Raw genomic sequence first — 911,865 nt, forward strand, 5'->3', positions numbered from 1 at the left:
TGCTGCAGCTCACGAAGCTAAAGTTGATCCGGGCGTCGTGACCGGACTGCCGTCAACGGCAGTCGCACGCGATGTTCTGAGCAACTACAAAGGGGGCGTCTTAGCCAGCGAACTAGTGACGTTTGATCCCAACTTTGGCCACATCTACAGGTACGATGTCCTAGGTGAACTTGATGATGGCTTGGGCGATCCAGAGGCGTATCGCGGGCGACTGGTCCTTACAGATGCTGCGGACAGTTCAGTGTTGCTTGGTTATCACTCACTTCTTGAGTTGCAGGAAGAGGTGCTTAGGCACCTCCAATAGAGCTTTCGACGACGGCCCGCGCCGCCGAAAGGTTACGACGACACGGGCAAAGCCGGCGTTCCTGGGCTTGACATAAGGAATGTTATGCGAAGTAAGTTATTGATTATATTGGACTTTAGTTCCGTTTGCAAGGTCGTTACTCCTTAAGCTCCCTGTACCGCCGGACGCGGTAAACTAAGTTTTCCTTAGTCTTCTTGGTCCCGTACATGACCATGCCTGAAGAGCGAACCCGGAACGTACTGCAAGCCGGCGCGTTTCTGAAAGAGCTGGCCGCCAGCAAGGCCGTACCTAAGCAGGTGCGAGAGGAAGCGTACCGGCTGCTGCGGCATTACCCGACACTGAGCGACATTGAGGCCATTGCCCAGCACGAAGAAGAGCTCTGGCAGCGCACCGAATCATTCTTTCGCACGCCGTATCTGACCAGCAAGATCGATCCTGACTGGTTTCGTGGCTATCCCCAAGGCCCGCACAGGCTCTGACCGTGACCCGGACACGTCAGCGTGCAGGCAGAGGGAGCCGGGCAGAACGGGAGTTGGAAGCTTGGCTGGAACGGTCACGCACCAATCCAGCCGAGGAACCGGCCTTCTTTCGGCGGTTGCTGGACGCTCTGGTCTACGTGCATGTGCCCGTCTCTGACGACTCAGGCAGGACCCGCCTAGTGCAATTCCGCCATCCCGACGGCTTCGATGCCATCCCGTTCTTTACCGGTTGGGAAAAGGCCCGGTTCGCGTCCTCATCGGCGGTGAAGATTGTGCAGGTGAGAGGGCGCGACCTTTTGGCCGGCACCAAGGGGGCGACCCTGATGATGAACCCCAACGATGGAGGGGCGGTCTTATATCCGGAGGAGATCGCCTCCCTTTTGGACACTGGCTTCGTGGCTCGGATAGAGAAGACGCCTCACGCCCAGGTGCACGTCCGTCCGGCCCAAAGTGCGCCGGCGTGGCTTGGTCAACTCATTAGCGAGTGCCTCCAGGACGCCAGCTTTGTAACGGCGGCCTATCTCCTGGATGCCTTTACATCGCCCACAGAAGATCAGCCAGGACTACTCATCTGGCTGGTGGCCGACCTAGCCTTTGCCGAACGGGCAGCCCGATTGGTGAGTACGGCTATTCAGTCCCGAGGCGCAGAACTGGACGTCGTGGTCGACTTGGCGGTCCACGATGCCCGCCAACCATTGCCCGAACACCTGGCTGATCCCAAGATCCGTCCCATCTTCTCCAGGTACAGTCCGACCTAAGCACCTGTTTCTCAACGTAGATGACACGAGAAGAAGAACTATTGGCTTTGCTGCCGGAGCTGTCCGCGGCAGAGAAGGAGCGTCGGACCCGCGAGGGCTTGGCCGACGTCGACGCTGGGCGGACGATCCCGCACGAGGAACTGTTGCAATGGGTAAGGCGGCTGAAGAAACGTTCTACTGCGTCGAGTTGACCGCTTTTTTCTGCGTTGGTAGCGAGATCATCCGAAATTGTTTGCATTGGTTTCCGACCAAGCAGAATTGTCCGCGTCGAAGGACAGAATCTTTGCGTCGGCGATCCCAGAATGTCTGCGATGAACACCCGCCACCAACGCAAGAGCCTTGTCCACCAGCCCAGCTCCCCCATCAGCCATTTCGCATAATGCCTAGTTGGAACAGGCTTTCCGATCATGGATTAACTCCCAGAGGATGGATTATTAACTCAGATATTTTCTGGAGGCAAATATTGCCTACTGAAAGACAAAAAAAAGCGGTCAGCAGGAGGATTATGTAAAGCGGCTGAGGGGCTACCGGCGCGGGTCCAACCGCTGGAGAAGGAGCGGCGCATCCATGCGCCATAGACGGGCCTGCGGCCCTCCAAGAGCCGTCTCGGCACGTGCGCGCAGTGCCGGCCCGTGCGGGCCGACCCGGCCTAACGACACTGCGCTGATGGCCGGGGCGGTTACTGCTGGACACTGACTGACTCCTGTGCCGCTGGAGCCTTTAGCCGCAGACCCCGGCCACCTCGGCGCGCGGTCAACGACAACCAGGCTCTGGTATGCCTGATCGCGTCATCGACCTGGAGGCAGACGGAAGAGGCCGCAATGCGGTCCGTGAGCGAACAGCCATCACCCTCAATGCGCCTGATCTCCTGCAGCTCATCACGAAGCCGGTAGTAGGCTTCCAGCAGCTCACGGGCAAATTCAGGAGACGCGTGGCGCGTCAAACGAGGCAGCCGGCCGATAGCGTTATCAGCCATCGCCTGCGCAATACGAGCAGCCAGGTTCATGCCGTCACCCCCGCACTGGTGGGCGCAGCAGCCCCCGCCTGCGGCAGGGCCGCAGCGCTGGAAGGAGGCGAGGGGACAGCCGAACCATACGGTTCAGTTTCACTGACTCCCCTATTAGACGTGGGGAGTTTCCGCTGAACGAATGGCGCAGCGACGAGTTGCTCTGCCGACGCTACCAGCGGGCCCGGCTGGCGGTCAACAAGTCCGGGAATTCCGCCGGTCGGAGCGCCTACGGCAGCGCAGGACGAACAAGGCGCAACGCCTGGGGCACGGGGCGGCATCGCTAACGCGATGTCCGCCTCCGCCACAAGCGGTGCGCCCTGAAGGCTCTGGAGCTGGCGACGTGCGGCCCGGTACTGACGGGCTTGCCGGACCAGCAGCGACCACCAGGCCAGATCCGCTGCCGGGAACTCGTGACCCTCCGGGGTCACCAGCACATCCTCACGGATGGTGAAGCTGCGCCACGCCGGATGATCCAGGTAGCGACCGCCACAGAGGATGCGCAGCAGCCGGTACGCCGCATGCGGAATTCGGACGCTGCCGGCCTCCCAGTAGCGCAGCGTGCGTGGCGTGACCTGGAGCAGATCGGCGCACTGGGCCTGCGTCATGCGGAGGCGCAGACGGGCCTCCAGGAAGCGCCGAGCGTGGTGCCGACGCTGCAAAGGGGAGCGCCTCAGGGCAGCCCGTTGGGCCACGCCTGATTTCGCATAATGCCTAGTTGGAACAGGCTTTCCGATCATGGATTAACTCCCAGAGGATGGATTATTAACTCAGATATTTTCTGGAGGCAAATATTGCCTACTGAAAGACAAAAAAAAGCGGTCAGCAGGAGGATTATGTAAAGCGGCTGAGGGGCTACCGGCGCGGGTCCAACCGCTGGAGAAGGAGCGGCGCATCCATGCGCCATAGACGGGCCTGCGGCCCTCCAAGAGCCGTCTCGGCACGTGCGCGCAGTGCCGGCCCGTGCGGGCCGACCCGGCCTAACGACACTGCGCTGATGGCCGGGGCGGTTACTGCTGGACACTGACTGACTCCTGTGCCGCTGGAGCCTTTAGCCGCAGACCCCGGCCACCTCGGCGCGCGGTCAACGACAACCAGGCTCTGGTATGCCTGATCGCGTCATCGACCTGGAGGCAGACGGAAGAGGCCGCAATGCGGTCCGTGAGCGAACAGCCATCACCCTCAATGCGCCTGATCTCCTGCAGCTCATCACGAAGCCGGTAGTAGGCTTCCAGCAGCTCACGGGCAAATTCAGGAGACGCGTGGCGCGTCAAACGAGGCAGCCGGCCGATAGCGTTATCAGCCATCGCCTGCGCAATACGAGCAGCCAGGTTCATGCCGTCACCCCCGCACTGGTGGGCGCAGCAGCCCCCGCCTGCGGCAGGGCCGCAGCGCTGGAAGGAGGCGAGGGGACAGCCGAACCATACGGTTCAGTTTCACTGACTCCCCTATTAGACGTGGGGAGTTTCCGCTGAACGAATGGCGCAGCGACGAGTTGCTCTGCCGACGCTACCAGCGGGCCCGGCTGGCGGTCAACAAGTCCGGGAATTCCGCCGGTCGGAGCGCCTACGGCAGCGCAGGACGAACAAGGCGCAACGCCTGGGGCACGGGGCGGCATCGCTAACGCGATGTCCGCCTCCGCCACAAGCGGTGCGCCCTGAAGGCTCTGGAGCTGGCGACGTGCGGCCCGGTACTGACGGGCTTGCCGGACCAGCAGCGACCACCAGGCCAGATCCGCTGCCGGGAACTCGTGACCCTCCGGGGTCACCAGCACATCCTCACGGATGGTGAAGCTGCGCCACGCCGGATGATCCAGGTAGCGACCGCCACAGAGGATGCGCAGCAGCCGGTACGCCGCATGCGGAATTCGGACGCTGCCGGCCTCCCAGTAGCGCAGCGTGCGTGGCGTGACCTGGAGCAGATCGGCGCACTGGGCCTGCGTCATGCGGAGGCGCAGACGGGCCTCCAGGAAGCGCCGAGCGTGGTGCCGACGCTGCAAAGGGGAGCGCCTCAGGGCAGCCCGTTGGGCCACGCCTGATTTCGCATAATGCCTAGTTGGAACAGGCTTTCCGATCATGGATTAACTCCCAGAGGATGGATTATTAACTCAGATATTTTCTGGAGGCAAATATTGCCTACTGAAAGACAAAAAAAAGCGGTCAGCAGGAGGATTATGTAAAGCGGCTGAGGGGCTACCGGCGCGGGTCCAACCGCTGGAGAAGGAGCGGCGCATCCATGCGCCATAGACGGGCCTGCGGCCCTCCAAGAGCCGTCTCGGCACGTGCGCGCAGTGCCGGCCCGTGCGGGCCGACCCGGCCTAACGACACTGCGCTGATGGCCGGGGCGGTTACTGCTGGACACTGACTGACTCCTGTGCCGCTGGAGCCTTTAGCCGCAGACCCCGGCCACCTCGGCGCGCGGTCAACGACAACCAGGCTCTGGTATGCCTGATCGCGTCATCGACCTGGAGGCAGACGGAAGAGGCCGCAATGCGGTCCGTGAGCGAACAGCCATCACCCTCAATGCGCCTGATCTCCTGCAGCTCATCACGAAGCCGGTAGTAGGCTTCCAGCAGCTCACGGGCAAATTCAGGAGACGCGTGGCGCGTCAAACGAGGCAGCCGGCCGATAGCGTTATCAGCCATCGCCTGCGCAATACGAGCAGCCAGGTTCATGCCGTCACCCCCGCACTGGTGGGCGCAGCAGCCCCCGCCTGCGGCAGGGCCGCAGCGCTGGAAGGAGGCGAGGGGACAGCCGAACCATACGGTTCAGTTTCACTGACTCCCCTATTAGACGTGGGGAGTTTCCGCTGAACGAATGGCGCAGCGACGAGTTGCTCTGCCGACGCTACCAGCGGGCCCGGCTGGCGGTCAACAAGTCCGGGAATTCCGCCGGTCGGAGCGCCTACGGCAGCGCAGGACGAACAAGGCGCAACGCCTGGGGCACGGGGCGGCATCGCTAACGCGATGTCCGCCTCCGCCACAAGCGGTGCGCCCTGAAGGCTCTGGAGCTGGCGACGTGCGGCCCGGTACTGACGGGCTTGCCGGACCAGCAGCGACCACCAGGCCAGATCCGCTGCCGGGAACTCGTGACCCTCCGGGGTCACCAGCACATCCTCACGGATGGTGAAGCTGCGCCACGCCGGATGATCCAGGTAGCGACCGCCACAGAGGATGCGCAGCAGCCGGTACGCCGCATGCGGAATTCGGACGCTGCCGGCCTCCCAGTAGCGCAGCGTGCGTGGCGTGACCTGGAGCAGATCGGCGCACTGGGCCTGCGTCATGCGGAGGCGCAGACGGGCCTCCAGGAAGCGCCGAGCGTGGTGCCGACGCTGCAAAGGGGAGCGCCTCAGGGCAGCCCGTTGGGCCACGCCTGATTTCGCATAATGCCTATTATGTAAGTACTAGCCAGGGATGGTGGGCGAACTGATCCACCAATGCTCGTGTCCGCCCGGTGCAAATCTGTATCCCTTCCCGCACCAATCTGTATCTTTTTCCGCGATAACGATGTATCCCAAAATACGAGAGTCTCTCGATATAGACACGAGGCGTTGGTCGCTTCAGGGTTGACTACCGTCGTCACCGGCCACCAGCTTTCGGTGGCCGTCACAATCTGTATGCTTTTCCGCAGTAATGACATATCCCAGCCGGCGGCGGCTGAATTGGCTCGGCCGGCTCTTGGTTTCCTGGCTGTTGGACGCGGGGGTCGGGACAACATGGCGGAATGGATCGATCAGCTTCTAGTCGAGCAAAAGTTGGCGCCTCGGACGATAGCGCAGTACGCCGCCGGCCTGCTCTACTGGGATATGTGGCACCGACTTCGATACGGCATGCCGCTGTCCTTGTCCGCCGCCCCGCCCACTGCGGTGAGCTTGGACGCGGTGAACGCATTCATCGATGACCATCTCGCCATTGCGGTCGGGGGGCGGCTGCGGATGCGCATGACCAGCACGATCTTCGATGGCCTGCGCGAGGCCGGGTACAACGCGCGCGTCGACTGCGTCGCTCCCGCTACCTCGGATTGGCGCCTGCTGGTGCTGCAACGGGCCCATAGCCTGTCCAACCTGCGCTTTGATCGCGAATTGGTACGTCGCCGGAAACCGGAAATCTATGCCTCTTGGGAAGCCGAACGCGCGGCGCTCGGGATTACGATGGCGTTGCCAATGTCTGCGACCAACACTGTCAGTGCGTTACTCGGTGTGTGCAACGATGATCGCGAAGGTACCATGGACGTTGCACTCATCCTGTTCTTGTGCCGGCTGACCCCGAGCCAGGTCGCCCAGTTACGCTTCAGTGAATTGGCCCCAGGCACTATCGTCCTGGATGGTGAAGAACTGGATGCGGTAGAACTCACGATCCGCGACCCCATCGGCGAGTTGCAGACGTCCCAACCCAAGATGAGGGTCGGCAGGGATTCGCGAGAAAAACAGCCGAATCGGCTCTAACACCATGATTCAACGAGGAAACACCCACCGACGTCAGGCAGTTCGTGGATTACAGACCTACGCCTGATCGAACCAGAAGCCGCGTGACACAGGCATTCCTGGAGTACTGCTCAGGCACGCGTGCCCTTCTTGAAGATTGGATTCAAAAGTTTCCACGCTCCTGACACAGCGGAAACCTTCAAGAAGGCTCCGACCGTCGCCTGATCCATTGCAGTAGTTGCTCGTGCGGGATCGTACGTCCAGCGTCGACGTCGGCCATGCCCTCGCGGGTCCGCCGATCCTTCTCTTCCTCGGTCAATTCCGGAAGGAGTGCAAGTAGCTTGTCTTCAGGGCTCATAGGCCGATGAGCTGCGCTCAAGTTGGCTTGATTCTCGTGAATATGGGCCGGATCTGGGGATCGTCCAGGCCCGCCGGCAAAGGCTGCGATACGTCGTGGACCGCCAAGTCGATGATGACGTCCAAATCTGAGCATAGGGGCTGTATGGCGGTGGTCACTAGACGAGCGGCCCGCTCGGCGAAGGCCAGGTCAACCACCAGCCAGATCTGAGGCCACGGCGGAGCCTGCTCCATCTCCTCCCGCCGAGCACGCCATTAAGCCGATAGCCAATGACAGAACGCCACCTTGAAAAACGACCTTCATTAAGTTCCCCTTGGAATGTAAATACAAAACTTCTGCGCCGCGCTCGTTAGGAGCGCCGAAGCAATACTGGACCGGCCAGCCTTTCGTAGACATCCGGTTGCCATAATTCATGGCAATGACCGAGGTGTTTATGGGCAACAGCAAGCAGTACACGGATGAGTTCCGTGCCGAAGCGGTGAAGCAGGTGATCGAGCGTGGCTTCACGGTCGTGGATGTCGCCTCCCGGATCGGGATTCCCAAGCACACGTTGTATGGCTGGGTGCAGGCGGCCAAGAAGACGGTACCGGCCCCTGGAGCCACGGTTGCGCCGAGCGACTCGGCCGAGATCCGACGGCTCAAGGCTGAGCTGCGGCGGGTGACCGAGGAGCGCGACATCCTAAAAAAAGCCGCCGCGTACTTTGCCAAGGGGTAAGGGCGAAGTACGCGTTCATGCGCGCGCACGCCCGGGAGTTCCGCTTGGTGGCGATGTGCCGGGTGCTTGGCGTGCAGCGCAGCGGCTACTACGCCTGGCTGCGCCATGGCGCCAGCGCTCGTGAGCGCGAAGATCAGCGTCTGCTGGGGCTGATCAAGCACCACTGGCTGGCCAGCGGCACGGTGTATGGCTATCGCAAGATCACCCTGGACCTGCGCGAGGCCGGCGAGCAATGCAGTCGGCACCGCGTCTTGCGGTTGATGAGGGCAGAAGGTCTGCGTGCCCAAGTCGGCTATGGCCGCAAGCCGCGTCATCGCGGCGGCCCGGCGGGCGTGGTGGCCAACGTGCTCAACCGGGACTTCGGGCCACAGGCACCGAACAAGGTCTGGGTCACGGACATCACCTACATCCGGACCTACGAGGGCTGGCTGTTCCTGGCGGCGGTGATGGACCTGTATTCGCGCCAGATCGTGGGTTGGGCAACCGCTTCGACGATGACCAGCGATCTGGTGCTGCAGGCACTGGTGGCGGCGGCTTGGCGGCGCAAGCCCGGTCCTGGCGTGATGGTGCACTCCGACCAGGGCTGTCAGTTCACCAGCAGCGATTGGCAGTCGTTCCTGAAAGCGCACCGGATGGTGCCGAGCATGAGCCGACGCGGGAACTGCCACGACAACGCCGTGGCCGAGAGTTTCTTCAGCGTCTTGAAGAAGGAGCGGATCAAGCGGCGGATCTACCCGACACGCGCCATGGCGGCATCGGACGTGTTTGACTACATCGAGATGTTCTACAACCCGATCCGCCGGCATGGTTCCGCTGGCGGACTGTCACCGGTAGAGTTTGAAAGGCGCTACGCGCAGAGCGGCGACTGAGTGTCTACAGAACTCTGGCCGGTCCATACTCGGCCGCGTATCAAGCGAGCATGATCAACGCAATGGATCACGGTCAGGCCACAGAACGGATCTATTGGCAGATCGCCAAGATCTTCTCTGGCGCCAATCCCTGCTGCTTCATCTTATTGATAAGTTCCACGCTGCAGGTCCCGCCCGCAGCCGCGGGAGCAGACTTGGACTCGGCGGCCGGAGTGCCCGTGTTCGGACAACCTTGCTGGATGTTCGCCAATACGGCATTAAAATCCGTCAGTTCGATCTCACCGGTCTTGATACCGCTAACCATCGTGGCGGCTTGATAACGCAGCCGGCCAGCAGTGGTCAGTTGGCTAAATGAGTTCCCGCTGATAATCATCGAACGGATCTTCTTCTCCATCTCCGTAGCCAATCGCATGCGGGCGGGAGGCTGTTCGTCATAGCGCAGCAGAACGGACTCGATGCCGCCGGAGATGGAGACGAACAATGTATCGGGCGTCAGCTGGATGCTGTAGTCACCATTGTAAATGCCCGTGCAACTGGTCTTGTCTGTCATCGGATCGACGGATCTGAGCACTTTCCAGTTGCCCTTGCTAAAAGCCACGGCGGCGTCCTTTAGACTCTGCGCGCTAGCCGGCGTAATGACCGTCAACAAGGCTAATCCATAAGCAAATCTTTTCATGAGCCCTCCCCCGGGCTGAGTGCCACCGAACTCGGGCCCCCGCCCGCAGATCGATCAGTGCTCAGAGCTTAGTCCTAGGAGACGGCGGGCCACAAGATTGCACACTACGGGGAGCAAGTGATCGGGAGCCTTCCCTATCAAGGGGAGCGATCGGTCGCCCCTACCCCGCTGAATAGAGTCGTCGAACACGACGGAAGTTCGTGTTCTTCACACCCTTGGGTTGAGGGTCCGTGAGGTTGCAAATAGCATGCGCATTGGCTCAAGAGGATGCATCACCTTCCGCTGCAGAAGACGGTAGCTCTTTAGACTACCCCGTACGCGAATCTCACTATTGCCCCCTTAACGCCTGAATTAGGTCGACCCGCGTGGCGGGTTCGGCTTGAATGAATTGTTAGGCCTCAGCTGGCCTGCTGGAAAACTTGTAAGTGCAATTCTTTGCGGGCGTGATGGCGACGAACTCCGCCTGCGCTGGGCCTGTAACGTGTGTGAGGTGTAGTACTGCAGGGAAAACCTTCCAGCCTTCATGCAAAGTTGCGTTTGATCCACTGATTTCGTCGATTTTGCGCGTGCAGATAACCTCATCTAGCTCTAGGCGCTGGAGATAGTAGGTGTATCGCATACCATCGTCCCCCAGACTGGCGAAACCTAGCAGCCGGTATTCCGCCGATGCTGTGACGCGTACTAGCGAACTTGGGATGTTCTGCAACTCTGATGGCGTGCCAGCAGAGGTTGCTGACGAGAAGAGGGCAATTGCAAGAGCGACGAGTATTCTCATGAGGCCTAACGCCTGAATCAAGCCGAGCCGCGAAGCGGCTTCGGCTTGAATGAATTGTTAGCTTGCAATCCGTGCGCGGAACGAGGCGCAAAGTGAAGCCATTTGCTCATACTCAGGTGTATCCCGGAACGTGACATCTCGCAATCCCTCAAATACCACCAGAGCAAGCTGCTCAACAACGGAGCGGAAGATCTTAAGGTTGGCAAGCAATGTCTCAAGAGAATCATAGACCTCTTGATAGGAGCCGGCGCCGAGTTGTGCCCCGTATGTTTCGTTGAAGTGGTGAACCACTTGATTGCGGGTAGCGACCAAATAGGCCATGTGTTTCGCAAAGTCGAGCGAGTCCGAGGTGGTTGAATCTACGAACTTCCCGGCTAGCTCACCCAAAGTTCGTTTTTTCAATTTCTCGTGCCTTTTAAGCGCTGCGGTAAGACTTGGGTCTTCCGAGCCTGTAAATGGCAACGTGATCTTCAGGTAGCGCTCTGCGTCCTGGCTTACCAGCACGATTGCGCCGACAAGCCTTAGAATCCTTTCGTTGTCGGGCTGCGCTGAACTGAGCATTGCAAGCTAACACCTGAGTTAAGCCGACCCGCGAAGCGGGTTCGGCTTGAATGAATTGTTAGGCCGCGACGCGCGCGCCAGCCGTCTGCACAGGCTACACCGATCAATCGCAATCGACATGGCTCAGCAAACCTTGACATTCCCGGCAGCGGAAGACGTATACCCCAACTGAGCCCCCGTCTAGGTCTTGCAAGCTGATAGGCAAGCGGATTCCCAGCTGTGAGACGAGGCCGTCAAGGATGTCCTGAGGCGATGTCCCAATCCGGGGCGCGAACTTCGCGAGCGAGCGGCTGTTGAGCGTGCCTGCAAACACGGCGGGCTTGCCACAACAGAAAAGCCATTGCTCTCCCTGCCACGTATGGTACTTCGGGGTGCGAGTTAGCTCTTCGAGGTCCTGAGGGTCACACTTGATGCTGTACCAGTGCTCATCTGGAAATGCGGGATCAATAGGGTGAGCAACCAGCGGCAGATCAGGGAGCCTCTTCGGGTCTAGCGGGACGCCGTGTGTCACGCCTGCCCGCGCGTCTTCCGGGCGCACCATGCCGTACTCTGTGTTCATTGTGTGTCCGCTGGCTCGGAAACAGTCGTAGCACTTCTTTGCGAGGAGTAACGGGGCCGTGGCCGCACAGCGCGAGCAAACGCCCGGCTCCTCCAAGATTGCGTCCTCCACCAAGCCCTGGAAGAGCGGAAAGTCCAGACCGATGTCCGTGAATGTTGGCATGGGGTACCGAGAAAGTTTGGAGAGCGGCCTAACACTTGAGTTAAGCCGACCCGCGAAGCGGGTTCGGCTTGAATGAATTGTTAGGGCGCGTCACTCAGAATCGTCCGTGTACCTAATGGCTTTTCCGCTGATCTGCAGCTTTTCCCACAGAGGGCCGCCATAGGGACGACTGCCCTTGTCCGTGATGATGATCGCGTGCGCCCCGAGCTGAGCTGCTTTCTCTTTCATGGCTTTCAGGGCTGCGGCCTGGGTTCGCTCTTGAGTGAAATAGTCGTCTGTCGCCGCAGTGCCGTCGACTAGAGCTACGTCCGCGAAAGGCCTAGTAGGCGGCTCCGCAAGAATGACCACAGAGTCAGCGGATGTAGGAGGGTAAGTCTTGGCGCCTAGAGGAATGGCAACCCCGGATGTCGAGCAACCTGTGGCCAGAAGCAGGAGCCAAGCAAAAAATGAAATGCTCTTCATCTGAAACCCCTTGATAAGAAGCTAGCGCCCTAACGCCTGAATTAAGCCGACCCGCGAAGCGGGTTCGGCTTGAATGAATTGTTAGGCCGCAGCGAGACCTGCTGGCCGACCTGAGGCACCATCTAACTTGGTGATGCGCCACTTGGAAAGATCTTGGCGCTCAAACATGACCTCATAGTCTAGTTGTGCGTCTACGATTAAGAGACAGACTAAAAATCGCTTTTCGGGAACGGGCTCAGCGCCCCAAAGTTGCCTGCCAAGATCATTCAGTCGGGAGTAGGTTGAACTCTCGCGAAGAGCGGAGACCAACTCAACTCCCGAGCGCGTTTCGTAGGAAGCGTTTGAGCCGAATCGTGATTCTTCGCTCTCAAAACGCCAGTAGGCCCGAGTCCAGTCTGGGTCGATGCGCCTCACCATTGAGACAACCTCGCGCGCCAAGCTAATGATGATTTCAGATGACTTGTCGAAATCCATGGAACTCCTCATGCGGCCTAACTACCTAATAGCCGGATCCCTGGGTCCGGTTATACGACTTATCCACAGCGCACCGTATGGTGGCCTATCCCCTTGATATAACTCGATCTTAGGCCGACTGGGTCCGGCTAACAAGCCGATGTATAACCGGACCCACGTTTAGCGCACACGCGGTACGCTGCTGTCGTTTCACCACCAATGGAGCGACCCTCATGGGGTGAACCGACCGTCACCGTTCCGCCCCCTCTCAGGCTCATGGACCAAGTGTCCGTGGTGTGCCGCCGCCGACATCTGAGCCGTCGCACAGAGCAGGCCTATCGGTTCTGGATCCGTAGGTACATCCATTTCCATGACCGCCAGCATCCACGTGCCGTTGGGCCGGTTGGCATTGTGGCCTTCATCAATCACCTCGCAGCGGTAAGGGGTGTCGCCGCGTCCACCCAGTCCCAGGCACTCAATGCCTTGCTGTTCCTCTATCGCGACGTGCTGGAAGCAGAGGTCGGCCACCTGAGTGGCCTGCGGCGGGTCCAGCGCAGGGAACGCTTGCCGGTTGTCTTGAGCACAGACGAGGTGGTTTCGACCCTGGCGCAGATGGATGGCGTGGTCGCCCTGATGGCGCACCTCCTCTACGGGTCAGGTCTAAGGGTCACCGAGTGCATCACCCTCAGAGTCAAGGATGTAGACCTGCAGGCAGGGCTGATCCATATCAGAGCCGGAAAAGGAGGCAAGGACCGGACCACCCTGTTGCCTGATCGCTTGCAGGCCCAGCTACGGCGCCAGCTGCTCGGGGTGGCTAGGCCGCATAAGCGGGATCTCGTCCGGGGCGCCGGATTTGTTCCTCTACCCAATGCGCTGGAGCGGAAGTATCCAAGTGCCAGCCAGAGCTTAGCCTGGCAATTCCTGTTCCCTTCTCGTGTGGTCCGGGCCTGCCCTCAGACCGGTCGTCTACTTCGCTGGCATGCGTCTGAAAGCGGGGTGCAGATGGCCTTCAAGGAAGCGGTGCGCCAAGCTGGCATCACCAAGCATGCCTCGGTTCATACCTTACGCCACTCGTTTGCCACTCACTTGCTAGCGTCGGGCACGGATATTCGGACCATTCAGCTGCTCCTAGGGCACCGCAATCTCAAGACCACTATGATCTATACCCACGTGGAGCAAGCCGTCCGTAAGACGGTCAGTCCGCTTGATCGACTGCACCTGCCTTGAGCATGGGAGGCGGACATTCCTAGGATGTCCGCTTTGGGTCGGAAGCTGCCATGCCCCCTACCCCCGATAAACATCCCTAATCCCCTGCCCCACCCTGATACCCGCTTCCTACAAGAGGCATCAGTAGCACAACGGGCGCGATATTGGTTTGACCTTCCTCCCGCGGTTCAAACTGGCCCACGAATAACACTGGATGTATGTTCGGGCGTGGCTTGATGTGCGTGCGTTCCAAGCAAGACCTGCTGGATTCGACTACCCATGCATTGGGCCGATCCCGCTGCTTCACGAGCAGGAAAGAGCAGCGGAAGTCCCGCTCTGCGTCACGGTTGATGGCTCCGACCCTGGCCGCCAAAGCTTACATAAGCTATTGCTAATGTAGAGTGTGGTGATATAGTGTAACCATCCCTTCCGGCTCCTCTAAGGCAAGTGTCTCGTGTGGTCGCTCAAGATGTCCGCATGAACTGCAGAGGCAGGATGACTCTCTCAAAGCATTTCGCCACGTGCTGTTGCGACTGGTCGGGGGCCCCGGTGCGCTCTGGCTCGCCACGACAGGATCCCATGGCAAACAGCCTCTGCGGTTTTCCTCAACCACCGCCGCAACGACAGGACGGGGCAACACCATGACCCGCATCGTTATCCTTGGTAGCGGCTTTGCCGCACTCACCGCCATCCGGCAATTGCGCAAGCTGCGTGTCGTCGCCGAGATCATCGTTGTATCGCCCCGCAACGAACTCGTCTACCTGCCCAGCCTGATATGGCTGCCTTCCGGCGAGAGGAGCGGAGACGATCTGCGCGTCCCGTTGGCGGACTTCTTCCGCCGTGAGCGTGTGGTTTGGCACCCCGGCAGCGTGCTGCAGGTGCTCGAAGGCGGGAGGCGCGTGGTCACCGACAACGGCGAGCTGCGCAACGACTACCTGATCGTCGCGACCGGTGGCCGGTACCTGCGCAAGCTGCCCGGCATCGAGCATGCCCTCATTCCTTGCGAAGGCATTGCCAGCGCCGAGGCGATTCGCGACCGACTGGCGGCGATGGATGGCGGCACGATCGCCATCGGCTTCGCCAGCAACCCGAAGGAACCCGGGGCGGTACGCGGAGGTCCGATGTTCGAGTTCCTGTTCGGCATCGACACCTTGCTTCGCCGACAAGGCAGGCGCGGGAAATTCAAGCTCGTGTTCTTCAACCCCTCCCAGGAACCGGGCCAGCGACTCGGCCCATCCGCTGTGCAGAAGCTGCTCTCGCGCATGCGGGCGCTCGGCATCGAAACCCATCTTGGCCACAAGCCCGTACGATTCGATGTGGACAAGGTGGTGACCGAAGGCGGCGAGTTCGCGGCCGACCTGATCCTGTTCATGCCTGGCCTCACCGGCCCGGCCTGGCTGGACGACAGCATCCTGCCGCGTTCGGAGGGCGGTTTCGTGGCCGCCGATGCGCACTGCCGCGCGAGCGGCCTGGAGCGCGTGTACGTAGCCGGCGACGTCGGCAGCTATCCCGGCCCGGACTGGATGGCCAAACAGGCGCACCAGGCAGACCTGCAGGCGGAAGCCGTCGCCAGGAACATTGCCGCCGAGTTGCGCCACGAACCCGCCAGCCATGGCTTCAAGACAGAACTGGCATGCATCGTCGACACGCTGGACAGCGGCCTGCTGATCTACCGCAGCGGATCCAGAACCATCACGTCGCCGCAATCGCGCGTGTTCCACTGGCTCAAGCGCAAGTTCGAGGAACGCTACCTGAAGCCGTATCGGTAGGTTCCACCCGCATGGGTCGCTGGATGGCGGAAAGGGTATGCACTTCATTTTCCCTGGGTTTCTTGCAAGCGATCTCTCGCAGGGCGGTACTAGATTGAACCAAGTGATACGCTCCATGGGATGGAGCACCGAGCTGCGCGAACCTTTGTCGGCGCTAGCGCCGTTGGCACGGGCGTAACGCGCGTGATTCTTCGCTCGGATACGGGAGACAAAGCCACACCCGTGGCGCCATCCGCCTTGTCGTGCGATACCGTCTTCGTTGCCGACAGCCGGTTCCCTTTCGATGCTGTCCGCCCCCGGCCGGTGCGGTCCGTGCACTGCGTGCCGGCAGGCATGCCTGCTGAAGGGAACCCGCCATGAACGCGCTGGGTCCGTTTCCGATGCGGGCCGTGCTGGTGGCCGGCGCCGCCTTGGCAGCATGGTGGCTGGTGCGCCTGCTGGCAGTGCGCTTTACAGCTTCCGATGACAAGACCGTGCCGAAACTTGCGGGCAGTCTGTTCGCCGACATCTTCCTTGTCGGACTGCTGGCCGCGCGTATCGGCTATGTGCTGCGCTGGTGGCCGGAGTATGCCGCGGCGCCGAAATCGATCATCGCCATCGGCGACGGCGGCTTCCAGTGGTGGACCGGGTTGCCTGTTGCGCTCGCGTTCGCGTGGTGGCGCACCCGGAAGCAGACGCAGTTGCGCAGGCCGCTGCTGATCGGCATTGCTGCGGGCCTGCTGACCTGGCTCGCCGCCAGCGGTGTGCTGACCTTGTTGCGCCCCGCATCGCCGTTGCCCGATGTCGCCGCAATCACTCTCGATGGTGAGCCGGTGGCGCTGGCTGAACGCACGGGCAGGCCGGTCGTGCTCAATCTCTGGGCCACCTGGTGCCCGCCGTGTCGCCGCGAGATGCCCGTGTTCGAAGATGCGGCGAAGCGCCATCCCGGCGTCGAGTTCGTGCTGCTCAACCAGGGCGAGGACGCAGCTACCGTCCGTGATTTCCTGGAACGCCAGGGCTTGGAGCTGCATGGAGACGTTCTGCTCGACCCGCATTCGCAGGCAATGTCCGCCACCGGTACCCGCGGCCTGCCCACTACCCTGTCCTTCGACGCGAACGGCCGCCTCGTCGACGTCCACATGGGCGAGCTGACTCGCGCCAGCCTTACCGATACCCTGCGCGATCGCTTGGGCTCCGGAACGCATGGACCGTCCAGCACACTGCAATGACGCCCGATTGCGCCCCTGGCCTCCCTCGCGACCCGTCCTGATGACGGGATGGGTCCCCCCCTCAGGCAAGCAGGGTCCCTGCACTGCGATAGAGAATGTAGATCGCCACGGCAAACACGAGAACCGCAAAGATCCGCGTCAGTAGTGTGCGTCTCTGTGCCCAGCGCAACGACAAGCGCGTACCGAGTACGCCACCGGCCACGCCGCCCAGAATGAAAAGACCGGCGATTCCCCAGTCGACCAGGCCGGACACGGCATAGTTGAGCGCGGTGGCCAGGCCGAAAGTGCCTACGGCCAGCAGTGACGATCCGACCGCATTGCCCATCGACATGCCAGTCGCCAGCATCAAGGCAGGCACGATCAGGAAGCCGCCGCCGATACCGAAGAAGCCGGAGGCGGCGCCTGCGAACAACGCCAGCGCACCCGCGCGCAGGCAGTTGCGCAACGTGGTCACTTCGTGCCCCGGGGAGCTCTCGCGCCGACGACGCAGCATCGCGACGCCCACGATAACCATCACCAGCCCAAACATGAGCAGGAGCCGCTGCCCGTCAATCGCCTTGCCCAGGCTGGAGCCGGCCAGAGCGCCCAGCGTGCCCACCAGCGCGAACACGATCGCGCAGCGCCAGCACACATTGCGTCGGAGCGCATGGCTGATGAAGTTGGCGTAAGCATTGGCCGACACGGCGAGCGCACCCGTACCGATCGCCACGTGTGGCTGCGCCACGCCCACCACATACAGCAGCAACGGCGTGGCGAGGATGGACCCCCCGCCACCGATCAGGCCCAGCACGAAGCCGACCAGGCCGCCGGACGCCAGAGAGGCCACCGTCTGCCATGCATCCATCGCGATCAGGCCCGTGACTGCGTGGCCATGCGCCACGCCAGCGTGCACCGGTTCCCGGATGCGCAGTAAGAAAGCACCGGACCGCCGGCCTGTTCCAGCACTTCACGCAACTGCAGCGCCTGCTCAGGCGTTACCTGCCCCGAGCGTGCGGGGATGAAGTGGAATGCCAGACCGTACCGGTGTGCCTGCGCCGCCACCCGCTCCCAAGACGGCTGGCCCGGGGACTCTCCGTCAGGACGCATGCAGACCAGCGCAGCGTACCCGCGTGCCGCGATGTCGGCCACATCGTGCGGTTCGATCTGCGGGCAGACGTGATATCGGTCGGAAAGGGGGGTGATGATCGGCATGGCAGCGTCCTGGGCCTTCAGGGTCGTGGACAGGATCGACGGTACCGACGCCAAGGTCGGTACCGTCGTGGTACGGGAACTCAGTTTGCGGGCTTCATCGAGAAGTACCAGTCGGTCGTTTCCAGATCCTGCCCGGCGCGGGCTTCCAGCTCACTGACGGTCTTGGGCGCGCCAAGCAACACCTTGTCGCCCGGTTGCCAGCCTTCCGGCGTTGCCACGCCATTTGCCAGGCTGTACTGCAGGCCCTTGACCAGGCGCAGTATCTCGGCGACCGAGCGCCCGTTGGTCATCGGGTAATAGACCATCGCACGCAGGATGCCCTTGTCGTCGATGATGAAGGTCGCACGTACCGCCGAGGTGTCCGCGGCGCCGGGGTGAATCATGCCGTAGGCACGCGCCACGTTCATCGACAGATCCTCGATGATCGGGAACGGTATCTCCACGCCGAATTTCTCCTTGATGTTCTGCACCCACGCCAGGTGCGAGAACACCGAGTCGATCGACAGGCCGAGCAGTTCGGTGTTGAGTGCGGCGAACTCGCCGGCGGCACGTGCGAAGGCGGTGAATTCGGTGGTGCAGACCGGGGTGAAGTCGGCCGGATGCGAGAACAGTACCAGCCACTTGCCCTTGTAATCCTCGTTCGAACGCGGACCGTGTGTGGTCTGGGCATTGAACGCCGGTGCGGGTTCGTTGATGCGCGGCATTGCGGCCGGCATGAGGCCGGTGAGAGCCGGGGTGGCAGCGGGAGCAGCGGAGACCGGCGTGGAGGCCAGTGCCGCGGCGGCGACGATCTTCGGATCGGAATCGGTACAGCTCATGGGAATACTCCTGTGTCGTGGTTTGCGGGGGGGTGGAACGACGCCGGCGAAGCCAGGGGGTCGGGAAGGACGGCCCCGCCGGCGCGGGAACGGGACTACAGCGCGTCGATCGGCACTTTCAGGAAGATGCGACCATCGTCGTCGGCTGGCGGCAGGTGGCCGGCGCGCATGTTCACCTGCAGCGAAGGCAGGATCAGGCGGGGCATCGACAGCGTCGCGTCGCGTTCGGTACGCATCCGCACGAAAGCGTCCTCGCTGGCGCCGTCGTGGACGTGGATGTTGTTCGTGCGCTGCTCGGCGACCGTGGTCTCCCAGCGGATCTCGCGACCGCCCGGGCCATAGTCGTGGCACATGAACAAGCGCGTGCGTTCGGGCAAAGAGAGGATGCGCCTGGTCGAGCGGTACAGCGTGCGCGCGTCGCCGCCAGGGAAGTCGGCACGGGCGGTGCCGCCATCGGGCATGAAAAGCGTGTCGCCGACGAAGGCGGCATCGCCGACCACGTGGGTCATGCAGGCCGGCGTATGGCCCGGCGTGTGCATCGCGAACGCCTCCATCGAGCCGATGCGATAGCGCTCTCCGTCGCTGAACAGTCGGTCGAACTGGCTGCCGTCGCGCTGGAACTCGGTGCCTTCGTTGAACACCTTTCCGAAGGTCTCCTGCACCTTGACGATGCCTGCGCCGATGCCGATGCGGCCACCCAACTTCTGCTGCAGGTACGGTGCGGCGGACAGATGATCGGCATGGACGTGGGTCTCTATCAGCCACGCCACTTCGAGGCCGCGCATGCGGACATGATCGATGATCCGATCCGCATGTTCGAACGAGATGCGGCCAGCCGCGTAGTCGATGTCCATCACCGAATCGACGATGGCGCAGGCCTGGCTCGCTGGATCACGGACCACGTAACTGATGGTATTGGTCGCCTCGTCGAAGAATGCGGTGACCTCGGGGTGGCTTTCCGAAGGCAGAGGCAGGGTCTTAGGGTTCATTTGTCGACTCCCGTGGCAGGAACTCCCTGCGCGTGGAGCCACCTTATTGCCCCGCGGAGACAGACGGAAACGAATTAAACTGGTTTCTGTAATCGTCTATTCCGATATAGCCCCGCCATGGGGCCCTGGATGCCCGCATGAACCCGCTGCCAAACCTGCGTCACCTTCGATACCTGGTCGCCCTGCACGATCACGGCAATTTCAGCCGCGCCGCCGAGTCCTGCTTCGTCACCCAATCCACGCTCAGTGCAGGTATCCGTGAACTCGAGGAGTCCCTCGGCGTGGACGTGGCGGAACGCACCAAGCGATCGGTGGTCATTACTCCTGCCGGCCGCAGACTCGTCGCGCGGGCACGCCTGCTTCTGCGCGACGCAGAGGCGTTGGCCGCCATGTCGAAGGACGACGCAGGCCCGATGTCGGGCGTGTTGGAGATGGGTGTACTGCCCACGATCGGCCCGTTCCTGCTGCCCCAACTGGTCCGAAGGCTGGGGGCACTGTTTCCCCGATTGCGCCTGGCGCTGAGGGAGGACAAGACCCGCCATCTGCTGGATCAACTGGCAGAGGGGCGCCTGGACCTGGTCCTGATGGCGTTCCCTTACGATACCCCCGGCATGGAGACCTTCATGCTGTTCGACGACGCCTATCGCTACGTCGCCGCGGCGGCACCGGCGAAATCGCCCGGGGCGACGTGCACCACCGCCGTGCAGTCCGATTTCGACAGCCAGAATCTGCTGCTGCTCGAGCACGACCACTGCCTGCACAGCCATGCGCTTCCCGCCTTGCAGCGAGCTGCCGAGGTCGAGCACGCCAATTTCTCCTCCACCAGCCTTCACACGCTGGTGGCCATGGTGGCCGAGGGCATGGGTGCGACCCTCCTGCCCGACCTGGCCATCATGGGCGGCATCCTGCAGAACACCGATCTGGTAGTGAGGCCGCTGGCCGATGAAGCGAATGCCCGGACGATAGGACTTTGCTGGCGCCGGAACTCGGCGCGCGCCGACACGTTCCTGCAACTCGGCCAGTCCATCCAGGCGTGGGCGGCCGAACACATCACACCGTGGCGCCCCGATACAGCCGGCGTAGTAGCCGGGCGCCCGCGCCGGCATCGCGTGCGCTAGTCGCGATCCCGCAGCCGCCTGTAGAGCGTACGCTCGCTGACGCCCAACTTCTCCGCCAACGCCTTGCGGGACCCGGTGTGCGCGCGGGCCGCGGATTTCACCAGGCCCGTCTGCATGGCCTTCAAGGTGCCTTCAGCCGGAGTCGCCCCTTGTGGCGAGGCTCCATGGGTGTCCGTATCGCTTCCCAATGTCAGAGCACGCAGGATGTGGCGCTCCGTGATCCGGGGGCCGTCACAGAAGATCACCGCTCGCTCGAGAAGATTGCGCAACTCGCGGACGTTGCCGGGGAAGTCGTGGCGGCGAAGCCGCTCCAGGGCCGAAGGCGTCAGCGTCAACGAGCGTGCGGCCTCCATGCCCTGAAGCAGGTTCCGGACCAGGCCTTCAAGATCATCCATCCGTTCGCGCAGCGGCGGTACGCGGATGGGGAAAGTACTCACGCGATAGTACAGGTCCTGACGAAAACTGCCGGCTTCCACCATCACGCGCAGGTCGCGATGGGTGGCCGAGACGATACGGACGTCAGCCAACCGCAATTCGGTGCCGCCGACCCGGCGATAGCAGCCGGTTTCGATGAGCCGCAGCAGTTTGACCTGCATCGTCAACGGTACATCGCCCAGTTCGTCCAGGAACAGGGTGCCCCCGTGCGCGACCTCGACCAACCCCTTCTTGGTGCTGAGCGCGCCCGTGAAAGCACCCCGTTCGTGTCCGAAGAGTTCGCTTTCGAACAAGGTCTCGGACAAGCTGGCGCACTCCAGCACGACGAAAGGATGCGTACGCCGCGGGCTGGCATCATGCAGGGCCTGCGCGACGACTTCCTTGCCACTGCCCGACTCGCCCTGGATCAACACGTTCACGTTCGAGTCGCCTGCGCGCGTGATCAATTCCAGCATGGAGCGGAAGGGTGCGGAGCGCCCAATGAGCCGACGCTCGGATCCTCCGCGCGCAAGGACGCGCAACGGCTCCATCTTTTCCAGAAAATAGCTTTCGCGCGCAGCGCCCCCCAACAGGGGCGTCAATTCGATATTGAAATACTCCTCCCCGCCCGGCATGTGATGCAGGTGCACGGCACGCTCGCGCTGGCCACTGGCCAGGGCAGCGGCCAGCGGGCAGCTCTCTCCCATCCTGTCGCAGGGGACCGGAGAGCCATGAGAAACCTGATGGCAGGTCCGTCCCACTACCGGCGCCTCGCTCGCATACAAGGCCACATAGGCGGCATTGGCGGCCAAGATCCGGTACTGCCGATCGAAAAGGACGTGCGGCTCCGGCAGGCTTTCCAGGTAAGAGAGCAGTAAGGGGGGCAGCTTCGTGCTCAAGTCGCTTTCACCTGAAAACGCCATATTTGGCAGAGCCATGCTGCCATAAATGGCGCACGCGGCGCCATGGCTGGTCATCATTACGCCGTAACTGTCTGATTCAACAGTCTTCGTGGTGCTTGGTGCGATTGGCACGCTGCATGCGTACGGGTAGACGCGGGGCGGACTTGCAACGCCACCGCGGGAGGGGATGCGCCGCCCGCCGACCCATCCCCTCCCCCTTTCCATTCCGCACCGGAGGAGTCGCCGTGATATCGGAACACCTGGTCGAACTTTCGCGACTGCAGTTCGCGGTCACGGCCATGTATCACTTTCTTTTCGTACCGCTCACCCTCGGCCTCACCTGGATCCTGGTGATCATGGAAAGCGTGTACGTGATGACCGGCAAGGTCATCTGGAAGGACATGACCCGCTTCTGGGGGAAGCTGTTCGGCATCAACTTCGCCTTGGGCGTCACCACCGGCATCACCATGGAGTTCCAGTTCGGCACCAACTGGGCCTACTACTCGCACTACGTGGGCGACATCTTCGGTGCACCCTTGGCGATCGAAGGACTGATGGCGTTCTTCCTGGAGTCGACGTTCATCGGCCTGTTCTTCTTCGGCTGGGAGCGCTTGAGCAAAGGGCAACACCTCCTTGTCACGCTGTTGATGGCGATCGGCACCAACCTGTCCGCTCTCTGGATCCTCGTCGCCAACGGCTGGATGCAGTATCCGGTCGGCGCCGAGTTCAGTTACCAGACCATGCGCATGGAGATGGTCAGCTTCTGGGATGTGGTCTTCAACCCGGATGCCCAGGCCAAGTTCGTGCACACCGCATCGGCCGGGTATGTGACCGGCGCGATGTTCGTGCTGTCGATATCCGCGTGGTACCTGTTGCGCGGCCGCAACATCGAGTTCGCCAAGCGCAGCTTCCGCGTCGCCGCAGCCTTTGGCTTGGCTGCGACAGCGTCGGTGATCGTGCTGGGCGACGAATCCGGTTACACCGTGGGCGAAGCGCAGCAGACCAAGCTGGCGGCCATGGAGGCGATGTGGGAAACCCGGCCAGCGCCGGCGGGGCTGGCGCTGGTGGCAGGCATCAACGAACGGGAGCAGCGCAACGACTGGGAAATCGAGATCCCCTGGGTCCTCGGCCTCATCGGAACACGGAGCACCGACCAGGCGATTCCCGGCATCAAGCAGATCAAGGCGCGTAACCGCGAGCGCATCATCAGCGGCATGCAGGCCGTCGAAGCACTGGAGCGCCTGCGTGCGGACCGCGGGGACCTGGAAGCGAGGTCCCGGTTCGAATCGCACAAGGCGGACCTGGGGTTCGGTCTGCTGGTTCGGCAGTACGTACGCGACCTGACCGAGGTCACGCCCCCGATCATCGACCGCGTTGTGGATGACACCATCCCACGCGTCGCGCCCATGTTCTGGTCATTCCGCCTGATGGTGGCGCTCGGCTTCCTGATGCTCGTCCTGTTCGCCCTGGCATTCTGGCAGACGGTAAAAGGACGCTTCACCGAGCGCCGCTGGTTGTTGAAGTGGGCCCTGTGGATGCTGCCCGCACCATGGATAGCCTGCGAGCTTGGCTGGTTCGTCGCCGAGTACGGCCGCCAGCCCTGGACCATCTACGGCGTACTGCCGACGCACATGTCGGTGTCGAACCTGAGCGTTACCAGCCTGTACGGCTCGCTCGCAGGGTTTGTCGTGTTCTACACCGTCCTGCTGGCGGTCGAGATGTACCTGATGGTCAAGTTCGCCCGGCAAGGACCAGGCAGCCTGGGCACCGGTCGTTACGACCTCGACGTCGCCGATGCTCTGGCGCATCCCTGAGGAGAATCCGATGATCTTCGACTACCCCACCTTCAAAGTCATCTGGTGGATCCTGGTTGGCGTCCTGCTGGTCGGTTTCGCCATCATGGACGGACACGACATGGGCGTCGGCACCCTCCTGCCCTTCGTCGGAAGGAACGACGAAGAGCGCAGAGTGGTCATCAATACCGTCGGTCCACACTGGGATGGAAACCAGGTCTGGTTCATCACCGGAGGGGGCGCCATCTTCGCTGCATGGCCCCTCGTTTATGCGACGGCCTTCTCGGGCTTTTACTGGGCCATGCTGGCGGTGTTGTGGGCCCTGTTCTTCCGGCCGGTCGGCTTTGACTATCGCAGCAAGATCGCCCACCCCGCCTGGCGCAGGACATGGGACTGGGGTCTTTTCATCGGAGGTGCGGTACCTCCGCTCATCTTCGGTGTGGCGTTCGGCAATCTGTTCCAGGGTGTTCCCTTCCACTTCAACGACATCCTGATGCCTACGTACACGGGTACCTTCTGGGCGCTGCTCAATCCCTTTGCGTTGCTGGTCGGCGTGGTCTCCAGCGCCATGATCACCATGCACGGCGGCATGTACCTGGCTCACAGGACGGTGGGCGACGTGCAACGACGCACCACGACCGCCGCCGTCGGCGCGGCCCTGGTGATGGTGCTGGCCTTCGTGGCTGCCGGGTTGTGGTTGCGCTTTGGGGGCATCGAGGGCTTCAGCATCCAGACCGCGCTCGCACCCGACGCGCTGCCCGACCCTCTGGCCAAGACGGTCGTCCGTGATGCCGGCGCCTGGTGGGCGAACTACGAGAAGCAGCCGTTGATCTGGCTGCTGCCGATCCTGGGCGCGTCGGGAGCGCTTGCGGCTGCAGGGCTGGTTCGCACCGGCCGTACGTTGGCGGCCTTCCTGGCCTCCTCGCTGTCCATCGTCGGCGTGATCGGCACCGCCGGCGCGGCGTTGTTTCCCTTCGTCATGCCCTCCTCGTCCGATCCGCGCTCCAGCCTGACGGTATGGGACAGCACCTCAAGCCATCTGACACTCGCGCTGATGTTCTGGGCCACGCTGGTGTTCATGCCCATCATCATCTTCTATACGGGCTGGGCCTACCGGGTGATGCGCGGCAAGGTGACCGTCGACGACATACGTGCCAACGAGCATTCCGCATACTGAGGCCCGCGTGATGACCACGATCGCACTCACGACACAGAACCGCCGTCACGTCACCCCGCATGCGGGCCGCTGCCGACATTTCATGGTCAAACGTGTCGGCGATGGCTGCGAGGGCGAATGGGAATCGCGCGCCCTTGCGAAGGAACAGACGCTCTTTTCGTGTGCGGAAGGCCTTCCGGACGCACTCCGCGATGTGGACGTGATCATCACCGCCAGTGCCGGCCCTGGCCTGCAGGCTCGACTGGCACGGCATGGCGTCCACTTGATCGTGACCGACATCCTGCTCCCGGAGCAGGCACTGGCGGCATGGCGGGAGGGCCACCTGGAAGTGCGGCCGCCCCTGCCAGCGGCAGCCTCCCGCGCAGACGGCGGCACCTGTCGCTGCGCGGGACACAACGAACGAATCGCTCAATCAGACCCGGCTCCGTCGCGTCGCACCGACGACGACCCAAAGGGTTGAATAGGAGAAACAGCTATGTGGTATTTCGCGTGGATCCTCGGGGTCGGCTTTGCGGTATTGCTGGCCATCCTCAACGCAATGTGGGGGGAACACGAGCAGGGGCGCCGAGACGCTTCGGAAGGCGACTAACGCAGTCCGGGACTTCGTCAGGTCAGGTCAGGAGCCGCGTGACAGTACGGTTTATCCCGTATCCTCCGCCGATCAGGAACACGAACAGCACCGCGGCGAGCAGGAGCGGCCTCACGCCCGCTTGACGGATCGCCCCCACATGGGTGCGCAGGCCTAGCGCGGCCATCGCGACGGACAGCAGCATGGTATCGACTTCGATCAGCGCGTCGACAAGTCTGACCGGTAGCACGTTGAGCGAGTTTGCCGCGCTGGCGGCGATGAACAGTACGGCGAACCATGGGATCGTGATGCGCGCGCCACCGGCGTCGGCCTCGTTCGCGCCCCTCGACGCGATCGACAGGAACAACAGGAAGGGTGCGAGCAGCATCACCCTGATCATCTTCTCGATCACAGCGGTGGCCGCCGCGGCATCACCGACGCTCCGAGCGGCGGCCACGACTTGGGCCACTTCGTGAATGGTCGATCCAGCGAACATGCCGAATTCATGCTCCGACAAGCCCAAGTGCGGGTAGAGCCAGGGATAGGCGAACATTGCCAGCGTGCCGAATACCATCACGGTGGCCACTGCCACCGACACCTTGTGCGCCTGCCCGCGCACTACGGGCTCGACCGCCATGACCGCTGCGGCACCGCAGATGGCGCTTCCTGCACCGATCAACATGGCGGTCTGCCGGTCCAGCTTCAGGATGCGCGTTCCCACCAGAACGGACAGGAGGAACGTCGAGGTGACCATCATCACCGCGGTCGTTACGCCGGCCCAGCCCACGTCAGCAATCTGCTGGAACGTGATGCGGAATCCATACAGCACGATGCCGGCGCGCAACAGCATGTTCTTGGAGAAGTCCACTCCCGTCGATACGTGGGTAGCGACTACAGGAAAGACCGTATTGCCCGCAACAATGCCGCAGACTATCGCCAGCGTCAGCGCACTCAGTCCCAGGTGCTGGGCCCAGGTCGACTTGGCCAAGGCCATGGCGGCGGCGGCCACCGTACCGGCCAGGGCGAGTCCGAGCCACCAGGATGTCTCCCTCAAGGGTCGAAGGAATACCGCAAACGCGACAGGCACGTAGTGACGCATGACCAGAATCTCTCAGGGACCATTCGGGGTCGGGGAATGCACAAACGCTAGGCCCGCCATTAACGTGAGTCCAATACATCCTTCTCACCCTTGGATGAGTTGCGGTTATGCATATCAACTTGCATCTGTTGCGCATCTTTTTCATGGTCGCTGATCACCGCAGCTTCTCGCGCGCCGCTGAAGTCCTGCACGTCAGCCAACCCGCGGTTTCCAAAGCGGTGCGCGAGCTGGAGCGCCAGCTGGACCTGACCTTGATCGAGCGTGGTTCCGGCGGTGCCAGAGGGACGAAGGGGGTACGATTGACCGACAGCGGCAGCGCCTTGTACGAGCACGCCCGCGGCATCTTCGCGTTGGAACGGGCGGCACTGGAGGACATCCGTGCCCGCATCGGCAACCAGCGGGGTCGCCTGGTGGTCGGTGCCAGCACGACGGTTGCCGGATACTGGCTACCACCTTACGTGGCGGCACTGTCGACGGGGCTCCCTTCGATCGACGTCAGGGTTGTGGTTGGAAACACGCAGTCCATCGCGCAGACGCTGATCGATTGCGAGCTGGATGTGGCGCTGGTGGAAGGTGTTGTGGACGACCCGCGCATCGTGGCCACGCACTGGCGGGACGATCAGATGCGACTCGTCGCCCATCCTGCGTCCCCCGTGGCCCGCAGGCGCAAGCTCGGCACCGATGAATTGAACCGCCAGCCGTGGCTGATGCGCGAGCCCGGGTCGGGAACCCGCCTGGTGACCGAAGACATCATGCAGACTGCCGGCATCGAACCGGATCGGCGGGTGGAACTGGGCAGCAACGAAGGCATTGCGCGTGCCGTAGCCGCGGGACTTGGTGTGGCGATCCTCCCCGAGTGCGTCGTCCGCGACCTGGCTCAACTGGGCCGGCTCAAGTACCTGCGCCATCCCGTGTCGGGCCAGATGCGGCCCCTGTATCTGCTCCAACTCAGGGAGCGCCCGCCCTCCCCGCTCGTGCGCGCGTTCACGGCGATCCTGGCAGAGCGCCACGGATGATCCGGCGAAATGACGTGACCTCAGTTCAAGGGCTCCGTTTGCCATGAGTTTAGCGAAGCCAAATCGAGGAGCCTGGTCAGCGCCCCGGAGTTGGCACCGTCGGCGCCCAGAGCCTACGGCGTTTCCGTTTCACTGGGCGGACCGACAAGCACGGCCGCAGTCGGCTTCTCGACGGTTTTGGCCACTAGAGATGTCCGCTTCGCGACCCCGTGGCGGATATCGGATGGGTGCCGCCGACGATTCCCATCGTTGTGGAGCTCTCCGCGGAAATGGCATCGAGAGAGCTCGCCCTGCCCGCCGGAGGCTGGCATTCGCCACCTCACTTGGCTGCTGTAACCGCCACGCTTCAGGACCTGTATCCAGCTTGGCCGGGGCTGCGCCTGACCGCCAAGCGCAAGAAGATGACGGACGTTGACTGGGCTGCGATTGAGTGGAGGAGAAGAAGCGCCTCACTGCCCCTGCGCGGCTTGTCGTGCAGGGGCAGTGCGGCGCCCAACGATTCGCGTCGAGGATATCCGACTCCGTCAGTCGTCCTTGTCGCTTTCCTGCTCCTTCCGCTCCTGGACCTGTTGCTGTGTCGTCTGTTGGCTCTGTGGCGCCGGTTGTTCTTGCCGCGTGCGCTGTTCGATCTGCTGTTGGGTCTGCGCTTGCGTTTGCTGCTGGCCGCCCTGCATGCCGGCACCGGGCCCCATCCTCGTACCGGAACGTGCGCCGGGACCCCTGCCGGAGGCGCGGCCAGGCGGCACGTCTGGCAACGCTATGCCGCGCTCGACCGCACGTTGCCGCATGAGTTGGTGGTGCTCCAGGCGGAAGGCTTCACGCTCCTGCTGGGTTCTGAGATTCCGCATCTTGTTGCGGTATGCGGTGCGCTCCTCCTCGGTCATCAACTGATAGCCGTATACCTGGGTCTGTGTGCTGTCGCGATCGAGATTCCGGCTGGGATCGCGCAAGCGGTCCTGTTGCTGGACGCCCTGGCCCCGCTGCGCCGGGGCGCCTTGCCCGCCGCGCTGCTGTGCGTAAGCGAGGCCCGAGGCGGAAAGGACAAGACAAGCGGCGATGATGAAGAAAGGCTTCCTGGTCATGCGACACCTCTGCGTGTGGATGTGCCTCGCATCATTCGCCCATCCGGAGGGACTTCCTTGATCCGGATCAATCCGGAGGGGAGATTTCCCTACCGTCCATCCGACCTTCATGCCGAGTACACCGCTGCCGAAACGACGGATCAGGCGGGAACGGCTGCCGCATACCACGATCGCCAACCCGTCACTTCTTGAGTCGGAGCATGCATGCGCCGCACTTGTTCTGCTTGGGTACTAGCGCTGCGCGACGTTCTGACGCAGCGCTCCGGATCGATGCGCATTGCTTGCCCGACCGCGAGGACGCGACCGCCATGACGTTCATCCATCCGCCGGTCGGACCAGGAAGATGACGCGTCCGTGGTAATCCGGCCCCACCGCCTGCGTGCGATAGCCCAGTGCCGCGATACGCGCCTGCAGCTCGTCCCAGCGTTCGCGCTTGGCGATCCACACCACGCCCGGTTCGCGCTCGGTCAACTCGCTGCGCAGATCCTGGTCGAAGGATCGCTCTGCGTAGCCTTGGCGCGGCGGCGGATCCAGCGCGACCCTCTCGATCTCGACCCCCAAGTGCAGGTTCAGGCCGTAGCGCGCCATGTCTTCGACGAATACGACTTCATGGATCGGTCCGGGCGCGCGGTCATGTATCGCCTCGGCCCATGCCCCCGCATCCTTGTGGGTCGGCCACCAAGCGGCAGCCAGGCGCAACGCCAGCAGCAGGCCGAACCAGACCAGCAGCCGGGGCCAGCGCGGCATGCCGCGCCCATCGGCCTTCCGCCGCTGCGCTATCAACAATGCCAGCGGCACGAACAGCGGCAGCAGATACAACGGTAACCGCGAGCGCGCCAGGCAGAACACGACCAACGGCAGCAACAGCCACAGCGCGAGCAGCACGTCGGCGCGCTGCGCATCGCGCACGGCCGGCGCACGCCAGGCGCGGAGGGTGGCGGGCAGCGACTTCGCCCAGCGCCACAGATCGGCGGTCCAGGGCACGGTACCGAGCAGCAGCGTCGGCACGTAGATGACAAGCCAGCCGTACCACTGCCCATGACGGCCGAATTTGTCGGTGGTGACGCGATTCACCACCTCATCGCCGATGAAGTATTCGAGCAGGCCTGGATTGTTCACCGTCACCGTCACGAACCACGGCAGCGCCAGCAGCAGGAAGACCGCCAGCCCTGCGCTGTCGAACAGGCGGTGACCCCGTTCGCGCGGCACCAGCCAACCGTAGATCGCCATCACCAGCAGCGGTAGCAACGCCGGTGGGCCCTTGGTGAGGAAGGCGAGCGCGAATCCCACCCACATCAGCACCAGCCACCCGGCCACCCGCCGCCCCGGGCCGAAGCGCGCTTCGACGAAGGCCCAGACCGCCAGGGTTTCGCTGGCGGCGAGCAGGAAGTCGGTGGTGATCAGCCCGGATGCGCCGAACGGCAGCAGCATCGTGGCGTAGGCGAGCGCGGCCATGTCCTCGGCGCCGGGCGTCAGCCGCCGCGCGATGCGCCAGGCCAGCCATGCGCTCAGCAGGTAGGCCAGTGCCGCCGGCAACCGCGCCGCCCACGGATCCCGGCCGAATGCCGCCACGCTCGCGGCGATCGCCCAGTAGGTGAGCGGCGGTTTGGTCCAGTGCCCGGTCTCGTGGTGACGATGCGGTTCGAGCCAGTCGCCGCTATCGAGCATGTTGAGTGCCACGTTGGTGTAGCGCCCCTCGTCGGGATCCCAGATGCCGCGCATGCCGAGGAAGGTGAAGGCCAGCAGGACCGTCAGCACGCTGATCCAGACGCGACGGCGGGCCGGGCCGTCACGCCAGTGAACGGGCGCGCTATTCCTCGTGCCAGATTTCATGGCTATCCACCAGGACGCGGAGTCGGGCCTGCTCGGCCGCGATGCGCGCCTCCGCCTCGTTCAGTGCGATCTGGCGCTGCATCCGCTCGGCCATCAGCCAATCCGATAACGACAGTTCGCCCAACTGCCAACCACGATGCACGCGCCGGTTGGCGGCACTGCTGGCATCCAGGGCGCGCCGTTGGGCCAGCCATTGGCTGTACCGGGCCTGTGCGGTTTCGACGCTTGTCCCGGCCTCGCGCCGGATGTCGCGCTGCATGGCGGCCGCATCCCCGTGCAGTGCGGCGGCCGTCGCACCATCCCCGGCGGCCGTCGCACTGCGGTACCGGCCTCCTATCGGCACCGACACCACCACGCCGAGCGCCCGTTCGGCACCGCCGCGATCGTTCATCAGGCGCAGGCCGATGGTCGGGTCGGCGAAGCGGTCGGCGCGGCTGCGCGCGGCAAGGGCTTCGGCTTGGGCAGCATCCGCCTCGAGGGCGGCGATCTCGTGGCTCCGCTCGACGATGCGCCGAGCCCAGACCTCAGCGGACTCCGTCAGCTCTTGCGGGACGGTCACTTCAGGAACCCGCTCCGGCAGCGACAACGACGGAAAATCCGTCGTCAGCGCCTGCCGCGCCACATCCACCGCGGTGCTGGCCGCCAGGTGCTGGGCCTCGGTCTGGGCCAGATCCACCCCGAGCAAATCGAGATCCTTTTGTGCGGCATCGCCTACCTGCACCCGGCGGGCCAGCGCAGCGTGCTCTCGCCGCAGAGCCTCCAACTGGCCGTCCATCTCTCTGCGCTGTGCGTCGGCGCGCAACCAGGCCATCCAGTCGTCCAGGAGTCGGCGCGCCGCCTGGTGGCGCGCATCGTCCAAACGCAACTCCGCGGCCAGCACGCCCTGCTCACCGATACTCCGGTCCAACGCCACCTTGCCGGGCAGGCGGAACGCGCGCCCCACCTGCAACTCGTATTCACGATAGTCGCGTCCGCCTCCGGCCTCGTCGATGTTGCGCTGCTGGACGATGGCGCTTGCAGTGACCTCATGAGGACCGGCGGCGCGGGCGCGGGCCTGCGCCCGCGCCGCGTCGACCCGAGCGCGGGCAGCCCGCACTTCGGGCTGCGCGCCGATGGCCTGGGCCACGCGTTGGGGGTCCGGCAACCATTGCGCTGCCTGCGCAGGCAGGACGGCAACGGACAGCAGCACCATAAAGACGATCTTCATCCCAGCCTTCCCATCGCCAGCACGGGTTCGGTCCACCAGCGCACGTCGCGGCAATCCACATGCGTGCGCAACAATTGGAGTACGTCGTCCAGCCGATCGGCCTCCATCACCATCCACAACACCCGCCGCTGGATCCGTCCGCGCACCTGCTCTGCGCTGGAGGCACGGCTGAAGTCGCTGCTGTGGCCCTCGGCATGCAGCAAGGTGAACCCGGGCATCGAGGCATCCGCGCTGATGGCTTCGGTGATGGGCTCTTCCAGCCCCGGCGGAAACAGCACACTCAGGCGCAACAGGCTCATACGGTGGCTCCTTCACCTGGTGCGATGCCGCCACGCGTGCGCCGGCCATCGGGTTGGCCGAAGCGCAAGTACAGCAAAGGCATCAGCAGCAACGTGAGCGCCGTGGCCGATACCAGTCCACCGACCACCACGATCGCCAAGGGGCGCTGGATTTCCGAGCCTGGCCCCGAAGCGAGCAACAGCGGCACCAGGCCCAGTGCGGTAATGCTGGCCGTCATCATCACCGGGCGCACGCGCCGCCATGCGCCCTCGCGCACCACCCTCTGCATCGGCAAGCCCTGTGCATGAAGCTGGTTGAACTGGGTCACCAGCACCAGGCCGTTGAGCACGGCCACGCCGAGCAGCGCGATGAAACCCACCGAGGCCGGCACCGACAAATACTGACCGGACATCCACAGCGCGAGCACGCCACCCACCAGCGCGAAGGGGACATTGCAGAGGATGAGCAGCGCCTGCCTGGCAGAGCCGAACGTCATGAACAGCACCACGAAGATCAAGCCCAGCGCCACCGGCACCACCAGTCCCAGGCGCGCGGCCGCACGCTGCTGGTTCTCGAATTGCCCGCCCCACTGCAGCGAGTAGCCCGCGGGAAGTGCAATCCGCGACGCAACGGCCTGTTTGGCCTCATCCACGAATCCGACCAGGTCGCGCCCGTCGACATTGGCCTGCACCAGGGCGAAGCGTGCGCCACCCTCCCGCCCGATCTTGACGGGACCGCTGCCCGGCTGGATCCGGGCCAGCGCCGAGAGCGGCACCTCGCCGCCCGCGGGCAGGCTGATCCGGACCCGCGTGAAGCGTTCGGCGGACATCCGTACCTCGTCGCCACCGCGAACAAGTATCGGCGTACGCCGGTCCGGCTCGATGACATGCCCCGCCGTCACGCCCTCCACCTGGGAACGCAGCTCATCCTGCACGTCGGCCACCGACAGCCCGAAGCGTCCAGCGGCGGCAGCATCGATGTCGAGCTTGAGGTAGTCCACACCCTCGGTCGTCTGGGTCAGGACATCACGTGCACCCCGCACATCTTCCACGGTCGCCGCCACGCGCGTGGCAAGATCGCCCAGCACTCCAAGGTCGGGACCGAACACCTTGATGGCCAGGTCGCCACGGCTGCCGGTGAGCATCTCCGACACCCGCATCTCGATGGGCTGAGTGAAGCCGTAGTCGATGCCAGGGAACCCGACGAGCGTGCGGCGGATCTGCTCGACCAACCAGGCCTTGTCCGGCTCGCGCCACTCGCTCTTCGGCTTGAGCTTCAGGAACATGTCGGTCTCGTTCAGGCCCATCGGATCCAGGCCCAACTCATCGGAACCGACGCGGGATACGACGTGCTCGACCTCGGGCAGGCTGCGAAGCGCACGTCCAACCGCGATGTCCAGCTCCACCGAGCGCTCAAGCGAAATGGAAGGGGATTTCTGCAACTGCACCAGGATGTCGCCCTCGTCCATGGTGGGCATGAAACTCTTGCCAACGCCCAGATAGCCGACGACGCCCAGCGCCAGTGCCAGCCCCGCACCAGCGAAGGCCAAGCCCGGCCTGACCAGCACCTTGTCCAGCAATGGCCGGTAGAAGCCGTCGATTTTCCGCATCAGCCAAGGTTCGCTGTGCGCATGTTCTTTCAGGACGAACGAGGCGACGACAGGCACGAACGTCAACGACAGCAGCAACGAAGCCCCCAGCGCGAACACGATGGTCAGGGCCACCGGACTGAACAGCTTGCCTTCCAGCCCCTCCAGGGTCAGTAGCGGCAGGAAGGTCAGTACGATGATCAGCATGCCTGCGGCCACCGGCGTGGCAACCTCGCGCGCCGCCGCATAGACCCGGTGCAGACGGGGCAGGTGCGCACCGGCGGCTTGGGGGCCGAGCCGGGCCACGGTGTTCTCGACCACCACCACCGCCGCGTCGACGAGCATGCCAATGGCGATCGCCAAGCCACCCAGGCTCATCAGGTTGGCGCTTTGCCCGGTCGCCTGCATCAGCAGGAAGGTGAACAAGGATGCGAACGGCAGCATGGAGGCGACCACCACCGAGGCGCGCCACTCGCCCAGGAACAGTAGCAGCAGGATCACCACCAGGACGGTGGCCTCCATCAGCGCACGGGTCACCGTTCCAACCGCGCGTTCGATCAACGCACTGCGGTTGTAGAACGGCACGATCCGGACGCCGGCGGGCAGGCTTGACTTGAGTTCCGTTAGCCGTGCCTCGACGCGCGCTATCAGCTGCGAAGCGTCGGTACCCCGCAGCGCGACAACGATGCCCTGTACCGCCTCGCCTTCGCCGTCCTTGGCCACCGCACCATAGCGAGTCAATGCGTCCACCTTCACCCGCGCGAGGTCCCGGATCCTGACCGGCGGCATGCCTGCGCGCACCACGACGTTGCCGATGTCTTCGAGCGAACGTAGTGCGCCTTCGGCGCGCACGATCAGGGCCGATTCCCCAGCCTGCAGGCGACCCGCACCGTCGTTCCGGTTGTTCCGCTCAAGCGCGTCAGCGATATCGCGCAGGCGCAGGCCTGTCGCGGCCAGGCGGACGCGGTCCGGCACCACCACGAAACTGCGCGCATGGCCACCCAGCACATTCACGTCCGCGACGCCGGGCAGAGTGCGCAAGGCCGGACGCAGGGTCCAGTCGAGCAGGCTGCGGCGCTCCTGCAGGCTCAGGTTGCCGCCCTCGACGGTGAACATGTAGACATCCGACAGCGGGGTGGAGATCGGTGCAAGACCTCCGCCGACATCCGCAGGCAGCAGCGGGACGACGTTGCCGTAGCGCTCGGCCACCTGCTGCCTCGCCCAGTAGATGTCTGTCCCCTCGGCGAAATCCAGTGTGATGTCGGCGATGGCGTATTTGGACGTGGAGCGCAACATCACGGCGCGCGGGACGCCCAGCAACTCCATTTCCAGGGGGGCGATAACCCGCGCCTCGACTTCCTCGGGCGTCATGCCCGGTGCCTTGAGCACCATCTTCACTTGGGTGGGCGAGATGTCCGGAAACGCATCGATCGGCAAGCGGGCGAAGGCCAGCATGCCCGCCCCGGCGATGCCGAAAGCGACCAGCAGGACCAGCAGGCGCTGGCGCAGCGAAAATTCGATCAGGCGTGCGAGCACAGCGCTTACTCCGTCGGCGCCAGCGACTTGAGCACGCTGGCGCCCGCGACCACCACCTGCATGCCAGGACGCAAGCCTTTGGCGCTGACCACGGCACGGCTACCGTCGCTGCCTAGCGGCACGACCACCTGCCCGCGGTAGCCGGTCTGCTCGAGGAGATACAACACCTGCTTCTCCCCCTGCGGAAGCAGCGCCGACGCCGGCACCTCCACCGCATCCGCCGGCGCAGGCAGCGACAGCGCCACTTCCAACTGCTGGCCCGGGACCAGGGTGCCGGCGCGCTCCGCGCGTGCGCGGACCCGCAGGCCCTGGCTCAGCGCGTCGGTATCCGCGCCCACCGCCACCACCGTGGCCATGCCCCCATCGGGCAGACGCACGCCGAGGCCGGGCCGCAACTCGCCATGCAGGCCGATGGGCGCGGTGAACACGATATCCAGCCCGGTGCCCCCGGCGACCAAGAACGCTGGGGCCATCGCCTCCATCGCCTGTCCCGGCCTGACGCCGCGACGCAGGATGCGCCCGGTTTGAGGGGCGAGGATCTCGTATTCGCCCGGCATGCCTTCCGCTGGGCGACGCAACTGGGCCAACATGGCGCCGGCCTCCCTCACGCTGGCTGACGCCGCTGCCGATCGCGCTTCGCTCTCGATCCTGCGCGCAGTCGGAATGATGCCCTCTTCGGCCAGCAACGCATCCCGGCGAGCCTGCTGCTGCGCCGCGCCCGACTCGGCATGTGCGCGCGCCAGCGCGCCCTGCACTGCGATGAAATCCCGGCTCTGCACTCGCAGCAACGGCTGCCCGCGCCGCACATGCTCGCCTTCGTCCACAAGCACGCGCGTGACCACGCCGGCAAACGGAACGGTGACCTGGCTACTCGTCGCCAGCGGCGGCATCGCTTCCGCGGGCAGACCGGTCACCGGCACGTCCGTCGCGGCGCGGCTCCGCTCGATCCTGATGCCGAGGTTGCGTTCCTGCTCCTGGGTCAGCCGCACCCTTCCCTGCGCATCGGCGGTGGGCGCAACACTGGCCGCCGGCGCCTCCGCACCATGCGGCCATAGCCACCATGCCAGCAGCGTCACGGCAACCGCCGCAGTTGCCATCCAGTACAGTAGGCGCAGACGCATACGTGCGGATCCTCAAGCCAGTTGCGCATATGCTGGCGGACCAAGCTTGGGGAACGCTTAAGACGGAGGCCGAACGCGTTTTCCCGCGGCAATGAAGGTTCCTGCTGCCCGCCCGCGGAACAGGCGGACCCGACCGCTACAAGGCAGCGAACGGCCCCAGCGTGGCGATGACCTCGCCCTGCTTGAGAGAAAAAACCAGCCGCAAGCCCAGGGCATTGGCCAGCGCTTGCGAAAGCGCCAGCCCCAATCCCGCGTGGCGGCGATCGCCTCCGCGGTCGCGTCCGCGCCAATAGCGCTCGCCGAAATGCGCCACGTCTTCGGCATGCAGGCCGCTGGCCGCATTGGATACGCGCAAACGGTAGCCGTCGGCCTCCTGCCGCAGCCTTACCCGCACCGGTCGCGCGGGGTCTCCGTAGTCCAATGCGTTGTGCAGCAAGTTGGCGAGAATCCGTTCGAGCATGCCGGTATCCGAATGCACCCATGCGCTTGGTGGCGCCTGCAGTTGCACCGGCGGCGCGCCCGGATGCGAGCCGGCGGTGGCGTCAATCAGTTGGCGCAACAGCATGGAGAGGTCCAGCGGATCGGGTTCGGGCGACTCCAGTCCGGATTCCCAACGAGAAAGCGCCAGCAATGCATGGATGCTGCGTTCCATGCGGGCATTCGCGCACAAGGCGGCCTCCATTCCCTTCCGCAATGCCGGCGCGTCGCCTTCGCGTAGCGCGTGTTCGACGGCGAGACGGACCTCCGCCACCGGCGTGCGCAACTCATGGGCCACGTGGCGCGAGAACCGGCGCTCCCGCTCGAGCGCCTGGTGAGAACGCTCCAATGCATCCCGCACCGCGCGCGCGTACGACTGCATCTCACGCGGCAGATGGTCGACGTGAAGCTGGGCCGCCTGGTCGGGCGACATCGCCGCCAACCTACTTCCCTCTTCCGTCATCGTGCGGAACGCATGCCTTACCAGCAAGAGGCACATGGCCACGGCCAGCAGGATGGCAAGCACAATGCCGCCCGCCATGATCCCGTGCATCCGTCGTTCGGTACGGTCCCAGCTTTCGCGCTCGGTTGCCAGCACCAGCCATCCGTCTGTCGATAGCGGCCGGGCGAACGCACGCCCGCGGTGTCCGTCGGGCAGCGTCGTATCGTAATGAATGCTGGCTACGGCCGGCTGCGGCAACGACACCGCACCGCCGGCGCTGTTCCCCGACTTCGTCCGCAGCCGGCCGTTTCCGTCGTAGATCGCGAAGAACTCGGTGTGTCCGCCCAGGTCGTAAGCGGCAAGCAGGGTGTCCATGTCCTCGTGGCCGCGCCGTTCCAGCTGCACCGAGAACGCGCTCGCCCGCGCTTCGAGGAACTGATCCAGACGCTGGTACATCGTCAGGTCCAGCAGCGAATCGAGCGCGACGAAGAGCATTCCAAGCAGCAAGCCGATGCCAAGCGTCAGCCGCCAGAGGAGGCGCCGCTGGAGCGAGGGTGGGGAATTGGCCTCAGGGGATGACATAGCCGAATCCTCGACGCGTTTCGATGACATCCGGCGCCCCCGCTTTCGCCAGCTTGCTGCGCAGGGTACTGAGGATGACTTCGACCACCTTGTCCGATGCCTCGCTCTGGCTGTTGTAGAGCCGATCGAAGATCTGCGCGCGCGTCAGCAGGTGGCCGCGCTCGCGCAACAGCAGTTCCAGCAATGCGTACTCCTTAGGGGTGAGATGGACGTCCTGACCGCGCCAGAGTGCCCGGTGCGAGCGCAGTTCGAGTTCCAGCCCGCCGAGCGCCAGCCGCGTTTCCCCGCCTTCGCGCGGGCGCCTCGCCAAAGCGCGCAGGCGGGCCAGCAACTCATCCAGTGCGAAGGGTTTGACTAGGTAGTCGTCGGCACCCGCATCCAGCGCGGTCACCCGGTCGATCACCTGGTCGCGCGCCGATAGCATCAATACGCGCGCCTGTCCGCCCTTCTGCCGCAGCTCTCGCAGCACATCGATTCCTTCGCGGCGCGGTAGCATCCAATCCAGCACCACGATGTCGTAGTCGTACTGGTCGATGTAGGCCGCGGCGCTGGCGCCGTCCCCCGCATGGTCGCAGGCGTACCCCTCACGCGCCAGACTGGCGGCCAGTGCGTCTGCCAGCGTCGGCGAGTCTTCAACAATGAGGATGCGCATGCGGCCGCTCATTCGTCGTCTTCGGGCTTGCGCTCATCATGGCTTGCGCTGGCAGGACCCTCAAGGATCCCACCGGCCGCGCCCGATTGTTCGCCAGCCGCCAATCCGAAAGGAGATGCAGTCGACCGGCACCGTCCTCCTCACCGGACGACCAGACGCCGAAGAAGGCCGCGACCAGAGGCCCATGGAAAACCCGGACCGGGAGATCCCACACGGGTACGGCGGCTTTCGAGTCCGGGGAGGAAACAGAAGCATTAGCATTCACGGCACGGTTCGGCATGGCGAGGGCGAGGGCGAGGGCGACAGCATGCGCCCTCATGCTTGGTTGACGCTTTGGAAACACGGCAATTCGGCATCCGCCCCATGGACGAGTTCACCGGATACCGGCGCGTGCCCGAGGGCGAATCGGGACCGGGCTTGCGGGGGAGGGCCGGACCGGGGAAGCCGATGGCGCGGCACCCCGTCAGGGCCATAGGCACTGCATCACCGATTGGCGGCCGGCATGCCGCCTGCGGCCTGTCTCCCGATCCCCCAACTGGACATCCGGCGCCGCGGCGTGTACCTAGCGATGGTCGATACCCGGGATGCGAGGGGTATCCAGGGACAGGCCACGCCTGCTTCGGCGCCTTCGACGCGATGGAACCCGACCCATGCTGCACGATATCGACCCCGGTCTGCTCGTCGACGGCCAGCGCGACGGCCTCACGACAGCCGAGGCGGCCGACCGCCGGGAGTGGCATGGCGCCAACGACATCCTGCCGCCCATGCCAAGCGGTGTCTGGCGGCTGCTCGCAGCCAGCCTGTCGGATCCGATGCTGTGATTCCTGGTGGTCAGCGCTGGGCTGTTCGCCCTGGTGGGCGAACGCAGAGAGGCTGTCGTGTTGCCGGTGGCGATCGCGCCGCTGTTCGGCATGGACGCATTCCTGCACGGGCGCACGCAGACCAGCACGGCCGCACTGGCCACTAAATGGAAGGGCGATCTTATCTCGGCGACCCTCGATAACGTGCCCTAATCATTCATACCTATTCGCTGAGCGACGACGTGCGCGTCTGTGCTGGACGAAAATTGTCGCGCCAGCAGCAACTGACATCCCTCGTCGGGATTCAGCATGGTGACTACGAGCAGCGAGCGTCAACGAGGCCGCCACCTAAGGACCATCGCCTGCGCGGCGATACATCTACTTTTCGGGCGTACCTTCGATCAGCTTGATCAGCTCACGCTTCTGCTGCTTGGTTAGCGAGCCCCAACGCAGTAGCAACTTCGCCAGCAGATCGTCATCGGTGTAAAGAAAGGCAGGCGGAATGCCCAAGGCATCGGCCAGTTGCTTGGCCGTGGCCGAGCGCGGTTCATGGACGCCTCGCTCGTACTGGTTGATGCGGGGGCTAGCCACGTCGGGCTCCATACCGGCCAAGACACCCAGCTGAGCCTGCGTCAGGCCTCGGCTCAGGCGGGCCTGTTTAAGGCGCCTGGCGAAATTCGATCGCTTGTCAGCTGATTCGGACACACGGGCCTCGGGTCACATCCTGATGAAAAGGATGGCCGAAGTGCCTGCCGCTGGATACTAAGTTATTCTTAGCATCCATGCAATGCGACCGGCTTCAATGACGCCTCACACGCTGGATGACCTGGGGTTGCCCGGTGCCGTGTACCTGTGGGCCCTGCTCCACGCCCAGCAGCATCGCCTCGCCTTAGCGCCGACGGCAGACTTGGCCATGGAAGCCCTAATGGTCCTGGCCTCGCACCAGATTGTGGCGCTGCCTGAGGATGGATCTGGCTCGGCGATCGGCCAGCGCCAGACCCCCATCGAGGGCATTGCATGGCGGTGGATCTGGCGCGCCTATCACGCCGATAGCGCCCTGCGGGCAGTCGAGGACTTTCTCACCTCGGTGCCTCGTGATGACCTAGTCCTGACCTTGGGCGCGGCGTTGTGGCAACGCCTGGTGCGCGATGAGGCCCAAGCGTTCTATGCCGAGCAACTGGCTCGCTGCCAGTTCGATGCCCACTGGCAGCAGGACATGGCCTTTGCCCAACGCCTCTCAAAGCTGTCGCTCAGTGCTTCGCAATGGCGGTACTGCGCGTGGGCGGCGGTACGCCAGGGTGCCACATTGGCACGCCAAGGCAACCTACCCGCTTCACGGGTACGCGAAGGCATGTATAGGGAGATTTTGCGACGGGCCGCGGCGGTGGCGGCCGGTCGCTACGGCCGCTGTGGCTTCACCCCGCCTTCGGCACAGCCTCCGACGGCGATGGCGCAAGGCCTAGCGTGTCAGTGGTTCAATCTCGGGCCCGCCTACTGGACCGCCTTGCCCAGCACCGAGGCCCTGCAACCGAGATTCGTGACGTCGGGCTAGGCACCCGGATACTTGGGGAGTTTCTCGTTGGGATGCGTGGCTTTCCATCCCTTGTAAGCGGCAGTGCCTCAATTGAGCTCGGTCGAGGCCGAGCGATTCCTCAAGCAGCGCCTGGTTAGACATCGCTTTCCCGCTGTCTGGGCTCAAAACACGCTATTTTTGCTTGCCGCGACAGCAGCGTCGTGCTGGCCTTGGCACAATACTGTGCATGGGCCGCTGTGCAGCGCGGAGCGTCCATAGTGCTGCAACAGGGCGCTCATTCTCGCCGCATAGCGTAAACGCTCCGAAGCGTATTGGCCCGGGGTTCCTTGCAATAACTGACAGTCTTGGCGGGCCCCGTCTTGGATTAGTGGCCCAGCATTGAGACATTGCCAAGAAGCGAACCAACTCGCGCTCAGGGATGACAGGACCCAAAATCACGCGGTCGCCAGTAGAGCTTCCTGCTGCTCGAAGATCATGCAGTTCGTCGCAATGATGGCTTCGTCGATGTCATCGGGATGCAAATGGCCGCCTGGCTTCAGATTCGGCAGTAAGTTAATCAATATGTGATTCATCAGAGTCGTAAAACCCTGCATGGTCATGCCCTGCCCTTCGGGCAGACCATTGTCCGTGCGCGCCTGAACAATGCGCTCAAAGATCATGTCGGCATCGGATGTCAGCCGATAGCCGGCTGCCCACGGCATGGGCGCAAAATGCTCGGTGAAGGACGGGCCGCCGACCGGGTGATGCAGGTGAAGGTCGTAGCATTCCACCGCGGCCTCAAAATCTGTAATTCCAGTAAGCGGCTGGAACACGTAGGTATCCGCCATGTAACGGCCAACAATTTGGCGCTTACCTTCAGCAATGAAGGTGGACGCAAGCGTCTCGAGCTCCGGTTGGCCCACCAGGATACACACGCACTTGATTCGATAGATGCGCCAGAGTTCGTTGTGGACTCCGATCATCAGCTTGAACAAAGAATCGTCCAGGAGCTGGGCCTCATCTAGGAAGATGATGACCTTCTTCTTTTCGGACCGAGATGCCGCCTCAACCAAGCGCCCAACAAACAATTCGCGCCGCTCTTCCGGACTGCGCTTCTTAGTCGGCCGCTTCATCGACTTCAATAAATCGCCCCAGAAAGCACCTTCGGAAATTCCGCCCTTGTGAAACAGAACTTCGGCCGACACCACCCCAACGGAGTTGCCTAACCATTTTTGATAGTTCGTTACGAAATAGTCCACCGCCATGCTCTTGCCTATACGCTGGAGGCCTGGCACTAGTGCGCCGACGAGATTCGAATTAATCCAACCGACGCACACATTGACAAAGGCTTCCAGCGCATTGGTTGGCACGACATAGGTGTCGAGATCTACCGGGTGCATCTTCAGTCTCCTTCCTATCGGAGCTTGATCCAAGCGCTCTTCGCTACTCGCGCTTTTGCATCGCGCTCGCGGCTTGGCATCTGAGGCTCGGCTATCCTGCCAGCCTTTACCAACTGGTTCGTGGCCGACTTGCGCTCTTGTGCTTCACGCTGCCGCAACTCCTTGAACGTCTGCATCATGTCGGTCCCTGGCTTGACGACAAGCTTCTTAAGCTTGTTGGCTCGGCGAACCATCTGTCGTTGCTCTAGCGTATGCGGCGTCAAATGCCAAGGCGGGCCTGCCTTCAGAATGCCGAGAGCGAGCTCTTTGTTCCCCTTTCGCAAGTAGGCGCGGATCAAACGAATATCACCGTCGACATCAACCACGATGCGCACCTTCTTGCTAATCGAATCCGTCATCTTCCGCAGCACGTCATTCGTGTAGCGGGCACTCCAAAGCTCGATGTATGGCGGACGATTGGATTCGCCTCCGCCACGAATCGTCTTGATGTACTCCACCCGCAATAACCTTTGCGCAAGCTCCTCCGGATTTTCGATACGTCTCAACGGTGACGCCGTCTGGCTGTCCCACATGCGGATGTATTCATTGGGGCTACGATTGACAAGATCTTCGTGTGGCTCCGCGTTGTAGTTGGCCAACATAACGTCGATCATTTGATCCAGCTCATCAGAGGTGACGGCATGCTCGCTGGCTGCCTTCAGCGCACGCTCCCGTTCTTCCTTTGAACCCTTTGGATTGAAGCCGATTGGCAAACGGCGGAACCCATGGGTTTCCAGTGTCTGATTCAGACGCTCAATAAATGGACGGGCGATAGGAAACCGCACACGTCCATAATTGATTGTGGCTCCCAACACCGTAGTGAGGCCGCGCATCGTCACTTTCGCAGTATTGGCTTTGGCGCCATCAAAGCACACGAGGTCGACCATACGCCCACGAGCGCGAGGCGCTACACCCGAAGGAAACCCGGCGCCCTCCTTATACGCCAAGTGGGGCAATGTCAGGATCTTGGGTTTCCACGGAGTCATGGCATGCACGAACGAACGCATGACTGATATTGCTGGATAGTTCGTACTCCCCAATCGGTACGCATATCCCAGAATGGCTCTGCTGGCGCGATCGATAAGAATCAACAGCCATAGTCGCATCGGTGTTGTATAGATCCACTCCCCACGCCGCCCGTGGGTCTTGATGACGAAATAAAAGTCGCCGTTATGACCATCATGTTCGGCTTCTTCAAAGGGACGCAATTGCTGCGCCCCCGAAGGTTGAGCCGTCAACGGCGACTCAAAGGCGCCGACACCTTCATCTTCGTTACCATTCTTCGTCGCATAATGCTCCTCGCGCATTCGATCGATGAAGCGCACGAGCGCGCGAGCGCCCTGATCATCCGTATTGAACGGGTATTGGTTCGGGGCACGAACCTTGGCGCATTTCTTAAGGAATTCTGCGCGAATCGCCTTAGCAACGGTCGCAGCAGATTTCCCCCCAGAATTGAGGGCGTACTTCTCGACATACCGGTACAAGCTTTCATGCTCAGCCATGAGCTGCATGAAGGCCCCAGCCAAGCCCTTGGTCTGCGCCGCCAATTCGGGATTGACCGGCGACTTGCGCCTGTACGGAGCAATCGAGACACCAGGAATGAGCGCATGAAATCCATAAATCGTTCCGTTTGGCCGTGCTGTGAGGCATCGACCAAGCATTCGATAGATCTGGCTTTTGGCGTAGCCGTGATTTTTCTTTATGGTGGCAAACGACGTGCCATTCAAATACGCGGTCACAGCCATTTTCCGGCGCCGGTATTCCTCAATGTGATCTTTCGGGATGTCCGACTCGCGTGGCCTATCCCATCTGGTCGTGTCCCGAAGTTCCGGGGCGACGGCCAAGCGCTCGGCGACGCTCATGGTAGGCAGAGGACTGTACTGGAGGCCAATAAGTGGTCTCCGAGATTGGCCTTAACTCGGCCGGCGTGGATCAGGCGGGCGATGTCCATATTCACGCTCCCCTCGAATCGGGAAGCAAATAAAGCAATCAGCTCTGACCAAGCGGCCGTCTTGACCCGCTCCAAGTGCGCTACGATGGCTGTCGCCATCTGGTCGTCCGAGTGCTGCTCCATAGCGACGAACGGCTGCAGTTCCTTGAGGTTGCGTACGTAGGTCGCCCGGCTACGCATATCGGCTGCTTGCCATATCTCGCATTTAAGTTTTGATGCCTCGATCGACCGCTTCAGAAGATCTAACGGACATGCCTTGTCGCGGGCCAACGCTACGTCATGTAGCACTACACCGGATTGTCTGCCGGAACTGCGCCTCACCCAGAAATCGAGGGGGCGCCGTTTGCCCTCCAAGGGCAATAGTTCGATGTAAATTGGCGGCCGCTCGCAAAACCAAACGACGTCGGGGTCGAACTCGATCAACAGCCACGAGTCGTACTGATTCGGGCCTATCAGCTGGACCTGGCGCCTAGCCTTTCCCGACCAGGCCACGAAGACATTTGAGCGCCGGAACTCGGCGTCGCTGATCTTCCGCGGCTTAAACTGCGGACCGGCATCGACCACAAGCGTGCCCCCGGTTTGACCCGCAGAAAGGGATACAGACTTCTGTCCGCAATGTCAACCGCAACTCTGTATCTATAAGTTCCTATGTCGCTGTTTTTATTCGATTTAATCAGGGGCGATGTTATGAATGCGGACAGCTCGTCCGGAAACCGCATGGGTCCAAGTCCTTGATCTGCCCAATGTACATGCCTGCCGAAGCCGCCTCGGCTGTGTCCCCGACAGTCGGCCAACGACTTCCACCTCTGCCCAATCGTGTAAGCACAACCTCTGCTTCCGACTGCAGGATCGCTCAGCATCGTCCCGTTCCACATCGAGTGGCCGGATCGGGCGGCAGACCCTTCCTCCCGGACCCAACTCGGGCATGGCCCGGCTTGACGACCGTGAATACCTGTGTATATTGACTATGCACACGTGATTCGAAGGATCGCATGCCTACCGAACTCCTGCTGTCCCCGCACTCGGCCACGCCCATGTATGCCCAGATCGTGGAGCAGGTCGTCGCCAAGGTGATGACGGGGGAGTGGAAGGCTGGCGATGCCCTGCCCTCCATCCGCGAGCTGGCCGGCAACAGCCAGGTCAGCGTGATCACCGTCAAGCGCGCCTACCTGGAACTGGAACGGGCGGGCGTGATCGTCACGCGCCAGGGCAAGGGATCTTTCGTCGCCGACACACTCGACGCCACGCAGGCCCTCGCCACCGAAGAATTCCAGCTGCAGTTGAAGGGATTGCTGGACGCGGCCAGGAAGCTGGCCCTCAGCCCACGCGAGATCCTGGATCGGGTCGAACAGGCGCTGTCCGACCCGCCGCACACCGCACAACCGCCCACCGACCCCACCGAAAGGAAGCCGAAATGAGTTCCGCCATCGCGTTGAAAGGCGTGCACAAGCAGTACGACGGGTTCGCCCTGCGCGACATCCAACTGGAACTGCCGGTCGGCCAGGTCATGGGCCTGGTCGGCGTGAACGGCGCAGGCAAGTCGACCCTGATGCGCCTGCTGATGGGGCTCATCCGCGCCGACGGCGGCGAGGTGGAAGCGCTCGGGCAGCCCCTGCCGCAGGCGCAGGTCGCGGTGAAGCGGGACATCGGCTACGCATCGGATGACATGCGCCTGTACCCGGGCCAGACGCTGCGCTGGCACATGGATTTCATCCGCCGCATCTATCCCGGCTGGGATGAGCGCTACGCCCAGGATCTGCTCACACGGTTCGACCTGCGCGAGCAACAGAAGCTCGGCGGCTTTTCCCACGGACAGCGCGTCAAGGCCTTGCTGCTGCTGGTCTTCGCCCGCCATCCACGCCTGCTGCTGCTGGACGAGCCGACCACGGGGCTAGATCCGGTCGCAAGGGGCGAAGTGCTCGAAGCGTTGGCCGACGTGCTGCGCGACGAACAACGCTCGGTGCTGTTCTCCTCGCACAACACCGCCGACATCGAGCAGATCGCCGATACGATCACCTTCATCCATGGCGGCGGCATCGTTGCCTCGCGTGACAAGGAATCGTTCCTGGACAGTTGGCGCCGCGTGCTGTGTCAGGGCGAGTGGACCGACGGCATTCGGCAGTTGCCGAGCGTGGTCACGGCACGCAACAGCGCGCCTATGATCGAACTGAAAATCGGTGGCTTCGACGACGCGACGCTGCCGGCCTTGCAGGCGCGTGGGCTGACGGTGAAATCGGTCGAGCCGATGTCGCTGGAAGATATTTTCGTTACCACCGTTCGGGGGAGCAGCATTCCATGAGCTGGTTTGCATCCGATGCAGCAATGGTCTGGAAGCTGGTCGTCAAAGACTGGCAGGTGTATCAGAAACAATTGGCCGGTTTCGTCGCCGGCATGTTGCTCGCGCTCGGATTGGTCGGCATGGGGACGCCGCTGATGGCGTCGGCCGGCGCGCTGCTGTTGTTGGTGCAGCTGCTGGTCGTGGGGACGTACGCGATTCAGTCGTCGATCATGGCCGAGCGGAAGCTGCAGACCGTGCCGTTCATCATGAGCCTGCCGGTGACGCCGATGGACGTGTACTGGGGCAAGCTGCTCGCCAATCTGGTGATCTATCTGGTGCCGTTCCTGCTGGTCACCGGTGGCTTGCTGGCGCTGATCCTGAGCACGCCACGGCCTGACGGCGCCGTGCCCTGGCTGGCCGTGGTCGCGCTGTTCATGCTGACGATTTTCTGCGTGTCGCTGTGCGTGGCGATTGCGGTCGAATCGGAAGGCTGGAACATCTTCGCCATCCTCGCGCTGATGACGCTGATCGGCCCGTTCCTATACTGGGTGAGCCGCCTCGACGGCATCGTCCAGTATCTGAAAGCCGACGACATCGTCTGGAGCGCGCCCGTGCTGGGCGTGCTGGCGGCCGAAGTGACGGTGATCGCCGTCGCGATCCTCGTCACCAGCTGGATCCACGCCCGCAAGGCCTCCTTCCTTTAGGGCATCGCCATGCAGGCCGAGGACCGCCTCCACTACATGGACCATCTGCGGGCGCTGGCCATGCTGGCCGGCGTCCTGTTCCATGCAGCGCTGGCCTACAGCCCCCTGATGCATCCGATCTGGCCAACGGCCGATACGGGGCGATCCATTGTCGTCGATGGCGCCGCCTGGTTCCTGCATCTGTTCCGCATGCCGCTGTTCTTTGTCGTCGCGGGCTTCTTCGCGGCCTTGCTGGTGGCGCGCCGCGGCCTGGGAAGCCTGTTCCGCAACCGGTGCGCGCGCGTGCTGCTGCCGCTGCTGCTGTTCCTGCCCCTGGTCACCGCCAGCATGTACGGGCTGACACAGCACGCTGCTGCCACGGTCCTGCATCCATCGCCGGTGCTGGCCTGGCTGCGTGCCTACATCGATCAGCACGACACGATGCCGTTCGTGCCCGGCTGGGCGCATCTGTGGTTCCTGTTCTACCTGATGCTGTTCACGGTGCTTGTCTGGGTTGCGTCCGCGCTGGAACTGCGGCGCATCGGCGACTCGCTCGCGTCGCTGCCGGCGGCCCTGATACCCGCCGTGCTGCCGGTGTGGCTGGCGCTGCCGTTGGTCTGGGCCGGTGTCCCCTGGCCTGCGCCCGACGCCCTGCTCCCGTCACTGTGGGCGCTGGTGTTCTTCGGGACGTACTTCGCGCTGGGCTACGGCATGTACACGCGCGCCGACCTGCTCGATCGCCTCCGTCCGCTGTCGTCATGGCTGCTGTACGGCGCGGTCGCGGCCTATGCGCTGCTGTTCTGGTCGAGCCGTGGCTTCACCGCGGCGGTCCGGCCCTCGTCCTGGGGACACGCCCTGCTTCAGGCGTATGCGGGGTGCTGGTTGACGCTGTGGTGCGTGCTCGTGGCGAGACGATGGCTGGACGTGAGGAACAGGACCCTGCGCTGGCTCGCCGACGCCTCGTACTGGGTGTACCTGGTGCACCTTCCGGTGCTGTTCGCGATCCAGTACGGGCTGCTGGACATGCGACAGCACTGGAGTGTCAAGTTCGCACTCGCCACCGTGTGCACGCTGGCGGTTTCGTTTGCCAGCTATCAGGCGTTGGTGCGGCATACGCTGATCGGCAGGCTGCTCGACGGGAAACTCACGGTCACGGCGCGTCGTCCTGCGACGGCGTCTGATGCGATCTTTCCAGTGCCGGACCCGCAGGTGGACATGAAGGAGCGTGATGCATGAAACGTTGGCTGCGATGGCTGTTCCGCGCGGCCGGCGCGTGCCTGGCACTGTTGGCGCTGGCCGTGTCGGCGGTGTACCTGGTGCCGGTGCATCCGACCGTGGCCCCCATTCAACCGCGTGCGGACACGCAATACTGGCGCATGCAGGGTGGCTACCGCATCGCCTACACGAAACTGGCGCCGCCGGCCGACGTTCCCCGCGCCATGCCGGTCGTGTTCCTGCACGGCGGACCGGGCGGCTACGTGCACTCGTCGGTCATCAGGGCATTGCGGCCGCTGGCCGACGCCGGACATGAGGTCTACCTCTACGACCAGCACGGCTCCGGTCTTTCGGACCGCCTCCTCCACCCCAAGGACAGCGGATTCAACGATCAGATCGACGATCTCCGGGAAATCATCTTCCGGCATCTCGGCACCCGGCGCGTGGCGTTGATCGGGCATTCGCACGGCGCCCGCGTCGCGGCGTACTACGCAGCCCGGTACCCGGGCACGGTCACGCGCCTGGTGTTGAGCGCACCCGGGAACCTGGAGCCTGCGCAGTACGATGATCAGGGACGCGCCGTGGTGGAGTCGCGGTTTCCCGTTCCTGAGGCGCTGGATTTCCGTCCGCCGGATGCGGAGCAGTACCGCCGCGACACGGCATTGTCGGCGATGCCGCCCAAGGTGATCCTGGCGCAGGCGATCGCCATGGCCTTCAACGTGAAGACCGTATCGGACACGGAAGCGGATGCCGCGTTGAATACGCTGGCCGCGCGCTTCACCCGCAACATGGTCTGCGATCCGCGCAACGTGCAGCCCGAAGAAGGAGGCGCGGGACTGTATGTACGCACCGGTGCGAACTGGTTCGGCGATGTCGCCGATCCCCGTCCGCAGATGCGCCGCTTTCCGGGCAACGTGCTGGTACTGCAGGGACAGTGCGACTTCATGCCCTACGCCGAAGCGTACGAGTACGTGGACCTGTTCCCCAACGCGCGTTACCGGTTCGTCGCCGGTGCCGGGCACATCCTGTGGTGGGAACAGCCTGAAGCGTATGCGCAGGCGATCGAGGCCTTCCTCGCGGAAGACGCCCGGACGCCTTAGCGCGGAAGCGTGTGGCGCCGCCGGAGCTTCCCGGGCAGCGCATGAATGCCGCCGCCTCAGCGGAACTCGAACAGTTCGTGCTGCAACCGGTCTTCCGCCACGCCGGTTTCGCGCATCAGCTGGCGCACCTGGTCCAGCAGGCCCTGCGGACCGCAGAAGCTGATCTGCACGCCGGACGCGCCCGCGCGCTCGACCCGTTGCGCGAACTGCTGGCGGAACCCCGCCGACGACGGCCCCGTCGCGATGTCGATCAGGTCCACCCCACGCGCACGCGCCATGCCCGGCAGATCCACGGCCTCGGGAAGCTGGCGGCCCGGGGTGAAGAAATGGAAGAACGTCACGCCGTCCAGCCCGGTCGCATCGGCGTCGTGAAGCCACGCGATAAAGGGCGTCACGCCCACGCCGCCGGCGATCCATATCTCCTTCCGCCCTGCAGGCACTCGCTTGAACCGGCCGAACGGTGCGTAGACCTGCGCCACCATTCCCGGCCGGGCCTCCTTCACCAGCCGTTCCGTGTAATCGCCCAACGAACGCACCGTGAAGGCGATCCCGCCATCGGCGTCCCCCGCGCTGGCGATGGTGAACGGATGCGGCTCGCGCAAGCCCTCGTGCTCGAAGGACACGAACGCGAACTGCCCCGCAAGGAAGGGAATGCGCCGGCCTTCCGGCACCAGCTGCAGATGGACGGCACTGCCGTTGGCCGACACGGCGCGCAGGCGGTATCGGGCATGCCGCGAGAACAGGGGATACAGCACCAGCTTGTAGGCCGCCCCCATCACACCCAGCAACGACAGCACGGCCAGCCATGCGCCCGCCGGGCTGGCCAGCACGATGGGCGACTTGAAACTGGCCCAATGCGCGATGACGATCAGGAACAGCGGACCGGACAGCTTGTGCCACCACCGCCAGGTCCGGTACGGGATCTTGCGGTTCAGTGCCAGCAACACGATGAGCATCAGCGACACGAAGCTGAGTTGCCGGACGAGCCGCGTCACCGCTCCGGGCAGCGGCAGGATGGCCGCGGTCTCCCATGCCGGCGTGCCCGCCTTGAAGACCAGGTGGACCGACGCGAACACCAGCGCCCACACCCCGAGCCACTTGTGCGTCTCGTAGACGCGGTCCAGACCGCCGAACAGCGATTCGACCGCCTTCCAGCGTGCTCCCAGGACGGCCGCAAGCGCCATCAGCGATACGGCCGCGACACCCGAACCCAGGCTGAGCATCGCCGTGGTCGGCCAGGTGCTGCCGGGAACCGCCGATGCCGTCAGGCCGAAACTGGCCAGTACCACGGGAATGATCAGGGAACGCGAACCGAGCCGCATGTCAGGTCCGTCCAATCAAAGGGCCAGACCGATTATGGTGGCCCGTGCAGCCAGCGCGCGTTGATCCGGATCAACCCCGTGAACCGCGCTCAGGACTTCCGGTTCTGCCGATACCAGGCCACGGCCCCCAGCAGCCCCAGCTGCCCATGCTCCACCCGCCACACCGGCACCCGTTCCAACTGCTCGGTCATCACGCCCTTGTTGAGGTAGCGCTGCAGGAAACGGCCGTCGTGCAGGAACTGCGGTATATGCGCGGTCACGCCGCCGGCCAGGTAGACCACGCGCGCGCCGAAGATGATCGCCAAGTCGCCGACCACGCTGCCCAGCCAGCCGCAGAACGTTTCCAGCGTTTCCCGCGCAAGCGCGTCCGACGCCGCAGCGGCCACCAGCGCACCGGCATCCGCATGCACGGGCGAGGCCCCGCGCAGTTCGCACAGGCAGCGGTACAGGTTCATCAGGCCAGGGCCGGACAGCACATGCTCGTTGTGCAGGTAGGGGCGGTCCCGCAACAGCAGGCGCACGATATCCAGTTCCAGCGCATTGCCGGCCGCCAGCGACGCCTGGCCGACTTCCGTCGGCAGTACCCGCGGCGGCTGGCCCTCGATCCAGACCGCAGCGCCCAGCCCGGTGCCCGGACCGATCACCAGTGCCGGCGATGAGGCGTTCGACGCGATCGACGGGGTCAGCGGCGACAGCGTATCGGGCGCCAGCGTGGGCACCGCATTGGCCACGGCTTCGAAATCGTTGATCAGCTGCACCCACGCCAGCCCGGCGCCCGCGCGCGTCTGTTCCACCGACACGGGCCACGGCAGGTTGGAATTGATCAGCCGGTCGCCTTCGAGCACGCCGGCGATGGCCACGACCGCGCCGTGGCACGGCGTGCCGGCCGCATAGTCGTGCAGGATGTAAGCCAGGTCCGGATGGTCGGCGCAGGCGTAGCGGCGGTAGTCGTGGATCTCGTTGCCGCCGTCGGCGTCGATCCAGCCGAGCCGTGCATAGGTACCGCCGACATCCGCCACGATGATGCGGGTGGAAACCGGGGCATCCTGGGAGGAATCCGTGTGATCGCCTGTCGGCACCCTGCCCCTCATTGCCGTGCCTGCCATGCGAATACCACGCTACCCAATGCCTGAAGTACGCGCCAAGGATAGCGTGTCGTCGCCTGATCCGGGCACCACCCGGTGCAGCACACGGCGCAACTCACCCTACGTAAACGTACGCTCGCGGGCCATGGCGTATCATGCCGGCATGTCCCGCTTCGCCCCCCTGCTCCGTGCCCTGCTCTGCCTGGTGCTGCTGCTCAATGGCACGGCGTATGCGCATGCCGCCACGCGCATGGCGATGAGCGGCATGGCGGCGATGGAACAGGCACACGACGATGCGCCCCCGTGCCACGAGGGCATGGACATGGCGATGCCGATGGACGAGGAAGGCGCCAATCCCTCCGGCCACCCCGACGGCGATGCGGGCCTGCCCGATTGCTGCAAGGCAGGCAGCTGCGATGGGTTCTGTACCCAGCACGCGCCCGCGCTCGCATGGCCTTCGTCGTTGCCTGCGCAACGGTACGCCCGGACCGAAGCACCGGCTTACCACGCCGCCGCCCAAACCTCCGCGCGTCTTTCGCACCGCCACCGACCTCCCATCCTGGCGGCCTGACGCCGCAAGCCGGGCGCGCACCTACGCGCCGGTTACCTCACACGACGGACGGCGCCTGCCGCGCGGGCGGCCGTGCGTCCTGACCGACAGGATACGTTTGCATGAAACACGATGAACCCACCGCGGGACGCCTGGGCGCGTTCCGTCCCACCCGCCGCCAGTTCGTCACCGGACTGGCCAGCGGCAGCGCCGCGCTCGGCCTGGGGCTGGCGCGCCTGCCCGCATCCGCCGGCACGCCTGCGCGCCGCGGTGGCGCCGCACAGATGGCCGGCACCGCGTTCGCCCTGAGCATCGGCGCGATGCCGGTCGACATCACCGGCCGCCGCCGGCCCGCGATCACCGTCAACGACAGTCTGCCCGCGCCCACCCTGCGCTGGCGCGAAGGCGATACGGTCACCGTGCGCGTCAGCAACCGCCTGCGCGACATGACCTCCATCCATTGGCACGGCATCCTGCTGCCGTCGAACATGGATGGCGTGCCGGGCCTGAGCTTCAACGGCATCGGACCGGGCGAAACCTTCCAGTACCGCTTCCAGCTGAAGCAGTCGGGTACCTACTGGTACCACAGCCACTCGCTGTTCCAGGAGCAGGCCGGCCTGTACGGCGCCCTGATCGTGGACCCGCGCGATCCGCCGCCGTACCACCACGACCGCGAGCACGTGGTGCTGCTGTCGGACTGGACCGACCTGGATCCGGCCTCACTGTACCGGCGCATGAAGAAGATGCCGGAGCACGACAACTACTACCAGCGCACGCTGGTGGATTTCGTGCGCGACGCGCGCCGCGACGGACTGAAGGAGACCCTCGAGGACCGCGGCATGTGGGGACGCATGCGAATGACACCCACCGACATCTCCGACATCAATGCCCATACCTACACCTATCTGGTGAATGGCGCCTCGCCGGACGGCAACTGGACGGGCCTGTTCAAGCCCGGCGAGAAGGTGTTGCTGCGCTTCATCAACGGCAGTGCGATGACCTACTTCGACGTGCGCATCCCGGGCCTGAAGATGACCGTCGTGGCCGCCGACGGGCAGTACATCCACCCGGTCAGCGTGGACGAGTTCCGCATCGCGGTGGCCGAGACCTTCGACGTGTTGGTCGAGCCCACGGGCCAGGAGGCCTTCACGATCTTCGCGCAGGACATGGGCCGCACCGGCCATGCGCGCGGCACGCTGGCCATCCGCGACGGACTGGAAGCGCCGATCCCGGCGCGCGATCCGCGTCCGCTGCTGACGATGGCCGACATGGGCCACGACATGGGTGGCCACGGCGCACACAAGGGCATGGAGGGAGGCTGCGGTGCGATGATGGGCGAAGGCGGCTGCGGCGCGAACATGGGCGCCATGGACCACAGCGCGCACGGCGCGCCGTCGAACGCACCGAACCATCCCGCCGGCGAAACCGGCAATCCGCTGGTGGACATGCAGTCGTCGGCCAGCGAACCGAAACTCGACGATCCCGGCATCGGCCTGCGCGACAACGGTCGCCAGGTACTGACCTACGGCGCCATGCGCAGCCTGTTCGACGATCCGGACGGACGCGAACCCGGGCGCACCGTGGAACTGCACCTGACCGGTCACATGGAGAAGTTCGCCTGGTCGTTCGACGGCATCCCGTTCGCCAGCGCGGAACCGCTGAAGCTGAAGTACGGCGAGCGCATGCGCATCGTGCTGGTCAACGACACGATGATGCAGCACCCCATCCACCTGCATGGCGTGTGGAGCGACCTGGAGGATGCGGACGGCGGTTTCCAGCTGCGCAAGCACACCATCGACATGCCACCCGGCACGCGACGCAGCTACCGCGTGCGCGCCGACGCGCTGGGGCGCTGGGCCTTCCATTGCCACCTGCTGTACCACATGGAAGCCGGCATGATGCGGGAAGTGAGGATCGAGGCATGAGCACCTTCTCCTCCGCCCCGCTCCGCCTCACTTTGGTCCTCGCCGCCATGCTCGGCGTCGCTGCGCCCGCCATCGCGCAGCACCACGACCATGGGCAGCATGCGACGCAGGCGCAGCCCACCTCCACGCCTGAAGAGCACGCGCATCATGACCACGGCGCCATGTCCAAAGCCACGCCCGTGGCAGCATCCGCTGCGCCGCGCGAACCGATCCCCGCCGTCACCGCGGAGGACCTGGCAGCCGCGTTTCCCGACATCGACCACCACGCCATGCAGCACGCACCCGCGTTCAACCACAAGGTGACCTTCAACCGGCTCGAAGCGTGGGACGCCGACGAAGGCACCGGCCAGGCCTGGGAAGGCGTGGCGTGGTTCGGCACCGATACCGACCGCCTGTGGCTGCGCAGCGAAGGCGAGCGCGTCGGCGGCCATACCGAAAGCGCCGACCTGGAAGCGCTGTACGGACGCAGCGTGTCGCCCTGGTGGGACGTGGTGGCCGGCGTGAGGCACGACTTCAAGCCCGGCGACGCACGCAGCTGGGCCGCGTTCGGCGTTCAGGGCATGGCGCCGTACCGTTTCGAAGTCTCGGCGACCGCCTACGTCGGTGAAGGAGGACAGGTCGCCGCCAACGTCGAGGCCGAGTACACGCTGCGCATCACCAACCGCCTGATCCTGCAGCCGCTGGTCGAAGTGGACCTCGCCGCGAAAGACGACCCGGCGTACGGCACCGCGCGCGGATTCACCGGCATCGAGACGGGCCTGCGCCTGCGCTACGAGGTGACGCGCCGTTTCGCGCCGTACGTTGGTGTGGTGCACGAACGCGCGCTCGGCGACACCGCCGATCTGCGCCGCGCCGAAGGCGAACCCACGCGCGACACCCGCGTCGTCGCGGGCGTCCGCATCTGGTTCTGACGGAGGACACCATGGAACCTGTCATTGCCCTGCCCCGCCTGCTCCTGCCGTTGCTCGTCGTCACCCTCGCCGCCTGCTCGCAGGCGGTGCCTGCACCGGTGGAGAGCGCACGCGCCGCGATGGCGGCGCCTGCGCCTGGCAAGACGGTGGCCCCTGCCGCGCCGGAGATCACCGTCCATCGCGATGCCTACTGCGGCTGCTGCCACCTGTGGGTGGAACACCTGCGCACCGCAGGTTTCGATGTGGAAGACCGCGTGGAGGACGCGATGAGCCCGGTCAAGGACCGGCTGGGCATCCTGCCTGAGCACGCCTCCTGCCACACCGCCGAAGTGGACGGCTACGTGATCGAAGGCCATGTGCCGGCCGCCGACATCCGCCGCCTGCTGCGCGAGAAGCCGCCGATCCGTGGCCTGGTCCTGCCCGGCATGCCGGTCGGTTCTCCCGGGATGGAGGTGGAAGGCGTCGATGCGCCTGCCTACACCGTGCTGGCATTGAACCGCGACGGCAGCACCACGCCCTACGCGGAACATTCGCCGTGATCCGGAAAGGGCGGCACGGACGCCGCCCGACCCCTTGACTCTGGAGCGTACTCCAGGGTGCAGACTGCAGGTACTTCAAGGAGTCCCCGCATGAACATCGGACAATTGTCCCGCCGCACCGGTGTCCCCATCGACACCGTGCGCTACTACGAAAAGCAGCGTCTGCTGCCCCCGCCCACCCGCAGCGCCAGCGGCTACCGGCATTACGAGGCCGACGACGTGCTGCGACTGAACTTCATCCGCCGCGCCAAGGTGCTGGGTTTCACCCTGGACGAGATCCGCGACCTGCTGGCGCTGAGCAGCGCACGCGACGGCGACATGGCCGCCATCCGCGCCGCCGCGGCCGACAAGCTGGCCGACGTGGAGCGGCGCCTGGCGGAACTGACCCGCATGCGCGACGGCCTGAGGACGCTGGTGGAGGCCTGCCCCGGCCACGGCGCGCTGGATCAATGCCCTATCGTCGGTGCACTGGGAGGTGAGGCATGAACCACACGCCCCACTCCCTTGGCGACCGGCCCGCGCCGCCCACCGCGACACACGCGTGCTGCAGCGGCCATCGCGATGCGCCCAAGGCCGACGACGGGCGCGTCCTGGATCCGGTCTGCGGCATGCGGGTCGATCCCGCCACCACCCCGCATCACGCCGGACATGCGGGCCAGACCTATCACTTCTGTTCGGCCGGATGCCGCACGAAGTTCGTCGCCGACCCCGCACGCTATCTGCAGCCTTCCCCGCAGGCGGCCGCTCCGCAGGCGCCGCCCGGCACGCAGTACACCTGCCCGATGCACCCGGAGATCGTGCAGGACGGCCCGGGCACGTGTCCGCTGTGCGGCATGGCGCTGGAACCGATGCTGCCTTCGCTGGAGGAAGAAGAGAATCCGGAGCTGACCGATTTCCGCCGGCGCTTCTGGTGGACGCTGCCGTTCAGCGCGGCCACGCTGCTGCTGGCCATGGGCGGCATGTACCTCGACATCATCCCGCCCACCGTGCGCATCTGGCTGGAATTCGCCTTCAGCACGCCGGTCGTGCTCTGGGCCGCCTGGCCCTTCTTCCAACGCTGGGCGCAGTCCATCCGCCACCGCAGCCCCAACATGTGGACGCTGATCGGCACCGGCGTGGGCGCCGCCTACGGCTACAGCGTGGTGGCCGTGCTGGCGCCGCAGCTGTTCCCGCCCTCGTTCCGCGACCACGGCCATGTCGGGGTGTACTTCGAAGCCGCCGCAGTGATCGTCTCGCTGACCCTGCTGGGCCAGCTGCTGGAACTGAAGGCGCGCTCGCAGACCTCCGCCGCCATCCGCGCCCTGCTGGGCCTGGCGCCGAAAACGGCGCGGCGCCTGCGCGAGGATGGCGAGGAAGAGGATGTCGAACTGTCGCATGTGCACGTCGGCGACCGCCTGCGCGTGCGGCCCGGCGAGAAGGTGCCGGTCGATGGCGTGGTGGTGGAAGGCCGCAGCCATGTGGACGAATCCATGCTGACCGGCGAACCGATGCCCGTGCCGCGCGCGCCCGGCGACCATGTCATCGGCGCCACGCTCAACGGGGCGGGCAGCCTGGTGATCCGCGCGGAGAAGCTGGGCAGCGACAGCGTACTGGCACAGATCGTACAGCTGGTCGCGCAGGCGCAGCGCACGCGCGCGCCGATGCAGCGGCTGGCGGACCGGGTGTCGTTCTGGTTCGTGCTGGCCGTACTGGGCGCGGCCCTGGCGACCCTGCTGGGCTGGGGCCTGTTCGGCCCTGAGCCGTCATGGACGCATGCCGTGCTCAATGCGGTGTCGGTGCTGATCATCGCCTGTCCCTGCGCGCTGGGGCTGGCCACGCCGATGTCGGTGATGGTGGCCAGCGGTCGCGCCGCACAGTCCGGCGTGCTGTTCCGCGACGCGGAGGCGATCGAGACCCTGCGCAAGGTCGACACGCTGATCGTCGACAAGACCGGCACCCTGACCGAAGGCCGACCGGTCTTCAGCGGCGTGCACGCACTGGTGCCGTTCGATGAGGACATGGTGCTGCGTCTGGCCGCCAGCCTGGATGCCGGCAGCGAACATCCGCTCGCACAGGCCGTCGTGCAGGAAGCGCGCCGTCGCGGACTGACGCTCTCGCCGGCGCAGGATTTCGAATCCGGCAGCGGCATCGGCGTGCGCGGCCGTGTCGACGGCCACCGGCTCGCGTTCGGCAATGCCGTGCTGATGCAGGAGGAACGGGTTCCGGTGCAGGCACTGGAGGCGCATGCCGGCCGCGCCCGCGGGGAAGGCGGCAGCGTGATGTTCCTCGCGGTCGACGGCGCGCCCGCCGGCAGCATCACGGTGGCCGATCCGGTGAAGGCCAGTACGCCGGAGGCCCTGCGCGCCCTGCGCGAGGGCGGCCTCCGCATCGTGATGGCCACGGGCGACAGCGAACGGACCGCGCATGCGGTCGCCGCGCGACTGGGCATCGAGGAGGTCCACGGCGACGTGCGCCCCGCCGACAAGGCGGCCCTGGTGGCGCGCCTGAAGCAGGCCGGGCACCGGGTCGCCATGGCCGGCGACGGCATCAACGATGCCCCCGCCCTCGCCGCGGCCGATGTCGGCATCGCCATGGGCACCGGCACCGACGTGGCCATGTCCAGCGCGCAGGTCACGCTGGTGAAGGGCGACCTTCGCGGCATCGCGCGGGCCAAGGCGCTGTCCGAGGCCACCGTGCGCAACATGCGGCAGAACCTGGCGTTCGCCTTCGTCTACAACGCGCTGGGCGTGCCGGTGGCAGCGGGCCTGCTGGGCCTGTTCGGCGGACCGCTGCTGTCGCCCATGCTGGCGGCGCTGGCCATGAGCCTCAGTTCCGCCTCGGTGGTCGGCAACGCCCTGCGCCTGCGGCACGCGGCGATCTCCGGCGGCTGAAACGCATGCGGCCGCCCGAGGGCGGCCGCATGTCGATGCGCGGGCGCTTACTTGACCTTGGCGTAGGTCGCCTTGAGGGCCACGCCGCTCATGATGTTGCCTGCGTAGCATTCGTAGTGGGTGGCGCTGCGGAACTCGTTCTTCTTGAAGTAGCTGACGATGTCGATCACGGCATTCGCACCGCGGTCCTTGGCGCCTTCCTGCAGGGCCTTCAGCGCCGACAGCGCCACCCAGTTGCAGGACTCCACGTCCGACTTGCCCACGCCGTTGGTCTTCTTGTTGGTGACGTCCTCGCCCATCCGGGCGGCCACGGCAGGCGTCTTTTCTCCGGCCAGGTAGAAGCGCACGCTGCCATCGATGCCGGCGGCCTTGGCCTGCGGCGAGTCGATCAGCTCACGCAGCGGAAGTTCCAGGCGCGTATCGGCGGCAAAGGCGGTCGGGGCGGTGAGCAGGGCCAACGCGGCCGTGGCGAGAATTCGTTTCATGGTGGGCTCCTTGGGATAGCGGGTTTCAGTCTTTCCAGCGCTTGAAGATGATCGATGTATTGATGCCGCCGAAGGCGAAGTTGTTGTTCATCACGTAGTCGGTCTGCAGTTCGCGACCCTCGCCGGTGATGTAGTCCAGGTCGGCGCAGCGCGGGTCGCGCTCCTCCAGGTTCAGCGTGGGGGCGAACCAGCCCTCGCGCATCATCTCCAGTGTGATCCAGGACTCGTAGGCGCCGCAGGCGCCCAGCGTGTGGCCGACGTAGCTCTTCAGCGAACTGATCGGCATGCGCTGGCCGAACACCGACGCGGTGGCCGTGGTCTCGGCGATGTCGCCGTGGTCGGTCGCCGTGCCGTGCGCGTTGACGTAGCCGATCGCATCCGGCTGCAGGCCCGCGTCTTCCAGCGCCAGCCGCATCGCCTGCGCCATCGTGTCGGCGCTGGGCTGGGTGACGTGCTGGCCGTCGCTGTTGGTGCCGTAGCCGACGATCTCGCCCAGGATGGTCGCACCGCGCGCGAGCGCATGTTCCAGGTCTTCCAGCACCAGCGTGCAGGCGCCCTCGCCCAGCACCAGGCCGTCGCGGTGGGCGTCGAACGGACGCGGCGTACTGTCCGGTTCGTGGTTGCGCACGCTGGTGGCGAACAGAGTGTCGAACACGGCCGCCGCCGTCGCATCCAGCTGCTCGGCGCCGCCGGCGATCATCGCCACCTGCTTGCCGCTGCGGATCGCCTCGAAGGCCGAGCCGACGCCCTGGCTGCCCGACGTGCAGGCGCTGGACGTGGTGTAGACGCGTCCGGTCAGGCCGAAGAACACGCCGATGTTCACCGGCGCGGTGTGGCTCATCATCTTCAGGTAGGTGGTGGCATTGATGCCTTCGGTGGTGTGCTCGTTGAGCATGCGGCCGAAGTCGCCGATGGCCTCGTGGCTGCCCGCCGACGAGCCGTAGGACACGCCTACCTTCCCGCTTTTCAGTACCGGGTGCCCCAGCAGGCCCGCCTGTTCCAGCGCCAGTTCGGTGGCGCGCACGGCCATGATGGCCACCCGGCCCATGCTGCGCGTGGTCTTGCGGTTGTAGTGCGCAGGCAGTTCGAAGGGCTCGGCCGGTGCCGCCAGGCGGGTGTTCAGGCCTTCGTACCGGTCCCAGTCCTGCATGTGCCGTACCGCATTGCGGCACTCGCGCAGGCGCAGGTGCACGCTGGCCCAGTCGTGCCCCAGCGGGCTGATCGCGCCCGCGCCGGTGACCGCCACACGTCGATCGATGCGGCTCATCCGACCAGCCCTCCGTTGACCGAGATCACCTGGCGGGTGACATAGGACGCCTGCGGCGACATCAGGAACGCCACCACGGCCGCGACCTCCTCCGGTTTGCCCACGCGCTTCATCGGAATCATCTTCAGGGCTTCGTCGACCACCTCCCCGCTGACCATTTCGGTATCGATCAGGCCGGGCGCGACGCAGTTGACGGTAATCGCGCGACTGGCCAGTTCCAGCGCCAGTGCCTTGGTGGCGCCGATGATGCCGGCCTTCGCCGCGCTGTAGTTGACCTGCCCGCGATTACCGACCAGGCCCGACACCGACGACAGCGTGACGATGCGGCCGGGCTTGCGCCGGCGCACCATCGGCATGATCAACGGGTTGAGGACGTTGTAGAACCCGTCCAGGTTGGTGTGCAGCACGGCGTCCCAATCCTCGCCGCTCATGGCCGGAAACGCGGTGTCGCGCGCGATGCCCGCGTTGCAGACCACGCCGTGATAGGCGCCGTGTTCGGCCACGTCGGCCTCCAGCGCCTGCGCGGCGGCGGCACGGTCGGCTACGTCGAAGGCCAGTACGCGGGCTTCGCGCCCGAGCGCACGCGCCTGCGCGGCGACGGCTTCGGCCTCGTCCACGCGGCTGCGGCAATGCACGACCAGATCGAAGCCATCCTGCGCCAGCGCCAGCGCGATGGCGCGCCCAATGCCCCGGCTCCCCCCGGTGACCAGGACCGTTGTCTCTCCCCTCATTGCGGCGTGCTCTCCAGATAAGCCATGGCGTCCGGCGGTTCGAACACCGACACGTTGGCGGTTGCCAGTTCGTCGCCGTCCTCCAGGATGCGGCAACGGAACATTCCCAGCCCATTGTCGCCCAGCAGCTCGCGCGTCGCCTCCACCCGAAGTAATGCGCCCGCCACGAACCACGTCACCCGACTCTCGTAGCGGCGCGTGCCCAGCAGGAAGCCGATCGACGGCTCGCGGCCCGCGCTGCGCGCACGGCATCCCGCCCAGGCGGCGATGGCCTGGGCCATGTATTCCACGCCCACCCAGGCCGGAACGCCTTCGGCATGGCTGAACGGTCCTTCGTGAGGCACGCGCAGCTCGACCGCCACGCTGTCCTCGTCCCAGGCCACCAGCCGGTCGACCAGGCGCAGGGTGCCGCGGTGCGGCACCACCCGTTCGATGTGATACAGATCGTGCATCACCCCTCCCCGAACACCAGCACGGCATTGCTGCCGCCGAACGCGAACGACTGGCTGAGCACGTGGCGCAGCGGCCGTGCGGCGATGGCGCCAGGCGGCACGAAGGCGAGCGCCGGCAACGCCGGGTCCGGCTCGCCATCCCACCAGTGCGGCGGCAGCCGGTGGCCGGGATTGTCGACCATCGCCAGCCAGCACAGGCCCGCCTCGATCGCGCCCGCCGCACCCAGCGTATGGCCCGTCAGCGGCTTGGTGGAACTCACCGGCACATCGGTACCGAGCGCCGTGCTGACCGCGCGGCTTTCCATCGCATCGTTCTGCGGCGTGGCGGTGCCGTGCAGGTTCACGTAGTCGATGTCGGCCGCTTTCAGGCCTGCCCGCGCCAGTGCGTGGCCGATGGCGGCGATGGCGCCATGGCCTTCCGGTTCCGGTGCCGACACGTGGTGGGCGTCGGAGGTTTCGCCCCAGCCCGCCAGCCGCACCGGTCCCGGATCGCGCGTCATCAGGAACAGGGCGGCGCCCTCGCCGATGTTGATGCCGCGGCGATGCGCCGAGAACGGATTGCAGCGCTCGCTGGCCACCGATTCCAGCGCCATGAAGCCGCGCACGGTGAACTGGCACAGCGAATCCGCGCCACCGGTGATGACCGCATCCACCAGCCCGGTGCGCAGCAGCCGCGCCGCCGACGCCATCGCCTTGGCGCTGGACGAGCAGGCGGTGGAGATGGTCCAGGCGGGGCCGCGCGCGCCGGATTCGGCGGCGAGGAACCGGGACGGCGCACCGATCTCCTGCTGCACGTAGTGGAAGCCTTCCGGCCAGCGGCCCTGCCGGCGCCACATCGCCATCGCCTGCTCCGCCTCGCCGATGCCCGAGGTGCTGGTGCCCACCACCACCGCCACCCGCGACGGACCGTAGCGTTCGATGGCCTGTCGGACCTGGCCCTGGATCTGCAGGTAGGCTGCGCGCAGCAGCGCGTTGTTGCGTCCGTGCAACGGCACCGGGTGATGGTCGAGCGATGGCAACGGACCGGATACGACGCCCAGTGCCAGGCGGTGACCCGGCAGCAGCGTCTCGTTCATCGCCACGCCGCCAGGGGCATCGTCGCGGAACAACGCCTCGCGTATCGCCGCGGTGCCATGGCCGAGCGCACACACCAGGCCGAGATCGTTCAGGAAGATGGCGTCGCCTTTCACGGACTGGGCGCTCCACCGGCCACCGATTCGATGGTCAGATCATAGCCATCGGCGCGGTTGCGGACCTGCAACGTTGTCGCACTTGTGCGTTCGCGCACCAGCCACGCACGACCATCCCGCCGCAGCTCGCGCACGTCGCCCGCCTCGTGCAGCTCCCATCCGGCAGGCAACACGGCACGCACCGCGTCCGCGGGCCACAGGCTGAACTGCACATCGTCGAGCACGCGCTCGCTGCGCACGGCGTCCGGTAGCCAGGCGGCACGCTGCTCCATCAGACTCTGGCCGTCCCACTGCAGGCGCACGCCGGTGCGGCCCATGGCCTGCACCGCCAGGCGCACCTCGGATGCGTCGACTTCGAGCAGCGCGTCCAGTTCGCGTACCTGCGTACCAAAGCGGAACACCAGCCGCTGTTGCACGGCCAGTTCATGGCCCAGCGCGGCCGGCGCCAGCCGCAACGCAGGCAGTTGAACCGCGGGCGCGACGGGGCGCGTTGCGCACGCGGCCAGCAGCAGGCTGGACAGCAGCAGCGCGATCAGCCGGTGCACAGCTGCTCCAGCACCTGCAGGCGACGCTGCGTGTCGGCGACGTAGGGATTCTTCCTGTCCCACGCGTAGCCGGCGAGGATGGAACAGATCATGCGGCGGATGTCCGGCTGCGGATCCGGATGGAAGATGATCCGCTGGAAGCCGCCGGCGTACCACGATTCCACGAACCGGCGGAACGTCTGCACGCCGCCGCGCAGGGGCGCCGCGAAGTCGGCTTCCCAGTCCACCGCCTCGCCGGCGTAGCGGCGGCGCAGGCATTCGCTGGCCAGCTGCGCCGACTTGAACGCGATGGTGACGCCGGAGGAGAACACGGGATCGAGGAACTCGCCCGCATTGCCGAGCAGCGCATAGCCCGGCCCCCACAGCGAGGACACGTTCGCCGAATAGCCGGTAATCTGCCGCACCGGCAGCACGGCCCACTCCGCATTCTTCAGCAGGCGGGTGAGGTTGGGGTCTTCGCCGACGATGGCCTGCAGGCGCTCCAGTTCGGTGCCCTGGTAACGGTCGAGGAATGCCGTTTCCGCGACCACGCCCAGCGAGCAGCAGCCGTTGGAGAACGGAATGGTCCAGTACCACACGTCCACGTGCTCCGGATGCGTGGTGATCAGGATCTTGTTGCGGTCGAAGCCCGCATCGTGCGGAATGTGGTCGCGCACGTGGGTGAAGATGGCGCCGCGCACCGGGAAGTTCGAGGGCGACTCCAGCTTCAGCAGGCGCGGCAGCAGGCGCCCGAAGCCACTGGCGTCCAGCATGAAGTCCGCTTCGATGGCGTACTCCTCGCCTTCCGGCGAACGCACGGTGACGCGCGGCGTCTCGCCCGGTTCGGCGGAAAGCACTTCATGGCGATAACGCACGTCCGCGCCCATGCGCTCGGCACCCTTGGCCAGCACGTGGTCGAAATCGGCGCGCTGCACCTGGTAGGTGGTGCCCCAGCCCGGCGAGAACTTGTCGCGGAAATCGAATTCGGTGGTGCGTTCGCCGCGCACGAACGCGGCACCGTTCTTGTATTGGAAGCCGGCTTCCACCACGTCCTGCAGCAGGCCAGCCGCCTGGATGTACTCCATGCTCTGCGGCAGCAGGCTTTCGCCGATGGAGAAGCGCGGAAACTGCTCGCGCTCGACGATCAGGACCTTCCGGCCCTGCTGGCGCAGCATCGCCGCGGCCACGGAACCGGCGGGGCCGGCGCCGATGATCAGGATGTCGGTGCGTTCCGTTTTCATTCGGAGGGGTGTCCTTGCAGGGAAGAAGCGTCCGGCGCCGGCCGGAACAGGGGCGACAGCAGCCAGACCAGGCCGATGCCGAACAGCAGGGTCAGGCCGAAGGCGCGCAGCGCGGGCGTGGCCGACAGGCCCAGCAGGCCGAACGAGAGCCACGTGCTCGCGGCACCCACACACACCGCAAGCCACGCGCTGGCGTCGCCGCGGTGCTCGACCAGGAAGATGCCGTAGTCGATGCCCATGCCCAGCAGCAGCATCAGCGCCAGCACGTTGAACAGCTGCAGCGGCTGGCCCAGCCACCCCAGCAGCGCGACGGTCAGCAGGCCGGCCAGCAGGGTCGGCGTGATCACGCGCCACGCCTGCGTGCGGTAGCGGATCGCCAGCACGACGAATACGACCGCCACGCCGGCCAGCAGCAGCCAGGACATCATGTGGCGGTAGTACGCCAGGAGGCGTGAAATGTCGGCGGTCCGATCGACCCAGCGCACGCCGTCCAGCCCCTTGGCCTGGGCGGCGAAGACAGCCAGCGCATCGGGTCGCGACAGGTCGTTGACCATCACCACCGAGGCCATGCCCTGCCCCACCTTTCCCAGCCACAGGGAGCGCACGGGCAGCGACGCGGGCGACGCCAGGAAGGCCTCGATGTCCAGCGCGGATGCCGCGAATTCGCCACGCGCCAACGTCTCGCCGGTGACGGTCGACAGGCGCGCCAGCACGAGCCGTTCGACGCGCGAGGTCAACGCAGCGTCTTCGTCCTGCCGGCGCTGCGATGGCAGCCAGTCGCTCAGGGCGCGATGGCCGCCGACGGACCCGTCGGCCTCGATGTCGCGCAGCCGGGCGACCAGCCGCTCCTCGCGCTGCAGGACCTGTTCGGCATCGCGGCCCTGCACCAGGAAGAACTGCGCCGGACTGGGCATGCCCAGCAGGCGACCCACCTCGCGTTGCTGGGCGATCAGCTCGGCTGGCGACGATTGCAGGCTGCGCAGGTCGTCGTTCCCCTGCACGCGCATCAGTCCCGGCACGGCGACCAGCAGCACCACGACGGCGAGCGCGATGCCCCCGCGACGCGTCGCCAAGCGCGGCCAGCGCGCCAGCGTGCCGCCCAGCCAGCGCGAGAAGCCCGTGGTGCGCACCTCACCGCCATCGAGCCAGGGGAACAGGAAGATCACCGTCAGGAAGGCCGCCGACAGTCCGACCACCGAGAACAGCGCCATCTGGCGCAGTCCGGGAAAAGGCGCCAGCCCCAACGCCAGGTACGCCAGCGCGCTGGTCAGCAACGCCAGCCACAGGCCCGGCAACAACTGCCGCAACAGCGACCAGCGGCGCGCCGCCGCCACGCCCTGGCGCGAGGCGAACCAGTGGATGCCATAGTCCTCGGCGACACCCACCAGGCTGGCGCCGAAGATCAGCGTCAGCAGGTGGATCTTGCCGAACACCAGCACGGTGACGGTCAGGGCGACCGCGCACCCGACCAGCAGGGACAGCGCGACCAGCAGCAGCGGCCGGAACGAACGGAACGCCAGCCACACCAGCAGCAGCACGGCGGCCAGCGAACCCCAGCCGATGGTGTTGACCTCGCGGCTGGCCTGGACCGCGGCGGACTCGGCATGCAACGGCACGCCGGCCTTCAGGACGCGCAGTCCCGGCGCGGCGGTGGTGGCCGCGCCTGAGGCGGCGTCCAGCAGGTCCTGCAGCCGCCGTTGCCCATCCAGCTTGAACGCGGAGTCGCGCAGGGTGAAACGCAGCACCGCCCAATGGCGCCCGTCGGCCTGCAGCAGGCCGTCGGCATCCAGCGCCATGCCCGAGGCGGCCACCTGGGCCTGCCACCAGTGCGGCCACAGGCCGAGGGGATCGTCGCGCCACTCGGTCAGCCGCGGCGCCCCCATGGGGCCGTACAGGGCGGCGAGCGCCGATTCGGCCAGCGTATCGGCCGGGGTCTGCTCCAACTGGCGGCGCTGCGCTTGCGTCAGCAGGCGATCGCGATACGGCGCCAGCGCAGCGCGCGCCTGGGCGAACCAGTCCTCGGGCGAGCGCTCCGCCATCAGCAGGCCCGCGCCATCGCCGGTCGATGCCCGCACGGCGGCCTCGAACGCGTCACGGGCGCGCAGCGCCGCTTCCGCATCGACAGCGCCGAGCATCACCACCACGTCGCGCGCACTGTTGCCGGCGATCCGCCGGGTGGCGTCGGCAACCGCAGGATCGCCGGCATCCATCGGCAACAGCGCCAGGATGTCGCTGTCGATGCGCGGGGCCTGCCAGAAGCGTACGTGATGCCAGGCCACGGCCACGAGCACCAGCAGCCACGCCAGCGCCAGCCAGCGCCAGCCGCGCAGCCTGCCCTCCGCCCCCGGCGATGCGTGCGGCTCAGTCAAACCGGGCGGCCTCGTCGCGTGTCAGGGTGGCCGGCGTCTCGGTCATGGCCTCGAAATGCAGGCGGGTGACATCGCCGTTGGCTTCGCGCAGCTCCACGTCGCGCACGTAGCGGTCGCCCGCCAGCCGTACCGACGTGAACGCCTGCGCCAACTGGCGCGAACGGGGCGACAGCGTCATCCGCCAGCCCTTGCCGTCGCCGGTCTCTTCCTTCACGTCGAAAGCGGCGGTGAGCGCCTTCGTATCGCCGCTCATCAACGCGAACATCATGGCGTTGATGCTGCGCAGGCCCGGCTGCTGGCGCCCGTCCACCTCCACACGGCGACTGCCGTCGCGTTGGCGGCTCAGGATGCGGTCCTGGGTGATGACGGTCTCCGAGGGGAATGGCGCCAGCGTGGTCCACACCACGCCCTTGTCGCGTGCCAGCAGGAAACGCCCGCTGGAGCGCAGCGGATTCCTGAAGCCCGCGACCTGTTTCTCCTGGCTGAATTCACCGCGCAGCAGCGGCACCTGCGCCACCTGCGCGCGCACCCGGGCCAGCGGCTCCGCCGCCACGCCCGGAGAGAGCGGACCGGCCCAAGCCAAGGCCAGGGCAAGGACGACCAGCAGGTCACGGACGAACGTCATGGCGCAGGAACTCCCAACCGCTCCCAGAGCACGGGCGGACACAGGTACAGCATCTCGCCTGAAGCGGCGTCGACCGCCACCTGGATCGTATGCGCGCGCGTCAGCACCTCGCCGCTGGCGGCATCGCGGATTTCGTAGTCCATCCTCAAGCGGTTCTCCCACTCGCTGATGCGGGCCGCCACGACCAGTGGCTGCGCGTACCGCAGCGGCCGGATGTACTTCACCCGCGTATCGACGATCGGCCACATGTAGCCGGACGCATGCATCTGCGGGTAGTCGTAATCGAAGCGCTGCAGCAGCGCGCACCGGGCGATCTCCAGGTACTTGAAATAGTGCCCGTGCCAGACCACCTGCATGGCGTCGCAGTCGTGGAAGGCGGGGCTCAATGCGACCTCGATGGCGAAGTCGTCACGCTGTTCAGCCCGCATAGACGGCCCAGCGTTCGTCGCGGATGTCGGCCAGCAACCGGCGCAGTTCGCCGTCCAGTGCCCTGTCTTCCTCGACCAGCGCGATGCGCGCCTGCAGGTCGGCGTACATCGCTGCCGGACCTTCGCCCAGCGTGGACGGCAGGCCGACGCGCTGGCGCAGGGCCAGGGCCTGGCGCGCGGCGATCAGCATGCCGGCGACCACCTGCTCGGTCAGTTCGATCACCCGCAGGCAGTCGCGCGCGGCGATGGTGCCCATGCTGACCTTGTCCTGGTTGTGGCATTCGGTGGAACGCGAGAACACCGACGCCGGCATGGTCAGCTTCAGCGCTTCGGCCGTCCACGCCGACACGCTGATCTGCAGGGCCTTCAAGCCATGGTTGATCGCCGCGCGCGACCCGGTGGCGCCGGACAGGTTGGCGGGAAGGCCATGGTTGTAGCGGGCATCGACGATCAGCGCGAGCTGGCGGTCCAGCAGGTCGGCCACGTTGGCCACCGTGTTCTTCAGCGAATCCATCGCGAACGCGATATGCCCGCCGTAGAAATGGCCGCCATGCAGGATCTGTTCGCGTTCCGGGTCGATCAGCGGATTGTCGTTGGCGCTGTTGAGTTCGGTCTCGATCAGCTGGCGCAGGAACGGCAGCGCGTCTTCCAGCACGCCGATCACATGCGGTGCGCAGCGCAGTGAGTACCGGTCCTGCAGCCGCTGCTCGTTGCGCTGCGGACGGTCGCTGTGCAGGTCCTCGCGCAGGCGCTGCGCCACGCGCGACTGGCCGGGATGCGGCTTGGCGGCGAACAGCACCGCATCGAAATGGTGGGCATTGCCGTTGCTGGCCAGCACGTTGAACGCCGTCAGCCGGGTGGCGAGCCGCGACAGGTACTCCGCACGGTGGAACGCCAGGCAGGCCAGCGCCGTCATCACCGCGGTGCCATTCATGATGGCCAGGCCTTCCTTGGGGCGCAGCGTCAGTGGCGTCATGCCGATCTCGGACAGCGCCTCGCCCGCGGGGCGCCGCCGACCCCCGTGCATGACGTCGCGTTCGCCGCACAGCACGGCCGCCACGTACGACAGCGGCGTCAGGTCGCCGCTGGCGCCGACCGAGCCCTCGGCCGGAATCAGGGGCAGCACGTCGTGGCGCAGCAGGGTTTCCAGCCCTTCCAGCAACGGCAGGCTGACGCCGGACATGCCGCGCACCAGCGACGCAAGGCGCGCGGCGAGTACCGCGCGCGTCTCGGCCTCGTCCAGGAAGCGGCCCAGCCCGCAGCCGTGGTACGTGTAAAGGTGGTGCGGCAGTTCCGCCACCAGCGCGGGCGGGATGTTGACCGTGCACGAATCGCCGTAGCCGGTGGTCACGCCATAGATGACGCCCTCCTCCTCCAGCAACCGGCTGAGGAAGTCCGCCCCGCGCGCGATGCGTGCGCGGAAACCGGGATCCCTCGAGAGCACGGCGGGCACCTGCCGGCGCGACAGCGCCACCACGTCCTCGATGCGCAGCGGTGCGTCGCCGAAGACCGGCGCTGCGGATTCACTCATTGCGGGCGTCATGCGTTACCTGATCCCAGAAGGGGTAGAAGTTGAACCAGTCATAAGGCGACAGGCGGACCTGCCGTTCCAGCCACGCCGCGAACTGCGAAGCGTAGCCGGCCAGCGCGGCGTCGCGCGAGCCGCGCGGCAGTTCGATGCGTTCGGCGAAGGCGTCCATGCGCACGCTGTAACCATCGCCCTCGTGCGTGCAGGCCATGGTGAACACCGGGCATTTCAGCGCGGCGCCCAGCACATAGGCCCCGATGGGAAACGGCGCCGGGCGGCCCAGGAACGGCGCGTTCACCGTGCGGCCGCCACGCAGGGGCACGCGGTCGCCGGCAATGGCGACGAACTCGCCACGGGCCACGCGCTCGGCCAGCTTCACCGCGTCGGCCGGCCCCAGGTCGGTGACCTGCAGCAGTTCGACCCGGGTCGTCGCGTCGAGGCGGCGCATCATGCGGTTGAAGCGCTCGGCATGCGCCGTATGCACCAGCGCGGTCAGACGCAGCCCTGGGACCTGTTCGGCCATCACCTGGCACAGTTCAAGACAGCCCAGGTGTCCGGTGACGATCAATCCGCCCTGCCCCGACCTGACCCGCGCCAGCACGCCCTCGCGGTGCATGCGCACGCGGTCGACCGGATAGCGCTGGCCCAGCGCCAGGATCTTGTCCAGCAGCGTCTCGGCGAACATGGCGAAGTGATGCAGGCTGTGCCGCATGCCCGGCGCCTCCGCCGGCACGCCCAGGTGCGCGTGGGCGCGTCGCAGGTACTGCAACGAGGCGCGCCGCGCAGTGCCGTTGAGCAGCCAGTGGACCAGCACCACCGGATACACGCAGACGCGAAAGGGCCAGCGTCCCAGCCAGCGATGCACCGCGCACAGCAGCAGGATGCCGCCGACCGAGGTGGATTCGCCGATCTCGGCCCAATGCTGGCCGCGACCGCTCACGACGCCACCGCCGCACGGCGCACCAGCAGTCGCGGCAGGCGGCGCAGCATGCCGAAGAACAGGCGCGCGTGCATGCGGCTGATGCGGACGTTGTCGCGCCAGACATCGAAGTGGGAAACCCCGTCCAGCGGGTACGTCACGCGCGTGGGCAGGTTGTGGACCACGATGCCGCGCCAGAACAGCCGCACCAGCACCTCCACGTCGAAGTCCATGCGAAGGCCGATGGTCTCCTCGTCCATCAGCCGCAGCACCGGCGGCAGCGGATACACGCGGAAGCCGCACATCGAATCGCGGATCGCGAACGACAGGGTGTTGATCCATACCCAGACATGGGTGAGGTAGCGGCCGTACAGCCTGCCCTTCGGCACGCTGGCGTCGTAGCGCGGTACGCCGCAGACCACATCGTCCGGATGCGCCCGGGCCCGCGCGAGGAAGCGCGGGATGTCGGCCGGGTCGTGCTGTCCGTCCGCATCGATCTGCAGCACATGGGAGTAGCCCTCGCCGCCCGCCTGCCGGAATCCGGCCAGCACCGCGCCGCCCTTGCCCTGGTTCACCGGCAACCGCAGCAGCTCCACACGCGGTGCATGCAGCGCCGCCAGCCGGTCGAGTTCGCGCGCGCAGGCGGCGCCCGAACCGTCGTCCACCAGCAGGCATGTCACGTCGGCGGCCAGCACGCCCTCCACCATCGTGGCGATGGCGTGCTCGTGGTCGAATACGGGGATCACCACCAGCGGATTGAAACCGGGCCGGGCCGGCGCCTGCTCACTCGCCATCGTCGAACACCACCCGGCCGCTGGCGTGCGGACCGTGTACGGATGTATAGCGGAACTGCAGCGTGCAACGCTCGGCCTGCCACTCAAGTTCCAGATGGATCGTGTCGCCCGGACGTGCCACGCGCTGGAATTTCAGCGCCTCCATGCGCAGGAAGCGCGATGGAAGGGGGAACGCCTCGCGCGCAAGCTGGACCGCCCAGTCCAGCTGGGCCACGCCTGGCAGGATCGCGGCCTGCGGGAAATGGCCATCGAACACGGCCAGCGACGCATCCAGCGGCAGTTCGACCCGCGCCTGCGTCGGCGTGCGCAGCGTCCACGTCGCCGTCGGGCGCTCGGGACGGAACAGGGCGGTCAGCGCCGCTTCGGTCACCTTGCCCTGCGCATTCGCCGGCAACGCGGACACGAAGCGCCACCGTCGCGGACGCGTCACCGCATCCTGGCTGGCAGCCAGATGCCGCGACAACGCCTGCGACAGGGCACGGCGCGCCGCCGCGTCCTCGGGTACGGGCAGGCCGCTGGCCATCGCGACCACGGCCGCCAACGTACTGCGGCTTCCGCCCAGCAACAGCACCCGCACGTCCCCGACCGCGGGATGCGCCCGGACCTGCCGTTCCAGCGCATCCAGCGACACGCGTCGCTCTTCCACCTTCACGATGCGGTCCGCACGCCCCAGCAGACGGAACCCACCGCAGCCGTCCGGCTCCGCGCGGTCCTGGCTGCGCCACCACGCGGCATCGGAGAGGTGCGGCGAATGCACTTCGAGCACGCCCTCCTGCACGCGCCACTCCACGCCAGGCAGCGCCCGCCACCCCGGCTGCTCCTCGCGCCAGCGCCGCCATGCGATGCCGCCGGTCTCGCTGCTGCCCAGGATCTCCGTCGGCGACACGCCCAGCAGGCGCGATACCTCATGCGCGGCTTCGGCGGGCAATACCCCGCCCGAGGAGAACACCGCGCGCAGCCGTCCATGCAGCGACGCCCAGTCCAACTGCGCCGGCAGGCGCTTGAGATGGGCCGGACTGGCCACCAGTACCGCGTCCTGCCCGTCCATCGCGGCCAGCAGGTCTTCCGGAAAGAAGGCGCGCGGGACGATCGCGCGGCCGGCGGACAGCGGCCAAAGCACCCGGAACAACAGGCCGTAGATGTGCTGGTGGGAGACGGTCCCGTGTACGGTCGCGCCCTCGAGGCCCGTACCGAGCGCAGCTTCCAGCGCGTGCACCTCGGCATCGAGCTGTCGCAGCTGCTTCTCGATCGCGACCGGCTCGCCCGTGCTGCCCGAGGTGAACACGACCAGCCGCGCCGCCTCCGCATCGAGCGGTTGCAGCGGGGTAGCGGACACATCGTCGGTGGGCGCCGCCAGCGTGGCCTGCGGCCAATCGCCTGCGAAACCATCCACCCGCCCCTTAAGGCGCGCCTGCGTCCCCGCCAGCGCATCGCCGGGCAGCACCACGGTCTTGCCCGCGTGCCAGGCGCCGTACAGGGCCGCAGCAAAGCATGCTGCATCTTCGAAATGGAGCGCCCACGCATGCGCCGGCGAAGCAGCGAATGCGGTACGCCACCGCAGCACGTCGCGATGGAAGTGCGCATGGTCGCGGGAATCCCGACCGGCCGCCGTGAATGCACGACCGGGCTCAGGCTGCACCGCCACCTCGGCCAGACAGCGCCACTCAGCCATGCCGGTGCCCCGCCCTGACCCGCTGCCGCACCACCCACTCCACGCCGAACAGCAGGCCGATCAGCCCGTAGGCGATCAGGCCGTTGTACAGCGCCCACGCGCGGTCGGACATCCACAACGCCGTCGCCAGCGCCAGCGTGCCGTTCAGGACGAAGAAGCCGCACCACACCTGGGTGACCCGGCGCGTGTACGCCACGCCGGACGGCGGCAGGTCGGGTTCGCTCAGCCGGGCGATGCGCTCCACCGCCGTCGGCGGGAACGCCAGGCTGGCCGCGAACACGACCAGCAGCACCGCATTGATCAACGCCGGATACAGCTTCAACGGCAGCGCCTGATTGAACACCGTCGCCAGCGCCGCCAGCACGGCCGCGCCGGCCGCCGCGACCAGCCACACCGCCTGGCGGGTCGCGAGCGCACGCAACAGCGCAAGCGCCAGCAGCAATACCGCCAGCCAGCGGGGCTCGAACCGGCCCATGGCCCAGTACACCACCAGCGGGTACGCCACCGACAACGCCACGAACATGGCCGCGCCTATCCTGGACACGGGAGAGCGACCTGCGCTCAGGCGGCTTGGTCGCGGATCAGGCCGTACAGCACGTCCACGATGTCCTGCACCGTGCGTACCGACTTGAACGCATCCGGCTGCAGGCTGCGCCCCAGCAAGGGCTTGAGTTGCACGATCAGGTCCACCGCATCGATGCTGTCGATGTCCAGGTCGTCGTAGAGCCGGGCCTCGGGCGTGATCCGCGCGGGCTCGATCTCGAAGCTGTCATGCAGGATCGTGACGATCCGGTCGAAAAGTTCGTTCTTGGTCATCTTGCCAGTCCTGCCGTCCCTGCTCAGGCCTTGCCCTGCGAGGCGACGAAATCGGCCAATGCGCGCACGCTGGCGAAATGCCGACGGGTTTCCTGCGAATCCGCGGAAAGCGCCACTCCGTAGCGCTTCTGCAGCGCCAGGCCCAATTCCAGGGCATCGATGGAATCCAGACCGAGCCCCTCCACGAAGAGCGGCGCGCCGGTGTCGATGTCGTCCGGGGAAATGTCCTCCAGCGACAGCGACGAAATGATCAATTCCTTGATCTCGTGCTCAAGTGCCTGCACGCGATGGATCTCCCGCAAAGTAGTTGGCCAGATGTTCCGTGAGCCGCCGGGCTGCCAGCGCCTCTCCCCCCGCCGACGGATCCGCCCCCTCCGTTCCGTTCAGGAACGGGGCGATCGGCAGGTCTTCCTGAACATCGATCACCATATGGAACCGCGTCGGCGGCACACGATACCACTTATCCCCTTTCCCCAGCGTCGGCGGCGAACACGTGATCCGCACCGGCGTGATGTCCAGCGCGCCGCGCACGGCGATGTTGGCGGCGCCGCGCTGCAACCGCAGCGGCTGGCCCGGCGTGGTCCGCGTACCCTCGGGAAAGATCACCAGCGCGCCTCCTGCGCGCACGGCGGCGATGCAGTCCTCCACTAGCCCTGCACCATCGTCGTTGGATACGTAACCTGCGGCCCGGACCGGCCCCCGCATGAACGGATTGCGCGCGACCGCCGACTTGACCACGCAATCCGCATTGGGCAGCAGCGAAACCAGCAGGACCACGTCGATCAGGGTGGGGTGGTTCGCCAGCACCAGCAGGCCGTCGCGCGCCAACCGCTCGCGGCCGCGGATCTCGTAGGTCATCACTCCCAGCCGCCGCATCAGTTCCACGTGCGCGGCGAAGCTGCGCTGCACGATCCGCCGTGCCCAGCGCCGACGGCGCTCCGGGTCGGGCACCAGCCACAGCATGGGCGGCAGCACGCAGAGGCCCAGGAACAGGCCGCCCAGCCCGAAGGCCAGGAAGCTCAGCCCGGTGACCGCGACCCGCCACGCGTGGTGGATGCGCTCACGCATTCCGCCGCCAGTGCCAGGCGGTGCCGTCGCCCCGCCATTGGAGGGAAGGATCGCCCGACAGCAGGAATCGCAGCACATCCAGTGCATGAGGCAATGCCGCAGGGGTGTCGTCCGCCCCGCCTTCGTCATTCCACCCCAGTGCGACCGCATCCCCCTCCGCGCCCACCGGACCCACGCGCCAGCACCATGCGAAGCCTGCGTCCGGTTCGTCGGCAAAGTCCGCGTACACGGCAGGCAAGGGTGCGTCGTAGACCACCAGCAGCACTTCCGGCGCGCCATCGGCCAGCAGAGCGGCGGCCTCGATGCAGGCTGTCTCCACCGTCGCCCTGCCACCGGCCACCGCCACGTAGTTGCCGCGGTCCCGGCGCAGGATCGAATAGAGCGCGGCGATGGCGTTGTGTACAGACAGCCCGAACGTGGTGGGCGATGGGGGTTCGTCCGCGGCAAGCGCTTCCAGCAGCTCCATGGAGCGCGCCACGTCGCCATGCCGCGAGGCGAACACCAGCGGCACCCCGCTCTCTTCGGCCTCCTGGCACCAGCAGGCAGTCTGGATGGCCATGCGCCCCAGCCGCTCGATGCGGCGCCGTTGCATGGCGGGAACCTCCTGCAGCGCAGGCGTTTCGGTCCCCGAGGGTACCCACGGCGCCGAGGCCCATGCGCGCCATGCATCCCGATCCACCAGACCCGGCGCCCATGCGGCCCATTGCTTGACTGAAAAGCCGATCATCCCGCGCGCACCGCTCCGTCGAATTCCGTGCGCGCTATTTCACCCGCATGCCCGGATGTTCGCCAGTCGTAAAAATTTTCGTAACGGATGCTTGCGCATCGGAAAGAGGCTGGCTATTATTTCGCTCCTGCCAGCACGTGGGGCCATAGCTCAGCTGGGAGAGCGCCTGCATGGCATGCAGGAGGTCGGCGGTTCGATCCCGCCTGGCTCCACCAACTTCTGGACAATAGGCCGTCCGGAAAGAAAATCTGGCAACACTTTCGTGTGTCCCCATCGTCTAGAGGCCTAGGACATTACCCTTTCACGGTAGCGACCGGGGTTCGAATCCCCGTGGGGACGCCACTTATCTTGAAGGCCCGGGAAACCGGGCCTCTTTTTTTGCCTCGCACATTCGTAACCCTGCTTTCGCAGGCATTTACAAGAATCTCACCACCTCCCGCGTAGAACCTTGGGCAGCCCATGCCGACCCTCGCGGTCGCGCAGGCCAACAGATGGTGTGGTCGAAGCTGGTTCCCCTTCGTGGAGCTGCCGTCATGACGCACGATGCCCTCGCCGACGAACTCGTCTCGCAACTGCCGCTCCATCGCGATACACGATGGACGGCGGGCTCGCTGGGGCTGGATGAGGCCGCCTTCGATGCGGTCGCACAGCGGCTGCTGGAACTGGAAACACAGGGCGCGATCGACGTGATGAACATGAGCCGCGACGCCCGCAACGGCCTGCGCCGGCTCAACGCCATCCGCTTCGTGCGCGTGGCCTGAGCGGCCGGACTGCGCGCGGAATCAGGCGACGTCGCGCACGAATCCGGCCGGATGCAGGGTCGCCACGCCATGCCCCTGCTCGGCCAGGTACTCCAGCCATTTGCCGAGAAAGGTATTCATCCGCATGCGGTGGCTGATGACCTCGGCCGGCGGCGGATACAGGCCGATGACGTCCTGCCAGCGACGGCCCACATAGCAGTGCGTGGCTTCGGCCTGGTGCGCGTCGCGGTAGAGCCGCACGAAGGCCGAGGGGTCGGGCTCGCCGGTGAGCGGGTCGCATAGGTCGTAGGTCAGCCGCAGTTCCACCGTGTAGCGGTGCGTCTCGATCACGTCCAGGCGCAGGTCCAGTCCGTCGCCGACGCTGGACAGGTAACTGCCCGCCTGCAGGTGCTCGGGCGCGAACAGGCGCGAGAGCCGCGCATGGTTCTCCGCATACAGCGCCATCAGCCAGCCGAAACGGCTCAGCCGGAGAATGCGTGCGGTGCGTGCGAGGGCCTGGGACATGGCCCGATCCTACACGCGGAATTCCCTGCGCGGCAGCATTGACGCGCAGCATCGTGCGGCCTAAGTTAAGGATCTGCCGCCCGTGGATTTCCGGGCCCGCGCCGCACCCTCCCCGCTCAGTACATCTCGCGCTGCAGGCCCAGCGTGGAGAGGACCTTGCTAGAGATCTCCTCGATGGACTTGTTGGTGGTGCTGAGCGTGGGCAGGCGTTCCACCTGGAACATCGCCTCGGCCGCGGCCACTTCGCGCCTGCAGGTTTCCATCTTCGCGTAGCTGGAGTTCGGCCGGCGTTCCTGCCGGATCTGGTGCAGGCGCTCCGGATCGATGGTCAGCGCGAACAGCTTTCGACGGTAGGGACGCAGGCGCACGGGCAGGCGGTCGGTTTCCAGGTCGCCATCGGTCAGCGGATAGTTGGCTGCGCGGATGCCGTAGTGCAAAGCGAGGTAGACGCAGGTAGGCGTCTTGCCGGCGCGCGACACCGCCACCAGGATCACGTCGGCCTCGTCGTAACTCACCGCCATGCCATCGTCGTGGGTCAACGCGAAGTTCATCGCGTTGATGCGGCGGTGGTAGGTCTCGAAATCGACCAGACCATGCGCCTGGCCCACGCGCGACTGGCGCTGCTCGCCCAGTTCGCGCTCCAGCGGCTCGATGAAGGGCGCGAACACGTCCAGCACCAGCGCACCGCTCTCGGCGATCAGGGCGCTCAGGGTCGGATCCACGCAGGAGCTCACCACGATCGGGCGCGCGCCCAGCCGCTCGCCGGTGCGACGGATGCGGTCCGCGGCATCCCGGGCCTTCTCTTCGTCGTCCACGAAGGACAGCCGGTCGGTCTGGAACCGCATTCCCGCGAACTGGGTCAGCAGGCTGTGGCCGATGGTCTCGGCCGTGATACCGGTGCCATCGGACACATAGAACACCGGGCGCAGTTCAGACATGGCCACTTTTCCCCTGCTTCACCATGGAAACCCCTGTCAAATCAAGCTTGTCTGCAATTGGTATGCACTGCATCATATCGCTTCTTCCCCCTAGACACGGCCCCACGCCGGCGGTCCTCGGCGCGGTGCGGTCCATTTCGGAGCAATGCGCTTGAACGAGAACATCCTGTGGCTGCACGAGCTGCGCCTGGCTGACCTGGCCCGCGTGGGCGGCAAGAATTCGTCGCTGGGCGAGATGATCGGCCACCTGGCCAACCTGGGCGTCTCGGTGCCCGGCGGCTACGCGACCACGGCCGAGGCGTTCAAGGCGTTCATCGCCCACAACGACCTCTCCAAGCGCATCTTCGACAAGCTGGCCACGCTGGACGTGGAAGACGTGCCCGCCCTGACCGCCGCCGGCAAGGAAATCCGCGGCTGGGTCATCGACGCGCCCCTGCAGCCGGATCTGGATGCCGACATCCGTAGCGCCTACGCGAAGCTGTGCGCCGAGAACGGCGGTGGCGACGTGGCCGTGGCCGTGCGTTCCTCCGCGACCGCCGAAGACCTGCCGGATGCCAGCTTCGCCGGCCAGCAGGAGACGTTCCTCAACGTCACCGGTGCCGACGATGTCGTGCACAAGGTCAAGGAAGTCTTCGCCAGCCTCTACAACGACCGCGCCATCGCCTACCGCGTGCACCACGGGTTCAAGCACGAGGACGTGTTCCTGTCCGCCGGCGTGCAGCTGATGGTGCGCTCGGGCGTGGGCGCGTCCGGCGTGCTGTTCACGCTGGACACCGAATCCGGCTTCCGCGACGTGGTGTTCGTCACCTCCAGCTTCGGCCTTGGCGAGATGGTCGTGCAGGGTGCGGTGAACCCGGACGAGTTCTACGTCTACAAGCCCACCCTCAAGCAGGGCAAGCCGGCGATCCTGCGCCGTTCGCTGGGCAGCAAGGCGCTGCGCATGGTGTATTCGGACGTGCCGGGCGAGCGCGTGCGCACCGAGGACACGCCCGCGGAACTCCGCAACACGTTCTCCATTACCGATGCCGACGTGCACGAACTGGCGAAACAGGCGCTGGTCATCGAACAGCACTACGGCCGTCCCATGGACATCGAATGGGCGAAGGATGGCGTGACGGGCAGGCTGTTCATCGTGCAGGCACGTCCGGAGACGGTGAAGTCGCGTGCCAAGGCCACCCAGATCGAGCGCTATGCGCTGGAGAAGCGGGGCCAGGTGGTCGCCGAAGGCCGTGCCATCGGCCAGAAGATCGGCAGTGGCGTGGCCCGCGTGGTGCGCTCGCTGGACGACATGAACCGCGTGCAGCCCGGCGACGTGCTGGTGGCCGACATGACCGATCCCGACTGGGAACCGGTGATGAAGCGCGCCAGCGCCATCGTCACCAACCGCGGCGGCCGTACCTGCCACGCCGCCATCATCGCGCGCGAACTGGGCGTGCCCGCCGTCGTCGGCACCGGCAACGCGCTGGACCACATCACCGACGGCACCGAAGTGACCGTGAGCTGCGCCGAAGGCGATACCGGCTTCATATATGCCGGTGCCCTGCCCTTCGAGCGCACCACCACCGATCTGGCCGCCATGCCGGCGGCGCCGCTGAAGATCATGATGAACGTGGCCAACCCGGAGCGCGCGTTCGACTTCGGCCAGCTGCCCAATGCCGGCATCGGCCTGGCGCGCCTGGAAATGATCATCGCCAGCCACATCGGCGTGCATCCGCTCGCCCTGCTGGAGTACGACCGCCAGGAGCCGGACGTCCGCAGGAAGATCGATGCCAAGACCGCTGGCTACGCCGATCCGGTGAGTTTCTATGTGGACCGCCTGGCCGAAGGCATCGCCACCATCACCGCTTCGGTCGCACCGAATCCCGTCATCGTGCGCCTGTCGGACTTCAAGTCCAACGAATACGCCAACCTGATCGGCGGCAGCCGCTATGAGCCGCACGAAGAGAACCCGATGATCGGCTTCCGTGGCGCCAGCCGCTACGTCGACCCGTCGTTCGAACCCGCCTTCGCGCTGGAATGCCAGGCCGTGCGCCGCGTGCGCGACGAGATGGGGCTGGACAATCTGTGGGTGATGATCCCGTTCGTGCGCACACTGGAGGAAGGCCGCAAGGTCATCGACGTGCTGGCCAAGCACGGCCTGCGCCAGGGCGAGAACGGACTCAAGATCATCATGATGTGCGAGGTGCCGTCGAACGCGCTGCTCGCCGAGGAATTCCTCGACATCTTCGACGGCTTCTCGATCGGATCGAACGACCTGACCCAGCTGACCCTGGGACTGGACCGCGACTCGTCCATCGTCGCCAACCTGTTCGACGAACGGAATCCGGCCGTCAAGAAGATGCTGTCGATGGCCATCAAGGCCGCGCGCGCCAAGGGCAAGTACATCGGCATCTGCGGCCAGGGCCCCAGCGACCACCCGGACCTGGCGGAATGGCTGATGGCCGAGGGCATCGAATCGGTGTCGTTGAATCCCGATACGGTGGTCGACACCTGGCTGCGCCTGGCGAAGACCAAGGCCGGCTGACGTCGCACGCAACCGCCTTCACGCGAAGGCGGTTACCATCGCCGCATGCCACTGCACGCCCCTGACGGGGCGTGCTTCATTTCCGGAAGCCCGATGTCCACCCCTGCCAAGACTCCGCCCGTCCTGCCCGACATCCCCACCGAGCCCGCCGCCTTCATGCAGGAACTGCGTGGCATCGACTGGCTGCAGTTGCTGGAGACCTGGGGCCTGAAGCTGCTGGCCGCCGTCGTCATCTTCCTGGTCGGCATGTGGCTGGCCAAGCGCCTGAGCGCCGGCCTGGAACGCGTGCTGGGGCGTACCCACGCGGACGCCACGCTGGGTGGTTTCCTGCGTCGCGCCAGCTACGCCGCGATGATGGTGCTGGTGATCATCACCGCGCTCACCTCGCTGGGCGTGAATCCGACCTCGATGCTGGCCGTACTGGGCGCCGCCGGCCTGGCGGTGGGCCTGGCCCTGAAGGACTCGCTGTCCAACATCGCCTCGGGCGTGATGCTGATCGTGCTGCGTCCGTTCCGCGACGGCGACTACGTGCAGGCGGCCGGACTGGAGGGCATCATCGAGGAGGTCCGCATTTTCCAGACCCGGATGCGCACGCTCGACAACCGCCTGATCGTGCTGCCGAACAGCCTGATCACCACCGCACCGATCATCAATTTCACCGCCAAGCCGCACCGCCGGATCGACATCCCCGTGGGCGTGGGCTACGACGACGACCTCAAGCAGGCCAAGGCCGTCCTGCTGAAACTGGCGAACGACCACCCGTTGGTGCTGGATGAGCCGGCGCCCAGCGTGATCGTCAGCAAGCTGAGCGAAAGCAGCGTCGACCTCATCCTGCTCGCCTGGACGAAGACCAAGGATTTCGGCGAGACCAGGAGTGATCTCACCGAAGCCGTGCGCACCGAGATCATCGGCAACGGCCTGAACATCCCGTACCCGCAGCGCGACCTGCACGTGTACCACCACAATGGCGACGGCACGCCGCTGACCGACATCATCACCAAGGGCGTCGCCGACGACGGCGACGTGGCCAAGCCGGCGTAGCGCGCGCCTTGCGCACGTCGCATGGTCCGGGGTTCGGATCGTCGTGCGCACGGCGCACGCTACGTCACTCGCCGGCCAGCGCCGCCATGTGCCTGCGGTAGTGGCGCAGTTCCTCGATCGAGTCGCGCACGTCGCTCAGGGCGGTATGGCTGGCCTGCTTGCGCACGCCTTCCAGCACCTGCGGTGCCCAGCGACGGGCCAGTTCCTTGAGGGTACTGACATCCAGGTTGCGGTAGTGGAAGTACTTCTCAAGCCGCGGCATCAACCGGTGCAGGAAACGGCGATCCTGGCAGATCGAATTGCCGCACATCGGCGAGGCGCCGGCCGGCACCCATTCGGCAAGGAATGCGACCGTCTGCGCCTCGGCCTGGCCCAGCGTCACCCCGCTCTCCACCACCCGCTTCCACAGGCCCGACTTGCCATGCTGGTTGCGGTTCCAGTCGTCCATGGCCTCCAGCACGGCCACCGGGTGGGCGATGGCGAATTCCGGCCCCTCGGCCAGCACGTTCAACCTGGAATCGGTGACCACCGTGGCGATTTCGAGGATGGAATCGCGGTCGGTATCGAGCCCGGTCATTTCCAGGTCGATCCAGATCAGGCGATCGTTATGCGCGTTGTGCGAGGTCATGCAGCGGTCCGTGACGGAAGAAGAGCCCGGGAATCCACGCCGGGAATGCGGACGAACCGCATCATGTCATCATAACGCAGACCCTCCCCTCGACCGGCCCATGACTCCTTCCACCGACCACACCGTGCTCACCGCGATGCTGGCCCCGGCGTTCTTCCTGACGGCGACCGCCTCGCTGTTGCTTTCCGCCAACAACCGCCTGGCACGCATCATCGACCGCGCACGCACCCTCTTGCGCGAGTTGGCGGACGTGGAAGAAGAGTCGGAACGCTCGCTGCTGGAGAAGCGCATCGCCCTGCAGCGTCAGCGCAGCCTGATCATCCTGCGCGCGGGCCAGCTGTTGTACGGTGCCATCAGCTGCTTCGTCGGCACCAGCCTGGCGGTCGCAGTGGATACATTCACCGGGCACCGGCTGGGCTCGGTGCCCACCTGGCTTGCCGCGGTCGGCGTTGTCGCGATGCTGGCGGCCAGCCTGCTGCTGGCGCGCGAATCCACGCTGGCGGTGACCGCCATCAACGAAGAGATGGACCACCGCAAGGTGAGGCGCAAGGCGCCCCCGTCGACCGGCTAGACCAAGGGGCGGCCGCGCTTGGCGCGAAAGTAGTTGGTCAGGCGGCGCCCGGCTTCGTCGCCCAACACGCCCCCGACGACCTCGACCCGATGGTTGTGCCGGGGATCGGCGATCAGGTCGAAGACGCTGCCGCACGCGCCCGTCTTCGGATCGGAAGCGCCATACACCACGCGCGCGACCCGTGCGTGCACCAGCGCCATCGCGCACATCGCGCAGGGCTCCAGCGTCACGTAGAGGGTGCAGCCCACCAGGCGATGGTTGCCCAGCACCCGCCCCGCCTCGCGCATGGCGACGATCTCGGCGTGGGCCGTGGGGTCATGGTCGGCGATGTTGCGGTTCCAGCCCTCGCCCAGCACCTGTCCGTCGGCACCAACCAGGACGGCGCCTACCGGGATCTCATCGAATTCGCGCTCGGCCCGGTCCGCCAGCGCGAAGGCGTGGCGCATCCACTGCTCGTCGTCCAGACCGGCCATCACTCCCACTCGATGGTGGCCGGCGGCTTGCCCGAGATGTCGTAGACCACGCGCGAGATGCCGCGCAGCTCGTTGATGATGCGGTTGGACACGGTGCCGAGGAAGTCGTACGGCAAGTGCGCCCAGTGCGCCGTCATGAAGTCGATCGTCTCGACCGCACGCAGCGCGATGACCCATTCGTACGCGCGCGCATCGCCGACCACGCCGACCGACTTCACCGGCAGGAACACCGCGAACGCCTGCGAGGTCCTGTCGTACAGGTCGGCCTTGCGCAGTTCGTCGATGAAGATCGCGTCGGCCTTGGCCAGCAGCTCGGCAGACTCGGGCTTCACTTCGCCCAGGATGCGCACGCCCAGGCCCGGGCCCGGGAACGGATGGCGATAGACCATCGTGCGCGGCAGGCCGAGCTCGACGCCGAGGCGGCGCACTTCGTCCTTGAACAGCTCGCGCAGCGGTTCGACCAGACCCAGCTTCATGTGCTCGGGCAGACCGCCCACGTTGTGGTGGCTCTTGATGACGTGCGCCTTGCCGGTCTTGCTGCCGGCCGACTCGATCACGTCCGGGTAGATCGTGCCCTGGGCCAGCCACTTGGCGTTCTTCAGCTTGTTCGACTCTTCCTCGAAGATCTCGACGAACAGGTTGCCGATGATCTTGCGCTTGACTTCCGGGTCGGCGACCCCTTCCAGCGCCTTGAAATAGCGGTCCGCCGCGTTGACGCGTACAACCTTGACGCCCATGTGCTCGGCAAACATCGCCATCACCTGGTCGCCTTCCTGCCAGCGCAGCAGGCCGGTATCGACGAACACGCAGGTCAGCTGGTCGCCGATGGCCTTGTGCAGCAGCGCCGCGACCACCGAGGAATCCACGCCGCCGGACAGGCCCAGGATCACCTCGTCCGACCCCACCTGCTCGCGCACGCGGGCGATCTGATCGTCGATGATGTTGGCGGCGGTCCACAGTGTCTGGCAGCCGCAGATCTCGGCGACGAAGCGGCGCAGCAGCGTCTGGCCCTGCTTGGTGTGCGTCACTTCCGGATGGAACTGCACGCCGTACCAGCGCTTCTCCTCCAACGCCATCGCCGCAACCGGGATGCGGTCGGTGGTGGCGGTGATCGTCCAGCCCGGCGGCGCCTTGGCGACATGGTCGCCATGACTCATCCACACATCGATGCGCGGCTCGCCCTGATGGTCGCTGAGGCCACCCAGCAGAGCGTCATGCGCAACCAGTTGCACCTCGGCGTGGCCGAACTCGCGTGCGTCGGCGGCTTCGGTCGCGCCGCCCAGCTGCGCGGCCAGGGTCTGCATGCCGTAGCAGATGCCCAGGATCGGCAGGCCGCTGTCGAACACCTGCTGGGGCGCTTTGGGAGCGCCATGCTGCGTGGTGGACTCCGGACCGCCCGACAGGATGATGCCCTTGGCGCCGAACTTCGCGATCTCCTCCGGGTCGTGGTCCCACGCCCAGATTTCGCAGTAGACGCCGATCTCGCGGATGCGGCGGGCGATCAGCTGCGTGTACTGCGCGCCGAAATCGAGGATGAGGATCTTGTCGGTGTGGATGTTCGTCATGGGCTCGCGGCGTTAATGGCTTCGTGAACGTTGCCGCTGCCGTCCGTGGCGGGACGTCTCGGCTTCGGGTCGTCCGGCCCGGCCATCCATGGCCGGGCGTTCGGCAGGCCGCGCGGCAGTGCCGCGCAAGCGGCCTGCCTCAGCCCATCCGGTAATTCGGCGGCTCTTTGGTGATCTGCACGTCGTGCACGTGGCTCTCGCGCTGGCCGGCGCCGGTGATGACCACGAACTTCGGCTTGGCGCGCATCTCCTCGATGGTGGCGCAGCCCACGTAGCCCATCGTGGCGCGCAGACCGCCGACCAGCTGGTGGATGATGCCGCCGACCGAACCGCGGTACGGCACGCGGCCTTCGATGCCTTCCGGGACCAGCTTGTCGGCGTCGCTGGCGTCCTGGAAGTAGCGGTCCTTGGACCCCTTCTCCATCGCGCCCAGGCTGCCCATGCCGCGGTAGCTCTTGTAGCTGCGGCCCTGGAACAGTTCGACTTCGCCCGGCGCTTCCTCGGTGCCGGCGAACAGGCCGCCGATCATCACCGTAGACGCACCCGCGGCGATCGCCTTGCCGATATCGCCCGAATAGCGGATGCCGCCGTCGGCGATCAGCGGAATGCGATCCTGCAGCGCTTCGGCGACCATGTCGATCGCGGTGATCTGGGGCACGCCCACGCCGGCCACCATGCGGGTGGTGCAGATCGAGCCCGGGCCCACGCCGACCTTCACCGCGTCGGCGCCGGCATCCATCAGCGCCAGCGCGGCGTCACCGGTCACGATGTTGCCGCCGATCACCTGGATCTGCGGGAAGCGCTTCTTGACCCAGGCCACGCGGTCCAGCACGCCCTGCGAGTGGCCATGCGCGGTGTCGACGATGATGACGTCCACGCCGGCGGCCACCAGGGCTTCGACGCGCTGGTCGGTATCGCCGCCCACGCCGACGGCTGCGCCCACGACCAGGCGGCTGGCGCTGTCCTTGGCGGCGTTGGGGTTGTCGGTCTTCTTCTGGATGTCCTTGACGGTGATCAGGCCGCGCAGGTCGAAGGCGTCGTTCACCACCAGCACCTTCTCGATGCGGTGCCTGTGCAGCAGCTGCAGCACTTCGTCGTCGCTGGCGCCCTCCTTCACCGTGACCAGGCGATCCTTCTTGGTCATGATGTGGCGCACCGGATCGTCGAGCTTCTTCTCGAAGCGCATGTCGCGGCTGGTGACGATGCCGACCAGCTGGCCGCCGTCGACGACCGGTACGCCGGAGATGTTGCGCGCGCGGGTGAGCTTGAGCACCTCGGCGATGGTGGTTTCGGGCCCGACGGTGAAGGGCTCCTTGATCACGCCGGCCTCGAATTTCTTGACCTTGGCCACTTCGGCGGCCTGCTGTTCGACGGTCAGGTTCTTGTGCAGGATGCCGATGCCGCCCAACTGGGCCATGGCGATGGCCAGGCGGGCCTCGGTGACGGTGTCCATGGCGGCCGAGACGATCGGCAGCTTCAGCCGCAGGTCGCGCGTCAGGCGCGTCTCCAGGCTGACATCCTTGGGCAGGACGGTGGAATGGGCGGGGACGAGGGAGACGTCGTCGTACGTCAGTGCTTCAGCCTGGATGCGCAGCATCGGCGGGCCCGGGAGAGTTGGGGAAGCGCGGCATTATACCCTGATCGGCGGGGCTTCCGCAGTCCGCCGCTGGCGGAACGCTGCTTTCCCCGTGCCCGGGACGCGCCTCAAATGCCGGCTTCGGCCGCTTCCAGGGTGTTCTGCATCAGCGTGGCCACCGTCATCGGGCCTACTCCGCCCGGCACAGGGGTGATCCAGCTGGCCCGCTGCGCGGCGGCATCGAATCCCACATCACCGACCAGACGGCCATCGTCCAGCCGGTTGATGCCGACATCGATGACCACCGCGCCCGGTTTGACCCATTCGCCCGGAATCAGGCCCGGCTTGCCCGCCGCAACCACCAGGATGTCGGCATCGCCGACGCGGGCCTGCAGTACGTCGCGCGGGGTGAACTTGTGGCAGCTGGTCACCGTGCAGCCGGCGATCAGCAGTTCCAGCGCCATCGGGCGGCCGACGTGGTTGCTGACACCGACGATGGTGGCGTTGCGGCCGCGCACTGGCTGGTCGGTGTAGCCGAGCAGCGTGGTGATGCCGCGCGGCGTGCAGGGCCGCAGGCCGAACTGGCGCAGGGCCAGGTGGCCGACGTTGGCCGGATGGAAGCCGTCCACGTCCTTGCGCGGATCGATGCGCTCGATCAGGCGGCTGGCGTCGGGAATGCCCGGCAGCGGCAGCTGGATGAGGATGCCGTGGATCTTCGGATCGGCATTCAACTCGTCGATCAGAGCCAGCAGCTGCGCCTCGGACGTGCCCGCCGGCAGGTCGTAGTCGAAAGCCTCGATGCCGACCTTTTCCGCGGCCCTGCGCTTGTTGCGGACGTAGACGGCCGAGGCCGGGTCGCCGCCCACCAGCACCACCGCCAGCCCAGGCCGGGCCATGCCGGACGCCACCCGCGCGTCCACCCGGACCTTCAGTTCGTCCAGCAGGTTCTCGGCAATTCGGCGGCCGTCCAGGATTCGGGCAGTCATGGGGAAGCGCGGTGTAGAGTCGGCCCCTATTGTCCCCGATTCCCCCATCCCAACGCGACCCGCCAGCCCCATGACCGACACCGACGCCCTGGAAGCCGCCGCCTTCCGCCGCCTGCTCAAGCACCTCAACGAGGAGCGCACCGATGTGCAGAACATCGACCTGATGATCCTAGCCGGTTTCTGCCGCAACTGCCTGGCCGACTGGTACCGCGAGGCCGCCCGCGAGGCCGGCGTGGCGATGGACAAGGACCAGGCGCGCGAACGCGTCTACGGCATGCCCTTCGCCGACTGGAAGGCGCGCCACCAGCGCGAGGCCACCCCGGAACAGCTGGCCGCGTTCAAGGCCGCGCAGGAGCGGCATGGCTAGGCCGCGCCGGATGCTGGCGTGGGGTGCCGGCGCCGTCCTCGTTGTCTATGTCGCCCTGTGCGCGCTGCTGTACCTGCAGCAGCGACGGCTGATCTACTACCCCCAGTTCACCCGCGTGAACGCCGCGCAGACGGACTTCGCCGTGGCGCGGCAGGACGTGGTCCTGCGCGGCTGGGTCGTCAATCCCGGCCGCCGGGACGCCCTGCTCTACTTCGGCGGCAATGCCGAATCGGTCGAGGGAAACCGGGAAGCGTTCACGCGCGCCCTGCCCTCGCACACGGTGTATCTGGTCGCATACCGGGGTTATGGGGCCAGCGATGGCGAACCGACGGAAACCCACCTGCTGGCCGATGCGCTGGCCCTGCATGACGACATCGCGAAACGGCATGCCGGCGGCCAGGTCGCGGTAGCCGGTCGCAGTCTGGGCAGTGGCGTGGCGACCTTTGTCGCCGCCGAACGCCGGGTGCCCGCCCTGGTGCTGGTGACCCCGTTCGACAGCCTGGCAGCGGTCGCACAGGCGCACTACCCGGTGTTCCCGGTCGGCCTGCTGCTTCGCGACCGGTACGACTCGGCCGCGCGCCTGCCGCGCCACCAGGGGCGACTGTTGGTCCTGCGCGCGGGCCAGGACCAGGTGGTGCCACCCGCGCGCACCGACCGGCTGCTCAAGGCACTCGGGCGGCCGGCACAGGTGGTGGAGTTCCCCTCGGCCAGCCACGATGACCTGTCGCTCGATCCGGGCTATTGGTCGGCCATCGGCGCTTTCCTGGCTGCCGGCCCCGACTGAGCGCGCCGGCTACTCCTCTTCTTCGCCGATGACCTCGGCGGCTTCCTCGTTGAGCGCCTTCGCTTCACGCTTGGGCTTGGTGAAGGGCGTCGGGGTCGGCTTGGTGTGTTTCGCGTTGCCGTAGAGCGCCGGGATACCGGAACGCAGGTCGCCGCCGGCGATCTCCAGTTCCAGACGTTCGGCGTCGCGCCGGCGGATCTCCAGGGCGATCGTCTCCGCATCCTCGCGCGACGCGCCCACGCTCATCAGCGCCGCCTTGCCGAACTCCACCGCGGACTCGAACGTCTCGCGGATCTGATAGTCGACGCCGGCGCCGATCAGCGCGAGCGAATGTTCGCGGTCGAACGAGCGCGCCAACACCTGGGCCTGCGGAAACTCGTGCCTGACCAGCTCGACGATGCGGTTGGCCGCATCCTTGTCGTCGATGCAGATCGCGATGGACTGGGCCGTCTGCGCACCGCAGGCGCGCAGCACATCCAGCCGGGTGCCGTCGCCGTAGTAGATCTTGAAGCCGAACTCCTCGGCGTTTCGGATCATCTCGATGTCGGTGTCGATGATGGTCACGTCCACGTCGCGGGCGAGCAGCGACTGGCTCATCACCTGGCCGAAGCGGCCGAACCCGATGATCAGCACGCTGCCTGAAAGACCGTTGGCTTCCTCGATGCCCTCCATCGAAGGCGCTTCCGGATGGGTGAAGCGGCGCAGCAGCAGGACGAAAAGCGGCGTCAGCGCCATCGACAGCACCACGATGGCGGTGAGGTTGGCATTGACGGTGGCGTCGATGATGCCGGCCGCGGCGGCAGCGGCGAACAGCACGAAGGCGAACTCGCCACCCTGCGCCATCAACACCGCGCGATCCAGGGCTTCGGCATGCGGACTGCGCGTCACCCGCGCCACCACGTAGATGCACGCCGCCTTGACCACCATCATCGCCAGTACCGCGCCGACGATCAGCGGCCAGTTGCTGGCCACCACGCCCAGGTCCAGCGCCATGCCTACGCCGAGGAAGAACAGGCCCAGCAGGATGCCGCGGAACGGCTCGATGTCGGCTTCGATCTGGTGGCGGAAGGTGGATTCGGACAGCAGTACGCCGGCGAGGAAGGCCCCCATCGCCATCGACAGGCCGCCCAACTGCATCAGCAACGCGGCACCCAGCACCACGAGCAATGCCGCTGCCGTCATCACTTCACGCGCCTTCGCTGTGGCGAGTACGCGGAACAAGGGATTGAGCAGCCAGATGCCCGCCGCGATCAGGCCGGCCAGCGAGGCCACGCCGATGCCGATCGCCAGCCAGCGCGAGCCTTCCTCCGGCTGCGTCACCTGCGGCGACATGAAGGCGACGAGCACCAGCAGCGGCACGATCAGCAGGTCTTCGAACAGCAGGATGGAGACGACCTTCTGTCCGTGCGGCAAGGCGACGTCGCCCCGTTCGGCCAGCAGCTGCATTACCACCGCCGTGGAGGTCAGCACGAAGCCCATGCCGCCGATGAACGAGACGGCCAAGGAATAGCCGAACGCCAGCCCCACGCCGGTCAGCAGCACCGTGCACAACGCGATCTGCAGTGTGCCCAGGCCGAATATCTGCCTGCGCAGGCTCCACAGGTGGCTGGGCCGCATCTCCAGGCCGATGACGAACAGGAACATCACCACGCCCAGTTCGGCGACGTGCAGGATGGATTGCGGGTCGTTGAACCATTTCAGGCCGAACGGACCGATCGCGAGGCCGGCGGCCAGGTAACCCAGCACCGAGCCCAGACCCAGGCGCCGGAAGATCGGCACCGTCACCACCGCCGCACCCAGCAGGGCGACGACACTCACCAGTTGGCTGGCACCCGATTCTGCACTCATGCCGCGAGTCTACCGGATGTCGCCCGGCACGAATGTCTCAGTCGTGCTGCATCGAAGAGGCGCGATCTCCACTGCGGCGGTAGTACGCCCCCCACACCGTGACCAGCACCAGCACGGCGGTGGTCGATGCCCCCGCCGCCAACAGATTGATCCGCGGCAGCAACGGCCACGCAGCGGCCAGCGTGGCCATACCCAACAGGTGCGACAACGGGAAGCGGCCGTAAACAACGCGCTTGAACAGCGCGTTGCCGAACAGATAGACCAGCGGCCCACCGATCAGTACGGCAGCGTACTTCGGCGACACCGGATCGAGCGGATGCGCCACCACCAGGTCGTCCGCCACCGCACTGACGATGACGCCGGCGATCAACAGCACATGGACGTAGTGGAAATATGCCCCCAGGCGGCCCGGGTCGTCGGAGTGTTCGATCACATGCGTGGCATCGCCGCTGGAGGTGTCGAAATACATCCACCACATCGCCACGCAACCGACGAAGGAGATGGCGAACGCGACCCACACGGCGAGCCCGGGATGATGCGCATGCGCGAACGAAGCGCCGGTGGCAAGCACGGATTCGCCCAGCGCGATGATGACGAACAGCTGGCACCGCTCGGCCAGATGGCCGCCATTGATCGTCCAGTCCGAGGTTCTCGACCGCCCCAGGCCCGGCACAGGGAAGCCCGCCATCGGCGATGCGTATTCGCATGCGACCGCGAGCAGCCATAGGACCAGGCGTGGCGCGCCTTCATTCAATCCTCCGGCGATCCAGAAGGCGGACGACACCAGCAACCAGCACAGGATCCGCAGGAAGTTGGGCGTCAACGCGTGCCCACGACCGAGGCTGGCCAACACGAACAGCGTGCGGCCGACCTGGATGGCGACGAAGCTGAGCGCGAACAACAGTCCGCGCTCGCCGAAGGCTTCGGGAATCGCCGCCGATACCAGCAACGCCAGGCCCATCAACACCATCAGCATGGTGCGGATGACAAGATGCTCGGGGTTGAACCAGTTGCTGACCCAGGCGGTGTACTGCCAGCCGAGCCAGACGGCGAACCAGAGTATCGCCGTCTGCAGGACGCCCAGAAGTGTCAGGTGCTCCAGCAGGTGGTGGGACAGCTGAGTGACGGCGAACACATAGACCAGATCGAAGAACAGCTCGACGCTGGCGACTTTCGCCGGCTGGCCCGGCGTGCGCAGCAAGGGATGGATACGAGCGCTCAAGGACGGCTCCCTCGAAGGACAGGAGGCATCAGCGGGTCGGCGCCTTCCACGCCAGCAGCCAGCCGACCGCGACCGGCACCGCGAAGATCAGCAGCTGGATCGGCAACTCCTCCTGCAGCGAATAGCCATGGGACATGCCGGTGCGCAGGTTCCAGATCACGGCCGCCAGCCAGCCTACGGTAAACAGCGCCGCCGCGAGGCGACGCCTGGCAGCGCCCGCCGACCATACGGCGATCCCCACGATCACCAGCCCGACAACGATGAACAGCAGGGTCCGCATGGTGCTTGCTCCATGAAGTGGGCGAGTTCGCCCACGGTAGCGCAGCGATGGCCGGGATGTGGAGAGGGCAATGCGCACCCTTCCCCCTTACTTGGTGGTGTAGCCACCGTTGATGAGGATCGTCTGCCCCGTGATCCACCAGCCGTCGCTCACCAGATGGCGGATGAAGGGCACGACGTCCTGGATATCCGTCAGGCCGGTCCTGCTGAAGGGCGACAAAGCTGCGGCGGTCTTGTGGTACGCCACGGCGTCCTCCCCTTCAGCCGGGTAGAAGAACGGCGTATCCATCGGGCCGGGCCCTACGGCGGTCACCGAGATCCCGCGTGCACCGAATTCCTTGGCCGCGGCCCGGGTGAAATGTTCCACCGGCGCCTTGGTACCTGCGTACGAGGCATAGAACGGCGTGAACGCCCCCAGCAGCGACGTCACCAGCGTGACGATCTTGCCGTTGTCGTTGACGTGGCGACCGGCTTCCTTGAGGAAGAAGAAGGCGGCCTTGGCGTTCACCGCAGCCATCTCGTCGTACTCGGCTTCGCTGATGTCCGTGATCGGTTTCTTCAGCACCTTGCCGACCGTGTTGATGGCGATGTCCGGCCGCCCCACGGCGGCGACGGTATCGGCGAACAGGCGTTCGACGCCGCCTGCCGTGGTCAGGTCACCCTGCAGCGCGACGGCGCGCGCGCCGGCATCGCGGATCGCGGCGACGGTCTTCTCCGCATCGGCCCGGCTCGCGTCGCTGTTGTAGTGGATCGCGACGGCGGCGGCACCCTGTTGCGCGAGGTCGCGGGCGATCAGCCCGCCGAGATTCTTGGCACCACCGGCGATCAAGGCGACTTTGCCCCGAATGGAATGATCAGTCATGAAAGGCTCCTGGCTTGGGACGGGATCTCGCGGCGACACCCAACGACAGAGTGGGCAAGCGCGACGAGGCACGTCTAAGATGAGGTGAACGGATTCCTGCGGCTTTCACGATGTCCCGTCCGCTATCAAATTCTCCGGCCTCAAATCACATTGGTGGAGCGCACGCTGCACCAGCGACAGTTGCCGACCCGGAACCCGGTCAGATCCCGCAATACCGCATGCTGGCGCAGGCGCACTGGCCAGGCGTGGAGCTGCTGCTCTGCAAGGAAGACATACGCCAACGCACGCTCTGGGCCATCGATGAGCCGCGCCACACCGTCATCGTCCACCTGGGCGGCTCGATGCGCGAACTGGACACCGAGATCGACGGCGTCGGCGCGACCCACATGCCACCTTCACCGGGCGACATCTGGCTGGTCCCGGCGGGAAAGCGCTACGCCAGCCAGGCGTCGGGACAGGTCATCACGTACGCCGAATTGCGCATCTCGCCCGCGGCGAACGTGGACACCGGCGTGGACCGGCGCGCGCCCATCGACGCGCTGATGCCGCGCCTGTGCCACCGCGATGAATTCCTCCACTACAGCGTCGCGCGCCTGGGTCGGCTCAGCCAGCAGGACGACGACCTGTCGACCATGATGGCCGAGCGCCTGCAGCTGCTCCTGCTCCAGCACCTGTACGCGGCTTATCGGCTTCCCGCCCTTCCCCCGTCGGTGCCGACCGCGCTCGCACCCGCCGTCGCGCGGCGACTGAGCGACCATATCGAAAGCGCCCTGGCCCAGCGCATCGCGCTGGCGGACCTGGCGACGCTGGCCGGCATGAGCGTGCACCAGTTGCTGATCGCGTTCCGGCGCACCTTCGGCACCACACCGACGCAGTACATCCTGGCGCAGCGCCTGCGGCGTGCGCGCTGGTACCTGCTCAACCGCAACGACGACATCACCGGCATCGCCCTCGCCTGCGGCTTCGCCAGCCACAGCCACCTGAGCGCGGCGTTCAAGCGCGACACCGGCATCACGCCCCGCCAGTTCCGCGAGGGCCTGAGAATGCGCCCGCTGGACTGACTAGCCTGCCCGGCAGAATGCGGCGTAATCGATGTAGCCTGGGAACGGCCGGCCAACCGCGCATACCGCGCAGTCCGGATCATGGCGCAGGCGTGTCTCGCGGAAGCGCATGGACAGCGCATCGAACTGCAGCAGGCGCCCGGCCAACGAATCGCCGATCCCAAGCAACAGCTTCACGACCTCGGTGGCCTGCAGCAGGCCGATCACGCCCGGCAGCACACCCAGCACGCCGGCCTCCGCGCAGTTCGGTGCGAACTCCGGCGGCGGCGGCTCCGGGAACAGGCAGCGGTAGCAGGGCAGTTCGCCACGATGGCGGCCCGCATCGAAGACGCTCACCTGCCCTTCGAACCGCTGCACTGCGCCATACACCAAGGGGATGCCCAGCTTCACGCAGGCATCGTTGAGCAGGTAGCGCACCGGGAAGTTGTCCGCGCCATCCAGCACCACGTCCACGCCGTCCAGCAGACGCTCGATGTTGTCGGAGGTGACGCGCGCCTGCATCGCTTCGACCTGCGTCCGCGGATTGAGCGCACCGAGCGTGGCCTGCGCCGATGCCACCTTCGGTTCGCCGATGCGCGCTTCGGTATGCAGGATCTGCCGCTGCAGATTGCTGCGGTCCACCACGTCGTCATCGGCGATCCGAAGATGGCCCACTCCGGCCGCCGCCAGGTAAAACGCCGCCGGCGATCCCAGGCCGCCCGCACCGATCATCAGCACCCGCGAGCCTTCGAGTCGCCGCTGCCCTTCCACGCCCACTTCCTGCAGCAGCAGGTGTCGCGAGTAACGCTCGTTGAAATCGATCGTTTCAGCGGACATGTCCGGACGAACCATCGGCCGCCCCTCGTCCTGCCAGCGCTGTGTACCGCCTTCCACGGACGCCAGACGCGTGTAGCCTGCAGCTTCGAGCGCACGCGCGGCATCCATCGAGCGTCCGCCCATCTGGCAGATCAGCACGACGGGCGCGTCGCGGCCGGGAAGGTGGCGGTCCGGTTCGGCCAGCAACTGCGCCTTCGCGACGCCGCGCGCGCCGGCCGCCTGCCCTCTGGCACGTTCGTGATCCTCACGCACGTCGATGAGCACCGCACCTTCGGCAAGCCATGAAGCGACGTCGTCAGGGGAAATGGCTCGGATCGTCATACCGGGATTATCACGCACGGGACGCACGACGGCGGCGCTCTGGCTGGAACGCGGTGTCGCCGTCAGTACGGGATGACGTCGACCACATCGCCTTCGGCATAGTCATGCACGCCTTCCGGCAGCACGATCAGGGCATTGCTGTCGGCGGCCGCCCGCAGCTGGTGGGACGCGTCGGCGGCATTCGGCAGCACGCGCAGGCCGCCACGGCCATCGGGCATCAGCTCGCCGCGCAGGAATTCCAGACGGGCGTGCCCCTTGCGCCAGGCAGCGCCCAGATGCGCCTGCCAGGCAGGTCGCGGGTCGTCACGCCCCTGCAGGCCGTCCAACAGCGCACGACCGAGCGTGAGCAGCGTGGCCAGCGTCGATACCGGGTTGCCGGGCAGGCAGAGGAACAGCGCACGGTCCCACTCACCGAAAAGGACCGGCATGCCCGGTTTCATGCGCACCTTCCAGAACGCGATGCGGCCGTGGGCGCCCAGCAAACCGGGAAGATGGTCCTTCTGACCCGCCGACACGCCCCCGCTGGTGATGACCACATCGAACGCCGAAGCGGCGTCGGCAAGCATGACCTGCATGCGCTCGGGTTCGTCCGGCAGCGTGGGCCACGCGGTCGGCTCCAGGCCCTCGGTGCGCAGCAGGCCCATCAGCAGGTCGCGGTTGCTGTTATAGACCTGCCCGGGCCGCAGCGGCAGACCGGGTTCCACCAGTTCGTCGCCGGTGGTGAACACGGCCACCGTGGGGCGCCGTGCCACCGGCAGCGTCGCCAGGCCCAGGGCTGCGGCCAGTCCGATCCGCGCGGGGGTCAGCACCTGGCCCTTGCGCATCACCTCGGTACCTGCGGTCACGTCCTCGCCGATACGCCGCACATCCGCGCCAGGCCGCACGCCTGCCGGCACTTCGATGCCACCGTCTATTTCGATGATGTCTTCACGGATGGCGACCGTGTCGGTGCCCTCGGGCAAGGGCGCGCCCGTCGTGAGGCGGACGCATTCGCCGGGCCCGACGCGCAGCCCCTGGGCCACACCCGCATACTGCTGTCCCACCAGCCGCAGGCGCGTCGGACCTTCGGAAGCGAGGCTCGCATGCGCGAACGCCACGCCGTCCATCCGGCTGTTGTCGAACGACGGCAGGTCGATCGGCGCGCGAACCGCATCGGCCAGCACGCGGCCGCCGGCACGGTTGAGGGCGAGAGACTCGCTACCCAGGGGGCGCGACCGCGCCGCGTCCCGGATCAGCGCGATGGCTTCATCGACGGCGATGCGGGTGGGGTACGCGCTCACTTGCGCTTGACGTGCCGGATCAGGCGGCGCTTCTTGGCGATCTGCTTCTCGGTCAACACGTTCTTCTTGCCTTCGTAGGGGTTGGCACCTTCGCGGAAGATGAACCGAACCGGCGTGCCGACCAGCTTGAAGCGTTTGCGGAAGAAGTTCTCCAGATAGCGCTTGTACGACTCCGGCAGCACCTTCAGGCGGGTGCCATGCACGATGAAGGTCGGCGGATTGGCGCCGCCCGGGTGTACGTAGCGCAACTTGGAGACGTGGCCGCGGATGCTCGGCGGCGGGTTGGTCTCGTACGCGATTTCCAGCGCCTTGTTGACCTCGCTGGTGCCGAACTCCTTCGTCGCCGAGGCATGCGCGCGATGGATCGCCTTGAACAGTTCGCGAAGGCCCGAGCCATGCAGGGCCGAAATCCGCACGGCCTCGGCCCACTCGACGAATCCGAGTTTGCGCGCCAGCAGCGCTTCGGCCTGCTCGCGCTGGTAGGCGGTCAGCCCGTCCCACTTGTTGATCGCCACCACCAGCGCACGGCCGGCGTCCAGCACGGCGCCGAGCACGGTCGCATCCTGGTCGGTAACGCCTTCGGTGGCATCCAGCAGCAGCACGGCGACCTGGCACTGCTCGATCGCCTGCAGTGTCTTGACCACGCTGAACTTCTCGACCGCCTCCTCCACCTTGCCTTTGCGGCGCAAGCCGGCGGTGTCGATCAGGCGATACTGGCGACCGTCGCGCTCCATGTCGACCGCGATGGAATCGCGCGTGGTGCCCGGCACTTCGGAGGCGATCATGCGTTCTTCGCCGAGCAGGCGATTCACCAGCGTGGATTTACCCACGTTGGGACGGCCGACGAAAGCCACGCGCATGCGGGCGGGATCTTCGTCCAGCGCCTCGCTCGCGCCTTCCTCCGGCAGGCGCGCGTGTACCTCGGACAACAGGTCATCGATGCCCTGGCGATGCGAGGCCGAGATGGTCGTGACGTCCGAGAATCCGTAGCGGGCGAAGTCCGCCAGCGCCGTGGATTCGTTGATGCCGTCGATCTTGTTGATCACCAGCAGGGTCGGACGCGCGGTCTTGCGCAACCAGGCGAGGATTTCATCGTCCAGCGCGGAAGGCCCTTCGCGTCCGTCCACGATGAACAGCACAAGGTCCGCTTCTTCCGCGGCGGCGCGTGCCTGGCGCGCGGTGGCGCCTGCCAGGCCCTCTTCCTCGCCGGCGATACCGCCCGTGTCCACGACCAGGAACGGAGCGTCCGCATCCAGGCGGCATACGCCGTAGTTGCGGTCGCGGGTGACACCGGGCTGGTCGTGCACCAGGGCATCACGACTGCGGGTCAGCGCATTGAACAGGGTGGACTTGCCGACATTGGGGCGGCCCACCAGGGCGACGAGGGGCAACATGCAGGGGGCGACCGAAGGATGGGAAGGAAGCCGGATGCGCGCCGCTGCGCACGTGGCACGGCCGCTCCGGTCTGTAAACGGGCCGACATGGTATCGGAATACGCCCCCGTCCGCGAAAAAGGGCCGCATGGCGGCCCTTCGGGGTAACGGCGCGGGAGCGGCACAGCCGCTCCCGTCGCAGGCTCACTTGAAGCCGAATGCGGTCAGCCCGCCCTCCACGTCCTGCACCAGCAGGATGCCGTCGGCCACGACCGGCTTGCCGCGCACGGCCTTGCCGCCGACGCGCGCGCGCGCCACCACCTCGCCGTTATCCGTCTTCATCCAGTGCAGGTAGCCGTCGTAGTCGCCCACCACGGCATAGTCTCCATGGACCGTGGGTGCGGTCAGCGAGCGGCGTGCCAGCGTCGTGTTCGACCACAGCGCACCACCGCTGTACTTGTCCAGCGCCCACACGGTACCCGAGGGGTCGGACACCAGCACCGCGCCGCTGGTCACCGCCAGCCCGCCGGCGCCGCCATTGTCGCGCGTCCACAGGGGGCGCCCGGAGGGACCCTCGATGGCCACGGTCTCCTTCTTGAAGCTGGTGGCGTACACCGTGGTGCCTTCCAGTACCGGCGCACCATCGACGTCGGCCATGCGCTCCAGTTCGCTGCGGCCTTCGGGCGTGCCGACGGCCTGGGTCCACATCTCGCGTCCGTCATTGGCGGACAGCGCGGTCAGGGTACCGTCGTCGCTGCCCACGAACAGGACGCCGGGACCGACCAGCACGGGCGCATTGCCGCGCACGGTCAGGCTGGGCAGTTCGTTGGTCCAGAACCAGCGGCGCTCGCCGGTGGCGTTGCTGAACGCGGTGACGCGCCCATCGTTGCTGCGCACGAAGACGTTCTCGGGGCCCACCGCCGGCGCCGCGACGACCTCGTTGGGCACCTTGGCCTGCCATTTCTCCGCGCCGGTGGTCGCATCCAGGGCCACCACCTGGCCATCGAGCGTACCCACCACCACCAGTCCCTGCCCGGCACCGGGGCCACCGGAGAAGCGGAGATCGGACTTGTACTGCCAGACCTGCTTGCCCGTCTGCAGATCGAAGGCGCGCACCCCGCCCTCGACCGCCGCCGCGTACACGCGCCCGCCATCGACGACGGGCGTCTGTTGCAGGCCTAGGCGCCCCTCGCCCTTGCCTGCGTTGGCGCTCCAGAGCTTGGCCACCGACACCGTCGGCGTGATGTCGATCAGTTCGGCAGGCTCGGTCGGCTTCTCGTCCGCCTTCTTGCCGCCGAACCACCCCTTGATCGTGCTGCAGCCGCCCAGTGCCCCTACCAGCAAGGCGGCCACCAGGACGCGGGACGCCACGGGATGGGCGCGCATCATGCCGCACCCCCGGTCTTGGGCGGCGTGCCGCCGGCGTGGATCAGCTTCAGCTCGACCAGCCGGCGCTGCGGCGACACCGCATCCAGCGTGGTGAGCGCACGCGTGTAGGCCTCCTGGGCCTCCTTCGCCTTGCCAGTGGCAAGCAGCGCATCGCCGCGCACTTCAAGGCTGGACGCATCGTCGGCCGCGTCGAGCAGTTTCAGGGCTTCGTCGTGCTTGCCGGCATCGATAAGCAGGCGCGCCAGGCGCAGGTTGATCAGCGGACGCAACGCGTCGTCAGGCGTCAGAGCGCGCAAGGTGGCGATGGCAGCGTCACGCTCGCCCGCCTCGACCTGCGCCTTGGCCAGCTGGAGGCCTGCGGTATCGGCATACAGGGCATCATTCTTTGACAGCGCATCCACCGCCGCCTTCGCCTGCTTAAGGTCGCCCTTGGCCAGTCCCTCTACGGCCATCTGGTACTCCTGGTAGGCCTGTTCCTTCTTGCCGGCCTGGTCCTTCTGCCACCACTGCCAGCCGAGGATCACCGCCAGACCCAGGGCCACGCCGCCCAGCAGGCCGGCACCGTTGTTCCTCAGCCAGCTGCGGACACGTTCGCTTTGTTCGTGCTCGTCGAGCAGATCGTCAATCGCCATGCGCTCTCTTGCCCCGTCTCGGCAGGGTCTTGGTCTAGGTGGACAGACCCGCGCGCGGGTCAGTCACCGACCGGCGCTAGGGAACCCTCAGAGGATACCGTAAAGCGCGCAACGTTCGCTCGCTGGTACGGCGCCAGGTCCACCGTACTACCCGCTTGCTGAACCTCGACCGCCGTCGCATCGCCCAACTTGATGCGACCGACTTCACCGGCCGCATAACGGCGCTCATCGCCTGCGCGCAGCAGCGCGTGCTCGACCTTGCGACCGTCGGGCGCATCGACCTCGACCCAGCTGTCGCCCTTGAACGACAGCGACAACCAAGGCGTCGTCGCCCGCGGGACGGGCGCCATCGATGCCACGTAGGGCGCCGCAGGCGCACGACCGGAGGGGCGCGCCGAAGTCGAACCCTGCTGTGCCGGCATCGACGCGTCGGGCACGACGTCGAGCGATGCCATCGCGGGCTCGGGGGCCGGGTCCGCGGAAGAGCGCAGCGCCATCCATACCGGCGTGGCGATCACCAGCGTCAGGACGACATAGACCGCGCGACGCTTGAAGCTTTCGAAGACGTACTGCAACCGCGGCGTATGGCTGTGGCTGACCAGCACCGCAGGTGGTGCCACCACCGCTTCCGATTGCGCCAGGAACGGCTCCACGTCGAGCTTGAGGAGCCGCCCATAGCTGCGCAGCTGCCCGCGAACGAATACCGCGCCGCCGGACTGGTCCCACTGCCCGGCCTCGAGCGCCTGCAGCACCCTGACCGGCATCTTCAGCCGCTGGCTGACGTCCTGCAACGACAGGCCGGACTGCTCACGCGCCGACCGCAGCGCCTCACCGCACCCCTGCGGCGGCGACATGCCCCCACCTACCGAATCCATCATGGCCCTGCATTTCCCCCGATTGTGACGTCCCGCGCGTCAGGGAACTCCGCCCGAATGCGCTGAACATATCGACTGGCAGCGGCCTTGTCGCCGAGTCTTTCCTCGATCTGTGATGCGAGTTTCAACACTGCGACGGAGGCGGGTCCCGCCGCCAGCCTCCGTTCGATGAAAGCGCGCGCCGGCAGGTACTGCTGACGGCGGAACTCCAGCTCGGCCATGGCGCCCAATGCGGTCGCGTTGGACGGATCGCGCGACAGCGCCTGTCGCAGGTCGCGTTCGGCACGCTCCAGCTGTCCGGTACCCAGGGCACAGTTGCCGGCATTGGCCTGCGCCACCGCCGGCGTACCGTAGCCAGGCGCCTGCATCGCCCGGTCGAACCAGACCAGGGATTCGGCCTGGAAGCCATTGGCGCACAGCCAGGTGCCGTAATTGTTCTGCATCGCGCCCTGGGCGGGCGCCAGCTCCGCCGCCCGGCGGTAGTGCTGCCCGGCCTGCTCGGACTGTCCACGACGGTCGGCGACGACGGCCAACAGGGTTTCCGCATCCGCCGAATCCGGCGCCAGCTTCAGGGCCGCGCGCGCCTCCTTCTCCGCCGTCTCCAGATCGCCGGCCTGCAGCCGCTGTACCGAGCGGGACACCATCATCTGCACGGACTGGCGCCGCTTCACTTCGGGACTGTCCTTGACGGAATAGTCCTGTGCAATCTGCTCGCCGTCCTTGCGCTCCATCTTGGGGCGGACGAAGGTCAAACGGCTGCAGGCGGTCGCCAGCAGGAGGGGAACCAGCAGCAGGCAGAGCGCCTTATGCCGCATCGTCGATGCCCTGTTCCTGCAGTTGCCGGCGGAACTCGGCCTGACGGCGGGTGCGGTCCATCACCTGCCCCTTCAGCTGACCGCAGGCGGCATCGATGTCGTCGCCCCGGGTGCGGCGGACCATCGTCAGCACATGAGCGTCGAGCAGCAGCTTCTGGAAGGCGCGGATGTCCTCTTCCGGCGCCCGCTCGTAGCGTGTGCCGGGGAACGGGTTGAACGGAATCAGGTTGACCTTGCCGGCGTCCTTCAGTTGCGCGGCATTGCTGAATTTGCGCATCAGCTGGGCGAGCTGCCGCGCGTGTTCGGGCTGGTCGTTGACGCCCTTCATCAGCGTGTATTCGAACGTCACCGAATCGCGCTTCTTGTTCGCGCGCAGGTAGCGCACGCACGAGGCCATCAATTCGGCGATCGGATACTTCCTGTTGAGCGGCACCAGCTGTTCGCGCAGCGCATCGTTGGGCGCATGCAGCGAGACGGCCAGCGACACGTCGGTCTCGGTGGACAGGCGATCGATCATCGGCACCAGGCCGGACGTGGACAACGTGACGCGCTTGCTGGCCAGGCCGTAGCCAAGATCGTCGCGCATGATGTTCATCGCGCGCACGACGTTGTCGAAATTCAACAGCGGCTCGCCCATGCCCATCATCACCACGTTGGTGAGGCGGCGGTTCTGCGCGGGCACGTTGCCCAAATGGCGCGCCGTCACCCAGACCTGGCCGATGATCTCGGCGGTGGTCAGGTTGCGGTTGAAGCCCTGCGTGGCGGTCGAGCAGAACGTGCAGTTGAGGCCACAGCCCACCTGCGACGACACGCACAGCGTCCCGCGGCTCTTGTCGGGGATATAGACGGTTTCGACGGCATTCTTGCCGTCCACGCCCATGCCGAGCAGCCACTTGTGGGTGCCATCGGCGGAGGGCTTGTCGAACACCACCTGCGGCACGACGACTTCGGCATGTTCCTGCAGCTTGGCGCGCAGGTTCTTGCCCAGATCGGTCATCTGGTCGAAATCGGTGACGTAGCGGTGGTGGATCCACTTCATCACCTGGTGGGCGCGGAACTTCTGTTCGCCCAGTTTCTCAATGAAGAAATGTTCCAGACCCTCGCGGTCCAGGTCCATCAGGTTCTGCTTCGCAGACACGGGCGCGCCGACGGCCACGGACGGAGCGTCCGTGGCCAGCTTCAATTCGATCGGCGGCAGTTCGTGGCTGCTCATCACGCGATCATTCAGCGCGAGAACACTTCGGTGGCGGCGAAGAAGTACGCGATCTCGGTGTTCGCGTTCTCGACCGAATCCGAACCGTGCGCAGCGTTGGCGTCGATGGAATCGGCGAAGTCGGCGCGGATCGTGCCCGGCGCGGCATCCTTCGGATTGGTGGCGCCGAGGATCTCGCGATGCTTCAGCACGGCGTTCTCGCCTTCCAGCACCTGGATCGCGACCGGGCCGGAGATCATGAATTCGACCAGCGCGTTGAAGAACGGACGCTCGCGGTGGACGGCGTAGAAGCCTTCCGCTTCACGACGCGACAGATGCTTCATCTTCGAGGCGACGATCTTCAGGCCGTTCTTTTCGAAACGGGCATAGATTTCACCGATGACGTTCTTGGCGACGGCATCGGGCTTGACGATCGACAGGGTGCGCTCCAGCGCCATGGGGATTTTCTCCGTTGGGCGGGCCACTGAAGACCCGAGGTTAACATGAAAAACCCGCGTCGAAACGCGGGCTTAGACCAGAAAGCGTAGCGAGATTCTAAAGCATCCGGCGCCGCAGTGCAGCAGGATTTCACCGAATGCTGCTCTGCAGCATGACAGCGCCCGCGGGCCGGCGGAGAATCAATCAAACAAGCGTTTGATTCAGTCCCGGAGGGGCCATGGGCAACACCACGCATTTCTCCACCAAGGAGCGCATCCTGGGGGCTGCCGAAGAGCTGTTCGCCCAGCACGGGTTCGCAGGCACGTCGCTGCGCCAGGTCACCAGCCGGGCGGATGTGAACATCGCCGCCGTCAACTACCACTTCGGCAGCAAGGAAAACCTGGTCAACGAGGTGTTCCGCCGGCGCATGGACGACATGACCGCTGCCCGCCTGTCCCTGCTCGAGAAGGCGCTGGCTCAGCGCCCGGGGCAGTTGGAGCCGATCCTGGCCGCCTTCGTCGAGCCCGCCCTCGCCCTGGCCCAGGACCGCCACGGTGGCGGTGCCTTCGTCCGGGTCATCGCCCGCGCCTACGCCGAGAAGAACGACGGGCTACGCAAGTTCCTGTCCGACCACTACGGGCACGTGCTGCGCGAGTTCGGCAAGGCCATTGCCGGCTGCGTGCCGGGCCTGAGCAAGGAGGAGCTCTACTGGCGGCTGGACTTCTTCTCCGGCGCCCTGACCTATGCCATGGCCGACTTCGGTCTGATCAAGCGGCCCCCGGGTGTCACGGAGGCGGCGCACCGTGAGCGTGCCGCCCGTGAACTGATCCGCTTCGCCGAGGCCGGCCTGCGTGCCGACCATGTCTGAAACCCCTGTCATCCAAGGAAATTCCATGTCCAATCCATTGCTTGTACGCAAGGCGGCCGTGCTGGGCGCCGGTGTGATGGGCGCGCAGATCGCGGCGCACCTGACCAACGCCGGTGTCGATACGGTGCTGTTCGATCTGCCCGCCAAAGAGGGGCATCCGGATGGCATCGTGCACAAGGCCATCGCCAATCTGGCCAAGCTCAGCCCTGCTCCGCTGGCCAGCAAGTCGCTGGCCGAAGCGATCACGCCGGCCAACTACGAGACGGGGCTTGAGCACCTGAGGGACTGCGATCTGATCATCGAGGCCATCGCGGAAAGGATGGACTGGAAGCAGGACCTGTACCGGAAGATCGCCCCCTACGTCGCTCCGCATGCGGTGCTGGCCAGTAACACTTCTGGATTGGGAATCAATAAGTTGGCTGAGGTTCTTCCTGAAGAACTTCGGCATCGCTTCTCCGGCGTGCACTTCTTCAACCCGCCGCGCTACATGCACCTGGCCGAGCTGATCCCGGCCAAGTCAACCGATGCCTCGGTGCTCGAGGGCCTGGAGACCTTCCTGACCACCACGCTCGGCAAGGGCGTGGTGTACGCGAAGGACACGCCCAACTTCATCGGCAACCGCATCGGCGTGTTCTCGATCCTGGCCACGGCCCACCACACCGGCGAGTTCAAGCTGGGCTTCGACGAGGTGGATGCGATCACCGGCCCGCTCATCGGCCGGCCGAAGTCCGCCACCTACCGCACCTCCGACGTCGTCGGCCTGGACACCATGGCCCACGTCATCAAGACCATGGCCGACACCCTGCCGGACGATCCGTGGCATGCCTACTTCGCGTCCCCGAAGTGGCTGGAAGCCCTGATCGCCAAGGGTGCGCTGGGCCAGAAGACCGGTGCCGGCATCTTCCGCAAGGTCGGCAAGGACATCGTGGTCCTCGACCTGGAGAAGCAGGACTACCGCGCGTCCGACCGCACCGCGGCGCCCGAGGTGGTCGAGATCCTGAAGATCAGGAACCCGGCCGAGAAGTTCGCCAGGCTGCGCGAGAGCCAGCACCCGCAGGCCCAGTTCCTGTGGGCGGTGTTCCGCGACCTGTTCCACTACAGCGCCTACCACCTGGCCGACATCGCCGAGACCGCGCGCGACGTCGACCTGGCCATCCGCTGGGGCTACGGCTGGTCGCTGGGTCCGTTCGAGACCTGGCAGGCGGCCGGCTGGAAGCAGGTGGCACAGTGGATCGCCGACGACATCGTCGCCGGCAAGGCCATGAGCAGCGCGCCGCTGCCCAACTGGGTGTTCGATGGCCGCGAGGGCGTGCACGGCACCGAGGGCAGCTACAGCCCGGCGAAGAACGCCAAGCTGCCGCGCTCCGGTCTGCCGGTGTACCAGCGCCAGCGCTTCCCGGATCCGCTGCTGGGTGAGGCGTTCCCGCAGGGCGAGACCGTGTTCGAGAACGACGGCGTCCGCCTGTGGACCGACGGCGACGGGATCGGCGTGGTCAGCTTCAAGACCAAGATGCACACCGTCTCCGACGCCGTGCTGGACGGCCTGCAGGAAGCCATCGCCATCGCCGAGCGGAAGTTCAAGGGCCTGGTGATCTGGCAACCGAAGGAGCCGTTCTCCGCGGGTGCCGATCTCGCCGGTGCGCTGGGCGCGCTGCAGGCCGGCAGGATCGCCGAGTTCGAGGCGATGGTGGCCAACTTCCAGGCCACTAGCCAGCGCATCAAGTACGCGCTGGTCCCCGTTGTGGCGGCCGTGCGCGGCCTGGCTTTGGGCGGCGGCTGCGAGTTCCAGATGCACAGCGCGCGCACCATCGCACACCTGGAAAGCTACATCGGTCTGGTCGAAGCGGGCGTGGGCCTGCTGCCGGCCGGCGGCGGCCTGAAGGAAATCGCGGTACGCGCCTCGCAGGCGGCTGGTCCCGGCGGCGACGTGTTCGCCGAACTGAAGAAGACCTTCGAAACGGTCGCGATGGCCAAGGTCTCGGCCTCCGCGGTCGAGGCCAAGGAACTCGGCCTGATGCGCGCGGGCGACAAGGTCGCCTTCAATGCCTATGAACTGCTGCACATCGCCAAGCAGGAAGCCCTGGCGCTGGCCGAGACCGGCTACCGCCCGCCCCTGCCCGCGCGCCGCATCCAGGTGGCCGGCGACGTGGGCATCGCCACCTTCAAGATGATGCTGGTGAACATGCTGGAAGGCCGCTTCATCAGCCCCTACGACTACGAGATCGCCGTGCGCATCGCCACCGTGCTGTGCGGTGGCGAAGTGGACCGCGGCGCGGTGGTCGACGAGGGGTGGCTGCTGAAGCTGGAGCGCAAGCACTTCGTCGAACTGGCACAGCAGGAAAAGACCCAGGCCCGCATCGCGCACATGCTGAAGACCGGCAAGCCGCTGCGTAACTAAGCGACGGACAAGGACACATCGAAATGAGCAAGCAGATCCAAGAAGCCTACATCGTCGCCGCCACCCGCACGCCGGTAGGCAAGGCCCCAAAGGGCGTGTTCCGCAACACCCGCCCGGACGACATGCTGGCGCACGTGCTGAAGTCGGTCGTGGCGCAAGCCCCCGGCATCGACGTCAGCCGCATCGACGACGCCATCATCGGCTGCGCGATGCCGGAGGCCGAGCAAGGCATGAACGTGGCGCGCATCGGCCTGTTGTTGGCCGGCCTGCCGAACACGATCGCTGCGCAGACCATCAACCGCTTCTGCTCGTCCGGCCTGCAGGCCGTGGCGATGGCGGCGGACCAGATCCGCCTGGGCCATGCCGACCTGATGCTGGCCGGCGGCACCGAATCGATGTCGATGGTGCCGATGATGGGCAACAAGATCGCCATGGCGCCCAGCGTGTTCGACAACGATCACGTGGCCATCGCCTACGGCATGGGCATCACCGCCGAGAAGGTCGCCGAGGAATGGAAGGTCTCGCGCGAGGACCAGGACGCCTTCGCCGTCGCCTCGCACCAGAAGGCCCTGGCCGCCCAGGCGGCGGGCGAGTTCCGCGACGAGATCAGCCCCTACGAAGTCATCTCGCGCCAGCCCGACCTGGCCGGTAACACGGTGCGCCTGAAGAAGCTGCTGGTCGAACAGGACGAAGGCCCGCGCGCCGATACGTCGCTGGAGGGCCTGGCCAAGCTGCGTACCGTATTCCGCAATCCGCAGTTCGGCGGCACCGTGACTGCGGGCACCTCGTCGCAGATGAGCGACGGCGCGGCCGGCGTGCTGCTGGCCTCGGAGCAGGCCATCAAGGATTACGGCCTGACCCCGCTGGCCCGTTTCGTCAGCTTCTCGGTCGCCGGCGTGCGCCCGGAAGTGATGGGCATCGGCCCAATCGCGGCGATCCCGAAGGCGCTGAAGCAGGCCGGCCTGACCAAGGATCAGCTGGACTGGATCGAACTCAACGAAGCCTTCGCCGCCCAGGCGCTGGCCGTGATCCGCGACAGCGAACTGGATCCCTCGAAGATCAACCCGCTGGGCGGCGCCATCGCGCTCGGTCACCCGCTGGGTGCCACGGGTGCGATCCGTACCGCGACGATCGTGCACGGCATGCGTCGTCACCAGAAGAAGTACGGCATGGTGACCATGTGCATCGGCACCGGCATGGGCGCGGCCGGCATCTTCGAATCGCTGTAAGCCTCAGCGATCACCCGACAGGAATGGCGCCGCAAGGCGCCATTTCTTTTGGTTACTTGGATGGCGTTACGCCATGCGTGCGCCGTCGGGTACGGGACGTTCCACGGCCGTCACCACCACACCGTCATCGGTGTGGAATCCGGTCAGCAGGAATTCCGAAATGAACGGCCCTACCTGCTTCGGAGGGAAATTGAGGACGCCCACGATCTGCCGTCCCACCAGATCCTCCGGCGCATACAGCGCGCGGATCTGGGCACTGGTCTTCTTCACGCCATGAGGGCCGAAGTCGACCCACAGCTTCCACGCGGGTCTGCGTGCTTCCGGAAACGGCTCAACCCGCAGCACCGTCCCGGCGCACAGCTGGACGCGCGTGAAATCCTCCCAACCGATCACCTGCACACTCTCCGTCACGCACCCTCCCTTCTTCCCTTCCGCGCCTTCCACGCATCCTTGGCCTCCGCCCACCAGTAGCTCACCTGCGCGCCCAGGAAGCCGGCAGGCTTCATCGCGGACACCAGGCCGTAGGGGGCGAACTCGCGCCATCGCCGATCGCCTTGCGCGATGGCGGAGGCGATGACTTCGCCCGCGAACGTCGTGGGCGCGACGCCATGCCCACCGAACGCCTGCGCCACCCACAAGCCCGGCTCCACCTGGCCGATCTGCGGCATCTCGTGGCGGGCATAGCTCATCAGCCCGGACCAGGCATGGTCGATGCGCACGCCCTCCAGTTGCGGAAACACCTTCAACATGTCGCCGTACAGCAGGCGCTCGACCGACCGAGGCGAGCGATCCAGGACCGAAATCCGCCCGCCCCACAGCAGACGGGAGTCAGGCAAAGGCCGGTAGTAGTCGAAGGCGAAGCGCGTGTCGTAGATGGCCGCGCGCGTGCGCAGCGCCGTGTCCATCCGCGCCCCCAGCGGCTCGGTGACCATCACGTAGGTGGCGATCGGCAATACCCCCGCGTCGACACGGCGATGCAGGCGCGCCAGGTAGCCGCCGCATGCCAGTACGACCTCGCGCGCGTCGACGCGGCCGGACGGCGTGGTGACCCGCCAGCCTCCCTCCCGCCGCTGCAGCGATACCGCAGGCGAATCGCCGAACAGGGATACGCCCTGCCGCGATGCTGCCTGGACCAGGCCGTGGGCGTACTTGAGCGGATGGAAGTGGAAAGCTCGTGGCTCGAACAGCGCGTCGTGATATCGCGGAGTGATTATCCGTTGACGCAACTCGTCGCGCTCGACCCAGTGCCAGTCCTGCGCGAAGACATCGGCCAGCAACGCCTGGCGTTGCCGCAGCAGGTCGCGGTCGTCGAACCAGTTCGCCCAGAGGATCCCGGCCTGGGTGTCGTCGCAGGCGATGCCATACTGCGCGATGCGCCTGCGGATCAGTTCCACCGCTTCCACGGTGCCGGCGTACAGGGCGCGCGCGCGTTCGCGCCCCAGATCACGCAGCAGAGCCGCTTCGCCGCGGGAGAAGCCACCGAACACGAAACCGCCATTGCGGCCGGAAGCACCGAATGCGGGCTGCTCCGCTTCCAGCAGCACGACATCGCGGTGTCCCCGCTCGGCCAGGCCCAGCGCCGTGTTCAGACCCGCGAAGCCTCCACCCACCACGCAGACATCCGCGTCCAGGGCCGTATGCAACGTGGGGAGCGCGGGCGCGCTACCGGCGGTGTCGGCGTAATAGTGGCGGTTGGACATGGGCACGCGCCGATTCTGCGGGAAGCGGGCCACCCTTCACCAGGGCGTGTCGCGCCGCAGGCTTTTGGAGAGAGTCAGCCCAGTTCCCGGACGCCCAGTTCGTTCAGTGCACTCTGCATCATGCTGCGTGCTGCGTCGCTGAGCGCTTCGTGGTCCAGCGCGTAACGGATGGTGGCTTCGATCAGTCCGATGTGCGTGCCACAGTCGAAGCGGGTGCCCTGGAACCGGTACGCGTGCACCGGCTTCTCGCGCAACAGGGCCGCGATGGCATCCGTCAGCTGGATTTCGCCGCCGGCGCCCGGCGCCGTACTTTCCAGCAGCGCGAAGATGCGCGCGTCCAGCACGTAGCGCCCCACGACCGCCAGCGTGCTGGGGGCGACCTCCGGCTTGGGCTTTTCCACGATGGCACCGATGCGTCCTTCGCGTCCTGAGAAGGCGTCCGTCGCCACGATGCCGTAACTGCCGGTCTGTTCGCGCGGCACGTCCTGCACGGCGATCACGCTGGCGCCGCTGGACTCGGCCGCATCCGCCATCTGCTTGAGGGCGCCCGGCCCGCGGTTCCAGATCAGGTCGTCGGGCAGCAGCACCGCGAAAGGCTCGTCGCCGACGATGGCCTTGGCGCACAGCACCGCATGCCCAAGCCCCAGGGCTTCGGCCTGGGTGACGAAGACGGCACGAACGTGTGAGGGCAGCACGTTGCGGACGAGTTCCAGCTGTTCGACCTTGCCCGAGCGCTCCAGCTTCTGTTCCAGCTCGTACGCCTTGTCGAAGTAGTCCGCCACCGCATGCTTGTAGCGGTTGGTGACGAAGATGAGCGTATCGCAACCTGCCTCGACCGCTTCATCCACCGCGTACTGGATCAGCGGCCGGTCGATGATCGGCAGCATCTCCTTGGGAACGGTCTTCGTTGCGGGCAGGAAGCGGGTGCCGAGTCCCGCCACGGGGAACACGGCCTTGCGGATGCGGGGCGAAGTCATCGGGTCCTGCGGGCGTCTCGACCGGGGAAGACCACGATGTTAGCCGATGCTTCGTTCTGTTCGTTCGACATCGGCGTGAACTCCGGCACGGCGATCCTCAGAACTTCGGCCAGTTCGGCGGTGTCGTATCGGGCATGCGCCGCCCGCAGGCGCTGCAGGGCCAGATCGATGAACTCGCTCGAGACCTCACGCGCGATCGCCTTCATGATCTTGGAGTGCGAGGTGGGTTGGTAGCGCTCGTCGGCGTGGAACAGCGTCTCATGCAGCTTTTCGCCGGGGCGCAGGCCCGTGTAGACGATGGCGATGTCGCGCCCCGGCTGCTTGCCGGCCAGGCGGATCATCTGCTCGGCCAGCAGCCGGATCGGTACCGGATCGCCCATGTCCAGCGTATAGATCGAGGCGTGCGCCGCGCCCGAGGCGGCCTGCAGGATGAGCTGGCAGGCCTCCGGGATGGTCATGAAATAGCGGGTGACGTCGGGATCGGTCACGGTGACCGGCCCGCCCTTGCGGATCTGTTCGCGGAACAGCGGCACCACGCTGCCGGCCGAATCGAGGACATTGCCGAACCGCACGGTGACGTAGCGCGTGCCGGAACGGGCATCGTCGAGCGACTGGCAGGCCATCTCGGCCAGGCGCTTGGTGGCCCCCAGCACGTTGACCGGATCCACCGCCTTGTCCGTCGAGATCAGCACGAAGGTGGCAACGCCCGCTTCGCGGCAGGCGCGCGCCACCGCCTCGGTCGCCAGCACGTTGTTGCCCACGGCTTCGCGCAGATGGCCTTCCAGCAAGGGGACCTGCTTGTAGGCGGCGGCGTGGAACACGGCGTCCGGCTCGGCGACCGCCAGCGCGTGGGCGATGACGGCGGGGTCGCCGCAATTGCCTAGCACCGGCAGGACTTCCAGGTCGGGGAAGGCGCGCCGCAGGTCGCCCTGGATGGTGATCAGGGCCAATTCGTCGATTTCTACCAGCGCGATCCGCTGGGCGCCATGCCGCGCGCACTGCCGGCAGAGTTCCGATCCGATCGACCCGCCCGCGCCGGTCACCATGACGGTACGCCCCCCCAGCCAGCCGCGGATGAGTTTCCAGTCCGGCGTCACCGATTTGCGACCCAGCAGGTCTTCGATCGCGACCTCCTTGAGGTCGCCCGGCATGGACTGCCCTTCCAGCACGTTGATCAGTCGGGGCACCATGCGGAACGGCAAGCCTGTGCTCTCGCAGATCGCCACCACCCGCTGCATGGCGGGCGCTTCCAGCGAGGGCATGGCGATGACGAGCATCCGCGCCGCGGTTTCGCGCGCGACGGCGGCTGCGCTCTCCAATCCACCCAGCACGGGAATGCCCTGCAGCTTGGAGCCATGCAGACGCACTGCATCATCGAGGAAGGCAACCGGATGGTAGACGCCGGTGCGGCGCAACTCGCGAACCAGGGCTTCGCCTGCACGCCCTGCGCCAAGGATCAATACGCGCGAGGCCGTTTCATTGATGCGCTGCGCCTGGCTGTCCTTCCATGCACGATAGACCAGGCGTGGCAAACCAAGGAAACCGACCAGTGCGAACGGATAGAAGCCGAGCACGATGCGCGGCGTGGAGCCGAAGCGGTTATAGAAGAACAGACCCAGCACCACACCCAGGAACCCGAGGGCGCAAGCCTTCACAATGTTCCATAGGTCCGGCAGGCTGGCGAAGCGCCACAAGCCGCGGTAGAGCCCCATCCACCAGAACACCACACCCTGCGCCAGCAGAACGATCGCGATCTCGTTGGACCACAGGGGAAACTCCGGGGCGGGCGCCAGCATGGCGTAGCGCAACCGGTGCAGGACCTGCCAGCAGATCCACACCATGGCCAGATCGTGGGCCGCGACGAGGACGCGTGGCATCAAACCGCTCAATCGATCCCGCCAGGATTCCATCAGCTCCATCTCCAGGTGCCTGTGCTAGCCGCGCCATCCTCGGCGCAATGAAAACCATAGCGCCCCACATACCCCGTAAGCGGCGATCGTCACGGCGAGCGCCACCCCGAGTGTCGCTTGGGACAGGGCGCATGTTAACAGTAATGTAACGCCGCCAAACGCTGCGTAAATCACGGTTACGGGGGTGTGTCCAAAGCGTCGTGCGCCCATCTGGTAGAGGTGGCTGACATGAGGGGTCCACCACGGCTCGCCGCGCAGCATGCGCTCCAGCAGTGTGAAGCCCGCGTCGACGAGGAAGGCCGTGAGCGGCAACAGCAGCAGGGGCAGCCTTCCGGGCGGTGACGCCAGCGCCGCGGCCACGACCAAGCCAGCCAGCGCGAAGCCCAGCGCTCCACTACCGACATCTCCAAGGAATATGCGGGCCTTGGGAAAATTGAAGGGAAGGAAGCCCAGGCAACCCGCCAGCACGGCCAGGGCCAGCCAATGCCAGCCGTCCGTCAGCAGGGTTGAAAAGGCCAGCGCCGCCAGCGCGGCCTGGCTGGCCGCCAGCCCATTGATGCCGTCCATGAAGTTCCAGACATTGACCAGCACCATGGCGATGCCGAATGCCAGCACGGCCGGCCCTACCTGACCGCTCTCGCCCCAGGCGCCCGCCGCCAGGGCCAGGGCTGCAATGGCCTGGACACCCAACCGCAGCCAGGGAGACAGCGGGCGATGGTCGTCCCACCAGCCGATGCCTGCGACAATCAGGAAGCCGGGCAGGAACCCCAGCCACAGCGCGCCTGCGGAGGGACGCAGGGCAAGGAAGGCACCCGCCGCCAGCACCACCCCCACGATGGCGATCCCACCGCCGCGGGGCGTCGCGACGCTGTGACTGCGTCGTTCGCCGGGCTGATCCAGCAGATTGCCGCGCAACGCATAGTGACGCGCCCGCCATGTCGCCACAGCGGCGGCCGCGGTCAGCAGCCCCAGCCAGACGAATGCGTGAGGCATCAGACCACCGCGTAGTTCAGCAGCGGCTTGATGGTGCCCCACTCCTTGCAGCTCGGGCATTGCCAATGGTGCGTGCGTGCTCCGAATCCGCACCGCGTGCACCGGTAGCTGGGATTGCGCACTAGCAGCTGGTCGGTGATGTGCTTCAGATCGTGCAGGGTCGCCGCCGGATCTGCGCCTTCGGCCAGCGTGAGGTCGATCAGTGCGGCCTCGCCTCTCACCGACGGACGGTCCTTCAGCTGTCGGGCCAGATAGCTTCGGGCGGCTGCGACGCCCTCCTGGCGTTCCACCAGTCGGGTCAGCGCCAGCACGGGCGCGATGCCGCGATAGTGCTCGCACATCTCCGACAGGAACGCACGCGCACCCGACAGGTCGCCCACCTGCTCGTACCCGGCCAACAGGCTGGGCAGTACCTCGGGCAGGTAATCGGGATCGTGGCGGGCCGCCCGCTCGAACGCACGGATCGCCGCTTCGGGATTGCCCGCATCGGATTCGATCCGGCCTTCGATGATGCCGGCGCGGACGCTGCCCGCATCGGCCTGGTAGGCGCGCGCTACCGCGGCACGGGCCGCTTCGACGTTGTTGGCGGTACGCTGGCGTTCGGCAAGCTCGCACTCGAACTGGGCGACCAGCTTGCCCATGGGCTCGCCGGTGACTTCCTCATAGCGCAGCGCGTTGTCGATCGCCTTTTCCCAATCGCGCTCGGCCTGGTAGATGCCGATGAGGTGCTTGAGCGCCTGTGGCGCCCGCTGGTCGATGCGCGCCAGATCAGTGAACACAGTCTCCGCCCGGTCCAGCAGGCCCGAGCGCATGTAGTCCTCGCCCAGCGCCAACAAGGCCTGCACGCGCTGGGCGTCACTCAGGTCCGAGCGCTGCACCAGGCCCTGATGCAAGCGGATCGCGCGATCCACCTCACCCCGCCGCCGGAACAGATGGCCCAGCGCGACCTGCGTCTCGAAGGTTTCCTTGTCGAGCTCGGCGATGTGCAGAAAAAGCTCGATCGCCTTGTCCGGCTGCTCGTTGAGCAGGTAATTCAGACCTCGGAAGTAGGTACTCGACAGCCGGCTGACCTGGGTGTCGCCGTGCCGCTGCCCACCACGTCGGCCGATGATCCAGCCACTGAGCGCAGCCAGCGGGAGGAAGAGAAAGAACCAGAACCACTCGGTCAGGAAGGCCATGGATCAGGCGCCGGCGTCTTGGGACGGCGCAACGGCGCGCGTGGCCTTACGCAGTTTGGCGTAAAGGGGCCAGACCAGCGTCGCCAGCACGATCAGCCCACCGACCACCACGCCCAGCAGCAACGACAGCATGATGCCCACGCCGGACGAGGTCTGGAATTCGGTGAACAGCAGCTTGAGGGTGATCGGCTGCGTGTTGAGCACGCCGATGATGAGTCCGTAGGCCAGAAACAGCAGCGCGACGACCAGGCGGAACATGTTCATCAGGCGACTCCTTGCAGGACGGCGCCTAGCTTAGCGGAGTCGGCGCGGAACGACACGCGTCCGACGAGACGCTACTCCCCTGCCTCTTCGATGGGCGTGACGTCGCTGACGCGCTCGCGCAGCTCCTTGCCCGGCTTGAAATGGGGAACGTGCTTGGCCGGCAACGCGACCGATTCGCCCGTCTTGGGATTGCGGCCCATACGCGGCGGACGGTAATGCAGCGAAAAACTGCCGAATCCGCGGATCTCGATGCGATCGCCCTGGGCAAGCGCGCCGCCCATCATTTCCAGCAACGCCTTGACGGCCAGATCCACGTCCTCGGCCTTGAGGTGCGGCTGGCGGCGGCTGAGGATCTCGATGAGTTCGGATTTGGTCATCGCGTCTGGTGTTCGGGCGGATGTACCCGCGCCGGCCCGGAACACTCCGGGCCGGCGGGGACGTTACTGCAGGTGGAACTTCAAGCGTCCTGCCGGTTACTCGGACTTGCCGCCATCCAGCTGCGCACGCAGCAGCGCGCCCAGGCTGGTGGTACCGGCAGCGGCCTCGGCGGCGGACTTGTTGTACTCGGCCAGCGCTTCGGCGGTTTCGGCTTCGTCCTTGGCCTTGATCGACAGCTGCAGCGTGCGGCCCTTGCGGTCCATGCCGATGAACTTGGCTTCCACCTTGTCGCCGACCTTCAGGTGCTGGCTGGCATCGTCCACGCGGTCGTGGCTGATGTCGCGCGCCATCACGTAGCCCTCGATGCCGTCGGCCAGTTCGATCGTGGCGCCCTTGGCGTCCACTTCCTTCACCGTACCTTCGACCTTCGAACCCTTCGGGTGCGCCGCCATGTACTGGCCGAACGGATCCTGCTCCAGCTGCTTCACGCCCAGGCTGATGCGCTCGCGCTCCGGGTCCACGGCCAGCACCACGGCTTCCAGCGTGTCGCCCTTCTTGAAGTTGCGCACGATGTCTTCGCCGGTGGTGTTCCAGCTGATGTCGGACAGGTGGATCAGGCCGTCGATGCCGCCGTCCAGGCCGATGAAGATGCCGAAGTCGGTGATCGACTTGATCTGGCCGGACACCTTGTCGTTCTTCTTGTGGGTGGCCGCGAAGGTCTCCCACGGATTGGCGGCGACCTGCTTCATGCCCAGCGAAATGCGGCGACGCTCTTCGTCCACGTCCAGCACCATCACTTCGACCTCGTCGCCGACCTGCACGACCTTGGACGGATTGACGTTCTTGTTGGTCCAGTCCATCTCGGACACGTGCACCAGGCCTTCGACGCCCGGCTCGATCTCGACGAACGCGCCGTAATCGGTGACGTTGGAGACCTTGCCGAACACGCGGCTGTTGGCCGGGTAACGACGGGCGATGTTGTCCCACGGATCCTCGCCCAGCTGCTTCAGGCCCAGCGAGACGCGGTTGCGCTCACGGTCGTACTTCAGCACGCGGACGTCCAGCTCCTGGCCGACTTCCACGACTTCGGACGGATGACGCACGCGCTTCCACGCCATGTCGGTGATGTGCAGCAGGCCGTCGATGCCGCCCAGGTCGACGAACGCGCCGTAGTCGGTGAGGTTCTTGACCACGCCCTTCAGCACCACGCCTTCCTGCAGCTTGTCCATCAGCTGCTCGCGCTCCTCCGAATGCTCGCTCTCGACCACCGCGCGGCGGGAGACGACCACATTGTTGCGCTTGCGATCCAGCTTGATGAGCTTGAACTCGAGTTCCTTGCCTTCCAGGTAACCCGGGTCGCGCACGGGGCGCACGTCGACCAGCGAGCCCGGCAGGAACGCACGGACGTCCTTGATGTCGACGGTGAACCCACCCTTGACCTTGCCGCTGATGCGGCCGGTGATGGTCTCGTTCTTCTCCAGCGCCTGCTCCAGCTCGTCCCACACCATGGCGCGCTTGGCCTTCTCGCGCGAGAGGACGGTTTCGCCGAAGCCGTTCTCGATCGAGTCGAGGGCCACCTTCACTTCGTCGCCCACGCCCACGTCGATTTCGCCGGCGTCGTTCCGGAACTGTTCGATCGGCACGATGCCTTCGGACTTCAGGCCGGCGTTGATCACCACCACGTCATTGCGGACTTCCACGACGACGCCGGTGACGATGGCGCCCGGCTTCAGCTTGGCCAGTTGGGTCTGGCTCTGTTCAAACAGTTCGGCAAATGATTCGGTCATTGAAAAAATACTCGGTTGATGAAACAGACCGGCGAGCGGGAGCGCGCAACGGTCCACCCGTTGTCGGCCTGCGCGGGATTGCGTGTGGCCGTGAGTGTTGTGGTTGGAAAAACCGCGCGGCGGATTCCGCGCGGGACCCTCTGCGGCGCGGGAGCTAGCCCGCGCGCACCGGCACCAGGGCCAGCACACGTTCGACGACGGCCTCGATGCCGAGGCCGGTGGTGTCGATGATGACGGCGTCGTCGGCCGGCTTCAGGGGCGCCACCGTGCGCTGGGCGTCACGGGCATCGCGGGCGAGGATCTCGCGCAGCAGACCGTCGATTGTGACGGAAACCCCTTTGTCTTTCAACTGCTTATACCGCCTTTCGGCGCGCTCCTCGGCGCTGGCGGTCAGGAACACCTTGTAGGGCGCATCCGGGAAGATCACCGTGCCCATGTCCCGCCCGTCCGCCACCAGCCCCGGCGCCTGGCGGAACGCGCGCTGCCGCTCCTTCAGGGCGGCTCGCACCTCCGGAATGGCCGCGATGGCCGATGCCAGGGCCCCGGTCGTTTCCAGACGAAGCTCGTCGGTCGCGTCAAGATCGTCGACGATCACGCGCAAACCGGCCTCCGTCTCGCGAAAGCCGACCCGCGTGTCGAAGGCGCAACGCACGAGGGCGGCCGGGTCGGAGACGTCCAGATCGGCCCAGCTGGCCGCCACCCCCACCGCCCGGTACAGGGCACCCGAATCCAGGTAATGCCAGCCCAGCCGTGAGGCGACGATCCGACTGACGGTACCCTTGCCCGCTCCGGAGGGGCCATCGATGGTCAGGACGGGGACGGGATCGGACATGCGGTTTTCCAGATGATTGGATGCCCCATTATGACGCCGGACGCGTCAGCACCAGCCCATGCCGGCCGCCGGGTTGCCGTCCCTGGCGTGCAACCGCTTGATCCGGCTATGGAAACCCCGCTAGAATAGCGGGCTTCGCTTCACTCCATACATTCACGCCGAGGTTTCAACTCATGAAGGTCCTGTCCTCCCTGAAGTCGGCGAAGGCCCGTCACCGCGACTGCAAGGTGGTCCGCCGCCGCGGCAAGGTCTTCGTGATCTGCAAGTCCAACCCCCGCTTCAAGGCGCGCCAGCGCTGAGAACGGACCGCCTGCCGGGCCACGCCATCGTGGCTGAGGCAACGCGCAGAAAGCCGCCGCAAGGCGGCTTTTCTGTTTCCGGCCATTCGGTTGTGCAGGCCGGCGGCGCCGCGCCCACCGTCCGGGCCCTCTCCATTCCTTGCGGCCCGGCCGTTTTTTGTTTTCGGCCTTTTGTTATAAAAGGCGGGTCACCTAGGGGAACCCACCATGAGCCGTCGCGTCCTTGTCCTGCCCTTGATCGCCCTGCTCGGCCTGTCCCGCCCGGCCTTGGCCGACACCCTGCTGATCGAGCGTGCGCAGGAAACCCCTGCCGCAGCCCCCGTGCGTGGCCAGACCGCGGCCGACGTGGAAGCCCGTTTCGGCGCCCCGCAGCAGAAGCTGGAACCGCGCGGCGGCCAGAAGCGCCAGTGGCCGGTGATCCAGCGCTGGGTCTACCCAGGTTTCACCGTATACTTCGAAAAGAGCCGCGTCATCGACGTGGTGATCAACAAGGCCAGCGCCGAGGAAATCGGCCCCAAGCCCCCCATCCGCTGACACCGCGCGGCGCGGCCGCGCCCTTGATGCCATGACCGATGCCTTTCGTTTCCCCGCGGAGTGGGAACCCCAATCCGCGGTCCTGATCGCGTGGCCGCACGCCGATACCGACTGGGCCGAACGCCTGGCCGACGTGGAAGAGACCTACGTCGCCCTCGTCGCCGCCATCACCCGCTTCCAGCCGGTCGTGATCTGCGTGGCTGATGATGACCTGCAGACCTATGCCGAGGCCCGACTGCGGTCCGCGCGGGTGGACATGGACAAGGTGCGCTTCGTGCCGGCGGAGTACGACGACACCTGGCTGCGCGACTCCGGCCCCATCACGCTGCGCGATGGGCAGCGCTTCAAGCTACTGGACTTCCGCTTCACCGGCTGGGGCGGCAAGTACGAAGCCAGTCGCGACGACCGCCTGGTCGGCGAGCTGTCCGGCATGCAGTTGTTTCACAACTATTTCGTCCAAAGCATTGATTTTGCTTTGGAGGGTGGCGCCATCGAAACCGACGGCGCGGGCACCCTGCTGACCACCTGGCAATGTCTGCACGAGCGCCATCCCGACGCGAGCCGCGAGGAACTGACCGGGAAACTGGCTGGCTGGCTGAAGCAACAGCGGGTGCTGTGGCTGGACCATGGCTATCTGGAAGGCGACGACACCGACGCCCATATCGACACCCTCGCCCGCTTCGCCCCCGGCGATGCCATCGTCTACCAGGCATGCGACGACGCTTCGGATGCGCACTACGCCGAACTGCAGGCCATGGCCGCCGACATCGCCGCATTGCGCACGGCCGATGGGCGCCCGTACCGCGCATTCCCGCTTCCGTGGGCCAGGCCCGTGATCGACGACGGGCGCCGCCTGGCCGCCTCGTACGCGAACTACCTGATCATCAACGGCGCCGTGCTGATGCCGGCCTATGGCGACCCTGCGGACGATGCCGCCGCCGCCGTGCTGGCGCAGGCCTACCCCGACCGCGAGATCGTGCAGGTGCCCTGCCGCGCCCTGATCTGGCAGAACGGCAGCCTGCACTGCATCACCATGCAGCTGCCGGCCGGCCTGCTGGGCTGAGTACACCCCGGCGCGCGGGACCGTGACATCAGTTGGGCACGGATTGAACGTTTCGTTTACACCCTGCGTGGGCTGATCCCCGATAACGACCGTTTCCCCCAAAGGAGACGGCCGTGTACACACGACGCAGGTTCCTCGCCACCTCCGCCATCGCTGCCGCCGGCATCGGCCTGGCCCAGCCGTCCACCGCCGGCACATCGGGCGCCATCGGCCCGTTGAACACGCGCGCCATTCCCTCGACCGGCGAAAAGATCCCGGTGATCGGCATGGGCACCTCGGGCAGCTTCGAGGTCGGTCAAAGTCCTGCCGAGTTGGATCCGCTGCGTGAAGTGCTGAAGCGCTTTTTCGCCTCGGGCGCCACCGTGATCGATACCGCACCCACCTACAGCGTGGCCGAAGACGTGATGGGCGCCCTGCTCGCCGAGCAGGGACTGACGGGCAAGGCGTGGCTTGCCACCAAGCTCTCCGGCGTAACCGGCCGCGAGGCGGGTCTGGCGCAGTTTTCCGACACCCTGCGCCGGCTCGGGACCGACAAGGTGGCGCTGCTGCAGGTCCACAACCTGGGCGACCTGAAGACGCAGATGGCGGTCGCGCGCGAACTGAAGGCGCGGGGCAAGGTGAAGTATGTCGGCGTGACGCATTACGTCGAGCGTGCGCAGGAGCAGCTCGCCGATGTCGTGCAGGCCGAGAAGCCGGACTTTCTACAGATCAACTACTCGGTCGTCAGCCGCGGCGCCGAAAAGCGCGTGCTGCCGCTGGCGCAGGATATGGGCGTGGCGGTGCTGATCAATCGGGCCTTCGAGGACGGCAGGCTGTTCGCGCAGGTCAAGGACAAGCCCCTGCCGCCGGCCCTCACCGAAACCGGCGTGACCTCATGGCCCCAGGCTTTCCTGAAGTTCGCGCTCAGCCATCCGGCGGTGACCGCGGTGATCCCGGCAACGGGGAAGCCGGACCGGCAGACCGACAATCTGAAGGCCGGCACCGGCCCGGACCTGACGCCCGCCCAGCGCGATGCGCTGATCGCCACCTTCGCCTGAACCTTCCATGCCCGACACCTTACGACCTGCCCCGCGCGGCGCGCTGACGCGCCTGCTGTCCCGCCTGTTCAACGTCGCACCCCACGAGGCCCCTGTAGTGGGCGCCGGCCTGCTGATGTTCTTCCTGCTGTTCGCCGGCTACTTCATGCTCCGGCCGATCCGCGAAACGATGGGCGTCACCGGGGGCGTGGACAACCTGCAATGGCTGTTCACCGGCACCTTCGTGGCCACGCTGATCGTACTGCCGCTGTTCGGCTGGATCGCGTCGAAGGTGTCGCGCCGGCGGATCCTGCCGTGGGTGTTCGGTGCGGTCGTCGCCAGCCTGCTGGCGTTCGGCCTGGCCCTGCTGGCGCGGCCGGACGACGTGTGGCTGGCGCGCGGCTTCTACATCTGGGTGTCGGTGATCAACCTGCTGCTGATCTCCCTGGCCTGGAGCGTACTGGCCGACGTCCTGGCCAGCAGCGAGGCCAAGCGCCTGTTCGCACTGATCGCCAGCGGCGCAAGTCTCGGCGGGCTGGCGGGCCCGCTGCTGACCACGCTGCTGGTCGGCCATCTGGGGCTCGGGGGCCTGATGCTGTTGTCCTCGCTGCTGATGGGTGCCAGCGGCGTCACCGCGGTGTGGCTCCACCAGTGGCGCGACCGGCATCCGTTGCCCCTGGGCGCCAGCACGGCCGAGCAGCGGCGCGCTCCGCTGGGCGGGAACCCGTTCGCGGGTGCCATCGAGGTATTAAGGTCGCCCTATCTGGCCGGCATCGCACTGTTCGTGCTGCTGCTGGCCACGGTGACGACCTTCCTCTATTTCGAGCAGGCGAAGCTGGTGGAACAGCTGTTCCCGGACAAGGCGCAGCAGACCCGCGTGTTCGGCACCATCGACACGGTGGTGCAGGCGCTGGCCATCCTCAGCCAGCTGTTCATCACCGGCCGCATCGCCCAGCGGCTGGGCGTGGGCGTGTTGCTGGTCGCGGTGCCGCTGGTGATGGCGGCAGGCTTCCTGTGGCTGGCGCTGGCGCCGGTCTTCGGCGTGTTCGTGGTGGTGATGGTCGCGCGGCGCGCCGGCGAGTACGCCTTCGTCCGTCCCGGCCGCGAGATGCTCTACACGGTGGTCGCGCCGGGACAGAAGTACAAGGCGAAGAACTTCATCGACACGGTGGTATACCGGGGCGGCGATGCGCTCAGCGGCTGGGTGAAGCGCGCGCTGGACGTGCTGGCCGAACACCCCGCCGTGGCCATGCTGATCGGCACCGGCGTGGCGCTGGCGTGGGCGGCCACCGGCGTGGCGCTGGGGCGCCAGCAGCGCCGTCGCGAGGAGGTCACGACCTCCTGAGTATGGCGCGGCGTGTTCACGCCGCGTGCGCCTGCGTGAAGGGTGGACGCGGTACCATGCGTCCCCTTCCCCGCCGCTGCCCGACCGCGCCCGATGAACCGCACCACCCTGCCTGTCGCCCTGATCCAGGAGAAGAACCACGGCGACGCCGACGCCAACCTGTCGGTGATCGAAGCCCGCGTGGCCGAGGCCGCTAAGCGGGGGGCCCGCCTGGTGCTGTTGCAGGAACTCCACAACGGCGCCTACTTCTGCCAGCACGAATCGGTGCAGGAGTTCGACCTGGCCGAACCCATCCCCGGTCCCAGCACCGAGCGCCTGGGCAGGCTCGCCAAGCAGCATGGCGTGGTGCTGGTGTCGTCGCTGTTCGAGCGCCGCGCTGCGGGGCTGTACCACAACACCGCAGTGGTCTACGAAAAGGACGGCAGCATCGCGGGCAAGTACCGCAAGATGCACATCCCCGACGATCCGGGCTTCTTCGAGAAGTTCTATTTCACGCCCGGCGACATGGGGTTCACCCCCATCGATACCTCCGTCGGCCGTCTCGGCGTGCTGGTGTGCTGGGACCAGTGGTACCCCGAAGCCGCACGCCTGATGGCGCTGGCCGGTGCGGACCTGCTGCTGTATCCCACCGCGATCGGCTGGGATCCGGACGACGAACAGGCCGAAAAGAACCGCCAGCGCGATGCCTGGATACTGAGCCACCGCGGCCACGCCGTCGCCAACGGCCTGCCGGTGCTGAGCTGCAACCGTGTCGGCCACGAGCCTTCGCCGCTCGGCGCATCGGGCATCCAGTTCTGGGGCAACAGCCACGTGCTGGGTCCGCAGGGCGAGTTCCTCGCCGAAGCCGGCGGCGACGAGACCCTCCTGATGGCCGATGTCGACCTGCAGCGCAGCGAGCATGTCCGCCGCATCTGGCCGTTCCTGCGCGACCGCCGCATCGACGCGTACGGCGATCTGCTCAAGCGCTACATCGACTGAGGCGTGCGCGTGCCGCTGATCGTCCGCGATGCCACGCCGGCCGACGTGCCGGCCATCGCCGCCCTCTACGCGGATGAAGTCCGCGACCACGTCAACACCTACGAGTACGACGTGCCGGATGACGCCGAAATGGCGCGCCGCATGCGGGGCGTGCTCGACGCCGGCTATCCGTACCTGGTGGCCGAGCTGGACGGCGAGTTCGTCGGTTACGCCTACGCCAGCAGCTATCGCGCCCGCGCGGGCTACCGCAAGACCGTGGAAAACTCGGTCTACGTGGTTCCCGGTCGACAGGGCCAGGGCATCGGCGCGGCACTGATGCAGGCACTGATCGATGCCTGCGAAGCACGCGGCTATCGGCAGATGATCGCCGTGATCGGCGAACCCTCCAATACCGCCTCCATCCGCCTGCACGAGAAGTTCGGGTTCACCCTGGTCGGCATCTTCCGCGGCATCGCCTGGAAGCACGACCGCTGGCTGGACACCGTGCAGATGCAGCGCACCCTCGGCGCCGGCACCAGCGCGCCTCCGCAAGACGAATGACACGATGACCGAATCGAATCCCCTTCCCGCCGATCCGTTGCGCGGACAACCCCACGAGATCGTCGAGCGGGATGGCGTGCGCTACACCCTGCTCGGCACCGCCCACGTCTCGCGCGCCAGCGTCGATGCCGTGCGATCGGCGGTGGCCAGTGGCGACTACGACAGCGTGGCGGTGGAGCTGGACCCGGGCCGCCTGCAGTCGCTGACCGATCCCGACACCCTCACGCGGCTCGATCTGGTGAAGGTGATCCGCGAAGGCAAGACGCACCTGTTCGCCGCCAATCTGGCGCTGGCCGCCTACCAGCGGCGGCTGGCCGAACAGCTGGGCGTCGAGCCCGGCGAGGAACTGAAGGCCGGTGCGCTGGACGCACAGGCCCGCGGGTTGCCGGTGCACCTGATCGACCGCGAGGTCGGACTGACCTTCAAGCGTGCTCTTCAGTCGCTGGGCTGGTGGCAGCGCACCAAGGTCGGCGCCGGCATCCTGGCCAGCATGTTCGGCGACGAAGAGGTCGGCGACGACGAGATCGAAAAGCTCAAACAGGGCGACATGCTGGAATCCAGCTTCGGCGAGTTCGCCGCCGAAAGCCCGCAGCTGTACCAGGCCATCATCGCCGAGCGCGACCAGTACATGGCCTCGGCGCTGCGCCAGGTCGCGGCCGGCGTGCCGGCCGGCGCCGCGTCCCCCTACCGCGTCCTGGCGGTGGTCGGCGCAGGCCACCTTCCCGGCCTGGTCCGCCACCTCCGTGACGATGCCGGGGATCCGGCAGAACTGCGGCGTTCGCTGGAGATTGTGAAGCCCAAGTCGCGCGTGCCGTGGATGGAGCTGGTGATCGGCGTGTTCCTGGTCGGCGGCTTCGCCTGGGGTTTCTGGCAGGGCGGCGTGGATGTCGGCTCGGACCTGCTGATCCAATGGGTGCTGGCGACCGGCGTACTGGGCGCCATCGGCTGCGCGATCGCGGGCGGACATCCGCTCAGCATCCTCGCGGCCTTCATTTCCTCGCCGCTCACGCCGCTGCATCCCGCACTCGCTTCGGGCACGGTCAGCGCCTTCGTCGAGGCGACGCTGCGCAAGCCCACCTACGCGGACTTCATGGCCTTGCGCGATGACGTGCAGACGGTGAAAGGCTGGTGGAAGAACCGGGTGGCGCGGATCCTGCTCAACTTCTTCCTCACCAGCCTGGGCACCGCCATCGGGGTGTGGACGGGAGGCTTGAGGATGCTGGGCAAGCTGGTCGGCTGAGCCGGGCTCCGGGAGAACAGAAAAAGAGCCGGGCATTGCCCGGCTCTTTTCGTCAGCTCCCTCAGTCGACGTGCAGCGCCGTCACGCTGGCCTTCGACGGGGCATCCCCCCGCCGCATGCGGGCCCGCGCGATCGCCCGGGCCGTGCCGCTGCGCAGATCGTCCAGGATGGCGTAGATGGTCGGCAGGAACAGCAGGCTGACCACCGTGGAGAACGCCAGGCCACCGGCGATGGCCCGCGCCATCGGTGCGTAGGCCGGGCCGTCGCCCGCCATCTGCGTATTGGCCATCGCGATGGGGATCATCGCCAGGATCGCCGTGCCCATCGTCATCAGGATGGGCCGCAGGCGCTCGCGACTGCCCTCCACCAACGCATCGGTACGCGACAGGCCGCGTCGTCGCAGGTTGTTGATGTGCTCCACCATCACGATGCCGTTGTTCACCACCACGCCCATCAGCACCAGGATGCCGATGAAGGACATGATGCCGAACGTCGTGCCCGTCAGCGCGAACAGCCAGAACACGCCGAACACCGAGAACAGCACGCCGCTCATGATCGCCGCCGGGAACAGCAGCGACTCGAATACCGCCGCCATCACGATGTAGATCATCACCAGCGCGATCAGCAGGTTGAACATCATCTGCGCACTGGCTTCGTCCTCTTCCTGGAACGCGCCACCGTCGAACGAGTAGCTGTAGCCGGCCGGGAAAGACATGCCCTTCAGCGTCTCCTCCAACGCCTTGCGCGCCTCCGGCACGGTGGCCTTCTCGGCCAGGTTCGCCTGCACGGACAGCGTGGTCTGCCGGTTGGTGCGCTGGATCTGGGTGGCCGACGGCTGCACGCCCACGTCCACCAGCGCCAGCAACGGCACCGTACGGCCGTCCGGTGCCCGCACCATGAAGCCCGACAGGTCGTCCGTGCCGTAGTCCTCCGCACCCGCGAAACGCACCCAGACCGGCACTTCCGTCTCGCCGCGGCGGAACTCGCGCAGCGGCGCTCCGCGCAGCGCCAGGCTGACGAAGCGCGCCACCTCTTCGGCACTGAAGCCGAAGGCCGCGGCACGCTCACGGTCCACGCGCACGTTGAGCTCGCTGTTCTGATCGCCCACGTCCACACGCACGTCCCGCAGCTCCTTGCGCTTGGCCAGGATCGGGATCAGGTCGTTGGCGATCTCCGACAGCGTCTGGGTGGAATCGCCGACCAGCTGGAAGGACACGCCCTGCCCCGGCTGGCCGCCGCCACCCTGGCCGCCGCCTTCGCCGCGGATGCCGATGTTGGCGCGCGCCGACTTGGGCAGGTCCTTCCGCAACTGCTCGATGATCGGCTTGGTTTCGCTGGCCTTGTCGGTATCGAACTTGACCTGAGTGCCGCCCCAGCCCTGTTCGCTGAAGTAGGAATAGACCTGCGTGACCCGGTATTTCTTGCGGTTGGCCTCCAGGAACTGTTCGACCTTGAGGATCTCGGCCGACATCTGCTCCTTGGTGTAGGCGCCCTTCCACTGGTAGTACAGCTCGGCTTCGCCGCCGCTGTCGCCGCCGAACATGTCGAACTTGGTGAACTTGATGGGCACGAAGCTGACCACCACGATCAGCAGGATGCCCAGCACGCTCCAGCCGCGGTGCTCCAGCGTCCAGCGCAGCAGGCCGGCGTAGCGCTTCTGCATGCGCGGGATGATGCCAGTTTCGGTGCGCACCAGCGGCGGCGTCTTCAGCCGCGCCGAGATCATCGGGATCAGGCTCACCGCGACCAGCCACGAGGCCAGCAGCGACACCGAGATGGTGATCGCGATCTGGCCCAGGTAGATGCTGAGGAAGTTGCGCTCGCCGAACAGGTTGGGCACGAACACGATGCAGTGGCACAGCGTGCCGGCCGACAGCGCGATGGCGACATGGCGGGTGCCGACGATGGATGCCCACACCGGGTTGTCCGGGTACTTCTCGCGCTCCTGGTAGATGCTTTCCACCACCACCACCGCGTTGTCCACCAGCATGCCGATGGCCAGCAGCAGGCCCATCATCGACAGGATGTTCAGCGTCACCCCGGCGAAGTACATGAAACCCAACGTCATCACGAAGCAGATCGGGATGGCCAGCGTCACCATCGACACCGACGGCCAGTGGCGCAGGAAGAACCACAGCACGACGATGGACAGCACCAGGCCGATCAGGCCGGCCTCGGCTAGCTCCAGCAGCGAGGAGGTGACGTTCTCGCCCTGGTTCTCGATCACCTTGACCTGCACGTCGCTGAGCTGCGGCTGCGCGCGGATCGCCTCCACTTCCGCCAGTGCCTTGCTGGATACCTCCACCAGGTTGGCGTTGCGTTCCTTGAAGATGTCCAGGCCCACGGCCGGCTGGCCGTCCAGGCGCCGCCCGTAGTCCATGCGGGCGGGCTTCAGGCGCACGTCGGCGATGTCGCCCAGGCGCACGTTGCCGGTGCCGACCACCAGGTCGCGCAGCTCCTGCAGGTCGGTCAGCTCGCCCACCGGCTGCACGCGCAGGCGCTGCGGCCCGTCGCTGATGACGCCGGCGGAGATGGAGAAGTTCACCGCCTGCAGGCGCTGGGTCAGGTCGTTGAGGCTCAGGTTGTGCGCGGTCAGGCGATCCTGGTTGATTGCGATCTCCACCTCGTTCGGCGGCGCACCCGACACGTCCACGCGCGCCACGCCGGGAATACGCTCGATCCGGCGCTTGAACTCGCGCTCGATCATGTCGTACGCCCCGGTCAGGTCGGTCTTGCTGGCCAGACGCACCCGCAGGACCGGCTGGTCGGTGGTGGAGAACTTGAAGACGAAGTAGCGCTGCAGGTCCTCCGGCAGGTCGTCGCGGATGGCATCCAGCCGCTCGCGCGCCTCCGAGGCCGCGATGGCGACATCGCGGTCCCAGTTGGAGAACTGGATGAAGATCTGCGCGCCCTCCGCCTTGGCGTTGGACTCCATCCGCTTGATGCCGGCCATCGTCGAGAGCGCTTCCTCCGCCGGACGCAGCACCGTGCGCTCGACCTCCTCGGGCGTGGAGCCGGTGTAAGGCAGCGAGACGAAGATGAAAGGCGGCGAGACCTCGGGAAACGCCTCCAGCGGCAGGCGGATCGCCGCGATCAGGCCGATCACGAACAGCGAGATGAAGAACATCACCGCCGTCACCGGCCGCTTGATGCTGAACTCCGCGACGCTCATGCGGGTTCGCCCTCCCCTTCGGCCGGCATCGCCGCCGCCTTGCGGGCACGGCGACCGCGTTCCAGGTAGTAGTCGTCGGCGCGGCGGTCCAGCAGGTCGTACACCACCGGGATCACCAGCAGGGTCAGCAGCGTGGACACCAGCAGGCCGCCGATCACGGTGATGGCCATGGGCGAACGCACCTCGGCACCCGGACTGCCGAACAGCGGTGCGATGGCCAGCGGCAGGAAGCCGAACAGCGTGCACAGCGTGGTCATGATGATCGGCCGCAGGCGCGAACGCGCGCCCTCCACCAGCGCCTCGCGCTTGGCCACGCCGGCCTCGCGCAGCTGGTTGACCTTGTCGATCAGGATGATGGCGTTCTTGGTGACCAGGCCCACCAGCAGGATCAGGCCGATGAACACCACCACCGACACCGGCGAGCGGGTCAGGAACAGCGCGGCCACCGCGCCCACCAGCGCCAGCGGGATGGTGAACAGGATGACGAACGGGTGCAGCAGCGATTCGAACTGCGACGCCATCACCAGGTACACCAGGAACACCGCCAGGCCGAAGGCGAAAAGCAGCGAGTTGACCGATTCGGCCAGTTCTTCGCCCTGCCCGCCGATGTGCATGCCGACGCCGGCGCCGAGCGGATTCTCGGCGACCATCTGCTGCACTTCCTGTACCGCGCTGCCCAGATCGATGTCGCGCAGGTTGGCCGACACGATGGCCACGCGCACCTGGTCGGCGCGGTGGATCTCGCTGGGACCGGTGGTGGCCACCACGTCGGCGACCGCCGACAGCGTGACCGGACGGGCGCTGCCCGGGTTGACGATCAACCGGCGGATGCTCTCCACCGAGGCGCGGTCGCCTTCCTGCGCGCGCACCAGCACGTCGATCTTGCGGTCGCGGAAGCTGTAGCGCGTAGCCACTTCGCCGCGCACCTTCTTCACCACCACGTCCGCGATCTGGCGCGTCGTCAGGCCCAGCGCACCGGCGCGTTCCTGGTCGAAGCGGATCTGAATCTCGGGGAAACCCTGCTCCACGGTCGACTTGACGTCGGCGTAGTGCGGGTTGGTGCGCAGCAGCGCCGCCAGCTTCTGGCCTGCCTTTTCGATGCTGGCCAGGTCCTGGCCGCGCAGTTCGACTTCCAGCGGGGTGGAGAAGCTGAAGAGTTCCGGACGACTGAAATCGACCTGCGCGCCCGGATGCTGCTTCATGCTGGCACGCAGCGCTTCCGTTTCACGAGCCTCCAGGGCCTCGCTGCCGCCGTTGGCCATCACCACCGTCAGCTTGCCGATGTTCTCGCCGCTCTCGGTGGGATTGGCATCCAGGCGCGTGCCGCTGCCGCTTACGCCGTACAGCGCATGGATGCCCTCGTCCTTGGCGTGCAGGTTCTGCAGTTCACGCACCAGGGCGTCGGTCTTGGCCAGCGGCGTACCGGGCGGCAGCTTCACCGTCATCTCGAAGCGGTCCTGCGCCAGCTGCGGGATCAGGTCCGCGCCCAGCAGCGGCACCATCGCCAGCGAAGCGACGAACGCGGCGGCGGCGAAGCCCAGCACCAGCCAGGGGCGCTGCAACGACGCCGGCAACAGGCGCATGTAGCCGGACTCGGCGCGGTGGTAAGGCGCCATCGTCAGATCGGACGCCTTGCGCATCACCGGCCCCACCACCGCGACCACGCCGCGCCAGACGCGCACGACCAGCCAGGCGATGCCGAAGAACGCGTAGCGGAACGTCGCGCCGATGCCACGGCCGCTGGCCGCGATCGGCTTCTGCCAGCGCGAGGCGGGCTTCCATTGCGGATGCGGGGCTTCCTCGGGGAATGCCAGCGGCGGACGGCCCTTCAGCGAGCTCAGCATCGGGATGAGCGTCATCGACACGATCAGCGAGATGCCGATGGCGATGGCGACCGTCAGCGCCTGGTCGCGGAACAGCTGGCCTGCGATGCCCTGCACGAATACCAGCGGCAGGAACACCGCGATGGTCGTTAACGTGGACGCCACTACCGCCATGCTCACTTCGCGCGTGCCGACCATGGCCGCTTCCAGGATGCCCAGGCCGCGCTCACGCGCCTTGGCGATGCTTTCCAGCACCACGATGGAGTCGTCCACCACCAGGCCGGTCGCCAGCGCCAGGCCGCCCAGCGACATGACGTTGAGGCTCAGTCCCAGTTCGCCCATGAAGAAGAACGTGGTGACGATGGAGACCGGCAGCGACAGGCTGATGACGAAGGTGCTCCAGCCATCGCGCAGGAACAGGAAGATGATCAGGATGGCCAGCAGGCCGCCGATCACGGCATCCTTCTTGACGTCGGCGATCGCGTGCTCGATGAACAGCGACTGGTCGTCGATGATGGTGACCTCGACATCCGGCGGCACCTGCTGCTTCAGCTGTTCCAGCCGGGCTTTCAGCGCCTCGGCCGTGGACACGGTGTTGGCATCGCCTTCCTTGTAGATGGCCAGTTCGACGGCTTCTTTTCCGGCCAGGCGGATGATGGCCTCGCGCTCCTTGAAGCCCTGGCGCACTTCTGCCACGTCCTTCAGGCGCACCGGCATGCCGCCGGCCACCACCCCGCTGCCGCCGGAAGACGCGTTCTGCACGGAGGCAGCCGCGGCCATCGCCTCCGCCGAGCCGGTGGTGGCGGCGATCGCCGCCATCTGCGCCGCCGCCGACGCCGCGGCGTTGTCGCCGCCGCCCTGCGTGGTGACCAGCATCTCGCGGATCTCGTTGACGCTGGCGAACTGGTTGACCGTGCGCACCAGGTAACGCTGCGAGCCTTCCTCCAGGCGGCCGCCGGAGATGTTGATGTTCTCCTGCTGCAGGCGCTGGACGATGGTGTCGATGGGCAGGTTCAGCTGCGCCAGCTTCTGCTGGTCGATGTCTACCTGGATCTCGTCCTCCAGGCCGCCGCCGACCTTCACCGCCGCCACACCGCTGACCGGCTCCAGCTTCTTCTTCAGATCATCGTCGGCATAGCGGCGCAGTTCGGTCAGCAGGCGGATCGCGTCGGCGTCGTTCTTCGGCTCCTGCTTGTTGGACAGCACCAGGCGCAGGATCGGCTCGGTGGACGGGTTGAAGCGCAGCAGCACCGGCGCCTTGGCCTCCAGCGGCAGCGACAGCACTTCCATCTTGTCGCGCACTTCCAGGCTGGCCTGGTCCATGTCCGTGCCCCAGGCAAACTCCAGGACCACGTCGCTCTGGCCGGTGCGCGAGACCGACTTCAGCTTGCGCAGGTTCTTCACCACGCCGACGGCTTCTTCCACCGGCTCGCTGATCAGGGTCTCGATTTCCGACGGCGCGGCCCCGGTGTACTCGGTGCGTACGGTCAGCGTGGGGTAGCTCAGGTCCGGCAGCAGATTGACCTTCAGCGTGCCCAGGGCGATCACGCCGAACAGGAACATCGTGATCCAGAACATCGCGACGGTGACGCGACGCCGCGTGGAGAACTCGACCAGGCCGCCGCCCAGCGTTTCGTCGCCGGCTGCGCGGGGCGGGTGCTCGCCGGGTGCGTGGCCGGGCGCGCTCATTGCTTGGTTCCGGCGGTCTTGGCGGCATTGGCCTTGGCGGCCACCTTGGCCGGCTCGGCGCCGATCACCTGCACGGCGCTGCCTTCACGCAGGGCCACCTTGCCGGCGGTGACGACCTGTTCCCCGGCCTTCAGACCCTCACGCACCTCGATCCATTCGCCGTCCACGTAGCCGATCTTCACCGGCACGCGCACCGCCTTGCCGTCGCGCACCACGAACACCGCCGGGTCGCCGTCGTCCAGCAGCGCCACGCGCGGCACCACCAGGGCATCGGCACGCTGGTCGTAGTCGATCCGGAGGCGGCTGAACATGCCCGGCTGCAGCACGCCGTCGCTGGCGAAGGAGCACACCACGCGGAACGTGCCGCTACCGGCGTCCACCACCGGCGCGATGCGGTCCACCGTGCCCTGGAACGTTTTGCCGGGCAGCGCGTCCACGGTCATCAGGACCGGCAGACCGGCCTTCAGCGTGGCCAGTTCGCGTTCGGGCACGTCCAGCGTCGCCTCCAGGCGCGACTGGTCCACGATGCGGATGATCGGCGTATTGATCTGCACGAAGTTGCCGACCTTGATGGAGCGCGACGCGACCACGCCCGAGATCGGCGCCGTCACCGTCGTATAGGACAGCTCCAGCGCGGCGCCACGATAGACAGCACGCGCGTTCTCCAGGTCGTACTTGATCTGGTCCACGTCGTTGGCGCTGATCATCTGCTGTTCGACCAGCTGTTGCGCGCGCCGATAGTTGTTCTCCAGCTTGCGCATCTGCGCCTCGGCCTGCGCCATCTGCAGGCGCAGACGGTCCGGGTCCAGCCGGACCAGGGCTTGGCCGGCGCGCACCACCTGGCCTTCCTCGACCAGCACGGCCAGCGCCACGCCGGAGGTCTTGGCGATCACCTGGGACTCGCCCAGTGCTTCCAGCGGAGCCGTGTTGCTGTAGCTGGCCGCGACGGGGCGACGGGCGACCTTGGCCACTTCGACGGGAACGGCGTCGGGCTCCTTCGCAGCCTCGCCGTTCTTGGCCTGGGCCTCGGGCGTCGGGCCGCCGCCCTTGCAGGCGGACAGCACCAGCAGGCCACACAACACGGGGACCAGTGCCAGCTGCAGGTAGGAACGGCCGGAGGGGGGGCGGGGTCGGGACATGGGACGGTACCGTGGTGGTGTTGTGGTGGTGTTGTATGAAGGTATATCACCCCTGAATGACTTCCATGCGCCGAAGGTCATGGTGACTAGCGTCCGGTGTTGGCCAGGGGGCGGCCACGTCTTCGATGCGCGACAAGGGCCGCGGGTTGCTTCGCTTCGTTGCGACGGGAGGTACATGCCGGCCTTACCAACGCGCTGGCGCCCCCAGGGCAGGCAACCGTCCGACGGTGAGCCGGCGTCGCACCCCCCTGCGTACCGGGGCGGCGCGCCTGTGCGCGACATTCGGTCGCAGGCTATACTTGCGTTCAGCCAAGCGCTGCGGTGGTACGTGGCGCGCGCAACCTGAGAGTTTCCCGAGAATGATGCGACCGCTGCCGCTCGCCGCTTGCCTTGCCTTGGCCGCCCTTCCGCTGGCCGCCCTGACCGCCCAACAGGAAACCCCGGCCGCGCCCGCCCCGGTCGAAGCCGCGGCCCCTGCCGCCGCTCCCGCCGCCGCCCCGGCGCCGCTGGTCGGCAACCCCGACACTGGCCGTACCCTCACCTACACCTGCCTGGGCTGCCATGGCATCGAGGGTTACAAGAACGCCTATCCCAGCTTCAAGGTGCCGAAGATCGGCGGGCAGTCGGCCGACTACCTGGCCAACGCGCTGACCGAGTACCGCAACGGCAACCGCAAGCACCCCACCATGCAGGCCCAGGCGCAGAGCTTCTCCGAGCAGGACATCGCCGACATCGCCGCCTTCCTTTCCACCGTCAAGTAAGCCCACCATGCCCAACGCCAAGCACGCCCAGCGTCTAGCCATCGCCCTGTTCGCTGCCTTCGCCCTGGTGGCCTGCTCGAAGGAAAACACTGAAGCCGCCGCCCAGGATCCGGGCCACGCCAGCGGCGAGCACGGCGCCAGTTCGTCGGCCGGCCTGCCCAAGGGTCATATCGCCAAGGGCGAGGAACTGGCCAAGGCCAAGGGCCAGGCCACCGGCCAGAGCTGCGTGGACTGCCATGGCGCCGAGGGCAATGCTCCCATCGACGACACCTACCCCAAGCTGGGTGGGCAGTACGCGGACTATCTGGCACACGCGCTGCAGGCCTATCGCGGCGGCGACCGCCAGCACGCGCTGATGAGCCCGCAGGCCGCCGGCCTGAGCGACCAGGACATCTCCGACCTGGCCGCCTATTTCGGTTCGCGGCCCTCGCAGCTGCGCGACCTGCACAACGTCAACAAGTAAGACGTCCCTCGTCGGGAACGCGAAAACGGAGCCGAGAGGCTCCTTTTTCGTATGCGGAAACGAGAGGCTGGCGTGGGAGCGACGTCAGTCGCGACGGGACCGCAGTGGTTCACCGCGCCTCACGTCGCTCCGACACCACGCATTTTTTGCCCTCCCGCCCTCAGCTGTCGGTCGGGATCGGCGTGCGCTTGACCGGGATGTCCGGCGGCGGGCGCGCCTTCGGTGGTTCGGGGAACAGGCTGCCCAGGCCGCAGCCGCCCCCCAGCTGCAATACCGAAATCGTGCACTTCAGTTTCATGTTCGTGCCGGGGATGGCGATCTCCATCTCGCGCACGTTGCGCCGCACCCACTCGGCCAGCAGCGATTCGCTGGGCACCCAGTACTTGTCGAAGCTGGTCGGCTCGTAGTCGTAAGGCGGCCGCTGCAGCCAGGTGCCCGCCTCTGCCAGCTGTTCCCGGGTCCACTGGTCGTTCTGCCCGCCCGGCGCGCCGCGTGGGGGCTCGGATTGGCCCGTGACGCCGGGAACCCGCAGGCTGCCGTCGGCGTTGTACAGACCCGGCTTCTCTCGTCCGTCCGCCGCACTGTCGCCCGCCACGTTGCGCCGCGCATTGCCCCATTCGTCGGTGCGTGCGGGGGTGTCCCAGCCGCCTGCGCGCGCCGCGGGCGCGGCAGGGGATGCGGTGGAGGACGTTGCCGACGCCGTACCGCGGGGGGCGGACGACGTCGAGGTTCCTGCCGGTGCACGTGGCCGCGCGGACGCAGCCGCGTCGGCCGCCGTGGGCGCTGCGGGAACGGAACGCGGGGCCGTGGAGGGCCCGGGAACGGGTTCGCGGATCTGCGCCTGCTGGACGCCACGCTCGCGCGCGGTGATATCGCGCGGCGCGACCTCGGCCGCGCGACGCGGAAGGTCGCGGACCTCCGGCGCCTGCAGCGGCGCCGGGATTTCCCGCTCCCGCACGCGGGCGTCCCGCGTGGCCACCGCCGGCACATCGGCACGCGCGGGAAGATCGCGACGGACCACCGCCGGCGCCGTCACCGGCGCGGGGATCTCGCGCGTCGGCACCCCCGGTTCGCGCAGGGACGGCAGCGTGACCTCGGGCAGGCGCGCGGTGGACGGCGGCAGTACGAAGGCCCGCGTCGGTTCGGGCACCTCCGTGACCTGCAACGGCTGTGGGGCCAGTTCGGGCACGGGAACGTCGCGTGGAGGCATGGGGGGCACGTCCATCGCCAGCGCCGCAGGGGCGGCCGCCTCGGCTTCGGGCATCGCCGCTGGCGGCAAAGGCGGCTGCGGCGCGGGCACGGACGCCGCGGATCTGGCGAATGACGACTGCCCCGCCTCGGGCTGGCCGGCCTGCGCCTCGCCTCCCGGCTCCGCGGGACTGCCGTCGCCGATCATCTCCAGTCGCACCCGGCTGCTGTCGCCAGGCTCGGCCGGCGGCGGCGGTATCTGCACCAGCGCCACCCACAACAGGAACAGGAAGAACAGCAGGTGCAGCAGGCTGCTGCTGAAGCCGGCCAGCCAGCGCATCCAGCGCTCTTCGCGCGGGGGCGGTCCCCACCCCTGATAGAACAGCGAACGGAATGCGCGCCAGCGCCCCGGCGCGAACGGTGCTGCCTCCGGCCCGCGCAGTGACGCGCGTGCGGCGAGCGTCGCGACTACGGCATCGGCACGCTCACGGGTGATGCGGCCCAGCCGTTCGGGCAGCGCGCGCAACCACAGGCCCCAACCGAACGGGAGGCCGGTCTGGCGTTCGACGATGGGGGCCGCCTTGCGCGGCAGCAGGTAGGCGATGACGTCGGTGGCGTTCGTCACCGGCGCTGGCGTCCGTCAGGCGGCGTTGCCGCGGGGGATGTACGGCGCGGCGCCGGTCCCGTGGTCGGTGGCGTCGCGCACCGCGGTCACGCCCGGCACGCGCGCCATCAGGGTCTTCTCGATGCCCTGCTTGAGGGTGACGTCAGCCATGCCGCAGCCGTGGCAACCGCCACCGAAGCGCAGCCACACCACGCCATCGCCGCCCACTTCCTCCACCGCCACGCGCCCCTTGTGGGACGCCAGCTGCGGATTGATCTCGTTGTCGATCACCCAGCGCACCCGCTCGACCAGCGAGGCGGTGTCGCCGGGCGCTTCGCCCTTGATGCGGGGCGCCTTGATGGTGAGCTGCGTGCTTGCACCCTTCATCACGTAATCGATCTCGGCGCCGTCCAGCCAATGCACGCTGGCGGCGTCGACATACAGCGTGAAGCCGTCGCAATCGACGGCCCATTCGTCGCCTGCCAGGTCGCGCGGCTCGGAGAACTCCAGGCGTGCGTCGGCCTGTGCCGTGCCGGGATGGACGGCGCTGAGGCGCACACCCAGTCCGGGCAGGGCCTCGCGCTCGATGAGCTTGCGGAAATGCGCCTGCGCGCTGTCTGAAATCTGGATCATGCGGGTATTCTAGCCCCCTGCCCGACAGCCATTCACCTTCACAGGCCCGTCGTCGGTCTTCATTCAGACTGGCCGCCCAGGAGACGCGCGATGTCCGATCTGATCCCCCTCGCCCAGGCGCACTGCGTGCCGCTGCGTGGCAGCGAGCACCGCCTGCCGCCCGCCCGCATCGCCGAGCTGCTGCCGCAGGTGCCCGGCTGGGAACTGGTGGAGGACGGCCACGCGCTGTCGCGGACGTTCCCGTTCGAGAACTACTACGAAACGATGGCGTTCGTGAACGCGCTGGCGTTCATCGCCCATGCCGAGGATCACCATCCGGACCTGGGCGTGCACTACAACCGTGCCGTCGTACGCTACTCCACCCACGACGTGGGCGGCCTGAGCGAGAACGACTTCATCTGCGCTGCCAAGGCCAGCGCCCTGCTGGGAGAAGCCTGATGGACCTTCGTCCGACCCGCCTGCCGCTCATGGCGACACTGATCCTGGCCCTGTCGCTTGCCGCCTGCGCGAAGAAGCAGGAAGAGGCGGCGATGCCCGCGATCCCCCCCACCGAACTGGCCGCGATCGACACGCCGCCGCCCGCCTATCCGCCGGAAGCCGAGTGCGACAGCGAGGGCGGCACCACGGTGCTGCGCGTGACCATCGACAAGGACGGCGTGCCCGCGCAGGTGGCACAGGCGCAGAGCAGCGGCCATGCCGCGCTGGACAGGGCGGCGCTGGAAGCCGTGCGCACCTGGACGTTCCGTGCCGCCACCCGCAACGGCCAACCGGTCACCCACACGATCACCGTGCCGGTGACCTTCCCGCCCGTACTGGAAAAGCCGACCCGTTGCTTCGCCCAGGGCGGCTGACACTCAGCCCAGCCGGTCCAGTGCCTCGGCCAGGTCGTCGGACAGCGGCGCCGTCAATACATAGGGCGTACGCCCCCCATCCAGCGCGAACTGCAGCGAGGCCGCATGCAGGAACAGGCGCTTCAGCCCCACCTGCTCGCGCAGGCGCTTGTTGACGGCCGGGTCGCCGTACTTGTCGTCGCCGGCCACGGGATGGCCGATGTGCTGGGCGTGCACGCGGATCTGGTGAGTGCGGCCGGTCTCGATGCGGACCTCGCAGTAGGAATGCCCGCCCCGTCGCTCCAGCACGCGGAAGTGGCTGAGCGAGGGCTTGCCATCCCGATGCACCTGCACGTGCCGCTCCCCACCCTGGCGCAGGCCGATGTGCAGCGGCGCATCCACACTCATCACGCCATCGGGCATGCGCCCGACCAGCAAGGTGAGGTAACGCTTCTCGATCCCGCGCGTGCCCTCTTCGCTGTCCTCGCGCAACAGCGCCTGCAGTTCCGACAGCGCCGAGCGCTTCTTGGCCATCACCAGCAGGCCGGAGGTGTCGCGGTCCAGCCGGTGGACCAGTTCCAGGGACTGGTGTGGCCGCAGCGCGCGCATGGTCTCGATGGCGCCGTGGCTGATGCCGCTGCCGCCATGGCTGGCCACCCCGGTCGGCTTGTTGATGACCAGCAGCCGCTCGTCCTCGAACACGATGGCCGCTTCCATCCGCTTCAGGAAGCCTGAAGGCGGAGCCACCTTCTCTCCCACCTCGGTGAGACTGACGGGCGGGATGCGGACCTCGTCGCCCCCTTCCAGCTTGCGCTCCGCCTTCGCCCGCCCCCCATTCACCCGCACCTGGCCGCTGCGCACCAGCTTGTAGACCAGGCTGCGCGGCGCCCCTTTCAGCTGGCCCAACAGGAAGTTGTCCAACCGCTGCCCGGCCCGGTCTTCGGGCACCGTGACGGTGCGCACGGCGGTCTTGGGCTGGGCAGCCGGCTTGTCCGAGGGGGGGCTAGGGGTCATGAACGGTAATCTGTTAAACTCGGGGGGCGAGATAAGGGTTTGATTTCGCTGGGAGTTGCAGTTGGGCCAGAAGCCCGTCTCCTCGCGATTCCGGCAAGTGCGCGGCCACCGCCCCAGGGGCGGCCATGTTAGCGGCTGATCGGCAGGCCCGGATACCGCCGGGTGCGTGACGGCACCTGATGCTGAACATGTCCCGCGCGGCGCCCCCTCCCCAGGGAAGCTGCCGCCGGCCCCGCAACACCTATTAGAAAGAAAGCGCTCCCGCGGCCTGCCGTGGTGTCGTAGCGCTGGAAACCCGACCCGCCCCGCTGCGCCTGCGCAAGGGGCGGTGCAACGTTCCAGAGGCGAAACCCCATGGCGTTCCGCGCGGTAGCAGCGCGCGAGGAACGCACAATGAAACGCATGTTGATCAACGCCACGCAGGCCGAAGAGCTGCGCGTGGCCATCGTCGACGGTCAGACCCTGTACGACATCGATATCGAACAGCCGTCGAAGGAACAGAAGAAGTCCAACATCTACAAGGGCCGCATCACCCGGCTCGAGCCCTCCCTGGAAGCCGCCTTCGTCGATTACGGCGCCGACCGCCATGGCTTCCTGCCGCTGAAGGAAATCTCCCGCGACTACTTCCAGGCCGGCGTCGACCACAACAAGGCCGGCATCCGCGAACTGCTGAAGGAAGGCCAGGAAGTCGTCGTCCAGGTGGACAAGGACGAACGCGGCAACAAGGGCGCTGCCCTGACCACGTTCATCTCGCTGGCCGGCCGCTACATGGTGCTGATGCCCAACTCGCCCACCGCCGGCGGCGTGTCGCGCCGGATCGAGGGCGACGACCGGGCCGAGCTGAAGAAGGCGATGGACGCCCTGCAGATCCCGGACGACATGGGCGTGATCATCCGTACCGCCGGTGTCGGCCGCGACGCCGAAGAGCTGCAGTGGGACCTGGACTACCTGCTGAGCGTGTGGAAGGCCATCGCCGAAGCGGCGCTGACCAAGCCGGCCCCGTTCCTGATCTACCAGGAAAGCCGCCTGATCGTGCGCGCCCTGCGCGACTACCTGCGCAGCGACGTGGGCGAGATCCTGGTCGACACCGACGAACTGTACGAAACCGCCCGCGAGTTCATGCAGCAGGTCATGCCGCACAACCTGCGCAAGCTGAAGGCGTACAAGGACGACATCCCGCTGTTCAACCGCTTCCAGATCGAATCGCAGATCGAAGGCGCGTACGAACGCAACGTGCGCCTGCCCTCCGGCGGCTCCATCGTGGTCGACCAGACCGAGGCGCTGACCGCCATCGACGTCAACTCGGCGCGCGCCACCAAGGGCGGCGACATCGAGGAAACCGCGTTCCACACCAACCTGGAAGCGGCCGAGGAAGTGGCCCGCCAGCTGCGCCTGCGCGACCTGGGCGGCCTGGTGGTCATCGACTTCATCGACATGTCCTCGAACAAGCACCAGCGCGAAGTCGAGAACAAGCTGCAGAACGCGCTGAAGTACGACCGCGCCCGCGTGCAGATCGGCCGCATCTCGCGCTTCGGCCTGCTCGAGATGAGCCGCCAGCGCCTGCGCCCGTCGCTGGGCGAGTCCAGCCAGATCGTCTGCCCGCGCTGCGAAGGCCATGGCCGCATGCGCAGCGTCGAATCGCTGTCGCTGTCGATCATCCGGGTGGCCGAAGAGCATGCGATGAAGGACAACACCGGGCAGGTGCTGATCCAGGCGCCGCTTGAGATCGCCAACTTCCTGCTCAACGAAAAGCGCGGCGCCCTGCGCGAGATCGAGCAGCGCCACGATGCCCCCATCATCATCGTCGCCGACGAAGCCCTGCATACGCCGCATTACGAAGTCACCCGCATCCGCCAGAACGAACTGGGCGAAGAGACCAGCAAGCCCAGCTACCAGCGCGGCACGCCGCGCAAGCTGCCGGTGCACGCGCTGACCAAGGCGCAGCTGAACATCCCGGCCGCGCCGGCGGTGACGCACGTCAAGCACACCCAGCCTGCCCCGGTGCGCGAGGAACGCGAAGTGCCGGCACCGGCGCCCGCACCGGCGCCCGTGGCACCGCCCGTCGCCGTTGCGGCGCCCGCCTCCGGCGGCGTGGTCGGCTTCCTCAAGCGCCTGTTCGGCGGCGGTGAAGCCACCGCGCCGGCCCCGCAGGCACGTCCGCAGCAGGACAACCGCCAGCGCAACGATCGCAGTGAGCGCAACGGCCGTCGTGACAACCGCGACAACCGCGGCCAGCAGAACCAGGGTCGTGGCGGCAAGCAGGAAGGCAACCGTCGCGACGAGCGCAACAAAGGCCAGAACGCCCAGGCCGGCAATGCGCCGCAGCAGAAGCCACGCAACGAACAGCCGCAGGGCCAGAAGCAGCCGAAGCCGCAGGGCGGCCAGCAGCCCAAGACACCCAAGCAGCCGCAGGCCCAGCAGGGCGGCAAGCAAGCATCGCAGGACAATCCGGGCCAGCGCCAGCAGGCGCCGCGCGGACCACAGCAGGATGCCGCCGCCAAGCCCGTTGCCGCCGAAGCGGTGACGACGGCCGCCATCGTGGTCGCCACCACGGATGAAGCCGTGCGCACCGTCCCGCCCGCTGCCATCGGTTCGCCCATCTCCGACGCACCTGCCGCCGAGCTCGACGCAACCCCGGCAGCCACGGTCGAGGGCGACGCAACGCCGTCCGCCGACGCGGGCGAGAATGGCGAAGGCAGTCGCCGCCGCCGTGGTCGTCGTGGTGGCCGCCGCCGCCGCCGTGGCAACGGTGAAGCCGGTGCCACGGGCGAGGACGGCCTGATCGCCGACGACCTGGGCAGCGATGACGACACGCCTGTCGCCGACCGTTCGCAACCGGAGTTCGACTTCGAAGACGACGAACCGGCGGCCGGTGCACCGCGTGCGCAGAAGGCGCAACCCTCCGCTCCCGCCGTCTCGGCGGCCGCACCCGTCGCGGCTACCGTGGTCGCTGCGCAGGCACCGGCGATGGCGCCCGCTGCGGACGCGGCACCGGTGCAGACGCCCTCGCCTGTCGCCGTCGAAGCCACCCGCGCCGTCGAGGTCATCGAAGACGTGAAGGCCGAAGCGGCCCGTGCCCGCCCCGAGGTGGTCGCCACCGTGCAGCAGGAAGCGCCTGCCGCGGTCGCCATCGTCCAGACGGTGAAGACCGAGATCGCCGCCGAACCGGCACCCGCGATCGAACAGACCCCCGCACCGGTTGCCACGGTCGCGGAAGACGTGGCCCCGGTGACCGCCGTCGTGCGCACCGAGCCGGTGCAGATCGACCTGGTCGACGCGGTCAACGAAGCGACCGCCGATACCGAGGCGGCGGTCGAAACCGTCACGCCGGCGCCCGCCCCGGCCGCACCGAAGCCGGTCAGCACGCCCGCCACCGGCTCGCTGTTCTTCGTCGCCGATGCGGACACACCGCCGTCCATCACCCGCAGCCTGTTCGAGCCCGCCGTCACGCCGGTCAAGCCCGCCGACGACATCGCCCAGAGCGACAAGCAGGACGACGACACCACCGAAGAACGCAGCGCCTGACGCGCTGCGCCTCTTCCGGAGGATGAAAGAGACACTGGCCGCTTGCGCGGCCGGTGTCGTTTTCAGCCCCCTCTCGCGCGGGCTGGCAAGGGAGGAACGATGCGACTACAGTCGACCCATGTTCCCAGTGCATGGATGCCTGTCATGAAGCGAACCACCCTGCCCGCACGCGCGCGGCATGTCCTGATCGCCGTTACGGCCATTCTGTCTACCGCGCTGCCGTTCCAGGTCGACGCCCAGCAACGCAGCGTCCGGGGATGGGCCGATGGCCCTTATCAGGTGAAGGGCACGGGTGGTGCGCAGTCGCTTCTGCTTGAGTGGAAATTCCTCGACGTGTACTGCATCGAGATGCCGCCGTTTCGACCTGCCAAGGATGTCGTGCACGGCACGTTGGGAGGCGGTGCGATCTCGTTCTACCGCCTGCGTTACGAGAACGACCTGAGCGCCTATGTGGTCACGTCCACCGTGCCGAAGGACCGCAGTCCCGCGGACGAATACCAGGCGCTGCTGCAGCGCGAATACGCTACGGCGCGCGCCGTCACGGCGGTCGCGTCGGCGGACCGCTATCGCGTCGATACGGGCACATCGCCCTTCGGCCCCACGGTGCGGCTGCGCCTGCTCAATATCGGCGAAGACGATCCGGACGAACCCTTCCCCATTGCGCGTCCCCTGCTGAACGTGGCTGACGAACCGCTGTACTCGCTCTCGGTACACCGCCTGTTCGTGCACGGCGGCAGCCGCTACGAAATCGCCGTACTGGGCGTGCCGACCGAGGGCGAAGCGCGCACTGCGCTGGAAGCACGCGCAACGCGACTGGCCGATACGATGGTGGACGCGTTGCAGACATGTACCGGGCAAATGGAAAAGAAGGCACAGGCGCGGCCTGTGCACTAGCGCGCATCCACGTATCCACGCTGGATTCCGGCCTCCCTTGGAATGACGGGATCGAGGGCGCATCCCTCATTACCGTCGTCCCTGCGAAAGCAGGTGCCCCTTCTCGGTCTGGCGGTGATCGTCGCGGCTCGACAGAGATTCTGTCTGATGGGCGGGACTGACGACCCGCGCGCCGCAGGCCGCTACAGCGAACGCGTGGGATCCGTCAGTCCCCACTGCGCGGCCAGCCGTGCCAGGGCGATGTTGTCCTGCACGCCGGTCTTCTCGAACAGGCGCGTCTTGTGCGTGTTCACCGTCTTGGCGCTCAGGTTGAGCCGCCGCGCGATCTCTTCCTGGCGCAGGCCCTGGGTCAGCAGCATGGCCACTTCCAGTTCGCGGGGCGACAGTGCGTCGAACGGCGAGGCATCGCCGCCCACCGTATGCAAGGCCAGGTTCTGCGCCACGTTGCTGCCCAGGTAGCGCTTGCCGCGCGACACCTCGCGCACGGCGCGGATCAGCTCGGCCGCGTCGCCGGCCTTGCCCAGATAGCCGGATGCACCGGCCTCCAGCAGACGCTTGGGCAAGGGTCCGTCCTCCAGCACCGACACGATGATCACCCGCACGCCCAGATCGGCACGCACGATGCGCTCGGTGACCTCCAGGCCGCTGTAGCCGGGCAGGTGCAGGTCGCACAGCACCACGTCCGGTTTCAGCTGGCGCACCAGCGGCAATGCCGCTTCGCCGGTCTCCGCCTCGCCCACCACCTCGATGTCTGCTTCGGTGCCCAGGATCAGGCGCATGCCGGTGCGCACCAGGGCGTGGTCGTCGATCAGGAAAACGCGGATGGTCATGGACACGGATGCCTTCGGGAAACGGGTCGAGCGTAGGCGGGCCATCCGTCGCCGCGCAATTAACATTGTAGCGATGCGCCCTAACTACATGCGTGTAGGCGGGTCGAGGATGCGCGGCGGCTGCGGCATACTCGGGTTTTCCGAGGGGATGCCACCATGACCGATATCCGGCGCCGCCTGAGCGCGGCGTTGTTCCTGTCGATGTTCGCCAGCCTGCCGGCCTGGGCCGACGATGTGTCCGCCCGCTGGCTCACCCAGGTCACCGCCGTGAGCGCCAGCAGCGACACCGCCGCGCGTGGCGCCGCCATCGGCCAGCGCCTGGATGTACTGGGCATCGCGTGGAAACGCGAGGACTTCCAGCAGGACGGCCAGTCCGGAACCAACCTGGTCGCCGACCTGGGCGGGCCGGCGGACGCGCCCCTGCTGCTGATCGGTGCGCACTACGACCGGGTCGACGTGGGCCACGGCGCCACCGACAACGCATCCGGCGTCTCGGCCGTGCTGGAACTGGCGCAGGCACTGAAAGCCAGGCCGCTGGCGAACCACCGGGTGCAGGTCGCATTCTGGGACCTGGAAGAAAAGGGCCTGCTGGGCGCGCGTGCGTGGGTCGCCACCGCGGGACGCGAGCGGCCCGCGCTGTACGTCAACTTCGACGTGTTCGGCTGGGGCGACACGCTGTGGATGATGCGACCTGGTGCCGAAGCCGACAGCTTGCTGGTCGCCGCGCTGCGGGCGGCCAGCCAGCACGAGAAGCTGGGTTTCTCGCCCGGGGACCAGTACCCACCCACCGACCACCTGGCGTTCCTCAGGGCGGGCTGGCCGGCGGTGTCGTTCTCGCTGGTCGGCGGTGACGAGATCGACCCGATCCTCGCGGTGTTCGGCGGCGGCAAGCCGACGCAGGTGCCCAAGGTGATGCAGGTGATCCACAGCGAGCGCGACACCACGGCCGAAGTCGACGGCGCCCGCGTGGACGATGCCCTACGCGTGATCGAACAGGGCCTGCGCGCCTGGGACGCATCCGCCACGCACTGACACCGCCCTGCGGACATGCCAACGGGCCCTTGCGGGCCCGTTCGCGTCGAGGGGCGAGAACACGCCTGGCTCTCCGGGCGGCGACGGTGTCGGACTCGCGGTCCACCGCCAGGCGCAGCAAGGAACAGGGGGTGTCCGGTACGCTGCGTTCGGTTCTCTCGTGGTGCCCTGGGTGTCAGCCTTGCGGCTCGGAAGCAGGGTTTGCGCAGGCGACGGAGGGGGTGGATCCGCCGGCCCGACCACTGGCGCACGTTCTACGCCGGCCGTTGCGAAGACCATGTGTAGGCCGTTCAGTCGCACTGCACATTTCTCACGCCGGTTGCACATGGCTTAACCCCACGAAAAGGGGCGCCAGCGCGCATGCGTCCGCATCACGGGACGATGCGTAGGTTGTGTCACAGGCAGCAACCCGTCTCAGCCCCATGATGACCTTCGATCTGTTCCACGCCCCTGCCCAGGATGGCCTGTACGCGCTGTCCATCAACGAATCGCCGCCCCTGCATTTCGCCAGCCGGGGCGCGGCGCTTAGTTACGCCGTGAAGCTGGCCACCCAACGCCAGCAACAAGGCCTGGACTACGCCATCAACATCGAAGGCGGCGATGGGCGCTGGCGGCTGTTCGAAGGATGGCGGCTCTGCGCGTGAGACGCGGGCCGTCACCGCCCTGAAGTCGTCCGCCCATCGCGTCGCGGACGCCCCCGGCATGGCAGGCTGTGCGCTCACTCCAGGAGACGCCCGCATGCCGCCCTCATCAGAAGCCGCCGCCCGCTTCCGCGACCTGCACCGCCAAGGTCTGTTGCGCCTGGCCAACGCCTGGGACGCCGGCACTGCCCGACTGATCGAACAGCGCGGCGCGGCCGCCGTCGCCACCACCAGCGCCGGTCTGGCGTGGGCACAGGGCTATGCCGATGGTGACCGGCTCGATCCGGACGTCCTGCTGCAGGCGGTTTCGCGCATTGCCCGCGTCATTTGCGTCCCACTGACCGTTGATGTGGAAGGCGGCTACTCAGACGACCCCGACAGCGTCGCTGCGTTGGTGCTGCGCGTCGTGCACGCCGGCGCGGCCGGGATCAACCTGGAAGACGGCGCCGGCCCACCCGACCTGCTCGCCGCCAAGATCCGTGCGATCCGCGAGGCCTGCGTCGCACAGGGGACGGATGTCTTCATCAACGCACGCACCGACGTGTACCTGCGCGGACTCGCCGCGGAAGAACGGCGGGTAGACGAGACCCTCGCCCGCGCGGCGTTGTACCGGCAGGCCGGCGCGGACGGGCTGTTCGTGCCAGGACTGGTCGACGTGGACGCCATCCGGGCCGTCGCCGACGCCTGCGGGTTGCCGCTCAACGTGATGCTGCGTCCGGCGCTGCAGGACCTGGCGGCCCTGCAGGCCCTCGGCGTGCGCCGCGTCAGCACGGGGTCGGCGCTGGCCGAATCGATGTACGGTCGCCTGTCCGCGCAGGTGGACGAGTTCCTGCACGCGGACACCACCTCGCTGCCCGACCCGCAGGCGATGGGCTACGGCGCCGTCAACGCCCTGTTCGGCTGACGCCGCGCGGCACGGAGAGGGTAGGAAATTTCCTACATCCCGCCGGGGTGACGCCCGACTGCGAACCCGGACACGCTGGGCGACCATGCGCCCTGTCCCCGGCAGCACGCCCTGCGCAGGCCACGAACGGCCGCTCTGCAACGGAAACGGGCGCTGCCTTGAGCAAGCAGCACTGCCGGAGCCGGGGACTCCCCCTTTCAGACCCGACCGCCTCTGGTCGGGTTTTCTTTTGCCGGTCGTGGCGCGTCTCAGCGCCCGCCCGGACCCAGCCAAAGCTCCGGCGCCTGCGCCAGGCCGAACAGCACCAGCGCGGTCGCCGCGATCAGCATCCAGGCCATGCTGCGCATCAGCAGGTTGCGCATGGGGGTGGGTCTCCTGTCCCGAATCCGCTCCGACTATCGCCGCCCGCGAAGCGACGCGTCAAACGTAAATGCATTACGCCGCGATCGGCGTCTGCGTTTCCGCATTTACCTCATCGGAAGCCCCCTGCGCCGCCGCCAGGAATTCGCGTCCCCACCGCGACAGATCGTGATGGCGCACGATGTCGTACAGCCGGCGCTGGCGGTCGTCGCGCTCCGGCGGCGTCATCGCCAGCGCCTGGTTGAGGCTGCGCACCAGATCGGCGGGGTCGTGCGGATTGGTCAGCACCGCCCCCTTCAGTTCCGCGGCTGCACCGGCGAACTCCGACAGCACCAGCACGCCATCGCCATCGTTGAGGCCCTGCACCGCGACGAACTCCTTCGCCACCAGGTTCAGGCCATCGCGCAGCGGCGTGATCCACATGACATCGGCGGCCGCGTAGTGCGCCACCACGCTGGCGAACGGCAGCACGCGCGAGAAGAAGCGCACCGGCGTCCAGTCCAGCCGCGACAGGCGGCCGTTGATGCGGCCCACCGCCTCTTCGATCTGCTGCTGCAGCGGACGGTAGACGGTCATCTCCTTGGCCGCCGGCACGCACACCATCACCAGCGTCACCCTGCCCTCCAGCTCCGGCGAGCCATCCAGAAGGCGTTCGAAGGCATGCAGCTTCTGCAGGATGCCCTTGGTGTAGTCCAGCCGCTCGATCGACAGCACCAGCTTGCGCTGTCCGATCTCGTCGCGGATGCGGGCGATGTCGGTGGCCACCTCATCGCTTTCCAGGCAGGCGCGGATACGGCCCACGTCGGTGCCGATGGGATGCGCGCCGATGCGGACGGTGCGGCCATCGATGCGCAGTTCGGTGGCCATGTCCTCCACGCCCAAGGCGCAGCCGAAGGTCATGAAGCGCGGTGCGCACGATGCGCGCTGGGTCACCTCCACCGGGAACGTGCTGCGCACGGCGTCGGTGAAGTTCTCCGCATGCCGCGGGATGTGGAAGCCCACGTAGTCGCAGGCCAGCAGGCTGCCCAGGATCTCGCGGCGCCACGGCAGGATGGCGAAGATGTCCGCCGAGGGGAACTGGGTGTGGTGGAAGAACGCGATCTTCACGTCCGGCCGCAGTTCGCGCAGCACCGACGGCACCATCCACAGGTTGTAGTCGTGCAGCCACACGGTGGCGCCCGGCGCGGCCTCGGCCGCCGCGGCTTCGGCGAAGCGGCGGTTGACGCGCTTGAACAGCGCCCAGTCGTCCTCGCTGAAACGCGCGCGTTCCCAGAAGCTGTTGATCACCGGCCAGAACGCTTCCTTGGAGAAGCGTTTGTAGAACACGTCCACCTCATGCTTGGTCAGCGGCACGTGCGCCGCCGTCAGGCCCGGGTAGCGTTCGGCATCCACGGGCGCGCGCGGCTCCACGGGCGGCGCCTTGGGATCGTCCACCGTCCACGCCACCCACGAGCCCGGCTGACCCTTGCCGAGGAAGCTCAGCAGGCTGGGGATGATGCCGTTGGGCGAACTGTGCGGCCGGCGCACGCGCTGGCCGTCGACGATGTGCTCCTCGTACGGCAGGCGGTGGTAGACCATCACCAGTTCCGCCTTGCCCGGCGCATGGATCGGCGGCGCGTAGGCGTCGGCTTCGATCAGGTCGAAGTGCGCCATCGCCTGCAGGATGCCGCCGCAGCCCGGCGCGTCCGCATGCAGCACGTTGTCCATGTCGGCGGTGGCGGCGACCAGCGCCGGCTCGGACTCGCCCACGCACACGCCGGGGAACCCCTCGCCGTACATCGACAGGTCGTTCAAGGTGTCGCCCGCCACCAGCACGCGCGACGGCTCCAGCGCCAGCACGTCCACCAGTGCGGTCAGCGTGCTGCCCTTCTGGGTGCCGCGCGGCAGGATGTCCAGGTAACGGTCGGCCGAATACAGCACTTCGCAGCCCAGCGAGGCGGCGACGGCCTCCACTTCAGTCTGGATCGTGGAAAGCTGTTCGGGATGGCAGTAGTAAGAGCAGCGGCGCTCCTGCGGCACTTCCTGGCGCACCAGCATCGGGAAGCGGCGCATCGCCTCGGCCACCACGTGCTCGCCCGGCCAGCGCGCCTCGATCCGCGACTGCAGCGGCTGGATCGGCTGCATGTCGGCGGTGCGCAGCACCGTGGCGCCCACGTCGCAGATCACGTAATCCGGTGTGGGCAGGCCGGGGTCGGCCAGCAGCGGCAGGATCGCTTCGCGCCCGCGACCGGTGACCCAGGCGAGCTTGACGTCGGGATGGGCGTCCACCAGGTGGTACAGGCGTTTGCGGGCATCGGCATCGCCGGCCAGGAAGGTGCCGTCCAGGTCGGTGGCGAGAAGAAGAGGTTGTGCGGGTTGTTTCAACAGGCTCATGCAGGTGCACTCCAGGGTGGGGAGATGCCGCGCACAAGGCACGACGCGAAGGCGTCCACGGACGCCGGCGGGGATTCATCGCATCGGAAGGAGGCGCCAGAACGGCTCAGTAAACAGGGTGTCGCGTGCGAGGCACGCTACGCGCAGAAGCGCTGCAGATGTGCGTCCGTCCCCGAAGCATGGACGCGGACATCGACTGATGCGATGCAGCATTGTAGTCCGCATCGTCGTCGCGCAGGTCAACGTGATGTTAAGAACGTTAAATCGCTGCTGTGATCCGCGCGATGCGTCCATCGCGCGCCCGAGCAGCGCACGGGCGCGGCAAGACGCATGCGCCGCCGATATCGGCGGCGCCATGCGCTGTACGCCTGCGCAACGCGGCGTTCGGATCAGCGGGATTCGGTGATGCGAAGAATCCTGCCGCGGGTGTCGATGGTGAAGACAATGGTCTTTCCATCGCGGAAGTAGGTCCAGTTTTCGCCTTCGCGTGCGCCGTATTCGTTTTCCAGTGGCGTGACGAGGTCGGGCTTGCCTGCGGTCTCGACGAGCCTGCCGATGCTGTCGCCGCTGCTGATCACGCGGTTGCCGAAGGCGTAGGTGTCGGCAAGGGCGGTGCCGGCGGCCAGCATCAATGCCAAGAAGATGGCGGTCTTGCGCATGGGATTCCCCTTTCCGTCGGGTGAGCCGAGTGTAGACCAGGCCAACCGGGGTTACAGCGACAGGATTCTCGTCAACGCCACGGCGGCCAAGGCGGAGGCCAGCCACACCGCCACGCGCTTGATGAGCGCGCTGTTCGATCCGCCCTGCCCTGCTTCGCGCGGCGGCTTGAAGCCCACCACCAGTACGTGCATCGGCAGCGCGATGACCAGCAGGAACGCGAACACCCAGTTCAAGGTTTCGTCCCCCAGCTTCGGCCAGATCAGCGGCATCACGATGCCGGCAAAGAGGCCGGCGATGGCGGCGGTGATGGGGGTGGGGGTGAGTTTCATGCGGGGTGGTATCCGATAGAGCCCTGGCCAAGTCTAACGGCTGGGCGCAATGTGCAACTCTGCGAAAAGCTAGCGGATAGTCGTAGGATGGGTTGAGCAAAGCGATACCCATCAATGTCATCTCCGAGGTCAAGGAATGACCGACTACCGACGCACCCTCATCCCCGGCGCCACCTACTTCTTCACCGTCAATCTCGCCAACCGTCGCAAGACGCCTCTGATAGACCACATCGACCTGCTGCGCGACGCGATCCGGTACACACGTCAACGGCATCCCTTTCTCATCGATGCGATGGTCGTACTGCCTGATCACCTGCACGCCATCTGGACCCTACCATGGGACGATGCCGACTTCTCTTTGCGCTGGCGCCTCATCAAGACTTGGTTCTCTCGCAATCTGCCGCTTGGCGAACATCGACGCGCCAGTCGCGTCGACAAGGGCGAACGCGGCATCTGGCAACGACGTTATTGGGAGCATCTGATACGCGACGAGATCGACTTCGCCCGGCATGTGGACTACATCCACTGGAATCCGGTGAAGCATGGGTACGTGGCGCGTGTTGTGGATTGGCCTTACTCCACTTTCCATCGGTTTGTGCGGGATGGGGGGTTGACGAAGGATTCGGATGATGGCGGAGATGACGCGAGCTTCGGAGAGCGGCAGTGATGGGTATCGCTTCGCTCAACCCATCCTACGGGCTACGGACTGACTTTTCCCAATGCCACGCCCCCGCACCTATCCAAACTTCAAGCCTTCAAAAAGAATCGCTGCAGCGATTGCGATGGAGAGAAATTGCGCCATGGTGGCCAGTCCCTGCACCTGAGCCCAGCGCATAATTAAGATGCCGACCTCGTCGAAGTCTGCCGTTAACTTTCGCTGCTGCCATCGCGCCAAGGGACGCAGAAACGGAAATAGCGCTCGCATGGTCAATGCTTGGAAGTTCTCCAACTCTCCAGGCTTCCAGATATGCCCTCTTTTCGGGACTTCGGTCGCCACCTGCAAGCCGGTCACTCGGGCCGTAACGAACAAACTCGCAAACCAAGAAACACCCGATAGCACGATCACCAGCAATAGCCAAAACATGGTGAAGCGAAGACTACCTTCGTCTGCAAATTTTGAGGCACTAGAAAAGTTGGCCATGACGGCGGCGACGATCGCCGCCGAACCCACCGACAGGTATCCATTCACCTTACGAAGTTCGGCACTCATGGCGCTAGACGTTAAAGCCATCGTCAGTACGCTAGTTAACGGCATCGCAATTTCCTTAGCACGTAGGATGGGTTGAGCGCAGCGATACCCATCATCGCGGATGATCAGGCACACCGAAGCGATGCGTATCGCTACGCTCAACCCATCCTACCTTCCTTCCAGTCAAGGGGACGGAAGAAACGCCCCCGCCTCGATAAGCTCGACGCCCGGCGCAGACCGCAAACAGGCCGCCAGCTGAGGTACGTGTCCCTGCCCGTAGAACACCACCGCGCGGTCGCCGGGCTTGAGGGCTTGCAGCAGTCGCGCGCAGATCGCGAAATTGCGCTTCGCCCATGCGGCATTGAGTTCGACCCCTGGCTGTTGCTCGCCGCTTCCGTAGCGCAGGAACTCCGTGTAGAAGCTCGCGGCCTCATCGAGCGCCTGCGACGTGTTCATCTCGCGCAGCACGCCGCCGATGCTGCGGGTTGTCTGCAGTGCGGTAATGCGCGCCGTGATGCCCTGGGCCTGCGCCATCAGCGCTTGCAGATCACCCGACTTGCCATTGGCCTGCGCCCACGCGCTCAACGGTTCGAATGGGAAGTCACCCGGAACATCAAGCCCGTGCACAAGTTCGAGCCCTACCTGCTTCGCCAAGCGGAATCCCAACTGCACGACTTCATTGCGGGAGGCGGGCAGCGTGCCGTCGAGATAGCGCGCGTAGTTGTCGCGCGCCGCTTCAGCCGGCCACTCGACGCCAACGAATGTCGGCTTGAACCCGGCCAGGGCATCGGTCACCGCCTGCAGTTCCGCCTGACGCCGGGGCATCGTGACGTCGACCGACTCCACGTTGGCTTGGTCCTGGCCCGGATTGCTGAAGTGGTAGGTGCCGATGAGGATGACGCGTGCCGGCGGCCCGGCCGCCCATGCGGCACTGTGCAGAAGGAGCAATGCCAGCACAAGGAGACGACGCATGACCGGTTCCTCCAATACGTAGGATGAGTAGAGTGCAGCGGCATTCAACGGCGAAGCGGGTCTACCCATCATCGCGGACGCTTAGGCACACCGAAGCGATGGGTATCGCTGCGCTCAACCCATCCTACATTCATGGTTACCGAAGTGGCGGAGAGAGTGGGATTCGAACCCACGGAAGGTTTGACCCTTCGCCGGTTTTCAAGACCGGTGCCTTAAACCGCTCGGCCATCTCTCCGTTGTCTGGAACTGCCCGCAACCCCGCCGCGGTGCATCGCCGCCCTGCCCCGGCGGCGCGCCCGGCCCCTTGCAGGCCGCGGCGCATTTTCGCACGAACCCCGCCGCCGTGGCTTACGAAGCCTTCTTCACCTTGGCGGCCTTGGTGTTGTCGATGGCCATCGCGATGGCCTTGTCCTTCTCCTCCGAACACTTGCCACCGCAATCCAGCCGCGACGACTCGATCTGCTGCGGCAGGTGCTCGGCCAGGAAATCGATGAACACCCGCACCGCCGGCAGCATGCCCCGGCGCGAAGCGAACACCGCATGGCAGATGCCCTGCGGCAGACTCCATTCCGGCAGCACCACCTCCAGCTCGCCCTTGCGCACCGCCTCCGCACACACCGTCTCCGGCAGCAGCGTGATGCCGTAACCGTCCTTCGCCATCGACTGCAGCAGCGGGAAGTCGAAGCCGGCCAGGCGCGGATTCAGCTCGATCCGGCGCACCTCGCCATCGGGGCCGTGCAGCTCCCAACGCTGGCGCGCCTCGTCCTCGCTGATGCTCAGGGTGACGTGCTCGGCCAGGTCTTCCGGCATCTTCGGGCGGCCGGCGCGGTTGAGGTACTTGGGACTGGCGACCAGCAGTTCCTGGATCTGGCCGAAGCTGCGCATCACCAGGCTGCCGTCGTCGTCGAGCTTGGCGCGCACGCGCAGGGCCACGTCGTAGCCCTCGTTGATGATGTCCACCCGGCGATTGTTGACGTGCAGCTGCAGCCGCACCTTGGGGTACTTGTCCAAGAACGCCGGCAGGATCTTGGGCAACTGCATCTGCGCCACCGCCACCGGCACGCTGACGCGCACCACGCCACGCGGTTCCGCGCTCAGGCGATCGACCACCTCGCGCGCGGCCTGGGCTTCGGCCAGCATCGTCTGCGCATGGCGGTGCACGCTCATGCCCACGTCGGTCACCGCGAAGCGGCGCGTCGAACGCTGCAGCAGGCGCACGCCCAGGTCGGTTTCCAGCTGGCTGATGCGCCGGCTCAGGCGCGACTTGGGAATGCCCAGCGCCCGCTCGGCCGCGGCGAACCCGCCGTGGTCCACCACCATGGCGAAGTAATAGAGGTCATTGAGGTCGTGCTGCATGAATTAAGTCCACCTTTGGAACGATCAGTGACGTTTGAACACGTTTATCCCACAAATGCAACGACCTACAGTGTTCTCCAACGCGGTTGAGGCCGCATCCCGACCGGAGAACCACCATGAAACTATTGCATATCGACAGCAGCGCCCTGGCCGCCAACTCGGTCAGCCGACAACTGACCGCCGCCATCGTAGCCCGTTGGCAGGACACCGTGCCCGGCCTGGAGGTCACCTACCGCGACCTGGACGCCGATCCGCTCCCCCACCTGACCAACGCCGTACTGGGTGGGGGCGATGCCGCCGCCGCACAAGCCGGCGAGGCCGCGATGCAGCAGTTCCTGGCCGCCGACGTCATCGTGGTGGGCGTGCCGCGCTACAACTTCGGCGTGCCGTCCACGTTGAAGGCCTGGATCGACCGCATCGCCGTGGCCGGCCGCACCTTCAAGTACACCGAGAACGGCCCCATCGGCCTGGCCGGCGGCAAGAAGGTCATCGTGGCCGAGGCCAGCGGCGGCGAGTACGCCGGCACCGCCATCGACTTCGTGGCGCCCTACCTGAAGCAGGTGTTCGGCTTCCTGGGCATCACCGATGTGGAATTCGTCCGCGCCGAGCGCGTGGCCTATTCGCCGCAGCACAAGGCAGAGGCCATCGAGGCTGCCCTGGCCAGCATCCCCACGCCGCTGCGACAGGCGGCCTGAGCCCCGGGTCGCGGGACGGGACCGGTATGCTGCCGGCACCCGTCCCCGCACCCCGACGATGGCCGCGAAGAAGTCTCCGCCCGACTCCCTCGACCCGGCACAGGCACTCGCCCTGCTGACGAACGCCGCCCGCCCGGCCCATCGCGCCGGGCTGGCGCGTTATGGCATCCCCGACACCCACGCCCTCGGTGTCCCCATGCGCGAAATCCAGGCGCTGGGCAAACGCATCGGTCGCCAGCCTGCCCTGGCGCAGCCGCTATGGGACAGCGGCATCTACGAAGCACGCCTGCTGGTCGCCTTCGTCGCCGACCCCGCGCAGCTCTCCGTCACGCAGATGGACCGCTGGTGCCGGCAGTTCGACAACTGGGCGGTCTGCGACACGCTGTGCCTGCACCTGTTCGACCGTAGTCCGCATGCGTGGGGGCGGATCGAGGGGTGGTCACGCAGGCGCGGCGAGTTCGAGAAACGCGCGGCGTTCGCGCTGCTGGCCGGACTGGCGGTGCACGACCGCCACACGCCCGACGCCCCCTTCCTCGCCGGCCTGGCCCACGTGGACACAGCCGCCGGCGACGCACGCAATTTCGTCAGCAAGGGGGTGAGCTGGGCGCTGCGGGCCATCGGCCATCGCAACGCCGCGCTGCATGCGGAAGCGATCGCCCATGCCAGCGCATTGGCGGCGTCGGACAACCCGACGCGACGCTGGGTGGGTAAGGATGCGCTGCGCGACCTGGGCCGCGCGACCGTGCGCGCCAAGGTGGCGAAGTCGGACAAAGGACGCGCGCAGAAGAACGTGTAGGAGTGCGCCGATCCTGCGCATCCCCTCGTCCCGCTGGGGGGGCTGGAAGGACACCGATACCGCGACGCTGTGGCTGCCTGCCCCTCTCCCTGCGAAGCGGGGAGAAGGACCACGCAGCCTGCGCCCCACAGGCGCGCACATCCAAACGCGGAAAGTCCTGCGCGAACAGCGGGCCCTCATCCGCCCCCGTATCAAGTACGGGGCAGGCTCTTCGGGCACCTTCTCCCCGCCCGCGGGGAGAAGGACTCAGCATCCTCCCGTTCGCCGGGAGAAGGGATCAAAGCCTCAGGCGATCTGCTCGGCGCCGCCCATGTACGGACGCAGCACCTCAGGCACGGTGATCGAGCCGTCGGCGTTCTGGTAGTTCTCCATCACCGCGATCAGCGCGCGGCCGACGGCGGTGCCGGAGCCGTTGAGCGTATGCACGGGCTCGGGCTTGCCGGTGGCCGGGTTGCGCCAGCGCGCCTGCATGCGGCGGGCCTGGAAATCCTCGCAGTTCGAGCAGGAGGAAATCTCGCGGTAGGTGTCCTGCGACGGCAGCCAGACTTCCAGGTCGAAGGTCCTGGCCGCGCCGAAGCCCATGTCGCCGGTGCACAGCAGCATGCGGCGGTACGGCAGGCCCAGCTTTTCCAGCACGGTCTCGGCGGCGCGGGTCATGCGCTCCTGCTCGTCGTAGCTTTCCGACGGGCGCGTGATCGACACCAGTTCCACCTTCTCGAACTGGTGCTGGCGGATCATGCCGCGCACGTCGCGGCCGCCGCTGCCGGCTTCCGAACGGAAGCACATCGAATGCGCGGTCATGCGCAGCGGCAGGCGGGCGTCGTCGAGGATCTCGTCGCGGACGATGTTCGTCAGCGGGACCTCCGAGGTCGGGATGAGGTAGCGCTTGTGCTCGCCCAGTTGGGTGGCGAACAGGTCTTCCTCGAACTTCGGCAGCTGGCCGGTGCCGCGCATGGAATCGGCGTTGACGATCACCGGCACGCTGGTCTCTTCGTAACCGTGTTCGTTCGTGTGCAGGTCCAGCATGAACTGCGCGAGCGCACGGTGCAGGCGCGCCAGCTGGCCACGCAGCACGGTGAAGCGCGCGCCGGACAGCTTGGCGGCGGTGTCGGCGTCGAGCCAGCCGTGGCGGGCGCCGAGTTCCACGTGGTCCTTGACCGGGAAATCGAACGTGCGCGGCGTACCCCAGCGGTGCTGTTCGACGTTGCCGGCCTCGTCGCTGCCCACCGGCACGCTGGCGTGCGGCAGGTTGGGGATGCCCAGGGCGATGCCTTCGATCTCGGCGCGGATCTCGTCCAGCTTCACTTCCGAGGCCTTCAGCTCGTCGCCGAAGCCGGCCACTTCCGCCATCAGCGCGGACACGTCCTCGCCCTTGGCCTTGGCCTGGCCGATGGCCTTGGAGCGGGTATTGCGCAGGTTTTGCAGCTCCTCGGTGCGCTTCTGGATCTGCTTGCGGGCGGCTTCCAGGTCGGCGATCCGGGACACGTCCAGGTCGAAACCGCGGGTTTCCTTGAGGCGCTGGGCGAGTTCGGCGGGCTGGGTGCGGAGCAGGACGGGATCGAGCATGGAAACAGCGGTCTGGCGAGGGAGGCCGGCATTATCGCCCATCTGCGACCGCCTGCCCGCGCGGTTAACCCCGGCTGTGCAAGAATCGGCGGGACTTCACCGGTGATTCCCATGTCGGCCCCGCAACCGCACGAACCCCACTTCACCTTCCGCCTGCCCCGCACCGCCCTGCGCAACGCCGCCATCGCCTTCGGCGTGGGCCTGCTGCTGTTCCTGATCGTGTGGTGGGCCGGGCGAGACGACGGTTTCTACACCGCGCAGCCCACCCTGCCCGGCAAGGCCGCGCCGCTCGAGGCACTGCCCGAGCCGCTGTCCACCGGCGACGGGGCTAGTGGGATGGAAGAGCCGGCGCCCCGCGCCGCCAGCGACGAGCGCCCGCAGCTGGTGGAAGAAAAGCCGATGCCGACGCCGGTACCGGAAGCCGCGGACCCCACTCCGCCCGAGCCCCCGGCCCCGGTCGCTCCCGGCGTGACCCTGGCGCCCGGCGACGTGCCGGTACCGATCCCCGGCCAGACCCCCGCGCCGGAGTATCCGCCGGCCGCCATGCGCAGTGGCGACCAGGGCACCGTGCTGGTACGCGTGGAAGTAGGCGCGGACGGCGTGCCGACCTCGGTCGAGGTGGCCCAGCGCAGCGGCTCGCGCGACCTCGATCGCGCTGCCGTGAATGCCGTGCGCCAGTGGCGCTTCCAGCCGGCCCAGCGCGATGGCCAGGCCGTAGCGGGTGCGGTGACGGTACCGATCGATTTCAAGATGCGGTGACCGCATGGGCCAGGCGCGATCGCTGAAACGCATCGCCGCCTGGTCGGCACTCTCGTTGATCGTCCTCGTCGCGTGCGTATGGCTATGGTCCATGCGCGGCCCGTCGGTCGACGACCCGTTGGGCGCCGAGCCCGGCCAGACCTGGGTGAAGGGCCGTGGCTACGCCCATGCGGTGCGACTGATGGACTCCGGTCGCTACGCGATGCAGGTGCAGTGCGATATCTGCGCGGAACCGATCCAGTCGGGCACATGGACACGGCAGGACCACGCGTTCGTACTGCGTCATGCATCGGGTTCGATCGCGATGGAGCTGGTGCCCATCCGCGTGATGGGATGCGACGCACCGGCAAGACGCGGCGAACAACATGCTCGCGTCCCCGATGGTGTCTACTTCAAGCAGGACGATGGCTGCGCCGACGCGTTTTGACGACGCGTACGCATTGCTGAACCGTCATTCCGCTAGCTGAACTTCGGCCAGCCCGCTTCATTGCGGTATCACGCATCGCAAACATCGACGCGCAAAGACTCGGCACCGTTCCAACGCGGAACCCACAACGCGAAACGGAGGTTCACATGTCGATGCCCACGAACAACGAGTACCGCACGGCGAATACCGAGCAAGACACCACGGTGGAACCGCGACGTTCCACTTCGCCCGTGTTGCTGATGCTGCTGGCCTTTGCGGTGACGGCCGCGGCGCTGATCTGGTGGACGCAATCGCGCCGCGCCACGGAAGCGCCGGTGGCCGCCCTGCCCGCACCGGTGATGGATGATGCGAACCCGCCCGCGAGCGAGCGCGCGGCGGCCGCCAATGAACGCACGCGCGCGGAGCGCGTCGCCGCGACCCGCCCTGCCCCCATCAGCCGCGATGCCCGGCCGATGGCCGGCAACGCGGAGCCGAAGTATCCGGCCGCGATGCTGCGCGCGGGCGTGGGCGGCACGGTGGTGGTGGTGGCCGAGGTGGACGCCCAGGGCAATCCGGTGGACGTGCGCGTGGTCGAACGCAGCGGCGAACGCGACCTGGACCGCGCCGCGGTGAACGCCGTGCGCCAGTGGCGCTTCGAGCCGGCCATGCGCAACGGCAAGGCCATTGCCACCAGCGTGAAGGTGCCGGTGGACTTCAAGCCCATCTAAGCGCTGCATCGCGCCCGATACGGAGCTGACGAGGAAAGGAAAGGGGGACGCGGGCAAGGCGTCCCCCTTTTTTTACGCATGATCTTCTGTAGGAGCGACGTAAGTCGCGACCGGGATTCGTCGCTACCCGGATCCTTTCAACAAGTCCCTGAAGCCGCAAGTGACGAACGAAAGCACGCTGGAGCCCCCAAAGCTGCGGTCGCGACTTACGTCGCTCCTACAGGAAACGGCAGCGTTATACCTTCCGCAACGCGAATCCCGCCCCCGTTGCCAGTGCGTCGTAGTTCGGGAACGAGGTCGCCACATTCGCCACATCACCGATGCGCACCTCACCCGAGGAACGCTGGCCGGCGATGGAGAACGCCATCGCGATGCGGTGGTCGCCGTGCGAATCGACGGCGCCGCCCTGCAGCGGACCCGGGAAGATCGTGGCGCCATCCGGCGTTTCGTCCACCCGCAGGCCCAGCGCGCGCAGGCCATTGGCCATGCTGGCCAGGCGGTCGGACTCCTTCACCCGCAGCTCCGCCGCGCCGCGCACGACCGTTGGGCCGTCCGCGGCTGCAGCCGCGACGAACAGCGCGGGGAACTCGTCGATCATGTCCGGCACCAGCGCTTCCGGCACCTCGATGCCACGCAGCGGCGCATGGCGCACCACCAGATCGGCCACCGGTTCGCCACCGTGCTCGCTGGCATTCTCTTCGGTGATGTCCGCGCCCATCAGGCGCAGCGCCTGCAGCAGGCCGGTGCGGCGCGGGTTCAGGCCGACCGCGCGCAGGCGCAGTTCGGACCCCGGAATGATGCTGGCAGCGACCAGGAAGAACGCCGCCGAGGAAAAGTCGGCCGGCACCGCGATGTCGGTGGCTTTCAGGCGCTGCCCGCCGCGCAGGCGCGCGAAGCCGGGCGAGAATTCGATGTCGACGCCGAACGCCTTCAACATGCGCTCGGTGTAGTCGCGGGTCGGATGCGGCTCGCGCACCACGGTGTCGCCATCGGCATACAGGCCGGCCAGCAGCACGGCGGACTTCACCTGGGCGCTGGCGACTTCGAGTGTGTAGTCGATGCCCGTCAACTGCTGGCCTCCGTGGATGCGCAGCGGCGGCAGGCCGCCCTCCTCGGTATCGATGCGCGCACCCATCGTGGCCAGCGGCCCGGTGACGCGGCGCATGGGGCGCCTGGACAGGGATTCGTCGCCGACCAGCACGCTGTCGAACGGCTGCGCGGCCAGCAAGCCGGCCAGCAGGCGCATGCCGGTGCCGGCATTACCGCAGTCCAGCGGGCTCTCCGCGGCCTTCAGGCCATCGACGCCCACGCCGTGCACGACGCGGCGCGAGGGCGACGGGGTTTCGATACGCACGCCCAGCCGCGAGAAGATCGCGGCGGTGGCGCGGGTGTCCTCGCCTTCCAGGAAGCCGTCGATCGTCGAGGTGCCATCGGCCAGCGCAGCGAACATCACCGCGCGGTGCGACACCGACTTGTCGCCGGGGATGTCCAGGGTGCCGTGCAGCGGTTGGCCGGCGGAGGCGATCCAATCTTGTTTCATGAGTGCGGGGATTCGGGATTCGGAAGTGGAGATTCGTTACAACGGGCGGGCTGGGCCGTGATCGATGTTGTGGCGAATCACGAATCCCTACTCCCGAATCCCGGCCTTCAGGGCACCGCAACCGGGTACGACCCCAGCACCTTGATCTGCGCCGAATGCTGCTTCAGTTCGGCCAGCGCCTGCTTCATCGCCTCGTCGTCGATGTGGCCGGCCAGGTCGATGAAGAAGCCGTACTCCCACTTGGCGTGGTGCGAGGGCCGCGACTCGATGCGGTTCATGCTGATGCCGTGGCGCGCGAACGGGCTGAGTACGTCGAACAGCGCGCCGGGCTTGTCGTGGATGAAGACCAGCACCGAGGTGCGGTCGTGCCCCGACGGCGGGAAGATGCTGCGGCCGATCACCAGGAAGCGTGTGGTGTTGTCCTTGTCGTCCTGGATCGGGCTCATGACGACCTTCTTCAGGCCATACACATGGGCGGCGCTCTCGCCGCCGATGGCGGCGGCGTCGTCGCTGCCGCGGGCGCGGCGCGCGCCTTCGGCATTGCTCGATACCGGCACCTTCTCGACCTTGGGCAGATTGGCGCGCAGCCAGCCTGCGGTCTGCGCGAAGGACTGCGGGTGCGCATAGATGCGTTCGATGTCGTCGATGCGGCCGGTGCGCGACATGAGGAACTGGTGCACGCGCAGCTCGACTTCGCCGCAGATCTTCAGGTCGGAGGTGAGGAACATGTCCAGGGTGATCTGGATGGTGCCCTGCCCCGAGTTCTCCACCGGCACCACGCCGAAATCGGCGTTGCCGCTGGCCACTTCCTGGAACACTTCCTCGATGCTGGCCAGCGGAAGACCGTGCGCAGAACGACCGAAGTGCTTGAGCACCGCCTGCTGGCTGAAGGTGCCCTCCGGGCCGAGGTAACCGATCTTCAACGGTTCCTGCTGCGCCAGGCAGGCGGACATGATCTCGCGGAAGACGTGCACCAGCACTTCGTCGCTGAGCGGGCCTTCGTTGCGGTCCACCACCATGCGCAGCACCTGCGCCTCGCGTTCGGGACGGTAATAGTCCACCGCGGCAGCCAGCTTGCCCTTGGCCTTGCCGACCTGGTGGGCGAAGCGTGCGCGCTCGGCGATCAGCGACTGGATCTGGCGGTCGATGCCGTCGATCTTGGCGCGTACGTCGGAGAGGGCCGGAGCGGGCGTGGCTTCGGTCTTCTTGCTGGCTGCAGGCTTCTTGCTGGGTTTGCTGGGCTTGGAGGCCATGGGGTTTTCCGTAGTCCCGTCGCTTCCCTGTGGGAGCGACGTAAGTCGCGAAAGGTTATCGGTGAAGCTTCATCGCGACTGACGTCGCTCCCACATCGGGCAATGCAGCGGGTTCATCCGTTGCGTTGCTGGAAATCGCGCATGAAATCGACCAGCGCCTGCGCACCTTCCACCGGCAGCGCGTTGTACAGGGACGCCCGGATGCCGCCGACCGCCTTGTGGCCCTTCAGCGCCAGCAGTCCGGCCGCCTTGGATTCGGCCACGAAGCGCGAGGTCAGGGTCTCGTCGGGCAGGAAGAACGGGATGTTCATCCGCGACCGGACCGCCGGCACCACCTCGTTGCGATAGAAGCCCCCGGAGGCATCGATGGCGTCGTAGACCAGCGACGACTTCAGCGCATTGCGGCGCGCGAACTCCTCCACGCCGCCTTCGGCGAGCATCCACTTGAACACCAGGCCGGCCAGGTACCAGTTCCAGGTCGGCGGCGTGTTGAGCATGGAGTCGCGCGCAGCGTGCGAGCGGTAGTCGAAGATGTCGGCGCGCGGCTGGCCGCTGCGCTCGAACAGGTCCTTGCGGATGATCACCACCGCCACGCCGACCGGGCCCAGGTTCTTCTGCGCGCCGGCGTAGATCACGCCGTACTTCGACACATCCAGCGGCTCGGAGGCGATGGACGAACTGAAATCGGCGAACAGCGGCACCTCGCCGACATCCGGGGTATCGCGGAACTCGACGCCGTGGATGGTCTCGTTGGCGGTGATGTGCACATAGGCCGCACCGGGTGTGAGTTTCCAGGTGTCGCGTGGCGGAATGTCGTGGAAGCCGCCGGCCTCGCCGTCGGCGGCGATGTTGACCGTGCAGTAAGGCTTGGCCTGCTTGATCGCCGTCTTGCCCCAGTGTCCGGTGACCACGTAGTCGACCACCTCGCCGGGCGCGGCGAAGTTCAGCGCGAGCAGGGCCTGGTGGGTGGTGGCGCCGCCGGACAGGAACAGCACGGCATAGTCGTCCGGGATGCCGACCAGCCGACGCAGGTCCGCCTCGGCCTCGGCCGCCACGGCGATGAAGTCCTGGCTGCGGTGGCTGATCTCCACGATGGACGCGCCGACGCCGTTCCAGTCGAGCATCTCGGCCTGCGCCTGCCGCAGGACCGATTCGGGCAGGGTGGCGGGACCGGCACTGAAGTTGAACGCGCGCGTCATGGGACACCTGAACAGGAGGACCCGTAGTATGCCGCAGCGCATCAGTTGCAGGGGCAACGAAGCCGAGCCCGCGGGTGCGGACCGCGCACGCCGCGCATCCTGCGGCCATCCCGGGACGTATAGGTTCAAGACAGGGCGATCGAGCGGGAATTTTCGCGCGCGAGTATCGTCCAACCAAGACCCCCGCTTCCCGGAGATGTCCATGTCCCTGCGCGACGCCCTGCGGATTCCCGCCTCCCAGATCACCGACGAATCGATCTATCGGGACCGCCGCCGCCTGCTCCAGGCGTTCGCTGCTGCGCCGGCCCTGGCGCTGGCCGGATGCGCCGAGGCCGAGCCTCCGCCGCCGCCCAAGGTCAACGTGACACCGGAACAGGCCCGCTCCGGCTTCCGGACGACCGAGACGCTGACGCGCTACCAGGACGTCACCAGTTACAACAACTTCTACGAGTTCGGGACCGGCAAGGCCGACCCGTCGACCGCGCGCAAGACGCTGAAGACTTCGCCGTGGTCGGTGGTGGTGGGCGGCGAATGCGCCAGACCCGGCAGGATCGCGCTGGAGGATCTCGTCAAGGGTCTGGCGCCGCAGGAGCGCATTTACCGGCTGCGCTGCGTGGAGGGCTGGTCGATGGTGATCCCCTGGCTGGGCGTGCCGCTGGGCGAGGTGCTGAAGAAGTTCCAGCCCACCTCGAAGGCCAAGTACGTGGCCTTCACCACCCTGGCCGATCCGGTGCAGATGCCGGGCGTGCGCTACCGGTCCATCAACTGGCCCTACCGCGAGGGCCTGCGCATCGACGAAGCCATGCATCCGCTCACCCTGCTCGCCACCGGGCTGTACGGCAAACCGCTGCCGCAACAGAACGGCGCGCCGCTGCGGCTGGTGGTGCCGTGGAAGTACGGCTTCAAGAGCATCAAGTCGATCGTCGAGATCAAGTTTGTCGAGCGCATGCCCGAGACGGCCTGGCACGACCTGCAGCCCTCGGAATACGGCTTCTTCTCCAACGTCAATCCGGACGTGGACCATCCCCGCTGGAGCCAGAAGACCGAGCGGCGCATCGCCGGCACCCAGAGCAAGCTGTTCGCCGAGCGCATCCCCACGCGCATGTTCAATGGTTATGCGGACCAGGTCGCCTCGCTGTATGCGGGCCTCGATCTGAAGAAGTGGTATTGACCCGGCGATGCGCAAGGCATCCGCCGGCCTGGTCGCCGCCAAGACCCTCGTCCACGCGCTGGCCCTGACCCCACTCGCGATTCTCGCCTGGCAATTCCACGACGTATGGCGGAATGGCAGCGACGCGCTCGGCGCCGATCCGGTGGCCGAGATCGAACACCGTACCGGCCTGTGGGCGCTGCGCCTGCTGATGGTGGCGCTGGCGATCACCCCGCTGCGTCAGCTGACCGGCCAGCCGGTCCTGCTGCGCTTCCGCCGGATGATGGGCCTGTATGCCTTCTTCTACGCCAGCCTGCACCTGACGGCCTACCTGGCACTGGACCTGCGCGGCTACTGGACGCAGATTTTCGAAGAGATCGTCAAGCGCCCCTACATCACCGTGGGCTTCAGCGCCTGGCTGCTGCTGGTGCCCCTGGCGATCACCTCGACGCAGGGGTGGATGCGGCGCCTCGGCCGGCGCTGGGGCCAGTTGCACAAGCTGGTCTACGCCATCGGCGTACTGGCGGTGCTGCACTTCTGGTGGCTGGTGAAATCCGACATCCGCGAGCCGCTGCTGTATGCGGGCATCCTGGCGGCGCTGCTGGGCTGGCGCCTGTGGAAATCGCTCAGCCGGCGCCGAACAGCAGCAGCGCGCTGAGCGCGGCCGCCATCAGGACGGCCGCCAGCAGCAACCACGGCCAACGCCGCACCGACGCCGTCACCACCGGCTGGGTATCGCCCTGTAGGGGCGTCTGGCCGGCATCGTCCGGCAACGCCGACTCCTCCGCCCGTGCACTGGGGGCCCATGGCACCTCGAGCACGAAGCGGTGCTGGGCGTCGAACACCACCTGGTCGCCCGCAGCCAGCAGCGCATCGCGCACCGCCATGCCATTGACGCGGGTGCCCTCGGCCGACCCCAGGTCGCGCAGCAGAACGCGATCGCCACGCAACTCGAGCCGGGCATGGCGCTCAGCGAAAGCGGGATCGTCGACGCGGATGTTGGCCTCGCGCGCACGGCCGACGATGCGCGGGTGCTCCAGCGACACGCTCCTGCCGTGATATTTGCCACCGACGCCACGCAGCACCACCCGGGCGTCGCCCTGGCCTGCGTCGCTGTCGCGCACCTCCGCGGCCGAGCGGAACCCCGACTGCAGCAGCAGCTCCACGCCTTCCACGTAGACCGCGTCGCCAGGCCGCAGCACCGCCATCCGCTTCACCGGACGGCCATTGATGTGCACCCCGCGCATGCCGTTGGCCACCTGCAGCCACAGGCCGCGCCGATCCACGCAGATCTGCGCCAGCAAGGCGCCCTGCAGCGCATCGCCCACGCCGATGGTGCCGGCGGCCTCGCGCACGATGCGGTGGACGCCGGTGGTGAGCGGCCGGTCCGGTGCGGGACGGTTGGTGAAATGAAGTCTGAGGTTCTGCACGCGACGGGAGCCTATCAGGTTGCCGCCCGGACGCGATAGTCGGCTTGGCAGCGCACGCCATGGCCGCGCAGAATAGCCCTACGCCACAGGAGCCCATGCATGGCCCGCATCGACATCCAGCATCCGCATTCCAAGACGCCCGCGCAGGCGAGGAAGGCCATCGAAAGCGTGGCGAAGAAGCTCTCCGAGCGCTTCGACATGGACTATGGCTGGGACGGCGATACGCTGAACTTCAGCCGCTCGGGCGTAGAAGGCAAGATCGCCCTGCTGGCGAACAACCTGCAGGTCACCGCGACCCTGGGCTTCCTGCTCTCGGCGATGAAGGGCCCGATCGAGGCGGAAATCCGCCGGGTGCTGAGCGAGAAGTTCGACTGAGGTCAGTCGCGGAACGGATCGGGGTCGCCCGCGAACAACCGGCGCGACACCGTCCGCTCGGCGCGTTCGATATCGCGCACGAAGGCCTTGCCGTCGCCCAGTGCGGCGAAGGCGGCGAAGCCGCGCTCGAGGAAGCCCTGCAGGTCGCCCAGACCCGTGGCGCGGGCCGGCCCGCGCGACAGTTTCAGCAAGGTGGCCACGCCCGGCGTCTTCACCGCGCGCGCCAGCCCGACGCCGACCTCGGCGATCAGGTCGATCTGGTGCCGGCGCAGGCGGCGCAGGCCCACCTCGCGGTACGCCTGGCCGTACAAATCGGCGTCCAGCCTGCGCCGATGGGGCGCCAGCCGCTGCAGCGCCTCGGCCATGCGCATGTCCAGCACGTGCGTCAGCACCCCCAGCTCGATCCCGTGCGCCACGGTCTCCAGTACGGAGAGCGGCAGCAGGCGCTGCATCATCGGCATGACCTTGGCCACGTTGGCGTCGCGCCCGCTGAAGTCGTGGTCGCCGTAGACGTCGGTCAGGAAGAACATCGCCGCCGCGCGGCGGGTGGGATCGGCCAGGAAATGCGCGAAGCTGGTTTCCAGCCTGGCGGCCTGCCAGCGCCTGAGCTCGGACAGCCAGCGCAGGCGGTTGCGCGGTTCGAGTACGGGATCGTGCGCCGCCTGGTGCCATTCCAGGCGCCTGCCCACGCGTGCGATCAGCGGATGTGCTCGAGCCATGGGCGCCATGATCCTGACGACGGGAGACCACCGCAACCCGGCGGCCGGTCGGCTACACTCGGGCAGCGAGGTCACGACGGGTAGTACATGCTTTCGATTCACAGTGCGCGGCAGCGGGGCCACAACGGCAAGATCGGCCTGGCGATCGCCGGCGGCGGTCCCATCGGCGGCATGTACGAGCTGGGCGCCCTGCGCGCCCTGGACGAAGCACTGGACGGGCTGGACCTGACCCGCATGGACTGTTACGTGGGCGTCAGTTCCGGCGCCTTCCTGGCCGCCGGCCTGGCCAACCGGATGAGCACGGCCGAGATGTGCCGCATCTTCATCACCGGCACCAGCGACGACGCGGAGTTCCGTCCGGAAACCTTCCTGCGCCCGAACGTGGGCGAGTACCTGCGCCGGGCGGCCAGTCTGCCGGGGCTGTACGCCGACTGGGTATCGCGCCTGCTGCGCAGCCCGCACCGCGCCACCCGCTGGTCGGACCTGTTCCTGCGCTTCGGCGGCCTGGTGCCCACCGGGATCTTCGACAACCAGGAAGTGGAACGCTTCCTGCGCGACATCTTCACGCGACGCGGCCGCAGCAACGATTTCCGCACGCTGGACGCGGACCTGTTCGTGGTGGCGGTGGACCTGGACAGCGGCGAGGCTGTGCGCTTCGGCGAGCAGGGCTGGGACGACGTCCCGATTTCGCGCGCGGTGCAGGCCAGTTCCGCCCTGCCCGGCCTGTATCCGCCGGTGGAGATCGGCGGCCGCCACTTCCTGGATGGCGCGCTGCGCCGCACGATGCACGCCAGCACCGTGCTGGACCGCGGCATCGACCTGATGATCGGCATCAACCCGCTGGTGCCGTTCGACGCAAACCAGGCGACACCCCAGGCCGACCAGGCCGAACAGGTCGGCCTGGCCAGCGGCGGACTGCCGGCGGTGCTGTCGCAGACGCTGCGGACCCTGCTGCAGTCGCGCATGCAGATCGGCATGGAGAAGTACCCGCTGCGGTATCCCGACATCGACCAGCTGGTGTTCGAGCCCAACGCGGACGACAGCGAGTTGTTCTTCACCAACCTTTTCAGCTTCTCCTCGCGCCACCGGGTCTGCCAGCTGGCCTACCGCAACACGCTGGCCGACCTGCGCAAGCGCGCGACCACGCTCAAGCCCATGCTGGCCGCACACGGCATCCGCTACAACGAGGACATCGTCCAGGATCGCAACCGGTCGATCCTCGCCGGTCTGGACGTGGCGCCGCGCATGACCGAGACCACCGCCCGCCTGCGTCGCGCCCTGGACGATGTCGACCAGCTGGTGTCCCGTCACCGCGCGGCGCGTCATTCCTGATGCGCCTGCGGTTGCGTCGCCCGCTGGTGTGAAAACTCTAGACGCGACGCCGATTCTGGCGCGCAATCCCCACACCACCTACTGACGGAACGCCATGGCCACGCTGAAGAAATCCGCACGCAAGAAGACCGCTTCCGCTTCCAGCAACGAAACCCTGCAGGCCCAGGCCGAGCAGCTGTCCAAACGCCTGGGCGAGTCGGCCCAGCAGGTCTGGCTGGCCGGAGTCGGCGCTTTCGGACGCGCGCAGGCCGAAGGCACCAAGCTGTTCGAGACGCTGGTCAAGGAAGGCCTGTCGCTGGAGCAGATCACGCGCAAGACCGCCGGTGGCAAGGCCCAGGCCATGCGCGATGCCGTGGAAAGCACCGTGGGCCAGGCACGCGAACGCGCGTCCGACACCTGGGACCGGCTGGAAAAGGTGTTCGAGGAACGCGTGCATCGCGCACTGCGCCGCCTCGAGGTGCCCAGCCGCGAGGACCTGTCCGCCCTGATCGATCGCGTCGATGCCCTGAACGCCGAGCTGCGCAAGCTGGGCGGCGTGCCGGCCGCGAAGCCGGCACGGGCGCGCAAGGCCGCCGCCAAGAAACCGTCGCCGTCAGCGAAGAAGACGCCCGCCAAGCGTGCATCGCGCAAGAAGGCCGCACCATAAGGTTGCATAGGCTTTTTCCTGCGCTTTCCTGAACATTTTTTTGTTGCGCGGCACCATCCAATGGCGTAACAATCATTCCAGCCCGCCAGTCCACCGAAGTTCGTTTGCTCCCCTCCCCTTACGGCTTCGGACTGGCGGGCTGCTTCGTCCCGCCACGCGACGCGCGGTGGACAGCACAGACAGCCGCAGGCACGGCCCGGTAGAATTGCCGGTCAAATAACAACAACGCCCCGCGCCGCATGTCCATCTGGTTCCTTGGCTTGGCCGTCACGCTCGTGAGTGGCGCGGCCGCCACTGCCTATTTCTGGCTGGTCCGCCGCCCCCGCGATGAGATGTCCTACGGTCTGCATGCGTTGTCGGGACTGCGCTGGCGCGAATTCTCGAAACTGGTCCTGGCCGCGATGGCGCGTCGCGGACTGGTAGAAGCCAGCCCCGGCCCCCAGGAAAGCCGCGAGCCGCAGTCCACCTTCCTGCTCGCCCGTGGCGACGAACGCTGGCTGCTCTCGTGCAAGCATGGTTCGGCCTACCGCATCGCCGCCGCACCGGTACAGGAACTCGCTGCCAGCATCCGCCTGGGCGCGGCCCACGGCGGCATCCTGGCGACCGAAGGCAACGTGGAGAAGGAAGGCCGCGACGCCGCCCAGGGCAACACCATCGAACTGCTGGACGGCCCACGCCTGTGGCCGGAAGTGGTGGACCTGATCGAGCCGGGCCTGCGCGACCAGGTGATCGACTACGCCGCCGCGCGTGCCAAGCGTCACATCGCCATCGCCTGGCTCGGGGCGGTGGCCATTGGCGCCCTGGCGATGGCGGCCTGGCCCAACACACCTGCGCCGGCGCGCCCGGCTGCCGGAGCCCCGTCGCCCGCCGCGCCTGGCGCTGCGATCCCCGCACCGGCCCCGCCACAGCCCGCCGCCTTCCACGAGCCCACCGACGAAGAGCTGGAAATCCAGATGCGCGAGGTGCTCAAGGCACTCGCCAGGACCCCCGGCGTCACGCGCGGCGTGTGGCAGACCAAACTGACCCTCAGCGTGGACCTTGCGGCCGGAGAGCGGGACGTCTGGCCGCGGATCTGCAGCGAGCTAGAGCGCTACCCTGCACTGCGTACGAGCCGTGTGCAGCTCAACCCACCTCCCGGCAGCAGCGAACCCGTGCGCTGGCGGCAGTGCAAGACCATGTGACGCCGCTGCGACGTTCCGTCGCTGGGCGTGGCCCACGCGCAACGGGATGATCGCGTCACCGCCCTGCTGCATGCCGATCCCATGAGCGACGTTCCCGAGCCCACGCCTTACGAGCGCATCGGCGGCGAAGCCGGCCTGCGCCGGATGACGCAGCGCATGTATGCGCTGATGGATACCCTGCCGGAGGCCGCTGCCGTGCGCGCGCAGCATCCATCGTCACTGGAAGGCAGCGAGCAGAAACTGTTCGAATTCCTCAGCGGCTGGCTCGGCGGCCCACCGCTGTTCACCCAGAAGCACGGCGCCCCGATGCTGCGCGCACGCCACCTGCCCTTCCGGATCGGCATGGAAGAAGCCAGCGGCTGGCTGGCCTGCTTCCACGGCGCGATGACCGAGACCGTCGAAGACTCGGAGCTGCGCGACTTCATGTGGTCGCGGATCGAGCCATTGGCACTGCACATGCGCAACCTGCAGGCGGTGCCGCTGCGGTGGGCCGACCCGCAGGACGCGTAGAGCGGAGCTTGCTCCGCTGCTATCGAACAAACGCGACCGCGTAGCCGAGCACGCTTGGCACGACGCTGTTCACTACCAGTGCACGCCCCGCATCAGCGCGGCGAACGCGATCTGTTCCTGGCTGGGCGATTCGTCCTTCAGTGCCTTGCGGTCGCCCTTGGCGGCGGCCGAATCCGGGAACAGTTCGAAGGCGGTGTTCATCACCACCTCGTAGGCCTTCGGCGCCACCGCATTGACCAGCGCGGCGAAGATGCCCAGACGGGTGGCGATGCGGCTGGGCTTCTCGATGATCGCCTTGACCAGCAGGTCCGCCGCCTCTTCCGGCGACAGCGTCGGCACGCTGTCGTACATCTTCGTGGGCGCGATCATCGGCGTCTTCACCAGCGGCATGTTGACGGTGGTGAAGCTGATGCCCTTGCCCGACAGCTCGCCCTGCGCGCAGCGACTGAACGCATCCAGGGCCGCCTTCGACGCCACATAGGCCGAGAAGCGCGGCGAGTTGGCCAGCACGCCGATCGAGCTGATGTTGATGATGTGGCCCTTGCGGCGCTCGGTCATCTTCGGCAGGAAGCCCATGATCAGCCGCAGGCTGCCGAAATAGTTCAGCTGCATCGTGCGTTCGAAATCGTGGAAGCGGTCGTAGCTCAGTTCGATGGAGCGGCGGATCGAGCGGCCGGCGTTGTTGATCAGGACGTCGACGTGGCCGTGTTCGTCCAGTACCGTCTTCACCAGTCGGTCGCAGTCGGCCATGTCGGCCAGGTCCGCCGTGTAGGCGAACACCTTGCCGCCGGCCTTCTTCATTTCGTCGCGGGCCTTGAAAAGTTCCTCCTCGCCGCGCGCCACGATGATCGTGGTGGCGCCCGCCTCGGCCACGCGCTGCGCGGTGGACAGGCCGATGCCGGAAGATCCGCCGGTGATGACCACCACCTTGGTGCGCACCTTGCCCTTCAGCGAGCGGTCGATGAACAGGTCCGGATCCAGGTGGCGTTCCCAGTAGTCCCACAGGCGCCACGCATAATCGTCCAGACGCGGCACGGCGATGCCGCTGCCCTTCAGCGCCCGCTCCGTCTCGCGGCTGTCAAAGCGCGTGGGATAGGTGATGAACTTCAGCACTTCCTTCGGGATCTTGAAGTCGCGCAGCAGCATGCCGATGAAGCGCTTCACCGGCGGCAGGTTGCCCACCGCCATGCGGATGCTGCCCGGCACGAAGGCGAACATGCGTGCGTCGATGCGCATGGTCATCTCGGGCGCATGGCCCGCGCGGCAGAAGGTGTTCAGCACCTCGCCGACACGCATCGGTTCCGGATCGGTCAGATGGAAGGTGTGGCCGTCCAGCTTCGGCTTGTGCGCGATGTGGTCCATCGCATCGGCCACGAAATCCACCGGCACGATGTTGATGCGGCCGCCCTCGATGCCGAGCACCGGCACCCACTGCGGCAGCAGTTCGCGCAGCTTCTTGATGAGGGTGAAGAAGTAGTAAGGCCCGTCGATCTTGTCGATCTCGCCGGTCTTCGAGTGACCGACCACCATGCCCGGGCGGTAGATGCGCCACTTGATGCGCTTCTCGTTGCGGACCAGCCCTTCGGACTCGTGCTTGGTACGCAGGTAGGGGTCGTCCAGTCCTTCGGCTTCCTCGAACATGTCCTCGCGGAAGATGCCCGGATACAGGCCGGCGGCGGCGATGGAGCTGGTGTGATGGAAGCAGCCGGCCTTCAGCGCGGCTGCCAGGTCCAGCGCATGCTGGGTGCCATCGATGTTGGCGGCCTGCTGGGCTTCACGGGTGGCGGTGAGGTCGTAGATGGCGGCCAGGTGGAAGAAGTGTTTCACCTTGCCGGTCAGCGTGCGCAGTTGGGCGGGCGTGAGGCCGCACCGGGGCTTGGTCATGTCCCCGTGCACCACCGTCACGCGCTTCATGTCCCAGCCCGCCTTCTTCGCGATGGCGTCGAACTTCTTCTGCGAGTCCTTGCGGACCAGCACGTAGACCGTCCCGCTGCGCTTGAGGAGGTTGCCGACCAGATAGCGACCGATGAATCCCGTGGCGCCCGTGACGAAATAGCTCATGACTGCCCCATTCCTCAAGTTGTGTGGGCCGGCCCCTCCGACCGCCCTGCGCCGTAACTTGCCAGAGCCATCCGGTTTCGACAATCCCGTCACGGATTGACCGCCTGCACCACCCGTGGTGTGATGGCCTCGATCACTGGGAGGGATCATCCATGGCCGATCTGAAGAGCGCATTCGAACAAGCATCCAGGGACATCCAGACGCTGTCCGAGCGTCCGGACAACGACACGTTGTTGCGGCTTTACGGGCTGTACAAGCAGGGCTCGGAAGGTGATGTGAAAGGAGACAAGCCCGGATTCTTCGACTTCGTCGGCACTGCCAAGTACGAAGCCTGGGCCAAGCTCAAGGGCACCGCGCCCGAGGATGCCCAGAAGAAATATGTGGACCTGGTGAAGAAACTGATCGCCTAGTGGCACGCGATACCCGCCAGCGCATCCTTGACGCCGCCCTGGCGATGTTCAACTCACAGGGCGAGCCCCACGTCACGACCAACCATATCGCCGACGAGCTGGAGATCAGCCCGGGCAACCTGTACTACCACTTCCGCAACAAGGACGACATCATCGAGCAGCTCTTCGCGCGGTACGAGGAGCGCATGGATGCGGCGCTGACGCCGCCCACCGACCGCCTGCCGGGGCTGGAGGACATCTGGCTGCAGTTGCACCTGGTGTTCGAGTGCATCTGGGACTACCGCTTCCTGTACCGCGACCTGGTGGAGATCCTCAGCCGCAACCGCCGCCTGCGAATGCGTTTCGCGCGCATCCTGCGCCGCGCCGACGACAGCGCGCATGCGGTGATGCGCGGCATGGGCCATGCCGGTGTGATGCGCGCATCGGCAGCGGAACTGGCCGCCACGGCCACCAACGTCCTGGTGGTGTCCACCTTCTGGTTGAACTACGCCTCCACACGCGGCGAGAAGGACGAACAGGTCGCCATCCGCCAGGGCATCGTGCAGGTGATGATGCTGGTGGCCCCCTTCCTGCGTGATGCGGAACGGGTACACCTGAACACGCTCACGCAGGCGTACGCCACCTAGGCAGGCATCCTGTGCCGTAGGGGCTTCAGCCCCACGCTGTCCCGGGGATCATCGTGAAACCGACCGGCAGGCATCGGGCTTGAAGCCCGTCCTGCGTCCGCCTTTCGATGAAAGCCCCGCTCAAGCGGCCGCCAATGCATCCCCCAGCCTCGACGATGCCGCGCGCAACTCCGGGAGCAGGCCGCGGTCGTCGACGATCTCGAAATCGGGGCCGATCAAGGCCATCAGCGCCAGCAGGGCGTCGACGGATTCGGCACCCAGTTCGAGCAGGCAGTGCCGGTCGTCGCCGGCCTCCAGGATCCCGCACCACGGCGGCACGCGCGCGGCCTGTTCGGCGACAGAGCCGGGCAGGCGCAGTCGCACCTGGTAGCGCGTGAAAGGTTGGGTGATCGACTTGGCCACGTAGTCCGCCACGTCGCCCGGGAACGCGCGGGGCGGGAACTGGGTCCCGGTGTCGTGGAGCGCCTGCACGCGGTCCACCCGGAACGTACGCCAGTCCTCGCGCTTGAGGTCCCACGCCACCAGATACCAGCGGCTGCCGGTATGCACCAGCCGCAGCGGTTCGATCAGGCGCTCGCTGGCGCGCTGGCTGCGGTCGCGATACTGCATCCGCAGCCGGAAACCGTCGCGGCAGGCCGCCGCAATACGCAGCAGCGCATCCACATCGGAGGTGGGAGCCCCGCCCGCCAGGGAGAGCGTGACCGAGTACAGCGCGCTGGCACGCTTGCGCAGGCGCGCCGGCAACCACTGGTCCAGCTTGGACAGCAGCCGCAGCGACGTATCCTCCATGCGGCCGACGCTGGCGGCGGCAGTCCGCAAGGCGACCGCGACGGCCACGGCCTCGTCGTCCTCCAGCAGCACCGGCGGCATGGCGCTGCCCGAGCCCAGCCGGTAGCCACCGCCCAGGCCGGGCGAGGCATCGATGGGATAGCCGAGTTCCCGCAGCCGTTCCACGTCGCGGCGCAGCGTACGGCGGTCGATGTCCAGCCGCTGGCTCAGTTCCGCGCCCGTCCAGTGGCGGCGCGACTGCAGCAGCGACAACAGGCGAAGCAGACGGTTCGAGGTGCTGAGCATCGGCGCAGTATGGCGCCTATCGAGGGCGGATTCTGTCCTCGATAGGACCCGGGCCGTCACCGCAGGGAACACCGGGTCCGCGTCCGTCCAGCCCCACCGCTGCCAGCCGCCACGACGGCAGGCCGATATGCCTCGGTGAGCCTGGGCCGCGTGGACGCTGCGGAACCGCAGCGGTCCAGGGCCTGCTACCTCGATGGGAGAGAACAAGGAGGGGCTCTGCGAGCCCGTCCCCGGCAGCAACCGCCGGCATGCGAGGCGCTGCGTGCGTCACGCAGCGCGCGGGCGTCAGGCGCGCTTGCGGCGTGCCGGCTGCTTGGCCGCGGCTTTCGCGCGCGGTGCGGCGGCACGCGTGCGCTTGGCTGCCGGCTTCTTGCGGCTGCGGGCTGCAGGCTTGCGGGCCTGCTGCTTCAGGCCCAGCTTGGCCAGCACGGGCTGCAGCCGGGTTTCGACATCGGCGCTGAAGCGCTCCACGCTGGCTTCGCCGTGTTCACGGACATCCGCCAGGCGCTCCAGCACATCGCGCTGGGCCTGCCCGGCCATGGCTTCGGCTTGCCGGCGCGCGGACTGCAGCTTGCCCAGGGCATCGTTGGCCGCACCGACCGCCTCGCGACGGGCCACTGCGATCAGGCCAAGGCCGGCGAGCCATACATGGCGCAGGGTGGGTTCAGGGGTCTTGCGGCGAGTCTTCTTGGCAGCCATAGCAGGCATCCACATACCGGCCCGGGTGGCCGGCTTCCATGACGCGATGCTGTCCGGCCTGCGTCGAGCAATCACACTATTGGCCGCTCAACTCTCACATTCCGTAGGGGTTGCCTGTTGACTGCGTTCGCGGCGATGCTCGCCACATCCTGGGAGGGACGACAGATGGCAGCCAGATTCTCGAAGTGGGCCCCGTTTCCGCACGACGCCAAAGCCTACGCCTATGCGGGCGATGCGCTGAAGAAAGCATGGCCGGCCCTGCACGCCGGCGACCAGGAGCCCTACCCCGACGAGAAACGTGCGAAAGCCCTGATCGCCGCGGCAGGCAAGGCCGCCAAGGGCATGACCGCCGACGATCTGGCGCAGCGCCTGCAGGACGCCTGGCGGGCTTTCCATCGTGGCGACTTCCGGACGGCATACGAGGCCGGCGAGGCGCTGGGGCCGCTCGGTGCGTCAGTGGCGGTGAAGGCGATCGGCATCCATGCCACGTATCTGGTGGACGACGAAGCCGAACAGCTCAAGCGTTTCGAACACGCGGCCCAACTCGCCGAGGCGGCGGTCAAGGCGCTGCCGGACGAGGCGAACAGCCACTACCGCCATGCCTTCGCCCTGGGCCGCTACAGCCAGGGCATCAGCATCGCCAAGGCGCTCAAGCAGGGCATCGCCGGCAAGGTGAGGATCTCGCTGGAAGCCGCGCTCGAGCGGGCCCCGAAGCATGCCGAGGCGCATACCGCGCTGGCGCTCTACCACGCCGAGATCATCGGCAAGATCGGCGCGATGATCGGCGGCCTGACCTACGGCGCCAAGGCAGCCGAGGCCGAGTCGCATATCAAGACCGCGCTGAAGCTGACGCCGGATTCGCCCATCGCCCATATCGAGCACGCCAACGTGATGCTGCTCCTGCACGGCGACAAGAAGGAGGAAGCCGCCGCCGCAGCGTTCGAGAAGGCCGGCAAGCTGAAACCGCACGATGCCATGGAAGCGCTGGACGCAGCGCATGCCAATGCGCAGATCGAATAGCAACGCCTCGCTCGCGCTCGCGTCGGTCTTGCTCGCCGCGAGCGCGGCGGTAGCGGCACAGGTCGTCGCGCCCGCACCCCCTGCCCCATCGCCGCCGGTACAGACGACCGATACGCTGCTGGACGCCCTGACCTGCAGGACCTCGGCCGGCGACATCGCCGGCCTGCTGGCCAGGCTGCGGCGCGAACGGCCCAGTGAATTCGTACAGACAGAGCGCCAGTACGGCACGCCGAAAATGGATCTCTACCGGCTCGACGCATCGGTGGACGCCTGGGGCAACGAAGGCGATGCCGTCGTGATCACCGACGACCGCGTGCTGCTTCTCGTGGACGCGCCCATCGATACGGCCAGCATGCGCCTGGAGCAATCGCTGGCGGACAGTCGCGAGGCGCCGCTGTCCGGCGCACTCGATGATCTCCATGCGCTGGTGGTCTACGCCGGCGAGCATCCCGGCATGCAGCAGCGCACGCTGATCGGATGCGAGTACCGCATGCCCGGGCTCTCGCTGCTCGCCAATCCGGACGACGCCTGGCGCACGCCGACGCCGTGACCCGAGACGCGCGCGCAGCGCGCATGGCGTCCCATCCTCCGGCTCACGCCGCACGCATCAACCGCCGCGAACCCCCGCCGGCGTGCACAGGCGTGCCCGCGGGGCGGCCTTAACGGCCCGCTCCTTGCCATCTTTAGGGCGGTTGTCACGTTTCCGACGCGTCCGGCAAACCCCTGCGCCGCAGGGAGTCCGGGGGCCTAACACATTTTTTCGCAGCCGCCCTAAAGGTTTTTTTGGCAGCGCCGTTATTCATTTCGCAACACGAAGACGACTAGCCCAACAAAACAAACCGGCAGCGTCTTTTCCCTTCAACGCCGTGAATCCAAATAAGAGGAGACGAACATGGCACAGGTAATCAACACCAACACGATGTCGCTCAACGCTCAGCGCAACCTGAGCACCAGCGGCGCCTCTCTGGCCACCACCATCCAGCGCCTGTCGTCGGGTCTGCGCATCAACAGCGCGAAGGACGACGCCGCCGGTCTGGCCATCTCCGAACGTTTCAGCACCCAGATCCGCGGCCTGGACGTGGCCGTGCGCAACGCCAACGACGGCATCTCGCTGGCCCAGGTCGCCGAAGGTTCGCTGACCGAGATCGGCAACAACCTGCAGCGCATCCGCGAACTGGCCGTGCAGTCCTCCAACGCCAGCAACTCCGCGTCCGATCGCGCCGCACTGAATGCAGAAGTCAAGCAGCTGACCTCGGAAATCGACCGCGTCGCCAAGCAGGCCGACTTCAACGGCACCAAGCTGCTGGACGGCACGTTCACCAGCCAGCTGTTCCAGGTGGGCGCCAACGCCGGCCAGGCCATCGCCATCGACAAGGTGGTCGACGCCCGTGCCCAGACCCTGGGCGGCGTGACGTTCGCCAATACCTACGCGGGCACGGCACTGGGTACCGACGCGGCCGCCGCCGACACCACCTATTCGCAGCTGCAGATCTCGGTCACCCCGACCGGTGGCAGCGCGACCACCGTCGACATCGGCGCCTTCGACGTGAAGGCCGGCCAGTCGATCACGCAGGCCGCGGCCGCTGCCATCAACAACAAGCTGGGCGAAACCGGCGTGTACGCCGAGGTCAAGGCCGGCGTCATCAACCTGACCTCGGTCAAGGGCGGGCAGGAGTTCGCCCTGGCGTTCGGCGGCCCGGTCGTCGCCGGCGCCACGGTATCCACCGCCGCCAACCTCGGCCTGACCGAGACCAGCACCAACGGCGGCGACCTGGCCACCACGAACAGCTTCGTCCAGGGCCTGGACATCACCACCTTCGCCGGCGCCCAGCGCGCCCTGGAAGTGGTGGACAAGGCGCTGACCTCGGTCAACGGCGCACGCGCCGACCTGGGCGCCATCCAGAACCGCTTCACCTCGGTGGTCGCCAACCTGCAGACCAGCTCGGAAAACCTGGCCGCCTCGCGCAGCCGCATCCGCGATACGGACTTCGCCAAGGAAACCGCCGAACTGACCCGCACCCAGATCCTGCAGCAGGCCGGTACGGCCATGCTGGCCCAGGCCAACCAGGCGCCGCAGGGCGTATTGAGCTTGTTGCAAGGCTGAACCTAGCGTCCCCGGCGGCACGGCGGGGAATCGTTGGACAACATCATCCCCCGTGCAGAAAACGCCTAAGGAATCGAACTCATGGCACAGGTCATCAACACCAACACCATCTCGCTGAATGCCCAGCGCAATCTGGGCACCAGCGGCGCCTCGCTGGCGACCACGATCCAGCGGCTGTCCTCCGGTCTGCGCATCAACAGCGCCAAGGACGACGCCGCCGGTCTGGCCATCTCCGAGCGCTTCTCCACCCAGATCCGCGGCCTGGACGTGGCCGTGCGCAACGCCAACGACGGCATCTCGCTGGCCCAGGTCGCCGAAGGCTCGCTGACCGAAATCGGCAACAACCTGCAGCGCATCCGCGAACTGTCGGTGCAGTCGGCCAACGCGACCAACTCCTCGTCCGACCGCGCCGCGCTGAATGCCGAAGTCAAGCAGCTGACCTCGGAAATCGACCGCGTCGCCAAGCAGGCCGACTTCAACGGCACCAAGCTGCTGGACGGCACGTTCTCCAGCCAGCTGTTCCAGGTGGGCGCCAACGCCGGCCAGGCCATCGCCGTCGACAAGGTGGTCGATGCGCGTTCGCAGTCGCTCGGCAACGTGAAGTTCGCCGCCGACGTCACCGGCACGGCCATCGCCGATGCCGGCGCCGACGGCAGCATCGCCGGCCTGACGATCAACTCGGTAGCTATCGACACCGTCGCCTACACCAACGGCACCAGCGGCGACGATATCGCCAAGACGCTGGCGACGGCGATCAACGCCAAGATGGGCGAGACCGGCGTGTACGCCTCGGTCACGGCCGACCAGGTGACGCTGAACTCGGTCAAGGCCGGGAAGGACCTGGTGGTCGGCGGCACGGTGGCAGGCTCCGGCCTGACGGCTGCAACCACCACGGCGGCCGCCACGGCCACCGCGTCGTTCGCCAAGGACCTGGACATCACCACGTTCGAAGGCGCGCAGAAGGCCCTGGAAATCGTCGACGCCGCGCTGACCTCGGTCAACTCGGCCCGCGCCGACCTGGGTGCGGTGCAGAACCGCTTCACCTCGGTGGTCGCCAACCTGCAGACCAGCTCGGAAAACCTGGCCGCGTCCCGTAGCCGCATCCGCGACACGGACTTCGCCAAGGAAACCGCCGAACTGACCCGCACCCAGATCCTGCAGCAGGCCGGTACGGCCATGCTGGCCCAGGCCAACCAGGTGCCGCAGAACGTGCTGAGCCTGCTCCGCTGACGCGGCGCCAGGCACCGGGGCGGGCGCCTCTCCCGCCCGTCCCGGTCAGGCACTCCTTCCTCGCCCCAATCAGGACTTTCCCATGGCACAGGTCATCAACACCAACACCATCTCGCTGAACGCCCAGCGAAATCTGGGCACCAGCGGCGCCTCGCTGGCGACCACGATCCAGCGGCTGTCCTCCGGTCTGCGCATCAACAGCGCCAAGGACGACGCCGCCGGTCTGGCCATCTCCGAACGCTTCAGCACCCAGATCCGCGGCCTGGACGTGGCCGTGCGCAACGCCAACGACGGCATCTCGCTGGCCCAGGTCGCCGAAGGCTCGCTGACCGAAATCGGCAACAACCTGCAGCGCATCCGCGAGCTGTCGGTGCAGTCGGCCAACGCGACGAATTCTTCGTCCGACCGAGCCGCGCTGAACGCCGAAGTCAAGCAGCTGACGGCCGAAATCGATCGCGTCGCCAAGCAGGCCGACTTCAACGGCACCAAACTGCTGGACGGCTCGTTCTCCAGCCAGCTGTTCCAGGTGGGCGCCAATGCCGGCCAGGCCATCGCCGTCGACAAGGTCGTCGACGCCAAGGCCAATGCGCTGGGTGGTGCGATGTTCGCCACCGCCACCTTCACCACCGCCACGCCCGCCGACGGCGTGACCGCCCTGAAGATCGAAGGCCTGCAGCTGACCAACGCCGACGGCGCCACCGTCACCATCGACACCGTCGATGTCGCGGCGCAGGGCACGGCCGTGGCCACCCGCGACGCCGCCGCCAAGGCGCTGGTCACGGCCATCAATGCCAAGATCGGTGAAAGCGGCGTGTATGCCGAAGTCGGTGCGGCCGGTGCGGTCAACCTGACCTCGGTAAAGGACAGCGTGGGCAGCAACGGCGCCTTCAAGGGCATCGCCATCGAAACCGGTACCTGGACTGGCGGCACCGCCCCGGCCGACGTCACCGCCAGCACGGTCGCCACGGCCAAGCAGTACGCCTCCAACCTGGACATCTCCACCTTCAAGGGCGCGCAGCAGGCGCTGGAGATCGTCGACAAGGCGCTGACCGCGGTCAACTCGGCCCGCGCCGACCTGGGTGCGGTGCAGAACCGCTTCACCTCGGTGGTCGCCAACCTGCAGACCAGCTCGGAAAACCTGGCCGCCTCGCGCAGCCGCATCCGCGACACGGACTTCGCCAAGGAAACCGCCGAACTGACCCGCACCCAGATCCTGCAGCAGGCCGGTACGGCCATGCTGGCCCAGGCCAACCAGGTGCCGCAGAACGTGCTGTCCCTGCTGCGCTGATACGCAGCACGCCTCACCCGCAGTTCCTCCTAGTTACCTGTCGTCACGGACGGATTCGTCTCCCTCCGTTTGGCAGTACCCCAGCCCCCGCCGGCAACGGCGGGGGTCTTTTTTTGCTCCCCGCTCGACTGGCACAAACCCTGCATCACCCTGCAAGCCTGCATTTCTCACCAGCACGCCGGACCCACGGCGGCGGTGGGAGACGGAGAAATGCGGGCTAAAGAACGGATCCCGCGGGCCGTTATTGGTACTGCACGGGCGGGTCCCATTCGTGACCGGATGGCGACCCGCCCGGCCTCCCTTTTTGCGGAAAGGGTCAGACAGGAGACAGGGCAATGGCAGACTATTCATTGGGTTACGGCGGTGTCGGCTCCGGCATGGACATCAGCGGCATGGTCGAGCAGCTGGTCGCCGCCGATCGCAAGCCCGCCGACAACCGGCTCAACCGCATCGAGAGCCAGGCCAAGTTCAAGCTGTCCGCCATCGGCACGGTCAGCTCGGCGTTCAGTACGCTGGACACCGCGCTCAAGGCCCTGAAGTCCGCCACGGCCTTCGACGTACGCACCGTGAAGTCGGCCACCGACACCGTCGCGGCAGCCACCGTCTCCAGCGCCACGCCCAACGGCACCTACAACGTGGAAGTGGTCGAGCTGGCCACCGCCAACAAATGGATCACCAACGCCCCGGTCGCCGCCGGGCAGACCTTCGGCGCCGGCCAATTGACGCTGACCGTCGGCGGCGAGTCGCTGGCCATCGATATCGCCGAGGGCGCCACCCTGCAGGACGTGCGCAGCGCCATCAACGACGCCGCGCGCAGCAAGGGCGTGCAGGCCAGCGTTCTGACCTCCAACGATGGACAGTACCTGTCGGTGTCTTCGGACAAGACCGGTGCGGCCAACGGCATCACCCTCGCCTTCACCTCCGGCGGCAGCGACCTGCAATCGCTTGTCGGCAGTCTGCAGGAGCGCGTTCCGGCGGCGGACGCCGTGGTCAGGATCGACGGCCTGACCGTCACCGCCAGCGGCAACAAGATCACCGAGGCCGTCCCGGGGCTGACCCTGGACCTGAAGGCCAAGGGCACCAGCACCGTCACCGTATCCACCGACACCGCGGCCGCCAGCAAGCTGATCCAGGATGTCGTCAACGCTTACAACACCGCCATCGGCGCCATCAATGCGTCGACGAAATACAACGCCGAGACCGACGAGCCCTCCGCCCTGACCGGCGACGCGCAGATGCGCAGCGCCTCCGGGCAACTGCGCAGCATGATGGGCAACCTGCTCGGCGACCTGGCCGCACAGGGGCTGGACGCTAAGACGCTGGGCCTGCAGACCAAGGGCTACCCGTCCTCCGATGGCACGCTGGTGTTCGAGAGCAGCAAGTTCACCGCGGCCCTGACCGCCGATCCCCAGAAGATCAGCACCGCCTTCACCGGCGAAACCGGATTTGCCGGCACGCTGCAGAAGGCCGTGGGCAGCTACATCGGCACCGATGGCGCCTTCACTCTGCGCACCAACGGACTGAATGCGCAGATCAAGGACGTCACGGCACAGCGCGCCGCACTGGACGCGCGCATGGAAGCCGTCGGGAACCGGTACAAGGCCCAGTTCGTCGCCATGGACGCGCTGGTCGGCCAGATGAGCAGCACCAGCAACTACCTCGCCCAGCAACTGGCCTCTCTGTCCAGCCAGACCGGATAAGCAATGTGGTCGTGCGGCGCACGCCTGCGCCACCGCCCCAGGAGATCACGTAATGTCACTTCAGTCGTATGCCGCGCAGTACCGCAACACCGGCCTCAGCAGCGCGGTGATGGAAGCGGATCCGCACCGTCTGGTGGCCCTGCTGCTGGCCGGGGCCTGCGAACGCCTGCGCCTGGCAGAAGCCTGCGTGGCGCGCGGCGACCTGGCGCGCAAGGGCAAGGCGATCGGCGAGGTCAGTGCGATCATCGGGCACCTCAACGGATCGCTGGATCACGAAGCGGGCGGCGACATCGCCGGCAGTCTGTCGGCCCTGTACGACTACGTGCAGACCCGGCTGATCGAGGCCAACCTGCACAACGATGCGTCCGCCCTGAGCGAATCGCTGGACCTGCTGGGCGAAATCGAATCGGCGTGGAACGCCATCCCGCCCGAGCAACGCCACGTACCGGCGATGGCCGCCGCACGATGAGCGCCGCGCCGGCCCTCGACGACCTGTTCGCCCAGCTGGACGCCATGCGGCATGCCCTGCACGCGGGCGATCTGGAGGACGTCGAGCGCCTGCTCAACCGCCACGATCACGACGTGCGCGCCTTCCTGCACGCGGACGACGGCCGGGCCGCCGGCTGCGACGACCTGGCATCGCTGCTGCGCGCGCAACTGGAATTGCAGAAGACCATGCAGGATGCGCGCGAGCAGGCCCGCATCCGCATGCATGCCAGCCAGCGCGCAGACCGCGCGGCGCGCGCCTACCTGTCCGTCGTGGAGGGATGAGCCATGGCCACACCGATCGTGCTGGTGGAACACCCGGCCGAGCATGTCCTGTTCGATGGTGCGCTCACCTGTGACGTGGTGCTGCCGGCGCGCTTCGACACCGGCGCGCGCGTGGTGATGCAGGCGACCTCCGAAGCGCTGCTCAAGGGCTTGGCCATCGCAGAAGACGTGCGTGGCGACGATCCCGATGAACGCAAGGAAGCCACCCCCACCCAGCAGCGCATCGAGGCCAAGCTCGACCTGGTGCTGTCGTTGCTGGGACGGCTGGCGCGCCGCCACGAAGGCGCACCAGCGCCCACGGCGCTGCGCTGGTCGCACCGCGGAATGAGGCTTGATGTGACATCGCCGGTGGCATGCACCGAGGGCGCGCCGGGCATCGTCGTCGTGCAGCCGGCCGCGTGGCTCAGCGACCAGATCGAATTGCCCGTGGTTGCGCTGGCCCAGGTGCAGGGGTCGCACGGCCTGCATCATCTGTGGCTTCAGTTCGAGACGCTGAACGCAGGCCTGGCCGAAGCGATGGACCGCCACCTGTTCCGCCTGCACCGCCGCCAGATCGCCGAAGCCCGGCAGTCGCAACAGGCCGGCCGCGGATAGACGCATCTCGCCACCCTGCATGTCCGCCAGGATTCGCGCACTCATCGTTCTGCCGCCGCGCCGACGTCGCGGGTTTTCGGGCGCTCTGCCCAGCTCAAGTGTGACTCAAGTCGGGCTTTCACATCTCCATTGCCTTTGTGAATTGGCGCGCCCCGTCCACCCCGTTATCGTGAGACGACTCGTGACAACAGCGACCTCTGGCTTCTCCCGTGCGCGTACTCATCGTCGATGACCACACCCTGGTCCGCGCCGGCATCGGCCGGCTGCTCCAGGCGTTGCCCGACGTCGACGTGGTCGCGGAGGCGTGCAACGCCCAGCAAGCCCTGGACCTGGCGGCGATCCATCGCCCCGACCTGATCCTGCTGGACCTGTCCCTGCCCGACCGCAGTGGCCTGGACCTGCTGCCCCTGCTGCGCGAGTCGCTGCCGCAGACGCGCGTGGTGATCATGTCCATGCACAACGATCCCACCCAGGTGCGCGTGGCACTGGACCGGGGTTGCGCAGGCTTCGTCGTGAAGGAAGCCGCCCCGATGGAACTGGAGCTGGCCCTGCGTGCCGCCGCCGACGGACAGGTGTTCCTCAGCCCGCAGGTGTCTTCCAAGATGCTGGCCCCGATGCTCAACTCGCAGCGTCCCACCGGTGTTGCGGCGCTGTCGCCGCGCCAGCGGGAGATCCTGCGCCAGCTGGGCAGCGGCATGAGCAGCAAGGAAATCGCGGCGCAGCTCGGCATCAGCGTCAAGACGGTCGAAACCCATCGTGCCCGCATGATGGAATCGCTGGGCTGCCGCCGTGCGAACGATCTGCTGCTGCTGGCCGCGCGCCACCAGAACGAACTGGCCTGAGCCTTGCAGTATCGGCGTGGATGACCCCGCCGGCGACGGTTTCCCGTTGCCTCACCGCCCTCACACGGCACCTCCCATCGACGATAACCCGACGCTGTAGGGGAAACCCTGACAGCCCGTGGGGCGTGCCCGCATCACGACCAGAAACGCCCTGATTTTTTTTCCGTCACCCGCCCCGCAAAGTGTCAACACGATGTGAAGCCGACCACGGCATGCCATCGAATCGGGGACAACGGGAATGAAGACGGGACTTTCCACCCAGCTCGGGCAGCAACTCCACCTGACGCCGCAACTGCTGCAGTCGATCAGGCTGCTACAGCTGGATGGCCTGCAGCTGGAAATGGAAGTGCGGCGCGCGCTGGACCTCAATCCACTGCTCGAGGTGGAAGAAGCGCAGGACGCCGAACAGAACGGCGAGATCGAGGTGCTGCCCGCGCAGGATGCCGCCGCCACCGAAGTCGCCGCCTTCGACGAACTGCCCGAGTCCAACCTGTGGGACGTGCCGGGTACCAGCTGGCAGGACGGCGACGACGACCGCATGCAGCGCGTGGCCGCCGGCGAATCCAGCGACCCGCACGTGCGCGTGCTCGACCGCCTGGCGCTGGAACTGGATGAGCGCGCGCTGGACGTGGTCGCGTTCTGGCTGGAGAACACCAACGACGCCGGCTATCTGGAGCAGGCGCCCGAGACCCTGGCGCTGCTGGCGTCGGCCCGCTTCGACCTGAGCACCGACACCGTGCTCGCGTTGCGCGATCGCCTGCTGCGTGGCGAGTTCCCCGGCCTCACCGCCGCCGACGTGCGCGAGTGCCTGCTGGTGCAGCTGGACTGCCTGCACGGCCGCGTGCCGGGGCGTCATGTCGCCCGCCGCATCGTCACCGACGGCCTGGCGTTGCTGGCCGCGCACGAATACGACGCCCTCGCCCGCCTGCTCGACCTGGACAGCGAGCAGGTGATGGAAGGCGTGCGCCTGGTGCTGTCGCTGGATGCGCGCCCCGGCGCGTCGCTGGCCCCGGCGCCGACGGGCTACATCGTGCCCGACGTGGTGGCGTGGCATGCCGACTGCGCCTGGCGCGTGGCGCTGAATCCGGCCACCACGCCGCGGGTGCGCGTGAACGCCCTGCAGGAGCACGCGCTGGAGCAGGCAGGTCCGTCCGAGGGCGCCGGCAAGCTGCGCGAACTGCTGCAGGAAGCACGCTGGCTGACCCGTGGCCTCTCGATCCGTTACGACACCCTGCTGCGCACGGCGCGCGCCATCGTCGAGCGCCAGGCCGGCTTCCTCGCCCAGGGCGATGAAGCGATGGCGCCGCTGACGCTGAAGGAAATCGCCGATGCCATCGGCATGCATGAATCCACCGTCTCGCGCATCACCACCGGCAAGTACATGCAGACCCCGCGCGGCACCTTCGAGCTGAAGCACTTCTTCGCCGTGCGCCTGGAAGGCGCCAACGTGTCCGGCCCCGCCGTGCGCGCGATGGTGCGCCGCCTGATCGATTCCGAGCCGGCCGGCAAGCCGCTGGCCGACGAGGCCATCGCCGGCCTGCTGGCGCGCCAGGGCATCCACATCGCCCGCAGAACTGTGGCGAAGTACCGGGAACAGCTCGATATCGCTCCCGCCCGGGAACGCCGACGCGCTACCGTATCGGTCTTGGCCAAGGCCGGATAACGGAGCACGAACGCAATGAGCAAGATCACCGTACTGCTGGTGGACGACCACGAAGGCTTCATCAACGCCGCCCTGCGCCATCTGCGCAAGGTGGAGTGGCTGGAGATCGTGGGCCGCGCCAGCAATGGCCTGGAAGCCATCGAGCGCTCCGAGACCCTGCGTCCGGACGTGGTGCTGATGGACCTGGCCATGCCGGAGATGGGCGGCCTGCAGGCCACCCGCCTGATCAAGACCCAGGACGCTCCGCCGTTCATCGTGATCGCCAGCCATTTCGACGACGCCGAGCACCGCGAACACGCGATGCGCGCCGGCGCCGACGATTTCGTCAGCAAGCTGTCCTACATCCAGGAAGTCTTGCCCATCCTCGAGAAGTTCAAAGACCGCCGCCATGAGTGAATCCCGCATCCTCGTCATCGACGCCGACGCCCCGCGTGCCGAACGCCTGGCCGGCCTGCTCGAATTCATGGACCTGACACCCCGCTGGGTCGCCAGCGCCGGTGACGTGGATGTCCGTCGCCAGCGTCCGCACGACTGGCTGGCGGTGGTCGTCGGCACGGTGGACGACCAGAAGGCCGCCGACGCCTTCTTCGCCTGGCTGGGCAAGGCCCAGCTGCCCCCTCCGGTGCTGCTGCTGGAAGGCGACACGGCGGCCTTCGCCGCTGCGCACGGCCTGCACGAAGCCGGCGTGTGGACGCTGGAAAGCCCGATCCGCCATGCCCAGCTGGAAGCCTGCCTGCGCCGCGCCAGCCTCAAGCGCCTGGATACCGAACACCAGGCCCAGCAGGTCACGACCAGCGGCCCCACCGGCAACAGCCCCGCGGTCACCCGCCTGCGCCGCATGATCGAGCAGGTCGCAGGCTTCGACACCACCGTGCTGGTGCTGGGCGAATCCGGCACCGGCAAGGAAGTGGTGGCGCGCGCCATCCACGACCAGTCGCCGCGCCGCGACGGACCGTTCGTGGCCATCAACTGCGGCGCCATCCCGCCCGACTTGCTGGAAAGCGAGCTGTTCGGCCATGAGAAGGGTGCGTTCACCGGCGCGCTGAGCGCGCGCAAGGGCCGCTTCGAGATGGCCGAAGGCGGCACCCTGCTGCTGGACGAGATCGGCGACATGAGCCTGCCGATGCAGGTCAAGCTGCTGCGCGTGCTGCAGGAGCGCAGCTTCGAGCGCGTCGGCGGCAACCAGACCATCCGCTGCAATGTGCGCGTGATCGCCGCCACCCACCGCAACCTGGAAGCGCGCATCGCCGATGGCCACTTCCGCGAGGACCTGTTCTACCGCCTGAATGTGTTCCCCATCGAGATGCCCGCGCTGCGCGAGCGCGCCGACGACCTGCCCGACCTGGTGATGACCATCGCCGCGCAGCTGTCCCGCACCGGCCGCGGCGAGGTGCGCTTCGCCAACGAGACGCTGCAGGCCCTGCGCCTGTATGCCTGGCCGGGCAACGTGCGCGAGCTGACCAACCTGGTGGAACGCCTGGCGGTGCTGCATCCGGGCGGACTGGTGCGCGTGGCCGACCTGCCCAAGCGCTACCAGCCCGAGCACCTGGACGCCGTGGCCACGGAAGCCGCCGCCGTGCCCGCGCAGCCCGCCGCTGCCGCACCGTCCATGGCGACCGCCGTCACCCCGACCACGATCGCCGCCGCGGCCATGGTACCGGCCGACCGCCTGCCGGAAGCGGGCATCGACCTGCGCGAACACATCGCCCAGATCGAGCTCAACCTGATCCGCGATGCGCTGGACCGCGCCGGCGGCGTGGTCGCGCACGCGGCCCAGCTGCTGGGCCTGCGCCGCACCACGCTGGTGGAAAAGCTGCGCAAGTACGGCGTGGAGCGCGAAGACGTGGCCCTGGCGACGGAAAACTGACTGGCGGCGGGGCGCGGTTCCGGCACGGGTCTTGCAACTGATCACGCAAGACATTCCGACGACCGAAGCATCCGCCCATGTCCGACGTCACCTCCATCCTCTCGCAGATCCGCAGCTACCAGCACCAGATGGGGACGCGCGCGCTGGAGCCCAATCCGGGCGCCTTCGCCCCCAACCGGGTCGGTCTGGAGCAGCCGGGCGTCAAGGCGCCCAGCTTCGGCGAGACGCTGCAGAACGCGCTGGAAGGCGTCAACGGCGCGCAGAAGAACGCCGGCGCGCTGGCGCAGGCCTTCGAACTGGGCGATCCGCGCGCGGACCTGGCGCGGGTGATGGTGGCGGCGCAGCAGTCGCAGGTCGCCTTCCGCGCCACCGTCGAAGTGCGCAACCGCCTGGTGCAGGCCTACCAGGACGTCATGAACATGCCGCTGTGATGCGGTCCCGCTGATCCGACCCCCTACCGAACCGATCCGTCGCCATGGCCCTCACGCTGTCCAAGGAAGCCCTGAAGGAATCGCTGACCGCCGACAAGGCCGGTGCGGCGCTGACCAAGATCCAGGATGCGCGCGTGTTCAAGCAGATGGGCACGCTGCTGATGATCGCCGGCGCGGTTGCGCTGGGCCTGTTCGTGTTCTTCTGGTCGCAGAAGCCGGCCTACACCCCGCTTTACACCGGCCTGGACGCCAAGGCCACCGCCGAAGCCACCGACATGCTGCGCGCGGCGCAGATCCCGTTCCAGCTGGACCAGGCCACCGGCGCGATCTCCGTGCCGGAAGAGAACCTGCACGACGCTCGCCTGAAGCTGGCGGGCGCCGGCCTGGCCGAGAGCGGCCGCCTGGGCTTCGAGATGATGGAGCGCGATCCCGGCTTCGGCGTCAGCCAGTTCGTCGAGAACGCGCGCTACCAGCACGCACTGGAAACCGAGCTGGTGCGCACGATCACCACCCTGCGCCCGGTGCGCGATGCGCGCGTGCACCTGGCCATTCCCAAGCCCAGCGCCTTCACCCGCCAGCGCGAAGTCGCCAGCGCGTCGGTCGTGCTGGACCTGCGCTCCGGCGCCATGCTGGAACGCAACCAGGTGGACGCCATCGTGCACCTGGTGTCGTCGTCCATCCCCGACCTGGCGCCGGAACGCGTCACCGTGGTCGACCAGAGCGGCCGCATGCTCACCATCAGCGATCCGAACAGCGAGGCCGCGCTCAATGCCGCCCAGTTCGAGCGCGTGCGCAAGCTGGAGACGTCCTTCAACGACCGCATCCGCGAACTGCTGGAACCGCTGACCGGTCCCGGCCGCGTGAATGCCGAAGTCGCCGTGGACATGGATTTCTCGGTTACCGAGGAAGCCCGCGAGACCTTCGCCAACGATCCGGCCAAGATCCGCAGCGAACAGGTCAGCCAGAACACCGTCGCCGGCACCGGCCCCGAAGGCGTCCCCGGCGCCACCAGCAACACCCCGCCCGGCCCGAACGCCGCGGCCGCGCCCAACCCCGCCGCCCCGGTGGAGACCAGCAGCAGCGCCACCCGCAACTTCGAGATGGATCGCACGCTGCAGCACACCCGGCAGCCTGCCGGGCGCGTGCGTCGCGTCACCGCCGCCGTGCTGGTCGACCACGTGCCGCGCACGGGCGAGAACGGCAAGGTCGTGATGACCGCGCTGGATGCCGCCACCCTGGCGCGCATCGAAGCGCTGGTGAAGGAAGCCGTGGGCTTCGACGCCGCGCGCGGCGACTCGGTGTCGGTGATGAACGCCCCGTTCGTGCGCGAGACCGACAAGCCGGAGGACGTCCCCTTCTGGGAAAGTCCGTGGCTGCACAACCCGCTGCTGCGCGACATCGCGCGTTACGGCCTGGGTGCGCTGGTGGTGATCGCGCTGCTGTTCGGCGTGCTGCGCCCGGCGATGCGCCAGATCATCCACCCGACCGGCAAACCGAAGGCGCAGGCCGACGAGGACGACGTGGACATCAGCGTGGTCGACGCCGATGGCGATGAGGGCGGCGCGGTCGCCACGCTGTCGCACGAGCATGCGCCGCCGCTGCGCGCCCTGCCCTCGGACGCGTACGAAGACCGGCTACGCCAGGCGCGCGAGGCAGTGAAGGCCGATTCCAAGCAGGTGGCCCAGGTCGTCAAGGATTGGGTGGCCAGCGATGAGTAACGCGAACGACAACGCACTGACCGGCGTCCAGCGCGCTGCCGTGCTGCTGCTCTCGCTGGGCGAGGAGGACGCCGCCGAAGTCCTCAAGCACATGAACGCCAAGGAGGTGCAGAAGCTCGGCATCGCCATGGCCACCATCTCCGGCGTGAGCCGCGAGCAGGTCATGCAGGTCATCTCCACCTTCGGCGAGGCGCTGGACAAGCAGACCTCGCTGGGCATGGGCGCCGACGACTACGTGCGCAAGGTGTTGGTGCAGGCCCTGGGCGAAGACAAGGCGGGCAGCCTGATCGACCGCATCCTGCTGGGACGCAACACCACCGGCCTGGACACGCTGAAGTGGATGGATCCGCGCGCCATCGCCGATCTGGTCCGCAACGAGCACCCGCAGATCATCGCCATCGTGCTGGCCCACCTGGACAGCGACCAGGCCGCGGAAACGCTGAAGCTGCTGGCCGAGCGCACGCGCACCGACGTGCTGCTGCGCATCGCCACGCTGGACGGCATTCCGCCCAATGCGCTGAACGAACTCAACGAGATCATGGAACGCCAGTTCGCCGGCAACCAGAACCTGAAGGCCTCCAGCATCGGCGGCGTGAAGGTGGCGGCCAACATCCTCAACTTCATGGACTCCGGCCAGGACCAGGTGATCCTGGGCAGCATCACCCAGGTCGACGCCGACCTGGGCGCGCGCATCCAGGACCTGATGTTCGTGTTCGACAACCTCGCCGACCTGGGCGACCGCGAACTGCAGGCGCTGCTGCGCGAAGTGCCGAACGACCGCCTGGGCCTGGCCCTGCGCGGTGCCGACGCGAAGGTGAAGGAAAAGATCACCCGCAACATGTCCCAGCGCGCGGCGCAGATCCTGCTGGAAGACATGGAAGCGCGCGGCCCGGTGCGCCTGTCCGATGTTGAAGGCGCGCAGAAGGAAATCCTGGCCATCGTCCGCCGCCTGGCGGACCAGGGCGTCATCTCGCTGATGGCCAGCGCCGAGGAAATGGTATGACCGTGGCCTCCCCGATGCGCTGGATGCCCGCGCCGCTGGACGTGGTGGTGTCGGCGACGGCGCCGGAGGAACAGGTGCCACCGCCGGTGCCACCGACCCTGGAAGAGATCCAGGCCATCCAGGACGCCGCCTACCGCGAAGGCCTGGAACGCGGATTCGCCGAAGGCCATGCCGAGGGCTTCGCCCAGGGGCAGGCGGAGGTCCGTCGTCTCGCAGCACAGATGGAAGGCATCCTGGACAACTTCTCGCGGCCCCTGGACCGTCTGGAGAACGAAGTCATCGCCGCACTGTCCGAACTCGCCGTGCGTATCGCCGGTGCCCTGGTCGGCCGTGCCTACCAGACCGACCCGGTCCTGCTGCAGGAACTGGCCACCACCGCGCTGGACGCCGTCGGCGGCGCGCAGCGCGAAGTCGAACTGCGCCTGCATCCGGACGACATCGCCGCACTGACCCCCGTGCTGGCCATGACCGCGCACACCCGCCTGACCGCCGACACCAGCCTCACCCGCGGCGACCTGCGCGTGCATGCCGAGAGCGTGCGCATCGACGGCACCCTGGAAGCGCGCCTGCGGGGCGCGCTGGAAACCGTGCTCAACCGGAGCACGCGCGCATGAGCGCCCAACCCCTGGAGTGGCTGACCGCACGCGACCTGCGCCTGGCCACGCGGCTGTCGCAGATCAATCCCGAACTGGGCGGCCGCGGCCTGATCCGCGAAGGCATCCTGCGGCGCGCCGTCGGCCTGACCCTGGAAGCCATCGGCTGCGAAGCGCCCATGGGCGCCACCTGCAAGGTGGAAGTCGTCGATGGCGGTTGGGTCGATGCCGAAGTCGTCGGCTTCTCCGGCGAACGCACCTACCTGATGCCCAGCGCCGAACTGCACGGCCTGCTGCCGAATGCGCGCGTGGTGCCGTCGCGTCGCCGTGGCGGCGTGGAAGTCGGCGAAGGCCTGCTGGGGCGCGTGATCGACAGCGACGGCGTGCCGCTCGACGGCCGCGGCCCGATCCGCGCCGAGGGCAGCGTCAGCCTGGCGGGCATGGCGATCAACCCGCTCTCGCGCGAGCCCATCACCCAGCCGCTGGATGTCGGCGTGCGCGCGATCAACGCCCTGCTTCCCATCGGTCGCGGCCAGCGCGTAGGCCTGTTCGCCGGTTCGGGCGTGGGCAAGTCGACGCTGCTGGGCATGATGACCCGCTACACCGCCGCCGACGTGATCGTCGTCGGCCTGATCGGCGAACGCGGCCGCGAAGTGCGCGATTTCGTCGAGACCACACTGGGCCCGTCCGGCCTGGCGCGCGCGGTCGTCGTGGCCAGCCCGGCCGACCGTCCGCCGCTGGCGCGCCTGCAGGGTGCGTACCGCGCCACCGCCATTGCCGAATGGTTCCGCGACCAGGGCCTGAACGTGCTGCTGCTGATGGATTCGCTGACCCGCTTCGCCCAGGCGCAGCGCGAGATCGGCCTGTCGGTCGGCGAACCGCCGACGACACGCGGTTATCCGCCCTCCGTGTTCGCGCGCCTGCCGGCGCTGGTCGAGCGCGCGGGCAATGGCGCCAAAGGGCGCGGTTCCATCACCGCCTTCTACACCGTACTGACCGAAGGCGACGATCCGCAGGACCCCATCGCCGACGCCGCGCGCGCGATCCTGGACGGCCACATCCTGCTCTCGCGCCGCGTGGCCGACAGCGGCCTGTACCCGGCCATCGACGTGGAATCCTCGGTCAGCCGCGTGGTCACCGAGATCGCCGACGAAACCTGGCGCGACCGCATCCGCAAGCTCAAGCGCCTGCTGTCCGCCTATACCAGCAACCGCGACCTGATCGCCATCGGCGCCTACCAGCGCGGCAACGATCCGACCGTGGATGAGGCGCTGGAACGCTGGCCGGAGATCGTCGAATTCCTCGGCCAGGACGTGGCGCGCGCGGCGGACCTGCCGAGCAGTCGCGCCGCCCTCGAAGCCCTGATCCAACGCAACGCCGCCGCCGGCATCCCCGTGCCGCCCGGCCTGCCGTAACGCAAGGAACCCGCCATGATCCAGTCCCGCCGAATCGACCCCCTGCTGCGCCGCGCGCAGGAGCACGAAGATTCCGTCGCCCGCGACCTGGCCGAGCGCCAGCGCACGCTGGCGCAGCACGAATCCAGGCTGGAAGAGCTGCGCCAGTACGCCGAGGACTATGCCAACAGCCAGATGGCGGCCACCAGCCCGGCACAGCTGGCGAACCGCCGCGCCTTCCTCGAGCGCATCGACCAGGCCCTCAAGCAGCAGTTGCAGAACGTCGACCGCAGCCGCGCCAGCGTCGACATCGAACGCGACCGCCTGCTGCTGGCCAGCCGCGACAAGCAGGTGCTGGAACAACTGGCCGCCAGTTATCGCGTGCAGGAGCGGCAGATCGTTGACCGGCGCGACCAGCGCGAGATGGACGACCTGGGCGCGCGGCGCGCGCGCCTGGCCGCTGCCGCACGGGAAAGCGAGGACGCCTGATGCCGTCGCCGACCTCCGCCCTGTCGTTCGCCACCCCGGCGTCAGCGCCTGCGACGACGTCGGCCAACGCCACGATGTCCAACGACGATGGATCGGCGACGAAGAAGCCTGCGTTCGACGACATGGTCCGTCGTCCCGCCAGGCGCGACGACGCAGCGCGCACGCAGACCTCGCGCGCCGGCGAAGCGAAGGACCGTGCCGCGCCGCGTCCGGACAGGACCGCCGGCAGACCGGACGAGGCTGCACCCGCGTCCGCCGAGAAGGACACCGCCGAGGATGCGCCCGCCGCATCCTCGGTGCCGCCGATCCTGATGGAGCTGCCGCCGCTCCAGGCGCCAACGCCTTTGGCGGCGGCGGCCGTGGTGGTGGCCGAACCAATCGGCAATCCGCTGCTCGCGGGCGCCCAGCTCATGCCCAGCGCACCCGTCCACGCCGAGGGCCTGCCGACGGGTGGCGCTACGACGATGCCCGCTGCGCTGACGGCCGCCTCTCTGCCAGACGTGTCGGTCGGCATCCCGCCCGACACCTCGGCTGACAGCACAACGCCCGTGCCTGCCGGCACGTCGACAACGTCGCAACCGCCCACGTCTGCCGCGACCGACGCCAAGGCACCGCTGCAGAACCTGCTGTCGTTCGCCGCGCATCTGGCCACGGGCCAGGTGGCGGCGGCCGTGCCTGATGCGATCCACCTGGGTCGCGACCTGGTCGATGCCTTCCGCAGCGAGGAAGGCGATGCCTCCACGCCGGTCGGCAATCTGCTGGCCGGCGTCGGTGCCTCCAACGCACCGCTTGGCCTGGCGCGCACCGAGACCGTCAACGCGATGGAGGCCCCCAGTGCGGACCTCCATGGCGGCCACTTCGACGAAGACGTCGGCGATGCCGTGCGCTGGATGGCCGACCAGAAGATCGGCCACGCGCACATCAAGGTGACCCCTAACGACCTCGGCACGGTGGAGATCCGCCTGCGCCTGGACGGCGACCGCGTGCACGCCGACTTCAGCAGCGCCCAGGCCGAGGTCCGCCAGGCGCTGGAAAACAGCCTGCCCCGCCTGCGCGACATGCTGGGCCAGCACGGCTTCCAGCTCGCCCATGCCGATGTCGGCCAGCAGCACACGCCGCCGCCGCAGGGGGCCGCCTCGTCTCATGGTGAAAACCCTGCCGACGCCGAAGCCGCCGCCGAGACGCCCCGCACCGTCCGCATGACCGCACGCGGGCTGGTGGACGCCTACGCATGACCGACCTGTCTCTCCTGTAGGAGCGACGCAAGTCGCGACCGCACGTCATGGCGGTCCTGAAAGATCGTTCACACAGGGATGGCCGCGGGGTCCGGCGCTCATGGCACCGAGTTTCCGCGGTCGCGACTCACGTCGCTCCTACAGAAACGCCCGTCCGTCAAAACCCCGTCGGCCTTCCCCATCAACCCCGGCACGCCGCTTGCATCCCCTGGACCGACCCCTCAGGAGATCCCGCGCCGTGGCAGCCGCCGACAAGACCGCAAGCAAATCCAAGGCCGACAAGGGCGACAAGCCCAAGGGCGGCAAGTCGCTGCTGACGATCGGCCTGGTGGCCGTGATCGCGGCCGGCGCCGCCGGCGGTGGCGCGTGGTACTTCGCCAGCCACGCCGGCAAGGACGTTAAGCCCGATGCACCGAAGGCCAAGAGCCCCGGCGAGGTGCCTGCCCCGGCGCAGTACTTCGCGCTGGAACCGCCCTTCGTCGTCAACCTGGTCGGCGAGACCGGCGGCGCCCGCTACCTGCAGGTGGAAGTGCAGCTGATGACCCGCGACCCGGAATCGCTGAAGGCCATCGAACTGCATGCGCCGGCGATCCGCGCGCGCCTGCTGATGCTGTTCGCCCAGCAGGACGCCGCCAGCCTGATGTCGCGCGAAGGCAAGGAGCGCCTGCAGAACGCCGCCCTGGGCGAAGTGAAGGCCCTGCTGGTGGCCGAGACCGGCAAGCCGTCCGCCGAGTCGCTGCTGTTCACCAGCTTCGTGATGCAGTGACGGACGCCCGCCGCCATGATGACCAGTGACCTGCTGTCGCAAGACGAGATCGACGCCCTGCTCAACGGCGTCGATTCCGGCGCGATCGAGACCGAGGAACCGCCGCACGACCCCACGGTCGCGCGCACCTACGATTTCGCCAGCCAGGACCGCATCGTGCGCGGCCGGCTGCCCACGCTGGAGATGATCAACGAGCGCTTCGTGCGCACCTGGCGGATCGGCCTGTTCAATTTGTTGCGTCGCTCGGCCGAACTGTCGGTGCGCGGCATCGAGACCATCAAGTTCAGCGAATACCTGCACTCGCTGTACGTGCCCACCAACCTCAACCTGATCAAGTTCAAGCCGCTGCGCGGCGTGGGCCTGATCGTGTTCGAGCCCAAGCTGGTGTTCACCATGGTGGACAACTTCTTCGGCGGCGACGGCCGCTATCCGGCCAAGATCGAAGGCCGCGAGTTCACCGCCACCGAAATGCGGGTGATCCAGTTGCTGCTCAAGCAGACCTTCGCCGACCTCGTCGACGCCTGGGCGCCGGTGATGCCGGTGGATTTCGAGTACATCACCAGCGAGGTCAATCCGCACTTCGCCAACATCGTCAGCCCGCGTGAATACGTGGTGGTCAGCCGTTTCCACGTGGAGCTGGACGGCGGCGGCGGCGACCTGCACGTCACCCTGCCCTATTCCATGCTGGAGCCGATCCGCGAACTGCTGGATGCCGGCATCCAGTCCGACCGCGTGCACGACGACGACAGCTTCCGCGTCACCCTGCACGAACAGCTGCGCGGCGCCGAGGTCACCGTCTCCAGCGTGCTGGCGCACAAGCAGATCAGCCTGCGCCAGCTCACCGGCCTGAAGGTCGGCGACATCCTGCCGATCGACCTGCCGAAGGCGGTGCCGGTCTGCGTCGAACAGGTGCCGGTGTTCACCGGCGAGTTCGGCATCTCCAACGGCCTGAACGCCGTGAAGATCACCGCCAAGCATCCTCCCGGCGGCCACCACGTCGCCGCCGCGCCACGCCACGCCCTGACTCCCGTCGCCTTCCAGGACGCCACGCCATGATCCCCGAAACCGAAGACACCCTTGCCACCCTCGATGAGCCGTCGACCGACATGCACGCCGCCGAACCCGACATGAGCCTGGACGTCATCCTCGACGTGCCGGTGACGCTGTCGCTGGAAGTGGGCCGCACCCGCATGCCCATCCGCAACCTGCTGCAGCTCAACCAGGGCTCGGTGGTGGAACTGGAGCGCGGCGCCGGCGAACCGCTGGACGTGTTCGTCAACGGCACGCTGATCGCGCATGGCGAAGTCGTCGTGGTCAACGACCGTTTCGGCGTGCGGCTGACCGACGTGGTCAGCCCCAGCGAACGCATCCGCCGCCTGCGCTGAGCCCGACCATGCACGCCTTCACCATCCTCGCCGCCGCGGCCGCGCCCGCCCAGAAGATCGGCCAGCACGCACCCTCCACGCCCGGCATCGGCGGCGCGCTGTTCGGCCTGCTGCTGGTGCTGGGCCTGATCCTGGGCCTGGCCTGGCTGCTCAAGCGGATGCCCGGCGCCGGCCTGGGCATCCGCCCCAGCGAACAGCTGCGGGTGGTGTCGATGCTGTCGGTCGGCGCGAAAGAGCGTGTGATGGTGATCGAGGTCGGCAAGGAACAGCTGCTCATCGGCGTGACCGCGGGCGGCATCACCGCGCTGCACACACTGCCCGAACCGCTGGTCGTCGCACCCGCGCCGGCCCTGCCCAACTTCGCCGAACTGCTGGCCAAGCGCCTGCGCAAAGAGTCCTGAGATGCGTCGCCTGATCCTTTCCCTGCTCTGCCTGCTGTGGCTGTCGGCGCCGATGCTGGCGCTGGCGCAGACCGCGCCGGCCACCCCCCAGACCGCACCCGCCGCCACGCCCGCTGCGCCAGCAGCTCCGTCCGCCCCCACGCTGCCGACCCTGCCCAAGGTCAACGTGGGCCAGGTGGGCGACAACACCGTCAGCCTGCCGCTGCAAACCTTGCTGCTGATGACGGCGATCACGCTGATCCCGTCCGCGCTGCTGGCGATGACGGCGTTCACCCGCATCATCATTGTGCTCGGCCTGCTGCGGCAGGCGCTGGGCACGGGCCAGACACCGTCCAACCAGGTGCTGGTGGGCCTGGCGCTGTTCCTCACCATGCTGGTGATGATGCCCGTGGGCGAGAAGGCCTGGGCGCAGGGCATGGCGCCTTACCTCAATGGCCAGATCGATTTCGCCACCGCCTGGACGATGACCACCGGCCCGCTGCGCGACTTCATGCTGGCCCAGGTGCGCGAAACCGACCTGATGACCTTCGCCGGCCTGGCCGGCCACGGCAGCTATGCCAGCCCGGCCGAGGTTCCCTTCCCCATCGTGGTCGCCTCCTTCATCACCAGCGAACTGAAGACCGCCTTCGAGATCGGCTTCCTGATCTTCATCCCGTTCGTGATCATCGATCTGGTGGTCGCCAGCGTGCTGATGTCGATGGGCATGATGATGCTGTCGCCGATGCTGGTGTCCGCGCCGTTCAAGATCCTGCTGTTCGTGCTGGTCGATGGTTGGGTGCTGATCGTCGGCTCGCTGGCGGCGAGCTTCAACGCGGTATGACCGCGTTGAAGCCGGGAACGGAGAATCGGGAGTGGTGAGCCGCTTGATCCGTCTCCTCCCCCTCATGGCCTGTCACCTGCGATCTCTCCCATTCCCCGTTCCCTACTCCCTATTCCCGGCCTTGCCATGAGTCCCGAAACCGCCCTCACCGAACTGCGCGACGGCCTGGAGATCGCTCTCTGGGTCGGAGGCCCGTTGCTGCTGGTCGTGCTGGTCGTCGGCGTGGTGGTCGGCGTGATCCAGGCCGCCACCCAGCTCAACGAACCCACCATCGCCTTCGTGGCCAAGGCCATCGCGCTGACCGCCGCCCTGTTCGCCACCGGCAGCTACCTGCTGGGCGTGCTGGTGGAGTACACGACGACGCTGTTCCAACGATTGCCGCATCTGATCGGGTGATGCGAGAAATGAGTGAAGTCAGCCTCGACACGCCTGACATTCACCGCTCCCGCTTTCTCTCACTTCTCACGCCTCTCCTCACCTCTCGCCCATGGATCCCGCCACCCAGATGGTGATCGACGGCCAGCAGGCCTTCGGGATGATCAACGCCATCCTGTGGACCATGCTGCGTACCGGCGCGCTGCTGATGGCCGCCCCGTTGATCGGGACGCGCGCCGTGTCGGTGCGTGTGCGCGTGATCATCGCCGGTGCGCTGGCGATGGCGCTGACGCCGCTGCTGCCGGGCACGCCGGACCGGATCGCCTTCGACGCCAGCACCGTGCTCAACGTCGCGCGCGAACTGGCCGTCGGCGCCAGCATGGGGTTCATGCTGCGGCTGGCCTTCGAGGCCGGTGCGATGGCTGGCGAATTGATCTCGCAGGGCACCGGCCTGGCGTTCGCGCAGATGTCCGATCCCCTGCGTGGCGTGAACTCGGGCGTCGTCGGCCAGTGGTTCTACCTGGCATTCGGCCTGCTGTTCTTCACCGCCAATGGCCATCTGGCGCTGGTATCCCTGCTGGTGGACAGCTACCGGTCGCTGCCCATCGGTACGGCGCTGCCTGACGTGCAGCAGATGCTGGAAGTCGCCCCGATGCTGTTCGGCCACGTCCTGCGCGCGGCGGTCGGGCTGGCCCTTCCGGTGATGGTGGCGATGCTGGCGGTGAACCTGGCCTTCGGCGTGCTGGGCCGCGCCGCGCCGGCCCTCAACCCGATCCAGCTGGGCCTGCCCACGGCCCTGCTGCTGGGCCTGTTCCTGCTGGCGCTGCTGGCCGGCGAACTGGGCCCGCCGGTGCAACGGGTCTTCGATCTGTCGTTTGATGCAGCGCGGCAACTCACTCACTGACGAAAATCTGGTTACTCTTTGGAAACGTGAGTTGTCGCGCCGTTTCACGCATCCACGTGCGCATTTCACATGGACCCTGCGTCACGGGTTCCACTAAATGCATGAATTTGTGCAGAATGTCGTAGAGGGAACCGCCACATACGCAGGCGCACGGAAGGGACGCAGGTCCAGGCCGATGCAGGGGGGATGTCCGTCCCCGCGATCAGGAGAGCGCACGTGAACCACAGTCCGACCCAGAAACGACGCACCAGCCAGGAAACGCGGGAAGCCGTGCTGGCCGCCGCCCGCCGCCTGTTCTTTACCAAGGGCTTCGACCAGACCACGCTGATGGACCTGGGGGAAGAAACCGGTCTCAGCGCGCGGGGCGTCATCCTGCATTTCGAGACCAAGGCCGACATCATCGCCACCCTGTATATCCGGGACTACACCGCGCGGAAGGCCCCGCTGGTGGAACGGCCGCAGGGGTCGACGCATGCCCAGCGCATCCTCGATTTCTATTTCTGGACGGCACGCGAGGATGCGGCCAACTTCATCGCGTTCCCCGCGCTGTGGAGCGTGTCGGCGAAGTGGTCGCCCGCCGTCGAGGCGGAGATGAATGCCGCACTGCGGCGGATGCGCGAACCGGTGCGCCAGGAACTGAGCCGGGGCATGGCCGCGGGCGAATTCCGCGGCGTGGACATCCAGCATGCGGACGAGATGATCTGGCAGAGTTACCAGCACGGCCTGCGTGCCGTATCGGTCAATGGCGGCACGCCGGCAATGGCGGTCCCGCAGGTGTTCAAGACGCTGGAAGCGCTGTCGGCCTGAGGCCGCCGCGCGGCAGAGGCGGAGACTACGCGCGGCGCAAACAGGAACGGCCTCCATCAGGAGGCCGTTCTCCGTTTCAGCAGGGAAAAGGCTCAGTCGCGTCCGTTGCCCTTTCCATTACCCTTGCCGCTGTTGCCCTTGCCGCTGTTGCCGGGACCCCTGCCGCTGTTGCCTTGTCCATGGCCCGCATGGTCCGGCTTGGCGGACCCCGCCTGCGCAGGCTTGCCGCCCCCCTTGCCCTGGCCCGGGCCGTGCTTCGACCAGTCCACGCTGACGCGCTGGTCGATGCGGATGGGGTAACCCCAGCGATCGTAGGTACTCACGGCGCCATTCTTCAGCGCGTGGAATTCGCGCGAACCGGGCTTGATGCCCATCTGCTTGGCCAGGTTGCCCCAGCCTACGCCGGGATTGCGCTCGTAGCGCTGCACCACGTCCAGGCAGGGAATCCCGAGCGTACGCGCGATGGCGCAAGCGAAGTACACATCGGCCGGCGCCCAGCCCCGCCGATCCAGCAGATCCAGCACCAGCGAGCGCGGCGCGCCGTAGTAGCCCGTCATCTCCGACACGAACGGATCGCGGTAGCGGCGGCCGTAATCGTTGATTTCGCCCAGACGCGTATCCACCCAGACATCGCCCGTGCGGATGTTGTAACCCACGGTCTGCGCCTGTACCGGCATCGACGATGCGACCGCCCAGCCCAGCGACGCCACCATGACGGCGGTTTTCAGTGCTTTCATGTCCTTCCTCCTCGAACGTGTGGGCGCAGTCTTCGGAGGTCCGCCTGAACAGCTGGTGACATCGTGGCCCGAATGTGCGTTGCATGCGAGCCGCCGCCCGCGCAGGCCCAGCCAAGCGTGATCATCGTCACTCCCCACTTCGGGCAAGCGCCTACACTGCGCGGCGCAGCCCTGTCCTCTCACTTTTGCCTTGAGCCGCGAGAACCCCGATCCCCATCGCCCGCATCCGGCCCTGTCCATGAAGCCGAAACGCCGAGACTTCCGCCTGGATATCATCGTCCTGCTGGGCTTCACCGCGGCGGCGACCATCGCCTCGTTCGGTGTCTACCGGATGTGGGTCGGCGAATGGACGAAGGCGTGGTTCGACCTGGCCGTCGTGGCGGCGGTGGCGGCACCGGTGATCCATGCCTGGCGCGGGGGCGACAGCCTGCGTGCCGGCAACGTGCTGGCGGCGCTCAACTCCGCCGCCACCTTCGGTGCCTGCCTGCTGCTGGGCCATACGGCGCTCACCTGGACCTACCTGGTGCTGCTGACCAACTTCTTCATCGCGCATCGCTGGATGGCGGTGGTCTGCAACACGCTGCTGATCGTGGGGATGCAACTGATCCCCGGCTTCTTCCACGACGGCGTGCATGCCGCATCGGTGCTTGTCAGTGCCAGCCTGATCACCGTGTTCTCGCTGATCTTCGCGGCCCGCACGCAGGACGACCGCGTGCAGCTGGAACGTCTGGCCGCGATCGACGCGCTGACCGGCGTACCGAACCGGCGCAGCATGGAACGCGCCCTGGCCGACGCGGTGGGGCGGTTCCAGCGCGGCGAACGCCGCTTCGGCCTGGTCGTGCTGGACCTTGACCATTTCAAGGACGTCAACGACCAGTACGGCCATGCGGCCGGCGATGCGGCCATCGCCGACCTGGCCTCCATCCTGCGCTTCGAGATGCGACGCAACGACCAGGTGTTCCGCTTCGGCGGCGAGGAGTTCGTGGCCCTGCTGGAGCTGGACGGCACGGAAGACCTGGAAGCCGCGACCGAACGCCTTCGCAAGGCCGTCCGCAGCTCGCTGCGCGGTCCCGGCGGCCGCATCACCATCTCGCTGGGCGCGGCGATGCTGCGCGAACAGGAAAAGACCTGGCACGACTGGTTCTCGCGCGCGGACGCCGCCCTCTACCGCGCCAAGTCGGCCGGCCGCGACAGCTACGTGATCGCGGACGACCTGTTCTAGGCGACGTCAGCCGCGTACCTCCTCGTGGCGATGCCACCACCGGTACAGCACCGGCAGCACCAGCAGGGTCAGCAGCGTGGATGACACGATGCCGCCGATCACCACCGTGGCCAGCGGGCGCTGCACTTCCGATCCGGCGCCGACATTGAGCGCCATCGGCAGGAAGCCCAGCGAGGCCACCAGCGCGGTCATCAGCACCGGTCGCAGGCGCCCCAGCGCACCGTCGACGACGGCCGTGTCCAGATCCGTGCCCTGCTCGCGCAGCTTGCGGATGAAGGCGATCATCACCAGGCCGTTCAGCACCGCCACGCCGGACAGCGCAATGAAGCCCACGCCGGCGGAGATCGACAGCGGAATGCCGCGCAGGGCCAGCGCCACCACTCCGCCGGTGAGCGCCAGCGGCACGCCGGTGAACACGATGGCCGCATCCTTGGCCGACCCGAACGCCCAGAACAGCAGCGCGAAGATGAAGACCAGGGTGACCGGCACCACCACGCCCAGCCGCTGGCCGGCGGAGATCAACTGCTCGAACGTGCCTCCGTAGTCGACCCAGTAGCCGGCGGGAATCTCGACGTTGGCGCCGATGCGCTGCCGCAGCTCGGCAACGAACCCGCCCAGATCGCGGCCGCGCACGTTGGCGGTCACCACGACGCGGCGTTTTCCGTTCTCGCGGTTCACCTGGTTCGGGCCCAGCGTCGTCGCGATCGTGGCGACCTCGCGCAGCGGCACGGTGCCGGGCGCGCCGGATTGCCAGGCCGGCGTGCGCGTGGATTCGTCCAGGTTGCCGTCGCCGCCGAGCGGAATCGGCAGGTCATGGAGCGCTGCGGGATCCTGACGCAACGCCTCCGGCAACCGCACGACGATGTCGAAGCGGCGGTCGCCTTCGAACAACTGGCCGGCAACTTCGCCACCTACGGCGGTCGCGACGGTGTGCTGCACGTCGCCGGGATTGAGGCCGTAGCGGATCAGCGCCTGGCGGTCCGGCGTGATGGTCAGCAGCGGCAGGCCCGTGGCCTGCTCCAGCCGCACGTCGGCCGCGCCGTCCACCGCCTTCGCCACCGTCTCCACCTGTTCGCCGAGCCTCACCAGCGTATCCAGGTCGTCGCCGTAAACCTTGATCGCCACGTCCGCACGCACGCCGGAAATCAACTCGTTCATGCGCATCTGGATGGGTTGGGTGAACTCGTAGTTGTTGCCCGGTATCTGCTTCACCGCGCTTTCGATCTCGGCCACCAGCGCCGCCTTCGTCTTGCCTGGATCGGGCCATTCGCTGCGCGGCCTGAGCATGATGAAGGTATCGGCGACCGAGGGTGGCATCGGATCGGTCGCCACCTCGGCGGTCCCGAGCTTGCCGAACACGTGGTAGACCTCGGGGAACTGCTTGATCCGCGCCTCCAGCGTGGATTGCATGTGCACGGCCTGGTCCAGGCTGGTGCCGGGAATGCGCATCGCGTGCATGGCGATGTCGCCTTCGTCCAGGCTGGGCACGAACTCCGAGCCCAGGCGCGTGCCCAGCAGACCGCACAGCACCACCGTCGCCAACGCGCCGGCCACCACGGGCCCGCGCCGGCGCAGTGCCCATGCCAGTGCGGGCGCGTAGGCGCGACGCGCCCACTGCATGAGCCGCGTGTCCTTCTCCTGCACCTTGCCGCGCAGGAACAGCGCGATGGCGGCCGGCACGAACGTCAACGACAGCACCATCGCGCCGGTCAGGGCCAGCACCACCGTGATCGCCATCGGGTGGAACATCTTTCCCTCCACGCCGGTGAGCGCGAAGATCGGCAGGTAGACCGCGGTGATGATGCCCAGGCCGAACAGGCTGGGCCGGATGACCTCGGCGGTCGCGGACGCCGTCGCGCCCAGGCGTTCTTCCTCGGTCAGCGCGCGGCCCAGCGCGTGCTGCAGTTCGCCGAAACGGCGCAGGCAGTTCTCGATGATGATGACCGCGCCGTCCACGATCAGGCCGAAATCCAGCGCACCCAGGCTCATCAGATTGCCGGACACGCCGCCACGGACCATGCCGGTCAGCGTGAACAGCATCGCCAGCGGAATCACCGCCGCGGTGATGAGCGCGGCGCGCACGTTGCCCAGCAGCAGGAACAGCACGGCGATGACCAGCAGCGCGCCCTCCACCAGGTTCTTCGCCACCGTGCGGATGGTGCGGTCGACCAGCGTGGTGCGGTCGTACACCGGTACTGCGCGCACACCCGCAGGCAGGCTGCGGTTCGCCTCGATCAGGCGTGCCGCGGTGGCCTGCGCGACCTCGCGACTGTTGGCCCCGATCAGCATGAAGGTGGTACCCAGCACGACTTCCCGGCCGTCCATCGTCGCCGCACCGGTCCGCAACTCCGGGCCTTCGCCCACCTGGGCCACATCGCGCACGCGGATCGGGACACCGTCGCGCCGGTCCAGCACGATGTCGCGGATGCCCTCCAGGTCGGCGACCTGCCCCGGCGCGCGCACGAGGAACTGCTGGCCATTGCGCTCGATGTAACCCGCGCCGACGTTCTGGTTGTTGGCGGAGACCGCCGTGACCACGTCGTGCAGGGTAAAACCGAGCGCGACCAGTCGTGCCGGGTCCGGCGTGATGTGGATCTGGCGCGCGAAGCCGCCGATGGTGTTGACCTCGGTCACGCCCGGCACGTTGCGCAGTTGCGGACGCACGACCCAGTCGTGCAACGTGCGCAGGTCGGTGGCGGTGAACGGTGTGCCGTCCGCCTTGCGCGCCTTCGCGTCGGCTTCCACCGTGTACATGAAGATCTCGCCCATGCCGGTGGCGATGGGGCCCATCGCCGGTTCCAGTCCCGCGGGCAGCTGCGACTTGACCTGCTGCAGGCGCTCGGCCACCTGCTGGCGCGCGAAGTACAGGTCGGTGCCGTCCTGGAACACCACGCTCACCTGCGACAGCCCGTAGCGCGAGATCGAGCGCGTGTAGTCCAGTCCCGGCAGTCCCGCCAGCGCCGTCTCGATCGGGAACGTCACCCGTTGTTCGGACTCCAGTGGCGAGTACCCGTCCACCTGCGTGTTGACCTGCACCTGCACGTTGGTAATGTCGGGCGTGACGTCGATGGGCAGCCGGCTGAAGCTCCAGCTGCCGACGGCGATCAACGCGACCGTCAGCGCCAGCATCAGCCAGCGATGCGCGATGGCGAAGCGCAGGATGCGTTCGAGCAGACCTTGCGGCGTCGGGATCGTGGCATCAGTGGTCATGCGAGGCCCCCGACTTCTCGATATCGGCCTTCACCAGGTAGCTCTGCTCCACCACGACCTGATCGCCTGCCTTGAGGCCGGACAGCACCTCGACGCGTTCGGCATCGCGCTTGCCGAGTTCGATCGGACGGATCTCGTACGTCTCGCCGACGCGCACGAACACCACATTCCAGTCGCGGAATGTCTGCAGCGCTGCCACCGGCAGCACCAGCGCGGCCGGCTGCTGTTCCACCGTGATCCGCGCCTTCACCGCGGAGCCGGGCCGCCACAGACCATCGGCATTCGCCAGCGTGGCGCGCGCCACCGTGCTCTGGCTGGCGGTCGCGGTGCCGGGCAGCACGCGTTCCAAGGTGGTCTGCGCAGTCACGCCATCACTGAGCCGCGTCACCGTCACCGGCACGCCGGGCACGATGTGCTGGGCATCCGCGCCGAAGATGTGCAGGTCCACCCACAGCGACGACAGGTCGGCGACCTCGAACAGCGTCGCGCCTTCGGTCGCCACGCTGCCCACGCTCGCGTTGCGCGCCAGCACGACGCCGCTGATCGGCGTGGTCACCGGGTACGTGGTCAGGCTGAGATTGCTTTCCACCGTCGCCAGCGCCTGGCCGGCCCGCACGCGGTCGCCCACGTGGGCGGTGAGGCGGCGGATCGGCCCGGGGAAGCGCGCGGCGATGTTGGCCACACGGCCTTCCACCGGCGTCAGCAGACCTTGTACCTCGTGCTCGTCGGCGATCACGCCGGCTTGTACCGGCGCGACGCGGATGCCGGAGTCCTCGGCGATCCTCGCGGCGATCGTGGTGCGGCCTTCGTAACTGTCGTAGGTCCAGCGCAGGGCCTTGCCTTCCACGCGGGCGAGCACTTCGACATCGAAGGAATGGGGTTCGCCGACCATGGTCCTGGCGAGCAGGCTGCCATCGGCCTGCGGTACGAGCGTGTGCTGCTCGCGAACGCCGCCCAGGCGGACGAGGCGCACCTCGACCGTGCCCGCCGTCGCCGGCAGCGGCTTGCCGTCGCGGTAGAGCCAGGCTTGGTAGGTCGGCGGCGTGCCGCTTTCGGCGATGGCGAGCTCGACGGTGACGCCGTCCTGTGTCAGCAACCGGCCACCGTGTTCGCCGCGTGCGGCTTCTTCCGCGCCGTGTTCTTCGCCTTCGTGGCCATGGCCAGCTTCGGCATGGTCGTCCTTGCCGCCGCAGGCGACCAGCAACAGGGAAAGCGCGAGCGCGCCGATCAGGGGTCGCAGGGTCATGGGGTCGTTCCTTCCGGTGAAGCGGCAGGGACGGCGACGAACGCCTGTCCGGTGAGCCGCTGTATTTCGATCAGGGCCGCCTGCGCGTCGAGCGCGGCGTCCAGTTGCTGGCGACGGGTCGCCGTGGTCTCGGATTGCAGCTGCGCCCATTCGAGGTAGCTGATGGCGCCCGCGCGGTACGCGCGCTCGGCCGCCTGCTCGGCACGCAACAGGCGCGGCAGCACATCGGTGCGCGTGCGCTGCACGTCGAGCTGCGCCACCCGGTAACGGCCATGCGCGTCGGCCAGGGTCGAGTACAGCGCGATATCGCGCGATTCGCGCTCGATCTCCAGCGCCGCGAGGTCGGCCTCGGCGGACCGGATCTCCGGACCGGCACGGCGCGCGCCGCCCAGCGGCAGCGACACGCCGCCGACCAGCGCCATGTCGCCGCCCTCCTGCAGGCGACGCACGCCCACCTGCCAGTCGATATCGGGGGTTGCCGCGGTACGGGCCAGGCGTACGCGCGCTTCGCGCACGCGGCGTTCGTCTGCGAACTGGGCCAGTTCCGGTGTGCCGTCGAGCAACGCGGCCAATTCAGCCGCATCCGCGATGTCGGGCAATGCCAGCGGATCGGCCGGCGCGATGTCGAAACGCGGTGCGCGTTCGCCCCACAGTGCGGCCAGATGCTGGCGCGCGGCGACCTCCTGCTGCTCCGCACGCGCCCGCGAGAGTTCGGCGCGCGCGAGCGCCGCCTCCGCCGTCAGCACGACCGATTCCGGCGATGCGCCGGCCTGCAGTCGTTGGCGTGCACCGGCGACGGTCCGCCGGCGCTGGGCGATGTCCTGCTCGGCGATGGTCTTCCGGGCGCGCGCCGCTGCGAAGGCAAGATAGCGGCGCGCCACATCCGCCAGCAGGTCCAGCCGCTGCGTCTCGCGCTGCAGGGCGAGCGCGTCGATGCGGGCCTGCGCCAGCGTGCGCCGCGCATCCAGCTTGCCGCCGCGCTCCAGCACGCCGGCCAGGGTCAGGGTGGTCTCGGTCTGGCGGAAGGCGCGCGCATCCCCGCTGCCCAGCGCGTTCTCGATGTCCAGCCCCGCGCGCAGGGCCGGCCGCAGCGACGCGGCGTCGAAATCCGCCTGCAGTCCGCCTCGGCGGGCATCGATCAGGCGCAGGTCGGGATGGGTACGGGCCACGCGCGCGACGGCATCGTCGAGCGTGAGGACATCAGGGGGAACAATGGGCGATGGCGCCTGCGCGTGCACGCACGGCGCGATCGCGAGGGCGGCCAGTGCCGCCAGTCGCAACCACATGGGGAGTCTCCGGAAAGTCGGTGATGGAACGCCGGACGGAGCAAGCTCGGCCCGGCACGGCCGTCACGCGACGATCGGAGGACGCAGCAGCGAAGCCGGCCGCGACGGCGGCAGGGGCACGGTGTCGGCGAGGGGCGCCGCCGACGCCGGCGGCATGCCGGGCAGCGCGATCGGCGCCGGCACGATGGCGGTCAGATGGCCGCAGCAATGGCTGGCATGCATCAGCGCATGCAGCAGGTCGCCCTCGCCGGCCTCGCCATCGGCATGTTCGTGCCCGGATGCCGCATCGCCGTGCTCGGACACGGCATGCAGGTGTTCCCCGCGGCTGCCCAGTTCGTGCAGATCGCCCAGCGAGGCCAGCACCGGATTGGCCAGCACCGCCAGCAACAGCAGCGCCAGCGCAGGCAGGCGCAGTAGCAGGCAGCGGGGTCGGCGGAGGGCGCGGAACAGCATCTGCCAGATGCTAGCTGCGCGGGACAGCGTTAGACAATTCCATGTCGCGCCGCGTCCGCGGAGTGGAACGGGACTTGCAACGACCGCTCCGACCCCGTCGGAAACACGCCATGTCTGAGCAGGACGAAAGCGGCGAACGCACAGAACTCCCCACCGAAAAACGACGCCGCGAAGCCCGTGAACAGGGCAACATCCCGCGCTCGCGCGAGCTGGCGACGGCAGCGGTGTTCGGGGCGGGCGTGCTGGCGATCATCGCGATGGGGCCTTCCCTCGCCCGGAATGCGCTGGGCTGGATGAAGATCGCCCTGACCCCCGATGCGGCACTGATGCGCCAGCCGGACCAGTTGTTCGGCCACGTGGGGCTGCTGCTGCTCAAGCTGCTCGCCGTGATCGCGCCGGTGGCCGGCATCTGCGTGCTCGCCGGCCTGGTGGCGCCGGTGGCGATGAGCGGCCTGCAGTTCTCGCAGAAGGCGCTGATGCCCGATTTCAAGCGTCTCAGCCCGGCTGCCGGCCTCAAGCGCCTGTACGGCGCCGAAAGCGTCGCCGAACTGCTGAAGTCGCTGCTGCGCGTGGCCCTGATCGGCGGCGCGGCGGCGATCTGCGTGAAGCTGGGGCTCAACCCCCTGCGCGAACTGCTGACCATGCCGCTGGAACAGGCCGTGCGCAGCGGGCTGGCGTTCACCAGCACCCTGCTGCTGGCCACCACCGGCGGGCTGATCCTGCTGGCCGCCATCGACGCGCCCTACCAGAAGTGGAACTGGATGCGGAAGCTGAAGATGACGCGCCAGGAACTGCGCGAGGAGATGAAGGAAAGCGAGGGCAGCCCGGAAGTGAAGGGCCGCATCCGGCAGATGCAGCACCAGCTGTCGCAGCGCCGGATGATGGAAGAGGTCCCGACCGCCGACGTGGTGGTGGTGAACCCCACTCACTACGCGGTGGCGCTGAAGTACCAGGCCGGCCAGATGGGCGCGCCTACCGTGGTCGCCAAGGGTGTGGACGAACTGGCCCTGCGCATCCGCGAAGTGGCCGACGCCCACCGCATCGCCATCGTCTCCGCGCCCCCGCTGGCACGCGCCTTGTATCGGGAGGGGCAGCTTGGCCGGGAGATCCCCGTGAGACTGTACGCCGCCGTCGCCCAGATCCTGTCCTACGTGTACCAGCTGCGCGCCTGGCGCGTGGGCGAAGCCCCGCATCCGGACATGCCCGCCGTGGACGTGGATGAGCATGGGGGCAAGGCATGAGCGCGCAACCGGCCGCCGGCGGCGTGCGCTGGATGGAGATGCTGAAGAACGGCCTGGGCGCGCCGCTGGTGGTGCTGGCGCTGCTGGCCATGATCGTGGTGCCGCTGGCCCCGCCGGTCCTGGACGCGCTGTTCAGCTTCAACATCGCCATCTCGCTGGTGGTGCTGCTGGCCGTGATCTACGTGAAGCGCCCGCTGGACTTCACGATCTTCCCCATCATCCTGCTGATGACCACGATGCTGCGTCTGGCGCTGAACGTGGCCTCCACCCGAGTGATCCTGCTCAACGGCCAGAACGGCCATGACGCCGCCGGCAAGGTCATCGCGGCCTTCGGCGAGTTCGTGGTGGGCGGCAACTACGCGGTCGGCATCGTGGTGTTCGCCATCCTGACCATCATCAACTTCGTGGTGATCACCAAGGGCGCGGGCCGTATTTCCGAGGTGTCGGCGCGCTTCATCCTGGACGCGATGCCCGGCAAGCAGATGGCCATCGACGCCGATCTCAACGCCGGCATCCTGACCCGCGAGGAAGCCAAGGCGCGCCGCGAGGAAGTCCGCGAGGAGGCCGATTTCTACGGTGCGATGGACGGCGCCAACAAGTTCATCCGTGGCGATGCCATCGCCGGCATCCTGATCCTGTTCATCAACCTGGTCGGCGGTTTCGCCGTGGGCATGGCCCAGCACGGCATGCCGGCGGCCGAGGCCGCGTCCACCTACACGCTGCTGTCAATCGGCGACGGCCTGGTGGCGCAGCTGCCGGCGCTGCTGGTGTCTTCGGCGGTGGCCATGCTGGTCACCCGCGCCTCCCGTTCGCAGGACATGGGCCAGGCCGTGATGGGTCAGGCCTTCGGCCAGCACAAGGCGCTGGCAGTGGCCGCGGGCGTGCTGGGCCTGGTCGGCCTGGTGCCGGGCATGCCCAACGTCGCCTTTTTGACGCTGGCCGCGATCCTGGGCTACCTGGCCTGGAAGATGTGGAAGCGCACGCAGGAGGGGCCCGAAGCCGCCACCGGCGATGTCGCGGCCCTGCCCGCCCCCGGCGCACCGGACCGCAACGCGGAGCTGACCTGGGACGAACTGCGCCCGGTCGATCCGCTGGGCCTGGAAGTGGGCTACCGGTTGATTCCGCTGGTCGACAAGAACCAGGGCGGCGAACTGATGTCGCGCATCAAGGCGGTGCGCCGCAAGCTGACCCAGGACCTGGGATTCCTGATCCCGCCGGTGCACATCCGCGACAACCTGGAACTGCCCTCCAACGGTTACCGCCTGCTGGTGCACGGCGTCCCCGTCGCCACGGCCGAGATCCATCCGGACCGCGAGCTGGCCCTGGACCCCGGCGGCGCCTTCGGCGCCATCGACGGCATCCCCGGCAAGGACCCGGCCTTCGGCCTGGATGCGGTGTGGATCCAGTCCCACCAGAAGGCCACCGCCGAATCGCTCGGCTATACCGTGGTCGATCCGGCCACCGTCATGGCCACCCACCTCTCCCACCTGGTCCGCGAACACGCACCTGAACTGCTTGGTCACGAAGAAGTACAGCAGCTGCTGTCGCAGCTGGGACGCAGCGCGCCCAAGCTGGTCGAGGACCTCACGCCCAAGACGCTGCCGCTGGCCACCGTGGTGCGCGTGCTGCAGAACCTGCTGGTCGAGCGCGTGCCGATCCGCCAGCTGCGCCGCATCGTGGAGTCGCTGGTGGAATTCGCGCCGCAGAACAGCGACCCGGCCGCACTCACCGCCGCCGTGCGCACCTCGCTGGGGCGTTTCATCGTGCAGGAAATCTCCGGCATGACCCCGGAGCTGCCCGTCTACACCCTGGCGCCGAATCTGGAACGCGTCTTGCAGGACAGCACCCAGGGAACCGGCGCGGCGCTGGAACCGGGACTGGCAGAACGCCTGCACCAGAGCCTCGCCGACGTGGTGACCAAGCAGGAAGCCCGCAGTGAGCCTGCAGTGGTGCTGGTACCGGGTTCGGTCCGCGCCGCCCTCGCCCGCCTGGTCCGCCACAGCGTCCCCTCGCTGTCGGTGCTGGCCTACAGCGAGGTGCCCGAGGACAAGCGATTGAAGCTGGTGGGGACGATCAGTTGATGGTGTGGCAAGCGGGAACGGGGAATGTGGGTTGGTCGCAATCGGCAGGAGCAATGAGATGACACGAATTCAGCAGCAGATGTCTCGACGAACGCGTGGGAAGCGGTTCGCCCGCCCTCTGTCGTTCCCTGTTCCCCGTTCCCTGTTCCCGGCCCTCATCCCATGAAAATCAAACGCTTCGTCGCCCCCGACATGCGCGCCGCCTTCGCCATGGTCCGCCAGGAACACGGCCCGGACGCGGTGATCCTGTCCAACCGCGTCACCGAGGACGGCGTCGAGATCGTCGCCGCCAGCAACTACGACGAGGCGCTGGTGAAGCACACGCTGGAGGCGATGCGCCCGGCCGCCGCGACCGCCCCGCTGCATCCGCTGCTGGACCCGGCCGCGCCGAACCGGGCCGCGAACACGGACGCGAACGCCGCGGTGCCCGCAACGGCCGCAGCGTCCCTGTCACCCGCCGAGGCCGCCGCTAATTACTTCGCGCGTCGCCAGAGCGCGCCGGCACCTGTCGTGCCGGGATCGGCGCGTCCCGAGACCCCCGTCGCCACGCCGCGCATGCCGGTGGCGCCTGTGGTCGCAACGCCGGTTGCCGCCGCCAACGAAGCGCCGCCGCGCTTCGCGCCCGGCCAACCCCTGCGCGACATCGCCCCGCAGCTGATCGAACCCACATCCTTCGCCGCCAAGCTGGCCGCCTGCCTGCCCGCGGCGCCCGCCAACGAACCGGCACCTGCCGTCGCACCGCACGCCGAACCCGCCGCGCCGCCGCGTCCGCGCACCGCCGTGCGCGCGGACATCGACGACACCCTGGACCTGGACGCAATGCTGCCGTCGATCGCGCCGCCGGTCGCCCTGCCGGAACCGGCGCCTGCGCCGAAGGTCGCCACCCTGCCAGGTGCGCGCCTGCCCTCCGCGGACACCGTCCCCGCCCCGGCCGCCGTCACCGTGCCCACGCTGACCGTGGTGGCCGACAACGCCGCCGACGCGCGCGAGAGCGACGCGCAGCTGGTGCAGATGCGCGGCGAACTGGCGGCGATGCGCGAAATGATCGAACGCGAGATGCACCGCCTCACCGACGAACGCCTGCGCGGGTCGCCGGTGCGCATGCAGGCGATGGAGCTGATGGAAGACTACGGCTTCGACGCCGGCATCACCCGCGACATCGCCCTGCAGATTCCCGCCGACACCGAGGCCCATCGCGGTCGCGGCCTGATGCTGGGACTGCTGTCGAAGAAACTGCCCGTCACCGAGGCCGATCCGCTGGAAACCGGCGGCGTGGTCGCCCTGGTCGGCCCCACGGGGGCCGGCAAGACCACCACCATCGCCAAGCTGGCGGCCTGCTTCGCCCAGCGCCACAACGCGCGCGATGTGGCCCTGGTGACCACCGACACCGTGCGCATCGGCGGCCGCGAGCAGCTGCACGGCTACGGCCGCCAACTGGGCATCGCCGTGCACGAGGCCGACAGCGCACAGGGCCTGGCGTTGGTGCTGGAACGCCTGCGCGACTACAAGCTGGTGCTGATAGACACCGCCGGCCTGGGCCAGCGCGACCGCAACCTGGTCGGCCAGCTCAACTGGCTGCGCGCGTCCGGCCAGGTGCAGACCCTGCTCTGCCTGCCGGCCAATTCCCATTTCGCCGACCTGGACGAAGTCGTCCGCCGCTTCAGCACCGTGCAGCCACAGGGCGTGGTGCTGACCAAGCTGGACGAAACCGGTCGCCTGGGCAGTGCGCTGTCGGTGGTCGTGGACCACCAGCTGCCCATGGCCTGGGTGACCGACGGCCAGCGCGTGCCCGACGACCTCCATCGCGCCAACAGCGCCCACCTCGTGCTGCGGCTGGACCAGCTGCGCCGCGAAGCCGACGAACCCTGCTCGACCGAGGCCACCCATGTCGCCTGACCCCCTGCTGCAGACCAACCCCCGCAGCACGCCCCCCCTGCCCGGTGCCTTCCATCCGGTGCGCGTCATCGCCGTGACTGGCGGCAAGGGCGGCGTGGGCAAGACCAACGTGTCCGTGAACCTGGCGGTATCGCTGGCCGAAATGGGCAAGCGCACGCTGCTGATGGACGCCGACCTGGGCTTGGCCAACGTGGACGTGCTGCTCGGCCTGTCGCCGAAGTTCACCCTGGCCGATCTCGTCGCCGGCCGCTGCCAGCTGGAGGACGTGCTGCTGGAAGGCCCTGAAGGCCTGATGGTGGTGCCGGCGTCGTCGGGTTTCCGCCACATGGCCGAACTGACGCCCGCCGAACATGTGGGCCTGGTCCATGTGTTTTCCGAACTGCAACGCGCGCTCGACGTGATGGTGGTCGACACCGCCGCCGGCATCACCGACAGCGTGCTGACCTTCTGCCAGGCCGCGCAGGACACCGTGGTGGTGGTCTGCGACGAGCCGGCCTCGATCACCGACGCCTACGCCCTGATCAAGGTGCTGGCGCGCGAACGCGGGCTGGACCGCGTGCACGTGATCGCCAACATGGTGCGCGACCCCAACGAAGGCCGGAAACTGTACGAGAAGCTCGCGCGTGTCTGCGAACGCTTCCTCGGCGACGTGGCCCTGCATTACCTGGGCGCCGTGCCGCAGGACGACTGGCTGCGCCGCGCCGTGCAACGCCAGCAGGCGGTGGTGAAGGCCTATCCGGGCAGCCCGTCGGCGCGCGCGATCGCCGAGATCGCCCGCACCACGGCGCGCTGGCAACCCCCGGTCGGCGCCCGCGGCAACGTGGAGTTCTTCGTGGAACGCCTGATCCAGCGCGGGGTGGCCGCATGAACACCGCCGCCGCCCAATACCGCGCGGTGCAGCGCACCGCCGCCAACGACGTCATCGCCCAGCATGCCGACCTGGTGCGCCGCATCGCCCACCATCTGGCCGCCCGACTGCCGGCCAGCGTGGAGATCGACGACCTGATCCAGGCCGGCATGATCGGCCTGCTGGAGGCTTCGCGCAGCTACGACGCCGAACAGGGGGCCTCGTTCGAGACCTACGCGTCCATCCGCATCCGCGGCTCGATGATCGACGAGATCCGCCGGGGCGACTGGGTGCCCCGCTCGGTGCACCGCCGCGCCCGCCAGGCCGCCGCCACCGTGCGCGAGATCGAACAGCGCACCGGCCGTGCCGCCATCGCCACCGAAGTGGCCAGCGCCATGGAGATGCCGCTGCCCGAATACCTGCGCCTGATGGAAGACGCGGCGCGCGGACAGGTGCTGAGCCTGGAATCGCACATCGACGACCATGGCGAACCCAACACCACCCGTACCGGCGGTCCCTCGCCGCAACAGCACCTGGAGCGCAGCGAGTTCCGCCAGCAGCTGGTGAAGGCCATCGGCCAGTTGCCCGAGCGCGAACAGCTGGTACTGTCGATGTACTACGAGCAGGAACTCAACCTGAAGGAGATCGGTGCGGTGCTCGGCGTCAGCGAATCGCGCGTCTGCCAGATCCACGGCCAGGCCATGGTGCGCCTGCGCGGCCGCCTGCAGGTGTTCGAGAAGGCGGACGCGGGGCTGGGCGACGACGAGTGACCCTGGACGATGCATACCTGTAGGAGCGCCCTCGGGCGCGATGCTCTTGCTTGAATTTCTGCGACAAGCATCGCGCCCGAGGGCGCTCCTACAAAGGCAACGTCGCAGGCTCCCTAAACCTTTCCCTCCCCCGGCCGATACCGCCACCAGACCCACCGTCCACGCAGCACCGGAGCACCCGTGACCAACAAGAACATGCGCATCCTGATCGTGGACGATTTCTCCACCATGCGCCGCATCATCAAGAACCTGCTCAACGACCTGGGCTATACCAACACCGCCGAGGCCGACGACGGCAGCACCGCGCTGACCGCGCTGGCGCAGGGCAGTTTCGATTTCGTGGTCACCGACTGGAACATGCCGGGCATGACCGGCATCGAGCTGCTGAAGGCCATCCGCGCCGACGACCGCTTCAAGACCCTGCCGGTGCTGATGGTCACGGCCGAAGCCAAGCGCGAGCAGATCATCGAAGCGGCGCAGAACGGCGTGAACGGCTACATCATCAAGCCGTTCACCGCGCAGACGCTGGAAGAGAAGCTGGGCAAGATCTTCGAGCGCCTGGGAGCGGCCGCCTGATGAATGCCATCGCCGATGTGGGTGCCGCCCGTGCGGCCCTGGTGGAGAAGCTGCAGCACGCGCTCGATGCCCTGGAACAGGGCGACGAGGCGGGCTGGCGCCGGGAACTGGACGCCATCGCCGCCTGGCGCACCCAGCCCATGATGCAGGGCCTGGGGCGACTGGCGCGCGAACTGGCGCAGACCCTCGGCGAACTGCCCCCCACCGACGCCGGCGAGCTCGATGATGCCTGCGCGCGCCTGGACCACGTGGTCGAGATGACCGAACAGGCCAGCCACACGACGCTGGATCTGGCCGAACAGTGCCGCGGCTACGCCGCGCAGCTGAAGGGCACCGATCTGTCGCCCGAACAGGCTGCGTTGGTGGACCGCATCGGCAAGGGCCTGTCCGAGATGGCGCTGGCGCAGAGCTACCAGGACCTTACCGGCCAGATCATCCGCCGGGTGGCCGGCATCGTGCGGCGCGTGCATGAAGGCTTCGGCGCGCTGGGCCTGCCGCCACCGGAAAAAAACAGCGGCAAGGGTTCAGAACTCGCCGGCCCGGCCGTTGCTGGTCTTGACCGCAATGCCTTCTCGCAGGACGACGCCGACGACCTGCTGTCCGGCCTGGGCCTGTAGCCCGGCGGAAGCGCGACGCGGCACCGGAGACCCGCCATGACCGATTCCACCGACCGCCGCCCCCGCCATCCCGTCGTCCTGCTGTTCGTGGGCGTGCTGCTGGTCTGCGATGTCATCGCCGGCCGCATCCTGCGCCGCCGCCACGCGCATGCGATGCGCCTGCTCGATTCCTCCCGCTGATCGCCCGTTCCGGTACCCGCCCCGCCCATGTCCGCCGTCACCCCTGAAATCGCCGCCGACTTCCTGATCGAAGCGCAGGAAATCCTCGACCGGCTGGGCGAACAGTTGGTCACGCTGGAACAGGACCCGTCCGACAGCGAGCAGCTCAATGCGGTGTTCCGTGGCTTCCACACACTGAAAGGCGGCGCCGGCTTTCTGGGCATCCAGCCCATGGTCAACCTGTGCCATGCCGCCGAAGAGACCCTGGGCCTGGTGCGCGCCGGCCAGGCGACGCTGGAACCGCAGCATTTCGATGCCGCCCAACAGTCGCTGGACTGGTTGCAGCAGATGCTGGACGCCATCGGTGCCGGCGAAGACCCGCCGCATGCGCCGCAGATCCTGATCGACCAGTTCGACGTGCAGGGCCATGCCGCATCCGCACCGAAACCGGCGACCCCGCCCGCAGCGGGCGCTGCCGCCTCGTCGGGCGGCGACCTGATCTCCGACGACGAGTTCGAAGCGCTGCTGGACCAGTTGCACGGCGACGGCGTGCCGACGACGGTGGCGGCACCCTCGCCCACACCGCCGCCCCGTCCGCAACCCGCGCCCAAGCCCGCGCCTGCAGGCAAGCCGGCCGCCAAGGCGGGCGGCGAAACCGAACAGACCATCCGCGTGGATACCAAGCGGCTGGACGCCATCGTCAACCTGGTCGGCGAGCTGGTGCTGTCGCGCAACCGGCTGAAGACGCTGCGGGCGCGCATCCGCGACGAAGAGCTGGACCGCGCCGTCAGCGGGCTGGACATCGCCACGGCCCGCCTGCAGACCGCCGTCATGCGCACGCGCATGCAGCCGGTCGGCAAGGTGTTCTCGCGTTTTCCCAAGGTGGCGCGCGATGTCGCCCGCCAGCTGCAGAAGGAAGTCGACCTGGAACTGGTCGGCGCCGACACCGAGCTGGACCGCAACCTGGTGGAGGCGCTGGCCGATCCGCTGGTTCACCTGGTACGCAACGCGATCGACCACGGCATCGAAGTGCCGTCACTGCGCGAAGCCTGCAGCAAGCCGCGGCAGGGCCACGTGCGCCTGTCGGCGCAGCAGGAAGGCGACTTCGTCACCATCGAGATCCGCGACGACGGCGCCGGCATCGATCCGGAACGCCTGCGCGTCAAGGCGCTGGAGAAGGGCCTGATCGATCCCGAAGCCGCCGCCCGCCTGTCCCACGACGAGTGCCTGCAACTGGTCTTCCTGCCCGGCTTCTCCACCAAGGCCGAAGTCACCGACATCTCCGGCCGCGGCGTCGGCATGGACGTGGTGCAGTCGCGCATCCGCGAGCTCAGCGGACAGATCACCATCCACTCCGACGTGGGCCGCGGCAGCCGCTTCGTCATCCGCGTGCCGCTGACGCTGGCCATCCTGCCCACGCTGCTGGTGCAGGCGGGCGACCCGGTCTACGCCCTGCCGCTGGCGCGCGTGATGGAAGTGCTGCACGCGCCCTCCGAGAGCCTGCGCTGGTTCGACGGCCAGGCCGTGCTCGACCGCCAGAGCCATACCCTTCCGCTGGTCGACCTGCGCCACTGGCTGCGCGTGGACCCGGTGATGGCGCCCCTGCTGACCATCGTGGTGCTGCAGATGGGCGAACAACGCTTCGGCCTGATCGTGGACCAGGTGCGTGGCCGCGAGGAAGTCGTCATCAAGCCGCTGCCGCGCGCCGTGCGCGGCCTGCCCGGCTATGCCGGCGCCACCCTGATCGGCGACGGCCGCATGGCGCTGATCCTGGACGTCGACGGGCTGCGCGCGACGGCGTGACGAATCTGGCCGCCGTTTCCCTGTAGGAGCGCCCTCGGGCGCGATGCTCTTGTGTCACAGGGAGAAAAGCATCGCGCCCCAGGGCGCTCCTACAGATGAGGTGGGCCGGGTGTGATCCCGGTCGCGACTCACGTCGCTCCTACAAGAAGCTCACCTCAAGTCCCCCTGCATCGGGCCGATAGATCAGCACATGGATATCTTCAGCCTCATCGGACTCCTGCTGGCACTGGTCGCGCTGGTCGGTGGCAGCATCCTCAAGGGCGCGGGCCTGTCGTCGCTGTGGTCGTCGGCGGCCTTCGTCATCGTGATCCTCGGCACTATCGCCGCGATCCTGGTGCATACGCCGCCGCCGGTGTTCAAGCGCGCCCTGTCGATCGCCCGCTGGGTGATCCGCCCGCCGGGCAACGACGGCGAGGCGCTGATCGCGGAGATCGTCGACTGGAGCAACATCGCCCGCAAGCAGGGCCTGCTGGGTCTGGAGCCGCTGGTCAACCAGCAGGACGACCCGTTCCTGAAGAAGGGCCTGCAGATGCTGGTCGACGGCGTGGAGCCGGAAGCGATCCGGCACATGATGGAGATCGACCTCAACGGTCAGGAACACCAGGACCTGGCGGCCGCGAAGGTCTTCGAGGCCATGGGCATCTATGCGCCCACGCTGGGCATCATCGGCGCGGTGTTCGGCCTGATCGCAGTGATGAAGAACCTGGCCGATCCCAGCAAGCTGGGCCACGGCATCGCCGCCGCGTTCACCGCGACCATCTACGGCATCGCCTCGGCCAACCTGTTCTTCCTGCCCATCGCCAGCAAGCTCAAGAGCGTGATCGGCGGGCGCAGCCGCGAGCAGGAAATGATCATCGAAGGCCTGATCGCCATCGCGCAGGGCGAGAATCCGCGCAACATCGAGGCCAAGCTGGCCGGCTTCCTGCACTGAGCCGGGGCGACCATGGCACGGCAGCACAAGCACGAGGAACATGCCAACCATGAGGCCTGGGCGATCCCCTACGCCGACCTCATGACCCTGCTGCTCGCCTTCTTCGTGGTGATGTATGCCATCTCCACCGTCAACGAGGGCAAGTACCGGGTGATGGCCGACGCACTGACGGCGGCCTTCGGCGGCGCGCCGCGCACGATCAATCCGGTGCAGGTGGGCAACCACCAGCTGCAGGGCGCGGACTTCGACCGCCCCTCGCCCATCAAGTCGGGGGCCAAGCAGGGCCCGTCCGCACCCTCGCCCTCGCCCAACGTCACCCTGCTGGCGGCGATGGCCTCGCAGATGAACATGTCGCTGGACGCCAAGGGCCTGCAGAGCGCCCAGGGCGAACTCAAGCGCATCGCCGACGACCTGGAGCGCGCGCTGGCGCCGCTGATCGACGAGAAGCTGGTCACCATCAAGCGTTCCACGCTGTGGCTGGAAGTACAGATCAACAGCGACATCCTGTTCGCCACCGGCTCGGCCACCCTGGACCCGAAGGCCCAGGAAACCGTCGGCAAGCTCGCAACGGTGCTGGCCGGCGTGCCCAACTCGGTGCGGGTGGAGGGCTACACCGACGACCGCCCGATCCGTACCGCGCAGTTCCCCTCCAACTGGGAACTGTCGTCCGCGCGCGCCGCCAGCGTGGTCCACCTGTTCGTCCGCGACGGAATCCCGCCGGAGCGGCTGGCCATGATCGGCTACGGCGAGTTCCGGCCGATCGCCGACAACGCCAGCGATGAAGGCCGCAACGCCAACCGCCGCGTGCTGCTGATCATCCTGGCCAGCCCGGGCGCTCCGGCACCGGAATTGCATGTAGGGGGAGAAGCCGTGGCGCCGCCGTCAGTGATCTCGCTGCCGCCGCTGCCGGCCCATGCCGCGACCTCCATGCCCGGAGCGCCGCCGGCGCCCCAGGTCCATGAAGGAGTCCAGTGATGCGCGTGTGGGCAATCGCCAACCAGAAGGGAGGCGTCGGCAAGACCACCACCACCCTCGCCCTCGGGCGCGGCCTGGCCATGCGCGGCCATCGCGTGCTGCTGGTCGATCTGGACCCGCACGCCTCGCTGACGCGTGCGTTCGGCGTGGCCACCGACCCGCAGCCGGCCGGCGTGCTGGACCTGTTCGACGAGCAGCCGCCCGCCCTGGCCACCCTGGCGCGCGCGACCGAGATCGAGAACCTGTCCTTCATCGCCGCGCAGACTCCGCTGGCCACGCTGGAGCGCCGCAGCGCCACCCAGCCCGGCCTTGGCCTGGCGCTGTCGAACGCACTGGCGCGCGGCGGCCATGCCTGGGACTTCGTGCTGTTCGACTGCCCGCCCACGCTGGGCCTGCTGATGGTCAACGCGCTGGCCGCGGCCGACCACGTCATCATTCCCACGCAGACCGAGCCGCTGGCGCTGCACGGGCTGAAGGGCATGTGCCGCACCGCGGACATGATCCAGCGCTCGCGCCATCGCGTGCTGCCGGTGTCGATCCTGCCCACGCTGTACGACAAGCGCACGCGCACCGGCGCGGACACGCTGAAGGCGATGCAGGACGAATACGGCGAACGCGTCTGGAACGACGCCATTCCCAACGACACCCGCATCTGCAGCGTCGACGCGCTGACGCGCTCCAGCCCCGCCGCGCAGTACCCGGGCCGTGGCCTGTCCGCCTACCGGCGCGCGCTGGACTGGCTGCTGCTGACCGAAGCGCGCGATACGGAGCAGGCCGCATGAACACGCCGGCCGCCCTGGACGACTACCTGCTCGACCTGCTCGGCGATGCGGCCGCGCCGGCGGCCACCCCATCGACGCCCCACGTCGTGGCGGTCGCGACGATCGATGCCGTTGCGCACCAGAACGACGCCACAGCGGCCGAGCCCCCCGTTGTCGACGCCACGCCATCAGCGCCGGTCCTCGCCGTGGCACCGATCCGCGCCGGCAGCGAAGCCGACCTGATCAGCGACGACGAGTTCGAGGCCCTGCTCGACCAGTTGCATGGCGACGGCGTGCCGACCTCTGTCGTGGCCCCGCCCGTTGCGGAACCGGCGGTCCCGCCTCCCGTCGCTGCGGCGCCGGCACTGGCCGTCGCGCCCGTGCGCGCCGGTGCGGAAGCGGATGTGATCGGCGACGAAGAGTTCGAAGCCCTGCTGGACGAACTGCATGGCGGCGCCGCACCGACCTCGCGCGTGGCGACCCCCTCTGTTCCCCCGACCACGCCGCCCGCGCCGACGGTCGCGCCCGCTGCGCCGCGCGCGCTCGCGCCCCTGCCCGCCACGCCGTACCTGCTGGCCACGCCACCGGATACCGGCGAGCGCCGTCGCGCCACCGAGCGCAAGACGCGCTGGCTGCGCCTGCGCTGCGACCAGCAGCACTACGCACTGGAGCTGCTCAAGGTGCAGGAAGTGGTGCGCCCCGCCACCCTGCTGCCGCTGCGCGGTGCCGCACCGCACATGCTGGGGGTGATGAACCTGCGCGGCCAGGTGGTGCCGGTGATCGACCTGGGCCTGTACCTGGGCCGGCGCGCGATCGAATCCGACGCCGCCACCCGCATCGTCGTGCTCGAAGAACACGGCGAAACCCTGGGCCTGCGCGTCACCGCGGTGGAGGACGTGGCCAACCTCGCCGACCAGCAGATCGAGTCGCCCGACAACGCGCGCGTCGGCCGCATGTCCAATCCGCTGTTCCGCGGCGTGGCACGCCTCAACGAATGCGCGGTGATCCTGCTGGATGCGTCGCGGATCCTGCAATGAGGCGAGATGCGAGCGGAGAGAAGCGAGGAGTGAGCGAAAGCACGCTCGGCCTCTGCTCACTCCTCACTTCTCTCCACTCACTCCTGCCTTTCCCGAAATCCATCACACATTCACATTCATCGCTCAAGACCGGCCATGTCGCGCCGATACTCGACTAGAGCCGCATTTCCGGAGACACGATGAGCGCTGTGCCCCTGGGTGACGACCTCGGTATCGAGGCCGCCACCGACCTCAAGCAGCACCTGGCCCCGCATGTCGCGCAGCCGGGACCGCTGGTGCTCGACGCCGGCACCGTACAACGGGTGCATACCGCCAGCCTGCAAGTGCTGTGCAGCTTCGTGCGCCAGCGCGAGCAGGCCGGCCTGGCCACCGATTTCAGTGCGGTCAGCCAGAGCTTCCGCGACGCCGCGCGCCTGCTGGGCCTGGCGCCGCAGCTGGGTCTGGCCCACGACAACGAACACAACACGCAACAAGTGGAGAACGCCGCATGAGCGCACGCATTCTGGTAGTGGACGATTCGGCCTCGATGCGACAGATGGTCGCCTTCGCCCTCAGCTCGGCGGGTTTCTCGGTGGATGAAGCCGAAGATGGCCAGGTGGCGCTGGGGCGCGCGCAGGGGCAGAAGTTCAACGCCGTCGTCACCGACGTCAACATGCCCAACATGGACGGCATCTCGCTGATCCGGGCGCTGCGCGGCCTGCCGGACTACAAGTTCACGCCCATGCTGATGCTGACCACCGAGTCGGCCGCCGACAAGAAGGCCGAGGGCAAGGCCGCCGGCGCCACCGGCTGGCTGGTCAAGCCGTTCAACCCGGAACAACTGGTCGCCACCGTCCAGAAAGTCCTGGGCTGATCCTCCTCCCTCCCCGCTCCGCCTCCCTTACGACCGCACCAGGGCATCGTCGCCATGAACATGGACATGCAGCGCTTCCACGCCACGTTCTTCGAAGAAAGCCGTGAAGGGCTGGAGGCGATGGAAGCCGGGCTGCTGTCGCTGGAACAGGGCAGCCGCGACGGCGACCTGATCAACTCGATCTTCCGCGCGGCCCACTCGATCAAGGGCGGGTCGGCCACGTTCGGCTTCGATGCCATCGCCGGCCTGACCCATGTGCTGGAGACGCTGCTGGACGAACTGCGCGCCGGCCAGCGCGCCGTCAGCCCGCCCGCGGTCGACGCCATGCTGGCCTCGGTCGATGTGCTGCGCGCCCTGCTGGCCGAAGCCGAACACGGCACGCTGGCCGATCCCGCCGCCGTGCAGGCCATCAAGGACCGCCTCAACGCGGTGCTGTCCGGCCAGGAAGCGCCCGCCGCTCCGCCGGCCGCCGCGGCCACGAAGACCGACGACACGCCGGAAGGCTGGAAGATCGGCTTCACGCCCGCACCGTCGCTGTTCATGAGCGGCAACGACCCGCTGCGCATCCTGCGCGAACTGGAACACCTGGGCCCGCTGGAAATCGCCTGCCGCATGGAACGCCTGCCCGGCTTCGAGCAGATCGATCCGCTGGAAGCCTACCTAGCCTGGGACCTGGGCCTGATCGGCAAGGTGCCGCGCAGCGCGGTGGACGATGTGTTCGCCTGGGTGGTCGACGACTGCGAGCTGGACATCCAGCCCATGCAGCGCAACGCCGTGCCGGTCGACGCCGTCGCCGTGGCCGCGCAGCCCGCGACGGCGGTGGTCGCCAGCGGCACGCAGGCGCCTGCCACGGCCGCCGCGCCGGCGGCCAACGATGCCGCCGAAACCTCCATCCGCGTCAGCGTCGACAAGATCGACGGCCTGATCAACCTGGTCGGCGAACTGGTCATCACCCAGGCCATGCTGAAGCAGGTCTCCGGCATGCTCGACCAGGCCCAGTGCGAACGCCTGTTCGCCGGCCTGGACCTGCTGGAGCGCAACACCCGCGACCTGCAGGAAGCCGTCATTGGCGTGCGCATGCTGCCGGTGGATGCCGTGTTCCGCCGCTTCCCGCGCCTGGTCCGCGACCTGTCCGCGCGCCTGGGCAAGCAGGTGCGCCTGCGCACCATCGGCGAAGGCACGGAGCTGGACAAGGGCCTGATCGAACGCATCGCCGATCCGCTGGTGCACCTGGTCCGCAACTCGATCGACCATGGCCTGGAAATGCCCGACGTGCGCGCGCAGGCGGGCAAGGACGAGACCGGCACCATCACCCTGGCGGCTTCGCACCAGGGCGGCCACATCGTCATCGAAGTCAGCGACGACGGCCGCGGCCTGAATCGCGAACGCATCCTCGCCAAGGCCGCCGAGCGTGGCCTGGCCGTACCCGAGAACCCCACCGACGCGCAGGTCTGGGACCTGATCTTCCAGCCCGGCTTCTCCACCGCCGAAGCGGTCACCGACCTGTCCGGTCGCGGCGTGGGCATGGACGTGGTCCGCCGCAACATCCAGGCGCTGGGTGGCGAAGTGCAGCTGGAAAGCGCCGCCGGCCACGGTACCCGCGTGGTGATCCGCCTGCCGCTGACGCTGGCCATCCTCGACGGCATGGCCGTCTCGGTCGGCGACGAAACCCTGATCCTGCCGCTCACCTACGTGCTGGAAGCGCTGCAGCCGCAGGCCGAGGACGTGCGCACCGTCGGCGGCGACGGCCGCGTGCTGCGCGTGCGCGGCGAATACCTGCCGATCGTCGCGCTGAACGAGTATTACCGCTACGGCGACAACCGCAATGCCGAACAGCTGGTCGTGGTAGTGGAAGCCGATGGCCAGAAGCTCGCGCTGGAAGTCGACGAACTGATCGGCCAGCAGCAGGTCGTGGTGAAGAACCTCGAGAACAACTACCGCCGCATCGACGGCATCTCCGGCGCCACCATCCTGGGCGACGGGCGGGTGGCGCTCATCGTCGACGTGGGTGGCCTGGTCCGCGCCCGCCGGATGCAGCAGGCGGCCTGATCGTCCCTCGCATGCCCGCGCCATCGCGCCCTCCGTATGGATGGCGCCCGGCGGTGCACGCCTCTACCCTACTGGTAAACGCATGAAGTACATCCTCTCCAGCCTCGCCCTCTCCCTTCTCGCCGTGCATGCAGGCGCCCGCGCCGACGACGGCGAGGCCAAGCTCGCCGCCTGGCCGCCGAAGATCACGTTCGCCGGCGGCACCGAGCTGAGCCTGGGCGGCAACCTGCAATACGACGCCGCCACGTTCTCGGGCGAAGGCTATGCCGGTGTTGCGCTGGAGGACGACGACGCCTGGCGTCGCCAGGAGATCGGCCTGACCCTGCGTCGCAAGGGCGTGTACGACTTCGGTGCGACCTTCGACTTCCAGGCCAAGACCTGGAGCGACGTCGCCCTGCGCCTGGAGACCAAGGCCCTGTTCGGTCGCGATGCCGGCAAGCTGCGGATCGGGCAGATGAAACTGCCGCTGGGCTTCGAGGGCAACACCGGGACCCGCCACGTATCGATGATGGAACCGTCGCTACCCACGCAGGCGTTCTACCAGGGACGTCGCAGCGGCATCGACTGGGCGTTCGAGCGTGAGCGTTACATCGCCAACGTCGGCTACTTCTTCGAGTCCGACCTGCAGGGCAACAACAAGGGCGACACCGCCGCCTTCCGCCTGGCGTGGACGCCGCGCAAGGCCGCGGGCGACGTGCTGCACCTGGGCATCGCCGCGGCGCAGGAGCGTCCCGACAGCGAGGTCAACGGCCTGGGCGTGACCGTGCATCCCAGCGTGCGCTGGCGTGCCAAGCCGGAAGCCACGCTCACGCCCTACCGCTTCGTGGACAGCGGCACGCTCAGTCGCGTGGACCGCATCGACCGCACCGGCCTGGAAGCGCTCTGGATCCGCGGCCCCTGGTCGCTGCAGGGCGAGTATCTGCGGCAGAAGACCACCCGCGAGCTCGGCCTGCCCTCCTACTCGGCGGACGGCGGCTATGTGCTCGCCAGTTGGCTGGTGACCGGCGAATCGCGCGGCTACAGCGGCGGCAACGTCACCAACCCCAAGCCAAAGGGCCACTACGGCGCCGTGGAACTGCTGGCCCGCTACAGCCGCATCGACCTGGACAGCGACGGCATCGCCGGCGGCCGCGAACACAACTGGACGCTGGGCGCCAACTGGTACATCACGCCGTACTTCAAGTTCCAGGCCAACTACGTGAAGAGCGATGCGACGCGCGGCGCGCTTTCCGCCGACCCGTCCGTGTTCCAGCTACGCGCGCAGATGCATTTCTGACCCTGCACGCCGCCTCGCCCGCGCAGCCGGTCACGGTCTGCGCGGGCATTCGGTCGACCCGCAGGTAAGCGCGCTTACCGTTCCGCCGAGCGGTCATTCAGAACTGTCACATTCCGCCGTTACTCCGGAACAGACATCGCAACACGGGCATGGACCGCCACTGCTTTCCCTGATGCGCTGGTCCCACCCACTGAACGCTATCGAGATCGACTTCATGTTCAAGCACCTCAAGATCGGAAAACGCCTGGCCATCGGCTTCGCCGTCCTCGTCCTGCTCATTGTCGTGACGGGCGCCTTCTCCGCGCAGCGGATGGGCGTGGCGCAGGACGTCGTGGTCGAGATCACCAACAAGGAGGTGCCTGCCATCCGCGATCTGGGACGCATGGCCACGATGCTGGCCGAGTACCGCGTCAGCGAACGCGGCCTCGTCGCCGGCTATCAGGACCCGGAGAAAGTCGCCGAATACACCAGCGAGCTGGTCGCCGGAGCCAAGGCCTTCGACGATCTCTCGAAAGCGTACGGCGCCACCATCACCGACCCGCAACAGAAAGCGCTGTACCAGCAGATGCTGGCCAAGTCCGCGCTCTATTTCGACAACAGCCGCCTGCTGATCGAATCGGTCAAGGTCGGCGACCTGACGCCCGCCAGTGGCGCGGCCGACCTGCGCCAGGCCACCGCTGATGCCGTCGCCGTAATGCTGGACGACAAGATGAAGGTGCTGGACGAAGCCGTTGCGGCCCAGCAGGCCGGCTATGCCAACAACCTCCGCGCCATCGGCCTGCTGGTGGCGGTGGCGCTGATGCTGGCCATCGCAGCCGCGGTCCTCATCACCCGCTCGATCGTGCGTCCGATGGCCGAGGTCGCGAGCGTCGCCGACGCCGTCGCGCGTGGCCAGCTGGACCGCCAGATCGTCATCGATGACCGCAGCGAGCTGGGCGACCTGCTGGGCTCCATGCAGCGCATGCAGACGCAGGTGAAGGCGGTCATCGCCGCACAGGGCGAGATGGCGGCACGCCACGACGAAGGCCGGATCAGCTACCGGATCGACGACAGCGCGTTCCCGGGCGAGTACGGCCGCATGGTGCGCGAGACCAATGCCCTGGTGGCCCAGCACATCGGCGTGAAAATGCGCGCGGTGGAAGTGATGCGCCATTACGCGGTCGGCGACCTGTCGATGGACATGGAGCGCCTGCCCGGCGAGAAGGCCCTCATCACCGAGGCGATGGACATGTGCAAGACCAACCTGTCGGCGATCAATGGCGAGATCAAGCGCCTGGCCGCCGCCGCCGCCGCGGGCGACTTCACCCACCGCGGCGATGTCGACAAGTACCAGCACGATTTCCGCGACATGGTGGAAGGCCTCAACCGCCTGATGGAGACCACCGACAACAACCTGGCCGACGTGTCGGAGCTGCTGCAGGCCATCGCCCGCGGCGACCTGACCGCGCGCATGGAAGGCGACTTCCACGGTGTGTTCGCCACCATGCGCGACGATGCCAATGCGACGGTGGCCCAGCTGACCGACATCGTTGGCCGCATCCAGGATGCCTCCACCTCCATCAACACCGCCGCCGGCGAGATCGCTTCCGGCAACAGCGACCTGTCGCGCCGTACCGAGCAGCAGGCCGCCAACCTGGAAGAAACCGCCGCCTCCATGGAGGAACTGACCTCCACCGTGCGGCAGAACGCCGAATCGGCCCGCCAGGCCAACCAGCTGGCCCAGGGTGCCGCGGGCGTCGCTTCGCAGGGCGGCGAGGTCGTCGGCAAGGTGGTCACCACCATGTCCGACATCGAACAGTCGTCCAAGAAGATCGCCGAGATCATCTCCGTCATCGATGGCATCGCCTTCCAGACCAACATCCTGGCGCTCAACGCCGCGGTGGAAGCCGCGCGCGCCGGGGAGCAGGGTCGCGGCTTCGCCGTGGTGGCGTCTGAGGTGCGTACCCTCGCCCAGCGTTCGGCCAATGCGGCCAAGGAGATCAAGGACCTGATCGAAAACTCGGTGGGCAAGGTCGCCGATGGTTCGGCACTGGTGCACCAGGCCGGCGCAACGATGGGCGAGATCGTGGCCAGCGTGCAGCGCGTGACCGACATCATGGCCGAGATCAGTGCAGCCTCGCAGGAGCAGTCGGCGGGCATCGAGCAGGTCAACCAGACCATCACCCAGATGGACGAAGCCACGCAGCAGAACGCCGCGTTGGTGGAGGAAGCCACTGCCGCCGCACGCAGCATGGAGGAACAGGCGCAGGCACTGAGCGAGTCCGTCGCCGTGTTCAAGCTGCAGGCCGCGTCCAGCCAGCCGGCGCGCACGCCCGCCTCAGCCGCGAAGCCGGCCACGCCGCCGCGCGTCTCGCCCATGCCACAGGCCGTCATTCGCAAGCCGGTGGCACGCAAGCCAGAACCTGCCCTCGCCGACGGCGACTGGCAGGAGTTCTGAGCAGGCCATAACGCAACTCCGCGATGGGCGACACCCGACATCGGGGAAGGCGATTGCCTTCCCCGATCTCACATTAGCGGCAGATGTGACCGCTTTCGCTTAAGCGCGATCCAGAAGAGTCGATACCTAAAGCGCAACCGGACTGCTTCCGGTGAACGCAGGCGCGACGTCACGCCGCGATGTGCCTCCTCACATCCGACCCGTCATGCCCAGACGCGGCCAGCATCATTCCACACCATGATCAAGAGAAACCCCATGAAAACCAGACACCGCCTGATCGCAACCGCGATCGTGCTCGGGTGCACGCAGAATGCGGTCGCACAGGAACGCGAGCAGATGTTCAAGCTGAGTGGCTTCGGCACCCTGGGCGTAGCCCATTCCACCGAAGACCAGGCCGACGTCACGCCGGATTTCCAGTCCGAAGAAGGCGTGGGAGCGAGCAACAGCACGTCGGCGCGCCTGGATTCCCGCGTCGCCCTGCAGGTCGATGCGACCTTCACCGACGATTTCACCGGCGTCCTGCAAGCCGTCAGCGAGTATGCCGTCACCGCCTCGTATCGCCCCGAGATCTCGCTGGCCCACGTGAAGTACCGCTTCTCCCCGTCTTTCAGTGCGCGCCTCGGCCGCATCACCGCACCGCTCTACATGCTGTCGGAGTACCAGCGCGTGGGCTATGCCGTGCCGTGGGTGCGGCCGCCCCATGAGGTCTACAACTACCTGCTGCCCATGGACGGCATCGAGGGCCAATACACGCTGATCGCAGGCGACACCGTCGTGGGCGTGCAGGCGTTCTACGGAAGGATCGATTCGGAAAAGGCTGAAGTCACCGCCATGCGCGGGATCGGCGTCCAGGTGGACCGCGGCGCCTCCACGTTCCGGGCCAGCCACATCCGTGGCCGCGTCTCCTACGTGACGCCCTCCATCAACCAGCTCTTCGATACCTACGGCTCGTTGCCGATCCCGCAGCTGGTCGCCGCTGCCGATCGCCTCGACCCGCGTGGCACCGACGGGAGCTTCAGCGGCATGGGCTACAGCTATGACCCCGGCGCCTGGTTCGTGCGGGCCGAGGCGATCCAGGCGGACTACACCCCGTCCCTGAGCGGCAAGACCACGTCGGGCTATGTCAGTGGCGGCATCCGCAAGGGTGCCTGGACCCCTTGGGTGACGTTCGCGCACGTGGAGACCAGCGGACTCGAGCCGCCGGGCGCCCTCGACCCCATCGGGCTGCTCAACATGGCCGTGCTTTCGAACAACAACAGCCGCCACAGCTACACGGTCGGCGTACGCTGGGACGTGCACGACAACGTGGCGCTCAAGTTGCAGGGCAGTCGTATCGAGAATCACGCCGGTTCCTTCGGTGGGTTGGGCAACGTGCAGCCGGGCTTCGAGCCGGGCCGCGGCTACAACCTGATTTCGGCATCCGTCGATTTCGTGTTCTGACCGGAGCCCGACCATGTACATGTCTCCTATCAAGAACGCGCTCCTCGCCACTGCCCTGATGTCCGTCTGTGCCCTGGCTCATGCGGGGGTGGTGGTGGTCGTGTCGGCCAAGAGCGATGTCGGTGCCCTGACCCAGGCCCAGGTCTCGCAGATCTTCCTTGCCAAGTCGCTGGCCCTGCCGGGAGGCGGCACCGCGGTACCGATCGACCAGGACGAAGGTTCCGCCGTGCGCAACGCCTTCTACCGCCAGGTCACCGGAAAGGATGCCGCACAGATGAAAGCGTACTGGTCCCAGCTGATGTTCACCGGGAAAGCCCAGAAGCCGAAGAAAGTGGCGGGCGACGATGCGGTGAAGAAGGCGGTCGCCGCTACCCCCGGCGCCATCGGCTACATCGACGCTGCTGCGGTCGATGCCAGCGTCAAAGTGGTCCTCAAGCCCTAGCCCGCATGGCGATGCCGCTTGCCGCGGCATCGCCGGCGCCAACCGAGCACTGACATGAAACGCCTTCTTGCCCTGCCCCTCTTCTGGAAGCTGCTGGCCCCTGCAGGCCTTTCGATTCTCTGCCTGCTGGCCTACCTGGCTTTCAGCACCTCCGTCTTCAAGCAAAACAACCAGCGCCTTCAGGCGGTACGCGACGTCCATTTTCCGGTGCTGGACGCGATGACGCGCAACGTCGCCGCGCTGGATGACGTGATCAACGGCCTGAACGGTGCGGCGGCGGCCGGCGACGCCGACATGCTGCAGGCGACCCGTGCCGAGGCCGAACGCATCACCGCCACTTATGCCAGGCTGCAGAAGCTAGATCCCGAGCAGGCAGCCGCCCTGGGCGATCTGCGCAAGGAATTCGATGCGTACTACACGATCGCGTATTCGGTTGCGGAAGACTTCGTCAAGCAGAATCCCGACGTCGATCCCGACAAGGTCACCCGCATGGCGGAAGCTCTGGAGACCTACCGCACGCACCTGACCTCGACCCAGAAGCAGGTCGACCAGCGCTTCAGGCGGACCGTACAGACCGCCATGGACAACTCCGATCGCGCCATGCTCACCGGCATGATCCTTGGCCTGGCGGCGATCCTGGCATGTGTCGGTTTCGGCCTGTTGATGGCACGCGCCATCAGCCGCCCCCTGAAGCACGCCATCGATGTGGCACGCGGAGTGGCTGCGGGCGATCTGGACATGGACATCCACGTCGAGCGGGAGGATGAGGGCGGAAAGCTGCTGCTCGCGATGCGGGACATGCAGCGGCAACTCCAGGCCGTCATCTCCGCCCAACGGGAAATGGCGGGCCAGCATGAAGCGGGCATGATCAGCTACCGGATGGACGAAGCGTCCTTTCCCGGCGATTACGGCGTGATGGTGCGCGAGACGAATGCGCTGGTCGCCGCGCATATCGCCGTCAAGATGCGTCTGGTGGACGTGATGCAGCGCTACGCCGCCGGCGACCTGTCGGTCGACATGGATCGCCTTCCCGGCGAGATGGCGGTGCTCACCCAGGCCATGGACGCGACCAAGGCCAACCTGTCGGCCATCAACGGCGAGATCAAGCGCCTGGCGATGGCGGCCTCGTCGGGCGACTTCAGCCAGCGCGGCGATGTGGACAATTACCAGTACGATTTCCGCGACATGATCGACGGTCTGAACCAGCTGATGGAGACGACCGACGGGAACCTGGCCGAGGTGTCGGAACTGCTGCAGGCCATCGCCCGCGGCGACCTGACCGCCCGCATGGAAGGCGACTTCCACGGCGTGTTCGCCAGCATGCGTGACGATGCCAATGCGACGGTGGCCCAGCTGACCGACATCGTCGGCCGCATCCAGGACGCTTCCACCTCCATCAACACCGCTGCTGGCGAGATTGCTTCCGGCAACAGCGACCTGTCGCGCCGTACCGAGCAGCAGGCCGCCAACCTGGAAGAAACCGCCGCCTCCATGGAGGAACTGACCTCCACCGTGCGGCAGAACGCGGAAAGCGCGCGCCAGGCCAACCAGCTGGCGCAGGGCGCCGCCGGCGTCGCTTCGCAGGGCGGTGAAGTCGTCGGCAAGGTCGTCACGACGATGCGCGACATCGAGCAGTCGTCCAAGAAGATCGCCGACATCATCTCGGTCATCGACGGCATCGCCTTCCAGACCAACATCCTGGCGCTCAACGCCGCGGTGGAAGCCGCGCGCGCCGGCGAACAGGGCCGCGGCTTCGCGGTGGTCGCGAGCGAAGTGCGCACCCTCGCCCAGCGTTCGGCCAACGCGGCCAAGGAGATCAAGGGCCTGATCGAAAACTCGGTGAGCAAGGTGGCCGATGGCTCCGCCCTGGTGCACCAGGCCGGCGCCACCATGGGCGAGATCGTGGCCAGCGTGCAGCGCGTGACCGACATCATGGCCGAGATCTCCGCTGCTTCGCAGGAACAGAGCGCGGGCATCGAACAGGTGAACCAGACCATCGTGCAGATGGACGAGACCACCCAGCAGAACGCCGCACTGGTGGAGGAAGCCACCGCCGCCGCGCGCAGCATGGAGGAACAGGCACATGCGCTGGCCGAGTCCGTCGCCGTGTTCAAGCTCCACGGCACGGCCGGCGCGCCGGTCCGCAAGCCCGCTGGCGTCGCCACCTCCACGCGCACCGTATCCACGCCCAAGGCCGGGGTCCGCAAGCCGGAACCGGCCCTCGCCGAGGGCGACTGGCAGGAGTTCTGAACCCTGCGGTGGGGACATGCAGTCCGCGTACGGCCCGGTCGATCCGGGCCGTGCGCATGCAGGCACCAGGCCAATAGGCGCGCAATGCGCCTCTGCCGGGCCTGCCTGCGCCCCACGCGTCGGATCGTGATCGAAGACCGTCCTCTGTCGATCACGCGTGCCGGACGAAACCCAGGCACTCTGCAACCGCGCCAACGTCGCTAAAGATCATGCGACGCACGCCGATACGGTCTGTGACGCCTTCCGCCGGGCCTGCTGCCCCACGCCGACCGTATGACCGAGCCCACCGACTCCCCCCTGGCCGAGCCGATCCGGTACGAGGATGAGGAGAAGTACCTGGTGCGCAACGGACACGAGATCCGGCGCATCCTCCAGGCCCTCATCGAGCGGCGCGCCCTGGTGAGCGGCTGCGCCATGCCGCGCAACCACACCTTTCCGACCTCCATCGTCGAAGTCCTGGACGATGACGACGCGGTCCTGATCGACGGCAGCGCCAGCGAGACCATCAACCGCAGCATCGAGGACGCGACCCACGTCACCTGCGTGTCCCGGCTGGACCGCATCCACGTGCAGTTCCGCCTGCAAGGGTTGGTACGCCTGCACCACGAAGGACAGGTCGCCTTCCGCGCCGACCTGCCGGAGACCCTGCTACGCCTGCAGCGACGCGAGTACTACCGGTTGCAGGTGCCGGTCACTCAACCGCTGGAATGCGCCATCCCCCAGCACCATCCCGATGGCGAGACCACCTACGAGCGCTACCGCGTGCTCGACATCAGCGGCGGCGGTATCGCCCTGGCGGTACAGGCGGAGAATCCCACGCTGCGGCCTTACCGCGAGTTTCCGGACTGCCTGCTTTACCTGCCCGACGGCGGCCCCCTGAGCCTGCGCCTGATGGTGAAGAGCCTGCACAGCCAGCTCAACCAGAACGGAACGGAAAGCTGGCGCGCCGGCTGCCAGTTCACCGACTTGCCTCGCGGCGCCGACGCGCTGATCCAGCGCTATATCTTCCGACTGGAACGCCAGCGCAGCGCCCGCGAGCGCGGCGCCGCGTGATGCACGTCGGTTTTCGTGTCGCAGCCCTTCATGTCACACGTTTCCGCACTCAACCTCGCCGCACGCCCGCCGATATCCCGCATGACTCCTGCAACACGGGCGTGACCGCCGCCAGCGGCCTCCCTTCCTGCAGGCGCTATCGCCGTATCGCTCAACCTGCACGAGGCCGCCATGTCATCCGCTCTTTCCCACTCCTCTTCCCGCAGCATCGCCACACGGGTGATGTACGGCGTCGCGCTCGTCGCGCTGCTGGCGTTCGGCGTTGCCGCCGCGGCCAGCTACCTGCGCAGCAGCCAGGCCCTGTTGACGGGCGCGCGCGCGACGATGGAAGGGCTGGCCAGCCTGGAGGCGCAGCGCATTTCGGGCGAACTCGGGCGCGCCTTCGACGGTAACGAGGCCCTGGCGCATGCGCTGCTCGCCCAGCGCGCCGGCGACGGCGTCAGCCGCGCGGCCGCCAGCGCCGTCATCAGGCGCCAGCTGGAGGCGCACCCCGAATGGGTCGGCGTGGGCACGCTGTGGGAACCCGACGCCTTCGACGGCCAGGACGCGGCGCATGTGGCGGCCGAGGGCCACGACGACACCGGCCGCTTCATGAGCTACTGGGCCTGGAGCGACGGCGCGCCGCTGCTGGAGGCCCTGCGCGATTACGAGGTGCCCGGTGCGGGCGATTGGTACCTGCGCCCACGCGAGCTGAAGCGCGCGGTCGTCGCCGAGCCCTACGTCTACAAGATCGCCGGCAAGGACGTGCTGATGACGACGCTGTCCACGCCCATCCTGGACGGTGACGAATACGTCGGCGTGATGACCGTGGACTTCGCCCTGCAATCGCTGCAGGAACGCATCGCCAAGCTCACCCCGATGGAGGCCGGCTTCGTCCGCCTGCTGACCCCCGCCGGCGTGGTGATCGGCGACCACGACGCGACCCTGCTCGGCAAGCCGTTCGCCGATCTCGACGCAGCCGGCCTGCTGAAGCAGATCGCCGCGGACAAGCCCGTGTTCCGCGAGGTGGAGGACGCCTCCGGCGAAGCGATGGTCGAAGCCTACGTGCCGCTGCAGATCGGCACGGCGGCGGAGCGTTTCGCGCTGGGCGTGGTGGTGCCGCGCGCGGTCCTGATGCGCGAAGCCCGTGCGGTGCTGTGGACGGTGGTCGCCGTGGGCGCACTGGGCGCGGCCCTGCTGTGCGGTGCGGTGTTCTGGCTGCTGCGTCGCCAGGTCAGTGTTCCGCTGGCAGGCGCTGCACGCGTGGCCGACGACATCGCCGGCGGCAAGCTGGACAGCGAGATCGGCGTGGGCCGCGACGACGAGGTCGGCACGCTGATGAAGGCGCTGCGCAGCATGCAGGGCCACCTGCGCGAGCGCATCGAGCGTGATCAGGCCATCGCGCGCGAAAGCCTGCGCATCCGCACCGCGCTGGAGGAGGTGACCACCAACGTCATGATCGCCGACGCCGACCGCACCATCGTCTACGCCAACCAGCCCCTGATGAGGATGCTGGCCGACGCCGAACAGGACCTGCGGCGCGACCTGCCGGCCTTCGACGTGCGCACCATGGTGGGCAGCAGCATCGACGTCTTCCACAAGAAGCCCGAGCACCAGTCGCGCATCCTGTCGCAGTTGCAGGGCACGCACCGCGCCCAGATCCATGTCGGCGGCCGCGTCATGCAGCTGATCATCAATCCGGTGACGGACAGCGACGGACAGCGCATCGGCTATGTGGTGGAGTGGGCCGACCGAACCGCCGAGGTGATGGTCGAGCAGGAAGTCACCCGCATCGTCCAGGCCGCGGTACAGGGCGACCTGAGCGGACGCATCGCCGAAACCGGCAAGCAGGGCTTCCTGCTGGCGCTGTCGCAGCAGCTGAACGGCCTGCTGGCGACGATCGCGGGGAGCGTGGACGCCGTGTCGGGCGTACTGCAGTCCCTGTCCCGCGGTGACCTGACCACCCGCATGGAAGGCGACTTCCACGGCGTGTTCGCCCGCATGCGCGACGATGCCAATGCGACGGTGGCCCAGCTGACCGACATCGTCGGCCGCATCCAGGATGCCTCCACCTCCATCAACACCGCCGCCGGCGAGATCGCGTCCGGCAACAGCGACCTGTCGCGCCGTACCGAGCAGCAGGCCGCCAACCTGGAAGAAACCGCCGCCTCCATGGAGGAACTGACCTCCACCGTGCGCCAGAACGCGGAAAGTGCCCGTCAGGCCAACCAGCTGGCCATCGGTGCCGCGGGTGTTGCCTCGCAGGGTGGCGAGGTCGTCGGCAAGGTCGTCACCACCATGACCGACATCGAACAGTCGTCCAAGAAGATCGCCGAGATCATCTCCGTCATCGACGGCATCGCCTTCCAGACCAACATCCTGGCGCTCAACGCCGCGGTGGAAGCCGCCCGCGCTGGCGAACAGGGCCGCGGCTTCGCGGTGGTCGCGAGCGAAGTGCGCACCCTCGCCCAGCGTTCGGCCAACGCGGCCAAGGAGATCAAGGACCTGATCGAAAACTCGGTGAGCAAGGTGGCCGACGGTTCGGCGCTGGTGCACCAGGCCGGCGCCACGATGGGCGAGATCGTCGCCAGCGTGCAGCGCGTGACCGACATCATGGCCGAGATCAGTGCCGCCTCGCAGGAGCAGTCGGCCGGCATCGAACAGGTCAACCAGACCATCGTGCAGATGGACGAGACCACCCAGCAGAACGCCGCGCTGGTGGAGGAAGCATCGGCCGCCGCGCGCAGCATGGAGGAGCAGGCCCAGGCCCTGAGCGAGGCCGTCGCCACCTTCAGGCTGGGCGAGCATGGACACGTGGCCCGGCTGGTCCAGGAGCGCGTGACCCGCATCGCGTCGGCGGCCTCGCCCCGCGCCGTGTCCGAACCCCGTCCCTACTGACCCTAAAGAAACCCTGCCCGGGGCCGATCTAGGCCTTGACCGGTTCCGCCCCGGGAACCCCTGCCCCTTTCCGGCTGCCACAGGAGCCCGATCAATGAGCGACAACAAGACCCAGGCCGCAGCGAGTGCGGACGAGTTCCTCAGCTTCACCCTGGGAGAAGAGCATTACGGCGTGGATATCCTCAAAGTCCAGGAAATCCGCGGCTACGACTCGGTCACCCGCCTGCCCGACGCCCCCGACTACATCAAGGGCGTGATCAACCTGCGCGGCACCATCGTGCCGGTCATCGATCTGCGCCTGAAGCTGCGCCTGAAGGAGGCCCGCTACGACGCCTTCACCGTGATGATCGTGCTGAATGTGGAGGACCGCGTGGTCGGCATCGTGGTGGACAGCGTGTCCGACGTGATCGCGCTCAATGCCGAACAGATCCGGCCCACGCCCGAATTCGGCGCCAGCGTCGATACCCGCTTCATCTCGGGCATCGGCACCGTGGACGACCGCATGCTGATCCTGCTGGACATCGAGACGCTGATCGACAGCGCCGACTTCGGCCAGCCGCTGCCGGAGCAGGTCGCGGCCTGACGTACCCCCGCGAACGGCATCCAGAGACCGTCGGCCGCAAGGCCGGCGGTCTTGTCGTTTCGGCCCCGGCGACGCGTGCCTACGCCTTTGGTCGCGTGAATGCGAGACGCACTGAAATTTCGGCTACACAGGCCGATATCGATCGGGAGGGCCATCGGCTGCCGCCTCCCGAACGCCCACGTACCGCGCCTGTCGCCAGAGATCTCCGCATGAACCTCAATGCCCGCCTCGCCCAGTCCCTTTCCCATCTTCCCCTCAAGCGCAAGTTCCTGATCCAGACGGCCCTGGTCGCCCTGGGCACCATCGCGCTGGCCGTCATCGCCGCACGCATGCAGTACCTGGACCTGACCGGCACGCGCCAGGAAGGACTGAAAGCGCAGACCGAGATGGCCCTGGGCGTGATCGAGGGTTACGCCGAGCAGGCGAAGCGCGGCGCGCTGGACGAAGACGAGGCCAAGGCGCGCGCGCTGGCCACGCTTTCCACGATGCAGGCCAACAAGGGCGTGGACTACTTCTTCGTGACCGACGAAGTCCCGACCATGCTGATGCACCCCACCCGCCCCGACCTGATCGGCAAGCCGCTGGACGATGTGCTCAGCCCGGACGGCAAGCGCATCTTCCCTGAATTCGTCCGCGTGGCGCAGGCCGGCGGCGGCCATGTCGATTACAGCTGGGCCAAGGCCGGCGAGGAAGATCCAGTGCCGAAGACCTCATATGCGGTGCTGTACCAGCCGTGGGGCTGGGTGATCGGCACCGGTGTCTACGTCGACGATACCCAGGCCCAGGCACTGCAGTTCACCTTCATCATGACCGTGGCCGGCGGCCTGCTGGTGCTGGTGAGCATGGCGATCGGCTGGGTGATCGGCCAGTCGGTGCTGGAACCGGTCTCGCGCGCGCTGGCTGCCATCAAGGGGGTTTCGCGCGGCGATCTGAGCGTGCGCACCGCCCACCATGGCCGGGACGAGGTCGGCCAGATGCTGAAGGCCACCGACGAGATGGTGCACATGCTGGAGCGCTTCTCGCACGAGACGCGCGACATGATCCGCCTGCATGCCGCCGAGGACATCAGCCACCGCATGCCGGAGGACTTCCCCGGCGTGTACGGCGAACTGGCCGGCGGCATCAATACCATGATGTTCGAACACCTGGATGCCTTCCGCGATGCGGTCGGTATCCTGGAACGCTACGCCAGCGGCGACCTGAGCCAGGACGCACGCCGCCTGCCCGGCACGCGCGCCTTCCTGCATGAAGCGATGGACGCGGCCAAGACGAGCCTGCTGGCGATCAACGGCGAGATCAAGCGCCTAGCCGCCGCCGCTGCTGCCGGCGACTTCACCGCACGCGGCGACGAGGCCGGCTTCCGCCACGATTTCCTGCACATGGTGCAGGGACTCAACGCGATGATGGCCACCAGCGACCGCAACCTGGCCGAACTGTCCGCCCTGCTGCGCGCCATCGCCGATGGCGACCTGACAGCGCGGATGGAAGGCGACTTCCACGGGGTGTTCGCCACCATGCGCGACGACGCCAATGCGACGGTGGCCCAGCTGACCGACATCGTCGGCCGCATCCAGGACGCCTCTACCTCCATCAACACCGCCGCCGGTGAGATCGCTTCCGGCAACAGCGACCTGTCGCGCCGTACCGAGCAGCAGGCCGCCAACCTGGAAGAAACCGCCGCCTCCATGGAGGAACTGACCTCCACCGTGCGCCAGAACGCGGAAAGCGCGCGCCAGGCCAACCAGCTGGCCATCGGTGCGGCGGGCGTCGCTTCGCAGGGCGGTGAGGTCGTCGGCAAGGTCGTCACCACCATGTCCGACATCGAACAGTCGTCCAAGAAGATCGCCGAGATCATCTCCGTCATCGACGGCATCGCCTTCCAGACCAACATCCTGGCGCTCAACGCCGCGGTAGAAGCCGCCCGCGCTGGCGAACAGGGTCGCGGCTTCGCGGTGGTGGCGAGTGAAGTGCGCACCCTCGCCCAGCGTTCGGCCAACGCGGCCAAGGAGATCAAGGACCTGATCGAGACCTCGGTGGGCAAGGTCGCCGATGGTTCCGCCCTGGTGCACCAGGCCGGCGCCACCATGGGCGAGATCGTGGCCAGTGTGCAGCGCGTGACCGACATCATGGCCGAGATTTCCGCTGCTTCGCAGGAACAGAGCGCGGGCATCGAACAGGTCAACCAGACCATCGTGCAGATGGACGAGGCCACCCAGCAGAACGCCGCCCTGGTGGAGGAAGCCTCGGCCGCCGCGCGCAGCATGGAAGAGCAGGCCCAGGCGCTAAGCGAATCGGTCTCGGTGTTCCGTACCCAGGCCACGGGCGCGTTCCGTCCCGTGCGTCATGCGAAGGCGGAACCAGGGGCGAACGATGTCCCGCCGGCCATCGCGTCCTTCGACGACATGATCGCGTCGCATCTGAAATGGAAACTGCGACTCAAGCAGCAACTGGGCGGCAAGGGGGAAGGTCTACATGCGACCGAAGTGGGCCACGATGCCCTGTGCCAGCTAGGTCGATGGCTGCAAAGTGCGCAGTCCAAGATCGGCCACTTGCCGGAATACGTTCGGCTGAAGGATCTGCATGCCCGCTTCCACCGCTGCGCCGCTGACGTCTTGCGCCTTCATAAGCAAGGCAGCCCTCGGGCGGAACGCGTGCTGGAAAGCGACTTTACCGTGCTGACACAGCAGACCGTGGCTGCGATTCGCGCGTTGAGAGGAGCCGCGCAGCCAGACTCGGACTCGGGGTCTGCCAGTCGTGCCCGATCCCGGACGGCCAACCGCCCGCTGCGCACGGTTCCGGAAGCAGTCCTCGCCGACGGCGACTGGCAGGAGTTCTGAGGCGGCGGACGCGCCGATGCGCCCCTCCCGTGACCGTGTTCAAGTAATCCGGATCCTGGTCGATATGTGACCAGAAGCCCCATCACCCCTGGCATCCGATGACCGTCGCACTCCCCACCCACGACGACGCCTTCTGTCGGACGCCCCCGCACCGCAAGGACACTGCATGCTCGGACGCACGCTGACCTCGCTGGCGCCCGGACGCGACGCACGGGCGACGACGGCGTCCTCGCAGGACAGTCTCTGGCAGGTGCTGGAGCAGTCCGTCGATGCCGCCTTCGTCGTCGATGCCCGCCATCGCGTGGTGCTGTTCAATCCGGCCGCGGAAGCGCTGTGGGGATGTCGCCGGGAGGACGTGCACGGCCTGCCGTTCACGCGCCTGCTGGCCGCCCCCCAGACCGCCGCCTCGCCCGAAGCGACCCTGGCGGCGCTGACCGGAAGTCACCGCGACGCGACCTTGCGACGCCCGGAGGGCAGCGAGATCGCCTGCTCGGTATCGATGTCCAGGATGGAAGTGGGCACGCACGCCTTCCACACGGCCTTCGTCCGCGACACCAGCGAACAGCAGCGCCAGCTGGCGCGCCTGCGCCAGCTGTCCATCGTGGTGGACAGCAGCGACAACGCGATCTTCATCAGTTCGGCCGACCGCGAAGTCGTCTACGTCAACAGCGGCTTCACCCGCATGCTGGGCTACCGGCTGGAGGAACTGCGCGGCATCCGACCCGCGCAACTGCTGTCCGGCCCGCACACCGACCCGTCGCTGGACGCAAGGATCAACCGCGCGATCTCCGCCGGTGAAGGCCTGCAGACCGAAGTGCTGCTGTACACCAAGTCCGGCCGGCCGCTCTGGCTGTCCGCCGCGATCAACCCCGTGCACGACGAGGACGGCGCGTTGCTGGGCCTGGTCAGCGTGCTGAGCGACATCACCCGCACCAAGATGCACCAGGTGCTGCACAACAAGGTGCTGGACGCGCTAGTGCACGAGTGGGCCGTGACCGACGTGATGACACTGATCTGCCGCGAGGTGGAGCACATCGCGCCTGAGCTGACCGTCTCCATCATCACCGTGGACAGCGAGGGGTTGATGCGCACGCTCGCCTCGCCCAGCCTGCCCGAAGCCTGGGCGCGCAAGATCGACGGCATGGCCATCGGCCCACGGTCGGGCGTCTGCGGCGCCGCCGCCTGGCGCGGCCGGGCGTTGCTGGTCAAAGACATCGCCAGCGACCCGCTGTGCGCGAACACACGCCACCTCACCTCCCCGCTGGGCCTGCGCGCCTGCTGGACGCATCCCATCAAGTCCAGCAGCGGGCGCGTGCTCGGTACCCTGTCGTTCTACTACCGCGAGAACCGCGGCCCCGACGAACTGCACGAGCGGCTTGCCGACACCTGCCTGCATCTGTGCTCGCTGACGCTGGAGCGCGAACAGACCAACGAACGCGTCCACCAGCTGGCCTTCTACGACACGCTGACCGGGCTGCCCAACCGCATCATGTTCAGCGCCAAGGCCGAGCAGGCACTGGCCAACGTCGCGCAGGCGAACGGCACGGCCGCCGTGCTGTTCATCGACCTGGACCGCTTCAAGCGGGTGAACGATGCACAGGGCCATGCGGCGGGCGATGGCCTGCTGCGCGACGTCGCCGCACGCCTGAGCGAGGAACTGGGCGGCATCAACATCGTCGGCCGCCAGGCCGGCGACGAATTCGTGGCGGTGCTGCCGATGTGCAGCGCCGAGCAGGCGGGCAGCGTGGCCGAGCGCCTGCTGGGCGCGATCGCCACGCCCACCGCCGCCGGCCTGATGACCCTGCACCCCAGCGCCAGCATCGGTGTGGCGATGTTCCCCGACGATGGTCGCGACATCGACCTGCTGGTCCGCCACGCGGACATGGCGATGTACCGTGCCAAGAGCGACGGCGGCGGCGGCTTCCGCTTCTTCAGCGTGGACATGAACCGCCTGGCGCAGGAACGCGTCTCGCTGGAAACCGCCCTGCGCGACGCCCTGCGCCTGGATCAGCTGCAGCTGCAATACCAGCCGCAGGTCGGGGGCGGGGACGAGCGGCAGCTGTACGGGGTGGAAGCGCTGTTGCGCTGGCACCACGCCGACCTGGGGGTGATCCCGCCCTCGCGCTTCGTTCCGGTGGCCGAGGAATGCGGCCTGATCGCCGAACTCAGTCTCTGGGTGCTGCGCCAGGCCTGCAAGCAGATGGCCGATTGGCGCCGCCGCGGCATCGACATCCCGCGCGTGTCGGTGAACATCTCCGCGATCAATTTCCGCGAACCCGCACTGTCGCTGCAGATCGCCGGCCTGCTGGACGAACACGGCCTGTCGCCGGACGACCTGACCCTGGAAATCACCGAAAGCGTGATGCTGGACCCGGACCCGGACGTGCTGGAGAACATCGAAGCCATCTACGTGCTGGGCGTGCGCCTGTCGCTGGACGACTTCGGCACCGGCTACTCCAGCCTCAGCCACCTGCATCGGCTTCCGATCAGCGAGCTTAAGCTGGACCAGAGCTTCGTGCGCGACATCGACACCAGCGCCATCGCGCGCACGCTGACCTCCTCGGTACTGCGCATCGGCGAGAGCCTGGGCATGAAAGTCGTCGCCGAAGGCGTGGAAACCGAGTCGCAGCACCGATTCCTGACCGAACAGCGCTTCCCCGTGCTACAGGGCTACCTGTTCTCGCCGCCGCTGCTGCCTGCCCCGCTCGAGCGCTGGCTGACCGAGCACCGCTATACCGCCGCGGTCGAGGCCGGCCCCGCGCCTGTGCACGCGGCCTGAAACGGCGCGTGGGGGCAAAGTGTGACCGACCGCCCATTCGGATGCATGCACGCGACAGGTGGGCGACATCACCTCAAGTTTTGTTAGGTGAAGCCGATTTCAGGCAGTGAGCCTTTACCCCTCCCTGCAAACCCGGAGCCACTGGAATGAAAATCGCATCCGCCCTGACCCTGTCCATCGCCGTCGTCGGCGCCGCCCTGCTGATGCCCGCCTCGCCGGCCAACAGCCAGTCGCAGGTCGACAACGCCATCCCGGCGGACATGGCCACCCGCTTCACCGGCAAGGCCGGCACCGTGTGCGGCAAGGTCGGCAAAGCGCGCTACGCGGAGAACACCGAAGGCACGCCGACCTTCCTGTACATGGGCGGCAGCTTCCCGCGCCACACCTTCACCGCGCGCATCCCGGGCGACGCCCGCGCCAAGTTCAAGCCGGCGCCGGAAGAACTGGAAGGCAAGGACGTGTGCGTGATCGGCACCATCGAGCGCGACAGCTCGCGCGCCGAGATCGTGGTCAATTCGCCCTCCAACCTGAAGCTGGCCACGATCCGCTGACCCGCTTCGCCGGCAGGGCGCACCGCCCTGCCATGTCCCGGTCGCATCTGAAGGCGGTGCAGCGAGCACCGCGGTAAAGGAAACAAATCCCATGCAGCGGATCAAGAACTCGAAACTGACCACGAAGATGATGCTGGCCTTCGGCGTGGTGCTCGCGCTGATGCTGGTCCAGGGCGTGACCGCCTTCACCGGCCTGAACTCCCTGAACGGCGCCACCACCACGGTCACCGGCGACGTCCTGCCTTCGGTCGAAGCCGCAGGCGAACTGCGCAGCATGATCAGCGAACTGCGCAGCACCTCGTACCGCCAGCACGTGCGCGCCAGCGACAGCGTCAAGGCCGAGGCCAAGGAGGAAGCCGCCAAGTCCGTGCAGCGGATCGAGAAGGCGATCAAGGACTACGCGCCGCTGATCAGCAACGCCGAGGAGAAGAAGGCCTACGACCTGTTCGTCAAGGAATGGGCGGCGGCCAAGAAGTCCTACGCCGACGTGCAGGAAATGGTCGACCTGGGCCTGGCCGACGACGCCGTGGACACCTTCATCGGCGACACCCGCGACCAGCACCGCAAGGCCTCCGCCGCCCTGGGCGCGTTGATCGCGGTGGTGAACGCGGAAGCCAAGGTCGCCAGCGAGGACGCGGACAGCACTTTCGCCGCATCCAACACCCTGATGATCGTCATGCTGCTGATCGGCATCCTCGGCGGCCTGGCGCTGGCGTGGTTCTTCGCCCGCGCCATCGCCCGCGCCGTCGGCGAGGCCGTGCGCGTGGCCAACGACGTGTCGGCCGGCAAGCTGGACGGCAAGATCGACACCACCCGCCAGGACGAAGTGGGCCAGCTGCTGTCCGCCATGCAGCGCATGCAGACGCAGGTGCAGTCAGTCATCGCCGCGCAGAGCGAGATGGCCGCGCGTCACGATGAAGGCCAGATCAGCTACCGCATGGACGACAGCGCGTTCCCCGGCGAGTATGGCCGCATGGTGCGCGATACCAATGCCCTGGTCGCCTCGCACCTGCAGGCCATCGGTGATGCACTGAAGATCATGCAGCGCTACTCGGTTGGCGACCTGAGCCTGGACATGCCCAAGCTGCCGGGCGAGAAGGCCAACCTGACCGAGACGATGGACGCCACCAAGGCCAACCTGTCGGCCATCAACGGCGAGATCAAGCGCCTGGCGATGGCGGCCTCGTCGGGCGACTTCAGCCAGCGCGGCGATGTGGACAAGTACCAGTACGATTTCCGCGACATGATCGACGGTCTGAACCAGTTGATGGAAACGACCGACGGCAATCTGGCAGAAGTCTCGGAACTGCTGCAGGCCATCGCCCGCGGCGACCTGACCGCGCGCATGGAAGGCGACTTCCACGGTGTGTTCGCCCGCATGCGCGACGACGCCAACGCCACCGTGGCCCAGCTGACCGACATCGTCGGCCGCATCCAGGATGCCTCCACCTCCATCAACACCGCCGCCGGCGAGATTGCTTCCGGCAACAGCGACCTGTCGCGCCGTACCGAGCAGCAGGCCGCCAACCTGGAAGAGACCGCCGCGTCCATGGAGGAACTGACCTCCACCGTGCGGCAGAACGCCGAATCGGCCCGCCAGGCCAACCAGCTGGCTCAGGGCGCTGCGGGCGTCGCTTCGCAGGGCGGTGAGGTCGTCGGCAAGGTCGTCACGACGATGCGCGACATCGAGCAGTCGTCGAAGAAGATCGCCGACATCATCTCGGTCATCGACGGCATCGCCTTCCAGACCAACATCCTGGCGCTCAACGCCGCGGTGGAAGCCGCGCGCGCCGGCGAGCAGGGCCGCGGCTTCGCGGTGGTGGCGTCTGAGGTGCGTACCCTCGCCCAGCGCTCGGCCAACGCGGCCAAGGAGATCAAGGGCCTGATCGAAACGTCCGTGGACAAGGTCGCCGATGGCTCCAAGCTCGTGAACCAGGCGGGCGCCACGATGGGCGAAATCGTCGCCAGCGTGCAGCGCGTGACCGACATCATGTCCGAGATCTCCGCTGCTTCGCAGGAACAGAGCGCGGGCATCGAACAGGTCAACCAGACCATCACCCAGATGGATGAGACCACCCAGCAGAACGCCGCGCTGGTGGAAGAAGCCTCGGCCGCCGCACGTTCGATGGAAGAGCAGGCGCAGGCCCTCAGCGAATCGGTCTCGGTGTTCAAGCTGCATGCGCACGCCGCGCCCGTGGCGGCCGCCAGGCAGCCCGCCCGTCCCGCGCCCGCCACCTCTGTTCCGGCGAAGCCGGCGGCACGCCCCGCCGCCCCGGCCGCCCTGGAGCCCGCGCTGGCCGAAGGCGACGACTGGCAGGAGTTCTGAGGCACGCCGTTTGCATTGCCTGACCTGTCACCGGTGTTCCGTCTCGTCGACGGGGCGCCGGTGACGGAAGCCCGCCAGCACCCCGTCCGTTCGAGACATCCATGTCCGTCAGCACCCGCTCTCCGGCCCTCGCCGCCGCCACGATCCGACGGACCCCCGCCCCTCCCGCCGGCCGTGACGACGCTCCCGCATCGGGCGCGCGCGACTTCGAGTTCGACGATCGCGATTTCCGCCGCGTCGCCGACCTGATCCGCCAGCGTGCCGGCATCGCGCTGGCGGACGGCAAGCGCGACATGGTCTACGGTCGCCTGTCCAGGCGCCTGCGCGCGCTCGGGCTGCGCAGCTTCAAGGACTACCTGGACCGGTTGGAGCGCGACGGCGGCGACGAGTGGCAGGCCTTCACCAATGCGTTGACCACCAACCTCACGTCGTTCTTCCGCGAGCCGCACCATTTCGAGCGCCTGCAGGAAGAACTGGCCAAACGCCGCAACGACGGTCCGCTCAAGATCTGGTCGTGTGCCGCCTCCACCGGTGAGGAACCGTATTCGATCGCCATCACCGCCTGCGAGGCTTACGGCACGCTGACGCCCCCGATACGTATCCTGGCCACCGACGTGGACACGCAGGTGCTGGCGACCGGCGAACGTGGCGTCTATCCGATCGAACGCATCGCCGGCCTGGACGATGCGGTGAAGCGCCGCTATTTCCAGCGCGGCAGCGGCCCCAACGAGGGCAAGTGCCGCGTGCATCCGGCATTGCGCCAGCTGATCGAGTTCCGGCCGCTGAATCTGCTCGCGCCGCGCTACGAGGTATCCGGCCCGTTCGTGGCGATGTTCTGCCGCAACGTGATGATCTACTTCGACAAGCCCACGCAGCGGGCCATCCTGACGCGCCTGGTCCCGCACCTGGCCGACGACGGCATGCTGTACACCGGGCATTCGGAGAACTATCTGCACGCAGCGGACATCATCCAGCCCTGCGGGCGCACGCTGTACCGGCGTGCCGGGACGGCCGCATGAGCGCCGTCGCTGCCGCCTTCGCCGATGGCCGCGTGATGCGGTACCACGATGCCCGCTTCAAGACCGAAGCGGCCAAGCTGCTGCCCACCCAGTACCTGGTGGTCGACAACGACACCGCGCTGGTCACCGTGCTGGGTTCCTGCGTGGCCGCGTGCATCCGCGACCCGCTGCTCAAGCTGGGCGGGATGAACCACTTCCTGCTCCCCGACGGCAACGTGGGCGACGGTGCGCCGGCGCGGTACGGCAGCTACGCGATGGAACTGCTGATCAACGACCTGCTCAAGCGCGGTGCGGCACGCAACCGGCTGGAAGCCAAGGTGTTCGGCGGCGCCAACGTACTGAAGGGGTTCACCAGCAATCCGGTAGGCACGCGCAATGCCGAATTCGTGCGCCGCTACCTGGATGCCGAGCGTATCCCGGTGATGGCCGAGGACCTGCGCGGCATCCATCCGCGCAAGGTCTGGTATTTCCCGCAGACGGGGCGCGCCGTCGTCCAGCGCCTGCCGCACGCGCACGATGCCGAAGTGCTGGCCGCCGAGTCCGCCGCCCGCGCCCGCCTGTCCAAGGCCCCGGTCACCGGGGGCGTGGAGCTGTTCTGATGAGTACGACCCCTTGCCGCGTGCTGATCGTCGACGACTCGGCGGTGGTGCGCCAGATCCTGACCGAAATCCTGTCGCGCGACCCCGGCATCGAGGTCGTCGGTTCCGCCGCCGACCCGCTGCTGGCGCGCGACAAGATCAAGCGCCTGAACCCGGACGTGATGACGCTGGACGTGGAAATGCCGCGCATGGACGGGCTGGCCTTCCTGGAAAACGTCATGCGCCTGCGGCCGATGCCGGTGGTGATGATCTCCTCGCTGACCGAGCGCGGCGCCGACACCACGCTGCAGGCGCTGGCGCTGGGCGCGGTGGATTTCGTTTCCAAGCCCAAGCTGGACGTCGCCAGCGGCCTGCAAGCCTACGCCGACGAGATCATCGCCAAGGTAAAGACCGCGGCCAAGGCGCGCGTGCGCCCGCTGGCCCGCACCAGCGCGCCACGCACCGGACTGGACACGACACTGCCCGCACCGCCCGCACTGCGCTTCCGCACCACCGACCGCCTGATCGCCATCGGCGCTTCCGCCGGCGGCACCGAGGCCCTGCGCGTGGTGCTGGAGCAGATGCCGGCCGACGCGCCCGCCATCGTCCTGACCCAGCACATCCCGGCCGGCTTCAGCCGCGCCTTCGCCGAACGCCTGGACCGCCATTCGGCCATGGCCGTGCGCGAGGCCACCGATGGTGAAGCCATCCTGCCAGGCCACGCCTATCTCCCGCCCGGCGGCCAGCACATGCGGGTGATCCGCGACGGCGCCCGCTGGCGTTGCCGCATCGACGACGGCCCGGCGGTGAACCGCCACAAGCCGGCCGTGGACGTGCTGTTCCGGTCCGTCGCCCAGAGCGCGGGCGGCAACGCGGTCGGCGCCATCCTGACCGGCATGGGCGACGACGGCGCCCGCGGCCTGCTGGAGATGAGCCAGGCCGGTGCGCCCACCCTGGTGCAGGACGAAGCCACCAGCGTGGTCTGGGGCATGCCCGGCGCGGCCATGCGGCTGGGTGCGGCCAAGGAAACCGTGCCGCTGGAACGCATCGCCCAGCGGCTGCTGGACCTGGCGGCGGCGATCGCCTGAGCCTCCGGAATCCCCATTGCGGGCCTGCTGTAGGAGCGACGTGAGTCGCGACCGCACGCCTGCCACCGTCGTGGCCCGAGACACAAGCAGGACGCGGTGACGATCAGCCGCACCGCTCGAGAAGGCCAGCTGTTGTTTCCCTGCCGCGGTCGCGACTCACGTCGCTCCTACAGGGGCAGCAACACCGGTCACAGATCGCGCACCACAGCAAAACCACGCGAATTCCCGCCTAAAGAGCCGTTCCGCACGGCCGATACTCCACAGTGAGCTTCATCAGAGAGCACCCATGTACTCGCGCATCCTGGTTCGTCTGGCGGCACCCCTCATCCTGACCCTGCTGTTCCCGCTGTCGGTCGGTCTCGACTGGCCCAATGCCCTGCAGTGGGCCCTGCTGACATCGCTGACCCTGGCCTGGCTGATCTTCGCCTGGCTGTCGGTCGTCAACTCGCACCAGATCTCGCCGGAGCATGCCAGCGTCGTGCGCGAACAGGATGCACTGCTCACCGATCTGCGCCGCTTCGTCAACAACGAGATCGAGGGCTCGCGCCACGAGATCGACCGCGCCCGCGAACTGATCCGCGAGGCCGTCGGCAGCCTGGGGGGCAGCTTCGACGCGATGAATCGCAAGTCGCGCGAACAGAGCGCCGCCATCGCCCGCATCATCGACCGCAACGGCGACGGCGACCGCGCCGGCGTGGATGTGGCGCGCTTCGCCCAGAACGCCAGCCAGCGCATGGAACAGCTGGTGGAAGCGCTGGAGCAGGTGGCCGGCCAGAGCGGCACCACCGTGCACCACATCGACGACATGGCCCAGCACCTGGACGGCATCTTCTCGTTGCTGGAGGACGTGAAGTCGATCGCCGACCAGACCAACCTGCTGGCGCTGAACGCCGCCATCGAAGCGGCCCGCGCCGGCGAGGCAGGCCGCGGCTTCGCGGTGGTCGCCGACGAGGTGCGCAACCTGTCCGAGCGTTCCACCGCCTTCAACGAGCAGATCCGCAAGCTGGCGCACAGCTCGAAGGAGTCCATCGCCAAGGTCCGCGATACCGTGTCCCACATGGCCTCGCGCGACCTGGACCGCTCCCGCGAAGCGCGTGCCGAAGCCGCCGGCATGCTGAGTCAGGTGGCGGCTATCAACGCCTCGCTGGGCGATGGCATGCGCGAGGTCTCGATGTGCGGCCACGCCATCGACGCCAGCGTGGCCGATGCGGTCCGTTCGTTGCAGTTCGAAGACATCGCCACCCAGTCGCTGGGCAGCGCGGTGACGCACCTGGAGCGTCTGGCCACCATCAACAAGGAAGCAGTCGCCCTGCAGGAACTGCTGCACCGCTCGGGCGGCGCGACCGACAATGAACTGCTCAGCGCGCTGCGCCTGATCGGCAACCGCCTGCGCGACCAGCGCACGGAATGGGAGCGGCCGCCGCACAAGCCGGTGGCGCAGCAGAACATGGGCGCCGGCACGGTGGAGCTGTTCTGAGCCTGCCGTCCATTCCCGGCAGAAACCGCCACGGGGCGATCGCGATGCGGTCGCCCCGTGCCGTTTGTGCCGCTCGCCACGTGGTCCGCCGGAAGGCGCGGCTGGCATACTGCGGCGACCGCCCTCCGCACCGGCCGACGCCCATGCCGTCTCCTTCCGCGCTGCTGCTCCAGCTGTTCCGCCTGCAGGAGGAGGAGCGCGCGCGGGTGGGACGCGCCCTGCACAACCAGGTGGGACAGGCCCTGTCGGCCATCCGGATGGGCGCGCACCTGGTGCAGTCGGAGGACGATGCCGACCTGCGCGCGGAGGACCTGCACGAGATCATCCGGGCCAGCGACGAGACGGTGGCGATCCTGCGCGACCTGCACGCCCGCCTGCACCCGCCCCAGCTGGACGCCATCGGCCTGGACGCGGCGCTGCGCGCCGAGGTCGAGCGCCACTTTGCGCCGGGCAAGCTTTCGGTCTCGCTGCCGCCGCTGCCCCGCGCACCGCAGGCGGACCTCGCCCTCGTGGCGTTCCGCATCGGCCAGGCCCTCCTCCGGCAGGCGGCCACGCGCGCGGACGGCGGCGCGCAGGTGACGCTGGCGGACGACGACGATGCCTTCGTGCTGAGCGCCCGCCACATCCCCGGCGACCTGCCCGACGCTGCGTTGTGGCGGGCGCTGGCCAGCGCCGCCGGCGGCCGGCTCGACGACGAGGGGGGCAGCCACTGGCGACTTCGCCTACCCTATGGGCCGGCACCCGCGACGTCCCCCGACCCCGCTTGAACACCGAGCACGCCCACCTGCCCCGCCTGCCCCGCCTGGGTGCCGGCGAACCCGACCTGCAGCGGATGGTCGACGCCGCCAACGCGGGCGGGACGCCGCTGATGCTGCTGTACCTGGACATCGACCACTTCCGCTCGATCAACGAGAACATGGGCGTGGAAGTCGGCGACGAGGCGCTGGCCATCCTCAGCGACCGCCTGCAGCAGGCGCTGGGCCCCGAGTCGCGCGCCTGGCGGCATGGCAGCGACGAATTCATCGTGGCCGTGCCGCGCCTGCCCGGCACCCTGCCGCCCGAACGTTTCGGCGACGCGCTGCGCGAGCAGATCGAACTGCCGATGACGGTGCTGCCCTACACGCTGTTCCTGACCGGCACGCTGGGCATCGCCCTGTGCCCGGAGCACGCGGACACGGCGTCGGGCCTGCTGCAGTGCGCGGAAAGCGCGATGGAACAGGCCAAGCACGAGGGCATGAACCTGGTGCGCCTGTACCGCCGCGGCGCCGCGATCACCGCGCGCAGCGACAGCATCATCGCCCGGCAGATCGTCAACGCCATCCAGCACAACGAACTGCGCCTGTTCTACCAGCCGCAGATCAACGCCCACGACGGCCGCGTGGTCGGCATGGAGACGCTGCTGCGCTGGTACTCGCCCGCCCTGGGCCTGCTGGTGCCCGAGCGCTTCATGCATGTGGCCGAAAAGCTGGGCGTGATCGTGCAGATCGGCGACTGGGTGCTGCGCAACGCCTTCAAGCAGGCGCGCATCTGGCGGGACTGGGGTTTCGACGACTTCGAGATCGCGGTCAATGTCTCGACGCTGCAACTGCTGCGGCCCAGCTTCGTGGCCGAGGTGCTGGAGGCGATGCAGGAAGCCGGCATACCGCCGCAGATGGTGGTGCTGGAAGTGCGCCAGAACGCGCTGGCCAAGGACATGAACCTGGTCCACCGTACTCTTGCCCAGCTGCACCGCGAGGGCGTCCGGCTGACCCTGGACGACTTCGGCATGGGCGATTCCAACCTGGATTCGCTGGTCCGCTTCTCGGTGGACAAGATCAAGATCGACCGCAACTTCGTGAAGGGCGTGCCCTCGGGCAACCGCGAGGTGGCCATCACCTGCGCCATCATCGCCATGGGACACCAACTGGGCATGAAGGTCATCGCGCATGGCGTGGAAACCGACACGCAGCTGGGCTTCCTGCGCCGCAACCAGTGCGACATGTTCCAGGGCCACCTGTTCGGCGAGCCGATGAACGCCGAGGACGCGGGCGCCGTGTTGCGCCGCCGCTACCTGCGTGCGGACGCGTTCGCGGCCACCAAGCCCGACCGCACCCTGCTGCTGCTCGACGACGAAGAGAACATCCTGCGCTCGCTGGTGCGCCTGTTCCGCCGCGACGGCTACCGCATCCTGGCCGCCAGCAACGTCACCGACGCATTCGAACTGCTGGCGACCAACGACGTGCAGGTCATTCTGTCCGACCAGCGCATGTCGGACATGAGCGGCACCGAGTTCCTCGGCCGCGTACGCATGCTGTATCCGGACACCGTGCGCCTGGTGCTGTCGGGCTACACCGACCTGGCCACCGTGACCGAGGCCATCAATCGCGGCGAAATCTACCGCTTCCTCACCAAGCCGTGGAACGACGACGACCTGCGCGAGCACATCCGCCAGGCCTTCACCGCCTATGAGAACCAGCCCCACCACCGCGCTCATGCCTGAGGCGGCGCCGTGGTGCCTGTACCTGCTGGAGTGCCGCAACGGCGCGTACTACGCCGGCATCACCAATCGCCTGGACGCACGCTATGCCGCGCATCTTGCGGGTACCGGCGCGAAGTACACGCGGGCGAATCCGCCGGTACGCGTCGTGGCGAGTCGCGCCTATCCGGACCGCAGCGCCGCGTCACGGGCGGAAGCACAGCTCAAGCGGTTGCCCAGGTCGAAGAAGCTGGCGTTCTTCGACCAGGCGTCTTGTAGGAGCGACGTAAGTCGCGACCGCGGAAATCAAACCATCCCGGGCGGTTGATCGCCCGGCCATGCGCTCAAGCCAACTGCGCCCCAGGGTCGCGACTCACGTCGCTCCTACAGGGGGACGCCCTCGCGGCTCACGCAGCGTCGGCGCTCGGCTGGCGGATCGGCAGCATGATGCGGAAGCAGGCCCCCGCGCCGGGGATGTTGCGCGCCTCGATGCGGCCGTTGTGCTTCTTCACGATGCCGTAGGAGATCGACAGACCGAGCCCGGTGCCGCTGCCCACCGGCTTGGTGGTGAAGAAGGGATCGAAGATGCGCTGCAGGATCTCCTCGGGGATGCCATGGCCGCTGTCCTGGATCTCGACCCAGACCTCGTCGCCTTCCACGCCCGTGCTGACGGTGATGGTGCCGCGCTCGTCGATGGCATGGCTGGCGTTGAGCAGGATGTTCATGAACACCTGGTTCAATTCCGACGGCCGGCACTGCACCAGCGGCAGCTTGCCGTAGTGCCGTTCCAGCGTGACCTTGTACTTGAGCTCGTTCCAGACGATGTTGATGGTGGAATCCAGGCCGGCATGCAGGTCGGCGGATTTCCAGCTGTCGTCGCGGCCGGAGTAGGAGAAGTCCTTGAGGTTGCGCACGATCGCGGTGACCCGCTCGATGCCCTCGCGCGACTCCGCCATCAGCTGCGGCAGGTCGCCGGTGATGAAGTCGATGTCGTAGCGCGCGCGCATCTCCTCGATCTCGGGCAGCATCGCCTTCGGATCCGGCAGGCGCAGCGCGCGCTCGTAGACCTCGATCAGCGAGAACAGGCTGTGCAGGTATTCCTGCAACGAGCCCAGGTTGGAGTGCACGTAGCCGATGGGGTTGTTGATCTCGTGCGCGACGCCGGCCGCGAGCTGGCCGATGGAGGCCATCTTCTCCGACTGCACCAGCTGTTCCTGCGCACCGGCCAGGCGCACCAGGGTCTGCCGCAGCTGCGCGTGGCGGCGCTGCAGCTCCTGCTGGCGCGCATGCGCTTCGCTGACGTCGTGGAAGACCACCAGGCAGTGTCCGCCGCCGGGATTGTCGTGGAAATAGGCGCGCACCTGCAGCACCAGGCCGTCGTCCAGGCTCAGGTCCCCGTTCCAGCGGCCATCGGCGCGCGCGGTGGCGATCGCATCCGCCGGCAGCAGCCGGGCAAGCGCAGCCAGCGCATCGTGTTCGTCGTTCACCAGCGCCAGCGCGGCGGCGTTCGCATGCAGGGGGCGCGCATCGCCACGGCACAGCAGGTACCCGTCATCCATCAGTTCGGCCAGCGCCTTTAGGTCGGCGAAGGTCGGGATATCGTCCGCGGCACAGGCGCGGGAGGACAGGTTCGGGGAGGGAGCAGTGGCCACGGACGCATCGGACGGCGGCGACGGGGCGCCAGTATCCGGCGCCCCCGTGGCAGCGGCAAGGCGCGATGTCGCAGTTTGCGGATCGGGCACCGGGCTCAGGCGACCGCAAGCGGGCGCGGCGCGGACAGCATGGACGTCTGTCCCTGCGCGTCGTAGGCGCCGCTGCTTTCGGTGCGGCCGAGGTGGCGCAGCGCCCAGTTCACTTCCCGCCGGCGACGCGCCAGCAGGATGCCGTTGGCATGGTTCATTTCGGCCAGTTCGGTCAGGCGCCCCTGCAGTTCGTCGGGGAAACCGTAGCCCGCGGCGGCCGCTTCCAGCGCGCGCAACGCGTCCAGCTTTTCCTGGGTGCAGCGCACCAGGCCTTCCACGTCGTGCTCAACGATGGCGCGACGCTCCTCTTCCAGGGCCGCGGACAGTCGCTGGAGGGGGGCGTGCGTCATCGTGGTCAACCGCCGAGCTGGCCTTCCAGGCCGAGCATGCCGTCGGCGATGGCTTCGGCGTTGATTTTGTACGTACCGGCCTGCAGCGCTTCGCGCACGGCCTGCACGCGGGCGTGGTCGATGGCCGGCGCGGTGGACAGCTCGCGCTGCATCGCCTGCAGGCTGGTCGCCTCACCGGTCAGGCGCAGGCTGTCGCCGCCGGCGCTGGCTTCCACCGGCCGCGAACGTTCGGCACCCGCCGGCGCGACACGGCCGCCTACGGGGCCCGTGGTGCGTACGGCGGCAGGGGGAGTGCCTTCGATTTTCTGGCTCATGTTGGTTCACCTGTAACAGGGTTCATCGAGGTTATCGGCCGTGGCTACGCCAACTTTAGTGACGGATTCCACATTTCCGCAGAAGGCCGGATTGTCGCCGGTTCTTCGACCCAGCGTCGGTATCGGCCCCCCGGGGGACAACTTGAGGGGCGATTGCAACTTTTTTTCATCGGCTGACCCAGACATCACCGCCCGGCCCCACCACGCCCTGCACCACGCGGCGGGACGAGAGGTTTTCCACGGTCACCCGTTCGCTCTCGCCGGCATCGCCCAGCGCCTTGCCGACCACGCGCACCTCCACCCCACCGCGACGGGATACCAGCGCGACGTTGTCGCCCCGGCGGATCAGGCGCTGGGCCACCAGGTCGGTCGCCGACAGCACGGCACCGGCCGACAACGTGCGGCGCGCGACGCGGCCGACGGCCTGTGCGGGATCGGCCACGGCCGCGCCGACGATGCGCGAGGCATCGCGGGTTTCCGGAACGAAGGCGTCGGCGGTGATCGTTTCACCCGGTGCGATGCCACGGCTCAGCACCAGCACCGTCTGGCTCCGGCGTACGCGTACCGGCACGAACAGGCGCCAGCCGTCGGGACAGGCGACCTCCACGCTGTTGCTGCCCTGCACGCGCGCGACCAGTGCCGCACCGCAGCGCGGCAGGCGCAGTGCGGGATCGAGCGTGGCCTCGGCTTCACTGCCGGCAGGCAAGGCGCCGAGGGCCGCGGCCTTGATGGTGTCGACCGGCTGGAAGTCCACGGCCATGACGGCGCATGCGGTCAGGCCGCCGATCAGGGCGGTGGTGAGGCGCAGCAGCATGGGCGGGCTCCGTCGGTTCATCGGCGGAGGAACTGCAAGCGGTGTGCCAGAAACGGAGCCTGTCCGTCATGGCTTTCGGCGCTAGCTCGTTGCTGGACACGCTTGGTGCCGCTCGCCGCGGGGGCCCTACTTTTCTTTGCTTGTGCAAAGAAAAGTAGGCAAAAGAAACACCCCCCGGCGGTCCGCCCGCCGCTGCGCGGCGGGTGCGCAGTCCCAGCGGGAATTTTCGGACGGGGCATCCTGCCCCGGCCGAAAACGCCGCACATCCTTGTGCGCCGCCCTGCGGGTTTTACCCGCCGGGACTGCCGGACCTAAGGGGCCCCAGAAGCCCGCACGGACAGATCCGGCGCGCACGCCGTTGCCCTGGCTCTTCGGGGTCCCCATGAGGCACGGCGAGCGGGCCGGGTAAAACCCGCAGGGCGCCGTCATGGATGACGGCGTTTCCGTATGGCACAGGGATGTGCCATACGGAAATTCCCGGCCCGCTCGCGGACCCGGAGCGCGCAGCGCGGAGGGCGTGCCGCCTGGGGTGTGTTTCTTTGATTCTTTCTTTGCACAAGCAAAGAAAGAATGCCCCCTGCGGCGAGCGGCGCCATCTCCAAAGCGAGGAAGACCCGTCCCGCAAGGCCATAAAACCAGAGCCCATAGCGGAAGCGGTTACAACAGAGCGAGGCTTGAAGACACGGACTCCGTTGTCCCTCACCCCAACCCCTCTCCCGCAGGGAGAGGGGCTCAGATGCTGGGAGAAGGGCTTTGAGCTGCCCCCTCCAGCTCAAGGCCGCACGCAGTCGGCCGATATGCTGGACATGACCCAGGACCTGCTCAACCGCATCGACCAGCGCACCCGCCTGGCCGGCCACAACCGCCTCGCCCTGCTGCTGTTCCGCCTGGGCGGGCGTCAGCTTTTTGGCGTCAACGTCTTCAAGGTGCAGGAAGTCCTGCGCCGGCCCGGCCTGTTCCAGCTGCCCGGGCTGCCCAGCGAATTCGTCGGCGTGGCCGACGTGCGCGGACGCTCGGTGCCGGTGCTGGACCTGGGCCTGAGCATCCGCCACCCCGAGCGCGACCCGAACCCCGAGAACGCCCCCAACTACCTGGTGGTCACCGAGTTCAACCGCTCCGTGCAGGGCTTCCTGGTCAGCGGCGTGGAGCGCATCGTCAACATCGCGGTGGAAGACATCCACCCGCCGCCGGAGCTGGGCGCGGAAAACAGCTACCTGACCGCCGTGACGCGCTTCCAGGGCGAACTGATCCAGGTGATCGACGTGGAAAGCGTGCTGGCCGACATCTGCCAGTCGCGCATGGACGCCACCCTAGCGCCGGAAATGGCCCTGCCGGCCGACGCGCCGCCGATGCAGGTGCTGGTGGTGGACGATTCCCGCGTGGCGCGCTCGCAGATCCGCAGCGTACTGGAGCAGTTGGGCGTCACCGCCACCCTGCTCTCCGACGGCCGCCAGGCCCTGGACCACCTCTTGCAGGTGCACGCCGCCGGCGAGAACCCGGCCGAGCGCTACGCCATGGTCATCTCCGACATCGAGATGCCCGCCATGGACGGCTACACCCTGACGACGGAAATCCGGCGCCATCCGGGCCTGGCCGGCCTGTACGTGCTGCTGCACACCTCACTGTCGGGCGTGTTCAACAACGCCATGGTCGAGCGCGTCGGTGCCAACGCCTTCGTCGCCAAGTACAGCCCGCACGAGCTGGCCGAGCATGTGCTGTTCCGACTAAACCAGGTGGCCGCGGCGCAAATGGCAGCCTGATCGTCGTCCCAGCGAAAGCTGGGACCCATGTGCTCTTCCCCGAGAAGACAGAAGGGGTAAAGGGCAGGATCAAGATGGATCCCGGCATTCGCCGAGATGACGACCCGGGGATCCCTATCCCTGCTTGGGCGGATGCTCGCCCGGTTCTGGCACACGCCTTGCAGCATCCCCTGCAACGGTCTGCCGGAGCGGTGCCATGTCCAATCCCATTTCCAACTACCTGGGTGTCCATGCCGCGGCGCTGCCGCTGCGCGAGCAGCGCATGCAGCTGATCGCAAGCAACCTGTCCAACGCCGACACGCCGAACTTCAAGGCCAAGGACCTCGATTTCCAGGCCGCCCTGGAGCAGGCTGCCGCCAGGGCCGCGCCCCTGCAGACCACCCACGAGCAGCACCTCACCCTGCTCGATGCCAGCCCACGCGTGTTCGAGCGCGCCGGCGTGCAGCCCAGCCTGGACGGCAATACGGTCGATGCCGACACCGAACGCGCCGCTTACGGCCGTGCCGCGCTGGAATACCGCGCGTCGCTGAGCTTCATCGAATCCAAGGTGCGCACCATGCTCACCGCCATCACCGGCCAGTAAGGGGACGCGCCATGAGCAACCTGCCCATCTTCGACGTCGCCGGGTCCGCGCTGCAGGCGCAGTCCGTGCGCCTGAACACCATCGCCAGCAACCTGTCCAACGCCGACTCCATCGCCTCCTCGCCCGAGGCGGTCTACAAGCCGATCGAACCGATCTTCCAGGCGCGCCCGCTCAATGCGGATGGTTCGCTGACCTCGGTGCAGGTGAAGGAAATCACCCAGAGCGAAGCACCGCCGATCAAGCGCTACGAACCGGGTCACCCGATGGCCGATGGCGACGGTTACGTCTACGCACCGGATGTCGATCCGGTCGCGCAGATGGTCAACCTGATCTCCGCTTCGCGCGGCTACCAGGCCGGCGTGGAAGTGCTGAACACCGCCAAGGAACTGGCCCTGGCCACCCTGACCATGGGCCGCTGACGGCCTGCCACCGAGCGAACACGCACATGACCACCGTCAACGGCGATCCCTTCGCCGCCCTCAATACCGGCACCACCGGCGCGGCGACCACGGCCAAGAAGGCCGACACGCTGGGACAGGCCGACTTCATGCGGCTGATGACCGAGCAGCTGGCCAACCAGGATCCGCTGAAGCCGCTGTCCAACAGCGAGTTCGTCGCCCAGCTGGCTCAGTTCTCCACCGTGCAGGGCATCAGCGACCTCAACACCACGGTCAACGGGTTCACCGCCTCGCTCACCGGCGACCAGGTGCTGAAGGGCGCCTCGCTGGTCGGACACTCGGTGGTGGTGCCTTCCGAATCCCTCGCCCTGCCCGCCTCCGGCAATGCCACCGGCCTGGTGATGTCGCCCGGGGCCGGCAAGGTCACTTTCGAGATCACCGACGCCAGCGGCGTGGTGGTGGACACGATCGAAGTCGAAGCCGACGCCAAGGGCGAGACCGCGTTCGCCTGGGACGGCGTGAAAGCCAACGGCGAGCGCGCGCCCGAAGGCAGGTACTCGATCAAGGCCACCCATACCGCCAGCGACGGTACCGCCACCGCGCTCAATACCTACGTCGACGCCACGGTCGACAGCGTGACCATCGGCTCCGATGGCCTGTACCTCAACCTGCCCGGCCTGGGCACCGCACCGCTCGACTACGTGCTGCGCATCGGCAAGTCGGCATCCTGACCTCCGCTCCCACCGCATAACGCAAGGAGTCTTCCATGGCATTCAACAGCTCGCTGTCCGGCATGAGGGCGGCCAACGCCGACCTCAACGTCACCTCGCACAACATCGCCAACGTCAACACCACCGGCTTCAAGGAGTCGCGCGCGGAGTTCGCCGAGGTGTTCTCGTCCACCGGTTATGGCCTGTTGCGCAACGGCATCGGCGCCGGCGTGCGCCTGACCAATGTGGCCCAGCAGTTCTCCCAGGGCGACATCAACCAGACCGGGCGCTACCTGGACATGGCGGTGGACAAGGAAGGCTTCTTCACCGTCAGCAACAACGGCACCAACGTCTACACCCGTGCCGGCAACTTCCAGCGCGATCCCAACGGCTACGTCACCACGCCGGAGGGCTACCGCCTGCAGGTGTTCCCGCCGCGCGCCGACGGCATCGGCTTCGACACCGGCAACCTGACCGACCTGCGCCTGCTGACCACCGACAGCCCGCCCTCGCCCACCACACGCGTCGAGCTGGGCGTCACCCTGCCGGGCAACGCCGCCCAGCCGACCATCGCGCCGTTCTCCCCCACCGACAGCGCCAGCTACAACGAAACCACCTCGGTCACCGTGTACGACTCGCTGGGCGTGGCCCACCAGCAGACGGTCTACTACGTTAAGACGCCCAACCCGAACGAATGGCAGATGCACACGTACGTGGACGGGACGTCGATGGGCGCGCCGACCACGGTGCAGTTCGACAACAACGGCACGCTGATCGCGCCCGCCAATGGCCTGGTGACCTTGGGGCCGTTCACTCCCAGCACCGGCGCCGGCGTGCTGAACATGACGATGGACATCAGCGGCACTACGCAGTACGGCGAACAGTTCGCCAAGCGCATCCAGAACCAGGATGGCTACGCCACCGGCAAGCTCAACGAGTTCAGTGTGTCCGAGACCGGCGTGGTCTACGCGCGCTATTCCAACGGTGAAGACCAGGCGCTGGGTCAGGTCGCGCTGGCCAACTTCAGCAATCCGCAGGGACTGGTGTCGCAGGGCAACAACACCTGGACGCACAGCTATGCCTCCGGCGAACCGCGCATCGGCGCGCCGGGCACGTCGGACTTCGGCCAGGTGGCTTCCGGCGCGCTGGAAGCCTCGACGGTCGACCTGACCGAGCAGTTGGTCAACATGATCGTGGCGCAGCGCAACTTCCAGGCGAACTCGCAGGCCCTGTCCACGCAGGACCAGATCACCCAGGCTGTGATCAATATCCGCTGATGACAAGGGAACGGGGAACAGGGAATGAAAGTTTCCGGAAGTCCCTGAGTACACCGACCCCGTAACGGTTCATTCCCCGTTCCCGCCCCATTACCTTCCCCGGACCCTCGCCGCCATGGACAAAGCCCTCTACGTCGCCATGACCGGCGCCCGCGCTTCGCTGCAGGCGCAGGGCACCGTGTCGCACAACCTGGCCAATGTGGACACCAAGGGATTCAAGGCCGCACTGGCCGGCACCGAGGCGTTCAAGATCCAGGGCCAGGGCTTTCCCTCGCGCGTGGACGCGGTGCTGATCGACCCCGGCTTCGACGGCCGTACCGGTTCGCAGATGGTCACCGGACGTTCGCTGGATATCTCGCTGCAGCCGAACCGCTGGCTGGCCGTACAGGCCGCGGACGGCGGCACGGCCTACACACGCAACGGCGAGCTGACCGTCACCCCGAACGGCCAGCTGGTCACCGCCGGTGGCCGTGCGGTGCTGGACGACAACGGCAATCTGATCGCGGTGCCGCCGGCGCAGTCCATCGATGTCGGCGCCGACGGCACGGTGTCGATCATCCCGCAGGGCGAAGGCCCGCAGACCATGGCCGTGGTCGGCCGCATGCGCATCGTGGAAGCGGCGCAGTCCCAGCTGACACGCGGCGGCGACGGCCTGATGCGCCCCTCCGATCCGCAGGCACCGGCTCTGGCGCCGGCAACGGGCAACAGTCTGACGGTCGGTGTTCTGGAAGGCAGCAACGTGGATGCGGCCGGTGCGCTGGTGCAGATGATCCAGTTGCAGCGGCAGTTCGAGATGCAGGTGAAGGTGATCCGCAGCGGCGATGAGATGGCGCAGTCGTCGAACCAGCTGCTGCGCCTCGGCGGCTGATGCTCGTAAGCCCTTCTCTCTGCATTGGGAGCCCCTCTCCCACCGGGAGAGGGGTTGGGGTGAGGGGCAACGAAGCCCGTATGTCCTGGCTACTCCGAAAGCATCAACACCCATCATGGGCGCGATGCGCTCATGATCTTTGAGCGCAAGACGCTTTTCTCGTCGAATCCGTTCACTAAGTTCAAGCATGGTGCCGCTCGCCACGGGGGCCCTACTTTTCTTTGCTTGTGCAAAGAAAAGTAGGCAAAAGAAACACACCCCGGCGGTCCGCCCGCCGCTGCGCGGCGGGTGCGCAGTCACGGCGGGAATTTTCGGACGGGGCCTCCTGCCCCGGCCGAAAACGGCGCACATCCTTGTGCGCCGCCCCTGCGGGGTTTTACCCGCCGGGACTGCCGGACCTAAAGGGGCCCCGAAAGCCAACACGGACAGATCCCGCGTGCCCGCCTTTGACCTGGCTCTTCAGGGCCCCCATGAGGCGCGGCGAGTGGGCCGGGTAAAACCCGAAGGGCGCCGTCATGGATGACGGCGTTTCCGTATGGCACAGGGATGTGCCTTACGGAAATTCCCGGCCCGCTCGCGGACCCGAAGCGCGCAGCGCGAAGGGCGTGCCGCCTGGGGTGTGTTTCTTTGCTCCTTTCTTTGCAGAAGCAAAGAAAGGAGGCCCCCGCGGCGAGCGGCACCACGCCCAAAAACGCCAAAACGCCTGCCGGCCCCGCCACCCGCCAGCTTTCCGCCGCGCACCCGCGCCGGACTTACGACACCCATTCCGGCACAGGACTTGCCTGAGAGGAGGCGAGGAACCGCAGCACGCGATTCCACCCTTCCCACTCCGCGAGGAACCACGCCATGAACCAGGCCCTCTGGGTCGCCAAGACCGGACTGGACGCGCAACAGACGCGCATGTCCGTGGTCTCCAACAACCTGGCCAACACCAACACCACCGGATTCAAGCGCGACCGCGCCAGCTTCGAAGACCTGCTGTACCAACAGGTCCGCCAGCCCGGTGGCTCCACTTCCTCCCAGACCCAGCTGCCGTCCGGCCTGCAGCTCGGCACCGGCGTGCGCGTCGTGTCGACCTCCAAGGATTTCCAGCAGGGCAACCCGCAACAGACCGGACGCTCGCTGGACGTGATGGTCAACGGCCGCGGCTTCTTCGAAGTGCTGCTGCCCGACGGTTCGCCGGCCTACACGCGCGACGGCTCGTTCCAGATCAACGCGCAGGGCGAGCTGGTCACCAACAGCGGTTATCCCGTGCAGCCCGGCATCCAGGTGCCCGAGGGCGCGCAGTCGATGACCATCGGCAACGACGGCACCGTCAGCGTGACCATGGCCGGCCAGGCCCAGGCGCTGGAAATCGGCTCGCTGACGCTGACCGATTTCGTCAATCCGTCCGGCCTGCAGGCCAAGGGCGAGAACCTCTACGTCGAGACCACCGCCTCCGGCCCGGCGCAGAACGGCACGCCCGGTCTCAACGGCCTGGGCAGCCTGGTTCAAGGCTCGCTGGAAGGCTCCAACGTCAACGTGGTGGAAGAGCTGGTCAGCATGATCGAAACCCAGCGCGCCTACGAAATGAACGCCAAGGCCATCTCCACCACCGACTCGATGTTGGGCTACCTCAACAACAACGTCTGATCCACGCATCCCGGGATTCGCCATGAAGCGCACCACGTCCGCCACTTCCCTCGCCTGTGCCCTGCTCCTGCTGCCGGGCTGCGCGCGCTACTACGGCGACGTGCGACCGTACGCGCCGATGCAACCCATCCAGCCGGTGGTCGCCGTGCAGGCACCCGCCACCGCCGGTTCCATCTACCGCGGCGGCCCGGGCCTGAACCTGTACGCCGACCGCCGTGCGCGCGACGTGGGCGACCTGCTGACGATCAACCTGGTGGAGAACACGGCCGCGCAGACCTCGGCCACCACCTCGGTGGACAAGAAGAGCGAAGTCAGCCTGGCCGCGCCGAACATCGCCGGTGCGCCGGTCACCTTGAACGGACGCGACATCCTCAGCGCATCAGTCAACGGCGACCGCGGTTTCAGCGGCGCGGGCAATAGTGCACAAAGCAACCGGCTGCAGGGCAGCGTGACGGTCACCGTGATCCAGCGCCTGCCCAACGGCAACCTGGTCGTGCAGGGGCAGAAGAACATGCGCCTGAACCAGGGCGACGAACTGGTACAGATCCAGGGCATCGTCCGTCCGGCCGACATCAACCCGGACAACACGATCTCCTCCGGCAAGGTCGCCGACGCGCGCATCGCCTACGGCGGCCGTGGCGCGATCGCGCAGTCCAACTCGATGGGCTGGCTGGGCCGCTTCTTCAACTCGCCGATCTTCCCGAACTGAGCGCCGCCATGCACCCGCAGAACCCCGAACGTTCCAGCGATGCGCCGGCGAAGAAGCCGCGCCGCATCGACACCTACACGCTGCTGGGCCTGCTGGCCTGGATCGGCCTGGTACTGATCTGCCTGGCGCCGGCCGCACGCGCCGAGCGCATCAAGGACCTGGCCCAGGTGGGCGGCGTGCGCAGCAACCCGCTGGTCGGCTACGGCCTGGTCGTGGGCCTGGACGGCACCGGCGACCGCACCAGCCAGGCGCCCTTCACGGTGCAGAGCCTGAAGAACATGCTGGGCGAGCTGGGCGTCAACGTTCCGGCCAACGTCAATCCGCAGCTGAAGAACGTCGCCGCCGTGGCCATCCACGCCGACCTGCCCGCCTTCGCCAAGCCGGGCCAGCCGATCGACATCACCGTGTCCTCCATCGGCAACGCCACCTCGCTGCGCGGCGGCAGCCTGCTGATGGCGCCGCTGCGCGGCGCAGACGGTGAGGTCTACGCCATCGCCCAGGGCAACCTGGTGGTGGGCGGTTTCGGCGCGCAGGGCAAGGACGGCTCGCGCGTGTCGGTCAACGTGCCCAGCGTGGGCCGCATTCCCAACGGCGCGACCGTCGAGCGCGCGATCCCGAATGCGCTGGACAGCGGCGAAGGCACCATCACGCTGAACCTGCACCGCGCCGATTTCACGACGGTGTCGCGCATGGTCGCCGCACTGGACCAGAGCTTCGGCAGCGGCAGCGCCTACGCCGTCGACGCCGTGACCGTCGCCGTGCGCGCGCCGGCCGACGTGTCGCGCCGGGTGAACTTCCTGGCCCAGGTGGAGAACCTGGAATTGACGCCCGGCAGCGCGCCGGCCAAGGTCATCGTCAACGCGCGCACCGGCACGGTCGTGATCGGCGCGCAGGTGCAGGTGATGCCGGCCGCGGTCACGCACGGCTCGCTGACGGTGACGATCACCGAATCGGCCAACGTCAGCCAGCCGAACGAATTCTCGCGTGGCGGCCAGACGGTGGTGACGCCGCAGTCCAGCGTGTCGGTCAGCCAGGAAGGCAACCGCATGTTCAAGTTCGAGGGCGGCACCTCGCTGGACGAGATCGTCCGCGCGGTGAACGAAGTCGGCGCTGCGCCCGGCGACCTGATCGCGATCCTGGAAGCCCTGAAGCAGGCCGGCGCCTTGCGCGCGGAGCTCGAGGTGATCTGATGGGAGCCGGGATTCGCCATTCGGGATTGGGGATGCGTGTCTTGCGCTTCGCGCACGGCGCAAGGCCCTGCCCGACATGCGGAGTTGCTTTGGCACAGGGCTTGTCTGACCCCAGACGCGGCAACGTTTTCCCGAATCCCGAATCCCTCCTCCCCAATCCCGGCCCCTGACTGCCATGGCCAGCATGCCCATCGGAACGCTGAATCCCTCGCTGCCGCTGGCCGACGCCGGCGGCAAGCCGGACGACGCGCGCATCCACGAGGTCGCGCGCAAGCTCGAGGGCCAGTTCGCGCAGATGATGATCAAGTGCATGCGCGAAGCGGGTTTCGGCGACTCGCTGTTTCCCGGCGAGAACCAGATCTTCCGCGACATGTACGACCAGCAGATCGCCACGGCGATGTCGCAGGGCCGCGGCCTGGGCCTGGCCCCGATGATCGCGCGCCAGCTGGGTGCCACCGACGCGGCCACGCCCGCGGTGCCGGCCACCACCGCGCTGTCGGCCTACAAGCGGCTGCTGCCGGGCACCGATGCCGATGCGATGCTCGATGCGATCGCCGGTCGCGGCATCGGTAGCAGCGCGCACGCGTCGTCCGGTGTGCCGGACACGATCACGCTGGACACCATCACCGTGCGCCCCGACGCGGCGTGTGACGAGGTCGAACAGGTCGCCTCGGCCGATCCGACCAAGTACGCCCGCAACACGCCCGAGCGCTTCGTCGCCGAGATCTGGGGCCACGCGCAGAAGGCCGCGAAGGAACTCGGCGTCGATCCGCGCGCGCTGGTCGCGCAGGCGGCGCTGGAGACCGGCTGGGGCAAGCGCCAGATCAAGACCGGCGAAGGCGGCAGCGCGCACAATCTGTTCGGCATCAAGGCCACCGGCTGGAAGGGCGAGCGCGCACGCACCGCCACGCACGAATACGTCGACGGCGTGAAGCGCACCGAGACCGCGGATTTCCGTGCCTACGCCTCCCCCGCCGAGAGCTTCGCCGACTACGTGCGGCTGCTGAAGAGCAACCCGCGCTACCAGCAGGCGCTGGCGGCCGGCAAGGATATCGCCGGCTTCGCGCGCGGCCTGCAGCGCGCCGGCTACGCCACCGATCCGACCTACGCCAACAAGATCGCCTCCATCGCCAACGGCCCCACCCTGGGCAAGGTGCTGTCGGCCATCGGCACCACGGTGGCCGGGCCGGTCGGCAATGCCGTGGGCAACGCGATCGGCAACGCGCTGCGGCGCTGACCAGGGGATAACGCATGTCGAACCTTCTCGCTACCGGCAGCAGCGCCCTGATCGCTTTCCAGCGGGCGCTGTCGACCGTCGGCCACAACGTCGCCAACATCAACACGCCGGGCTATTCGCGCCAGCGCGTGGAGTTCGAAGCCCGCGACGCCACCTATTTCGGCTACGGCTACCAGGGCAACGGCGTGCAGATCGTCGACGTGCGCCGGATGGCCGATTCGCTGGCGACCTCGCGCCTGCTCGACAGCGGCGGCGAGCTGGCACGGCTGCAGCAGCTGTCCACGCTGTCTTCGCGACTGGACCAGCTGTTCTCCGAGAAGGCCACCGGCATCAGCGCGCCGTGGTCCAGCTTCTTCGATTCGGTCAACGCGCTGTCGTCCAACGCGGCGGGCTCAGCCGATCGCGAAAGCGTGCTCGCGCAGGCGAACGCGCTGGTCACGCGCTTCCGCCAGATCGACCAGCATCTGGACGGCCTGGATATCGAGGTGAACGCGGGCCTGACGGCGGCGACCGACGAGGTGAACCGGCTGGCCAAGGAGATCGCCCAGCTCAACGGACAGATCGGTGGCAGCAGCAGCCCATCCGGCGACCTGCTGGACCGGCGCGACCAACTGATCAGCGAACTGGTCGCCTTCACCGGTGGCAATGCGGCCACCCAGGACGGCGGCCTGGTCAACGTGTTCAGTGCCGGCGGCCAGCCTCTGGTGGTCGGTGCCACCGCCAGCACGCTGGTGACCGTGCCCGACCCGTACCGTCCGGAACGGCTGCAGGTGGCGCTGGAAACCAACGGCCAACGCGTGACGCTCGACAAACGCGCGCTGGGCGGCCAGATCGGCGGCCTGGTGGAGTTCCGCACCACGGTGCTGGACCCGGCGATGGCCGAACTCGGCCGCATCGCCACGTCGCTGGCGCAGACCTTCAACGAAGGCCACCGCGCAGGCATGGACCAGTACGGCCAGATGGGTGCGGACTTCTTCACCCTGCCCGCGCCCCGCCTTTCCTCCAACGCCAACAACACCGGCAACGCCAGCCTGACGACGTCCGTGGGCAGCGTAGCCGGCCTGAACGCGCAGAACGTGCTGCTGCGCTTCGACGGCGCGGCCTGGGTAGCCACCCACCCCGACACCGGCGCCAGCATCCCGATGACGGGCACCGGCACCGCCGCCGATCCGCTGGTGGTGAACGGCATCGAGGTGGTGCTCGCTTCCGGCACGCCGGCGGCCAACGACCGCTTCCTGCTGCAGCCCACCGCCGGCGCCGCCGGCAACCTGGGCGTGGCGATCACCGATCCCGGCCGCATCGCGGCGGCCACGCCGGTGAAGGCGACGACCGACCTGGCCAATACCGGCAGCGGCAAGCTCAGCGGCCTCAAGGTCACCGACGCTGCCAACGCCGGTCTGCTGGCGCCGGCCGACATCGAATTCATCGACGCCACCCAGTACACGATCAACGGCACCGGTCCGTTCGCCTACACGCCGGGCCAGACCATCGCCTACAACGGCTGGAGCGTGGTGCTGGATGGCGCGCCCGCCGCCGGCGACACCTTCAGCGTGGGCCCGACCGGCGCGAATTCGAGCGACAACGGCAACGCCAAGCTACTGTCCAACCTCGACGACGCGCGCGTGCTCAATGGCGGCACGCTGACGCTCAACGGCGCCATCGGCGGCCTGACCACCCAGGTCGGTTCGGCGGCGCGCCAGGCCGACTACTCCGCGCAGGCCCAGCAGGTGATCCACGACCAGGCGCAGGCCGCGCGCGATGCGGTGTCCGGCGTCAACCTGGACGAGGAAGCCGCCGACCTGATGCGCCTGCAGCAGGCCTACCAGGCGGCATCGCAGATCATCGCCACCGCCGACACGCTCTTCCAATCCCTCCTGGCCGCGACCCGCCGATGAACTACCGCATCTCCACCGGCATGATGTACCAGCAGTCGATCACGACGATGCTGGCCAAGCAGGCGAAGCTGGCGCACACGCAGCAGCAGCTGGCCAGCGGCCAGCGCCTGGTCACCGCGAAGGACGATCCCGTCGCCGCCGGTACTGCCGTCGGACTGGACCGCGCCGTGGCCGAACTGGAACGCTTCGGCATGAACGCCAGCGCGGTGCAGAACCGATTGGGCCTGCAGGAGAACGCGCTGACCCAGGTCGGCGATGCGATGGCACGCGTCAACGAACTGGTCATCCAGGCCAACAACGCCGCGATGGGCGAAGACAGCCGCAAGGCGATCAGCACCGAACTGAAGGCGATCTACGCCGGCCTGCTGGACCTGGCCAACAGCACCGACGGTGCCGGACGCTACCTGTTCGGCGGCACCAGCGACGGCAGCGCGCCGTTCGCGATCGCCGGCGGCAGCGTGATCTACAGCGGCGACCAGACCCAGCGGCAGGTGGAAGTGGCGCCGGACATGTTCGTCGCCGACACGCTGCCGGGCAGCGAGGTGTTCCTGCGCCTGCGCACCGGTGACGGCCGCATCGACGGCCAGCCGGCCGCGGGCAATACCGGTACCGGCCTGCTGATGGGCTTCGGCGTGACCGATTCCACGGCCTGGGACGGAGGCACCTACACCCTGAGCTTCGGCGCGGGCGACACCTACCAGGTGACCGACGCCGGAGGTACCGTCGTCACCACCGGCACCTACGCCAAGGGCGAGAGCATCGCCTTCGCGGGCGTGCAGATGCGGATCGAAGGGCAGCCGGCCAACGGCGACAGCTTCACCCTCGGCCAGGCCGGCTCGCGCGACATCTTCGCCACCGTGCAGGGATTGATCACCACGCTGGACACCAACCCCACCACCGATGCGCAGCGCGCCGCCATGCAGAACGACCTGCAGGCCGCGATGCGCGACGTCGCCACCGCACAGAGCAAGATGATCGACGCGCGCGCCAGCGGCGGCGCGCAGCTGTCGGCCATCGACGATGCGGCGGCGCTGCGCGAAGCCAACAACGTCACCCTGCAGGGCACGCTGTCCACCCTGCGCGACCTGGACTGGGCCGAGGCCATCGGCCGCTACCAGATGGAGAACACCGCGCTGCAGGCCGCGCAGACGGTCTTCATGCAGATGCAGTCGCTGTCGCTGTTCAAGCTGATGGGCTGACCGCCCTCCTCCTTTTCATGCAGTCCTTCCCCTCACGCCGCGATGCCCTCGCGGCGTTTTTTTGGCTTTCTGTAGGAGCGACGTGAGTCACGACCGCGCGCCTGATGAGCCGTGACGCTGAATTTGAGCGTGCTTGAGACACGTTCCTGACCACGATCCTCCGCCGTCGCGACTCACGTCGCTCCTACAGGCCTCCCCTCAGGCCGGCCTCACCCGGAACACCACGCTGATCCGCGGCCCCTGTGCGCGACGCGTCTTCGGGATGCCGTGTTCATGCGTGCTCTGCGAGGCATGGCTCATCGACAGCACGCTGCCCGGCGCCAGATCCACTGCCAGGGTCTCGCGGCGACCTTCGCGGGCACGGATCAGCATCCGTCTTGGCGCACCCAGTGACACCAGGGTGATCGGATGGCCGGCCGCCACGGTATGCAGCTTGTCGCCGTGCATGGCGACGCTGTCGTGGCCGTCGCGGTAGAGGTTCATGCCGATGCGCGTGTAGGGCGCAGGCGCCCTCGCCTGCACGCAGGCCAGCAACTGCGCCAGCGGCAGATCGTCCGGCAATGCGTCCACGGCATAGTTCGCCAGCAGCCTCGGCACGTCGACGATGCGGTCATACATCGGACGCTGCAGGTGCGTCCACGCCGCGCGCGCATGCAGCAGGTCGAACCAGCGCTGGGCCGTTGCAGGATCGATGACATCGGGCCAGTAGCGGATGCCGCCCTGCGCATCATCCACCAACTGGTGCATCGCCGGAGCGAACAGGTCGTCGGTGTAGGCGGTCAGCGCACGCATGGCAGGTCAGTGGAAGTCACGGGAGCCGGGCTGGATCTCGCCCAGCAGGTGACTGAAATCCTCCAGCCGGCGTGCGATCAGGTGGGAGACGCCGTCCACCTGTTCCCAACGGCCGCGTACCGCCATCAGGCGCGCGCCCAGCAGGGCCTTGCGGTCGCGCAGCGCCACGTGCGACCACACCACCACGTTGACCATGCCGTGCTCGTCCTCCAGGGTCACGAAGATGGTGCCCTTCGCCGTCGCCGGCCGTTGCCGCTGGGTGACGATGCCGGCCGCGAATGCGCCCCGCCCATGCGGCAACCCGCGCAGTTGTCGTGAATCGACCACGCGTTGCCGCCGCAGGCGTTCGCGCAGCAACGACAGCGGATGCGCGCCCAGCGTCAGCCCGGTCATGCGGTAATCCGAGGTCACGTCCTCCCCCACCGTCGGCGCAGGCAGGACGATCGCCTCCTCGTCCGGGCTGCCGGGCAGCAGCGGGCGCTGCCGCTCGATGCCGGCGACCGTCCAGCGCGCGGCATGGCGATGTCCGGCCAGCGACTGCAACGCGCCCGCTTCGGCCAGGGCAGTGCGCGCCTTCTCGTCGAGCCTGGCACGCTGGCAGAGATCACGGACATCGGCGAAGGGGCGTTGCGCGCGCGCGGCCATGATCGCCTTGCCGGCGTCTTCCGACAGTCCGCCCACCTGCCGGAAGCCGAGCCGCAGCGAGGGTTGTCCGCCGTCGTCGACCCCGCGGCGCACATGCCCGCCTTCCAGCGTATTGTCCCAGTCGCTGACGGCGACATCGACGGGCAGGACATCGATGGACACACGCCCGCCCTGCCCGCGTCGCGCGTCCTGCACGATCTGGCTGGGCGAGTAGAAGCCCATCGGTTGCGCATTGAGCAGCGCGCAGGCGAAGGCGGCCGGCTCGTGCCGTTTCAGCCAGCAGCTGATGTAGACCAGCTTGGCGAAGGAGGCGGCATGGCTCTGCGGGAAGCCGTAGGAACCGAAGCCCTTGATCTGCTCGAAAATCTGATCGATGAACTCCGGGGAATAGTGTTTCTTCAGCATCAGCTCGCGGATGCGCAGGCGATGCGGCTCCATGTCGCCACCGCGCTTCCAGGCCGCCATCGAGCGACGAAGCCCATCGGCCTGCGAAGGCGTATAGCCGGCATGGATCACCAGTTCCATCACCTGCTCCTGGAACAACGGGATGCCGAGCGTTTTCCCTAGGATCTCCTTCACCCCTTCCGACGGATACGTCACCGGATCCTTGCCCTGCCGGCGGCGCAGGTAGGGATGCACCATGCCACCCTGGATCGGGCCGGGTCGCACGATGGCCACTTCCACCACCAGGTCGTAGTATTCCTTCGGCTTCAATCGCGGCAGCATGCTCATCTGCGCGCGGGATTCGATCTGGAAAACGCCCACGGTGTCGGCGGCCTGGATCATCTGGAAGGTCGCCTCGTCATCGTTCGGCAGGCGCGCAAGATCCAGACGGAATCCCCGGTGCTTGTCTATCAGGTCCACCGCCTTCCTGATGCAGGTCAGCATGCCCAGCGCCAGGCAGTCGACCTTGAGCAACCCCATCGTCTCCAGATCGTCCTTGTCCCACTGGATGATGGTGCGCTCGTCCATCGACGCGTTCTCGACAGGCACTACCGTGGACAGCGGCGCATCGCCGATCACGAAGCCGCCCACGTGCTGCGAAAGATGCCGCGGGTGGTCGCGCAGCTGGTCGGTCACCGCCAGCACGCGCCGGATCAGCGGATTTTCCGGGTCGAAACCCGCCTCGCGCAGGCGCTGCTCCATCGGCGCCTCGCCGTTGCCCCAGCCATAGCAGTCGGCCAGCAGTGCGATCTGGTCCGGCGGCAGGCCGAACGCCTTGGCCACGTCGCGCACCGCGCTCTTGCCGCGGTAACGGATCACCGTGGCGGCCAGCGCGGCACGGCGGCGGCCGTACTTGGTGTAGACGTACTGCAGCACTTCCTCGCGGCGTTCGTGCTCGAAATCGACGTCGATGTCCGGCGGTTCGCCGCGATCCTTCGACAGGAATCGGGCCATCAGCAGGCGGCTTTCGGCGGGATTGACCACGGTGATGCCCAGTGCGAAGCAGACCGCGGAATTCGCCGATGAACCCCGTCCCTGGCAGAGGATGTTCTGTTCCTTGGCAAACCGCACGATGTCCCACACCGTGAGGAAGAACGCCTCGTACTGGAGCTCTTCGATCAGCGCGAGTTCGCCGTCGATCTGATCCACTACTGAATCCGGCACGCCCTCCGGCCAGCGCTCGCGCATGCCGCGTTCCGTGAGTTCGCGCAGCCATGTGGTGGGCGTGTGGCCCGCCGGCACCAGTTCGGCCGGATAGCGGTAGTGGATGTCGCGCTTGAGGTCGAACCTGCAACGCTGCGCCAGCACCACCGTGGCATCGATCAGGGCACGCGGATAGATGTTGCCCAGCGCCCGTCGCGTGCGCAGGTGGCGTTCGCCGTTGCGGAAGAGGTGCTCGCCGCATTCGGCCAGCGGTGTGGCATGGCGGATCGCCGTCATCGTGTCCTGCAGCGCGCGACGGCGCCGCACGTCCATGTGCACGTCGCCGGCCGCCACCGGCACCATGGCAAGGCGCGCGGCGGACTCGAGCAGGCGCGCGAGTCGAGCGGCATCGTCCTGCTCACGGTGCAGTTCGACCGCCATGTGCGCGCGATCGCCGAACACCGACTGCAGCCATCGCCCCTGCGTTTCGTCGATCTCGCGTGCCGGCAGCCAGAGCGCGAACAGGCCGCAGACGGCAGGATCGACGTCGGACAAGAGGCGCTCCACGTCCTGCCGCATGAGCCGGTAGCCCTTCTTGTCGACGGCGCGCCGGGCGGTGGTGATCAGTTCGCACAGCCGCGTGTAGCCGGCCGTGGTTTCCACCAGCAGCACGCACTTCAGTCCACACGCCAGGGTGAACTCGCTGCCGACGACGAGGGGCACCTCCGTCGCGCGCGACGCCTCCCAACCGCGCACGATGCCGGCCAGCGAGCATTCGTCGGTGATCGCGAGCGCTTCATAACCGAGATCGCGTGCGCGCTCGAACAATTCCTCCGCACTGGCCGCGCCGCGCAGGAACGAGAAATCCGACAGGCAATGCAGTTCCGCATAGGCCGGCCAGGCATCTTCCTGTGGGCCGTCGTCGTTGGCCGCGGCATGCCGGCGCAACCGCTGCGCCACCTCCCAAGCGCGGGGCGGGCGACCGCCGGGCGTGTCGCGGTCGACGCCGTCCACCGCATCGTCCCAGCTCACGCGAACCACCCATGCAGCATCCAGCCGCCCTGCTCGCCCGGCGGCGTGAAGGCCCAGGCGCGTTGGCCTTGCGAAGTCTCGAGCACGTAGTAATCGCGGCGCGCGTCCTCGCCGTCCCACCAGCCGCTTTCCAGCCGTTCGGGGCCGGAGACGATGCGCGGGTGCGGATCGCGCAGGGGCACCGGGTGCGGCAGCAACCAGGTCGGGCGTGGTGGACGCAGGGGCGCCTGCTCGATGCGCCCGCCATCGCCCAGCACGCGTCGCCAGGCGCGTTCCGGGCGTGGATCGCCGGCCGGTGCCACGCGGTGCACCGCCTCGTCGCCCAGGCGCGCGCGCAGGCGTTCGCGCAGCTGCGGCCACGGCAGTTGCTGTTGCGGTCGCGTATCGAACAGATCGCGCGCGGCCGGCACGAACGGCGGCAGTTTGCGCGCCAGCAGGCGCACACCCACCACCGGCTGCGCGATCTGCACGCGCTCCAGGCGGTTGCGGGTCAGTTCGAACAGCATGGCCGGCTCGCGCTCGGGCGCCAGCAGCCCCACCTCGACATCGGTGTGGCCCTCTTCATGCTCCAGTCGCAGCACGAAGCGCTGCACACCACCGTCACGGATGGACAGGTAGGTGCACAGGTCGCCGATGAGCCGGCGCAGCGGGAACAGCAGCGCCATGTGGCTCTCGACTTCGTAGCCGAGTTCGATGCGCGCATCGAAGTGATCCGGCGGCGCGTAGTACGCCAGCGCGTCGTCGGCCTGGCCGTACAGGCGATCCAGGTGGTCGAGCACTGGCAGGCCGAAACGGCGGCGCAGGCTGTCGCGTGGCAGCCCGCGCAGCGTGCGCAGGTCGCGGATGCCCATGCGGTGCAGGCGTTCGCCGGCGTCGTCCGGCAGGCGGGCGCGCCGCACCGGCACGCGGTCCAGCATCTCGATCATCGCTGCCGGCTGCATCACCGCCAGGCCATCGCGCAGGCCGGCGAACACATGCGCCGCGCGCGGCGTGGGCGCCAACGCGAGACGATGCTGGAAACCCAGCAGACCGAGCTCCTCGCGCAACCGCGCCTCGATGCGCGGCCAGGGCCCCAGCAGGCGGAAGCTGGCGCGCACCTCCAGCACCAGGCAGCCCGGCCACTGCGCGCTGACCAGCGAACTGTGGCGGTACGCCCAGGCGGCGAGGAAGCGCTGCCAGCGCGCTTCGGCCGAGGGGTCGTATTCGACCATCGCGAACTCCGGCAGCAGCGCGTGCGCAGCGGTGAGCCGCATGCCCGCCCGCAGGCCCGCCTGCGCGGCCGATGCATTCACCGCCTGCAGGGTACGCAACTGCACGGCGCCGCCGACCAGTGCCAGCGGTGCGTCGGGATCAGGCAAACGCCGTAGGACGGCGTCCAGCGCCAGCTGCGGCAGCAGTACACAGGCCCAGAGCATCGGTAGGCCTCAATGCGCGACCAGTGCGAAGGGTTGCGCAGGTGCCGGACCACCCCGGCATTTGCGCACCCGCCATTGCGTACCGCCCTGCGCATCGCGGGTGGCTTCCACGCGCAGCGCGGCCGCCGAGGGATTGGCCGCATGGCGACGGTCGCGCAGTGCGAAGCCCAGGCATTCGCCACTGTCGGCCGCCACCTGCAGCCGGCGCAGCGCCGGCCCGTCGGCGTGGAGCGGCCAGCCGAGCACGGCGGCACAGGCACCACTGCGCAGGCATTGTTCGAAAGCCCACAATGCATCGCGCGGCGCGGCTTCCACGATTTCCAGCAGCGCCAGATCCACGCCGGCGGCCTGCCACGCGGGCGCATACGGAATGTAGGGCGGCGCGATCACCGCCACGGCGCTGCCGGCCTGGGTCAGACGCGCCAGCGTCGGCAACAGCAGCGCCAGTTCGCCCACGCCGTCGGCGGGCAGCAGCAGTTCGGTCAGGGCGCGGCGGGGCCAGCCGCCTTGCGGCAGCAGCGCGTCCAGCGCGGCATGCCCGGTGGGTTCGCCATCGGCGGCGATCGCCGCACTGCGGCCCGCGTGCCACAGCGTGCGCGCGGCCAGCAGCGTATCGAGGGCGACGACGGCACCCATCTCAACCCCGGCGCACCAGGCCGCAGTACACGCCTTCGATGGCGAAGTCCTGCCCCGACTGCACCTCGATGGGCGCGTGCGCGGGATTGCGCGGCAACAGGCGGATGCGGCGGCGTTCGCGCTGCAGGCGCTTGATGGTCAGCTCACCATCAATGCGCGCGACGACGGTCTGGCCGTCGCGCGCCTCCGGCGTGCGGTGCACGCCGACCAGGTCCCCATCGACGATGCCGTCGTCGATCATCGAATCGCCCTGCACCTTCAGCAGGTAATCCGGCTGCGGCGAGAACAGCCGGCGGTCCAGCCACAACTGCTCGTCCAGGCCGATGTCGGCCCCGATCGGCTGGCCCGCGGCCACACGCCCCAATACCGGCAGCGGCAGCAGGTCCGCCATGCCGCCCGGCAGGCGCAGGCTACGCTTCTGGCCCGGGGCCTGCTCCAGCAGTCCGTCGGCGACCAGCGCCTGCACATGCTTCTGCGCGGCATTGCGCGAAGCGAAGCCGAAGGCCCCGGCAATGTCCGCCAGACTGGGCGCGCGTCCGGCCGCCAGCTCCCGGCGCAGGAAGGCCAGGACGGCGGCACGTTGGGGAGGCAGGTCGACGGGGCTCATGGTGTACATTTGTACACCCTCAGGTCTCACATGGCGAGAAAGACGTGCGGCTTGCCTCCCAGCCCCATACGCCTCAATATAACCATGGTTATAACGCCAAGGAGGCGACCATGAAGCTCAAGATCACCACGGTCGGCAACTCTGCCGGCGTCATCCTGCCCAAGGATCTCCTGGCACGCCTCCGCCTGGAAAAAGGCGATGAACTCCACGCGCTCGAGACCCCCGACGGCATCCGCCTGACGGTCTACGACCCCACCCTCGCCGAGCAGATGGAGGTGGCCGAGCAGGTGATGCGCAGCCGCCGCACCTTGCTTCACAAGCTGGCCCAATGAAGCAGCCTGGATGATCGTCTGGATCAGCCGGGCCTTGGCCTTGGCCATCCATGACCGGCAATTGGCCGAGCATGGCGGCGCGACCGGCATCCGCGACGAGGGCTTGCTGGAATCAGCGCTCGCGCGTCCTAGGCAGCTGCACACCTACGGGCAACCCACACCGGATCTGGCCGATCTGGCGGCCGCCACGGCCTTCGGCCTGGCGCGAAACCATCCTTTCGTGGACGGCAACAAGCGCATGGCGGCCGTGGCCTGCGAAGTCTTCCTCGTGCTCAATGGCGCCACGTTGTCGGCGGAAGACCACGAGCTCTATCCGCTATATCTGGGCCTGTCGGAAGGCAGTCTCGGCGAAGCCGACTTCGCCGCATGGCTACGCCCGCGGATCATCGCAAAGGCTCCAGGCAAGGTGCAGGAACCCTCTCCCGCCTACCGTCCCTGACGTCGACGCACTCACCGTCGTCCCAGCGAAAGCGGGGACCCACTTTGCCTTTGCCTTCCAACATACGGAAGGAGAGTCATCCCCTGGGGCAATGGATTCCAGCTTGCGCTGGAATGACGGCTAGGCGGTGACCGCACGGATTCGGATACGCCAGCCCCGTCGTCCCAGCGAAAGCTGGGACCCATCCTGCCGTTGCTTTTCCTTTCGCGGATGAAGCGTCAGGCGGCCTGTTCCTCAGCGCGCTCGACCATGGTCTCGGCCATCTGGCGCCAGCTGGGCAGCTGGTCCAGCACGCCCAGCGACTTCAGGTAGCTCTCGTCCACCGGCTCGTTGCTGGCCAGTGCGCCGGCCACATGCACGGCACCGGGCACCCAGAAGCTGCGCAGGCTGGAGCGCTGCGGCTGGCGATGGAACGCCACCGCCTCGACGATGGGCATCGGCAGGCCCCACAGGCCCAGCAGGTAGGCGCCGGCTTCGGTGTGACCCGGGCGGTCGTCGTCTTCGGCCACCGGCGTGTCGCGCTCGTCGCGCACGCCCGGCAGCAGCAGGCCGATGTCGGCCAGCAGTGCCGCCGTGGCGCCGAGTTCGGAACTGGTGCGCGGCAGGATCTTCGCGGCCAGGCGCGAGGCCAGCAGCGCGCGGTGCTGCAGGGCGGTGCGGTCCACGCTGGAGGCGGTCTTCATCGAGAAGACTTCACTGGCCAGCACCAGGTCGCGCAGCGTGCCCAGGCCCAGCCGCGTGACGGCCGCGCGCAAGTCGGTGATCGCGCGCCCGTTGGAGAAGTAGGCCGAGTTGCACAGCTGCAGCACCTTGGCGGCGATGGCCGGATCGCCCGCCACCAGCTTGGCGATGTCGTTGGCCGTGCCTTCATCCTCTTCCAGCGCGCGGGTCAGCGCGAAGTACAGGTGTGGCGGCGACGGCAGGTGTTCGACCCGGCCGATGGCGCGGCGCAGGCGTGGACTGTCCAGCAGGTCGCGCAGTTCTTCCAGGCTGTGGATCGCCTCCAGCACGGTTTCCGACGACAGCGGCAGCGGCAGGAAGCGGTGCGCCACGCCGATCAGCTTGATCGGGGCGGCCAGGCTGTCATTGCTGCCTTCCAGCAGCGCGATGCGGATGGTCTCGGGACGCAGCGTGCGGATCTGCCCCAGCAGCGTGGCCGGCGGCAGGTCGGCCAGCGCGGGCCCCACCATCACCACGTCGACCGGGCCGTTGGCCACCGCGAACATCGCCGACTTGCCGTCGGCCACCGTTTCCACGGTCCACTCGTCTCCCATGTCGCCGATGTAATCGGACAGATCGTCAGGCAGGCAGGCGGTATCGCCAACGTACAGAATGCGCAAAGCACTTCCCCTTGTTTCGTGCAACCTTCAACACGCGCCCTGCTCGCAGGACACGGACCGGATGAAATCTAGCAAGGGTGTCGGCCGCGACGGCGCATTCTTGAGGCGCGATGCGGGGAATGCGCAGTCCTTCACACTCCGCTGTCGGTGGATCCCCGACATGCGACCCTTCAGAAGCGCAGCTTGCCCAACAACTGCGGCCCCCGGTTGTCGAGATTCAGATTGCCGTCGAAACGGGAGCGTGTGAAATCGAGATCCACGTGGTTGTAGTTGTAGCGCAGCGAAAACCCGAAGCGCTCCCATGGGAAGTACTCCAGTTCCACCTGCGCATCCATCGCATCGCCAGTGACGTTGCCGCCGTTCTTGCGCGTATAGGCCAGAGACGCACCCCAGCGCCATCGCGCGGACAGCACATGGGCGTACTGCGCACGCAGCATCGGCGCCCAGGCGTCTTCGGACAGGTCGTTCGCGTACGCCACCGGTGTGCCGCCGACGGTGGCCGCCGCATCCAGGTCGGCGACGATGTCGTAGCGCATCGCGCCCAGGCCGATGCCGAAGGCACGCTTGCCGTCCTGCAGGAACATCCAGGTGTATGACACACCGGTGACATCCAGGTCCAGTCGGCCGGTGAAGGCGGCATCGACCGGGTACGTGCTGTCGCCGATCTCCAGATCGCGATCCAGGAAGCGCGCGCTGGCGTCCTTGTAGTCGTAACCGAACGCATCCAGCGCGTGATGGCGCGCCTGGCCGAAACTTCCGCCGATGCGCCATGCCAATGCATCCTGCCGGTCGACGAATCCCAGGTCACGCTGGAAATTGACGTTTGTGCCGAGCGAACCATCGCTGGCGTCCCACCGCGTGTCCAGGTCGTGGTCGGCCGGGTAGCGCCCCGCCGCCAGATAGAAGCGATCCACTGCAGGAAGCGTGTCCTGCGCAAGGACAGGGGATGGCAGGCCTGCGCAGACCAGCAGCCCGAGGACAGCGATACGGTGCATGGGACGGCTCCTGTGCGGAGAACAGGGGGTACGTCATCATCGGCAGCCCGACCCGGCCAGCATCCGCCGGAGGCCAGGGACGGTCAAGGTGGATCGCGGGCGAACGGCGGCTGCGTTTCCGTTCCCCCACTCGCCGGCTGCGCAAGATGCAGCAGCAGGTGCGCCAGCGTCACCACGTCCTGGAAGTTGTGCTGCAGCACCCGCCGCAGCAGGCCGGCATCGCCGCCGCGCAGGTACTGCAGCCACGCGCCGGGCGCTTCCGAACCGGGGAGGTCGTCTTCGCGCACGATACCGAGCGCGCGGCGTTCGATGGTCGCCAACCGGCAGTTCTCCCAGATGCCGCGGTAGCGGCGGCGCGTGGGGAACAGCAGGTCGAGGTGCTCGATGCCGGCCAGCGGCGAGCCCTGCCGCGCCAGCCGATAGCGTGCGGCCAGCAGCGGCGCGTCGTAGCAGCGGCCGTTGTAGCTGACCAGGCGCGTGTCCTCCGCCAGCCAGCGCGAGAATTCGCGCAGCATCGCCGGCTCGGCCGACAGGTGGGTGATCAGCAGTTGGCGCACGCGCAGGCCGCCGGGCACGAAATCCGACGCCCCCACCATGAAGGCGCGCGTGCCCGTGCCGCCGGACAGTCCGGTGGTCTCGGTATCGAAAAACAGCATGTTGGCCGTGGGCAGCACGCCTGTCCGGGCGAACGTACCGTCGACCTGCGTCGCAACCCCGTCGAACGCCAGGACCTGCTCCAGTCGCAGCAGACCCGGAGCGATCTCGTCGCCCGGCAGCGCGCGATCGCAGGCGCGCGCGGGAACGGAAGGTTGCGAGCGCTCGCGGATGCCCAGCATGCGACGCAGTGCCGGCAACGGGTCATGCGCCGGCGGCAACGGCGCGGACGGCGACACGCCGCTGCCGTGCCCGGCCTGGCGACGCAGCCGCTGCAGTTTCTCCAGGCTGACGCTCATGCGGCATCCAGCAGCTGCAGCACACGTGCCGCCAACGTACGCGGCGTGGTTTCGGCGTCCTCGTCGTTGGCCAGCACCGGACCGACACAGGCCGGGCACCCTGCCCGGCAGTCGCAGGCCGAGACCAGTTGCGCGGCGCGCTGCACCAGTTCGCGCTGCCGTCGCCACAACGGCTCGCTCAGGCCGATGCCGCCGGGATAGTTGTCGTACAGGTACGCGGTGGGGATGAAACGGTCCCCCGACACCGGCGACAGCACCTGGCTTTCGGTGCCGCGCAACTGGCCACGCCCCTGTGCATCCGGCAGGGCGAACCAGGCACCGTCGCCATCGCCCACCGCCTTCTGCAGGTCGCGCCCTTCGGCCATCACGGCGACGGTGGCGGCGATGTGCAGTGCGTACGCTGCACCGAGGAAGCCGTCCAGCGCGTCCTGTCTCGACTCGAAAGCCGATTCCAGCAGCGCCGGCGGCAGTTGCCACCACACGCTGGTGGTATGCATCTCCTGGTCGGGCAGGTTCACCGGGCCATAGCCGATGTTCTCGTGGGTGTAGTAGCGGATCTTCTTGTATCCGGCCACCCGCCGTACCACGTGCACCTCGCCGTGGTGGCAGGTACCCTGCCCGGCGATGCAGCCATCGAAGCGCTCCAGCACCTTGAGCTTGGTGTAGTCGATGGCATCGGTGTAGTAGTCCACGTGGGTGCGGGTGACATAGGCCTTGCGCCCTTCCCAGTCCAGCCGCTCCACCTGGTAGGGCGTGGACTGGATCATGTGGATGGCCCCCTCGTACAGCGTCAACGGCACGCCGCTGAAATCGACCTCGGCGATGATCACCTGGCGGCCATCGGTGCGGTCCACCACGACGAAGTTGCCGTCGGCCACCGAGCGCAGGCTGACCGCATTGGCCGGATAGCTGTCGGCGATCCACTCGTAACGGTCGCCTTCGCGATGCACCACGCTGTCCTCGTCCAGCAGCTGCAGGTAGGGCGTCGGATCGACCGGCCCGAACGGTTCTCCGGCGAGGAACGGCAGTTCGAACGCGGCGCAGCGCACGTGGTCCAGCAGGATCATCGGCTGGTCCGGCGCGATGCGCGCATGCTCCGGCGGGCTGTCGGCGAAGAACTCGGGATGCCGCACCACGTACTGGTCCAATGGCTGCGAACTGGCCACCAGGATGCCCAGCGATGCCTGCTGTCGTCGCCCGGCGCGTCCGAAACGCTGCCACGTCGCCGCGATGGAGCCCGGATAACCGTTCAGCACCACCGCATCCAGGCTGCCGATGTCCACGCCGAGTTCCAGCGCCGAGGTGGAGACGATCCCGTCCACGCGCCCGTCGCGCATCGCGCGCTCGGCCTCGCGCCGTTCGGTGGGCAGGTAGCCGCCGCGGTAGGCGCGTATGCGTGCCGGCAGTCGCGGATCGCTGTCGAACACGTCCTTCAGGTACTTGGTCAGCACCTCGACCATGGTGCGCGACTGGGCGAACACCAGCGTCTTCAGTCCGGCCTTGATCGCCAGCCTTGCGATGCGGTTGCTCTGCGAGCGGGCCGACGCGCGCAGGCCCAGGTCGGGATTGACCACCGGCGGATTCCACAACAGCACATGCTTCTCGCCCACCGGCGCTCCGGACTCGGTGATCGCGTGCACCGGCAGTTCCAGCAGCGCCTCCGCGTGCGCCTGCGGATTGCCGATGGTGGCCGAGCAGACGATGAACTGCGGGGTGGCGCCGTAGAACGCGCAGACCCGCTTCAACCGCCGCAGCACGTTGGCGACGTGGCTGCCGAACACGCCACGATACGTATGCACTTCGTCGATCACCACGTAGCGCAGGTTCTCGAAGAACTGCGCCCACTTGGTGTGGTGCGGCAGGATGGCCTGGTGCAGCATGTCCGGGTTGCTGACCACGATGTCGCCATGCAGGCGGATGGCCTGGCGGGCATCGCCCGGGGTGTCGCCGTCGAAGGTGAAGGCCTTCAGACCCAGGTCGCCGGCCTTGCTCAGATCCAGCAGCTCGGCCACCTGGTCCTGCGCCAGCGCCTTGGTCGGGAACAGGTACAGCGCCTTGCCCTTGCGCGACAGGGCCGAGGCGACCACCGGCAACGTGTAGCACAGCGACTTGCCGGAGGCCGTGGGCGTGACCACCGCCAGGTGATCGCCGCCCTGTGCATGCCGCCACGCCTCGGCCTGGTGCGAATACAGGCGTTCGATGCCGCGGCTGCGCAGGGCCATGGCCAGTGCTGCCGGCAGATCGTCCGGCAGCGCCTCGTAGCGTCCTTCCCGCGCAGGAAGGACGAACTGCCCGGTGACGCGGTCGCGGTACTTGCCCGCCAGCCGTTCGGCCAGCGCGCGCCCATCGGCATGACGTGCGGGGAGCAGTGCGGCCTCGTCGGCCTGGCGTCGGATAAGCGCGGTCTGGGCGGGCATGTCGGGCTCTCGTGGAGCGGCGTATATGACGCCGCATGCGTCTCAACACCTGAGACTGACCGCCGGCTGATCGGATGTCCCCGCCTCAGCTTTGTGATCGGCCTTTGAAGAGATTTCTCACCCTTGGGTAACGGTTGGCGCGATACCACTGCCGGCATAACCGGAGAATCTGCATGGACCCCCACCTCTACCACGCACATCTGGACACGCTGCGGCAGGTGTCCCGCTCCCCCGTTCTGCAGGATGATGAGTTCGCCGCCTTCATGGCCTACGACTATGGCCGGCGCCGGCGCCTGCACCCGGATGTGGGCTGGGAAGATGCCTGCCGGGCGTACGCGTTCGCCGCCGCGTCCTACGCCGAGCATGCGGGCGCGCTCGACCTCGACACCGAGCTGCGTCTGGAGGACCACTGGGACCGCCTGCGCGGCGAAGCCGGTCCGGATTGGCCTGTCGCACGTACGCTGCTCCGGGAAGCCTGGCGCTGGCTGGACGAACACGATCCGGTCGCGGCCCGAGCGCATTGACCTGGGCCGCGCACGACGGGACGACGAACGGTTGGCCGTTCGTCGTGCGGACGGTCGTGTTCCTTGGCGCAGGGGCGAAAACAACGACAAGAACCGGCAAGGGCGTTGACCACGCGCCTCCTTGGGGAGGAAGGGTGACGCGTTGCCACAGGGGGCCTTGCGACAGCATCCGCTGCCGCGAAGGGCAGACGCAGGCGGCTGTCATGGCATTGCAAGCCGCATTTCATCCCACGGGTGCACCCTCGGCCAGGTCTTGCGCCATGGAGGGAAGCCCATGCCCCGCCTGCCCGATCCGTTCGCTCACGCCTGGACGGACACCACCATGCCTTGCGCTGTGATCGACATCCAGTCCGAACTGCGTTTCTGGGAGGACACCTTCGCGTGCCAGCCCTTCCACCGGCCCGGCACGCCTTTCCGCTGCTACGTGCCTACACTCAAGTTCGCGTACGACACCTACCTGCTCTCGCGCAGACGCTCGCTGCACGAACTCCTGCCCACGCTCCCCGCGCGTTACGACGCCGCCATCGTGCGTGGCACCCGCCTGGACTGGCCCTGGGCCAGGGCGATCATCGAACGCGTGTGGGCACGGCTCAACGCCCCGCTGGAAGAAGACCCTCCCCTGTTCGCTTTGCCTCCGGCGCTGCTGGAAGAGCGCGCGCTGCTCGACCACGCCATGCAACGCCGAAGCGATGTTCACGCCATCATGGCAAACGTGAACCAAAAAGGGCCCACACGGTTAAATCCGCGTTAGAACGCCCTTTATTTCACTTAAGCATCACTGCCCGGAACAAAAACTTTCCCCGTCACCACCACATCGACACGGGGGATTCACCATGGCCAGCCAGTCCCGCAACCGCCACGCCACCGCGCAGATCGTCGACATCGATGCCGAACTCGCCTACTGGAAGACGCGCCTCAATGAGGACACCTTCCAGGTGGTCGGCGCCACCGTCAGCGACCTGGAGAAGTGCCTGAAGATCGGCTACGACGCCTACCTGCTGCACCACCGGCACGACTTCGACGAGATCGCGCCTTCCCTGCGCGACCGGCTGCAGCGCTACTGCCCCGATACGCCGATCGGCTGGTACCGCGCGCAACCCATCATGCGCGCGGTCTGGCAGCGGCTGAAGCCGTCCGTGGGCCACGCCTGACCGGTTCTTGGCGCGCCTGCAGGCCTCGGGGCCTCAGGCGCGCAACCCCAGGGCGTGCTCGATCGCCCCGAACAGCGCCTGCACCTGCACCGGCTTCACCACGCTCGCCGCGCAATCGTGGTCGTCGGCCTGCCTGTCGGGTTCGCGCAGACGCACCACGGGGCCTTCGAAGCCCGCCTCTTTCAACACCGCCAGCACGTCGGCGGCCGACAGCAACAGGATGTCGTCGTCGATGACCGACAGTGCAGGCAGGCCGTTGCGCGCGATCTGCTGCAGCGCGTTGGCGCCATCGGGCGCCATCACCGGGTCGTAGCCCTGGGCGGCCAGTGCATTGCCCAGCAGCGACAGGCGCGTCGCGTCGCCATCGACCAGCAGGATCCGGCGTCCGCCACCATCGAGGAACGCGGCATCTTCGGCCCCGACCCATTCGTCGGCGACCGGCGCCGGCAGATGCAGTTCGAACACGGTGCCACTGCCCAGCGTGCTGCGCACCTCGATGCGTCCGCGCGCCGACTCGACGATGCGCTTGCAGGACATCAGGCCCAGCCCGGTCCCGCTGGCCTTGGTGGTGAAGAACGGCGTGAACAACTGCCCGCGCGTGGCTTCATCCATGCCCGTGCCCTCGTCGGACACGCGCAGCACCACGTACTCCTGGCCGTCGGCGGCCACCGTGGGCGTCGCCGACAGCGTCAGCTGCCCGCCGCGCTCGGCCATGGCCTGGATGCCGTTGAGGCACAGGTTGATCAGGCACTGCTGGAACTCGGTGTAGTTGCCCTCGATCAGCAGATCCTCCGGCGGCGGCTCCACCACCAGGCGGACCTGCCGCGACAGGCTGCCCTGCAGCAGCAGCTGCACGGCGCTGAACAGCGCGGCCACGCTGATCGTCTCGCTGGCCTTGCGCGAACCGCGCACGAACGAGAGCATGGAATCGGCCATTTCGTGGCCGCGCTTGCCGCTTTCGGAGATCACCGCGCCCAGGCGCAGGATCTTGGGATCGTCGCTGTACGTGGACAGCAGGTCCGGCACGATCAGCAGCGGCTGCAGGATGTTGCGCAGGTCATGGCTCAGACCTGCGGCCAGCATGGCCAGGCAGTCCAGCCGCTGCGAGCGCATCAGTTCCTTCTCGGCGTGCTCGCGTTCGCGCTCGGTGCGCGCCTCGCGGATGGCGCGCGCCACCGCCGACGGCAACCGCGCCGGCGTGTGCTTGAGCACGTAATCGCTGGCGCCCTGCTGCAGCGCCCTGACCGCCGCCTCCTCGCCGATGGTGCCGGAGAAGAACACGAACGGCAGGCGCGGGTCGTGCGAACGCAGGATGTCCAGGGCCTGGTAGCCGGAGAAACCCGGCAGCTCCATGTCCGACAGCACCAGGTCGAACGGATCGCCGGCCAGTGCCGCGCGCATGTCCTCCGCACCGTCGACGCGCAGGAACTCCGCGTCCAGGCCGGCCTCCAGCAGTTGCTCGATCAACAGTTCCGCATCGAGCTCGGAGTCTTCCACCAGCAGGATGCGGACGCGGCCCAGCGGGGCACCGGAATGCGGCACGGCTCAGTCCCTGATCGGTGTTTCGTTGATGACGGCCCAGAACGTGCCCAGCGTCTTCACCGCCTGGAAGAACTGGTCGATGTCCACCGGCTTGACCACATACGCGTTCACGCCCAGGTCCCAGCTGCGTGCCAGGTCGCTCTCCTCGCGGGAGGACGACAGGATCACCACCGGCAGGTGTTTCAGCTTCTCGTCGCCACGGATGTGCTTCAGCACCTCCAGCCCGTCCATGCGCGGCATCTTGATGTCCAGCAGCAGCACCGACGGCAGGCCTTCCTCGCGCTGTGCATGGGCGCCACGGCGCAACAGGTAGTCCAGCGCCTCCACCCCATCCTCCACGTGAACGATGGGATTGGCGAGGTTGGCCTCGCGCAGCGCGTCGATCGCCATTTCGGCGTCGGCCAGGCTGTCTTCGGCCAGCAAGATGGTGCGGATGGCGCTCATGCGTCTTTCTCTCGGGAAGGCGGAGCGTCGAGCGCCGCGGGAAGGGTGAAAAAGAAGGTGGCGCCCTGGTCGGGCACCGATTCGGCCCAGATCCGGCCGCCATGGCGGCCCAGCACGCGGCGCACGCTGGCCAGGCCGATGCCGGTACCGGGGAAGTCGCTGGCCTTGTGCAGGCGCTGGAACACGCCGAACAGCTTGCCGGCGTATGCCATGTCGAACCCGGCACCGTTGTCGCGCACGCTGAACAGGTGGCTGCCATCCTCCTGCCGCCGGTGCTCGACGTCGATGACCGCGCGCTCGCGCTGGCTGCTGTACTTCACGGCGTTGCCGAGCAGGTTGCTCCATACCTGGCGCATCATGTTCTCGTCGGCCAGCACGATGGGCAGCGGCGCGATGCGCCACTCCACCCGGTCGGCGCGGCCCTCGCCCAGTTCGGAAGCGTCGAGCATGGCGCGCGCCTCGGCCACCAGCGACTGCATGTCCACCGCCTGCAACCGCAGCGCGCCACGGCCCAGCCGCGAATACACCAGCAGGTCGTCGATCAGCTGCGACATGCGCCGGGCCGAACCGCCGATCACCTCCAGGTAATGGCGGGTCTTGTCATCCATGCCCTCGCCCAGGTGGCGGCCCAGCTTGTCCGAAAAACCGGCCACGTGTCTCAACGGCGCACGCAGGTCGTGCGACACCGAATAACTGAACGCCTCCAGTTCGCGGTTCACTTCCGACACCTGCTCCACCTTGCCTTCCAGCTGGCGGTTCAGCGCGGCGATCTCCTGCTGCGCGGTCTTCTGCAGCGAAATGTCGCTGACGGTCACCAGCACGGCGTGGTCGTCGCCCTCGGGCAGCGGCATGCGGCGGGCATTCAGCAGCACCGTGCGGCGCAGTCCGTCGGCGGTCTCCTGCTGCAGCTCGTAGTCCCAAAGTTCCCGGCCGCGCGCCAGCACGTCGTCCAGGCGCTGGCGCATCACCTTGTCCTGCCAGGCGGTGCCCAGGTCGTCCAGGCTGGACACCCTGTGCCCTTTCTCGATGCCGTAGAGTTCGGCGAAGGCGCTGTTGTGCATCTGGATGTGCTGCTCGCCATCCAGCAGCACGATGGGCTCGCGGACCGTATCCAGCACCACCAGGGCGCGCTGGCTGGCCTGCGCAGTCTGCTTTTCGGCAGCCAGCCGCCGGGCCGCCTGCCGGGCCAACGACATCAGCACCAGCGACAGCAACAGCAGCTGCGCGCCCAGGGCGATCATGCGGATCCACTCCATGCGCTGCCGCTGTTCGGTGGCCTCGCTGTTGCGCTGCTTCAGCAGCGCCCGCTCATCACTGAGGATCTCGTCCAGCAGGCCACGGATCGGGAAGCGGGTCGCCAGGGGCGCCACCACGTTGGCGCGATAGGCGTCCGGCGCCAGCAGCAGCTGGTCGACCACTTCGACGCGCGCATTGACCAGTTCGCGCAGCCGCCCCACCCGGATCAGCTGCTCCGGATTGTCCGCCGTCAGGCGGGCGAGGCTCTGGAACCGCTCCGGCAACGACTCGCGCCCCCTGCGTAGACGTTCGCGCGCCAGCGGATGATCGGCGCCGAGCGCGATCAGCATGGCCGACGCTTCCATTTCGCGCACGTCCAGCGCGAGCCCCAGTACGGTGGCTTCCACCTCATGCGTGTGGATGACCGCGTCGGCCGCTTCCTGCGTGTCTTGCGCCAGGCGCTGCAGCAGGATGACCGGACCCACCACGATCAACAGGATGGCCAATCCCAGCAGCAGCAGGCGTCCCTTGCCCCATGCATGCGGGGTGCGATCCTCGTTCATATTCCCCTGGCGTCCGATGGACGCGCAGCAGACCCGACAGTCGCTGCGCGTGGAAAGTCGGACGATGCTATCGCAGGAATGTCACATTGGGAATGAAGAAAAATCCGTTCAGGAAACGGGCGCCACGCACACGCGGTCACGCCCCTCGCGTTTGGCCGCATACAGGGCGAGATCGGCGCGACGCATCAGCTCGCGCAGGGTCTCGCCGGGCCGATGCTCGGCGACGCCGGCGGACAGCGTGGTGACCGCGCCTTCATGCTCGCCACCGAACTCGCCGCGCACGTACTCGGCGAAGGTCCGCGCCGAGCCCGCATCGTGCCCTTCCAGCAACACGGCGAACTCCTCGCCGCCGATGCGTGCAGCACACCCGCGGACGCCCGCACGCGCCTGCATGATCGCGCCCAGGCGTTGCAGTACGGCATCGCCGCCGTCGTGACCCAGCCGGTCATTGATGCGCTTGAAGAAATCGATGTCCAGCACCACCAGTGCCAGCGGCACGCCGGCGGCGGCGGCACGCGCATGCGCCGCTTCGGCTCGCTCGCTCCAGCCGTTGCGGTTGAGCAGGCCGGTGACCGGATCGGTGCTGGCCTGCTGGACCAAGCGTCGGCGCATGCGCCAGGCCGAGACCGCAAAGTCGCTGCGGTAGCCGGCCAGCACCAGACCGAAGCCGATGGTGGTCAGCGTGTACAGCCAGTACAGCGCACTGCCGGTGCCGGGCGCGCCGTACAGCACGATGCGCAGCTGGGCCATCGCCACGATCAGCAGCGCGAACGCCAGCAGCGATACCGGACGCACCATCAGCGCCATCAGCGCCAGCGGCAGCAACTGGAACAGGCCGGTACGAAGGGCCAGCTGGCCGATCGCGCCGGGCAGCGGCATGCTCATGAAGATGCCCAACAGCAACGTCGCCAGCAGCGTCAGGACCAGCCGGTGCTGCCATTGCGGCAGACGGGCCACCGCGGCCGCGCAACCGGCCACCACACTGGCCATCAGCATCTGCAGCCAGCCGGGGTAGCCGATCGAGGGCGTGGCGCCCGCCACCTCGAACACCGTGATGATCGCCAGCAACACCGCGCCGCACAGCAGCACGCCGCTGACGATCGGCCGGGTGGCGCGCAGCTGGGCCTGGGTCAGATCCTCCCGCTCGACGCTATCCAGCCCCTGGGTGGACTCGCGCGCGAAGAAGCCGCGCAGGCGGTGCAGAATGTCCACCGCCATGGGGGAAACAGGTGGCTGCGCACCGGTACGACGCGGCGCACCGCTCACCGGCTTCCCGCGCTGCTCCCCCCGCATGGAGCTAGCCGCCGAAGGTCGCGCGCATGCGCGCTTCATCGGGCTGCTCGATCACGCCCTTCTCGGTGACGATGGCGTCGATCAGCGACGCCGGGGTGACGTCGAACACCGGATTCCATGCCGGCACGCCTTCGGCCACCGTGCGGGTACCCGCGATGCCGAGCAGTTCGCCGGGGTCGCGCTCCTCGATGTGGATGGCATCGCCGTTCGGCGTGGCCATGTCCACGGTGGACGAAGGCGCCACCACCATGAACTTGGCGCCGTGGTGGCGCGCGGCGATGGCCAGCTGGTAGGTACCGATCTTGTTGGCGGTATCGCCGTTGGCGCAGATGCGGTCGGCCCCGACGATGACCCACTGCACGGCACCGGTCTTCATCAGGTGCGAAGCGGCCGAATCCGCGATCAGCGTGGCGGGAATCCCGTCCTGCAGCAGCTCCCAGGCGGTCAGGCGCGCACCCTGTTGCCATGGGCGGGTCTCGCCCGCGTACACCTTGCCGATGCGGCCCTGCGCCACGCCGGCGCGGATCACGCCCAGCGCGGTGCCGAAGCCGGCCGTGGCCAACGAACCGGTGTTGCAGTGGGTCAGTACGCCGCTGCCCTCACCGATCAGCGCCGCCCCCAACTCGCCCATGTGGCGATTGGCGGCCAGGTCTTCCTCGGCGATCGCCAGCGCTTCCAGCTCCAGCACGCCACGCCAGTCGCCGCCGGCGGTCTTCAGGGCCGCACGCATGCGCGCCAGCGCCCAGGCCAGGTTCACGGCGGTGGGACGCGCGGCGTTGAGGCGCTGCAGGGCGGGTTCAAGCTTGTCCGCCGCCTCGGCCGGCGTGGCGGCCATCACCTCGCGCGCGGCCAGCACCACGCCCCAGGCGGCGGCAATACCGATGGCCGGCGCCCCGCGCACGGCCAGGTCGTGGATGGCTGCGGCCACCTCGTCGCTGGTGGTGCAGCTGAGGTATTCCACCACGAACGGGAGCTTGCGCTGGTCCAGCAGTTCCAGCGCGCTCCCGGTCCAGCGGATGGGACGGATGCGGTCGTAGCGGGCGTAATCGACGGTGTCGTTCATGGGGCCATTGTACCGGCCCCTCCCCGCCTCTCCTCACATCCGCAGGATCACCAGCTGCGGAACTCGGCCCGGCAGCCGTCGGTCACCCAGACACCGCGGGCGTCCCGGCCCCAGGTGCGGCCTTCGATGCAGGCGGCGTTGGACAACTGGCGGACCAGCTGCACGCGGCCACGCCCGTCCACACCGCAGGTGCGGGTGCGTCCCTTCTCGGACTCGCAACGGAAGGTCCGGCCGTAGCCGTCCCCGTATCCGTTGTCGTAGCCGCCGTTGTTCCAGCCGCCGCCATTCCAGCCGTGGCCCCGGCCGTACACCTCGAACTCGGCCCGGCAACCGCGCGACACCCAGATCGCATTGCGATCGCGACCCCAGCTGTAGCCTTCACTGCACGGGGCCTTGGAGAACTGGCGGACCAGACGCACCTCGCCGCGGCCGTTGACCGGACAGCTGCGCGAACGCCCGTCGATCGATTCGCAGCGGATGCGCTGCGCACTGTCCCAACCGCCACCGCGGCCGCTGGCGAACTCGGCGCGGCAACCGCGGTCGACCCAGACGCCATCCCGCAGCCGGCCCCAGTTGCGGCCTTCCTCGCAGCGCGTCTTGGAGACTTGCCGCACCAGCCGCACGCCGCCGCGCGTATCCATGCGGCACTCGCGGTAGCGGTTGTCATTGGAGTCGCAGCGCACGACCTGCCCACCGCCGTAATAGCGATCGTCGTACTGCGGTGCAGCCTTCGCGGCGACGGTGCCGAACAGGGCGACAGTGCCGAGCACCAGTGTTGCGATCAGCGAGCGTTGCATGGCGAGCGTCCTCGTGGGTGTTGGACCGCAATCTACGCAGCGATGATGAACGCGCGCCCACGTAACCGTTTGCAGGCAACACCCACGCGGGGCGTGTTTGGCTGGCTTTCAGGCGCGCGCGAAATCGAAGGCGACCACATCCGCGATGCGCGGTGTGTCGAGCATCGCCATCAGCAGCCGGTCCACGCCGAGCGCGACGCCCGCACAGGCCGGCATGCCATGCGCCAGCGCGGCGAGCAGGCCTTCGTCGATGGCGGGCGCGTCCTCGCCCCGCACGCTGCGTGTCGCCACGTCGCGTTCGAAGCGCACACGCTGCTCCGCCGCATCTGTGAGCTCGTGGTAGCCGTTGGCCAGCTCCAGCGGGCCCAGGTAAAGCTCGAAGCGTTCCGCCACCGGCATGCCGTCGCGCTCCACCACCTTGGCCAGCGCGCACTGGCTGGCCGGGTAGTCGTGCACCACGCGGATCTGGTCGTGGCCGAATGTTGGCTGCAGACGGTGGGTCATCAGCAGGTCCAGCCAATCGTCGCGGGTCAGGCCGTCGCCGTCGATGGCGATGCCGGCCGCGGCGTTGCGGACCGTCTCCAGGTCGGCCGTCATCGGATCGACGCCCAGCTGCTGCCGGTACAGATCGCGGAAGCTCACACGCGCTACCGTGGCCGAGCGCCCGACCATCGACAACGCCGCCTGCACCAGCGCCACCGTCTCGTCCATCAGCGGTTCCAGCGTCCAGCCCACGCGATACCATTCCAGCATCGTGAACTCCGGGTTGTGCCGCCCGCCGGCTTCGCCATCGCGGAATACACGACCCAGTTCGAAGCAATCACCGACGCCTGCGGCCAGCAGGCGCTTCAGCGGAAACTCCGGCGAGGTCCGCAACCAGCGCGTGCGCGACGCGCCGTCGGTACGGCCGGAGAATTCCAGTGCGAAGGAGGCGATGTTGGGGTCGGTGTTGCCGGCGCGCGACATCATCGGCGTCTCGACCTCCAGCACGTCGCGCGCGAAGAAGAACTCGCGCACCAGCCGGTTGACCCAGGCCCGCAGGCGCAACGCGTCGCGCGAGCCGGACGGTGCCCAGTCGAGGTCGGCGACGCCTTCGCTCCAGCCGGGCCCTGGTCGCCAGCGGCTCACGCACCGCTCCCGTGCTGCGCCAGGAACGCCAGCAGCTGCGCTTCGTCCCAGATCTCGATACCCAGCTCCTGCGCCTTGGCCAGCTTGGACCCGGCGGCTTCGCCGGCCACCACCAGGTGCGTCTTCTTCGACACGCTGCCGGCGACCTTGGCGCCCAGTGCCTCCAGCTTCTCCCCGGCTTCGTCGCGGCTCATGGACGCCAGACTCCCGGTCAGCACGACGGTCTTGCCGTCCAGCGGTCCGGCGGACACCGCCACATCCGCCGGCGTGATCGCCCGCAGTTCGTCGAGGGCCGCACCGCAGCGCGACAGCAGCTGCGCGTTGGTCTCGTCCTCCAGCCAGGTGGCGAAGGCGTTGGCCGCATCGCTGGGCAGACCGGCGGTGACGAAGTTGTGCACCGGCGCATCCAGCAGCGCCTGCACCGACGGGAATGCCGAGGCCAGTTGCTCGGCGCGCACGCGGGTGACCTTGGGAATCTCCAGGTCGACCAGCACCGTGGCCAGCTCCAGGCCGGCGCGCAGCTTGCCCGAAGGGGGATGCGTATCGCCGATCACCACCCCGCGCGCCAGCAGGTCGTCGATGGCCTGCTGGTTGCCGGGCTGGTCGAGGAAGTGGCCCAGCGAGCGCGCCACTTCGCCGCCGATGTCCGGCACCTGCTTGAACAGCGGCCACGGCAGGCGACGGATCACCTGCAGGTCGCCGAACCACTGCGCCAGGGCTTTGGCGGTGCTCTCACCGACGTGCTGGATGCCGAGACCGAACAGGAAGCGCTCCAGCGTGGTCCGGCGGCTGCGGTCGATGGCCTCGATCAGGTTTTCGGCCCACTTGGTCGCCACCTTGCCCGATTTCACCGTCTCGGGCGTGGTGCCATCGCGCTCATCGACACGCCGCTTCATCTCCAGCAGGTCGTCCAGCGTCAGCTTGTACAGGTCGGCCACGTGCTGCACGAAGTCCAGGTCGCTGAGATCCTCGACGAAACGTTCGCCCAGGCCCTCGATGTCCATCGCCCGGCGCGAGGCGAAATGGATGATCGTCTCCTTGCGCTGCGCCGGGCAGGTCAGCTCGCCGCTGCAGCGCCACACCGCCTCGCCCTCCTCGCGGACGATCTCCGAGCCGCAGACCGGGCACTGGGTCGGCATCTGCCACGGCACGGTGCCGTCCGGGCGCCGTTCGGCCACCACACCGACGACCTCCGGGATCACGTCGCCGGCGCGGCGCACGATCACCGTGTCGCCGTTGCGCACGTCCAGGCGTGCCACCTGGTCGGCGTTGTGCAGGGTGGCACGGGTGACGGTCACGCCGCCCACGTGCACCGGTTGCATCAGCGCCCACGGCGTCACGGCGCCGGTGCGGCCGACATTGACCTCGATCGACTCCAGTACCGTCATCTGCTCCTGCGCGGGGAACTTGTGCGCGATCGCCCAGCGCGGCGCGCGCGAGACGAAACCCATCTCGCGCTGCCCTTCCCCGTCGTCCAGCTTGTAGACCACGCCGTCGATGTCGAACGGCAGCCCGTCGCGTGCTTCGCCGATGCGACGGTAGTAGTCGAGCAGGCCTTCCACACCTTCCACCACCTCGCTGAGGCTGCTGACCGGGAAGCCCCAGCCGCGCAGCTGCTTCAGCGTGGCCGAGTGCGAATCCGGCAGTTCGCCGCCCTCGACCAGGCCGGTGCCGTAGGCGAAGAACGCCAGCGGCCGCTGCGCGGTGATGCGCGGGTCCAGCTGACGCAGCGAACCGGCGGCGCCATTGCGCGGGTTCGCCAGCACCTTGCCGCCATGCTTGCGGGCGTACTCGTTGTACGTCTCGAAATCGGCGCGCGGCATGTACACCTCGCCGCGCACTTCCAGCACGTCCGGCCAGCCGGTGCCGCGCAGGGTCAAGGGGATGGCCTTGATGGTGCGCAGGTTGAGGGTGACGTCTTCGCCGGTGGCGCCGTCGCCGCGGGTGGCGCCCTGCACGAAGGCGCCGCCTTCGTAGCGCAGGCTGATCGCCAGGCCGTCGAGCTTGGGCTCGGCCGAGAACCGCAGCGCCGGGCGCTTCAGCCGGTCGGCGATGCGGCGGACGAAGTCCTGGACCTCTTCGTCGCTGAAGGCGTTGCCCAGCGAGAGCATGGGAATGGCATGGCGCACTTCGGCGAACTTGCCGGCGGGCGCATTACCCACCCGCTGGGTGGGCGAGTCGGCGGTGACCAGATCCGGATGCGCTGCCTCCAGCGCCTCCAGTTCGCGCAGCAGGCGGTCGTACTCCGCATCCGGGATGCTGGGCTCGTCCAGGACGTAGTAGCGGTAGTTGGCATCCTCCAGCTGGCGGCGGAGGTCGGCGATGCGTGCGGCAGGGGTCGGCGGCGTCATAGGTGAATTCTAAGGCCGCGGGCCGTGACGGGAGGTGCAGGCCGGCAGGGTCGAGGGCCGCCCCTGGTCTCCGTGGCGTGGCGTTGCCGGGTCCGCTGTCGGGCGATGGCGCTGGGAGCCCCATCGATGGAGCTCGGAATGCCAACCGCAAGGCCCACCTGCTCCATCGATGGCCCTCGAAGAGCCATCGATGGCTCTCAAAGCCCGATCGATGGGGCTCAGGGAGCCATCGATGGCATTCGGAGTGTGATCGATGGGGCTCGGAGTGTGATCGATGGAGCTCTGAAAGCCATCGATCGGGCGCCTGTGCTCGATCGGTGGGATTCCGAGCCCGGCCGATGGGGCTCCGAGCACCATCGATGGAGCTCCGCGTGCCATCTCCCGCTAGAAATGTGAGAAGCACGGCGCGTGGCACGCCCGCTATGGGCCAGGTCAGGCGTGGAACAGGTACAGCACGTCCTCGTCCAGGTCGCGCAGGACCTCGGGCAGTGCCGCGGTCACTTTCACGCGGCGGCGTTCGCGTAGGGTCACGTCTTCATCCAGCGGACCGTGGTACTGGTGGAGCACCAGGCCGAGTTCGCGGACGTGCCCCGAGGCCAGCACCGCGCGCACGAAATCCGTCCAACGCACCAGCGCCTCCCCGTCCCGGGCCTGGAACGACGCCTCTGCACTCTCGCGCTTCTGCGCCAGGGCACGTGCGACCTTCGCCGCACTCCAGCCCTTGCGAGCGAGTTTTCGCGCTTCTTCCCCTTCGTCGGACCCACGCGAACGCGATTGCCCCAGCGGCGCATCGCAGTCGCAATGGCCGAGCGTCGTCAGGAAATACGACTCGCCCGCTTCCAATTGGCCCTCAACCGACGGACTGGGCAAGCGCTGGAACTGCCGACCATGCGCACGCGCAATCGCATCCAGCACAGGGATCGGCGCGGTGACGGGCAGCATGGCGGTGACGAATCGGCACATGGACGCAGTCTAGCGGACCCGCCTCACGGCATGCCCGCGCCCACCGTCATCCGCACCGGGATGCCCGCCGGGTCGAAGCCGTCCAGGCAGTACACGTTGATGCCGTAGTAGTCCGGCGTCACACGCTTGCGGTGGAACGGGTAGATGCCGCACACCTTGCAGAAATGATGGTGCGCGGTGTGGCTGTGGAACCGGTATTCGGCCAGCGCATCGGCACCGGCGAGCAGGCGGAAGGCGCTCTCGTGCACCTTCACCATCAGCGCGTTCTTCTTGCGGCAGATGGAGCAGTCGCATTGCGTCAGTTCGGGAAAGTCGGTGTCGATCTCGAAACGGATCGCGCCGCAGTGGCAGCGGCCGGTCCAGGTCTGCAGGGGGCGGGTCATGAGGCCTCCACGTTGGCGGGCAGGAACCGCACGACCTTCTGCTTCAGCAAGCGGATGAGCATGGGGTCCATGAAGTCGTAATCGTCTGGGATGTCCAGGCAGATCACCCGCTTGCCGTTGAGGTGGCGCGCGAACTTCGCCGACAGCCGGTTGCGGTGCGCCTTCTCCATCACGAAGATCATGTCCGCCCACGCCAGCAGTTCGGGCGAGACCGGTACCTCGGCGTCATTGCCCAGGCCGGCTGAGGCGGTCTCGATCCCCGGCCAGTCGGCGAACACCTGCTCCGCCGTCGGGCTGCGCAGGCGGTTCTGGGTGCAGATGAAGAGGACGTTGCGGGGCATGCCTTGGGTCAGCGATGGTAGGAGGCCTGCAGGAAGCGCAGTGCAGCCACGATCTGGTCCACGCGCGCTTCGCTGAGCCGACCGATGTGGTCCTGCAGCCTGTGCTTGTAGAGCGAGGAGATCTGCGACGCGATCACCACGCTCTGTCGGGCCAGCCCACCCTCGCCGGCATCCAGCAGGACCACGCCGGGTTCGGGGGCACGATGGAGGTTTGAACTGAGCGCGCAGACCACCACCGTGCCGATCCGGGAGTGATTGAAGACGTCGTCCTGCACGACGACGTGCGGGTGCGGAACGCCCGGAATCGACCCGCGCGATGCATCGGCGGCGACCCAGAAGATGTCTCCGCGGTGGATGACACGCGCCGGAACAGGGGCATCGAGTTCTCTGTCCATGGGCATATGGTAAAGGCGCCACATCCCCGACACGACGTCACCGCAGGATCTTCTCCATCGCCTTCCCCTTCGCCAGTTCGTCCACCAGCTTGTCGAGGTAGCGGATCTTCTGCATCAGGGGATCGTCGACGTCTTCCACACGCACGCCGCAGACAACGCCCTTGATAAGCGATGCACGGGGATTGAGATGCGGGGCGTCGACGAAGAACGCCTGGAAATCGGTCTTCGCCACGATCTGCCGTTCGAGCCCAGCTTGGTCGTACCCGGTCAGCCAGCGGATGACCTCGTCCACCTCGGCCTTGGTCCGACCCTTGCGCTCGGCTTTCTGCACGTACAACGGATACACGCTGGCGAAGGAGGTGGCGAAGATGCGGTGGCCAGGCATTGCGGATCCTCCAAGCGAACCGATGTCATCAAGCGCCATCGTAGGATGGGTGGAGCCGGAGGCGATACCCATCACGAGCTATTGGGTCATCCACGATGGGTATCGCTGTGCTCAACCCATCCTACGTGCTGTGCTTCTCTCCGCCTGCCCACCGCACAAGCCAGATCGACTCCTGCAATGTGGGGCTTCGCTTCGCTCACGCCTGCGCTACGAAATCCATGTCGCTTCCGTGCCGACCAGATGCCATACACCGTTTCTCAGGCGAAGCCTCGATCGCCACCCGCTTCCGCAGCGTGGACCGCAGTGGATGCCGAAATCGACGGTGGCGGATAGGCCTTGGGAGTCCAGCAGATACCGCGGCATATCCAGCGAAATCCATGCCTCCAGCCCCGGATACCATCGTTGAAGGCATGGCAGGGGCGTGTGCTGCCCGTCACGCATCATTCGACTCAGGCACTGGTCGACGTGCTCGCGAAAAGAGGTGGGTCTTTCCCTGCGAACGGATGGGCACCCCCAATCTTCCGGCAACTCGAGCAGACCCAGTTTTTGCCGTCCATCCATCCGATCCTTCGGCGCTGAGGCCGCGATCAACAGACCGGCATCCATGTGGCAGCGATCACCAAGCGCCACCCGTAATACGGTAGCGTCGTGCTGGAGAGCAAACTCCCTGGTCAACACAAAGTGCGGAATCTCGTCCGGCGGCGGTGGCGGTATGGCGGACCGTTCCTTCAATAAAGGGAGCACCATTGCCGCGGCAGACACGCCGAGCATCAACATCATCCATACAGCGATCCGTCTTCCCGTCATGCATCCCCACATGAGATTCGGTGTAAACAGTGCTGGGTTTCCGATTCGCTTCAATCCAGCCTACGACACCGCGAGTTCGTCATCCTGGGAAACCGAATTCACCACCTCGGCGCCTTCGTCAGCGGCGGCGCTTCGTGCTGGCGGTCGTAGGCGCGCAGTTCTTCGCGGATGTGCTGGATGCGCTGGCGGCCGAGGGTGTTGCGGCTGTCGTCGAGGACCACGCCGCCCAGCAGCTCGGCCATCCTCTCGACGTTGGGCAGCAGCTTCTCCCAGGCTTCCAGCGCGGTCATCGGCGCGGGCAGCGTGAGGAAGAACGCGATGGCCGGGGTTTCCAGCGAACGGATGTTGGCCATGTCGAAGCTGCCGGGCTGCATGATGTTGGCCATGCTGAAGACCGGGCCACGCTCCGGATGCCCTTCCACCAGACGGTGGAACACATTCATGTGGCCGAAGGTCAGGCCCGTCTTCTCGGCGGCCACCACGATGTCCTCGCCGCGCAGCACCTGCCCGGCCTTGGCCGCGACATACAGCGAGACGATCTTGTCGAAATCCTGGCTGGGGCGCTTGCCCAGCTCGCTCTCCACGCCCGCGACCGGCGTACCGCCGGCCAGGCCCAGTTCGGGCTGGCTGACGCGTTCGTCGTTGTAATCCTGCATCTGCTCGCTGGTGTCGTCGCCGGCGAGGCTGGGTTCCACGCGCGCGGTATCGCGCTCGGCGGTTTCGATGCGACGGCCCTGGCTGGGCTTCTTGGGGCGTCCGAACAGGAAGATCGCGACCAGCAGCAGGATGCCGGCGACGAGGATTCCGATACGAAGCATGGCCATGTCGGACACAGGGGATTCTCCGGCAGGTTGGGATCGATCAGGGTCAGGCGGCGCCGGCCAGGCGGGCGGCCTCTTCGAGGTCCACCGACACCAGGCGGCTGACACCGGGTTCCCGCATGGTAACGCCACTGAGCTGGTGTGCGGCTTCCATGGTGGCCTTGTTGTGGGATACGAACAGGAACTGCACCTTCTCGCTCATCTCCTTCACCATGTTGGTGAAGCGGCCGACGTTGGCCTCGTCCAGCGGCGCGTCCACCTCGTCCAGCAGGCAGAACGGCGCTGGGTTGAGCTGGAAGATGGCGAACACCAGCGCCACCGCGGTCATCGCCTTCTCGCCGCCCGACAGCAGCGAGATGTTGGATACGCGCTTGCCGGGCGGGCGGGCCATGATCGCCACGCCGGTGTCCAGCAGGTCTTCGCCGGTGAGTTCCAGATAGGCGTGGCCGCCGCCGAACAGGCGCGGATACAGCTGCTGCACACCGGCATTGACGCGGTCGAAGGTGTCCTTGAAGCGGCCGCGGGTCTCGCGGTCGATCTTGCGGATGGCCTCTTCCAGCGTTTCCAGAGCGGTCGTGAGGTCCACGTGCTGGGCGTCCAGGTACTCCGAACGCTGGCTGGCTTCGCCGTACTCGTGGATGGCAGCCAGGTTGACCGGCTCCAGGCGGCGCATGCGGCCGTCGATCTGGGTGACGGCCTGCTCCCACTCGCGGATGTCGGCGACCTCGGGGAGCGTGTTGATGACGTCCTCCAGCACGAAGCCGCCGGCCACCACCGCTTCCGACAGCTGCTCGGCCTTCAGCGCCAGCGCTTGCTGGTCCAGCTTGCGCTGGGAAATGCGCTCGCGCTGGGCCAGCGCCTGCTCGTCGCGCTGCTGGCGGGTCTGTTCGTACTGGCGCAATTCGTTGTCGATGCCTTCCAGCAGCGACCGCGCTTCGGCCAGCTGGCGGTCGGCGGTGACGCGGTGTTCCAGCGCCGCCTGCCGTTGCGCCTCGAGTTCCTGCACCGGCGAATCGCCTTCGTTGAGCTGCAGGGTGAGTTCTTCCAGGCGCGAGTCCAGCTGGCCGCGCTGGCCGCCCATGCGGTCCAGGGCCTGGCTCAGCGAGACGATCTGCGCCCGCTGCGACTCCAGGGTCAGGGCCAGCGCGTGCACGGTGTCGCGCGAACTGCGGGCGGCTTCGCGTGCCTGGTCGCGCGCCTCGACCCGCTGGCGACGTTCGTTGTCCAGCGCCTGCCGTGCGGATTCCAGATCGCCCATGCGGGTAACCGCATCTTCAAGTTTCGCCCGCGCTTCGCGGGCCTGCTCGCGGCTGGTCTCCAGCGTTTCGACCAGCTGCGCGATCTCGCTATCGATGCGATCCAGACGGGTGCGGGTGGCTTCCAGCTTGCCCTGGTGGCTCTGCAGCTGGCCGGCCAGCTCGGACACGCCGCGATGCGCCATGTACAGCGTGCGCTGGGCTTCCTCGCGCTGCTGCTCGGCAGCGAGCAACTGATCGCGCAGCTGCGCCAGACGTTCTTCCAGCCCCGCCTCGCGCGCCTGCAGGGTTTCGATCTCGCCACGCAGCGCCTGGATCTCGCGCTCGCGCAGCAGCGCGCCCTGTTTGGCAGCGCCCGAGCGCAGCACGCGCACCCAGCCGGCGCCCAGACGCTCGCCGTTGCGGGTGATGACGGAATCGCCCTCGCCGAGCTGCGCTTGCAGGCGACGGGCCTCGGACAGGTCTTCGGCCACGTGCAGGCGGGCCAGCAGGCGACGGATCGCCGCCGGGCCCTGCACCTTGGCCGCCAGCGAGGTCGGCGCGAACGCCACGTCGCCACGATCATCTGAGACCAGCGCGATGCGGCCATCGCCGAGCTCGCCCAGCGCCTCCACCAGCGATTCGGGGGCATCGACCAGCACGCCTTCGATCAGCTGGCCCAGCGCGCCTTCGACGGCATTCTCCCAGCCCGGTTCGACGGTCAGCTTCTCGCCGACGCGCGCCGCGTTGTCCAGGCCGCGGGCCTTCAGCCAGGTCATGGCGGCGCCCTGTTCCTGGCCCAGCGCGGCGTGCTGCAGGGTTTCCAGCGACGACAACCGGCCGCGGGCCTCCTGCGCGCGCTTGCGCGTGTCGGACAGTTCGGCCTGGGTGGCGCGTTGCTGCTCCTGGGTGTCGGCGGCCGCCTGCTTGCGGGCCTCGACCTGTTCGGTCAGCGTCTCCAGTGATTCCTTCTGGGTGTCGTGTTGCAGCTGCAGCTGTTCGAAGTCGGACGCCAGCGCCTCCAGGTCCAGGCCGGCGCGTTCGGCGGCGAGCGCTTCGCGGCGACGTTCGGCTTCCAGCGACTGGCGGTCGAGGTAGTCCACGCGGGTGCGCTCGACATCGCCGGCACGGGACGCCTCGGCGGTTTCGCGGCTGTGCGCTTCCCAGCGCTGCTGCCAGTCCGCCAGTGCGGCCTCGGCTTCGCGCAGCGCGTCCTGGCGCATCACGTCGTCCTCGCGCAGCTGCTCCAGCTGCGGTTCGGCGTCGGCCACGGATTCGCGCAGCACCGCCAGACGGGTCTCGTCGCCGCTGATGTGCTGGCCCAGCTCCTGCAGCGCGTTGTGGGCCTCGTCGCGCGCCTTCTTCAGGCGCTCAGCCAGCTCGCGCTGGTGCTGGATCTGCTGTTCGATGCGGGCCAGCGTGCTGCCGACCTGGTAGACCTCGCCCTGCGCCTTGTTGAGGGCGTCGGCCGCTTCCTCGCGGCGCACGCGGTCGGTTTCCAGCAGGCGCTCGGCCTCGCGCTGTTCCGCGATCAGCTGCTGCAGTTTCGTTTCTTCCTGCGACAGCGCTTCGCGCAGGCCCTGCAGCCTGCCGTCCAGGCCGCGGTATTCCAGCGCCTTCCACTCGGCGTCCTTGACGCGGCGCTCTTCCTGCAGGGCCTTGTACTGCTCGGCCTGCTTAGCCTGGCGCTTGAGGTGTTCGAGCTGCTTGCCGATCTCCTCGCGCAGGTCGTTCAGGCGATTCAGGTTCTCGCGGGTGTGGCGGATGCGCGTTTCGGTTTCCTTGCGGCGCTCCTTGTACTTGGAGATGCCCGCGGCTTCCTCCAGGTAGATGCGCAGGTCTTCCGGGCGGGCCTCGATGATCTGGCTGATCATGCCCTGCTCGATGATCGAGTAGCTGCGCGGGCCCAGGCCGGTGCCGAGGAACAGGTCGGTGATGTCGCGGCGGCGGCACTTGGTGCCGTTGAGGTAGTAGTTGCTCTGGCCGTCGCGGCTGACCAGGCGCTTGACCGAGATTTCGTTGAAGGCCGCGAACTCGCCGCTGATGGTGTGGTCGCTGTTGTCGAAGATCAGTTCCACCGAGGCCTGCGACACGGGCTTGCGCGCCGCCGAGCCGGAGAAGATCACGTCGGTCAGCGAATCGCCGCGCAGGCGGCTGGCCGAGCTTTCGCCCATCACCCAGCGCACGGCGTCGATGATGTTCGACTTGCCGCAGCCGTTCGGACCGACCACGCCGGTCATGTTGGTCGGCAGATGCAGCACGGTGGGATCGACGAACGACTTGAAACCGGACAGCTTGATGGTGGAAAGGCGCATGCGGCGGTGTCTTCCGGGCACCGCGACCGGACCGGGCCAGCGCGCTGCCGCAAGTGTGAAATGGGATCAGCTTCGATTGCCAATCCATTGATTTGGCTGGCAATCCGGCCTGCCTTCAGGCATGCCAACGGATGAGTATAGCCGCCACCGCCGCCGGATGTCCGGGCCTCCCGGCGACGTACGCCGCACCACCCACGGCGTACGGAGGGGGCCGTGCCTGTTAGCATCACAGACCGTTTAACCCCTCCTCCCTCACTCATCAACGGTCCCCACCCGTGTCTCTTTTTGCATCCGTCGAACTGGTGCCCGGCGACCCCATCCTGGGGCTGACCGAGGCTTACAACGCCGATCCCCGCACACAGAAGGTCAACCTGGGCGTCGGCATCTACTACGACGAGCAGGGCCGCATCCCCCTGCTCGACTGCGTGCGCCGCGTCGAAGAAGCCCTGGCCGCCGAGGGCAAGCCGCGCGGCTACCTGCCCATCGACGGCCTGGCGGCCTATGACGCCGCCACCCGCGAGCTGGTGTTCGGCAAGGATTCGGAGCTGGTCGCCGCCGGCCGGGTCGCCACCACCCAGACCATCGGCGGCAGCGGCGCCCTGCGCGTGGGCGCGGACCTGCTGAAGAAGCTGCTGCCGCACGCCACGGTGGCGATCAGCAATCCCAGCTGGGAAAACCATCGCGCCGTATTCGGCGCGGCCGGCTTCGACATCGTCGACTACACCTATTTCGACGCCGCCACGCATGGCCTGGATTTCGCCGGCATGCTGGCCGACCTGGGCCGGCTGGAACCCGGTACCGTGGTCCTGCTGCATGCGTGCTGCCACAACCCCACCGGCGCCGACCTGACCGTCGCGCAGTGGCAGCAGGTCGCGGCGCTGCTGAAGGACCGCGGCCTGTTCCCCTTCATCGACATGGCCTACCAGGGCTTCGACAAGGGCATCTCGGAAGATGGCGCCGCCGTACGCATCGTCGCCGAGGCCGCCATCGACAGCTTCATCGTGGCCAATTCGTACTCCAAGTCCTTCTCGCTGTACGGCGAGCGCGTGGGCGCGCTGTCGGTGGTCGGTCCGGATGCGAACGCGACCAGGGCGGTGCAGTCGCAGGTCAAGCGCATCATCCGCACCATCTATTCCAGCCCGTCCACGCACGGCGCGGCGCTGGTAGCCGGGGTGCTGGCGAGCAGCGAGCTGCGCGCGCTATGGGAAAGCGAGCTGGGTGCGATGCGCACGCGCATCCACGCGCTGCGCGCGGGACTGGTCGAGAAGCTGGCGGCCCTCGGTGCGCCGGAATTCGCCTTCATCCAGCAGCAGGCCGGCATGTTCTCGTATTCCGGCCTGGGCAAGGCGCAGGTGGACCGGCTGCGCGACGAGTTCGGCATCTATGCGGTCGGCACCGGCCGCATCTGCGTGGCGGCGTTGAACCAGCAGAACCTCGGGTACGTGGCGGAAGCGGTGCGTACGGTCAGCCGCGGCTGAGCGCATCGGCGACGGGATGACAGAAAAGGGAGGCCTCGGCCTCCCTTTTCTTATGCCACGCTGTGCACCATCAACCCAGGCGCAAGCCGCTGTCCGGATCGAAGCCGTGCAGCACCGCGTTCTCGATCGTGACGCGCAGGCCCTGCCCCGGCTCCGGCAACACCTGCGGCGGCATGCGCGCCACCAGCGACTGGCCGACGAAACGCAGATTGACGAAGACCTCGTTGCCGACCGGCTCGATGAGGTCGACATGCGCCTCGAACGCGGTCTTGCCGATTCCCGCAGGCTGCAGGTGTTCGGGACGGATGCCCAGTGCGATGCGTCGTCCCACCCACGCTTCGGCGACGGCGGCGTTGCCCAGCGGTATCTGACCGCCGCCGTCCAGCGCGAAGTGCAGGCCTTCGTCCTGCGTCAACGTGCCATGCAGCACGTTCATGGCCGGACTGCCCAGGAACCCGGCGACGAACAGGTTGGCCGGCTTCTCGTACAACGCCATCGGCGTGTCGATCTGCTGGATCTCGCCGTCCTTCAGCACCACGATCCGCTGGCCCAGCGTCATCGCTTCGACCTGATCGTGCGTCACGTAGATCATCGTCGCGCCGAGCTGTCGATGCAGGCGGCCGATCTCGGTGCGCACGGAATGGCGCAGTTTCGCATCCAGGTTCGACAGCGGCTCGTCGAGCAGGAACACCGACGGCTCGCGCACCAGCGCGCGCCCCAGCGCGACACGCTGGCGCTGTCCGCCGGACATCTCCCGCGGCAGCTTGCCCAGCATGTGGGTCATGCCAAGCGTGTCGGCTGCGGCGTTGACCCGCCGGTCGATCTCCGCGCGCGGCACGCCACGCAGCTTCAGGCCGAAGGCGAGATTCTCGGCCACGGTCATGTGCGGGTACAGCGCATAGCTCTGGAACACCATCGCGATGTCGCGGTCCTTGGGCTGCACGTCGTTGACGCGGCGCCCGCCGATCAGCAGGTTGCCATCGGTGATGTCCTCCAGCCCGGCGATCATCCGCAACAGCGTCGACTTGCCGCAGCCGGACGGTCCCACCAGCACCATGAGTTCGCCGTCGGCGATCTCGAAGCTGGCCCCGTGCACGGCCACCTGGCCGTTGTCGTACACCTTGCGCACGCGGTCGAGCTGGACACTGGCCATCATTGCTCCGATCGGGCGTTGCCCGTGGTTGGTCGCAGCGGTCGGCGTCCCGTTCCGCGGCCGGGGAAGTTGCGCTATTCTGCCATGTAACCGTTTTCACAAGGCAAGCGGCCGCGCGCCGACACCCGCACGTCCACCTTATCGTCCAGGCCGCCCATGTCCCGTCCGCCGCGCCGCACGCCCGCCGCCCCGACTTCCATCTGCGCGCTCGTGCATACGTATACGCACGCCGCATCCGCGCGGACACCTGCCTGGCGCCGGCATGGGTGCGCGCTATCATGCGCGGCCCACGCAACGTGGCTCCACCCCCGCACAACAGGATCGACCAGGCGAATGCAGCGGACCCCCTTTGGAAGCCTTCCCGCACCGCACAGGATGTTGGCCGCATGAGCAACGCCGATCGGGTCCTCCTCGCCGACATCGGTGGTACCAACGCGCGCTTCGCGCTGGCCGATCCCGCTTCCGCCGTGCCGCTGCTCGACGACAGCGTGCGCGAATTCGTGGTGGCCGATTTCCCGTCGCTCGCCGACGCCGCGCAGCACTACCTGGATGAAACCGGCGCCACCGCCCAGAACGGGGTGTTCGCCGTCGCCGGCCGCGTCGATGGCGATGAGGCACGCATCACCAACCATCCGTGGGTCATCTCGGTGAACCGCACGCGGCAGGCACTGGGCTTCCAGGGTCTGAAGCTGGTCAACGATTTCGCCGCGCAGGCGATGGCCGTATCGCTGCTGACGCCGCGCGATGTGGTCGCCATCGGCGGCGCGCACTGGATGCCGTCGCCGTTGTCCGTACCTCGCACCTATGCCGTCATCGGGCCCGGCACGGGCCTGGGCGTGGCGGCCCTGGTGATCCGCGACGGCCGCGCCTATCCGCTGGAAACCGAAGGCGGCCATGTCAGTTTCCCGCCGGGCACCCCGGAAGAGATCCGCATCCTGGAAATCCTGTCGGCGCAGTTCGGCCGGGTGTCGAACGAGCGCCTGATCTGCGGTCCAGGCCTGGTCAATCTGTATCGCGCGCTCAGCGAAATCGCAGGCGAGGATCCGGGCGGCCCGCTGGAGCCCAAGGACGTCACCGCACGTGCCGCCGCCGGCGATCCACGCTGCGTGCGCACGCTGGACGTGTTCTGCGCCGTGTTCGGCGCCATCGCGGGCGATCTGGTGCTGACCACCGGTGCGTGGGACGGCGTATTCCTGACCGGTGGCCTGGTGCCCCGCCTGCTGTCGTCGCTGCAGCACTCAGGCTTCCGCCAGCGCTTCGAACACAAGGGCCGCTTCTCGCCCGCGATGGCGCGCGTGCCGACCCTGGCGAACATGCACCCACGTCCCGGCCTGCTCGGCGCGGCGGCCTACGCGGTCGAACTGTTCGGACCGAAGACGCCCCCGCACGCCTGAGGTTTTGCGCAGATGCGCGCTGCAACGCAACACATGCAGCGCGCCGATGCACGGACTGGTCTGCCTTTGGTCGCTTTCGCGCCTGCGCCAAAGGCGGTAGAAAGCATCATGCCGTCGCCGTCGTCACCCGCCCTTCCCCTCCACGCGCTGGAGAAGCCGGAAGGCCGCGCCTCACGGCCTCATTTCGCCACGCCATGCAGAATGTCCGCGTCTGCAGCCTAGCCCTACGCCCATGAGCCTGCACCCCCGTATCCAGGAAGTCACCGAACGCATCCGCCAGCGCAGCGCACTGCTGCGCCGGACCTACCTCGACGGCATCGATGCCGCCCATCGCGAAGGTCCGCAGCGCGCGCGCCTGAGCTGCGGCAACCTGGCGCATGCCTTCGCCGCCTGCGGCCCCACCGACAAGGGACGGCTGCGCGCCGACGTGACGCCCAACCTCGGCATCATCAATGCGTACAACGACATGCTCTCGGCGCACCAGCCGTTCGAGCATTACCCAGAGATAATCCGCACGCTCGCCCGCGAGATGGGCGCCACCGCGCAGGTCGCCGGCGGCGTGCCGGCGATGTGCGACGGCGTCACCCAGGGACGTCCGGGCATGGAGCTGTCGCTGTTCTCGCGCGACGTGATCGCGCAGGCCACCGCGATCTCGCTGAGCCACGACATGTTCGACGCCGCGCTGTACCTGGGCGTGTGCGACAAGATCGTCCCCGGCCTGCTGATCGGCGCGCTGGCCTTCGGCCACCTGCCGGCGGTGTTCGTGCCGGCCGGCCCGATGACGCCGGGCATCCCCAACAAGGAAAAGGCCGCGGTGCGCGAGCGCTACGCCGCCGGCGAAGCGACGCGCGAAGAGCTGCTGGAGGCCGAAGCCGCGAGTTACCACGCTGCCGGCACCTGCACGTTCTATGGCACCGCCAATTCCAACCAGGTGCTGCTGGAAGCGATGGGCCTGCAGTTGCCGGGCACGTCCTTCGTCAACCCCGACCAGCCCCTGCGCGACGTGCTGACCCGCGCCGCGGCCGAACGCGCCCTACGCATCACCGCACTGGGCGACGACTACCGGCCGATCGGCCGCCTGATCGACGAGCGGGCCATCGTCAACGCGATGGTGGCCCTGATGGCGACGGGCGGTTCCACCAACCACACCATCCACTGGATCGCGGTCGCGCGTTCGGCAGGCGTGATCCTGACCTGGGACGACATGGACCTGATCGCACAGACCGTGCCGCTGCTGGCGCGTGTCTATCCGAACGGCGAAGCCGACGTGAACCGGTTCGCCGCGGCCGGCGGTACGCAGCTCGTCTTCCGCGAACTGCTCGACGCCGGCCTGATGCACGACCTGCCCACCATCGTGCCCGGCGGCATGCGTGCGTTCTGCGACGAGCCGCGCCTGCAGGACGGCAAGCTGGCCTACGCACCAGGCGTCGCGCAGAGCGCCGACGAGGACGTGGTGCGGCCGGTGTCGCGTGCGTTCGAAGCCCAGGGCGGCCTGCGCCTGCTGCGCGGCAACCTGGGGCGCTCCCTGATCAAGACCTCGGCGGTGAAGCCGGAGTACCGCTACATCGAGGCGCCCGCCGTGGTCGTCGACGATCCGCGCGCGCTCAACAAACTGCATGCCGCCGGCGCGCTGCCGCAGGATTTCGTCGCCGTGGTCCGCTACCAGGGCCCGCGTGCGAACGGCATGCCGGAACTGCATTCGCTGGCCCCGCTGCTCGGCCTGCTGCAGAACCAGGGCCGCCGCGTGGCGCTGGTGACCGATGGCCGCCTGTCCGGCGCATCGGGCAAGATTCCCGCCGCCATCCACCTGACCCCGGAAGCGGCCCGCGGTGGCCCGCTGGCCAGGCTGCGCGAAGGCGACATCATCCGCCTGGACGCAGAAGCGGGCACGCTGGAAGTCCTGGTGGATGCCGCGGAATGGGCCTCGCGGGACATTGCGCCCAACACGTCGCCGGCCGCGCTGGACCTGGGCCGCAACCTGTTCGCGGTGAGTCGCGACGTGGTGACCCCCGCCGACCGCGGCGCGATGTCGATCTCCTGTGGCCTGCCGCACCACGATGGCACCTGGGAATACGATGCCGAGTACGAACTGGGCGATGCCGCGCATGCTGCCGAGGCGCCGCATGAGGCGAAGGATGCGTAGCATGGATGCAGACCTGCTCGGACATCCTTCCTGTGGGAGCGACGTGAGTCGCGAAGCTTTCACCTGACCTCCATCGCGACTCACGTCGCTCCCACACCACACAATCGCCTTCCCTCAGCCATGACCATTGAAGCCCGCCAGCAGAAAGCCGAATCCCTCCTCCGCGCCGCCGGCATCCTGCCGGTCGTCACCGTCCACACGCTGGATGAAGCGCGCAAGGTGTCCGAAGCGCTGCTGAAAGGCGGCCTGCCGGCGATCGAGCTGACGCTGCGCACGCCGGTGGCGATGGACGCGCTGGCGATGCTGAAGAAGGAACTGCCGGATATCGTGATCGGCGCCGGCACGGTGTTGACCCAGGACCAGATCACGCAGTCCATCGATGCGGGCGCCGATTTCCTGGTGACACCCGGCACGCCGCCGGCGATGGCCGAAGCGCTGGCCGCTGCCGACATCCCGGTGGTACCCGGTGCCGCCACGCCGACCGAACTGCTGTCGCTGATGGCGCGTGGCTTCCGCGTCTGCAAGCTGTTCCCTGCCACCGCCGTCGGCGGGCTGGCGATGCTGAAAGGCCTGGCGGGCCCGCTGTCGGACCTGAAGATCTGCCCCACCGGCGGCATCACCGAGGACACCGCGGCCGATTACCTGTCGCAGCCGAACGTCGTCTGCATCGGCGGTTCGTGGATGGTGCCGAAGGGCTGGCTGGACAACGGCGAGTGGGACAAAGTCACCGCCAGCTCGGCCAAGGCCGCCGCCATCGTCAAGGGCGTGCGCGGCTGACGTTCTCTCTGTAGGAGCGACGTAAGTCGCGACCGCAGAAGTGAAGTGTCGTGATGCGCGTGCGCAGTCACGCCGTCACTGCCGGAAACATGGCACTCGCCCTCATGCTGACAAATGGGATGCCGTGCGGTCGCGACTCACGTCGCTCCTACAGTGGGTCATGACGCTTGAGTTCCATTGCCAGCCCCTGTCGCCGCCACCCCAACGCCAGCACGGCATACCAGCCGACCATCAGCAGGCCGAGCCACCATTCGAAGACGTTCTCCCAGCGATCCTTCGCCACAGGAGCCGGGACGGCCAGCCCCGTCACGACATTCGCCAGACCCAGCCCCAGCATGGCGACGGCGATCCACGACAGGACCGCGACGACGCCGGCCGGCAACGCACTTCTCCGCGCAGCGCGCTGCATCAGCGCCAGCTGCGCGAGATAGCCGAAGCCGAAGTACACCAGCACGCCGTAGCGGCGCAGGAAGCGGTAGGCCTCGCCTTCGGTACCGAGAAATGTGGCGTAGACCGCCAGCGCCATGGCCGACATCGCACCCAAGGCGAGCATCAACCGGCCTCCGCGCAGCCAATGCCGGGCCAGCCACCAGACCAGCGCATGCAGCACCGCACACGGGATCACCAGCAACCGGAAGAGATGGTTTCCCAGTCCGTGGCGGGCCGCGCGACTGATCGAAACGCAGCCCTCCACGTACGGCATGCAGGCCGGCACGTGGCCCGCCTGGATCGACAGCAGGTAAGCCGCATGCGCCGCGACCAGGAACAGCACCGCGATCAGCAGCGGCAGCGGCCAAACGGGTAAGCGGGCGTCATCGGCGTTCATGGCAGCAGGCGCGGACAGGAGCCGCGCCTACTCTATCCCTGTTCGGCTTCGCTCACGGCATACGGATGCTGACCTTCGCCGGCAGCGTGGTGATGCGCAGCTCGCCGTCCTTCCAGGGCGCCGGCTTGCCGTTGATGCGCGTCTCGCCCGGAGGCTCCTTGTACGGCCATGGCAACACCAGGCCACCGGCCGGCAGTGCCAATCCAGCCTTCGCTTCCAGCACGACCTCACCCGCATGCCTGCGCAGCGAATACCCCAGCACACCGCTGGGCGTGCGCAGCCCGTCGATGGCGATGCCTTCACCCTCCAGCCACGTCGCCGGCACGCCCGCCGCCAGCACCAGGCTGTCATCCGCTTCGCGGGTGTAGGCGAACATGTCCAGCGCCGAGCGCACGAAATCCGACGCGACCCAGGCGTGCGGCAGGTCGCCGACGAAGAACGGCTTGCGCGGCGTGCGCGACACCACTTCCGCCCATTGGTTCCACGGCTGCGGTGCGCGATCCTTGAAGAAGAAGTCCAGCACCTCCCATGCGCGTTTGCGCCAGCCCAGGCGTATGAACGCGGCGACATTGCGCCATTCATAGGGCGTGTAATCCTTCCACTCGCGCTGGCCGTCGCGGCGTTGCACGAATTCGGTCCAGTAGCGTTCGAACGTCCCGTGCAACAGGTCGATCGGCAGCTTGCCCTGCTCACCGCCTGGCGCCAGCGCGATGGTCGTCGAGGTCGGATCGAAGTCGCCGATCTCCGCCGCGCCTGGTAGGTAGTGGATGCCATGCAGCTGCGTTGCCGCGCGCAGCGAGGCGTACAGGTCATCGCGGAACTGGTCGCGAGAGGCCGCCATGCGCTTCGCTTCGGTCGCCTTGCCGAGCGCTTCCGCCACCTCGACGGCGTCCTTGTACCCGCGCAGCGCCCAGAAATTGTCCCAGTACGAATGCATCGGCTTGGCCGAATAGCCTTCGTGGCTGATCGAGGCCGGCATCATGCCATAGAACGCGGCGTTGACGGCGCGGTTGGCCTCGGTGCGCTCGCTCAGGCGCAGCTCTTCCATGTAGGCGAACGCCCCCTGCACGTGCGGCCACATCTTCTTCAGGAAGTCCTTGTCGCCGGTATAGCGGTAATACTCGGCGATGTTGAAGATCAGCTCGCCGTGGCTGTCGTTCTCGGGCACGGGATCGCTGCCGCGGTCGTCCACGCAGCACGGCACCTTGCCGTTCTCGAACTGGTAGGGCGCGTAGTATTCGACGTATTCCTTCACCACTTCCGGACGGCCCAGGCGCAGCAGGCCCTCGGAGATCATCGCCCCGTCGCGGATCCAGCTGCGCGAGTACGAGCGCGTGCCCGGCTGCAGGCGCGGTCCGATCCGCGAGATCAGCATGTGGGCCAGCGCGGTGCGCAGCGTATCGGCGACCGGCTGGCCCTCGGCCGGGACCTGCAGCTTCATTTCGTCGAGCTTCCTGCGCCAGACCTCCGCCATCGCCTGCTGGTCCCGCGCTGCATCGATGCGCGCCGGCAACGCGCCTTCCAGCGGCGCGACCCAGTCGATCTCCCGGCTCTCGCCCGGCGCCAGGGTGAAGCGGTAGAGCACCGCACCGGAGGCGAGACCCGTCGCATCGCCATCGACCGAGGCGGTCTTCGCGGTCGGCGTCTCCATGGTCTCCATGCGCTCGCGCACCATGCCGGCGTCGAAACGCGACGCCATGACAGCATCCGGTGATGCGAAGCGCAGGCTGGCGCGTCCGTTCACGGTCGCCACGCCGTCGCCCAGCGCGAGCGCGTTGATCGGGCTGAAACCACCGGTGGTGTTGAGGAACTGGCTGGGTGGATTGACCTGCCACGGCTGCACGGCCAGCGCGAGCGCGTACTCGCGCGATGCGGTGCCTGTGTTGGTCAGGCGATGCCGCGCGACGACACGCGAATCGCCTGGCGTGCCCGCGGCGAAGGCCGTGGTGGCCAGCGAGAACTGCGGGTGCGTCCAGGCCACGGTGGGAATCGGCAGGTAGCCGTCCTGCAGCGACTGCGTCGCCTGCACGTCCGCCCAGCCGAGCCAGCGCCCATCCACCTGTACGAAGGGCTCGACGCTGACGCCGCCCTTGGCGATCTCGATGGCGCCGTCTTCGCCGATCAGACCCTGCTCGCGTCCGCCATCGAGGCCGACGATGGTCCAGTACGGCTGCTCGCCGCTGAAACCGCGCGGGAACCAGCCCTTCGGCGCATCGGCCGCCATCGCCTTGATCAGGTCGTTGGGATGCGCGGCGAACGACAGCGGCTTCACCTCCAGGCCGGCCAGGGCGAACGAGGCGCCCGGACCATCGCCCACTGTCAGGCGGATGTAACGCGCTTCGGATTCGGGCAACGCCAGGTAGTCGCGTCCACCGTTGCCCTCCACCACCGTGCGCACGTCGCGCCAGCGCAGGCCGTCATCGGACAGCTGCACCAGATAGTCCGACGCGTGCTGGCCCGGTTTCCAGTCGAGCACCAGCCCGCCGAACTCGCGCAGCCTGCCCAGGTCCAGCGTCAGCTGCGGATCGGTGTCGCCGTGCAGGTCCGCGGACCACGCGGTGTCGAGCTTGCCGTCCACGGCCAGGGGTGCGGCACCGGCGGGGAACGCGGCGTTGGCACTCGCCTTCCCTGTCAGCGGCGCGCCGTCATCGACCGGCAACGGCTGGAACGTCAGCTGGTCGAAGCAGACCGAGCCCTTGCCGCCGGCATTGTTGTAGACCGTGTACTCGAGCCTGACGCTCCTGCGCAGCACCCGGTCCGGATCCGGCCCCCAGGCCTTGTCGATGTGCCTCATCTTGTAGCGCACCGGCGTCCATGCGGTCGGGAAGTCGTACTTCGGCCGGTTGACCCACCACACGTTGTCGCCGCTGGCGTCGATGAGCTTGAACTGCAGGTCGTTGCGCGGCGAATCGCCGCGCAGCTGGAAGGCGAACTGGTAGTTCGCGGGATATTCGAGCACGAGGTCGCGCTGGATGCCGGCATGGCCCGACACGCCATTGAAGTCGTAGTCCAGGCACAGGCCCTTCCCTTCGACTCCCGCGACCGACCGCAGCGCGCCGCTGACCTGGTTGGAGGTCACCACCCGCCACGTGGAGGGATCATCGAACCCATCCAGCACGCGCACCGGCTCCGCCGCCTGGGCAACGGCGCAGATCGCCGGCAGCAATACCAACCCGGCCGTCAGGCGGGCGAAAGTCGACACCATGTTGTCATCTCCGTCAGACACAGGCGGCATGCGCGGCGGGCTCAGCCCTTCACGCTGCCCAGCAGCAAGCCCTGGATGTAGTAGCGCTGCAGCACGAGGAACAGCAGCAGCACCGGCAGGATGGTGACCACCGAACCGGCCATCATCAGTTCGTAGTCCATCACGTGTTCGCGCGACAACGCCGCCAGCGCCACGGGAAGGGTCTGCAGCGCGTCGTCGCTCAGCACGATCAACGGCCACATGAAATCGTTCCAGGCACCGAGGAAGCTGAAGATCGCCAGCGTCACTAGGATCGGCTTCAGGCCCGGCAGCACGATCTGGAAGAAGATGCGCGCTTCGCTGGCGCCGTCGATGCGCGCGGCTTCCAGCAGTTCGTCCGGGATCGAGCGCGCGTATTGGCGTACCAGGAAGATGCCGAAGATCGCCGCCATGCCGGGCACGATGGCGCCGGCATAGGTGTTCACCAGGCCCATCTGCTTGAGCAGCAGGAACAGCGGCATCATCGCGACCTGCGCGGGAATGACGAGCGCGGCCAGCAGCGCACGGAAGGTGCTGTCGCGGCCCTTGAAGCGCAGCTTGGCGAACGCATAGCCCGCCATCGTGTTGAACAGCAGCGACAGCAGCATCACGCTGGTCGAGACGATGAAGCTGTTGACCAGGTAGCGGCCCATGCCGGCGCGCACGAACAGGTCGCGGTAGTTGTCCAGCGTGGGCGCGCCGGGCAGCAGCGGCGGCGGGAAGTGCCCCGCTTCGCCGGTCTGCATGAAGGACACCGACAGCATCCACAACAGCGGGCCGAGGCTGACGACGGCAAGCGCAACCAGCAGGCCGTTGACGACGATGGCGGCAAGACGGTGGTTCATTCCACACCCCGCCTGCGGGCGAACCACAGCAAGCCGCTGGTGACGGCCGTCATCAGGATGAAGAGCAGGAACGCCACCGCCGATGCGTTGCCCAGGTTCCACCACTTGAAGCCTTCTTCGTACATCAGGTACAGCACGCTCTTGGTGCTCTCCAGCGGGCCGCCCTGGGTCATCACGTACGGCTCGGCGAACAACTGGAAGTAGCCGGCCATGGTCAGGATGCCGACCAGCAACAGCACCGGGCCGAGCTGCGGCAGGGTGACGTGGCGGAACTGCGCCCAGCGCGAGGCGCCATCGATGCGCGCGGCCTCGTAGAGATCCTCGGGAATGCTCTGCAGGCCCGCCAGGAAGATGATCATGTTGTAGCCGAAGTTCTTCCATACGGCGAACAGGATGATGGTCGGCATCGCCCAGGTCGGATCGCCCAGCCAGTCCACCGGATCGATACCCACCCACGACAGTCCCCAGTTCACCAGCCCGTACCTGGTGTGGAAGAGGTAGCGCCAGATCACCGCCACCGCCACGACGGTGGTGACCACCGGCGCAAAGAACGCGGTGCGGAAGAAGCCCTTGAAGCGTCCCAGCCTGGAATGCAGCAGCAGCGCGGCACCTAGCGACACCGCGACCGACAGCGGAACGCCGACGACGACGAAGTAGACCGTATTGCCCAGCGATTTCCAGAACAGCGGGTTCTGCAGCAGGCCAAGGTAATTGGCCAGCCCCACGAAGCGCAGGTTGCCGATATCGGCCAGCGCGTAGATGTCGAAGTCGGTCAGACTCAGCACGAATGCGGCCAGCACCGGCAGGCCGAAGAACACCACGATGACCGTCAGCGCCGGCGCGGCGAACAACCAACCTGCGAGCGCATGGGTCGACCTCATGGCGCGGCCCCTGCCTTGTCGGCCTGGTCCAGCATCCAACGCCGCTTCTCCAGGATGCGGTCGGCGCGCCGGTCCAGCTCCTCGACCGCCTGGTCCACCGTCACACGTCCGTTGGCGACCTGCTCGCCCACCAGCCGCATCTCCGTCGCGATGCGCTCCCACTCCGGCACCTTGGGCGTGGAGACGGCACGCTCCAGTTGCTCGCGGAACGCCTTCGCGTAGGGATCTTCCGCCAACGCCGGCGTCAGCCATGGCGAGCGGCGCGGCGGCAGATCGCCGGTCAGCGCATGGAACTCGGCCTGCACCTTCGGCGAAGACAGCCAGGCGATCAGCTTCCAGGCCGCTTCCTTGTTCGGCGAGTCCTTGAATACGACGAAACTGGTCCCGTTGGCGAGCGACGCGCCCGGGCCCGTCGGTCCCGGCAATGGCATCGTCATCCAGTCGTCCTGCTGCGCGGCTGGCAGCCGCTCCTTGAACTTGGCGATGTTCCAGGGTCCGGAGATGTAGAACGAGTAGAACCCCTTGCCGAACTCGTCCCACACGTTAGAGATCTGGTTGTTGGTCACCACCGGCGCCCAACCCTGGTCGAACATCTCCTTGTAGAACCCGAGCGACTGGCGGAACCCTTCGCTGCGGAAATTGCCGTAGCGGCCGCCATCGCGCAACAACGGCTCGGGCTGCTGGACGGCCAGGCTCAACAGCGGCTCGAATTCGTTGAGCGGCAGCAGGATGGAATAGTTGCCCTCTCCCGCCACCTGCTTGACCTTGCGCAGCGCCACGCGCCATTCGTCCCAGCGGGTGGGCAGCGTCTTCACGCCGGCCTTCGCGAGCATGTCACGGCGATAGAACGGCAGGCGCGTCTCGACATACCACGGCACCGCGTACGCGCGGCCGTCGATCACGCCGGTATCCCAGACACCCGGGAAGAAATCCGCCTGGTCGAAGCCGGGCGTCGCGGCGATCCGGTCATCCAGCGGATCCAGCGCGCCGAGCGCGGCGAACTCCGGAATCCAGGTGTTGCCGATGGGACTGACGTCGGGCAAAGACTCCCCGGCGAAGGCGGTCAGCAGCTTTTCGTGTGCGGACAGCCACGGCACGATCTGCAGGTCGACATGGATGTCGGGGTGCTGGCGTTCGAACTCGGGCAGCAGCTTCGCCACCACTTCGCCTTCGTAACCCATCACCCAGAAGCGCACCGTGGTACGCGTGTCCTCGCTGCGCGCGCAACCCGCCAGCCCCACGACGATGACGGCGACCACCAGCAGGAAACAGCAGCGCACCAGGGCCGACCTTCGAAGGAAGGCCGCCCTGATGCGTGCTGGAGAGAACGACGCGGGCACGCGCTCGACCATGCGTGCAGCTTACTCCGGCTGCTGCGGGCGCGCCGCCTCGGGCTGCGCGGCCTGGTTGGCGCGCGACTCCGCCGTACCCAGTGCGCGCGCCGCCGCGGCGTCGAGATCTGCCGGTGCCGGAGGCGCTGCCGGCGCGGCCTGGGCCGCCTGCTCGGTCTTCGCATCCAGCCACCCGCCCTGGAATCCGGCCTTCTTCAACCCGTCGCGGATGTAGCGGTTCTTCTTCATCACGCTCCAGACGAAATCGTTGCGGTAGTTGGCGATCATCGCCAGGATCGGGCCCTGGTCGATGCCGATGTAGTCGCTGGCCACCCAGCCCTTGCCGGGCACGATGCGGCCGGTCTTCAACGGAATGTCGTAGTCGAAGCTGGGATTGAACGAATCCAGGAAGCCGTAGCTGGAATACAGGTAGTCGCCGTAACGGCGGTGCATCTCCTCCGTCGCGGGAATGACGATTTCCGGCGCGAACGGCAGCGACGCCACCGCCGCCGTCGGCGCGATGGTGCCGTCGTCGAAGTTCTCGCGGAAGCCGGCGCCGCGCGCGGAGTAGTGGCGGAACGGGCGCTGCTCGCCACGATACTCCTGCAGGGTCTGTTGCGGACCGTCCGACGCGGTGAGCCCCCAGACGTTCTCGCCGTAGTCCTTCCACTTCATCGGGTTCTCGATCGCGTACGCCCGCTGGGCGTACGTCGCGCGGCGGCTGTTCTCGAAGTAGTCCATGCCGCGCTCGCGCATGTAGGCGTCCTGGATGCCGCGGAAATCGATCCAGACATGGCTGTACTGATGGCCGAAGTGCGGGGCGAAGGTCAGGTACTCCTGCCCCTGGAACACGCCCCACAGCTCGCTGTAGCTGCGCGTCCACACCTCCCAGGCTTCCGGCCCCACCGGATGCGTCGGCGAGGCCATCGCCAGCACGTACACCATCATGGCCTCGTTGTAGCCCTTCCAGTCGTGCGGGATGACGCCGCTCTCGGGGAACCAGCCCATCGAGATCAGCGGCTTGTTGTTCTGCAGGAAGGTCCAGTCCACGCGCTTGTAGATCGTGTCGGCGATCCAGCGGATCTCCCGTTCGCGCGGATCGTCGCGGTCGTAATACGACTGCGCGAACAGCACGCCCATCAGCAGCAGCGAGGTATCCACGCTGGACAGTTCCACCCAGGTGTTGAAGCGGTGCCCGGTGTTCATGTCCAGGAAGTGGTAATAGAAGCCCTTGTGCCCGGCCTTGCCTTCCTTCTGCGGGCCCTGCGGCAGGTCGCGCAGGAACTTCAGCGTGGTCAGCGTGCGATCCACGGCCTGGGTACGGCTGACCCAGCCGTTCTCGATGCCGATCGGATACGCCGTCAGTGCGTATCCCACCGACGCGATGCTGGCGAACGGCCGCGACGGGTAGCGGTCCGGCGTCATCCCGTTCACTTCGTTGGTTGTGTCCCAGAAGAACTGGAACGTGCGGCGCTCGATGTCGCGAAACAACGGCGGCAGTTCGGGCTTCGCCGGCGGTTCGGGCTTGGCGGCGACGGCGGGTGCGGCGGGTTTGGCGTTCGGCTCGAGCGCAGGCTCCGGCGTTTTCTGGCAGGCGCCAATCGCGAGTGTCAGAAGGAATGCCGTGAGGCTGCGGGCCAATGGAAAGCGGGCTTCGTTCTTGGTCATCATGCTGGGCTGTAAACGTTTACATTCGAGGACGAAACCCTGCGCGCCAGATCGGCAACGGAATTCGCCGGCGATTCAAAAATTTCGGGGGATTCCGTTGCCGGAAAGACAGGAGACAGAGAAGGCACAAGCGTCCGTCGGCGGACGTATCGGTGAAGTGCGTTCCTGCGCCGTTTCATCGGCGGCAGACGCGTGTCGGATGAACCACTCGTGCGTCACTTCCGCCCTCCACGGATGACCGCTCACCATCGAAATGTAACCGTTTTCATTGCCCATGGCAAAAACGGCCAAGTCCAATCCGCGCGTCTCGCAAATCATTGTTTCCTTTCGGAAACAAGAAGCTCCTATGCTGCAGTGCAGCGGCCACGCGTTCACTCGCATTCAGCCCACCGCGGGCGCCCGGCAATGGCGTTCTATGAAGGCCTGGTGCTTGGGCATGGCCTGCACGCAGCGGTCGATGGTCTGCCGCACGTTCGCCACGAATGCCCCAACTTCAGCCTCCGACAGACGATCCACCAAGGGTGAGTACGTTTTCGGCACGATGCGCTGGCCCAGCATCACCTGCACCCAGCTCTGCAACGCAAAGAACTCCTCCCCGTCCCGATAGAAACGCGCGCTGTTGCGGAACAGATCGATGTTGGCCCGCAACGTGTCGGGGATCGTCATCTCCCGGCACTCGCGCCAGAACGGTTCATCACGCTCGACCGCCTTGTAATGCAGGATCAGGAAATCCCGGATGTGGTCGTATTCGAAGTGCGTGCGCTCGTTGTAGCGCGCGACCAGGCCGGGATCAATGCCTTGCCGCGGAAACATGTCCAGCAAGCGGAGAATTGCAGTCTGGATCAGCAGCAGGCTGGTCGATTCCAGTGGTTCCATGAATCCACTGGCCAATCCGACCGCCACCACGTTGCGGTTCCAGAACTGCTTGCGCTTGCCGGTGACGAAACGCAGCGGCCGCGGCTCTGCCTGTGCTTCGCCGTCCAGATTTGCGAGCAGCGTGGTCGTGGCTTCGTCGTCACTGAGAAAGCGACTGCAGTAGACCAGGCCGTTGCCGGTACGGTGCTGCAGCGGAATGCGCCATTGCCAGCCCGCCGTACGCGCTGTCGAGCGTGTGTAGGGCGTGGGGTCACCGACGCGCGCGCAGGGTACCGCCACCGCACGGTCGCACGGCAGCCAGTGACTCCAGTCTTCGTAGCCGGTCTTCAGCGCCTGCTCGATCAGCAGGCCACGGAAACCGGAGCAGTCGACGAACAGATCGCCTTCGACGCGGCGACCATTGGCCATCACCACGGCTGAAACGAAACCATCCTCCGGACGCAGTTCGACATCCACCACCCTGCCCTCGATCCTTTCCACGCCCTGCCCTTCTGCGAAGCCGCGCAGATAACGTGCGTAGAGCGTCGCGTCGAAGTGGTAGGCGTAGGCGACCGACGCGAGAGGCGAGGTAGGTGGTACGTCCGTCGCGCCGGGAAGGAAGCGGTCCTGGCGCGAAGCCGCCGTCTGTAGTTGATATGAGCCGATGTCGCCGACATCCTGGCCCGCAAGAAGGAGGCGCAACCAGTAATGGTGGAACGCGGCCGGACCGGGATCGTGCCCGACCATGCCGAACCCGTGCATGTAACGGTCACCGATGCGCGCCCAGTCGCGGAACTCGATGCCGAGCTTGAAGGTGCCCTGCGTGGCGCGGACGAACTCGGCTTCGTCCAGTCCCAATGCCTGCGCATTGAACGTGCGGATGTGCGGCACCGTCGCTTCGCCGACACCGATGATGCCGATCTCGTCGGACTCCACCAGCCGCACTTTGCACGTCCGGTCCAGATGCCTGACCAGCGCCGACGCGGCCATCCAGCCGGCCGAACCGCCGCCCACCACCACGACCTGACGGATCGAATTCCCGTCCATCTCATTTCCCCGATATGACGGGACCCGCTTGCGCGGGTCCCGAACATTTGCCGTTGACGTCGCGCCCTGTTACCAGGTCAGACGCGCGCTGACGAACAGCGTGCGCGGCGGCGTGTAGCTGGTGACGCCAAGACCGGAACTGACCACGCTGGTCTCGGGGTCGAAAACACCACCCGAACCCCACGTGGTGCGATAGGTGCTGTAGTTCTTGGCGTTCGTCACATTGATCATGTCTGCGCGCACTTCGAATGCCATGTCTTCGGCGATATCGAAACGCTTGGACAGCGACAGATCCAGCTGCTTGGTACCCAGCGTCCCGGGAGTATCGACGGAGACGATCAGCGGCGGAACCGCCGTGGCCGAGCCGTACTCCCACCAGCCGACAACCGAGTTGAGCGGCGGCGGCGTGGCCAGCGTGACCTTCGCGGAAGCCGTGAAGCCCCAAGGCAGGTCGTAGATGCCTGTCATCACCAGGCGGTGGCGCGGCACAGCCTTCAAATCGATGAAAGGATACGCATCGATCGTCGGGGCATCGAAGGAGTAGTGTTCGTCGCCGCCGCGGTTGCCCTTCGCGCGGGAGAACGTGTAAGCCGCGGTGAAGCCCCAGCCCGATTCTTCCGTGTACGGCTTCTCGGCCGACAACAGCAGTTGGGTCGTCTTGGTTTCGATACCGTTGTCGCCAAGAATCAGCGAACCGAAGCCCGGCGGCGAATGCTCCCACGGCTGGGCGATATCGTTGGCGTTCCAGGAGGGCGCATCGTAGAAGTTGCCGTTGGGGTAGCGATTTCCCAAGGTGAAGACGAACCCTTCCTTGCTGTGGATGTATGCCACGGTCGCCGACGTGTTCCACTCGCCGATAGTGCCGCGGATACCGAGCGAGTACTGGTCGGAATAGGGCGTGACCAGATCGTTGTTCATCAGATCGATCTCGCCGTTGCGATTCCGCGCATCGACCAGCGTATAGAGCTCATCCATGCCATTGAGATAGCGAGGATCCCAGTTCACGCACGTGGCGGAAACCGGAGCGCAGCCCGAGCTCTCGACGAAATTGATCCGGTAGGTGGAAAGCGCAGACTTGACCTGCTCCAGCCCCATGTAGTCGTACAGGTTGCGGTCGTAGCTGCGGCCCGCGCCACCAAACAGCACCCAGCGCTCGTCACCGGTCAGGTCGTACGAGAAGCCCAGGCGCGGTGCCCAGTTGTTCTTGTCGGCCTTGCGGTTGTTGCCGGTGCTGATGTAGTCCTCGATGTTGATGCCACCGGCGCGCAGCTGGTCGGCATAGACACCGCCCGCATTGCTGCCCGTACCCGGGCCGTACAATGCATCCACCACTTCCTGCGGAGTCTGGAAGTCCAGGTAGGACGGGATCTCTTCGTAATCCCAGCGCAGGCCGAGGTTCAACTGCAGGCGATCCGTGACATCCCAGTCGTCCTGGATGTAGATGCCGTACTGCTTCGCCTTGGTGGTGACGATCGGCGAGGCTCCTTCGAAGGGCGCGTTGAAATTCACCTGATAGGGGATCGTGTTAGTACCGATCGGCAGGTACGGGCTCGGCGTCTCCGAGCCGTCGTTGACGGCATAACGGAACGTCGGGTTGATGGCGGAGTTCTCGCTCTGCGTCAACTCGACCGACTTGAACTTCACACCCATCTTGACGACGTGGTCGCCCATCCACTCGAACGAGTTGAAGGTCAGGTCGTTCTGGAAGGCGGGACCCTTCTGCCCCTTGCGCTGGATCGACAACGCACTGGTGGAGTCGCTGGTTATCAGGACCTCGTTCTCGCGCAGGCCGCGCGTGAAGATGGACTGGTTGCCGATGATGTAAGCGGCCGGATTGAAGAGTGCATCCTCGTACGTCACGCGTGCTTCATTGAGGAACGACTCGCCATAGTGCATCCAGCGCAAGTCGTAGCGCTTTTCCGTGTTGAAATTGACCTTCGCGGCGCTGTCCGTGGTAGTTCCGCCATTGCCGCTAACGGCCTCCTCATCGCGATACTTCGCGGAAAGCTCCAAGCGATCGTTGTCGCCGATATCCCAGCTGATCTTTCCGAAGTAGAGGTCTTCCGCGAACGGCGACGTCGTCGGTCCGTACTGCGCACGAATGCGATCAGGCAGGAAATCCTGATAACTGGCGCGATTCGCAGGCACCGCCACGGGATCGACGTTCAGCACGAAGTCCTTGGCTTCGTAGCTGAAGAAGAAATGCATCTTGTCCTGGATGATGGGGCCGCCCAGCGCGAAGCCATACTCGTTCTGCTTGGTCTGGTCCTTCTCGACGCCGGCAGCCTCTTCGCCCACCGTCCTCTGACGCATGGACGTGTTGGTATAGCGCGTGAAGAGCTCGCCCTTGAACTCGTTGGTACCCGATTTGGTCTGGGCGATGATCGCCGCCGAACCCACCTGGTCGAACTCGGCCTTGTAGTTAGAGGTCACCACCTTGTATTCGCCGATCGCCAACTGCGGGAATGGGTTGCCCGCGCTTTGATCCTGACCGGATACGCCGCCCGTCAATACATAGTTCTTCTGGCCTACGCCATCGATGTACACATTGATAGCGCTGGTCTTTTGGGCGCCACCACGCAACTTGGACTGCCCGCTGCGCGTATCGGTCTCGAACTGCATGCCCGGCACGGTGTCGGCGAACTCGAGGAAGTTGCGCGTCAGCTGCGGGATGGTGTTGATCTGCTTCAACGACACGTTGGTGCCGACTTCGGAGGTCTTGACCTCCTGCAGCGGCGGCGCCGACACGCGCACGGTGTCCAGCGTGGTCGCATCTCCGGCCGGAGCGGCAGGCGCGCCGCCTACCAGGTCCAGGCTGACCGACGTAGCGACCTGCAGGGTTACGGTGCGTTCGGTTCCACCCGAGGACACCGTGTAGGTGCCCGGCGGCAGACCGGCCAGTGCATAGCTGCCATCCGAACTCGCGGTCACCTGCCGCTTGCTGCCCGTGGCGGTGTTGACCGCGGTGACCTGCGCGCCGGCTTCAGCCTTGCCGCGCAACGTGGCATTCGAAGACTGTGCGATGGCGTGACCACTGGCGATGACCAACACACTGGCCAGCGCACAGGTCAGCAGCTTGCGCTTGGGTTGGGTTGTGGAACGGTTGCGATGTTTCATTGGCTCTCTCCCTCCAAAAAGTCGTTTCATTGCGGGCCGGCTTGATGGCCGCCTGTAATCGGTTACAAGCCCGCCCAAAAAAAAGCGGGTGCCTCTTTCTCTTACTTCTTCGCCCGCGGCACCGCTCCGATGCTCGACTCCCGCACGATCAGTTCGGGAACCAGCATCGCCGACGGCGCCACGCGCTCGCCGTCGGAGTCGATCGTGTCCAACAGCCGGCTCATGGCCTGCCCGCCCAATTCCGCGATACTGACCCGCATCGTGGTCAAGGTCGGGTGAACGAAGCGCGCCAGCGGGATGTCGTCGAAGCCTGCTAGCGCGATGTCCTGCGGGACGCGCACACCGGCCTCGTTGAAGGCGTACAGACAGCCCAGCGCCATCATGTCGTTGGCGGCGAACACCGCCTGCGGTCGGTCCGCCGCCTGCGCGATGCGCTTTCCGGCCTCGTAGCCCGCCGTTTCGCTGAAGTCGCCCGCGAACTCCTGCAGCGGCGCCTCCGGCGCAAGGCGGGCGAGCGCATCGCGGTAGCCGCGCAGGCGCTCGCGCGCGTCGAAATTGCCTTCCGGCCCGCCGATGAAGGCGATGCGCCGGTGCCCGGCCTGCACCAGGTGCTCGACCATCGCCACGGCAGCGCTGTAGTTGTCGATGGTAAGCGCCGGATAGGCCGCTTCCTGCACATCGGTGTTGATCAGCACGACCGGCAGCGACGATGGCAGATTGTCCACCAGGAAGCCGGGCTGGTCGGTGTACGGGGACAGCACCAGCAAACCGTCCACGCGGCCCCGCATGGCGCGCAGGGCTTCACCCTGCTCTTCCGGAAGGCCGTGATAACTCGACACGAGCAGGTGCTGGCGGCGTGCGCGGGCCACCTGGTCGATGCCGCGGATCAGTTCGGAGAAGAATTCGCCATACAGGTCGGGCAGGACTACGCCGATGGTCTGGGTGCGCCGGCTGCTCAGGCTGCGGGCGGCGGCGTGCGGCTGGTAGCGCAGGCGGTCGGCCGTGGCCAGGACCTGCTGGCGCACGGACTCGGCCACGTTCTCGTGCCCGTTCAAGGCGCGCGACACGGTCGCCACGGAAACCCGTGCCTCACGTGCGACATCCTTGATGGTGACCGAGGTTCGCGCCATTCCCCGCCCCTCCGCGGTGATGACTGCTGCAAGTGGCGCGGACTGTAACCGTTTTCACGGAAACGTGTAAAGCCCGCGTTATTCAATACAGAAAACTCTTTATGATCATCTACTTGCGGATAACCCAGGTATCCGCAAGTATTTTGCGCCGCAGCATATTCACCCGTGCTGCAGCGCCCCGGATTCAGCGGTCTGCGACCTCGAATTCGACCTCGCGCGTGCGGTCGGAACTGCCACCGACAAACACGGTGAACGTACCCGGCTCGACCACACGCTGCATGCGGTCATCGAGCATCGCCAGATCATCGAAGCCCAGCGCGAAGGTGACGACCTGCGACTCGCCGGGCTGCAGCGCGACCCGCTGGAATCCGCGCAGCTGCTTCACCGGTCGCGTGACGCTGGCCACATCGTCACGCACGTACAGCTGCACGACTTCCTCGCCGGCCCGCTTGCCGGTGTTGGTGACGCGCACGCTGACCTGCTGCTGCAACGCCGAGGGCACCAGCGTCTTCTTCGACACGACCGGCGCGTCGTAGCGGAACGTCGTGTAGCTCAGACCATGGCCGAAGGCGTACAGCGGCGTCCACGGCACGTCGAGATACTTGCTGGTGTATTTCTCCTGCTCACTCGGCGGACGGCCGGTGTTCTTGTGCGCGTAATAGATCGGCACCTGGCCGACGTTGTGCGGGAAGGTTACTGGCAGCTTGGCCGACGGATTCACGTCGCCGAACAGCACGTCGGCGATCGCCGGCCCGCCTTCCACGCCGGGGAACCAGGCTTCGAGGATCGCCGGCACCTTGCCCTTCAGTCGGCCGATGGACAGCGGACGGCCGTTTAGCAGCACCAGGGCGACCGGCTTGCCGGTCGCGGCCACGGCCAGCGCCAGTTGCTCCTGCACGCCGGGCAGGTCGAGCGAAGTGCGGTTGTTCGCCTCCGCGCTCATGTCCGGGTGTTCGCCGAGGAACATCACCACCGCGTCCGCCTGCTTCGCCGCGGCGACCGCATCGGCGAAACCGGTGGTGTCCTGACTGTCGATGTCGGCGCCCTTGGCCACGATCAGCCGTGTCTTGTCGCCGAGCGCGGCCTTCAGGCCTTCCAGCGGCGTGATCGCGTCTTCCTCGCGCCCCGCCACCGCCCAGTTGCCCAGCATCGCGCGACGGTGGTCGGCCAGCGGACCGATCACCGCCAGCGTGCGCACGGACTTGGACAACGGCAGCACGTCACCCTCGTTCTCCAGCAGCACCATCGACTTCTGCGCCATGCGGCGCGCAGCGGCGCGATGCTCGGGCGTCAGCGTCAGCGCGCGCTCGCGTGCGCCATCCGGCGTGCAGGAGCGGTACGGGTCGTCGAACAGGCCCAGCCGGTACTTCGCATTGAGCACGCGGCGCACCGAGGCATCGACTTCCGCCATCGGCACGCGACCCGCCTTGACCGCGGCCGGCAGGTCCTTCACGTAGATCTGGCTGACCATGTCGACATCGACGCCGGCACGCAGGCCCAGCGCACCGGCCTGCTCGCGGTTCGCCGCCACGCCGTGCGGCATCAGTTCCATCACGCCGGTGTAGTCGCTGACAAGCAGGCCGTCCCAGCCCCACTCCTTGCGCAGCAGGTCCTGGATCAGCGGCCGGTGCGCATGCATCGGCACACCGGCGATCTCGTTGAACGAGGCCATGATCGACTGTGCACCGGCATCGATGGCGGCCTTGAACGGCGGCAGGTAGACCTCGTGCAGCGTGCGCTCGGAAATGTCGGCCACGTTGTAGTCGCGCCCCGCCTCCGCCGCGCCATAGGCGACGAAATGCTTGGCTGTGGCCAGCACCGCATCCGGCTTGCGCAGGTCGTCTCCCTGGAAGCCGCGCACGCGCGCAGCGGCCAGGACGGAGCCCAGGTAAGGATCCTCGCCTGCGCCTTCGACGATGCGGCCCCAGCGCGGGTCTCGCGCGATGTCGACCATCGGCGCATAGGTCCAGTGGATGCCGTGCGCGGCGGCCTCGATCGCGGCGACGCGCGCGGCGTGCTGCACTTCCTCCGGATCGAAGCTGGACGATTCGGCCAGCGGCACCGGGAAGACCGTGCGGTGGCCATGGATCACGTCGTAACCGAACAGCAGCGGGATGCCCAGCCGGGATTCCTCCACCGCGATCTTCTGCAGGCGGCAGGTCAGCGCGGCGCCCTGGGTACCGAGGTAGGAACCGATCTCGCCCCGGCGGATCTGGTCCTCGTTGCCGGCCATCGCAGCCGGGCCGGTGTTGTTGCCCACGCCCGGCGGCTGGTTTAGCTGGCCGAGCTTTTCCTCCACCGTCATCTTCGCCAACAGCGCGTCGACGAAGGCCGTTTCGGCCGGGGTGGCGTAGACCGGCGGCTTGGCCGCGACGGGGGCAGCGAGCAGCGCAGCCAGCAGGCCGACCCGCAGGGGCGTGGGAGCAAGGGGGTGGTGGTTACGTGTCATGGCGCCCTCCCGGCGATGCGAAAGGGGGCGAATGTAAGCGTTTTCATCCGCGCCTGCATGACGCAGTGCCGGAAACCGCGACGGGCGTCAGGCCGCCTCGCCCGGGGCCTTCGCCTCAATGGCCAGCGCGTGGATGTCGGTCTGCATCATCTCGCCCAGGGCTGCGTAGATGGCGCGGTGGCGGGCCAGCGGCGCCTTGCCGGCAAACACCGGGCTGACGATCCGTACCGTGAAATGCCCCCGGCCGTCGCGCGCGCCCTCGTGGCCGGCGTGCTTGTGGCTGTCGTCGATCACGTCCAGGGTCACAGGCTGCAACGCAGCCAGGGCCTCGCGGATGCGCTCGATCCTGGTCATGGCAGCACCTTGCGGAACGGGCGCACGTCCACGCGCGCGTACACGCCCGCCGCGACATACGGATCAGCCTCGGCCCAGGCCCGCGCATCCTCAAGGGAATCGAACTCGGCAATCACGATGCTGCCGCTGAAACCCGCCGGGCCCGGATCCTCGGCATCGATCGCAGGGCACGGTCCCGCCAGCAGCAGGCGCCCCTCGTCGCGCAGCGCGGTCAGCCTCGCCAGATGCGCCTGACGGGCTTCCAGCCGCCTGGGCAGGACATCAGCCGCGTCGTGGCCTTCAATGGCATACCACATGATGTTTCACTCCGGGGACGAAGCCTGAATTGTACGTGCGCACCGGTGGCCGGGTGCTGGACACGGTCCGGGTCAGGGCTTACCCTGTCGTCCATTGCACGGCCGGAAGCAGCGGCCCGTCCATGGGAAGACCCGGCAGCGCCGGCCTCCCTGCCCCGTCGAGGGACCACCGGGACGTTCGATTCGCTGCCCCCACCCGCCCGCGCCCGACGACCTCTCGCTGTCCGCCACCGCCTTCCGCGGTGTGCTTTGCTGGTTGCTGTAAGGGAAGCGTTCGCCCTGCGACGCATGATGATGATGATGGTTGGTGCATTGCCGGTGCCGCGCCGTCCTGCCGTGCGCAGGCCCGCTTGGTGATCCGCACGATGGCTGTTTCTTGATGAGCCCAGAACTCGCGTCCGACGCGAACCCACAACACCCGTCCGTCCATCCGCAGCAGCAGGAAATGCCGCTGGCGGTGGTGCATGGCCAGCCGGTACTGCAGATCCCCCAGGACCTGTACATCCCGCCGGACGCGCTGGAAGTCATCCTGGATGCGTTCGAAGGTCCACTGGACCTGCTGCTGTACCTGATCCGCCGGCAGAACCTGGACATCCTGGACATCCCCGTCGCCGAGATCACCCGGCAGTACGTGGACTACATCAACGTGATGCAGGAACTGCGGTTCGAACTGGCCGCCGAGTACCTGCTGATGGCGGCCATCCTGGCCGAGATCAAGTCGCGCATGCTGCTGCCCCGGCCGGTCACCGAGGAGGGCGAGGAAGGCGACCCGCGCGCCGAGCTGGTACGCCGGCTGCAGGAGTACGAGCGCTTCAAGCAGGCGGCCGAGGACCTGGACGCCCTGCCCCGCGTGGACCGTGACACCACCCCCGTGCATGCCGACGTCCCCGACCGGGCGGCCGTCAGGCTGCCGCCGCCGGTGGAACTGAAGGAAATGCTGCTGGCGCTGCACGACGTGCTCAAGCGCGCCGAGCTGTTCAGCGGCCACGCCATCAAGCGCGAGGCGCTCAGCGTGCGCCAGCGCATGGGCGACGTGCTGACGCGGCTGGAGGACGGCAAGTTCCACCGCTTCGAAAGCATGTTCACCCCCGAGGAAGGCAAGCTGGGCGTGCTGGTGACCTTCCTGGCCATGCTGGAACTGGCCAAGGAACAGCTGCTCGACATCGTGCAGGAAGCCCCGCTCGCCCCGATCTACATCAAGTCGCTTGCGCTGAACAACACCAACGAACCGCTGCAGTTCTCCAGCGAATTCGACGACAGCGACGCCGCCAACGACAGCCCGTGACCGCGGCCGGGCCATCGCCCACCGCACTTCCGAACGACAGGACCGCATGGATCAATCGCTCATCAACCGCATCGTGGAGGCCGCCCTGCTGGCCGCCACCCAGCCGCTGACGCTGGCCCAGCTGCACGGCCTGTTCCCCGAGGACGAGCCCGCGCCGGAAGGCAGTGTCGAGCAGGCCCTGCAGCAGCTGACCGAAGCCTGCGCCGACCGCGGCGTCGAACTGGTCGAAGTCGCCTCCGGCTACCGCTACCAGGTCAAGGCCGACGTGCATGCGTGGGTGGCGCGCCTGTGGACCGAGCGCAAGACCAAGTACACCCGCGCCACCCTGGAAACGCTGGCCCTGATCGCCTATCGCCAGCCGATCACCCGCGGCGAGATCGAACAGGTCCGCGGGGTGGCGGTCAGCAGCAACATCATCCAGGCGCTGGAAGAGCGCGAATGGATCCGCGTGGTCGGCCATCGCGACGTGCCCGGCAAGCCTGCGCTGTTCGGCACCACCAAGGCCTTCCTGGACTATTTCGGCCTGAAGCGCCTGGACGAACTGCCGCCCCTGTCCGAACTCAAGGACATCGGCGAACTGGAACCGCAGCTTCCGCTGGACGGCGCCCCGCTGCCGGTCAGCATCGCCAGCGGCGATGCCGTCGACGGCGAACAGGAAGGAAGCACTACTGTCGCGGACGATGACGGCGATGCCCGTGCCGACACGGACGGCGACGGACACCACGACAGCGCGGCATCGGACGATGCCGGCGAAGACACCCCCTCGGATGACGCAGGCGACGACGCCGGCGACACCGACGAACCTCAACCCCAAGATGACGACGCCGCTGCTTCCGACCAGGAAGACCGGGCACCGTCGGAGCAGAAACAATGAGCAACACCCCCAAGAAGCCCTCGCTGGGCAAGCTGTCCCTGAAGCGCGAAAGCGCCCCGACCGAAGCCCCGCGTCTGGAAGAGCGCCTGCACAAGGTGCTGGCGCAGGCCGGCCTGGGCTCGCGCCGCGCGCTGGAGCAGCGCATCGCCGATGGCCTGGTCAAGGTCAATGGTGAAACCGCGCAGACGGGCATGTCGGTCAAGGCCGGCGACAAGATCGAGCTGGACGGCAAGACGTTCGTGGCCAGCGCGCTGACCGAACCGGCGCGCGTGCTGATCTACAACAAGCCCGAAGGCGAAGTCACCACCCGCGAAGACCCCGAAGGCCGGCCGACGATCTTCGAAGCCTTGCCCGCCCTCAAGGGTGCGCGCTGGATCGCGATCGGCCGCCTGGACATCAACACCACCGGCCTGCTGCTGCTGACCACCGACGGCGAACTCGCCAACGCGATGATGCATCCGTCGTACGAGGTCGAGCGCGAGTACGTGGTGCGCGTGCGCGCCCCGGAAGGCCAGGAAAGCGTGCCGGACAACGTCGTCGACCGCCTGCGCCGTGGCGTGGCGCTGGACGACGGCCCGGCGAAGTTCGACGAGATCGAACGCATCGGCGGCACCGACTCGCACGACTGGTTCCGCGTGGTGGTCAAGGAAGGCCGCAACCGCGAAGTGCGCCGGCTGTGGGAATCGCAGGGCTGCCAGGTCAGTCGCCTGAAGCGCGTGCGCTACGGCAAGGTCAGCCTGCCGCAGCCGCTGCTGCGCGGCCAGTCGCAGGAACTGCCCGATGCGCAGGTCGAAGCGCTGCGCAAGGACCTGGGCCTGGAGGACGGCACGCCCGCCGCGCTGACGCTGCAACCGGTGATCGGCCAGCGCAAGGCCTCCAAGAGCACCGTGCACGTGGGCGGAAGCCGCAGCGGCAGCGCCTACGTCAATGGCCATAACAGCGCCGACGAAGGCCGCGAGCTGCGACGCTTCGACCATGTGCGCGAAGACCGCGGCCGCGGTGGTCGCGGCAAGAAGCCGCATGGCGGCCTGACCGTCAGCGGCGAACAGGCGGCGAAGCAGTCGCAGCGTCCGTTCAAGCAGCGCACGCCCAAGGGTCCGAAGCCGTTGCCGGAAGGCAATCCGGCGGCGTTCCGCAGCTGGTACGTGCCGGAGGGCGTGGACACCGGCCCGGCCGGCCATCGCAACGCCGGCCCCGGCGGCCCGAAGAAGCCCTACGGCGGCAAGCCGGGGGGGCGTCCGGGTGCCGGCGGCAAGCCGGGCGGCGGTGCGGGCAAGCGGGGTCCGGGCGGTGGACAGGGCGGCTTCGGCGGCGACCGCTTCGGCAGCGACCGCGCGGGCTTCGGCGCCGAACGTGGACCGCGTGGCGCGCAGGGCACCGCGGGCAAGCCGCAGCGCGCGGCGCGTCCTTATGGCCACCCGGCCAGCGCCCCCAGCTTTCCGTCCGATCACGCCAACCCCGGTTTCAATCCCTACGGCCAGCAGCCGCGCGGTCCGCGTCCGCAAGGCCGTCCGGGTGGCGGCGGCAATCGCCCGCAACATGCCGGCCCGCGACCGGGCGGGCGACCTGCCGGAGGACGCGGCCCCGGCGGCCGTCCTGGCGGCGGGGGGCAGCGTGGTCCCCGCAGCGGCGGACACGGCTGAGGCAACACGGAGAAGGCGCCCATCGGCGCCTTCTCCGTTTCCGCGGATCGGTCGCCGCGACTTCATGGCGACTTCATCGCCGCTCCCCGCATGGCCCGCACCCTGCATCGCCTTCCGCGATGGAGCCCGTGCCCGGACATGCAGGACAAACACTATGACGCGATCGTCGTGGGTGCCGGATTCGCCGGCCTGGCCTGCGCCCACCAGCTGGCCCGGCACGGCCTGGCGGTCTGCGTGATCGACCGCAAACAGGGTCTGGGCGAACGCGTGCACACCACCGGCATCCTGGTGCAGGAGGCCTGCGATGCGCCCTTGCTGGCCGGCATGCCGCCAGCGCTGCTGCGTGCCGTGCCGCACGTCCGCCTGTACGCGCCGAACCTGCGCAGCGTGCGACTGGGTGCGGACGGATACCGCTTCCACACCACCGACACGCCGGCACTCATGCGCTGGCTCGGCGAACACGCCGAGACCTGCGGCGTCGAGCTGCGCCGGGGATGCCCGTTCCGCAATGCCGTGCGCACGCCTACCGGATGGCAGGTGGAAGGCGTGGGTCGCGCACGCGTGCTGGTGGGCGCGGATGGCGCGCGGTCGCGGGTCGCCCAACGGCTTGGCCTGGGACGGGTGAAGCAGTTCCTCCACGGGGTGGAATACGAGTTCGATGGCGTGGCCCTGCGCGAACCGGACGCGCTGCACTGCTTCATCAGCAAGCGTTTTGCCCCGGGCTATCTTGGCTGGATGGCACAGACACCGACGGGCGTGCAGGCCGGCCTGGCGCGGCGGTATCGGCCAGGGAACACACAGGCACCGGACATGGCCGGCTTCCTGCGCCACGTCGCGCCGATGATGGGACTGTCGGTCACGCGGTCACCGGACAGCATCCGCGCCGGCCTGATCCCCTGTGGTGGTCCGGTCGGGCCGATGCGAGGGGACGACGTGGTGCTGGTCGGCGATGCGGCCGGCATGGTGTCGCCGCTGACCGCCGGCGGCATCCATTCGGGCCTGCGCCACGGCGCGACCATCGGACGCATGCTGGCCGGCCGCCTGTCCGGCACAGCGTCGTCGGGCGCTCCCGTTGCGCCGCCTGTTCCCGGCTTCGCTTTCAAGCGCCTGCTGCGATGGGCGTTCGACCACGGGCAGTTCGACGCCCCGATGGACCTGTTGCTGACCGCGCGCCCCCTGCGTCGTGCCGTCGAGCAGCTCTGCTTCCATCGACGCGGGAGCATGACGCCGGATCCGGCGGGCGCGGATTGAGTACGATCAAGGCCGCCCCGGAACGGTCGGCTACAATATCGCGTTGAACCGACAGCCCAGACTTCCCCCATGTCCTCTGCGTTCGGCACCGAGACGGTGCTCGACGTCCGTCACTGGACGGACGCCTACTTCAGCTTCACCACCACCCGCGACGACGGTTTCCGCTTCGAGAACGGCCAGTTCGTGATGATCGGCCTGGAGGTCGACGGCAAGCCGCTGATGCGCGCCTATTCGATCGCCAGCGCCAACTGGGAAGAACAACTCGAGTTCTTCAGCATCAAGGTGCCCCACGGCCCGCTGACCTCGCGCCTGCAACACATCCAGCCCGGCGATACCCTGCTGATCGGGCGCAAGCCCACCGGCACGCTGTTGATCAGCGACCTGCACCCCGGCCGCAACCTGTACCTGCTGGGCACCGGCACCGGCCTGGCGCCGTGGTTGTCGGTGATCAAGGACCCGGAAACCTACGAACGTTTCGACAAGGTCATCCTGACCCATGGCGTGCGCCACGCCGAGGATCTGGCCTACCGCGACTATTTCGAGAAGGAACTGCCGCAGCACGAGTTCCTCGGCGAGACCATCCGCGAGAAGCTGCTGTACTACCCGGCCGTGAGCCGCGAGGCTTTCCCCAACCACGGTCGCCTCACGGATCTGATGGCCAGCGGCGCCATGATGCAGACGCTGGGCATCGAGCCGCTGGACGCCGGACGCGACCGGGCCATGATCTGCGGCAGCCCCCAGATGCTGGCCGACTTCCGCGCGCTGCTGGACAGCTGCGGGTTCACCGCCGCGCCGAGGATCGGCACACCGGGCCAGTACGTGTTCGAACGCGCCTTCGTCGAGAAGTAGATCGCGCGAAGCGCCGGCTTTGCGCACGGCCAACGAAACCCGGCGCACAGGTGCTACGCTCGCGGCTACATCCTGGGGAGGATCCGCGCATGATGCGTTGCCTATGGCTGGCGGCCCTGTTGGCCGCGAGTATCTGTGTCCAGGCTGCCGAGCAGCCACAGCAGCCCGGAATCGGGGAAGCTCCGCCGACCATCGGCCTGAAGGACCGCGGGGGCAACGTCATCGACCTGGCGGCCCTGCAGGGCAAGGTGGTGGTGGTCACGTTCTGGGCGTCGTGGTGCGGCCCCTGCCGCCGCGAACTGCCCATGCTGGGCAAGGTCCAGGAGGTCGTGGGACGCGAGCATCTGGAAGTCATCGCGGTCAACTTCAAGGAACCGCGCCGGGACTTCAACGCCGTGATCCGCGCCAACAAGGATCTGGACCTGACCTACGTGCACGACGAGCGCGGCATCGTCAGCGATCGCTACGGCGTCACCGCGCTGCCCAACATGTTCATCATCGGCCAGGATGGCCTGATCACGCAGACGCACCGCGGATACTCGGAAAACGTCCTGCAGTCCTTCATGCAGGAACTGCTGGAACTGCTGCCGGAAGAAGCGCTGCAGCGGCAGGTCGACGCCCCATGAGCATCGCGCGCAGGATCCTGCTGTCGCTGGTTCTGCTCGCCACGACGGCGCTGCTGGGCGCCTGCCTGCCGGGTGGGGGAAATGCGCGCGCGCCGATACCGCAAGCGCTGATCCCGGCCGGTACGCCGGCCACCCGACTGGTCGTGGTACTGCCCGGACGCGGCGACGACATCGCGGCCCTGCGCACCAGCGGCATCGTCCCGGCGGTGCAGTCCGCATGGCCGGACGCGGATGTGTTGCTGACAGGCTTGGGCTTCGCCTATTACATGGAAGGACGTGCCCCGCAACGCCTGCATGCGGAAGTGGTGGCGCCTGCCCGCCAGCGCGGATATCGCGAAGTGTGGCTGCTGGGGGCGTCGATGGGCGGCATGGGCAGCCTGATGTACGACCGCGCCTACCCGGGCGAAGCCGATGGCCTGGTCCTGCTGGCGCCGTACCTGGGCAAGCGCCCGCTCATCGACGAGATCCGACGCGACGGCCTGGGCGCATGGGAAGCGGGCCCCGTTCCTGCCGCTGTGGATGCAGGCAACTACCAGCGCGAACTCTGGCGCCATCTGCAGACATGGCAGCGCGACCCGGGCCGCACGCGCACGGTATGGCTGGGCTATGGCGCGCAGGACCGCCTGGCCGGCGCCATGCCGCCGCTGGCCGGGTTGCTGCCGCCCGACCACGTGGCGGTGGTCGACGGCGGCCATGCGTGGAAGGTGTGGTCGCCGCTGACACAGCGGCTGCTGACGGCCGCCGGGCCGGCGCGCCTGGAACCTCAGCGTTCCCCGTAGCGTAGCCACAGCGCCGCGGCCGTCTCATCGGCGAAGATGCGCGCTTCGAATCCATGCTCGTTGGCCAGCAACCCGGCGAACTCGATCTGCGGGATCTGCTCGGCATGCCGCTCCACGTACGCGATGCGCACCGCTTCCATGCCCTGCCCCTGCATGGCCTGCACGAATTCGAGCAGTTGATCCGGCGGCGGCGGTTCGCCTTCCATGTCGTCGACGACCAGCAGGCCACGCGGCGACTGGCGACGCACCTCTTCGGCGATCGTGCGCCAGCACGCCAGCGTGGTTTCCAGCGACCCGTTCACGCCGGTCGCCCACGCGCGCAGGCCGTAGTCCGTGCCCGCGAACTCGATGTGGAACACCGGGCCGTCGGCCGCGCCGCCCATGTCGCTCACCCAAGCGCAGCGCGGATGTCGCCGGCGATGGATTCCGGCGTGTCGGTGGGGGCGTACCGTTTGATCACCCGGCCATCGCGCCCCACCAGGAACTTGCTGAAGTTCCATTTGATGGCGCTGATGCCGAGCAATCCGCTCTTCTCCTGCTTCAGCCATTTCCACAGCGGATGCGCCCCATCGCCGTTGACGTCGATCTTGGCGAACAGGGGAAAGCTCACGTCGTAGTTCAGCGAACAGAAATTGCGGATCTCCGCTTCGTCGCCCGGCTCCTGGTGGCCGAACTGGTCGCAGGGGAAACCCAGCACCACCAGACCCTGCGAACCGAATTCACGCCACAACGCTTCCAGGCCGGTGTACTGGGGCGTGAAGCCGCACCTGGACGCCACATTGACGATCAGCAGCGCCTTGCCCTGGTACTCCGAAAGCGACCGCTCGCGGCCGTCGATGTCCTGGGCGGAAAAGTCGTAGGCAGTGGTCATGCGCGCGCTCCTGGAAAGGCGCTATCAGACACCCGCCGCGCGATGCGGGCAAGTGGCCGCACGCCCCGCAGGATGCCCCTGGCCACCCGTGCAGGCATGCGGGATCAGCGCGCCGGTTGCACCTTCACCGGCGCAGCGAAGGGCGCGATGCCCAGCGCCTCGTGGATCTCAGCCGGGTAGTACGCCTGCCCGCCCTTGATCACCAGGGCCAGCTTGCGCACGTCGGCGATGTCGACGGTGGGGTCGCCATCCACCAACACCAGGTCCGCGCGCTTGCCGGGGCTGATGGAACCGGCCTCGTCCAGCGTCCGGCTGTACTTGGCGCCGTTCCAGGTGGCCACCTGCAGCACCTGCGCCGGCGTCAGGCCGGCCTGCACGTACAGTTCCAGCTCCCGCTGCAAGGTGAAGCCCGGCAGTTCGTCGGTGCCGGCGACCAGCGGCACGCCGGCGCGGTACATGCGGCCGGTGAAGTCGACCAGCTTGTCGAAGCTGCGCTTGTAGCGTGCGCCGGTGGCATCGTCGGGGATATCCAGTTCGGCGGCGCGACGGCTGCGCTGCACGTCCGGCGGGAGGTGGTCGGCCACGTCGGCGACGATCGGCGACAGCTGTCCTTCGCGCTGGTGCAGGAACTCGAACGTCGCCAGCGTGGGGTCGATGACGACCTGCTTCTTCGCCAGCTCGGCGATGAAGTCCTGCACCGGCTTGCTGTCGAAGTCCAGCCCGTCCGTCCTGTCGGCCACCAGGTAGAAGCGCGCCAGCGTGCGCGTATCGGTCTCCGGGGTGACGAAGAAGTTCAGCATCACCTGGTTGATGTGCTGGATTTCGTCGTAGCCCTGCTCCACCACGTCCTGCGCCCGCATGAAGGCGGGCACGTGACCGCTGACGCGGATGCCGCGCTGGTGGGCGTAGGCCGTCGTGTCGCGCAGGATCTCCTTCGGGAACGAATTGTAGATCTTGATCTGTGGGTACCCGTGGTCGACATACCAGTCGATGGCCTGCTTCGCGCCGGCCAGGTCCTTCACCACGAAGCCGCCCTGCGAGGAGTGCGGGCTCTGGCCCTCGATGTAGCCGGCCGGGATCACCCGCGGATGCATCAGCGTGCCCGCCTTCTCCTCGGCCATCAGCTGCTGCAGGGTGGCATTGTCGTTGCCCATGTCGCGGGCGCTGGTGACGCCGGCCGCCAAGTGCAGGCCGCCCTCCCAACTGCTGGCATGCACGTGCATGTCGTACAGGCCCGGCAGCAGCACGCGGTTGCCGGCGTCCACCACCTGTTGCGCGTCGACCTCCGCCTGTCCCGCGGGCGACACCGATACGATCCTGCCGTCGCGCACGACCACATCGGAGGGCCCGCCGAGTAAGGCCTTCTCGCTGTCGAACACCCGCGCATTGCGGATCAGCGTGGTGCCGGGCAAGGGATGCGCCAGGCGCTGCTGCAGCGCCACCAGCGCCTCGCGCTCGGCGATCTTCTGGCGCGCTTCCAAGGTATTGGCCGTGCCCTGCCAGCCGTCCTCGATCAGTTGCAGGAAGCCCGGATAGATGTACGCGAACATGCGTGGCTGCGCTTCGCGCGTCACCCACACGAACGAGGGCGTGAAGCCGATGCCGGTCAGCGCCAGCAGGTCGACGGTGCGCGATTGCGAACCGCTGCTGATGTCCATCGATGCCAGCCTGCGCTGGGTCAGCGTGCCGCTCGGCACCAGCGGCAGCTTGCCATCGGGACGCCTGGCCAGGGCCGCCAGGGCCACGGACGTGGTCGCGGGCGTGCCGCCCAGCGGGGTGTACAACGCGGTGTCCGTGAACGTGTGCGTACCCGCGTCCGATGTGCTCTTCCAGCGTCCCGTGTCGCCGTCGCGGGTGAAGGTCTCGTCCACCGGCGCGCCGAAGGTGGAAACCCCCTTCACCTGGTAGCGCTGGAAAGTCCCGTCCGCGGCCAGCTGGTACTCCTCCTTCAGTTCCGGACCGCGTCCGTTGTCCTTGAAGATGAAGTCCACCCGGGTGACGCCGTCGTCCCCGGTGGTGACCGTCTGTTCGCCGGCCTTCTTGCCGCCATCCACCAGGGCCACGTACTTCAGGGTTTCGGCGGCCAATGCCGAGGGCACCAGCAACAACGCGCAGCACAGGGCAAGGACGGGCTTCACAGGATTCTCCGGAAGGGGCGCTCGGCGCATTCTGCCGCAGATTGAGGCCCTGCCCTCCCCGCCGCCCATGCCTTTCGTCATGGGTCCGGCCCTCCCCCCTGGGTTACCCTTGGGAATCTACCCGTCAGGATGTCGTGCTTCATGACCACCCGTCTCGCCATCGCGCTCGCCGCGACCCTCGGACTTGCCATGCCCGCCTACAGCCAGGCCGCCACGCCGGCCACCCAGACCGCCCAGGCCGCCAACCCCTTCTTCGCCGAAAGCCCGCTGCCGCTGCATTACCCGCAGTTCGACAAGATCAAGGACAGCGACTTCGCCCCCGCCTTCGACGCCGGCATGGCCGAGCAGCTGAAGGAGATGGACGCCATCGCCAACAACCCGGCCGCGCCCACGTTCGAGAACACCATCATCGCGATGGAAAAGAGCGGCCAGGTGCTGGACCGCGCCACCACCGTGTTCTTCAACCTGGTCGGCACGGACACCAACGATGCGCGCAACAAGCTGCGCGCGGACTACTCGGCGAAGTTCGCCGCCCACGGCGATGCCATCAGCCTGAACCCCAAGTTGTTCGCCCGCATCAAGGCGCTGTACGACCAGCGCAACGACCTGGGCCTGGACGCGGAGGGCGTGCGCCTGATCGAGCGCTACCACACCAGCTTCGTCCGCTCCGGTGCCAACCTCAACGACGCCGACAAGGCGACGCTGAAGAAGATGAACGCCGAACTGGCCTCGCTGGGCACCACCTTCAGCGACAACGTGCTGAAGGAAGTGAACGCCTCGGCGGTCGTCGTCGACGACGTGAAGCAGCTCGACGGTCTGACCGAAGCGCAGATCGCCACCGCCGCCGAAGTCGCGAAGAAGCGCGGCCTGGAAGGCAAGTACGTGCTGACCCTGCTCAACACCACCGGTCAGCCGCCGGAGTCGCAGCTGACCAACCGCGCCCTGCGCCAGCGTCTGCACGAGGCCTCGGTCGCGCGCGGCAGCCGCGGCGGCGAGTTCGACACCACCGCGCTGGTCTCGCGCATCATGAAGCTGCGTGCCGATCGCGCGAAGCTGCTGGGCTATCCCAACCACGCCGCGTACGGCCTGGAAGACCAGACCGCGCGCACGCCGGAAGCCGTCAACGCGATGCTGGGCAAGCTGGCGCCGGCCGCAGTGGCCAACGCCAAGCGCGAAGCCGCCGACCTGCAGGCGATGATCGACCAGGAACAGAAGGCCAAGGGCGAGCCGACCTTCGCCCTTGAGCCGTGGGACTGGGCGTTCTATACCGAAAAGGTCCGCGCCGCGAAGTACGACTTCGACGAATCGCAGCTCAAGCCGTACTTTGAGATGAAGAACGTGCTGGAGAACGGCGTGTTCTTCGCCGCCAACCAGCTGTACGGCCTGACGTTCAAGGAACGCACCGACCTGCCGAAGTACCACGCCGACACGTGGACCTACGACGTGTTCAACGCCGACGGTTCGCAGCTGGCGATCTTCATCTTCGACCCCTATGCGCGCGACTCCAAGCGCGGCGGTGCGTGGATGAACTCCTACGTGTCGCAGTCCGGCCTGACCGGCGACAAGCCGGTGGTCGCCAACCACCTGAACGTGCCCAAGCCGCCGGCCGGCGAACCCACGCTGATGACGTGGGACGAAGTGACCACCACGTTCCACGAGTTCGGCCACGCGCTGCATGGCATGTTCTCCGACGTGAAGTACCCGTACTTCAGCGGCACCAGCGTGCCGCGCGACTTCGTCGAGTATCCGTCGCAGGTCAACGAGATGTGGGCCGACTGGCCGTCGGTCCTGGCCAACTACGCCAAGCACTACAAGACCGGCGAAGCCATGCCGCAGGCACTGCTGGACAAGGTGATCGCCGCGTCCAAGTTCAACCAGGGCTTCGCCACCACCGAGTACCTGGGCGCCGCGATGCTGGACCAGCGCTGGCACCAGATCACCGCCGACCAGGTAGCGGATGCGGCGGGCGTGATGAAGTTCGAAGCCGATGCGCTGGCCGCGGACGGCATCAACTACAAGCCGGTGCCGCCGCGCTACAAGACGCCCTACTTCAGCCACATCATGGGCGGCTATTCGGCCGGCTACTACGCCTACATCTGGTCGGAAGTGCTGGACGCCAACAGCGTGGAATGGTTCAAGAACAACGGCGGCCTGAAGCGCGAGAATGGCGACCACTTCCGCAAGACCCTGCTGTCGCAGGGCGGCAGCCAGGATGCGATGAAGCTGTTCCGCGACTTCGCCGGCCACGATCCGAAGATCGAGCCGCTGCTGGAGAAGCGTGGCCTGACCGCGCCGGAAGCGGCAACCGCACCCCGACAGGCGCGCTGAGTTCCACGAAGACGCCATTGCCGGTTGTCCACCACGCCACCTTCGGGTGGCGTGGTGCTTTCAGGGATCGGATGGCGCCAGCGCCGTCGCGGGGAAGCGGGTTTTCCACAGCGGATGTGGATGACGCGTGCACGAATCTGTGGATAACCGCGTGGCCGCCTTGAACGGCGGGCCTGTCAAGGCCCATGGCGAAATTTTCGCCACCCTCCGAGAAGCCGCGGGAACGGGGCCACGTGTCGCCTCACGCGTTTCCGAACGCCTTGCCCAGCGCGGCGTAGGCCTTGCGCTGCTCGTCGGTGTCCGCGCGCGGCGCGGTGACTTCCAGCTCGACGATCTGGTCGCCGGGCGGCGTGCCGGGCAGGCCGCGTCCGCGCAGGCGGAGCTTGCGGCCGGTATCCGAGTCCGGCGGGATCTTCAGGTCCACCGCACCGCCCAGGGTGGGCACGCTGAGCGTGGCACCCAGGGCCGCCTGCCAGGGCGTCAGCGACAGCACGTGGATGATGTTGCGCCCATCCACTTCGAACTGCGGATGCGGCGCGTACTCCACCTCCAGCAGCAGGTTGCCGCCCTGGCTGCCCTGCCCGGCCAGACGGATCACCTGCCCGGGCTTGACGCCTGTCGGCACCCGCACGTCGAGCTGGCGCCCATTGACGTTCACCCGCACGCTGCCGCCGTCGTGCACCGCCTGCAACGATACCGCCAGCTTGGCGCGCGAGTCGCGCGGTCCCTGCGGTCCCCGTTGCGAAGGTGCCTCCGCCCGGCCGCGCCGGCCGAACAGGCCCTCGAAGAAGTCGCTGAATCCGCCGCTGCCGCCACCCGCACCGCCGAAGATCTCTTCGAAATCGAACTCCTGCGCGCCGGGACCACCACGCCCGAAATCGGGCGGCGGACGGAACTCCTCACCCGGCCGGTAGCCGCGCGCCCGCAGCTGGTCGTAGGCCGCACGCTTCTGCGGGTCGCGCAGGGCCTCGTAGGCCTCGTTGACCGCCTTGAACTGCTCTTCGGCGCCGGGCTCCTTGCTGACATCCGGGTGGTACTTGCGGGCCAGGCGGCGGTAGGCCGTCTTGATCTCGGCATCGCCCGCGGAGGGCTCCACGCCCAGCACCGCGTAATAGTCTTTGAACTGCATGGGATCTCCGCACGATCACGCGGACACCCTGCAGGCAGGGCGTCCGGAAAGAATAAGGCCCGCGACGCGGGCGCCACGGGCCGATTCTATCGCTCCGCCCGCCAGCCCGCCGTGTCGGCGACGGGCCGCGGCAGTCACTGCACCTGGATGCGGCGCGGCGTCGTCTCGGGCTTCTTGGGGATGTCGATCTGCAGCACGCCATGCCTGCCGGTGGCGGTGATGCCGTCGGGATTGGCGCTGTCGGGCAGCGAGAAGCGGCGGTAGAAGGTGCCATAGACGCGCTCGACGCGGGAGAAGCGGGTGCCCTCGTCCTTCTTCTCCGCCGCACGTTCGCCGCGCAGGGTCAGGATGCCCTTGTCCATGTGGATCTCGATGTCCTTCGGGTCCACGCCCGGAATGTCGGCCAGGATCACGAAACGGTCGTTGTCCTCGCGGATGTCCACGCGCGGCGCCCATTGGCTGGTCACCACGTTGGACTGGTCGGCGTCGGCCTCGCCCAGGAAACGGTCGAAGACCTGCTTGATCTCGTCCTGCAGGCCACGGGCGTTGCCCCACGGGTTGTACTGCACGATGCTCATGTCGGTATCTCCTCTTGGAAATGGCGCCGGGCGTACCGTCGCCGATGAGCGGAACATAGGCTCGCCCGCACGTCTTTCAAGATCGTCACGGGCCGGCCACGGGGACGCGCTACACTGCATTCAGTTTCCGTCCACACAAGGCACCCCCATGAGCATCCAGGTTGGCGAACGCATTCCCGAGGTGACCCTCAAGCGCATCCGCGAGGGGGTCGAGACGGTGGACACCACCACGCTGTTCGATGGCCGCAAGGCGGTGCTGTTCGCCGTCCCCGGTGCCTTCACCCCCACCTGCTCGGAAAAGCACCTGCCCAGTTACGTGCAGCACTTCGACGACTTCCGCAGCCGCGGCATCGAGGTGTTCTGCGTGTCGGTCAACGATCCGTTCGTGATGCAGGCCTGGGGCAAGACCCAGCATGTGCCGGATGGCCTGCAGATGCTGGCCGACGGCAACGCCGACCTGGCCAAGGCCCTCGGCCTGGAAATGGACGCCAGCGCCTACGGCATGGGCATCCGCGCCAAGCGCTTCGCGCTGTACGTGGAAGACGGCGTGGTCAAGCACGTTTTCGTGGAAGCGCCCGGCGAGTACAAGGTTTCCGGTGCGGAGCACGTGCTGGAACAGATCGGCTGACTCAACGCGCCTCTCACCGCGTGTCCTGTAGGAGCGCCCTCGGGCGCGATGCCTTTCGCCAATGCTGCGGAAAAGCTTCGCGGGCATGGCCCGCGCCTACAAGATTGCGTACGTTCTGCCGCCCTACCGCAACACGTTGAACCGCACCCGCGTCCATGCGCCGCTGTCGGCCAGCGCGGTGAGCTGGTGCGTGCCGGTCTCGGTGAAATCCTGCTGGAACGCCTGTGCACCCCGCGTCTCCGCGATCCAGCGGCCATCCAGCAACCACTGCACGCGCGCGTCGGTACCCAGTGCGCGCAACTGCAGCCGGACGCCATGCTCGCTGCCGGGCGCCCGGGCCAGCGTGGCAAGATCGTTGAGCCCCTCGATACGCAGTTCCTCGACCGCATCGCGACCATCGGGCTGGCAGTCCGGGGACAAGGGCGGCAGCCGCGACGCCGCCCGCTCGCGCGCGGGCAGCCACGGCGACGCCAATGCCGGCCAGCGCGCGATCTCCGTACTGCGCACGTCATGAGGGCGCGCGCACTCGCCGGAAAGACGCAGACCGGTCCGCGCATCCACCTCGAACCGCTCGCGGCCAGCGCTCCACAGGCGTGCATCGCGTTCTGCGAAGGTGGGCGGCACATTGCCACCCAGTGTCCACGCATCGCGCCTGCGCTGGCAGAGTTGCGGCGCTTCCGCTTCCGCCTGGGTGCCCAGCGGCCAGCAGATGGCGTGCTCGGCCACCTCGGCGGGAGGAGGGGTCGGACCCGCATCGCCCTGCCCGCGCGGCAGGCTGTCGATCACTTCGAACATCAACGGCAGCGCCGTCACCGCGCCGTACTGCCCCGGCAAGGGCGTACCGTCGGGCCTGCCCACCCACACGCCTACCGTGTAGCGCCGCGTTGCGCCCAGAGCCCAGGCATCGCGGAAGCCATAGCTGGTACCGGTCTTCCACGCCACGCGGGGCCGGCTGCCGGTGTCCAGCACGCCGCCGCCGTAACCGGGGCGCGGGTGCGCCTCCAGTATTTCGCGGATGATCCACGCAGCGCCGGGCGACAGCAGGCGCCGATCGGACGAAGGATCCTGCGCCGTGTAGCGGACGCGTCCCGACAGGCCGCCTCGATTGAGCGCCGCATACGCACCCACCAGATCCTCCAGCCGCGCACCGGTACCGCCGAGGATCAGCGAAAGGTTGGGCTGCGCGCCGCGTGGATAGCGCAGCGTCAAGCCGTTGTTCGCCAGTCGCGCGGAGAACCGCGCCGGCCCCACGCGATCCAGCAGGTCCACCGCCGGCACGTTGAGCGACAGCCGCAGCGCATCGGCCGCGCTGACCGGGCCGTTGAAGGCGGCGTCGAAGTTGCCCGGCCGGTAGCCGCCGAACGACTGCGGCGCATCGACCAGGAGGCTTTCGGAATGGATCAGCCCATCGTCGAGCGCCAGCCCGTACAGGAACGGCTTCAGCGTCGAGCCGGGCGAACGCCACGCCTGCACCATGTCCACATGCCCCAGCCGTTCGCGATCGGCGAACGCCACCGAGCCGACGTACGCACGGGCCTCCATCGTGGCGTTGTCGACCACCAGCAGTGCCGCGGACGTGCGTGCGGGCAAGGAGGAGAAGTAGCCCTGCACGCGCTCTTCCAGCGTGCGCTGCAGGCCCGCGTCCAGGGTGGACGTGATGCGCGGTGCGCGCGCCTGCTGGCGGCGCAGGCGTTCGGCCAGCAGCGCGGCGCTCAGGGGCGCCTGCAGGCGGCGGGCGACGACAGGCTCGATACGGGCGTCGTCGACCTGCGCCTTCGACCAGACGCCGAGATCGACCATGCGTTGCAGCACCTTGTCGCGCGCCACCCTGGCCGCGTCCGGATGACGGTCGGGGCGCAGCCGGCTGGGCGACTGCGGCAGGACGGCCAGCAGGGCGGCTTCGGCATGCGAAAGCCGCGATGCAGGCTTGCCCAGGTAGGCCCAGCTGGCCGCGTCCACGCCTTCGATGGTGCCACCGAACGGTGCGCGCTCCAGATAGAGCGTCAGGATCTCGCGCTTGGACAGATGCGCTTCCAGCTGCAGCGCACGCAGCATCTGTTTGACCTTGCCCCATGGCGTGCGCGAATGCCGGTCCAGCATGCGCGCCACCTGCATGGTCAGCGTGGAACCGCCTGACACCACCCGTCCATGGCGGACGAACTGGCCGGCCGCGCGCATCAGCGCCCAGGGGTTGATGCCGGGGTGCTTCCAGAACCAGCGGTCTTCGTAGTTCAGCAGTGCCTGCAGGTAGAGCGGCGACACCGTGTCCGGCGACGCGGGATAGCGCCAGACTCCGTCGCGGTCAGCGAAGGCGCGCAGCGGCGTGCCGTCGCGCGCGACGACCAGCGTGCTGGTGTCGCGTGTCTTGGGCAATGGGGGCGGGAATGCAAGGTCCAGCACCAGCAGGCTGACAAGTATGGCCACCGTCGACCATCGCAGCCAGGAAGGCCAACGTCGCGGCTCCGGCCCGTCATTCCAGCGCACGCTGGAATCCATCTTGTCTTTTCTCCGACGCACCATCACGGCCTAAATCATCGAGGATCAACATGGATCCCGGCTTTCGCCGGGATGACGATGGTGGCCGAAAAGCCTTTCGCTCTTCCGCACCCGTCATCCCAGCGCACGCTGGAACTCGGTTCGATCCTGCTCCACACCTTCATGGTAGACGGTACAGAAGATCAAGATGGATCCCGGCGTTCGCCGGGATGACGATAAGGAATACGGGCGTTATGGCTGCACCACCGTGATCGTCGCCGGCGAGGCCTTGCCGACACCGCGGATGTCCGGCCGGTACATGTCCTCCACCAACGACGGCGGCACGGTGTAGGTACCGGGCGTCACCGCGCGGACCAGGTAGAACACCTTGGCGGTGTCGCCACGATCCAGTTTCAGAGCGGCCACGTAGCGATCGTCGCGGAACTCCTCGTGCTTGACGTCCGCGGCGCTGCCACGGTCGCTGATGGCGATGCCATCCACCACGACTTCCGCCCATTGTTTGGCGTCGCCCAGGTTGAAGTTTTCGATCTCCAGCCCCGCCGGCAACAGGTCCGTGAACAGCGCATCCGGCATGGCGACGTTGGCGGTGATGCCGACGCGGACGATCAGCGCCTCGCCTTCCTTCAGCGTGCCGCCTTTCCACTCCTTGCCATCCGTCGTGTAGTAGCGACGCTCGATGCCGATCTGCCGGTTGTCCGGCGCCGGTGCGCTGCGCGGGATGCCGGCCACGTCCAGCGAGGCATACAGCGGCGGCGAACCCTCGGGCACGAAGCGCAGGCCACGGGCCAGCGCGGCGTAGTCGACGCTGCGGCCGAACAGGCGGACCGGTGCGACGGCTTCCGCATCACCACCGATGCTCCACTGGCCGGACACCAGCTTCTTCTGGTCGACCATCAGCGCCTTGCCCAGGCGCGCCAGCGCCACCTGCTCCTGCGTGCTCAGCCACAGCCAGCCGCTGTTGCGGCGCGCATCCAGTTCACGCCCCAACGAGATGGCGCGACGGTCGAACTCCGGTTTGGCCAACTTGCGTTCGTGCACCAGCGCGATCATCAGGGCGTCGTCGCGCAGCTTCGTGCCGTAGTCACCCAGGTATTCCGGGCGGTCGCCCGTCTTGGCGAAGCCTTCGGTGATCGCCTTGGCGCCCCGCGTCTTGTCGCCCTGCAGCGACAACGCGATGCCCAGGTGCACCAGCGGCAGGCCGGTCAGGCTCTTGCCGCGCTCGTTGTCGTACAGCGCGCGCAGCGTACCCAGCGGCGCCCGGTTCACGCGTGCGAGAACATAGCCTGCGTAGGCCTGGTTGGCGAACTTGAGGTGGTCGCGCCGGTCGTAACCGTAGAATTGTGCGCCACCGGCCAGCAGATCCTCGTTGAGGCGCGTGAGCGCCTTCTGCAGCACCGCGTCCGGCACGGCGAAGCCGCCTTCGCGCGCGTCCAGCAGGAACTCGGTGATGTACGGCGTCAGGCCCGGGTTGACGTAGTCGTCGTCGCCCCACATCGAGAAGTGGCCGTTGGAAACCTGCATCGAGGCCAGGCGCCCGAACGCGCCCTCCATGCGCTCACGACGCTTCTTGGCGTCCAGACCGTCGATGCCCAGCATCTTCGCCGTAGCGTCATCCAGTTCCAGCGCCGCATAGCCCTTGCTGGTCGTCTGTTCCGCGCAGCCGTATGGGTATTCCAGCGCACCCTTCAGGGCGCTGGCGAACGGGATCGGCGGCAGCGCGCTGACCGTCATGCGCGCGGTTACCGACCCCGGCATCAGCCCGTCGGCGAAGCCCGCGCCCATCTCCACAGGCGTCAGGCTGTCCAGCACCTGCGTGCGCGAGCGCAGCACCGCCGGCCAGCCCGCGCGTACCGGCACGTCGTAGCGGCGGTCGACCTTGAAGCCGTTGCCCTCCACGCGTACACGCACCTTCGCGGTGGTGTAGCCCTCGTCCGCCGTGACCGGGAATGTCAGCGTGCGCTTGGCGTCCACCGCCAGGTCGGTGGTCCTGCTGCCTTCACCGATGTCGAGCGGGCCCTCACCGTTCACCGTTACCTTGAACACGCCGGCCTTGCCGGTGAAGTTCTGCACGTCCAGCGTCACCGTGCTCCTGTCGCCCGGCGCGAGCACGCGCGGCAGGCTGGCCTCGGCCACGATCGGCGCGCGCACCACGGTCTCGCGATCGCGGTTGCCGTAACGCGTGTCCGAGTACACCAGCGCCGAGACGCGCAACGTGCCGTTGAAGTCCGGCACCTTCAGCGCGACGCGCGCATTGCCCTTGCCGTCCAGCTTCACCGGCCCGGAGAACAGGTCCACGGTCTGAACGCGCGAGGTCGGCCGCTTCGCCTGCGGCAAGGCCGACAATGCCATGTCGCCGCCGAAGCGGATCTTCGCGCTGCCGCCTTCGAAGCTCTCGATCACGCGCCCGTAGATGTCGTAGGCATCGACGCCAAACCGGCGCTGGGCGAAGAACTGCGCATTCGCATCCGGGACCGGGAAGCGGGTGATGTTGAGGATGCCCACGTCCACCGCGGACACGGTGACGTGCGCCAGCTGTCCCGCAAGCTCGGGCACGCTGACGGTGACCGGCAGGTTCTGCTCCGGTCGCATCTGCTTCGGTACCGACAACCCGACGGCGACACGACGGTCGCGACGATCCATCGGCACATGCACCACGCCGACGGCGCGTGCAGGCGTGATCTTGCTGGGCGCCGAACCGCCACGGAACACCAGCGCGGTGACGTAGACATCGTGCCGTTCCCAGTCCTTGGTCACCGGAATGGAGAACGTGCTGCCCGGCTTGGCATCGATCGCCTGCACGTACAGCATGCGGTCGCTCTCGACCATCAGCAGACCCTTGCCCGCATGCGGCGGCGTGACGGTCACCTTCAGCGTGTCGCCGGCCCTGTAGCCGGTCCTGTCCAGCGCCAGCTTGACCTTGTCGGGGCGCGCATCCAGTCCGCGGTTCTGGTCGTCCCAGCTCCAGCCGGCGCGGAACGGGTAGCGCGTGGTCAGGCCGGTGGCAGGATCGAACACGTCCAGCCGGTATTCGCCCCATTCCACCGGGAAGTCGATCTTCGATGCACCCGCGCCCACGTCCAGCGTGCGCGTGTCCTTGTTCTCGAAACGGCGGGTGAAATCGTAGTCCCAGCCACCGTCCTCGTCGTAGTTCCAGTGATAGTCGCGCAGCTCGCGCACCAGCGTGGCCTTCAGCCCCTTGCCCGGCTGCGGCTTGCCACCCGCATCGACGCGCACCACTTCGAAGCCGGCGTTGGCATTCGCATCGGCGCCGTCCTTGTCGTCGAACAGCGGGCGGATGCCGACCAGCGCATTCGCCGGCCACAGCACGCGCTTCAGCGTGCGGTTCACCGTGCGGCCGCCGGTCTCGTAGACGCTGCCGGACACGATGGCGGCGATGGGACTGCGCGGCGTGGCCTCGGCGGGCAGCGCGATGTCTTCCTGCAGCACACCGTTCTCGGGCAGCGTGGTGTCGATGATGTCCTTCGCGTCCTTCGGCAGCTCCATCGTCGGGTCGCCGAAGAAGTAACCCGGCAACTGGTCCAGCGGATGCTGCTCGATCGCGACGGCGAGTTTGGCGGTGAAGCGGTTGCCGCTGGCGGGCGCACCGTACAGGTAGGCCGCGGTGGCCTTGAGCTTCAGCGCCTCGCCCGGTTTCAGCACGGGTTGCGCCGCGTCCAGGTCCAGCTTCATGCGCTCGGGCAGGAACTCCTCGATGCGCAGCGTCATGCCCTGCACCGCCTCCTTGCTGGCCGGGTCGGTACGGAACTCCACCTGCCAGCGCCCGGTCGGCGCTTCCGTCGGGATCGCCTGCTCGAAGCTGAAATAGCCCTGCGCACCGGGCTGCAGGCGCGTCTCGCGGAACACCTTGCCGTCCGGTTGCTTCAGGCGCAGGAACACCGGCTGGCCGCCGCCCTGCTTCGGCGCCGGTACCGGCCTGCCGTCGTTGTCGCGCAGCAGCGCGGAGATGCGCACCGTTTCGCCCGGGCGGTACAGGTCGCGCCCGGACCATGCGAACACGTCGAACCACGCCTGCTCGCGACCGGCCACGGCGAACTCGGACAGGTCGAGCGCCGGCTGGTTGAACGGCAGCATGGACACGTCCTTGCCGCGCGTGGCGACCAACACATGACCGGCATCCAGGGTGTAGTTCAGCAACGCGTTGCCATTGCCGTCGGTCTTGCCGGCCAGGACGGCTTCGCCCCGTGCATCCAGCACTTTCAGTTCCACGCTGCCGGTGGCCGAGCCGTCCTGCAGCGACGCGGTGTGGACGAACAGCTTGTCCTTGTAGGCGCGCGTGTGCAGGCCGATGTCGCTGACGGTGAAGAAGGCGGTCTCGAACTCGCCGGCGAACTTGCCGGTGCGCTTCATCACCGCGAAGTACAGACCCGGATCCTGCAGTTCGCGGATGTCCTGGATCGGCAGATAGGTCAGCACCCGCTCGTTGGGCTTGCCGCCCAGCACGAAGCGGTTGAGGTAGACGGGTTCGGCCAGCTTGCCCAGCGGCGTGCTGTCGCCGTACTCGCTATCCAGGTCCCAGCTGCCTCGGCGGCCGCCGCGCTGGTACTCGGCAAAGAACTTCGGCAGCTGCTTCTCGCTGACGCGCAGGAATTCCACGTCCACTTCCGGCACATTGATCGACACCACGGGCAGGCCCCGGCTTTCGCGCGCCGGCAGCACGCTGCCTTGCGAGGCGAAGCCCACGGCCGGATCGAGTTCGCCGGTGTGCACCTTGCGGGTGTCGTCCTTGCCCAGGCGCGTGCCGTCGGCGGCGGACAGGCCGGCCTTCAGGGTGACTTCGTAGTCCTTTGCCGCCTCCACCGAGGGGAAGCGCAGCACCAGACCCTTGTCGTCCAGCACCCAGCTGCCCTTCACCACGGCACCGTTGGCGTCCTTCACCACCAGCAACGCATCGAAGTCCTGCGAGCTGACCAAGGGACGGCTGAATTCCAGTGCGATGGCGAGGTCGCCGTCATGCTGGTCGGGATAGGCGCCGACCAGGGCGAAACCTTCCACCTTGGTGGCCTGCGCCTTGATCGGCTCGCCGCTGGCTTCGGGCAATTGCCCGGATTCGTTGCGCTTGCAGCCGGCCAGTGCGGCCGCTGCGATCAGGCCAATGAAAAACGCGCGCATCCAGCGGGTGCGCGCGTTTCGGGTGTTGCGAGTTGCCGATCCCATGTGCCGTTCCCTGCCGTGGTCGTACCGGCAGTATAGAACGCAGGAGTGAAAGTGGCGGGGTCAACACCCGCGCACTTTCATGTCATCCGTCGATCAGGCCTCCGGCGGCGTGTCGACCGCTTCCGGCGCAGCGGGACCCGTCGCCGCCATGCCGTCGCCCGCCTCGTCCTCGTCCAGCGAGGCATCCAGGCGTTCGACCGCCTGCAGCGTTTCGCCGTCGGACAGACGGATCAGGGTGACGCCCTGGGTGTTGCGACCGACCTGCGAGATTTCCGCTGCGCGGGTGCGCACCAGGGTGCCGCCGTCCGAGATCAGCAGGACCTCGTGGTGGTCGGACAGCTGGATGGCACCGACCAGACGGCCGTTGCGTTCGGTGGTCTTCAGCGCGATCACACCGCGCGTGCCACGCCCCTTGCGCGGGTAGTCCGCCACCGGTGTGCGCTTGCCGTAGCCACGCTCACTGGCGGTCAGGATGTCGCCGTCGCCATCCACCACGACCAGGCTGACGACCTCGGAGCCTGCTTCGGGGATCGAGGGCACGCCGTCAGCATCGCCAGCCTCACCCTCGTCCTGGTCTCCCTCGACATCCGCATCCGCGCCCGCCACCAGGCGCATGCCGCGCACGCCGGTGGCGGTGCGGCCCATCGCGCGGACCAGCGACTCGGAGAAGCGCACTGCGCGGCCGTTGGACGCGAACAGCATCACGTCGCGCTCGCCATCGGTCAGGGCGACGCCGACCAGCGCATCGCCCTCGTCCAGGTTGATGGCGATCTTGCCGCGGGCCAGCTTGAAGGCGAACTCGGTGAGCGGGGTCTTCTTGACCGTCCCGTGCTTCGTCGCGAAGAAGACGAACTTGCCTTCCTCGTAGTCGCGCACCGGCACCACGGCCTGGACCTTCTCGCCGGGTTCCAGCGGAATCCAGTTGATGATCGGGCGACCACGTGCGTTGGAGCCTGCTTCCGGCAACTGGTACACCGGCAGCCAGAACACCTTGCCGCTACTGGTGAAGGTGAGCAGCGTGTCGTGGGTGTTGACCAGCCACAACTGGTCGATGAAATCCTCTTCCTTCGTCGCCGCCGCGCTGCGACCACGGCCACCGCGCTTCTGCGCGCGATAGGCGCTGGCGGGCTGGCGCTTGGCGTAACCGGCGTGCGACAGCGTCACCACCATGTCTTCCGGCGCGATCAGGTCGAGGATGTCGAGGTCTTCCTCGCTGTGGCGGATCTCGCTGCGGCGCTCATCGCCGAATTCCGCCTTGACGTTCAGCAGTTCGTCGCGGATCACCTGCAGCAGCACGTCGGGGTTTTCGAGGATGCGGATCAGGCCGGCGATGGTCTCCAGCAGCTGGCGGTATTCCTCGGTCAGCTTTTCCTGCTCCAGGCCGGTCAGGCGATGCAGGCGCATTTCCAGGATCTGCGTGGCCTGCGCCTCGCTGAGCTGGTAGCGGCCATCGACGAACCCGATGGCGGCCGGCAGGTCTTCCGGACGCGAGGCCTCGGCACCGGCGGCCGCCAGCAGCGCGCCCACCAGGCCCGGCTCCCAGGTCTTGGCCAGCATGCGCTCGCGCGCTTCCTGCGGGTTGGCCGACGTCTTGATCAGCTCGATCATCTCGTCGATGTTGGCGAGCGCGACCGTCAGGCCTTCCAGGATGTGGGCGCGGCTGCGCGCCTTGCGCAGTTCGAAGATGGTACGGCGGGTCACCACTTCACGGCGGTGGCGCACGAACGCCTCCAGCATCTGCTTCAGGTTGAGCAGCTGCGGGCGGCCGTCGACCAGGGCGACCATGTTGATGCCGAACACCGATTCCATCGGCGTCTGCAGGTACAGGTTGTTGAGGACGACCTCGGCCGACTCGCCGCGCTTGACCTCGATGTAGATGCGCATGCCGTCCTTGTCGGACTCGTCGCGCAGCTCGCTGATGCCCTCGAGCTTCTTCTCCTTCACTAGTTCGGCGATCTTCTCGATCAGCCGCGCCTTGTTCACCTGGTACGGGATCTCGGTGACGATGATCGACTCGCGGCCGTTGTCGTCGTTGACCTCGATGTCGGCCTTGGCGCGCATGCGAACGCGGCCGCGGCCGGTGCGGTAGCCGGCGATGATGCCGGCGGTGCCGTTGATGATGCCGCCGGTGGGGAAATCGGGGCCGGGGATGTACTGCATCAACCCGTCGACGTCGAGTTCGGGGTTGTCGATCAGCGCGATCAGGCCGTTGACCACTTCCGACAGGTTGTGCGGCGGGATGTTGGTGGCCATGCCCACCGCGATGCCGGCCGAACCGTTGACCAGCAGGTTCGGAAAGCGCGTCGGCAGGACCGTCGGTTCCTGTTCCTTCTCGTCGTAGTTGGGCTGGAAATCGACGGTTTCCTTGTCGATGTCGGCCAGCAGCTCATGGGTGAGCTTGGCCATGCGCGCCTCGGTGTAACGCATCGCGGCAGCGGAGTCGCCGTCGACCGAACCGAAGTTGCCCTGGCCATCGACCAGCATGTAGCGCAGCGAGAACGGCTGCGCCATGCGCACCAGCGTGTCGTACACCGACTGGTCGCCGTGCGGGTGGTACTTACCGATCACGTCGCCGACGATGCGGGCGGACTTCACGTGCGGCTTGTTGGCGTGGTTGCCCAGTTCGTTCATCGCGAACAGGACGCGCCGGTGGACGGGCTTCAGGCCATCGCGGACATCCGGGAGCGCGCGCCCCACGATCACGCTCATGGCGTAATCCAGGTAGCTGCGGCGCATCTCGTCTTCGAGATTGACGGGGATGATTTCCTTGGCGGTATCGGCCATTCGGGTTCCGTGTTTCTTTGGTTGTCTCGGGCCTGGATCCGGGCCCAAACGGGCCTAGCCGGCGTGGGCCGGCGAGGCAGCGACAGGCGGGGATTCCGGCGGGTTCTGCAACCTGCCGAGTGTATCACAACGGACGTGCCCGACCGGCTTTTTCAGTCGCGGAAACAAGCACTTATGGCGCCATGGAACGCGTGTTCGCGCGGGACTGCGCCGGCCGGGCCGCAGACAGGCCCCGATGACGGACGCCAGACGCGAAAAAGCCCGGCCGAGGCCGGGCTTTTCGCTGGAACTGGTGGGCGGTACAAGTTTCGAACTTGTGACCCCTGCCGTGTGAAAGCAGTGCTCTACCGCTGAGCTAACCGCCCGAATTCGTCGGGGCGCGCATGATAAACGGGGACCGGGGATGCGGTCAACGCACCCTCGGACTCAGCGGTCCTTGGTATCGCACAGGGCGCTGACCCGACGCGGCGGCGCGAACGCGTCGCTGCGGGCCTCGGCCCAGAAGTCCCGGAACACCGCGTGCGAGGGCACCCCGTCCAGCAGTTCGCCCGGCTCGAGGAACCGGTAGAGGGACGCCAGCGATCGCACCTCGATGGGCGACACGCGGCGCAGGATGTGTTCCGGCCCCAGTTGCCGGGGATGTTCCAGTCCCGCCGCGCACAGCATGTCGCGCAGCGCCTTCAGGGTGTTGTCGTGGAACTGCTGCACGCGCACCGACTTGTCGGCCACGTCCAGGTGCCTCCAGCGTGCCGGGTCCTGGGTGGCCACCCCCGTGGGGCAGCGGTCGTTATGGCAGCTCTGCGACTGGATGCAGCCCAGGGCGAACATGAAGCCGCGCCCGGCATTGCACCAGTCCGCGCCCATCGCCATGGTGCGCGCGATGTCGAAGGCGCTGATGATCTTGCCGGCCGCCCCCACGCGCACGCGGTCGCGCAGGTTCAGCCCGACCAGCGTGTTGTGGACCAGCAGCAGCGCCTCGTGCATCGGCACGCCCACATGGTCGATGAACTCGGCCGGCGCCGCGCCGGTGCCGCCTTCCGCACCGTCGACCACGATGAAATCCGGCAGCAGGCCCGTTTCGTGCATGGCCTTGGCGATGCCGAACCACTCCCACGGGTGGCCGATGGCCAGCTTGAAGCCGGTCGGCTTGCCGCCGGAGAGTTCGCGCAGGCGCGCGATGAACTGCAGCAGCCCGACCGGCGTGGAGAACGCCGAATGCGTCGCCGGCGACACACAGTCGTGCCCCATGGGTACGCCGCGGGTGGCCGCGATCTCGGCACTGACCTTCGCCGCCGGCAGCACGCCGCCGTGGCCGGGCTTGGCCCCCTGGGACAGCTTCAGCTCGATCATCTTCACCTGCGGCGAGCATGCGTTCTCGACGAAGCGCTCCTCGCTGAAGCGACCCTGCCCGTCACGGCAGCCGAAGTAACCGGAGCCGATCTCCCAGACCAGGTCGCCGCCCTTTTCCCGGTGATAGGGCGAAATCGAACCTTCGCCGGTGTCGTGGTAGAAACCGCCGCGCCGCGCGCCCTCGTTCAGCGCGCGCACCGCGTTCGCCGACAGCGCGCCGAAGCTCATCGCCGAGATATTGAACACGCTCGCCGAATACGGCTGCGCCGAGGCCGCACCGATGACCACGCGGAAATCGTGCGAATCCACGTGCGTGGGCGCCATCGAATGGTTGATCCATTCGTAGTCCACGCCATACACGTCCTGCTGGCTGCCGAACGGCACCACGTCCATCACGCCCTTGGCGCGCTGGTACACCAGCGAACGCTGCTGGCGCGAGAACGGCACTTCGGCGGTATCGCCCTCGATGAAGTACTGGCGGATCTCCGGGCCGACCGACTCCAGTCCATAGCGGAAGTGCGCCAGCACCGGATAATTGCGGCGCAGCGTGCTGCGGGTCTGCAGCAGGTCCCACGTCCCCAGCAGCGCCAGGGCGCCGAAGACCGCCACGCCCCACCAGGCGACCGGCCAGGACACCGCCAGCACGAGCATCGTCACCGCAAGCAGCAGCGTGGCGGCGTAGGCGAGGTATCGCTGCATCGTCTGTCTCCCGTTGACCTGCCCCGATTCTATGCGATGCCCTGCGACCGCACGCCGCGGGCACGGATGGTTGTGTACGCGGGTTTGATCCTGATCAATGCCCCGCCTCGCCCGGGGTGCGAGGTTGGCGCCACCACAACCGGGGAGATACCGACATGCATCCTGTCCTGCGCGAAATCCTGATGGAACCGGTGGGCTGGCTGGCCATCGGCGGCAGCATCGTGATGGTGGGGATCGCCTTCGCGGTCGCGATGTTCGTGCGCAAGAAGGTGCGCGAGGAAGAGAAGCGGCCGCCGCGCTGAGCGCATCGGCGAACTGGTGCCCGGAGCCTCAACCGAAAGAATGCGTCAACCCATTGATTCAATAGGTATGTGATTGATCTTCAATGGGTTTTGACTCACAATCTGACACACTTTCGGCGAGTCGTCCCGCGGCACACCTTACTAATGGAATGGGATCTGGGAGCCTGGGCGCTTGGCCCCTCCCAGGATCGCGGGGCAAGTCTCCCGGGCCTAGCCAGGCATCGCGGCCGGCCCACAGCTGGCGAGGGCTGCCCTCGCCGCCTGCTGCCTAAGTCATAGGCACCCGGGCGCTCGCGCGTACTGCTCCGAGAACCTGGCCCCCTAGTACGCCCTGTTCTCAACAGCGCGCGGCCACCTGTTCCGCCCTGCTCTCAGGTCGAGAATGGAATTTCCGTTCCCTATTTTATTCGGCCGCGGCTCTACTTGGCTCTAAAGTAGAAACCCGTACGATCACGCGCATGCCTCACGACATACGAACCCCTGACCTATCGCCGCTGAGCCGCATCAGGTGAAGATGTGAAATCCGTCACCCAACAGGACGGACGTGACAAAGAGTCGTTTCGCCCACCGAGCAGATGCTCGGATTCACCAAGCAGGCCGAGGCAGCCTAGCCGTGTCGGATCTCGCCCGGCAGAAGGGTTTCGGTCCCGCCGCCAGCTTCTACGCTTGGCGGGACAAGTACGGCGATACGGAAGCCGAGAAAGCCAAATCGTCTGAAGGGATTGGAAACGGACAACAGCCCCTCCAGCCGTTGCTGGTCAATGCGCAGCAGAAATACCAGTGGCTGGCGAACCCACTTCGCAACCCTACCTTCAAGAATGGCATTCAGACTCCTTTCCCGTGTCGTGCACCTTCTTCGTACTTGTGGAGTATAAGAGCTCATAAACCGGCAAACATTCTGGCCTAGAAATCACTGTACTTACCCTTGTGACGCACCCGAAACTCCGAGATCCATCGCCCGACTGAGCCAAAAGCTCCATCTCCGAAGATCAACGCAAATGCAAGCGCAAGATAAAGCCAAGAAACGATGAAAAGAAAGCTTGCGCTCGCATCAAACTGAGCAGAGCTGGACGAACCCGTTCGTAAGTAGAGGTATGCGGCGACAAACAGCACGGTTATTAGGCCAACCAGCAAATTCCCATGATTCTTCGCAAGAGGCCATGGAGCACTCCCAAATGTTCGCAGCCTAAAATATCCAGGAATAAGCCAAACTATAAGCAAATAGTAAACTGCCACCTCCCCATTCTTGGCGAAATACTCATTCACGGCCAAGTAAATAAGCCGAAAGGAGACTCCCGCCAAAACAGCTGAGAGAACGACTTTGAGTAGCCTCATTAGTGGCGCCTATCTTTTACACTGACATTTCTGGTATGCGTCCCGATACTCAAGTCCAGCTCCAATGGGACCCAGGAATTTGGTGAGCACGCGAAGCCCCCCGGCGCGTACGCCATTGGCTCGCGCTCTGTTTGCTTGTCCATTTCTCTGCGAGTAGTGATTGCTTACATCACTTGCCCGTCTCAAATTGTTATCAGCGCGCCGCTCATACCGATCGGCGATACCATCAATAGCATAGCCCGTGGCAGCGGTCGCACTGTCAATTCCGTAGTCGCCGGTCTCAACATAGGAATCACCTTCAAACGGATTTATGTTCAACCCGGCGGCATCAAGTCCGACCTGCAGATATGCGCCGACACTTGTCAAGTTCATTACAAAGTCAAAGGCAGCTTCCTTCTCGCATGGAGTTCCCGGAGGTAGGCGAGCGTGAGGCGGGCCGTTGCGGAGTACGTTGGGACTCTCCAGCCCCAGCGGGTCCGTCAGATTCACAGAGTCCCCGCCGACGTAGGCATAAGTATTCAGCCCACCCGCAAGCCCGATCGGGTCGCTCTGCGTGTATCGCCCCAACCGCGCATCGTAATAGCGGTTGACGTTGTACCAGAGCCCCGTTTCCTGATCGTAGTACTGCCCAGGGAAGCCGATGTTCAGGCCGCCGATGCTGTCCAGCGTCACCGCACGATCAAAAGCATAGTTGCTGGCTCGCCATACAACGGCCTTGGCGCCATTTGTCACGATTTCGGGGCGACCCAGGTGGTCGCCGTGCACCCAGTACAGCTGGCTGCCACGCGTGATGCCGACCAGCTCACCGCCGAACCACAGGTAATTGGTCCACACATCGCCATTATCCTTGTGCTCGCTCATCAAGCGACTACCTGGGCCATATACGTAGCGGTAGTACCCATGGCTGGGTGCCGACTTCCATACACGCTCATCAAGCGCGTTGTAGCCATAGCCGATGCTCTCAGTCGTGCTCCCATTGAAATGCGAAGCAGATGTCATGTTCAGATACGTGCCATACCCATAGCTGGCGATGTACCTCCCATGATCATGAGTCCAAGTGAGATTGCCGAGCAAATCGTACTGATACTCAACAGGCCTGCTAGGAGACGTTCCTGTCAGCAACGACAATCGATTGCTGCCGCTTTCAATGGAGTAGGTCCCCGCCCCGAATGTTGCCCCCGACGCCGACGTGCGGTTGCCATTAGCGTCATAGCTGAAGGACTGATTACCAGACCCGGACGTGACACCAGTGAGGCGGAAATTTGCATCATAACCGTACGTCTGCGACAGGCCGGAGCTGACCGCATTGGTCAGCTGACGGATCTGATTATCCGCATCGTAAGCGTATGACAGGCTCTGAATCGGCGCCGCCCCATTCAGTACTGCGCTGATCGTCAATCGCCCATCGAGATCGCGTGGACGATTCCTCTTCAGTCCGTTACCGTAAGTCGTCTCGACCGGCGCACCAAACGGCATGTACTTGGTGCCGGACACTACTAATGACACGTTGCCCCCAATGTTGACTGTCATGGTCAGCATCTTGCCGCCCGCATAACCGTAGCCGACCGCGACACCATTGGGATATGTCAACGAGTTCAATCGACCATAGACGTCGTAGTAATAGTACGTCCAGTAGTCGCTTTGGACGCCGAATGCGGTAGTCAGCTCTCGCCGTATGCTGATCCGCCCATCGGGCTGATACGCATAGTGAACCGTGCTGCCATTGGCCTCCACGTTACAAAGGCGTCCCTTACCGTTGGTACACCAGTCATAGCCAAAGCCCCTACCCTCGCCCGCATTTCCGTACCAAGTGGGGCGACCGAGTCCATCGTAGTTATACGAAATGACGCTGCCATCGTTGCGTGTCATCTGGCCAAGTTGGCCATACGCGTTATGGATGTAGGTCGTTGTACCGGTATCCGGACTGGACTGCGCCCAAAGTTGCCCGAACCCGTCATAAGCATAAGTAGTGATTTTCCCGCGCGGGTCTGTAACCTTGATGACATGATCCCCGGCGTCGTACTCGAAATAGGTAGTCTTGTTCAAAGGATCGGTGGACGCAATGACTCGATCCAATGCGTCATAGTTCAACGTGGTAACCCGTCCCTGCGAATCCTTTACCGTCTTGATATTCCCGTTGAGATCATAGGTGTAGCGCGTATTAAATCCATAGTTGCCACGCGACGCGCGCGGGCGACTGAGTTCGTCGTAATCAATGTAGGCAGCCAGCGCGTACTCAGATGTATCCAGCCAACGAGTCTCGTAAATGGGTTCACGGCACAACTCCTCGGGCGTGCTGCTATCTCCCACCATACAGCCTGCGTAGACCGTCTCCCAGTTGCCCGACCAGAGAGAGTTTTTGGTGGAGATCACATCACTAGCAGAGTTGTACCCGTAGCTCTTCGCCTCTACCGGGATACCATTATCCAGGTCGGCAGCAACACCAAAGTATTGCATCGTTAGCCGAAGCGCATTGTCGTACTGGAAGCTCTTGGTAACGCTGTCAGCCGCCGTGATGGATGCAATCGTTCCGTTGCCAGCATAGACATACGTCGTGTCGGCGGGCGTAGCACCATTGGGATAGGTGCGGACTTTCGTTATCCTTCCACGAGGATCATAGATATAGTCCGTGACGTCACCATTCACTCCTGTGACTCTGCCGGGGAGACCCAATCCGTTATGACCGCTGTAGATGACTTGGTGGCCAGCACTGTTGCTCTCGGAAACGAGATTTCCCGATGAATCGAAGTTTCGAGTAACCGCGTCCGAACTGCCAGCGAGCGGGAAATCCACCTTCTCCATCGCAAGAACACCCAACCCAATCACGCCGCCCGCGGTCGGGGCGTGAAAAGAGTACTGAAACGTCGTTGAGTGAACTTGATTCGCTACACCGTACCCACTTAGGTTCTTGACATCGATCTGCGCAATCCTTCCGTGTCCCCCATAGTAGTAGGTCGTACTCTTCGAACCAACGATGGTCTCCCGCATCAGCTTTCCCGGCCCCCACCACTCGTAGTTTGTTGTACGCGCTAGAGGAGTTCCGTAAGCCTCGATCTTCTGGGTCAGCTGGCCTGCAGGACTATAGACATAAGCTGTGTTATTTCCATTGAAATCCGAAACCATGGAAGGGTAGCCATTCGCATCGTACTCGACCAGCGCCTGAGACGCGGCGCAATAGCTACTGGCGTGGCCCTCCGTCGAGACTAGGCGTCCATTGCGGAAGGTATACGTAGTCTGCTTTCCGAGCGGGTTCGTTTCTTTAACCGTCAATCTGTGCGTCTGCCCAGGGAAGTACTGGAAGGTGTACTTTTCAAGCCCGTTGTGCTCTGTACTTGTCGCATAGCCGTACTCGTCATAAGTGAACCTTGAGTATCTAGCCCCATTGATGCTCTTGCCCGTGAGGGCAGTCTGATCTGCGATCTCGTAGTGATACGTAGTGGTTTGTGCGGGAGTGCCAGGCTTCGCCGACGAAGCAAGCCTATGAAGACCAGCACCGAACTTGTTGGCCACATATGCGAAGCCATAGTAGTTTCCTGCCGGATCGCGGACTGCCGTCAGCTGCCCGGACGTCCAGGTGAACTCAACATACTTGCCGGAGGTATGTGTCACCCGCAGAGGATAGGTTCCGCCCGTGTAAGAGTAGGCCCATCCTACGCCATAGTAGCTTGTCGACTCGATATATCCTGCCGACGAATAGACTTCAAAACCACCATCCTCATTGTAAAGATGGAACTTTCCGTTCGACTGAACTTCTATGCGGGCTAGAGGAGTTGGCTTCGTTTCTTCGAAAACGCCCGTAGTAGCGTTCCTTTTGAACTTAATGGTTCTTCCATCAGGACGCCATGCATAGATGGTCGTATTGGTTCCCAAGGAGCAGGCGCCTCCGCCCGGTCGTGGGTAGCAAGCATTCAGCGCCACCGTCCCGAACGTCAATTTGTAATCAAAATTGCTAATCCAGTGCTTGCCGAATAGACCTGCACCTGTCCAATAGTGGTTGTAGGTGCGCGTAAGGCTTAGCGGCATGTCGCCTGCCGATGAGAAGTCTTTCTCTACCTCGAGCTTGTTACCCGTTGCCGGCACAATGGGATTCCCCTTGCACATTCCGTCGGGATTTGAGGGGTCTTTCGACTGGTCACTCGTGTTTCTCGCGCGATCGCGTAGATCACGACGGCCATCGCTCTCGCGCTCGTCGTCTGTGTAGATTGTCCAGCAGATTCTCTCTTTGAACGACTCTGCGGACTTCATTACTTCGCCTACAGACGTAGAAACGTCTCGGCAATGCTCTGTGGCGCCGGCGAAGGCGTTGCCCGCGCTCAAGCCCGACATGATCGCTAGCGCTCCGACGACAACGCAGCGCACTAAACCGGAGTTCGTGTTCCATCTAAGCAACATTTCTTCGCTCCATTCCAACCCATTGCAGGCCAGAGTCCTTGCGTCCACCACCCCGGTGGGACACCCCATTGCGCGCAAGCTACTCCTGTTCGAGCTCGCTTGGGAAGTAGCGTGACGTAGTAAACGTACTTACTCCACTGCCCGTCGCCCCTGCTCAACGGGGCGCATGACGCGAGTGAGCGACCTTACCGGTCCCGCGCTGGGGAAGGGGAGCATGCGTCGCTTTGGCTGTCACATTCAAGCCAGAGGACTTCGCGAAGCGCTGTAGGGGTTGCCCTACGTCGGCAATCGATTCGAAGTCGTCGGGCATAGCGTCGACCATGATCACGCGGGTGCTGATCGCCGAGGAGGTGGGCTGCAAGAGCCTGTTGTAGTCGAGCGCACTCCCCTGACGCCTAGCAGGTGGCGGCGCAGCAGCCTTGGCATAGCGGTTGCGCCATCGCGCGCACTCGTACGCGCGGGGGCTATTCCTAGCATTGATCCAGCGCTCGATGAACCGCTTCGCCTGGGCGACGCTCGCGGCCTTCGAGTGGAACTCCTTCTGCCACCACTTCAGCTTCGTGGTGCCGTCAGCCTTGATGGCCGCTACGCACGCGTAGTTCTGATAGAGGTTGGCTCCGCCGTCTGCGTTGTCTGACCAGCGATAAGATTGGGGAAGCGCCATGGGAGGATCTTCGGCCCGTTGCTTCCCAGAAGCTGAGACAGCGCGAACCGTCCGCCTAGAGCTCCCGCACCCTCAGCTCGCCCGAGAGGATGGGCCGCGCCACAATGTAATAGTCGTCCCGGTCGAATTGCCCCGAGTCGCCCTTGATCCGCCTAGCCTCGCGCAAGGATTCGGCGCTCCCTAGGTAGTTCCAATGGTCAATTACGTGGAGCTGCCTGAGCTTCCCGTCGCGCTCCTCAATCGCCACCCTGCCCTGGTAGGGCCACTTGGCGACTTCAATCCCCCTGAGCGCCGTTAGCAGGCGTTCGTCGTGGTCGCGCCCGGCCTCCTTTCCGGCGCAGGCTCCGCGGCAGCGGCCGATCGAATGGCGGAAGCAGGGGCGGCCGCCCGGCGTCCGTTCTAGGCCAATGCGCGCACAACAGAGCTCGTGTTCGTCCGCCAAAGCTCTAAGCTTGTCCATGGCGGCCATCTTGCTGCCGAAAAGGCCATAAAGGTTCGTCCGGAGACGAAAGTTGGGCTCGTTGGAGAACGCGTAACGCACCCCTCCCAGATCCAGCGCTATCGAGCAGATCCGATGAGTCCGCCTCAGCTTCTTGTTGTAGAGCGGCTGCAGCGTCTTGATCTGGTGCGCCTCCAGGAGCTGGGCGCCCAGGTCACCGGCCGTTCGGACATGGGTGATACGGCGCGTCTGGGACAGCATGCGCGCCTCGCCGGGCTCTCGCAGGTGGCTGAGCACCCGTGTCCGGAGATCGACGCTCTTGCCGATGTAGAGGGGGACGGACTGCTCTTCCCCGTGGAACTGGTACACGCCAGGAGCCTTGGGCAGCTCGGCCGCCAATTCCCGCAGGTGGATGGGGTACTCGTAGGGGAACTTTTCACGTTCTTGGCGACGAAACAACATGACGTGCGTAGCGTGTGGGGCACCGGCCAGCTGCGATCGTCTGGCGAGAACGTCGCAGCAATTGCGACGGTAGCGAAGCCTAGCCGCCCAGGGCGGGTCTCGCTATTAGTATTTCGCTGAACGGCAAGCGATCGATAGGCCGACCTTGACGACCCATCGACGGCCGCTGAGTAACGTGTGGCTATCCACCACCACGGATCGTGACTATGGCCGCCCCCATTGACCTCCCTCCTGCATATGTCTGGCACGCTGATGAAGACGGCCAGCACACGCTTCTGCTTAAAGACTGCCCCATCGTGACAGTCGGCCCCATGGGCGCGGGCTGGCTCATCAGGGTCGTGCTGAAGGGGAACGGGATCGAACCTCTGGAATACGCCGTGCGATCTCTGGACCGTGGGAAGGGCTGGGCACAGCGCTGGGTGAAGCAGCGAGAGCGCCTGGTGGCAAAGGCCTGCGGGCATCCGGTGGAGCCGTCCCGTCCCCTCTCGTCGACTTCTGGCGGAAGACGAAAGGCGGCCTGAGATGGGACCTCCCCTCCCCCGTTCGTTCTATGCTCGCGACCCGCGAATCGTCGCCCCCGAACTGCTCAATAAGTTGATCGTAGTGGCTGACGGCCGGGCGGGACGGATCGTCGAGGTCGAGGCCTACTGTGGCTCAGAGGATCCAGCTGCCCACACCTACCGCGGCAAGACGGCCCGCAATGCCACCATGTTCGGGGAGGCAGGCCACATGTATGTCTACTTCAGCTACGGGATCCACTGGTGTGCCAACACCGTCTGTGGCGAAGTCGGCCAAGGCTTTGGCGTACTCCTACGAGCCATCGAGCCGATCCAGCGCCTAGATGCCATTCAAGAGGCTCGCGGGCTTCCCAGACGCGCGGTCGACGTAGGAAATGGGCCGGGTAAGCTGGCACAGGCGCTTGGCATCACAGGGGAGCTCAATGGCGCGGACCTGGTCACTGTTGATCGCGGGGTGTGGGTGGCGGACGACGGAGTCCCACCTCCGGCCAAGCCTGCAACGACCCCCCGGGTCGGCATATCCAAAGGCCGGGAGCACCCATGGCGCTGGCACGTGCTGGGGAATCCGTACGTTTCCCGCGCCCCGAGGCTCCCCCCGGCGGATCTCACGCCGTGACTACGAACTGAGGTGCACAGTCGGCCCATGCTAACCGCCGAGCAGATCCGCGAACGTCTGGACGAAGCCGAGGCCGCCATCCGGGATGGTCAGGTCGGCAGCAATCCGCACGAGTTTATCGAGACCCTATGGGCCCAAGTCCAAGAGGAAGCTCCACCAGAGCTGAAGATGGAGGTATACGACCGCCTCCTTGAGCTAAGCGGCTTGCTCGGCATTCGGGATACGACTCTCGCTCAGGAGCGTCTGGGCGGCCCGCTCTGGGACATGTTCCTGGCTGCGCTGGAAGACCTTCCAGACGCAACCCAGGACGAGGCAGCCTTCTGGCGAGCCGTGGACTCAGCGAAAGCACCATTGTTCGACGGATGCACTGAGGAGTGCGGGGCGGAGATAGAGGAAGCGGTCCAAGCAGAACTGAACCGGCGCGGGCTCGCGACCCCAGGAGAGTTTGAGCCTTAGCTCAAGTCTCTCCCTTGACGAACAGCGGCGTCGGCTTGAATGAATTGTTAGCTGCTGACGACATTATTATGGAGTTGCGGGTAGCAATGATGTATCCAACTGGACGTTGAATTTTCCTGACGAAGCGCCAAGCTCTAGAAACCTAGGTTCTTTCGTCAGTTCATGATCTCCGACAAGTTCGCCGTCGACCCAGAAACGAACCCTCTTTCCCGACAGATCAGTTCTTATCCGAAACTCGTGCCTCAATGGATAGAGCTTCGGGAGCCTTGTTTCATGAATTGTGCTCTGGGTTTCTTGATCAATCAGGCGAGTCTCTACGTAGATCCGATTCACCTGGGGATCTACCGGCAAATGCAAGTAGTAACCTGAGCCCGTCTTATCTGAGTGAAACGACACGAAGAATGTAGGAGTCCATTTTTCTGTAGGGCTAGACTTCATTCGTCGAACAATAAAATCAGTTGTTCCATCAGCCGCATCCAAGAACAAGCCGTCGCCGTATCCTGGCGCCACATCAAAGCTCAGCACCAATGGCCGTGAATGTCGAAGGTCTGCGCTGTGCATCAAAGAGCACCCACCGATGCCGACGCAGATTGCTATTGCACATAAAATGGAAGATATGATTCTGCTCATTGAACAGCTAACACCTGAGTTAAGCCGCGCCGTGAAGCGGCGTCGGCTTGGACGATTTGTTAGATGACACAGCCGACGAAGTACGCGGCGACCCCAACTGCTGTAAGGAAAGCACCCCAGCTTGCAAGAACCAAGTACTTGTAATTCCAGTTCGGCTCAGTGGCGTCCCCGAGATTCTTCACCGCAACGAGGTACTGGAACAGGACCGACATAAACAGCGCGAATGCTGCAAGCAATCCGGCGATAAGCGCCGGAACGTCGTGTGACCTGGCAGAGGCATTGCTGAGCAACGTAGCCATCAAGCCGCCGACCAGCAGGGAAGCTAGATTGATGAGCTGCTTTGCGTTGTCTACGAGTACTTCCACCGCATATTTTGTGTCCCCAGCCATGATGTCTCCCTGTGTCATCTAACGCCTGAATTAAGCCGACCCGCGAAGCGGGTTCGGCTTGAATGAATTGTTAGGTTGCCAGCCGAGCAGCGCCAGACCAGTGAACGATAAGTCCGACTCCACGAAGCTCAGCAACCAAGAGTGAAACGTCGATCCCTGAGCGCACAAGCTTATCGTCTCTAAAGCCGACTGCTGTAGTTGAAATGATTACCTCCGCGAGCTCGGTGCTCTCTGCCTCGCCGAGGCCGGCTCGCATCAGTGCGACCCGTATGTCTCCAATGACGCCGGTTGGCACTTCAATCGTTAGACGAGCCACTAAAGGTTCCCTGGCAACCTAACTACCTAATAGACGGACCCGTGGGTCCGGTTATACGACTTATCCACAGCGCACCGTATGGTGGGCTATCTCCTTGATTCGGCTCGATCTTAGGGGGCCAGAGCTCGTCTAACAAGGCGTCGCAAAGCCGGACCGACGAACTTGGTAGGATCGGCCCATCCGGGACGAGAGGCGGGCTATGTGCTACTCCGCGATGATCCAAGCCGATTACGATAAGTACGTGCGGCACTATGGCGCCACGATGAGTCTGGAGGAGTTCGCCTTGAACGTCTGGGCAGCGCCAGACCGGGCGAAGAAGAAGCGGCGCCCGAAGGCGGTAGATGACTGGTTCCGGGGGCTGAGCGACCCGAAAGCACAGGAGATCTGGCGCGAGATACAGCGCCAGCGGGCGGAACGGGAAACGGAGCTCCAGCAGGAGCTGTTCAAACAGAAGAAGCGCCGGGCGGACGCAGAGCGGGCCCTTCAGACCAAGGTCACCAAGAAGGCGCAGGAAGATCTCCGGATCTCGACCGAGAAGATCAGCAAGCTGAAGCTGGATCTAGACGACTTGCAGCGCGCGGAACCCCTGCCCCGGGATGCCCGGTTCTTCCCCGGCAACTACGCCCCTGTGATCGTCATGGAGGACCGCCGGAAGGTGATCAAGCCGATGCGCTATCAGTGCCGGCTGCCGGGCTGGAACGAGTACATAGAGCGCAAGTACCCCGGGACCTACAACGCCCGGCGCGACAGCATCCCCAAGACCTGGGATGCCCTATTCGGCCACAAGCATGGGATCATCATCGTCAACGCCTTCTATGAGAACGTCGAGCGCCACCTCCTGGAGCATCGGGAGCTTGCCGAGGGCGAATCCACGGAGAACGTCGTCCTGGAGTTCCGGCCCAAGCCTGAGCAGGACATGATTATCGCTTGCCTGTGGAACGAGTCCCCGGACGGCGATGGACATCTCCTATCGTTCGCCGCAATCACAGACGACCCGGCTCCAGAAGTGGCAGCGGCTGGCCATGATCGAACGATCATCCAGATCAAGCCCGAGAACGTGGATCGGTGGCTGACGCCTGAGGGGCGCTCAATCGAGGAACTGCAGGCCATCTTGGACGATCGGCCCCTGACGCGTTACGAGTATCAGGAGGCGAAGGCGGCATAGTGAATTGAGCAAGTTCGCCTCTGGTCTCACTCATGGTCTGCTGCCCCGAGAGACATCACGGAACAAGCCGGGGGAAACTCTAGATCGACGGCGCTCCCTTACCCATATTGAAGGGCTCGCAATTGCACTTAGGGGCTATTCCTCAGGTACTTACGTTTACGTGAATGTTTCTGTCCGGAACTAGTGTGCGGCCGCGTTGGCGCGGCTACAGGGGGAACTACTAAGCACACGGAGCTCGCCATGAATAGAGTAATGCGCGTAACGCTACTACTTCTCGTATTGCCTGCTTCCTGGGCGACGAAAGCTGATCCCTACGCTATCTGTCTGCCCGCGATCGAGAACGCCGTGACAACGCAATACCATTTGCAATCTTCAAAGGCAAAATCGGCAGTCCGGGATTCGATCACCCAGTCTCGAGATCGCTACGACCAAAACAAAGCCGATGGCAGTGGCGGGGTTGGCGTGGATCTCTTCGAAGTGATCGGCGCAAATGTCTCTGGGGGATCATCTTCGAGCCGGGTTACGCAGCTTTCTGAGAAGTACAAGCGCGACAGCTCGCTCGCCCTTAGCACTGAAGATTTCCTCTATACGCTGACAACCGTTGAGAACCCGGAAGTTGCGGAACTGGCGAGGGATTGCATCCGCAGCGTCGGACTTAGTCAGGGAGCCTTCCGCTACACGGTGAATGATGTGCAGACCGATGATTTCTCTATCACCTACCATTACGTTCCTCAAGCGAGTACGGATCCGGACTTCCTTACGGTTACTAATCTCACTGTCAATGGCGCAGCCCGCGTAGAGTCGCCTCTAACCCTGACAGGTGGCACGAGGATGGATTCATATGCTGGCTACACTCAGAGGTTTCGGCGAACGAAAGATGACGAGCCTGCGCTGGTACAGCTCGACGTACACGGGCGCCCCACCGTGCCAGTAACGATCGCGGCCAAGAAGAAGTTTGACCCGTTGCCCGTCGGTATGGTGGTTGCATCACCGCTGCCTTGGGGTCAATTCGCGCAAGTGTCGGGAGACTCAGCATCGTTCGACCCACGGAGGAACAAGTGGGCTCCTTGCGATGGCCGCCCAGTTGCTGGATCAGCCCTTGCTACCGGCGGTGCCGCCGAAACGCCAGACCTCCGAGGCGTCTTTGTGAGAGGGTTGAACGACTTCGCAGCGGGCAATGTTCCGCCGGTGGCTGCCGACAGAGCAGATCCGGATGCTGGCCGGCGTGCTGGTGACTTTCAAGCCGACGAACTTAAAAGCCACTCCCACGAGTTGGGTTACCACCGATGGGGGCTCAAAAACGGCAATGGTGATGTGAATCTCGAAGCCAGCCAGCCACGGCCGAGCGCTAGCACCAAGCCAACCGGCGGCGCTGAAACTCGCCCCAAGAACGTCGCCCTCTACTACTACGTGAAGATCAACTAGAGAAGTGACTTCGCGCAACGAGCCCAGGATCGACCGTGCCAGAAGAGCGCCTCCCCAAGAGTTGTCGGGGAGGCGCTCAATAAGGATCGGCGCCTTTGGTTCGAGTCCAACTTCGGGCGCCGGTGTTATAAAGGGCTGCGAGCAATCTCAGCCCTTTTTGTTTGTCTACTACTCGCGCCGCTGTTTACAAATAGTGTGGAGGCGTGGCTCAAAGCCCGGCGCAAGCGATCGGCAATGCGCTAGCGGAAGAATTCGATGGGATATCCGGCTTGCTGGGGCGCCGTAAGCTCCTTCGCGTCCGACGAAAGCAAAACTAAGCCATGCGCCATAGCCGCAGCAAGCCCCAGGGCGTCAGGTATAGCCATCTGAAATTGCACCTTCAGACTTGCGGCGGACTCCATCAGTGGGTCATCCATGGCGTCGAGGCGCTCGACTAGACCTGTGAGGTCCGCCAGGAATTGACGGGCCTTGTCAGGATTGCCCGTGCGCTTGATCACGTCCTTGAACAGCTCGTATGCATGGATCCCGTGCAAGTAGCACCCGCCCGCTGAGATCACGTCCTCGACCCGATCTGCCCCCGCCTCATCCTCGAGATATGCGATCAGGGCACAGGTATCGAGGACATAAGCCACTCGTCAGCCTACCGATGCGTCTTCGGCTCGCTGACGCAAGATCTCGCTCGTGGGGGAAAACACTCCCTTGTATCGTGCACGGATGCTTCGTAGCAGGCCCCGACGGCGCTCGACATCCGACGCGAGTTGAGTCCGCTCAAAGGGAAGTGCAGGGGGGCGAGAGGCGTTCGCACTTCCCCCCGTGCGCAGCACACCCTTCTCAACAATAGAGATAGTGGTCGGAGACATCCATGCACCAGAGCCCACACTGACGGGGGTGGCCGCCGCAGCTAACATTGCAAATCGAGTTAGATGAGTTTTCATTTCAATTCACCCGTCGCTGAGACCAGCCGCCTTGCCACCGCCTGGGCTTCCGCTAACCCGTGATCAAGCAATTCCATACCGACCGCCATTGAAGTCGAGTAGTTCGGCTGCTCGTTAAAGGCCATCCTGTCATTGTAATCGCAGACCACTTCGACCCCTGTCGCTATAGCGCTTCCAAGTGGAAGCCGCGTGACGCTGAGCGGTTGTCCTTCGACTTCCGGCCACTGGCTTACAGTCTGAACGTTCAGGTTGCAAAAGTAATCCCGGCGGACATTCTTAGACCAGCGAACGGCGAGCTCGTTGACTTCTCCCTCGTAAACGTCACGCGCAAAAAGGCCGGCCACGCTACGAATTGAAGCCTCGTTGGAGGCCGACGGGATACGTAGTGTGGTCGAGATCCCCGTGAAGGCCGGCCTCGCACCGGGCGCTACCACCCCCACAATGTCATGCAGGACGGGAAGTCGTTCCTTGGCGTACTGCACGCCTCTTCCTGGAGTCTCCTGCCAGTCGGGGGAATAGGTCACCGAGAGCATGACAGCGATCTGAGAGACCAAAATTTGATTAAACCCGTGACTCGACCCAAAAAGCAGCCGCGGGACTTCCGGGTCAATTTCCTCTGGGACAGGGACGATCTGGGGGAACGAATAGCCCGTTGGAAAAGCCTTCGTCAACACATCTTCCACCTCATTAACGCGGCGGCGGATGCCCGTTTGACGAGGGTACGTAAGGGTCACGCTGTGCTGAACGAGTAGGGGAGCAAACATCCTGGATCCTTCGTCCCGAGCGGCCTAACTCTAAGGCGTCTTGGGATTCGCGACCAGTCTCCTCCACCCCAGATCCCCAGAGGACTCCCACCCTTGCCCGGGTGGCTTCGAGCCGCCGCCAGGCCAGCGCCCCCCTTTCTCCGCCAGATCTCTTTACCGAAACCCTTGTCTCACAAGGGTTTTCGCGTTTATGGGACAGGCTCGCCCACACTTCTGCCCATACTTCTGCATCTGGATGCATTGGACCTGCAAACGCCCCTGAGCCCCAAGCACAGCCTCCGTGAGGTAGGTCTGGCTACGCACCGGGGTGGGGAGCAGCCCTCCACAGGGGCTCAAGATAGGCGTTGGGCTGCGCGTCGAGAATCTTCTGTACGTACTTGGCCGCGGCCTGGAGATTGTCTGCGATGCACCTAAGCACCTCCAACAATCGTGCCTCGCCTTCATCCAACCGACGGTCTCGGACATCTGCGTCTCCTGACTGACCACAAGTCCACGCCTTGTGGACTATCCCAATCCGGATACGTTGATTGTCTATGTATCCGGCTGCCATTGGTCGGCAAGTCGCTGATACATCCGTGAATCTAGCCGCGTGCTAGACGCATTCTGACGACCGCTGCGATACATTCGGCTACGGCACCCCAAGGTGAATGTTATGCGATCGATCCTGACCACGACCTTGGCCCGGGACTTTCAGACCCAGCCGCCCCCATTGGTGGATCCGATCGGGCGCCCGCCTACCCGCATCCAAAACTTAGAACAGCTTGTCGCATCATGTGTCCGCGACGCCTTCGGAGATGCTTCTACCGCAGCCCAACTCCTGCAGGATCGCATCCATGGCAACCGGAAGGCACTAAAAGAGCTGACCGCTCCTCTCTTGGCTCACGCCTGCCTACAGGCCGTATCAGCGCGCATCCGGGCTAATCGCCCTCCAGAAGACGACTGGAGCAAGGACGAGCACGAGGAGCCGGACACCTCGGAACGACTGTTCGCCTTGGCCAAGTCCAATCTCGACTTCCGCCTCCCTAGTGGGATCATCTTGCGCGATGCCTTTGTGCACGACGTTCGGGATGGCGCCATTGCTCTCCGTAAGCGGGCGGCGCGTGCCGCGAAGTACGCAGCTTGGCTTGAGTCGATCGCTGCCCGTATGCCGAAGCATCGTACCGTTGGGGACATCCTCGACGAGCCCACGCTGGCCACACTTCTCGAAGAATCCTAGATCGAAAGACCTTTCGTCTTGAGACCGGCCAGCCGCCCTTTGCCCTCCGCGGGCCAGTCTGCGAGTGCCGGTCTCATCTATTCCCAGCGAGCCGGGGTCCAAGCCAACGCTACTTCGACCGACTCCAGTTCCAAGAGGTGCCTATGGACGAGTTAGACAAGCTTTGCGCAACGATCGTGGAGCGTTGTAGCCAGCGCGCAGATCTGCAACGAGCTGAAATCAGACTCACCCTGCAACTGAAAGCCATTTGCCGGCGATTCGTGAAGGGCGACGTGCCTGACAGTGTCCGTCTCTACAGCTCCCTTCAGGGCAAGTCAGACCATCCTTATCGAACGACGGCCTTGGCCGTCACCCAGGTTCTGCTGAACGCAAGAGAAGATATCCGCCAAGGACGACTGTTGATAGAAGCACAATTGGAGCAAGACGTTCGAGCCTTGCCGATTTGGCCCCGGGTGAAAGCTACGCATGGGTTGGGCTTCCTCGGTGTGGCCCTCCTCATTGGCGCCACCGGTGACCTCCGGAGGTATTCGAATCACAGCAAGGTCTGGAAGCGGCTTGGTCTGGCAGTGATCGACGGGCGTTGCCAGCGGAAAGTACCGGGTCCGGAAGGAGTCAGGCAGGGCTTCTCTCCAAATCGCCGCAGCACGATGTGGAACTTGGGGTCCAACATGCTCCGAACTCAGTCAGGGCTGCCTACCGGTCGGCGCTACAAGGCCCGCGAACCTGGTCCCTTCCGCCTCGGCTACGACGCTCGAAAGGCCTACGAGCTCGCCAATGGGTTGCCCAAAGCCCACGCCCACAACCGGGCCAAGCGCTATATGGAGAAGAAGCTGGTTCGGAACATCTGGAGGGCTTGGCGGGAAGCGGGCCCGGCCCTCGCACCCGCTCTCGCGCCAGCTTAGCGGCGCTCTGACTCGCCCCCGCCTGCGCGACCTCAAGCATTCGCGGATGGTGGGGCATGCTCCGCATCCAGTACGCGGTCAGGGCTCAGCACCGCTATCTCTGGGTCCTGCGCCGGTAGCTTCTTAACAAAGGTCGCTACATCCCGCGGGACCCTTTCATAGGTCAAGGCCACGACACCGTCAGCATCCGAAGCCCCGTGAAGGTCAATCACTGGAGCCAGATCAGACCAGCGCAGTAGCACCCTGTCGGGTTTGGGACGAAGGAAGGAGCGTGGAGCCAGCTCTTCACGAATCACCAGAACATAGTCCGTGGGGGCGGACTCGAAGGGGATACCGTCCGGCCAAACAATCATAGAGGCGACCCGCCCACCCACGCGGGCATACATGCGCGTGGGGACGAAGCGGTCTATACCTCGCTGCTCCAGAGCAGCCTCCCGCAGCGGCTTACGGAGATTCCACTGCCATGTTCTGTGGATCTCAGACTGCGGGAGCAGTCCGCCATGCTCGTCGACCCCGTGCTTCTCGATGATGCTGGCTATGGCCCACTCGTTACCTGCATTCCACCCCGCGAAGAATCCTTCAACGCTAAAGTCTCCTTCGCCCATTCCACTGGCTTGTGGGTCGGAGACGACTAGGTCAAATGCGCGGACCAATGCCGTCACATGCGGCGCCGCTTCCAGCGCGAAGGTTGAAGGCCTAAAGAAGTTTAGATTGAACCAAATGGGATACGCAGACTCGGGATCTTCACCTTCTGCGGCGGTGGACCCTACATCTTGCCAGCCGAATGCGAAGTAGGTTCCTGTCGCTTCGTTCTGGTATGTCACCTCGGTTTCGCCGATGTCGAATAGCGGGTTCTCAGCGAAATGTGCGTCGAAAGCGGCGCGATTCAAAGAACCGCTTCGGGGCTTAAAAAAGAGGTCGTAGCTCATTGGGAAACTCTAAGCCATGTCTGCCTTAGTCGCCACCAGTACTACCCAGACGCCACGGTGCCAGCCGTGCAACCAGCGCGCGCTCTTGCATGCATTGCCGAACTGCCCACACTGCTGTGCGAACCACTGCGGCCCCTTCTCTCGTATTCAGTGATCCATGACCAGCGCCTAGTGCTTTATGTCTGCCTAGGTTCTGGGAGGGCTACGTCATGCTGGCCGGATGCTGATATCACTAGTCGCCCCCTCCAAATCGCAGGGCCAGGCGAGTAACCTTTCCAAACTAACGAAGCAACGCCGGGCCCAGGATGACCAAGGACGACCAAAAGACCCCCAAGCTATTCGTCTCCTATAGCTGGACTACTCCAGAGCACGAGGAGTGGGTGATCGAACTTGCCAGCCAACTGGTGGAGAACGGCGTGGAGGTCGTACTCGATAAATGGGACCTTCGAGAAGGCGACAACGCATACTCCTTTATGGAGCGCATGGTCACTGACCCATCCATCGACAAGGTGCTCATCGTCTCAGATGAGGCTTATGCCGCGAAGGCAAACAATCGAGCGGGCGGCGTTGGCACCGAGACAACAATCATTTCGGCTGAGGTGTACGGCAGCCAGAAGCAGTCAAGATTCGTGGTCGTTATCCCGCCGGGCTCCTCCGACGCGGCTCACCACGTTCCAGCCTACTACAAAGGCCGAATTCACATCGATTTGAGCAACCCTGACATCAGGGGCGCTCAGTTCGAGCAGCTAGTTCGCTGGATCTTCGGCAAGCCGACTCATGTTCGCCCAGAGCTTGGTGCGCCCCCCGCCTATCTAACGGAACGCCCTGAGACATCTCTAGGGACGGGTGGCCGGCTAGCTAGCGCTTTAGAGTCCCTCAAAGGAGGCCGCACGAATGCCGCGGCCATGGTTGCTGACTATCTAGATACTTTTGTTTCTGGCCTGACGCGATTTCACGTTCCTCAGGACTCAACCGGCCAAGATGCCGTCCAAGAGATTCTTGATGGAATCGAAAGGTTGGAGCCCGCGCGGAATGAGTATCTTCGGATCGCCCAGACCGCTGCTCGGTCTTTGCCGCCCGACGCATTCGGTCCAGTGTTCAGAAGGTTCTTGGAGAAGCTTCTACCTCTGACGGATGCCCAAGGCAATCGCCCTTCCTGGATGGTCGATCACCTCCGATTCTTCATTTCAGAAGTCTTTCTGATCACGATCTCATCTCTCGTGGACGAAGAGCGGTTCTCAGCCGCGAAGAGTATCGTCAACAGCCGCTACTTCCTTCCTCACAAGTCAGATCGAGGCGAGTCAAGTGGCGGATTTCTGGAGTTCCGTGGCTATCTAGACTCGACGGATGCACTCAACCGAAAGCTGAATAAGGCTAGTGCTAGGGCGCTTCTTCTCAAAGATCGTGCCGAACGAGCGGGTCAGCGTGTCGAGTCAATCGCGCAAACCGAGCTGATCCTCTTTTTGAAGGCGGCATTCACAGAGCCCTATTACACCTGGTGGCCCGACTCAATGATCTACACCAATCGCTACCGCGCGCTGGAAGTATTCTCCCGGTGCGAATCCAAGGACTACTGTGAGAGCCTGCTCCCTATCATGGGGTGCAACACGGTTGAGGGCTTCAGATTGAAGATGGAGGAAGTGCTTCAGAACCGCGACCTTCAACTGCGATTCGGATTTGAGCGACCGGACTTGCGTGTCAGCTGCGGATTGAGTGCCTTAGCTTCGTTGCCATAGCCCTGACGGCCTAGGGGCCGAGAACCCTCGTAAAGCTAGATTCGGTGTGCCGGTAGCCGACACGCTCGTAGATCGATGCGGCCTGGGGGGGCGATGTAGACAGGTGCACCATCTGGATCGCCTTGCAACCCTTCGCGCGACAGGCGGGCTCAATCGCGGCGAGCAGCGCCTTTCCGGCACCCTGCCCCTGCTCGCTCGGGTCGACCCACCACACCACCTCGTAGGCCGCGGTCACGTCGCCGTTGAACATGAAGGGGGCCACGAACAGACCGACCATGCCGATCAGCTTCGCGCCGTCGTCGGCCACCAGCATCAGGTGATTCTCGGCGAGGTTCGATGCCAGGTCATGCACGGTCTCGGCGTTGAAGTCGGCCCAGCCGGAATAGGTGGTCGTGGCGTAGAACTTCCGGCTCATCTCCACGATGGCCGTGACATCACTCAGGGTTGCGTTTCTGACCTGCATTTCCCGTCCTTGGGAGTAAAGAAGGCGACAGCGATCAGGCGGCCATCGCTGGCATCCGTGCCAAAGGCGGCGAAGGGCCATCGCGAGTGGAACAAGGCTGATTCATAGATCACTGCGCGCCCCACCTTCATCTCGGCCAGCGCCAGCTGTTCCCAGCGATCGGCGTCGTCCCAGTCGTGGCGAACTATCTCGAATAAGCCAGCATCGCCAGGATCGATGCGACTGGCTCCCGTGGCCTTGTGCCGCCAGAACGCCGTGCCCCCCTCGCCTTCGCTCAGGTACAGCACTAGAGCGTGAGTTCCCCAGCCGAGGTCGGAATGAATCGCCGCATTCGGAAGCTCGCCGCCGAAGTTGAGCCGGTAGCCCATGCCCAGCATGTCGACCGGACCCATGACCTGCTCGATGCGCTCCAGCAGGCCCGGAACCTCAGTCAGGCACACGCGGCGGTAGACCTCACCGTCGTAGCCTGGCCAGTCCACGAACTCGGATGCCAAGGCGTGCGCGCGAATCGCCGCAGCGTCAGGCAAAAAGTTGTCGATGATCTGCATCCGCCCTCCATGGCGTTGCTTGAATATCAAATACGGCATCTAACCCACTGATGGAGCTCGCCGGCACACATGCTGGCGGCATACCAGCGGGATGCCGGTGGCATGACTGCCTAACCGACCTCCGTTTCAACCTCCCTGAGGAGCCGACCAAGCTCGCGCAGGAATGGCCGCGTGCCGCCCTTCCAGGCATTACGCGATGAAACTGCCTTTCCGTCGTCTGTTCGCGGTCCGGTGGACTGTTCCCACGGCCTCCAGCGTCGGATTGCTTCTGCCTGTTTTGCCCGGCGCTCGGGCGTCCAATCGCGTGACGTTGCCACTCTGGTCCTCCAAAAGTTCGACCTGCGTAATCGTGGTTTCTTCGCGCGTACCTGTCGGCTCGGGCTCACTTGCCGAAACACCGTTGTTGACCTGCTGGTGACCGTTGGCGATGTTCGCCTGCTTCACGAAAGCCACGGCGCGGGGGCTCTTGATCTCGGCCAGGCTCTCCAGGGTCGTCCTGCACTGTGACTGGGCCTTCAGGGCGAGCCTGAGGTACTTGTCCGTCGCGTCGGGGTAGTGGCCCATGTTGAGGGCCGCACGGCGGGCGCACTCAACGTAGATCGCGTTCAGTGAGGTCGCCTGGGCGGTGAGCAGCTCTTCAGCCTGTTCGATGCTCCCCGACTTTGTTCGCTTGATCGATGAGTGAAGCTGCTCGCACAGAGGAAGCAACTCGTCGCCCTCGGATAGGCCCGCCCCGGTGGAGTACATCATGGTCAGGAACGCATTTCCCGCGACCCCGTCCGTGGCGCACTTCGCCAGCAGTTCCTCCCGAGTCTTGCCCTCCTCGAGCTTGACCGGCAACACGGCCGCCCTCTTGGGGTTCTCCGCCATCTTTCTCTCCTTGGCCATTGGCCAGAAAGTTCCATGGACCGATGGTAGGATCTAGGGGCGTCCAGTGGAGGCCCGCCCCATGTCCCAGCAGCAGCGTTACGACGTTTCGCCCAAGTGGGCGATCATCTTTGGCCTTAGCGTCATCGGCATTGTTGGCGGCATTGCGCTAACGATTGCTGGCCTGCTCTAGCTCTCTGGCGATTTCCTGCAACTCCGGGTCTTTCTCCCGGTCGGCAATCGTCTTCAGGGCCTGCAGCTGAGCCGGAAGCGCGCCGCGCGGCATGGCCGTCGTGTTCGCCAGCCACTTCACGAAGCGGGGATTGGTCATGGCCCGCGCGGCGACATTTGAGGCGACGCCAAGACTTGCCAATCCGCCCGCCGTAGTGAAGTTTCCTGTAACGGCTGCTCCCATCAGCCCGAGCCAATAACCCACCGCAGTGCCAAGTCGAGCGGTTCCGGACGGGTTCGCCAGCACGCCCTTACCTTCCTTGATCGTCTCCGCGACGCGGGCAATCCGATCCATGTCCCTGCGGAACCCGGAGCCGTAGGAGTCGAACAGCGCGCTTTTCGCCTGGGGACTCACGTTGCCCCAGTTGGTCAGGAACGTGTCCACGCTGAAGCGGTCACCCGCGGCGTTCTGCCTGCCAGGCTTTGCAAGGCCCATGCGACGGATCACTGCGGCCGTCAGTGCGCGCCTGCCCTCCTGGGGAAGCGAGCGCATCACGGTGCGCAGAATCGTGCCGCCGTCGTAGCTGCCCTGCATGACCGATCGATAGACCTTTTCGGGTCCGCCATTCTTGCGGATGACCGAATCCAGCAGCTCCAGGCGATCAATGCGGGCCTTGTAGTAGGCATTCGCACGGTTCAGCGCGCGGCGTTGCTCCGGCGTGCTGGCCGCGGCTTCCATGTCCTTCGTCAGGGCCTTGTAGACCAGGGACCACTTGGAACGCGGAACGTCGCTCAGCAGGGACGACCCATCCAACTCGTTACCCACGAGGGTGCGCAGCTTCTGCACCGCCTCGTATGGCAGCTTTCCGTCCGCACGGCCCGCCAGATAGTCGTCCACCTGCTGGTCGACGTAGCTCTGGCCGAACTGCGGATCCCGATAGGCCGACTCCGGCGTGACGCGGCGCGTGATCTCGTCCTCTTGCATGACCTGCCGCTCGATCTGCTGGGCGGTGGGCACCTGGGCGTCGATCTCTGCCTGGGTCGGAACCTTGCGGAAGTCCCGCAGGCCCAGCAGGCGCATGCGCTCATTCTCTCGGGCGATTGCCTGGGCTTCGGTGGTCAGTCGCTGGCGCAGGGCGTCGGCCTCTTGCGTCAGCTGCTGCCGGCGCGCGTCGGCCTCTCCTAGCAGCTGTTGCCTGTACTGCTGCGACTCTTGGGCAAGCTCGGCCCGGCGATAGTTCGCCGCATCTGTCAGGTCGTTTCGCAGGGCGTCCGCGCCGGCTCGCACGTCGGGCCGGGACATTGCACCCTCAACCCCCAACGTATCGCGCTGCAATGCATCCTCGATGCCGGTCAACCTGCCATTGCGGAACAGCTGGGAAAGCGTGGGCGCGCCAGGGATTCCCGCGTTCAGGGCCTCAAGCTCTGCCCGCACATTGTCCACGCCAATACGCGTGTCCTGCGGTATCTGCTCGTCCAGCTTCCGGTACAGCTCGTCAACCCGCTTTTTGCTCTCTTCCTTGAACGTCTGGGCGCCCTTGACGATGCGCGTACCCGCGCGCTGTCCGCTGGCGTTGCGGTAAAGCTCCTCGGCACGGTTTCGCATACCGGCGCCGATGTCTTCACCCTGCTTTGCCGCGAAACGCTCCACTACGCCCGAACTGGGCGAGAAGTTGCCCAGCAGGGCCTCTGCTTCCTGGGCCATCCGCGAACCGGACGCCTGCCCCACGCTGGGTGTTGCCCCGACCGATGCGAAGTCATCGATGGTCTGCCCCATCGCCTCACGGCGCGCAGCGATGGCGGGCCCCAAGCCCTGCGCACGAACCTCGGCAATGCTCGGAGCGCGCACTGCTGCACGAGTCGTGGCAGCAGCAAGAGCCGGAGCCGTGGGAGCCATGCCACCCGCCAAGCCCGCCAGGACTTGCAAGCTCGTACCGCCGCCAGCTTCCCTGGTCCCGCTGGCAGCGCCCACACCGGTAACCGTTGAGGCTGTCTGCAAAGCGGGCTGCGCCGTCAGGAAGTCGCCCAATTTGCTGCGAACCGCGTTTCCAAACGTCTGCGCACCCTGGGCGCCGCGGGCCACAAGGCCACCAATGCCCATGGTCAAGCCGGTACCGGCCAGACCTTCGCCAATGTCCGCGACGACGCGCTGCGTGGCCGTCTGGGGTCGACGCATGCCCCACTCGTCCGCCTGGGCTGCTGCTGCGTCACGATACGTGCGATTTCCGATGCCTAGCTGGTCACCCCAGCCAATGGCGCGATCCAACGGGCTAAACACGTACTCATTCAGCGCGTCACCGCCCAGCATGCCGTACAGGCCATAAGCCGCCTGCATGGTCTCGCGTCCGCCAATCTCGCCAAGGAAACGCCCAACAGCATTCCCTTCCTTGACTTGGGGTTGTGCGGGCTGGGATCGCTTGCGCACGTCGGCCAGCGTCATGCGCTTGGGCTGCACGATGGTCTCCGTGGAATCCACCCGAGCCGTCACGCCTGAGAAGTCGGCCCGCTTGTTCCTCGCCCTAATCTCGTTCAGGGTGGGCATTTAGCGGACCTCCTCAACTTCAGGGTTGCCGTTCAAGTCGCCGCCGGTCACGCGATAGCGTCGGCCACCCTCAGTGATGATCTGCCCAACCTTGTATCGCGCGGGCTTCTGCAGACCCTCGGCCTTACGTTGACGGTACACGTCACCGTTGAACAGCTGCGGGTAGCTCTCCACCTGGGTGTCGATGTTCCGCTCGATCACGCGGTATAGCTCGTCCAGCTGGGCATCGATCTGGGCACGGGTTCGCGGGTCGGTGACCGCGCTGAAGCTCGTGGGGTCACGCAGCGCGTTCTCCAGCATCGGAAGCTCGCCCGGCTGCAACACGCCCGTGTTGTACAGAATGCGCAGGCTGGCGCGGGCGTTGTTGTAGGCAGTGCCGAGTCGGCCCTTGGCTGCACCGTCCAGCAGCAGGCGCGGGTCGTTCGGAATCTCGGCCAGCGCCGTATCGAACGCCTTGAACATGTTGAAGGCGTCTTTCGTCTCCTTGAACTGCTTACGCACCGCAGATGCTTCACCGGCAGACAGCGGAACCACGCCTCCCGTGCCCGGGCGCGCATCCGGCTTGTTCACAACATCGATTGCACCCGTGGACAGATTGCGTTGCGCGACCGTACCCCTTGGCAATCCCGCGCGCTGCACCTCGTCCGGGGTAAGTTGCACGAACTGGTCGCGATTGTCCTGCTTACGGGGTCCGCGCACGCCCGGGATGATCGTGCTTCCGCCAGCGCCGGCCGAAGGGGCGCCGTAATACTCGGCGGGCGCGCGATCCACGCTCGGCAAAGTTGCGGACCCACCATCCGGCACCGCGTTCCACTCGCCCGGGTTCTGCAGGATGGACTCGCGCGTCTGCGGATCCAGGTCGTCGCCGATGCTGATCGGCATTCCGTCCGGGCCCTTGAACAGGGTAGATCCGCTCGGCGCCGTGACCTTCGGTTGGCCTGGTGCGGGTGCACCGTTGCTGTTGAACGTCGGCGGGGTCAGCCAATGCACGTTCCCGTCAGCGTCGGTGTATATCTGCGGCCGCGGCGGCGCGAACGGCACTTCCGCGATCACCTCACCATTGGGGCCGAAACGCTTGGAACCCGGGCCTAGCGTGAACTGCTCGCCTGCTCCACCCTCGCCGTCGTACTGCGTCAGCGCGTTGACGGTCTTTAGGATCGTGTCCTGCGTGTCCTGCGTCCAATCTGGCGCCTGCATGCCTCGTGCGCGGAGCTTGGGCAAGACGTAGTTGGTATACGCGGCTTGCTGCTGCTCGGGCGGCGCATTCTTGATAAACCGCGCGTAGCCGATTAGCTCCTGCTGGTCGCGGTCGTCCTCGGCGTTCCAGTTTTTCTGTTGCGCCTGGGCGAACTCGGGCGACAGCTTCGCAAGCTCCGACAAATGCCCCTGACGCTGGTCCCTCGGCATGCCGTAGGCCAGTGCAGCCAATCCCTTTAGCTGCGTCTGGTCGCGCTGCTGCTTGATCTGCTGGCCGAAGCTGTAGCCGCCGGTCAGCGCATCCATGAAATTCCGCTGATAGTCAGCCATTAGCCCCTCCATCCCCAAAGGTTGTCTTGGTTGTTGCCGAAGTTGTAGATGGAGCCAGGGCCGGTGTTGGCCTGACCGCTGAAGAGCGTCGAGAAGCTGTTGCCGCGCTGCTGCCCGCCGCCCATCTTGGAGAAGTCGAAGCCGCCGAACCCGCCACCACCACCGCCACCACCCATGCCGGCGTAGGTGCTGAAGGCCGAAGCGATGGCGTTGCCGTAACCGGCCTGCGTCATCGGACCCGCCGCGGCTCGCTGGGCGTCAGCCGCGCCCTTGATGCCGCGCGCCTGCGCCCAGTTCTGGGCATAGTTCTGCCCCAGCTGCCCAAGGTACTGCGCCGTCCCGAGACCCTGATTGCTGAGCGCCATGTTCCGGTCGAAGAACTTGCCGTATTCCTGCGAAGCAAGGCCCTGATTGAAGCGCAGGATGTCCGCATCGGTTGCGCCGCCGCGGTAGTTGCCGCGAGCCGCAGCCAGTCGGGACAAGCCCTGCAAGCCCTGGTCCTGCTGCCACTGGTAAGACGGGTCTGCCTGGAAGCTGGAGAAGTCGCCATTCATCAGCGCCTGAAGGCGGCTGTTGGCCTGCTGGCCCGTCTCCATCCACGGTGTGGCGTCAGCGCGACTCTGCCCATAGACATCGTCGTACTTCGCCATGGCATCGGACGCAGCGTTGCCCTGCGCCCTGCCTGCCGCCTTGGCTGCGGCGCCTTGGCGATTGGCGCTGTATGCCATGCCCGCGCCAACGGCGACGGCTGCGGTTACAGCGGCCATTGGGTCACCTCCGCCAGCAGGGACACGACAGCAGCAGACAGGGCGCCGCAGAGGGCGTACAGGCGCGTGCGAATCGGTTTCGTCTCGTCACTCAGGGCACCCCAAGCGCCTACGGGGTCCGTCTCGTCGTGCGTGTCTGCGGTCGCCGCGGTGCGTGCCTTTCGGCGCGCGACGGCGTAGCCAATGCCGGCGCCAATGACGACGGCTAGGGTGGGCAGAATCATCGGGTTTCGCTTCCTTGCGTTGGGGAGTGGTTGGCGCTTCCTGCGCCTCAGTGGTGCGCGGCGATAGAAACCTCGCCGCCAGGTTGTACGGTGGCCGTGGCGTGGCCGTTGGTGAATCCGACCGTGGGCTCGCAACTGCATTCAGCAGCGCCAGCAGGTACGCCACAGCCGGGGGCGTGCTCGATCCAGTGCGCGGCGTTGTGGCCCCACTGGAACCCGGCACGTGCAGCCCGCACCTGAGCGATGTCGACGCGCCAATATGCGGGGTCCAGCTCCTGCAGGTAGGAGAAGTCCAGGGCGGTTGCATCGCCCGTGTGGCGCGTCCAGCGCTGAAGAACTCGCAGGGCCTTGTCCTCGTTCCCGAAGCGTCGAGCCTCGGCAAAGAACACCGGGTGCCCCACGAAAGCCGCCCATTCGTCCAGGTCGCCGGCTACGTGATACAGGGAGCGCGGACCGTCCGGCATGCTCTCGGTACGAACGCCGTACTGGTACAGACCGAAGTTGCGGGCCACCTGCACACCGCTGGGGTGGTCCGTCATCAGCAGAAGACGACGGCAGTCCGTCGCACAGAACGCGAACATCACCAGAGCCTGAAACTTCAGCGCCAGGTCTACGTCGTTCGATGCGAAGGAATCGGCGATCTGGTAAACGCCATCGCCCAGCGATTCCAGCGCGGCAGCGCCGCCCGTGTCGAAGGCAAGACCGATAGACGACGGCCAAGCGTCGGTGATCGCCTCCAGGTCATCAGCGGGCCAGTGCGGCGGGGTATTCCATACGCCGGTCCCGGCAGCTACTAGGGCCTCCGGTGATTCGGCAATGCGGAAGCCCATGCCGGCCAGGTACAGGGTGGCGTTACGCTCGTCCATGTCGCGTCCTTGCGAGTGAGTGAGTAGCTAGCCGCCCTACAACCCGGGGCGGCACAGCAGACATTTGTTGGGGGAGATGGGGCGGGTCATGGTCAGCTGTCCGGAAACGCCGCGGCCGGCGGGGTGAAGCTCGAGGTAGACCTCGCTACACCGTTCGTGATGCGGAAATCGTCGATATGGCCGTTGAAGTAGCGGCCACCGGCCTGCGGGTCATAGCCGAGGTACAGCGTGGCGGTATTGGAGGCGTAGATGCCCGCTGGCGTCCCCGATGCTTCGAGTATTCCGTCCACGAACAGGTAGTAGGTCGAGCCTGACTTGCACCAACGCACGTGGTAGTACGTGTTGACCGCGAGCACAGTGGTGCTCGTCAGGCCGAAGAAGGAGCCTGACCAACTTCCCCACCAGCCGACGAGAATGGTTCCATCTGCATTGACCTGGAACTGCCATCCGTTGCCGCTGAGGCGCGTCGAGGCGATAGCCCCAATTGAACCAATAGCGGCCGGACGGATCCACGCTTCGCAGGTGAAGTCGCCAGTCGGGCTGTAGTCGGTGCTGCCAGGGGTGGAAATGTAATCCCCCGAGCCATCGAGAAGCAGTGCAGCGCTACCCCACTTGAAGAATGCCGTGTCGAGTTGCGCGTTACCCGCACCCGTCCAGGTCTTGCCCTTTACGTCGGTGAAGGTCGTCGAAGCGTCTGCGCCGTCGAAGTGCAGCAGCGATGTGACGTTGGCCCAGTAAGGATCGCCGCCTGCTGCTGGCCCGTAAGCCATCATCATCATTTGGTGCATGCGAGTTTCCTCGGGTATGTGGTCGGCCAGCTCATCCGGTCCTCCGGCGCGAGAGGTTCTGGCGGCGCATGGACTCGGCGGCCATCGGCATATGCGTTCGCGACATCTTGTTCACTCCTCAAAGGGCGCCGCCCATATACCGGGGCGGCTCGGTCGGCCGTTGACGAGACGGCCTGCTCGCGAGCCTGGAGGGGCATTCGCGAGTGTTCGGGATAGCTGCCACCCATTCACCGGGATGGCGCGGCCGGCCAGGCTGGAGGTGGGCATGGCCGCTACGTCAGCGGTACCGACTGACGCATGGGAAGGTCGAAGCAGCCAAAGAAAAGGGGGCGGATCGCCCGCCCCCATCTCAACCGCTCCCCAGCGTGTCCAACAAAAAGCCCCGGTGGTTGCCGGGGCTAAGGGTTCAGAAAGGATCCTGTGCGATGCCGAACTCTCGGAACCCGGCCAAGGGATCACCCGTATCACAAGGCAATTCCTTAGCGTTCAACCCATTATGGGTTCCCATCCGATCGGCAAAGCCCCCGGAACCCCTGTTTTCGGGGTCAAAATGGGCTGTTTCGTAAACACTCGCTGAATCGTCCCTCTCGATGCCGTGCCACGCTGCAACTGCGGCCCGCACCAGACGCCCAAGCGTTTGTTTCCGCATGCCCAACTGCGCCGCGAGATCCTGCTGGGGCATCGCCACCGGATCACCAGCAGCCGCCCAGTAACCGCACCGGAACGCGATCACCAGTTGCACGGCCGTGGCCCGCAGATTGCCGCGTGCACACAGAGCCAGAAAGTGGCGCATGCGTGCCTCGTAGCTGGTGCGGTACGGCTTGCCTTCGGCGATGTGCCGCTCCCATCGTTTCGCCTCCTCGATGATGGGGGTTGTTATGACGGCCCAGCCCGTGGGGTTGTGGTCGTAGTCTTCCGGGATCTGCTCCCACGGCCGCAAGTCGTCGTTGTTGTTGTCGTCCATCTTTCCTCCCGCCCTTTCCATGGGCATTGGTGCTGCCATTGCTACACCACAGCGCCGGGGCAGCGGCCGGCATCCGTGTTCTGTCACTGCGCATGCGTTCGCATTGCGTTCGCATTGCGTCCGGCTCCCGGACCGGTACGTCTGCCGGACGGGTTGCCGGCGATCACCGCGGCGCGGTCCTGCAGTAGGCGCACACGTGCCGGCCTCGGTGTGGCTGGAACTCGTGCGATCCGCACGCCAGGCATTTCGACGGCGCAGGAGGCGGTGCGAGCGTATCCAACGAAGGCACACTCCGAGGCCCATGCTTCTCGCCTGTGTACGCAACAACAACCGCGGCCGCCGCGGTGGTGATTGCTGCACTCAGGGCCACCATTCGTCGCCCCCCTCCACCCTCGGATAGGCCGCAGTCACGCCCGAGATGATGGTCCCCCACCCGAACGGCGCATGCTCCGCGGTGCTTTCCTCCGCATCCATCTGTTCGACCTTCAGCGGATCCACGAGGCGCCAGCGGGGCGAAGTGAGCCCGTCGTGATACTCCGGCAGCGGATGCAGACCCAAGTGCGGGCAGTCCACGTACAGGCCGGCGCGCATGCCGATGTGTTCGCCCGACCATTGCGCACCCTGCCGGCGCTGTAGCGATAGCCAGGTGTCAACTCGCACCAGCTCCCAAGCGTCGTCGGTCTCGTCGCACGCGAAGTGATACAGGCCCGGCGCCTGGGGCGCTGTTGTTGTCCAGGTTGGCGAATCCATTTGCGTATCCATCGGGCCTCCTAAGCCGTTGTTCCGGTTGCGCCTGATAGGCACGAACCGTTATCGAACCGTTGCGAAACCGTTCCGCATCTTCTGCGCCACCGCATCTCCTGCGGGGGTCTGCGGCGCCTCAACCGCGGCGGGCCATCAATCCCCACCTCGGCGCGCCTCCACATGCTCGCGCCGCCTGCCGCACCTCTTGCACCGGTCGTGGTCTGCATGCCACGCGCCCGGCTCCATTGCGATCACCGCCGCAACAAGGCCCCAGCAACTACCGTCGAAATGGCGATACACGTAGTGGGGGCGCCACGCATGACTGTTTCGCGCACATAGCCAGTGCAGAGAGGCGATCACGGGCGCCACCGCTTGCCGCATAGCTGGCACTGCTCGCCCATGTGGAAGCAGACGCGCGCTGCAGGGTTCACACGGATCAGGCCGCGGCATCCATCACGCATCGGGCCAGGTCGCCAGGGGCGCACAATCGGCTTGCGGGGATGCCAGCCGAGCCGGCACCTCCAGCCCCGCTTTCGCCTTTGATTTCCCTGCTCTTGGTTCTGCAGAGAGTTTTCCTCCGCGTCAGCGGGGAAAACCTCCTTTCTTGGAATAGCATGGAAAGACATGGAACTCATGGAATACATGGAAAGCATGGAAGTAGCGGTCTAGGCGATAAAAAGGTCGCCCTGAATCGGGCGTTGGCCAGCGCTCTTGCGAGCATCTGCAAACATCTGCGCGCAAGTGTTCGCAGACGTAGCGGCCGACTTGCCGACGCCTTCCTGGACCCCTCGGCGCTTCGCTCTCTCGGCGGCCAGATCCACCACGACGCAGCAGCTCCGAACGGACAACTTGCGCGCGGCTGCCAGCTTCTCTATCTCTCGAATTCTCTGATCGGGTGTCATGTTGATGCCTGCTAGGCCGCCTGCTTGGATAGGTGCCGTTCCTTCCTGATCACGGCGGCCCATCTCTTGGTGATGACGGCCATTTCCATGAGGCCGTCCAGGTTGTTCGGAGTAGGAGCGTGCACCCTAGGGACCAAAACGGTTCTGACAACGGGCATCCCGGTCTTAGTAGCGCAGTAGAAGACGCCAGTACCGTAGGACTCTCTGTCTTCGCGCGTAGCCTCGATGATCAGCATCCCGTCCGCGTCGGCATCTGTAGCCAAGGCAAGCGCGTGAAACTGCTTCGCGAGGTCGGGAGCTAGGCCGAGCTCGGCCAAGGTCTCCCGGTATCCGGGGCTGAAGACCCACAAGGGATAGTTCCCGCCGCTGTGGCTCACCACGGCCACTTTGCAAACCGTAGAGGTAGCCAAGAGGCACCAAAGTGCATTGGCGACCCGGGCATGATTGGGATCCGAGACTGAATCGAAGAGATCGCTCTGCTGACGCAGGGGAAACTTCCAGGTCTCCTCAACTGGGGGAGCCACCGTCCACAACCTCAGGCCCGGCGAGCCGTCCGTCTCCCCTAGGTCGACGGGCAGGTCGTTGACTTCGCGGAAGCCCTCCTGGTCCCACAACTGGAACGGGAACATGTCTGGCGGCGCGCCCATCCACCCGCCGTAATCGGCGGATGCGTACAGTTGCAGCAGGACAAGCAAGGCATCCCTCCGCTGCTCAGGCTCCATGCCACACTTCATGATGTTCAACATTGGCGAGCCGTGCTGCGGATGGACGTTGACGAATATCGACGGAACGTAGGCATGGAGCCCTTCCCACTTGGGCAGGTGCTTTAGCTTCGCGTTCCTCAGGCTTTTGGGCGTGCTCTCCACAAATCCATACTCGCCGCGTTCGCCGACTCTCAGCTCGTGGAGATCAGCCAAGATGCGCTTTGACCTGAAGTCGGACACGCCTGTCGCTATGCGAATTGCGCGGGCACCGGCTGCAGTTAGGTTGTGGTGCGGACGCATGGCGAATTTGTTGAGCACGACGTATCCGGCGAGCAACTCGGGGCCATCCGAATTGGCTACAAGATGCTTCGCTGCCGCCATGGAGACCCGAAAATAGCCGGACATGAGCTAGCGCTCCGATCGAGGCCGACGCCTGGTACGCAGACGCGGGCAAGGACGGACGTGTCGCCAAGACCTCCCTCGGCGAGCGTCTCTCACCGTGTCCTTGTGCACTCCAAGTTCCGCAGCCCAATCGCCGTTAGAGCGGCTGGAGGCCCGAATCGCGACAACAACCTCTTCCGTCAGGCGGGCGTTCTTCTTCCGGGTCCCCATGGCCGACTGGCCCCGCGCCCAGCCGATCCTGGCGTGCTGGAGTGCGGTGACGAGCTGCAGATTGGAAATCCTGTTGTCAGCCTTCTGTCCGTTCTTGTGGTCGATCTGATAGCCGGGAGGAATAGGCCCATAGACCGCCTCCCAAACCGCCCTGTGGCCGTACTGGACACCCTTGGGGATGTTCTTGGAGCGCCGAAATCGGACATAGCCGTCGGCACAGACTGCTCCGATCGGCTGCCCTTCCCGACCAAAGACCTCTCCGGTACGAGGCGCCACTGAGATTCGGGTCGGCAGATGCAGGGCGAGCGTCGAGCACCAGATCGCGTCTGCAGCGAGGCCGAACCCGGCTCCACCACCCAGCCCGCGAGGGTCTTTGCGACAGCTGCCCGGGAGTCGTGCACGCGCCCTCGGACGGCGTCCCTGGCGAGATGCCTTGCCGCCGGAGAGGCCGTCTCCGCCTCGCCTCGAGCGGCCGCGAGTCACTGGTGACCTCCCGGCAACCCGGCTCGACCGATTCGCTGGGGGAGGCTATAGAGGCTATCTAGGTAGACGAACCTGCGGCGACCGATCAGAACCGTCTCAATCAGACCTTCAGCGGCCAGTTGGTATGACTTACTTCTGCCCAGGCCGACCCGGGCACACTCCTCAACAAACGGGCGAAATTCCCTGAGTCCGTTCTTGTCCATCTTCTGCACCGTATGACCGCTAACGTGCGGCGTTGGGTGCAGAATGGGGAGTAACAGGTGGCTGGTGTCGGAAGTTCCGAGGAAGAACTAACTTCCGATCTTCAGTCCCTGCTTCTTTGAGGCAGCCAGGATGCGAGCAATCTTATCTTTGGAAGGCGTAGGCAGGTTGTGCTTGTCCAGAAGTCGGCTCAAAGAGTCGGCAGCGGTCGTGGGCTTGTCGGACAAAGTTCCCGCCCCCCCATCGCCATGGGCCTTTGCCCACAACGCCGCGATGACTCGCTCGTAGGACTGGATGGCATCTGTTCTGAGTCCTCCGGTGGATTGCTGCTCCTTGCGCGCCGTTGGATCCGAGTTACTGCTCGGCGAAATGTCCTGAACTCGGAAATGGAGCCGCTCCAAATCCACGGGTGGGTCTGCGTAGTTTCCATATTTCACCGACAGGAGCCCGAAATGTAGGTTTGGCCACCCGTATGAATCGATCCCATATGTGGAGCTCTCTTCAAACCACTCCTCGGGCGCTACTGCCAGCCCTCCAAGGCGCCCTTCTCGTGCGTATCCAGAAAGCCCTTCACAGATACGGAAGTAGCCTCGAAGCTCGTACACAGAGCCAAATCCAGTCCGGCTCCGATGTGTTTCTTGTTCATCCCAATCGCAGTTGCTTGCACTGCCGGCACCTCGAAAAACAGTTCCGTCGATGAGTTCCGCGAGCCTCATCTCGCTCGCATCTCCTTCGCGCTTCAAGTACGCACCATGGAGGTAGGCCACCGTATACGGCGGATCAATTCTTACGAATCCAGGAGCGGTTATCTGACGCGAAGCCAACTGCTGACGAAGCCCTTCAGCGTCCGTCTCCAATAGATTAGCTGCCTCTAGGTAATCAACGAAAATTCGGTTCTTCATGTACGCGCACCCATGCGCTCCCAGCTAGAACCAGCACCAGGCCGGCTGGGTAACCGGCTTTTCGCCCCGTCGGGCTAGGCGCAGGTGTTCAGTTGTCCATGGAAGGCTAGGCCCCGGCCGTCTCACGGGCTGGAATAGGTTTATCACGGGAGGCGGGGAACAGGCCAAATTGACGTTCGCCGGCTCTGCCAGACACCTTAGGCGCCCTGAGTCCGTGCTTCTTTCGCCACTCGGTCAGGGCATCGCTATAGCTCCCATGTTTGCGGGTCTGGCAGCAGCGGCATTCGATGAAATGCCCTCCTCCGGCGCCGGGCCGGCGCATGTCCAGTATGTGGCGGGCGTGGTGGCCCCGGGCGCATCGCGGGACGGGCTGGGCTTCGGTGACTTCGCGCTGTGTCATGCGTGCGTCCTCCTCGCCATGGCGCGCCAGTAGACCGTTGTCTTGCGCTTGCCGCCCAGCTTCTCGCGCATGTGGCGCAGGAATCGGCGGCGGTCCCAGCGGTACAGAGCCAGGAAGCCACGCCGGAAGTCCTCCATCTGCTCGTGCTTCTCCCTGGTGATAGGACCGTGCACCGGCGAGTGGAGCATCGCCAGCGAGCCCGCCGCCATCTTCCAGGCTGCGTCTACGTCGCCCTCGCACGCCGCCAGCTGCTTTGCCCACTTCTCTGGGTACAACGTCGGGAAGTCTAGGGAGTCGAAGAACGCAAGCGGCTTGTGCGTCCAGGGATGTTGTTCAAGCGTGCGCATGGGTGTGTCCCTCCGGGTGCTCGGCCAACGGTGCAATGCCGGCGTCGCGGGCAGCCCAACGTAGGCGATCCAGCGCCGCGGCGTAGTTGCTGGCCTCGCCGGTCACGTAGTCGTGCAGGTCGGCGACAATCTGGCAGCGGGCGGCGTGTTCTTCGGGGCCTGCCTTCGCTTGGGCGCTCAACTCCTCGGGCGTCATCATCAGGACACGCAGGGCCGTGCGACGCATTAAGTCGCGGTTGGTGCAGGCAATCGGGCTCAGGTGGGCGTCGCCCTGCACTTTCGTCAGCAGGGGCCCGAAGGCGGGCGTGTGGTCAGCCATGGCTGGCGCCCTCCCCGAACAGCGAGCGCAGGACCGTCATCGAAGCATCTACCAGCCCGGAAGCCCGCTCAATGCGTGCGAGGCGTTCGTCTGGCTCGTCGCCGCTGCTGTAGTTTTCCAACAGGTGTCCTGCAGCCTGCAGGCAGCCCATCGCCTCGTGCATCACAAGACTAACGGGACGAACCGTGCCGGTCCTGTCGGCTGTCTCGGTTGCCTCGCGTCCGCAGCTACACGGGGCGGGCGGCATAGCTGCGGCCAGCTCGATGGCAACGGCTTTCAGGGTTACGGGGTCGAGGACGTTAGCCACGGATCACCCCCACGGCGGACGCGTCGCGGTTGATCGGGTGGCAGGGATCGACCTTGATCGCCGGCAGTGCCAGCGCTATGGCCAGGAGATAAAGCACCGCGAACGTCGGATACAGATTGCGCTCTGCGGACAGCCAGCGAGTGGCCGTTTTCAGAAGGAAGCCCGTTTGATAAAGGGCTAGGTGTGTGCGGTTGTTCAGGCGCGAAACAGCCCGCGCCAAGCGATCACCGGTAGAATTCCGGGTTGCCATGGTCGACTCCTACTTAGTCGGTTGTGGAAGGCCGGGTCAGGGGTTGCCGCCCCTGGCTCGGCCGCTTCATTTGCGGCCTTGCTTTTTGCTGTCGCTCTCTTTGGTCCTCCCTTCGTAGTGTTCGCCTACGCGCCACCATGACGCGCTCGGTGCATTTAGCTCGACTGCTTGGCCTTGCGAATCGGAACCACCTTGTCCGGCGCGGTGCGCAGCCCGTCTAGATAGTCCGCCCAAGCCTGCATCATCTTTTTGCGCTCTGGGAGGTGTGTTGTTCGGTTGTATGCCCTGCCCAGCGGATCCTTAACAGCATGCGCCAACTGGTGCTCGATGTAGTCGGGCCGAAAGCCAAGAGCCTCGTCCAACAAGGTGCGAGCCATGGCGCGGAAGCCGTGGCCGGTCATGGTGTCGCGGTCGTAGCCCAAGTTGCGGAGAGCAGCATTGATTGTGTTCTCGGACATGGCCCGGCTTGCCGTGCGCTCGCTGGGGAACACGTAGGGGCTGCGCTTGGTGTACGGGTGAAGCTCCCGCAGGATCGCGACGGCCTGCTTCGACAGCGGCACGATGTGCTGCGTCTTCGTCTTGGTGACCAGGTAGCGCCACTCAGCGCCGTCAAGGTCGATGTCTGCCCACTTCGCCTGACGCAGTTCGCCTGGGCGCACGAACACCAGAGGAGCCACCTTGAGGGCCGCCCTGACCACCACGGTGCCCTGATAGCCATGAAGTGCCCTTAGGAGCGCTCCGATGTCGTCCGGGCTCGTGACGCTGGGGAAATGTCGGGCCTGAACCTGCTCGAGAGCGCCCGTTAGATCCGGAGCCGGGTTGCTGGTGGCGCGGCCGGTGGCGATGGCGTACTTGAAGATACGCCCCGCTAGAGCCCGAACACGGTGAGTCGTCTCGATGACGCCGCGGTTCTCCAGCTTGCGGAGGGCGGCCAGGAGTAGCGGCGCCGTGACTTCGCTGATGGGAGTCTCGTAGATCGGCGCCAAGTACTTCTGGAGCGCTCGGCGGTCCCGCTCCACCGAGTGCGCCGTCATCCCCTCGCGCTCACGCTTGGCGATGTACTCCAAGCCGATCGCACCGAAGGTGTTGGAGTGCTTCTCGACGCTAGCGGCCTTGGCAGCGCGCTGGGCATGCGCGGGGTTCGCTCCCGCCTTCACCGTGGCCCGCAGCCTGTCGCGCTCTCTACGCGCGTCCTGGAGCGATACAGCCGGGTACTCGCCAATCGTGGCCATGCTGGGCTTGCCGGCGAACCGATATCGGTAGCGCCACACCTTGGCGCCGGTCGGGCGGATCTCAATGCAGAGGCCGTTGGAGTCCGCGACCCGATAGGACGCGTCCTGCACCTTCAGCGCTCGCAGCTTGGTATCCGTCAGCACCCTGGGCTCCGTGTGAGTCGGGAGCAGTGAGTGTCGCCCCCTGACACACAGACTGACTCACTTTATTAGCAGATGCAAGTGGACAAGTCTGGACACCGATGGACGGTGACCTGCCAGAAAACCCCTATTTTCCTACCTATTCCGGACTTCCCCGGATGTTGCTGGACTGCTTTATGGTGCCCGGAGCCGGAATCGAACCGGCATGGCCTTGCGGCCGGCGGATTTTAAGTCCGATGCGTCTACCAGTTTCGCCATCCGGGCACGGGGATAGCCTGCCTCACTCGCACCGCGTTGGAAAGCGGCGCCCTTCCGGACGCCGGAAACAGCGAAGCCCCGCATGCGGGGCTTCGACGTGCTTCCGGAGAAGCGTACATGGAGCGGGAAACGAGACTCGAACTCGCGACCCCGACCTTGGCAAGGTCGTGCTCTACCAACTGAGCTATTCCCGCATGGAGGACGCGGTTGCGTCTTCCTGGTACTGGAGGCCTGGGTCGGAATTGAACCGGCGTACGCGGATTTGCAGTCCGCTGCATAACCACTCTGCCACCAGGCCGATGGCGACCGCGCCAGACTGGCGCAATCCAGACGCTTTTTCAAGGCGCCTGCAAAACAAAACCCCGCATGCGGGGTTGTGTCGTTGCTTCTTGCGAAGCGAATCTGGAGCGGGAAACGAGACTCGAACTCGCGACCCCGACCTTGGCAAGGTCGTGCTCTACCAACTGAGCTATTCCCGCGTCGAGAGAGACGAAATTGTAGCGTGTTGTTCGGGTCTGTCAACCGTCTTTTTTTCGCCTTCGCGCAGGATCGGCCACGCCGCGAGCAGGTACTGGATGCCGGACCACAAGGTCAGCAGGGCGGCGATCGCCAGCAGCCAGTCGCCGAGCAGGAAGACCCAGCGGCCCATCCAGATATCCTCCAGCGCCTGCCGGCCAGGGGTGGACGCGTACAGCAGGCAGGACAGCGCCACCATCTGCACGATGGTCTTGATCTTGCCCAGCGCCGCCACCTTCACCGTGGCGCGCTGGCCCAGTTCGGCCATCCATTCGCGCAATGCGGACACGGCGATCTCGCGCCCCACGATGACCGCGGCCCAGATGGCCATCCACATGGTCGGGGTGTCCTGCACGATCAGGAACAGCGAGACGGCCACCATCAGCTTGTCCGCGACCGGGTCGAGGAAGGCGCCGAACGCGGAATACAGGTGGTAGCGGCGCGCGATCCAGCCATCCAGCCAGTCGGTGACCGCCGCCAGCACGAAGATGAAGGCCGCCGCGAAGTTGGTCCACGAATACGGCAGGTAGAACACCAGCACCAGCACCGGGATCAGCACGATCCTCAGCAAGGTGAGCCACGTGGGAACGGTCAACTTCATTGCGGGCTTACTCGGCTCCTGCCTCAGGGGACGGCAGTCCGTGCAGGTTAGCGTAGATTCGCTCGGCGAGCGCGGCGTTCACGCCCTCCACCCGCGCGATCTCGTCGGCACCGGCGGCCTTCAGGCCCGCCAGGCCGCCGAAATGCTTGAGCAGGCTCGCGCGCCGGCGCGGGCCGATGCCGGGGATGTCCTCCAGCTTGCTGGTCATGCGGGCCTTCTGCCGCTTGCCGCGATGACCCGTGATGGCGAAGCGGTGCGCCTCGTCGCGGACCTGCTGGATCAGCTGCAACGCCTGCGATGCCGCCCCCGGCCGCAGTTCACGCCCATCGGGCAGCACCAGCGCCTCGTGGCCGGCACGCCGCTCCACGCCCTTGGCCACGCCAACCAGGGTCACTCCCGCCACGCCGAGGTCGGCCAGCGCAGCCTGCGCCTGCGCCAGCTGGCCCGCACCGCCGTCGATCAGCAGGACGTCGGGCAGTACGCCCCCCTCCTCCACCGCGCGCCGGAACCGGCGCTCGATGGCCTGGTGCATGGCGGCGAAGTCGTCGCCCGGCGTGATGCCGGTGATGTTGTAGCGACGGTACTGGGAGCGCACGGCGCCGTTGGCATCGAACACCACGCACGAGGCGACCGTCGCCTCGCCCATCGTGTGGCTGATGTCGAAGCACTCGATGCGCTTGGCCACCTCGGACAGGCCCAGCAGGTCCTTCAGCGCTTCGCTGCGCGCGGTCTGCGCATTGCGGCTGGTCAGTTCGGTCGCCAAGGCGATCTCGGCGTTGCGCCTGGCCAGGTCCAGGTAACCGGCGCGTTCGCTGCGCACGTTCCACTTGAGCTGGACCTTGCGTCCGGCCGACGCGGCCAGTGCGTGCTCGATCAGCTCCGTGTCCGGGATTTCGCGATCGAGGACGATCTCCTGCGGCGCCGGCTGCTCGGCGTAATACTGCGACACGAAGGCGCCCAGCACCTCCGCGGCCGAGTCCTCGCCATTGGTCTTCGGAAAGAAGGTGCGCGTGCCCAAGTTGCGGCCGTCGCGGAACGCCAGCAGCAGCACGCAGGCCTGGCTGCCCTGCATGGCGCAGGCCAGCACGTCGAGGTCGGCGGCGTGGCCGTCCACGTACTGGCGCGCCTGCAGCGTGCGGATCGACGCCACCAGATCGCGCAGGCGCGCGGCCTGCTCGAATTCCAGCCTGGCACTGGCCTGCTCCATGGCGGCGCCGAGTTCGCGGGTCAGTTCGTCGCTGCGGCCGTCGAGGAACAGCGTGGCCTGGCGGACCGATTCGGCGTAGTCGGCCTCGGCCACCAGGCCCACGCACGGCCCGCTGCAGCGCCCGATCTGGTACTGCAGGCAGGGCCGCGAGCGGTTGCGGAACACGCTGTCCTCGCAGTTGCGGATGCGGAACAGCTTCTGCATCAGGTTCAGCGTCTCGCGCACCGCGGTGACGCTGGGGTACGGGCCGAAGTAGCGCCCCGGCACGGCGCGCGCGCCGCGGTGGAACGCGATGCGCGGCCATTCCTCGCGAGTGAGCAGCACATACGGATAGCTCTTGTCGTCGCGCAGCAGCACGTTGTAGCGCGGCGTCAGCGACTTGATCAGCTGGTTCTCCAGCAGCAGCGCCTCGGCCTCGGTGCGGGTGACCGTCACGTCCATGCGCGCCACCTGGGACAGCATCGACTGGATGCGCGGCGACTTGGGCGAGTTGTTGAAGTAGCTGGTGACGCGCTTGCGCAGCGCGCCGGCCTTGCCCACGTACAGCAGCGTGTCGTCCGCCGCATACATGCGGTACACGCCAGGTGCCGTGCTCAGCGCGGCCGCGAAGGCCTTGCCGTCGAATTCCGCCTGGGGACTGCCGCTCATTCGTCGATGGGCACGTGGCTCAGTTCGCCGGTGGCGATATCGTAGCGCAGCACCGCATGGGCATCGGTTTCGGCGATCCACACCGCGCCCGCGGCCACCGACAGACCCGCGGGCCCGTGCAGCGCGCGCGGCAGCGCGACCGTCGCCAGTTCGCCGCCGCCCAACCGCAGCGTGCGCAGGCTGCCGTTGCCGCTGTCGGCGATCCACATGACCGGCGTATCGGGCCCCAGCGCGATGGCCTGCGGATGCTGCAGGCGCGCGCGATCGCGCGGACCGTCGTCGGCGCCGAAGGTCCAAGCGCCCTGCCCGATCAGCGTCTGCACGACGTCCCCGCGCAATTGCATCGAACGGATCGCCGAGCCGGCCGCATCGCACACGTACAGCGTCTGCAGAACGGCGGCCAGGCTGGCGGGCTGCGCGAATGCGGCCATCGGCCCGCTGCCGTCACGCACGTCCAGCTGGCCCGAGCCGGCGCGGGCACGGATCTCGCGCGTCCCCAGGTCGTAGCTCCAGATGCGGTTGTCGCCCGCCATCGCCAGGAACACCTGGTTGTTGTTGACCACCAGAGCCTGCGGCTGGTTCAGCGCGACATCGCGCGGCGCCACCACCACGCCTTCGGCGGGCTCGCCCGCGCGTCCGTTGCCGCACAGCGTGTCCACCGTGCTGGTGGGCAGGTTGATGCGGCGCAGGGCGTGGTTGCCGGTGTCGGCGACGTACAGCGACTCGCGCACCAGCGCCAGTCCCTGGGGTCGACGAAACGCGGCGTGGTTCAGTTCGCCGTCGGCCAGGTCCGGCGTACCCATGCCGAACTGGCGGATCACCCGGCCCTGATGGTTGCACTCCAGCACACGGTGATGGCCGGTGTCGGCCACGAACAGGCGATCCGGCGTGGCCACCAGTCCCGTGGGGAAGCACAGGGGCATCCGCGGCTCCGGGTGGGCCTCGCGAAAGGCACGCAGGTCGTCGTCCGGCGGCGCATGCAGGCCGTCGCACAGACGGGCGATCTGCCGCTCCAGCTCGGCCAGGCCTTCCGCGCCCACCGCGCGATGACGCACGTGGCCTTCGCCATCGATCAGCAGGACAGTGGGCCAAGCGTCAACGCCGAAACGCTGCCAGGCCACCCAGTCGGCATCGTGCGCCAGCGGCAGCCCATTGCCGTGCCGCCGGAGCCGCTTCAGCGCGGCCTGCGGTTCGCGCTCGCTGTCGAAGCGCGGGACGTGGATGGCCAGCGCCTGCAGGCGGCCCAGGTAACGCGCCTGCAGCACGGCCAGGTCGTTGAGCCGTTGCGCACACCAGGCCGAAGCGCCATTGACGAACGCCAGGGCGACGATGCGCCCGCGCTGCTCGTGCAGCGTGGTCGCGGGCGCGTTCAGCCATTGCAGGCTGCGCGGCAGTTCAGGAGCCAGGGTCATGTCCGTCATCTTCCGTGATTATGCCCAAGTCTCAACCGGCAGCGAGCCGGGCCACGACCGCCTGTGCGGCCGAATCGACCAGTCGCCAGACCCGCTGGAAGTCGTCCGGCCCACCCGTGTAGGGGTCGGGCACCTCGCCTCCGGCCCGGATGCCGGCCCATTCCAGCAGCAGCGCGACGCGCTCGCGGCGTGCCGCGGGTGCCAAGCGCAGGACATCGCGGACATTGGCGCGGTCGGCGCACAGGATCCAGTCGAACGCCTCGAAGTCGGCGGCGTGCAGCTGGCGCGCCCGTTGCCCCGCGATGTCCACGCCATGGCCGCGGGCGCAGGCGATGGCGCGCCTGTCCGGCGGTTCGCCGGCATGCCAGCCGCCGGTGCCGGCGGAATCCACCTGCACCCGGCCGGCCAGCGGCGACGCCTCCAGGCGCGCCTGCAACGCGCCCTCGGCCATCGGCGACCGACAGATGTTGCCCAGGCAGACGACCAGCAGCTTCACGCCTGCGCCTGCAGGATCGCTTCCGCACGCGCCAGGTCCTCCGGCGTATCCACGCCGGGCGGAAACGGCGCCGGGGTCAGGGACACCGCGATGCGATGCCCTGCTTCCAGCACCCGCAGCTGTTCGAGCGACTCCACCTGCTCCAGCCTGCCCGGCGGCATGGCCGCGAACCGGCGCAGGAAACCGGCGCGATAGGCGTAGATGCCGATGTGACGCAGCCACTGGCCGTCGGGCAAGGCATCGCGGGACTGTGCGAAGGCGTCGCGATGCCAGGGGATGGGCGCGCGGCTGAAGTACAGCGCGTCGCCGTTCGCGGCGCGCACCAGCTTGACCGCATTCGGATCGAACAGCGTCGCCGCGTCCTCGACGGGCACCGCCAGCGTGGCCATGTCGGCGCCGCTGGATGCCAGCGTATCGGCCACGGCGCGGATCCCTGCCGGCGGCGCGAAGGGCTCATCGCCCTGCAGGTTCACCACCACCGTGTCGTCGGCCCACCCGGCGGTGTCGGCGCATTCGGCCAGCCGGTCGCTGCCGGACGCATGCCGCTCGGACGTCATCGCCACGCGCACCCCGGTGTCCCGCAGGGCGTCGCGGATGCGCGTGTCGTCGGTGGCCACCCACACCTCGCGCGCGCCGGCCGCCAGCGCGCGCCGGGCCACGTGCACGACCAGCGGGGTGCCGCCGAGCAGGCGCAGCGGCTTGCCGGGCAAGCGCGAGGCGGCATGCCGGGCGGGAATGGCGACGATGAAATCGGTCATCGGGCAACACTCACTAAAGGAAGGGATTCAGGCCTTGCCGGCCCGGGCGGCCGTCGCCTCCGCCAGCCGTTCCAGCAACGCGATCCAGAAGGCTTCCGGCAGCCTGGCCACCACCGGCACGCTGTAGAACCACCCGTTGGCGAACGTCGCGCATTTCACCGCATCCTTCTCGGTCATCAGTACGGGCAGTTCGCTGCCGAACTCGAAATCCTCGGCGCGATAGGCATGGTGATCGGCGAAGGCGTGCGGCACCACGCCCAGGCCGTGGCGGCGCAGCATGGCGAAAAAGCGCGCTGGATGACCGATGCCGGCCACCGCATGCACACGCTGACCCGCGAACGCCGACAACGGCCTGGGCCGCCCGCCGCGTAGCGGCAGCGCGCCATCGGCCTGCAGGTGCAGCGGCCATTCACCGAATCCCGCGGCGCCTTCGGCGTCCGGCAGGTTGACCACGCGAAAGTCGCACTCCGTCGCGCGCGCGGCCGGCTCGCGCAGGGGGCCGGCCGGCATCAGGCGACCGTTGCCGTACCGGCGCGCGCCATCGATCACCTCGATCTCGATGTCGCGCCGTAGGCGGTAGTGCTGCAATCCGTCATCGCAGATGACGACATCGCACCCGGCTGCGACCAGCGCCTTCGCCGCCGCCACGCGATCGCGATCCACGCGCACCCGGGTACCGGTATGGCGCGCGATCAGCACAGGCTCGTCGCCGCCTTCGGTGGCCGGCGTGCCCGCGTCCACCCAGCGCGCCTGCGCTTCGTCGCCGCGCCCGTAGCCACGACTGGCCACGCCGGGGCGGAACCCCGCGGCCCGCAGCCGCTCCACCAGCGCGATGGTCAGCGGCGTCTTGCCGGTGCCCCCGGCGATGATGTTGCCCACCACGATGACCGGCACGCCGACACGGTGGCGGCGCAGCACGCCCATCCGGTAGAGCCGGCGACGCAGGGCGATGACGGCACCGTACACGCCCGCCAGCGCGCGTGCCCAGGCCGGCACGGGCGCGTTGCCGAACCAGTAGCCCGGAGGTTGCGGCATCGTGCGCCTGCTCACCCCGCCTCGCCCTCGCGGAACTGCATCTGGTACAGGTGCGCGTAAAGGCCGCCACGTGCAAGCAGTTCACCGTGGGTGCCCTGTTCGACCAGGTGCCCCTGGTCCAGCACCAGCACCTGGTCGGCGTGCTCGATGGTCGACAGGCGGTGGGCGATGACCAGCGTGGTGCGGTCGGGCATCAGCTTCTGCAGCGCGTTCTGCACCAGCCGTTCGGATTCGTTGTCGAGTGCGGCGGTGGCCTCGTCCAGGATCAGGATGGGCGCGTCCTTCAGCATCGCACGCGCGATCGCCAGGCGTTGCCGCTGGCCACCGGACAGGCGCCCGCCCTTGTGTCCGATCGGCGCGTGCAGCCCTTCCGGCAGCTCGCTGACGAACTCCATCGCGTTGGCGCCGCGCACCGCCTCTTCCATGGCGCCGGCCTGCGCGCCCTGCAGTTCGCCGTACGCCACATTGGCGGCGACGGTGCCGTCGAACAGCATCACCTGCTGCCCCACCAGCGCGATCTGCCGGCGCAGGTCGGCCAGGCGGTAGTCCTGCAGGGGATGGCCGTCGAGCAGGATCTGGCCCGCTTCTGCCTCGTAGAAGCGTGGAATCAGCTTGATCAGCGTGGATTTGCCGCTGCCGGAACGCCCGACGATGGCGGTGACGGTGCCAGGCCGCGCGGTGAAGTTGATGCCCTCCAGCGCGGGACGGCTCTGACCGGGATAGCGCGCGGTGATGTCGCGGAATTCGATCACGCCTTTCGCACGGTCCAGCGGGCGGGTGCCGTGATCCTGCTCGTCGTCCGCGTCCAGCACCGTGAACAGGCGCTGCGCCGATGCCACGCCCCGCTGCAGCATGTTCTGCACGTTGGTCAGCTGTTTCAGCGCCGGAATGATGGCCATCATCGACACCATCAACGATACGAAACCGCCTGCCGTCAGGCGCCCGGCCATCGCCTCGCGACCGGCGAAGAACAGCAGCAGCGCCAGGCCCACCGCGCCCATCAGCTGCACCATGGCCGAGGAAATGCTGCGCGTGGCCTCGACCTTCATCGCCAGCTTCAGGTTGGTGTCCGCCAGGCCGGCGTAGCGCTTCAGTTCGGTCCGCTGGGCGCCGTAGATCTTCACTTCCTGCTGGTTGGACAGGGTCTGGTCGGCGGCCTGCATCATCTCCGCCCCGCTCTCCTGGATGCGGTGGCTGATGCGGCGGTACCGCTTGGCCACCCTGTCCATCATCCATGCCAGCGGCGGCGCCATCAGCAGGATGGCGATGGTCACCTGCCAGCTGGTGTAGAGCATCACGGCCAGCATCGCGACGACCTGCAGCGACTGCTGGATCATCACCTTCATCGCGTCCACGGCCGCCTGCGCCACCTGGTCGCTGTCCGATCCCAGGCGCACGAGCATCGACGGGACGGGTTCGGTATCGAAGCGCAGGCCGGGCAGCCGCAGGTACTTGCCCAGCACCTCGACACGGAAATCACGCGCGATGCTGCGCGCCGCCTTGCCCATGCCCATGTCGGTGATGTAGCCGGCCACGCCGCGGATCACGAACAGGCCCACGATGTAGGCGGGCAACAGCAGGCTCTTGGCCTCGTCGCGCTTGATGAAGGTCTCGTCGACCACGCTTTCCATCAACTTGGCGAACGCACCGCCTGCGCCCGCCTCCAGCAGCATGCCGACTCCGGCCAGCAGCAGCAGGCCCCGGTAGGGTCGGGCGAACCCGAGCAGCCGGGTATACACCTTCCATGGCGAATCGGTTCCGCTCACTTCTGCGCCTCCGGCGCGGTGGCGATGTTGACCTTGCGGAAGCCCAGCTGGCCCAGCGCATCCAGCGCGGTCACTACGGCCTGGTGCGGCGTGCGCGCATCGGCGCGCAGAAGCACGGGCCGGCTGCGATCGCTGCCGGCGACCTGCTGCAGGGTCTGTTTGAGGGCATCGATGTCGGGCCGCAGCACTTCGTGTTCATCGACGAAGTAGCGCCCATCGGCGTTGACCAGCACGCTGAGTGCCTTCACCTGCGCGGCCACCGGCTCGCCCGCGGCGCTGGGCAGCTGCAGCTGCAGCATCGAACGGGCATCGAAGGTGGTGGTGATGACGAAGAAGATGATCAGCACCAGGATCACGTCGATCAACGGCACCAGGTTGATCTCGGGCTCTTCCTGCGCGCGGTCGTCGCGGATGCGCATGCGGCGGCCTCAGGCGCTGGTCGGCGCCGGCGCCGCGGCGGCCGCGCCGGACGGGCGCACCACCGGGCGCGGATGGCGGGCCTCCAGCGCATCCACCAGCGCCGTGGCCTCCTTCTCCATCTCCATCACGTAACCGGTGACCCGGCCACGGAAGTAGCGGTGGAACAGCAGCGCCGGGATGGCCACGATCATGCCGGCCGCCGCGCACACCAGCGCCTTGCCGATGCCGCCCGCCAAGGCGTTGACGTCGCCCACGCCGCTGTCCTGGATGCCCAGGAACATCTGGATCATGCCGACCACGGTGCCCAGCAGGCCCAGCAGCGGCCCCGCCGAGGCGATGCTGCCCAAGGCATTGAGGAACTTCTCCATCCGATGGACCACGTGGCGGCCGGTGTCCTCGATGCGCTCGCGGATCTGGTCGCGTGGCCTGTTGCGCACGTCCAGCGCCGCCGCCAGCAGCTCACCCAGCGGCGAGTTGCGGCGCAGCGATTCGATATGGGCCGGTTCCAGCTGGCCGCGGGCGGCCCAGGCGCGGACCTCTTCGCCCAGTCCCGGCGGCAGGATCTCCTTGCGACGCAGCGACCAGAAACGTTCCACCACGATGGCCAGGGCCAGCACGCCGAGCAGCAGCAGCGGGATCATCGGCCAACCGCCGGCCTTCACCAGTTCCAGCACGTTCAGTCCTCCGGCGCATCGGGCCGTTCCTCTTTCGGCCGATAGGATAGCCCACCGGCCCGCTGGCGCCGCACCGCGTCCCACCAGCGTGGCCGGTCGTGACGCCGTTCACGCACCTGCAGCCCGTCCGCGCCCACCCACACCCGCAGTGCGCCGCTGGACTGCGTATCCAGCAGTTCGCTGCCGCGGGCGCGCCAGCGTGCGACCACCGGCGCCCGCGGATGACCGAAGCGGTTGCCGGCGCCGCTGGAGTTGAGCACCAGCCGGGGAGACGTGGCGGCGACGAAGGCCGGATCGGACGAACCGGCGCTGCCGTGATGCGGCAGCACCACCACGTCCGCACGCAGCGATGCCGCGTCGCGATGCACCAGGCCGCGCTCGACAATGGCGCCGATATCGCCGGGCAACAGCAGGCTGCCGTGCGCCGTTTCCACCTTCAGCACGCAGCTGGCCTCGTTGCCCAGGTAGGGGAAGTAGCGCCCTGGATGCAGGAACCGGAAACGCACCCCGTCCCACGTCCAGGCGGCGCCGGCCACGCAGGGCGCCCGCGCCGGCACCCCACTGCCCAGCGGCGACAGCACGGTACGCACCGACAGGCTGTCGCGCACCGCATCCACCCCGCCCGCATGGTCGTTGTCGCCATGACTGACCACCAGGGCGTGCACGTGCGTCACGCCCAGCGCTCTCAGGGCCGGCACGACGGCCCGCTCGCCGGCATCAAACCCGTCCTCGACCGCCGGGCCGGCATCGAACAGCAACGCATGGCGCGAGGTACGCACCAGTGCCGACAACCCCTGCCCCACGTCGACCACCACCAGTTCCACCTCGCCCGCGCGCGGCCGCTCGCGATCCGGCCACACCAGCGGCAGCCACAGCAGCACGGCCAATGCCTTGCCCGGCACGCCGCGCGGCATCAGCAGCCAGAACCCGCCGGCCAGCGCCAGCCACAGCGTCCAGACCGGACTTTCGGGCAACCAGTGCAGAGCCTGAGGATGGGCGGCCACGACCTCGAAGAGGCGCCAGGTGGGCCCGAAACACGCGGCCGCGGCCTGCCACGCCCACACGCCTGCCCCCGCATGAAACGTTTCCAGTGCCGTTCCCAGCAAGGCCAACGGAACAACCACCAGGCTCCACCATGGGATCGCCACCAGATTCGCCACCGGCCCCGCCAGCGACGCCTGCCCGAACAGCACCGCCGTGAGCGGCAGCAGGCCTATCGTGGCCACCGCCTGCGCGGGCAGGAACGCCTTCGCCCAATGCATCGACGCAGGGAGGCACCAGGCCAGCCAGGCCACGCCGCCGAAGCTGAGCCAGAACCCGGCCGCCAGCAGCGACAACGGGTCGAACAGCAGGACGGCCAGCATCGCCAGCGCCAGCACGTCCACCAGGCGCACATGGCGGCGCGCCAGACGGGCCAGCACCACCACGGCGATCATCAGCACCGTGCGCACCGTCGGCAACGCGAACCCGGCGGCGGCGGCATAGGCCACCGCGCCTGCCAACGCCATCGTGCCGGCCACTTGCGGACGGGGTATCCACCGCGCCAGCGCGGGAAACAGCCACCACAGTCCCGCCCCGATCAGTGCGCAGCCGCCTGCCACCAGCCCCACATGGAATCCGGAGATCGCGATGAGATGGGTCAGGCCCGTGGCGCGCAGGACCTGCCAGTCTGCATCGTCCAGCGCACGCGTGTCGCCCAGCGCCAAGGCGCGCACGAAGCGGGCCGAATCGCTGCGTACTTCCCGCGCGATGCGTTGGGACATGGCATCGCGCCAGGCGTCGATCCCGCGGGCCGGTGCCGGTTCCCTGGCCAGGGCGGGATGGCGGATGTAGCCGGTCGCCGCGATACGCTGCGCCACCGCATGGCGTTCGGCATCCATCCCGCCCGGATTGGCCAATCCCCGCGGCGCACGCACGCGCACCTGCAGCCGCCAGCGTTCGCCCGCACCCAGCCGTGTGCGGGGACCGGCCACCTCGGCACCGAAGTCGTCGTACCACGCCAGTCGGACCAGTTTCCCGCGCAGCGGCGCCGGCTGTGCGTCGGCATCGTCCACCCGCAGCAGGAACCGCGTGCGCCGGGCCTGCGGTTCCGGCAAGCCCACCACGCGTCCACTGACGATGACGTCGCGCCCCTCCCAGGCCGGCGGCAACTGCGCACTGAAGCTCCACGTGGCATGCAGGCCAGCCCAGGCCGCGCCCGCCAGCATCGCCCCCGTCCAACGCCAACGTGCGCCTGCGCCCCAGCCACCTATCCCTGCGACCAGTCCGACCCACAGGACGGCGACCGGAGGCAGTGCAGGAGACCACAGCAGAGCCACCATGCCCAGCAAGACCGCTGCGGTACATGCCAGGCCGAAAGGCGGCAGCGGATAGCGTGCCGGAAGGGCGGCGGCCGCCATGTCAGCGGTCCAGCGGGCTGAGCACCGCTCCTGCGCCGCGGTTCAGCACATGGGTGTAGATCTGGGTGGTGGCGACGTCCTTGTGCCCCAGCAGTTCCTGCACGGTGCGGATGTCGTAGCCTGCCTCGATGAGATGGGTGGCGAAGGAATGGCGCAGCGTATGCGCCGTCACCGGCTTGTTGATGCCCGCGGCAAGCTGCGCACGCTTCAGCGCCCGCGACAGCATCGCCTCGTCCAGGTGATGCCGCCGCCACCGGCCATCGCGCGGGTCCAGGCTCAGGTTCCGCGCAGGGAACACGTACTGCCACCCGAGTTCCCTTGCCGCCTTGGGATACTTGCGCGACAGCGCATGCGGCAGCCACACCTCGCCCGCGCCCCGCCCGAGATCGCACTGGTGCAGGACGTGTACGCGCTCCACCTCCGCCTGCAACGCCGGCACCAGCGACGCCGGCAACACGGTCCGGCGATCCCTGCCGCCCTTGCCCTCCCGCACCGTGATCTCGTTGCGGGCGAAATCCACGTCCTTCACCCGCAGGCGGACGCCTTCCATCAGCCGCATCCCGGTGCCGTACAGCAGCCGCGCCAGCACCGCCATCCGCCCCTCCATGTTGGCCAGCAATGTCCGCACTTCGGTTTGCGAAAGGACCGTGGGAACGCGCCGCGGCCGCTTGGCGCGCACCACGTCGTCCATCCAGGCCAGCTTCATGCCCAGCACGTCGCGATAGAGGAACAGGAGGGCCGACAGGGCCTGGTTCTGTGTGCTGGCCGCCACGTGCCCCTCCACCGCCAGACCGGTCAGGAACGCCTCGACGTGCGTCGCCCCCAACTCACGGGGATGACGTGTCCCATTGGCCAGGATGAACCGCCGTATCCATCCCAGATACGCACGCTCGGTACGCAAACTGTAATGACCGACCCGCAAACGCCGGACAACGTCCTCCAGCAAGCGCCCACGCACCCCACCCTCGCCCGCCTCCGATACCGCCCCGACCTTCGGCTGATATTCCATGACCGCCGCATTCCCTGCGAATAACGCGACCACCCTCGCACCCGCCGGCAACGCCCGCCATCAGGCAAGGCATTGAACTCGCATAGGAAAACCCCGATTGACGCCCAACGGCACGACCTGAATACTCGGCGCTATTACCCCGTTTTGGGGTCTACTAGTTAGTTAGGGGGCTTGGAGAGTGTCATCGTCGCTGAAACCACTGAAATCAGTGGCGCACAACGTCTGCCATCAGTTCGCCAGCACGCTCAACTACTGGGCCGGCGATTACGGCATTAATCACTTCGCGCGCTCGGTCGTTGCTGCCGGCGGTTCCGTCGCCGTGGATCTCCTTGCTGGCACGTCGCGGCCGCCCTTGGCCGGAGAAGGCGCCTTGGGTGTGCAGCAGTTGGCTTCTGCTCTTCCGGCCCTGTTGGTCAAGGAAGGCTTCGAGACCAGCCTGCTGGACTCGGCCGTCGCCAACTACCGGGTTCGCGGTCCTTTGCCTGAGCCTGGCGGCAACGTAGCGTACGATTGCCGCGTAGAGTTCAGTACGGTCGGGGGACGCTCGTACGTGATTGAGCTGTCCGGGCTCAACGCGCCGTAGCCGCCCCCTAACAATTCATTCAAGCCGAACCCGCTTCGCGGGTCGGCTTAATTCTGGTGTTAGGGGGCAGGATGGAGTTCATTCGCACGTGTGGCTTCTTGTTGGCGGCTTCAGTCGCGACCGCATGCTCGCAGGAGCTTCCCTCTCGCGCCGTATCGCAGGAGCTGGGAGGCGGCGAGCACATAGAAAATCCGGATACGGGCTTGCCTACCAATCCTTCCAAGCGTCGCCTGCCGGGCTCCGTGAAGATCATTTCAGACAAAGACGAGAATTTTGGTATTGATCTGTCGGCCGTAACGCCAGAACAAGCATCAATCGTCAAATCGGCTTGGAGGAGTTACGAGACCATTCTTTCTGGCGGGCGCCCTGACTGCCCAGAGGCGCCGTTTGCCCCATCAGATGGCGGCACTACCATCTACTTTTGCGACGGATATGACATTGTTCGTGTACACGGCTTGTCCGGAACAGCTGAGTCACCCGGGTACGACTACGGCCCCTCTTTGGACCTACTCAACGGGCAACGCGTTGAGCGCCTCAAGTTCTACACGCAAGCGGACATGGCCAAGCTTGATCGGCCTGCCCCCTAACAATTCATTCAAGCCGAACCCGCTTCGCGGGTCGGCTTAATTCTGGTGTTAGGCCTTGATGGAAACGTTCGTGAGCATCGTATTCCTGCTTTCCGCGCTCGCGGTCCTGCCTGCATTCGCGGCATCCATCCATTGCTCTAGCCGCTTAAACAGCTACCTGCGGCAAAGGCACCCGAGCACCTGGGCCGAGATCGCGCCAGACTCACTCTCCGAGCCCTCCCTTTCCGCTCCGGCGACCAGATTCGTTACACAGCGTGCGTATCGAGAGATCGACGACGCTCACCTCAATGCGCTAGGAGACAGCTGCTTTCGGCTACTCTACGTTGCGGCCACAATCTTCTTGGTCTTCGTGCTTTCCGGGCTGACTTATGGTGCACTCAAGGCCTAACAATTCATTCAAGCCGAACCCGCTTCGCGGGTCGGCTTAATTCAGGTGTTAGGCATTGGAACAAACATGACAGCATCTCCAGAAAAACTACATGAGCTTCTGACGTACTGCATCGATTTCGGCAAAAGCATGCTCACCAAATCTGGTGAGTTTCATCCATTTGGCGCCACGCTCGGCCTTGACGGCAAGGTGACTGCTGCCGGCGGTTACAACGGCGAGGAGCGTTCTGCCGCACAAGATATCTATCGCCTTCTTGGAGAGGCTTTTACTTCCAGCGCCACCGAGGGCTCCATTGCCGCAGCCGCTCTAGCAGCAAACGTGGACATCCCACATGAGTACGACCCGCCCGCTCCGGACGGCATACGCGTACTTCTTGAGAGCAAGGATTTCTCAAGGTTCGTTTACATCCCATATGTCATCAAGCGGCAGGGGCTCTTCACCAAATCCAACTCCGTGACCTTGTTTGAGCCAATCGCTGTGCAGGTTAGCCCTGGCATCTTCAAGGCCGCCGCCAATGCCTAACAATTCATTCAAGCCGAACCCGCTTCGCGGGTCGGCTTAATTCTGGCGTTAGGCGGCAGGTGAAGCATGTTCGGCCTGTGGAAGAAAAAGCCGTCACGGCTGGAGCGGTTTGGCTGTAAGACCAAGGACGATGTACTCAACAGAATCGCCTACATGGTTGGCTATGCACCTGACTTCCCGCCCGAAGATGAGATGGATCTCAGCTTTGCGTTTGCCTGCGTCGAGTATGGCCTTGTCAGAATCGAAGAGCTTGATGGTAGGCCTGCCATAGTCGCTGTCATAGCCAACGTCCGCGAGGCGTTGCAGCGCGCTCAACGACTGTTCGCATCAGGGGAAATTGTACCAGCCTGCCATGCCCTTCAAGATGCGGAGGATTTTCTTGCTCCTATTCGCGTGAAGGCAGTTGTGGCGTAAGCTGCCGCCTAACAATTCATTCAAGCCGACCCGCTTCGCGGGTCGGCTTAACTCAGGTGTTAGCCGTCGTAGGGGGCTCCGTGGCTACTCAAAGCAAGTCAAAGCATGTGCTTGAGCTCTCCGGAGAGCTCTTGGACGATATTGAACTCAGTCGCCTCCAGGCCGAGCAACTCATTCTCAAGGCGTCGAGGCTCGCACGGCTAGCTGGCTCCGACGAGGTCAGGACGTGGCTTCGGTTCGAGATGACCGGCTACAACAGCACTGACCCTATTTCGCTCAAGTACATGGGCGTGACCGATCGCTGGACTGACTACGAGAAGAAGGAAGGCTACTACGGCCCGCTAGCCCAGCAAGAGTCGACCATTGCCACATACACAGGGCAACTGGCGTCCATGCGCACCCCCGACGTGGCCGGAGATTACGCGAACCTCGCCATAACAAACGTCACCAATTCGATGTCAGCCATCTCCAAGACTGTTTCACGACTGGCTGGAATTCGCTCAAAAGTACTTGGGCAACTGCACTCGTTCGTCTCTGAAGTGTTCTACGAGAAGCAGTTTGAAACATTAGCTGAGTCTATTTTCGAGCGCTGGCAGAATGGTATTGACGTACTGCTTGCCGAACACTGCGGGCCGGTGTTGGAGAAGATTCCTTCCGTCATGAGCCGGCTCGCTGAGGGTGACCCCGAATCCGTGAGCCAAGCTCTTACCACCTGCCGTCGTATCATTGACTCTTTCGCTGACTCTATTTTTCCGCCATCCGAAGAGACTATCGAGTTAGGCGGCAATCAAATATCGCTTGGGCCAGGAAAGTATCAGAATCGCATCAATGCTTTCGTCGCGCTAAGAACATCTAGCTCTACCAGGAGGCAACGGATCAGGCAGAACCTGTCAAACCTCTATGAGCGCGTGTCGACTGGAGTCCATGCCGATGTCACCGCGGAAGAAGCGCAGTCCCTTTTCCTAAATACGTATCTACTCCTTGGCGAAGTGCTACAGCTAAAAGCAGCCGACGGCTAACAATTCGCCCAAGCCGACGCCGCTTCGCAGCGCAGCTTACCTCAGGCGTTAGACCTGCTGATGATTACCTCGAACGTCTACAACCGCGTCTTCTTTATCAAAGCCGCAGACTACGGAACCGCCTTCGCTATTGATCACAATGACAAGCAGTACCTTGTCACCGCCAGACACCTAGTCGATTCAAGCAATCAAAGAACGATCAAGTTCTTCTTCAATCGCCAATGGGTTGATATTGAAGTTGAGCTAATCGGACTCGGCAGCGGAGAGACAGACATTGCTGTCTTCCGAGCCAATGTACTTTTGTGCACAAAAGAACTGTTCCTTGAACCAAGTTCTAAAGACATGGCGATCAGCCAAGATGTCTATTTCGTCGGATATCCGTACAAGATGTGGACGGATGCTGGAAATTCCATGAATGGCAGGCCATGCCCATTCGTCAAGAAAGGCATCCTCTCTTCCGCTTTTGTTGGAGATGATGGAGTTCCTCGCATGTACGTTGATGCACTGAATAATCCCGGCTTCTCCGGCGGTCCAATTGTGTTCCAACCACCTAGCAAGACCGACTTTAAAGTTGCGGGCATCGTTTCAAAGTTCAAGATTGAATTTGAGCAAGTCATTGACCCTGATGGCGATCACACAGAAATGACCGTGGCTTACAACACTGGATTTCTAATCGGCTACGACATCTCAAAAGCAATAGAGATCATTGACCGCAACCCAAACGGCTTACCAATACCGCAGCAGGTCTAACAATTCGTTCATGCCGAGCACGCCTCGCGGTCTCGGACCGACCGGCACCGCAATGGGCGGGCCGGCTTAACTCAGGCGTCAGGCGGCATGTCAAAGATAATCGCAGTAGTAGCAATGCTCCTTACGTTCCTCACTGGCTGCGCCACAGATGCAACCGTGCGCACGCATGTCAGTGAATTGGCCGGCACCTACTACAGCGGTGACGGCCTTGGCCGCTTGGTATACATCACCCTTCGCCCCGATGGGACCTTTGCTAGCGACTGGCAGGGATGCTTGGGTGTCTACGGAGAGGCGACAGGCTCTTGGCAACTGCAGGGCGACCAGATCATCTTCAACCCTGCTGCCGAGCGTGACGCTCTCGCAGGCTACTTGCGTCGGGCTACAACCATTCGGCATGACGGGCGAATTGGCTTTGCCCGTACTCAGGACGTGGCGCACGACAAGATTCGCCAGGACCTGGTCTTCTTTAGACAGGACGGCGGCGCCTACTAATGCCGCCTAGCACTTCTTTCAAGCCGAATCCGCTTCCCGGGCCGGCTTAGCTCCGTTCACACCGGGGTGAGTGCGGACGACTGACGCATCGGACGGCTGACAAGTCTGCGCCCGCTCACACCGCGTCGGGCGCCAGCTCGCGCAACTTGCCCTCGTGCAGCTCAAGCACCCGGTCCAGCCGGCGTGCCAGGCGCCGGTCGTGGGTTACCAACACCAGGCTGGTCTTCTGCGCGCGATTGAGTTCCAGCATCAGGTCGAACACCGTCGCCGCCGTCTTCTCGTCCAGGTTGCCGGTCGGTTCGTCGCCGAGCACGCAGGCCGGCTGGTTGACCAGGGCACGGGCGACCGCGGCGCGCTGCCTTTCACCGCCGGACAGCTCGCCGGGCTTGTGCTCGAGGCGGTGCCCCAGGCCCACGGACTCCAGCAATGCCTTCGCGCGCGCGGCGGCGTCGGCCGTGGCGGCGCCGCCCAGCATCACCGGCATCATCACGTTCTCCAGCGCGGTGAACTCGGGCAGCAGGTGATGGAACTGGTAGACGAAGCCGAGCGACGTATTGCGAAGCTGCCCGCGCGCGGCGTCCGACAGCGACGACATCTTCTTGCCGGCTACGTAGACCTCACCGGACGTGGGCGTGTCCAGGCCGCCCAGCAGATGCAGCAGCGTGCTCTTGCCGGCGCCCGAGGCACCGACGATGGCCACGGTCTCGCCGGGCTGCACGTTCAGTTCGAGGCCATCGAATACGGGCGTGCGCAGCTTGCCTTCGGCGTAGATCTTGCCCAGCGCTTCGGCGTGGATGACCGCGGAACGGATGGACTCATTCATAGCGCAGCGCCTCCGCGGGCTGTGTGCGGGCGGCGCGCCACGCGGGATACAACGTAGCCAGGAAGCTCATGGTCAGCGCGACCGCTGCGATCAGTACCACCTCGCCCGCATCCAGTTCGTAGGGCAGGCCCGTGATGTAGTAGACATCCGACGGCAGCAGGGTGACGTTGAACACGGCTTCGATGGCCGCGAGGATGTGCTCCAGATTGATCGTCAGCAAGATGCCACCGATCACGCCCAGCACCGTGCCCATCACGCCGATCAGCACGCCCTGCACCATGAAGACCTGCATCACCCCACGCGGCGTCAGGCCCAGCGTGCGCAGGATGGCGATGTCGGCCTGCTTGTCGGTGACCAGCATCACCTGCGAGTTCACCAGCGAGAATGCGCCCATCAGGATGATGAAGGACAACAGGATGCCCATCACCGTCTTCTCCATCTTCAGCGAGTGGTAGAGGTTGGCGTTCTCGCTGGTCCAGTCGCTGATGCGGTACGGCCCCTGCAGCCGCAGCGCGAGATCCCGCGCCACGTCCCACGCCTGGTACATGTCGTGCAGCTTCAGGCGCACGCCGGTGACGCCCTCGCCCATCCGCAGCACGCGCTGCAGGTCGCCCATGTGCACGAGCGCCAGGTTGCGGTCCACGTCGTTGTGGCCCACCGCGAAGATGCCGGTGACGGTGAAGCGTTTGATCTTGGGCATCGCGCCCATGGGCGTGCCCTGGAAGTCGCCAGCGGTGACCACCACGCTGTCGCCCACACCGACCCGCAGCCAAGCCGCCAGTTCCTGTCCCAGCAGGATGTGGAACTCGCCCGGCTTCAGCGAATCCAGCGTGCCGGCCTTCATCTTGCTACCGATCACCGAAACCTTGGGCTCCTCGCCCGGCAGGATGCCCGTGACCAGCGCGCCCTGCGGGTCCGCGTTGCCGGTGAGCATGGCCTGCACGTGGATGAAGGGGGCCGCACCCACCACGCGGGGATCATCCATCGCGATCTTGGTGGCATGGGGCCAGTCCTGCATGGCCTCGCCCGCCCCCATCACGGTGGCGTGCGCGGTGGCCTGCAGCAGGCGATCGCGGATCTCGCGCTGGAAGCCGCTCATCACCGACAACGTGGTGATCAGGATCATCACGCCCAGCGCGATGCCGACGACCGAGGCCAGCGAGATGAAGGAGATGAAACCGTTGCGGCGCTTGGCGCGGAGATAGCGCAGGCCGATGGCGACGGGGATGGGCTTGAACATGCGCCTATGGTGCCCGATCCCCCCGGTGCCGCCCAGCGTCCCCGGCGCCCGCAGCAAGCCGGAGTTCACGCCGCTGCTGTGCCGGCAGCGTGTCGGGCCACCACGCCGCATGCCGCCAGTGCTGCCCTGCACCCTCGCGCCACCGCAGGAACGCCAGCGGGCCACGCCAGAGGACGTGCGCGTCCTGCATCGGCGTACCGTCGACGGTGGGCAGGCGGTCGTTTCCCGGAAACCAAAAGGCGCGCCGAGGCCTCCTCCCCTCGCTGCGTGCCTGCCATCCGCCCCAAGCCAGCGCCGCTACCGCGACAGGCCAGGCCCATGGACGGGGCATTTCGCTCGCCAGGACGGAGACCGCACCCAGCACCCCCAGCAGGATCAGCACCGCCTGCAGCAGGCGCGAGGGACGCCACTCAAGCCGGCAGTTGACGGATCCGTTCGACCAGCGCGGCGAGTTCCGCATCGGGACAGTGCTCGTAGCCCATGAACCAGCGCCAGAGCTTATCGTCCTCGCAATCGAGCAGGCGTAGGAAAACCACCCGCTGCGGCTCGGATTCGGTCGCCCAGCAGCGCGCCAGGTAGCGATCGAACAACTGGTCCAGTTCGCGCATGCCGCGCCGGCAGCGCCAGCGGATGCGCTTGAGTTCGGGATCGTCGCTCATGCCGCCGCCAGTGCGAAGGCCAGGCGCGCCCAGAAGGCGATCAGTACCAGTGTCGCCAGTGCATAGGCGACGAAGCGGGTCATGACGTGGTTGAAGGTGCAGTGGACCGCACTGTGCACGGCACGCAACCCGACGAAGGCCCACGCGAGGGCAAGCGAGACCATGTCCGACACGCCGATGTGTGCCGCCAGCAGCACGCCGGCGTAGAACAGCACCGGCAGCTCGAACAGGTTGCGGAAGTTGTCCGACGCGCGGGTATCGGACAGCAGGCGCACCGAATCGGCCGCGTTCGCCAAGGCCTGCGCGTGGATGCGCTTGCGGGCCATCTCACCCAGGCGCAACTGGTACAGCCTGACCCACACCAGGAAGGTCAGGCCGGCCATCGCCACCGCGGGCCAGAGGATCGCCGTGGCAGGTGCGGCACCCATGCGATCAGGCGCGACGCGCCATCATCAGCTTCTTGATCTCGGCGATCGCCAGCGCCGGGTTCAGACCCTTCGGGCAGGTGCGGGCGCAGTTCATGATGGTGTGGCAGCGGTACAGCTTGAACGGATCTTCCAGATCGTCCAGACGTGCGCCGGTGTCCTCATCGCGCGAGTCGATGATCCAGCGGTAGGCCTGCAGCAGGATCGCCGGGCCCAGGTAGCGCTCGCCGTTCCACCAATAGCTGGGGCAGCTGGTCGAGCAGCACGCGCACAGGATGCACTCGTACAGGCCGTCCAGCTTCTTGCGGTCTTCCGGCGACTGCAGGCGCTCGCGATCCGGCGGTGCCGGGGTCTGCGTGCGGATCCACGGCTTGATCGACGCGTACTGCGCGTAGAAGTGGGTCAGGTCCGGAACCAGATCCTTCACCACGTCCATGTGCGGCAGCGGATAGATCGGCACTTCCGCCTTGGTGCAGTCGCCGATGGCCTTGGTGCAGGCCAGCGTGTTGGTGCCGTCGATGTTCATCGCGCACGAACCGCAGATGCCCTCGCGGCACGAACGGCGGAACGTCAGCGTGGGATCGATCTCGTTCTTGATCTTGATCAGCGCGTCCAGGACCATCGGACCGCACTTGTCGAGGTCGATCTCGTAGGTGTCGGTGCGCGGATTGGCGCCGTCGTCCGGGTTCCAGCGATACACCTTGAAGGTGCGCACGTTCTTGGCGCCCTTCGCGGGGAAGTGCTTGCCCTGGGTGATGCGCGAGTTCTTCGGGAGGGAAAATTCAGCCATGTGTCGGGTCTCCCGGCTCAGTAAACGCGCGGCTTGGGCGGCACCACATCCACGTCCTTGCTGAGCGTGTACATGTGCACGGGGCGGGAATCGAAGCTGCAGGTGCCGTCGTCGGCCACATTGACCAGCGTGTGCTTCTGCCAGTTGACGTCGTCGCGCTCCGGGAAGTCCTCGTGCGCGTGCGCGCCGCGGCTCTCGTGGCGCTGTTCGGCCGAATTAATCGTGGCCACGGCATTGAGCAGCAGGTTGTGCAACTCGTAGGTTTCGATCAGGTCCGAATTCCAGACCAGCGAACGGTCGCTGACTTTCACGTCCTGGAAGCTGGAGAAGATGTCTGCCATCTTGTCGCAGCCTTCCTTCAGCGTCTTGCTGGTGCGGAACACGGCGGCGTCGGCCTGCATCGTGCGCTGCATGTTGTCGCGGATGACCGCCGTGGGCGTATCGCCATTGGCGTTGCGCAGCTTGTCCAGGTGCGACAGCGCCTTGTCGCAGGCGTCACCCGCCAGCGGCTTGTGCGACGAACCGCTCTTGATCGTCTCGGCGCAGCGGTTGGCCACCGCGCGACCGAACACCACCAGGTCCAGCAGCGAGTTCGAACCCAGGCGGTTGGCGCCGTGCACGGACACGCAGGCGGCTTCGCCGATCGCGTACAGGCCCGGCACGACCGCGTCCGGGTTGTCGCCGACCTTGCGCACCACTTCACCATGGTAGTTGGTCGGGATGCCGCCCATGTTGTAGTGCACGGTCGGGATGACCGGGATGGGCTGCTTGGTCACATCCACGCCAGCGAAGATGTGGGCGCTCTCGGCGATGCCGGGCAGCTTCTCGTTGATGACTTCGGGGCCCAGGTGGGTCAGGTCGAGCAGGATGTGGTCCTTGTGCTCGCCGACGCCGCGGCCTTCGCGGATCTCGATGGTCATCGAGCGGCTGACCACGTCGCGCGAGGCCAGGTCCTTGTAGTGCGGCGCATAACGCTCCATGAAGCGCTCGCCGTTACTGTTGCGCAGGATGCCGCCTTCGCCGCGCACGCCCTCGGTGATCAGGCAGCCCGCGCCGTAGATGCCGGTCGGGTGGAACTGCACGAACTCCATGTCCTGCATCGGCAGGCCGGCGCGCATCACCATGCCGCCACCGTCGCCGGTACAGGTATGGGCGGACGTCGCCGAGAAGTACGCGCGACCGTAGCCGCCGGTGGCCAGCACCACGCCGTGGGCGCGGAACAGGTGCAGCGTGCCGGTGGCCATGTCCAGGGCGAGCACGCCGCGGCAGGCGCCCTCTTCGTCGAAGATCAGGTCCAGCGCGAAGTACTCGACCATGAAGCGCGCATCGTGCGCCAGCGACTGCTGGTACAGCGTGTGCAGCATGGCGTGGCCGGTACGGTCGGCCGCGGCGCAGGTCCGCTGCGCCGGCGGGCCTTCGCCGAACCTGGTGGTCATGCCGCCGAAGGGACGCTGGTAGATCTTGCCGTCCTCGGTGCGCGAGAACGGCACGCCGTAGTGCTCCAGCTCGATGATGGCCGGGATGGCCTCGCGGCACATGTACTCGATGGCGTCCTGGTCGCCCAGCCAGTCCGAGCCCTTGATGGTGTCGTAGAAGTGGTAACGCCAGTCGTCCTCGCCCATGTTGCCCAGCGCGGCGGAGATGCCGCCCTGCGCCGCCACGGTGTGCGAGCGGGTCGGGAAGACCTTGGTCAGGCACACGGTCTGCAGGCCCTTGGCGGCCAGGCCGAAGGTCGCGCGCAGGCCGGCGCCGCCGGCGCCCACCACGACCATGTCGTACTTGTGTTCGGTGATCTTGTAAGCGGACATGTGGCTCAGTTCCCCAGCGCGATGCGGGCCACGGCGAAGACGCTCACGATGGCGCCCAGCACGGCGATGAATTTGACGGTGGTCTGCACCGCGAGGGCGAGCAGCGAGTTGTGCACGTAGTCTTCCAGTACGACCTGCAGGCCGAGCTGGGCGTGCCAGAACATGGCGACCAGGAAGCCGACCAGCAGCATGGCGTTCCAGGGCTTGGCGATGGCCGCCGTGGCGGTGACGTAGTCGGCGCCGGACAGGCTCAGCACGAACACCAGGAACCAGATCGTCAGCGCGACCAGTGCGGTGGCGGTCAGGCGCTGGTGGACGAAATGTTCGGTACCGGTCTTCGCCGAGCCGAGGCCGCGCGCGTTCTTGATGGGGGTACGGAAGTCGCTCATGCGCCACCTCCCAGCAGTACGTAGCCCCACACCAGGGCGGTGATGACCAGGCTGCCGATCACCGACAGCCAGCTGTTGCGCACGAACGTGGCGATGCGGTAGCCGATGGCGAAGTCCTGCACGATGTGGCGGATGCCGTTGCACAGGTGGTAGGCGAAGGCCCAGGTCCAGCCGAACAGGAACAACTGGCCGTACCACGCGCCCGCATGTCCGGTGAAGCAGTTCCAGGCATCCGGGCCGATCATCAGCGCCACCAGGCCCGCCGTGATCAGCAGGGCGCCCGCGGCCAGGACGATGCCGGTGGCGCGATGCAGGATGGAAGTCACCATCTGGATCTGCCAACGGTAGACCTGCAGATGGGGGGAAAGCGGACGTTGTGGAGTCGCCATTGCGTTGCGCTCGTTGTCTCGGCTGGGCGGTCAGGACCGCGTTGGCTTTACGCGCACTGCTCAGAAATCGATGCAGCGCCCGTTCTTTTCCCAATCCCCGTAACGCGTGGGCTCGGGCCCGTCGCGGCCGCCGATCTCCTTCTGCACGGCCGTGTCTGCAGCCCCTTCGCCCGGTGTCGGCGGTGAGGTATCGGACGGCTGTGTTCCGGGATCGGGGTCGGGAGTCGGGGGTGTTTGACCTATCATGGTGGTCTCGCAACGCACAAAATTTTAATCCTCGCCCCCTTGGCTTACAACCTTTCCCCTACCACTCCGCCGGTTTTCAGCCTGCCCGACCATGCGCTGGTGACGCTGGAAGGCCCGGATGCCGTGGCTTTCGCCCACGCCCAGTTCGCCAACGATGTCGCCGCGCTGGCGCCGGGATGCTGGCAGTGGAACGCGTGGCTGACGCCCAAAGGGCGCGTGATCGCGGTGTTCGCACTGGCCAGGCCAGCCGAGGACCGCGTGTGGCTGGTGCTGCCCGACCATCCCGCCGACCCGTTCGCCGAAGCGCTGCGGCGTTTCGTGTTTAGACGAAAGTTGAAGATCGAAGTCCCCGCGGACAGGGCCATCAGTGGCGCCCACGCCGCGCCCGCGCACGCGCAAGGCCATCTGCTGGGTACCGTGGGCGACGCCGTGGAACTGGACATGGGGGGCGATGGCGGTCCGCGCACGTTGCGGATCGGCAGCGCGGCGCCGGACGACGAGGCTGCGCGTCTCGCATGGCAGGTGTCGGACCTGCGCCACGGCCTGCCCCGCCTGCCGGCTTCCCAGCGCGAGCAGTGGACGCCGCAGCAACTGGCGCTGGACCGACTGGCCGCCTACAGCGTGAAGAAAGGCTGTTACCCGGGGCAAGAAATCGTGGCGCGCACGCATTTCCTCGGCAAGGCGAAGCGCTCGCTGCAATGCTTCGCCGCCGCGGGCCCTGTCGTGGCCGGAGCCGCCGTTCGCCACGAGGCGCAGGACGTGGGCGAGGTGGTGTGCGCGGCGCCCGATGACGCGCACACGCTGCTGCTGGCCGTGATGCCGTTGGACCATACGGGCACCGGCCTGTCCGCCGAGGGCCACGCACTGGAACGGCTGCCCCTGTACGACGGCCTGCGCCGCTGAGGGACAACCGCGCCGGGATTGATCCACGTCAATGCCGTTCGCGCGTAGCTGCCTAGACTGCCCGGAACCTCCGCAGCAGAAGGCATGCGCATGCATCACGACGTCATCATCATCGGCGCCGGCCCGGCCGGCCTGTGCCTAGCCAAGGCACTGTGCGACCTCGATCTGAAGGTGGCGCTGGTGGAGCGTCAGGCGCGTGCCGCGATCGCCGAACCCGCCTTCGACGGGCGCGAGATCGCCCTCACGCACGCCTCGATCCGGCAACTGCGCGATCTCGGCATCTGGCAGCACCTGCCCGACGACGCCGCGTCGCCCCTGCGCGCCGCGCGGGTGATGGAAGGCGACTGCCTGCACGACATGCGCATCGATGCCGCGCTGGCAGGCAAGTCCGAACTGGGCATGCTGGTGCCCAACCAGCGTATTCGCGAGGCGGCGTGGAAGGCGGTGGGCGACATGCCCGGACTGGATTTCTTCGATGGCGCACGCGTGCATGCGGTCCGCACCACCGACGACCACGCCTGCGTGACCCTGGGCGACGGCCTGCGACTGGAGGCGCCGCTGCTGGTGGCCGCCGACAGCCGGTTCTCGGAGACGCGCCGTGCGATGGGCATCGGCGCGGACCAGTACGATTTCGGCAAGAGCATGCTGGTGTGCCGCATGCACCACGAGCAGCCGCACCAGGGCGTGGCGTGGGAATGGTTCGGCCAGGGACAGACGCTGGCCCTGCTGCCGCTGCAGGAGCACCAGGCCTCGGTCGTGGTCACCCTGCCGGACAGCGCGGCCAGGCGCCTTGCCGCGTTGGACGTCGACGCGTTCGCCCACGAAATGGAGCAGCGCTATGGCCATAGGCTGGGCCACATGCGGCTGGAAAGCAGCCGCCACGTGTATCCGTTGGTCGGCGTTTACGCGCGACGTTTCGTCGCACGCCGCTTCGCCCTCGCCGGCGATGCGGCGGTCGGCATGCACCCGGTCACCGCGCACGGCTTCAACCTGGGCCTGGACAGCGTGGCGCGGCTGACGGACATGGCACGCCAGGCCGTGCGTTGCGGTGGCGACCTGGGATGCGCCGAAGGCCTGGCCCGCTACGAGCGGCGACACCGCCGGGGCACGCGGCCGCTGTACCTGGCCACCCGGGCGATCGTGGAGCTCTACACCAACGATCGTGCGCCCGCGCGCATGGTGCGCGAAACGGTGCTGCGCGCGGGGCGACACCTGACGCCCTTCCGGCGCGCCCTGGCCCGCACCCTGGCCGACGACGCACCGGCGACCCGCCCTCCCCTGCAGCGGCTGCGCGACGGGCTGGCACTCCTGCGCCCCTAGGCCGCGGGGTGAGCAGAGGCCCCCGCCCGGAACGGGGCGCATGCCCCGCTACGCGGCCAGCCAGGCCTCGAAGCGGTCAAGGAACAGCTGCAGGCGCTTGCGCAGGCGTTCGTCGCTGACGTTGCCATCGGCGTCGATCTGGCCTTCGCGATACTGGATGGCGATTTCCGGCTGCGGAAGGACCGCCAGGTCCACGGCGGACAGCACGTTGCGAAGGTGCTGCTGCGCCGACACCGTGCCATGCGCTCCCGGCGACGTGCCGATGATCGCCGCGCGTTTGCCCGCGAAGGAGTTGCTGCCGCCGGGACGCGTCCCGATGTCGATGGCGTTCTTCAGGACGCCGGGAATGGAACGGTTGTACTCCGGCGTGACGAACAGCAGCGCGTCGCAGGCCTCCACCTGCTGCTTGAAGCGCAGGCCGGCAGCGGGAAACGCCGCATCGTCGTCCTGGTCGTACAGCGGCAGGTCGCCGATGCCGATCTCCTCGAAGACGAAGCGGTCGCCCGCCAGCGTCCGCACGGCGTCGGCCAACTGGCGGTTGAAGGAACCGGCGCGCAGGCTGCCGATGACGAGGCCGATCCGGAGCGTGGGCATATCCATTCCTCAGTGAAGGGGAATGGCGATCATGCCAGCCTGTCCGCCGCCGCGACGATGTCCTCGTCGCCGGGCAGCACCAGGAACGCCGCGCCCGCCAGCGGGGTGTAGGTGTCGGCACCCACCACGCGCTGGAACGGACGCGCATGGTGGCCCGCTTCGGCGATGGCCGTGATGACGCCCTCGCCGACGCCTGCGGCGTGCCGGCCTTCGTCCACCACCAGGATGCGCTTGGCCGTCTTCGCCTGCGCCGCGATGAAACCCTCGTTGAGCGGCACCAGCCAGCGCAGGTCGACCACGCGCACCTTCCAGCCGTGCCTCCCCTCGATGGTGCGCGCGGCGCGCAGACTCATCGGCACGCCATTGCCGTAGGTGAAGATAACCAGGTCGTCCGCATCCCCGCCGTACACGCGACCTTCGCCGAGCGGCATCGCCTCATCCTGCGGCGGATACGGGAACAGCCACTGGCCGTCGCCGGCCTCGTGCAGGTCCTTGGTCATGTACAGCGCGATCGGCTCCAGGAAGACGGTGACGCGCCCGTCCACCTTCGCCAGCGCGGCCAGCGTGCGCAGCATGGTGGCCGCGTCGTCGCCGCGCGAGGGACAGCCCACGACCAGGCCCGGGATGTCGCGCAGGGCGGTGATCGAGTTGTCGTTGTGGAAATGCCCACCGAAGCCGCGCTGGTAGCCCAGGCCGGCGATGCGCACGACCATCGGGTTGCGGTACTGGTCGTTGCTGAAGAACTGCAGGCTGGCGGCTTCGCCGCGGATCTGGTCGCAGGCGTTGTGGAAGTACGCCAGGTACTGGATCTCCGGCAGCGGCAGCATGCCCATGTTGGCATAACCCTGGGCCAGGCCCAGGATCATGGTCTCGTCCAGCAGCGTATTGAACACGCGGCTGCCCTTGAACGCCTTCTGCAGGCCCTTGGTCACCGTGTACACGCCGCCCTTCTGCGCCACATCCTCGCCGAACAGCAGCGTTTCAGGGTACTTGCAGAACAGGTCGTGCAGCGCGTTGTTGATCTGGATGGCAAGATGCCTGGGCGGCAGCTTCTCCGGCAGTTTGTCCTCGCTGCCGAACGCGGCCACGCGCTTTTCATGCGGCGCCGTGCGTGCCGCCTCGGCCGCCACCGCATCGGGGGTATACGGCGCCAGCGGCGCCATCACCTGTTCCAGCGTGGTGATGCGCGGCCGGCGGTCGGCGTCCTCGGCCGCGGCGAAACAGCGCGCGCGCGTGGCCTCGTACAGCCCGAGCAGCGCGTCCTTCGTCAGCAGTCCCGATTCCAGCGCGATCGCCGCCGAGCGCAGCAGCGGGTCGGTCGCCTCGACCGCGCACAACTCCTCCAGCGGACGCCACTCGATCTCGAAATCGGTACCCGCGTGACCCATGATCCGGGTGGTGCGCAGGTGCAGGAACGTCGGCCGGCGCGTACGGCGGCAATGCTCGACGGCCGCCTGCACCTGGCCATAGCCGGCCGCCAGGTCCAGGCCGTCGGCGTGGAAGTAGTCCAAGTCCGCGCGATCGCGGAAGTTGCGGCCGATCCAGCCGTCGGGCGTCTTCACCGAAATACCGATGCCGTTGTCCTCACAGACGAACAACACCGGCGCGGGCAGTTTCTGGTAAGCCGTCCATGCCGCCGCATTGAACGCGGTCTGTGCGGTGGCATGGTTGGAGGACGCATCGCCGAACGAACAGATCGCGATGCTGTCCTCGGGGATCGGGAGCGCATGGCCGATGCGGCGCGCCTGTTCGATCGCCACCGCGGTACCCAGCGCCTTCGGCAGGTGCGAGGCGATGGTCGACGTCTGCGGCAGCACCCACAACGGCTTGCTGCCCCACACCTTGTGGCGGCCGCCGGAGGCCGGGTCCTCGGCGCTCGCGGCGAAGCTGAGGGCCGAGTCCATCACCGGGTCCATGCCCGGCAGCTTGCGGAACCGTTCGGCCATGAAGCCGCCGCTGCGGTAATGCAGGAAAGCGGGATCGGTGTGGCGCGCCAGCCGCGCGACCATCGCGTTGCCTTCGTGTCCACTGGAGCCGATGGTGTAGAAGACCTTGTTCTGCACGCGCAGCACACGCGCCATCAGGTCCAGGTGGCGGCTGATCAGCTGCGACTCCAGCAGTTCGACGAAGCCGCGCGCATCCAGCGCACTGCCGGGCAGCACGGGATCGGTGGCGGCCGGCGCGCTGCGCACGGGGCCGTCCCACTCCTTCACGAATTCGATGAAATTCTGGTCGCAGATCTCGGCCCGGTTCAGGCCCTTCATGCGTGCGGGGATCGCTTTCGACGTCATGTGCTCGCTCGGATCAGGAGGACGCCAGGCGCACGGCGACATCGTCGCTCACGCCGGGCATGGGAACGAAACCCGGCTGCGCGCGCACCCGCGCCAGCCAGTCGGTGATATGGGGAAACGCGGCCAGGTCGAAACCGCCCTCTCCCGCGCAGTGGGTGTAGGCGAACAGTGCGATGTCGGCCACGCCGTACGCAGGACCGGTGAACCACGCTGCCTGCGCGAGGTACTTCTCCATCACCGCCAGCGCCTGCATGCCCCGCTCGTGCAGGCGCGGCAGGTCGGCACGGCGCGGCGAATCCAGCGGTGTCCAGCCGCGGATGAAGCGCGCGACGGCGATGTACGGCTCGTGGCTGTACTGCTCGAAGAACAGCCAGCTGAGCGCCTGCGCACGCTGCCACGCATCGGCCGGCAGGTAGGTGCTGCCCTCCGCCAGCCAGCAGAGGATGGCGTTCGACTCCACCAGGATGGCGCCATCGGCGCGCTCCAGCATCGGGACCTTGCCGTTCGGGTTCTTCGCCAGGTATTCAGGCGTGCGGGTGCCGCCGTGGGCGCTGTCAACTTCGATCCACGTGTAGGGCCGGCCCTGCTGCTCGAGCAGCAGGCGCACCTTGTGGCAGTTGCCCGAGGTGGACATGCCATGGACGGTGACGGGATCAGGCGACATGCGGATGCTCCGGAAGGGCGATGCGGGCGGCCTTGGCGAGGTCCTTGTCACGTCCGAATGCGCGCAGGATGCGGCGCTGCTCTTCCAGCGTCGGGATGCACACGGCGATGCCTGCGGCATCGACGCGCATGTCATGGTTCACCCGTACGGGCTGCCATCCGGCCTCCGTCATCAGCTCCAGCCCGCCCATGACTTCCACCGGCATCGGCAGGTGTGCGAAACGCGCGAAGGTGGAACGGAAGCGGGTTTCGTCCGCGGGTCGGTAAGCCGCATCGGCATGGTCGGCCCATGTCTCGCGCAAGCGCAGCGCGTCCTGCCGGCTGCAGAGCACGTCGATGTCCTGCGGCTCGATACCGGGTACTCCGGCCAGCGCCAGCGCGGCGCTGCCGATGATCCACCAGGGATCGCGGAAGGTCCGCGCCATCTGCGGCAGGGCATGGTGCAGGCCTGCATGCAGTGCGGACGTGGACGTCACGGATGCACGGCCTTTCGCGCTTGCCACTGCGCGCGCGTCTGGCCCCAGACTTCGACCGGCTTCTCGTGGTGCGGTTCGGGCAGGCGGTCCATGCGCAGATAGGCCGAACCCAGCTTGGCGGCCACCGTCTTGGAATTGGCGTTGTCCGGATCGATGGTGTGGATCACCTCGCTCCAGCCCAGGTGATCGAACGCCCAATCGGTACTGGCCGCGGCGGCTTCGGGCGCATAGCCCCTGCCCCAGGCTTCGCGCGCGATGCTCCAGCCCACCTCGGTGCCCGGCCAGCCCTCCGGTTGCCATGGCCCGACCCGGCCGACCCAGCGACCGGTCGCCTTCTCGATTACCGAGAACATGCCGAACCCCTGCAGGTGCCAGCTGCCGAGCGTCGCGGCGAGGCTCCGCCACGCAGGCGAGCGGGCCTGCTTGCCGCCGATGAAGCGCGTGGCTTCCTCATCGGCACCGAACGCCGCCCAGGCTTCGTAATCGTCCCGTCGCGGCAGCCTCAGCAACAGGCGTGGAGTTTCAAGCTGGAGATCGGAAAGGTCCATCGACGCCACACCATCCCACCAGAAAACCGGACACGACGAGCGGCGACGCTCGACTTCGCTGCACCCGCGCCCACGCGCGGGAGCGGACGGCGTCAGAACGCGTTGATGCCCGTCAGTTCGCGGCCGATCACCAGCTGGTGCACGGTTTCCGTGCCCTCGTAGGTGATGACCGACTCCAGGTTGAGCGCATGGCGGATGGCGGCATGCTCGGTGGTGATGCCGGCGCCGCCCAGCAGGTCGCGGCATTCGCGCGCGATGTCGATGGCCATGCGGCAGTTGTTCCATTTCGCCAGCGACACCTGCTGCGGCGCCATGGTGCCGGCATCCTTCAGCCGACCCAGCTGCAGCGAGAGCAGCTGCGCCAGGGTGATGCGGCGGGCCATCTCGGCCATCTTGATCTGCGCGCTCTGCGTGGCGGCCACCGGGCGGTCGAAGAGGATGCGTTCCTTGGTGTAGGCCAGCACTTCGTCGAGGCATGCGATGGCGGCACCGATCGGGCCCCAGGTGATGCCGTAGCGCGCCTGGGTCAGGCAGCCCAGCGGGCCCTTCAAACCCTTCACGTTCGGCAGGCGGCTGCTGTCGGGCACGCGCACGTTGTCGAAGAACAGCGCGCTGGTGACCGACGCACGCAGGCTCATCTTGTGCTTGATCTCCTGCGCGGTGAAGCCGGCCATGCCCTTCTCGAGCAGGAAACCCTGGATGCCGTCGTCGGTCTGCGCCCAGACGATCGCGATGTCGGCCAGGTTGCCGTTGGTGATCCACATCTTGGAGCCGTTGATGACCCAGTCGTCGCCATCGCGGCGCGCATGGGTCTTCATGTTGGCCGGGTCGGAGCCGCCGTGCGGCTCGGTCAGGCCGAAGCAGCCGATCACCTTGCCGGCGGCCATGTCCGGCAGCCAGCGCTGGCGCTGTTCCTCGCTGCCGTAGGCGTAGATGGGATACATGCACAGCGAGGACTGCACGCTGACGAAGCTGCGGATGCCGCTGTCGCCGCGCTCAAGTTCCTGGCAGATCAGGCCGTAGCTGACGGCGTTGAGGCCGGCGCAGCCGTACTTCTCCGGCAGGGAGGAGCCGAGCAGGCCGAGTTCGGCGATCTCCGGCACCAGTTCCTTCGGGAAACGGCCCTGGTCGAAGGCGTCGCCGATGATCGGCCGCACGCGCTCGTCGGTGAAACGGGCGACGGCGTCCTGGACGGCGCGCTCCTCTTCGCTCAGCAGGGAACGGACATCGAACAGGTCGTACGGGTTCAGAGCCATCGTGCTTCAACCGGCGTTTGAGGTATCCGGCGATTGTATGCGGTGGCCCCCGCGCGGGTAAGCGCCAGTCCGCAAAGCGAAGGCCGGCGAAACGCCGGCCTTCGAGGGGTGCCACGTTGAAATGCAGGTCCGGGCGGGACCCCGGGCTTCAGCCCTGCCCGGGCGCGTCCACGCTGGCGGTCTGGGTCACGACCTGGCCGTCGATGACCGGCAGGCGCTCGCCCGGCTTCTGGTCCATCCGGATGGTCTTGTCCTGACCCTCGAAGCGGTAGGTCACGTCGTAGCCGATCACCTTGTCCGTGGTGCCCATGGCGATGCGGGTGCCCGGCTTGCTGTCCATGCGCATGGTGCCGGTGGTGCCGTCCGGGTTGCGGTAGGTGACGTTGTAACCGGTCACGCGCGAAGACTCGGAGGTCGCGTTCTCGGTGTGGCACTGGCGCTCGGTGCGGTTGACGACCTTGCCGCCCACGTGACGCTTGTCCACCTGGTTGCCGATCACGCCGCCCGCCACGGCACCGGCCACGGTGGCCGCCTTCTTGCCGCTGCCGCCGCCCACCTGGTTGCCAAGCAGGCCGCCGATCACCGCGCCTGCGACCGTGCCGCCGGCGTTGCCGTCGCGTTCGGGCAGGCGCTCCTGCACGACCACGTCTTCGCAGACTTCGCGCGGGGTGCTGGTGGTGGTGGTTTCGCGCACCGGCTCGGTGCCGATGACGGTCGCGTAAAGCTTCTCCGAACTGGTGATCGGCTCGGCCTTCACCACCTCGGCGTACTGCAGGGTGCCGACCGGCAGCTGATTGTCGGTGGCCGCGGCATCATCGGCGACCAGCGCGCCGTCGGCGGCGGTCACCAGGCCGTCCTGCGCTGTGGGGCTCTTGTCGCCGCCCTTGAGGAAAGCCGCGGTGGCCACACCGCCCACCAGCAGCGCGCCGACGGCGACCAGGATCGTAGTGGTATTGCTCTTCATCGCTGCCTCCAAGTCGGGCTGACCCCGATTCACATTGGTCATCATTGCACCACTGCGAACCTGAACCAAGTACCCGGACAAGGCCACGAAAACCAACGGAAAATGAACGATTCCGTCAGGCGATGATCATGTTAGCGTGATGCCATTCCACCGCGGTCGAGTGCCTGCGTCATGCCCAATCCCGTTCTCCTGCCTCTCCTCGACTGGGCGCGCAAGCTGCGCTATCCCACCCTGTTCAAGATCACCGCCGCACTGTTCGTGGTGACCCTGTTCCTGCCCGATCCGGTCCCGTTCGTGGACGAGATCCTGTTCGGCCTGGGCACCCTGCTGCTGGCCAACTGGAAGCGCCGCAAGGATCCGCCGTCCTCGCTCGAGGCCCCGGACGCCCGTCGCTGACGTGATGCTGGTCGACAGCCACAGCCACTTCGACGCGCCCGAGTTCGACGGCGACCGCGATGCGGCGCTGACGCGGGCACGCGCCGCTGGCGTGACCCGGCAGGTGGTGCCGGCCGTGGCCGCCTCGAGCTGGCCGAAACTGCGCGAGGTCTGCGCGCACGACGCGGGCCTGTTCCCGGCCTACGGACTGCACCCGATGTACCTGGCCGAACACCGGCCTGCGCATCTGGACGCGCTGCGCGCATGGATCGAGCGGGAGCACCCACTGGCGATCGGCGAATGCGGACTGGATTTCTTCGTCGAAGGTCTGGATGAAGACGAACAGCGCCGCTACTTCGAGGGACAGCTGCGGCTGGCGCGCGAGTTCGACCTGCCGCTGATCGTGCATGCGCGGCGCGCGGTGGACGCCGTGATCGCGTCGGTAAAGCGGGTCGGCCGCCTGCGCGGCGTGGTGCACAGTTTCTCCGGCAGCCCGGAGCAGGCGCGCCAGCTGTGGCAGCTGGGATTCCTGATCGGGCTGGGAGGACCGGTGACCTACGAGCGCGCCAACCGCCTGCGCGCCCTCGCCCGCACGATGCCGCTGGACTACCTGCTGCTGGAAACCGACGCGCCCGACCAGCCCGATGCCGGCATCCGCGGACAGCGCAACGAACCCGCCCGGCTGCCGGTGGTGCGCGACGTCATCGCGGGCCTGCGCGGGATCACCGCCGACGAAGTGTCACAGGCCACCACGCGCAACGCGGAACGGCTGTTCAACCTTCCGCCGGCGTGATGCCCCGCTTGGCCGTTTTTGCCAGCAGCTCCAGCGCCTTGCCCACCATGGTGAACGCGAACGCGCCGGTGATGTGGGTGGCCGCTCCCAGTCCCACGCCGCAGTCCAGTTTCAGCGCCGCATCCGCGCCCAGTTGCGGGCGCAGGCCGCAGACCGTGCCATCGGCTTGCGGATACTTGACGTTCTCCAGCGAGTAGACGGCCTGCACGCCGAAGTAGCGGTCCTTGTTCTTCGGAAAATTGAATTCCGCGCGCAGCTTCTTGCGGACCAGGGCGAGCAGCGCGTCGTGTTCGGTGCGGGAGAGATCGCGCAGCCGGATCTGGGTGGGATCGGTGCGTCCACCGGCCGAGCCGGAGACCACGATGGGCAGCTTGCGGCGGCGGCACCACGCGATCATCTCCACCTTCACCCGGAAGCTGTCGCAGGCATCGAGCACCAGGTCGAAACTACGATCCAGCAGGTCGGCCATGTTGGACGCCGTCAGGAACTGCGGGATGACGTCCACCTCGACCAGCGGATTGATCGCACGGCAACGCTCGGCCATCGCCTCGGCCTTGTTGCGCCCGTACTGGCCATCCAGCGCGGGCAACTGCCGGTTGGTGTTGGACACGCAGATGTCGTCGGCGTCGATCAGGGTGAGATGGCCCACGCCCGAGCGCACCAGGGCTTCCACCACCCACGAGCCCACGCCGCCCATGCCCACTACTGCCACGCGCGCGGCCGCATGGCGTTCCACCGACCCCACGCCGTACAGCCTGTCGATACCGGCGAACCGGTCCCTGAGTTCTTTCTTCATGCCACCAGTGTAAGCCGTGGCGCAAACCGTGACGGCCGTCGTACCATCGCCGCGTCATCCACAAGGAGCCCGCCGCATGGCCAGCCAGCCCGAGACCAAGAAGCCTTCCGCCGCGTCGCGTTACCTGTTCCTGTTCCTGATCGGCCTGGTCGTGGGCGCCATCTGCACCGTGATGGCGATGCGCGCACTGCAGGCGCGGCAGGATCCGTTCCCGGACAGCGTGATGCAGGTGATGGCCAAGCATTCGGGCCAACTGGCCGACAAGGTGAAGCAGAACCGCTGCGCCGCCACCGACACCATCCCGCACGTGCGCACGCTGCGCGCGATGGCGAACGACCTGGAGATGGCGTTCCCCGGCATCGCCGACGACAGCCGCTTCAAGACGCACACCAGCCAGTTCCGCGCCGACCTGGATGCCGCGTTGAACGCGCCGCCCACCGACTGCGCCGCCGCCGGGGCGCTGGTGGAGAAGGTGGGCACGGACTGCAAGGCCTGCCATCAGGACTTCCGCGGCTGAGGCGTGTCGCAGGTCTGAATCGCACCTGACATCCGGGCCGCGCAAGCGGCCCGATTGTCATGGTGTTCACACGTCCGTGTGGAGCATGCCGGTGAAGGGACCGCGCCATGTCGGCGGCCCCACCCTCCAGGAGGCTCCATGAACATGCGTCTGATCGCCATCGGCCTGACCGCCACCCTCGCCCTCGCCGGCTGCGCCAGCACCTCGCCCGGTTACTCCAGCGGTTACGGCGGCGGCTACAACACCGCACCGGCCAACCGCTACTGCGCCGACTGCGGCATTGTCGAGCGCATCGACGTGGTCCCGTCGGGCCGCAGCGCGCCGTCGGCCACCGGCGCGGTGCTGGGCGGCATCGTCGGCGCGGTCGCCGGGCGCCAGATCTCCGATCGTACCGGCGGCAGCGAGGGCAACAAGAACGTCGCCACCGTGGCCGGCGCGGTCGCCGGCGCAGCGGCCGGCAACGCGATCCAGAACCGGACCACCGGCGATACCTACAACATCACCGTGCGCATGGACGACGGCCGTCGCGTGACCATCAACCAGCACGATCTGGGTGGCGTCCGCGAGAACACCTATGTGCGCATCCAGAACGGCCGCGTGGTCATCCGCTGACCCCCGGACCGCTGAAAAGAAAAAGCCCGGCGCATGCCGGGCTTTTTCGTGGAGCACGCGCGGATGCGCGGTTCGGCGGTCGGGTCAGACCGGCTGCACCGCATCGGCCTGCAGGCCCTTCTGGCCCTGCACGACGGTGAAGGTGACCTTCTGGCCTTCCTTGAGGCTCTTGAAGCCCTGGGTCTGGATGGCGCGGAAATGCACGAACACGTCTTCACCATTCTCGCGGCTGATGAAGCCGAAGCCCTTGGCATCGTTGAACCATTTCACGGTTCCGGTTTCACGATCAGACATCTACTTGCTCCTTGAAACGGGTGGTGGATACGCCTGCTGGGCGGCTGGTTGCAAGGAGGAAGCGAGGTACAAGGATGCAGCGGATCATGGATCTACCCCATCAGGCCACGATTCACGGTGACCTTGGCAACGGCAGCGGCCGCACAGTAACCCGGCATTTGTGAAAATGCAAACGCCCGGACGATAAAGTCAAGCCCCCGGCAACCCCTTGATTCCGTAGGAGAATTGATTGGACATCCAGTTCCTGTATTACGCCCTGGCCATCGTGCTGATCCTGGTCGGCATCGCCGGCGTGCTGCTACCCGCCCTGCCCGGCCTGCCGCTGGTGTTCGCGGGCATGCTGCTGGCCGCCTGGGCGGGTGATTTCCAGCAGATCGGCTGGGTCACGCTGGTCGTGCTGGGCGTGCTGACGGCGCTTTCCTTCGTGGTGGACATCGTTTCCACCGCCATCGGCGCGCAGCGCGTGGGCGCCAGCCGCAAGGCGTTGCTGGGCACGGTCATCGGTACCTTCGCCGGGCTGTTCTTCATGCCCATCGGCCTGTTGGCCGGCCCCTTCGTCGGCGCGCTGCTGGGCGAACTGTGGCACGGCCGCGAGTTCCGCCAGGCCACCAAGGTCGGGCTGGGGACGTGGCTGGGCATCGTGCTGGGCGTGGTGCTGAAGCTGGGCCTGGCCTTCGCGATGCTGGGCCTGTTCGTCTTCGCCTGGATCTTCTGATCTTCGCGCGCCGGCTGGCAGAATGGCGGCGCCCCCACCGAGCGACCCCCTGCATGACGCATCGCATCCGACTGCTTCCGCTGGTAATTGGCGTTTCATACGGGTTGACCGCCCACGCCCAGGACGGCGCGCCGACGGCCACGCCCGCCGAGGCCTGCTTTTCGCTGGAGAACGATGCCGCCCGCCTTGCCTGTTACGACGCTGCGCTGGGACGCAGCGCCGCCGACACCCGGCGTGCCGACGAGGAAGCCGTGGCGGCGAAAGAGGCCGAAGCGGCTGCACGCGCCAAGGCGCGGGCCGATGCACGCGCCAAGGCGCGGGCCGATGCCCGCGCCGCCGCCGAGGCGCAAGACCCCGACCTGGCGCTGAGCGAACGCACCCGCCGGCGGCTGGGGGCCTGGTTCCGTGCCGACGATCCGGGCGATGCCGATCTGATCGCCAATGCCGGCCGTGGCTCCCTGCTGGACAGCCGCTGGGAGCTGGCCAAGGACTCCAAGCTGGGCGTGTTCCAGCTGCGCGGCTACAAGCCGCTGTACCTGCTGCCGGCGTTCTGGACCAGCCGGGTCAACGAAACGCCCTCGTCCCCGAATCCCGACAACACGGTGACCGAACCGCAGGCGTTGCAGGACATCGAGGCCAAGTTCCAGCTCAGCTTCAAGACCAAGTTCGCCGAGAACGTGTTCGGCGACAACGGCGACATCTGGGGCGCGTATACCCAGAGTTCGCGCTGGCAGGTCTACAACGGCGAGGAATCGCGCCCTTTCCGCGAGACCAACTACGAGCCGGAAGTGATGCTGGTGTTCCGCAACAACTACAGCATCGCCGGCTGGAAAGGCCGCATGGCCGGCATCGGCATCAACCACCAGTCCAACGGCCGCGGCGACCCGCTCTCGCGCAGCTGGAACCGCGTCATCGCCACCATCGGCCTGGATCGCGAGAACTGGGCCTTCGTGGTGCGGCCCTGGTACCGCGTCCCCGACGGCAACGACGACGACAACCCGGACATCGAGGACTACATCGGCCGTGGCGACGCCATGCTGACCTATGCGAAAGACGGCCACGTCTTCACCGTACTGGGACGCCACTCGCTGCGCGGTGGCGACGATTCGCACGGCGCGCTGCAGGTGGACTACGGCTTTCCGATCAACCGCACGTTCCGCGGCCACGTACAGGTCTTCCATGGCTACGGCGAAAGCCTGATCGACTACAACCACAAGGCGACCTACGTGGGCCTGGGCATCTCGCTGCTGGACTGGTACTGATGGACGAGGTGACGATCTACCACAACCCCGCCTGCGGCACCTCGCGCAACACGCTGGGACTGATCCGCAATGCCGGCATCGAACCGCAGGTCATCGAATACCTGCGCACGCCACCCGATCGCGCCGCGCTGCTGTCGCTGATCGCGGCCATGGGCGTGCCCGTGCGTGACGTGGTGCGCGCGAAGGAACCGCGTTACGCGGAACTCGGCCTGGCCGACGCCGACGACGCGGCCCTCATCGACGCCATGCTGGCCCATCCGGTGCTGATCAACCGTCCCATCGTGGTCACTGCTGTGGGCACGAAGCTCTGCCGTCCGTCGGAAGCGGTGCTGGACATCCTGCCGCAGCCGCAGCGCGGCGCCTTCAGCAAGGAAGACGGCGAGCCGGTGGTGGACGCGGCCGGAAACCGCATCGCCTGACGTAAGATCGGGCGCAGGATCCGTACCGCCTGCCAAGGAAGCCGCCCATGCCGCGCCCGCGCCGTTCGTTCTTCGCCTATGCCTCCGCCATGCTGGGCCTGCTCAGCCTGATGGCGGTGGCCTGTTTCCATTTCCCGGAACTGCTGACCAGCAAGGAGTTCCGCGCGGCGTACAACGAACAGTTCGCCCGCCACCTGCTGCTGGTGGGGCTGGCGGCAGCGTTCGCCATGGGCACCTGGGCCATCCTGCGCGACCGCAACAAGCGCATCGCACTGGTCGGCGTGGGCAGCGCGACCCTGGCCGTGCTGCTGGGCGGCACCAACGTGCAGTTCGACGCCATCGGCAAGACCCCGTACTCGTTGGGGCTGGACTGGTTCGTGATTTCGCTGTTCTTCTCGGCGCTGGTATTCGTGCCGCTGGAGCACTACCTGGGCAAGCGCCGGATCTCGCCGCTGCGGCCGGGCTGGCGCACGGACGTGGCGTACTTCTTCATGAGCCATGTGCTGGTGCAGTTCATCCTGATCCTGGTGACCGCATCCACGTCCACCATCGCAGGGCTGGCCGCGTTCCCGGCCCTGAAGGACGCGATCCAGTCGCTGCCGGTCTGGGCGCAGTTCCTGATCGCGGTGTTCGTGGCCGACCTGGCGCAGGCGCTGCTGCACCGCGCCTACCACAACATTCCCTGGCTGTGGCGCTTCCACGCCGTGCACCACTCCAGCCGCGAAATGGACTGGCTGGCGGGTTCCCGCATCCATATCGTCGAGATCGTGCTGACCCGCAGCGCCGTGCTGCTGCCGCTGCTGGTGCTGGGCTTCTCCACGCCGGCAGTGAACGCCTACGTGATCCTGGTCGGGCTGCAGGCCGTGCTGGCGCACGCCAATCTCGGCATCCGCTTCGGCTGGCTGGAGTACCTGCTGGTGCTGCCGCGCTACCACCACTGGCACCACGCGCGGCACAAGGACTACCTGGACGTGAACTACGCCATCCACCTACCGCTGGTGGACATGCTGATGGGCACCTTCAAGCTGCCGCCGAAGCAGGAAGACTGGCCCGGGGAATATGGCGTGATGAAGCTGGAGACGGTGCCGCGCGGCATCCTGCGCCAGCATCTGATGCCGTTCCAGGGTGGGAAGAAGTTCGACGAATACGTGGATTGAGCGACCGCCGTGGCCGGATGTGGGAGCGACGTAAGTCGCGAGCTGTTTCCTTCGGTCTGCACAATTCCAATCATGCATCTTCGCGACTTACGTCGCTCCCACAACGTACAGCCCGCTTATGTCCAGTCCGTCAGCCCCTCGCGGGCATAGACTTCCCTGAAGCTCGGCAGCGCCTTCATGCGCTGCGCGTGGGCATGCAACACCGGCCAGCGGTCGGTCGGCCTGGGCATGTTGCGCGACCAGCGCATCAGCATGGTCAGCAGGAAGTCGGCAGCGGAGCGCTGCGCGCCCAGCAGGTAAGGGCCGTGCGCCTCCAGATGGTCCGCGACCTGCTGCCACGCGCGTTCCAGCTTGAGTCGTGCATGCAGGCGGCTGGCCTCGGCGTTCTCCGGGCCCGCGATCTCGTCCGCATAGAACCACGCGCGGTACGCAGGCATCAGCGTGTTCGCGCAGAACAGCATCCAGCGGTAGTACTGCGCGCGCTGCGTGGTCGCCACCGCAGGCGCCAGCTCCGCGCGGGGATGCGTATCGGCCAGATGCATGAGGATGGCCGCGGTCTCGGTGATCACCTGCCCGTCCATCACCAGCGTGGGCACTACGCCGGCGGGATTGAGCTTCAGGTAATCGTCGGACTTCTGGTCGCGCTTGTCGAAATCCAGTTCATGCAACTCGTGCGGGATGCCGAGTTCGATCAGCAGCCAGTGGACGACCAGGCTGGCGGTGCTGCGGGAGTAGTAGAGCGTGGTGGACATGCAGTGGCTCCTGGAGTCAAAGCCCTTCTCCCTGCGGGAGAGGGGTTGGGGGCGCCGCCTTAGCGTATCCAACCCGATTTCCAGAAACGAGCCGCAGCGAGTCGTGATGACGAACTATTGGCTGTTCGACTCAATCTGCTCGCTGCGGCTCGTTCTTCAGCATCGGCTCGCAGACACCGCCGAGGCACACCCTCATCCGCCCTACGGGCACCCCGTATCAAGTACGGGGCAAGCTCTTCTCCCGCAGGGAGAAGGGAACACCATCACGCCACCACCACCGGAATCTTCCCGATCCGCGCCTGCCATTCCTTCGGCCCGGTCTGGTGCACCGAGGTCCCCTGCGAATCGACGGCCACGGTTACCGGCATGTCCTGTACGGTGAACTCGTAGATCGCTTCCATGCCCAGGTCGGCGAAGCCGACGACCTTCGCCGCCTTGATCGCCTTGGATACCAGGTAGGCCGCGCCGCCGACCGCCATCAGGTAGGCCGACTGGTGCTTCTTGATCGCCTCGATCGCCGCCGGGCCGCGCTCGGCCTTGCCGACCATGCCCAGCAGACCCGTCTGCGCCAGCACCTGCTCGGTGAACTTGTCCATGCGGGTGGCGGTGGTCGGACCGGCCGGGCCTACGACCTCGTCGCGCACCGGATCGACCGGGCCCACGTAGTAGATGAAGCGGCCCTTCAGGTCGACCGGCAGCGGCTCGCCCTTGTTGAGCATATCGACCATGCGCTTGTGCGCGGCGTCGCGGCCGGTCAGCAGCTTGCCGTTGAGCAGCAGCACTTCGCCCGGCTTCCAGCTGGCCACGTCTTCGCGGGTCAGGGTGTCGAGGTCGACGCGACGGCCCTTGGAGGCGTCGTAGGTCAGCTCCGGCCAATCCTCCAGCGACGGCGGGTCCAGCATCACCGGACCGCTGCCGTCGAGGGTGAAGTGCGCATGGCGCGTGGCGGCGCAGTTCGGGATCATCGCCACCGGCAGGTTGGCCGCGTGGGTCGGGTAGTCCTTGACCTTGATATCGAGCACGGTGGTCAGGCCACCCAGGCCCTGCGCGCCGATGCCCAGCGCGTTGACCTTCTCGTACAGCTCCAAGCGCAGCTCCTCGGCGCGGTTCGACGGACCGCGGGCCTGCAGGTCGGTGATGTCGATCGGCTCCATCAGCGACTCCTTGGCCAGCAGCATCGCCTTCTCCGCGGTGCCGCCGATGCCGATGCCGAGCATGCCCGGCGGACACCAGCCGGCGCCCATGGTCGGCACGGTCTTCAGCACCCAGTCGACGATGGAGTCGGACGGATTGAGCATCGCGAACTTCGACTTCGCTTCGGAACCGCCGCCCTTCGCGGCGACGATCACGTCGACGGTGTTGCCCGGCACGACCTTCACGTTGACCACGCCCGGCGTATTGTCCTTCGTGTTGGTGCGCTTGCCCGCCGGATCGGCCAGCACGCTGGCGCGCAGCTTGTTGTCGGGATGGTTGTAGGCGCGGCGTACGCCTTCGTGGACCATGTCCTCCACGCCCATCGTGGCGTCGTCCCAGCGCACGTCCATGCCGATCTCGAGGAACACGGTCACGATGCCGGTGTCCTGGCAGATCGGACGGTGGCCTTCGGCGCACATGCGCGAATTGATCAGGATCTGGGCGATGGCATCCTTCGCCGCCGGCGACTCCTCGCGCTCGTAGGCGGCGGCGAGGTTCTTGATGTAGTCCACCGGGTGGTAGTAGCTGATGTACTGCAGGGCATCGGCGATGGACTGGATGAGGTCTTCTTGCTTGATCGAGGTCATGGAGCGACGGGCGGCTGCCGGTGGGGTAGCGGGCGGAAGCGCCCATTTTAGGCCAAAGTGACGGCCCGCCCGGGTGTCACGGGCGGGCGCCCTCGCCCGTCTTTGGTCGCATGAACGCCGAAAACACCTTCGAAGCCCACCGCTCCCGCCTGTTCGGGCTGTCCTATCGCCTGCTGGGCAGCCGCAGCGACGCCGAGGATGTCGTCCAGGACACCTGGCTGCGCTGGCAGCAGGCCGACAGGACCGGCATCCGCGACCCCGAAGCCTGGCTGGTCACCGCCGCCACCCGGCTGGGCATCGACCGCCTGCGCGCCGCACGGACACAGCGCGAGCACTACACCGGACCGTGGCTGCCGCCCCCCTCGGAGATCGACGAATCGCCCTCGCCAGAGCAGTCGGCCGAGGTGGCCGAACAGGTCTCGCTGGCCTTCCTGGCCGTGCTGGAGCGGCTGGGTCCGGAGGAACGCGCGGCCTTCCTGCTGAAGGAGGCCTTCGACTACGACTACGCCCAGATCGCGCCCTTGCTGGGCCAGAGCGAGGCGAACTGCCGGCAGATGGTCCACCGCGCGCGCGAACGCGTGCAGGCGGGCCGGCCGCGCTTCGATGTTCCCCGCGAGAACCATCGCCGCCTGCTCGAGCGCTTCATGCAGGCCGCGCGGCGCGGCGACCAGCCCGCGATCACCGCCCTGCTGCGCGAGGACGCGCAACTGGTCTCCGACGGCGGTGGCAAGGCCGTCGCGGTCATCCGCCCGCTGCTGGGTGCGATCCGTATCGCGCGGCTGTTCTGGGCCGCCTATCGACGACAGGATCCGGCCATCGACTGGCGCATGGGCACGGTGAACGGCGAGCCGGCGATCCTGCGCTACCGCGACGGCGTGCTGGCCGCGGTGATGGTGGCGGTGAGCGACGGCGAGCGCATCAGCGACATCTTCACCATCGCCAATCCCGACAAGTTGGGCACGGGTGTCACGGCGAAGGACGGTGGCGCGTCCTGGTAGTGAAGGTGGCCATCGTGGCCGCCATTGAGGCACTGCCATGAGCCAGAAGTTCCATCGCGTCGCCTACCCCAAGCACGTTCCCGACGCCTTCCGCGGCCTGTATGCCGCCAGCACCGCCGTCCACAACGGCGTGCTGGGTAAGGCATTCCTCGAACTCATCTTCCTGCGCGTCTCCCAGATCAACGGCTGCGCCTATTGCATGGACATGCACGGCGGTGCGCTGCGCAAGGCCGGCATGGAGCCGCGCAAGTTGGACACCCTGGCCGGCTGGCGCGACAGCCGTTTCTTCGATGCCCGCGAGGGTGCCGTACTGGCCTGGGCAGAACAGCTGACCACCCTGCCCTCGGGCGCGCCCGCCGATGCGACCTACGAGGCACTGAAGGACCACTTCGATGAGTCCGGCATCGCCGAACTGACCATGGCCGTGGCCACGATCAACGCGTGGAACCGCCTGGGCGTGGGCATGCAGCCCATCCTGCCCTGACCCGGCACGCCGCCACGCGGCACAATGGGGGCATGGAAACCCTGGTCCTCATCCTCGACCTGGTCGGCACGTTCGTGTTCGCGCTCAGCGGCGCCATGCTGGGCGTGCGGCGCCGACTGGACCTGTTCGGCGTGCTGGTGCTGTCGTTCGCCGCGGCGACGGCCGGCGGCATCACCCGTGACCTGCTGATCGGCGCCACGCCGCCGGCAGCGCTCAGCGACTGGCGCTATCCGGTCACCTCGCTGGCCGCCGGCGTGGTGACCTTCTTCCGCGCATCGCTGATCGAGAAGCTGCACCACCCGGTGCGGCTGTTCGATGCGATGGGCCTGGCCCTGTTCGCGGTCGCCGGCACGCAGAAGGCCCTGGAATACGGCATCGCGCCGCCGATGGCGGCCGCGATGGGCATGCTGACGGGCATCGGCGGAGGCATCGCCCGCGACGTGCTGCTGGCGCAGGTGCCGCTGGTGCTGCGCGCCGAGCTCTACGCCGTCGCTGCGCTGGCCGGTGCGCTGATCGTCGCCCTGGGCCACTGGCTGCAACTGCCGCCTTTGCCCTGCGCGCTGGTGGGTGCCCTGGTGTGCTTCGGCCTGCGCATGGCCGCGATCACCTTCGGCTGGCATCTGCCGGTGGCCCTGCAGTCCGGCGGCGACGGCGAGCCACCCGGTCCGTTGCAGTGACGCCCGGGCCGCCTGCGCCCAAGCGTGCGCAGGGGCCGACGAACCGTGCGGCACGCGCCGGCGCATGGGCTTAGCATGGCGGCACCTGCGTCCATCCACGTCCACCATGGCCATCGCCGCCTCACGTCCGCTCGACATGCCCCGCCAGCAGGCTTTCTGGCTGCTGCACCTGGCCGGCTGGAGCGCGTACTTTGCGCAGGGCTGCCTGTACGCGGTCGCCCACGGCAAGCCGTCGGGCTACTGGGTGGTGCCGGCCACCGCCGCCACGATGGGTGCGCTGGTCACGCTGGGGCTGCGCTTCGTGCTGCGAAGTTGCTGGAACCTGCCGCCGCGCAGACTGCTGGCGCTGATGATTCCGCTGGTACTGGCCAGTTCGGCCGCCATCGACTTCGTCACCCGCGAAGCGTTGGTCGACTTCTGCGAGACCTGCAGGCCGACCACGCGACTGGAGTTCGTCGCGTACTCGCTGGGCTACATCTACGTGGTGCTGGCGTGGGTGGGCGCCTACATGGGGATCAAGTACTACCGCCAGCTGCAGGGTGAAACCGAGCGCGCGCTCGCCGCGCGCAGCATGGCCCACCAGGCACAGCTGAAGATGCTGCGCTACCAGCTGAACCCGCACTTCCTGTTCAACACGCTCAACGCCATCTCCACGCTGATCCTGGACCGCGACAACGCCACCGCCAACCGCATGGTGCAGGGTCTGTCCTCGTTCCTGCGCCACTCGCTGGACAACGACCCGATGCAGCGGGTGACGCTGCGCCAGGAACTGGATGCGCTGACGCTGTACCTGGACATCGAGAAGATCCGCTTCGCCGAACGCCTGCGCATCGAGACCGCCATCGACGAGGACTGCTGGCGCGCCCTGTTGCCCAGCCTGCTGCTGCAGCCGCTGGTCGAGAACGCCATCAAGTACGCCGTCGCCAAACAGGTCGCCGGCGGCCTGCTGCGCATCGAGGCCGAGCGCGACGGCGAGCAGCTGGTGCTGCGCGTGATCGACGACGGCCCCGGCTGCAGCGCCATCGAAGGCGACCAGCTGCCGCCCGGCAAGGGCGTGGGCCTGCGCAACACGCGCGAACGCCTGCACGTGCTGTACGGCGACACCGGCGGGTTCTCCGTGCGCAACCGCGAGCGCGGCATCGAGGTGACGCTGCGCCTGCCGTTCGAAACCTCGCAGACCCTGGTGGACTGACGCATGGATGCCGCCGTTTCCGCACCGTTGCGCGCCATCGTCGTGGACGATGAGCCGCTGGCCCGCCGCGGCCTGGAGATCCGGCTTGCCGCCCATGCCGACGTGCAGATCGTCGGTTATTACGGCGACGGCGCTTCGGCCATCGGCGGGCTGCGCGAGCATCGCCCGGACCTGATGTTCCTGGACGTGCAGATGCCGGGCATGGATGGCTTCCAGACGCTGCGGGCGATCCCGGCCAACGAGATGCCGCTGGTGGTGTTCGTCACCGCCTACGACCACTACGCGATCCGCGCATTCGAAGCCTCGGCCACCGATTACCTGCTGAAGCCGGTGGAGGACTCCCGCCTGGCGCAGGCACTGGCACGGGTCCGCCAGGCACGCGCCCAGCGCGAGGCCAGCGGCCATTGCGCGCATCTGCTCGGCCTGCTGGGCGAACTCAGCGGCCGCCCGCCGCTGGACCTGGACGAAGCGCTCAAACCCGACGCCCTGGACCTGCTGCGCCGCGAGGAGAAGCTCGCCGTGCGCGATGGCGGCCGTACCGTGCGCGTGGACCTGCACAGCATCCGCTGGATCGACGCGGCCGGCGACTACATGTGCATCCACACCGATGGCGATGGGCCGAACGGCAATACCCTGGTCCTGCGCGCCACCATGCGCGAGCTCGAGAAGCAGCTGGACCCGCAGCGCTTCCCGCGCATCCACCGCTCCACCATCGTCAACGCGCGCCGCGTGGTGGAGATGCGCCCGCACACCAACGGCGAAAGCTTCCTGCGCCTGGACTGCGGCCAGGAACTGAAGCTGTCGCGCAGCCATCGCGACAAGCTGGCGGTGTTGCTGTAGGCGGGGTCATCCGTTGTAGGAGCGACGTAAGTCGCGACCACAGGCCCCGGATTCCGTTGGATCTCACGCGCGAGGCAGATCCGTGCCCACGTCTGCTCCCGTGTCGTGCGCTTCACCCTTCCCCTGATATTCACCGCGCACGGTCGCGACTTACGTCGCTCCTACAAAGACGCCAGTTGCGGGCAACATCCATTTTCCACCTTCGCTTCAACGCACCGCATCCACCACTCGCCGCAACGCCGCACCACGCATGACTTCCGGGCCATAACGCCGCTTGCTGTTGCGCGCATCGTGCGCACCGCCGACCACCACGCGGACCTGCACGATGAAACTCACCGAGGCCTCCCTGCGCAATCCGGCCGCCGTCGCGGTCGTGGTTGCGATGGTCTGCGCGTTCGGCCTGATGAGCCTGGGCAAGCTGCCGCTGCAGCTGTTTCCCGACATCGAACGTCCGCAGATGTCCATCCAGACCGGCTGGCGCGCCGCCTCGCCGCAGGAGATGGAGTCGGAGATCGTCGAGCCGATCGAAACGGTGATGCAGGGCCTGCCCGGACTGGAGGAAATGGCCTCCAACGTCAATGCCGGCAACAGCTTCATCAACCTGACCTTCGCCGTCGGCAGCGACATGGACGCGATGCTGGTGGAAGTGCTGTCGCGGATGAACCGCCTGCAGCCGCTGCCGCGCGACGCCACGCCGCCGGTCGTGCAGGCCGGCGCGGACAACGCCAACAACTCGCTGACCTACTTCTTCGTGCAGAAGCTGCCCGGCACGCGCGGCGACATCCTCGACTACCGGCAGTTCATCGAGGACCGCATCGTGCCGCGATTGACCTCGGTCGACGGCGTGGCCGGCGTGGACATCAATGGCGGTGCAGCGGAGGAGCTGACCATCACCCTGGACCTGGCGCGCGCCGCGGCGCTCGGCATCCAGATCCCGGAAGTCGCGGCCGTGGCCGCGCGCGCCACCGACGTGTCCGGCGGGGTGGTCGAAGCCGGCCGCCGCGAGTACGTGCTGCGCTTCGCAGGGCGCTACTCACCCGACGTGCTTGGCAACCTGATCCTCGCCTGGCGCGATGGCCGCCCGGTACGACTGGCCGATGTCGCCACCGTCGAGGTCAAACGGCCCGAACAGCGCTTCTTCGCTTACCAGAACGGCAATCCCGCCATCGGCCTGCGCATCCTGCGCGAGAGCGGCGCCAACGTGCTGGACACGCTGGACGAGGTGAAGCGCGTCGTCGCCGACGTGCGCGAGCAGGAACTCAACCCGCTGGGCCTGGACATCGCCCAGAGTTTCGATGCCTCGGTCTTCATCAATCGCGCGCTGGGCCTGCTGTCCGGCAGTCTCACCGTTGGCGTGCTGCTGGCCGTGGGCTGCCTGTGGTGGTTCCTGCGCGATGTGCGCGCCACCGCGCTGATTGCCTGCGCCATTCCCATTTCGCTGCTGGCCACCTTCATCGTGCTGCAGCTGACCGGACGCAGCCTCAACGTCATCTCACTGGCCGGACTGGCATTCGCCGTAGGCATGGTGATGGATGCCGCGGTGGTGGTGGCCGAGAACATCGTGCGCCTGCGCGAGCAGGGCCTGCCGGCAGCGCGCGCCGCGCTGGAGGGCACGCGTCAGGTCGGCGGCGCGCTGGTCGCTTCCACGCTGACGACGGTGGCGGTGTTCCTGCCGGTGATCTTCATGGAGGACGTGGAAGGCCAGCTCTTCGCCGATCTCGCCCTGACCATTTCCATCGCGGTGGGCATCTCGCTGCTGATCGCCGTCACGGTGTTGCCCGCAGCGGCCGGGAGTTGGCTGCGCACGCGCCCCGGCGAGGAGCGCCAGCACCGGTTCTGGTCGCGCCTCAGCGACTGGGCACTGAAGACCACCGAAGGCCGTACGCGCCAGCTCGGCTGGGTCGGCGCGCTCGTCCTCGCGCCCGCCCTGCTCGCGGCCGTGCTGATGCCGCAGATCGACTACCTGCCGCCGGTGAAGCGCGCGGCCGTCGACGCCTTCTTCAACTTCCCGCCCGGCATGAGCCCGGAGCGGGTGAACCGCGAAATCGCCCCGGTCCTGCTGGAGCGCATGCGCCCCTACATGGACGGCGAGAAAGGTCCGCAGCTGAGCAACTGGTACCTCAACCTGTGGCCGGGCGGCGGTACGCTGGGCGCGCGCGTGGTGGACCCGGACGACATCGGCGAACTGGAGCGCATCGTGCGCGACGAGATCGTGGTCGGCTTCCCGGACACGCGCGCCTTCGCCGGCGAAGGCGAGCTGTTCGGCAGCTTCGGCGGCTCCGCGCGCGCCATCGCCATCCACCTGCAGCACAGCGATGGCGATGCGCTGGCGCGCGCCGCGGAGGCGGGCCGCAAGGCGCTTTCGGACCGTTTCGCCGGTGCCAACGTGCAGGCCTGGCCCAGCGCCGACGGCGGCACGCCGGAACTGCGCGTCAATCCCGACGACCGTCGCCTGGCCGAAATCGGCTGGCGGCGCCCGGAGCTCGGCACCGTGGTACGCACGCTGGGCGACGGGCAATGGCTGGGCGAGCATTTCGATGGCGACCGGCGCCTGGCGATCATCCTGCGCAGCAACGGCGAGGACGACATCGCGCGCCTGGGTGCTGCCCCGCTGGCCACGCCGCAGGGCGGCGTGCTGAGCCTGGCCGACCTGGCACAGGTGGACACCGTGCTGGCGCCGAACCAGCTGCGCCGCATCGACCGTCGCCGCACCGTCACCCTCACCGTCGATCCGCCGGACGCGATGTCGCTGGAAGAAGCGCTGGACATCGTCAACGACGAGATCGTGCCCAGCCTGCGTGACGCGCTGCCGCCCGACGCCGCCATCCGCATTTCCGGCAGCGCCGACCGGCTGGGCGAAGTGGTGCGCAGCATGGGCCTCAACTTCGTGATGGCGCTGGTGGTGCTGTTCATGCTGATGGCCGCGATGTTCCGCTCGCTGCGCGACAGCGCCTTCGTCATGGCCACGCTGCCGATGGCGGTGCTGGGCGGCGTGGCAGGCCTGCGCGCGCTGGACCTGGCGGCCGGTCAGACGCTGGACCTGCTGTCGATGATCGGCTTCATCATGCTGCTGGGCATGGTGATCAACAACGCGATCCTGCTGGTCGCGCAGACGCGCGAAGCGCAGGCCGAAGGCGCCTCGTTGGACGACGCCCTGAAGCAGGCCCTGCAACAGCGCCTGCGCCCGATCCTGATCGCCGCGCTCACCGGCGTGCTGGGCGCGTTGCCGATGGCCATCAATCCCGGCCCCGGCGCGGTGATCTATCGCGGCCTGGCCGCCGTGTCGGTGGGCGGCGTGGCACTGAGCCTGCTGTTCACCGTGGTGCTGGTGCCGGCACTGCTGCGCCTGGCCGCTCGCCGCACATCCCCCGTCGCCGTGTCGTCGATGCACAGCGCACTGCCCCCCCACCCCGTTGCCTGACCCCTGCTCCGGAGAACGACATGCCCCTGCTGCACAAATCCCTCATCGCCCTCGCGCTGGCCGGCATCCTCGCCCTGCCCCTGCTCCGCCTGGATGCCGATGCCAGTGCACCCGCCGCCGAGGCGCCGCCCGCCATGGTCAGCGTCGCCCCGGCGGTGCGTACCGACTTCGCGCCACGCCACTGGGCGCCCGGCAGCATCATCAGCCGCCGGGACGCGCGCGTGGCCAGCGAGCTGGAAGGGCGCGTGCTGCAGGTCGCCGAAGTCGGCCAGCACGTACGCGCCGGACAGGCGCTGGCGGTGCTGGACGACACCGCGCTGCGCCTGCGCGAACGCGAGAGCGAGGCGGAGCTGGCCCGCATCCAGGCCCAGCTGGACCTCGCGGTGCGGCAGGAACAACGCTACGCACAACTGGCGGCCCAGCAGAACATCGCGCGCTCCCAGTACGAGCAGTTGCGGGCCGAACGCGACATGCTGGCGCAGGACCAGGCCCGCGCGCGGGCCCAGCTGGCCCAGATCCGGCACCAGCGCACGCAGATGGTGGTGCGCGCACCCTTCGACGGCATCGTGGCCGAACGCCACACGCAGCAAGGCGAGTACCTGGTGACCGGCGCATCGGTGGCGCGGCTGGTGGACACGGCAGCACCCGAGGTGCGCGTGCGTGCGCCCGTGGAACTCGCACGTCATCTGGGCCAGGGCACGACGGTACGCGTGCGCAGCGCCGACGGCGAGCGCGACTACCCCGTCAGTGCGCTGGTACCCGTGGGCGACGAGGCATCGCGGCAGCTGGAACTGCGCATCGTCCTGGACGACCTGCAGGCACCGGTGGGCACGGCCGTGGACGTGGGCCTGCCCAGCGCGGAGGCCCGCAGCGTCGTGGCGGTACCGCGCGATGCGGTGATCCTGCGCCGCGAGGGCGACTTCGTGCTGCGCGTGGACCCTGCCGGCAAGGCCGAAAGGCTGGCGGTGAAGACCGGCGCCGCCGTGGACGATCTGGTCGAAGTCAGTGGCGACGTACGCGCCGGCGACCGCCTGATCGTGCGCGGCGGCGAACGCGTCGAACCGGGCCAGGCGGTGTCCGTGCAGCCGCTGGCGGTCGCGCTCGCCGCGCGCTGACGCGAGCGTCAGCGCTCGATGCTGCGGGGTCCGCGGGCGCTGCGGGGACGTTGCGGCGCTCGCCCCTCATCGGCAACGCGCAGTACGGGAATCGTGGCCGCAGGCAGGGCGGACTCGGCACGTCCGGGAATGAGCGGCTGCGAGCCGTTCATGCGAACGAGGAAGCGCGCAGGATCCAGGAGCTTCGCCGCATCGACGCAATCCAGGAACGGATAGTGTCTCCCCGTGGCCGGGTCCGTCAGTCGCGACGGCGAAAGCTGCAGCACCGCCATGCGTTGTGCGGGCGTGGCCAGCGGTGCCGCCTGATGCAGGGCCGCTGCGCACGCGGCGACCATCGGCGCGGCCTGCGAGGTGCCGCCGTAGGACGAGATGCCACCGTTCAGGCCGGCCGACCGGACGAACGCACCCGCGGCGAACAGCGCCGTCGTCGTGCTCCGGTTGCTGAAGCAGGTCGGTTGCCGCGGCGACCGCGATGCCTCCGTGCAGCCCAGGAAGGTGGTCGACTCCGCGGTCATGTCCCAGGTCGCCGCCACCCCGAGCACGTTGCTCAGGCACGCCGGTGCCGCCATCCGTTGCAGGTCGCCCTGGTTGCCGCTGGATGCCACCACCACGGTACCTTGCGCGTTCAAGGTATCGACGGCGCTCTTCAACGCGGTGAGATACGACGCCGAGGCATCGCAGGCCCCCGCGAACAGGTCCCAGGTGCCCAGACTGAGGTTGACCACGTCGGTATCGGGGTGTTGCGTCGCGATCCAGTCCAGTGCGGCGACCACGTCCGACGTGCAGCAGAAGCCATTGCCGCCATCCATCACCTTGATGGCGACCAGCTGCGCCGCCGGCAACGCACCGCGCGGCGCGACATGGCCGGCGCCCACCATGATGCCGCCGACGTTGGTGCCATGGCCATGATCGTCTTCCGCCGCGCCCGCACCGGATTGGGTGGCCTGCCCGTTCGGACAACATCCGCCGCTGCCGGAAATGTGCGAGCAGAAGCATTGCTGGCCCACGACACGCGGCGCCAGGTCGGGGTGATCCGTGTCAACGCCGGTATCGACGACGGCGACCTTGATGCCGTTGCCGTCCAGGCCGACACCCTGCAGCAGGTCCACCCGGTTGAGCACGGCGCTTTCGTCCGCCGCGACGGCGCCACCGGTGCCGCCACGGTCCACGTCCACCTTGCGCACCCACACGTTGCTTTCCAGGCGCGCGAGCGTGGGCGCGTCGGCCTCGATGACCAGCGCGGGCACGCGCGCGAAGCGCCGATGCAGCGTGTATCCCGCGGCCGGCAACACGCCGAGCACCGCATCGCCCTGGCGGCGCAGGCGCTCCTCCTTCGCGACCGTCATGTGGCGCAGCGTACCCGGCGCGTTGCGTTCGACGTCCTCCAGCAGCACCACGACGCGCGCACGGCCCTGCTGCTGCGCCACCTGCTTCGCCTGCAGCGATACCTTGTCCATGGCCAGCGCCGGCATGCCCGCAAGCAGCAGGCACACCATCACGACGAGCTTTTTCATCTCGACCCCCTGTGAGTTGGGCTAGATTACCCGCATCGCGGCACAGCCGCCGCTGCCCCTTCCGTCCACGATGCCGTCTCCGCGCACTGCCCGAGCCACCGGACCCAACCTGCGCGAGCGCTTCGATGCGATGCGCAACCTGGCGCCGTTTCTGCGCCAGATCTGGCAGACCAGCCGCACGCTGACCGTCGCCAGCCTGGGCCTGCGGGTGGTGCGCGCGCTCATGCCGGTGGCCACGCTGTACATCGGCAAGCTGATCATCGACGAAGCCATCCGGCTGGTCGGGCTGGGGCTGGACTTCGGCTCGCTGGGCGATGCCTGGCGCAGCGGGCAACTCGACACGCTGCTGGGCCTGCTGGCGCTGGAATTCGCCCTGGCCATCGTGTCCGACCTGCTGGGGCGGCTGGTGAGCTACGCCGATGCCCTGCTCTCCGAGCTGTTCACCAACGCCACCAGCATCCGCCTGATGGAACATGCGGCTCAGCTGGACCTGGAGGACTTCGAAGACCCCGACCTGCAGGACAAGCTGGACCGCGCGCGCCGGCAGACGATGGGGCGCATGAACCTGATGAGCCAGCTGTTCGGCCAGGTACAGGACGCCATCACCGTGGTCAGCTTCGCCGCCGGCCTGCTGGTGTATGCGCCCTGGCTGATCGCGCTGCTGGCGCTGGCGCTGGTGCCGGCCTTCATCGGCGAGGCCCATTTCAATGCGCTCGGCTATTCGCTGAATTTCCAGTGGACGCCCGAACGGCGCCAGCTGGAGTACCTGCGCCAGATGGGCGCCAGCGTGGAAACGGCGAAGGAGGTGAAGATCTTCAACCTCCATCGTTTCCTGATCGACCGCTACCGCACGCTGGCGGAGAAGTTCTTCCTTGCAAACCGCGCGTTGGCGCGGCGACGCGCGTTCTGGGGCGCGCTGCTGGCGGCGCTGGGCACGCTGGGTTACTACGTGGCGTACGGCTACATCGCCTGGCGCACGGTGCGTGGCGACTTCAGCATCGGCGACCTGACCTTCCTGGCCGGCAGCTTCCTGCGCCTGCGCCAATTGCTCGAAGGCCTGTTGATCGGCTTCTCCCAGGTGGCCGGTCAGGCGCTGTACCTGGACGACCTGTTCTCGTTCTTCGAGATCGAACCGGAGATCGCCTCGCCCGCGGATCCGGTGCCCGTCCCGCGACCGATCACCCGCGGCTTCGTGTTCGAGAACGTCGGCTTCCGCTATCCCGATGCCGAACGCTGGGCGGTGCGGCACCTGGACTTCGAACTGCGCGCCGGCGAGGTGCTGGCGCTGGTGGGCGAGAACGGCGCCGGCAAGACCACGCTGGTGAAACTGCTGGCGCGCCTGTACGACCCGGACGAAGGCCGCATCCTGCTGGACGGTCGCGACCTGCGCGAGTACGACATCGACGACCTGCGCGCGAACATCGGCGTGATCTTCCAGGACTTCGTCCGCTACCACCTGACCGCGGGCGAGAACATCGGCGTCGGCCGGATCGAGGCCATGCACGACCAGGACCGCATCCGCGCCGCCGCCGCGCGCGCCATGGCCGACGAGGTCATCGAAAGCCTGCCGCGCGGCTACGACCAGATGGTGGGTCGCCGCTTCAAGAACAGCGTGGACCTCTCCGGCGGCCAATGGCAGAAGATCGCCATCGCCCGCGCCTACATGCGCGACGCGCAGGTGATGATCCTGGACGAACCCACCGCTGCGCTGGATGCGCGCTCGGAGTTCGAGGTCTTCCAACGCTTCAAGGAATTGTCGGACAATCGGACCGCCGTGCTGATCTCGCACCGCTTCTCGAGCGTGCGCATGGCCGACCGCATCCTGGTGCTCGACGAAGGCCGCCTGGAAGCGAGCGGCACGCACGAGCAGCTCATGGCCCAGGGTGGCCGTTATGCCGAACTGTTCGAACTGCAGGCCGCCGGCTACCGCTGACATTCCCCCCACAGGAGACACGACGTTGCGCCACGTTCACTATCGACTCGCCACCGCCCTCCTCCTCGCGCTGCCGCTGGCCGCGTGCAATTCTTCCGCCAAGAGCGACGCCGACGCCAAGACACCCGCGGCGGCACAGGCCGCGCCCGCCCGTCAGCCGGCGCAGACGCTGACCAGCGCCAAGGGTCAGATCCGCGTCACCCAGGTGGCCCGCGGTTTGGCCCATCCGTGGTCGCTGGCGTTCCTGCCCGACGGCAGCATGCTGGTCACCGAACGCGGCGGCGCGCTGCGCCGTGTCGGCACCGACGGCGCCGTATCCGCCCCCATCACCGGCGTGCCGAAGGTGTTCGCCACCGGCCAGGGCGGCCTGCTCGACGTGGTACTGGCCCCGGATTTCGCCACCACCCAGCGCATCTACCTCAGCTACGCCGAGCCCGGCGACAACGGTACCGCCGGCACCGCGGTCGCCTACGGCACGCTGGCCGGCAACGCGCTCACCGACGTCAAGGTCATCTACCGCCAGGAACCGAAGGTCGACGGTCCCAACCACTTCGGCTCGCGCCTGGTCTTCGACGGCAAGGGCCATCTGTTCATCAGCCAAGGCGAGCGCAACAAGCGCGCGATGTCGCAGGAACTCGACAAGCTGCAGGGCAAGCTGGTGCGCCTGAACCTCGACGGCAGCGTGCCGCAGGACAACCCCTTCGTCGGCAAGGCTGGCGCGCGTCCGGAGATCTGGAGCTACGGCCACCGCAACATGCAGGGCATGGCGCTGGACCCGCGCACCGGCACGCTGTGGCAGAGCGAGCACGGCCCGCGCGGCGGCGACGAGATCAACCTGCCCCAGGCCGGAAAGAACTATGGCTGGCCCGTCATCACCCACGGCATCAACTACTCCGGCCAGCCCATCCCCGAGGCCGAGGGCAAGGCGAAGGACGGCATGGAACAGCCCTTCCACGTGTGGGAGAAGTCGCCGGGCGTATCGGGCATGGCGTTCTACACCGGGCGCCCCGAAAGTCCCTGGAACGACAGCGTGTTCCTGGGCTCGCTGGCCGAACGCAACCTGATCCGCCTGACCCTGCAGGGCGACACCGTGCTCGGCGAGGAGCGTCTGCTCAACGAGATCGGCGAGCGCGTCCGCGACGTGCGCGTCGGTCCGGACGGCAACGTCTACGTGGTCACCGATGAGGAAGACGGCAAGCTCCTGCGAATCGAACCGCCGAAGGCCCCGTGATCATGCCCATGCGTACCGTCACCTTCGCCACGCTCCTGCTGGCGGCCAGCACCGCGCTTTCCGCCCACGCGCAGTCGACCATGGACTATGCACAGGCCAAGCAGCGCGCCGACGCGGACGAAGCGTCGCTGCATGCCCTGACCTCACGGGCGATGCGCGACGCCCAGGCTCGCGTGCTGGACGACGCCATCGCCCGCTGCGCCGCTCCGGACGCCGACACCTCGCCGTTCGTGGTGGTGGCGGAGCTGGATGCCACCGGCAAGGTGGTGCGTACGTGGCGCGATGGCGGCACGGCCCTGGCGACCTGCGTACAGGCGCAGATCGCCGGCAGGACGCTGCCCGCGCCGCCACGCGCGCCGTTTCTCACCTCGTTCGAACTGAGCTTCACGCCATGAGCGACGGCACCGACATCAACGCCCTGCTGCGGGCCCGCCTGCCCACGGGTGTACCGCTGCAGATTCCGCCGCCCTGCCTGACCGACATGCAGGGCGAGCCGGTCGCGTATGTGGAAGGCGAGTCGCTGGCGATGCGGTTCCCGGTGCTGGCGCGCTACCAGAATCCGATCGGGCACATGCAGGGCGGTTTCATCGTGGCGGCGCTGGACAATACGCTGGGCCCGTTCTCGTACCTGATCGCGCCGCCCAGCGTGACGACCTCGCTCAACACGCAGTACCTGCGCCCGGTGACGCCGGAGATGCCGCACATCATCTGTCATGCACGCTTGGTCGAACGCACGCGCACGCAGTTGTTCCTCGCCGGCGAGGTCCGCGACGACGCTGGTCGGGTGCTGGTGATGTGCCAGGCGGTGTGCCAGATCCTGCCGCAGAAGGCGGGCTGAGCACTCCTGAGCCCCTCTCCCTGCGGGAGAGGGGTTGGGGTGAGGGGCAACGAAGACGACACCCCTGATGTGCCGCGATTCGACAACAATCGCCGCGAGCGCGATATGCACGCGCGACCATGAGCCTGTTGGTCTTATGAGTTTGCTGGGAAGTAGTCGTGGGTTTGGCATGGTGCCGCTCGCCGCGGGGGCCTCCTTGACCAGCCATTCGGCTGTTGAAGAGCGCTTCTTTGCTTGTGCAAAGAAAGGAGCAAAGAAACACACCCCAGGCGGCACGCCCTGCACTGCGCGCAGGGTCCGCGAGCGGTCCGGGAATTTTCGTAAGGCACATCCCTGTGCCATACGAAAGCGCCGTCATCCATGACGGCGCCCTTCGGGTTTTACCCGGCCCACTCGCCGCGCCTCATGGGGACCCCGAAGAGCCAGGGCAACGGCGCGCACGCCGGATCTGTCCGTGCGAGCTTTTGGGGCCCCTTAGGTCCGGCAGTCACGGCGGGTAAAACCCCGCACGGGCGGCGCACAGGACGTGCGCCGTTCTCGGCCGGGGCAGGAGCCCCGTCCGAAAATTCCCGCCGGGACTGCGTACCCGCCGCGCAGCGGCGGGCGGACCGCCGGGGTGTGCTTTCTTTTGCCTACTTTTCTTTGCACAAGCAAAGAAAAGTAGGGCCCCGCGGCGAGCGCGCCATGCCTGCACACTGAAAGAACCTTCCCGTCAGGCCAGCACGTCCCAAACGACTATGGACACGCCCAAGGTCCGCACAGGTAACGGACTCCGTTGCCCCTCACCCCAACCCCTCTCTCCCACAGGGACTTCCTTCGGTCGCCGCAGGGAGAGGGGCTTCGACCCGCGGAGACGTTGCGCTCAGCGCAACTCGAACCGGTCCGCATCCAGCATCGCCGGGAACTTCTCCCGATGCGCCACCAGCGCTTCCGCCGAAATCGTCGACGTCACCACCCCCTCGCCCGCCGGCAACTCCACCACCGGCTGCCCCAGGAAATCGATCACCGCACTGTCGCCGCAGTAGACGTGCCCATTGCCATCCGTGCCTGCGCGGTTCACCGCCGCCACGTAGCAGAGATTCTCGATCGCACGCGCCCGCAGCAACGTCTTCCATGCATATGCGCGCGGCGCCGGCCAGTTCGCGACGAACAGCTGCAGGTCGAAATCGAGTTGCCCCGCACGCTCCACGTCGTAGCGGTTGCGCGCGAACACCGGAAAGCGCAGGTCGTAGCAGACCAGCGGATTGATCCGCCAACCCTTCCATTCCAGCGTCAACCGGTTGCTGCCCGCGGCATAGCGCTTGTGCTCGTTGGCGTAGCGGAACAGATGACGCTTGTCGTAATACTGCAGTTCGCCATCGGGCGTGGCGAACAGCAGGCGGTTGAACACGCCCTCGTCCGTACGCAGCTGCACGCTGCCGGTCACCGCCGCGCCGAGCGTTGCCGCCTGTTCGCGGATCCATGCCACCGTGGCGCCGTCCATGCCCTCGGCCTGGTCGATGGCCTCGTTGCTGAATCCGCTGGTGAACGTCTCCGGCAAGATCACCAGATCGGTCTGCCCGGCCAGCGGCGCGATCAGGCCGCCGTAGTAGTCGCGGTTGCCCGCCGGGTCGTGCCAGCGCGTCTCGCCCTGGACGAGGGAAATGCGGAGGTCCTGCATGGGTTCTGTCTCCAGGCCGTCATCAGCATGACGACGATGGCAATGATTCAAACGTCATCCCCGCGCAAGCCGGGATCCATGTGCTTTTGCGCGTTCCAACCAACAACGAAGCAAAAACCCAATGGGTCCCAGCCTATGCTGGGACGACGATCAGAGTGTCTTCAACCGCGCGATCGCCGCATCCAGCGTCGCCTCGTTCTTGGCGAAACACAGCCGCGCCAGGCGCTGGCCGGCCGGCGGTGTTTCGTAGAACGGCGACAGCGGGATTGCGGTCACGCCATGCTCGACGGTCAGCCACTTCACGAACTCGGCATCGGGCAGGTCGCTGACCGCCGAATAGTCGACCAGCTGGAAGTAGCCACCCGGCACCGGCAGCGGCTTGAACTTCGTGCCCAGCAACTGCTCGCGGAAGCGGTCGCGCTTCTCCTGATAGAACGCGCCCAGCTGTTCGTAGTGCTCCGGTTCCTGCCGGATCATCGCGGCGAACGCGTGCTGGGCCGGTGCGAACGTACAGAACACGTTGTACTGGTGCACCTTGCGGAACTCCGCGCTAAGCGCCGGCGGCGCGATGGCGTAGCCGATCTTCCAGCCGGTGCAGTGGTAGGTCTTGCCGAAGCTGGAGACCACGAACGCGCGCGCGGCCAGTTCCGGATAGCGCAGGATGGATTCGTGCCGGCGGCCGTCGAACACGATGTGCTCGTACACCTCGTCGGAGATCAGGTAGATGCCGGCGCCTTCCAGCAGTGCGGCCAGCGCGCGGATGTCGGCTTGGTCGAACATCGCGCCGGAGGGGTTGTGCGGGCTGTTGACGATCAGCAGGCGCGTCTTCGGGGTGACGGCCGCGCGCACGCGGTCCCAGTCCACCGCGAAGGTCTGCGGATCCAGCGGCACGTGCACGGCGCGCGCGCCGGCCAGGTCGATGGCCGGTTCGTAGCTGTCGTAGGCCGGGTCCAGCACGATGACCTCTTCGCCCGGGCGCACCACTGCGTGGATCGCGTTGAACAGCGCCTCGGTGGCGCCGCTGGTCACGGTGATCTCGGTGTCGGGGTCCACCTCGCGGCCATAGCAGCGCAGCACCTTCTCGGCGATGGCCTGGCGCAGCGGTGCCACCCCCGTCATCGGCGCGTACTGGTTATGGCCGGCGCGCATGGCGCGGTCCAGTTCGTCCACCAGGCGCTGCGGCACCGCGAAATCCGGAAAGCCCTGCCCCAGGTTGACCGCGCCGTGCTCGGCGGCGAGCTGCGACATCACGGTGAAGATGGTGGTGCCCACCTTGGGCAGCTTGGTCTGCGGCTGGAACATCCCGGTTCAGGTACTCGGCGGAGGGGAGCACGGAGTGTACGCGCTCGGCGTTACGCGCGATGATGCGGCCATGGCCGAACACAGCGTTCCTGCCGACGGCGCCGCGAGCGGGGACGTGCCCGAATCCGAGCGCGCGCGGCTGGCCGCCGCCTGGGCCGCGGCGCACTACTTCGTCACCCTCGGCCGCAAGGAATGGCTGTTCTGCACGGGCCTGACCGCGCCGGAGATCGAGCGCCAGGTCATGGCCGACCGCTATCTGTTCATCACCGCCTGGAATCCGCCGCCGGGCGAAACCCCGCGCGCCGACAACGATGCCGCCCAGGCCCGGCTGGAGGCGCGCGTGCAGGCGCTGGGACTGTCGCTGCATCCGGCACTGGGCTGCGACAACCGCGGCGGCATGGTCGAGTACGGTTGTCTGGTCCTGGACGCCACCCTGGCGCAGGCCGACGCCCTGGCACGGGAGTTCGGCCAGGGCGGCACGCTCTGCTGGAGCACGGGCGAACCCGTCCGCTTGCGGATGATGTGGCCTCGCCCGTCCGGGGCCGGCGACGATCCGTATACCGATTGGGTGGGCTGACGTGGCGACGCGGCCGGGGGCGCGACCGTCTGTCGCAGGCGGCCGGATCGGCGGCACAGTTTAGAATGGGCGGCTGAGCCCTCAGGACACCCCAGCCTCCCCTCCGGGAACGCCCGATCCGATGACCGACGCCGCTCCCTCCCATCCGCCGTTGCTGGCCGCCCGTGGCCTGACGTTCTCGCGCAACGACGAGCCGGTGTTCGGGCCGCTGGAGTTCGCCGTGGACGCGGGCGAGGCGCTGCTGGTGCAGGGCGGCAACGGCGTGGGCAAGACCACGCTGCTGCGCGTGCTGGCCGGGCTGCTGCGCGCCGATGCCGGCCAGATCGACATCGACGGACAACCCGCCGGCCCGTCCCGCCGGGCGCATGCGATGGCCTATCTGGGCCACCTGCCAGCGCTGAAAGCCGACCTGAGCGCGCTGGAGAACCTCCACTTCCTCTGCGGCCTGCATGGCCGACGCGCCCGGCAGATGCCCGGCAACGCGCTGGCCATGGTCGGCCTGGCCGGCTACGAGGATGCGCTGGCGCGGCAGCTATCCGCCGGGCAGAAGAAGCGCCTCTCGCTGGCCCGCCTGTGGCTGTCGCCCTTGCCGCTGTGGCTGCTGGACGAGCCCTACGCCAACCTGGACCTGGACGGCATCACCCTGGTGAACCGGATGATCTCGGCGCACCTGCGCGAGGGCGGTGCCGCGCTGGTCACCACCCATGGCGCGTATGCCGCCCCGCCGGTGCAGACGCGGATGCTGGTGATGGAGAAGGTCGCCGCATGAAGGGGAATGTGTTGCGTCGAAGCGGGAACGGGGAACAGGGAACAGGGAATGGCTGTTTCCCGGCGACCGAACATGCCCGATGCTCCGGGGAGTCCTCATTCCCTGTTCCCCGTTCCTCGTGCCCGCACGTGCGGCTCCCCACCCCATGACCGCCGCCCCCTCCCTCCTCCAGACCGCCCGTGCGCTGATCGTGCGCGACGTGCAGTTGCTGTGGCGCCGCCGTGGCGATGCGCTGCAACCGGCGCTGTTCGCGCTGCTGGTCGTCGTGCTGTTCGCCCTCGGCCTCGGCACCTCGCCGCAGGCCTTGTCGAAGGTCGCGCCCGCCGTGCTGTGGGTCGCCGTGCTGCTGGCCGGCCTGCTGTCGCTGGACACGCTGTTCCGCGGCGATGCCGAGGACGGCTCGCTGGAGCAGTGGATCCTGGCCCCGGTGCCGCTGGCCTGGCTGGTGCTGGTGCGCGTGCTGATCCACTGGGCCACCACCGCCCTGCCGCTGGTGCTGGCGGCGCCGCTGCTGGGCGAGATGCTGCACCTGCCGCGCAGCGAGCTGCCGATGCTGCTGGCCACGCTGGCGCTGGGCACGCCGCTGCTGAGCCTGCTGGGCGCGGTGGTCGCCGCCCTGACGGTCGGCATGAGGCGCTCTGGTATCCTTGTGGCCCTGCTGGCGCTGCCGCTTTACGTGCCCGTGCTGGTGTTCGGCGCCGGCGCGGTGGCCGCCAGCGCGCAAGGGCTGGATGCCTCCGGCGCCCTCCTCTGGCTGGCCGCCGGCCTGCTGCTGTCGCTGCTGCTCGCCCCGCTGGCCGCCGCCGCGGCGATCCGCATCGCCCTGACCTGAAGACCGACGCTGCGCATGAATCCACTCGTCCGCTGGTTCCACCAACTCGGTTCGCCCCCCTACTTCGACCGCTTCGCGGCGCGCTGGACGCCGTGGTGCTATCTGGCCGCGATCGTGCTGCTGGGCCTGGGCCTGTGGCAGGCGCTGTTCGTGGCCCCGGCCGACTACCAGCAGGGCGACAGCTTCCGCATTCTCTACATCCACGTGCCCAGCGCGTGGATGAGCATGTTCGTGTTCGGCCTGATGGCGTTCTATGCGGCCATCGCGCTGGTCTGGCGAATCAAGCTGTGCGAAATCCTGGCGATGGCCTGCGCGCCCACCGGCGCGGCGTTCACCGTCATCACGCTGGCCACCGGCAGCATCTGGGGCAAGCCCATGTGGGGCACGTGGTGGGACTGGGACCCGCGCCTGACCACCGAGCTGCTCCTGCTGTTCCTGTACCTGGGCGTGATGGGCCTGTACGGCGCCATCGACGACCGCCGCAACGCCGCGCGCGCAGCCGGCCTGCTGGCCATCGTCGGCGTGGCGCTGCTGCCGGTGATCCGCTACTCGGTGGTGTGGTGGAACTCGCTGCACCAGGGCCAGACCATCCGCGTGTTCGGCGAGTCCAGCATGGACAGCAGCATGACGCTTCCGCTGGTACTGATGGTGATCGCGACGAAGTTCTGGTTCGCGGGCTCGCTGCTGGCGCGTGCGCGCGCCGACAACCTGCGCCGCGAGGCCGGCAAGGACTGGGTGGCGAAGCTCGCCGCCGCCAAGGGAGCCGCGCCGTGACCTACCTGGAATACGTCATCGGCGCCTACGCCGTGTTCGCCCTGGTGCTGGCGTGGGATTTCCTCGCCCCGCGCCTGCAGGTGCGGCGCGAACTGCGCGCCGCCCGCCTGCGCGCCGCGCGCGAGACCCGCCGCCACGCCGCCCCCGCCGACCTGGAACGCTGACCGCATGAATCCCGTCCGTCGCCGCCGCCTGCTGTTCGTGCTGCTGGCCCTGCTGGTCGCCGGTGCCGCCACCGCCCTGATCGCGATGGCCCTGCAGCGCAACGTGGCCTACCTCTACACGCCGGCCGAAGTGCTGCGCGGCGATGCCAGCGAGCGCGCCCGCTTCCGCCTGGGCGGCATGGTCGAGAAAGGGTCGTTCACGCGCGAGAACGGCTCGCTGGTCTCGCACTTCCGCGTCACCGACGGCGATGCGCAGCTGACCGTGCGCTACGACAAGATCCTGCCGGACCTGTTCCGCGAGGGCCAGGCCGTGGTCGCCACCGGCGCCATGCAGGACGGCGTGTTCGTGGCCGAAGACGTGCTGGCCAAGCACGACGAGACCTACATGCCCAAGGAAGTCGCCGACAAGATGGGCAAGGCGCACCAGAAGCACGACGTGCAGGCCGCACCGACGGGGACGGCGAATTGAGCGGGGAGATGCCTGCGGCCCGCCATGGGCGTGCATGCTTCTGCGCGCAAAGTCGCTGGGTCCCGGCTTTCGCCGGGATGACGGCCTCTCACACACACGGCAATCGGCCCTATGCTCCCTGAACTCGGACAAATCGCGCTGATCCTCGCGCTGCTCGTCGCCGCCCTGCAGGCGCTGCTGCCGTTGGCCGGGGCGCATCGCAACAAGGCCGCCTGGATGGACGTCGCACGTCCGGCCGCCTACGCGCAGCTGTGGCTGGTGATGCTGGCCTTCATCGCGCTGACGGTCGCGTTCGTGCAGCAGGACTTCTCGGTGAAGTACGTCGCCGACAATTCCAACTCGCTGCTGCCGATGGTCTACCGCTACACCGCGGTGTGGGGCTCGCACGAGGGTTCGCTGCTGCTGTGGGCGCTGGTGCTGGCGATCTGGACCGGCGCGGTGGCGCTGTTCTCGCGCGGGCTGCCGGACGTGGTGATGGCAAGGGTGCTGGGCGTGATGGGCGTGGTGGCGGTGGGCTTCCTCGCCTTCCTGATCTTCACCTCCAATCCGTTCATCCGCCTGCTGCCCTCGCCGGGCGAAGGCCGCGATCTCAACCCGCTGCTGCAGGACCCGGGGATGATCATCCATCCGCCGCTGCTGTACGTGGGCTACGTGGGCTTCGTGGTGCCGTTCGCGTTCGCCATCGCCGCCCTGCTCGACGGCCGCGTGGATGCGCGCTGGCTGCGCTGGACGCGGCCGTGGACCAACATCGCCTGGGGCTTCCTGACCCTGGGCATCGCGTTGGGCAGCTGGTGGGCGTACTACGAACTGGGCTGGGGCGGCTGGTGGTTCTGGGACCCGGTGGAGAACGCCAGCTTCATGCCCTGGCTGGTGGGCGCGGCGCTGATCCACTCGCAGGCCGTCACCGAGAAGCGCGGCGCGTTCCGCGGCTGGACGCTGCTGCTGGCCATCGCGGCATTCTCGCTGTCGCTGCTGGGCACGTTCCTGGTGCGCTCGGGGGTGATCACCAGCGTGCACGCCTTCGCCGCCGACCCCAGCCGCGGCGTCTTCATCCTGGTCTTCCTGGGCATCGTGATCGGCAGCTCGCTGCTGTTGTATGCCTGGCGCGCGCCGCAGCTGGCCGACGACGCCTCGGAGAAATCGTACTTCGCCGCCAGCTCGCGCGAGACGCTGCTGCTGGCCAACAACCTGCTGCTGGCCGCGGCCTGCGCGATGGTGCTGCTGGGTACGCTGTATCCGTTGATCGCGGATGCGCTGGACCTGGGCAAGATCTCGGTCGGTCCGCCCTATTTCAGCCTGCTGTTCATCGTGCTGATGGCGCCGCTGGTGGCGCTGGTGCCGTTCGGGCCGCTCACCAGGTGGCAGCGCGACAAGGCCTCACGACTGGGCGCGATGCTGCTGCCGTGGCTGCTGCTGTCGATCGTGCTGGCCGTCGTCGCCTACTTCCTGGCGCCACAGGGCAAGCTGAAGGCCGCCGCCGGCATCCTCGGCGCGGCGTGGGTCGGCCTGGGCACCGTGCGCTTTGTCTGGTCGCGCCTGCGCGCCAATGGGCGATTCACCCCCGAGATGTTGGGCATGACGCTGGCGCACACCGGCATCGCGGTGTTCCTGGTCGGCGCGCTGCTGGTGGAAGCGCTGAACGTGCAGCGCGAACTGGCGGTGAAGCCGGGCCAGACCGTCGAGGTCGGCCGCTGGGGTTTCCACTTCCAGGGCGTGGATGAAACGCAGGGCCCGAACTACCTGTCCGACCGCGGCCACGTGCAGGTGCTGCGCGACGGCCGGCCGGTGACGCTGCTGCATCCGGAGAAGCGCGCCTACGCCAGCGGCGGCCAGGTGATGACCGAGGCCGGCATCCGGCCCGGCGTGCTCGGCGATGTCTATGTCGCCATCGGCGAACCCCTGGGCGATGGCGCCTGGGCGCTGCGCGTGCACATCAAACCCTTCGTCCGCTGGATCTGGCTGGGCGCCGCGCTGATGGCGCTGGGCGGCTTCGTCACCGCCGCCGATCGCCGCTTCCGCAATCACCGCAAGTCCGAGGCGACCCCTGCATGAACAACGCGTCCGAACTCCCGCCGTCGCCCCCGCGTTCGCGGGGCGCGCTGACCTTCGCGCTGATCATCATCGGCCTGTTCTTCGTCGGCCTGATGGGCCTGCTGTACTACGGCGTGAAGCAGTCCGACCGCGCCGGCCGCGACGCGCTGCCCTCGCCGCTGATCGGCAAGCCGGCACCGCCCTTCGACCTGCCGCTGCTGCACGAGCCGAACAAGCGCGTGACCAACGCCGACCTGGCCGGCCAGCCCTACGTGATGAACGTATGGGGCAGCTGGTGCCCGGAATGCCGGGTCGAACATCCGGTCCTCACGAAGTTCGCGCTGACCAAGCGCGTGCGCTTCATCGGCTACAACCTGAAGGACGAACGCCCGGACGCCCTGCGCTGGCTGGAGCAGTTCGGCAACCCGTACATGATGGTGCTCGCCGACGTGGAAGGCCGCACCGCCATCGACTGGGGCATCTACGGCGCGCCGGAAACCTTCCTGGTGGACGGCAACGGCGTGATCCGCTGGAAGCACGTCGGCGCCATCGACCAGGCCATCATCGACCACCAGTTGATTCCCGCGCTCGAGAAGATCGAAGCCGGCCGATGAGTACTTCTCCCGTCCTGCTGCTGCGCGCCTTGCTGCTGGCCCTGCTGGTTGCCGTCGCCGCGCCCGTCTTCGCCCAGGCCAGCGACCCCACCCCGCTGCAGTTCAACGACGCGGCCGAAGAAGCCCGCTTCCACAAGCTCACCGCCGAACTGCGCTGCGTGATGTGCCAGAACCAGTCGCTGGCCGATTCCAACGCGCAGATCGCCCACGACCTGCGCCGCGAAGTGCTGGACCTGATGCGCCAGGGCAAGGACGACGCGCAGGTGAAGCAGTTCCTGGTGGACCGTTACGGCGAGTTCGTGCTGTACAAGCCCGACGTGGCGCCCGGCACCTACATCCTCTGGTTCGGCCCGCTGTTGCTGCTGCTGGCCGGCGGCGTGTGGGTCGGGCGCATCGTGGCGCGCCGCGCGAAACAGCCGGGCCCAGCCACCGACGACAACGACCAGGAGTGGTGATGACCACCTTCGTGATCCTCGCCATCGTGCTGTCCGTGGCCGTGCTGCTGGCGGTGCTGTGGCCACTGTGGCGCGATGCGCGCGGGCTGGTGCTGGCCGGCGTGGCGACGCTGGGCGTCGCCACGTTCGCGCTGTACCGCGTGGTCGGCACGCCTGCCGCGCTGGAACCACAGGCCACCGCCGCCATGCCGACCACGCTGGAAGAGGCCATCGGCCAGCTCGAAGCCGAGCTGAAGAAGAAGCCGAACGAACCCGAAGGCTGGCGCCTGCTGGGCAAGTCCTACGCCGCGCTGCAGCGTTACGCCGATGCGCAGAAGGCCTTCGAGCGCGCCGTGCAGCTGATGCCCGACGACGCCGACCTGCTGGTGGAAGCCGCGCAGGCGCGCCTGTTCAACAACGCCGAACGCAAGCTCGATGCGCAGGCCCGGGAGATGCTGGACAAGGCCATCGCGATCAATCCCGACCATCAACGCGCGCGCTGGTTCGTGGGCCTGGCGCAACGTCAGGAAGGCAGGCACGCCGAGGCCGCGAAGACCTGGGAGCCCCTGCTGGCCAAGGTCGATCCCAACACCGCCGCCACCCTGCGCACGCAGATCAACGAAGCCCGCGCCGAAGCCGGTCTGCCGCCGCTGGCCGATGCCGCGCCCGTCACGGACGCATCGCCCGCACTGCTGACGGTCACCGTCGACCTCGCTCCCGCGCTGAAGGAAAAGCTGGCGCCGGATGACACGCTGTTCGTGTTCGCCCGCCAGGTGGGGGGTCCACCGATGCCGGTCGCGGCCAAGCGCCTGCCGGCGTCGGCATTCCCCGTCACCGTGCCGCTGGGCGACGGCGACAGCCCCATGCCCACGCTGAAGCTCTCGCAGCTGCCGCAGGTACAACTGGTCGCGCGCATCGCCAAGGGCAACGGCCCCGCCGCGCAGTCCGGCGACCTGGAAGCCGCCGCGGTCACCGCCGACGTGAAGGCCGGCAACACCTACACGCTGACGATCGATCGCGTGGTGCCGTAAGGCCGAACGCGGCGGACGTTACGCATCCGCATCTGTTGTACACATCCGCATTTCCTGTAGGAGCGCCCCATGGGCGCGATGCTTCTCAAGGCAGCTGCCGTGCGGCTCAAAAGCATCGCGCCCATGGGGCGCTCCTACACGGGCATTTTTATACGCGGGCGTTGCTGAAATGGCATCGCCCCGCCGCATTGCCTACACTGCCGCGATGACCGAATTCATTCCCCCCGGCACCCGCTTCCATCCCCTGCCCTCGCCGTTCCGCATGAAGCGTGGTGGCGCGCTGCATGGGGCGCGGGTGGCGTACGAAACCTGGGGCACGTTGAACGAACGCCGCGACAATGCGGTGCTGATCGTCACCGGGCTGTCGCCGGATGCGCATGCCGCGCGCACGCCCGGCAATCCGGCCGACGGCTGGTGGGAGCCGATGCTGGGCCCGGGCAAGCCGATCGACACCGACCGATGGTTCGTCGTCTGCGTGAATTCGCTGGGCAGCTGCAAGGGTTCCACCGGCCCGGCCTCGGTGAATCCGGATACCGGCGCGCTGTACCGCCTGGACTTCCCCGAGCTGTCGGTGGAAGACGGCGCCAACGCAGCTTTCGATGTGGTGCGCGGGCTGGGCATCGAACAGCTGGCCTGCATCATCGGCAACTCGATGGGCGGGATGACCGCGCTGGCGTACCTGTTGCTACACCCGGGTGCGGCGCGCACGCACATCAACATCTCGGGCAGTGCGCAGGCGCTGCCGTTCTCCATCGCCATCCGGTCGCTGCAGCGCGAGGCGATCCGGCTGGACCCCCAATGGAACGGGGGCCAGTACGACGACGAGACGTATCCGGAATCGGGCATGCGCATGGCGCGCAAGCTGGGCGTGATCACCTACCGCTCGGCGCTGGAATGGGATGGCCGTTTCGGCCGGGTGCGGCTGGAATCCGACCGCCCGGACGAGGATCCGTTCGGCCTGGAGTTCCAGGTGGAGAGTTATCTGGAAGGCCATGCGCGCCGCTTCGTGCGCCGCTTCGACCCCAACTGCTATCTCTATCTCAGCCGGTCGATGGACTGGTTCGACCTGGCCGAGTACGCGGACGGGGATGTCATGCAGGGGCTGGCGAAGATCCGCGTGCAGCGGGCGCTGGCCATCGGGGCGGCCACCGACATCCTGTTCCCGCTGCAGCAGCAGCAGCAGATCGCCGAGGGCCTGGCCGCGGGCGGTGCGCAGGCGGAGTTCCTGCCACTGGAATCGCCGCAGGGCCACGATGCGTTCCTGGTGGACTACGACCGCTTCGGCCCGGCGGTGGCGGGGTTCCTGGCGGGCATCTGAGCCCTCGCGGTTCCCTTCTCCCTCCGCGAGAAGCGCCTGCCCCGTACTCGATACGGGGTGGCGCGCAGCGTCGGATGAGGGTGTGCGAGCCATATAGCTGTTCCCTTCTCCCCGCGCGGCGGAAAGAAGGCGCCGAAGCCAGATCAGGCTGGGGCGAACCTCGAAGCTGTTCCTTCTCCCCGCGAGGCGGGGAGAAGGTGCCCGGAGGGCGGATGAGGGGCGAGCGCGGTATCGCCCCGGCGGCCGATGCGTTCCCTCTCCCCGCCTTTAGCGGACCGAGGGAACGGCCAACCGTCCCGCACCGCAAAACCCCGTCAGCGCCCACCCGGCTAAACTGGGGACACATTCTTACCGGGGCCATCCCATGACCCTCGATTTTCCGGGCGCCGACAAGCTGGTCGCCTCGCTGGATGCCGCTGTCGCCCTGGGCGACGACCGAGCCGTCACCGATGCGCTGCGCAAGTCGCTGTGCGAACTGATCTGCGATGAGGAGGTCAGCCTGCCGGCCTGTGTGCTGGAGCCGATCTCGGACCATTACGCGCGCCGTGAGCTGTACACCAGTCCGGAGCATGGCTATAGCGTGATCGCGATGACGTGGGGCCCGGGCCAGGGCACCAAGATCCATGATCATTCGGGCATGTGGTGCGTGGAGGGGGTGTGGCGCGGGCGGCTGGAGATCACGCAGTACGAGCTGGCCGAGCGGGATGACGTGCGGTACCGGTTCGTGCCGGCGGGCACCATCGAGGCGGGCACGGGGTCGGCGGGCAGCCTGATCCCGCCGCACGAGTACCACACCATCCGCAATCCCAGCGACAAGGCCATCGCGGTGAGTCTGCACGTGTACCAGCGCACGATGGTCCGCTGCGGGATCTATACGCCGGAAGACGAGGCCGGTGGCGGGGGCTGGCAGCGGCGCGGCGAGCGGCTGCTGGGCACCGATCAGGTCAACTGAGGGGCGGTGGGCCCCGGTCTGTCGGCGGGGGTGCCGGCTCGGCTATACTTCGCGTCCGCGCCGGAGTGGCGGAATGGTAGACGCAGCGGACTCAAAATCCGCCGCCCTTAAAAGCGTGTGGGTTCGAGTCCCACCTCCGGCACCAGATAAAACAAAGGGTTAGGCTTCGTGGCCTAACCCTTTTGTTTTGCGCACTCGGGCCATCGCCGTTACATAGCCCGTAGGCGCTGCTATGCGACGCTACGGGCTAAAGGTGCGCGGCTCGACGCTAATAGCGCCCGTCGATTAGGCGGCTACGGTCGTCCTCGTACTCGGCTTCCTGGTCGGCTTCGTAGCTGGCGTCCTCGGCAGCCTGCTCGGCAGCTTCCTGTGCTTCGCGGTCGGCCTGTTCCTGGCGCTCCTCGGCGAACGCTTCACAGCCCTCGGCAAAAGACATCGAATCGCTGCCGCACTCGGATGCGTCGGTGACGTCGTTCTCTTGCGCCCACGCAAAGCCCGCTTCGTGGCCGGCACAATCCTCAGTGCAGACATAGTTACCGCCGTCCTCTACGTCGTATGCGTCCACGTTGCTCGCATCGGCTCCGGTGCCGTCGCTGTCGGCCCCGCGATCTTCGTATACGGCTTGGCGCGCCTCTTCGGCCGCAGCGTCCGCATCGGCAGCGTAATCGTCATAATCACCGTAGCGACCACCGCCGCCGCCGCACGCTGTCATCAGGACAAGCATTACAGCTCCAATCAAGCGAGTCCCCATCGCTTCCCCCTACTTGCCAGTGCCGTCATCACTCCCACTAGAGCTATCCAGTATTTCGGCGTGCTCGGCGTCGCGCTGTTCCTTGATCGCCGCCTGTAGCTGTCGCACATGCGCGCTCGTTATCTCCCCCGGTATGCGGAAAGACCACAGCAGAGCGAAGATTGCGAGGAACAAGACGAAACCCTCAGCAAACCGCTGTACGCCTTCGCCCCACGCTGGGCCAATGAACGTCACTATCGCCAGCGCGGGAACCAAGAGGTACAGATGGAACATCATGCGATAGCGGGCCAGCCGGTCGCGAATCTCCTTTAAGAAATACGTATCTTGCCGCCAGTCCTTTCGCCGCAGGTTGCGACCATCGGCAGCCAACGCCATGACCGCGAGCATGAAGCCCGCCAGCACAGTGAACACAGTTACCAGTGCTGCCATTGCATCAGCCTTGCCGTGATAGGCGGGCTGCAAGGGCGGAGCAAGCGCGAGCGCAGAGACAAAGCAAATCGCGAGGTATCTTGCGAAGGTCCAGTCAACTCTGCTCGCAGCAACCTTGCTCATCCGTGCCAACGCCTTTGCTGGATCAACTCGGCTTGGTATTGCTCCAATGCCAGGAACACGTCCATATATGGCAGGTCGTTGCGCTCGTCATTGCGCGACAGATTCACGAACTTGCCGAGTACGAGTGAGCTGCCCGAGATAGTGGTTCCTTTCTCGGTAACAAGAGTCACGTTCACGTTGTCCGGGCGTTCGTCGATCAATTCCATCCCAGCATTCCGCATCGACTCAAGCACCACAGGTTCCCCGCGACTGCCGCCCCTCGCCTGAATCGTAGTCGTGATATTCAAGTCAGCCCAATGCTCGGCCAGAACCTGTCGCTCGCGCTCGTTCTCGACTTGTTCCGACAGCAGCGAGCGAACGCGGTCTTTTGTTTCGGCCCACAGCCGGAAAATGATGCTCTCGGCCGTGTCGCCATACTCGACGCGCGCCAATTCGGTCTCGGCTTGGTATGCAGTACCACTCAGCTTGAGCTCCTTCACGCCTTCGTCGGCAAGGATCGCCTCTTGGTCTTGGTCGCCAACCGGGTGAAACTCAAAAGCCGAATGCCCGGCAGGCTGATTAGCCTTTGCCAGAAGCTGACTAAGGTAGCTCTCGACAACACTAATGCGCATTCCTTCCACCAGCACCAACACTTCGTCGCCACTGATAAGGCAGAAGGCGTCAGCCGTTTTGAAAGCGCGGTTTTCGGGCGGAGCCTCGGCGACTTCGGCATCCGCTTGCGCGCGAACGCGAAGGCCCATAGTGCTCATGGACTCGCCGGGCGCACCGGCACCGATTGCGAGCTTCAATCGTCCACGCCCCAGTTGACGGGTACGAATCGCCAGCACGCCATGGCTGGCAATAGGAACTTCTGTCCTAGCCATCGTTGGCAGTGCTTGAAGGGCGTTCGCAATCATGGTCTCAAACCTGATGTTTCCCCGAGCGCCCTGAGCAAAAACGGCGCGAAGGTAGTGGATACGCTTCCTAGCTGGCCTTCCCATTCAACTCCCCCTGTGTCGCAGGCTTTAAGACTGCCCTGAACGGGCATTGACACAGGATTAAACCGTTGTTCTTTGGGGATTTCCACTGCCGAGCCTAACGCCTTACCTATATGACCTGGACCGGCCAGAGTTCCGGAGACACTCAGTCGCCGCTCTGCGCACGCGCCTGGCGGAACTGGACCGCCAAGGCGTGGAAGCCATCGAAGACTGAGGCGCCGCCGCCTGCGCACATCGCCTCTGGCGAACGGAAAGAAGCCCGACATCGGCGCCGACACCGGCATCCGATGTCGGGCTTCACCGGCCCCGGCTTCGCGCGTGATCCGTCTCGTGTGCGCCGGCCTACGAGGCCGGATCGAATCCGAACACGCGCAGTTCCTGATCGCAGCGGCAGGCCTTGGCAAGCCGCGCCGCCCAGGCGATCGCCTCCTCGCGCGAAGCCAGTTCAAGCACCGTGAAGCCGCCGGTAAGCGGCGGCGCCCACGGATAGCCGCCTTCCGCCACCGTACCGTCCGCCGACACGCGCACCGGCGGTTCGCGTTCGTCGATACCGCCACCGAAGACGTACACGCCCGCGGCCTTCGCCTGCTCGATCACCGCGTGCGAATCGCGTCCCGCCGCGTCCAGTTCGTCGCCGGCGGCGACCATCGCGGCGCTGGGAAAGGAGATCAGGTATTTCATTCGGGCGTCCTCTGCTGGCGGGGCAACGGAATCACGCGGGACGGTGGTGCCGCCCCACGCGCGTGCAATGCAACCTACCCTCACCCGTCAAACCGCTCAACCCTGCGCAGCGCGCTGCCCCGCATAATCCCTCCACCTGATGCACACACGTGGCGGAACACGCATGAAGACGATCGGACTGATCGGCGGGATGAGCTGGGAATCGACGCTGCCCTATTACCGCCTGGTCAACGAAGGCATCCAGGCGCGGCTGGGCGGTCTGCACTCGGCGCGGATCGCGCTGTACAGCGTGGACTTCCACACGATCGAACAGCTGCAGCGCGCGGGCGACTGGGACACCGCGGGCGCGCTGCTGGCCGATGCGGCGCGGCGCGTGCAGGCGGCCGGGGCCGACCTGCTGGTGCTGTGCACCAACACCATGCACAAGGTGGCGCCGCAGATGGAGGCGGCGGTGTCCATCCCGCTGCTGCACATCGCCGATGCCACCGCCGCGGCCATCACGGCGGCCGGCCATCGCACCGTCGGCCTGCTGGGCACGCGCTTCACGATGGAACAGGACTCTACCGCCAGCGCCTGCAGGACCGGCACGGCCTGCAGGTCCTCGTGCCGGACGCGGACGATCGCACCCGCGTGCATGACGTGATCTACGACGAACTGTGCCGTGGCGTGATCCGCGACGCCTCGCGCGAAGCCTATCGCCGTGTCATGGATCAACTGGTCGCCCGCGGCGCCGAGGCCATCATCCTGGGCTGCACCGAGATAGGCCTGCTGTTGGGGCCGCAGGACGCACGCGTGCCGCTGTTCGACACTACGGCCCTGCATGCCAGCGCCGCGGTCGAGGCCGCACTGGCGGACTGAGCCCTCAGCCGGTGCGCGGGAGCCGGGCGACGACCTTGATCTCGAAATCGAAGCCGGCCAGCCAGGTCACGCCGAGCGCGGTCCAGCTCGGGTACGGCGCCTGCGGGAACATGTCGTTCTTGACCGCCAGCACGGTGTCGAACTGGCGCTCGGGATCGGTGTGGAAGGTGGTCACGTCCACGATGTCGTCCAGGCTGCAGCCCGCGGCACGCAGGGTCGCCTGCAGGTTGGCGAACGCCAGGCGCACCTGCGCTTCGAAATCCGGCTCGGGCGAGCCGTCCTCGCGGCTGCCCACCTGCCCCGACACGAACAGGAAGCCCTCGGCGCGCACCGCGGGCGAATAGCGGTGATGTGCGTACAGGGCCTGGCGGCCGGCGGGAAACACGACGTCACGGGGAGGCATGGGGAATCTCCTGGGCGGGGCCGGCGGCCCCGATCTATGCGGACCACTCTAGGCAGGACGGCGACCGGGATATACGGCGCGATCCGGGGATCACTGTTTGTAGAATCCAAACAATTCCCGCTTCCAGGAGCCCGCATGGACCGCATCGATGCGATGCAGGCCTTCGTCCGCGTGGTCGAAACCGGCAGCTTCACCCGCGCCGCCGACACGCTGCAGACCAGCCGCACGCGGGTGACCCAACTGGTGCAGCAGCTGGAGGCCCACCTGCGCGTGAAGCTGCTCCACCGCACCACGCGCCGGGTCAGCGCGACCGCCGATGGCGCGGCGTACTACGAACGGGTCGTGCGCCTGCTGGCCGACCTGGACGACGCCGAGACCAGCCTGTCGGCCGCCTCGGACGCACCGCGCGGACGCCTGCGCGTGGACGTACCGGCGCCACTGGCCAGCCTGATCGTCGTGCCGGCCCTGCCCGCCTTCCACGCGCGCTATCCGGACATCCAGCTGGACCTGGGCGCCAGCGACCGCAAGGTGGACCTGATCGACGAGAACGTGGACTGCGTGGTGCGCGGCGGCGAGCTGACCGAACCGTCGCTGCGCGCGCGCCACGTGGCCGACCTGGCGCTGGGGGTATATGCCGCACCCGCCTATCTGGCGCGCGTGGGGACGCCCGCGCATCCGCAGGCGCTGGAAAGCGACCCCCACCGCATCGTCGGCTATCGCGGCGCGCGCACCGGCGCGCCGCCGGCGTACGCGATGCAGCGCGGCAGCGAGCAGGTGCGTGTCCACGGCCGGCACGTGCTGTCGGTGGACGACGGCAACGCCTATCTCGCCGCCGGCCTCGCCGGCCTGGGCGTGCTGTGGCTGCCGCAGTACATGGCGCGCACGCCGGTCGCGCGTGGCGAGCTGGTGCCGCTGTTCGAAGACTGGCAACTCGCCCCGATGCCGCTGTACGTGGCCTTCCCGCCCAGCCGGCATGTCAGCCGCAAGCTGCGGGTGTTCATCGACTGGATCGTGGAACTGCTGGCCCGGCACGCACCGGCCATCACCCCGCCGCGATGATGCAGGCGCGGGCCGTCACCTGATCAAGACGCCATGCAACGTCGCGCAGACAGTCCATGGCACAGGCTGCCGCGCGACCAGCCCCGTCGTCGCGCAGCCGACGCTAGGGCCTGAGCCAGTGCAGCATGTCGGGATAGCGGCCGCCGGCCTCCCCATCGACGGGCGGGCCGGCCACCGTCATCCCACAGCGCGCGAGTCCCGCGCTGCCCGGATACACGCCCATCGAGAATGTGGCGATCAGTGCCTCCGCGTGGCCGTGGTAACCGCCCGGGTGGAACAGCACCGCCGCATCCAGGCCGATCTTCATGCAGGCCGCGTACGCCCAGGCGGTCGCTTCGGCTTCGCCACCGTGGGCGGGCTCGTCCTGCGTGGCCAGCGCGTCGGACAGCGCGGCACGCGAGGCGGCGGGCGTCACCGCGATGTGGCCCGCCTCGTGCAGCAGGTCGCCGGGCCACTGCAGACGCTGGCGGTCGAACACCAGCGTGCCGTGGTGGATGCGGACGCCCGGCAGGAAACAATCGTCCGGCACGCTGCCTTCCGTCACCGGAAGGCCGATCCCGCGCAGAAAGGCCACGATCCTGTCCGTCGCCCTTGTCTGGTCTTCCCTCTGCACGATGTTGCTCCCCGACGACGCCGCGCACGATGATATCGGCAGGCACGCGTGGACCGTGCACACGACGTTCCAGGCCATGCCACCGCCCGCGTAAGCTGTCGCCATGACGCCGCTCGCCTCGCTGCTGGGTACCGGGCTTCCGCTGATCCAGGCCCCCATGGCCGGCGTGCAGGATGAAGCGCTGGCCCTCGCCGTGGCCCGCGCCGGCGGCCTGGGATCGCTGCCCTGCGCGCTGCTGGACCCCGCACGGCTGGAAGCCGCGCTACAGACCTTCGCCGCGCAGCCGCAGCCGATCAACCTCAACTTCTTCTGCCACACCCTGGCCGAACCCGATCCCGACGCGGAGCAGCGCTGGCGGCAGGCCCTGGCGCCGTACTACGACGAATACGGCATCGCCCCGCCCGCGCCATCCACCGCAGGCGCACGCCGTCCGCTGGATGCGGCGACGGTGGAGCTGCTGGCAGCGTTCCGTCCGCGCATCGTCAGCTTCCACTTCGGCCTGCCCGATGCCGCCCTGCTGGCGCGCATCAAGGCCTGGGGCGCGGTGGTGCTGTCCTCGGCGACGACGGTGGAGGAAGGCGTGTGGCTGCAACGCCATGGCGCGGATGCGGTGATCGCACAGGGCATCGAAGCCGGCGGCCACCGCGGCCATTTCCTGTCCGACGACCTGACACGGCAGCCAACCACGCACGCGCTGGTGACCGCACTGGCGCGAACGCTGACCGTGCCGGTGATCGCCGCGGGCGGCGTGGGCGACCGCGCCGACGTGCGCAGGCTGTTGGACGCAGGCGCCTGCGCGGTGCAGGCCGGCACGGCGTATCTGCTGTGCCCGGAGGCCACGCCCTCGCCGGTCCATCGCGCCGCCCTGGTGCAGCCCGCACGCGAGGCCGCGCTGACCAACCTGTTCAGTGGCCGGCCCGCACGCGGTCTGGTCAACCGGCTGATGCGCGAGCTGGGTCCGCTGTCGGACCGGGCGCCTGCCTTCCCCTGGGCTTCGCAGGCGCTGGCGCCGCTGCGCGCCGCCGCCGAGGCGCGCGGCCGCGACGACTTTTCACCGCTGTGGTCCGGCGCCCGGCCCGGCACGCTGGCCGGCCTGGATGCCGCGCAGGTGACACGCCGCCTGATGGGCGTGGACTGAGCGCACGACCCGGGGCGGTGGGATTCGCGCGGGCTGCAGCAGGCTCGATCCGCGCCAGCGGGGTTTCGTCGCACGTCCGTTGCCGAGGACGCGCGCAGGATCGACGCTGTCGCCATTCGATCTCTGGTGCCCGAGGACCTGGAACATGAAAACCCTGATCGCGTTGCTGGCCTGGTGCCTGCTGTTCGTCCTGTGCTGGCCGCTCGCCCTGCTGGCGCTTGTGGCCTGGCCGCTGGTGTGGCTGCTGTCGCTGCCGTTCCGGCTGGTCGGCATCACCTGCTCGGCGCTGTTCGCGCTCCTGCGTGCGCTGCTGATGCTGCCGGCGCGCCTGCTGGGCGGGCGTCCGCAGGCACCGCTGGTGTCGGCATGACCCGGGCACGTTCGCGCCTGGCGAAGACCGCGCTGACCGGCCTGATGGCCACCGCGCTGCTGTTCGGCGCGGTGGAATCCGCCGCCGCGGCCGAGCGTTCGCCCGAGCAGCTCACGCAGGTGATCGACGGGCTGGACACCGCGGTCTTCGATGCGTTCAACACCTGCGCCGATCCTGCCCGACTGGAGGAACATGCGGCCTACTTCGACCCGGCGGTGGAGTTCTACCACGACAACGGCGGCGTCACCTGGAGCCGCGACGAGATGATCGAGCGCACGCGCGCCAACGTGTGCGGGAATTACCGGCGCGAGCGCGTGCCGGGCACGCTGAAGGTCTTCCCGATCAAGGATTTCGGCGCCATCGCGCAGGGCACGCACCGTTTCTGCCCGACGGGGTCGACGGCCTGTGCGGGCGAAGCGGACTTCGTGATGGTGTGGCGCGAGCGCGACGGCCAGTGGCAGGTCACGCGCGTGCTGAGCTATGCGCACCGGCAGGCCGCGCACTGAGGGCGCGCGACTTCGCCCCCGCTTCACACAGGCTCCGTCACCGGCGCACGCCAGCCATGGATCCTGCGTCCGGCATGCCCGCCGCCGACACGGAGACTGATCATGACGCACGACACCTATCGCAACGCGATCGCCTGGATACGGGTATTGCGCCCGCTCGTGTGGGGTGGCGCGGCCCTGTTGCTGCTGACGCCGTGGGTCGCGATGCGTTTCACGGACGAGGTGGCATGGACGGGAGGCGACTTCGTGGTGTTCGGCGCGATGCTGCTGGCGGGCTGTGTCGCCTTCGAGACGACGGCGCGTGTCGCGCGCGTGCCCAGCTACCTGCTGGCCGGCGCCATCTCCATCGGCGCCGGCTTCCTGCTGCTGTGGGCGAACCTGGCGGTGGGCATCGTCGATGAACCGGGCCATCGTGCCAATCTGCTCTTCCTTGGCGTGCTGGTGGTCGGCGCGCTCGGCGCCGGCGTTGCCAGGCTGCAGGCGCGTGGAATGTCCCGTGTGCTCGTCGCGATGGCACTGGCACAGATGGCGGCGGGCGGCATCGCGATGGGCATGGACACGCAGGAATCACCGACGTTCGTGCTGGCTTTCACCGGCCTGTATGTCGTCGCCTGGCTGTTGTCCGCACTGCTGTTCCACAAGGCGGCCAGAGCACTTGCTGCCGGCTGATCAACGCGGCTTCGGGTGCCAGAGCGCGTTGACGATGATCCAGCGGTCGCCGAAGCGGCCCATGTGGAAGTGATCGACGAACCACGGCGTCTCCAGGCGGACGGCCGCCGTCTCGGCGGTGACGTCGAGGATGCGGCAGCTGCGGTTCCACTGGTCCTTCGGCGTTTTCAGCGCGCCCTGCTGCGTCAGCGAGACCAGTTCGTCCTTCGACATGCGGCGTAGGCCGAGGCGCTCGTCGGGGGTGTCGCCGATGACGGCGCGCTTGGCCAGGTCCGGGTGCAGCGCGCGCGCCACGCGCGCCGGGTCGGCTTCCAGCTGGCCGTCGATGTAGTCCAGGCAGGTCGCCTCGATGGCGGCCAGGGTGGCGGCATCGGCCGCAGGGGGGGCGGGGGTGGAGGCAGCGGTGGCCGCCATGACCAGGGACAGCAGGGACATGGGAATTCCTCTCGGTGCGGGGCGGGCCATGCTCGCCGGCACGCCCCGCGCCCACACGTGCCGGAAGTCTGCCGGGCTACAGGTAGCCCGGGTTCACCGGCGGATGGTCCCAGTCGTCGTGGCGGCCGTCTTCATACTGCACGGGGATGGCGGCCAGCCGCGCATCGTCCAGGCCGTCCAGCGTGGCCACGTTGACGGCATGGAACCATCCATCGAACGGCGTCATGTCCAGGTAGCCCTTGCTGAAGCCACGCACCCCGCAGTGGCGGCAGAAGTAGTGGTGCACGTGGCCGTCAGGCCAGGACGAGTCGTGTGCCTGGTAGTCCGACAGGGCGGCGGCGCCCTGCAGCAGGCGGAAGCTGCCCTCCCCCAGTGCAAACACCTTCCACATGCGGGTCTTCAGGCAGAAGCGGCAGTTGCAGCGGCGCGTGCCCGCGGTGAGGTCCAGGTCGCACTCATAGCGGACGATGCCGCAGTGGCAGCTGCCTGTGTAGGTGTGCGTGGCCATGATCGCGGCCCGGATCAGGCTCGGCCGCAGCCGCCGGACGGCGACTCCTCGATCGGCCGCACTTCGCATTCGATGTCCCACTCGTCGCCATGCACCTGCAGGAAGCGGCGGGTCAGGGCGAGGGCCTCGTCCAGCGAGTCCGCCTTGAGGATGGCGTAGCCGCCGATCACCTCCCGCGCCTCGGCGAACGGTCCGTCGGTCACGGTGATGCGGCCGTGTTGGGAGCGCACGCGCGCCCCGTGCGACGAAGGCAGCAGGCCGGCGGTATCCAGCAGTACGCCCGCGGCGGACAGCTCGCCGATCAGCGCCATCATCTCGTCCATCAGCCGCTGGCTGGGCTGCTGGTCGGTGGTTTCGTCAACCCGGATCATCGAAAGGAATCGCATGCATGGCCTCCTGGGCACGGAATGTGTCAGGACGACGAACGGGGATGCGCGGATTCGACAGACCGGCGACTCAGGGCAGCCAGAGTTTTTCCAGCTCGCGGAAGCCCCACTTCTCCGGCGACTCGATGCCGAGGATGCGCTCCCTGCCCTCGCTTGCGGCCAGGTCGATGTCGACCTGCAGCAGCTGGGTGCGCGACTTGGCCGAATAGAACACGCGCACGCGCGGGGCCAGCAGGGTGGCCGGATTCTGTTCCACCACCACCGCCAGGCGGTCGCTGGACAGGCGGACCAGGGTGCCCACCGGATAGATGCCGAGGCTGCGCACGAAGGCCTTCAGCAGGTCGGCATCGAAATGGCCCTGCCAGCCGGCCATGCGGCGGAGCGATTCGCCAGGGTCCCAGCCGGCCTTGTACGGGCGGTTGGAGGTGATGGCGTCGTAGACATCGCAGATCGCGCCCATGCGGGTGAGCACCGGCAGGGCGCTGCCCGGCAGACGGTCGGGATAGCCGGTGCCGTCCACGCGCTCGTGGTGGTGGCGGGTGATGTGCAGCACGCCCTGCTGGGTGATGCCGCCCTCGCGCAGCAGGCGCTCGCCGTGCACCGGGTGCTGGCGGATGACGTCGAACTCCTCGTCGGTCAGCCTGCCGGGCTTGTTCAGCACGTCCAGCGGCATGGCGGCCTTGCCCATGTCGTGCAGCAGGCCGCCCAGTGCGGCCTCGCGCAGCTGCGCGTCGGTCAGGCCGATCTCGCGGCCCAGCATCACCATCAGGGCGCTCACCGCCACCGAGTGCAGGTAGGTGTAACTGTCGGCGTCCTTCAGGCGCGCCACGCTGACCAGCGCGGTGGGATGGCGGTCGACCGAACCGGTGATCTCGTCTATCAGGGGCATCGCCTGGCCGGCATCGACGCCGCGCCCCAGCCTCGCCTCGCGGAACATGGCCTCCACGGCATCGCGGGCGTCGCCGCAGATGCGACGGGCACGGGCCAGTTCGGCGGCGAAGTCGGGTCGACCGTCGGGCACCACCACGCGCCGCCGCTCGCCCTCCGCGGCAGCGGCGGCGTCGGCTTCCTGCGGCCCCGCCGGTGCTTCGGGCGGCACGCCATCCACGAGGGGTTCGTCATCCAGCTGGCTGCGCGCCAGGTCCACCACGACCTGCTGCACGCCGCTGTCCTGCAGCTGCGCCAGACGGGCCTCGTCCAGGACGAACGAGGTGCGCCAGAACGGATGCTGCATCCAGGGCCCCAGCAGCCGCTGCACGTGCATGCCGGGCCGGAGCTCCGCAACATCGAAGGTTTTCAACATGTACGACTCCGCGAACGGGAGCTATCCTCCGGGCTCCGGCGATGCCGGCGGGACAGGCCCGGCCGCCCCGGGGACGATATCGGCACGGGAGGCCCAATGCTTAAGACCTATTCCGGCAGCTGCCATTGCGGTGCCGTGCGATTCCAGGCGGACATCGACCTGGCCCAGCCCACCTACCGCTGCAACTGCTCGGTCTGCCGGCGCAACCGGTTCTGGCCGGCCATCGTGGCGCCGGAGCGCTTCCGCCTGCTGGCCGGCGAAGACGCGCTGACCGAGTACCGCTTCAACACGCGGCGCAACGCGCACTACTTCTGCCGGACCTGCGGCGTGCGCCCGTTCGGCGTGGGCAACGACGTGCCCGACGGGCAGCGCATCTACGGGGTGAACCTGGGCTGCCTGGAGGACGTGGCGCCCGAGGAACTGGAGGCCGCGCCGATCACCTACGTGGATGGCGCGCACGATCGCTGGGACCACGCACCGGCGATCACCCGCTACCTCTGAGCGGACGCGCCCGGTTCGGTGGCGTCGTACTGCACCTGGCCGCCGCGCATCACCCACACCACGTCGGACAGCGCCAGCACGTCGTCGGCCGGATCGCGACCCAGCAGCACCAGGTCCGCGTCCATGCCGGGCACGATGCGTCCACTGCGCGCGCCATGGCCGAAGCGGCGCGCCGGCTCGGTGGTCAGGCTGGCCAGGATGGCGCGCCAGTCCATGCCGGCACCGGCCATCAGGGCGTACTCGCGGTGCGGGTCGCTGTCGTGGATATAGCCCACGTCGGTGCCGAACAGCACCTGTCCGCCCGCCTGGCGGAACGCGCGCAGCTGTCCCTGCCCGACCGCCAGGAAGCGTTCGATGACGGCAGGTGGCACGCTTTCCTTGCGCAGTTCCACTTCGAACAGTTTCAGCGACGGCACCAGCGCCATGTCGGCGGCCACCAGCCGCTGCGCCATGCCGTCCGGCCATGGGCCATCGATGGGCGTGCTGTGCGCCAGTACGTCCACGCCCGCCTGCAGGGCGATCTCGATGCCCTGCGTGGTGCTGGGATGCGCGAACACCGGGCGGCGCGCGGCATGCGCCGTGTCCACCACGGCACGCGCTACGTCAGACGACATGTGCACCACGCCCTGCGGACCACCGACCAGCGCCCCGATGAACAGTTTGGCGCCGTCGGCACCGTCATCGAGCTGCGTGCGTACACGGGCACGCGCGGCGTCGGGTGTGGCGACCTCCGCCGAGGGAGCGCCGTGCAGCTTCATCACATCGCGGACGTAGTGCGGCGTGCCGTCGGCGGGATAGAACGGCGCATCCACGGTCAGAATGCGCGGGCCACGCACGTCGCCGGCCTCGATACGGGCGCGCAGACGGCGCGCATTGCCCGGCAGTCCACCCAGGTCGAACACGCTGGTGAACCCCCAGCGCGTCAGCAGCGAACGGACTTCGAGTTCCAGCGCGGCGGCCGGTGCGTCGGCCACTTCCGTCAGGCCGGGCAGCAGGAAGTGCACATGGCTGTTCCAGAAGCCGGCCACCAGCACGCGGCCGTCCGCATCGATCCGGCGCGCATCGGCCGGCACCCGCACCTCGCCTGCGCGACCGACCGATACGATGCGCCCGTCGCGCACCACCACGACCGCATCGGCCAGCGGTGCGGCCTCGGGCGAGGCCACGACGGTCGCCCGCTCGATGGCCCAGGTCTGCGCGCGCACGGCGCCGGCCATCGTGCACGCGGCCACCAGGCACCCCAGCCACCACGTCCATCCGTGTCGCATCACTAGTCTCCGCCCTGCGGCCTGACGGCCGGGAGGGGCAGTCTAGGGCACCGTGGCGCGGCTACGCCCGGACTGTGAGAAAACGCGCGCCCTGTCATGCATTTGCCACAGTCCGTCGAGCTTTTGCTAGGCTGCGGGAATCGTCGCCCAACGGCCGCGCGCAGGAACTCCCGTGAGCACTACGACCGATCATCTGGAAAACGTTTTCAGCGACACGTCACGCTCGCCGCTGCGACCGCGACCACAGGTGGATCTGTGCAGGCGCGGCGAGATCCGCGCGGAGAAGTTCCTCGACGCGGCCACCGAAGTGTTCGCCGAGAAGGGCTACCAGCACGCGCGGCTCAGCGAGATCGTCGCGCGCGCCGGCGGATCGCTGGCCACGCTGTACCGCATCTTCGGCGACAAGGAAGGCCTGGCCAGCGCCATCCTCGAGCGCAGGCTGGACATGCACATCCACCTGCTCAGCGACCTCAACCTGACCGAACTGCCGCCCGAGCAGGCGCTGCGCCGGGTGGCGATCCGCATGGCGCAGGTCATGGCGCGCACCGATTCGCAGGTGGTGTACCGCATCGTGATCGGCGAGGGGCAATCGTTCCCTGCACTGCGCGACTGGTTCCTGGACCATGCGGTGGCGTCGATCCGCGCGACGCTGGCCGACTATTTCGAACAGCAGGTGGCCGCGGGCCGCATGCGCCTGGCCTCGCCCCAGGCCGCCGCCGCGCAGTTCTACATGAGCCTGTTCGGCGACCAGATCTTCCGCCTGGCCGCGGGCAGCCATCACCTGCCCGACGTGGACACGCTGGAAGCGCAGGCGCTGGCTTCGGTGGAACTGTTCCTGCAGGGCGCCCTTCCCCGCTGACCACCGCGGGGCCTTCACCCGGCCCTGCACCGGCACCTGCCAGCATCTCCGCGTCATCGGAACGCGAGGCATGCATGGACCTGAAGAGCGGGTATCCCTTCTGGGCGGTCAGCAACGGCCTGATGCAGGCCTTCCCGCGCCTGGCATCCGACCATCGATGCGACGTGGCCGTGCTTGGCGGCGGCATCACCGGCGCACTGATCGCGGATGAACTGGCCAGCCACGGCTTCGACGTGGCGATCCTCGAACAGCGCGACATCGGCTGGGGCAGCACAGCCGCCAGCACGGCGCTGCTGCAGTACGAGATCGACACCCATCTGGTCGACCTGGCCAAACGACACGGCGAAGCCGATGCAGCCCTCGCCTACCGCGCCTGCGCCGACGCCATCGACCAGCTGCATGCGGTCGCTTCGGCGTGGCGCGACGTGGGCTTCGCGCGCAACGCCAGCCTGTACTACGCCAGCCGCCGCCGCGACGTGCGCGCACTGGAGGAAGAACACGCCGCTCGGCGGCGACACGGCCTGGAGGTCGAGCTGCTCGATGCCGGACGCGTGCAAGAGGACTATGGCTTCGACGCGCCCGCGGCCCTGCTCAGCCGGCAAGGCGCGCGCGTGGATCCGTACCGCCTTACCCATCGCCTGCTCCAGCGCCTGCAGAAGCAGGGGGCTTCGGTGTTCGACCGGACACGTGTCGTCGAGATCGAGACGACGTCGCGTGGCGTCGCATTGCGCACGGACACCGGGTTCACCGTGCGCGCCGCGCATCTCGTCGTCGCGGCGGGATACGCCAGCCAGCACTGGCTGAAGAAGTCGGTGGCGCGCAATCGCAGCAGCTATGCCGTCATCAGCGACCCGCTGTCCGAGGAAGCGCTCGGGTTCCTGTCCGATACGCTGTTGTGGGAAACCGCGCGCCCGTATCTCTATGCGCGCAGCACATCCGACCGCCGGCTGTTGATAGGCGGCGAAGACGACGCTGTCGACATTCCCGCCAAGCGCGACGCGCGGGTCGAAAAGAAGGCACGGATCCTGCTGAAACGGCTGCACGACCTGTTCCCTGCGCTGGAGATCACGCCGGCGTTCTCCTGGGCGGGCACCTTCGCCGAAACCGAAGACGGCCTGCCCTTCTTCGGCCCGCATGCGCAGTGGGGGCCGCGGGTGCATTTCGCGATGGCCTACGGCGGCAACGGCATCACCTACAGCATGCTGGGCGCCGGGCTGTTGCGTGCGCGCATCGAACGGCGCCCGCATCCGCTGTGGCCGCTGTTCTCGTTCCAGCGGCTGGAGCGCTGAGGCCCGGCGGGTGCGTTGACGCCCCCGTCATGCCGCGCTTACGCGCGTGCGCGCAGGCTGGACCCACACCCCGCAGGAGCACCCTCATGCCCCGTGGCGAAAAATCCGCCTATACCGACAAGCAGAAGCGCCAGGCTGAACACATCGAGGACTCCGAGCGCGAGCAAGGACGATCGAAGGAGGATGCAGAACGCATCGCCTGGGCCACCGTCAACAAGCAGGATGGCGGCGGCAAGAAGTCCGGCTCGGGCCGCGCGAAGCATCACTGACCGGCGCGACTGTCCCAGGGCCACCAGCCCTCGCCCGTCAGTGCGTAGCGGTCCGCCGCGCGTTCGAAGGGATTGCGCACGCTGACGCCCCCGCACAGCAGGTAAAGCGGCAGGAACAGCGGGCCCAGCACCATGTACTGGTAGACGTGTGCGCGCTCGTGGTCGCCCAGGCGGATGCGCGGATGCTGCGCATGCCCGGCACGATGCTCATAGGTGATGCACTCGGCCTCCAGCGTGTCGCCGGTGTGCAGGATGCTGTTGCCGAAGGTGATGGCGCCGCCCGGACCCCAGGGCCAGCGATGGAACACGAGTGCGAAATCGCGACGGCTCCATTCCGCGCGCGCACCGAACGCCATGCCCACGACACCGGCCAGCACGCCGACCGCGGTATTGGGAACGGCCCACACGATGCCGAAGGCCCGCGCGACCCACAGCCCGGTGACCGACATGGATCAGTCCTGTTCGTTCGGCATCAGCAGCCAGAGGATCAGGTAGACCAGGATGCCGGGGAACGCCGCCGAGGCGATGGAAACGATCACGAAGATCACGCGCAGCAGGGTGGAACTCCAGCCGTAGCGATGCGCGATGCCGCCCATCACGCCCGCGATCATGCGGTCGTTCAGCGACCTGGCAAACGGCTTGGATGCGGTACTCATCGCCAGCAACTCCCCACGGTGGTCCGCGGCCAGTCTAGCGCGTCAGCGACCGGGCGCGCCTGAACCGCGCAGCGCATCCAGCCGGGCCTTGAACCAGGCGGCGGCCGGCTGCGCGGGCTGGCCCGGGCACCGCACCTGGTAAGCCCGCCCGCTCATGCTGCTCTTGCTGGCGGCACGCTCGATGAACTGCTCGGCGGTGTCGACCAGGTCGCGCTTCAGCAGGTAGTCGTACTTGCGCTGCAGATGCTTGCGCGCCTCGTCACGACCATGCCACGTGCCGTTGCGCTGAAACTCACACGACGAGGCGGACAGCGCGTCCATCAGGCCCTGGATTTCGCGCTTGGCGGTCGGCGACGGTGCGGCGGACACGAGCCCGGAAAAGGCGATCAGACAGGTGACGAGCGTGAGGCGTGACAGCATGGGACTACCCTATCGCAACAGAGGTGAAGGAAGCGAACGTCTGTAGGAGCGACGTAAGTCGCGACCGCACCGCCCGATGCGCCGACACCAGCAGGCCGGTCGAACAGAGAGATCTGGCTCCATCGACCTTCATTCCCTGTCGGATCGCGGTCGCGACTCACGTCGCTCCTACAGAAGGCACTGCGCACGCTTACCGAGCGCGCTGCCCCAGCCAGTGGTGGATGGCCGACGGGACTTCGCGCTGGGCGCGGCTGGAGACGTAGATGCCGATGTGGCCTCCCTTGAAACTCAGCTCGGTGTAGTCCGCCGTGCCCACCACGTCCTTCAACGCCCGTGACGCATCCGGCGGCACCAGATGGTCCTGCTCGGCGTAGATGTTCAGTACCGGCATGTCGACGAAACCCAGGTCCACCGTCTCGCCGCCGATCTCGATGCCACCCTTGATGAAGCCGTTGCGCTGGTAGAACTGCGTGATGAACTGCCGGAAGGCTTCACCCGCCAGGTCGGGCGAGTCGAAGATCCACTTCTCCATGCGCAGGAAATCCTCGATGGCGCGCTTGTCGTCCAGGATATCCATCAGGCCCACGTACTTCTGCAGGTTCAGCCGGAACGGCTTCAGCATCAGGTAACAGGCGTTCATCATGTCGGCGGGCACGTTGCCCAGCGCGTCGACGAACAGGTCCACGTCCAGTTCGCGCGTCCAGTGCGACAGCATGTTGTCCGGCGTATGGAAGTCCACCGGCGTGACCATGGTGATGAGGTTCTTGACCTTCTCCGGGTGCAGCGAGGCATAACACAGCGAGAACGCGCCGCCCTGGCAGATGCCCAGCACGTTGACCGCCTCGCGGCCGCTGCTGTCGCGCAGGTGGTCCACCGCACCATCGATGAAACGGTTGATGTAGTCGTCGAGCTCGAGGAAGCGGTCCGAGCGGTCCGGATAGCCCCAGTCGACGACGTACACGTCTTCGCCCTGTGCCAGCAGACCCTTCACCAGGGAGCGGTCGTGCTGCAGGTCCACCATGTAGGGTCGGTTGACCAGCGCGTAGACGATCAGCAGCGGCACCTTCGCCGTCGGTGCCTTCTCGCCGACGAAGCGGTACAGCACCACCTTGCCGTCGCGCCAGACTTCCTGCTTCTGGGTGGCGCCGTAGTGGACGTCGTCCACCTCCGGTAGCGTATGCAGGCCGGCGGAGAGTTTCTGCACCAGCGTGGTGGCCTCCTGGGCCAGCGCCTCGGCGGTGAAGTTGAGCGGTCCGTTCACTTGCCTTTACCCCGCTTCGTCTTCCTGGCGGCCTTCGGCGCCTCGGTGGTCGCGGCGCGCGCGGCGTTGCGCGCCACCCAGTCCTTCATCGACACGACCGACGCCGGTTTCGCGGTAGGCGCCGCCGTTTTCTTCGACGCTTTCCGCGAGGACGACGTCTTCGGCACCGCCTTGGCGACGGACTTCTTCACCCTGGCAGGCTTTTTCGCAACCCCCCGGGGCGCCGCGACAACGGGTTCCCGCTTGCTTGCCACCGGCGCAGCGGCCGCGATGGTCCGCCGTGCAGGCTTCTTCGCTGCCTTCTTCTTGGCCGCCGGACGCGGCTTGGGCGCCGCTTTGGGCGCTGCTGCCTTGCGGCGGACGGGCGCACGCTTCTTCGCCGCTGTCGGTTTCGCTGCGGCAGGCGCGGGCGGAGGCGGTGCCTGCGTGCTGACCGGTGCTTCCGTGGACGCCGCGGTGCGTGGCGTCGGGGCGCGACGAGCGGGTGCGGCCTGCACACGCGTCAGCTTTCGCATGGCGCGCTCCAACTCGACGATCTTGCGATGCGCGGAATCCACCTCGGTGCGCGTCGGCATGCCGAACAGGGAGCAGACCTGCTCCACCTCACGCTGCACGCCCAGCCGCAGGCGCGCCTGCGCATTGGCGAGGCCGGCAAAGGCATGGCGGAAATCCTCGGACAGGGCGACCTGCGCGTAGGCGTCTTCGGCTGCGTCGATCCACAGGTCGAACAGCGCGCGCGCGTTCTGCAGCTGGCGGCCCGGTTCGGCGTGCTCCTCCAGCTTGCGCTCGAAACGGGCGAATGCGTCCTGCGCCACCTGCAGCATCAGCTGGTCGTATTCGGCGACGCGCTGCTGGTAGTCCTGGTAGGCCTGGGCCAGATGCTGCCAGCGTTCCTGGTGCTCGCGCGTCAGGCCGAAGGTCGGCATGTGCCGCCAGCGGTCGCCATCACGTTGCAGGTTCTCCAGCCAAGGACGCAGCTGCTGCATCCAGCCATCCAGTCCGTGTGCGCCCCCCTGCATGCTGCGGAAGATGTCGGCGAAGGGATTGTGCGCGGACGTGGGGTCGGCCATGCCCAGCGCAGAGCGCCAGGCGCGGCCGATGTCGGTGGCGTCGTGATCGCGGCCGGTGAACTGCGCCGCGACCTGCTGCATCTGGCCGAACCACTGGCTAGCCTGCCGCTGGAAGCGGCCGACGGCCTCGTCCACCTGCGCCTGTCCACCGGGCACCAGCTTCGCCCACCAGTCGACCGTCTGTTGCCAGCCCGGGGCTGCGCCCGGCATCGGCATCGCCGGCCCTGCGCCAACCTGTCGCAGGGCGTCGCCCCACAGGCTCCAGTACTGCTGGGCCACCGATTCGAAATCGCCCGGCCACGGTGGAACGGAATTTGCCATGTACCCTCCCTTCCCGACCGATTCTAGCCGCGGCCGGCGACGCGTGCATGACGCGCCCTCACCTCACGGCTCAGGGCTTGGGAATGCGCAGCGTCTTGCTGATCATCAGCGTGCCGGATATGGCGTACAGCAGCACCAGCGGGTGCAGCAGCCACGGGCCCAGCTTCAATGATCCCAGCCACAGGTGCGGACCCACATGGCCAAGATAGGCCGCCACGGCCAGCACGATGACCAGCACCAGGCTGGTGGGAATGGGCGTGCCCTCGAAGAACTTCACCTTGTCGCCACCCTCGGCCAGCGTCTCGGCGGTGACGTTGTAGCGCGCGAGCCGGCTGACGCCGCAGGCGACGAAGTACGACAGCACCAGCCAGTCCCAGCCGCCCTGCATGCCGCAGGCATAGGCCAGCGCGGCCGGGGCGACGCCGAAGGAGATCACGTCAGCCAGGGAATCCAGTTCGCGCCCCAGCACCGAGGCCTGCTTGCGCCACCGCGCCACGCGGCCGTCCAGGGCATCGAAGATGAAGGCCAGCGGGATCAGCGCCATGCCGATCATCAGGTCGCGCAGGATGCCTTCCTGCAAGAAGCGCATCGACGCAAAGATGGCCCCGGTGCCGCAGAAGGCGTTGCCCAGCGTGAACCAGTCGGCCAGCTGGAAGTCGCGGATCATGGAGAAGTGTCGGGACATGAGGGCGTCGCTGGCCGGAAACGGCCTACAGGGTAAGCCGAACCGGGTGAATCCGTCGTGGGGGGCGCCAGACTCCCTGTAGGAGCGACGTCAGTCGCGACGGCGGCAATGGAGCAGCCAAGATTCCTTGCACAGCCAGTCCACCCGGACTGGCCACGTCTACGGTCGCGACTCACGTCGCTCCTACAACAGCAGGCTCAGCGCGGAATCGCGAACTGGCTGGCTTCCACGCTCCCCGCGCCGCGCGGATTGGCATTGATCAGCGCATTGGCCGGCAGTTCCCTGCTGCCATCCAGGGTGGCGTCGACCTGGTCCAGGGCAGCGTAGACGTACGGCAGCAGGGGGACATAGCGCGCCCCGTAGGCCGGCAGCGCCAGGAAGCCGTCGAAGTGCTGCGCATGCCGCACCTGCCAGTAGCGCACGTCCGGATTGGCGGCGCGCGCGGCCTCCACGTACGGCGCACTGGAGAACGCCGGCGGCACCAGCCCGTCGTCCAGGCCGTGGATCACCACCACGGGGCGGCGCGTCTTCGGGAAGCGCGCGGCCGTCTGCGCGATGCCGGCCTGCACGCGGCGCGCGTCGTCGCCGTCACCGGTCTGCAACGCACGCAGGCACTGCAGGCCCGGCAAGGTGAAGTCCGGCGGCGCCAGCTTCGTATCCACGATGCCCACGCCCGCACCCGGCGGAATGCCGCTGCCGTCGGACCACCAGGCGGCGCGTTCCGCCGCGCTTGCCGCGCGTGCACTGAAGTCCGGGTTCTGCGCAGAGAACGCGTACCCGCAGGGATGTTCGCCCACGCCGTAGCGGCCATAGGCCGAGGCGTAGGTGACGGCCACCGCGCGCCACAGATCGAAGCCGACGCTCAGCGCACCGGCCACCAGCGCCTCGTCGGTCCAGCCGTTCGCTTTCAGCTGCGCCCGGGCCGAGGCGGCCTGCGCCTTCGCATCACCCCCGGTGACCAGGCCCGCCGCCTTGAGCGTGGCGCAGCGCGCGGCCCACAGCGGTTCCACCTGGGCACGCAGCGGCGGCTGCGGCAACGTCTCCGCCGGCAGGTCCAGCAGCGCGCACGGCATCAGCAGTGCGGCTTCGGTCGTGTAGTCGTACAGCGAACGCGCGCCCGGCGCATCGGCGGCGTAGATGTTGGGCTCTCCGGCGACGACGGCATCCAGCCAGCCGCCCTCCTCTTCGCTGGCACGCAGGACCGCGCCCCCGCCATTGGAAATGCCGACCGCGATGACGCGCGTATTGTCGAAGCGGAACGGCGCCGCCTGCGGGAACGCCTGGTCCAGCGCGGCCAGCGCGAACTCGGCGGCCTGCTTCACATGCCGGCCCCAGTCCGCTTCCGGATTGTCCTTGGAATGCGCGTGCTTCACCGCCACGCCGCTGGCGCCCACCGGCGCGTCGGGCGCGAAGGCCAGCGCATCGGTACCCAACGCACCCACCGTGCCGTCCTCGCGCGCACCCTGCTGCTCGTCGAGGTCGAAGTAGTCCGTGCCCGCGCCCTTGTCGGTATAGGCGATGGCGCAGCCCTTCGGCAGGCCCCACGGTGCGGCGACCGCGATGGCGCCATAAATGCCGCGCGAACCCGACGAGGCGGTGACCACGATGCAGCGCCTGCGCGTATCGAAGCTGTCCGGCACCTGCACCAGCACGCGGTGCGGCTGCGCCGCCCCGGGCACCTTCGCCAGCGCCGAGTACTCGCGCCCCGGCACGCTGGCCACGCTGCCGTAGGCCTGGCCGTAGCCGCCGGTCGGCGACAGGTCGGCGATGCCGCGCCAGTTCCCCCAGATCGCCCGGCGGCGCAGCTCGGCGGCCGTGGGATGGGCTGGGTCGGCGAACGCGGGCGCCGCCATCGCGCGCAGGCCGTCCAGGCCCAGGCCCGCGGTGAGCAGGTCGTCATGACCGCGATGCTCGGTGACGCGCTGGGGCTGGATCATGTGGGCCACGGCCTCGGGCTTGGAGGGGGCGCTGGCGCAGCCGGCGAGCATCGCCGCCAGCCATACGCCACAGGAAAGTCGCATCGTCGCGTTCATGCCTGGATTGCATCCATGGTTCCGGTCAATGCCACGAAACTACCGCGCCGCGGAAGTCCCGTCATCGTACTTTGGTACCACGAACGGCGGACGCCTGCCTGCTACCCTAGCCCCAGCACGCAGGAGCCCCCATGCAGAAGACCCACACCCTCCTCATCACCGGCGCGGCCAGCGGCATCGGCGCCGGCATCGCCTCCCAACTGGCCGAAGCCGGCCGCCACGTCATCGTCAGCGATCTCAACCTTGAGGCAGCCGAGGCGGTCGCGGCGCAGATCCGCGCAGAGGGCGGTTCGGCCGAAGCGGTCGCGCTGGACGTCACCTCGCAGGACAGCATCGATGCCGCACTCGCGGCGATCTCGCGACCCATCGACGTGCTGGTCAACAATGCCGGTCTGCAGCATGTCTCGCCGCTGGAGGAATTCCCGATCGAGAAGTGGGACTTCCTGGTGCAGGTGATGCTGGTGGGCGTGGCGCGGCTGACCCGTGCCGTGCTGCCGGGCATGCGCGAACGCGGCTTCGGCCGCATCGTCAACATCGGCAGCATCCATGCGCTGGTGGCCAGCCCGTACAAGAGCGCCTACGTGGCGGCCAAGCACGGGCTGGTCGGCTTCTCCAAGGTGCTGGCGCTGGAAACCGCCGACACCGACATCACCATCAACACCGTCTGCCCCAGCTACGTGAAGACGCCGCTGGTGGACAAGCAGATCGCCGACCAGGCGCGTACCCGCGGCATTTCCGAGGCCGACGTGGTCAGCCAGGTGATGCTGAAGCCAATGCCGAAGGGCGTGTTCATCGGCCTGGACGAACTGGCCGGCATCGCCGCCTTCCTCACCTCGCCCGCCGCGCGCAACATCACCGGCCAGACGATCGTGGTGGATGGCGGCTGGACCGTGCAGTGATCGGACAGCGACGGCGGGAATGGAGAAAGGGGAACAGGGCATGACGCCTCTTCGCGGCGACGTGATCATCCTGGCGTTCGATACGGACTCCCTCCGGTCGACATACGTCTGCATTCTCTGTTCCCCGTTCCCTGTTCCCCGCGCTGCCTTCCCATGCCCAACCTCCTGATCGCCGACGACCACCCGCTGTTCCGGGCCGCCCTGCGCGGCGCGGCAGTCGATGCCGTGGCCCAGCTGACGGTGCGCGAGGCGGAATCATTGGATGGCGTGATCGCCACGCTGGAAGCGCACGACGACATCGACCTGGTGCTGCTGGACCTGCACATGCCCGGCAACCATGGCTTGGCGGGTCTTGCAGCGATCCGCGCACAGTTTCCCGCGGTCGCGGTAGTGGTGGTGTCGGCCAACGACGATCCGCGCGTGGTGCGCCGTGCGCTGGACCACGGGGCGGCCGGCTACCTGCCGAAGAGCTCCGGCTTGGACGAACTGCGCGACGCCATCCGCAGCGTGCTGGCCTGCGAGCAGTGGCTGCCCGCCTCGCTGCGTGGCGCGGTGGCGCGCGCCCAGTCGTCCGAACACGACACCGAACTGGCCGGGCGGCTCGCCAGCCTGTCACCGCAGCAGTTCCGCGTACTGACGCTGGTGGCGCAGGGCCTGTTGAACAAGCAGATCGCCGACCGCCTGGACGTGCAGGAGCGCACCGTCAAGGCGCACCTGTCCGCCATCTTCGACCGCCTGGGGGTACGCAATCGCACGCAGGCCGGGGTGGTGCTGCGCGAACTGGAGCTGGCGGATCCTGCCCGGCAGATCGAGTAAGCCGGCGCATCGCGTCCGGATGCGCAGTGACAATGAATCGTCATCCCGGCGAAAGCCGGGACCCAGTGTCTTTGCTCTTCCACGCACCACAACCTCGCAAGACGCTGGGTCCCGGCTTTCGCCGGGATGACGGTTCATGGCGTGAAACAATCCGCCAGCACGGCCGCTGCAGGCGCTGATCATAATTTCGCCACACATCTTGACAGCGTTGTACCGCAACGCGCGCCGACGCTTATCCACATGTTGGTCGACAGACCATCCACACCCGGTGTGGACAACCCGGACACCGATCCGTCATGCCCTGGTCAAAATTTCGCCACACATCTTGACAGCCCTGCGGCACAAGGCGCCGACGCGGTTATCCACACGGTTTCCCCAATGTCATTCCACAGCTGGTGGGGACAAGCGGGATCGTGGAACATGCGACCGCTCCCTGTAGGAGCGACGTGAGTCGCGACCGCGGACAGGAACTTCCTTGATCTGTCGATGGCAGAGAGCCACAAGACCATCGCCGTCTTGCCCCCTACTCATCCACGGCACAACGCCCGTCACCCGCTCCAGTCGCGACTTACGTCGCTCCTACAATGGAAACGGACGCGGGGCCGCTCAGATGCGCGAGTAGTCCCACGACACCATGCGGCCATCGCGGTACGGCATGACGCCGTGGAAGCCCCGCGGGTCGTTGTCGAACACCAGCGGCAGGAAGTGGCGGTCGCCGTCCCAAAGCGGCAACTCCATGATCTTCTCCACCGGCACCCATTCCAGCGTGCCTTCCGGATTGTGCTCGAACGGTATGCCGCTGTAAGCCGTGATCAGGAAGAGGAAGCCCAGCCAGTCCTCGCCGCGCTTGCCGAAGCCGGGCCAGCTGATCGTGCCGCGCAGCGTCATCGCGTCGCAGTGGATACCCGCCTCCTCATGGATCTCGCGGCGCATGCCGGCCACCACATCCTCGTCGCGCTCGATCTTGCCACCCAGGCCGTTGTACTTGCCCAGGTGCTGATCGTCCGGGCGCGCGTTGCGGTGGATCAGCAGCACCTGCGAGCGGTCGGGCGACAGCACGTAGCCGAGGGTGGCGACGATGGGGGTGTAGGGCATGGGAGATCGGTGAGCAGCGGAGTGGTGATTCTACCTTTGAACCATCGACCGTCGTCCCAGCGAACGCTGGGACCCATTCTGATGTCGATCTCCGCGGGTTCCCCGTCCATTGCTCGGAACCGCAGGAGCAAGATGGGTCCCAGCGTTCACTGGGACGACGATGCGCCATCACATCGCCCGCGCCGCCAGCAAACGGTCCAGCACCGACTTCAACGCCAGCGGCCGCACCGGCTTGGCCAGCAGCGGCAGGTCGGCGTCGCGCACCGCGCGCCGTACCGCGTCGGTCTGGTCGGCGCTCAGGATCAGGCACGGGCGCTGTCCATGCGTGTCACGCAGCCGAGCGGCCAGCGCGACGCCGGTGTCGCCGGCATCCAGGTGATAGTCGAACAGCCACAAGTCGGCATCACGCTCGCGCAATGCGGCGTGTGCGGATGGGTCATCGGCAGCAACCGCCACGCTGCATCCCCATCCCATGAGCACCTGGCGCAGCGCCGCCAGCGCGTCGGGATCGTTGTCCACGGCCAGAACATGGCGGCCGGCCAGGCCAGGCCTGCCGGCCAGCGCAGGCACCGCCGCAGGTGCCGCCACCCGCACCAGGTCGACCGCGAAGACGGCGCCGTGCCCGACCCGGCTGCGCAGCGACAGGGGCGCGTCCAGCAGCGCGGCGATGCGGTCGGCGATCGACAGGCCCAGTCCCAGGCCCTGCCCCGGCACATCGTCGCCGCGTCGGAACTCCTCGAAGATCCGCTGCTGCTCGGCTTCGACGATGCCGGGCCCGGTATCCCATACCTCCACGCGCACACGGTCGCCACGGCGGCGCACGCCCAGCAGTACGCCACCGCGTGCGGTGTAGCGCACGGCATTGGCCAGGAAGTTCTGCAGGATGCGGCGCAGCAGCTGCGGATCGGTGTGCACCCAGGCACGCGTGGGCACCATCGCGAACGACAGGCCGCGCTCGCGTGCCAGCACGCGGAATTCCGACGCCAGCGGCTCCAGTACTTCCATCAACGGCAGGTCGCGCGGCTCGGGGACCAGTCCGCCGGCCTCCAGCCGCGACATGTCCAGCAGGCCGGTCAGCAGGTCGGTGGTGGAATCCAGCGCCCCACGCACCTGCAGCGCGGTATCGCGCTGGCGCTGTTCCGGCAGCTGCTGCGACAGCGCGTCGGTGAACAGCTGCGCGGCGTGCAAGGGCTGCAGCAGGTCGTGGCCGATCGCCGTCAGGAAGCGGCTTTTGGCATCGTTCGCATGCTCGGCCTCGCGCTTGGCCGTTTCCAGCAGCGCGGTGCGCTCGGCGACGCGCTGCTCCAGGGTCTCGTTGGCCTGCTTGAGTTCCCGCTCGGCCTGGCGCGAGGCGGTCACGTCGGTATACGTCGCCACGAAACCGCCGCCCGGCATCGGATTGCCGCGGATCTCCACGATGCTGCCGTCCGGGAACACGCGTTCGGTCAGGTGCGGCGTACCGGCGCGCATGAAGGCCAGCCGCCGGTCCAGCGCCCGTTCGTCCTGCCCGCGCTGCGGCATGCGCTGCAGGGCCCAGCGCGTGAGGTCGGCGATCGGGCGTCCGACCTGCAGCAGCTCGGGGGGGAAACCGAACATCTGCGCATAGCGGCGGTTCCATGCCACCAGCCGCTGCTCGCGATCGATCACGCTGATGCCCTGGCTCATGTTCTGCAGCGCGGCTTCCAGTACCTGCTGGTTGAAGCGCAGGTCCTGCGAGACTTCGCCGACGATGGCCGCCACCGTGTCCAGGTCCCCGCTCTCGCGACGCGCCGCATCCAGCAGCAGGCGCGCCGAGGCCGATCCCAGCACGGCCGACAGTTCGCGCTCCAGACGCGCCTCGATCACGCCGGGCACCGGACCGTTGCGCGGCGCATCGGCCAGCAGTTCCTCCACGCGCTCGCGCGGCAGGAAGCGGCGGCCGGCATCGCGCAGGGTCTTCGCATCGAAGCCGCGGCGGTCGAGGCGCCGCGGCGTCGCGCCGCGCCAGCCCATCACCAGCAGCGTCACCGCCGTGCCCAGGAACAGGCTCACGCCGACCGCGCGGCCCAACCGGCTCCATCCGGTCAAGCCGAAGAATCCATCGGGCGAGAGACCGGTGATGCCGAACGGGCCGGCCTGCAGCCAGGCCGGCGCCACGCCGCGCGCATCCATCGTCACCGGCAGCAGCAACAGCCATACCCAGACCGCGAAACCGGCGACGATGCCGGCGATCACCGCGCGCGGCGGCGTCTGCGGACGCCAGATGGCAAAACCCAGTGCAGGCGCCAGGGTGGCCAGCGCCGAGAACGACACCGCGCCCACGTCGGCCAGCGCATCGTTGCCCGCGATCAGGCGGCTGTACGCCCACGCCAGCAGCATCACCGCGACGATGCCGATGCGCCGCTGCGCCAGCACCGCGCCGCGCAGGTCGCCGCCCGTGCCGCGGAGCCAGCCGCCCCGCAACAGGCCCGGCGCCAGCCAGTGGTTGCCGATCATCAGGCTGAGCGTCAGCGTGCTGACCACCACCATGCCGGTGGCCGCGCTCAGTCCGCCCAGGAAGGCCAGCAGCGCCAGGCCCTGCTGCCCCTGCGACAACGGCAGCGCCAGCACGTATAGGTCGGACGGCACCGCGTCGCCGAACATCGCGCCGCCCGCGCGCGCCAGCGGCAGCAGCGGTGCGGCCATCAGCACCATGTACAGCGGGAACAGCCAGCGCGCCGTGCGCACATGGCGCTCGTCGCGGCATTCCACCACGCCCACGTGCACCTGGTGCGGCAGGGTGAACATGGCCAGCACGCCCAGCGCCACCAGCGGCAGGAAGCCGTAGGTGGTGGACGGCGGCGCCTGCACGGGTTGGACTTCGGGGAGTTCAGGCAGGCCCCACCAGACGAACACGCCCAGCGCCAGCATCGCCGCCAGCTTGAACAGCGACTCGAACGCCATCGCCAGGATCAGGCCGCGGTTGTGTTCGGCTGCGCTCGCGCGGCGCGTACCGAACAGCATCGCGAACACCGCCATCGCCAGCGCCACGTACAGCGCGCTGTCCTGCCAGGCCGGCAGCGCATCGTTGCCCGGCGACCGCGTGAGCAGGGCGAAGCTCATCGCCACCGCCTTCAACTGCAGCGCGATGTAGGGGATCAGGCCCAGGGCGGCGACCAGGGTGACCGTGGCCGCAAGCCAACCATCCTTTCCCAGCCGCGTGGCGATCAGGTCGGCCAGCGAGGTGGCGTTCGACTCGCGCGCCATCCGCACCAGCCGCACCAGCAGGAACGCGCCGAACACGTACAGCAGGATGGTGCCGACGAAGGTGGGCGGCAGCGGCCACCCGTAGCGCGCGGCCTGGGTCACGGTGCCGAAGAAGGTCCACGACGTGCAGTACACCGCCAGCGACAGCGCGTAGACGTATGGCCACTGCACCGCGAGCACGCGCGGATGACGCTCGGCATACAGCGCCGAGCCGAACAGCACGCCCAGCCAGAGCAGCCCCGCCAGCACCACGATACCGATGCTCAGCATGCTTCCTCGAATGGTCCTGTCTGCCCAGCCACGATCTTACCGCGCCGACGATCGGCACTGTCCCCCGTCCATTCCCGTGGCCGACGCCTCCGCAAGGCCTCGTTCTTCCTCATGACGAAGCCGGTGCGGAACGCTCCTACCGAAGGGATTGCCGCCGTGCGGTTCCGTCATCGCCGGGCCCAAGGGGGTGCCCACACGGAGTCGAACAAGGAGATCGTCATGCACAACCACCTGTTCCTGCGCGCTTCCGCGCTGTCCCTCGTGCTGCTTGCCGCATCCGCGCCCGCCTGGGCAACGCGCACCAGCACCGCGCTCGGCATCTGCATATCGCGTGGCCCGGACTGCAGCATCGTCAACAAGGGCGACAATTACGAGATCTGCGTCAACAACACCGACGGCAGGCAGTGCGTCAGCTGTCCCAACCTGGCCCAGGACAAGCAGGAGTGCTCCGTCGCCAGGACCGACAAGGGCACCCCCGCCCCGACCACCGGCGTGGCCGGCCTGCTGGCGGAAGAGTACCCGGCTTCGCCGCGCAAGCCCGAACGTCCCGTCCGCAAACCCTGAGGCGCGCCGGCTTTCCGCGCACCCGCGAACGAACGACGGCGCGGCGCTGCATGCACAGCGCCGCGTCGCCTGGGGCCATGCGTCAGAAGTCGTAGCGCGCGGTGAGGCTGTACTGGCGCGGCGGACCGTAGAAGCCGGTCAGCACGCCGTAGGCGGCGATGTTGTAGCCGGTGGTGCGATATTCCTCGTCCGCCAGGTTGGTGCCCTGGAGGGACAGGCTCCACGCGTCGTCGATCTTCCAGATCACGCCAGCGCTGACCAGGCCATAGCCGTCCTGCCTGATCGCCCGGCTAAGGTCGGTGGTCGGCCACACTTCCGACTGGTACGAATAGCCCACGCGTGCGGACAGGTTGCCCCCATTGGCCAGGTCCGTGCGGTACTCCACGTTCAGCGCGCCCGAGAACTCCGGCGCATTGGTGAAGTACTGGGTGTCGGCGATGTTGACGCCGCCGCTGATGAACTCGTCGTACTTCGCGTCCAGCCAGGCCAGGTTGCCGCTGATCAGCCAGTTGGCCGTCGGCAGGAACTGGTACTCGACTTCCACGCCATTCACCGTGCCCTTGCCCGCGTTGGTGAAGTCGCCGAAGAAGCTCTGCGAACCGTTGGGCAGCGTGTACGAAGTGAACACCGACAGCTGGATGTCCTCGTACTTGTTGTGGAACGCCGACAGGTTCAGGAACAGGCGCTGGTCGAGGAACGACATCTTGCTGCCGATCTCGAAGCTGTCGACGGATTCGTCGTCGAACGGCTCGCCCGAGCGCGGCACCGCGGTGGTGTTGGCGCGGATGTTGTAGCCGCCGGACTTGAAGCCGCGCGAGGCCAGGCCGTAGACCATGATGTCCGGGGTGATCTGGTAGTCCAGCGACACCTTCGGCGAGACGTTCTTGAAGTTGACCGTCTTGTTGAAGTTCGCCGCCGTGCCCCACGACGTTTCGTACTGGTTGTTGGTGTAGAAACGGTTCAGCGCGATGGCATGCTTGTCTTCGTCCGTGTAGCGGGCGCCCACATCCAGCTTCAGGCGGTCGGTCAGGTCGAAGGTCCAGTCGGCGTACAGCGCGATGCTCTTGGTGTTCACCACGCCCTGGGTGTCGCCGAACAGCGGATTGGTCAGGCCGGTGGCCAGCAGCGGGTTCCAGAAGTAGTTCAGCACCTGGCCGCCGGCGTCGCCGTTGAACCAGTACAGGCCCATCACGCCGCGCGCACGGCCGCCGCCGTCGTAGTTGGCCTGCAGTTCCTGGCTCACCTGGCTGTCGCTGTAGAACGCACGCACGTCCACCAGCGGCAACGGCGTGGTGTCGAAGTCGATATTGGTCTCGGTGTCGGACTCGCGCTTGGCGGCGACGTACTTGAACGCCCAGTCGTCGCTCGGACGCCAGTTGACGGTCACCGAGGCGCCCTTCATCTCGGTGTCATTGATGTTCTTCATGCCGCTGCGGATGTCGTAGCGGTCGCCGGTCGGCGGATAGGCCGGAGCCAGCGGATTCGGCGCCAGCATCTTCGCACCGCGCACGCCGGACTGGTCGTCCATGTAGTCGAAGGCAAACTGCACGTCGAAGTCGTCCTGCGAGTACGCCCCCAGTTGCATGCGGACCGCGTTGATCTCCTTGTCGCTGACCTCCTGCCCCGTATAGGTGTTGGTGCCGAAGCCGTCGCGATTCATGCTGGCCACCGACACGCGGCCGCGCAGGCCGCTGTCCTTGCCGCCGATCTCGCCGCCCAGCGCCGCCTTCACGTCCAGCTGGTTGTAGTTGCCCACGGTGACCGAGGCGAAGCCCGTGGTCTCCTGCGGCAGGCCGCGCGAGATGTACTTGATGGCGCCGCCGATGGTGTTCTTGCCGTACAGCGTGCCCTGCGGGCCGCGCAGCACCTCGATACGCTCCACGTCGAACACGTCCAGCAGCGCGCCCTGCGGACGGGCGATGTAGACGTCGTCCAGATAGATGCCCACGCCCGGATCCACGCCCCACAGCGGATCGGCCTGGCCCACGCCGCGGATGTAGGCGGTGACGGTGCTGGTGGAGCCGCGCGCCGCGTACACGGTCAGGTTCGGCACCTGCGCGTCCAGATCGCCCAGGTCCTTGATGTTCAGCTTGTCCAGCGTTTCCGGCGTAAACGCAGTGACGGCCACCGGCACGTCCTGCAGGGTCTCTTCGCGCTTGCGCGCGGTGACCTTGACCGAATCCAGTGTGGTGGCATTGGTGGCCGGCGTGTCGCCGGCCGGCGCGGCGTCCTGCGCCCATGCCACCGGCACGGACGACAACAGGACGCAGCCGATGGCCAGGCTCAGATGCTTGCGCTTCATGGGTCTCCCCTCCTCCCGGGTATGACGTTGGCGGCGGACGGATGCCGCCGATTGAAGCGAACACTAGGGGGTGGCCCGTGCGGAGGGCATCGTACCTTCGTACAGTGGGACGGTCGGCACGGCCCTGCGGATACTCGCCGCACCTGCAACCGGCGCTGGCCGAGGAGTCGTGGATGTCGTTCCTGATCGTGCTGGCCGCGCTGTGCTTCCTGATGTTCGTGGCCTACCGCGGCTACAGCGTCATCCTGTTCGCGCCCATCGCGGCGCTGGGCGCGGTGCTGCTGACCGATCCCTCGCTGGTGGCGCCCATGTTCACCGGCCTGTTCATGGACAAGATGGTCGGCTTCCTGAAGCTGTACTTCCCGGTCTTCCTGCTGGGCGCGGTGTTCGGCAAGCTGATCGAGATCTCGGGCTTCTCCAAGGCCATTGTCGCGGCCACCATCAAGGTGGTCGGCGCGCAGCGCGCGATGCTGTCCATCGTGCTGGTGTGCGCACTCCTGACCTACGGCGGCGTGTCGCTGTTCGTGGTGGTGTTCGCGGTGTATCCGTTCGCGGCGGAACTGTTCCGCCAGAGCGACATCCCCAAGCGGCTGGTGCCGGGCACCATCGCGCTGGGCGCCTTCACCTTCACCATGGACGCGCTGCCGGGCACGCCGCAGATCCAGAACATCATCCCCACCTCGTTCTTCGGCACCACCGGCTGGGCCGCACCGGTGCTGGGCACGATCGGCGGCGTGTTCATCCTGATCGTCGGCATGAGCTACCTGGAATGGCGGCGTCGGGTGGCCGCGCGCAACGGCGAGGGCTATGCCGGTAGCGAGGAGCTGCGCAACGAACCCGAACCCTTCAAGGGCGATCGCCTGGCGCATCCGTTGATCGCGATCCTGCCGCTGCTGCTGGTGGGCGTGGCCAACTTCCTGTTCACCCGCTGGATTCCCGGCTTCTACGGCGAAAGCCAGTCCTTCGTGCCGGCCGTCATCGGCAATCCCGCGCCGGTGGTGCAGGAGGTCTCCAAGGTCGCCGCCATCTGGGCCGTGCAGGGCGCGCTGCTGGTGGGCATCGTGTCGGTGATCGCGTTCGCGTGGAAGCCGGTGTTCGCCAGCTTCGCCGAAGGCACCAAGAGCGCCATCGGCGGCGCGTTGCTGGCCTCGATGAACACGGCGTCGGAGTACGGATTCGGCGCCGTCATCGCCGCCCTGCCCGGCTTCCTGGTCGTGGCCAATGCGCTGCAGGCCATTCCGAACCCGCTGGTCAACGAAGCGATTTCCGTCACTGCGCTGGCGGGCATCACCGGTTCCGCCTCCGGCGGTATGAGCATCGCGCTGGCGGCGATGGCCGACAGTTTCATCGCCAACGCGAACGCGGCGGGCATCCCGATGGAGGTGCTGCACCGCGTGGCCTCGATGGCCTCCGGCGGCATGGACACGCTGCCCCACAATGGTGCGGTGATCACCCTGCTGGCCGTCACCGGCCTGAGCCACCGGCAGTCCTACAAGGACATCTTCGCGATCACCCTGATCAAGACGACGGCCGTCTTCGTCGTGATCGGCGTGTTCTACGCCACCGGCCTGGTCTGACGCGATGCCCGGCATGGCCGGGCTGTGCGCGCGGTCGCAAACGCCGCGCAGGGTCCTGGCCAATACTTCCGCCATCCTGGGGAACGTGGGAAACACCGCATGGCGCGCTATACCCTTCCGTGGCGCCGGTTCGCTGCGCGCGGGCCCGTCCGCCGCACCGCGGCCGGCCCGGCCCTCCGCACCGGCGCGGAGACCGACGCACCGGTGCTGCGGCGCAAGGCCGACCTCACCGCCCAGGTCCGCCAGCGACTGAACCGCCTGTACGGCTGGAAAGGCGGCGAACGGGCCAGCCCCAAGGACACGACCCCCGCGCCTGAAGCCGTCGCCGCCGCCGGCGGTGGCCGCGTGATGATGGGCCAGTCCCATCCGCGCCTGCTGACGATGGCGCGACCACCTTTCGCGGTGCAGGCCCTGAACCACCTCAGCTACGGCGCCACCGCCGCCAGCGTCGCCGAGTTCAACGCGCTGGGCAGCACCGACCGCCAGCGTCTGGCCAACTGGGTCGACTGGCAGCTCGACTGGAACGCCATCGACGACAGCGCGGTCACCAACCGCCTCAACGCTGCCGGCTACACCACGCTCAACAAGTCGCTGACCCAACTGTGGGCCGACCATGTGGTGCCGGACCCGGAGTACAGCGTACGCATGCGCCCGGCCAACGAGGTGCAGCGTGCGGCGTTCGTGCGTGCGGTGTATTCGCGCCGGCAGCTGCGCGAGGTGCTGGTGAACTTCTGGCACGACCACTTCAACGTGCTGGGTACCGACTTCAGCGTCGGTCCGGTGTTCGTGCACTACGACCGCGACGTGATCCGCGCCAACGCCAAAGGCAACTTCCGCACGATGCTGGAAGGCGTGGCCCAGAGCACGGCGATGCTCTACTACCTGGACAACATCAACAATTCGCGCTCGGGCCCGAACGAGAACTTCGCCCGCGAGCTGCTGGAGCTGCACACCCTGGGCGCGGAGAACTACCTGGGCTTCATGGACCCGTTCCAGGTGCCGCCCTGCCCCGAGGATCCGGCCTACCCCATCGGCTACACCGACATCGATGTGTACGAGACCTCGGCCGCCTTCACCGGCTGGTCGGCGAAGAACGGGCACTGGCAGTTCCCCAGCGAGAACGACGGCACCTTCGTCTACCGGCAGTCGTGGCATGACGCCGGCCCGAAATTCCTGCTCGGCATGCTGATCTATCCCGAACAGCCGGCGCTGAAGGACGGCCGCGACGTGCTGGACCGGTTGGCCAGCCATCCGCGCGTGGCCAAGTTCATCTGCAAGAAGCTGATCCGCCGCTTCATCAGCGATACGCCGAAGCAGGGGCTGATCGACAGCGCCGCCGCGATCTTCCGCGCGAACTGGCAGGCGCCGGACCAGATCGAACGGGTGATGCGCCACATCCTGAACTCCGATGACTTCATCAACAGCTTCGGCCAGAAGAACCGCCGCCCCTTCGATGCCGCGGTGGCCGCGATGCGCACGCTGGGCGGCGACTGGACGTTACGCCCGGACCACGGCAGGAGCGACGAGTTCATGTGGCTGTACGGGTTCACCGGCCACGCGCCTTACAACTGGCCGGCACCGAATGGGTACCCGGACACGGGTCTGGCATGGTCGGGCTCGAACTCCTTCGCGATGACCTGGCGCGTGCTGGGCTGGCTGACCGAGACCAAGGACGGTGAGGTACCGCTGCATCCGATCGTCGACACCACGCGTGCCAACGTGCCGGTCGCCAACTGGACGGCCAACAACCTGGTGACCTGGTGGTGCACGCGCCTGCTGGGCTACCAGCCGGAAGCCGCGCGCAAGCAGGCGCTGGTGGCGTTCATGGCGCAGAACGGCGACCCCAACACCTACGTCATCACCGACACCAATGCGTGGCAGGGCAGCGACCTGAAGCGGCACTACAACCACGAGCGCCTGCGCAGCCTGGTGGCGCTGATCCTGATGACTCCCGAATTCATGAGCCGCTGAGGGCCCGCCATGCGCGATCTACGACTGACCCGACGCGAATTCGTCAAAGGCTGCGGCAGCGCCGCCATTGTCGGTGCCACCGGCGGCACGCTGATGTTCGCCGATCCCGTCGACGCGGCAGTGAACAGCTACGACACCGTCGTGCACCTGTTCCTGCGCGGTGGCCTGGATGGCCTGAACCTGGTGGTGCCCACCGGCGGCGCGGACCGTGGCTTCTACGAAGAGGCGCGACCCAGCCTGCAGATCGCCACCAGCGGTGCCTACGGGGCATTGCCGCTGCTGTTGGCGAACGGTGTGGACACGGGCTTCGGACTACATCCCTCCGCGACCGGCCTGCGCGACCTGTGGAACGACGGCAAGCTGGCCATCGTGCACGCCTGCGGCATGGCCACCACGGTGACGCGCAGCCACTTCGACGCGCAGCTGTACATCGATCTGGGCACGCCAGGGAAGTATGGCTCGCCCACGGGTTGGATGACGCGCGCGTGGGAAACGCGTCCGGGCGGCACCGGCACCCTGCCCGCCCTGGGCGTCAGCGGCACGCAACCGGCGGGCCTGATGGGCGCCGTGGACGCGCTGACGATGAGCAGTCCCTCCGACTTCTCGCTCAATACCACCGCATGGAGCTGGCAGCGAACGCGATCGGATTCGCCCGCCGGGCTGCGCGGCGTGGCCGAGACGGTAGCATCGCTGTGGAATGGCCAGACCGGCATGGAGATCACGGGCCGCCGGGCCGATGGCGCGCTGCGCCTGATCGGCCAGCAGGGCTACGCCAGCCTGCCGGCGAGCTGGCCGACCGGCACCTTCGCCCAGCAGCTGTGGACCATCGCGCAGTCCATCCGCTTCGACCTGGGCCTGCGCTACGCCACGCTCGATCTGGGCGGCTGGGATACGCATGAAGGTCAGGGCACCGCGGGCAGCGGTTACCACTACTACCAGAACAAGATCAACGAACTGTCCGCCGCGCTCGCCGCGTTCTACACCGAACTCAATGGCACGGGTGAGATGGCGCGGGTGACGGTGGTGGTGCAGTCCGAATTCGGCCGCCGCGTGCGCGCCAACGCCAACGGCGGCACCGACCATGGCTACGGCAATCCGATGCTGGTGCTCGGCGGCGCGGTCAACGGGCGCCGGTTCTACGGCAGCTGGCCGGGCCTGAATCCGGAAACGCTCTCGCCCACGTTCGGCGACGTGCCGGTGACCACCGACTACCGCCGCGTGATGTCGGAAATCCTCATCCGCCGCATGGGCAACGCCAACCTAAGCCAGGTCTTCCCCGGCTACACCGGCTACGCGCCGCTGGGCATCGTGCAGGGCACCGACCTGGCGCCGAAGCTGGAGGGGGCCGCCATCGCGGCGTCGATCCCATCGCTGGTGGCGCCCGGTACAGGCACCCCGACCGCGACCGATAACGCCGCCACCGAACGTGTCGTGCCCGACTGGCAGCGTCGTGGGCCGGTGGACCGCATGCTGGTGCGACGGGAGCGTTGAATCACCGCCTGCAGGACGGGCTTCAGTTCCGAGCCGTCACTGCAGGCGCGATGTCGTCCACGGATCGGGGCGCCTGCATGCTGCGCGGACGTCTACGATCCGGCCGGCAGGCATCGGGGCTGAAGCCCCTCCCGCGCGGCAGCGATGTCATCACCCCTTCCGCGCGTGCCACGCCTTCAGCAGCTCGGCTTCTTTCTCGCGGGTGATGCCGGCGCCCAGTTTGGCCTGGCGTTCGGCGGGCAGGCTGTGGAACCACGCCAGCAGGTCCTGCACGGTGGTCGCCAGCGGGCGGAAGGTCAGTCCGGCCGCGATCGCGCGTTCGTTGCTGACTGCGCCATAGCCGGCATACGGGTTGTCCTTGGACGGCACCCAGATCGGCAGGCCGACCTGCTGCTCGTCCAGGAACGCCGGCGACACGTGGGTCAGCGTCATGCCGCCGCCGGTGACCGCCTGGCAGCCGTACAGCATGGCGTCCATCGACAGCGGGTAATCCGGACCACAGGCGTTGAAGGTGCCGGTCGTGCCGACCTCGGCCAGGCGGATCATCCATTCGCCCAGGTCGCGACCATCGATGATCTGGATGGGATCGTTGCCATCGCCCGGCACCAGGATCTCGCCGCCCTGCGCCACGCGGTGCGGCCAGTAGGTGAAGCGGTCGGTCTCGTCGCGCGGGCCGACGATGTAGCCAGGGCGCACGATGGTGACGTTCTTGCCGAACTGCTTGTGCGCTTCGGCTTCGCTCAGCGCCTTCAGCGGACCATAGAGGTTCTCGATGTCGGCACGCAGGGTCTGCTGCGTTTCGGCCATCGCATCCTTGCCCTTGTACTGCGCCAGCGGCGAGTTCTCGTTGATGCCCGGCTTGCTGCCGTCGGCATACACCGAGATGGTGGAGATGAAGAGGTAATGGCCCACGTTGCCCTTCAGCACCTGGCCGGCATCGCGCACCCAGAACGGCAGGCTGGTGGGGTTGTCGATGCAGACGTCCCACTTGCGGCCTTTCAGCGCGGCGAGATCGCCGGTGTTGCGGTCGCCGTGCAGTTGCTCGACCGCGGCCGGCCACTCCGGCGACGGGCGCTTGCCGCGGTTGAACAGGGTGACCTTGTGTCCGCGCTTGAGCGCGTACTCGACCTGGAACGGGCCGGTGAAGCCGGTGCCGCCGAGGATCAGGATATTCAGCGGCTTGGCCGCCTTGCCCACGGGCTTGGCTTCGCCAGCAGCGGTGGCGAACGACGGCAGCGCGGCCGCGGCGGCGGCCATCGCGCCCAGCTTGAACAGGTCACGACGGGTGGTCATGCGGTGCTCCCCAGCGGTGTCAGGAAACCGACTAGATAGCACCGCCCCGACCGGCAAGCCCCTGCCGGAAGTCGTTATGACTTCCTGTGAACCAGCGATGGGGGGGCCGCGGGGGCCGAGCCAGCTCGGCAGACCGCAGCGCGTAGGATGGGTGGAGCGCAGCGATACCCATCAAGGAGCACTTTGAGGCCACGATGATGGGTATCGCCTACGGCTCAACCCATCCTACCTACGCATGCCAGGTGTCTTCCAGATACCGCGGGCGGCATGCCAGGTAACCGCCGACCAGCAGCACACCGACGCAGGCCGCAAGAAATGCCATCGGCAGGGTCCAACCGTGCGTACGTTCGTGCAGCAGGCCGAACGCCAGCGGTCCCGCGCAGGACAGCGTGTAGCCCACGCCCTGCATGAAGCCGGACAGCGCGGCGGAACCTTCCGGTGTGCGCGTGCGCAGGTTGATCAGGGTCAGCGCCAAGGGGAACGTGCTGGGCCCCATGCCCAGCAAGGCCACCCACAGCGCGGGCGCCGCCATTGGTGCGAGCAGCAGGCCGGCGAATGCGGTGGCATAGAAGCCGGCGCAGACTACGACCACGATGAAGGGGTTGCGCATGCGCACCGCGATCAGCGGCATCGTGAGCGAGGCCACCAGACCCAGCGCGGAGAACAGCGCCACCATCGTGCCGCCCAGAGCGGGTGTGCCGCCGGCTTCGACCAGCAGCTTCGGCAACCAGGTGAACATCGAGTACGTCACCAGCGAGGTCATGCCGAACATCAGCGCCATGCCCCAGGCTACCGGCGAGCGCCACGCGCGGCCGGCAGGACGAGGCGCAGCCAGTTCGGGCGCTTCGTCGTCGACGGTGACGGCGGCATCGTGCACGCGCGCCAGGGGCGAGGCCGTGCTGCGTTCCTGCCACAGCACCAGGCACCACGGCACTGCCGACGCTGCGGCGAACACCGCCCACAGTCCCAGCGAGATGCGCCAGCCCGCGGCTTCCATCACCGGCACCGCGACCAGCGCCGGCAGGATGGTGCCCGCCTGCAGCACGGTGATGTACAACGTGCTGACCGTGCCCACGCGATCGGCGAAGTAGCGCTTCACAAGCGGCGGCAGCACGATGTTGCCGATGCCCATGCCCGCCAGCGCGGTGAGCGAGGCCGCCATCAGCGCCGTCGTGTCGCCCGCCGCACTGCGCAGCAGCAGGCCCAGCATGGCCAGCAACATCGCCAGCAGCGCGGTCCGTTCCAGGCCCATGCGGTGCGCCAACGCCGGCGTTGTGACACCGAACAGCGCGAACGCCGCCGTAGGCAGCATGCCGAACACGCCCGTCATGGTCGCGCCGAAACCGAACGTATCGCCCAACGTATCGAGCAGCGGCGTGAGCGAGGTCACCGCAGTGCGCAGGTTGAAGGCGGACAGCACGATGCCGAGCAGCACCAGCCCGCGGCCGGACCAGAGAGATGCTGGCGCGGCCGCGCGTGTATTCGACGAATTCATGACCGCCATTATCGTCGACGGCACGTCGGCATTCTTCGCATGCACGAAGACGCTGTGTCCTGCGCGATCGTCGATGGCGTGAATCCTTCTCCCCGCCTGCGGGGAGAAGGTGGCCGAAGACCGGATGAGAGGCAACGAAGCCAAGGCACTCAACAGGACGCCAGCCGAACCGACCGAGGGGAGAGCAGCACGCGACGCATCACGCACGATGAAACATCGCGGCTCCGGCATTGCCCCTCAGCCGCCCCCGTATCAGGTACGGGTCAGACTTTTGGCGCCCTATCCCCGCACGCAGGGAGAGGGAAAGAGCCCGCAACATCGCTCCATGGAGGTGTTCGGCACCACCAAAGAAAAAGCGGGCCGAAGCCCGCCTTTCCGTCACGCCTTGCGATGTCGTGCGGCTTACTCGGCCGACACGCCCTCGCCTTCTTCCACGGCCTTGATCGACAGGCGGATGCGGCCCTGCTTGTCGACTTCCAGCACCTTGACCTTGACCACGTCGCCTTCCTTCAGCGCGTCGCTGACCTTCTCGACGCGGTCGTTGGAGATCTGCGACACGTGCACCAGGCCGTCCTTGCCCGGCAGGATGGTGACGAACGCACCGAAGTCCATGATCTTGGCGACCTTGCCTTCATAGATGCGGCCCGGCTCCACGTCGGACGTGATCTGCTCGATGCGGGCCTTGGCGGCCTGGCCGGCGGCGCCGTTGACCGAGGCGATGGTGATGGTGCCGTCGTCCTGGATGTCGATTTGCGTGCCGGTTTCCTTGGTGATGGCCTGGATCACCGAACCGCCCTTGCCGATCACTTCGCGGATCTTGTCGGGGTGGATCTTCATGGTGATCAGGCGCGGCGCGAACTCGGACAGCTCGGCGCGCGGCGTGGTGAGCGCCTTCGACATCTCGCCCAGGATATGCAGGCGGCCCTGCTTGGCCTGCGCCAGCGCGGCCCGCATGATCTCCTCGGTGATGCCGTCGATCTTGATGTCCATCTGCAGGGCGGAGATGCCCTCGGCGGAACCGGCCACCTTGAAGTCCATGTCGCCCAGGTGGTCTTCGTCACCCAGGATGTCGCTCAGCACGACGTAACGGTCGCCTTCCTTCACCAGGCCCATCGCGATGCCCGCGACCGGCGCCTTGACCGGCACGCCGGCATCCATCAGCGCCAGCGAGCTGCCGCAGACCGAAGCCATCGAGGAGGAACCGTTGGACTCAGTGATTTCCGAGACCACGCGGATGGTGTACGGGAACTCTTCCATCGTCGGCATCACCGCCAGCACGCCGCGCTTGGCCAGGCGGCCGTGGCCGATCTCGCGGCGCTTGGGCGCGCCGAAACGGCCGCACTCGCCCACCGAGAACGGAGGGAAGTTGTAATGGAACAGGAAGTGTTCCTTGTACTCGCCGCTGACGGCGTCGATGATCTGGCCGTCGCGCGCGGTGCCCAGCGTGGTGACCACGATGGCCTGCGTCTCGCCACGGGTGAACAGCGCCGAGCCGTGGGTACGCGGCAGCACGCCGGCCTTCACGGCGATCGGGCGCACGGTGTCCAGCGCGCGACCGTCGATGCGGACCTTGGTGTCCAGCACGGAATCGCGCATCGTGCGGTATTCCAGTTCACCGAACTCCTTCGACAGTTCGGCCTTGTCCCAGCCTTCGGATTCCATGCGGCCGGCCAGCTGCTCGGTCACGTCCTTCTTGATGGCGGCGATGGCGTCGCGGCGCTGCAGCTTGTCGTGGATCTTGAAGGCTTCCACCAGCTGGCCACCGACGGCTTCCTTCAGCGCGGCGATCAGGGCGGTGTTCTTGGCCGGGGCGACCCAGTCGGACGGCTTGGTGCCGGCTTCGACGGTCAGCTCGTTGATGGCGTTGATGACCTTCTGCATCTCGCGGTGACCGAAGGTCACGGCGCCCAGCATCACGTCTTCCGACAGCAGCGCGGCTTCGGATTCGACCATCAGCACGGCGCCGCTGGTGCCGGCGACCACGAGCTCAAGCTGCGATTCCTTCAGCTCGGTGGCGGTCGGGTTGAGGATGTACTGGCCGTCCTTGTAGCCGACCTTGGCGGCGCCGATCGGACCCTGGAACGGGGTGCCGGCCAGCGACAGCGCGGCGGACGCGCCGATCAGGGCCGGGATGTCGCCGTCCACTTCCGGGTTGAGCGAGATCACCTGGGCGATGATCTGCACTTCGTTCTTGTAGTCCTCGGGGAACAGCGGGCGGATCGGACGGTCGATCAGGCGCGAGATCAGCGTTTCCTTCTCGGTCGGACGGCCTTCGCGCTTGAAGAAGCCGCCGGGGATGCGGCCGCCGGCATAGAACTTCTCGACGTAATCGACGGTCAGCGGGAAGAAGTCCTGCCCTTCGCGCGCGCTCTTGGCGGCGACGGCGGTGACCAGCAGTACGGTGTCGTCGACGTTGACGATGACGGCGCCGCTGGCCTGGCGTGCGATTTCGCCGGTCTCCAGGGTGACGGTGTGCTTGCCGTACTGGAAGGTTTTGGTGATCTTTGCCACGTGGTTTCCTTGGGGATGCCTTGTTCGGGTTGGACCGGGCGCGACCCTTGCCGCGCGCGGGTGGCCGGGGGTGCCGGCCGGTGCTTCAGCGTGTGCGGGCCCGGTGCGGCCCGCGGGTACAGCGCATTCCGTTCCCTGAAATGCAAACCGCGGCGCATCTCTGCGCCGCGGCGGGGTCTTGCATCAGCGGCGCAGACCGAGCTTTTCGATCAGGGCCTTGTAGCGCTCGTTGTCTTTGCGCTTCAGGTAGTCCAGCAGGCTGCGGCGGCGGTTGACCAGCTGCAGCAGGCCACGACGGCTGTGGTGGTCCTTCTTGTGGGTCTTGAAGTGGCCGCTGAGGTGCTCGATGCGGGCGGTCAGCAGAGCGACCTGGACTTCCGGGGAGCCGGTGTCGTTGGCGCCGCGGGCGTTGTCGGCAATCACTTTCTGGGTATCGACGGACATGGTGTTCTCTCGTTGGATGCGTGACCTGCAGGAACGCGGGCTGTCCTCCGCGCGCACCGCCTGGTTCGCCGTTGATGAAGCTGGGGAATGATGCAGAGGCCGGTATGAAACCGGCGGCGTAGTGTAGCCGCCAGCCCCTTTTGAAACAAGGTTTTATTGGCTGCCGGCCGCCGGGATGGCCGCCTGCGCGGTCCAGGTGAACAGACGCTGCGGCGCCAGCACGCCCGTCGGGTCGACCGTCGCCAGCCCCAGCACGCGGCCATCCGGGCCATGCACGGCCACGGGTCCGTCGCTGGGCGGCTGCCCGCGCAGACGCTGACCCTGGCCGAGCCGGCGGGCATCTTCGGCATCCACGTCCACCCGGGGGAACCCCGCCAGGCCCGCCTCGATGGGCAGCAGGCAGGCGTCCAGGGCCGCCTCGCCCCTTTCCCGAGCCAGCGTCTGCAGCGCTTCCAGGGTGAACATGCGGGGTTCCCTGAACGGCTCCACCCAGAGCCGGCGCAGCACCCCGACATGAGCACCGCAGCCCAGCGTCTCGCCCAGGTCACGGACCAGGCTGCGCACGTAGGTGCCGGAGCCGCACTCCACCCGCAGGGCGATGCGACCGGGCGCGATGTCGAGGAGGTCGATCGCGTGGACCTCTACCTCGCGCTCGGGCGCTTCGATGGCTTCGCCCCGGCGCGCCTTGGCGTACAGCGGCTCTCCCCCCTGCTTGAGGGCCGAATAGATGGGCGCACGCTGGCGGATGCGGCCCAGCAGCGGCGCCAGCGCCGCCTGCACAGTCGCCCTGTCCAGCGGCGGGACGGGACGCTCGCGCAGCGGCATGCCGTCGGCATCGTCCGTATCGGTGGTGGTCCCGAGCACGGCGACGGTGTCGTAGGCCTTGCGCGAACCCAGCAACAGGCCGGCGATCTTGGTCGCTTCACCGAAGCACAGGGGCAGCAGGCCTGTGGCCAGCGGATCGAGGCTGCCGGTATGGCCGCCCTTCTCCGCACGGAACAGCCGCCGGGCCGCCTGCAGGGCGGCGTTCGAGCTCATGCCCTGCGGCTTGTCCAGCAGCAGCAGGCCATCGAGGCGACGGAAGTGGATGCGTCCTGCCATGCGGTCTCTCGGGTACATCGTTGGGCGTGGGGGCGAAATCGTAGGGTCGAGCCTGCTCGACTCCCTTGTATCGCCGACGCCCGGAAACCGGCCCGAAGGGCAGCGGAGCGAGCTCCGCCCTACCGCCCGACCTGTCAGGCTTCGTCGTCGGCCGGAGGCGGCGGCAGGTCGCGCAGCAGGTTCTCGATGCGTTCGCCGCGATCGACGGAGTCGTCGTAGTGGAAGTGCAGCTCCGGCACGTGCCGCATCTTCACGCGGCGCGCCAGCTCCATGCGCAGGCCCCAGGCCAGTTCCTTCAGGCCCTTGACCGCTTCCACAGAACGTTCGGGCATGAGCGCGGTGACGAACACCTTGGCATGCGCCATGTCGCGGGTGACTTCCACGTCGGACACGCTGACCGACGGCAGACCGTGCTCGCGCACGGCCTCGTGCACCAGCGTGCCCAGCTCGCGGCGGAGCTGGGCGGAGACGCGGTCGGTGCGATGGAACGACTTGGTCGGCATGATCAGAGCGTGCGCTGCACTTCGATGCGCTCGAAGCACTCGATCTGGTCGCCCGGCTGGACGTCGTTGTAGGCCTTCACGCCGATGCCGCACTCGGTGCCGTTGCGCACTTCGTCGACGTTCTCCTTGAAGCGTCGCAGCGATTCCAGTTCGCCCTCGAACACCACCGTGCTGGCGCGCAGCACGCGGATCGGCTTGTTTCGCTTGACCGTGCCCTCGACCACCATGCAGCCCGCGACCGCGCCGAACTTGGAGCTGCGGAACACGTCGCGCACTTCGGCGATGCCGATGATCTCTTCGCGGATCTCCACGCCCAGCAGACCCGATGCCACCTGCTTCACCTGGTCGATCACGTCATAGATGATCGAGAAGTAGCGCAGGTCCACGCCGTTGGCTTCGATGATGCGACGCGCGGAGGCGTCGGCACGTACGTTGAAGCCGATGACCGTGGCCTTGGAGGTGACCGCCGAGTTGGCGTCGGACTCGGTGATGCCGCCCACGCCGGAGCTGATGATGTTGATGCGGATCGATTCGTTGGACAGCGCGGTCAGCGAATGGCGCAGCGCCTCCACCGAGCCCTGCACGTCGGCCTTGATGATCAGGTTGAGGCTGAGCTGGCCTTCGCCCTTGCCCAGCTGCGCCATGATGTCTTCCATGCGGCTGCCGGCGGACTGGACCAGGCGCGACTCGCGGCGCTTGGCGTCGCGCTGCTGCGCCACGTCCTTGGCCAGGCGCTCGTCCTCGACCACCACGAAGTCGTCGCCGGCTTCGGGCACGCCCGACAGGCCGAGCACCTGCACGGGGATGGACGGGCCGGCCGAAGGCGGCTGGCCGCCGGTCTCGTCGAACAGCGCGCGCACGCGGCCGTATTGGATGCCGCACACCAGGTAATCGCCCTTCTTCAGGGTGCCCTGCTGCACCAGCACCGTGGCGACCGGGCCGCGGCCCTTGTCCAGCGAGGACTCGATGACCACGCCGCTGGCGCGACCTTCTTCCACGGCCCTCAGCTCGAGCAGTTCGGCCTGGATGGAGATGGCATCCAGCAGGTTGTCCACGCCCTGACCGGTCTTGGCGGAGATCTCCACCATCTGGGTGTCGCCGCCGAAGTCTTCGGCGACCACTTCCTCGGCCAGCAGCTCGTTCTTCACGCGCAGCGGGTCGGCATCGGACTTGTCGATCTTGTTGACCGCCACGATCAGCGGCACCTTGGCCGCCTTGGCGTGCTGGATGGCTTCGCGCGTCTGCGGCATGACACCGTCGTCCGCAGCCACCACCAGCACCACGATGTCGGTCAGCTTGGCGCCACGGGCACGCATCGCGGTGAACGCGGCGTGGCCCGGGGTATCCAGGAAGCTGATGACGCCCTTCGGGGTTTCGACGTGGTAGGCGCCGATGTGCTGGGTGATGCCGCCGGCTTCGCCGCTGGCGATCTTGGTGCGGCGGATGTAGTCCAGCAGCGAGGTCTTGCCGTGGTCGACGTGGCCCATGATGGTGACCACCGGCGGACGCGCGACCTTCTCGCCCTGCTGTTCCTCGGCGTGCGCCAGCAGTTCGCTTTCCACGTCGTTGGCGTCGGCGCGGATCGCCTTGTGGCCCAGTTCCTCGGTCACCAGCACGGCGGTGTCGTGATCGATGGTCTGGGTGATGGTGGCCATCACGCCCATCTTGAACAGCGCCTTCACCACGTCGCCGCCCTTCAGCGCCAGCTTCTGCGCCAGGTCGGCCACGGTGATGGTGTCGCCGATGGACACTTCGCGCACCACCGGCGCGGTCGGGCGTTCGAAGCCGTGCGCACCGCCACCGCCACGGCTCTGTTCATGGCGACGGGGGGGCTTGGACTTGCCGCGCGACGCACCACGGCGCGCGCGATCGGCGGCCGACAGGTGCAGCTGGCCGGCGAAACGGCTGGTGCTGTCGTCGTCCTCGACGCCGGCCACCATCACGTGCGAACCGCGGGTCTTGTGCTTGGCGGCGGCCGCGTTGCGGTCGTCGGCACGCGGCGGATCCTTGCGCACCACCTGCTTGGGCACGTGGTGGCCCGGCGTGGCGGCACGGGCCGGACGGGGCGACTCGTCCCCATCCACGGCGGTGGCGCCGGCGGCCAGCGCGGCAGCCTCCGCTTCGGCCTGCGCGCGCGCAGCTTCGGCTGCGGCCCGAGCCTCGGCTTCCTCCTGCCGACGGCGCTCGAGTTCTTCGGCGCGCTTGGCGTCTTCCTGGGCCAGACGCCGCTGTTCGTCGAGATTGCGCTGGCGGGATTCCTCCAGCTTGCGCAGGATCTCGGCGCGCTCCGGATCGGCTTCGCTCTGCCAGTTCGTAGCGACGGACTCCGCGTCGGTCGGCTTCACATAGGTGCGCTTCTGGCGCACCTCCACGGCCACCGTGGTCTTGGTGCGGCCGGCGGCGACCGTCACTTCCTGCACCTTGCGACGGTTCAGGGTGATCTTCTTGGGCGCAGCCTCATCCGTCGCGGCATCGCTCTTGCCGTGCGAGCGCTTGAGGAAGCCGAGCAGCTTCACTTTTTCCATGCTGGTCACGACCTGGTCGGGACCGCTGAAGCTCATGCCGGCCTCGGCCAGCTGCTCCAGGAGTTTCTCGACCGGCGTGTTGACCAGTTCAGCGAGCTTGCGGATGGTGGTTTGCTGCGACATTCGGATCCTAGGTTTCTTGTTGCGCCCCCCTGGCGGTGGAGGGGCAACCCTTTTCGAGAGGGGGGATTCTAAGCCCTGCGGGTGCCAGGGCGGTGTTCATGGGTGGCTCATGCGCCGCGTCCCGGGCGGGCCCGGGCGGCGCTCATGCGCCACGCTCCAAGCGGGCGATTTCCTCGGCGCGGGCGGCCAGGATCAGCGCGGCGGCGCGCGCCTCGTCCAGGCCCTCGATACCGAACTCGACCACTTCGTCGGCGGCCAGGTCGGACAGGTCCTCGCTGGTGCGGACGCCGTGCGAGGCCAGCGCGAATGCGGTTTCCTCGTCCATGCCTTCCAGCGCCAGCAGGTCCTCGGCCGGATGGTCGTCCTCCAGGCCTTCTTCCTCGGCCAGCGCCTCGTTCAGCAGGGCGTCGCGGGCGCGCGAGCGGAGCTCCTCGACGATGTCCTCGTCGAAGCCTTCCACGGCCAGCAGTTCGCCGACCGGGACGTAGGCGATTTCCTCGACCGTGCTGAAACCCTCGGCGACCAGGATGGCGGCGATTTCCTCATCCACTTCCAGCTTGTCCATGAACAGCTGGCGGGCGACGGCCTGTTCGGCCTCGCTCTTGGCCTGCACCTGGTCGGCGGTCATGACGTTGAGCTGCCAGCCGGTCAGGCGGCTGGCCAGGCGCACGTTCTGGCCGCCCTTGCCGATGGCCTGCGCCAGGCGGTCCTCCGCCACGGCCAGGTCCATCGAATGCTTCTCTTCATCGACGATGATCGACTGCACTTCGGCAGGGGCCATCGCGTTGATGACGAAGGTGGCCGGGTTGTCGTTCCACAGCACGATGTCCACGCGCTCGCCGTTGAGCTCGTTGCTCACGGCCTGCACGCGCGAGCCGCGCATGCCGATGCAGGCGCCGATGGGATCGGTGCGGGTGTCGTGGGCCAGCACGGCGATCTTGGCGCGGTCGCCCGGATCGCGCGCGCAGGCCTTGATCTCGACCAGGCCCTGGCCCACTTCCGGCACTTCCAGCTTGAACAGCTCGATCATGAACTCCGGGGCGGCGCGGCTGATGAACAGCTGCGGGCCGCGCGGTTCGTAGCGCACGTCGTACAGGTAACCGCGCACGCGGTCGCCGGCGCGCAGCACGTCGCGCGGGATGCCCTTGTCCTTCGGGATGAAGGCCTCGGCGTTGCCGCCCAGGTCCACGTAGATGTTGCCGCGCTCGGCGCGCTTGACCACGCCGGTGACCAGCTCGCCCACACGATCCTTCCACGCATCGACCACCTGCGCGCGTTCGGCTTCGCGGACGCGCTGCACGATGACCTGCTTGGCGGCCTGGGCGGCGATGCGGCCGAAATCGGGGTTCTCGATCTTCTCTTCGATCCAGTCGCCCACTTCCGCGCCTTCGGCCTCGTCCTCGGCGTCCATCAGGCGGATCTGGCGATCGGGCGATTCCATCACCACGTCGTCGGCCACCACTTCCCAGCGGCGGAAGGTCTCGTAACTGCCATCCTTGGGATCGATGGCGACGCGCACCTGCACGTCCTGGTCCAGATAGCGCTTCTTGGCGGCGGAAGCCAACGCGGCCTCGATGGCCTCGAAGATGACTTCGCGCGGCACGCCCTTCTCGTTGGCCACCGCATCCACGACCAGCAACAGTTCCTTACTCATTGATCACTCCGCGCGCGGCTTGCGGGCCGCCGGTTGGTTGGGTTTCTTCTTGGCTTTGCCGGCCGGGGCACGCTTGGCGCCGCCAGCCTTGGCACCGGCCTTGCGGCCGGCACCGGATCCGGGTTTTTCGGGCGCCAGGCCCAGCGCCGCCCAGTCGGGGACCAGGCGCGCCTTGTCGATATTATCGAACGCCACCACTATTTCGGCGCCGTCCACGACGAACACGATGCGGTCGCCTTCGATGCGGGCGATGGTGCCCTGCAGGCGGCGACGGCCGTCCTGCGGCAGCTTCATCACCACCTTCGCCGACTCGCCTGCGAAGCGGGCGTAATGCTCCAGCCGGAACAGCGGCCTGTCCACGCCGGGCGAAGAGACTTCCAGCGTGTAGTTGCCGGAAATCGGATCTTCCACGTCGAGCTGCGCGGACACTTCGCGGCTCACCGCCTCGCAGTCCTCGATGTTGACGTGGCGGGTATCGCGTTCGGCTTCCTGCACATCGATGTACAGGCGCAGCGTGGCGCCACCGGGTGCCGGCAGGTACTCGATGCCCAGCAGCTCCACGCCCAGGGACTGGACGGTCGGTGCCAGCAGGTTGGCGATGTCGTTGGCCTTCTCGCTCACGGATTCGATGCCGTTGTCGGGGATGGTGCGGTACGGGTCGCGAAAACAGACAAGGGGCCCGATGGGCCCCTTGTCCGATACGCTGGATGTCGGTGCAACGACGGGAACATGCGTCGTTGCGTGCCCAGGTTCTTCGTCGGCCGCCTGATGAGGGCGGCCTCGGATAAACATGGTAGCGGGGGCAGGATTTGAACCTGCGACCTTCGGGTTATGAGCCCGACGAGCTGCCAGACTGCTCCACCCCGCAGCAGAGGCGAGATTATGATGAATGCGCCGATTTATTGCAAGCCTTGCGGACTATCGGCGTGGGGCATCGCGTTCATCGCGCGTTGCCGGCCCTGGGTGGACCGGCGGTTCCCCGGGTAACGTGATCAGCCTGCGAACGCCAGCTTGCACCACGCCATGATCGGGTTCCAGGCGATGCCCAGCGCCAGCAGCGCCAGCGCGTTGACGCCGAACACCAGCGGCACCACGCGATCCTTGCGCGCGGGCGGGATTTCGCCCACGGGTTCGTCGAAGTACATCACCTTGATCACGCGCAGGTAGTAGAACGCACCGATCACCGCGCACAGCACGCCGACGATGGCCAGCCACAGGAAACCGCCGTTGACGGCCGCGCCCAGCACCACCAGCTTGGCCCAGAAGCCGAGGAACGGCGGCACGCCGGCCAGCGAGGCCATCACGCACAGCACCAGACCGGCCTGCCACGGATTGCGCGCATTCAGGCCCTTGAAGTCGTCGATCCGGTCGGCTTCGAAACCCTGGCGCGACAGCACGATGATCGCGCCGAACGCCGCCGCCGACATGATGGCGTAGCTGATCGCGTAGAACAGCGCGGCGGAGTAACCGACTTCACCGCCGCCGGCGAAGCCGACCAGCAGGAAGCCGACATGCGACACCGTGGAATACGCCAGCATGCGCTTGAGGTTGGTCTGCGCGATCGCGATGACGTTGCCGATCACCAGCGATGCGGCGGCCAGGCCGGCCAGCAGCCACTGCCACTGCGCCGCGGCCGGGCCCACGCCGTCCTGCAGCAGGCGGAACGCCATGCCGAAGGCGGCCAGCTTCGGCGCCGCGCTGATGAACAGCGTCACCGGCGTCGGTGCGCCCTGGTAGACGTCCGGCAGCCACATGTGGAACGGCGCCGCGCCCAGCTTGAACGCCACGCCCGCCACCATGAACACCACGCCGGTGAGCAGCAGCAGGCGCTGGTCGCCGCCACCGCCAAGCGCGGTGCCCGTGGCGTCGAAGATCGCTGGCAGGTGCAGCGAACCGGTCGCGCCGTACACCAGCGACATGCCGTACAGCAGCAGACCCGAGGCCAGCGAGCCCAGCACGATGTACTTCATCGCCGCCTCGGTGGCCAGCCCGTCGTCGCGGTTCAGCGCGACCAGGGCATACGAGCACAGCGCCAGCAGCTCCAGGCCCAAGTAGACCATGACCAGGCTGCCGGCGGACACCATCATCATCATGCCGGCGGTGGCGAACATCACCAGCACCGGCGCCTCGCCCGGATACAGGTTCCGCTCGCGCAGGTACGGCCAGCCATAGACCAGCGACAGCGCACTGACCGCGACGATCACCACCTTGCTGACATCGGCCAGGGTGTCGCGCACGAACATGCCGCTGAACACGCTGCCCTGCCCGCCCACGCCCGTGGCCAGCATCCAGACCACGGCGACCATGACGACCAGCGCCAGTGCATGGGTGATGAAACGGCGGGCGTTGTCCAGGAACAGGTCGAGCATCAGCAGGGCGAACGCCCCCGCGATCAGGGTCAGCTCGGGCAGCAGCGGCTGCAGGTCGGCGGCGGAGATGGGCATCGGCGTCGTCATGGTTCTTCCTTACAGCTTGCTGTTGGCGAGCTGCATCGCCAGTTGCGCGATCGACGGCTCCATCAGGTCCGTCAGCGGCTTGGGATACACGCCCAGCGCCAGCACGCAGGCGGCGAAACCGCCCAGCACCAGCGCCTCGCGCAGGGACACGTCCTTCAGTTCGGCCACGTGCGCATTGGCCACGTCACCCAGAATGACCCGCTTCACCAGCCACAGCGTGTAGGCGGCACCGATCACCAGCGTGGTGGCGGCGAAGAAGGCGATCAGCGGATGCTGCTGGAAGCTGGCCAGGATCACCATGAACTCGCCGACGAACCCGCTGGTGCCCGGCAGGCCGGAATTGGCCATGCCGAACAGGATGAAGAACGCGCCGAACCAGGGCATCGTGTTGATGACGCCACCGTAGTCCTTGATCATGCGGGTGTGCATGCGGTCGTAGAGCACGCCGACGCAGGTGAACATGGCGCCGGAGATGAAACCGTGGCTGATCATCTGCACCATCGCGCCCTGCAGGCCCAGGCGCGCGCCGTCCAGGTTGCCGTAGTCGCGCACCAGGCTGAAGGCGATGAAGATGCCCAGCGTCACGAAGCCCATGTGCGAGACCGACGAATAGGCGATCAGCTTCTTCATGTCGTCCTGCACCAGGGCCACCAGGCCCACGTACACCACCGCGATCAGCGACAGCACGATGACGAACATGGCCCACTCGTGGCCGGCGTCCGGCACGATTGGCAGGCTGAAGCGCAGCAGGCCGTAACCGCCGATCTTCAGCGCGATCGCCGCCAGGATCACCGAGCCCGCGGTCGGGGCCTCCACGTGCGCATCCGGCAGCCAGGTGTGCACCGGGAACATGGGGATCTTCACCGCGAACGCGATCAGGAAGGCGAAGAACAGCCACGTCTGTTCCTTCGCGGTCAGCGGCATCGCGTACAGGTCGGCCAGCTGGAAGCTGCCGCCCTTGATGTACAGGTACACCAGGCCGACCAGCATCAGCACCGAGCCCAGGAACGTGTACAGAAAGAACTTCAACGACGCGTAGATGCGGCGCGGACCGCCCCAGACGCCGATGATCAGGAACATCGGGATCAGCATCGCCTCGAAGAACACGTAGAACAGCACCGCATCGCTGGCCGCGAAGATGCCATTGGTCAGGCCTTCGAGGATCAGGAACGCGGCCACGTACTGGGCCACGCGCTTGTTCACCGACCCCCACGCGCCGGCCAGCGTCAGTACCGTGATCAGCGTGTTGAGCAGCAGCAGGGCGACAGCGATGCCATCGGCGCCCAGGTTGTAGTGGATGTCGAAGCTCGGGATCCAGGCGTGGCTCTCGATGAACTGCAGGCCCGGATTCGCATAGTCGAAACCGCTCAGCAGCCCCAGGCTGAAGACGAAGGTCAGCACCGCCACGGCGAAGCCCAGCCAGCGGGCCGCGCCGGCGCGGGCATTGCCCAGCGCGAGCACCAGCGCGCCACCCAGGATGGGCAGCCAGATCAGAACACTAAGCAGGGGCCAGTTCGACACGTTGTGGTATCCGTTGAGTTCTTCGCCAGGACGTCCCGCGGGGTGCGGTCACGTCAGGTCGTTACTGCCAAAACTTGATGACCGCGCCCAGCAGCAGGATCAGGCCGACGATCATCGCGAACGCGTAGTGGTACAGGTAGCCGGACTGGGTCTTGCGCAGCAGCTGCGCGCCCAGGTCGACCAGCTTCGCCGTGCCGTTGACCGCGGCGCCGTCGATCACGTGGCTGTCGATCGCGCGCGACACCTTGCCCAGCTTGACGCCGCCGCCCGCGAAGCCGCTGATCCACAGGTGGTCGGCCCAGTACTTCTTGTCCAGGATGTTGGTCAGGAAAGCGCCCACCGTGCTGTTGCGGATCTTGCCCGGCAGTTCCGGCTTGAAGAGGTACAGGAAGGTGGCCAACAGGAAACCGCCGAGCGCCAGCCAGAACGGGGGCATCTGCATGCCGTGGATCGCGTAGCCGACGGGCCCGTGCCAGAACTCTTCCTTCAACGACATCACGGTGTCGCGCGCCGAGATGGCCGTGGTCGGATCCAGGCGCAGGAAGTCGATCGCGCCCAGGAAGAACGGCGTGGCCTCGTGATGCCCGGTCCAGTCCGTGCCGAACAGCATCGGGCCGATGGTGAAGAAGCCGATGAAGATGGAGGGAATCGCCAGCAGCACCAGCGGCACCGTCACCACCCACGGGGACTCGTGCGGCTCGTGCGCACCGTGGTGCCCATGACCGTGGTCATCGTGCGCATGGTCGTCGTGCCCGTGGGCATGGTCGTCATGCGCATCGCGGAAGCGCTCCTTGCCGTGGAACGTCAGGTACAGCAGACGGAAGCTGTAGAAGCTGGTGACGAACACGCCCAGCAGCACCGCCCAGTAACCGTAATTGGCGATCCATTCGCTCGGGCCCTGGTAACCCTGCGCGGCCATCACGCCCATCTCGGCCACCTTCTCGCCCACCTCGTGCGCCACGTGCTGGTGGTGCTTGGCCGCCTCGATGATGGTGTCCTTCGAGTAGAAGCCGGAGAAGAACGGGGTGCCGACTAGGGCCAGCGTGCCGATCAGGCTGGTGATCCAGGTGATGGGCATGTACTTGCGCAGACCACCCATCTTCCGCATGTCCTGCTCGTGGTGCATGCCGATGATGACCGAGCCGGCCGCGAGGAACAGCAGCGCCTTGAAGAAGGCGTGCGTCATCAGGTGGAACACGGCCGCCGAGTAGGCCGACACGCCCAGCGCTACCGTCATGTAGCCCAGCTGCGACAGCGTGGAGTACGCCACCACGCGCTTGATGTCGTTCTGCACGATGCCGATCAGGCCGGTGAACAGCGCAGTGGTGGCGCCGATGAACAGCACGAAGTCCAGGGCCGTCTGCGACAGCTCGAACAGCGGCGACATGCGCGCCACCATGAAGATACCGGCGGTCACCATGGTCGCGGCGTGGATCAGCGCGGAGATCGGGGTGGGACCTTCCATCGAATCCGGCAGCCACACGTGCAACGGCACCTGGGCCGACTTGCCCATCGCGCCGATGAACAGGCAGATGCAGGTCAGCGTGGCCATCGACCAGATCACCGGCTGGTCCAGCACCTGCCAGGTCTGGCCGAAAAGCGACACGGCGCCGCTCCACACCGGCACGGCCTTGCCCGCCAGCAGCGTGGCGTTGGCGAACACGGTGGCGTAGTCCAGCGTGCCGAACATCAGCAGCACGCAGCCGATGCCCAACAGGAAGCCGAAGTCGCCCACGCGATTGACCAGGAACGCCTTCATGTTGGCGAAGATCGCCGTGGGCCGCTTGAACCAGAAGCCGATCAGCAGGTACGACACCAGGCCGACCGCTTCCCAGCCGAAGAACAGCTGCAGGAAGTTGTTGCTCATCACCAGCATCAGCATGCTGAAGGTGAACAGCGAGATGTAGCTGAAGAAGCGCTGGTAGCCCGGGTCCTCGGCCATGTAGCCGATCGTGTACAGGTGGACCAGCAGCGACACGAAGGTCACCACGACCATCATCATCGCCGTCAGCTTGTCGATCATGAAGCCGACGTGGCCGGTGTAGTTGCCGACCTCGAAGAACGTGTACAGGTTCTCGTTGAACGGCGACGCGCCCTGCACCACGAGCTGGTACAGCACCCAGCAGGACAGCGCGCAGCTGACCGCCACGCCCAGGATGGTGGCCGTGTGCGCACCCGCGCGGCCGACCAGGCGGCCGAACAGGCCGGCGATGATCGAGCCCAGCAGCGGCGCCAGCACGATGGCCAGCAGCACGTTCTTGGAGAGGAGGACTTCCATACCGGTCATCGGTGCATCAGCCTTTGAGCGTATCGACTTCGGCCACGTTGATCGTGCGCCGCGTGCGGAACAGGGTGACCAGGATCGCCAGGCCGATGGCGGCCTCGGCCGCGGCCACGGTGAGGATGAAGAACACGAAGATCTGACCGGCGGCGTCGCCCAGTTCGCGCGAGAAGGCGACGAAGTTGATGTTGACCGACAGCAGCATCAGCTCGATCGACATCAGCAGGACGATGACGTTCTTCCGGTTCAGGAAGATGCCGGCCAGGCTGATGCAGAACAGCACCGCGCCGAGCGCCAGCAGATGGCCTACGGAAATCATGCCTTGCCCTCCCCTTCCGCCGGCGCACTGGCCGGCACGTCACGCACCGGCTTCTCGGCCGGCATGGACACCATGCGGATGCGGTCGCTCGCCTTCACGCGCGACTGCTCGGCCGGGTCCTGCGCCTTGGTGCCGGTGCGCTTGCGCAGCGTCAGCATCACCGCGGCCACGACGGCCACGGTCAGGATGACGGCGGCGAACTCGAACGGCAGCAGGAATTCGGTGAACAGCGTGCGCGCCAGCCAGGCGGTATTGGATACCTCCGCGGCGCCCGATGCGGCATTGTCCGGGAACGGCGTGGCCGTGCGCGCCTTGATGCCGATCAGCACCAGCATCTGGCCCAGCATCACCACGGCGACCAGCAGGCCGATCGGGAGGAACTTCACCCAGCCCTCGCGGATCTTCACGATGTCGATGTCCAGCATCATCACCACGAACAGGAACAGCACCATCACCGCGCCCACATAGACGAGGATCAGGGCCACGCCCAGGAATTCGGCGCCCACCAGCAGCCAGGTGCAGGCCACCGAGAAGAACGTCAGGATGAGGCACAGCACGGCATGCACCGGGTTGCGCACGCTGATCACCGCGCCGGCGGCGACGACCGCGACGGTGGCGAAGGCGTAGAAACTGATCAGGACCCAATCCATGCTTCGGACCTCAACGGAAGGCGGCGTCGGCGGCGCGGCGCTCGGCGATCTCGGCTTCCAGCCGGTCGCCGATCGCCAGCAGCTGCGGCTTGGTGACGATGTTCTGCCCGCGCTTGTCGAAGTGGTACTCCAGCACGTGCGTTTCCACGATCGAGTCCACCGGGCAGCTTTCCTCGCAGAAGCCGCAGTAGATGCACTTGAACAGGTCGATGTCGTAGCGTGTGGTGCGGCGGGTGCCGTCCTCGCGCGGGGCCGAGTCGATGGTGATCGCCAGCGCGGGGCACACGGCCTCGCACAGCTTGCAGGCGATGCAGCGCTCCTCGCCGTTCGGATACCGGCGCAGCGCGTGCAGGCCGCGGAAGCGCGGCGACTGCGGGAACTTCTCCATCGGGTACATCAGCGTGTACTTGGGCTTGAAGGTGTACTTCAGCGTCAGCCACAGGCCCTGGAGCAGCTCCAGCAGCATCAGGCTCTTGAAGTAGTGCACAACCTTGCTCATGTCTTACACACCCTTCTCGAACACGCCGAAGAACACCAGCAACGCCGTCACCGCGATCCAGAAGATCGTGAGCGGAATGAACACCTTCCAGCCCAGGCGCATGATCTGGTCGTAGCGGTAACGCGGGAAGCTGGCGCGGAACCAGATGTACGCGCTGGCGAAGAACAGCACCTTCAGCAGCAGCCACGGCCAGCCGCCGGTCCAGATCCAGTTGACCCACGGCGAGACGTCCGCGGTGATCCAGCCCTGCAGCGGGCTGAGCCAGCCACCGAGGAAGAACAGCGACACCAGGAAGCTGACCAGGATCATGTTGGCGTATTCGGCCAGGAAGAACAGCGCGAACGCCGCACCCGAATACTCGACCATGTGGCCGGCGACGATCTCAGACTCGCCTTCCACCACATCGAACGGCGAGCGGTTGGTTTCGGCGACGCCGGACACCCAGTACACGATGAACAGCGGGAACAGCGGCAGCCAGAACCACTCGAAGAAGCCGGCGTTGCCGGACTGCGCCATCACGATGTCGGTCAGGTTCAGGCTGCCGGCGGCGATCAGCACGCCCACCAGCGCGAAGCCCATCGCGATCTCGTAGCTGACGACCTGCGCGGCCGAGCGCATGGCACCGAGGAAGGCGTACTTCGAGTTCGACGCCCAGCCCGCGATGATGATGCCGTACACGCCCAGCGAGGTCATCGCCAGCAGGTACAACAGGCCGGCGTTGGCGTTGGACAGGACCAGCTGGTAGTCGAACGGCACCACCGCCCACGCCGCGAACGCCGGGGCCAGCACGATCAGCGGCGCGATCACGTACATCGCCTTCTGCGCACTGCTGGGCTGGATGATTTCCTTGAACAGCAGTTTGAAGACGTCGGCGAAGGCCTGGAAGATGCCCATGCCCACGTACATCGGACCGTGGCGCACGTGCATCCAGCCGATCAGCTTGCGTTCCCAGACCACATAGAACGCGACCGAGATGATCACCGGCATGGCGATCGCCAGGATCTTCAGCACGATCCACAGCACCATGCCGATGTCGCCCAGCCCGAAGAACCACTCGCGCAAGGGACCGACAGCGTTGATCAGGAGTTCGTTCATGCGCTCACCACCGTCACGCGTCCGGCACCCAGCGGCGCCGTGGCCCCGTAGCCGCTTTCGATCCAGGCGGCACCCGCGGCGACGCGGGCGTCCACCACCACCGGCAACGCAGCGGTGCCGATGCCGTTGCCGACCTTGGCGACCTGCCCATCGGCCACGCCGGCGGCCTGCGCGTCGGCCGGGTTCAGCACGATGCGGGCGCCGACATTCAGCGGATGCGCCTGCAGCGCTTCCGCCCGGCGGACCGTACCGTCGGTCCGGTAGATCGCCGCGCTGACGGCCAGTTCCAGGCCTTGGCCACTGGCCGCAGGTGCTGCGGATTTCGCGATGGCGACGGGCTTCACGCTGCGGATCGCTTCGCGCATCCCTGCCGCATCGGTGAACTCGAAGCCGGCCAGCTGCAGTTCGCCACCCAGGGCGCGCAACACCTTCCAGCCCTCGCGGGCCTCACCCGGCAGCTTGCCGGAGGCCTGGGTGTGCTGGTCCCTGCCATCGAGATTGGTCAGCGTAGCCTCGACCTCGGGCAGCGCACCGATCGGCAGGATCACGTCCGCGACGTCGCGCGTGGACCTGCAGGCGAAATGGCTGAAGGCCACGACCTTCGCCGATGCCAACGCCTTGGTGGCGGCCGGCGTGTCGGCGAAATCCAGGCCCGGCTCGATGCCGTAGATGACGTAGGCGCTGCGCGGCTCGGCGAACATGCCGGCCACATCGCGGCCGCTCGGCAGCACGCCATGGCGCGCCAGGCCGACGGCATTGGCACCCTGCGGAATTCGGCACAGCGAGGCGCCCGTCGCGGCGGCGAAGTCGCCTGCGGCGGCACGCAGGGCGGCGGCCTGCGGATGGTTCTCGGCAATGCCGCCGACGATCACCACGGCACGATTGGCGGCCTTGGCGACATCGCGCAACGCGGCGTCATTGAGGGCGCCGGCCAGCTGCGACGGCGCGACGATGCGCTTGCCGGCGATGCTGAAGGCGAAGTCGAAATCGACCGGATTGACCACGTGCACCTTGGCGCCCTTGCGGACGGCCTTGCGGATGCGCTGGTGCAGCAGCGGCAACTCATGGCGGATGTGGGTGCCGAACAGCACGATGACATCGGCCTGCTCGATCTCCGCCAGCGGCAGCGCGAACGGCTCGGCGACGGCGCCGTCGGAGAAGTCGCGATTGTTGATGCGGTGGTCCAGGTTGCCGGTGCCCAGGCCTTCGGCCAGCCTGGCCAGCAGGCCGCCCTCCTCGTTCGACACGGCCGGATGCACCAGCACGCCGAGGCTGTCGCCACGATTCGCGCGCAGGATCTCGGTCGCGGCGGACAGGCCTTCGGCCCACGACACTTCGCGCCACTCGCCGTTGACCTTCTGCAGCGGCTTCACCGCGCGGTCCTCGGCATACAGGCCCTGGTGCGAGTAGCGATCGCGGTCGGACAGCCAGCACTCGTTGACCGCTTCGTTCTCGCGCGGCACCGTGCGCAGCACCTGCCCGCGGCGCGCGTGATGGAACAGGTTGGAGCCCATCGCATCGTGGAAGCCGATGGATTCGCGCGCGATCAGTTCCCACGGACGGGCGCGGAACTGGAACACCTTGTTGGTCAGCGCACCCACCGGGCAGACGTCGATGACATTGCCGGAAAGTTCGGTGGTCAGCGGCTTGCCGTCGTAGGTGCCGATCTGCAGGTTCTCGCCGCGGTACATGCCGCCCAGTTCGTAGGTGCCGGCCACGTCCGCGGTGAAGCGCACGCACCGCGTGCACTGGATGCAGCGGGTCATTTCGGTGGCGACCAGCGGACCGATGTCCTCGTCCGGCACCACGCGCTTGCGTTCCTGGAAGCGGCTGACCGAACGGCCATAGCCCAGCGACAGGTCCTGCAGTTCGCACTCGCCGCCCTGGTCGCAGATCGGGCAGTCCAGCGGATGGTTGATCAGCAGGAATTCCATCACGTTGCGCTGCGACTTCAGCGCCTTGTCGCTGCGCGTGGCGATCTTCATGCCATCCATCACCGGCGTGGCGCAGGCCGGTGCCGGCTTCGGCATCTTCTCCACTTCCACCAGGCACATGCGGCAGTTCGCTGCGATCGGCAGCTTCTCGTGGTAGCAGAAGCGCGGGATCGGGATGCCGGCCTTGTCGGCCGCCTGGATGATCATCGAACCCTTCGGTGCGGCCAGCTCCACGCCGTCGATGAAGACGGTGACGTGGTCCGGCGGCAGGTTCGGGTTGACGGGCTGCGCACTCATGCGGCCACCTTGCTCTCAATGACCGTACCGGCGCGCTGGTCGTCGACCAGGAAGCGCTTGTTGACGATCGCGTATTCGAATTCGTTCCAGAAGTGGCGCAGGAAGCCCTGCACCGGCCATGCGGCGGCCTCGCCGAAGGCGCAGATGGTGTGGCCTTCGATCTGGCCGGCGGCCGCCTTCAGCATGTGCAGGTCGTCCAGCGTCGCCTTCTGTTCGGCGATGCGGGTCAGCATGCGGTACATCCAGCCGGTGCCTTCGCGGCACGGCGTGCACTGACCGCAGCTTTCCTTGTAGTAGAAGCGCGCGATGCGCTGGCACGCACGCACCATGCAGGTGGTGTCGTCCATCACGATGACGGCACCCGACCCCAGGCCGGAACCGGCCTTCTGGATGGCGTCGTAGTCCATCGTCAGGCCCATCATCACCTCGCCCGGCAGCACCGGCATCGAGGAACCGCCCGGAATGACGGCCTTCAGCTTGCGGCCTTCGCGCATGCCGCCGCACAGCTCCAGCAGGTCGGCAAACGGCGTGCCCAGCCGGATCTCATGGTTGCCCGGACGCGCGACGTGGCCGGACACCGAGAAGATCTTGCAGCCGCCGTTGTTCGGCTTGCCCAGGTTCATGAACCACTCGGCGCCATTGCGCACGATGGCGGGCACCGAGGCGTAGGTCTCGGTGTTGTTGATCGTGGTCGGCTTGCCGTACAGGCCGAAATTGGCCGGGAACGGCGGCTTGAAGCGCGGCTGGCCCTTCTTTCCTTCCAGCGACTCCATCAGCGCGGTCTCTTCGCCGCAGATGTAGGCGCCCGCGCCCAGTGCGTTGTACAGGTCGATGTCCACGCCCGAACCGAGGATGTTCTTGCCCAGCCAGCCGTGCTTGTAGGCCTCGGCGGTGGCTTCTTCCAGGTGCTCGAAGGGCTCGTGGTGGAACTCGCCGCGCAGGTAGTTGTAGCCCACGGTGGAACCGGTGGCGTAGCAGGCGATCGCCATGCCCTCGATCACCGCATGCGGGTTGTAGCGCAGGATGTCGCGGTCCTTGGCGGTGCCCGGCTCGGATTCGTCCGAATTGCAGAGGATGTACTTCTGCATGTCGCCCTTGGGCATGAAGCTCCACTTCAGGCCGGTCGGGAAACCCGCGCCGCCGCGGCCGCGCAGGCCGGACTGCTTGACCATCTCGACGACGTCGGCCGGCGGGATCTTCTCTTCGATGATCTTGCGCAGCGCGGCGTAACCGCCGGTCTTCAGGTAGTTCTCGTACGACCACGGCTTGTCGAAATGCAGCGTGGTGTAGACGGCCTGGTGCTCCTTGGGAGCCGGGCCGACCGGACCGTAGCCTTCGGAATAGTGGGAATGGCCTGCCATGTGCTTACTCCAGCCCGTCCAGCAGCTCGTCGACCTTCGCCGGCGTCAGCTTCTCGTGGTAATGGCCGTTGATGACCACGACCGGCGCGCCGCAGCACGCGGCCACGCACTCTTCTTCGCGCTTCAGGTACACGCGGCCGTCGGCCGTGGATTCGCCCAGCTTGCAGCCCAGCTTCTTCTCGGCGTGCGCGACCAGGTCCTGGGCGCCGTTGAGCCAGCAGCTGATGTTGGTGCAGAAGGCGACGTTGTTGCGGCCGACCTTCTCGGTCTCGAACATCGAGTAGAAGCTGGCGACCTCGTAGGCCCACACCGGCGGCAGGTCAAGGTACTTGGCGACGGCGGCGATCAGTTCGTCGGTCAGCCAGCCATTGTTCTGCTCCTGCGCGGCGTGCAGGCCCTGCAGCACCGCGGAGCGCTTGCGGTCCGGCGGAAACTTGGTCAGCCAATGATCGATGTGCGCGCGCGTCTTGTCGCTCAACGCCACCAGCGGATCGACGTTCTGCGCCGCTTCGAAATTACCCGTGGCCCTCATCGGTCCACCTCACCAAAGACAAGATCATAAGTACCGATCATCGCGACGACGTCGGGGAGCATGTGGCCGCGCACGATCTCGTCCATCGAGGACAGGTGCGCGAAGCCCGGCGCGCGCAGCTTCACGCGGAAGGGCTTGTTGGCGCCGTCGGACACCAGGTAGCAGCCGAACTCGCCCTTCGGCGCCTCCACTGCGGCATAGGTTTCGCCGGCCGGCACGCAGTAGCCTTCGCTGAAGAGCTTGAAGTGATGGATCAGCGCTTCCATGTCGTCCTTCATCTCCTCGCGCTTGGGAGGAGCGACCTTGAAGTTCTGCACCATGACCGGGCCCGGATTGGCCTTCAGCCACTGCACGCACTGCTTGATGATGCGGTTTGACTGGCGCATCTCGGCCACGCGCACCAGATAGCGGTCGTAGCAGTCGCCGTTCACGCCCACGGGGATGTCGAAATCCACCGCGTCGTACTTCGCGTAGGGCTGCTTCTTACGCAGGTCCCAGGCGATGCCGGAACCACGCAGCATCGCGCCGGTCATGCCCCAGGCGCGCGCCTGCTCCGGCGCGACCACGCCGATGCCGACGGTACGCTGCTTCCAGATGCGGTTGTCGGTGAGCAGCGTCTCGTACTCGTCGACGCGCTTCGGAAACTCGTTGGTGAAGTCTTCCAGGAAGTCCAGCAGCGAGCCTTCACGCGCCTGATTGAACTGCTTGAGCGCCTTGCCCTTGCGCCAAGGCGATTCCTTGTACTTCGGCATCCGGTCCGGCAGATCGCGGTAGACGCCGCCCGGCCGGTAATACGCCGCATGCATGCGCGCGCCGCTGACCGCTTCGTAGCAGTCCATCAGTTCTTCGCGCTCGCGGAAGGCGTACAGCATGACCGCCATCGCACCCAGGTCGAGTGCGTTGGAGCCGACCCACATCAGGTGGTTCAGGATGCGGGTGATCTCGTCGAACATCGTGCGGATGTACTGCGCCCGCTCCGGCGCCTCGATGCCCAGCAGGGTCTCGATGGCACGCACGTAGGCGTGCTCGTTGCACATCATGGACACGTAGTCCAGGCGATCCATGTAGCCGATCGACTGGTTGAACGGCTTGGACTCGGCCAGCTTCTCGGTGCCCCGGTGCAGCAGGCCCACGTGCGGGTCGGCACGGACGATGGTTTCGCCGTCCATTTCCAGGATCAGGCGCAGCACGCCATGCGCGGCCGGATGCTGCGGGCCGAAATTCAGCGTGTAGTTGCGGATTTCCTGCTTGGCTTCGGCAGGGTTGCTGGCGAACGCATTGCCGGATTGCGGATTGCTCATGCCTTGCCCTCACGCGCGGCGGCTTCGCCAGCGGCGGTCTGGTAGCGCGCGTCGTCGCGGATCACGCGCGGCACGCCGACGCGCGGCTCGACCGAGGTGACCGGCTCGTACACCACGCGCTTCTTCTCTTCGTCGTAGCGGACTTCAACGTTGCCAATCAGCGGGAAGTCCTTGCGGAACGGATGGCCGACGAAACCGTAGTCGGTCAGGATGCGGCGCAGGTCCGGGTGACCTTCGAAGATGATGCCGTACAGGTCGAAGGCCTCGCGTTCGAACCAGTTCAGTCCCGGCCACACGTCGCAGAGCGAGGCGACGACCGGCAGGCCGTCGTCCGGCGCGAAGCAGCGCACGCGCACGCGGCGGTTGTGCTGGTAGGACAGCAGGTGCAGCACCACGGCGAAGCGATTGGGGCGGGCGGCGTCGCGCGGACGCTGGTCCCAGTTGAAGCGGCCCGGACCGAAGCCCTCGACGCCACGGCTGAAGCCCTCGGACGACACGTCGGCGGTATCCCACTCGGCGCTGCCGTAGCCCAGGTAGTCCACGCCGCTGATGTCGACGGCCTGCTCGAAGCCGAATTCGTCGCGCAGGGCCAGCGCCACGGCGTGCCAGGACGCGGACGGCACTTCCAGGGTGATTTCGCCGCGCGGCTCGGCGACGCTGACCGTCGCGTCGCTGAAACGCGCGCGCAACCGGTCGGTGAAGTTTGCAGCTTGCTCAGCCATGGGGCGTGGCGTGCTCTAGAAAGGGATCGGGGGAGAGACGGATCAGCGTGCGATGGTCTGCGTGCGCCAGATCTTCTTCTGCAACTGCAGGATGCCGTACACCAGCGCTTCGGCCGTGGGCGGGCAACCGGGCACGTACACGTCCACCGGCACCACGCGGTCGCAGCCGCGCACCACCGAGTACGAGTAGTGGTAGTAGCCGCCGCCGTTGGCGCAGCTGCCCATCGAGATGACCCATTTGGGGTCGGGCATCTGGTCGTAGACCTTGCGCAGCGCCGGGGCCATCTTGTTGACCAGCGTGCCGGCCACGATCATCACGTCGGACTGGCGCGGCGACGGGCGGAACACCACGCCGTAACGGTCCAGGTCCAGGCGCGAGGTGCCGGCGTGCATCATCTCCACCGCACAGCAGGCCAGGCCGAACGTCATCGGCCACATCGAACCGGTGCGCGCCCAGTTCATCAGCGCGTCGACGCTGGTGGTCACGTAGCCCTTTTCCAGCAGCGGGTTGTCGCCTTCGGGGCGCAGGATGTCGTCCACCCGCCCTTCCGGGATCGGGTTGTTCATCAGACGGTCGACGGTCTGGATCACTCCCATTCGAGCGCTCCCTTCTTCCAAACGTAAACGAAGCCGAGGAACAGCATGCCCACGAACAGGCCCATCGTGACCAGCGCACGCGGACCCAGCTCCTGGAACACCAGCGTCCACGGAACAATGAAGATGATTTCCAGATCGAACACGATGAACTGGATGGCGATCAGGTAGTAGCGCACGTCGAACTTCATGCGCGCGTCCTCGAAGGCCTCGAAGCCGCATTCGTACGGGGACAGCTTCTGCGCGTCGGGACGACGCGGACCGAGGAAGCGTCCGGCCACCATCAGCGCGATGCCGATGCCGGTGGCGACGATCAGGAACAACAGGGTGGGCAGGTAGTTGGCCAGCACTCGCTTGTCTCTTCTTGTCCTATCCGCCGACGCGCGGGGGCGCGGTCCGGCATGCATCGGGCTCGCATCGCAGGCCTGGCCGCGTCGCTTGTCGCGACCGGCCCGCAGCGAAACCGCCCGGACCCACCTTCCGCGGGCGCCCTTCCGCAACACGTACCGGGCATCCGATGAATCGGCGGGATTGTAACGGTTTGTGAACTAGCTAGTAAACGATTACCCGCCCTTTTTAAGCTTGCCGGCAAAAGAAAAAACCCGCCGTAAGGCGGGTTTTTTGTGGCGGGAATGACGTTGCCGCCGACCCGCCGGTGTTGGTGCCCAAGAGGGGACTCGAACCCCTACGACTTTCGTCGCTACCACCTCAAGGTAGTGCGTCTACCAATTCCGCCACCTGGGCATTGAAACCTACGCGACGCCTGTCGCGTCCCGCCATTGTATCCGGGCTCAGCCGCCTTGCGGCGGGGTTACCGGAGGCTGCTCGGACGCAGGCGCGGCCTGCTGCGGCGCAGCGGGCGCATCGCCGGCCGGCGCGGCAGGCGCCTGCTGGATCGGCGTGCTCGGCACGGTCGACGGCTTGGGCAGTTCACCCACCGGCGCTTCGGCCGCTGCAGGCAGCTGCGACATCACACCGAGGTTCTGTTGCGCGGCCGGACGTGCGCTGTGCGTGGCATACCAGGCCATGAACAGGCTGATGCCGAAGAACGCGATGGCCAGCCACTTGGTGCTCTTGGAGAGGAAGTTGGACGCACCGCGCGCACCGAACACCGTACCGGAGGCACCCGCACCGAAGCCGGAGCCGGCCTGTGCGCCGGAACCGCGCTGCATCAGCACCAGCGCGATGATGGCGATGGCCACCAGCACGTACACCACATTCAGGATCAACATCCACATTTGGAATCAGTCTCAACCGGTTGAGTCGTAGGCCCCATGGGGAGCCGGTCTTGCCGGGTCAGCCCCGGCCGGCCGCCGCTCGCGCGATGGCCAGGAAATCCCGGGCGACCAGCGAAGCACCGCCCACCAGCCCTCCATCGACATCGGGCTGCGAGAACAGTTCCGCGGCGTTGTCGGGCTTGACGCTGCCCCCGTACAGGAGGAGCAACGAATCGGCGATTCTAGCATCGCGCGCAGCCACTTCGCCACGGATGAAGGCATGCACGGCCTGCGCCTGGGCCGGGGTGGCAGTCAGCCCGGTGCCGATGGCCCAGACCGGCTCGTAAGCGATGACGGCACGTTCGAAGGCCTGCGGGCCCGCCAGGTCGAACACGGCTTCCAGCTGCTTGAGGATGCGGAACTCGGTCTGCCCGTCCCTGCGCTGCTGCTCGGTCTCACCCACGCAGAGCACCGGGATCAGGCCTGCGTGCTTGGCCGCGACGAACTTGCGGGCTACGAATTCGCTGCTCTCGTTGTGGTATTGCCGGCGCTCGGAATGGCCCACCAGGCCATAGCGTGCACCCACGTCGACCAGCATCGACGCCGAGACTTCGCCGGTATAGGCGCCCTTCTCGTTGCTGCTGACGTCCTGCGCGCCGAAGGCCACGCCACGGCCGCCGTAGTCCTCGATCAGTTCGCCCAGATAGGGCAGCGGCGGCAGGACCAGCAGGTCGACCCCCTCCAGCGGCAGGCCCGCGACCAGTTCGTCCATCAGCGCCGTGGCGAATTGACGGGTGCCATGGAGCTTCCAGTTGCCGGCCACGAGCTTGCGACGCATAAGACCAATTCCTGTCCAGTTCGGGGCCGCGCAGTCTAGCCGATGTTGGGCAACGCACCTACCGGCCGCGCTATCTTTCCCGTCCCATGTCCGCACAGGCGTCGTCCATGCCCTCTGGCTCCCCTGCCCCGCCTCCGGGCTATGCGCTGGTGACCGGCGCCTCCAGCGGCATCGGCGAACGGATCGCACGCGAGTATGCGCGCCGGGGCGTGCCACTGGTGCTGACCGCCCGGCGCGCGGATCGGCTGCACGCCCTGGCGGAGGAGCTGCGGGCACAGGTCGCGGTGGAGGTGATGGCCGCCGACCTGGCCGATCCCGCCGCGCCGGCTGCCCTGGTGGAGGAACTGGATCGGCGCGGGGTGCGGATCCGCATCCTGGTCAACAACGCCGGCTACGGCATGCCGGGACGCTACCGCAGCAGCGACTGGGCCGACCACGCCGCGTTCATGCAGGTGATGACCACCGCCGTATGCGAGCTCACCTGGCGGCTGCTGCCCGCGATCCGCGCCGACGGACGGGGACGGATCCTCAACGTCGCATCATTCGCCGCCCTGATGCCGGCCGCCGACGGGCAGACCCTGTACGCACCGGCCAAAAGTTTCCTGCTGAAGTTCAGCGAAGCACTGGCACTGGAGAACGCCGACCGTGGCGTCCACGTCACCGCGCTCTGCCCGGGTTTCACCTATTCCGAATTCCACGATGTCACCGGCACGCGTGGCCGCATGCGGGTGTCGCCGGGGATGTGGCTGCAGGCCGAGGACGTGGCGCGCGCCGGCATCGACGGCAACGAGCGCGGCCAGGTGCTGGTGGTGCCCGGATGGCGCTACCGGGTGCTGCACGCCATCGTGAAACTGCTGCCGCACCGCGTGGCGATGGGGATGATGGCCAGGAATTCGCGGCGGGTACGGCCGCTGTAGCGACCGCACCCGCCGCGACGTGATTGGGGAGTGGCGATTCGGGATTCGTCAGGGCAAAGGCGCGCGGCCCTTGCCTGCTCTTGCGAATCCCGAATGCCGAATCCCGGCCTACTTCAGCTTGATCTCGCGCAGGCGCTCTTCCAGGTAGCCCTGCGCGGTGATCGGCTCGGGGTAGCGCTTCGGGTTGTCGGGCGTGATCGTGGACGGCAGTACGTCGATCAGGAAATCCGGATTCGGGTGCAGGAAGAAGGGCACCGAGTAACGCGGCTGGCGTGCCTGTTCGCCCGGGGGATTGGTCACGCGGTGGGTGGTGGAGGGGTACACGTGGTTGGTCAGGCGCTGCAGCATGTCGCCGATGTTGACCACGATGGTGTCGGCATCGGACGTGAACGGCACCCACTCGCCCTTCTTTGACAGGACTTCCAAGCCCGCGGCGCTGGCGCCCACCAGCAGCGTGATGAGGTTGATGTCCTCGTGCGCGCCGGCGCGCACGTTGGGGATGTCGTCGGCGGTGATCGGCGGGTAGTGGATCGGGCGCAGGATCGAGTTGCCGGAATCGGTCTTGTCGGCGAAATAATCCCCCGGCAGGCCGATGTGCAGGGCCAGGGCCGACAGCACGCGCGAACCCAGCTGGTCCAGCGCCTGGTACAGGCCGTAGCCGTGCTCGCGGAAGCCAGGCACTTCGGCCGGCCACAGGTTCGGCGGCATCACGTCGCGGTATTCGGAATCCTCGGGAATCTCGCGGCCGATATGCCAGAACTCCTTCAGGTCGAAGTGCTTGGAGTCCTTCGCGGTCTCCACGCCGAACGGCGTGTAGCCGCGCGCGCCGCCGCCGCCGGGCACGTGGTACTTCTTCTTCACCTCATCCGGCAGCGCGAAGAAACGCTTGAACACGTCGTACGCGGCATCGATCCGCGCCTGCGGGATGCCGTGGTTGCGGATGCCGGCGAAACCCCATTCGCGATAGGCCGCACCGAGTTCTGCGACGAACGCATCGCGGTCGGTATCGAAACGGGTGATGTCCAGCGTGGGGATTCGGGCGCTCATGCAATCTGCTCCAACAGGGAAAAGGCGCGGGAGGCCATGGGACCATCGCCGCGCCGAAAGTTCATTGATCCGGCTCAAGCCGAGGCGGCGGCGCGCACGGCTTCGGCGAGCGTTTCCAGCGTGCTCTTCACCAGCGCGTCGTCATCGGCTTCGACCGTGACACGCACGACCGGCTCGGTGCCGGAGGGACGCAGGAACGCGCGACCGCGCCCGGACACCGCCGCCTGCGCCTGCATCAGCGCGGCCTGCACGCTGGGGGCTTCGGTCGGCTTGGCGCCGTTGGCCAGCTTCACGTTGATGGTCTTCTGCGGCAGCATGGTCAGCCCGTCCAGGGCGTCGCGCAGCGTCTGCCGGCGGCGGCGCAGGGCTTCCAGCACCTGCAGCGCGGCGATGATGGCGTCACCCGTGGTGGTGCGGTCCAGGCACAGCAGGTGTCCGGAGGCTTCGCCGCCCAGCACCGCATTCCCTTCCACCAACGCCTGATGCACGTAGCGGTCGCCCACCTTGGTGCGGACGAACGGGATTTCCAGCTTGGCGAGTGCGCGTTCCAGGCCGTAGTTGGTCATCAGCGTGCCGACCACAGGCCCGCGCAGGCGGCCGCTGGCCTGCCAGTCGCGCGCCAGCAGGTAGATCAGTTCGTCGCCGTCCACGGGTACGCCATTGGCGTCGGCCATCAGCACGCGGTCGCCGTCGCCGTCGAAGGCGATACCAAGGTGGGCGCCGGTCTCGCGCACCTTGGCGGCCAGGCTCTCCACATGCATCGAACCCACGCCGTCGTTGATGTTGACGCCGTTGGGCTCGGCACCGATGGTGATCACGTCGGCGCCCAGCTCGCGGAACAGCAGCGGCGCGATGTGGTACGTGGCGCCGTGCGCGCAGTCCAGCACCACCTTCAGCCCCTTCAGGTCGAAGCGGCGCGGCACGCTGGCCTTGCAGAATTCCATGTAGCGACCGACCGCATCGCGCGTGCGGACCGCCTTGCCCAGCTTCTCGGACTCGGCGGTGAAGAACGGCGCGTCGATCGCGGCCTCGATGGCCAGCTCCGTCGCATCATCCAGCTTCTCACCCTCGGCGGAGAAGAACTTGATGCCGTTGTCGTAGTGCGGGTTATGCGAGGCACTGATGACGATACCGGCATCGGCGCCCAGCGTGCGTGTCAGGAACGCGACCGCCGGCGTGGGCATCGGTCCCATCAGCTGTACGTCGGCGCCTGCGGCCACCAGGCCGGCCTCGAGCGCGGCTTCGAACATGTAGCCGGAGATGCGGGTGTCCTTGCCGATCACCACGACCGGGCGCGCACCGCCCGCCTTCTCGCACAGCACGCGCCCCAGGGCATTGCCCAGGCGCAGCACGAAATCGGCGGAGATGGGGCTGGTGCCGACGCGGCCACGGATGCCGTCGGTTCCGAAGTATTTGCGGCTCATGCGGTCACCAGTTCGCTGTCCTGCGGCTTGGGCTGTCTCATCAGCAACGCCAGCAGGTCGGCCAGGCGGTCACGCATCTCGCGGCGGTCGCAGATCTGGTCGATCGCGCCGTGCGACAGCAGGAACTCGGAACGCTGGAAGCCTTCCGGCAGGGTCTCGCGGACGGTCTGCTCGATCACGCGCGGGCCGGCGAAGCCGATCAGCGCTTCCGGCTCGGCCAAGTTGATGTCGCCCAGCATCGCGAAGCTGGCCGACACGCCGCCGGTGGTGGGGTGCGTCATCACCGAGATGTACGGCAGGCCGGCTTCGCGCAGCCTGCCCAGCGCGGCCGAGGTCTTGGCCATCTGCATCAGCGAGAACAGGCTTTCCTGCATGCGCGCACCGCCGCTGGCGGAGAAGCACACGAACGGCGAACCGATCTCCAGCGCGCGCTCCGCGCCCAGTGAGAAGCGCTCGCCCACCACCGACCCCATCGAACCGCCCATGTAGGCGAAGTCGAAGGCGCTGGCGACCAGGTCGCGGCCCTTCAGCGTGCCCTGCAGGGTGATCAGCGCATCGCGCTCGCCGGTGCTCTTCTGCGCGGCCTTGATGCGGTCGGCGTACTTCTTCTGGTCCTTGAACTTCAGCACGTCGGTCGGGCCCAGCGCGGCGCCGATCTCGCGGGTGCTGCCAGGATCGAACAGCGCCGCCATGCGCGCACGGGCACGGATCGGCATGTGGAAGCTGCACTTCGGGCAGACCTCCAGGTTTTCCTCCAGCTCCGGCCGGTACAGCACCGCGCCGCAGCGGTCGCATTTTTCCCACAGCCCCTCGGGGACGCTGCGTTTGCTCTTGCCCGCGTTGCCTTCGGTGCGGATGCCCGACGGCATCAGTTTGCTGAGCCAGCTCATGCGTGGTCTTGCTGCCTGCCCCGGAAGGGGCCCAATGGATGAGCGCGGCAGTTTAGCTCAGTCGTCCATGCACAGCCGTACGGTGGTTCAGGCGTCCAGCGCCGCGCGCAGCGGCGCCAGGAAGGCCGAGGCGCGCGAGGGGGCGTCAGCACCGGCCTCGGCCAAGACCGCCACCAGCGCACTGCCGACCACCACGCCATCGGCATCGGTCGCCATCGCACGGGCGCTGTCGGCATCCCGGATGCCGAAGCCCGCCACCACGGGGACGCGGGAGCCCGCCTGCAGCTGCTTCAGCCGTTCGCCCGCCGCGGCCGTGTCCAGGCGATCGGACGCGCCCGTCACGCCCGCGAAACTGACGTAGTACAGATACCCCTGCGCGGTGTCGCACAGCATCCGCAGGCGTTCCGGCGAGGTGGTCGGCGACGCCAGCGCGATCAGGGCCAGCCCTTCACGGTTGAACACCGCGCGCGTCTCTTCGGCCTCTTCCGGCGGCAGGTCGACCAGCAGCACGCCGTCGACGCCGGCCGCGACCGCTTCACGGGCGAAACGCCCGGCCCCGTGGATCTCCACCGGGTTCAGGTAACCCATCAGCACGATGGGCGTGGTGTCGTCCTGCTGGCGGAACACCTCCACCGCCTCCAGTACGTAGCGTAGCCCCGCGCCGCGGGCCAGCGCACGCTCGGAGCTGCGCTGGATGACGGGTCCGTCGGCCATCGGATCGGAGAACGGCACGCCCAGTTCGATCACATCCGCACCGGCATCGACCAGCGCATGCATCACCGGGACCGTGGATTCCAGCGAGGGATCGCCGGCGGTGATGAACGGCACCAGCGCCTTGCGGCCGGCGGCCTTGAGGACGGAGAACTTCGCTTCAAAACGGGTCACAGGCTGATCCCCTCGCGTGCGGCGATCGTGTGCACGTCCTTGTCGCCACGGCCGGACAGGTTGCACAGCACCAACTGGTCCTTGGGCAGCTCGCGCGCCAGCTTGATCGCCTGGGCGACGGCGTGGCTGGACTCCAGCGCGGGCAGGATGCCCTCGGTGCGGGTCAGGCGGTGGAACGCGGCCAGCGCTTCCTCGTCGGTGACGCCGACATACTCCGCGCGTCCACTGTCCTTCAGGAAGGCGTGCTCCGGCCCGACGCCCGGGTAGTCCAGGCCGGCAGAGATGGAATGGGTTTCGATGATCTGCCCATCGTCGTCGCAGATCACGTAGGTGCGGTTGCCGTGCAGCACGCCGATGCGTCCCGCTGACAGCGAGGACGCATGGCGGCCGGTCTCGATGCCGTCGCCGGCTGCCTCGGCGCCGACGATGCGCACGCCCGGATCATTGAGGAAGGCGTGGAACAGGCCGATCGCGTTGCTGCCGCCGCCGACGCAGGCGGTGATGGCATCGGGCAGGCGGCCGTAGTCGGCCAGCATCTGCGCCCTCGCCTCGCGGCCGACCACGGCGTTGAAGTCGCGGACCATGCGCGGATACGGGTCCGGACCGGCGACGGTGCCGATGATGTAGAACGTGTCGTGCACGTTCGTCACCCAGTCGCGCATGGCTTCGTTCAGCGCGTCCTTCAGCGTCGCCGAGCCGCTGGTCACCGGCACCACGGTCGCGCCGAGCAGCTTCATCCGGTAGACATTGATCTTCTGGCGCTCGATGTCGGTGGCGCCCATGTAGACCACGCATTCCAGCCCCAGCCGGGTGGCGACGGTGGCGCTGGCCACCCCGTGCTGGCCCGCACCGGTCTCGGCGATGATCCGCTTCTTGCCCATCCGGCTGGCCAGCAGCGCCTGCCCGATGGTGTTGTTGATCTTGTGCGCGCCGGTGTGGTTCAGGTCCTCCCGCTTCAACAGGATCTGCGCGCCGCCGACTTCGCGGCTCAGGCGCTCGGCGTGGTAGATCGGGCTGGGCCGGCCGACGTAATGCTTGAGATCCTTGTCGAAGGCGGCGACGAAGGCCGGATCGACGCGGGCGGCGTCATACGCCGAGGCCAGCTCCTGCAGCGGCCCGATCAGCGTTTCGGCGACGAAACGTCCGCCATGGCGGCCGAAGTGGCCATGGGCATCCGGATAGGCGTGGAAGTCGGTGGCAGACGGCATGATCGGGTCCGGGGAAATCGATGCTTCAGGTTATCGCACAGCGACCTTCGGGAACATCGACTATTCTGGCTTGATTCGTGAGTTAAACTCACGCGATGGCCCGACCGCTGCCGTCACTGAATGCCCTCCGTGCCTTCGAAGCCGCCGCCCGCCTGGGCAGCGTCAGCCAGGCGGCCGGGGAACTGCACGTCACCCACGGCGCGGTCAGCCGCCATATCCGCGCGCTCGAAGATGCACTGGGCCGTCCGCTGTTCGTCCGTGATGGGCGGGGCCTGGCCCTGACCAGCGATGGCCAGCGCCTGCGCGACAGTGCGGGCGAAGCATTCGGTGTACTGCAGGCAGGCTGGGCCGCGTTGCAGCGCGGTCCACGCGCGGCGGCGCTGGTACTGGGCTGCCCGGGCAGCCTGCTGGCGCGCTGGGTGATCCCCCGCCTGGAGCGCCTGGCGGCGGACCTGCCCGACCTGACCCTCCATCTGTCCGCGCAGGAAGGCGGCATCGACCTCGCGGCCGCGGGGCTGGATGCCGCCCTGCTGCTGGGCGAAGCGCCGTGGCCCGCGGCATGGCAGGTCTGGCCGCTGGCGCCCGAGCGGATCGGCCCGGTGCTCAGTCCGCGCCACGCACGGTTCGACGTCCTGCGCGATGGGCCACCGCGCACGCTGCTGGACGAACCGCTGCTGCACACCGCCTCGCGGCCGCAGGCGTGGCCGCGCTGGTTGGCGTCGCACCAGCTGACGGACGCGCCACGCCTCGGCACCGGTTTCGATCACCTGACGTATCTGCTGGAAGCGGCGGTCGCTGGGCTGGGCGTCGCCATCGCGCCGCGCGAACTGGTGCAGGCCGATCTGGACAGCGGACGCTTGGTTGCGCCGTGGGGGTTCGCCGACACCGGCGGAACCTGGGCGCTGTGCGCGGCGCGCGGCAATCCCGATACGCGCATTCCCCTGCTGGCCGACTGGCTGCGCCGCGACCTGCTGTCCGCAGACTAGCCGCGGGTGTCGGCGATGCGGACCGCGTCGACGAAGCGCCGCATTTTCTCCGGATCCTTCTCGCCGGGCGCGGTCTCGATCCCGCTGGACACGTCCACGCCCCACGGATGCGCGGTGCGCAGCGCAAGCCCGACGTTGTCGGGCGACAGGCCGCCGGCCAGCAGGCACGGCCGATCGGTGACGGCCGGCATCTGCCGCCAGTCGAACCGCTGTCCGCTGCCCCCCTGCTCGCCGGCCGCGTGACCGTCGAACAGGAAACCGCTCGCGTTCGGATAGGCCGCCAGGCTGGCGAAGGCGCTTTCGCCCTGTCCACCCATCGCGATCGCCTTCCAGAACGGCCGTTGGAACGAACCGGCGAATGCATCGTCCTCGCCGCCGTGGAACTGCAACAGATCCGGCTGCAGGGATTCGACGATCTGCTCGATCTCGGTCCGCGGATTGTCCATCACCAGCGCCACCACGCCGATTTCCTCCGGCACCAGGTCGCGCAGCATGCGCGCCTGGCCCAGCAGCAGCCGGCGCGGGCTGCGCGGTGCGAACACCAGGCCGATGTAGTCCGCCCCCAGTTCCACCGCCAGGCGGACATCCTCGGCGCGGGTCAGCCCGCAGAACTTGATGCGCGTATGCATGGCGGAAGGGTAACCCGGCGGCTCAGCCGATGGCGGCAGGCAGGGTCACTTCCGACGGCAGGCCCCATTCGGCCGGATACAGCGGGCTGACGAACACCAGGCCGTCCGGCGGCGCAGTCGGCCCGGCGACAGTGCGGTCGCGACCGGTCAGCAGTTCACCGATCCAGCCCTCCGGCCGTTCGCCGCGCCCCACCACCAGCAGCGAACCGACGATGTTGCGCACCATGTGATGCAGGAACGCATTGGCCTGCACCTCGACGACCACGCGCTCGCCCTGGCGCACGACGGAGATCCCGTGCAGGTTGCGCATCGCGTGCGGCGACTGGCAGTGCACGGTGCGGAAGGCGCTGAAATCGTTCTCGCCGACCAGCATCTGGGCGGCACGGTGCATGGCGTCGGCGTCCAGCGGCATCCTTTCCCAGCTCAGGTACTGGCGCTCCAGCGCCGGGCGCGCCAGCCGGTTCACCAGCGTGTAGCGATAGCGCCGTGCGCGCGCGGAGAACCGCGCATGGAAATCATCGGCCACGGGCTGGCACCAGCGTACGCAGACCGCCGGCGGCAGGCGCGCCGTGGCGCCCAGCAACCAGCCGCGCGGCGTGCGCGCGGCATCGCTGTCGAAGTGGACGACCTGGCATTGCGCATGCACCCCGGCATCGGTGCGGCCGGCGCAGATCGTGTCCACCCGGGCGTCGGCCACCGACGACAGCGCGCCTTCCAGCGCCGCCTGCACCGTGCTGGTGTCGTCGGGCGTGCCGGACTTGCTCAGCCGTTGCCATCCCAGGAAACCGCCGCCGTCGTACTCGACGCCCAGCGCGTAGCGCGTCACGACATCACTCCGCGCCCGTCATCCGATCTCGCGCAGCAGTTGCAGCGCCTCGTCGCGCGCCGTCGCGTCGTGGCCGGCGGCGACCTCGTTCAACAGATCGCGCGCGGTCGCCACGTCGCCCAGGTCCAGATAGGCCACCGCCAGTTCCAGTCGATCACGACCGGCAGGCGCCTGCGACGATGTCACCGGAGCAGCAGGCGCCGTGCCGCCGCCGGCATGCCAGGTGGGGCCCGTCGCAGGTGCAGGCTTCGGCGATGATGTGGGCGCTGCGGCGACCGGCACGCTGACCGCCGGCTCGAGCACCGGACTGGGCGCGGGCTCCGCTTCCGGCGTGGCCGCCTGCGGCATCGCGGCGGCCAGTTCCGCGGCACGGCTGTCCGCCGGCGCATGGCCGAACACGGGGTTGCGCGGCACCGGTGCTGGCGCAACGCGCTGGCGGCGCTGCGCGAACCCCCACGCCAGTACTCCGACGAACAGCAGACCGAAGCCTGCCCACGCCCAGACCGGGACGCCGCCCTCGCTGCCATTACCCTGCGCCAGGCGCTGCTGCGCGGCGGCGAGGTCGCTGTCCTTCATGGCCAGCAGCTTCTCCTGCTGGGCCTTGAGCTTTTCCAGTTCCGCCACCTGCGAGCGCAGTTCCTGCACCTCGGCTTCCCGCGCGGCCAGGTCTTCCTTCGATTGCTGCAGCTGTTCGTTCGCCAACATCTCGCCCTCACCGCCGGCACTCACGCCGGACTGCGTTCCAGAACCCGACGTGCCAGCGGCCGCGGGAGCGATTTCCAGGCGCGCGTCGGCCACAGGCGCAGTGCGCGGTGCCTGCGGCGCGGTCGTCGCCGCAGGCGAGGGCTCGACCACCGCGGCCGGCTGCGGGATCGGCGCGCGCGCGCGTCGCCACTCGGCGATCTGGCTGCGTACCAGGGCGGCGGCCTCATCCTCGAGGATGGCCTGCGCCTCGGCCGACTCCGGCACGCGTAGCACCGCGCCCTGCTTGAGCAGGTTGATGTTGCCGTTGATGAAGGCCTCGGGGTTAGTGCGCAGCAGTGCGACCATGGCCTGGTCCAGGGTGTAGCCCTGCGCGCGCGCCAGCGGCGCGGCCACCTGCGACAGCGATTGTCCACGGCGCACGGGCGCCAGCGCATCGCCCGGCGCGACCTGCGGGGCCGGCGCAGCGGCAACAGGTGCGGGCGCGGGCGCGCGAGGTGGCGCGGGCAGCGGTGCCCGTTCGGCCGGGACGGATTCCGGCGGGGTGGCCACGACAGGCTGGGCAGGCCGGGCAATGGTATCCGTGGGCGCGGCGACCGGCGCATCGATTACCGGCTGACCGGCCGCCGCCAGCGTGCCCGGCGCGCTGACCAGCGCGGAGTACTCGCGTACCAGACGGCCCTGACCCCAGTCGACTTCAATGAGGAAATTGACGGCCGGCACGTCCACCGGCGTGCGGCTGGTGACGCGTACGACCGGACGGCCGGCTTCATCCAGCGCGACGCTGAAGTCCAGTTCGTTGACCAGCCCCTGCGGGCGCGGCAGGCCGACGCGCTCGAACGTCGTGGGCGACGCCAGACGCGCACGCAGCTGTTCCAGCTCGCCCGGCTCGCTGGAAATGATCGGAATCTCGGCCAGCAGCGGCTGGCCGGGTTGCGATTTGACCTTGATCTCCCCCAGGCCGAGCGCGAGAGCAGAGAAACACTGCAGCGTGAGCAGCAGCGCAACGAGCCGGCGAACCAACTGTTTCAAGAGGGGCCCCTATCGGCTTGACGCGCCCAAATCGAGCGGAACTGCGCGCAACTTATTGTTACTGACGGTACCCGTCAAGGTGCCCCACACCGCGCCGACTGCGATTTAGCGTCCTTCGCTCCAGATGACCCGCCGGAACTGGGACACCATGTCCGGCACCCGGTACGCGTTACCAGCAAAAGCGGCCAGGTAGCTCGACCGGTCCTTGATGACCTCCGGATCGCAGGCAAATGGAAACGCGATCGACTCCCCGTACTGGGCCGCTTCCAGCGACTTCCAATCCGGAGCATGGGAAGGCTCCTGCCTGATCGATCCACTCTTGTCCGCAGCCCTGTCACGCAGGATGCGGAAGGTGCGTCGGCCACAATCAACTTCCATATCCCAAATGGCGTAACGGTCCGGAATATCCGCCGATTCGATGACCTGCACCACCTCGAGCGCACGCTTTCCGTCGACCGCTCCCCGATCAGCGTGCCGCGCGATGAAAGCCACGCGCTTTGGCGCCTTGTAGGCCTCGCCAATGATGAACCAGCACTTCAATCCCTGACCGTTCCGGCATTCGGCCTCTTGCGCCTCGACTGTGTGCGCCCAGACCAGGGCACACGCTGCAAGGCCCGTCGATATCGCCCAGGCCGACACACGCCCCGACATCCACCGGATGTGATCCATGCGCATTCCCGGATTCATATCAGATCCCTCACCGGGGGCGTGAAGATCGTAGGCACACCTGGCTTCACGTCCACGACCTCGCTGATCCACACATACATTTGGCTCTGGTAACGTTCTGTGCGCGTGATCGGCTTGATGGCACCGCTTCCGGAACCGAACATCGGCGAGTAGGAATACTCAACGGAGTATTCACCTGTCGCATACGTCCTGCGCGCTGTGTACTCGACAGGAAAATGGGCGAGCACGAGATAGCGACCCGGCATCAGCCCATCGAACTGGAAGTTGCCCTGCGAGTCGGTCCTGACACGTCCGGCGTACTGCCAGACCTCAGGGTTCAGGCCGCCGATCTCGCGCTCGCCCCAACGGACGTCATCCGCACTGTGGGCTTCGAACCACGCCGTCACATGTGGCGTCATGGGCAGCAGGAACACCCATTCGCGATCCGCCGTTGCAACGCTCTTGCCTCTCAGCAGGCGCGGCAGCAGCCCCCCTACACCCTGTTTGTCGCGCACTGCCATTGTTCCGCGCAGGGTGCCTGTTCCCAACTCCATCGCCCGCGCCATTTCTGTCGGATCGTAGAGCGCTGCGATCCTGTCCTGAATCGCGCCCCGCTCATCCGCCCTGTCCTGGGCTTCGTGCCTGGAAGCAGATCGCACCTGCGCTGCCGCGTGGTCATGCACCCATAATACGGCGCCCACGACGACGAGGATGGACCAGATACCGGACGAAAGAAAACGCGATGCGCTTCCCATGCTGCACACTCCATTGCGCCAAGTACGTCAGCAGGCTCTCAGGAACCCGCTGACGCGTCAACTGCCAACTATTGTTACGTGCATGAACGATATCGGTTCACGTTGCTTTGCGCGGATACAGAGACGCAAGCGCTCAGCCGCCGTTCGCCACCAGTTCGGCCAATTGCACGGCGTTCAGGGCCGCGCCCTTGCGGATGTTGTCGGCCACCACCCACAGGTTCAGCCCGCGCGGATGCGAGAAGTCCTCGCGGATGCGGCCGACGAATACCGGGTCGCGGCCGGACGCATGGGTGACCGGCGTCGGATAGCCACCTGCCTTGTGCTCGTCCACGACCTCCACGCCGGGGGCGGCGCGCAACAGCTCGCGGGCCTGTTCCGGTGAAATCTTCTTCTTGGTCTCTATGTTCACGGCTTCGGAGTGGCCGTAGAACACCGGCACGCGCACGGCGGTGGGATTCACCTGGATGCTGTCGTCCTCGAGGATCTTGCGCGTCTCCCAGACCAGCTTCATCTCTTCCTTGGTATAGCCATTGGGCAGGAACTCGTCGATGTGCGGGATGAGGTTGAAGGCGATCTGCGCCTGGAACTTCTTCGGCTCGATGTCCTGGAAGGCCAGCAGCTGCGCGGTCTGGCGGCCGAGTTCCTCCAGGCCGGAGCGACCGGCGCCGGACACCGACTGGTAGGTGGCCACGTTGATGCGTTCGATGCCGTATTCGCGATGGATCGGCGCCAGCACCGGCATCAGCTGCATGGTCGAGCAGTTGGGGTTGGCGATGATGCCGCGCGGACGGTTCTTGGCCGCATGCGGGTTGACCTCCGACACCACCAGCGGCACGTCGGCGTCGTAGCGGAAGGTCGAGGAGTTGTCGATCACCACGGCGCCCGCGGCGGCGAACTTCGGTGCGTATTCCTTCGACACGCTGCCGCCAGCCGAGAACAGGGCGATGTCCACGCCGGTGGGGTCGAAGGTTTCCAGGTCGAGCACGTCGACCTTCTGGCCCTTGAAATCGACCTGGGTGCCGGCGGAACGCGCAGAGGCCAGCAGGACGAGCTTGCCGACCGGAAAGTCGCGTTCGGCCAGGATGGACAGCATGGTTTCGCCGACGGCGCCGGTGGCGCCCACGATGGCGACGGTGAAGCTACGGTTCTGGTTGCTCATGGAAGATGGTTTTCGCGAAGAGGGAGTGAAGACAGCGGACAGGAAGGCTGTGTTCGGGGAACCTGCGGGCGTGCCTCAGGCTCCCTGTCGTTTGGCGATGATGGTGTTGTTGGTCGAGGCCGTAGCCAGCGCATCCGGGTTGACCGGCGACGGCGGACGGCCCGCGTCCGGCCCTTCGCCCAGTGCGGCGATCAGGTTGTCCACCGCCAGCGACACCATGGCGCGACGCGTGGCGAGGCTGGCACTGGCGATGTGCGGGGTCAGCACCACGTTGCGCAGGGCCAGCAGTTCCGGACGCACGGCGGGCTCGCCTTCGTACACGTCCAGGCCGGCGGCAGCCAGGCGGCCGTTCGACAGTGCATCGGCGAGCGCGGCTTCATCGACGATGCCGCCCCGCGCGATGTTCACCAGCGTCGCAGTGGGCTTCATCTTCGCCAGCGCCGCGGCATCGACCAGGTGGTGGACCTGTGCCGAGTAAGGCAGCACCAGGATCACGTGGTCGGCCTGGACCAGCAGATCGTCGAAGCCGGCATAGGTCGCGCCGCACTCACGCTCGACGAGCTCCGGCAGGCGGCTACGGTTGTGGTACAGCACGCGCATGCCGAAGCCGCGCGCACGGCGGGCGATCCCCTGCCCGATCCGGCCCATGCCGACGATGCCCAGCGTGCTGCCGTGCAGGTCCGCGCCCAGCAGCGTGCCGAACGACCACTGCTGCCACTGGCCTTCGCGCAGCCAGCGTTCGGCCTCGGTGATGCGGCGCGCGGTCGCCATCAGCAGTGCGAAACCGAAGTCGGCGGTGGTCTCGGTCAGCACGTCCGGCGTGTTGGTCGCGACGATACCGGCCTGCGTCAGCGCCGCGATATCCAGGTTGTTGTAGCCCACGCCCACGTTGGCGATGGCGCGCAGCCGCTCCGCACCGGCGATTTCCCGGGGGCCGATGCGTTCGTTCAAGGTCACCAGCGCGCCGACGCTGTCGCGCAATGCGTCGGCGATGGCCTCGGGACTGTGTTCGGTAACGCCGGCCGTCGCCTGCACGTCGAAATGCGCCGCCAGCCGCCCGACGATGTCGTCGAACAGCGGCTGCGACACCCAGACGCGCGGCCGCAGCTCAGCCATCGACGCTGCCGGGCACGTAGGGCGGCACGTCGCCGACATCACCGCACTGCGCGCGATGGCGCAACGCCTGGTCCATCAGCACCAGCGCCATCATCGCCTCGGCGATGGGCGTGGCACGGATGCCCACGCAGGGGTCGTGCCGGCCGGTGGTGATGACGTCCACGGTATGGCCGTCCACGTCCACTGTTGCGCCCGGCAGGCGCAGACTGGAGGTCGGCTTCAGGACGATGGAGGCGGTGACCTGCTGGCCGGTGGAAATGCCGCCGAGGATGCCGCCGGCATGGTTGGACAGGAACCCGGCCGGCGTCATCAGGTCCCGATGCTCGGTGCCCTTCTGGGTGACCGCGGCGAAACCGTCGCCGATCTCCACCCCCTTCACCGCGTTGATGCTCATCAGCGCGGCGGCGAGGTCGCCGTCCAGCTTGCCGTAGATCGGCTCGCCCCAGCCCGCCGGCACGCCGTCGGCGACGACATTGACGCGCGCGCCGATGGAATCGCCCGACTTGCGCAGCGCATCCATGTAGGTTTCCAGCGCCGGCACCTGTTCCGAATGCGGCCAGAAGAACGGGTTGTCCTCCACCGCGTTCCAGTCGAAGCCGTCGGGCGTGATCGGCCCGAGCTGCGACAGGTAACCGCGCACCGTCACGCCGAACCGCTGCCGCAGCCACTTCTTGGCGATCACGCCCGCCGCCACGCGCATCGTGGTCTCGCGCGCGGACGAGCGGCCGCCGCCGCGCGGGTCGCGGATGCCGTACTTCTGCCAGTAGGTGTAATCGGCGTGGCCGGGGCGGAACTGCCGCGCGATGTCGGCGTAGTCCTTGCTGCGCTGGTCGGTATTGCGGATCAGCAGCGCGATCGGCGTGCCGGTGGTGCGACCCTCGTACACGCCGCTCAGGATCTCCACCTCGTCGGCCTCGCGCCGCGCAGACGTGTGCCGCGACTTGCCGGTGGCCCGGCGCTCCAGGTCGTGGCGGAACTCCTCAGGCGCGATCTCCAGCCCGGGCGGGCAGCCGTCGACCACGCAGCCGATGGCCGGCCCGTGCGATTCGCCGAACGTGGTGACCGTGAAGAGTTTTCCGAAACTGTTGCTGCTCAAGCGCCGCTCCGCGGATGGGAACTACCGGTGCCGGGCCATCAAGCATCGCATACCGGCCACCCTATTGTGCAGTGCGCCAACGCAAGCCGCGACGGTTGCAGGCGCAACCGCTGCGGGCGCGGCAGGGCGGTTCCGGCGCTCTATTTGCGAGCGGCGGCCAACGCGGCGATGCGTGCGTTGTGGCGGATCAGCTCGGCGCATTCGACCGCGAAGATGCCCATCTGGCCGACCTTGAACTCGATCCAGGCGAAGTCGACGTCGGGCAGCAGCTTCACCAGCGCATGCTCGGACTCGCCCACTTCGCAGATCAGCAGGCCGTCCTGGCTGAGGTGCAGCGGCGCATCGCGCAGGATCTTCAGCACCAGGTCCAGGCCATCGTCGCCGGCGCGCAGGCCCAGCTCCGGCTCGAAGGAGTATTCCTTCGGCAGTGCGTCGGTCTCGTCGTTGGTGACGTAGGGCGGATTGGTGACGATCAGGTCGTAGTGGCGCCCGGTCAGGCCGGCGAACAGGTCGGATTTGACCAGCTGCACGTTGTCCGCATGCAGGCGGGCCTTGTTCTCGGCCGCCAGCGCCAGCGCATCGTCGCTGATGTCGACGCCGTCGACCTGCCAGTCCGGGTGGTAATGGCCCATGGCGATGGCGATGCAACCCGAGCCGGTGCACAGGTCGAGCGCACGGTTCACCTCGCGCCCCCCCAGCCAGGGCTCGAAACCGGCTTCGATCAGTTCGGCGATGGGCGAGCGCGGCACCAGCGCACGTGCGTCGCTCTTGAAGCTCAGGCCGGCGAACCAGGCCTCACCGGTCAGATAGGCCACCGGAATGCGCTCGTTCACCCGACGCTCGAACAGTGCCAGCACCTGCGCCTTTTCCGGTGCGGTGACGCGCGCCTGGCCATAGGCGGGGCCCAGGTCCGGCGGCAGGTGCAGCGTATGCAGCACCACGTGCGAGGCCTCGTCCAGGGCGTTGTCGTAACTGTGGCCGAAGGTCAGCCCGGCCGCGTTGAAGCGGCTGGCGCCATAGCGGATCAGGTCGATGATGGTGTGCAGTTCGGCGGCGACGTCGGCGGTCATGGCAAGGCTGGGGAAGACGCCGGAACGGCGAGGGCCGCCGATTATAGAGGCTGCCCCGGTATCATGGCCTCCTCCTGCCGTCCATGCCGGCCACGGTCCAACGGCCACGCCCCTTCATCGCGGGACTTCCACGCACATGTTCAACAAGAAGATCGGCCTCATCCTCGTCCTGGCGCTGGCCGCCGGCCTGGGCCTGCTGGCCGCACAGAAATTCTTCGGCCCGGTCACCCCCGCGACCCGGTGGCCCGCCACCCAGACGGTCACCCTGTTCCCACAGGCGCGCCCGCTGCCGCCGTTCTCGCTGCGCCAGTCCGACGGGACCCAACTGGCCGATGGCGAACTGAAAGGCCACTGGACGCTGGTGTTCATCGGCTTCACCTTCTGCCCGGACATCTGTCCCACCACCCTGGCCGAACTGGCCCAGGCGCAGGCGCAGTGGAAGGACTTGCCCGATTCCACGCGCCCGCGCGTGCTGTTCGTGTCGGTGGACCCGGAGCGCGACACGCCCACCCGTATAGGCGAGTACGCGCACGCCTTCCATCCCGACACGCTGGCGGCCACGGCCGATGTCCCGACGCTGGAGAACTTCGCCAAGTCGCTGGGCTTCGTGTTCATGAAGGTGCCCGGCCAGGGCTACGACCAGAATCCGAACGACTACAGCATGGATCACTCCTCGGCGATCGCCGTGCTGGACCCCCAAGGCCAGCTCGCCGGCCTGATCCGGCCGCCCTTCCAGCCCAAGGCGATCGCCGCCGACATGCGCGCGCTGACCGGGGCCTCGTCCAAATGAGCCTGCTGACGTCGCTGACGTATGTCCTGCCCCACCGCTTCCTGTCCTCGCTGGCGCGCCGGCTGGCGTATTCCACGTCGCCGGGCATCAAGCAATGGCTGATCGACACGGTGACACGGAAGTTCGACGTCGACCTGTCCGAAGCCGCCGAATCCGATCCTCGCGCCTATCCCAGCTTCAATGCCTTCTTCACCCGCGCACTGAAGCCCGGGGCCCGCGTGGCCGATCCCGATCCACGCGCCCTACTGATGCCCGCCGACGGGCACATCAGCCAGTGCGGCGCCATCGAGGACGGCCGCATCTTCCAGGCCAAGGGACAATCGTTCACGGCCGCCGAACTGCTGGGCGACGCCGCAGCCGCGGAGCCGTTCCGCGACGGCCTGTTCGCTACCGTCTACCTGTCGCCGCGCGACTACCACCGCGTGCACATGCCGTGGACCGGCACGTTGCGCGAAACCGTGCATGTGCCCGGCCGCCTGTTCAGCGTGGGCACCGATGCGGTGGCGAACGTGCCGCGCCTGTTCGCCCGCAACGAGCGGCTGGTCTGCCACTTCGACACCGACTTCGGCCCGATGGTGTCGGTGATGGTCGGCGCACTGCTGGTCTCCGGCGTGGAAACCGTGTGGAGCGGCGAGGAAATCCCCGCCTACGGCACCGCGATCACGCGCAAGGATTACCGTGGCAAGGGCATCACGCTGGAGCGGTTCGCGGAGATGGCGCGCTTCAACTACGGCTCGACGGTGATCGTGCTGCTGCCGCCGGGCGTGGCGACGCTGTCGCCGGAGCTGAGGGCGGAATCGCCGGTGCGACTGGGACAAGCGCTCGCCCGGCTGCACTAACGGGTAGCGTGCGCCATGCGCACGACCGCACGATGCATCACACGTGCACGAGCCCTCCAGGCATCCCATGGTCGTGCGCGCAGCGCACGCTACGTGGGGCGTTCCGTCACGATCGTAGCGTGCGCCGTGCGCCGTGCGCACGACTGCACGATGCATCTCTGCCACGCACTGAGGCGTAAGGACCCCCCACTCGGCATCCGAGGCACATTGTTAATGGCGCCAATGCTCCATGGACCGCATCATCACCACCTGCTCTCTCCAATAGGTGGCCGAGGATGGCAAGGTTCCGACGCGTGTTCACGCCCGGCGCAACCTGGTTCTTCACGGTCGCCGCCGCACGACGGCGCCACCTGCTGACAGACCTGCGCGTGATCTCAGCCTTCGGCACGGCGATGCGAGAGGTCAGGCAAACACTGTCGTTCTCGATGCCCGCCCGGGTCATCCTGCCGGACCACCTTCATGTGATCTGGACGCTTCCGGAAAACGATACGGACTACCCGCGACGCTGGTCGATCATCAAGCGCAGGACATCCCAACTAGCCGGGCTTCCGCCGATGGCACGCACCTGCTCGATGGTCGCGCGTCGCGAAAGCGGGCTATGGCAGCGACGCTACTGGGAACACCTCATTCGCGACACGGATGACCTGTACCGGCATATCGACTACATCCACTTCAATCCCGTTAAACATGGCCATGCGGAGGCACCTGCGTCGTGGCCTTATTCGAGTTTTGCCCGACACCTCCGCACGGGCACTTATCCTCCGGACTGGCGAGCCGCCCCTGACATGGAAACCCTCGACACCGGCGAATCGTAGCATGCGCTATGCGCACGACGGCGCGATGCCCGCATCAAGCCGCCGTGCGCACGGCGCACGCTACTTGCAAACCTCCGTGCGGCACGCCGATGGAGCACCCTCCAGCGGCATCGGGAGGTGCCGGCGACCTCGATGTTGCCCATGCCCAAAAACGTAGCGCGCCGCGCGCGACCTCAAGCAGGCCGACATCACGCAGTCGTGCGCACGGCGCACGCTACTTCCTGCAGCTTTCCAGCTTCAGTTCCTGCCCCGGCCGCACCGCGTACGCCGGCGCCCTCAGGTTGTTCGCGCGCGCCAGCTTCTTCAGGTCGCACTGGAACCGTTGTGAGATGCGCCCCAGCGTGTCGCCCTTCGTCACCCGGTATTCGCGCACCTGCCTGGCCTTCGGCTCGGCCGGCTTCGGCTCGCCGGTCGCCACCGTGGTGGGAACGCCGGCCACCGGCGTGACGTCGCCGACGGCCACGTTGCCGGCCCGCGCGCCCCGCCGGATCGCGGCGGCCGGATCGGCGCTCACCAGCGTCCGGGCGAGCTCCGCGCGCGGTCCGTTCACGCAATGCCGGCTGTAGAGGCCGACGATGCGCGCAGTGGCCTTCAGCGTGGTGCCGGCCGGGATCCATGCCTCCGGCTGGTAACGCGGATTAAGGTTGCGCAGCGTGCGCATGTAGCCCTCGCGCGTGCCGCCGTTGCCCAGGCAGATGGTCAGTTCGTAGATGGACGCGTCGCGCGCCAGTTTCAGCGGCGCCGGCTGCGCAGTGACCTTCGGGAACTCCAGCCCGTACTGGCGCGGGTGCAGGAACAGCCACGCGGCCGCGATCACCATCGGCACGTAGTCGCGCGTTTCGCCGGGGAACTGGCTGTAGACCACGTCGTCCCAGAAGCCCAGGCCGCTGTTCTCGCGATACACGCGCGCGGCGCGGCCCTCGCCTCCGTTATAGGCGGCCAGTGCCAGTTCGATGTTGTTGTTGAGGCTGCGCATGCGTTCGTTCATGTAGGCGGCGCTGGCCTGGCCCGATGCGTACGGGTCGTACCGGGTGTCGAAGCCGCTGGCGTCGCGCCCCAGCCCGAAGCGTGCGCCGGTATGGAACATGAACTGCATGGGCCCCGCCGCGCCGGCGCGCGAGGTGGAATGCACGCGGCCGTTGGACTCCTTGGCCATGATGCCGAACAGCAGCGCCTCCGGCAGCCCGCTGCGCTCCCACGCCGGGTACAGTTCGGCGCGCATGTTCTGGTAGTTCTCGTAGCTGTCGATCAACGCCGGCCGCATGTCGGTCAGCCAACGACGGATGCCGGCCTGCACGGCCGGGTTGTACTCGACCATGCGGTCGAATGCGTGCCGCTGGTCGTTGAGCAGCGCCGCGGCGCGTGCGGTCTCCGGCATCCCCGTGCCCGCCGGCACCGCATGGTCGGTACCGTCATCCAGCGCATCGATGGCATCGCCCTCGCCTTCGCCCTCCGCGCCCTGCGCATCGGCGTTGCCCTTCAGCAGGCGCTTGTAGGTGGCCAGCAGCGTCGGCACCTGGCATCCGCGCTGCTGTACGCACGCCGCCAGCACGTCTTCCATGTCCTCCAGCGCGGCATCGCTCTCCGTCGCCCCGCGTGGATCGCTGTTGGCCACCAGCACCAGGCCATCGCGATAGCGTTTCTCCGCGGCGGCCATGCGCTGTTCCAGCGCCTCCGCGGCGGCGCGATCGCGCGCCGAGACGCGCTGTGCCAGCGAAACGGGCGACACCAACAGCAGGGACAGGGCGGCCGTGACGGGCCAGTGACGCAGACAGGCAGGAACCGCAAACGACATCAGGCATGCATCCAGAGTGTGAGTCGGGAGGGTAGCCCCCGCCGCATACCGTGGGCAAGGCAGGACGTCGCATTCCTTTAGCCCGCAGGCGGTTTCCAGCGGCTAGAATTCCCGCCATCACCACGCGAGGTTGCACATGGATCCGATCCTGCTGGGCAAGGGCATCACGGACGACATTCCGGTCACGCTGCAGCCGAAGTTCGGCAACCGCCACGGGCTGGTGGCCGGCGCCACCGGCACCGGCAAGACGGTGACGCTGATGACGCTGGCCGAGGGCTTCTCGCGCATGGGCGTGCCCGTGTTCATGGCCGACGTGAAGGGCGACGTGGCCGGCCTGGCGGCGGCCGGTGATGGCAGCGAACGGGTCATGCAACGCGCGAAGGACATCGGCATCGCCGACTACGCGCCGGGGGCGAATCCGGTGATCTTCTGGGATCTCTACGGCAAGCTGGGCCATCCGGTCCGCACGACCGTCAGCGAGATGGGCCCCACCCTGCTCTCGCGCATCCTCGAACTCAACGACACCCAGAGCGGCGTGCTCGACATCGTGTTCAAGCTCGCCGACGACCGCGGCCTGCTGCTGCTCGACCTGGAAGACCTGCGCGCCCTGCTGGGCCTGGTCGCCGCCGAGCGCAAGGACATCTCCACCAGCTATGGCCTGGTGAGCACGCAGTCGGTCGGCGCCATCCAGCGCGCGCTGCTGCGATTGGAACAGGAAGGCGGTGAGATGTTCTTCGGCGAGCCGGCGCTGGAACTGGCCGACCTGATGCGCACGAACACCGACGGCCGCGGGGTGATCGGCATCCTCGCGGCGGACCAGCTGATCCTGAAGCCGCGCCTCTACTCCAGCTTCCTGTTGTGGCTGCTGTCCGAGCTGTTCGAGACGCTGCCGGAAGTCGGCGACCTGGACAAGCCCAAGCTGGTGTTCGTCTTCGACGAAGCGCACCTGCTGTTCGACGATGCCCCGCCGGCCCTGCAACAGCGCATCGAGCAGGTCGTGCGCCTGATCCGCTCCAAGGGCGTGGGCGTCTACTTCTGCTCGCAGTTCCCCGACGACGTGCCGGACAACATCCTCGGTCAGTTGGGCAACCGCGTGCAGCACGCCCTGCGCGCCTTCACCCCGCGCGACCAGAAGGCGGTGAAGACCGCCGCCGAAACCTTCGTGCCGAACCCGAGGCTGGACGTGGCCCAGGCCATCTCCAAGCTCGGCACCGGCGAGGCGCTGGTCTCCACACTGCAGGACAAGGGCATTCCTTCGCCGGTTCAACAGACCTTGGTCTCCCCCCCGCGCTGCCGCATGGGCGCGATCAACGACACCGAACGCCAGCAGGTGCGCAACAGCAGTCCGGTCGGGGGCAAGTACGACACCCGCGTGGACCGGGAATCCGCCGCGGAAATGCTCGCCAAGCGCGCGGAAACCGCGGCCCAGGCCGCCAACGCACCCGCGGCCAAGAGCGAGCAGGACGACACCGATGCAGGCGGCTTCGGCCAGACGGTCAAGGACGCGGTGTTCGGCACCAAGCGCCGCCAGGGCATGATCGAGACGATGGCCAAGCAGACCACGCGCACGATCGGCACCAAGCTGGGCAACCAGATCGTGCGCGGCATCCTCGGCAGCATCTTCGGCGGGCGCCGCTGATCGCGCATGACGTGGCGCTTCGCACCCCTGGCTTGCCTGTTGCCGCTGGCGGCGTCCGCCGCCAATCCGGCGCCCTCGACCTTCGCAGGCACGTTCTTCGGCAGTCTGCCGGCGGCGTCCTGCACATCGCAGGACGTGCTGCTCGACCTGGGTGCCGACGGCCGCTACGTGCTGGAAGCGCACTGCCAGGACGACCTGCAGGCGTTACCCAAGCGCGCCGGCCACTGGTCGGTGACGTGGAACGGCACCTGCGTGCAGCTCACGCCGGACAACGACAGGCTTCCGCAGGCGTTCGCCATCCACGACGACGATCTGCTGGTGCTGACCTCAGGCAGCTGCATCGAGCCGGTCGAGGATCCGCGCGGACGCACGCTCCGACGCGCGGAAAGCGCCGGGGAGCGCTGAGGTGTCGCGCTGGCGACCGCCGGGCGAGAAAAGCACCGCCCTGATCACCCGCGAGGGCCACGACCGCCTCAAGGCGGAACTGGATGATCTGTGGCGCGTCAGGCGCCCGGAGGTGGTGAAAGCGCTGGCCGCCGCCGCCGCGGAGGGAGACCGCTCCGAGAACGCGGAATACACCTATCGCAAGAAACAACTGGGCGAGATCGACCGCCGCGTGCGCTATCTGAGCAGGCGCCTGGAAGTGCTGCGCGTGGTCGACACCGCGCCCAGCGATCCGGAGGCCGTGTTCTTCGGCGCCACCGTCGAGCTGGAGAACCTCGCCAGCGGCGAGGCGTCGCGCTACCGGATCGTGGGCCCCGACGAGACCGACGCGGCCCGCGGCTGGATCAGCATCGACTCGCCGATGGCGCGCGCGCTGCTCAAGAAACGCATCGACGACGAATTTTCCGTGGCGCTGCCTGGCGGTGTCACCCGTTTCGTCCTGGTGGACGTCAGCTACGCCAGCTGACCGCTACAGGGGCGGCGGGTAAACGCGCCCTTCCCGCAGCGGCCGGAAGTAGCCCTCCTGCGCATAGAACGCCTCGCCCTGCCCCGCGTGCCAGCCGGGAATGCCAGCCAACGGCAGCGGGCGCAGTTCCGACGGCGCGGCAAGGATCCCACCGGCCGCAATCGATGCGGCCACGCGCGCGACAGCACCGGCCGGATCGCCCGGCACCACCAGACACTTGCCGACCAGCAGGCGCCCCGGCACCAGCGACTGTTCCATCAGTGCATGCCCGACGACCGCCACGACGGCGACGCCGCCATCGTGCCAGCGTTCTGCGCTCGCATGGAACAGCGCCGTCCAGTCGTGCCGGTCCCAGAGATCCAGCAGCGACGGGTCGGATACCTGCACGATGACGCCGGATTCATCGAACTGGGTCAGGGCCTGCTGGGCCGGACTGCGCTCGCTCGTTCCCATCCGTGCGATATGTCGGCATTGCTGCTGGTTGAGGGCGTGCTTGAGGGCCGGATGACGCATCCAGACCATCGCGTTGAACAGGTCGTGCCAGTTTTCCGGCCGCGTGGCGATGCGCCCGCGTGCGATACGCTCTTCGTAATGCAGTCCGTCGGTGAGCAGGGCCGCATCCTGCCTTGCGAAGCGAGGCCCGGATGCCGGCATGCGCGCATTGAGGGCTTCGATCTCCGGCCACCGCGCGGCTGCCGCCAGATCGAGGAGGTCGCCGTACTCCCCGAACAAGGGATGCCGGAAAGACGCGGCATCCACATCCTCACGCAGGGGGGCGACAAAGCGACGCCGGCCACCGCCGGCGTGGGCGTCCGTCGCCGGTGCGGTCACAGCACCTTGACGTCGAGCGGCCTGCCTGTCGCGGCGACGATGGCGTCACCGAATAGGTCGTGCTCGTCGCTCTCGGTGATCTCCACGTCGACGAACTGGCCGACGCGAAGGCCGGCTTCGCCGCCGTTCTGGATGTGCACCAGGCCGTCGATCTCCGGCGCATCCGCCTTGGAACGCGCCACGGCGATGTCGTCTTCGATCAGATCCACGAGGCACTGCTGCACGGTGCCGATCTTGGCTTCGAGGCGTGCGGCGGAGATTTCCGCCTGCCTCTCCATGAAGCGCGCCAGGCGCTCCTGCTTGACCTCTTCCGGCACCGGGTGCGGCAGCAGGTTCGCGGCCGCGCCTTCCACCGGCGAATAGGCGAACGCACCCACGCGGTCCAGCTGCGCTTCGTCGAGGAACTGCAGCAGTTCCTCGAACTCCTGGTCCGTCTCGCCGGGGAAGCCGACGATGAAGGTGGAACGCAGGGTGATGTCCGGGCAGATCGAGCGCCAGCGCTTCACCCGCTCCAGCGTCTTGTCGACGGCGCCGGGGCGCTTCATCAACTTGAGAATGCGCGGACTGGCGTGCTGGAAAGGAATATCCAGGTAAGGCAGCACCTTGCCTTCGGCCATCAGCGGGACCACGTCGTCGACGTGCGGATAAGGATAGACGTAGTGCATGCGCACCCAGGCATCGAGTTCGCCCAGGCCTTCGCACAAGGCTTTCATGCGCGTCTGGTACGCCTTGCCGCGCCATTCGCGTTCGGCGTACTTCACGTCCACGCCGTAGGCGGAGGTGTCCTGCGAGACCACCAGCAGTTCCTTCACGCCACCGCGCACCAGCCGCTCGGCCTCGCGCAGCACGTCGTCGACCGGCCGCGACACCAGGTCGCCACGCATCGACGGAATGATGCAGAAGCTGCAGCGATGATTGCAGCCTTCGGAGATCTTCAGGTACGCGTAATGGCGCGGCGTCAGCTTGACGCCGTAGTCCGGGACCAGGTCGACGAAGGGGTCGTGCTTCGGCGGCAGCGCTTCGTGCAGCGCCTCCATCACGCTCTGGTAGTCCTGCGGCCCGCTGATCGCCAGCACGTCGGGGTACTGCTCGCGGATCTGTTCCGGGCGCTTGCCCAGGCAGCCGGTGACGATGACCTTGCCGTTCTGGTTCATCGCCTCGCCGATGGCGTCCAGCGACTCGGCCACCGCGGAGTCGATGAAGCCGCAGGTGTTCACCACCACCACGTCCGCCGCGTCGTAGGTCGGCACGATGTCGTATCCCTCCACGCGGAGCTGGGTGAGGATGCGTTCGGAATCGACCAGGGCCTTCGGGCAGCCGAGGCTGACGAAGCCCACCTTGGGGTTCTGCAGGGACATGGGAAGTACGGCGGCGGCGTGTACGGGGCCGCGGATTATAGCCCCGTGCGTCGGCGGCCCCGCCGGGCCGTTCAGGCGGAGCGGTCCGCACGCCGCGCGGCTGCCGGCCCGCCTACACTAGCCATCCCCACGACAGGAGCGCCTCCATGGGCCACTGGCTGCCTTTCGACTCCCCTCACGGCCGCATCCATGCCTGGCGGGCCGATCCCGCCGGAACGCCGCGTGGCGCGCTGGTCGTGGTGCAGGAAATCTTCGGTGTCAATCCGCACATCCGCACCGTGGCGGAAGGCTTCGCGTGCGAGGGCTACGTGGTGCTGGCGCCGGCCTACTTCGACCCGGTGGAAACCGGCGTGGAACTGGACTACGACGCCGACGGCATCGCACGCGGGAAGGCGCTGATCACCGCCCTGGGCCTGGAGCGCGCCGTGGACATCACCCGCGCCGCGGCTGACGCGCTGGCGGGCCTCGGCAAGATCGGCACCGTGGGCTATTGCTGGGGCGGCACGGTCGCCCTGCTGGCCGCGCTGCGGCTGGGCCTGCCTTCGGTGAGCTATTACGGCGCGCGCAACCTGCCTTTCCTCGATGAAACGCTGCGGGCACCGGTGATGTTCCATTTCGGCGATCGCGATGCCTCCATCCCGCCGGCGATGGTGCAGGCCCACCGGGATGCGCTGCCGCGGATGGAGGTCTTCACCTACCCGGCAGGCCATGGCTTCAACTGCGACCTGCGGGCGGATTACGATCCCGCCAGCGCACGCCTTGCCCGCGAACGCACGCTGGACTTCTTCGCACGGAACCTCGCATGACCGACTTCGTCCTTGACCCGCGCCTAGCCGCCGACACCGCCTTCATCGCCGACGGCCCGCTGTCGCAGGTCCGCCTGATGGACGACACGCGCTTTCCGTGGCTGGTGCTAGTTCCGCGCGTGAACGGCGTCAGCGATTGGCTGGACCTGGACGGTGGCCAGCAGCGCCTGCTGCTGGCTGAGATCAACCAGGCCGGTCAGCTGATCCGTGCGCAACCGGGCGTGGAGAAGCTCAACATCGGCGCCCTGGGCAACATCGTGCGCCAGTTGCATGTCCATCTGGTCGGTCGGCACGAGAGCGACCCGGCATGGCCAGGCCCCGTGTGGGGCCACGGGGCCGCCGTGAGGCACGCGCCGGCCGCGCTGGCCACACAGATCGACGCCTGGCGCAGGCGCTTGCGCTGAGCCCGCGCCGGGTCAGGTGCGCGGCAGGGTGACGCCCGTCTGACCCTGGTACTTGCCGCCGCGGTCCTTGTAGCTGGTCTCGCACACGTCGTCGGCATCGGACTGGAAGAACAGCATCTGCGCCACGCCTTCGTTGGCGTAGATGCGCGCCGGCAGCGGCGTGGTGTTGCTGAACTCCAGCGTCACGTGGCCTTCCCACTCCGGCTCCAGCGGGGTGACGTTGACGATGATGCCGCAGCGCGCATAGGTGCTCTTGCCCAGGCACACCACCAGCGTATCGCGCGGGATGCGGAAGAACTCCACCGTGCGCGCCAGCGCGAAGCTGTTGGGCGGGATGATGCATTCGTCCGCCTCGATGTCCACGAAACTCTTCGGGTCGAAGTGCTTCGGGTCCACGATGGTGGAGTTGATGTTGGTGAAGACCTTGAACTCGCGCGAGCAGCGCACGTCGTAACCGTAGCTGGAGGTGCCGTAGCTGACGATGCGCTGGCCGTTCGCCTGCTTCACCTGCCCCGGCTCGAACGGCTCGATCATGCCCTGCTGCTCGGCCATGCGGCGGATCCAACGGTCGCTCTTGATGCTCATGCAAATCCTGGTCTGGTGGGGCGAAGGCCGCGCGGTCGGCGCGCGGCGGACGGGGAATTGTAGGGCGGGCCCCGGCCCGCCGTCTTCGCCTCGGCGACTAGACCAGCGACGAGGCGATGGGCAGGGACGCCCGCGGCCGCTGTGCCAGCGTGGCCGCCATGACCCGTGCCGTCTGCCGGTAGGCCTGCGCCACCGCCGAATCTGGCGCGGCGACCACGACCGGCTGGCCGGCGTCGCCCTGCTCGCGGATGGCGATGTCCAGCGGCAGCGAGCCCAGCAGCGGTACGCCGTACTGCGCCGCCATCCGCTCCCCCCCGCCCTGGCCGAACAGGTGCTCCACGTGGCCGCAGTTCGAACAGGTATGAACGGCCATGTTCTCGACGATGCCCAGCACCGGCACCTCCACCTTCTCGAACATCTTCAGCGCCTTCTTCGCATCCAGCGTGGCGATGTCCTGGGGCGTGGTGACGATGACGGCGCCCGCCACCGGGATCTTCTGCGCCAGGGTCAGCTGGATGTCGCCGGTGCCCGGCGGCAGGTCGATCAGCAGGTAGTCCAGGTCGCCCCACAACGTGTCGTTGAAGAGCTGCATCAGCGCCGAGGTGGCCATCGGCCCGCGCCAGATCATCGGCGTGTCCTGGTCGACCAGCAGGCCGATGGACATGGCCTCCACCCCGAACGCCCGCATCGGCTCGATCGACTTGTTGTCCGGGCTGTCCGGTCGCCCCGACAGGCCCAGCATGGCCGGGATGCTGGGGCCGTAGACATCGGCATCCAGCAGCCCCACCCGGGCGCCCTCGGCGGCCAGGGCCAGGGCAAGGTTCACCGCCGTGGTCGACTTCCCCACCCCGCCCTTGCCGGAACCGACCGCGATGACGTTGCGGACCCGGGGATGGGGGGAGAGCTTGGCTTGGACGGCGTGCACGCGGGGCCTGTCATGGATCGCTTTCATGGAAGTCACTTGCTTGATCCGAACGGTATTCCAGAGGCGTCATTGTCTCACTCAGGCGGCGTCATGCCGGGCCGCGCACAAACCTGAACGAACGGGGTGCACTCATGACTTTTGGCCATGCAGTGGAAAGAAAATTGTGTTATGCGAATTACATTAATTTCGTGTTAACGTCGATGCCAGGACGCCCTTGCGCGGCCTGGATCACGGATTGATCCGCTTTGGGGTCGCTTCTCGTTCGGATTTTTAGGGGATTCACCAACATGAACTACGGAAACGCGAAAGCGCTCCGGCGCAGCCACCTTTGCGCGGCCCTGATGGCGGCGATTGCGCTGCCGGGCGCGGGTCAAGCGTTGGCCCAGGACGCTGACGGGCAAAACCAGCCCACTGCGCAAGAAGAAGCGAAAACGCTGGACAAGGTGACGGTGACCGGTTCGCGCATCGCCCGCTCGCAGGTGGAAGGCCCGTCACCGGTCACTGTGATCAGCGCACAACAGATCGAAGCCGAGGGCTTTGTCAGCGTCAACGATGCGCTCAAGACTCTGACCCAGAACTTCGGCGCAGTACAGAACGAATTGAACTCCGCCGGCGGTTTCACGCCTAACGGCAGCCCGGTGAACCTGCGTGGCCTCGGCCCTGGCCGCACGCTTCTGCTGATTAACGGACGCCGCGCAGCAGATTACCCCTTCCCGTATAACGGGCAGAGCAACTTCCAGAACTTCGGCAACATTCCGACCGCCGCGGTCGACCGCATCGAGCTGGTTGCCGGCGGCGCTTCGGCGATCTACGGCTCTGACGCGGTGGCTGGTGTCGTCAACATCATCCTGAAGAAGAACTACGAAGGCAACGTCCTGCAACTGCGCACAGGCACCACCACCACCGGTGGCGGCGACTATCTGGACTTGCAATGGGTCGGCGGCAAGACCGGCGACAACTGGTCGATCACCTACGCCCTGCAGAAGTTCAACGACGAAACGGTCTACGCTTACCAGCGCGACTTCATGGACTCGCGTGCGGACAATCCGCTGCCCGACGCCGATCTCGGACCGGTGCCGGTGTCGACGCTGCGTATCAGCCGCACGGGCACCAACGTACCGAACACCTATATCGCTCCGCCGGCCGGGGCCTGCGCCCGCTTCGGCGGCGAGTATGTTGACTACACCTTCCGGACGCGCTATTCGGCCACGCACCCGCAGGCAGGCCAACTGTACACGCTTGGCAATGCGTGCGGCTACTGGACGGACGTGGGCTACCAGTCGATCGCCAACGGCAACGACGACTACGCCGGCTATTTGTTCGCCAACCTTGACCTGTCCAACGGCATGGAACTGTGGGCGAGCGCGCAGGCCTACTACTCGAAGTCGGACCTTACCGGCGGTCTGGAAGCCATCCTGGGCCCGCACACGGATGGCGTTGGCGTCACCCAGACATTCTTCGCGACCAATCCGACCATCAACTCTAACGTGACCACTCAGCGCATCCTCACGCCGCAGGAAGTGGGCGGGATCGAGGCCACCCAGCAAAAGTTCACCGAGAAGTCGCTCGACGTCGCAGTGGGCGCGCGCGGTTCGTTCGGCGACCGGTTCGATTGGGACTTCACCTTGGGCCGCGCGGATTACAAGGCGGATCGCACCCGTCCGCGCCTGGATGGTTCTGCCGTGACGGAATGGTTCTTCGGTCAGCGCTTGAACACCACCGGCACCCCGCGCTATCTGATCAATCTGGATCGCTGGTACACCCCGCTCACCCCGGAGCAGTACCGCAGCATGTCGTCCGTCCTGAAGTACGACGCGCATTCCTGGGTCAACCAGGCCAGCTTCGTCGTTTCCGGCGACCTGTTCGAACTGCCGGCCGGTCCGCTGGGCTTCGCCGCGGTGGTCGAAGGTACGAGCCAAGGCTACAAGCTGCGTTCACCCGACGGCATCCTGCCGACGAACCGCACGGTCTATAACCTGACGGGCACGAACGGCGGCGGCGAGCGCGACCGTTACGCCATCGGCGCGGAATTCCGTGTTCCGGTATTCAGCATGCTCGACCTCAGCCTGTCGGCCCGCTGGGACAAGTACGATGACGTGACCAACGTCGACGATGCCAAGACGTGGGGGGCAGGTATCGAGTTCCGGCCGCTGGACACCCTGTTGTTCCGTGGCAACTACGCCACCAGCTTCAAGGCGCCGGACATGCACTTCGTCTACAACGAAGGCAGTGGCAGTTTCTCCACCGTTCTTGACACCTACCGTTGCTTGAACGCGGGTCTCGTTGCGGGTTCGTCCGCATGCAACACCACGACCTATACCTATTCGGTCTTCGCGACTAGCCGCGGCGAACCCACGCTGGAAGAAGAAAAGGGCAAGTCGTGGTCGGCAGGTCTGGTGTGGGACATCACGGACTCGATGTCGGTTTCGGCCGACTACTACGACATCCGGCTTGAGGGCGCGGTGACGACGCTGAGCAGCACCTTCATCCTTGATGCGGAGGGCGGCTGTCTCACGGGCCTGACCCGCAGTCGCCAGCCGTACCAGTTCGCGCCCGACTCCGCGTTCTGCCAGGAGATCCTGAGCCGCGTCACCCGCACCGCTGCTCCGGGCGAACCGACGGATCGCGTGACCGGCATCCGCAGCGGCCCGGTGAATCAGGCCTACCAGCGGGTGACAGGCATCGACGCCGCGTTCAACTGGCGCCTGGACACCGATCGCCTGGGAGATTTCCGGTGGCAGGTGGCATGGACGCACACGATCAAGAGCCAGCGCCAGACCTTTGCGACCGACCCATTGGAAGCCGACTGGCGCGACGATCCGGGTAACTTTGACTTCCGCAGCCGCGTGCGAGGCTCTGTGGGTTGGTCGCTCGAGGACTGGTCGGCGAACGTGTTCGCGACGCGCTACGGCTCGCTGCCGAACTGGCAGGAGACGGGCCGTATCGCGCCGTACATCCTGTGGAACGTCAATGTCGGCAAGGAGATCACGGAGAACCTAGACCTGACGCTGTTCGTGAACAACGTGTTCAACAAGTTCCATCCGACCGACCCTGGTTACAACACCTATCCGTACTTCTGGCGCGCTTACAGCCCCATGGGCCGCGAGATCTCCGCGCAGGTTGAGTACAGGTTCTAACCAGAACCCGCACGACCGCAGCAGGAGCCCGGTGGCGACACCGGGCTCTTTTTTTGCCCGGCAACTGTGCCGGCAGCTACAGTCTCATCATGCGCTGCGATCACTTGCCCCCCTTCGCGGTCTCGTGAAGGATGAAAGCGTGATGCAGGACATACTGGGATCGACTCAGGAACGCAAATTATGTGACTTTCATCACATAATTTGCGTAACGTGAATGACATGAGAACGCGCTAGCACCCTTCACCGTGTGTTAACGTCCGGTTACGAGGACGTTCACGTGCGACCCGACTGAAGGAACAGTCACCTGGGCCGCATCCATTGACATTTCTAGGGGATTCACCGCATGTCAGTTACCAGTACGAATGCGCCCAAGCGCAGCCGCCTGAGCGCGGCCTTGATCACGGCTCTGATGGTTCCTTTCGCAGCCAGTGCGCTTGCACAGGAGACGGACGCCACCAGCCAACAACCCGCGAAGCCGGCTTCCACTACGCTCGACAAAGTTACGGTAACGGGCTCGCGCATCAAAAAGGCTGAAGTGGAAGGCCCGGCTCCGGTCGTCGTCCTGACCGCGGAAGATATCGAGCGAGAAGGCTTCAGCACGGTTTACGAGGCGCTGAGCACCCTCAATCAGTTCACTGGCAGCGTCCAGAATGAGACGACGCAGAGCGGCTTCACACCGAACGCGCAGTTCATCAATCTTCGCGGCCTGGGCCCTGGCTACACGTTGATCCTCGTCAACGGCAAGCGTATGGCCGACTATCCTGTCCCTTACAACAGCCAGTCCAACGCCGTCAGCCTGAGCTCGATCCCTGCTGCTGCAGTCTCGCGCATCGAAGTCCTTACTGGCGGCGCGTCCGCAATCTACGGGTCGGACGCGGTGGCGGGCGTGCTGAACGTCATCACCAAGGACAACTACGAGGGCGACAGCATCCGCCTGCGCGGCGGCACCACCACCATGGGCGGCGGCGACACCGGCCTGGCGCAGTGGACGGGCGGCAAGACTGGCGACAAGTGGAGCTTGACTTACTCCTTCGAGTATCTGAACCGCGAAGGCATTCTCGGCTCCCAGCGAGAGGACCGCGACTCCTACTACGACAATCCCGATTTCAGGGGTCGCCCGGAGTTCGCGACGGCGGTCAGTGGCGTCTACCTGTATCGCAATACGGGCGCCGCCTATAACTGGCTGACGCCGGAAGGCACCCTTTCGACCTCGGTAGCTGCGCTTCGTCATGCGTGCGAGCGCACGTCGTCAGAGTTCGAACCATACAATTCCTCCGCTTCGGTCAACAATGCGACTCCGAACCGCTGCGGCTACTTCGGCTATCCGGCCACGTCCGCGCTGCAGAACAGCTATAACAAGACGTCCGCGTACATTTCGGGAACCTACGATTTCGACAACGGCACGCAGCTGTATGGTCAGTTCCTGGGAACAGACTCGCGCAATACGGGTGTCAGCTCGACCCAGTTCTGGCAGACTCCCGGTTACGTGTATACGCCAGCCTATGGCTACATCCAAGCCCAGCGCATCATCACGCCGGAAGAGATTGGCGGCGCCCAACGCACCGAATACAACGAGAAGTCCTACAACCTGTTCGGCGGCGTCCGCGGCACGATGTTCGACAACCGGTTCGACTGGGACTTTGGCGTGTCGTACTCTCGTTTCGAGTTCGAGTCCAATCGGCCGCGTTTCCTGGAAGACAAAGTCAACGACTATTTCCTCGGCCCGCAGACCGGCTTCCAGAGCATCTACCCGCGCTACAACGGCTACGGCTTGACCCAGCTGCAGCGCCTCTTCGGGCCGATGTCGCCCGAGACCTACCGCTCCCTGTCGACCACCGTCCATAGCACCGGCGAATCCGAGAACACCACCGCATCGTTCAGCATGTCGGGCGATCTGTTCGAACTGCCCGCTGGCGCAGTGGGGGCGGCATTCGTTGTCGAGGCCGGCTCCCAGAAGTACACGCTGACACCGGATCCGCGCACCACACCGGACTACACCGGCACTGACGCCATCTACAACCTGACCAGCACCGGCGGCGGAGGTGACCGCGACCGCTATGCCTTGGGTCTGGAATTCAGCGTCCCCATCTTCGACAGCCTGAAGGCCAATCTGGCGGGCCGTTACGACAAGTATGACGATGTCACCAACGTGGGCGGCGCGTTCACCTGGTCGGCCGGCCTGGAGTATCGCCCGATCGACTCGCTGCTGCTGCGCTCCAGCTACGCCACGAGCTTCCGCGCCCCGGACATGCACTACGTATTCGCTGGTTACTCGGGAGCCTATACGTACATCACCGACGCATATCTGTGCCGCGTCAATGACATCGACCCGCAATCCTCGGACTGCAGCGGCGACAGTGACTACTACTACCAGGTCTTCCGGACCTACGAGGGGCGTCAGGACCTGCGGGAAGAGACCAGCAAGTCGTGGACTGCCGGCGTGGTGTGGGACATCATGGACAGCATGTCGGTGACCGTCGACTACTACACCATGAAGCTTGAAAATCAGGTCGCCGAGCTGGACAGCGACTTCCTGATGCGTCAGTACGCCGATTGCCGCCTGGGGGAAGACGTCAATGGCAATGTGGTCGACGGCAACTCACCATCCTGCCAAGCCTTCCTGGCGCAGGTAACCCGCGCGGGCGGCGAGTTGTCCAACGGACAAGTCACCGAATACAGCTCCTACCCGATCAACCAGGCCAGCCTCGAGACGCAGGGCATCGACGCGAACTGGAAGTACTCGCTGGACACCGACCGTTGGGGCAACTTTGGCTTTGAACTGGGTTACACCCATGTGCTGAAGCTGGACCTGGTGCGCTTCGCCGGCGATGATGTAGAGAACATCCGCGACCACCTGCAGTACTTCAACTACCGTAGCCGTGCCAACGCGCGCGTAACGTGGACCAACGATGAATGGCTGGTGACTACTTATGCGACCCGCATGGGCTCGCTGCCGAACTGGGCGGAAACTGGCCGCATAGCCCCGTACATCCGCTACAACCTGGACGTGCAGAAGAAGGTCACCGACAAGCTGACGCTGGGCTTCTCGGTGGTCAACCTCCTCAATAACCGCCAACCCAAGGACGATACGTTCAACAGCTGGCCGTACACCTGGCGTTCTCACGACGTCATCGGGCGCCAAGTGTATGCCGATGTCCGCTACACGTTCTAAGGCGAGTCCTTAAGCAAGAAAAAGCCCGGCGGAAGCCGGGCTTTTTTCAATGGCAGTTCCACGGCAGACTAGGCACTACTGGAGGAGCGTCCTAGTTGATGTTTCACAATTGCCGGGATAACGGCCACGCCGTCGCCCGCCTCCAGCAAGAAGCTGCCGCGGACACGCCGTGCTTAGAACCATCAAGGGGACAACTAAATGAAACCAATCATCAAGACCATAGGGTGGCTGCTCGTCGCCGCATGCATTTTGCCGCTTGCAGACGCCGGCGCACAATCAATCGCGGACTTCGTCAAGCATCCCACCTACAGCACCGCACGCCTCTCACCTGACGGCAGATATCTCGCGCTCCGTGTAGACAGGGGCGAACAGGACGTACTGACCGTACTCCGCACCAGCGACCTCCAGATCCTGAAGATCAACCAGCTGCCGGAAAAGAAGAGCGTAGGATCCTTCTACTGGACCAGCCCCGAACGCCTGATGTTCAATGCCGTGCGGAAGATCGGTTCTTTCGAGCGCCCAATGGGAACGGGTGAGTGGTTTTCCGTGAACGCGGACGGTTCGCAGCCACGCACCCTGATCGAATACGGCACCCAGAACGTCACCCAGCGCGCGAAGCAGGCTGATGGCCAGTTCTTCTCGCTGCTGGACACCCTGCCCGACGACGACGTCAACGTCATGATGACGGCGCGCTACCAGCGCTCGAACACGGGCGCGGGCACCGAGGTAGTGATGATGGATACCGTCAGCGGCCGCCGCAAGTCGCTCGGGCGTGCGCCGAAGGAGGACTGCTCAATGGTTCTCAACCACGAGAAGGAGCCTGCGTTCGCCGTGTGCTACAGCGACAAGGACGAGGAGGCCGGCTACGACACTCACAACGAGGTCTATGCCCGGGGTGCCGACGGCAAGTGGAACCAGATCAGTTCTTCCAAGAGCGATGGTGCGCGCCTGCGAGTACTCGGTTCAGCGCGCAATGGAGACATCTACGCGCTGCGTGATGACGGCAAGGCGCCAGCGGCTTTCGGCACGCTGGATGCGGTCACCGGCACGTTCACAGAGCTTTTTAAGGATCCCGTGTCCGATGCCTCCGGCTACATCCAGTCGGTGGACGGCTCCGAAAGGATCCTCGGTGTGGTCACAGAAGCAGGCGAGCCAGAAGTGTCGCTGGTTGAACCCCAGCACCCCGATGCGCAGCTTTACACTTCACTGGCTGCCGCGTTTCCGGGGCAGTTCGTCGATTTCAGCAGCGCCACGCGGGACGGTCAGCTGATCGTCGTGAGTACCTACAGCGACAAGAACCCCGGCGAGCTCTATCTCTACGACCGCAAGACCAACAAGGCCCGTTTCCTGATGAAGAGCCGGCCATGGATCGACGCCCGCAAGATGGGTACGATGCGTGCCATCTCCTTCACCGCCCGCGATGGCCGCAGGATCCATGGCTATCTCACCATTCCCAACGGCTCGGACGGCAAGAACCTCCCTTTGATCGTCAACGTCCACGGGGGCCCGATGGGTCCGCGCGACAACTGGGGTTACAGCACCGAGCCGCAGATGTTCGCCAGTCGTGGCTACGCCACCCTGCAGATCAACTATCGTGGCTCAGGCGGCTTCGGCAAGGAGTTCCAGGATCAGGCCTACGGACAGTGGGCCCAAGGCATCATGAACGACATCATCGATGGCACGCGCTACGTGATCGCTCAGGGGCACGCAGACAAGGACCGGGTGTGCATCTACGGTGGCAGCTTCGGCGGTTACGCATCTCTGATGGCGCCTGCGCGCGATGCGGAACTTTTCAAGTGCGCCTTCGGCTATGTGGGCCTTTACGACGCACAGATCCAGCTAACCAAGAGCGACACCAGCCGCAGCGAAAGCGGTCGCCGTTATTTACTGCGCGCTTTCGGACGCTCCCGCGCCGAGCAGGACGCGATGTCGCCGATCACATATGCAAATCAGCTGAAGTTGCCGATCTACTTGGCGGCAGGTGCCCGTGACGAGCGGTGTCCGCCCGAGCATACCGAGGCGATCGCAAAGGCACTCACTGCGGCAGGAAATGCGCCGGAGGGCATGATCATCCAGTCCGGCGAAGCCCACGGCTTCTACAAGGAAGAAAACAACGAGCGTCTCTATACCGAGATGCTCTCGTTCTTCGACCGGCATATCGGCGGCAAGAGCAAAGCGCAAACGACTCACTGACGTCCGCAAGCGCATGGCTTCCAGCACATCCCCTCCAAGGGATGTGCTGCAGATAATGGATACTCGCCCGCCCTGTTTCACGGAAGACACCATGACTGCGCGTTCCCGTAAATCCCTGCCTCTTCTGCTATTGCTTGCATGCGTTCAACCTGAAGCCTTCGCCCAGAGCACAAAGAACGCGCCGCCTCCAGACCCGACCGCTGACCCCTTGCTTAGGGCAGCCGGCTTTCTGGAGAGCCATCCCGATCTCCGCTACCGTTTGATCGGGCTGGAGAAGTACGACAAGAAAGAGCACGACGATGCTTTGCGCTTCTTCCGGCGCGCCGCGTACTACGGCGACAAGCCCTCCCAAGGCATGGTGGCGGAGATGTACTGGACAGGAAACGGCGTTCCGCAAGATCGTGCGTTGGCGTATGCGTGGATGGACTTGGCCGCGGAGCGAGGATACGCCGGGTTCAGTGGATTGCGGGAGCGCTATTGGAGTCAGATGGACGAGACAGAGCGCGCTCGTGCACTCGAGATCGGGCGTGCGGTTTACGCTGATTACGGCGATGCGGCCGCGCAACCCAGGCTCGCGAACGTCCTTAGACGCGCGCGCCGTCAGATGACCGGAAGCCGTACCGGCTTCACTGGCAATCTGCAAATCTACATTCCCGGCCCCAGTGGTGATATCCAGATCGATGGCAGCAGGTTCTACGATGAGCGTTACTGGGATCCCAAGCAGTACCAAGCCTGGCACGACGACGTCTGGATGAAGCCGCGTATCGGCAAGGTATCCGTGGGCGAGGTGCAGCAGATGCCCGACAATTTCGAAGGAGGCTCGCGCGTCCCCTCGGTGGAGCCCGCCACGAATGTCAGGGAGCCCGAGACACCTCCGGTCGACGAAAGCAGCATCGGCAACCGAAAAGACGGCTGAACAGGCTTCTTCCATACGCTGGCGGATGCGGTATAACTGCCACATTCCCGCGGCGTCGCCGTCGGGCCTGACCTGAATCCCTGGGAGGGGAATATGCGCAAGACCCTGATGGCCGCCTGCCTGGCCGCTCCGTTGATGGCTCTGTCGCTGGTGGCCTCCGCCGCCGACCCGGTGGTCGGCCGCTGGAAGACCATCGACAGCGAGACCGGCAAGCCCAAGTCCTTCGTCGAGATCACCCAGGCCGCCAACGGCACGATCAGCGGCCGCATCGTCGAACTGATCAACCCGAGCAAGCCGAACCCGACCTGCGACAAGTGCAAGGACGACCGTCGCAACAAGCCGATCACCGGCATGGAGATCATCCGCGGCATGAAGGCCGAAGGCGGCGGCGAGTACGCCGGCGGCACCATCCTCAAGCCCGACGAAGGCAAGGTGTACAAGTCGAAGATGGAGCTGGTCGACGGCGGCAAGAAGCTGGAGGTGTCCGGCTGCATCGCCTTCATCTGCAAATCGCAGACCTGGATCCGCCAGTAAGCGTCGCGCTTCCTTTTTTTATCGCGGGCCCGGTCACGCCGGGCCCGCTGCGTTTCCGGCACGGGAAAGGCCCTCACCGGTCCATGCGATAATCGCCATCCCCCGTCACGATGCCCGTCATGAGCCGCACCGCCCTCGTCACCAACGCCCTGCCCTACGCCAACGGCCCCCTCCATCTGGGCCACCTGGTGGGCTACATCCAGGGCGACATCTGGGTGCGCGCGCGGCGGATGCGGGGGGACACGGTGCACTTCGTCTGCGCCGACGACACCCATGGCACGCCCATCATGCTGGCCGCGGAGAAGGCCGGCGTCACGCCCGAGGCCTTCATCGCCGGCATCCAGGCCAGCCACGAGCGCGACTTCGCGGCGTTCGGCGTTGCGTTCGACCACTACGACTCGACCAACTCCGCCGCCAACCGTGAACTGACGGAACTGTTCTACCAGCGCCTCGATGCCGGCGGACACATCAGCCGCCGCACGGTGGCGCAGTTCTACGATCCGGCCAAGGGCATGTTCCTGCCGGACCGCTACATCAAGGGCATCTGCCCCAACTGCGGATCGGCCGATCAGTACGGCGACAACTGCGAAGTCTGTGGCGCCACGTATGCGCCCACCGACCTGAAAGAGCCGAAGTCCATCCTGTCGGGCAGCACGCCGGAGATCCGCGATTCGGAACACTATTTCTTCGAAGTCGGCCGCTTCGAGGCCTTCCTGCGCGAATGGCTGGCCGGCGATGTGGCCCTGCCGGGAGTGAAGGCCAAGCTGCGCGAGTGGCTGGATGCCGAAGGCGGCCTGCGCGCGTGGGACATCTCGCGCGATGCGCCCTACTTCGGCTTCGAAATTCCGGGCGCGCCCGGCAAGTATTTCTATGTCTGGCTGGATGCACCGATCGGCTACCTGAGCAGCTTCCGCACTCTGTGCGCGCAGCGCGGCCTCGATTTCGCGTCGCATCTCGATGCCGGTACCGATATGGAGCTGCACCACTTCATCGGCAAGGACATCGTCAATTTCCATGGCCTGTTCTGGCCGGCCGTGCTGCATGGCACCGGCCACCGCGCGCCCACGCGCCTGCACGTCAACGGCTACCTGACCGTGGACGGCGCCAAGATGTCGAAGTCACGCGGCACCTTCATCATGGCGCGCACGTATCTGGACGTGGGCCTGGAGCCGGAAGCGCTGCGTTACTACTACGCGGCCAAGTCGTCCGGTGGCGTGGACGATCTCGACCTCAACCTGGGCGACTTCGTCGCGCGCGTCAACGCGGACCTCGTGGGCAAGTTCGTCAACCTGGCCAGCCGCTGCGCCGGCTTCATCGACAAGCGCTTCGCCGGCCGGCTGGCCGATGCCCTGCCCGACCCGGCCATGTACCAGCGCTTCGTGGGCGCCCTGGGCCCGATCGCCGAGGCCTACGAGCGCAACGAGCCCGCCACGGCGCTGCGCCTGACCATGGCGCTGGCTGACGAGGCCAACAAGTACATCGACGAGACCAAGCCCTGGGTGATCGCCAAGCAGGAAGGCGCCGATACCGAACTGCAGGCGGTATGCACGCAGGGCCTGAACCTGTTCCGCGTCCTCGCTGCCGCGCTCAAGCCGGTACTGCCGCGGACCAGCGCGGAAGCCGAGGCCTTCCTCGGCGCGCCGGTCGAATCCTGGACGGATATCGCCGCGCCCCTGCAGGCGCACACCATCCAGCCTTACTCGCCCCTGTTCACCCGTATCGACCCGAAACTGATCGACGCCATGACCGACGCCTCCAAGGACACGCTGGCCGCCGCGCCCGCACCTGCTGCCCCCGTGAAGAAGGCGGAGACCAAGCCCGCCGCACCGACTGAGCCGAAGGATGCGACGGGCACGATCGGCATCGAGGATTTCGCCAGGCTCGACCTGCGCATCGGCCAGGTGCTGGAATGCGGTTTCGTGGAAGGTTCCGACAAGTTGCTGCGCTTCCTGCTGGATGCCGGCGACCTGGGCCAGCGGCAGATCTTCTCCGGCATCCGCGCCAGTTACGGCGAACCGGAAGCACTGGTTGGCCGCAAAGTGGTGTTCATCGCCAACCTCGCGCCGCGCAAGATGCGGTTCGGGGTGAGCGAGGGCATGATCCTGTCGGCCGGCTTCGACGGCGGCGCGCTGGCGCTGCTCGATGCCGATGCCGGCGCCCTGCCCGGCATGCCCGTGCGCTGACGCGCGGACCGTCGTTGCGGCGATGAACGCCGATCTCATCGAACGCCTCGATCGCCTGCTGCCGCAGACCCAATGCGGTCAATGCGGCTTCGATGGCTGTCGTCCGTATGCCGAAGCCATGGCGCGTGGCGAGGCCGGCATCGACCACTGCCCGCCCGGCGGCGATGCCGGCGCGCGCGCGCTGGCGAGGCTGCTGCAAGTACCGGTGCTTCCCTACGACCGCAGCCGTGGCACCCACAAGCCACCCCTCGTGGCGGTGGTGGTGGAAGCCGACTGCATCGGCTGCACCAAGTGCATCCAGGCCTGCCCCGTGGACGCCATCATCGGCGGTGCCAAGCACATGCACGTGGTCATCGAACCGCTGTGTACCGGGTGCGAGCTGTGCGTGCCCGCATGCCCGGTGGACTGCATCATGATGGTGCCCGCAGCGCCCTGATGCAGCGTCAGCGCGTGCCGGCCTTGCAGGCGGAACAGATGCGTTCCACCTGGTAGCCGCGGGCGCGCAGCTTTTCGACCACCCCGTCGTCGCCCAGCAGGTGCAGTGCGCCGACGACCACCAGCGCGTCGTCGTCGCCCGGCTGGGTGAGGATCTGCTGGATCCTGGGCACCCATGCGTCATTGCGCTCGACGTTGATGCGCCGGTAGAGACGCGGGTATTGGCGCTTCATGTCCGCGGCCATGCCGCTCCAGAGTCCTTCGGCATCGCCGCGGCGCCAAGCCTGGTGCAGACGCTCGGTTTCGGCCGAGCCCTTCTCCGCCTGGTCCAGTGCCTCGACGATGAACTGGCGCTGCTCGGTGGCCTCCATGCCGTCTAGCACGCCGATCTGCTCCTGCGCGCGTTCGAGGCCCGCGGCGGGCTTGCCGGCCGCCTTCGCCTTGTCCATGAAATGGTTGTCCAGGCCAAGCTTGGGATCCAGGCCCTGTCGCGTCATCTCGACGATGCTGATGGTCAGGCCGACGAACCACGGTTCGAAACTGTTGAAGGACGCCACCGGCATGCCGTTCTTGCCGGCCCATCCTTCGAGCCGACGCCAGGTGGCGGCATCCAGTTCCTGCTGCAGCGTACTGCCGTCGGTGCGCAATGCTGCCTGCAGCATCATCTGGGGCATGGCAGGCGACTGCATTTCCTCGGGCGCCAACTCGAACATCAGGCGCTCGGCATCGGCGAACGCCGCCTCCACCTCCGGCGACAGCGGATAGTCGCCCGGGCGCAGCAGGTGGAACGACCCCAACAGATAGACGGCGTTGTCCTTGTCCGACACTTTCCACAGCAATGGCACAGGCGCCCCAGTCGCCTTCGGCGCATCTGCGGCAAGGACGGATGCGCTGCCTAGCAGCGCGGTCACGACGAGGGCTTTCAGCGAACGGCGCAGCAGCATCGGTCTTCCTTCAGAGCACTTTGATGGGTTTGGCATAAGCTTTCTCGCCCGCGTCGACCAACAGGTCGAGCCGGTTCTCGGCAGGCGGCAGCGGACAGGTCGCATATGGGGTGAATGCGCACGGCGGGTTGTAGGCGCGATTGAAGTCCAGCACCACCTTGCCATCGCGCGGCGGCTCCGCATCGAGGAAGCGGCCCGCCGGATAGCTGCCGTGTCCGCTGGTGCGGTCGGCAAAGACGAAGAACAGCGGACCTTCCGGCGAACCCAGCGCTTCGAGCCTGAACATCTTGCCCTCGCGCTCGAACTCCACCGCGCCCGGATTGGGCGACTCGTTCGCCACGCCGATCACGTCGACGATGGTGAGCGTCTTGCCGGGAGGATGCGGAACGTAGCGGCCTTCGACGCGCCACGCTTCCTGCAGGGGCCAGTAGTCCAGGCCGACGAAGCGAGTGCGCGATTCGGCATCGGCATGCTTGACGCGCAGCGCGTGGCGACCGCCGCGTTCGATCACCGACAGTGCGCCCTTGCCTTCGTCGAAACCGATCACCCCCGGCGTTGCATCGCGGTCGCTCTGCAGTTCGATACGGCCCTTCAGCGGCTCGCCGTTGAGCGTCAGCTCCACGCCGCGTTCGGGAGTGAAGAAGATGCGGCCCTCCTGCTGGGCCACCATGCCCATCTTCGGCGGACCCACGACCAGCTTGATCCCGCTGGCAGGCCCGCTGCCGATGAAGTGCGACTTCAGTTCGATCCAGTGCAGGCCCACCAGGCTGGTCCAGCCATCCGGCGCCAGGAGCTGGCTTTTGCGCTCTTCGCGCCAGGCTGCGTTGTCGGCGAGGAAGCGGGCATCGACGACCTTGCCGGCGGCATCGCCGCTCGTGTCGCCATCGCCGCACCCTGCCAGCACCGCCAGCAGCATGGCCATCCCCAGCCATCCTGTCTTCATCCCCATGTCAACGTCCTCGCAGGAACCAGCGGTCGATCTCGTTCAAGGAAAAGCGCGCCCAGGTCGGGCGGCCGTGGTTGCATTGGCCCGAGCGCTCGGTGATCTCCATCTCGCGCAGCAGGGCATTCATTTCCGGCAGCGTCAGGCGCCGATTGGCGCGTACCGCGCCGTGGCAGGCCATGGTGGCCAGCAGCTCATCGCGCGCGGCCGCCACGCGACGGCTCTCGCCGTGCTCGCGCAGGTCCGCCAGCACGTCGCGCAGCAGCGCCTCGGGGTCGGCGTTGGACAGCAGCGCGGGAATGCTGCGCACGCTGAGGGATTGCGGGCCGCTGCGGGTGATGTCGAAGCCCAGCGCGGCCAGCGTGGCCGCCTCGCGCTCGGCCACGTCGGCCTCGCGCTCGGCGACGGCCAGCGACAGGGGCACCAGCAGCGGCTGCGCCCGCAGGCCGATGCCGTCGTGCGCCTGCTTCAGTTTTTCGTAGCCGATGCGCTCGTGCGCGGCATGCATGTCGACCACGATCAGGCCGTCCGCGTTCTCCGCCAGGATATAGATGCCGTGCAGCTGGGCGATGGCGAAACCCAGCGGCGGGACGACGTCCGCATCGTTGGCCGGCATCATCGGCATGGAAGGCGCGGCGTGGCCCGCGAGCGATCCCGGGGACGCATCGGGTGCCGGCGCGTAGAGCGCGGCGTAGGCAGCGGGGGCTTCGGCCACCGACAGGCCCAGCGGCGACTGCTGCGTCGGCATCCATGCGGACGGCACCGCCCCCATCGCACGCGGTGCGAACGGCGCGGCCGCGACATCCTGCGGCACGATGCCTGCGCGTGTTTCCGCGAGCGCCTCGTGCAGCGTGCGGTAGACGAAGTCGTGCACCAGCCGCGTATCGCGGAAGCGCACCTCGTGCTTGGCCGGGTGCACGTTCACGTCGACACGGGTGGGGTCGAGTTCCAGGAACAGCACGTAGGCCGGCTGGCGACCATGGAACAGCACGTCCTGGTACGCCATCTTCACCGCGTGCGCGATGTTGCGGTCGCGCACCGAACGCCCGTTGACGTAGACGTACTGCTGGTCGGCACTGGCACGCGAGTAGCTGGGTTGCGCGATCCACCCGTGCAGGCGCAGGCCGGCCGCCGCATGGTCGACACGCAAGGCGCTGCGCGAGAAGTCCTCGCCCAGCGTTTCGTCCAGGCGCACCAGGGATTCCAGTTCGTCCGGCTTGTAGCGCCGGGACGGGCGTCCGTTGTGCGACACGCGCAGTTCGATGTCGGGCCGCGCCAGCGCCAGCGAGCGCAGCCATTCCTCGATGTGGCCCAGCTCGGTGCGCTCGGCGCGCAGGAACTTGCGCCGCGCCGGCACGTTGTAGAACAGCTCCCGCACCTCCACGGTGGTGCCGATGCCGTGCGGCTTGGGGACCACCGGCCCCACCTTGCCGCCTTCCACCTGCAGCGAGGCACCGTGCTCGTCCTGGAGGCGTCGCGAAGTCAGCGAGAAGCGGCTGACCGAGGCGATCGACGGCAGCGCCTCGCCACGGAAGCCCAGGGTGGCCACCGCTTCCAGATCGTCGAGCGAGGCGATCTTGCTGGTCGCATGGCGCGACACCGCCAACGGCAGTTCTTCCGGCGCGATGCCGCCGCCATCGTCACGGATGCGGATCAGGCGCACGCCGCCTTCCTCCAGATCGATGTCGACGCGCCGCGCACCGGCGTCCAGCGCGTTCTCCACCAGCTCCTTGACCACGGAAGCAGGCCGTTCGACGACTTCGCCGGCGGCGATCTGGTTGATGAGGGTGTCGGGAAGCTGGCGGATCGGCACGTGCTGGCGACGCTTGCGCGCCGTCTGGGGAATCAGCCGTGATGATAGCCGAGCGAACGCGCGATCAGGGCGCGCCGGCAGCCCCGCCCGCGGCGACGGTGCGTGCTTCGGCCTCGGCCTGCGCACGCGCGGCGAACAGCGTGCCGGGCGGCGGCTGGCGGGTGAAGTAGGACTGGATGCCGTCCAGCACCGCGCTGGCGACCTTGCGCTGGTGCGCGGGATCGAACAGGCGCTTTTCTTCATCGGGGTTGGAGATGAAACCCGTCTCCACCAGCATCGCCGGCATGTCCGAATTGCGCAGCACTTCGAAGTTGGCGAATTCGATCTGCGGCTTGTGGGTCTTGCCCAGCCCTTTCAGCGAGGTCAGCACATGGCCGGCCGCATCCTGCGAGGCCTTCATGTGGCCGCTCTGGGCCAGGTCCAGCAGCACGTTGGACAGCGTGTCCCGGGTCAGACGCACGCCGCCGACCAGGTCGGAGGCGTTTTCCTTGTCGGCCAGCCAGCGCGCGTGCTGCGAGGACGCGCCCCGCAACGACAGCACGTAGACCGACGAGCCCCAGGCGCTGCGGTTCTCGGCCGCGTCGGCATGGATGGAGACGAACATGTCCGCCTTCGCCGCGCGCGCCTTGCGGGCGCGCTGGGGGCGCTCGACATAGACGTCGTTGTCGCGGACCAGGTAGGCCTTCATGCCGGGCGTGGCGTTGATCTGGCGCGCCAGTTCCTTGGAAATGGCCAGCACGGCGTGCTTTTCGTAACGGCCACTGGGACCGATGGCGCCGGGATCTTGGCCGCCGTGGCCGGGATCGATCGCGATGACCAGCGGACGCGCGCCGGTGACGGCCATGGCGGGCGGTTTCGACGATTCGGCGACTGCCGCAGAAGGCGCCTGGGCCGATGCCCCCGGCGCGACAGGCGCGGGCTGACCGGTGGCGATGGTGTAGGCCGGGCGCTCGCTGGAGGTCGCCGGTACCGGGATGGGCGTGCTCTCGCCGTTGAGGATGGCCTGCGGCGAAGGCGACATGGCCCCCTGCGTCGGTGCGGCCGCCGAGGGTGCGGGCGCTGTGCCCGCCCGCACCACCTGCGCGGTCAGCAGCGCCGTGGCGCGGGCCGCGTCGGTCTGGGTCGAACCTGGGACCGCGGTCGGCGACGCGGAGGGCGCCGCCGTCGCAACTACCGCCTGCGGAGGTGTGGCCTGCGCAGGCGTGGCGGGGGTCGGTGCGGGCGCGGCCGGGCCGTCGCCCGGCCACTCGATCACCAGGCGCGATACACCCGCCACCTGTTCCATGCGGGGCTTCAGCGCGGCGACCGGCGATGCCAGGTCGAAGACGATGCGCAGGGTGTCGGCGTCCGGCTGCCCGGTGCGCACGGCGCGCACGATGCCCGTGGGCGCTGGCAGTCGCAGGCCGGCCTTCGCCTTCGAGGCTGGCAGGTCGACGACCAGCCGGTCGGGACCTTGCAGGCTCAGCGTCTTGTATTGCCCGGCGCCCGCCAGCTGGATCTCCGCGCGCGTCCCGGTGCTGCCCTGATTCACCGAAATGCCGGTGACCTCACCTGCCCACAGGGCGCAGGGCACTGAAGCGAGCAGGCCCGCAAGGGCCAGGCGCAGCATGGTGGTGGGGGTCCCCGGGCTCATGCCGCGGATTCAAGCACCATCGCCTCACAAATGCAAGGCGTTTTCCCTTAATAATCCGTGACCTGCCGGATGTTCCTAATCGGACTGGAGAGATGAGGCCGTTAACTCACCTTCCGTAGCCACACGCTCCAGCCACTGCTGCCCCTGGGGCGAGGCCGCCACCAGGCGCGCGGCGCGGCCGCTGCCCTCCACCGAAAGGTCCACCTGCAGATCAGCCCGCGGCAACGCCGCCCCGCCGCGCTCCGGCCACTCCACCAGCCAGAGTACGGCCGCCCCCTCGTCCAACCCGAGGAATTCCAGCTCCCCCGCGTCACCGATGCGGTACAGGTCCAGATGCCAGGCTTCTCCGCCTTCCACGGGATAGCGCTCCACCAGCGTGTAGGTGGGGCTGCGGATGGCGCCCGCCACGCCCAGGGCGCGCAGCAGGGCGCGGGCAAGGGTGGACTTGCCGGCGCCCAGGTCGCCGCGCAGGTGCACGACGGCGACCGCAGGACGCGTGCGTGCCAGGGCCTGGCCCAGCGCCTCGGTGGCGTCGGTGTCGGAAAGGAACAGGTGCATGGGGCGATTCTATGCGCTCAGGGCACGCATGACCGGTAAACGCACGACTCAGGGGTTGGCCAGACGGCGCACGTGCGGCAGAAGGTCCGACGGCAGCAGTCCACGCTCGCCGTCCCAGGCGGCGGCATCACCCGCCAGTCCATGCAGCAGCGCACCCGCGCTGGCCGCGTCGAAGGCCGACAGCCCCTGAGCGCGCAACGAAGCGATGATGCCGGTCAGCAGGTCGCCCATGCCCCCCACCGCCATGCCGGGGTTGCCCGCCCCGACGATGCGGGTCGCCTGCCCGCTTGCGACCACCGTACCCGCGCCCTTCAGCACCACGACGGCCGCGTAGCGCTGTGCGATGGCCTGTGCGGCGCCGACGCGGTCGCGCTGGACGTCTGCCACGGTGCAGGCGAGCAGGCGTGCGGCTTCGCCCGGGTGCGGGGTGAGGACCGCATCTTCCAGCGGTTGCGCTGCCGAGGAGAGCAGGTTCAGCGCATCCGCGTCCACCACCAGCGGCAGGCCGCTGCGCAGTGCATGCTGGAACAGCGCCTGCCCCCACTCGCCCTGGCCCAGGCCGGGACCGACGGCCACCACGCGGGCACGCGCGACCATGGGAACGAGATCGTCCGTGGATTCGACCGCACGCACCATCGCTTCGGGCCTGCGCGCGAGCAGTGCGGGCACGTGGGCCGGCCGTGTGGCCACGCTCACCAGGCCGGCCCCTGCACGCAAGGCGGCTTCGGCGCACAGCGCGATGGCGCCACCACTACCCTCATCGCCTCCCACGCACAGCACGTGGCCGGACTCGCCCTTGTGCGTATTGCGTCGCCGCGGCAACAGCCACGGCACCAGTGCCTCGTGGTCGAGCAGCGAGGCGTCGGCGGGCACGCCTTCGAAGCTCTCCCCGGGAAGATCCAGCTCCTCCAGTGCGAGCTGACCGGTGTATTCCAGCGCATCGCCGGTGTGCAGTCCGACGTGCCGCACGATGAACTGCAGGGTGCGGGTCGCCAGCACGGCAGCGCCGGGCGCACTGCCGCGATCGGCGTCCACGCCGCTGGGGACGTCCAGCGCGAACACCGGCGCGGCCTGCGTGTTGACCGCCTCGATCAGGGCCCTGGCCTCGCCCTCCGGGGCACGCGACAGGCCGATGCCGAACAGCGCGTCCACCACCAGGTCGGCATGCGGAAGCACGGCTTCGAACAGCGCGACCCGTCCGCCGGCGGCCACGTACTCGGTGCATGCGCGCTGCGCCACGGGATTCCCCGGTACGTGCGAACGCAGGTGCACCACGTCCACGCTGCGTCCGGCGCGGTGCGCATGCCGCGCCAGCACGTAGCCGTCACCACCATTGCTGCCCGGCCCGCACACCACGACGATGCGCTGTGCCTCGGGCCAGTGCTGCAGCACGTGCTGCCACGCCACCTGTCCCGCGCGCTGCATCAGCACATAGGCGTCGCCGCCGAGGGCGCGCGTGGCACGCTGGTCCAGCGCCCGCGCGGCTTGCGTGGAGTACAGGGGCCAGGTGCCGGACATGGCCGGATTCTAGGTCCGCGCAAGGTTGCGGGGAAGTGAAGCCGGCCGGCCTCCTATAATTTCAGCATGCCTGCCTCCGCCCCCCCCGCTGCCCCGCCCGACCCTTCGCTGCTCGCCCAGCGCGTGCGTGCGTTGGCGCACGAGTTCGGCTTCCAGCGCTGCGGCATCGCCGGCATCGAACTGGGCGAGGACGAACAGCACCTGCGCGACTGGCTGTCGCAGGGGCTGTACGGTTCGATGGACTGGATGGCCCAGCATGGCGACAAGCGGTCGCGCCCGCAGGAACTGATTCCCGGCACGCTGCGGGTGATCTCCGTGGGCCTGGACTACGGCCGCAACGACAGCGACGACGCATGGAACACGCTGCAGGACGGCACGCGCGCCTATGTCGCGCGCTATGCCCTGGGCCGCGACTATCACAAGCTGATGCGTCATCGCCTGCAGAAGCTGGCCGAACGGCTGCAGCAGGACGTAGGCGTGTTCGGATACCGCGTATTCGTGGATTCGGCGCCGGTGCTGGAGCGCGCGCTGGCGCGCAATGCCGGATTGGGCTGGATCGGCAAGCACACCTGCCTGATCGACAAGGATGGCGGCTCGTGGTTCTTCCTGGGCGAGATCTACGTCGACCTGCCGCTCCCGATCGATGCACCGGCCACGGCGCATTGCGGCACCTGCACGCGCTGCATCGAGGTCTGCCCCACGCAGGCGATCACCGCGCCGTACCGGCTGGACGCGCGCCGTTGCATTTCCTATCTGACCATCGAACACGAGGGCGCGATTCCGGAAGACCTGCGGCCCGCCATCGGCAACCGCATCTTTGGCTGCGACGATTGCCAGCTGGTCTGCCCCTGGAACAAGTTCGCCAGGCGCACCGACGAACCTGACTTCCGCGCGCGCAACGACCTGGACGTGGCCACGCTGCCGCAGCTGTTCGCGTGGAGCGAAGACGAGTTCCTGCGCCGCACCGAAGGCTCCGCGATCCGCCGCAGCGGCCACGAACGCTGGCTGCGCAACATCGCCGTCGCGCTGGGCAATGCGCCGTCGACACCCGATGTGCTCACCGCGCTGGAAAGCCGGCGCGAAGATCCTTCCTCGCTGGTACGCGAGCATGTCGCCTGGGCGCTGGCGCGTCACCGCCTCCCTGTGGGAGCGACGTAAGTCGCGAAGAGCGCCAAGCCAAACGCTCGCGACTTACGTCGCTCCCACACGTTCCGGACGAAAGCAGTGCTGCGGGCAACTCACCCGCGCGCGGCGATCTCGGCCAGCAGCGCCCGGGTCACCGGATCCTTTGCCTCGGTTTCGCCCTTCAGCGCCGGCAGCAGGCCATTGGCCAACTGCTTGCCGAGTTCCACGCCGAACTGGTCGAACGCGTTGATGCCCCACAGTACCGACTGCGCGTAGACGCTGTGCTCGTACATCGCGATCAGACCGCCCAGCGCTTCCGGTGTCAGCGCATCCAGCAGGATCAGCGTGCTCGGTCGGCCGCCGGCGTAACTGCGGTGCGGATCGTCGCTGCGCTGCCCGTTCGCGAGCGCCTCGCTCTGGGCCAGCAGGTTGGACAGCAGCGCCTGGTGGTTCTCGGCATACGGCGCGTCGCTGCTGACCGTGCTCACGAAATCCAGGGGTACGATGCCGGTGCCCTGATGCAGCGCCTGGAAGAAGCTGTGCTGCACATCCGTGCCTGCCCCGCCCCACCATACCGGCACGGTATCGACGCCGACCGGGGTGCCATCCAGCTTCACCGACTTGCCCAGGCTCTCCATGACCAGCTGCTGCAGATAGGCCGGCAGCAGCGCAAGGCGCTGGTCGTAGGTCATCACGCCCTGCGCCGCATGGCCCAGCACATTCCGGTTCCACACCGCCGTGAGCGCGTGGCGCACGGCGATGTTGTCGGCCAGCGGCGTGTTGACGGCATGCGCATCGAAGGCCGACGCACCGGCCAGCAGACGCTCGAAACGGTCGAAGCCGATCGCCAGCGCGATCGGCAGGCCGACTGCGGACCACAGCGAATAGCGGCCGCCTACCCAGTCCCACATCGGCAGCACGCATCCGGGGGCGATGTCGAAGGCCGCGGCGGCGCGCTCGGGATTCGCGCTGACGGCATACAGTCGCTCGCTGCCACCCAGCCAGTCGCGCAGGATGCCGCCATTGAGCAGGGTCTCCTGGGTGCTGAACGTCTTCGAGATCAGGATCGCCGCGGTACGCGCGGGGTCCAGCGGCGCCAGCGTTCGCTGCGCGGCGGCGCCATCAACGTTGGACAGGAAATGCACCCGGAAGCGTCCCGGCAGCGGATCGCGCAGCGCATCGGCCACCAGCCGCGGCCCCAGGTCGGAACCGCCGATGCCGACGCTGACGATGTCGGTGATGTCGCTGGCCTCGAGCTGTGCGATCAGGTCCGCCATCCGCGCCCGCACCTGCAACGCGCTTTCGTGCGCCTCGCGCGCGACGGCGGTGTCGGAATGCCGCCCGCGCAGCGCGGTATGCAGTGCGGCACGGTCTTCGGTGACGTTGACCTTCTCACCGTCGAACAGGCGGCGGAAAGCGGCGGCCAGGTCCGCCTGCCGCGCATGCTCCACGAGGGCCTGCCACGCGGACGCGTCGTAGGACTGGCGGGCGAAGTTGAAGTAAAGGGGTCCGCTGCGCACGGCGTGCGCGGCCACGCGCTCGGGCTCGCGCGCCAGCAGATCGCTCAAGGGGGCGCCACGCAGGCGCGTGGCGTGGGACTGCAGCGCGTCGAAACCCTGGCTCATGTCAGGCGGCCTGCTTGGGGATGCTGCGGTTGGTGTGGGTGATGCGGTTCTGGCCGTCCACGTACACCAGCGTGGGCTGGAACTGGTCGGCCTCCTGCTCGCTCATCGACGCGAACGCCGCGATGATGATCAGGTCGCCCACCTGCACGTGGCGCGCGGCGCCGCCGTTGAGCGAAATGATGCCGCTGCCCTCATCCGCGCGGATCGCATAGGTGGAGAAGCGCGCACCGTTGGTGACGTCCCAGATGTGGACCTGTTCGAATTCGCGGATGCCGGTGGCGTCCAGCAGCAGGCCGTCGATGGCGATGGAGCCTTCGTAGTTCAGCTCCGAATGGGTGACGGTCGCGCGGTGGATCTTGGTCTTGAGCAGGCTGAGGTGCATGGCGGGCGGAATCTGGATCGGGGGACGCGAAGTTTAGCCCCTTGCGCCTGGAGCGGCGTGCATGGTCGTGCAACACCGCGTCCGCCGCCGGCGCTGGCGCCGTCAGAACTCCAGGTTGTCGATCAGCCGCGTGCGCCCCAGCCTGGCCGCGATCAAGGCGACCCGCGCGCCGGGTTCGCCGTCGACCGGTTCGCTCAGGTCGGGGCGACGGACCACGGTGTAGTCCACCGCGTACCCGACCTCGGTGAGCCGCCGTGCCGCGTCGGCTTCCACCTGCGCGCGCGTCAGGCCGGCGAGCAGGCCATCGCGCATGGCGACCAACGCCTTGCGGATCTCGGCCGCGCGCGGACGCTCGTCGGCGGACAGGTACTGGTTGCGCGAACTCATCGCCAGGCCGTCGGCCTCGCGCACGATGCTGCCCGCCACGATCTGCACCGGGAATGCCAGATCGGTGACCAGCTGCCGGATCACCGCGAGCTGCTGGTAGTCCTTCTTGCCGAAGGCCGCCACGTCGGGCTGCACCTGGTTGAACAGCCGGCTCACCACGGTACATACGCCATCGAAGTGACCGGGGCGATGCGCGCCTTCCAGCACGCCGCTCACGCCGGGCACATGTACATTGGCCGCCAGTTCGACCCCGAACGGATACATCGATTCCACCGTCGGCAGCCACAGGACATCGCAGCCGGCGCCTTCGAGCCCGCTCATGTCCGCTTCCGGTGTGCGCGGGTAACGGGTGAAGTCCTCGTTGGGACCGAACTGGGTCGGATTGACGAACACGCTGGACACCACGCGGTCGGCATACTGGCGCGCCAGCATCACCAGCGAATAGTGCCCGGCATGCAGGTTGCCCATCGTGGGCACGAAACCGACCCGCAGGCCCTGCTGCTTCCATTCCCTGACGCGGGCACGCAGCGCCTCCAGCTCGGTGATGGTCTCGATCATCGTGGCCCCTGTGGCGTGTGGTTGCGCGCGGCGCGGTCAGTAGGAATGGGCGTCGTCGGGGAACGCCCCGCTGCGCACCGCGTCGGCATAGGCGCGCACCGCGCCCGCCACGGAACCGCCCTCGGCGAGGAAGTCTTTGACGAACTTCGGACGCCGGTGGCCCGTATCCAGGCCGAGGAAATCGTGCAGCACCAGCACCTGCCCGTCGCAGCCGGGCCCGGCACCGATGCCGATGGTGGGAATGGCGAGGTCGGCGGTGATGGCGGCCGCCAGCGACGACGGCACGCATTCCAGCACCAGCAGCTGCGCGCCCGCCTCCGCAACGGCGCGTGCCTCTTCGCGCAGACGCGCGGCGGCGGCCTCGTCGCGGCCCTGCACGCGGTAACCGCCGAACTTCAGCACCGACTGCGGGGTCAGGCCCAGGTGCGCGCACACCGGGATGTCGCGTTCGGCGAGGAAGCGGATGACGTCCAGCTTGTGGCCTGCGCCTTCCAGCTTGACCATCTCCGCACCGGCCTGCAGCAACGCGATGGCGGCGTCGAGCGCCCGCTCGGGCGTGGCGTCGGACTGGAACGGCAGGTCGGACACCAGCAGCGCACGGTTGAGGCCGCGGGCGACGGCGCGCGTGTGGTAGACGATGTCGTCCACCGTCACCGGCAGCGTGGAATCGTGCCCTTGCACCACCATGCCGAGCGAGTCGCCGATCAGCACCAGGTCCACGCCGTTGGCATCCAGCACGCGGGCGAAGCTGTTGTCGTACGCCGTCAGCATCACCAGCCTGCGCCCCTCGCGCTTGGCATCGGCGAGTGCGGGGACGGTCCAGGGCTTGCTGTCGGCGTGCGTGCTCATAGCGCCGTATTATCCACTCATAGCGGATGGATGTTGGACATTTCCAGCGCGGACACAGCATCCCGTGCATCGCCGTAACCCGGGATACGGGCGTCCGGCCACACATCCAGCAACGGCACCAGCGCGAAGGCGCGTTCATGCAGGTGCGGGTGCGGCACCCGCAGGCCCGGCGCATCGATCACCGCATCGCCGAACAGCAGCAGGTCCAGGTCCAGCGTACGCGGGCCCCAACGCTCACCGGCGATGCGATGGCGGCCGAACTCGGCTTCCACCGCCAGCAGCAAGTCCAGCAGCGCGCGCGGTGCCAGCGACGTGTCCACGAGCGCCACGGCGTTGACGAAGTCGGGCTGGTCCTGCCGGCCCCAGGCCGGCGTGCGGTAGAAGCGCGACACCGCGCGTAGCGTCACACCGTCTTGCACGGCCAGCGCCTCGACGGCTCCTCGCAAGGTACCGACGGCATCGCCCAGATTGGCGCCCAGGCCAATGGCGGCCCGGATGGCGGGCGTCATTCCGGCGACGCGGCCGTGCTGCGGCGACGGCGGCGACGGCGACGCTTGGAAGGCGGTGCGTCCTCGTCGATGATCGCATCGGCTGCCGGGGCGACGCCGAGCGCGACCGCCAGTTCCTCGCCTGACTGGGCCTGCGCCTCGCGCCAGAACGCCACGTCCTCGGCGTGCTCGGGCGAAGCCGCGAGCCGCAGCACCAGGAAGTCGAAGGCGGCCCGGAAGCGCGGATGCGACAGCAGGCGCATCACCCGCTTGCGCTGGCGGTTGCCGAAGCGGGTCTGCAGCAGCCAGATCTCCTGCATCGGCAGCGAGAAGCGGCGCGGCAGCGCCACGGTATTCAACTGATGCAGGGTGACGCGGTCGGCCGCGCGGCGCTGCGCCTCCTCGGCGTGCACGCCCTGCGCCTGCAGGCCCATCAGCGCGCGGCAGTAGGCCGGCCACAGCAGCAGGGCGAACAGGAACGCAGGCGACACCGGCTCGTCGTTGGCCACGCGCTGGTCGGTGCCGGCCAGACCCGCCAGCACCATCCGGCGCAATGCACCACTGCGGTTGGAGGACAGCGCGGCCGCCGTCTCGGGGAACAGCACCTTCAGCAGGCCGAAGCGCTCCAGCCCTTCGAAGCTGGCGACGCCATGCCCCGACAGGAACAGCTTCAATATCTCCTCGAACAGCCTGGCCGGCGCGGCTTCGGCCAGCAGCGGCGCCAGCGGCGCGATCGGGGCGGCGGTGTCCGCGTCGATCTCGAAACCCAGCTTGGCGGCCAGGCGCACCGCGCGCAGCATGCGCACCGGATCCTCGCGATAGCGCTGCTCGGGGTCGCCGATCAGCTTCAGGCGTCGCGCCATCGTGTCCTCGAAGCCGCCGACGTAGTCGCGCACCGAGAAATCATCGATGGCGTAGTAAAGCGCGTTGGCGGTGAAGTCGCGGCGCACCGCGTCGTCCTCCACGGTGCCGTAGACGTTGTCGCGCACCAGCCGGCCGTTGTCCATCTCGCGGTCGCCGCTACCGTCGTCGACGTTGGCGCGGAAGGTGGCGACCTCGATGATCTCGCGCCCGAACACCACATGCGCCAGGCGGAAGCGGCGGCCGATCAGGCGGCAGTTGCGGAACTGCTGGCGCACCTGCTCGGGCGTGGCGTCGGTGGCCACGTCGAAATCCTTGGGGTGGCCGCCGACCAGCAGGTCCCGCACGGCGCCGCCGACCAGATAGGCCTGGAAACCGGCGTCCCGCAGGCGGTAGAGCACGCGCAGCGCGTTCGGGCTGATGTCCTTGCGCGAGATGGTGTGCTGGTCGCGCGGGATGGTTCGCAGAGCGGTGGACGGCGTAATAGTGGCGGTTCCATGCAGAAGGGGTCACGCGGCGGCCCGGATGGATTGCCCTGGGCGGTGCCGCCGCCTATACTAATCCGCTACGCCGGTTTCACCAAAAACGCTCCCTTCGTCTAGTGGTTAGGACGTGGCCCTCTCAAGGCTAAAACAGGGGTTCGAGTCCCCTAGGGAGCGCCATCCGGCCAGGCGCCGCGTATTGAGAGCCGCAGCCCGTGCATCGAAACCAGACCCCGCTACGGCGGGGTCTTGTCTTTGTGCCGGCGCGGCCGACCCCGGCAAACCCGGCTCCGGCCGCCTCCCCCTGCACCATCGCGCGCCGCCGGGCGCTCGCGCCTCAGAGATCGAAGATGCCGCGCCTGACCGCGATCGTCACCGCGTGGGTACGGTCGTTGGCGTCCAGCTTGGACAGGATGTTCTTCATGTGCGCCTTCACCGTTTCCTCGGAAATGCCGAGCAGCTGGGCGATGCGCTTGTTGCCGTTGCCGTCGGCCACCTGCCGCAGCACCTCGATCTCGCGCTGGCTCAGTGCGTCGTCGGTGGCATGTTCGGCGATGCCCGCCGCGATCTCGGGCGGCATGCGGCGGCGGCCGGCGTGCACACTACGGATGGTGTCCACCAGTTCGCGCCGCAGCATGCTCTTGAGCAGGTAACCCGCCGCCCCGGCCTTGAACGCACGCAGCGCCTGCGCATCGCCCTGGTAGGTGGTCAACACCACCACCTTGGCCTCCGGGAACTCGCGATGGAGGGCGCCGATGGCCTCCACCCCGCCCATCCCGGGCATCTGCAGGTCCATCAGCGTCACATCCGGGCGGCAGTCACGGAAGACCTGCAGGGCCTCCAGGCCGCTGGCGGCTTCGCCGACCAGCTGCATGTCGGGCTGGCCTTCGATCACCGCCGCGATGCCTTCGCGCAGCAGGGGATGGTCATCGACGGTCAGGATGCGGATCGGCATGGGAAGCAGGAGGCGCGGCGCCGGGCACCGGGTAGGGAACGTGTCATATCACGATACGGGGGCGGTCACCGCACGGGCAACTGCGGGAGCCGCATCGGGGATTGCCCACCCCCATTCGAGTGAGCGTCGGCCCGCCCTGATGGGGGTACTCGCACTGCAAGGAGGCACGCACCATGGCACCCGCCTGCCCGTCCCCGGCCATCCCCCTGTCGCGGCAGGCGCCTCCCGTCATCGTCGCCCGAGGACACCGCCGTGGATGCTCCCCCGTCCCTGTTCCTGCGCGAGACCGTCGCGCCGCCCTTCCCCTTCATTCCCACCACCACCTCCGGGTCGGCACGCCTCGACCGCCATGAAGTCCAGGCCAGCGCCCGCGGCCTGAGTCCGCGGGCGCTGGGGCGTGCGCTGGATTACATCGAGCGCCACATCGGCGACACGATCACCCTGGCCGACATCGCCAGCGCCGCGTGCATCAGCCGTTTCCACTTCGCCCGCCTGTTCCGCGTCAGCACGGGGCGCAGCCCCATGGAGTTCGTGCTGGCCAAACGCATCGCGCTGGCGCAGGAACAGTTGGCCCGCGGCCCGCAGAAGATTTCGGCGACGGCGGCATCGCTGGGCTTCTTCGACCAGAGCCATTTCACCCGCACCTTCCGTCGGATGACGGGCTATTCGCCGCGCGAGTTCTGCCACCTGCACGCGCCGGTAACCCGCTCCGCGTAACCCTGCCCGTCCGCCGCGTGCGGCACGTCCCCTCTCCCGTTGGAGTCCTGCCATGGCCAAGGTCCTGATCCTCTACTACTCCGCCTACGGGCATATCGAAACCATGGCCCACGCCGTGGCCGAGGGCGTGCGCGCCGGTGGCGCGAGCGTCGACATCAAGCGCGTACCGGAACTGGTGCCGGAGGACGTGGCGAGGAAGTCGCACTATAAGCTCGACCAGCCCGCACCCGTGGCGACCATCGCCGAGCTCGCCGACTACGACGCCATCATCGTCGGCACCGGCACCCGCTTCGGGCGGATGGCGTCGCAGATGGCCAACTTCCTGGACCAGGCCGGCGGCTTGTGGGCCAAGGGCGCCCTGCACGGCAAGGTCGGCGCCGCGTTCACCTCCACCGCCACCCAGCATGGCGGCCAGGAAACCACGCTGTTCTCCATCATCACCAACCTGCTGCATTTCGGCATGGTGATCGTGGGGCTGGACTACGGCTTCGCCGGACAGATGAAACTGGACGAAGTCACCGGCGGCTCGCCCTACGGCACGACCACCATCGCCGGTGGCGACGGATCGCGCCAGCCGACCCAGAACGAACTGGACGCCGCGCGCTACCAGGGCCGGCGTGTGGCCGAGACCGCGATCAAGCTGCACGGCTGACGCGCGCATCAGCGCGCACGCCGGTGCAATCCGCGTGCGCGCATGTCCGCGACAGTGGCGAGATTCTTCCTTCACGCCAGGAGCCCGACATGCCCACCGCTTCTCCCGCCGCCGGCAAGACCCTGCTCACGCCGGCCGACCACACCCTGGTCCTGATCGACCACCAGTCGCAGATGGCCTTCGCCACGCATTCGATCGATGTGGCCATGCTGCGCAACAACGTCGCGCTGGTGGCCAAGGGCGCCGCCGGGTTCGGCGTCTCGACCTTGCTGACGACCGTGGCGGAAAAATCCTTCTCCGGCCCGCTGTTCCCGGAAATCCCCGAAGCGTTCCCGAACGCGGACGTACTCGACCGTACCACCATGAACTGCTGGGAAGATGCGGCCGTTGTCGCTGCGGTGAATGCGTCCGGCAAGAGCCGGATCGTGCTCGGCGGCCTGTGGACCAGCGTTTGCATCGTCGGGCCGGCACTGTCGGCGCTGGACCAGGGTTTCGAGGTGTACGTGATCGCCGACGCCTGCGGCGATGTCACCGACGAAGCGCACGAACGCGCGATGCAGCGCATGATCCAGGCCGGCGTCCGGCCGCTGACCAGCGTGCAGTACCTGCTGGAGCTTCAGCGCGACTGGGCACGCAGCGCGACGTACGACCTCACGACCGGCATCGCCAAGCTGCACGGCGGCGGCTACGGCCTGGGCATCCAGTACGCCAAGAGCATGTTCGGCGCGTCCGAGGGCGGGCACTGACGGCACGCACGATGGTCGCCCACACCGCTTCCGTCGCGCATGCAGGCACGACATCGGCTGGGTTGCTGGTGCTGCGTCTCGCCGCCGGCGGCTTCCTGCTGCCGCATGGCCTGGGCAAGTTGCTGGGCTGGTTCGGCGGGCCTGGTATCGCGGGTTTCGCGGCCGAACTCCAGCACTTCGGCCTGCCTTCTGCGCCACCGTTGCCGCTGTTGCTCGCCGCGCTGCAGACCGCCCTCGGCCTGATGGTGGCCGTCGGTGCGTTCACGCGCATTGCGGCCCTGGGTTCGGCGGCCTTCCTTGGCGTCACCGTGGCGCTGAACCTCTCGCACGGCTGGTTCTGGATGCACGGCGGCATCGAGTACCCGCTGCTGTGGTTGCTGGCGCACCTGAGCGTCGCCCTGACCGGGCCCGGAAGCTTGTCCATGGACGCGACACGCCAGGGAATGGCGCATGGCCGTTGACGATACGCGCCGCCACCTGCTGAAAAGCGTGGCGGCGGCCGCCACGCTCGCGGCGCTGCCCCGTGATGCCCGCCCCGGAGATTCCCGCATGGCCGACCTGATCCTGCGCAATGCGCGCATCACCACGCTCGACACGGCGCTGCCCTCCGCCGGCACGATCGCCTTCGCCGATGGCCGCGTGCTGGCGGTCGGCGACGAGGCCCAGGTGATGGCGCATGCCAACGAAGACACACGCGTCATCGATGCCGGCGGGCGCCGTCTGGTGCCCGGTCTCAACGACAGCCACACCCACCTGATCCGCGGCGGCCTGAACTACAACCTGGAACTGCGCTGGGACGGCGTGCGCTCGCTCGCCGACGCGATGGCGATGCTGAGGGCGCAGGTCGCCGTCACGCCGGCGCCCCAGTGGGTGCGCGTGGTCGGCGGCTTCAGCGAATCGCAGTTCGCCGAAAAACGTCTGCCCACGTTGGATGAGTTGAACGCCGCGGCACCCGACACGCCGGTCTTCATCCTGCACCTGTACGACCGCGCCCTGCTCAATCGCGCCGCCTTGCGCGCGGTGGGCTACACCAAAGACACGCCGAACCCGCCGGGCGGCGAGATCCAGCGCGACCGCGCCGGCAATCCCACCGGCCTGCTGCTGGCCAAACCCAACGCCCTGATCCTGTACGCCACGCTGGCGATGGGACCGAAGCTGCCGGCCGAGTACCAGCTCAACTCCACGCGGCACTTCATGCGCGAGCTCAACCGCCTGGGCATCACCTCGGTGATCGATGCCGGCGGCGGCTTCCAGAACTATCCCGAGGACTACCGGATCATCGAGCAGCTGCACGCCGACGGGCAGCTGACGGTGCGCATCGCCTACAACCTGTTCACCCAGAAGAAGGGCGAGGAGCTGGCCGACTTCCAGCGCTGGTCGAAGATGGTGCGGCCCGGCCAGGGCGACGACCTGCTGCGCCACAACGGCGCGGGCGAGATGCTGGTGTTCTCGGCGGCGGACTTCGAAGACTTCCGCGAGCCACGCCCCGACCTGCCGGCAACGCTGGAAGGCGAGCTGGCGAACGTGGTGCGCTTCCTCGCCGAACAGCGCTGGCCGTTCCGCATCCATGCCACCTACGACGAGAGCATCACCCGCGTGCTCGACGTGTACGAACAGGTGAACCGCGACGTGCCGTTCGACGGCCTGCACTGGATCGTCGATCACGCGGAAACCATCTCGCCGCGCAACATCGATCGCGTGCGCGCGCTCGGCGGCGGCATCGCCATCCAGCACCGCATGGCCTACCAGGGCGAATTCTTCGCCGCACGCTACGGCAACGACGCGCTGCGCCATACGCCGCCCGTCCGGCGGATGCTGCAGGCCGGCGTGCCGGTCGGCGCCGGCACCGATGCCACCCGTGTCGCCAGCTACAACCCGTGGGTGGCGCTGTACTGGCTGGTCAGCGGGCGCACGCTGGGCGGACTGCAGATGTACGGCGACGACAACCGGCTGGAGCGCGAGGAAGCGCTGCAGCTGTGGACGCACGGCAGTGCGTGGTTCTCCACCGAGCAGGAACGCAAGGGGCGGCTGGCGCCGGGCCAGTTCGCCGATTGCGCGCTGCTGTCGGCCGACTACTTCACGGTGGCCGAGGACGACATCCCTGACATCACCAGCATGCTGACGGTGGTCGGCGGCCGCATCGTGCACGGCACGGGACCGTTCGCGCCGCACGCGCCCGCGTTGCCGGCGCCTATGCCGGACTGGTCACCGGTCAACCGCTTCGGCGGCTACCAGGGCGGCACGCTGGCGCAGGCCCGCGCGGCCCTGGCACAGGCGCACGGCCCCGCATGCCGCGTGCATGCGCACGACCACGCGGGCCACCGCCATGCGGCGCACCACGCCGTGCCCACGCGCGACCTGCAGGCGTTCTGGGGCGCGCTCGGCTGCGCGTGCTTCGCGTTCTGAGCATGTCCGCGCCTGCGACTCACGGCCCGTGGTCCCCGCTGGGGCAGCCCACGTTCCGCGCGCTGTGGCTCGCGATCCTGGTCGGCAACATCGGCACGTGGGTCCACGATGTCGCCGCCGCGTGGATCATGGCCGAGACGACCAATTCACCGCTCATGGTCGCTGCCGTGCAGTCGGCCACCACGTTGCCGGTCGTGATGCTGGCCATCGTGGCCGGCACGCTGGCCGACATCGTGGACCGGCGCCGCTACCTGATCCTGGCGCAGCTGTGGATGCTGCTGGTCGCCAGCACGCTCGCCGTGCTTGCCCATCTGGACCGGCTGGGCCCATGGACACTGGTAACGCTGACGTTTGCGCTGGGCATCGGCGCAGCGATGGCGATGCCGGCGCAGCAGGCCACCACGCCGGAACTAGTGCCCAAGCCGATGCTCGGCCCCGCGGTGGCGCTGGGATCGCTGAGCATGAACATCGCGCGCGCGATCGGACCGGCGCTGGGCGGCCTGATCGTGGCACAGGCCGGCATCGCGTGGGCGTTCGCCGTCAACGCGCTGACCTTCCTCGGCGTGGCCGTGGTGTTGTGGCGCTGGCGCCGCATTCCCGTCGCCACCGCACTGCCGCCGGAAACCTTCGGCGTGGCGCTTCGAGCTGGCCTGCGCTATGCCACGCAGGCCAGCGTGCTGCAGGCGGTGCTGGTGAAGGCGGCGGGATTCTTCACCTTCGCCAGCGCCCTCACGGCCCTGCTGCCCATCGTGGTGAAGCAGGACCTGCAGGCAAGCGCAGGCACCTATGGCCTGCTGCTGGGCTGCATCGGCGCGGGCGCGATCGCCGGGGCGATGGTGCTGCCGGGCCTGCGCACGCGCCTGGATCCCGACCGCCTGGTGCTGGTGGCGACGCTTGCCTACGCGGGGTGCACGCTGGGCGTCGCGCTGCTGCGCTGGATCCACCTGCTGTATGCGGTGGCGCTGCTGGCCGGCTTCGCGTGGATCGCGGTGCTGTCCTCGCTGCAGATCGCCGCGCAGACTGCCGTGCCGGCCTGGGTGCGGGCGCGCGCGCTTTCGCTGTACATCGTGGTGTTCTCCGCCGGCATGGCCGTCGGCAGCCTGGGCTGGGGCGCGGCCGCACAGGCCTTCGGAACGCCTGTCGCGCTCGCCGCCGCCGCGGTCGGGACCGCCCTGGCCGCGCTGTTCGGCCTGCGGTTCCGGCTGGGCGAGGCGGCGCGGGTGAACGTCACGCCATCGGGGCACTGGCCGCAACCGATCGTCAGTCCCGAGCTGGAGGACGAGCGCGGCCCGGTGCTGGTGACGGTCGAATACCGCATCGACCCCGCACGGCGCACGACCTTCCTGCAGCGCATGCAACCGCTCGGACGCGCGCGCCGCCGCAACGGCGCGCTGCAATGGGGCGTGGCCGAGGACAGCACGCAACCCGGCGTATATCTGGAGTATTTCGTCGATGCTTCGTGGCGCGAACACCTGCGCCAGCACGAACGCGTGACGGAGGACGAGCGAGCCATCCAGGACGCCTTGCTGGAGACGCTGGCCGACCCCGCGCAGCGCCCCCTGGTACGGCATTTCATCGGCGGCGCACCGGGCGTGGCCCCGCCCTCCGCTGCTCCCGCCCAAGGAGGCCTTGCTTGAACGGAAAATTCATCGCCGGCCTGCTGCTCGGCTTCGCCATCGGTTTCGGCTGCCGTGCGTTCGGCGTACCGGTGCCGGCACCGCCGGTGCTGGTCGGCGCGTTGCTGGTGGTGGCTATGACCAGCGGTTACATGCTGGCCGACCGCGCGCTGGTCCGGCGCGAAGCGCGGCATCGACGCGACTGCGGCGGGCCGACCGGCCACGGCGTGCGGAGCGACAGGCCATGATCACGGCGCTGGTGGGCATCATGCTCGCCCTCGCCATCGGCATCGCCTGCCGCTGGCTCGACATCCCGGTGCCCGCACCTCCGCGTCTGCAGGGTGCGCTGCTGGTGGTGGCGATGACGGCGGGTTTCCTGGCCGCAGACCGATTGCTGGGCTGACAACGGCCCGAACGGAAAAGGGCACGACAGGCGCGCCCTTCCCTTCGCCGCATGGCGACGCTTACTGCATCGTCGGCAGGTCGAACACCAGGACCTCGGCGCCGATGCCACGTTCGATGATGACCAGCGGCTCGTCGCGGTACAGCAGCGCGTCGCCGGCCTTCAGGGCCTGCCCGTTGACGGTCGCTTCGCCACGCGCGATGTGCACGTAACCGAGCCGGCCATCCGCCAGGCGCAGTTCCGCCTTCTCGCTGCCATCGAACAGGCCCGCGTACATGCGGGCATCCTGGTGGATGCTGACCGAGCCGTCGGCACCGTCGGGACTGACGACCAGACGCAGGCGGCCCTGCTTGTCGGTGGCGGGGAACGACTTCTCTTCATACGAGGGCTTCACGCCCTGGCGATCGGGGATGATCCAGATCTGCAGGAAATGCGTGGTGCCGGTTTCGCTGTAGTTGAACTCCGAGTGCTGCACGCCGGTGCCAGCGCTCATGCGCTGCACGTCGCCGGGCACGATGCTGGAGCTGTTGCCCATCGAATCCTTGTGACCCAGTGCGCCCTCCAGCACGTAGCTGATGATCTCCATGTCGCGGTGGCCATGCTCGCCGAAGCCGCGGCCGGCGGCCACACGATCCTCGTTGATGACGCGCAGCGGCCCCCAGTGGACGTGCTTGTCGTCGAAGTAGTTCGCAAAGGAGAAGCTGTGCCAGGAATCCAGCCAGCCATGGTTGGCGTGGCCGCGCTCATGGGCAGGACGGAGGGTGATCATGGCGGAACTCCTTGGAGGTTGGGTGTGGTGCACAGCATGAACATCAACATTCATGGAATAAACAACCAGAATATTTATTGATTGTTCTATTTATGAATATAAGACAATCCGAGCCTCCGCGCGGCAAGCGTAGCGGCAGGCCCGCACACGATCGCGGACATGCGTGCGCCGCCTACGCCCACCGCAGGCTGCGACACGGCGTCGCAGCGCCGGCACGCGGGCACCGATCAGACGGATATTCGATGCGCCATCGCCTGCCGCGTGCATTAAACTTGCGCGGTTTCCGTTAGAGCCGCGTCTTCATGCCCTTCGTCGTCACCGAAAACTGCATCAAGTGCAAGTACACCGACTGCGTGGAGGTCTGCCCGGTGGACTGTTTCCACGAAGGTCCGAACTTCCTTGTGATCGACCCGGACGAATGCATCGACTGCACGTTGTGCGAACCCGAATGCCCCATCAACGCCATCTATCCCGAGGACGACGTGCCTGCGGGCCAGGAAGGCTATGTGGCATTGAACGCGGAACTGTCGCGCGCATGGCCGGTGATCACCACACGCAAGGATCCGTTGCCCGACGCGAAAGAATGGGAAGGCAAGCCGGGCAAGCTGCCGCTGCTCGAACGCTGATCCGCTTCCACGGCGGCAATGAAAAAGGGCGCCGAAGGCGCCCTTTTTCGTTCCAGTGAAGCGGGCGGATCAGCCGCCCAGCTTCGCCTTCAGCGCCGCCAGCAGTTTGGTCGGCGCCGCGCCGGTGGCCGGCAGGCCGCGCGGATCGACTGCCGACACATAGGCACCGGCATCGACCGCACTCACGCGCACCAGGAAGCTGGCGCCCTCGTAGCTGACGTCGTACGTGCCCAGCAGCTGCGCGCGGCTGGCGATGGCCACGCCCTCGATACCGGCCAGCGCCTCACCCACGCGGGTGAACGCTTCATCGCGGCTACCGCCGACGGTAAAGCCGCCCGCGGCATTCGTCGCGGCGCCCGCGGACGACGCGGCCGGACCCACGTTCGGCACCTGCATCGCACCGCTGGTGTTAGGCAGGTTGAGATCCGGCGGCACTTCCAGCGGACGCGCTTCCGGCGCGAGTGCGTAATCGCCCTTGGCGCCCTTCTTGAACCATGAGCAGCCGGCGACGGAAACGACCAGCAGCACCAGGGCCAGCGGACGCACGAGGGAAGACGAATGACGCATGGAGTTCTCCTGGGTTCAGGCCGCGAGATCGTCGCGGCTGGATTGTGCTTCGAGCACCTGCACCAGCGTGGCGAGGCGGTCGGCGGTAGCGATATGGGGGGCGGACAGCGGCAGCAGCGGCAGGCGCAGGCCCTGGCCGAAGCCCGCCCGCTGCAGCAGCGCCTTTACCGGGATGGGATTGGACTCCACCCCGAGGAAGCCGTAGATCTCCTGCAGCTGCGCATCGAGCGCGGCCACGGCGTCGGCCCGGCCTGCGCGGGCCAGATCGCACAGCCGGCGGAAGGTACGCGGCAAGGCGTTGGAGCCCACCGAAATCAGGCCATCGGCGCCGGCCAGCATCGCGCGGCCTGCCGTCGGGTCGTCGCCGCTGAGAATGGCGAATCCATCACGTCGCAACGCGAGCAGCGCCGCCATGCGCTCGGGCTCGGCGCGCGCTTCCTTGATGCCGACGATGCCGGGGTGGTCCACGAGCGCCGCCACGGTTTCGGGCAGCAGGTCGCAGCCGGTCCGGCCGGGCACGTTGTAGAGCACCACCGGCAGGCCGCCCTGGTCGGCGACCGCACGGTAATGCGCAAGCAGGCCTGCCTGGGTCGGACGTACATAGGGAGGCGTCACCACCAGCGCGAACTGCGCACCGCTCGTCTCGGCGCGCCGGGTGGCGGCGATGGTCCTGGCGGTGTTCATCTGGCCGGTACCGGCGAGCACCGGGATGCGCCCGCGCACCTCCTCCACCGCGATCCGCAGCAGGGTGTCGTATTCCTCGTCGGACAGGGCCGCGGCCTCGCCGGTGGAGCCCGCCACCACCACGCCCTGGGTGCCGCCGTCGATCTGCTGCTGGAGCAGCGCGCGCCAGGCTTGCAGATCGAGTTCGCCCGACGCCAGGAATGGCGTGGCCAGTGCGGTGATGCTGCCAGAAAGGTGCAAGGTCGGGCTCTCGGTGGGGATCCGGCGCACCGGAAGCGCCCGTGAGCGCGGTCATCCCGGTCCGCCTGCAATGTCCGCCGCATGTTACTTGCGGGCTCAAAGGGCGGGCAAGTATGCTGCCTGCGTCGTCGGGCCGCTGCCCGGCCGCCATTCAGCCTCACCGCAACGCCGGAAGCTCCTTTGACCGATTCCACGCCCCGGCCTTCGCCGACCGAAAACCACCTGCTGATCACCGCCTACACGACGCATCCGGAATCGCCGCTCCTGTCGGTGACGCGCCGGATCGCCGACAGCGGCTGCAATCTGGTGGACGCCCGGCTGGCCACCGTGGGGCGCGACGTGTCCGTCACGGCGCTGGCCACGGGTTCCTGGGACGCCGTCGCCAAGCTGGAGGCCATGCTGTCGCGCCTGGAGCGCGACGAGGGCCTGAAGCTGGTGTTCTACCGCACCGGGCCGAAGGTGGTGCAGTCCAACCTGCTGCCGTACATCGTGGAAGTGGTGGCGGCCGACAAGCCGGGCATCCTGTTCCAGCTGGCCGACTTCTTCGACCGCCAGGGCATCACCATCGAGAACCTGCAGAGCACGCGCTACCGCGCCATGCAGACGGGTGCGGAGATGTTCTCGGCACAGGTCACCATCGGGGTGCCGGCCAACATGCACATCGCCGCGCTGCGCGACGATTTCCTCGAATTCTGCGACCACCTCAACCTGGACGCGATCATGGATCCCATGAAGTTCTGACGATGACGGCAAAAAGCGCGAACGCCCTGCCCAAATCGACGTTGAAACTGCCGCTGGCGCTGTCCGGCGGCGATACCGCGACCCTCGCCGACTACGCCGGCGCCTGGCTGGTGCTGTACTTCTACCCGAAGGACAGCACGCCGGGCTGCACCACCGAAGGCCTGGACTTCAACGCGCTGCTGCCGGCGTTCAAGAAGCTCAACGCCACGGTGCTCGGCGTCTCGCGCGACTCGGTGAAGTCGCACGACAACTTCTGCGCCAAGCAGGGTTTCAGGTTCCCGCTGGTGAGCGACGCCGACGAAGCGCTGTGCAAGGCCTTCGATGTGATCCACGAAAAGAACATGTACGGCCGCAAGGTGCTGGGCGTGGTGCGCAGCACTTTCCTGATCTCGCCGGACGGCCGCATCGCGCAGGCATGGCGCGGCGTGAAGGTACCCGGCCATGCCCAGGCCGTGCTGGACGCCCTGAAGGCCCACCAGGCCCAGTGACCGAATCCCCTTCCCCTTCACACACCATCCCGCGCCGCGGCGGGTCATGGTGGTTCGCTGCTGTCCGCGGAAAAGTCGCCCGTGTTCACACATCTTCCTCGATGAGGTTGCCCGAATGACCCGTAGCAAGCGTATCTATGTGTTGGACACCAACGTGCTGATGCACGACCCCACCGCGCTGTTCAAGTTCGAGGAACACGACGTCTACCTGCCGATGCAGGTGATCGAGGAACTGGACAACGGCAAGAAGGGCACCTCCGAAGCGAGCCGCAACGCGCGGCAGGTCAGCCGCTTCCTCAACGAACTGGTCCAGGCATCGGGCCTGGACAACCTGGCCGACGGCATCCCGCTGGTGCAGCCCAGCGGCCTGCAGCTGCGCAACACCAGCAGCGCCGGCCTGCTGCGCTTCCAGACCAGCCACTTCGAGGCGGGCAAGAGCTTTGGCGCGGTGATCCCCGACAACGCCATCCTCGGCGCGATCCTGGCCCTGAAGGAAGAACACCCCGAGATCCCGGTGGTGTTCGTCTCCAAGGACATCAACCTGCGCATCAAGGCGGCCATCGCCGGCATCGTGTCGGAGGACTACGAGAACGACCGCGCGCTGGACGACTTCAGCCTGCTGTACACCGGGGCGACCGCCCTGCCGGCGGACTTCTGGCAGCGCCACGGCAAGGACCTGCGGTCGTGGACCGACAAGGGCCGCACGTACTACGAAGTGACGATGGCCGAAGACGCTGGCTGGTATCCCAACCAGTACCTCTACCTGCCGGGCGACGACGAATCCGAGTTCCGCGTGGCGCGGGTGGAGGGCGACAAGGCCACGCTGCAGATCGTGGACGACTTCCGCCACAGCCAGCACGCGGTGTGGGGCATCAATGCGCGCAACCGCGAACAGAACTTCGCGCTCAACGCGCTGATGGACCCGGAAGTCGACTTCGTCACCCTGCTCGGCACCGCCGGCACCGGCAAGACCTTGCTCGCGCTGGCGGCCGGCCTGGCGCAGACGATGGACCAGCAGCGCTACCGCGAGATCATCATGACCCGCGCCACCGTCAGCGTGGGCGAGGACATCGGCTTCCTGCCCGGCACGGAAGAGGAAAAGATGACGCCGTGGATGGGCGCGCTGACCGACAACCTGGAAGTGCTGACCCACAACCAGGAAGGCGGCGCCTGGGGGCGCGCGGCGACCAACGACCTGCTCGCCTCGCGCATCAAGATCCGTTCGATGAACTTCATGCGCGGGCGCACGTTCCTGTCGCGCTACCTGATCCTCGACGAGGCGCAGAACCTCACCCCCAAGCAGATGAAGACGCTGATCACGCGCGCGGGCCCGGGCACCAAGATCGTCTGCCTGGGCAACGTGGAGCAGATCGACACGCCCTACCTGACGGAGACGACATCCGGCCTGACCTACGCGGTGGACCGCTTCAAGAACTGGGCGCACAGCGCGCACATCACGCTGCGGCGTGGCGAGCGCTCGCGCCTGGCGGACTACGCGTCTGAAGTGCTTTAAGCGGACGCGATCGCCGACGTCATGGGCCTTCACCTCCCCCGCTGGGTCTGGATCGGTGCCGTCGCGCTGGCCTGCGTGGCGGGCATGGTCAACGTCATCGGCTACCTGGGTTTCGAACACCAGGCGGTCAGCCACCTGACCGGCACCACCAGCCTGCTCGGGGCCGCGCTCGCGCAGGGCGACCTGCGCGCGATCGTGCACCTGTGGGGCATGCTGATCGCCTTCTGCGTGGGCGCGATGCTGAGTGGGCTGGTGATCCAGGACCAGACGCTGAAACTGGGACGCCGCTACGGGGTGGCGTTGGCACTGGAGGCGGCGCTGCTGCTGCTCGCGATTCCCCTGTTCAAGCAGCAGCAGATCTGGGGCGCGCTGCTGGCCGCGATGGCCTGCGGACTGCAGAACGCGATGGTCACCACCTACAGCGGCGCGGCGGTACGCACCACGCACCTGAGCGGCATGTTCACCGACCTGGGCATCGGCCTGGGGCACCTGCTGCGTGGCATGCCATTGCCGATGCGCCGGCTGACGCTCAGCGGCCTGATCATCAGCGGCTTCCTGGGCGGTGGCGTACTGGGGGCGTGGTTCTATCGCCACTGGGGTTACGACGCGCTGCTCGCGCCGGCACTGCTGACGGGAAGCACCGGCATCGGGTACGTGCTGTACCGGCAATGGGTGCAGGCCGGACAGACGCCGCCCTGACGCGCAGGCCGGCGCGCGGATGGCACAATCCACGCATGACTTCGCCTTCCGTGGTTTCCGCCCTGACCATCGCCGGCTCCGATTCCGGCGGCGGCGCCGGCATCCAGGCCGACCTCAAGACCTTCGCCGCGCACCGCGTGCACGGGCTGTCCGCCATCGCCGCACTCACGGCGCAGCACACGCGCGGCGTGACTGCGGTGAACGTGCCGCCGATGGATTTCCTGCGCGCGCAGCTGGACGCCTGCTTCGACGATTTCGACATCCACGCGGTGAAGCTGGGCATGCTGGCCACGGCCGAAGTGATCGGCGTGGTGGCCGACGCCCTGCACGCGCATCGCCCTGCCGCCGTCATTGTCGATCCGGTGATGGTCGCCACCAGCGGCGCCAAACTGCTGGAAGACAGCGCCCTGCAGGCGATGCGCATGCAGCTGCTGCCGCTGGCGCACGTGGTGACGCCGAACCTTCCCGAGGCCGAGCTGCTGCTGGGCCGCGCCATCGCCGACGCGACCGCCATGCGCCAGGCCGCACGCGATCTGCTGGCGCTGGGTGCGCGGGCGGTCTTCCTCAAGGGCGGACACCTGCCCGGCGACGCCGACGTGGTGGACCTGTACTGCGACGAGAGCGGTCTTGCCGAGACATCGCATCCGCGCCTGCCGCTGGAGGCGCATGGCACCGGCTGCACGCTGGCATCGGCCATCGCCGCGCGCCGCGCGCAGGGCATGCCGATGAAGGAGGCGTGCCTGGCCGCGTCGGATTACGTGCACGCCGCATTGCGCGGCGGCTACCGGCCCGGACGCAGCGACATCCTGGTCCTCGACCACGTCGGAGCCGCGCCGCGCGCATGAACGTCACCGAACGGCAGGTCGTGCAGGAAGACATCGCCCTGCAGGCACAGGACGGCCATGCCTGCACGCTGATCGCCTGCATCCCCGCGCAGGCCTCCTCCGCCCTGCTGTGGATCCCGGCGCTGGGCGTCGCGGCGCGCCACTATCTGCCTTTCGCGGCGTTGCTCGCCGGGCGGGGCATGGCGGTATTCGTGCACGAATGGCGCGGCAATGGCAGCAGCTCGCTGCGCGCCGGACGGCGCAACGATTGGGGCTACCACGAACTGCTGGGCACGGACCTGCCCCTCAGCCACGCGGCGCTGCAGGCCCGGCTACCGGACATTCCTCACCGCATCGGCGGCCACAGCCTGGGCGGACAACTCGCCGCCTGCCACCTGGGCCAGCATCCCGATGCCTTCGCCGGGCTCTGGCTGGTCGGCAGCGGTACGCCCTACTGGCGCACGTTTCCCACGCCTCGCGGCTACGCATTGCCGTTCTTCTACCGGTTCGCGCCCTGGCTGGCGCGCGCCTGCGGTGCCTTGCCGGGACGGCGGCTGGGCTTCGGCGGCGATGAAGCACGCAGTCTCATCGCCGACTGGGCACGCGTGGGGCTCAGCGGCCGGTATCGCGCCGCCGGCTGGCCGGTCGATCTGGAAGCGGGGCTGCGCCGGGTCCGCACGCCGATCGACGGGGTGCTGTTCGACGACGACTGGCTTGCACCGGAAAGTTCGTTGCGCGCGCTGATGGCGAAGATGCCCGACGCACCGGCCCGCGTCCACACGTTGCATCACGCCGCCCTGGGCACGCGCGCGGACCACTTCGCGTGGATGAAGCAGCCGCAGGCCGTCGTCGACGCGCTGCTGTCCTGAGCCGGCTCAACACCCCACGACGATGCAGTCGCGTCCGCGCGCCTTGGCCCGATACAGCGCGGCGTCGGCGCTGTTGACCCAGTCCGACACCGAGGCGATGCCCGGATGGCACTCGGACAGGCCGATGCTGACCGTACAACGCAGGCCGCGTGTGGAGAAGGCGAAGGCCGCGACCTGCCGGCGCAGCCGTTCCGCCGCCACGATGGCTTCTTACCAGCGCGTGTCGGGCATGACCACCCCGAACTCGTCGCCGCCATAGCGCCCGGGCGTATCCACGTCGCGCAGGCAGGCCTTCAGCAGGCGCGCGAACTCCTCGACCACCTCGTCGCCGATCGTGTGGCCGTAGCCATCGTTGATGTCCTTGAATCGGTCGATGTCGATCAGCACCAGTACGCCGGCGCGCCCCGATCGCTGGAAACGCTTCAGTTCGTGGGTGGCCGCATGCAGCCACTGCTGGCGGTTCATCAGGCCGGTGGCCGCGTCGAAGCGCGCCATCTTTTCCAGCAGCGTCTTCTGCTTGCGTGCCCTGCGTGCCAGCGCGTGGGTGGCCACGCCGATCGCCATGGGGTACACCGCCAGGAACGGCAGGCAGGCCAGCACCACCGGGTAGCTGGTGCGGGGATCGAACGCGAACCCCCAGGCGGCGCTCGCGGCCAGGCAGGTGGCCGCCATCGCGGCCAGCGTCCGGCGGGCGAAGCGACCGCCGCCGATGATCACCTTGTCCATCGTCAGCATGACCGCCAGCAGCACGCTGGGCAGCGCATCGAACTGCATCGCCGCGATCCAGAAGCCGCCCATCGCGGCGTCGAAGGTCAGGTTCTGGTACTCCGCCTGCAGCGGATCGTCGCGGCGCGCCCTGACCCGCAGATAGGCCAGGTGCGGCCAGGCGAACCCATGGGCCACCAGCAGGCCCCACAGCGCCGGTGAGGCGCCGTGCTCGTGAAGCACGGCCGCCACGCAGATCGCACCCAGCCCCAGCCCCACCGCACGCATGAGGTACATGCGCCGGCCGTAGCGCGAGCGGTTCTGTTCCGCCAGGTGGAGCGCAGCATCCAGGGGCAAAGCGGATCCGGACGGCAAGGGATGGCGCGATTCTCGGCCAATCGCGTTCCCGCCGCCAGCCCGCGGCATGCGGTCGCGGCGCGTGCGGGCAGCGGCCCGTCTGCGCCGATGGAACGATCACGCCACGGGATAGCCCTGCGGGTTCTGCGACTGCCAGCGCCAGGCATCGCGGCACATCGCCTCGACGCCCAGTTCGGCACGCCATCCCAGCGTCCGCTGGGCCAGCGAGGGGTCGGCGTACACCTCGGCCACGTCGCCTGGGCGCCGCGCGACCACCTGATAGGGGATCCTGCGCGCCGCCGCCTGCGTGAACGCCTCCACCAGCTGCAGCACGCTGACGCCCTGCCCCGTGCCCAGGTTGACGGTGAGGCTGCGGCGTTCGCGCACCAGGAAGTCCAGCGCATCGGCATGCGCGCGCGCCAGGTCCATCACGTGGATGTAATCGCGCACGCCGGTGCCGTCGACGGTGGGCCAGTCGCCGCCGAACACGCTCAGCCGGTCGCGCCGCCCCACCGCCACCTGGCAGATGTACGGCATCAGGTTGTTGGGGATGCCGGTGGGGTCCTCGCCGATCAGGCCGGACGCGTGGGCGCCTACCGGGTTGAAATAGCGCAGGTTGGCGGCATGGAATCCGGCATCGCTGCGGCACAGGTCGCCGATCAGCTCTTCCATCACCAGCTTCGTGCGCCCATAGGGATTGGTCACCTGCAGGCGCGCATCCTCGCGCACAGGGACGTGGTCGGGATCGCCGTAGACGGTGGCCGATGAGCTGAACACCAGCCGGTCTACGCCGGCCTCGCGCATGCCATGCAGCAGGTTCAGCGTGCCGCCGATGTTGTTGTGGAAGTAGTCCAGCGGACGTTCGCACGACTCGCCTACCGATTTCAGCGCCGCGAAGTGCACCACGGCATCGAAGGCCTGATGGGCGAAGAATCCCGTCACCGCATCCCGGTCCCGCAGGTCCAGCGGCTGGAACGGCACCGGCCGCCCGGTGATCTGCCGCAGGCGGGCCAGCACGCCCGGCGAACTGTTGCTGAAGTTGTCGGCCACCACGACATCGTGGCCGCGCTCCACGAGCACCACGTAGGTATGCGCGCCGATGTAACCGGCGCCGCCGCACAGCAGGATCCGCATCTCGACTCCCCCGGTCGCAGGTCGTCCCGCCATCCGGGCGGGCGATCATCCGCTGTTACGCAGGTCGTGGCGATATCAGGCCAATGCGTGCTCCTTGTCCTGAGGCGCATGCTTTGCACGTTGATCGGCTCGATGCCAGGCCGGGAGCGGGAACGCCCGCGCCCTGCCTGCGTATAGACTCTTCGACACGCGACATACAGGGGAACCCCACATCGATGAACGCTCCATTGCCCACCCTGGACCAGGCCAGGATCGCCGTGATCGGACTGGGGTACGTCGGGCTGCCGCTGGCGGTCGCGTTCGGCCGCAAGTTCCCCACGCTCGGCTTCGACATCAACGCCACGCGCGTGTCCGAGCTGCGCGAACACCGGGACCACACACTGGAAGTCTCCGCCGATGAGCTGCGCGACACGCCGCTGCTGGACTTCAGCGACGACCCCGCGGCGCTGGCCGGCTGCAACGTCTTCATCGTCACCGTGCCCACGCCCATCGACGACTACAAGCGCCCGGACCTGCGCCCGCTGGAGTCGGCCAGCCGCACGGTCGGCCGCGCCATCGGCAAGGGCGGCGTGGCGATCTTCGAATCGACCGTGTACCCCGGCGCGACCGAAGAAGCCTGCGTGCCGATCATCGAGCGCGAATCCGGCCTGCGCTTCAACCAGGACTTCTATGCCGGCTACAGCCCGGAACGGATCAATCCGGGGGACAAGCAGCACCGTCTGGAAACCATCATGAAGGTCACCTCCGGCTCCACGCCGGAGGTCGCCGATTTCGTGGACGCGCTGTACGGCAGCATCATCACCGCCGGCACGCACAAGGCCAGCAGCATCCGCGTGGCCGAAGCGGCCAAGGTCATCGAAAACACCCAGCGCGACGTCAACATCGCCCTGATCAACGAACTGGCGCTGATCTTCCACCGCCTCGGCATCGATACCCACGAGGTGCTGGAAGCCGCGGGCACCAAGTGGAACTTCCTGCCCTTCCGCCCGGGTCTGGTGGGCGGCCACTGCATCGGCGTGGACCCGTACTACCTGACCCACAAGGCGCAGCAGATCGGCTACCACCCCGACGTGATCCTGGCCGGGCGCCGCATCAACGACGGCATGGGCAGCCACGTGGCGCGCCGCGTGGCAAAGCTGATGGCACGCCGCAACCTGCCTACCGCAGGCGCGAAGGTGCTGGTGCTGGGGCTGGCCTTCAAGGAGAACTGCCCCGACGTGCGCAATACGCGCGTAGTCGACATCGTGGCCGAGCTGCGCAGCTACAACGCGCAGGTCGACGTGCACGATCCGTGGGTCAGCGCCGACGAGGCGAAACACGAGTACGGACTGGATCTGGTGGCGGAACCCCAGGCGGGCCAGTACGATGCGGTCATCCTCGCGGTGGCGCACCGGCAGTTCAGCGAACGCGGCGCCGACGGCATCCGCGGGTTCGGCAAGCCGGGCGCGGTGGTCTTCGACGTGAAGCGTACCCTGCCCCGACACGCGGTCGACGACTGCCTGTGATCCCTTCCTCCTCCAGGAGTACCTGATGCGCGTACTGGTCACCGGCGCCGCCGGCTTCATCGGCTCCCACCTGAGCGAGCGCCTGCTCGCACGGGGCGATGAAGTGCTGGGCTACGACAACCTGAACGCGTATTACGACCCCGCTCTGAAGGAGGCCCGGCTCGCCCGGCTGATGCCGCAGGACGGTTTCAGCTTCGTGCGCGCCTCGCTGGAGGACCGCGCGGCGCTGGAGGCCGCGTTCGACGACTTCAAGCCGCAGCGCGTGGTCAACCTGGCCGCACAGGCAGGCGTGCGCTACTCCCTGGAGAATCCGCACGCCTACATCGACAGCAACATCGTCGGCTTCCTCAACATCCTGGAAGCGTGCCGGCACCGCGGCATCGAGCACCTGGTCTACGCCTCGTCCAGTTCGGTCTACGGCGCCAACCGCAAGCTCCCGTTCGCGGTGGAAGACAGCGTGGACCATCCGGTCAGCCTGTACGCCGCCAGCAAGAAGGCCAACGAGCTGATGGCGCATACGTACAGCCACCTGTTCGGCCTGCCCACCACCGGACTGCGCTTCTTCACCGTGTACGGCCCGTGGGGCCGGCCGGACATGGCGCTGTTCCTGTTCACGAAGAAGATCCTCGCGGGCGAGCCCATCGACGTGTTCAACCACGGCCATCACACCCGCGACTTCACTTATGTCGACGATATCGTCGAGGGCGTGATCCGCACCCTGGACCGCGTACCGGGCCCGGACCCCGCCTACGATCCGCTGGCGCCCACGCCGGCCAGTTCGCTGGCGCCCTACCGCGTGTACAACATCGGCAACCACCAGCCCGTGCAGCTGTTGCGCTACATCGAGGTGCTGGAGGACTGCCTGGGCCGCAAGGCGGAAAAGCGCCTGTTGCCGATGCAGCCCGGCGACGTCCCCGATACCGAGGCCGACGTCGAAGCCCTGCGCCGCGACACCGGGTACTCGCCCGCCACGCCCATCGAAACGGGCGTGCGCCGCTTCGTGGAGTGGTACCGCGCGTTCTACGACGTCTGACGCGCCGCCCCGGATGCCCCGCGGGCATACCGGGATGGCCGGATTCCGCCGCTGCCGTCGTTGTTACCGGCATCGAGCAACTCCAGGGGATCCTCCGATGAAACGCGCCTTTGCCGGCCTAGCCGTCACCGTCCTGTCCCTGCTGCTGGCCGCGTGCGCCACGTCGTCCGGCAGCGAAGCACCGCCACCGGCCACCACCACGCTGGGTACCGATGCGTACCACATCGGCGTGGACGACATCGTGCAGGTGTCGGTGTGGCGCAACCCGGAGCTCGGCATCACCGTGCCGGTCCGCCCCGACGGCATGATCTCCGTGCCGCTGGTGGGCGATGTGGCCGCAGGCGGCCGCACCCCGGGCGAGGTCGCCAAGGACATCCAGGAGCGACTGGCCACCTACGTGCGCGACCCGCAGGTAGCGGTCATCCTGACCGACCTGCGCAGCCATGAATACCTGTCCCGCGTGCGCGTCACCGGCGCCGTGCGCCAACCGGTCTCGCTGCCGTACCGTCCCGGCATGACCGTACTGGATGCCGTGCTGGCCGCCGGCGGCATCACCGAGTTCGCCGCTGCCGACCGCTCCGACCTGCACCGCAAGAGCGCCGAGCAGACGCAGACCTACGCGGTGCGGCTGGACCGCATCCTCAACCGCGGCGACCTGAGCACCAACTACACGGTGTCGCCCGGCGACGTCATCACGGTCCCCGAGCGTACCTTCTGATGAGCCAGAGCAACCTTCCCGCGCGGCGCGGCTATTCCGCGCCGGCGGCACCCTCCGCTGCGCTTTCTCCCAACGACCTGGTGCCCATCCTGATCCGCGAGGCGCGTCGCCATCGGGTCGCGCTGGTCGGCATCTTCGCCGCCGTGGCACTGCTGACCCTCGTGGTGGGCCTGCTGGTGCTGCCGAAGAACTACACCGCCTCCACCACGATCCTGGCGCAGGAGAGCGACATCATCCAGCCCCTGTTGGAAGGCCGCGCCGTGGCGACCGGCGTCGTCGACCGCGCCGGCATCGCGCGCCAGGTGATCTACAGCCGCAGGGTGCTGGAAGACGCGCTGAAGACCGGCGGCTGGCTGGACGACAAGCCCAGCGCCGTCGAGCAGGACCGCCTGATGGAGCAGATCAAGGGTCGCATCGCGATCACCAGCCCGCGCCCCAACCTGATCCAGATCACCTACCGCGACAGCGATGCCAAGCGCACCTACCAGGTGACGGAGCGCCTGAGCGAGATGTTCATCAAGGAGAGCCTGGCGGCGAAGGAACGCGAAAGCCGCGAGGCCTACGAGTTCATCAACAAGCAGGTGCAGGACTACCACGCCAAGCTGCTGGAGGCCGAGGAACGCCTGCGCCAGTACCGCTCGGACAATACCGACGCCCAGCCCGGCAGCGCCACCGACGCCAACACGCGCATCAGCTCGCTGCGCACGACGGTGGAACAGACCCGCATGGCGCTGCTGGAGCAGCGTTCGCGCGAGAACGCGATCGCCTCGCAGCTGTCCGGCGAGTCGGCGGTGACCGCGGTGCAGACGCGCGAGAGCCTGTATCGCGCGCAGTTGCTCGAATTGCAGGGCCAGCTGGACCGCCTGCTGCTGAACTACACCGAGCAGCATCCGGACGTGGTGCGCGTGCGCCACCAGATGGCCGACCTGCAGCAGGCCATGGCCAACGAACAGACGCGCCGCGCCGCCGCGCCGCAGGGAGCCAGCCCGTTCGACGAGGCGCAGATGAACCCGCTCTACCAGGAACTGCGCAGCCAACAGGCGCAGACCCGGCGCGAAGTGGCGGCAACCGCCTCGCGCATGGCGATAGCGGAGTCGATGCTCAATGAAGAATTGAATCGCAGCCGTCGCATCGCCGATTCGGAAAGCGCCCTGGCCGAGCTGACCCGCGACTACGAAGTCAACCGCGACATCTACCAGGACCTGTTGCGCCGGCGCGAGAATGCCCGCGTCTCGATGCAGCTGGACCGCGAGGAGCGTGGCCTGACCCTGCGCGTGCAGGATCCCGCCACCATGCCGTTGCGGCCGACGGGCCTGCGCTTCATGCACTTCGCCATCGGCGGTCTGCTGATGGCGGTGGGCATCCCGCTGGGCCTGCTGTTCCTGCGCGCCCGCTTCGATCCGCGCATCCGCTCGGCCCAGCAGCTGCAGCGCATCACCGAGCGCCCCCTCCTCACTGTGGTGCCGACCTACCATTCGCCGCGCGACCGCCGACAGGAACTCAGTCGCAACGCGATGAGTTTCGGCATCCTGACGCTGGTCATCCTCGCGTACGGGCTGGCGTTCGGCCTCAAGCAGCTTGCCGCCTGAGGCCGCCGCCATGACCTCCTATGCCACCCTGGAAAAGCCCGTGACCCCGGACAACGAACGACTGCATGGCGTTCCCCATCGCACCGACACTTCGCGCTCGCTGGCGTTGATGGACGAACCCACCGCTTTGACGCCGCGCGAACTGGAAGAACGGCGCGTCATCCATCGCAACGATTCCGTCCGCGAGCAGGCCGATGCGTTCCGCGAACTGCGCACCCGCCTGCTGGCGCTGGGAGGCGAGCGCAATTTCGTCACCCTGGTGGCGCCGGTCAGCAACGGCTGCGGCGGCAGCTTCGTGGCCCGCAACCTGGCCACGGCGTTCGCTTTCGACGATGCCAAGAGCGCCCTGCTGATCGACTGCGATGCCCTGCATCCCTCGCAGCACACCGCCCTGGGCGTGGACGCCAGCCACGGCGGCCTGATGGACTACCTGGGCGACAGCGACACCGACCTTGGCCGCATCATCTACCGCACCGGCGTGCCGCGCCTGCGGCTGATCCCCAGCGGCCGCCAGCGCGAGACCACGGGCGAAGCCTTCAGTGCGTTCCGCATGCGCGCGATGGTCGACTCGCTGCGCAGCCGCTACCCGGATCGCTACCTGATCCTGGACAGTCCCTCGGTGCTGGGCTCGCCGGACGCGCGCATCCTGTCCGAGCTGGCCGACCTGGTGGTGCTGGTGGCCGGTTACGGCAAGGTCACGCCGGAGAAGCTGGAGAAGGCCGTCGGCAGTTTTCCTGCCGACAAGGTGGCCGGCGTGGTGTTCAACGAAATCCCGTAAGGCGGCCAAGGAGCAGCGGCATGCGCACCCATCCACTACGCCTCTCCCTCATCGCCGCCGCGGTCCTGGCCACGCTGCCGGGCCACGCGCTCGCCGCCCGCGTGGACTACACCGTGGACCTGGGCATGGAGCGGAACAGCAACGTGACCATGGCGCCGGTCGATCCGATCGAGCAGCGCTACCTGCGTGCCGGCGTCGGCTTCAGCATCACCGAGAACATCTCCGCGCTGCAGCTGAACCTCGATGGCCGCGCGGAGTACCGCGACTACGAGGACGATATCTTCGCCGACACCGTCGACGGCACGTTGTCCGGCCGCCTCAACTGGGTGGCCATCCCGGAGCGCCTGTTCTTCCTGGTGGAAGACAACCTGACGGTGCAGCCGGTGGACTCGCTGGTCCCGGACGGCCCCGGCAACCGCCAGCAGGTGAACGTGTTCTCCGCCGGCCCCACGCTGCTGTTCAACTGGACGCCCTCGCTGCACGGCCAGGCGGAGTTGCGCTACGTGCTCAGCGATGCGGAGGTCACGGACGAATTCAACTCCCAGCGCCTGGCCGGCGCGATCCGCACGATCAAGGAACTGTCGCCGACCAGCCGGGTGTCGCTCAACCTGCAGGCGCAGCGCGTCGATTTCGACGACGACATCGTGGCGCGCGACTACAACCGCTACGACCTCTACGGACGCTACGTGCGCACGCTGGCGAACTTCGAGCTGGGCGCCGACCTGGGCTATTCGCGCATCGACTATCGCCAGGGCGAGTCGCGCTCCGAACCCCTGATGCGCGCGGATGCCGAATGGAACCTGTCGCCGCGCTCGCAGCTGAACATCGCCCTGTCCAGCCAGTTCTCGGACACCGCGACAGACGCCCTGACCGGGATCCAGTCCGAAGCCACGATTCCCGAGAACGTGCTGACCGGCGACGCGGTGGTCAACGCGTCGCCCTACGAGGTGCGCGGCATCGACCTGGGCTATCGCTTTACCGGGACCCGCCTGAACCTGTCCGTCGCGCCGTACGCGCAGAAGCGCGACTATGTGGACTCGGACGAGTTCGACCAGAAGACCCGCGGCGCGCGCTTCGACCTGCACTGGCTGGTGCGGCGCTCGCTGACGCTGGGCACCTACGCCACGTGGGAGCGGCTGGACTACACCCAACTCGGCCGCGAGGACGAAACCTCGCGCGTGGGCGCGAGCCTGGCCTACCACTGGGCGCCACGCTGGACCGCACGCCTGCACGCGGAGCGCTACAAGCGCGACAGCACCGACGCGGGCCAGGACGTTTCGCAGAACATCGTCTATCTGAGCGTCGCCTATTCCAACCGCTGAGGGGTCCGGCATGCGCGCCAAACCTTCCACCCTGCGGACGCATGGCATTCCCAGTGCGGTCCTGCTCGTCCTGGCCCTGCTCGCGGCGGCCATCGGGCACTGCGGATCCGCCGACGCCCCCGAAACGACCTCCCCCTCCCCGTCGCCCGCGCCGCCGGCTGCGGCACCCGCTACGGCGTCCGCTCCCGCGTCGCCGGAACAGTCCGGCGCCGACCTGCTGAAGATCGACCTGACCTTCGTCGACCGCAAATCGCCCGCGTACGCCCGCTTCCGCAGCTGGGTGGATGCGGCCGTCGCGGGTAGCCCCGGCTACGCCTTCAGCGCCAGCGACGCCGCCCTGATGTTCCTGCTCAGCGGCGGCGACAAGTACTGCGACCTCGCCGTGCGGATGGTGGAGAAGGAGGTGGCCGAGGCCGAAGCCGCCATCGCGACCGGTGCGCGTCCTGCGATCGCAGGCGATTCCTATCTGGAAGTCGGTCCCCGGATCGCGGATCTCGCGATGACCCTGCACGCCTGCCGCACCACCATCGACGCGACGCAGCAGCGGCGCTGGTCGTCCTATGCGGAGCAGGCGGTGTGGAACGTCTGGAACCATCCGCGCGCGCAATGGGGCGGGCGGGCGCACGCATGGACAGGCTGGTCGGTCGACAACCCCGGCAACAACTACTACTACAGTTTCATCGAGGCGACGATGTACTGGGCCCTGGTGAGCGGCAGTCCGTCCTGGATGGACGATCTGCGCACGCGCCGCCTGCCGCCGCTGAAGGCCTACTACACCGGGCTGCCGGGTGGCGGCAGCCGGGAAGGCACGGGCTATGGCGCCGCGCAGATGCGCCTGTTCGGCCTGTATCGCCTGTGGAAGGACAGCACCGGCGAGGACCTCGCCGCCGCCAGCACGCATGCGCGCGACAGCATTCCCTATTGGGTGCATGCCACGGTCCCCACCCTGGACCGCTTCGCGCCGATCGGCGACCAGTCGCGCAACTCGGTGCCGGAACTGTTCGACTATCACCGCCGCCTGGTGCTCGAGGCGCGCCAGCTGACCACGGACGAAGAAGCGCGCGCGATGGCGTCGTGGTGGTTGGACAACATCTCGGTGCCGCGGATGACGCAGGGCTTCAACAGCCGCTACGACCTGCTGCCCGCCGGTACGGGCGGCACCCCGCCGTCGGCGCTGGTCTATCTGGCCGAAGGTGCGGGGCATCTGTTCGCCCGCAGCGACTGGGGCAAGGACGCCATGTGGATGTCCTTCGTCGCGGGGCCGTACAACGAAAGCCATGCGCACCAGGAACAGGGCGGCTTCACCCTGTTCGCGCGCGACTGGCTGGCGGTGACCGAGAACATCTGGAGCCACAGCGGCATCCAGCAGGGCACGCCGGTCCACAACGTGGTGCGGTTCGAGCGCGCCGATCCGGATGCGCGCCAATGCGCGGCGCCGCGTGGCGATGTGGTGGTGCACCAGTGCGAAACGCCGCAGTCCCGCGCGCGGTTGACGGTCACGCCGCGTGCCGATGGCGGCGTCACGGCGCAGGCCGACCTGACGCCGGTCTACCGTGGCAACCCCGCCCTGGAATCGTGGCAGCGACGCATCGATTTCGCGGGCCGTACGCTGCGAGTGAAGGACGACTTCCGCCTGGGTGCAGGCACCCGCGCCATCTTCCAGGTCAACGTGCCCGAGCGTCCCGTGGTCCAGGGCAACGAAGCCATCGCCGGCCGCCTGCGCATCCGCGTGCTGGAACCGGCCTCCGCAACATTGAGCGTCCATGCCTGGAGCGACGAGGACCCCCAGGAATTCCGTCGTGGGTGGCGGGTCGACGTAGCCGGCGGCCAGAGCGGCTACACCGTCGAACTCAGCGAAAAATAAGGCTGTTCCCGGCGCCAGCCCACGCCACAGGGTCGACGAGCGGGCCGTCACACTCCCGTGAACTCCCCTGCCGCAGGCTGAACCGGCACGCGTTTCTGTGACCCAGGGCGTCCGTTTGCCTGAAGGCCCCACGTTATGATCCGCCCGCCGTTGCGCGGATCGCATGTAGCGAGGGGGCGCTGCAGCGGGTAGCCACCAGCCTCAGGGCTGTCGTCTTCCATGGTGTTCGTGCGCGGTTTTCTTGCCAGGAGAACCCCTTTGTCGCGCCCGTCCGCCTCCCCCCGCTCCACCCGCCGGCTCCCGCTTGCCCTGATCCTGGGCACCGCCGCACTCACCACCCTGACCGCTGCCAGCGCCGCGGGCGGCCTGTTCGGCCTGCGCGCCCAGGTCTTCGCCTCCGACGCATGGGACCGCGCCGAAGACGGCTTTGCGGACCTGCGCGACACCGGTCGCGACACCATCATCCGCTTCTGGACCCGCACCACGTCTTCGGCCAAGGCCGCACGCAGGACGCGGGAGCGTGGCGGCGCCACACTCCCGGTCGGCAGCGGCGGCACGCCGTCGCTGGGCAGCCTGGGCACCCGTCTCCCGGCCACCGGCGTGGACACCAGCCCGGTGCTGGGCAGCGGCGGCCGGGTCAGTTCGAATTCTTCGCGCCCCCGCCTGGTCAACCTGCCCATGCCGGTTCCGCAGGTCGACAAGAGTTCGACCGCCTATACGCGCTTCAAGGGATGGGTCGATGCCGCCGTCGCCGGCAATCGCGGCTACGGCTTCAGCGCGGCCGAGGCCGCCCTGATGTACCAGCTCTCGCCCGAAGCCAAGTACTGCACGCTGGCCATCCAGATGGTCGAAGAGCAGGTCACCGCCGCCGAATCCGCCATCGCCGCGGGCGGGCGCCCGGCCGTTGCCGGTGATTCGTATCTTGAGGTCGGCCCGATGATCGCCGACGTCGCCTCCACCATGACCGCCTGCGCCGGCAGCATCACCTCCAGCCAGCGCACGCGCTGGTCGGCCTACGCCGAGCAGGCGGTGTGGAACGTCTGGAACTACAACAATGCGCAATGGGGCGGCCGCAGCCATCCGTGGTCCGGCTGGTCGATCAACAATCCCGGCAACAACTACTACTACAGTTTCGTCGAAGCCACGATGTACTGGGCGCTGGCCAGCGGCAACAGCACCTGGTTCAATTTCCTGCGCGACAACAAGCTGGCGGCCCTGCAGGCCTACTTCGCCCGCCTGCCCGGCGGCGGCAGCAGCGAGGGCACCGGTTACGGCACCTCGCACATGCGCCTGTTCTCGCTGTACCGCATCTGGCGCGACGCCACCGGCATGGACCTGGCCAACGCCAGCAGCCATGCGTCCGACAGCATCCCGTACTGGATCCATGCCACCGTGCCGACGATGGACCGCTTCGCGCCCATCGGCGACCAGGCGCGCAGTTCGGTACCTGACCTGTACGACTACCATCGCCGCCTCGTGCTCGAGGCGCGTTCGGTCAACACCAATCCCGTGATCCAGAACCAGGCGACCTGGTGGCTGAACAACATCTCGATCGCACGCATGGGGTCGGGATTTAACTACCGCTACGACCTGTTGCCGGCGGGCACCACGGCGACCCCGCCCACGGACCTGATCTACCACGCGCGCGGCACCGGCCATCTGTTCGCACGCACCGGCTGGACGCGCGACGCGATGTGGCTGGCGATCGTCGCCGGCCCGTACAACGAAAGCCATGCCCACCAGGACCAGGGCTCGTTCACCCTGTTCTCCGGCGACTGGCTGGCCGTCACCGCGAACATCTGGAGCCACAGCGGCATCAACCAGGGCACCGACGTGCACAACCTGGTGCGCTTCGTACGCAACGGCACCGTGGCGCGGCAGTGCGAATCCACCACCCGGGCCTCGACGCTGACGGTCACGCCGGGCAGCGGCGGCGCATTCACGGCCGATGCCAACCTGACCCCGGCGTTCTGCAACACCGACGCGGTGACCAACTGGCGGCGCAATTTCAGTTTCGCCAATCGCCGCCTGACCGTCCGCGACACGTTCTCCATCACCAGCGGCACCACGGCCACCTTCCAGGTGAACGTACCGGTCGCGCCCACCCTGGTGAACAGTCGCGAAGCCACCGCGGGTCGCCTGCGGGTGCGCGTGCTCGAGCCAGCCAACGCCACCATCAACAGCAACTTCAGTACCGGCAAGTACGTGGAAGATGGCGCCCGCTACCGCATCGACGTGCAGGGCGGCACCACGGGTTACGTGGTGGAACTGAGCGAGATCTGATCCCGCGCTTCAGGGATTCCGCACGCGCCGCCGCCCGCGCATGCGCAGGCGGCGGCGCGCGTCGAGCACCTGCACCGGCAGGCAGCTGACCGACATCAGCCCGATGCGCTCCAGCGTGGGGCGCTCGCACAGCGCCGGCGCCAGCAGCCGCCGCGCCGGACGCAGCCTGCGCGCATGGATCAGATGGCGCGCGAAATCGGTGCGGATCGCCCGTATCTTCCAGCGCACCATAGCGGGGGGCAGCGCCAGCATGTCGCCCAGCATCCGCGCGTTGAACATCTCGGCGGCCGCGCATCGCTCGATGCGGCTGGTCAGGCTGCCCTGCGCCGGCGTGTAGTGGCCTACCAGCATGGGACAGGCGCGCACTTTCCAGCCCGCATGCGCGATGCGCAGCCACAGGCTGTAGTCCTCGGCGCCGATGAGCTCACCGCCGTCGAAGAACCCGCCCAGCGCGTCGAACGCCTCGCGCCTGATCACGCTCATCGAGGTGCAGATCCGGTTGCTGCGCCACAGCAGGTCGAAGTCCATCTCCTCGGGCAGTGCCGTGCGGTCCTCGCGCGCGCCACCGTGTACCAGACCGACGCGCGGATCCGCCGCCAGCGCCATCTGTGCGCGCATCTTGTGCGGCAGCCAACTGTCGTCCGCGTCCAGGAACGCCACCCAGGCCGCCGATGTGGCGCGCACACCGGCGTTGCGCGCCGCGGCAGGTCCGGCATTGGCCTGCCGCACCAGCACGACCTTGCCGCGATAGCCAGCCACGATGCGTGCCAGGTCCTCGCCATCGGGCGAGCCGTCGTCCACCACCACCACCTGGCGAGGCGGCAGCGTCTGGGCCATCACGCTGTCCAGCGCTCGCGCCAGCGTGGCCGCGGCCCGGTAGGCGGGAATCACTACGGCATAGTCGCCGAAATTCGTGGAGGAAGAAGACGACACGTCAGACGGGCCTTGAAAGGGGGTTCCGCTTGAGCAGCGCATGGGCCACGTAGTGCAGCATGCACCAGGCCGACCGCGGCAGCGTCAGCCGTTCCACCTTCCGGTAGATGCGCCATTGCCAGCCGGCGGCGCGCAACTTGTTGGCCGATACCGAGCCTCCCCGCACCAGGTAGTACGCCAGCGGACGCGTCTCCGGCACCCGTTCGGCGTGACCGGCACGGCGTACCCGGTCCAGCCAGAATACGTAGTCCTCGTGCCCCGTCTTCTGGAACGCGGCATCGCCCAGCGAGCGCGCGTAGATGCCGGTGAGGTTGCCGATGCGGTTGCTGTAGAGCATGCCTGCATAGTCCACCCGTTCCGGCGGCACCACCTGCGCCAGCGCGCGGCCATCCTCGGCCACCCGCTGGTACGCGGTGTAACAGACGCGCGCGCCGGTACGCGCCATGTGCGCCAGCTGCAGCGCCAGTTTTTCGGGTTCCCACCAGTCGTCGCTGTCCAGGAAGGCGACATGCGTGCCGCGCGCCTCCTGCAGCCCGCGGTTGCGCGCGGCGGCGACGCCGCCATTGGGCTGGCGCACCGCCACCACGCGCGTATCGCGTGCGGCGTAGGCGTCCATGATGGCGGCGGAGCCGTCGCGCGAGCCGTCGTCCACCAGGATCAGTTCCAGCTGCCGGTGCGTCTGTGCAAGCACCGAATCGATCGAACGCACCATGGTCGCCTGCGCGTTGTAGACGGGCATCACCACGCTGACGAGCGTCGCATCCGGTTCCGGCACGGGCGCAACGGGACTCATGCCGCGGCCTGCGCCTGCCGCCCACCCGCCCACGATGCGCGGGGCGGTGGCAGGTGGAAATCGCGGTAGTCGCCGGGATTGCCCTGCATGCCGGCTTCGGCGGCCTTCACGATGTTGTAGGCCTCGCGCGCGCTCACATAGTGCAGCACGTAGCGCTGGCCATCGTTGTAGGCCGACTCCAGATGGTCGTGCATCGCGTCCACCGGCGGACCCAGCAGCGTATCCATGTCGCCTTCCTGGGTGCCATGCGTGTGGATCTTCACGAACACCCACTCGGGACGGCCCTGCACGTGCACGCCGGCCCGCACCCAGGCATCCACGCGCTGCGGGGTCGGCGGCTGCCCGCCACGTACGTCGGCGTTCTCGATGCGCGGCATCAGGCCCATGCGACGATCCTTCCAGTTCAGCCCCAGCGGCCCCTGGATCAGCATCAGGTCCCCGCTCGCCTGTCCTCCCACGCGCACCGGCACGCCGGTATCGTGCGATTTCGGCGCGTCGGGATCATCGGTGGCGTAGTAGATGCTGTTGATCGTGCGGGTCTGCGTATCGCTGGGCGCGGACGGCAGGGTGAAATCCGCATAGCAACCCAACTCGCGCAGCAGGATGAGTTCGTTGTCCAGGCCGCACCAGCGTCCGTCCGGCCGCGAGTTGTCCAGGCACCAGTTGCCGTGGATGAAGCCGAACCGCAGTTCGCCCGTCGCGGGATCGCGCGGCAGCGCGCCGTGCCGCTCGTGCAGCACGCGGCAGAAGCGCCACATGCCCTCGCGGAAGTTGGCCTCGGTGTCGTTGTCGTGGTGCAGGTGCACCTCGATCTCGCCATAGCCTTCGGTGCACAGCGCCGACAGCTTGTCGAGATACTCCGGCACGTACTCTTCCTCGGGGTAGAAGAAACTGTGCTGAGGCGGCCGCCCATCCGCATCGCGGTGCCGCGCCGCCAGCGCGCGATAGTCGCGGCACCAGCGATCGACGCGCTGCCGCTGGGTGGCTTCGTCCGCGCCGTGCCACATGGGCTCGAAGTGATCGACGAAGCAGAACATCACGTGTACGGGGCCCGACGTGGCGGTCACCCGGGGACGGCGCAGGTAACTGCCGATCCATATCTCCATGTTGCGCGACCGCAGCAGCGCCCATACCGCCACCGCCGCCATCGCGAGGATCGCGACCACCGCCGCTGCCGCCCACACCAGAATGTCCACGCGCCTCCCCTTCGTCCTGTCGGCGTGCGCCGACGCACCCGTCACCATCGAGAACGCGGCGAGGGCGCCGCACCGGCCACGCGGAGGATCTTCAGCGGACGTGCGGCAACGCGCGCAGCGAGAATCCCTGTGCGATCCACGCGGGGATCAGCGCACGCAGCAACGTCAGCGAATGCTCGCTGTCGTCGTGCATCAGGATGATGTCGCCACCGCGCGGCGGATGGCGCTGGATCGTTTCCAGCAACTCCGGCACCGGCCGGCGACTGTAGTCCAGGCTGTCGTAGGACCAGTAATCGATGCGGTGGCGCCGACGCACCAGGCTGGCCAGCATCGCCCCTGTCAGCACGCCGCGCGGAGGCCGGAACGCATGCCGCGGGCGGCCATCGATGCCGGTGAGCAGGCGCTGGGTGCGTTCGATCTCTCCCAGCTGCTCATCCAGCGTCAGCGCTTCGAACCGCGGGTGCGAATAGGAATGGTTGCCCAGCGTATGCCCTTCCGACGCGATGCGGCGCGCCAGTGCATCGTGGCGCTCCACCTCGCGCCCGACCAGGAAGAAGCTGGCCTTGGCACCATGCTCCGCCAGCAGGTCCAGCAGCGCGGGCGTGTGGTCCGGATGGGGGCCATCGTCGAAGGTGAGATACAGGTTGCGCGCCGCGTCCGTCGGGCCGGACGTCATCAGCCAGCCGTTCGGCAGGAAGCGCAGCACTCTCAGTCGGCGCGGGCGCGGATTCATGGCGATGCGTTCGACGGGGGAAGCGGTGCGTTCATGATACGCGGCCTTGCAGCGCCATCGCCGCCGAGGACAGGTCGGACGAGACATCGTAAAGGCCGTGGTAGCGCTCGGCCATGGTGCGGAACGAGGCTTCCGCTTGGGCCCAGGCGTAACCTGCCCGCCCCATGGCGGCGGCCTGTTCGCCGCCGCGCAGCAGAGCGATCAGCGCGGTCGCGATGGCGGCGGTGTCGCCCGAGGGCACCAGCCGACCGTTGATGCCATGGCGGACGATCTCGCGGTTGCCTCCCACGTCGGTCGCCACGATCGGCAGCGACGATGCGCACGCTTCCAGCAAGGCGACCGAATACCCCTCGCTCGTCGATGTCAGGGCGAAGACCTCCATGCCGGTCAGCAAGCGCGGCACGTCGTGGCGGTCACCCATGAAACGCACCGCATCGGACAGCCCCGCCTGTTCGGCCTGGGCCTCAAGCGCAGCACGCAGGGGACCATCGCCCACGATCACCAGCGCCGCTTCAGGCACCTGCACCCTCACCTTCGCGAACGCGCGCAGCAGCAGGGCGTGGTCCTTCACCGGCTGCAGCCGGCCCACGGTACCGATGATGCGGCTGCCGGTCGGCAATCCCAACTCGGCGACAAGCGACTGGCGCGCCACGTCGTCGGCGGGCCGGAAGCGCTCCAGGCGGATGCCGTTGGGCACGGACAGCAGCGCGCGCCGCGGACGCATACCGTCGGCGGCAAAGCGCTGGCGCGCCGCCTCGCACACCGCGACCGCATAGTCGGTGCCGCGCAGGCTTTGTCGGTACAGCCATTCCTGCCTGCCGCTCCGGGTGCGCCCCCCCATGCCGTGGCGTGTGTTGATCCTGCATTTCACGGGCAGGCCGAGGGAGGCGAGCACGGCGTAGTAGTGCGCCATCGCGTTATGGGTGTGGATCACCGCATCGGGCGACTGGCGGATCAGCGCGCGCGCGCGCCGCAGTGCGCGCAGGTCCAGCCCGGGACGCTTTCCGCAGGCATCCACGCGTACGCCGCTGGCCAGCAGTTCCCGGGCCAGCAGCCCCAGCTTGAACAGGCAGATCACCCGGCACTCATGGCCCGCATCGCGCTGGCTCGCGATCAGGTCCACCACGGTGCGTTCAAGGCCACCGCGATCCAGGTTCTCGACGACATGCACGATCTCCACGCTTTTCCTAACCCCCCAGCTCAGACACGGTGACGCGTTGCTTCCCGCTGGGCGTCAGCGGAATCTCGTCCGTCAGGCGGAACTCCAGCGCCACGCTGTCGCCCACCACCTTCACCAATTCGCCGCGCACGCGCTCGATGACGCCCGGGTCGAACCCTTCATCCGGCACGACCAGGATCTCGAACGCATCCAGGCGCTTCTGCACGACCTGGTAGCGGCGGATGCCGGTCGCATAGAGAAAGGCGTACACCACGTACTCGCCCGGCACGAACCGCCCGTCCGGGGTCCGCAGCGCATCCAGCTTGCGCCCGTCCACGCTCGCCAGCCGCGGCAACCCGCGCCCGCAGGCGCAGCGCCCATGGCCCGGCGTGGCCAGATCGCCGTTGACGTACCGGAGCAGCGGCATGCCGTAGTTGTGCAGATCGCTGACGACCAGCTCGCACGGACCGTCCGCGCCGGCCCCTTCGCCGTGCCCCAACTCCACCACCAGGTGGTCGGCGTTCACGTGCAGGCCGTCGCGGTGTTCGCACTCGGCGGCGATGAGCATGAACTCGCGGCAGCCGTAGGTATTGAACGCCGGCGCACCGAAGGCCTGCTCGATGCGCTGTTTCTGCGACGCGTGCAAGGCTTCCGCCGCGCCGAGGATACGCGCGGGCGCATGCACGCGCCGGCCGCTGGCGGTCAGCCAGTCCGCCATTTCCACGATCGGCGCCACGTAGGACACGATGGTCTCGGGACGGAAACGGTCGATCGCATCGGCGTACTCGGCGATCCGGGCGCGGTCCATGTCGAAGGCGTTGAGCATGCGACGGTTGAACGCGCCGTGGAACAGGCGCTCCTTGCGCTTCTGCGCGCCCAGCGGCGTGCCCCACAGGTACAGCGTCCGTTGCCCGAGGCGTGCGCCGGCCCAGCCGTACCCCCGCCACATGACCGCCACCCGGCGCTCGTAGCTCTCCCGGGTATAGCCGAACTTCAGGGGCTCGCCGGTGGAGCCGCCCGTGGTCTTGTAGAAAAGGCCCGCGCGATGGGTGTCAGCGATCAGGCGGTCGAAGTTTGCCCGGATGGTGGGCTTGTCCAGCACGGGCAGGCACGCGAAATGCGCGCGGTCGCGGATGTCCTCGGGCGAGGCGACGCCCAGCGCCGACCAGGTCTGCCGGTAGTACGGCACATGGTCCCAGCAATGGCGCAGCAGCGCCTGCAGCTTTCGCCACTGCAGCGCATCGATCTGCTCCGGATCCAGCCACTGCTGCCGCTCGTACTCCCGCAGGTAGGCCAGCGTCTTGCGGCGGCGCAGCCCCGACTCGTAGGCGGGAAACAGCACGTGGCGGAACAGCGGTTCGTACAGACTGGCCATCATGCGTTCTCCCCTGCGCGTGCATGCGCCCAGGCAAGCAACCGTGCACCTGCGCGCGGCCGGCCCGCGGCGAACCGCCGATGCAGCAGCTGCAGATGCTCGATGTCGTCGCGACTCCAGCAACGCAGTACCAGCGTGAACAGCGCATACGACAGCACCAGCAGCACGCCGCCCAGCACCACCGCCGCCCACGGCACCAGGTGACCGCGCAGCGGCCAGGCCAGCGCGGCGGCCAGTGCGCCCGCCAGTGCCACGCGCCCGAGTGCGCCCCATGCGGGCCGCGCATGGCTGATCCGGATCGCCAGTGAGATGTAGGCCGTGGCGTTGACCAGGGCCACGGTCAGGTAGGCGACCACCGCGCCCACCAGGGCGTAATGGGCGATCAGCACGGCGTCCAGCGCCAGCTTGAGCACGCCGCACATCACCACCAGCACCAGGATGCTCCGCTGACGGTCCGCACTGACCAGCAGGCTGGAAGCCCCCTGCGTCATGGTCGTCACGCAGGTCGCGAACAGGCACGCGGAGAACAACGGGCCGGCCGCCCAGTATTCCTTCCCGTACAGCAGGTGGATCACGTCGTTGCCGAACACCAGGCCGAACGCCATCAGCGGCGTCGCCAGCAAGGCCAGGTAGTGGGTGGTGCCGACGAAGCGCCGCGCCGCCACCTCCCTGCCCTGGCTCAGTGCGCCCGCCATCATCGGCAGCAGCAGCGCACCGAACACGCCCGGCACCAGCGCCGCCGCGCCCACGGCCAGCTGGTAGGCCACCTTGAACTGGCCCGCGTCGTGGCTGTCGGCGTACAGGTTGAGGAACATCACCTCCACCTCGCTCGCCACCAGGAAGCTCACCGACACCGTCAGCGCCGTCCAGCGCATGTGGTGGCCCATCCTGGCGCGCAGCGCCGGGGGCAGCACGACGCCGGGGCGGCGCGGCGGCAGCAAGGGACGGATCTGCCGCAGCGACACCACGTAGAACACGATGCCCGACAGCGAGAACACCGCCAGCAACCATTCCACCGGCGCATCGAGTTGCCACGCCGCGATCACCAGCAGCAGGTTGATCGGCGTGGAGACCAGCGCGACGATCGCGGTCGCCCGGAAGTTCTCGAACCCCTTCGCCACGCCGATGTTGAACATGTAGGACGAGCGCAGGACCACACCCACTATCAAGAAGCCGAGCAGCATCACGTGGTTCATCCCGGGCGCGACATGGTCGCCCGCGAAGATGAACAGTGCCGCGCCTCCGGCCAGCACGAAAAGCATGAACACGCGCTGCGCCTTGCGCAGGTAGCTCAGGACGTAGGGGATCTGCTCCAGGTGGCCGGCGCCGCGCAGCTCGGCCACGAACTTGATGGCCGCACTGGCTGTGCCGGAGTTGGTGGTGGCCACGCCGACCGCCACCAGCCAGATCACCAGGCTGTAGGTACCGAAGCCGTCGGGGCCCAGGTGGCGGGCGATGATGATCGACGTGAGCATGCCCAGCACGTACTCGGTGTACATGCCCACCGAAGAGAAGAACGTGTTGCTGAGCGTGCGCGAGCGGTCGTTCATGCCAGGGCCAGAAGGACCTTCACGGTCAGGTATAGCCCAATAACGCCGATTACGGCGTAGGAAGGCCAGCGGATGAGATCCTTCTCGAGGGAGAACACGGGCAGGCTGGGATACGTGGCGCGCATCCGCGTGTAGTGGCCCACGACCAGCGCGACAAGCAGGTACAGGATGACCACATAGCTGCGGCTGAGGAAGAACGCCGCGGTGAAGAAGCCAGTCAGCGACAGCAGCAGGCACAGGCTCAGGGCCTTGTCCGTCTTCCAGTCCTTCAGGGCCACCTCGTCGGGCACCTCCAGGGGGACGTCGTCGATGATGTCGTCGCCGCGCTCCACGACGGCCAGCATCATGCGGAAGCAGTAGCCCACGATGGCCAGCCAGATCGTGAAGCCGATGATGCCTGTCTCGGCCAGCACCAGGACGAAGGAGTTGTGCGCGGTCAGTTCGTGCAGGTCCGAATAGCCGCCGGCGCCGATGCCGAACACCGGACTGCCGATGAACATCTGGATGCCCTCGTACCAGGACTCGACGCGCCCCATGGCCGACGCCTCGGAGACTTCCATCTCCTGCAGGCGCGAGGGCAGCATCATCAGTCCGCCCAGCGCCCCCACGCCCATCAGGGCGGCCATCACCACGCCGCGGGTGCGCCACACATAGACGCCCAGCATGGCCACCAGCGCCAGCAGCGTGCCACGCGAATTGGTCAGGTAGCAGCCCCACACCAGCAGCACGATGGCCGTCCACCAGAACAGGCGCTTCAGGCCCAGCCAGCCACCGCGGCCGCTCAGGTAGAACGCCATCGGCAGGCACATCACGAACAGCATGCCCAGGTCGTTGGGATCGTTGAAGATGCCGACGTACTGGATGCGCGTGCCCTGCGACAGTTCCACCCCCGTCCAGCCGATGCCCGTGCTGGCCTGCTCGATGCCGTGCACCGCCAGCACCGAGGCGCAGATCACGAACACCCCCATCGCCGCCTGCAGGCGCGCGCGCGTGTCCACGGCGTTGGCGAGCAGCACGTAGGCCAGCAGCACCGGCGCGAACACGAAGAACACGAACAGCGCGCCTCCCGCCCAGCCGTTCACCACCTTGGAGACCATGGCCACCAGCAGGAACGCCGGAATCAGCAGGTACTGCGGCTGGTTGAACGACTTGCGCTGCGAGAACAGCCACAGGCCGGCCGCCAGCACCAGCGCGATCGACTGCAGCGGCGGCCCGGGCGATTCGGCCACCGCGGGATAGTCCTGGGGCCGGATCAGCACCAGCACCAGATACACCAACAAGAAATAGAACATGTCCCCTGTCGCTCCCCTGCCTCAACCCGTTCGCAATCGCGAGGCGTAGGTGAACAGTTCCGGCATCGCCATCATCGCCTGGAACCACGGCATGTCCATGTGCCGCTCCACCGGCAGCCGCGGCAACGCGTACTGCGTGCGCGGGCCCGGACGGCTCACACCGGCCACGTAGCTGCACGCCAGGTCGAATCCCGCCTCGCGTACCGCCTGCACCGTATCGTGATTGAACGCGTCGGGCCCGCCCACCGGGTACGAGATGACCCGCGCCGGCACGCCCAGCTCCCGCTCCAGCGCCTGCTTGGACCCGCGCACCTCGTCCAGCATGCGTCCCGGCGACAGCTTGGCCAGCATGCGGTGGTCCACGCCGTGCGAACCGATCTCCATGCCGCCGCGCTGCATCTCGCGCAGCTGGTCCCAGGTCATCGGCCGGCAGTCCGGATGTCCGCCCGCGCGCAGGATGCCCCAGTCCGCTTCCAGCCGCGAGACGAGGTCCGCCTGCATGTCGTCGTCCAGCAGCTTCACCCGGTAAAGCAGGTCGGCGGCCTGCCGCCGGCGTTCCGGCAGGGCCGCCTCGATGCGCCAGTCGATGTCCAGCGCGGGCACGTGCAGGCGCTCGCCCGCAGGGACCGAGCACAGCATGTGCACCAGCCAGTCGTACGCATACGGCCGGCCCGAGTCGATGTGCCCGGTGGAGACGAAGAACATCGCCGACATGCCCAGTTCGCGCAGGATCGGGAACGCGACCCGGTAGTTGTCGTCGTAGCCGTCGTCGAAGGTCACCAGGACAGCACCGGCCGGCAGCGGCACGCCCCGCTGCTGGTGGTCCAGCACCTCGTCGAAACGCATCGGCACGAAGTGCGCCTTCAGATGGCGCATCTGTTCGCGGAACGCCTCGGCGGACGCGCTGATCAGCTCGGGGTCGAAGCTGAAGTCCTGCGGCTCGGCGGACTCCAGCACACGGTGGTACGCCAGCACGCGCGCTTCCCCGCGCGCGCCCGGCCTCACCCGCTTCAGCAATGGCAGCGCACCCAGCCGATGGCACCAGCGTGCCAGCAACTGGCGGCGTCCTACGCGCGCCGCGACGCTCACCGATGATCCCCTGGTCATCATCTTCCGCATGTTCGGCAACCTTGCCTGTGCAGGGGTATACGCAAAAAGGAAGCGCACGCGGCCAGGGCGCGACTGGCCGGATCGGCCCCCGGATCGCGTATTGCAGGTAAAGCAGACACCACGCGCCGGACCGGCGCCGACGGCGAAACAGGGGCGCGTCACCAATGTCGGAAGATACCGACTTCGTCAGCATGTACGAAGAACTGGGGCTGGACGCCGAGTGCGGCATGGACGCATTCAAGCAGGCCTACCGCCGTCGCGTGGCCGCCCTGCACCCTGACATGCAGGGCGATGATTCGGACCTGCCGCGCCTGCAGCGGCTCAACCGGATGTACGAGGCCACCCTCGATTTCCATCGCCTGCATGGCCGGCTGCCGGGCGCGTCGGCACCTCCCCGCGCCACGCGCGCACCCGCCCCGTCGGACCTGGACGAAGCCGCCTGGGCGCCGGATATCGAAGCCCCGGCGGCACCGCGCGGACGCCGGCGCTATCTACTGGCCGGCGCCCTGTTGGCGGCGTTGCTGTACTGGCTGGGCGCGCACCGCACCTCCATTCCCACCCTGGATCCGACCGGACCCGGCGACAGTGCCGCCGAGGCCTGGATGCCGCGTCCCTCCAAGCAGCTGGAACTGGGCATGGATCCGGATCAGGCTCGGCGCATCCTGGGTGATCCCACCGTCGAACACCCCGCACGCTGGCAGTACGGGCCGTCGTGGGTCGACTTCGAATGCGGCAGGGTCAGTGGCTGGTACAGCGCGCCGGCACGGCCCCTGCAGGTGGAACGGGATTCGGCGCACCAGGTGGCCGCGGGGCCGCGTGGCGCGACGGACTGCAGTTGACGTAGAACAGGGAAAGGGGACAGCGGAATGTGGAGCGATGCCACCAGATTGCTGAGGAAGGCCCAGCGCCGGCTGTGGATGAAGTACGCACTGCGCGGCGTGGGCGGCAACGACAACCACGCGCGCCTGGATCTGGCCTACCGCATGCCGGATCCCTGGAACATGGAATCGCCGATGGAGCGCGCGCGCTTCGAGGCCACCAACGCGGTCATCGAACAGGCGTTCGGTCGCGTGGGCTCGGTGCTGGAGATCGGTTGCGGCGAAGGCCACCAGACGCAGTACCTGGCCCGGCTCAGCGATGAGCAGTACGGGCTGGATGTCAGTCCGGCCGCCATCGAGCGTGCCCGCGTGCGCCTGCCCCAGGCCCATTTCGCCGCCGTCGATCTGTTCCAGCAACCCTGGGGCGAGGAACGTCAACGCTTCGACCTGGTCACCGCCTGCGAAGTGCTTTATTACCTGAGCGACCCCGCCGCGACGGTCGCACGCATGCGCCATCTGGGCCGTTGCGGCCTGGTGACGTTCTTCGCGCCGGCGTGCGGACGCGTGGGGCCCCACGTGGAGGCCATCCCCGGCCTGCAGAAGACCTGGATCCATCACGGCGGTACCGCCTGGCTGATCGGCTGGTGGCGCGATGCGTGATCCTTCGGCCGTCCTGGAGGGGCGCGGCGTGGTGTATTTCGGCAACGACTGGAATGCGGAGAACCGCACCAGCAGCCACCACATCGCCATCCGTCTGGCCCAGCGCATGCCCGTGCTGTATGTGGACTCGCCCGGCATGCGCGCGCCCACCACCTCGGGGCGCGACCTCAAACGCGCCTGGCGCAAGCTGACGGCCGCGCTCAAGCCGCCGGTGCAGGTGCGCGACGGCCTGTGGCACTGCACCGTGCCGCAGCTGCCTTTCCGCCGCATTCCCGGCGTCGATGCCTTCAACCGGGTATTCAGCCGCTGGGCCGTGCGCCGCGCGATCCGGAAGGCCGGCATCACCCGCTACCTGTCGTGGTTCGTGGTACCGCACCCTGGATTCCTCGCCCACCGCCTGGGCGAGGATTTCTGCGTGTACTACTGCATCGACGACTACGCCGCGCATCCCGGCGTGGATGCCGAATTGATCGGCCGGCGCGACGACACACTGAGCCGCGCGGCCGACCAGTTGTTCGTCGCACCGCCCGCACTGCTGCCCAGCAAGCAGGCGATCAACCCCACCACCACCTATGCGCCGCATGGCGTGGACCTGGACCTGTTCCTCACCGCGCGTTCGCCGGAAACCCCCGTCGCCGAAGGCGCGCGCAGCCTGAACGGCCCGGTGATCGGTTACATCGGTTCGCTGCACGAGTGGATCGACATGGAGCTGATCGCCTGGCTGGCGCAGGCACGGCCGCACTGGAGCTTCCTGCTGGTCGGACACGCCGCCGCCGATGTGTCGGCGCTGCGCCCGCTTCCCAACGTGCGTCTCGCCGGCCCGCAACCCTATGCCACGCTGCCGACGTGGGCGAAGGCCTTCGATGCCGCGATCATCCCGTACCGGATGAACCGCCAGGTCGCCAATGCCAACCCGCTGAAGCTGCGCGAATACCTGGCCACCGGCAAGCCGGTGGTGAGCACGTACAACCCCGAGATCGCCAAGTTCTCCCAGTGGGTCCGCATCGCCGAGGACCGCGAAGGCTTCCTCGCCGCGCTCGACCAGGCGCTGGCCGAGGACAGCGAGGCCGCCGCCGAGGCCCGCGTGGCCGCCGTCGCGGCGCAGACCTGGGACCGCCGCGTCGATGACGTGCTGGCGACCGTGGCGCAGGCGCTGGCGCGCCGATGAACAACTCCCCTTGACGACCCTTCTCCCATGACCGTTCCTGCTTCCACCCGCCTGCGCGTCGCCCTGGTCGGCGCCGGTTACGTCGCCACCCACCACCTGGCTGCGCTCAAGCAGCTGGACTTCGTCGACGTGGTCGGCATCTGCGATCCGCAACTGCCGGCGGCGCAGGCGCTCGCCGACCGTTTCGGCGTCAAGCGCGTCGCCGCGCGCCTGGACGACCTGGCCGACCTGCAGCCGCAGGCCGTGTACGTGCTGACACCACCCGCCTTCCATGCCGCCATCGCGCTGCAGGCGATGGAGATGGGTTGCCACGTGCTGGTCGAAAAGCCGATGGCCGATACCGTGGCCGACTGCGAGTCCATGATCGCGGCGGCGCGCCTGCGCAAGCTGCAATTGGGCGTCAACCATTCCGACCTGTTCGATCCGGTGGTGATGCAGGCCCTGCAGGCCGTGCGCGATGGACGCATCGGCGACGTGGTCTCGGTGGAGATCGTGCGCAATTCGGAGTATCCGCCGTACGCCGGCGGCCCGCTGCCGGGTTCGGTCACCCAGGGCTCCTACCCGTTCCGCGACCTGGGCGTGCATGGCCTCTACACCATCGAGGCCTTCCTCGGCCCGGTGCGGGACCTGCGCGTGGACTACCAGGCCCGCGGCACCGATCCGAACCTGCACTTCGACGAATGGCAGGCGCACGCGCAGGCCCGCGACGGCGTCGGCCGCCTGCTGCTGTCGTGGAATGCGCGCCCGATGGAGAACCGGGTATTCGTGCGTGGCACGCGCGGCACCATCGAAGTGGACCGCTTCCTGCAGACGTGCCGCATCCATCGCGTGCTGCCGGGTCCGAAGTTCATCGGCATCGTCGCCAACGCGTTCTTCAGCGCGGTGAAGGACGTGTTCCGCGTGCCATGGAACGTGGTGCGCTTCGCCACCGGCATGCTCAAGCCTTCGCCCGGCATCCGCCGCGGCGCGATCGAGTTCGCCAAGGCGGTCCGCGACAACGCCTCGCCCCCGTTCACCGGCGAGGATGCGCTGCGCATCGCACGCCTGCTTGAGCCGGCGTGCGCCGCACCGGATGCCGAGCGCATCGCCCTGCTGGAGTCGCGCTACGTCGACCTGCCGCCGGCCGATGCGCTGGTGACCGGCGCCGCCGGCTTCCTCGGCAGGCGCGTGGTGGCGCGCCTGCGCGAGCAGGGCAAGACCGTGCGCGTGCTGGTACGTCGTCCGGTGGCCACCTACGCGGACGATGCCGGCATCCAGACCGTCGTGGGCGACCTGGGCGATCCGCGCATCGTCCGCCACGCGGTGAAGGGCGTGCCCCTGGTCTACCACGTGGGTGCCGCGATGCGTGGCGGTCCTCGCGATTTCGAAGCCGGCACCGTCTGGGGCACGCGCAACATGATCGAGGCGTGCGTGGCCGAATCGACGGCGCGCCTGGTCTACGTCAGTTCGATGAGCGTGTTCGATCACGCCGGGCGCGATCCCGGCGCAGTGATGACCGAATCCTCGCCGCTGGAACCGCATCCCGAGTGGCGCGGCGCCTACACCCAGACCAAGCTCTCTGCCGAGCGCATGGTGCTGGATGCGGTGGCCACGCATGGCCTGCCTGCCGTGATCGTGCGGCCGGGACAGATCTTCGGTCCGGGCGCGGAGAAGGTCACGCCCAACGGCGTGATCGGGCTGGCCGGCCGCTGGGTCGCCGTGGGCGACGGCGCGCAGGCGCTGCCGCTGGTCTACGTGGACGACGTGGTGGATGCGCTGCTGTGCGCCGCCGAGGCGCCGCTGCCCACGCAGCGCGTGTTCAACGTGGTGGACACCTCGCGCATCACGCAGCAGGACTACCTGGCGCGCTGCCGCCGCAAGCTGGGCGACGAGATCAAGGTGGTGCGCGTGCCGCGCTGGATGTTCATGCTGCTGGGCTTCGGCGTAGAGCAGTTGGGCAAGGTCCTGCGCCGCGACGTGCCGCTGACGCGTTACCGCGTGCGCTCGCTGCGCCCGCTGGCCAACTTCGACACCACCGCCGCGCGCGCGGACCTCGGCTGGACGCCGCGGACCGGCGTGGAGAAGGGCCTGGATGCGACGTTCGGCTGAGAACGGCACGCCCGCCACGCGGCATGACGTGCGGGTCGAGCACCTGCCCGCCATGGACGTGCTGGAAGCACGCTGGCGCGCGCTGGAGGCACGCAGCCGTTGCAGCTTCTTCCAGAGCTGGATCTGGATCGGCACCTGGCTCCGCACGCTGTGCCCGTTGCCGCGCGCGCGCCTGCTGACGATCTGCGAAGAAGGGCAACCGATCGCCCTGGGCATCGTCGTGGAGCAACGCCGCGGCTTCGCGCTGGGCCTCAAGCATGTGCGCCTGCACGAAGTGGGCGACCGCACGCTGGACAGCATCACCATCGAGTTCAACGGCCTGCTGGCGGTCGCCGGACGCGAGCACGATGCCCTGGCCGCGTGTATCGCCCATTTCGAGGCGCACGAGCGCCACTGGCTGACGCTCTATCTGCCCGGCATCGACATGGACGACATTCCGCTGGAGCGGATCCGTTCCCCCCGCCTGCGCCTGCAGGTGAACCGCAGGCCGACCCCCTACGTGGACCTGGCGGGCCTGCGCCACGATGGCAACGACTATGTCGTCGCCGTTCCGGGCAGCCGTACCCGTGCGCACCTGCGCCGCACCGCGCGACGGCTCGTGGATACCTGCGGACCGCTGGCCTGCGCGGTCGCGATGGGCACCGACGAGCGCCTGGCCTTCTTCGATGCCCTGGTGCGCCTGCACCAGGCCCACTGGGACGAAGACGCCGGCGAAAAAGGCGCGTTCGGCGACCCGCGGATCGTGGCCTTCCACCGTGCGCTGATACGGACTTCGTCCCAGGAGGCCGGCGTGCACCTGATGCGCCTGGAGGCCGGGGACGTCGTGGTCGGCTACCTCTACCATCTGGTGTGGCGCGGGACAGCGTACTTCTACCAGGCTGGGATCGACTACCGGCGCGTGGGACGCACCGGCAGCCCGGGGCTGCTGCTGGTCGCCACCGCCATCAATGAATTCCTCGGCAATGGCTTCGACCGCTACGAGCTGATGGCCGGCCAGGCCGAGTACAAGCGCTCGCTGGCGATGGCCGAGGGCAGCATGGCGTGGCTGAGCATCGACCGGGTGGGCTGGCGTGCGCGCATCGTCGACCTTTACCGGCGCCGGCGGGGCCAGGACGCCCTGCCTTGAACGGGCTGCGGACACGCCTGCGCCCGCTGGACGCACTGGCGCCCGCCGACATCGCCGCCTGGGAGTCGCTGGCGTGCGATGCGCCTGCCGGCATCCCCGCCCTGCTGCCCGGCATGGTGCAGGCGGCCGCGCGCTGGCTGACGCCGGACGATCCGCCGGTGGTGCTGACTGTGGAGCGTGGTGGCGAGCTGCTTGCGCTGACCTGCCTGCAACGACGCGCCCCGGACCTGTTCGTGCCCCTGCCCCACTGGCGCGCCTACCGGCATCCGCACGCCTTCCAGTCCGGCATCCTGCATCGCACCGGCGAAGCCCATGCGGTCGCCGAGGCGATCGCCGGTCTGATGCGCCGCGGCAGCTGGCGGGAGCGCGCGATCCGCTGGCACTGCGTGGCCGCGGACAGCGACATGTGGAAGGCGCTACGGGGCGCTGCGGACATGCACTGGATGCAGACCGCCGCTTCCCTGCGCCCGGTGCTGCGCCGGCACCCGGACGACGTACCGGCGGCCGCGCGGGTAGGCGCGGGCGTGGCGAAGGATCTGCGACGCCGGCTGCGACGCCTGCAGGAGCGCGGCGATGTCGGCCTGCGGATCCTGCAGGGTGCGCAGGCCGACGCCGCTGCCGCGGCACGCCACCTGGCGCTGGAGCACGCCGGCTGGAAGGGAACGCGGGGCAGTTCGATGCAGGCGTCCGCCGCCGAACGCGGCTTCTTCCTGGAGGCGACGGCGCGCCTTGCCGCCGGCGGCCATCTGGTCTTCGTGGAAACGCTGTGCGGCGACCAGGTCGTGGCCAGCAGCAGCAACCTGCTGTGCGGGGGCGTGCTGGGGGGGTTCAAGACCGGCTGGGATCCCGCATTCGCCGCCTGCAGTCCCGGCAAGCTCAACGAATGGCACCTGCTGCAGGCACTCGACACCCACTGGCCGGCGCTGCTCATGTTCGACAGCCAGGCGCAGGCCTCGTCCTACCTGGCGGAGCTGCTGCCGGATCGGCAGCCGATGGTGTCGGGCATCCTGCATGCGGGCGCGCTCCATGGCGCGGCGATCCTCGCCGCCCGCCCGCTGCGCCCCCTCGCCTACCGGCTGGGCCACGACGACTGACGCCGCGCGTCTACGCCATCTGCGCGCGATGCCAGGCCAGTTCCTCCGGCGACAGCACGAGCCGCCTCGCCTCCGGGCGGAGCCCCGTCGGCGGGGGCAGCCCCGCGGGAGGTGCGCTCCGCCAGAACCCGCGCGCGCCGACGCGCAGGCACCTGACCGTGGCGAAGCGCTCGAATCCCAGTGACCGGTGCGCGCGCAGCGAGGGCAGATTCGAGACGCTGACGTCGGAGAAGTACTCCGCCGGCGTGGCCTCCACGTCGATGCCCGCCCCCATCATCGCGATCAGCAGGCGGCGGCCGCGCCGCCGGGGCACGACGAACGCATCGCGCAGCCAGACCTGCGTGCTCGACAAGGGGATCTGCCAGGCCAGTTCGTCGAAGTAGCGCGGCACGCCATGCAGCGCCCAAAACCATGCGATCAGCTCGCCGCGCTCGTCGATGCCGAAACACCGCATGCCATGGTCGAAGCGGCGCTGCAGGCGCTCCGGACGGCCCGACATTCCGTTGGACCGGTAGGCCGCCACCAGGCGGTCCAGATCGGTGCTGCGCAGTTCGATGAACTGCTGGCCCTCGTCCAGCACCCGCGTGCGCTCGGTTGCCGCGGGCCTGCGCAACAGTGCGATGGCATCGAATCCGATCACGTCATTCCCCTTCCCTGATCGCGCGCTTCGGCAGGAAGCGCGACAGCCCCAAGGCGTCGAACGCATCGACGACCAGATCGCGCGCGCCCGCCCACAGGACGCCACCATACACAACCACACCCACCGCGACCTCCGCGGGCAGCCGCAGACCGGCATGGAGCCGGTCGCCCATCGCGTACCGCCACGCCAGCACGGCGAGCACCATCACGCCGCATCCCGACGCCACGCGCAGGAGCGGCCGCACCAGCCCCTGCAGGCGCAGGCCGTCCTGGCGGCAGGCCTGCACGGTCAGTCCCCATTGCAGCAGCGCTGCCACGCCCACCGCCAGCGAAGCGATCACCACGCCCGCACCCGACAATGCCCACAGCATCACCGCCAGGCAGGCCACCGTCGCCGCTTCGATCCACATCAGGCGATGGTTGCGCGCGTGCGCTGCCAGGAAAGAGGACAGGATGAAGCTGCCCGCCGCCGGCAGCGAGGCGATAGCCAGCACGCTCAACAGCGGAGCCACCCGACTCCATGCGGCCGGCAACAGGGTCGCCACCAGGGTCGGCGCGCAGACGGCGAGCCCAGCCGCCATCGGGAACAAGAACAGCGCGGCGAACGCCAGCGCACGCACCATCAGGACCGGTCGCTCGTCCGGCCGCGCACGGACCACGGCGGGCATCATCACCGCGCCGACATGCCCCCCCACGTACACCGCGGGCAACTGCGCCAGATTGAAGGCCATGCCGTAGCTGCCCGCATCGTGCGCGCCCAGCAGCCTCAGCATCAACGGCTTGTCCCAGTAGCGGGCGCCCTCGCTCAGCACGATCTCGCCGGTCACCGGTGCGCCGAAACGCAACAGGTCGCGCAGTCGTGCCTTCGTCACGCGCACCGGCCACAACCAGGCGCGCCAGGGTACCGCCGTGATGGTCGATGCCGCGATCACGCAGGATTGCGCGATGAAGGCGATGATCATCGCCTGGCCTCCCAGCGACGTGGTGCTGACCAGCGATACCGCCACCACGGCGTAGACGACATCGCCCAGCGCGGTACCCAGCGCGATCCGGCCAAAGCGCATGTCGCGGGCGAGCAGCTTGTCGGGGATCGCCCCCAGGCGCCGGATGCCGATGCCGAGCAGGGCACCGGGCAGGTAGTCGGCGACCCGTGGCGCCTGCATCCACAACGCGAGCCAGGGACTGGCCCACCACAGCAGCGCAATCATCGCCACGCCCGCCAGCAGGTAGACCAGGGTCGCGGCGAAGACCGCATCCCGCCCCTCCCCGCCACGGACCACGACGTACTGCCCGCACCCCCACGCTGCGATCCAGTTGCCCGTCAATGCCACCACGGTGGCCACGGTGACTTCCGCCACGATGTCCGGCGTCAGGTGACGCGCGATCAGCAGCGTGCCGACCAGGCCCACGGCACGCCCCAGCAGCCCCCCCACGATCCCATACGCCGCCGAAGAAACGATCCTGCCCAGTCCGCCTGAGCCCTCCTGCCCGGCCACCGTCATCCCGCGCCGGCTCCGCTCGCGCCGCATGAGGCGCATACGGAAACACGGGTGGGCGGGTCGAACGCCGCGGATGCGGGCGCGCCGGTCTGTACGGGTCCCGGCCGTGGGGACTGCCGGCGGAGAGGGTCGCTGACGGATGTCATCGCGGGGACAGCGCCTGCATCCGCGACGCCCTCCATGCATCCCGGATCCGCTGCATCGCGGGGCGCTCGATCGTCGTGTGCAGCAGCGTGGCCAGCGCCAGCGTGGCCAGCGCAGCGGTCCCGCATGCCAGCCACGCCGGGACGCCGTGCTGCTCCAGATGGTGGATCACCACGAAGCCGATCGCCTGATGCACCAGGTACAACGCGTAGGAGATCGATCCCAGGAACACGAAGAAGCGCGAGTCGAGGAACCTCAGGTGCCCACGCACGAACAGTGCGAAGATCGCGCAGCACACCAGCGCCACCGGCAGGAAGATGGGGCGTTCGCCGACGGCGATGGCCAGCAGCGCGCACAGCAGCATCGTCAGGTTCAGCCTCCACTCGGCGGGGTAGCGGTGCAGGCGGTAGAACAGGATGCCGATCGCGAAGAACGGGATGAAGCGCAGGATCATCAGCTCCCGCACCCAGTATGAAAAATGCCAGTGGTGCTTCTCGCACAGGCCCTCCACCGTCGCCAGCACCAGCCAGCCGCCGATGATCCAGTGGATGCGCCGCAGCTGTCCCAGCATGTACCAGAACAGCATCTGCACATAGAAGAACAATTCGATCTGCAGGGTCCAGTAGGAGCCATCGAGATGCTCTGCGCCCAGGATCTCCTGCACCATGGTGAAGTTCAGCAGCCATTGTCCGACGGGCAGCCGCTGGAAAGGCAGGCCCACGGTATAGACGACGGCGCTGGTGATCAGCAGGGCCGCCCAGTAGCCGGGAAACAGCCGCGAGAAACGCGACACCACGAAATCCGCTGCCGTGCGCGTGCGCTCCAGCGTCATGAAGATCACGAACCCGCTGATCAGGAAGAAAAGATAGACGCCGTACTTCCCCGCCAGCAGGTCGACCGGCGGGCCGCCCACGTGGCCGATCTGTTCCTGATACCGCGTTGTGAAGTGGTAGCCCAGCACGGCGACGGCGGCGATGCCGCGCAGGGCATCCAGTTCCACCATCCGCGAGGGCGTAGACGTTTCGTGACCCATCCTGTCCCCCTGACTCGGCATGCTTCGGCTCTTACAACGCCAACCGCGCCACGCGGCGGACAGTCCCGCGCCCCCTCCATCCCCCTTCCTCCCGCATGCGCATCCTGATCGTCACCTCCCAGTTCCCGATCGCCGGGGAGCCCCATCGCGGACGCCCGGTCTACCAGACCGTGCGCGAACTGTCGCGACTGGCGGACGTGAAGGTGCTCAGCCCCATCGCGACCTATCCGGGCTGGGCGCGGCCGCGCAGCTATCTGTACCGGCCCGCGGAACAGGACGCCGTGGCGCCGGGGTGTGACGTGGACTACGTCACCTACCCTGCGTTGCCGGCGCTCAGCCGCCCGTTCAATGGCCACCTGTGCGCGCGCGCCCTGTCCAGGCCCGTACGGGCCTTCGCGCCGGACGTGGTCCTGGCGTACTGGCTGTATCCCGACGGCTATGGCGCCCTGCGCGCCGCGCGCGAGGCGGGCGTGCCGTTCGTCGCCGGCGCGCGCGGTTCCGACCTGCGCGTGCGCGATGCCGTCAGCCGTCGCCTGACCCGTCCGGTGGTGCAGGCTGCGCGTCGCCTGCTGGTGGTCAGCGAGGATCTCGGGCGCGTCGCTGTCGACCGCTACGGCGCCGACCCGGAGCGCATCCGCGCCATTCCCAACGGCTGCGATGCCGCCCTGTTCCACCCCGGCGACCGCCAGGCCGCGCGCGCGGCGCTGGGCCTGCCGCAGGACGCCGAGGTGGTGCTCTACGTGGGCCGGCTGGTGCCCGAGAAGGGCCTGCGCGAACTGCTGCACGCCACGCGTCGCCTGGCGGCCACCCGGCCGCAGGCGCGGGTGGTATTCGTCGGCGACGGCCCCCTGTACACCGAACTCGCCGCGACCCTGGCCGCCGAACCCGCGCTGCCGTTGCAGCTGGCGGGTAGCCAGGCACCAGCCGAGGTCGCGCGGTGGATGGTCGCCTCGGACCTGGTCACGCTGCCCAGCTATTCCGAAGGCCATCCCAACGTGCTGGTGGAAGCGCTGGCCTGCGGCCGGCCCGTGGTGGCCACACCGGTCGGCGGCATCCCCGAGGTAGTCGACGCGGCCAGCGGCCTGCTGGTCCCGCCGCGTGACGCGGACGCACTGGCGGACGCGCTGGCCAAAGCCCTGGCGCAGGACTGGGACGAGGCCGCACTCGCGCGCCGCTTCTCGCGCGACTGGGAGCAGGTGGCACGCGACACGCTGCTGGCCTGCGAAGAAGCGCTCGCCGAACGCCCGGGTCCGGCGCGCGCCTCGTATGCGGCCGACTCGGCCTGACGATTCTTACTAAGGACAGGGGAAGCGATACATGTGCGGAATCGCGGGTTTCATGGGGCCGGATGTGGTCTCCACCGAGGCACGGCCCTGGCTGGAGCGGATGATCCATCCGCTGGCGCACCGCGGGCCGGACGGCTTCGGCTTCCATGCCGCGCCCAGCATCGGCCTGGCGCATGCGCGACTGTCGATCATCGACCTGTCCACGGGCGACCAGCCCATCCACAACCCGCGCCGTACGGTGTGGACCGTCTTCAACGGCGAGATCTTCAACTTCGTCGAACTGCGGCAGATGCTGGAGGCCAAGGGCCATCAGTTCTACACGCAATCCGATACCGAAGTGATCGTGCACCTGTACGACCGCTACGGCGAGGATTTCGTGCAGCACCTCAACGGCCAGTTCGCCATTGCCCTGTGGGACAGCGAGCGCCAGCGTCTGGTGCTGGCGCGCGACCGTGCCGGCATCCGTCCGCTGTACTACACGCGCCAGCGTGGCCGCCTCTGGTTCGCCTCGGAGGTGAAATCGCTGCTGGCCGTGCTGCCCGAGTGCGCCCACCTGGAACCGCAGGCGCTGATGCAGACGCTGACGTACTGGGCACCGGTCGACCCGGACACGCTGTACCAGGGCGTGCAGAGCCTGCCGCCCGGGCATGTGCTGTCGGTGGAACGCGACGGCCGCCAGCACCTGCGCCGCTACTGGGACTGGACCTTTCCGGATGCGGCGGACACCTCGCCCGCGCGCTATCCGCTGACGCTGGATCAGGCGACGGCCGAACTGCGCGAGCTGCTCGTCGATGCGGTGCGCCTGCAACTGCGCGCGGACGTGCCGGTGGGCGCCTACCTCAGCGGCGGCCTGGATTCCTCGGGCATCGTCGCGCTGATCCGCGGCTTCACCGATACGCCGGTGCGCACGTTCTCGGTGGCGTTCGAGGATGGCGAATTCGACGAGAGCGTGCACCAGCAGGCGATGGTGCGGCACCTCGGTACCGAGCACACCACGCTGATCTGCACGCGCCGCGACATTGGCGAAGCGCTGCCGCGGCTGATCCGCCATACCGAGACGCCGGTCCTGCGCACCGGTCCGATCCCGCTGATGCTGCTGGCCGGCAGCGTGCGCCGGCACGGCTACAAGGTGGTGCTGACCGGCGAAGGCGCCGACGAAGTGTTCGGCGGCTACGACCTGTTCAAGGAAGCGAAGATCCGCCGCTTCTGGTCGCGTCAGCCGGACTCGCGGATGCGACCGCGCCTGTTGGAAAAGCTGTACGGCTACCTGCAGCACTCTCCGGTGAGCAACCCGGCGTTCGCCCAATCCTTCTTCGGCCAGGGCATGGAACACCTGCACCGGCCGATCTTCGCGCACGTGCCGCGCTGGACCACGTCGCAGCGCGCGCTCGCCTTCCTGTCGCCCGAGCTGCGCGCGACCGCCACCCGCTGGGATGCACTGGATGCCTACGAACAGACGCTGCCGCCGGACATGGCGCGCTGGAGCGACCTGGCGCGCGACCAGTACGTGGAAGCGAAGTCGCTGCTGGCCGGCTACCTGCTGTCGTCGCAGGGCGACCGCGTAGCGATGGCCAACTCGATCGAGGGCCGCTTCCCCTACCTGGACCATCGCGTCATCGAATTCGCCAACCGCCTGCCGCCCAGCTTCAAGATCCGCGGCATGACCGAGAAGTACCTGCTGCGGCGCGCGCTGGCGGGCCTGCTGCCCCCGGACATCGTGCAGCGGACCAAGCAGCCCTATCGTGCGCCGGACAGCCAGAGTTTCTTCTTCGACGGCAAGCCGCTGGATTACGTGGCCGAGCTGCTGTCGCCGGACGCGATCCGCGAGGCCGGGTACTTCGACGCCGCCGCGGTGGGGCGCCTGGTGGAGAAATGCCGGCAGGGGCGCGCGACCGGCTTCGGCGACAACCAGGCCTTCATGGGCGTGCTGTCGACGATGCTGGTGCACCGGCAGACGGTGGAAGCGCGCCTGGCACCGGAGGCGCAACCGGCCGGCGTGGTCGCGTAGGCACGCATCGCACTTCGAGGGATCAAGGCATGGATTGGCGGGTCAAGGGCATCATCCAGAAGGTTCTCGGCGCGTTGCCCGGCGGGCATGCGCTGCATTTCCACCTGCAGCGGCGCTTCGGCGGCCTGCGCGATTTCGACGGCGAACTGGCCAGCAAGGTGGACGACTGGGAAATCATGGTCGGCCACTTGCGCGATGCCGGCATCGTGCTGCCCGGCGTACGCGCCTTCGAGATCGGCACGGGCTGGTATCCGACGTTCCCGTTCGCCTGTTATCTGGCCGGTGCGGCGCGCGTGACCACGTACGACCTCAATCCGCACCTGCGCATGGACCTGACGGTCCGGTGCGCGGACATCCTCGGCGGTTTCCTGCCGCGCATCGCCACCGCGGCAGGCGTGCCGTTGGCGGAAGTCGAGAAGCGCCACCGCGCCCTGGTCGAGCGCCTGCGTACCGGCGCCGACCTGGGCGTGGCCACCGGCGGCGTGATCGACTACCGTGCACCGGCCGACGCCACCCGCAGCCTGCTGCCGGACGGCGATGTCGACGTGGTGTTCTCCAACAGCGTGCTGGAACACGTGCCGCCGGAGGTCATCGATGCGATGTATGCCGAATCGATGCGCGTGCTGTCGCCGCGCGGGGTGATGTTCCATTCGGTGAACTGCGGCGACCACTACGCCTACGTGGACCGTAACGTCCACCAGCTGAACTACCTGCGCTACTCCGACGAGGAATGGCAGCGCTGGAACAACGCCTTCCTCTACCAGAACCGCCTGCGCGCGCACTGGTTCGTCGATGGTGCGCGGCGGCACGGCTTCGACATCGATCTCGACACCCGCACCACCCGGGAAGAGCGGATGAAGCAACTGGCCGCCATGCCGGTGCATCCCCAGTTCGCGGACGTGCCTGCCGAACAGCTCTGCATCACCAGCGTGGACTTCATCGCACGCAAGCCGGCCTCGACGACCGCCGGCTGAAGACCGTGCGCTACGGAGCGCCGGCCGCCGGTGAAGTTGGCGCCGGCTCCGCTTCGGGCACCGGTGCGGGCGCGATGCGCAGCAGCTTGCCGTCTGGCGCAGGCGCATCGACCAGTACATAGAGCGCGCCGTCCGGCCCCTGGCGCACGTCGCGGATGCGCTGGTTGCGGTCCGTCAGCAGGCGCTCTTCATGCACCACGCGGTCGCCGTCCAGTTCCAGCCTTATCAACGCCTTCGCCGCCAGTGCGCCCAGGAACAGGTTGCCCTTCCAGCCCGGCAGCGCATCGCCGGTGTAGAAGGCCATGCCGCTGAGTCCCGGGGATTTCGCCCACACATGGTGCGGCTGCTCCATGCCGGGCGCCGCCGTACCCTGCGATCCCGGCACCGGACGACCGCTGTAGTCGATGCCGTGCGTGATGACCGGCCAGCCGTAGTTGAGGCCGGCCTTCGGGATGTTCAGTTCATCACCGCCCATGGGTCCGTGCTCGGTCGCCCACAGCTGGCGCGTCACCGGATGCAGGGCCGCACCCTGCACGTTGCGATGGCCGTACGACCAGATCTCGCCGCGTGCACCCGCACGGGACACGAACGGATTGTCCGCCGGCACCTTGCCGTCCGCGTGGATGCGCACGATCTTGCCCGACAGCTTGTCCAGTTCCTGCGCCGTGGCCGCACCCACGCGGTTATCGCCCTGGGTGACGAACAGATGGCCCTGGTCGTCGAACACCAGGCGCGCCCCGACATGCGTGCCGTGCGACAGCTTGGGCTCCTGCGTGTACACCACGCTCGACTCGACCAGCGCATCGCCGCGCAGCTTGCCGCGCACCACCGCCGTTCCCGCCTTGTTGCCGCGGAAGTTCGGCTCCGCGAACGCCAGGTAGATCCAGCCGTCCTGCGCGTAACCGGGCGACAGCGCCACGTCCAGCAGGCCGGCCTGTCCGTCCACGAAGATGTCGGGCAGGCCCGTGATCGGCGCGGACACGACGCCATCGGGCGCGACCCGGCGCAATCGCCCCGCGCGCTCGGTGACCAGCAGCCCTCCATCGGGCAGGAAAGCGACCGACCAGGGATGGTCCAGCCCGACCACCTGCTCGGCCACCACGAAGGCCTGCTTTTCCGATGCGTACGCCACCGGCGCGGGATCCTGCACCGAACGCGGCGGCTCGGCGGGTGCGGCGACGGGTTCGGACGGGCGGCACGCGGCCAGTGCGATGACCAGCAGGCACAGCGGATAGCGCATGGCGGACTCCTGTCGGGGTGCGGATAGCCGGCGCGATGGTAGCACCGGGCAGGCCTGTGTCCGCGGCATGTGAGATGGCCGGTGAAGGGCCGGTCCCGCGTTCATGTAGACAGCAACGGAACGGCGAACATCAGGGGACCACCATGCCGCAGAAGCAACAGATCAAGACGTTCATCCTGCAGAACTTCCTGTTCTCGGACGACCCGGCCGCCGTGGGCGACCAGGACTCGCTGATCCAGGGTGGCATCATCGATTCCACGGGCATCCACGAACTCGTCTTCTTCCTGGAGGACGCGTTCAAGCTGCAGATCGCGGCCGAGGAAATGACGCCCGCCAACTTCGACACCATCGAGACCGTCGACGCCTTCGTCTCGCGCAAGCTGGCCGGCTGAGCCGCTACATCCGCGCACGCCATGGAGCGCCTGACCACCCAGCTCGCCCGGATCGCCCGCGATGCGCCCCACCGCATCGCGATGGTCGATGGCGAGCGCAGCATCGACTACGGCAGCTTCCGGCAGATGGCCTCCGGCTTCGCCCATCACCTGTGCCAGTCGGGCCTGCGTGCCGGCGACCGCGTGGCGCTGATCCTGCCCAACCGGATCGAGGCCGCGGTCGCGGTGTACGGCATCTGGCTGGCAGGCGGCGTGGCGGTGCCGCTGAATGCACAGGCGCGCGCGCGCGATTTCCTGCCCTGGCTGCGCCACTGCGAGGCTCGCTTCGTCCTGCACGAAAGCGGACACCGCGATGTCGAGCAGGTGTTCGCGCAATGGGACGGAACGGGCATACCCCTTCCCTGCGCCATCGCACTGGAACCTGCGGGGGCGCTTCCGGTGGCGGACGGCGGGGATGCGTGGCCCGAACCCGATGCCGACGACACCCTGGCGCAGCTGCTGTACACCTCGGGCACGACAGGCGACCCCAAGGGCGTGATGCTCAGCCACGCGAACCTGGCCGCCAACACGCGCGCCGTCGTGGCCTACCTGGGACTGGTGCAGGACGACCTGATCGTCAACGTGCTGCCGTTCTACTACGCGTATGGTGCCTCGGTCCTGCACACGCACCTGGCGACCGGCGCCTGCGTCGTGCTCGGTCCGGGCCTGGTGTTCCCGGTCCAGGTGCTGGAGGCGCTGCAGCGCCACCGCGCCACCGGTTTCTCCGGCGTGCCCTCGACCTACATCCTGCTGCTGGACCTGCTGGAGCGCGGCGGCCACGACCTGTCGTCGCTGCGCTACCTGACCCAGGCCGGCGGCGCCATGCCGCCCCCCGTGGCCGACCGCGTCCGCCAGGCGCTGCCGGCCGCGCGCCTGTTCCTGATGTACGGACAGACCGAAGCGACCTCGCGCATCAGCTGGCTGCCGCCCGAACGCCTGGACGAAAAGCGTGGTTCGGTCGGCATCCCGGTACAGGACACGCAATGGCGCATCTGCCGAGACGACGGCAGTCTGGCCGGCCCCGGCGAGAGCGGCGAAGTCTGCGTGCGCGGCCCCGGCATCATGCTGGGCTACTGGCGCAATGCGGACGCCACGGCCAAGGCGCTGCGCGATGGCTGGCTGCGCACCGGCGACGTGGGCCAGCTCGATGCGGAAGGCTTCCTGTTCCTGCAGGGGCGCCGCAGCGACATGATCAAGACCGGTGCGCATCGCGTGCACCCCACCGATGTCGAGGAAGTCATCGCCGAACTGCCCGGCATCCGCGAAGTCGCGGTGGTCGGCATCGACGACGCCACGCTCGGACAGGTCATCAAGGCGTTCGTGGTGGCCGACGAACCGGTCCCGCGTGCCGAAGACCGCATCAAGGCGCACTGCCGCGCACGCCTGGCCGCCTACAAGATTCCCCGGCACATCACCTTCGTCGACACCCTGCCGCGCACCGCGTCCGGCAAGGTCCGACGCATCCAACTGACGGAGCAGACCGCAAGCCCATGAGCCAGCTCGATCACCACGTCCTCGACATCGACTACCAGAGCGAAGCCGACCGCATCTGCGCGCGCCTGCGCGAGATCACCGCGCGCCAGCTGCACCGCCGCGGCCTGGTGGTCGCGATCTCCGGCGGCATCGACAGTTCCGTCAGCTGCGCGCTGGCCGTGCGCGCCCTGGGGCCCGAACGCGTCTTCACGCTGATCCTGCCCGAACAGGACTCCTCCGACGACAGCGCTGCGCGCGCGCGCATCCTGGCCGAGCACCTGGGCGTGCGCACCGAGACCGTGGACATCGCGCCCGCGCTGGCGGCGATCGGCTGCTATCGCGCCCGCGACGAGGCGGTGCGCAACACGCTGCCCGAATACGGCGAAGGCTGGAAGTTCAAGATCGTCATCGATGGCGGCACCGAAGGCCGCATCAACCGGTTCCGCCTGGTAGCACAGTCTCCCGACGGCACGATGCACAAGCGCGACCTGGCCCTGGCCGATTACCTCACCATCGTGGCCGCGACCAACTTCAAGCAGCGCATCCGCAAGACGCTGGAGTACTTCCATGCCGACCGCCTCAACTATGGCGTGGTCGGTACGCCGAACCGCGTCGAATACGACCAGGGTTTCTTCGTCAAGAACGGCGACGGCTCGGCCGACGTCAAGCCGATCGCGCACCTCTACAAGTCGCAGGTGTACGGCATGGCACGCCACCTGGGCCTGCCCGAGCGCGTCTGCGCCGCGATACCGACCACGGACACCTACAGCCTGAGCCAGGGCCAGGACGAGTTCTACTTCGCCCTGCCCTACCAGCAGATGGACCTGGCGCTGTGGGCGCTCAACCATGGCCGTCCGGCGAGCGAACTGGCGATCGCCCTGGGCATCACCCCGGCGCACGCACAGGCCGTCTACGACGACATCCGCAACAAGCGCAGGACGACGAAGTACCTGCACATGGCGCCGGTCCTGGCCGGCGACGTTCCCGAACTGGACTGAGCGATGAACGCCGTGCCCACCGCGCCGCAGTACCTCGTGGAAGCCGGCCTGCCGGCGCGCGACCGCGACACGGTGCTGGGGCTGTGGCGTGGCAACCTGGGCCAGGATGCCCGGATGACCGCCAAGTACGAGTGGTTCTACCTGCGCTGCCCGCATGGAGAACCGCTGATGCAGTTGCTGCTCGACGTCCCCGGCCAGGCCCACGTCGGCACCGCATCGGCAGGCCGCAGGCGGCTGGAGTGGCGCGGGCGCGAACTGCGTGCCGGCGTGCTGGTGGACCTGGCCGTACTGCCGCAGCACCGCTCGCTGGGTCCGGCGCTGATGCTGCAACAGGGCCTGATCGCGGCCGCGGGGGAAGCGCTGGACGTGTTGTACGGGTTTCCCAATCCGAAGGCGGCGCCGGTGTTCAAGCGCCTCGGCTACGCGCAACCCGCGCAGCTGGTGCGGTACGCGCGCGTCCTGCGCCATGCCGGCTACCTGCGCGAGCGCGTGCCGCGCTGGCTTGCGCCGGCGGCAGGCTGGCTGGCGGACCGCGTGGTCGCCTGTCGCGACGCATGGACGCGCCTGCGCAGCCCCCACCTGCGTTCGGCCTGGGCTGACCAGGCCGATGCGCGCATCGATGCGGTCTGGTCCGGTTCGCCCAAGGGCGATGACGTGATCGCGATCCGCGATGTCGGCCACCTGCGCTGGCGCTTCGACGAATCGCCGCTGGCGACAACCCGCTACGTGCTGGTCAAGCGGGCGCATGACCGCGCCCTGCAGGCCTGGTTCGCCGTGCAACGGATCGACGGCACGCTGCATGTGCGCGACTTTTGGTCGGTCGACGGCACCGACGGCATGGCGGCGATGCACGTAGGCGAACTGGTGCATGCCGCGAGGAAGGCGGGCTGCAGCGCGGTATCGGTGGAGATGTGCGCGTCGGACGCGCAGCGGCGCGGATGGCATGCGCTGCACTTCGTCGAACGCAGCCGCCGCCCCGTGTTCCTGCGCTGGAGTTCGCCGCAGGACACGGCCGCATCGGCGCCGCTGTTCCTCACCTCCGCCGACGAAGACGAGTAACGCCAGCGGCCTGGCGCCGGGCAGTCCCGGCCGCCATCACGCCAGGCGGCGCGCCTGCCGGCGGAACAGGTACAGCGCCAGCCAGTCCTCGCGGAAGCGGCCGTTGCCATCGACAACGGTGTCGGTTTCGAAACCGGTGCGTCCCAGCAGCCAACCCACCCCGTGCCCGGTCGGATTGAGTACCGGCACGCTGGTGAACACCAGTTCGTAGCCCGCCTCGCGCGCGCGCTGCGCAATCGCCGCATCGAACGAGCCATGCGGGAACGACATCGATTCGGCGCGTGCGCGCGGCTGACCCAGCTGCCTGGCCAGCGCCTCGCGGGCACCGCCCAGTTCGGCATCCAGGTCCTCGGCCAGCCGCATCGGCGTGTGGGTCTTGCCATGCAGCCCGAGCGCGACGCCGCCGTCCTGCAGCCGCTGCAGTTCCTCCACGGTGACCATGTGGCGATGCCCGTCGTCGAGGCGGGCCATGAGCGGTTCCAGCACGCGGGCGCGCGTGTCGGCATCCAGCGCTTCCAGACGCGCGATCACTTTGCGCAGCGACGCGATCGATTCGTCGACGCCGGCCGCCGGCAACTGATCTTCCGGCAGCGCCGCCACCAGTTCGTCCACGCTCAACGCACTCCGCCGCCACGCGGCGATGAGGCGTTCCTGGAAAAAGGGCTGGCGCGTGCCCACCGCATCGGCCACGACGAACAGCAGCGCGGGCAGGCCGGCGCGCCGCAGCGCGGGCAGCGCGTAGTCCACGTTGTCGGCCCACCCATCGTCGAACGTGATCAGCAATGCGCGTGGCGGCAGGGCCGCACCGGTGCGCCTCGAAGCCAGCACCTGCTCCAGCGACACCACGTTGTAATGGCGCCGGAAGAAGGCGAGCGACTGTTCCAGCCGTTCGGTGGACAAGGTGTAGTCCGGATCGCAGGACGCCCAGCGCGGATCGTCCGGACTCAGGGTACGATGGAACATCACCACCGTCAGGCTGTCGGCATTGCGCAGCCGATGATAGAGGCCGAGCAATCCGCTCGTGTACAGCAGCTTCCTGGAGACGTCCTTCAACATGGCGTGCGACATCGAAGTTTCAGTGATTATACCGACGTACAACCGCCGGACCCTGTTGCCGCGCGCCATCGACTCCGTCCTGGCGCAGACGCGCGCCGTGGAGGAGATCATCGTGGTCGACGACGGCTCCACCGACGGCACCGGCGACATGCTGCGCGAACGCTACGGCGACCGCGTGCGTCACGTATGGCAGTCCAACGCGGGCGTATCCGCGGCGCGCAACCACGGCATGCGGCTCGCGCGCGGGCGCTACCTGGCCCTGCTCGACAGCGACGACGAATGGATGCCGGAGAAGACCGCGCTGCAGGTCGCCTTCCTCGATGCCCGGCCGGAGTTCGGCATGGTGGTCTGCGACGTCGAACGCATCGACGGCGACTACCGGCACATCGACGTGTTCCGTCGCCGCGACGTCGTCCGCGAGGACGGATGGGCCCTGCGCTGGCTGCTGCACAATCCGGCCCTGATTCCCGCGTCGGTGATGCTGCGCCGGCAGGTGGTGGAGCAGCTGGGTGGATTCGACGAGGCCCTGCGCACCGCCGAGGACCTCGAATTCCACCTCCGCATCGCGCGCCACTGGCCGATCGGCGTAGTCGAACAGCCGCTGGTACGCGCGATGCGCGGACACGAAGGCCTGTCGGCGGCCAGCAGCACGTACGACGATTATGTCCGCGTGGTCGAGAAGGCGGTCGCCGACGCGCGCGGCACGCTGGACGACGGCGAGCTGGATGCCGCCCTGGCCGGCACCTACCTGCGCAATGCGCGCGGCATGCTGATACGCCGCCGCTGGGCCGCAGGCACCGCGCTGGCGCGCCGCGCCTGGGGCCTGTCGCGCGACCCCGCGCAGCGCCGCGAGATCGCGGGCCTGCTTCCGTTCGGCGTGAAGCGCTTCCTGCGCGGCCTGGTGCCCGGCTAGCCCGGCGATCGTCACGTACGGCGCCGCTCAGCGCGCGCCACGGCCGAACAGCACGACTTCGACGGTCTGCAGCAGGATCATCAGATCGAACACCAGGCCGTGGTTCTTGACGTAGAACAGGTCGAACTTGAGCTTCTCCTCCGCATCGCGCACCGACGCGCCGTACGGGTAGCGGAGCTGCGCCCAGCCGGTGAGGCCCGGCTTCACGCTGTGTCGAACGCCGTAGTAGCGCACCTCGTCGTTGAGCATGTCGACGAACTGCGGGCGTTCGGGACGCGGGCCGACGAAACTCATGTCGCCGCGCAGCACCGCGATCAGCTGGGGTAGCTCGTCCAGGCGCGTCTTGCGGATGAAGCGCCCCACCCGGGTACTGCGGTCGTCGTCCTTGCTGGCCCACACCGCCACGCCGCCCTTTTCCGCATCCACCCGCATGCTGCGGAACTTCGTCAGGGTGAAGTGGCGGCCGCGCTCGCCCACGCGCGTCTGGCTGTAGAAGACCGGGCCACCGGACTCCATCCACACGGCGATGCCCACCACGATCATCAACGGCCAACTGACCAGCAGCAGCGCACCGGCGGCAAGCAGGTCGAAGAACCGCTTGCTCAGCCGACGCGGCGTGGAGTAGTCGAAACCGCCCGAAAACACCAGCCACGACGGATCCACCGCGTTGAGCTGCACCATGCCGGCTTCGCGCTCGAAGAAGCTGGACAGGTCGACCACCGAAATGCCCTGCTGCACGCACTGCAGCATCTGCTCCATCGGAAGCCCGCCCCGCCGCTCATCCGGCGCGATCACCAGTTCGTCGATCTGCAGGCGGTCGGTGAGTTCATGCAGGCCCTCCTCGCCCACAGGCACCAGCAGGTCTTCGCGCACCCACACGGGCTGGCCGGGCACCGGCACGAATCCCACCACGGTGAACGTGCGGCGGTCGGAACGACGGCGCATGCAGGAATTGATCAGGTCGGCGTTGCGTCCAGCGCCCAAGATCAACACGCGCTGCTTCAGCACGTCGGAATGGAACAGCCGCACCCAAGCCAACCGCACCACGAGGATGCCGCCCGCGCCGATCGCCAGCGAGATCGCCAGCACGCCGCGGCCCAGGTAGGACGGAGGCACCAGGTAGTAGAACACCACCAAGGCGATGCCGCCGAGGACGAACGACAACACCAGCCGCAGGATGAAATCCATCCGCGTATGGCGGACATGCGTCTGGTACAGGCCGAAGGCGGTCATCGCGCCCGTGATCGCCAGCGCCACGAGCAAGGCGCGCCATGGCGTCTGCTCCAGGAACCGGATCTGGTACTCCGGCTCGGTGTGGAAACGCAGCCACGCCGCGGCCATCACGGCCGCGAACAGGACCACCACTTCCGCCAGCCACAGGAAACGGATGACCCGGTCCTTGCGGCTCTTGCGCGCTGCCTTCATCGAAGCCCCCCTTGCTGTTGCGGCGATCCGGATTCCGGCCCGGAGCTCGCCCCTTCATCGCCGCGCCACGCCCCCACCCATACCGGGGGTGACGATCGCCACGTCCCGGCACGTCTGGCGTATCCGACACATATCTCCCAACGCGACTTGCTCCCCATGCCGGACACGTGGCAGAAAAAAAGCCGCCCCGGAGGGCGGCTCGATGCATCTGCGCGTGGGCCTGGCGTCAGGGCCTGACCACACCCCGTCGGTAACGTGCGGCGGGGGCGGTCCGCCAGCGCGGGCGCTCGCGGACGGGCAGCCTCGCGCCGGGCACGGTCAACGCCGGCTGCGAGGCCGTCGTGGGCTGCGCCGCCGCCCCGGCCGGTCGCGGCGGGATCAGGGGCTGCGATCCGTTGACACGGATCGGATCGGACACCTGGTCGATGTCGAACTGCTCGAACGCGCCGATGTCGATGCGGCCTTCCAGCATCAGGCGCGCATGGGCATCGCCCACCGCGAGTTTGGTCCGTCGCGGCGGATCGAAGGCCGGCAACACCTGGGGCGTCGGGAAGGGAAACGCCGACGGCGTGGCCGGAGCGTTGTTGCCTGCATTCAACAGCGGACTACCAGCTCGTGGACGGAAATTCAGCTGCGCCAGGTCGGTGAACATCGGGTCGCTGCCGCGCAGGGTGCCGGTCCATTCCGCCGGTACCAGCGCTGCACTGGCCTGCACCCAGTTGTTGGAACCGGCCACCTTGCGGCCGTCGGACCAGGGCTCCCGGCTCTGCGGCCCGCAGTAAGGCGTGTCGACGTTGCTCGCAGGATTCTCGCGCACGATGTTCGGCGCGCTGCCGGACGCCGGCTGGTAGATGACGTTGTTGTGCATCTCCAGCGACCCCTGGCCCAGCTGGACCAGCACCGCGTTCGCCGTGCCGGAACGGTCCATCAGGATGGTGTTGTTCACCAGCCGCGTGCGGCCCTGGTTGCGGCCGTTCAGGTCGCCACCGATGCGCAGCGCATTCCCCGAACGGCTGGTCGAACGGTGGATGATGACGTTGCCGACCAGTTCGGCATCCTCGCGACGCAGGTCCGCCGTCCAGCCCGCCTTCTGGGTTTCGCAATCGGGGCCGATCAGTTCGACCTCGTGCAGGTCCGAGCCCTCGATCCAGTTGTAGTGGATCTCGGCGCGCTGGTGGCGCACGCGCACCAGCACGCCACCGGTGGCGCTGTGCACGTAGTTGTAGCGCATCCTGAAAACCGTGTCGGGATACGCCACTTCGTCCGATTGCATGTAGATCGCATGGCGGCGGTCGCCCTGGCCGGAGCGCGCGATCTCGCTGTACTCCAGCGTGAACGATCCCGAGTTCTGGTCTGCACCCAGGATGCCGTGCGACGGGCAGTCGTGCACGTAGACGTCCCGCACGGTGGCGTTGTGCGCCTCGCTGAAGATGCACGAACTGGAGCCGCCGGTGACCTCGAAGCCCTCGAACACAATGTGGTTCGATTGCTGGAACTTGATCGTATGCGTGCCGCCGGACAGCAGCGGCCGCGTCGCCCCGGCCACGCGGCGCCAGCGGATCGTTACCGGACTGGCCTGGGTTCCGCTGTCGTCGTCGCCCACCACGATGTTGCCGGCATAGCTGGCGTTGCCGTCGACCTCGACGATGTCGCCGGGCGCGAGGTTGACGCTGTTGAAGAACGTGGTGAGCTGGGTGTACTGCCTACCGGGGCCGATGTTGTAGGTGGCGGCGGCCGCGCTCAGCGGCACGGCGGCCAGCAGCCCCAGCCCGAGCAAGGGTTTGGAAAGATGCATCAATTGACTCCCGCGAGTGCTCGCGTTCCGTTGTATCCCCTGTCCTGCCATTTTCATGGCATCGGCGTGAATGCCCTGCTAATCCGCGCACCGGATGGGCACTGCGGATGAGACGGTCGCCCCAGTTCGGATATCCGCCTTGACGGTGATACGTGGGGAACGGGGCGCAGCGGCCGCGAGGATCGCCGTCGCGAAAATCTTTCGCTCAAGTTATTGACGGGTGAAAAGCGTTCGTGCAGAATTCCGCGTCTAACGAAACGCGCCCGTAGCTCAGCTGGATAGAGTACCTGGCTACGAACCAGGCGGTCGGGAGTTCGAATCTCTCCGGGCGCGCCATTATCGAAACAGGCAGACTGATGGTCTGCCTGTTTTTTTTTCGTCCCGACGAAAGCCTGCGACCGGGACGCACGCACCTGCGACGAGACATAAAAAAACCCCGCAGAGCGGGGCTTTTTTATGTCTGGCGGAGTGAGAGGGATTCGAACCCTCGATAAGGCTTTTGACCCTATACTCCCTTAGCAGGGGAGCCCCTTCGGCCACTCGGGCATCACTCCGGGTCTGTCGCACGCCGCAGGCAAGCCGCGACGGCCGCCTAGGATAGCGGCTCGCCGCTCAGGCGGCAAACAAAATCACTCGGACGTGATGTTTTCCGATGCGGCAGGCGAGCCGATCTCTTCGCCGCGCTGGATGCGCTGGTAGATTTCTTCGCGATGCACGGCCACATCCTTGGGCGCGGTGATACCGATACGCACCTGGTTGCCTTTGACGCCAAGCACGGTCACCGTGACCGAGTCGCCGATCATCAGGGTTTCGCCGACACGGCGGGTCAAGATCAACATGTTTCTTCTCCGTAATCCGGCAAAGGATAGTGCCGGGGGCGCGCCGGGCCCGTGAAAAGGGCCGGGGGCTTCCTGGTACATTCATGAACTTAAAGCATGTTAGCGGCCGGACGGGCCGGGCCGCAAGCACCGTTTAGTCCAATAAGGGGTCAGCGAATCCGCTCCCGGACCCACTCCGGAACCCCTTGCAGCGCCGTGGCAAGGGCGGGCCCGTCCTCACCACCACCCTGGGCGAGATCCGGGCGGCCACCGCCCTTGCCCCCGATCTGACCGGCTACATGTGACAGGAGTTCCCCCGCCTTGACCCGCCCGGTTGCGGCGCCGTTCACCCCGGCTACCAGGGCCGCCTTGCCGTCGGCGGTCCCGGCCAGGACGATCACCGCGTCGCCCAACTGCTGCTTCAGACGGTCCATCGCATCGCGCAGCGCCTTGGCATCGAAACCCTCCAGGCGCGAAGCCAGCACGCGAATCCCGCCCACGTCGATCGCCGCGCCGCCCAGGTCGGAGGTCGCACTGGAGGCGGCACGGGCCTTCAGGGTCTCCAGTTCGCGCTCCAGCTTCTTCTGCCGATCGGTCAGGGCGCGGATCTTGTCGACGACTTCGCCAGCGTTGCCGCCCAGCAGGTCGGCCGCTTCGGCCAACCGGCGCTCCTCGTCGGCCACGTAATCCAGCGCTCCCTGCCCCGTGACCGCTTCGATGCGGCGCACGCCCGCGGACACGCCGCTTTCGCCGACCAGCTTGAACAGGCCGATGTCGCCCGTGCGGCCCACGTGGGTGCCGCCACAGAGTTCGGTGGAGTAGTCGCCCATCTTCAGGACGCGCACCTGCTCGCCGTACTTTTCGCCGAACAGCGCCATCGCTCCGAAATCCAGGGCCTCCTGCATGCCCATGTGGTGGACCTCGGCCGCACTGTTGGCGCGGATCTGGGCGTTCACCCGGCGCTCGACCTCGGCCAGTTCGGCCTGCGTCATCGGCTGGAAGTGCGAGAAGTCGAAGCGCAGGCGATCCGGCGCCACCAGCGAGCCCTTCTGCTGGACATGCGTGCCCAGCACCTCGCGCAAGGCCGCATGCAACAGGTGGGTGGCCGAATGGTTGAGGATGGTACTGGCGCGACGCGCGGCATCGACGGACGCCACCACGTGGTCGCCGACCTTCAGGTCGCCCTTGGCGACGCGACCGACATGGCCGTGGAACTGGCCCGCGAACTTCAGCGTATCGGCGACATCGAATTCGACGCCCTGCTCCGCCAGCACGCCGGTGTCGCCGACCTGGCCGCCGGACTCCGCATAGAACGGCGTGCGGTCCAGGATCACCACCGCCTCGTCGCCCGCGTGGACGGACGCCACCGGCCGACCGTCCTTGAGCAGCGCAACCACCTGCAGGCCACCGGCGTCGAGGTGGTCGTAGCCGAGGAACACCGTGGGCGACAGCTGCGCCACCAGGTCGGCCGGCAGGCCGGTGGTGGAGGTGAACTTGCCTGCCGCGCGCGCGGTTTCGCGCTGCTGCTCCATCGCTGCCTCGAAACCCGCCATATCCACCGACAGACCGCGCTCGCGCGCGATATCGGCGGTCAGGTCCACGGGGAAGCCATAGGTGTCATAAAGGCGGAACGCGTCGGCGCCGGGAATCACACCATCGACCACGCGCGAGGCGACGTCGTCGAAGATGCGCATGCCCGAGTCCAGCGTTTCGGCGAACCGCTCCTCCTCGGCTTTCAAGGCCTTTTCGACCAGTTCACGCGCCGCCGGCAGTTCCGGATAGGCATCGCCCATCAACTCGGACAGCGTGCCGACCATCTTGTGGAAGAAAGGCTGGCGAACGCCCAGCATCCAGCCGTGACGCAGTGCGCGGCGGATGATCCGGCGCAACACGTAACCACGCCCCTCATTGGAGGGCAGCACACCGTCCACGATCAGGAAACTGCACGCGCGGATATGGTCGGCGATGACGCGCAGCGACTTGTTCTCGAGATCGGTCGTACCGGTCAGCTCGGCGGCCTTGCGGATCAGGCCCTGGAACAGATCGATCTCGTAGTTCGTATGGACATGCTGGAGCACCGCGGCCAGGCGTTCCAGACCCATGCCGGTGTCCACGCACGGCGCCGGCAGCGGGACGAGCGTGCCGTCCGGCTGGCGATCGAACTGCATGAAGACGTTGTTCCAGATCTCGATGTAGCGGTCCCCGTCCTCGTCCGCGGAGCCCGGGGGACCGCCGGCGATGTGCTCGCCGTGGTCGTAGAAGATCTCGGTGCACGGACCGCAGGGGCCGGTATCGGCCATCTGCCAGAAATTGTCCGATGCATAGGGCGCGCCCTTGTTGTCGCCGATGCGCACGATGCGCTCCGGCGGCAGGCCGATCATGTCGTGCCAGAGGTCGTAGGCCTCGTCGTCAGTGTGGTAGACCGTGACCAGCAGGCGCTCCTTGGGAAGCTTCCAGACCTCGGTCAGCAACTCCCACGCCCAGGCGATGGCCTCCTTCTTGAAGTAGTCGCCGAACGACCAGTTGCCCAGCATCTCGAAGAACGTGTGGTGGCGGGCGGTATACCCCACCGAATCCAGGTCGTTGTGCTTGCCGCCGGCCCGCAGGCAGCGCTGGACATCGGCCGCACGCACGTAGCTGCGCTTTTCCGCCCCCAGGAACACGTCCTTGAACTGCACCATGCCGGAGTTGGTGAACAGCAGGGTGGGATCGTTGCCGGGCACCAGGGAGGCGGACGGCACGATGGTGTGGCCCTTGCCGGCGAAGAAATCGAGGAAATCCTGGCGGATCTGGCGGGTGCTGAAGGTCTTGGGAGTGGTCATCTGGCAGGCATTGGCTGGAAGGCGCTTCCTTGCGCCGCGCTGTCCGCGTAATGCGGGCACGGCCGGGTGGAAGCAACCCAATGCCCTAGATTATCAGGCTGCCCCGCCCCAGTCCTCCAGCTCCAGCCGGCTGGCAGCGCGCACGGCCTCGGCATCGAAACCCCGCCGGATCAGGAAATCCGCGATCTTGCGCCGTTGAGCCGGGTCGATCTGGCGGGCTGGACCGAAACGCCGGCGGACGAGGTCGCACGCCGTTTCGGTCCAGTCGCCATCGAAGGTGGCCATGGCCGCCGTGATCGCCTCACGGTCCAGCCCGTGGGTGGACAGCTCGGCCCTGATCCTCAGCGGACCATAACCACCCGAGGCCCGGCTGCGGACGAGCGCCTCGGCAAAGCGCGTGTCGCTCTGCCAGCCCTCCGCCTCCAGCCGGTCCACGGCCGATCGCACATCGGCCGCTTCCACACCGCGGGACGTCAATTTCCGGGACAGTTCCCGGCGGGAATGCTCCCGCCGGGTCAACAGGCCGAGGGCACGCTGCAGCGGCGTCTGCTCGGCCGGCTTGCGACGGCGGACGTTGCGTGCGTCCTCATCCGCCATCGCGCGCGCCCTTCCCGTTCCCGCTCACACCCGCCCTTACTCGGCGTCGTCTTCCGCGCCTTCGCCACGCGGGGCTTCGGCCGGCTGGAACTTCTCGCGCAGCTCGGCCTCCAGCTTCGCGGCAATGGCCGGATTCTCGCGCAGGAACGTGCGGGAGTTGTCCTTGCCCTGGCCGATGCGCTCGCTGCCATAGCTGTACCAGGCACCGGCCTTCTCCACCAGCTTGGCCTCCACGCCCATGTCGATCAGCTCGCCTTCGCGGCTGATACCCTCGCCGTACAGGATCTCCGTGACCACCTGCTTGAACGGAGGCGCCAGCTTGTTCTTGACCACCTTGATCTTGGTCTGGTTGCCGATGATCTCGTCGCCCTTTTTGATGGCACCGATGCGACGAATGTCCAGGCGGACCGAAGCGTAGAACTTCAGTGCGTTGCCGCCGGTGGTGGTTTCGGGGCTCTGGCCGGGCATCATCACGCCGATCTTCATGCGCAACTGGTTGATGAAGATGACGGTGGTATTGGAGCGCTTGATGTTGCCGGTGAGCTTGCGCAGGGCCTGGCTCATCAGGCGCGCCTGCAGGCCCGGCAGCTGGTCGCCCATCTCGCCCTCGATTTCCGCCTTCGGCGTCAGCGCCGCCACGGAGTCGATGACCACGATGTCGATGGAGCCGGAGCGCACCAGCATGTCGGCGATTTCGAGCGCCTGCTCGCCGGTGTCCGGCTGGGACAGCAGCAGGTCATCCACGTTCACGCCCAGCTTGGCGGCGTAGATAGGGTCGAGTGCGTGCTCGGCATCGATGAAGGCCGCGGTGCCGCCCTGCTTCTGGCACTGGGCGATGGCCTGCAGGGTCAGCGTGGTCTTGCCCGAGGATTCCGGACCATAGATTTCCACAACCCGGCCACGCGGCAGGCCGCCGATGCCCAGGGCGATATCCAGCATCAGCGAGCCGGTGGGGATGATTTCCACGGGTTCGATGACCCGATCGCCCATGCGCATCACCGAGCCCTTGCCGAACTGGCGCTCGATCTGGGTCAGGGCGGCGGAAAGGGCGCGCTTCTTGTTCTCGTCCATCGTCGTGGTCCTAGTCAATGTGGTCGTATGCGGTGAGGTGAGTGTGGGGAGCGCCCATCGCACAGGCTGCGACGGTGCGGGCATGGGAGAAAATAAAATGCGGCGAGACGCTGCGGGACCGGTCCAGGCCGTGCGGCCGTGTCGGAAAACCCCGCGCGGCAGCGTCGGAAGCGGCGCTGCGCGGATTCACCGGTTGGGCCTCACCAGGCCGCAGTACAGGCCTTCGATGGCGAAATCCTGGTCCGGCGCGACCTCGATGGGCGCATAGTCGGGGTTGCGCGGCAGCAGCCGGATGCGGTCCTTGCCGATCTTCAGCAGCTTCACCGTGATGGCGTCGTCGATGCGCGCCACCACGATCTGGCCGGAGCGGGCATCGCGGGTACGGTGCACGCCGATCAGGTCGCCGTCGAAGATGCCTTCGTCGCGCATCGAATCGCCCCTCACCTTCAACAGGTAATCCGGCGCCGGGGCGAAGAAGGCCCGGTCCAGCAGCACGTAGTCGTGGTGATCGGCATCCGCACCGATCGGCGCACCGGCCGCCACCTGTCCCAGCACGGGCACACGCAGGCCCTCCTCGTTCGCGGCCGGGAATGCCAGATCCGGCTGGGGCGAAGGTGGGGTCTTGAGCAGGCGGATGCCGCGGGCGCGGCCCGGCACGCGTTCGATGGCGCCTGCCTGTTCCAGCGCCTCCAGGTGGTACTGGGCAGCCCGCACGCCCTTGAAACCGAAGGCCTTGGCGATTTCGGCCTGCGAAGGCGGCATGCCCTCGGCCTCCAGCCGTTCGGCGATCAGGGCAAGGATGGCGAGCTGGGTATCGGTCAGGTCCATGGTTAGTAGTAATACTACTAACGCCCTGCCCTGGCAAGGGGCGCCGCTAGCGCCGCCCGCTGCGCCAGATGGAGAACAGGATCCAGATCCCGCAGAGCGCGGCGCCGACGAAGCCCAGCACCCCCAGGGCCATCAGCCAGCGGTTGGAGACCCCTCCGCCCACGCTGTTCATCACGATCGAGGAACCGATCACCAGCGACGCCGTGATGATGCCCATCGTCAACCGGTTGGCGGCGCGGTCCACCTGTTCCCCGAAGGCCCTGAGCGTATCGACCTCGATGTGCATCTGCAGCTTGCCGCGCCGGGCCGACTGCAGCAGGCGGTGGACGTCGCGCGGCATGTCGCGCAGCAGGTCGACCAGGCCGGAGAGCGTGCGGCGCCCGCGCCGGACCAGTACATCCGGGGCGAAGCGCTCCAGCATCGCGCGCTCCAGGTAGGGTCGCGCCTCGCTGGCCATGTCGAAATCCGGATCCAGCTGCCGCCCCATGCCCTCCAGGGTGAGGAATGCCTTGATCATCAGCGCCAGGTCGGCCGGCAGGCTGAGGCCGTGCTCGCGCAGCATCGCCGTGACGTCGCCGAGCATCGCTCCCATGCGCAGGTCCTTGAGCGGGACCCCGCGGTACTGATCGACGAAGACGTCGGCCGATTCCTGCAACCGCACCTCATCGATATCGTTGTTTTCCTCGGTCCAGTCCGCCAGCACCTCGGCGACGGCGGCCGAGTCGTGGACCACCAGCCCATGCAGCAGGCGCACGATCTGGAACCGCCGCTGCTCGGTGACCCGTCCCACCATGCCGAAATCGATCACGCCGATCGCGCCATCCGGCATGTAGAAAATGTTGCCCGGGTGCGGATCGGCATGGAAGAAGCCGTCCTCAAGCACCATCTTCAGCACCAGGCCCGCGCCCGTGCGCGCCAGCTGCACACGGTCCAGCCCCATCGCATCGACAGCGGCGAGGTCGCGCCCGGGCACGCCCTCCAGGCACTCCTGCACGTTGAGCCGCTCGCAGGTCCATTGCCAGTACACCCGCGGGATGACGATATCGTCGCGGCCGGCGAAGTTGTGCGCAATCCGCTCGGCATTGCGGCACTCGGCGGCGAAGTCGAGTTCGCGGCGCAGCGACGCGCTGAACTGCTGGACGATGCGCTGCGGATGGTAGCGGCGCAGTTCCGGCAGGTTCTTCTCGACGATCACCGCCAAGTGCTTCAGCAGCCGCAGGTCGGCCTCGACCGTGTCGCGGATGCCGGGGCGGCGGATCTTCAGGACGACGGCGCTGCCATCGGCCAGCCAGGCGCGATGGGCCTGCGCCAGCGAGGCGGCCGCCAGCGGCTCATGTTCCACGCGCGCGAATACCGCTTCGGGTTCGGCACCCAGATCCTCGCGCAGCTGGGGAAGCACCGTGTCCCAGGGCAGCGCGGGCACGGCGTTCTGCAGCTTGCCGAGCTCGTCGATCCAGGCTGGCGGAAGCAGGTCCACGCGGGTGGCCAGCACCTGGCCGAGCTTGACGAACGTCGGACCCAGATCCTGCAGGGTGCAACGCAGGCGCGTAGGCACGTCCATACGCAGGCGCCCTTCCTCCACCGCCTGCCAGTGCAGCAGCCGGCCGGCCTTCTCCAGCACCCCGGCCATGCCCATGCGCTTGACCACGTCGCCGAAGCCCCACCGGATCAGGACGGATGCGATGTCCTGCAGCCGACCCAGATCGCGCACGGTGCCCAGCGTCTCCCACATCATGCGTCCGCTCCCCGCCGTGGCGCGCCGCTCACAGCGACTCCAGCCCTTTCAGTGCGGCTTCCACCGTCTGCCGCCGTACCGCTTCGCGATCGCCCGCGAACTGGAACATCTCCGCGCGCGCGTAGCCGCCGCGCCGCTTCCAGCCGATCCACACCGTGCCCACCGGCTTGTCGGGACTGCCGCCGCCGGGCCCGGCGATGCCGGTCACCGCCACGGCGACGCTGGCACCGGAGTTGACCAGGGCGCCGGACACCATCTCGATGACGGTCTCGCGGCTGACCGCGCCGTGGACCTCCAGGGTCTGCGGCCGCACGCCCAGCAACGCCTGCTTGGCCTCATAGCTGTAGGCCGCCATCCCGCAGTCGAACCAGTCGGAGGAGCCGGCGATATCGGTTACGCACTTGGCGATCCAGCCACCGGTACAGCTTTCCGCCGTGACCAGATGGTCGCGGCCCTGCCGCAGGCGCTCGCCGACATGGTGGGCCAGCACGCGCAGGGCTTCATCGGTGGGTACGGACATCTCTTGGGTTCCGACAGGGGGGCGTGCGTGTTGTAGCCGATTTGCCGGGCGCTGTCGCCCTGCCGGGCCACAAAAGAAAACGGCCCGCCGGGGAAGGCGGGCCGCTCGCCACATCGTGCGAAGGGGATCAGTAGCGGACGCGCAGCGTCACACCGTACATCCGGGGTGCACCCAGGAAGGCGTTGAACGTGTTGAACGGGTTGTTCGGGGCCGGCGAGACGTTCTGCAGCGGGCCGTCGAAGCCGACCTGCACGTAGTCCTCATCGGTGATGTTGGTGCCCCAGAACTCCAGCATCCACCGCTGGTCCTGCGCACCGATGCCGAAGCGCGCGTTCGCCACGGTGTACGCGTCCTGCATCTTTTCCGGGTCGAGGTCGGAGCCGGTGTTGTACTTGGACACGTACTTGGCGCCGATGTTGAAACGCGCCATCAGGTTGCCGATGTCCCACTCGTAGGTGATCGCCGCCGAGCCGGACCACTTCGGCGCGAAGCTCATCTGCGCACCCTGCAGCTTGTACAACGCTCCGACCGAGGGGCATGCGGCGGAGGTCTGTCCCGGCCCGACGAAATCGCAACCCGGGATGTTGTCGCCGTACTTCGTGTCGGCATACATCAGGCCGCTCTGCAGCATCAGACCGCGGATCGACTTCGGCTGCCACATCAGTTCGGCATCCAGGCCCTGCGAGGTGACTTCCGGAATCGAGCGCACCACGAAGCTGGTGCCCAGGAAGCTGTTGAGCTGGAAGTCCTCGTACTTCTGGTGGAACAGGGTGGCGTTCAGCAGCAGGTTGCCTTCCAGCCAGGTGGTCTTGGCGCCCAGCTCGTAGCTGTCCACGAACTCGCCGCCGAACGAGGTGTCGAGGACCGGCTGGATACCGTTCGCACTGCCGCTGCTCAGCCCGTTCGACGACTGCACGCGATCCAGGTTGAAGCCGCCACCCTTGTAGCCGCGGGCGAACGAACCGTAGGTCATCACGTTGTCGTTCCACCGATAGGCCGCCTTCAGCGTGCCCGACCATTCCTTCTCTTCGCGCTGCTGCACCGTGTCGCGCGTGGGTGCGTTGTGCAGCGGGTTGGCCCAGGGCAGGCAGCCGTAGCCGACCACCGTGGGCGCCGCCGCCGACGCCTGCGCCACGGTCAAGCCACGAGCCACCAGGGCCGCGACGACCTGCGCGGGATTGGCGAGCATCGCGCCGCAGCCGGCGCCACCGTTGGGGTTGCTGTAGTTGGAGACCAGGCTCTTCTTTTCCCGGGTGTAGCGCAGGCCCACGGTGATATCCAGGGCGTCGGTGGCGTGCCAGGTGTTGTTGGTGAACAGCGCGGTGCTCTTGGCGTTCTGCTTGTAGGTGTCCAGCGCGCCGAGACCGGCGAAGACCGTGCCGAACGGGCGCCCGCTGGCCTGCGACAGGAACAGCGGCGCGGTCGGCGACTGGCCCAGGGCAGGATTGATGATGGACAGCAGCGCCACCGACAGATACGGCTCGTAGTGCGCGCCCACGCGGTAGGTCTCGGTGCGGTCCAGATCCTCATCCGAGTAGAACGCACCCACCATCCAGTCCACGCGTTCGGTGGCCCCGGTCAGGCGGAACTCCTGGCTGAAGGTGTCGAAGCCGGTGAAGGACTCGTCCTCGTCCGCATTGCGGTACAGGATGTCCGCCGTGCTGAAGTCGTAGTCCAGGCCATTGATGGCCTCCCACTTGCGCTGGGCGGTGATGGAGGTCAGCGTGGCGTCGCCGAACCACGGCGAATCCCAGTTGACCTCCACCGACACGCCGCTGTCCTTGATGTCCTGCGTGGTCGGCCGGTTGCTGTAGGCGACGCGGTCGAACGGATCGTCGCCCGGCGCGGCGACGGCCTGGCCGCCAACGAGCGCATTGAGGATGGCGGCGGTGGCGCCCACCGTGGTCTGCACCGCGGTGCAGCAGTTCTCTTCCCGGCTGGTGAAGTCGCCGGCCACCAGGATGTCCAGGTTGTCGCTGGGCTCCAGCAGCAGCTTGCCGCGCACCGTGTGGAAGTTCTGGTCGTAGTCGTCGGTTTCCTTGCGCGGACCATTGCCGGTGCGCACGTCCATCCAGCCGTCGCGCTTGCGCTTGGCGGCATACAGGTTGAACGCGCCCACCTCGCCCAGCGCGTCGTTGTAGCTGCCGGACGCGCCCAGGGCGCCATGGTTGCCCACGGTGACCTCGCCTTCGGCGCTCTGCGTGTAGCTGGGGCGACGGGTCACCACGTTGATGACACCCGCGGAGGTGTTCTTGCCGAACACCGTGCCCTGCGGGCCCTTCAGCACTTCGATGCGTTCGAGCTGGCCCAGGTCGCCGAAGCCGACACTGTTGCGCGGGCGGTAGACGCCGTCGATCACCACGCCGACCGAAGACTCCAGACCCACGTTGTCGCCGACGGTGCCGATGCCGCGGATGCGCGCGGTGGTGATGGCCTCGCTCTGCGTGCTGGTCACGGTCATGCCGGGCACCAGGACCTGCAGGTCCTTGATGTCGCGCACGCCGGTGTCCTGCAGGAGTTGTTCGGAGATCGCAGTGACCGCGATCGGCACATCCTGCATGGCCTCCTCACGCTTCTGCGCGGTCACCGTCATGGTGGCCAGCGTGGTGGGTTCCTCTTCTTCGGCCGGCGCAGCCGCTTGCTGCGCGTATGCGTGCGAGGTTGCGCAGAGCGCGGTGAAGACGGCGAGCGAAAGCGCTTTGCGCCTGTGCGATGCAGTGACCATGTTGTCCCCTCCCAAGGGCCATGTTCTGGCGATGTCGTGCAAGAAAATCCGTAGTGGTACGGGCGGCATTACCGCCGAAAGCGAACGCAACTCCCCTTGCGTCAACGCGAAATTAACACCGGCTTCACAGCGCGGCATTCTGCACTGCGTCGATACGCAGGCCATCACTTTGGCATGGATAAGCCACTGATTTTACGAACGATCGTGCGGAACTCCGATTACGCCCGGGCGGCTTCGCGCGCGGCGCAACGCGCCCCTCCCTTGTCATGGCAGGCAGGCTCGGGCGCACGTCGACAACCGGGCGCGGCGCGGCCAGCAGCTACAATCAACGCCCTTTTGCCCCCTCATCCCCACTGGCCTCGTGAGCAAAGACAAGTCGGAACACACGCCCCTGATGAAGCAGTTCTTCGCCGCCAAGGCGGAGTACCCGGACCTGCTGCTGTTCTTCCGGATGGGGGACTTCTACGAACTGTTCTACGACGACGCACGCAAGGCCGCGCGGTTGCTCGACATCACGCTGACCCAGCGCGGCAGTTCCGGGGGCGCGCCCATCCCGATGGCGGGGGTGCCGGTGCATGCCTGCGAGGGCTACCTGGCCCGACTTGTGGCGCTGGGCGAATCGGTGGCGATCTGCGAACAGATCGGCGACCCCGCATTGGCCAAGGGCCTGGTGGAACGCAAGGTGGTGCGCGTGGTGACGCCGGGCACGGTGACCGACGAGGCCCTGCTCAACGAACGCCGCGACACGCTGCTCATGGCGGTCGCGCGCGGGCGCTCGGGTTACGGGTTGGCCTGGGCGGACCTGGCCGGTGGCCGCTTCCTGGTCAACGAGGTCGAGAACGACGACGCGCTGGAAGCCGAACTCGCGCGGCTGGAGCCGGCCGAACTGCTGCTGCCGGATGAGGAAGGCTGGCCGGCATTCCTGCAGCAGCGCACGGGAACGCGCCGGCGTGCGCCGTGGCTGTTCGACCCCGACAGCGGGCGCCGCCAGCTGCTGGGATTCTTCGGCGTGCATGACCTCACGGGGTTCGGCATCGACGACAAGGCGTTGGCCACGGCCGCTGCGGGCGCCCTGCTGGGTTATGTGGAAGAGACCCAGAAGCAGCGACTGCCGCACCTCACCGCAATCGCGGTGGAGTCGGCCAGCGACGCGATCGCGATGAACGCCGCCACGCGCCGCCACCTGGAACTGGATACCCGCGTCGATGGCGACACGCGGCACACCTTGCTGGGCGTGCTGGACACCACCGTCACGCCGATGGGCGGGCGTCTGTTGCGGCGTTGGCTGCACCGGCCACTGCGCGACCGCCGCCTGCTGGGCGAGCGCCACCATGCCGTCGCCACGCTGATGGAACACGCCGCGCGCGATCTGCGCACCGGCTTCCGCGGGCTGGGCGACCTGGAACGCATCCTCACCCGCGTGGCGCTACGCTCGGCGCGCCCGCGCGACCTGTCCACGCTGCGCGATGGCCTGGCGCTGCTGCCGGAGGTGCAGGGGCATCTGGCACCGCTGGATTCCCCGCGCCTTCGGGCGCTGGCGGCGGAGCTGGGCGAGCACGCGGACACCGCGGCGCTGCTCATCGCCGCCATCGCCGCACAACCGCCCTTGAAGCTCAGCGACGGCGGCGTGCTGGCCGACGGCTACGATGCCGAACTCGACGAGCTGCGCCGGCTGAGCACCAACGCCGACCAGTTCCTGGTCGACCTGGAAGCCCGCGAGCGCGCGAGCAGCGGCATCGCCACGCTGAAGGTCGGTTACAACCGCGTGCATGGCTATTACATCGAGATCAGCAAGGGCCAGGCCGACCGTGCCCCAGTGCATTACACGCGACGCCAGACGCTGACCGGCGCCGAGCGCTACATCACCGAAGAGCTCAAGCAGTTCGAGGACAAGGTGCTGTCGGCACGCGAGCGTTCGCTGTCCCGCGAGAAGCTGCTGTACGACGCACTGCTGGATACGCTCAATGCGCGCCTCGAGCCGCTCAAGCGCTGCGCTGCCGCGCTGAGCGAACTGGACGTGCTCGCCGCCTTCTCCGAACGTGCACAGGAACTGGACTGGGCGCAACCGGAACTGGACGAAGCGCCCGGCCTGCGCATCGAGCGCGGACGGCACCCGGTGGTCGAGGCGGTGCGCAAGGAACCGTTCGAGCCCAACGATCTGGTGCTGGACGAAGGCAGGCGCATGCTGGTGATCACCGGCCCGAACATGGGCGGCAAGTCGACCTACATGCGGCAGAACGCGCTGATCGTGCTGCTGGCCCACATCGGCAGTTTCGTCCCGGCATCGCGTGCGGTGATCGGGCCTATCGACCGTATCCTCACCCGCATCGGCGCCGGCGACGACCTGGCGCGCGGCCAGTCCACCTTCATGGTGGAGATGGCGGAGACCAGTTACATCCTGCATCACGCCACTGCACAGTCGCTGGTGCTGATGGACGAGATCGGCCGCGGCACCTCGACCTACGATGGCCTGGCGCTGGCGGACGCGGTGGCGCGCCACCTGGCCGGCACCAACCGCTGCTACACGCTGTTCGCCACCCATTATTTCGAATTGACGGCGCTCGCAGGAGAACCCGGCAGCGGCATCGCCAACGTGCATCTGGACGCTGTGGAGCACGGCGACACGCTGGTCTTCATGCATGCGGTGAAGGAGGGGGCGGCGGACCGGAGCTTCGGCCTGCAGGTGGCCGCGCTGGCCGGCCTGCCCAGGATCACGCTGCAGCAGGCACGCCGTCGGCTGGCCGAGCTGGAACAGCGTGGCAGGGAAACCCATGCATCGGACATGGCGCCGCAGGCGCTCGATGCGCCGCAACAGTTCGGCCTGTTCGCCGCGGCGCCTTCGGCCGCACAGGAAGCGCTGGCGGCGATCGATCCCGACGAACTGTCGCCCAAACAGGCGCTCGAAGCGCTGTACCGTATCAAGGCGCTGCTCTGATCCTGTAGGCGCGGGATGCCTGCGCATTCCTCCCACGCCCGCCCGACCATCGCGGCGGGGCACGACCGCGCACGCGCCTACAACACCCGCGTAACGCCTGCGGAGTATCGTGGGCGCGTGCCGGGGGGATGCCGACGGATGGCGCAACGCACCATTGAATGCCGCTATCGGACTCTTCGCAAAAAACGATTTTCCTTGATCGTCTGCACTGCCTAGTCTGGTCGCCATCCGCCCACGCCCTCGAGGACGTCAGCCGTGTGCACACCCGCCCTGCCGTCCTCCCTGCACCCTCCTCCCCCGCTCGCTGCGAAGCGCACGTCGCATCGCGCGTCGCTTTTTCCTTTCTGCACCGACGCATTCCCGCCCCCTCCTGAAACACCCCACTGCCCTAGGAAGCCCCGCCATGACCACTGAATCCAAGTGCCCGTTCCATCCGACTGCGGGTGGCGGTACCGGCAATCGCGACTGGTGGCCCAACCAGTTGCGCCTGGACCTGCTGAACCAGCACTCGTCGCGCTCCAACCCGCTCGACCCCGGCTTCGACTACGCCGAGGCGTTCAAGAAGGTCGACTACCACGCGCTGAAGAAGGACCTGCGCGACCTGATGACCGATTCGCAGGACTGGTGGCCGGCCGATTTCGGCCACTACGGCGGCCTTTTCGTCCGCATGGCCTGGCATAGCGCAGGCACCTACCGCATCGGCGACGGGCGCGGCGGCGGCGGCCGCGGACAGCAGCGCTTCGCGCCGCTCAACAGCTGGCCCGACAACGTCAGCCTGGACAAGGCGCGCCGCCTGCTGTGGCCGATCAAGCAGAAATACGGGCAGGCCATCTCGTGGGCCGACCTGATGATCCTGGCCGGCAACGTCGCGCTGGAAACGATGGGCTTCCGCACTTTCGGCTTCGGCGGTGGGCGTGAGGACACCTGGGAACCGGACCAGGACGTGTACTGGGGCCGCGAGACCACGTGGCTGGGCGGCGACATCCGCTATGCGCACGGCTCCGAGGGCGTGGAGAAGCCCGGCGACGAAGGTGTGCTGGTTGCGGACGACACGGCGGACGGCAACGTGCATTCGCGCCGGCTGGAGAATCCGCTGGCGGCCGTGCAGATGGGTCTGATCTACGTGAACCCGGAAGGCCCCGACGGCAATCCCGATCCCCTGCTCGCGGCGAAGGACATCCGCGACACCTTCGCCCGCATGGCGATGGACGACGAGGAAACCGTCGCCCTCATCGCCGGAGGCCATACCTTCGGCAAGACGCATGGTGCCGGCCCCGCCGACAACGTGGGGGCCGAACCGGAAGCGGGCGAACTGGAACAGCAGGGCCTGGGCTGGCACAACAGGTTCGGCAGCGGCAAGGGCGGCGACACCATCACCTCGGGCATCGAGGTCACCTGGACGCAGACGCCCACGCTGTGGAGCAACAAGTTCTTCGAGAACCTGTTCGGGTTCGAATGGGAGCTGGAGAAGTCGCCTGCCGGCGCCCACCAATGGGTCGCCAAGAACGCGCCGGAGGACGTGCCGCTCGCGCACGACCCCACCCGCAAGCAGCGCCCCAAGATGCTGACCACCGACCTGTCGCTGCGCTTCGATCCGATCTACGGGCCGATCTCCAAGCGCTTTCTGGAGAATCCGCAGGCGTTCGCCGATGCGTTCGCGCGGGCGTGGTTCAAGCTGACCCATCGCGACATGGGCCCGCGCGCGCGCTACCTGGGTCCGGAAGTGCCCAAGGAAGAACTGATCTGGCAGGACCCGCTGCCCAATGCCGACTACGCACCCATCGATGCGGCCGACATCGCTACGTTGAAGGGCAAGGTGGCGGCCTCGGGACTGTCCGTGTCCGAGCTGGTCGCCACGGCGTGGGCGTCGGCGTCGACGTTCCGCGGCGGCGACAAGCGCGGCGGTGCGAACGGCGCGCGTATCCGCCTGGCGCCGCAGAAGGACTGGGCGGTCAACCGACCCGATCAGCTGGCGAAGGTGCTGAAGGCACTCGAACGCATCCAGATGGAATTCAACCTGGAGGCCAGCGGCGGCAAGAAAGTGTCGCTGGCAGATCTCATCGTGCTGGCCGGCGGTGTGGGCGTGGAGCAGGCAGCGAAGGCGGGCGGCGTCGACGTCACGGTGCCGTTCCGTCCCGGCCGCACCGATGCACGCCAGGACCAGACCGATGTCGCGTCGTTCGCCGTGCTGGAGCCCTTCGCCGATGGGTTCCGCAATTACCTCAAGGGACGCTCGGTCGTGCCCGCCGAACACCTGCTGGTCGACAAGGCGCAATTGCTGACCCTCACGGCACCGGAAATGACGGTGCTGGTCGGCGGCCTGCGCGTACTGGGCGCCAATGCGGACGGCAGCGACACGGGCGTGCTCACCGACAGGCCCGGCATGCTGAGCAACGACTTCTTCGTCAACCTGCTCGACATGGGCACGGAGTGGAAGCCCACCGGCGACAACCGCTACGCGGGGCATGAGCGCAAGACGGGGGCGAAGAAGTGGACCGGGAGCCGGGTCGACCTGGTCTTCGGCTCGAACTCGGTGCTGCGCGCACTGGCCGAGGTCTATGCCAGCGCGGATGGCAGTGAGAAGTTCGTGAAGGACTTCGTGGCGGCCTGGACGAAGGTGATGGAACTGGACCGTTTCGACCTGCACTGATCTTCCACCGCAGGCCTTCGCGACGCCGCATGGCCGGATCCGGCATGCGGCGTTGTCGTGTCCGCCGGTCGGTCCACGGGAATTGTGAGTCGGTGGCCGGTCAGATTGGCGCTAGCATCATCCGCAACTCTCCATCCCCGTCCAGGAGGACGACCGCACGATGAGCAACGCATCCCTCGCCGAAGATCTCTTCGCCCAGTTGCAGGGCGCCCCGCTGCAGCAGGTCTCCCAGCAACTCGGCATCGGGCAGATGCAGGCCTCCAGCGCGGTGAGTGCCGCGCTTCCGCTGCTATTGGGCGCGCTGGGTCGCAACACGGCGCAGCCGCAAGGCGCGGAAGCCCTGTTCGGCGCCCTGCAGCGCAACCACGCCGGTCTCGACCTTGGCAGCGTGCTGGGCGCGGTGCTGGGCGGCGCTTCGTCGCCGCAGGCCAATGGCGCCGGCATCCTCGGCCACATCTTCGGGGGTCAGCAGAACCGGGCCGAACTGGGCCTGGGCCAGGCCACCGGCCTGGGGGGTGAGCGTGCGGGCCAGTTGCTGAAGATCCTAGCGCCCATCGTGCTGGCCTTCATCGCCCAGCGCATGAGCCAGGGCGGCGCGCAGAACAATCCGCTGGGACTGGCCGAAGTACTGGGCCAGGAGCAGCGCCAGGTGCAGCAGCAGGGCGGCCTGGGCGGCGGACTGCTCGGTGCGGTGCTCGACCAGGATGGCGACGGCCAGCTGGGCCTGGGGGACATCCTCAAGATCGGCAGCGGCATGTTCGGCGGCGGACGCTGAGCGGCCGGCATCATGCAAGACGAAGGGCGCCTCGGCGCCCTTCTTTTTACATCGCGTCGATGTCGCCCAGCGCGCGGATCAGGCGCCGCGCACGCTTGTCGGGTCTGGACTGTGGCGCCTGGTAGCCGGCGCGCTCGGCCCGCCGCTGCGCCAGGGCCGCTTCGCGCCGTGCACGCGAGGCTTCGGATTCGACATACAGCGCCTGCGCTGCGGGGGCAGGCCCACGCTGATCGCTGAGCCCGCGCACTTCGATCTCGTAGGTATCGTCACCGCGCGTGATCGCCAGGACATCGCCCACGCGCACGGCGCGCGAGGACTTGGCCCGTTGTCCGCCCACGTCGACTTTGCCGGTCACGATGGCCTGCTTGGCCAAGCTGCGGGTCTTGTAGAAGCGGGCGGCCCAGAGCCAGATGTCCAGCCTCAGGGTCGCCATGCCCTGCTCATCCGATCCCAAATTCATCACGTCCTCGCGCATCACTTTGATGCCTACCCTACCGGGTCTCCGCCAGTCCTGTGGCGATCCTGCGCGCCAGTTCGACGCTCTCTGGTGCCGCCAGCCCGCCCCAACGCTGGTCCGCGTCGCCCAGTGCCATGCCGGCCGCCACCAGATCGCCGCCGTCGAGCAGCCCCCGCACCTGCGCCAGGTCGGCGTGCACGCGATCGCTCAGCCCTCTCCTGCATGCTTCCAGAGCGGCGTGGTCGGGCGGCGGCAAGGGCGCATCCAACCATGCCAGCACCTTCTGGAAGGCCCGCCCGTCCGGCGTGGCGTGGCCGCGCGATCCCATCGAGTGGCGATACACCTGTTGCACGCAGAATTCCTGCATGGAGCGCTGACTGGCCGCGTCCGCACGACGATTGGGCAGGTCGTGCGCGCCGGTAACGTAGGCCAGACGCACCGTCGTCTGGAACAGTCGCATCAGATCGGCAGGCGGCGCGGTCAAACGCGTGCTCCCGATGGCGTCGCTCCCCGCATTCAGAAGCGCACCACGGAACACGTCCGGATAGGCCAGCGCGACCCTCAACGCCGTCCGCGAACCTCCCGAGAACCCGCCGACGAACACGCGCTCGGGGTCCACCGGATACCGCGCGGCGATGCCGTGCGCCGCATGCAGCGCCAACGGCATGCGGCGATCGAACACGATCGCTTCGTTTCCCGCTTCGCGGGGCGACACATAGATCATGCCGTGCGCTTCGAGGGTCGGCATCCAGTCCATGGGCGCACGGTACGCGTCCTGGGGCGGAATCCAGACGAGCAGTGCATAGCCGCGCGGGGGCGGCGGTTTCCGCGGGACGAAGACGTCGAAGCGGGCCTGCGCGATATCCACCGTCTGCTCGGCCAGTTGGCGCCCTGAGCCGGACACATACCGCTGCATGCGATCGAAGGTGGTGGGCGTCTGCGTGCGGCGTGCGATCTCACGGGCGCCCGCGAGCGGAGAAGGCGCATCCAGGCGAACGTCGTCCTGACGCCCCTGGCCGGCGACCAGGACAGCCGGCCATGCCAGGGCAGCCATCATGCAGATCGCAATCGCGCACCGCCTCATCCGCGTGCACCGGGGCTCATCGTGCAGGAGGGGACATTAAAGCAAAAAGCCCCGGCACAGGCCGGGGCTTCGTTGCGTATCCGGTAACGGACGCGCGTTTAGTCAGCAGCGGCGGCAGCGGCCTGGCGGGCGGCCTTGGCGGCGGCGTTGGCGGCCAGGTCTTCCTTGATGCGGGCAGCCTTGCCTTCCAGGTCGCGCAGGTAGTACAGCTTGCCAGCGCGGACCTTGCCGCGGCGCTTCACTTCGACCGAGTCGATCGAGGCGCTGTGGGTCTGGAACACGCGCTCGACGCCGTAGCCATGCGAGATCTTGCGCACGGTGAAAGCGGAGTTCAGGCCGGCGTTCTTCTTGGCGATGACGACGCCTTCGTACGCCTGCACGCGCTCGCGGTTGCCTTCCTTGACCTTCACGTTGACGACGACCGTGTCACCGGGGCCGAACGCGGGCAGCTCGCGCGTGATCTGGGAGGCTTCGAATTCCTGGAGGAGCTTGCTCATGTTGGCACCAATGCTTGTATGCGTGATCGTGTCTTGCGACAGCGGAAACTGATGCAGTCGCCGGATTGCGCTGCACGATATTCTTATGGGATCCGGGGGCGTGAACCGCCCGAGGGTCGCGCATTCTACCGGATTTCCCGGCCGGGTGGCTACCCTGCCCCGTCCCGGCCCGCCAGAGCGGCTCTGAACGCCTCCAGCAGCAGCCGGTCGGCCTTGGACAGGCCGGCCTCGTCCAGCAGGTCCGGGCGACGGAGCCAGGTCCGGCCCAGCGCCTGCTGGCGGCGCCAGCGCGCGATGGCCGCATGGTCGCCGGAGCGCAGGACGGCCGGCACGTCGCCCAGCGGATGGCTCGAAGGCTGGGTGTAGTGCGGGCAGTCCAGCAGGCCGTCCCCCTCGAAACTGTCCTGGATGGCCGACTCCGCATCGTTCAGAGCACCTTCCTGCAGGCGCCCGACCGCGTCGATGACCACGGCCGCCGCCAGTTCGCCGCCGGACAGCACGTAGTCCCCAATCGACAATTCCTCGTCGACTTCGGCTTCAAGGAAGCGCTCGTCCACGCCCTCGTAGCGACCGCACAGCAGGATCATGCGCGGCAGCGCCGCCAGTTCGCGTGCTTTCTTCTGGGTGAGCGGCGCGCCCTGCGGGCTCATGTAGATCACCGGCGCCGGGACCGGATCCGCCGCCCGGACCGCTTCGAGACACGCCCGCAGGGGCTCGAGCAGCATCACCATGCCCGGGCCGCCACCGAACGGGCGGTCATCCACCCGGCGGTAGCCGCCGGCGGCGTAATCGCGCGGATTCCAGCCATGCAGCGACAGCAGTCCGCGCTCCTGTGCACGTCCCACCACGCCCACGGCTGCCGCCTGGGCGATGAAGTCGGGGAACAGGGTCATGACGTCGATGCGCATGGGGCGAGGAGTAAGTGGAGAGAAGTGAGGAACGAGGGAGAGCGGCTGCGCTTCGAATGGCAAGGCGCCGGAGTAAGGCAGGGCCGGCACCGACTGCAGTGCCCACTCACTTCTCCACTCACTCCTAGAATTCGGGGTCCCAGTCCACGGTGACCACACCGGCCTCGAAATCCACCGAGCGGATGTAGTCGGGATCGACGAACGGGATCAGGCGCTCGCGGTCGCCACGCGCCACCAGCACGTCGTTGGCACCGGTCGAGAACAGGTGCGAGACGGTGCCGAGGTCGGTGCCGTCCACATTGACCACGCGCAGGCCTTCCAGATCGACCCAGTAGAATTCGCCGGCGCTCGGCGGCGGCAGCGCGGAGCGCGGGACGAAGATCTCCTGCCCGCGCATCGCTTCCACCTGGTCGCGATCCTCCACCCCCGGCAACGTCGCCACCAGGTGCTTGCCGGACGCCTTGCCACGCGCGCCACTGAGCTCGCGCTCGACGCCGGCGGCATCGCGCAGCGTCCACGGCTGGTAGCGGAAGATGGCCTCGCGCGGCTCGGTCCAGGATTCGATCTTGATCTGGCCGCGCACACCAAAAGCGCCCAGTAGCCTTCCCAGCAGAATCATCTTCTGCGGAGTCGGTGGGCGCTCGGTGTTCATGCGGACGGAAGGCCGCGCGGCGTGCGCGGCCGGGTCGCTCAGGCCGCCGAAGCGGACTTGGCGACTTCCTTGTACAGGTTGCGGACCTTTTCGGTCAGCTGCGCGCCGTTGCCGACCCAATGGTCGACGCGGGCCACGTCGAGTTCGACGCGCTTTTCGTTGCCGGCGGCGACCGGGTTGTAGTATCCCACGCGCTCGATGTTGCGGCCGTCACGCGCGCTGCGCGAGTCGGTGACGATGATGTGGTAGAAGGGGCGCTTCTTCGCGCCGCCGCGGGTGAGACGGATCTTGACCATGGTGTTTTCCAGTGCTGCCCAGTCGCCAGAATGGCGAGGTAAGCCCGCTATTCTAAGCCATTGAATCGCTCAGGAAAACCCACCCGGGCTCTCCCGTCACCGTGGTCAGGCCAGCGGCTCCCACGACACCGCCTCAAACACCCCCGCCAGCCGCGCCATCAGGGCCGTATCAACGCCCCATGCGACGTCATCGACGCCCACCACCGGCTGTAACCCACTGGCGTTGCAGGCAAAAGCAGCCCGGAACCGCCCCAGATCATGCCGAAGGACCGGCGTCGACCGCTGGGGCACGCCGGCCCGGGTCAAGGCAGCCTGCAGCAAGCATTCGGCCGTCCCCCGCAGCGCCGGCCCCTCTGGCCAGGTGATGGCGTCGCCGTCCCACAGGCCCAGATTCCAGATCGAACCCTCCACCACCTGCCCCGTCGGATCGACGAACAGCGCATCATCGAACCCGTCCGCCAACGCCTGCCGTCGATAGTGGAACAGCGGGAACGTGCCCACATGCTTGAACTGCGGCAGCGGGCGCACGAACGGGTACGTCTTCACCCGCAGCGCCGGCTTCTCCGCCGAGGAGGGCGGCGACAGCGTGATCAGGACATCCGGCGCCACGGCACGCGCCGGATCGCGGTAGTCGAACTGCGTGGAGAACACGGTGACGCGCACGGACGCATCGCGCAGGCCGGCCGATGCCAGCGCATGCGCCGCCTGCTGCAGGGCCGACGCGCCATCGAGCGAGGTGCCGAACAGCCCCTGCGTCGCGTCTTCCAGTCGTTTGACGTGCAACTCGCGCCCCTGCACGGCGCCGTTGCGCACCTGCATCGAGGTGAAGTGGCCGTAGTTGGACAGTGCCAGCGCGCGCAGCGCGTCCGCGGGGGCGGGTTTACCGTTGAGGAAGGCGGGGGTCATGCGGCCGGATCTCCGCTTCAATCAAATGTGGGAGCGACGAGAGTCGCGATGAACGGAGGCAAGATCGCGACTTACGTCGCTCCCACAACAAGCGAAAGCATCAGCGGAACGGCATGCCGCCGCGGCCGCCCATCATGCCCTTCATGTTGCGCATCAGGCCCTTCATGCCGCCGCCGGCCAGCTTGCCCATCATCTTTTCCATCTGCTGGTACTGCTTCATCAGCTTGTTGACGTCGGCCGGGGTCAGGCCCGCGCCCTTGGCGATGCGGGCGCGGCGCGAACCGTTCAGCAGCGCCGGATTGCGACGCTCCTTCTTCGTCATCGAATTGATGATGGCGATCATGCGCGGCACTTCCTTGCCCTGCTGCACCTGCTGCTTCACGTGCTCGGGGATCTGGCCCATGCCCGGCAGCTTGTCCATCAGGCCGCCGATGCCGCCCATGTTCTGCATCTGCTCCAACTGGTCGCGCATGTCGTTGAGGTCGAACTTCTTGCCCTTGATGACCTTGGCCGCCAGCTTCTCGGCCTTCTCGCGGTCGACGTTCTGCTCGACCTGCTCAACCAGCGACAGCACGTCGCCCATGTCGAGAATGCGGTTGGCCACGCGCTCGGGGTGGAACACGTCCAGCCCGTCGGGCTTCTCGCCCACGCCGATGAACTTGATCGGCTTGCCGGTGATGTAGCGCACCGACAGCGCCGCGCCGCCGCGCGCATCGCCGTCGGTCTTGGTCAGCACCACACCGGTCAGCGGCAGCGCCTCGCTGAACGCCTTGGCGGTGTTGGCCGCGTCCTGGCCGGTCATCGCATCGACGACGAACAGCGTCTCCACCGGCTTGACCGCCGCGTGCAGCGCCTTGATCTCGGCCATCATGGCCTCGTCGATCGCCAGGCGGCCGGCGGTATCGACCAGCAGCACGTCGACGAAGGACTTGCGCGCGTCGTCGATGGCGGCGCGGACGATGTCCTCCGGCTTCTGCCCGGCGTCGGACGGGAAGAACAGCACGTCCACCTGCTGGGCCAGCGTCTTCAACTGCTCGATCGCGGCCGGGCGGTAGACGTCGGCGCTGACGACCATCACCTTCTTCTTGCGCTTCTCGCGCAGGTGCTTGGCCAGCTTGCCGACGGTGGTGGTCTTGCCGGCACCCTGCAGGCCGGCCATCAGGATGACGGCGGGCGCGGGCACGTTGAGGTTCAGGTCACTGGCCTGCGAGCCCATCACCGCGGTCAGCTCGTCGCGGACCACCTTGATCAGCGCCTGGCCCGGGGTGAGCGACTTCAGCACTTCCTGGCCAACGGCGCGCACCTTGATGCGCTCGATCAGCGCCTGCACCACCGGCAGGGCCACGTCGGCCTCCAGCAGGGCGATGCGGACCTCGCGGGTGGCCTCGCGGATGTTCTCCTCGCTCAGGCGGCCACGGCCGCGCAAGCGCTCGATGGTGCCGGAGAGGCGCTGGGTCAGGGATTCGAACATGGAAGCAGGCATGCCAGGGGAAAACGGACGGCGATTATAGCGGCCCCGGCCCGGCCGCCCTGCGTCATGAGATCCGCATGCGCCTGCGCCGGTGCCGTCTGCTGTGCGACACTTCCCTGATGACAGTCATTCTCATCGCGGTTGTCCTTTACCTGCTCGCCGCCGGCCTGCTGGTCCGGTCCGTCGCCGGCGATGCAGGCGAGCCCTCACGTCCCTGGCTGTGGCCAGCACTGGGCGCCGTGACGCTGCACGCGGCCTACCACCTGCTGGTGGCCTGGCGCACGCCGGGGGGGCCGGACATGCACTTCTTCGCGGCCCTTTCACTGGTGTCGCTGGGCATGGCGGCGATGACGCTGCTGGTGGCCATCCAGGGCCGGATGGCGGCGCTGGGAGTGGTGGCCTTCCCGCTCGCGGCCGCGCTGCTGGCCGCCTACCACCTGTATGGCCACCAGGCCTCCAGCGGGCTGGACTGGCGCCTGCAGCTGCATGCCTGGCTGGCGCTCCTGGCCTATGCGGCGCTGGCCATCGCCGCGCTGCTGGCGGTGATGCTGTGGGCGCAGGAACGCGCCTTGCGCCGGCGCGAATTCCACCTCTGGCTGCGCGCCCTGCCCCCGTTGACGGAGTTGGAAGACCTGCTGTTCCGCACGATCACGGTGGGCTTCATTCTGCTGACCGCCACGCTGCTGACCGGCGTGCTGTTCGTCGAGAACTTCCTGGTCCAGAAGCTCACCCACAAGACGGTACTCAGCGTGCTCTCGTGGCTGGTCTTCGGCGGCCTGCTGATGGGCCGCTGGCGCTACGGCTGGCGCGGCGCCAAGGCGGTGCACTGGACCCTGACCGCGATGGCGCTGCTGCTGCTGGCGTTCTTCGGCAGCAAGTTCGTGTACGAGATGGTGTTGAGGCGGGGTTGAGTACGCGTCTGGGCGACCGGATCCTGAAGGTCGATCACGCGGGCGAACACGGCGCCGTCAACATCTACCGCGCGCAGATCCTGGTGGCACACTGGACGGCACCGCACATGACACCGGTACTCCGGTACTTCCTGGAGCACGAGCTTGGCCACCGCGCGCTGTTCTGGGGCCAGCTCCAGGCGCGAGGTGTCCGCCGCTGCCACAGCTATGTGTTGTGCGGGGTGGGAGGCTGGACGCTGGGGCTGGTGACCGGCCTGCTGGGCGCGTCAGCCATCGCGGCGACCACGTATGCCGTTGAAAGCGTGGTGTTGCAGCACCTTCTGGAACAACGGCGGCAGCTGGAGACCGCCGACCCGGACGCTTTCGACACCGTGTCGCGCATCATCGCGGAAGAACAGGAGCACCACGATCACGGCCGCGACGCAATGCAGGCGGGCGCCTTCTGGCCGCCGATCCTGACACCGGTCGTGCGCGCGTCGACCGAGGCGGTGATCTGGCTGGGCATGCGCCTCTGATGCTCGTCGCGACCTGCTCCTTGTAGGAGCGACGTCAGTCGCGACCGCACGGCTGACGCGTGCACCGACTTTCCAAGGACAAATCGATCTCGCGGTCGCGACTCACGTCGCTCCTACAAAAGCCGCATGAGCCCTACTCCGCCGCCGCTTCCAGCGCCTGCGACAGCCGCTCCACCGCCACGACTTCCAGGCCCTTGAACGTGCCCGACTTCGGCGCGTTGCCCTTGGGCACGATGGCGCGCTTGAAACCATGCGTGGCCGCTTCGCGCAGGCGTTCCTCGCCGTTGGGCACGGGGCGGATCTCGCCCGAGAGGCCCACTTCGCCGAAGGCCACGGTCTTCTCGGCCAGCGGGCGATCGCGCAGCGAGGACAGCACCGCCAGCAGCACCGGCAGGTCGGCCGCGGTTTCCTGCACGCGGATGCCGCCGACAACATTCACGAACACGTCCTGGTCGCCCACCACCACGCCGCCGTGCCGGTGCAGCACGGCCAGCAGCATGGCCAGCCGGTTCTGTTCCAGGCCCACCGCCACGCGGCGCGGGTTGGAGAGTGGTGAGCTGTCCACCAGCGCCTGTACTTCCACTAGCAGCGGACGCGTGCCTTCGCGGGTGACCATCACGCAGCTGCCGGGCTGCTGGGCGCTGCCGGACAGGAAGATCGCCGACGGGTTGGGCACTTCCTTCAGACCCTTCTCACCCATCGCGAACACGCCCAGTTCGTTGACCGCGCCGAAGCGGTTCTTGAACGCACGCAACACGCGGAAGCGGCTGCCGCTCTCGCCTTCGAAATACAGCACGGCATCGACCATGTGCTCGAGCACGCGCGGGCCGGCGATACCGCCTTCCTTGGTCACGTGGCCCACCAAGAACACGGCCGTGCCGGTCTCCTTGGCGTAGCGCACCAGCCGGGCCGCGCTCTCGCGCACCTGGCTGACGGAGCCGGGCGCGGCGGTCAGCGATTCGGTCCACAGGGTCTGCACGGAGTCGGCGACGATCAGCTTCGGCCGCGCCACCGAGGCATGCTGCAGGATGGTCTCGATGCCGGTCTCGGCCAGCGCCTGCAGGTTGTCCAGCGGCAGGTCCAGGCGCACGGCGCGGCCGGCGACCTGGGCCAGCGATTCCTCGCCGGTGACGTACAGCGCCGGCAGGCTGGCCGACATCCGGGCCAGGGCCTGCAGCAGCAGGGTGGACTTGCCGATGCCGGGGTCGCCGCCCACTAGCACCACGGCCCCTTCCACCAGGCCGCCACCCAGCACGCGGTCGAACTCGCCGATGCCGGTGGTCACCCGGGCCTCTTCGCTGTGGCGCACGTCCTTCAGGGCGGTGATCCTGGGTGCCTCGGCCTTGCCGGCCCAGCCGGAGCGGCGGGCGGCGGCCGGGGCGCCGGCAGAGGTCTCCAGGACGATCTCGCTGAGGGAGTTCCAGGCGCCGCAGTCGGCGCACTGGCCCTGCCATTTGCTGTGGTCGGCCCCGCACTCGGTGCAGACGTAGGCGGTACGGGACTTGGCGGAGGTCTTGGCCACGGGAAACCTGTCGGGACGGCGAGCGGCTACTGTATCGGGCCGCCGTCTCCGGGGGCGAGACCCGGAAAAAACAAAGCCCCGCCGAAGCGGGGCCTTGTCACAACTGGTGCCGGAAATAGGAATCGAACCTACGACCTACGCATTACGAATGCGCCGCTCTACCAACTGAGCTATTCCGGCGGAGCCGCGAATTTTAGGGGTTGGGGTGGGGGCGGGTCAATGCGGGGTGTTGGGGATGGGGTGGTAAGCCTTTGGGAAGCCGGAATAGTCGCCAGCCGGCATCGGGAAGCTGTTCCTTGCCAGTGCTCGGCGAGGTGTACGCCGGCTCTTGATGGACCCAATCGGGCGCGCAATCCAGACACACATTTCGCTTGTCACTTGGCGTGATGGCCCATTCGCGGTGGTCTGGATCGTAGCGAAGGCATGCACTGCCGTTGGGCGTCTGCTTGAAATCGACTTCCAAGACCTGCGCTTGCCCCTCTCTCCTTCGAAGCTTGGCCTGATGGCGCGTGTCGATGTCGACGAACACCGCGAGGTGTGATGTCGCGTCGAGTGGCACCAGCTCCTTGTCATCCACCTGCAGCGTAACGTCGCCTTGCCGGGTATCCGCTGGCAGCTATTGGCCGGATAGACAGACCATGCCGTCTTTCTCAGTGGGGTTCTACCCCGCTAGCACGAACGTCTTTGGCTTGGTGCTGCCACGTCTCACGTGGCCGGCTTGAGGCTGGGATCGGCCAGACTGGACGGGCCTCCCATCGAGCCCTCGCGCGCGTCGTGCGGAGGGCGTGGAGTAAGGCATGATAGCCATGGGGCATGGCACCACCCTTGGTCCATGGTCGGCGTGCTGCCGACGCACACTAAACAGCCCGACATCGTCGGCAAGGAGACTCAACCATGGACCAGGTTCCGCGAACTGATCCGACGCGCGCAACGCGTCGCCGTGCCGTGCTGGGAGCTTGGCTGGCCTGCATGGCTTGCCTGGCGGGGTACTCCGTACATGCACAGACCATCACCACGATCGCCGGTGGCGGCAACCCGGGCTCCGGCAATGGCGACGGCGGGCCTGCCACCCAGGCACGGCTCGAAGAGCCCGTCGATGTGGCTATCGATCCCTCGGGCAACGTGTTCATCGCTGAACGCTATGGCTTCAAGGTGCGCAGGATCGGTGCCAACGGCATCATCACCACCGTGGCCGGCAACGGGCAACAGATGTACGACGGCGACGGCAAGCCAGCGACGACGGCGGCGATCGACGTGCGCGGAATCGCGGTTGATGCGAGCGGCAATCTCTTCATCGCAGACGGTGCGAATGGCAGGATCCGCAAGGTGTCGCCCAACGGCACCATCAGTACCCTCGTCGCAAGCGGCCTGTCGTTCCCCACACGCCTCGCCGTCAGCCCCTCAGGACAGGTCCATGTGCTGGATCAGTCACGGATCTGGAAGGTGGGTCCGTCGGGCAATCTTGTCCTGGTCGCAGGCAACGGCGAGTACGGAACGTCCGGCGATGGCGGGCCTGCCACGGCGGCGCGTCTGGCCAGCACGAACGCACTGACCTTCGACCGGAGTGGACGGCTCTACCTGGCCGACAACAACGATCGGATCCGGCGCATTGCGCTCGATGGAACGATCTCGACGATTGCCGGCAGTGGGCCGTTCCGTGTAGACCCCGTGGCGCGCAACTCGCGCCTCCACATGCCCACCGGCGTCACGATAGATTCGCGCGGCAATACCTATGTTGCCCTGCGCGGCAACGTGGTGCGCACCATCAATCTCGACGGCATCATCGGAGATGCCGTGGCCACGTCGATCGACGGTGGCGGCCAAGTGATCGGAGCACCTTTCGGCTTCAGGGGCGACGGCGGTCCGGCGCTCGATGCATGGCTCTACGAACCGGAGGGGCTGGCCGTCGATGGCCAGGACAATCTGTACATCGCGGACACCCGCAATCACCGCATCCGCAAGGTGACGCCCGTCCCAACGCCGCGTACGCCTGCCGGCGTGAATGCGTTTTCCCCACAGAAGATCTACGGCGTGGGCAGCTATGTCCGGCACGTGGCCGTGGGTGATATCACGGGCGATGGCCGGAAAGATGCGCTGCTCACGACATCGAGCTGGTCGGGGTCCTACGCAGAGCCTGCAAAGGACTTCCGCGTCTGGCTTTTCGTGCAGAAGCCGGACGGGACGCTGGCCTCACCCGTGGGTTACCCCTTCTCCGGAGATGTTCTCGGGGGACGTACAGGCAGCGGCCTGGCCACGGGTGATTTCAACGGCGACGGTTTCGACGACGTAGTGGTCGGCACCCTCAACGGCATCACCATCTTCCTCGGCTCGCCGTCCGGCCTGGGGCCTGGGCTCAACTACCCCTCGCAGACTGCTGGAGCGCAGGCGGTCCTCAGCCTTGCGCTGTTGGATGTGGACAGGGATGGCCGGCTCGATGTCGTAACCCTGAGTGGCGGCAGGAGCGAGGGCGGCACCAGCCCCAGCGATCAGGTGGGCTTGCTGACTTACTACGGCAATGGAACGGGCGGCTTTCCTCGACAGAGTTTTCGCCCACGGCCGTCGAACGTGAACTGGGGCAGTCTGCGCGCAACCGACGTCAACAACGATGGATTTCTGGATCTCACCAGTTCTTGGCGCGACATCATCGACGGTTACTATCGCGGCGGCTTCGAAGTGACGCTGCACGACGCAGCCACCAGCCTAGGTGCCGTGCGACGCTGGCACCCCCTCCAGCCCTTGTCCTGGGGGCCAGGTTACGCACTGGGCGACTTCGATGGCGATGGCAGAAAGGACGCTATCGTTTCTTACTCGCAGAACACGCCGTCAGCGAAGTATGCGCAGTTCAAGCAGCAGCCAGACGGCAACTTCATTGAAAAGGCATCTTGGCCAGCATTCGATGTTCCGGACGAACTGATCAGCGCCGACATGAACAATGACGGCCGTGATGACCTGCTGGTGATCCATGGCGGCTGGAGCTCCATCGGCTACATGCAACAGCTGCCTACGGGTGGTTTGGATGTCGAGATCAAGTATGAAGTGGAGCAATCCTCCAATCCCAACATGCCGGCACTGTCAGTGGGTGACCTCAATGGTGATGGCTGCCTGGATGTGGCGATGGCAGACAGGAATTACGGTCTGGTGGTGTTGGAAGGGCGCAACTGCTTCGTCCGCGCGAACGGGTCGCAACCGCTGGTGCCCGGTGGTTGGGGGGCGCTGGCGATCAACGGCGCGATCACCCAGGGCCAGACCGGCCAGGCAAGCGTCGGGATCGCACCGCCTGCCCGCTCCGGCGAGCCGACGGGCGTCGCCAACGGTCGCAACATGACCCCGCGTGGCGATACCGATCGCGCCCAAAGCGCACGCAGGCTCTTCGCGATCCTGGCGCTGCTGGGACTGCTCGGATTGCTGGGAGGCGCGTGGTTCGCGTACCCGCGCAGAGCGTGGCTGGGCCGCTGAGGGAGGCGTTGCGCCTTTGCCTCAGCCGACCAGCTGCAGCCGCAATTCCTTCGGCAGCGCGAACACCATGTTTTCCGGCTCACCGTCCAGTTCGCTGACGCCGGCGGCGCCGAGGTCGCGCAGGCGCTGGATGACGCCGTCGATCAGTACATCCGGTGCCGACGCGCCGGCGGTCACGCCGATGCGTTGCTTGCCTTCGATCCAGCGCGGATCGATCTCGTGCGCGCCATCGATCAGGTACGACTCCACGCCATCGCGCTCGGCCAGCTCGCGCAGGCGGTTGGAGTTGGAGCTGTTCGGCGAACCGACCACCAGCACCAGGTCGCACTGCCTGGCCAGATCGCGCACGGCGTCCTGGCGGTTCTGCGTGGCGTAGCAGATGTCGTCGTTCTTCGGCCCCTGGATGGCGGGGAAGCGCGCCTGCAGCGCCTGGATGATACCCACGGTATCGTCGACCGACAGCGTGGTCTGGGTGGTGTAGAACAGATTGTCGGGTTGGCTGACCTCCAGCGCGGCGACGCCTTCGATGTCTTCCACCAGATAGATGTGCCCCTCCCCGCCCTCGCGGCTCCACTGCCCCATCGTGCCCTCCACCTCCGGATGGCCGGCATGACCGATCAGCACCACGTCGCGACCGGCGCGGCAGTGGCGGGCCACTTCGAAATGGACCTTGGTGACCAGCGGGCAGGTGGCGTCGAACACCTTCAGCCCGCGGCGGTCGGCCTCGTTGCGGACGGCCTTGGACACGCCATGCGCACTGAAGATGACGGTGGCGCCATCGGGCACCTCGTCCAGCTCTTCCACGAAGATCGCCCCGCGCTGCTTCAGGTCATCGACGACGAAGCGGTTGTGGACCACTTCATGGCGCACGTAGATCGGTGCGCCCAGTGTTTCGATGGCGCGCTTGACGATCTCGATGGCGCGGTCGACGCCGGCGCAGAAACCACGGGGATTGGCGAGCAGGACGTCCATAGAATCCGATAGTACCGAAGGCAGGAAAATGAAACGCTAAACGTGTTGCCGGTGCCGATTCCGCAGGGCACCTAAGCCCCTCTCCCGCCCGCGGGATAGGGGAACGGGATGAGGGCAGACCGCCGCGATGCGCCCCGTAGGGTGGGCCCCTGGCCCACCGTAGGGGTACGTCATCGAGCGGCGGGCCAAGGCCCGCCCTATGCGGCTTTTTTCTTGCCGTCGAACAACCCGAACAGCGCAATCCCGATCGCCCCGCCGACAACGGCGCAATCGGCGATGTTGAACGCTGGCCAGTAGTGATCGCGCCAGTGCCACTGGATGAAGTCGATCACGTGCCCATGGATCTGGCGGTCGATCACGTTGCCCAGCGCGCCACCGATCACCAGTGCGTACGGCAGCGCCTGGCGCCAGTCGCCGCGGCGCGTGCGCGACAGCCAGTAGCCCAGCAGGCCGCTGATGCCCACCGCCAGCACCGTGAAGAACCACAGCTGCCAGCCGCCGGCATCGGCCAGGAAACTGAACGCCGCGCCAGTGTTGTAGGTGCGGTACCAGTTCCAGAAGCCGTCGATCACCGGGATGGCGGTGTATTCCGGCAGCGACGCCAGCACCCAGGCCTTGGACCATTGGTCCAGCGCGATCACGATGACCGACAGCAGCAGCCAGATGAGGGCGTTGGGCTTGGGAGCGGCGGCCATCAGAACCACTCCCGGGTTTCGCCGGCGCCGTCGATGTTGCTGACGCACCGCCCGCACAGTTCCGGATGTTCGGCATGCGCACCGACGTCGGCGCGGTGATGCCAGCAGCGCACGCACTTGCTTTTCGTGGTTGGCGTGGCGAGCACGAAGACCTCGTCGGCGCTGACTTCGGAGACGGCGACGTCGCCGCTGATGAAGAAGAAGCGCAGCTCATCGGCCAGCGGCTGCCACTTCGCCGCCGTGGCGGCATTCACCGACACGGCGATCTCGGCTTCCAGCGCGGCGCCGATCAGACCGTTGGCACGCATCGGCTCCAGCACCTTGGCGACCTGCTCGCGCAGGGCCAGCAGCTGGTCGAAGTCGGCGGCGTTCAACGCGGCGTCGGTCGGCAGCGGCGCCAGGCCGTCGTACCAGGTGGCGAACAGCACGTTGCCGGTGCGCTCACCGGGCAAGTAGCCCCACATCTCGTCGGCGGTGAAGCTGAGCACCGGCGCGATCCAGCGCACGAAGGCCTCGGCGATGCGGTACATCGCGCTCTGCGCGCTGCGGCGACCGCGTGAATCCTCGCGCATGGTGTACAGGCGGTCCTTGGTGACGTCCAGGTACAGTGAACCGAGGTCGACGCTGCAGAAGTTCAGCAACGCCTGCACGATTTCGGCGAAGTCGTAACGGTCGTAGGCGGCCTTGATCTTCTCCTGCACTTCGAACGCGCGGTGCACGATCCAGCGGTCCAGCGCGACCATGTCGGCCTGCGCCACCAAGTCGCGGGCGGGATCGAAGCCGTTGAGGTTGCTGAGCAGGAAGCGCGCGGTATTGCGCAGGCGACGGTAGGCGTCGGCGTTGCGCTTCAGGATCTCCTGCGACAGCGACATCTCGTTGCTGTAGTCGGCGCTGGCGATCCACAGGCGCAGGATGTCCGCGCCGAGGGTCTTCATGATGTCCTGCGGCTCGATGCCGTTGCCCAGCGACTTGGACATCTTGCGGCCGTGCTCGTCCACGGTGAAGCCGTGGGTGAGGCACTGCTTGTACGGCGCCTGCCTGTCGATCGCCACGCCGGTCAGCAGCGAGGACTGGAACCAGCCGCGATGCTGGTCCGAGCCTTCCAGGTAGAGGTCGGCCGGCTTGCCGAGGCCACGCTCCAGCAGCACGCCTTCGTGGGTCACGCCGGAGTCGAACCAGACATCGAGGATGTCGGTGATCTTGTCGTAGTCCTTCGCCTCGTCGCCCAGCAGTTCGGCGGCGTCCAGCGTGTACCAGACATCGACGCCGCCCTGCTCCACGCGGTCGGCGACCGCGCGCATCAGCTCGACGCTGCCCGGATGCGGCTCGCCGGTTTCGCGGTGCACGAACAGCGCGATCGGCACGCCCCAGGTGCGCTGGCGCGAGATCGTCCAGTCCGGACGGCCATCGACCATACCGGCGATGCGGGCTTCGCCCCACTGCGGGAACCAGCCGACCTGCTTGATCGCTTCCAGCGCATCGGCGCGCAGGTGGGCCTGCTCCATCGAGATGAACCACTGCGGCGTGGCCCGGAACGCGATCGGCGTCTTGTGGCGCCAGCAGTGCGGGTAGCTGTGCTCCATCTTGCTGAAGGCGAGCAGCACGCCGCTCTGCTTCAGCACGTCGACGATGACGTCGTTGGCCTTCCAGATATGCAGTCCGGCCAGCTCCACGCCATGCGCGGCCGGCGTGGACGGCAGGTAGACGCCGCGGCCATCGACCGGGTTGAGCTGCGCAGCGGTGTACTTGTCCAGCAGGCCGTACTGCTTGCTGACCACGTAGTCTTCCTGGCCATGGCCGGGTGCGGTATGCACGGCGCCGGTACCGTCTTCGGCCGACACGTGATCGCCCAGCAGCACGGGAATGTCGCGCGTGTCGTAGAACGGGTGCGCGAACAGCAGGCCTTCCAGCGCGCTGCCCTTCACACGCGCGTGCACGACCACGTCGGTAACGCCGTAACGCTGCAGCGCGCGCGTCGCGAGCGCATCGGCAAGCACCAGCCAGCGGCGCTTGCCGTCGTGCGCGGGGCCTTCGACCAGGGCGTATTCCAGCTCGCCGCCGATGGAGATCGCCAGCGACGCCGGCAGCGTCCACGGCGTGGTGGTCCAGATCGGCAAAGCGACCTCGACATCGGCCGACACCGCGGTGCCGAATGCTTTCGCGACCGCCTGCGCATCGCGCGCGGCGTAGGCGACATCGACGGCGGGCGAGACCTTGTCGGCGTATTCGATCTCGGCCTCGGCCAGCGCCGAGCCGCAGTCGAAGCACCAATGCACCGGCTTCACGCCGCGGGTCAGGTGGCCGTTGGCGACGATCTTGGCCAGCGCACGGATCTCGTTCGCTTCGAAGCGGAAATCGAGCGTCTTGTACGGGTTGTCCCAGTCGCCGATCACGCCCAGGCGCTTGAAGTCCTTGCGCTGGAGGTCGATCTGCGATTCGGCGTATTCGCGGCACTTCTGCCGGAACTCGACCGCATCCAGCTTCACGCCGACCTTGCCGAACTTCTTCTCGATGGCGATCTCGATCGGCAGGCCGTGGCAGTCCCAGCCGGGGATGTAGGGCGCATCGAAGCCAGCCAGGTATTTCGACTTGACGATGATGTCCTTCAGGATCTTGTTGACCGCATGGCCCAGGTGGATCGCGCCGTTCGCATACGGCGGGCCGTCGTGCAGCACGAACAGCGGGCGGCCCTTGGCGTTCTCGCGCAGCTGCGCGTACAGGCCCTGGCTTTCCCAGCGGGCCAGGGTGTCGGGCTCGCGCTTGGGCAGGTCGCCGCGCATCGGGAAATCCGTGGCGGGCAGATGAAGGGTCGCTTTGTAGTCCTGGCTCACGCCGTCGCTCGTCGTTGATGTTCGGAAAGGATCTCGCGCGCGTCATCCGCATCGCGATGCATCTGCTCGGTGAGGCTGGGCAGATCGGGGAATTTCAGCTCGTCGCGCAGCCTGGCGACGAACTCGACTTCGATATGGCGCCCGTACAGGTCGCCGGTGAAGTCGAACAGGTGCGCTTCCAGCAGCGGCTCAACGCCGTCCACGGTGGGACGGGTGCCGAAACTGGAGACCGACGGCCACGGTGCACCACCCACGCCATGCACCCAGGTGGCATAGATGCCGGACAGGGCGGGCGTCTTCGGGAAGCGCAGGTTGGCAGTAGGGAAACCGAGCGTGCGGCCGAGCTGCTTGCCGCGGACGACGCGGCCACCGATGGCATAGGGCCGTCCCAACAGGCGGTTGGCCGTGGCGAAATCGCCGCTTTTCAGGGCTTCGCGAATGCGCGTGCTTGAGACGCGGTCACCCTGCGCGTGCACTGGCTCGATCTCGCCGGCGGCGAAGCCAAGCTCGTCTCCCATCGCCTGCAGCAGGGCGAGGTCGCCACCGCGGCGGTGGCCGAAACGGAACTCCGGACCGATCCACACTTCGTTCGCCTGCAGTCGGCCGACCAGCAGCGTACGGACGAAGTCCTCGGCAGACCGCGCGGACAGCTTGGCGTCGAAGCGCAGCAGGCCGACATGGTCGGCGCCGAGGGCCAGCAGGCCTTCCACCTTGGCCCGTGCCAGGGTGAGCCGCGGCGGCGGGTTGTCCCGTGCGAAGAACTCGCGCGGCAGCGGTTCGAACGTGACCACCACGGCCGGCACGCCCAAGGCACGGGCACGCGCAACGGCATGGCGCACCAGCGCACGGTGGCCCGAATGCAGGCCATCGAAGGCGCCGATGCAGACCACGCTACCGTGCGGGCACAGAGGCCCGCCATCGACGTCACGGAACAGCCTGCTCATGGAATCCTGTCGGGGCGGAGCGTCCGGTCGGGGCGATCCGCAGGAGATGCAACAATCCTGAAGTATAGCCGGGCGTGCCTGACCTCAATGACCCCGCAGGTCACGCGGCCGGATGCCCTGCACCCACAGCAGCCCGGCATACAGGGCTCCGCCCGCCCCCACCATCACCGCCAGGCGCCAGCCCCGATCCCACCAGGCCCACGGCGTCCAGTCCGGCCAGAGCACGCGGAAGGCCAGCACCACCAGCGTCATCGCCACGGTGGCCACCCCGATCTGGCGCAGGAACCGGCCCCAGCCGGGCTGCCGCCGGTAGACACCCGCCTTGCGCAGCAGCCAGGCCAGTTGCAGCGCGTTCACCCACCCGGCCACCGCGATGGCCAAGGCCAGCAGGGCATGCGCACCCTGCACCTGACCCAGGGCCAGCTTCAGGTCCCCGCCAGCGGCTTGCAGGGCCTGTCGGCCCGGCTCGGTGCCGTAGAGCATGGCGGCGAAGAACAGCAGCGTGCAGAAGGCATTCGTCAGCACCGCCACCACGGCGGCCTTGACCGGCGTGCGGGTGTCCTGGCGCGAATAGAACGCCGGTGCCAGCACCTTCACCAGCAGGAAGGCCGGCACCGCGATGGACTGGGCCATCAGGCTCCAGCTGGCCATGCGGACATCGGCCGCATCGAACCTGCCGTACTGGAACAGGGTCGACAACAGCGGCTGGGCGCACAGGATCAGGCCGGCGCAGGCCGGCAGGCCGATCAGCAGGCAGAGCCGGAAGCCCCAGTCCAGCCCCTTCGAGTAGCCGTCCGGATCGGTTTCGGCATGGCGGCTGGACAGGTGCGGCAGGATCACCGTGCCGATGGCCACGCCGAACATGCCCAGCGGGAACTCCAGCAGACGGTCGCTGTAGTACAGCCAGCTGACGCTGCCGCTGACCAGCAGCGCGGCCACCCAGGTGTTGAGCAGCAGGTTGACCTGCGCCACCGACGAGCCGAACAGGGTCGGCACCATCAGGGTCAGGATCCTGCGCACGCCGGCATGGGCAAAATCCAGCCGGGGCCGCGGCAGCAGGCCCAGCCGGGCCAGGGACGGCAGCTGGAAAGCCAGTTGCAGCATGCCGGCGGCGAACACGCCCCAGCCCAGCACCATCACCGAACTGTCGAACCATTCCCGGGCCGCCAGCGCGGCGGTGATCATCGCCAGGTTCAGCAGTACCGGCGACAGTGCCGGAATGGCGAAGCGCTGGTAGCTGTTGAGGATGGCACCCACCAGCGAGGCCAGCGAGATGAAAAGCGCATACGGAAACGTCACCCGCAGCAGATCGGTCAACATGGCCATCTGCGCCGGATCGAAGTTCGGCGCGATGACACGGGCCAGCTGCGGCGCCAGCAGGATGATGATGGCGGTCAGCACCAGCAGGGCCGCCGTGAGGGTGCCGGCCACGCGGTCGACCAGGGCCTTGACCTCGTCTGCGCTGCGGGTGGCCTTGTATTCGGCCAGCACCGGCACGAAGGCCATCGAGAACGAGCCCTCCGCGGACAGCCGGCGCATGAAGTTGGGGATGCGGAAAGCCACGAAGAAGGCGTCCATCATCCCGCCCGCCCCGAAGACGTTGGCGTATACCTGGTCGCGGACCAGTCCCGACAGCCGGGACAGGAAGGTCATGGAGCTGAAGACGGCGGCCGAGCGCAGGAGCTTTCCGCTCATCGCGACGGATCCCCCGACAGAACCGCCGGCTTGACGCAACCCATTGAATGCCCCATAATTTCCGGCTCGATTATCCGTCTTCCGTTCAACCCCTGAATTCTCTCAGGTATTCACCAGGAATCCCACTGTGGCCAATATCAAGTCCGCCAAGAAGCGCGCCAAGCAGACCGTCGTGCGCAATGCGCGCAATGCCGGTCAGCGTTCGATGCTGCGCACCGCCGTCAAGAAGGTCCTGAAGGCCCTCGACGCCAACGACGCCGCCGGCGCCCAGGCCGCGTTCGCCTCGGCCCAGCCGATCCTCGACCGCCTGAGCTCGCGCGGCCTGATCCACCGCAACAAGGCCGCCCGCCACAAGAGCCGCCTCAACGCCCGCATCAAGGCGCTGCAGGCCGCCTGATCCGGCGGTACATGGACGCGAAGACACGGAACCCGCCGGAAGGCGGGTTTCTTTTTGCCCGTCCGCCGCGCGCGGTACGCGTGGGGACGCATACGTAAAACCCGCCTTCCGGCGGGTTTTCGGGTATCAGCCTTCGCGGGCGGCCTCGTCGGCCTCTTCCTTCTGCCGATCGAAGAAGGCCATCACGTCCTTCATGATCGGCCAGGTGCCCTCGCGCGAGATCGCCGACACCTGATACCACGGCTGGGTCCAGCCCAGGCTGGCAACGATCTGCTCCGCGCGCTCCTTCGCCTCGTCCTCGAACATCAGGTCGGCCTTGTTGAGCACCAGCCAGCGCGGCTTCTGCAGCAGCTCGGGGTCGTGCTTCTCGAGCTCGCGCTCGATGGCGCGCACCTGCTCGACGGGATCGATGTCCTCCACGCCCCCCTCCATCGGCGCCATGTCCACCAGGTGCAGCAGCAGCCGGGTGCGCTGCAGGTGGCGCAGGAAGGTCGCCCCCAGTCCGGCGCCATCGGCGGCCCCTTCGATCAGGCCCGGGATGTCGGCGATGACGAAGCTGCGGTGGGCCTCAACACTGACCACGCCCAGATTCGGATAGAGGGTGGTGAAGGGGTAGTCGGCGACCTTGGGCGTCGCCGCCGACACCGCACGGATGAAGGTGCTCTTGCCCGCGTTCGGGAAGCCGAGCAGGCCGACGTCGGCCAGCAGCTTCAGTTCCAGCTTCAGCAGGCGCTCCTCGCCCTCCTCGCCCGGCGTCGCCTTGCGTGGCGCGCGGGTGATGGAGCTTTTGAAATGCATGTTGCCCAGGCCGCCCTTGCCGCCCTTGGCCACCAGCAGGCGGTCGCCATGCCGGGTCAGGTCGCCGATTACCTCGTCCGTGCTGACGTTGGTGACCACGGTGCCGACCGGGACGGTGATGGTCAGATCGTCGCCCGCCTTGCCGTACATCTGCCGGCCCATGCCGTTCTCGCCACGCTGGGCACGGAACGTCGTCTGGTGGCGGAAATCGACCAGGGTATTGAGGTTCTCGTCAGCCAGCAGCCAGACACTGCCACCACTGCCACCGTCGCCACCGTCGGGGCCGCCCAGCGGAATGAACTTCTCGCGGCGGAAGCCGACGCAGCCGTTGCCGCCATTGCCGGCGGTGACCAGGATTTCAGCTTCGTCTACGAGTTTCATAAAAGCCGGGATTCGGAATTGGAGATTCGGTATTCGTGGCAGCAGGATGTGCGATCCCGGCCTTTCAAACAGAAAACCCCGCCGAAGCGGGGCTTTCCGGTATCGCTCTGCGGATCACCGGAGCCTCAGGCTTCCGTCACCACACTCACGGTGCGGCGTTTCTTGGCGCCCTTGACCGAGAACTCGACCTTGCCGTCGACCAGTGCGAACAGCGTGTGGTCGCGACCCAGGCCGACGCCCGGACCCGGATGGAACTGGGTGCCGCGCTGGCGGATGATGATGTTGCCCGCGTCGATCGCCTGGCCACCAAACACCTTGACGCCCAGCATCTTCGGGTTGGAGTCGCGGCCGTTGCGCGATGAGCCTACGCCCTTTTTATGTGCCATGACTGCTTCTCCTTACTTGTTGATGCCGGTGATTTCGATTTCGGTGTAGTGCTGCCGGTGACCCTGGCGCTTCATGTGGTGCTTGCGGCGGCGGAACTTGATGATGCGCACCTTGTCGGCGCGGCCATGGCCGACGACCTTCGCGGTGACGGTGGCGCCCTTCAGGGCGTCGCCCAAGCTGATGGTCTCGCCATCGCCCAGCATCAGGATGTTGTCGAAGGTGAGTTCGTTGCCGGCTTCGGCTTCGAGCTTCTCGACGCGGAGCGTCTCGCCCTTCATCACGCGGTACTGCTTACCGCCTGTGACTACGACTGCGTACATGTGGATTCCTTGGATTCTGTAGTTATTCTGGGTGCCTGCCTGCCATCGAGGGCGGACAGAAGCGGAATTCTAGTGGATTCATGCGGTTAGGGTCAACCACCCCCTCACTTGGACGGCCACGGGCCCCTTGCGGACGGGATCCGCCCTCGGGACCGCCGCACACTGGCCGGCTCGCGCTCAGGCGCCGATTTCCGCCCTTGAAAATCATGCACTTGCCCAAACCTCTGTCCCTGCAGCCGTTTGCCTTAGTCCCCGATTCATCCGCATTACGGCGGTCCGTCGCCGCGTGCGGCACCCGCCCGTTGTCCGCCTGACCCCACCCTGCAGCCGCGTACCCCTGCCCGGATACTGGGGCTATTTGCCCCCATCTGGACGGGCCGCTACGCTTCCTTGTTCGCTTTCCGGATCCCCCACCCGATGGCCATGGACTTCATCCGCATCCGCGGAGCCCGTACCCATAACCTCAAGAACATCGATCTCGACCTGCCGCGCGACAAGCTGATCGTGATCACCGGCCTGTCCGGCTCCGGCAAGTCGTCGCTGGCGTTCGACACCATCTACGCCGAAGGTCAGCGCCGCTACGTGGAGTCGCTGTCGGCCTACGCCCGGCAGTTCCTGTCGGTGATGGAAAAGCCCGACGTGGACCACATCGAGGGCCTGTCGCCGGCGATCTCGATCGAACAGAAGTCGACCAGCCACAACCCGCGCTCGACCGTCGGCACGATCACCGAGATCTACGACTACCTGCGCCTGCTGTACGCCCGCGTCGGCCTGCCCCGCTGTCCGGATCACGGCTACCCGCTGGAGGCGCAGACGGTCAGCCAGATGGTGGACCAGGTGCTGGCGCTCGACGGCGAGCAACGCTACATGCTGCTGGCGCCGGTGATCCGCGAGCGCAAGGGCGAGCACGCCCAGGTGTTCGACCAGCTGCGCGCGCAGGGTTTCGTGCGCGTGCGCGTGGACGGCGAGCTGTACGAGATCGACGCCGTGCCGGCGCTGGCGCTGCGCCAGAAGCACACCATCGAAGCGGTGATCGACCGGTTCCGTCCGCGCGAGGACCTGAAACAACGTCTGGCCGAAAGTTTCGAAACCGCGCTCAAGCTGGGCGACGGCATGGCCCAGGCCATGTCGCTGGACCAGCCCGAATCCGCGCCGCTGCTGTTCTCGTCGAAGTACTCCTGTCCGGTCTGCGACTACTCGCTGCCCGAACTGGAGCCCCGCCTGTTTTCGTTCAACTCGCCGGTCGGCGCCTGCCCGACCTGCGACGGCCTGGGCGTGGCGCAGTTCTTCGACCCGGCGCGCGTCGTCGTGCACCCCGAGCTGTCGCTGGCGGCCGGCGCCGTGCGCGGCTGGGACCGTCGCAATGCCTACTACTTCCAGCTGATCGCCTCGCTGGCCAAGCATTACCAGTTCGACACCGACGCGCCGTGGCAATCTCTGCCGGAGAAGGTGCAGCAGGCGGTGCTGTACGGCAGCGGCGAAGACGTCATCACCTTCACCTACCTCACCGAATCGGGCGGTCGCACGCAGCGCAAGCACCGCTTCGAAGGCATCGTGCCAAACCTGGAGCGTCGCTATCGCGAGACCGAATCGCCCGCGGTGCGCGAGGAGCTGGCGAAGTACATCAGCGACCGGCCCTGTCCCGACTGCGGCGGCGCGCGCCTGAATAAATCCGCGCGGAACGTGTTCGTCGCCGACCGTCCGCTGCCTTCGCTGGTCGTGCTGCCCGTCGACGAAGCATTGGCCTTCTTCCGCGGCCTGGACCTGCCCGGCTGGCGCGGCGAGATCGCCGCGAAGATCGTCAAGGAAATCGCCGAGCGGCTGGGCTTCCTGGTCGACGTGGGCCTGGACTACCTGACCCTGGAGCGCAAGGCCGACACGCTGTCCGGCGGCGAAGCGCAGCGCATCCGCCTGGCCTCGCAGATCGGCGCTGGCCTGGTCGGCGTGATGTACGTACTGGACGAACCCAGTATCGGCCTGCACCAGCGCGACAACGAGCGCCTGCTCGGCACGCTGACCCGTCTGCGCGACCTGGGGAATACGGTGATCGTCGTCGAACACGACGAAGACGCCATCCGCATGGCCGACTACGTGCTCGACATCGGCCCGGGCGCCGGCGTGCATGGCGGCGAGATCGTCGGCCAGGGTACGCTGGACGATCTGCTGAAGGCGCCGCGCTCGCTGACCGGCCAGTACCTCTCCGGCAAACGGCAGATCGAAGTACCGAAGGCGCGTCACAAGGCCAACCCGAAGATGACGCTGCACCTGCGCGGCGCCACCGGCAACAACCTGAAGGACGTCGATCTCGACATCCCGTCGGGCCTGTTCACCTGCATCACCGGCGTGTCCGGCTCGGGCAAGTCGACGCTGATCAACGACACCCTGTACGCGCTGGCCGCCAACGAGATCAATGGCGCCTCGCACAAGCCCGCGCCGTATCGCGAGGTGGAAGGCCTGGACCTGTTCGACAAGGTGGTCGACATCGACCAGTCGCCGATCGGGCGCACGCCGCGCTCGAATCCCGCGACCTACACAGGGCTGTTCACCCCGCTACGCGAACTGTACGCGCAGGTACCGGAAGCGCGCGCGCGCGGCTATTCGCCGGGCCGTTTCAGCTTCAACGTGCGCGGCGGCCGCTGCGAAGCCTGCCAGGGCGACGGCATGATCAAGGTGGAGATGCACTTCCTCCCCGACGTGTACGTGCCCTGCGACGTCTGCCACGGCAAGCGCTACAACCGCGAAACGCTGGAGATCCTCTACAAGGGCTACAATATCAACGACGTGCTGGAAATGACCGTCGAGGATGCGCTGACCCTGTTCGAGCCGGTGCCGTCGATCGCGCGCAAGCTGGAAACGCTGATGGACGTGGGGCTGAGCTACATCAAGCTGGGCCAGAGCGCGACCACGTTGTCGGGCGGCGAAGCGCAGCGCGTGAAGCTGTCCAAGGAACTGTCGCGCCGCGACACCGGCCGCACCCTGTACATCCTGGACGAGCCGACCACGGGCCTGCATTTCCACGACATCGAGCACCTGCTGGCCGTGCTGCACAAGCTGCGCGACGAGGGCAACACCATCGTGGTGATCGAGCACAACCTGGACGTCATCAAGACTGCCGACTGGGTGGTGGACCTGGGACCGGAAGGCGGCCACCGTGGAGGCCGCATCCTGGCCACCGGCACGCCGGAAGAGATCGCGGCGCATCCGGAATCGCATACCGGCCGCTTCCTCGCCAAGCTGCTGCCCGCGGCCAGGGCACCCAAGCCCACGAAACCCGCTGCCGTGGCCAAACCCGACGTCCTGCCGCCGCGCAAGTCGGCCACCAAGAAAACCACCAAGACCACGACGAAGAAGGCCGCACGATGAGTTCGACGCACGACGCCAACGCCGCCGGCCGCAAGCTGCTGGCGAAGATCCCGATCAGCGTACGCTGGCGCGACATGGACAGCATGGGCCACGTGAACAACGCCAAATACATCTCGTACCTGGAGGAAGCGCGCGTGCGCTGGATGCTGACGGTGCCGGATGTGTCCATGACCGACCGCATCGCGCCGGTCGTGGCCGCCAACAACATCAACTACAAGCGACCGCTGACGTGGCCCAACGACGTGGTGGTGGAGCTGTACGTGGATCGCTTGGGCACCAGCAGCGTCACCATCGGCCACCGCATCGTGTCGGCGAAGGACGACAGCGTGCTGTATTCCGACGGCAACGTGGTGGTGGTCTGGATGGACACGCAGACCGGCCATAGCGCACCGCTGCCGGCAGCGATCCGGGCAGTGTCGGAGTCATAGCGCACGCCCGCGCCGGGTAGGAGCGAGCCCACCGGCTCAGGGGGCCGACTTGCGCACCTCGAACTGCACCGGCAGCGCGCGTCCGTCCGCCAGCTTCAGCGTGATCACCGTCTTTTCCCCTGCGGCCAGCGGCTGGTAGGGACCATGAAGCATCAGGTGCAGCCCGCCCGGCTTCAGTTCGACGGCCTTGCCGGGCGCGACAGGCAACCGCTCGACCTCGCGCATCCGACTGATGCCCGCTTCCTGGCGCGTTTCGTGCAGGGACACGTCCGCGAAGGCCAGGCTTTCCGCGCCGACCACGGCCGCGGGCGAAGAGCACGGATTCTCGATCCGGGCGAAGCCGGCCATCATCGGCATCGCCACCGGCGGCATCCGGATCCACGCACCCTCCACCTTCGGCAGGCAATCGCCCGCGACGGCAGGCATCGAGGCAGCGAACAACAGTCCCGGCAGCAGGGTCGTCACGACGGATCGGTTCATGCGCCTATGATAATGGCCTGACCTCAGGGAGATGGTGAATGAGCGCGCTTATCGAAACCGCCGACCATGGCGACATCCGCGAAATCCGCCTGGCGCGCGCGCCCGTCAACGCGCTCGATACGGACCTGTGCCGCGCCCTGATCGAGGCGCTCAACGCAGCGCTCGATCACGGCGTGCGTGGCATCGTGCTGGCCGGCAACCCGAAGATCTTCTCCGCCGGCATGGACGTGCCCTATCTGATGTCGCTGGGCGACGACCGCAAGGCGCTGCTCGATGCCTGGCAGGCCTTTTTCGGTGCGGCGCGCACCCTGGCCGAATCGCGAGTGCCCGTGGTGGCCGCCATCACCGGCCACGCCCCGGCGGGCGGCTGCGTGCTGGCCCTGTGTTGCGACTATCGGGTGATGGCGCGCAGTGCCGATCCAGCGCGGCCTTTCGCATTGGGATTGAACGAAACCCAGGTGGGGCTGGTGGTGCCCGAAGGCATCCAGCGCCTGATGCGACGCGTGGTGGGCACGTATCGCGCCGAACGCCTGCTGGTGGCGGGCGAGATGGTGGCCGCCGAGCGGGCGCTCGAGATCGGCCTGGTGGATGAACTGGCGGACCAGGACAACGTCGTCGCGCGCGCCGTGGTCTGGTTGCAGCACCTGCTGGGCCTGCCGCACCAGCCCATGCTGCAGACGCGCGCGCTGGCCCGCCGCGACCTGGTGGAGGCGCTGGACCCTTCCCTCATCCAGCTCGAACGCTTCGTCGACGCCTGGCATGCGCCGGACACGCAGGCGGCGTTGCGCGCCCTGGTGGACAAGCTGAAGAAGTAGCGCGGCGCCTCAGTCGCCGCGCGCGACCGGTCGCGCAGGATCGCTGATCCAGCCGCTCCACGATCCCGGGTAGATCCGCGCACCGTGCAGGCCGGCATGCTCGAAGGCGAGCAGCAGGTGGCACGCCGTGACGCCGGACCCGCACATCAGCACGCTGTCCGAGGGGTGGCGATCGCCCAGCCTGTCCGACAGCAGCGCATGCAGTTCCACGGCGGGCTTGAAACGGCCATCGCGGAGCGTCTGCACGAATGGCAGGTTGACCGCACCCGGCACATGGCCTGCCACCGGGTCGATGGGGTCCACCTCGCCACGGAAGCGTTCGGCGGCACGCGCATCGAACAGCCAGCCCGTGTCCTCGTCCAGCCGCTCCGCGACCTCATCTGCGCTGACGAAGTGGCGCGCCTCGAACCGCGCCGGGTAGGCCGCCGCCGGCGATGGCACCGAACGCGCACTGGTCTCTTCGCCGCCGATGGCCCGCCAGGCGGCCAGGCCGCCATCGAGCACGGCCACGCGCGCATGGCCGAGCAGCTTCAGCAACCACCAGGCGCGGGCGGCCGCCATGCTGCCGTCACCCTCGTCGTAGACGACCACCTGGTGTGACGGCCCGATGCCCCATTCGCCCAGCCGGCGGGTGAAGGCCTCGCTGTCGGGCAACGGATGCCGCCCTTCGCCGACCTTCGACAGGTCCGACAGGTCTCGATTGAGATCAGCGTACACCGCGCCGGGGATATGGCTTTCGGCGTAGGCCGTGCGGCCGGCGTCTGGGGCCGCGTTGAGCATCACGAACCGCGCATCCACCACCCGCAATGCCGGGTCGCCCAGGGCACGTGCCAGGTCGGCCGCTTCGACGAGGGTGGTCCAGTTCATGCGCTCCGCTCCAGTCGTTCCCGCAGGTTGAACAGGATGGCGGCCGTCGCGCCCCAGATGCGCTGCCCCGGCCAGCCATACTCGAGCACCACCCGACGCCGACCGCGGTAGTCCACTTCCACCCGGCGCAGGCTGTCCGGCGCCAGCAGGTAGTCCAGCGGCACTTCGAACACGTCGGCGACCTCATTCGGCTCGGGCTGCGGCACGAACGACGGATCGATCACCGCCACCACCGGCACCACGCGGAAGCCGCTGATGGTGGTGAAGGGGTCCAGGAATCCCAGCGGCACCGCCTGCGTGGCGGGCAGCGCGATCTCTTCATGGCTCTCGCGCAAGGCGGCAGCCACGACATCCGCGTCGGTGGGCTCGACGCGGCCGCCGGGAAAGCTCACCTGCCCGCCATGATGGCGCAGGCCGTCCGTGCGTCGCGTCAACAGCACCTGGGTCCCCTCCGCGCGCGGCACCAGCCCGGCCAGCACGGCGGCTTCGGCCAGCTGCCCGGGCGGCAACAGGTCGATCAGTTCCTCATGGTTCCAGCCCGGCGCACCAGGCACCGCTCCGAGCGGATGCAGTGCGCGCCGCAACAGCTCGCCTTCGCGCAGCCGGTCGGCCCAGGGCGCGCGCGCGCGTTCCCGACCGGGCAACACGTGTTCCATCAACCGCAGGCGTTCGTCATCGTTCATCTGCGACCAGCGCGCGATCTCCGAGGTGGTGCGGAGGCAACCCTCGCAAAGCCCATCGTCGTCCAGCGTGCACACGCCGATGCAGGGACTCAGCACGGCACGGAAAGCGGTATTCATTCGTCTCACACCTGCGCAGGGTAGCGCGGAACGTTCGCCTGCGCGGAAAGCACTGCGCCGGCACAAGGCCGGCGCAGGGGAAAACCGATCGGGCGGGAATTACTTCGCGCTGACCAGCTTGATTTCGAACACGACCGCCACGTTCGGCGGGAAGCCGGTACGCGGGTCGGCGCCGTAGGCCTTGTCCGGCGGCAGGGCGACTTCCCACTTCGAGCCGACCGGCATCTGCAGCAGCACATCGCGCATGGCCTGCATCTCGATGGCGCTGACCTTCACGTCCTTCATCTGCTGCGGCGGGCGCGCCTCGTTGGGACGCTGGCCGAACGGATAGGCGCCGGCCACCTGCAGCTCGACCGTGCTGGCCTGGGTCGGCTTGGCGCCGGTGCCGTTCTCCAGCACCTTGTAGGCCACGCCACCCGGCAGGGTCTTCACGCCCGGCTGCGCCTTGAAGCTTGCGATGAACTGGTCGCTCTTGGTCTTGTTCTCGGCCGCGACCTTGTCGTACTCGGCCTTGGCCTGCTGCGCGCGGGCCTGCTCGCGCTTCTGGAAGGCTTCCAGTGCGGGCTTCAGCTGCTCGGCGGTCAGCGCCGGCTTCTGCTTGGCGTACGCATCCTGCAGGCCCTTCACCACGGAGTTGATGTCCAGCTGCTCACCGCGTGCGGTCAGCTCGGCCAGGTTGTTGCCATAGTCGTAGCCGAAGTAGTAACTCAACTTGCCCTTCTCGGACGAGACGTCCTGGGCCAGGGCGCTACCAGCCATGGCAAATGCCGCAACAGCGACCACTAACGAACGCAACTTCATCAACACAGTCTCCGGGATAGGGCGGCGGCATACCGCCTGGAATGGACGCGCTAGGATAGCCGCCGGGGCGCTTAACCGCCACTGACGACAAGCGACTCTGACCGGACGTTTCCGGGGGAGTTCCCTCTTTACCCAATTTTTACAAAAAGCCACAGAAAACCCATGTCCGACCCTCTCGTCCTGGTTGCCGATGCCGATGGCATCCGCCGCATCACCGTCAATCGCCCCGACAAGCTCAACGCCCTCAATGCCGCCACGCTGGACGCCCTGCAGGCGGCCTTCGATGCCGCGGCGACGGACGATGCCGTACGCGTCGTGGTCCTGACCGGCGCGGGGCCCAAGGCCTTCGTGGCGGGGGCGGACATCGCCGAGATGGCGGACCTGCGGCCCACGGAGGGGCGGGACTTCTCGCTGCGCGGGCAACGGCTGATGCGCAGCATCGAGACCCTGCCCAAGCCCGTCGTGGCGATGGTGAACGGCTTCGCGCTGGGCGGCGGGCTGGAACTGGCCATGGGTTGCCACCTGCGCATCGCCGCCGATACCGCCAAGGTGGGCCAGCCGGAGATCGGCCTGGGCCTGATCCCCGGCTTCGGCGGCAGCCAGCGCCTGCTGCGCCTGGCCGGCCGCGCCGCCACGCTGGAACTGTGCCTGCTGGGCGCACCGGTGACGGCCGAGCGCGCGCTTCAACTGGGCGTCGTCAACCGCGTGGTGCCGGCCGCCGAGCTGGAGGCCGAAACCCTGAGAGTGGCGACGCAACTCGCCGCGTCCGCTCCGCTGGCCCTGCGTGCCACGCTGGACGTGGTCAACATCGGCGGCGAATGCGGCATCGAGGAAGGCCTGCAGTACGAGACCGCGCAGTTCGGCCTGATGTTCGCCACCGACGACATGCGCGAAGGCACGCGCGCGTTCATGGAACGCCGCAAGCCGACCTTCACCGGTCGCTGAGTCGTGTCCGTGCCCTGCCCCGCTTGCGAAAGGACGCAGCGCCTGGCTTTCCTGCTGGCGAGCGATGAGGTCGATGCGGCGCTGGAGGCGGGCCTCATGGCGTGGGCGCCCTGTCCTGTCGACGGCACCGATCCCGCACGGGCCGAGGCGATCATGCAGGCGCAGACCCGTCTGCGCACGGCGTGGGCGGCACGCGCACGCTATCAGCAGCGTCAGGCGCGACTGGAGCGGCGCGCCGCCGAGCGCGAGGCACGACGCGTCGCGGCCACACCCGCCGACCCCGTAGCCCCGGCCAGGCCAGCCCTGCCGGCCGCGGCAGCGGCCGTCCTGGAGCGCGCGCGCGCCAGGGCCGCGGAGCGATCGAAACCATGACCCCGCCCCGCCGGAGTCCCACCCTGAAGCGCGATGAAGTGGTGGAACTGTTCTCGCGGCTGCGCGAACTCAATCCGCGCCCGACGACGGAACTGGAATACGGCACGCCGTTCGAACTGCTGGTCGCGGTGACGCTGTCCGCGCAGGCCACCGACGTGGGCGTCAACAAGGCCACGCGACGCCTATTCCCGGTGGCCAACACACCGGCGGCGATCCTCGCGCTGGGCGAAGACGGGCTGAAGAACTACATATCGACCATCGGCCTGTTCAACGCCAAGGCGAAGAACGTCATCGCCACCTGCCGGATTCTGCTCGACCGGTACGACGGTGAAGTGCCGCGCTCGCGCGAGGCGTTGGAAAGCCTGCCGGGCGTGGGCCGCAAGACCGCGAACGTCGTGCTCAACACCGCCTTCGGCGAGCCGACCATGGCGGTGGACACGCACATCTTCCGCGTGGCCAACCGCACGGGGCTTGCGCCCGGCAAGGATGTGCGCGCGGTGGAGGACAGGCTGATGAAGGTGGTGCCGGCGGAGTTTATGCAGGATGCGCATCATTGGCTCATCCTGCACGGCCGCTACGTGTGCAAGGCGCGCAAGCCGGACTGCCCGCAGTGCGTGATCCGCGACCTCTGCCGGTTCAAGGACAAGACGCTGCCTGGATGAGCGACGGCAGGTACGTCTGCCGCAGGTCACGAGGCAGCGTTGCGTGGGAGCGACGTGAGTCGCGATCGACTCACCGGTAAAGCCCCATCGCGACTTACGTCGCTCCCACAGTGACCTTTCAGACAAAAAAGCCCCGGGACGTGCCCGGGGCTTTCTCGTTTCCGGTCCTGCGTGAGGCTTACCAGTTGAACTGCGTGCGCAGCGCGTACTGGGCGGTCTCGTCGCCGGTGACCTCGTTGTCGCCCTGCGTGTAGTTCAGCATGAAGCGCAGGTTGGGGTTGACGTAGTAGTTGACGCCGAAGATCCAGCTGGTGACTTCGCGATTCAGCGTCTCGTTCTCGGCGTAGTCGTAGCGGCCGGTCAGTTCCCATAGCCCCTTGTCGGCGACCTTGGGCGAGCCGAACACGCCGGTGGCGCCCTTGTACGGCTTGTGGCCACCGTTGAGCATGAAGCTGCCCTGCACGTAATAGCTGGTCACGTCCTGGTCGCGGCCCAGCGGCTGGCCGAAGGAGGCGTCGGCGTACTCGGCCTGGAAGAAGGCCGGGCCGAAGGAGCCCGCGGCTTCGACGGCGTACACGGTGACTTCGTTGCGGCTGGCGCCCGTGGTGGTGGCAATGTTCTGCGACGGGCCACGGCGACCGGCGTAGTTGAAGGAGGCCGACAGGTTGTCCGAACCCTGGTTCGCGTTCTCGTAGCTGTACCACGCGCCCAGGTGCAGGGTGTTGTTGTCGTTATTGATCGGCGCGAAGGTCACACGACCGGAGGCGCCCATGCCCTCATTGCGCGAGCTGGCAGCGCCACGCAGGTTGAACACGGCGGCGCCCGCGGTGTAGTTCTCGCCCGCACGCAGATAGCCCACGCCCTGTTGGAACTGGCGGCCACTGAACAGGCCGGTGGCGGAGGCGAACGGGCGCTCCATCATCAACAGTTCGTTGGAGCTGGTCAGCTCTTCCATCGCACGGTAGGGCTTGAAGTGACCGATGGTGAACTTGCCGCCCAGCGCGCTCTTGGCGATGTAGGCGTCGCGCAGACCGTCCAGGTTGGTACCCGCGCCGAAGTCCTGCTCCAGCTTGTACTCCCAGCCGTAGGCCTTGCCGCCCAGGGTCAGGCGCGCGCGGCGGAATTCGGTGGTGCCGGTGGTGCTGGCGATGTCACGATCGAAGGCGTAGGTATCGAAGTGGATGCGACCGCCGATGCTGGCTTCGAACTTGCCGTCGGCCGAGGTGACCTTGACGCCGCCCTTGGTGTCGATCTTCGGCGAGCCGGTAGTGATCTTGTCCAGCTGCGCGGCGGTGTCGATGTTGACGTCGGACTGCGCATCGCTGCGCTCTTCCAGCTCGGCCACCTTGGCCGTCAGTGCCTCCAGCTGCGCCTTCAGTTCGGCGATGGTCTGGTCGCGGTTGTCGGCGGCGGATGCCGAGAAACTGGTGCTGCCCATGGCAACGGCAAGTGCGGCAGCCAGAAGGGAATAACGCATGGTGACTCTCCGGAGGGAAGGTGGAGTAAGAGCGCGGGCTTCGCGGAGGCTTCGTTTCCCTTCGGAAATCATTAAGCGCCCGTCAAAGATGCGCTAAAGCATGGGAGTGAAATCTTGCAGTCACATGTGAGTTTCGTGACCGCAATGTGACAGCCGGTCGCCCGTCCGACGGTGCCGGCCGCTCCGCGTGCCGCACACCTATATAGGCGTGACCGCGTGGCCGGAGCGTGCGCGACGGCCATCGCCCACCCTGCCCGTCCTTCCGCATGCATGCGCCATGGCCCCTCGCCGGGCGGACCACCCGTCGTCACGGGACTGTCTTGATTGCGACACCGGGCTGTCACACAAACGTCGTGGAATGGCCACCCAACGGGCACGCCCCGTCCTTCCACCCTGCCTTCTCCCAGGAGATTTCCGTGCTCAACTCGATCAAATCCCGCGTCGCGCTGCTCGCGCTCGCCTCGGCCTTCTCGGCGCAGGCGTTCGCCGCCGACGTGACCGGCGCTGGCGCGTCGTTCGTGTATCCGGTGATGACCAAGTGGTCCGCCGACTATGCCAAGGCCACCAACAACCGCGTGAACTACCAGTCGATCGGTTCGGGCGGCGGCATCGCGCAGATCAAGGCCGGCACGGTGGATTTCGGTTCGTCCGATGCCCCGCTGAAGCCGGAAGAACTGGCCAAGTACGGCCTGGCCCAGTTCCCGTCGGTGATCGGCGGCGTGGTGCCGGTGCTGAACGTCGCCGGCCTGAAGCCGGGCCAGCTGAAGCTGGACGGCCCGACCCTGGCCAACATCTTCCTGGGCACCATCAAGACCTGGAACGACCCGGCCATCGCCGCCCTGAACCCGGGCCTGACCCTGCCGGCGCAGCGCATCACCGTCGTCCGTCGTTCGGATGGCTCGGGCACCACCTTCAACTTCGTCAACTACCTGTCCAAGGTCAGCCCGGAGTGGAAGACCAAGGTGGGCGAAGGCACCAGCGTGCAGTGGCCGACCGGCGTGGGCGGCAAGGGCAACGAAGGCGTGGCCGCGTACGTGAAGCAGATCAAGGGCGGCATCGGCTATGTCGAACTGTCGTACGCGCTGCAGAACAAGATGGCCTACGCCAGCCTGAAGAACGCTTCCGGCAACTTCGTGCAGCCCAGCGACGAGACCTTCGCCGCCGCGGCCGCCAGCGCCGAGTGGGGCAAGTCCAAGGACTTCTACCTGGTGATGACCAACGCCCCCGGTGCGAACTCCTGGCCGATCACCGCCACCAACTTCATCCTGATGTACAAGGCGCCGAAGAAGGGCAACAAGGACGCGCGCGACTTCTTCCGCTGGGTCTACGCCAATGGCGATGCCCAGGCCAAGTCGCTGGACTACGTGCCGCTGCCGCCGGCACTGGTGCAGCAGATCGAGACGTACTGGAGGGCCAACCTGAAGTACTGATCGCAGAACCGCCGGCACGGTCTCTCCCCCGTGCCGGCCAAGGGCCGGCGCCCCCTCCTCGCCGCTCCCCAGGCGGGCCTTATGGCCCGCCTTTTTTTGTCGCCACATCCGGCGAGCAGGTCGCGTTACAGCCTGAGACGCGCATGTCATCACGCTGTAACAAAAACATCATTTCATAGCTTGGATCACAAACGACCCCGTCTGGAGAGTCCATGCACGTCCGCAACGCACGACTGGCCACCCTCGCCCTGGCCACCGCCTTCTTCGCCGCTGCCTGCGGCGGCAAGACCGACGCCCCGGCCGCGACCGCGGGTACCGAAGGCGCCGCCGCGACCGCCGAGGGCGCGCAGAAGATCTCGGCCGAGATCACCGGTGCCGGCGCCTCTTTCATCTATCCGCTGATGGCGCGCTGGTCCACGGACTACAACAAGGCCACCGGCGCCAAGATCAACTACCAGTCGATCGGTTCGGGCGGCGGCATCGCGCAGATCAAGGCCGCGACCGTCGACTTCGGCTCGTCCGACAAGCCGCTGTCGCCGGAAGAGCTGGCGCAGGCCGGCCTGGGCCAGTTCCCGTCGGTCATCGGCGGCGTGGTGCCGGTCATCAACGTGGAAGGCCTGCAGCCGGGCCAGCTGAAGCTCAACGGCACCGTGCTGGCCGACATCTTCCTGCACAAGATCACCACCTGGAACGACCCGGCCATCGCCGCGCTGAACCCGGGCATCGCCCTGCCGGCCGGCAAGATCAACACCGTGCACCGCTCCGACGGCTCGGGCACCACCTTCAACTTCGTCAACTACCTGTCCAAGGTCAGCCCGGAGTGGAAGGACAAGGTGGGCGAAGGCACCAGCGTCAACTGGCCCGGCGGCGTGGGCGGCAAGGGCAACGAAGGCGTGGCCGCCTACGTGCGCCAGCTGAAGGGTTCGATCGGCTACGTCGAGCTGGCCTACGCCGAGCAGAACAAGATGGCGTACGCCTCGCTGCAGAACGCGGCCGGCAACTTCGTGCAGCCCACCGCGGAAAGCTTCGCCGCCGCCGCGGCCAGCGCCGACTGGGCCAACGCCAAGGACTTCAACCTGGTCATCACCAATGCACCCGGCGCGCAGGCCTGGCCGATCACCGCGACCAACTTCATCCTGGTCTACAAGCAGCCCAAGGACGCGGCGAAGGCCAAGCACACGCTCGACTTCTTCAAGTGGGCCTACGAACAGGGCCAGGCGCAGGCCAACGAACTGGACTACGTGCCGCTGCCCCCGGAACTGGTGGGCCAGATCGAGCAGTACTGGCAGACCGAAATCAAGCTCTGAGCCACCGCACCGGGCCACCTGCAGGGGTGGCCCGGTGTCATCACGCGGTAACCACCCGCCCGTGCACTAGTCGCCTCCGCTCCCTCCGCCCTTCCCCCACCCCCCGGGTTGCATGAACGCCACCGCCCTCCCCGCTTCCCTGACGGACGTGCGCACTGCAAAAGACGCACGCGCCGACACGATGTTCCGGTTGACGCTCACCGGCGCCGGCCTGTTCGTCCTGATCTCGCTGATCGCCGCGGCGCTCTCCATGTTGTGGGGCGGCCGCGAAGCCCTGCAGACCTTCGGCCTGGGCTTCTTCACCAGCACCGAATGGAATGTCGGCACGCGCGAATTCGGCGCACTGGTGCCGATCTTCGGCACCCTGGTCAGCGCCGGCCTCGCCATGCTGATCGCCGTGCCGGTGAGTTTCGGCATCGCCGTGTTCCTGACCGAAGTCGCCCCCGCCTGGATGCGCGGCCCCGTCGGCATGGCCATCGAACTGCTGGCCGGCATCCCCTCGATCATCTACGGCATGTGGGGCCTGTTCGTGCTGGCGCCGCAGCTGAGCGAACACGTCTACCCGTGGATCAACGACAACCTCGGCCAGCTGCCACTGATCGGCACCGTGCTGTCCGGTCCGCCGCTCGGCATCGGCATGCTGACCGCCGGCCTGGTGCTGGCGATCATGGTGATCCCCTTCATCTCCTCGGTGATGCGCGAGGTGTTCCTGACCGTGCCGGGGCGCTTGAAGGAATCGGCCTACGCGCTGGGCTCCACGCGCTGGGAAGTGGTGTGGGACGTGGTGCTGCCGTACACGCGCTCGGCCGTGATCGGCGGCGTGTTCCTCGGCCTGGGCCGTGCGCTGGGCGAGACGATGGCGGTGACCTTCGTCATCGGCAACGCGTACACGATCAGCGCAGCGCTGCTGGAACCGGGCACGTCCATCGCGTCCACCATCGCCAATGAATTCGCCGAAGCCACCGATCCGCTGCACAAGGGCTCGCTGCTGCTGCTCGGCTTCACCCTGTTCGTGCTGACCTTCATCGTGCTGGCGATCGCCCGCCTGATGCTGCGCCAGCTGGCCAAGCGGGAGGGCAACTGATGTCCGCTTCGCTCTACACCTGGCGCAAGGTCAAGAACGGCGTCGCCCTGTCGCTGTCCATCGTCGCCGCCCTGTTCGGCCTGATGTGGCTGGTCTGGATCCTGTGGACCACGATCACCAAGGGCATGGGCAGCCTCAACCTGGACCTGTTCACCCAGATGACGCCGCCGCCCAACGAACCGGGCGGCCTGGCCAACGCCCTGTTCGGCAGCGTGGTGATGAGCCTGCTCGCCATCCTGCTGGGCACGCCCATCGGCGTGGCCGCCGGCACGTACCTGGCCGAATACGCCAACAAGCACTGGCTGGGCGAAACGGTCCGCTTCGTCAACGACATCCTGCTGTCAGCGCCGTCCATCGTGCTGGGCCTGTTCATCTACACCGTGATGGTCGCGCAGATGGGCCACTACTCGGCCTGGGCCGGCGCAGTGGCCCTGGCATTCATCGCGCTGCCCGTCATCGTGCGCACGACCGACGAGATGCTCCGCCTGGTGCCGCAGCAGATGCGCGAGGCCGCGCTGTCGCTGGGCGTGCCGCAATGGAAGGTGACCACCCAGGTGCTGATGCGTTCGGCGTTGCCCGGCATCGTCACCGGCGTGCTGCTGGCCCTGGCGCGCATCAGCGGCGAAACCGCGCCGCTGCTGTTCACCGCCTTCAATAACCAGTTCTGGAGCACCGACCTCAACCAGTCGATGGCCAACCTGCCCATGGTGATCTTCCAGTACGCCATGAGCCCCTACGACTCGTGGAATTCGCTGGCGTGGGCCGGCGCGTTCCTCGTCACCGGCATGGTGCTGGTGCTCAGCCTGATCGCCCGAACCATCCTTCTTCGAAACAAGGTGACCCATGAATGACGCCGCCCGCATCGCCGTGGTGACGCCGCAGCGCCACGACGACCTCACCGCCGCGAACGCCAGCGTGAAGCTGGCCGCCAAGGGCCTGGACTTCTACTACGGCGACTTCCATGCGCTGAAGAGCATCAACTTGGAAATCCCGGAAAAGCGGGTCACCGCGCTGATCGGCCCATCGGGCTGCGGCAAGTCCACGCTGCTGCGCGTCTTCAACCGCATCTACTCGCTATATCCGAAGCTCCGCGCCACCGGCGAGGTGCTGCTGGACGGCGACAACATCCTCGACGCCAAGTACCCGATGAACCGCCTGCGCAGCAAGGTGGGCATGGTGTTCCAGAAGCCGGTGCCGTTCCCGATGACGATCTACGAGAACGTCGCCTACGGCATCCGCCACCACGAACGCCTGGGCAAGGCCGACATGGACGTGCGCGTCGAACAGGCGCTGCGCCAGGCGGCCCTGTGGGACGAGGCCAAGGACAAGCTGAAGCAGAGTGCGCTGGGCCTGTCCGGCGGCCAGCAGCAGCGCCTGTGCATCGCGCGCGCCGTCGCGCTGCGTCCGGACGTGATCCTGCTGGACGAACCGACCTCGGCGCTGGACCCCATCTCGACCAGCAAGATCGAACAGCTGATCGAGGAACTGAAGCACCAGTACACCATCGCCATCGTCACCCACAACATGCAGCAGGCCGCGCGCGTCTCGGACTACACCGCCTTCATGTACCTGGGCGAGCTGGTGGAGCACGACGTCACCTCGACCATCTTCTCCAACCCCGGCAAGCAGCAGACGGAAGACTACATCACCGGCCGTTTCGGCTGAGGACGCCCATGAACACCCAACCGAACGACCATATCGTGAAGAGTTACGACGAAGAACAACGCCGAATCGTGGCCGAGATCGTGCGCATGGGCGAAACCGCCGTGGCCCAGCTGGAAGCCGCGCTGGACGTGGTCGAACGCCGCGACGACAAGGCCGCCCAGCGCATCATCGCCAACGACGAGGCCATCGACGCCATCGAGCACCAGGTCAGCCACGACGTGATGCACCTGGCCCTGCGTGGCCCGATGGCGCGCGACCTGCGCGAGATCCTCGCCGGCCTGCGCATCCCGGCCGACATCGAACGCATCGGCGACTACGCCGCCAATGTGGCCAAGCGCTCCATCGCGCTGAACGTGTCGCCGCCGATGCCGCAGATCACCGGCCTGCGCGCGCTCGGCAAGCTGGCGGCCCGGCAGGTCCGCGACGTGCTGGTGGCCTACCAGAACAGCGATGCCGAGCAGGCCGTGCAGGTGCGCGCGCGCGACGCCGAACTGGATGCGCACTACACCGCGCTGTTCCGCGAACTGCTGACCTACATGATGGAAGACCCGCGCAACATCACGCCGTGCACCCACCTGCTGTTCATGGCCAAGAACCTGGAACGCATCGGCGACCACGCCACCAACATCGCCGAGAACGTGTGGTTCCTGGTGCATGGCGACCAGCCGCTGCCGCCGCGCGACAAGCGCGACGAGACCAGCACCACCGGCGCGGTCTGACCCGTACCGCAACGCAGCACCCGGAACGCCCCGCCCTGCGGGGCGTTTCCGTTTCCACCCGGCGCGCATACGAACCGCTAACAAGGCGCGGCTACAATCCCGGCACGCCGGTGCGGATCCCCCGCACCTTCCCGGGAGAGAGACCAGATGTCCAAGACCACCACCAAACCCGCCGCCGTGGCCGTCGCGCTGGCCGGCGGCATCCTGCTGGCCGGCTCGACGTTCGCGATGGAACCCCTGGCGCAGGGTTACCTGCTGGCCGCACCCGAGGCCGCGAAGGCGGGCGAAGGCAAATGTGGCGAAGGCAAGTGCGGCGAGGGCAAATGCGGCATGGCCAAGGCCGACACCGACAAGGACGGCAAGGTCTCGCAGGCCGAATTCGACGCCATGCACCCTGGCCAGGCGGCGATGTTCGCCGGGATGGACACCAACAAGGACGGGTTCATCGACGCTGCCGAGCACAAGGCCAGCACCGGCGCCAAGGGTGCCGAGGGCAAATGCGGTGAAGGCAAGTGCGGCGAGGGCAAGTGCGGCGGCGACAAGAAGACCGGCGACAAGTGAGTCCATGAGCGCGGATCCCGGCATCGTGGCCGGGATCCGGCTCCGCGCCGCATGACGACACGCCTTCCGTCCGCGTCCGCAGGCCTGGGCCTGCGACGCGCCCTGCTCGACGACCTGCGGGGAGCACCCGCGGGCACGTTCGACTTCCTCGAATGTGCCCCGGACAACTGGATCGGGGTCGGTGGTCGTCTTGGGGACGCCCTGCACGACCTTTCATCGCAATACCCGCTGACCTGCCACGGGCTGTCGCTGTCGCTCGGCGGCATGGCCCCGCTGGACGACACCTTCCTCGCCCGCACGCGCCGCTTTCTGGACCAGCACGACGTCGTCCTGTACAGCGAGCACCTGAGCTACTGCGCGGACGACGGACATCTGTACGACCTGATGCCGATCCCTTTCACCGAGGAAGCCGTGCACCATGTCGCCGCGCGCATCCGCCAGGCGCAGGATGCGCTGGGCCGGCGCATCGCGGTGGAGAACGTCTCCTACTACGCGGCCCCCTACCGCGCGATGGCGGAAGCCGACTTCATCGATGCGGTGCTGGAGGAGGCCGATTGCGACCTGCTGCTGGACGTCAACAATCTCTTCGTCAATGCCATCAACCATGGCTACGACGCGCGGGACCTCCTCGCCCGCATGCCGTCCGCGCGGATCGTCTCGTATCACGTCGCCGGCCATTACGACGAAGCCGACGACCTGAAAGTGGACACGCACGGTGCGCCGGTGAAGGACGACGTGTGGACGCTGCTGGCGCTGGCGTACGAACGGCACGGCGTGCATCCCACCCTGCTGGAGCGGGATTTCAACTTCCCGCCGCTGGCCGAACTCGCCGCGGAAGTGCAGCGGATCCGCGACCTGCAATCCGCACACGCCGGCACGGCGGCGCGCATGGCCCATGGCTGACACCCTGCAAGACCAGCAGTTCGCGCTCTCCCGCCACCTGCGCGATCCCTCTCATCCGCCGCCGCCCGGCATCGAGGAACGTCGGCTCGCGATCTATCGCGACCTGTTCTTCAACAATATCGAGGGCCTGCTGGCGGGCAATTTCCCGGTGATCCGGCAAACGCTGGGAGACGACGCCTGGCGCCGCCTCGTGCGCGGCTTCTACGCCCTGCATCGCAGCCAGACCCCGTTGTTTCCCGAGATCGCGCGCGAGTTCATCCGCTTCCTGGAAACCCGCACCGGCGACAGCGACCCGCCGTGGCTGCGCGAACTGGCGCATTACGAATGGGTGGAACTGGCGCTGCAGATCGCCGACGACGCCACGCCGTCGCACGATCCCCGCGGCGACCTGCTCGCGGACGTGCCCGTCGTGTCGCCCTTTGCCTGGGCACTGGCCTACCAGTGGCCCGTGCACCGCATCGGTCCGGACTTCCAGCCCGACCTGCCGCCGCCGGAGCCGACCCTGCTGCTGGTACGCCGCGACGCCAGCCACCAGGTGCGCTTCGCCGCGATCTCGCCGCTGGTCTATCGCCTGATCGAATTGCTCGGCGAAGGCCGCCGCAGCGGGAGCGACGTACTGCGGCACCTGGCGACGGAGGCGGGCGTGGATGACGTGCCGGCCTTCGTCGACCAGGGAGCCGCGATGCTAGTGCGCATGCGCGATGAAGGCACCCTGCTGGGTACCGCCGGAGCCCCGTTTCCCAGCGTGGGAGCGACGTAAGTCGCGATCGCTTTACCCGGTCCGTGCATCGCGACTCACGTCGCTCCCACGCTTGCGATTCCACCTCCCGTCGGAGTCCGGCCGCAGGGACCTGCTACCCTTTCCCTCATGGAAAACACCGCCGAACCCGTCCGCACCACCCCCATGGCCCGCCGCTTCCGCGGCTACCTGCCCGTCGTGGTGGACGTGGAGACCGGCGGCTTCGACTGGAACCGCCACGCCCTGCTCGAACTGGCCGCCGTGCCGCTGGATCTGGACGAGAACGGCCTGCTGGTGATGGGCACCACTTCCAGCGTGCACCTGCACCCGGCGCCCGGCACCGAGATCGACCCCAAGTCGCTGGAGGTCACCGGGATCGACCTGGATCATCCGTTCCGCTTCGCCAAGCACGAGAAGGAGGCGCTGGACCATGTGTTCGCGCCGGTGCGCGCGGCGGTGAAGAAGCACGGCTGCCAGCGCGCGATCCTGGTGGGCCACAACGCGCACTTCGACCTGAACTTCCTCAATGCGGCGGTGGCGCGGGTCGGCCACAAGCGCAACCCGTTCCATCCCTTCAGCGTGTTCGACACGGTGACGCTGGCCGGCGTGGCCTATGGCCAGACCGTACTGGCGCGGGCCGTCGCCGCCGCCGGCTTCGACTGGAACGCCGAAGACGCGCACTCCGCCGTCTACGATGCCGAGCAGACCGCGCGCCTGTTCTGCACCATCGCCAATGCCTGGCCCAAGCCACTGGGCTGAAGCGTCCTGCCGGCGCCACCCTGCCACTGACCGCGCTCCAGGCCGACATCGTCGCCCAGTGGATCGGCGCCATCGTCCATGCGTTCACCACTCCCGGCAGGCGGGGTGTGGTGTTCTGCCGCCATCTCCCCGTACGACCTGGCGTGCTGTCGCGCCCTGCCGCCTAGCCTTCGCCGCTGCCCGCCGAGTCCACCGGCGGCCGTGCGGTCATCGCCGCGCCCGCCGATGCGACGATGATCGCGACGATCGCCAGCCACTGCAGCACGGTGAGTTGTTCGTGCAGGAACAGCAGGCCGCACAGTGCACCGATGGCGGGTTCCAGGCTCATCAGCATGCCGAAGGTACGCGTCGGCAGTTTCGTCAGCGCCACCATCTCCAGGCTGTAGGGCAGCGCGGTGGACAACAGCGCCACGCCGAACGCGATGGGAAGCAGCGCAGGCGAGAGCAGCGCGGTGCCCGCATGCGCCACGCCGAACGGCACGGCGACCAGTGCGGCGATGGAGGTGCCCAAGGCGACGGTCTGCGGTCCGTGGTCGTTGCCGGCCTTCTGCCCGAACACGATATACAGCGCCCAGCACGTACCCGCGCCGAGCGCATAGGTTGCACCAATGGGATCCAATGCCTGCGTGCCCTGCTCCGGTACCAGCAGCACCAGCCCCAGCACGGCCAGTGCGACCCAGACCACATCGCGCAGGTGGCGCGAGCCGAACAGCGCCACCGCCAATGGACCGGTGAACTCCAGCGCGATGGCGATGCCCAGCGGCACCGTTTCCAGCGACTTGTAGAACATCAGGTTCATCAGGCCCAGCGAGATGCCGTACGCCAGCAACGCGGGCCACTGGTGCCGCTGGACACGCATGCGCCAAGGGCGGAACACCGCGACCAGCAGCAGCGTCGCCAGGGCCAGGCGTAGCGCGGTTGCGCCCGTCGCACCGACGGCGGGAAACAGATGCTTGGCCAGCGATGCGCCCGACTGGATGGAGACCATGGCGACCAGCAGCAGCGCGATCGGCTGCCAGCGCGACGCGGCGGGAGAAGACGAGACGAAGTTCATGGGGAAAACGGCCTGCACCGGGCACGTGGAGCGCCCCGTGCTTGTGGGGGATACGATTGCGCACTATATTGCGCAATCGAAGCTTAACTTATGCGCAATATATTGCGCAACTTCTCTCCATGAGCGTACTTGAACACGTGGCCGAGAACGTCCGCCGCCTTCGGACCGCCGCCGGCCTCAGCCAGCAGGCCCTGGCCGAGACGGCCGACGTCAGCCGGCGGATGCTGGTCGGCATCGAATCCGGCGACGCCAATGTCAGCCTGAACACCCTGGACCGCATCGCCGAGGCGTTGCGGGTGAGCTTCGCGGACCTGGTGAAAGCACCGGCCAAAGATCTGCGGCGCATCGAGGCCCTCGCCTGGCAGGGACGCATGCCCGGCTCGCAGGCCGTGCTGTTGGCCACCGCGCCAGCGGCGCACGATGTCGAACTCTGGGCCTGGACGCTGATGCCGGGCGACTGCTACACCTGCGGCGCGGATCCGGCCGGCTGGCACGAGATGTTCTTCGTCATCGAAGGGCAACTGGTGGTGGAGCTGCCCGAGGGCGAACAGACCGTCGATGCCGGCGACTTCTTCGTCTTTCCCAGCGACCGCGACTACGCCTACCGCAACGGGGGGCAGACGCCGCTGCGCTTCATCCGCAACGTCGTGCACTGAGCAACATGCGCATCACTTCGCCGGGGCGATACCGTGCCGGCGCAGGATGTCGCGCACGCGATCCAGCGGAATCGCTTCGACCGTCTCGCCGTTGCCGCTGATCGTGGTCGCCATGAAGATCGCGTTGTAGATCGCCTCCTCGACGGCCTCCACGCTGGCCTGGAACACCGCGCTCATCTGCTCGTTGGCCAGTTCCGAGGTGTCCAGCTTCGGGGCATCGAAGGCGCGGCGGACCGAGTCCGCGGTGGAGAACGCGAGTACATAGTCGCCACTGCCGTTGGACGCCGAACTGCCGGTGCGCCCCAGGCCCATCATCGCGCGCGAGGCGACGCGACGCAGGTTGCGGTCGCCCAGCGGCGCATCGGTGGCGATGACGATGATGATGGAACCGTCCCCGCGGTCGTCCGCCAGGCCTCGCGGACCGTCGGTGCTGGCCGCCACTGCGTTCTGGAATGCATAGCGGTCGAGCTCGCGCCCGACCGGCGCACCCGCCACCTGCAGCACGCCTCCGAAATTGGCCTGCACCAGCACGCCCACCGTCCATCCGCCCAGCGATGCGGGCAGCCTGCGCGAGGAGGTGCCGATACCGCCTTTCCAGCCGAACGCCACGGTGCCGGTGCCCGCTCCCACGCTGCCTTCCTGCACGGGGCCGCCGCTGGCCGTCTCGAGCGCGCGCCGCACGGCCTGGGCGGTGACAGGGCGCGCGCGGATGTCGTTGAGTCCCCCATCGTTGGTCTCGCCGACCACCACGTTGAGCGACCGTACCTGCTGCATGTCCGGACGCTCCAGCATCCACGCCGCCATCGCATCGGCCGCCTTCCACACGCACAAGGTGCAGGTCAGCACGATGGGCGTTTCCAGTTCGCCCAGTTCGTTCACCTGGGTGCTGCCGATGAACTTGCCGAAGCCGTTGCCGACATGCATGGCGGCAGGCACGCGCGAACGGTAGGGATTGCCGGGATGCGGCAGGATCGCGGTGACGCCGGTGCGCACGTTGTCGCCTTCCACCAAGGTCACCTGGCCGACGCGCACGCCCGCCACGTCGGTGATCGCGTTGTGCGTGCCGGGGGCGAAGATGCCCGGCGCCACACCGAGATCGCGTGCACGCGCGCGGGGCGCGTCCTGCGCGAAGGTGCCGGCGGAAACGACGGCCAGCAGCAACGCCGCCAGCCGGATCGAGGAACGGTGCAGCGCTGCAGGCATGCGGATTCCCTTATTGGCGTTGGCGGACGGCTTCGAACAGGGTGACGCCGGCGGCGACCGACACATTAAGGCTCTCGATCTCGCCGGGCATGGGAATCTTCACCAGGCCATCGCAGTGCTCGCGCGTCAGCCGGCGCAGGCCGTCGGCCTCGCCGCCCAGCACCAGCGCGACGTTGCCGCGCAGGTCGAGCGAGTACAGCGACGCCTCGGCTTCACCCGCCAGGCCGTAGATCCAGACGCCGAGCTGCTGCAGGTCGCGCAGGCAGCGCGAGAGGTTGGTGACCTGCACCACCGGGATGCGGTCGGCCGCACCGGCCGAGGTCTTGCGCACGGTGGCGTTGACGCCCACCGACTTGTCCTTGGGGATGACCACCGCAGTGACGCCGGCACCGGCGGCGCTGCGCAGGCACGCGCCCAGGTTGTGCGGGTCCTGCACGCCGTCCAGCACCAGCAGCAGCGCCTTGCCTTCGGCGGCTTCCACCAGGCCCTGCAGCTCGCCCTCGTCCCAGGTCTTGGCGGCGGCATAGCGGGCGGCGACGCCCTGGTGGCGCAACGAGCCGGCCACGCCGTCCAGCGCCTGCCCGGTGACACGGCGCACATCGATGCCCTTGCGGCGCGCGTTCTCTTCGATCTCGGTCAGGCGCGCGTTCTTGCTGCCGCCCTCGACCAGCACCTCGCGCACATTGTCGGCGTCGTTCTCGATGGCCGAGGCCACCGCATTGACGCCGACGATCCACTGGTTCTGCTTGCTCATGCGCTGAACGGCCGCGTTGGAAAGGCCGGCATTATCGCATCGACCGCCCGGTCAGCGCGGCGGCCAGGCCGGCGTGTCGTGGTCCGGATGCTGGTAGGAGACGACATCGGCGAGGAAGGTGGCCGCGGCCTCGTCCTCCTCGGTACGCCGCTGCGGCAGCGCCGGCAGGTCGTCCACGTACGGCAGCTTGCCTTCCACGCCGTACTGCACCCACGGCGCCAGGGGGCGGGGATCATCGAATGCGCCCGCCGCCACCGCCACGCCATCCGGCGCCTCGTAGGTCAACGGCGTGCCGCAGTCGGCGCAGAAGCCGCGGCGGACCACGTTGGACGACTGGAACCGCTTCGGCTCACCGCGTGTCCATTCCAGTACCGCACCGCGCGTGGACACCAATGGCGCGTAGTAGGCACCGAACGCCTTCTGGCACATGCGGCAATGGCAGATGGAAGCGTCCTTCAGGTCGCCGGTGACGCGGAAGCGGATAGCGCCGCATTGGCAGCCGCCGGTGTGGATTTCAGTGGACATGAGGGCTCCCTCGCCGCAAATGAACAACGCGAAAGTTCAACACCGTCATCCCAGCGAAAGCCGGGACCCAGCGACTTTGGTTCCGTCGCGACCGTCGTCTGCGTGAACTTCGTAGCGTTGCCAGCACAAGGCCCTGGGTCCCGGCTTTCGCCGGGATGACGGACCTGGATCAGTACTTCTTCTTCGTGCGCTTGGCCGGCTGGCCACGTGGCGGGGGCGGCGGCAGGCCCTGGTCCTGCTTGTCCTCCACCAGGCGGAAGTCGATCTTGCGCTCTTCCAGGCTGGCCTTCAGCACGATGATGCGCACCCGGTCGCCCAGCCGGAACGACATGCCGCGACGCTCGCCGGACAGCGTCTTGCGGAGCGGATCGAAGTGGTAATAGTCGTGCGGCAGCTGGGTCACGTGGACCAGCCCGTTGACCTTGGACTGGTCCAGCTCCACGAACAGGCCGAAGCTGGTGACGCCACTGATGACGCCGTCGAACTGGCCGCCGACATGTTGCTCCATCCAGGCCGCGCGGTAGCGTTCGTCGACCTCGCGCTCGGCTTCGTCGGCACGGCGCGCACGTTCCGAACACTGCAGCGAAAGCGCCGCCATCTCGTGTTCGGAATACTGGAATTTCTCCGGCTTTCCCTTGGTCAGCGCGTACTTGATGGCGCGGTGCACGAGCAGGTCGGGATACCGGCGGATCGGCGAAGTGAAGTGCGCATAGGCTTCCAGCGCCAGGCCGAAGTGACCGGCATTGTCCGGCGAGTAGACCGCCAGGCTCTGGCTGCGCAGCACCACCGATTCCAGCAGGGCCACGTCGGGACGCTCACGGATCTTCTTCAGCAACTGGGTGAAATCCCGTGGCTGCACCCTGCCCCAGGGCGGCAGGCTCAACTTGAACTCCTTGAGGAACTCGAGCAGGTCGGCGTACTTGGATTCCGGCGGCCGGTCGTGCACGCGGTACGGCGCGGGAATGCGCGCGCCCAACAGGAACCGGGCGGCCTCCACGTTGGCCGCGATCATGCATTCCTCGATCAGCTTGTGCGCATCGTTCCGCTGCAGCATGCCGGCCTGGGTGACCTCCCCGCGATTGTCCAGTTCGAAGCGGACTTCGGACGTCTCGAACTCGATCGCGCCGCGCTTCTCGCGCGCCTTGGCCAGCAGGCCATACAGCTCGTGCAGGCGCTCGACCTGCGGCAGCAGCGCGCCGATGGACTGGCGGGCCTCGGCGTCGCCCTCGCCCACCGCCTTCCACACCTGGTCGTAGGTCAGGCGTGCGTGCGAACGCATCACCGCCTCGTAGAACGTCGACTGGGTGACTTCGCCCTCGCTGTTGACCTGCATGTCGCAGACGAAGCACATGCGGTCCACTTTCGGATTCAGCGAGCAGATGCCGTTGGACAAGGTCTCCGGCAGCATGGGCACCACGAAACCCGGGAAGTACACCGACGTCGCACGCTTCTGCGCTTCATCGTCCAGCGGCGTGCCGGGACGCACGTAGTGCGAGACATCGGCGATGGCCACGACCAGGCGGTAGCCGCTGCGGTTCTTCATGCGCAGGCCCTGGCGATTGCTTTCGCAATACACCGCATCGTCGAAGTCCTTCGCATCGGCGCCGTCGATGGTCACCAGCGGCATGTCGCGCAGGTCGACGCGGTTGCCGATCATCGCCGGCTCGATCACCAGCGGTACGGCCGTGGCCTCGTCCAGCACCTCCTGCGGGAACTCGTGCGGCAGGTTGTGGCCGTGGATCGCGGCCTCCACCACCAGCGACGGCGTCAGGCTGTCGCCCAGCACGGCGATGACCTTGCCGATGGGCGGACGACGCGCATCCGGCGCCTGGGTCAGCTCGACCACCACCAGCTGGCCGTCGCGCGCGCCACCGGTGGCGTCCTGCGGGATCTGCACGTTGCGCTGGATGCGCTTGTCGTCGGGCGCCACGTAGGCGATGCCGACCTCGAAGCCAAAACGGCCGATCAGCCGGGTGACCCCGCGTTCCAGCACGCGCGCGATGCTGCCTTCGCGGCGGCCGCGCCGGTCGATGCCGGTGACGTTGGCCAGCGCGCGGTCGCCATGCATGACCTTGCGCATTTCATAGGGCGGCAGGAACAGGTCGTCGCCTCCGCCGGCGTCGGGCCGCAGGAAGCCGAAACCGTCCGGGTTGGCGATCACCGTGCCGGCGATCAGCGCAGTGTGCTGCACCGGCGCAAAACCGCCGCGCCGGTTCTGCACCAGTTGTCCGTCGCGGACCATCGCGCCCAGGCGCTTGGACAGGGCCTCGAAGCGGTCGGGTGCCTGCAGGCCCAGCGGACCGGCGATCTCCTCGGCCGTCTGCGGTCCCTCGGCGGCCTCGAGGAAACCGAGGATGGCTTCGCGACTGGCGATGGGCTGGTCATAACGTTGCGCTTCGCGCTGCGCGTGCGGGTCGACGAAACGCCCCGACGTGCGCGCGGGCGCGGCGCGGCGCGTGGCCGGCGCCGAAGACTTCGCCCCGCCGCCGGTCGGCGGCAGGTCGGGCATCCAGGGGGGAAGGCTCTTCCCGGTCTTGGCGGGTTTGCCCGATCGCTGCCCGGCGCTCTGCGTGCGCGGGGTGCTTCCCTTGCCGGCGCCGCTCTTGCCGCCGTTCCGTGTGGTTTTCTTGGTCATGCGTCGATGGTACACCCCGGCTGAACAACGCCATGCGAAAACACCCGTTGACATTCCCCCGCCCGGTCCGCAAAATGCGCGCCTCGCTTACCTGCCCAGGTGGCGGAATTGGTAGACGCACTAGTTTCAGGTACTAGCGGGTAAAACCGTGGAGGTTCGAGTCCTCTCCTGGGCACCACGCATCACGAAGACCCCCGCGCAAGCGGGGGTTTTTCGTTTCCGGCGGCCGGACGCCTCACACACGCATGCCGGCAACCGAAGTAGGCTGATGGCCGGCCGTCAGGCGGCACCTTTCCCCCGGGGCACGCATGGAGTTCCAACAGATCCTTTTCCTGGTCATCCTGGCGGTCACGCTGGGGCTGTTCATCAGCGAGAAGCTGCGCATCGACCTGGTCGCGCTGCTGGCCCTGCTGGCGCTCACCCTGACCGGGATCCTGGGACCGAAGGATGCGCTGGCCGGCTTCGCCAGCGAACCGGCGATCATCGTCGCCGCGGTGTTCGTGCTGTCGGCCGGCCTGTCGGCCACCGGCATCACCGACCGCATCGGCGCGGGCATCGGCCGGGCCGCAGGCGGCAGCGAGTGGCGCACCATCGCCGTGGTCATGCCGGCCACGGCGGCGCTGGCGGCGTTCTCGCACCACGTGATGGTCACGGCGATGATGCTGCCTATCCTGATGCGCATCGCGCGCGAGCAGAAGCTGGCCGCATCGCGCCTGCTGATGCCCATGTCGCTGGCCGCATCGCTGGGCACCACGCTGACGCTGTTCAGCGCACCGGCATTCCTGTTGTCCAACGACCTGATCAAGCGTGCCGACCTGCCCGCGCTGGACATCTTCGCCATCACCCCCATCGGCATCGCGCTGGTGCTGCTGGGCACGGTGTACATGCTGCTGGCGCGCTGGCTGGTGCCCAAGCGCGACGGGGAAACGCCGCAGGGGGATTACCTGAAGCTGGACCGCTACTACACCGAGCTGCTGGTGGAAGCGGAGTCGCCCTGGGTCGGCAAGACCCGCGGCGACTTCTCGGACGCGTTCAAGGATCGCCTGCAGGTGGTCGACTGGCTGCGCCACGGCATGCGTCGCCGCAACCAGCACCCCGAAAGCCCGTTGGCCGCCGGCGATGTGCTGCTGGTACGCGCCTCGCCAGACGAGATCGCCTCCATCCGTGACGAGCCCGGCCTGGCCCTGCACGCCGTGGCCAAGTACGGCGATACCCCCGGCGAGCGCCCCAAGTCCGAAGCGCTGGGCGACGAGCAGCTGGTGCAGGCGGTCGTGGCGCCCCATTCGGAGTTCGTCGGCCGCAGCGTGGCCGACATCGACTTCCTGCGCAATCTCGGCGTGGTGGTGGTGGGCCTGTGGCGCCGCGAGGGCTGGCTGCACGGCGAACTGTCCGAAACCGTGCTGCAGGAAGGCGACCTGCTGGTCCTGTGGGGCCAGCAAGAGAACCTGGAACCGCTGGCGACCCACCACGGCTTCCTGATGCTGATGCCGTTCAGCGGCCGTGAGAAGTCGCGCCGGCGCGCGCCGGTGGCGCTGCTGATCATGGCAGCCGCCGTGGCCGCCGCGGCCACCGAGACGCTGGCGCCGCACATCGCGTTCCTGGCGGGGGCGGTGGCGATGGTGCTGACGCGCTGCGTGGACATCGAGCGCGCCTACCAGGAAATCGACGTGCGCATCTTCGTGATGATCGGCGGGGTGATTCCGCTGGGCATCGCCATGGAAAAGACCGGCACCGCCGCACTGGTGGCCGACCTGCTGCTGAACCACGCCGCCCACTGGTCGCCGCTGGTGCTGCTGCTGGTGATGTTCGGTACGGCCGCGCTGCTGACCCAGATCCTGTCCGATGCCGCCACCACGGTGCTGCTGGCACCGATCGCGCTGGCGCTGGCCACGGGACTGGGCTTGAACCCTGTGCCGTTCGTGGTCTGCACGGCGATGGGGGCGGTAGCCTCGTTCCTCACCCCCATCGGCCACCACGGCAACCTGCTGATCCTCACTCCGGGCCGCTACACCTTCGGCGATTTCCTACGCGTGGGCGCGCCCCTCACCCTGGCCATCGCCTTCACCACCGCCTGGCTGGCACGCTGGCTGTGGCTGGGCGGACCGCTGCTGCCGGGTATCGGCGGCTGAGACGGGGCGGCGGGTAGAATGGCCGGGTTTTCCGACCCGCAGACCGTACACCCGCAATGACCGAAACGATCCGCCCCACCTTCCACGGCTTCGAGCAGATCCCGCTGCGCGAGTACGCCGAGCGCGCCTATCTCGACTACTCGATGTACGTGGTGCTGGACCGCGCCCTGCCCTTCATCGGCGACGGGTTGAAGCCGGTGCAGCGGCGCATCGTCTATTCGATGAGCGAGCTCGGCCTGAACGCCGGCGCCAAGCCGAAGAAGTCCGCACGCACCGTCGGCGACGTGATCGGCAAGTACCACCCGCACGGCGACAGCGCCTGCTACGAAGCGCTGGTGCTGATGGCGCAGCCGTTTTCGTACCGCTATCCGCTGATCGAAGGCCAGGGCAACTTCGGCTCGCCGGACGATCCGAAGTCGTTCGCGGCCATGCGTTACACCGAATCCAAGCTCACCCCTATCGCCGAAGTGCTGCTGGGCGAGCTGGGCCAAGGCACGGTGGACTGGACGCCTAACTTCGACGGCACGCTGGAAGAGCCGACCTGGCTGCCGGCGCGACTGCCGCACCTGTTGCTCAACGGCACCACCGGCATTGCGGTGGGCATGGCAACCGACGTGCCGCCGCACAACCTCAACGAGATCGTCAGTGCCTGCATCCGCCTGATCGACGATCCGGACGCGACGGTCGCCGACCTGTGCGAGCACGTACGCGGCCCGGACTACCCCACCAAGGCGGAGATCATCACCGCGCCCTCCGACCTGCGCGCGATGTACGAGAACGGCACCGGCAGCGTCCGCGCGCGTGCGGTGTGGCGCAAGGACAATGCCAACCTCGTCATCGAGGCCCTGCCCTACCAAGTGTCGCCGTCCAAGGTGATCGAGCAGATCGCGGCGCAGATGCGGGCCAAGAAGCTGCCCTGGCTGGAGGACATCCGCGACGAATCCGACCACGCCAACCCGGTGCGCGTGGTGCTGATCCCGCGCTCCAACCGCGTGGATGCCGAACAGCTGATGGGCCACCTGTTCGCCACGACCGACCTGGAGAAGAGCTACCGGGTCAACCTCAACATCATCGGGCTGGACGGCCGCCCGCAGGTCAAGAACCTGCGGATGCTGCTGACCGAGTGGCTGGCGTTCCGCAGCGACACTGTCACCCGCCGCCTGAAGCACCGCCTGGAGAAGGTCGAGCGCCGCCTGCACCTGCTGGAAGGCCTGCTGGTCGCGTTTCTCAACCTGGATGAAGTCATCCGCATCATCCGCACCGAGGACGAACCGAAGGCGGCGCTGATCGCGCGCTTCGCACTGAGCGAGGAACAGGCCGACTACATCCTCGATACCAAGCTCAAGCAGCTCGCCCGCCTGGAGGAAATGAAGATCCGCGGCGAGCAGGACGAACTGCAGGCCGAACGCGAGAAGATCGCCGGCATCCTGGAGTCGAAGGCCAAGCTGAAGAAGCTGATCAAGGACGAACTGACGGCGGACGCCAAGAAGTTCGGCGACGCGCGCCTGTCCCCGCTGGTACAGCGCGATGCCGCCCAGGCCCTGGACGAAACCGAACTGGTCGCCAGCGAGCCGATGACGGTGGTGCTGTCGGAAAAGGGCTGGATCCGCGCCGCGAAGGGCCACGACGTGGATGCCGCCACGCTGTCGTACCGCGATGGCGACGGCCTGCTGGCGGCGGTGCGCTCGCGCAGCACGCAGCAGGTGGCGTTCCTGGATTCGGAAGGCCGCAGCTACTCCACCGCCGTGCACACGCTGCCCTCCGCGCGCGGCAACGGCGAGCCGCTGACCGGCCGCTTCTCGCCGGCCGCGGGCGCGTCGTTCCGTGCCCTGGCCAGCGGCGACAACGACAGCCGCTTCGTGCTGGCGTCTTCGCACGGCTACGGTTTCGTAACGCGCTTCGAGAACCTCACCGGGCGCCAGAAGGCGGGCAAGGCGATGCTCAACCTGACCCCGGGCGCGGGCGTGCTGCAGCCTGCACAGGTCGCCAACGTCGGGACCGACCGCATCGTCGCCGTGACCAGCGCGGGCCACCTGCTCGCGTTCCCGGTCAGCGAACTGCCCGAGCTGGACAAGGGCAAGGGCAACAAGCTGATCGAGATCCCCAAGGCCAAGCTGGGCACCGAGCGCGTGGTCGCCATCGCCGCTGTCGCGCCGGGCAGCACGTTGCTGGTGAAGAGCGGCCAGCGCACGATGAGCCTGTCGTTCAAGGATCTGGACGAGTACGTCGGTGCACGGGCGACGCGCGGCGGGTTGTTGCCGCGGGGGTGGCAAAAGGTCGACGGACTGGACGTCCAGTAGTTCACCGCATGGGCGCGCTGCGGCGCGTTCGTCACCGCCGCCGACCGTGGTTTCAGGGCGCGCGGCAGAAGGTCGACGGACGGGATGCGCAGTCGTTCACGAGCGTCCGTGACATCATCGCCGCTGTACGGCGAATTCCCCCTGCCCGTTTCAGCGAGGACTACACCCATGGATGCCGACTTCTGGTTGCAACGCTGGCAGGAAGGCCAGATCGGCTTCCATCGCAGCGACGTGATGCCGCTGCTGGAAAAGCACTGGCCCTCGCTGCAGCTGCCGGCGGGCAGTCGCGTGCTGGTGCTGCTATGCGGGAAATCGCTCGACATGCACTGGCTGGCGGCGCAGGGCCATCGCGTGCTGGGCGTGGAGCTGTCACCGCTGGCGGTGACGCAGTTCTTCGAGGAAGCCGGACTGACACCGGTGCGGACGACGAGCCCATACGGCGAGCACTTCCGCGCCGGCCCGGTGGAGATCATCCTGGGCGATGCATTCGGGCTGGATCCGGCGCTGCTCGCGGAGGTGGCCGGGGTGTACGACCGTGCGGCGCTGATCGCGTTGCCGCCGGACCTGCGCCTGCGCTATCGCGACACGGCCTATGCATCGCTCCCCACCGGATGCCAGGGACTGCTCATCACGCTGGAGTATCCGCAGGCCGAGAAGGCCGGTCCGCCGTTCTCGGTGGAACAGCCCGAGGTGGAAGCGCTGTTCGCCACGCCGTGGCGGCAGGAGCTGCTGGAACGGCGCGACATCCTGGACCAGGAGCCGCGCTTCCGCGAAGAAGGCCTGAGCGCGCTGGCGACCGCCGTGTACCACCTGACGAACGGACATCTGTAGGAGCGGGCCATGCCCGCGATGCTCCTGCGTTACCTGCGTCAAAAGCATCGCGCCCATGGGGCGCTCCTGCAGCCAGCGCGGCATCTTGCGCAACGGTCAGGAAATACGAGGCTAACGTCGAGCGCCAGACCCGCGCTTACTTGGCGGTCGGTTCGCCGTCGAGCTTGGAGGTCAGGTACAGCTCGATGCCCAGACGCTTGATCAGGCCCAATTGCTGTTCCAGCCAGTGCGCGTGGTCTTCTTCCGTATCCTTGAGCTGCGCCAGCAGGATTTCGCGGCTGACGTAGTCGCCGTGCTGTTCGCACAGCGCCATGCCCTTGGCCAGGTGCGCGCGCACCGCGTACTCGACCTCCAGGTCGCGCTGCAGCATCTCCTCGACGGTCTTGCCGGCCGTGAAGGCTTCCGGACGCATGTCCGGGTCGCCCTCCAGGAACAGGATGCGCCGCAGCAGCGCGTCGGCGTGCTGGGTTTCTTCCTGCATTTCGTGGTCGATGCGGTGGAACAGCGCCTTCAGGCCCATGTCCTCGTAGCGCCTCGAGTGGATGAAATACTGGTCGCGCGCGGCCAGTTCGCCGCGCAACAAGAACTTGAGGTAGTCGACGACGTCCGGGTGGCCTTTCATGGGGGTACGGCTCCTGTAGCAAGGCGCACAGGATGCCCGATCCCGCCGGCCGGCGGCCGAATCGGAATCAGTCGCGTTCGTCGTCGCACCGCGGCGTGGACCGTCATCGCTTCCGTGGAATAATCGCCGCGCCCGCCCCTAGCCTCAGGACCCGCAATGCTGAAGTGGACCCGGCGCATCGCGCTGCTGCTGTTGGCCCTGGTCGTACTGGTGCTCCTGATCGCATGGTGGATGCTGCGCGGAAGCCTGGCGCAGTTGGAAGGCGAGTCGGACCTGGCGGGACTGTCGGCGCCCGTCAGCATGCAGCGCGACGCCCTGGGCGTGGTCACCATCGATGCGGCCAGCGAATCCGATGCCGTCCGTGCACTGGGCTACGTGCACGCGCAGGAACGCTACTTCGAGATGGACCTGATGCGCCGCAGCTCGGCGGGCGAGCTGGCCGAGCTGTTCGGCCCCATCGCCGTCGGCCTGGACAAGGACCGCCGCGTGCACCGGATCCGCGCGCGCGTGTCGGCCAACCTCGACGCGTTCGCGGGCAACCGCATGCCCCAGCTGCAGGCCTATGCCGACGGCGTCAACGCCGGTCTCGGCAACCTGCGCGCCAAGCCTTGGCCCTACCTGCTGCTGCGACAGGAGCCGCGTCGCTGGGACGTGCTGGATTCGGCGCTGACGGGCTATGCGATGTATTTCGACCTGCAGGATGCGCAGAACGTGCGCGAGCTGGGCCTGTGGCAGATCCGCCGACACGTGCCGCAAGGCCTCTACGATTTGCTCGCGCACGATGGCACCGAATGGGACGCGCCCCTCTATGGCGAGCCGCGCGGCAACGCCACGCTGCCGGACGCCGGCCAGGTGGACCTGCGCACGCTGCCGATGCCGAAGACGGATTCCCACCAGCGCCTGGCCGACAAGGGCACGCCGGGCAGCAACAACTGGGCGGTCGCCGGCGCATTGACGGCCGATGGCCGTGCCATCGTCGCCGACGACATGCACCTGGGACTGCGCGCGCCGGGCATCTGGTTCCGCGTGCGCCTGCGCTATCCCGACCCGCATGCGCCGGGCGGCCAGGTCGACGTCTCCGGCTTCAGCCTGCCCGGCCTGCCCGCGATCATCGTGGGCAGCAACGGACGCGTCGCCTGGGGCTTCACCAACAGCTACGCGGACACCGCCGACTGGTATCCGGTGGTCCCGTGCGAAGGCCACATCAGCGCGGGCTGCGAGCCCGTTACGCGCCATGCCGAGACGATCAGGGTCGCCGGTGGCGAAGACGTGCCGTTCGAGGTATTCGATACCCGGCACGGCCCGATCGTCCATCCTGCGAAGGGGGACCGTCCCGCACTGGCGCTGCGCTGGGTGGCGCAGTTGCCGGGCGCACTGAACTTCGGCCTGTCGGACCTGGCACGAGCCGGCGACCTGTCCGCCGCCCTCGCCGTGGCCCAACGCACCGCGACGCCTGCACAGAACCTGGTCGTCGCGGATCGCAATGGCCGCATCGCGTGGCGCATCCTCGGTCCGTTGCCATCGCGCGCGGGCGCGTGCGCGCACGCACTCGACCGGGCAGTCGGCGTGTCGCCCGACGACGACACGGCCGCATCCTGCACGCCCTGGGACCTGTCCTATCAGCTCTCGCCGGTGCTCACGTCGCCGGAGAACCACCGTCTCTGGACCGCCAACGCGCGCGTGATCGAAGGCGATGCGCTGGCGCGCGTCGGCGACGGCGGCTATGCGCTGGGTGCGCGCGCGAAGCAGATCCGCGATGGCCTGATGGCGAAGGATCGCTTCACCGAGCAGGACCTGCTGGCCATCCAACTGGACGACCGTGCGCTGTTCCTGGAGCGCTGGTGGCGGCTGTTGCAGGACGAAGCGAAGACGCGGCCGGCAGCATCCGCCATGAAGGCCATCGCCGAGGCCGGCAAGACCTGGGAAGGGCGCGCGGGCGTCGATTCGGTCAGCTATCGCCTGGTCCGCGCCTGGCGCCTGGCCGTGCACGCGCGCATCGCCGACGGCCTGACGGCGCCCGCACAGGCGGCGCTGGGCGACGACTTCGTCATGCCCGACCTGCCGCAGCTGGAAGGCGTGGTATGGCCGTTGCTCGAACAGCGTCCCGCCCATCTGCTCTCGCGCCGCTACGAGAGCTGGGACGCACTGCTGGAAGACGCAGCGAAGGAAGTGCGCGACGACCTGGCCGACCAGGGACCGCTGGCCGAGCGCCGCTGGGGCGAGCGCAACACGGCCAGGATCTGCCACCCGCTCGCCGACGCCCTGCCCGCCTTCCTGAAGCCCCGGCTCTGCATGCCGGGCGAAGCGCTCGCCGGCGATGGCGCCATGCCTCGCGTGCAGGGGCCGGCTTTCGGTGCGTCCGAGCGCATGGTGGTGTCGCCGGGGCACGAGGCCGACGGCATCATCCACATGCCGGGCGGCCAGAGCGGCCACCCGATGTCGCCGTTCTGGGGCGCCGGCCATGATGATTGGGTACACGGCCGGCCGACACCCTTCCTGCCGGGCGAAGCGACCCACACGCTCACGCTGCGGCCCGCCAACGCTCAACCCAGATAACGATCCGGCACCGCCAGCCCTTGCTGGCGGAAGAAGCAGATCTGGTCGAAATAGCCGCGCTGGAACACGATGCGGCCGTCGCGTACCTGGAAGAAGCCGCAGCCCCGCAGTCCAAGCGGATCACGCCAGTCCATGACGGCCCACTCGCCGTCCTCGAGGATCTGTTCCACCTCGCACACCATCGTCGCGCGCGCGCATTCGGTGCGGAACAGGCTCATGATCGCCTCGCGGCCGTGCAGCGGATCGGTTCACCACCTGGTGATTGACGGCGTCTTCCGCATACAACGCGCCAGGCCGTCGACGTCCGCCGCATTGAAGCAGCGGACCCTTCTCGCAACGACGACCGCGGCCGGCGTCATGTCGTCGTCGCCGGCAGCGCGGACGCATGCACGCCCGCGACAGCGCGGCCCGACGGATCGGCCATCTTCGCGAAGCTGGCGTCCCAGGCGATGGCGGCGGGCGAGGAACACGCGATCGATTTGCCGCCCGGCACCGTCTCGGCGCAGGCCTGGCCCGGGTAGTGCTGTTCGAACAGCGTGCGGTAGAAGTAGGCTTCCTTGGTCTGCGGCGGGTTGACCGGGAAGCGCTTGTCGGCCGCCGCCAGTTCGCGGTCGCTGACCTGCGCCTCGGCATGCGCTTTCAACCCGTCGATCCAGCCATAGCCCACGCCATCGCTGAACTGCTCCTTCTGCCGCCACAGGATCGACTCCGGCAGGTAGCCGTCGAAGGCCTCGCGCAGCACGCCCTTCTCCATGCGCCGTGCGCCATCGCCCGTCTTGTCGATCATCTTGTACGCCGCGTCCATCTTCATCGCCACGTCGAGGAACTCCACGTCGAGGAACGGCACGCGCGGCTCCACGCCCCACGCCATCATCGACTTGTTGGCGCGCAGGCAGTCGTAGTTGTGCAGCGCGTCCAGCTTGCGCACCAGTTCCTCGTGGAATTCGCGCGCGTTCGGCGCCTTGTGGAAGTACAGGTAACCGCCGAAGATCTCGTCGCTGCCCTCGCCCGACAGCACCATCTTCACGCCCATCGCCTTGATCCGCCGCGCCAGCAGATACATCGGCGTGGACGCGCGGATGGTGGTGACGTCGTAGGTCTCGATGTGCCGGATCACCTCCGGAATCGCGTCGAGCCCTTCCTGGAAGGTGTAGGTGAAGCCATGGTGCACGGTGCCCAGCGCCTTCGCCGCGACTTCGGCGGCCGCCAAGTCGGGCGAGCCCTCCAGGCCGATGGCGAAGGAGTGCAGCCGCGGCCACCACGCTTCCGTGGTGTCGTCGTCCTCGACGCGATGGCGTGCGTAGCGCGCAGCCACGGCCGCGACCAGCGAGGAGTCCAGCCCGCCGGACAGCAGCACGCCGTAGGGCACGTCGGTCATCAGCTGCCGGTGCACGGCGCGTTCGAACGCCTCGCGCAGTTCGTCCTTCGACACCTGCACGCCTTCGACGGCCGCGTAGTCGCGCCAGGGCTTCTGGTAGTACTTCACCAGCGCACGCGTGGCGGTGTCGTAGTAGTGGCCCGGCGGGAACTGCGCCACGTCGGCGCAGATCGGCGCCAGCGCCTTCATTTCGGAGGCCACGCACAGACGGCCCTCGCGGTCGTGCCCCCAGTACAGCGGGCAGACGCCGATGGGATCGCGTGCGATCAGTGCGCGTCCCTTCGCCTTGTCCCATAGAGCGAACGCGAAGATGCCATTGAGGCGGTTGAGGAACGACGCAGGATCGTCTTCGCGATACAGCGCGTTGATGACTTCGCAGTCCGAACCGGTCTGGAAGGCATAGTGCTGCACCAGTTCCACCTTCAGTTCGCGATGGTTGTAGATCTCGCCATTGACGGCCAGGACCAGTTCGCCGTCGGCCGAGCGCAGGGGTTGCGAACCGCCAGCCGGGTCGACGATGGCCAGCCGCTCGTGCACGAGGATGGCGCCCTCGTCGTGGTACACGCCGCTCCAGTCTGGCCCGCGGTGGCGCTGCTTCTGGGACAGCTCCAGCGCCTGCCGTCGCAGGGCCGCAATGTCGTCGCCGGGCTGCAGCCCGAAGATGCCGAAGATGGAACACATGGATGGAAACTCCTGGGTGGGGTCGGTGACGGGAGCCGGAAACGAAGAAACCCGCATCTCGCGATGCGGGTTTCTGGTATCCGGCAGGTCTTTCTTTGCCTAGTCGCAGAGCCGCATCGCCCGCGTCCCGTTGTTCGGGCGCAGGTTGTTGCGGTTGTTATTGATGGCGGTGCGGCAGGGCATGGGGCGACCGTAACCGGTCCCGACAGGACCGCGCAACTGTTTCATCCGTAAGGAAAGCGCATCGCCTGCGCTCCTCAGATGGCGGGCCGGGTCAGCATCAGCCGCTCCACCAAGGCCTGGTACAGGCCCGGCAGCGCCTGCAGGTCGGACACCCGGACGTGCTCATCGACCTTGTGGATGCTGGCATTGACCGGCCCGACTTCGATGCACTCCGCACCCAGCGGTGCAATGAAGCGCGCATCGGACGTGCCGCCGGCCGTGCTCTCTTCCGGCGGCGCACCGGAGAACTCGCCGAGCACCGCGCGCGCCGTGGCCCGCAGGTGGCCTTCCGGCGTGTAGAAGGGCTCGCCGCCGCGCAGCCACTGGATGCTGTAGTCGACCCCATGGCGGCGGAGGATGCCCTCGATCTCCTGTTCCAGCTTCTCCGCTGTCCAGCTGGGATTGAAGCGCAGGTTGAACACCACCTGCAGTTCGCCCGGGATGACGTTGCTGGCGCCGGTGCCGGCGTGGATGTTGGAGATCTGCAGGCTGGTCGGCGGGAAGGTCTCGTAGCCTTCGTCCCACTGGCGCGCGGCCAGTTCGTCCAGCGCGGGCAACGCCTTGTGGATGGGATTGAGCGCCTTGTGCGGATAGGCGACATGGCCCTGCACGCCGTGCACGCTCAAGGTACCGGTCAGGGTGCCACGACGGCCGACGCGCAACAGGTCGCCCAGTGCTTCCTTGGACGACGGCTCGCCCGTGATGCACCAGTCGATGCGCTGGCCGCGCTCGCGGAACAGTGCCGCGACCTGCTTCACGCCGTCGTGGGCGGGACCCTCCTCGTCCGAGGTCACCAGCAGCGCGACCGTGCCCGGATGATCCGGGTGCGCATCGACGAAGCGCTCCAGCGCGATCGTGCACGCGGCCACACTGCACTTCATGTCGGCGGTACCGCGCCCGTAGAGCACGCCATCGCGGACGGTGGGCACGAACGGATCACTGGTCCACGCGTCCAACGGCCCCGGCGGCACCACGTCCGTATGGCCCAGCAGCACCAGCACCGGCGACCCGCTGCCATGCGTGGCCCAGAGGTTGTCGGTCTCGCCGAAGCGCAGGTGTTCGCAGCGGAATCCCCATTGCGACAGACGGGTCGCCAGGACCTGCTGGCAGCCGGCGTCGTCCGGCGTCACCGAGTGGCGGCGGATCAGTTCGCAGGACAGTTCGACGACATCGCTCACGCGCCGGCTCCGAACATCTTCTTGAAACCATTGTCGCTGAAGCCCTGTGAAAAGCCGCCTTCACCGGTGACGACCACGGGGCGACGGATCAGCTGCGGATACTCCTTCAGCAGCAGCTTCCACTCCGCATCCGACCCCGGCGACTTGCGGTTCTCCGGCATTTGCCGCCAGGTCGTCGACGACTTGTTGATCAGCGCGTCCCACCCGCCTGCCTTTTCCGCCCAGTCCTTCAGCGTCTCGGGCGACTGCCGGTTGTCGCGGTAGTCGACAAAGGTGTAGGCGACGCCGAAGCGGTCCAGCCACTTCGTCGCCTTCTTGCAGGTGTCGCAGTTCTTTAGACCGTAAAGAGTGGTTGTCATGGCGTTACGTGGACGGAACGAGAGCGATCAGCAATGTTACAGCAGGCGCTCGGATACCACGCCGAAGGGAACCCTTGGTAGAAGGAAGCAGAGCGCATCCGCAGGATCCGCTCCCACCTGCTCGAGCATCGGACAATGAAGGCTCCGCAGGGTCAGGGGAACCACGGTGGACAGATCAACGGGCAACGCAATCACCGTGAAGGCAGTGGCTCCGTCAGGCGCGATGGATACCGCAGCATCCTGGCAGGCAAGGAAGCGGACCGCCGCGTCACGACTTCCGAAACTTGCCACCCAGGAAGCATCGGGAGGCCATGGGTCGCCAACGCCCAGCTCTGCGAGGAGCGCGGGCGCACCACCGTCTCCCGGCGCGATGCGCGTCGACACGATGGCGTGGTCGCAACGATGCTGCATGGAGTGTGCAAGTTGGGGCTGCATCGCGTCACTGAAAAGGCGCGCGCCCACGACATGGGGCAGGCTGTCCATGACATTGCGCAGGAACAGCACGGTGGGCGCAGCGTCATTCGAATCGTCTTCACGCAGCACGTAGCACCGCCAGTTGCTCTGCAACGGAGACGGGAACAAACGGCGAAACGGCCCCGCAAGCGCGGGACCGAAATGTCCATGCCGATAACTGAGGATCGTGAAGGGCGTGCGTCCCTCCCAGGAGGGGTAGTGATAGCCGGCAGGCGGTACAGGCAGCGCCTGGATGTCGACCCACCAGCTCATGTAGGCGACATCCACCACATCGCTGACCAGTGCAGGCATGGGCCAGCGCGCAGCGATCCAGCGACGCAATTGCCGCCAAGCCGAGAAGCCGACGAGCCGCTCGACAAAGCGTCCCCACGCGCCCGCTACCGGATGGAGGTAGCGGGATGCCCGGTCCAGTGGCGTGCCAGCATCCATGCGGCTAACGGCAGGTCAGTCCGCCAATCCGCGCAGCAGTTCGTTGACGCTGGTCTTGCTGCGCGTCTTCTCGTCGACCTGCTTGACGATCACTGCGCAGTACAGCGAGTGCGACCCGTCGGCGGCCGGCAGCGAGCCGGAGACCACGACGCTGCCCGGCGGCACGTAGCCATAGGTGATTTCCTTGGTCATGCGGTTGTAGATGCGCGTGGACTGGCCGATGAAGACGCCCATGCCGATCACGCTGTGGTGGCCGACCACCACGCCTTCGACCACCTCCGACCGCGCACCGATGAAACAGTGGTCCTCGATGATCGTCGGGCTGGCCTGCAGCGGTTCCAGCACGCCGCCGATGCCGGCGCCGCCGGACAGGTGGCAGTGCTTGCCGACCTGCGCGCACGAGCCCACCGTCGCCCAGGTATCCACCATCGTGCCCTCGCCGACGTAGGCGCCGATGTTGACGAAGCTGGGCATCAGCACCACGTCCTTGCCGAAGTACGTGCCACGGCGCGCGATGGCGCCCGGCACGACACGCACGCCCAGCTTGCGGAAGTCGTTCTCGTCGAACGCACCGAAGCGCGCCTCCACCTTGTCCCAGAACGGCGCCGGATAGGCTTCGACCAGCTCCATCTCGTTGACGCGGAAGTACAGCAGCACGGCCTTCTTCAGCCACTCGTTGACCTTCCAGCCACCCTTGCCGTCGGGTTCGGCCACGCGCAGTTTCCCGCTCTCCAGACCCTCGATGGCGAGTTCGACGGCGGTACGGGTGGAACCCTCGATCTCGATCGACGTCAGTTCGGCACGGCGCTCGAAGGCGCTCTCGATGGTGGACTTGAGTTCTTCGGTCTTGGTGGCTTTGCGGGTCATCGAAGGTCCTGCAGGGATGTGCTCAGGTGGGGGTATCCAGGCCGGCGCGCAGCGCATCGCGCAGTGCGGCCTGGGTGTCGGTGTCGGTCAGGGGCTGGTCGTGCTCGTCGGTGATCTGGAACACGTCCTCGGCGCGTTCGCCGAACGTGGCGATACGCGCATCGTGCACGCGCAGTCCCTGCTGGCGCAGCACCTGCGCCACGTCGGACAGCAGCCCGGGACGGTCCGGCGCGACCAGGCCCAGGATCGTGCGACGGCCATCCGGCGTGATGCCGAACTCGATGCGCGGTGCGAACCGGAAATGCTTGAGCTGGCGCGGGACCGCGCGCCGCGAAGTACGCACGCCCTCCAGCGGACGCGCGAGGGCCTGGCCCAGCCCGTGTTCGATGTCGGCCGGATCGCGCGTCGCATAGGCATCCGCCGGCAGCACCTCGAACGTATCGAAGACCGCGCCCTGCGGGCCGACCAGCACGCGCGCCTGGTGGATGGCGAAGCCCATGCGGTCCAGGGTGGCGAGGATGGCGGCGAACAGGCCGTCGCGGTCGGGCGAATGCACGAAGACTTCCATCGCATCGGCGTCGTCCGCGATCCGCCGCGCACGCACGCGCGTCTCGCCTGGGGTGGCGCCACGAATGGCCTGCGCCTGCCAGGCCAGCTGTTCCGGACGGAAACGCAGGAAGCTCTCTTCCGGCATCGCCGCGAACAATGCATCGGCCTGCACGGCCGTCATGCCCTGTACTTCCAGCAGCGCGCGCACGCTGCCGCGCGCCTCCGCCAGGCGCTCGTCCACCGCGACGGGATTTTCCAGTCCTTCGCGCAGTACGCGGCGTGCGGCGAAGTAGAGGTCGGCCAGCAGCCGATCCTTCCACGCATTCCAGAGCTTCGGGCTGGTGCCGGCGATGTCGGCGCAGGTCAACAGGTACAGGTAATCCAGCCGTTCGCGGTCGCCGACCAGCGTTGCGAAACGGTGGATGACCTCGGGATCGGCAATGTCCTGCTTCTGTGCGGTCACCGACATGCGCAGGTGCTGCTCCACCAGCCAGGCCACCAGGGCGGCGTCGGATTCGCTGAGCGCATGCGCTGCACAGAACTCACGCGCGTCGACCGCACCGAGTTCGGAATGGTCCCCGCCGCGGCCCTTGGCGATATCGTGGAACAGCCCGGCCAGCAGCAGCAGCTCCGGCTTGCGCAGGCGCGGCCAGACTTCGTGCGCGATCGAGAAGCGCTCGTCCGCGCGGCCGGCCGCGAAGGCGGCGATGTTCCGCAGCACCATCAGGGTGTGCTGGTCGACCGTGTAGACGTGGAAGAGGTCGAACTGCATCCGCCCCGACACCCGCGCGAACGCCGGGATCCACTGCCCCAGCACGCCGAGCCGCGCCATGCGGGTGAGCGTTTCCACCGCGCGCGGTCCGCGCAGCAGCGCCATGAAGGCATCGCGCTGCGCGCGCGCGGCCCCGGAATAGGCCGACAGATTGGGCAGCGCCTCGGCCAGCGCGCGCGCCGTGCGCGAATGCAGGCCGCGTACCTGCGGATGGGCCGCCCATGCGGCGAACAGGGCGAACACCTGGCCGGCATCGTTCCCCGGCCAGGCGGGATCGCGCGCGGCCAGGTAACCGCGGCGCAGGGCGAAGCGGTCGTCCAGCGGCTCGGGCAGCGCCTCGCCATCGAACTGTTCCTCGAAGCGCTGCAGCAGGCGATCGCTGATCCGGCGCACGATGGCGGCGCTGCGGTAGAACCCCTGCATCATCTTCTCGACGCCCAGGCTTTCGGCGTCGTCGGCGAAGCCCAGCCGCTGGGCCAGCGTCTTCTGGTAGTCGAAGCGCAGGCGTTCTTCCGCGCGCCCCGCGACGCGGTGCAGGCCGTAGCGCAGGCGGCCCAGCGCGCGGCGCTCGCGTGCCAGCGCGACCGCTTCGTCCTGGCCCAGATGGCCCATGCCCACCAGCGGCTCCAGGTCGCGCACGCCGAAGGTGCGAAGCGCCATCCAGCCCAGCGTGTGCAGGTCGCGCAGGCCGCCGGGGCCGTCCTTGATGTTGGGCTCCAGGTTGTCGGAGGTGTCGCCGAAGCGGGCATGGCGGATGCGCAGTTCCTCGCGCTTGGCGACGAAGAAGTCGCGCGGCGGCCATACGCGCGCAGCGCCGATGGCGTCGATCAGCAGGGCTTCGTCCACCGGCTCGCCGACGATCAGGCGCTCTTCGATCAGCGCGGTCAGCACCGTCTGGTCGGCCGCAGCCGCGGCCGTGCACTGGGCCGCCGAGCGTACGCTGTGGCTGATCGGCAGCCCGGCATCCCACAACATGGCGAAGAAACGCGCCACCGCCTCGTGGTGGCGCTGCTGGGTGTCGGCCGAGGCCAGCACCAGCACGTCCACGTCGGACTGGGGAAACAGTTCGCCGCGCCCATACCCCCCCACGGCGAACAGCGCCATCGGCGCCTCCGCCGGAATGCACCGCAGCCAGGCGTCCTTCAGCAGGTGGTCGACCGCCCGCGCACGCAGCGCGAGGATGCGGTCCATGCCGTCGTCCTGGTCGAAGCGCTTGTCCAGCCGGGCATCGGTGTGGGCCAGCGAGGCGCGCGCCGCCGCCGCCCAAGCCGGGTCATCGGCGACGTCCGGGCCGATGTCCGGAAGCCGCGTCGCATGTCCGTTCGCGGCTGGCGGGCTGCTCACAGGTCGTTGTCGTCGCCCGGCACGCGGGTCAGGATCTCGACGCCGTCCTCGGTCACCGCCACGGTGTGCTCCCACTGCGCGGACAGCTTGCGGTCCTTGGTGACCACGGTCCAGCCGTCGGGCAGCACGCGGGTGTGGCGCGCGCCTTCATTGATCATCGGCTCGATGGTGAAGGTCATGCCGGGCTTCAGCACCACGCCCTCGCCCGGGCGCCCGTAGTGCAGTACCTGGGGTTCGTCGTGGTAGACCTTGCCGATGCCGTGGCCGCAGTACTCGCGCACCACGCTGAAGCGCTCGCTTTCGGCGTACTGCTGGATCGCGTGGCCGACATCGCCCAGGGTCGCCCCCGGCTTCACCGCGCGGATGCCGCGGAACATGGCCTCGCGGGTGACGTCCACCAGCCGCTTCGCCATCACCGACGGTGTGCCGACGATGTACATGCGGCTGGTGTCGCCGTGCCAGCCGTCCTTGATGACGGTGACGTCGATATTGAGGATGTCGCCGTCCTTGAGCACCTTCCCTTCGCTGGGAATGCCATGGCAGATGACGTTGTTGACCGACGTGCAGACGGTCGCCGGGAAGCCCTTGTAGCCCACGTTGGCCGGAATGGCTTTCTGCACGTTGACGATGTGGTCGTGGCAGATGCGGTCCAGTTCGGCGGTGGTCACGCCCGGCTTCACGTGCGGGGCGACCACCTGCAGCACCTCGGCGGCAAGGCGGCCGGCGATGCGCATCTGGGCGAGGTCTTGGGGGGTTTTCAGCTGGATGGCCATTGGCCGATTATCCCCCATTTGGTTGCCGGGCTGAACGTCCAGGCCACCGCGCGCCGGTTCAGGCAGGCCTTGATTTGCCGCGCCCCGCCCTGCCCCGCTATACTCCCGCGGCTTCGCGCCCGGGTCTGCCCGGCCGGACCGCCCACGTCGGGCGACACCGACGAATCCACACCTGCTGCCCCAACCCGTGCCGGGGTGCCCTTCGCTGAAGGGTTCGGACACGGAAGCCGCAGGGAGGCCCAACCCCGGAACCCCGCCCTCACCGGCGCCGTCCTCCCTTGAACCGGACGGTGGGTTCCCCTTCGATGGAGTTACTGCAATGCCCCAAGTCACCATGCGCCAGATGCTGGAAGCCGGCGTCCATTTCGGCCACCAGACCCGCTACTGGAACCCCAAGATGGCGCCGTACATCTTCGGTGCCCGCGGCAAGATCCACATCATCAACCTCGAGAAGACCGTTCCGCTGTTCAACGACGCGATGAACTTCATCTCGGGCGTGGCCCAGAAGCGCGGCACCATCCTGTTCCTGGGCACCAAGCGCAGCGCGCGCGAGGCCGTGAAGGAAGAGGCCGAGCGTTGCGGCATGCCGTACATGACCCAGCGCTGGCTGGGCGGCACGCTGACCAACTTCGCCACCGTGAAGAAGTCGGTCGCCCGCCTGAAGGAACTGGAAGCCGCCGAAACCGACGGCACGTTCGAGAAGCTGGTCAAGCACGAAGTGCTGGGCCTGCGCCGCGAGCGCGAGAAGCTGCTGGCCTCGCTGGGCGGCATCAAGGAAATGAACCGCCTGCCGGACGCCCTGTTCGTCATCGACATCGGCCATGAAGACATCGCCATCAAGGAAGCCAAGAAGCTCGGCATCCCGGTGGTCGCGGTGGTCGACTCCAACTACGACCCGGCCCTGGTCGACTACGCCATCCCCGGCAACGACGACGCCATCCGCGCCGTGCAGCTGTACGCGCGTGCCGCCGCCGACGCCGTGCTGGAAGGCAAGGCCGCTGCGCCGAACGCCGCCGTGGTGCGCGAGGAAGAGTTCGCCGAAGGTGGCGACGACAAGGGCGCCCGTCGCGCGCCGGCCAAGAAGGCCGCCGGCAAGAAGTCCGACGAAGCCGCCGCCGAGTAATCCGGCTGCAACGCCGCCGCGCCATGCTGCGCGGCGGCTCATGTTCTTCCTTCTCCCGTCGGGAGAAGGTGCCCGAAGGGCGGATGAGGGTACGGGCAGCACGTTGACGCTCAGGGCGTCGCGATCCCACCGGACCCCCACCCCAACCCCTCTCCCGACGGGAGAGGGGCTTTGCCAATCCAAACAGAGGTAATCCCGTGGAAATCACCGCTTCCCTGGTCAAGGAACTGCGCGAGCGCACCGGCGCCGGCATGATGGAGTGCAAGAAGGCGCTCACCGAGAACAACGCCGACATCGACGCCGCCGCCGAGTGGCTGCGCAAGTCGGGCCTGGCCAAGGCCGACAAGAAGGCCGACCGCGTCACCGCCGAAGGCCGCATCGCCGTGGCCCAGGACGGCGGCAAGGCCGTGCTGGTCGAGATCAATTCCGAGACCGACTTCGTCGCCAAGGACGCCAACTTCATCGCCTTCACCGACGCCGTGGCCCAGGCCGCGCTGACCGCCGGCGCTACCGATGTCGAGGCGCTGAAGTCGGCCAAGCTGCCGTCCGGCGAAACCGTCGAGGAAGCCCGTGCCGCCGCCATCGCCAAGCTGGGCGAGAACATGCAGATCCGTCGCCTGGTCGCCATCGACAGCGCCAACAACGTCGCGGCCTACGTGCACGGCGGCAAGATCGGCGTGCTGGTCGAGGTCAAGGGCGGCGACGCCGACCTGGCCCGCGGCCTGGCGATGCACATCGCTGCGATGAACCCCCCGCACAACAAGGCCGCCGACGTGCCGGCCGAGTTCGTGGCGAAGGAGAAGGAGATCGAGCTGGCCAAGATGTCGGACAAGGACAAGGCCAAGCCGGCCGACATCCTGGAGAAGATCATCTCCGGCAAGATCAACAAGATCATCAACGAGGTCACGCTGTACGGCCAGCCGTACGTGCTGGACAGCGACAAGTCGGTCGAGCAGGTGGTCAAGGCCGCCGGCGCCGACGTGGTCGGCTTCCAGCGCCTGGTGGTCGGCGAAGGCATCGAGAAGGTGGTGGAAGACTACGCCGCCGAAGTGATGAAGCAGGCCGGCCTGGCGTAAGCCGCAAGCCGATCTGCTGCGAACCGGAAAAGCCGCGGGAAACCGCGGCTTTTTCCGTTTCCGGGCTGCGTATGGAGGCCGCGTGCGACCGTCCGTCGCAGCCATCTAAAGTTTGCGCGCGCGGCGCCGAAACTGGTTACAAAGGTGACACTTCGTCACGCTTTGCTGGCATGCTGCCGGCCACTCTCTCACGCCCAGCGCGCGCCCGGATGCGTCCCGAACTCGAAACCCAGTTGCTGAACTGCCGCAACCTGCCCAGCCCGCCCGGGGTGGCGCTGCGCATCATCGAGTTGGCGCAGGATCCGGACGTGGTGATGGCCACGGCCGCCGACACCATCGGCTTGGACGCGGCGCTCAGCGCGCGCATGCTGCGCATCGCCAATTCGCCGCTGTACGCCAGCCGGCGCCGCGTGGAGAACCTGTCTCAGGCGCTCACCGTACTTGGCCTCAACGCCACCCTGACCCTCGCGCTGGGCTTTTCCCTTGCGCAATGCGGCCAGGGCAGCCATCCGGTGGCCCGCGAGCGCGTCTGGCGCCGCAGCGTGACCGCGGCGCTGGCGTCGCGGCTGCTCGGCCAGCATGCCGGCCTGCGCAAGGCGGAAGAACTGATGCTGGCCGGCCTGCTGCAGGACATCGGCATGCTGGCCCTGCTGGAAGTGCTGGGAGAGGACTACGCGCGGCTGGTCGAGCGCGCCGCCGACAACGCCGAGCTGCTGGCGGCCGAGCGCGAATGGCTGGGGTGCGACCACGCGACGGTCGGCGGCTGGCTGGCACGGCAATGGAACCTGCCGGCGCTGTTGCGCGAGGCGATCCTGGAAAGCGAAGCGCCCGCGTCCGATACCCCGTTCAACGCATGCGTGGCCGTATCCGGCCATGTCGCCGACATCTGGCTGGCCGGTGCCGACGCATCGCGCAGCGAACACGCCCATCGCGATGCCGCGATGCAGGCGGCGACGCGCTTGGGCCTGGACTATGCGTCCTACCTGGCGCTGACCGAGGAGATGGTGTCCGCCCTGCCCGAAGTCTGCGCGATGTTCGACGTCCCACCCGCGCCGCCCGCCCGCATCCAGGCCCTGCTGGACCAGGCGCGCGAACTGCTGGTGGTACGCAACCTGCGGGAGATCCAGGAAGCCGCGCGTGCGCGCAAGGAAGCCGATGAACACGAGGATCGCGCGCGCCGCCTGGCCGAGGAAGTCCGCCGCGACCCGCTGACCGGCGTGTACAACCGCAGCCAGCTGGAAGAGGTGCTGGAGAAGGAATTCGATGCCGCCACCCGCCATGGCTGGCCGCTGTCGATCGCCTTCATCGACCTGGACGACTTCAAGCAGGTCAACGACCGCTGGGGCCATCTGGTCGGTGACGAGGTGCTGCGCAACTTCGCCAAGGCGCTGCTGCGGCACGTGCGCAGCAGCGACATCGTCGCCCGCTACGGCGGCGAGGAATTCCTGGTGGTGCTGCCCGGCATCGGCGAGGAAGCCGCCGCGCAGGTCGTGCGCCGCATCCTGTCGGAGGTCTCGGGGGTGGCGATGGCCGACGTGGGCGGACAGCCCCTGCACATCACCTTTTCCGCCGGCCTGGCCACGCAGGGCGCGCTGGAGCAGTTCCGCCACGTCGACGACCTGCTGCGCGCAGCGGACGAGGCGCTTTACGGCGCCAAGCGCGAAGGCCGCAACCGCGTCTCGGTCGGCGCCATGGGCGGCTGACGCGCGCCGGCTACGGTCGCGGCTGCAACGCCACCTCTTCGTACGGCTGCACCACCACCCAGCCCTCGCCGGCGAAGCGCAGCTGGATGCTCTCGCCCGATCCGCGCCCCATCAGCGTGCCCAGCGAGATGTCGGTGATGATCTCGGGTGCCAGGCCACCGGACCACGCCACGGTCGCATTGGGGTCGGTGAACACCGGGCCGGTCTGCGCGTTCACCGGCAGCGTCAGCGGCTCGTAGTGCGAGGTGATGGCGACGATGCCGTGCCCGCTCAGCCGCACGTTGAACAGGCCGCCCGACAGCATGCCGGCCACCTTGCGCATCATCGTGATGCGGCTCTCGATGCCCGATTCCACCGCCAGCACGTCGTTGCCGTTGACGAAGATGGATTCGCCGGCCAGGCGCAGCAGCGTGATCTTCTTGCCGGCATCGGCCAGGTACACGCGGCCCTGCCCCTCGACCTTCATCAGCTGCATGCCTTCGCCGCTGACGGCCTTCTTCAACAGGTTGCCCAGCCCCTGTTCCAGCACGCCCTGGCGGGTGAACTTCACCGCCCCCTTGCGTGCGACCATCGCCCCCGCCTTGGCCCAGACCAGCCCGTTCAGGCGTACCTCCAACAGGTGCGGGCTTTCCAGTTCGAACGCGTCCGCGCCGGCGTCCTTCTCACGGGTCGAGGCAAGGAATTCCTGCAGGGTGCGCACGCTCATGGCCGCTCCTTGATGGCTGCCGAAAGGGAGCGCCATGATAGCGGCCCCGACCCGAGGCCCCGCCATGCCCCGCATCGTTGCCGTACCGCACATGCCGGATGACGCCACGCGCGCGCCGGTCGCCGCCGAACGCCTGGTCCACGGCCAGCCGCTCCAGGCTGTCGCCAATGCGTATTCCTCGCAGGACGAGCGATTCCACTGCGGGGTGTGGGAGGGCGGCGTGGGCGCCTGGCGCGTGCAGTACACCGAGCACGAGTTCTGCCACCTGCTCAGCGGACGCGTGCGCCTGCATGACGACGCGGGCGGGGACGCCGTGGTGCTGGAGGCCGGCCAGAGCTTCGTGGTGCCCGCCGGTTTCAGCGGTGTCTGGGAGGTGCTGGAACCGGCGCGCAAGCTGTACGCGATCTACGAACCCGGCGACTGAAACGCCGCGCTCGGCTAGAATTGGCGCGTTTGCCCCCACGCCGAGACTCCCCCATGCCCGCTCCCCTCGCCTATCGCCGCATCCTGCTCAAACTGTCCGGCGAGGCGCTGATGGGGGCGGAGGATTACGGCATCGATCCCACCGTGATCACCCGCATCGCCCGCGAAATCATCGAGGCACGCGAGGCGGGCGCGGAAGTGGGCCTAGTGATCGGGGGCGGCAACATCTTCCGTGGTGCCGGCCTGGCGGCGGGCGGCATGGACCGCGTGACCGGCGACCAGATGGGCATGCTGGCCACCGTGATCAATGCCCTGGCCATGCAGGACGCGCTGGAGAAGCTGGGCGCCAAGTGCCGGGTGATGAGCGCCATCAAGATCAACGACGTGTGCGAGGACTACATCCGCCGCCGCGCCATCCGCCACCTGGAGAAGGGCCGCATCGCGATCTTCGCCGCCGGCACGGGCAATCCCTTCTTCACCACCGACTCGGGCGCCGCGCTGCGCGCGATCGAGATCGGCGCGGACCTGCTGCTGAAGGCCACCAAGGTGGACGGGGTGTACGACAAGGATCCCAGCAAGCACGCCGACGCCAAGCGCTACGACCAGCTGACCTACGACGAAGTCATCGCCCGCGACCTGCAGGTGATGGACACCGCCGCCTTCGCCCTGTGCCGCGACAGCGACGTGCCGCTGCGCATCTACGACCTGTCCGTGCCCGGCAACCTGATGCGCATCCTGCGCGGCGAGCACGTGGGCACGCTGGTGAAAGGCCGCGGCTGAGCGGCGCGCATGACGGGCATGTCCTGTCGTTCGCTGTAATAGTGTCCGGCCACTGCCTGCCGGCACCCTACGCCACCATGGGACATGGACACGATCACGGCCACGCGGCGCATGCGCATCCGCATGCATCGGCAACGCGTGCGTTCGCCTCGGTCACCCTGATCAACCTGGCCTATACCGCGCTCGAAGCGGGTTATGGCTTCCACACCAATTCGCTGGCCCTGCTGTCGGACGCCCTGCACAACCTGGGCGACGTGCTGGGGCTGGCGCTGGCGTGGAGCGCCGCGGCGATCGCCCGTCGCCCCCCGCGCGGCCGGCATACCTACGGCTGGCGCCGCGCCACCCTGCTGTCCCCGCTCGCCAATGCGGTACTGCTGATGGTGTTCTCGGGCGCGCTGGGCTGGGAAGCCTTCCGCCGGTTCAGTGCGCCCCCGGACATCCCCGCCACGCCCGTCATCGTGGTGGCCGCGCTGGGCATCCTGGTCAACCTGGGCGCCGCCTGGCTGGTGCGGGACGGGCATGCGCACGACCTCAACAAGCGCGGGGCCTTCCTGCACCTGATGGCCGACGCCGCGGTCTCGCTGGCTGCTGTCCTGGCGGGGGTGGGAATGGCCACGCTGGGCTGGGCCTGGCTCGATCCGGCCACCGCCCTGCTGATCGCGGTGGTGGTGGCGGTCGGGTCGTGGCGCCTGCTGCGCGACAGCTTCGATGCCGCCATGGATGCCGTGCCAGGCAGCGTGGACGCGGACGAGGTGGCCGCGTTCCTGCGGGCCCAGCCGGGCGTGGCGGCGGTGCATCATCTGCACATCTGGTCGCTAGGCGCCAACGAGATCGCCCTGACCGCGCACCTGGTGCGGCCGCGCGAGGACGACCACGACGCCTTCATCGACGCCACCGTGCACGCCCTGAACCACCGTTTCGGCATCAACCACGCCACCCTGCAGATCGAGCGCGGCGCCGGTTGCGGCCACGACCTGCACGATGCGGCGCCGCATCATTCCCGTTGAACCGTGCGGCGGCGGTCGGCAACAGCCCCGAATCGCCCTATAATCGGCCGTTTACAGGCTTTGCAACGGAAAGGGCGATGCTCAACGACATCAAGAAAGACGCGCAGGCGCGCATGGCCAAGAGCATCGACGCGCTCCGCCACACGCTGGTCAAGGTCCGCACGGGCCGCGCCTCCACGGCCCTGGTCGAGCACCTGAAGGTCAACTACTACGGTTCGGACGTGCCGCTCAGCCAGGTCGCCACCGTCACCATCTCCGACTCGCGCTCGTTGACCATCACCCCGTGGGAGAAGCAGATCGTGGGCGCGGTCGAGAAGGCCATCCTGGCGTCGGACCTAGGCCTGACCCCGAACACCGCCGGCACCACGATCCGGCTCAACCTGCCCGCGCTGACCGAGGAGCGCCGCAAGGAACTCTCCAAGGTGGTGCACGGCGAGGGCGAGGACACCAAGGTGGCGATCCGCAACATCCGTCGCGACGCCAACCAGCAGATCAAGGACCTGCTGAAGGACAAGCAGATCACCGAGGACGACGAGCGTCGCGCCGAGGAGGAGATCCAGAAGCTGACCGACAAGTCCATCAAGGACGTCGACGATGTGGTCAAGGCCAAGGAACAGGAACTGATGGCGGTCTGAGGACTGCCATGTCCCCTGCCGCCTCACCACCCGTGCCCCGCCATCTGGCCGTCATCATGGACGGCAACGGGCGGTGGGCGGAGCGCCGGCGTCGCCCGCGCGTGATCGGCCACCGCGCCGGCGCGCGCGCGGTCAATGTCTGCATCGACTTCTGCCTGGAGCGCGGCATCGGCGCGCTGACCCTGTTCGCCTTCTCCAGCGAGAACTGGGGACGGCCGGAGGAGGAAGTCGGCGCGCTGATGAAGCTGTTCCTCAACGCGCTGGACCGCGAGGTGGAGGAACTCCACCGGCGGCAGGTGCGGGTGCGTTTCATCGGCGACCGTGCGCGCTTCTCGGCGGATATCCGCGCACGCATGGACGCGGCCGAAGCCCTGACTGCCGGCAATACCCGGCTGCACCTGGTCATCGCCGCCAGCTACGGCGGCCGCCAGGACATCGCGTTCGCGGCCAGGGCGCTGGCGACCGAAGTGGCGGCCGGGCGCCTGCGGCCGGAGGACATCGACGAGGCGGCGCTGGGCGCGCACGTCGCGCTGGCCGACCTGCCCCCGCCCGATCTGTTCATCCGCACCGGCGGCGACCATCGCATCAGCAACTTCCTGCTGTGGCAGCTGGCGTACACGGAACTCTGGTTCACCGACGTGCTGTGGCCCGACCTGGACGCGACGCTGCTGCAGCGCGCGCTGGACGACTTCGCCCGGCGCGAGCGCCGCTTCGGCCTGACCAGTGCCCAGGTGGCCGGCGGCGCCATCGAGGATTCACCCGCATGAGCGCCACCCGCACCCGTGTCATCGCCGCGCTGGTCATGGCGCCCTTCGCCATCGGCGCCATCCTGCTGCTGCCCACCTCGTGGCTGGTGATGCTGGCGGCGCTGGTGTTCCTGGTGGGCCTGTGGGAATGGTTCAAGCTGGCCGAGATCGACGACACCCTGCAGCGCACGGTGCTGCTGACCGCCAACCTGCTGCTGATGGTGCTGCTGGTGTGGGCGTCGCGCGGGTCCACCGACCTGGTGCCGCTGCGGCTGATGGCGCTGGTGGGCGCAGGCTGGTGGCTGCTGGCGCTGCTGTGGCTGCGCTTCTTCCATTTCGCCTCCGACCACGAGACCTGGGCGCGCGTGTTCAAGCTGGCCGCGGGCACGCTGGCCGTCGTACCGGCGTGGTGCGCGCTGGGGTTGATCCACTCCTCGCAGCCGAACGGCCACATCTGGCTGTTCGTGGCGCTGGCCATCGTGTGGGCCGCCGACAGCGGCGCCTACTTCGCCGGCCGCCACTTCGGTGGCCGCTGGTTCGCCGGGCGCAAACTGGCCCCGCGCATCAGCCCCAACAAGACGCTGGAAGGCCTGCTGGGCGGCCTAGCGGCCGGCATGCTGGTGGCCGCGGTCGGCGCGCTGCTGGCCGGTGCAGGCATGGCCCAATTGCCGGGCGTGCTGCTGGTGGCGATCTTCACCGTGCTGTTCTCGGTGGTGGGCGACCTGTTCGAGAGCCTGCTCAAGCGGCACGTGGGCGCCAAGGACTCCGGCGACGTCATACCGGGGCACGGCGGCGTGCTGGACCGCATCGACGGCGTGCTGGCGGCCCTGCCCATCTTCGTGTTGGGCAAGGAAGTCTTCGGATTCTGAGCATGGCCACGCACGCACTTCGCAACGTGGCCGTCCTGGGCGCGACCGGCTCGATCGGCGCATCCGCGCTGGACGTGATCGCGCGCCATCCCGGCCGTTATCGCGCCCGCGTGCTGGCCGCCGGCCACAACGTCGATGCCCTTGTCGCCCTGTGCGTGGCGCACCGGCCGGATCACGCCGTGATCGCCGACGAGGAATCGTACCTGCGACTGCGCGATGGCCTGACCGACGCCGGCCTGCCCACGCAGGCCCATGCAGGCACGCCGGCCCTGGATGCGCTGGTCTCCGGTCCGGAGTGCGACACCGTCGTGGCCGCCATCGTCGGCGCCGCGGGCCTGTCGTCTACCCTGGCAGCGGCACGCGCCGGCAAGCGCCTGCTGCTGGCCAACAAGGAATCGCTGGTGCTGGCCGGCGAACTGGTGACTCGCGCAGCGGACGCATCGGGCGCCGAGATCATCCCGATCGACAGCGAGCACAACGCCATCTTCCAGTGCCTGCGTTCACGACAGGCTCAGGGCGATGTCAGCCGTATCGTGCTGACCGCCTCGGGTGGTCCGTTCCGCGGGCGCCGCCGCGACGAGCTGGCGCAGGTGACGCGCGAACAGGCCGTGGCCCATCCCAAATGGTCGATGGGCCCCAAGATCTCGGTCGATTCGGCCACCCTGATGAACAAGGGGCTGGAACTGATCGAAGCCCACCATCTGTTCGGCGTGGGACGCGAGCGGCTCGACGTGCTGGTGCATCCGCAGAGCCTGGTGCATTCGCTGGTCGAATTCGTCGACGGCTCCACGCTGGCACAACTCGGCCTGCCGGACATGCGGACCTCGCTGGCGGTCGGCCTGGGCTGGCCCGAGCGCATCGCCTCGGGCGTCGGCGGCCTGGACCTGCTGCGGCACCCGCGGCTGGAATTCGAAGCTCCCGACACCGACGCCTTTCCCTGCCTGCGCCTGGCCTGGGAGGCGATGGCGGCGGGCGGTACCGCACCGGCCGTGCTGAATGCTGCGAACGAAGTCGCGGTTTCAGCCTTTCTTCAGGGCCGCATCGGTTTCCTATCCATCCCTGCGCTGGTCGAGGACGCCCTCGCCGCGCTGCCCGCGACGCCGGCCGATTCGCTGGACGCGCTGCTGGCGGCGGACGCGCAGGCCCGCCGATTGACCGACCGCAACCTCGCAGGCCACCTCTCCCCATGAGCGCCGATATCCGATGAGCGACCTGCTGGGCTCCATCTGGTGGATGATCGTGGCGCTGGGCGTGCTGGTCACCTTCCACGAATTCGGCCACTACTGGGTGGCGCGCCGCTGCGGCGTGAAGGTGCTGCGCTTCTCGGTGGGCTTCGGCAAGCCGCTGTGGTCGCGGCGCGACCGCCATGGCACCGAGTTCGCCCTTGCCGCCATCCCGCTGGGCGGCTACGTGAAGATGCTGGACGAAGCCGAGGGCGAGGTTCCGGCCTCGCAGCGCGACCAGGCCTTCAACCGCAAGTCCGTCTGGCAGCGCATCGCCGTGGTGGCCGCTGGCCCGCTGGCCAACATCGTGCTGTGCGTGGCGCTGCTGTGGGCGATGTTCGTGATCGGCAAGCAGGACTACTCGGCCACCGTGGGCAGCGTGTCGGGCATCGCGGCCGATGCGGGCTTCCAGCGTGGCGACCGCATCCTGCGGGTCGGCGACCGGACGATCGATACCTGGACCGATGCCTCCATCGTGCTGACCAAGGCCGCCATCGATGGCGCCGACCTGCCGGTGGAAGTGGAGACGGCCAGCGGCGGTACCACGACCCGCACCCTGCCGCTGTCGCGGCTGCCGGTGGGCTTCGACCAGGAGAATGCCGTCGCCCTGAGCGGGCTGGTCTGGCGCCACTGGGTGACCCCCGCCATCGTCGGCAAGGTCGCGCCGGGCTCGGCGGCGGACGGCGTGCTGCAGGCCGGCGACATCGTCACGGCCGTGGACGGCCAGCCGGTGCACGGCTTCGGCGACATCGCCGCCCAGGTCGACGCGCTGGGCAAGCGGGGCGGCATGGCGATGGTCGAGGTCGACCGCGCCGGCGAGCGCCTGGCGTTCGAACTGGCGCCGCGCCTGACCCCGCTCCCCGACGGCGCCAAGGGCCAGTACTGGGCCCTTGGCCTGGCCGCACCGGAAAAGACCCGCCTCTCCGAGTACGACGCCACCCTGCACTACGGCCCGCTGGCGGCCGTGCCCGCGGCGCTGCGCGAGACCGGCAAGCTGACCTCCGATTCGCTGGGCATGATCCGTCGCATGCTGACCGGCGACGCCTCGCTGAAGAACGTGTCCGGCCCCATCACCATCGCCCAGGTGGCCAATGTGTCGGCCAAACGCGGGCTGGACTGGTTCCTGTGGTTCCTGGCCGCCATGTCGCTGAGCCTAGCCATCATCAACCTGCTGCCGATCCCCGTCTTGGACGGCGGCCACCTGCTGTATTACCTTATCGAATTGGTCAAGGGCAGCCCCTTGAGCGAACGCCACATGGTGGCCGGACAATACGTGGGCCTGGCCGCGCTGGCGGGCCTGATGGGACTGGCGTTCTACAACGACATCCTGCGTCTGATGACGCGTCTGGTGACCTGATGCCCCTGGACCCCCTAGGGCCGGCACGCTCCAAGGCGGCCTGCCCCTCCCTGGCGACACCCCGGACCGCGGCCCTGCGGTCCACCCCTGCGTTGCAGGAGCCACCCCAACCGGATGTGATGATGACGCGACTGCCTTCCCGCCGCCTGCTTGCCCTCGCCCTGGCTTCGGCCATCGCCATGCCGGCACTGGCCCAGACGACGGAACCCGCTGCCGCACCCGTGGCCTCCGCGCCGCTGGCCACTGCGCCGTTCACCGCCACCGACATCCGCATCGATGGCCTTCAGCGCATCTCCACCGGCACCGTCCTGACCTATCTGCCGATCGAGCGCGGCGACGTGGTCACGCCGGCGAAGGCGGCCGAAGCGATCCGCGAGCTGTACAAGCGCGGCTTCTTCGAGGACGTCAGGCTGGACCGCCAGGGCGACATCCTGGTGGTCACCGTCACCGAGCGCCCGGCGATCAACAAGCTGACCCTGACCGGCAACAAGGACATCAAGACCGAGGACCTGCTGTCGGGCCTGAAGGACATCGGCCTGGCCGAAGGCGAGACATTCGACCGCCTGAGCCTGGACCGGGTGATGCAGGAACTGGTGCGCCAGTACAACAACCGCGGCAAGTACAACGTCGAGATCACCCCCACGGTCAGTGCGCTGGACCGCAACCGCGTGGACGTGACCATCGCGGTGAAGGAAGGCAAGGCGGCCAAGATCAGGCACGTCAACGTGGTGGGCGCCGAGAAGTTCGAAACCGAGGACCTGCTGGAGAACTGGGAATCCAAGGAGACCAGCTGGCTGTCCTGGTACCGTCGCGACGACCAGTACTCCAAGGAGAAGCTGTCCGGCGACATGGAGCGCCTGAATTCCTGGTACCTGGATCGCGGCTACGTGGACTTCAGCATCGACTCCACCCAGGTGTCGATCAGTCCCGACAAGCGCGACATGTTCATCACCGCCGGCATCACCGAGGGCGAGCAGTACAAGATCTCCGACGTGAAGGTCACCGGCGACACGGTGCTGCCGAAGGAGGAGATCGAGAAGCTGGTGATCGTCAAGCCCGAGCAGACGTTCTCGCGCATCCTGCTGGAAATGACGTCCGACTCCATCACCGCCACGCTGGGCAACATCGGCCACGCGTTCGCGCAGGTGAATCCCATCCCGACCATCGACCGCGAGAACCGCACCGTCGCCATCAACCTGCAGGTGGTGCCGGGCCCGCGCGTCAACGTGCGCCGGATCGTCTTCAACGGCAACACACGCACCTCCGACGAGGTGATGCGCCGCGAGATGCGCCAGTTCGAGGGCAGCTGGTTCTCGCAGGTCGCGGTGGACCGCTCGCGCGTGCGCCTGCGCCGCCTGGGCTACTTCGAGACCGTCGACGTCGAGACCACGCCGGTCCCCGGCACGACGGACCAGGTGGACGTGGTGTTCAACGTCAAGGAAACCACCTCGGGCAGCTTCGTGTTCGGCCTGGGTTATTCGCAGCTGTCCGGCCTGACCACCTCCATCCAGCTGTCGCAGAACAACTTCCTGGGCGGCGGCAACCGCGTGGCCGTCGAGGCGCAGCGCAGCGACTACCTGCAGCGCTATTCGTTCTCGTACACCAACCCGTTCTTCACCGACGAAGGCATGTCGCTGGGCTACAACCTGTGGTGGCGCGAGTTCGACTACTCGGACTTCAACACCGCGCAGTACTCCACCACCAGCGCCGCGGCACAGGGCATCCTGGGCCTGCCGATCACCGAGAACGACACCGTGTCGCTGCTGTTCGGCGTGGACAGCAACGAGATCCTGACCTTCGGCGGCTCCACGCCGCAGTCGATCATCGACTACATCGACGCGGTCGGCCAGCGCACGTTCCATGCCTGGCGGACCGAGCTGGGCTGGGCGCGCGACACGCGCAACGACTACTTCATGCCCACCGGCGGCACCTACCAGCGCATCTCGGCGGAGATCGCGTTGCCCGGATCCACCGTCGAGTACTACAAGCTCAACTACGAGTTCTCCAAGTACTGGTCGCTCAGTCCCTCGTTCGTGCTCAACACCCGCGCCGAAATCGGTTACGGCGACAGCTACGGCTCGGACATCTACCGCTACATCTGCCGCGTGAACGGCTCCGATCCGCAGATCCCCGGTCAGGCGACGACGACTGCACCCGCTGCAGACGGCACCTGCGCGGACGGGGGTACCCTCGACAAGACGCTGGTCGCCAGCGGCCTGCCGTTCTTCGAGAACTTCTACGCCGGCGGCACCCGCTCGGTCCGCGGCTTCCGCGACAACACGCTGGGCCCGCGCTCGGAAGTCATCAGCGGCTACCGCGGCCAGCCGCTGGGCGGTTCGCTGAAGACCACCGGCTCGGTGGAACTGATCTTCCCGAAGCTGTTCGACTCCAACGCGGCGCGCGTGTCGGCGTTCTTCGATTTCGGCAACGTGTTCGACGGCGTGGACAACTTCGACGCCGGCCAGTTGCGCGCCTCCACGGGCGTCGCGCTGCTGTGGCGTGCGCCGGTGGGACCGATCTCGATCAGCTACGCCTTCCCGCTGAAGAAGGAGGATGGCGACGAGCTGGAGCGCCTGCAGTTCACCTTCGGCGGCGCGTTCTGACGGCTGCGGTGCACGATCCGGCGTGAAGGAAGGGCGGCTGCGGCCCCCCTTCTGCTGTCCACCATACGCCCCCGTGGAAGCGGTTCTGGGGCAGCAGGGGCTAAACTACGCGGCCTATGACCCCTCCCTCCTTCACTTCCGGCGAGCTGGCCGACCGTTTCGGTCTGGAACTGCGCGGCGATGCCAGCCTGGACATCGAAGGCGTGGCCACACTGGCCCGCGCTGAGCCTGGACAGCTCGCCTTCCTCGCCAACAGCCGCTATCGCGGCCAACTGGGCGACAGCCGCGCCAGCCTGGTGGTGATGCGCGCCGAGGATGCCGACGCCGCGCCCGGCGCCGTCCTCATCGCGAAGGATCCCTACACCGCGTTCGCCAAGATGGCGGCGCTGTTCGAACGCAGGCAGGCCCGTGAACCCGGCATCCATCCGAGTGCCGTGATCGATCCCACCGCACGCATCGCGCCGGGCGCCCATGTGGGTCCCTTCGTCACAGTGGGCGCCCGCAGCGTCATCGGCGAGGGCAGCGTGCTCGGGCCCGGCTGCATCATCGGGGAGGACTGCGTGGTCGGCGACGGTTGCGAACTGATCGCGCGCGTCACCCTGGTCACGCGCGTACGCCTGGGCCAGCGCGTCCTGGTCCACCCCGGCGCGGTGATCGGCGCCGACGGGTTCGGCCTGGCCATGGACAGCGGCCACTGGATCAAGGTGCCGCAGCTCGGCGGCGTGGTGATCGGCGACGACTGCGAGATCGGTGCGAACACCACCATCGACCGCGGCGCGCTGGACGACACGGTGCTGGAGGAGGACGTGCGCCTGGACAACCAGATCCAGATCGGCCACAACGTCCGCATCGGCGCGCATACCGCGATGGCCGGCTGCAGCGCCGCCGCCGGCAGTGCGCGCATCGGCCGCTACTGCCTGATCGGCGGCGCAGCCGGCGTGCTGGGCCACCTGGAGATCTGCGACCGCGTGGTGGTCACCGCGATGTCGCTGGTGACCAGCTCCATCACCGAGCCCGGCGAGTATTCCAGCGGCACGCCGCTGACCGACAACCGTACCTGGCGCAAGAACGCCGCCCGCTTCAAGCAACTGGACGCCTTGGCACGACGCGTGCTGGCGGCCGACAAGGAAACCCGATGACCCTGGACCTGCAACTGCCCGTCGACGCGGCCACCATCCGCAAGCTGCTGCCGCACCGTTATCCGTTCCTGCTGGTGGACCGCGTGGTGGAGTTCGAGAAGGACAAGCGCGTACTGGCCTACAAGAACATCACCCAGAACGAGCCCTTCTTCACCGGCCACTTCCCGGACCGCCCGATCATGCCGGGCGTGCTGATCATCGAGGCGCTGGCGCAGGCCGGCGGCCTGCTGACCCAGCTCTCGCACCAGGGCGACACCGCGGGACGCATGTTCTACATGGTGAAGGTGGAGAACGCGCGCTTCACCCGGATGGTAGTGCCCGGCGACCGCCTGGACCTGGACGTCACCCTGAAGCGGCTGATCCGCAACATGGCCTTCTACACCGGTGTGGCCTCGGTCAACGGCGAACAGGTCGCCTGCGCCGACGTGCTGTGCGCCGAGGACACCCGCTGAGATGAGCGCCCCCCCCGCCATCCATCCCAGCGCGGTCGTCGACCCCGGCGCGATGCTGGGTGAAGGCGTGCGCATCGGTCCGTTCGCCTACGTCGGTCCCGAGGTCGAGATCGGCGACAGCACGGTGATCGGTCCGCATTGCACCATCACCGGCCCCACCCGCATCGGCCGCGACAACCATTTCGTCGGCCAGGCCGCGATCGGCGGCGACCCGCAGGACAAGAAGTACAAGGGCGAACGCGTCGAACTGGTCATCGGCGACCGCAACCAGGTGCGCGAGTTCGTCACCGTGAACCGCGGCACCGGCGCCGGCGGCGGCATCACCCGCATCGGCAGCGACAACATGCTGCTCGCCTACACGCACGTGGCGCACGACTGCATCGTCGGCAATCACTGCGTGTTCTCCAACAATTCGACGCTGGCAGGCCACGTCACCATCGAGGACTGGGTGATCATGAGCGGCTTCGCCGGCGTGCACCAGTTCTGCCGCGTCGGCGCGCATGCCTTCATCGGCATGGGCGTCCTGCTGAGCGGCGACGTGCCGCCCTTCACGATGGTGGCGGGCGACGCCGCCGGTCGGCCGCGTGGCATCAACAGCGAAGGCCTGAAGCGACGCGGCTTCGACGCCGACCGCATCGCCGCCATCAAGCGCGCCTACCGCACGCTGTACGTGGCCGGGCTGCCGCTGGCGGAAGCCAAACAGCAGCTCGCCGAACAGGCCGAGGCGAGCGCCGACGTGAAGGCGCTGCTGCACTTCATCGAAAGCGGCGAACGGCCGTTGCAGCGATGAACAACGGCGGGAACGGGGAACAGGGAGAGAGGAATGCGGGTGTGCAGCACGTGGTTCCGCCGCATGAAATCCTCATTCCCGACGCTCCATTCCCCGTTTCCCGCCCCGCTCCCCGCTTCATCCTTTGCGCCGGCGAAGCGTCGGGCGACGGACTCGGCGCCGGCCTGATCGCCGCACTGAAGGCGCGCTTCCCGAACGCCGAATTCGCCGGCATCGGGGGCGATGCGATGCGTGCGGCCGGCTGCGACACCTGGTTCGACGCGAACGAACTGGCCGTGATGGGCCTGGCCGAGGTGTTGCGCCACCTGCCGCGCCTGCTGCGCCTGCGCAAGGCCTTCCGCCAGCGCGTGCTGGACTGGAAGCCGGACGTCTATATCGGCATCGACGCACCCGACTTCAACCTCGGCGTCGAGCGCTGGCTGAAGGAACGCGGCGTGCGCACGGTGCACTACGTCAGTCCGTCGGTCTGGGCCTGGCGCGAAAAGCGTGCCGAGAAGATCGGCCACAGCGCCGACCGCGTGCTGTGCCTGTTCCCGATGGAACCGCCGATCTACGCACGGCATGCGGTCGATGCACGCTTCGTCGGCCATCCGATGGCGGACGAGATTCCGATGGAGCCCGATCGTGCGTCCGCACGCGCCGCGCTCGGCCTGTCGCCCGACGCGCCCACCCTGGCCGTACTCCCCGGCAGCCGCCTCAGCGAAATCGGCCGGCTGGCACCGGTTTTCTTCGAAGCGGCACGCAGGGTGGCCGAGCAGGTCCCGGGGCTGCAGATCGTCATCCCCGCCGCCAATGCCGCCTGCCGGCAGGCGCTGGAGGCGCAGATCGCCTTGCAGGGGGTCGATTCCACCTGGCACCTGCTCGACGGCCGGGCGCGCGAAGCGATGATCGCCAGCGATGCGGTCCTGCTCGCGTCGGGCACCGCTACCCTGGAAGCGATGCTGTGCAAGCGGCCGATGGTCGTCGGCTATCGCATCGCGCCGCTGACCTACCGCATCGTGAAGGGGCTGGGCCTGCTGAAGGTGGAACGCTATGCACTGCCCAACGTGCTGGCCGGCGAGGACATCGCGCCCGAACTGATGCAGGACGACTGCACGCCCGAACCGTTGTCCTCTGCCGTGCTGCGCTGGTTCCGCGAACCGGAGGCCGTCGCCGCCCTGCAGCCGATCTACCGGCGCCTGCATGGACAACTGCGGCAGGATGCTTCTGCAAGTGCCGCTGCTGCGGTAGCGGAGCTGGTTTTCCCATCTCCTGTAGGAGCGACGTAAGTCGCGACCGCATGCCATGACCGCCACAACGTCATCGCCTACCGGCAAATGCCACTTGCCATTCCTTCTTGCCAAGAGAAGGATCCTGGTAGATGTCGTTGTTCCGGTCGCGACTTACGTCGCTCCTACAGGGGGCCGTTCTTGATGGCCGGCTCCTCGCTGTTCCCGGATCCCATCGTCCGTCTTGTTGCCGGTGTCGATGAAGCAGGTCGCGGCCCCTTGGCCGGTCCCGTGGCCGTCGCGGCCGTGATCCTGGACGAATCGCGTCCCATCGCAGGACTCAACGACTCCAAGCAGCTCAGCGAAGCCAAGCGCGAAGCGCTGTTTCCGCTGATCCAGGAACGTGCGCTGGCGTGGCATGTGACCTTCGTCGAGCCCGATGAGATCGACCGTCTCAACATCCTGCAGGCGACGATGGAAGGCATGCGTCGCGCGGTCATGGCGTTGCAGCCGTTCCCCGAACTGGTCCGCATCGACGGCAACCGCGCGCCGAAGGGGCTGAACTGCATGGCCGAAACCCTGATCGGCGGCGATGCGATCGAGCCGGCCATCATGGCGGCCTCGATCCTTGCGAAAGTGTCGCGGGACCGCATGATGGTGCAGCTGCACGCGGCATTCCCGCAGTACGGCTTCGACCAGCACAAGGGCTATCCCACGTCCGCGCACCTGTCCGCGCTGGCGCAGCATGGTCCGTGCGTGCACCACCGGCGCAGCTTCGCCCCCGTGCGCGAAGCGCTCGACCGGCGCTGACGCAGCGCGCCTCTTGGGGCGTGACCTCCGGCACGGTGTCCATCGTCACGATGGCTTCCAGCAGGCGCGCGCACTCCCGCCTGCGCGCACCATGGTCCTGCATCCTGCGCACCATCCCGCGCGGGAGCCCTCTCCCCCACGAGGTGCACCATGCCCCTGCTGAACCCCGTCACTCCATCTCCCGCATTCCCGCCCCGTCCCGTGGACGACGCGCGCGTGCAGTTGTTGCGCAGTCTGCTGGCGGATCGCGACTGGTCATCCGAAGGCATCGTGCGTACGCGCCTGCTGCAGGCGCTGGCGCTGCTGCGCAGCCAGGAGGCCACCTCGCTGGATGAAGCCACCTGGCTGCTGGTGGCCGATGAGACCGCGCGCTACCTGGACTTCCGCCGCCTGCGCAATCTCGAGGCCCAGCTGCGCGGATGCCCGCACGACGCCCTGCGCTACACCCGTGCCGACTGGGAGGCCGCACGCAACGCCGAAGCGGCACTGGAAACGCACCTGAGGCACGTCCGCTTCGGCAGCTACGCCCCCGAACCGGTGCCGATGTTCCGCATCCACTGAACCCGGCGAGGCCGCACAGCCGCGCCCTCACCCACCCAACCCCTCGGGTTTTCCCCGATGCCGCCCCACCCCGGGCGGCTCTTTTTTTCTTCTTCCCCGCCCGTTCCGCGGGCCGGGAATGTCAAGCCTTGCCCCACCCCACCCCCGCCGGTACGCTGCCCTGACAGCACTCCGAGCCGGCATGTCTTCCCGTTTCGTCCACCTCCACCTGCACACCGAGTTTTCGCTTGCGGATTCGATCATCCGCGTGCCCGAAAAGCCGGACCACGCCGACCCGAAGAAGGCCAAGCAGGCCAACCTGTTGAGCCGGGCGGTGGAACTGGGCATGCCCGCGCTGGCGGTCACCGACCGCAACAACCTGTTCGCGCTGGTGAAGTTCTACAAGGCCGCCGAGGGCGTGGGCATCAAACCCATCGCCGGCGCCGACGTGATGGTCGCCGAAGGCGGCGAAGCGCCATGGCCGGTGACCCTGCTGTGCCGCGACCGCGAAGGCTACCTGTCGCTGTCGCGGCTGCTCTCGCGCGCATGGATGGAAGGCCACCGCACCGACGGCGTCGCCATTGAGCCGGAATGGCTGCGCGCAGACCACCAGGGCCTGTTCGCCATCATCGGCCGGCAGAGCCTGGCCGGCCGTCTGGCGCTGACCGGCCGTCACGACCTGGCCGAACAGCACCTGGCCGACTGGCAGCGTACGTTCGGCGAGGACCTGCACCTTGAACTGACGCGCACGCAGCGCGATGGCGAGGAGGCGTTCAATGCCTTCGCCCTGCATGCCGCAGGCACCCGCGGCATGCCGGTGATCGCCAGCAACGACGTGCGCTTCCTGTCGCCGGACGATTTCGACGCGCACGAAGCGCGCGTGTGCATCGCGTCCGGCCGCGTGCTGGACGACCCCAAGCGCCCTCGCGAATACAGCGCCGAGCAGTACATGAAGTCGGCCGAGCAGATGGCCGAACTGTTCGCCGACGTGCCGGACGCCATCGACAACACGCGGGCGCTGGCGCAGCGCTGCAACATCGAGATGCGGCTGGGTACGTACTTCCTGCCCGCGTATCCCGTGCCCGACGACGAAACGCTGGACAGCTGGATCCGCCGCCAGTCGCACGACGGCCTGAAGGCGCGTCTGGAGAAGAATCCGCTGGCGCCCGGCCATACGCGGGAGGACTACGAGAAGCGGCTGGATTTCGAGCTGGACACCATCTGCAAGATGGGCTTCCCCGGCTACTTCCTGATCGTGGCCGACTTCATCCAGTGGGGAAAGAACCACGGCATCCCGATCGGCCCGGGCCGCGGCTCCGGCGCCGGCTCGCTGGTGGCATGGGCGCTGCAGATCACCGACCTGGACCCGCTGCCGTACGGCCTGCTGTTCGAACGCTTCCTCAACCCGGAACGCGTGTCGATGCCCGACTTCGACATCGACTTCTGCATGGACCGGCGTGACGAGGTGATCGACTACGTCGCGCGCAAGTACGGCCGCGACCGCGTCAGCCAGATCATCACCTACGGCACCATGGCGGCCAAGGCGGTGGTGCGCGATGCCGGCCGCGTGCTCGGCTTCCCGTACGGCCTGGTCGATGGCGTGGCCAAGCTCATCCCCAATATCCTGGGCGTGTCGCTGAAGGACGCGATGGGCGAGGGCAGCAGCGAGGCCGCGTCGCAGGAACTGATCGACCGCTACCGCGACGAGGACGACGTCCGCGACCTGATCGACCTGGCGCGGCAGCTGGAAGACCTCACCCGCAACGCCGGCAAGCACGCCGGCGGCGTGGTGATCGCGCCGTCGCCGCTGTCGGACTTCTGCCCGCTGTTCGCCGAACACGACGAAGGCGGGCGCGGCAAGAACCCGGTCACCCAGTTCGACAAGGACGACGTGGAAGCGGTCGGCCTGGTGAAGTTCGACTTCCTGGGCCTGCGCACGCTGACGATCATCGACTGGGCGGTGAAGGCGATCAACGCACGGCATGCGCGCGCCGGACTGCCGCCGCTCGACATCGCCGCCATTCCACTGGACGACGCCAGCGTCTACCGCGACGTGTTCGCCAACGGCAACACGGGCTCGGTGTTCCAGTTCGAATCCTCGGGCATGCGCCGCGCGCTGAAGGAAGCCAAGCCCGATCGTTTCGAAGACCTGATCGCGCTGAACGCGCTGTACCGCCCCGGCCCGATGGACATGATCCCGTCGTTCGTCGAGCGCAAGCACGGCCGCGAAGAATTCGAATACCCCGACCCGCGCACGCGGACCATGCTGGAAGAGACCTACGGCATCATGGTCTACCAGGAGCAGGTCATGCAGATGGCGCAGATCGTCGGCGGCTACTCGCTGGGCGGCGCCGACCTGCTGCGCCGCGCGATGGGCAAGAAGGTGCCGGCCGAAATGGCCAAGCACCGCGAGATCTTCCGCGAGGGCGCGGCCAAGGGCGGCGTGGACGAGCGCAAGGCCGACGAGATCTTCGACCTGATGGAGAAGTTCGCCGGCTATGGCTTCAACAAGTCGCACGCCGCCGCGTACTCGCTGGTCGCCTACCAGACCGCGTGGCTGAAGAAGCACTACCCGTCCGAGTTCATGGCCGCCACGCTGTCCTCGGACATGGACAAGACCGAGAAGGTGGTCGGCTTCCTCGACGAAGCGCGCGGGCTGGGCCTCGACGTGCGGCCGCCGGACGTGAACCATTCGGACTTCATGTTCGTGGCCACCGATGCCGGCACCATCCGCTACGGCCTGGGCGCGGTGAAGGGCGTGGGCCAGGGCGTGTGCGAGAGCATCGTCGAGGCGCGGCGCGAGGGAGGCGAGTTCCGCGACCTGTTCGATTTCTGCAAGCGCGTCGATTCGTCCAAGCTCAACAAGCGTGCGCTGGAAGCGCTGATCAACGCGGGCGCGTTGGACGCACTGGGCCGCAACCGCGCCTCGCTGGCGCTGCAGTTGCCCGAAGTGCTGAAGGCCATCGACCAGATCAGCAAGAACCGCAACGCCGGCATCGTCGACATGTTCGGTTCCAGCAGCGGGGGCGACGACATCCACGTCGACCTGCCGGTGACGGACGAATGGCCGCTGATGCAGAAGTTGCAGGGCGAACGCGAGACGCTGGGCCACTACCTCAGCGGCCATCCGATGGACCCGTACCGCGACGACCTGCGCTCGCTGGTCGGCAGCGACCTGAGCGAACTGGACCGCCTCTGGTCCAGCTCTTCCGGAGGGGACAAGAAGGGCTGGCGGCCGGAGGTCAGCGCGATCGTCGCCGGCCAGGTGGTAGGCATCCGGCGCAAGGGCGACAGCCAGGTGTTCGTGCAGCTGGAGGACGGACGCGGGCGTATCGAGTGCAGCGCGTTCTCCGACGCGCTGTCCGAGTTCGGTGCGCTGCTGACGCGCGACCGCGTGCTGGTCATCAAGGGCGGCCTGCGCGAGGACGAATTCAGTGGCGGCTACAGCCTGCGCATCCGCCAGGTGTGGGATTACGCGCAGCTGTGCCAGCAGCATGCGCAACGCCTGCAACTGCGCCTGGACCTGCGCGTGCCGGGCCTGTGGGAGCGCGTGGACGCCCTGCTGTCGCGGCATCGTCCCGGCGGCACGCCGGTGCGCCTGGACCTGCTGATGGGCGCCGGCGACGGCGTGATCGCCGGCATGCTGGACCTCAACGGCCAGAAGGCGGTGCGCGTGGATGCCGAACTGCTGGACGCCCTGCGCGCCATGCCCGGCGTGCGTACCGCCAAGCCGGCCTTCTACCGGCCGTGGGCGAACTGACGGCGTCACGGCCCTACCCCCCCGTACGTGACCGTCGGGGTGCTTCGGCTACACTTTCCCCCTTTCCGGCCCACGGCCCGCAGATGAATCCGAACTACCTCGACTTCGAACAACCCATCGCCGACCTGGAAGCCAAGATCCAGGACCTGCGCGCCGCCAGCACCGGGCCGGCGGTGAATGTCGATGCCGAGGTGCACGCCCTGCAGGACAAGCTGCGCATCCGCACGGCGCAGATCTTCCGCGACCTGACGCCCTGGCAGGTCTCGCAGCTGGCCCGCCACCCGGCACGCCCGTACACGCTGGACTACATCAAGGTCTTCTGCGACGAGTTCCAGGAACTGGCAGGCGACCGTGCCTTCGCCGACGACAGCGCCATCGTCGGTGGCCTGGGCCGCATCGACGGCCGCAGCGTGATGATCATCGGCCACCAGAAGGGCCGCGACACCAAGAGCAAGATCGCGCGCAACTTCGGCATGCCGCGTCCGGAGGGTTACCGCAAGGCGCTGCGCCTGATGAAGATGGCCGAACGCTTCAAGCTGCCGCTGCTGACCTTCATCGACACCCCGGGCGCCTATCCGGGCGTGGGCGCGGAAGAGCGCGGCCAGTCCGAAGCCATCGCCCGCAACCTGATGGAAATGGCGGAACTGAAGATCCCGATCATCTGCACGGTGATCGGCGAGGGCGGCAGCGGCGGCGCGCTGGCCATCGGCGTCGGCGACCGCACGCTGATGCTGGAGTACGGCACCTACTCGGTGATCTCGCCGGAAGGCTGCGCGTCGATCCTGTGGAAGGACGCCGCAAAGGCCAAGGACGCTGCCGAACAACTGGGCCTGACCGCCAGGCGCCTGAACGGGCTGGGCCTGGTCGACAAGGTGGTGCGCGAACCCATCGGCGGCGCACACCGCAACCCGCGCCAGATGGCGGTGCGCCTGAAGGCCGTGCTGCTCAACGAACTCGATGCGCTGGAACGGCTCCCGGTCGAACAACTTCTGCAGAAGCGCTACGCGCGCCTGCGCGGTTACGGCGCGTACGAAGCGGCCTGAAGCCATCGCCGGGGATGGCCAGGGTCAGAGCCATCCTCGGGATGCTGCTGGTTGTCGCCGGATTCGTCGTGGCGGTGTGCTTCGGTCTCTACGCGGTCGGCGCATCGGACTTTCCCGATTACCGTGAGCCGAACCGCTACCGCGCCAAGCCCGACCTGCGCGCGCTCTATCTGGATGTCGAGGCGGGCGGCATTGAGGATGTGCCGCGCCTCAATCCCGTAAGCGCATGGGGTTACCGGCTGTGGCAGCTCTCGGGATGGCAGGGTGCCCCCCTCGACTCCCAGCTGGGACTGCTCAGCCGCGCGGGGCGGACCCTGGCCATGCGACAGGCGCACCCGACACGCGGACTGCGCGGGCATCTCCTCGACTCGGCCGCTGCCATCCGTGCCAGTCGTGACTGGCCCCTGGAACGCATGGTCGACACGATACTGGCAGAGTCGACGTTCGGTCGCGGCGCCAAGGGCATCGAACAAGCCGCGCTCGCGTGGTATGGCCGGCCTTTGGACGACCTGGTCCCCGAAGAGCGCCTGTTGCTGATCGCGCTGATGAAAGGGCCGTCCCACTACGATCCCGTCTGCCGGCCGGAGCGATTCGCCCAACGCTACCCATGGGCGGCGAAGCGCGCGGGTTTCGCCGATGCCGGGAGCGCCCTGCGCGCGGCTCTGGCTAGAATGCGGCCTTCCGCCTGTCCGGCATCGGGAACCGCACCCGCACCATGAGTCCACTCCTGCTGCTGTCCTTCGCCCTGCAGATCGCCTGCTGCGTGCACGTGGTGCGCACGGGACGTCCGCTGTACTGGGTCTTCATCCTGCTGCTGTTCTCCTTTCTTGCGGTGATCATCTACTTCATCGCCGAGATCCTGCCCGAGCTGCGCCACCATCCGTCCGCACGGCGCACGGTACGGAGCATGCGCGACCGCATCGACCCCGACCGTGATCGGCGCGACGCCGCCAGGCTGCTGAAGGCCGCCGATACGCCTGCGAACCGGCGGCGGCTGGCCGAGGAGAGCCTGCGCAGCGGCGACTACGCGCACGCATCGGAGCTCTACGGGCAGGCGCTCAAGGGCCTTTACGCCACCGATCCGGACCTGATGCTGGGACTGGCGAAGGCACAGTTCGGCCTGGGCGAGTCGGCCAAGGCGCGCGCCACGCTGGACGCGCTGATTGCCGCCAACCCCTCCTTCCGTTCCGTCGACGGCCACCTGTTGTATGCGCGCGCAGTGGAAGACACCGCCGACGCCGCGGCCGCCATCCACGAGTACGAGGCCGTCGTGCAGGGCTATCCTGGCGAAGAGGCCCGCGCGCGCTTCGGCCTGCTGCTGAAGCGCCTGGGCGAGCATGCACGGGCGCGCAGTCTGTTCCAGGAGATCCTCGACCGCTCCGATGCGGCGCCCCAGTATTACCGCCGCGAACAGCAGGACTGGATCGCCCTGGCCCGGCGCGAGCTCGCCTCGCTGGACTGACCGCATCCGCGGCGACGGACGGTTGACCACGATCAAGGCCGGCGCGCGCGCCGTGCGCGATGATGTACGCAGGCCGGCGCATCGTCGGCCATGCATGCGGGAGAGTGGAATGGACCTGCTGTCGTTGCCCTGGTGGATGCTGCCGACGGTCCTGTTCGTGCTGCCCGTGATCGTGGCGCTGGGAGTGAACCGCTGGCGCTTCCATCGCGCGGGCGTCAGCCAGCACCTGGTGCTGGGTCTGTTCGTCGGCGCGTGCTGGACCGCCGCCCTGATCGTCATCCTGCAACAGGTCAGGTAGAGCGTCGCGCGCGGCACGGCCCGCGCGATGCGGCCGACGCATCGTTCCGTTCGCCGGAATCGGCTTCCGAAGCACGGCAGCCCGGGGCGCAGGCGTGGCCACGATGATGGACCGAGGCTGCGTGCCGGCAGCTTCATCGCTAGCATGCGCGGATGCGCCCTCCGTCCCCGTCCCTGCCCCTACTGCCCGCCGCCACGGAAGGACGCGTGTGGGTGGCGTTGAGCGGCGGATGCGATTCGACCGTCCTGCTGCATCGCCTGGCGCAGGATCCTGATCTGCAGCGCCGCGGACTGGGCGCCGTCCACGTGCACCATGGCCTGCAACCTGAAGCCGACGCCTGGGTGGCGCACTGTGCCGCGGCCTGTGCGGCGCTGGATGTCCCGCTGCAGGTGCGCCATGTACGGGTGGATGCCACCCGGGGCGAAGGTCCTGAAGCGGCGGCACGGCATGCACGGCGCGAGGCGTTCGCCGCCGTCATGGCGCCCGGCGATATCCTGGCCACGGCCCACCATCTGGAAGACCAGGCGGAGACCTTCCTGCTGCGCGCCCTGCGCGCCTCCGGCCCCGACGGGCTGGCGGGGATGCGGCCCTGGCGCCGCTTCGGCCCCGGATGGCAATGGCGGCCGCTGCTACGCACGCCGCGCGACGCATTGCAGGCCTATGCCCTGGCTCACGGACTGCGATGGATCGAAGACCCCAGCAACGCCCGCACCGACGCAGACCGCAACTTCCTCCGCCACGACATCCTGCCCCGCCTGCGGCTGCGCTGGCCGCAGGCGGATGCGGCGTTCGCGCGCAGCGCGACGCTCAGCGCGGAGGCCGCCGACCTGCTGGCGCGCCAGGATGACCGTCTGCTCGCGGAAGCGGCCACCGCCGACCCGGCCGCGCTGGCCATCGCCCCGCTGCGCGAGGTCGCACGCGCACAGCGCGCGCGTGTCTTGCGCCGATGGATCGAGCGGCTGTCGCTGCCGCCGCTGCCGGCCGAAGGGGTGGCACGCATCGAAGCCCACCTGCTGGATGCGCGGGCCGATGCGCAGGCGGAATTCGTCTGGCAGGGTGCGGTGGTGCGTCGATGGCGCGGGCTCCTGCATGCCGAGCGCATGCGCGGCGTCCTGCCCGCGGACTGGCATGCCGACTGGGACGGGACGGTCCCGCTCGCACTGCCGGAGGGTGGCAGCCTGTCGCTGGAGGGCGGCGACCACCGGTTCGATACGCCCTTGCGGGTAGGTGCGCGCCGCGGCGGCGAGCGCATCGCCCTGCCGGGCCGGTCCCACCATCACGCCCTGAAGGACGTGCTGCAGGCGCTCGGTATCCCGCCCTGGGAGCGCCGCCAGCTTCCGCTGCTCTGGCGTGGCGACATGCTGTGGGCGGCGGGCGATCTCGTCCTGTCGGCCGATGCCGACACCTGGTTGCGGACGCACGGCGCGCGACTGGTGTGGCAGCGCGGCTGAGCCTGCCCTGCGTTTGACCTGACCGCGCCCGATCCCCACACTTGCCGCATGGCTAAGAAGACCCCCGCAGACGCCTCGCCCGTCGCCCATTTCGAGCAGTCGCTGGACGAACTCGAACAACTGGTCGAGAAGATGGAACACGGCGACCTGAGCCTGGAAGCCTCGTTGGCCGCCTACGAACGCGGGGTCGGCCTGTATCGCCAGTGCCAGGCCGCGCTCGAACAGGCGGAACTGCGCGTGCGCCTGCTCAGCGATCCGGAACAGCCGGAGAACGGCGACGCCTTCGCGCCCGCGCCCGATGGCCGCTGATCCGCGTTTCGCCGCCTGGGCGGCAGCGCTGGAAGGCCATCTGGATCGGGCGCTGCCACCGGCCGACACCGCCCCGCGACGCCTGCATGCCGCCATGCGCCACGCCGTGCTCGGCGGCGGCAAGCGCATGCGCGCCCTGCTGGTCTACGCCGGCGGCACGCTGCTGCAGGCGGATGAGGCCACGCTGCATGCGCCGGCCATCGCGGTCGAGCTGATCCATGCCTATTCGCTGGTGCACGACGACCTGCCGGCGATGGACGACGACGATCTGCGCCGCGGCAAGCCCACGGTGCACATCGCCTTCGACGAAGCCACCGCCATCCTCGCCGGCGACGCGTTGCAGACGCGCGCGTTCGAGGTGCTGGCATCGGCTACGGTCGCGGCGACCCTGCGGGTGGACTGGCTCGGCACGCTGGCGCAGGCCTCCGGTGCCGCCGGCATGTGCGGCGGCCAGGCGCTGGACATCGATGCCACCGGGTCGCAGCAGACACTGGACGACCTGCAGCGGATGCACGCCCTGAAGACCGGCGCCCTGATCCGCGCGGCCGTGCGCATGGGCGCGCTGGCCGGCGCAGCGGATGCCGCCACGCTCGCGCGGCTGGACGATTTCGCCACGGCGTTGGGGCTGGCGTTCCAGGTGCGCGACGACATCCTCGACATCGAGGCCAGTTCCGAACAGTTGGGCAAGACCGCCGGCAAGGATGTGGCGCAGGCCAAGTCGACCTATCCGGCCCTGCTGGGCATGGACGGCGCGAAGGCGAAACTCGCCGAACTGGATGCCCTCATGCGCGAGGCGCTGGCCCCGTACGGCGGCGGTGCCGATGCGCTGCGCGCGCTCGGCGAGCTGGCGATCCATCGCGCCTACTGAGCGAGGGCATGAAAAAAGCCCGGCATTGCCGGGCTTTTTGTTCCCCGCGATGATCGCTTACTTGATCAGGCGCAGGGCGAACGGATAACGGTAGGACTCGCCGTTGTTGGCCTTGATGCCGGCGATGATGCACAGCACCAGGTTGGCGATGCCGACCAGCGGCATCAGCAGCAGGCCGATCAGCACGAAGGCCAGGATCCACGAGATGACGATGGCGATGAACACCGTGATCTGGAAGTTCAGCGCTTCCTTGGACTGGTCCACGACGAAGCCCTTGGATGCATCGTCCTTGCTGACCAGCCAGATGATCAGCGCGCCGATCGGGCCGGTGACGATGCCCAGCAGGTGCGCCAGCAGCGACATGGTGCGCTGGTCCTGGGGCGCCTCGCCTGCGGTCGGCGGCGGCGGTGCGGTGACGTTGTCGAATTCGCTCATCTAGGTGATTCCCCTAAGTGGTGGGTGGGCGGTCGAGTGCCGCGATCCCCCGCAGCACTCCGCATGCCAAGCATAACGGGTAACCGCGCCGAGGGCGGCCACGGAACCCGCTTTCGCCTATTCGCCCGCCACGGTCATGCGGCCGACAAGGACGGAGCCCACGCCGACATGGGAGCGGCGATCCACATCGCGGCCCACCGCCTCGATGCCCGCGAAGATCGTCTTGAGGTTGCCGGCGATGGTGATGCCGTCCACCGGGTAAGCGATCACACCCTGCTCCACCCAGAACCCCGCCGCACCGCGCGAATAGTCGCCGGTCACACTGTTCACGCCCTGCCCCATCAGCTCGGTGACCAGCAGGCCGGTGCGCATGCCCGCCAGCAGGTCGTCGAAACCGCCCGCGTTCGCCTTCACCTGCAGGTTGTGCACGCCGCCGGCGTTGCCGGTGGTCTGCAGGCCGAGCTTGCGCGCCGAGTAACTGCCCAGCACGTAGCGCTCCAGCACGCCATCGCGGATGAGGTGGGAGCGCTTCGTCGCCACGCCCTCGGCATCGAACGCGGCCGAACGCAGGCCATGCGGCAGCAGCGGCAGTTCCTCGATGGCGAACCAGTCGGGAAAGATGCGCTGGCCCACATGATCCAGCAGGAAGCTGGCCTTCCGGTACAGCGCGCCGCCGGAGACCGCGCCCAGCAGGTGGCCGACCAGCGAACGCGCGACCTCCGCCGAGAACAGGACGGGATACTCGCCGGTCGCCAGCGAGCGCGGCTGCAGGCGCGCCACCGTGCGTTCGGCGGCCTTGCGGCCGATGGCCACCGGATCTTCCAGTTCCTGGTGCGACAGGGCGGTGCTGTACCAGCCGTCGCGCTGCATGGCATCGCCCTGCCCGGCGATCAGCGCGCAGCCGATCGTGTGCTGGGTGTCGCGCTCGCGGCCGATGAAGCCGTGCGAATTGGCGTACACCGACAGGCTTTCGCCGCTGCCGATGGAAGCGCCGTCGGAGTTCTCGATGCGCGCGTCGGCGTCGCGGCCGGCCGCTTCGCAGGCCAGCGCCAGATCGACGGCGCGGTCCATGTCCAGCGCCCAGGGATGCCAGACATCCAGATCCGGGAACTCGCGCGCCATCAGCGCGGCATCGGCCAGCCCGGCGGCCTCGTCGTCCTCGGTGAAACGCGCGATGGCGCAGGCCTGTTCCACCGTGGCCTCCAGGCTCTCCTCGCGCAGGTCGGCGGTACTGGCGCTGCCCTTGCGCTTGCCGAAGTAGACGGTCACACCGATGCCGCGGTCGCGGGTGGACTCCACCGTCTCCACGTCGCCCAGGCGCACGTTGACGTTGAGGCCGGTTTCCTCGCTGCAGCTCACCTCGGCCTGGGTGGCACCGTGGGCCCGCGCGCGGTCCAGCAGGCGCCGTGACAGCGCCTCCAGGCGTTCGAGCCGGGCCAGGCTGTCGTCAGGGGAAGTCAGGGCGGTGGCGTTCAATGCTTTATCCTTGTATCCAGTGATCCGCGCACGGGCGACGGATCGGCATTCGATCAGGCTTCCACGGCGCACCGCGGAAGCGACAGAGAGGCTTCACCATGCGCGGACGCGACCCCGAAACCGGCGAATTCTATAGCCCCAGCCGCACCCAGCAACGGATCGAGGCGCTGGAGATCCGCAGCCTGGCCGAGAAGCTGGTGGCGCTTCCCGCCGCGCAGCTGGCGCGCCTGCCGATTCCCGAGGAGCTGATGCCGCACATCGTGGAAACGCAGCGCATCACCTCGCACATCGCGCACAAGCGCCAGTTGCAGTTCCTCGCCAAGCAGATGCGGCGCGAGGAGGATGAAGTGCTGGAGGCGATCCGCGACGCGATGGACGAGGGCGGCGAAGCCGCGCGTCGCGAAACGGCCCTCCTGCACCAGGCCGAACAGTGGCGCGACCGTCTGCTGGCCGATGGCGACGACGCGCTGGCCGCGCTGCTGGAGGAATTCCCCACGGCCGACCGGCAGAAGCTTCGCCAGCTGGTGCGCAACGCCGTGGACGAAAAAACCAAGAACAAACCGCCACGCGCATTCCGCGAACTGTTCCGCGAAGTGCGTGAGCTGCTGTCCTCGACGGACACGCCGGACAACGAAGCCGCTGCCGAGTAGCCCCTCTCCCGTCGGCGACCGAAGGAAATCCCTGCGGGAGAGAGGGGTCGGGGTGAGGGGCGACGAAAGTCGAGACGCATCAAACATTGTGACTCCGCTCGCCCCTCATCCGGCGCTTCGCGCCACCTTCTCCCGAAGGGAGAAGGTACAGACAGGCAGGCTTCACGCCTTCGTCCCGCCCACCGTCAGCCCTTCGATCAGCAGCGACGGCTGGCCCACGCCCACCGGCACGCTCTGGCCGTCCTTGCCGCAAATGCCGACGCCCTGGTCCAGCGCCAGGTCGTGGCCGACCATCTTCACCTTCTGCATCGTCTCGGGGCCGTTGCCGATCAGGGTGGCGCCCTTCACCGGCGCGGTGATGCGGCCGTCTTCGATCAGGTAGGCCTCGGTCGCGGAGAACACGTACTTGCCGCTAGTGATGTCGACCTGGCCGCCGCCGAAATTGACCGCGTACAGGCCCTTCTTCACCGAGCGGATCATGTCTTCCGGATCGTCCTGTCCGGCCTGCATGTAGGTGTTGGTCATGCGCGGCATCGGCAGGTGCGCGAACGATTCGCGACGGCCATTGCCGGTAGGCGCCACGCCCATCAGGCGCGCGTTGTGGGTGTCCTGCATGTAGCCCACCAGCACGCCATCCTCGATCAGCGTGGTGCAGTTCGTCGGTGTGCCTTCGTCGTCGATGTTGAGCGAACCGCGGCGACCCGGCAGCGTGCCGTCGTCGACGATGGTGACGCCCTTGGATGCGACCTGCTGCCCGATGCGGCCCGCATACACACTGGTGCCCTTGCGGTTGAAGTCGCCCTCCAGCCCGTGGCCGACGGCTTCGTGCAGCAGCACGCCGGGCCAGCCGCTGCCCAGCACCACCGGCATCACGCCGGCCGGCGCATCGATCGCCTCCAGGTTCACCAGCGCCTGGCGCAGCGCTTCGCGCGCGAGGTCTTCCGGCTTGCCGTCGGCGAACAGTTCCGCATAGCCGTAGCGGCCGCCCATGCCGGCATAACCGGATTCGCGACGACCGTTCTGTTCCACGATGACCTGCACGTTCAGGCGCACCAGCGGGCGCACGTCGGACGCCAGCACGCCGTCGCTGCGCGCCACCAGCACCGTGTCGATGCCGCCGGACAGGCTGACGGTCACCTGCTGCACGCGTGGATCGGCGGCACGCAGGAAGCGATCCACCGCACGCAGCGCCTCGACCTTGGCCTCGTTGCCCATCGCATCGATGGGATCGTCGCCGGCGTACAGTGCGTGGCCGCCGCTGCGCACCAGCGCGCGCGGCGCGTGCGCCGCGCCGTCGCGGGCGATGGCGCGCGCCGATTTCGCCGCGTCCAAGAGGGCCTGCGCGTTGATGTCGTCGGAATAGGCGAAGCCGGTCTTCTCGCCGGAGATCGCGCGCACGCCCATGCCCTGCTCGATGGAATGCGCGCCGTCCTTGACGATGCCGTCCTCGACCGTCCAGCTTTCGCGGCGCGCATGCTGGAAATACAGGTCGCCGAAGTCGATGCCCGGCCCCAGCAGCGTGCCGAAGGCGCGGTCGAGACCGGACGGATCCAGGCCGGCGGGCAGGAGGAGACGGGTTTCGGCGAGCGGGATCGGCAGGGTCATGTCTTCACCATGGGGGCGGAAGGCGGCCGCGACAAGCGCGGTCGCCGACGCGCGGGATGTCAGGGGGCGCCGGCGCTGTCGGCGCGGTCGTTCTGGCGGACGCGCGACTGTTCGCGCCCCACCACCTCGACCTTGGGCGATTTCCACGGGCCGGTAACCCGGTAGGTCTTGGCACCCATTTCGGCCAGCGGCTTCTTCAGCACCGCATTGGCCACGGCGCCCACCGCCGCGCCGATGGGACCACCGGCCACCGCGCCGACGGCGGTCAGCACGTTGGCGGATTTCGGCTTCACGTCGACCATCTGGTCGAACTGCTCGCTGCGCAGGTCAGTGTCACCGCGGATCAGGATCTCGGCCGCGGGTCCGTCGATCACCAGGTTCTCGCTGCGCGCCAGCCCGCCCGTGATGCGGAGGTCGCCATCGATGCGGTTGAACGCGAATCCCTTCGAGAAGAAATCACTGAAGTCGAGCATCAACCGACGCCGCACTTCCGCCACGCTCAGCAGGCCCAGCACGCGGCCTGCGCCGGGCTCGACTTCCAGCAGGTGGCCATCGCGCGCGGCCAGCTTGACGCTGCCTTCCAGCGACGCGAGGCGGAAAGCGGCGGGGCTGCCCGGCCAGGCGGCCTGGGCAGTGATCTGGCCGTGGCCGCCGCCGACGCGGTCGCCTACACCCAGGTCATCCATCAGCGCACCGAAGTTCTCGCTCTTCACCTCGGCGGCGAAGCGGGTGCGGGCCGCTGGCCCCAGGCCGGTCCACTGCCCGCTCACGTCGATATGCTGGCCCGGCGAACGCAACTGCAGCTGGTCGACATGCATGCCGTCGGCCTGCTGGCGCGTGCGCAGCTTGGCCGCGCCCAGTCGCGCGTCGCCGAAACGCAGGTCTTCGATGTCCAGCGACAGCGGCGGGATGTCCGCCGGGTTGAGATCGTCGGTAGCGCCGCGTGCGGACGCGACGGCAGCGCCGCTGTCGGTCGCGGACGCCTTGCGCCAGTGCACGCGCGCCAGCTTGCCGGCGATCGCCGCGCCCTTCGCGTCGGGAACCAGCAGCGCGCCGGACAGCGCCTCGCCATCCAGCGACACCGCCAGCGCCTGCTGCGCGGGTGCCAGCTGCAGGCGCGTATCGTGGAACACCGAGCCGATCATCAGCAGACGCTCGGCGGTGACGTCGATGTGGCGCAACGGCAGCGATCCCCCTTCGCCACCGCCCTTGGCCAGCGCCACCCACTCCATCGCGTCCAGCGTGCCGGCACGGCCGGTCGCGATCAGGCCGGACGCCGGAGCGGCGTCCTTGACTTCATGGCTGCCCAGCACGACGCGCACGCCGGTCTGGCCGTTGCTGGCGCGTGCGCGCAAGGCGAGCAGGTCCCCGAACGCCACGTCGATCTGTCCGCTGCCCATCGGCAGCGGCGCACGAACGGTGGTTTTCAGTGGCGAGCCAGGCGCCTTGCGCAGCGGCGCCGGCAGGCTCATCGCGGTGCCCACCAGATCGGAGGTGAGGTTGAGCTGCGTCGGCGGTTCAGGCTTGCCCGTCGACGTGCGCGGAATGTTCACGCCCACGGTCCACGACGAACGTCCATCCATGTAAGGCTTCAGCCAAGCCATCTCGGGCGCGCGATCCAGCAGGCGATCGGCATCCACCACGGTGGACAGGTCCGCCTCGAACGCCTGGCTGCGGTCGCGCGTACCACTGCCGGCACGCAACCCCAGCACGCCCGCCTGACCCTCGTGCACGACCTGCAGCGATCCGGACGCGAAGCCGCCATCGTCGTACTTCGCCTTGCCCCGCACGTTCTCGAACACCAGGTCCCAGCGTTTCTCCGCCAGCTGCGCACCCTTCAGGTCCACCGTGCCGGCGAGCTTGCGGCGCGCCTGTTCGTCGGCGTGCAGCGGCTGCAGCAGGTCGAAGGTCGCCGCCACCGGTCCCTTCGCCTGCAGGTGGTCCAGCGTATCGGCATAGGTCTTGTGCAGCGGGCTCTGCCGCAACATCGCCAGCAGCTTGCCCGCATCGGTATCGGCGCGCGCGGTGATCTTCAGGTCGCCCTGGCCGAAATCGGCGATGCCGGCTTCGAACGCCGGCACCGCGACGTCCGCCAGCATGCCGCGCGCCTTCAGCAGGAAGCCGTTGCCGATGAAGGCGATATCGCCGTGCACCTGCTCCACCTGCGGCCAGTCGTGCTGGAACTTGAACTGGCCGCCCTCGATGCGCGCCACGGCTTCGAAGCGGCCGTTCTGGCGCGTGAACGGCCAGTCGTCGAGATCGCCGGTGACGATGGCGCGTCCGTCGCGCACCGTGCCGCCGACCAGCGCGCCGTTCAACCAGTCGACGGCGGCCTTGGACATCTTGTGGTGGATCCAGAAGCCCTTTGCCGCCGGCACCGGCGCGTCGTCGAGATCGGCGGCCAGATCGATCCACGGCCGCGTGCCATCCCCCTGGAACCACATGCCGCCGCGCACGTCTGCGCCGTAGTCCTTGCCCTGCACGTGCAGCGCCGGCGTACCCACGCGCCAGCCCTGGCCCTCGCGCCAGCCCAGGATCTCGCCCTGCAGCCTGACGTCGTGGACCACGGCGAACCCGCTGGGCCAGTCGAACCGCATGCGCGAAACCGGATCGAGCTTCAGGCGGAAGCCGGCCGCATCGCCGTCGAAATCACCCGCCAGCCCGCTCAGGCCGGGCGCATCGCCGACCGGCGCAAACGAGATGTCTCGCAGCGTGCCCTCGCCCTGCATCGCGCCGTCACGGCGCCCCGCCAGCGCGAGCCGCGCCAGCCGCGCGCCCGGCCTGGCCTGCACCAGCCAGCGGCGCAGTCCGGGTTCGACCTTGTCGCTCAATCCCAGCACCGCGAACAGCGGTGCCGCGTCCACTTCATCCGCCAGCACCGCATAGCGCGCACCGCCGGCCAGCGCCAGGCCGTCGAGCGTCTGTACCGCCGGTGCGCTCCCGACGCGCAGGCGCGGCGCATCGAGGCGCCAGCCGCCATTCACCAGGCGCCAGCGCATGCGGCCCTCCAGTTGGTCGAACGCCACGCGGGTCGGCGCGGCGGATGCAGGCAGCGGCGCGCCGCGCAGGCCGACCTGGCGCAGGTGAGCGTCCGCCGTCACCAGTACCACGCGATGCCGGCGCAGCTCCGTCCATGCGCGCACGCGGCCATTGCCGCGTTCGGCCACCACACCGGCGTAGCGCAGCAGCGGCGCCCATGCGCCGATGTCCTCGGCGACGACATCCAGGTAGGCGCGGCCGTTGCCGGCCTTGCGGTCGAAATCGACGGCGACATTGAGCGGCGCCGCGTCCTTGCGGATCCAGGCGCGCGTGCCCGCGCGCACACGGTCGCCCTGCACGCGCAGTCGCAGGTCGATGTCGGGCACCTGGATATCCCACCCCAGCGACGGCGCAATGATGGCCAGACGCCCGTCGATCACCTGCAACTCGCCCAGGCCCTCCAGACTGGACAGCGGGTCGCCGTCCGCTTGCTGCTGGCCCGGCAGGCCCCGCACGGACCACGCGCCATCGTCACCACGCTGCAGCGTCAGCGCCAGACCGCGCAGGCGCAGCTCGGTGAAGGAACGCCCCGGCAACAGACCGCCATACATCGACACCAGCACCTCGGCCTGGCCGATGCGCACACCGCTGTCGCCTGCTCCCAGCCGCAGGCCATCCAGCTGCAACAGCGGCCCACGGCGCGTCCATTGGGTCTTCACGGCATCGAAGGCCACCGGGCGGCCTGCGCGCTCGCTGAGCCAGGCCGCGATGCGGTCCGGATGGCGTTCGGCCAGCGGCAACACCTGGCTGGCGATCCCGAGCACCACGGCCATGCACACCAGCACGACCGCGGCGCCGTAGACGGCACCCCGACGGGCCAGGCGCAGGCGGCGGCGCAGCGGTGTGGGCATCAGCTCGCTGCGCTCGCCAGGATTCGGGAGTCGGCATTCGGGATTCGGGAAAGCAGGCCCCGGGATCTGCCTTCCCGAATCCCGAATGCCAAAGCTCCCATCCCGGCCTTACAGCAGCACGACATCGAACTGCTCCTGCAGGTACTGGTCGTCGGCCTGGAAGCGGATCGACTTGCCCAGGAACTCTTCCAGCTCCGCCACTGCCGTCGATTCCTCGTCGGTGATGCGGGCGACGACCTTCGGCGAGGCGATCACCAGCAGGCGCGCGGCCTCGAACTGGCGTACGGCACGGGTGATCTCGCGGAAGATCTCGTAGGTCACGGTTTCGGTGGTCTTGATGCTGCCGCGGCCGCTGCATTCCGGGCACGGCTCGGACAACTGACGCGCCAGGCTTTCCACCGTGCGCTTGCGGGTCATCTCGACCAGACCGAGCGGCGAGAACTCGTACACCGTGGTCTTGGCATGGTCCTTCGCCAGCGACTTCTCCAGCGTGCGCAGCACCTGGCGACGATGCTCGGGATCGTCCATGTCGATGAAGTCGATGATGATGATGCCGCCCAGGTTGCGCAGCCGCAGCTGGCGCGCGACCGCCTGCGCCGCTTCCAGGTTGGTGCGGAAGACGGTTTCCTCGAGGTTGCGCTGGCCGAGGAACGAACCCGTGTTCACGTCGACGGTGGTCATCGCCTCGGTCTGGTCGATCACCAGGTAACCGCCCGACTTCAACGGCACCTGCTTGTCCAGCGCGCGGCCGATCTCGTCCTCCACCCCGTACAGGTCGAAGATGGGGCGCTCGCCCGAATACAGTTCGATGCGTTCGGCCAGCACCGGCATGTACTTGGCGACGAAGGCCTGCAGCCGCTCGTGGGTTTCCTTGGAATCGACCTTCACCTTTTCCACGTCCTTGCGGATGAGGTCGCGCACCGCGCGCAGCGGCAGGCTGAGGTCTTCGTACAGGACGCTGCACGAGGGCGATTCGCGGCCGCGGCGTTCGACCACGTTCCAGACGCGCGACAGGTAGGCGATGTCCTCGGCCAGCGCCTCGACAGGCTGGCCCTCGGCATTGGTGCGGATGATGTACCCATGTCCGCCATGCAGGCCGGCCAGTTCGGTGACGGCCTGCTTCAGGCGATGACGCTCGGCTTCGTCCTCGATCCGTGCGGACACGCCGATCACCTTGGACTGCGGCAGCAGCACCAGGTAGCGCGAGGGGATGCTGATCTGCGTGGTCAGCCGCGCGCCCTTGCTGCCGATCGGGTCTTTGACCACCTGCACGACGATGTCCTGCCCGTCGCGCAGCAGGTCCATGATCGGCGCGGGCGGCGGCGTGGGCAGGGCGGCCTCTTCGCCATCGACCACGGCGTCCGGCGAAGAACGCACGATGTCGTTGGCGTGCAGGAAGGCGGCACGCTCCAGCCCGACTTCGACGAACGCCGCCTGCATGCCCGGCATCACCCGCTGCACCTTGCCCTTGTAGATGTTGCCCACCACGCCGCGACGCCAGCCGCGTTCGATGTGCAGTTCCTGCAGCATGCCGTTCTCGATCACCGCCACGCGGGTCTCGCGCGGGGTGACGTTGACCAGGATCTCTTCCGACATGGGGTCCTTCCTCAGGCTGACGCGGTGGCGGCGGTTGCCGTTGGATGGATGCCGAAGCCGCGCAGCAGCTTCGCCGTCTCGTGCAGGGGCAGGCCCATCACGGCCGAGTAGCTGCCGGCCAGGCGGGTGACGAACTGCTCGGCGCGCCCCTGGATGCCATACGCTCCGGCCTTGCCCATCGCCTCTCCGCTGGCGACGTAGGCCGCGATGTCGGCCGCGTCCAGGTCGGCGAAGGTGACGTCGGTGACCACCAGCGCCTGCGCCTCGCGCCCGGCGCTCACCACCGAGACGGCGGACACCGCCTGGTGGGTGCGGCCGGACAGGCGGCGCAGCATAGCGGCGGCCTCCGCTTCGTCGGCCGGCTTGCCGAACACCTCGTCCTCCAGGATGACCTCGGTGTCGGCGCCCAGCACCACTGCGCCGGGCGTGGCCATGACCTTCAACAGCCCGGCGCCGGCCTTTTCCCGGGCGACGCGGCGCACGTAGTCGATGGCCGGTTCGCCGGGCTGGCGTTGTTCGGGGATGTCCAGGTCGATCCGGCCGAACGACAGCCCCAGGCGGGTCAGCAGTTCGGCACGGCGGGGGGATTGGGAGGCCAGATAGAGCATCACGGAAGAATAACCCGCGGCGCCTGACTGAATGACCGCTGATGCCGGCCGCATCCCGGTAACCCTGTCGCAGATCACGGCCCGTTCATGTCATCGTGAACACCCTTGCGCGTCGACGACGACCGGGTGTCCCGCCATCCGAACCACGAAAAGGAGATCCCATGCGCCTGCCCCTGATCCGCCCCCTGCTGCTCGCCCTGACCCTGTCCCTGGGAACCACCGCCGCCATGACCAGCCACGCCCAGACGTCCCCTGCCTACGCCATCCCCTCCGACGGGACCCTGCTCAACGTGTCGGCGCAGGCCGAGGCCTCACGCGTGCCCGACATCGCCACGATCTCCGCCGGCGTGGTCACCCAGGCCGTGGACGGCAACACCGCCATGCGCCAGAACAGCGAGCAGATGGCGAAGGTGATCGCGGCCATCAAGGCTGCCGGCATCGCCGACAAGGACGTGCAGACCAGCGGGATCAGCCTCAATCCGCAGTACCGCTACGCCGAGAACGAAGCCCCCAAGATCACCGGCTACCAGGCCAACAACACGGTCAGCGTGAAGGTCCGCGACATCGCCAAGCTGGGCAAGGTGCTGGACGCGCTGGCCGGCGTGGGCGCCAACCAGATCAACGGCCCGAGCTTCGAGATCGACAACCCGGAACCGGTCTACGACGAGGCCCGCCTGGCCGCGCTGAAGAAGGCCCAGGGTCGTGCCGAGACCTATGCGAAGTCGCTGGGCCTGCAGGTGCGCCGGATCGTCAGCATCTCCGAGGGCAATGGCGGCTTCCGTCCGGTCCCGATGATGGCCATGGCCAAGATGGAAGCCCGCGACGCCAGCGGCGCGCCGCCGGTCTCGCCGGGCGAAACCACCGTCTCTGTCAACCTGGACGTGGTGTTCGAACTGGGCAAGTAAGCCCCGTCACGCGACAACCCAGACGGCGCCCTCCGGGGCGCCGTTTTCGTTGGCGGCCGGCCATCCCGGACTACGCCCAAGGTCGAAGCCCTCCCCTCTTGCGGACGCCATCCGCCGGAGTACAGTCTGGGCTTGCGGCGCCAGGACGTTGCAACCCCACTCCTCGCGGCCGAGCGTTGTTCCGTTCACAGCCCTCAGGAGGTGGATCATGGTTCGCGCACTACCCCACGGTACTGACACCCGCATCGACAGCGGCCGCATCGCCGCCCTCGCCGCCGCCATCGCGGTCCATACGATCGCGCTGCTGATGCTGCTGATGCCGATGGCGGCCCCGCCGATCAAGCCGGTGGCCCTCGACGCCCCCAAGGATCCCATCTTCCAGATCTACGAGAAGAAGGTTCTCCCCGATCCCGTACCTGTGATCGAGGAGCGCAAGATCGTCCCCGAAAAGAAGGTGGACGTGATCCAGAAGCGGATCGACGTGGTGACCCCCGTCGTGGATACCCCCGTGATCGTCGAAGGGGGCAGCGAGCCCGTCATCGAGCAGTCCATGGTCGACACCGGCGCTATCACGGGCCCGGCCCTGGGTGGCCCGCTGCCTTCGGCGACGCTGGAGTATGTCCGTGCGACTTCACCGCGCTATCCGATCAACGAGCTGCGCAACGGCGTGCAGGGCACGGTGCTGCTGCGCGTACTGGTGGACGTGGATGGCACGCCCGTCAGCGTGACCGTCGAGAGCAGCAGCGGCAACCGCAACCTGGACAAGGCCGCGCTCCAGCACGTACTGAAGACCTGGCGTTTCAAGCCCGCCATGCAGGACGGACAGGCGGTGCAGGCTTACGGCCTGGTACCGATTGCCTTCAGCCTGCAGTGATGTTGGCCGCTTGAACGAAGAAGCCCGCCGGAGGGCGGGCTTCTACTTCCCGTACGCGCGACGCGCGTCGCGCGTACACGGGAGTCGACTCCATCACCGAAAGCGCGCTGACCCAGTGGCAGTCGATACCTGACGGGCAGCGGTCGCGACTCACGTCGCTCCTACAGGAGGCGCCCAGCGCTCAGGCGCGGTGATACGGGTGGTTCGCCAGCATCGCCGCGGCGCGGTACACCTGCTCGGCCACCACCAGCCGCACCAGCATGTGCGGCAGCGTCAGCGGACTGAGCGACCATTTCTCGTGCGCCGCGGCGAGCACGTCCGGCGCATGGCCTTCCGGCCCGCCGATCAGCAGGGCGATGTCGCGCCCGAGCGTACGCCAGTGCTCCAACCGCTGTGCGAGCTGTTCCGACGAATGCGGCTTGCCGGTGACCTCCAGCGCCACGACGTGGGCGTTCTTCGGCAGCGCGGCGAGCACGCGCTTGCCTTCGTCGTCGATCGCGCGCTGCGGATCGCGGCCCTTGCCGCGCAGGCCCGGCTCGATCTCGACCAGTTCGAACGGCAGCCAGTGCGACAACCGCTTCTGGTACTCGGCGAATCCCTGGGCGACCCACGATGGCGCACGCTCGCCGGTGGCGATGAGACGGCATTTCATGAGGCCATGATAGCCGCCCCACACACGACGAAGGCGCCCGAGGGCGCCTTCGCACGGAAACGACATGGCGTCAGAGACGCGATTCGTCCGCCGTTTCCACGTCTTCCGGCGGCTGGTCGCCCACCGTCCACAGGCGCTCGAGCGCGTAGAACTCGCGCACGCGCGGCAGCATGACATGGACGATGACGTCGCCCAGGTCCACCAGCACCCATTCGGCCTCGCGCTCGCCCTCCACGCCCAGCGGCATGACGTCCAGCTTCTTGGCGAACTTCACCACTTCATCGGCGATCGACTTCACGTGGCGCGTCGAGGTACCCGAAGCGATGACCAGGTAGTCGGCGACGCTGGACTTGCCGCGCACGTCGATTTCGACGACGTCCTTGGCTTTCAGTTCCTGCAAGGCCGCATGGACGTTGGCGAGCAGGTCCGGCAGGGCCGGCGGCGGGCTGGGGAGGCGGGTCTTGATGACGTGGGCTTGGCTGGACAAAGGCTTGGTGGCTCTGGAGATACGGAACCGATTATAGCGGACCGTGCGTCGCGGCCCGGTCAAGGTAGAGCCTTTCGTCGGCGATCGCCGTGGCCACGCGCGCCGGCACCAGGTGGCGCCAGGGCTCTCCGGTAGAGATGCGGCGCCGGATGTCGGTGGCCGATTCGGGCTGCAACGGGTGATCCAGCCGGTACACCAGGCCGGCGGGGGCCCTGCCCAGCGCATCGGCGCTGGAGGTCCAGCGCGATGCCAGCGCATCGGCCAGATCGGGCGGCAGGCCAGCATCCAGCGGGTTGCCGGGCCGGTTCGCCACCACGAAATGGGCCAGGCCGAACAGCGCCCGCCATTCGTGCCATCCCGGCAGGCCCAGCAGGCTGTCAGCCCCGATCAGCAGGGCCAGGGAGGCCGCGTCACCCAGTTCCATACGCAGTTCGCGCAGCGTGTCCACCGTATAGGAACGCGACCCCGGCAGCCGTGCGGCCCGGCGCAGTTCGCGCCGGTCCACGCACAGGCCCTCCTCTCCCTGTACCGCGAGATCGAGCAGGTGCGCGCGCTGCGCCGCGCTCGCGCCCGGTGGCGCGCGGTGCGGCGGGTCTGCGGCCGGCATCAGGCACACGGTCACGCGCAGCGCGTCGCGCGCCGCGCGCGCAATGGCCAGGTGTCCGTTGTGGATGGGGTCGAACGTGCCGCCGTAGAAGAGCCGCAGCATCGCGCGTGCCGTCAGGCCACCAGCAGACGCACAGCCTTGGCGTCGGCGATGGCCAGCAGCAGCCGCTCCAGCGCCACCCAGGCATCGCCCTCGCCGCGTCCCTTGGCGGTGCGGTCGATCTTCGACGCCTCGGCGACGAAGCGGTCCCAACGCGCCGGCGAGGCGTGCCGTTGCAGTGCGCGCTTGAACGGCGCCTGCTTGGCCTCCCAGATGCCCTGCGACTTCATCTCCGCGGCCAGATTGCCGCCACCGGCCTGCACGCGCGCCAGCGCGGCCGTGCGCAGCAGTTCCTTCACCACCATCGGCATCAGGCCCGCGACCATGTCCCCCTCGGCCCGCAGGCCGGCGAGGATGCGCGATACCTGTGCGCCCTGCCCCGCCAGCACGGCATCGGTCAGGCGGAACACGTCGTAGCGCGCCGCATTGGCGACCAGCGACTCCATGCGCTCGGCATCGAGCACTTCGCCGTTGCTGAGCAGCGCCAGCTTGTCGATCTCCTGCGCCGCGGCGAGCAGGTTGCCTTCCACGCGATCCGCCAGCAGCTGCACGGCGTCGCGGTCGGCCCGCAGGCCCTTGCTGCGCAGGCGGCTTTCGATCCAGCCCGGCAGTTCGTGCGGCTTGATGGCCCACGCTACCGCGACCACGCCGACGCGTGCGATGGCATCGCTCCACTTGCCCTGGCAGGCCTTGCCCCATTCGCCTGCGGTGATCAGCAGCACCACGTCGGGCGGCGGGTTCGCGCAGAAGGCGCTGATGACCTCGGCGCCTTCCTTGCCCGGCTTGCCACCGGGCAGGCGCACTTCCACCAGGCGGCGGGCACTGAACAGGCTGGGCGCGTTGAAGCTGGCCTCCAGCTGGCCCCAGTCGAAATCGCGCCCGTCCGCATCGAAGACTTCGCGCTCACCGATGCCCTGCGCCCGCGCCTGTGCACGCACGGCATCGGCCGCCTCCAGCACGCGCAGCGTTTCGGGACCGGCGATCAGGTAGACCGGATGCAGCGGCTCGGTGGTACCGCGTGCCGCCAGCTGTTCCGGCTTCAGCTCCATCAGGGCGCCGCGTTCACCGGGCTGGAACGCACGACGCCATCGACGCGACGGAGGATGGACGCCGCCATTTCGCGACGCAGCTCTTCCGCCAGCACCTCGCGCTCGGTCGTCGTACCCGTCGCATCCTGCGGCGGCGACACGTAGTCGCGCGACAGTTCGACCACCTGCTGCGGCACCAGGTCGGTACCGTCGGCCTTGGTGAACGCGAACACCACGGCGTAGCGCAGACTGAATTCCTGGGCGCGGCCGAACTGGTCCACCGCAATGGGTAGATCGCCCCAGCGCTCGGACATGATGCGCAGCGTGGCGACCTGCGCGTCCTCTGCGGTGGCGGCGTCTTCCCCCGGCGGCGCGGCAAGCGTGGCGCCGGCAGCCTGCAGACCACGCGACAGGCTGGTGACCAGCGCGCTGTACGACGTGGAAGCGCCGACTACCCGGACCGGACCCAGATCGGACGGCAATGCGATCCTGTTGCGCAGGTGGAAGCCGCAGCCGGCCAGGAAGACCAGGGCGAGGACGAGGACGGGCAGGCGGAATCGGATCATGGGCGAAGTCTGGACGAGCCCGTCATGGGCGGCAATAGCCTAGCCGGACCGCAGGTGAACGCCGGGGCAAGGCGCCCCGGCCCCTCATCCGGCGACGATGTTGACGATCTTGCCGGGCACCACGATCACCTTCCTGATCGCCAGTCCCTCCAGGAACTTGGCGGTGTTGGGCTCGGCTTTCGCCAGCGCCTCGACCTGGTCACGCGGCGCATCGGCGGCCACCTCGATCGTGCCCCGCAGCTTGCCGTTGACCTGCACCGCCAGCGTCACCGAATCGCGCACCAGCGCGGCCGCATCGACCTGCGGGAACGCCACGTCCTCGATCAGCGTCTCGGCGTGGCCCAGCGCCTGCCACAGCGCATGGCTGGCATGCGGGGTGATGGGGTTCAGCAGCAGCACCGCCGACTCCAGCGCTTCCTGACGCACCGCGCGCCCCTGAGGGCTGGCATCGTCGAACTTGCCCAGCGCGTTCGACAGCTCCATCACCGCGGCGATGGCGGTATTGAAGCTGTGGCGCTTGCCGTAATCGTGGCCGACCTTGTCGATGGTCTCGTGGGTCTTGCGGCGCACCGCCTTCTGCTCGGCCGTCAGGGACGCCACGTCCAGCGCCGGCGCGGGGCCATCGGCGGCGTGCTTCTGCACCTGCGTCCACAAGCGGCGCAGGAAGCGCGCCATGCCCTCCACGCCGGCCTCGTTCCATTCCAGCGACTGCTCGGGCGGCGCGGCGAACATCGAGAACAGGCGCACGGTATCGGCACCGAACTTGTCGACCATCGACTGCGGGTCCACGCCGTTGTTCTTCGACTTGGACATCTTCTCGACCGCACCGATCCTCACCGGCTGGCCGTCGGCCTTCAGCGTGGCGCCGACAACGCGCGCCTTGTCGTCGCGCTGTATGTCCACGTCGGCCGGATTGATCCAGTCCTTCGAGCCGTCAGCGTTGTCGCGGTAGAACGTCTCGGCGATCACCATGCCCTGCGTCAGCAGGTTGGTGGCCGGTTCATCGCTGTCCACCAGGCGCGCGTCGCGCAGCAGCTTGTGATAGAAGCGGAAATACATCAGGTGCAGGATCGCGTGCTCGATGCCGCCGATGTACTGGTCCACCGGCAACCAGTAGTTGCCGCGCTTGTCCACCATGTCCTTGGCGCCGGGCGAGGTGTAGCGCGCGTAGTACCAGCTGGACTCCATGAAGGTGTCGAAGGTGTCGGTCTCGCGCTCGGCGGCGGCGCCGCACTGCGGGCACTTGGTCTTGCGCCACTCGGGGTCGGCCTTGATCGGCGACTTCACGCCGTCCAGGGTGACGTTCTCCGGCAGTACCACCGGCAGGTCCGAATCCGGCACCGGCACGGCACCGCAGCTGTCGCAGTAGATCACCGGGATCGGGCAGCCCCAGTAGCGCTGGCGGCTGACGCCCCAGTCGCGCAGGCGGTAGTTCACCCGACGCTGGCCCTGGCCCTTGCGCTCGAAGCGCTCGGCCAGCGCCTCGAAGGCGCCGCGGTAGTCCAGTCCGTCGAACTCGCCGGAATTGACCAGCTCCAGGTCGTCGCGGGTCTTGTCGCCGTACCAGTCGCGCCAGGTGGTCGGATCGTAGGTCTTCTCGTCGTCGTTCCGCGGCGACTTCAGCGCGATGACCTGCTGGATCGGCAGCGCGTACTTGGTGGCGAACTCGAAATCGCGCTGGTCGTGCCCCGGCACCGCCATCACCGCGCCGGTGCCGTAGCCCATCAGCACGAAGTTGGCCACCCACACCGGCACCTTGTCGCCGGTGATCGGATGCACGGCGCGCAGGCCGGTATCCATGCCGCGCTTTTCCTGCGTTTCCAGTTCCGCTTCCGACACGCCGCCATGCTTGAGTTCCTCGAGGAACGCGGCCAACGCCGGATTCGCCGCCGCGGCCTTCAGCGCCAGCGGGTGTTCGCCGGCGATCGACACGAAGGTCACGCCCATCAGCGTGTCGGGGCGCGTCGTGAACACCGTCAGCGGTTCGTGGCCCTCGACGTTGAACTGGATTTCAAGGCCTTCGGAACGGCCGATCCAGTTGCGCTGCATGGTCTTGACCGCGTCCGGCCAGCCAGGCAGGTTGTCCAGGCCGTCCAGCAGTTCCTGCGCGTAGTCGGTGATGCGCAGGAACCACTGCGGGATCTCGCGCTTCTCCACCAGCGCACCGCTGCGCCAGCCGCGGCCGTCGATCACCTGCTCGTTGGCCAGCACGGTCTGGTCCACCGGATCCCAGTTCACCACCGAGTTCTTGCGGTAGGCCAGGCCCTTGCGCAGCAGGCGGGTGAACATGCGCTGCTCGTGCACGTAGTACTCGGGACGGCAGGTGGCGAACTCGCGCGACCAGTCGATCGCATAGCCCAGCGACTTCAGCTGGCTGCGCATGTGGTCGATGTTGGCGTAGGTCCACTTGGCCGGCGCGGTCCTGTTCTTGATCGCCGCGTTCTCGGCCGGCAGGCCGAACGCGTCCCAGCCCATCGGCTGCAGCACGTTGTGGCCGGTCATGCGCTTGTAGCGGCTGATCACGTCGCCGATGGTGTAGTTGCGCACGTGGCCCATGTGCAGCGCACCGGACGGATACGGCAGCATCGACAGGCAGTAGTACTTCGGCTTGTCCGACCGCTCGTCGACTTCGAAGGCGCGCCGGGCCTCCCAGAAGGCCTGGGCCTGGGACTCGACGGTTTTCGGATCGTAGGAAGCGGGTTCGGCGGCAGTGGACATGGTGGTGTGCGGCAACGGCGACGGCAAAGCGGCCAAGGGTACCGCAGCGCACCATGGCCCGCCATGCCAGCGGTTAGCATGGACGGGTCGAAACCGGGGATTCCAGATGAACAGAACCGCCCTTGCCCTCGCTCTGGCCGCTTGCGGCCTGCCCGCCGCCGCGGATGCCCTGGCCACCGGCCCGGCAGCGCCCGGCACCCTGGCCCTGCACTGCGAACGCGTGTTCGACGCCCGCAGCGGTCGGGTCCTGGGCGAGCACACCGTGCTGGTCCGCGACGGCCGGATCGCAGAGGTCATCCCTGGCCGTGCCAATCTGGCCGACGCCGAATCCATCGTCCTGGCCGACCACACCTGCACGCCGGGATGGACCGACCTGCACGTGCACCTGGACGGCGAATCCAGCCCGCAGAGCTATTCGGAGGGCTTCCGCCTGGATCCGGTGGACTTCGCCTACCGCTCGGTGGGCTATGCAGAGAAGACGCTGATGGCCGGCTTCACCAGCGTGCGCGACCTCGGGGGAGACGTGACCCTGCACCTGCGCGACGCCGTCAACCAAGGCGCCGTGAAGGGGCCGCGCATCTTCGCCGCGGGCACCTCCATCGCCACCACCGGTGGGCACGCCGATCCCACCAACGGCTTCAATACCCACCTGTCGCACCTGATGGGCCCGCCCGGGCCGACCGAGGGCGTCATCAATTCCATCGACGACGCCCGCCAGGCCGTGCGCCAGCGCTACAAGGACGGCAGCGACGTCATCAAGATCACCGCCACCGGCGGGGTGCTGAGCTACGCCAAGTCCGGCGACGCCCCACAGTTCACCGTGGATGAGGTGAAGGCCATCGTCGACACCGCGCGCGACTACGGGTTCCGGGTGGCGGCGCACGCGCACGGCAAGGAGGGCATGAAGCGCGCCATCCTCGGCGGCGTGACCAGCATCGAGCACGGCACCTACATGGACGACGAGGTGATGCGGCTGATGAAGCAGCACGGCACCTGGTACGTACCCACGATCTCGGCGGGCCGCTTCGTGGCCGAGAAGGCGAAGATCGACGGCTACTTCCCTGCCGTGGTCCGGCCCAAGGCCGAGCGCATCGGCGCACTGATCCAGGACACCGCCGGCAAGGCCTACCGCAACGGCGTGAAGATCGCCTTCGGCACCGACATGGGCGTGGGCCCGCATGGCGACAACGCGCGCGAGTTCGTCTACATGGTGGAAGCCGGCATGCCGGCCGCCTATGCGCTGCAGGCGGCGACCGTACGTGCCGCGGAGGTGCTGGGCGTGGACGACCAGGGCGTGATCGAAGCCGGCAAGCGCGCCGACATCGTCGCCATGCCGGGGAATCCGCTGGAGGACATCAACGCCGTGCTGAAGGTGGACTTCGTGATGAAGGACGGCAAGGTTTACCGGCAGCCGTGAAACCTCACCTCGCCTGGCGGCCGCCTAGCGGCGCCAGGCCGCCACGCACAGCCACCACAGCCAGGCTGCATAGCCCACCCGCTGCGCGATGCCCGCGGGCATCAGCGCGACCGCGATCAATGCACTGAACAGCACCACCGTACCCGCCAAGATGCTGGCCATCGCCATAGGCCGCCACCGGCCTTGTCCGCGCATGCCAAAGGCGAACAGCGCCGCGCCCGGGACGAACGCCACCCACCACAGCAGCCACGCCGTCGCATGCAGGCTGCTGGCCTGGTTGTGCAGATCGTCCGGATCCAGCGGCAGCAGGCCCAAGGCGATGAAGCCCGCCGCGGACAGCATCAGCAACTGCGTGCCGACGCGCGCGGGCCAGCCCGCATCGGCCGGCAGGCGGTGCCGCAGATCCAGCGCGGTCAACGCCGCCAACACCCCCGTCAGCACGAAGCCCAACAGGTTGAACCCCAAAGCATGTGGCACACCTTTCGCGCCGAGCACCGCGACCGGATGCCAGACCTGCGAGTAGCCCGACAACGCCACACCGAATCCGGCAACCGCGGCGACGAAGACGATGGCGGCGAGCGCACCGGTCACGGGCAGGAGTCGGGGCAGGAGAGCGGTCATGCAGGTTCGCAGAGGTTGAAATGACACGGGCAGGCCGTCATGACCTGCCCGATCGGTGACGCATCTTAGCGCTGGCGCGTCATTCCTTCTCCCAGCCCGTCCGGCCGCCCTGCGCCGTGGCGTGATTGTCCTTCAGGTAGTCCAGCGCGAGCGAGGCGCTGCGCACCAGCATGCTGTTGTCCGCCGCACCAAAGGTCCATGCACCGGCCATGCCCTTCGCATGCTGATAGAACTCGGGTTCGGCGATGACCTGCCCCGTGGCCTGGTCGGTGAGCTTCATCTTCACCAGGATGCGCGAACTGCCGGCGAAGGCACCCGCCCAGAAGCGCGCACCGCCGCTGATGAAGCGGATCTTCTCGATGCGCGGCTCGACGACGAGGGTACGCACGGGCGAATGCGCGGCCGGCGCTGCATTGCGTTCGGCGACCCATGCGCCAACCCGTTCGTCGAGGTTGCGCTGGAACGACGCCAAGGCCTCCTGGTTGGTCTTGTGCCCGGCGTAGGCGTCGGACAACGTGGCGGGCCTGAGTTCATAGCGATCGAACGCGGCCAGCGCCTCTGCCGGGGGAGGATTCACCTCGGCCGACGCCCGGATCTCATCCTTCGCCAGCGCCTGGCCGACCACAGCCCCCGCCAGCACCATGCCCAGCACGAAACGACGCACACCCATCACAGCCTCCGGTCCGATTGATGATGCGGCCAGCCTAGCAACGCCGTTGCCGACAGCGCCCGTGCCGAAAGGCCGGCCCGGGTCCGTCTGCACCGCAGGGCACGAAGGTTAATTTTCCGCTAGCTCACCTTGTATCCTGTCGGCTACGCCACCATGTCGGCACGACCCCTGAGCCACGAACCTGCCCGATGAGCGAACTGCCCCACGTATTCGACGCCACCACCGACACCTTCGAAGCCGAGGTCCTGCGTAAGTCGCTGGACGTGCCGGTGCTGGTGGATTTCTGGGCCACCTGGTGCGGGCCGTGCAAGACCCTGGGCCCGATCCTGGAAAAGCTGGCGGGCGAGTACAACGGCGCGTTCGTGCTGGCCAAGGTCGACGTGGACAAGGAGCAGCAGATCGCCGCGGCGTTCCAGATCCGCTCCGTGCCCACCGTCTTCCTGGTGAAGGGGGGACAACTGGTCGACGGCTTCCCCGGCGCGTTGCCGGAAGGCCAGCTGCGCGAGTTCCTGGCATCGCACGGCATCCAGCCGGCCGAAGCGACCGACGCCCCGATCGAGGCCGCGCCGCTGGACCCGCAGGCCCAGGTGGCCGCGTTGCGCGAAGCCATCGCCGCCGAGCCCGACAAGGACGAACTGAAGCTGGACCTGGTGCTCGCGCTTCTGAAGACCGGTGAGGCGGCCGAGGCCGAGCGCCTGCTCGACGCCCTGCCCGCCAATCTGGCCACCGACGACCGCGCCGTGAAGGCGCGCGCGCGCCTGGGATTCGCGGCCGCGCTGAAGGACGCGCCGTCGCCGGACGCCCTGCGCGCCGCCCTGCAGGCCGATCCGGACGACCTGCGCGCGCGCCATCTGCTGGGCGTGCATGCGCTGGTGGCCGGCGATTCGGAACAGGCGCTTGAGCAATTCCTTGACATGCTCAAGCGCGACCGCACGTACGAGGACGGACTGGCCCGCAAGAGCCTGATCGATGCGTTCCGGGTGATCGAGGACGAGGCGCTCGTCGGCCAGTACCGCAGGAAGATGTCCTCCCTCCTGTTCTGACGCCGAACCTCGCCGTATCCGTTCCCTCCCCACGCGCCGTTTTCATGAAGCCCACTACCCTGCGGCACATCTTCAATGCCTGGCCGCCGTTCCTGCTCAGCGGCATCCACGTCACCGAGCTGGCCCGGGACTGGAGTTTCGCCCGCGTCGAGCTGCGCATGCGTCCGTGGAACCGCAACTACGTCGGCACCCACTTCGGCGGCAGCCTGTTCGCCATGACGGACCCGTTCTGGATGATCCTGGCCAAGGAGCGCCTGGGCCGCGACTACTACGTCTGGGACAAGGCGGCCGAGATCGAGTTCGTGAAGCCGGGCAAAGGCACGCTACACGCCGAGTTCCGCCTGGACGCGCACGTGCTGGACGAGATCCGTGCCGAAACCGCCAACGGCCAGAAGTACCTGCGCTGGATGCCGGCGGATGTCTTCAACGCGCAGAACGAGGTCGTCGCCCGCGTGCGCAAGCAGATCTACGTGCGGCTGAAGCCCGAGGCGCGGACCGCGACTGGCTGAACCCCGGCGAGCGCCACGGCACGCCCGCAATGACGCTACAGCTGGACCCGCGCGCCGGCCTACAATAGCGCCATGCCCCCCGACCATCCGCCGCACCGCGCCTCAGTGCAGAAGCTCTTCATCACCGGCCTGCTGACGCTGCTGCCGATCTGGCTGACCTGGGTGGTCATCAAGTTCGTCTTCGTCCTGCTGTCGGACATCAGCAAGCCATGGGTGGAGCCGCTGTCGCACCGTATCGCGGCGACCTTCCCGCAATCGCTGGGCTGGTTCAGTGGCCTGTGGGTGCAGAACACCATCGCCATGGTCGCCACGCTGTTCGTCATCCTCGCCGTCGGCGCGCTGACGCGCCGCGTGGTGGGCCAACGCCTGCTGCGCTGGTTCGAGGCCCTGATCGCCCGCGTGCCGCTGGCCAACGTCATCTACACCAGCGCACGCAAGCTGCTGGACATGTTGGAGACCAAGCCCGGCAGCACCCAGCGCGTGGTGCTGATCGACTTTCCGCACCGGGACATGAAATCGGTGGGCCTGGTGACGCGCGTGATCCGCGAGGAAGGCAGCGGACGCGAACTGGCCGCCGTCTACGTACCCACCACGCCCAACCCGACATCGGGTTACCTGGAGATCGTGCCGGTCGAACTGCTCACGCCCACCGACTGGACGGTGGATCAGGCGATGAGCTTCATCATCTCCGGCGGCGCGGTGGCGCCGGACGCGATGCCGTTCACCCGCGCGGGGGACCGCTGAGCCATGCACGCGGCGCGCACGCTGGATGATCGCGCAGTCCGCCTCTTCATCGTGCTGGCCGCGGTGTTCTGCGCCAATGCGGTGCTGGCCGAGTTTATCGGCGTCAAGATCTTCGCGTTGGAAGACACGCTGGGGGTCGCGCCGCTGGAATGGAACCTGTTCGGCCAGACCGGCTCGCTCAGCTTCACTGCGGGCACGCTGCTGTGGCCGTTCGTGTTCATCCTGACCGACACCATCAACGAATTCTTCGGCAAGCGTGGCGTGCGCTTCATCTCGTGGCTGGCCGTGGCATTGATCGTGTACGGCTTCCTGTTCGCCTTCGCGGCCATCGCACTGGCGCCGGCCGGCTGGTGGGTGGAAGCGGCGCAGGCGCAGGGCGTGCCCGACTACCAGAAGGCGTTCGCTGCGATCTTCGGCCAGGGCATGTGGACCATCGCCGGCTCGGTGCTGGCGTTCCTGGTGGGGCAACTGATCGATGTGTCGGTGTTCCATCGCATCCGCGCGGCCACCGGCGAGCGCTGGGTGTGGCTGCGGGCCACCGGTTCGACCGCGATCTCGCAACTGGTGGACAGCTTCGTGGTGATCTACGTCGCCTTCGTGCTCGGGCCGCAGAAGTGGCCCACTTCGCTGTTCCTGGCGGTCAGCACGGTCAACTACGCCTACAAGATGCTGGCGGCCATCGCGCTGATTCCGCTGCTGTACTTGATGCGCCACGGTATCCGCCACTATCTGGGGCGCGAACGCGAACGGCAACTGCGCGCGGAAGCCGCCCTGGACTGACACCAGGACCGGGCACGGCGCGCGAAACGGGGGAATGCGATGAAAGCGACCTGGCTACTGGGGATGGCGATGATGTCCACCGGCGCATACGCCGCCACGCGTGAGGAAACGATCGATGCCTGGATGCGCGACTACGCCGGCCAGGTCCCGGGGGCCTCGGTGCTGGTACTCGAAGGCGGTAAGGCGGTATTCCAGCGCAGCTATGGCCTGGCCGACCTGGAGGCGGGCGTGGCCAGCTCGCCGACGACCAATTACCGGTTGGCGTCGGTCACCAAGCAGTTCACGGCCGCCAGCGTGCTGCTGCTGGTCGAGGACGGGGTGCTGACGCTCGACGATCCGGTGCGTCGCTGGCTGCCTTCGCTGCCGGTGGCGGCCGAAGGCATCACCCTGCGGCACCTGCTCAGCCACACCTCCGGCCTGGTCGACTACGAGGACCTGCTGCCGCCGGATCAGGCGGGCCAGATACACGATGCCGATGTCCTGCGTTTGCTAGAGCGGGAAGACCGCCTCTACTTCCCGGCCGGCAGCGACTACCGTTACAGCAACAGCGGCTATGCACTGCTGGCGCTGGTGGTGGAGCGCGCGTCGGGCCAGCGTTTTGCGGCCTTCCTGCAGGCACGGATCTTCTCGCCGCTGGGCATGATGGCGACGCTCGCACGCGAGGACGAGGGGCCTCCGGTGACGGACAGGGCGTTCGGCTACACCCGTGTCGGCGATCGATGGGAATGCACCGATCAGAGCACGACCAGCGCCGTGCTGGGCGATGGCGGCATCTACTCTTCGATCACCGACCTGGCGAAGTGGGATGCCGCCTGGTACGACGACCGCCTGCTCTCCGCGCCGTCACGCGCGCTGGCGGTTCAGGCGTCGACGGCCACACCCGAGCCCGATGTGGCGCATTATGGCTACGGCTGGCGCCTGCAGGGGCGGATGCAGTGGCATTCGGGCGAGAGCATCGGCTTCCGCAACGTGCTGCTGCGCTTTCCGGCGCAACGCCTGACCGTCATCGTGCTGAGCAACCGCGACGCACCCGAACCGTACCGCCTTGCCCGACAGATCGCCGCACTCTGGAACGGCACCCCCTGATCTCCAGCCCCACGCCTTCTTAACCACGACTAATGTGAGGCGTAAATCGAGAAATACCGGCCATTTCCATGGCAGCACCGCTTTTATAATTGTGACCAGTTTTACATTTCCGCGTGAGCGAAGGGGGGCCAGATGCCAGCTATCAGAGGAAAGGTGTGGTGGCGATGGGGCTTGGCGTGGCTGCTGACGGTGTCATCGACGGTGCAGGCACAGGACTGGGCTTACCGAGTCCGTCCCGGCGACACCCTGTGGGACGTGGCAGGCGCACACCTGAAGCCTTCGATTCCCTGGCAGCGACTGCAGGACCATAACCGTATCGCCAATCCCTACCAGTTGCCGCCCGGCTCCACGCTGCAGATCCCGCTTGCGTGGCTGGATCGCCAGCCGGCCCGCGCAAAGGTGGTGGCCGTCCGCGGCAATGCCACGTCCCGTTCCGCCGCCGGACGGGATGCACCCGTGACTGCGGGCATGTCGCTGGGCAGCGGCGCCGTACTGAAGACATCGCCGGACGCCTCGCTCAGCCTGGAGTTCGCCGATGGCTCGCGGCTGCTCCTGCTCGGCGACAGCGAACTGCTGCTGGACCGCCTGACCCGCTTCGGCCGGTCCGGCATGGCGGACACTCGCCTGCGGCTGCAGCGCGGCCGGATCGGCAACGAAGTGCGCCGGTTGCGCGGCCCGGCGGCCAACTTCGTCGTCGACACGCCCAGCGCGTCCTCCGCGGTGCGCGGTACGCAGTTCCGCGTGGAAGCACGCGAGGGCCGCACGCATGCGGAAGTCCTGGAGGGCCGCGTGGCGGTCAATGCGCGTAACCAGCGCGGCACGGTACTCCGGCACGGCTTCGGCGCGGTCGTTGTCCCCGGCCAGGCCGCCATCGCGCCCGTCGCATTGCTGCCGGCACCGGATCTGTCGCGCATCGCGCCGCTCACGCAGAGCGTCCGCCCGGAGCTCGCATGGCCCGAGGTCCCGGGCGCGCACCGTTATCGGGTGCAGGTCAGCGACCACCACCGCTTCGACAGTCTGCGGGTTGACCTGGAGGTCGAGGCGCCGCGCGCGCAGTTGCCGGCGCTGGACGCGGGCCGCTACGCCATCCGCGTGCGGGCGGTCGACAAGGACGGCCTGGAAGGCCGCGATGCCGTGACCGCGCTGCAGATCGACGACCAGCCTGCGCCGCCTTATTCCATCGCGCCCGCCGCCGGCAGCGTCGTGCGCACGCCGGAGGTGGTGTTGCGCTGGACAAAAGCACCGGGCGCCGTGGCCTACGACTACGAAGTCGCGGGGGCGGCGGGCTTCGCGCAGCCCGTGGCGCGCGCGCGCGTGGACGACACCGCCTCCATCCGCCTGCCCGACCCGTTGCCGCCCGGCGACTATGCCTGGCGCATCCGCAGCATCGATGCCAGCGCCAAGCCCGGGCCTTTCGGCGACAACCTCGCTTTCACGGTGCGTCCGCTGGCCGAAGTGACCGCCATCGACACGGCGGCCGCCACCGACACCCGCGAGGTGACGTTCCGCTGGCAGGCAGGCCAGCCTGGACAGTGCTACCGGTTCCAGATGTCGCGCACGCCGGACTTCCGCAAGACCGATGTCGACATGCTCGTCGACCAAGCCGAAGTGACGCTGCCACGGCTGCGCAGCGGCACCTGGTACCTGCGCGCCCAGACGATCGACGTGGACGGCTTCGAGGGGCCGTTCCCGGCACCGCAGCAGGTCGATGTGCCCTGCCGCTGGTGCCGCATTGGCGCCGGAGCGGGGGCGTTGCTCATACTCTTGGCCCTGTGAGCACTCCCGCGCCCTCGCCCAAGTGGAAGTCCCGCCTGCTGACGGCGGTGGGCGCGGCTGCCCTGGCGATCCTGGTGACGCTGTCCGGCGTGACCGCCCCGTTCGATGCCTGGGTATACGACAGGCTGGTGCTCGGCGCGGCGCCGGAGGCCGATCCGCGCATCGTGGTGGTGGACATCGACCAGAAGAGCCTGGCCGAGCTGGGCCGCTGGCCCTGGTCCCGGCGCACGCATGCGCAGCTGGTCGACCGGCTGACGATGGCCGAGGCCAAGGGCATCGCCTTCAATATCCTGCTGTCGGAACCGGCGCTGTTCGATCCGGAAGGCGACGCCCTGCTCGCCCGCGCGATCGGCCGCAGCGGTCGCGTCGTGCTGCCGGTGCTGGCCGAATCGGTCCAGCTCAACGGCCCCAGCGTGGAACTGATGCCGATCCCCGAGTTCGCGGCATCGGCAGCGTCGTTGGGCCACGCCGAGATGGTGCTCGACGACGACGGTGTCGCCCGCAGCGTCTACCTGCGCGCCGGGCTGGGCTCGCCGCACTGGCCCGCGCTGGCGCTGGCGCTGCTGCAACTGGACCAGCCCCCTGGAACGGCCACCGAACTGCCCGGCCGGCGGCGGGTGAAGACGGAACTGCCCGCGGCTTCGTCGTTCGACTGGGTGCGCGACCATGAAGTGCTGGTGCCGTTCACCTCGCCCCCCAATGCGTTCCGTCATGTGTCCTATACCGATGTGCTGAACCAGCGCATCCCCACGTCGCTGCTGCGCGGCAACTGGGTGGTCGTGGGTGTCAACGCCACGGGCATGGGACCGCTGGCACGCGCACCGGGGCAACCGCCCGCGGCGAGCATGAGCGGCGCCGAGTACCAGGCCAACCTGTTGAACATGCTGCTGAAGGACGCCGCGATCACGCCCATGGCGGAAGGATGGCAGGCCGCGCTGGCGGCGCTGGTGGCCGGCTTCCCGCTGCTGCTGTCGATGCTGCCGGCGTTCCGCCGCATCTGGCTGCCCACCGTGGCGACCATGGCCGGCACGCTGCTGCTTTCGGTGGCGCTGCTGCGTTTCGGGCATGTCTGGTTCTCGCCGGTCCCCGCGCTGCTGGTGCTCGCATTGGGCGCCTCGCTGTGGATCTACCGTTTGCTGCGGCAGACCCACAAGCAGGCGCAATCCGACGCGCTCACCGGCTTGGCCAACCGCACGCGCTTCGACCAGGCCCTGGACCAGGAGTTGCGCGTGGCGCGCCGCAGCGGGCAGCCGCTGTCGCTGCTGGTGATGGACATCGACCACTTCAAGCAGTTGAACGACAGTCAGGGCCATGCCGCGGGCGATGCCGCGCTGAAGGCGCTCGGCCGCATCCTGCGCAGCCGCGCGCGGCGGCCGCGGGATCTCGTCGCGCGGCTGGGTGGCGACGAATTCGCCGTGCTGCTGCCCGAAACCTCCGCCCAGGCCGCAGCGACCATCGCGACCACCCTCCACGTGGATCTGGCCAACCTGGGCCGCAAACCGCACGGCACGAACGCGGGCAGCGCACCGCCCTTCACCGCCAGCATCGGCATCCACACGCACATGACGGGCGACGATGCGGGTCCTGAGGACGTGTTCGACCGCGCCGACGCCGCGCTGTACCGGGCCAAGCAGACCGGCCGCAACCGCAGCGTCAGCCACACCGGCGAGCCTGCAGCTGTGGGGACCTCCGCCACCCGCGTGTAGGCCCCCGCGGCCGGGACCTCAGACGTCCAGCACCATCCCTGGCCGCGCCAACTCCACCGGCGCGCCGTAGCGTTCGCCTATCTCGCCCGCCAGTGCCTCGCGCGCCTTGTCTTCGCCATGCACCAGCACCAGCGGCGGCGCAGGCTGGAAATGACCGTACCACTCCAGCAGCCCCTGCTGGTCGGTATGGGCCGAAAGTCCACCCACCGTGTGCCGCTGCGCGTTGACGCGGTAGTCGCGGCCGTGGATGCGGACCCACTGCGCGCCGTCCACCAGCCGCCGCCCCAGCGTGCCCTCGGCCTGGTAGCCGACGAACACGATATGCGCATTGCGGCGCCCCAGGTTGTAGCGCAGGTGGTGCTGGATCCGCCCGCCGTTGGCCATGCCCGAACCGGCGATGATAATGGCGCCGTTCTCGATCTGGTTGATCGCCATGGACTGCTGGGTCGTCTCGGCCACGTGCAGGTTGGGCAGGCGGAATGGATTGGGCGACTGCGCCCAGACGCGGCGGGCATCCTCATCGAACAGGCCATGATGCCGTCCATAGACGGCCACCACCTTGGCCGCCATCGGGCTGTCCAGGAACACCCTCCAGCGCGCCAGCTTCCACGTCTCCCAGTGCCGGGCGAACCAGTACAGCAGTTCCTGGGTGCGGCCCACTGCGAACGCGGGAATCAGCACGTTGCCCCGGTCGCGCCAGGCATGCTCGAAGATCTCGCCCAGCTCGCGGATGGTGTCCGGGCGGTCGCGATGGTTGCGATCGCCGTAGGTGGATTCCATCAGCAGCAGGTCGGCCTGCTTCACCACGGCGGGATCGCGCAGGATGGGCGTGCCCTTTGGGCCCAGGTCGCCGGAAAACACCAGCTTGCGGCCGTCCGCCCACAGTTCCACGATGGCCGAACCGAGGATATGGCCGGCATCGCGCAGCGCGATGTCCACGCCGGGCAGGATCGTCGTGCGCTGGTCGTAGGCCAGCGGCTGCACCAGGCGCAGCGTCGCGTGCACGTCCTCGGCGGAAAACAGCGGCTGCGCTTTCGGTTCGCCCCGCCGGCGGTAACGGTTGGCGCGCTCGGCCTCGGATTCGGACAGCGAGGCCGTGTCCAGCAGCATGATGGGCAGCAGCTCGGCGCTGGCGCCCTGGGTGTAGATGGGCCCGCGATACCCGCGCTTGACCAGCAGGGGCACCCGGCCCACATGGTCGATGTGGGCGTGGCTCAACACCACGGCGTCCAGCGTGCTGGGATCGAAGGGAAAGGGGTGTTCGTTGCGCGCTTCGGATTCGCGGCTGCCCTGGATCAGGCCGCAGTCCAGCAGGATGCGCCTGCCGGCGGCCTCGACCAGGTGCATGGACCCGGTGACCTCGCCTGCCGCACCGTGGAAATGGACCTGCATGGCAACTCCCTTTCTTCCCGTTACCGCCAGTATGGCGCCACGGGCCGCGACTGAGGGAAACGGTCCGTGAGCGGCGACGGCCCTGCCCCCGGATGCCGGGTTCCAGGTGCGGGCCCACCATGACCTTCGACACACCTGACCTACCCCCGACAGGCGTAGAGTCGCCGCACGCCCCCGCCCGGGGGTTCCTTTTTTCGACTGCCCCTGTCCGGGGCCGGAGTAGACCGTGATTGCCCGCAAACCCCAGATCCTGATGCTCTCGCTCGCGGTGGCCGCCGCGCTGGCCGCCTGCGCCAAGAAGGAAGACGCTGCCCCGGCCGCCGATACGGCCGCCAAGGCGCCGGATGCGCTGCAGCTGAAGCTCGACGAGAGCAGCCTGCCGGGCGTCAATCGTTTCCAGATCGGCGACCTCGACACCTCCAAGAACGCCTGCACCGACTTCGCCGGTTACGCCAACGGCAAGTGGCTGGCCGCCAACGCCATCCCCAGCGACCGCACCAGCTGGGGCGCGTTCGAAATGCTGGACGAGCGTTCCACCGCCGTGCAGAAGCAGTTGGCCGAGCAGGCCGCGGCGCACCCGGGCGCGACCGGCGTGGAGAAGATCGTCGGCGACCTGTGGGCTACCGGCATGGACGAGGCCAAGGCCAACGCACAGGGCATCGAGCCGATCGCGCCGATGCTGAAGGCGATCGACGGCCTGCAGGACAAGGATGCCATCGTCGCCTACCTCAACCAGTCCGCCGCCAAGGGCCAGGCCTTCCTGTTCGGCTTCGGCGCCGAAGCCGACTTCAACAAGCCCGATACCAACATGGCGTACGCCTTCCAGGGCGGCCTGGGCCTGCCGGACAAGAACTTCTACTTCGACGCCGACAAGAAGAACATCCGCGACGAGTACGTGAAGCACATCGCCAAGGTGCTGGAGCTGTCCGGCGTGGCCGCGGCCGACGCGCAGAAGCAGGCCAGCGACATCATGGCGTTCGAGACGCGCCTGGCGAAGGTGTCGAAGTCGAACGAAGAAATGTCGCGCGACGTATCGCTGTACTACAAGCCAGTCACGCTGGCCGACGCAGACAAGCTGACGCCCAACTTCTCCTGGACGAAGTTCTTCGAATCGCAGGGCGTGGCGCCGCAGGAGAAGTTCTCGCTGGCCGTACCCGCCTTCCACCAGGAAGTCAGCAAGATGCTGGGCGACACCGACCCCGCCGCATGGCGCGCCTACCTGCGCTTCCATACCATCGACGGTGCGTCGCCCTACCTGAGCGATGCCTTCGCCAACGAGAACTTCAATTTCTACGCCAAGACGCTGCGCGGCCAGAAGGAGATCGAGCCGCGCTGGAAGCGCGTGCTGTCCACCATCGAGGGCCAGAGCGGCGAAGCGCTGGGCCAGATGTACGTGAAGGTCGCCTTCTCGCCGGAAGCCAAGGCCAAGATGGAAACCCTGGTGGCGAACCTGGGCACGGCGCTGAAGGCGCGCATCCAGAACCTGACCTGGATGAGCGACGAAACCAAGGCCAAGGCGATGGAGAAGCAGGCCGCCTTCACCACCAAGATCGGCTACCCGGACAAGTGGCGCGACTGGACCGGCCTGTCCACCAGCCGCGACAGCTACATCGGCAACGTGCTGGCGGCGATGGAGTTCAACTACAAGTGGAACCTGGGCAAGATCGGCAAGCCCGTGGACAGGACCGAATGGGGCATGCCGCCGCAGATGGTCAACGCGTACTACAACCCGCTGCAGAACGAGATCGTGTTCCCGGCCGCCATCCTGCAGCCGCCGTTCTTCGACCCCAACGCCACCGATGAGATGAACTACGGCGGCATCGGTGCGGTGATCGGCCACGAGATGACCCACGGTTACGACGACCAGGGCAGCCGCTTCGGCCCCACCGGCAAGTTCGAGAACTGGTGGAGCGATGCCGATTCCAAGGGCTTCAAGGCGCTGACCGGCAAGCTGGTGGCGCAGTTCGACGGCTACCGCACCGCCGACGGCCAGAAGATCAACGGCAACCACACCCTGGGCGAAAACATCGCCGACCTGGGCGGGCTGGCCACGGCCTACGACGCGATGAAGAAGGCCACCGAAGGCACGCCGGACCCGATGACCGACGGACTGACGCGCGACCAGCGCTTCTTCCTCAACTGGGCTACGGTGTGGCGCCGCAACTTCACCCCGGAAGAGCTGAAGAACCGCATCGCCACCGACGAACACGCCCCGGCGCAGTTCCGTGCCATCGGCGCGCCGTCCAACCTGCCGACGTTCGCCGCCGCGTTCTCCTGCAAGCCGGGGGATGCGATGGTGCGCACGGGCGACCAGCAGGTCGTGATCTGGTAAGCCCCACCTGTGCATGATCCGAAAAGGCCCGGCATGTCCGGGCCTTTTCCCTTTCCGGCCCGGCAGATGCAGGCCCGGCGGTCCAGTCTGTGACACAGGGCGGATTGGCGACGCCAAGTGCGGCGGGATTTGCGCCACGGCACGACGGGGCCGGTACGGCGCCCTTGCTAGAATCGCCCGACCCCTGAATCACGGAAGCCCCTGATGTCCCTCCCGCGCACCGCACTCGGCCGCCCCACCTTGATCGCCTTCGCCCTCGTCATCGCCCTGGGCGCCCCGGATGCGGAAGCGCAGCGCAAGAAGCGCGCGGCGCGTGCCCCCGCCGTCAGCGCGGAGTGCACCGACTTCTACACGGCCACCAATGCGGACTGGCTGAAGAAGAACAGCGTGCCTGCGGATGCCGGTTCGGTCAGCGTGCTGGGCGCCTTCCGCGAGCGCACGCTGGAACAGCAGCGCGCGCTGCTCGACAGCGCGATGCGCACGCCGCAGGGCAACGTGCAGAAGCTGCTGGGCGACTTCTGGGCCAGCGGCCTGGATGAAGCCGCCGTCGAGGCCGACGGTTCCAGGCCGATCGCACCGCTGCTGGATCGCATCAACGCCATCAAGAAGCCCAAGGACGTCGCGCCGGCGATCGCCGCGCTGCACCAGGTGGGCATCCCGGTGGCCTTCAACTTCAGCCCCGACGTGGACCTGCAGGCGCTCGACCGCCACATCGGCTACTTCATGCAGGGCGGCCTGGGCCTGCCCGACCCGGCCTACTACACCCGTACCGATGCCGACACCCGCGAACTGCTGGGCCGCTATCGCGGCTACGTCAAGCAGGTACTGGCCCTGACCGGTACCCCGGCCAACCGGCTGGATGCCGAATCGGCGCTGGTGATCGACCTGGAGACCAAGCTGGCGCAGGTCTCCAAGCCCGTCGTCGAACTGCGCAGCCCGTTCGCGAACTACGCGCCGGTGCCGACCAAGGACCTGGGCAAGCAGTACCGCAACCTGCAACTGGACGCATTCCTGAAGGCGCAGGGCGTCAGCGACGACACCGTTTCCCTGGCCGACCCGGCGCTGTTCAAGCGCCTGGACGGCCTGGTGGGCAGCCTGAAGCCCGACCAGTGGAAGGCCTATCTGCGCTGGCGCGTGGGCGATGCCATGGCGCCGTACCTGGCCAAGCCGTTCCGCGACGCCGAGTTCGAGTTCCGCGGCCGCGTGCTGCGCGGCGAAGCCGCGCCGGCGCCGCGCTGGCGCCAGGTGCTGGACGCCATCAACCTGGCCGCGGGTCCGATGCTGGGCAAGGAATACGCCGCACGGTATGTGCCGGGCGACCACAAGCGCCGTGCCGAACAGATCGCCGGCCAGGTACGCGACGCCTTGGGCCGCGGCATCGAGCGCAGCCCCTGGCTCAGCGATGCCGCCAAGGGCGAAGCCAAGGCCAAGCTGGACAAGCTGAAGATCGAAGTCGGTACGCCCCGCCGCGACCTCGACTACAGCGTGCAGCCGATGGGCCGCGGCAGCTTCGGCGGCAACATGCTGATCGCCTCCACCTGGCGCCATCGCGAGGAGATGAAGCGCATCGGCAAGGGCAACGCCGACCGTCGCTGGGACGTGCTTCCGCAGCAGCCCGCGCTGGCCTACGACCTGGCGCAGAACCGCCTGATCGTCACGGCGGCGGTGCTGCAGGAAGAGATCTTCGACGCGAAGCAGCCGGCCGCCGTGCAGTACGGCGCGTTCGGTGCGCTGGTGGGCCATGAACTGAGCCGCGGCTTCGACGTGAAGGGCCGCATGGTCGACGCCAAGGGCCAGCTGCGCGACTGGTGGACGCCCGCCGATGTGGCCGCGTGGAATGCGCTGGGCGACAAGGTGGTTGCGCAGTACAACGGCTACGCCTTCCCGGTGCTGAAGAACGTCAAGGTCAACGGCGCGCTGACGCGGGACGAGAACCTGGCGGACCTGGCCGGTGTGGAACTGGCATGGGACGCCTTCGCCAGTGCCGAACCGCAGGCCAACGCCGCCGCGAAGCAGTCGTTCTACAAGGCCTGGGCCACGCTCTGGGCGCAGAACCTGACGGACACCGAAGCCGCGCAGCGTGCGGCCGTCGACGTGCACGCACCGGGCCAGTGGCGCGCCAACGGCCCGCTGACGCAGCAACCGTCCTTCGCGCAGGCCTTCACCTGCAAGGCCGGCCAGCCGATGCAGGCGAACGAAGCCGGACAGATCCGCATCTGGCGCTAAGACGGTCGCGAAGGACGGCATGAAAACGGCGCGGATATCCGCGCCGTTTTTCTATCGCCGCGTCACTTGACGATGCGCATGCGCGGCGGACCTTTCCCGCTGCGCCCGAACGGCGGCTGCCCGCGCCAGTAACGGATCATCAGCCAGCCGAACACCATGCCGCCCAGGTGCGCAAAATGCGCCACGCCCGGCTGCAGGCCGGTGAAGCCCAGCACCAGCGCGAGCACGGCGTAGAAGATGACCAGCGTGCGCGCCCGGATTTCCATGGGCAGCGGAAACACGATCATGCGCTGGTTGGGGAACAGCATCCCGTAGCCCAGCAACAGGCCGAACACGCCGCCCGAGGCGCCGACCGTCGGGTACGGAGGCGCGCCCCCGGCCATCATCCACCAGCCCACCGCCAACTGCAGCAGACCGGCGCCGGCGACGCAGACCAGGAAGAACGTCAGGAAACGCTTTCCACCCCAGGTCTGCTCCAGCGGCGACCCGAACATGTAGAGCGCCAGCATGTTGAACGCCAGGTGCCCGATGCCCCCGGTATCGTGCAGGAAGCCGTACGTCAGCAGCTGCCACGGCATGAAGCCGTACCCGAGCGGCCACAGCGCAAGCCAGTCCATCAGGGCGTTGCCCGACACCAGCTGCAAGAGGTAGACGGCGACGTTGGCGATCAGCAACGCGCGGGTGACAGGGAGAAGTCGGGGGAACATGACAGGCCTCGGAACGGTCGCCCGACATCATACGGGACGCGTCTCAACGTTCGCCCGGCCCCCACAGCGCCTCGTCCAGCGTATCCGTCCTGCTCGGTCGCTTCACCCGCCCGTTCTCCACCTTCACCCCTTCCGCACGCAGGCGCTGGCTCTGCTCGCGATACGCCCGCGAGCCTTCCGGGAACGCGATGCGTCCATCCGACCGCAGCACGCGGTGCCAGGGCAGCCCGGGATCCTCGTTCTGGCTGAGGATGCGTGCCGCCAGCCGGGCGCGACCGGGCAGTCCGGCGCGGTGCGCCACTTCGCCATAGCCGGCCACCTGCCCGCGCGGGATGGCGCGGATCGCGGCCAGGATGCGGTCTTCGGGAGACTTGGCGCTCATGCCGGATTAGCATAGCGGCATCGGCAACACGGGAGCACGCCATGCACAACTTCGAACAGGTCCGCGGCCACCTGAATTCATCGGGCTACAAGGTCACCATGCACGACCCCTTCGTCGCCTGCGTGGAACTGTCGCTGGGCAACGGCAAGCGGCACCAGGCCATCTTCCTGTCCGAACTGGGCAACGACGACGAGCGCGGTTACCTGCGCGTGAGTACGGTCATCGCGCCGATGACCGGCATCGACGCCAAGCGTGCGCTGAAATTCAACTGGCAGAGCAGCGTGGGCTACCTGGCCATCGGCGAACTCGACGGCGTGCCCTACCTCCAGCTGTGCGAGAACCGACCCTACGAAAGCCTCAGCCCGGCGGAGGTGGACCGGCTGGTGCTGGAGATCGGCGGGCTCGGCGACAGCATGGAACGTGCGCTCTCCGCCGAAGGCGACCTGCTGTAGGGCGGGCCCCGGCCCGCCATCGCGGCACCGGAAAAAAAAACGCCGGGCAAGCCCGGCGTTTTCTGTTTCAACGGATGCGCGGCGACGTCACGCCCAGCCGATCGCTTCCAGCAGGCGCAGCAGGCCGTAGGCAATGCCGCCGGCGGCGGGAATCGTCAGCACCCAGGCCCAGAGGATGCGCTCGATCACGCTGAACTTCAGCGCGCGCGGATTCTTGGCGAAACCCACGCCCATGATGGCGGTGGAGATGCTGTGGGTGGTGGACACCGGCATGCCGAAGTGCGCGGCCACCGTCAGGATGGTGGCCGAACTGGTCTCCGCCGCGAAGCCGTTGATCGGGTGCAGCTTCACCATCTTGTGGCCGAGGGTCTTGATGATCTTCCAGCCCCCCATCGCGGTGCCCAGCGCCATCACGATGGCGCAGGTAATGACGATCCACATGGCGATGTCCTGCTCGCCCGCCGCGCCCGGATGCAGGAACGCCAGCCAGCCCGGCAGGTCGTCCAGCGCACCGCTGGCCTCCGCGCCGAACAGCGTCAGCGCGATGATGCCCATGGTCTTCTGCGCGTCGTTGTGGCCGTGGGCGTACCCCATGTAGGCGGCCGACAGGATCTGCGCCTTGCCGAAGAACCGGTTGACGAAGTGGGGGCGCGCCAGCCGGCCGAGCCAGCCGCCCAGGCGCGACAGCAGCGCGATCAGTCCCCACAGCGCCACCATCACCAGCATGCCGAGCAGGAAGCCCGCGATCGGCGAGGTGATCATGGGCAGCACCACCTTCCACAGGATGCCCTTGTTCTTGGTCCAGTCGCCCACGGCCTCGGACCAGATCAGCGCCGCCCAGTCGTTGTGGGCGGCGGCCAGCGCCGCGCCGCACAGGCCGCCGATCAGCGCATGCGAGGACGACGAAGGCAGGCCCTTCCACCAGGTGATCAGGTTCCACACGATGCCGCCCAGCAGGGCACACAGGATGACCTGCGAGGTCACCTGCACCACATCGGTATTGACCAGGCCCGAGGCGATCGTCTTGGCCACGGCGGTGCCCATCAGGGCGCCGACCAGGTTCATGCCCGCCGCCAGCATCACCGCCTGGCCCGGCGACAGCACCTTGGTGGCCACGACGGTGGCGATGGAGTTGGCGGTGTCGTGGAAACCGTTGATGAACTCGAAGATCAGCGCGGCCAGGATCACCACCAGCACGAGGGTCAGCATGACGGAGCGCCCTTAGCTGTTCTTCAGCACGATCTGGTAGGCCACCACGCCGGCCTCGCGGCAGCGGTCGATGGCTTTTTCCAGGATCTCGAAGAACTCCTTCAGCAGGAACATCTGCAGGTGGTCCAGGCGGCCGGAGTAGATGTCGCGGTACAGCTCCAGCATCAGCCGGTCGGCCTCGTTCTCGATCGCGCGCAGCTTCTCGTTGAGCGAGGTCATGCGGTCGATGTTCATCTTCTTGATCTCGTGGACCATCTCCACGACCACGGACGCCGCCTGCTCCAGCATCGCCGCGCGCGGCGCGAAGTCGATGCCCTCCAGGTGCTGGATGGCCAGCGAATACCGGTCGGCGAACTTCTCCACCTGCTTGGGGATCTTGTACAGCGCCGAACCCAGCGCTTCGATATCCTCGCGCTCGATCGGGGTGATGAAGCTGTCCACCAGCGCCTTGCCGATCTTGTCCGAGGCCGCGCGCTCGCGCAGGCGCGCCAGCTTGAAGGCATCCAGCGCCGGCTGGCGGTCGGTGGCCTTCATCATGGTGTGCAGGGCCTTGGCGCTGTCGTGGGCGGCTTGGGCGGCTTCGTCCAACAGCGTATAGAACTGCTGGCCGGAGCCGAAGATCGTCTGGAGGGAGAACATCGGGCGGTCCCACCGTCACGGGATGGACGGCTTCAGGGGCGGAATTATGACCGTTTCATGACTCGGGCGGACAGTCCGGCCGCCGGGGCAGGCCTCCGATTAGCCAAACGTCTTGTTCAGCTTCGCGCCTTGTCCACCAGACCGTTTGCTAAACTCGCCCCGCGCCTCCGGGTGCACCCTATGGACGACGACCCTTCCTCCCCGCACTGTCCCCCGCGACAGACCCCGCCCGCCCTGCCGGCCCTCCCCACCCTGAACGGAGGCGCCCGTGCTTGAGCTGATCATCGTATTCGCCCTGGTCCTGCTGAACGGCTTCTTCGCCATGTCCGAGATGTCGGTCATGACCTCGCGCAAGAGCCGACTGAAGCAGATGGCGCAGACCAGCCATCGCGCCCAGCGCGCTCTGGACCTGTCCGAGAAGCCCGAGAGCTTCCTGTCCACGGTGCAGATCGGCATCACCCTGATCGGCGTGCTGACGGGCCTGTTCGGTGGCGAGGCCATCGGCATGGCCATCGCCGAGCGGCTGCAGGACCTCTTTCCCTCGCTGGCCGCCAGTTTCACCCTGGTCGGCGAACCCCAGCCCTGGTCGGAGTTGATCGGCAAGACGCTGGCGGTCGCCCTGATCACCTTCATGACGCTGATCTTCGGCGAGCTGGTACCCAAGCGCCTCGCCATCACCGCGCCGGAGACGATTGCCGGCGTCGTCGCGGTGCCGATGGGCTGGCTGGCCAAGGCGGCCTTCCCCTTCGTCTGGCTGCTGTCCCACAGCACCCGCCTGGTCCTGCGCATGCTGGGTCTGGGCAAGGACGAGGCCACCACCATCAGCGAAGAGGAAATCCGCATGCTCGTGTCCGAAGGGCACGAGGCCGGCGTGATCGACGCCGACGAGCGCAACATGATGAACCGCGTGCTGCGCCTGGGCGACCGCACCGCCGACAGCCTGATGACGCCGCGCAAGAAGATCACCTGGCTGGACGCCGCGGCGTCCTACGAGGACAACCTGCAGACCATGCACGAGTCGGCGTTCTCGCGTTTCCCCGTGTACCGCGGCGACGACCAGGACGTGATCGGCGTGCTGGAGGTGAAGTCGCTGCTGGACCGCTTCGGCGTGGAGAAGCCGGACCTGTTCGTGAAGCTGCGCGAGCCGCTGTTCGTGTCCGAGTCCACCCATGCGATGAAGCTGCTGGAAATCTTCCGCGAGGAGCAGCAGTCGCTGGCGCTGGTGGTGGACGAGTACGGCGAGATCCAGGGCCTGGTGACCCAGAGCGACCTGATGGGCGCGGTGGTCGGCCGCCTGCAGGCGGCCGAGAACACCGAGGACGCGCCGCTGGTGGTGGTGCGCGACGACGGCTCGCTGCTGGTGGACGGCTCGCTGCCCAACGACGACCTGCGCGAACTGCTGGGCGGCGTGGCGCTGCCGGACGACGACGAATACAACACCCTGGCCGGCATGATGATCGAGCGCTTCGGCCGCATCCCGCACGTCGGCGAACGCCTGGACTGGGCGGGCTGGCGCTTCGAGGTGGTCGACCTGGATGGCGCGCGCATCGACAAGCTGCTGCTGCACAGGCTGCCCGACGCCGACGACGAAGACCTCGTCGCCTGACATGACCCGCGAAGACAACCACACCACGACGGTGGCGCTGCTCGACGGCTTCGCCAACGGCGATCCCGACGACGTGCTCCGCCTGGGCGACCTGCTCAAGGACTTCGGGCCCGCCGCCTTCGGCATGCTGCTGTTCCTGGGCGTGCTGCCGGCCTTCATCCCGGTCCCGGGCGTGGGCGGCGCCGTCGGCGGGCCGCTGGTGATCCTGGTCGGCGTGCAACTGCTGCTGGGGATGCGCAAGCTGTGGCTGCCCGGATTCCTCGCCCGGCGCGGCCCGCACCGCAGCGCGATGATGCGGTTCCGCCAGCGCATGGCGCCGTGGCTGCGGCGCCTGGAAAAGCTGGTGCGTCCCCGCATGACGGCCTTCCTGGACAACCGCATCGCCCTGAGCTTCACCGGCCTGCTGCTGGTCCTGCTGGGCGTGCTGCTGGCGCTGCCCATCCCGTTCACCAACTACGTCTTCGGCTTCCTGCTGTTGCTGTTCGCCTTCGCACTGCTGGAACGCGATGGCGCCCTGCTGCTGGTGGCATGGATCGCCGGTGGCATCGCCGTGGTGGTGTTCGGTTTCCTGTCAGGCAACCTGGTGGAGGCGACCACCGCGCTGCTCGCGCGATGGTTTTGAGCAGGCATGGTTCTGTAGGCGCGATGTAAGTCGCGACCGCAGGTCTTCAGCGCCTTGATGCCGTCACGACACGGATAACGTGTGGTCGCGACTGACGTCGCTCCTGCAACAGCGCCGCTTCTCACGCCACCAGCTGCGCGAACTCCGCTGCGGTGACCGGATATCCCAGCCAGTAGCCCTGCGCCAGATCGCAGCCGCGTTCGCGCAGCAGGTTGAACTGGCCTTCCTTCTCCACGCCCTCGGCGACCACGGTGATGCCCAGCGAGTGCGCCATGGCGATGATCGCGGTCGTCAGGGCCAGGTCGTCGGGGTCGCGCAGCATGTCGGCGATGAAACTGCGGTCGATCTTCACGCCGTCCACCGGTACGCGGCGCAGGTGGCTGAGCCCGGAGAAACCGGTGCCGAAATCGTCCAGCCATACCTTCACGCCCGTGCGGTGCAGCGTGGCCAGCAGTGCGCTGGCATGCGCCTCGTCGCTGATGACGGCGGTCTCGGTGAGTTCCAGGTGCAGGCGCGAAGCCGGCAGGCCGGTATCGCGCAGGCACTCGGCCACCACGTCGGGCAGGTCGCCGCTGCGCAGCTGGCGCGGCGACACGTTGACCGAGACGAACAGCGGATCCATCGCTTCGCGGTTCCCGCCCCAACGCGCGGCGGCCGCACAGGCCGCGCGCAGCACGCGCGGTCCGATGATTTCGATCAGGCCGCTCTGCTCGGCCACGTCGATGAACACCGAGGGCGCCACCATGCCCAGTTCCGGATGCTGCCAGCGCAGCAGCGCTTCGGCACCGACGATGCGGCTGTCGGCCATGCGGAACACCGGCTGGTACATCAGGCTGAGTTCGCCGCGCTCCCAGGCGCCGCGCAGCTCCTGCTCCATGCGCACGCGGCGCTCGACGGCCTGGTCCATCGCGCGGCTGTAGAACCGGTAACAGTTCTTGCCCGCCACCTTGGCCTGGTACATCGCGATGTCGCCGTTCTTCATCAGCGCAGTGGCGCCGGACGCATCCTCGGGGAACAGGGTGATGCCGATGGACGTGCCCAGGAACACCTGGCGGTCCTGCACCACGATCGGACGGCCCAGTTCCGCCACCAGCTTCTCCGCCAGGCGCGTGGCGCTGCCGCGCACGTCACCGTCCTGGATCAGGATGACGAACTCGTCGCCACCGAAGCGCGCCAGCAACGCATCGTCGCCACCCATCTGGTCGACCGCATCGCGGATGCGGTGGGCGAACTGCTGCAGCACCTCGTCGCCGGCCTCGTGGCCCAGGGTGTCGTTGACGCGCTTGAAGTCGTCGATGTCGGCGAACAGCAGCGCCAGCTGGCGACCCGCGCCACGCAGCATCATCAGCCGGTGGTCCAGGCTCTCGCGGAACGCCAGCCGGTTGGTCAGCCCGGTCAGCGAGTCGGTATAGGCCATGCGCCGCACGTCGCGGTCGTGCCGGGCGATGCTGTCGCTCATCGTCCCGAACGCGCGCACCAGCTCGCCGACCTCGTCCTGGCGCTCGCTCACCATGCGCTCGCCGTTGTAGTTGCCCACCTCGATGTCGTGGGCCGCCCGCGCCAGCTGGCGGATGGGCCGCACCAGGGTGCGCTGCGCGTACACCATGATGGCCACGCAGACCAGCACCAGCGCCGCCAGCAGCAGCGCGATCCAGCCCAGGTGGCGCGCGCCGAGTTCGTTGAGGCGCGCGCGCGCGGCGTTGATCGCCTTCTCCTCGTACGCGCGCACCGAGGCCACCGAATAGCCCACGCGCACGCCGCCGATGCGCTCGCTGCCGATCATGATCGGCTCGGACACATCGACGATCTGCGCCGACCACTGCGTATGCATGCCGCGCGCGTTGACCGCCTCGTAGGCCAGCGGGTCGGTCATCGTCTGGCCGTACACGGCGATGTCGGCCGTGCCGTCGTGGATGATGCGGCCCTGGTTGTCGTAGACCAGCACATAGCTGACATCGGGCTCCTTCTGCGCGGAACGCACGATGCTGCCGATGGCATCCAGGTCGAAGTAGTACAGCGGGTTGGCCAGCGCATCGCCCAGTTGGTCGACCGTGGCCTCGCCGTGCCGGCGCAGGCTGTCCTCGACCATGCTGTGCATGGCGTCCCGCCCGAGGTCGGCCACTTCCTGCTGCATGACCTTCTGCCGGTGCAGCAGGGTACCCAGCAGGGCGAGCACCACCGCCAGCATGATCGCCATCGCCGCCAGGAAGCGCGCCTGCAGGCCGAAGCGCATGGACCTCATTCCAGTTGCTCCCGGACGCGCGTCACGCCGCGGCGCAGGTCGTCCAGGGCCTGCTGGGACGCCGGATCCACCGGCAGGAAGCGGGTCGTGCGGAAGAACACGCTCAACGCCTCGCGGGCGGCCGGATCCTGTGCGGCCTCCAGCAGCACTTCGCGCAGGCGCGCCTCGATCTTCGGGTCCAGGTCCCCACGCACCATCTCCAGCGCACGCGGGAAATCCTGCGTCTCATGGATGACGCGGAAGTCGCGCCGGAACGCGGGCGGCATCCGGCGCACATCGTCCCAGTCCAGGTTGCTCACCACGCCGGCGTCGACCAGCCGCTTGTGCACCCAGGCGGCGATGTTGAGCTCCGACCGCGCGAACACGTAGCCGACGGCATCCGCCGAAGGCCGGTCCATGGGCGAAAGCAGGATTTCCAGGCGCTGGCCGGCATCCAGCAGGGCGGTCGCCGGCGCGAAATAGGCGCTGGTGGAGGCCGTGTTCTGGAAGGCGATGGTCCGGCCCTCCAGATCCGACAGCCGTTCCAGCCCGCTGTCGCGGCGCACGAAGAACACGCCGTGGTAGCGACTCACGCCGCCGCGCTCGGTGAGCAGCAGCGGGCGGGCGCCAGCGCGCTGCTGCAGCTGCATGCCGGTACCGGCGGTCTCGGTGACCCAGTCCACGCGTCCGCGGCGCAGATAGCTGGTCATCTGCTGCGCGTCGCGCGCCATCAGGATGCGGCCCTCGGTGATGCCGACATCGCGCATCCGCGGCACCACGTAGTCCAGCAACGGCTTGAGCTGCTCGTAGTGGGCCTTGGGATCGTCGCTGATCCGTCCGAGGACCAGCACGCGCTCGTCGCCGGCGGCATGGGCCGGCGCGATGAGGCTGGAGAGCAATGCTGCGCCGATCGCGGCCAGCGCCAGGCTGAACCAGGTTGTACGCAACGATAGACGCCCGCCAGAACGATGGCGGCAGCCTATCGGAAAACGTGACTTCAAGACAGTGATCCGGTCCCGCCACCGCCTGCCAGGCGGGCCATGCGCTGGGCATCGGCCAGGATGCCCCGAAGCAGGCGCACCTCCTGTTCGTTCAGCTGGGCCTTGGCGAACAGCCGTCGCAGCTTGCGCATGGCCGAATCGGGCGTGCGTCCCTTGTGGAAGTCGATGGCGTCCAGCGTATCGCCCAACTGGGTGAAGAAGCCCTCCATGTGGGCATGGCTGGCCGGGACCTCGTCCGGGTGGACCGGCTCGGCGGTCGCCGGCGCGGCCCCCTCCAGCAACGCGAGCCTCAGCTCATAGGCCAGCACCTGCACCGCCGCGGCCAGGTTCAACGAGCTGTACCCGGGGTTGGCCGGAATATGCACGGCCGCGTGGCAGAGCTGCAGTTCCTCATTGCTCAGGCCGGTGCGCTCGCGGCCGAACACCAGCGCCACTTCCCCGCCTGCGGCGGCACGCGCCACCGCCACGGCGGCGGCCTGCCGGGGCGCGTGCTCTTCCAGCTGCACGCGGCGGCTGCGCGCCGTACAGCCAAGCACCAGATGGCAGTCGGCGACCGCCTCGGCCAGGGTGGCGACGACCGGTGCATCGCCCAGCAGGTCGTCGGCCCCGGCAGCGCGCCGGTAGGCCTCCTCGGCCGGGTAGTCCTCGGGGGCGACCAGCACCAGGCGCGACAGGCCCATCGTCTTCAGCGCGCGGGCCGCCGCGCCGATGTTGCCGGGATGCTGCGTGCCCACCAGCACCACGCGCAGGCGGGCGGCAGCAGCCAGGGAAGCGGGATCCGCAAAGGCGGATTCGATGAAGGAAGGAGGCGTGTTCATGGGGCCAAATGGTAAACTGCGCGGGCCGGCCGCTGCGCCGTGCTGCTCTTTTCCACTTGTTCGCCCCGCTCCCACGCCTGTCCGAGGTCCGTTCGCATGCAGAAGCCCGTCGTCACCGTCATGGTCAAGGCCGCCCGCCTGGCAGGCAACGTGCTGTTGCGGAGCATCAACAAGCTGGACGCCCTGAACGTGGTGCAGAAGGAGCGGATGGACTACGCCAGCGAAGTGGATTCCGACGCCGAGAAGGTCATCATCAAGGAGCTTCGCCGGGCCTATCCGGACTACGGCTTCGTCGGCGAGGAAAGCGGTGCCCAGATCAACGGGCGCTACACCTTCGTGATCGACCCCCTGGACGGCACCAGCAACTACCTGCGCGGCTTCCCGCACTACTGCGTGTCCATCGCCCTGGTGGACAACGGCGAACCCACCGACGCGGTGATCTTCGACCCGCTGCGCAACGACCTGTTCACCGCCAGCCGCGGCGCCGGCGCCCAGCTCAACGAGCGCCGCATCCGCGTGGCCGACCGCAAGGAACTGGCAGGCGCCATGATCACCACCGGCTTCCCGCCGCGCGAGCGTGCCCGCGCCGGCGCCCAGCTCGAGTGCGTGCGCGAGCTGCTGGTGCATGCCGAGGACATCCGCCGCACCGGCTCGGCCGCGCTCGACCTGGCCTATGTGGCCTGCGGCCGCTCGGATGCCTATTTCGAAGCCGGCGTGAAGGACTGGGACATCGCCGCGGGCGTGCTGCTGGTGCGCGAGGCAGGCGGCAAGATATGCGATTTCCGCGGCGCCGCGCTGGGCAAGATCGACGGCCGCACCGCCCTGCCCCGCCAGATCGTGGCCGGCAACCTGAAGGTCGCCGAGGCGCTGCAGAAGACCATCGTGTCGTCCGGCTACGCCGCTTCGTTCAACGGCTGAAACACGACACCATTCTGCTTTCGGCAGGAGCGGCGTAAGTCGCGACCGGAAACTGGAACACCCGATATACGATCAGCCAAGGGGCTTTCCTGGCCCGGTCGACCATTTCCAAACTGTTTGAACCGGTCGATCTGGCCGTGTGGTCGCGACTCACATCGCTCCTACAGAGACGACACCAAGAAAAAAGGCCGCGCACTGCGCGGCCTTTTTCTTTCGATCATGTGTTCCGCTTAAGGACGGCGCGCCAGCAGCGCCTCGTCCTTGGCCTTCGGCATCAGGTCCTGCTTGGTGACCTTCAGGAAGCCGATGGTCAGCAAGGGGCACGCCACGAAGATCGAGGAGACCGTGCCGATCACGATGCCGATCATCTGCGAGATCGCCATGCCCTCCAGCGAGCCGCCGCCGTACAGGTACAGCGCCAGCACGGTCAGGAACGCGACGAACGAGGTGATGATGGTGCGCGACAACGTCTGGTTGACGGAGCGGTTCAGCACCTCCACCGGCTCCACGCGCAGGCTGCGGAAGTTCTCGCGCACGCGGTCGAACACCACGATGGTGTCGTTGATCGAGAAGCCCATCACCGACAGCAGGCCGGCCAGGATGGTGAGGTCGAACTCGCGGCCGGTCAGGGCGAAGAAGCCTGCGCAGATCAGCACGTCGTGCAGGGTGGTGACGATGGCCGCCACGGCGAACTTCCATTCGAAGCGCGCCGCGATGTAGATCAGGAAACCCGCCACCACGAACAGCAGCGTGTAAAGGCCGTTGAGCGCCAGTTCCTTGCCGACCTGGGGACCGACGAACTCGCTGCGCATCACCGTGGCCGTGTTGCCGTCACTGGAGGCCAACCGGACCACCTCCTGTGCGGTCTGATCGGTGGCCGCGGCGGCGTCGGGTGCCCCGGCTCCTTCCTCTCGCGGCTGCAGCCGGACCAGCAGGTCGCTGCCGGTACCGAAGGTCTGGACCTGCGCGCTGCCGTAGCCGGCCGCCTCCAGGCGCGAGCGCACGGCATCCACGTCGGGGGCCTTCTGGAAACGCAGCTCCACCACGGTGCCGCCGGTAAAGTCGAGCGCGAAGTTGAATCCCTTGAACGCGATGGCGCCGATCGCCACCACCGCCATGATCACGGCGATGGAAATGGAGATCCAGCGCAGCCGCATGAAGTCGATGCGGGTGTCGTTGGGAACGAGATGCAGCGGGAAGAGTTTCATGGGTCGGTTGCTCTCGTCAGATGGCCAGCGACTTCAGCTTGCGGCGGCGACCATAGATCAGGGTGGCCAGGCCGCGCGAGACGGTGACCGCGGTGAACACCGAGGTCAGGATGCCGATCACCATGGTGATCGCGAAGCCCTTCAGCGGGCCGGTGCCGAAGGCGTACAGCGCCACGCCCGCCAGCAGCGCGGTCATGTTGGAGTCGAAGATGGTGCCCGACGCCTTGTCGTAGCCGGTGGCGATGGCGCCCAGCGGGGGGAACCCCGCCCGTAATTCTTCGCGTATGCGCTCGTTGATCAGCACGTTCGCGTCAACGGACATGCCGATGGTCAGGGCCAAGCCGGCGAAGCCGGGCAGCGTCATGGTGGCGCCGAACAGCGACATCACTGCCACCACCATCACCAGGTTGAGCAGCAGCGCCACGCAGGTGATCAGGCCGAACATCCGGTAGTACACCAGGAAGAACGCCAGGGCGAAGATGAAGGAGTACACCACCGCCTTGGTGCCGCGGGCCACGTTCTCGGCACCCAGGCTGGGGCCGACCACGCGTTCCTCGATGAAATCCATCGGCGCCGCCAGCGAGCCGGCGCGCAGCAGCTTGGCCAGGTTCTCCGCCTCAGTCTTCTCAAGGCCGGTGGTCTGGAAGTTCTTGCCGAAAACACCCTGGATACGGGTCGGCGCCAGGGCCTCCTCACGCACGCGTACGCTGCGCACTTCCTTGCCGTCGACCATGGTCACGGTGGGCACCCGCTCGATGTACACCACCGACATCAGCTTGCCCACGTTGGCACTGGTGTGGTCGAACATGCGCTGGCCGGCGACGTTGTTGAGGGTCACGTCCACGGCCGGCAGGCCGTTGTTGTCCACGCCGACGCGGGCGTTGACCATCTCGTCGCCGGACGCCAGCACACGCTTGTTCAGCAGCACCGGGCCGCCGTTGTCGCGCAACTGGTAGACCTTGGCCTCCGGCGGGATGCGGCCGCTGGCCACCGCGTCGGCGGCGTTGCCTTCCACCACGGCACGGAACTCCAGCGTGGCGGTCGCGCCGATCAGGCGCTTGGCCTCGGCGGTGTCCTGCACGCCGGGCAGCTGCACGACGACACGGTCGTTGCCCTGGCGCTGGATGATCGGCTCGGCCACGCCGATCTCGTTGACGCGGTTGCGCAGCGTGGTGAGGTTCTGCTCGATCGCCTCGGCGGCGATCTGGTCCAGCTCCGCCTGCGGCAGGCCGATGGTGATCTGGTTGCCGCTGGCCTGATACGTCAGGCCGGCGCCGGCCGTCAGCGTACCGGCGTTGCCGCCGCGCGTGCTGAGCGTCTGGGCCAGCACCTGCTGCGCCGCCGCCACGTCCTCGCCGTCCGCCAGCGTCACCAGCAGCGCGTTGTCCGGGCGTCGCTCGACGGCCGTGTAGCGGATGCGCTTGTCGCGCAGGGTCACGCGCACGTCTTCCAGATAGCCTTCCACACGCTTGTCCAATGCGGCCTTCTGGTCGACCTGCATCACGAAGTGCACGCCGCCCTGCAGGTCCAGGCCCTGCACCATCGAACGGGCACCCAGCTTGCCCAGCCAGTCGGGCACGGTGGACGCCAGGTTCAGCGCCACCAGATAGTCCTCGCCCAGCGCCTGGCGCAGTGCGTCGTTGGCCTTGGTCTGCTCGTCCAGGCCCGGCAGGCGGACCAGCAGGGTGCCGTCGTCGACCTCGATCTGCTTGGGCTGCACGCCCGCCTGCTTGAGCGCGGTGTCGATGCGCGCACGCAGCGCGTCATCGATCGCGAAGCCGCGGTTGGCGGTGATCTGCACGGAAGGATCCTGGGGGTACAGGTTGGGCAGCGCGTACAACGCGCTCGCCAACACGACGATCAGGATCAGGACGTATTTCCAGCGTGGGAATTCAAGCATCGGGGCGACCCGCACAGGCCCTTCCCGGGCATGCGCTCAGCAGTGGTTCGGATGGAAACGCGGAATCCGCTCCGTCGCGCGGGCGGCGGAGCGGGAGGGATCAGGCGGACTTCAGCGTGCCCTTCGGCAGCACGTTGCCCACGGCGGCCTTCTGCACGCGCACACGCACGTTGTCGGCCACTTCCAGGGTGACGAAGTTGTCGCCGATGTCGGTCACCGTGCCGGCGATGCCGCCGGAGGTGATGACCTCGTCGCCCTTGGACAGCTTGTCCAGCATGGCGCGGTGTTCCTTGGCGCGCTTCATCTGCGGGCGGATCATCAGGAAGTACATGATGGCGATCAGCGCGATCGGCATCAGCAGGCCGAAGCCGCCCATGCCCGGCTGGGCCGGCGCGGCCTGGGCGAACACGGGGGCAACGAAGAAATCAAGCAGATTCATGGACTTGTCCAGTCGGTATCGAAAGCAGCCGGGGATTATGCCACGCGCCGGGAGGGCCCGCCCGGCCTCCCCTGTCGGCCCGGACCCGAAAAGACCGCGTCGGCGCCGGATGGTTCCCGGCCGGCGCCCGCAAGCGGCCCCGCCGAAGGGCTCCGCCTTGTCCTGCAAGCATGTGGCAGCGCCGCTCGCGCCCTGGGGGGCGATGCCGTCAAGGTGCCCAAGGGAAAGCATCGCGGGCATGGCCAGCTCCTACAAAAAGCCTCTGGCGCATCGCGGGCTTGGCTTGCGCCCCCCAGACGCCTGTTGATGCGTCGTGGGCAACAGCGACCTCCGCCGAACCGAACCTCGCTCTATAGGAGCGCCCCATGGGCGCGATGCTCTTACGCACGACCCACGGAAAGCATCGCGGGCATGGCCCGCTCCTACAGGCGGGAAGGAGATGCGACCGACTACAGGGGCGGGGGGGCCACGCCCCGCGCCGCATAGAAGGCGGCCCGGAAATCCGGGAACCTCCCCTCCGCGATCGCCGCGCGCATCTGCGCCATCACCTGCTGGTAGTACCAGAGGTTGTGCAGGGTGCCGAGCATCGGGGCCAGCATCTCGTTGCAGCGGTCCAGGTGACGCAGGTAACTGCGGGTGAAGCCGTTGCGGCAGGCATAGCACCCGCAGCCGGGCTCGATGGGCTGCAGGTCGTGCTCGTACTTGGCGTTGCGGATGCGCACCGTTCCGAACGAGGTGAAGTAGTGGCCGTTGCGCGCGTTGCGGGTCGGCATGACGCAGTCGAACATGTCCACGCCGCGCGCCACCGCTTCCACCAGGTCCTCGGGCCGGCCCACGCCCATGAGGTAGCGCGGCTGGTCCGCCGGCAGCTGCGGGCAGGTGTGCTCCAGCATCGCGTTGCGTTCGGCCTCGGTCTCGCCGACCGCCAGGCCACCGATCGCGTAACCGTCGAAGCCGATCGCCTTCAACCCGTCCGCCGAGCGCGTGCGCAGGTCGTGGTGCACACCACCCTGCACGATGCCGAACAGCGCAGCGTCATTGCCCTCATGGGCGTACTTCGATCGCTCCGCCCAGCGCAGCGACAGTTCCATGGACCGCTCGATCACGCGCTTGTCCACCGGCTTGCCGTTGAGGTTCACCGGCGGACATTCGTCGAAGATCATCACGATGTCGCTGTCCAGCACCTTCTGGATGCGCATGCTCTCTTCGGGCCCGAGGAACACCTTCGCCCCGTCCACCGGCGAGGCGAACGTCACGCCCTGCTCGGTGATCTTGCGGCGGTGCGCCAGCGAGAACACCTGGAAGCCGCCGGAGTCGGTGAGGATCGGCTTGTTCCAGCGCGCGAAGCCATGCAGGCCGCCGTGTTCGCCGATGACCTCCAGCCCGGGCCGCAGGTACAGGTGGAAGGTGTTGCCCAGGATGATCTCCGCACCCAGGTCCTCGACGTGCTCGGGCAGGATGCCCTTCACCGAGCCGTAGGTGCCCACCGGCATGAAGGCCGGCGTCTCGATGGTGCCGCGCGGAAACGTCAGCCGGCCACGGCGGGCCGCGCCGTCGGTGGTCAGCAGATCGAAGGACATGCGGCTCATGCGGCAGGCCTCAAATCGCGATGCTTCCGCTCGTCATCCCGGCGCAGGCCGGGAGAACGGCAGATGGAAAGTCCCGCGCTCATTGCGTGTGCTCTGGAAACAGGAGCATCGCGTCTCCGTAGGAAAAGAACCGGTACTGTTCGCGCACCGCATGGGCGTAGGCGGCCATGATCCGGTCCTTACCGGCGAACGCGCTGACCAGCATCAGCAGCGTGCTTTCCGGCAGGTGGAAATTGGTGACCATCGCATCGACGCTGCGGATGCGGTAGCCGGGGAAGATGAAGATCTGCGTCTCGCCGGCGAACGGCTGCAGTTCGCCGTCCCGCATGGCGGACTCCAGCGCGCGCACGACCGTGGTGCCCACCGCTACCACGCGGCCGCCGCGGGCGCGCGTTGCGCGCACCTGCTCGACCAGTGCCGCACCGACGTTGAGCCATTCGCTGTGCATGCGGTGTTCGTGGATGTTGTCCACGCGCATCGGCTGGAACGTACCGGCACCGACATGCAGCGTCACGTGGCCGAATTCGACGCCGCGCTCGCGCAGCGTGGCAAGCAGCGCATCGTCGAAGTGCAGGCCCGCGGTCGGCGCCGCGACCGCGCCCAGTTCGCGCGCGAACACGGTCTGGTAGCGCTCGTCGTCGTCCTGCCCGGGCGCACGCTGTATGTAGGGCGGCAGCGGCAGGCGCCCGGCCTTCTGCAGCCAGCTTTCCAGCGAATCCGGGACGTGGAAGCGCAGCTGGTAGAACTCGCCGTCGCGGCCGACCACTTCCGCCTCGCCGCCGGCATCCAGTTGGATGCGGCTGCCCGGCTTGGGCGACTTGCTGGCGCCCACCTGCGCCCGCGCGGCGTTCTCAGGCAACAGGCGCTCGATCAGGATCTCCACGCGGCCGCCGCTTTCCTTCTGCCCGAACAGGCGCGCAGGAATCACGCGGGTGTCGTTGAAAACCAGCAGATCGCCCGGCTGCAGCCATTCGGGCAGGTCGCGGACGTGGCGATCCGCGAACGGCGCGTCGCCCGGCGGCACCACCAGCAGGCGGCTGGCGGAACGCTCCGGCAGCGGCGCCTGGGCGATCAGCGCCTCGGGCAGGTCGAAATGGAAATCGGACTTCTTCACGGTCGGGGCCTTGCGGGGGCGTGCATTGTACGTGACCGGCCCGCGCGGCCCGGCGCCGCTCAGCGCTCGAACTTGGTCGACAGCACGATGGACGAGGTGGTGCGCTCGACGCCCTCCAGCGCGCCGATGCGGTCGGTCAGCAGGTCCATGTCGCCAACGCTGGGCACCGCCCCGATGGCGATCAGGTCGTGACTGCCGCTGACCGAATGCAGCACGCGCAGTTCCGGCATGGCGCGCAGGGCGGCGACCACCGAGGTCATCTGCTTGGGATGCACCGCGATCATGATGTGCGCGCGCAGGTGGCTGCGGTCGTACTCGTCATGCACGCGTACGGTGTAACCGCTGATCACCCCCTCGCGTTCCAGCCGCTCGATCCGGCTCTGCACCGTGGTCCGCGAGAGGTTCAGCCGGCGGGCGATCTGGGCGGTGGAGGCGCGCGCGTTCTCACGGAGCACTGAGAGCAGCTGCTGGTCGGCATCGGTGAGCTTCATGGGGCGCTTCATTTCGTCGAATCGACGAAATATCCATGAATTTAGCGCAGATCACAACTGTCAAGCGACGAGTTAATCCCGATAATAGGGGTTTGCCCCTCTTTTCCGGAGCTACGCCATGGCCCTGACCGACGCCCTCGCCCCCCTGCGCGCCCACACGGGCCAGCGCCTGACCCACGGCCTGGACGATGCCACCGTCGAACGCCTGGCCAAGGGCCACCCGGACCTCGCCGCCGTCATCGAGGCCGCCGCCGCCGAGCACGCGCGCCTGAAGGACGAGTTCGCCGAACTGTTCGACCTGGATGAAGCCGAGCAGCTGCGCGCCGTGCAGGCCGGCTACGTCAACTTCTATGCCGACGACGCGGTCAACCCGTACATCGCACTGGCCGCGCGTGGCCCCTGGGTGGTCACCCTCAATGGCGCCGTGCTGTACGACGCCGGCGGCTACGGCATGCTGGGCTTCGGCCACACGCCGGCCGCCGTGCTCGACGCGATGGCCCGCCCGCAGGTGATGGCCAACATCATGACCCCCAGTCTGTCGCAGCTGCGCTTCGACCGCGCCCTGCGCAAGGAGATCGGCCACACCCGTGGCGGCTGCCCGTTCGCGAAGTTCCTGTGCCTCAACTCGGGTTCCGAATCGGTCGGCCTGGCTGCACGCATCGCCGACATCAACAGCAAGCTGATGACCGACCCGGACGGCCGCCATGCCGGCCGCACCATCAAGCGCATCGTGGTGAAGGGCAGCTTCCACGGCCGCACCGAGCGTCCGGCGCTGTACTCGGACTCCTCGCGCAAGTCCTACCAGCAGCACCTGGCCAGCTACCGCGGCGAAGATTCGGTTATCGCCATCCCACCGTACGACGTGGATGCGCTGAAGCAGGCCTTCGCCGATGCGGAGACCAAGGGCTGGTTCGTCGAAGCCGTGTTCCTGGAGCCGGTGATGGGCGAAGGCGACCCGGGCCGTTCCGTGCCGCCGGCGTTCTACGCCGCCGCGCGGGAACTGACCCGCAGCCACGGCAGCCTGTTCCTGGTGGATTCGATCCAGGCCGGCCTGCGCGCGCACGGCGTGCTGTCCATCGTCGACTACCCCGGCTTCGAGGGCCTGGACGCGCCGGACATGGAGACCTACTCCAAGGCGCTGAACGCCGCGCAGTACCCGCTGTCGGTGCTCGCCGTGAACGAGCGGGCCGCCGGCCTGTACCGCAAGGGCGTGTACGGCAACACCATGACCACCAACCCGCGCGCGCTGGACGTGGCCTGCGCCACCCTGGCCCAGCTGACCCCGCAGGTACGCGAGAACATCCGCAAGCGCGGTGTCGAAGCGGTGCAGAAGCTGCAGCAGCTGCAGGCGGAACTGGGCGGCCTGATCACCAACGTGCAGGGCACCGGCCTGCTGTTCTCGTGCGAGCTGTCGCCGGTCTTCAAGTGCTACGGTGCCGGCTCCACCGAGGAATGGCTGCGCCAGCACGGCCTGAACGTCATCCATGGCGGCGCCAACTCGCTGCGCTTCACTCCGCACTTCGCGATGGACGCCGAAGAGCTGGACCTGCTGGTCGGCATGGTGGGCAAGGCGCTGCGCGAAGGCCCACGCATCAGCCAGGCTGCGGCGGCCTGATCCGCACGGCAGCTTCGGGAAAAAAGGCGAGCCTGGGCTCGCCTTTTTTTTCGTAGGGTGGGCCTCGGCCCACCATCCCCATGTCGGATTGAAGGTGGGCCAGGGCCCACCCTACGGTTGTGCGCTGAAGCGCTCCAGCGACGCCTGGATCAGCGCCTTCGCTTCCTTCGCATCGCCATAGCCGTTGAGCTGGACCGGATTGCGACCCTTCGGCAGATCCTTGTAGATGCGGAAGAAGGCCTCGATGCGATCCCGTTCGATCTGCGGCAGGTCGGCCAGGTCGCGGATGCCGGCATAGGTGGGATCGACCTTGTCGGTGGGCACGCCGATGATCTTCTCGTCGTGCTCGCCGTCATCGAGCATGCGCAGCACGCCGATAGGCCGGAACTTCACCAGCACGCCCGGGTGCAGCGGCTCGCGCGTCAGCACCAGCGCGTCCAGCGGATCGCCGTCGCCGGCCAGCGTGCGCGGCATCGATCCGTAGTTGGCGGGATACGCCACCGGCATCGACTGGAACCGGTCGACGAAGACCAGCCCCTCGTCGTTGATCTCGTACTTGGTGAAGCTGCCCGCCGGGATCTCCACGGCCAGCAACACTTCCTCCGGCGCCGACTTGGGCTGCTGGGTGAGGAACGGGTGGCGGATATGGGCTTCGCGCGCGTGGGCAGCGCCCGGCGATACGGCGAGCATCATCGCGAGCAACAGCGGGGTCATGCGCTTCGACATGCCGAACGTCCTTGGATAGTCAGACGAAGAGGTCATTCCCAGCACCGGTCGGCACGGCCCTTCAGGGTCTCGGCACGGGTGCAGGTGCGCTCTTCGATGCGGCCTTCCGCATGCTCGACAAGCTGCTTGCCGGCGGCTCCGCCATCGACAAGGTCGAAGGCATCGTAGAGACGGCCTGTCGCCGTGCGGGCTTCGTAACGCAGGCGCGGCCCGTCGAAGCGCAGTACCTGGAACAACTGGGTGTCCTCGGCGACCGGCCGCATGGTCTTGCGCGCCTCCTCGGAGAGCCGGTACTGCTTGGCGCCGGTGACCGACACGACGAACACCGGCGTCGGCGCTTCATTCTTCAGGCGGCCGTAGACGTGGTCGTGGCCCTGCAGCACCAGGTCCACCTTGCGCTTGCGGATCACCGGCAGCAGGTGCTGGCGCAGCAGCACGTTGTCGCGCCCTTCGCGCGGGGAGAAGAACGGCTGATGGGTCAGCACGATGCTCCAGCGGTGCGGATTCGACGCCAGCGCCTGGTCCAGCCAGGCGGCCTGCGCCTTCGCCGTGCCCAGGTCGAGCGCGGAGGTGCCATCGATCACGACCACGCGCACGTCCTGGTAGTCGAACCAGTACGTCGTGCGCCGGGCCTGCGCCACGCCATTGCCCGGCAGCGCGAAGGTCACCGGCCAGTGCGCGCCCAGCACGCGGCGCTCCTGCGGCGTGTCCTCGAACTCCTCGAAGTATTCGTGATTGCCCGGCGCCGGCGCCACGACGAGCGAGGTCGGCAACACCTCGTTGGCTTCGAACCACTCGCCCCACTCGTTGTCGTCCTCGCCATCGCCGCCGCTGACCAGGTCGCCGGCAAACAGGGCCAGGCGCGCCTCCGGTGCCGCGCGCATCGCTTCGCGCACCACCCGTGTGGTCAGGCTGACGTTCTTGTTCTGGGTGTCGCCGAAGTACAGCAGCGTGAGCGGCGCAGTCGCCGCGGCCGCCGTGCGGGTGTGATGCCAGGCGCTCCAGGTGCGGTCGCCCTGTACGCGCCAGGCGTACAGGGTGTCGGGCTGCAGGCCGTCGACGTCCGCGCGATGGTGGTGGGCTTCGCCGTTCTCGGTCTTCAGCGGCCTACTGGTCGCCTCGATCCGGCGCGGCTCGCCCATGTCGGGCGAGTCGCCTGCCACGACGATCTCCAACTGCGGCGCAGCGACACCGGCATCGGTGCGCCACGCCACCGAGAAACCGGTGGACGCATCCTGCGCCGGCGAGGCCACGATGCGGTCGGGGAAGCCGATCGGCGCATAGCGCACCACTCCCTGCGGCACGCGCGTGTTCGGTTCGGGCTGGCGCACTCCCTGTGCGGACGCCGTCGCGCAGGTCGCCAGCAGCACGACGGCCAGCAGCCGCCTCATTCCTGCATCCCCTGCACGCTTCATTCGGCCGCGCACTCCGGCAGCGACAGTGCCCTGGCGATGTCGCGCCAGTCGAACGCCGACACCGCCTGATCGTCGTCGACCGCGTAAAACACGCCCTGCGGGAAGCGCGCATCGGCGCTCTGGTCCAGCCACACACCGTCGGTGTTCGCGGTCCTGTTGCCGGCGAACGCACCCTTGTGGGCCAGTGTCTTGCGATCGAACACATGGAACACGCTGCGGTCCTTGAACTGGTCGGTCGCGATCCAGTAACCGGTGCCGTCCGCGCACTGCGCCAGCGCCATGCCCTCGGCCTGCGCCTTGAACAGGTCCGCGCCGATATCGCGCCCGCGGTAGCTGCCGTCCAGCCCGTACTCGCGCAGGCGCGTGCCGACGGCGACATCCTCCTCCGCCAGCAGCAGACGGTCGTTCGCCGCATCGCCGAACACGGATTCCGCGATGCGGATCGCGCCGGCCTCGCCGGTGTCGCCGAACGTGCCGGCCAGCGTGGCCTTCCAGCCGCCTTCGGCGCGCTGCAGGTGATACCGCTTGAAGCGCTGGCCCAGGTCGGCCAGCGGCGGCGGCAGGTCCTCGTTCTGCGGCGACATGTAGTTGTCGCTGACGATCACCTCGTAGGCGTCCTTCTGCGGACGGACCCACAGGCCGTACGGCTGCTTCAGGTCGTCCGCACCGAACACGAGCAACGGCGTGAAGTCCGGCAGCTGGAAGACCTGCACGCGCCGGTTGTCGCGCTCGACCACCAGCACCAGGTCGTCGATCACGGCGATGCCGTTCGGCCGCTGCATCTGGCCCAGCGCGCTGCCTGGCCCGGACACCGTGCGCAACGGCTTGCCCGTGCTGCCGTCGTAGACGACCAGGCGGTGCGTGTCCTTGGCGGTGGCGATCAGCCAGCGCGTCCCATCGGGCGCGCGCCAACCGGCAGGCGAATCAACGTTCTCCGCCGGCGTCGCGGGGGTGATGAAGGCTTCCGGCACCACGACGTGGGCAATCTTCGCCTCGCTCAGCAGCGGATCCTTCTCAACGTTCTCGTCGGGCTCTTTCTCGCGCGCAGGCGCCTGTGTCACCGGGTCGGCCGCAACCGGCGCATCGGGCTTGCCGCCGCAGGCGGCCAGCAGGAGAGGGAGGGCAAGCAGGACGAGACGTGGTTTCACCGGGTTCCCCATGACATGTAGGCGTCAACAAACTGCCATGTTCTACGCAGGCGTGATGACATTTTCGTGTCAGCGCACTGCACGCAACTACCTGTCATCGGGTGGGAACCTGCCTGTCATGTGGCCGCCATGTGACGTGCTTACAAAGTGCCGTTTACTTTCGTCACGGGGACGACACACATGAAACGCAATGCCTTGGCCGCCTCGCTCGCGCAGGCGCTGTTCTGCGCTGCCCTGCTTCCGGCCAGCCTCGCTGCCTCCGCCCAGAACCAGGCGCCGGACGCGGGCACCGCAGGCGATCCCAAGCAACTGGACACGGTGGTGGTGCAGGCCGAGATCGCCTACCGCGACCGCACCGACGACATCGCGCCGACCCTGGTCTACGACCTGGAGTATTTCCAGCGCTTCGAACCGAACACCGTGGGCGACATGCTCAAGCGCGTGCCGGGCGTGGGCTTCGTCGGCTCGGACATCATGGAATACGACGGCGTGCAGCTGCGCGGCCTGGGCGGCGGCTATACGCAGGTGCTGATCAACGGCAAGAAGGTGCCGGGCGCCGGCGACGACCGTTCGTTCTATGTCGACCGCATCCCCGCGGAGATGGTGGACCACATCGAGATCAAGCGCAGCGCCAGCGCCAACCGCAGCGGCGATGCGATGGCCGGCGCGATCAACATCGTGCTGCGCGACGCCTACGAGTTCACCGGCAGCTACATCCGCGTCGGCGTGAACCGCTGGGACGATCGCGAGATCAACCCGACCTTCGGTGCCGTGACCTCGTTCGAGGCGCTCGGCGGGCGCCTGCTGGCCGGCGTGAACGTGCAGGACCGCTACCGCGCCAAGACCAAGCGCTCGGACCGCTTCACCGACAGTACGCGTAAAGAGAAGGTCAGCTGGGAAGACCAGACCGAGGTCAAGGACGGCCGCGACTACTCGGCCAACCTGTCGTACACCGCGGACGTGGGCGACACCGGACGCTTCAGCATCGACGGCTTCTATGTGAAGACCGATCGCGATGTCACCGAGGTGTCGTTCGAAGAAGAACTGGACGACGACGAGACCGTCAACATCCGCGTGCCGGGCCGCGACCCGTACGACCAGAAGAACTACGGCATCGGCGCGGAGTACACGTTCGACATGGCCGGCGGCAGCACCGCCGTGAGTGTGGACCATGCCCGCTTCGAGAACTCGCAGGCCACCACGGAAGGCGAGCAGGTTTACGTCAGCGGTGCGGAGAACTGGGACGACACCTGGAGCATCCCGGCGGACGCGGAGTGGGACGAAACCGTCTATGAAGCCGAATCCGTCACCGCCAAGGACGCCGAAACCGGCTTCCGGCTGACCCATGCGCGCCCGCTAGGCGGCGCCGAACTGGAGTTCGGCGTGGACTACCGCACCAAGAAGCGTGAAGGCCTGCTGGTCACGTACGAGTGGGAGGCCGAGGAGGAAGGCCAGACTCCGGCGTCCCTGGCGGACTACGACCTGGACGGCAGCGTGGCTTCGGTGATCGAGGAAAAGCGCCTGGACCCGTACATCATGCTCAGCGGCAAGGGCGACGCTTTCTCGTGGGAAGCCGGCCTGCGTTACGAGACCACCAAGTCCGAGGTCGAGTATCTCGAGGATGACGAAAGCGAAGGCCGCGTCAGCAAGGACTACAACGAACTGCTGCCGTCGGTGAACCTGCGCTGGAACCTGGGCGATGCCGACCGCATCAGCCTGTCGCTGGCCAAGACCATCAAGCGCCCGAACTTCAACGAACTGCTGCCGGCGTTGCTGGATGGCGAGTTCGGCGACAACGACTACATCGGCAACCCGGAACTGGACCCGGAGACCGCCAATGGCCTGGACCTCGGCTTCGAACACCGCCTCGGTCGCAAGGGCGTGGTCGGCGTGAACTTCTTCTACCGCGACGTGAAGGACCTGATCGAGATCGTCAACACCGGTGTGCCCAGCGAAGAGATGCAGGACACCTGGGAAGAGATGATCGAGGACGGCGACGCCGTCGACCTGGCCGACGCGATGGCCCAGGAACCGGCGTCGAGCTGGCTGTACACGTCCTCCAACGTCGGCGACGGCAAGGTCTACGGCTTCGAATTCGACGTGTCCACGCCGCTGTCGGCGATCGGCCTGGAGAACACCGGCATCTTCGCCAACTACTCGTGGGTCAAGTCCAAGGTGGACGACTTCCTGGGCGAGCGCCGCTTCAACGACCAGGCCAAGTCCGTCTACAACATCGGCTTCATCCACGACCTGCCGACCCTGGGCGCCAGCTTCGGCGCGACCTACCGCAAGCAGGGTGACGCCTACGCACGCGTACTGGGCGAGGAAGCTCTCATCCGCTACGGCGGCGAACTGGACGTCTTCGTCGAGAAGCGCTTCGGCACGAATGTCTCCGTGCGCCTGAGCGCCAACAACCTGCTGGATGCGAGCAAGGATGAGTTCTTCGACAAGTTCGACACCCTGCAGGACCAGATCGACCGTGACTATGACGAGTACGAGCTGGAAACCGAAGAGGCCGGCCCGAGCTACCAACTGGTCATGCGCTGGGCGTTCTGATCTGCAACAGCCTCGCGATCCACGCAGGAAGCCGGCCCACGCCGGCTTTCTGCTTTGTGGGTTACCGCGGATTGATGCAGACTTCCCGCATCGCCAGCCGCCCTGCCCTCGCCATGAAGACCGTCGAAGTCCGCCACCCTCTCGTCCAGCACAAGATCGGCCTGCTGCGGAATGCCGGCCTCAACACCAAGGATTTCCGCGAACTGGTGACCGAACTGGGCACGCTGCTGGCCTACGAGGCGACGGCCGACCTGGAGCTGACCAGCGAGACCATGGCGGGCTGGGCGGGTCCGGTGCAGGTGAAGAAGATCGCCGGCGCCAAGATCACCCTGGTGCCCATCCTGCGCGCCGGCCTGGGCATGCTGCCCGGCGTGCTCGCGCTGATCCCCACCGCGCGCGTCAGCGTGGTGGGCCTGCAGCGCGACGAGGAGACGCTGCAGCCCGTGCCCTACTTCGAAAAGCTGACCGGGCGGCTGGAGGAGCGCGATGCGCTGATCCTGGACCCGATGCTGGCCACCGGCGGCACCCTGATCGCGACCATCGACATGCTCAAGCGCGCCGGGGCGAAACGGATCAAGGGCATCTTCCTGGTCGCCGCTCCCGAGGGCCTGAAGGCGCTGGAAGCTGTGCATCCCGATGTCGAGGTCTACACCGCGGCCATCGACGAACGCCTCAACGACAAGGGTTACATCCTGCCGGGGCTCGGCGATGCCGGCGACCGCATCTTCGGCACTCGGATCGGCTGAAACCCCGCTGTTGTGGGAGCGACGTCAGTCGCGACCGCAAGCCGCCGCGTCGCGACTGACGTCGCTCCCACCGCCTTACCCGGTTATGCGGCCAGCGGGCGCGCGTGCAGTTCGGCGACCTCGTGCGCCACACCGAACTTGCCCTTCTCGTCGCGGGTCACCTGCGCCAGCGCGCAGCCCGGGTCGTGGGTGAAGAACAGGTGGACGTTGCGCGCCAGCTTGTCTTCCAGGAAGGCGCGCTTCTCGTCGATCAGCAGTTCGGCGTTGCGGTCGTAGCCCATGGTGATGGGCACGTGCACCCAGGAGCGGCCGGGGATCAGGTCGGCGCAGAACACCACGCCGCCGTGCGGCTGGTCGTCGATGCGTTCGGCGCCGACGATTTCGGCCAGCATCAGTCCGGGCGTATGACCGTCGCTGAAGCTGAAACGGACCGCGTCGCCCAGCGCGAGCGAGTATTCGCCCGACACGAGTTCCAGCCGTCCACTGGCTTCCAGCAGCGGCTGAAGTTCCGGGATGAAACTGGCGCGGTCTCGCGGGTGCGGCTTCAGCGCACGCTGCCAATGCTCGGCGCCGACGATGAAAGTCGCGTTCGGGAACAGCAGCTCCGGCGCCCGCCCTTCCTGCCACGGTGCCAGCAGGCCGCCGGCGTGGTCGAAGTGGAGGTGGCTGAGCACCACCACGTCGATGTCCTCGTGCGAGAAGCCGGCCGCGCGCAGCGAATCCAGCAGCACGTGGCGGTCTTCCTGCACGCCGAAGCGTGCGCGCAGCTTCGGCTCGAAGAACGCGCCGATGCCGGTCTCGAACAGCACCGTCTTGCCGTTGAGCGGCTGCGCCAGCAGCGTGCGGCAGGCCAGCTCGATGCGGTTCTCCGCATCGGGCGGCGACCATTTTTCCCACATGGCGCGCGGCGCGTTGCCGAACATCGCGCCGCCATCGAGTTTCTGGGAATTGCCCAGCAGCGACCAGAGTTTCATGGCCCGGATTCTACGCCTCTCAGCGCGACGGGGCCGACTCGACGACCTTGGCGGCGCCGACCGGATTGCGCGGGTCGCTGCCCCCCATCAGGGTGTTGGTGGCCTTGTCCCACTCCACCGTCTGCAGGTTGCCCCAGACATGGCTGGAACCGCGACCGCCCTGTGCGGCGTTGCCCGGCACCTTGAACCTGTGGCCCATCGCCTCCAGCGTCTGCTGCGTACCGGGGCTAAGTGCGTCGGTCTCCATCTCGATCAGGTCCGGCATCCACTGGTGGTGGAAGCGCGGCAGCGCGGCGACCGCCTGCGGTTCCAGTCCCGCGTCGTAGCCCAGGATGCCCAGCAGCACCATGGTGATAATGCGGCTGCCACCCGGCGTACCCAGCACGGCGACCTTCTGCGGCGACTCCAGGAAGGTCGGCGTCATCGAACTGAGCATGCGCTTGCCGGGCTTGGGCGCATTGGCGTCGTAGCCCATCACGCCGAACGCGTTCGGCGTGCCGGGTTTCAGCGCGAAGTCGTCCATCTCGTTGTTCAGCAGCACGCCCGTGCCCGGCGGGATCAGGCCCGAGCCATACAGCAGGTTGACGGTCTGCGTGCCGGCGACGCGGTTGCCCTCGGCGTCGATGATGGAGAAGTGGGTGGTTTCCTCATCCTCCAGCGGCGTCTGCTGGCCCGACAGCTGGTCGCTGGGCGTCGCCTTCTGCGGGTTGATCGTCGCGCGCAGGCCGGCCGCGTAGTACGGGCTGGTCAGCGTCTTCATCGGGATCCGCACGAAATCCGGATCGCCCAGATAGAACGTGCGATCGCGGAATGCGCGGCGCATCGACTCGACGATCAGGTGCGTGCGCTGCGCCTCGTCGAGCTTCGACAGGTCGTAGGCGTCCAGGATCTGCAGCATCTGCGTCAGCGCCACGCCACCGGACGACGGCGGCGGCGCGGTGGTCACCTTCCAGTCGTTGTACTGGAACGTCAGCGGCTCACGCTCGCGTACCGTGTAGCCGGCCAGTTCCTTCGCCGTCCACTGCCCGCCTTCGGCTTTCACGCCGGCCAGCAGGCGCTTCGCGGTTTCGCCCTTGTAGAAACCGTCGAAGCCCTGTGCAGCCAGGCGTTCCAGCGTGCGCGCCAGGTCCGGCTGCCTGAAGAGGTCGCCTTCCTTGATCGGCTGTCCGTTCGCGAGGAAGACCGCGCGCGTGCCCTTGTACCGTTCCATCACCTCGCGGCGCGCCTGGTAGCCACGCGCCATGCGCGCATAGACCGGGAAGCCTTCGCGCGCAGTACGGATCGCGGGCGCCAGCGATGTCTTCAACGGCAACCTGCCGTACTTCTCCGCCAGGTGGACGAAGGCGGCCGGCAGGCCGGGGATACCGGCGGCCCAGGGGCCGTTTTCTGCGCGGTCGCGGTTGAACTCTCCGTTCGGCAGCAGGTACTTGTCCGGCGTCGCAGCCGCGGGCGCGGTTTCGCGCGCATCGATGAAGACGTCCTTGCCGGTCTTGCCGTCGTGCAGCAGGAAGAATCCGCCGCCGCCCAGGCCGGAACTGATCGGCTCCACCACCGACAGCGTGGACGATACCGCGATGGCCGCGTCGAAGGCGTTGCCGCCCTGCGCGATGACATCCAGTCCCGCCTGCGTGGCGAGCGTGTGCGCGCTGGCGATGGCGACGCCGGGCGGATGCGCCGGGGCGGACGGACGGACGGCGTCGGCCGCCGGTGCGGCGGGCACGAACGCGACGAGCAACAGCAGGGCGAACAGATGGCGCTGGATCACGATCTCTCCTGGACGATAACCGGGACGGAACACCGCCAGCGGAGCGGATCAGCCGGCCTGCAGCCGCAGCATCTTCGCCAGCAGTGCTTCGTGGGTCTCAGGATACGCCGGATCGGGATCGATGCACTCCACCGGGCACACGACGACACATTGCGGTTCGTCATGATGGCCGACGCATTCGGTGCAGCGCGCCGGATCGATCACGTAGATCGTCTCGCCCATCGAGATGGCCTGGTTGGGACAGGCCGGCTCGCAGACATCGCAATTGACGCAGAGCTCGTTGATCTTGAGGGACATCTTTTTCCGTCATTCCCGCGAAAGCGGGAACCCAGTGACTTTCGACGCGGCATTCGTCGGAAATACCAAACCCGGCGTCCAGTCGCTGCAGGCTGGCTGCCATGCGCGGCTGAAAGTCACTGGATCCCCGCCTGCGCGGGGATGACCTTCCGGCAGAGGCGTGGCCGCCATGCGGCGGCCACGCGCCGGAAGGTCACTTGGCTTCGACGAACACGTATTCGGCGCCGCTCGGCGCCACCGCGGTCTTCACGCGCTCGCTGTCCTCGGCCTTGCCGATGAACAGGATGCGCACACCCTTGAAGGTGTCGGCTTCCACGCCGGCGAACGCGGCCACGGCCAGGTCCGCGATCTTGACGCTGGACGGCGAACCGAACGCAATCAGGTTGCCGCTGGTCACGCCACGCGCCACCGCGCCCTTGGCCTGCTCCAGCTGACGGCCGTACTTGGCCTCGAACTCCGGATCGGTCTCGGCCGGCAGGTAGTAGACGTACGGAGTGTTGGTGATCGTGCCCATGTTGGCGTCGACCACCTTGCTCAGGTATTCCTTCCACGGGCCGTCTTCGGTCGTGGTCGGCGCCACCAGGGCGACTTCGGCCGGCTCGGCCGGGGCTTCGTCCTGCTTCTTGCACGCCGCGAACGGCAGCACGAGGCAGGCGGTCAGCAGCATGCGGGTTGCGATCTTCTTCATGGGTGTTCCCCCTCCTGTTGGATCTGTTGTCGGAATGCGGGCGCTCAGGCGTCCTTCTGTGACTGCCATTGTGCCTTGAGCGCGGCAACCACCGCCGGCGGCACGAAACCGGACACGTCGCCGCCCAGGCGCGCGATCTCGCGCACCAGCGACGAGGAAATGAAGCCGTACTGCTCGGCGGGCGTGAGGAACAGCGTTTCCACCTCGGGAATCAGGTGGCGGTTCATGCTGGCCAGCTGGAACTCGTACTCGAAGTCGGACACGGCGCGCAGGCCGCGCAGCAGTACGCCGCCGCCGACCTCCTTCACGAAATGGGCCAGCAGCCCGTCGAAGCCGCGCACCTCCACGTGGGGGTGCCGGGCCACCGCGTCGCGCGCCAGCGCCACGCGCTGGGCCAGCGGCAGCGCCGGGCCCTTGCCCGGGCTTTCGGCCACGCCGATGATCACCCGCTCGAACAGCGGCGCAGCGCGGTCGATCAGGTCGATATGACCGTTGGTGATGGGGTCGAACGTGCCGGGATACACCGCCGTCCGGTTGCGTGCCACAGTCATTCAGTCGTCGCCGGCGAATCGTCGTGGCGCAGTGTACCAGCGCCCTGCGGGGCCGGGGCGCGGTACAGGGCGTAGCGCACGTCGCGCGTCTGGCCTTCGCGATGCAGGGCCCAGCCCGGGGGCACGGGTGGCACCGTCCCGGCCGGCGATTCCACGTAGACCCACGCATCCGTCGCCAGGCGCGGCTGCAGCGCCGCCAGCGCCGGTTCCCACAGTCCGTCGGCGAACGGCGGGTCCAGGAAGACCAGATCGAAGGTCGCCTGCTGTCCTGCCAGCCACGCCAGCGCGTCCTGCGCCACCACCGTCGCCTGGGCGCCCAGGCGCACGCACGCGTCGCGCAGCGCGGCCGCCAGGCCGGGGTCGCGCTCCACCAGGGTGGCGTGTGCGGCTCCCCGGGACAGGGCCTCCAGCCCCAACGCGCCGGTCCCGGCGAACAGGTCCAGCACCCGCGCGCCCGGCAGCACCGGCATCAGCCAGTTGAACAGGGTCTCGCGCACGCGGTCGCTGCTGGGGCGCAGGCCGGGACGATCGGGCACCGCCAGCTTCGTGCCCCGCCAGCGGCCACCGATGATCCGCACCTGGCCGGTTCCGCGCGGCGCGGAGGCGGGGGCTGGAGGGGAGCGGCGGGGGCTGCGGGACATCGGCACGGCGGTGATGGGAGTTCCCCATGATACGTCCCCGCACAGCGCGCACGGTTGAGAAAGCCGGACCCGGCCCATACACCGGACCCCATCGGCCGCAGTCTGCGGCCTTCCAACCGATCCACGGAGTACCACCACGATGACCACCGAAACCCGCAAGGAAACACTGGGCTTCCAGGCCGAAGTGAAGCAGCTGCTGCAGCTGATGATCCACTCGCTGTACTCGAACAAGGAGATCTTCCTGCGCGAGCTGGTCTCCAACGCCGCCGACGCCGCCGACAAGCTGCGGTTCGAGGCGTTGAAGGACCCGAAGCTGCTGGAGGAAGACCCCAGCGTGCGCATCCGCATCGGCTTCGACGCCGACGCGCGCACGATCACCATCGACGACAACGGCATCGGCATGAGCCGCGACGAGGCCGTCGCGCACCTGGGCACCATCGCCAAGTCCGGCACGGGCGAGTTCCTGCGCGCCCTCAGCGGCGACCAGAAGAAGGACGCCAACCTGATCGGCCAGTTCGGCGTGGGCTTCTACAGCGCCTTCATCGTGGCCGACCGCGTGGACGTGTTCAGCCGTCGCGCCGGCCTGCCCGCCAGCGAGGGCGTGCACTGGTCCAGCGCGGGCGAAGGCGATTTCGAGGTGGCCACGGTCGAGAAGGCGGAGCGCGGCACGCGCATCGTGCTGCACCTGAAGGAAGGCGAGGAAGGCTTCGCCGACGGCTGGAAGCTGCGCGGCATCATCAAGAAGTACTCCGACCACGTCGGCCTGCCCATCGAGATGCCGAAGGAGCACCACGGCGAAGACAAGCCCGCGGCGCCCGAATGGGAGGCCGTCAACAAGGCCAGCGCGCTGTGGACGCGACCCAAGGCGGAGATCAAGGACGAGGAGTACACCGAGTTCTACAAGCACATCGCCCACGACTTCACCGACCCGGTGGCGTGGAGCCACAACAAGGTCGAAGGCAAGCTGGAGTACACCTCGCTGCTGTACGTGCCGGGCCGCGCACCGTTCGACCTGTACCACCGCGACGGCGCCAAGGGCCTGAAGCTGTACGTGCAGCGCGTCTTCATCATGGACCAGGCCGAACAGTTCCTGCCGCTGTACCTGCGCTTCCTGCGCGGCGTGGTGGATTCGTCGGACCTCTCGCTCAACGTCTCGCGCGAGATCCTGCAGTCGGGCCCGGTGGTCGATTCGATGCGCTCGGCGCTGACCAAGCGCGCGCTCGACATGCTGGAGAAGCTGAGCAAGGACAAGCCGGAGGGCTACAAGGCGTTCTGGAGGAATTTCGGCCAGGTGCTGAAGGAAGGCCCGGCCGAGGACTACGGCAACCGCGAGAAGATCGCCGGCCTGCTGCGCTTCGCCTCCACCCACGACGCCTCCGGCGAACCCAGCGTGGCGCTGGCCGATTACGTGGCGCGCATGAAGGAAGGCCAGGACCGGATCTACTACCTCACCGGCGATGCGTACGTGCAGGTGAAGGACAGTCCGCACCTGGAGATCTTCCGCAAGAAGGGCATCGAGGTGCTGCTGCTCACCGACCGCATCGACGAGTGGATGATGGGCTACCTGAGCGAGTTCGACGGCAAGTCCTTCGCCGACGTCGCCCGCGGCGACCTGGACCTGGGCGCGCTGGACAGCGAGGACGAGAAGAAGGCCCAGGAGGAAACCGCCAAGGCCAAGGAAGCGCTGGTGGAACGCCTGAAGACGGTGCTGGGCCTGGACGTGGCGGACGTGCGCGTCTCCCACCGCCTGACCGATTCGCCCGCCATCCTGGCCATGGGCCAGGGCGACCTGGGCGTGCAGATGCGCCAGTTGCTGGAGGCCAGCGGCCAGCAGGTGCCGGAGAGCAAGCCGGTGTTCGAGTTCAACCCCGACCACCCGCTGATCGCCCGGCTGGACGCCGAGAGCGACGCCAACCGCTTCAACAGCCTGACCCGCGTGCTGTTCGACCAGGCCGCGCTCGCCGCAGGCGAGAGCCTCAAGGACCCGGCCAGCTACGTGAAGCGGCTCAATGCGCTGCTGCTGGAATTGTCGGCCTGAAGGACCCCTTCTCCCCGCATGCGGGGAGAAGGTGCCCGAAGGGCGGATGAGGGGCGAACGGAGAGGCGGGAAGCGAGACGTTTCGTGCGCTGAAGAGCGTGTCACTCGACAGGGCATCGGTTATTGCCGCATCCCGGCTCCGCCAGCCCCTCACCCGCCTTCGGGCAACCTCTCCACGTAAACGCGGAGCGGGAAAGCTCACATGGATGCCGGCGTTACGCGCTTACATCCAGCAAACCGCCCAGCGTCTGGTCCGCGACCTTCAGCACGAACACGTTGGCGCCGGCCATCGCCTTGTAGGTCAGCGTGGCGGCCACGTCCTCAAGCGGCGGTGCCGGATCGGGGGGTGCCTCCGCCACGGCCGCCGAAACGCCACCCGTCGGGCCGGCCGACAGCACCACCGTCTGCCGCGCGGCGTCCGGCGTGGCCAGGTTGGCGACGTTGTGGGCCGCGGCCTGCATGCCCAGCGCGGCGGCGCGCAGGCCGGAGGTGGCGATGCCGGCGATGGGGGTCATGCGATGACTCCAGAGGGTTTCCAGCCTCGATATCGGCCACCGCCGGCCCCACTTTAGCCCGGCGTCCACGGTCTGCCGACAGGCCGGTGGTAGCATGTCGCCCTCTTCGAGATACCCCCTGAAATGATCGGTTTTTTCCGCCGCAAGAAGCCCCAGGACGGCCCGGACGCCGCCCAGACCCGCCCCAGTACCGAGGAACTCGCCGCCGCCTTCCCGCGCGCGCCGGGCGAAGCGCTGCCGGCGGACACGAACCCCGCTTCCGACCGGGTGGCGGAGGCACCGGCGCCCGCATCGGCGGTGGCCAGCGTCGAGGCCGCACCGGTGGCCTCGCCCGTCGCGCCTGCCCTGCCGGCCGAAGACCGGGAATCCGCCGATGCGGTTCCCGCGGCCGCGGCGGGCAAGTCCGGCTGGCGTGACCGCCTGCGCCGCACCAGCGCCGCGCTGGGGCTGGCCGGCCTGTTCACGCGCAATCCGCGCCTGGACGACGACCTGCTGGACGAGATCGAAACCGCACTGCTGACCGCCGACGTGGGCGTACCCGCCACCACGGCGATCATCGAGAACCTGCGCAAGCGGATGAAGGAACGCGAGTTCGCCGATGCGCAGGCGCTGCTGAAGGCCCTGCGCACCGACCTGATCGCGCTGATCGCGCCGGTGGCCAAGCCGCTGGTGATCGATGCTTCGCGCAAGCCCTTCGTCGTGCTCACCGTCGGCGTCAATGGCGTGGGCAAGACCACCACCATCGGCAAGCTGGCGCGCCGCTTCAAACAGGATGGCCACAGCCTGATGCTGGCCGCTGGCGACACCTTCCGCGCAGCGGCCGTCGCCCAGCTGCAGACCTGGGGCGAACGCAACGGCGTGCCCGTGGTCGCGCAGGGCCAGGATGCGGATGCCGCGTCGGTCGCGTTCGATGCATTGCAGTCGGCCAGGTCGCGCGGCTTCGACGTGCTGATCGCCGACACCGCGGGCCGGCTGCACACCCAGACCGGCCTGATGAACGAACTGGGCAAGATCCGCCGCGTGCTGGGCAAGATCGACGACACCGCGCCGCACGAGGTGCTGATGGTCATCGACGGCACCACCGGGCAGAACGCGCTCTCGCAGCTGCGCCAGTTCCACGCCGCCGTCGGCGTCACCGGCCTGGTGGTCACCAAGCTCGACGGTACGGCGAAGGGCGGCGTGGTGTTCGCGCTGGCGCGCGAGTTCGGCATCCCCATCCGCTATGCCGGCATAGGTGAACGCGTGGAAGACCTGCGCGTGTTCGATGCCGAAGCGTTCGTCGATGCATTGCTGCCGGAAGCGCTGGGTGGCGGCTGACTGCAGGTCCACCGCGGTCGTGGGAGCGACGTCAGTCGCGATCGACCACCGCGATGGCGTCATCGCGACTGACGTCGCTCCCACGGATCGTCCCGCGTGAGCAGCGCCATCCCCTTCGCCCAGCGCCTGCTGGCCTGGTTCGATCGCCACGGTCGCCACGACCTGCCCTGGCAGCATCCGCGCACGCCGTATCGCGTATGGCTGTCGGAAATCATGCTGCAGCAGACGCAGGTGGCAACGGTCATTCCGTACTTCCTGCGTTTCATCGAGCGCTTCCCCACCCTGCCTGATCTCGCCGCGGCCTCCACCGACGACGTGATGGCGCATTGGGCCGGGCTGGGCTACTACGCCCGAGCGCGCAACCTGCACACGGCCGCGAAAGCCTGCGTGAACGGGCACCGCGGCGAGCTGCCGCGCGACATCGAGGCCTTGCACGCGCTGCCGGGGATCGGTCGCAGCACCGCCGGCGCGATCCTGTCGCAGGCCTGGAACGACCGGTTCGCCATCCTCGACGGCAACGTCAAGCGCGTGCTGGCCCGCTTTCATGGCATTGCGGGATGGCCCGGGTTACCGGCGGTGGAAAAACAGCTGTGGGCACTGGCGGAACAGCACCTGCGCGACGTACCCGACGGCCGCCAGGCCGACTACACCCAGGCGCAGATGGATTTCGGCGCCACCCTGTGCACGCGCGCCAGGCCGGCCTGCGCCGTGTGTCCACTGCAGGACGACTGCGTGGCGCGCCGTGAAGGCCTGGTCGACGCGCTGCCCACGTCGAAGCCGTCGAAGCAGCTGCCCGAGCGCGAGGCCACCGCGCTGTGGCTGGAGAATCCCGCCGGCGACATCCTGCTGCAACGGCGCCCGGAAACCGGCATCTGGGCCTCGTTGTGGACGCTGCCGCAGGCCGATACCGATGCGGACATGCGCGACTGGTTCGCGCGGGAGGCGAAGGGCGACTACGACGCGGCCGAGACGCTGCCGGTGGTGGTGCACACCTTCAGCCACTACCGCCTGTACCTGCAGCCGCTGCGGCTGCGCAAGGTCGCCCTGCGCGAGCGGGTGCGCGACAATGACGGCCCCGTATCCAGTACGGGGCAAGCTCTGCGCTGGGTCGCGCGCGGCGAACTCGCCACGCTGGGCCTGCCGGCGCCCATCCGCAAACTGCTAGGAAATTGACCGATGGCCCGCACCGTCTTCTGCCAATACGAACAACGCGAAACGGAAGGGCTGGATTTCGTGCCTTACCCCGGCGAACTGGGCAAGCGCATCTTCGCCAACGTCGGCAAGCCCGCCTGGGCGGCATGGCTGGCGCACCAGACCATGTTGATCAACGAGAACCGGCTGTCGCCGCGCGATCCCAAGCACCGCGCCTTCCTGGAGACGGAACTGGAGAAGTTCCTGTTCGGCGGCGGCGCGGAGAAGCCGGCGGGCTACGTGCCCACGCCGTAGGGCGCATGGCGGCGCTTCAGGACTTTGTTTCGCGCTCCACGGCCGACGCCTCGCGCAGTTCCTTCTCGCTCGCCCGCAAGGCCTTCACGTCGAGGGGGCGGATGGTCTGGATGCGGCAGGGGATCTTGATGCTGGAAGTGCCGGCGCCCAGCGGCAGCACGTCGTCGAAGCGCGCCGACACGCGGTTGCCGAACTGGGTGATGCTGATGGCCATGGCGTACTCCAGGTCCGGGCAGCGGCCACTCAGTTCCAGCAGATAGGCTTCGCTGGGCTTGGTCCAGACGGCCAGGGCGGCGTCGCCCAGGGGGCTCCAGCCGTTGAGGGTGCCGAAGTAGCGGAAATCCTTGACGGGTTCGCCGGCGTGATCGCGGTAGAGGGCCAGCTTTTCGGTGGTGCTCAGCTTGGGGCCGGTGGCGCAGCCCGCCAGCAGGGTGGCGGCCAGCAGGGCCAGGGGGATCAGGCGCTTCATGGGGCGGACTCCTGTCTTTCCGGTGGGGCTTTCGACAACGCAGATGATGCGCCGGTGGTGGACAGGTGGCGCGCGGCGGCCGGTGCCACGTTCAGCCCGGGTGCGGCTTGCCATCCCCCGCGCCGATCCGTATCATCTGCGGCCTTCGCACCGGCTCGGCCGTCCTGCGACAGATCCTGGCCTGGTAGCTCAGTTGGTAGAGCAGCGGATTGAAAATCCGCGTGTCGGTGGTTCGAATCCGCCCCGGGCCACCATATCGAATCCGGAAGGCCTGCAGCGATGCAGGCCTTTTGCGTATCCGTCGCCACCCTCGCCTCTTGCGGCGCAGCGCTACCCTCTCCGCCTCCCGAGCCCTCCGGTCCCCATGTCCGAGCCCATCCGCCTTGCCAAGCGCGTTGCAGAACTGACCGGTTGCTCACGCAGCGAAGCCGAGCAGTACATCGAAGGTGGCTGGGTCACGGTGGATGGCGAAACGGTCGAAGCGCCGCAGCACCCCGTCACCGACGAGCGGGTGGAGATCGATCCGGCGGCCGAACTCGGCGCCGCCGAGCCCGCCACGCTGCTGCTGCACAAGCCCGAAGGCGTCACGTGGCAAGACGCGGCTGCGCTGGCGACGCCGGCCACGCACATGGCAGGCGACGACAGCGGCGTGCGTCCCTTGAAACGCCACCTGCACCGCCTCACCGCGCTGGTGCCGCTGGATACCGAGGCCAGCGGCCTGATGGTGCTCAGCCAGGACGGGCGCGTGTGGCGCCGCCTGAGCGAGGACTATGCGCAGATCGAGCAGGAGTTCCTGGTGGAAGTCCGCGGTGAACGCGGGCCGTACACGCTCAGCCGCATCGGCCACGCGGTCACCTATCAGGGCCGCGGCCTGGCGCCGTGCAAGGTCAGTTGGCAGAACGAGGTGCGGTTGCGGTTCGCCATCAAGGACGTGCAACCCGGCGAGCTGCGCCACCGCTGCCGCGAAGGCGGGCTGGAGGTGGTGTCGATCCGCCGCCTCCGGATCGGCCGCGTCGCCTTGGCGAAGGTGCCGGTGGGCCAGTGGCGCTACCTTCCCCCGGGCACGCGCTTCTAGGAGCGCCCCGGCCCCCGCGGCGACCGATGTTCTGAATCGCCGCGGGTTCGGTAGACATCTCCCCGTCACTCCTCGCGGCCATCGGAGGCAGACATGCAGGGGAAACGACATGCCGTTGACTCCCGCGGCATGCAGCCTGCCTTGACCCGACCGTGACTTACGACCCACGACACTGGGAGCCTCACCAGCAAGACTCGGCCCCATGTACCCGGATACTCCCCCGACATCCGTGTCCTACCGCTACGGCCTGGCCACCTTCATCAAGGTGCAGGAAGGCGCGCGGGACGCATTCATCGACGTGCTGGGCGAAGTGGCCACCGTCGCCTGCCAGACGCCCGGATGCCTGGATTACATCATCAGCCTGGTACCCGGCGAACCGCATGGCGTCTTCGTCACCGAGTTCTGGCGCAGCATCGACGACCAGCGCGGCGCGCTGCACCGGCCCGAGATCGTCGCCCTGATCGAGCGCTGTTCGCCCCTGATCGACCGTGTCGAACAGAGGGCCCTGGAGCCCGTGGCCTGACGCCACCGGCGCTGCGCACTTACGGCTTCGGCGCGTCCGGCTTCGGAATATCCGCCTTCGGCGCACGACCCGAACCGATCATCGCCACCGCCCGCAGTTCCACCACCGCGCCCGGCGACAGCAAGGCCGACGTGCCCACGGCGCTCCATGCCGGATAGTGCGAGGGGAAGAACTCGTGGTGGATCGGCGCGAAACGCGCGAACTCGTCCTGGAACCCGGCCGCATCGGTCGGCCCCGTGTGGAACGTGGTCAGCTCCACCACGTCCGCATACGTCGCACCCGCCTGCGCCAGGTCCTTGCCCAGCGCCACGAACATGCGCCGCACCTTCTCTTCGTAGGTGCCGGGCCCGGCGGCGGGAATGCCCGACACGATGACCATCTGGCCCACCTTTACCACCGGCGTGTAGTGCCAGTCGTGATAGGCGGCCTCGTGCCCGGGACGGGCGAAATGCTCGCGCGTGGGGGCTTCCTGCGCGAAGGCAGGCAGGGTGCAAAGCGACAGCAGCAGGCAGCTCGGGCGCAGCGGCATGGCATTACTCCGGATGGGACGCGCGAGTCTTGCCTTGGCACCGGCCATCGCCATGTCCCATCCGTCACGCCTTCCCCACGTCGTTCACCTGCGGCTGAATACCGCGCCGGATACGGCCGTCATCGCGGATCGCTTGACGCAGCCTGCACGCGCGGTGCCGCAAGGTCTGCGCAGCCGCTTTCCGGAGCCCGCCATGGACATCGTGATGAAGAACGCCCCCCACGCACTCCCCGAACGCTTCGTCTGGCACCGCACCCCCGAAGGCTGCGAACTGCGTCTGGACGATGTCGCCATCGCCGAGGTCAAGCCCCTCAACGCGGGGCTGGTGCTGCGGATCCTGGTGGAAGCCGGCGACATCGCGCCGTTCGAGATGGCCGTGCGTTGCGAAGAGCGCGCGATCGGCTGGGCCACGCAGTGGGCCCGCCAGCGCGCCGGAATGCTCTGCCGGCACGTGGACCGACAGCGCACCGCCGCCTCGGCAGCGCAGGCGCGCGAGGCGGACGCCCCGTCACTGGCCCTGGCGGTCTGATCGTTCGACCGTCGGTGGCGGCGCCGCACCGCCCCCGCGCAGGCCGTGCAGAAACGCCACGCTGCGCTCCATCGCCTGCCTTCCGGCCTCGCTGTCCAGGTTGAACTGGTATTCGTGCGGCAGCGGCGGCGCGTGATCCTTGGGGAAGAACAACGCGTCCACGCGCACGCCCTGCTTCTGCAGCGCCGCGGCCATCGCGTGCGAGTGCGGCTCCAGCGGATCGGCATTGCCGGCGCTGATGAAAGCGGGCGGGAACGCGGGCGTGACATGGCGCGACACGGAAAAGGCGTCCAGTCGCGGATCGTCGAGAAAATCCTTTCGTCCCATGTAGGACCACAGGACGGTCCGCATGAAGCCGGCGAACGGGCTGTCCCATTGCACCAGGCTGGCATCGTAAGGTCCGCAGAACAGCAGCGTACCGGCGAGCTGCCGCGGCGCCAGCGCAGGCGTGATGCCGATGCGGCGCGCATGATCCGGCGAGGTGATGGCGTTGGCCAGCTCGGCCGCGATCTGGGCGCCGGCCGAATCGCCTGCCAGCACGATGCGGTCGGCATCGATGTTCAATGCGTCGGCGTGCGCCTGCAGGTAGGACAGCGCCGCGTTGACCTGGCGCGTGGGCGTGGGCCAGGTGGCGCCGGGGGCGATGCTGTAGTCCACGTTGGCCACCACGAACCCGCGCGCGGCGAGGATCTTCAGGTAGTGGGCCACGTCCTGCCGCCGGCCGGATACGAAACCCCCGCCGTGCACCCACACCACGGTGGTCAATCGTTCGTGGCCGCCCTGCACGTTCGGCGGGTAATACACGTCCAGCAGCGCGTCGGGATCGGTCGCGTCGTAACGCACTGCAGCGCGTTCCGTCACCCCCGCGGGCAGGTGCTTGCGCAGCGCTTCGCTGGCCTCCGCCGCGCCCCGGTCGAACACCCAGCGGATCAACAGCACCGAGGGCCAGGGACTCAGCTGGAACGCCGCCCATGTGCCGACACCCAACACGCCCAGCGCCAGTGCCACGCGCAGTGCCCAGCGGCGCACCGTTCCCCCGCGTCCTTCTCCCGCCGTCATGTCCCCCCCCCCCCCGCCGACCATTCGCTGGCGCCGATGGTGCGCCATTGCGCGCCGGATACAAGGGCCAAACACAAAAAAGCCACCGGGCTGGCGCGTCGCCCGGTGGCTTGGGGTCGCACGCCGGCCTCTCGCCGGCGCGCACCGCACTCAGTGGCCGCTGCCGGCCGCGAGCTTGTCCAGGTCGATGCCCTGGTTGCGCAGCGTGCGGGTGGCCGCGATGGCGTAGAACGCCAGATACGCGAAGCACGCCACGCCGACGATGAAACTGAAATGCACGCCGACCTTGTCGGCCAGCAGGCCCTGCGCAAGGCTGACCAGGCCGCCGCCCATGATCATCATGATCAGCAGACTGCTGCCCTGGTTGGTCTTGTCCCCCAGGCCGGTGATGGCCAGGGCGAAGATGCACGGCCACATGGTGCTGCAGAACAGGCCCACGCTGATGAAAGCCACCACGCTGGTCCAGCCGGTGGTGAACATGCCGATCAGCAGCGCCGCGATGCCGCAGGCGGCGAAGTACAGCAGCATGCGCGCCGGATTGCCCTTGCTCGCCAGCGTGGCCAGGATCATCAGCACGATGACGGCGGCGTAGCCGAAGAACTGCGAGACTTCGTGCTTCATGATGGCGTTGACGGCCAGGAACACGCCGAACGCCACGTAGGGCAGCAGCAGCGTCAGCCAGCGCTTGGCACCGGCGCCCACGTTGAACGCGCCCGCCGCGCCACCCCAGCGGCCGATCATCAGGCTGGCCCAGTACAGCGACACGAACGGCGCGATCTGCGACGTCTCCAGGCCCAGGCCTTCCGGCGACTCCAGGTACGCCGGCAGGTTGCTGATGGTGGACACTTCCACGCCGACGTAGACGAAGATGGCAATCATGCCCAGCACCAGCTGCGGATAGCCCAGCGCCGACTTCCTGTGGATCAGCTTGCTGCTGTCCTGCGCTTCGGATTCGGACAGCTTCTCCAGGTCGATGTGGTTGGGCACCGAGGAGAACTTCAGGAAGATCGCCACCAGGATGAAGGCCACGCCCAGCACCAGGTAAGGCGTCTTGACGCTCTCGATGCTGGCTTCGGTGCCGCCCGACAGCACGCTGCCGAAGATCGCCACGCTGACCAGCAGCGGGCCGATGGTGGTGCCGAAGTTGTTGATGCCACCGGCCAGCGTCAGCCGCTGCGCGCCGGTCTTGGGGTCACCGATGACGATGGCCAGCGGATTGGCCGCGATCTGCTGCAGCGAGAAGCCCAGGCCCACGATGAACAGGCCGGACAGCATCAGGTTGAAGGAACCGGTGTTGGCTGCGGGATAGAACAGCAACGTGCCCAGCGCGGAGATCACCAGGCCCAGGCAGATGCCGTTCTTGTAGCCGATGCGGTTGAGCAGATCCAGGCCCATGACCTTGGATATCGCCACGTAGATCAGCGAGCCTACGGTGTAGGCCACGTAGAACGCGACGGCCACGTACTGGCTCTGTGCCTGCGTCAGGTTGAAGGCTTTCTTGAACACCGGGATCAGGATGTCGTTGCTGGCCGCAACGAAGCCCCAGAAGAAGAACACGGTGATCAGCACGCCGAACTGCGACCATCGGGTGGTTTGGGTGGTCATGTATTGGTATGCCTACTGGTAAGGTATCCGGACGGAACGGCCAGCCTACGTAGCCGCCGCGCGATTGCAACTTGCACTGCGGCAGCGCCCCGCGACGACATCGCGGGACGCTGCGCGAATGGCCTTACTGCGCGCACTTCACCACGTCGGCGCCATCGGCCGCGCCGGCCACCACCTGGATGTCGGTGAAGGCCGCGGCGAACGGCGCATCGGCGGTGATGCTGAAAGGCGTATCCACGCCGGTCAGGTCCGCGCCCAGCTTGCCGAAACAGGCCAGCGGCACCTTGACGGTCTGCTTCCTGCCGACGGCGTCGCCGGAGAAGGTCGCGGTCAGGTCCAGGCTCGCGCCGCACGCTGCGCCGCACCCCAGGGTGAACTGCACCGGCTTGGCCGGCGCCTGTTTGACCACCACGTCGAACTGCACCACGCCACGCGCCGTCGCCATCGCGGCCAGGTTGTTCTTAGACGGGTTGCGGGCGAAGAAGCGCGCGGGCGCCAGCCAGGTCACTTCCTTGGCATCCTGCTGCGTGTTGACCTGCACGGTGGCCACCTGCAACGCGGGCTTGGCCTGCGGCCAGCGCTGGGTGGCGTTCATGTCGTTGCCCACGGCCTGGGTCGCGCCGCCGGCTTCCATATGCAGGGTGAAGGGCGCGATGTCGGACTGCTTGAAGATGCCCAGCGCGGTGGCCTCACCGCAGCTCGCTGTCGCGTCTTCGGGCAGCGTGCCGACCTGCTTGGTGTCGCCGTAACGCAGGCCGCTGTCCAGCGCGAACTGCGGCGTGCTGTCGGCGTTCGGACAGGCCACCGCGGGCCACGGGAACGTCAGCTTGCCGCGGAAGTCGTGCGCCGGCTTGCCGTCCGCACCCGCCACGAGCACGTCGGTGATGCCCTTGCCTTCCGTGCCCGGCAGCCACGCCGCGACGAAGCTGCTGGACAGGTTGAGCAGATCGTTCGCGTACAGCGCGCGGCCGGACAGGAACACCGTCACCACCGGCTTGCCCGTGGCCGCCGCAGCCTTCAGCACGGCCAGGTCTTCGGGGTGACGACGGCTGTGGGCCATCGTGTCGGACGGCACGATGTCGCCGTTGGTCTCGGCATACGGCGTTTCGCCGATGGCCGCGACGACGACGTCGTAACTGGCCGGGTCCACGCCCTCCGCGCTGTCGCGCAGGATGACATTGGCCTCGCCCAGCTGCTCGCGCAGCCCGGCGGCGATGCTGTCGGCGTTGGGGAAGTCGGCATTGGTGTTGTCGGTGCCCTGCCAGGTCAGCGACCAGCCACCGGTCTGGTGGGAGATGCTGTCCGCGCTCTTGCCGACCAGCAACACACGCTGGCCCTTCTTCAGCGGCAGGGTGGCGCCATCGTTCTTCAACAGTACCAGCGACTCACGCACGGCACGGCGGGCCAGGTCGCGATGCACCAGCGACTCGGGCTTGCCGGCGAACTGGCTGGCGGACGGCTTGTGCTCCCACAGGCGTGCGCGCAGCTTCACGCGCAGGATGCGGGTGACGGCGTCGTCGATGCGGGCCTGCGGGATTTCGCCGGACTTCACCTGGGCGATGGTGTTGGCGATGAAGGACTTCCATGCATCCGGCACCATCACCATGTCGATGCCGGCGTTGATCGCCTGCGGGCAGCTGTCGTCCTTGCAACCGGTCACCTGGCCGATGCCGTTCCAGTCGGACACCACGAAGCCGTCGAAGCCCATCTTCTCCTTCAGGGCCACGGTCAGGAGGTCGCGGGAGCCGTGCATCTTGCCGTAGTCCTTGCCGGCGGCGATGTCGTTCCAGCTGTTGAACGAGGCCATCACCGTCTGCACGCCGGCCTCGATGGCACCGTAGTACCCCTGCCCGTGCACGTTGATCATCTGCGCCTGCGTGACCAGCGCATTGCCCTGGTCCTTGCCGCCGTCGGTGGCGCCGTCGCCGATGAAATGCTTGGCGGTGGCGACCACGTTGCCGTCCTTGTCCAGCAGCCCCTGCATGCCCTTGACGTAGGCGGCCGCGTATTCGCGGATCAGCGCGGGCTGGGAGGAATAGCTCTCGTAGGTGCGTCCCCAGCGCGCGTTCTGCGCGACCGCGACGGTCGGCGCGAACGTCCAGGTCACGCCGGTGGCGCGCGTGGACTGGCCGGTGGCTTCGGCGATGCGCTCGATCAGTTCGACGTCATGCGCGGCGCCCAGGCCGATGTTGTGCGGGAAAATGGTGGCGCCGTAGACGTTGCTGTGTCCGTGCACGGCGTCGGTGCCCCAGATCACCGGCACCGGGATCTTCGCATCCGTGCCCATCGAGGCGTCGTAGTAGGCATCGGCCAGCGCGACCCAATCCTGCACGCTGGCGTGCTTGTTCTTTGCCGGCCAGGAACCGCCACCGTTCAGCACCGAGCCGATGTAGTACTGGCGCACTTCCTCCGGCGTGATCGACTTGATCTCCGGCTGCACCATCTGACCGACTTTCTGCTCCAGCGTCATGCTGGACAGGATTTCGGCCAAGCGGGCCTCGATGGCCGGGTCCTTCGCGAACCGGCTTTCCAGTGCCGGCCAGTCCTTCAGTTCGGCGGAGGCATCCGCGGCGGCGACAGGCGGGGTTTCGGCATCCTTCTGGCCGGTACACGACAGGCAGGCCAGCAGGCTGGCCCCCAGCAGGGTCATTCGGATCGACTTCACTCGCATCTCCCTCGGTGTTGGCGGCGCGCACGCGGTCCGCGGCAGGACCTGCGCGGCGCCGGAATGGCCGACGGGATGCGGGGGCATGCCCCGCATCCCGTCAGGTACTGCGGCACTCACACGTTGTGTGCGATCACAGCTTGTAGCGGAAGCCCAGCAGGTACTGGCGGCCGTATTCCTTGTATTCCGACGGCAGGAAGATCGTCTGGTCGATACCGCCCGCCGTGGTTTCCGTGCGATAGGGCTCGTTGGTCACATTGTTAACCTGCAGCAGCACGGACAGGCCCGAAAGCTTGCTCGTCTCGGGGAAGTCGTAGCCCACCTGGAGGTCCATGGTGCTTTCGGCCATGGTGTTCTGGTAGATCCTGTCCCCGAACAGCGAGGCGTACTCGCCACGGTACTCATCGCGATAACGCTGGCTGATCCGCGCCGAGAAACCATGCTTTTCGTAGTACACGGTGGCATTGGCGACGACCTTCGACAGGCCTGGCAGGGTATCGGTGCTGGAACCGCCCGGACCATCGGGATCAATGGACGACTCGGTGTAGGACGCATTGAGCAGCAAGCCGAAGCCGTCCAGCGAAGGATGGATCATGTCGCCGCCAATCGCCCCACTGAGTTCCGCGCCGCGCATGTAGCCGCCGCTGCCATTGACGGGCGTGCTGAAATTGCCCCAGTTGGAGATCGGGGTGATTCCCAGATCGTCGTACCCGGTGAAATCCCAGCGCACGTTCTGCGTGTAGATGTAGGTTTCGAGGCTCTTGTAGAACACGGCCAGGGCCGCGTAGGTGGTGGGGCCGAAGTACTTCTCTAGGGAGATGTCATACGCCGTTGCGCGATAAGGCTCCAGCTTCGGGTTGCCACCACTTCCGCTCCATTCGCGCGTGGTGACATCGACACCGGCCGTGGTGTACGCGCCCATCTGCTCGATGGGGCCGCGCATCAGCGTTTTCGCCGCAGCGAAGCGCAGCAGCAGACCATCACCGAAGTCGGCCGACAGATTCATGCTGGGCAGGATGTCGCCGTAGGAGGCTCCGATGGTCTGTCCGCCCGCGATCACCCAGTCATTCGACGCATCGCGCGCCACGGTCGGACCGGTGGAACTCTGCTCGGAGCGGACGTACTGCACGCCGACATTGCCGCGCAGACGGATCGTGTCGGTCATGTCCAGGTCGATGTTCGCCTTGGCATAGAAGGTCTTGATGTCCTCCTCGATGCCGTAGTTCTTCATCAGGTCATTTTCGCTGGCTTCGTAGCGCAGATCGTAGAAACGGCCGAGCAGGTCCCTGGCATTGAAGTTGATCACGTCGCCCAGACCGATGAAATCCATCGATGCGTGACCATGCGGCACGGCGTCCATCCGGATCGGCGTGCGGCCGTTCTTCAGGTCGACGTAGTAGGCCACGTAATCGCGGTCCTTGTTCCGGCGCGTGACGTTGACGCCCACGTCGTAACTGCGCAGGAAGTCCGACGACTCGACGAGACGGTTAAGCTCGATCCGCCCCGACTTCAACGTATCCTCGGTCGACGCCACGTCCGTTCTGCCGTCACGTCCCCAGCCCATCGCATCCATGCCCAGGTAGATCTGGGTGGGATCGTCCAGTCCCGGGATGTTGAAGCTGTTGAAACCCTTGCCGGTCTGCAGGTTGAAGTCGATGGTCCGCGGCGTACCGAACGCGGATTGCAGTTCCAGCGTCGAGCGCGTGCTCTCCGCGCGGGAGTAGCTCAGATCGGTCTTCAGCGTGTAGATGTCGCCCCACTTGATGGTGTTCGCCCAACCCGCCGAGAACAACTTGTCTTCGCGCGTGTTGACTTCATTGAGCATGTTCAACGCGCCGACATTGTTGAGCGTTCCGCTGGTGACCACCGGAACTCCGCCCACCGTCGTCGTGCCGACGTTGGTGTAGGTCACCGGATTGCCACCCGCGTCCCTCCACCACGGGTCGTTGTTCCACATGATGCTGTTTTCCACTTCGTCCTGATCGAACGTGGAGTGGTAGACATCGAGGATGCTGTGGAACGTGTCGCTGGGCTTGAACTCGAACACCGCCATGACGCCGTCACGGGTGATGTCGCGCGACTTCAGCGAAGCTTCGCCCGCCTGCCGCGCCACCGCGTCGGCGGGCTTGCCCGCCTGGGGAGCGCCCCAGGTGTCGGGATTGCCCCACCACCATGCTTTTTCCTGCTGCTCCTGGAAGGGCGAATCCATGCGGGCCACGCCGATGGCGAAGCCGATGGTGTCGTTGGCGAACTGGTCAACGTACGACGCACTGGCGCGGTAACCCTTGTCGCTGCTGCCGTCGATCAGCTTGCCCAGCGAGTTGTACTCGCCCTGTCCACTGAAAGTGATCCGGCGGCCGTCGAAATCCAGCGGGCGGATCGACTGCATGTCGACGGTACCCGAGAGTCCCTGCCCCACCAGCGAAGCATCCGGCGTCTTGTAGACGGTGACGCCGTTGATCAGTTCGGCCGGGTACTGGTCCAGCTCCACGCCGCGACTGCCGCCGGTGCTGACCTGCTCGCGGCCATTGAGCAGCGTGCCGCCGAACTGCTCGGACATGCCGCGGATGTGGATAACCTGGGCGCGTCCATCCACGCGCTGCATGGTCAGGCCGGGAAGGCGAGAAATGGAGTCGGCGATGCTGATGTCAGGCAGCTTGCCGATGTCTTCGGCAGATACCACTTCCACGATCGACGTGGATTCGTTCTTGGTTTCGACCGCGGTCGCGATGGCGGCGCGGATGCCGGTGACGCGGACGGTGTCCAGCGTCTCGACGCTCTGCTCGGCGGGCGCGGCCTCCGCCTGCTGAGCCTGCGCGGCCAGCGGGAATGCGAGCGCCAGGCAGCACGCCATGGCCAGTTGTTGCTTGCGCAGGGCATGACGATGCGCGCTCGGGCTCATGCCCGCAGCGGGGTTTGTGTGGTGCATATGGTCCCTCTCCGACCGTGGTTGACAGCGCTGTCATATCGAAGCTCCAATGCACTGTCAACAAATTCGTAACATCCCAGTACCGTCGGAGCGCACAGGATTGAATTTGCTTGATGCGCGCCATCTCACAGAGAAATCGTCGCTGCACTGCAGCAAACGCTTTGCGCGGATTCCGGGAGGGATTCGCGGCGCAGCCACGACATCCTCAGAACCAAGGACTCCCGCATGACCCGACCTTTTTCCGGCCGCTTTCATCCCCTGCTCGCCAGCCTCGTCCTGATGGCATGGGCAGGTGCGCCGCGGGCCGCCGAGCAGCCCGCTCCGGCCGACGTGTCGGTATGGATCACCACCGCCGACCACACCCGCGCACTGGCGCCTTCGGCCCCGGCGCGTTTCGCCGGACAAGCGTCCGCGCGGCCGCAGATCGTGGTCGACGACACGCAGCGCTTCCAGGAGATCGTCGGCTTCGGCGCTTCGCTGACCGATTCGTCCGCCTGGCTGATCCAGCACACGCTGGACGCGCGCCAGCGCGATGCCCTGCTGAAAGAGCTGTTCGGCCGCGAGGGAAACGGCCTGGGCTTGAGTTTTTCGCGTCTGACCATCGGCGCGTCCGACTTCTCGCGCCACCACTACAGCCTCAACGACACGCCGGACGGCACGCCGGATCCCGACCTGAAGCACTTCAGCATCGACCAGAACCGCGGCGACGTCATTCCTGTCGCGCGCGCCATGCTGGCCATCAACCCGCAATTGAAGATCATGGCCTCGCCGTGGAGCGCGCCGGGCTGGATGAAGGACAGCAACAGCCTGATCCAGGGGCGCCTGCTGCCGCAGTACTACGATGCCTTCTCCCGCTACCTGCTGAGGTACGTGGATGCCTACGCCGCCGAAGGCATCCCCATCTTCGCGCTGACCGTGCAGAACGAGCCGGACTACGAGCCGAAGGACTATCCCGGCATGCGCCTGAACGCACCTGCGCGCGCTCGGCTGATCGGCGATCACCTGGGCCCGATGATCGCCCGGCGCGGCAGCGGCCCCCTGATCTTCGACTGGGACCACAACTGGGACAAACCGGAAGAACCGATGGGCGTGCTGTCCGACCCGGTCGCCGGCAATTACGTGGATGCCGTGGCCTGGCACTGCTACGGCGGCGACGTGGCGGCGCAGTCGCCCGTGCACGACGCCTTTCCCGACAAGGACGCCTACATGACCGAGTGCTCCGGCGGCGACTGGGAACCGGTGCGCAGTGGCGGACTGCCCCTGCAGATGAAGAACATCATCATCCGCAGCATGCGCCACTGGGCGCGCGGTGCCCTGTTCTGGAATCTGGCGCTGGACGAGAACAACGGCCCCTATGCCGGCGGATGCCACACCTGCCGCGGCGTGGTGACCATCGACTCGCGTACGGGGGAGATCACCCGCACGGACGAGTACTACGCACTGGCGCACGCCAGCCGCTTCGTGCGTCCCGGCGCCCACCGGATCGCCTCGAGCGGGCCGACCGACGATCTGGATAACGTCGCTTTCCGCAACGCCGATGACGGTTCACTGGTCCTGCTGGTGAGCAACTCCGCCATCCAGCCCCGCCGCTTCAGCGTGGTGCATGGCGAGCGCCGGTTCGCCTACACGTTGCCGGCACGCAGCGTGGCGACCTTCGTATGGCGGTCTGACGCAACGCAACACGACTGATTCGCCCGGCTGCGTCCCGAAGTGTCATCCGGGGCGCCATACGCCGTAGTATCCTGCCGCTTTCCCCATGGAGCAGCGGCATGATGCGGCGTATTTCCCTGCTGGTACTGATGGCGGCCTCGGTCCTGCTGGCCGGCTGCGGCAGCGGCATGGTCCGGCGCGTCTCGGATCCCGCCGTGAGCGTGCAGCAACTCACGGTGAAGGCGGACGGCCAGTGGGTGGTCGAACTGCGCCTGCAGAACTACAGCAGCATCCCGATGCGCTTCGACACCGTGAAGGTGGAGGTCCGGGTGGGCGACCAGGCCGCCGGGACGCTCCAGGCGACACCCGGCCTGTCGGTCGGGCCGGAATCGGCCGACGTCGTGACGGTGCCGTTCGCGCCGGCCAGTGCGGCGCGCATCGTGGTCGCCGACGCGCTGGCCGGACGGCGTGGCCTGCCGTACACCCTGACGGGCAGCGCCGACGCAACGCCCGAGGACGCCAAGGTCCGCAGCTTCGATATCGACACCCGCAACACCCTCACTCCCGTTCCCGGCCTGGACGGCGTGCTGCGCTGAACAGCACCCCTCTGCCCGACTTCCCGAGACCCTGCATGAGCGCGTCCTACAAAGCCCCCCTCTCCGACCTCCGCTTCGCCCTGTACGACGTGCTGGGCGTCGAGCCGCTGTTCCAGCGCCTGGGCTATCCCGATGCCACCCGCGACATCCTCGATGCGGTCCTGGACGAAGCCGCCCGCTTCTCCGAAACCGTGCTCGCCCCGCTCAACAGCGTGGGCGACGAGATCGGCAGCACGCTGGACAAGGCCACCGGCGAAGTGACGACGCCGCCAGGGTTTAAGACGGCGTACGCCCAGTTCGTGGAAGGCGGCTGGACGGGCCTGACGGCCTCGCCCGACTTCGGTGGCCAGGGCCTGCCGCACACCATGGGGGTGCCGCTCAACGAGATGGTCAACGCCAGCAACCTGGCGTGGGGCAACTTCCCGCTGCTGTCGCACGGCGCGGTGGAGGCGCTCAAGCACCACGGCGAGGCGTGGCAGCAGGAGGTCTTCCTGAAGCCGCTGGTCGAGGGCCGCTGGACCGGCACCATGTGTCTGACCGAACCCCATTGCGGTACCGATCTGGGCCTGCTGAAGACCAAGGCAGAACCCAATGCGGACGGCAGCTACGCCATCACCGGCACCAAGATCTTCATCACCGCCGGCGAGCACGACCTGACCGACAACATCGTGCACCTGGTCCTGGCCAAGCTGCCGGATGCGCCACCCGGCGCGAAGGGCATCTCGCTGTTCGTCACGCCGAAGTTCAAGGTGGCGCGCGACGGCACCGTGGGTGAGCGCAATGCGCTGGCCTGCGGCTCGATCGAGCACAAGATGGGCATCAAGGCGTCGGTCACCTGCGTGATGAATTTCGACGGCGCGCAGGGCTATCTGGTCGGCCAGCCGCACAAGGGGCTGCAGGCGATGTTCACCATGATGAACACCGCGCGCCTCGGCGTGGGCTTGCAGGGGATCGGCCTGAGCGAGCGCGCTTACCAGAATGCGCTGCGCTATGCGCGCGAGCGCCTGCAGACGCGTTCGCTGAGCGGTCCGAAGTTCTCCGACAAGCCGGCCGACCCGATCATCGTGCATCCCGACGTGCGCCGCATGCTGCTGACGATGAAGTCGCTGATCGAAGGCAGCCGCCTGCTCGCCCTGCATGCCGGCAGCCTGATCGACGTGGCCAACCATGCCGAAGATCCGGCCGAGCGCGAGCGCGCCGACACGCTGGTCAGCTTCCTCACCCCGATCTCGAAGGCCTGCCAGACCGAATGGGGCATCGAGAACACCTATCACGCGCTGCAGTGCTTCGGCGGCCACGGCTACATCCATGAGCACGGCATGGAACAGCTGGCACGCGACGCGCGCATCACCACCCTGTACGAAGGCACCACCGGCATCCAGGCGCTGGACCTGATGGGCCGCAAGACGGCGGCCACGCAGGCGGCAGGCCTGAAGCTGTTCCTCGCCGAGGTGCATGCGTTCGCCCAGCAGCACAAGGACGACGCCACGCTGCGCGAATTCATCGATCCGCTGCAGCAGAAGGCCGCCGAGTGGGCCGCGCTGACGAAGAAGGTGCTGGAACGTGCCGCGACGAATCCGGAGGAGATCGGCGCCGCGAGCACCGACTACCTGTTCTATTCCGGCTACGTGGTGCTGGCCTACTGGTGGGCGCGCAGCGTGGCCGCGGCGCAGGCGTCGGCGCATGGGGACGCGTTCAAGCAGGCCAAGCGCGAGACCGCGCGGTTCTACTTCGCACGCATCCTGCCGCGTACCCTGGCGCACGCGGCCGCCATCGAATCCGGCGCAGACACCCTGATGGCGATGGACGACGCGCACTTCGGGGATTGACCCGGCCGGCCGGAAGCGCGCGGCCTGCGCGCTTCCGGCGAAATCCCTCGCGCGCTATACACATTTCGTCAACATTTGGGTATAACCTGCTTCTCCATGGAAGCAGACAGTGCTCAGCTTCACCTGGTCCAGACCGGTTCTCCGCAAACACCGGTCCCGGCCCCGTCGTCTCCCCGCCCGCACCCCGCCGCCCTGCGCCTGCTGTCGCTGGATGCCCATGGCCGCGTGCTCGACTGGATCAACTGGCAGGACGCGACCTGCCTGTATGCGCGCGGTGCCGTGGCGTGGACACTCGGCGACCCCTGCCTGCACGTGCATGGAGGCGTCAGCCGGCTGACCGGCGAGCAGAGCCTGATCGAGCTGCATCCCATCGTGGCGTCCCGCGGTCATGCCCGTGCGCATGCGCTGTCGCCGACGCCCACGCTGACCAATACGGCCCTGTTCGCCCGCGACGCGCACCTGTGCCTGTACTGCGGCCACGAATTCTCCCGTCCTCACCTCACCCGCGACCACGTCCTGCCGCTGTCCAAGGGCGGCAAGGACGTCTGGGAGAACGTGGTGACGGCCTGCTTCCACTGCAATTCACGCAAGAGCAACCGCACGCCGCAGCAGGCGCACATGCCGCTGCTGGCCGTGCCGTACCGGCCCAGCTGGATCGAGCACCTGATCCTGTCCAACCGCAACATCCTGGCGGACCAGATGGCATTCCTGAAGGCGCAGCTGCCCAAGAAGTCGAAACTTTCGGCCTGATCCGCCGCCGGCGTCGGACATCCGGCCGTACGGCCACCTGAACATCCTGTCGACGCCTACCCGGCGCATGTTGTGGGCGTTTTTCCACCCACTTCACCCCTTTGCTTGCCCCGCTTCACACAAGAGGGGGAAAATAGCGGGCCAGACCAATACCAGCCCGATGATCGACGCAGCCCGCTATCCCCGCCTGTCCCGGATCCAGATCCCGGCCGACCTGCGCCAGTTCGACGAGTCCGAACTGCCCGCCATCGCCGAGGAGCTGCGCGGCTACCTGATCGAGTCGGTGGGCCGCAGCGGTGGCCACTTCGGCGCCGGACTGGGCGTCATCGAGCTGACCGTGGCGCTGCACTACCTGTACGAGACGCCGCACGACCGACTCGTGTGGGATGTCGGCCACCAGTGCTATCCGCACAAGATCCTCACCGGCCGCCGCGACACGATCCATACGGTCAAGCAGAAGGACGGCGTGGCGCCGTTCCCCAAGCGCGAGGAAAGCGAGTACGACACCTTCGGCGTGGGGCATTCCTCCACCTCGATCTCCGCCGCGCTGGGCATGGCCATCGCGCTGGCGCAGCAGGGCGACGACCGCAAGGTGGTGGCGGTGATCGGCGACGGCGCGATGACGGCCGGCATGGCGTTCGAAGCGCTCAACCATGCCGGCGGCATGGAACCCGAACCGAACCTGCTGGTGATCCTCAACGACAACCAGATGTCGATCTCCGAGAACGTCGGCGGTCTGACCAAGATGCTGGGCCGGCTGAGCAGCAGCCGCACGCTCAACGCGCTGCGCGAAGGCGGCAAGAAGCTGCTCGGCGACAAGAAGAAGCCGCCGGCCCGCTTCATGCGCCGCTGGGAAGAGCACTGGAAGGGCATGTTCGTGCCGTCCACGTTGTTCGAACAGATGGGCTTCCACTACACAGGACCGATCGACGGCCACGATGTCGACGCGCTCGTGGGCGCACTGAAGACGCTGAAGACCCTCAAGGGTCCGCAGCTGCTCCACATCCTGACCACCAAGGGCAAGGGCTACGAGCTGGCCGAGGGCGACCAGATCGGTTACCACGCGGTGGGCCCGTTCGATCCCGAGAAGGGCCTGGTCAGCAAGGGCGGCGCGAAGAAGCCGACCTACACCGACATCTTCAGCGACTGGCTGTGCGACATGGCCGCCACCGAACCGAAGCTGCTGGGGATCACGCCGGCGATGCGCGAAGGTTCCGGCCTGGTGCGCTTCAGCAGGGAGTATCCCGACCGCTACTTCGACGTCGCCATCGCGGAACAGCATGCGGTGACCCTGGCGGCGGGCATGGCCTGCGAAGGCAGCAAGCCGGTGGTCGCGATCTATTCGACGTTCCTGCAGCGCGGTTACGACCAGCTGGTGCACGACGTGGCCATCCAGCAGCTGGACGTGCTGTTCGCGATCGACCGCGGCGGCGTGGTCGGCCCCGACGGCGCCACGCATGCCGGCAACCTGGACCTGAGCTACCTGCGCTGCGTGCCGCACATGGTGGTGATGGCCCCGGCCGACGAAAACGAGTGCCGGCAGATGCTGAGCACCGGCTACCACTTCAACGGCCCGGCCGCCGTGCGCTATCCGCGCGGCACCGGCCCCGGCGTGGCGATCGAATCGAACCTGGATACGCTGCCGATCGGCAAGGCGGACCTGCGCGTGCGTGGCACGCGCGTGGCGCTGCTGGCCTTCGGCTCGACCGTCGCCGCCGCGGAACAGGTGGGCCGCGAGCTGGGCCTGACCGTGGTGAACATGCGTTTCGTGAAACCGCTGGACCGCGACCTGCTGCTTGACCTGGCGAGGAACCACCAGGGCTTCATCACCATCGAGGACAACGTGGTGATGGGCGGTGCTGGCTCCGGCGTGGCCGAACTGCTCAATGCCGAAGGCATCACCCTGCCCGTGCTGCATCTGGGTCTGCCGGACGAATTCCAGCACCACGCCAGCCGCGAGGACCTGCTGGCCGAAGCCGGCATCGACGCGGCCGGCATCCGCGGCAGTGTGCTCAAGCGCTGGCCGACACTGGCCGTGGTCCCGAAGACCGCGGCAGGCTGAGTCCCGCGAAGGCGCCGGATCACTCCGGCGCTTCCACCTCGTATCCCTTGGCCTGCAGCGCCGCGAGATAACCGCCGGGCTTGACCAGCTGCCATACCGGCACGGTGGCGAAGGTGATCCGGTTCTTCTGCAGCGCGCCTTCGGCGACCTCCATCCAGCGCGCCTGCATGCGCGCTTCCACGTCGGAAATGCCGCGCTTGCGCGCCGTCTCGGTGTTGAACCAGGCCAGCTCGCAGGCCTGCTGCCAGTCCTGCCGCGCCCCGGACCGCAACGCCGGCCAGTCCCCCACCGCCCAGGCATTGGCACGCGCCGCCACGTGCGGCAGATCGCCCTCGATGACATCGAGCGTCTTGCTGAAACAGGCGAGATCCTCGGGCTTGAGGGTTTCCTTGCGGAAATCCGCCAGCGCCGCACGCGGATCGTCCAGTTTGATGTTCAGCACCGTCGGCGTACGCTTCATCTTGCGCCGCTTCAACACGGCATCGATCACCGGATTGATGACGCCGCCCTCGCGCAGGCCCGAGTCCGACAAGGCTTCGGAGTAAAGCTGGAACGCCGCAATCAGCGGACGCTTCTTCTCGATGCCTCCGTCACGTCCCATGTAGCGCTGCTTCAGCACGGCCCAGCGGGCGTACAACGCGGGCGGCAGGACGTCCTGCAGCTTCTGTCCGTCCGGGTTCTTGGAGGCCCTCATCGCGGAAGGCAGCAGCGTGAGTCCACGGAAGAAGCCGATATCGGTACCGACGCTGATGCCGGGCGAGGCCAGTACCTCGTCCGCGAGTTGCAGGACCTGGTCGACCTCATCGGAGCGCCAGGTGATGTTCTTCGGCAGCGGCGACTGCGTGCCCAGCACATACAGCAGGTGATCGCCCTGGCGCACCTTCCACAGGCCGGGCCCGGGCTGCACGCCGGCGACGACCACGGCCTCCATGTCGATCACGCCGGTCCCGGCCACCGGCGGCACCGGTTCGCTCTCCGGAACATCCTGTGCATGTGCGGGGGCCCACGCGACCAGCAACGACAGCCACAACATGCCGTAGAACGACAAACGCATCGCGGCGACTCCAAGCGGAAGGATCGCGGAAGTTTGCCTTTGGGAAAGACGGACGGCGCGCAGCGTGTAGCGGCCGAGGGGGTTTCCGTTCAGGCGACCTTGCCGCCCGCATCGCGCAGCGTGCGCGCGACCTCGCTGCCGCTCTGCATCAGCTCGAAGCCCTGCCAGCTGAAGCCCGGGGACACCGAGCAATCCACCAGCGTGTACTCGCCGAGTGAACGCGCGCTTTGCCAGATGCCCGCGGGCACCACCTGGTTGGCCTGGCCTCCCCGGGCGGAGGTATCCAGTTGCACCCGGGTCAGCGTGCGCTGCTCGGGATCGAACATCGACAGCTCCAACGGACTGCCTTCGTGCCAGTCCCAGACCTCGGTGGCATCCACCCGGTGCCAGCGTGTCGTCACGTCGGCCGGCAACAGGAACTTGATGGCCGTCAGCGTCGGCCGCTCGATCCCATTCACTTCGGTGCGCTTGGCCGATTCGTATACCCGGCGGAAGTGCCCCCCCTCGGGATGCGGCGCCAACTGCAGCGTGCGGATCAGCTCTTCGGCTCTTGGATGCATGGGCGTTCCTGTATGCAGAGCGGAGGGCCCGCCGTCGCCGGGCGCGTGCGCCGGGCACAAAAAAGCCCACGCTTGAGCGCAGGCTTGATGTCGAACCGCGATTGGTCGGGACGGCCGGATTTGAACCGACGACCCTCTGCCCCCCAGGCAGATGCGCTACCAGGCTGCGCTACGCCCCGAATCTCGCGGATCGGCCCGCCTTGCGACGGGCCGCGCATTATAGCCGGAATTCGCCGGCGACTCCCAGCAGGAGCGCCGTCATGCGTCACCGCCGCAACAACTGCAGGATTTCTTCCAGTTCCATGCGCACCTGGCGCACGATCTGGTGGCTCAGCGCGGCTTCCTGCTTGGCGCCCTCGCCTTCCAGGCGCAGGCGGGCGCCGCCGATGGTATAGCCCTGTTCGTACAGCAGGCTGCGGATCTGGCGGACCATCAGCACGTCATGGCGCTGGTAGTACCGGCGGTTACCGCGGCGCTTGGCCGGCTCCAGGCTGGGGAACTCCGTTTCCCAGTAGCGCAGCACATGCGGCTTGACGTCGCACAGCTCGCTGACCTCACCGATGGTGAAGTAGCGCTTGGCCGGGATCGGCGGAAGCTCGCGGTTACTGCCCGGATCCAGCATACGTTTCCACCCGCTCCTTGAGTTTCTGGCCCGGCCGGAAGGTCACCACCGTCCGCGCCGAGATCGGGATTTCCTCGCCGGTCTTCGGATTGCGGCCCGGGCGCTGGTTCTTGCGCCGCAGGTCGAAGTTGCCGAAGCCCGACAGCTTCACCTGCCGACCCTGTTCCAGGGCTTCGCGCAGGACGTCGAAGTAGGCGTCGACGAATTCCTTCGCCTCGCGCTTGTTCAGGCCGACCTCGTCGAACAGACGTTCGGCCATCTCCGCCTTCGTCAATGCCATGGACTACTGCTTCCCCATTGCGGCCGTCGCCGGCCACGCCACTGTCTTCATGCCGATCATCCGCGCACCTTCGCGCCATGCGCGTCGGCGATGGCCGCCACGACCTGCGCCACGACCTGCGCCACGTCGGCGTCGGTGAGAGTGCGTGAGTTGTCCTGCAAAATCAAGCCCATAGCGAGACTCTTTTGACCGGATTCGACCCCTTGCCCGACGTACCGGTCGAACAGCTGGACGTCCCGCAGCAGCGGGCCCGCGGCGGTACGCGCCGTGGCCGCGATCTGCGCCCACGGCACCGTATCGGCGACGACGAACGCAAGATCCCGGCGGACGGACGGATAGCGCGACAGGTCGCCGGCCCGCGGCAGCGCGCGGGCGCTCAGGGGCGCCAGGTCCACTTCGAACGCGATCACCTCCGCGTCCAGGTCCAGCGCACGCTGCAGACGGGGGTGCAGCTGCCCGATCCAGCCCACCTTCTGGTTGTCGCGGTAGACATCGGCCGAACGGCCCGGATGTCCGTGGGACGCGAGCGATGGCCGGAACTCCAGCTGGGCGCCGGACAGCGCGGCGACGCTTTCCAGGTCGCCCTTCAGATCGTGGAAGTCCACCTTGCGGGCCGGCTGGCCCCACTGTTCGGCCGCCGCTCCACCCGCCACCGCGGCAGCAAGGCGGACGGTTTCGCGTGGCGCGGTGCCGACCTCGGCCTGGAACACGTTGCCGATCTCGAACAGGCGCACGCGCCCCGCCTGGCGCGCCACGTTGCGCTGCAGGGCGGCCACCACGCCGGGCAGCAGCGCCGTGCGCATGACGGCCAGTTCGGCACTCAGCGGGTTGGCCAGCGGAACGGCCCCGTCGGCCACCTGCCAGTGCGCCAGCCACTGCGCGTCGACGAACGCGAAGTTCACCGTTTCCAGATAGTCGCGCGCGGCCAGCTGGCGACGCACCACCCCGGCCTCCACGCGCGTCTCGCTGGGCGAGGCGATGCGCGTCGCACCACCGGGCAGCGTGGTGGGCACGCGGTCGTAGCCGTGGATGCGGGCCAGCTCCTCGATCAGGTCTTCTTCGATCGCGATGTCGAAGCGACGGGTCGGCGGCACCACACTCCAGCCATCGGCGACCGCCGCCGCCTGCAGGCCCAGCGCGCGCAGGATGCGCTCGATCTCGGCGTCCGCGATGTCCACGCCCAGCACGCGGGCGATGCGTGCACGGCGCAGGCGGATCGCCGTAGGAACAGGCAGATGCTCGGCATGCTCGACCACCGTCGTCGGGCCCGGCGTGCCGCCGGCGACGTCGAGGATCAGGCGGGTCGCGTACTCCACGGCCACGCGCGGCAGTTCGGGGTCGACGCCGCGCTCGAAACGGTGGCCGGCATCGGTATGCAGGCCCAGCCTGCGGCTGCGGCCGATGATGGCCGACGGGATCCAGTGCGCGGCTTCCAGGAAGACGTTCTTCGTCGCATCGGTCACGCGGGTGTCGAGGCCGCCCATGATGCCGCCCAGTGCGACGGCGCGCGAGGCGCGGCCATCGCGGCTGTCGGACACCACCAGGAAATCGTCGTCCAGCGCCACGGTACGGCCGTCCAAGAGCGTGGCCTGCTCGTCCGCCCGTGCGGGACGCACGACGACCGGCCCGGTCAACGTGTCGCGATCGAAGGCGTGCATGGGCTGGCCCAGTTCGAGCATCACGTACTGGGTGACGTCCACCAGGAAGCTGATCGGACGCACGCCGCTGCGGCGCAGGCGCTCGGCCATCCAGATGGGCGTGGCCGCCCGCGCGTCGACGCCTTCGATCACGCGGCCGGCAAAGCGCGGCACCTTCGCACCGGCCTCCAGCGCGACGTCCATCGTCACCGGGCTCTGCGCCGGCACGGGCGCGGCGTCCAGCGGCTTCACCTCGCTGCCCATCGATGCGGCTACGTCGTACGCGATACCCCGCACGCTGAAGCAGTCGGCGCGGTTCGGCGTCAGTTTGATCTCGATGCTGGCATCCGGCAGGCCGAGATAGTCGGCAACCGGCGTACCGACGGGTGCGTCGGAGGGCAGCTCGAGCAGGCCGGACGCATCGGCGTCGATGCCCAGTTCCTTGGCCGAGCACAACATGCCGTTCGACTCCACGCCCCGAAGTTTGGCTGCCTTGATGGCGATGCCGCCAACGTTGGCGCCCACCATCGCCAGCGGCGCCAGCAGGCCCGGGCGCGCGTTGGGCGCGCCGCAGACGATCTGCAGCAGGCCGCTTTGCCCCGCATCCACCTGGCAGACCTGCAGGCGATCGGCTTCCGGATGCTTCGCGCATTCGACGATGCGCGCGACCACGACGTTCGCCAGCCCGTCGCCCAATGCGGCAACCTCTTCGACTTCCAGGCCTATCGCGGTCAGCGTGGCCGCCAGCTCATCGCGGGTGGCCTGGGTGGGCACGTGGCTGCGCAGCCAATTCTCGGAAAATTTCATCGTCTCGTTACCGTAGGGCGGGCCTGGGCCCGCCATTGCCATGTATCGGGTGTCGTGATGCCGGAACAGCGGCGGACTGAAGTCCGCGCTACGCGAACTGCTTCAGGAACCGCACATCGTTCTCGAAGAACGCGCGCAGGTCGTTGACGCCGTATCGCAGCATCGCGAAGCGTTCCACGCCCAGGCCGAACGCGAAGCCGGTGTAACGCTCCGGATCGATGCCGCAGTTGCGCAGCACGTTCGGATGCACCATGCCGCAGCCCAGCACTTCCAGCCAGCGCGTGCTGCCGTCCGGTTGCTGCCAGGCGATGTCCACTTCTGCGCCCGGCTCGACGAACGGAAAGTAGCTGGGACGGAAGCGCATCTCGAAATCGCGCTCGAAGAACGCGCGCACGAATTCGGCCAGCGTGCCCTTGAGGTCGGCGAACGTGGAGTGTTCGTCGACCAGCAGGCCTTCGACCTGGTGGAACATCGGCGAATGCGTCTGGTCGCTGTCGCTGCGGTAGACCTTGCCCGCCGCGATCATCCGCAGCGGCGGCTGGTGGGCGTCCATGTAACGCACCTGCACGCCGGAGGTATGCGTGCGCAGCAGGCGGCCATCGCCGAAGTAGAACGTGTCGTGCATGGCGCGCGCCGGGTGATGCGGCGGGAAGTTCAGCGCTTCGAAGTTGTGCCAGTCGTCCTCGATCTCCGGGCCGTCGGCCAGCTCGTAGCCCAGTCGGCCGAAAATGTCGGCGATGCGCTCCAGCGTGCGGCTGATCGGATGCAGCCCGCCCCGCGTGCCGTTCCTGCCCGGCAGCGTTACGTCGATGGCTTCGCCGGCCAGGCGCGCGTCGAGCGCGGCGTCTTCCAGCACGGATTTGCGGACCGACAACGCCTCGCCGATCGCGTCGCGCGCGCGATTGATCGCTTCGCCGGCGGCCTTGCGCTGGTCGGCGGGCAGTGCCCCCAGCTGCTTCAGCTGCGTGGTGATGCTGCCGTTCTTGCCCAGCAGGGCGACACGCAGCTGTTCCACCACGTCGGGCGATTGTGCTGCCGCGATGTCGGCCAGGGCTTGCTTGGACAGGGATTCGATATCGCTCATTGGATGTCCATGAGAGGGCGCCAACTCGTAGGAGCGACGTGAGTCGCGCTGGAAGGCCGGACGGCCCATCGCGACTCACGTCGCTCCCACGAGGCAGAACCCCCAAAAAACAATGGGGAAGGACTCGCGCCCTTCCCCACGTGTTCCCGGCGGTGGACTGCCGGAGTGCTTTACGGTGGAGACGCGGCTTACGCCGCGAGTGCGCCCTTCGCCTTTTCAGCCAGGGCCGCAAAACCGGCCGCGTCGTGCACGGCGATGTCGGCCAGCACCTTGCGGTCCAGGGTGATGCCGGCCTTCAGCAGGCCGTTCATGAAGCGGCTGTAGCTCAGGCCGTTGATGCGGGCGGCCGCATTGATGCGGGTGATCCACAGCGAACGGAAGTTGCGCTTCTTCTGCTTGCGGCCGATGTAGGCATACTGCTGCGCCTTGATGACCGCCTGCTTGGCGACGCGGAACACCTTGCGACGGGCGTTGTAGTAGCCCTTGGCCAGGTTGAGGACCTTCTTGTGACGGCGACGCGCCATCACGCCACGCTTAACTCGTGCCATGTCTCAGTCCTCAGAGGTAGGGAAGCATGCGGTTCAAACGGCCGCTGTCCTCGGCGCGGACGATGTTCGTCGCACGCAGGCCACGCTTACGCTTGGTCGCTTTCTTGGTGAGGATGTGGCTACGGTTGGCGTGGCCAGCCTTGAACTTGCCGGAGGCGGTCTTGCGGAAACGCTTGGCCGCCGCCCGGTGGGTCTTGATCTTGGGCATTGCTATGTCCTTGACGGGTTTATGTCACTGATGCGGGCGCCGCCCTTTCGATGCCTTGCGGGGTTGCCGCGAAGACCAAAGGCCAGTCTTTCCATCCATGCCCATATCGGCTTGTAAGTCGTTGATTCCATGAAGGAACCGCCGACGGGTCCATCGGCTGCGAGCAGCCTCCCGGCATACCGGGCCGCGTATTATGCCCGCTGCCGTTTTTTCTTGCAAATCCGGCTACTTAGCAGGGAAGCGGGAAAGCGAAAGGCGCCTTGCGGCGCCTTCCCCTCACCCTTTGCCCTCTCCACGCACGCGGGGCGAGGGGAACAGTCGGCGTCAGCGGCCAAGCCGCTGACATCACTTCTTCTTGGGGGCGATCATCATGACCATCTGCCGGCCTTCCAGGCGCGGGCGGGATTCGATGACGATCTCGTCGCCCAGTTCGGCCTCGATGCGTGCCGCCATCTCGCGACCCAGCTCCTGGTGGCTCATCTCGCGACCGCGGAAGCGGATGTTCACCTTGACCTTGTCGCCCTCCTGCAGGAAGCGACGGATGTTGCGCATCTTGATCTGGTAGTCGCCCTCGTCGGTGACCGGACGGAACTTCAGTTCCTTGATCTCGACCTGCTTGGTCTTCTTCTTGGCCTCGTTGGCCTTCTTCTGCATCTCGAACTTGAACTTGCCGAAGTCCATGATCTTGCAGACAGGCGGCTCGGCATTGGGCTGGATCTCGACCAGGTCCAGTCCTTCGTCTTCCGCCTTGGCCAGCGCCTCGTCGCGCGTGAGCACGCCGATCATTTCGCCATCGGAACCGATCACGCGCACCCGCGGCACGCGGATTTCGTGGTTCTTGCGGTTTTGCTTGTTGTCAGGGGTGCTGATGTTGCAGTCTCCAGGGAGGGGTGCACCGGTCCGCGATGGACCGGAACCTAGTTCACAGCGTGCTCGTTCCGCAAACGTTCGGCGAAGGCGGCAACGGACATGGTGCCCAGATCCTCCCCGGAACGCGTGCGTACGGCGACGGCGCCATTTTCCTTCTCGCGGTCTCCGACCACCAGCAGGTATGGCACCCGCTGCAGCGTGTGCTCGCGAATCTTATAGCCGATTTTCTCGTTCCGCAAATCGGCCGCCACCCGGAGACCTTGATTTGCAAGGGTTTTCCTGACTTCAGCCACATAATCGGCCTGGGCGTCGGTGATATTCATCACCACGGCCTGCTGGGGGGCCAGCCAGGACGGGAATGCACCAGCATGGTGCTCGATCAGGATGCCGATGAATCGCTCCATCGAGCCCACGATGGCCCGGTGCAGCATGACCGGGTGCTGGCGCTGGCTGTTCTCGTCCACGTACTCGGCGCCCAGGCGGCCCGGCATCATGAAGTCGACCTGCATGGTCCCCAGCTGCCAGGTCCGGCCGATGGCGTCCTTCAGGTGGTACTCGATCTTGGGACCGTAGAAGGCGCCCTCGCCCGGCAACTCCTGCCATTCCACCCCGCAGCTGCGCAGGGCGGCACGGAGGGCGGCCTCGGCCTTGTCCCAGGTGGCGTCGTCGCCCAGGCGCGACTCGGGGCGCAGGGCGATCTTGATCTGGATGTCCTCGAACCCGAAGTCCGAGTACACCTTCAGCGCCTGCTGGTGGAACGCCGTGACCTCGGCCTCGATCTGGTCCTCGGTGCAGAAGATGTGGCCGTCGTCCTGGGTGAAGCCGCGCACGCGCAGGATGCCGTGCAGCGCGCCGGACGGTTCGTTGCGATGGCAGGCGCCGAACTCGCCGTAGCGGATTGGCAGGTCGCGGTAGCTGTGCAGGCCCTGGTTGAACACCTGCACATGGCCCGGGCAGTTCATCGGCTTGACCGCGTAGGTGCGGTTCTCCGACTCGCTGAAGAACATGTTTTCCTTGTAGTTGTCCCAGTGGCCGGACTTCTTCCACAAGGCGACATCGAGGATCTGCGGGCAACGCACTTCCTGGTAGCCGCTGTCGCGGTAGACCTTGCGCATGTACTGCTCGACCACCTGCCAGATGGCCCAGCCCTTCGGGTGCCAGAACACAAGCCCCGGGGCCTCTTCCTGCAGGTGGAACAGCTCCTGCTGCTTGCCGATCTTGCGATGGTCGCGCTTCTCGGCTTCCTCGATGCGCTGGATGTAGGCCTCCAGCTGCTTCTTGTCGGCCCAGGCTGTGCCGTAGATGCGCTGCAGCTGCTCGTTCTTGGCATCGCCGCGCCAGTAGGCGCCGGAAATGCGGGTCAGCTTGAAGGCCTTCAGGAAGCGCGTGTTCGGCACGTGCGGGCCTCGGCACATGTCCACGTATTCCTGGTGGTAGTACAGGCCCATGGCCGTGACTTCAGGGCCCATGTCCTCGATCAGGCGCAGCTTGTACTCCTCGCCGCGGGCCTTGAAGACCTCGACCACCTCGGCGCGCGGCGTCATCTTCTTGATGACGTCGTAGTCCTGCGCGATCAGTTCCTGCATGCGCTGCTCGACCGCCGCCAGGTCTTCCGGCGTGAACGGGCGCTCGCTGTAGATGTCGTAGTAGAAGCCTTCGGCGATGACCGGACCGATGACCATCTTCACGTCCGGGTACAGCTGCTTGACCGCATGGCCAACCAGGTGCGCGCAGGAGTGGCGGATGATCTCCACACCCTCCTCGTCCTTCGGCGTGATGATCCGCAGCGCGGCGTCATGGTCGATGACGTCGCTGGCATCGACCAGCACGCCATCGACGGCGCCAGCCACGGTGGCCTTGGCCAGGCCCGCACCGATGGACTGCGCCACCTGCAGGACGGAGACGGGATTCTCGAACTCGCGGCGGCTGCCGTCGGGGAGCGTGATCGTGATCATCGGAGCGTGGACTCGGTCTGGGTGACGCCGGCGCAAGGGCGGCCGGGCGCGTACGGGCAAGAAAAAAGCGCCACGAGGGCGCCTACGGGATGCAGTGCCTCGGGCAGTACCAGGTTCAGGCGATGGTAGTGCTCATGTCGCACGCTCGGCCGGCGTTTCCGCGGGCCACCTCGTGAATACGGATGGCGCATCGGGCTGGCCCCAGAAGTCCGGAATCCACGCCGTGGAAGCGTGGTGGGCGGTACAGGGTTCGAACCTGTGACCCCTACCATGTCAAGGTAGTGCTCTACCGCTGAGCTAACCGCCCGGTCTGCCCTTTGCAGGGGCGCGAATTCTATCCCGGATGCGGGGTCGCCGACAACCGGGGGGCGCTGCTCGATGGCTCAGCCACCCAGGCTGGCTTCCTTCAGCCGCTGGATCTGGTCGCGCAGGCGCGCGGCGTCCTCGAACTCCAGGTCGCGGGCGTGCTGGTACATCTGCTGTTCCAGCGCCTTGATGCGGGCCACCGCCTTGGCCGGCTCAATCACGCCGTACTCCACAGGCTCCTCGGCCACGCGCCGCCCCTTGCCCCGCCCGGCCTTGCCCTCGTTGGCGGCTTCGCTGCGCGCGCCCTCCAGGATGTCCACGATCGGACGCGCCACCGACTTGGGCGTGATGCCGTGCTCCAGGTTGTACTCCACCTGCTTCTCGCGGCGCCGACCCGTTTCGTCGATGGCCGCCTGCATCGAGCGGGTCATGCGGTCGGCGTACAGGATCGCCTTGCCCCGGAGGTTGCGGGCGGCGCGGCCGATGGTCTGGATCAGCGAGCCGGTGGAACGGAGGAAGCCCTCCTTGTCCGCATCCAGGATCGCCACCAACGAGACCTCCGGCATGTCCAGTCCCTCGCGCAGCAGGTTGATGCCGACCAGCACGTCGAACTTGCCCAGCCGCAGGTCGCGGATGATCTCCACGCGCTCCACGGTGTCCACGTCCGAGTGCAGGTAGCGCACCTTGATGCCGTGCTCGCCCAGATACTCGGTCAGGTTTTCGGCCATCCGCTTGGTCAGCGTGGTGACCAGCACGCGATCGCCCCAGGAGACACGCAGGTTGATCTCCGACAACAGGTCGTCCACCTGCGTGCCCACCGGCCGGATTTCCACTTCCGGATCGATCAGGCCGGTCGGCCGCACCACCAGTTCGACGATCTCGCCATTGGACTCACGCAGCTCGTAAGGTCCCGGCGTGGCCGACACGTAGATGCTGCGGGGGGAGCGCGCCTCCCATTCCTCGAAGCGCAACGGACGGTTGTCCAGCGCCGACGGCAGGCGGAAGCCGAATTCCACCAGTGTCTCCTTGCGCGAACGGTCGCCTTTGTACATGGCGCCGATCTGCGGGATGGTCACGTGCGATTCGTCGATCACCAGCAACGCATCGGCCGGCAGGTAGTCGAACAGGGTCGGCGGGGGTTCGCCCGGCGCCTTGCCGGTCAGGTGGCGCGAGTAGTTCTCGATGCCCGAGCAGAAGCCGACCTCCGCCATCATTTCCACGTCGAACTGCGTGCGCTGGGCCAGGCGCTGCGCTTCGACCAGCTTGTTCTGCGCATACAACTGCTCCAGCCGGTCCTTCAGCTCGACCTTGATCGTGTCGATGGCGGAGAGCACGCGCTCGCGGGTGGTGGCGTAGTGGGTTTTGGGGTACACCGTGTAGCGCTGCAGCTTGCGCAGCGACTCGCCGGTGAGCGGGTCGAACAGGCTGAGGCCCTCGACCTCGCCATCGAACAGCTCGATGCGCAGGGCTTCGGCATCGCTTTCCGCCGGATGCACGTCGATGATCTCGCCGCGCACACGGAACGTGCCGCGCTGCAGTTCGTATTCGTTGCGGGTGTACTGCAACTGGGTCAGGTGGCGGATCAGCTCGCGCTGGTCGATCCGCTCGCCCAGCGACAGGATCAGACGCAGCGACAGGTAGTCCTCCGGCGCACCCAGGCCGTAGATCGCCGACACGGTGGCGACCACCAGCGCATCGGGCCTGGACAGCAGCGTCTTGGTGGCGGCCAGCCGCATCTGCTCGATGTGCTCGTTGATCGAGCTGTCCTTCTCGATGAAGGTATCGCTGGCCGGCACATAGGCTTCCGGCTGGTAGTAGTCGTAGTAGCTGACGAAATACTCGACCGCGTTGTGCGGAAAGAACGCCTTGAACTCGCCGTACAGCTGCGCCGCCAGCGTCTTGTTGGGCGCCATCACGAGGGTGGGCTTCTGGATCTGCTGCACCACGTTGGCGATCGTGTAGGTCTTGCCCGAGCCCGTCACGCCCAGCAGCGTCTGCTTGGCCAGGCCCGCCTGGAAGTTCTCCACCAGCTTCTCGATGGCGCGGGGCTGGTCGCCCGCCGGCGAATACGGGGAAACAAGCTGGAAACGATCGGTCATCGCGGGCCGTCCGGGAGTCGACCGTTGAGTATAGCCCCGGGGATGTGATCGCTTCGGCAGGGATTTCCTACATCAGGACAGGGACTGCCCTGATGGCGTGCTCCGTTCCCTCGCTGGATGCTGGGGTCGCCGGAACATTCAAGGAGCCGCGCCATGGCAAGGATGCCATCGTCTTCACCCTGTCCTCATTTCCCGCGGACGAATCGTCGCCATCGGGGTGTCACCCTGCTGGAGCTGGTCGTGACGATGTCCGTGCTGGCGATCCTGACCGCCGTGGGCATCCCCTCGTTCCGAGCATTGCAGAAACGCAGCCAGGTGGATGCCACGCTGCACCTGCTCACCTCCCATTTCGCCTCGGCCCGCATCACTGCCATCACCCACAACGTTCCGGTCGTCGTATGCCCCAGCCGGGGGGACGGCATGTGCCGGCAGGACAGCGACTGGAGCGAGCACTGGCTGACCTTCCGGGATCCGGACGGCAACCGGCAGCCCGACGACACCTTCGATGTCTTCCGCAACGAGCCCGCGCCCCATGCGCCCGGGTTGCGCCTCCTGTCCACGGCGGGCCGGCGGCAGGTGCGCTACCTTCCGACCGGCTACAGCTCCGGCAACAACCTCACGGTACGCCTGTGCATCGATGGCGAAGTCAGCGGACTGGTGGTGATCAACAATGCGGGCCGTATCCGCAGCGCCCGCCCCAGCGAACCCGAACCCTGCGTTCCCCCCGGCTGAACCTTTCCAATCAAGGCCTTGGCGCCCACGCCTGCACCCACCGCCAGCGAAATGCGCGAAAGAAGCCGGACGACTTGCCGCCGCGCCGACGTGCCCGCTACAATACGCGCCCCGCCCGAATAGCTCAGCCGGTTAGAGCACTTGACTGTTAATCAGGGGGTCGTTGGTTCGAGTCCAACTTCGGGCGCCAGATGAAAAGCAGAAGGCCCGCATCGTCAGATGCGGGCCTTCTTGTTTCTCCGGGACGGGCAGTTTGCCTGACCATGGTTCATCGCGATGCACACGATGCTCCTACCAACAGTCGGTCACTGCCGCCGAGCCCGTCCTGCCACGAACACCGGCTTGCGTGATGCTCAGCGTACCGCAGCGGGCGTTGTCCTTGGTCGCCTGTGCGCCTTGGGGTACCGCACGCAAGGTATACACCCGGGGAGCTGCGGCGGTGGGCGTCACCTGGTAACCGATCTGGTAATGAGGCTGCAGTTCGGCATCGCACTGTGCGAGAACAGGTGCCGCATTGGCGGCAGCGTCGAAGTAGGACAGATTGGTGGTGTAGAAACGCTCCATGAATTGCGCACGTTCCTGAAGACAGGCCGCCGCAGCAGCGCGTCTCGAACGGACGACGAACGAGTCATAACTGGCGTACGCCAGAGTTGCCAGGATCGCCATGATCGCGATCGTGATAAGCAACTCGATCAAGGTAAAACCCCCGACATGGCGCGTGATGGTCGTCACGCCTGAGGCGCGCCTGTAATGGAAGGTCTGCATCTAAGAAGCTCCTCAGTCTCGGATGATTTCGCGCCAGGAGACGCGACCGACACGCCGCATTTCACGGATTCGTTCGCATGCCACGGTGGCATCGGAAATGTTGACGCAGATCTGGCCTCCACCGCCACCGCCACCGCCGCCGCTGCCACCACCCGTGAAGATGGCGCCTTGCGTTCCCATCCCACCCAGCGACACCGACCCCACAGGCAGGGTCGTTCCACCGGAGGTGATCAATTCGTCGGTGAACTCTCCATCACCATCCAGATCGAACAGCGATGTCGACAGGCTGGTGCCGGTGAACGCATCCAAGGCATTGAGGTAGCCGCTGCCACCAGGCAGGCATGGATCCTGACTTGGGATGACGCTGGACACAATGAGGATACCGGCCACGACTTGCGGGTCGCTGACGACACGTTCGCCGCGGACTGTACCAGGCGGGTACGGGGGATCCACGAGATCGATGTACCAGCCTTGCCTGCCCGCGGTCAGCGCTGACGAGGCCTCGAAGGCGCGCGCCCCTGTCGTGGCGTCGACGCTGGAGATCACACGACGCTGCAGGGCACCGCGGCCCGTGATAGTTGTGGCGCTGTCCTTGACTCCGTACAGGCTCTGGACCTGCACGTTCACAACGTCGTCCTCATTGAGGAAACGACCGGTGCCAAAGAACACCCAAAGCTCGAACGTATTCGGATCACGAACAACACTGGGTGCGGAGGTGATCGGCTGCCGCTGCCCTCCGTCATTGACAGCGGTATAGAGCACCATACGGTTGGAGGCATTGGTCCACGCGCTGCTGCTGCTGGAGCGGAGATCGAATTTCCAGAGGTTGCCCAGCAGGTCGCCGGCATACACGTAGTCCGCGGTGCCGTTGCCATCCAGGTCGCGGATGGTGGCCGCATACATGCCGTTGGGAGTGGTGCCGTTACCGACCCCGGTATCGATCTCGGCCAGCAGTTGACCGTCACTGAGGCGATAGACCAGTAGTGCCGCCCTGTCTCCTGCACTATTCACGCCGTTGGGTACGATCACGCCGGTCACGCCGTTGTTGAGCTTGGCGATGATCGGCTGCCCCAGGACCAGCCCCATGTTGCCGCCTGGCGTCTCGTAACGCTCCCACTTGACGTCCGCCGCCGCGAAGCTGGAGGGCGTGGTCACGTCCAGGGAATAGATGCCCTTGCCGCCACGCCCCAACGCGCCGACCAGAAGGGTCTGGCTGGGCGTCTGCGAACGGTCGGACAGGACGATCGACCCATCGACAAAGTAGCGGTGCTCGTAGTCCGGCAGACTCAGCGTGGACAGGTCCGACAGATTGATGCCACCGGGTACGTAGGCGAAGCGCTCGACGCCGTCGTTCGCGTTGAACGCGTGCAACATGCCGTCATTGGCACCCACGTAGATGGTCTGCTCGCGCGCCGCATAGACCGGCGACGAGTTGACGATGTCACCCAGCAGGTGGTTGCGGTTGCGCAACGTGCCGCCGTTGGCAAGTTCAAGACTGCGATTACCCGCAATATAGGCCGCGTTGTTCGCACCCGTCACTGCTGGCGTCGTGGTCCTGGCCAGCGCGGTGACCTGAGCGGGCGTGGGAAAGGTTGCCCCGCCCGTGCCATTGTGGGTGAAAATACGCCGGCCGCTGGTGGGAATGACATTGGCGGCATTCCAGATGGGGGCATCCTGGTTGACGCTGCCTGACACCACCGGATAGGCGATCAGGTTGCCCGTCCATACGCCGGATACAAAGCTGCCCTGGTAAGACCGCGACCCGGACGTCAGCTGCGTGGAGTTGGCCGACAGATTCGAGAAAGAACCTGTCCGCTCGACGATGGAGGCCAGTGAAGCGCGCAAACCTTCAGCGAACTCGTCGGGATTGGAGGCTGCGAGGAACGTACCTCGGCCGTTCACCGAGGCATGATAGAGATCGTCGATACGACGGAGATCTGCGGCATCGTTGGGGTTGGGCCACGCAGCCGGACCTCCGGGCATCCCCGGCAAGGGACCATCAGGATCCACCGAGCCCTTCAAGCCGATGGAGATACCGAACGTGACCATGTGCTGCCAGAACGCCGGATTGCTGCTCGTCGTGGGCACCTGGTTGATCAAGTCCGTACGCAGGTCATTCTTCCAATAGCGCATGGCGACGTCGGCCAACGTATTGGAATCCGCACTGGCATATGGCGCCACGGCGCTATACGTGAACGACTGGTTGCCCGGCCCGGTAACAGTAGGTCCGGGCGTATTGTCCTGCTCATTGACTGCGACATAGTTGGCGTTATCGTTCCAGTAACCATCCGTTGTCAGAATGGTGAAATTCTGACGACAGGAATACTGGCTTGCGGCCGCTTGTGGCCCGTAAGGGCCATTGGATGAGTTACTGCTGTAATAGAGGCCTGCCTGCTGGAGCGCACCTTTCAATGGCGTACCGTTGTAACCGATCGCTCCATACAAGCGGTTGTACCACTGGGTCCGATTGTTGAGTGCCCCTGTCGTGCCGTTGGGATCGACGAACAGGCCATCGTTGTACTGGACAGGAATCGGGATGGCTTGAGTGGGCTCGTTGGCGGGACGCGTCCCACCGGGCTGACGCTGCCAAATGGTACGGAAGCCCACGCGCACATTGCCTGCCAAACCATTGAACGCCACACCCGAACCGGCCTTTGCGGCCTTCATGCGAGTCCGATGGTAGGAGAACCATGTCGCGTAATTGGTGCGCTCGTCCGCTTCTGACCTACCCGTCGGCGTCACCTGGGTGCAATTACGCCAGTTGTTTACGGGGTTAGTGCTGGTACTGCAATTCCTGTTGTCGAGGCCTCGGTTATACGGTGATGTGGTGCCCACACGCGGGCCATAGTCACTACGGACAATCACGCCATCAGTGAATATCTGATAGCGGTAGTAATTGGCCTGATCCGCAAGATAGGCCGCATCCGTATTCCCCGTATTCTTGGGCACATAGAACGTCTGCACGCCGCCGCAGACTTGCGTATTCTCGGCACTGTTGTTGGTGCTGTCGTTCTGGTTGTAGTTACGGCAACTACCGGCATTGGAGAGATCGATCGTATTGCCACTGGCAAGATTGAAATCGCCGTAGACCGCGGTATACGAGGTACCGCCTGTCATCAGCGTACCGTCAGCCTTGGTCCACGGTTGATAGGTTCTTGCGGGATTGTAGTAGACCGTATTGTGCACGTACGTCCTGCCCTGCCACCCACTGATACTGTCGGCAGGCATGGCATCGAAGGACATCGAGCCCGAATCGTCCAGCACGTAGAGGATGTTGGGCGCTACGCGCCCGCTGGACTGCAGGGGCTCGCGCGGAAGATTGATGCCTGCGCCCGCCGGCAATGCCAGCAGAGTCGCCATGAAGGCCAAGGCAGTGCTTCTCACGCGAGCGAGATAGGGGCCGGCGTGCGGCGTATTCTTCTTCATTAGTGTGCTCCCGTACCGACGTTCACGGCGCGACGAAACTTGACTGCAACAACACGCTGGAGCGCCCATCGGCCTGACTGCGTGCAGTCACCTTGTAGACCGGGCGGATGCAAAGCGCGGTGCCGCGATACTTGCTGCCCGCCTCATTGCACTCGAACCATGTTTCCACCCATCCCGCGTGCTCGACGAAGAACTGAGGCTGCACGGCCTGCGCTCCGCCAATGCCGTTGTTGACGTTGCTGGTCGCGGCACGCCATCCCGCGAAGGCGGGGTCGGTCGCCCGGTCTGCCACAGTGGTCGCCGGCGCACCGCACATACCGTTCGCGCATGCGGCGCCAGCCGCCGGCGGATCAACGCCCCAGGTACCCGCCGCGATCAACGCCTCCGCTTCTCTGAGTGCAGCTTCAGCCGCCTGGAAATTCTGGCTACGGTCCAGGAGATTCGCGCTCATCCGTTCTTCAAGCAACGTACCCCTCAGTACCGCAAGGCCCAGCAGCGTCATGACCAGCAGCAGGATCAGAACGACCACGAGCGACGCGCCTCGCTGTCGGACAGGAGAAGCAGGAAGGGCAGTCATCACAGGCTCCTGTTTCGCAGGTTGGCGACCTGCACGAGTTGGCGGGTAATGGGAGCGCCATCGACGTTCTGCGTGCCCTGCAGGGTGAGTTCAATCCTGACGGCCGCCACCTCACCCCAGCGTGCCGCAGGCACGGCATCCGCCGCCACATATGCATTTGCCCCGGGCAGCAGGTAAGTCAGATTCATCGCCTGCACGCCCTGAATGATTTCCTGCGTGGTCATGGCACCGTTGGGACCGAGCACCCGCTGGTAGAGCGAACTACCGACCGCCGGTGCCGCGGCGTTACCGACATACCAGACGGACGCCTGCACGCGCGAGATGGTCGCGTTCGCACCGAAAGTGAATTCCGTGCCGGCGGGGCCCAGATTGGCTGATGCATTGCCCGGAGTGCTGCCCCCGATGGCATGCCGAATGGTCGTGCCCCCACCCGCATTGCTCATCTGAAACAAGCCGCCCAGACGAACCGTGCCTACACCGGCATCCGTCACGCTGGCCAATGAAACAACGTCGGAGTCCTGCCCACAGACGACCAACAGATCGCCTGCCTGGAAGCCATGGTTGGCGTTCTGGACCACGAATGACTGCGTGGAAGGGGTATGGGAGACGACGGTCGCCGCGCGCTGCTCTGCCGATATCACCACGAGCGCTGGCGTCCCCGCCACACGCTGCCCTGCCGCCGCTCCGGTCGCGAGTCCGTCAACGGCAGCTCCGGGCGCAAAACCCACCAGCGCGCTTCCCAGCGGGGCATTGGCGGGCGTGACTCCCCACCGACTCCACCAGTTGTTGGCCGGATTATTCAGCACGTTGATCAGCGGCATGCTGTTGGTGCTGTTGCAAGGGTTGCCACCGGATTCGCGTACGGTCCGGGCCATCATCTCGAAGGCCATGCGGACGTTCTCCTGCACGCGGCCGAGACCCTCGGTCGCGCGATACGCCTGCTGGTTTGAGACGAATATGCCGATGGCCGCCCCGACCACCAGCAGGCCCAACACCATGGCTATCATCATTTCGATGAGGCTGAAACCGCGTGCGGCACGGCGCGCCACCGGATGAATTCCGCTTCTCTTGCTCATAGCTGCGTCCTGGTGGCAACGCGGTAGTTCGCGGCGCCCGCGCCGGCATTACCGGTCGCGCGACTGTCGTCCCACTGGACCGTCACCGTACAGTCGGCGCCGTTGCAGGCGATGGTGCCGCAAGTGTTGGCAGTGTTGCCCAGCGTCTGCTCGAGCGATGTGATCCATGCCCGCATGTCACTCTGCGCCAGCGTCGCATTCGCGGCCGGCGGATCGCAGGTCTGAGCCAGGTTGTACTCGCCTGCCAGTGCAGCCGTGCGATTGGCACGCATCGACTCCAGGATGGTGTAGGTCTGGATCACGGCCTGGCTGCGCTCCAGCGAACTCTGGCTGTTGCGCAGGGCCGTGGCCTGCATCGCGGCGATACCCAGCAGACCGATACCCATGATGAGGATGGAGATCATCACTTCCAGTAGGCCAGCGCCCTGCTGCCCTGCGGGAGAAAATTGCATCCGGATGGGAGGACGGATATTCATGGATGTGGTCTCGTGGGTTTGATCAGGGGCACGCACCCGGCGTCGAATGCACCGACGACGATGTGGAAACACGGGCACCCGACTGCAACGCGACCTGGCGCACGTTTTGCTGCGGCGTGGTGGTGGGCAGGCAAACGGTAAGCGTGGTCGATAACAGCAAACCCGCCGCATCACGGGCGATGCCATCGGGCCTGAACACGATACTGGTCACGCCGCCGCTCAACTGCAGGGGTGGCCGCGAGGCGCTGACCCGGATCACCTCGTTGCCTGCTCCCACCGGCGCGATGACAATGCGATTGGCCCAGCTACCGCCGGCCGCGCAGGTCGCGTTGTCCAGGCTCGGACATACGGTCACACGCTGGTTGCGCCGGATGGCCTCGGTTCGCGCCAGTTGCAAGTCGGCCACCAGCTCATTGGCTTGCGCGGTCAGTCGATTGGCATTGATGACCGAGGTGAAGCTGGGGACCGCAAGCGATAGCAGGATGGCGAGCACCGCAAGGGTGATCATCAATTCCATCAGACTGAAGCCCCGTGCAGCACGTTGACCACGTGCACCACGTGGGGCTGTCTGGCCGCCCTGACTCAGCATGGAATCCAATCCCCCCGATTGACGAGCCTGCACCCTAAACACTGGCATCCGGCCACGCCAGCGGGTAGCCGATGAACGGCCTTAAGCGCTTCCCAAGCGGCCAAGGCTGCCGTTCCACCGCCAAAAGGGCATCATGCATGGACCCGCCCTCTTGGCCCGCCATGCCCTCTGACCACGCCACCGTCACGCCGCTCGACGCCCTCTGGCAGCCGTCCGTCATCCTTTGGGCCATCATGGCGGGAGAGGGACTGGCGCTACTGCTCACGATCGCCCCTGGGGCAACCGAAGACCATTGGAGCTACTTCGGCCTGGCGTCCCTCTGCATCCAGTGGGTACTGCTGCTGTCGCTGGGCACTCTCTATGCGTTGCGTCATCCACTCTCCCGCGTTCGCCCGCTGCTGATTGCCTGCCTGGCCATCGCACTGCTGGCAGTGTTCACCTGGGGCGCACTCGGTGCTGCATGGCTGCTGCTTGGCAATGACTGGGGCATGTCGACCGGCGCTTGGCGCGCCACGCTTCTATCCTGTACAGGAATCGCGGTCACGGTGGGTTTACTGGGACTTGCCGCGTTCCACAACCACTGGCGCGCCCGCCAACTGGCCGTCCGCGCCAAGCAGGCCGAGCTGGAGGCCCTGCAGGCCCGCATCCGCCCCCACTTCCTGTTCAACACCCTCAATACCGGCGCTGCGCTGGTGCATCAGCGTCCGGAGGAGACGGAGCGACTGCTGCTGGACCTGTCGGACCTGTTCCGTGCCGCGCTGGCGGGGCCGCGAGAGATCACGCTGGCAGATGAGCTTGCGCTCGTGCGGCGCTACCTCGAGATCGAAGGCCTTCGTTTCGGCGATCGCCTGCGCGTGGAGTGGCAGGTGCCGGTGGCCCTGCCTGACCTGGCCGTGCCCGCCCTGTCGATCCAGCCGCTGGTCGAGAACGCGATCCGCCATGGGGTGGAGCCCGTGGCGACGGGAGGCGATGTGCACCTGCAGGTGGCGACGAACGGCGACTGGCTGGAGGTGACGGTGGCCAATGCCCTGCCCTCGGCGCCGGTACGGCCCACCACGGGCCATCAGGTGGGCCTGAATGCCGTCCGCGCCCGCATCCAGGCCATGACGCATGGGCGCGGCAGCGTGCGGACGACGACGGCGGAAGGACGCTATACCGCCGTCATCCGGATTCCACTGACGCCGTGACCGCTCAGGTCACCACGCGGTAGCACGGCCTGTACTCGCCGGCGATCTTCATGCGCCGCTGTTCCACGAACGCCCGCAACAGCGCATCCAGGGCCTGCATCATCGCGGGCTCGCCGTGGATTTCGAACGGACCGAAATCCTCGATCCGGCGCATGCCGTCTTCCTTCACGTTGCCCGCCACGATGCCGGAGAAGGCGCGACGCAGGTCCGCCGCCAGGTCGTGCACGGCGCGTCCGGGCCGCAGCTGCAGCGCAGCCATGGCCTCGTGCGACGGCACGAAGGGCTGCTGGTAGTCCTCGGGAATCTGGATGGCCCAGTTGAAGAAGAACGAATCCTTCTGTTCGATCCGGTATTCGCGCACGCGGCGGATGCCGGCGCCCATCTTCTTCGCCACGGCCACCGGGTCGCCGATGACGATCTCGTAGCGCTCGGCGGCCGCGTCACCCAGCGTCAGCCGGATGAAGCGGTCGATCTGCTCGAAGTACGGCGCGGCGATGGTCGGTCCGGTGAGGATCAGCGGGAACGGCAGGTCGGCGTTGTCCGGGTGCAGCAGGATGCCCAGCAGGTACAGGATCTCCTCCGCCGTACCCACGCCGCCCGGGAACACGATGATGCCGTGGCCGATGCGGACGAAGGCCTCCAGGCGCTTCTCGATGTCCGGCATGATCACCAGGTGGTTGACGATGGGGTTGGGCGACTCGGCGGCGATGATGCCGGGCTCGGTCACGCCGATGTAGCGCGTCCTGCTGCGGCGCTGCTTGGCGTGCGCGATGGTCGCGCCCTTCATGGGCCCCTTCATCGCACCCGGGCCGCAGCCGGTGCAGATGTCCAGGCCGCGCAGGCCCAGCTCGTAGCCCACCTGCTTGGTGTAGAGATACTCGTCGCGCGAGATGGAGTGACCGCCCCAGCAGACCACCAGGTTGGGGTCGCTCGGCCTCAGGATGCGCGCGTTGCGCAGCAGGCCGAAGACGGCGTTGGTGATGCCCGCCGACGATTCGAGGTCGGCCGCATACTCCGGCCCCAGCTCGATGGCCGTGTAGGCCAGGTCGCGTACCACGGCGAACAGCAGCTCGGCCACGCCGCGGATGATCTCGCCATCCACGAACGCCATGGCCGGTGCGTTGATCAGGTCGATACGCACACCGCGGTCCTGCTGTAGCACCTGGATATCGAAGTCGGGGTACAGATCGCGTGCGGCGCGCGGATCGTCCGAGGCGCTGCCACTGGTCAGCACCGCCAGCGCGCAGCGGCGCAGCAGTTCGTGCATGCCGCCCGCGGAGGCGTCGCGCAGGCGCGCCACTTCCGCGCGGGAAAGCACGTCGAGGCCGCCACGCGGATAGATGCGCGCGTCCTGGACCGGCAACGCCCTCGATGCCGTTTCACTCATGGGGTTTTCCTGTTCTCGTTCGTCAGGAGCGGGACTTTAGCGCAGTCCCCGCAGCAAGAGGAGCCCGCCCAAAAGAAAACGGCCGGGTTTCCCCGGCCGTTTCGGTCTTGCATGACGGCAGCGATCAGAACTCGTAGCGCAGCGTCACCTGGGCCGCCCAACGGGAGACGCCGGTATTCACGCCGTCGCCGTTGACTTCCTGGATCTGGAAGTCCTGCGCGCCGGTGAAGTGATAGGCGTACTTGCCTTCAGAGCCCACCGGGCAGACGCCGCTGCTGATCGAAGCGGCGTTGCAGATGCCCGCGAAGTTCGCCACTGCCAGGTTGGAGTTGAAACCGGCGTCCTCGATCAGGCCCCACTTCTTGTTGAGCAGGTTGCCGACGTTCATGATGTCCAGCGTCAGCGACGACTTGTGGCCCTTCCAGAAGCCCGGGAGCTCCTGGCTGATGCGCAGGTCGAAGCTGTTCGTCCAGCCAGCGCGGAACTCGTTCGCCGGGGCATAGCTACCCGCGTAACGCTGCAGTTCCGGATGCTTGGCCAGCCACTCGAAGAACGCCGCTTCCTGCTGCGCGCCGGTGGTCGTGACGCCGTTCTGGGTGAGGTTGGTGAACACCACATCGCCCGGGCCGTTCGGCACATAGAACAGGTCGTTGAAGGTGCGGCTGTCGCCGTTGGCATCGTTCCAGAAGACGTAGCTGAACGGACGACCGCTGCGGCCTTCATAGAACAGCGACGCCGTGGTCGCGTAGTCGCCGAAGAACGCCTTCTTGAACGTCAGCGCGCCGCTGATGCGGTCCTTGATCGCATAGCGCGAATTGACCAGCACGTCCTCGTTGGCATTGAACATCGGATTGTTGTTCCAGTTCGACGTGTTCTGCGAGCTGGTCAACGGGCTGACTTCCTTGGCCGCGGTGTAGGTGTAACCCACCATCCACGACCAGTTCTCCGACATGGGCTTCTCGAGGCTGACGGTGAACTGCTGGCTGTGACCCTTGTCGGTATTGCGAAGCAACATGACGTCGCCGACGTACGACGGACGGTTGTAACGCTGCGTGCCGCCGGTCGCCGAGCTCAGGCTGGTCAGCCAGCGCGAAGCGTCCAGACCGTTGTTGTTCCAGTACATCACGCGGCCGTCCGGACCGGCGATGGTGTTCGGCGCACCCAGGTCCAGACGCTCCAGGTAGATCGCATCCTTCACCCGGGTCAACAGCAACTCGGCCGACGCGACCAGGCCGTACCACGGCAGCTCATGATCGAATGCGAGGTTCGCCTTCCAAACCGACGGCTGCTCCAGGTCCGGGTGGATGATGTCCACGTTCTGACGCGGCGTGCCCGTCGCGAAGTTGGTCGGCTGGTTGTTGGGATCCGGGCTGAAGATCGGACCGATGCCGCCGCTGTTGCGGACCGAGTATTCGACATACTGGCGACCGGTGTTCTGGTAGGCACCCGACAGCCACACATTCGGTGCCGCACCCATGAACAAGCCCACGCCGCCGCGCAACTGGGTGGGGCGATCGCTGTCGAAGGTGTAGTTGAAGCCGGCGCGCGGCTGCCACAGGATGCCGTCGATCAACTGGCGGTTGTCGTAACCGAACCCACCGAAGCGGCAGTTGGCGGGGCCGGTCCCGGCCGCATTGGGAGCCGACGAGATGCACTCGTTGTAGATCGGCTCGCCACCGAAGGAGGGCTTATCGCCGCGCAGGCCGAACAGCAGGCTGAGGTTGTAGTTGACCGCCCACGTATCCTGCAGGAAGAAGCCCGTGTTCTTGATGGTGAACTCCGCCGGGATGTCGGCGTAGCTTCCGCCGGGCAGCGGGGCGCGATAGTCGTACTCGCTCGGATTGCCCGCGATGAAGTTCGCCAGGCTGGTGAAGCGGTAGTAGCCGTTCTGGTTGCGGCCGTAGTAATTGAAGATGTCGTTCTCGGCGTAGTCCACACCGAACTTGATGGTGTGGTCGCCCACGAACCAGTTGCCCGCGAAGAACAGGCTGTTCTCCTTGGTCTGGATCACGTTGACGTGACGGTTCTGTTCCGTACCCAGCAGCACCTGGTTGTTGCCAAAGTCGATGCGGATGTGCGGCAGATTGGACGTCGGCTGCGCAATGGCATCGTACTCACGGCGCGACACCTTCAGTTCGGTGGAGAAATTGTCGCTCCAGTCGCTGAACAGCTGTGCGACCGTGCTTTCGAAGGTCTTGTTCTGGTTGTACCAGTGCGAGCTCAGCGAGATCGCGCTGTTCCAGCTGCTCGGCGGCAGCTTCGCGACGTCCTGGGTCAGCTTGCTGTAACGGATGTTGGCGCGATGGGCCTCGTTGATGTTCCAGTCCAGCTTGACCGCGTATTCCTCGATGTCGGTGTCCAGCGAATCGGCACCCAGCAGCGAGCCGGCGTCGAAACCCCAGGTGTCGGCAGCGGCCTGGATGGCGGCGATGTTGGCGTCGGTGATCTGGCCGCGCCCGTAGGGCGTGTTCTCCAGATCCGGACCCGGGGCGCCACGCTTGAACTTCTCATAGTTGGCGAAGAAGAACAGCTTGTCCTTCAGCAGCGGGCCGCCGAGGGTGAAGCCGTAGGTCTCTTCCTTGTTGAAGCCCGTGAACGGATTGCCGTTGCGGTCGTCGCCCACCATGTCGTCATTACGGTAGACCCCGTACACCGAACCGTGGAACTCGTTCGTGCCCGACTTGGTGACCGCGTTGACGACCGCGCCGGTACCGCCGGTGGTGGTCACGTCGTAGTTGGCCAGATCGATCTTGACTTCCTCGATCGCGTCGATCGAAACCGGCTGACGCTCGGTCGGCAGGTTGTTCGACTCCAGGCCGAAGGGATCGTTGGTGCTGACGCCGTCGATGCGGATCGCGTTGTAACGCGTGTTCTGGCCACCGGCAGAGATGGCGCCGTCAGCCTTGCTGATCTGCGACACGCGCGGATCCATGCGCATGATGTCCTGGATGTTGCGTCCGATCGAAGGAGCGGCCGCGATCGCTTCCCGCGACACCGTGGTACCCGTGCCCATCTTCGACGCACTGAACACTTCCGATCCGCCCGCAACGCCGATCGCGGTGACCGTTTCCAGCGTGGTCATGTCGCCGGTCAGCGCTGCGTTGACCGTGTTGACCTGGTTGAGGTTCAGGAACACGCCGTCTTCGGTCTTCGTACCCGAGCCGGCCTTGGTCACGGTGATCTGGTACGGACCGCCCACGCGCAGGCCGCGTGCATTGTAGCGACCGCTGGCGTCGGTGGTGGCGCGGCTGACCGTACCGGATTCGACGTGGGTGATGGTCACCTCGGCGCCGGCGACGGGCTGGCCGCCATTGTCGGTAACCAGGCCGCCCACACCGGCCGAGGTGCTCTGCGCAAAGGCGGGCGCGGCGGCGAGTGCGACGACGAGGCCAAGGCTGAGCTTGGACAGGCGAAGACGACGGGATTGGTTCATCGGATAAACCTCGGTACGGGAGTGATGTGGCGAAGCTGGCTGACGAGACGTGCGGAACCACCCGGTGGGGTCGGTTCTGAAGGGCGTGCTAGGGGTTCCCATGGCCCACGCGGCGTCCGCGGAGGTTAATAACAGGTTAACACGATAGGACCATTTTGTGACCGCGGCATGACAAAGTTCCGCGACGCAACATGACCGCTGTGCACCGTTCGCAGCCGCTGTGGAAGCCGGATCTGGCGCCTGTTGTCTTGGCCGCCGATCAGATGTTGGGGGGCGTCAGCTTGAGGTAGGTCCCCACCCCGTCCAGCACCATTTGCACGGAGATGGCCACAAGAAGCATGCCCATTAGGCGCTCGATCGCCGTCAGTACGCTCCTGCCCAGCCACTTGTAGAGCACCGTGGCGGAAATGAGGATGGCCGCCGTGGCCGCCCAGGCGATCAGCAGGGCCAGGCTCCAGTCCCCCAGCCGGTCCGGCTCGGAGCTTCCCATCAGCATGACGGCGGCCATGCCGGAGGGGCCGGCGACCAGCGGGATGGCCAGCGGCACGATGAAGGGTTCACCGCCGGGCGTCTCGCCCATCAGGCCTTCGGGGCGCGGGAAGATCATCCGCACGCCGATCAGGAACAGCACGATGCCGCCGGCGATGGCCACCGACTCCTGGCGCAGGTGCATCAGGTCCAGGGCGTACTTGCCGCACCAGAGGAACAGCATCAGCACAGCGAGCGCGATCAGCAGCTCCCGGACCACCACGATGCGCTGCCGTCGGGTCGGCAGCGGCTTGAGCACACTGAGGAACACCGGGATGTTGCCCAGCGGGTCCAGGATCAGGAACAGCAGCATCGCCGCCGACAGGATGGTCATGCGCGCACTTTCCAGACCTGACCACGGTGGGCGGCGCCCGCAGACGACAACAAGCTGACGCAGGCATCGGCGTAATCGGTCGCCTCGCGGGCCTGCAGGTCGTTGTCGTCCGCATAGGCGCGCGACCTCAGCCCGGTACGCATCGGACCCGGTTGCAGGGCGGAAACGCGGACGGACGACGAGGCCAATTCCGCATGCAGCATGCCCACCATCGCGGCGAGACCATGCTGCGCGATGCCGTAAGCGCCCCAGTAGGGCTGACCGACACGTTCCAGATCGTCCAGTGCGAACACCAGCGCCGCGTCCTGCGCCTGCCGCAGCAGCGGTAGGCACGCTTGGGACAGCCACCACGGCGCCGTCAGGTTGACATGCACCACACGCGCGAAGGCCGCCGGGTCGGTGTGCTCCAGTGGCGTCAGCCCCTTGAACTCCACGGCACAGTGGAGCACGCCGTCCAGATGTCCCAGTTCCGCGCGAAGGCGGTCGGCGAGTTCCGCATAGTCGTCGGGCGATGCGCCCTCCAGGTCGAGCGGATACAGCAGGGGCTCCGCACCGGCCTGCGCCACTGCGTCGTACACGCGATTCAACTTCGGCAGCTTGCGGCCCAGCAGCACCACCGTGGCGCCCGCACGTGCGCAGGCGACGGCGGCCGCACTGCCCAATCCGCCGTGCGCACCACTGACCAGGACGACGCGCTGGTCCAGCGCGCGCGGCGCGCGGGTAGGCAGGCCGACCAGGCTCACGGCGACAGCGCCTCGGCGACGATGCGCTGCAGCTCACCGGACTCGTGCAGTTCCAGGGTGATGTCGCAACCGCCGATCAGTTCGCCGTTGATGAAGAGCTGCGGGAACGTGGGCCAGTTGGAGTAACGCGGCAGGTTGGCGCGGATCTCGGGCTCCTCCAGCACATTGATCGTGTACAGGTGCTCGGCGCCCGCATCGCGCAGTGCCTGCACCGCGCGGCTGGAGAAGCCGCACATCGGGAACTGCGGCGTGCCCTTCATGAAAAGGACGATCGGGTGGCCATCCACTTCGGCCTGGATGCGTTCCATCACCGGCATGCTGATTTCTCCTTCCTTGACGGTTTGGCAACCACCGTCGGGTACACTTTCGGTCCGCTCCGCAGGCCTCGCCGGCGGATTGCCCATTGTAAGCCCTGGCATCGCTCCGACGATGCCCGGCATGCCTCTTGACCCGCCTAGCACAAGGAAACCGAGCCATGGCCATCGAACTGCCCCCCCTGCCCTACGACCGCACCGCCCTGGAACCGCACATCTCCGGCGAGACCATCGACTTCCACTACGGCAAGCACCACAAGACCTATGTGGACAACCTCAACAAGCTGATCGAAGGTACCGAGTTCGCCGATGCGTCGCTGGAAGAGATCGTGCGCAAGTCGCAGGGTGGCATGTTCAACAACGCCGCGCAGGTCTGGAACCACACCTTCTACTGGAACTGCCTCAAGCCCAATGGCGGCGGCGAGCCGACCGGCAAGCTGGCCGAACTGATCAACAAGACCTTCGGCGATTTCGCCAAGTTCAAGGAAGAGTTCACCAAGACCGCCATCGGCACCTTCGGCTCCGGCTGGGGCTGGCTGGTGCAGCGCCCGGACGGTTCGCTGGCGCTGGTCAGCACCTCCAATGCCGCCACCCCGCTGACCGGCGAGGACAAGCCGCTGCTGACGATCGACGTGTGGGAGCACGCCTACTACATCGATTACCGCAATGCGCGCCCGAAGTACGTCGAGTCCTTCTGGGCCCTGGTCAACTGGGACTTCGTGGCCGGCAACCTGCGCTGATCGCAGGCGCCCGCACCACGCGAAAACGGCCGGGGACACCCGGCCGTTTCCGTTTGGCGACGCTGGCTGCCGGATGAATCCCGGCCACCCTGGTGTCAACACGCACCGCGATGCAGGCGTTCCCCGAGCGTGGTCCCACCCGAGGAGAACACCATGGCACTGCGTTACGGATTGGCTGGATCCCTGCTCACCGCCCTGCTCGCGATGTCGGCGAATGTTGACGCCGCGCCACGCGATCGCGACAACAACCCACCCGGACCGGTCGGCGGCCGCGGCACCAACTGGGAGAATCCGCCGGGCTGGAAGGGCGGTCCCGGCGCATCGCCCGACCGTCGCTGGTTCCGCCACGGCGGCAAGCGCTACGAGTTCGTCGTGATGAAGAACGGGTACTACTTCAATCCCCAGTACGGCTACTGGCATCCCCGCTACGGTCTGTGGAACCAGGCCAGGCGCTGCTGGTTCGACCTCGATGACAACCCGCCGGGACCGCGCGGTGGCCGCGGGACCAACTGGGAGAATCCGCCGGGCCCGAGGGGCGGGCCGGGTACGTCACCGGACAGGTTCGGGCGTTGCCGCTGAGGCGCGGCATCGCGCAGGGCAGAACGGCCGGGTGATCCGGCCGTTCTTCGCTTCAGGCGGTCGCCGACCTCAGGCCGTGAGCCGCGCGACGACCGGCGCGACCTGCGCCTGCCGCCCAAGGGCGACACCGACGCGCGCCAGCGCATGGGCAAGCGCTGCAGCATCGTCGGCACGCAGCGTGGCGTGGCCGACCTTGCGTCCGGCACGCGGTTCCTTGCCATAGTCGTGCCAGTGGCCACCGGCCTCCTGCAGGACAGACGCGGCGTCAGGCATCTCGCCGATCCAGTTCAACATGCAGGCATGGCCCAGCGTGCGCGTCTCGCCGAGCGGGAGGCCCAGCACGGCGCGCAGGTGGTTCTGGAACTGCGAGGTTTCCGCGCCCTCGATGGTCCAGTGGCCCGAGTTGTGCACACGCGGTGCCATCTCGTTGGCGAGCAGTTCGCCGTCCCGATAGAACAGCTCCAGCGCGAACACACCCACGTAGTCGAGCGACTCCGCCAACCTCCACGCGTGCGCATATGCCGCTTCGGCCAGCACCGCGTCGACCTGTGCCGGTGCCAGGCTGGCCGACAGTACGCCGTCGACATGCCAGTTTTCGGTCAGCGGCCAGGTGCGGAACTCGCCATCGCGGCCACGCACGGCGACAACGGATAGTTCCCGCTCGAACGGAATGAAGGCTTCGACGATCAGGCCCACGGTCCCGGCCTGCGCACCCAGCGCCTGCCAGGCCGCATCCACGTCGGCAGGCGACTTGATGCGGAATTGCCCTTTGCCGTCATAGCCCAGTCGACGCGTCTTGAGGATGCAGGCGCCCCCGAGCCGATCGACTTCGCTGCGTAGCGCGTCGAGGCTGCCGACATCGGCGAAGGCGCCGACGGGAATCCCCAGCTCGCGGAACAGGCTCTTCTCGACCAGGCGATCCTGCGCCACCGCCAGCGCGCGGGGATTGGGAAACACGGGAACCCGCTGCGCCAGCCACTCCGCGCTCTCCGCGGGCACGTTCTCGAAATCGAAGGTGGCCACGTCGACCTTCGACGCGAATTCGGCCAGGGCCGACTCGTCTCGGTAGTCGCCGACCAGCAGCGGCGCGAACTGGCCTGCACAGGCGTCCGGCGCGGTGTCCATCACCAGGAAACGCAGGCCCAGGGGCGCGCCGGCGAGCGCCATCATGCGTGCCAGCTGCCCTCCGCCCAGAATGCCGACCGTCGTCATAGTGGCTGACGCGGGTCGTCGTGCGCCATCACGTCATCGGTCTGGCGCGCGCGGAACGCGGCCAGCGCCGCACCGATGGCCCGATGTTCCGCCGCCAGCATCGCCGCGGCGAACAGGCCGGCATTGGCGGCACCCGCGTTGCCGATGGCGAACGTGGCCACCGGGATGCCGGCCGGCATCTGCACGATGGACAGCAGCGAATCCATGCCATTGAGCGCCTTCGACTGCACCGGTACGCCGAGCACGGGCACCGCGGTCTTGGCCGCCAGCATGCCGGGCAGGTGGGCCGCGCCACCGGCGCCGGCGATGATGGCGCGCAGGCCGCGTTGGGCGGCGGCTTCCGCGTACGAGAACAGCACGTCGGGCGTGCGGTGCGCCGAGACCACTTTCACCTCGTAGGGCACGCCCAGCGCCTCCAGCTTCTGCGCGGCGTGCTGCATGGTGTCCCAGTCGGAGCGGGAACCCATCACGATGCCCACCACGGGGCTGGATACGCTGGCGGTCATGGCCGTCCTCGGTCGCAAAGACGTATTCTACCCTCCTGACCGAATCACCGATCGAGCCCCCACCTCCATGGACCGCAAACTGCTGGACCTGCTGTGCTGCCCCACCACCCGCCAGCCGCTGGGCGTGCTGGAGACACGCGGGCTGGAAGCGCTGAACCGCGCCATCGCCGCGGGCCAGGTCAAGCGCGCCGACGACGCACCGCAGGCCGAGGCGCTGCGCGAAGCCCTGGTGACGCACGACCGCAAGACCGTCTACCGCGTCGAGGACGGCATTCCCGTCCTGCTCGCCGAGGAAGCGATCGCCACCGCGCAGGTCGACGACTTCCCCGCCCGATGAGCCTGCGTCCGACGCCCCCACCCGCGGACCTTGTGGCCTCGGATGCCGCGCGCGCGCTGGCCGAGGATGTCGGCAGCGGGGATGTCACCGCCGCGCTGCTGCCCGACGCCGCCGACATCGCCTATCTGCTCTGCAAGGAAGACGCCGTCGTCGCGGGCCGCCCGTGGTTCGACGCCTGCCACCGCGCGCTCGATCCGGAGGCGCGCATCGACTGGCGCGTGCAGGACGGCGACCGGGTTCCGGCCGGCACCGTGCTGGCCACCTTGTCGGGCCGCACGCGCACCCTGGTCACCGCCGAACGTACCGCACTGAACTTCCTGCAGACGCTGTCCGGCACGGCCACCACCACGGCCGCGTACGTGGATGCCGTACGTGGTACCGGCTGCACCATCCTCGACACCCGCAAGACCCTGCCCGGCCTGCGCCTGGCGCAGAAGTACGCCGTCCGCTGCGGCGGCGGACAGAACCATCGCATCGGCTTGTACGACGCCGTAATGCTGAAGGAAAACCACGTGCGTGCTGCAGGCTCGCTCACGGCCGCGATCCGTGCCGCCCGCACCGCGCAACCCACGCTGCCGCTGATCGTCGAAGTGGAAACCCTGGCGCAGCTCGAGGAAGCGCTGGCCGAAGGCTGCGAGCGTATCCTGATCGACGACTTCGATGCCGCGTCGCGTCGTGAAGCGGTCCGTCGCGCCAAGTCCCCGCCGTTCGACGGGCGCATTCCGCTGGAAGTGTCGGGCGGCGTGGACATGACCACGCTCCGCGACATCGCCGCCGACGGCGTGGACTTCGTGTCCATCGGCGGCCTGACCAAGCACGTCCGCGCCATCGACCTGTCGATGAAGCTGGGCCCTGCACCATGAGTCCTGCGTGTCGCCGCTGAGTGCCCTGCTGTGGCTGCTGGCGGCCGGCGCCGGTTTCGCCTACTGGAATGCGGCGCGTGCCGCGGCGGAACGCGCCGGCGAGCTGGGCCGCAACGCCTGCAAGGCGGCGGGGGTGATCTGGCTGGACCAGAGCGTGCACGCCAACGGCCTGCGCCTGCGCCGCGGCGAGGACGGCTGGCTGGGATTCGAGCGCAGTTTCCGCTTCGAGTATTCGCACGACGGCACCGACCGCCATGTCGGCCGGCTGGTCCTGCGCCAGGGACGGCTGGTGTCGTTCGTGGGCCCGGTGGCGCCGTCGGTTACGCCGCTGGGCCCGCACTGAGAACCCTGCGGCGCCCCCGGCAGACGCCAGGCGATCTGGGTTACTTCACCACGCGCAGGAAAGGCGGGCGCTTGCCGCCGGGCGGCGGGGTGTGGTCATCGGGCGGGGTATCCGTCGCGGGCGCGTCATCGCCGCTTTCTTCGCCCGTATCGGCATCGTGCGTCACGTCTTCCGGCAGCGCCATGCCCTGCCCCGTCTCGCGGGAGTAGATCGCCAGCACGGCGCTGATGGGCACGTAGACGGGCTGACTGACACCCCCGAAGCGCGCGGTGAAACTGACAGCGTCGTTGTCGATCATCAGCCGCACGACCGCACGCTCGGCAATGTTCAGTACCACCTTGCCTTCCTTCACCGCACTCGCCGGCACCTGGACGCCGGCCTGGGTGGCGTCCACCAGCAGGTGCGGGGTCATGCCGTTGTCGGCGATCCATTCGTTCAACGCCCGCAGCAGGTACGGACGGTGGCTGGTCATGCGGGAGGAGGCGTCGGTCATTTCATTTCTCGGCGGCCATCGCGGCGTGGCGGCGCGCAGCCAGGCCCGGCGGGTTCGCCGGTCAGGCCGGGATCTCGCGCAGCTTCCTTTCTGCGTCGGTCAGGCTGCGCAGGAATCCGGGGTGGCGGAAGATGCGGTTGCCGTAGTCGTCGATGGCCTTGCCGTCCTTCGGCAGCGGCACGTCCAGCGACGGCAGGCGCCAGATGATCGGGGCCATCGCGCAGTCGGCCAGGCTCATCTCGGGATTGAGGAAGAACTTGCTGGCCTTGAACAGCGGCACGGACGCGGTAAGCAGTTCCTTCAGGCGCTTGCGGCCAGCCTCGGCCTGCTGCTTGTTGCCCAGCTGGATCGCCTGCACCTGCGGCACCCAGTCGTGTTCGATGCGCAGCATCGCCAGCCGCAGGCGCGCACGCGAAAGCGGGTCCACGGGCATCAGCGGCGGATGCGGATAGCGCTCGTCCAGGTATTCGCTGACGACGGATGCGGCGTACAGCACCAGATCGCGCTCCACCAGGGTGGGCACGGAATGGTAGGGATTGAGGTCGATGAGGTCTTCGGGCGGATTCTGCGGGTCCACCGGCACCAGGTCGTAGGTGACGCCCTTGGCGGCGAGCACCAGCCGTACGCGGTGGCACAGCACATCATCGGTGGAAGAAAACAACGTCAGTGTATTGCGCATACGTGGGCTCGCAGCCATTCACGGCTCTCCGACGACCGGAATCCGCCGATCGCACCGACGCCGCCAGCCCCTTGCTGACGGTCGCCACGGTCCCTGAGTGTGCAATCCCCGCCCGGAAAAGCCAAGCAAACCCGGCCGGCTTTGACCCTGTGGGTGCGGGCATGCGGCCCGCACCCGTGGCGTCGGACGCGCGACGTCGTTAGTGGACGTCCTTCCAGTACTCCTGCTTCAGCAGGTAGGCCAGGAACGTCAGCGCGGCCAGGAACAGGATCACCCACACACCGACGCTCTGGCGCTTCAGGGCCGCCGGCTCGCCGACATACTCCAGGAAGTTGGTGATGTCGCGCGCGGTCTGGTCGAACTCCTGCGCGCTCTGGCGGCCGGCCTGCGCCACCTTCAGACCCTCGACGTGGCGTTCGCCGGTGGCCGGATCGACCGGGCCGAATTCGGCGTGCTGCAGGCCCTGCAGCTCCCACAGCGGGTTGGGCATCGAGGCGTTGGGGAACAGCTTGTTGTTCCAGCCCAGCGGGCGCGATTCGTCCAGGTAGAAGGACTTCAGGTAGGTGTAGATCCAGTCGCTGCCACGCACGCGCGAGATCACGCTCAGGTCCGGCGGCATCTTGCCGAACCACTTCTCGCCGCCCGCGGCAGGCATGGACACCTGCACCTGCTCGCCGAACTTGGCGCCGGTGAAGTTGAGGTTCTTCATCACCTCGTCTTCGGTCAGGCCCAGGTCCTCGGCCATGCGCGAGTAGCGCATGTACTTCAGCGAATGGCAGCCCGCGCAGTAGTTCATGTACAGCTGCGCACCGCGCTGCAGCGAGGCGCGGTCGCTCAGGTCGTTGCCGGCCTGGAGCGTGGCGCCGCCGCCGGCGGCGAACGCGGAGAACGAGATCAGCAACCCGCTGGCGAAGACAGCTAGGCGAGAGGCGAAAGTCTTAGTCATGCGTCGTCACCCGCTCGGGCACTGGCTTGGTCTTGTCGATCTTGGTCCAGATCGGCATGGTCAGGAAGAACAGGAAGTAGAAGCCGGTCAGGAAGCGGCCGACGATGGTTTCCACCGGGTCCGTGCCCGGGCCGGCGCCGATCTTGCCCAGCCAGACGAAGCTGATCGCGAACAGGCCCAGCAGCACCTTGGACATCAGGCCACGGTAGCGGTAGGACTTCACCTTCGCACGGTCCAGCCACGGCACCAGGAACAGGATTGCGATGGCGCCGAACATCACCAGCACGCCGCCCAGCTTGTCGGGCACCACGCGCAACATCGCGTAGTAGGGCGTGTAGTACCACACCGGCTTGATGTGCGCCGGCGTGACCAGCTTGTTGGCCTCGGTGAAGTTGTCGTGCTCCAGGAACCAGCCGCCCATGGCCGGTGCGAAGAACACGATGAAGGCCGCGATGATCAGGAAGCCGCCGACATAGAAGCCGTCCTTCACCGTGTAGTACGGGTGGAACGGCACGCCGTCGGCCGGCGCGGTGGGCGACCAGCGGTTGCCCTTCGGGCCCTTCTTGATCTCCACGCCGTCGGGGTTGTTCGAACCGACTTCGTGCAGGGCGAAGATGTGCAGCACCACCAGCAGCAGCAGCACCAGCGGCAGCGCGATGACGTGCAGGGCGAAGAAGCGGTTCAGCGTGGCGTCGCTGGGCAGGTAGTCGCCCATGATCCACTCGGTCAGGCCGTTGCCGATCACCGGAATGGCGCCGAACAGCGAGATGATGACCTTGGCGCCCCAGAACGACATCTGGCCCCACGGCAGCACGTAGCCCAGGAAGGCTTCGGCCATCAGCACCAGGTAGATCAGCATGCCCAGGATCCACACCAGTTCGCGCGGCTTCTGGTACGAGCCGTACATCAGGCCGCGGAACATGTGGATGTAGACGACGATGAAGAACAGCGAGGCGCCGGTGCTGTGCATGTAGCGGATCAGCCAGCCCCACTCCACGTCGCGCATGATGTACTCGACCGAGGCGAACGCTTCCGCCGCGCTCGGCTTGAAGTGCATCGTCAGGAAGATGCCGGTCAGGATCTGGTTGACCAGCACCACGATCGACAGCACGCCGAAGATGTACCAGATGTTGAAGTTCTTGGGCGCGTAGTACTCGCTCATGTGCTTGCGGTACACCGGCATGAAGCCCGGTGCGCGCGCGTTGAACCAGTCCATCACGCCATCGGCGGTACGGGTGAAGATGTTCGCCATGGCTTATGCCCCCTGCGGGTCGAGACCGACGACGATGGTCGTGTCGTTCTCGTAGTAATGCGGCGGCACCACCAGGTTGGTGGGTGCGGGCACGCCCTGGAACACGCGGCCGGCCATGTCGAAGCGCGACTTGTGGCAGGGGCAGAAGTAGCCGCCCTTCCAGTTCGGGTCGTACGGCTCCGGCTTGATCTCGGCGGCCATCTCGGGCGAGCAGCCCAGATGGGTGCACAGGCCGACCAGCACGGAGATCTCCGGCTTCAGCGAGCGCGTCTCACCCTTGATGTAGGCCGGCTGCTGGTCGAGGTTCTCCGACTGCGGGTCGCGAAGGTTCGCGTCCAGCGTGGGCAGCGCGTCGAGCACGGCCTTGGAACGCTTCACGATCCAGATCGGCTGGCCGCGCCATTCCAGGATCAGGCGCTGGCCCTCCTGCAGGCCACTGATGTCGGCGGTCACCGGGGCACCGGCCAGCTTGGCCCGGGCGCTCGGATTCCACGACTTGATAAAAGGCACAGCTGCAATACCGGCACCTACTGCACCCACCACGGCGGTGGTCGCAGTCAGGAACCGGCGTCGGCCCGTATTCACAGGCCCATTGACCCCATCGATGGCCATCCGGCACTCCGCAAAACAATCAGGTAGCTAAAAAGGCTGCCAAGGCCGCACCCATGGACCGGTACGGGCCGCAAAAGACGGCAAAGTGTAACGGATGGCTTAATGGGCCGACAACGGCTGCCGCGGAATCAATGGCTTGCGTGCATCCGGGACCGCCCGTCCCGGCTCAGCGTGCGGCGACGGCCTGGCGGTAGCGGTCGGCCAGCACGGCCACCCGCTGCACGTAGCGCTGCGTTTCCTTGTAGGGAGGAACGCCGCCGTGGCGGTCCACGGCGCCTTCGCCCGCGTTGTAGCCGGCGGCGGCCAGGGTGAGGTTGCCGTTGAAGCGCTTCAACAGCCAGGCCAGGTACTGCGCACCACCGCGGATGTTCTGGCCGGCGTTGTAGCTGTCGGTCACCCCGAACCGGCGGGCCGTGGCCGGCATCAGCTGCATCAGCCCCTGGGCGCCCGCATGCGACAGCGCCATGGGGTTGTAGGAGGACTCGGCGTGCATGATGGCGCGCAGGATCGCCTCCTCCACGCCGAACTCGCGCGAGGCCGCGGCGATCTCGGCCTGGTAGGCGGAGGTGTTCAGGCGCAGCCGGCCGAAATCCACGCCCGGGTTACCGCAGGCGAAGCAGGTTTCGATGTAGCTGTACTTGATGGTGCGCAGGCTGGCGACCTGGGTGCCGCCGCGCGGGCGCGTGCTGGTGTAGTGCCGCACGCCGTCCTTGATGTAGGAATAGACCTGCCCGCTGACGACGCGGCGGGGACCGGTGGCGGGGGGGGTGGCCTGCGGCGTCGCGGCAGGCACCATGGCAGCAGCCGAGTCGGACAAGGCCGGCGTGACGGCCGCGCCCACGGCAGGCGGCGGCGTGGCGGGCCGCGACACGGTGGCGACCTGCGCCGGGCGGCTCCGGTCCGGGGTATAGCGGCTGATCACTTCGCAGCTGGCGCCGCTGACGCGCTTGCTGACGTAGTTCGGCACACCGTCAGCGCCGGTGCACTTGTACAGCGTGCCCGCGCTGGCCGGCAGTGCGGTCAACGCGGCCAGCGTGGCCAGAAGCGTCAGAGTCCCCCTCATGCCGCGCAGTGTCCCCAATTCGCCAGCGGTTGCCAAGTCCTTGTCCAACAAAGGTTTCCTCCAATCTGTGCGGCCGGTCGGAGTTCCAACAGCCGGCGGCACCGCGGCCCGGGATGGCCTGATACCCGCTATCAACGCCGTCCGGGGACGGTTCCGGCCGCCTCGGCCCGGCCCGTGCGCGTAAACTACGCCGCCCGCTCCTCCCACCCGACTGGATTAAGCGCCATGACCGGGACGCAAGCCCCCGACCTGCCGACCACGGCCGGCCCTACCGTGACCGACCCCGCCCTCGTCCCCCTGCCGCAGGCCAGGCCGCGCAGCCCGGACCTCGTGCGCGGAAAGCTCTTCATCAAGACCCACGGGTGCCAGATGAACGAGTACGACTCGGCCAAGATGGCCGACGTGCTGGCCGCCTCCGATGGCCTGGAGCTGACCGACAACCCCGAGGAAGCGGACGTGGTGCTGGTCAACACCTGTTCCATCCGCGAGAAGGCACAGGAAAAGGTCTTCAGCCAACTGGGCCGCTGGAAGGCGCTGAAGGCCGGCGGCCGCGACGTGATCATCGGCGTGGGCGGCTGCGTGGCGTCCCAGGAAGGCGAGGCGATCGTCAAGCGCGCGCCCTACGTGGACCTGGTGTTCGGTCCGCAGACCCTGCACCGCCTGCCGGAGCTGATCCGCGCCCGCCGCGAGCAGAACCGGCCGCAGGTCGACATCAGCTTCCCCGAGATCGAGAAGTTCGACCGCCTGCCCGAACCCCGCGCCGAAGGCCCGTCGGCGTTCGTGTCGATCATGGAAGGCTGCTCCAAGTACTGCTCGTTCTGCGTGGTGCCCTACACCCGCGGCACCGAGGTCAGCCGGCCGTTCGAGGACGTGCTGGTGGAAGTGGCGCAGCTGGCCGCCCAAGGGGTGCGCGAGATCAACCTGCTCGGCCAGAACGTCAATGCGTATCGCGGTCCTTATGGCGACGGCGAGGCCGCCGACCTGGGCCTGCTGATCCGCACCATCGCCGAGATCGACGGCATCGGCCGCATCCGCTTCACCACCTCGCACCCGCTGGAGTTCAGCGACTCGCTGGTGGACGCCTACCGCGACGTACCGCAGCTCGCCAACTTCCTGCACCTGCCGGTGCAGGCGGGCAGCGACCGCATCCTTTCGGCGATGAAGCGCGGCTACACCGCGCTCGAATTCAAGCAGAAGATCCGCAAGCTGCGCGCGGTGCGTCCAGACATCTCGATCAGCTCGGATTTCATCGTCGGCTTCCCCGGCGAGACCGACGCCGACTTCGAGAAGACCATGAAACTGATCGAGGATGTCGGCTTCGACCAGAGCTTCTCCTTCATCTACTCGCGCCGCCCCGGCACGCCCGCAGCCGACCTGCCGGACGACGTGTCCGACGCCACCAAGCACGCCCGCCTGGACCGCCTGCAGAAGCACATCAATGCCCACGCCGCCGGCATTTCGCAGGCCATGGTGGGCACCGTGCAGTCGGTGCTGGTGGAAGGACCGTCGAAGAAGAACCCGAACGAACTGACCGGCAAGACCGAGAACATGCGCTCGGTGAACTTCCCCGGCCATCCGCGCCTGGTCGGCCAGTTCGTCGACGTATTGATCACCGAGGCGCTGACCAACTCGCTGCGCGGGCGCGTGGCCGGCGCCGACTGAGCCAGCGGATCAACCGACGGCGGACAGAGGCACGCCGTCGCGCTCGTTGTCCCAGATCATGTGGATGATCTTCCAACCCTCCTCGCCCTTGTAGAGCTGGATGCTGTTGATACCGCGCCTCTCCGGCACAGTATCGCCGGGGGCATGGCGCGCCTCGTAAGCGCTCCAGACGTGGGCGATGTTGCCGAAGATCCTGATCTCCCGCCCGGTCTCCACCTCGAAGAAATCCATGTCCGCCAACAGCGTGTCGGCGTTGGCACGGTATTCCTCCAGCGAGAACGACAGGCGCCACGGTGCACCCTGCGCATCGACACCCGTGCGGATCTGCCGGCAGTCCGGATGGAAGACCGCGTCCTGCGTCGACCAGTCGCGCGGGCCGGCAGGGCCCGAGATCATCGCGTACATGGCGTCCACCACCGCACCGATTGCCGCTTCGTCCATTGCCGCACTCCAGGGTCGTGATGAAGCGCCAGCCTATCAGTCCAGCCGCTTGCGGAAGCGCAGGATCGCCGCCGTCATCATCACCGTCGTGAAAGCCAGCAAGGCCAGCACATCCGCCCACAGTTCCCAGAGACTGGCGCCGCGCAGCATGACGCCGCGGATCAGGCGCAGGAAGTGGGTCAGCGGCAGCGCCTCGGCCATCCACTGCACGACCTTCGGCATGCCGGCGAACGGGAACATGAAGCCCGACAGCAGGATCGAGGGCAGGAAGATGAAGAACGTCATCTGCATGGCCTGGAACTGCGACTGCGCGCGGGTGGAGATCAACAGGCCCAGCGTCAGATTGGCCACGATCAGCAGGCAGGCGGCGATGTACGCATGCAGCAGGCTTCCGCCCAGCGGCACGTTGAACAGCCACATGCCCAACGCCAGCACCACCGTGGTCTGCACCAGGCCAATCGCCACGTAGGGCAGTACCTTGCCGATCATCAGCTCGGCACTGCTCACCGGCGTGGCGATCAGCAGCTCCATGTTGCCGCGCTCGCGTTCGCGCACGATGGCCACGCCGGTGAACAGCACCATGGTCATGGTGAGGATCACGCCGATCAGCCCGGGCACGATGTTCAGTGCCGAGCGCCGCTGCGGATTGTAGAAGCCGACCACACTGACGGTGCCCGTCGCCAGCGGACTGCTGCGCCCGTCCAGCGGCATCTGCGCCAGCTGCGCGGCGGCGCTCTGGACCGCATTGTCGCTGCCATCGACGAGGATCTGCACCGCCTCGCGACCTTCCGCGCGGCGACGTTCGTAGTCCGGCGGGATGACGATGCCGATGCTGATCTCGCCACGACGCATCGCGCCCACCAGTTCCTGCGGCGTGGCGGCCTCATGCGTCGGCGCGACCACGCCAGTGGCGACGATATCCATCACCAGCGTGCGCGAGGCGGACGTGCGCGACTGGTCGGCGATGCCGGCGGACAGATCCCGCAGGTTGGTATTGATGGCGTAGCCGAACAACAGCAGCTGCATCACCGGAATACCGATGATCATCGCCAGGGTGATGCGGTCGCGGCGCATCTGCCGCAGCTCCTTCACCATCACGGCCATCAGGCGACGGAGCTTCATGCCGCCTCCTCACGCGCGGGCTGGCCGCGCGTGGCCGAGACGAAGACATCCTCCAGGTTGGCCGGCGCGACCGAGACCTGTGCACTGACGCCAGCCGCGCGCAGGCCCTGCGCGATGCGGTCAGCGGCCTGTCCGTCCTCGGCCATCAACACGCGCAGCAGGTTGCCGATCTGCGCCACGCTGATCACACCCGGCAGGCCGACCAACGCCTTCTGCGCCTGGCGCGGCTGCGCAGCGTCCACCACCAGCGTGCGCCCGGCCAGTTCGCCGGTCAGTGCGTCCGGCGTACCGTCCGCGACGAGGACGCCGCGATCGAGGATGGCGATGCGGTGGCAGCGCTCGGCCTCGTCCATGTAGTGCGTGGACACCAGCAGCGTGGTGCCGGCGTCGGCGAGTTCGAAGAGCTTTTCCCAGAAATCGCGACGCGATTCCGGATCCACCGCACTGGTCGGTTCGTCGAGGAACAGCAGTTCCGGCTGGTGGATCACCGCGCCGGCCAGCGCCAGACGCTGCTTCTGCCCGCCGCTCATCGTGCCAGCCAGCTGCTTCTGGCGGTCCTGGAAGTGGTACTGCTCGACCAGCTCATCGATCCTTCGCCTCGCCTGCACGCGCGGGATGTCCTGCACGGCCGCCAGGAATTCCAGGTTCTCGCGCACCGTCAGGTCCTCGAACAGCGAGAACTTCTGGGTCATGTAGCCGATGCGGGTGCGCAGTTGCTCGGCCTGTTCCGGGATGCGCAGACCCAGCACTTCGATGTCGCCCGCCGTCGGCGTGAGCAATCCGCACAACATGCGGATGGTGGTGGATTTGCCGGAGCCGTTCGGGCCGAGGAAGCCATAGACATGACGACGCGGAATGTCCAGATCCACATCGTCCACCGCCACCAGTGCGCCGAAGCGCTTGGTCAGGCCACGGACACGGATCGCGCGTCCTTCCTCACTCGTCGCCATCGGACACCACCTGCAGCGGGGCCCCCACCGGGAGACCGGCGGCCTCCTTCCCCAGGCTTATTTCTGCCAGGTAGCTGAGCCGTTCCGCGTCCTGGCCGGTCAGCGCGAAGTAAGGAGTGAAGCTGGGCTCGCTGCGGATCATGCGCACCCGTCCGGCGTACGCCTTCTGCTGGCCATCGAGGCGTACCTGCACGGTGTCGCCGACCTTCAGTCGATTGCGCAGTGCCTGCGGGAGGTAGACGCGGGCATAGGGCACCTCGCCCACCAGCATCACCGCCAGCGGCGCACCCACTGGCGCCTGGTCGCCCAGCTTGTAGGGCAGGCTGTCGATGCGGCCCGCGCGCGGCGCCACGATATCGAGCTTCTCCAGCGTCACCGCCTGCACGCGCGCCTGCGCGTCCGCCGCAGCGACGGCCGCTTCGCCCTGCGCGACCTGTTCGGCGCGCGTGCCGCGCTCGAGTTCCAGCAGCGCCGCCTGTGCGACCCGCACCTGGGCCTGCGCACTCTGCGACGCGGCACGCGCACGATCCAGCTCGGAGGCGGCGACCAGGCGTTGGCGGCCCAGTGGCTGCAGGCGCGCGTAGTACGCGTCGGCATCCCGGGCCTGCGCCTGCGCGGCGGCCAGGCTGGCGCGCGCCTGCGCGATGGCCTCGCTGCGCGGACCGGCACGCAGTTCGGCCAGCGCTTCGCGGCGTTGCGTGGCCTGGGCCTGTGCAGCCGCCAATTGGGACTGGGTACGGGTCAGCTCCAGTTGCAGCAATGGCGTGCCGGCCGCCACCCGCTGGCCTTCGCGCACGTCGATGCGGACGATCTTCTCGGCCACCGGCGCGGGCAGCGTCACCCGGTCCCATTCCAGCGTGCCCAGGGCCTGCGGCGCATCCGCCCTGCAGGCGGCCAGCACGAGCATCGCCGTCGCCAGCGCGACGCTTCGCGATTCACTTCGCATGATCAAGCTCCAGTCCGCGATCCAGCAGCACCAGCGTGTGCCGGCGCAGGTCGTTGAAGTCGATGTCGTCGGTGCCGAACAACTGGCGCCAGATCGGCGCGCTGGCCATCGGGAACATCGTCAGCCCGATCAGCGACACCATCAGCAGGCGCGGATCCAGGTCGGGGTTGAGCTGGCCGGCCTGCTGCGCGGCGGCGAAGCGGCTCGCCATCATCGTCGGCAGCAGCGGGCCGACCTGGCGGATCATCATCTCGCGCAGCGCGCCGCCCTCGCACAGGATCTCGCGCACCCATAGCGTGGGCAGCCACGGATGCTCGGCCACCACCGTGCCGATGCCGTGCACGAAGCCAGCGACCAGCCCCGCGACATCCCCATTCCCGGCCTGCCTCACCGGCGCGCGCATCTTCGCCACGACCGGCAGCAACCGCTCGGTCACCACCGCTTCCTGCAGCTGCGCCTTGTCGCCGAAGTAGTAGTGCACCAGCGCGGGCGTCACCCCGGCTTCCTTGGCGATATCGCGCAGCGAGGTGGCCGCGATGCCACCCCGGACGAAACAGGCCAGCGCCGCGTCCAGCAGGGTGACGCGCAGGTCGGCGGTCTCGGCGGTGGGACGGCGCCCACGGGCGCGCTTGCGGGGGGCGGCCTTGGACGGGGCGTCCGTCTTGGCCCCGTGTCGGCGGGGAGGTGTCGTCGTTGTCATGGGATCTATTTAATTTTCCATTTAATTAAATTTCAAGCCCGTTCCGACGAGCGGCGGGAAGGTGGCCGGCCACAGGCCATCGCGCTACCCTGCGCGCCCGCCTTGCGTTTGCCAGGATCGCCGCCATTTCCTCGGATAGCCCCCGCCTGTGGGTGTTCACGCTGGAAGCCCGGCCGCGCGCCGACAGCCCCGACTTCGTTGAAGCCGGCGGTGCGTATGTCACCTGCTACCAGAAACCCGGATTCGCCGACGACCCCATGCGGCGCGCATCCGAGTTCATCCGCGAACAGGGCTGGGTGGTCGTGGCGGTGGAGGACGAACCGGTGCAGGTCGACCGCGACGAAGCCCCCAATGCCGACCACTTCGACCAGGCCCTGGTCGACGACGAGGTCTACGTGTTCAACCAGTGGCCGGTCGAGGATGCCGACGACCAGACGCGCCACTAGCCCCCGACTACATCGAACCCCTGCCCCATGACTGCCCCCAGCAAGCGCGAATTCACCCTGGAACCCGAAAACACCGAACGCCTGGCCAATCTGGCCGGCCCCTTCGACGCCCACCTGCGCCAGATCGAACTGCGGCTGGGCGTGGAGATCGCCAACCGCGGCGCCGTCTTCCGGGTCACCGGCCCGGCGAAGGCCGTGGCCGCGACCGAAAAGCTGCTGCATGCGCTGTACCAGGAAGCCGCCAGCGAGACTTTCGACAGCGAGGCCATCCACCTGCGCCTGACGGCCGCCCACGTGGACCAGGTGGCCGACGACGGCTACGCGCCGCAGGACGTGGCCATCAAGGTCAAGCGCGGCACCGTGCGCGGCCGCGGCGCCAACCAGGCCAAGTACCTGCACGCCATCGCCACCCACGACATCAACTTCGGCCTCGGCCCGGCCGGCACCGGCAAGACCTTCCTGGCCGTCGCCAGTGCGGTGGAGGCACTCAACGAGTCGCGGGTGCAGCGGCTGATCCTGGTGCGCCCGGCGGTGGAGGCCGGCGAGAAGCTGGGCTTCCTGCCCGGCGACCTGTCCCAGAAGGTCGACCCGTACCTGCGGCCGCTGTACGACGCGCTGTACGAGATGCTGGGCGTGGACAAGGTGGTCAAGCTGCTGGAGAAGAACGTCATTGAGATCGCCCCGCTGGCCTACATGCGCGGCCGCACGCTCAACGATGCGTTCGTCATCCTCGACGAGGCGCAGAACACCACCATCGAACAGATGAAGATGTTCCTCACGCGCATCGGCTACGGCAGCACGGCGGTGGTCACCGGCGACCTGACCCAGATCGACCTGCCCAAGCACCAGAAGTCCGGGCTGAAGGATGCGCTGGACGTCCTGCGCGACGTGGACGGCATCTCGTTCACCTTCTTCACCAGTCGCGACGTGGTGCGCCACCCGCTGGTGGCGAAGATCGTGCGGGCTTACGATGCGCGTGACGGCAAGGATGCGGAGTCGGCCGAGCAGTCTTCCTGATCGCCGTCATCCCCGCGCAAGCGGGGATCCAGGTTGGTCTTCCCCTTGGCTTGCATGAGCCCGTCATCAGGCAACATCGGAACGGATGACCCGTCATGCGGCTGTTGAACGTCCGGCATGCGCCGGAATGACGAGCGAAAAACATGACCCAAGGCCCCGTCCGTCTCGACGTTTCCGTCAGCTATGCGCTGCCGCGCACCGGCATCCCGTCGGCGGTGAGCTTCCGCAAGTGGGTGGCCGCGGCGCTGGCCGGCCGCATCCGCGAAGCCGACCTCGCCATCCGCATCGTCGACAGCAAGGAAGGCCGCGCGCTCAACCGGCATTACCGCGGGCGCGACTATGCCACCAACGTACTCAGCTTCCCGGCCGAGATGGCCGAGGGCGTCAAGCTGCCCAAGGGCGTGAAGATGCCGCTGCTCGGCGACCTGGTGATCTGCGCACCGGTGGTCGCGCGCGAGGCGAAAGAGCAGAAGAAGCCGCTGGCCGCGCATTACGCCCACATGACCGTGCACGGTGCGCTGCACCTGCTGGGCTGGGATCACGAGGACGACAAGGAGGCCGAGTGCATGGAGCAGCTGGAGCGGGAGATCCTGGCCGAACTCGGCATCGCCGACCCCTACGCGGAAGACTGACCATGCTGCGCTCCCTGTTGCTCGCGTCCTGCGTGGCGCTGACCCTGCCCGTCGCCGCGCGCGCCCAGACCGGTGCGACCGACCTCGCGTCCTTGATCGAATGCCGTGGCGACATCGCCGGCCTGACCGCACTGGCACCCGCGCTGGAAGACCCGCTGAAGGCGGTCGCCCTGGGCTGGCAGCCGCTGCCGCAGGCGAACATGTTCATGACCGAATACCGCCTGGCCTCGCCGATCCGCGTGTTCGGGCACGGCACGGACCACATCGCCTTCACTGGCAGCAGCGTGATGGCGATCCTGGACCTGCCCGACCCCCGCCCGCTGGCCAGCGAACTCGGGCTGGAAACGGCCATCGATACGCCGGCCAAGGCCATGTTCGGCAAGGAACTGCGCAGCGAGGAATCCCGCGATGCCGAAAGCGGCCAGGTGCTGATCGAATCCGTCGTCCTCAACGTCAGCAACGTGTCCTCGCATCCCGGCAAGACCCTGGTGGGGTGCAGCTACAGCCTGGACCTGCCCGAGGATGCTCCCGACACCGACACCGACGCGCCCGCGCCCGAAGGGGCGCCCCCGCCTGCGCCCGGCGGACAACCGCGTTAGACTGAACCCCACGCCCCCGCGGGGCGACCATTTCCACGAGATGTCAGAAGACGACAGTACCCACGCGCCGGACGGCTCCGACAAACCTTCGGAGAAGCGGCGCTCCTGGCTGGACCGCCTCAGTTCGGCGTTCTCCGGCGAACCCAGCACACGCGACGACCTGGTGGAGTTGCTGCGCGACGCGCAGTCCGACGGGCTGATCGGCGGCGACACCCTGAAGATGATGGAAGGCGCCATCGCCGTGGCCGACCTGACCGTGGGCGACGTGATGGTGCCGCGCGCGCAGATGGTGTCGCTGCCGGTGGAGGCGCGCTTCCTGGACCTGATGAAACAGGTGGTGGAATCCGGCCATTCGCGCTTCCCCGTCCACGGCGACAACAAGGACGAGATCCTGGGCATCCTGCTGGCCAAGGACCTGCTGCGCGGGGTGGTGGCCGACAACGGTCCCGGCACCGTGCGCGAGCTGCTGCGGCCGGCGGTACTGATTCCCGAATCGAAGAAGCTGAACCTGCTGCTGAAGGAATTCCGTCTGTCGCGCAACCACATGGCGATCGTGGTGGACGAGTACGGCGGCGTCGCCGGCCTGGTGACCATCGAGGACGTGCTGGAACAGATCGTGGGCGAGATCGACGACGAGCACGACGAAGCCGAGGACGGTGCCGCGCTGATCGCCGCGCAGGCCGACGGCCAGTTCGTGGTGGATGCGCTGACGCCCATCGCCGACTTCAACGAACGCTTCGGCGCCGACTTCCCGGACGACGAGTACGACACCGTCGGCGGCCTGGTCACCGCCGCCATCGGCCATCTGCCCGAAACCGGCGAGGAACTGACGCTGGGCCGTTTCCTGTTCCGGGTGGCGCGGGCCGATGCGCGCCGCGTGCATGCGTTCCATGTCGGAGTGCTGGCGGATGCGTAGCGCGGTCGCGCGCCTGGCGCTGCTGGGCGCGCTGTGGCTGCTGGCCGCCGCGGCATGGGCCGCGCCGCGCATCGGCGTGGCGACCATGCAGCCCGGCGAGGTGTTCTTCGAGCGCTTCGGCCACAACGCCATCATCGTGGTCGATCCCGCCAGTGGCGACGCCATCTCGTACAACTTCGGCTTCTTCGATCCATCCGAAGCCGACTTCGTCGGCAACTTCGCGCGCGGCCACATGATGTACTACCTGGTCGCGCTGCCGTTCGAGCAGGACCTGGCGCAGTATCGCGACAGCGGCCGCGGCGTGTCGATCCAGTGGCTCGATGTCGGGCCCGACCAGGCGCAGGCGCTGGCCGACACGCTGGCCGAACGGGCGCGGCCGGAAAACGCACGCTATCGCTACGACTATTTCACCTCCAACTGTTCCACCCAGGTCCGCGACGCGCTGGATGCCGCACTGGGCGGTGCGCTGAAATCGCAGCTTTCGGGCCGTTCGCGCGGCAACACCTTCCGCAGCGAAGCCGTGCGGCTGGCCTCGCCGGCGACGTGGATGTGGCTGGGCTTCGACGTGGGCCTCGGCCCGTCGGCAGACAAGCCGATGTCGCGCTGGGAGGAAGGCTACGTGCCGATGCGCCTGGCCGACAGCCTGCGCGAGGCGAAGAACGCCGCCGGCCGTCCGCTGGTGCAATCGGAAATGCAGCTGCTGCCGCACCGCATCGCGCCGGAGCCGGCCGAAACGCCGCGCCGTTGGTGGCCCTGGCTGCTCGCAGGCGTCGTCATCGCGGCACTGGTCGCGGGGACGGGACGTCGCGCGCCCCGCGTGATCGCGGCCGTGGCGTTGCCGTTGTGGCTGCTCTGCTTCGTGGCGGGCGCGCTGCTGGTGTACCTGTGGGGTTTCACCGACCACTGGGCCGCGTGGGCCAACCGCAACCTGCTGCTGTTCAATCCGCTGTGCGTCCTGCTGGTTCCCGGCGCAATAGCCGTGCTGCGCCGCCGCAACCCGCCGGTGTGGTTCGGCTGGCTGACGGTCGCCATCGCGGCAGGCGCGCTGGTCGCATGGTTCCTGCACTGGCTGCCCTTGCGGCTGCAGTACAACCAGACGTGGATCGCCCTGATGACGCCAATCCACCTGGCGCTTGCATACGTATTCATGCCGCGACGCTTGTCGCGCTGAGCCCCGCCACGCACGATGCGGCCCTCTGCTTACCGCGAGGGTCGCATGCACCGTTTCCTGATTCCGCTCTTCGTCCTGCTGTCCAGCGCCGCCGCGCATGCGGCGCCCGGCCCGCGCGTGGCTTCGCCCGACGGCACCATCATGGTGGAGCTGGCCACCGACAACGACGGCAGGCCCGCGTATGCGGTGTCGCGCAAGGGACAACCGGTCATCGCGTCGTCGCGGCTCGGCTTCCTGCTGCTGGATGCACCCAAGTTCGAACGCAACATCGAGATCGTGCAGCCGCGCACGCGCACGTTCGACGAGACCTGGGAACAGCCGTGGGGCGAGCGCCGCCTCATCCGCAACCACTACAACGAACTGACGGTCACGCTGAAGGAGAAGACCAAGCCCTTCCGCAGCTTCGACGTGGTGTTCCGCGTGTTCGACGACGGCGTCGGCTTCCGCTACCGCTTCCCGAAGCAGTCCGGGCTGGAGCAGGTGAAGATCAGCGAGGAGCTGACCGAATTCTCGCTGGCCCGTGACGCGACCGCGTGGTGGATTCCCGCCGGGGAATGGAACCGCGAGGAATACCTTTACCACCGCACGCCCGTGCAACAGGTCGGCGACGCGCAGACGCCGATCACCTTCAGGTTCGAGGACGGCACCCACCTTTCGATCCACGAGGCCGCGCTGGTCGACTACAGCGGCATGAACCTGACGCGGGTGGAAGACCGCAAGCTGAAAGCCGACCTGACGCCCGGCATCGGCGAAGGCAAGGTGGTGCGTGCGGCGCCGTTCGACACCCCTTGGCGCACGCTGCTGCTGAGCGACGATGCGGCGGGTCTGGCGATGTCCAGCCTGACGCTGAATCTCAACGAGCCCAATGCACTCGGCGATGTGTCATGGGTGAAGCCGATGAAGTATGTCGGCGTGTGGTGGGAAATGCACCTGGACCTGAAGAGCTGGGCCTCCGGCCCCAAGCACGGTGCCACCAACGACAACGTCCGCAAGCACATCGATTTCGCCGCGAAACACGGCTTCGGCGGTGTGCTGGTCGAAGGCTGGAACGTGGGCTGGGACGGCGACTGGTTCGGCAACGGCGAGGATTTCAGCTTCACCCAGTCGTATCCGGATTTCGACCTGGAAGCGCTCAGCCGCTATGCCCGCTCAAAGGGCGTGGTCCTGATCGGCCATCATGAGACATCCGGCAACGCGGCCCACTACGAAGAACAGATGGGCGATGCGTTCGACCTCTACCAGCGCGTGGGCGTGCCGGCGGTGAAGACAGGGTATGTGGCCGACGCCAGCCAGGCCAAGGTCACCGGCACCGACGGCAGGCGCCACTACGCGTGGCACGAAGGGCAGGACATGGCGCGCCATCACCTCAAGGTGGTGACCGAAGCGGCCAAGCGCCAGATCGCCGTCAATCCGCACGAGCCGATCAAGGACAGCGGCCTTCGCCGTACCTATCCGAACTGGATCACCCGTGAAGGCGCGCGCGGCATGGAGTTCAGCGCCTGGGGCCAGCCCGGCAATCCGCCGGAGCACGAAGCCAACCTCGTGTTCACCCGACTGCTGGCCGGCCCGATGGACTACACGCCGGGCATTTTCGGCATGAAGACACGCTCCACCGACGGCATCGCCACCACCTGGGCCAAGCAGCTCTCGCTTTACGTGGTGATCTACAGCCCGCTGCAGATGGCGGCCGACCTGCTGGAAAACTACGAGAAGAACCCGGCGCCGTTCCAGTTCATCAAGGACGTGCCGGTGGACTGGGACGACACGCGCGTGCTGAACGGCGAAGTGGGCGACTACGTGACCATCGCCCGCAAGGAGCGCGGCGGCGACAACTGGTACCTCGGCGCGCTGACCGACGAAGACGGCCGTACGCTCAGCGTGCCGCTGACCTTCCTCGATGAGGGCCGCCGCTACACCGCGCAGATCTACCGCGACGGCGACAAGGCCCACTGGAAGACCGCGCCGCAGGACATCGTGATCGAGGAACGCAGCGTCGCCCGCGGCGATACGCTGGCGCTGAAGCTCGCGCCCGGTGGTGGACAGGCGATCCGGTTCGTGGCGCAGTGAGCGCGGAAGCCACTGTAGGAGCGACGTAAGTCGCGACCGCAGAAACGAAGCCCCCCCCATATCCTTACGAAAGACGGATCCTGCGGGCGAGGCATCACCTCGTACCGCAGGGTTGATGCCTTCTACCCGTCCCGAGACGCATCATTGCCGCGGTCGCGACTCACGTCGCTCCTACAGGAGGCCCGCGGGCTTGTCGGATGTGGTCCCGTGGCGCACGATTCCCGCCATGAATGACCTCGCCGCCGTCGACACGAAACCCGCCCTGCCCCAGTGCGTCATCAACTGCGTGGTCTACGACCAGGGCGGCAAGCGGCGCGATATCGGCCTGGACGAGATCAGCGACGTGCTGGCCGTCGACGATGGCAGTTTCATCTGGGTGGGCCTGTACGAGCCGGCGGACGCCATCCTGGAGAAGCTGCAGGAAGAGTTCTGCCTGCACGACCTGGCCGTGGAGGACGCGCAGAATGCGCACCAGCGCCCGAAGCTGGAAGCCTACGGCAACTCGCTGTTCGTGGCCGTGCACACGGCGCAGGTGGTGGACGACCGCATCCGGTTCGGCGAGACCCACGCCTTCCTGGGCCCGCGCTACCTGGTGACGGTGCGGCACGGTGCGTCGCTTTCGTATGCGCCGGTACGCGAGCGCGTGCAGCGCGAACCCGATCTGCTGGCGCTCGGTCCGTCGTATGGGCTGTACGCGGTGCTCGACTACATCGTCGACAACTACCGGCCGATCATCGACCAGTTCAAGCAGACGCTGGATGCCCTGGAGAAGGACATCTTCTCCGACACCTACCGGCGGGTGACGGTGGTGAAGCTGTACGAGCTGAAGCGCGAGCTGACCCAGATGCGGTTGGCGGTGGCGCCGCTGCAGGACGTGCTGGCGCAGCTGACGCGGTCGCAGAGCGCACTGATCCCGGAAGAGGTGCGGCTTTACTTCCGCGACGTGCAGGACCACGTGCTGCGCGTCAACGAGTACACCGACACCCTGCGCGAGATGCTCACCACCGCACTCAGCGTGAACCTGTCGCTGGTGACGCTGGCGCAGGGCGAGATCGTCAAGCGGCTGGGTGCATGGGCCGCACTGCTCGCCGCCCCCACGCTGATCACCAGTTGGTATGGCATGAACTTCGAACACATGCCCGAACTGGCCGGCCGCTTCGCCTATCCCATCCTGATCGCCGGCGTGGCGCTGGCCTGTTTCGGCCTGTACCGCCTGTTCAAGCGCTCGCGCTGGCTCTGACGCCCTACGCCGTCGGATTGCGACCAAAGTCGAAAGCCGAATCGGCCATTACGGATTGACCGGCCTTCCGCATGGGGGGACCCTTGTCCGGACTTGTCGGAGGGTTTCCGGATGAACGGTTTTTCCAAGATCGGCTGGGCGGCGCTGGCGCTTCTCGGCGCGGTGTGCCTGGGCGTGGTGGCCCTGCGCCAGGGCGAGCAGATCAGCGCGCTGTGGATCGTCGTGGCGGCGGTATCCATCTATCTGGTGGCATACCGCTACTACAGCCTGTACATCGCGAAGAACGTGATGGGGCTCGATCCGACCCGCGCAACCCCCGCGCACCTCAACAACGACGGCCTGGACTACGTGCCCACCAACAAGCACGTGTTGTTCGGCCACCACTTCGCTGCCATCGCCGGCGCCGGTCCGCTGGTCGGCCCGGTGCTCGCCGCGCAGATGGGCTACCTGCCCGGCATGCTCTGGCTGATCGCGGGCGTGGTGCTCGCGGGCGCGGTGCAGGACTTCATGGTCCTGTTCATCTCCAGCCGCCGCAACGGCCGCTCGCTGGGTGACCTGGTCCGCGAGGAAATGGGCCAGGTGGCCGGCACCATCGCGCTGTTCGGTGCGTTCCTGATCATGATCATCATCCTGGCGGTGCTGGCGATGATCGTGGTGAAGGCGCTGGCCGAAAGCCCATGGGGCATGTTCACCGTCATCGCCACCATGCCCATCGCGATCTTCATGGGCCTCTACATGCGCTACATCCGCCCCGGCAGGATCGGCGAGATCTCGGTGGTCGGCATCGTCCTGCTGCTGCTCGCCATCTGGTTCGGCGGCAAGGTCGGCGCGCATCCCACATGGGGCCCCGCCTTCACCTTCACCGGCACCCAGATCACCTGGATGCTGATCGGCTACGGCTTCGTGGCCGCCGTGCTGCCCGTGTGGCTGCTGCTGGCGCCGCGCGACTACCTGTCCACCTTCCTCAAGATCGGCGTGATCGTCGCGCTGGCCATCGGCATCGTCATCGCCAGCCCGGAAGTGACCTCGCTGAAGATGCCGGCGCTGACCCAGTTCACCAGCTCCGGCGACGGTCCGGTGTGGAAGGGCGGCCTGTTCCCGTTCCTGTTCATCACCATCGCCTGCGGCGCGGTCTCGGGCTTCCATGCGCTGATCAGCTCGGGCACCTCGCCCAAGCTGCTGGCCAATGAAACCCACATCCGCTACATCGGTTACGGCGGCATGCTGATGGAATCGTTCGTCGCCATCATGGCGCTGGTCGCGGCCTCGATCATCGAGCCGGGCGTGTACTTCGCCATGAACAGCCCCGCCGCCGCGATCGGCACGAGCGCGGTCGACGTGGCCGCGAAGGTCAGCAGCTGGGGTTTCGTGGTGACGCCGGAGATGCTGACCCAGACGGCGCACAACATCGGCGAGGGCACGATCATCTCGCGCGCCGGTGGTGCACCGACGCTGGCCGTGGGCATTGCGGTGATCCTGCATGACGCGCTGCCCGGCGGCGACGCGATGATGGCGTTCTGGTATCACTTCGCCATCCTGTTCGAAGCGCTCTTCATCCTGACCGCGGTCGATGCAGGCACGCGCGCCGGCCGCTTCATGCTGCAGGACCTGCTGGGCAACTTCATCCCGCCGCTGCGCAAGACCGACTCGTGGGGCGCCAACGTCATCGGCACCGCCGGCTGCGTCGCGCTGTGGGGTTACTTCCTCTACCAGGGCGTGGTCGACCCCCTGGGCGGCATCAACACGCTGTGGCCGCTGTTCGGCATCGCCAACCAGATGCTCGCGGGCATCGCACTGATGCTGTGCACCGTGGTGCTGTTCAAGATGAAGCGCGACCGCTACGCCTGGGTCACGGTGGTCCCGACGATCTGGCTGCTGATCTGCACCACCTATGCGGGCCTGATCAAGATCTTCGACAGCAACCCGGCAATCGGCTTCGTCGCCCAGGCGAAGAAGTACCAGTTGGCCATCGCCGACGGCCAGTTGCTCGGCACGGCGAAGAGCATGGCCCAGATGCAACAGGTGGTGGTCAACAGTTACATCAACGCCGGCCTGACCGCCCTGTTCCTGTTCGTGGTGTTCAGCGTGCTGGTGTACGCGCTGCGCGCCATCGCCAAGGCACGCGCCAGCAGCACGCGCACGGACCGCGAGACGCCCTACGTCGCGCTGACCGACGAGCAGCAGAAGGCGTGGCTGTAGGCCATGGGTACCGAACTCGTCCCGCTCTCGCACTTCGCCACGCACAAGCGTGTGTGGCGGAGGCTGGTGCAGACCGCGCGCCTGTGCTGCGGCATCCCCGACTACGACAACTACGTCCGGCACGTGCTGGAGAAGCATCCGGACCGCGAACCGATGGACTACAAGACCTTCTTCCGCGAACGGCAGGAAGCGCGCTTCGGCGGCAGGAGCGGGTTCCGCTGCTGCTGAAGCAAGTTCCCGCTGCATTGACAGTTCAACGACCGCCCCTCCGAAAGAGGGGCGGCTTTTTTGTTAATCAGCCGCCGGCAAGCGCCTGCAACATCAGTCCCGTCAGGTAGGCGCAGTAGGTACCCAGCACGTACCCCAGAACCGCAAGCAGAACACCCACGGGCGCCAGTGCAGGGTGGAACGCGCTGGCCACAACCGGGGCGCTGGCGGCTGCGCCGATATTGGCCTGCGACCCCACGGCCATGAAGAACAGGGGCGCACGAATCAGGCGTGCAACCAGCAGCATCAGGCTTGCGTGCACCGCGATCCAGATCAGGCCCAGAAGCAACAGGAAGGGCTTGTTGGCCAGTGCCTTCAGATCCATCTGCATGCCGATGGTCGCAATCAGCACATACAGGAAAACCGTGCCGATCTTCGACGCGCCCGCGCCCTCGAGTTCACGCGCACGGGTCAGGCTGAGCACCACACCCACGGTCGTGGCAATCACCACCAGCCAGAAGAAGCGCGAATCCAGGCTGTAGTCCCGCAACCGCCATTCGGCAGGCAACGACGTGATCCACGCGACCAGTGGCTCGGCGAGAAAATGCGCGAAGCCGGTCGCGCCGATCGCCACCGCGAAGATCAGCATGAGATCCGTTGTCGACGCGATCCGTGCATGCTGCGCCTGGTAGCTCGCCATCCGCTCCTTGAGCGTTTCGATCGCCGAAGTGTCCGCCTTGAGCCAGCGATCCCAGAACGCCGCCCGGGACGCCATGAACAGCAGGGTTGCCATCCAGACGTAGCCGACGATCACGTCAACTGCCGCGAACTGTCCGAACAGGGTGGCGTCGACCTCGAACACCTCCTTCATCGCCGCCTGGTTGGCGCCGCCGCCGATCCAGCTTCCGGTCAAGGTGGTCATCCCGCGCCACGTTTCGCCTGCGACCGTTTCCGGATGGATCACCCCCATCGCCGTGAAACTGACCAACGCACCCAGCATCACGCCCACGGTGCCGGTCAGGAACATCACCAGCGCCTTCGGACCGAGCCGGGAGATGCCACGAATGTCCATCGACACGCAGAACAGTACCAGCGACGCCGGCAACAGATAGTCGCGCGCCATCGGATACAGGTTCGAGCCTGCACCGTCCACCAAGCCGAAGCTGTTGGCGATCGCCGGCAACAGGTAACAGGGCAGGATCGCGGGGATCACCGAGTAGAACTTCTTCCAGACCCCCTTCTCGCGGGAAGCGCTCCAGAAAACGAAGCCCAGGATGATCGCCAGCAATCCGAGGACTGCGGCGTCGCCAGTGATCACTGCAGCATTGATCTGCTGCCCCTCTGCGGGTGCTGCCATGCATTTACTCCCCGATGTGCTGCTTCAGCCAGGCGTTGACGGTGTCGTGCCACAGGATGCTGTTCTGCGGCTTGAGCACCCAGTGGTTCTCGTCGGGGAAGTACAGCAGCTTGGATTCGATGCCCTTGCGCTGCAGCGCGGTGAACGTGGACAAACCCTGGTCCACCGGCACGCGGTAGTCCTTCTCGCCCTGCACCACCAGCATCGGCACGCGCCACTTGGCGACGTGGTTGACCGGGTTGAACTTCTCGTAGTTCTCCGGCCTGTCGAACGGCGTGCCGCCGTTCTCCCACTCGGTGAACCACAGCTCCTCGGTCACGTAACCCATCGAACGGGTGTCGAACACGCCGTCGTGATTGACCAGGCACTTCCACGGCTCGTTCCAGTTGCCGGCGATCCAGTTGATCATGTAGCCGCCGTAGCTGGCGCCCAGCGCGCAGGCCTTGCCGCCGTCGAGGAAGGCGTACTTCTGCTGCGCCGCGGCCCAGCCCTTCTGCAGGTCTTCCAGCGGGCGGTCGCCCCAGTGCTGGCTGATCGCATCGGTGAAGGCCTGGCCGTAGCCGGTCGATCCATGGAAATCGATCATCACCACCGCATAGCCCTGGCCCGCGTAGGTCTGCGGGTTCCAGCGATAGCTCCAGCCGTTGCCGAAGCTGCCCTGCGGACCACCGTGGATCAGGAAAGCGACCGGGTACTTCTGGCCTTCCACGTAATCGTGCGGCTTGACCACGTAACCGTGCACGGTCTCGTTGTTCCAGCCGGTGAAGGTGAACTGTTCGAAGTCGCCGAAGCTGACATCCTTCAGCATATCCTGCGCGCTCGGCGTGATCGCACGCAGCGGCGCACCCGCCAGGGTGGTGGTGAACAGCTGGTCACCCGTCTTCAGCGTGTTGCGGGTGAACGCCAGGGTGTCGCCAGCGATGTCGAAGGCCGAGATGCTGCCCTCGGCGACCACCGGCTTCGCCGTGCCGCTGGCGACATCGACGGCGAACAGCGGGTGCTGGCCCACATCCTGCGCGGTGGTGTAGATCGTCGCGCCATCCTTCGACACCACGATGCCGTCGGCGGAACGGTCCCACGATGGTGCGATCTCGCGCACCTGCTTCGTGGCCAGGTCCATCGCCATCAGGCCGAAACGGTCCGCCTCGAAACCCGGACGCTTCATCGCGCGGTAGAACAGCGTCTTGCCGTCTGCGCTGAACACCGGACCGGTGTCCCAGGCGGGATTGGCCGCCGTCAGGTTGACCGGTGCGCTGCTGCCGTCCGCAGCGACCTGGTAAAGGTCGAAGTTGGTCGACCAGGCCTCGCCCTTGCCGGCCACGCGGATCGCGGCAACGACCGACGCACCATCCGGTGACCAGGTGTACTCATCCGCGCCACCGAACGGCTTGGACGGCGCGTCGCCATCCAGGCGGTCGGTCAGGGAAGTGGCACTGGCAACGGGCTTCGCCTTGCCTTCCGGCAGTGCGGCCACGAACAGGCGGCTGCGGCGCCCATCGGCCCAGGTGTCCCAATGACGGACGAACAGGCCGTCGTACACCACGCCGCTGCTCTTCTTGGCGGCGGTGTCGTCCAGTCTCTTCTTCGTGCAGGCGAAGTCGGCCTTGCAGTCGGCGAAGGTGTCGGTGCTGAACAGCACACGCGTCCCGTCCGGCGACACCTTGTAGCTGGCCACATCCAGTGCGAATGCCGTCAGCTGGCGCGGCGCCCCGCCGACCAGTGGCATCGCATACAGCTGCTGCGTGCCGGACTTCGCGCTGAGGAAATAGACCGTCTTGCCATCCGGCGAGAACGACGGCGAGTTGACATTCCACCCTTCCGGGGTCAAGCGCTTCGGCGGCGCCATGTCGCGGGTCAGCAGGTTGCGGACCCACAGGCTGCTGCTGGCCTTGACCACGTCGGCATCGACGATGCGCTTGGCGAAGACGACCGTGCTGCCATCCGGCGACAGCACCGGCGAGGACACGCGGTCCAGTTTCTGCAGGTCGCGCACATCCAGGCCGCGGGCGGCGACGAGCGACGGCAGCGCCGCCAGCAGGCAGAGAGGCAACAGGGCGGATCTGAGGTTCATCCGGGGCTCCGGCGACAGGAAAACCCCGATGTTAGGCGCTAGATGCGCCGCGGCGCAAAGGCGTGAGGTCACGCCCTTGCGCCGTGCAGCCGCTTAGTGCGGGCCGGACCCCGCCTCACCCAACGCCTTGGACTTGGCGCCGGTGCGGTACAGCAGCCAGCCCACGATCGCCAGGATCACCAGGCCGACGATCTCGCCCTGCTGGAAGGCCTCCGGCAACACCAGCACGTCGCGATCCTTGGACACGTAGATGGCGATGCCCACCGCGATGCCCATCAGCGCCTCGCCGGTGATCAGACCCGCGGCGAACAGCGTGCCGGGGCGATGGATGCGGTCGCGCGCTTCTTCGTCCTTCGTGCCCACCATGCCATGACGCTTTTCCACCAGATAGGCCAGCAGGCCACCGAGGAAGATCGGCACCATCAGCTCCAGCGGCAGGTAGATGCCGATGGCCGCGGCCAGCACGGGCACGCGAAAACTGCTCTTGCGGGCCTTCAGCATCTCGTCGATGGCGATGATGACCGCGCCGATGACCGCGCCGATGCCGATGATGCCCCACGGCAGCTCGCCACCGAACAGACCCTTCGCCACCGACGCCATCAGCGTGGCCTGCGGCGCGGACAGCGGATTCGGATGTTCGGCCGTCGGCGCACCGATGCCGTAGGCCTCGGACAGGATGTTCAGCACCGGCGCCATGATCAGCGCACAGGAGAACGCGCCGATACCCAGCATCAGCTGCTGCTTCCACGGCGTCGCGCCGACCAGGTAGCCCGCCTTGAGGTCCTGCAGGTTGTCGCCGCCCACCGCCGCGGCGCAGCACACGACCGCGCCGATCATGATCGCGGCCACCGCACCCAGCGGCGCCCCACCCGCCCCCACGGCCATGCGCCCGCTCTCGCCCAGCAGCAACAGCAGCACGACCGAAGCGAACAGGATGGTGGCGATGGTGATGCCCGACACCGGATTGTTCGACGAACCGACCAGACCGGCCAGATAGGCCGATACCGAGACGAACAGGAAGCCCGCTACGATCATGATGATCGCCATCGGGATGCTGACGTGCCACATGCCGACGATGGCCTGGTACAGCAGCAGCAGCGGCAGCACGAAGACCACCAGCGCCACCAGCATCCACTTCATCGGCAGGTCGCGCTCGGTCTCGGCGACATCGGCGCCACCGGAACCGGCACGCGCGGCGGCGATGCCGCTCTTCACGCCCGACAGCAGCGACTTGCGCAGGGAGAACAGCGTCCACACGCCGCCGATCAGCATGGCGCCGACGCCCAGGTAGCGGATCTTGGCCGACCAGATCGCACCCGCAATGTCCTCAGGCCCTGCCCCTGCGATGCTCTGCGCCAGCGCGGGATCGGTGCCCATGAAGGCCATGTGGTACAGCGGGATGGCGATGTGCCAGGACAGGATGCTGCCGGACAGCACCACGATGCCGATGTTCAGGCCCACGATGTAGCCCACGCCCAGCAGCGCCGGCGACAGGTTGGTGCCCATGTAGCCCAGGTACTTGCCGAAGAAGCCGGCGCCCGCCGCGGTATCCGGGATCAGGCGCATGCCGCTGTGGGCGGCGACCTTGAGCACGGCGCCGATGGCGGCGGAGAAGGCCAGGATCTTCAGGCCGGGGCCCGGATTCTCGCCAGCTTTCAGCACTTCGGCCGCCGCCTTGCCCTCGGGGAACGGCAGCGGTTCCTCGACGATCATCGAGCGGCGCAGCGGCACCGAGAACAGCACGCCCAGCAGGCCGCCGAGACCGGCGATGGCCAGCACCCAGGAATACTGGAAGTCCTGCCAGTAGCCCAGGATGATCAGGGCGGGGATCGTGAAGATCACGCCGGCCGCGATCGACGAACCGGCCGAGGCGCCGGTCTGCACGATGTTGTTCTCCAGGATCGTGCCACCGCCCAGCAGGCGCAGCACGCCCATCGAGACGACCGCCGCCGGGATGGCGGTGGCCACGGTCAGGCCGGCGAACAGGCCCAGGTAGGCGTTGGCGGCCGACAGCACGACGGCCAGCACAATGGCCAGCACGACGGCGCGGAAGGTAAGTTGCGGGGTCCCCGAGCTCATTGCATGTTCCCGAATTGCGGAAAGCCGACACGCTAGCGTCCGCTGCCCGGCAAGTCCAGCCGGAACGGGCGCCGTCGCTATACTCGCCGCGGAATCCACGCCGGAGCGGCCCTTGACCCCCCTCGCCCCCGCGGCCGCTGGCCGCGACGACTTCCTGGGCCACCCCAAGGGCGTCTACGTCTGCTTCTTCACCGAGATGTGGGAGCGCTTCTCCTTCTACGGGATGAAGGCGCTGCTGCTGCTGTACCTGACCAAGTACCACCTGTTCGCCGACGGCGCGGGTTACGACCTGATCGGGGCCTATGGCGGGCTGGTCTACTGCGTGCCGGTGATCGGCGGCGTGCTGGCCGACCGCTGGCTGGGCATGCGCAAGGCCGTGGTCTTCGGCGGGTTGTTGCTGGTGGCGGGCCATGCGGGCATGGCGCTGGAAGGCGCGGCGGCGACGATGGACGCTGGCGTGGTCACGCGCGACGAGGGCGCGCTGCGCACGATGTACGTGTCGCTGGCACTGATCGTCATGGGCGTCGGCTTCCTGAAGCCCAACATCACCGGCATCGTCGGCCGGCTGTATCCGGCGGGTGATCCGCGCCGCGATGGCGGCTTCAGCCTGTTCTACGCCGGCATCAACCTCGGCGCCCTGCTCGCCTCGCTGGTGTGCGGTTACCTGGGCGAGACGCTGGGCTGGAAATACGGTTTCGGCGCTGCCGGCATCGGCATGCTGCTGGGGCTGGCCATGTTCCTCTGGGGCCAGCGCTACCTGCATGGCCACGCCGAACCGCCCTCGCCCGCGGCGCTGCGCGCGCCCGTATGGGGCGTCCCGCGGGAATGGCTGATCTACGCGGGCGCCGCGCTCGGCGTACTGCCGGTGGCCTGGCTGATGTGGGCGGCGGCCAACGGCGCGTTCGCCCTGGGCGGCGAGTTCTCGCTGGCGCTGGCCTTGATGCTGCTGGTGCTGGCCGTGGTGATGGCGTGGTTCCTCTGGTTCATCGCCACCCAGTGCACGCCAGTGCAGCGGCGCCAGATGCTGGCGCTGATGGCACTGATCCTCATGTGCCTGGCGTTCTTCACCCTGTACGAGCAGACGTACGGCTCGTGGGTGATGTTCACAGACAGGATGCTGACGAAAGACCTGTTCCCGTCATTGGTACAGCCGGCATCGGTGGTGGTCTGGTCGGACAGCCTTGCCGCGAACGTCGCGCTATTCCTCGGCAGCGCACCGTGGTCGACCTGGGCGCTGGTGGCGATGCCGCTGTCGTTCATGATCGCGTCGCGCTGGTCGGAGCGGAGCGCGCACCCGGGCCGCCCTCGCGTGCTGTTCCTGGGAACCGCGGTCCTGATGGTGATGCTGGTACTGCGAGACTCGCTGGTCCTGCCTCAGACCGCCGGTTCGCTCACTTATCTGGGTGCGATGTTCCTGGTGGTGCTCGCACCGCTGTTCGCCTGGCTGTGGGCCATGCTGGGGCGCCGCGGCCGGGATCCGTCCAAACCGGTGAAGGGCGCACTGGGCCTGCTGTTCGGCGGCCTGTCCTTCATCCCGCTGGCATTGGCCGCACAGCAGGTGGGTGCCACCGGCATGGTCGCGAGCGTGTGGTGGCTGGTGCTGGCCTATCTGCTGCTGGAGATCGGCGAGATGTGCCTGGCGCCGGTGAGCCTGGCGGCGGTCACCGAATTGTCGGTGCCGCGCGTGGTGAGCTCGATGATGGGCATGTGGCTGCTGGCGACCGCGTTTTCGGAAACGCTGGCGGCGCAGTTCGGCAAGCTCGCCGCGATGGACGTTCCGGCGGACGGCGCCCTGGACATCGCCCACGCCGCCACCGGCTTCGCCGACCTGTTCTGGCTGATGATGTGGATCGGCCTGGGCTGCGCCGCGGTCGCGCTGCTGGCTTCGCCGTGGTTGCGGCGGGCGATGCGTGCGGCAGACTGAACCCCGCTGCGCGAATCGCCTGCGGCCGTATCAGCTGCCCAGCACCTGCTGCAGGCCCACGCGCCACTCGGGAAGCGCATGGCCGAGCACCTGTTCCAGCCTGCCGATGTCGAGGCGGGAGTAGCCGGGTCGACGGGCGCGCGTCGGATAGTCGGACGTGGCGATGGGAATCACCTTGGGGGCGCGTGAGATCAGTCCGCACGCCAATGCCTCTTCAAAAACGGCTTCGGCGAACCCATGCCAGCTTGTCTCGCCCCGGGGCGTGAGGTGGAACGTTCCGGATGGCGCATCGCGCAGGCCAAGAAGTTCCGTTGTGACATCCGCGATCAGCGCCGCCGGCGTGGGCGTACCGACCTGATCGGCGACCACGCGCAGTTCGCCACGGTCCGCGCCCAGCCGCAGCATCGTCTTCATGAAGTTGTGGCCGTGCCGGCCATAGACCCATGCGGTGCGCAGGATCAGATGCCGCCCCCCGACCGAACGGACCGCATCTTCGCCAGCGAGCTTGCTGGCGCCGTAGACACCCAGCGGCGCTGTCGGATCGTCCTCGCGATAAGGCCGCGAGCCCTGCCCATCGAACACGTAGTCGGTCGAGTAATGGACGAACGGAATGTCTCTCAGGGCGCATGCGTGCGCCAATACACCCGGGGCCTCGGCATTGGTACGGAAGGCCGCATCGACATCGTCCTCGGCCTTGTCTACCGCCGTGTAGGCCGCGGCATTGACCACGATGGCCGGCGCCACGCGCTCGACGAGCTCCGCAAGAGTGTCGGGGCGATCGAAATCGGCCACTTCGCAACGCGCACCGTCGGGCAACTCGCCGGAGCGCGTGGTAACGACCACATCGCCCAGCGCACGCAGACTACGCCTCAGCTCATGCCCGACCTGACCGTTGCCGCCGAACAGCAGGACGGTCATGGCGTGTAGGTCGGCAGCCGCTGCGGTGCCACATCCGCGAGCAGGGGCGCGACGGCGTCCTTAGCCGACAGCTGCGGCACGGTCACTGGCCAGTCGATGCCGATGGCCGGATCGTCCCAGCGTACGCCTGCATCCGCCGTCTTGTCGTACACGGCCGTACACAGGTAGCTGAACACCGCACGCTCCGAGACGACAGCGAAGCCATGCGCGAAGCCTTCCGGAATCCAGAACTGCCGCTTGTTGTCGGCGCTGAGCATCACGGCAGCCCATTGCCCGAAAGTCGGCGATCCGCGGCGGATGTCGACGGCGACGTCGTACACCTCGCCCTCCAGTACGCTGACTAGCTTGCCCTGGGGATTCGGCCACTGGTAGTGCAGGCCCCGCAGGACCCCGCGCGCCGACGACGACACGTTGCTCTGGACGAAGGCGGTCGGCAGGCCGTGCTGGCCGTAACGTTCCGCGTTCCACGTCTCGAAGAAGAACCCGCGCTCATCGCCGAAGACCGCCGGCTCGATCACGAAGCATCCCGGCAAAGACGTTTCGATCACCTTCATCGCACGACCCCACGCGATACCAGCGACAGCAGGTACTGGCCGTAGCCGTTCTTGGCCAGCGGCGCGGCGAGCTTCTCGACCTGCGCGGCATCGATCCAGCCATTGCCGAAGGCGATCTCCTCGGGGCAGCACACGCGCAGGCCCTGGCGCGCCTCGATCGTCTCGATGAAGTTGGAGGCTTCCAGCAATGACTGGTGCGTGCCCGTATCCAGCCACGCATGGCCGCGGCCCAGCGGCTCCAGGTGCAACGCGCCGGCCTCGAGATACCGCCGGTTGAGGTCGGTGATCTCCAGTTCGCCGCGCGACGATGGCTTCAGCTCCGAAGCGTATTCGCTGGCCATGCCGTCGTAGAAGTACAGACCGGTCACCGCGTAATGGGAACGCGGATTCGCCGGTTTTTCCTCAATGCCAACGACACGCCCCTGCGCATCGAACTCGGCGACGCCATAGCGCTCCGGATCGTTCACCCAGTATCCGAATACGGTAGCGCCCTCGCTCCGCGCATCGGCACGACGCAGCATGTCGGTGAAACCGTGCCCGTAAAAAATATTGTCCCCCAGCACCAGGCAGCTCGGCTGTCCGGCCACGAAGTCCCGACCGATCAGATAGGCTTGCGCCAGGCCATCCGGGCTCGGCTGCGCGGCGTACTGGATGTCCATGCCCCACTGGGAACCGTCGCCCAGCAACGCCTTGAACAGGGCCTGCTCATGGGGGGTATTGATCACCAGCACTTCGCGGATGCCCGCCAGCATCAGCACGCTGAGCGGGTAGTAGATCATCGGCTTGTCGTACACCGGCAGCAGTTGCTTGCTGATCGCCTGCGTCAACGGGTAGAGACGCGTACCCGAGCCGCCGGCGAGGATGATGCCCTTGCGCTTCGTCATCGCATCCACCTCAGACGGCCGTGCCGATGCGTTCGAGGCGGTAACTGCCGTCCAGCACTCGCTTCACCCAGGCTTGATTGGCGAGATACCAGTCGACGGTCTCCGTGATGCCCTGCTCGAAGGTGTATTCCGGCTCCCAGCCCAGCTCGTCGCGCAGCTTGGACGCATCGATCGCATAACGGCGGTCGTGCCCCGGGCGATCGGCCACGAAGGTGATCTGGCTGCTGCGCGGCTTCCCATCGGCGCGAGGCGCCCGTTCGTCGAGCAGCGCACAGATCGCGTGCACCACCTCGATGTTCTGCATCTCGGCGTTGCCGCCGACATTGTACGTCTCGCCTACCCGCCCCTTCTCCAGAACGGTCCGGATGGCTTGGCAATGGTCGCCAACGAACAGCCAATCGCGGACATTCTTGCCGTCACCATAGACAGGCAGCGGCTCCCCGGCAAGCGCGCGCGCGATGATCAGCGGAATGAGCTTCTCCGGGAAATGATAGGGACCGTAGTTGTTCGAGCAATTGGTGGTCAGGACCGGCAGGCCATACGTATGATGGAACGCGCGCACCAGGTGGTCGGAAGCCGCCTTCGAGGCCGAATACGGCGAATTGGGCGCGTACGGCGTTGATTCAGTGAACTTTCCGGTATCGCCCAGCGAACCGTAGACCTCGTCGGTGGACACGTGCAGGAAGCGGAATCGCTCGCGCGCCTCCCCTTCCAGTTCCTTCCAATGGTCACGGACCGACTCGAGCAATCCTAGCGTACCGACGACGTTCGTCTGGATGAACGCCGCAGGTCCATCGATCGAACGATCCACGTGGCTCTCGGCGGCGAAGTTCACCACCGCATCCGGACGATGCTCGGCTAGCAGCCTCGCGACCAGCGCGCGGTCGCCGATATCGCCTTCGACGAAGACGTGCAGAGGGTTGTCCTGTACCGAAGCCAGCGTATCCAGATTGCCCGCGTAGGTGAGCGCATCCAGGTTGACGACCTTCACGCCGCTTGCGACGGCACGCAGAACGAAATTACCCCCAATGAAACCGGCTCCGCCGGTGACCAGCCATGTCGGCACGCTACTGCTCCTTTCAAATCAGCTTGATTGCGACCCCAGCGACTTGAGACGCCTCAGAACGGGATATCGTCATCCGCGAAGTCGTCCATCGGCGCCGGCTGCGAGGCCGGTGCAGGCGCCGGCCGGCGCTGGCCGCCGCCCTGGTTGCCGTAGTCCTGGCGCGGGGCCCGCGCCGGGCGATCTCCGCCCGCGCCGCCACCGCCGCCTTCACGGCCGCCCAGCATCTGCATCTCGTCGGCGATGATGTCGGTGGAGTACTTCTCCTGTCCGTCCTGGCCGGTGTACTTGTCGTAGCGGATCGAACCTTCGACGTACACCGAGCTGCCCTTGCGCAGGTATTCGCCGGCGATCTCGCCGAGCTTGCCGAAGAACACCACGCGATGCCATTCGGTGCGTTCCTGCTGGTTGCCGTCCTTGTCCTTGCGCACGCTGGTGGTGGCCAGGCTGATCCGGGTGATCGCCATGCCGCCCTGGGTGTAGCGGGTTTCGGGGTCGTTGCCGAGGTTGCCGACCAGGATGACTTTGTTGATGCCGCGGGCCATATCGATATCCGTTCAGGGATGCCCGCCGAGCGCGGGCAAAGACCAGTGGAGTATACCCGCCTGGCCTTCGCCATCGGCCGCCGGCCCACGCGCCTGTAGGGCATTGCCGCACCCAAGACCCTATAATTGCGTGACTTTCCGGCCAGTCGCCCCATGTCCGTCGTCGAACCCCTCCGCACCGCCCTCGCCCTGCCCGGCATCCAGTCGCTCGCCCAGGCCGACATGGCCGCCGTCGATGCCCTGATCCGGGCGCGCCTGGCCTCGGACGTGGTGCTGATCAACCAGATCGCCGACCACATCATTTCCGCCGGCGGCAAGCGCCTGCGGCCCATGCTGGTGGTCCTGGCGGGCCAGGCCTGCGGCCCGACCACGTCGGACCACCACCAGCTGGCGGCCATCATCGAGTTCATCCACACGTCCACCCTGCTGCACGACGACGTGGTGGACGAATCCGACCTGCGCCGCGGTCGCAGCACGGCCAATGCCCTGTGGGGCAACGCACCCAGCGTGCTGGTAGGCGACTTCCTGTATTCGCGCAGCTTCCAGCTGATGGTGGAGCTTGACCGGATGGACGTCATGCGACTGCTGGCCGACACCACCAACCGCATCGCCGAGGGCGAGGTGCTGCAACTGCTGCACGTCCACAACCCGGATACCGATGAAGCCGCCTATCTGCGCGTGATCGAGCGCAAGACAGCCGTGCTGTTCGCCGCGGGCACCCGGCTGGGCGCGATGGCGTCGGGCGCGGATGAGGGGATCCAGCGCCGCCTGTACGACTACGGCATGGCGCTGGGCTATGCCTTCCAGATCGCCGACGATGTACTCGACTACACGGCCGATGCCGAAGCGCTGGGCAAGAACCTGGGCGACGACCTGGCTGAGGGCAAGGCCACGCTGCCGCTGATCCACGCGATCCGTCATTCCGATACGGGCACCGCCGATCGCCTGCGCGCCATCGTGCAGGAAGGCGACGCGGGCGCCATGCCCGAGGTGCTGGCCGCCATCCGTGCGACCGGCGGGCTGGACTACAGCCGCGAGCGTGCGCGCCACTACGCGGCGATGGCCGAACAGACGCTCGATGGCCTGCCCGAATCCGATGCGCTGGCCGCGCTGCGCGGCCTGGCCCGCTATGCGGTGGAACGCGGGCACTGACCCGCGCCCCACCTCACTTCGCGAACACGTCCTCGAAGAAGTCCGCCATCATCCGGTAGGCGCGT

General features: G+C 67.3%; 836 protein-coding genes, 20 tRNA genes and 5 pseudogenes (1 of these 861 only partly in view). 397 read left to right on the forward strand and 464 right to left on the reverse strand.

Annotated elements, in window-relative coordinates:
- Positions 1-510: 510 nt before the first annotated feature.
- Together IAE60_RS13345 and IAE60_RS13350 are read left to right on the forward strand one after the other, a co-directional pair.
- A complete protein-coding gene (locus IAE60_RS13345) occupies positions 511-783 on the forward strand; it encodes a BPSL0761 family protein (RefSeq protein ID WP_187572641.1) in 273 nt (90 codons plus the stop codon).
- Positions 784-836: 53 nt separating this feature from the next.
- Positions 837-1,541, forward strand: a complete 705-nt coding sequence (locus tag IAE60_RS13350; protein ID WP_187572642.1) for an SseB family protein — start codon at positions 837-839, stop codon at positions 1,539-1,541.
- A 679-nt stretch (positions 1,542-2,220) separates the two neighbouring features.
- Here IAE60_RS13350 and IAE60_RS13355 read toward each other — a convergent pair.
- The 6 genes from IAE60_RS13355 to IAE60_RS13380 all read right to left on the reverse strand — a co-directional run bounded on the left by IAE60_RS13355 (position 2,221) and on the right by IAE60_RS13380 (position 5,829).
- Positions 2,221-2,547, reverse strand: a complete 327-nt coding sequence (locus IAE60_RS13355) for a hypothetical protein (protein WP_187572643.1) — start codon at positions 2,545-2,547, stop codon at positions 2,221-2,223.
- Positions 2,544-3,155, reverse strand: a complete 612-nt coding sequence (locus IAE60_RS13360; RefSeq protein WP_187572644.1) for a VC1465 family Xer recombination activation factor — start codon at positions 3,153-3,155, stop codon at positions 2,544-2,546. The genes IAE60_RS13355 and IAE60_RS13360 overlap by 4 nt, the downstream gene beginning before the upstream one ends.
- A 402-nt stretch (positions 3,156-3,557) precedes the next feature.
- Complete coding sequence (locus tag IAE60_RS13365) at positions 3,558-3,884, reverse strand: hypothetical protein (RefSeq protein WP_187572643.1); 327 nt, start codon at positions 3,882-3,884, stop codon at positions 3,558-3,560.
- On the reverse strand, positions 3,881-4,492 hold the full coding sequence (locus IAE60_RS13370; RefSeq protein WP_187572644.1) for a VC1465 family Xer recombination activation factor: 612 nt from the start codon (positions 4,490-4,492) through the stop codon (positions 3,881-3,883). Before IAE60_RS13370 ends, IAE60_RS13365 begins: the two co-directional genes overlap by 4 nt.
- Before the next feature lie 402 nt (positions 4,493-4,894).
- Positions 4,895-5,221 (reverse strand): hypothetical protein, encoded by a 327-nt coding sequence (locus IAE60_RS13375; RefSeq protein WP_187572643.1) that lies wholly within the window; start codon positions 5,219-5,221, stop codon positions 4,895-4,897.
- A complete protein-coding gene (locus IAE60_RS13380) occupies positions 5,218-5,829 on the reverse strand; it encodes a VC1465 family Xer recombination activation factor (RefSeq protein ID WP_187572644.1) in 612 nt (203 codons plus the stop codon). Before IAE60_RS13380 ends, IAE60_RS13375 begins: the two co-directional genes overlap by 4 nt.
- Positions 5,830-6,261: 432 nt before the next feature.
- Here IAE60_RS13380 and IAE60_RS13385 point away from each other — a divergent pair, with 432 nt between their 5' ends.
- Together IAE60_RS13385 and IAE60_RS13390 are read left to right on the forward strand one after the other, a co-directional pair.
- Positions 6,262-6,990, forward strand: coding sequence for a hypothetical protein (locus tag IAE60_RS13385; protein WP_187572645.1), 729 nt, complete (start codon positions 6,262-6,264; stop codon positions 6,988-6,990).
- Between the two features lie 770 nt (positions 6,991-7,760).
- Positions 7,761-8,911 (forward strand): IS3 family transposase gene (locus IAE60_RS13390; RefSeq protein WP_229767007.1). Its coding sequence is split into 2 segments (ribosomal slippage): positions 7,761-8,007 and positions 8,007-8,911, totalling 1,152 coding nucleotides; the frame shifts between segments, so codons are not numbered across the junction.
- Positions 8,912-9,002: 91 nt separating this feature from the next.
- Here the strand turns inward: IAE60_RS13390 and IAE60_RS13395 are convergent.
- The 5 genes from IAE60_RS13395 to IAE60_RS13415 form a co-directional block, all read right to left on the reverse strand.
- Entirely contained in the window at positions 9,003-9,587 is a 585-nt protein-coding gene (locus tag IAE60_RS13395; RefSeq protein WP_187572646.1) for a hypothetical protein, read from the reverse strand.
- 832 nt (positions 9,588-10,419) lie between these two features.
- Positions 10,420-10,923: a hypothetical protein gene (locus tag IAE60_RS13400; protein ID WP_187572647.1), complete on the reverse strand. Its 504-nt coding sequence runs from the start codon at positions 10,921-10,923 to the stop codon at positions 10,420-10,422.
- Between the two features lie 103 nt (positions 10,924-11,026).
- Positions 11,027-11,644: a CbrC family protein gene (locus IAE60_RS19065; protein ID WP_425504430.1), complete on the reverse strand. Its 618-nt coding sequence runs from the start codon at positions 11,642-11,644 to the stop codon at positions 11,027-11,029.
- A gap of 90 nt (positions 11,645-11,734) precedes the next feature.
- The gene (locus IAE60_RS13410) at positions 11,735-12,106 is read right to left on the reverse strand and encodes a hypothetical protein (RefSeq protein WP_187572649.1); all 372 of its coding nucleotides are present in this window, start codon (positions 12,104-12,106) and stop codon (positions 11,735-11,737) included.
- Between the two features lie 81 nt (positions 12,107-12,187).
- On the reverse strand, positions 12,188-12,580 hold the full coding sequence (locus tag IAE60_RS13415; RefSeq protein WP_187572650.1) for a hypothetical protein: 393 nt from the start codon (positions 12,578-12,580) through the stop codon (positions 12,188-12,190).
- Positions 12,581-12,835: 255 nt separating this feature from the next.
- On the opposite strand from IAE60_RS13415, the gene IAE60_RS13420 reads away from it, so the two are divergent.
- The 3 genes from IAE60_RS13420 to IAE60_RS13430 all read left to right on the forward strand — a co-directional run bounded on the left by IAE60_RS13420 (position 12,836) and on the right by IAE60_RS13430 (position 16,742).
- Positions 12,836-13,786 carry an integron integrase gene (locus IAE60_RS13420; protein WP_187572651.1) on the forward strand — a complete coding sequence of 317 codons (951 nt, stop codon included), beginning with the start codon at positions 12,836-12,838 and terminating at the stop codon, positions 13,784-13,786.
- 500 nt (positions 13,787-14,286) lie between these two features.
- Positions 14,287-15,534: an NAD(P)/FAD-dependent oxidoreductase gene (locus IAE60_RS13425; RefSeq protein ID WP_222937138.1), complete on the forward strand. Its 1,248-nt coding sequence runs from the start codon at positions 14,287-14,289 to the stop codon at positions 15,532-15,534.
- A gap of 356 nt (positions 15,535-15,890) precedes the next feature.
- Complete coding sequence (locus IAE60_RS13430) at positions 15,891-16,742, forward strand: TlpA disulfide reductase family protein (protein ID WP_187572652.1); 852 nt, start codon at positions 15,891-15,893, stop codon at positions 16,740-16,742.
- A 61-nt stretch (positions 16,743-16,803) separates the two neighbouring features.
- Here the strand turns inward: IAE60_RS13430 and IAE60_RS13435 are convergent, their stop codons facing one another.
- From IAE60_RS13435 to IAE60_RS13450, 4 genes are all read right to left on the reverse strand, one after another.
- Positions 16,804-17,586 (reverse strand): sulfite exporter TauE/SafE family protein, encoded by a 783-nt coding sequence (locus IAE60_RS13435; protein ID WP_187572653.1) that lies wholly within the window; start codon positions 17,584-17,586, stop codon positions 16,804-16,806.
- A gap of 5 nt (positions 17,587-17,591) precedes the next feature.
- Positions 17,592-17,933 carry a protein tyrosine phosphatase family protein gene (locus IAE60_RS13440; protein ID WP_187572654.1) on the reverse strand — a complete coding sequence of 114 codons (342 nt, stop codon included), beginning with the start codon at positions 17,931-17,933 and terminating at the stop codon, positions 17,592-17,594.
- A gap of 80 nt (positions 17,934-18,013) precedes the next feature.
- On the reverse strand, positions 18,014-18,751 hold the full coding sequence (locus IAE60_RS13445) for a peroxiredoxin (protein WP_187572655.1): 738 nt from the start codon (positions 18,749-18,751) through the stop codon (positions 18,014-18,016).
- Positions 18,752-18,846: 95 nt separating this feature from the next.
- Positions 18,847-19,740 (reverse strand): MBL fold metallo-hydrolase, encoded by an 894-nt coding sequence (locus tag IAE60_RS13450; protein WP_187572656.1) that lies wholly within the window; start codon positions 19,738-19,740, stop codon positions 18,847-18,849.
- A gap of 137 nt (positions 19,741-19,877) precedes the next feature.
- Here IAE60_RS13450 and IAE60_RS13455 point away from each other — a divergent pair, with 137 nt between their 5' ends.
- Positions 19,878-20,858, forward strand: coding sequence for a hydrogen peroxide-inducible genes activator (locus tag IAE60_RS13455; protein ID WP_187572657.1), 981 nt, complete (start codon positions 19,878-19,880; stop codon positions 20,856-20,858).
- Here IAE60_RS13455 and IAE60_RS13460 read toward each other — a convergent pair.
- Positions 20,855-22,171 carry a sigma-54 interaction domain-containing protein gene (locus tag IAE60_RS13460; protein ID WP_222937140.1) on the reverse strand — a complete coding sequence of 439 codons (1,317 nt, stop codon included), beginning with the start codon at positions 22,169-22,171 and terminating at the stop codon, positions 20,855-20,857. The genes IAE60_RS13455 and IAE60_RS13460 overlap by 4 nt on opposite strands.
- Positions 22,172-22,419: 248 nt before the next feature.
- Here IAE60_RS13460 and IAE60_RS13465 point away from each other — a divergent pair, with 248 nt between their 5' ends.
- From IAE60_RS13465 to cydX, 4 genes are read left to right on the forward strand one after another with little or no spacing between them, the layout of a single operon-like run.
- A complete protein-coding gene (locus IAE60_RS13465) occupies positions 22,420-23,988 on the forward strand; it encodes a cytochrome ubiquinol oxidase subunit I (RefSeq protein ID WP_187572658.1) in 1,569 nt (522 codons plus the stop codon).
- Positions 23,989-23,998: 10 nt separating this feature from the next.
- Positions 23,999-25,144: a cytochrome d ubiquinol oxidase subunit II gene (cydB, locus tag IAE60_RS13470; RefSeq protein ID WP_162111073.1), complete on the forward strand. Its 1,146-nt coding sequence runs from the start codon at positions 23,999-24,001 to the stop codon at positions 25,142-25,144.
- A gap of 10 nt (positions 25,145-25,154) precedes the next feature.
- A complete protein-coding gene (locus IAE60_RS13475) occupies positions 25,155-25,604 on the forward strand; it encodes a NifB/NifX family molybdenum-iron cluster-binding protein (protein ID WP_187572659.1) in 450 nt (149 codons plus the stop codon).
- Between the two features lie 15 nt (positions 25,605-25,619).
- Positions 25,620-25,733 carry a cytochrome bd-I oxidase subunit CydX gene (gene cydX / locus IAE60_RS13480; RefSeq protein ID WP_162111075.1) on the forward strand — a complete coding sequence of 38 codons (114 nt, stop codon included), beginning with the start codon at positions 25,620-25,622 and terminating at the stop codon, positions 25,731-25,733.
- A gap of 22 nt (positions 25,734-25,755) precedes the next feature.
- Here the strand turns inward: cydX and IAE60_RS13485 are convergent, their stop codons facing one another.
- Positions 25,756-26,706 (reverse strand): YeiH family protein, encoded by a 951-nt coding sequence (locus tag IAE60_RS13485; protein WP_425504475.1) that lies wholly within the window; start codon positions 26,704-26,706, stop codon positions 25,756-25,758.
- Between the two features lie 212 nt (positions 26,707-26,918).
- Here IAE60_RS13485 and IAE60_RS13490 point away from each other — a divergent pair, with 212 nt between their 5' ends.
- Positions 26,919-27,827 (forward strand): LysR family transcriptional regulator, encoded by a 909-nt coding sequence (locus IAE60_RS13490; RefSeq protein ID WP_244966577.1) that lies wholly within the window; start codon positions 26,919-26,921, stop codon positions 27,825-27,827.
- 524 nt (positions 27,828-28,351) lie between these two features.
- Here the strand turns inward: IAE60_RS13490 and IAE60_RS13495 are convergent.
- The 8 genes from IAE60_RS13495 to IAE60_RS13530 all read right to left on the reverse strand — a co-directional run bounded on the left by IAE60_RS13495 (position 28,352) and on the right by IAE60_RS13530 (position 38,626).
- Positions 28,352-28,909: a hypothetical protein gene (locus IAE60_RS13495; RefSeq protein WP_187572661.1), complete on the reverse strand. Its 558-nt coding sequence runs from the start codon at positions 28,907-28,909 to the stop codon at positions 28,352-28,354.
- Between the two features lie 315 nt (positions 28,910-29,224).
- Positions 29,225-30,742, reverse strand: a complete 1,518-nt coding sequence (locus IAE60_RS13500; protein ID WP_187572662.1) for an ArnT family glycosyltransferase — start codon at positions 30,740-30,742, stop codon at positions 29,225-29,227.
- Complete coding sequence (locus IAE60_RS13505; protein ID WP_187572663.1) at positions 30,720-31,949, reverse strand: TolC family protein; 1,230 nt, start codon at positions 31,947-31,949, stop codon at positions 30,720-30,722. The genes IAE60_RS13500 and IAE60_RS13505 overlap by 23 nt, the downstream gene beginning before the upstream one ends.
- The gene (locus tag IAE60_RS13510) at positions 31,946-32,248 is read right to left on the reverse strand and encodes a DUF3240 family protein (protein WP_187572664.1); all 303 of its coding nucleotides are present in this window, start codon (positions 32,246-32,248) and stop codon (positions 31,946-31,948) included. Before IAE60_RS13510 ends, IAE60_RS13505 begins: the two co-directional genes overlap by 4 nt.
- Complete coding sequence (locus IAE60_RS13515) at positions 32,245-35,352, reverse strand: efflux RND transporter permease subunit (RefSeq protein WP_187572665.1); 3,108 nt, start codon at positions 35,350-35,352, stop codon at positions 32,245-32,247. Before IAE60_RS13515 ends, IAE60_RS13510 begins: the two co-directional genes overlap by 4 nt.
- 5 nt (positions 35,353-35,357) lie before the next feature.
- Positions 35,358-36,473, reverse strand: coding sequence for an efflux RND transporter periplasmic adaptor subunit (locus IAE60_RS13520; RefSeq protein WP_187572666.1), 1,116 nt, complete (start codon positions 36,471-36,473; stop codon positions 35,358-35,360).
- 136 nt (positions 36,474-36,609) lie between these two features.
- On the reverse strand, positions 36,610-37,974 hold the full coding sequence (locus IAE60_RS13525) for a sensor histidine kinase (protein ID WP_187572667.1): 1,365 nt from the start codon (positions 37,972-37,974) through the stop codon (positions 36,610-36,612).
- Positions 37,961-38,626: a response regulator transcription factor gene (locus IAE60_RS13530; RefSeq protein ID WP_162111106.1), complete on the reverse strand. Its 666-nt coding sequence runs from the start codon at positions 38,624-38,626 to the stop codon at positions 37,961-37,963. Before IAE60_RS13530 ends, IAE60_RS13525 begins: the two co-directional genes overlap by 14 nt.
- A 650-nt stretch (positions 38,627-39,276) precedes the next feature.
- On the opposite strand from IAE60_RS13530, the gene IAE60_RS13535 reads away from it, so the two are divergent.
- Together IAE60_RS13535 and IAE60_RS13540 are read left to right on the forward strand one after the other, a co-directional pair.
- Positions 39,277-39,447, forward strand: coding sequence for a cation-transporting P-type ATPase (locus tag IAE60_RS13535; protein ID WP_187572668.1), 171 nt, complete (start codon positions 39,277-39,279; stop codon positions 39,445-39,447).
- 6 nt (positions 39,448-39,453) lie between these two features.
- Positions 39,454-39,639, forward strand: a complete 186-nt coding sequence (locus IAE60_RS13540) for a hypothetical protein (RefSeq protein WP_187572669.1) — start codon at positions 39,454-39,456, stop codon at positions 39,637-39,639.
- A gap of 165 nt (positions 39,640-39,804) precedes the next feature.
- On the opposite strand, the gene IAE60_RS13545 is transcribed toward IAE60_RS13540, so the two are convergent.
- Positions 39,805-40,131 (reverse strand): helix-turn-helix domain-containing protein, encoded by a 327-nt coding sequence (locus tag IAE60_RS13545; RefSeq protein WP_054665658.1) that lies wholly within the window; start codon positions 40,129-40,131, stop codon positions 39,805-39,807.
- A 97-nt stretch (positions 40,132-40,228) separates the two neighbouring features.
- Between IAE60_RS13545 and IAE60_RS13550 the strand changes: the two genes are divergently transcribed.
- Positions 40,229-40,978 (forward strand): hypothetical protein, encoded by a 750-nt coding sequence (locus IAE60_RS13550; RefSeq protein WP_054665661.1) that lies wholly within the window; start codon positions 40,229-40,231, stop codon positions 40,976-40,978.
- A 416-nt stretch (positions 40,979-41,394) separates the two neighbouring features.
- On the opposite strand, the gene IAE60_RS13555 is transcribed toward IAE60_RS13550, so the two are convergent.
- The 3 genes from IAE60_RS13555 to IAE60_RS13565 are packed head-to-tail and all read right to left on the reverse strand — an operon-like array spanning position 41,395 to position 44,752.
- Positions 41,395-42,339, reverse strand: coding sequence for an ATP-binding protein (locus IAE60_RS13555; protein WP_054665664.1), 945 nt, complete (start codon positions 42,337-42,339; stop codon positions 41,395-41,397).
- Positions 42,340-42,353: 14 nt separating this feature from the next.
- The gene (locus tag IAE60_RS13560; protein WP_187572670.1) at positions 42,354-44,240 is read right to left on the reverse strand and encodes a hypothetical protein; all 1,887 of its coding nucleotides are present in this window, start codon (positions 44,238-44,240) and stop codon (positions 42,354-42,356) included.
- Positions 44,237-44,752 (reverse strand): hypothetical protein, encoded by a 516-nt coding sequence (locus tag IAE60_RS13565; RefSeq protein WP_162486417.1) that lies wholly within the window; start codon positions 44,750-44,752, stop codon positions 44,237-44,239. The genes IAE60_RS13560 and IAE60_RS13565 overlap by 4 nt, the downstream gene beginning before the upstream one ends.
- 569 nt (positions 44,753-45,321) lie before the next feature.
- On the opposite strand from IAE60_RS13565, the gene IAE60_RS13570 reads away from it, so the two are divergent.
- Genes IAE60_RS13570 through IAE60_RS13590 form a run of 5 tightly spaced genes read left to right on the forward strand, consistent with a single transcriptional unit; the run spans position 45,322 to position 49,605 of the window.
- The gene (locus IAE60_RS13570; RefSeq protein ID WP_222937142.1) at positions 45,322-45,747 is read left to right on the forward strand and encodes a GntR family transcriptional regulator; all 426 of its coding nucleotides are present in this window, start codon (positions 45,322-45,324) and stop codon (positions 45,745-45,747) included.
- On the forward strand, positions 45,744-46,628 hold the full coding sequence (locus tag IAE60_RS13575; RefSeq protein WP_187572671.1) for an ABC transporter ATP-binding protein: 885 nt from the start codon (positions 45,744-45,746) through the stop codon (positions 46,626-46,628). The genes IAE60_RS13570 and IAE60_RS13575 overlap by 4 nt, the downstream gene beginning before the upstream one ends.
- Positions 46,625-47,311 carry a hypothetical protein gene (locus IAE60_RS13580; protein WP_187572672.1) on the forward strand — a complete coding sequence of 229 codons (687 nt, stop codon included), beginning with the start codon at positions 46,625-46,627 and terminating at the stop codon, positions 47,309-47,311. Before IAE60_RS13575 ends, IAE60_RS13580 begins: the two co-directional genes overlap by 4 nt.
- 36 nt (positions 47,312-47,347) lie before the next feature.
- Positions 47,348-48,526, forward strand: coding sequence for an acyltransferase family protein (locus IAE60_RS13585; RefSeq protein ID WP_187572673.1), 1,179 nt, complete (start codon positions 47,348-47,350; stop codon positions 48,524-48,526).
- On the forward strand, positions 48,523-49,605 hold the full coding sequence (locus IAE60_RS13590; RefSeq protein ID WP_187572674.1) for an alpha/beta fold hydrolase: 1,083 nt from the start codon (positions 48,523-48,525) through the stop codon (positions 49,603-49,605). Before IAE60_RS13585 ends, IAE60_RS13590 begins: the two co-directional genes overlap by 4 nt.
- 56 nt (positions 49,606-49,661) lie before the next feature.
- Here the strand turns inward: IAE60_RS13590 and IAE60_RS13595 are convergent, their stop codons facing one another.
- Both IAE60_RS13595 and IAE60_RS13600 read right to left on the reverse strand, forming a co-directional pair.
- Positions 49,662-50,927: a ferredoxin reductase family protein gene (locus IAE60_RS13595; RefSeq protein WP_187572675.1), complete on the reverse strand. Its 1,266-nt coding sequence runs from the start codon at positions 50,925-50,927 to the stop codon at positions 49,662-49,664.
- A gap of 89 nt (positions 50,928-51,016) precedes the next feature.
- Positions 51,017-52,006 (reverse strand): glucokinase, encoded by a 990-nt coding sequence (locus IAE60_RS13600; RefSeq protein ID WP_244966578.1) that lies wholly within the window; start codon positions 52,004-52,006, stop codon positions 51,017-51,019.
- A 169-nt stretch (positions 52,007-52,175) separates the two neighbouring features.
- Here IAE60_RS13600 and IAE60_RS13605 point away from each other — a divergent pair, with 169 nt between their 5' ends.
- From IAE60_RS13605 to IAE60_RS13630, 6 genes are all read left to right on the forward strand, one after another.
- Positions 52,176-52,583, forward strand: coding sequence for a CopL family metal-binding regulatory protein (locus tag IAE60_RS13605; protein WP_244966579.1), 408 nt, complete (start codon positions 52,176-52,178; stop codon positions 52,581-52,583).
- 101 nt (positions 52,584-52,684) lie between these two features.
- Positions 52,685-54,487: a copper resistance system multicopper oxidase gene (locus tag IAE60_RS13610; RefSeq protein ID WP_187572678.1), complete on the forward strand. Its 1,803-nt coding sequence runs from the start codon at positions 52,685-52,687 to the stop codon at positions 54,485-54,487.
- Positions 54,484-55,398: a copper resistance protein B gene (locus IAE60_RS13615; RefSeq protein WP_187572679.1), complete on the forward strand. Its 915-nt coding sequence runs from the start codon at positions 54,484-54,486 to the stop codon at positions 55,396-55,398. Before IAE60_RS13610 ends, IAE60_RS13615 begins: the two co-directional genes overlap by 4 nt.
- Before the next feature lie 11 nt (positions 55,399-55,409).
- The gene (locus tag IAE60_RS13620) at positions 55,410-55,937 is read left to right on the forward strand and encodes a DUF411 domain-containing protein (RefSeq protein ID WP_187572680.1); all 528 of its coding nucleotides are present in this window, start codon (positions 55,410-55,412) and stop codon (positions 55,935-55,937) included.
- Positions 55,938-56,027: 90 nt separating this feature from the next.
- Positions 56,028-56,423, forward strand: a complete 396-nt coding sequence (locus tag IAE60_RS13625; RefSeq protein ID WP_185896223.1) for a heavy metal-responsive transcriptional regulator — start codon at positions 56,028-56,030, stop codon at positions 56,421-56,423.
- A 122-nt stretch (positions 56,424-56,545) separates the two neighbouring features.
- Positions 56,546-58,807 (forward strand): heavy metal translocating P-type ATPase, encoded by a 2,262-nt coding sequence (locus IAE60_RS13630; protein ID WP_244966728.1) that lies wholly within the window; start codon positions 56,546-56,548, stop codon positions 58,805-58,807.
- A gap of 47 nt (positions 58,808-58,854) precedes the next feature.
- Here IAE60_RS13630 and IAE60_RS13635 read toward each other — a convergent pair whose 3' ends face one another.
- The 19 genes from IAE60_RS13635 to IAE60_RS13725 are packed head-to-tail and all read right to left on the reverse strand — an operon-like array spanning position 58,855 to position 75,643.
- The gene (locus tag IAE60_RS13635; RefSeq protein ID WP_187572682.1) at positions 58,855-59,292 is read right to left on the reverse strand and encodes an excinuclease ATPase subunit; all 438 of its coding nucleotides are present in this window, start codon (positions 59,290-59,292) and stop codon (positions 58,855-58,857) included.
- 25 nt (positions 59,293-59,317) lie between these two features.
- On the reverse strand, positions 59,318-60,559 hold the full coding sequence (locus IAE60_RS13640; protein WP_185896226.1) for a beta-ketoacyl-ACP synthase: 1,242 nt from the start codon (positions 60,557-60,559) through the stop codon (positions 59,318-59,320).
- Positions 60,556-61,290 carry a 3-ketoacyl-ACP reductase FabG2 gene (gene fabG, locus IAE60_RS13645; RefSeq protein WP_187572683.1) on the reverse strand — a complete coding sequence of 245 codons (735 nt, stop codon included), beginning with the start codon at positions 61,288-61,290 and terminating at the stop codon, positions 60,556-60,558. The genes IAE60_RS13640 and fabG overlap by 4 nt, the downstream gene beginning before the upstream one ends.
- Positions 61,287-61,742 carry a hotdog family protein gene (locus IAE60_RS13650; protein ID WP_187572684.1) on the reverse strand — a complete coding sequence of 152 codons (456 nt, stop codon included), beginning with the start codon at positions 61,740-61,742 and terminating at the stop codon, positions 61,287-61,289. Before IAE60_RS13650 ends, fabG begins: the two co-directional genes overlap by 4 nt.
- Complete coding sequence (locus tag IAE60_RS13655; RefSeq protein ID WP_187572685.1) at positions 61,742-62,932, reverse strand: beta-ketoacyl-ACP synthase; 1,191 nt, start codon at positions 62,930-62,932, stop codon at positions 61,742-61,744. The genes IAE60_RS13650 and IAE60_RS13655 overlap by 1 nt, the downstream gene beginning before the upstream one ends.
- Complete coding sequence (locus tag IAE60_RS13660) at positions 62,929-63,477, reverse strand: DUF3261 domain-containing protein (protein ID WP_187572686.1); 549 nt, start codon at positions 63,475-63,477, stop codon at positions 62,929-62,931. The genes IAE60_RS13655 and IAE60_RS13660 overlap by 4 nt, the downstream gene beginning before the upstream one ends.
- Complete coding sequence (locus IAE60_RS13665) at positions 63,465-64,697, reverse strand: NAD(P)/FAD-dependent oxidoreductase (RefSeq protein WP_185896231.1); 1,233 nt, start codon at positions 64,695-64,697, stop codon at positions 63,465-63,467. Before IAE60_RS13665 ends, IAE60_RS13660 begins: the two co-directional genes overlap by 13 nt.
- Positions 64,694-67,066 (reverse strand): MMPL family transporter, encoded by a 2,373-nt coding sequence (locus IAE60_RS13670; RefSeq protein ID WP_222937144.1) that lies wholly within the window; start codon positions 67,064-67,066, stop codon positions 64,694-64,696. The genes IAE60_RS13665 and IAE60_RS13670 overlap by 4 nt, the downstream gene beginning before the upstream one ends.
- A complete protein-coding gene (locus IAE60_RS13675) occupies positions 67,059-67,691 on the reverse strand; it encodes an outer membrane lipoprotein carrier protein LolA (protein WP_187572687.1) in 633 nt (210 codons plus the stop codon). Before IAE60_RS13675 ends, IAE60_RS13670 begins: the two co-directional genes overlap by 8 nt.
- Positions 67,688-68,119 carry an acyl-CoA thioesterase gene (locus tag IAE60_RS13680; protein WP_187572688.1) on the reverse strand — a complete coding sequence of 144 codons (432 nt, stop codon included), beginning with the start codon at positions 68,117-68,119 and terminating at the stop codon, positions 67,688-67,690. The genes IAE60_RS13675 and IAE60_RS13680 overlap by 4 nt, the downstream gene beginning before the upstream one ends.
- Positions 68,109-69,650, reverse strand: coding sequence for an HAL/PAL/TAL family ammonia-lyase (locus tag IAE60_RS13685; protein ID WP_187572689.1), 1,542 nt, complete (start codon positions 69,648-69,650; stop codon positions 68,109-68,111). The genes IAE60_RS13680 and IAE60_RS13685 overlap by 11 nt, the downstream gene beginning before the upstream one ends.
- Positions 69,643-70,587, reverse strand: coding sequence for a lysophospholipid acyltransferase family protein (locus IAE60_RS13690; RefSeq protein WP_187572690.1), 945 nt, complete (start codon positions 70,585-70,587; stop codon positions 69,643-69,645). The genes IAE60_RS13685 and IAE60_RS13690 overlap by 8 nt, the downstream gene beginning before the upstream one ends.
- Positions 70,584-71,360: a glycosyltransferase family 2 protein gene (locus IAE60_RS13695; protein WP_187572691.1), complete on the reverse strand. Its 777-nt coding sequence runs from the start codon at positions 71,358-71,360 to the stop codon at positions 70,584-70,586. The genes IAE60_RS13690 and IAE60_RS13695 overlap by 4 nt, the downstream gene beginning before the upstream one ends.
- Complete coding sequence (locus IAE60_RS13700) at positions 71,350-73,032, reverse strand: ApeI family dehydratase (RefSeq protein WP_187572692.1); 1,683 nt, start codon at positions 73,030-73,032, stop codon at positions 71,350-71,352. Before IAE60_RS13700 ends, IAE60_RS13695 begins: the two co-directional genes overlap by 11 nt.
- Positions 73,025-73,576, reverse strand: a complete 552-nt coding sequence (locus IAE60_RS13705; protein ID WP_244966580.1) for a COG4648 family protein — start codon at positions 73,574-73,576, stop codon at positions 73,025-73,027. Before IAE60_RS13705 ends, IAE60_RS13700 begins: the two co-directional genes overlap by 8 nt.
- 17 nt (positions 73,577-73,593) lie before the next feature.
- Positions 73,594-73,848 (reverse strand): acyl carrier protein, encoded by a 255-nt coding sequence (locus tag IAE60_RS13710; protein WP_142124725.1) that lies wholly within the window; start codon positions 73,846-73,848, stop codon positions 73,594-73,596.
- Positions 73,849-73,871: 23 nt separating this feature from the next.
- Positions 73,872-74,141, reverse strand: a complete 270-nt coding sequence (locus IAE60_RS13715; protein ID WP_462687195.1) for a phosphopantetheine-binding protein — start codon at positions 74,139-74,141, stop codon at positions 73,872-73,874.
- The gene (locus IAE60_RS13720) at positions 74,119-74,916 is read right to left on the reverse strand and encodes a lysophospholipid acyltransferase family protein (protein WP_187572693.1); all 798 of its coding nucleotides are present in this window, start codon (positions 74,914-74,916) and stop codon (positions 74,119-74,121) included. Before IAE60_RS13720 ends, IAE60_RS13715 begins: the two co-directional genes overlap by 23 nt.
- Positions 74,909-75,643 (reverse strand): beta-ketoacyl synthase chain length factor, encoded by a 735-nt coding sequence (locus IAE60_RS13725; protein ID WP_187572694.1) that lies wholly within the window; start codon positions 75,641-75,643, stop codon positions 74,909-74,911. Before IAE60_RS13725 ends, IAE60_RS13720 begins: the two co-directional genes overlap by 8 nt.
- 139 nt (positions 75,644-75,782) lie before the next feature.
- Between IAE60_RS13725 and IAE60_RS13730 the strand changes: the two genes are divergently transcribed.
- The 3 genes from IAE60_RS13730 to IAE60_RS13740 all read left to right on the forward strand — a co-directional run bounded on the left by IAE60_RS13730 (position 75,783) and on the right by IAE60_RS13740 (position 76,404).
- Positions 75,783-75,858, forward strand: a tRNA-Ala gene (locus tag IAE60_RS13730).
- A 51-nt stretch (positions 75,859-75,909) separates the two neighbouring features.
- A tRNA-Glu gene (locus IAE60_RS13735) sits at positions 75,910-75,985 on the forward strand.
- Between the two features lie 191 nt (positions 75,986-76,176).
- Positions 76,177-76,404 (forward strand): hypothetical protein, encoded by a 228-nt coding sequence (locus IAE60_RS13740; protein ID WP_162109711.1) that lies wholly within the window; start codon positions 76,177-76,179, stop codon positions 76,402-76,404.
- 21 nt (positions 76,405-76,425) lie between these two features.
- Here IAE60_RS13740 and IAE60_RS13745 read toward each other — a convergent pair whose 3' ends face one another.
- Both IAE60_RS13745 and ppsR read right to left on the reverse strand, forming a co-directional pair.
- Positions 76,426-76,908 carry a DUF1249 domain-containing protein gene (locus IAE60_RS13745; RefSeq protein WP_187572695.1) on the reverse strand — a complete coding sequence of 161 codons (483 nt, stop codon included), beginning with the start codon at positions 76,906-76,908 and terminating at the stop codon, positions 76,426-76,428.
- Positions 76,909-77,024: 116 nt separating this feature from the next.
- Complete coding sequence (gene ppsR, locus IAE60_RS13750; RefSeq protein ID WP_162109709.1) at positions 77,025-77,846, reverse strand: posphoenolpyruvate synthetase regulatory kinase/phosphorylase PpsR; 822 nt, start codon at positions 77,844-77,846, stop codon at positions 77,025-77,027.
- Positions 77,847-77,997: 151 nt separating this feature from the next.
- Here ppsR and ppsA point away from each other — a divergent pair, with 151 nt between their 5' ends.
- Complete coding sequence (ppsA, locus tag IAE60_RS13755) at positions 77,998-80,370, forward strand: phosphoenolpyruvate synthase (protein WP_162109708.1); 2,373 nt, start codon at positions 77,998-78,000, stop codon at positions 80,368-80,370.
- Between the two features lie 93 nt (positions 80,371-80,463).
- Positions 80,464-81,411, forward strand: coding sequence for a mechanosensitive ion channel family protein (locus IAE60_RS13760; protein ID WP_185896244.1), 948 nt, complete (start codon positions 80,464-80,466; stop codon positions 81,409-81,411).
- 64 nt (positions 81,412-81,475) lie between these two features.
- Here the strand turns inward: IAE60_RS13760 and orn are convergent, their stop codons facing one another.
- Entirely contained in the window at positions 81,476-82,039 is a 564-nt protein-coding gene (gene orn / locus IAE60_RS13765; protein ID WP_185896245.1) for an oligoribonuclease, read from the reverse strand.
- A 100-nt stretch (positions 82,040-82,139) separates the two neighbouring features.
- Between orn and IAE60_RS13770 the strand changes: the two genes are divergently transcribed.
- Entirely contained in the window at positions 82,140-82,610 is a 471-nt protein-coding gene (locus IAE60_RS13770; protein ID WP_185896246.1) for a DUF2721 domain-containing protein, read from the forward strand.
- Here the strand turns inward: IAE60_RS13770 and tadA are convergent.
- The 4 genes from tadA to folD all read right to left on the reverse strand — a co-directional run bounded on the left by tadA (position 82,607) and on the right by folD (position 87,210).
- A complete protein-coding gene (tadA, locus tag IAE60_RS13775; RefSeq protein WP_187572696.1) occupies positions 82,607-83,083 on the reverse strand; it encodes a tRNA adenosine(34) deaminase TadA in 477 nt (158 codons plus the stop codon). The genes IAE60_RS13770 and tadA overlap by 4 nt on opposite strands.
- A complete protein-coding gene (gene guaA, locus IAE60_RS13780; protein ID WP_187572697.1) occupies positions 83,083-84,648 on the reverse strand; it encodes a glutamine-hydrolyzing GMP synthase in 1,566 nt (521 codons plus the stop codon). The genes tadA and guaA overlap by 1 nt, the downstream gene beginning before the upstream one ends.
- A gap of 139 nt (positions 84,649-84,787) precedes the next feature.
- On the reverse strand, positions 84,788-86,245 hold the full coding sequence (gene guaB / locus IAE60_RS13785) for an IMP dehydrogenase (RefSeq protein ID WP_187572698.1): 1,458 nt from the start codon (positions 86,243-86,245) through the stop codon (positions 84,788-84,790).
- 107 nt (positions 86,246-86,352) lie between these two features.
- Positions 86,353-87,210 carry a bifunctional methylenetetrahydrofolate dehydrogenase/methenyltetrahydrofolate cyclohydrolase FolD gene (folD, locus tag IAE60_RS13790; RefSeq protein WP_187572699.1) on the reverse strand — a complete coding sequence of 286 codons (858 nt, stop codon included), beginning with the start codon at positions 87,208-87,210 and terminating at the stop codon, positions 86,353-86,355.
- A gap of 70 nt (positions 87,211-87,280) precedes the next feature.
- On the opposite strand from folD, the gene IAE60_RS13795 reads away from it, so the two are divergent.
- Both IAE60_RS13795 and IAE60_RS13800 read left to right on the forward strand, forming a co-directional pair.
- Entirely contained in the window at positions 87,281-87,577 is a 297-nt protein-coding gene (locus tag IAE60_RS13795) for a DUF1244 domain-containing protein (RefSeq protein WP_187572700.1), read from the forward strand.
- Complete coding sequence (locus IAE60_RS13800; RefSeq protein ID WP_244966581.1) at positions 87,570-88,361, forward strand: alpha/beta hydrolase; 792 nt, start codon at positions 87,570-87,572, stop codon at positions 88,359-88,361. Before IAE60_RS13795 ends, IAE60_RS13800 begins: the two co-directional genes overlap by 8 nt.
- Positions 88,362-88,370: 9 nt before the next feature.
- On the opposite strand, the gene IAE60_RS13805 is transcribed toward IAE60_RS13800, so the two are convergent.
- The 4 genes from IAE60_RS13805 to IAE60_RS13820 all read right to left on the reverse strand — a co-directional run bounded on the left by IAE60_RS13805 (position 88,371) and on the right by IAE60_RS13820 (position 92,572).
- The gene (locus IAE60_RS13805) at positions 88,371-90,209 is read right to left on the reverse strand and encodes a monovalent cation:proton antiporter-2 (CPA2) family protein (RefSeq protein ID WP_187572701.1); all 1,839 of its coding nucleotides are present in this window, start codon (positions 90,207-90,209) and stop codon (positions 88,371-88,373) included.
- Between the two features lie 37 nt (positions 90,210-90,246).
- Entirely contained in the window at positions 90,247-91,431 is a 1,185-nt protein-coding gene (locus IAE60_RS13810; protein ID WP_187572702.1) for a low temperature requirement protein A, read from the reverse strand.
- 28 nt (positions 91,432-91,459) lie between these two features.
- On the reverse strand, positions 91,460-91,711 hold the full coding sequence (locus IAE60_RS13815; protein WP_187572703.1) for a hypothetical protein: 252 nt from the start codon (positions 91,709-91,711) through the stop codon (positions 91,460-91,462).
- An 87-nt stretch (positions 91,712-91,798) separates the two neighbouring features.
- Positions 91,799-92,572: an SDR family oxidoreductase gene (locus IAE60_RS13820; protein ID WP_185896253.1), complete on the reverse strand. Its 774-nt coding sequence runs from the start codon at positions 92,570-92,572 to the stop codon at positions 91,799-91,801.
- Positions 92,573-92,790: 218 nt separating this feature from the next.
- Here IAE60_RS13820 and IAE60_RS13825 point away from each other — a divergent pair, with 218 nt between their 5' ends.
- Positions 92,791-93,633, forward strand: coding sequence for a helix-turn-helix transcriptional regulator (locus tag IAE60_RS13825; protein ID WP_187572704.1), 843 nt, complete (start codon positions 92,791-92,793; stop codon positions 93,631-93,633).
- On the opposite strand, the gene moeB is transcribed toward IAE60_RS13825, so the two are convergent.
- The 9 genes from moeB to ndk form a co-directional block, all read right to left on the reverse strand.
- Complete coding sequence (gene moeB, locus IAE60_RS13830; protein WP_187572705.1) at positions 93,634-94,770, reverse strand: molybdopterin-synthase adenylyltransferase MoeB; 1,137 nt, start codon at positions 94,768-94,770, stop codon at positions 93,634-93,636.
- A 62-nt stretch (positions 94,771-94,832) separates the two neighbouring features.
- Entirely contained in the window at positions 94,833-96,050 is a 1,218-nt protein-coding gene (locus IAE60_RS13835) for a molybdopterin molybdotransferase MoeA (RefSeq protein WP_187572706.1), read from the reverse strand.
- Positions 96,047-97,444 carry a ribosome biogenesis GTPase Der gene (der, locus tag IAE60_RS13840; protein WP_185896257.1) on the reverse strand — a complete coding sequence of 466 codons (1,398 nt, stop codon included), beginning with the start codon at positions 97,442-97,444 and terminating at the stop codon, positions 96,047-96,049. The genes IAE60_RS13835 and der overlap by 4 nt, the downstream gene beginning before the upstream one ends.
- A gap of 183 nt (positions 97,445-97,627) precedes the next feature.
- The gene (bamB, locus tag IAE60_RS13845; RefSeq protein ID WP_185897000.1) at positions 97,628-98,809 is read right to left on the reverse strand and encodes an outer membrane protein assembly factor BamB; all 1,182 of its coding nucleotides are present in this window, start codon (positions 98,807-98,809) and stop codon (positions 97,628-97,630) included.
- Positions 98,809-99,444 (reverse strand): YfgM family protein, encoded by a 636-nt coding sequence (locus IAE60_RS13850; RefSeq protein ID WP_187572707.1) that lies wholly within the window; start codon positions 99,442-99,444, stop codon positions 98,809-98,811. The genes bamB and IAE60_RS13850 overlap by 1 nt, the downstream gene beginning before the upstream one ends.
- Before the next feature lie 59 nt (positions 99,445-99,503).
- Complete coding sequence (locus tag IAE60_RS13855) at positions 99,504-100,298, reverse strand: helix-turn-helix domain-containing protein (RefSeq protein WP_244966582.1); 795 nt, start codon at positions 100,296-100,298, stop codon at positions 99,504-99,506.
- A 20-nt stretch (positions 100,299-100,318) separates the two neighbouring features.
- A complete protein-coding gene (pilW, locus tag IAE60_RS13860) occupies positions 100,319-101,134 on the reverse strand; it encodes a type IV pilus biogenesis/stability protein PilW (protein ID WP_187572708.1) in 816 nt (271 codons plus the stop codon).
- Complete coding sequence (rlmN, locus tag IAE60_RS13865) at positions 101,124-102,251, reverse strand: dual-specificity RNA methyltransferase RlmN (protein WP_244966729.1); 1,128 nt, start codon at positions 102,249-102,251, stop codon at positions 101,124-101,126. The genes pilW and rlmN overlap by 11 nt, the downstream gene beginning before the upstream one ends.
- Before the next feature lie 107 nt (positions 102,252-102,358).
- Positions 102,359-102,784, reverse strand: coding sequence for a nucleoside-diphosphate kinase (gene ndk / locus IAE60_RS13870; RefSeq protein WP_162110370.1), 426 nt, complete (start codon positions 102,782-102,784; stop codon positions 102,359-102,361).
- Between the two features lie 218 nt (positions 102,785-103,002).
- Here ndk and IAE60_RS13875 point away from each other — a divergent pair, with 218 nt between their 5' ends.
- From IAE60_RS13875 to IAE60_RS13885, 3 genes are read left to right on the forward strand one after another with little or no spacing between them, the layout of a single operon-like run.
- On the forward strand, positions 103,003-103,632 hold the full coding sequence (locus IAE60_RS13875) for a TetR/AcrR family transcriptional regulator (protein WP_185896262.1): 630 nt from the start codon (positions 103,003-103,005) through the stop codon (positions 103,630-103,632).
- A gap of 25 nt (positions 103,633-103,657) precedes the next feature.
- Positions 103,658-106,030 carry a 3-hydroxyacyl-CoA dehydrogenase/enoyl-CoA hydratase family protein gene (locus IAE60_RS13880; RefSeq protein ID WP_187572710.1) on the forward strand — a complete coding sequence of 791 codons (2,373 nt, stop codon included), beginning with the start codon at positions 103,658-103,660 and terminating at the stop codon, positions 106,028-106,030.
- Positions 106,031-106,053: 23 nt separating this feature from the next.
- Entirely contained in the window at positions 106,054-107,259 is a 1,206-nt protein-coding gene (locus tag IAE60_RS13885) for an acetyl-CoA C-acyltransferase (protein ID WP_187572711.1), read from the forward strand.
- A 66-nt stretch (positions 107,260-107,325) separates the two neighbouring features.
- Here IAE60_RS13885 and IAE60_RS13890 read toward each other — a convergent pair whose 3' ends face one another.
- From IAE60_RS13890 to cmk, 10 genes are all read right to left on the reverse strand, one after another.
- Positions 107,326-107,670: a tRNA-binding protein gene (locus tag IAE60_RS13890; protein ID WP_343203197.1), complete on the reverse strand. Its 345-nt coding sequence runs from the start codon at positions 107,668-107,670 to the stop codon at positions 107,326-107,328.
- The gene (locus IAE60_RS13895; RefSeq protein WP_187572712.1) at positions 107,667-108,959 is read right to left on the reverse strand and encodes an NAD(P)/FAD-dependent oxidoreductase; all 1,293 of its coding nucleotides are present in this window, start codon (positions 108,957-108,959) and stop codon (positions 107,667-107,669) included. The genes IAE60_RS13890 and IAE60_RS13895 overlap by 4 nt, the downstream gene beginning before the upstream one ends.
- A gap of 74 nt (positions 108,960-109,033) precedes the next feature.
- Positions 109,034-109,936, reverse strand: a complete 903-nt coding sequence (galU, locus tag IAE60_RS13900) for a UTP--glucose-1-phosphate uridylyltransferase GalU (protein WP_187572713.1) — start codon at positions 109,934-109,936, stop codon at positions 109,034-109,036.
- The gene (locus IAE60_RS13905; protein ID WP_187572714.1) at positions 109,933-111,846 is read right to left on the reverse strand and encodes a nucleoside-diphosphate sugar epimerase/dehydratase; all 1,914 of its coding nucleotides are present in this window, start codon (positions 111,844-111,846) and stop codon (positions 109,933-109,935) included. Before IAE60_RS13905 ends, galU begins: the two co-directional genes overlap by 4 nt.
- A 24-nt stretch (positions 111,847-111,870) precedes the next feature.
- Entirely contained in the window at positions 111,871-112,839 is a 969-nt protein-coding gene (locus IAE60_RS13910) for an MraY family glycosyltransferase (protein ID WP_187572715.1), read from the reverse strand.
- Positions 112,839-114,017: a lipopolysaccharide assembly protein LapB gene (lapB, locus tag IAE60_RS13915; protein WP_187572716.1), complete on the reverse strand. Its 1,179-nt coding sequence runs from the start codon at positions 114,015-114,017 to the stop codon at positions 112,839-112,841. Before lapB ends, IAE60_RS13910 begins: the two co-directional genes overlap by 1 nt.
- Before the next feature lie 3 nt (positions 114,018-114,020).
- Positions 114,021-114,281: a lipopolysaccharide assembly protein LapA domain-containing protein gene (locus IAE60_RS13920; RefSeq protein WP_162110361.1), complete on the reverse strand. Its 261-nt coding sequence runs from the start codon at positions 114,279-114,281 to the stop codon at positions 114,021-114,023.
- A gap of 71 nt (positions 114,282-114,352) precedes the next feature.
- Complete coding sequence (locus tag IAE60_RS13925; RefSeq protein WP_142124760.1) at positions 114,353-114,658, reverse strand: integration host factor subunit beta; 306 nt, start codon at positions 114,656-114,658, stop codon at positions 114,353-114,355.
- Between the two features lie 96 nt (positions 114,659-114,754).
- Entirely contained in the window at positions 114,755-116,446 is a 1,692-nt protein-coding gene (rpsA, locus tag IAE60_RS13930) for a 30S ribosomal protein S1 (RefSeq protein ID WP_185896269.1), read from the reverse strand.
- Between the two features lie 154 nt (positions 116,447-116,600).
- Entirely contained in the window at positions 116,601-117,278 is a 678-nt protein-coding gene (gene cmk / locus IAE60_RS13935) for a (d)CMP kinase (RefSeq protein ID WP_187572717.1), read from the reverse strand.
- Between the two features lie 173 nt (positions 117,279-117,451).
- On the opposite strand from cmk, the gene ykgO reads away from it, so the two are divergent.
- From ykgO to IAE60_RS13975, 8 genes are all read left to right on the forward strand, one after another.
- Positions 117,452-117,577 (forward strand): type B 50S ribosomal protein L36, encoded by a 126-nt coding sequence (ykgO, locus tag IAE60_RS13940; RefSeq protein ID WP_010342887.1) that lies wholly within the window; start codon positions 117,452-117,454, stop codon positions 117,575-117,577.
- Between the two features lie 207 nt (positions 117,578-117,784).
- On the forward strand, positions 117,785-118,111 hold the full coding sequence (locus IAE60_RS13945; protein ID WP_187572718.1) for a hypothetical protein: 327 nt from the start codon (positions 117,785-117,787) through the stop codon (positions 118,109-118,111).
- Between the two features lie 31 nt (positions 118,112-118,142).
- Positions 118,143-119,174, forward strand: a complete 1,032-nt coding sequence (locus IAE60_RS13950) for an agmatine deiminase family protein (RefSeq protein ID WP_187572719.1) — start codon at positions 118,143-118,145, stop codon at positions 119,172-119,174.
- 113 nt (positions 119,175-119,287) lie between these two features.
- Positions 119,288-120,211 (forward strand): aldo/keto reductase, encoded by a 924-nt coding sequence (locus IAE60_RS13955; RefSeq protein WP_187572720.1) that lies wholly within the window; start codon positions 119,288-119,290, stop codon positions 120,209-120,211.
- A 7-nt stretch (positions 120,212-120,218) separates the two neighbouring features.
- A complete protein-coding gene (locus tag IAE60_RS13960) occupies positions 120,219-121,535 on the forward strand; it encodes an NTP/NDP exchange transporter (RefSeq protein ID WP_187572721.1) in 1,317 nt (438 codons plus the stop codon).
- Between the two features lie 93 nt (positions 121,536-121,628).
- On the forward strand, positions 121,629-122,513 hold the full coding sequence (locus IAE60_RS13965; protein WP_187572722.1) for a carbon-nitrogen hydrolase: 885 nt from the start codon (positions 121,629-121,631) through the stop codon (positions 122,511-122,513).
- Positions 122,514-122,522: 9 nt separating this feature from the next.
- Complete coding sequence (locus tag IAE60_RS13970; RefSeq protein WP_187572723.1) at positions 122,523-123,053, forward strand: GNAT family N-acetyltransferase; 531 nt, start codon at positions 122,523-122,525, stop codon at positions 123,051-123,053.
- 4 nt (positions 123,054-123,057) lie between these two features.
- Positions 123,058-124,293, forward strand: coding sequence for a TraB/GumN family protein (locus IAE60_RS13975; protein ID WP_187572724.1), 1,236 nt, complete (start codon positions 123,058-123,060; stop codon positions 124,291-124,293).
- Positions 124,294-124,354: 61 nt separating this feature from the next.
- On the opposite strand, the gene IAE60_RS13980 is transcribed toward IAE60_RS13975, so the two are convergent.
- From IAE60_RS13980 to IAE60_RS13990, 3 genes are read right to left on the reverse strand one after another with little or no spacing between them, the layout of a single operon-like run.
- Positions 124,355-127,465 carry an efflux RND transporter permease subunit gene (locus IAE60_RS13980; protein ID WP_185896278.1) on the reverse strand — a complete coding sequence of 1,037 codons (3,111 nt, stop codon included), beginning with the start codon at positions 127,463-127,465 and terminating at the stop codon, positions 124,355-124,357.
- Positions 127,462-130,977, reverse strand: a complete 3,516-nt coding sequence (locus IAE60_RS13985; RefSeq protein ID WP_187572725.1) for an efflux RND transporter permease subunit — start codon at positions 130,975-130,977, stop codon at positions 127,462-127,464. Before IAE60_RS13985 ends, IAE60_RS13980 begins: the two co-directional genes overlap by 4 nt.
- On the reverse strand, positions 130,974-132,116 hold the full coding sequence (locus IAE60_RS13990) for an efflux RND transporter periplasmic adaptor subunit (RefSeq protein WP_187572726.1): 1,143 nt from the start codon (positions 132,114-132,116) through the stop codon (positions 130,974-130,976). The genes IAE60_RS13985 and IAE60_RS13990 overlap by 4 nt, the downstream gene beginning before the upstream one ends.
- A 362-nt stretch (positions 132,117-132,478) precedes the next feature.
- Here IAE60_RS13990 and IAE60_RS13995 point away from each other — a divergent pair, with 362 nt between their 5' ends.
- Positions 132,479-132,877 (forward strand): c-type cytochrome, encoded by a 399-nt coding sequence (locus IAE60_RS13995; RefSeq protein ID WP_185897003.1) that lies wholly within the window; start codon positions 132,479-132,481, stop codon positions 132,875-132,877.
- 7 nt (positions 132,878-132,884) lie between these two features.
- Positions 132,885-133,340 (forward strand): c-type cytochrome, encoded by a 456-nt coding sequence (locus IAE60_RS14000; protein ID WP_162111485.1) that lies wholly within the window; start codon positions 132,885-132,887, stop codon positions 133,338-133,340.
- A 160-nt stretch (positions 133,341-133,500) separates the two neighbouring features.
- Here IAE60_RS14000 and IAE60_RS14005 read toward each other — a convergent pair whose 3' ends face one another.
- Together IAE60_RS14005 and IAE60_RS14010 are read right to left on the reverse strand one after the other, a co-directional pair.
- On the reverse strand, positions 133,501-135,153 hold the full coding sequence (locus tag IAE60_RS14005) for a hypothetical protein (protein ID WP_187572727.1): 1,653 nt from the start codon (positions 135,151-135,153) through the stop codon (positions 133,501-133,503).
- A 15-nt stretch (positions 135,154-135,168) separates the two neighbouring features.
- The gene (locus IAE60_RS14010; RefSeq protein WP_162110943.1) at positions 135,169-135,765 is read right to left on the reverse strand and encodes an NfuA family Fe-S biogenesis protein; all 597 of its coding nucleotides are present in this window, start codon (positions 135,763-135,765) and stop codon (positions 135,169-135,171) included.
- Positions 135,766-135,855: 90 nt separating this feature from the next.
- On the opposite strand from IAE60_RS14010, the gene IAE60_RS14015 reads away from it, so the two are divergent.
- Both IAE60_RS14015 and IAE60_RS14020 read left to right on the forward strand, forming a co-directional pair.
- On the forward strand, positions 135,856-136,203 hold the full coding sequence (locus IAE60_RS14015) for a 4a-hydroxytetrahydrobiopterin dehydratase (protein WP_162110944.1): 348 nt from the start codon (positions 135,856-135,858) through the stop codon (positions 136,201-136,203).
- A complete protein-coding gene (locus IAE60_RS14020; protein WP_187572728.1) occupies positions 136,203-136,616 on the forward strand; it encodes an energy transducer TonB in 414 nt (137 codons plus the stop codon). The genes IAE60_RS14015 and IAE60_RS14020 overlap by 1 nt, the downstream gene beginning before the upstream one ends.
- A gap of 3 nt (positions 136,617-136,619) precedes the next feature.
- On the opposite strand, the gene IAE60_RS14025 is transcribed toward IAE60_RS14020, so the two are convergent.
- A complete protein-coding gene (locus IAE60_RS14025; protein WP_187572729.1) occupies positions 136,620-137,609 on the reverse strand; it encodes an RluA family pseudouridine synthase in 990 nt (329 codons plus the stop codon).
- Between the two features lie 393 nt (positions 137,610-138,002).
- On the opposite strand from IAE60_RS14025, the gene IAE60_RS14030 reads away from it, so the two are divergent.
- Positions 138,003-141,134, forward strand: coding sequence for an Rne/Rng family ribonuclease (locus IAE60_RS14030; RefSeq protein ID WP_187572730.1), 3,132 nt, complete (start codon positions 138,003-138,005; stop codon positions 141,132-141,134).
- Positions 141,135-141,278: 144 nt separating this feature from the next.
- A complete protein-coding gene (locus IAE60_RS14035) occupies positions 141,279-142,028 on the forward strand; it encodes a hypothetical protein (protein WP_187572731.1) in 750 nt (249 codons plus the stop codon).
- A gap of 182 nt (positions 142,029-142,210) precedes the next feature.
- Here IAE60_RS14035 and IAE60_RS14040 read toward each other — a convergent pair whose 3' ends face one another.
- Complete coding sequence (locus tag IAE60_RS14040) at positions 142,211-142,858, reverse strand: response regulator (RefSeq protein ID WP_187572732.1); 648 nt, start codon at positions 142,856-142,858, stop codon at positions 142,211-142,213.
- Between the two features lie 156 nt (positions 142,859-143,014).
- Here IAE60_RS14040 and IAE60_RS14045 point away from each other — a divergent pair, with 156 nt between their 5' ends.
- The 3 genes from IAE60_RS14045 (at position 143,015) to IAE60_RS14055 (ending at position 145,435) form a co-directional block, all read left to right on the forward strand.
- Positions 143,015-143,890, forward strand: coding sequence for a M28 family metallopeptidase (locus IAE60_RS14045; protein WP_187572733.1), 876 nt, complete (start codon positions 143,015-143,017; stop codon positions 143,888-143,890).
- 425 nt (positions 143,891-144,315) lie between these two features.
- On the forward strand, positions 144,316-144,534 hold the full coding sequence (locus IAE60_RS14050; RefSeq protein ID WP_222937147.1) for a hypothetical protein: 219 nt from the start codon (positions 144,316-144,318) through the stop codon (positions 144,532-144,534).
- A gap of 94 nt (positions 144,535-144,628) precedes the next feature.
- Positions 144,629-145,435, forward strand: coding sequence for an isocitrate lyase/PEP mutase family protein (locus tag IAE60_RS14055; RefSeq protein ID WP_187572734.1), 807 nt, complete (start codon positions 144,629-144,631; stop codon positions 145,433-145,435).
- 435 nt (positions 145,436-145,870) lie between these two features.
- On the opposite strand, the gene ggpS is transcribed toward IAE60_RS14055, so the two are convergent.
- The 3 genes from ggpS to IAE60_RS14070 all read right to left on the reverse strand — a co-directional run bounded on the left by ggpS (position 145,871) and on the right by IAE60_RS14070 (position 149,157).
- Complete coding sequence (gene ggpS, locus IAE60_RS14060; RefSeq protein ID WP_187572735.1) at positions 145,871-148,168, reverse strand: glucosylglycerol-phosphate synthase; 2,298 nt, start codon at positions 148,166-148,168, stop codon at positions 145,871-145,873.
- A 389-nt stretch (positions 148,169-148,557) separates the two neighbouring features.
- On the reverse strand, positions 148,558-148,827 hold the full coding sequence (locus IAE60_RS14065) for a hypothetical protein (protein WP_187572736.1): 270 nt from the start codon (positions 148,825-148,827) through the stop codon (positions 148,558-148,560).
- A gap of 51 nt (positions 148,828-148,878) precedes the next feature.
- Positions 148,879-149,157, reverse strand: a complete 279-nt coding sequence (locus IAE60_RS14070; protein WP_187572737.1) for a hypothetical protein — start codon at positions 149,155-149,157, stop codon at positions 148,879-148,881.
- 136 nt (positions 149,158-149,293) lie between these two features.
- Here IAE60_RS14070 and IAE60_RS14075 point away from each other — a divergent pair, with 136 nt between their 5' ends.
- Positions 149,294-149,824 (forward strand): REP-associated tyrosine transposase, encoded by a 531-nt coding sequence (locus IAE60_RS14075; protein WP_187572738.1) that lies wholly within the window; start codon positions 149,294-149,296, stop codon positions 149,822-149,824.
- 69 nt (positions 149,825-149,893) lie between these two features.
- Here IAE60_RS14075 and IAE60_RS14080 read toward each other — a convergent pair whose 3' ends face one another.
- From IAE60_RS14080 to IAE60_RS14095, 4 genes are all read right to left on the reverse strand, one after another.
- On the reverse strand, positions 149,894-150,367 hold the full coding sequence (locus IAE60_RS14080) for a hypothetical protein (protein WP_187572739.1): 474 nt from the start codon (positions 150,365-150,367) through the stop codon (positions 149,894-149,896).
- Positions 150,368-150,529: 162 nt separating this feature from the next.
- Positions 150,530-151,318, reverse strand: coding sequence for a DUF5694 domain-containing protein (locus tag IAE60_RS14085; RefSeq protein WP_187572740.1), 789 nt, complete (start codon positions 151,316-151,318; stop codon positions 150,530-150,532).
- 145 nt (positions 151,319-151,463) lie between these two features.
- Positions 151,464-151,553: transfer RNA gene (locus IAE60_RS14090), tRNA-Ser, on the reverse strand.
- A gap of 113 nt (positions 151,554-151,666) precedes the next feature.
- Positions 151,667-152,674 carry a LysR family transcriptional regulator gene (locus IAE60_RS14095; protein WP_162110958.1) on the reverse strand — a complete coding sequence of 336 codons (1,008 nt, stop codon included), beginning with the start codon at positions 152,672-152,674 and terminating at the stop codon, positions 151,667-151,669.
- Between the two features lie 116 nt (positions 152,675-152,790).
- Here IAE60_RS14095 and IAE60_RS14100 point away from each other — a divergent pair, with 116 nt between their 5' ends.
- Together IAE60_RS14100 and IAE60_RS14105 are read left to right on the forward strand one after the other, a co-directional pair.
- Positions 152,791-153,369 (forward strand): FMN-dependent NADH-azoreductase, encoded by a 579-nt coding sequence (locus IAE60_RS14100; protein ID WP_187572741.1) that lies wholly within the window; start codon positions 152,791-152,793, stop codon positions 153,367-153,369.
- A 58-nt stretch (positions 153,370-153,427) separates the two neighbouring features.
- Entirely contained in the window at positions 153,428-154,165 is a 738-nt protein-coding gene (locus IAE60_RS14105) for a DNA alkylation repair protein (RefSeq protein WP_187572742.1), read from the forward strand.
- Between the two features lie 285 nt (positions 154,166-154,450).
- Here the strand turns inward: IAE60_RS14105 and serS are convergent, their stop codons facing one another.
- Positions 154,451-155,731, reverse strand: coding sequence for a serine--tRNA ligase (serS, locus tag IAE60_RS14110; RefSeq protein WP_187572743.1), 1,281 nt, complete (start codon positions 155,729-155,731; stop codon positions 154,451-154,453).
- Between the two features lie 111 nt (positions 155,732-155,842).
- On the opposite strand from serS, the gene IAE60_RS14115 reads away from it, so the two are divergent.
- The 3 genes from IAE60_RS14115 (at position 155,843) to IAE60_RS14125 (ending at position 157,624) form a co-directional block, all read left to right on the forward strand.
- Positions 155,843-156,490: an energy transducer TonB gene (locus tag IAE60_RS14115; RefSeq protein WP_187572744.1), complete on the forward strand. Its 648-nt coding sequence runs from the start codon at positions 155,843-155,845 to the stop codon at positions 156,488-156,490.
- Positions 156,491-156,494: 4 nt separating this feature from the next.
- Positions 156,495-156,917 (forward strand): hypothetical protein, encoded by a 423-nt coding sequence (locus tag IAE60_RS14120; RefSeq protein ID WP_187572745.1) that lies wholly within the window; start codon positions 156,495-156,497, stop codon positions 156,915-156,917.
- A 146-nt stretch (positions 156,918-157,063) separates the two neighbouring features.
- Complete coding sequence (locus IAE60_RS14125; protein ID WP_187572746.1) at positions 157,064-157,624, forward strand: energy transducer TonB; 561 nt, start codon at positions 157,064-157,066, stop codon at positions 157,622-157,624.
- Between the two features lie 235 nt (positions 157,625-157,859).
- On the opposite strand, the gene aroA is transcribed toward IAE60_RS14125, so the two are convergent.
- The 3 genes from aroA to serC all read right to left on the reverse strand — a co-directional run bounded on the left by aroA (position 157,860) and on the right by serC (position 161,616).
- Positions 157,860-159,164 (reverse strand): 3-phosphoshikimate 1-carboxyvinyltransferase, encoded by a 1,305-nt coding sequence (aroA, locus tag IAE60_RS14130; RefSeq protein ID WP_187572747.1) that lies wholly within the window; start codon positions 159,162-159,164, stop codon positions 157,860-157,862.
- 107 nt (positions 159,165-159,271) lie between these two features.
- Positions 159,272-160,417 (reverse strand): prephenate dehydratase, encoded by a 1,146-nt coding sequence (pheA, locus tag IAE60_RS14135; RefSeq protein ID WP_187572748.1) that lies wholly within the window; start codon positions 160,415-160,417, stop codon positions 159,272-159,274.
- Positions 160,418-160,530: 113 nt separating this feature from the next.
- Positions 160,531-161,616: a phosphoserine transaminase gene (serC, locus tag IAE60_RS14140; RefSeq protein WP_187572749.1), complete on the reverse strand. Its 1,086-nt coding sequence runs from the start codon at positions 161,614-161,616 to the stop codon at positions 160,531-160,533.
- Between the two features lie 202 nt (positions 161,617-161,818).
- On the opposite strand from serC, the gene msrP reads away from it, so the two are divergent.
- Together msrP and msrQ are read left to right on the forward strand one after the other, a co-directional pair.
- Entirely contained in the window at positions 161,819-162,787 is a 969-nt protein-coding gene (gene msrP / locus IAE60_RS14145) for a protein-methionine-sulfoxide reductase catalytic subunit MsrP (protein WP_187572750.1), read from the forward strand.
- Between the two features lie 7 nt (positions 162,788-162,794).
- Entirely contained in the window at positions 162,795-163,424 is a 630-nt protein-coding gene (gene msrQ, locus IAE60_RS14150) for a protein-methionine-sulfoxide reductase heme-binding subunit MsrQ (protein ID WP_187572751.1), read from the forward strand.
- Here the strand turns inward: msrQ and IAE60_RS14155 are convergent.
- Positions 163,393-164,196, reverse strand: coding sequence for an FHA domain-containing protein (locus IAE60_RS14155; RefSeq protein ID WP_187572752.1), 804 nt, complete (start codon positions 164,194-164,196; stop codon positions 163,393-163,395). The two genes, msrQ and IAE60_RS14155, sit on opposite strands and share 32 nt — an antisense overlap.
- A gap of 99 nt (positions 164,197-164,295) precedes the next feature.
- On the opposite strand from IAE60_RS14155, the gene IAE60_RS14160 reads away from it, so the two are divergent.
- The gene (locus tag IAE60_RS14160) at positions 164,296-164,571 is read left to right on the forward strand and encodes a polyhydroxyalkanoic acid system family protein (protein WP_162111309.1); all 276 of its coding nucleotides are present in this window, start codon (positions 164,296-164,298) and stop codon (positions 164,569-164,571) included.
- A 2-nt stretch (positions 164,572-164,573) separates the two neighbouring features.
- Here IAE60_RS14160 and IAE60_RS14165 read toward each other — a convergent pair whose 3' ends face one another.
- Positions 164,574-165,290 (reverse strand): DUF8198 family protein, encoded by a 717-nt coding sequence (locus IAE60_RS14165; protein WP_187572753.1) that lies wholly within the window; start codon positions 165,288-165,290, stop codon positions 164,574-164,576.
- Positions 165,291-165,377: 87 nt separating this feature from the next.
- Here IAE60_RS14165 and IAE60_RS14170 point away from each other — a divergent pair, with 87 nt between their 5' ends.
- From IAE60_RS14170 to IAE60_RS14185, 4 genes are all read left to right on the forward strand, one after another.
- On the forward strand, positions 165,378-166,622 hold the full coding sequence (locus IAE60_RS14170) for a patatin-like phospholipase family protein (RefSeq protein ID WP_187572754.1): 1,245 nt from the start codon (positions 165,378-165,380) through the stop codon (positions 166,620-166,622).
- Between the two features lie 94 nt (positions 166,623-166,716).
- On the forward strand, positions 166,717-167,268 hold the full coding sequence (locus IAE60_RS14175) for a phasin family protein (protein WP_187572755.1): 552 nt from the start codon (positions 166,717-166,719) through the stop codon (positions 167,266-167,268).
- 239 nt (positions 167,269-167,507) lie between these two features.
- The gene (locus tag IAE60_RS14180) at positions 167,508-168,449 is read left to right on the forward strand and encodes a restriction endonuclease (protein WP_187572756.1); all 942 of its coding nucleotides are present in this window, start codon (positions 167,508-167,510) and stop codon (positions 168,447-168,449) included.
- Positions 168,450-168,530: 81 nt separating this feature from the next.
- Positions 168,531-168,959: a group II truncated hemoglobin gene (locus IAE60_RS14185; protein ID WP_187572757.1), complete on the forward strand. Its 429-nt coding sequence runs from the start codon at positions 168,531-168,533 to the stop codon at positions 168,957-168,959.
- 72 nt (positions 168,960-169,031) lie between these two features.
- On the opposite strand, the gene IAE60_RS14190 is transcribed toward IAE60_RS14185, so the two are convergent.
- Positions 169,032-171,020, reverse strand: a complete 1,989-nt coding sequence (locus tag IAE60_RS14190; protein WP_187572758.1) for an SDR family oxidoreductase — start codon at positions 171,018-171,020, stop codon at positions 169,032-169,034.
- A gap of 152 nt (positions 171,021-171,172) precedes the next feature.
- Here IAE60_RS14190 and IAE60_RS14195 point away from each other — a divergent pair, with 152 nt between their 5' ends.
- Positions 171,173-171,430 (forward strand): acyl-CoA-binding protein, encoded by a 258-nt coding sequence (locus IAE60_RS14195; protein ID WP_162111403.1) that lies wholly within the window; start codon positions 171,173-171,175, stop codon positions 171,428-171,430.
- The gene (locus IAE60_RS14200) at positions 171,430-172,056 is read left to right on the forward strand and encodes a TetR/AcrR family transcriptional regulator (RefSeq protein ID WP_162111402.1); all 627 of its coding nucleotides are present in this window, start codon (positions 171,430-171,432) and stop codon (positions 172,054-172,056) included. The genes IAE60_RS14195 and IAE60_RS14200 overlap by 1 nt, the downstream gene beginning before the upstream one ends.
- 120 nt (positions 172,057-172,176) lie before the next feature.
- On the opposite strand, the gene IAE60_RS14205 is transcribed toward IAE60_RS14200, so the two are convergent.
- Positions 172,177-173,130, reverse strand: a complete 954-nt coding sequence (locus tag IAE60_RS14205; RefSeq protein WP_162111401.1) for a helix-turn-helix transcriptional regulator — start codon at positions 173,128-173,130, stop codon at positions 172,177-172,179.
- Positions 173,131-173,415: 285 nt separating this feature from the next.
- Positions 173,416-173,829: a hypothetical protein gene (locus tag IAE60_RS14210; protein WP_162111400.1), complete on the reverse strand. Its 414-nt coding sequence runs from the start codon at positions 173,827-173,829 to the stop codon at positions 173,416-173,418.
- Between the two features lie 165 nt (positions 173,830-173,994).
- On the opposite strand from IAE60_RS14210, the gene IAE60_RS14215 reads away from it, so the two are divergent.
- The 28 genes from IAE60_RS14215 (at position 173,995) to IAE60_RS14350 (ending at position 199,229) form a co-directional block, all read left to right on the forward strand.
- Positions 173,995-174,849, forward strand: a complete 855-nt coding sequence (locus IAE60_RS14215) for a tetratricopeptide repeat protein (RefSeq protein ID WP_187572759.1) — start codon at positions 173,995-173,997, stop codon at positions 174,847-174,849.
- Entirely contained in the window at positions 174,833-175,399 is a 567-nt protein-coding gene (locus IAE60_RS14220) for a hypothetical protein (protein ID WP_187572760.1), read from the forward strand. Before IAE60_RS14215 ends, IAE60_RS14220 begins: the two co-directional genes overlap by 17 nt.
- A 342-nt stretch (positions 175,400-175,741) precedes the next feature.
- Positions 175,742-176,953 (forward strand): flagellin, encoded by a 1,212-nt coding sequence (locus IAE60_RS14225; protein ID WP_187572761.1) that lies wholly within the window; start codon positions 175,742-175,744, stop codon positions 176,951-176,953.
- 81 nt (positions 176,954-177,034) lie between these two features.
- On the forward strand, positions 177,035-178,183 hold the full coding sequence (locus IAE60_RS14230; protein ID WP_185896314.1) for a flagellin: 1,149 nt from the start codon (positions 177,035-177,037) through the stop codon (positions 178,181-178,183).
- Positions 178,184-178,265: 82 nt separating this feature from the next.
- The gene (locus tag IAE60_RS14235) at positions 178,266-179,471 is read left to right on the forward strand and encodes a flagellin (protein WP_187572762.1); all 1,206 of its coding nucleotides are present in this window, start codon (positions 178,266-178,268) and stop codon (positions 179,469-179,471) included.
- Between the two features lie 335 nt (positions 179,472-179,806).
- Positions 179,807-181,171, forward strand: a complete 1,365-nt coding sequence (gene fliD, locus IAE60_RS14240) for a flagellar filament capping protein FliD (protein ID WP_187572763.1) — start codon at positions 179,807-179,809, stop codon at positions 181,169-181,171.
- A gap of 52 nt (positions 181,172-181,223) precedes the next feature.
- The gene (fliS, locus tag IAE60_RS14245; RefSeq protein ID WP_187572764.1) at positions 181,224-181,640 is read left to right on the forward strand and encodes a flagellar export chaperone FliS; all 417 of its coding nucleotides are present in this window, start codon (positions 181,224-181,226) and stop codon (positions 181,638-181,640) included.
- Positions 181,637-181,942: a hypothetical protein gene (locus IAE60_RS14250; RefSeq protein ID WP_187572765.1), complete on the forward strand. Its 306-nt coding sequence runs from the start codon at positions 181,637-181,639 to the stop codon at positions 181,940-181,942. The genes fliS and IAE60_RS14250 overlap by 4 nt, the downstream gene beginning before the upstream one ends.
- Positions 181,943-181,945: 3 nt before the next feature.
- Positions 181,946-182,536 (forward strand): PilZ domain-containing protein, encoded by a 591-nt coding sequence (locus IAE60_RS14255; protein WP_187572766.1) that lies wholly within the window; start codon positions 181,946-181,948, stop codon positions 182,534-182,536.
- 209 nt (positions 182,537-182,745) lie between these two features.
- Positions 182,746-183,378, forward strand: a complete 633-nt coding sequence (locus IAE60_RS14260) for a response regulator (protein WP_185896319.1) — start codon at positions 182,746-182,748, stop codon at positions 183,376-183,378.
- 238 nt (positions 183,379-183,616) lie between these two features.
- Positions 183,617-185,041, forward strand: coding sequence for an RNA polymerase factor sigma-54 (gene rpoN / locus IAE60_RS14265; RefSeq protein ID WP_187572767.1), 1,425 nt, complete (start codon positions 183,617-183,619; stop codon positions 185,039-185,041).
- Between the two features lie 15 nt (positions 185,042-185,056).
- Complete coding sequence (locus IAE60_RS14270; RefSeq protein WP_162111045.1) at positions 185,057-185,437, forward strand: response regulator; 381 nt, start codon at positions 185,057-185,059, stop codon at positions 185,435-185,437.
- On the forward strand, positions 185,430-186,908 hold the full coding sequence (locus tag IAE60_RS14275) for a sigma-54 dependent transcriptional regulator (protein ID WP_187572768.1): 1,479 nt from the start codon (positions 185,430-185,432) through the stop codon (positions 186,906-186,908). The genes IAE60_RS14270 and IAE60_RS14275 overlap by 8 nt, the downstream gene beginning before the upstream one ends.
- Before the next feature lie 77 nt (positions 186,909-186,985).
- On the forward strand, positions 186,986-187,339 hold the full coding sequence (gene fliE / locus IAE60_RS14280; RefSeq protein ID WP_185896322.1) for a flagellar hook-basal body complex protein FliE: 354 nt from the start codon (positions 186,986-186,988) through the stop codon (positions 187,337-187,339).
- Positions 187,340-187,383: 44 nt separating this feature from the next.
- Positions 187,384-189,057: a flagellar basal-body MS-ring/collar protein FliF gene (gene fliF / locus IAE60_RS14285; protein WP_187572769.1), complete on the forward strand. Its 1,674-nt coding sequence runs from the start codon at positions 187,384-187,386 to the stop codon at positions 189,055-189,057.
- Between the two features lie 16 nt (positions 189,058-189,073).
- The gene (gene fliG, locus IAE60_RS14290; RefSeq protein ID WP_185897004.1) at positions 189,074-190,060 is read left to right on the forward strand and encodes a flagellar motor switch protein FliG; all 987 of its coding nucleotides are present in this window, start codon (positions 189,074-189,076) and stop codon (positions 190,058-190,060) included.
- 23 nt (positions 190,061-190,083) lie between these two features.
- Positions 190,084-190,674 (forward strand): FliH/SctL family protein, encoded by a 591-nt coding sequence (locus IAE60_RS14295; protein WP_244966731.1) that lies wholly within the window; start codon positions 190,084-190,086, stop codon positions 190,672-190,674.
- The gene (gene fliI / locus IAE60_RS14300; RefSeq protein WP_162111040.1) at positions 190,671-192,068 is read left to right on the forward strand and encodes a flagellar protein export ATPase FliI; all 1,398 of its coding nucleotides are present in this window, start codon (positions 190,671-190,673) and stop codon (positions 192,066-192,068) included. The genes IAE60_RS14295 and fliI overlap by 4 nt, the downstream gene beginning before the upstream one ends.
- A gap of 15 nt (positions 192,069-192,083) precedes the next feature.
- Positions 192,084-192,536 (forward strand): flagellar export protein FliJ, encoded by a 453-nt coding sequence (gene fliJ, locus IAE60_RS14305; RefSeq protein ID WP_162111039.1) that lies wholly within the window; start codon positions 192,084-192,086, stop codon positions 192,534-192,536.
- Positions 192,536-193,771 carry a flagellar hook-length control protein FliK gene (locus tag IAE60_RS14310; protein ID WP_187572771.1) on the forward strand — a complete coding sequence of 412 codons (1,236 nt, stop codon included), beginning with the start codon at positions 192,536-192,538 and terminating at the stop codon, positions 193,769-193,771. Before fliJ ends, IAE60_RS14310 begins: the two co-directional genes overlap by 1 nt.
- 208 nt (positions 193,772-193,979) lie before the next feature.
- Positions 193,980-194,537: a flagellar basal body-associated FliL family protein gene (locus IAE60_RS14315; protein ID WP_185897005.1), complete on the forward strand. Its 558-nt coding sequence runs from the start codon at positions 193,980-193,982 to the stop codon at positions 194,535-194,537.
- Between the two features lie 15 nt (positions 194,538-194,552).
- Positions 194,553-195,593, forward strand: a complete 1,041-nt coding sequence (gene fliM / locus IAE60_RS14320; RefSeq protein WP_187572772.1) for a flagellar motor switch protein FliM — start codon at positions 194,553-194,555, stop codon at positions 195,591-195,593.
- Positions 195,594-195,643: 50 nt separating this feature from the next.
- On the forward strand, positions 195,644-195,922 hold the full coding sequence (fliN, locus tag IAE60_RS14325; protein ID WP_379605514.1) for a flagellar motor switch protein FliN: 279 nt from the start codon (positions 195,644-195,646) through the stop codon (positions 195,920-195,922).
- 8 nt (positions 195,923-195,930) lie between these two features.
- Positions 195,931-196,323, forward strand: a complete 393-nt coding sequence (fliO, locus tag IAE60_RS14330) for a flagellar biosynthetic protein FliO (RefSeq protein ID WP_187572773.1) — start codon at positions 195,931-195,933, stop codon at positions 196,321-196,323.
- A 1-nt stretch (position 196,324) separates the two neighbouring features.
- Positions 196,325-197,143 (forward strand): flagellar type III secretion system pore protein FliP, encoded by an 819-nt coding sequence (gene fliP / locus IAE60_RS14335; protein ID WP_187572774.1) that lies wholly within the window; start codon positions 196,325-196,327, stop codon positions 197,141-197,143.
- Between the two features lie 126 nt (positions 197,144-197,269).
- The gene (locus tag IAE60_RS14340; RefSeq protein WP_162111355.1) at positions 197,270-197,539 is read left to right on the forward strand and encodes a flagellar biosynthetic protein FliQ; all 270 of its coding nucleotides are present in this window, start codon (positions 197,270-197,272) and stop codon (positions 197,537-197,539) included.
- 91 nt (positions 197,540-197,630) lie between these two features.
- The gene (fliR, locus tag IAE60_RS14345) at positions 197,631-198,422 is read left to right on the forward strand and encodes a flagellar biosynthetic protein FliR (RefSeq protein WP_187572775.1); all 792 of its coding nucleotides are present in this window, start codon (positions 197,631-197,633) and stop codon (positions 198,420-198,422) included.
- 216 nt (positions 198,423-198,638) lie between these two features.
- Positions 198,639-199,229, forward strand: coding sequence for a TetR/AcrR family transcriptional regulator (locus IAE60_RS14350; RefSeq protein ID WP_187572776.1), 591 nt, complete (start codon positions 198,639-198,641; stop codon positions 199,227-199,229).
- A gap of 92 nt (positions 199,230-199,321) precedes the next feature.
- Here IAE60_RS14350 and IAE60_RS14355 read toward each other — a convergent pair whose 3' ends face one another.
- A complete protein-coding gene (locus tag IAE60_RS14355) occupies positions 199,322-199,966 on the reverse strand; it encodes a hypothetical protein (protein WP_187572777.1) in 645 nt (214 codons plus the stop codon).
- A 238-nt stretch (positions 199,967-200,204) separates the two neighbouring features.
- Between IAE60_RS14355 and IAE60_RS14360 the strand changes: the two genes are divergently transcribed.
- A complete protein-coding gene (locus IAE60_RS14360) occupies positions 200,205-201,188 on the forward strand; it encodes a GGDEF domain-containing protein (protein ID WP_162111359.1) in 984 nt (327 codons plus the stop codon).
- Between the two features lie 6 nt (positions 201,189-201,194).
- On the opposite strand, the gene IAE60_RS14365 is transcribed toward IAE60_RS14360, so the two are convergent.
- From IAE60_RS14365 to IAE60_RS14380, 4 genes are all read right to left on the reverse strand, one after another.
- Positions 201,195-204,362: an efflux RND transporter permease subunit gene (locus IAE60_RS14365; protein WP_187574767.1), complete on the reverse strand. Its 3,168-nt coding sequence runs from the start codon at positions 204,360-204,362 to the stop codon at positions 201,195-201,197.
- Between the two features lie 25 nt (positions 204,363-204,387).
- Positions 204,388-205,644: an efflux RND transporter periplasmic adaptor subunit gene (locus IAE60_RS14370; RefSeq protein WP_187572778.1), complete on the reverse strand. Its 1,257-nt coding sequence runs from the start codon at positions 205,642-205,644 to the stop codon at positions 204,388-204,390.
- Positions 205,641-206,930, reverse strand: a complete 1,290-nt coding sequence (locus tag IAE60_RS14375; protein ID WP_187572779.1) for a TolC family protein — start codon at positions 206,928-206,930, stop codon at positions 205,641-205,643. Before IAE60_RS14375 ends, IAE60_RS14370 begins: the two co-directional genes overlap by 4 nt.
- A gap of 63 nt (positions 206,931-206,993) precedes the next feature.
- Positions 206,994-207,383, reverse strand: coding sequence for a hypothetical protein (locus IAE60_RS14380; protein ID WP_185896337.1), 390 nt, complete (start codon positions 207,381-207,383; stop codon positions 206,994-206,996).
- 110 nt (positions 207,384-207,493) lie between these two features.
- Between IAE60_RS14380 and flhB the strand changes: the two genes are divergently transcribed.
- From flhB to IAE60_RS14555, 35 genes are all read left to right on the forward strand, one after another.
- The gene (flhB, locus tag IAE60_RS14385) at positions 207,494-208,624 is read left to right on the forward strand and encodes a flagellar biosynthesis protein FlhB (RefSeq protein ID WP_187572780.1); all 1,131 of its coding nucleotides are present in this window, start codon (positions 207,494-207,496) and stop codon (positions 208,622-208,624) included.
- The gene (gene flhA, locus IAE60_RS14390; protein ID WP_187572781.1) at positions 208,621-210,705 is read left to right on the forward strand and encodes a flagellar biosynthesis protein FlhA; all 2,085 of its coding nucleotides are present in this window, start codon (positions 208,621-208,623) and stop codon (positions 210,703-210,705) included. Before flhB ends, flhA begins: the two co-directional genes overlap by 4 nt.
- Before the next feature lie 162 nt (positions 210,706-210,867).
- Entirely contained in the window at positions 210,868-212,601 is a 1,734-nt protein-coding gene (gene flhF / locus IAE60_RS14395) for a flagellar biosynthesis GTPase FlhF (RefSeq protein WP_187572782.1), read from the forward strand.
- Entirely contained in the window at positions 212,591-213,469 is an 879-nt protein-coding gene (locus IAE60_RS14400) for a MinD/ParA family protein (protein WP_185896341.1), read from the forward strand. The genes flhF and IAE60_RS14400 overlap by 11 nt, the downstream gene beginning before the upstream one ends.
- A complete protein-coding gene (locus tag IAE60_RS14405) occupies positions 213,466-214,218 on the forward strand; it encodes an RNA polymerase sigma factor FliA (protein ID WP_185896342.1) in 753 nt (250 codons plus the stop codon). The genes IAE60_RS14400 and IAE60_RS14405 overlap by 4 nt, the downstream gene beginning before the upstream one ends.
- A gap of 195 nt (positions 214,219-214,413) precedes the next feature.
- Positions 214,414-214,794, forward strand: a complete 381-nt coding sequence (cheY, locus tag IAE60_RS14410; RefSeq protein ID WP_162111282.1) for a chemotaxis response regulator CheY — start codon at positions 214,414-214,416, stop codon at positions 214,792-214,794.
- The gene (locus tag IAE60_RS14415) at positions 214,794-215,411 is read left to right on the forward strand and encodes a protein phosphatase CheZ (protein ID WP_187572783.1); all 618 of its coding nucleotides are present in this window, start codon (positions 214,794-214,796) and stop codon (positions 215,409-215,411) included. Before cheY ends, IAE60_RS14415 begins: the two co-directional genes overlap by 1 nt.
- Before the next feature lie 36 nt (positions 215,412-215,447).
- The gene (locus IAE60_RS14420; RefSeq protein ID WP_162111277.1) at positions 215,448-215,591 is read left to right on the forward strand and encodes a hypothetical protein; all 144 of its coding nucleotides are present in this window, start codon (positions 215,448-215,450) and stop codon (positions 215,589-215,591) included.
- Positions 215,592-215,618: 27 nt separating this feature from the next.
- Positions 215,619-217,373 carry a chemotaxis protein CheA gene (locus IAE60_RS14425; RefSeq protein WP_187572784.1) on the forward strand — a complete coding sequence of 585 codons (1,755 nt, stop codon included), beginning with the start codon at positions 215,619-215,621 and terminating at the stop codon, positions 217,371-217,373.
- Positions 217,374-217,563: 190 nt separating this feature from the next.
- Positions 217,564-218,304: a flagellar motor protein gene (locus IAE60_RS14430; protein ID WP_162111279.1), complete on the forward strand. Its 741-nt coding sequence runs from the start codon at positions 217,564-217,566 to the stop codon at positions 218,302-218,304.
- A gap of 12 nt (positions 218,305-218,316) precedes the next feature.
- A complete protein-coding gene (gene motD / locus IAE60_RS14435; protein WP_187572785.1) occupies positions 218,317-219,279 on the forward strand; it encodes a flagellar motor protein MotD in 963 nt (320 codons plus the stop codon).
- A complete protein-coding gene (locus IAE60_RS14440) occupies positions 219,279-220,061 on the forward strand; it encodes a ParA family protein (RefSeq protein WP_162111281.1) in 783 nt (260 codons plus the stop codon). The genes motD and IAE60_RS14440 overlap by 1 nt, the downstream gene beginning before the upstream one ends.
- Positions 220,058-221,077, forward strand: coding sequence for a chemotaxis protein CheW (locus IAE60_RS14445; protein ID WP_187572786.1), 1,020 nt, complete (start codon positions 220,058-220,060; stop codon positions 221,075-221,077). Before IAE60_RS14440 ends, IAE60_RS14445 begins: the two co-directional genes overlap by 4 nt.
- A 179-nt stretch (positions 221,078-221,256) precedes the next feature.
- Positions 221,257-221,568 carry an STAS domain-containing protein gene (locus IAE60_RS14450; protein ID WP_185896348.1) on the forward strand — a complete coding sequence of 104 codons (312 nt, stop codon included), beginning with the start codon at positions 221,257-221,259 and terminating at the stop codon, positions 221,566-221,568.
- A complete protein-coding gene (locus tag IAE60_RS14455; RefSeq protein ID WP_055944462.1) occupies positions 221,565-221,930 on the forward strand; it encodes a response regulator in 366 nt (121 codons plus the stop codon). The genes IAE60_RS14450 and IAE60_RS14455 overlap by 4 nt, the downstream gene beginning before the upstream one ends.
- Positions 221,931-221,984: 54 nt before the next feature.
- Positions 221,985-223,979, forward strand: coding sequence for a chemotaxis protein CheA (locus IAE60_RS14460; RefSeq protein WP_187572787.1), 1,995 nt, complete (start codon positions 221,985-221,987; stop codon positions 223,977-223,979).
- A gap of 82 nt (positions 223,980-224,061) precedes the next feature.
- Complete coding sequence (locus tag IAE60_RS14465) at positions 224,062-225,255, forward strand: OprO/OprP family phosphate-selective porin (RefSeq protein WP_185896350.1); 1,194 nt, start codon at positions 224,062-224,064, stop codon at positions 225,253-225,255.
- 172 nt (positions 225,256-225,427) lie between these two features.
- Positions 225,428-227,692 carry a methyl-accepting chemotaxis protein gene (locus tag IAE60_RS14470; protein ID WP_244966583.1) on the forward strand — a complete coding sequence of 755 codons (2,265 nt, stop codon included), beginning with the start codon at positions 225,428-225,430 and terminating at the stop codon, positions 227,690-227,692.
- A gap of 255 nt (positions 227,693-227,947) precedes the next feature.
- Positions 227,948-229,132, forward strand: coding sequence for a hypothetical protein (locus IAE60_RS14475; RefSeq protein ID WP_187572788.1), 1,185 nt, complete (start codon positions 227,948-227,950; stop codon positions 229,130-229,132).
- Positions 229,133-229,151: 19 nt separating this feature from the next.
- Positions 229,152-229,574, forward strand: a complete 423-nt coding sequence (locus IAE60_RS14480; protein WP_185897008.1) for a substrate-binding domain-containing protein — start codon at positions 229,152-229,154, stop codon at positions 229,572-229,574.
- Between the two features lie 54 nt (positions 229,575-229,628).
- A complete protein-coding gene (locus IAE60_RS14485; RefSeq protein ID WP_187572789.1) occupies positions 229,629-231,824 on the forward strand; it encodes a methyl-accepting chemotaxis protein in 2,196 nt (731 codons plus the stop codon).
- Between the two features lie 273 nt (positions 231,825-232,097).
- A complete protein-coding gene (locus tag IAE60_RS14490; protein ID WP_162110314.1) occupies positions 232,098-232,877 on the forward strand; it encodes a flagellar brake protein in 780 nt (259 codons plus the stop codon).
- Between the two features lie 171 nt (positions 232,878-233,048).
- Entirely contained in the window at positions 233,049-235,754 is a 2,706-nt protein-coding gene (locus IAE60_RS14495; RefSeq protein ID WP_187572790.1) for a methyl-accepting chemotaxis protein, read from the forward strand.
- A gap of 94 nt (positions 235,755-235,848) precedes the next feature.
- A complete protein-coding gene (locus IAE60_RS14500) occupies positions 235,849-236,337 on the forward strand; it encodes a chemotaxis protein CheW (protein ID WP_162111477.1) in 489 nt (162 codons plus the stop codon).
- Between the two features lie 209 nt (positions 236,338-236,546).
- Positions 236,547-239,174, forward strand: coding sequence for a methyl-accepting chemotaxis protein (locus tag IAE60_RS14505; protein ID WP_187572791.1), 2,628 nt, complete (start codon positions 236,547-236,549; stop codon positions 239,172-239,174).
- Between the two features lie 166 nt (positions 239,175-239,340).
- Positions 239,341-241,953 carry an EAL domain-containing protein gene (locus tag IAE60_RS14510; RefSeq protein WP_187572792.1) on the forward strand — a complete coding sequence of 871 codons (2,613 nt, stop codon included), beginning with the start codon at positions 239,341-239,343 and terminating at the stop codon, positions 241,951-241,953.
- Positions 241,954-242,099: 146 nt separating this feature from the next.
- The gene (locus IAE60_RS14515) at positions 242,100-242,504 is read left to right on the forward strand and encodes a hypothetical protein (RefSeq protein WP_187572793.1); all 405 of its coding nucleotides are present in this window, start codon (positions 242,100-242,102) and stop codon (positions 242,502-242,504) included.
- Between the two features lie 91 nt (positions 242,505-242,595).
- Positions 242,596-244,830, forward strand: a complete 2,235-nt coding sequence (locus IAE60_RS14520) for a methyl-accepting chemotaxis protein (RefSeq protein ID WP_276509853.1) — start codon at positions 242,596-242,598, stop codon at positions 244,828-244,830.
- A gap of 101 nt (positions 244,831-244,931) precedes the next feature.
- Positions 244,932-245,849 carry a CheR family methyltransferase gene (locus IAE60_RS14525; RefSeq protein ID WP_187572794.1) on the forward strand — a complete coding sequence of 306 codons (918 nt, stop codon included), beginning with the start codon at positions 244,932-244,934 and terminating at the stop codon, positions 245,847-245,849.
- Positions 245,846-246,448: a chemoreceptor glutamine deamidase CheD gene (gene cheD, locus IAE60_RS14530; protein WP_187572795.1), complete on the forward strand. Its 603-nt coding sequence runs from the start codon at positions 245,846-245,848 to the stop codon at positions 246,446-246,448. Before IAE60_RS14525 ends, cheD begins: the two co-directional genes overlap by 4 nt.
- On the forward strand, positions 246,448-247,515 hold the full coding sequence (locus IAE60_RS14535; protein WP_425504431.1) for a protein-glutamate methylesterase/protein-glutamine glutaminase: 1,068 nt from the start codon (positions 246,448-246,450) through the stop codon (positions 247,513-247,515). Before cheD ends, IAE60_RS14535 begins: the two co-directional genes overlap by 1 nt.
- Positions 247,516-247,801: 286 nt before the next feature.
- A complete protein-coding gene (locus tag IAE60_RS14540; RefSeq protein WP_187572796.1) occupies positions 247,802-248,992 on the forward strand; it encodes a methyl-accepting chemotaxis protein in 1,191 nt (396 codons plus the stop codon).
- A 143-nt stretch (positions 248,993-249,135) separates the two neighbouring features.
- Positions 249,136-249,759 (forward strand): sensor histidine kinase, encoded by a 624-nt coding sequence (locus tag IAE60_RS14545; protein ID WP_187572797.1) that lies wholly within the window; start codon positions 249,136-249,138, stop codon positions 249,757-249,759.
- The gene (locus IAE60_RS14550; RefSeq protein WP_425504432.1) at positions 249,756-251,471 is read left to right on the forward strand and encodes an EAL domain-containing protein; all 1,716 of its coding nucleotides are present in this window, start codon (positions 249,756-249,758) and stop codon (positions 251,469-251,471) included. The genes IAE60_RS14545 and IAE60_RS14550 overlap by 4 nt, the downstream gene beginning before the upstream one ends.
- Positions 251,464-251,775 (forward strand): GIY-YIG nuclease family protein, encoded by a 312-nt coding sequence (locus IAE60_RS14555; RefSeq protein ID WP_187572798.1) that lies wholly within the window; start codon positions 251,464-251,466, stop codon positions 251,773-251,775. The genes IAE60_RS14550 and IAE60_RS14555 overlap by 8 nt, the downstream gene beginning before the upstream one ends.
- A gap of 79 nt (positions 251,776-251,854) precedes the next feature.
- Here the strand turns inward: IAE60_RS14555 and IAE60_RS14560 are convergent, their stop codons facing one another.
- The 4 genes from IAE60_RS14560 to flgA form a co-directional block, all read right to left on the reverse strand.
- Positions 251,855-253,006 carry an ATP-binding protein gene (locus tag IAE60_RS14560; protein ID WP_187574772.1) on the reverse strand — a complete coding sequence of 384 codons (1,152 nt, stop codon included), beginning with the start codon at positions 253,004-253,006 and terminating at the stop codon, positions 251,855-251,857.
- 188 nt (positions 253,007-253,194) lie between these two features.
- Positions 253,195-253,539, reverse strand: coding sequence for a flagellar protein FlgN (locus IAE60_RS14565; protein ID WP_187572799.1), 345 nt, complete (start codon positions 253,537-253,539; stop codon positions 253,195-253,197).
- Between the two features lie 5 nt (positions 253,540-253,544).
- Positions 253,545-253,853 (reverse strand): flagellar biosynthesis anti-sigma factor FlgM, encoded by a 309-nt coding sequence (gene flgM, locus IAE60_RS14570; RefSeq protein ID WP_187572800.1) that lies wholly within the window; start codon positions 253,851-253,853, stop codon positions 253,545-253,547.
- 166 nt (positions 253,854-254,019) lie between these two features.
- Positions 254,020-254,661 carry a flagellar basal body P-ring formation chaperone FlgA gene (gene flgA, locus IAE60_RS14575; protein WP_425504476.1) on the reverse strand — a complete coding sequence of 214 codons (642 nt, stop codon included), beginning with the start codon at positions 254,659-254,661 and terminating at the stop codon, positions 254,020-254,022.
- An 812-nt stretch (positions 254,662-255,473) separates the two neighbouring features.
- On the opposite strand from flgA, the gene IAE60_RS14580 reads away from it, so the two are divergent.
- From IAE60_RS14580 to flgL, 12 genes are all read left to right on the forward strand, one after another.
- On the forward strand, positions 255,474-256,427 hold the full coding sequence (locus tag IAE60_RS14580) for a chemotaxis protein (RefSeq protein WP_185896365.1): 954 nt from the start codon (positions 255,474-255,476) through the stop codon (positions 256,425-256,427).
- Between the two features lie 196 nt (positions 256,428-256,623).
- Entirely contained in the window at positions 256,624-257,010 is a 387-nt protein-coding gene (gene flgB / locus IAE60_RS14585; RefSeq protein ID WP_187572802.1) for a flagellar basal body rod protein FlgB, read from the forward strand.
- An 11-nt stretch (positions 257,011-257,021) separates the two neighbouring features.
- Positions 257,022-257,429 (forward strand): flagellar basal body rod protein FlgC, encoded by a 408-nt coding sequence (gene flgC / locus IAE60_RS14590; RefSeq protein ID WP_142124952.1) that lies wholly within the window; start codon positions 257,022-257,024, stop codon positions 257,427-257,429.
- A gap of 26 nt (positions 257,430-257,455) precedes the next feature.
- Positions 257,456-258,139 (forward strand): flagellar hook capping FlgD N-terminal domain-containing protein, encoded by a 684-nt coding sequence (locus IAE60_RS14595; protein WP_162110330.1) that lies wholly within the window; start codon positions 257,456-257,458, stop codon positions 258,137-258,139.
- 35 nt (positions 258,140-258,174) lie between these two features.
- Positions 258,175-259,395 (forward strand): flagellar hook protein FlgE, encoded by a 1,221-nt coding sequence (gene flgE, locus IAE60_RS14600; RefSeq protein WP_187572803.1) that lies wholly within the window; start codon positions 258,175-258,177, stop codon positions 259,393-259,395.
- Between the two features lie 115 nt (positions 259,396-259,510).
- On the forward strand, positions 259,511-260,263 hold the full coding sequence (locus IAE60_RS14605) for a flagellar basal body rod protein FlgF (RefSeq protein WP_187572804.1): 753 nt from the start codon (positions 259,511-259,513) through the stop codon (positions 260,261-260,263).
- Between the two features lie 846 nt (positions 260,264-261,109).
- Positions 261,110-261,895 carry a flagellar basal-body rod protein FlgG gene (gene flgG / locus IAE60_RS14610; RefSeq protein WP_185896369.1) on the forward strand — a complete coding sequence of 262 codons (786 nt, stop codon included), beginning with the start codon at positions 261,110-261,112 and terminating at the stop codon, positions 261,893-261,895.
- Positions 261,896-261,917: 22 nt separating this feature from the next.
- Positions 261,918-262,604, forward strand: a complete 687-nt coding sequence (flgH, locus tag IAE60_RS14615) for a flagellar basal body L-ring protein FlgH (RefSeq protein WP_187572805.1) — start codon at positions 261,918-261,920, stop codon at positions 262,602-262,604.
- 8 nt (positions 262,605-262,612) lie between these two features.
- Positions 262,613-263,794, forward strand: a complete 1,182-nt coding sequence (locus IAE60_RS14620; RefSeq protein ID WP_162110335.1) for a flagellar basal body P-ring protein FlgI — start codon at positions 262,613-262,615, stop codon at positions 263,792-263,794.
- A 184-nt stretch (positions 263,795-263,978) separates the two neighbouring features.
- On the forward strand, positions 263,979-265,031 hold the full coding sequence (gene flgJ, locus IAE60_RS14625; protein ID WP_187574773.1) for a flagellar assembly peptidoglycan hydrolase FlgJ: 1,053 nt from the start codon (positions 263,979-263,981) through the stop codon (positions 265,029-265,031).
- Between the two features lie 14 nt (positions 265,032-265,045).
- On the forward strand, positions 265,046-266,926 hold the full coding sequence (gene flgK, locus IAE60_RS14630; RefSeq protein WP_187572806.1) for a flagellar hook-associated protein FlgK: 1,881 nt from the start codon (positions 265,046-265,048) through the stop codon (positions 266,924-266,926).
- Positions 266,923-268,125 (forward strand): flagellar hook-associated protein FlgL, encoded by a 1,203-nt coding sequence (flgL, locus tag IAE60_RS14635; protein ID WP_187572807.1) that lies wholly within the window; start codon positions 266,923-266,925, stop codon positions 268,123-268,125. Before flgK ends, flgL begins: the two co-directional genes overlap by 4 nt.
- Before the next feature lie 198 nt (positions 268,126-268,323).
- Here flgL and IAE60_RS14640 read toward each other — a convergent pair whose 3' ends face one another.
- The 5 genes from IAE60_RS14640 to lexA (IAE60_RS14660) are packed head-to-tail and all read right to left on the reverse strand — an operon-like array spanning position 268,324 to position 274,848.
- Positions 268,324-268,917: an alpha-ketoglutarate-dependent dioxygenase AlkB gene (locus IAE60_RS14640; protein WP_187572808.1), complete on the reverse strand. Its 594-nt coding sequence runs from the start codon at positions 268,915-268,917 to the stop codon at positions 268,324-268,326.
- A gap of 6 nt (positions 268,918-268,923) precedes the next feature.
- Entirely contained in the window at positions 268,924-272,181 is a 3,258-nt protein-coding gene (locus tag IAE60_RS14645) for an error-prone DNA polymerase (RefSeq protein ID WP_187572809.1), read from the reverse strand.
- Positions 272,178-273,596, reverse strand: coding sequence for a Y-family DNA polymerase (locus tag IAE60_RS14650; RefSeq protein WP_187572810.1), 1,419 nt, complete (start codon positions 273,594-273,596; stop codon positions 272,178-272,180). Before IAE60_RS14650 ends, IAE60_RS14645 begins: the two co-directional genes overlap by 4 nt.
- A 9-nt stretch (positions 273,597-273,605) precedes the next feature.
- Complete coding sequence (gene imuA / locus IAE60_RS14655) at positions 273,606-274,232, reverse strand: translesion DNA synthesis-associated protein ImuA (RefSeq protein ID WP_187572811.1); 627 nt, start codon at positions 274,230-274,232, stop codon at positions 273,606-273,608.
- A gap of 1 nt (position 274,233) precedes the next feature.
- Complete coding sequence (gene lexA, locus IAE60_RS14660; RefSeq protein WP_425504433.1) at positions 274,234-274,848, reverse strand: transcriptional repressor LexA; 615 nt, start codon at positions 274,846-274,848, stop codon at positions 274,234-274,236.
- 101 nt (positions 274,849-274,949) lie between these two features.
- Between lexA (IAE60_RS14660) and IAE60_RS14665 the strand changes: the two genes are divergently transcribed.
- Both IAE60_RS14665 and IAE60_RS14670 read left to right on the forward strand, forming a co-directional pair.
- A complete protein-coding gene (locus tag IAE60_RS14665) occupies positions 274,950-275,171 on the forward strand; it encodes an AbrB/MazE/SpoVT family DNA-binding domain-containing protein (protein WP_162110343.1) in 222 nt (73 codons plus the stop codon).
- Between the two features lie 10 nt (positions 275,172-275,181).
- Positions 275,182-275,610: a type II toxin-antitoxin system death-on-curing family toxin gene (locus IAE60_RS14670; protein ID WP_187572813.1), complete on the forward strand. Its 429-nt coding sequence runs from the start codon at positions 275,182-275,184 to the stop codon at positions 275,608-275,610.
- 218 nt (positions 275,611-275,828) lie between these two features.
- On the opposite strand, the gene IAE60_RS14675 is transcribed toward IAE60_RS14670, so the two are convergent.
- The 4 genes from IAE60_RS14675 to IAE60_RS14690 form a co-directional block, all read right to left on the reverse strand.
- Complete coding sequence (locus tag IAE60_RS14675) at positions 275,829-276,950, reverse strand: HDOD domain-containing protein (RefSeq protein ID WP_244966584.1); 1,122 nt, start codon at positions 276,948-276,950, stop codon at positions 275,829-275,831.
- 170 nt (positions 276,951-277,120) lie between these two features.
- Positions 277,121-277,945: a hypothetical protein gene (locus IAE60_RS14680; RefSeq protein WP_187572814.1), complete on the reverse strand. Its 825-nt coding sequence runs from the start codon at positions 277,943-277,945 to the stop codon at positions 277,121-277,123.
- Between the two features lie 83 nt (positions 277,946-278,028).
- Entirely contained in the window at positions 278,029-278,898 is an 870-nt protein-coding gene (locus IAE60_RS14685; RefSeq protein ID WP_187572815.1) for a ribonuclease H-like domain-containing protein, read from the reverse strand.
- On the reverse strand, positions 278,895-281,315 hold the full coding sequence (locus IAE60_RS14690; RefSeq protein WP_187572816.1) for a DEAD/DEAH box helicase: 2,421 nt from the start codon (positions 281,313-281,315) through the stop codon (positions 278,895-278,897). Before IAE60_RS14690 ends, IAE60_RS14685 begins: the two co-directional genes overlap by 4 nt.
- Before the next feature lie 173 nt (positions 281,316-281,488).
- Here IAE60_RS14690 and IAE60_RS14695 point away from each other — a divergent pair, with 173 nt between their 5' ends.
- The 3 genes from IAE60_RS14695 (at position 281,489) to IAE60_RS14705 (ending at position 282,990) form a co-directional block, all read left to right on the forward strand.
- Complete coding sequence (locus IAE60_RS14695; RefSeq protein ID WP_187572817.1) at positions 281,489-281,839, forward strand: hypothetical protein; 351 nt, start codon at positions 281,489-281,491, stop codon at positions 281,837-281,839.
- Positions 281,840-282,113: 274 nt separating this feature from the next.
- Positions 282,114-282,590, forward strand: a complete 477-nt coding sequence (locus IAE60_RS14700; RefSeq protein WP_187572818.1) for a hypothetical protein — start codon at positions 282,114-282,116, stop codon at positions 282,588-282,590.
- Positions 282,591-282,672: 82 nt separating this feature from the next.
- Complete coding sequence (locus IAE60_RS14705) at positions 282,673-282,990, forward strand: hypothetical protein (RefSeq protein ID WP_185896383.1); 318 nt, start codon at positions 282,673-282,675, stop codon at positions 282,988-282,990.
- A 33-nt stretch (positions 282,991-283,023) separates the two neighbouring features.
- On the opposite strand, the gene IAE60_RS14710 is transcribed toward IAE60_RS14705, so the two are convergent.
- The 16 genes from IAE60_RS14710 to smc form a co-directional block, all read right to left on the reverse strand.
- Positions 283,024-284,532 carry an ATP-binding protein gene (locus IAE60_RS14710; protein WP_187572819.1) on the reverse strand — a complete coding sequence of 503 codons (1,509 nt, stop codon included), beginning with the start codon at positions 284,530-284,532 and terminating at the stop codon, positions 283,024-283,026.
- Between the two features lie 3 nt (positions 284,533-284,535).
- Positions 284,536-284,976 (reverse strand): response regulator, encoded by a 441-nt coding sequence (locus tag IAE60_RS14715; protein WP_187572820.1) that lies wholly within the window; start codon positions 284,974-284,976, stop codon positions 284,536-284,538.
- The gene (locus IAE60_RS14720; protein ID WP_187572821.1) at positions 284,973-286,775 is read right to left on the reverse strand and encodes a sensor histidine kinase; all 1,803 of its coding nucleotides are present in this window, start codon (positions 286,773-286,775) and stop codon (positions 284,973-284,975) included. Before IAE60_RS14720 ends, IAE60_RS14715 begins: the two co-directional genes overlap by 4 nt.
- Before the next feature lie 108 nt (positions 286,776-286,883).
- Entirely contained in the window at positions 286,884-287,993 is a 1,110-nt protein-coding gene (locus tag IAE60_RS14725) for a GGDEF domain-containing protein (protein ID WP_187572822.1), read from the reverse strand.
- Positions 287,994-288,072: 79 nt separating this feature from the next.
- Positions 288,073-289,131 (reverse strand): S-methyl-5-thioribose-1-phosphate isomerase, encoded by a 1,059-nt coding sequence (mtnA, locus tag IAE60_RS14730; protein ID WP_187572823.1) that lies wholly within the window; start codon positions 289,129-289,131, stop codon positions 288,073-288,075.
- 47 nt (positions 289,132-289,178) lie between these two features.
- Positions 289,179-289,928, reverse strand: coding sequence for a DUF3011 domain-containing protein (locus IAE60_RS14735; RefSeq protein WP_162111088.1), 750 nt, complete (start codon positions 289,926-289,928; stop codon positions 289,179-289,181).
- A gap of 108 nt (positions 289,929-290,036) precedes the next feature.
- The gene (gene epmA, locus IAE60_RS14740; RefSeq protein WP_244966735.1) at positions 290,037-290,975 is read right to left on the reverse strand and encodes an EF-P lysine aminoacylase EpmA; all 939 of its coding nucleotides are present in this window, start codon (positions 290,973-290,975) and stop codon (positions 290,037-290,039) included.
- Between the two features lie 77 nt (positions 290,976-291,052).
- A complete protein-coding gene (gene ligA / locus IAE60_RS14745) occupies positions 291,053-293,407 on the reverse strand; it encodes an NAD-dependent DNA ligase LigA (RefSeq protein ID WP_187572825.1) in 2,355 nt (784 codons plus the stop codon).
- Positions 293,408-293,839: 432 nt separating this feature from the next.
- Positions 293,840-294,370, reverse strand: a complete 531-nt coding sequence (locus tag IAE60_RS14750; RefSeq protein ID WP_187572826.1) for a hypothetical protein — start codon at positions 294,368-294,370, stop codon at positions 293,840-293,842.
- A 23-nt stretch (positions 294,371-294,393) separates the two neighbouring features.
- Positions 294,394-294,753 (reverse strand): GFA family protein, encoded by a 360-nt coding sequence (locus IAE60_RS14755; RefSeq protein WP_187572827.1) that lies wholly within the window; start codon positions 294,751-294,753, stop codon positions 294,394-294,396.
- On the reverse strand, positions 294,750-295,094 hold the full coding sequence (locus IAE60_RS14760; RefSeq protein ID WP_162111091.1) for a low molecular weight protein tyrosine phosphatase family protein: 345 nt from the start codon (positions 295,092-295,094) through the stop codon (positions 294,750-294,752). The genes IAE60_RS14755 and IAE60_RS14760 overlap by 4 nt, the downstream gene beginning before the upstream one ends.
- A gap of 8 nt (positions 295,095-295,102) precedes the next feature.
- Positions 295,103-295,489: a type II toxin-antitoxin system PemK/MazF family toxin gene (locus tag IAE60_RS14765; protein ID WP_187572828.1), complete on the reverse strand. Its 387-nt coding sequence runs from the start codon at positions 295,487-295,489 to the stop codon at positions 295,103-295,105.
- Positions 295,490-295,526: 37 nt separating this feature from the next.
- Positions 295,527-295,874, reverse strand: coding sequence for a DUF2200 domain-containing protein (locus tag IAE60_RS14770; RefSeq protein ID WP_187572829.1), 348 nt, complete (start codon positions 295,872-295,874; stop codon positions 295,527-295,529).
- A gap of 207 nt (positions 295,875-296,081) precedes the next feature.
- Positions 296,082-296,654 carry a hypothetical protein gene (locus tag IAE60_RS14775; protein WP_187572830.1) on the reverse strand — a complete coding sequence of 191 codons (573 nt, stop codon included), beginning with the start codon at positions 296,652-296,654 and terminating at the stop codon, positions 296,082-296,084.
- 125 nt (positions 296,655-296,779) lie between these two features.
- Complete coding sequence (gene zipA / locus IAE60_RS14780) at positions 296,780-297,514, reverse strand: cell division protein ZipA (protein WP_162111095.1); 735 nt, start codon at positions 297,512-297,514, stop codon at positions 296,780-296,782.
- A gap of 34 nt (positions 297,515-297,548) precedes the next feature.
- The gene (gene smc, locus IAE60_RS14785; protein ID WP_187572831.1) at positions 297,549-301,052 is read right to left on the reverse strand and encodes a chromosome segregation protein SMC; all 3,504 of its coding nucleotides are present in this window, start codon (positions 301,050-301,052) and stop codon (positions 297,549-297,551) included.
- A 275-nt stretch (positions 301,053-301,327) separates the two neighbouring features.
- On the opposite strand from smc, the gene IAE60_RS14790 reads away from it, so the two are divergent.
- Complete coding sequence (locus IAE60_RS14790) at positions 301,328-302,530, forward strand: amino acid aminotransferase (protein WP_187572832.1); 1,203 nt, start codon at positions 301,328-301,330, stop codon at positions 302,528-302,530.
- Positions 302,531-302,600: 70 nt separating this feature from the next.
- Here the strand turns inward: IAE60_RS14790 and IAE60_RS14795 are convergent, their stop codons facing one another.
- Positions 302,601-303,683 carry an ABC transporter ATP-binding protein gene (locus tag IAE60_RS14795; RefSeq protein WP_187574774.1) on the reverse strand — a complete coding sequence of 361 codons (1,083 nt, stop codon included), beginning with the start codon at positions 303,681-303,683 and terminating at the stop codon, positions 302,601-302,603.
- 386 nt (positions 303,684-304,069) lie between these two features.
- Here IAE60_RS14795 and glk point away from each other — a divergent pair, with 386 nt between their 5' ends.
- The 3 genes from glk (at position 304,070) to IAE60_RS14810 (ending at position 307,997) form a co-directional block, all read left to right on the forward strand.
- Positions 304,070-305,077: a glucokinase gene (gene glk, locus IAE60_RS14800; protein ID WP_162110619.1), complete on the forward strand. Its 1,008-nt coding sequence runs from the start codon at positions 304,070-304,072 to the stop codon at positions 305,075-305,077.
- 232 nt (positions 305,078-305,309) lie between these two features.
- The gene (gene edd, locus IAE60_RS14805) at positions 305,310-307,220 is read left to right on the forward strand and encodes a phosphogluconate dehydratase (protein WP_187572833.1); all 1,911 of its coding nucleotides are present in this window, start codon (positions 305,310-305,312) and stop codon (positions 307,218-307,220) included.
- Between the two features lie 120 nt (positions 307,221-307,340).
- The gene (locus IAE60_RS14810) at positions 307,341-307,997 is read left to right on the forward strand and encodes a bifunctional 4-hydroxy-2-oxoglutarate aldolase/2-dehydro-3-deoxy-phosphogluconate aldolase (RefSeq protein ID WP_187572834.1); all 657 of its coding nucleotides are present in this window, start codon (positions 307,341-307,343) and stop codon (positions 307,995-307,997) included.
- A gap of 148 nt (positions 307,998-308,145) precedes the next feature.
- On the opposite strand, the gene IAE60_RS14815 is transcribed toward IAE60_RS14810, so the two are convergent.
- The 12 genes from IAE60_RS14815 to IAE60_RS14870 form a co-directional block, all read right to left on the reverse strand.
- Positions 308,146-308,823, reverse strand: a complete 678-nt coding sequence (locus IAE60_RS14815; RefSeq protein ID WP_187572835.1) for a hypothetical protein — start codon at positions 308,821-308,823, stop codon at positions 308,146-308,148.
- Between the two features lie 52 nt (positions 308,824-308,875).
- Entirely contained in the window at positions 308,876-312,028 is a 3,153-nt protein-coding gene (locus IAE60_RS14820; protein WP_187572836.1) for a discoidin domain-containing protein, read from the reverse strand.
- A gap of 41 nt (positions 312,029-312,069) precedes the next feature.
- Positions 312,070-312,891: a carbohydrate ABC transporter permease gene (locus tag IAE60_RS14825; RefSeq protein ID WP_162110624.1), complete on the reverse strand. Its 822-nt coding sequence runs from the start codon at positions 312,889-312,891 to the stop codon at positions 312,070-312,072.
- The gene (locus IAE60_RS14830) at positions 312,888-313,772 is read right to left on the reverse strand and encodes a carbohydrate ABC transporter permease (RefSeq protein WP_187572837.1); all 885 of its coding nucleotides are present in this window, start codon (positions 313,770-313,772) and stop codon (positions 312,888-312,890) included. Before IAE60_RS14830 ends, IAE60_RS14825 begins: the two co-directional genes overlap by 4 nt.
- The gene (locus tag IAE60_RS14835) at positions 313,769-315,052 is read right to left on the reverse strand and encodes a sugar ABC transporter substrate-binding protein (RefSeq protein ID WP_244966585.1); all 1,284 of its coding nucleotides are present in this window, start codon (positions 315,050-315,052) and stop codon (positions 313,769-313,771) included. Before IAE60_RS14835 ends, IAE60_RS14830 begins: the two co-directional genes overlap by 4 nt.
- Before the next feature lie 81 nt (positions 315,053-315,133).
- The gene (locus IAE60_RS14840) at positions 315,134-316,771 is read right to left on the reverse strand and encodes a glucoamylase family protein (RefSeq protein WP_244966736.1); all 1,638 of its coding nucleotides are present in this window, start codon (positions 316,769-316,771) and stop codon (positions 315,134-315,136) included.
- 381 nt (positions 316,772-317,152) lie between these two features.
- Positions 317,153-318,673, reverse strand: a complete 1,521-nt coding sequence (locus IAE60_RS14845; RefSeq protein WP_187572840.1) for a tryptophan halogenase family protein — start codon at positions 318,671-318,673, stop codon at positions 317,153-317,155.
- Between the two features lie 69 nt (positions 318,674-318,742).
- Positions 318,743-321,790, reverse strand: coding sequence for a TonB-dependent receptor (locus IAE60_RS14850; protein ID WP_187572841.1), 3,048 nt, complete (start codon positions 321,788-321,790; stop codon positions 318,743-318,745).
- A gap of 101 nt (positions 321,791-321,891) precedes the next feature.
- A complete protein-coding gene (locus IAE60_RS14855; protein WP_187572842.1) occupies positions 321,892-322,920 on the reverse strand; it encodes a LacI family DNA-binding transcriptional regulator in 1,029 nt (342 codons plus the stop codon).
- A 184-nt stretch (positions 322,921-323,104) separates the two neighbouring features.
- On the reverse strand, positions 323,105-325,369 hold the full coding sequence (bglX, locus tag IAE60_RS14860) for a beta-glucosidase BglX (RefSeq protein WP_187572843.1): 2,265 nt from the start codon (positions 325,367-325,369) through the stop codon (positions 323,105-323,107).
- A gap of 87 nt (positions 325,370-325,456) precedes the next feature.
- Entirely contained in the window at positions 325,457-325,723 is a 267-nt protein-coding gene (locus IAE60_RS14865; protein ID WP_187572844.1) for a BolA family protein, read from the reverse strand.
- Positions 325,720-326,019: a YciI family protein gene (locus IAE60_RS14870; protein WP_187572845.1), complete on the reverse strand. Its 300-nt coding sequence runs from the start codon at positions 326,017-326,019 to the stop codon at positions 325,720-325,722. The genes IAE60_RS14865 and IAE60_RS14870 overlap by 4 nt, the downstream gene beginning before the upstream one ends.
- 379 nt (positions 326,020-326,398) lie before the next feature.
- Between IAE60_RS14870 and IAE60_RS14875 the strand changes: the two genes are divergently transcribed.
- The 7 genes and pseudogenes from IAE60_RS14875 (at position 326,399) to IAE60_RS14905 (ending at position 333,326) form a co-directional block, all read left to right on the forward strand.
- Entirely contained in the window at positions 326,399-327,304 is a 906-nt protein-coding gene (locus IAE60_RS14875) for a segregation and condensation protein A (protein WP_187572846.1), read from the forward strand.
- Between the two features lie 46 nt (positions 327,305-327,350).
- Positions 327,351-327,909 (forward strand): annotated as a pseudogene (scpB, locus tag IAE60_RS14880) (SMC-Scp complex subunit ScpB); the annotation flags it as partial.
- 265 nt (positions 327,910-328,174) lie between these two features.
- Positions 328,175-329,821, forward strand: coding sequence for a pseudouridine synthase (locus IAE60_RS14885; protein ID WP_187572847.1), 1,647 nt, complete (start codon positions 328,175-328,177; stop codon positions 329,819-329,821).
- A 138-nt stretch (positions 329,822-329,959) separates the two neighbouring features.
- Entirely contained in the window at positions 329,960-331,072 is a 1,113-nt protein-coding gene (locus IAE60_RS14890; protein ID WP_187572848.1) for an NAD(P)/FAD-dependent oxidoreductase, read from the forward strand.
- A 69-nt stretch (positions 331,073-331,141) separates the two neighbouring features.
- On the forward strand, positions 331,142-331,921 hold the full coding sequence (locus IAE60_RS14895) for a ferredoxin--NADP reductase (RefSeq protein ID WP_187572849.1): 780 nt from the start codon (positions 331,142-331,144) through the stop codon (positions 331,919-331,921).
- Positions 331,922-332,010: 89 nt separating this feature from the next.
- Entirely contained in the window at positions 332,011-332,547 is a 537-nt protein-coding gene (locus IAE60_RS14900) for a TlpA disulfide reductase family protein (protein ID WP_187572850.1), read from the forward strand.
- Positions 332,544-333,326 (forward strand): alpha/beta hydrolase, encoded by a 783-nt coding sequence (locus tag IAE60_RS14905; RefSeq protein ID WP_185896417.1) that lies wholly within the window; start codon positions 332,544-332,546, stop codon positions 333,324-333,326. The genes IAE60_RS14900 and IAE60_RS14905 overlap by 4 nt, the downstream gene beginning before the upstream one ends.
- On the opposite strand, the gene IAE60_RS14910 is transcribed toward IAE60_RS14905, so the two are convergent.
- The 3 genes from IAE60_RS14910 to IAE60_RS14920 form a co-directional block, all read right to left on the reverse strand.
- Positions 333,311-333,718 carry a hypothetical protein gene (locus tag IAE60_RS14910; protein ID WP_187572851.1) on the reverse strand — a complete coding sequence of 136 codons (408 nt, stop codon included), beginning with the start codon at positions 333,716-333,718 and terminating at the stop codon, positions 333,311-333,313. The genes IAE60_RS14905 and IAE60_RS14910 overlap by 16 nt on opposite strands.
- Positions 333,715-334,197, reverse strand: a complete 483-nt coding sequence (locus IAE60_RS14915) for a glutathione peroxidase (protein ID WP_187572852.1) — start codon at positions 334,195-334,197, stop codon at positions 333,715-333,717. The genes IAE60_RS14910 and IAE60_RS14915 overlap by 4 nt, the downstream gene beginning before the upstream one ends.
- Positions 334,198-334,301: 104 nt before the next feature.
- Positions 334,302-336,335 (reverse strand): amidohydrolase family protein, encoded by a 2,034-nt coding sequence (locus tag IAE60_RS14920; protein ID WP_244966586.1) that lies wholly within the window; start codon positions 336,333-336,335, stop codon positions 334,302-334,304.
- A 141-nt stretch (positions 336,336-336,476) separates the two neighbouring features.
- On the opposite strand from IAE60_RS14920, the gene IAE60_RS14925 reads away from it, so the two are divergent.
- On the forward strand, positions 336,477-338,663 hold the full coding sequence (locus tag IAE60_RS14925; protein ID WP_187572854.1) for a M3 family metallopeptidase: 2,187 nt from the start codon (positions 336,477-336,479) through the stop codon (positions 338,661-338,663).
- A 241-nt stretch (positions 338,664-338,904) separates the two neighbouring features.
- Here the strand turns inward: IAE60_RS14925 and IAE60_RS14930 are convergent, their stop codons facing one another.
- Together IAE60_RS14930 and IAE60_RS14935 are read right to left on the reverse strand one after the other, a co-directional pair.
- The gene (locus IAE60_RS14930; RefSeq protein WP_187572855.1) at positions 338,905-339,792 is read right to left on the reverse strand and encodes a DnaJ C-terminal domain-containing protein; all 888 of its coding nucleotides are present in this window, start codon (positions 339,790-339,792) and stop codon (positions 338,905-338,907) included.
- A 134-nt stretch (positions 339,793-339,926) separates the two neighbouring features.
- Complete coding sequence (locus tag IAE60_RS14935; protein ID WP_185896423.1) at positions 339,927-340,370, reverse strand: Hsp20/alpha crystallin family protein; 444 nt, start codon at positions 340,368-340,370, stop codon at positions 339,927-339,929.
- A gap of 148 nt (positions 340,371-340,518) precedes the next feature.
- Between IAE60_RS14935 and IAE60_RS14940 the strand changes: the two genes are divergently transcribed.
- Positions 340,519-340,998, forward strand: a complete 480-nt coding sequence (locus tag IAE60_RS14940) for a peroxiredoxin (RefSeq protein ID WP_185896424.1) — start codon at positions 340,519-340,521, stop codon at positions 340,996-340,998.
- Between the two features lie 123 nt (positions 340,999-341,121).
- On the opposite strand, the gene pbpC is transcribed toward IAE60_RS14940, so the two are convergent.
- The 5 genes from pbpC to IAE60_RS14965 form a co-directional block, all read right to left on the reverse strand.
- Positions 341,122-343,494 (reverse strand): penicillin-binding protein 1C, encoded by a 2,373-nt coding sequence (gene pbpC / locus IAE60_RS14945; RefSeq protein ID WP_187572856.1) that lies wholly within the window; start codon positions 343,492-343,494, stop codon positions 341,122-341,124.
- A gap of 231 nt (positions 343,495-343,725) precedes the next feature.
- The gene (locus IAE60_RS14950) at positions 343,726-348,624 is read right to left on the reverse strand and encodes an alpha-2-macroglobulin family protein (protein WP_187574775.1); all 4,899 of its coding nucleotides are present in this window, start codon (positions 348,622-348,624) and stop codon (positions 343,726-343,728) included.
- Between the two features lie 138 nt (positions 348,625-348,762).
- Complete coding sequence (gene gyrA / locus IAE60_RS14955; RefSeq protein ID WP_187572857.1) at positions 348,763-351,453, reverse strand: DNA gyrase subunit A; 2,691 nt, start codon at positions 351,451-351,453, stop codon at positions 348,763-348,765.
- A 290-nt stretch (positions 351,454-351,743) separates the two neighbouring features.
- Positions 351,744-351,818, reverse strand: a tRNA-Val gene (locus tag IAE60_RS14960).
- A 61-nt stretch (positions 351,819-351,879) separates the two neighbouring features.
- Positions 351,880-353,502 carry an FMN-binding glutamate synthase family protein gene (locus IAE60_RS14965; RefSeq protein ID WP_187572858.1) on the reverse strand — a complete coding sequence of 541 codons (1,623 nt, stop codon included), beginning with the start codon at positions 353,500-353,502 and terminating at the stop codon, positions 351,880-351,882.
- Between the two features lie 155 nt (positions 353,503-353,657).
- On the opposite strand from IAE60_RS14965, the gene IAE60_RS14970 reads away from it, so the two are divergent.
- Entirely contained in the window at positions 353,658-353,804 is a 147-nt protein-coding gene (locus tag IAE60_RS14970; protein WP_162109167.1) for a hypothetical protein, read from the forward strand.
- A 1,344-nt stretch (positions 353,805-355,148) separates the two neighbouring features.
- On the opposite strand, the gene IAE60_RS14975 is transcribed toward IAE60_RS14970, so the two are convergent.
- The 3 genes from IAE60_RS14975 to IAE60_RS14985 form a co-directional block, all read right to left on the reverse strand.
- On the reverse strand, positions 355,149-359,456 hold the full coding sequence (locus IAE60_RS14975) for an RHS repeat-associated core domain-containing protein (protein WP_187572859.1): 4,308 nt from the start codon (positions 359,454-359,456) through the stop codon (positions 355,149-355,151).
- A gap of 229 nt (positions 359,457-359,685) precedes the next feature.
- The gene (locus tag IAE60_RS14980; RefSeq protein WP_187572860.1) at positions 359,686-360,195 is read right to left on the reverse strand and encodes a hypothetical protein; all 510 of its coding nucleotides are present in this window, start codon (positions 360,193-360,195) and stop codon (positions 359,686-359,688) included.
- Positions 360,196-360,250: 55 nt separating this feature from the next.
- Positions 360,251-361,003 carry an endonuclease gene (locus IAE60_RS14985; protein ID WP_222937148.1) on the reverse strand — a complete coding sequence of 251 codons (753 nt, stop codon included), beginning with the start codon at positions 361,001-361,003 and terminating at the stop codon, positions 360,251-360,253.
- A gap of 615 nt (positions 361,004-361,618) precedes the next feature.
- Here IAE60_RS14985 and IAE60_RS14990 point away from each other — a divergent pair.
- The gene (locus IAE60_RS14990) at positions 361,619-362,230 is read left to right on the forward strand and encodes a DNA-3-methyladenine glycosylase (RefSeq protein WP_187572862.1); all 612 of its coding nucleotides are present in this window, start codon (positions 361,619-361,621) and stop codon (positions 362,228-362,230) included.
- A gap of 27 nt (positions 362,231-362,257) precedes the next feature.
- The gene (locus tag IAE60_RS14995) at positions 362,258-362,686 is read left to right on the forward strand and encodes a hypothetical protein (RefSeq protein WP_187572863.1); all 429 of its coding nucleotides are present in this window, start codon (positions 362,258-362,260) and stop codon (positions 362,684-362,686) included.
- 689 nt (positions 362,687-363,375) lie between these two features.
- Here IAE60_RS14995 and IAE60_RS15000 read toward each other — a convergent pair.
- A complete protein-coding gene (locus IAE60_RS15000) occupies positions 363,376-363,705 on the reverse strand; it encodes a hypothetical protein (RefSeq protein WP_187572864.1) in 330 nt (109 codons plus the stop codon).
- 530 nt (positions 363,706-364,235) lie between these two features.
- On the opposite strand from IAE60_RS15000, the gene IAE60_RS15005 reads away from it, so the two are divergent.
- Together IAE60_RS15005 and IAE60_RS15010 are read left to right on the forward strand one after the other, a co-directional pair.
- Positions 364,236-365,186, forward strand: coding sequence for an SOS response-associated peptidase family protein (locus IAE60_RS15005; RefSeq protein ID WP_244966587.1), 951 nt, complete (start codon positions 364,236-364,238; stop codon positions 365,184-365,186).
- 240 nt (positions 365,187-365,426) lie between these two features.
- Complete coding sequence (locus IAE60_RS15010; RefSeq protein ID WP_187572866.1) at positions 365,427-366,611, forward strand: hypothetical protein; 1,185 nt, start codon at positions 365,427-365,429, stop codon at positions 366,609-366,611.
- A 239-nt stretch (positions 366,612-366,850) separates the two neighbouring features.
- Here the strand turns inward: IAE60_RS15010 and IAE60_RS15015 are convergent, their stop codons facing one another.
- Together IAE60_RS15015 and IAE60_RS15020 are read right to left on the reverse strand one after the other, a co-directional pair.
- Entirely contained in the window at positions 366,851-367,243 is a 393-nt protein-coding gene (locus tag IAE60_RS15015) for a PIN domain-containing protein (RefSeq protein WP_187572867.1), read from the reverse strand.
- A 299-nt stretch (positions 367,244-367,542) separates the two neighbouring features.
- Positions 367,543-368,310, reverse strand: a complete 768-nt coding sequence (locus IAE60_RS15020; RefSeq protein WP_187572868.1) for a hypothetical protein — start codon at positions 368,308-368,310, stop codon at positions 367,543-367,545.
- Positions 368,311-368,962: 652 nt separating this feature from the next.
- On the opposite strand from IAE60_RS15020, the gene IAE60_RS15025 reads away from it, so the two are divergent.
- Together IAE60_RS15025 and IAE60_RS15030 are read left to right on the forward strand one after the other, a co-directional pair.
- Positions 368,963-369,526, forward strand: coding sequence for a hypothetical protein (locus IAE60_RS15025; RefSeq protein ID WP_187572869.1), 564 nt, complete (start codon positions 368,963-368,965; stop codon positions 369,524-369,526).
- A gap of 143 nt (positions 369,527-369,669) precedes the next feature.
- Positions 369,670-370,428, forward strand: coding sequence for a hypothetical protein (locus IAE60_RS15030; protein WP_187572870.1), 759 nt, complete (start codon positions 369,670-369,672; stop codon positions 370,426-370,428).
- Positions 370,429-370,460: 32 nt separating this feature from the next.
- Here the strand turns inward: IAE60_RS15030 and IAE60_RS15035 are convergent, their stop codons facing one another.
- On the reverse strand, positions 370,461-371,357 hold the full coding sequence (locus IAE60_RS15035) for a hypothetical protein (protein ID WP_187572871.1): 897 nt from the start codon (positions 371,355-371,357) through the stop codon (positions 370,461-370,463).
- 305 nt (positions 371,358-371,662) lie between these two features.
- On the opposite strand from IAE60_RS15035, the gene IAE60_RS15040 reads away from it, so the two are divergent.
- Positions 371,663-373,093, forward strand: a complete 1,431-nt coding sequence (locus IAE60_RS15040; protein ID WP_187572872.1) for an SEFIR domain-containing protein — start codon at positions 371,663-371,665, stop codon at positions 373,091-373,093.
- 10 nt (positions 373,094-373,103) lie between these two features.
- Here IAE60_RS15040 and IAE60_RS15045 read toward each other — a convergent pair whose 3' ends face one another.
- The 34 genes and pseudogenes from IAE60_RS15045 to IAE60_RS15210 all read right to left on the reverse strand — a co-directional run bounded on the left by IAE60_RS15045 (position 373,104) and on the right by IAE60_RS15210 (position 403,563).
- Entirely contained in the window at positions 373,104-373,556 is a 453-nt protein-coding gene (locus IAE60_RS15045) for a GNAT family N-acetyltransferase (protein WP_187572873.1), read from the reverse strand.
- The gene (locus IAE60_RS15050) at positions 373,532-374,104 is read right to left on the reverse strand and encodes a DUF6445 family protein (RefSeq protein WP_187572874.1); all 573 of its coding nucleotides are present in this window, start codon (positions 374,102-374,104) and stop codon (positions 373,532-373,534) included. Before IAE60_RS15050 ends, IAE60_RS15045 begins: the two co-directional genes overlap by 25 nt.
- Before the next feature lie 189 nt (positions 374,105-374,293).
- Positions 374,294-374,974 carry a hypothetical protein gene (locus IAE60_RS15055; RefSeq protein WP_187572875.1) on the reverse strand — a complete coding sequence of 227 codons (681 nt, stop codon included), beginning with the start codon at positions 374,972-374,974 and terminating at the stop codon, positions 374,294-374,296.
- A 166-nt stretch (positions 374,975-375,140) separates the two neighbouring features.
- Entirely contained in the window at positions 375,141-377,684 is a 2,544-nt protein-coding gene (locus IAE60_RS15060) for a coiled-coil domain-containing protein (RefSeq protein WP_187572876.1), read from the reverse strand.
- On the reverse strand, positions 377,685-379,211 hold the full coding sequence (locus IAE60_RS15065; protein ID WP_187572877.1) for a hypothetical protein: 1,527 nt from the start codon (positions 379,209-379,211) through the stop codon (positions 377,685-377,687).
- Positions 379,211-379,978, reverse strand: a complete 768-nt coding sequence (locus IAE60_RS15070) for a hypothetical protein (protein ID WP_187572878.1) — start codon at positions 379,976-379,978, stop codon at positions 379,211-379,213. Before IAE60_RS15070 ends, IAE60_RS15065 begins: the two co-directional genes overlap by 1 nt.
- Positions 379,966-380,202 (reverse strand): hypothetical protein, encoded by a 237-nt coding sequence (locus IAE60_RS15075; RefSeq protein ID WP_187572879.1) that lies wholly within the window; start codon positions 380,200-380,202, stop codon positions 379,966-379,968. Before IAE60_RS15075 ends, IAE60_RS15070 begins: the two co-directional genes overlap by 13 nt.
- 47 nt (positions 380,203-380,249) lie before the next feature.
- Positions 380,250-381,068, reverse strand: coding sequence for a hypothetical protein (locus IAE60_RS15080; protein ID WP_187572880.1), 819 nt, complete (start codon positions 381,066-381,068; stop codon positions 380,250-380,252).
- 92 nt (positions 381,069-381,160) lie between these two features.
- Positions 381,161-381,856: a LamG domain-containing protein gene (locus tag IAE60_RS15085; protein WP_187572881.1), complete on the reverse strand. Its 696-nt coding sequence runs from the start codon at positions 381,854-381,856 to the stop codon at positions 381,161-381,163.
- A 406-nt stretch (positions 381,857-382,262) separates the two neighbouring features.
- Complete coding sequence (locus tag IAE60_RS15090) at positions 382,263-382,820, reverse strand: hypothetical protein (RefSeq protein ID WP_187572882.1); 558 nt, start codon at positions 382,818-382,820, stop codon at positions 382,263-382,265.
- Positions 382,821-383,180: 360 nt separating this feature from the next.
- Positions 383,181-383,582 carry a hypothetical protein gene (locus IAE60_RS15095; protein ID WP_187572883.1) on the reverse strand — a complete coding sequence of 134 codons (402 nt, stop codon included), beginning with the start codon at positions 383,580-383,582 and terminating at the stop codon, positions 383,181-383,183.
- A gap of 895 nt (positions 383,583-384,477) precedes the next feature.
- Positions 384,478-385,575: a hypothetical protein gene (locus IAE60_RS15100; protein ID WP_187572884.1), complete on the reverse strand. Its 1,098-nt coding sequence runs from the start codon at positions 385,573-385,575 to the stop codon at positions 384,478-384,480.
- Between the two features lie 3 nt (positions 385,576-385,578).
- Positions 385,579-386,265, reverse strand: coding sequence for an HNH endonuclease signature motif containing protein (locus tag IAE60_RS19070; RefSeq protein ID WP_425504434.1), 687 nt, complete (start codon positions 386,263-386,265; stop codon positions 385,579-385,581).
- A gap of 290 nt (positions 386,266-386,555) precedes the next feature.
- Positions 386,556-387,368, reverse strand: a complete 813-nt coding sequence (locus IAE60_RS15110; protein ID WP_187572885.1) for a hypothetical protein — start codon at positions 387,366-387,368, stop codon at positions 386,556-386,558.
- Between the two features lie 396 nt (positions 387,369-387,764).
- Positions 387,765-388,115, reverse strand: coding sequence for a hypothetical protein (locus IAE60_RS15115; protein WP_187572886.1), 351 nt, complete (start codon positions 388,113-388,115; stop codon positions 387,765-387,767).
- Positions 388,102-388,434 carry a hypothetical protein gene (locus tag IAE60_RS15120; protein WP_187572887.1) on the reverse strand — a complete coding sequence of 111 codons (333 nt, stop codon included), beginning with the start codon at positions 388,432-388,434 and terminating at the stop codon, positions 388,102-388,104. The genes IAE60_RS15115 and IAE60_RS15120 overlap by 14 nt, the downstream gene beginning before the upstream one ends.
- On the reverse strand, positions 388,427-388,597 hold the full coding sequence (locus IAE60_RS15125) for a hypothetical protein (protein ID WP_187572888.1): 171 nt from the start codon (positions 388,595-388,597) through the stop codon (positions 388,427-388,429). Before IAE60_RS15125 ends, IAE60_RS15120 begins: the two co-directional genes overlap by 8 nt.
- Before the next feature lie 136 nt (positions 388,598-388,733).
- The gene (locus tag IAE60_RS15130; protein ID WP_187572889.1) at positions 388,734-388,991 is read right to left on the reverse strand and encodes a hypothetical protein; all 258 of its coding nucleotides are present in this window, start codon (positions 388,989-388,991) and stop codon (positions 388,734-388,736) included.
- 155 nt (positions 388,992-389,146) lie between these two features.
- On the reverse strand, positions 389,147-390,367 hold the full coding sequence (locus tag IAE60_RS15135) for a tyrosine-type recombinase/integrase (RefSeq protein WP_187572890.1): 1,221 nt from the start codon (positions 390,365-390,367) through the stop codon (positions 389,147-389,149).
- A gap of 174 nt (positions 390,368-390,541) precedes the next feature.
- A tRNA-Leu gene (locus IAE60_RS15140) sits at positions 390,542-390,628 on the reverse strand.
- Positions 390,629-390,740: 112 nt separating this feature from the next.
- Positions 390,741-390,816, reverse strand: a tRNA-Gly gene (locus tag IAE60_RS15145).
- Positions 390,817-390,846: 30 nt separating this feature from the next.
- Positions 390,847-390,920: transfer RNA gene (locus IAE60_RS15150), tRNA-Cys, on the reverse strand.
- Positions 390,921-391,025: 105 nt separating this feature from the next.
- A tRNA-Gly gene (locus IAE60_RS15155) sits at positions 391,026-391,101 on the reverse strand.
- Positions 391,092-391,739 (reverse strand): CDP-diacylglycerol--glycerol-3-phosphate 3-phosphatidyltransferase, encoded by a 648-nt coding sequence (gene pgsA, locus IAE60_RS15160; RefSeq protein WP_162109168.1) that lies wholly within the window; start codon positions 391,737-391,739, stop codon positions 391,092-391,094. Before pgsA ends, IAE60_RS15155 begins: the two co-directional genes overlap by 10 nt.
- Positions 391,740-391,746: 7 nt before the next feature.
- Positions 391,747-393,594: an excinuclease ABC subunit UvrC gene (gene uvrC, locus IAE60_RS15165; protein ID WP_187572891.1), complete on the reverse strand. Its 1,848-nt coding sequence runs from the start codon at positions 393,592-393,594 to the stop codon at positions 391,747-391,749.
- Positions 393,591-395,006, reverse strand: a complete 1,416-nt coding sequence (locus IAE60_RS15170) for an NHL repeat-containing thioredoxin family protein (RefSeq protein WP_187572892.1) — start codon at positions 395,004-395,006, stop codon at positions 393,591-393,593. The genes uvrC and IAE60_RS15170 overlap by 4 nt, the downstream gene beginning before the upstream one ends.
- A 31-nt stretch (positions 395,007-395,037) precedes the next feature.
- Entirely contained in the window at positions 395,038-395,502 is a 465-nt protein-coding gene (locus tag IAE60_RS15175; protein WP_187572893.1) for a low molecular weight protein-tyrosine-phosphatase, read from the reverse strand.
- A complete protein-coding gene (gene kdsB / locus IAE60_RS15180) occupies positions 395,499-396,260 on the reverse strand; it encodes a 3-deoxy-manno-octulosonate cytidylyltransferase (protein ID WP_187572894.1) in 762 nt (253 codons plus the stop codon). The genes IAE60_RS15175 and kdsB overlap by 4 nt, the downstream gene beginning before the upstream one ends.
- Before the next feature lie 27 nt (positions 396,261-396,287).
- The gene (gene lpxK / locus IAE60_RS15185) at positions 396,288-397,295 is read right to left on the reverse strand and encodes a tetraacyldisaccharide 4'-kinase (protein ID WP_425504436.1); all 1,008 of its coding nucleotides are present in this window, start codon (positions 397,293-397,295) and stop codon (positions 396,288-396,290) included.
- 11 nt (positions 397,296-397,306) lie between these two features.
- The gene (gene msbA / locus IAE60_RS15190) at positions 397,307-399,061 is read right to left on the reverse strand and encodes a lipid A export permease/ATP-binding protein MsbA (protein WP_187572896.1); all 1,755 of its coding nucleotides are present in this window, start codon (positions 399,059-399,061) and stop codon (positions 397,307-397,309) included.
- Positions 399,058-399,480 (reverse strand): ExbD/TolR family protein, encoded by a 423-nt coding sequence (locus IAE60_RS15195; RefSeq protein ID WP_187572897.1) that lies wholly within the window; start codon positions 399,478-399,480, stop codon positions 399,058-399,060. The genes msbA and IAE60_RS15195 overlap by 4 nt, the downstream gene beginning before the upstream one ends.
- A gap of 9 nt (positions 399,481-399,489) precedes the next feature.
- Entirely contained in the window at positions 399,490-400,155 is a 666-nt protein-coding gene (locus IAE60_RS15200; protein ID WP_185896436.1) for a MotA/TolQ/ExbB proton channel family protein, read from the reverse strand.
- Positions 400,049-402,554 (reverse strand): annotated as a pseudogene (locus IAE60_RS15205) (DNA internalization-related competence protein ComEC/Rec2); the annotation flags it as partial. The gene IAE60_RS15200 and the pseudogene IAE60_RS15205, both read right to left, overlap by 107 nt.
- Position 402,555: 1 nt before the next feature.
- Complete coding sequence (locus IAE60_RS15210) at positions 402,556-403,563, reverse strand: integron integrase (protein WP_187572899.1); 1,008 nt, start codon at positions 403,561-403,563, stop codon at positions 402,556-402,558.
- 178 nt (positions 403,564-403,741) lie between these two features.
- Between IAE60_RS15210 and IAE60_RS15215 the strand changes: the two genes are divergently transcribed.
- From IAE60_RS15215 to IAE60_RS15245, 7 genes are all read left to right on the forward strand, one after another.
- Entirely contained in the window at positions 403,742-404,146 is a 405-nt protein-coding gene (locus IAE60_RS15215; RefSeq protein ID WP_222937151.1) for a hypothetical protein, read from the forward strand.
- A gap of 71 nt (positions 404,147-404,217) precedes the next feature.
- Positions 404,218-404,733: a hypothetical protein gene (locus IAE60_RS15220; protein ID WP_187572901.1), complete on the forward strand. Its 516-nt coding sequence runs from the start codon at positions 404,218-404,220 to the stop codon at positions 404,731-404,733.
- Positions 404,734-405,187: 454 nt separating this feature from the next.
- Positions 405,188-405,643 carry a hypothetical protein gene (locus IAE60_RS15225; protein ID WP_187572902.1) on the forward strand — a complete coding sequence of 152 codons (456 nt, stop codon included), beginning with the start codon at positions 405,188-405,190 and terminating at the stop codon, positions 405,641-405,643.
- A gap of 66 nt (positions 405,644-405,709) precedes the next feature.
- On the forward strand, positions 405,710-406,057 hold the full coding sequence (locus IAE60_RS15230) for a hypothetical protein (protein WP_187572903.1): 348 nt from the start codon (positions 405,710-405,712) through the stop codon (positions 406,055-406,057).
- A gap of 131 nt (positions 406,058-406,188) precedes the next feature.
- Positions 406,189-407,076, forward strand: coding sequence for an AbiTii domain-containing protein (locus IAE60_RS15235; RefSeq protein ID WP_222937153.1), 888 nt, complete (start codon positions 406,189-406,191; stop codon positions 407,074-407,076).
- A gap of 60 nt (positions 407,077-407,136) precedes the next feature.
- Positions 407,137-407,826 (forward strand): S1 family peptidase, encoded by a 690-nt coding sequence (locus IAE60_RS15240; RefSeq protein ID WP_187572905.1) that lies wholly within the window; start codon positions 407,137-407,139, stop codon positions 407,824-407,826.
- An 87-nt stretch (positions 407,827-407,913) separates the two neighbouring features.
- A complete protein-coding gene (locus tag IAE60_RS15245; protein WP_187572906.1) occupies positions 407,914-408,318 on the forward strand; it encodes a hypothetical protein in 405 nt (134 codons plus the stop codon).
- Positions 408,319-408,433: 115 nt separating this feature from the next.
- Here the strand turns inward: IAE60_RS15245 and lolD are convergent, their stop codons facing one another.
- The 9 genes from lolD to IAE60_RS18970 form a co-directional block, all read right to left on the reverse strand.
- On the reverse strand, positions 408,434-409,141 hold the full coding sequence (gene lolD, locus IAE60_RS15250; RefSeq protein WP_187572907.1) for a lipoprotein-releasing ABC transporter ATP-binding protein LolD: 708 nt from the start codon (positions 409,139-409,141) through the stop codon (positions 408,434-408,436).
- A complete protein-coding gene (locus IAE60_RS15255) occupies positions 409,134-410,381 on the reverse strand; it encodes a lipoprotein-releasing ABC transporter permease subunit (protein WP_187572908.1) in 1,248 nt (415 codons plus the stop codon). The genes lolD and IAE60_RS15255 overlap by 8 nt, the downstream gene beginning before the upstream one ends.
- 410 nt (positions 410,382-410,791) lie before the next feature.
- Positions 410,792-411,040 (reverse strand): FAD assembly factor SdhE, encoded by a 249-nt coding sequence (locus IAE60_RS15260; protein ID WP_162109200.1) that lies wholly within the window; start codon positions 411,038-411,040, stop codon positions 410,792-410,794.
- Positions 411,037-411,468, reverse strand: a complete 432-nt coding sequence (locus IAE60_RS15265) for an MAPEG family protein (protein WP_187572909.1) — start codon at positions 411,466-411,468, stop codon at positions 411,037-411,039. Before IAE60_RS15265 ends, IAE60_RS15260 begins: the two co-directional genes overlap by 4 nt.
- A gap of 4 nt (positions 411,469-411,472) precedes the next feature.
- Complete coding sequence (locus tag IAE60_RS15270; RefSeq protein ID WP_162109202.1) at positions 411,473-412,255, reverse strand: succinate dehydrogenase iron-sulfur subunit; 783 nt, start codon at positions 412,253-412,255, stop codon at positions 411,473-411,475.
- A 17-nt stretch (positions 412,256-412,272) separates the two neighbouring features.
- The gene (gene sdhA / locus IAE60_RS15275) at positions 412,273-414,063 is read right to left on the reverse strand and encodes a succinate dehydrogenase flavoprotein subunit (protein WP_185896445.1); all 1,791 of its coding nucleotides are present in this window, start codon (positions 414,061-414,063) and stop codon (positions 412,273-412,275) included.
- Between the two features lie 5 nt (positions 414,064-414,068).
- Entirely contained in the window at positions 414,069-414,452 is a 384-nt protein-coding gene (gene sdhD / locus IAE60_RS15280) for a succinate dehydrogenase, hydrophobic membrane anchor protein (protein WP_142124151.1), read from the reverse strand.
- Positions 414,449-414,841 carry a succinate dehydrogenase, cytochrome b556 subunit gene (gene sdhC / locus IAE60_RS15285; RefSeq protein ID WP_187572910.1) on the reverse strand — a complete coding sequence of 131 codons (393 nt, stop codon included), beginning with the start codon at positions 414,839-414,841 and terminating at the stop codon, positions 414,449-414,451. Before sdhC ends, sdhD begins: the two co-directional genes overlap by 4 nt.
- A 60-nt stretch (positions 414,842-414,901) precedes the next feature.
- Positions 414,902-415,087 (reverse strand): DUF1674 domain-containing protein, encoded by a 186-nt coding sequence (locus IAE60_RS18970; protein ID WP_162109210.1) that lies wholly within the window; start codon positions 415,085-415,087, stop codon positions 414,902-414,904.
- Between the two features lie 39 nt (positions 415,088-415,126).
- Here IAE60_RS18970 and ygfZ point away from each other — a divergent pair, with 39 nt between their 5' ends.
- Complete coding sequence (gene ygfZ / locus IAE60_RS15295; protein WP_244966588.1) at positions 415,127-415,990, forward strand: CAF17-like 4Fe-4S cluster assembly/insertion protein YgfZ; 864 nt, start codon at positions 415,127-415,129, stop codon at positions 415,988-415,990.
- Between the two features lie 90 nt (positions 415,991-416,080).
- Positions 416,081-417,310 (forward strand): 5-demethoxyubiquinol-8 5-hydroxylase UbiM, encoded by a 1,230-nt coding sequence (gene ubiM / locus IAE60_RS15300; RefSeq protein ID WP_187572911.1) that lies wholly within the window; start codon positions 416,081-416,083, stop codon positions 417,308-417,310.
- 48 nt (positions 417,311-417,358) lie between these two features.
- On the opposite strand, the gene IAE60_RS15305 is transcribed toward ubiM, so the two are convergent.
- The 7 genes from IAE60_RS15305 to IAE60_RS15335 all read right to left on the reverse strand — a co-directional run bounded on the left by IAE60_RS15305 (position 417,359) and on the right by IAE60_RS15335 (position 424,102).
- Entirely contained in the window at positions 417,359-417,904 is a 546-nt protein-coding gene (locus IAE60_RS15305) for an NADPH-dependent FMN reductase (protein ID WP_187572912.1), read from the reverse strand.
- Positions 417,905-417,933: 29 nt separating this feature from the next.
- Complete coding sequence (locus tag IAE60_RS15310) at positions 417,934-420,195, reverse strand: thiamine pyrophosphate-dependent enzyme (RefSeq protein ID WP_187572913.1); 2,262 nt, start codon at positions 420,193-420,195, stop codon at positions 417,934-417,936.
- Between the two features lie 13 nt (positions 420,196-420,208).
- Positions 420,209-420,859 carry a glutathione S-transferase family protein gene (locus IAE60_RS15315; protein ID WP_187572914.1) on the reverse strand — a complete coding sequence of 217 codons (651 nt, stop codon included), beginning with the start codon at positions 420,857-420,859 and terminating at the stop codon, positions 420,209-420,211.
- Positions 420,849-421,334, reverse strand: coding sequence for a nucleotidyltransferase family protein (locus IAE60_RS15320; protein ID WP_187572915.1), 486 nt, complete (start codon positions 421,332-421,334; stop codon positions 420,849-420,851). The genes IAE60_RS15315 and IAE60_RS15320 overlap by 11 nt, the downstream gene beginning before the upstream one ends.
- The gene (locus IAE60_RS15325; protein WP_187572916.1) at positions 421,331-421,882 is read right to left on the reverse strand and encodes a GNAT family N-acetyltransferase; all 552 of its coding nucleotides are present in this window, start codon (positions 421,880-421,882) and stop codon (positions 421,331-421,333) included. The genes IAE60_RS15320 and IAE60_RS15325 overlap by 4 nt, the downstream gene beginning before the upstream one ends.
- A 92-nt stretch (positions 421,883-421,974) precedes the next feature.
- On the reverse strand, positions 421,975-423,138 hold the full coding sequence (locus IAE60_RS15330) for an acyl-CoA dehydrogenase family protein (protein ID WP_162109217.1): 1,164 nt from the start codon (positions 423,136-423,138) through the stop codon (positions 421,975-421,977).
- A 148-nt stretch (positions 423,139-423,286) separates the two neighbouring features.
- A complete protein-coding gene (locus IAE60_RS15335) occupies positions 423,287-424,102 on the reverse strand; it encodes a glycine zipper 2TM domain-containing protein (RefSeq protein WP_162109218.1) in 816 nt (271 codons plus the stop codon).
- Between the two features lie 171 nt (positions 424,103-424,273).
- On the opposite strand from IAE60_RS15335, the gene IAE60_RS15340 reads away from it, so the two are divergent.
- Positions 424,274-424,498, forward strand: coding sequence for a DUF6116 family protein (locus IAE60_RS15340; RefSeq protein WP_185896455.1), 225 nt, complete (start codon positions 424,274-424,276; stop codon positions 424,496-424,498).
- A gap of 4 nt (positions 424,499-424,502) precedes the next feature.
- Positions 424,503-425,270, forward strand: coding sequence for a TatD family hydrolase (locus IAE60_RS15345; RefSeq protein ID WP_187572917.1), 768 nt, complete (start codon positions 424,503-424,505; stop codon positions 425,268-425,270).
- On the opposite strand, the gene IAE60_RS15350 is transcribed toward IAE60_RS15345, so the two are convergent.
- Positions 425,251-426,066, reverse strand: a complete 816-nt coding sequence (locus IAE60_RS15350; RefSeq protein ID WP_187572918.1) for a tRNA threonylcarbamoyladenosine dehydratase — start codon at positions 426,064-426,066, stop codon at positions 425,251-425,253. The genes IAE60_RS15345 and IAE60_RS15350 overlap by 20 nt on opposite strands.
- A gap of 76 nt (positions 426,067-426,142) precedes the next feature.
- Between IAE60_RS15350 and IAE60_RS15355 the strand changes: the two genes are divergently transcribed.
- Positions 426,143-426,583, forward strand: a complete 441-nt coding sequence (locus IAE60_RS15355) for a cytochrome c (protein WP_162109222.1) — start codon at positions 426,143-426,145, stop codon at positions 426,581-426,583.
- A 138-nt stretch (positions 426,584-426,721) separates the two neighbouring features.
- Positions 426,722-427,195, forward strand: a complete 474-nt coding sequence (locus tag IAE60_RS15360) for a glycine zipper 2TM domain-containing protein (RefSeq protein WP_162109223.1) — start codon at positions 426,722-426,724, stop codon at positions 427,193-427,195.
- A gap of 84 nt (positions 427,196-427,279) precedes the next feature.
- On the opposite strand, the gene IAE60_RS15365 is transcribed toward IAE60_RS15360, so the two are convergent.
- Entirely contained in the window at positions 427,280-427,489 is a 210-nt protein-coding gene (locus IAE60_RS15365) for a cold-shock protein (RefSeq protein ID WP_108765608.1), read from the reverse strand.
- Between the two features lie 229 nt (positions 427,490-427,718).
- On the opposite strand from IAE60_RS15365, the gene IAE60_RS15370 reads away from it, so the two are divergent.
- From IAE60_RS15370 to IAE60_RS15385, 4 genes are read left to right on the forward strand one after another with little or no spacing between them, the layout of a single operon-like run.
- Positions 427,719-428,204: a DUF456 domain-containing protein gene (locus IAE60_RS15370; RefSeq protein WP_187572919.1), complete on the forward strand. Its 486-nt coding sequence runs from the start codon at positions 427,719-427,721 to the stop codon at positions 428,202-428,204.
- Between the two features lie 53 nt (positions 428,205-428,257).
- Positions 428,258-429,466, forward strand: a complete 1,209-nt coding sequence (locus IAE60_RS15375) for a phospholipase A (protein ID WP_187572920.1) — start codon at positions 428,258-428,260, stop codon at positions 429,464-429,466.
- A complete protein-coding gene (arsC, locus tag IAE60_RS15380; RefSeq protein WP_187572921.1) occupies positions 429,466-429,885 on the forward strand; it encodes an arsenate reductase (glutaredoxin) in 420 nt (139 codons plus the stop codon). Before IAE60_RS15375 ends, arsC begins: the two co-directional genes overlap by 1 nt.
- A gap of 47 nt (positions 429,886-429,932) precedes the next feature.
- A complete protein-coding gene (locus IAE60_RS15385) occupies positions 429,933-431,042 on the forward strand; it encodes a sterol desaturase family protein (RefSeq protein ID WP_185896463.1) in 1,110 nt (369 codons plus the stop codon).
- A gap of 116 nt (positions 431,043-431,158) precedes the next feature.
- On the opposite strand, the gene IAE60_RS15390 is transcribed toward IAE60_RS15385, so the two are convergent.
- Entirely contained in the window at positions 431,159-431,794 is a 636-nt protein-coding gene (locus IAE60_RS15390; RefSeq protein ID WP_187572922.1) for a glutathione S-transferase family protein, read from the reverse strand.
- A 263-nt stretch (positions 431,795-432,057) separates the two neighbouring features.
- Positions 432,058-433,575: a fumarate hydratase gene (locus IAE60_RS15395; protein ID WP_162109229.1), complete on the reverse strand. Its 1,518-nt coding sequence runs from the start codon at positions 433,573-433,575 to the stop codon at positions 432,058-432,060.
- Positions 433,576-433,685: 110 nt separating this feature from the next.
- Here IAE60_RS15395 and IAE60_RS15400 point away from each other — a divergent pair, with 110 nt between their 5' ends.
- From IAE60_RS15400 to IAE60_RS15420, 5 genes are all read left to right on the forward strand, one after another.
- Positions 433,686-434,573 (forward strand): RNA polymerase sigma-70 factor, encoded by an 888-nt coding sequence (locus tag IAE60_RS15400; protein ID WP_185896465.1) that lies wholly within the window; start codon positions 433,686-433,688, stop codon positions 434,571-434,573.
- A gap of 37 nt (positions 434,574-434,610) precedes the next feature.
- Positions 434,611-435,057 (forward strand): carboxymuconolactone decarboxylase family protein, encoded by a 447-nt coding sequence (locus IAE60_RS15405; RefSeq protein ID WP_187572923.1) that lies wholly within the window; start codon positions 434,611-434,613, stop codon positions 435,055-435,057.
- Between the two features lie 32 nt (positions 435,058-435,089).
- A complete protein-coding gene (locus IAE60_RS15410) occupies positions 435,090-435,734 on the forward strand; it encodes a trimeric intracellular cation channel family protein (protein ID WP_162109232.1) in 645 nt (214 codons plus the stop codon).
- A gap of 106 nt (positions 435,735-435,840) precedes the next feature.
- A complete protein-coding gene (locus tag IAE60_RS15415) occupies positions 435,841-436,926 on the forward strand; it encodes a sensor histidine kinase (protein WP_187572924.1) in 1,086 nt (361 codons plus the stop codon).
- A gap of 3 nt (positions 436,927-436,929) precedes the next feature.
- Positions 436,930-437,766, forward strand: coding sequence for a LytR/AlgR family response regulator transcription factor (locus IAE60_RS15420; RefSeq protein ID WP_187572925.1), 837 nt, complete (start codon positions 436,930-436,932; stop codon positions 437,764-437,766).
- A gap of 207 nt (positions 437,767-437,973) precedes the next feature.
- On the opposite strand, the gene IAE60_RS18940 is transcribed toward IAE60_RS15420, so the two are convergent.
- The gene (locus tag IAE60_RS18940) at positions 437,974-438,102 is read right to left on the reverse strand and encodes a hypothetical protein (RefSeq protein ID WP_260618986.1); all 129 of its coding nucleotides are present in this window, start codon (positions 438,100-438,102) and stop codon (positions 437,974-437,976) included.
- Here IAE60_RS18940 and IAE60_RS15425 point away from each other — a divergent pair.
- Together IAE60_RS15425 and IAE60_RS15430 are read left to right on the forward strand one after the other, a co-directional pair.
- Entirely contained in the window at positions 438,092-441,187 is a 3,096-nt protein-coding gene (locus tag IAE60_RS15425) for an efflux RND transporter permease subunit (protein WP_187572926.1), read from the forward strand. The genes IAE60_RS18940 and IAE60_RS15425 overlap by 11 nt on opposite strands.
- A 20-nt stretch (positions 441,188-441,207) precedes the next feature.
- Positions 441,208-442,302: an efflux RND transporter periplasmic adaptor subunit gene (locus IAE60_RS15430; protein WP_185896469.1), complete on the forward strand. Its 1,095-nt coding sequence runs from the start codon at positions 441,208-441,210 to the stop codon at positions 442,300-442,302.
- Between the two features lie 8 nt (positions 442,303-442,310).
- On the opposite strand, the gene IAE60_RS15435 is transcribed toward IAE60_RS15430, so the two are convergent.
- Positions 442,311-443,816, reverse strand: a complete 1,506-nt coding sequence (locus tag IAE60_RS15435; protein WP_187572927.1) for a S8 family peptidase — start codon at positions 443,814-443,816, stop codon at positions 442,311-442,313.
- Between the two features lie 70 nt (positions 443,817-443,886).
- Between IAE60_RS15435 and IAE60_RS15440 the strand changes: the two genes are divergently transcribed.
- The 4 genes from IAE60_RS15440 to IAE60_RS15455 are packed head-to-tail and all read left to right on the forward strand — an operon-like array spanning position 443,887 to position 447,818.
- Positions 443,887-445,749 (forward strand): ABC transporter ATP-binding protein, encoded by a 1,863-nt coding sequence (locus tag IAE60_RS15440; protein WP_187572928.1) that lies wholly within the window; start codon positions 443,887-443,889, stop codon positions 445,747-445,749.
- Positions 445,750-445,774: 25 nt separating this feature from the next.
- Positions 445,775-446,980: a PQQ-dependent sugar dehydrogenase gene (locus IAE60_RS15445; protein WP_244966589.1), complete on the forward strand. Its 1,206-nt coding sequence runs from the start codon at positions 445,775-445,777 to the stop codon at positions 446,978-446,980.
- 8 nt (positions 446,981-446,988) lie between these two features.
- On the forward strand, positions 446,989-447,375 hold the full coding sequence (locus IAE60_RS18870) for a hypothetical protein (RefSeq protein ID WP_244966590.1): 387 nt from the start codon (positions 446,989-446,991) through the stop codon (positions 447,373-447,375).
- Complete coding sequence (locus IAE60_RS15455) at positions 447,372-447,818, forward strand: PaaI family thioesterase (protein WP_187572929.1); 447 nt, start codon at positions 447,372-447,374, stop codon at positions 447,816-447,818. The genes IAE60_RS18870 and IAE60_RS15455 overlap by 4 nt, the downstream gene beginning before the upstream one ends.
- An 862-nt stretch (positions 447,819-448,680) precedes the next feature.
- Here the strand turns inward: IAE60_RS15455 and IAE60_RS15460 are convergent.
- Positions 448,681-449,478, reverse strand: a complete 798-nt coding sequence (locus IAE60_RS15460) for an amidohydrolase (RefSeq protein WP_187572930.1) — start codon at positions 449,476-449,478, stop codon at positions 448,681-448,683.
- 150 nt (positions 449,479-449,628) lie between these two features.
- Positions 449,629-450,780, reverse strand: coding sequence for a pyridoxal phosphate-dependent aminotransferase (locus tag IAE60_RS15465; RefSeq protein WP_187572931.1), 1,152 nt, complete (start codon positions 450,778-450,780; stop codon positions 449,629-449,631).
- A gap of 70 nt (positions 450,781-450,850) precedes the next feature.
- Here IAE60_RS15465 and IAE60_RS15470 point away from each other — a divergent pair, with 70 nt between their 5' ends.
- The 13 genes from IAE60_RS15470 (at position 450,851) to IAE60_RS15530 (ending at position 460,890) form a co-directional block, all read left to right on the forward strand.
- Positions 450,851-451,357, forward strand: a complete 507-nt coding sequence (locus IAE60_RS15470) for a DUF3293 domain-containing protein (protein WP_187572932.1) — start codon at positions 450,851-450,853, stop codon at positions 451,355-451,357.
- Positions 451,358-451,478: 121 nt separating this feature from the next.
- Positions 451,479-452,126, forward strand: coding sequence for a heme ABC exporter ATP-binding protein CcmA (ccmA, locus tag IAE60_RS15475; RefSeq protein WP_187572933.1), 648 nt, complete (start codon positions 451,479-451,481; stop codon positions 452,124-452,126).
- 145 nt (positions 452,127-452,271) lie between these two features.
- The gene (ccmB, locus tag IAE60_RS15480) at positions 452,272-452,958 is read left to right on the forward strand and encodes a heme exporter protein CcmB (RefSeq protein WP_187572934.1); all 687 of its coding nucleotides are present in this window, start codon (positions 452,272-452,274) and stop codon (positions 452,956-452,958) included.
- Positions 452,959-452,973: 15 nt separating this feature from the next.
- The gene (gene ccmC, locus IAE60_RS15485; RefSeq protein ID WP_187572935.1) at positions 452,974-453,732 is read left to right on the forward strand and encodes a heme ABC transporter permease CcmC; all 759 of its coding nucleotides are present in this window, start codon (positions 452,974-452,976) and stop codon (positions 453,730-453,732) included.
- Positions 453,729-453,896 carry a heme exporter protein CcmD gene (ccmD, locus tag IAE60_RS15490; protein ID WP_162108470.1) on the forward strand — a complete coding sequence of 56 codons (168 nt, stop codon included), beginning with the start codon at positions 453,729-453,731 and terminating at the stop codon, positions 453,894-453,896. Before ccmC ends, ccmD begins: the two co-directional genes overlap by 4 nt.
- A 4-nt stretch (positions 453,897-453,900) precedes the next feature.
- The gene (gene ccmE / locus IAE60_RS15495) at positions 453,901-454,365 is read left to right on the forward strand and encodes a cytochrome c maturation protein CcmE (RefSeq protein ID WP_185896479.1); all 465 of its coding nucleotides are present in this window, start codon (positions 453,901-453,903) and stop codon (positions 454,363-454,365) included.
- A 111-nt stretch (positions 454,366-454,476) separates the two neighbouring features.
- Positions 454,477-456,417 (forward strand): heme lyase CcmF/NrfE family subunit, encoded by a 1,941-nt coding sequence (locus IAE60_RS15500; protein ID WP_187572936.1) that lies wholly within the window; start codon positions 454,477-454,479, stop codon positions 456,415-456,417.
- Complete coding sequence (locus tag IAE60_RS15505; RefSeq protein ID WP_187572937.1) at positions 456,414-457,010, forward strand: DsbE family thiol:disulfide interchange protein; 597 nt, start codon at positions 456,414-456,416, stop codon at positions 457,008-457,010. The genes IAE60_RS15500 and IAE60_RS15505 overlap by 4 nt, the downstream gene beginning before the upstream one ends.
- Positions 457,007-457,465 (forward strand): cytochrome c-type biogenesis protein, encoded by a 459-nt coding sequence (locus IAE60_RS15510; RefSeq protein ID WP_185896482.1) that lies wholly within the window; start codon positions 457,007-457,009, stop codon positions 457,463-457,465. Before IAE60_RS15505 ends, IAE60_RS15510 begins: the two co-directional genes overlap by 4 nt.
- On the forward strand, positions 457,465-458,475 hold the full coding sequence (locus IAE60_RS15515) for a tetratricopeptide repeat protein (RefSeq protein ID WP_187572938.1): 1,011 nt from the start codon (positions 457,465-457,467) through the stop codon (positions 458,473-458,475). The genes IAE60_RS15510 and IAE60_RS15515 overlap by 1 nt, the downstream gene beginning before the upstream one ends.
- A gap of 205 nt (positions 458,476-458,680) precedes the next feature.
- A complete protein-coding gene (gene metX / locus IAE60_RS15520; protein WP_162108476.1) occupies positions 458,681-459,793 on the forward strand; it encodes a homoserine O-acetyltransferase MetX in 1,113 nt (370 codons plus the stop codon).
- A 364-nt stretch (positions 459,794-460,157) separates the two neighbouring features.
- Complete coding sequence (locus IAE60_RS15525; RefSeq protein ID WP_187572939.1) at positions 460,158-460,745, forward strand: cysteine dioxygenase family protein; 588 nt, start codon at positions 460,158-460,160, stop codon at positions 460,743-460,745.
- A 59-nt stretch (positions 460,746-460,804) separates the two neighbouring features.
- A tRNA-Leu gene (locus IAE60_RS15530) sits at positions 460,805-460,890 on the forward strand.
- A 123-nt stretch (positions 460,891-461,013) separates the two neighbouring features.
- Here IAE60_RS15530 and IAE60_RS15535 read toward each other — a convergent pair.
- The 4 genes from IAE60_RS15535 to IAE60_RS15550 all read right to left on the reverse strand — a co-directional run bounded on the left by IAE60_RS15535 (position 461,014) and on the right by IAE60_RS15550 (position 463,706).
- On the reverse strand, positions 461,014-461,469 hold the full coding sequence (locus tag IAE60_RS15535) for a hypothetical protein (protein ID WP_187572940.1): 456 nt from the start codon (positions 461,467-461,469) through the stop codon (positions 461,014-461,016).
- A gap of 36 nt (positions 461,470-461,505) precedes the next feature.
- Positions 461,506-462,048 (reverse strand): hypothetical protein, encoded by a 543-nt coding sequence (locus tag IAE60_RS15540; protein WP_187572941.1) that lies wholly within the window; start codon positions 462,046-462,048, stop codon positions 461,506-461,508.
- Entirely contained in the window at positions 462,045-462,944 is a 900-nt protein-coding gene (locus tag IAE60_RS15545; RefSeq protein ID WP_187572942.1) for a hypothetical protein, read from the reverse strand. The genes IAE60_RS15540 and IAE60_RS15545 overlap by 4 nt, the downstream gene beginning before the upstream one ends.
- Before the next feature lie 423 nt (positions 462,945-463,367).
- Entirely contained in the window at positions 463,368-463,706 is a 339-nt protein-coding gene (locus tag IAE60_RS15550) for a YciI family protein (RefSeq protein WP_187572943.1), read from the reverse strand.
- 163 nt (positions 463,707-463,869) lie between these two features.
- Here IAE60_RS15550 and IAE60_RS15555 point away from each other — a divergent pair.
- Positions 463,870-464,564 (forward strand): annotated as a pseudogene (locus IAE60_RS15555) (aspartate/glutamate racemase family protein).
- 4 nt (positions 464,565-464,568) lie between these two features.
- On the opposite strand, the gene IAE60_RS15560 reads toward IAE60_RS15555, so the two are convergent.
- Positions 464,569-464,967, reverse strand: a complete 399-nt coding sequence (locus IAE60_RS15560; RefSeq protein WP_187572944.1) for a RidA family protein — start codon at positions 464,965-464,967, stop codon at positions 464,569-464,571.
- A gap of 135 nt (positions 464,968-465,102) precedes the next feature.
- Here IAE60_RS15560 and IAE60_RS15565 point away from each other — a divergent pair, with 135 nt between their 5' ends.
- Positions 465,103-466,026, forward strand: coding sequence for a LysR family transcriptional regulator (locus tag IAE60_RS15565; protein WP_187572945.1), 924 nt, complete (start codon positions 465,103-465,105; stop codon positions 466,024-466,026).
- Between the two features lie 103 nt (positions 466,027-466,129).
- On the opposite strand, the gene IAE60_RS15570 is transcribed toward IAE60_RS15565, so the two are convergent.
- Positions 466,130-466,600 (reverse strand): hypothetical protein, encoded by a 471-nt coding sequence (locus IAE60_RS15570; RefSeq protein WP_187572946.1) that lies wholly within the window; start codon positions 466,598-466,600, stop codon positions 466,130-466,132.
- A 142-nt stretch (positions 466,601-466,742) separates the two neighbouring features.
- Here IAE60_RS15570 and IAE60_RS15575 point away from each other — a divergent pair, with 142 nt between their 5' ends.
- The 4 genes from IAE60_RS15575 (at position 466,743) to IAE60_RS15590 (ending at position 469,322) form a co-directional block, all read left to right on the forward strand.
- Positions 466,743-467,777: an NAD(P)H-dependent flavin oxidoreductase gene (locus IAE60_RS15575; RefSeq protein WP_187572947.1), complete on the forward strand. Its 1,035-nt coding sequence runs from the start codon at positions 466,743-466,745 to the stop codon at positions 467,775-467,777.
- Between the two features lie 145 nt (positions 467,778-467,922).
- On the forward strand, positions 467,923-468,147 hold the full coding sequence (locus IAE60_RS15580) for a hypothetical protein (RefSeq protein WP_187572948.1): 225 nt from the start codon (positions 467,923-467,925) through the stop codon (positions 468,145-468,147).
- Positions 468,144-468,653, forward strand: coding sequence for a nuclear transport factor 2 family protein (locus IAE60_RS15585; RefSeq protein ID WP_244966591.1), 510 nt, complete (start codon positions 468,144-468,146; stop codon positions 468,651-468,653). Before IAE60_RS15580 ends, IAE60_RS15585 begins: the two co-directional genes overlap by 4 nt.
- Before the next feature lie 102 nt (positions 468,654-468,755).
- On the forward strand, positions 468,756-469,322 hold the full coding sequence (locus IAE60_RS15590) for a hypothetical protein (protein ID WP_187572949.1): 567 nt from the start codon (positions 468,756-468,758) through the stop codon (positions 469,320-469,322).
- Here IAE60_RS15590 and IAE60_RS15595 read toward each other — a convergent pair whose 3' ends face one another.
- The 4 genes from IAE60_RS15595 to IAE60_RS15610 form a co-directional block, all read right to left on the reverse strand.
- Positions 469,323-469,757, reverse strand: a complete 435-nt coding sequence (locus IAE60_RS15595) for a nuclear transport factor 2 family protein (RefSeq protein ID WP_187572950.1) — start codon at positions 469,755-469,757, stop codon at positions 469,323-469,325.
- Positions 469,758-469,833: 76 nt separating this feature from the next.
- On the reverse strand, positions 469,834-470,265 hold the full coding sequence (locus IAE60_RS15600) for a GFA family protein (RefSeq protein ID WP_187572951.1): 432 nt from the start codon (positions 470,263-470,265) through the stop codon (positions 469,834-469,836).
- Positions 470,266-470,279: 14 nt separating this feature from the next.
- A complete protein-coding gene (locus IAE60_RS15605; RefSeq protein ID WP_187572952.1) occupies positions 470,280-470,651 on the reverse strand; it encodes a YciI family protein in 372 nt (123 codons plus the stop codon).
- Positions 470,652-470,721: 70 nt separating this feature from the next.
- A complete protein-coding gene (locus IAE60_RS15610; RefSeq protein WP_187572953.1) occupies positions 470,722-471,954 on the reverse strand; it encodes a cyclic di-GMP phosphodiesterase in 1,233 nt (410 codons plus the stop codon).
- Between the two features lie 96 nt (positions 471,955-472,050).
- On the opposite strand from IAE60_RS15610, the gene IAE60_RS15615 reads away from it, so the two are divergent.
- The gene (locus IAE60_RS15615) at positions 472,051-472,455 is read left to right on the forward strand and encodes a GFA family protein (RefSeq protein WP_187572954.1); all 405 of its coding nucleotides are present in this window, start codon (positions 472,051-472,053) and stop codon (positions 472,453-472,455) included.
- On the opposite strand, the gene IAE60_RS15620 is transcribed toward IAE60_RS15615, so the two are convergent.
- Complete coding sequence (locus tag IAE60_RS15620) at positions 472,446-473,723, reverse strand: amidohydrolase family protein (protein WP_187572955.1); 1,278 nt, start codon at positions 473,721-473,723, stop codon at positions 472,446-472,448. The two genes, IAE60_RS15615 and IAE60_RS15620, sit on opposite strands and share 10 nt — an antisense overlap.
- Before the next feature lie 172 nt (positions 473,724-473,895).
- On the opposite strand from IAE60_RS15620, the gene IAE60_RS15625 reads away from it, so the two are divergent.
- The 3 genes and pseudogenes from IAE60_RS15625 to IAE60_RS15635 all read left to right on the forward strand — a co-directional run.
- Positions 473,896-474,582 (forward strand): TetR/AcrR family transcriptional regulator, encoded by a 687-nt coding sequence (locus IAE60_RS15625; RefSeq protein WP_162108499.1) that lies wholly within the window; start codon positions 473,896-473,898, stop codon positions 474,580-474,582.
- 74 nt (positions 474,583-474,656) lie between these two features.
- Positions 474,657-475,871, forward strand: a complete 1,215-nt coding sequence (locus tag IAE60_RS15630; RefSeq protein ID WP_187572956.1) for an NAD(P)/FAD-dependent oxidoreductase — start codon at positions 474,657-474,659, stop codon at positions 475,869-475,871.
- 86 nt (positions 475,872-475,957) lie between these two features.
- Positions 475,958-476,125 (forward strand): annotated as a pseudogene (locus tag IAE60_RS15635) (HupB); the annotation flags it as partial.
- 8 nt (positions 476,126-476,133) lie between these two features.
- On the opposite strand, the gene IAE60_RS15640 reads toward IAE60_RS15635, so the two are convergent.
- From IAE60_RS15640 to IAE60_RS15670, 7 genes are all read right to left on the reverse strand, one after another.
- Complete coding sequence (locus IAE60_RS15640; protein ID WP_187572958.1) at positions 476,134-476,589, reverse strand: hypothetical protein; 456 nt, start codon at positions 476,587-476,589, stop codon at positions 476,134-476,136.
- 3 nt (positions 476,590-476,592) lie between these two features.
- A complete protein-coding gene (locus tag IAE60_RS15645) occupies positions 476,593-476,796 on the reverse strand; it encodes a PspC domain-containing protein (RefSeq protein WP_162108503.1) in 204 nt (67 codons plus the stop codon).
- A gap of 42 nt (positions 476,797-476,838) precedes the next feature.
- Positions 476,839-477,216 carry a YfeK family protein gene (locus IAE60_RS15650; RefSeq protein WP_187572959.1) on the reverse strand — a complete coding sequence of 126 codons (378 nt, stop codon included), beginning with the start codon at positions 477,214-477,216 and terminating at the stop codon, positions 476,839-476,841.
- Between the two features lie 190 nt (positions 477,217-477,406).
- Positions 477,407-478,477: a class III poly(R)-hydroxyalkanoic acid synthase subunit PhaC gene (locus IAE60_RS15655; RefSeq protein ID WP_187572960.1), complete on the reverse strand. Its 1,071-nt coding sequence runs from the start codon at positions 478,475-478,477 to the stop codon at positions 477,407-477,409.
- Positions 478,474-479,868 (reverse strand): class III poly(R)-hydroxyalkanoic acid synthase subunit PhaE, encoded by a 1,395-nt coding sequence (gene phaE / locus IAE60_RS15660; RefSeq protein WP_187572961.1) that lies wholly within the window; start codon positions 479,866-479,868, stop codon positions 478,474-478,476. The genes IAE60_RS15655 and phaE overlap by 4 nt, the downstream gene beginning before the upstream one ends.
- A 70-nt stretch (positions 479,869-479,938) precedes the next feature.
- Positions 479,939-480,553, reverse strand: a complete 615-nt coding sequence (locus IAE60_RS15665) for a CDP-alcohol phosphatidyltransferase family protein (RefSeq protein ID WP_187572962.1) — start codon at positions 480,551-480,553, stop codon at positions 479,939-479,941.
- 197 nt (positions 480,554-480,750) lie between these two features.
- Positions 480,751-482,574, reverse strand: coding sequence for a D-(-)-3-hydroxybutyrate oligomer hydrolase (locus IAE60_RS15670; protein ID WP_244966592.1), 1,824 nt, complete (start codon positions 482,572-482,574; stop codon positions 480,751-480,753).
- Between the two features lie 143 nt (positions 482,575-482,717).
- On the opposite strand from IAE60_RS15670, the gene IAE60_RS15675 reads away from it, so the two are divergent.
- Both IAE60_RS15675 and IAE60_RS15680 read left to right on the forward strand, forming a co-directional pair.
- The gene (locus IAE60_RS15675) at positions 482,718-483,485 is read left to right on the forward strand and encodes a 3-hydroxybutyrate dehydrogenase (protein WP_187572963.1); all 768 of its coding nucleotides are present in this window, start codon (positions 482,718-482,720) and stop codon (positions 483,483-483,485) included.
- 153 nt (positions 483,486-483,638) lie between these two features.
- Positions 483,639-484,301 carry a response regulator transcription factor gene (locus IAE60_RS15680; protein ID WP_187572964.1) on the forward strand — a complete coding sequence of 221 codons (663 nt, stop codon included), beginning with the start codon at positions 483,639-483,641 and terminating at the stop codon, positions 484,299-484,301.
- Positions 484,302-484,907: 606 nt separating this feature from the next.
- Here IAE60_RS15680 and IAE60_RS15685 read toward each other — a convergent pair.
- Together IAE60_RS15685 and IAE60_RS15690 are read right to left on the reverse strand one after the other, a co-directional pair.
- Positions 484,908-485,396 (reverse strand): NUDIX hydrolase, encoded by a 489-nt coding sequence (locus IAE60_RS15685; RefSeq protein WP_187572965.1) that lies wholly within the window; start codon positions 485,394-485,396, stop codon positions 484,908-484,910.
- Positions 485,397-485,564: 168 nt separating this feature from the next.
- Positions 485,565-488,891 (reverse strand): hybrid sensor histidine kinase/response regulator, encoded by a 3,327-nt coding sequence (locus IAE60_RS15690; protein WP_187572966.1) that lies wholly within the window; start codon positions 488,889-488,891, stop codon positions 485,565-485,567.
- A gap of 219 nt (positions 488,892-489,110) precedes the next feature.
- Here IAE60_RS15690 and IAE60_RS15695 point away from each other — a divergent pair, with 219 nt between their 5' ends.
- A complete protein-coding gene (locus tag IAE60_RS15695) occupies positions 489,111-489,455 on the forward strand; it encodes a hypothetical protein (RefSeq protein WP_185896515.1) in 345 nt (114 codons plus the stop codon).
- An 82-nt stretch (positions 489,456-489,537) separates the two neighbouring features.
- Here IAE60_RS15695 and IAE60_RS15700 read toward each other — a convergent pair whose 3' ends face one another.
- A complete protein-coding gene (locus IAE60_RS15700; protein WP_187572967.1) occupies positions 489,538-491,757 on the reverse strand; it encodes a TonB-dependent receptor in 2,220 nt (739 codons plus the stop codon).
- 173 nt (positions 491,758-491,930) lie between these two features.
- Here IAE60_RS15700 and IAE60_RS15705 point away from each other — a divergent pair, with 173 nt between their 5' ends.
- From IAE60_RS15705 to IAE60_RS15715, 3 genes are all read left to right on the forward strand, one after another.
- A complete protein-coding gene (locus tag IAE60_RS15705) occupies positions 491,931-493,334 on the forward strand; it encodes a GntP family permease (RefSeq protein WP_187572968.1) in 1,404 nt (467 codons plus the stop codon).
- A 99-nt stretch (positions 493,335-493,433) separates the two neighbouring features.
- Positions 493,434-495,305, forward strand: a complete 1,872-nt coding sequence (locus IAE60_RS15710) for a DUF1800 domain-containing protein (protein WP_187572969.1) — start codon at positions 493,434-493,436, stop codon at positions 495,303-495,305.
- Between the two features lie 9 nt (positions 495,306-495,314).
- Positions 495,315-496,796 carry a DUF1501 domain-containing protein gene (locus tag IAE60_RS15715; protein WP_187572970.1) on the forward strand — a complete coding sequence of 494 codons (1,482 nt, stop codon included), beginning with the start codon at positions 495,315-495,317 and terminating at the stop codon, positions 496,794-496,796.
- A 150-nt stretch (positions 496,797-496,946) separates the two neighbouring features.
- Here the strand turns inward: IAE60_RS15715 and IAE60_RS15720 are convergent, their stop codons facing one another.
- From IAE60_RS15720 to tpiA, 27 genes are all read right to left on the reverse strand, one after another.
- A complete protein-coding gene (locus tag IAE60_RS15720) occupies positions 496,947-498,089 on the reverse strand; it encodes an NAD-dependent epimerase/dehydratase family protein (RefSeq protein ID WP_187572971.1) in 1,143 nt (380 codons plus the stop codon).
- 229 nt (positions 498,090-498,318) lie between these two features.
- Positions 498,319-499,584, reverse strand: a complete 1,266-nt coding sequence (locus tag IAE60_RS15725) for a CynX/NimT family MFS transporter (RefSeq protein ID WP_187572972.1) — start codon at positions 499,582-499,584, stop codon at positions 498,319-498,321.
- A 402-nt stretch (positions 499,585-499,986) separates the two neighbouring features.
- A complete protein-coding gene (gene pnp, locus IAE60_RS15730) occupies positions 499,987-502,095 on the reverse strand; it encodes a polyribonucleotide nucleotidyltransferase (protein ID WP_162108518.1) in 2,109 nt (702 codons plus the stop codon).
- A gap of 183 nt (positions 502,096-502,278) precedes the next feature.
- Positions 502,279-502,539, reverse strand: a complete 261-nt coding sequence (gene rpsO, locus IAE60_RS15735; protein ID WP_162108519.1) for a 30S ribosomal protein S15 — start codon at positions 502,537-502,539, stop codon at positions 502,279-502,281.
- 153 nt (positions 502,540-502,692) lie between these two features.
- Positions 502,693-503,640, reverse strand: coding sequence for a tRNA pseudouridine(55) synthase TruB (gene truB, locus IAE60_RS15740; protein WP_187572973.1), 948 nt, complete (start codon positions 503,638-503,640; stop codon positions 502,693-502,695).
- 134 nt (positions 503,641-503,774) lie between these two features.
- Entirely contained in the window at positions 503,775-504,143 is a 369-nt protein-coding gene (rbfA, locus tag IAE60_RS15745; protein ID WP_185896525.1) for a 30S ribosome-binding factor RbfA, read from the reverse strand.
- Positions 504,144-504,145: 2 nt separating this feature from the next.
- Positions 504,146-506,791, reverse strand: coding sequence for a translation initiation factor IF-2 (gene infB, locus IAE60_RS15750; protein ID WP_185896526.1), 2,646 nt, complete (start codon positions 506,789-506,791; stop codon positions 504,146-504,148).
- A 142-nt stretch (positions 506,792-506,933) separates the two neighbouring features.
- Positions 506,934-508,445, reverse strand: coding sequence for a transcription termination factor NusA (nusA, locus tag IAE60_RS15755; RefSeq protein ID WP_185896527.1), 1,512 nt, complete (start codon positions 508,443-508,445; stop codon positions 506,934-506,936).
- A 3-nt stretch (positions 508,446-508,448) separates the two neighbouring features.
- Positions 508,449-509,066 (reverse strand): ribosome maturation factor RimP, encoded by a 618-nt coding sequence (gene rimP / locus IAE60_RS15760; protein WP_187572974.1) that lies wholly within the window; start codon positions 509,064-509,066, stop codon positions 508,449-508,451.
- Between the two features lie 170 nt (positions 509,067-509,236).
- Positions 509,237-509,313, reverse strand: a tRNA-Met gene (locus IAE60_RS15765).
- Positions 509,314-509,437: 124 nt separating this feature from the next.
- Complete coding sequence (nuoN, locus tag IAE60_RS15770; protein ID WP_187572975.1) at positions 509,438-510,901, reverse strand: NADH-quinone oxidoreductase subunit NuoN; 1,464 nt, start codon at positions 510,899-510,901, stop codon at positions 509,438-509,440.
- A gap of 9 nt (positions 510,902-510,910) precedes the next feature.
- A complete protein-coding gene (locus tag IAE60_RS15775; RefSeq protein WP_185896530.1) occupies positions 510,911-512,422 on the reverse strand; it encodes an NADH-quinone oxidoreductase subunit M in 1,512 nt (503 codons plus the stop codon).
- 61 nt (positions 512,423-512,483) lie between these two features.
- Positions 512,484-514,700 carry an NADH-quinone oxidoreductase subunit L gene (gene nuoL / locus IAE60_RS15780; protein ID WP_187572976.1) on the reverse strand — a complete coding sequence of 739 codons (2,217 nt, stop codon included), beginning with the start codon at positions 514,698-514,700 and terminating at the stop codon, positions 512,484-512,486.
- A 16-nt stretch (positions 514,701-514,716) separates the two neighbouring features.
- Positions 514,717-515,022 (reverse strand): NADH-quinone oxidoreductase subunit NuoK, encoded by a 306-nt coding sequence (gene nuoK / locus IAE60_RS15785; RefSeq protein WP_056881218.1) that lies wholly within the window; start codon positions 515,020-515,022, stop codon positions 514,717-514,719.
- Entirely contained in the window at positions 515,019-515,672 is a 654-nt protein-coding gene (locus IAE60_RS15790; RefSeq protein ID WP_187572977.1) for an NADH-quinone oxidoreductase subunit J, read from the reverse strand. The genes nuoK and IAE60_RS15790 overlap by 4 nt, the downstream gene beginning before the upstream one ends.
- Positions 515,673-515,682: 10 nt before the next feature.
- Positions 515,683-516,171 carry an NADH-quinone oxidoreductase subunit NuoI gene (nuoI, locus tag IAE60_RS15795; RefSeq protein ID WP_162108528.1) on the reverse strand — a complete coding sequence of 163 codons (489 nt, stop codon included), beginning with the start codon at positions 516,169-516,171 and terminating at the stop codon, positions 515,683-515,685.
- A 3-nt stretch (positions 516,172-516,174) separates the two neighbouring features.
- Positions 516,175-517,266 carry an NADH-quinone oxidoreductase subunit NuoH gene (gene nuoH, locus IAE60_RS15800; RefSeq protein ID WP_185896532.1) on the reverse strand — a complete coding sequence of 364 codons (1,092 nt, stop codon included), beginning with the start codon at positions 517,264-517,266 and terminating at the stop codon, positions 516,175-516,177.
- Positions 517,263-519,497 carry an NADH-quinone oxidoreductase subunit NuoG gene (gene nuoG / locus IAE60_RS15805; RefSeq protein WP_185896533.1) on the reverse strand — a complete coding sequence of 745 codons (2,235 nt, stop codon included), beginning with the start codon at positions 519,495-519,497 and terminating at the stop codon, positions 517,263-517,265. The genes nuoH and nuoG overlap by 4 nt, the downstream gene beginning before the upstream one ends.
- Complete coding sequence (gene nuoF, locus IAE60_RS15810; protein WP_187572978.1) at positions 519,494-520,858, reverse strand: NADH-quinone oxidoreductase subunit NuoF; 1,365 nt, start codon at positions 520,856-520,858, stop codon at positions 519,494-519,496. Before nuoF ends, nuoG begins: the two co-directional genes overlap by 4 nt.
- A 4-nt stretch (positions 520,859-520,862) precedes the next feature.
- Complete coding sequence (gene nuoE / locus IAE60_RS15815; protein WP_162108532.1) at positions 520,863-521,390, reverse strand: NADH-quinone oxidoreductase subunit NuoE; 528 nt, start codon at positions 521,388-521,390, stop codon at positions 520,863-520,865.
- Entirely contained in the window at positions 521,387-522,691 is a 1,305-nt protein-coding gene (locus IAE60_RS15820) for an NADH-quinone oxidoreductase subunit D (protein ID WP_187572979.1), read from the reverse strand. Before IAE60_RS15820 ends, nuoE begins: the two co-directional genes overlap by 4 nt.
- Positions 522,688-523,413 (reverse strand): NADH-quinone oxidoreductase subunit C, encoded by a 726-nt coding sequence (locus tag IAE60_RS15825; protein WP_185896536.1) that lies wholly within the window; start codon positions 523,411-523,413, stop codon positions 522,688-522,690. Before IAE60_RS15825 ends, IAE60_RS15820 begins: the two co-directional genes overlap by 4 nt.
- Positions 523,414-523,455: 42 nt before the next feature.
- A complete protein-coding gene (locus tag IAE60_RS15830; protein ID WP_162108535.1) occupies positions 523,456-524,010 on the reverse strand; it encodes a NuoB/complex I 20 kDa subunit family protein in 555 nt (184 codons plus the stop codon).
- On the reverse strand, positions 524,001-524,357 hold the full coding sequence (locus IAE60_RS15835) for an NADH-quinone oxidoreductase subunit A (RefSeq protein WP_162108536.1): 357 nt from the start codon (positions 524,355-524,357) through the stop codon (positions 524,001-524,003). Before IAE60_RS15835 ends, IAE60_RS15830 begins: the two co-directional genes overlap by 10 nt.
- A 309-nt stretch (positions 524,358-524,666) precedes the next feature.
- A tRNA-Leu gene (locus IAE60_RS15840) sits at positions 524,667-524,751 on the reverse strand.
- A 47-nt stretch (positions 524,752-524,798) separates the two neighbouring features.
- Entirely contained in the window at positions 524,799-525,245 is a 447-nt protein-coding gene (gene secG, locus IAE60_RS15845) for a preprotein translocase subunit SecG (RefSeq protein WP_187572980.1), read from the reverse strand.
- 58 nt (positions 525,246-525,303) lie between these two features.
- On the reverse strand, positions 525,304-526,062 hold the full coding sequence (tpiA, locus tag IAE60_RS15850) for a triose-phosphate isomerase (protein WP_187572981.1): 759 nt from the start codon (positions 526,060-526,062) through the stop codon (positions 525,304-525,306).
- Positions 526,063-526,169: 107 nt separating this feature from the next.
- On the opposite strand from tpiA, the gene IAE60_RS15855 reads away from it, so the two are divergent.
- The gene (locus IAE60_RS15855; protein ID WP_187572982.1) at positions 526,170-526,979 is read left to right on the forward strand and encodes an SDR family NAD(P)-dependent oxidoreductase; all 810 of its coding nucleotides are present in this window, start codon (positions 526,170-526,172) and stop codon (positions 526,977-526,979) included.
- Positions 526,980-527,087: 108 nt separating this feature from the next.
- Here the strand turns inward: IAE60_RS15855 and IAE60_RS15860 are convergent, their stop codons facing one another.
- From IAE60_RS15860 to trpB, 5 genes are all read right to left on the reverse strand, one after another.
- On the reverse strand, positions 527,088-528,026 hold the full coding sequence (locus IAE60_RS15860; RefSeq protein ID WP_187572983.1) for an isopenicillin N synthase family dioxygenase: 939 nt from the start codon (positions 528,024-528,026) through the stop codon (positions 527,088-527,090).
- Between the two features lie 74 nt (positions 528,027-528,100).
- Positions 528,101-529,450: a phosphoglucosamine mutase gene (glmM, locus tag IAE60_RS15865; RefSeq protein ID WP_187572984.1), complete on the reverse strand. Its 1,350-nt coding sequence runs from the start codon at positions 529,448-529,450 to the stop codon at positions 528,101-528,103.
- A complete protein-coding gene (accD, locus tag IAE60_RS15870) occupies positions 529,447-530,340 on the reverse strand; it encodes an acetyl-CoA carboxylase, carboxyltransferase subunit beta (RefSeq protein WP_162108542.1) in 894 nt (297 codons plus the stop codon). The genes glmM and accD overlap by 4 nt, the downstream gene beginning before the upstream one ends.
- An 87-nt stretch (positions 530,341-530,427) precedes the next feature.
- A complete protein-coding gene (gene trpA, locus IAE60_RS15875) occupies positions 530,428-531,225 on the reverse strand; it encodes a tryptophan synthase subunit alpha (RefSeq protein ID WP_187572985.1) in 798 nt (265 codons plus the stop codon).
- Positions 531,222-532,433, reverse strand: coding sequence for a tryptophan synthase subunit beta (gene trpB / locus IAE60_RS15880; protein WP_187572986.1), 1,212 nt, complete (start codon positions 532,431-532,433; stop codon positions 531,222-531,224). Before trpB ends, trpA begins: the two co-directional genes overlap by 4 nt.
- Positions 532,434-532,528: 95 nt before the next feature.
- On the opposite strand from trpB, the gene IAE60_RS15885 reads away from it, so the two are divergent.
- Positions 532,529-533,419: a LysR family transcriptional regulator gene (locus IAE60_RS15885; RefSeq protein ID WP_187572987.1), complete on the forward strand. Its 891-nt coding sequence runs from the start codon at positions 532,529-532,531 to the stop codon at positions 533,417-533,419.
- On the opposite strand, the gene IAE60_RS15890 is transcribed toward IAE60_RS15885, so the two are convergent.
- The 9 genes from IAE60_RS15890 to prmB form a co-directional block, all read right to left on the reverse strand.
- A complete protein-coding gene (locus tag IAE60_RS15890) occupies positions 533,416-534,048 on the reverse strand; it encodes a phosphoribosylanthranilate isomerase (protein WP_187572988.1) in 633 nt (210 codons plus the stop codon). The two genes, IAE60_RS15885 and IAE60_RS15890, sit on opposite strands and share 4 nt — an antisense overlap.
- Positions 534,049-534,070: 22 nt before the next feature.
- Entirely contained in the window at positions 534,071-534,874 is an 804-nt protein-coding gene (gene truA / locus IAE60_RS15895) for a tRNA pseudouridine(38-40) synthase TruA (RefSeq protein WP_187572989.1), read from the reverse strand.
- An 18-nt stretch (positions 534,875-534,892) separates the two neighbouring features.
- Positions 534,893-536,608, reverse strand: a complete 1,716-nt coding sequence (locus IAE60_RS15900; RefSeq protein ID WP_244966593.1) for a type IV pilus assembly protein FimV — start codon at positions 536,606-536,608, stop codon at positions 534,893-534,895.
- A gap of 105 nt (positions 536,609-536,713) precedes the next feature.
- Positions 536,714-537,277, reverse strand: a complete 564-nt coding sequence (locus IAE60_RS15905) for a hypothetical protein (protein WP_187572990.1) — start codon at positions 537,275-537,277, stop codon at positions 536,714-536,716.
- 14 nt (positions 537,278-537,291) lie between these two features.
- Positions 537,292-538,029 carry a hypothetical protein gene (locus IAE60_RS15910; RefSeq protein ID WP_187572991.1) on the reverse strand — a complete coding sequence of 246 codons (738 nt, stop codon included), beginning with the start codon at positions 538,027-538,029 and terminating at the stop codon, positions 537,292-537,294.
- Positions 538,030-538,162: 133 nt separating this feature from the next.
- A complete protein-coding gene (locus IAE60_RS15915) occupies positions 538,163-539,188 on the reverse strand; it encodes an aspartate-semialdehyde dehydrogenase (protein WP_187572992.1) in 1,026 nt (341 codons plus the stop codon).
- 75 nt (positions 539,189-539,263) lie between these two features.
- A complete protein-coding gene (locus IAE60_RS15920) occupies positions 539,264-540,304 on the reverse strand; it encodes a 2-hydroxyacid dehydrogenase (protein ID WP_187572993.1) in 1,041 nt (346 codons plus the stop codon).
- Positions 540,297-541,400 (reverse strand): chorismate synthase, encoded by a 1,104-nt coding sequence (gene aroC, locus IAE60_RS15925; protein WP_187572994.1) that lies wholly within the window; start codon positions 541,398-541,400, stop codon positions 540,297-540,299. Before aroC ends, IAE60_RS15920 begins: the two co-directional genes overlap by 8 nt.
- Positions 541,401-541,540: 140 nt before the next feature.
- Complete coding sequence (gene prmB / locus IAE60_RS15930) at positions 541,541-542,470, reverse strand: 50S ribosomal protein L3 N(5)-glutamine methyltransferase (protein WP_187572995.1); 930 nt, start codon at positions 542,468-542,470, stop codon at positions 541,541-541,543.
- 136 nt (positions 542,471-542,606) lie between these two features.
- On the opposite strand from prmB, the gene IAE60_RS15935 reads away from it, so the two are divergent.
- The 3 genes from IAE60_RS15935 (at position 542,607) to IAE60_RS15945 (ending at position 544,914) form a co-directional block, all read left to right on the forward strand.
- Positions 542,607-543,260 (forward strand): SCO family protein, encoded by a 654-nt coding sequence (locus IAE60_RS15935; protein WP_162108552.1) that lies wholly within the window; start codon positions 542,607-542,609, stop codon positions 543,258-543,260.
- Positions 543,257-544,099 (forward strand): archaetidylserine decarboxylase, encoded by an 843-nt coding sequence (gene asd / locus IAE60_RS15940; RefSeq protein ID WP_187572996.1) that lies wholly within the window; start codon positions 543,257-543,259, stop codon positions 544,097-544,099. Before IAE60_RS15935 ends, asd begins: the two co-directional genes overlap by 4 nt.
- A 293-nt stretch (positions 544,100-544,392) precedes the next feature.
- Positions 544,393-544,914, forward strand: coding sequence for an REP-associated tyrosine transposase (locus IAE60_RS15945; RefSeq protein WP_244966594.1), 522 nt, complete (start codon positions 544,393-544,395; stop codon positions 544,912-544,914).
- A gap of 214 nt (positions 544,915-545,128) precedes the next feature.
- Here the strand turns inward: IAE60_RS15945 and IAE60_RS15950 are convergent, their stop codons facing one another.
- A complete protein-coding gene (locus IAE60_RS15950; RefSeq protein WP_187572998.1) occupies positions 545,129-546,709 on the reverse strand; it encodes a transglycosylase SLT domain-containing protein in 1,581 nt (526 codons plus the stop codon).
- A gap of 136 nt (positions 546,710-546,845) precedes the next feature.
- On the opposite strand from IAE60_RS15950, the gene IAE60_RS15955 reads away from it, so the two are divergent.
- Genes IAE60_RS15955 through greB form a run of 3 tightly spaced genes read left to right on the forward strand, consistent with a single transcriptional unit; the run spans position 546,846 to position 549,258 of the window.
- The gene (locus IAE60_RS15955) at positions 546,846-548,348 is read left to right on the forward strand and encodes a helicase HerA-like domain-containing protein (RefSeq protein ID WP_187572999.1); all 1,503 of its coding nucleotides are present in this window, start codon (positions 546,846-546,848) and stop codon (positions 548,346-548,348) included.
- 6 nt (positions 548,349-548,354) lie between these two features.
- A complete protein-coding gene (locus tag IAE60_RS15960) occupies positions 548,355-548,753 on the forward strand; it encodes a copper resistance protein NlpE N-terminal domain-containing protein (protein WP_187573000.1) in 399 nt (132 codons plus the stop codon).
- Position 548,754: 1 nt separating this feature from the next.
- Complete coding sequence (gene greB / locus IAE60_RS15965) at positions 548,755-549,258, forward strand: transcription elongation factor GreB (RefSeq protein WP_187573001.1); 504 nt, start codon at positions 548,755-548,757, stop codon at positions 549,256-549,258.
- A gap of 3 nt (positions 549,259-549,261) precedes the next feature.
- Here greB and IAE60_RS15970 read toward each other — a convergent pair whose 3' ends face one another.
- Together IAE60_RS15970 and rimO are read right to left on the reverse strand one after the other, a co-directional pair.
- Positions 549,262-550,089: a DUF3025 domain-containing protein gene (locus IAE60_RS15970; RefSeq protein WP_162108559.1), complete on the reverse strand. Its 828-nt coding sequence runs from the start codon at positions 550,087-550,089 to the stop codon at positions 549,262-549,264.
- Positions 550,086-551,447, reverse strand: coding sequence for a 30S ribosomal protein S12 methylthiotransferase RimO (rimO, locus tag IAE60_RS15975; protein WP_187573002.1), 1,362 nt, complete (start codon positions 551,445-551,447; stop codon positions 550,086-550,088). Before rimO ends, IAE60_RS15970 begins: the two co-directional genes overlap by 4 nt.
- A gap of 146 nt (positions 551,448-551,593) precedes the next feature.
- Here rimO and IAE60_RS15980 point away from each other — a divergent pair, with 146 nt between their 5' ends.
- On the forward strand, positions 551,594-552,253 hold the full coding sequence (locus IAE60_RS15980; RefSeq protein WP_187573003.1) for a dienelactone hydrolase family protein: 660 nt from the start codon (positions 551,594-551,596) through the stop codon (positions 552,251-552,253).
- Positions 552,250-552,657, forward strand: a complete 408-nt coding sequence (locus IAE60_RS15985) for an HIT family protein (protein ID WP_187573004.1) — start codon at positions 552,250-552,252, stop codon at positions 552,655-552,657. The genes IAE60_RS15980 and IAE60_RS15985 overlap by 4 nt, the downstream gene beginning before the upstream one ends.
- A gap of 12 nt (positions 552,658-552,669) precedes the next feature.
- On the opposite strand, the gene dcd is transcribed toward IAE60_RS15985, so the two are convergent.
- Positions 552,670-553,242: a dCTP deaminase gene (gene dcd, locus IAE60_RS15990; RefSeq protein WP_187573005.1), complete on the reverse strand. Its 573-nt coding sequence runs from the start codon at positions 553,240-553,242 to the stop codon at positions 552,670-552,672.
- A 97-nt stretch (positions 553,243-553,339) separates the two neighbouring features.
- Positions 553,340-554,194 carry an iron-sulfur cluster carrier protein ApbC gene (gene apbC / locus IAE60_RS15995; RefSeq protein ID WP_187573006.1) on the reverse strand — a complete coding sequence of 285 codons (855 nt, stop codon included), beginning with the start codon at positions 554,192-554,194 and terminating at the stop codon, positions 553,340-553,342.
- A gap of 260 nt (positions 554,195-554,454) precedes the next feature.
- Between apbC and IAE60_RS16000 the strand changes: the two genes are divergently transcribed.
- From IAE60_RS16000 to rnfB, 7 genes are all read left to right on the forward strand, one after another.
- On the forward strand, positions 554,455-557,304 hold the full coding sequence (locus IAE60_RS16000; protein ID WP_244966595.1) for a TonB-dependent receptor plug domain-containing protein: 2,850 nt from the start codon (positions 554,455-554,457) through the stop codon (positions 557,302-557,304).
- A 343-nt stretch (positions 557,305-557,647) separates the two neighbouring features.
- Positions 557,648-560,476, forward strand: a complete 2,829-nt coding sequence (locus IAE60_RS16005) for a TonB-dependent receptor plug domain-containing protein (protein ID WP_187573007.1) — start codon at positions 557,648-557,650, stop codon at positions 560,474-560,476.
- A 198-nt stretch (positions 560,477-560,674) separates the two neighbouring features.
- Positions 560,675-562,669, forward strand: a complete 1,995-nt coding sequence (locus tag IAE60_RS16010) for an alpha/beta hydrolase family protein (RefSeq protein WP_187573008.1) — start codon at positions 560,675-560,677, stop codon at positions 562,667-562,669.
- Positions 562,670-562,760: 91 nt separating this feature from the next.
- Positions 562,761-563,585, forward strand: coding sequence for a tetratricopeptide repeat protein (locus IAE60_RS16015; RefSeq protein ID WP_187573009.1), 825 nt, complete (start codon positions 562,761-562,763; stop codon positions 563,583-563,585).
- Positions 563,586-563,678: 93 nt separating this feature from the next.
- The gene (locus tag IAE60_RS16020) at positions 563,679-564,119 is read left to right on the forward strand and encodes a DUF2147 domain-containing protein (RefSeq protein WP_162108567.1); all 441 of its coding nucleotides are present in this window, start codon (positions 563,679-563,681) and stop codon (positions 564,117-564,119) included.
- 119 nt (positions 564,120-564,238) lie between these two features.
- Positions 564,239-566,302, forward strand: a complete 2,064-nt coding sequence (gene metG / locus IAE60_RS16025) for a methionine--tRNA ligase (RefSeq protein WP_187573010.1) — start codon at positions 564,239-564,241, stop codon at positions 566,300-566,302.
- A 22-nt stretch (positions 566,303-566,324) separates the two neighbouring features.
- Positions 566,325-566,738: an Rnf electron transport complex subunit RnfB gene (gene rnfB, locus IAE60_RS16030; RefSeq protein ID WP_187573011.1), complete on the forward strand. Its 414-nt coding sequence runs from the start codon at positions 566,325-566,327 to the stop codon at positions 566,736-566,738.
- A gap of 7 nt (positions 566,739-566,745) precedes the next feature.
- Here the strand turns inward: rnfB and IAE60_RS16035 are convergent, their stop codons facing one another.
- The 6 genes from IAE60_RS16035 to IAE60_RS16060 form a co-directional block, all read right to left on the reverse strand.
- A complete protein-coding gene (locus IAE60_RS16035) occupies positions 566,746-567,681 on the reverse strand; it encodes a TraB/GumN family protein (RefSeq protein WP_187573012.1) in 936 nt (311 codons plus the stop codon).
- Positions 567,682-567,691: 10 nt separating this feature from the next.
- Positions 567,692-568,630, reverse strand: a complete 939-nt coding sequence (locus IAE60_RS16040) for a DUF1684 domain-containing protein (RefSeq protein WP_244966596.1) — start codon at positions 568,628-568,630, stop codon at positions 567,692-567,694.
- Between the two features lies 1 nt (position 568,631).
- Entirely contained in the window at positions 568,632-570,437 is a 1,806-nt protein-coding gene (mutL, locus tag IAE60_RS16045; RefSeq protein ID WP_187573013.1) for a DNA mismatch repair endonuclease MutL, read from the reverse strand.
- A 64-nt stretch (positions 570,438-570,501) separates the two neighbouring features.
- The gene (locus tag IAE60_RS16050; RefSeq protein WP_425504437.1) at positions 570,502-572,070 is read right to left on the reverse strand and encodes an N-acetylmuramoyl-L-alanine amidase; all 1,569 of its coding nucleotides are present in this window, start codon (positions 572,068-572,070) and stop codon (positions 570,502-570,504) included.
- A gap of 75 nt (positions 572,071-572,145) precedes the next feature.
- Complete coding sequence (gene tsaE, locus IAE60_RS16055; protein ID WP_187573014.1) at positions 572,146-572,628, reverse strand: tRNA (adenosine(37)-N6)-threonylcarbamoyltransferase complex ATPase subunit type 1 TsaE; 483 nt, start codon at positions 572,626-572,628, stop codon at positions 572,146-572,148.
- A 48-nt stretch (positions 572,629-572,676) separates the two neighbouring features.
- On the reverse strand, positions 572,677-574,146 hold the full coding sequence (locus IAE60_RS16060) for an NAD(P)H-hydrate dehydratase (protein ID WP_187573015.1): 1,470 nt from the start codon (positions 574,144-574,146) through the stop codon (positions 572,677-572,679).
- 66 nt (positions 574,147-574,212) lie between these two features.
- Here IAE60_RS16060 and queG point away from each other — a divergent pair, with 66 nt between their 5' ends.
- Positions 574,213-575,304, forward strand: coding sequence for a tRNA epoxyqueuosine(34) reductase QueG (gene queG / locus IAE60_RS16065; protein WP_187573016.1), 1,092 nt, complete (start codon positions 574,213-574,215; stop codon positions 575,302-575,304).
- A gap of 80 nt (positions 575,305-575,384) precedes the next feature.
- On the opposite strand, the gene pgi is transcribed toward queG, so the two are convergent.
- From pgi to pcnB, 6 genes are all read right to left on the reverse strand, one after another.
- Positions 575,385-576,896 (reverse strand): glucose-6-phosphate isomerase, encoded by a 1,512-nt coding sequence (pgi, locus tag IAE60_RS16070; protein WP_187573017.1) that lies wholly within the window; start codon positions 576,894-576,896, stop codon positions 575,385-575,387.
- A gap of 1 nt (position 576,897) precedes the next feature.
- Positions 576,898-577,278 carry an aspartate 1-decarboxylase gene (panD, locus tag IAE60_RS16075; RefSeq protein WP_162108577.1) on the reverse strand — a complete coding sequence of 127 codons (381 nt, stop codon included), beginning with the start codon at positions 577,276-577,278 and terminating at the stop codon, positions 576,898-576,900.
- Positions 577,279-577,380: 102 nt separating this feature from the next.
- Positions 577,381-578,223 (reverse strand): pantoate--beta-alanine ligase, encoded by an 843-nt coding sequence (gene panC, locus IAE60_RS16080; protein ID WP_162108578.1) that lies wholly within the window; start codon positions 578,221-578,223, stop codon positions 577,381-577,383.
- A gap of 36 nt (positions 578,224-578,259) precedes the next feature.
- Positions 578,260-579,072: a 3-methyl-2-oxobutanoate hydroxymethyltransferase gene (gene panB / locus IAE60_RS16085; protein ID WP_185896573.1), complete on the reverse strand. Its 813-nt coding sequence runs from the start codon at positions 579,070-579,072 to the stop codon at positions 578,260-578,262.
- 17 nt (positions 579,073-579,089) lie between these two features.
- Positions 579,090-579,581, reverse strand: a complete 492-nt coding sequence (gene folK, locus IAE60_RS16090) for a 2-amino-4-hydroxy-6-hydroxymethyldihydropteridine diphosphokinase (protein WP_187573018.1) — start codon at positions 579,579-579,581, stop codon at positions 579,090-579,092.
- The gene (gene pcnB, locus IAE60_RS16095; RefSeq protein WP_187574784.1) at positions 579,578-580,924 is read right to left on the reverse strand and encodes a polynucleotide adenylyltransferase PcnB; all 1,347 of its coding nucleotides are present in this window, start codon (positions 580,922-580,924) and stop codon (positions 579,578-579,580) included. Before pcnB ends, folK begins: the two co-directional genes overlap by 4 nt.
- 84 nt (positions 580,925-581,008) lie before the next feature.
- Between pcnB and IAE60_RS16100 the strand changes: the two genes are divergently transcribed.
- Positions 581,009-581,083, forward strand: a tRNA-Glu gene (locus IAE60_RS16100).
- Positions 581,084-581,240: 157 nt separating this feature from the next.
- Here the strand turns inward: IAE60_RS16100 and IAE60_RS16105 are convergent.
- Positions 581,241-581,858 (reverse strand): response regulator, encoded by a 618-nt coding sequence (locus tag IAE60_RS16105; protein WP_187573019.1) that lies wholly within the window; start codon positions 581,856-581,858, stop codon positions 581,241-581,243.
- Positions 581,859-582,110: 252 nt separating this feature from the next.
- Between IAE60_RS16105 and IAE60_RS16110 the strand changes: the two genes are divergently transcribed.
- The 8 genes from IAE60_RS16110 (at position 582,111) to IAE60_RS16145 (ending at position 588,398) form a co-directional block, all read left to right on the forward strand.
- Complete coding sequence (locus IAE60_RS16110) at positions 582,111-582,575, forward strand: helix-turn-helix transcriptional regulator (protein ID WP_162110880.1); 465 nt, start codon at positions 582,111-582,113, stop codon at positions 582,573-582,575.
- Between the two features lie 52 nt (positions 582,576-582,627).
- A complete protein-coding gene (wrbA, locus tag IAE60_RS16115; RefSeq protein ID WP_187573020.1) occupies positions 582,628-583,227 on the forward strand; it encodes an NAD(P)H:quinone oxidoreductase in 600 nt (199 codons plus the stop codon).
- A gap of 89 nt (positions 583,228-583,316) precedes the next feature.
- Positions 583,317-583,973, forward strand: coding sequence for a hydrolase (locus tag IAE60_RS16120; protein ID WP_162110882.1), 657 nt, complete (start codon positions 583,317-583,319; stop codon positions 583,971-583,973).
- Between the two features lie 11 nt (positions 583,974-583,984).
- Entirely contained in the window at positions 583,985-584,434 is a 450-nt protein-coding gene (locus IAE60_RS16125; protein ID WP_162110883.1) for a DoxX family protein, read from the forward strand.
- An 88-nt stretch (positions 584,435-584,522) separates the two neighbouring features.
- Positions 584,523-586,379, forward strand: coding sequence for an amidohydrolase (locus tag IAE60_RS16130; RefSeq protein ID WP_187574785.1), 1,857 nt, complete (start codon positions 584,523-584,525; stop codon positions 586,377-586,379).
- Between the two features lie 2 nt (positions 586,380-586,381).
- Positions 586,382-588,016 carry an MFS transporter gene (locus IAE60_RS16135; RefSeq protein WP_187573021.1) on the forward strand — a complete coding sequence of 545 codons (1,635 nt, stop codon included), beginning with the start codon at positions 586,382-586,384 and terminating at the stop codon, positions 588,014-588,016.
- The gene (locus tag IAE60_RS16140; protein WP_185896581.1) at positions 588,013-588,243 is read left to right on the forward strand and encodes a XapX domain-containing protein; all 231 of its coding nucleotides are present in this window, start codon (positions 588,013-588,015) and stop codon (positions 588,241-588,243) included. Before IAE60_RS16135 ends, IAE60_RS16140 begins: the two co-directional genes overlap by 4 nt.
- Complete coding sequence (locus IAE60_RS16145) at positions 588,240-588,398, forward strand: DUF1427 family protein (protein WP_162110887.1); 159 nt, start codon at positions 588,240-588,242, stop codon at positions 588,396-588,398. Before IAE60_RS16140 ends, IAE60_RS16145 begins: the two co-directional genes overlap by 4 nt.
- Before the next feature lie 61 nt (positions 588,399-588,459).
- Here the strand turns inward: IAE60_RS16145 and IAE60_RS16150 are convergent, their stop codons facing one another.
- Positions 588,460-589,167 (reverse strand): pirin family protein, encoded by a 708-nt coding sequence (locus IAE60_RS16150; protein WP_187573022.1) that lies wholly within the window; start codon positions 589,165-589,167, stop codon positions 588,460-588,462.
- Positions 589,168-589,469: 302 nt separating this feature from the next.
- Here IAE60_RS16150 and fdxA point away from each other — a divergent pair, with 302 nt between their 5' ends.
- On the forward strand, positions 589,470-589,793 hold the full coding sequence (fdxA, locus tag IAE60_RS16155; protein ID WP_162110889.1) for a ferredoxin FdxA: 324 nt from the start codon (positions 589,470-589,472) through the stop codon (positions 589,791-589,793).
- 69 nt (positions 589,794-589,862) lie between these two features.
- On the opposite strand, the gene IAE60_RS16160 is transcribed toward fdxA, so the two are convergent.
- Positions 589,863-590,360 (reverse strand): hypothetical protein, encoded by a 498-nt coding sequence (locus tag IAE60_RS16160; RefSeq protein WP_185896583.1) that lies wholly within the window; start codon positions 590,358-590,360, stop codon positions 589,863-589,865.
- A 15-nt stretch (positions 590,361-590,375) separates the two neighbouring features.
- Complete coding sequence (gene dapA / locus IAE60_RS16165) at positions 590,376-591,284, reverse strand: 4-hydroxy-tetrahydrodipicolinate synthase (protein ID WP_187573023.1); 909 nt, start codon at positions 591,282-591,284, stop codon at positions 590,376-590,378.
- 180 nt (positions 591,285-591,464) lie between these two features.
- On the opposite strand from dapA, the gene IAE60_RS16170 reads away from it, so the two are divergent.
- The 6 genes from IAE60_RS16170 to IAE60_RS16195 all read left to right on the forward strand — a co-directional run bounded on the left by IAE60_RS16170 (position 591,465) and on the right by IAE60_RS16195 (position 596,418).
- Entirely contained in the window at positions 591,465-592,025 is a 561-nt protein-coding gene (locus IAE60_RS16170) for a glycine cleavage system transcriptional repressor (RefSeq protein ID WP_056881142.1), read from the forward strand.
- A 2-nt stretch (positions 592,026-592,027) separates the two neighbouring features.
- Positions 592,028-592,513, forward strand: a complete 486-nt coding sequence (locus IAE60_RS16175; protein WP_187573024.1) for a peroxiredoxin — start codon at positions 592,028-592,030, stop codon at positions 592,511-592,513.
- Between the two features lie 115 nt (positions 592,514-592,628).
- Entirely contained in the window at positions 592,629-594,026 is a 1,398-nt protein-coding gene (locus IAE60_RS16180) for a PhoH family protein (protein WP_187573025.1), read from the forward strand.
- A gap of 21 nt (positions 594,027-594,047) precedes the next feature.
- Entirely contained in the window at positions 594,048-594,725 is a 678-nt protein-coding gene (locus tag IAE60_RS16185) for a YoaK family protein (protein WP_185896585.1), read from the forward strand.
- A gap of 35 nt (positions 594,726-594,760) precedes the next feature.
- Positions 594,761-595,570: a bifunctional hydroxymethylpyrimidine kinase/phosphomethylpyrimidine kinase gene (gene thiD, locus IAE60_RS16190; RefSeq protein WP_187573026.1), complete on the forward strand. Its 810-nt coding sequence runs from the start codon at positions 594,761-594,763 to the stop codon at positions 595,568-595,570.
- The gene (locus IAE60_RS16195; RefSeq protein ID WP_187573027.1) at positions 595,567-596,418 is read left to right on the forward strand and encodes an alpha/beta hydrolase family protein; all 852 of its coding nucleotides are present in this window, start codon (positions 595,567-595,569) and stop codon (positions 596,416-596,418) included. Before thiD ends, IAE60_RS16195 begins: the two co-directional genes overlap by 4 nt.
- 6 nt (positions 596,419-596,424) lie before the next feature.
- Here the strand turns inward: IAE60_RS16195 and IAE60_RS16205 are convergent.
- Positions 596,425-597,549: pseudogene (locus tag IAE60_RS16205) on the reverse strand (diguanylate cyclase).
- A 48-nt stretch (positions 597,550-597,597) separates the two neighbouring features.
- Positions 597,598-598,614: a UDP-glucose 4-epimerase GalE gene (galE, locus tag IAE60_RS16210; RefSeq protein WP_187573030.1), complete on the reverse strand. Its 1,017-nt coding sequence runs from the start codon at positions 598,612-598,614 to the stop codon at positions 597,598-597,600.
- Positions 598,615-598,829: 215 nt separating this feature from the next.
- Here galE and IAE60_RS16215 point away from each other — a divergent pair, with 215 nt between their 5' ends.
- From IAE60_RS16215 to IAE60_RS16250, 8 genes are all read left to right on the forward strand, one after another.
- On the forward strand, positions 598,830-600,119 hold the full coding sequence (locus IAE60_RS16215; protein ID WP_271249481.1) for a nucleotide sugar dehydrogenase: 1,290 nt from the start codon (positions 598,830-598,832) through the stop codon (positions 600,117-600,119).
- A 25-nt stretch (positions 600,120-600,144) separates the two neighbouring features.
- Complete coding sequence (locus tag IAE60_RS16220; RefSeq protein WP_187573031.1) at positions 600,145-601,152, forward strand: NAD-dependent epimerase; 1,008 nt, start codon at positions 600,145-600,147, stop codon at positions 601,150-601,152.
- A 97-nt stretch (positions 601,153-601,249) separates the two neighbouring features.
- Complete coding sequence (locus IAE60_RS16225) at positions 601,250-601,870, forward strand: XrtA/PEP-CTERM system exopolysaccharide export protein (protein WP_185896591.1); 621 nt, start codon at positions 601,250-601,252, stop codon at positions 601,868-601,870.
- Entirely contained in the window at positions 601,870-603,459 is a 1,590-nt protein-coding gene (locus tag IAE60_RS16230; protein ID WP_162110901.1) for an XrtA system polysaccharide chain length determinant, read from the forward strand. Before IAE60_RS16225 ends, IAE60_RS16230 begins: the two co-directional genes overlap by 1 nt.
- A 10-nt stretch (positions 603,460-603,469) precedes the next feature.
- Complete coding sequence (locus IAE60_RS16235) at positions 603,470-604,237, forward strand: P-loop NTPase family protein (RefSeq protein ID WP_187573032.1); 768 nt, start codon at positions 603,470-603,472, stop codon at positions 604,235-604,237.
- 20 nt (positions 604,238-604,257) lie between these two features.
- Positions 604,258-605,559 carry an outer membrane beta-barrel protein gene (locus IAE60_RS16240; protein ID WP_162110903.1) on the forward strand — a complete coding sequence of 434 codons (1,302 nt, stop codon included), beginning with the start codon at positions 604,258-604,260 and terminating at the stop codon, positions 605,557-605,559.
- A gap of 10 nt (positions 605,560-605,569) precedes the next feature.
- A complete protein-coding gene (locus tag IAE60_RS16245) occupies positions 605,570-607,423 on the forward strand; it encodes a hypothetical protein (protein ID WP_187573033.1) in 1,854 nt (617 codons plus the stop codon).
- 258 nt (positions 607,424-607,681) lie between these two features.
- Positions 607,682-609,706, forward strand: coding sequence for a heparinase II/III family protein (locus IAE60_RS16250; protein ID WP_185896595.1), 2,025 nt, complete (start codon positions 607,682-607,684; stop codon positions 609,704-609,706).
- Positions 609,707-609,715: 9 nt separating this feature from the next.
- Here IAE60_RS16250 and IAE60_RS16255 read toward each other — a convergent pair whose 3' ends face one another.
- The 9 genes from IAE60_RS16255 to IAE60_RS16295 all read right to left on the reverse strand — a co-directional run bounded on the left by IAE60_RS16255 (position 609,716) and on the right by IAE60_RS16295 (position 619,844).
- Positions 609,716-610,639: a glycosyltransferase family 2 protein gene (locus tag IAE60_RS16255; protein ID WP_187573034.1), complete on the reverse strand. Its 924-nt coding sequence runs from the start codon at positions 610,637-610,639 to the stop codon at positions 609,716-609,718.
- Between the two features lies 1 nt (position 610,640).
- Positions 610,641-611,432, reverse strand: a complete 792-nt coding sequence (locus tag IAE60_RS16260; protein WP_187573035.1) for a glycosyltransferase family 2 protein — start codon at positions 611,430-611,432, stop codon at positions 610,641-610,643.
- Entirely contained in the window at positions 611,429-612,628 is a 1,200-nt protein-coding gene (locus IAE60_RS16265; RefSeq protein WP_244966597.1) for a hypothetical protein, read from the reverse strand. Before IAE60_RS16265 ends, IAE60_RS16260 begins: the two co-directional genes overlap by 4 nt.
- A gap of 91 nt (positions 612,629-612,719) precedes the next feature.
- Positions 612,720-613,361 carry a polysaccharide deacetylase family protein gene (locus IAE60_RS16270; RefSeq protein ID WP_187573036.1) on the reverse strand — a complete coding sequence of 214 codons (642 nt, stop codon included), beginning with the start codon at positions 613,359-613,361 and terminating at the stop codon, positions 612,720-612,722.
- 31 nt (positions 613,362-613,392) lie between these two features.
- Positions 613,393-614,541, reverse strand: coding sequence for a glycosyltransferase (locus IAE60_RS16275; RefSeq protein WP_162111023.1), 1,149 nt, complete (start codon positions 614,539-614,541; stop codon positions 613,393-613,395).
- Positions 614,542-614,548: 7 nt separating this feature from the next.
- Positions 614,549-615,898, reverse strand: coding sequence for a phenylacetate--CoA ligase family protein (locus tag IAE60_RS16280; RefSeq protein ID WP_244966598.1), 1,350 nt, complete (start codon positions 615,896-615,898; stop codon positions 614,549-614,551).
- The gene (locus IAE60_RS16285) at positions 615,895-617,445 is read right to left on the reverse strand and encodes an oligosaccharide flippase family protein (RefSeq protein ID WP_187573037.1); all 1,551 of its coding nucleotides are present in this window, start codon (positions 617,443-617,445) and stop codon (positions 615,895-615,897) included. Before IAE60_RS16285 ends, IAE60_RS16280 begins: the two co-directional genes overlap by 4 nt.
- Complete coding sequence (locus IAE60_RS16290) at positions 617,442-618,737, reverse strand: O-antigen ligase family protein (protein WP_187573038.1); 1,296 nt, start codon at positions 618,735-618,737, stop codon at positions 617,442-617,444. The genes IAE60_RS16285 and IAE60_RS16290 overlap by 4 nt, the downstream gene beginning before the upstream one ends.
- Positions 618,738-618,758: 21 nt before the next feature.
- Positions 618,759-619,844, reverse strand: coding sequence for a polysaccharide deacetylase family protein (locus tag IAE60_RS16295; protein WP_187573039.1), 1,086 nt, complete (start codon positions 619,842-619,844; stop codon positions 618,759-618,761).
- 167 nt (positions 619,845-620,011) lie between these two features.
- Between IAE60_RS16295 and IAE60_RS16300 the strand changes: the two genes are divergently transcribed.
- From IAE60_RS16300 to IAE60_RS16325, 6 genes are all read left to right on the forward strand, one after another.
- Entirely contained in the window at positions 620,012-620,686 is a 675-nt protein-coding gene (locus IAE60_RS16300) for a J domain-containing protein (RefSeq protein WP_187573040.1), read from the forward strand.
- 78 nt (positions 620,687-620,764) lie between these two features.
- Positions 620,765-621,325: a class I SAM-dependent methyltransferase gene (locus IAE60_RS16305; protein ID WP_187573041.1), complete on the forward strand. Its 561-nt coding sequence runs from the start codon at positions 620,765-620,767 to the stop codon at positions 621,323-621,325.
- Entirely contained in the window at positions 621,318-622,493 is a 1,176-nt protein-coding gene (locus IAE60_RS16310) for a glycosyltransferase (protein WP_187573042.1), read from the forward strand. Before IAE60_RS16305 ends, IAE60_RS16310 begins: the two co-directional genes overlap by 8 nt.
- Positions 622,494-622,520: 27 nt before the next feature.
- The gene (locus IAE60_RS16315; RefSeq protein WP_187573043.1) at positions 622,521-624,581 is read left to right on the forward strand and encodes an NAD-dependent epimerase/dehydratase family protein; all 2,061 of its coding nucleotides are present in this window, start codon (positions 622,521-622,523) and stop codon (positions 624,579-624,581) included.
- Positions 624,565-625,707, forward strand: a complete 1,143-nt coding sequence (locus IAE60_RS16320; protein WP_187573044.1) for a GNAT family N-acetyltransferase — start codon at positions 624,565-624,567, stop codon at positions 625,705-625,707. The genes IAE60_RS16315 and IAE60_RS16320 overlap by 17 nt, the downstream gene beginning before the upstream one ends.
- Positions 625,704-626,801, forward strand: coding sequence for a GNAT family N-acetyltransferase (locus tag IAE60_RS16325; RefSeq protein WP_187573045.1), 1,098 nt, complete (start codon positions 625,704-625,706; stop codon positions 626,799-626,801). Before IAE60_RS16320 ends, IAE60_RS16325 begins: the two co-directional genes overlap by 4 nt.
- Before the next feature lie 10 nt (positions 626,802-626,811).
- On the opposite strand, the gene IAE60_RS16330 is transcribed toward IAE60_RS16325, so the two are convergent.
- The 3 genes from IAE60_RS16330 to IAE60_RS16340 all read right to left on the reverse strand — a co-directional run bounded on the left by IAE60_RS16330 (position 626,812) and on the right by IAE60_RS16340 (position 630,116).
- Positions 626,812-627,441 carry a GNAT family N-acetyltransferase gene (locus IAE60_RS16330; RefSeq protein ID WP_187573046.1) on the reverse strand — a complete coding sequence of 210 codons (630 nt, stop codon included), beginning with the start codon at positions 627,439-627,441 and terminating at the stop codon, positions 626,812-626,814.
- A 1-nt stretch (position 627,442) separates the two neighbouring features.
- Entirely contained in the window at positions 627,443-628,942 is a 1,500-nt protein-coding gene (locus tag IAE60_RS16335; protein WP_187573047.1) for an oligosaccharide flippase family protein, read from the reverse strand.
- Positions 628,943-629,081: 139 nt separating this feature from the next.
- Entirely contained in the window at positions 629,082-630,116 is a 1,035-nt protein-coding gene (locus IAE60_RS16340; protein WP_187573048.1) for an acyltransferase family protein, read from the reverse strand.
- 95 nt (positions 630,117-630,211) lie between these two features.
- Between IAE60_RS16340 and IAE60_RS16345 the strand changes: the two genes are divergently transcribed.
- The 3 genes from IAE60_RS16345 to IAE60_RS16355 are packed head-to-tail and all read left to right on the forward strand — an operon-like array spanning position 630,212 to position 634,384.
- Positions 630,212-631,402: a glycosyltransferase gene (locus tag IAE60_RS16345; RefSeq protein WP_187573049.1), complete on the forward strand. Its 1,191-nt coding sequence runs from the start codon at positions 630,212-630,214 to the stop codon at positions 631,400-631,402.
- A gap of 31 nt (positions 631,403-631,433) precedes the next feature.
- On the forward strand, positions 631,434-633,410 hold the full coding sequence (gene asnB / locus IAE60_RS16350; protein ID WP_187573050.1) for an asparagine synthase (glutamine-hydrolyzing): 1,977 nt from the start codon (positions 631,434-631,436) through the stop codon (positions 633,408-633,410).
- Positions 633,411-633,439: 29 nt separating this feature from the next.
- On the forward strand, positions 633,440-634,384 hold the full coding sequence (locus IAE60_RS16355; protein ID WP_187573051.1) for a class I SAM-dependent methyltransferase: 945 nt from the start codon (positions 633,440-633,442) through the stop codon (positions 634,382-634,384).
- Positions 634,385-634,394: 10 nt separating this feature from the next.
- Here IAE60_RS16355 and IAE60_RS16360 read toward each other — a convergent pair whose 3' ends face one another.
- Positions 634,395-635,624, reverse strand: coding sequence for a PQQ-dependent sugar dehydrogenase (locus IAE60_RS16360; RefSeq protein ID WP_187573052.1), 1,230 nt, complete (start codon positions 635,622-635,624; stop codon positions 634,395-634,397).
- A gap of 143 nt (positions 635,625-635,767) precedes the next feature.
- On the opposite strand from IAE60_RS16360, the gene IAE60_RS16365 reads away from it, so the two are divergent.
- The 4 genes from IAE60_RS16365 to IAE60_RS16380 are packed head-to-tail and all read left to right on the forward strand — an operon-like array spanning position 635,768 to position 639,585.
- Positions 635,768-636,016: an acyl carrier protein gene (locus IAE60_RS16365; RefSeq protein ID WP_162110280.1), complete on the forward strand. Its 249-nt coding sequence runs from the start codon at positions 635,768-635,770 to the stop codon at positions 636,014-636,016.
- A gap of 21 nt (positions 636,017-636,037) precedes the next feature.
- Positions 636,038-637,549: a class I adenylate-forming enzyme family protein gene (locus tag IAE60_RS16370; protein ID WP_187573053.1), complete on the forward strand. Its 1,512-nt coding sequence runs from the start codon at positions 636,038-636,040 to the stop codon at positions 637,547-637,549.
- On the forward strand, positions 637,546-638,526 hold the full coding sequence (gene nadE, locus IAE60_RS16375; RefSeq protein WP_187573054.1) for an NAD(+) synthase: 981 nt from the start codon (positions 637,546-637,548) through the stop codon (positions 638,524-638,526). Before IAE60_RS16370 ends, nadE begins: the two co-directional genes overlap by 4 nt.
- Positions 638,527-638,529: 3 nt before the next feature.
- Positions 638,530-639,585, forward strand: coding sequence for a GNAT family N-acetyltransferase (locus IAE60_RS16380; protein ID WP_187573055.1), 1,056 nt, complete (start codon positions 638,530-638,532; stop codon positions 639,583-639,585).
- A gap of 36 nt (positions 639,586-639,621) precedes the next feature.
- Here the strand turns inward: IAE60_RS16380 and IAE60_RS16385 are convergent, their stop codons facing one another.
- A complete protein-coding gene (locus IAE60_RS16385) occupies positions 639,622-640,641 on the reverse strand; it encodes a polysaccharide deacetylase family protein (RefSeq protein ID WP_187573056.1) in 1,020 nt (339 codons plus the stop codon).
- Here IAE60_RS16385 and IAE60_RS16390 point away from each other — a divergent pair.
- Complete coding sequence (locus tag IAE60_RS16390; protein WP_187573057.1) at positions 640,607-641,554, forward strand: glycosyltransferase family 2 protein; 948 nt, start codon at positions 640,607-640,609, stop codon at positions 641,552-641,554. The genes IAE60_RS16385 and IAE60_RS16390 overlap by 35 nt on opposite strands.
- Before the next feature lie 27 nt (positions 641,555-641,581).
- On the opposite strand, the gene IAE60_RS16395 is transcribed toward IAE60_RS16390, so the two are convergent.
- Positions 641,582-642,979 carry a TIGR03013 family XrtA/PEP-CTERM system glycosyltransferase gene (locus tag IAE60_RS16395; protein ID WP_187573058.1) on the reverse strand — a complete coding sequence of 466 codons (1,398 nt, stop codon included), beginning with the start codon at positions 642,977-642,979 and terminating at the stop codon, positions 641,582-641,584.
- Between the two features lie 226 nt (positions 642,980-643,205).
- Positions 643,206-644,774 carry a right-handed parallel beta-helix repeat-containing protein gene (locus IAE60_RS16400; RefSeq protein ID WP_187573059.1) on the reverse strand — a complete coding sequence of 523 codons (1,569 nt, stop codon included), beginning with the start codon at positions 644,772-644,774 and terminating at the stop codon, positions 643,206-643,208.
- Between the two features lie 259 nt (positions 644,775-645,033).
- Between IAE60_RS16400 and IAE60_RS16405 the strand changes: the two genes are divergently transcribed.
- A tRNA-Arg gene (locus tag IAE60_RS16405) sits at positions 645,034-645,110 on the forward strand.
- A gap of 125 nt (positions 645,111-645,235) precedes the next feature.
- On the opposite strand, the gene IAE60_RS16410 is transcribed toward IAE60_RS16405, so the two are convergent.
- The 9 genes from IAE60_RS16410 to IAE60_RS16450 all read right to left on the reverse strand — a co-directional run bounded on the left by IAE60_RS16410 (position 645,236) and on the right by IAE60_RS16450 (position 655,890).
- Positions 645,236-645,328, reverse strand: a tRNA-Ser gene (locus IAE60_RS16410).
- A 75-nt stretch (positions 645,329-645,403) separates the two neighbouring features.
- A complete protein-coding gene (gene csrA, locus IAE60_RS16415; protein WP_162110288.1) occupies positions 645,404-645,613 on the reverse strand; it encodes a carbon storage regulator CsrA in 210 nt (69 codons plus the stop codon).
- A gap of 149 nt (positions 645,614-645,762) precedes the next feature.
- Positions 645,763-648,414 (reverse strand): alanine--tRNA ligase, encoded by a 2,652-nt coding sequence (gene alaS / locus IAE60_RS16420; protein WP_187573060.1) that lies wholly within the window; start codon positions 648,412-648,414, stop codon positions 645,763-645,765.
- Positions 648,415-648,507: 93 nt separating this feature from the next.
- On the reverse strand, positions 648,508-649,011 hold the full coding sequence (gene recX / locus IAE60_RS16425; protein WP_187573061.1) for a recombination regulator RecX: 504 nt from the start codon (positions 649,009-649,011) through the stop codon (positions 648,508-648,510).
- A 36-nt stretch (positions 649,012-649,047) separates the two neighbouring features.
- Entirely contained in the window at positions 649,048-650,082 is a 1,035-nt protein-coding gene (recA, locus tag IAE60_RS16430) for a recombinase RecA (RefSeq protein ID WP_162110291.1), read from the reverse strand.
- Positions 650,083-650,268: 186 nt separating this feature from the next.
- Positions 650,269-650,910 carry a transcriptional repressor LexA gene (gene lexA, locus IAE60_RS16435; protein ID WP_187573062.1) on the reverse strand — a complete coding sequence of 214 codons (642 nt, stop codon included), beginning with the start codon at positions 650,908-650,910 and terminating at the stop codon, positions 650,269-650,271.
- A 46-nt stretch (positions 650,911-650,956) separates the two neighbouring features.
- On the reverse strand, positions 650,957-652,642 hold the full coding sequence (locus IAE60_RS16440; protein WP_187574788.1) for an ABC1 kinase family protein: 1,686 nt from the start codon (positions 652,640-652,642) through the stop codon (positions 650,957-650,959).
- Positions 652,643-652,673: 31 nt separating this feature from the next.
- Positions 652,674-653,165, reverse strand: coding sequence for a CinA family protein (locus IAE60_RS16445; RefSeq protein ID WP_185896626.1), 492 nt, complete (start codon positions 653,163-653,165; stop codon positions 652,674-652,676).
- A 127-nt stretch (positions 653,166-653,292) separates the two neighbouring features.
- The gene (locus tag IAE60_RS16450; RefSeq protein ID WP_187573063.1) at positions 653,293-655,890 is read right to left on the reverse strand and encodes a TonB-dependent receptor; all 2,598 of its coding nucleotides are present in this window, start codon (positions 655,888-655,890) and stop codon (positions 653,293-653,295) included.
- On the opposite strand from IAE60_RS16450, the gene IAE60_RS16455 reads away from it, so the two are divergent.
- From IAE60_RS16455 to IAE60_RS16470, 4 genes are all read left to right on the forward strand, one after another.
- On the forward strand, positions 655,889-656,080 hold the full coding sequence (locus IAE60_RS16455) for a hypothetical protein (protein WP_162110295.1): 192 nt from the start codon (positions 655,889-655,891) through the stop codon (positions 656,078-656,080). The genes IAE60_RS16450 and IAE60_RS16455 overlap by 2 nt on opposite strands.
- Positions 656,081-656,284: 204 nt before the next feature.
- A complete protein-coding gene (gene mutS, locus IAE60_RS16460) occupies positions 656,285-658,825 on the forward strand; it encodes a DNA mismatch repair protein MutS (RefSeq protein ID WP_187574789.1) in 2,541 nt (846 codons plus the stop codon).
- Positions 658,826-659,228: 403 nt separating this feature from the next.
- Positions 659,229-661,475: a catalase/peroxidase HPI gene (gene katG, locus IAE60_RS16465; protein ID WP_187573064.1), complete on the forward strand. Its 2,247-nt coding sequence runs from the start codon at positions 659,229-659,231 to the stop codon at positions 661,473-661,475.
- A 160-nt stretch (positions 661,476-661,635) separates the two neighbouring features.
- Positions 661,636-662,250 carry a DUF937 domain-containing protein gene (locus IAE60_RS16470; RefSeq protein WP_162110298.1) on the forward strand — a complete coding sequence of 205 codons (615 nt, stop codon included), beginning with the start codon at positions 661,636-661,638 and terminating at the stop codon, positions 662,248-662,250.
- A gap of 46 nt (positions 662,251-662,296) precedes the next feature.
- Here the strand turns inward: IAE60_RS16470 and IAE60_RS16475 are convergent, their stop codons facing one another.
- From IAE60_RS16475 to ffh, 8 genes are all read right to left on the reverse strand, one after another.
- A complete protein-coding gene (locus IAE60_RS16475) occupies positions 662,297-662,710 on the reverse strand; it encodes an RNA-binding S4 domain-containing protein (RefSeq protein WP_244966599.1) in 414 nt (137 codons plus the stop codon).
- Between the two features lie 31 nt (positions 662,711-662,741).
- Positions 662,742-663,764 carry a PHB depolymerase family esterase gene (locus tag IAE60_RS16480; RefSeq protein WP_187573065.1) on the reverse strand — a complete coding sequence of 341 codons (1,023 nt, stop codon included), beginning with the start codon at positions 663,762-663,764 and terminating at the stop codon, positions 662,742-662,744.
- A gap of 125 nt (positions 663,765-663,889) precedes the next feature.
- The gene (rplS, locus tag IAE60_RS16485) at positions 663,890-664,288 is read right to left on the reverse strand and encodes a 50S ribosomal protein L19 (protein WP_187573066.1); all 399 of its coding nucleotides are present in this window, start codon (positions 664,286-664,288) and stop codon (positions 663,890-663,892) included.
- 149 nt (positions 664,289-664,437) lie between these two features.
- Positions 664,438-665,196 (reverse strand): tRNA (guanosine(37)-N1)-methyltransferase TrmD, encoded by a 759-nt coding sequence (gene trmD, locus IAE60_RS16490; RefSeq protein WP_187573067.1) that lies wholly within the window; start codon positions 665,194-665,196, stop codon positions 664,438-664,440.
- A 124-nt stretch (positions 665,197-665,320) separates the two neighbouring features.
- Positions 665,321-665,848 carry a ribosome maturation factor RimM gene (gene rimM / locus IAE60_RS16495; protein WP_187573068.1) on the reverse strand — a complete coding sequence of 176 codons (528 nt, stop codon included), beginning with the start codon at positions 665,846-665,848 and terminating at the stop codon, positions 665,321-665,323.
- A gap of 38 nt (positions 665,849-665,886) precedes the next feature.
- A complete protein-coding gene (gene rpsP / locus IAE60_RS16500; RefSeq protein ID WP_187573069.1) occupies positions 665,887-666,144 on the reverse strand; it encodes a 30S ribosomal protein S16 in 258 nt (85 codons plus the stop codon).
- 105 nt (positions 666,145-666,249) lie between these two features.
- Positions 666,250-667,050 (reverse strand): aminotransferase class IV family protein, encoded by an 801-nt coding sequence (locus IAE60_RS16505; protein ID WP_187573070.1) that lies wholly within the window; start codon positions 667,048-667,050, stop codon positions 666,250-666,252.
- Between the two features lie 100 nt (positions 667,051-667,150).
- Complete coding sequence (ffh, locus tag IAE60_RS16510) at positions 667,151-668,521, reverse strand: signal recognition particle protein (RefSeq protein ID WP_187573071.1); 1,371 nt, start codon at positions 668,519-668,521, stop codon at positions 667,151-667,153.
- Positions 668,522-668,640: 119 nt separating this feature from the next.
- On the opposite strand from ffh, the gene IAE60_RS16515 reads away from it, so the two are divergent.
- Both IAE60_RS16515 and IAE60_RS16520 read left to right on the forward strand, forming a co-directional pair.
- The gene (locus IAE60_RS16515; RefSeq protein WP_185896637.1) at positions 668,641-669,432 is read left to right on the forward strand and encodes a cytochrome C assembly family protein; all 792 of its coding nucleotides are present in this window, start codon (positions 668,641-668,643) and stop codon (positions 669,430-669,432) included.
- On the forward strand, positions 669,429-669,947 hold the full coding sequence (locus IAE60_RS16520) for a demethoxyubiquinone hydroxylase family protein (protein WP_221893568.1): 519 nt from the start codon (positions 669,429-669,431) through the stop codon (positions 669,945-669,947). The genes IAE60_RS16515 and IAE60_RS16520 overlap by 4 nt, the downstream gene beginning before the upstream one ends.
- 133 nt (positions 669,948-670,080) lie before the next feature.
- On the opposite strand, the gene radA is transcribed toward IAE60_RS16520, so the two are convergent.
- The 3 genes from radA to IAE60_RS16535 all read right to left on the reverse strand — a co-directional run bounded on the left by radA (position 670,081) and on the right by IAE60_RS16535 (position 672,046).
- Positions 670,081-671,469 (reverse strand): DNA repair protein RadA, encoded by a 1,389-nt coding sequence (gene radA / locus IAE60_RS16525; protein WP_187573072.1) that lies wholly within the window; start codon positions 671,467-671,469, stop codon positions 670,081-670,083.
- A 104-nt stretch (positions 671,470-671,573) separates the two neighbouring features.
- Positions 671,574-671,649: transfer RNA gene (locus IAE60_RS16530), tRNA-Thr, on the reverse strand.
- A 13-nt stretch (positions 671,650-671,662) separates the two neighbouring features.
- Positions 671,663-672,046, reverse strand: a complete 384-nt coding sequence (locus tag IAE60_RS16535; RefSeq protein ID WP_187573073.1) for a hypothetical protein — start codon at positions 672,044-672,046, stop codon at positions 671,663-671,665.
- Between the two features lie 317 nt (positions 672,047-672,363).
- Between IAE60_RS16535 and IAE60_RS16540 the strand changes: the two genes are divergently transcribed.
- Positions 672,364-674,925: an NHL domain-containing protein gene (locus IAE60_RS16540; protein WP_187573074.1), complete on the forward strand. Its 2,562-nt coding sequence runs from the start codon at positions 672,364-672,366 to the stop codon at positions 674,923-674,925.
- Positions 674,926-674,946: 21 nt separating this feature from the next.
- On the opposite strand, the gene ispH is transcribed toward IAE60_RS16540, so the two are convergent.
- From ispH to murJ, 5 genes are all read right to left on the reverse strand, one after another.
- A complete protein-coding gene (gene ispH, locus IAE60_RS16545; RefSeq protein WP_187573075.1) occupies positions 674,947-675,897 on the reverse strand; it encodes a 4-hydroxy-3-methylbut-2-enyl diphosphate reductase in 951 nt (316 codons plus the stop codon).
- Positions 675,898-676,094: 197 nt separating this feature from the next.
- Positions 676,095-676,592 carry a signal peptidase II gene (lspA, locus tag IAE60_RS16550; protein ID WP_187573076.1) on the reverse strand — a complete coding sequence of 166 codons (498 nt, stop codon included), beginning with the start codon at positions 676,590-676,592 and terminating at the stop codon, positions 676,095-676,097.
- Positions 676,592-679,423 carry an isoleucine--tRNA ligase gene (gene ileS, locus IAE60_RS16555; protein WP_187573077.1) on the reverse strand — a complete coding sequence of 944 codons (2,832 nt, stop codon included), beginning with the start codon at positions 679,421-679,423 and terminating at the stop codon, positions 676,592-676,594. Before ileS ends, lspA begins: the two co-directional genes overlap by 1 nt.
- Positions 679,420-680,367 carry a bifunctional riboflavin kinase/FAD synthetase gene (locus tag IAE60_RS16560; protein WP_187573078.1) on the reverse strand — a complete coding sequence of 316 codons (948 nt, stop codon included), beginning with the start codon at positions 680,365-680,367 and terminating at the stop codon, positions 679,420-679,422. The genes ileS and IAE60_RS16560 overlap by 4 nt, the downstream gene beginning before the upstream one ends.
- A gap of 84 nt (positions 680,368-680,451) precedes the next feature.
- The gene (murJ, locus tag IAE60_RS16565) at positions 680,452-682,062 is read right to left on the reverse strand and encodes a murein biosynthesis integral membrane protein MurJ (protein ID WP_187573079.1); all 1,611 of its coding nucleotides are present in this window, start codon (positions 682,060-682,062) and stop codon (positions 680,452-680,454) included.
- 127 nt (positions 682,063-682,189) lie between these two features.
- Between murJ and rpsT the strand changes: the two genes are divergently transcribed.
- Positions 682,190-682,459, forward strand: coding sequence for a 30S ribosomal protein S20 (gene rpsT, locus IAE60_RS16570; RefSeq protein WP_187573080.1), 270 nt, complete (start codon positions 682,190-682,192; stop codon positions 682,457-682,459).
- A gap of 126 nt (positions 682,460-682,585) precedes the next feature.
- Here rpsT and cgtA read toward each other — a convergent pair whose 3' ends face one another.
- From cgtA to rplU, 3 genes are all read right to left on the reverse strand, one after another.
- A complete protein-coding gene (gene cgtA, locus IAE60_RS16575) occupies positions 682,586-683,638 on the reverse strand; it encodes an Obg family GTPase CgtA (protein ID WP_185896653.1) in 1,053 nt (350 codons plus the stop codon).
- A 125-nt stretch (positions 683,639-683,763) separates the two neighbouring features.
- Entirely contained in the window at positions 683,764-684,024 is a 261-nt protein-coding gene (rpmA, locus tag IAE60_RS16580; RefSeq protein ID WP_055935654.1) for a 50S ribosomal protein L27, read from the reverse strand.
- Positions 684,025-684,036: 12 nt separating this feature from the next.
- Positions 684,037-684,345 (reverse strand): 50S ribosomal protein L21, encoded by a 309-nt coding sequence (gene rplU, locus IAE60_RS16585; RefSeq protein WP_055935657.1) that lies wholly within the window; start codon positions 684,343-684,345, stop codon positions 684,037-684,039.
- A 417-nt stretch (positions 684,346-684,762) separates the two neighbouring features.
- On the opposite strand from rplU, the gene uvrA reads away from it, so the two are divergent.
- Both uvrA and IAE60_RS16595 read left to right on the forward strand, forming a co-directional pair.
- A complete protein-coding gene (uvrA, locus tag IAE60_RS16590; RefSeq protein ID WP_187573081.1) occupies positions 684,763-687,708 on the forward strand; it encodes an excinuclease ABC subunit UvrA in 2,946 nt (981 codons plus the stop codon).
- The gene (locus IAE60_RS16595; RefSeq protein ID WP_162111290.1) at positions 687,705-688,136 is read left to right on the forward strand and encodes an acyl-CoA thioesterase; all 432 of its coding nucleotides are present in this window, start codon (positions 687,705-687,707) and stop codon (positions 688,134-688,136) included. The genes uvrA and IAE60_RS16595 overlap by 4 nt, the downstream gene beginning before the upstream one ends.
- 36 nt (positions 688,137-688,172) lie before the next feature.
- Here IAE60_RS16595 and IAE60_RS16600 read toward each other — a convergent pair whose 3' ends face one another.
- A complete protein-coding gene (locus IAE60_RS16600; protein WP_187573082.1) occupies positions 688,173-688,616 on the reverse strand; it encodes a copper chaperone PCu(A)C in 444 nt (147 codons plus the stop codon).
- Positions 688,617-688,654: 38 nt separating this feature from the next.
- Between IAE60_RS16600 and IAE60_RS16605 the strand changes: the two genes are divergently transcribed.
- Entirely contained in the window at positions 688,655-689,431 is a 777-nt protein-coding gene (locus IAE60_RS16605) for an enoyl-CoA hydratase/isomerase family protein (RefSeq protein WP_187573083.1), read from the forward strand.
- 9 nt (positions 689,432-689,440) lie between these two features.
- Here the strand turns inward: IAE60_RS16605 and IAE60_RS16610 are convergent, their stop codons facing one another.
- The 3 genes from IAE60_RS16610 to IAE60_RS16620 all read right to left on the reverse strand — a co-directional run bounded on the left by IAE60_RS16610 (position 689,441) and on the right by IAE60_RS16620 (position 691,899).
- Positions 689,441-690,298 (reverse strand): sulfurtransferase, encoded by an 858-nt coding sequence (locus IAE60_RS16610; protein ID WP_187573084.1) that lies wholly within the window; start codon positions 690,296-690,298, stop codon positions 689,441-689,443.
- Positions 690,295-691,098 (reverse strand): CoA pyrophosphatase, encoded by an 804-nt coding sequence (locus IAE60_RS16615; RefSeq protein ID WP_185896659.1) that lies wholly within the window; start codon positions 691,096-691,098, stop codon positions 690,295-690,297. The genes IAE60_RS16610 and IAE60_RS16615 overlap by 4 nt, the downstream gene beginning before the upstream one ends.
- Positions 691,099-691,197: 99 nt before the next feature.
- The gene (locus IAE60_RS16620) at positions 691,198-691,899 is read right to left on the reverse strand and encodes an FKBP-type peptidyl-prolyl cis-trans isomerase N-terminal domain-containing protein (protein WP_187573085.1); all 702 of its coding nucleotides are present in this window, start codon (positions 691,897-691,899) and stop codon (positions 691,198-691,200) included.
- Positions 691,900-692,061: 162 nt separating this feature from the next.
- Between IAE60_RS16620 and IAE60_RS16625 the strand changes: the two genes are divergently transcribed.
- The 3 genes from IAE60_RS16625 to nth are packed head-to-tail and all read left to right on the forward strand — an operon-like array spanning position 692,062 to position 693,878.
- On the forward strand, positions 692,062-692,844 hold the full coding sequence (locus tag IAE60_RS16625; protein ID WP_187573086.1) for an enoyl-CoA hydratase/isomerase family protein: 783 nt from the start codon (positions 692,062-692,064) through the stop codon (positions 692,842-692,844).
- A 9-nt stretch (positions 692,845-692,853) separates the two neighbouring features.
- On the forward strand, positions 692,854-693,216 hold the full coding sequence (locus IAE60_RS16630) for a hypothetical protein (RefSeq protein WP_244966600.1): 363 nt from the start codon (positions 692,854-692,856) through the stop codon (positions 693,214-693,216).
- Positions 693,213-693,878 carry an endonuclease III gene (gene nth, locus IAE60_RS16635; protein WP_187573088.1) on the forward strand — a complete coding sequence of 222 codons (666 nt, stop codon included), beginning with the start codon at positions 693,213-693,215 and terminating at the stop codon, positions 693,876-693,878. Before IAE60_RS16630 ends, nth begins: the two co-directional genes overlap by 4 nt.
- A gap of 178 nt (positions 693,879-694,056) precedes the next feature.
- Here the strand turns inward: nth and IAE60_RS16640 are convergent, their stop codons facing one another.
- Positions 694,057-695,355 carry an OprO/OprP family phosphate-selective porin gene (locus tag IAE60_RS16640; protein WP_187573089.1) on the reverse strand — a complete coding sequence of 433 codons (1,299 nt, stop codon included), beginning with the start codon at positions 695,353-695,355 and terminating at the stop codon, positions 694,057-694,059.
- A gap of 428 nt (positions 695,356-695,783) precedes the next feature.
- On the opposite strand from IAE60_RS16640, the gene pstS (IAE60_RS16645) reads away from it, so the two are divergent.
- The 10 genes from pstS (IAE60_RS16645) (at position 695,784) to rnt (ending at position 704,522) form a co-directional block, all read left to right on the forward strand.
- Positions 695,784-696,785, forward strand: coding sequence for a phosphate ABC transporter substrate-binding protein PstS (pstS, locus tag IAE60_RS16645; RefSeq protein WP_425504477.1), 1,002 nt, complete (start codon positions 695,784-695,786; stop codon positions 696,783-696,785).
- A gap of 212 nt (positions 696,786-696,997) precedes the next feature.
- Entirely contained in the window at positions 696,998-698,092 is a 1,095-nt protein-coding gene (pstS, locus tag IAE60_RS16650) for a phosphate ABC transporter substrate-binding protein PstS (RefSeq protein ID WP_187573091.1), read from the forward strand.
- Between the two features lie 112 nt (positions 698,093-698,204).
- Positions 698,205-699,176 carry a phosphate ABC transporter permease subunit PstC gene (gene pstC / locus IAE60_RS16655; protein ID WP_185896667.1) on the forward strand — a complete coding sequence of 324 codons (972 nt, stop codon included), beginning with the start codon at positions 698,205-698,207 and terminating at the stop codon, positions 699,174-699,176.
- Positions 699,176-700,027 (forward strand): phosphate ABC transporter permease PstA, encoded by an 852-nt coding sequence (gene pstA / locus IAE60_RS16660; RefSeq protein WP_185896668.1) that lies wholly within the window; start codon positions 699,176-699,178, stop codon positions 700,025-700,027. The genes pstC and pstA overlap by 1 nt, the downstream gene beginning before the upstream one ends.
- Positions 700,020-700,841, forward strand: a complete 822-nt coding sequence (pstB, locus tag IAE60_RS16665; protein ID WP_187573092.1) for a phosphate ABC transporter ATP-binding protein PstB — start codon at positions 700,020-700,022, stop codon at positions 700,839-700,841. The genes pstA and pstB overlap by 8 nt, the downstream gene beginning before the upstream one ends.
- Before the next feature lie 8 nt (positions 700,842-700,849).
- Positions 700,850-701,560, forward strand: coding sequence for a phosphate signaling complex protein PhoU (gene phoU, locus IAE60_RS16670; protein ID WP_162109912.1), 711 nt, complete (start codon positions 700,850-700,852; stop codon positions 701,558-701,560).
- A gap of 147 nt (positions 701,561-701,707) precedes the next feature.
- Positions 701,708-702,121 carry an HvfA family oxazolone/thioamide-modified RiPP metallophore gene (locus tag IAE60_RS16675; RefSeq protein ID WP_162109913.1) on the forward strand — a complete coding sequence of 138 codons (414 nt, stop codon included), beginning with the start codon at positions 701,708-701,710 and terminating at the stop codon, positions 702,119-702,121.
- 51 nt (positions 702,122-702,172) lie between these two features.
- The gene (locus IAE60_RS16680; protein ID WP_187573093.1) at positions 702,173-703,024 is read left to right on the forward strand and encodes an HvfB family MNIO-type RiPP peptide maturase; all 852 of its coding nucleotides are present in this window, start codon (positions 702,173-702,175) and stop codon (positions 703,022-703,024) included.
- Positions 703,017-703,784, forward strand: coding sequence for an HvfC family RiPP maturation protein (locus IAE60_RS16685; protein WP_187573094.1), 768 nt, complete (start codon positions 703,017-703,019; stop codon positions 703,782-703,784). Before IAE60_RS16680 ends, IAE60_RS16685 begins: the two co-directional genes overlap by 8 nt.
- Before the next feature lie 108 nt (positions 703,785-703,892).
- Positions 703,893-704,522 (forward strand): ribonuclease T, encoded by a 630-nt coding sequence (rnt, locus tag IAE60_RS16690; RefSeq protein ID WP_162109916.1) that lies wholly within the window; start codon positions 703,893-703,895, stop codon positions 704,520-704,522.
- A gap of 163 nt (positions 704,523-704,685) precedes the next feature.
- Here the strand turns inward: rnt and rhtA are convergent, their stop codons facing one another.
- Positions 704,686-705,576: a threonine/homoserine exporter RhtA gene (rhtA, locus tag IAE60_RS16695; protein WP_187573095.1), complete on the reverse strand. Its 891-nt coding sequence runs from the start codon at positions 705,574-705,576 to the stop codon at positions 704,686-704,688.
- A 119-nt stretch (positions 705,577-705,695) separates the two neighbouring features.
- On the opposite strand from rhtA, the gene IAE60_RS16700 reads away from it, so the two are divergent.
- The gene (locus tag IAE60_RS16700; RefSeq protein ID WP_187573096.1) at positions 705,696-706,232 is read left to right on the forward strand and encodes a helix-turn-helix domain-containing protein; all 537 of its coding nucleotides are present in this window, start codon (positions 705,696-705,698) and stop codon (positions 706,230-706,232) included.
- A 12-nt stretch (positions 706,233-706,244) separates the two neighbouring features.
- Here the strand turns inward: IAE60_RS16700 and IAE60_RS16705 are convergent, their stop codons facing one another.
- The 4 genes from IAE60_RS16705 to rnr all read right to left on the reverse strand — a co-directional run bounded on the left by IAE60_RS16705 (position 706,245) and on the right by rnr (position 711,223).
- A complete protein-coding gene (locus IAE60_RS16705) occupies positions 706,245-707,435 on the reverse strand; it encodes a DmpA family aminopeptidase (protein ID WP_187573097.1) in 1,191 nt (396 codons plus the stop codon).
- A 10-nt stretch (positions 707,436-707,445) separates the two neighbouring features.
- The gene (gene rlmB, locus IAE60_RS16710) at positions 707,446-708,189 is read right to left on the reverse strand and encodes a 23S rRNA (guanosine(2251)-2'-O)-methyltransferase RlmB (RefSeq protein WP_185896673.1); all 744 of its coding nucleotides are present in this window, start codon (positions 708,187-708,189) and stop codon (positions 707,446-707,448) included.
- Between the two features lie 51 nt (positions 708,190-708,240).
- Positions 708,241-708,714 carry a GFA family protein gene (locus IAE60_RS16715; RefSeq protein ID WP_187573098.1) on the reverse strand — a complete coding sequence of 158 codons (474 nt, stop codon included), beginning with the start codon at positions 708,712-708,714 and terminating at the stop codon, positions 708,241-708,243.
- 169 nt (positions 708,715-708,883) lie between these two features.
- Complete coding sequence (gene rnr / locus IAE60_RS16720; protein WP_425504478.1) at positions 708,884-711,223, reverse strand: ribonuclease R; 2,340 nt, start codon at positions 711,221-711,223, stop codon at positions 708,884-708,886.
- A 219-nt stretch (positions 711,224-711,442) separates the two neighbouring features.
- Between rnr and IAE60_RS16725 the strand changes: the two genes are divergently transcribed.
- From IAE60_RS16725 to IAE60_RS16740, 4 genes are all read left to right on the forward strand, one after another.
- Positions 711,443-711,527 (forward strand) — tRNA-Leu (locus tag IAE60_RS16725).
- A 130-nt stretch (positions 711,528-711,657) separates the two neighbouring features.
- Complete coding sequence (locus IAE60_RS16730; RefSeq protein ID WP_187573100.1) at positions 711,658-713,478, forward strand: SLC13 family permease; 1,821 nt, start codon at positions 711,658-711,660, stop codon at positions 713,476-713,478.
- Between the two features lie 56 nt (positions 713,479-713,534).
- Entirely contained in the window at positions 713,535-715,778 is a 2,244-nt protein-coding gene (parC, locus tag IAE60_RS16735; RefSeq protein ID WP_187573101.1) for a DNA topoisomerase IV subunit A, read from the forward strand.
- Positions 715,779-715,946: 168 nt separating this feature from the next.
- Positions 715,947-716,609, forward strand: coding sequence for a thiopurine S-methyltransferase (locus tag IAE60_RS16740; RefSeq protein ID WP_187573102.1), 663 nt, complete (start codon positions 715,947-715,949; stop codon positions 716,607-716,609).
- A 136-nt stretch (positions 716,610-716,745) separates the two neighbouring features.
- Here the strand turns inward: IAE60_RS16740 and bfr are convergent, their stop codons facing one another.
- Positions 716,746-717,231 carry a bacterioferritin gene (gene bfr, locus IAE60_RS16745; protein WP_187573103.1) on the reverse strand — a complete coding sequence of 162 codons (486 nt, stop codon included), beginning with the start codon at positions 717,229-717,231 and terminating at the stop codon, positions 716,746-716,748.
- Between the two features lie 156 nt (positions 717,232-717,387).
- On the opposite strand from bfr, the gene IAE60_RS16750 reads away from it, so the two are divergent.
- Positions 717,388-719,787 carry a penicillin acylase family protein gene (locus tag IAE60_RS16750; RefSeq protein WP_187573104.1) on the forward strand — a complete coding sequence of 800 codons (2,400 nt, stop codon included), beginning with the start codon at positions 717,388-717,390 and terminating at the stop codon, positions 719,785-719,787.
- On the opposite strand, the gene IAE60_RS18875 is transcribed toward IAE60_RS16750, so the two are convergent.
- The 8 genes from IAE60_RS18875 to map all read right to left on the reverse strand — a co-directional run bounded on the left by IAE60_RS18875 (position 719,775) and on the right by map (position 728,813).
- Complete coding sequence (locus IAE60_RS18875; RefSeq protein ID WP_244966601.1) at positions 719,775-720,005, reverse strand: nuclear transport factor 2-like protein; 231 nt, start codon at positions 720,003-720,005, stop codon at positions 719,775-719,777. The genes IAE60_RS16750 and IAE60_RS18875 overlap by 13 nt on opposite strands.
- Before the next feature lie 137 nt (positions 720,006-720,142).
- Entirely contained in the window at positions 720,143-721,846 is a 1,704-nt protein-coding gene (gene asnB / locus IAE60_RS16760) for an asparagine synthase B (RefSeq protein WP_187573105.1), read from the reverse strand.
- A 257-nt stretch (positions 721,847-722,103) separates the two neighbouring features.
- Positions 722,104-723,246: a succinyl-diaminopimelate desuccinylase gene (gene dapE / locus IAE60_RS16765; protein WP_187573106.1), complete on the reverse strand. Its 1,143-nt coding sequence runs from the start codon at positions 723,244-723,246 to the stop codon at positions 722,104-722,106.
- Complete coding sequence (locus tag IAE60_RS16770; protein WP_185896683.1) at positions 723,243-723,605, reverse strand: arsenate reductase; 363 nt, start codon at positions 723,603-723,605, stop codon at positions 723,243-723,245. Before IAE60_RS16770 ends, dapE begins: the two co-directional genes overlap by 4 nt.
- Before the next feature lie 36 nt (positions 723,606-723,641).
- Positions 723,642-724,508 (reverse strand): hypothetical protein, encoded by an 867-nt coding sequence (locus IAE60_RS16775; RefSeq protein ID WP_187573107.1) that lies wholly within the window; start codon positions 724,506-724,508, stop codon positions 723,642-723,644.
- Positions 724,509-724,523: 15 nt separating this feature from the next.
- Positions 724,524-725,375, reverse strand: a complete 852-nt coding sequence (gene dapD, locus IAE60_RS16780; RefSeq protein ID WP_187573108.1) for a 2,3,4,5-tetrahydropyridine-2,6-dicarboxylate N-succinyltransferase — start codon at positions 725,373-725,375, stop codon at positions 724,524-724,526.
- A gap of 22 nt (positions 725,376-725,397) precedes the next feature.
- Entirely contained in the window at positions 725,398-728,040 is a 2,643-nt protein-coding gene (gene glnD / locus IAE60_RS16785) for a [protein-PII] uridylyltransferase (RefSeq protein ID WP_187573109.1), read from the reverse strand.
- Entirely contained in the window at positions 728,037-728,813 is a 777-nt protein-coding gene (gene map / locus IAE60_RS16790; RefSeq protein WP_187573110.1) for a type I methionyl aminopeptidase, read from the reverse strand. The genes glnD and map overlap by 4 nt, the downstream gene beginning before the upstream one ends.
- 319 nt (positions 728,814-729,132) lie before the next feature.
- Between map and rpsB the strand changes: the two genes are divergently transcribed.
- The 3 genes from rpsB to IAE60_RS16805 all read left to right on the forward strand — a co-directional run bounded on the left by rpsB (position 729,133) and on the right by IAE60_RS16805 (position 732,715).
- Entirely contained in the window at positions 729,133-729,936 is an 804-nt protein-coding gene (rpsB, locus tag IAE60_RS16795) for a 30S ribosomal protein S2 (protein ID WP_162109932.1), read from the forward strand.
- A 197-nt stretch (positions 729,937-730,133) separates the two neighbouring features.
- Positions 730,134-731,012, forward strand: a complete 879-nt coding sequence (gene tsf, locus IAE60_RS16800; RefSeq protein WP_187573111.1) for a translation elongation factor Ts — start codon at positions 730,134-730,136, stop codon at positions 731,010-731,012.
- A gap of 209 nt (positions 731,013-731,221) precedes the next feature.
- Positions 731,222-732,715 (forward strand): GGDEF domain-containing protein, encoded by a 1,494-nt coding sequence (locus IAE60_RS16805; protein WP_187573112.1) that lies wholly within the window; start codon positions 731,222-731,224, stop codon positions 732,713-732,715.
- Positions 732,716-732,725: 10 nt separating this feature from the next.
- Here IAE60_RS16805 and IAE60_RS16810 read toward each other — a convergent pair whose 3' ends face one another.
- Positions 732,726-733,421: an AIM24 family protein gene (locus tag IAE60_RS16810; RefSeq protein WP_185896688.1), complete on the reverse strand. Its 696-nt coding sequence runs from the start codon at positions 733,419-733,421 to the stop codon at positions 732,726-732,728.
- A 64-nt stretch (positions 733,422-733,485) separates the two neighbouring features.
- On the opposite strand from IAE60_RS16810, the gene IAE60_RS16815 reads away from it, so the two are divergent.
- The 23 genes from IAE60_RS16815 (at position 733,486) to IAE60_RS16925 (ending at position 757,194) form a co-directional block, all read left to right on the forward strand.
- A complete protein-coding gene (locus IAE60_RS16815; protein ID WP_185896689.1) occupies positions 733,486-733,845 on the forward strand; it encodes a cupin domain-containing protein in 360 nt (119 codons plus the stop codon).
- Positions 733,846-733,898: 53 nt separating this feature from the next.
- Positions 733,899-734,624 carry a UMP kinase gene (pyrH, locus tag IAE60_RS16820; protein WP_185896690.1) on the forward strand — a complete coding sequence of 242 codons (726 nt, stop codon included), beginning with the start codon at positions 733,899-733,901 and terminating at the stop codon, positions 734,622-734,624.
- 77 nt (positions 734,625-734,701) lie between these two features.
- Positions 734,702-735,631 carry a cation diffusion facilitator family transporter gene (locus IAE60_RS16825; protein ID WP_187573113.1) on the forward strand — a complete coding sequence of 310 codons (930 nt, stop codon included), beginning with the start codon at positions 734,702-734,704 and terminating at the stop codon, positions 735,629-735,631.
- Positions 735,632-735,708: 77 nt separating this feature from the next.
- Positions 735,709-736,266, forward strand: a complete 558-nt coding sequence (frr, locus tag IAE60_RS16830; protein ID WP_185896692.1) for a ribosome recycling factor — start codon at positions 735,709-735,711, stop codon at positions 736,264-736,266.
- An 8-nt stretch (positions 736,267-736,274) separates the two neighbouring features.
- Positions 736,275-737,033: a polyprenyl diphosphate synthase gene (gene uppS, locus IAE60_RS16835; RefSeq protein WP_185896693.1), complete on the forward strand. Its 759-nt coding sequence runs from the start codon at positions 736,275-736,277 to the stop codon at positions 737,031-737,033.
- Complete coding sequence (locus IAE60_RS16840; RefSeq protein ID WP_162109940.1) at positions 737,030-737,881, forward strand: phosphatidate cytidylyltransferase; 852 nt, start codon at positions 737,030-737,032, stop codon at positions 737,879-737,881. Before uppS ends, IAE60_RS16840 begins: the two co-directional genes overlap by 4 nt.
- A 2-nt stretch (positions 737,882-737,883) precedes the next feature.
- Entirely contained in the window at positions 737,884-739,071 is a 1,188-nt protein-coding gene (locus IAE60_RS16845) for a 1-deoxy-D-xylulose-5-phosphate reductoisomerase (protein WP_187573114.1), read from the forward strand.
- 13 nt (positions 739,072-739,084) lie between these two features.
- Entirely contained in the window at positions 739,085-740,461 is a 1,377-nt protein-coding gene (gene rseP / locus IAE60_RS16850) for an RIP metalloprotease RseP (RefSeq protein WP_187573115.1), read from the forward strand.
- 122 nt (positions 740,462-740,583) lie between these two features.
- A complete protein-coding gene (gene bamA, locus IAE60_RS16855) occupies positions 740,584-743,064 on the forward strand; it encodes an outer membrane protein assembly factor BamA (RefSeq protein ID WP_187573116.1) in 2,481 nt (826 codons plus the stop codon).
- A gap of 116 nt (positions 743,065-743,180) precedes the next feature.
- Entirely contained in the window at positions 743,181-744,203 is a 1,023-nt protein-coding gene (gene lpxD / locus IAE60_RS16860; RefSeq protein ID WP_187573117.1) for a UDP-3-O-(3-hydroxymyristoyl)glucosamine N-acyltransferase, read from the forward strand.
- Positions 744,200-744,655 carry a 3-hydroxyacyl-ACP dehydratase FabZ gene (gene fabZ, locus IAE60_RS16865; protein ID WP_055935832.1) on the forward strand — a complete coding sequence of 152 codons (456 nt, stop codon included), beginning with the start codon at positions 744,200-744,202 and terminating at the stop codon, positions 744,653-744,655. Before lpxD ends, fabZ begins: the two co-directional genes overlap by 4 nt.
- A gap of 1 nt (position 744,656) precedes the next feature.
- On the forward strand, positions 744,657-745,445 hold the full coding sequence (gene lpxA, locus IAE60_RS16870) for an acyl-ACP--UDP-N-acetylglucosamine O-acyltransferase (protein WP_187573118.1): 789 nt from the start codon (positions 744,657-744,659) through the stop codon (positions 745,443-745,445).
- Positions 745,442-746,713: a lipid-A-disaccharide synthase gene (gene lpxB, locus IAE60_RS16875; RefSeq protein WP_187573119.1), complete on the forward strand. Its 1,272-nt coding sequence runs from the start codon at positions 745,442-745,444 to the stop codon at positions 746,711-746,713. The genes lpxA and lpxB overlap by 4 nt, the downstream gene beginning before the upstream one ends.
- Positions 746,714-746,857: 144 nt before the next feature.
- The gene (rnhB, locus tag IAE60_RS16880; RefSeq protein WP_185896699.1) at positions 746,858-747,463 is read left to right on the forward strand and encodes a ribonuclease HII; all 606 of its coding nucleotides are present in this window, start codon (positions 746,858-746,860) and stop codon (positions 747,461-747,463) included.
- A gap of 150 nt (positions 747,464-747,613) precedes the next feature.
- Entirely contained in the window at positions 747,614-748,024 is a 411-nt protein-coding gene (locus IAE60_RS16885; protein WP_162109948.1) for a hypothetical protein, read from the forward strand.
- Positions 748,025-748,205: 181 nt separating this feature from the next.
- Positions 748,206-751,763: a DNA polymerase III subunit alpha gene (gene dnaE, locus IAE60_RS16890; protein ID WP_187573120.1), complete on the forward strand. Its 3,558-nt coding sequence runs from the start codon at positions 748,206-748,208 to the stop codon at positions 751,761-751,763.
- A gap of 83 nt (positions 751,764-751,846) precedes the next feature.
- Complete coding sequence (locus IAE60_RS16895) at positions 751,847-752,806, forward strand: acetyl-CoA carboxylase carboxyltransferase subunit alpha (RefSeq protein WP_187573121.1); 960 nt, start codon at positions 751,847-751,849, stop codon at positions 752,804-752,806.
- A 41-nt stretch (positions 752,807-752,847) separates the two neighbouring features.
- Positions 752,848-753,525, forward strand: a complete 678-nt coding sequence (locus IAE60_RS16900; RefSeq protein ID WP_187573122.1) for a transglycosylase domain-containing protein — start codon at positions 752,848-752,850, stop codon at positions 753,523-753,525.
- On the forward strand, positions 753,522-754,268 hold the full coding sequence (locus IAE60_RS16905; protein WP_187573123.1) for a tetratricopeptide repeat protein: 747 nt from the start codon (positions 753,522-753,524) through the stop codon (positions 754,266-754,268). Before IAE60_RS16900 ends, IAE60_RS16905 begins: the two co-directional genes overlap by 4 nt.
- Positions 754,269-754,377: 109 nt before the next feature.
- The gene (locus IAE60_RS16910; protein ID WP_162110266.1) at positions 754,378-754,566 is read left to right on the forward strand and encodes a hypothetical protein; all 189 of its coding nucleotides are present in this window, start codon (positions 754,378-754,380) and stop codon (positions 754,564-754,566) included.
- 152 nt (positions 754,567-754,718) lie between these two features.
- Entirely contained in the window at positions 754,719-756,017 is a 1,299-nt protein-coding gene (tilS, locus tag IAE60_RS16915; RefSeq protein WP_187573124.1) for a tRNA lysidine(34) synthetase TilS, read from the forward strand.
- Positions 756,018-756,065: 48 nt separating this feature from the next.
- Positions 756,066-756,326 carry an exodeoxyribonuclease VII small subunit gene (locus tag IAE60_RS16920; protein WP_162110264.1) on the forward strand — a complete coding sequence of 87 codons (261 nt, stop codon included), beginning with the start codon at positions 756,066-756,068 and terminating at the stop codon, positions 756,324-756,326.
- Positions 756,316-757,194: a polyprenyl synthetase family protein gene (locus tag IAE60_RS16925; protein ID WP_187573125.1), complete on the forward strand. Its 879-nt coding sequence runs from the start codon at positions 756,316-756,318 to the stop codon at positions 757,192-757,194. Before IAE60_RS16920 ends, IAE60_RS16925 begins: the two co-directional genes overlap by 11 nt.
- A gap of 57 nt (positions 757,195-757,251) precedes the next feature.
- Here IAE60_RS16925 and IAE60_RS16930 read toward each other — a convergent pair whose 3' ends face one another.
- Entirely contained in the window at positions 757,252-757,629 is a 378-nt protein-coding gene (locus IAE60_RS16930) for a DUF4870 domain-containing protein (protein WP_162110262.1), read from the reverse strand.
- Between the two features lie 117 nt (positions 757,630-757,746).
- The gene (gene pmbA, locus IAE60_RS16935) at positions 757,747-759,105 is read right to left on the reverse strand and encodes a metalloprotease PmbA (RefSeq protein ID WP_187573126.1); all 1,359 of its coding nucleotides are present in this window, start codon (positions 759,103-759,105) and stop codon (positions 757,747-757,749) included.
- Positions 759,106-759,203: 98 nt separating this feature from the next.
- Between pmbA and yjgA the strand changes: the two genes are divergently transcribed.
- Positions 759,204-759,755, forward strand: a complete 552-nt coding sequence (gene yjgA, locus IAE60_RS16940; protein WP_187573127.1) for a ribosome biogenesis factor YjgA — start codon at positions 759,204-759,206, stop codon at positions 759,753-759,755.
- A gap of 162 nt (positions 759,756-759,917) precedes the next feature.
- Here yjgA and tldD read toward each other — a convergent pair whose 3' ends face one another.
- The 4 genes from tldD to IAE60_RS16960 all read right to left on the reverse strand — a co-directional run bounded on the left by tldD (position 759,918) and on the right by IAE60_RS16960 (position 767,454).
- Entirely contained in the window at positions 759,918-761,360 is a 1,443-nt protein-coding gene (gene tldD / locus IAE60_RS16945; protein ID WP_187573128.1) for a metalloprotease TldD, read from the reverse strand.
- Between the two features lie 59 nt (positions 761,361-761,419).
- Positions 761,420-765,250 carry a YhdP family protein gene (locus IAE60_RS16950; protein WP_187573129.1) on the reverse strand — a complete coding sequence of 1,277 codons (3,831 nt, stop codon included), beginning with the start codon at positions 765,248-765,250 and terminating at the stop codon, positions 761,420-761,422.
- Between the two features lie 108 nt (positions 765,251-765,358).
- Positions 765,359-766,846: a ribonuclease G gene (gene rng, locus IAE60_RS16955; protein WP_187573130.1), complete on the reverse strand. Its 1,488-nt coding sequence runs from the start codon at positions 766,844-766,846 to the stop codon at positions 765,359-765,361.
- An 11-nt stretch (positions 766,847-766,857) separates the two neighbouring features.
- The gene (locus tag IAE60_RS16960; RefSeq protein WP_187574790.1) at positions 766,858-767,454 is read right to left on the reverse strand and encodes a Maf family protein; all 597 of its coding nucleotides are present in this window, start codon (positions 767,452-767,454) and stop codon (positions 766,858-766,860) included.
- 161 nt (positions 767,455-767,615) lie between these two features.
- On the opposite strand from IAE60_RS16960, the gene IAE60_RS16965 reads away from it, so the two are divergent.
- Positions 767,616-768,359, forward strand: a complete 744-nt coding sequence (locus IAE60_RS16965) for an SIMPL domain-containing protein (RefSeq protein WP_187573131.1) — start codon at positions 767,616-767,618, stop codon at positions 768,357-768,359.
- A gap of 208 nt (positions 768,360-768,567) precedes the next feature.
- Entirely contained in the window at positions 768,568-769,233 is a 666-nt protein-coding gene (locus IAE60_RS16970; RefSeq protein WP_187573132.1) for an energy transducer TonB, read from the forward strand.
- A 181-nt stretch (positions 769,234-769,414) separates the two neighbouring features.
- Here the strand turns inward: IAE60_RS16970 and rlmH are convergent, their stop codons facing one another.
- The 6 genes from rlmH to leuS all read right to left on the reverse strand — a co-directional run bounded on the left by rlmH (position 769,415) and on the right by leuS (position 775,390).
- Positions 769,415-769,885 carry a 23S rRNA (pseudouridine(1915)-N(3))-methyltransferase RlmH gene (rlmH, locus tag IAE60_RS16975; RefSeq protein ID WP_187573133.1) on the reverse strand — a complete coding sequence of 157 codons (471 nt, stop codon included), beginning with the start codon at positions 769,883-769,885 and terminating at the stop codon, positions 769,415-769,417.
- Positions 769,886-769,955: 70 nt separating this feature from the next.
- Positions 769,956-770,372 carry a ribosome silencing factor gene (gene rsfS / locus IAE60_RS16980; RefSeq protein ID WP_187573134.1) on the reverse strand — a complete coding sequence of 139 codons (417 nt, stop codon included), beginning with the start codon at positions 770,370-770,372 and terminating at the stop codon, positions 769,956-769,958.
- Between the two features lie 31 nt (positions 770,373-770,403).
- Entirely contained in the window at positions 770,404-771,081 is a 678-nt protein-coding gene (nadD, locus tag IAE60_RS16985; protein ID WP_187573135.1) for a nicotinate-nucleotide adenylyltransferase, read from the reverse strand.
- An 11-nt stretch (positions 771,082-771,092) separates the two neighbouring features.
- Positions 771,093-772,127 carry a DNA polymerase III subunit delta gene (holA, locus tag IAE60_RS16990; RefSeq protein WP_187573136.1) on the reverse strand — a complete coding sequence of 345 codons (1,035 nt, stop codon included), beginning with the start codon at positions 772,125-772,127 and terminating at the stop codon, positions 771,093-771,095.
- Positions 772,127-772,672 (reverse strand): LPS-assembly lipoprotein LptE, encoded by a 546-nt coding sequence (locus IAE60_RS16995; RefSeq protein WP_187573137.1) that lies wholly within the window; start codon positions 772,670-772,672, stop codon positions 772,127-772,129. Before IAE60_RS16995 ends, holA begins: the two co-directional genes overlap by 1 nt.
- Before the next feature lie 84 nt (positions 772,673-772,756).
- The gene (gene leuS, locus IAE60_RS17000) at positions 772,757-775,390 is read right to left on the reverse strand and encodes a leucine--tRNA ligase (protein WP_187573138.1); all 2,634 of its coding nucleotides are present in this window, start codon (positions 775,388-775,390) and stop codon (positions 772,757-772,759) included.
- 106 nt (positions 775,391-775,496) lie between these two features.
- On the opposite strand from leuS, the gene IAE60_RS17005 reads away from it, so the two are divergent.
- A complete protein-coding gene (locus IAE60_RS17005) occupies positions 775,497-776,807 on the forward strand; it encodes a metal-dependent hydrolase family protein (RefSeq protein WP_187573139.1) in 1,311 nt (436 codons plus the stop codon).
- Positions 776,808-776,831: 24 nt separating this feature from the next.
- Here the strand turns inward: IAE60_RS17005 and IAE60_RS17010 are convergent, their stop codons facing one another.
- Positions 776,832-777,428 carry a DUF998 domain-containing protein gene (locus IAE60_RS17010; RefSeq protein WP_187573140.1) on the reverse strand — a complete coding sequence of 199 codons (597 nt, stop codon included), beginning with the start codon at positions 777,426-777,428 and terminating at the stop codon, positions 776,832-776,834.
- 79 nt (positions 777,429-777,507) lie between these two features.
- A complete protein-coding gene (locus IAE60_RS17015; RefSeq protein WP_187573141.1) occupies positions 777,508-778,098 on the reverse strand; it encodes a hypothetical protein in 591 nt (196 codons plus the stop codon).
- A gap of 188 nt (positions 778,099-778,286) precedes the next feature.
- On the opposite strand from IAE60_RS17015, the gene trxA reads away from it, so the two are divergent.
- The 7 genes from trxA to IAE60_RS17050 all read left to right on the forward strand — a co-directional run bounded on the left by trxA (position 778,287) and on the right by IAE60_RS17050 (position 785,742).
- Positions 778,287-779,141 carry a thioredoxin gene (gene trxA, locus IAE60_RS17020; protein WP_187573142.1) on the forward strand — a complete coding sequence of 285 codons (855 nt, stop codon included), beginning with the start codon at positions 778,287-778,289 and terminating at the stop codon, positions 779,139-779,141.
- Positions 779,142-779,185: 44 nt separating this feature from the next.
- Positions 779,186-779,650 carry a DUF4442 domain-containing protein gene (locus tag IAE60_RS17025; protein WP_187573143.1) on the forward strand — a complete coding sequence of 155 codons (465 nt, stop codon included), beginning with the start codon at positions 779,186-779,188 and terminating at the stop codon, positions 779,648-779,650.
- Between the two features lie 72 nt (positions 779,651-779,722).
- The gene (locus IAE60_RS17030) at positions 779,723-780,394 is read left to right on the forward strand and encodes a DUF502 domain-containing protein (RefSeq protein WP_187573144.1); all 672 of its coding nucleotides are present in this window, start codon (positions 779,723-779,725) and stop codon (positions 780,392-780,394) included.
- A gap of 3 nt (positions 780,395-780,397) precedes the next feature.
- Positions 780,398-781,174, forward strand: a complete 777-nt coding sequence (locus IAE60_RS17035; protein ID WP_187573145.1) for a queuosine precursor transporter — start codon at positions 780,398-780,400, stop codon at positions 781,172-781,174.
- Positions 781,175-781,237: 63 nt separating this feature from the next.
- On the forward strand, positions 781,238-782,260 hold the full coding sequence (locus IAE60_RS17040; protein ID WP_244966738.1) for a serine hydrolase domain-containing protein: 1,023 nt from the start codon (positions 781,238-781,240) through the stop codon (positions 782,258-782,260).
- 132 nt (positions 782,261-782,392) lie between these two features.
- Positions 782,393-784,036 (forward strand): FecR domain-containing protein, encoded by a 1,644-nt coding sequence (locus IAE60_RS17045; RefSeq protein WP_187573147.1) that lies wholly within the window; start codon positions 782,393-782,395, stop codon positions 784,034-784,036.
- Positions 784,033-785,742: a CHASE2 domain-containing protein gene (locus IAE60_RS17050; protein ID WP_187573148.1), complete on the forward strand. Its 1,710-nt coding sequence runs from the start codon at positions 784,033-784,035 to the stop codon at positions 785,740-785,742. The genes IAE60_RS17045 and IAE60_RS17050 overlap by 4 nt, the downstream gene beginning before the upstream one ends.
- A gap of 18 nt (positions 785,743-785,760) precedes the next feature.
- On the opposite strand, the gene IAE60_RS17055 is transcribed toward IAE60_RS17050, so the two are convergent.
- Positions 785,761-787,134 (reverse strand): MBL fold metallo-hydrolase RNA specificity domain-containing protein, encoded by a 1,374-nt coding sequence (locus tag IAE60_RS17055; RefSeq protein ID WP_187573149.1) that lies wholly within the window; start codon positions 787,132-787,134, stop codon positions 785,761-785,763.
- Between the two features lie 250 nt (positions 787,135-787,384).
- On the opposite strand from IAE60_RS17055, the gene IAE60_RS17060 reads away from it, so the two are divergent.
- On the forward strand, positions 787,385-789,466 hold the full coding sequence (locus tag IAE60_RS17060) for a M13 family metallopeptidase (RefSeq protein WP_187574791.1): 2,082 nt from the start codon (positions 787,385-787,387) through the stop codon (positions 789,464-789,466).
- Positions 789,467-789,670: 204 nt separating this feature from the next.
- Complete coding sequence (locus IAE60_RS17065) at positions 789,671-791,692, forward strand: M13 family metallopeptidase (protein WP_187573150.1); 2,022 nt, start codon at positions 789,671-789,673, stop codon at positions 791,690-791,692.
- A gap of 62 nt (positions 791,693-791,754) precedes the next feature.
- Here IAE60_RS17065 and IAE60_RS17070 read toward each other — a convergent pair whose 3' ends face one another.
- Together IAE60_RS17070 and IAE60_RS17075 are read right to left on the reverse strand one after the other, a co-directional pair.
- Positions 791,755-792,399, reverse strand: coding sequence for a rhomboid family intramembrane serine protease (locus IAE60_RS17070; RefSeq protein WP_187573151.1), 645 nt, complete (start codon positions 792,397-792,399; stop codon positions 791,755-791,757).
- Positions 792,400-792,442: 43 nt separating this feature from the next.
- Positions 792,443-792,781 (reverse strand): MGMT family protein, encoded by a 339-nt coding sequence (locus IAE60_RS17075; RefSeq protein WP_187573152.1) that lies wholly within the window; start codon positions 792,779-792,781, stop codon positions 792,443-792,445.
- A 41-nt stretch (positions 792,782-792,822) separates the two neighbouring features.
- Between IAE60_RS17075 and IAE60_RS17080 the strand changes: the two genes are divergently transcribed.
- A complete protein-coding gene (locus IAE60_RS17080; RefSeq protein WP_162110233.1) occupies positions 792,823-793,233 on the forward strand; it encodes a hypothetical protein in 411 nt (136 codons plus the stop codon).
- Between the two features lie 87 nt (positions 793,234-793,320).
- Here IAE60_RS17080 and IAE60_RS17085 read toward each other — a convergent pair whose 3' ends face one another.
- Positions 793,321-794,442: an inorganic phosphate transporter gene (locus IAE60_RS17085; protein WP_187573153.1), complete on the reverse strand. Its 1,122-nt coding sequence runs from the start codon at positions 794,440-794,442 to the stop codon at positions 793,321-793,323.
- Between the two features lie 12 nt (positions 794,443-794,454).
- On the reverse strand, positions 794,455-795,081 hold the full coding sequence (locus IAE60_RS17090) for a DUF47 domain-containing protein (protein WP_162110231.1): 627 nt from the start codon (positions 795,079-795,081) through the stop codon (positions 794,455-794,457).
- 268 nt (positions 795,082-795,349) lie between these two features.
- Here IAE60_RS17090 and IAE60_RS17095 point away from each other — a divergent pair, with 268 nt between their 5' ends.
- Both IAE60_RS17095 and IAE60_RS17100 read left to right on the forward strand, forming a co-directional pair.
- Positions 795,350-796,687, forward strand: coding sequence for a hemolysin family protein (locus IAE60_RS17095; RefSeq protein WP_187573154.1), 1,338 nt, complete (start codon positions 795,350-795,352; stop codon positions 796,685-796,687).
- Position 796,688: 1 nt separating this feature from the next.
- Positions 796,689-797,309 carry an exopolysaccharide biosynthesis protein gene (locus tag IAE60_RS17100; protein ID WP_187573155.1) on the forward strand — a complete coding sequence of 207 codons (621 nt, stop codon included), beginning with the start codon at positions 796,689-796,691 and terminating at the stop codon, positions 797,307-797,309.
- Between the two features lie 121 nt (positions 797,310-797,430).
- Here the strand turns inward: IAE60_RS17100 and IAE60_RS17105 are convergent, their stop codons facing one another.
- From IAE60_RS17105 to IAE60_RS17115, 3 genes are all read right to left on the reverse strand, one after another.
- On the reverse strand, positions 797,431-799,551 hold the full coding sequence (locus tag IAE60_RS17105; RefSeq protein ID WP_187573156.1) for a putative bifunctional diguanylate cyclase/phosphodiesterase: 2,121 nt from the start codon (positions 799,549-799,551) through the stop codon (positions 797,431-797,433).
- Complete coding sequence (locus tag IAE60_RS17110; RefSeq protein WP_238394950.1) at positions 799,548-800,441, reverse strand: phosphate/phosphite/phosphonate ABC transporter substrate-binding protein; 894 nt, start codon at positions 800,439-800,441, stop codon at positions 799,548-799,550. The genes IAE60_RS17105 and IAE60_RS17110 overlap by 4 nt, the downstream gene beginning before the upstream one ends.
- Before the next feature lie 86 nt (positions 800,442-800,527).
- Positions 800,528-801,349, reverse strand: a complete 822-nt coding sequence (locus tag IAE60_RS17115) for an RNA methyltransferase (protein WP_187573157.1) — start codon at positions 801,347-801,349, stop codon at positions 800,528-800,530.
- A gap of 96 nt (positions 801,350-801,445) precedes the next feature.
- On the opposite strand from IAE60_RS17115, the gene IAE60_RS17120 reads away from it, so the two are divergent.
- Complete coding sequence (locus tag IAE60_RS17120) at positions 801,446-802,267, forward strand: inositol monophosphatase family protein (RefSeq protein ID WP_187573158.1); 822 nt, start codon at positions 801,446-801,448, stop codon at positions 802,265-802,267.
- A 230-nt stretch (positions 802,268-802,497) separates the two neighbouring features.
- Here the strand turns inward: IAE60_RS17120 and secF are convergent, their stop codons facing one another.
- The 6 genes from secF to IAE60_RS17150 all read right to left on the reverse strand — a co-directional run bounded on the left by secF (position 802,498) and on the right by IAE60_RS17150 (position 809,008).
- Positions 802,498-803,475, reverse strand: a complete 978-nt coding sequence (gene secF, locus IAE60_RS17125; RefSeq protein WP_187573159.1) for a protein translocase subunit SecF — start codon at positions 803,473-803,475, stop codon at positions 802,498-802,500.
- Positions 803,476-803,491: 16 nt separating this feature from the next.
- Complete coding sequence (secD, locus tag IAE60_RS17130; RefSeq protein ID WP_187573160.1) at positions 803,492-805,375, reverse strand: protein translocase subunit SecD; 1,884 nt, start codon at positions 805,373-805,375, stop codon at positions 803,492-803,494.
- Between the two features lie 100 nt (positions 805,376-805,475).
- Positions 805,476-805,814, reverse strand: a complete 339-nt coding sequence (gene yajC, locus IAE60_RS17135; RefSeq protein WP_162110146.1) for a preprotein translocase subunit YajC — start codon at positions 805,812-805,814, stop codon at positions 805,476-805,478.
- Between the two features lie 449 nt (positions 805,815-806,263).
- Positions 806,264-807,403: a tRNA guanosine(34) transglycosylase Tgt gene (gene tgt / locus IAE60_RS17140; protein WP_187573161.1), complete on the reverse strand. Its 1,140-nt coding sequence runs from the start codon at positions 807,401-807,403 to the stop codon at positions 806,264-806,266.
- 79 nt (positions 807,404-807,482) lie between these two features.
- Positions 807,483-808,517 (reverse strand): tRNA preQ1(34) S-adenosylmethionine ribosyltransferase-isomerase QueA, encoded by a 1,035-nt coding sequence (queA, locus tag IAE60_RS17145; RefSeq protein ID WP_187573162.1) that lies wholly within the window; start codon positions 808,515-808,517, stop codon positions 807,483-807,485.
- Between the two features lie 59 nt (positions 808,518-808,576).
- A complete protein-coding gene (locus tag IAE60_RS17150) occupies positions 808,577-809,008 on the reverse strand; it encodes an Lrp/AsnC family transcriptional regulator (RefSeq protein ID WP_162110149.1) in 432 nt (143 codons plus the stop codon).
- Between the two features lie 118 nt (positions 809,009-809,126).
- Here IAE60_RS17150 and IAE60_RS17155 point away from each other — a divergent pair, with 118 nt between their 5' ends.
- Entirely contained in the window at positions 809,127-810,623 is a 1,497-nt protein-coding gene (locus tag IAE60_RS17155; protein WP_187573163.1) for an aminotransferase class III-fold pyridoxal phosphate-dependent enzyme, read from the forward strand.
- A 111-nt stretch (positions 810,624-810,734) separates the two neighbouring features.
- Here IAE60_RS17155 and IAE60_RS17160 read toward each other — a convergent pair whose 3' ends face one another.
- The 3 genes from IAE60_RS17160 to IAE60_RS17170 form a co-directional block, all read right to left on the reverse strand.
- Positions 810,735-811,316 (reverse strand): inorganic diphosphatase, encoded by a 582-nt coding sequence (locus IAE60_RS17160; RefSeq protein WP_244966739.1) that lies wholly within the window; start codon positions 811,314-811,316, stop codon positions 810,735-810,737.
- 65 nt (positions 811,317-811,381) lie between these two features.
- A complete protein-coding gene (locus tag IAE60_RS17165) occupies positions 811,382-812,764 on the reverse strand; it encodes a purple acid phosphatase family protein (protein WP_187573164.1) in 1,383 nt (460 codons plus the stop codon).
- Complete coding sequence (locus IAE60_RS17170; RefSeq protein ID WP_425504479.1) at positions 812,761-813,876, reverse strand: phytase; 1,116 nt, start codon at positions 813,874-813,876, stop codon at positions 812,761-812,763. Before IAE60_RS17170 ends, IAE60_RS17165 begins: the two co-directional genes overlap by 4 nt.
- Positions 813,877-814,092: 216 nt before the next feature.
- On the opposite strand from IAE60_RS17170, the gene IAE60_RS17175 reads away from it, so the two are divergent.
- Entirely contained in the window at positions 814,093-816,468 is a 2,376-nt protein-coding gene (locus tag IAE60_RS17175) for a TonB-dependent receptor plug domain-containing protein (RefSeq protein WP_187573166.1), read from the forward strand.
- Between the two features lie 113 nt (positions 816,469-816,581).
- Positions 816,582-817,214, forward strand: coding sequence for a uracil phosphoribosyltransferase (gene upp / locus IAE60_RS17180; RefSeq protein WP_185896747.1), 633 nt, complete (start codon positions 816,582-816,584; stop codon positions 817,212-817,214).
- Positions 817,215-817,297: 83 nt separating this feature from the next.
- Here the strand turns inward: upp and IAE60_RS17185 are convergent, their stop codons facing one another.
- The 6 genes from IAE60_RS17185 to rsmD all read right to left on the reverse strand — a co-directional run bounded on the left by IAE60_RS17185 (position 817,298) and on the right by rsmD (position 822,130).
- Positions 817,298-818,188 (reverse strand): MBL fold metallo-hydrolase, encoded by an 891-nt coding sequence (locus IAE60_RS17185; RefSeq protein ID WP_187573167.1) that lies wholly within the window; start codon positions 818,186-818,188, stop codon positions 817,298-817,300.
- Between the two features lie 19 nt (positions 818,189-818,207).
- Positions 818,208-819,953, reverse strand: coding sequence for a gamma-glutamyltransferase (ggt, locus tag IAE60_RS17190; protein WP_244966602.1), 1,746 nt, complete (start codon positions 819,951-819,953; stop codon positions 818,208-818,210).
- 48 nt (positions 819,954-820,001) lie between these two features.
- Complete coding sequence (locus IAE60_RS17195) at positions 820,002-820,250, reverse strand: YfhL family 4Fe-4S dicluster ferredoxin (protein ID WP_055940809.1); 249 nt, start codon at positions 820,248-820,250, stop codon at positions 820,002-820,004.
- Between the two features lie 193 nt (positions 820,251-820,443).
- The gene (locus tag IAE60_RS17200; protein ID WP_187573168.1) at positions 820,444-820,938 is read right to left on the reverse strand and encodes a hypothetical protein; all 495 of its coding nucleotides are present in this window, start codon (positions 820,936-820,938) and stop codon (positions 820,444-820,446) included.
- A 44-nt stretch (positions 820,939-820,982) separates the two neighbouring features.
- Complete coding sequence (gene coaD, locus IAE60_RS17205; protein WP_187573169.1) at positions 820,983-821,489, reverse strand: pantetheine-phosphate adenylyltransferase; 507 nt, start codon at positions 821,487-821,489, stop codon at positions 820,983-820,985.
- Entirely contained in the window at positions 821,486-822,130 is a 645-nt protein-coding gene (gene rsmD, locus IAE60_RS17210) for a 16S rRNA (guanine(966)-N(2))-methyltransferase RsmD (protein WP_187573170.1), read from the reverse strand. Before rsmD ends, coaD begins: the two co-directional genes overlap by 4 nt.
- A 139-nt stretch (positions 822,131-822,269) precedes the next feature.
- Between rsmD and htpG the strand changes: the two genes are divergently transcribed.
- Positions 822,270-824,168, forward strand: a complete 1,899-nt coding sequence (gene htpG / locus IAE60_RS17215) for a molecular chaperone HtpG (protein ID WP_187573171.1) — start codon at positions 822,270-822,272, stop codon at positions 824,166-824,168.
- Positions 824,169-824,383: 215 nt separating this feature from the next.
- Here the strand turns inward: htpG and IAE60_RS17220 are convergent, their stop codons facing one another.
- Positions 824,384-824,683 (reverse strand): hypothetical protein, encoded by a 300-nt coding sequence (locus IAE60_RS17220; RefSeq protein ID WP_187573172.1) that lies wholly within the window; start codon positions 824,681-824,683, stop codon positions 824,384-824,386.
- A gap of 123 nt (positions 824,684-824,806) precedes the next feature.
- On the opposite strand from IAE60_RS17220, the gene ftsY reads away from it, so the two are divergent.
- The 3 genes from ftsY (at position 824,807) to IAE60_RS17235 (ending at position 827,446) form a co-directional block, all read left to right on the forward strand.
- Complete coding sequence (ftsY, locus tag IAE60_RS17225; protein ID WP_187573173.1) at positions 824,807-826,000, forward strand: signal recognition particle-docking protein FtsY; 1,194 nt, start codon at positions 824,807-824,809, stop codon at positions 825,998-826,000.
- A gap of 96 nt (positions 826,001-826,096) precedes the next feature.
- Positions 826,097-827,173 carry an A/G-specific adenine glycosylase gene (mutY, locus tag IAE60_RS17230; protein WP_187573174.1) on the forward strand — a complete coding sequence of 359 codons (1,077 nt, stop codon included), beginning with the start codon at positions 826,097-826,099 and terminating at the stop codon, positions 827,171-827,173.
- A gap of 3 nt (positions 827,174-827,176) precedes the next feature.
- Positions 827,177-827,446: an oxidative damage protection protein gene (locus tag IAE60_RS17235; RefSeq protein ID WP_162110163.1), complete on the forward strand. Its 270-nt coding sequence runs from the start codon at positions 827,177-827,179 to the stop codon at positions 827,444-827,446.
- A 16-nt stretch (positions 827,447-827,462) separates the two neighbouring features.
- On the opposite strand, the gene IAE60_RS17240 is transcribed toward IAE60_RS17235, so the two are convergent.
- Complete coding sequence (locus IAE60_RS17240; RefSeq protein WP_162110164.1) at positions 827,463-827,915, reverse strand: DUF6491 family protein; 453 nt, start codon at positions 827,913-827,915, stop codon at positions 827,463-827,465.
- 178 nt (positions 827,916-828,093) lie between these two features.
- Here IAE60_RS17240 and IAE60_RS17245 point away from each other — a divergent pair.
- From IAE60_RS17245 to IAE60_RS17255, 3 genes are all read left to right on the forward strand, one after another.
- A tRNA-Phe gene (locus IAE60_RS17245) sits at positions 828,094-828,169 on the forward strand.
- 110 nt (positions 828,170-828,279) lie between these two features.
- Positions 828,280-828,990, forward strand: a complete 711-nt coding sequence (locus tag IAE60_RS17250) for an rRNA pseudouridine synthase (RefSeq protein ID WP_187573175.1) — start codon at positions 828,280-828,282, stop codon at positions 828,988-828,990.
- Between the two features lie 202 nt (positions 828,991-829,192).
- The gene (locus tag IAE60_RS17255; protein ID WP_187573176.1) at positions 829,193-829,513 is read left to right on the forward strand and encodes an antibiotic biosynthesis monooxygenase family protein; all 321 of its coding nucleotides are present in this window, start codon (positions 829,193-829,195) and stop codon (positions 829,511-829,513) included.
- 19 nt (positions 829,514-829,532) lie between these two features.
- Here the strand turns inward: IAE60_RS17255 and IAE60_RS17260 are convergent, their stop codons facing one another.
- Positions 829,533-830,042: a Rid family hydrolase gene (locus tag IAE60_RS17260; RefSeq protein WP_187573177.1), complete on the reverse strand. Its 510-nt coding sequence runs from the start codon at positions 830,040-830,042 to the stop codon at positions 829,533-829,535.
- A 34-nt stretch (positions 830,043-830,076) separates the two neighbouring features.
- Between IAE60_RS17260 and IAE60_RS17265 the strand changes: the two genes are divergently transcribed.
- Positions 830,077-830,571: a hypothetical protein gene (locus IAE60_RS17265; protein WP_187573178.1), complete on the forward strand. Its 495-nt coding sequence runs from the start codon at positions 830,077-830,079 to the stop codon at positions 830,569-830,571.
- Here the strand turns inward: IAE60_RS17265 and IAE60_RS17270 are convergent.
- The 4 genes from IAE60_RS17270 to IAE60_RS17285 form a co-directional block, all read right to left on the reverse strand.
- The gene (locus IAE60_RS17270; protein ID WP_222937157.1) at positions 830,551-831,600 is read right to left on the reverse strand and encodes an alpha/beta hydrolase; all 1,050 of its coding nucleotides are present in this window, start codon (positions 831,598-831,600) and stop codon (positions 830,551-830,553) included. The genes IAE60_RS17265 and IAE60_RS17270 overlap by 21 nt on opposite strands.
- A gap of 180 nt (positions 831,601-831,780) precedes the next feature.
- Positions 831,781-833,235, reverse strand: coding sequence for an MFS transporter (locus tag IAE60_RS17275; protein WP_185896761.1), 1,455 nt, complete (start codon positions 833,233-833,235; stop codon positions 831,781-831,783).
- A gap of 124 nt (positions 833,236-833,359) precedes the next feature.
- A complete protein-coding gene (locus IAE60_RS17280; RefSeq protein ID WP_425504480.1) occupies positions 833,360-835,906 on the reverse strand; it encodes a glycoside hydrolase family 3 protein in 2,547 nt (848 codons plus the stop codon).
- A gap of 127 nt (positions 835,907-836,033) precedes the next feature.
- A complete protein-coding gene (locus IAE60_RS17285; RefSeq protein ID WP_187573180.1) occupies positions 836,034-838,802 on the reverse strand; it encodes a TonB-dependent receptor in 2,769 nt (922 codons plus the stop codon).
- Positions 838,803-839,054: 252 nt separating this feature from the next.
- Between IAE60_RS17285 and IAE60_RS17290 the strand changes: the two genes are divergently transcribed.
- The 5 genes from IAE60_RS17290 to dxs all read left to right on the forward strand — a co-directional run bounded on the left by IAE60_RS17290 (position 839,055) and on the right by dxs (position 845,716).
- A complete protein-coding gene (locus IAE60_RS17290; RefSeq protein WP_187573181.1) occupies positions 839,055-840,518 on the forward strand; it encodes a glycoside hydrolase family 30 protein in 1,464 nt (487 codons plus the stop codon).
- 83 nt (positions 840,519-840,601) lie between these two features.
- Positions 840,602-841,075 carry an LEA/WHy family protein gene (locus tag IAE60_RS17295; RefSeq protein WP_187574796.1) on the forward strand — a complete coding sequence of 158 codons (474 nt, stop codon included), beginning with the start codon at positions 840,602-840,604 and terminating at the stop codon, positions 841,073-841,075.
- A 35-nt stretch (positions 841,076-841,110) separates the two neighbouring features.
- Positions 841,111-842,904: an acyl-CoA dehydrogenase C-terminal domain-containing protein gene (locus IAE60_RS17300; protein ID WP_187573182.1), complete on the forward strand. Its 1,794-nt coding sequence runs from the start codon at positions 841,111-841,113 to the stop codon at positions 842,902-842,904.
- Between the two features lie 96 nt (positions 842,905-843,000).
- Positions 843,001-843,654 (forward strand): HNH endonuclease, encoded by a 654-nt coding sequence (locus IAE60_RS17305; RefSeq protein ID WP_187573183.1) that lies wholly within the window; start codon positions 843,001-843,003, stop codon positions 843,652-843,654.
- A 160-nt stretch (positions 843,655-843,814) separates the two neighbouring features.
- Positions 843,815-845,716 carry a 1-deoxy-D-xylulose-5-phosphate synthase gene (gene dxs / locus IAE60_RS17310; protein WP_187573184.1) on the forward strand — a complete coding sequence of 634 codons (1,902 nt, stop codon included), beginning with the start codon at positions 843,815-843,817 and terminating at the stop codon, positions 845,714-845,716.
- Positions 845,717-845,735: 19 nt separating this feature from the next.
- Here dxs and IAE60_RS17315 read toward each other — a convergent pair whose 3' ends face one another.
- From IAE60_RS17315 to uvrB, 13 genes are all read right to left on the reverse strand, one after another.
- Positions 845,736-846,770, reverse strand: coding sequence for a TraB/GumN family protein (locus IAE60_RS17315; RefSeq protein ID WP_187573185.1), 1,035 nt, complete (start codon positions 846,768-846,770; stop codon positions 845,736-845,738).
- 89 nt (positions 846,771-846,859) lie between these two features.
- On the reverse strand, positions 846,860-847,330 hold the full coding sequence (locus IAE60_RS17320) for a cupin domain-containing protein (protein ID WP_162110552.1): 471 nt from the start codon (positions 847,328-847,330) through the stop codon (positions 846,860-846,862).
- A 102-nt stretch (positions 847,331-847,432) separates the two neighbouring features.
- A tRNA-Pro gene (locus IAE60_RS17325) sits at positions 847,433-847,509 on the reverse strand.
- A gap of 86 nt (positions 847,510-847,595) precedes the next feature.
- Positions 847,596-847,952, reverse strand: coding sequence for a MerR family transcriptional regulator (locus IAE60_RS17330; RefSeq protein WP_056878218.1), 357 nt, complete (start codon positions 847,950-847,952; stop codon positions 847,596-847,598).
- Positions 847,933-848,232 (reverse strand): integration host factor subunit alpha, encoded by a 300-nt coding sequence (locus IAE60_RS17335; RefSeq protein WP_055936063.1) that lies wholly within the window; start codon positions 848,230-848,232, stop codon positions 847,933-847,935. Before IAE60_RS17335 ends, IAE60_RS17330 begins: the two co-directional genes overlap by 20 nt.
- A gap of 56 nt (positions 848,233-848,288) precedes the next feature.
- The gene (pheT, locus tag IAE60_RS17340; RefSeq protein ID WP_187573186.1) at positions 848,289-850,676 is read right to left on the reverse strand and encodes a phenylalanine--tRNA ligase subunit beta; all 2,388 of its coding nucleotides are present in this window, start codon (positions 850,674-850,676) and stop codon (positions 848,289-848,291) included.
- 88 nt (positions 850,677-850,764) lie between these two features.
- Complete coding sequence (pheS, locus tag IAE60_RS17345; protein WP_185896769.1) at positions 850,765-851,760, reverse strand: phenylalanine--tRNA ligase subunit alpha; 996 nt, start codon at positions 851,758-851,760, stop codon at positions 850,765-850,767.
- 188 nt (positions 851,761-851,948) lie between these two features.
- A complete protein-coding gene (gene rplT / locus IAE60_RS17350; protein ID WP_093300456.1) occupies positions 851,949-852,308 on the reverse strand; it encodes a 50S ribosomal protein L20 in 360 nt (119 codons plus the stop codon).
- A 10-nt stretch (positions 852,309-852,318) separates the two neighbouring features.
- Complete coding sequence (gene rpmI / locus IAE60_RS17355; RefSeq protein WP_162110557.1) at positions 852,319-852,516, reverse strand: 50S ribosomal protein L35; 198 nt, start codon at positions 852,514-852,516, stop codon at positions 852,319-852,321.
- A 345-nt stretch (positions 852,517-852,861) separates the two neighbouring features.
- On the reverse strand, positions 852,862-853,386 hold the full coding sequence (gene infC / locus IAE60_RS17360) for a translation initiation factor IF-3 (RefSeq protein WP_162110582.1): 525 nt from the start codon (positions 853,384-853,386) through the stop codon (positions 852,862-852,864).
- A gap of 47 nt (positions 853,387-853,433) precedes the next feature.
- The gene (gene thrS, locus IAE60_RS17365; protein WP_187573187.1) at positions 853,434-855,341 is read right to left on the reverse strand and encodes a threonine--tRNA ligase; all 1,908 of its coding nucleotides are present in this window, start codon (positions 855,339-855,341) and stop codon (positions 853,434-853,436) included.
- Positions 855,342-855,573: 232 nt separating this feature from the next.
- Positions 855,574-855,648 (reverse strand) — tRNA-Val (locus IAE60_RS17370).
- Between the two features lie 76 nt (positions 855,649-855,724).
- Positions 855,725-857,746, reverse strand: coding sequence for an excinuclease ABC subunit UvrB (gene uvrB, locus IAE60_RS17375; protein WP_187573188.1), 2,022 nt, complete (start codon positions 857,744-857,746; stop codon positions 855,725-855,727).
- A gap of 162 nt (positions 857,747-857,908) precedes the next feature.
- Here uvrB and IAE60_RS17380 point away from each other — a divergent pair, with 162 nt between their 5' ends.
- Positions 857,909-858,478 carry a GspH/FimT family pseudopilin gene (locus IAE60_RS17380; protein WP_244966741.1) on the forward strand — a complete coding sequence of 190 codons (570 nt, stop codon included), beginning with the start codon at positions 857,909-857,911 and terminating at the stop codon, positions 858,476-858,478.
- Between the two features lie 113 nt (positions 858,479-858,591).
- A tRNA-Asn gene (locus IAE60_RS17385) sits at positions 858,592-858,668 on the forward strand.
- Positions 858,669-858,769: 101 nt separating this feature from the next.
- On the opposite strand, the gene IAE60_RS17390 is transcribed toward IAE60_RS17385, so the two are convergent.
- From IAE60_RS17390 to IAE60_RS17415, 6 genes are read right to left on the reverse strand one after another with little or no spacing between them, the layout of a single operon-like run.
- Positions 858,770-859,243 (reverse strand): type IV pilin protein, encoded by a 474-nt coding sequence (locus IAE60_RS17390; RefSeq protein WP_187573189.1) that lies wholly within the window; start codon positions 859,241-859,243, stop codon positions 858,770-858,772.
- A gap of 12 nt (positions 859,244-859,255) precedes the next feature.
- Entirely contained in the window at positions 859,256-862,669 is a 3,414-nt protein-coding gene (locus IAE60_RS17395; RefSeq protein WP_187573190.1) for a pilus assembly protein, read from the reverse strand.
- 22 nt (positions 862,670-862,691) lie between these two features.
- A complete protein-coding gene (locus tag IAE60_RS17400; protein WP_162110562.1) occupies positions 862,692-863,246 on the reverse strand; it encodes a pilus assembly PilX family protein in 555 nt (184 codons plus the stop codon).
- Complete coding sequence (locus tag IAE60_RS17405) at positions 863,246-864,322, reverse strand: PilW family protein (protein ID WP_187573191.1); 1,077 nt, start codon at positions 864,320-864,322, stop codon at positions 863,246-863,248. The genes IAE60_RS17400 and IAE60_RS17405 overlap by 1 nt, the downstream gene beginning before the upstream one ends.
- Positions 864,319-864,798, reverse strand: a complete 480-nt coding sequence (gene pilV / locus IAE60_RS17410; RefSeq protein ID WP_244966604.1) for a type IV pilus modification protein PilV — start codon at positions 864,796-864,798, stop codon at positions 864,319-864,321. Before pilV ends, IAE60_RS17405 begins: the two co-directional genes overlap by 4 nt.
- 22 nt (positions 864,799-864,820) lie before the next feature.
- Positions 864,821-865,306: a GspH/FimT family pseudopilin gene (locus tag IAE60_RS17415; RefSeq protein ID WP_244966605.1), complete on the reverse strand. Its 486-nt coding sequence runs from the start codon at positions 865,304-865,306 to the stop codon at positions 864,821-864,823.
- Between the two features lie 242 nt (positions 865,307-865,548).
- Between IAE60_RS17415 and IAE60_RS17420 the strand changes: the two genes are divergently transcribed.
- Positions 865,549-866,574, forward strand: a complete 1,026-nt coding sequence (locus IAE60_RS17420; protein WP_187574797.1) for a sensor histidine kinase — start codon at positions 865,549-865,551, stop codon at positions 866,572-866,574.
- A gap of 4 nt (positions 866,575-866,578) precedes the next feature.
- Here the strand turns inward: IAE60_RS17420 and ppnN are convergent, their stop codons facing one another.
- The 5 genes from ppnN to grxD all read right to left on the reverse strand — a co-directional run bounded on the left by ppnN (position 866,579) and on the right by grxD (position 873,316).
- Positions 866,579-867,961, reverse strand: a complete 1,383-nt coding sequence (gene ppnN / locus IAE60_RS17425) for a nucleotide 5'-monophosphate nucleosidase PpnN (protein ID WP_187573193.1) — start codon at positions 867,959-867,961, stop codon at positions 866,579-866,581.
- Positions 867,962-868,085: 124 nt separating this feature from the next.
- On the reverse strand, positions 868,086-871,394 hold the full coding sequence (locus IAE60_RS17430) for a TonB-dependent receptor (protein WP_185896778.1): 3,309 nt from the start codon (positions 871,392-871,394) through the stop codon (positions 868,086-868,088).
- A 259-nt stretch (positions 871,395-871,653) separates the two neighbouring features.
- Positions 871,654-872,256, reverse strand: a complete 603-nt coding sequence (locus tag IAE60_RS17435; protein WP_162110567.1) for a YhgN family NAAT transporter — start codon at positions 872,254-872,256, stop codon at positions 871,654-871,656.
- Positions 872,253-872,993 (reverse strand): SDR family NAD(P)-dependent oxidoreductase, encoded by a 741-nt coding sequence (locus IAE60_RS17440; RefSeq protein WP_244966742.1) that lies wholly within the window; start codon positions 872,991-872,993, stop codon positions 872,253-872,255. Before IAE60_RS17440 ends, IAE60_RS17435 begins: the two co-directional genes overlap by 4 nt.
- Before the next feature lie 2 nt (positions 872,994-872,995).
- Positions 872,996-873,316, reverse strand: a complete 321-nt coding sequence (gene grxD, locus IAE60_RS17445; RefSeq protein ID WP_162110569.1) for a Grx4 family monothiol glutaredoxin — start codon at positions 873,314-873,316, stop codon at positions 872,996-872,998.
- A gap of 158 nt (positions 873,317-873,474) precedes the next feature.
- Here grxD and sodB point away from each other — a divergent pair, with 158 nt between their 5' ends.
- Positions 873,475-874,053 (forward strand): superoxide dismutase [Fe], encoded by a 579-nt coding sequence (sodB, locus tag IAE60_RS17450; protein ID WP_185896780.1) that lies wholly within the window; start codon positions 873,475-873,477, stop codon positions 874,051-874,053.
- 153 nt (positions 874,054-874,206) lie between these two features.
- The gene (locus IAE60_RS17455) at positions 874,207-874,632 is read left to right on the forward strand and encodes a hypothetical protein (protein ID WP_187573195.1); all 426 of its coding nucleotides are present in this window, start codon (positions 874,207-874,209) and stop codon (positions 874,630-874,632) included.
- A gap of 69 nt (positions 874,633-874,701) precedes the next feature.
- Here IAE60_RS17455 and IAE60_RS17460 read toward each other — a convergent pair whose 3' ends face one another.
- Entirely contained in the window at positions 874,702-875,844 is a 1,143-nt protein-coding gene (locus IAE60_RS17460) for a 5-(carboxyamino)imidazole ribonucleotide synthase (RefSeq protein ID WP_187573196.1), read from the reverse strand.
- Positions 875,841-876,350, reverse strand: a complete 510-nt coding sequence (gene purE / locus IAE60_RS17465; protein WP_187573197.1) for a 5-(carboxyamino)imidazole ribonucleotide mutase — start codon at positions 876,348-876,350, stop codon at positions 875,841-875,843. Before purE ends, IAE60_RS17460 begins: the two co-directional genes overlap by 4 nt.
- A gap of 67 nt (positions 876,351-876,417) precedes the next feature.
- Here purE and IAE60_RS17470 point away from each other — a divergent pair, with 67 nt between their 5' ends.
- Genes IAE60_RS17470 through IAE60_RS17480 form a run of 3 tightly spaced genes read left to right on the forward strand, consistent with a single transcriptional unit; the run spans position 876,418 to position 877,893 of the window.
- Positions 876,418-876,687, forward strand: coding sequence for a Trm112 family protein (locus tag IAE60_RS17470; RefSeq protein ID WP_187573198.1), 270 nt, complete (start codon positions 876,418-876,420; stop codon positions 876,685-876,687).
- A complete protein-coding gene (gene nadC / locus IAE60_RS17475; RefSeq protein ID WP_187573199.1) occupies positions 876,684-877,550 on the forward strand; it encodes a carboxylating nicotinate-nucleotide diphosphorylase in 867 nt (288 codons plus the stop codon). Before IAE60_RS17470 ends, nadC begins: the two co-directional genes overlap by 4 nt.
- Before the next feature lie 16 nt (positions 877,551-877,566).
- Positions 877,567-877,893 carry a DUF3301 domain-containing protein gene (locus IAE60_RS17480; RefSeq protein ID WP_162110586.1) on the forward strand — a complete coding sequence of 109 codons (327 nt, stop codon included), beginning with the start codon at positions 877,567-877,569 and terminating at the stop codon, positions 877,891-877,893.
- A gap of 40 nt (positions 877,894-877,933) precedes the next feature.
- On the opposite strand, the gene IAE60_RS17485 is transcribed toward IAE60_RS17480, so the two are convergent.
- From IAE60_RS17485 to IAE60_RS17510, 6 genes are all read right to left on the reverse strand, one after another.
- Positions 877,934-878,386, reverse strand: coding sequence for a ClpXP protease specificity-enhancing factor (locus IAE60_RS17485; RefSeq protein WP_187573200.1), 453 nt, complete (start codon positions 878,384-878,386; stop codon positions 877,934-877,936).
- A 61-nt stretch (positions 878,387-878,447) separates the two neighbouring features.
- Positions 878,448-879,083, reverse strand: a complete 636-nt coding sequence (locus IAE60_RS17490) for a glutathione S-transferase N-terminal domain-containing protein (protein ID WP_185896786.1) — start codon at positions 879,081-879,083, stop codon at positions 878,448-878,450.
- 181 nt (positions 879,084-879,264) lie between these two features.
- The gene (locus IAE60_RS17495; RefSeq protein WP_162110578.1) at positions 879,265-880,011 is read right to left on the reverse strand and encodes a cytochrome c1; all 747 of its coding nucleotides are present in this window, start codon (positions 880,009-880,011) and stop codon (positions 879,265-879,267) included.
- A complete protein-coding gene (locus IAE60_RS17500) occupies positions 880,004-881,263 on the reverse strand; it encodes a cytochrome b (protein WP_187573201.1) in 1,260 nt (419 codons plus the stop codon). The genes IAE60_RS17495 and IAE60_RS17500 overlap by 8 nt, the downstream gene beginning before the upstream one ends.
- A 3-nt stretch (positions 881,264-881,266) precedes the next feature.
- A complete protein-coding gene (gene petA / locus IAE60_RS17505) occupies positions 881,267-881,875 on the reverse strand; it encodes a ubiquinol-cytochrome c reductase iron-sulfur subunit (RefSeq protein WP_185896788.1) in 609 nt (202 codons plus the stop codon).
- 166 nt (positions 881,876-882,041) lie between these two features.
- Entirely contained in the window at positions 882,042-882,947 is a 906-nt protein-coding gene (locus tag IAE60_RS17510; RefSeq protein WP_187574798.1) for a lytic transglycosylase domain-containing protein, read from the reverse strand.
- A gap of 216 nt (positions 882,948-883,163) precedes the next feature.
- Between IAE60_RS17510 and miaB the strand changes: the two genes are divergently transcribed.
- Entirely contained in the window at positions 883,164-884,600 is a 1,437-nt protein-coding gene (gene miaB / locus IAE60_RS17515) for a tRNA (N6-isopentenyl adenosine(37)-C2)-methylthiotransferase MiaB (protein WP_187573202.1), read from the forward strand.
- Between the two features lie 9 nt (positions 884,601-884,609).
- Here the strand turns inward: miaB and IAE60_RS17520 are convergent, their stop codons facing one another.
- The 5 genes from IAE60_RS17520 to IAE60_RS17540 are packed head-to-tail and all read right to left on the reverse strand — an operon-like array spanning position 884,610 to position 888,759.
- Positions 884,610-885,041, reverse strand: coding sequence for a hypothetical protein (locus IAE60_RS17520; protein WP_187573203.1), 432 nt, complete (start codon positions 885,039-885,041; stop codon positions 884,610-884,612).
- A gap of 36 nt (positions 885,042-885,077) precedes the next feature.
- Positions 885,078-886,163: an ABC transporter permease gene (locus tag IAE60_RS17525; RefSeq protein ID WP_187573204.1), complete on the reverse strand. Its 1,086-nt coding sequence runs from the start codon at positions 886,161-886,163 to the stop codon at positions 885,078-885,080.
- A complete protein-coding gene (locus IAE60_RS17530) occupies positions 886,160-887,086 on the reverse strand; it encodes an ABC transporter ATP-binding protein (RefSeq protein WP_222937262.1) in 927 nt (308 codons plus the stop codon). The genes IAE60_RS17525 and IAE60_RS17530 overlap by 4 nt, the downstream gene beginning before the upstream one ends.
- 13 nt (positions 887,087-887,099) lie before the next feature.
- Positions 887,100-888,059 (reverse strand): HlyD family secretion protein, encoded by a 960-nt coding sequence (locus IAE60_RS17535; RefSeq protein WP_187573206.1) that lies wholly within the window; start codon positions 888,057-888,059, stop codon positions 887,100-887,102.
- On the reverse strand, positions 888,049-888,759 hold the full coding sequence (locus IAE60_RS17540) for a TetR/AcrR family transcriptional regulator (RefSeq protein ID WP_187573207.1): 711 nt from the start codon (positions 888,757-888,759) through the stop codon (positions 888,049-888,051). Before IAE60_RS17540 ends, IAE60_RS17535 begins: the two co-directional genes overlap by 11 nt.
- A gap of 152 nt (positions 888,760-888,911) precedes the next feature.
- On the opposite strand from IAE60_RS17540, the gene IAE60_RS17545 reads away from it, so the two are divergent.
- The 10 genes from IAE60_RS17545 (at position 888,912) to IAE60_RS17590 (ending at position 899,274) form a co-directional block, all read left to right on the forward strand.
- A complete protein-coding gene (locus IAE60_RS17545; RefSeq protein WP_162111011.1) occupies positions 888,912-889,205 on the forward strand; it encodes a hypothetical protein in 294 nt (97 codons plus the stop codon).
- Between the two features lie 27 nt (positions 889,206-889,232).
- A complete protein-coding gene (locus tag IAE60_RS17550; RefSeq protein ID WP_187573208.1) occupies positions 889,233-890,222 on the forward strand; it encodes a PhoH family protein in 990 nt (329 codons plus the stop codon).
- A 143-nt stretch (positions 890,223-890,365) separates the two neighbouring features.
- Positions 890,366-890,854, forward strand: coding sequence for an rRNA maturation RNase YbeY (gene ybeY, locus IAE60_RS17555; protein ID WP_162111009.1), 489 nt, complete (start codon positions 890,366-890,368; stop codon positions 890,852-890,854).
- Positions 890,855-890,859: 5 nt separating this feature from the next.
- A complete protein-coding gene (locus IAE60_RS17560) occupies positions 890,860-891,453 on the forward strand; it encodes a hypothetical protein (RefSeq protein ID WP_425504481.1) in 594 nt (197 codons plus the stop codon).
- A 40-nt stretch (positions 891,454-891,493) separates the two neighbouring features.
- Positions 891,494-892,369 (forward strand): CorC family transporter, encoded by an 876-nt coding sequence (locus IAE60_RS17565; protein ID WP_162111008.1) that lies wholly within the window; start codon positions 891,494-891,496, stop codon positions 892,367-892,369.
- Positions 892,320-893,540, forward strand: coding sequence for a lipoprotein N-acyltransferase Lnb domain-containing protein (locus IAE60_RS17570; RefSeq protein WP_425504438.1), 1,221 nt, complete (start codon positions 892,320-892,322; stop codon positions 893,538-893,540). Before IAE60_RS17565 ends, IAE60_RS17570 begins: the two co-directional genes overlap by 50 nt.
- A 141-nt stretch (positions 893,541-893,681) precedes the next feature.
- A complete protein-coding gene (locus IAE60_RS17575; protein ID WP_244966743.1) occupies positions 893,682-895,607 on the forward strand; it encodes a glycoside hydrolase family 97 protein in 1,926 nt (641 codons plus the stop codon).
- 226 nt (positions 895,608-895,833) lie between these two features.
- Positions 895,834-896,847 carry a magnesium/cobalt transporter CorA gene (gene corA, locus IAE60_RS17580; RefSeq protein WP_187573212.1) on the forward strand — a complete coding sequence of 338 codons (1,014 nt, stop codon included), beginning with the start codon at positions 895,834-895,836 and terminating at the stop codon, positions 896,845-896,847.
- Between the two features lie 111 nt (positions 896,848-896,958).
- On the forward strand, positions 896,959-899,046 hold the full coding sequence (locus IAE60_RS17585) for a carbon starvation CstA family protein (protein ID WP_187573213.1): 2,088 nt from the start codon (positions 896,959-896,961) through the stop codon (positions 899,044-899,046).
- A 3-nt stretch (positions 899,047-899,049) separates the two neighbouring features.
- Positions 899,050-899,274 carry a YbdD/YjiX family protein gene (locus IAE60_RS17590; protein WP_093490326.1) on the forward strand — a complete coding sequence of 75 codons (225 nt, stop codon included), beginning with the start codon at positions 899,050-899,052 and terminating at the stop codon, positions 899,272-899,274.
- A 67-nt stretch (positions 899,275-899,341) separates the two neighbouring features.
- On the opposite strand, the gene IAE60_RS17595 is transcribed toward IAE60_RS17590, so the two are convergent.
- The 3 genes from IAE60_RS17595 to IAE60_RS17605 all read right to left on the reverse strand — a co-directional run bounded on the left by IAE60_RS17595 (position 899,342) and on the right by IAE60_RS17605 (position 904,760).
- Positions 899,342-900,610 (reverse strand): DUF819 family protein, encoded by a 1,269-nt coding sequence (locus IAE60_RS17595; protein WP_276533354.1) that lies wholly within the window; start codon positions 900,608-900,610, stop codon positions 899,342-899,344.
- A 4-nt stretch (positions 900,611-900,614) separates the two neighbouring features.
- Positions 900,615-902,681, reverse strand: a complete 2,067-nt coding sequence (locus tag IAE60_RS17600; RefSeq protein WP_187573214.1) for an alpha/beta hydrolase family protein — start codon at positions 902,679-902,681, stop codon at positions 900,615-900,617.
- A gap of 93 nt (positions 902,682-902,774) precedes the next feature.
- Positions 902,775-904,760 (reverse strand): OPT family oligopeptide transporter, encoded by a 1,986-nt coding sequence (locus IAE60_RS17605; RefSeq protein ID WP_187573215.1) that lies wholly within the window; start codon positions 904,758-904,760, stop codon positions 902,775-902,777.
- Between the two features lie 112 nt (positions 904,761-904,872).
- Here IAE60_RS17605 and IAE60_RS17610 point away from each other — a divergent pair, with 112 nt between their 5' ends.
- On the forward strand, positions 904,873-906,684 hold the full coding sequence (locus IAE60_RS17610; RefSeq protein WP_244966606.1) for a peptide MFS transporter: 1,812 nt from the start codon (positions 904,873-904,875) through the stop codon (positions 906,682-906,684).
- 30 nt (positions 906,685-906,714) lie between these two features.
- On the opposite strand, the gene rfbD is transcribed toward IAE60_RS17610, so the two are convergent.
- The 5 genes from rfbD to IAE60_RS17635 are packed head-to-tail and all read right to left on the reverse strand — an operon-like array spanning position 906,715 to position 910,648.
- Positions 906,715-907,602, reverse strand: a complete 888-nt coding sequence (rfbD, locus tag IAE60_RS17615) for a dTDP-4-dehydrorhamnose reductase (protein ID WP_187573217.1) — start codon at positions 907,600-907,602, stop codon at positions 906,715-906,717.
- A complete protein-coding gene (gene rfbC / locus IAE60_RS17620; protein WP_187573218.1) occupies positions 907,599-908,156 on the reverse strand; it encodes a dTDP-4-dehydrorhamnose 3,5-epimerase in 558 nt (185 codons plus the stop codon). Before rfbC ends, rfbD begins: the two co-directional genes overlap by 4 nt.
- The gene (rfbA, locus tag IAE60_RS17625; protein ID WP_187573219.1) at positions 908,153-909,040 is read right to left on the reverse strand and encodes a glucose-1-phosphate thymidylyltransferase RfbA; all 888 of its coding nucleotides are present in this window, start codon (positions 909,038-909,040) and stop codon (positions 908,153-908,155) included. The genes rfbC and rfbA overlap by 4 nt, the downstream gene beginning before the upstream one ends.
- A gap of 10 nt (positions 909,041-909,050) precedes the next feature.
- Positions 909,051-910,106, reverse strand: a complete 1,056-nt coding sequence (gene rfbB / locus IAE60_RS17630) for a dTDP-glucose 4,6-dehydratase (protein ID WP_187573220.1) — start codon at positions 910,104-910,106, stop codon at positions 909,051-909,053.
- A gap of 53 nt (positions 910,107-910,159) precedes the next feature.
- Positions 910,160-910,648, reverse strand: coding sequence for a single-stranded DNA-binding protein (locus tag IAE60_RS17635; protein ID WP_187573221.1), 489 nt, complete (start codon positions 910,646-910,648; stop codon positions 910,160-910,162).
- A gap of 153 nt (positions 910,649-910,801) precedes the next feature.
- Here IAE60_RS17635 and IAE60_RS17640 point away from each other — a divergent pair, with 153 nt between their 5' ends.
- Entirely contained in the window at positions 910,802-911,800 is a 999-nt protein-coding gene (locus tag IAE60_RS17640) for a polyprenyl synthetase family protein (protein WP_187573222.1), read from the forward strand.
- A 13-nt stretch (positions 911,801-911,813) separates the two neighbouring features.
- Here IAE60_RS17640 and IAE60_RS17645 read toward each other — a convergent pair whose 3' ends face one another.
- Positions 911,814-911,865, reverse strand: the end of a protein-coding gene (locus tag IAE60_RS17645; protein ID WP_162109634.1) for a dienelactone hydrolase family protein. It continues 731 nt past the right edge of the window; 52 of the gene's 783 nt are visible here — the last part of the coding sequence; its start codon lies beyond the right edge, outside the window; it ends in the stop codon at positions 911,814-911,816.

It is taken from the genome of Pseudoxanthomonas mexicana, assembly GCF_014397415.1.
Lineage (GTDB): Bacteria > Pseudomonadota > Gammaproteobacteria > Xanthomonadales > Xanthomonadaceae > Pseudoxanthomonas_A > Pseudoxanthomonas_A mexicana.

What these genes read in the sequence shown, in the direction of transcription:
- IAE60_RS17090 (WP_162110231.1), bottom strand. Translation starts at nt 795,081, where the DNA reads ATGTTCTCCCTCCAGACGATCTTCGGCTCCGGCCAGCAGTTCTATACG.
- pstS (WP_187573091.1), top strand. Translation starts at nt 696,998, where the DNA reads ATGCACGTCCGCAACGCACGACTGGCCACCCTCGCCCTGGCCACCGCC.
- IAE60_RS15610 (WP_187572953.1), bottom strand. Translation starts at nt 471,954, where the DNA reads ATGTTGAAAACCTTCGATGTTGCGGAGCTCCGGCCCGGCATGCACGTG.
- serC (WP_187572749.1), bottom strand. Translation starts at nt 161,616, where the DNA reads ATGACGCGCGCGTTCAACTTCAGTGCCGGTCCCGCCACCCTGCCCGAA.
- IAE60_RS13960 (WP_187572721.1), top strand. Translation starts at nt 120,219, where the DNA reads ATGCCCGACACCTTACGACCTGCCCCGCGCGGCGCGCTGACGCGCCTG.
- IAE60_RS14695 (WP_187572817.1), top strand. Translation starts at nt 281,489, where the DNA reads ATGGACCCCCACCTCTACCACGCACATCTGGACACGCTGCGGCAGGTG.
- IAE60_RS17040 (WP_244966738.1), top strand. Translation starts at nt 781,238, where the DNA reads ATGGCGATGATGTCCACCGGCGCATACGCCGCCACGCGTGAGGAAACG.
- IAE60_RS13610 (WP_187572678.1), top strand. Translation starts at nt 52,685, where the DNA reads ATGAAACACGATGAACCCACCGCGGGACGCCTGGGCGCGTTCCGTCCC.
- IAE60_RS16220 (WP_187573031.1), top strand. Translation starts at nt 600,145, where the DNA reads ATGCGCGTACTGGTCACCGGCGCCGCCGGCTTCATCGGCTCCCACCTG.
- IAE60_RS15710 (WP_187572969.1), top strand. Translation starts at nt 493,434, where the DNA reads ATGGCGCGCTATACCCTTCCGTGGCGCCGGTTCGCTGCGCGCGGGCCC.
- IAE60_RS13495 (WP_187572661.1), bottom strand. Translation starts at nt 28,909, where the DNA reads ATGACCAGGAAGCCTTTCTTCATCATCGCCGCTTGTCTTGTCCTTTCC.
- ccmA (WP_187572933.1), top strand. Translation starts at nt 451,479, where the DNA reads ATGACCGACGCCGCTCCCTCCCATCCGCCGTTGCTGGCCGCCCGTGGC.
- IAE60_RS14535 (WP_425504431.1), top strand. Translation starts at nt 246,448, where the DNA reads ATGAGTACGACCCCTTGCCGCGTGCTGATCGTCGACGACTCGGCGGTG.
- IAE60_RS16180 (WP_187573025.1), top strand. Translation starts at nt 592,629, where the DNA reads ATGACCCGTAGCAAGCGTATCTATGTGTTGGACACCAACGTGCTGATG.
- flgB (WP_187572802.1), top strand. Translation starts at nt 256,624, where the DNA reads ATGTCCAATCCCATTTCCAACTACCTGGGTGTCCATGCCGCGGCGCTG.
- IAE60_RS16360 (WP_187573052.1), bottom strand. Translation starts at nt 635,624, where the DNA reads ATGCGCTATCCGCTGTGCCTGCTGGTCATCGCACTGGCCGCGTGCCGC.
- IAE60_RS15440 (WP_187572928.1), top strand. Translation starts at nt 443,887, where the DNA reads ATGCCGTCTCCGCGCACTGCCCGAGCCACCGGACCCAACCTGCGCGAG.
- IAE60_RS17105 (WP_187573156.1), bottom strand. Translation starts at nt 799,551, where the DNA reads ATGAGGTCCATGCGCTTCGGCCTGCAGGCGCGCTTCCTGGCGGCGATG.
- IAE60_RS19065 (WP_425504430.1), bottom strand. Translation starts at nt 11,644, where the DNA reads ATGCCAACATTCACGGACATCGGTCTGGACTTTCCGCTCTTCCAGGGC.
- IAE60_RS14215 (WP_187572759.1), top strand. Translation starts at nt 173,995, where the DNA reads ATGGCAGCCAGATTCTCGAAGTGGGCCCCGTTTCCGCACGACGCCAAA.
- ccmE (WP_185896479.1), top strand. Translation starts at nt 453,901, where the DNA reads ATGAATCCCGTCCGTCGCCGCCGCCTGCTGTTCGTGCTGCTGGCCCTG.
- IAE60_RS16960 (WP_187574790.1), bottom strand. Translation starts at nt 767,454, where the DNA reads ATGCTCTATCTGGCCTCCCAATCCCCCCGCCGTGCCGAACTGCTGACC.
- IAE60_RS16450 (WP_187573063.1), bottom strand. Translation starts at nt 655,890, where the DNA reads ATGGTCACTGCATCGCACAGGCGCAAAGCGCTTTCGCTCGCCGTCTTC.
- IAE60_RS14870 (WP_187572845.1), bottom strand. Translation starts at nt 326,019, where the DNA reads ATGTGGTATGCCATTGAAGGCCACGACGCGGCTGATGTCCTGCCCAGG.
- panC (WP_162108578.1), bottom strand. Translation starts at nt 578,223, where the DNA reads ATGATCGAGACCATCACCGAGCTGGAGGCGCTGCGTGCCCGCGTCAGG.
- IAE60_RS14030 (WP_187572730.1), top strand. Translation starts at nt 138,003, where the DNA reads ATGAAACGCATGTTGATCAACGCCACGCAGGCCGAAGAGCTGCGCGTG.
- IAE60_RS14220 (WP_187572760.1), top strand. Translation starts at nt 174,833, where the DNA reads ATGCGCAGATCGAATAGCAACGCCTCGCTCGCGCTCGCGTCGGTCTTG.
- cmk (WP_187572717.1), bottom strand. Translation starts at nt 117,278, where the DNA reads ATGTCCGATCCCGTCCCCGTCCTGACCATCGATGGCCCCTCCGGAGCG.
- IAE60_RS14185 (WP_187572757.1), top strand. Translation starts at nt 168,531, where the DNA reads ATGAGCGACGTTCCCGAGCCCACGCCTTACGAGCGCATCGGCGGCGAA.
- IAE60_RS16700 (WP_187573096.1), top strand. Translation starts at nt 705,696, where the DNA reads ATGAGCGTACTTGAACACGTGGCCGAGAACGTCCGCCGCCTTCGGACC.
- metG (WP_187573010.1), top strand. Translation starts at nt 564,239, where the DNA reads ATGAGCCGCACCGCCCTCGTCACCAACGCCCTGCCCTACGCCAACGGC.
- IAE60_RS15065 (WP_187572877.1), bottom strand. Translation starts at nt 379,211, where the DNA reads ATGGCTGACTATCAGCGGAATTTCATGGATGCGCTGACCGGCGGCTAC.
- IAE60_RS15085 (WP_187572881.1), bottom strand. Translation starts at nt 381,856, where the DNA reads ATGCACCAAATGATGATGATGGCTTACGGGCCAGCAGCAGGCGGCGAT.
- IAE60_RS16900 (WP_187573122.1), top strand. Translation starts at nt 752,848, where the DNA reads ATGCTGCTGGTTGTCGCCGGATTCGTCGTGGCGGTGTGCTTCGGTCTC.
- nuoI (WP_162108528.1), bottom strand. Translation starts at nt 516,171, where the DNA reads ATGAGCAAGGTTGTGCACTACTTCAAGAGCCTGATGCTGCTGGAGCTG.
- ccmB (WP_187572934.1), top strand. Translation starts at nt 452,272, where the DNA reads ATGACCGCCGCCCCCTCCCTCCTCCAGACCGCCCGTGCGCTGATCGTG.
- orn (WP_185896245.1), bottom strand. Translation starts at nt 82,039, where the DNA reads ATGACCTCGCACAACGCGCATAACGATCGCCTGATCTGGATCGACCTG.
- IAE60_RS14275 (WP_187572768.1), top strand. Translation starts at nt 185,430, where the DNA reads ATGAGTGAATCCCGCATCCTCGTCATCGACGCCGACGCCCCGCGTGCC.
- folK (WP_187573018.1), bottom strand. Translation starts at nt 579,581, where the DNA reads ATGACGCCCGCCATCCGGGCCGCCATTGGCCTGGGCGCCAATCTGGGC.
- IAE60_RS15095 (WP_187572883.1), bottom strand. Translation starts at nt 383,582, where the DNA reads ATGGATACGCAAATGGATTCGCCAACCTGGACAACAACAGCGCCCCAG.
- IAE60_RS15825 (WP_185896536.1), bottom strand. Translation starts at nt 523,413, where the DNA reads ATGGCTGAGCAAGCTGCAAACTTCACCGACCGGTTGCGCGCGCGTTTC.
- IAE60_RS16370 (WP_187573053.1), top strand. Translation starts at nt 636,038, where the DNA reads ATGGAGCGCCTGACCACCCAGCTCGCCCGGATCGCCCGCGATGCGCCC.
- IAE60_RS14940 (WP_185896424.1), top strand. Translation starts at nt 340,519, where the DNA reads ATGAGCATCCAGGTTGGCGAACGCATTCCCGAGGTGACCCTCAAGCGC.
- IAE60_RS16395 (WP_187573058.1), bottom strand. Translation starts at nt 642,979, where the DNA reads ATGAAGGCAGCGCGCAAGAGCCGCAAGGACCGGGTCATCCGTTTCCTG.
- IAE60_RS17540 (WP_187573207.1), bottom strand. Translation starts at nt 888,759, where the DNA reads ATGACAACGACGACACCTCCCCGCCGACACGGGGCCAAGACGGACGCC.
- IAE60_RS14405 (WP_185896342.1), top strand. Translation starts at nt 213,466, where the DNA reads ATGAACACCGCCGCCGCCCAATACCGCGCGGTGCAGCGCACCGCCGCC.
- holA (WP_187573136.1), bottom strand. Translation starts at nt 772,127, where the DNA reads ATGGAGCTGAAGCCGGAACAGCTGGCGGCACGCGGTACCACCGAGCCG.
- IAE60_RS15615 (WP_187572954.1), top strand. Translation starts at nt 472,051, where the DNA reads ATGCTTAAGACCTATTCCGGCAGCTGCCATTGCGGTGCCGTGCGATTC.
- IAE60_RS16885 (WP_162109948.1), top strand. Translation starts at nt 747,614, where the DNA reads ATGCCCCTGCTGAACCCCGTCACTCCATCTCCCGCATTCCCGCCCCGT.
- IAE60_RS15960 (WP_187573000.1), top strand. Translation starts at nt 548,355, where the DNA reads ATGACGTGGCGCTTCGCACCCCTGGCTTGCCTGTTGCCGCTGGCGGCG.
- IAE60_RS14235 (WP_187572762.1), top strand. Translation starts at nt 178,266, where the DNA reads ATGGCACAGGTCATCAACACCAACACCATCTCGCTGAACGCCCAGCGA.
- IAE60_RS15075 (WP_187572879.1), bottom strand. Translation starts at nt 380,202, where the DNA reads ATGATTCTGCCCACCCTAGCCGTCGTCATTGGCGCCGGCATTGGCTAC.
- ykgO (WP_010342887.1), top strand. Translation starts at nt 117,452, where the DNA reads ATGAAGGTCCTGTCCTCCCTGAAGTCGGCGAAGGCCCGTCACCGCGAC.
- IAE60_RS15700 (WP_187572967.1), bottom strand. Translation starts at nt 491,757, where the DNA reads ATGAAGCGCAAGCATCTGAGCCTGGCCATCGGCTGCGTCCTGTTGTCG.
- rfbC (WP_187573218.1), bottom strand. Translation starts at nt 908,156, where the DNA reads ATGAAGGTGATCGAAACGTCTTTGCCGGGATGCTTCGTGATCGAGCCG.
- IAE60_RS17055 (WP_187573149.1), bottom strand. Translation starts at nt 787,134, where the DNA reads ATGCAGGTCCATTTCCACGGTGCGGCAGGCGAGGTCACCGGGTCCATG.
- IAE60_RS14795 (WP_187574774.1), bottom strand. Translation starts at nt 303,683, where the DNA reads ATGGCCAGTGTCCAGCTCGACCGCGTGCGCAAGGTGTACGACAACGGC.
- IAE60_RS14075 (WP_187572738.1), top strand. Translation starts at nt 149,294, where the DNA reads ATGACCGACTACCGACGCACCCTCATCCCCGGCGCCACCTACTTCTTC.
- IAE60_RS15510 (WP_185896482.1), top strand. Translation starts at nt 457,007, where the DNA reads ATGAGTACTTCTCCCGTCCTGCTGCTGCGCGCCTTGCTGCTGGCCCTG.
- IAE60_RS16620 (WP_187573085.1), bottom strand. Translation starts at nt 691,899, where the DNA reads ATGAAGTTGCGTTCGTTAGTGGTCGCTGTTGCGGCATTTGCCATGGCT.
- IAE60_RS14355 (WP_187572777.1), bottom strand. Translation starts at nt 199,966, where the DNA reads ATGAAAGCACTGAAAACCGCCGTCATGGTGGCGTCGCTGGGCTGGGCG.
- flgC (WP_142124952.1), top strand. Translation starts at nt 257,022, where the DNA reads ATGAGCAACCTGCCCATCTTCGACGTCGCCGGGTCCGCGCTGCAGGCG.
- IAE60_RS16480 (WP_187573065.1), bottom strand. Translation starts at nt 663,764, where the DNA reads ATGATGGCTGCCCTGGCATGGCCGGCTGTCCTGGTCGCCGGCCAGGGG.
- IAE60_RS14965 (WP_187572858.1), bottom strand. Translation starts at nt 353,502, where the DNA reads ATGCAGCGATACCTCGCCTACGCCGCCACGCTGCTGCTTGCGGTGACG.
- IAE60_RS18875 (WP_244966601.1), bottom strand. Translation starts at nt 720,005, where the DNA reads ATGAGCCTGTTCCGCACCGAATGCGCGCGCGCGACGATGGTGTGCGAG.
- IAE60_RS16475 (WP_244966599.1), bottom strand. Translation starts at nt 662,710, where the DNA reads ATGAATTTGGGATCGGATGAGCAGGGCATGGCGACCCTGAGGCTGGAC.
- flgE (WP_187572803.1), top strand. Translation starts at nt 258,175, where the DNA reads ATGGCATTCAACAGCTCGCTGTCCGGCATGAGGGCGGCCAACGCCGAC.
- IAE60_RS14520 (WP_276509853.1), top strand. Translation starts at nt 242,596, where the DNA reads ATGCAGCGGATCAAGAACTCGAAACTGACCACGAAGATGATGCTGGCC.
- ftsY (WP_187573173.1), top strand. Translation starts at nt 824,807, where the DNA reads ATGATCGGTTTTTTCCGCCGCAAGAAGCCCCAGGACGGCCCGGACGCC.
- IAE60_RS14165 (WP_187572753.1), bottom strand. Translation starts at nt 165,290, where the DNA reads ATGGCTCGAGCACATCCGCTGATCGCACGCGTGGGCAGGCGCCTGGAA.
- IAE60_RS15230 (WP_187572903.1), top strand. Translation starts at nt 405,710, where the DNA reads ATGTTCGGCCTGTGGAAGAAAAAGCCGTCACGGCTGGAGCGGTTTGGC.
- IAE60_RS16845 (WP_187573114.1), top strand. Translation starts at nt 737,884, where the DNA reads ATGGCCACGCACGCACTTCGCAACGTGGCCGTCCTGGGCGCGACCGGC.
- IAE60_RS13535 (WP_187572668.1), top strand. Translation starts at nt 39,277, where the DNA reads ATGCTGCACGATATCGACCCCGGTCTGCTCGTCGACGGCCAGCGCGAC.
- IAE60_RS15270 (WP_162109202.1), bottom strand. Translation starts at nt 412,255, where the DNA reads ATGGCTGAATTTTCCCTCCCGAAGAACTCGCGCATCACCCAGGGCAAG.
- nuoG (WP_185896533.1), bottom strand. Translation starts at nt 519,497, where the DNA reads ATGAGTGCGCAGCCCGTCAACCCGAACCTGCCGCCGGACCACGTCACC.
- IAE60_RS17235 (WP_162110163.1), top strand. Translation starts at nt 827,177, where the DNA reads ATGGCCCGCACCGTCTTCTGCCAATACGAACAACGCGAAACGGAAGGG.
- IAE60_RS13850 (WP_187572707.1), bottom strand. Translation starts at nt 99,444, where the DNA reads ATGGCGATTGACGATCTGCTCGACGAGCACGAACAAAGCGAACGTGTC.
- IAE60_RS16160 (WP_185896583.1), bottom strand. Translation starts at nt 590,360, where the DNA reads ATGCGTCATTCGTCTTCCCTCGTGCGTCCGCTGGCCCTGGTGCTGCTG.
- IAE60_RS14475 (WP_187572788.1), top strand. Translation starts at nt 227,948, where the DNA reads ATGAAAACCAGACACCGCCTGATCGCAACCGCGATCGTGCTCGGGTGC.
- IAE60_RS15790 (WP_187572977.1), bottom strand. Translation starts at nt 515,672, where the DNA reads ATGGATTGGGTCCTGATCAGTTTCTACGCCTTCGCCACCGTCGCGGTC.
- IAE60_RS14560 (WP_187574772.1), bottom strand. Translation starts at nt 253,006, where the DNA reads ATGGATGACGGGTACCTGCTGTGCCGTGGCGATGCGCGCCCCCTGCAT.
- IAE60_RS15410 (WP_162109232.1), top strand. Translation starts at nt 435,090, where the DNA reads ATGGAAACCCTGGTCCTCATCCTCGACCTGGTCGGCACGTTCGTGTTC.
- IAE60_RS17255 (WP_187573176.1), top strand. Translation starts at nt 829,193, where the DNA reads ATGTACCCGGATACTCCCCCGACATCCGTGTCCTACCGCTACGGCCTG.
- IAE60_RS14160 (WP_162111309.1), top strand. Translation starts at nt 164,296, where the DNA reads ATGGCCCGCATCGACATCCAGCATCCGCATTCCAAGACGCCCGCGCAG.
- IAE60_RS15650 (WP_187572959.1), bottom strand. Translation starts at nt 477,216, where the DNA reads ATGCTGTCACGCCTCACGCTCGTCACCTGTCTGATCGCCTTTTCCGGG.
- IAE60_RS13630 (WP_244966728.1), top strand. Translation starts at nt 56,546, where the DNA reads ATGCGGGTCGATCCCGCCACCACCCCGCATCACGCCGGACATGCGGGC.
- IAE60_RS15560 (WP_187572944.1), bottom strand. Translation starts at nt 464,967, where the DNA reads ATGCCTCCCCGTGACGTCGTGTTTCCCGCCGGCCGCCAGGCCCTGTAC.
- uvrC (WP_187572891.1), bottom strand. Translation starts at nt 393,594, where the DNA reads ATGAGCGGCAGTCCCCAGGCGGAATTCGACGGCAAGGCCTTCGCGGCC.
- tgt (WP_187573161.1), bottom strand. Translation starts at nt 807,403, where the DNA reads ATGAGCCGCATGTCCTTCGATCTGCTGACCACCGACGGCGCGGCCCGC.
- IAE60_RS16715 (WP_187573098.1), bottom strand. Translation starts at nt 708,714, where the DNA reads ATGTCCACTGAAATCCACACCGGCGGCTGCCAATGCGGCGCTATCCGC.
- IAE60_RS13345 (WP_187572641.1), top strand. Translation starts at nt 511, where the DNA reads ATGACCATGCCTGAAGAGCGAACCCGGAACGTACTGCAAGCCGGCGCG.
- IAE60_RS15405 (WP_187572923.1), top strand. Translation starts at nt 434,611, where the DNA reads ATGAGCCAGAAGTTCCATCGCGTCGCCTACCCCAAGCACGTTCCCGAC.
- IAE60_RS15430 (WP_185896469.1), top strand. Translation starts at nt 441,208, where the DNA reads ATGCCCCTGCTGCACAAATCCCTCATCGCCCTCGCGCTGGCCGGCATC.
- IAE60_RS16145 (WP_162110887.1), top strand. Translation starts at nt 588,240, where the DNA reads ATGATCACGGCGCTGGTGGGCATCATGCTCGCCCTCGCCATCGGCATC.
- IAE60_RS14015 (WP_162110944.1), top strand. Translation starts at nt 135,856, where the DNA reads ATGTCCGATCTGATCCCCCTCGCCCAGGCGCACTGCGTGCCGCTGCGT.
- IAE60_RS15685 (WP_187572965.1), bottom strand. Translation starts at nt 485,396, where the DNA reads ATGCCCTACACCCCCATCGTCGCCACCCTCGGCTACGTGCTGTCGCCC.
- IAE60_RS13620 (WP_187572680.1), top strand. Translation starts at nt 55,410, where the DNA reads ATGGAACCTGTCATTGCCCTGCCCCGCCTGCTCCTGCCGTTGCTCGTC.
- IAE60_RS17595 (WP_276533354.1), bottom strand. Translation starts at nt 900,610, where the DNA reads ATGGCAGCACCCGCAGAGGGGCAGCAGATCAATGCTGCAGTGATCACT.
- rlmH (WP_187573133.1), bottom strand. Translation starts at nt 769,885, where the DNA reads ATGAAATGCCGTCTCATCGCCACCGGCGAGCGTGCGCCATCGTGGGTC.
- IAE60_RS15335 (WP_162109218.1), bottom strand. Translation starts at nt 424,102, where the DNA reads ATGAAGAGCAATACCACTACGATCCTGGTCGCCGTCGGCGCGCTGCTG.
- IAE60_RS13725 (WP_187572694.1), bottom strand. Translation starts at nt 75,643, where the DNA reads ATGATCGGCTTTTCAGTCAAGCAATGGGCCGCATGGGCGCCGGGTCTG.
- IAE60_RS14440 (WP_162111281.1), top strand. Translation starts at nt 219,279, where the DNA reads ATGCGCGTGTGGGCAATCGCCAACCAGAAGGGAGGCGTCGGCAAGACC.
- IAE60_RS14875 (WP_187572846.1), top strand. Translation starts at nt 326,399, where the DNA reads ATGAGCCCAGAACTCGCGTCCGACGCGAACCCACAACACCCGTCCGTC.
- IAE60_RS14225 (WP_187572761.1), top strand. Translation starts at nt 175,742, where the DNA reads ATGGCACAGGTAATCAACACCAACACGATGTCGCTCAACGCTCAGCGC.
- IAE60_RS16295 (WP_187573039.1), bottom strand. Translation starts at nt 619,844, where the DNA reads ATGACCAGGGGATCATCGGTGAGCGTCGCGGCGCGCGTAGGACGCCGC.
- lexA (WP_425504433.1), bottom strand. Translation starts at nt 274,848, where the DNA reads ATGTACACCATGAGCCCCGTCGACCTGCCTCCCCAACGTGCCGCCGTC.
- fliI (WP_162111040.1), top strand. Translation starts at nt 190,671, where the DNA reads ATGAGCGCCCAACCCCTGGAGTGGCTGACCGCACGCGACCTGCGCCTG.
- IAE60_RS16680 (WP_187573093.1), top strand. Translation starts at nt 702,173, where the DNA reads ATGACGACACGCCTTCCGTCCGCGTCCGCAGGCCTGGGCCTGCGACGC.
- fliR (WP_187572775.1), top strand. Translation starts at nt 197,631, where the DNA reads ATGGATCCCGCCACCCAGATGGTGATCGACGGCCAGCAGGCCTTCGGG.
- IAE60_RS13615 (WP_187572679.1), top strand. Translation starts at nt 54,484, where the DNA reads ATGAGCACCTTCTCCTCCGCCCCGCTCCGCCTCACTTTGGTCCTCGCC.
- IAE60_RS15315 (WP_187572914.1), bottom strand. Translation starts at nt 420,859, where the DNA reads ATGTCGCCTGATCCCGTCACCGTCCATGGCATGTCCACCTCGGGCAAC.
- IAE60_RS18870 (WP_244966590.1), top strand. Translation starts at nt 446,989, where the DNA reads ATGCGTACCGTCACCTTCGCCACGCTCCTGCTGGCGGCCAGCACCGCG.
- IAE60_RS13665 (WP_185896231.1), bottom strand. Translation starts at nt 64,697, where the DNA reads ATGAAAACGGAACGCACCGACATCCTGATCATCGGCGCCGGCCCCGCC.
- IAE60_RS14735 (WP_162111088.1), bottom strand. Translation starts at nt 289,928, where the DNA reads ATGCAACGCTCGCTGATCGCAACACTGGTGCTCGGCACTGTCGCCCTG.
- msrP (WP_187572750.1), top strand. Translation starts at nt 161,819, where the DNA reads ATGTCCCTGCGCGACGCCCTGCGGATTCCCGCCTCCCAGATCACCGAC.
- IAE60_RS17025 (WP_187573143.1), top strand. Translation starts at nt 779,186, where the DNA reads ATGAAGCCCACTACCCTGCGGCACATCTTCAATGCCTGGCCGCCGTTC.
- IAE60_RS14980 (WP_187572860.1), bottom strand. Translation starts at nt 360,195, where the DNA reads ATGGCGCTTCCCCAATCTTATCGCTGGTCAGACAACGCAGACGGCGGA.
- IAE60_RS17305 (WP_187573183.1), top strand. Translation starts at nt 843,001, where the DNA reads ATGGAAGCAGACAGTGCTCAGCTTCACCTGGTCCAGACCGGTTCTCCG.
- IAE60_RS13435 (WP_187572653.1), bottom strand. Translation starts at nt 17,586, where the DNA reads ATGGATGCATGGCAGACGGTGGCCTCTCTGGCGTCCGGCGGCCTGGTC.
- IAE60_RS14450 (WP_185896348.1), top strand. Translation starts at nt 221,257, where the DNA reads ATGAGCGCTGTGCCCCTGGGTGACGACCTCGGTATCGAGGCCGCCACC.
- bamB (WP_185897000.1), bottom strand. Translation starts at nt 98,809, where the DNA reads ATGCGCGCCCATCCCGTGGCGTCCCGCGTCCTGGTGGCCGCCTTGCTG.
- flgL (WP_187572807.1), top strand. Translation starts at nt 266,923, where the DNA reads ATGAACTACCGCATCTCCACCGGCATGATGTACCAGCAGTCGATCACG.
- cgtA (WP_185896653.1), bottom strand. Translation starts at nt 683,638, where the DNA reads ATGAAACTCGTAGACGAAGCTGAAATCCTGGTCACCGCCGGCAATGGC.
- IAE60_RS14485 (WP_187572789.1), top strand. Translation starts at nt 229,629, where the DNA reads ATGAAACGCCTTCTTGCCCTGCCCCTCTTCTGGAAGCTGCTGGCCCCT.
- petA (WP_185896788.1), bottom strand. Translation starts at nt 881,875, where the DNA reads ATGGCCATCGATGGGGTCAATGGGCCTGTGAATACGGGCCGACGCCGG.
- accD (WP_162108542.1), bottom strand. Translation starts at nt 530,340, where the DNA reads ATGAGCTGGCTCAGCAAACTGATGCCGTCGGGCATCCGCACCGAAGGC.
- secG (WP_187572980.1), bottom strand. Translation starts at nt 525,245, where the DNA reads ATGTGGATGTTGATCCTGAATGTGGTGTACGTGCTGGTGGCCATCGCC.
- IAE60_RS15305 (WP_187572912.1), bottom strand. Translation starts at nt 417,904, where the DNA reads ATGCCCACGCTCCGGATCGGCCTCGTCATCGGCAGCCTGCGCGCCGGT.
- IAE60_RS15855 (WP_187572982.1), top strand. Translation starts at nt 526,170, where the DNA reads ATGCCCTCTGGCTCCCCTGCCCCGCCTCCGGGCTATGCGCTGGTGACC.
- ggpS (WP_187572735.1), bottom strand. Translation starts at nt 148,168, where the DNA reads ATGAGCCTGTTGAAACAACCCGCACAACCTCTTCTTCTCGCCACCGAC.
- IAE60_RS15355 (WP_162109222.1), top strand. Translation starts at nt 426,143, where the DNA reads ATGGCCAGCCAGCCCGAGACCAAGAAGCCTTCCGCCGCGTCGCGTTAC.
- IAE60_RS14970 (WP_162109167.1), top strand. Translation starts at nt 353,658, where the DNA reads ATGCATCCTGTCCTGCGCGAAATCCTGATGGAACCGGTGGGCTGGCTG.
- IAE60_RS15565 (WP_187572945.1), top strand. Translation starts at nt 465,103, where the DNA reads ATGGACCGCATCGATGCGATGCAGGCCTTCGTCCGCGTGGTCGAAACC.
- IAE60_RS15715 (WP_187572970.1), top strand. Translation starts at nt 495,315, where the DNA reads ATGCGCGATCTACGACTGACCCGACGCGAATTCGTCAAAGGCTGCGGC.
- fliE (WP_185896322.1), top strand. Translation starts at nt 186,986, where the DNA reads ATGTCCGACGTCACCTCCATCCTCTCGCAGATCCGCAGCTACCAGCAC.
- IAE60_RS13950 (WP_187572719.1), top strand. Translation starts at nt 118,143, where the DNA reads ATGACCGATGCCTTTCGTTTCCCCGCGGAGTGGGAACCCCAATCCGCG.
- rlmN (WP_244966729.1), bottom strand. Translation starts at nt 102,251, where the DNA reads ATGGACCTGGACCGCGAGGGTCTGGAACATTTCTTCATTGAGAAACTG.
- rlmB (WP_185896673.1), bottom strand. Translation starts at nt 708,189, where the DNA reads ATGAGCAAGCAGAACCAGTGGATCGTCGGCGTCAATGCGGTGGCCTCG.
- IAE60_RS15325 (WP_187572916.1), bottom strand. Translation starts at nt 421,882, where the DNA reads ATGGACCTTTCCGATCTCCAGCTTGAAACTCCACGCCTGTTGCTGAGG.
- IAE60_RS13560 (WP_187572670.1), bottom strand. Translation starts at nt 44,240, where the DNA reads ATGAGCGTCGCCGAGCGCTTGGCCGTCGCCCCGGAACTTCGGGACACG.
- IAE60_RS17260 (WP_187573177.1), bottom strand. Translation starts at nt 830,042, where the DNA reads ATGCCGCTGCGCCCGAGCTGCCTGCTGCTGTCGCTTTGCACCCTGCCT.
- asd (WP_187572996.1), top strand. Translation starts at nt 543,257, where the DNA reads ATGAGCCTGCTGACGTCGCTGACGTATGTCCTGCCCCACCGCTTCCTG.
- IAE60_RS15435 (WP_187572927.1), bottom strand. Translation starts at nt 443,816, where the DNA reads ATGAAAAAGCTCGTCGTGATGGTGTGCCTGCTGCTTGCGGGCATGCCG.
- IAE60_RS14690 (WP_187572816.1), bottom strand. Translation starts at nt 281,315, where the DNA reads ATGCCCGCCCAGACCGCGCTTATCCGACGCCAGGCCGACGAGGCCGCA.
- metX (WP_162108476.1), top strand. Translation starts at nt 458,681, where the DNA reads ATGACCGAATTCATTCCCCCCGGCACCCGCTTCCATCCCCTGCCCTCG.
- IAE60_RS13980 (WP_185896278.1), bottom strand. Translation starts at nt 127,465, where the DNA reads ATGAGCGTCGCGGAGTTCAGCATCAAGCGGCCGGTGACGGCGGTGATG.
- IAE60_RS16685 (WP_187573094.1), top strand. Translation starts at nt 703,017, where the DNA reads ATGGCTGACACCCTGCAAGACCAGCAGTTCGCGCTCTCCCGCCACCTG.
- rnhB (WP_185896699.1), top strand. Translation starts at nt 746,858, where the DNA reads ATGGCCGGCTCCTCGCTGTTCCCGGATCCCATCGTCCGTCTTGTTGCC.
- IAE60_RS16260 (WP_187573035.1), bottom strand. Translation starts at nt 611,432, where the DNA reads ATGAGTCCCGTTGCGCCCGTGCCGGAACCGGATGCGACGCTCGTCAGC.
- flgH (WP_187572805.1), top strand. Translation starts at nt 261,918, where the DNA reads ATGAAGCGCACCACGTCCGCCACTTCCCTCGCCTGTGCCCTGCTCCTG.
- IAE60_RS15670 (WP_244966592.1), bottom strand. Translation starts at nt 482,574, where the DNA reads ATGCGACTTTCCTGTGGCGTATGGCTGGCGGCGATGCTCGCCGGCTGC.
- IAE60_RS15705 (WP_187572968.1), top strand. Translation starts at nt 491,931, where the DNA reads ATGTCGTTCCTGATCGTGCTGGCCGCGCTGTGCTTCCTGATGTTCGTG.
- ybeY (WP_162111009.1), top strand. Translation starts at nt 890,366, where the DNA reads ATGACCCAAGGCCCCGTCCGTCTCGACGTTTCCGTCAGCTATGCGCTG.
- IAE60_RS17570 (WP_425504438.1), top strand. Translation starts at nt 892,320, where the DNA reads ATGCGCGCCGCGTGCATGCGTTCCATGTCGGAGTGCTGGCGGATGCGT.
- nuoK (WP_056881218.1), bottom strand. Translation starts at nt 515,022, where the DNA reads ATGATTTCCGTAGGCCATCTGCTGGCGCTCGGCGCGGTGCTGTTCTGC.
- IAE60_RS14890 (WP_187572848.1), top strand. Translation starts at nt 329,960, where the DNA reads ATGCAGGACAAACACTATGACGCGATCGTCGTGGGTGCCGGATTCGCC.
- IAE60_RS14500 (WP_162111477.1), top strand. Translation starts at nt 235,849, where the DNA reads ATGAGCGACAACAAGACCCAGGCCGCAGCGAGTGCGGACGAGTTCCTC.
- IAE60_RS13580 (WP_187572672.1), top strand. Translation starts at nt 46,625, where the DNA reads ATGAGCTGGTTTGCATCCGATGCAGCAATGGTCTGGAAGCTGGTCGTC.
- pstC (WP_185896667.1), top strand. Translation starts at nt 698,205, where the DNA reads ATGAACGCCACCGCCCTCCCCGCTTCCCTGACGGACGTGCGCACTGCA.
- IAE60_RS14170 (WP_187572754.1), top strand. Translation starts at nt 165,378, where the DNA reads ATGCTTTCGATTCACAGTGCGCGGCAGCGGGGCCACAACGGCAAGATC.
- IAE60_RS14720 (WP_187572821.1), bottom strand. Translation starts at nt 286,775, where the DNA reads ATGAACGAGGATCGCACCCCGCATGCATGGGGCAAGGGACGCCTGCTG.
- IAE60_RS15725 (WP_187572972.1), bottom strand. Translation starts at nt 499,584, where the DNA reads ATGAATTCGTCGAATACACGCGCGGCCGCGCCAGCATCTCTCTGGTCC.
- IAE60_RS13385 (WP_187572645.1), top strand. Translation starts at nt 6,262, where the DNA reads ATGGCGGAATGGATCGATCAGCTTCTAGTCGAGCAAAAGTTGGCGCCT.
- IAE60_RS16315 (WP_187573043.1), top strand. Translation starts at nt 622,521, where the DNA reads ATGACCGTTCCTGCTTCCACCCGCCTGCGCGTCGCCCTGGTCGGCGCC.
- htpG (WP_187573171.1), top strand. Translation starts at nt 822,270, where the DNA reads ATGACCACCGAAACCCGCAAGGAAACACTGGGCTTCCAGGCCGAAGTG.
- cydX (WP_162111075.1), top strand. Translation starts at nt 25,620, where the DNA reads ATGTGGTATTTCGCGTGGATCCTCGGGGTCGGCTTTGCGGTATTGCTG.
- IAE60_RS15400 (WP_185896465.1), top strand. Translation starts at nt 433,686, where the DNA reads ATGAACGCCGAAAACACCTTCGAAGCCCACCGCTCCCGCCTGTTCGGG.
- IAE60_RS13445 (WP_187572655.1), bottom strand. Translation starts at nt 18,751, where the DNA reads ATGAGCTGTACCGATTCCGATCCGAAGATCGTCGCCGCCGCGGCACTG.
- IAE60_RS14830 (WP_187572837.1), bottom strand. Translation starts at nt 313,772, where the DNA reads ATGAGGTCGACCCATGCGCTCGCAGGTTGGTTGTTCGCCGCGCCGGCG.
- IAE60_RS16320 (WP_187573044.1), top strand. Translation starts at nt 624,565, where the DNA reads ATGCGACGTTCGGCTGAGAACGGCACGCCCGCCACGCGGCATGACGTG.
- IAE60_RS13965 (WP_187572722.1), top strand. Translation starts at nt 121,629, where the DNA reads ATGAACCGCACCACCCTGCCTGTCGCCCTGATCCAGGAGAAGAACCAC.
- IAE60_RS14915 (WP_187572852.1), bottom strand. Translation starts at nt 334,197, where the DNA reads ATGACCACTGCCTACGACTTTTCCGCCCAGGACATCGACGGCCGCGAG.
- rnfB (WP_187573011.1), top strand. Translation starts at nt 566,325, where the DNA reads ATGAACGCCGATCTCATCGAACGCCTCGATCGCCTGCTGCCGCAGACC.
- IAE60_RS15045 (WP_187572873.1), bottom strand. Translation starts at nt 373,556, where the DNA reads ATGCAGGTCAGAAACGCAACCCTGAGTGATGTCACGGCCATCGTGGAG.
- IAE60_RS16505 (WP_187573070.1), bottom strand. Translation starts at nt 667,050, where the DNA reads ATGACCCCCGCCTTCCTCAACGGTAAACCCGCCCCCGCGGACGCGCTG.
- IAE60_RS14895 (WP_187572849.1), top strand. Translation starts at nt 331,142, where the DNA reads ATGTCCTCTGCGTTCGGCACCGAGACGGTGCTCGACGTCCGTCACTGG.
- IAE60_RS13415 (WP_187572650.1), bottom strand. Translation starts at nt 12,580, where the DNA reads ATGGATTTCGACAAGTCATCTGAAATCATCATTAGCTTGGCGCGCGAG.
- bglX (WP_187572843.1), bottom strand. Translation starts at nt 325,369, where the DNA reads ATGACACGTAACCACCACCCCCTTGCTCCCACGCCCCTGCGGGTCGGC.
- nuoL (WP_187572976.1), bottom strand. Translation starts at nt 514,700, where the DNA reads ATGGAAGTCCTCCTCTCCAAGAACGTGCTGCTGGCCATCGTGCTGGCG.
- IAE60_RS15545 (WP_187572942.1), bottom strand. Translation starts at nt 462,944, where the DNA reads ATGATTGCGAACGCCCTTCAAGCACTGCCAACGATGGCTAGGACAGAA.
- IAE60_RS14930 (WP_187572855.1), bottom strand. Translation starts at nt 339,792, where the DNA reads ATGCAGTTCAAAGACTATTACGCGGTGCTGGGCGTGGAGCCCTCCGCG.
- IAE60_RS17065 (WP_187573150.1), top strand. Translation starts at nt 789,671, where the DNA reads ATGTCCCTCCCGCGCACCGCACTCGGCCGCCCCACCTTGATCGCCTTC.
- thrS (WP_187573187.1), bottom strand. Translation starts at nt 855,341, where the DNA reads ATGATCACGATCACGCTCCCCGACGGCAGCCGCCGCGAGTTCGAGAAT.
- ndk (WP_162110370.1), bottom strand. Translation starts at nt 102,784, where the DNA reads ATGGCGCTGGAGCGCACCCTGTCGATCGTCAAGCCCGATGCCGTCGCC.
- IAE60_RS15690 (WP_187572966.1), bottom strand. Translation starts at nt 488,891, where the DNA reads ATGCTGAGCATCGGTATCGTGGTGCTGGCGGGGCTGCTCTGGCTGGGC.
- IAE60_RS14760 (WP_162111091.1), bottom strand. Translation starts at nt 295,094, where the DNA reads ATGCCCCGCAACGTCCTCTTCATCTGCACCCAGAACCGCCTGCGCAGC.
- IAE60_RS15455 (WP_187572929.1), top strand. Translation starts at nt 447,372, where the DNA reads ATGAGCGACGGCACCGACATCAACGCCCTGCTGCGGGCCCGCCTGCCC.
- nuoH (WP_185896532.1), bottom strand. Translation starts at nt 517,266, where the DNA reads ATGAACGAACTCCTGATCAACGCTGTCGGTCCCTTGCGCGAGTGGTTC.
- IAE60_RS15695 (WP_185896515.1), top strand. Translation starts at nt 489,111, where the DNA reads ATGCACAACCACCTGTTCCTGCGCGCTTCCGCGCTGTCCCTCGTGCTG.
- IAE60_RS14925 (WP_187572854.1), top strand. Translation starts at nt 336,477, where the DNA reads ATGACCACCCGTCTCGCCATCGCGCTCGCCGCGACCCTCGGACTTGCC.
- IAE60_RS16005 (WP_187573007.1), top strand. Translation starts at nt 557,648, where the DNA reads ATGTCAGTTACCAGTACGAATGCGCCCAAGCGCAGCCGCCTGAGCGCG.
- lpxA (WP_187573118.1), top strand. Translation starts at nt 744,657, where the DNA reads ATGAGCGCCCCCCCCGCCATCCATCCCAGCGCGGTCGTCGACCCCGGC.
- fliS (WP_187572764.1), top strand. Translation starts at nt 181,224, where the DNA reads ATGTCACTTCAGTCGTATGCCGCGCAGTACCGCAACACCGGCCTCAGC.
- IAE60_RS14065 (WP_187572736.1), bottom strand. Translation starts at nt 148,827, where the DNA reads ATGCGCAAGACCGCCATCTTCTTGGCATTGATGCTGGCCGCCGGCACC.
- IAE60_RS14820 (WP_187572836.1), bottom strand. Translation starts at nt 312,028, where the DNA reads ATGGTGTCGACTTTCGCCCGCCTGACGGCCGGGTTGGTATTGCTGCCG.
- IAE60_RS13570 (WP_222937142.1), top strand. Translation starts at nt 45,322, where the DNA reads ATGCCTACCGAACTCCTGCTGTCCCCGCACTCGGCCACGCCCATGTAT.
- IAE60_RS17295 (WP_187574796.1), top strand. Translation starts at nt 840,602, where the DNA reads ATGCGGCGTATTTCCCTGCTGGTACTGATGGCGGCCTCGGTCCTGCTG.
- IAE60_RS15340 (WP_185896455.1), top strand. Translation starts at nt 424,274, where the DNA reads ATGCCCAATCCCGTTCTCCTGCCTCTCCTCGACTGGGCGCGCAAGCTG.
- IAE60_RS13375 (WP_187572643.1), bottom strand. Translation starts at nt 5,221, where the DNA reads ATGAACCTGGCTGCTCGTATTGCGCAGGCGATGGCTGATAACGCTATC.
- IAE60_RS16750 (WP_187573104.1), top strand. Translation starts at nt 717,388, where the DNA reads ATGCTGAAGTGGACCCGGCGCATCGCGCTGCTGCTGTTGGCCCTGGTC.
- IAE60_RS16120 (WP_162110882.1), top strand. Translation starts at nt 583,317, where the DNA reads ATGCCCACCGCTTCTCCCGCCGCCGGCAAGACCCTGCTCACGCCGGCC.
- IAE60_RS16740 (WP_187573102.1), top strand. Translation starts at nt 715,947, where the DNA reads ATGGATGCCGACTTCTGGTTGCAACGCTGGCAGGAAGGCCAGATCGGC.
- coaD (WP_187573169.1), bottom strand. Translation starts at nt 821,489, where the DNA reads ATGACTGTGGCACGCAACCGGACGGCGGTGTATCCCGGCACGTTCGAC.
- IAE60_RS16235 (WP_187573032.1), top strand. Translation starts at nt 603,470, where the DNA reads ATGACCTCCTATGCCACCCTGGAAAAGCCCGTGACCCCGGACAACGAA.
- IAE60_RS13695 (WP_187572691.1), bottom strand. Translation starts at nt 71,360, where the DNA reads ATGGCGAGTGAGCAGGCGCCGGCCCGGCCCGGTTTCAATCCGCTGGTG.
- pheA (WP_187572748.1), bottom strand. Translation starts at nt 160,417, where the DNA reads ATGGCCTCCAAGCCCAGCAAACCCAGCAAGAAGCCTGCAGCCAGCAAG.
- IAE60_RS17300 (WP_187573182.1), top strand. Translation starts at nt 841,111, where the DNA reads ATGAGCGCGTCCTACAAAGCCCCCCTCTCCGACCTCCGCTTCGCCCTG.
- IAE60_RS14700 (WP_187572818.1), top strand. Translation starts at nt 282,114, where the DNA reads ATGCCCCGCCTGCCCGATCCGTTCGCTCACGCCTGGACGGACACCACC.
- arsC (WP_187572921.1), top strand. Translation starts at nt 429,466, where the DNA reads ATGGACGAGGTGACGATCTACCACAACCCCGCCTGCGGCACCTCGCGC.
- IAE60_RS14020 (WP_187572728.1), top strand. Translation starts at nt 136,203, where the DNA reads ATGGACCTTCGTCCGACCCGCCTGCCGCTCATGGCGACACTGATCCTG.
- IAE60_RS13455 (WP_187572657.1), top strand. Translation starts at nt 19,878, where the DNA reads ATGAACCCGCTGCCAAACCTGCGTCACCTTCGATACCTGGTCGCCCTG.
- IAE60_RS17315 (WP_187573185.1), bottom strand. Translation starts at nt 846,770, where the DNA reads ATGCGTTTGTCGTTCTACGGCATGTTGTGGCTGTCGTTGCTGGTCGCG.
- IAE60_RS15220 (WP_187572901.1), top strand. Translation starts at nt 404,218, where the DNA reads ATGGAGTTCATTCGCACGTGTGGCTTCTTGTTGGCGGCTTCAGTCGCG.
- IAE60_RS15420 (WP_187572925.1), top strand. Translation starts at nt 436,930, where the DNA reads ATGGATGCCGCCGTTTCCGCACCGTTGCGCGCCATCGTCGTGGACGAT.
- IAE60_RS14490 (WP_162110314.1), top strand. Translation starts at nt 232,098, where the DNA reads ATGACCGAGCCCACCGACTCCCCCCTGGCCGAGCCGATCCGGTACGAG.
- fliM (WP_187572772.1), top strand. Translation starts at nt 194,553, where the DNA reads ATGATGACCAGTGACCTGCTGTCGCAAGACGAGATCGACGCCCTGCTC.
- IAE60_RS16020 (WP_162108567.1), top strand. Translation starts at nt 563,679, where the DNA reads ATGCGCAAGACCCTGATGGCCGCCTGCCTGGCCGCTCCGTTGATGGCT.
- IAE60_RS17485 (WP_187573200.1), bottom strand. Translation starts at nt 878,386, where the DNA reads ATGACCGACGCCTCCTCCCGCATGACCAGCCACCGTCCGTACCTGCTG.
- IAE60_RS15500 (WP_187572936.1), top strand. Translation starts at nt 454,477, where the DNA reads ATGCTCCCTGAACTCGGACAAATCGCGCTGATCCTCGCGCTGCTCGTC.
- tpiA (WP_187572981.1), bottom strand. Translation starts at nt 526,062, where the DNA reads ATGCGTCGCAAGCTCGTGGCCGGCAACTGGAAGCTCCATGGCACCCGT.
- motD (WP_187572785.1), top strand. Translation starts at nt 218,317, where the DNA reads ATGGCACGGCAGCACAAGCACGAGGAACATGCCAACCATGAGGCCTGG.
- IAE60_RS16130 (WP_187574785.1), top strand. Translation starts at nt 584,523, where the DNA reads ATGGCCGACCTGATCCTGCGCAATGCGCGCATCACCACGCTCGACACG.
- IAE60_RS14380 (WP_185896337.1), bottom strand. Translation starts at nt 207,383, where the DNA reads ATGCTGTTCCGCGCCCTCCGCCGACCCCGCTGCCTGCTACTGCGCCTG.
- csrA (WP_162110288.1), bottom strand. Translation starts at nt 645,613, where the DNA reads ATGTTGATCTTGACCCGCCGTGTCGGCGAAACCCTGATGATCGGCGAC.
- IAE60_RS15550 (WP_187572943.1), bottom strand. Translation starts at nt 463,706, where the DNA reads ATGAAATACCTGATCTCCTTTCCCAGCGCCGCGATGGTCGCCGCCGGC.
- IAE60_RS17175 (WP_187573166.1), top strand. Translation starts at nt 814,093, where the DNA reads ATGAAACGCAATGCCTTGGCCGCCTCGCTCGCGCAGGCGCTGTTCTGC.
- trmD (WP_187573067.1), bottom strand. Translation starts at nt 665,196, where the DNA reads ATGCGCATCGACGTCATGACCCTGTTCCCCGACTTCATCGCCCAGGCG.
- IAE60_RS15055 (WP_187572875.1), bottom strand. Translation starts at nt 374,974, where the DNA reads ATGGCGGAGAACCCCAAGAGGGCGGCCGTGTTGCCGGTCAAGCTCGAG.
- IAE60_RS15575 (WP_187572947.1), top strand. Translation starts at nt 466,743, where the DNA reads ATGACGCCGCTCGCCTCGCTGCTGGGTACCGGGCTTCCGCTGATCCAG.
- IAE60_RS14545 (WP_187572797.1), top strand. Translation starts at nt 249,136, where the DNA reads ATGCCGTCTCCTTCCGCGCTGCTGCTCCAGCTGTTCCGCCTGCAGGAG.
- IAE60_RS17195 (WP_055940809.1), bottom strand. Translation starts at nt 820,250, where the DNA reads ATGTCCCTCAAGATCAACGAGCTCTGCGTCAATTGCGATGTCTGCGAG.
- IAE60_RS13855 (WP_244966582.1), bottom strand. Translation starts at nt 100,298, where the DNA reads ATGTCGCCGCCGCAGGGGTGCGGTGAGGCGCTGCGGTCGGCGCGTGAG.
- IAE60_RS15070 (WP_187572878.1), bottom strand. Translation starts at nt 379,978, where the DNA reads ATGGCCGCTGTAACCGCAGCCGTCGCCGTTGGCGCGGGCATGGCATAC.
- IAE60_RS17420 (WP_187574797.1), top strand. Translation starts at nt 865,549, where the DNA reads ATGCCCTCTGACCACGCCACCGTCACGCCGCTCGACGCCCTCTGGCAG.
- IAE60_RS14680 (WP_187572814.1), bottom strand. Translation starts at nt 277,945, where the DNA reads ATGCACCGTATCGCTGTCCTCGGGCTGCTGGTCTGCGCAGGCCTGCCA.
- IAE60_RS17500 (WP_187573201.1), bottom strand. Translation starts at nt 881,263, where the DNA reads ATGGCGAACATCTTCACCCGTACCGCCGATGGCGTGATGGACTGGTTC.
- IAE60_RS15985 (WP_187573004.1), top strand. Translation starts at nt 552,250, where the DNA reads ATGACCGACTTCGTCCTTGACCCGCGCCTAGCCGCCGACACCGCCTTC.
- IAE60_RS14010 (WP_162110943.1), bottom strand. Translation starts at nt 135,765, where the DNA reads ATGATCCAGATTTCAGACAGCGCGCAGGCGCATTTCCGCAAGCTCATC.
- IAE60_RS17160 (WP_244966739.1), bottom strand. Translation starts at nt 811,316, where the DNA reads ATGATGCTCGCCGTATCGCCGGGCGCTGCCCACGCGCGCGAAGCCCAT.
- mutS (WP_187574789.1), top strand. Translation starts at nt 656,285, where the DNA reads ATGAAGCAGTTCTTCGCCGCCAAGGCGGAGTACCCGGACCTGCTGCTG.
- frr (WP_185896692.1), top strand. Translation starts at nt 735,709, where the DNA reads ATGCTCAACGACATCAAGAAAGACGCGCAGGCGCGCATGGCCAAGAGC.
- IAE60_RS14950 (WP_187574775.1), bottom strand. Translation starts at nt 348,624, where the DNA reads ATGCGCGCGTTTTTCATTGGCCTGATCGCAGCGGCCGCACTGGCCGGC.
- rpsA (WP_185896269.1), bottom strand. Translation starts at nt 116,446, where the DNA reads ATGACCGAATCATTTGCCGAACTGTTTGAACAGAGCCAGACCCAACTG.
- fliO (WP_187572773.1), top strand. Translation starts at nt 195,931, where the DNA reads ATGCACGCCTTCACCATCCTCGCCGCCGCGGCCGCGCCCGCCCAGAAG.
- IAE60_RS14665 (WP_162110343.1), top strand. Translation starts at nt 274,950, where the DNA reads ATGAAGCTCAAGATCACCACGGTCGGCAACTCTGCCGGCGTCATCCTG.
- trxA (WP_187573142.1), top strand. Translation starts at nt 778,287, where the DNA reads ATGAGCGAACTGCCCCACGTATTCGACGCCACCACCGACACCTTCGAA.
- IAE60_RS16010 (WP_187573008.1), top strand. Translation starts at nt 560,675, where the DNA reads ATGAAACCAATCATCAAGACCATAGGGTGGCTGCTCGTCGCCGCATGC.
- flgG (WP_185896369.1), top strand. Translation starts at nt 261,110, where the DNA reads ATGAACCAGGCCCTCTGGGTCGCCAAGACCGGACTGGACGCGCAACAG.
- cydB (WP_162111073.1), top strand. Translation starts at nt 23,999, where the DNA reads ATGATCTTCGACTACCCCACCTTCAAAGTCATCTGGTGGATCCTGGTT.
- IAE60_RS13635 (WP_187572682.1), bottom strand. Translation starts at nt 59,292, where the DNA reads ATGAAACGAATTCTCGCCACGGCCGCGTTGGCCCTGCTCACCGCCCCG.
- IAE60_RS16930 (WP_162110262.1), bottom strand. Translation starts at nt 757,629, where the DNA reads ATGAGCGAATTCGACAACGTCACCGCACCGCCGCCGCCGACCGCAGGC.
- IAE60_RS15630 (WP_187572956.1), top strand. Translation starts at nt 474,657, where the DNA reads ATGGACCTGAAGAGCGGGTATCCCTTCTGGGCGGTCAGCAACGGCCTG.
- nuoN (WP_187572975.1), bottom strand. Translation starts at nt 510,901, where the DNA reads ATGACGACGCCGATGCCCATCTCCGCCGCCGACCTGCAGCCGCTGCTG.
- IAE60_RS16270 (WP_187573036.1), bottom strand. Translation starts at nt 613,361, where the DNA reads ATGAATCCGCGCCCGCGCCGACTGAGAGTGCTGCGCTTCCTGCCGAAC.
- rpmI (WP_162110557.1), bottom strand. Translation starts at nt 852,516, where the DNA reads ATGCCCAAGATCAAGACCCACCGGGCGGCGGCCAAGCGTTTCCGCAAG.
- lexA (WP_187573062.1), bottom strand. Translation starts at nt 650,910, where the DNA reads ATGGACCTGACCGATACCCAGCTCGCCATCCTTGCCCTGATCGCCGAA.
- IAE60_RS15905 (WP_187572990.1), bottom strand. Translation starts at nt 537,277, where the DNA reads ATGGATCACATCCGGTGGATGTCGGGGCGTGTGTCGGCCTGGGCGATA.
- kdsB (WP_187572894.1), bottom strand. Translation starts at nt 396,260, where the DNA reads ATGACCGATTTCATCGTCGCCATTCCCGCCCGGCATGCCGCCTCGCGC.
- IAE60_RS17185 (WP_187573167.1), bottom strand. Translation starts at nt 818,188, where the DNA reads ATGAAACTCTGGTCGCTGCTGGGCAATTCCCAGAAACTCGATGGCGGC.
- IAE60_RS16805 (WP_187573112.1), top strand. Translation starts at nt 731,222, where the DNA reads ATGCGTCCCGAACTCGAAACCCAGTTGCTGAACTGCCGCAACCTGCCC.
- gyrA (WP_187572857.1), bottom strand. Translation starts at nt 351,453, where the DNA reads ATGGCCGATACCGCCAAGGAAATCATCCCCGTCAATCTCGAAGACGAG.
- parC (WP_187573101.1), top strand. Translation starts at nt 713,535, where the DNA reads ATGACCGAAACGATCCGCCCCACCTTCCACGGCTTCGAGCAGATCCCG.
- IAE60_RS15645 (WP_162108503.1), bottom strand. Translation starts at nt 476,796, where the DNA reads ATGAGTACCGCATCCAAGCCGTTTGCCAGGTCGCTGAACGACCGCATG.
- sdhA (WP_185896445.1), bottom strand. Translation starts at nt 414,063, where the DNA reads ATGTCCGCTTACAAGATCACCGAACACAAGTACGACATGGTCGTGGTG.
- queG (WP_187573016.1), top strand. Translation starts at nt 574,213, where the DNA reads ATGCCTGCCTCCGCCCCCCCCGCTGCCCCGCCCGACCCTTCGCTGCTC.
- serS (WP_187572743.1), bottom strand. Translation starts at nt 155,731, where the DNA reads ATGCTCGATCCCGTCCTGCTCCGCACCCAGCCCGCCGAACTCGCCCAG.
- IAE60_RS15935 (WP_162108552.1), top strand. Translation starts at nt 542,607, where the DNA reads ATGTTCAACAAGAAGATCGGCCTCATCCTCGTCCTGGCGCTGGCCGCC.
- uvrB (WP_187573188.1), bottom strand. Translation starts at nt 857,746, where the DNA reads ATGACCGATCGTTTCCAGCTTGTTTCCCCGTATTCGCCGGCGGGCGAC.
- IAE60_RS16615 (WP_185896659.1), bottom strand. Translation starts at nt 691,098, where the DNA reads ATGAATACCGCTTTCCGTGCCGTGCTGAGTCCCTGCATCGGCGTGTGC.
- IAE60_RS13640 (WP_185896226.1), bottom strand. Translation starts at nt 60,559, where the DNA reads ATGAGCCGCATCGATCGACGTGTGGCGGTCACCGGCGCGGGCGCGATC.
- IAE60_RS16540 (WP_187573074.1), top strand. Translation starts at nt 672,364, where the DNA reads ATGGACCAGGTTCCGCGAACTGATCCGACGCGCGCAACGCGTCGCCGT.
- rpoN (WP_187572767.1), top strand. Translation starts at nt 183,617, where the DNA reads ATGAAGACGGGACTTTCCACCCAGCTCGGGCAGCAACTCCACCTGACG.
- IAE60_RS15585 (WP_244966591.1), top strand. Translation starts at nt 468,144, where the DNA reads ATGACCCGGGCACGTTCGCGCCTGGCGAAGACCGCGCTGACCGGCCTG.
- IAE60_RS16175 (WP_187573024.1), top strand. Translation starts at nt 592,028, where the DNA reads ATGACGGCAAAAAGCGCGAACGCCCTGCCCAAATCGACGTTGAAACTG.
- IAE60_RS14175 (WP_187572755.1), top strand. Translation starts at nt 166,717, where the DNA reads ATGGCCACGCTGAAGAAATCCGCACGCAAGAAGACCGCTTCCGCTTCC.
- IAE60_RS14605 (WP_187572804.1), top strand. Translation starts at nt 259,511, where the DNA reads ATGGACAAAGCCCTCTACGTCGCCATGACCGGCGCCCGCGCTTCGCTG.
- IAE60_RS17415 (WP_244966605.1), bottom strand. Translation starts at nt 865,306, where the DNA reads ATGATCACCCTTGCGGTGCTCGCCATCCTGCTATCGCTTGCGGTCCCC.
- IAE60_RS16920 (WP_162110264.1), top strand. Translation starts at nt 756,066, where the DNA reads ATGGCTAAGAAGACCCCCGCAGACGCCTCGCCCGTCGCCCATTTCGAG.
- IAE60_RS13760 (WP_185896244.1), top strand. Translation starts at nt 80,464, where the DNA reads ATGTCCACCCCTGCCAAGACTCCGCCCGTCCTGCCCGACATCCCCACC.
- flgK (WP_187572806.1), top strand. Translation starts at nt 265,046, where the DNA reads ATGTCGAACCTTCTCGCTACCGGCAGCAGCGCCCTGATCGCTTTCCAG.
- IAE60_RS14900 (WP_187572850.1), top strand. Translation starts at nt 332,011, where the DNA reads ATGATGCGTTGCCTATGGCTGGCGGCCCTGTTGGCCGCGAGTATCTGT.
- IAE60_RS16385 (WP_187573056.1), bottom strand. Translation starts at nt 640,641, where the DNA reads ATGTTGAAGGACGTCTCCAGGAAGCTGCTGTACACGAGCGGATTGCTC.
- ppnN (WP_187573193.1), bottom strand. Translation starts at nt 867,961, where the DNA reads ATGAGTGAAACGGCATCGAGGGCGTTGCCGGTCCAGGACGCGCGCATC.
- IAE60_RS13700 (WP_187572692.1), bottom strand. Translation starts at nt 73,032, where the DNA reads ATGGCTGAGTGGCGCTGTCTGGCCGAGGTGGCGGTGCAGCCTGAGCCC.
- IAE60_RS13520 (WP_187572666.1), bottom strand. Translation starts at nt 36,473, where the DNA reads ATGCGTCTGCGCCTACTGTACTGGATGGCAACTGCGGCGGTTGCCGTG.
- IAE60_RS17395 (WP_187573190.1), bottom strand. Translation starts at nt 862,669, where the DNA reads ATGAAGAAGAATACGCCGCACGCCGGCCCCTATCTCGCTCGCGTGAGA.
- IAE60_RS15195 (WP_187572897.1), bottom strand. Translation starts at nt 399,480, where the DNA reads ATGCGCATCCGCGACGACCGCGCGCAGGAAGAGCCCGAGATCAACCTG.
- IAE60_RS14310 (WP_187572771.1), top strand. Translation starts at nt 192,536, where the DNA reads ATGCCGTCGCCGACCTCCGCCCTGTCGTTCGCCACCCCGGCGTCAGCG.
- nusA (WP_185896527.1), bottom strand. Translation starts at nt 508,445, where the DNA reads ATGAGTAAGGAACTGTTGCTGGTCGTGGATGCGGTGGCCAACGAGAAG.
- IAE60_RS15060 (WP_187572876.1), bottom strand. Translation starts at nt 377,684, where the DNA reads ATGCCCACCCTGAACGAGATTAGGGCGAGGAACAAGCGGGCCGACTTC.
- IAE60_RS15040 (WP_187572872.1), top strand. Translation starts at nt 371,663, where the DNA reads ATGACCAAGGACGACCAAAAGACCCCCAAGCTATTCGTCTCCTATAGC.
- wrbA (WP_187573020.1), top strand. Translation starts at nt 582,628, where the DNA reads ATGGCCAAGGTCCTGATCCTCTACTACTCCGCCTACGGGCATATCGAA.
- fliP (WP_187572774.1), top strand. Translation starts at nt 196,325, where the DNA reads ATGCGTCGCCTGATCCTTTCCCTGCTCTGCCTGCTGTGGCTGTCGGCG.
- msrQ (WP_187572751.1), top strand. Translation starts at nt 162,795, where the DNA reads ATGCGCAAGGCATCCGCCGGCCTGGTCGCCGCCAAGACCCTCGTCCAC.
- IAE60_RS14295 (WP_244966731.1), top strand. Translation starts at nt 190,084, where the DNA reads ATGCCCGCGCCGCTGGACGTGGTGGTGTCGGCGACGGCGCCGGAGGAA.
- IAE60_RS17015 (WP_187573141.1), bottom strand. Translation starts at nt 778,098, where the DNA reads ATGGGTGTGCGTCGTTTCGTGCTGGGCATGGTGCTGGCGGGGGCTGTG.
- purE (WP_187573197.1), bottom strand. Translation starts at nt 876,350, where the DNA reads ATGACCGCCAGCGTATCCAGCCCCGTGGTGGGCATCGTGATGGGTTCC.
- IAE60_RS15245 (WP_187572906.1), top strand. Translation starts at nt 407,914, where the DNA reads ATGTCAAAGATAATCGCAGTAGTAGCAATGCTCCTTACGTTCCTCACT.
- IAE60_RS13555 (WP_054665664.1), bottom strand. Translation starts at nt 42,339, where the DNA reads ATGCACCCGGTAGATCTCGACACCTATGTCGTGCCAACCAATGCGCTG.
- IAE60_RS16470 (WP_162110298.1), top strand. Translation starts at nt 661,636, where the DNA reads ATGAGCAACGCATCCCTCGCCGAAGATCTCTTCGCCCAGTTGCAGGGC.
- IAE60_RS16625 (WP_187573086.1), top strand. Translation starts at nt 692,062, where the DNA reads ATGTCCGACCCTCTCGTCCTGGTTGCCGATGCCGATGGCATCCGCCGC.
- pheT (WP_187573186.1), bottom strand. Translation starts at nt 850,676, where the DNA reads ATGAAATTTTCCGAGAATTGGCTGCGCAGCCACGTGCCCACCCAGGCC.
- IAE60_RS13720 (WP_187572693.1), bottom strand. Translation starts at nt 74,916, where the DNA reads ATGCGTGAGCGCATCCACCACGCGTGGCGGGTCGCGGTCACCGGGCTG.
- IAE60_RS14755 (WP_187572827.1), bottom strand. Translation starts at nt 294,753, where the DNA reads ATGACCCGCCCCCTGCAGACCTGGACCGGCCGCTGCCACTGCGGCGCG.
- IAE60_RS15640 (WP_187572958.1), bottom strand. Translation starts at nt 476,589, where the DNA reads ATGTCGGTCACCGGGCTGTGGGTCGCGCGGGCCTTCGGCATCGTGTGG.
- IAE60_RS14480 (WP_185897008.1), top strand. Translation starts at nt 229,152, where the DNA reads ATGTCTCCTATCAAGAACGCGCTCCTCGCCACTGCCCTGATGTCCGTC.
- IAE60_RS15120 (WP_187572887.1), bottom strand. Translation starts at nt 388,434, where the DNA reads ATGGCTGACCACACGCCCGCCTTCGGGCCCCTGCTGACGAAAGTGCAG.
- IAE60_RS14620 (WP_162110335.1), top strand. Translation starts at nt 262,613, where the DNA reads ATGCACCCGCAGAACCCCGAACGTTCCAGCGATGCGCCGGCGAAGAAG.
- IAE60_RS15535 (WP_187572940.1), bottom strand. Translation starts at nt 461,469, where the DNA reads ATGCTTGTCCTGATGACAGCGTGCGGCGGCGGCGGTGGTCGCTACGGT.
- IAE60_RS14715 (WP_187572820.1), bottom strand. Translation starts at nt 284,976, where the DNA reads ATGAGCGCCATCCGCACCATCTTGCTGGCCGAAGACAGCCTGGCCGAC.
- bfr (WP_187573103.1), bottom strand. Translation starts at nt 717,231, where the DNA reads ATGAAAGGCCACCCGGACGTCGTCGACTACCTCAAGTTCTTGTTGCGC.
- IAE60_RS13575 (WP_187572671.1), top strand. Translation starts at nt 45,744, where the DNA reads ATGAGTTCCGCCATCGCGTTGAAAGGCGTGCACAAGCAGTACGACGGG.
- IAE60_RS13815 (WP_187572703.1), bottom strand. Translation starts at nt 91,711, where the DNA reads ATGCGGACCCTGCTGTTCATCGTTGTCGGGCTGGTGATCGTGGGGATC.
- IAE60_RS16910 (WP_162110266.1), top strand. Translation starts at nt 754,378, where the DNA reads ATGGACCTGCTGTCGTTGCCCTGGTGGATGCTGCCGACGGTCCTGTTC.
- IAE60_RS14035 (WP_187572731.1), top strand. Translation starts at nt 141,279, where the DNA reads ATGAAGCGAACCACCCTGCCCGCACGCGCGCGGCATGTCCTGATCGCC.
- IAE60_RS17600 (WP_187573214.1), bottom strand. Translation starts at nt 902,681, where the DNA reads ATGAACCTCAGATCCGCCCTGTTGCCTCTCTGCCTGCTGGCGGCGCTG.
- IAE60_RS17005 (WP_187573139.1), top strand. Translation starts at nt 775,497, where the DNA reads ATGAACAGAACCGCCCTTGCCCTCGCTCTGGCCGCTTGCGGCCTGCCC.
- IAE60_RS14095 (WP_162110958.1), bottom strand. Translation starts at nt 152,674, where the DNA reads ATGCAGCACGACCTCAATGACCTCTATTACTTCGCCATGGTGGTGGAC.
- IAE60_RS16355 (WP_187573051.1), top strand. Translation starts at nt 633,440, where the DNA reads ATGGATTGGCGGGTCAAGGGCATCATCCAGAAGGTTCTCGGCGCGTTG.
- tadA (WP_187572696.1), bottom strand. Translation starts at nt 83,083, where the DNA reads ATGGCCGGTCTGGACGACGAGCAGTGGATGCGCCACGCCTTCGCGCTG.
- IAE60_RS15260 (WP_162109200.1), bottom strand. Translation starts at nt 411,040, where the DNA reads ATGAGCGACGATCCCGAACTCAAGCGCATCCGCTGGCGCTGCCGGCGC.
- IAE60_RS17590 (WP_093490326.1), top strand. Translation starts at nt 899,050, where the DNA reads ATGGGTACCGAACTCGTCCCGCTCTCGCACTTCGCCACGCACAAGCGT.
- fdxA (WP_162110889.1), top strand. Translation starts at nt 589,470, where the DNA reads ATGCCCTTCGTCGTCACCGAAAACTGCATCAAGTGCAAGTACACCGAC.
- IAE60_RS16215 (WP_271249481.1), top strand. Translation starts at nt 598,830, where the DNA reads ATGAACGCTCCATTGCCCACCCTGGACCAGGCCAGGATCGCCGTGATC.
- IAE60_RS15350 (WP_187572918.1), bottom strand. Translation starts at nt 426,066, where the DNA reads ATGAAGAAAGAACTCAGGGACCGGTTCGCCGGTATCGACAGGCTGTAC.
- IAE60_RS14810 (WP_187572834.1), top strand. Translation starts at nt 307,341, where the DNA reads ATGACCATTGAAGCCCGCCAGCAGAAAGCCGAATCCCTCCTCCGCGCC.
- IAE60_RS14505 (WP_187572791.1), top strand. Translation starts at nt 236,547, where the DNA reads ATGAACCTCAATGCCCGCCTCGCCCAGTCCCTTTCCCATCTTCCCCTC.
- IAE60_RS15525 (WP_187572939.1), top strand. Translation starts at nt 460,158, where the DNA reads ATGACCCTCGATTTTCCGGGCGCCGACAAGCTGGTCGCCTCGCTGGAT.
- flgM (WP_187572800.1), bottom strand. Translation starts at nt 253,853, where the DNA reads ATGAGCCAGAAAATCGAAGGCACTCCCCCTGCCGCCGTACGCACCACG.
- IAE60_RS14340 (WP_162111355.1), top strand. Translation starts at nt 197,270, where the DNA reads ATGAGTCCCGAAACCGCCCTCACCGAACTGCGCGACGGCCTGGAGATC.
- IAE60_RS13595 (WP_187572675.1), bottom strand. Translation starts at nt 50,927, where the DNA reads ATGCGGCTCGGTTCGCGTTCCCTGATCATTCCCGTGGTACTGGCCAGT.
- IAE60_RS13505 (WP_187572663.1), bottom strand. Translation starts at nt 31,949, where the DNA reads ATGAAGATCGTCTTTATGGTGCTGCTGTCCGTTGCCGTCCTGCCTGCG.
- IAE60_RS17495 (WP_162110578.1), bottom strand. Translation starts at nt 880,011, where the DNA reads ATGACTAAGACTTTCGCCTCTCGCCTAGCTGTCTTCGCCAGCGGGTTG.
- IAE60_RS16675 (WP_162109913.1), top strand. Translation starts at nt 701,708, where the DNA reads ATGTCCAAGACCACCACCAAACCCGCCGCCGTGGCCGTCGCGCTGGCC.
- IAE60_RS13925 (WP_142124760.1), bottom strand. Translation starts at nt 114,658, where the DNA reads ATGACCAAATCCGAACTCATCGAGATCCTCAGCCGCCGCCAGCCGCAC.
- IAE60_RS14845 (WP_187572840.1), bottom strand. Translation starts at nt 318,673, where the DNA reads ATGGACGGGAATTCGATCCGTCAGGTCGTGGTGGTGGGCGGCGGTTCG.
- asnB (WP_187573105.1), bottom strand. Translation starts at nt 721,846, where the DNA reads ATGTGTTCCATCTTCGGCATCTTCGGGCTGCAGCCCGGCGACGACATT.
- IAE60_RS13795 (WP_187572700.1), top strand. Translation starts at nt 87,281, where the DNA reads ATGACCGACACCGACGCCCTGGAAGCCGCCGCCTTCCGCCGCCTGCTC.
- IAE60_RS16290 (WP_187573038.1), bottom strand. Translation starts at nt 618,737, where the DNA reads ATGTTCTATTTCTTGTTGGTGTATCTGGTGCTGGTGCTGATCCGGCCC.
- IAE60_RS15020 (WP_187572868.1), bottom strand. Translation starts at nt 368,310, where the DNA reads ATGTTTGCTCCCCTACTCGTTCAGCACAGCGTGACCCTTACGTACCCT.
- apbC (WP_187573006.1), bottom strand. Translation starts at nt 554,194, where the DNA reads ATGAAAGCGATCCATGACAGGCCCCGCGTGCACGCCGTCCAAGCCAAG.
- rpmA (WP_055935654.1), bottom strand. Translation starts at nt 684,024, where the DNA reads ATGGCACATAAAAAGGGCGTAGGCTCATCGCGCAACGGCCGCGACTCC.
- cheY (WP_162111282.1), top strand. Translation starts at nt 214,414, where the DNA reads ATGCGCATCCTGATCGTGGACGATTTCTCCACCATGCGCCGCATCATC.
- IAE60_RS16995 (WP_187573137.1), bottom strand. Translation starts at nt 772,672, where the DNA reads ATGATCCGATTCCGCCTGCCCGTCCTCGTCCTCGCCCTGGTCTTCCTG.
- IAE60_RS13605 (WP_244966579.1), top strand. Translation starts at nt 52,176, where the DNA reads ATGTCCCGCTTCGCCCCCCTGCTCCGTGCCCTGCTCTGCCTGGTGCTG.
- pyrH (WP_185896690.1), top strand. Translation starts at nt 733,899, where the DNA reads ATGCCCGCTCCCCTCGCCTATCGCCGCATCCTGCTCAAACTGTCCGGC.
- IAE60_RS14685 (WP_187572815.1), bottom strand. Translation starts at nt 278,898, where the DNA reads ATGAGCGTCAGCCTGGAGAAACTGCAGCGGCTGCGTCGCCAGGCCGGG.
- asnB (WP_187573050.1), top strand. Translation starts at nt 631,434, where the DNA reads ATGTGCGGAATCGCGGGTTTCATGGGGCCGGATGTGGTCTCCACCGAG.
- IAE60_RS16345 (WP_187573049.1), top strand. Translation starts at nt 630,212, where the DNA reads ATGCGCATCCTGATCGTCACCTCCCAGTTCCCGATCGCCGGGGAGCCC.
- IAE60_RS17080 (WP_162110233.1), top strand. Translation starts at nt 792,823, where the DNA reads ATGCACAACTTCGAACAGGTCCGCGGCCACCTGAATTCATCGGGCTAC.
- IAE60_RS17010 (WP_187573140.1), bottom strand. Translation starts at nt 777,428, where the DNA reads ATGACCGCTCTCCTGCCCCGACTCCTGCCCGTGACCGGTGCGCTCGCC.
- edd (WP_187572833.1), top strand. Translation starts at nt 305,310, where the DNA reads ATGAGCCTGCACCCCCGTATCCAGGAAGTCACCGAACGCATCCGCCAG.
- IAE60_RS13355 (WP_187572643.1), bottom strand. Translation starts at nt 2,547, where the DNA reads ATGAACCTGGCTGCTCGTATTGCGCAGGCGATGGCTGATAACGCTATC.
- IAE60_RS16040 (WP_244966596.1), bottom strand. Translation starts at nt 568,630, where the DNA reads ATGGGGATGAAGACAGGATGGCTGGGGATGGCCATGCTGCTGGCGGTG.
- IAE60_RS15460 (WP_187572930.1), bottom strand. Translation starts at nt 449,478, where the DNA reads ATGCAGGACCTCCGCATTTCCCTCGTCCAGGGCGAGACGCGCTGGCAC.
- lolD (WP_187572907.1), bottom strand. Translation starts at nt 409,141, where the DNA reads ATGAATGAGTCCATCCGTTCCGCGGTCATCCACGCCGAAGCGCTGGGC.
- IAE60_RS15125 (WP_187572888.1), bottom strand. Translation starts at nt 388,597, where the DNA reads ATGCACGAGGCGATGGGCTGCCTGCAGGCTGCAGGACACCTGTTGGAA.
- IAE60_RS13625 (WP_185896223.1), top strand. Translation starts at nt 56,028, where the DNA reads ATGAACATCGGACAATTGTCCCGCCGCACCGGTGTCCCCATCGACACC.
- IAE60_RS15130 (WP_187572889.1), bottom strand. Translation starts at nt 388,991, where the DNA reads ATGGCAACCCGGAATTCTACCGGTGATCGCTTGGCGCGGGCTGTTTCG.
- IAE60_RS14055 (WP_187572734.1), top strand. Translation starts at nt 144,629, where the DNA reads ATGCCGCCCTCATCAGAAGCCGCCGCCCGCTTCCGCGACCTGCACCGC.
- folD (WP_187572699.1), bottom strand. Translation starts at nt 87,210, where the DNA reads ATGACTGCCCGAATCCTGGACGGCCGCCGAATTGCCGAGAACCTGCTG.
- IAE60_RS15365 (WP_108765608.1), bottom strand. Translation starts at nt 427,489, where the DNA reads ATGTCTGATCGTGAAACCGGAACCGTGAAATGGTTCAACGATGCCAAG.
- nadD (WP_187573135.1), bottom strand. Translation starts at nt 771,081, where the DNA reads ATGCTGCGGCTCTTCTACGGCGGCACGTTCGACCCCATCCACAACGGA.
- mtnA (WP_187572823.1), bottom strand. Translation starts at nt 289,131, where the DNA reads ATGAACGACACCGTCGATTACGCCCGCTACGACCGCATCCGTCCCATC.
- dcd (WP_187573005.1), bottom strand. Translation starts at nt 553,242, where the DNA reads ATGAGCATCAAGAGCGACCGTTGGATCCGCCGCATGGCCGAGCAGCAG.
- IAE60_RS13440 (WP_187572654.1), bottom strand. Translation starts at nt 17,933, where the DNA reads ATGCCGATCATCACCCCCCTTTCCGACCGATATCACGTCTGCCCGCAG.
- pbpC (WP_187572856.1), bottom strand. Translation starts at nt 343,494, where the DNA reads ATGGATTCCAGCGTGCGCTGGAATGACGGGCCGGAGCCGCGACGTTGG.
- IAE60_RS15915 (WP_187572992.1), bottom strand. Translation starts at nt 539,188, where the DNA reads ATGAGCAACCAGAACCGTAGCTTCACCGTCGCCATCGTGGGCGCCACC.
- trpB (WP_187572986.1), bottom strand. Translation starts at nt 532,433, where the DNA reads ATGCCGTCTGCCACCGACTTCCACGCCTATCCGGATGCCCATGGCCAC.
- IAE60_RS15595 (WP_187572950.1), bottom strand. Translation starts at nt 469,757, where the DNA reads ATGTCCCTGCTGTCCCTGGTCATGGCGGCCACCGCTGCCTCCACCCCC.
- IAE60_RS17405 (WP_187573191.1), bottom strand. Translation starts at nt 864,322, where the DNA reads ATGAGCAAGAGAAGCGGAATTCATCCGGTGGCGCGCCGTGCCGCACGC.
- IAE60_RS14080 (WP_187572739.1), bottom strand. Translation starts at nt 150,367, where the DNA reads ATGAGTGCCGAACTTCGTAAGGTGAATGGATACCTGTCGGTGGGTTCG.
- IAE60_RS16440 (WP_187574788.1), bottom strand. Translation starts at nt 652,642, where the DNA reads ATGTGGGAGACGCTGGGCACCGTGCGCGATCTGGGTCGGCTGCAGGAC.
- guaB (WP_187572698.1), bottom strand. Translation starts at nt 86,245, where the DNA reads ATGCTGCGCATCCAGGCTGAAGCACTGACGTACGACGACGTCTCCCTC.
- IAE60_RS16925 (WP_187573125.1), top strand. Translation starts at nt 756,316, where the DNA reads ATGGCCGCTGATCCGCGTTTCGCCGCCTGGGCGGCAGCGCTGGAAGGC.
- IAE60_RS13530 (WP_162111106.1), bottom strand. Translation starts at nt 38,626, where the DNA reads ATGCGCATCCTCATTGTTGAAGACTCGCCGACGCTGGCAGACGCACTG.
- IAE60_RS15470 (WP_187572932.1), top strand. Translation starts at nt 450,851, where the DNA reads ATGGCCGAACACAGCGTTCCTGCCGACGGCGCCGCGAGCGGGGACGTG.
- uvrA (WP_187573081.1), top strand. Translation starts at nt 684,763, where the DNA reads ATGGCCATGGACTTCATCCGCATCCGCGGAGCCCGTACCCATAACCTC.
- IAE60_RS16455 (WP_162110295.1), top strand. Translation starts at nt 655,889, where the DNA reads ATGTTGTCCCCTCCCAAGGGCCATGTTCTGGCGATGTCGTGCAAGAAA.
- murJ (WP_187573079.1), bottom strand. Translation starts at nt 682,062, where the DNA reads ATGAGCGGAAAGCTCCTGCGCTCGGCCGCCGTCTTCAGCTCCATGACC.
- IAE60_RS17045 (WP_187573147.1), top strand. Translation starts at nt 782,393, where the DNA reads ATGCCAGCTATCAGAGGAAAGGTGTGGTGGCGATGGGGCTTGGCGTGG.
- IAE60_RS13490 (WP_244966577.1), top strand. Translation starts at nt 26,919, where the DNA reads ATGCATATCAACTTGCATCTGTTGCGCATCTTTTTCATGGTCGCTGAT.
- fabG (WP_187572683.1), bottom strand. Translation starts at nt 61,290, where the DNA reads ATGAGGGGAGAGACAACGGTCCTGGTCACCGGGGGGAGCCGGGGCATT.
- guaA (WP_187572697.1), bottom strand. Translation starts at nt 84,648, where the DNA reads ATGACGAACATCCACACCGACAAGATCCTCATCCTCGATTTCGGCGCG.
- IAE60_RS13500 (WP_187572662.1), bottom strand. Translation starts at nt 30,742, where the DNA reads ATGAAATCTGGCACGAGGAATAGCGCGCCCGTTCACTGGCGTGACGGC.
- rplS (WP_187573066.1), bottom strand. Translation starts at nt 664,288, where the DNA reads ATGAGCAAGCTCCTCCAGGAATTCGAAGCCTCCCAGATCACGCGCGAG.
- IAE60_RS14180 (WP_187572756.1), top strand. Translation starts at nt 167,508, where the DNA reads ATGTCCATCTGGTTCCTTGGCTTGGCCGTCACGCTCGTGAGTGGCGCG.
- IAE60_RS13995 (WP_185897003.1), top strand. Translation starts at nt 132,479, where the DNA reads ATGCGACCGCTGCCGCTCGCCGCTTGCCTTGCCTTGGCCGCCCTTCCG.
- IAE60_RS14455 (WP_055944462.1), top strand. Translation starts at nt 221,565, where the DNA reads ATGAGCGCACGCATTCTGGTAGTGGACGATTCGGCCTCGATGCGACAG.
- IAE60_RS13820 (WP_185896253.1), bottom strand. Translation starts at nt 92,572, where the DNA reads ATGACTGATCATTCCATTCGGGGCAAAGTCGCCTTGATCGCCGGTGGT.
- IAE60_RS15955 (WP_187572999.1), top strand. Translation starts at nt 546,846, where the DNA reads ATGGATCCGATCCTGCTGGGCAAGGGCATCACGGACGACATTCCGGTC.
- IAE60_RS14460 (WP_187572787.1), top strand. Translation starts at nt 221,985, where the DNA reads ATGAACATGGACATGCAGCGCTTCCACGCCACGTTCTTCGAAGAAAGC.
- IAE60_RS14495 (WP_187572790.1), top strand. Translation starts at nt 233,049, where the DNA reads ATGTCATCCGCTCTTTCCCACTCCTCTTCCCGCAGCATCGCCACACGG.
- tsaE (WP_187573014.1), bottom strand. Translation starts at nt 572,628, where the DNA reads ATGCACCTGTTCCTTTCCGACACCGACGCCACCGAGGCGCTGGGCCAG.
- IAE60_RS15425 (WP_187572926.1), top strand. Translation starts at nt 438,092, where the DNA reads ATGAAACTCACCGAGGCCTCCCTGCGCAATCCGGCCGCCGTCGCGGTC.
- IAE60_RS16730 (WP_187573100.1), top strand. Translation starts at nt 711,658, where the DNA reads ATGGAGTTCCAACAGATCCTTTTCCTGGTCATCCTGGCGGTCACGCTG.
- truB (WP_187572973.1), bottom strand. Translation starts at nt 503,640, where the DNA reads ATGGCAGGACGCATCCACTTCCGTCGCCTCGATGGCCTGCTGCTGCTG.
- IAE60_RS16015 (WP_187573009.1), top strand. Translation starts at nt 562,761, where the DNA reads ATGACTGCGCGTTCCCGTAAATCCCTGCCTCTTCTGCTATTGCTTGCA.
- IAE60_RS16310 (WP_187573042.1), top strand. Translation starts at nt 621,318, where the DNA reads ATGCGTGATCCTTCGGCCGTCCTGGAGGGGCGCGGCGTGGTGTATTTC.
- IAE60_RS14850 (WP_187572841.1), bottom strand. Translation starts at nt 321,790, where the DNA reads ATGAAACATCGCAACCGTTCCACAACCCAACCCAAGCGCAAGCTGCTG.
- IAE60_RS14000 (WP_162111485.1), top strand. Translation starts at nt 132,885, where the DNA reads ATGCCCAACGCCAAGCACGCCCAGCGTCTAGCCATCGCCCTGTTCGCT.
- IAE60_RS16775 (WP_187573107.1), bottom strand. Translation starts at nt 724,508, where the DNA reads ATGGATGCTGGCACGCCACTGGACCGGGCATCCCGCTACCTCCATCCG.
- IAE60_RS16305 (WP_187573041.1), top strand. Translation starts at nt 620,765, where the DNA reads ATGAAGTACGCACTGCGCGGCGTGGGCGGCAACGACAACCACGCGCGC.
- IAE60_RS13430 (WP_187572652.1), top strand. Translation starts at nt 15,891, where the DNA reads ATGAACGCGCTGGGTCCGTTTCCGATGCGGGCCGTGCTGGTGGCCGGC.
- dnaE (WP_187573120.1), top strand. Translation starts at nt 748,206, where the DNA reads ATGTCTTCCCGTTTCGTCCACCTCCACCTGCACACCGAGTTTTCGCTT.
- IAE60_RS14255 (WP_187572766.1), top strand. Translation starts at nt 181,946, where the DNA reads ATGGCCACACCGATCGTGCTGGTGGAACACCCGGCCGAGCATGTCCTG.
- moeB (WP_187572705.1), bottom strand. Translation starts at nt 94,770, where the DNA reads ATGACGATCCGAGCCATTTCCCCTGACGACGTCGCTTCATGGCTTGCC.
- rplU (WP_055935657.1), bottom strand. Translation starts at nt 684,345, where the DNA reads ATGTACGCAGTCGTAGTCACAGGCGGTAAGCAGTACCGCGTGATGAAG.
- IAE60_RS15590 (WP_187572949.1), top strand. Translation starts at nt 468,756, where the DNA reads ATGACGCACGACACCTATCGCAACGCGATCGCCTGGATACGGGTATTG.
- IAE60_RS15000 (WP_187572864.1), bottom strand. Translation starts at nt 363,705, where the DNA reads ATGGCTGGGGACACAAAATATGCGGTGGAAGTACTCGTAGACAACGCA.
- IAE60_RS14670 (WP_187572813.1), top strand. Translation starts at nt 275,182, where the DNA reads ATGATCGTCTGGATCAGCCGGGCCTTGGCCTTGGCCATCCATGACCGG.
- IAE60_RS15465 (WP_187572931.1), bottom strand. Translation starts at nt 450,780, where the DNA reads ATGTTCCAGCCGCAGACCAAGCTGCCCAAGGTGGGCACCACCATCTTC.
- IAE60_RS14085 (WP_187572740.1), bottom strand. Translation starts at nt 151,318, where the DNA reads ATGCGTCGTCTCCTTGTGCTGGCATTGCTCCTTCTGCACAGTGCCGCA.
- IAE60_RS16905 (WP_187573123.1), top strand. Translation starts at nt 753,522, where the DNA reads ATGAGTCCACTCCTGCTGCTGTCCTTCGCCCTGCAGATCGCCTGCTGC.
- IAE60_RS15980 (WP_187573003.1), top strand. Translation starts at nt 551,594, where the DNA reads ATGGGCCACTGGCTGCCTTTCGACTCCCCTCACGGCCGCATCCATGCC.
- IAE60_RS14470 (WP_244966583.1), top strand. Translation starts at nt 225,428, where the DNA reads ATGCGCTGGTCCCACCCACTGAACGCTATCGAGATCGACTTCATGTTC.
- IAE60_RS15950 (WP_187572998.1), bottom strand. Translation starts at nt 546,709, where the DNA reads ATGTCGTTTGCGGTTCCTGCCTGTCTGCGTCACTGGCCCGTCACGGCC.
- IAE60_RS16610 (WP_187573084.1), bottom strand. Translation starts at nt 690,298, where the DNA reads ATGAACTGGACCACCCTCGTCGAAGCGGCCGACCTGGCACGTGCCCTG.
- IAE60_RS15390 (WP_187572922.1), bottom strand. Translation starts at nt 431,794, where the DNA reads ATGTCCACCACGCTCTACTACTCCCGCAGCACCGCCAGCCTGGTCGTC.
- flgJ (WP_187574773.1), top strand. Translation starts at nt 263,979, where the DNA reads ATGCCCATCGGAACGCTGAATCCCTCGCTGCCGCTGGCCGACGCCGGC.
- recA (WP_162110291.1), bottom strand. Translation starts at nt 650,082, where the DNA reads ATGGACGAGAACAAGAAGCGCGCCCTTTCCGCCGCCCTGACCCAGATC.
- yajC (WP_162110146.1), bottom strand. Translation starts at nt 805,814, where the DNA reads ATGAATCTGCTTGATTTCTTCGTTGCCCCCGTGTTCGCCCAGGCCGCG.
- IAE60_RS13365 (WP_187572643.1), bottom strand. Translation starts at nt 3,884, where the DNA reads ATGAACCTGGCTGCTCGTATTGCGCAGGCGATGGCTGATAACGCTATC.
- IAE60_RS14210 (WP_162111400.1), bottom strand. Translation starts at nt 173,829, where the DNA reads ATGGCTGCCAAGAAGACTCGCCGCAAGACCCCTGAACCCACCCTGCGC.
- rpsB (WP_162109932.1), top strand. Translation starts at nt 729,133, where the DNA reads ATGCCCCAAGTCACCATGCGCCAGATGCTGGAAGCCGGCGTCCATTTC.
- IAE60_RS16365 (WP_162110280.1), top strand. Translation starts at nt 635,768, where the DNA reads ATGCCGCAGAAGCAACAGATCAAGACGTTCATCCTGCAGAACTTCCTG.
- IAE60_RS17575 (WP_244966743.1), top strand. Translation starts at nt 893,682, where the DNA reads ATGGTGGAGCTGGCCACCGACAACGACGGCAGGCCCGCGTATGCGGTG.
- IAE60_RS14250 (WP_187572765.1), top strand. Translation starts at nt 181,637, where the DNA reads ATGAGCGCCGCGCCGGCCCTCGACGACCTGTTCGCCCAGCTGGACGCC.
- IAE60_RS15035 (WP_187572871.1), bottom strand. Translation starts at nt 371,357, where the DNA reads ATGAGCTACGACCTCTTTTTTAAGCCCCGAAGCGGTTCTTTGAATCGC.
- sdhC (WP_187572910.1), bottom strand. Translation starts at nt 414,841, where the DNA reads ATGGCGACTCCACAACGTCCGCTTTCCCCCCATCTGCAGGTCTACCGT.
- IAE60_RS16595 (WP_162111290.1), top strand. Translation starts at nt 687,705, where the DNA reads ATGAGTTCGACGCACGACGCCAACGCCGCCGGCCGCAAGCTGCTGGCG.
- IAE60_RS17285 (WP_187573180.1), bottom strand. Translation starts at nt 838,802, where the DNA reads ATGAGCCCGAGCGCGCATCGTCATGCCCTGCGCAAGCAACAACTGGCC.
- IAE60_RS14990 (WP_187572862.1), top strand. Translation starts at nt 361,619, where the DNA reads ATGGGACCTCCCCTCCCCCGTTCGTTCTATGCTCGCGACCCGCGAATC.
- IAE60_RS16125 (WP_162110883.1), top strand. Translation starts at nt 583,985, where the DNA reads ATGGTCGCCCACACCGCTTCCGTCGCGCATGCAGGCACGACATCGGCT.
- IAE60_RS14750 (WP_187572826.1), bottom strand. Translation starts at nt 294,370, where the DNA reads ATGTGCCGATTCGTCACCGCCATGCTGCCCGTCACCGCGCCGATCCCT.
- pilW (WP_187572708.1), bottom strand. Translation starts at nt 101,134, where the DNA reads ATGCGGCATAAGGCGCTCTGCCTGCTGCTGGTTCCCCTCCTGCTGGCG.
- IAE60_RS14770 (WP_187572829.1), bottom strand. Translation starts at nt 295,874, where the DNA reads ATGCCTGGCCACCGCATCTTCGCCACCTCCTTCGCCAGCGTGTATCCG.
- flhB (WP_187572780.1), top strand. Translation starts at nt 207,494, where the DNA reads ATGTCTGAGCAGGACGAAAGCGGCGAACGCACAGAACTCCCCACCGAA.
- IAE60_RS17525 (WP_187573204.1), bottom strand. Translation starts at nt 886,163, where the DNA reads ATGAAGCTCCGTCGCCTGATGGCCGTGATGGTGAAGGAGCTGCGGCAG.
- IAE60_RS16280 (WP_244966598.1), bottom strand. Translation starts at nt 615,898, where the DNA reads ATGATGGCCAGTCTGTACGAACCGCTGTTCCGCCACGTGCTGTTTCCC.
- pgsA (WP_162109168.1), bottom strand. Translation starts at nt 391,739, where the DNA reads ATGAAGTTGACCGTTCCCACGTGGCTCACCTTGCTGAGGATCGTGCTG.
- IAE60_RS15330 (WP_162109217.1), bottom strand. Translation starts at nt 423,138, where the DNA reads ATGGCTCTGAACCCGTACGACCTGTTCGATGTCCGTTCCCTGCTGAGC.
- IAE60_RS16895 (WP_187573121.1), top strand. Translation starts at nt 751,847, where the DNA reads ATGAATCCGAACTACCTCGACTTCGAACAACCCATCGCCGACCTGGAA.
- uppS (WP_185896693.1), top strand. Translation starts at nt 736,275, where the DNA reads ATGTCCCCTGCCGCCTCACCACCCGTGCCCCGCCATCTGGCCGTCATC.
- IAE60_RS14420 (WP_162111277.1), top strand. Translation starts at nt 215,448, where the DNA reads ATGACCGATTCCACCGACCGCCGCCCCCGCCATCCCGTCGTCCTGCTG.
- IAE60_RS15115 (WP_187572886.1), bottom strand. Translation starts at nt 388,115, where the DNA reads ATGCGCACGCTTGAACAACATCCCTGGACGCACAAGCCGCTTGCGTTC.
- IAE60_RS13395 (WP_187572646.1), bottom strand. Translation starts at nt 9,587, where the DNA reads ATGAAAAGATTTGCTTATGGATTAGCCTTGTTGACGGTCATTACGCCG.
- galU (WP_187572713.1), bottom strand. Translation starts at nt 109,936, where the DNA reads ATGACTTCGCCCCGCATCCGCAAGGCCGTGTTCCCCGTGGCGGGACTC.
- IAE60_RS16600 (WP_187573082.1), bottom strand. Translation starts at nt 688,616, where the DNA reads ATGAACCGATCCGTCGTGACGACCCTGCTGCCGGGACTGTTGTTCGCT.
- pstB (WP_187573092.1), top strand. Translation starts at nt 700,020, where the DNA reads ATGAATGACGCCGCCCGCATCGCCGTGGTGACGCCGCAGCGCCACGAC.
- IAE60_RS15025 (WP_187572869.1), top strand. Translation starts at nt 368,963, where the DNA reads ATGCGATCGATCCTGACCACGACCTTGGCCCGGGACTTTCAGACCCAG.
- IAE60_RS14425 (WP_187572784.1), top strand. Translation starts at nt 215,619, where the DNA reads ATGTCCGCCGTCACCCCTGAAATCGCCGCCGACTTCCTGATCGAAGCG.
- IAE60_RS13770 (WP_185896246.1), top strand. Translation starts at nt 82,140, where the DNA reads ATGACTCCTTCCACCGACCACACCGTGCTCACCGCGATGCTGGCCCCG.
- IAE60_RS16195 (WP_187573027.1), top strand. Translation starts at nt 595,567, where the DNA reads ATGAACGTCACCGAACGGCAGGTCGTGCAGGAAGACATCGCCCTGCAG.
- IAE60_RS16400 (WP_187573059.1), bottom strand. Translation starts at nt 644,774, where the DNA reads ATGCATCTTTCCAAACCCTTGCTCGGGCTGGGGCTGCTGGCCGCCGTG.
- IAE60_RS15050 (WP_187572874.1), bottom strand. Translation starts at nt 374,104, where the DNA reads ATGCAGATCATCGACAACTTTTTGCCTGACGCTGCGGCGATTCGCGCG.
- IAE60_RS14765 (WP_187572828.1), bottom strand. Translation starts at nt 295,489, where the DNA reads ATGGACAGAGAACTCGATGCCCCTGTTCCGGCGCGTGTCATCCACCGC.
- IAE60_RS17200 (WP_187573168.1), bottom strand. Translation starts at nt 820,938, where the DNA reads ATGAAGAAGATCGCAACCCGCATGCTGCTGACCGCCTGCCTCGTGCTG.
- alaS (WP_187573060.1), bottom strand. Translation starts at nt 648,414, where the DNA reads ATGACCACTCCCAAGACCTTCAGCACCCGCCAGATCCGCCAGGATTTC.
- IAE60_RS14360 (WP_162111359.1), top strand. Translation starts at nt 200,205, where the DNA reads ATGAAGCCGAAACGCCGAGACTTCCGCCTGGATATCATCGTCCTGCTG.
- ccmC (WP_187572935.1), top strand. Translation starts at nt 452,974, where the DNA reads ATGAATCCACTCGTCCGCTGGTTCCACCAACTCGGTTCGCCCCCCTAC.
- IAE60_RS17275 (WP_185896761.1), bottom strand. Translation starts at nt 833,235, where the DNA reads ATGACCACCCAAACCACCCGATGGTCGCAGTTCGGCGTGCTGATCACC.
- upp (WP_185896747.1), top strand. Translation starts at nt 816,582, where the DNA reads ATGAAGACCGTCGAAGTCCGCCACCCTCTCGTCCAGCACAAGATCGGC.
- IAE60_RS17150 (WP_162110149.1), bottom strand. Translation starts at nt 809,008, where the DNA reads ATGAAGCTCACCGATGCCGACCAGCAGCTGCTCTCAGTGCTCCGTGAG.
- IAE60_RS14045 (WP_187572733.1), top strand. Translation starts at nt 143,015, where the DNA reads ATGACCGATATCCGGCGCCGCCTGAGCGCGGCGTTGTTCCTGTCGATG.
- IAE60_RS16050 (WP_425504437.1), bottom strand. Translation starts at nt 572,070, where the DNA reads ATGAGCCCGGGGACCCCCACCACCATGCTGCGCCTGGCCCTTGCGGGC.
- IAE60_RS13825 (WP_187572704.1), top strand. Translation starts at nt 92,791, where the DNA reads ATGCTGGCGCAGGCGCACTGGCCAGGCGTGGAGCTGCTGCTCTGCAAG.
- rfbD (WP_187573217.1), bottom strand. Translation starts at nt 907,602, where the DNA reads ATGACCGTCCTGCTGTTCGGCGGCAACGGTCAGGTCGGGCATGAGCTG.
- IAE60_RS15080 (WP_187572880.1), bottom strand. Translation starts at nt 381,068, where the DNA reads ATGGACGAGCGTAACGCCACCCTGTACCTGGCCGGCATGGGCTTCCGC.
- IAE60_RS15720 (WP_187572971.1), bottom strand. Translation starts at nt 498,089, where the DNA reads ATGACCACCCGTCGTGACCTGTTCAAGCTGGGCGCGATGGCCGCCGCC.
- yjgA (WP_187573127.1), top strand. Translation starts at nt 759,204, where the DNA reads ATGCGCGGACGCGACCCCGAAACCGGCGAATTCTATAGCCCCAGCCGC.
- IAE60_RS13710 (WP_142124725.1), bottom strand. Translation starts at nt 73,848, where the DNA reads ATGACCAAGAACGAACTTTTCGACCGGATCGTCACGATCCTGCATGAC.
- IAE60_RS14230 (WP_185896314.1), top strand. Translation starts at nt 177,035, where the DNA reads ATGGCACAGGTCATCAACACCAACACCATCTCGCTGAATGCCCAGCGC.
- IAE60_RS13910 (WP_187572715.1), bottom strand. Translation starts at nt 112,839, where the DNA reads ATGCCTCACGCATTCGTCTGGCTGGGGCTGCTGACCGCGGCCGCCGCT.
- sodB (WP_185896780.1), top strand. Translation starts at nt 873,475, where the DNA reads ATGGCCATCGAACTGCCCCCCCTGCCCTACGACCGCACCGCCCTGGAA.
- dxs (WP_187573184.1), top strand. Translation starts at nt 843,815, where the DNA reads ATGATCGACGCAGCCCGCTATCCCCGCCTGTCCCGGATCCAGATCCCG.
- IAE60_RS16285 (WP_187573037.1), bottom strand. Translation starts at nt 617,445, where the DNA reads ATGAACGACCGCTCGCGCACGCTCAGCAACACGTTCTTCTCTTCGGTG.
- IAE60_RS15265 (WP_187572909.1), bottom strand. Translation starts at nt 411,468, where the DNA reads ATGGGTGCCGCACCTGCCACGGCGATCCTCTGGCCCGCGGTGGCGATG.
- IAE60_RS14445 (WP_187572786.1), top strand. Translation starts at nt 220,058, where the DNA reads ATGAACACGCCGGCCGCCCTGGACGACTACCTGCTCGACCTGCTCGGC.
- IAE60_RS16000 (WP_244966595.1), top strand. Translation starts at nt 554,455, where the DNA reads ATGAACTACGGAAACGCGAAAGCGCTCCGGCGCAGCCACCTTTGCGCG.
- IAE60_RS17120 (WP_187573158.1), top strand. Translation starts at nt 801,446, where the DNA reads ATGCAGAAGCCCGTCGTCACCGTCATGGTCAAGGCCGCCCGCCTGGCA.
- bamA (WP_187573116.1), top strand. Translation starts at nt 740,584, where the DNA reads ATGACGCGACTGCCTTCCCGCCGCCTGCTTGCCCTCGCCCTGGCTTCG.
- IAE60_RS16445 (WP_185896626.1), bottom strand. Translation starts at nt 653,165, where the DNA reads ATGTCCGTACCCACCGATGAAGCCCTGCGCGTGCTGGCCCACCATGTC.
- IAE60_RS14705 (WP_185896383.1), top strand. Translation starts at nt 282,673, where the DNA reads ATGGCCAGCCAGTCCCGCAACCGCCACGCCACCGCGCAGATCGTCGAC.
- IAE60_RS15255 (WP_187572908.1), bottom strand. Translation starts at nt 410,381, where the DNA reads ATGTTCAAGCCCATCCCCGTCGCCATCGGCCTGCGCTATCTCCGCGCC.
- IAE60_RS16810 (WP_185896688.1), bottom strand. Translation starts at nt 733,421, where the DNA reads ATGAGCGTGCGCACCCTGCAGGAATTCCTTGCCTCGACCCGTGAGAAG.
- IAE60_RS14995 (WP_187572863.1), top strand. Translation starts at nt 362,258, where the DNA reads ATGCTAACCGCCGAGCAGATCCGCGAACGTCTGGACGAAGCCGAGGCC.
- IAE60_RS16770 (WP_185896683.1), bottom strand. Translation starts at nt 723,605, where the DNA reads ATGACAACCACTCTTTACGGTCTAAAGAACTGCGACACCTGCAAGAAG.
- infB (WP_185896526.1), bottom strand. Translation starts at nt 506,791, where the DNA reads ATGTCGCAGCAAACCACCATCCGCAAGCTCGCTGAACTGGTCAACACG.
- glk (WP_162110619.1), top strand. Translation starts at nt 304,070, where the DNA reads ATGAGCAACGCCGATCGGGTCCTCCTCGCCGACATCGGTGGTACCAAC.
- IAE60_RS14595 (WP_162110330.1), top strand. Translation starts at nt 257,456, where the DNA reads ATGACCACCGTCAACGGCGATCCCTTCGCCGCCCTCAATACCGGCACC.
- glmM (WP_187572984.1), bottom strand. Translation starts at nt 529,450, where the DNA reads ATGAGCCGCAAATACTTCGGAACCGACGGCATCCGTGGCCGCGTCGGC.
- cheD (WP_187572795.1), top strand. Translation starts at nt 245,846, where the DNA reads ATGAGCGCCGTCGCTGCCGCCTTCGCCGATGGCCGCGTGATGCGGTAC.
- grxD (WP_162110569.1), bottom strand. Translation starts at nt 873,316, where the DNA reads ATGCCGGTGATGGAACGCATCCAGGCCGAAGTGGATGGCCACCCGATC.
- IAE60_RS15010 (WP_187572866.1), top strand. Translation starts at nt 365,427, where the DNA reads ATGAATAGAGTAATGCGCGTAACGCTACTACTTCTCGTATTGCCTGCT.
- IAE60_RS17640 (WP_187573222.1), top strand. Translation starts at nt 910,802, where the DNA reads ATGTCCGTCGTCGAACCCCTCCGCACCGCCCTCGCCCTGCCCGGCATC.
- IAE60_RS17390 (WP_187573189.1), bottom strand. Translation starts at nt 859,243, where the DNA reads ATGCAGACCTTCCATTACAGGCGCGCCTCAGGCGTGACGACCATCACG.
- IAE60_RS15605 (WP_187572952.1), bottom strand. Translation starts at nt 470,651, where the DNA reads ATGCGATTCCTTTCGATGATCCGGGTTGACGAAACCACCGACCAGCAG.
- IAE60_RS17100 (WP_187573155.1), top strand. Translation starts at nt 796,689, where the DNA reads ATGACCCGCGAAGACAACCACACCACGACGGTGGCGCTGCTCGACGGC.
- IAE60_RS16640 (WP_187573089.1), bottom strand. Translation starts at nt 695,355, where the DNA reads ATGCGTTATTCCCTTCTGGCTGCCGCACTTGCCGTTGCCATGGGCAGC.
- rnt (WP_162109916.1), top strand. Translation starts at nt 703,893, where the DNA reads ATGGAAAACACCGCCGAACCCGTCCGCACCACCCCCATGGCCCGCCGC.
- IAE60_RS14400 (WP_185896341.1), top strand. Translation starts at nt 212,591, where the DNA reads ATGTCGCCTGACCCCCTGCTGCAGACCAACCCCCGCAGCACGCCCCCC.
- IAE60_RS13875 (WP_185896262.1), top strand. Translation starts at nt 103,003, where the DNA reads ATGGGCAACACCACGCATTTCTCCACCAAGGAGCGCATCCTGGGGGCT.
- galE (WP_187573030.1), bottom strand. Translation starts at nt 598,614, where the DNA reads ATGCGGATCCTGCTGTGCGGCGGCGCCGGTTACATCGGCGCGCATACC.
- IAE60_RS17035 (WP_187573145.1), top strand. Translation starts at nt 780,398, where the DNA reads ATGCACGCGGCGCGCACGCTGGATGATCGCGCAGTCCGCCTCTTCATC.
- IAE60_RS15920 (WP_187572993.1), bottom strand. Translation starts at nt 540,304, where the DNA reads ATGGCTGAGCTGCGGCCGCGCGTCTGGGTGTCGCAGCCGCTGTTCGAC.
- ffh (WP_187573071.1), bottom strand. Translation starts at nt 668,521, where the DNA reads ATGTTCGAATCCCTGACCCAGCGCCTCTCCGGCACCATCGAGCGCTTG.
- pstA (WP_185896668.1), top strand. Translation starts at nt 699,176, where the DNA reads ATGTCCGCTTCGCTCTACACCTGGCGCAAGGTCAAGAACGGCGTCGCC.
- rfbA (WP_187573219.1), bottom strand. Translation starts at nt 909,040, where the DNA reads ATGACGAAGCGCAAGGGCATCATCCTCGCCGGCGGCTCGGGTACGCGT.
- IAE60_RS14270 (WP_162111045.1), top strand. Translation starts at nt 185,057, where the DNA reads ATGAGCAAGATCACCGTACTGCTGGTGGACGACCACGAAGGCTTCATC.
- IAE60_RS15830 (WP_162108535.1), bottom strand. Translation starts at nt 524,010, where the DNA reads ATGGGAGTGATCCAGACCGTCGACCGTCTGATGAACAACCCGATCCCG.
- leuS (WP_187573138.1), bottom strand. Translation starts at nt 775,390, where the DNA reads ATGTCCACTGCCGCCGAACCCGCTTCCTACGATCCGAAAACCGTCGAG.
- ppsR (WP_162109709.1), bottom strand. Translation starts at nt 77,846, where the DNA reads ATGTCTGAACTGCGCCCGGTGTTCTATGTGTCCGATGGCACCGGTATC.
- IAE60_RS17030 (WP_187573144.1), top strand. Translation starts at nt 779,723, where the DNA reads ATGCCCCCCGACCATCCGCCGCACCGCGCCTCAGTGCAGAAGCTCTTC.
- IAE60_RS15580 (WP_187572948.1), top strand. Translation starts at nt 467,923, where the DNA reads ATGAAAACCCTGATCGCGTTGCTGGCCTGGTGCCTGCTGTTCGTCCTG.
- IAE60_RS13675 (WP_187572687.1), bottom strand. Translation starts at nt 67,691, where the DNA reads ATGACGTTCGTCCGTGACCTGCTGGTCGTCCTTGCCCTGGCCTTGGCT.
- nuoF (WP_187572978.1), bottom strand. Translation starts at nt 520,858, where the DNA reads ATGGCAGGCCATTCCCACTATTCCGAAGGCTACGGTCCGGTCGGCCCG.
- IAE60_RS17330 (WP_056878218.1), bottom strand. Translation starts at nt 847,952, where the DNA reads ATGCTGGATCCGGGCAGTAACCGCGAGCTTCCGCCGATCCCGGCCAAG.
- IAE60_RS13895 (WP_187572712.1), bottom strand. Translation starts at nt 108,959, where the DNA reads ATGTCCAACCGCCACTATTACGCCGACACCGCCGGTAGCGCGCCCGCG.
- IAE60_RS16230 (WP_162110901.1), top strand. Translation starts at nt 601,870, where the DNA reads ATGAGCCAGAGCAACCTTCCCGCGCGGCGCGGCTATTCCGCGCCGGCG.
- IAE60_RS13360 (WP_187572644.1), bottom strand. Translation starts at nt 3,155, where the DNA reads ATGACGCAGGCCCAGTGCGCCGATCTGCTCCAGGTCACGCCACGCACG.
- IAE60_RS14195 (WP_162111403.1), top strand. Translation starts at nt 171,173, where the DNA reads ATGGCCGATCTGAAGAGCGCATTCGAACAAGCATCCAGGGACATCCAG.
- IAE60_RS13745 (WP_187572695.1), bottom strand. Translation starts at nt 76,908, where the DNA reads ATGTCCCAGGCCCTCGCACGCACCGCACGCATTCTCCGGCTGAGCCGT.
- lapB (WP_187572716.1), bottom strand. Translation starts at nt 114,017, where the DNA reads ATGGCCTTCCTGACCGAGTGGTTCTGGTTCTTTCTCTTCCTCCCGCTG.
- IAE60_RS16245 (WP_187573033.1), top strand. Translation starts at nt 605,570, where the DNA reads ATGCGCGCCAAACCTTCCACCCTGCGGACGCATGGCATTCCCAGTGCG.
- IAE60_RS17490 (WP_185896786.1), bottom strand. Translation starts at nt 879,083, where the DNA reads ATGGCTGCGAGCCCACGTATGCGCAATACACTGACGTTGTTTTCTTCC.
- sdhD (WP_142124151.1), bottom strand. Translation starts at nt 414,452, where the DNA reads ATGAGCGACTTCCGTACCCCCATCAAGAACGCGCGCGGCCTCGGCTCG.
- IAE60_RS13805 (WP_187572701.1), bottom strand. Translation starts at nt 90,209, where the DNA reads ATGAGTGCAGAATCGGGTGCCAGCCAACTGGTGAGTGTCGTCGCCCTG.
- IAE60_RS16965 (WP_187573131.1), top strand. Translation starts at nt 767,616, where the DNA reads ATGCGCCTGCCCCTGATCCGCCCCCTGCTGCTCGCCCTGACCCTGTCC.
- IAE60_RS15385 (WP_185896463.1), top strand. Translation starts at nt 429,933, where the DNA reads ATGCCGCGCCCGCGCCGTTCGTTCTTCGCCTATGCCTCCGCCATGCTG.
- IAE60_RS15890 (WP_187572988.1), bottom strand. Translation starts at nt 534,048, where the DNA reads ATGCATACGCGCATCAAGTTCTGCGGGCTGACCCGCGCCGAGGATGTC.
- IAE60_RS14565 (WP_187572799.1), bottom strand. Translation starts at nt 253,539, where the DNA reads ATGACGCACGCCCCCCTCCAGCGACTGTCCGCGGCCCTGGAAGAGGAG.
- secF (WP_187573159.1), bottom strand. Translation starts at nt 803,475, where the DNA reads ATGAAACTCTTCCCGCTGCATCTCGTTCCCAACGACACCCGCATCGAC.
- IAE60_RS14580 (WP_185896365.1), top strand. Translation starts at nt 255,474, where the DNA reads ATGACCCAGGACCTGCTCAACCGCATCGACCAGCGCACCCGCCTGGCC.
- IAE60_RS13450 (WP_187572656.1), bottom strand. Translation starts at nt 19,740, where the DNA reads ATGAACCCTAAGACCCTGCCTCTGCCTTCGGAAAGCCACCCCGAGGTC.
- IAE60_RS15240 (WP_187572905.1), top strand. Translation starts at nt 407,137, where the DNA reads ATGATTACCTCGAACGTCTACAACCGCGTCTTCTTTATCAAAGCCGCA.
- IAE60_RS14115 (WP_187572744.1), top strand. Translation starts at nt 155,843, where the DNA reads ATGTCGGCCCCGCAACCGCACGAACCCCACTTCACCTTCCGCCTGCCC.
- rseP (WP_187573115.1), top strand. Translation starts at nt 739,085, where the DNA reads ATGAGCGACCTGCTGGGCTCCATCTGGTGGATGATCGTGGCGCTGGGC.
- flhF (WP_187572782.1), top strand. Translation starts at nt 210,868, where the DNA reads ATGAAAATCAAACGCTTCGTCGCCCCCGACATGCGCGCCGCCTTCGCC.
- IAE60_RS17280 (WP_425504480.1), bottom strand. Translation starts at nt 835,906, where the DNA reads ATGCGAGTGAAGTCGATCCGAATGACCCTGCTGGGGGCCAGCCTGCTG.
- IAE60_RS17250 (WP_187573175.1), top strand. Translation starts at nt 828,280, where the DNA reads ATGTCCGAGCCCATCCGCCTTGCCAAGCGCGTTGCAGAACTGACCGGT.
- IAE60_RS17565 (WP_162111008.1), top strand. Translation starts at nt 891,494, where the DNA reads ATGTCAGAAGACGACAGTACCCACGCGCCGGACGGCTCCGACAAACCT.
- thiD (WP_187573026.1), top strand. Translation starts at nt 594,761, where the DNA reads ATGACTTCGCCTTCCGTGGTTTCCGCCCTGACCATCGCCGGCTCCGAT.
- IAE60_RS14025 (WP_187572729.1), bottom strand. Translation starts at nt 137,609, where the DNA reads ATGACCCCTAGCCCCCCCTCGGACAAGCCGGCTGCCCAGCCCAAGACC.
- IAE60_RS15680 (WP_187572964.1), top strand. Translation starts at nt 483,639, where the DNA reads ATGCCCAACCTCCTGATCGCCGACGACCACCCGCTGTTCCGGGCCGCC.
- IAE60_RS14515 (WP_187572793.1), top strand. Translation starts at nt 242,100, where the DNA reads ATGAAAATCGCATCCGCCCTGACCCTGTCCATCGCCGTCGTCGGCGCC.
- IAE60_RS13485 (WP_425504475.1), bottom strand. Translation starts at nt 26,706, where the DNA reads ATGGCCTTGGCCAAGTCGACCTGGGCCCAGCACCTGGGACTGAGTGCG.
- IAE60_RS14555 (WP_187572798.1), top strand. Translation starts at nt 251,464, where the DNA reads ATGCCTGAGGCGGCGCCGTGGTGCCTGTACCTGCTGGAGTGCCGCAAC.
- IAE60_RS15885 (WP_187572987.1), top strand. Translation starts at nt 532,529, where the DNA reads ATGGCCCGACCGCTGCCGTCACTGAATGCCCTCCGTGCCTTCGAAGCC.
- IAE60_RS15675 (WP_187572963.1), top strand. Translation starts at nt 482,718, where the DNA reads ATGCAGAAGACCCACACCCTCCTCATCACCGGCGCGGCCAGCGGCATC.
- IAE60_RS13550 (WP_054665661.1), top strand. Translation starts at nt 40,229, where the DNA reads ATGACGCCTCACACGCTGGATGACCTGGGGTTGCCCGGTGCCGTGTAC.
- IAE60_RS14190 (WP_187572758.1), bottom strand. Translation starts at nt 171,020, where the DNA reads ATGAGCTATTTCGTCACGGGCGCCACGGGATTCATCGGTCGCTATCTG.
- IAE60_RS17165 (WP_187573164.1), bottom strand. Translation starts at nt 812,764, where the DNA reads ATGAAGCGTGCAGGGGATGCAGGAATGAGGCGGCTGCTGGCCGTCGTG.
- IAE60_RS13525 (WP_187572667.1), bottom strand. Translation starts at nt 37,974, where the DNA reads ATGTCATCCCCTGAGGCCAATTCCCCACCCTCGCTCCAGCGGCGCCTC.
- IAE60_RS14865 (WP_187572844.1), bottom strand. Translation starts at nt 325,723, where the DNA reads ATGACCAGGATCGAGCGCATCCGCGAGGCCCTGGCTGCGTTGCAGCCT.
- IAE60_RS16380 (WP_187573055.1), top strand. Translation starts at nt 638,530, where the DNA reads ATGAACGCCGTGCCCACCGCGCCGCAGTACCTCGTGGAAGCCGGCCTG.
- IAE60_RS15170 (WP_187572892.1), bottom strand. Translation starts at nt 395,006, where the DNA reads ATGACCCTGGCTCCTGAACTGCCGCGCAGCCTGCAATGGCTGAACGCG.
- IAE60_RS13680 (WP_187572688.1), bottom strand. Translation starts at nt 68,119, where the DNA reads ATGCGGGCTGAACAGCGTGACGACTTCGCCATCGAGGTCGCATTGAGC.
- rsmD (WP_187573170.1), bottom strand. Translation starts at nt 822,130, where the DNA reads ATGTCCCGCAGCCCCCGCCGCTCCCCTCCAGCCCCCGCCTCCGCGCCG.
- pilV (WP_244966604.1), bottom strand. Translation starts at nt 864,798, where the DNA reads ATGAATATCCGTCCTCCCATCCGGATGCAATTTTCTCCCGCAGGGCAG.
- phoU (WP_162109912.1), top strand. Translation starts at nt 700,850, where the DNA reads ATGAACACCCAACCGAACGACCATATCGTGAAGAGTTACGACGAAGAA.
- recX (WP_187573061.1), bottom strand. Translation starts at nt 649,011, where the DNA reads ATGGCGGATGAGGACGCACGCAACGTCCGCCGTCGCAAGCCGGCCGAG.
- IAE60_RS13885 (WP_187572711.1), top strand. Translation starts at nt 106,054, where the DNA reads ATGAGCAAGCAGATCCAAGAAGCCTACATCGTCGCCGCCACCCGCACG.
- IAE60_RS15860 (WP_187572983.1), bottom strand. Translation starts at nt 528,026, where the DNA reads ATGAGCGCCCGAATCCCCACGCTGGACATCACCCGTTTCGATACCGAC.
- fliJ (WP_162111039.1), top strand. Translation starts at nt 192,084, where the DNA reads ATGATCCAGTCCCGCCGAATCGACCCCCTGCTGCGCCGCGCGCAGGAG.
- fabZ (WP_055935832.1), top strand. Translation starts at nt 744,200, where the DNA reads ATGACCCTGGACCTGCAACTGCCCGTCGACGCGGCCACCATCCGCAAG.
- pgi (WP_187573017.1), bottom strand. Translation starts at nt 576,896, where the DNA reads ATGAGCCAGGGTTTCGACGCGCTGCAGTCCCACGCCACGCGCCTGCGT.
- IAE60_RS14725 (WP_187572822.1), bottom strand. Translation starts at nt 287,993, where the DNA reads ATGGCGGTGGACATTCTGCACCGCCTGCGCGGCTTCTTCGCGCGCGAG.
- IAE60_RS13370 (WP_187572644.1), bottom strand. Translation starts at nt 4,492, where the DNA reads ATGACGCAGGCCCAGTGCGCCGATCTGCTCCAGGTCACGCCACGCACG.
- IAE60_RS14125 (WP_187572746.1), top strand. Translation starts at nt 157,064, where the DNA reads ATGTCGATGCCCACGAACAACGAGTACCGCACGGCGAATACCGAGCAA.
- IAE60_RS16515 (WP_185896637.1), top strand. Translation starts at nt 668,641, where the DNA reads ATGACAGTCATTCTCATCGCGGTTGTCCTTTACCTGCTCGCCGCCGGC.
- fliD (WP_187572763.1), top strand. Translation starts at nt 179,807, where the DNA reads ATGGCAGACTATTCATTGGGTTACGGCGGTGTCGGCTCCGGCATGGAC.
- ligA (WP_187572825.1), bottom strand. Translation starts at nt 293,407, where the DNA reads ATGACGCCGCCGACCCCTGCCGCACGCATCGCCGACCTCCGCCGCCAG.
- IAE60_RS14525 (WP_187572794.1), top strand. Translation starts at nt 244,932, where the DNA reads ATGTCCGTCAGCACCCGCTCTCCGGCCCTCGCCGCCGCCACGATCCGA.
- IAE60_RS14540 (WP_187572796.1), top strand. Translation starts at nt 247,802, where the DNA reads ATGTACTCGCGCATCCTGGTTCGTCTGGCGGCACCCCTCATCCTGACC.
- IAE60_RS15090 (WP_187572882.1), bottom strand. Translation starts at nt 382,820, where the DNA reads ATGGACGACAACAACAACGACGACTTGCGGCCGTGGGAGCAGATCCCG.
- IAE60_RS17155 (WP_187573163.1), top strand. Translation starts at nt 809,127, where the DNA reads ATGGCCCTGACCGACGCCCTCGCCCCCCTGCGCGCCCACACGGGCCAG.
- panD (WP_162108577.1), bottom strand. Translation starts at nt 577,278, where the DNA reads ATGCACCTCAGCCTGCTCAAGACCAAGATCCACCGCGCGACCGTCACC.
- IAE60_RS14205 (WP_162111401.1), bottom strand. Translation starts at nt 173,130, where the DNA reads ATGCTCAGCACCTCGAACCGTCTGCTTCGCCTGTTGTCGCTGCTGCAG.
- IAE60_RS17075 (WP_187573152.1), bottom strand. Translation starts at nt 792,781, where the DNA reads ATGAGCGCCAAGTCTCCCGAAGACCGCATCCTGGCCGCGATCCGCGCC.
- IAE60_RS16840 (WP_162109940.1), top strand. Translation starts at nt 737,030, where the DNA reads ATGAGCGCCACCCGCACCCGTGTCATCGCCGCGCTGGTCATGGCGCCC.
- nadE (WP_187573054.1), top strand. Translation starts at nt 637,546, where the DNA reads ATGAGCCAGCTCGATCACCACGTCCTCGACATCGACTACCAGAGCGAA.
- IAE60_RS15375 (WP_187572920.1), top strand. Translation starts at nt 428,258, where the DNA reads ATGACGCATCGCATCCGACTGCTTCCGCTGGTAATTGGCGTTTCATAC.
- rpsP (WP_187573069.1), bottom strand. Translation starts at nt 666,144, where the DNA reads ATGGTCAAGATCCGTCTCACCCGCGGCGGCGCGAAGAAGCGCCCCTTC.
- IAE60_RS16340 (WP_187573048.1), bottom strand. Translation starts at nt 630,116, where the DNA reads ATGGGTCACGAAACGTCTACGCCCTCGCGGATGGTGGAACTGGATGCC.
- IAE60_RS14815 (WP_187572835.1), bottom strand. Translation starts at nt 308,823, where the DNA reads ATGAACGCCGATGACGCCCGCTTACCCGTTTGGCCGCTGCCGCTGCTG.
- rng (WP_187573130.1), bottom strand. Translation starts at nt 766,846, where the DNA reads ATGTCGGAAGAGATCCTGGTCAACGTCACCCCGCGCGAGACCCGCGTG.
- IAE60_RS13410 (WP_187572649.1), bottom strand. Translation starts at nt 12,106, where the DNA reads ATGAAGAGCATTTCATTTTTTGCTTGGCTCCTGCTTCTGGCCACAGGT.
- IAE60_RS17335 (WP_055936063.1), bottom strand. Translation starts at nt 848,232, where the DNA reads ATGGCATTGACGAAGGCGGAGATGGCCGAACGTCTGTTCGACGAGGTC.
- IAE60_RS13990 (WP_187572726.1), bottom strand. Translation starts at nt 132,116, where the DNA reads ATGTCCCGACCCCGCCCCCCCTCCGGCCGTTCCTACCTGCAGCTGGCA.
- IAE60_RS17085 (WP_187573153.1), bottom strand. Translation starts at nt 794,442, where the DNA reads ATGCTGACCCTCGTGCTGGTGGTGATCCTGGCCGCGCTGATCTTCGAG.
- tilS (WP_187573124.1), top strand. Translation starts at nt 754,719, where the DNA reads ATGCGCCCTCCGTCCCCGTCCCTGCCCCTACTGCCCGCCGCCACGGAA.
- ispH (WP_187573075.1), bottom strand. Translation starts at nt 675,897, where the DNA reads ATGGACGTCCTGCTCGCCAATCCCCGTGGTTTCTGCGCCGGCGTCGAC.
- rbfA (WP_185896525.1), bottom strand. Translation starts at nt 504,143, where the DNA reads ATGCCGACCAAGTCGTTCCATCGCACCGACCGCGTCTCCGCCCAGCTC.
- prmB (WP_187572995.1), bottom strand. Translation starts at nt 542,470, where the DNA reads ATGACCGCCGACGTCGCCGCCGAACTGCACACCATCATCGACCTGATC.
- IAE60_RS17435 (WP_162110567.1), bottom strand. Translation starts at nt 872,256, where the DNA reads ATGACCATCCTGTCGGCGGCGATGCTGCTGTTCCTGATCCTGGACCCG.
- IAE60_RS13400 (WP_187572647.1), bottom strand. Translation starts at nt 10,923, where the DNA reads ATGCTCAGTTCAGCGCAGCCCGACAACGAAAGGATTCTAAGGCTTGTC.
- IAE60_RS17115 (WP_187573157.1), bottom strand. Translation starts at nt 801,349, where the DNA reads ATGAACACGCCTCCTTCCTTCATCGAATCCGCCTTTGCGGATCCCGCT.
- IAE60_RS17605 (WP_187573215.1), bottom strand. Translation starts at nt 904,760, where the DNA reads ATGAGCTCGGGGACCCCGCAACTTACCTTCCGCGCCGTCGTGCTGGCC.
- IAE60_RS14840 (WP_244966736.1), bottom strand. Translation starts at nt 316,771, where the DNA reads ATGACCAAGAACGAAGCCCGCTTTCCATTGGCCCGCAGCCTCACGGCA.
- IAE60_RS13380 (WP_187572644.1), bottom strand. Translation starts at nt 5,829, where the DNA reads ATGACGCAGGCCCAGTGCGCCGATCTGCTCCAGGTCACGCCACGCACG.
- IAE60_RS17520 (WP_187573203.1), bottom strand. Translation starts at nt 885,041, where the DNA reads ATGGACGAAGCGGCAATCGGTGCGGTGGTGGACGCCATGTACGCGATG.
- rnr (WP_425504478.1), bottom strand. Translation starts at nt 711,223, where the DNA reads ATGCCCGACCTGCCGCCGACCGGCGGCGGGGCGAAGTCTTCGGCGCCG.
- IAE60_RS15005 (WP_244966587.1), top strand. Translation starts at nt 364,236, where the DNA reads ATGATCCAAGCCGATTACGATAAGTACGTGCGGCACTATGGCGCCACG.
- IAE60_RS14430 (WP_162111279.1), top strand. Translation starts at nt 217,564, where the DNA reads ATGGATATCTTCAGCCTCATCGGACTCCTGCTGGCACTGGTCGCGCTG.
- nuoE (WP_162108532.1), bottom strand. Translation starts at nt 521,390, where the DNA reads ATGAGGGCCACGGGTAATTTCGAAGCGGCGCAGAACGTCGATCCGCTG.
- IAE60_RS17585 (WP_187573213.1), top strand. Translation starts at nt 896,959, where the DNA reads ATGAACGGTTTTTCCAAGATCGGCTGGGCGGCGCTGGCGCTTCTCGGC.
- IAE60_RS16060 (WP_187573015.1), bottom strand. Translation starts at nt 574,146, where the DNA reads ATGTCCGGCACCTGGCCCCTGTACTCCACGCAAGCCGCGCGGGCGCTG.
- IAE60_RS13975 (WP_187572724.1), top strand. Translation starts at nt 123,058, where the DNA reads ATGACCGAATCGAATCCCCTTCCCGCCGATCCGTTGCGCGGACAACCC.
- IAE60_RS16225 (WP_185896591.1), top strand. Translation starts at nt 601,250, where the DNA reads ATGAAACGCGCCTTTGCCGGCCTAGCCGTCACCGTCCTGTCCCTGCTG.
- IAE60_RS13800 (WP_244966581.1), top strand. Translation starts at nt 87,570, where the DNA reads ATGGCTAGGCCGCGCCGGATGCTGGCGTGGGGTGCCGGCGCCGTCCTC.
- secD (WP_187573160.1), bottom strand. Translation starts at nt 805,375, where the DNA reads ATGCTTGAATTCCCACGCTGGAAATACGTCCTGATCCTGATCGTCGTG.
- IAE60_RS16300 (WP_187573040.1), top strand. Translation starts at nt 620,012, where the DNA reads ATGTCGGAAGATACCGACTTCGTCAGCATGTACGAAGAACTGGGGCTG.
- IAE60_RS14375 (WP_187572779.1), bottom strand. Translation starts at nt 206,930, where the DNA reads ATGTGGTTGCGACTGGCGGCACTGGCCGCCCTCGCGATCGCGCCGTGC.
- IAE60_RS13475 (WP_187572659.1), top strand. Translation starts at nt 25,155, where the DNA reads ATGACCACGATCGCACTCACGACACAGAACCGCCGTCACGTCACCCCG.
- fliF (WP_187572769.1), top strand. Translation starts at nt 187,384, where the DNA reads ATGGCCCTCACGCTGTCCAAGGAAGCCCTGAAGGAATCGCTGACCGCC.
- IAE60_RS17290 (WP_187573181.1), top strand. Translation starts at nt 839,055, where the DNA reads ATGACCCGACCTTTTTCCGGCCGCTTTCATCCCCTGCTCGCCAGCCTC.
- IAE60_RS15100 (WP_187572884.1), bottom strand. Translation starts at nt 385,575, where the DNA reads ATGTCCGGCTATTTTCGGGTCTCCATGGCGGCAGCGAAGCATCTTGTA.
- IAE60_RS14775 (WP_187572830.1), bottom strand. Translation starts at nt 296,654, where the DNA reads ATGATGTTGATGCTCGGCGTGTCTGCCGCGGCAATGGTGCTCCCTTTA.
- pheS (WP_185896769.1), bottom strand. Translation starts at nt 851,760, where the DNA reads ATGAGCGATATCGAATCCCTGTCCAAGCAAGCCCTGGCCGACATCGCG.
- IAE60_RS16335 (WP_187573047.1), bottom strand. Translation starts at nt 628,942, where the DNA reads ATGACGGTGGCCGGGCAGGAGGGCTCAGGCGGACTGGGCAGGATCGTT.
- panB (WP_185896573.1), bottom strand. Translation starts at nt 579,072, where the DNA reads ATGAGCACGCACGCCGACAGCAAGCCCTGGACCGTCCCCGCACTCGCC.
- IAE60_RS14370 (WP_187572778.1), bottom strand. Translation starts at nt 205,644, where the DNA reads ATGACCCTGCGACCCCTGATCGGCGCGCTCGCGCTTTCCCTGTTGCTG.
- IAE60_RS15030 (WP_187572870.1), top strand. Translation starts at nt 369,670, where the DNA reads ATGGACGAGTTAGACAAGCTTTGCGCAACGATCGTGGAGCGTTGTAGC.
- IAE60_RS14650 (WP_187572810.1), bottom strand. Translation starts at nt 273,596, where the DNA reads ATGCTCTGGGCCTGTGTACTGCTGCCGCAGCTGGCGCTGGACGCCGTC.
- IAE60_RS14070 (WP_187572737.1), bottom strand. Translation starts at nt 149,157, where the DNA reads ATGAAACTCACCCCCACCCCCATCACCGCCGCCATCGCCGGCCTCTTT.
- IAE60_RS16825 (WP_187573113.1), top strand. Translation starts at nt 734,702, where the DNA reads ATGGGACATGGACACGATCACGGCCACGCGGCGCATGCGCATCCGCAT.
- IAE60_RS17070 (WP_187573151.1), bottom strand. Translation starts at nt 792,399, where the DNA reads ATGTTCCCCCGACTTCTCCCTGTCACCCGCGCGTTGCTGATCGCCAAC.
- IAE60_RS15515 (WP_187572938.1), top strand. Translation starts at nt 457,465, where the DNA reads ATGACCACCTTCGTGATCCTCGCCATCGTGCTGTCCGTGGCCGTGCTG.
- IAE60_RS14855 (WP_187572842.1), bottom strand. Translation starts at nt 322,920, where the DNA reads ATGGCGCGAACCTCGGTCACCATCAAGGATGTCGCACGTGAGGCACGG.
- IAE60_RS18970 (WP_162109210.1), bottom strand. Translation starts at nt 415,087, where the DNA reads ATGATAGGTCAAACACCCCCGACTCCCGACCCCGATCCCGGAACACAG.
- IAE60_RS15110 (WP_187572885.1), bottom strand. Translation starts at nt 387,368, where the DNA reads ATGAAGAACCGAATTTTCGTTGATTACCTAGAGGCAGCTAATCTATTG.
- IAE60_RS14935 (WP_185896423.1), bottom strand. Translation starts at nt 340,370, where the DNA reads ATGAGCATCGTGCAGTACAACCCGTGGGGCAACGCCCGTGGCCTGCAG.
- IAE60_RS15395 (WP_162109229.1), bottom strand. Translation starts at nt 433,575, where the DNA reads ATGACCTCGATCAAGCAAGAAGACCTCATCCAGTCCATCGCCGATGCC.
- IAE60_RS14510 (WP_187572792.1), top strand. Translation starts at nt 239,341, where the DNA reads ATGCTCGGACGCACGCTGACCTCGCTGGCGCCCGGACGCGACGCACGG.
- IAE60_RS15310 (WP_187572913.1), bottom strand. Translation starts at nt 420,195, where the DNA reads ATGACGTCGAAAGCGATCCCCGCACGCATGAAGGGCCTGAACCGGGCC.
- IAE60_RS16035 (WP_187573012.1), bottom strand. Translation starts at nt 567,681, where the DNA reads ATGCTGCTGCGCCGTTCGCTGAAAGCCCTCGTCGTGACCGCGCTGCTA.
- miaB (WP_187573202.1), top strand. Translation starts at nt 883,164, where the DNA reads ATGACCGGGACGCAAGCCCCCGACCTGCCGACCACGGCCGGCCCTACC.
- imuA (WP_187572811.1), bottom strand. Translation starts at nt 274,232, where the DNA reads ATGGGTGCCGTCGTCGCCCTCGATACGCTGCTGGCCGCGCGCACGCTG.
- map (WP_187573110.1), bottom strand. Translation starts at nt 728,813, where the DNA reads ATGGCCATCCAGCTGAAAACCCCCCAAGACCTCGCCCAGATGCGCATC.
- rimO (WP_187573002.1), bottom strand. Translation starts at nt 551,447, where the DNA reads ATGTCCCTGCAGAACCCCAAGGTGGGCTTCGTCAGCCTCGGCTGCCCG.
- IAE60_RS13880 (WP_187572710.1), top strand. Translation starts at nt 103,658, where the DNA reads ATGTCCAATCCATTGCTTGTACGCAAGGCGGCCGTGCTGGGCGCCGGT.
- IAE60_RS15360 (WP_162109223.1), top strand. Translation starts at nt 426,722, where the DNA reads ATGAACATGCGTCTGATCGCCATCGGCCTGACCGCCACCCTCGCCCTC.
- IAE60_RS17550 (WP_187573208.1), top strand. Translation starts at nt 889,233, where the DNA reads ATGACTGCCCCCAGCAAGCGCGAATTCACCCTGGAACCCGAAAACACC.
- IAE60_RS16950 (WP_187573129.1), bottom strand. Translation starts at nt 765,250, where the DNA reads ATGCCCACACCGCTGCGCCGCCGCCTGCGCCTGGCCCGTCGGGGTGCC.
- IAE60_RS17400 (WP_162110562.1), bottom strand. Translation starts at nt 863,246, where the DNA reads ATGACTGCCCTTCCTGCTTCTCCTGTCCGACAGCGAGGCGCGTCGCTC.
- IAE60_RS15345 (WP_187572917.1), top strand. Translation starts at nt 424,503, where the DNA reads ATGCTGGTCGACAGCCACAGCCACTTCGACGCGCCCGAGTTCGACGGC.
- IAE60_RS13905 (WP_187572714.1), bottom strand. Translation starts at nt 111,846, where the DNA reads ATGGAATCCTGGCGGGATCGATTGAGCGGTTTGATGCCACGCGTCCTC.
- aroA (WP_187572747.1), bottom strand. Translation starts at nt 159,164, where the DNA reads ATGAAACAAGATTGGATCGCCTCCGCCGGCCAACCGCTGCACGGCACC.
- IAE60_RS13985 (WP_187572725.1), bottom strand. Translation starts at nt 130,977, where the DNA reads ATGAGCGCGCCCGGCCACGCACCCGGCGAGCACCCGCCCCGCGCAGCC.
- IAE60_RS13685 (WP_187572689.1), bottom strand. Translation starts at nt 69,650, where the DNA reads ATGAGTGAATCCGCAGCGCCGGTCTTCGGCGACGCACCGCTGCGCATC.
- rpsO (WP_162108519.1), bottom strand. Translation starts at nt 502,539, where the DNA reads ATGTCCGTCGATACCCAGAAAGTGATTGCCGACAACGCCCGCGGCGCC.
- IAE60_RS14905 (WP_185896417.1), top strand. Translation starts at nt 332,544, where the DNA reads ATGAGCATCGCGCGCAGGATCCTGCTGTCGCTGGTTCTGCTCGCCACG.
- IAE60_RS16240 (WP_162110903.1), top strand. Translation starts at nt 604,258, where the DNA reads ATGCGCACCCATCCACTACGCCTCTCCCTCATCGCCGCCGCGGTCCTG.
- lpxD (WP_187573117.1), top strand. Translation starts at nt 743,181, where the DNA reads ATGACCCCTCCCTCCTTCACTTCCGGCGAGCTGGCCGACCGTTTCGGT.
- IAE60_RS13945 (WP_187572718.1), top strand. Translation starts at nt 117,785, where the DNA reads ATGAGCCGTCGCGTCCTTGTCCTGCCCTTGATCGCCCTGCTCGGCCTG.
- IAE60_RS16560 (WP_187573078.1), bottom strand. Translation starts at nt 680,367, where the DNA reads ATGAGCAGGCTGTTCCGTGACGTCGATGGCGGGCCTCTGTGCCCGCAC.
- nth (WP_187573088.1), top strand. Translation starts at nt 693,213, where the DNA reads ATGACCCCGCCCCGCCGGAGTCCCACCCTGAAGCGCGATGAAGTGGTG.
- IAE60_RS16135 (WP_187573021.1), top strand. Translation starts at nt 586,382, where the DNA reads ATGTCCGCGCCTGCGACTCACGGCCCGTGGTCCCCGCTGGGGCAGCCC.
- lpxB (WP_187573119.1), top strand. Translation starts at nt 745,442, where the DNA reads ATGAACAACGGCGGGAACGGGGAACAGGGAGAGAGGAATGCGGGTGTG.
- IAE60_RS15665 (WP_187572962.1), bottom strand. Translation starts at nt 480,553, where the DNA reads ATGTCCCGACACTTCTCCATGATCCGCGACTTCCAGCTGGCCGACTGG.
- IAE60_RS16705 (WP_187573097.1), bottom strand. Translation starts at nt 707,435, where the DNA reads ATGCCTGCAGCGCTGCACCGTTCCTCGATCCGGCTGGCGGCGTTGCTG.
- rhtA (WP_187573095.1), bottom strand. Translation starts at nt 705,576, where the DNA reads ATGAACTTCGTCTCGTCTTCTCCCGCCGCGTCGCGCTGGCAGCCGATC.
- smc (WP_187572831.1), bottom strand. Translation starts at nt 301,052, where the DNA reads ATGCGCCTTTCCACCATCAAGCTGTCCGGTTTCAAGTCGTTCGTCGAT.
- IAE60_RS14465 (WP_185896350.1), top strand. Translation starts at nt 224,062, where the DNA reads ATGAAGTACATCCTCTCCAGCCTCGCCCTCTCCCTTCTCGCCGTGCAT.
- IAE60_RS13585 (WP_187572673.1), top strand. Translation starts at nt 47,348, where the DNA reads ATGGACCATCTGCGGGCGCTGGCCATGCTGGCCGGCGTCCTGTTCCAT.
- IAE60_RS13590 (WP_187572674.1), top strand. Translation starts at nt 48,523, where the DNA reads ATGAAACGTTGGCTGCGATGGCTGTTCCGCGCGGCCGGCGCGTGCCTG.
- IAE60_RS15820 (WP_187572979.1), bottom strand. Translation starts at nt 522,691, where the DNA reads ATGAGCAATCCGCAATCCGGCAATGCGTTCGCCAGCAACCCTGCCGAA.
- IAE60_RS14640 (WP_187572808.1), bottom strand. Translation starts at nt 268,917, where the DNA reads ATGCGTGCGCTGACCGCCTACACCGACGACCTGTTCGCTCCGGCGATG.
- lspA (WP_187573076.1), bottom strand. Translation starts at nt 676,592, where the DNA reads ATGGCCGCCGCTCCCAAGCCCAACGCCCTCATCTGGCTGCTGCTGTCG.
- IAE60_RS17240 (WP_162110164.1), bottom strand. Translation starts at nt 827,915, where the DNA reads ATGAAGCGCCTGATCCCCCTGGCCCTGCTGGCCGCCACCCTGCTGGCG.
- IAE60_RS15910 (WP_187572991.1), bottom strand. Translation starts at nt 538,029, where the DNA reads ATGGGAAGCGCATCGCGTTTTCTTTCGTCCGGTATCTGGTCCATCCTC.
- IAE60_RS14885 (WP_187572847.1), top strand. Translation starts at nt 328,175, where the DNA reads ATGAGCAACACCCCCAAGAAGCCCTCGCTGGGCAAGCTGTCCCTGAAG.
- phaE (WP_187572961.1), bottom strand. Translation starts at nt 479,868, where the DNA reads ATGGCAAATTCCGTTCCACCGTGGCCGGGCGATTTCGAATCGGTGGCC.
- IAE60_RS14105 (WP_187572742.1), top strand. Translation starts at nt 153,428, where the DNA reads ATGGCCGCGAAGAAGTCTCCGCCCGACTCCCTCGACCCGGCACAGGCA.
- IAE60_RS16605 (WP_187573083.1), top strand. Translation starts at nt 688,655, where the DNA reads ATGAGCGCGCTTATCGAAACCGCCGACCATGGCGACATCCGCGAAATC.
- IAE60_RS14120 (WP_187572745.1), top strand. Translation starts at nt 156,495, where the DNA reads ATGGGCCAGGCGCGATCGCTGAAACGCATCGCCGCCTGGTCGGCACTC.
- lpxK (WP_425504436.1), bottom strand. Translation starts at nt 397,295, where the DNA reads ATGCCGCAACCTCCGGGCTACTGGTTCGGCAACGCGCCCGTGCCGGCC.
- der (WP_185896257.1), bottom strand. Translation starts at nt 97,444, where the DNA reads ATGTTGCCCCTCGTCGCCCTGGTGGGCCGCCCCAATGTCGGCAAGTCC.
- IAE60_RS14100 (WP_187572741.1), top strand. Translation starts at nt 152,791, where the DNA reads ATGAAACTATTGCATATCGACAGCAGCGCCCTGGCCGCCAACTCGGTC.
- IAE60_RS17220 (WP_187573172.1), bottom strand. Translation starts at nt 824,683, where the DNA reads ATGACCCCCATCGCCGGCATCGCCACCTCCGGCCTGCGCGCCGCCGCG.
- IAE60_RS17460 (WP_187573196.1), bottom strand. Translation starts at nt 875,844, where the DNA reads ATGACGACGGTCGGCATTCTGGGCGGAGGGCAGCTGGCACGCATGATG.
- katG (WP_187573064.1), top strand. Translation starts at nt 659,229, where the DNA reads ATGACCACTGAATCCAAGTGCCCGTTCCATCCGACTGCGGGTGGCGGT.
- IAE60_RS16105 (WP_187573019.1), bottom strand. Translation starts at nt 581,858, where the DNA reads ATGCCGATCCGCATCCTGACCGTCGATGACCATCCCCTGCTGCGCGAA.
- IAE60_RS17455 (WP_187573195.1), top strand. Translation starts at nt 874,207, where the DNA reads ATGGCACTGCGTTACGGATTGGCTGGATCCCTGCTCACCGCCCTGCTC.
- IAE60_RS15620 (WP_187572955.1), bottom strand. Translation starts at nt 473,723, where the DNA reads ATGCGACACGGATGGACGTGGTGGCTGGGGTGCCTGGTGGCCGCGTGC.
- IAE60_RS15505 (WP_187572937.1), top strand. Translation starts at nt 456,414, where the DNA reads ATGAACAACGCGTCCGAACTCCCGCCGTCGCCCCCGCGTTCGCGGGGC.
- fliN (WP_379605514.1), top strand. Translation starts at nt 195,644, where the DNA reads ATGCACGCCGCCGAACCCGACATGAGCCTGGACGTCATCCTCGACGTG.
- IAE60_RS14050 (WP_222937147.1), top strand. Translation starts at nt 144,316, where the DNA reads ATGACCTTCGATCTGTTCCACGCCCCTGCCCAGGATGGCCTGTACGCG.
- IAE60_RS16970 (WP_187573132.1), top strand. Translation starts at nt 768,568, where the DNA reads ATGGTTCGCGCACTACCCCACGGTACTGACACCCGCATCGACAGCGGC.
- IAE60_RS17470 (WP_187573198.1), top strand. Translation starts at nt 876,418, where the DNA reads ATGGACCGCAAACTGCTGGACCTGCTGTGCTGCCCCACCACCCGCCAG.
- IAE60_RS17635 (WP_187573221.1), bottom strand. Translation starts at nt 910,648, where the DNA reads ATGGCCCGCGGCATCAACAAAGTCATCCTGGTCGGCAACCTCGGCAAC.
- IAE60_RS14415 (WP_187572783.1), top strand. Translation starts at nt 214,794, where the DNA reads ATGAATGCCATCGCCGATGTGGGTGCCGCCCGTGCGGCCCTGGTGGAG.
- dapD (WP_187573108.1), bottom strand. Translation starts at nt 725,375, where the DNA reads ATGACCCGCAAAGCCACCAAGACCGAAGAACTCAAGTCCACCATCGAG.
- IAE60_RS13510 (WP_187572664.1), bottom strand. Translation starts at nt 32,248, where the DNA reads ATGAGCCTGTTGCGCCTGAGTGTGCTGTTTCCGCCGGGGCTGGAAGAG.
- IAE60_RS14040 (WP_187572732.1), bottom strand. Translation starts at nt 142,858, where the DNA reads ATGACCATCCGCGTTTTCCTGATCGACGACCACGCCCTGGTGCGCACC.
- IAE60_RS16185 (WP_185896585.1), top strand. Translation starts at nt 594,048, where the DNA reads ATGGGCCTTCACCTCCCCCGCTGGGTCTGGATCGGTGCCGTCGCGCTG.
- IAE60_RS13420 (WP_187572651.1), top strand. Translation starts at nt 12,836, where the DNA reads ATGGACCAAGTGTCCGTGGTGTGCCGCCGCCGACATCTGAGCCGTCGC.
- IAE60_RS14825 (WP_162110624.1), bottom strand. Translation starts at nt 312,891, where the DNA reads ATGAACCACCGTCTTGCCGCCATCGTCGTCAACGGCCTGCTGGTTGCG.
- IAE60_RS17430 (WP_185896778.1), bottom strand. Translation starts at nt 871,394, where the DNA reads ATGAACCAATCCCGTCGTCTTCGCCTGTCCAAGCTCAGCCTTGGCCTC.
- IAE60_RS16815 (WP_185896689.1), top strand. Translation starts at nt 733,486, where the DNA reads ATGCCCCGCATCGTTGCCGTACCGCACATGCCGGATGACGCCACGCGC.
- IAE60_RS13920 (WP_162110361.1), bottom strand. Translation starts at nt 114,281, where the DNA reads ATGAACATGTTCCGCCTGGTCGTCGCGCTGCTGTTTCTGGCCTACGGA.
- flhA (WP_187572781.1), top strand. Translation starts at nt 208,621, where the DNA reads ATGAGCGCGCAACCGGCCGCCGGCGGCGTGCGCTGGATGGAGATGCTG.
- IAE60_RS17380 (WP_244966741.1), top strand. Translation starts at nt 857,909, where the DNA reads ATGCCATCGTCTTCACCCTGTCCTCATTTCCCGCGGACGAATCGTCGC.
- IAE60_RS17320 (WP_162110552.1), bottom strand. Translation starts at nt 847,330, where the DNA reads ATGCATCCAAGAGCCGAAGAGCTGATCCGCACGCTGCAGTTGGCGCCG.
- IAE60_RS13650 (WP_187572684.1), bottom strand. Translation starts at nt 61,742, where the DNA reads ATGCACGATCTGTATCACATCGAACGGGTGGTGCCGCACCGCGGCACC.
- IAE60_RS15600 (WP_187572951.1), bottom strand. Translation starts at nt 470,265, where the DNA reads ATGGCCACGCACACCTACACAGGCAGCTGCCACTGCGGCATCGTCCGC.
- IAE60_RS15415 (WP_187572924.1), top strand. Translation starts at nt 435,841, where the DNA reads ATGGCCATCGCCGCCTCACGTCCGCTCGACATGCCCCGCCAGCAGGCT.
- IAE60_RS13740 (WP_162109711.1), top strand. Translation starts at nt 76,177, where the DNA reads ATGACGCACGATGCCCTCGCCGACGAACTCGTCTCGCAACTGCCGCTC.
- corA (WP_187573212.1), top strand. Translation starts at nt 895,834, where the DNA reads ATGAATGACCTCGCCGCCGTCGACACGAAACCCGCCCTGCCCCAGTGC.
- IAE60_RS15540 (WP_187572941.1), bottom strand. Translation starts at nt 462,048, where the DNA reads ATGAGCAAGGTTGCTGCGAGCAGAGTTGACTGGACCTTCGCAAGATAC.
- IAE60_RS17535 (WP_187573206.1), bottom strand. Translation starts at nt 888,059, where the DNA reads ATGCGAAGTGAATCGCGAAGCGTCGCGCTGGCGACGGCGATGCTCGTG.
- IAE60_RS15225 (WP_187572902.1), top strand. Translation starts at nt 405,188, where the DNA reads ATGACAGCATCTCCAGAAAAACTACATGAGCTTCTGACGTACTGCATC.
- rimM (WP_187573068.1), bottom strand. Translation starts at nt 665,848, where the DNA reads ATGAACACCGAGCGCCCACCGACTCCGCAGAAGATGATTCTGCTGGGA.
- ubiM (WP_187572911.1), top strand. Translation starts at nt 416,081, where the DNA reads ATGCATCACGACGTCATCATCATCGGCGCCGGCCCGGCCGGCCTGTGC.
- rplT (WP_093300456.1), bottom strand. Translation starts at nt 852,308, where the DNA reads ATGGCACGAGTTAAGCGTGGCGTGATGGCGCGTCGCCGTCACAAGAAG.
- IAE60_RS15210 (WP_187572899.1), bottom strand. Translation starts at nt 403,563, where the DNA reads ATGGAATATCAGCCGAAGGTCGGGGCGGTATCGGAGGCGGGCGAGGGT.
- tldD (WP_187573128.1), bottom strand. Translation starts at nt 761,360, where the DNA reads ATGACCCTGCCGATCCCGCTCGCCGAAACCCGTCTCCTCCTGCCCGCC.
- IAE60_RS16150 (WP_187573022.1), bottom strand. Translation starts at nt 589,167, where the DNA reads ATGATCACCCTCCGTCCTGCCCATGAGCGCGGCCACGCCAACCATGGC.
- nadC (WP_187573199.1), top strand. Translation starts at nt 876,684, where the DNA reads ATGAGCCTGCGTCCGACGCCCCCACCCGCGGACCTTGTGGCCTCGGAT.